A 904879-nucleotide genomic window follows, 5' to 3' on the forward strand; every position below is an offset into this window, starting at 1 on the left:
AGTTCTCGCGCGCCAGCCTGGCGAAATCGGCCTTGGGCGCCTTGGCCTGGTCGGCCAGGGACTGCGCCTTCTTGCGCGCTTCCTCGCGCGCGGACTCGCTGGCGCCGCTGTCGACCGTGATCAGGATGTGGCTGGCCCGGCGCTGTTCTTCCTGGCCATAGCGGCCCTTGTTCTGCTCGTAGTAGCTCTTGATGTCGTCCTCGGATACCGCGATGCCGGACGTCGACGCCCCCTGGTCCAGCACCACGTACTGCGCGTCGACCCGTTCCGGGACCTCGAAGCGGGCGCGGTTGGCCTCGTAGTAGGCCTTGACCTCGTCGTCGCTGACGCTGACCTTGGCGCGGTAGTCGGCGGCGGCCACGCGCAGGGTCTGGATGCTGCGACGCTCGGTGGCGGCGGCCACCAGGCGGTCCATGACCGCGTCCGGCATCATGGTCGACTGCGCCACCGGCCCCAGCACCTGCTGCAAGGCCAGGTCGCGCCGCAACTGGGCCTCGAACATGACCGGGGTCATGCCTTGCGCGGCCAGTGCGTCGCGGTAGCGGGCGTTGCTGAATTTGCCGTCTTCCTGCACGGCCGGAATCGCCTGGATGGTGGCGCGGAGCTGGTCGTCGGACGCCGAGAAATGGTTCTTGGTAGCCTCGGCCGAGATCAGGCGGGTGTTGATGATCTCGTCCAGCACCGCCTGGCGCATGGCCGGCGTATCGAAGGCCTGCGAATCGAACTGCGCGCCCATCATGCCGCGCAGCTGGTCGAGCCGGTTGCGCGACGCCGCGTCGAACTCCTGCTGCGTAACGGCTTCGCCCGCCACCTTGGCCAGCGACTTGTCGCCTTCCATGAAGCTGGAGTAGCCCTGTATGCCGACGAAGACGAACGACGGCAGGATCAGCAGCAGCAGGACGAACTGCATCCAGCGGCGGTGGTTACGGATGAGGTCAAACATGCGCGAATACTCCGGTCGGATGCCAGCGGCACGACGGCCATACAAGCAAAATGCCCACGGGCTCAAGGCCAATGGGCACCCATTAGTGTGGAGCCGATTCTAGCATGGCGCCTGGGGCTGGACGCCTTGCGCGACCGGCGCGGACTACGCCGGACCGACCGCGGAAAACAGTGCTGCGTCGCGCGCCAGGTCGCCGCTGGCCTGGACCCGGCGGTCGCGGCGGGCGGCGAAGTCCAGCATGCGGTCGATCGGCCGGCGCGCCTGCCGCCCCAGCGCCGGATCCAGCAGGATTTCGCCCGTGCCCCGCTCCAGGCATCCGGCCAGGTTCTCCAGTCCGTTCATGGCCATCCACGGACAATGCGCGCAGCTCTTGCAGGTCGCGCTTCCCCCCGCCGTCGGCGCCGCGATGAAAATCTTGCCGGGAGCGGCAAGCCGCATCTTGTGCAGCAGGCCCTGGTCGGTGGCCACGATGAAATGCGTGGCGTCGAGTTCGCGCGCGGCCTTGATCATCTGCGCGGTCGAGCCCACCACGTCGGCCTGGTCCACGACGGCGGGCGGCGATTCCGGATGCACCAGCACCTTGGCCTGCGGATGTTCCGCCCGCAGCAGTTCGAGCTCGATGCCCTTGAACTCGTCGTGCACCAGGCACGAGCCCTGCCACATCAGCATATCGGCGCCGGTCTGCGACCGGACGTAGGCGCCCAGGTGGCGGTCGGGCGCCCACAGGATCTTTTCCCCGCGGGCGTGCAGGTCCGCGACGATGTCCAGCGCGATGGCCGAGGTCACGGCCCAGTCCGCCCGGGCCTTCACGGCCGCGCTGGTATTGGCGTAGACCACCACGGTGCGGTCGGGATGGGCATCGCAGAAGGCCGAGAACTCGTCCAGGGGACAGCCCAGGTCCAACGAGCAGGTGGCGTCCAGGTCCGGCATCAGCACGCGCTTCTCGGGGCTGAGGATCTTGGCCGTTTCCCCCATGAACCGCACCCCCGCCACCACCAGCGTGCTGGCCGCGTGGTCGCGGCCGAAGCGCGCCATCTCCAGGGAATCCGCGACGCAGCCGCCCGTCTCGTCGGCCAGTTCCTGCAATTCGGCATCCACGTAGTAATGCGCGACCAGCACCGCGTTCTCGCGCTGGAGCAGTGCCCGGATGCGCGCCTTCAGTTCGTCCCGCCGCTGCCCCGGCAAGTCCTCGGGCACCTTGGCCCAGGCCTGCCCTACCGAGCACGAGCCGCCGGCGGCCGTGGGCGAATCGAAATCGAAAGTGCGAAGCAGCGTCTGGCTCATCCTGTCATCCGTCCATTTATGCTCATACTGAGCATTTTTTGGGTAAAAAAATATCGACCGGACTTATGCTAAATATGAGCATAACGAATGTCAATAGCGAAAACCCGAAAACGCATGGCGACATGCCGTAAAGCAAGCACCAAAAGAAAAAGGGCCTGGATGACTCCAAGCCCTTGATCCCGACACGTATGCGCTTCGACAGAGTGGTGGGTGCTACAGGGGTCGAACCTGTGACCTACGCCTTGTAAGGGCGCCGCTCTACCAACTGAGCTAAGCACCCTCTGCGATACGACTCGTGACTCGGCGCGTATTGTAGCGGATTGCCCGGGCACCTGCATCAGCCGCCCCGCGGCAGCCGGCTGGGCGGATAACCGTAGAACTTTTTGAATGCCTGCGCATACGCGCCCTCGGTGGCATAGCCCACCGCCAGCGCGATATCCAGTTGCCGCCAACCCTGCGCATGCAGTTCGGCCGCCCGGGTCATCCGTGCATAGTTGCGCCATTGCTGGAAGGACATGCCGGTATGGGCCACGAACGCGCGCTGGATGGTCTTCTCGCTGGCTCCCGCCACGCGCGCCCACGCCCCCAGCGAACGATTGTCGGCCGGATCCTGTTCCAGCGCGCGGCAGATGGGCGCGATGCGCGCATCGCCCGGGATCTGTATGCCCGGCTCGGTCCAGGGCGCCGACGCCAGTTCGTCGGCCAGCACGCGCGCCCTGCGCAGGCGCTGTTCGCCCCCGCCGCCATCCGGACTCCAGCTTGCCGCGTCCAGGATCAGTTCCCGCAGCAGCGGCCGCACGCAGACGACCACGCAGCGTCCCGCGTCGTAGAAATCCGGCTCGACGTAGACACTGTGATATCGAAAACTGCGGTCCATCAGCACGGCGTGCGGCACGCCGCGCGGTATCCACGCCGCCCTGTCGGGCGCGAGCCGTATCACCCGCTGCCGGGTCTCCAGCAGCGTCGAGCCCTGCTCGGGATAAAGCAGTTGCCCCACTTCATGGCTGTGCATGGCGGCGTGCGCCGCGCGCCCTTCCCTGACCACGATGCGCAACGGAAACCGTTGCGGGGCGACGATGCCGGACATGTCCGATCCTCAATGAAATCTGGCCGAGATGCGACGGCGCGAGAAACAGCGCCGGTCGATGATGCAGGCGTCATCAACCGGAGCCCCTCATGTACATCGACCTCACGCTTTCCATCGACATCCAGGACCCCATTATCGCCAAAGCCAGCGCCGATCCCGACAGCTACATGTCGCGCGGCCACATCGGCACCCATCTCGACGTCTACGGCGGCCAGGCCTTCCCGCCCGCCCACTACTGCATGCGGCGAGGCCTCTTGATCGACGCGCGGGACGCCGGCGACGAAATCGGCCTCACGGTCCTGGCCGGCCGCGAGTTCCAGGCCGGCGACTTCCTCATCTTCCATACCGGTCATCTCGCCCGCCACGTCTACGGCTCCCGCCCGTACTACCAGAACCAGCCGAAATTCTCGTGGGACCTGGTCCGGCACCTGGCCGAGCGCGATACCGGCTTCATCGGCCTGGACTTTCCCGGTATGCGGCCCGGCCCCGAGCACAACACCGCGGACCGCATCGTGGGCAGCCGCGGCGGCTACGTCATCGAGAATCTGGCCAATGTGGACAGATTGCATGCCCAGGCCGGCGACCGGACGTTCCTGGTCTGCACGGGATGGACCGGCTTCCAGGGCTCGACGGGACTGTCGTGCCGTGTCGTTGCCCACCTGGACTGAGACCGCAGGAGAAGCCCGCCATGACCTCGCATCCTGTTGCTCCCCCCCACCCCGACGGCAGCGCCTATCGCGCCGCCATGGCCCGCCTGGGCGCCTCGGTGCACATCGTCACCAGCGCGGGCCCCGCGGGCCGCGTGGGCCTGACGGCCTCGGCCGTCTGCAGCGTGACCGACGACCCGCCCATGCTGCTGGTGTGCCTGAACCGGCGCTCGTCGGCCCACGACGCGACGCTGGCCAACGGCGTACTGTGCGTCAACACGTTGGCCGCCGGCCACAAACCCCTGTCGCGCCGGTTCAGCGGCGGCGGGGACATGGACGGCCGGTTCGCGCAAGGCGCGTGGAGCCGCCTGGAAACGGGCTCGCCGGTCCTGGAGGACGCGATGGCCGCGTTCGACTGCCGCATCGTCGACACGACGCGGCAGGGCACGCACACCGTCATGTTATGCGAGGTCCAGGGCTTACGCACGGGAGAGGCGCCGGCCGGCCTGTTCTATTTTTCGCGGACGTATCACGCGTTGGGACCGGCAACCTAGGGACGAAAAAAAACCCTGGCGCCAAACCAGGGTTTCTCGTCACGAAGTGCGTGCGCCTTAGTTGACGGCGTCTTTCAGCGCCTTGCCCGGACGGAACTTCGGCACCTTGGCCTTCTTGATCTTGATGGCTTCGCCGGTGCGCGGGTTACGGCCGGTGCGGGCCGCGCGAGCGCTCACCGCGAAAGTGCCGAAACCGACCAGCGTCACCGTGCCGCCCTTCTTGAGCGTCGTTTTCACCGCTCCCACCAGCGCATCCAGCGAACGGCCGGCAGCCGCCTTGGAAATGTCGGCTTGCTTGGCGATGTGGTCGATAAGCTCGGTCTTGTTCATTAGGCCCCTCACAAGGTCTATCTGTGGAAAAAATTTTTGGTCCCGATGCGAGTCCGCAAGGGGCACCCCCGAAGAGCGACGTACCCCGCCGGGACTGCTCTTACGGGTACGAAACGCAGACGGCTATTTAATCCTCGGGCAGAAAGTCGTGTCAAGGGAAACCCGCTGGAAAACCGCGTAAAACCTCATGTTTCCGCATGTGACGAAAAAAAGAGGGCACTTGCGTGCCCTCTTCCATGCCCCGGACCTCGGGATCAGTGCTTCATGACGGGATCCGTGGCCGCTCCGCCTTCGGCGGCCACATGGGCCTCGACCTTGCCCTCGGCCTTCGCGGCCTCTTCCTCGGGCAATGGCTCGGGCAGCCGCTCCAGCGCGAGTTCGAGCACCCGGTCGATCCAGCGGACCGGCACGATCTCGAGGTGGTTCTTGACCGTATCCGGAATCTCCGCCAGGTCCTTGGCGTTCTCCTCCGGAATCAGCACGGTCTTGATACCGCCGCGGTGCGCCGCCAGCAGCTTCTCTTTCAGGCCGCCGATGGGCAGGACTTCGCCGCGCAACGTGATCTCGCCGGTCATCGCCACGTCGGCGCGCACCGGAATGCCCGTCAACGAGGAAACGATGGCCGTGGTGATCGCCGCGCCCGCGGACGGACCGTCCTTGGGCGTGGCGCCCTCGGGCACGTGCACGTGCATGTCCTTCTTCTCGAACACGGCGTGATCGATGCCCAGACGGCGGGCGCGCGAACGCACCACCGAGCGCGCGGCCTCGACCGACTCCTTCATGACGTCGCCCAGCGAACCGGTGCGCTGGATGGCGCCCTTGCCCGGCATGACCGCCACTTCGATCGTCAGCAGGTCGCCGCCCACCTCGGTCCATGCCAGACCGGTCACCTGGCCGATCTGGTTCTCCTTCTCGGCCACGCCGAAGGTGTAACGGCGCACGCCCAGATAGTCGTTCAGGTTGTCCGCCGTGACGACCACTTGCCGCTTGTCGCCCTTGAGCAGCAGGCCCTTGACCACCTTGCGGCAGATCTTGCTGACCTCTCGCTCCAGCGCGCGCACGCCCGCTTCCCGGGTGTAGTAGCGCACGATGTCGCGCAGGGCCGATTCCTCGACCTTGAGCTCTTCGGCCTTCAGCCCGTTGTTCTTCATCTGCTTGGGCAGCAGATGCTGCATGGCGATGTGCACCTTCTCGTCTTCGGTGTAACCCGACAGGCGGATGACCTCCATCCGGTCCAGCAACGCCGGCGGAATGTTCAGCGTGTTGCTGGTCGCCACGAACATCACGTCGGACAGGTCGAAATCGACCTCGACATAGTGGTCCTGGAAGGTGTGGTTCTGTTCCGGATCCAGCACCTCGAGCAGCGCCGACGCCGGATCGCCACGGAAATCCATGCCCATCTTGTCGACTTCGTCGAGCAGGAAAAGCGGATTGCGCGCGCCGACCTTGGAGAGGTTCTGCAGGATCTTGCCCGGCATCGAACCGATATAGGTACGGCGGTGGCCGCGGATCTCGGACTCGTCGCGCACGCCGCCCAGCGCCATCCGCACGAACTTGCGGTTGGTCGCCTTGGCGATCGACTGGCCGAGCGAGGTCTTGCCGACCCCCGGAGGGCCGACCAGGCACAGGATCGGCGCCTTGACCTTGTCCACGCGCTGTTGCACCGCAAGGTATTCAAGAATGCGTTCCTTGACCTTCTCGAGCCCGTAGTGGTCGTCGTTGAGCACCTCTTCCGCGTGCGGCAGGGAATTGTTGACCTTGCTCTTCTTCTTCCACGGCAGGCCGACCAGCGTGTCGATGTAGTTGCGCACCACGGTAGCCTCGGCCGACATGGGCGACATCAGCTTGAGCTTCTTGAGCTCGGCATCGGCCTTCTTCTTGGCCTCCTTGGGCATGTGGGCGGCGATGATCTTCTTCTCGAGTTCCTCGAAGTCGGCACCGTCCTCGCCTTCGCCCAGTTCCTTCTGGATGGCCTTGACCTGCTCGTTCAGGTAGTACTCGCGCTGGCTTTTCTCCATCTGCTTCTTGACGCGACCGCGAATGCGCTTCTCGACCTGGAGAATGTCGATCTCGGTCTCGAGCTGGGCCAGCAGCGCTTCCAGGCGCTCGGAGGTGGAGAACACCTCGAGCATCTTCTGCTTCTGTTCCAGCTTGAGCGGCAGGTGCGCCGCGATGGTGTCGGCCAGCCGGCCAGGCTCGTCGATGCCCGACAGCGAAGTCAGGATCTCCGGCGGGATCTTCTTGTTCAGTTTGACGTACTGGTCGAACTGCGACACGATCGCGCGCCGCAGGGCCTCGGTTTCCGAGCCCTGGCCCCGGTCGGGATCGATGGGCACCAGTTCGCAGGCGAAATGCGCGCCCAGGTCGTCGATGCGCGTGATACGGGCGCGCTGGGCTCCCTCGACCAGCACCTTGACGGTGCCGTCGGGCAGCTTGAGCATCTGCAGGATGCTGGCCAGGCAGCCGATCTCGTAGATGTCGTCGGCCGAGGGCTCATCCTTGGCGGCCGACTTCTGGGCCACCAGCATGATGCTCTTGCCGGCTTCCATCGCGGCTTCCAGCGCCTTGATGGACTTGGGCCGGCCCACGAACAGCGGGATGACCATGTGCGGAAATACGACCACGTCGCGCAGCGGAAGCAGCGGCAACTCGATCGGTTCGGGAGGGAGTATCTGGCTCGCAGACATGATTCGTCCTCGAATTTGAATGCAATCAGGATGAGGGCGTAAGCGTGGATTTCAAGCGTCGGCGGGCAACGTGGTCTGCTGGAACTGCCGGGCGCATGCCCTTTTCCCGCACAGCACGCCCGGGAAAAGCGTATGAACCCGAAGAGAGGCGCAGAGTCATCATTCGCCCACAGGCCATTGATTTACACGCCATGGCCCAATGTAGCATAGGTGGGGTCCCCCCCTACGCCCTTCGGGCGCCCCCCAGGGGGCGATGCGGGTGGACCGGCAAAGCCGGATCCACCGCATCCTGGGGTAACAACGGGCTGGCGGAGACTGGCGATACTGCCAAACGCCTGGCTGGATTGGAAAAGAACAACGGCCTTGCGCGCAAACAAGGCCGTTTTCTTTTCCTGATCGTTCCCCAGACCCAGGGCACAGCGGATCCGGCTTTGCCGGTCCGCCAGTGCCGCCCCCTGGGGGGCGCGCGTCAGCGCGTAGGGGGGGCCCTACTTATTGGCGACCTTGGGCTTGTCGCCGTAGATCAGGAGGGGGATGCCTTCGCCGGTGATGGCGTTTTCGTCCAGGACGACCTTGACGACGTTGCCCTGGGTGGGCAGTTCGTACATGGTGTCGAGCAGCGCGGCTTCGATGATGGAGCGCAGGCCGCGGGCGCCGGTCTTGCGCTTGAGCGCCTTCTGGGCGATGGCCAGGAGAGCCTGGGGCCGCACGTCCAGTTCGGCGCCTTCCATGGCCAGCAGCTTCTGGAACTGCTTGACCAGGGCGTTCTTGGGCTCGACCAGGATCTGGATCAGGGCCTCCTCGTTCAGCTCGTCCAGCGTCGCCACCACGGGCAGGCGGCCGACCAGTTCGGGGATGAGGCCGAACTTGATCAGGTCCTCGGGCTCGACTTCGCCGAACAGCGCGCTGACCGAGCGCTCCGACTCCGCCTTGACCGAGGCGCCGAAGCCGATGCCGGACTTTTCGGTGCGGCCGCGGATGACTTTCTCCAGCCCGTCGAACGCGCCGCCGCAGATGAACAGGATGTTGGTCGTGTCGATCTGCACGAAATCCTGGTTCGGGTGCTTGCGGCCGCCCTGCGGGGGAACGGAGGCGACGGTACCCTCGATCAGCTTGAGCAGGGCCTGCTGCACACCTTCGCCCGACACGTCGCGGGTGATGGACGGATTGTCGGCCTTGCGCGAGATCTTGTCGATCTCGTCGATGTAGACGATGCCGCGCTGGGCCTTTTCCACATCGTAGTTGCAGTTCTGCAGCAGCTTCTGGATGATGTTCTCGACGTCCTCGCCCACGTAGCCGGCCTCGGTCAACGTGGTGGCGTCGGCGATCACGAACGGCACGTTCAGCAGGCGGGCCAGCGTCTGGGCCAGCAGCGTCTTGCCCGAACCGGTGGGGCCGATCAGCAGGATGTTGCTCTTGGACAACTCGACGTCGTCCGTCTTGCCGCCGGCATGACGGATGCGCTTGTAGTGGTTGTACACCGCCACCGACAGGATCCGCTTGGCCCGGGTCTGGCCGATCACGTATTGGTCGAGGATCTCCTTGATCTCGGCCGGCGTGGGCAGTTCGGACTTGGCGCCGGTCTTGACGTCGGCGGCCACTTCGTCACGGATGATGTCGTTGCACAGGTCGATGCACTCATCGCAAATGAACACCGACGGTCCGGCGATCAGCTTGCGAACCTCATGCTGGCTCTTGCCGCAAAACGAGCAATAGAGCAGCTTCTCGTTCGACCCTTTCTTTTCCGACATGCTCAACCCTGTTCGGTACGACTGCTGAAGACTTTGTCGATCAAGCCATACGATAGCGCATCGGCCGCCGACATGAAATTGTCGCGCTCGGTGTCCACCGCGATGCGTTCGATCGGCTGGCCGGTGTTCTCGGCCAGGATCCGGTTCAGGCGCTCGCGCAGGTACAGGATCTCGCGCGCGTGGATTTCGATATCCGTCGCCTGGCCCTGGGCGCCGCCCGAGGGCTGGTGGATCATGATGCGGGAATTGGGCAGCGAGATCCGCTTGCCCTTGGCGCCGGCGGCCAGCAGGAAAGCGCCCATGCTGGCGGCCAGGCCGGTGCAGAGCGTGGCCACGTCGGGCTTGACGAACTGCATGGTGTCATAGATGGCCATGCCCGCGTACACCGACCCGCCGGGCGAGTTGATGTACAGCGAGATGTCCTTCTCGGGATTTTCCGACTCCAGGAACAGGAGCTGGGCCACGATCAGGTTGGCGGTGGCATCGGCCACCGGGCCCACCAGGAAGATGATCCGCTCTTTCAGCAGACGCGAGTAGATGTCGTACGCACGCTCGCCCCGGCCGGACTGTTCGATCACCATCGGCACGTAGCCGAGGGCCTTGGGGCCGAGAGACTCGGCCCCGTACATGGATGCGTAGAAATCTACGAAGCGTTGCATTAGGCAGTTCCCATCAATTCATCGAAGGAGACTTGCTCGTCCTTGACCTTGGCCTTGGACAGCACGTGCTGGACGACGTTGTCCTCGAGCACGATGGCCTCGATTTCGGCCAGGCGAGCCTTGTCCGTCAGATAGTAGCGCACGACTTCCTCGGGCTTCTCGTAGCTCTGGGCGAAGTCCTCGATGCGGGCGCGGATCTGGTCGGGCTTGGCCTTGAGGTTCTCGGCCTTGACCAGCTCCGAAACCAGCAGGCCCAGGCGCACGCGGCGCTCGGATTCCGAGGCGAAGGCCTCGGCCGGGATCGGCAGCTTGTCGGCGTTGGGCACGCCGCGCTGGCGCAGGTCCTCGCGGGCCGCTTCGATGCGGCGCTCGGTGTCGTCGTTGACCAGGGCCTTGGGAATGTCGAAGGTCGCGGCCTTGGCCAGCGCATCCATCACGCTCGACTTGGTGCGGGCCTGGGTGCGGCTGCGCACTTCGCGCTCGAGGTTGGCGCGGATGTCGGCACGCAGCTTCTCGACGTCGCCTTCGGCCTGGCCCAGTTGCTTGGCGAACTCGGCATCGACCTGGGGCAGCACGCCCTCTTCCACCTTCTTGACGGTGATGGTGAACTCGGCGGTCTTGCCGGCGACTTCGGCCGAACCGTAGTCGGCGGGGAACGTCAGCGGGAACACCTTGGTCTCGCCGGCCTTCATGCCGCGCGCGGCCGCTTCGAACTCGGGCAGCATGCGGCCCTGGCCGAGCACGAACGGGAAGTCCTCGGCGGTACCGCCCTGGAACGCGACGCCGTCGATGGTGCCGGCAAAGTCCAGCGTCACGCGGTCGTCGTCGCCCGCGGCCCGGCCTTCGCGCTCTTCGAACGTCACGCGCTGCTTGCGCAGGATGTCCACCGTGCGATCGACCTCGGCATCACCCACTTCGCTCTTGGCGCTGGTGACTTCCAGGGCGGTCAGGTCGGGAATGGCGACTTCCGGGTAGACCTCGAACGTGGCGCTGAAGGCCACCACGTCGTCGGCCACGCCTTCGGTCTTGGGCTCGACGGACGGCGAACCCGCCAGGCGCAGCTTGGACTCGGCCACGACCTTTTCCAGGGCGTCGCCGATCTTGGCGTTCAGCACTTCCATGCGCACTTCGGGACCGTAGGTACGGGCCAGCATGGGCAGCGGGACCTTGCCGGGACGGAAGCCCGGCATCTTGGCGGTGCGGGCCAGGCGCTTGAGGCGCGTCTCGACTTCTTTTTCGATGTCGGCCACCGGCACGGAAAGATCAACGCGGCGCTCAAGCCCCGACAGGGTTTCAACCACAGGCTGCATGCAAAAACCTATATTGAGTATGTGTAATCGACAGAACCGGACACCCGCGCCGCGAGAGGCACCGCAACCAGAGATCGATCCGGGCATTCGCGAATTGTGCCACAGCCCCCGTGCGGCGCCGCAGCGCCGCGCGGGGGCTCCGGAAGCCGCCTTGCCGGCTGCGGCCGGACACCACCAGGGTTGTTCAAACTTGTGGTGCGACCGAGAGGAATCGAACCTCCACAGGATTTCTCCCGACAGGACCTAAACCTGTTGCGTCTACCAATTTCGCCACGGTCGCACATCAGAAACCGGATTGTAACCCGAGTCTCCGAAAAGGCCCGGCGCCCCCCGCCTCCCGCCCGGGGGCGACGGCCCCGCCGGCCCGCCAACCATTGTTTTCGCTCGGCGCGCACGTAGCGGCCCCGGCGGGGCGCCCGTTTACCGTTATTGATCATCCTCACCAAAACGTTGGGATAGATTGCCATTGCAATCCCGCAACGCATTCTTACCCGCAATGATAGAAACCCATACGCCAGAAGTCGCCGTCCTGCTCGGGGAGACCGGCCGCGATTACGAAATCGCGGACGAGCTGATGCGTGCCGGCTTCAGCGTCTACGTCTGCACCAGCTCGCAGGAAGTGCATGCGCTGCTGCGAGCGGGCAAGAACCCGGTGGTGCTTGCCGACGCGGCGCGGGCGGCGGCGTTCGACAGCTATTCGCTGACCCGGCTCGTCTACATCCCGCCCGATCCCGGCCAGGCCGCCGACAAGCCCCATGTGGAAGTCCGCGTGCTGGGCGCCGATCCGAGCGCCGAGCTGCTGCCCATCCTGCGCGCCATGCGGCGCCATCTCGCCCTGGCCGCGCCGCGCCTGGCCGAACCGCCGCCCGAGACGCCCACGCCGGCGCTGTGGCTCCTGTCCACGCCCCCGCGCCGCCTGACGAGCCCCGAAGGCCGCAGCCTGCCGCTGACCCTGACCGAATGGCAGTTCATCAGCCATCTTTTCGGCGAGCGCAACCGTACCCTGACCTTCGCCCAATGGCAGGCCGTCTCGGCCAAGGACGGCGCCCGCCAGTTGCACAACGTCGCGGTCCTGGTCAGCCGGCTGCGCCGCAAGGCCCAGCGGCACGGCATCACCCTGCCCCTGGAGGCCGTCCGGGGCGTGGGCTACTCCTTCACGCAGCCCTGCGGGGACCTGGCGTCGGGAACCAGGCAGGCCGGCTAGCCGCTACGCGACCGCTGCCCCCCCCGGAGGGCGCTTGTTGCCTTGGGGCGGCCCCACGGCAAAATGCCCGCCCCGAGGTTACAATCGCGGCCATGAATCCACGCCTCGGGCTGCTGCAGCCCTATCCCTTCGAAAAACTGCGCGCGCTGTATGCCGATGTCGTGCCGCCCGCCAGCCTGCGTCCCGTCAGCCTGTCCATCGGCGAGCCCAAGCACGCCACGCCGGCTTTCATCGAGGACGCCATCCGGCAGAACCTGTCCGGGCTGTCGGGCTACCCCCCCACCAAGGGCTCGCCCGCGCTGCGCGCCGCCATCGCCGGCTGGCTGGAACGGCGCTACGGGCTGCCCGCGATCGATCCCGACACGCAGGTGCTGCCCGTGCTGGGCTCGCGCGAGGCCTTGTTCGCCTTCGCGCAGGTGGTGATCGACGGCGCGCGGCAGCCCCGCGTGCTGTGTCCCAACCCGTTCTACCAGATCTACGAAGGCGCCGCGCTGCTGGCCGGCGCCCGTCCCACCTTCGTCAACGCCGACCCGGCGCGCAACTTCGGCTGCGACTGGGCCTCGGTCTCGCCCGCCGAATGGGGAGAGACCCGGCTGGTCTACGTCTGCTCGCCCGGCAATCCGGCGGGCAACGTCATGGACCTGGACGAATGGAAGTACCTGTTCGAGCAGGCCGACAAGTACGGCTTCATCATCGCCTCGGACGAGTGCTATTCCGAGATCTACCTGGACGAGGCCGAGCCGCCGCTGGGCGCGCTCGAGGCGGCCCACCGCCTGGGCCGCGGCGACTTCCACAATATCGTGGTGTTCTCCAGCCTGTCCAAGCGCTCGAACGTGCCCGGCATGCGCTCCGGCTTCGTGGCGGGCGACGCCAGGCTGCTGGCCAGGTTCCTGCTGTACCGCACCTACCATGGCAGCGCGATGAGCGACGTGGTCTCGGCGGCCAGCATCGCGGCCTGGAACGACGAGGAACACGTGCGCGAGAACCGGCGCATGTACCGCGAGAAATTCGACGCTGTCCTGCCCATCCTGCAGGAGGCGATGGATATCCAGCGCCCGCAGGCCTCGTTCTACCTCTGGCCGCGCACGCCCATCGACGACGCCGAGTTCACCCGCGGCCTGCTGGCGCAAGAAAACGTCACGGCCCTGCCGGGCAGCTACCTCGCGCGCGAGACCCCCGCCGGCAACCCCGGGGCCAACCGCGTACGCCTGGCGCTGGTGGCGCCGCTGGACGAATGCGTCGAGGCGGCCCACCGCCTGGCCCGCTACGCCCGCTCGCTGCCGACCAGCCGCATCGCATGAACGACTAGAACACCCATACCGCATGTAAACACACCCCACCCAGGGCACAGCGGATCCGGTTCCGCCGGTCCGCCAGTGCCGCCCCCTCGGGGGACGCGCGCAAGCGCGTAGGGGGGTCCTTCTATTGGATATCCGACCATGAGCCAAGACCTCAAGACCGTCATCGAACAAGCCTGGGAAGACCGCGCCTCGCTGTCGCCCTCTTCTGCCCCCGCCGCCGTCCGCGAAGCCGTCGAGCACGTCCTTGCCGGGCTGGACAAGGGCGAACTGCGCGTGGCCGAGAAGCAGAACGGCGACTGGACCGTCCACCAGTGGATCAAGAAGGCCGTGCTGCTGTCCTTCCGCCTGGAAGACAACGTCGTGATGGGCACCGGCCCGGGCAGCGCCCTGCAGTTCTACGACAAGGTACCCAGCAAGTTCGCCGGCTACAGCGCCGAGGACTTCAAGCAAGGCGGCTTCCGCGTCGTGCCGCCCGCCGCCGCCCGCCGCGGCTCGTTCATCGCCCGCAACGCCGTGCTGATGCCCTCTTACGTGAACATCGGCGCCTACGTCGACGAAGGCACCATGGTCGATACCTGGGCCACCGTGGGCTCGTGCGCGCAGATCGGCAAGAACGTGCACCTGTCGGGCGGCGTGGGCATCGGCGGCGTGCTCGAACCGCTGCAGGCCAACCCCACCATCATCGAAGACAACTGCTTCATCGGCGCCCGTTCGGAAGTCGTCGAAGGCGTGATCATCGAGGAAAACTCGGTCCTGTCCATGGGTGTGTTCATCGGCCAGAGCACCAAGATCTACAACCGCGAAACCGGTGAGATCACCTACGGCCGCGTGCCCTCGGGCTCGGTGGTCGTGCCCGGCAGCCTGCCCTCGGCCGACGGCAAGTACAGCCTGAACTGCGCCGTGATCGTCAAGCGCGTCGATGCGCAAACCCGCGTCAAGACCAGCATCAACGACCTGCTGCGCGCCTGACCCCGGACTTTCCAACGCACTCGCCATGACCACTTCCGTCCTGTCCCTGGTTGAAGAACTGATCCGCCGTCCCTCGGTCACGCCCGAGGACGAAGGCTGCCAGGCCTTGCTGGCCCAACGCCTGGCGGCGCTCGGCTTCGCCTGCGAAACCATCGCGGGCGGCGGGGTGGTCAACCTGTGGGCGCGGCGCGGCGCCGAAGGGCCGCTGGTGGTCTTCGCCGGCCACACCGACGTGGTGCCGCCCGGCCCGCGCGAGCAATGGCATACCGACCCGTTCGTGCCCACGCAGGTCGACGGGAACCTGTACGGCCGCGGCGCGGCCGACATGAAAAGCTCGATCGCCGCCTTCGTGGTTGCGGCCGAGGAATTCATCGCGCACAACCCCGACCATCCCGGCTCGATCGGCCTCCTGATCACCTCCGACGAGGAAGGGCCGGCCACCGACGGTACCGTCAAGGTCTGCGAGCAGCTCGTGGCCCGGGGCGAGCGCCTGGACTACTGCATCGTGGGCGAACCCACGTCGTCCGTGCAACTGGGCGACACCATCAAGAACGGCCGCCGCGGATCGCTGTCCGGGCGGCTCGTGGTCAAGGGCATCCAGGGCCACGTCGCCTATCCGGAAAAAGCGCGCAACCCCATCCACCAGTGCGCGGGCGCGCTGGCCGAGCTGGCAGCCACCGAATGGGACCGGGGCAACGAATACTTCCCGCCCACCACCTTCCAGATTTCCAACTTCCACAGCGGCACGGGCGCCACCAACGTCGTGCCGGGCGAAGCGGTCATCGACTTCAATTTCCGCTTTTCCACCGCCAGCACCGCCGACGACCTGAAAACCCGCGTGCTCGCCGTCCTTGATCGCCACCAGCTCGAATACACGGTGGACTGGACCCTGAGCGGCCTGCCTTTCCTGACGCCGCGCGGAACGCTGTGCAGCGCGCTGGGCGACGCCATCGCCGCCGAGCTCGGCATCGAGGCCGAGCTGTCCACCACCGGCGGCACCTCCGACGGCCGCTTCATCGCCCGGATCTGCCCGCAGGTCGTGGAGTTCGGCCCGGTCAACGCCACCATCCACAAGGTCAACGAACACATCGCCGTGGATAGCCTGGAGCCGCTGAAGAACGTCTACCGCCGGACGCTGGAAGCGCTGCTGAGGTGATGCTTCCTCCTAGGTCGTGTTAACACTAATGGTGTTAATCATGAAAATTAAGAGATACTTCGGTGATGGAAATCAGCGAAGCCCAATTCAAGCAGATAGAGCATTGCCTTCCTCGCCAGCGGGGCAATGTGAGCATGAGCAATCTGAACGTGCTGAACGCGATCCTGTACGTGGCCGAGCACGGCTGCAAATGGAGAGGGTTGCCGGAGCGTTTTGGCAACTGGCACACGATCTATACGAGAATGAACCGGTGGTCCAAGAGCGGCGTTCTGGATCGGGTGTTCGAGCAACTGCAGCAGTCGCAGATTGTCCGGATACGCATCGAGGCGGTGTCGCTGGACAGCACGATAGTCAAAGTGCATCCGGACGGTACGGGGGCCCTCAAAAAAAAGGCCGCCAAAGCATTGGCAAGTCTCGAGGAGGCTGGACCACCAAGATTCATCTGGTTGCCGCGGATGCTCGAACGGCAGTGATCTTCGCGCTGTCGCCGGGCCAAGCCGGCGATGGCCCGCAGGGGCGGGCACTGTTGCGCCGCCTGGGCAGACCGAATCGGCCACTGCACTTGCTGATGGACAAAGCCTACGAAGGCAACGAGACTCGGCAACTGGCCTTGGATTTGGGATACATCCCAGTCGTGCCGCCATTGAAGACGCGTGTTCAGCCATGGCAGTACGACCGGGAGATGTATAAGCGGCGCAACGAGGTCGAGCGCCTGTTTCGGCGACTCAAAGGCTTCCGCAGAATCTTCTCCCGCTTCGACAAACTCGACGTCATGTTTACCGGGTTCATCAATTTCGCCCTGATTGCAGATGGGCTGCGTTGTGTTAACAGGCCCTAGGCGCTTACGCGCGCGCCCCCGCGGGCGGCGCCGGCGGACCGGCAAGGCCGGATCCCCCGCGCCCTGAATCAGGATACCGATATGCCCACTGCCGATTTCCATTCCCTGCGCACCGTCCGCGACCTGATCCGCTATGCCGTGAGCCGCTTCAATGCCGCCGGCATCGCGCTGGGCCACGGCACGCTCGACGTCTACGACGAAGCCGTCTACCTGGTCCTGCACACGCTGCATCTGCCCATCGACCGGCTCGAGCCCTTCGTCGATGCCGCCGTGCTCGATGGCGAGCGCGAGGCCGTGCTGGCCATCATCGACCGCCGCATCGACGAGCGCCTGCCCGCTCCCTACCTGACCAACGAAGCGTGGCTGCGCGGCCGCCGTTTCTACGTCGACGAGCGGGTCATCGTGCCGCGCTCCTACATCGCCGAGCTGCTGGACGACGGCCTCGCGCCCTGGATCGACGACCCCTACGCCGTGGAATGGGCGCTGGACATGTGCACCGGTTCCGGCTGCCTGGCGATCGCGGCGGCGGAGACGTTCCCGCACGCGCAGGTGGACGCGGTGGACATCTCGAAGGACGCGCTGGACGTGGCCCGCATCAACGTCGACGACTACGGCCTGCAGGATCGCATCGCGCTGCATCAGTCGAATCTGTTCGAGGCGCTGCCGCCCGCGCAGTACGACCTGATCCTGTGCAACCCGCCCTACGTCAACACCGATTCCATGAATGCGCTGCCGGCGGAGTACCGGCACGAGCCCAGTCTGGCGCTGGCCGGGGGCGCGGACGGGATGGATCTGATCCGTCCGCTGCTGGCCCAGGCGGCTGAATTCCTGCAGCCCGACGGGATCCTGGTGCTGGAGCTGGGCCACGAGAAAGCTTATTTCGAGCAGGCCTTTCCCCATCTCGACCCCGTATGGCTGAGCACCTCCGGCGGCGACGACAAAGTGTTGCTGCTCAGGCAGGACCAATTAGTATGAAGGCCCCTCCCTACGCGCTGACGCGCGCCCCCGATGGTAGACCCCCAGCCGCTACGCGGCAGCCCCCCAAGGGGGCTGGGACCCGCCTTGGGGCGGCCCGGCGCCGGGTCCCCGGGGCGAAACCGGCGGACTGGCGGAGCCAGATCCGCGGTTTCCTGGGGTACAACCCGACGGCTGAAGAACGGCGATTTTGCCGAGCTGCACTGGAGAGCGTGCAAACAAGGCGGTTCCCGCGGTGATACGAGCATCAGGCATTACGCTTCGGCGCGGCACCAAGGTGCTGCTGGACGGCGCCGACTTCGTGGTCCATCCCGGCGAGCGCGTCGGCATCGTTGGCCCCAACGGCGCGGGCAAGTCCACGCTGTTCGCGCTGTTGAACGGCCAACTGGAACCTGACGCGGGCAACCTCGACATCCCGGCCGGTTGGCGCATCGCGTCGATCGCGCAGGAAATCCACGACACCGGCCGCGAGGCGCTGGACTTCGTCATCGACGGCGACACGCGCCTGCGCCGCCTGCAGGCCGAGCGCGCCGCGGTCGACGTCGACCGCGAGGGCCTGCGCCTGGCCGAGTTGGAAGCGGAACTGGCCGACGCCGGCGCGTTCTCGGCGCAGTCGCGCGCCGAGCAACTGCTGGTCGGCCTGGGTTTCTCGCAAGAGGAATTCCGCCAGCCGGTGGCGAGCTTCTCGGGCGGCTGGCGCATGCGCCTGAACCTGGCGCGCGCGCTGATGGCGCCGTCCGATCTGCTGCTGCTGGACGAACCCACCAACCACCTGGACCTGGACGCCATGCTGTGGCTGGAGCGCTGGCTGGCGGCCTACCCCGGCACCGTACTGGTGATCTCGCACGACACCGAGTTCCTGGACGCGGTGGCCCGGACCATCCTGCATTTCGACCAGGGCAAGCTGGTGCGCTATAAGGGCGGCTACGAGGACTTCCTGACGCAGCGCGCCGAGCGCCTGCGGCAGAACCAGATCGCCTACGACAAGCAACAGCGCGAAGCTGCCCACCTGCAAAGCTTCATCGACCGCTTCAAGGCCAAGGCCAGCAAGGCCAAGCAGGCCCAGAGCCGGGTCAAGGCGCTGGCGCGGATGCAGGTATTGGCGCCCATGCGCGCGGCGGCGGGCATCGACATCAGCATCCCCTCGCCCGACCACATGCCCGATCCGCTGCTGTCGCTGGACGGCGTGCGCGCCGGCTATCCGGACGCGCCCATCCTGGACGGCGTCAAGCTGTCGGTGCGCGCCGGCGCGCGGGTGGGCATCCTGGGCGCCAACGGCGCGGGCAAGAGTACGCTGGTCAAGACCCTGGCGGGCGAAATCGAGCCGCTGGGCGGCGAGCGCAAGGAAGCCCGCGGGCTGGCCGTCGGCTACTTCGCCCAGCACCAGCTCGACATGCTGGATGCCGAGGCGACGCCGCTGCTGCACCTGGCCCGCCTCGCCCCCGAGGCGCGCGAACAGGACCTGCGCAACTACCTGGGCGGCTTCGGCTTCTCGGGCGACTTCGCGCTGGCCAAGGTGGGCCCCATGTCGGGCGGCGAGAAGGCCCGCCTGGCGCTGGCGCTGGTGGTCTGGAAAAAACCCAACCTGTTGCTGCTGGACGAACCCAGCAACCACCTGGACGTCGACACGCGCGAGGCACTGACCGAGGCGCTGGCCGAGTTCGAAGGCACCATGCTGCTGGTCTCGCACGACCGGCATCTGTTGCGGACCACCGTCGACAGCTTCTGGATCGTCGCCGACGGCGGCGTGCACGAATTCGACGGCGACCTGGAAGACTACCGCGACTGGCTGGCCAACCGCCAGGGCGGCAACGCGTCCGCCTCGTCCGCCACCGCTGCCTCCGCCGAAGGCGGCGTCGACCGCAAGACTCAGCGGCGGCTGGAAGCCGAGAGCCGGCAGCGCCTGTCCACCCTGCGCAAGCCGTTGGAGACCCGGCTCAGGAAGCTGGAAGAGGACATGCAGAAGCTGGAGGCGCGCAAGCGCGAACTGGACCAGCTCATCGCCGATCCCGGCTTGTACGAGGATGCCCGCCGGGACGAATGTCGCCGCGTGCTGGCCGAACACGGCGACCTGCAGAAGCGGCTGGGCGAGATCGAGGAGGCCTGGCTGGGCGTGCAGGAAGAACTCGACGCCATCCAGGCCTGAGGCGTCCGCGCGGACGCCTGAACGGAACGGCCCTAGACGTTCATCACGCTGACGGCGCGCGTGTTCAGGTACGCCTCGACCGCTTCCGGACCGCCTTCGGAGCCGAAGCCCGAATCCTTGATCCCGCCGAACGGCATCTCGGCCGTCGGAACGGCCGGCATGTTGACGAACAGCATGCCGACCTCGACCTTGCGGGCAATCAGGTCGGCGTTCTTCAGCGAGCTCGTGAAAGCGTAGCCGGCCAGGCCGTACGACAGCCGGTTGGCTTCGGCAATCGCCTCGTCCAGCGTGTTGAAGGAGCGGATGGCGGCAACAGGGCCGAAGGGTTCGTCGTTGAAGATGCGGGCATCGAGCGGCACGTCGGCCAGGACGGTCGGCTCCCAGAAATTGCCGACTTCGCCGATGCGCTTGCCGCCGGCCAGCACCTGGGCGCCCCTCTGGACCGCGTCGTCCAGGAAGCCGGACATGGCGACCAGGCGGCGGGGATTGGCCAAGGGACCCATCTGCGTGCCCTCGGCCAGGCCGTCGGCGACGCGCAGGCCCTTCGCCCACTTCGCCAGCTCGGCGGCAAATTCGGCGCGCACGCTTTCATGGACCAGGAAACGCGTCGGCGAGATGCAGACCTGGCCGGCATTGCGGAACTTGGCGCCGCCCGCGGACTTCACCGCCAGGGCGACGTCCGCGTCCTCGCAGACGATGACCGGCGCATGGCCGCCCAGCTCCATGGTCACGCGCTTCATGTGCTGGCCCGCCAGCCCGGCGAGCTGCTTGCCGACCGCGGTCGAACCCGTGAACGTGATCTTGCGGATGGCCGGATGCGGGATCAGGAAACCCGAGATCTCGGCCGGGTCGCCATACACCAGCCCCAGGACGCCAGGCGGCAGGCCGGCATCCTGGAAGGCGCGGATCAAGGCGGCCGGCGCGGCGGGGGTTTCCTCGGGCGCCTTGACCACCACCGAGCAGCCCGCGGCCAGTGCCGGCGCCAGCTTGCGCACCACCTGGTTGATCGGGAAGTTCCACGGCGTGAACGCCGCCACCGGCCCGACCGGGTCCTTGAGCACCATCTGGCGCTGCGCCAGGCTGCCGCGCGAGGGCACGATGCGGCCGTACACCCGGAAGCCCTCCTCGGCGAACCACTCGATGATGTCGGCGGCAGCTAGCGTCTCGCCCTTGGCTTCGGCCAGCGGCTTGCCGTTCTCCTGGGTCATCAGCGGCGCGATCTCGCCCGCGCGCTCGCGCATCAGCCCGGCGGCCTTGCGCATGATCTCGCTGCGCTTGGCGGCGGTCATGCCGTTCCAGGTGGCGAAGCCGCGCTGCGCCGCCTCGACGGCCTGCTCCAGGTCGGCCCGGCTGGCGTGGGCCACGCGGCCGATTTCCCTGCCGGTCGCGGGGTTGACCACGGCAAGGGTCTTGCCATCGGCGGCATCCCTCCACTTGCCGTCGATGAAGAGCTGGGTATCCGTATACGTCGTAGCCTGTGCCATCTCGATGGGTTCCTTTTGCGTGTCGCGGCAATACCGCCGTCCTGCGCCGATGGACGCAGGCGTACCTTCAAAGCATAAAGCGCAATGTCCGACGCGCCATAAATATCTTTACATTAAGATTCTTAATGATAAGATAACTGCACGTTCCACCCTTCCACAGGACATGCATCGTGCAAGCCAGGATCACCCGCCTAGAAGGCACCCCTTACCAGCAGCAACGCGCCTTTTCGCCCGCCGTCGTCTCGGAAGGCGGCCGCACCATCTGGCTGGCGGGGCAGACCACCACCGAGGACGCGCAGGGCCGCGACATCTCCGGCCAGTTCGAAGCCCAGGTGCGGGCCTGCTTCTCGCTGATCCAGGGAACCCTGGCCCGCTGCGACGCGGACCTGCGCAACCTGGTCTGGATGACCGTGTTCATCGACGATCCCCGGCACGGCGACCGCTTCGTCGACATCCGCGCCGAGCTGCTCGGCAGCACCGGCTTTCCCGCCAGTACCCTGATCACGGTGTCGCATTTCGCCCGTCCGGGCATCGTGGTCGAAATCCAGGCCATTGCCGTGGTCTGATCCCCCTCCCGCCCCTGCGCCACCCAGGAGACTTCCATGCCACGCCGCGCCTTGCTCGCTTTCTGCATCAGCTCGCTTTGCCTCGCCGCTCACGCGGACACCTATCCCAGCAGGAACGTCACGCTGGTCGTCACCAGCGGCCCCGGCTCCTCGGCCGACATCCTGTCCCGCATCATCGGCGTGGATCTGTCCCGCCGCCTGGGACACACCGTCGTCGTCGACAACCGGCCGGGCGCGGGCGGCAACATCGCCGGCGAACTGGTCGCCAAGGCGCCCGCCGACGGCCATACGCTGCTGCTGGCCTCGATCAGCACGCACGGCATCAACCCCTGGCTGTATGCCCGCATGCCCTTCGATCCCGTCAAGGACTTCAAGCCCATCGGCACGGTGGCCTCCAATCCCAACGTGCTGGTGGTGGCGGCCAGGTCGCCCATACGCTCCATTCCCGATCTTCTCACCGCGGCCCGCAAGACACCGGACCTGGCGTACTCGTCCGGCGGCAGCGGCACCTCGCAGCACCTGGCGGGCGAAATGTTCGCGTCGCGGGCCGGCATCAAGCTGATGCACGTGCCCTACAAGAGCGCGCCACAAAGCATGAACGCGGTGCTGGCGGGCGACGTGGCCATGACCTTTCTGAGCGTTCCCGTCGCCGCCGGCCAGATCCAGGCCGGCCAATTGCGCGCGTTGGGCCTGACCTCGGCCCGGCGGCTGGCCAGCCTGCCTGACGTTCCCTCCATCGCCGAACAAGGCCTGCCGGGCTTCGACGTCTCGGCCTGGTTCGGTCTCGTGGCGCCGGCGGGCACGCCGCAGCCCGTGGTCGACCAGCTCAACCGCGCGTTGCAGGAAACCCTGCGCGAGCCGTCGGTGCGCGAGAAACTCGAGGGCCAGGGCATGGAAATCCTGGGCGGCACGCCCGAGGAGTTCGCGCGCCTGATACGCAGCGAGATCGACCGCTGGGGGCCGGTGGTACGCGCCTCCGGCGCCGCCGTCAACTGAGGCCGCCATGGCGATCGATACCCTGCGCGTGGCCGTGTTCGACGGCGGATGGAACCTGCCCCTGTGGGCCGGCATCGACCAGGGCTTCTTCGCAAGCCATGGGGTGCCCATCGAACTGCGTTATGTCGGCGGTTCGGCCGAACTGGTCGAGCGCCTGCTGCGCGACGAAGTCCAGGTCGCCATCGCCGGCATCGACAATCTCGTGGCCTACCAGGAGGGCCATGCCCGCATCCCCGGCACCCGCCCCGACCTGGTGGCCTTCCTGGGCGGCGACCGGGGCTTTCTGAGCCTGGTCGCCGGGCCCGGCATCCGAAGCTACGACGAGCTGCGCGGCCATACCTTGTCGGTGGACGCCCTTTCCACCGGATTCGCCTTCGTGCTGCGCGAACTGCTGGCCACGCACGGCATCTTGCCCGGCGAGGTCGAGATCGTGCCCGCCGGCGGCACCAGCCAGCGCCACGCGGCATTGCTGGCGGGCCGGCATGCGGCCACGCTGCTGCGCACCCCGTACGAATTGCTGGCGCAGGAAGCCGGCTGCCGTATCCTGCCGGGCGCGCACTGGCTGGACGACTACATGGGATCGGCCGCCTTCTGCCAACGCGCCTGGGCGGCCACGTCGGGCGAAACGCTCCGGGCATTCACGCGCGCCTACCGCGCCTCGCTGGACTGGCTGACCAGGCCGGACGCGGGCCCGCGCGCCGCCGCCCTGCTGCGCAGGCACGCGCCCGGCCTCGATCCGACCCTGAGCGAGCGCGCCCTGGACGTGTTGCTGGCCCCCGCCACCGGCCTCATCCGCGATCTGCGGCCCAGCATGACCGGCATCGCCACCGTGCTGGCGCTGCGCAACCGCCACGCTGGCCAGGCCGCGGCGCTAAGCGACCCCGCCCGCTATGTGGACCTGAGCTACCTGCCGCCGGCGTGAACCGGCCGCGCGGCTCGTGATAGAGTTCGACGCAATCGAAACGGCGTCGAGAATCAGTCCCTTGCCCCCTGCGTCCCCCCCTCCTCCGCGGCGCGACTCCGTCCAGCAACTGCTGGACGACTGGAAGCGCGAACGCCCCGATCTCGATCCCTGGCCACTGGGCATCATCGGCCGCCTGTCGCGCCTGTCCACGCACATGGTGCGGCATGCCGAGGAATGGCTGGCGCCCATGGGGCTGAGCTGGGAGACCTTCAGCCTGATCGTCACCCTGCGCCGCTGCGGCCCGGAATACGCGCTCAAGCCTTCGGACCTGATCAAGGTGTCGCTGCTGACCTCGGGCGCCGTCACCAACCGCATCGACCGCGTACAGGAGCGCGGCCTGGTGGTGCGCGAACCGGACCCCAACGATCGCCGCGGCGTGATCGTGCGGCTCACGCCCGAAGGCAAGGCGCTGGCCGACGAGGCCATCGCCCGCCACTTCGAGGCGATGGCGGAACTGCTGCGGCCCCTCGGCCGCCAGGAGGCGGACAAGCTGGCCGCCATGCTGGGCACGCTGCTGTTCGCCATCGAGGCGGGCGACTAGGGCCTCAAGCCCGCACCTCCGCCGCCTGGGCGGCCAGCAGCAGTTGCGCCGCCACCGAGACCGCGATGATGCCCGGCAGCTTGCCCTCGACCGCCGGCAGCCCGACCGGACACACCAGCGATTCGATGCTTGCCTCGGCCATGCCCCGCGCGCGCAGGCGCCGCTCGAAGGTCACGCGCTTGGTGGCCGAGCCGATCAGCCCGCAATAAGCGGCATCGCCGCGCGCGAGCACCGCGCGCACGATGTCGAAGTCCAGCGCGTGGCTGTGGGTCATGACCAGGTGCATGGCGCCGGGCGCGGCATCGGCGACCTCGGCCGCGAGGTCGTCGGCATGCACGGTTTCGACCTGTCCTGGCAGCGGCAGGGGAAAGACGTTCTCGCGGGTATCCAGCCACCGGATCCGGAACGGCAGCGGCAGCATCACGTGCACCAGCGCCCGCGCCACGTGTCCGGCTCCATACAGCCAGAGCTGGTGCGGCCGTGCCTCCAGCCCTTGCAGCAGCGGCAGGACATCGCCAGCGTCCGCCAGCACCGAGAAGCGCAGGTCGACGCTGCCGCCGCAGCATTGGCCCAGCGAGGGACCGAGCGCGAAGCGGCGCGTGCGCGCGGCCACGGAGCCCTCCTCGGCCTCCCGCAGCAGCGACCGCGCATGCGCGATGGCCTCGTATTCCAGGTGGCCGCCGCCTATGGTGCCGGCGAAGTCTTCGGCGCCGACCAGCAGCGCCGCGTCGGTGCCGCGCGGAACGCTGCCGCGCGCCTCCAGCACGCGGACCAGGCACACCGACCGGCCGCGCGCCGCGCGGGCGAAGTCGGCCAGCCCCTGGGGCAGCAGCGCGGCGGGAGTCATTGCTCCACGGCCCGCAGCACGGCCTCGGGCGTGGCGGGCGCCGACAGGGGCACGAGCGGACCACGCCCCTGTTCCCGCCGGGCCGCCGCCACCGCGTCGCGTATGGCGAAGAAGGCGGCGAAGCCCAGCATGAAAGGCGGCTCGCCCACGGCCTTGGAGCCGTAGACATTGTCCTCGCGGTTGGGCTCGGGCCAGAGTTCGACATGGAAGTCGGCGGGCACGTCGCCCGAAGTCGGGATCTTGTAGGTGGAGGGCGCATGCGTGGCCAGCGCGCCGTCCGGCTTCCAGACCAGTTCCTCCGAAGTCAGCCAGCCCACGCCCTGCACGAACCCGCCTTCGATCTGGCCGAGGTCGATCGCCGGGTTGATGGAGCGGCCCACGTCGTGCAGGATATCCACGCGCAGCACGCGCGTCTCGCCGGTCAGGGTGTCGACCGCGACCTCGGTGGCCGCCGCGCCGTAGGCGAAGTAGTAGAACGGACGGCCGCGCATGGTCTTGTGATCGTAGTGGATCTTGGGCGTAGCGTAGTAGCCGTCCGACCACAGCGACACGCGGGCGGCGTAGGCCGCCTTGGCCACGGCCGCGAAATCCAGCTCGGCGCCCGGCACGAGCACCTTGCCGCCGCGTATCGATACCTGGCCCACGTCCAGGCCGCGCGTGCCGGCCACATGGGCGCGCAGGCGGTCGCGCACTTCGCGCGCGGCGAACTCGGCCGCCCTGCCGTTCAGGTCGGTGCCGCTGGAGGCGGCGGTGGCCGAGGCATTGGGCACCCGGCCAGTGTCGGTGGCGGTGATCCGCACCCACGCCAGCGGCACGCCCAGGGTATCGGCCACGACCTGGCACACCTTGGTATGCAGCCCCTGCCCCATCTCGGTCCCGCCGTGGTTCACCGTGACGGAGCCGTCGGTATAGACGTTCACCAGCGCGCCGGCCTGATTGAACATCGTGGCCGTGAACGAGATGCCGAATTTCACGGGCGTCAGGGCCAGGCCGCGCTTGATCACCGGGCTGGCGGCATTCCAGCGCGCGATGGCCTCGCGCCGCCTGGCGTAGCCGCAATCGGCCGCCAGCCGCTCGATCAGTTCGGGCAGGATGTTGTCGGTGACCCGCATGCCGTAGGGCGTGCGGTCACGCGGCGCATCGCCGTACAGGTTGATCCGGCGCACGGCCAGCGGGTCCAGGCCGAGATGGCGCGCGATGTCGTCCAGGGCGGCCTCGATCATGCCCACGCCCTGCGGGCCGCCGAAGCCGCGGAACGCCGTATGGGACTGGGTATGGGTCTTGCAGCGATAGCTGTGGATGGCGGCGGCCGGCAGGTAGTAGGCGTTGTCGGCATGGAAGATGGCCCGGTCGGCGATCGGCCCCGACAGGTCGGCCGAGAAGCCGCAGGCCGCCGCCTGCGTCAGGTCGATGGCCAGGACGCGCCCCTGGCCGTCGAAGCCCACCGTCCAGCGTCCGAGGAAGGGATGGCGCTTGCCGGTGATCAGGAAGTCATCGTCGCGGTCGAGCCGCATCTTGCACGGCGCGCCGGCGATGCGCGCCGCCACCGCCGCCCACACCGCGATGTGGCCGGCCTGGGTTTCCTTGCCGCCGAATCCGCCTCCCATGCGGCGGCATTCGACCTGCACCGAATGGGCCGGCACGCCCAGTGCGTCGGCCACCCAGTGCTGTACCTCGCCCGGATGCTGGGTCGACGACAGCACCTTCATCGTGCCGTCCTCGCCCGGCATGGCCAGCGCGATCTGCCCTTCCAGGTAGAACTGCTCCTGTCCGCCCACCGCGAACTCGCCGTGCAGCCGGTGCGGCGCGGCGGCCATCGCAGCCTCGACGTCGCCCTCGACCAGGTGCACGGGAGGCAGCACCCAGGACTCGGCTTCCAGCGCCTGGGCTATCGTCAGGATGGCCGGCAGCGGCTCGACCTCCATCCGTACCGCTCGCGCGGCCACGCGCGCCGCCTTGGCGCCCGTGGCGATGACCAGCGCCACCGGCTGGCCCAGGTATTCGATCAGGTCCGCGGGCAGGATGGGTTCGTCGTGTCCCGCGCCCACCACGTTGGCCGCGGGCAGGTCGGCGGCGGTCACGACGCGGCGCACGCCGGGCATCGCCAGGGCGGCCGAGGCGTCTACGTTCATCAGCCGCCCGTGCGCGACCTTGGACAGCACGGGGGCGACGAACAGGGTGCCGCGCGGCTCGGGCACGTCATCCACGTACAGCGCGCGGCCGCTGACGTGCAGGTGCGCCGCCTCGTGCGGCGCGGCGACGCCGCAGGCCTGCGGCTCGGCCTCGATGTTCAGGATGCCGGGATGGTCGGGTGCGTTCATGGTTGTATCGCCGCAAGTTCGCCCAGGCGCGTGGCCGGCGCCTGCCGCGCCAGTTGCAGGCAGGACCGCAGCAGCAGGTTGGCGGCGGCCTGGCGCCGGTAGGCCGCGCTGGCGCGCAGGTCGTCCAGGGGATCGAATTCATCGTGCATGGCCTGCCAGGCCGCCCGCATGCCGGCGCTGTCCCGCAGGGTCGCGGCGGGCACGTCCACCCGCAGGCCCAGCAGCGCCTGCTCGGTCCGCACGGCACGGCTGGATACCGCGGCCATGCCGCCCACGCCCACGCCGGCGGCGACGATGCGGCCCCGTTCCACGCGCAGCGCCGTGGCCACGGCCACGGCGCTGATGTCCTGCTCCACCCGCTTGGACAGCTTCCATGCATGGACCGAGACGTCGGCGCCGAGCAGGGGCACGCGCACGGCACGGATGAACTCCCCCGGACGCAGGTCGTTCTTCTGGTAGCCGTGATAGAAATCGGTCAGCGGCAGGATCCGCTCCTGGCCCTGCCGGTGCAGCACGACCGAGCCGCCCAGCGCGATCAGCAGCGGCGCGGTGTCGCCGATGGGCGAGCCGTTCGCGACGTTGCCGACCAGCGTGGCGCTGTTGCGTACCGGCACCGACGCGAAGCGGTCGAAGTAATCGATACAGGCGGCAAAGTGCGGCGCCAGCGCCCGCCAGGCGTCCTCGACGGTGACGGCCGCGCCGATCTCCAGGCACGGGAGCTCGCGCCCCCAGCGCGACGATGCCAGCGCATCCCGGCCGATGCGATCGATCGCGGCCAGCCCGGACACGCCGCCTATCCACAACACGTCGCCCAAGGCGCGATGATGCTTGGTGACCCACAGACCGACGTCGGTCGCGCCGGCCACGATGCGGCTGTCCGGATGTGTCGCGCGCAGCGCCGCCAGTTGCGCCAGCGTGCGCGGCGCCAGGAAGCGCCCGCGCGCATGGCCGTCGAACCCTCCGGCTGCTTCCCCCGGCGTCCAGGCCTGCGGTCCGGGCGCCACCCGGACCAGCCGCTCGCGCATCGCGTCGGCCGTCTCGCCCTGCCAGTCCGGCCCGCACATCGCCTGTGCCGCATCCAGGATGGGCCGGTACCCCGTGCACCGGCACAGGTTGCCCGACAGGGCCCGCACCGCGTCCTCGCGGCCGACTGCCGCATCGTCCGCCAAGCGCCGGCCCTCGTACATCGCATACAGCGACATCACGATGCCCGGGGTGCAGAAGCCGCATTGCGAACCATGGTGCGTCACCATGGCCGTCTGCACGGGATGCAGCGCATCCGGTTCGCCGATGTCGCCGGCGGTCGCCAGCAGCTTGCCGTCCAGCGCCGCCACCGGCTGGATGCAGGCGTTGATGGCGCGCACGCGAGGGTTGCCGGCGCCGTCCAGATCGGTCACCGCCACGGTGCAGGCGCCGCAGTCGCCCTCGGCGCAGCCTTCCTTGGCGGCATGGCAGCCCGCCTCCTCCCTCAGCCACTCCAGCACCGTGAAGGCGGGAGGCAGGCCTTCCAGTTCGACCAGCTTGCGGCCATGCCAGAAACGCACGGGGCGCACCCGCAGCTCGGGCGGCGTATCGGGGGAGGAAGGATCGGAAGCCATGTCACTCTGCCAGGAGTACGCCCGCCGCGCCCGTCATGGGACGCCGGGACCATATCCGAAACATACGCGCCCTGGCCGGGGTTGTCATCTTCGGTGGAAGATGAGCATTATTCATTATCGTGAATGAACTCCCGGAGCCGCCATGCCCGCCTCCCCGCCCGCCGCAGCCTCCGGCGGCACCGGCCTGTCCCGCCTCAGCCTGACCGACATCCAGGCCTTCGTCACGCTGCTGGATACGCTGCACGTCTCGCGCGCCGCGATACGGCTGGGCATGGGCCAGCCCCAGCTGTCGGGCCGCCTGGCCCGGCTGCGCCGCCTGACCGGCGACCTGCTGTTCGTGCGCGGACCGGGCGGCGTCGTGCCCACCGCCACCGCCCTGTCGCTGGAAGCGCCCGCGCGGGAAATGCTGGCGCAGGCCGAGCACTTCCTGGCGCCGCCCGACGAGTTCGACCCGCGCAAGGCGCACGGCACCCTGCACCTGGCCGCGCCGGACTATCTCGATCCCATGCTGTTGCCGCGGCTGGCGGGCCGGCTGCGCGCGGCCGCGCCCGCCCTGGCGCTGAGCGTGCATCCGCTGACGGACGACCTGGACTACGCGCAGAAACTGGGCGACGGCCGCCTGGACCTGGTGATCGCCAACTGGCCCGACCCGCCGGCGCAGTTGCACCGGTTGCCGCTGATGGAGGACGAACTGGTGGTGATGATGGGCAGCCACCATCCCCTGGCGCGCCGCAGCCTGACCGCGCAGGCCTACCTGCAGGCGCGCCACGCGGCGCCGACCGCGATGCGGCCAGGCCTGCGCAGCACGGTCGACGCCATGCTCGCGCGGCAGGGGCACGCGCGCCACATCGCGCTCGAGTGCCCCGTGTTCAGCCTGATTCCCTATGTGCTGACGCAGACCGACCTGCTGCTGACCACCGGCAGGCGCTTCACCGACTTCTTCGCCAGCTCGCTGCCGGTCACGGTGATGCCGCTGCCCATCCCGTTGCCGTCATTGCAGTACTACCTCCTGTGGCACCCGCGCGCCCGTCGCGACGGGCCCGTGCGCTGGCTGCGCGAGCAGATCGCCGCCAGCGTGCGCGCCCCGGCCGTCAGCTCCCCCGATACGTACTCCAGCTCCAGGGGCTGACCAGCAGCGGCACGTGGTAGTGCTGGCCGGGCTGGGCGATGCCGAAGTCGAGCGCGACGCGGTCGACGAAGCGGGGTTCGGGCAACGCCAGGCCTCGCGCGGCGAAATAATCGCCGGCCTCGAACACCAGGCGATAGGCGGCGGCGACGAGCTCGTCGCCTTCGAGCAGGGCGCCGTCGACGCGCCCGTCGGCATTGGTGGACAGTTGCCGGAGCAGGACCGCCTGGCCGTCATCCATGCGGAAGAGTTCTATCCTCATGCCCGCGGCCGGGCAGCCATGGGCGGTATCGAGAACGTGGGTGGTCAGCTTTCCCATGGGGATCCTTTGGTGGAACGCGATGGCGCGGCAAGCGCCATCCGGCGCGCCGACAAAAGTGTATATAGTTTCGCTAGCGGCCACATCCCCGCGCACGGCCCCGCCGCCCGGCATGGGAGAATGTCCATGCATGTCCGTTCCGTTTCCACTCCTGATTCGTTGCCCGCGCCATGACAGCATACCCCCGCGACATGATCGGCTACGGCCGCCATCTTCCCGACGCACGCTGGCCCAATCGCGCCCGCGTCGCCGTGCAGTTCGTCCTGAACTACGAGGAAGGCGCCGAGAACCACGTCCTGCACGGCGACCCCGCCTCCGAGCAGTTCCTGTCCGAGATCGTGGGCGCGGCCGCCTACCCGGCCCGGCACATGAGCATGGACTCCATCTACGAATACGGCTCGCGCGCGGGGGTCTGGCGCATCCTGAACGAGTTCGAGCGGCGGCGCCTGCCGCTCACGGTATTCGGCTGCGCCATGGCGCTCGAGCGCAACCTGGAGGCCACGGCGGCGTTCCTGGAACATGGCCACGAAATCGCCTGCCACGGCTGGCGCTGGATCCACTACCAGAACGTGGACGAAGCCACCGAGCGCGAGCACATGCACCGCGGCACGGAGATCCTGCGCAGGCTGACCGACGGCGCCTGGCCCCTGGGGTGGTACACGGGGCGCGACAGTCCCAACACGCGCCGCCTGCTGGTCGAGCAAGGCGACTACCTGTACGACAGCGACTACTACGGCGACGACCTGCCCTTCTGGACCGAAGTCGAAACCTCGTCCGGCGCGCGCAAGCCCCACCTGATCGTCCCCTACACGCTGGACGCCAACGACATGCGCTTCGCGACGCCGCAGGGGTTCAACACCGCCGGCCATTTCTTCGACTACCTGCGCGATACCTTCGACGTGCTGTACACGGAAGGCGCCGACAAGCCGCGCATGATGTCGGTGGGCATGCATTGCCGGCTGCTGGGCCGGCCCGGCCGCTTCACCGCCCTGCAGCGCTTCCTGGATCACGTCGAGAAGCACCAGGACGTCTGGGTGTGCCGCCGCGTCGACATCGCCCGCCACTGGAAGCAAGAACATCCGTACACGCCGGCTGCCGGCTCCGCCTCCTGATCCCGCCATGACCTCCTCGCTCACGCTCGACGTCCTGAATACTGCCGACCCCGTCCGCTTCGTCCAGTTCCTGGACGGGCTGTACGAGCACAGCCCCTGGGTGCTGGAGCGGACCGCCGCGCGGCGGCCGTTCGCCTCGGCCGCCGCACTCAAGTACGCGCTGGCGCAGACCGTGCGGCAGGCCAGCCGGGACGAACAGCTGGCGCTGATCCGTGCCCATCCCGAGCTGGCCGGCCGCGCCGCCGTGGCGGGCCAGCTGACCGAGGATTCGGCCGGCGAACAGGCGCGCGCCGGACTCACCCAGTGTTCGCCCGAGGAGTTCGAACTGCTGCAGCAATTGAACGCGGCCTACAACAGCCGCTTCGGATTCCCGTTCATCATCGCCGTGCGGGGGCCCACCGGCGCCGGCCTGAGCCGCTACGACATCATCGCCGCCCTGGAACGCCGGCTGCGCCACGCGCCCGACCAGGAGTTCGCCGAAGCCCTGCGGCAAATCGACCGGATCGCCGAGATCCGTCTGGCGGACCGGCTCTCGCTCGCCCGGCCCTATGGCGATGCCGTCATGGACTGGGCCGAGACGCTGGCCAGCTACTCCGATTCCCCCGACCATCTGACCTGCACCTACCTGTCCGCCGCCCACCGCGCGGTGGCGGCCCGCCTCCAGAGCTGGATGCTAGAAGCCGGGTTCGACTCCGTCTACCAGGACGCGGCCGGCAACGTCGTGGGCCGCTACCGTGCCGCTCCCACCGTGGCCGAGCCGCAGCTGGTGGCCACCGGCAGCCATTACGACACGGTCCGCAACGGCGGAAAATACGACGGCCGCCTGGGAGTCCTGCTGCCCATCGCCGTCGTGGCCGACCTGAAACGGCGCAACCGCCGCCTGCCCTTCGACCTGGACGTGGTGGCCTTCGCCGAGGAGGAAGGCGTGCGCTACGGCAGCACCTTCCTGGGTTCGTCGGCCTACATCGGCCGCTTCGACCCCAGCGTGCTGGATGCGCTGGACGCCTCCGACATCAGCATGCGCGAGGCCATGCAGCTCGCGGGCCTCGATCCGGAACAACTGGGCAAGGCGGCGGCCGAGGCGGCGCGCCTGCGGCACTACTTCGAGATCCACATCGAACAGGGGCCGGTGCTGCTGGAACGCAACCTGCCGGTGGGCGTGGTCACCTCCATCGCCGGCAGCGTGCGGCGGCTCATGACCCTGGGCGGCGTCGCCAGCCACGCCGGCACCACACCCATGGACATGCGCCGCGACGCCGCCTGCGCCGCGGCCGAGATCGTGCTGGCGGTGGAACGGCGCTGCGCGCAGGTGCCGTCGCTGGTCGGCACGGTGGGGATATTGAACGTGCCCCACGGCTCGATAAACGTCATTCCCGGCGCCTGCACCCTGTCGCTGGACCTGCGCGCCGCCGACAACGCCGTGCGCGACGCGGCGCTGGCCGACATCGAGCGGGAGATATCGGCCATCTGCTCGCGGCGCGGCATCACGGTCACGACCGAGGAACTGATGCGCGCCGCCGCCGCGCCCTGCGCCCGGGAGCAGATGGCCATGTGGTCGCGCGCCATCGCCGAACGCGGCCTGCCCGCCTTCGAACTGCCGTCGGGCGCCGGCCACGATGCGATGAAGCTGGCCGAGGCCACGTCCATCACCATGCTGTTCACCCGCTGCGGCAACGGCGGCATCAGCCACAACCCGCTGGAGACCATGACGGCCGACGATGCCCAGCTGGCCGGCGAACTGATGCTGGACTTTCTGGAACAGATGGCGGCGGCCCTCAGCCGCTGACCAGGCGCGCCAACACCGGCGCACCGTCGACGAACACCATCAGCTCGCCCGGTTCGAAGCGGCGCCAGACTTCGTTCGTGGTCAGGGGCTCGGTCACGATGACCGCGACCCGGTCGTCAGGCGTGGTCACCTGGGCGAAATCCACGCTGACCTCGTCGTCCGACAGGCTGGCGGTGGCGAAGGGGTGCTGGCGCACCAGGTAGTGCAGGCGCGTGGAGCAATGGACGTACAGCGCCTCGCCGTCCGACAGCATGAAATTGAAGGTGCCGTGCTGGGCGACCCCGGCGCTCAGCTCGCCCAGCGCATCGGCCAGGGCCTCGACGCCCGGGTGGCAGGCGAAGCGCGCCCGCAGGGATTGCAGCATCCAGCAGAAGGCCCGCTCGCTGTCCGTGTCGCCCACCGGCCGGTAGGGGCCGTCCAGCGTGGGAAGATAGTTCACCAGGTCGCCGTTGTGCGCGAACACCCAGTAGCGCCCCCACAGTTCGCGTACGAACGGATGGCAGTTCTCCAGCGCGACGCGCCCCACCGTCGCCTTGCGGATGTGCGCGATCACGTTCCGCGACTTGATCGGATAGTGCCGGATCAGGTCCGCCACCGGAGACAGCAGAGCCGGTTCGTGGTCCACGAAGTGGCGCACTCCCGCTCCCTCGAAGAAGGCGATGCCCCAGCCGTCGACGTGCTCGCCGGTGCGGCCGGCCCGTGTGGCGAAGCCGGTGAAGCTGAACACGATGTCGGTCGGCGTGTTGCCGTTCATGCCTAGCAATTGGCACATGGGGAACCTTCGCGGTGCAGGAAAGCAGGCATGGATCCTGCTTTTGATACGAGTGGAAACCGATGCGCCCCAATCTGGGGAAACGCCGCACCAATGCGGGTTTACCTCGCATTGTTGAGGCGCAAAACCGGGATGTATTCTCCCCACAAAACCCAGGACGGCACAACCGTCCCCACTCACCTGAGGAAACCCCCAGCATGAAGACGACACTTCGCACTCCGGGTCGCCGTGCCGTGCTCGCCGGCCTGGCGCTGTCCCTGGCCACGGCATGGGCCGCTCCCGCCGCCCACGCCCAGGATACCAAGATACGCTTCCAGCTCGACTGGCGGTTCGAGGGGCCGAGTGCGATTTTCCTGGTCGCGGCCAAGAAGGGGTATTTCAAGCAGGAGAAGCTGGACGTGACCATCGACGCCGGCAGCGGCTCGGGCGCGGCGGTGAACCGGGTGGCCTCGGGTTCGTACGAAATGGGTTTCGCCGACCTGGCGGCGCTGATGGAATTCCAGGGTAACAATCCCGGCGCTCCCAACCAGCCCACCGGCGTCATGATGATCTACAACAACACGCCGGCGGCGGTGTTCTCGCTCAAGAAAAGCGGCATCAAGACACCCAAGGACCTCGAAGGCAGGAAGCTCGGCTCCCCCTCGTTCGACGGCGGCCGCCGCTCCTTCCCCATCTTCGCCCAGGCCAACAAGATCGACGACGCCAAGGTCACCTGGGTCAGCATGGACCCCGCCCTGCGCGAGACCATGCTGGCGCGCGGCGACGTCGACGCCATCACCGGCTTCTACTTCACCTCGCTGCTGAACCTGAACGCGCGCGGCGTCAAGGACCAGGACATCGCCATCATGTCCTATCCCGAATACGGCGTGAAGCTGTACGGCAACGCCATCATCGCCGACCGCAACTTCGCCAGGAACCACCCCGAGGCCGTCAAGGGCTTCCTGCGCGCGGTGGCCAAGGCCACGCGCGACGTGCTGGCCGACCCCGCCGCCTCGATCGCCACCGTCAAGGAACGCGACGGCATCATCGATGCGCCGCTGGAGCTCAAGCGCCTGCGGCTGGCGATCCAGACCGCCATCGACACGCCCGACGCGCGCGCCGACGGATTCGGCGATATCGACCCCGCCCGCATGGCGCTGATGGCCGCCCAGGTCACCCGCACCTACGGCACCAAGACCTCGGTCAATCCCGAGGCGGCGTTCGACCGTTCGTTCCTGCCGGAGAAATCGTTGACGGCTTCCGTGCTTCGCGGCAAGTGACATGGCGGCCTTCGTCGATTTCCAGCGGGTCTCGCTGGCCTACACCGCCGCGCTGGAGCGGGCGGGCGAATACGCGGTCGAGGACATCAGCCTCTCGATGGACAAGGGCGAGTTCGTCGCCATCGTCGGCCCTTCGGGTTGCGGCAAGTCCACCTTCATGAAGCTGACGACCGGCCTGAAATCGCCCACCCGCGGCACCGTGACCGTGGGCGGCGCCAAGGTCACCGGGCCCCTCAAGATCGTGGGCATGGCGTTCCAGGCCCCCAACCTGCTGCCCTGGCGCACCACGCTCGACAACATCCTGCTGCCGCTGGAGATCGTCGAGCCCTATCGTTCCAGCTTCCGGGCCCGCCGCGCCGAATACACCGAACGCGCGCGGGCGCTGCTGGCGACCGTCGGGCTGGACGGCTACGAGCACAAGTTCCCCTGGGAGCTGTCGGGCGGCATGCAGCAGCGCGCGTCGCTGTGCCGGGCGCTCATCCACGAACCCGAGATGCTCATGCTGGACGAGCCCTTCGGCGCGCTGGACGCGTTCACGCGCGAGGAGTTGTGGTGCGTGCTGCGCGATCTCTGGAGCGCCCGCCGCTTCAACGTGGTGCTGGTCACCCACGACCTGCGCGAAGCCGTGTTCCTGGCCGACACGGTGTACGTGATGAGCAAGCGCCCTGGCCGCATCCTGTCCCGCCGGGACATCGAGCTGCCGCGCCCCCGGGAACTCGAGACCACCTATTCCGACGACTTCAACGCCCTGGTGCTCGAACTGCGCACCCAGATCGGACATTGAGCCTCCACCCGCCGACTCGCCCGATGAACAACAAATTCGCCGAACGTCTTGCCCCGATCGCCTTGCTGGTCGCCGTCATCATCCTCTGGGAAATCATCTGCCGGGTCTTCGAGGTCTCGGAATTCATCTTTCCCAGCCCCTCCCAGATCCTGCAGGCCACCATCGACTACGCGCCCGTGATCGCGATGCATGCCTGGCGCACCTTCTGGGTCACGATGGCGGGCTTCGGCATCTCCATCGCGGTGGGCGTGGTCCTGGGCTTCGTCATCGGCAGCTCGCGGCTCGCCTACACGGCCGTCTATCCCCTGATGACGGCCTTCAACGCGTTGCCCAAGGCGGCGTTCGTGCCCGTGCTGGTGGTGTGGTTCGGCATCGGTATCGGCCCCGCCGTGCTGACGGCCTTCCTGATCTCGTTCTTTCCCATCATGGTCAACATCGCCACCGGGCTCGCCACGCTCGAACCCGAACTCGAGGACGTGCTGCGGGTGCTGGGCGCCAAGCGCATGGACGTGCTGCTCAAGGTCGGACTTCCCCGGTCGCTGCCGTATTTCTATGCGTCGCTGAAGGTCGCGATCACGCTGGCCTTCGTCGGCTCGACGGTGTCCGAGATGGCCGCCTCGAACGAGGGGATCGGCTACCTGCTGGTATCGGCCGGCTCGGCCATGAAAATGCCGCTGGCCTTCTCCGGCCTGATGGTGATAGGCGTGATGGCCATGGCCATGTACGAGCTGTTCGCGCTGGTGGAAAAACGCACCACGGCCTGGGCCCACCGGGGCAACCAGGGCACTTGAGGCCATGCCGGCGGCCCCGTCTCCGAATTGAGACGTGCTGTAAGTATCGCTACATAATCCGGCCGATGCGGAGGGCGCGCGCACGGACGTGCATACTATGAGAGTTCGCTCCCTTCGACCTCGAACCAGGTGCACCTCCCGAGTCCCGCGTCCGGCAAGGACATTCCGGCCGCGCGCGCGAGCGGGTCCACCCGCCCGCCGCACGCCATCCAGCCCCACGGCTTCCTGCTCGTGCTCGACCGTGCCCGCGGCACGATCCTGCAGGCCAGCGCATCCGTACGGCAACACCTGAACGCACCGCCCGCCGAGCTACTGGGCCAGAGGCTGGCCTACCTGGTGCACCCCGCCGACGGCCGCTTCCACGAACGGCTGCGCGCGGCGACCCAGGCCGAACGCATTCCCCACCATCTGGGCACCGTGGCTTTCATCGCCGTGGGCGGCCGCTTCGACCTGGTGGTCCACCGGTACGGCGAGTCCATCGTGGCCGAGTTCGAACCCGCGGCGCCGCAGGCCCGGCCGTCCGACCTGGGGGGGTTCGTCGACCAGGCGCAGCGCTGCCAGACCGCCGACGAGCTGTGCGAACTGGCGGTCGAACGGATCCGCAGGATGACGGGCTTCGGGCGCGTGGTTTCCCTGGAACTCGACCCCGACGGCCACGGCCGCGTCAATGCCGAACGGCGCGGCCGCGGCTATGCCTCGCTGCTGGGCCGGCATTTTCCGGCCGTCGGGCAGCCGCCCCAGGCTCGCGCCGACGCCCGGGCCCAAGGCCTGAACTACATTCCCGACACCGGCAGCGAACCTTCGCCGCTGGAACCGGCCCGCCACCCCGCCACGGGCGCGTGCACGGACCTGAGCCTGGCGAGCCTGCGCGCGGCACCGCCCACGCTGCTGCATTGCCTGGAAGACGTGGGGGCCCGCGCGGCGATGTCGCTGCCGCTGATGTCGCAGGGCCGGCTTTGGGGCATGATCGCGTGCCATCATGCCCAGCCCCGGATCATGCCGCAGGCCGTACGCTCCCAATGCGACCTGCTCGCGCAGGTCGTCGCGCTGCAGATCGAGGCTCGCCAGGCTCAGGCGGAAGCGGACCGGCGGCACGAATTGCAGCGCCTGACGGGCATGCTGCTGGCCGCGATGTCGCGGCACGACAGCGTGCCGGCCGGGCTGGCCAGCGTACCGGGAGCGCTGCTCGAGTTCGCGGACGCCACCGGCGCGGCCATCGTGCATGGCGACGAATGCCAGACCTTCGGCCGGGCGCCCAGCCGCCGGGCCGTGCAGGCCCTGGCGGCCCGGCTTGCGCGCAAGGACGGCACGGGGGTCTTCCATACGGCCAGCCTGCCCGACGAAGCCCCCGCGTTCGCCTCGCTGCAAGGCGTGGCCTGCGGCGTGCTGGCCCTGCCGATCTCGGAACTGCATGCCAACTACGTGCTCTGGTTCAGGCCGGAATGGATGCGCGGCCGCGCCCGTCCCTGGCAGGCCTGCGAGCTGGAAAGCGCGGCGGAACTGCACACCGCCATCACCGGCGTCGTGCTGCGCAAGGCCGAGGAACTGGCGGACCTGGCCGATGAACTGGGCCGCATCAACCAGGAACTCGAAGCCTTCTCGTACAGCGTGTCGCACGACCTGCGCGCGCCGCTGCGCCATATCGCCGGCTACGCCGACCTGCTGCGCGAATACGAAGGGCCTCGCCTGTCTGACCGGGGCGCGCGTTATCTCGACAACATCGGCGATTCGGCCCGCTTCGCCGGCAGGCTGGTCGACGCGCTGCTGACCTTCTCGCAGATGGGCCGCTCGGCCCTGCGGCCCTCGCAAATCGATCTGTCGCAGGCGCTCGAGCAGATACGCCGGGAACTCGCCCCCGACCTGGACGGCCGACAGGTGGTCTGGATCATGGGCGAGCTGCCGTCCGTCCATGCCGACGCCGCCTATATGCACCTGGCGCTGCGCAATCTATTGTCCAACGCCATCAAGTACACGCGCGGCCGGGATCCCGCGGTGATCGAGATCGGCGCCTGGCCTCGGCACGGCGGCCACGTCATCTACGTGCGCGACAATGGCGTGGGTTTCGACATGAAATACGTCGGCAAACTATTCGGCGTATTCCAGCGGCTGCATCGTATGGAAGAATTCGAGGGCACGGGCATAGGCCTGGCCAATGTCCGCCGCATCGTCGAACGCCACGGCGGCCGCGTGTGGGCCGAAGGCACCCCCGGCCAGGGGGCGACCTTCTACGTGTTCCTGCCCGGCGCCCATCCCCCTGCCGCGACCGCGGCCGCCATGAAGGAGTGAGACCCCCGTCATGCTCAAGCCCATTCTGCTGGTCGAAGACAGTCCCCAGGACCTCGAATTGACCCTGATCGCGCTCGAGAGAAGCCAGCTCGCCAACGACGTGGTGGTGGCGCGCGACGGCGAGGAGGCGGCCGATTACCTGTGCCGCCGCGGGCACCATCAGGGCAGGCCGGCCGGCAACCCCGCGGTCATCCTGCTGGACCTGAAGCTGCCCAAGATGGATGGACTGGAGCTGCTCCAGCTCATACGCGAGGACCGTGGGCTGCAGAACGTGCCCGTGGTCATGCTGACCTCGTCCAGCGAGGAAAGCGACCTCGTGCGCGCCTATGACCTGGGCGTCAACGCCTACGTGGTCAAACCGGTGGATTTTCCGGAATTCGTGCGCGCAATCGGGGAACTGGGCGTATTCTGGGCAGTGTTGAACGAGCCCCCTCCAGGCTCTCTGCGAGGCACCGCCGCCCGCAGCAACCGCGATTCCCGGAGCCAGCCAACGTGAACCCGCCCACCATGCGCGTCCTGCTTGCCGAGGACGATCCCCACGACGCGGAACTGACACTGGAACGCCTGTCGATCTCGGGGCTCGATGTAGAAGGCGTCATCGTCAACAACGAAGCCGACTTCACCCGGGCCCTGGACGCCGGCAACTTCGATCTCGTGCTGTCCGACTTCCACATGCCGGGCTTCCCCGGCAGCGAGGCGCTGCGGATCGCGCGCAGCCACCCCACCGCCCTGCCCTTCATCTTCGTCTCGGGCGTCCTGGGAGAGGAACACGCGGTCGACATGCTCAAGGAAGGCGCGACCGACTACGTGCTCAAGCAGCGCCTGGAGCGCCTGCCCATCGTCGTGAGGCGGGCGCTGGACGAGGCCCGCGAGCGGCGGTCCCGGCACGATGCCGAGCGCCGGCTGCGCGAGAGCGAAACCTATTTCGGCCAGTTGATAGACGCGCTGCGGGACTACTCGGTGGCCACGCTGTCGCTGGAAGGCACGATAGAAAGCTGGAACCGCGCATCGGAGTGGCTGTTCGGCTATCCGGCCGAGGAAGTGATCGGGCGCCCGGGCGACATGTTCAATCTCCCGCCCGAACCCGGCCAGCCCGAGCCCGTGCCGCTGCGCCAACAGCTCGCCGACATCGGCACCGGCAACAGCCTGGCCGAGGAACGATGGCTGATGCGCAAGAACGGCGCCACCTTCTATGCCTCGGTCGTGACGACCGCCATTTTCGGCAACGGCGGCGCCGTGCGCGGCTTCTCGCGCATCGTGCGCGACATGACCGACAGCCGGGTCGCGGCCGATCTGCTGCAGGTGGCCAAGGAACAGGCCGAGGCCGCCAACCGTGCCAAGGACCGCTTCCTGGCCGTGCTGTCGCACGAGCTGCGCACGCCGCTGGGCCCGATCTACGCGGCGGCGCAGGCGCTGGACCTGCGCCAGGACCTTCCCCCCGAATGCCGCCGCAGCGTCGAGCTCATCAAGCGCAACGTCGAGGTCGAGGCACGCCTGATCGACGACCTGCTCGACATCTCCAAGATCGTCAACGACAAGCTCAGCCTGCGCCTCGAACCCACCGACCTGGTCGGCATCCTGAACGGGATCGCCGAGATCTTCCGCGAGGAAGCGGCCGCGCGGCACATCGAGCTGCACTACACGCCGCTGCCCTATCCGGTCATCGTGCAGGCCGACCCGGCCCGCCTGCAGCAGATCGTCTGGAACCTGCTGAAGAACGCCATCAAGTTCACGCCGCGCGGCGGCGAGATACGCGTGACCGTGTACCAGCCGATGCCCGGCAAGATCGCCGTCGACGTCTCGGACACCGGCATCGGGATTCCCCCGCAGGCGCTCAAGCGCATCTTCAACGCCTTCGACCAGGGCGAGGAAGACGCCGCCCAGTCGCGCGGCGGCCTGGGGCTGGGACTGGCCATCGCCAGCTCCCTGGCGCAGCGCCATGGCGGCACCCTGAGCGTGCGCAGCGACGGCCAGGGCAAGGGCACGACCTTCACGCTGGCGCTGGACGATCCGGCCAGCGGGGCCCCGGACGCCCCGGTCGAGCAGGCGCAGTCCGTCTCCGCGCCCCTGGTCCGCCCCGCCAGCATCCTGCTGGTGGAGGACAACGTCGATACCGCCGAAGCCATGCAGTTCCTGCTGAGCGAATACGGCTACGAGGTCGAGGTCGCGGAAAACGTGGCGGCAGCCTGCCGCTGCGTCGACGCCAAGCGCTACGACGTCCTGGTCAGCGACATGGGGCTGCCCGATGGCGATGGCATCGACGTGCTGCGGCACTATGCCCCTCAGGCCGACCAGATCGCGGTCGCGCTCACGGGCTACGGCATGGAGTCCGACGTGCGCCGCTGCCTGGATGCCGGGTTCGCCTTTCACCTGACCAAGCCGCTGGATATCGATCAGTTGATCCGCGTCCTGCAACGCGAACCTCAGGGTTGATGCGCCGGCCCCTCCGGTTTTTAAGAATAGGCTAAAATCGGGCGCAAATTATTTACTAATTTGCATAAATCGCCCGGCCTCCCATGGACCGCTTCAAGCAGATCGAATCCTTCGTCTCGGCCGTCGTGCGCGGAAGCCTGTCGGCCGCGGCACGCAGCGAAGGAGTCGCTCCCGCCGTCATCGGCCGGCGCATCGACGCGCTGGAAGCCAGGCTGGGGGTCAAGCTGCTGATCCGTACCACGCGCAAGATCTCGCTCAGCGCCGAGGGCACGGAATTCTTCGAGGAATGCCAGCAGATCCTGCAGTCGCTCGAGAACGCCGAAAACAGCGTGGCGGCGGGCGGCGAACATCCCAAGGGGCACTTCCGCGTCACGGCCCCGGGCGGATTCGGCCGGCGCCACGTGGCGCCCCTGCTGCCCCGGCTGCTGGACGCCTATCCCGGCATCACGGTGACGCTGGACCTGAGCGACCGGCTGGTGGACCTGGTCAACGAAGGCTATGACTGCGCCATCCGGATCGGCGATCTGGCCGACTCCAGCATGGTCAGCGTGCGCCTGGCCGACAACCGCCGGATGGTGGTCGCCTCGCCCGCCTACCTGCGCCGGCACGGCACGCCCGAACACCCCGCCGACCTGGCGCGCCACAACTGCCTGTCCTTCGGCACCGGCGTCAACCAGGCACGCGGCTGGCTCTTCACCATCGATGGCAAGACGACGCCGCAGCGCATATCGGGTACGCTGGAATGCACCGACGGCGCCGTGCTCCATGCCTGGACTCTGGACGGGCGGGGACTGGCATGGCGATCGCTGTGGGAAATCGAGGACGACCTGAAGGAAGGCCGCCTGGTGACGGTGCTGGACCAGTTCGCCGCGCCCCCCAACGCCATCTATGCCGTGTATCCTCAGCGCAAGCACCTGCCGCTGCGCGTCCGGGTATTCATCGACATGCTGCGGCAGAGCTACGCCAAGCGCCTGCCTTAGGGCAGACGCCGCCCAGGCCGCTGCGGCCGGCCCAGAACAAAGACCAGCCATGACCAAACGCATTCCGCTTACCCTCGACTCCATACGCTGCTCGACCTGCGGGCTGGGGCAGTTCTGCCTGCCCGTCGGCATGGCCGCCGAGGATGCCGGGCGAATGGACGAACTGGTGCAGCAGCGCGTGCGGCTCGCCCGGGGCGAATCCCTCTTTCGCTTCGAGGACGGCCTGGACGCCGTCTATGGCATCCGCTTCGGCACCCTGAAAACCTATCTGGAACTGGCGGACGGCCGCCAGCAGATCACCGGCTTTCACCTGCCCGGCGAAATCGTCGGGCTGGACGGACTGGGCCGCAACAGCCATGCTTCGACCGCCATCGCGCTGGAAGACAGCGAGGTCTGCGTGATCCCGGTGCGCGACCTGTCCTCGCTGGCCAACCACCTGCCCTCGCTGCAACGCCAGCTCATGCGGCTGATGAGTCGCGAGATCGAACAAGACCAGCAGATGCTGCTGTCCCTGGGTACCATGCGCGCCGAGGAACGGCTGGCCGTCTTCCTGGTCAGCCTGTCGGAGCGCCTGGCCGCGCGCGGCTATTCCTCGTCCGCGTTCGTGCTGCGTATGAGCCGCGAGGAAATCGGCAACTTCCTGGGACTGACCCTCGAGACCGTCAGCCGTCTGTTCTCGCGTTTCGCCAAGTCCGGCGTGCTGCGCATCCAGCAGAAGCAGGTCGAGATCGTGGACATGGCGGCGCTGCGGCGCCTGGCCGGCCCCCATTGCTAGCAGGATACCGATGACCACCTCTCCCCAGGCGGGCGCCAACGCCCCCATGTTCGCCCAGGCCCGCGCGCTGGACCCGCAACGGCATGCCCACCTGCGGCTCGACCGCCAGGCCGGCTACGCCTTCTCGCGCGGCCAGACCGCCGTGCCGCTGGTGGCGACGGAGTTCGCGATGGCGGCGCGGGACCTGCCCATCGTGTTCGCCGGCGAAGAACAGATGCCCATGGCGGTACTGGGCCTGCGCAGCGCGCAGAACCTCCTGGTGGATGCCGCCGGGCGGTGGCGGCCCAACCGCTACATTCCCGCCCATTTGCGGCGCTATCCGTTCATCCTGCAGGAAGACCCGGCCAGCCAGCGCTACGCGCTGTGCGTGGACGAGGATGCCGCCCACCTGCGCAGTGCCGCCGACGACGCCCAGCCCCTGTTCGAGGATGGCCAACCCTCTCCTGTCGTCGGGGAAATGCTGCAATTCCTGGGGGAACTCCAGGCCGGGCTCGCGATGACCCGCGACTACGTCGCGGCCCTGCGGGCCGAGAACCTGCTGATCCCGCGCCAGGTGGCCGTGGACCTGCAAGGCGGCGAGCGCGTCACGCTGGACGGCTTCCTGGTGGTGGACGAGACCCGCTTCGACCAGTTGCCCGACGCCACGGTCACCGCGTGGATGCGCAAGGGCTGGCTGGCCATGACCTACTTCCATCTGCAATCGCGGCTGAACTGGGGCCACCTGGTCGCGCTGGCGCAATAGCCGCGCGGCCGTTCATGCCGCCTCGGGACACGCCGGCGGCGTCGGGCCGGCCCCCACCTTGCGCAGGCTGGCGCCTATGTGCAGGTCGGCGATCTGCCGGCGCAGCCAGGTATTGGCGCTGTCGTGGTGGTAGCGCGCATGCCAGAACTGGCGGATGTGGGTATGCGGGGTCTGGAAGGGCAGCCGCGACCAGGTCGCTCCGGCGGCATCGTCGGTAATGGCCTGGGCGATGACCTCGGGCACCGTGACGATCAGGTCCGTCTGCGCCAGGATCTTGGGCAGCACCAGGTAGTTGGGCACGCGCAGCGCCACTTCGCGCCGGTGCCCCTGCTTGCCCAGCTCCTTCTCTATCTGCAGGTCGGTCTTGTTGGCCGTGACCACCAGGTGCCGCGCCGCGAGGTACTCGTCCAGCGTGATCGCCTCGCCCGCCTTGAGGAAACCGCTGCCCATCACGCAGACGTGCTGGTCGACGAACAGGCCCTGCTGGTAGAAACCGCTTTGCAGCTCCTGCAGGTTGCCGACGGCGAGATCGGCGTCGCCGCTTTCCAGGGCCGCCCGGTAGTGTTCCCTGCTCAGGCTGCTGACCTCCAGGCTGATGCCCGGCGCGGACGACTTGAAGCGCGCCACGAGCTGCGGCAACACCAGGAACTGGGAAAAATCGGACATCAGGAGCGTGAAGCTGCGCTGGCTGGAGCCCGGATCGAATCCGCTGGCCTGCTCGAAGCCATTGCGCACCAGTTCCAACGCCCGCAGCACGCTGCCCGCCAGCTCGGACGCGTACGAAGTGGGCTCCATGCCGCCCTGCGTGCGAACGAACAGCGGGTCGTTGCATTGGTTGCGCAAGCGCAGCAGGGCATTGCTCATGGACGGCTGGGACAGTCCGACGCGTTCCCCCGCGCGAGTCACGTTGCGCTCGAGATAGAGCGCCTCGAATACCAGCAGGAGATTCAGGTCGAGCTTGTTGATGTCCATGGCAGCATGACTATATCCGCCGGGTCCCGAATAGACAATGCACGGCCAGGCGGCCCTACTGGCCGAACTCCAGCGCCACCTTGGAGCGCTTGGCGATGGCGTCCCAGCGCGCCAGTTCGGACTGGTTCACCCGCGCGAATTCCACCGAATCCAGCGGCCGCGGCTCGAACGCGGCCGCTTCCAGCCTGGCCGTCATGTCGGGTTGGCGCAGCCCTTCGGCGATGTCCCGCCCCAATTGCTCGACGATGGCCGCCGGCATCTTCGCCGGGCCATAGATGCCCAGCCAGCTGGTGACGACGAAGTCCTGCACGCCCGCCTCGGCCATGGTGGGCACGTCGGGCAACTGCTTGATGCGATACGAACTGGTCACCGCCAGCGCGCGCAGCTTGCCGCTCTTGAGCAGGGGCATCACCGGCGGCAGGTTGGAGAAGCAGAAATCGAGATTGCCGTTCACCGTATCGACCAGCGCTTCGTTGCTGCCCTTGTAGGGGACGTGCATGAGGTCGATTCCCGCGGTCGAGGCGAACAGTTCGCTGGTCAGGTGCACCGAGGTGCCCAGTCCGTTCGAACCGTAGCTGAGCGGCTTGGACGAACGCTTGGCATACGCGATCAGCTCGCGCACCGAGGTGGCGGGATGTTGCTGCGGCACGACCAGGATGTTGACGAATTCCGCGACCTGGGCAATGGGCACGAAGGACCGCACCACGTCCAGGGGCAGGTTGCGCACCGTGACGGGCGGAATCACGTTGCCGCCCAGGCCGCCGGTGATGAGCGTGTAGCCGTCGGGTGGCAGGCCGGCGACGTACTGCTGGCCGATGATGCCGCTGGCCCCGGCGCGGTTCTCGATGACCACGGGCTGGCCGTACTTGCGGGTCAGCACCTCGCCCACCAGGCGGGCGGCGACGTCGGTCACGCCCCCCGGCGGATACTGCACCACGATGCGCACGGGACGGGAAGGATATTTGTCCTGGGCGTGCAGCGCCCGCGCCCACGGCAGGGCCACCACGCCGCCCGCCGCCTTCAATGCTGTTCGACGATCCATAGTGCCTCGATACGATACGAAGAGAACGACGCGGCGCGGGATGGATTTTCCGCCGCTATTTATACTACAAATAAATACTACTTATTGACGCCCCGGACAGGAATTCATGCAAACCCTAGGACGGCTAGCGGATGAACTGCCGCACGTAGTCCTCGCCCAGTCCGACTTCCCGATAGTGGCGCCTGCACATCTCGATCTTGCTGAACACATCCTCGTAGCCGATTTGCATGCCGCGCTCGTCCAGGTAGACCATGGCGCCGCTGACGTTGAAGAAGGTGATCATTTCGTCGTCCTTGCCATCCGCGTCCACCGTCAAGGTATGGATCTCGCCCGGCGGCTCGAACACGAAGCGGCCGGCCGAGGCCACCCAATCGTGTTCCAGGTAGCGCCAGGATCCCTTGATGACGTAGCCGAACACCGGCGCGGGATGGATGTGCCGGCTCAGGACGCCCGAGCGCCGCACCCGCAGCAGGTTGCACCAGCCGCCCCCCAGGGTGTTGAAGAACAGCGGACGGAACCAGACGTTGGGCGCCTGCGGCACCCATACGCGCTCGTCGTCGGGGATGGCGTCGATCGCGATCTCGGGCAGGATGCCGGGCAACTGGGCCAGGGGTTGGGCAAACACGGTTCCGGTCATGCGGGGTCTCCTTGCCGGCCGCCGCCGGCATCGTCGGGGCGCGCCGGCGCGCGCAGGAAGTCGAAGTCGCAGCCGTGCTCGGCCTGCATCACGTGCCGCTGGTACAGCCATCGGTAGCCGCGCTGCGCGGCCGGCCGCGCGGACGTCCATGCGGCGCGGCGGCGTTCCAGCTCGGCCTCGTCCACCAGCAGGTCGATCGCGCGGCGCGCAACCGACAGGCGGATCAGGTCGCCGTTCCTGACCAGGGCCAGCGGACCGCCTGCCGCGGCTTCCGGCGAAACGTGCAGCACCACCGTGCCGTACGCGGTACCGCTCATCCGCGCGTCCGAGATGCGCACCATGTCGCGCACGCCCTGTCGCGCCAGCTTGGCCGGGATGGGGATGTAGCCCGCTTCGGGCATGGCCGCCGCCAGCGGTCCGGCGTTGCGCAGCACCAGCACGTCGTCGGGCCGCACGTCCAGGTCCTCGGCATCGAGCCGCTCGGCCATGTCTTCCAGCGTATCGAACACCACCGCCCTGCCGGTGTGCTCGAACAGCGCCTCGTCCGCCGCGGCGCGCTTGATCAGCGCGCCATTGGGCGCGAGCGAGCCGGACAGGGCCAGCAGCCCGCCCTCGGGCTTGAGCGGTTCGGCGCGCGGCCGGATCACCGCGCGGTCCACCCAGGCGTCGCCCTGCTCGTCCAGCAGTTCGCCTACCGTGCGGCCGGTCACGGTCAGGCAGTCCAGGTGCAGCAGGTCGCGCAACTCGCGCAGGATGGCCTGCACGCCGCCGGCCGCGTACAGGTCTTCCATGTAGTGCGAGCCCGTGGGCTTGAGGTCGACCAGTACCGGCGTCTCTTCCGACAACCGGTTCAGCCGCGCGGCGTCCACCGGCAGCCCGAGCCTCCCGGCGATCGCCGTCAGGTGCAGGACCGCATTGGTCGAACCGCTGATCGCCAGCAGCACGCGCAGCGCGTTGTCCACCGACTTGCCGGTCACGATGGCATCGGGCCTCAGGCCTTCCCGCGCCAGGCGGACCGCCTGCGCGCCCGTGGCCTCGGCGGCCCGCAAGCGGTCGGCGTGGACCGCCGGGATCGCCGCCGTATGCGGCAGCATCATGCCCAGCGCCTCGGCCACGCAGGCCATGGTGCTGGCCGTACCCATGACCGCGCAAGTCCCTGCCGTGGTCGCCAGATTGCCTTCGATCGCGCCGATCTCGTGCGCGTCGATGGCACCCGCGCGATAGCGGCCCCAGTGGCGCCGGCAGTCGGTACAGGCGCCCAGGCGCTCGCCCCGGTGGCGCCCGGTCATCATGGGCCCCCCCACCAGTTGGATGGCGGGACATCCGGCCGACAGCGCCCCCATCAGCTGCGCGGGTACCGTCTTGTCGCAGCCCCCCACCAGCACCACCGCATCCATGGGCTGGGCGCGGATCATCTCCTCGACGTCCATCGACATCAGGTTGCGGAACATCATGCTGGTCGGATGCAGGAACGGCTCGCCCAGCGAGATGCTGGGGAATTCCATGGGCAGCCCGCCCGCCGCCAGCACGCCCCGCCTGACCGCCTGGACCAGCTCGGGAAAATGCCGGTGGCAGTTGTTGAAATCGCCGCCCGGATGCGCGATGCCGATGACGGGCCGTGCCAGCGCCTCGCGCGTGTGCCCCATGGACAGGGCGAACGAGCGACGCAGGAAGCGCGCGAATTCGGTGTCGCCGTAGTGGGTCAGGCCCCGGTCCAGGCCCCTGGGCGGATCGTCATGCATGGGCCGCTCCCATGCCATCGCGCACGGCCGGGTTCACCATGGCGCGCGGCTGTCGTCCCGCCAGGGCATCGAGCAGGTTGGCCACCGCCAGTTCCATCATCGCGCGCCGCGTCTCCACCGTGGCGCTGCCCGCATGCGCCTGCAGCACCACATTGGGCATCGCGCACAGCGGACTGGCCGGGTCCAGCGGTTCGCGCTCCATCACGTCCAGTCCCGCGCCCGCGATGCGGCCTTCCTGCAGCGCGCGGATCAGCGCGGCCTCGTCCACCACCGGTCCACGCGACGTATTGACCAGATAGGCCGAACGCTTCATCGCCGCGAATTCGCGCATGCCTACCGAGCCGCGCGTCTCGGCGGACAGGGGGACATGCACGCTCAGGAAATCGGCCTCGGCCAGCAGTTCATCGCGCGAACGGTAGGCCGCCAGCCCCAGTTCCTCGGATGGCGTGTCGCGGTTGCGATTGTGATAGACCACCCGCATGTCGAAGGCCTGCGCGCGCCGCGCCACCATGCGGCCGATGCGCCCCATGCCCAGCAGCCCCAACGTCTTGCCCGCCAGGTCAGCGGTCAGCGGCGCGGGTCCCTTCAGCCAATCGCCCCGGCGCACGTAGGCATCCCCCTGCACCATATCCCGCGCCAGGCAGATCACGAACCCCATGGTGAGATCGGCTACCGCGCGATCGAGCACGCCTGGCGTATTGCAGACCAGCACGCCGCCGCGCGTGGCGCGTGGCACGTCGATGTTGTCGTAGCCCACGGCGAAGTTGGACACCACCGATACGGCCGGCAACGCGTCCAGCGCATCGGCGTCCATCGGGGTGCGTACCGTGCACAGCACACCGCGCGCCGCCTCGCGGTCGGCGGCGGACACGGCCTGGTCCAGGCGCTGGCCGATGGGGACGTCGACGATCCGGCAGGCCGCCTCGATGGCCGAACGCAGGTCGGGCGGCACGGGTGCGCTGACGATGACAGTAGGTAGGGATTGCGGCATGGCACTTCTCCGGATCAGACGGACGAACGAATGCCGTGCTCGCGCGCGCACGCGCGGACACGAGTGAAAATGGAACGGCAGGGATGGAACGAGCGGGCGTAGCCGGCCCGGGTCAACGCGCGGGCTTTTCCTGGATGGCGCTGCGCAGGCGCGTTTCGGTGTTCTCGACGTGGACCCGCGCGCATTGCCGCGCCGCTTCCGGATCGCCCTTCTCGATGGCGGCCAGCAACCGGGCATGCTCTTTCTGCGCCAGGGCGCCGCGCCCCGATACCTTGGCCGACCGGCTGCGCGAGACCTCCAGGTTCTTGCGCAGCAGGACCGCCAGGAAATCGAAGAACATGATGTAGTTGCGATTGCGGGTCGCACGCGCCACCGCCCGGTGAAAACGCAGGTCCGCGTCCACCCCGCGCGCGATCTCGCCGCTGTCGATGGCCTTGCCCATCTCCGACAGCGCGGCACGCATCTCGGCCAGGTCCTCGGACGTGCGGCGCTCGGCGGCCAGCGCCGCCGCTTCGATCTCGAACCCCCGGCGCAACTCGACGATGCCCAGGGTCTGCTCGACGTCCTCCTCGCTGGCCGCATGCATGCGCAGCACCGACAGGGGCGTATTCGCGATCACCGCCAGGCCACGGCCTTGCTTGCTGCTGACGATGCCTTCGGCCTTCAGGCGCGAGACGGCCTCTCGCAGCACGGTGCGGGATACGCCCAGCCGGTCGGCGATCACCTGCTCGGGCGGCAGGACTTCGCCAAGCTGGTATTGCCCGCCGGTGATCTCGTCCATCAGCATCCGTGTGATGCGCTCGGTCAGGTTGGGTTCGGCGCGCGCGGGCTCTGGCGTGTCTTTGAGCAGGGCCATGGGAGTCTCCTTTGTACGATAATAGCATTAGACTCCCTCCTCCCATTCGAAGCAGAACCCCTGGCGGCGCAATGCCGGGCCAACGCCGCCATAGGCATCGGCGGCGTAGCGGCTGGATACCGCATCCGACCAGCTCTGCGCGCCTTCGCGCCCCAGGCCGCGCGAATAGGCGTCCATATCTGCGTCCAAGGCATCGATGGCCCCCGCCACCCGGTCGCGGTCATAGGCTTCCGCATGCCAGCTCGCTTCCAGCGCCATGCGGGGCTTGCGGACCTCGGACGCCGTGTTCAGGTATCCCAGGCACACCCCGGCCAGCGGCGCGACCAGGCGCGGCAGGCGCAGCAGTTCGATGACTTCGAGCATGCCGCGGCGCACGCCGCCGATCGGGCAGACCCCCAGCCCGGCGGCGCGCGCGGCCGCCATCATCGTGCCCATCAGGATGCCCGTGTCCAGCGCGCCGATCAGCACGCTGTTGACGTTGTCCAGGACGGCCTGGCGGCGGCCATGGCGGCCGGCCGCCAGCTCGGTCTTGTAGAAATCCATCAGCAGCACGACGAACACCGGCGCGCGCGCTATCCAGGCCTGGTTGCCGCTGCAGCGCGCCAGCGCTGCCTTGGTCCGCGGGTCCCGCACCGCGACCCAGGACACGTTCTGCGCATTGTTCCAGGTGGGTGCCCGGCGGGTGGCCTCGAACACGGCGGCCAACGTGTCGTCGCCCACCGGGCGGTCGGAAAAATCGCGCTCGCTCCGGTGCGCGCAAAGATGTTCCAGCACGGGATTCATGGTGTTCTCCATGGATATGATTATAGTATAATCATATTTAATCTCGCCACCGATGTTTTTCTTCAGGAGCCGTTCCGCCATGCCGCATGCCGATTTCATCCACATTCCCGTGCCCCAGGGCAAGTCCCCCATCAGCCGCGCGGTTGGCGTTCCGCCCGGCGCCATCACCTACTACCTCAGCGGGCAGATGCCCACCGTGGTGGATCCCGCCGCTCCCGCCGACAGCCGCCAGGCCTATGGCGATACGCGCACGCAGACGCGCACCACGCTCGAACGGCTCGACGGCATCCTGCGCGACCTGGGCATGTCCATGCGCAACGTGGTCCACGTCCGCGCCTGCCTGGTCGCCGATCCCGACAAGGGCAACCGGATGGACTTCGAGGGTTTCAACGCCGGCTATGCCGACTTCTTCGCCAGCCAGCCGGACGGGCATCCGGCGCGCATGGTGTACCAGGTGGCTGGACTGGTGAATCCCGGATGGCTGCTGGAAATCGAGGCCATGGTCGCCCGCTGAGCGCGTGGCCGGCCGGTAGGCCGGCCATCGCGGGCCGCTCAGGCCAGGGTGTAGGCCGTCTTCACGGTGGTGTAGAACTCGGCCGCATAGGTCCCCTGCTCGCGCGGTCCATAGCTCGATCCCTTGCGGCCGCCGAACGGCGCATGCGGATCCACCCCGGCCGTCGGGCAGTTCACCATCACCATGCCGGCCTGGGCATGCCGCTTGAAGTGCGTGGCATGCTTGAGCGAGGTCGTGCAGATCCCTGCCGACAGGCCGAACTCGGTATCGTTGGCCAGGGCCAGCGCCTCGTCATAGTCCGCCACGGGAATCACCGCCGCGACCGGTCCGAAGATTTCCTCGCGGCAGATGCGCATGTCGTTGGAACAATCGGTGAACAGCGCCGGCTCCAGGTAGTAGCCCTCCCTGGCGCGCGCCACCCGCCGGCCGCCCTGGGCCAGCGTGGCGCCTTCGTCGCGGCCGATGCGCAGGTATTCCTCGTCCTGCTGCAACTGGCGCGCATCCACCACCGGCCCGATGTCGGTGCCGGGCGCCAGCGCGTCGTCCACGCGCAGCGCGGCCATGCGCTCCTTCATCGCCCGCACGAAGCGCTCGTGAATGCCGCGCTGGACGATCAGCCGGCTCGACGCGGTGCAGCGCTGTCCGGTCGAGAAAAAAGACCCCTGGACGGCGCACTCGACGGCCTGGCCCAGATCGGCATCGTCCAGCACGACCAGCGGATTCTTGCCGCCCATTTCCATCTGCACCTTGGCCAGCCGCCGCGTGGCGGCCTGCGCCACCTGCCTGCCGGTCGCCACCGACCCGGTGAAGCTCAGCGCGTCGATGCGCGCGTCGTCCAGCATGGCCTGTCCGACCACGGCGCCGCGTCCCATGACGAGATTGAAGACCCCCTCGGGCAGGCCGGCGCGGCTGATGATCTCCGCCAGCGCCCACGCGCTGCCGGGCACCAGGTCAGCCGGCTTGAAGACCACCGTGTTGCCGTACGCCAGTGCCGGGGCGATCTTCCAGGCGGGGATGGCCAGCGGAAAATTCCATGGCGTGATCAGCCCCACGACGCCCACGGGTTCGCGCGTGACCTCCACGTCCACGCCGGTCCTGGCCTGGGGCAGCCGGTCGCCCCGCACCCGCAGCGCCTCGCCGGCGAAGAAGCGGAAGATGGCGGCCGCGCGCACCGTCTCGCCCACGGCCTCGGGCAGGGTCTTGCCCTCCTCGCGGGCCAGCAGCCGCCCCAGTTCGTCCTTGCGCCGCAGGAGCTCGATGCCGATCGCATCCAGGCATTCGGCGCGCTGCGTGGCGCTGGCCAGGCCCCATCGGTGGGCCGCGTCGCGCGCCGCGGCGATCGCCAGGTCCACCTGCGCCGGGGTGGCGTGCGCGTATTCGCCGACCAGGTCGGCCACGTCGGAAGGATTGATGTCGCGCGTGGCGCCCTCGCCTTCCAGCCATTGTCCCGCTATGTAGTTCGCATGCATGTCTTCGATTCTTCCGTGGCTGGCGCCGCTCAGGGCAGCATGACCTCGATCAGTCGCGGTCCGCGTTCGGCCATGGCGCGCCGGAACGAGCGCCGCAATTCGCTTACCGTCGTGGCGCGTTCGGCATGGACGCCGAAACCCGCGGCCATGCCCAGCCAGTCCAGGTCGGGGCGCGAGAGCTGCAGCAGGTCCCGCACCGGCGGCGAAGCGAGTTCATAGCCGTTGCGGCGCATCTCGTCGATCAGGATGTTGTAGCGGCGGTTGGACGCGATGAGGATGGTCACGTCGGCGTTCTCGCGCGCCATCGACCACAGGGCCTGTACCGTGTAAAGCGCGCTGCCGTCCGACTGCAGGCCCACGACCTTGCGGTCCGGCGCGGCGATGGCGGCGCCGAACGCGGCCGGTATGCCCTGGCCGATCGCGCCGCCGGTCAGCACGATGCTGGCATGGCGCGCGGTCCGCGCGGCAATGGCGTTGAAGGGGAAGGCCAGGGTCTTGCCCTCGGCCGAGATGATGGCCTGCTCCGGCAGCCAGGCGGCCACCACCCGCGCGGCGCTTTCGGGCGTCAGGTCCTCGCCCAGGTCCTGGTCGCTCACGCGCTCGGCCGGCGCCAGGCCGCGCCGGGCCAGCTTCAGGTCGTCGGCCAGGGCCGCCAGCGTGGCGGCGCCGCCCCGCCCTTCCTGGCACAGCTCGACCATGCGCGCCGGATCGCCCAGGTAGCTGGGATAGCCCTCCACGCCGAAGAAGGCCACCGGCCGCCTGGCGCCGACCAGCGCCACGAGCTCGAAGCCCAGCAGATAGGCGTGGGCCTGCTCGGCAGCGGGATTGAAGCGGCGGATGGCCGGCAGGCCGCCGCCGTGTTCGCTGCGCGCGGGAAAAGTCTCGCCCACGACCTCGACGTTGGCCAGGCCCTGGAACCGCAATGCTTCCATCAGCGCCGGCTCGTGCAGGGCGTCGCCGCCCAGCAGCAACAGGGTCTTCCTGCCCGCGGCGACATGTGCCGCCACCTGTTCGACCAGGCTGGCTTCCAGCACCGCCGGAGAGTCCGGCACGCGGGCGGCGAACACGGGCTCGTCCATCGCCGCCGCCTGCAGGTCCATGGGCAGGATCAGGGTATGGATGCCTCCTTGCGGCGCCATCGCATTGGCCAGGGACTGGCGTACCGACATCACCAGCGACGCCGGCGAATCGGCCCGGTAGACGCCGGCCGATACCGGCCGCGCCAGCGACTCGATATCGCTGGCCAGCGGCGGATCGGCCTCGACGTGCCAGGACATGTGCTCGCCGATCACGTTGTAGACCGACGAGCCGGCGCGCCGGGCGTTGTGCAGGTTGGCGATGGCGTTGGCGAACCCGGGTCCCAGGTGGGTCAGCGTCATCGCCGGCGTGCCGCGCATGCGGTAATAGCCGTCGGCGGCGCCGGAACATACGCCTTCGAAGGCGCACAGGATGGGCCGCACCTGCGGCACGGCATCCATCGCGCCGACGAAGGGCAGTTCGGTCGTGCCGGGATTGGCGAAACAGACCTCGATGCCGGAGGCGGCGGCGCTGCGCAGCAGCCATTCGGCACCGGTCTGCCGGGTGGGAACGTTCATGCCACCAGCTCCTGCCGGGTCGCCTCGACCAGCGCGGCGTCGATGATGTCCATGCCCCGTTCGAACAGGGGCATGGGCGTGTTGAGCGGGAACAGGAAACGGATCACGTTGCCGTAGCTGCCGCATACCAGCAGGATCAACCCGCGCGCCAGCGCGTGCTCGCGCACGGCCTGGGCCAGCGCGGCCGAGGGCCGCCCCTGTTCGTCCAGCAGTTCCATGGCCAGCATGGGACCGAGGCCGCGTACCTGGCCGATGCAGCCATGCCGGGCCCGCGCCGCCTCCAGGCGCCCACGCATCACGCGGGCCAGCTCGTTGCCGGACTCGAGCAGGTTTTCCTGCTCGAACACATCCAGGACGGCATGCGCGGCGGCGATCGCCAGCGGCGCGCCCGCGTAGGTGCTGCCCAGGCCGCCGGGCGCCACGGCATCCATGACCTCGGCACGCCCGACCACGGCCGACAGCGGCATGCCGCCGGCCAGGCTCTTGGCCACCGTCGTCAGGTCCGCCGCCACGCCGAAGTGTTCCATCGCGAACATCTTCCCGGTACGCCCCATGCCGCACTGGATCTCGTCGGCGATAAGCAGCATGCCGTGCCGGTCGCACAGCGCGCGCAGCCCGCGCATCAACGCCTGGGGCGCCGGATGGAAGCCACCCTCCCCCTGCACGGGCTCGATCACGATGGCGGCCACGCGGGCGGCTTCGACGTCGTAGCGCAGCAGGTCCTCGAGCGCGGCCAGGGACCGGGCCACCGCCTCGGACGTGTCGGCGGACGGAAACGGCACGCGATAGACGTCTCCCGGGAATGGACCGAAACCCGTCTTGTAGGGCGCGACCTTCCCGGTCAGCGCCAGCCCCATCATCGTGCGTCCATGGAAGGCGCCGGTGAAGCCGATGACGGCGGTCCTGCCCGTGGCCGCGCGCGCGATCTTGACCGCGTTCTCCACGGCTTCCGCCCCGGTGGTGAAGAACACCGTCTTCTTGTCGAAATCGCCCGGCACCAGCGCGTTCAGGCGCTCGGCCAGCCTCACGTAGGATGCGTAGGGCACGACCTGATAGCAGGTGTGCGTGAAACGCCGCGCCTGCTCGACGATGGCGGCCTCCACCCGGGGATGCCTGTGGCCGACGTTCAGCACGCCGATGCCGCCGGCGAAGTCGATGTAGCGGCGCCCCGTCTCGTCGGTCAGTTCGCTGCCCGCCGCCTGCGCGGCGTAGATTTCCGTCACCAGGCCCACGCCTCGCGGGCAGGCCGCATTCTTCCTGTCGGTCCAGCTCGCGGTCACGACCCTTCTCCCTGTTGGTTGGCGTCGGCCAGGCCGACGATGTCCTGCGCGAACACGGTCTGTTCGGCATCGCCGACCAGTTCCGGCTCGGACGGATGCTCCACGTAGCGGCAGATCAGCCAGACGCCGTCCTGCGGGTTCTCGACCAGCTCCACGACCGCCCCTTCGTTGGTACGCAGCCGGGCTCCCGGCTTGATGTGGATCAGATTCAGCGCATTGTGTCCGCTCATGCTTCACCCTTCGGCGCGGATGTTGGCCAGCCGCGCCACCTCTTTCCACCGCGCCAGCTCGGCGCGGTTGAAGGCGGCATAGGCGGCCGCATCCTTGGTCGAGACCTGGAATCCCACGGTCTCGAAACGCTGCACGTTCTCGGGCTGCTGCGCGCCGCGCACGATGACCTCGCCCAGCTTCCTGACGACGTCGGCCGGCGTGCCGGCGGCCGCGTAGGCGCCCAGCCAGCTGGTCACGACGAAGTCCGGCATGCCCGACTCCACCATGGTCGGCACGTCGGGCAGTTCCTTGGTGCGGTTGGCGCTGGTCACCGCGATGGCGCGCAGCGTGCCTGCCTTGACCAGCGCGTTGACCGCGGGCGCGTTGGCGAATGCCATGTGGACGTCGCCGTTGCGCAGGCCCGAGATGACCTCGCCGCTGGACCGGTAGGGAATGTGGATCACCTTCGTGCCGGCCTGGAGGTTGAACAGCTCCGAGGTGAAGTGGGCCGAGGTGCCTACGCCGTTCGTGGCGTAGTTCAGCTTGCCGGGATTGGCCTTGGCGTACGCGATCAGTTCGCTCACGTTGCGCGCTTTCACGTCGCGCCCCACCAGCAGCACATTGACGAACTCCGCCACCTGCGCCACCGGCGTGAAGCTCGCCTGCGGGTCCACCGGCAGGTTGGGATTCAGGATGACCGGCAGGATCAGGCCCCCCAGCCCGCCCGACAGCAGCACGTGGCCGTCGTGCGGCTGTTGCAGCACGTATTGCTGGGCGATGGTGCCCGTGCCGCCGCCCTTGTTCTCGACGATGGCGGGCTTGCCGAATTCCTTGCTCAGGATTTCCGCCATCAGCCGGCCGGCGATGTCGGTCACGCCCCCCGGCGGATAAGCGACCACGACCTTCATCATGCGCGACGGAAAGCCGTCCTGGGCCCACGCGGGACAGCCGCCCAGCGCCGCGGCGCCGGCCAGCATCTTCAGCACATCTCGACGATCCATGTTTCGTTACCCCCAGTCAGAAGAAGACGGTCAGCGCCTTGCCCAGCAGCACGGTCTGGTCCAGCAGGATCTCGCGCCGCAGGACCTTCCAGCCCGAGTCGGTGCGGCGCAGCGTGTCGTTGCGCTTGCCGACGAACCAGGCGACCTCGGTATCCAGGCGGTTCTGGTAGACGATGAAGCGCGACCGGGTCCGGACTTCCTCCTCCAGCCCGGCGCCGGAGGTCTCCAGGATGCGCACGTTGGTCAGGAGGTGCGAGGTGCGCGAGGCCGGCTCCTCGGCCCAGTGCATGCCAGTGTTGATCTGCTCCACGCGCTGGCGCAGCGTCTGGATGCCTTCGTCGAACCACGCCGCTTCCACGCCCTCGCGGGTGCGTTCGCGCTCGCGGTTGTCACGCCTGACGTTGCGCGCGATGGGCATCCAATAGCGGATGTCCTCGTGCAGCAACGTCAGCCATTCGTCGAAGCGGCGCTCGTCCAGCAGGTCGGCCTCGCGGTAGAAGAACTGCTCGATCTCGCGCAACAGGAAGGCATGGTCGGTATTCAGGTGAGTGTCGGTCATGGCGCGCTCCGCTTATTCGTCGTAGGTGGGCATGAGTTCGTCCCACGAGCGCCCTTCCATGAACTGCGCCCATCTCGCGTAATAGTTCCGGTTGTTCTCTTCGGTGAACTCGCCCGTCGTCACCGCGCCGCGCAGGCCGGGCACGGGCTTGGCGTGTCCGATGCCCATCTGGTAGTTGTAGTGCAGCGTGCGGGCGATGGTCCCGGTGCTCGACTCGGTGGCGTAGCACCAGTTCTCCATGTCGTCGGACTCGGTCATGCCGCCCGGCCCCGAATAGCGCAGGTAGTAGGCGCGCGCCGCGTCCTTCACCTCCTGCGGGGCGTCCTTGTCCACGAGATAGATGCGCCACATCTCGGTCTCGGTCGCGCTGACCGGGTGGAATACCGCGATGGTGCGCGGCTGGCGGCCGTGCACCGCCATGTTGGGAAATATGGTGCCCACGCTGTGCAGCACGCGCATGGTGCCGGCCAGGTTCTTCTCGCGCTCCTCGTATACCTTGCGGTAGTACTGCTCCACCTCGGGATAGTTCGCGAAGATCGGCGTGTACGGGTTCTCTTCGTAGTACGGCGCGCGGCCGACCAGCCCGTGCCCCAGGTCCTTGAAGGAGATCGACACGCGATGGGGCGTGGGATCGCGCCGGCCCTTGCCGCCCGGTCCGATGCCCACGACGTCCACCGAGCGGTGGCTGATGTCGTGGTAGAGATCGGCGTTGAAGTTCTCGGCCGCGGTCTTCCAGTTGCAGGGAATGCGCCACTTCTGCACGCCGCCTATCATCTCCGATCCGCCGGGACTGCCATCACGATGGTCCAGGGCGAAATCCAGGTACAGCTTCATGTCGCCCAGGTACTCTTCGAACGACGGCGCGTTCTCGTCCCAGGTGGCCCAGATCGTGCCCTTGTAGTTGACCAGCTTGGCCACCGACTTCAGGCCCCAGTTCTTCTTGTCCAGCTCGCCGTAGTAATGGGTCTTGAAGCCCGGCACGCCCACCAGCTCGCCAGCCCGCTCCACCAGCTTGCCGTCGGTGGAATAGCTCCAGCCGTGGTAGGGACAGGTGAAGGTGCGATTGTTGCCCTGGTCGTAGCGGCACAGCCGCATGCCGCGATGCAGGCAGCTGTTGAGCAGGACCTGGAGCTGCCCCTGCCGGTCCCGGGTCAGGATGACCGAATCATTGCCCATCCGGCTGACGAAGTAATCGTCGGGATTGGGCACCATGCTCTCGTGCCCGACGAACAGCCAGGCCCGGGAGAAGATGCGCTCCAGTTCTTCTTGGAAGATGTCTTGGTTGACGTAGACTTCGCGGCTGACCGTGCCCTGCTCGGCATCGACCAGTTGCTGCGGGGACCACTTCCGACTCATGTATCGTTCTCCGGAATGCGTGAACGGCGGCTGGAATGCGGGCGCGGCCGGATGGCGCGCCGGCGTCCTGCCGGACATGTGTCAAAGGTAGAGGCGAGGCCTTCGGGTGTCTACGCAGCCCCAGCCATACCGGGTATGGCTGACGTGAATATCGGCCCCGCGCCCGCGTGGCGGGGCGTCCTCAGCGCAGGACCATTTGCGCGCCGTAGCGGGACAGCAGGCCCCGCGCGGCCCGGACTTCCCACAGCCCGTCGCCGCCCTGCACGCGCGCCATCATGCGGGCCATCAGGGCCAAGTGCCCGGCGTCGGGGACGGGACAGGCGTAGCGCACCAGGTTGGTCAGCGCACGCAGCGCCAGCAGCGGAGAATCCAGCGCGCAGGCGGTTTCCAGCGCCCGCTCCAACCATGGCCGGAACACGCTGGCCGGCTGTCCCTGGCGGAACAACTGCTTGCCCTTGATGCGCTCGAACTCGGACTGGAGGTAGCGGGCCTGGGTCTGCGTGACTTCGCGCAGCCCATGCGTGGTGGCGTCCAGCCCGGCGCCGACGTCCTCCACCAGGTCGCATGCATCGGTCCACCGCGCGACCAGCAGGGGCGCGATCCCCTTCATGATGGCGGGAATCCGCTGCACGCACGAGGCCATCTCCGCCAGCGCCGTGGCGTCTCCGCGCACGGCCTTGACCCAGGCCTCGCTGGTCTCGGCGCAGACGGCCCACAGCGGCGTTCCCATCTCGCGCGCGATCTGCAAGGCTTCGGACGACAGGGTGGCGACCTCGTCGACCTCGCGGTTCAGCCGGTGCAGCTCGGTGGCCGACACCAGCGCGTACAGCAGCGAATAGCGGTGGCCGATGCGCCGCGCATGCGCCACCGATTCACGAGAGGCCTGCAAGGCGTCCTCGACCCTGCCGGTATGCCAGCAGGCGATGGACAGGACGGCCAGGTTGGTGACGCGGGCGTCCTCGCCCAGGGCCAGGTTGGCATGCTGGGGCTGGTAGGCCTTGGCGCCGTGTTCGAGATCCGCCACCGCCTCGGCAAAGCGCCCCAGGAAGAAATGGCTGTAGCCCCGCGCATAGTAGGCGTGGGACAGCAGGTTGGGATCCCCGGCGGTGCCCGCCATCCGCAGCAGCGTTTCCGCCAGCGTCAGCGTCATCGAGAAATTGGCCCATGAGCTGGCGCTGGTCCACAGCCCCCAATAGATCGGGAACAGCCGGGGGTCGTCGCCCAGCGGCTGCGCCAGGGTCAGCGCCGAGCGGAAGGTCTCCACCGCCTGCTCGGAACCGAAACCGTAGAGCGCGCACAATTGGATGCCGAACTCCATCCGGATGCGCAACTCCTCCATGATGGCGTCGATGCCCTCGCCCTGCCGCTCGAACCATTCCAGCGCGCTGCGATAGTAGCTGACCGCCTCGCGATATGCGCATTGCGCGGCCGCCTTGCGCGCGGCCTCCAGCAGGTACTTGACGGCGGGCGCGCGGCTGCCGGCGCCGGAGTAATGCCAGGCCAGCACCTCCGGGTTGCCCTCGGCCAGGCTGGATTCGAGCCGCCGGGCCAGGCGCGCGTGCGCCTGGCCCCGCGCCACGCGCGTCTGCGACTGGTAGGCCGCCTCGCGCAGCAGGGTATGGCGGAAGGCGTAGGCCTTTTCGTCGCAGCGCACGATGATGTTCTGGCGCAGCATGATGGCCAGCGCCTCGGCCAGCTCGGCGCGAGGCTCGCCCGTGGCGTCGGCCAGCAGGTCCAGCGTGAACTCGCCGCCCACTACCGAGGCGAATTGCGCGACGGGGCGCGCGCGGCCCACGCTGTCGATGCGAGCCATCAGCAAGTCCTGCAGCGAAGCGGGCAGCGACCACGGCGCGGACGGATCCCGCCGGTCCGCCAGCACGTCGCGGGTCAGTTCCTCGGCATACAGCGGAATCCCTTCCGAACGCTTGATGATGTCGCGCAACAGCTCCGCGTCGATGTCCTCGCCATCGGCCACCGCGTGCACCAGGTCCACCACGGCGAAATCGTCCATGGGCCCCAGGTCCAGATGATCGACCGCGACCGTGTGCTTCCACGGCGGCACGAACTCGGGCCGGGCGGTAATGAGCAGCATCCGGTCGGGCAAAGGATGCTCCACGAGCAGGGCCAGGACGTCGCGCGTGGAAGGATCGGCCCAATGCACGTCGTCGAAGCAGATGACACCGCCTTCGGGCACCATGACCCGCAGCAATTCGTGGCACAAGGCGCCGATCTCGTCCACCGCGCCGGGCATGCCCGGGCCGGGTGTACCCGCCTGTGCCCCGACCATCATGCGCTGGCCGATCGTCTCGAGTATGCGCTGCGCGCTTTCGGGCAGGGATGACGGTTCGGCGGCAAGGCGCTCGCAGGCGCGCATCCATCGCACGAAGGGGTGATAGGGCATCTGCCTGAGCTCGGACGAGCATTGCAGGACGACGCGCTCGACCTGCAGGGTGTCGCAGAAATGCTCCACGAGAAAGGACTTCCCGAGCCCCGCCTCGCCGCGCACCAGGCCGACGTAGCACCCTCCCCGGTGGTAGGCGTCGACGAGCCGCGCCATTTCCTCGTCCCGCCCGCAGAACGCGCGCGCAGCGTCCTGCCGTTCCGGGGAATGCTTGCCGCTGACCAGGAAAACCTGCACCTCGACACCGCGGGACCAGTCGGTCAGCTGTCCCGCCGGCTCGATGCCGTACTCGTCGCCCAGCAGGTGCAGGGTGACGTCGCTGACGGCCACGCCGGCCCCGCCGGCCATGGCGCCAAGCTGGAGCGCCAGGCGCGACACCATCCCGCCCGCGTCGGGAACGTCGTTCTCGGCGGAACTGATGGCGATGCCGGTATGCACGCCCAAGGCGACGCGCACCGGCAGGCTGCTTTCCTCGTCGCCCCAATGCCGCGACCAGATGCTGTTGTGGCACACCAGCGCCGCCGTCACGGCGCGCCGCGCGGAATCCTCTTGCGCGAAGGGATAACCGAAATAGGCCAGCAGCCCGCTGGGCATGCGCACGACGTGGGCACCCGCGGCCCGCAGCGTCGGTTCGCAGCAGGCCATCAGCTGATGCTGGACCTCGGCGATGTCCTCGGGTTCGCCGGTCACCTCGAATTCGCAGGAAAGCACGGTCAGCTGGCGGCGCTCGCCCATCGGCGCCTGCCGGCGCGCTCCGGCCTCGCGGCCCGCGCCAGGCGCCTCGAGCAGCGCCGCCACCGAGGCATCCGGCGTGGTTCCCAGCTCCATGTCGAGCAGATGGCGATAACGCTGGAACTCGCGCCTTGCCCGATCCAGCTGGCCGGCCTTCACCAGCAGACGCAGCATCTGATGCCAGGCCGTGTCGTCCAGCGGCGCGACGGTCACCCATTGCTCGGCGCATTCGATACCGGCCTGCAGGTTCCCTTCCCGCTCGTGGCTCTCGACCAGCATCCCCAGTGCCTGGAGATAGCGCTGATGATATTGCTCCCGGCGCATCTGCACCCAATTACCGAAGTCGGGCGCATCGTCCAGCTCCAGCCCCTGCAGGAATTCGCCGCGATACAGCGCCACCGCATGCGCGATGCGCTCGGAGTCGATCACCGCACCCATGGCCAGCGCGCGCTGCTCCCCATCCAGCACGGAAGTGAAGGCTCCGACATCGGTCCACAAGCCGGCCTCGGCGCGCAGCCTGAGCACGTCGCGGCTGCTTTCGATCGCATCGGGCTTGAGGGCGTCCTTCAGCAGGAACAGCATGCGCCGCAGGTTTTCCCGGCCGGCCTGCACGCTGGCGTCGGGCCACAGCATGAAGGCCAGCGCCTCGCGCGTATGGAAGCCGCCCTCGAGTGCCAGGTACGCCAGCAACGCTCTTGCCTTGTTGTAACGAATGGAAAGCGGTCCATCCGCGCTTTCCATGGCCAGGGGCCCCAACAGGTACAAAGAGAGCGAAGATCGCATAGCCTCGTGGATTCCGCGCAATAGATGTCTGAAGAGAACCGTGCCGGGAGCGAGCCCGCCAGGCTTACCGCCGCGGCCGAGTCCCAAGCTTACGGTTCATGCGTGACGGCTGTTTCAAGCCGCGCGCCGAAGCCTTTTCGTGGCCCCTTATTTTGCGTTTGGGTGACTTAAATACATCATTTATAGACCGCTTGCTAGAGGTTGTCGTTCCGCGAATCTTTTCCAATTGAAAAGAATGTCACAATCATGCGAACTTGGCATGTGCAACATGTTTCAGTCGGTTTTACGCTGACAAAAAGACAAGACATGAATCGCCGCAGCGAAGGCAGGCCCGCGCTCGGCGGGCCGGGCAGCTCAGTGCACGCGCCGCGCCTTGGCGGCGATCAGCGCGGCGAAGAAGGCCGCGAGTACGAACGCAAGAAATGCGCCCAGGTAGGGCCCCTGCCGCAGGCCCGCATCCAGCATCACGCCAAAGGCAAGCGGTGCCAACGCCGAACCCGTGTCCATGCCGGAGTACACCAATCCGTAGACCGAGCCCGTGGCGCCGCGCGGCGTGACCCGGCGTACCAGCATGTCGCGGGACGGCCCCGCGACGCCCGCGCACAACCCCGCCAGGGCGACGCAGGGTACCGCCGCCGCCACCGGCAGCCAGCCGGTGGCCAGCAGGGCCAACAGCGCGCCGGCCGCCACGAAGGACATGCCGACGATGCGCTCGCTGTAGGGACCGCTGGAGACCAGGAATCCGCCCAGCACCATTCCGCAGGCGCCGGCCACCATGTAGCCGGACAGCGCGGTACTGGCGGTCACGCTGGAGATGCCGTAGATGGAACCCAGGATGGGAATGGTGTAGTTCTGGACCGCCGAGATCGCGACGGACGAGAACATGAAGAACAGGAAGGCCCCCCAGACCACGGGGTTGATCAGCAGCGCGCCCAGCGAGGTACCCGCCGGGGCCGCGTCCAGGCGGCGCCCGCGGGCGGGGCGGCGCGCCGCCTCCACCGCCAGCAGGCGCCGGCCCACCACCGTCATGGTCAGGATGACCGCCACCAGCAGGCCCGCGCCGAAGGCGGCAACCCGCCAGTTGAACAGATGGGTGAGCGTCGTGATGAATATGGGCGTGGTGGCCCAGCCCAGATTCCCGGTGATGCCGTGCGCGCTGAAGGCGTGTCCCAGGCGGGGACTGCTGACGCGGCGGTTCAGGATGGAGAAGTCGACCGGATGGAACACCGAATTGCCGATGCCGGCCACCACGGCCGCGGCCATCAGCCAGCCATAGTTGCTGGCCAGCCCGAGCAGCAGGCCCGCCACGACGAAGCAGGCGAGCCCGAACCACAGGACCGGACGCGCGCCCGCCCGGTCCACCACGAAGCCGGAACTGGCCTGGCCCACGCCCGAGATCGCATAGAACACCGCGACCAGGACCCCCAGTTCGGCAAATCCCAGTCCGAACTCCGTCGCCAGCGGCGCGAACAACGAAGGAATCACCAGTTGGAAGAAATGGGAGCTCGCATGGGCGATCCCCACCAGTCCGATGACTTTCCAGTCGAGCCTGCGCCGGGCGAACCTCATCCCGGGGGCGGCCAATGCTTGCTGCACGTCGTCTCCTGCTTCATTGCTCTGCGGACTGCGCCGCGAATCCCGCCGTGCCGGCCCTAGGCAGATCGCCGGATGACCGGCCAGGCCCGCTGCAGGTAATACATCATCGACCACACGGTCAGCACGGCGGCGATCTCGATCAGCCTCGACCCCCACCAAAGCGTGTCGATGCCGGCCACGCGTCCGCCGTACAGCAGGCACGGGATCGCGGTCATCTGCGCCGCGGTCTTGAACTTGCCCAGCCAGTGCACGGCGACGCTGGTGCTGGCGCCGATCTTGGCCATCCATTCGCGCAGGGCCGAAATGGTGATCTCGCGGCCGATGATGACCAGCGCGATCATGGCGTCGACCCGCCCCAGGTTCAGCAGCACGAGCAGCGCCGCGCTGACCATGAGCTTGTCGGCCACGGGGTCCAGGAAGGCGCCGAACGAGGATGTCTGGTTCAGCCGCCGCGCCAGCCAGCCATCGAGCCAGTCCGTCAGCGCGGCGAAGATGAACATGCCCGTGGCCACCGCATCGCGCACGGCCGTGGGCAGCACATGCTCCGGTACGTAGTACACGCTGACGACCAGCGGGATCATGGCGATCCGCACCCAGGTCAGGATAATCGGCAGGTTCAGAGGCATGGTCGAATGCTAACAGGCTACGGGGAAAAGTTCTCGGCAGGGGTCAGTGCAGTTGGCGATGGATGCGCTCGGCCAGTTCCAGGGAGATGCCCTCGACGGACGCCAGGTCCTCCACGCTGGCCGAGACCACCCCGCGCAGGCCGCCGAAGCGCGCCAGCAGGCGCTGCCGGCGCTTGGCGCCGACACCCTCGATTTCCTCCAGCCGCGACACGTTGCGGGCCTTGGCCCGCCTCGCCCGCATGCCGGTGATGGCGAACCGGTGCGCCTCGTCGCGGATCTGCGCGACCAGCATCAGCGCGGCCGACTCGCCCCCCAACGCCAGCGGCTCGCGGCCGTCGGCGAAAACCAGCGTCTCCAAGCCCACCTTGCGCCCTTCCCCCTTGGCGACGCCGACCAGCAGCCCGATGTCCAGCCCCAGTTCGGCGAACACCTGGCGGGCGATCTCGACCTGCCCCTTGCCGCCGTCGATCAGCACGACGTCGGGCATGATCCCTCCCCCATCGGCGATTTTCTCGTAGCGGCGCGTCAGCACCTGCCGCATGGCCGCATAGTCGTCGCCGCCGGTGATGTCGTCGATATTGTAGCGACGATACTCCTTGGGCTGCATGGCATGGTGGTGGTAGACCACGCACGAGGCCTGCGTCGCCTCGCCGGCGGTGTGGCTGATGTCGAAGCACTCCATGCGCAGGGTTTCCAGCGCGGCCTCGTCGGCGTCTATGCCCAACACCTGGGCCAGGGCCGCGGTGCGCGCCTGCTGCGACCCGGCCTCGGCCAGCACTCGCGCCAGCGCCAGTTCGGCGTTCTTCCTGGCCTGCTCGAGCCAGCTCTTGCGCACGCCCTGCGGTTGCTTGACGAGATTGACCTTCGATCCGGCCTGCTCCGCCAGCATCGCGACCAAGTCGGCGTCGGGCAAGGGGTGCGACACGACGATGGTGCCGGGCAAGGCACGGTCAATGTAGTGCTGGGACATGAAGGCCTCCAGCACCTCGGCGGGCGAATCGCCATCGGTATGCGAAGGGAAGAAGGCCTTGTCGCCCAGGTGGCGCCCGCCCCGCACCATCGCCAGGTTCACGCAGGCCTTGCCCCCCTGCATGTCGACCGCGATCACGTCGGTATCGCCGCTGCCCCCCTCCATGGTCTGCTGGTGCAGCACGCGCGACAGGGCCGACAACTGGTCGCGCAGGGCGGCGGCTTCCTCGAAGCGCATCTCCTGCGAGGCGGCGAACATCCGCGTCTCGATGTCCGTGAGCACGGCCTGGGTCTGGCCGCGCAGGAACTGCGTGGCCCGGTCCACGTCCAGGGCGTAGTCCTCTTGCGAGACCAGGCCCACGCAGGGCCCGGAACAGCGGTGGATCTGGTACAGCAGGCACGGCCGCGACCGGTTGGCGAAGACCGTGTCCTCGCAGGTGCGCAGGCGAAAGACCTTCTGCAGGATCTGTATGCTTTCGCGTACCGCCCACACGTTGGGGAAAGGGCCGAAGTACTGGTTGGCGCGGTCGGTGGTCCCGCGATAGTACGCGATGCGGGGGAACGCATGGCCGCTGACCTTCAGGTAGGGATAGGACTTGTCGTCGCGGAACAGGATGTTGTAGCGCGGCGCCAGCGACTTGATCAGGTTGTTTTCCAGCAGCAGCGCCTCGGCCTCGGAGCGCGTCACGGTGACCTCGACCCGCGCCACGCGGGCCAGCATATGCGCGATGCGCGGGCTGCCCACCTGCTTCTGGAAATACGAGGAAACGCGCTTCTTCAGGTCCCGCGCCTTGCCGACGTACATCACCTCGCCTTCCGCGTTGATGTGCCGGTACACGCCCGGCAGGTGCGGAAGCTGCGCCAGGAAGGATTTGATGCCGAAGGCCTGCCCGGGCTCTTCCGCGGCGGCCGGAGCGGGCGACGCCGGGGGCGCCACGGGCGCGTCCGGCTGCGCCGTCGTCTCCGGGGCCTGGTTCTCGTCCTTCTTGCGGCCGGCCATGTCGCCCTCCTCAGGCGCCGGCCCGCGCCAGGGCCCGGACCGCCTTGCGGGCCTTGCGATAGGCCGGATCGGCCGTCAGCGCCTGCCAGTCCTGCGCGGCGAACCTCGGCTTGAGCGACCGGATGCGCGCCACCGAGGCCGGATCCTGGACCCAGTCGAGCCGGCCCAGCAGGTCGTCCGCCATGTCGGGCCGGTTGCAGACCAGCACCATGTCGCAGCCCGCGCGCAACGCGGCCATCGCCCGGCCATGGATGTCGCCCGCCACCGAGGCGCCTTCCATGGTGAGATCGTCGGAGAACACCACGCCGCCATACTGGAGGCGCTTGCGCAACACGGTCGTCACCCACTTGCGCGAGAACCCGGCGGGCGACTTGTCGACCCGCGGATAGATGACGTGGGCCGGCATCACGGCGCCCAGGATGGCATCGCCCAGCCAGCGATAGGGCTGCGCGTCCTCGCCCAGCACCTCGTCCAGCGACCGGTCGTCCACCGGGATCTCGTAGTGGGAATCGGCGGCGGCAAAGCCGTGGCCGGGGAAATGCTTGCCGCAGGCCGACATGCCGGCCAGCGCCAGCCCCTGGATCAAGGCCCGGGCCAGCATGGCCACCACGCGCGGATCGCGATGGAAGGACCGGTCGCGGATGACGCGGCTTTCGCCGAAATCCAGATCCAGCACCGGCGTGAAACTCAGGTCCACGCCGCAGGCACGCAGCTCGGCGGCCAGCACCCGGCCGGTATCGGTCGCCATGCGCATGGCTTCGAGCGGGTCGCTTTCCCACAGGCGGCCCAGGGCCCGCATGGGCGGCAGCGCCGTGAAGCCATCGCTGCGGAAACGCTGGACCCGTCCGCCCTCGTGGTCGACCGCGATCAACAGCGGCTCGCCGCGAGCGGCGTGGATGTCGGCGGTCAACCTGGTCAGTTGCGCCCGGTCGCGGAAATTGCGGGCGAACAGGATCACTCCGCCCACCAGCGGGTGGCGCAACCGCTCGGCCTCGGCCGCGGTCAGTTCGAAACCCGCCACGTCCACCATCACGGGGCCGGGTGCAGGCAAGGAAGAAAGAGATGCAGTCATGATCGGATCCGTCACGGGCGCCGCGTCTCCACGATGACGTAGGCGGCGACCATGTCGTGTTCGTCGGTCAGCGATACGTGGGCGGCGCCGAAGCGCGCCTCGTACCAGGTCTTGAGCGGCTCGGCCAGGACCACGACGGGCCGCCCGCCCGGCGCGTTGAGCGTTTGCATGCGGCGCCAGGTCATGGGCATGCGCATGCCCAGTCCCACGGCCTTGGAAAAGGCCTCCTTGGCGGCGAAGCGCGTGGCCAGGAAACGCACGCCGCGCTGCGGGTCGCGGCTGCGGCGCGCGGTGAATTTCGCGAATTCCTCGGCGCCCAGGATCTTCTGCGCGAAGCGGTCGCCCCGGCGCGCCAGGGCCTGCTCGATGCGTTCGACCCGCAGCAGGTCGATGCCGATGCCGGCCAGGGCGGGAAGCGCACCGTCGCGCAGCGGCTCGGGCATCAATGCGCCGGCCTCGGCAGGGCACCGCTGCGCGCGGTGATCATCAGGGCCTTCATCTCGCGCACCGCCGTCTCCAGGCCGCAGAACACGGACTGGGCGATGATGGCGTGGCCGATGTTGAGCTCGGCGATGCCGTCCAGGGCCGCGACCGGCTGCACGTTCTCGTAGTGCAATCCATGGCCGGCGTTGACGCGCAAGCCCTGCCGCAACCCGACCGCCACGGCGTCCCGGATGCGCGCCAGTTCCCGCTGCGCCGCATCCGCCACGGCCTCGGCATACGCGCCGGTATGCAGTTCGATCACGGTCGCGCCCGTGCGGGCGGCGGCCTCGATCTGGTCCGCCTGCGGATCGATGAACAGCGACACCCGCACGCCGGCATCGTGCAACCGCGACACGGCGGCCTTCACATCGTCGAAATGCCCCAGCACGTCCAGTCCGCCTTCGGTGGTGAGCTCCTGGCGTTTCTCGGGCACCAGGCAGACGTCCTGTGGCCGGATCCGGCAGGCGATCTCCAGCATTTCCTGCGTGATGGCGCATTCCAGGTTCATGCGCGTGCGCAGCTTGCCCCGCAGGCTCTCGACATCCGCGTCCTGGATATGCCGGCGATCCTCGCGCAGATGCAAGGTAATCAGGTCCGCGCCCGCCTCCTCTGCCACCAGCGCGGCCCGGACCGGATCCGGATAGGAAACGTGTCGCTGCTGCCGCAGCGTCGCCACGTGGTCGATATTGACGCCCAGATCAATCATAGATATCCAACAATTCCATCCATTCAGCCCCTCTCGCCGGTCAATCGGCGGTTTTTCCAGGATGCGGTGGATCCGGCTCCGCCGGTCCGCCCGCATCACCCCCGGGGGGGCGCGCGTCAGCGCGCAGGGGGGGAAAACTCCTCAGGTCTCGCAATACCTGCCGCGTCGCCATCGGCCGGCCATTCATATGATAGTCCAGCCGTTCCCGCAGCAAGCGGCGCAGCTCGGGCTCGGCGGCGACATCGTCGAAGCGGCCCGCGGCCAGCGCCAACAGCGACTCACCGGTAATGGGCGTGCCCAGTTGCGGCGCTTCGAGCTCCTCGGGCTCCGGCCCGGCTTCCAGCGGCACACGGTAGCGCATGCCGGCTTGCACGGGCTCGTCGTTGCCCGTTGCGGCCGGGTCGAAGCCATAGCCGATCTCGCACAGCAGCCGCCATTCGAACTCCCTCAAGGCAGCCGACAACCGGGGCTGCGCGGCCAGCCTGGACAAGGCGTCGACATAGGCGTCGTACAAAGATTCGTGCGGATCGTCGCGTCCCAGCAGGCGCAGCAGCAGCTCGTTCAGGTACCAGCCCGACATGGCTGCGGCCCCTTGCAGGCGCTGGGGTGCCCCGGACCACTCGGCCCGCACCAGGGTCTTGATCTCGCCCGCGCCGCTCCAGGACAGGCTCAGCCGCTGGAAGGCGATCAGTACCGGCCGCAGCGCCGAATGGGGCCGCTTCGCGCCCTTGGCCACCAGGGCCAGCCGTCCGTGGGAACGCGTGAACACGTCCAGGATCAGCGAGGTCTCGCGATAGGGATAACTATGGATCAGGAAGGCGGGGACATCGTCCACCCGGTGCCCACGGCCACGCGGACGCGCCTGCCTGGCGGGCGCCGGAGCGGCCGCCAGGGGCGTCCGCCGGAACAGCGATCCTGCGGCGTCGGGCAAGATCTCGTCCGGCGCCACGGGATCCCGGGAATTACTCATAACCCAGGTCGCGCAGCGCGCTTTCGCGCTCGGCCCAGCCCTTGCGCACCTTCACATAGATTTCCAGGTGCACCGGCTTGTCGATCAGCTTGGCGATGTCCTGCCTGGCCTCGGTGGCGATGCGCTTCATGCGTTCGCCCCCGGTTCCCAAGAGGATAGGCCGATGGCTGTCCCGGTCGACGATCACGCAGGCCGCGATGCGGGTCACGCGGGGCAGCTCTTCCCATTGCTCGATCACCACGGTGGACCCGTAGGGCAGCTCGTCGCCGACCAGGCGGAAGATCTTCTCGCGTATGAGCTCGCTGGCGATGAAGCGCACCGGCCGGTCGGTCAGGGTGTCTTCCTCGAACATGGGCTCGCCTTCCGGCAGCCCCTTGGCGATCTCGTCCAGCAGGTGATCGAGCTGGCGCGACTTGGCGGCGCTGACCGGCACGACGGCATCGTAGGGATGCAGCCCCATGATGCGCGACACGTAGGGAAACAACGCGTCGCGGTCCTTGAGCAGGTCGGTCTTGTTCACGGCCAGGATGCGCCGCGCCCGCGCCGGCAACAGCGGCAGCAGGTTGGCATCGCCCTCGGACCATTTGCCGGCCTCGACCACGTGGACCACCACGTCCACGTCGGCCAGCGCCTGGGTCACCACGCGGTTCATCATGCGGTTCATCGCGCCGCCGTGGCGGGTCTGGAAACCGGGCGTGTCGACGAACACGAACTGCTCGGCGCCACGCGTGAAGACGCCGTGGATACGGTGGCGCGTGGTCTGCGCCTTGCGCGAGACGATGCTGACCTTGGCGCCGATCAGCGCGTTCAGGAGGGTCGACTTGCCGACGTTGGGCCGGCCGACGATGGCGACGAAACCGCAGCGGCTGGCGGTGGAGGAATCAGAAGACATGGTCATTTCTTGCCGGCGGGCTGCCCCGAGGCGGACAGGGTTTCGCCGGGAGGCTGCGGCGCCGGAGGCGCTGCCTGGGGTTCTTTCCGGGGCGCGGCCGCCGGGACGGGCGCCTTGCCCTCGGCGGCCTGGGTCGAGGTGATCTTGGCGACGGGCGCCTCGATCACGGCGGCCCTGGCCGGAGCCGAAACGGCGGCCGCCTCTACCTTGGCGGCGTTGGCGGGTTCGTCCGGCACTTCCTGCGCCACCGCAACCGGCAGCGACAACTGGGCCGTCTTGCGCGCGCGGGGCGAACGCTTGGCCGGCGTCGGATTGGCGGCCAGCGCGGCTTCCAGCGCCTGCTTGGCGGCCGCCTGCTCGGCGGCGCGGCGGCTGCCGCCTATGCCGACCACCTGCACGTCCAGCTTGGGGATGGCGCACTCGACCTCGAATTCCTGGCTATGCGCCGCGCCGTGCGTGGCCACCACCGTATAGACCGGCAACGCGATCTTGCGGCCCTGCAGGTATTCCTGCAGCAGCGTCTTGGCGTCCTTGCCCAGCGTCTTGGGATCGACGGTCTCGAGCACGGGCTTGTAGAGCCGGGCGATCACGGCGCTGGCCGCGTCGAAGCCGCCATCCATGAAGATGGCGCCGAAGATGGCCTCGAGCGTGTCGGCCAGGATCGACGGCCGGCGAAAGCCACCGCTCTTGAGTTCGCCTTCGCCCAGCCGCAGGAAGCGGGACAGTTCCACCCGTTGGGCGATGTCGGCCAGCGACGCCTGCTTGACCAGGTTCGCGCGCAGGCGCGACAGGTCGCCCTCGTCGATGCGGGCGAAGCGGTCATACAACAGGGAGGCGATCGCGCAGTTCAGGACGCTGTCGCCCAGGAACTCCAGGCGTTCGTTGTGCTTGCTGCTATGGCTGCGATGCGTCAGCGCCTGCTCCAGGAGGCTCTTGTTCCTGAAGGTGTAGGCGAGGCTGGTCTCGAGATTCATGGCCCCCCCTACGCGCTGCGCGCGCCCGACATGGTGAGCCCCCAGCCGCTACGCGGCAGCCCCCCGAGGGGGCGGGGCCCCGCCTTGGGGCGGCCCGGCGCCGAGTCCCCCGGGGCGGCACTGGCGGACCGGCGGAGCCGGATCCGATGTGCCCATGGGTACGACCCGGCTGATGACGGATGGGGAAGCTGCGTGGCGGGGCAATGCGCATGCGCGGCCGCGCCGCCAGGCGCGGGGGGCGCTTGCGGCCGGGTGCGACAGGCGGAGGTAGGCGACGAATTCATGCGGTGCGGCGCATGGCGCAAGACATCAATGGAAGCGGCCAATCCGTTTCAGGTCCCCGAAGTTCATCCAGACGAAAAACGCCTTGCCCACGATATTCGAATCCGGCACGAAACCCCAATACCGGCTGTCCGCGCTGTTATCCCGATTATCGCCCATGACGAAATAATTGCCTGCGGGCACTTTGCAACGCACGCCCTCGCGGGAGTATTCGCAGGCGTCGCGGTTCGGATAGCCCCCAAAAGGATCGATTTCCGGCGAACGTCGCTCATCTATCAATATCTGATGATTTACGCCCTTGAGGTTTTCATCATATAGCGCGGCGTAGGAAACCCGGTCTGGGTCGAAATATTCCCCTACCTTTTTCATGGGTATTTCCTGCCCGTTGATGGTCAGCCGCTTGTTCAGGTAGGCCACCTCGTCGCCCGGCACGCCGACCACGCGCTTGATGTAGTCGACCTGCGGATCGACCGGATAGCGGAAGACGACGACGTCACCGCGCTGCGGGTCGCCCAGCGGGACGACCTTCTTGTCCACGATGGGCAAGCGCAAGCCGTACGAAAACTTGTTGACCAGGATCAGGTCGCCGATCTGCAGCGTGGGCATCATCGAGCCCGAGGGGATGCGAAACGGCTCGACCACGAACGAGCGCAGCACGAACACGAACAGGATGACCGGGAAGAAACTGACGGAGTACTCCACCCACCAGGGCATCTTGCCGGCGCGGTCCACCGCTTCCTGGCGCTGGCGTTCGACCTCGGCCTCGCCGCTGGCGGCGCGCACCGACTGGGCGCGCCCGGCGTCGAACTCGGCCGCGGCGCGGGCCATGCGGGCGGTACGCTGCGGACGCAGGGACACGCGGTCGAATGCCCAGACGATGCCGGTCACCACCAGCAGCACGAACAGGATCAGCGCGAAATTCAGGCTCATGCCCCCTTCCCCTCGATATGGTTCACAACACCGCGGTTCATTTGTCCTCCACCTGCAGAATGGCCAGGAAAGCTTCTTGCGGAATCTCGACGCTGCCGACCTGCTTCATGCGCTTCTTGCCGGCCTTCTGCTTTTCGAGCAGCTTCTTCTTGCGGGAAATGTCGCCGCCATAGCACTTGGCCAGCACGTTCTTGCGCAAGGCCTTGACGTTCTCGCGCGCGATGACCTCGGCGCCGATCGCGGCCTGGATGGCCACGTCGTACATCTGCCGGGGAATGAGCTCGCGCATGCGGGCGGTCACGTCCCGCCCGCGGGCACGGGCGTTGGCACGGTGCACGATGAGCGACAGCGCGTCGACCTTGTCGCCGTTGATCAGCAGGTCGACCCGCACCACGTCGGCGCTGCGGTATTCCTTGAACTCGTAGTCCATCGAGGCATAGCCCCGCGACACGGACTTGAGCTTGTCGAAGAAGTCCAGGACGATCTCGGCCAGCGGGATCTCGTAGGTCAGGTGGACCTGGCGGCCGTGGTAGGCCATGTTGATCTGGATGCCGCGCTTGGCCGTGCACAGGGTGATGACCGGCCCCACGTACTCCTGAGGCATGAACAGCGTGACCGTGACGATGGGCTCGCGCACGTCGGCGATCTTGCCCACCTCGGGCATCTTGGACGGGCTGTCGACCATGACCACCGAACCGTCGCGCAGTTCGACCTCGTAGACCACCGATGGCGCGGTGGTGATGAGGTCCATGTCGAACTCGCGCTCCAGCCGCTCCTGCACGATTTCCATGTGCAGCAGCCCCAGGAAGCCGCAGCGGAAGCCGAAACCCAGCGCCTGCGAGACTTCCGGGTCGTACATCAATGCGGCATCGTTGAGCTTGAGCTTTTCCAGCGAGTCGCGCAGCGAGTCGTACTCGCTGGATTCGACCGGATACAGGCCGGCGAATACCTGCGGCTTGATCTCCTTGAAGCCCGGCAGCGGCGCGGCGGCCGGCTTGGAGGCGTGGGTGATGGTGTCGCCCACCTTGGCGTGCTTGAGTTCCTTGATGCCGGCGATGACGAAGCCCACTTCCCCCGCCGACAGGTGCGTGCGGGCTTCGGACTTGGGCGTGAACACGCCGACCTGTTCGCACAGGTGCGCGGCGCCCGTGGCCATCAGCAGCAGCTTTTCCTTGGGCTTGAGCACGCCGTTGACCACGCGCACCAGCATCACCACGCCCACGTAGTTGTCGAACCAGGAGTCGATGATGAGCGCCTGCAGCGGCTCGGCGGCATCGCCCTCGGGCGGCGGGATGCGGGCGATGACCGCCTCCAGGATGTCGTCGATCCCCATGCCGGTCTTGGCGCTGGCCGGGATGGCGTCATCCGCCGGGATGCCGATGACTTCCTCGATTTCCTGCTTGGCCGTTTCCGGGTCGGCCTGCGGCAGGTCCATCTTGTTCAGCACCGGCACGACCTCGACGCCCAGCTCGATGGCCGTGTAGCAATTGGCCACGGTCTGGGCCTCCACGCCCTGCGAGGCGTCGACCACCAGCAGCGCCCCTTCGCAGGCCGACAGCGAGCGGCTGACTTCATACGAGAAGTCCACGTGCCCCGGGGTATCGATCAGGTTCAGGTTGTAGGTCTTGCCGTCCCGCGCCTGGTAGCGCAACGCGGCGGTCTGGGCCTTGATCGTGATGCCGCGCTCGCGCTCGATGTCCATCGAGTCGAGTACCTGGGCCTCCATTTCCCGGTCCGACAAGCCCCCGCAGCGGTGGATGATGCGGTCGGCAAGCGTCGATTTGCCGTGATCGATGTGGGCGATGATGGAGAAATTGCGAATGTGCTGCATGCGATCCAAATGATGAGCCCACCCCCTACGCGCTGCGCGCGCCCCCTCGAGGGGGCGGCACTGGCGGACCGGCGAAGCGGGTCCGCGGTGCCCTTGGGGATTTGCAAAAAAAGGGGGCGCAACGCGCCCCGCCTGTATCGGCCGTGCGGGACGTTCCCGCACGGCTTGCCTGATAGATATGTCGCGACCCGGCATTTTACCGCCGAGCGCGAATGTCTGCCCGACTACCGCGTGGGCCGTATCGGCACCCACTGGGTCAGGTCGTCGCGCCGGACCAGCACGCCGTGGACCTTGCTCCGGTCAATCTTGGCCACCAGCCCGTTGAACTGCGACGCGCCGGTGATTTCGGTATTGTCCAGGGCCAGGATGACGTCTCCCTGGCGGATGCCGGCCCGCGCGGCAGGGCCGTCGGCGGCGTCCACCTGCACCCCGCCCCGGACCCGCAGCTCGCGGCGCCGGGCGGCGGGCAGGTCGGAAACCACCAGCCCCAGCACGTTGGTCTTCTGGGCCTGGCTGCCCCCTTCGTCCTGGCGGGCCGCGGCGGCCTTGTCCGGCTCGAGCTCGCCCACGGTGATGGACAGGTCGCGGGTACCGCCGCGCCGCCAGACCTGGATCGTGGCCTTGGTGCCCGGCTTGGTCTCGCCCACCGTGCGCGGCAGGTCGGACGAACGTTCGATCGTCTTGCCGTTGAATTTCAGGATGACGTCGCCCGGCTCGATCCCGGCCTTCTCGGCGGGGCTGCCCGGCTCGACCATGCCCACCGAAGCGCCGGCGGTCCGGCCCAGCCCGATGGCGTCGGCGACTTCCTTGCTGACTTCGCCGATCTGCACGCCGATGCGGCCACGGATGACCCGGCCGCTGGAACGCAACTGGTCGGCCACGCGCATGGCTTCGTCGATGGGAATGGCCAGCGAGATGCCCATGAACCCGCCGCTGCGGGAAATGATCTGCGAATTGATGCCCACCACCTCGCCGCGCATGTTCAGCAGCGGACCGCCGGAGTTGCCGGGGTTGACCGCCACGTCGGTCTGGATGAACGGCAGGTAGTCGCCCGTGTCCCGGCCCGTGGCGCTGACGATGCCCGCGGTGACGGTGGAGTCGAGCCCGAATGGCGAGCCGATGGCCAGGACCCACTCGCCCTTGCGCAGCTGGGTGGGATCGCCCGGCTTGAGCGGCGTCATGCCGGTGGCCTCGATCTTGATCAAGGCCACGTCGGTGCGCTCATCCGAGCCGATGACCTTGGCCTTGAACTCGCGCCGGTCGGTCAGGGTGACGTAGATGTCGTCGGCGCCGTTGACCACGTGGTGGTTGGTCAGGATGTAGCCGTCGGCCGAGATGAAGAACCCCGATCCCACGCCGCGCGGAACCTCCTGGCCCTCGTCGTTGTTGCCCGGCGGGGTCGGCTGCCGGGGCCCCCGGCCGGGAGGCACGAAATCAGGACCGAAGAACCAGCGGAAAAGCTCGTAGGGGTCCTGGCCGCCCCCGCCGCCATAGGGGCCGCGTGCCACGGCCCGTGCGGTGGTTCGGATGTTGACCACGGCAGGATCGGCCTTGGCCACGAGATCGGTGAAATCCGGCAAGGCACGGGTCTGCGCCTGCGCGGCCGGCTGGCCGGCGGCCAGCAGCAGCGCGGCGAACAGGACGAGCAGGAACGCGGTGCCCAGGGTCGAGCACACCCGTTTCATCGGATGCGGATAGCACGCAGCACCATGGAAAACTGACATGTAAGCTCCGGGTAAAGAAAAGGCTCGAACCGGCGGCGCTCAAGGCTTGCGCGCGGCCACCGGCGTATAGCTTATCGAATCGGCGATCTGTTGAATCGTACCGAGCGGCGCTTCGCCCAGCACGGTGATCCAATGGTCGCCCAGGCGGCGCCCCACCACATTGATGGCGCCGCGGGCGCCCGGCCCGACCTGCCGCGGATGCGATTCGCTATAGGGCTCGATGAAGACGGAAATCGCCGCCAGGCCATCCGACAACATGACCTGCTTGACGTCGGGCTTGCCGCCCATCGAACGCTGGACTTCCATCATCCTGTGGAAACCCACCGGTTCGCCCACCTTCCAGCCGAGATCGGCCAGCTTGACCGGCTTCAATTGCGTGCGCACGACGCGCCAGCCCTCGGTCTTCCAGCGCGGCTTGAGTTGCTTGCGATCGACATCCGCCCCCACCTGCAGCGCAATGAAGGCGACCTGCTCGACCACGTCGTCCTCGGGCGACAGGGTCTGGGCCCGCAGCAGCAGCCCGGAGCTGCTGTCGGCGCACAGCCGGTAGCCGTAGCGATCGGCATCCCGGGGGCGCAGGGTGATGACCTGGCAGTCCCGGTCGGCCACCCGTTCCGGCTGGGGCTCGACGCTGACGTCGTAGTGCTCGCCCAGTTGATCCGGGCCGCCTATCATCAGGCCGGGGAAACGATCGCGCGCGGTTCGGGTCTCGACCAGCACGGCGCGCTTCTGCGGCAGCAGGCACTGGATCTCGTCGTCCTTGCGCAGAAACTCCAGCGGCTGGCCGTCCAGCAGCTCGAGGCGCTCGTGCTCGCTCTTGCCGTCGTAGATATGGGTGATGCGGGAGGACTGCATCGAGGCGCCCTGCTGATACGCGAAGACGCCGGAATAATTGAGTTCCCGGGCCGAGGCCTGGATGCGCTGCAACAACCCGGTGCCATCGGCCGGGGCCGCGGGGGCCGGGGGCTGGGCCTGGGACGCGATCGTCACCAGGCACAGCATGGCGAACGCCAGGGAACGTGTGGACCACACCACGGCCGAACGACTAACCTCCGACACGAGACCTTCCTTCAACGTTGCCCTGCGGCGGATTCGAAAGAGGTGGCCGACACCTGCCGGATGGCGCTCCGGCCGGCGATCTGCCGGTGGGCCTCGAGGTATTCGCCCAGCGAAACATCGACCGCCGGCTCGGCCCGGCGCGCCGCGGCCGGCGCGGCGACCTGGACGACGGCCGGCGTGGCGGCGGGCTGGGCGCTGGCGGAAAATTCGACCGGTGCGCCCTGCCCGCCGAAATAGGGCTGGGCGATCCAGGTGACCGAGGCGACGGCGGCCGCCGCAGCCAGACCGGGAAAACCATAGCGCGTCATGAACCGGCGGGAAATCGTCCGCCGGGGCGCCGCGACGATGGGCGCCTCGTGTTCCAGCGCCTCGAGGAAGCGCCGGTGGAAGCCGGACGACACGGGCAGCGCCAGTTCGGGCGTGCGCACCACGTCGCCGACCAGATGGTAGAGGTCCCAGTCGGCGCGGCCTGCGCCCGTCGCCAGGTAGGCGGACACTGCCGCTTCCGCTTCATCGGCCTCGTCGGCGAGTTCGCCGTCCATGTAGGCCGACAGCCATTCCTCGACGCGGGCCTGATTCAACCCGTCCAGATCGTCCTGCGCAGACGCGGCCGCTTCCCGGCCGAAACCGACGGACTCATTCCGATGCGATGTCACCTGCATTTCCATAACCTCCGGGGCTGCCGATTGCCCGGTTACCTGCCATTTTGCCCAAAATTCATGCCGCCCTGCTCCCCTGGCTACCAACGCTTGTCGTCCTGGGTATCCAGCAGGGGCCGCAATCGGGCCGCAATTGCCTCGCGCGCCCGGAAGATCCGGGATCGCACGGTGCCTATGGGACATCCCATCGACTGGGCGATGTCCTCATAGCTCATTCCTTCAATCTCGCGCAACACGATAGCCGTTCGCAGCTCCTCGGGAAGAGCTTCGATCGCCAAATTGACCGTTTCAGCAATTTCGCGGGTCGCCATCATGGATTCTGGCGTGTTGATATCGCTTAGGTTGTCGGTTTCGTCGAAAGTTTCACCATCCTCGTTCTCGTATTCGGACGGCGAGCTGGGACGCCTGCCCGAAGCCACCAGGTGGTTCTTGGCGGTATTGATGGCGATGCGGTAGAGCCAGGTATAGAAGGCGCTTTCCCCGCGGAACTGCGGGAGCGCGCGATAGGCCTTGATGAAGGCCTCCTGGGCGACGTCTTCGATTTCGCTGGGATCGCGGATGAAACGCGACAGCAGGCGCAGGATCTTGCGCTGGTACTTCAGCATCAGCAGTTCGAACGCCTTCTTGTCGCCCCGCTGCACGCGGGCGACCAGCTCGGCGTCGATCTCGCGCTCGCTCGTCATGCCGAGGCCCCCAGGCGGGGATCACGAGCCTGGGGCGCGACCAGCAGGCCTTCGCCCCGCTGCTCGGTCCAGGCGACGGCCATGCGCAGTTGCCGCCATTCCCTGGCCTCCAGGCTGTCGGCCCACACGGTGAGCGTCGCACGCGCGGGGGCCCGGGGCCGTCCGGGCGGCGGCGCGAGGTCGCCCTGCAGCGTCAGCCAGCCCAGCGGGGAATGCCAGATGTGGCGGGGACGGAAACGCCGCCAGCCCTGGTGGTCGGCCAGCGCCCAGTTGCCGCCGGCATCGACGGCAAGCGCCCGAAACGGCTGGCGCGCCCGGCGTTGGCAGACGATGGCGCCCAGCGCCAGCCCCAGGCCGGCAGCCGGGGCTGCCGCCCAGGCCAACGGCGAACCGGCCAGCGCGAACCAGGTCCCGGCGGCCGCGGCCCATCCCGCTGCCAGGGCGATGCAATGCCCCAGCAGGCCGGCGCGGCGCGAAGGCCGCAGATGCGCCAGCATGGACAGACCGGAGGGTGCCGTCCCGATATCGCTCAAATCAGACCTTGCGCACGATCATCGTGCCGTTGGTACCGCCGAACCCGAAGGAGTTCGACAGCGCGACGTCGATCTTCATCTGCCGCGCCTGGTTGGCGCAGTAGTCCAGATCGCACTCGGGGTCCTGATTGAAGATGTTGATGGTGGGCGGAGCAACCTGGTTATAGACGGCCAGCGTCGTGAACACGGCTTCGATGCCGCCGGCGGCGCCCAGCAGGTGGCCCGTCATGGACTTGGTCGAGCTGACCACGATCTGCTTGGCGTGGTCGCCGAAGGCCAGCTTCAGGGCCTCGGTCTCGTTCTTGTCTCCCAGCGGCGTCGAGGTGCCGTGGGCATTGACGTAGTGGACCTCTTCCTTGTTGATCCCGCCGTTGCGCAGCGCGTTGACCATGCCGCGGCAAGGTCCTTCGCGGTCGGGCGCCGTGATGTGGTGGGCGTCGGAGCTCATGCCGTAGCCGGCGAATTCGCCATAGATGCGCGCGCCGCGCTTCTTGGCATGTTCGTATTCCTCGAGCACGAGCACGCCCGCGCCCTCGCCCAGCACGAAGCCGTCGCGATCGCGGTCCCAGGGACGCGACGCCGTCTTGGGATCGTCGTTGCGGGTGGACAGCGCCCGCATGGCGGCAAAGCCGCCGATACCCAGCGGCGACACGGTGGACTCGGCGCCGCCGGCCAGCATGACGTCGGCATCGCCGTACTCGATCAGGCGCGCGGCGTCACCGATGCTGTGCAGGCCGGTGGTGCACGCCGACACCACGGCGTAGCTGGGTCCCTTCATGCCATAGCGTATCGACAGCTGGCCCGAGATCAGGTTGATCAGCGACGCCGGGACGAAATAAGGCGAAATGCGGCGCGCGCCGCGCTGCAGGTAATCGGCCTCGGTTTCCTCGATGCGGGGCAGGCCGCCGATACCCGAGCCGACGATGACGCCGACGCGTTCGGCGTTGGCATCGGTGATTTCAAGCCCGCTGTCCTTCAAGGCCTGCACGCCGGCCGCGATGCCATAATGGATGAAGGTATCCATCTGGCGCACTTCCTTGGCGGGCACGAACTGGCTTGCGTCGAATCCTTTGACTTCACCGGCGATATGGCAGTTGAAATCGGTGGGGTCGAAGCGGGTGATGCGGTCTATGCCTGAACGGCCGTTGACGATGTTGTCCCATGCGGAGGCGATGTCATTGCCCACAGGGGAAACGATACCGAGACCGGTGATGACGACGCGTCGCTTCACTGACTACTCCTCAAGTGCGCGGAGAAAAAGCGAATCCGGCAGCTGCCCTCCCGCCGTTGGCTCCGGCAAGGTCGCGCATGGCCGCGCCGAACTTAAAAAACGAAGGCGGCCGATGAGCCGCCCGCGTCATCGCACGAAAACGATTTACTTCTTGATGTGCGCGCCAACGTAGTCGATGGCTTGCTGCACGGTCGTGATCTTCTCGGCTTCCTCGTCGGGAATCTCGGTCTCGAACTCGTCTTCGAGCGCCATGACGAGTTCCACCATATCGAGCGAATCGGCACCGAGGTCGTCGACAAAAGAAGATTCGTTCTTGATCTCGGCTTCGTTGACGCCGAGTTGCTCAGCGACGATCTTCTTGACGCGCTGTTCGATGCTATCCATGGAGATCCTCCAAAAGGGTCTATATCTAACTGAATTATAGCCAAGCTCGCCTGTCTAAAGCGGCCCGGCCGGACGAATGCATATCGCGGTTGCAATACGCGGAAATCAATTCATGTACATGCCGCCGTTGACGTGCAAGGTGGCACCGGTTACATATCCGGCCCCCGGCGAAGCCAGGAAGGCGACGCTGTGGGCGATGTCCTCGGGACGGCCCAGCCGGCCCAGCGGGATCTGTCCCAGCAAGGCACCGGTCTGCTCGTCCCCCAGGGCGCGGGTCATGTCGGTGTCGATGAAACCCGGCGCCACGCAGTTGACGGTGATGTTGCGACTGCCCAGCTCCCGCGCCAGCGCACGGGTCATTCCGGCCACCCCGGCCTTGGCGGCGGCGTAGTTTGCCTGGCCGGCGTTGCCGCTGGCCCCCACCACCGAGGTCACGTTGATGATCCGGCCCCATTTGGCCTTCATCATCCCCCTCATGACGGCGCGGGACAGGCGGAACACCGCCGTCAGATTGGTGTCGATCACCGCCGACCAATCCTCGTCCTTCATGCGCATCGCGAGTGTATCTCGGGTGATGCCGGCGTTGTTGACCAAAATGTGCAGACCGCCGTCGGCCTTGCCGATCTCGTCCACCAGGGCGTCCACCGCCGCGGCGTCGTTCACCTGCAACACCACGCCGCGCCCCTTGGCGGGAAACCCGCTCAGCGCCTCGGTGATGGTGTCGGCGCCGGCCTGGGTCGTGGCGGTCCCGACCACCGTCGCCCCCCGCGCGGCCAATTCCGCCGCGATCGCCTTGCCTATCCCCCGCGACGCGCCCGTCACCAGGGCGACCTTGCCTTGCAATTCCATGATTTTTCCTTATCTCACCCCGGCGCGCCCCAGCGCCCCGGACTTATCCATCCAACCTCGCCCCTTCTCCCGCTCTTGCCAGGATGCGGTGGATCCGGCTCCGCCGGTCCACCTGCATCGCCCCCTGGGGGGCGCGCGTCAGCGCTTAGGGGGAGCCCTAATTGGAGGCCACCGCCTCCAGGGCGGCTTGCAGCGACGCCTGGTCCGTCACGGCCAGCGCCGTCAGTTCGGGGGCGATGCGCTTGGTCAGGCCGGTCAACACCTTGCCCGGGCCACACTCGACGACGTGGGTAATCCCCTGTGACTGCATCAGTTGTATGGTTTCCACCCATCGTACCGGATGCCAGGCCTGGCGGACCAGCGCGTCGGCGATCGCCGCCGGCTCGGTCGGCGCGGCCACGTCCACGTTGTTGAGCACCAGGATATGGGGGGACTGGATGTCGATGGCCTCCAGCGCCTTGGCCAGGGTCTGGGCGGCCGGCTGCATCAGACTGGAGTGGAAAGGCGCCGAGACCGGCAAGGGCAGCGCGCGCTTGGCGCCCGCCTGCTTGGCGGCCTCGCAGGCGCGCTCCACGGCGGCCCTGCTGCCGGCGATCACGACCTGCGCCGGCGCATTGAAGTTCACGGGCTCGACCACTTCGCCCTGGGCCGCGGCGGCGCAGGCGGCACGCACCTGGTCGTCGGTCAGGCCCAGGATGGCCGCCATGCCGCCCTGCCCCACGGGGACCGCGGACTGCATGGCGTCGGCACGGATGCGGACCAGCCGCACGGCATCTTCCAGCGTCAGCGAGCCGGCGGCGACCAACGCCGCGTACTCGCCCAGGCTGTGCCCGGCGACCACGGCGGGAGCCGGCCCGCCCGCCGCCTGCCAGGCAGCATAGGCAGCCACGCCGGCGGTCAGCATGACCGGCTGGGTGTAGGTGGTCAGGTTCAGTTGTTCGGCCGGGCCGTTGGCCATCAGGCCGCCCAGGTCCTCGCCCAGGGCGGCGCCGGCACGGGCCACGACGTCCGCCACCGAGGCGTTGCCCGCGAAGCCGTCGAGCATGCCGACCGACTGCGAACCCTGGCCGGGAAAGACGAATGCGATTTTAGTCATGGGTAAAGCCCCGCTTGTTCTGTTTTCCTACCGGACTCACATGCGCGCCAGCACGGCGCCCCATGTGAATCCGCCGCCCACGCCCTGCAGCATCACCAGGTCGCCCCGCTTGACGCGGCCGTCGCGGCGGGCGGCGTCCAGGGCCAGCGGCACGCTGGCCGCCGAGGTGTTGGCGTGCAGGTCCACCGTGGACACCACGCGTTCGAGCGGGATGCCGAGGCGCTTGGCGGTGGCGTTGATGATGCGTACGTTGGCCTGGTGGGGAATGAGCCAGTCCAGCTCGGACAGCGGCACGCCCGCTTCCTCCATCACTTCCTGCGCCACGCGGTCGAGCACCGTGACGGCCTGCTTGAAGACCGCCTGCCCCTCCATCCGCAGGAAGGGATCGCCGGTCACCTCGCCATAGGCCACGTTCCCGGCGGCGCACAGGATCTTGGTCTGGCTGCCGTCGGCATGCAGCCTGGCGGCCATCACGCCCGGCTCGGGCGAGGCCTCGAGCACCACGGCGCCGGCACCGTCGCCGAACAGCACGCAGGTCGACCGGTCGTTCCAGTCGAGGATGCGCGAAAAGACCTCGGTGCCGATGACCAGGGCCTTGCGGGCCCGGCCGGCGCGCACGAAGCTGTCGGCGGTGGTCAGCGCGTAGATGAAGCCTGTGCAGACGGCCTGGACGTCGAAGGCGGCGGCGCGCGAGGCGCCGAGCCTGGCCTGGATCAGGCAGGCCGTGCTGGGAAAGACGAAGTCGGGTGTCGAGGTGGCGACGACGATGAGGTCGAGCTCCGCGGCGTCGACCCCGGCATCCTGCAGCGCGCGCCGCGCGGCCTCGGTACCGAGGTCGCTGGACGTGACGCCGCGCTCGGCGATGTGGCGCTGGCGGATGCCGGTGCGCTCGACGATCCAGGCGTCGGACGTCTCGACGCCGCGCTGGGCCAGTTCGGCCGCCAGTTCGTCATTGCTGACCACGCGCTCGGGCAGGCAACTGCCCGAACCGACGATTCTCGACCATGCCGCGGGAGCCGGGCTGCTGGACGGATGCGCCGCTGTTGCACTCATGCAATATCTCCGTGCGAGGACGGCTCGAGGCCGGCCTCATGCTCGGCCCCGCCGGCCGGCACGCTCGTGATCTGCGCGATGGTTTGCGCAGTCCGGCCGAGCAAGCCGCTTTCGACCGCGTCGTAGGCGTCCTGCAGGGCCCATTCGAACGCGTAGGTGTCGGCGGAACCATGGCTCTTGATGACGACGCCGCGCAGCCCCAGCAGTGCCGCTCCGTTGTAGCGGCGCGGATCCACGCGCTGGCGGAAGCGGTTCAGCACCGGCGTGGCGATGGCGCCCATCAACAGCGTGAACAGGTTTCTCTTGAACTCTTCCTTGATGAAGACGCCCAGCATCTTGGCCAGGCCCTCGGAAGACTTGAGCACGATGTTACCAACAAAGCCATCGCAGACAACCACGTCCACGGTGCCCTTGAAGATATCGTTGCCCTCGACGTTGCCGTGGAAGTTCAGCGCGCTGCCGCGCAGCAGCTCGGCGGCCTGCTTGACCACGTCGTTGCCCTTGATCGCTTCCTCGCCGATGTTGAGCAGGCCCACGGTGGGCCGCTCGCGATGGCCGACGCTGGAAACCAGCGCCGAACCCATGATGGCGAACTGCAGCAGGTGCTCGGCCGTGCAATCGACGTTGGCGCCCAGGTCCAGGATGACGGTCATGCCGCCCGACTGGTTGGGTATGGCCTTGGCGATGGCGGGACGATCGATGCCATCGAGCGTCTTGAGCACATAGCGGGAAATGGCCATCCATGCGCCGGTATTGCCCGCCGAGACGCAGGCGTCGGCCTGGCCGTCGCGCACGAGTTCGGCGGCGATGCGCATGGAGGAATCTTTCTTGCGGCGCAGCGCGACCTCGACCTTGTCGTCCATGGTGACGACTTCGGTAGCAGGCACGATGCGCAGCCTCTCCCGCTGGGTGGAAGAGGCCTTGGCCTGCGCCAGGCGGGCTTCGACCTGGTCGGCCAGGCCGACCAGCAGCAGCTCGACACCGGGATGGCGGTCGGCGAACGCCAGGGCAGCAGGAATCGTCACGGGCAGGCCGAAATCGCCTCCCATGCAATCGATCGCGATACGGATCATAGCCATGGACGCAGAAACGCCTGCCCGCGCGCGCGGCGGCTGCCCGGACCGCTACAGACGCAAGCTGTATCGGTCATCGGCAAACCTGGTTCGGCGGGACAGACAAGACCGGAAAAACCATTCCGCAAGTGCCCAGGGGAGGAACGCCGACCTTGCGGCCTCGCGGCGTCCGCATTCCACCCCTGAGTAAACGACCCCAGTGCAAGGGACTGCCCAGGGCCGTTCGGTATCACTCGTCGTTCTTGGTCTTGAGGACTTTGCGACCGCGATAGATGCCGTTGGGGCTGATGTGGTGACGCAGGTGCGTCTCGCCCGTGGTCGGTTCGACCGCAACGGGGGGATTGGTCAGGAAATCGTGGGCGCGGTGCATGCCACGCTTGGAAGGCGACTTTTTGTTTTGCTGAACGGCCATGTGACTGGACTCCTAGGAACGGCGCGCATTGTAAGCCAGATGCCTACGCGTGACCGCCGCGAGTTCTAAAACCTGCTTTCTCGAATGATGACGGCGGTCTGCGCAGGCTTGCCCGAAACGCCGTCCAAAAACCCAAACTACTACGAAAACGCTTACAACGATCGCTTACTTGTCCGCATCGCGCCGGACGCGAAGCCCGAGGCCCCAATCCGGTTCGCTGCGACTATACACAAAATATGTCGCTTATTTGCCGACATCGCCCGTCGAGCCTTTCAGCCCGGCCAGCACCGCGAACGGCGACGGCTTTTTCTCGGGCGCATCGCCCGAGGATCCGCCCCCGCCGTCGGGACAGACGTCGTGCCGAGGGACGTACGGCACGCTCAGGATCAGCTCGTCCTCGACCTGCTCGAACAGATCGAAGCGACGCGACCCCAGCACTTTCTCGAAATCCTGCCCCGAACCGAGCTCTTCCAGGTCGGACTCGTCGAACGAGTCCGGGTCGTCGAGCTCGGCCTCGGTTTCGACCAGCTGCAGCGCGACCTCGGATTCGATGGGCATCGCCAGCGGCCCCAGGCAACGCTGGCACTGCACGGTCAGGACCGTTTCGACAGCGAGCCGGATCAGGGGTTCGCCCAGCGGACCGCGGTCGGCCTGGGCCGACCAGCGCACTACCGCGGAAGGATCCTGCTCGGGCAAGCCGTCCAGCAACCGGACGAAACGCGCGAGCGGCGCGCTGCCTTCGAGCGACCGCCCGAGCCGAACGAACTCGAACGCATCGATGTGGCGCACCGCGCCGGGTTCGCTGGACTCTTTCACGACCTGCCGCCTTGCATGTTTTTCCCTTGGTGGAAAAGAAGCTCGGGAAAACGTTGGATAATAGCGTGAAAACCCGAAAAGAGTCAAACAAGTCAAACACTTATCCCACCATGGCAAGCTCCGAAACCACGGCGCGGTCCCTGATCCTCGCCTCGACCTCCCCCTACCGCCGCGAGCTGCTCGAACGGCTGAGGCTTCCCTTCTCCGTAGCCGCGCCCGGCGTGGACGAAACACCGGTTCCGGGCGAAGCGCCCGAGGACCTGGCCCTGCGACTGGCCCTGGCCAAGGCCCGCGCCGTGAGCCAGGCCCGTCCGGGCGCCCTGGTGATCGGTTCGGACCAGGTCGCGACGGTGGACGGGGCCCCCATCGGCAAGCCCGGCGGCTTCGAGCAGGCGCTCGCGCAATTGCAGGCCATGCGCGGCCGCACGGTTTTCTTCCACACCGCCGTGGCCGTGGATGATGGCCGGCGGCCGGCGACCGCCGTCGTAAGCACGCGATGCATGTTGCGCGAACTGTCCGACCGGGCGCTGCGCGCCTACCTGCACGCCGAGCGCCCCTACGACACGGCCGGCAGCGCCAAGGCCGAGGCGCTGGGCATCGCGCTCATGGAACGCATAGAATGCGACGACCCCACCGCCCTGATCGGCCTGCCGCTGATCGCCCTGACCCGGCTGCTGGCCGGCTTCGGCATGGACCCGCTGGACGCGCTCGAGGAGCCCCGGGCATGAAATCCTCCGGCATCCTGCACCTGGTCCCCGTCTCGCTGGGCGACGCGCCGCCCGAGCGCTGGCTGCCCGCCGAGGCCCGTGCCCTGGCCGGCCGGCTGGACACCTACATCGCCGAGAATGCCAAGACCGCGCGCGCTTTCCTGAAGGCCATCGGCACCGTGCGGCCCATCCAGGAAATCACCATCCACACCCTGGATGCCCGTACCGACGACCGCGACATCGCCGCCTGGCTCAAGCCCATCGCGGCGGGCGGCGAAATCGGACTGGTCTCCGAGGCCGGCTGCCCGGCGGTGGCCGACCCCGGCGCGCGCGTGGCCCGCGCCGCGCATGCCATGGGCATACGCGTGCAGCCGTGGGTGGGCCCCTCCTCCATCCTGCTCGGCCTGATGGCCAGCGGCCTGGACGGCCAACGCTTCGCCTTCCACGGCTACGCGCCGGTCGACGCGGGCGAGCGTGCTCGCCAGTTGCGGGAGTGGGAGCAAACCTCGGCGCGGCACAACCAGACCCAGCTCCTGATCGAGACGCCCTATCGCAACGGCGCCATGTTCGCGACGATGCTGGCCACGCTGCGGCCGGCGACCCTGCTGTGCGTCGCCCGCTCGCTCACCACGGATCGCGAATGGGTGCGCACGAACAGCGTCGCGGACTGGAAGCGCCTGCCGCCGCCCGACCTGGACAAGCAGCCCACGCTGTTCCTGTTCCTGGCCAAGGGCTGACCAGGCACTGCATCACATGCGATAAACGGATAACCAAGCACGAAAGAAATCGTTGGGCGGCCAGCCTTCCATCTCTAGCATCCCTGGACATGAACGACCGGCATGCGGGAGAAGGCGCTCCTCTCCCGCTGCGGTCCCCCGCACTCCGGCCCACGGCCGGTTCCAGGAGAGACGAACATGGCGGTACGCGATTTGCACCCCCTGCCCGGCATCGAAGCCTCGGTCCGGCACGATGCCGATGTGCTGATCATAGGAGGCGGCCCGGCCGGCACGTGGGCCGCCGTGAGCGCGGCAGCACGCGGCGCGCGCGTGCTGCTGGCGGACAAGGGATACTGCGGCACCTCCGGCGCGACCGCGCCCTCCGGCACCGGGGTATGGCACGTCCCGCGCGACACCGCCGCGCGCGAGAAGGCCAAGGCCAGCCGACTGGAAATGGGCGGCTTCCTGGCCGAGCACGCCTGGATGGACCGCGTGCTGGAACAGACGTGGAACAACATCGAGACACTGACGGAATGGGGCTACCCCTTTCCGCAGGACGAACACGGCCAGTTGCACCGGACCTCGCTGCAGGGCCCGGACTACATGCGGCTGATGCGCAAGGCGGCCAAGCAGGCGGGCGCGCGCATCCTCGACCACAGCCCGGTGCTGGAGCTGCTGGTGGACGAGCACGGCACGGTCTGCGGCGCCTTCGGCATCAACCGCCAGACGGGTTCGACGTGGATGGCCCGCGCCGGCGCGGTGGTGCTGGCCACGGGCGGCTGCGCCTTCCTGAGCCGCGCGCTGGGCTGCAACGTCCTGACCGGCGACGGCTACCTGCTCGGAGCCGAAGCCGGGGCCGAGCTGTCGGGCATGGAGTTCTCCAACGCCTATGGACTGGGCCCGGCCTTCGCGTCGGTCACCAAGTCCCTGTTCTACAACTGGGCGACCTTCTACGACCGCGATGGACAACGCATCGAGGGGGCGGGCTCGTCGCGCGGACGCGGCGTCATCGCCAGGACGCTGGCGACCCAGCCCGTCTACGCCTGCCTGGACCGCGCCGACGCATCCATCCGCGCCTGGATGCGCACCGCCCAGCCCAACTTCTTCGTCCCCTTCGACCGGCAGGGCATCGATCCCTTCACCCAGCACTTCCCGGTCACGCTGCGCCTGGAAGGCACGGTGCGCGGCACCGGCGGCCTGCATGTGGTCGACGATGACTGCGCCACGACGGTGGCCGGGCTGTATGCCGCGGGCGACGCCGCCACGCGCGAGCTGATCTGCGGAGCCTTCACCGGCGGAGGCAGCCACAACGCCGCATGGGCCATGTCCTCGGGTTTCTGGGCCGGTGCCGGCGCCGCCCGGTTCGCCCGCGAGGCGCGCGCCTTCGGCCATCGCAACGTCCATCGCGCCGGCGTCGCCGGGCTGGGCGGCAACCCGTCCGCCCCGTGGGACGCGGACGCGGTCATCCGCGCGGTGCAGGCCGAGGTGTTTCCCACCGAACGCAACTGGACGCGCAGCGGACCGCTGCTGGAGGACTCGCTGCGACGGCTGGATGCACTATGGGCCCGCGTGCGCCACGGACGCCCCGCGGGCACGGGCACGCAGTGGGTGCGCGCCCGCGAGGCGGCGGCCATGCTGGCAACCTCGCGCTGGATGTATCGCAGCGCCCTGCGACGCACCGAAACGCGCGGCATGCACCGCCGCGCCGAGCACGCGGCCGTCGACCCCGCCCAGCACCATCGGCTGGTCAGCGGCGGATTGGACGAGGTCTGGGTGCGCACGCAGGCCGTCTCGACGCCCGCGACCCCGGGCGCCTACACGGGCAAGGTGGCGGCATGATCGAGATCGTCAGCGCCGAACGCTGCACCGCCTGCAACATCTGCGTGCACGCCTGCCCCACGAACGTCTTCGATCTCGTTCCCGGCGGCCCGCCGCGCATCGCGCGGCAATCCGATTGCCAGACCTGCTTCATGTGCGAGCTCTACTGCCCGGTGGACGCGCTGTACGTGGCGCCGTCGGCCGACGCCGCGCAGGCGGTCGAGGAAGCCGCGGCGCAACCCTTGATGGGCAGCTACCGTGCCGCGGTCGGCTGGGGCGCCGGGCGCACGGCGACGGCACGGCGCGACAGCAGCTTCGAGCTGTTGATTCGCGCGCATTGATAGAGCCCCCCTACGCGCTTGCGCGCGCCCTGCACGGGTGAGCCCCCAGTCGCTACGCGGCAGCCCCCCCCACAGGGGGCCGGGGCCCGCCCTGGGGCGGCCCGCGCCCCGTGGGGGCGGCACCGGCGGACCGGCGGAGCCGGATCCGCTGTGCCCTGGCAACGGCTGGGGGCATCGTCATTTTCAACAAGGATAGGAATATGCGGTTCATTCGTTATGCGGCGGCGGTGGTGGTGTCGGGATTGGTGGCGGCGGGCGCGCAGGCGCAGGGCTGGCCGGAGCAGGTGCGGTTCGGCGGGTTCGGACAGGGATTCGGCAAGCCCTATGGGCTGGCGGTGCTGGCGATCGCCCAGGGCAAGGGATTCATCGCCGATGAATTCAAGGGCACGCCGGTCAAGCTGAGCTTCGAGTACTTCACGGGCACGGGGCCGGCGATCAACGAGGCCATCGCCAACAAGCGGCTGGATTTCGCCCAGTACGGCTCGCTGCCCAACATCGTCGGCCGCGCCAACGGGCTACCCACACGCATCGTGGCCTCGTACGGCTACACCACCATCTTCGGCGTGGCCCGGCCCGACCTGCCGGTCAGGTCGTTCAAGGACCTCAAGGGCAAGCGGGTGGCCGTGGCCAAGGGCACGGTGCTCCACTGGGCCTTCCTGAAGGCCCTGGAGGGAAACGGCCTGACCCTCAAGGACGTGACCCTGCTCGACCTGGCCACCGCAGACCAGCTGGCGGCGCTCACGGCAGGCAGCGTGGACGCGGTGATCGGTTCGAGCGTGCTGCTGTCGCTGCGCGACAAGGGACTGGCCAAGGTGTTCTACAGCTCGCACGACATCGGCCCCAAGGCAGCCGGCTTCGGCGCGATCACGGTGACGGAATCGTTCGCGCAGCGCTACCCCGAGGCCACGCAGCGCGTGGTGCGCGGGCTGGTGCGCGCGGCGGAGTGGCTGGGCCATGAGGAGAACCGCGAGGAAGCCCTGCAGATCTGGACCCGCTCCGGCGTGCCCTACCCGGCACTGCGCGACGAATATGCGGGCGTGGCGCTCAAGGATGTATTCAATCCGCGCATCGACGAGTTCTTCATCTCCCAGTACCGCGACGCCATCGCCTTCAGCCGGGAACAGAAACTGATCCGCTCGGGCATCGACCTGCAGCAATGGTTCCTGCCCCGGTACGTCGACCAGGCGCTCGACCAACTCGGCCTGCAGCGAACCTGGCCACGGCGTGACGCCAGCGGCAAGCCGCTGGAAGGCTGAGCGGAGCGACGGCCATGGCTTCCCATACCGACGCCCGCCTGGACGCTATCGCCGTCCCCGCCTCCACGCCTCGCCCTCGCCCTTCGCGGGCCTGGCGCGCCGCGCTGCTTCCCCTGCTGCTGCCGGCCTTGGCGCTGTGCGCCTGGCAACTGGCCGCCTCGCAGGGCTGGATGGCACCACAGATCCTGCCGGCGCCGGAACAGGTATGGGCCAGCTTCGTGGAACTGCTGGAGAACGGCGACATCGCCGCGAACTTCGCCGTCAGCCTGCACCGCATCGGCATGGGTTTCCTGCTGGGCGCCGCGCTGGGCCTGGCCACCGGCATCGCGCTGGGGGTCTCGAACACCGCGCGCGACTATCTCGACCCGCTGCTGCGCGCGCTGTTCGCCATTCCGTCCATCGGCTGGATACCCATCCTGATCCTGGTCTTCGGCATCGCCGAGACGCTGAAGATCCTGATCATCGCCAAGGCGGTCTTCGTGCCCATCGTCATCCATACCGCCCAGGGCATACGCGACATCCCCAAGACCCACCTCGAAACCGCGCGGGTGCTGCGCCTGCGGCCCTGGACCCGCTTCATCCGGGTGATCGCGCCCGCCAGCCTGGGCCCGGTCTTCAGCGGCGTGCGGCTGGGTCTGGGCCACGCGTTCATCGCCCTGATCGTCGTCGAGATGCTGGCCGCCACCGAGGGCATCGGCTACATGATGGTGTGGGGCCGCAAGCAGTTCCAGACCGACATCGTGATCGTCGGCATGATCGTGGTGGGGCTGGCGGGCTTCGCGCTGGATCGCGCCCTGCTGGCCATCGAGCAGATCCTGAACCGCAAGGTGCCGCCCCATGGCTGATACCGCCTGGCAAGGGCCGCTGGCCGCCCTCTCGCGCATTCCACCCCGCGTGCGGCGCGGCGCCGTCCTGCCCGCCGCCCTGGTGCTGGCGTGGCTGGCCGTGGTCGATACCGGCTTCGCGAGGACTCCGCTGCTGGTTCCGCTGCACCAGGTGCTGTCGGCGCCGTTCGTGGATCCGGACGGCCGGCAGATCTGGACCGCGCTGGCCGCCAGCCTGGCGCGGGCCACGGCCGGCATCGCGCTGGGCGCGTCCGCCGGCGTCGCGCTGGGTGTCGCCCTGGGACTGTCGCGCCCGCTCCAGCGCGGAATCGCTCCCACGCTGCACGGGCTGCGCCAGATCGCCCTGTTCGCATGGATTCCGCTGCTGACCGCCTGGTTCGGCACGGGCGAGATCGCCAAGGTGGTCTTCATCTCGCTGTCGGCCTTCTTTCCCGCCTTCCTGAACACCGAGCAGGGCGTGCGGGCGATCGCGCCCGCCTACTGGGAAACCGCGGCGGTGCTGCGGCTGCGGCCGTGGCGCCGAGTGACGAAGATGGTCCTGCCCGCCGCGCTGCCCGCCATCCTGATCGGCCTGGAAATCGCGCTGCTGACTGCCTGGATAGGCACGGTGGGAGCCGAGTACGCGATCGGCGTCGGCCGCGGCCTGGGTTCGTTCCTGGTGGCGGCGCGGGAACTGTTCCGCATGGACCTGGTGCTGGCCGGGGTCGTCGCGCTGGCGCTGGTGGGCTATGCCTGCAACCGGGCCTCGCGCCATGTCTTTTCACGCATCATCACCTGGCGGGACCGCTAATGACGACGTCTTCCCCTTCCCTGGCCCGGCCCGGATCCTACGCGCTGTCCCTGCGCCGGGTGGGCAAGCAATACACCGTGGACGACCAGCCGCTGCCGGTCCTGGAGCGCATCAACCTGGACCTGCGGCACGGCGAATTCCTGAGCATCGTGGGTGCGTCCGGCTGCGGCAAGTCGACGCTGCTGCGCCTGGTGGCCGGCCTGGACGCGGCATTCGAGGGCGAGATCCTGATCGACGGCCGGCCCATCGCCGGACCGGGCATCGAACGCGGCATGGTGTTCCAGGACCACCGTCTCTTCCCCTGGCTGAGCATCGCGGACAACGTCGCGCTGGGACTCGACAGCCTGGATCTCGATCCGCGCGACCGCGACCGGCGCGTGGCGGCGATGCTGGAACTGGTGGGGCTGTCCGCCTTCGCCAAGGCCCATCCCCACCAGCTTTCGGGCGGCATGGCCCAGCGTGCGGCAATCGCCCGCGCATTGGTGTCGGAACCGGAGATACTGCTGATGGACGAGCCCTTCGGCGCCCTGGACTCGCTGACGCGTGTCCACCTGCAGGAGGAGTTGCTGCGCATCTGGTCGCAGCGGCGGGTGACGGTGATCGTGGTGACCCACGACGTGGAGGAAGCCGTCTACCTGAGCGACACGGTGGCGGTCATGGCGCCCCGCCCCGGCCGCGTCGTCGGCGCGACCCGGATCGACCTGCCGCGCCCTCGCGATCGCGCCGATCCGCGCTTCGGCGACATCCGGCGCGCCATCCTGGGACAGTTGCGGCGCTGAGGCCGCCGCGCATCGCGCCCCGGGGCCCCCCGGGGCGGTCCGTCACTTCCAGTGCCAGAAGCCGCCGGCACCGCCCAGGCCGGTCTTGGCCAGCCCGGCGCCGAAGGACACGCCCACGCGCTTGGCGACCCGCTCGGCGAAGTTCTCCCGGACCGTGTAATCCACCACCGTGTCGGCCTGGATGACGTCGCGCGCGACGCTGTCCACCGTGCCCAGTTCGTCGGCCAGGCCCAGTTCGACGCTCTTGGCGCCCGTCCAGATCAGGCCGGTGAACATGTCCGGCGTTTCATGCAGCCGCTCGCCGCGCCCTTCCCGCACCGCGCCGACGAACTGCTGGAAGATTTCCTGGACCAGCGCCTGGGCGTGGGCCTGCTGCCCGGGATTGGCGGGCGAGAACGGATCCAGCAGCGCCTTGTTCTCTCCGGACACGACCAGGCGCCGTTCGATTCCCACCTTGTCCATCAGGCCGGTGAAACCGAAGCCTTCCATGATGACGCCGATGGAGCCGACCACGCTGGCCTTGTTGACGTAGATCTTGTCGGCCGCGGCGGCAACGTAGTAGCCGCCGGAGGCGCAGATTTCCTCGACCACGGCATACACGGGCTTGTCGGGATTCTGGGCGCGCAGGCGGCGGATCTCGTCGAAGATCATGCCGGCCTGGACCGGGCTGCCGCCCGGGCTGTTGATGCGCAGGACCACTCCCTTGGCGTTGTCGTCGTCGAAGGCGGCCTGCAGCGCTGCGTTGATCTTGTCGGCGCTGGCCTCGCCCTGGGCATCGATGACGCCGTCCAGTTCGATCAGCGCGGTATGCGGGTCGGGCGTGCCCGAACCCGAACCCCTGAACAGCACGCCGGTGGCGGCGAGCACCAGCAGGACCACGATGGCGAGCATCAGCAGCCGGAAGAAGATGGTCCAGCGCCGCCTGGCGCGCTGCTCCTTGAGCGAAGCAAAGACCAGCTTCTCCAGCACGTCGCGCTCCCATTCCCCCGGGGCGCGGGACGAAGCATCGGGCGGGGAGGAATAGGCATCCTGGGACATGAAGACAACTCGCTATGAAAGGTCGAAGGTAAGCAATCGCTAGGATAGGGCAAGTCGCGGCGCGGCGACAGCGGCCCTCGCGGCCAGGGCCGGTTCACACCGCGCACCTTGCGCGGGTCCTAGGCCGCCCGGGCCGCGATGCGGCCGTGCAGCCAGTCGCCCAGTTCGGCGATGCTGCCGGCCAGTGTCTGCGGCGCGCATCCGGCCAGCTCGTCCACGGCGTGCGCCCCATAGGTCACGCCCACGCCATGGATCCCGGCGTTGCGGGCCATCTGCAGGTCGTGCGACGTATCGCCCACCATGACGGCGGATGCCGGATCGGCGCCCAGCTCGCGCATGATCTCGAACAACATGGCCGGGTTGGGCTTGGAGAAGGTCTCGTCGGCGCAGCGGGTGGTGTCGAAATACCGCCGGATGCCGGTGGCGTCCAGCGCCCGCTCCAGGCCGACGCGGCTCTTGCCCGTGGCCACCGCCAGCCGCGCGCCGCGCTCGGCCAGGCGCGCCAGCATCTGCTCGGCGCCGGCGAAAAGACGCAGCTGCGGATCGCGGGTCAGGTAATGGAAGCGGTAGCGCGCGACGAAGGCCTGGACCTGGTCCTGCGCCAGCGTGGGAACGGCCGCCATCAGCGCGTCCTGCAGGCTCAGGCCGATGACCCAGGCGGCGGCCTCGTCGGGCGGCACCGGCAGCCCGAGGTCGCGACAGGCGGACTGGATGGCGGCGATGATGGTCGGCGTCGAGTCCATCAGGGTGCCGTCCCAGTCGAACACGATCAGCGAATAGCCCGGGAGGGGTGAAGTCATGGATGTTCCAGTTGCTGTAGGAATTCGACGCAATCTTCGGGCAGACGGGCTTCCAGCGCCAGGGACTCGCCGGTCAGCGGATGCGGGACGGCCAGGGTGTGGGCGTGCAGGAACATCCGGCGGAACCCGCGCCCGGCCGCAGCCGCGTTGGCGTGGTCGTCGCCGTACTTGTCGTCGCCCACGATGGGAAATCCGCAACTGGTCACGTGCACCCGGATCTGGTGGGTCCGCCCGGTCTTGAGCTCGGCGTCCAGCAGGGAATACAGGCCGTAGCGCCGCTTGAGGGTGAAGATGGTGTGGGCCGCCTGACCATCGGGATCGACCTTCACGCGGCGTTCGCCCGACTGGGTGGACCACTTGGTGAGCGGCTTGCGTACATGCTGCCGGTCGTTGACCCAGTCCCCCACGACCAGGACCAGGTAATGCTTGTTCCAGAGGCCGTTGCGCAGCGATTCGTGCAGGCCGACCAGGGCGCTGCGCTTCTTGGCCACCAGCAGCAGCCCCGACGTGTCGCGGTCGAGCCGGTGCACCAGTTCCAGGAAGCGCGCCTCGGGCCGCGCCCGCCGCAACTGTTCGATGACGCCGAAATCCACCCCGCTGCCGCCGTGCACCGCCACGCCTGCCGGCTTGTCGATCGCCAGCAGCGCGTCGTCCTCGAACACGATGGGGAATTCGCCGGGAGGCACGAAGCGCACCGGCGCCTCGGGCAGCCGGAACGGCGGCACCCGGACGACGTCGCCGGCGGCGATCCGGTGGTCCACCGGCACCCGGCCACGGTTGACCCGCACCTGGCCGCCCCGGATGGCCTTGTACAGGTGGCTCTTGGGCACGCCCTTGCACAGGCGCAGCAGGAAATTGTCCAGCCGCTGGCCATCGTGCGCCTCGTCCACTTCGACCAGGCGCACGGCGGGGGCCGCGGCCGGTTCGGGGTTCCGGGGCGGGCGGCCCTGGCCGGGCGTGGATTTCGCTTTGCGCAACAATGGTAGCGACATATAATCCTGAAGCCTGATCGAATCAGGCGGGTTGGAGCACAGGGTTGACGTACACGTTGTGTCCCTGAACCGCGCTTCCGGCGTCGAGACGCGCTTTCATGCGGCGTTTCCGCCAGATGTGCGCGAGACACCTTTCCGAATCCAGGCCGCGTCCCAATCGGGCTGCCGCCTGCCGCTGAATGTTTCGCGGCAAGCCGTGCAGCCTTTGCAGCACGCCGCCGGGTCAGGACAGGTCGCAAAGTGTGCCGGAATTGTACCCGTCCCGCCCGCCGGATTCTTCCGGGCCGTCATGGTCGCCCGCCCGTCGCGCCGCAATGGCTTCGAACCCGAAGCCCAACCGCGCGACGACGGATATGCGCCCGCGGACGCAAGTACAAAGAAACCGTCGTATACGCAAAGGCTCGCCCAAGAGGCGAGTCTGTCTGGCTCGCAAATACCGTGAACACCACTGCTTTCGATACCGCAACCGTCCCTCGCCCCCACCGCAAGCCGCGGTCAGTGGGCGACGGCCGCGGCATCCACGGTGCCTGCGCTCTCTCCCGACCTTGCGCATTCCCACCCGGCCGGTCATCGTGACCTGAGTCCGCGGGGTGCGGCTTTTCGCGCACCGGTTTCCTCCACTCGCTCCGCGCACCGCGCATCTTCCCGACGGCCCGAGGCTGCGCGCCGGTTTTCGGCGCGACACGACCACGGAGAACTTCATACATGAAGCGCATGCTGTTCAACGCAACGCACCAGGAAGAACTGCGCGTTGCCATCGTCGACGGGCAGAAGCTCATCGACCTCGACATCGAAACCGCCGGCCGCGAACAACGCAAAGGCAACATCTACAAGGGCGTCGTCACCCGCATCGAACCCAGCCTGGAAGCCTGCTTCGTCAACTACGGCGAGGAACGCCACGGCTTCCTTCCCTTCAAGGAAATCGCCCGCACCTACTTCAAGGAAGGCGTGGACGTGCGCAGCGCCCGCATCCAGGACGTGCTGCGCGAAGGCCAGGAACTCATCGTCCAGGTCGAGAAGGAAGAGCGCGGCAACAAGGGCGCGGCCCTGACCACGTTCATCTCGCTGGCCGGCCGCTACCTGGTGCTGATGCCCAACAACCCCCGCGGCGGCGGCGTGTCGCGCCGCGTCGAGGGCGAAGACCGCCAGGAGCTGCGTGAAACCATGGAGCAGCTCCAGGTTCCGCAGGGCATGAGCATCATCGCCCGCACCGCCGGCATCGGCCGCAACGTCGAAGAGCTGCAATGGGACCTGTCCTACCTGATGCAGCTGTGGACCGCCATCGACGGCGCCGCCCGCGAGAATGCCGGCCCCATCCTGATCTACCTGGAATCGAGCCTGGTCATCCGGGCCATCCGCGACTATTTCTCGCCCGACATCGGCGAGATCCTGATCGACACCGACGACATCGCCGACCAGGCCTGCGCCTTCATGAGCGTGGTCATGCCGGACAACGTCCAGCGGGTGAAACGCTACCGCGACGACGTGCCCCTGTTCTCGCGCTTCCAGATCGAACACCAGATCGAGACCGCCTACGCCCGCACGGTGCCCCTGCCCTCGGGCGGCGCGGTGGTGATCGACCACACCGAGGCCCTGGTCGCGGTGGACGTCAACTCGGCGCGCGCCACCAAGGGCAGCGACATCGAGGAAACCGCGCTGCGCACCAACCTGGAAGCGGCCGACGAAGTGGCCCGCCAGTTGCGCCTGCGCGACCTGGGCGGCCTGATCGTCATCGACTTCATCGACATGGAAGACGGCAAGAACCAGCGCGCCGTCGAGCAGCGCCTGCGCGAAGCCCTCCATTTCGACCGCGCCCGCGTGCAGATGGGCAAGATCTCGCGCTTCGGCCTGATGGAGCTGTCGCGCCAGCGGCTGCGCCCGGCGCTGAACGAGGGCTCGCACATCACCTGCCCGCGCTGCAACGGCACCGGCGTCATCCGCGACACCGAGTCCAGCGCCCTGCAGGTGCTGCGCCTGATCCAGGAAGAGTCCATGAAGGAAAACACCGCCGCCGTGCACGCCCAGGTGCCGGTGGAAGTGGCCACCTTCCTGCTGAACGAGAAGCGCACCGACATCGCCAAGATGGAAGCGCGCCTGAAGGTCAACGTCATCCTCATCCCCAACAAGCACCTGGATACGCCGCACCATCGCATCGAGCGCCTGCGGCACGACGACCCCAGGCTGGAAAGCACCAAGGCCAGCTTCGAGCTGGCCGAGGCGCCCGAGACCAACCTTGCCTATTCCGCGCAGGAACACGAGGTCAAGGCCCGCCCCGAGGCGCTCGTCAAGGGCATCACCCCCGCCCAGCCGGCGCCCGTCTCCTCCACGCCCCCGTCCGGCGCGAATGGCTCGCGAGCCAAGGCCGAGCCCGCCGCGGCGCCATCCGCCGGCGGCTTCTCGGCCCTGGTGTCGCGCCTGTTCGGCTGGCTGAAGGGCAGCCCCGCCCAGCCGGCCGAGCCGGCCGCCCGCCCGCGCAAGGAAGAATCGCGCGAGGAACGAGACGCTCATCGCAACCGCCGCCGCCCGCCCCAGGGCGGCAACCGCGGCCGCCGCGACAACCGCGAGGCGCGCCCCGATGACCGCGAGCGCCAGGAAGGCGAGGAAGGCCGCAAGGAAGCCCGCGATTCGCGCGGACAGCGCCGCGATGGCCGCCGGGACGACCGTGCCCGCGCGTCCAGGCAGGAAGAGCAGCGCCCCGTGGCCGTCGCGCCCGTCGCCGATGACGCCGAGCAACAGTCGGGCGAGGCTCGCAACCGCAACCGCCGCGGCCGCCGCGGAGGACGCCGCGAGGACCTGCCGGCCGATGAAGCCGCCGGCTCGACCGTTGCCGCGGCCGCCGTCGTGGCTGGCGAGGCCGTCGCACCCGTCGCCGCCCCCGAGGCCCCGATCGTCCCCGACGCGCCCCTGACCGCCGAGCCGCAAGGTCTCCAGGAAGAGGAACCGCTCGCCGCCGCCGATGGCGCCGATGGCGAACCGGAACGCAAGCGCCGCCGCCGTCGTGGCCGCCGTGGCCGCCGCCAGGGCGAAGCCGGCGCCCAACTGGGCGAAGATGGCCTGCAGGACGACGAGGCAGCCGATGACGAAGACGCCGCCCCGGCCCAGCCGCTGGCCACGGTATCCGAGCCCATCCTGATCACGGCCGAGGCCCTGCCCATCGACACGCCCGCCCCCGTGGTGGCGGAAGTCGTGCACGCGCCGGCCCAGCCCGCCCAGGAAGCCCAGCCGTCGCAAGAGGCCGCTCCCCAGGCCGAGGAAACCGCCCCCGTGGCGGCTCCGCAGGCGGTCGAGGAACCCGCGCCCGCCATTGCCGCCGAGGCCCCTGTGCAGCAGGCCGCCGAAGCTCCGGTCCAGCCGGCCGAGCCCGCAGGCGAGCCCGCGCCCCAGGCCGAGGCTCCCGCCGCGCAGCCTGAACCGGTTGCCGCGGAGGCCCAGGCCGAGGTGCCCGCGCCCGTGGCCGAGACGCCTGCTCCGCAACCGTCCTCCATCCTGGATACGCCGGCCCAGATCGTCGTTCCCCAGGCCGCCGCGTCCCACGACGAACTCGTGCGCGTGGTCGAGCAGGCCGGCATGCAGTGGGTGGAAACGGACAGCGCCAAGCTGGCGGCTGCCCGCCAGGCCGCTCCCGCCGCCGCGCCGGTCCGCCTGGGCCGCGAGCCGCGTGTCCGGCCGCCGGCGGCCGCCGAGGCGCTGGTCCAGGTGGAAACCCGTCCCGAGCTGCGTCACTGATCACGCAGCCGGGCCGTCACGAATGCCGCACGTTCGCGTGCGGCATTTTTTTTGCCCGGAGTCCGGCCTGCCAGCCCACGGCATCATGTTGCACGGGCGGCCGCCGAAGCGGTGCCGCAAAATCACCACAAGGCTGCCCGAGCCCGGCCGCAACGCCTAGAATGGCGGCTTGGCCTGCCCTACGGGATATCCCCCCATGTCCAGCAAGAAGACCCTCGAGAACTCATGGCTGGGGAATATCCCGCTGACCGGCAAGGTATCGCTGCTGGTGGGCTCGCTGCTGACCCTGTTCATCGTCTCCAGCATCGGCACGTCGCTGGTCCTGGAACAGGAGAAGCAGAACCGGGCCGCCTTCCGCGCCACGGTCGACCTGCTGCGCGAGATCGAGCAGACCAATCGCGTGCTGTATCAGCGGCAGTCCGAACTGCGGCAGTTGCTGCTGAGCCCGGGCGAGCCCGACACCAAGACGCTGCAGACGGCCAACGCCGCGATCACGCAGCACCTGGACCACCTGGAACAGCAGGTCCGGAACGACGCCGCGCAAAGCACCCGGCTGGACACCATACGCGGCCTGGACGCCAGTTGGCGCAACAATGTCGAACAACAGGTGCTGCCCGAGCTGCGGCGCCTGGCCAAGGAATCGCCGGCCGAGGCCGCCAGCCAGCGCGAGCGGCTCTTCCCGAAGTTCACCGCCAGCACCCCGGTCGCCACACCGGCCATCGTCGCGGCCCTCGACGGGTTCGGCACCTATGCGCGGCGGCAGTTGGAAGAGCGCGAGAGTGCCCTGGAGCAGTCTGAATCCCAGCGCGAGTGGCTGCTGTGGGGCACGCTGCTGCTGGCCGCGCTGTGCGGCGTGGCGGCCTTGCGGCTGTCGGCCACGCTCGTGACCCGGCCCTTGCGCCTGATGAGCGAGCGCATGGAGCGCCTGGCCCGGCACGACCACGCCATCGAAACGCCCCGGCTCGACCGGCGCGACGAGATCGGCACCATCTCCAGGGCCTTGACCGAGTTCAAGCAGATGGCCATCGACATCTCGGACCAGAATTGGGTGGGCCACTGCGTGGGACGGATCGCCGACCGCCTGCAGCGCGCGTCGTCCCATGCCGAGTTCGCCCAGGCGCTGCTGTCGCAACTGGGCACGGAGCTGGGCGCGGGCGTGGCGCTGTTCCACCTGCGCGCGGAGGACGACGTCCTGCATCCGGTCGGACACTACGGATACCAGCCCGATCCCGCGGACCGGATCCAGCCGTTCAGGATGGGCGAAGGCCTGGTCGGCCAATGTGCCCGCGAAGCCCGGGTCATCGAGCTCGACGCGGTGCCGGACCATTACCTGCGCATGCGGTCCGGCCTGGGCGAGGCCGTGCCTCCCCGCCTGATGCTGATCCCCGTCCTGTCGATGGAGCACGTCCTTGCCGTCATCGAGCTGGGCCTGATGGGGCCCCTGGACGTCCGCCGCCGCCGCCTGCTGGAAACCCTGCTGCCCGTCGTCGCCCTGTCGCTGGAGAACATCACGCGCTCGGTGCGTACCCGGGAGCTCCTGGAACGCACGCAAAGCCAGGCCGCCGAGCTGCGCACCTCCGAGGAAGAACTGCGCACGCAGCAAGAGGAGCTGCAGGCCTCGAACGAAGAGCTGCGCCAGCAATCCGAGATCCTGAACCAGCAGAAGACGCTGCTGGAAGCCCTGCAGCGGGAGACGGCCGACAAGGCGGACGCGCTGGCCCGCGCCAGCCAGTACAAGTCCGACTTCCTGGCCAACATGTCGCACGAGCTGCGCACGCCGCTCAACAGCCTGCTGATCCTGTCCAACGACCTGGCCGAGAACCGCGAAGGCAACCTGAGCGAAGAGCAGGTCGAGTCGGCCCGCATCATCCACGAAGGCGGCACCAATCTGCTGCGCCTGATCAACGACATCCTGGACCTGTCCAAGATCGAGGCCGGGAAGATGGAACTGTCGCTCGAACAGGTGGACCTGCGCGTTTTCGCGGCCCGGCTCAAGCGTCAGTTCGATCACGTGGCGCGCGGCAAGGGACTGCGTTTCGCGGTCGAGATCGCCGATGCGCTGCCGTCCGCGGTGCAGGCCGACGGCGGCAAGCTCGAGCAGATCGTGACCAACCTGCTCGGCAATGCCTTCAAGTTCACCCAGTCGGGCGAGGTCCGGCTGGTGCTGCGGCGCCCGGCCGCCGATCTTCCCGGCTTTCCGGCGGACCGGTCCGTCTCGATCGAAGTGCACGATACCGGCATCGGCATCCCGCCCGAAAAATTCGCGCAGGTCTTCGGCGCGTTTGAACAGCTCGATGCCGGCACCAGCCGCCAGTTCGGCGGCACGGGCCTGGGGTTGGCGATCTCCCGCCGCCTCGCGCGGCTGCACCATGGCGACATCCAGTTGCGCAGCGAGCCCGGGCAAGGCAGCGTCTTCACGGTGCTGCTGCCGCAGGCCCAGCCCGGCGCGGCCGAACCGGCACCCCTTGCCGAGGCGCCCCCCGCGGCCGGCGACGCCACGGCGACGCTGCCGGATACACCGCCCGCCGCCCCCGCGTCCTCGCGCGACACCACCATCCTCGTGATCGAGGACGATCCGGCCTTCGCCCGCGTCCTGGCCGACATGATCCGGCGCAAGGGCTGTACGGCCCTGGTGGCCCACGGCGGCGAAGCCGGCCTGCAGCTCGCCCGCCAGCACCACCCCACCGGCATCATCCTGGACCTGATGCTGCCCGACATGGACGGCTGGACCGTCCTGGAACGGCTCAAGGCCGAGCCCGGCCTGCGCCACGTCCCGGTGCATATCGTCTCGGCGCTGGACGAACCCGCGCGCACGCGGGACTCCGGCATCGCCGGCTACCTGACCAAGCCGGTATCGGCCGACGCGCTCAACGGCGCCATCGACCGCCTGATGCTGCCGACCGAAGGACAGGTCCGGCGGCTGCTGATCATCGATGACGATCCGGCTTCCCGCACCTCGGTGCGGACCCTGCTGTCCTCCCAGCCCGTCGAGATCTCGGAAGCAGGCTCGGCCGAGGAGGCGCTGGCCATGCTGCGCGGCGAAACCTTCGATTGCGTCGTGCTGGACCTGGGCCTGCCGGGCATCTCAGGCTTCGACTTCCTCGAACAACTGTCCACCGTCGAACCGCGCCCGCCGATCGTGGTGTATTCCGCCCGCGAGCTGTCGCGCGAAGACCAGTTGCGGATACGCTCCCACACCGACAGCGTGGTGATCAAGGGCGCGCACTCGTCGGAACGGCTACTGGACGAAGTCAGCCTCTTCCTGCACAGCGTGCGGCTGCGCCCCGCCGCGCCGGCCTCGGGCAGCGACGACGACCTGAAGGGGCGCAAGGTCCTGATGGTGGACGACGACATGCGCAACCTGTTCGCCCTGTCCAAGGCGCTGCGCGGCCGCGGCATGGAGGTCCTGATGGCGCAGGACGGCAGCAAGGCCCTGCGTCAGCTGGAAGAAAACCCCGACATCGAGCTGGTGCTGATGGACGTCATGATGCCGGTCATGGACGGCTACGAGGCCACGCAGGAGATCCGCAAGAATCCGCGCCATGCGCATCTGCCCATCATTTCGCTCACGGCCAAGGCCATGCAGGGCGACCGCGAGAAGAGCCTCGCCTCGGGCGCCAACGACTACCTGCCGAAACCGGTGGACATTCCCAAGCTGCTGTCTATGATGCGAGTATGGCTGCACCGCTAGGGCGGCCTGGAACGCCATGGAACCCGACCTGGACGAAATCGAGCTGGACCTGTTCGTGGAAGCCCTGCGGCGGCGCCACGGCTACGACCTGAGCCAGTACGCGCGCCCCTCGCTCAAGCGGCGCGTGCAGGGGCTGGTCCGCCAGCACGGCCTGGCGCACATCGGCGAGCTCACTTCGCGCATGCTGCGCGACGCCTCCTTCCTGCCGCAGGTGATCGAAGGGCTGTCGGTGCCCGTCTCGGAAATGTTCCGCGACCCTTTCGTGTTCGAGGCGCTGCGCACCAAGGTGTTCCCTGTCCTGGCCTCGTATCCCAGCATCAACATCTGGCAGGCGGGCTGCGCCCACGGCGAGGAAGTCTATTCGCTCGCCATCCTGCTGCAGGAAGCCGGGCTCTACGATCGCAGCCAGATCTACGCCACCGACTTTTCCGATGCCGCGCTGGCGCGAGCCCGGGAAGGCATCTTCCCCGTACGCGAGGCGCGGGCGGCCTCGCTGCGCTACCAGCAGGCGGGCGGCACCCGTACCCTGGCCGATTACTACCACGCGCGCTACAACCTGGTGAAGCTGGACGAATCGCTGTGCCGGAACGTGGTCTTCGCCAACCACAATCTCGCCACCGACGGTGTGTTTTGCGAAGCGCACCTGATCCTGTGCCGCAACGTGCTGATCTACTTCAACAACGTCTTGCAGGACCGCACGCTGGCCCTGTTCGCCGACAGCCTCGTGCGCGGCGGCTTCCTGTGCCTGGGCACCAAGGAAAATCTCGCGCTGGCATCGGCCTCCTCCAGCTTCGCCACGGTGGACGGTCCGGCGCGGATCTTCCGGTCGATACGGGCGACCTGACGGAGAGATGCGATGGAACTGGTGGCCATCGGCTGTTCCACCGGCGGACTGAAGGCCCTGCAAATCCTGCTGCGCGGCCTGGCCCCCTGCCCCCGGACCGCGTTCGTCGTCGTCATCCACACGGCGTCCGCCGATGCCGACTCCCTGCGCAGGTTGCTCGCCCGCGACACGCCGATGCCCGTGCAGGAAGCGCAGGAGCGCGCGCCCGTGCTGCCCGGCGTGCTGTATGTCGCCCCGCCGGGCTATCATTTGCTGATTGGGGCCGATCACTATTTCTATCTGAATGTCGACCCCAAGGTCTGCTTCGTGCGACCCAGCATCGACGTGCTGTTCGAATCGGCCGCCGATGCGTACCGCCACCGCATGGCCGGCGTGATCCTGACCGGCGCCAACGACGACGGCGCCCGCGGATTGCGCTGCGTCCGGCAGGCCGGGGGTATCGCGCTGGTGCAGGACCCGGAGGAAGCGGAAGCCTCCGGCATGCCGGAAGCCGCGCTTTCCCTGGCGGGCGCCGACCATTGCCTCGGGCTCGCCGACATTGCGAGCGAACTCAACCGGATGTGCCTATCTTGAAGACCGACCTGCCCACACCCAAGATCCTGATCGTGGACGACACGCCGGCCAATCTGTTCGCCATGCGCAAGCTGCTGGCGCAGATCGATGCCGAACTGGTCACGGTCGCCTCGGGCAACGAAGCGCTGGCGCTTTGCCTGGACGAGCGCTTCGCGCTGATCCTGCTCGATGTCAACATGCCCGAGATGGACGGCTACGAAGTCGCCGCCCTGCTGGCCAACGAACCGCTCAATCGCGACACGCCCATCATCTTCGTCACCGCCGCCTTCGCCGACGACCTGAATCAGTTGAAAGGCTATCGCAGCGGCGCGGTGGACTACATCGCCAAGCCGGTCAACGACTCGATACTGCTGTCCAAGGTCAAGGTGTTCCTGGAGCTGGAAACCAGCCGCCAGCGGCTCGCGCAGGCGCTGTCCACGCTGGAACAGCGCAACCAGCAACTGCAGGTGGAGATCGCCGAACGCCGGCGCATCGAGGAACAGATGCGGCACCAGGCCACGCACGACCAGTTGACGGGCCTGCCGAACCGGGCCTTGTTCATCGAGACGCTGGACCGCTTCCTGAGCCGTGCCCAGCGACACGATGAACTGTTCGCCCTGCTGTACGTGGACATCGACGGCTTCAAGCAGGTCAACGACGGCCATGGCCACCAGGCCGGCGACATGCTGTTGCAGGCCTTCTCGCTGCGGCTGCGGTCCGCCCTGCGCGCCGAGGACGTCGTGGCCCGCCTGGGCGGCGACGAATTCGGCGTCCTGCTGTGCAAGGCCGCCGACGGCGGCGCGATCCGGCAAAAATGCGTCGACCTGTGCGAGATCCTGCGCGCGCCCTATCGCCTGACCACCAATGGCCAGGCGTTCACGGCCCACGTGGGCGCAAGCATCGGCGCCGCGATCGCCATGCAACACGGCACCAGCCGCGACAGCCTGGTGCAGGCGGCCGACAACGCGATGTACGAAGCCAAGCGCAGCGGCAAGAACCAGGCGAGACTGGCCACCACGCTGCTGTGACCGCTCGCGCTACAGGGTAACCGCGACGCCCTGGCGGGCGTCGGCATGGCGCAGGAAATCGGTGACGGCATCGGCGCCCATGGGGGGCGAACAGAGGAACCCCTGCCAGGCATCGCAGCCCAGGTGCCTGAGCTCCTCCAGTTGCTGCGGCGTCTCGACGCCTTCGGCGATGGTCTGGATATCGACGGACCGGCAGAACTGTATGACGGTGCGCAGCATTTCCTTGTCGTAGGTGTTGTCCAGCATCCCGGCCACGAACTGGCGGTCCAGCTTGACCGCCGCGAACTGCGCCGAGCGCAGCCGCAGGAAGTTGGAATATCCGCTGCCGAAGTCGTCCAGGCTGAAGCCCACCCCCATTTCCCCCAGCCGCCGGGTGATGGCGCCTGCCTCTTCCGGATCGGGAATCTCGGCCGACTCGGTCAGCTCGATTTCCAGCCGGCCCGGCTCGATGCCGTACTCCTCCAGTACCTGGCCCACGCTGGCGGCCAGGTCCCCCTGCAACTGGGCGGCGCTGAGGTTGACGGCCACCTGGGCACAGAACACGCCTTCCTCGCGCCATTCGGCCAGTTGCTGGCAAGCGCGCCTGAGCACCCACATGCCCAGCGCGGAACTGAGCCCCGCCGCCTCGACCTCGGGCACGAAGTCGTTGGGCATGACCATGGTTCCCTTGCGATGCCAGCGTACCAGGGCCTCGACGCCCCGTACCCGGCCGGTTCGCATTTCCAGCTGGGGCTGGTAGAACAGTTCGAACTCGCCGCGATCCAGGCCCTGCATGACCTCGGTGACCAGCGTGTCCTCGCGCGACATCAGCCTGCCGTCCAGGTCCTCGGGACCGTCGTTCCAGCATACCCACCGCGCCCGCGTGCGCAGCGCGTAGCGGGCCGCCTGCTGGGCGCGCAGCAGCACGTTCGAAGGCTGGGGCAGGTCGCTGGGCAGCATGACGATGCCGAAGGCGGCCAGCGACGACCCCTGGCTGGCACCCAGTATCTGCAGCAACGAGGAGCGCTGGAACAGCCGCTGGGCGGCGCCTATCGCGCCCGACTTGTCGTTGACGTCGCGCAGCACGATGATCAGGCTGGTGTCGTCCAGCATGCACAGCAGGTCGTCCGCGCGGATGAAACGGCGGATCTTGCCGAGGATTTCGTCGCGCTGGTGGGGAGCGGCATCGGAAGGCAGGGCCAGCGCCATGACGGCGGCTCGCCGGCGCTCGCCGATCAGCACGCCCAATTCGCGCAACAGCATGGCCCGTTCGCTGACATTGGCGAACTGTCGTACGGCCTCGGCGGACTTGGACCTTCTAGGCATCGGCGACATGGAAAAATCGAACAACCATCAAGCTTCTTTTAATCGATATACCGCTAGTCCGTCATCGGCGCCAGGCACACGGAGCCGTGATACATGATCATCGCACACAGGCGATCATCGCAAAAGCGAAACCGCGCCCCATGCTGCCGGCCCTGCCACCCGGCGCCGGACACGTGCCTTTCGCGGCAAGTTAGTAAACGCCAACATTGGACTTCACCCGATAATTGGCGTGGGGAACATTACGGGAGGCACACGCGGCAGGAACGGGTTCGCCCGTTACAATGTTAACAACTGTTGCCTCCGGTACGAACACCCCCCGGCAATACCCTATGCTCTCACTCAGGGAAACCATCGTGGATCCAACGACTCTCGAATATCTCGGCAGCCGGCTGGCATCACGGCAATGGACCGGGTTTCTCGGCGCCCTGGCCCGGGAATTCTCCGACCAGTTGCCCGAAGCCGATCTGCGCGCCTTGATGCATCGCGTCGGGGCGCGTTTTGCCAGCGAATCGGCCTTGGCCGATTGCCAGAGCCTGGACGATGTCCAGTTCGCGATGAGCAAGATCTGGATGGCGCAGGATTGGGGCTGGGTCACCGTCCATGAACACGACGACTCGTTGCATATCAGCCATCACTGCTCCCCCCTGTCCGCCACCTTCGGCCAGCAGGCATCCCCGTGGATGGCCGCCTTCCTCGAAGGCGCCTACCAGCGGTGGTTCGAGCAGCTGGGCGCCGGCAAGAGCCTGAGCGTCAAGCAGGCCGGCGAGCCGGATGCCGTCGGCTGCGTCGAATTCCGGCTGGGCAGGTAACCTCCTCCAAGCCCATGTGAAACGGATCAACGGGAAGCACATGAAAGAATCCGACGACATCGCCAACCTGTTCCGTCACTTCGGCGGCCAGCCTGGCCAGTACCAGGAAATCAGCCGCGCCAACGAAGCGCGCCAGTCGCGCGAGCGCTGGCCGCTGCTGGCCTCGATCGAAGCGGACCAGGCCGCGCAGTTTCCCCCCGTGGAAGCGCCCGTCCCCAGCGTTCCGCAGGCACCGCAGCCCGCCGCCGCGCCACCTGCGGCCGACTCCGCCCTCCAGCCTGCCGCCCCGCCGGCGGGCCGCATCGAGCCTCGCCTGTCCCCCGCCACGGCCTCGCCGCCTCCCCCCCAGGAAGCGCCCAACCCGCCGCGGGCAGCCGAATTCATTCCGCCCCGGGCCGGTGCGCTGAGCGACAGGATGCGGCCTGCCGCCGCCCTGGCGGCCCAGCAGCCAGCCCAGGTCGGTGAGCCGGCTCCCCGGCCTGCCCCCGCGCCGCGCACCGCCGCCGATACGTATGCGGGTCCGGAGCAGGAACCGGCACCGCAACTGCAAGCGCTCTTCACCCGCCTGGCCCGGCCCGCCTCGCGGCCTACGGCCGACAAGAGCAGCGCGTCCCTCCTCGAGCGATTGAATCGACTGTGAAGATCATTGCTGTTGTTTCCGCCAAGGGCGGCGTCGGCAAGACCACGGCCACCGCCAATCTCTGCACGGCCCTGCGGCAGGGCGGCCGCAACGTGCTCGCCGTCGACCTCGACCCCCAGAACGCCCTGCACCTGCATTTCGGCGACGATCCCCAGCGCATCGCGGGCACGTCCCGCGCGACGCTGGCCGGGCAGGATTGGCGCGACGTCGGCTTCGCCAGTCCGTCCGGCGTCGTCGTCCTGCCCTATGGCGCCGTCAACGAAGACGACCGGCAGGCATTCGAGCGCCATCTGGAAACACACGCCGACTGGCTGCCCCGCAACGTCCAGGCCCTGGGCCTGGGCACCGAGGACGTGGTCGTGCTGGACACGCCCCCCGGCCCCTCGATCTACATGCGCACCGCCCTGTCGGCGGCGCAATTGACCGTCATCGTGACGCTGCCCGACGCCGCTTCCTATGCCACGCTTCCCATGATGGAAGGCCTGGTCCAGACCTACTGCGTCACGCGGCCCGACTTCATCAACCACGTCTTCGTGGTCAACCAGGTGGACAACTCGCGGCTGCTTGCGCGCGACGTGCTGCAGGTCATGCGCGCCGACTTCGGCGAACGCGTGGTCGGCGTCATCCACCAGGACCAATCGGTCAGCGAAGCCCTTGCCTTCAACCAGAGCGTGCTCGACTACGATCCGCGGTGCCAGGCCACGCAGGACTACCTGGCGTGCGCCCGGAACATCGAGGCCATGCTGTCCACCTTCGGATCCTCGCCTTGACCTCGCGCCCGCGCCGCCCGATGTCCGCCCGCCTGGACGATTGGAGTGCTGTTCTGCTTCGATGGTCCGGCTGGCACCGTCCGGTGGTGCGGGTGATCACGGTGGTCCTGGCCGCCCTGCTGTTCGCGCTGGCCGTGACGGTGCCCCTGGAGCTCGGGCAGCAGGCCGTCTTCGCGGCCGCATGCTTCGGGCTGGCGCTGGTGCTCAGCACCACCGTGGGCCGGCTGGCCCCCCTGGCGATGATCGTGCTGTCGGTAACCGCGTCGCTTCGATACATGTACTGGCGGCTGACCTCGACGGTGGGATTCGAGAACCTCCTCGATGCCTTCTTCGGCTTCGGCCTGGTCGCGGCCGAACTGTACGCGCTGGTGGTCCTGCTGCTGGGCTATTTCCAGACCGCCTGGCCGCTTGAACGCAAGCCCGCGCCCATGCCGCCCGATCCGGCCATGTGGCCGACGGTGGACGTCTTCATCCCGACCTACAACGAACCGCTGGACGTCGTGCGCCAGACGGTCTACACCGCCATCGGCCTGGACTGGCCCGCCGACAAGCTCAAGGTGTTCGTGCTGGACGACGGCAAGCGGCCCGAGTTCAGGGCCTTCTGCGAGGAACTGGGGGTCGGCTACGTCACGCGCGACAACAATGCCCACGCCAAGGCCGGCAACATCAACCACGCGCTGGAACTGACCAGCGGCGAATACGTCGCCATCTTCGACTGCGACCACGTACCCACGCGCTCCTTCCTGCAGATCTGCATGGGCTGGTTCCTGCGCGACCCCAAGCTGGCCATGCTGCAGACGCCGCACTTCTTCTTCTCGCCCGACCCCTTCGAGAAGAACCTGGACACCTTCCGCGTCGTCCCCAACGAAGGCGAGCTTTTCTACGGACTGGTCCAGGATGGCAACGACCTCTGGAACGCCACGTTCTTCTGCGGCTCGTGCGCGATGATACGGCGCGGCCCTCTCATGGAGATCGGCGGCGTGGCGGTGGAGACCGTCACCGAGGACGCCCATACCGCGCTCAAGCTCAACCGGCGCGGCTACAACACCGCCTACCTGGCGATTCCCCAGGCCGCGGGCCTCGCGACCGAAAGCCTGGCGCGCCACGTCGGCCAGCGCATCCGGTGGGCGCGCGGCATGGCGCAGATATGCCGCGTCGACAACCCGCTGCTCGGGCCCGGCCTGACCCTGGGCCAGCGGCTGTGCTACCTGAACGCGATGCTGCATTTTTTCTACGGCCTGCCGCGCCTGATCTTCCTGACCGCGCCGCTGGCCTACCTGCTGCTGGGCGCCCACGTCTTCCAGGCAACGGCGCTGATGATCACGGCCTATGCCGTGCCGCACATCTTCCACGCCTCGCTGACGAACTCCCGCATGCAGGGCCGCTTCCGGCATTCGTTCTGGAACGAGGTCTACGAGTCGGTGCTGGCCTGGTACATCCTGCGCCCCGCGCTGGTGGCCTTCGTCAACCCCAAGGCCGGCAAGTTCAACGTCACCGACAAGGGCGGCGTGACCGAGGAAGGCTATTTCGACTGGGACATGGCGCGGCCCTACATCGTGCTGCTGGTCCTGAACCTGGCCGGCTTCCTCGTCGGCGCGGGCCGGCTGGTCTTCCAGGAGTCGCCCGACGTGGCGACGGTGCTGATCAATCTCGCGTGGACGGTCTATAACCTGATCATGACCAGCGCGGCGGTCGCGGTGGCGGGCGAGACGCGCCAGGTGCGGCGTTCCCCCCGCGTCGCCACCGCCCTGCCCGCCAGCCTCATGTTCGGCAACGGCAAGACCCTGGCCTGCCAGACCATCGATTTCTCGCAGACCGGCCTGGGGCTGCGCGTGCCGGCCGACGCCGACGTCCCGATGGACGAACTCCTGCACGTCTCGCTCTATCGCGGCACCGAGGAAGGCATCTTCCCGGCCACGGCGGCGTTCCGCCGCGGCGATCACCTGGGGCTCCAGTTCAAGGACCTGAACGTGCAGCAGGAAGTCGAGCTCGCCCAGATGACCTTCGCGCGCGCCGACACCTGGGCCCAGGCCTGGGGCAGCCACGAGCGGGACTCCCTGCCCACCGCCTTCGCCGAGATATTGCGCATCGCCGTGAAAGGCTTCTGGGACCTCGCCCGCAGCACGGGCCGGCTCGCCTTGTTCTGGCGCCGCGACCGGCGCGCCATTCCATCCATACCCGAGACGGGGGATCAATGACAACGAGATCGACGCTGGGCAGCCTCGCGGCCACGAGGCTGCGCGCCCTGCCCGCCCTGGCGGCCGGGCTGATCGCCTGCCTCCCGCACGCATCCGCCATGGCGGCCGCGGCGGCTCCCAACGCGGCCAGCGCCACGCCGGTCAAGGTGACATCCGCCGTGCCGGGCGCCACCCGTACCCATACCTATACGCTCAAGCAACTGGGGGCGCTGTTCCCGCTGCAACTGCGCGGCATCGACGGCGTGTACGGCGTCCCGTTCAGCGTGCGGGCGGACGAAGTCGTCACGGGCGCCACGCTGCGCCTGGCCTATGCCTATTCCCCCGCCCTGCTGCCCGACCTGTCGCACATCAACGTGCTGGTCAACGGCGAGGTGTCCTCGTCCATCCCCGTCCCGCGCGAACAGGGCGGCGTGAACCTGACGCGCGACATCGCCATCCCTCCGCGCCTGATCACCGAGTTCAACCGGCTGAACCTGCAACTGATCGGACACTACACGATGGAGTGCGAGGACCCGGCGCATTCCAGCCTGTGGGCCAACATCAGCAACAACAGCGTGCTGGAACTGACAGTCACCCGCATCGCGCTGGAGAACGACCTCGCGCTGCTGCCCCAGCCCTTCTTCGACCGGCGCGACATCCGGCCGTTGAACCTGCCGTTCGTCTTCGCCTCGGCGCCGGGCGGCGCCGCGCTGGAAGCGGCGGGCGTGCTGTCCTCGTGGTTCGGCGCGCTGGCCAGCTACCGCGGCGCCACCTTCCCGGTCACGCAGAACGCCATTCCCGACCACGGCAACGCCGTCATCCTGGCCACGGCCAACGAACGCGTCGCCGGGGTGACCTGGCCCCAGGTCCAGGGGCCGACCGTGGCCGTCGCGACCAACCCCAACGATCCCTACGGCAAGCTGCTGCTCGTGCTGGGACGCGACGCGGCCGAACTCAAGACGGCGGCCACCGCGCTTGCCGTGGGCGCGCCCACGCTGTCGGGCCAGGCCGCCACCATCACCGGGATCGTGCAGCAGAAGCCGCGCAAGCCCTACGATGCGCCCAACTGGCTGCGCGCCGACCGCGCGGTCAAGTTCGGCGAACTGGCCGACGCCGCCGCGCTGAATGTCTCGGGCTATTCCCCCGACCTGATCCGGGTCAATTTCCGCATGCCGCCCGACCTGTTCGCCTGGCGCGAAAAAGGCATCCCGGTCGACCTGCGCTACCGCTACACGCCGCGCGCCGAACCCGACAAGTCCACGCTGAACATCAACATCAACCAGCGCTTCCTGCGCTCCGAGCCGCTGCTGGCCATCCGCCACGACGCCACCAGCCGCGTCGACCGGCTGCTGGACAAGGTCATGCCCGACGGCACGGTGCCGGCCCGCGCGAAGTTCCAGATCCCGCTGTTCATGCTGCCCGCGCAGACGCAGATGCAGTTCCATTACTACTACGACTACATCAAGCAGGGCGAATGCAAGGACGTGGTGCTGGACAACGTGCGCGGCACGATAGAGCCCGATTCGACCATCGACATCTCGCACTTCTCGCACTTCATCGCCATGCCTGACCTGGCCGCGTTCAGCAACAGCGGCTTCCCCTTCACCCGCATGGCCGACCTGTCCGACACCGCCGTGGTGCTGCCCGACTCGCCGACCCCGGCCGACTACTCCACCTACCTGACGGTGCTGGGCCGGTTGGGCGATGCCACCGGCTACCCCGCCACCGGCGTCACCGTGGCGGCGGCGCGGCAGGCGGAAACGCTGGGCGGCAAGGACCTGCTGGTGATCTCGTCGGGCGGGCGCCAGCCGTTGCTGCAACAGTGGGCGCAATACATGCCCGTCAGCCTGGACGGCAACGCCAAGCGCTTCTCGCTGTCCGACAAGGTCTACCAGTTGTTCTCGTGGCGCGACAGCGACTCGCGCACCAACGCCAAGCCGACCCGCCAGACGCTGGCGTTCAACAGCGCCAGCTCCGACGCGATCATCGCCGGCTTCGAGTCGCCGCTGTCCGGCGGGCGCAGCGTGGTCGTCATCTCGGCCAACCAGCCCGCCGGCCTGCACGAGGCCATGCGGGCCATGCTCGACCCGGACCTGGTCAAATCCATCCAAGGCAGCGCGGTCGTGATCCGCGAGAAGCAGGTGGACAGCCTGGCGGCCGACCAGACCTACTTCGTCGGTTCGCTCAACCCGCTGCTCCACGTCCAGTGGTACCTTGCCAACCACCCGCTGCTGCTGGCCCTGCTTGGCATCGTGGCCGCACTGCTGCTGGCCGTCGTGCTGTACCTGTCGCTGCGAGCCCGGGCCAGGCGCCGGCTCGCGCTTTGAGGCCATGGCCGGGATCCTGCCGCCTCCGCGCCAGGCTCCGAGCCGCGGCCTGGCGGCGCGATGGCGGCGCCGGTTGGCGGCGCTGTCGGCGCTCGCCGCGATACTGCCGGCGGGCGCCTGGGCCCAGGCCTGCCAACCGGCAGACTGGCCGCTGTGGAGCGATTTCCAGCGCCGCTTCGTCCAAGCCGACGGCCGTGTCATCGACCATAGCGTCGCCCAGCGCCCCTCCACGTCCGAAGGCCAGTCCTACGCCATGTTCTTCGCGCTGGTCGCCAACGACCGCGCGGTCTTCGACCGCGTCTGGCGCTGGAGCATCGACAACCTGGCCGCGGGCGACATCGGCGGCCGCCTGCCCGCCTGGCAATGGGGCCAGCGCCAGGATGGAAGCTGGGGCGTGATCGACGCCAACGCGGCCTCGGACGCCGACCTGTGGTTCGTGTACGCGCTGGCCGAGGCCGGCCGCCTGTGGAACCGCGCCGACTACGCCCGCGATGCGCGCGCCCTGCTGGCGCGGGTGGCCGCCGACGAAGTGGCCGACCTGCCCGGCCTGGGCAGGATGCTGCTGCCCGGCCCCACCGGCTTCGCGCTGTCCGGCCCGCTGTGGCGGCTCAACCCCAGCTACCTGCCCGTGCCCCTGCTGCGGCGGTTCGCCCTGATCGACCGCGACGGTCCCTGGCAGGCCATCGCCGCCAACACCGTCCGCATGATCCAGGCCACCGCGCCGCGCGGCTTCGTGGCCGACTGGGTCGCCTACCAGGCCCCCGAGGGGAAGGCCGCGGGCTTCGTGGCCGACCCCGAGAAGGGTGCCGTCGGCAGCTACGACGCCATCCGCAACTACCTGTGGGCGGGCATGACCCCGGCCGGCGATCCCGCGCGCAAGACACTGCTGCAGGCCCTCTCCGGCATGCAGGAGGCCACGGCCGCCACCGGCCTGCCGCCCGAATCGGTCGACGCCGCCACCGGCGCCGCCAAGGGCGAGGCCCCTGTAGGTTTTTCGGCGGCGCTGCTACCCTATCTCGCGGCGCGCGGCGCGAGCGACGAGCTCAAGCGCCAGCGGACCCGCGTCCAGGCCAGCCTGCCCGCGGATCCCCGGGCCCCGCCCGAACAGGCGCCACGCTATTACGATCATGTGCTGGGACTGTTCGGGATCGGCTGGGACCAACAACGGTATCGATTCCTGTCCTCGGGGACACTCAAGCTGAGCTGGGAGAAGGCATGTCAGCACGCCACAACACGGTAATCCTGGGCCTGTTGGCCGCGGCCCTGCACGGCGGCGCGCTGGCCCAGAGCGACCCCGTGAAGGTCCTGGTCGAGCAGGGCCAGTACTGGCAGTCGCGCGGCAACGGCGAACGCGCCGCCGAAGCGTGGCAGAAGCTGCTGCGGCTCGCGCCCAACCATCCCGACGCGCTGTACGGCCTGGCCCAGATCGAACTCGATGGCGGCCGCCCGGAGCAGGCCCGCGCCTACCTGGCCCAACTCCGGCGCAGCCATCCCGGCAGCCCGCTGATCGGCCGCCTGGAGCAGGCCATCGACCTGGGCGGCAAGGCCCAGGTGCTGCAACAGGCCCGCCAGCAGGCGCGCAGCGGCCAGACCGACCAGGCGCTGGCCACCTACCAGACGGCGCTGGGCGGCAAGGCCCCGGAAGGCCCGCTGGCGCTGGAGTACTACCAGACCCTGGGCGGCACCCCGCAAGGCTGGGAGGAAGCCCGCCGCGGCCTGCAGAAGCTGGCCGGCGAATCCCCCAACGATCCGCAGATCGCACTGGCGCTGGCCCAGCACCTGACCTACCGCGAATCGACTCGGCGCGAAGGCATCCAGCAACTGGCCGCGCTGGCCCGGCGCCAGGATGTGGGCAAGGCCGCCGCCGACAGTTGGCGCAAGGCGCTGGCCTGGGCCGGCACGCGGCCGGCCGATGCCCCGCTGTACCGGGCCTATCTGGACGTCTATCCCGACGACACGGGCGTCAAGACCAAGCTCGACGAGATCGAGCGGCAACAGCAGCAGACCCGCCAGGCCGCCGCGGTGTCGGCGGATCCGCAGCGCCGCCGCGTGATGGAAGGCTTCCAGGCGCTGGACAACGGCGACCTGGTCAAGGCCGAAAGCGATTTCCAGGCCGTGCTGGCGGCACGGCCGGCTGACGGCGACGCGCTGGGCGGGATGGGCCTGATCCGCCTGCGGCAGGAAAACTTCACCCAGGCGCGCGACCTGCTGGAACGCGCCTCGCGGCAGGGTTCCGCGTCCCGCTGGCGCTCGGCCCTGAACAGCGCCGCCTACTGGAGTCAGATCGGCCAGGCCGGCGCCCAGCGCGCCAACGGCGACCTGGACGGCGCCCGGCGCACGCTGGAACAGGCGATCAAACTCGATCCGGCCGAACCGACCGGCCAGAACAGCCTGGGCGACGTGCTGGCCGAAAGCGGACAGCTCGATGCCGCCGAAGCGGCCTACCGCCGCGTACTGGCGCGCCAGCCCGACAATCCCGACGCGCTGCGCGGCCTGGTGGGAGTAATGGCGCAGAACAACAAGCCCGACCAGGCCTTGGCCCTGGTCGAGAAGCTGACCCCGCAGCAGCAGGAACGGATCGGCGAACTGGGGCGGCTGCGCGCCGCCCAGGCGGTGGGAGCGGCCAAGGCGGCCGCGCAGCGCGGCGACGATGCCGGCGCGCGGGTGGCCCTGGAGGACGCCCTGCTGAACGATCCCACCAGCCCCTGGATAAGGCTGGACCTGGCGCGCCTGTACATGAAGATGGGCGCCTACAACGATGCCCGCGGCGTCATGGACGGTCTGCTCGTCTCCAACCCCGACCTGCCCGAGGCACAGTACGCGAGCGCGCTGCTGGCCACCGAGATGCAGGACTGGCGCGGCGCGCTGAACACGCTCGACAACATTCCCGCGCAAAGCCGCACCCGCGACATGGCCGCGCTGCAAAAGCGCGCCTGGGTGCACGTCCAGGCCGCCGATGCCGCCGAGCTGGCCAGGCAGGGACGCGCGCAGGAAGCGATCGCGCTGCTGGCCCAGGCCGAGCCCCAGGCCGGCAAGGATCCGGAACTGCTGGGCGCCATCGCGCTGGGCTACACCGACGCCGGCGACACTGGACGCGCGCTCAACATGATGCGCCAGTTGCTGTCGCGCACCACGCGGCCCGACATCGGCCTGCGGCTGCAATACGCCGCGATCCTGCTGCGCACCCGGCAGGACGTCGAACTGGCGGGCATCCTGCGTCAGCTCCAGTCCGAGACCATGAACCCGACCCAGCGCAGGAGCTACGAGGACATCCGCGTGGCCTACATCGTGCGGCAGGCCGACGGCCTGCGCACGTCGGGCGATCTCGTCATGGCCTACGACACCCTCGCGCCGCTGCTGGCCGAACGGCCCGACGACCCGCAGGTGGTCGGCGCCCTGGCCCGCATGTACGCCGACGCGCGCGACTACCAGCAGGCGCTGGGCCTGTACAACCAGTTGCTGCAGAAGGACCCGCGCAATCTCGAGACCATGCTGGCCGCCGCGTCGATGGCGACCTCGGCCAAGGAATACGGCTATGCCGAGAACGTGCTCGACAACGCGCTGCGGCAGGCGCCCCAGAATCCGGAAGTGCTGACCGCCGCCGGCCGGCTCTACCGCGCGCAGGGCAAGTCCAGCAAGGCCGAACAGTATTTCGCCGCGGCCGTCCAGGCCGAGAACCGGCAGCGCGGCATCGCGCCGGCCTATGCGGCCAACGGCCAGCCCGGCGCCGCCCCCGGGCGCTCCGGCAATCCCTTCGTCGGGCTGCCGGGCCAGCGCTCCAGCTCGACCCTGGCGCCACGTCCCTTCGCGCCCGCCCCCTATGGGGGCGCGGCCCCGGTGCCGATGGCGGGCGGCTACGCCCCCGCTCCGGCCTACGCGGCGGCGCAAACGGCCATGCTGCCGGCCCAGGCCGCGCCGCAACCCGCCTATGCCGGCGCGCCGCAACCCTACATCCCGCCGCCGGCGGGCGCCTCGCGATTCGCAGCCCAGCCCGTGCAGCTTGCCGCGGCATCGGGCTACACGCCCTACGGCACGCCGGCGCCCAGCGCTCCGCCCACGCCGGCCGAGTACCTGGCACCGGCCGCCGCCCAGCCCGCCGCGCCGGCCGCGCGGACGACGGCCGGCAGCCGCAAACCCGGCACACAACCGGCCGCGCGCAATGCCGCCCCGGCGCCCGCCTATCCGCCCTATCCCGCGCAAGCGGCGGCGCCCGCCTACGTGCCCATGCCGTTGCAGACCGCGCCCCAGGCCGCCTTGCCCTACTATGCCCCGCCCGTGGCCGCCCAGACGCCGCCGCCCGGCTATGGCGGCTACGCCGTGCAGCCGGCCCAGGCCCGGCCCTGGGATCCGGCCGCGGCCCAGGCCGACCGGCCCCGCACGGCCATGGACGAACTCAACGACATCCAGCAAGCCCGCAGCCCCGCGCTGACGGTGGGCGGCACCGTGCGCACGCGCCAGGGCGAAGAAGGCCTGGGCAAGTTGACCGACATCCAGGCCCCGATCGAATACCGCTTCCCGGTGGGAGACGGCAGGATGGCCCTGCGCGCCACGCCCGTCTCGCTCGATGCGGGCACCCCGGGCAGTTCCTACGATGCGTCCAGCCGCTTCGGCGGCGGCCCCGTCGCCGCGCTTCAGCAGGCCGCGGGTTCGACCGGCGGCGCCGGTTCGCAAAGCCAGTCGGGCGTCGGCCTGGCCGTGGCCTACGAATCCGAGCGCCTGCAGGCCGACGTGGGCACCACGCCGCTCGGCTTTCGCCACACGGACATCAACGCCGGCCTCAAATTCAAGGGCCCGATCAACAGCGAAGTCTCGTACTCGGCCGACGTCTCCCGCCGCCCCGTCACCGACAGCCTGCTGTCCTTCGCCGGCGCGCGCGACGCGCGCACCGGCCAGACCTGGGGCGGCGTCTCAGCCACCGGCGGCCGCCTGGAACTGACCTGGGACAACGGCGACTACGGCGTCTACGGCTACGGCGCCTTCCATGCGCTGACCGGCGAGAACGTCGCCTCCAACACCCGCCTGGAAGGCGGCGGCGGCCTGTACTGGCGGCTGGTCCGCACGCCCGACTCGGAACTGACGGCGGGCGTCAACTTCACCGGCATCGGCTACGACAAGAACCTGCGCTACTTCACCTACGGCCACGGCGGCTACTTCAGCCCGCAGCAATTCTTCGCCGCCAGTGTGCCCGTCTCGTGGACGCAGCGCAGCGGCCGCCTTTCCTACCTGGTCAAGGGATCGCTGGGCGTGCAGCGCTTCAAGGAAGATTCGGCGCCCTACTTCCCGACCAACGGCTCGCTGCAATCGGCCGCCCAGCAGGCCGCCATCGATGCCGCGGCCTTCGGCCTGACCTCCAACGCCAATGGCGCCTTCTATCCGGGGCAGACCAAGACCGGCCTGGGCTACAGCCTGGCCGCGGCCATGGAATACCAGATCGCGCCGCAATTGACGCTGGGAGGGCAACTGGCGATGGACAACGCGCGCGACTACCGCCAGTTGATGGGCGGCGTGTACCTGCGCTATGCCTTCCATCCATACAGCGGACCGGTGGCGTATCCGCTTACGCCGTACCGGTCGCTGTATCCGGGCAACTAGCGCTAGGGGGCCGGGGTCGCCAACTGCGCCACCTTGGCAACGCGCTGCGTGCTGCTGGTCAGCGTGCCCAGGGTGAAGATCCGCAATCCCTTGGCAGTCTGGGCGCCCGGATCATATACGGCCACCGCGATGCCGTCCTCGCTCCCCGCGCACGCCGCGCCGGTGAATATCAGCTTCACCTGGAACAGGTTCTGCGTGGTGATCCCCGGATAAGGCCCGATGCGGCTGATCGGTCCGCCATCGGTCGAACTGTCGACGATCCGGCATGCCTCGCGCGAACCGCTCAGCACGCCGTCGGCGGCCACGTTCACGGTCATGGAAAGCGGCTCCAGCGACGGGGTCTGGTAGGACTTGCCCGCCACGGCCGCCAGCCTGGCGGGCGCGGCCTGATAGATGCCGTCCTTCGCCATCGCGAATTGCGTGGCGGCATTGCCCGCCGCCGGATCCGCGAAACTGCCCGTGAATGCATCGCCGATGACGGTCCCGTTCAGCGAGGTGGCCGCGGTCGTGCCCTGCGCGCTGTAGAACGTCGCCGCCTCGTCCGTCATCTTGCTGTTGCTGCCCGCGACCCGCGTCAGCCGTCCGCTTAGGACGTCATAGCCCGCTCCGTTGCGTCGATACAGGAAATAGTAGCTGTCGGGCGTGACGACACCCTCGAAAGCGCCGCTGGTGGGCGTCCAGTACCCTTCGGCGAACTGCGGCGTGGCGGGGTCCGGCGGCTCGACGCTGTTGTCGGCCAGGCCGTTCAGGATGAACGTGTTCAGCGCCTTGGAGTCGGCATCGGTGGTGAACACCCAGATGCCGCTCTTGGCGCCCTTGGCGTCGTAGGTCAGGACCGCCCATCCCGTTTGCGTGGAACCCGGACGCGAGCAGCCGGTACCGGCGAGATTCAGCACGATGCCGTAGACGCCCCGTGCCGGATTCGGCGTGGACACCGAGCCGGTCAGGGCGCATCCGCTGTTGCTGCCGGTCAGGCGGCCCGCGGTGTCCACCGTCATGTTCCAGGCTCCGCCGAACGGGCCTCCCCCCTGGTACGTACCCGCCATCGTCGCCAGCGACGACGCCCGCACGTACAGATCCTCGCGGTAATCCAGCGTAAACGGCACCAGGGGCGACGACGTGGCCGCGGCCGTGCCCGCGGGGTTGCTGTAGTTCCCGCTGATACGGGCTCCGGGGTTCTCGGCGGAGGCCGCGCCGGTCACGATGCCCGACACCGTCACCCCATTGGCGACGAATTTTCCATCGACCGTGGAATAGTAGGTGGCATTGGTTGCGCGCAACGTGGCCAGCGTGACGCTCAGGCCACCGTACAGGCCGTCGTACCCGCGGCTGGTTCCGGTATCCAGGGCAAAATAGAAATTGCCGCCGGTGCCATTGCGGCCGCCGTCGACGATGCCGATGAAATCGCGCTGTGTGGCGAGCGGCCCGGCCTTGCCGGTATAGATGCCCGCCGGATACTGCTGCACCGCGGCCGGGCCGCCGCCATCGCCCGAATCCCCGCCTCCGCAGGCGCCAAGCGCCACCATCATGCCCGCCCCGAGCAGGCCCCGTCCACGTCTCATCCCATTCCCTTGCAAGAACCGCGTTCCGGCGATGCCGGCCATTGTAGCGATGCAGGCTCCACCCGTGCCATGGGGTAGTATTACAGAACATGGCGGGCCAGTCCCGCCCCTGTTGCCGTCCTTCGCACCGTGACCGAAAAAACCATCCTGCTGACCGATTACCGCGCGCGCCGCCCTGTTCCCGTCGACGCCAGTGACCTCATCGCGCCCTCCGGCCAACTGGCGGACACGCGCGGCAGGATGCTGCACGACCTGCGCATCTCCGTCACCGACCGCTGCAACTTCCGCTGCGTGTACTGCATGCCCAAGGAAGTCTTCGGCAAGGACTACCCTTACCTGCCGCACGACGCCCTGCTCAGCTTCGAGGAAATCGTGCGGCTGGCGCGGCTGTTCGTGGCCCACGGCGTCGAGAAGGTCCGCCTGACCGGCGGCGAACCGCTGCTGCGCAAGAATATCGAGACCCTGGTTGCCCGGCTGGCCGAGCTGCGCACGCCATCGGGCAAGCCGCTCGACCTGACCCTGACCACCAACGCGTCGCTGCTGGCGCGCAAGGCTCGCGCCCTGGCCGACGCCGGCCTGAACCGGGTCACCGTCAGCCTGGACGCGCTGGACGACACGGTCTTTCGCCGCATGAACGACGTCGACTTCGCCGTTGCCGACGTGCTGCAGGGCATCGATGCCGCGGCCGAGGCGGGCCTGGGGCCCATCAAGGTCAACATGGTGGTCAAGAAGGGCCTCAACGACGACCAGATCGAACCCATGGCCGAGCACTTCCGCCACTCCGGCCACACCCTGCGCTTCATCGAGTACATGGACGTGGGCGCCTCCAACGGCTGGAAGATGGATGAAGTCGTGCCCTCTGCCGACATCCTGCGCCGCCTGGGCGCCCGCTGGCCGCTCGAAACCCTGGAGCCGCACTATGCTGGCGAAGTCGCCCAGCGCTGGCGCTATCGCGACGGCGGCGGCGAAGTGGGCGTCATCTCCAGCGTCACCCAGGCCTTCTGTTCATCTTGTACCCGCGCCCGCCTGTCCACCGAGGGCCAGCTCTACCTGTGCCTGTTCGCCGACCAGGGCTACGACCTGCGCACCCTGTTGCGCGGCGGCGCCAGCGACGAACAACTGGCCACCGCCATCGCCCGCATCTGGCGGGCCCGCACCGACAACTACTCCGAACGCCGCTCCGCCGACACGCCCCGCTCCGGCCGCATAGAAATGAGCTACATCGGCGGGTGATCGAGGCCCCCCCCCTACGCGCTGACGCGCGCCCCCCAGGGGGCGATGCGGGTGGACCGGCGGAGCCGGATCCACCGCATCCTGGGGTACCAACGGGCTGGCTGAGAACGGCGATACTACCTGGCAGCCGCTTGGGCTCAATAAAAACGGCCCTGCATATGATGCAAGGCCATTCTTGTATCCGCGACCGCCCCTGACCCAGGGCGCAGCGGATCCGGCTTTGCCGGTCCGCCAGCGCCGCCCCTTGAGGGGCGCGGCCATGGGCCGCGTGGGGTGGGCTTCCCTTCCGGTCCACGCGCATCGCCCCCTGGGGGGCGCGCGAAGCGCGTAGGAGGGGCTAAAAACCCATGGCGAAGTTCAGCTGGACCTGGTTCAGGCCCTGGTTGGGTTTCTTCATGCCGCCATTGGAGAAGTGCGACACGCGCAGGCCCAGGCGCATGTTGTCGGCCAGCTTGAAGCCGGCGCCGATGTGGTCGCCGAATTGGAAGGTGGAGCTGATGTCCTTGTCGTGGAACTTGGTCTCGCTGACGGCCGTGGCGCCGATGCCGCCTTCGATGTAGAAGCGTTCGGTGGGCCACCAGCGGAACATCGGGATGGCGTTGAGTTGCCACATGTGGCGGGCGTAGCCCGGCAGCGCGCTCGAGGTCCACCAGTACGAGCCGCCCAGTTCTCCCACGAGTTCCAGGCGGGTCGAGCCGAGCTTCATGTGCCAGAGCGGCGAGGTTTCGTAGTTGAGCGTGGCGCGATGGTTGCCGTCGATCACGCCGTACTGTGCGCTCCAGCCGCCGTTGGCGAAACCGCCGGTGGGATCGGCCCCGTGGGCCGAGAAGGAAGCAAGAGCGAGAAGCGCGGCTGCTAGGGCGGTTTTTTTCATCGGATCGGCTGCCTGTGAAGCTTCGCGCGGGCACCGCCAAGATCGCCTGCCCCGCGGGGGCAGGATGCGGTCCCCCGCGGAAAGAGGGAAAGGAAACTCCGACTATAACAAACCCGTTACATCTGCATACGACCGATGACCGGTCGCGTTGCAGACTAGCCGCAGTTTCTTTCCTGCCTCAGGCCACCGCGTCCGCAGGCTGCTGCGTCAGCAGCGCCAGGAGGCGCGCGATCTCCTCGCGCATCTTGCGGCGATCGACGATCATGTCGATGGCGCCCTTCTCCAGCAGGAACTCGGCGCGCTGGAAGCCCTCGGGCAATTTCTCGCGCACGGTCTGCTCGATCACGCGCGGACCGGCGAAGCCGACCAGCGCCTTGGGCTCGGCGATCACGACGTCGCCCATGAACGCGAAGCTGGCCGACACGCCGCCCATGGTGGGATCGGACAGCACGCTGATGAACGGCAGCTTGCGCGAGGACAGCAGCGTCAGCGCGGCGGTGGTCTTGGCCATCTGCATCAGCGACAGCAGGCCTTCCTGCATGCGCGCGCCGCCCGAAGCGGTCACGCAGATGAACGGCACCTTCTGCTCGATGGCGGCCTGCGCGCCACGCACGAAGCGCTCGCCCACGACCGAGCCCATCGAACCGCCCATGAACTCGAACTCGAAGCAGGCCACCACCACGGGCAGGGTGTGCATGGCGCCGCCCATGACCACCAGCGCGTCGGTCTCGCCGGTCTGCGCCATGGCGTCCTGCAGGCGGTCGGGATACTTCTTGGTGTCCTTGAACTTGAGGCTGTCCACCGGCAGCGTGCCGATGCCGATCTCGTAGCGGCCCTCGGCGTCCAGCAGCGCGTCGATGCGCTGGCGCGCGCCGATGCGCATGTGATGCTCGCACTTGGGGCAGACGTTCAGGTTCTTGACCAGGTCGTCGCGGTACAGCACCGACTCGCACGACGGGCACTTGACCCACAGGCCTTCCGGCACGCGGCGCGGAGAGCCGTCGGTGGTCTTGATGCGGGGAGGGAGCAGTTTTTCTATCCAGCTCATGCGGATTTCCTTGATTCTTGGGAGGCCCCGCCCGGAGGCGGGGCATCTAGCGCCCCCCGGATTGTACGCAACCATGCCCCCGCTGCGCGAGCGCAGATTTCGGGCTGTCGTTCCGGGGGAGTGCCCTGGGCGGCGGCGTCGATTTCCTGGATCAGCCGGGTGCCGATGACCACGGCGTCGGCCTCGGCGCCCAGCGCCCGGGCGCTGTCGCCGTCGCGGATGCCAAAGCCCACGCCCACCGGCAGCGAGACGAACTGCCGGATGTGCGCCAGCCTGCGCGAGACGTCCCGGACGTCCAGGTGGCCGGCGCCCGTCACGCCCTTGAGCGACACGTAGTACACGTAGCCTCGGGCGACCCGGGCCACGGCCTGGATGCGCTCGTCGGTGGTGGTCGGCGCCAGCAGGAAGATGGGGTCGACGCCATGTTCTTCCAGCAATGCGCCGAATTCGCCGGCTTCCTCGGGCGGATAGTCCACCACCAGGCAGCCGTCCACGCCGGCTTGCCGGGCGGCGGCGGCGAAGGCGGCCTGCCCCATGCGCTCGACGGGGTTGGCATAGCCCATCAGCACCACCGGCGTCTGGCTGTCGGTGCGGCGGAATTCCTTGACCATGGCCAGCACGTCGCGCAGGCCCACGCCCTGTTCCAGCGCGTGCTGGCTGGAGCGCTGGATGACCGGCCCGTCGGCCATGGGATCGGAGAACGGCACGCCCAGTTCCAGCACGTCGGCGCCGGCGGCCACCAGTTCGTGCATGATGGGTACCGTGCTGGCCGGCGTGGGGTAGCCGGCGGTGACGTAGGGAATCAGGGCGCAGGCGCCCGGAGCGGCGGCGCGGCGCGCGAACGCGGCCGCGATACGGGAGGATGACGACATGGAGACCGCCCTCAGAGCACGATGCCCGAACGTTCGGCGACGGTATGCATGTCCTTGTCGCCACGTCCGGAAAGGTTGACCAGCAGGATCTTGTCCTTGGGCAGCGTGGGCGCCAGCCGGACCGCATGCGCGATGGCATGGGACGACTCCAGCGCCGGGATGATGCCCTCGATCCGGCAGCAGTGATGGAAGGCCGCCAGGGCCTCCTCGTCCGTGACGCCCACGTAGGTCGCCCGGCCGCTGTCCATCAGCCATGCATGCTCGGGGCCCACGCCCGGATAGTCCAGGCCGGCCGAGATGGAATGGGTGTCGATCACCTGTCCGTTCGCGTCCTGCAGCACGTAGGTGCGGTTGCCGTGCAGCACGCCCGGCGCGCCGCCGGCCAGCGAGGCCGCGTGGCGCCCGGTCTCCATGCCTTCTCCGGCGGCTTCCACGCCCACCAGCGCAACGTCGTCGTACGGCAGGTAGGGATGGAAGATGCCCATGGCGTTCGAGCCGCCGCCCACCGCCGCGATCACGACGTCGGGCTGGCGCCCGGCGGCCTTGGGCATCTGCACCAGGCACTCGTTGCCGATGACGGTCTGGAAGTCGCGCACCATCATCGGATACGGGTGCGGACCGGCCACCGTGCCGATGATGTAGAAGGTGTCCTCGACGTTGGTCACCCAGTCGCGCATGGCTTCGTTCAGCGCATCCTTCAGCGTGCGCGAGCCCGATTCCACGGGCACGACGGTCGCGCCCAGCAGCTTCATCCGGTAGACGTTGGCGGCCTGCCGCCTGACGTCCTCGCTGCCCATGTAGACCACGCACTCCATGCCGTAGCGGGCCGCGACCGTGGCGGTCGCCACGCCGTGCTGGCCGGCGCCGGTCTCGGCGATCACCCGGCGCTTGCCCATGCGGCGGGCCAGCAGCGCCTGCCCGATGCAGTTGTTCACCTTGTGGGCGCCGGTGTGGTTCAGGTCTTCCCGCTTGAACCAGATCTGCGCGCCGCCCAGTTCCTCGGACCAGCGCCTGGCGTGGTAGACCGGGCTGGGGCGGCCCACGAAGTGCTCGAGCTCATAGTTGAATTCGGCGATGAAATCGGGATCGTGCTGGTAGTGCGCATAGTTCTGGCGCAGTTCGTCCAGGGCGTGCATGAGCGTCTCGGCCACGAACACGCCGCCATATGGGCCGAAATGGCCCCTCGCATCGGGGAAATCGTAGGTTTTCACTGGGATGGTCCCGGCTATGAAGCCCGGCCCGCGCGCCTGGCGCGCGCCGGAAGGATTGGGGAATGCGGCGTCAATAGCCGTCGGCTTGCCGCACCTGCGCCACGAACTGGGCAATCTTGGCGGCGGATTTGATGCCTGGCGATTCTTCCACGCCGCTGCTTACGTCGACAGCGAACGGGCGCACGGACTCAATGGCTGCCGCCACATTTGCGGCATGCAACCCACCAGACAAAACGACCGGACGCGCGCTTTCGCTGCTGACCAAAGACCAATCGAACACTCTCCCGCTACCGCCGTAGCCGTCGGAATGGCTGTCGAACAGCCAGCCTGCGGCGGAACCGTACTGTAGGCACGATTTTAGCAAAGCCTGCGACGTTTCCATGCCCGGCCCGCCCACCCGGAAGGCGCGCAGGTAGCGGTGGCCGTGGCGCTCGCATTGCTGCGGCGTCTCGTCGCCATGGAACTGGAGCAGGTCGGGCCGGACCACGTCCAGCACCTCCCGGACCTGCGCGTCGGAGGCATTGACGAACAGGGCCACCACGTCGACGAACGGCGGAACGAGGCGCCGCAGTTCGGCCGCGCGCGCCGGGGACAGCGCCCGCCGGCTGGGGGGATAGAAGACCAGGCCGATGGCATCGGCGCCCGCGCCGACGGCGGCGGCGACGTCTTCCTCGCGGGTCAGGCCGCAGATCTTGATACGGGTACGGGACATCCCGCCATCATACCGCCCCGCGGCTTTCGTCCGTCGCCGGCCTGTCGGGCAGGCTAGGTACAAGCCCTAGATTGAGCAATCATGCATCAATATGCATGATTCGATCACAAAAACAAGAACTATCCTGCATGAAAGCGTTCATCTGCCTGCGGTTCCACCCATAAGAAAGACGGCAGCCCGGCTGCCTACCGAGGAGATCATCATGGCACGCCCGAAGCAGCATCCCTCCCCCCTCCTTCGCCCCCTCCCGACCCTGCCACCGCGCGCCTGGGCCGCGGGCCTGCTGGCCGCCCTGGGCGCCTGTGGCGGCAGCGACGATCCGCCCGCCCCGCCCCCTCCCTCGCCCTCGGCCACGCTCAGCTGCGACGACAGCATGAAGACGGCGTTCAAACCCGATGCGAATACCCGGGTCATCCTGGCGAAGGCGTTCAGGCAGGGCGATGCCCTGGCGCTGGCGGACACTCCCGCCACGCCCGCGCCGGCGAAGGCCAGCCAGGACATGTGCCTGGTCAAGATGGTGGTCGGTCCGGGCAATGCGGGCACCGCGGGCGCACCGTCGACCTCGCCCGGCATCGGCCTCGAGGTCTGGCTGCCCACGCCCGCCAACTGGAACCAGCGTATCCGCAACCTGGGCGGCGGTGGCTGGGCCGGCGGCAGCCAGGCCTCGGCCACGCAGATCGGCAACGCCGGGGCCGCCGCCACCGCGGCGCTGGGCTATGCGGTCGGCACCACCGACACCGGCCACGCCATCGCGGGCAACGGCTCGTTCGCGATGAAGGAGGACGGCACGATCAATAGCGCGCTGTGGGGAGATTTCGCCGAACGCAGCCTGCACGAGCTCGCGGTCAAGACCAAGGCCCTGGTCGAGGCGTACTACGGCAAGCCGCAGCAGTACGCGTACTGGGAGGGTTGCTCGACCGGCGGCCGCCAGGGCTACAAGATCGCCCAGGAACACCCGGACGACTACGACGGCTACCTGAACGGCGCGCCCGCCTTCAACTGGACCCGGTTCATCACCAACGAGCTGTATCCGCAGGTGGCCATGCAGCGCGACCTGGGCGGCCCGATCGCCGCCGACAAGCTGCGCCGCGTCAGCGCGGCCGCGGTCAGCGCCTGCGACACGGTGGGCGGCCAGCACCTGGGCTTCATCGCCGATCCCGGCCAATGCCGATACGACCCGACGCGCGACGCCTCGGCGCTGTGCGCGGGCGTCGCCGGCAACGGCGTGGTCGGCACCAGCACCGACGCCGCCTGCGTCTCGCTGGCCGAAGCCCGTACCATCAACAAGATCTGGTACGGCCAGACCGCCGACGGCAGCGCCCCCGACCCGCAGGCGGACAACGCCAGCGGCACCACGCTGGCCAGCAGGCAGCTCTGGTGGGGCCTGACGCGCGGTACCGACCTCAGCGGCCTGGCCGGATCCTCGGGCACGCCCCCGGTCGCCCGCCCGTTCACCATCGCCACCGACATGGTCGCGCTGGAATTGCAGAACCCGGCCTATGCGACCTCGTCCTTCATCAACGCGACCGGCAACGGCGCCGACAAGTGGAAGGACATGAGCTACGCCGACCTGGCCAACGCCTATGACCGCGGCATCGCGCTGCAAGCGGCCTTCGGCCATATCAACACCGACAATCCCGACCTGACGCGGCTGCGCGACGGCGGCGGCAAGGTCATCAGCTATCACGGGTTGGCCGATCAGTTGATCACGCCCGCCGGCTCGCTGAACTACCTGAGCCGCGTGGCGGACAAGATGGGCGGCATCGAGGCGGTCCAGGCCTTCAACCGGCTGTACCTGGTCCCCGGCATGGGCCACTGCGCCGGCGTGGGCTCCGTCAGCGGCAGCGCGGGGCCGGCAGCCACGGCCGACACCGTGCCGCTGCCCGCCGCCAACCAGTTCTTCGACGCCCTGGTCGCCTGGGTCGAGAAAGGCACGCAGCCCGGACCGCTGATGTTGAAGTCGGCCGATGCCAGCGTCAGCATGCCGATCTGCGTCCACCCGCAAAAGGCCACCTACAAGGGCAGCGGTTCCGCCACCGACGGCGCGAACTACAGCTGCCGCTAGGAAGCCGGCCAGGCGGCCGGCGGATCAGCACCCCAGGCGGATCTCGTCGGTCGCGTCGGTGGACGGCAGGCCGTAGTCGCCGGGATAGCCCACGGCCGTCAGGTACAGGCCGTCGGGCGAGAACGTGGGCGCGGCCTTGGTCCGGTTGCGCTCGGCCAGCAGCGCGGGCATCCAGTCGGCGGGCTGCCTGCCCTGCCCCACGTACACCAGCGCCCCCACGATGTTGCGAACCATGTGGTGCAGGAAGGCATTGGCGCGCAGGGTGAAGACCACCAGCCGGCCGCGCCGTTCGATGCCGAGTTCGTGCATCGTACGCACCGGCGAGGCGGCCTGGCACTCGGACGAGCGGAAACTGCTGAAGTCGTGTTCGCCCAGCAGATGGGCAGCCCCCGACCGCATCGCCTCCAGGTCCAGTGGCCGGAAGCTCCAGCCCGCGCGGCCCGTCCACAGCGGCGAGCGCACGGGATCGTCCAGCAGCAGGTAGACATAGGAACGCGAACGCGCGGAGAAACGGGCGTGGAAGTCGGCCGGCACCTCGCGGGCCCAGCGCACCGCGATGCTGGGCGGCAGGTGCGCGTTCACGCCGCGCACCCAGGCCTGTTCGGGACGCAATACCCCGGTATCCAGATGCACGATCTGCTGGGCGGCATGCACGCCGGTATCGGTGCGGCCCGCGCAGGTGGTGGCCACCGGCTGGCCGACGAAGTCGGCCAGGGCCGACTCCAGCCGGTCCTGCACGGTTCGCCGGTGCGGCTGGGTCTGCCAGCCCAGCCAGGGGGCGCCGTCGTAGCTCAGCCCCAGCGCGATGCGCGGCATGCGGGCGGCCCTACCAGGAGGCGAGCAGCGCCCGCGCCCGTTCGCGCTGGTCCGCGTCGCCGTCGCGCAGGACCTCTTCCAGCAGCTCGCGCGCGCCGGCGCGGTCGCCCATGTCGGCGTAGGCCTTGGCCAGGTCCAGCTTGGCGGCCATGCCGGCCGGCGCATCCAGGTCCGTATTCAGGTCGATGCCCGGCGCGGGAGGCGGCCTGGACGCGTCCTGGGCAGGCAAGGCCGGCGCGGGGGCATCCAGGTTCAGGTCCAGGCCGAAGGCCGCCGCGGCGGCCGGCGGCACCGCCACGGGACGGCCGGCGTCCTCGGGCTCGTCGTCGTCCGGATAGTCGTCGGGCTCGCCTTCCACGCGTGGCGGCAGATCATCGGGAATGGGAAACGGCGGGATGTCATCCCAGTCGCGCAGGTGGTTGACGGGTGCGGTACTCCCGGCCGGCGGCAACGCGTCGGCCTCCTCATTGGCGTTCTCGGCCTCGATGCGCGCCGCCTCGCGCGCCTCTTCCGCCTCGGCGCGGGCCGAACGGCGGCGCAGCGCGAAGGCCCCCAGCAGGGCCGCCAGCACGGCGACGATGGCGCCCAGCACCGCCACGCTGTGGTCGCGGACCTTGTCGGCCACCGAGGCGGCCAGAGAAGGCCGTGCCTCGGGATCTGCGGTTGGCGCGGTTGGCGCGGTTGGCGCGGCTTCCGCGGGACCCGTGGCATCGGCCGCGCGGTCGCGGGCCTGCTGCTCCATCTTCGCCAGGGTTTCGTTCTGCGCCTCGAGCAGGCCGCGCATGGCCTCGACATTGCCCTGCAAGGCCTCGACCCGCTCTTGCGCCTCGCGCATGGCCTTGGCGGTGGCGTCGCGCTCTTCCTCCAGGCGGTCGCGCGTGGTCTGCTCGCCGCCGGCGGCCGTCTCCTGGCCGCCACTGGAAAGCTTGAGGGCATCGCCCTCCTTCGAGCCGGACTCCGCCTGCGATCCGGCCGAAGACGCGATATCGCCCCGCGACTCGGCGCCGCCCGTGGACGCGCCGGCTGGCACCTGCCTCGCGCCGCCCGCCACCCGCTGGCGATAAGCCTCGAAGGCCTCGGCCTGGCTGGAGAACAAGGCCGCCGCCTGCGCCGCGTCGATCGCCTCCACGTCGTCCGCGCCGGGCACGGACAGCGATGCGCCGGCGCGCAGCCGATTCATGTTGCCGTCGACGAAGGCCTGGGGGTTGGCGCGCAGCAGCGCCGCCAGGGTCTGGTAGATGGACGCGCCTTCGGGCTTGAGGCGGCCCGCGATGCCGAACAAGGTATCGCCGGGCTTGACCTCCAGGGCCGCGGGCGCGGACTGCGTCTCGGCCGCCTGCGCCTTGGGCGCCGGCGCATCCAGGATGAAGGTGTACTGGCGGATGAAGCGGCCCATGTTCCAGGTCAGCTCCACCAGCAGGTCCAGGACATGAACGTCCAGCGGCGCCGCCGACGCGATGCTGACCACCTTGCGTCCGTCCGGACGGTCTTCGATGCGCAGCGTCAGGTTGGCCAGCGCCTCGCTGTATTCCAACTGGGTCTGGCGGTAGACGTCCCGCGGCGCGATGGCCGCCTTCAGCGTGCCGGCTTCCTGGGGTGTCGCGGCATTGACCGCGATCTCGGCACGCAGCGGTTCGCCGGATGCGGACAGGACCTTCAACGCCCCCAGGTCGGCGGCCTGCGCCGCCGATAGGGCCCCGGCCGCCAATCCCAGCGCCAGCAGCCCCGCCGATGGACCGCCCGCGCGCGGACGCTTGTGTGTCAAGGCCGGACGGCCTGTCTCTCGGTCGGAAAGTCCGTTCATCCTAATCCCATGCGCAAAAGCCCCCGCGAACAGTCTGGCGGTTGGTCATCCCGGCAGGTCGGCGCCTGCCGGGCCTCCTTGTAGCATCAGAGACTTACCGTCGCAAGCTCAGGTACGTTCTGATGCAAGCCCGGGGATCAGAGTTCGCCCAGGGCGATGCGCAGCATGCGGCGCAGCGGCTCGGCCGCGCCCCACAGCAGCTGGTCGCCCACGGTGAAGGCGCTCAGGTACTCGGGGCCCATCGCCAGCTTGCGCATGCGGCCGACCGGGATGTCCAGCGTGCCCGTGACGGCCACGGGCGTGAGCGACTGCATCGACGCCTCGCGCGTGTTGGGAACGACCTTGGCCCACTGGTTGTTCTCGCGCAGCATGCCCTCGATCTCGTCCAGCGGCACGTCCTTCTTGAGCTTGATGGTCAGCGCCTGGCTGTGGCAGCGCATGGCGCCGATGCGCACGCACAGGCCGTCGATGGGAATGGGCGACGAGCCGAAGCCCTCGCCCCGGCCCAGGATCTTGTTGGTCTCGGCGCCGCCCTTCCATTCCTCGCGCGAGGTACCGTTGCCCAGGTCCTTGTCGATCCAGGGGATCAGGTTGCCCGCCAGCGGCACGCCGAAGTGTTCCTGCGGCAGCGACCCGTCCTGCTGCTTGGCCAGCACCGTGCGGTCGATTTCCAGGATGGCCGAGGCCGGATCCGCCAGGAGGCCGGACACCGTGGCGTTGAGCAGGCCGAACTGGGTCAGCAGCTCGCGCATGTGCTGCGCGCCGCCGCCGGAAGCGGCCTGGTAGGTCATGCTGGTCATCCAGTCGATCAGGTCGTGCTCGAACAGGCCGCCCAGGCCCATCAGCATGCAACTGACCGTGCAGTTGCCGCCGATGTAGTTCCTGACGCCCTTCTTCAACGCCTGGTCGATCACGTTGCGGTTGACGGGATCGAGCACGATGACGGCGTCGTCCTTCATCCGCAGCGTGCTGGCCGCGTCGATCCAGATGCCGTCCCAGCCGGCGGCGCGCAGCTTGGGATAGACCTCGGAGGTGTAGTCGCCGCCCTGCGCCGTGACGATGATGGGCAGCTTCTTCAGCGCCTCGATGTCGAACGCGTTCTGCAGCGGGCCGGCGCCCTGCGCCCACGAGGGCGCCGCGCCGCCGGCGTTGCTGGTGGAGAAGAACACCGGCTCGATCAGCGAGAAATCGTTTTCGTCGCGCATGCGCTGCATGAGCACGGAACCGACCATGCCACGCCAGCCGACCAGACCAACTGCTTTCATTTACACACCCCTAACAAGTAGTCCAGATTGAAACTGTTTGCCGGGCGCATCACACCCGGGGGGCGCGACACGCAGGCTGGTTACAGAGCTTTGATCACGGCACTGCCCATCTCGGCAGTGCCGACCTTAGTCGTGCCTTCTTCGTAGATGTCGGCCGTGCGCAGGCCCTGCTCCAGCACTTTCTTGACGGCTGCCTCGATCCGGTCGGCCTGGGCCGCCTTGTCGAGCGAATAGCGCAGCATCATCGCCGCCGAGAGGATGGTCGCCAGTGGATTGGCGATGTCCTTGCCCGCGATGTCGGGCGCCGAGCCGTGGCTGGGCTCGTACAGGCCCTTGCCCGTCTCGTTCAGCGAGGCGGACGGCAGCATGCCGATGGAACCCGTCAGCATGGAAGCCTGGTCGGAAAGGATGTCGCCGAACATGTTGCCGGTCACGATCACGTCGAATTGCTTGGGCGCGCGCACCAGTTGCATGGCGGCGTTGTCCACGTACATGTGGCTGAGCTCCACGTCAGGATACTCCTTGCCGACCTCGGTGACGATATCCTTCCAGAACTGGAAGGTCTCCAGCACGTTGGATTTGTCGACGCTGCACAACTTCCCGCGGCGCTTGCGGGCGGTCTGGAAGGCCACGTGCGCGATCCGGCGGATTTCCGGCTCGGCGTAGCGCATCGTGTCGAAGCCTTCGCGCTGGCCCGCGAACGCGCCGTCCGGGGCCGTGCGCACGCCGCGCGGCTGGCCGAAATAGATATCGCCGGTCAGTTCGCGGATGATCAGGATGTCCAGGCCCGACACCACCTCGGGCTTGAGCGACGAGGCATTGGCCAGCTCGGGATACAGGATGGCCGGGCGCAGGTTGGCGAACAGGCCCAGGTTCTTGCGCAGGCCCAGGATGGCCTGCTCGGGACGCAGCGCGCGCTCGAGCTTGTCGTATTTCCAGTCGCCCACCGAGCCGAACAGCACCGCATCGGCCTTCTTGGCCAGTTCGAGCGTGGCCGGCGGCAACGGATGGCCGGACGCTTCATAGGCGGCGCCGCCCACCGGCTGTTCTTCGAGTTTGAACGATTCGCCCAGCGAAGTCAGCACGCGCACGGCCTGTTCGATGATCTCGGGACCGATGCCGTCGCCCGGCAGCACTGCGATATGTTGTGTCATTGTGGCTCTTGATTCAGGGTCGGGGCCGGCCCGGCGGGGCCGGCGGAGTGCGGTGTCAGCGGCCGGCCTGGGTGCCGCGCAGGGCCGGAACGTCCAGCCAGGGCTGGGCGGCCAGGCGTTTCTGCTCGAAGGCCTTGATCTTGTCCGCATGGCGCAGCGTCAGGCCGATCTCGTCCAGGCCGTTGAGCATGCAGTACTTGCGGAACGTATCGATCGAGAACGACAGTTCGCGTCCCGACGGCGTCGCCACCACCTGGCGCTCCAGGTCGATGGTCAACCGGTAGCCTTCCTTGGCCTCCACTTCCTTGAACAGGCTGTCCACGTCCTCTTCCGACAGCACGATGGGCAGCACGCCGTTCTTGAAGCAGTTGTTGAAGAAGATGTCGGCGAACGACGGCGCGATCACCGCGCGGAAACCGTACTGGTCCAGCGCCCACGGCGCATGCTCGCGGCTCGAGCCGCAGCCGAAGTTCTTGCGCGACAGCAGGATGGAAGCGCCCTGGTAGCGCGGCTGGTTCAGCACGAAGTCCGGGTTCAGCGGCCGCTTGCTGTTGTCCATGCCGGGCTGGCCTTCGTCCAGGTAGCGCCAGGCGTCGAACAGGTTGGGACCGAAGCCGCTGCGATGGATGGACTTCAGGAACTGCTTGGGGATGATCTGGTCCGTGTCGACGTTCTCGCGGTCCAGCGGCGCCACCAGGCCTTCATGAGTGGTGAATGCTTGCATGATGTTCTACCTCAGTTGACCTTGCGGACGTCGACGAAATGACCGGCCACGGCGGCGGCCGCCGCCATCGCGGGGCTCACCAGGTGGGTGCGGCCGCCCGCGCCCTGCCGGCCCTCGAAATTGCGGTTCGAGGTCGAGGCGCAGCGCTCGCCCGGCTCGAGCCGGTCGTCGTTCATGGCCAGGCACATCGAGCAGCCGGGATCGCGCCATTCGAAGCCGGCCTCGATGAAGATCTTGTCCAGGCCTTCCTGCTCGGCCTGCGCCTTGACCAAGCCCGAACCGGGCACCGCCAGCGCCAGCTTGACGTTGGACGCGATGCGCTTGCCACGCAGCACCGCCGCGGCGGCACGGAAGTCCTCGATGCGCGAGTTGGTGCACGAGCCGATGAAGACCTTGTCGATCTTGATATCGGTGATCGGCATGTTGGCCGTCAGGCCCATGTACTCCAGCGCGCGGGCCACGCCGGAACGGCGGGTTTCGTCCTTCTCGCTGGCCGGATCCGGCACGTTCGCGCCCACCGGCAGCACCATCTCGGGCGACGTGCCCCAGGTCACCTGCGGCTGGATCTCGGCCGCGTCGATCTCGACCACGCGATCGAAATGCGCGCCTTCGTCCGAATGCAGCGTGTTCCAGTACGCCACGGCCTGGTCCCAGGCCTCGCCCTTGGGCGCGTAGGGACGGCCGCGGAAATACTCGATGGTCTTCTCGTCCACCGCCACCAGCCCGACGCGCGCGCCGGCCTCGATGGCCATGTTGCAGATGGTCATGCGCCCTTCCACGGACAGGTCGCGGATCGTGCTGCCGGCGAACTCGATGGCATGCCCCGTGCCGCCCGCCGTGCCGATCTTGCCGATCACGTGCAGGACCAGGTCCTTGGCGGTGCAGCCCGCGGGCAGCTTGCCTTCGACGCGCACCTGCATGTTCTTGTTCTTCTTGACCAGCAGCGTCTGCGTGGCCAGCGCGTGTTCGACCTCGGACGTGCCGATGCCGAAGGCCATCGCGGCCACGGCGCCGTGCGTGCTGGTGTGCGAATCGCCGCAGACGACGGTCATGCCCGGCAGCGTCGCGCCCTGCTCCGGCCCGATCACGTGCACGATGCCCTGGCGACGGTCGCCCATGTCGAACTCGACGATGCCGTAGTCCTGGCAGTTGGCATCCAGCGTGTCCACCTGCAGGCGCGAGACCGGATCGGCAATGCCCTTGTCACGATTGTGCGTGGGCACGTTGTGGTCGGCCACCGCCAGGTTGGCGCTGATGCGCCAGACCGGACGACCGGCCAGCTTCAGCCCTTCGAACGCCTGCGGGCTGGTCACTTCGTGGACCAGGTGGCGATCGATGTAGATCAGACAGGTACCGTCTTCTTCCTGATGGACGACGTGGGCGTCCCACAGCTTGTCGTAAAGGGTCTGAGGCATGAGATTCCGGCCAAAAAGTGAACGGGCTCATGAACAGCCGCGCGGCTCGGCGCCTCTCGGCGTCGCCCAGGCGCGAGGACCAGCCTCGACGGACCCGCTCAGGGATAGGGAACTCTTGATTGTATATTAAGCCCCCCCTGCGCGCTTGCGCGCCCCGCCACGGCCGCCTTGAGGACGCTAGCGTCGGGCCTGCTGGTACAGCGGCAACACCTTCTCGGAAGCCTGCCGCAGGTCCGCGATGCGGGATTCGGCCGACGGGTGGGTGGACAGGATCTCGGGCGGCGCGGAGCCGCCCACCTGCCCCATCTTCGTCCACAGTGTCACCGCCGCCCGCGGGTCATACCCCGCCCGGGCCGCCAGCTCCACCCCCATCCGGTCCGCCTCCGTCTCGTGCAACCGGCTGTTCGGCAGCCCGAACATCACATTGGCCAGCGCCCCGCCCAGGTCAGAACTCGCCTGCGATCCGGTGATCGCCGCCAGCACGCTCAAGCCCATGCTCGTCGCCATCTGCTCCGACGCCCGCTCGCGCGCGTGCTCACGCAGCGCGTGCGCGATCTCGTGGCCCAGCACCGCCGCCAGTTCATCGTCCGTCGGTTTCACCGTATTGATCAGCCCGGTATAGACGGCGATCTTCCCGCCCGGCATGCACCAGGCGTTCACTTCCTTGTCGTCGATGACGTTGACTTCCCACTTCCACTTGGTCGCATCGGGCCGGAACACGCCCACCTGTGCGATCAGCCGCTGGGAAATCGTCCGCACCCGGGCGAGTTGAGAGGCGTTCGTGTTGAGCTGCCCCTTGCTGCGCGCCCCCGACAGCGTCTGCTGGTAGAGCTGGACGGCCTGCTGGTCGAGCTGCTGCTCGGACACCAGGCTGGACATGCGCTGCGTGCGGTCGATGCCTATCGTACCGCCCTGGGTGGTGTTGACCGACTCGCAGCCGGCCGCCGCCACCAGCGCCAGGGCCGCCGCGGCCATCGCGGCGCGGCGCAAGACAGGAGAACGTTGGGTTTTTTTCATGCTGCCCCCGAGACAAGAACGCCAAGGCGGCAATTTTGCCCCAAAACCCCTGTTACTTTCTTTATCCGCGCGCCAGGCCCAGCCGGGGGGTTTCGACCGACACGTCGGCGCATTGCGCGCGGTGGCGCAGCGCATGGTCGGCCAGCACCAGGGCCAGCAGCGCCTCGGCGATGGGCGTGGCGCGGATGCCCACGCAGGGGTCGTGGCGCCCGTGGGTCTCGACCACGGTGGGCGCGCCCAGCTTGTCGATGGACCGGCGGGGGCTGCGGATGCTGGAGGTGGGCTTGATGCCCAGCGACACCGTGATCGGCTGGCCGGTGGAGATGCCGCCCAGGATGCCGCCGGCGTTGTTCGACAGGAAACCCTCCGGCGCCAGTTCGTCGCCATGCTCGGTGCCGCGCTGCTCGACGCTGTGGAAACCGGCTCCGATCTCGACCGCCTTCACCGCGTTCAGGCCCATCATGGCATAGGCGATGTCGGCATCCAGGCGGCCGTACACGGGCTCGCCCAGGCCCACCGGCACGTTCTCGGCCACCACCTCGATGCGCGCGCCCACCGAGTCGCCGTCGCGCCGCAACTGGTCCATGTAGGCCTCGAGCTCGGCCACGCGGCTGTTGCCGGCCGCATAGAAGGGATTGGTGTGGACCGCGTCCCAGTCCTCGAACGGGATCTGGATGTCGCCCAGTTGGCTCATGTAGCCGCGCACCCGCACGCCGTAGCGTTCGGCCAGCCACTTCTTGGCCACCGCCCCGGCGGCTACCGTGGGTGCCGTCAGGCGGGCCGATGAACGGCCGCCACCACGGGGATCGCGGATGCCGAACTTGTGCCAATAGGTGTAGTCGGCATGCCCGGGGCGGAAGGTTTCCGCGATGTTGCTGTAGTCCTTGCTGCGCGCGTCCTGGTTGCGGATCAGCAGCGCGATCGGGGTGCCGGTGGTCTTGCCCTCGTACACGCCGGACAGGATCTCGACCTGGTCGGGTTCCTGCCGCTGGGTGACGTGGCGCGACGTGCCGGGACGCCGGCGGTCCAGCTCGACCTGGATATCGGCCTCGGCCAGCGCCATCCCGGGCGGGCAGCCGTCGATCACACAGCCGACGGCAGGTCCGTGGGATTCACCGAAATTGGTGACGCAAAAAAGCTCTCCGAGGGTGCTGCCAGGCATGAAATCTGGACTCCGATAGGGACGCCGTATTGTACCCCTCGATTGTAGCCCTGAAGGGAAGCCCACCCTGAAGGGAAGCCCACCCTGAAGGGAAGCCCACCCTGAAGGGAAGCCCACCCCCTACCCGCTTGCGCGGGCCCCCTCGAGGGGGCGATGCGGGTGGACCGGCAAAGCCGGATCCACCACATCCTGGGTCTAGCGCTAGCTTCTTGGATTGCAGCAACCGTGCTTCGCTGGCTGCCAGCGGTAGCAACGGTGCTCCAGTCCAAGAAGCTAGCGCTAGACCCAGGAAACCGCGGATCTGGCTCCGCCAGTCCGCCGGTTTCGCCCCCTGGGGGGCGCGCGTAAGCGCGTAGGGGGGGGATTCTTCCCTACAGCGTTCCTTCGGTCTCGCGCTGCTCGCCGGGCCAGTCGCGGATGTAGGCCTTGAGCATGCGGTTCTCGAAGCCCTGGGCCTCGAGCACGGCCTTGGCGACGTCGTAGAACGAGATCACCCCCAGCAGCATGCGGCCGTCCATGACGGGGATGTAGCGGGCGTGCTTGTCGAGCATCAGGCGCCGCACCTCGTTGACTTCGGTGTTGGGCGATACCGTGACCGGCGCGTCGTCCATGATCGACCGGATGGTGGTAGTGCCCAGGGAGCCGCCGTTGGCCTGCAGGTGCCGGATGATTTCGCGGAAGGTGAGCATGCCCACCAGTTCGCCGAACTCCATGATGACCAGCGAGCCGATGTCCTGCAGGGCCATCGTATCGACGACCTGCGCGACGGGGGTATCGGGGCTGGCGGTATAAAGCGCGTCGCCCTTGACGCGCAGGATTTCACTGACTTTGATCATGACGGCCTCCTGAGCCACGCACGCCGGTTCTGTTTATGGGGCGGAACTGAAAATATATCGGCTCGTGCATGGCCATGCAGCTATCCTAGCGCGCCTCGAAAAGCGCTTCAACTCGCCGCCGCCACGCCGCCCGCATCCAGCGCCGCCAGGATGTTTCGAGCTGTTCGCTCGATGTGCTCGGCCAGGATCTCCGCGGCCAGGTCCTCCTTGCGGTCCAGCGTCGCGTCCACCAGCGAACGGTGCTCCTGGGCAACGTCGCGATCGAAGGGCTTGTACGCCAGGAACAGGCGCCGGTAGCGCGCGCTGAAATGCTGGAGCGAATCGCACACCATCAGGGCCAGCGGCATGCGGCAGGCCGCCAGCAGCGCCAGGTGGAATTCGCGGTGATGCGCCTCCCACTCGTCGACGCCCCCGCCGTCCTTCTGTTCGGGACGCTCGTAGCGCGACAGCCGGTGGTGGGTCAGGACGATGCCGTCCTCCCAGTCCCGGTTGCCGTGCCGGATCGATTCGCGCAAGGCCATGGGTTCGAGCGTGGACTGCAGCTTCGCGACCTCGAGCAGGTTCTCGCGCGACACCGGCGCGACCTTGAACCCTTTCTTGTCTTCGTTGACCACGAAGCCCTCGGTGGCCAGCCTGGCCAGGGCCTCGCGCAGCGGGGAAAGGCTGACGCCGAAGTCCCCCTTGAGTTCTTCGATGGAAAGCCTGGCACCTGGAGGACGCCTGCCGGAAACGATGTCGTTGCGTAACCGGGTCGCAATCGTGCTTGCGAAATTCTGTCCCGTGCTCGGAGCCGGCTGCCCAGCCGGCAAGACCGATGCCAGTTTCATCATGCCCCTCGTCTTTTGATTCATCGTAACACGCGGCCCAAATCATCTTTCTATTGACATATAATCGATTATTCCTAAAAATCACAAAAAAATCGAAAATAAAAAAATCATCGATTATGGAGAAGGAATTGAAAGCCGACGCCTATCGCGATTTATCGGATGCGCAGCCCCTCCTTTCCCTGGCGGCCCGGGTGGACGTTTCCCACACCGCGCTGCTCGTGATCGATATGCAGAACGACTTCTGCGCCCCCGGCGGCTACGTCGAGCGAGTCATCGGCAAGGACATCGCCGCCTGCGGGGCCATCGTGCCCCGGCTCCGGTCGCTGGTCGACACCGCCCGGGAACGCGGCGTCCCGGTCTTCTGGCTGCGCGCCTGCTACCGGCCTGACCTGCTGCCCGCATCCATGCGCACCAAGCTGGCCGAGCAAGGCATCACCGAAGTCTGCTGCGACCGCGACACCTGGGGCTACGACTGGTACGGCGTCCAACCCCTGTCCGGCGAACCGGTACTGGAAAAACACAGCTACGACGGCTTCGTCGGCACCACGCTCGAACACGAGCTGCGCGCCCGCGGCATCCGCACCCTGGTCTTCGCGGGCGTCCAGACCAACATCTGCGTCGAAGCCACGCTGCGGCACGCGAACGCCCTGGGGTTCCATTGCGTCGTGCCCGAGGACTGCGTGGCCTCGCACACGCAGCCCGCGCACGATGCCACGCTGAACAACGTCCGTTTCCTGCTGGGCGACGTGACCCGGCTGGACGACCTCACGCCGCATTGGAAGACGCCGTCCGCGCGCGTCTACCTGGACTACACGCAGGAAGAACTGGATCGCGCCTATGACCAGCGCGCCTGGGCCGACAACCGGGACGCCATGCTGGCCTGGTACGCGCAGGCCAGCGCCGGCGCCCGCGAGGAATATCCGCACCACCGGCACGTTCCCTATGGCCCGGGCCCCCACGAGACCCTGGACATCTTTCCGGCGCAGCGGCAAGGCGCGCCCATCCACGTCCATGTGCACGGCGGCGGCTGGCGCAATCTGAGCAAGGACGACGAGTCCTTCCTGGCCCGCACCGTGGTTCCCGCGGGCGGCGTGCTGGTGGTGCTGGACTTTTCGCTGATACCCGAGGTGCGCCTGCCCGAGATGATCGCCCAGACCCGCCGCGCGCTGGCCTGGGTCCGGGCCAAGGCCGCCCGCTTCGGCGGCGACCCGGACCGCATCCACCTGTCGGGCCACTCGTCCGGCGCGCACATGGCCGCGGTCCTGGCCACCACCGACTGGGAATCCCTGCACCTGCCCGCCGACCTGGTCAAGAGCGCGCTGCTGATCAGCGGCATGTACGACCTGCATCCCGTGATGCTCAGCGCCCGCAGCGGCTACGTCAAACTCCAGCCGGACGAGATCGAGCGCTACAGCCCGATCCGGCACCTGTCCCGCCTGAACTGCCCGGCGGTCGTCGCGATCGGCGACCGCGAAAGTCCCGAATTCCAGCGGCAGGCGCGCGACTTCGTCCGCGCCGCGCAGGAACAGGACAGGCAGGTGGAATTGATGCAGTTGCCCGCCACGAATCACTACGAAATCGTGACCCACCTGAACGCCCCCGACTCCGCCCTTTCCCAGGCCGCGCTGCGGCTGATGGGCCTGTCGGGTTGAATGCCGCCACCGCGAAGGAGGAACTTGCCCACCCACTGACCCAGTAGCCCTGCTGCTTTCCCCATCATTACGTGAAAGGACTGAACATGCTTGAAGGATTCAAGATTTATGATGCAGATGCCCACGTTCTAATGACCCCGGAAATGTGGGAAACCCTTCCCAAACAGTACTGGCTGCGGCGTCCGCGGCCAGTCAAGTTCGGCGACGGCCACGAGCTCGGCAACTGGGGCACGGCATGGCTGGTGGACGGCCGCATCGAGCCGCACCCGTTCGGACCCGGCACCCACGCCGCCAACACCCCCGGCATGGTGCTGGAGGAATACGGCGCCAACCGCGCCCGGGCCGGCGACTTCACCGCCTTCTCCCTGCCCGTCGGCTGTGTCACGCTGGGCGACGTCGCCGACCGGCTCACCGCGATGGACAAACTGGGCATCGACGTCCAGGTCCTGTTCCCCAGCACGATATACGCCACCATCGCCGCGGACGCGACGCTGGAAGGCGAACTCTTCCGGGCCTACAACCGCTACATCGGCACGCGCTGCCGCGACGCGGCCAAGCGTCTGCGCTGGGTCGGCCTGCTGCCCATGCGGGACGCCGAGCAGGCCCGGCTGGCCATGAAAGAAATGGTCGCCATGGGCGCGGCCGCCGCCGTGGTGTTCGGGACCGTGGGCGACCGCATGCTGTCGCACCCGAGCTTCGAGCCGATCTGGAACGAGTTCTCGCGCACCGGGCTGCCCCTGTGCGTGCACATGGCCATGAGCTTCCCGCCGCTGGCCCAGTTGTGCGAGTCGATCCAGGACGCCAACATGATCGGCAAGGCCATGCCCGCGCAACTGGCCTTCATGGCCATGGCCGGCCACGGCATGCTGGACAAGTATCCCAGCCTGAAGGTCGCGTTCCTGGAGTTCGGCGGCGAATGGATCTTCTATTCGGTGGGGCGCATGAAGCAGTACGCCGAGGTCAACAAGGGCCGGATGGCCGACCCCAGCATGCTGCCCAAGAGCGAAGTGGACGACCTGGTCAAGTCGGGCCGCATCTACCTCGGCCCCGAATCCAGCGACGCCATGCTGGCGCACGAGCTCAAGCTGCTGGGCGATGGCCAGCTTCTCTATTCCTCGGATTTCCCCCATGGCGAAGGGCGGGACAACGCCGCGATGGAGATCATCGAGCGCCAGGACCTCACCAAGGAGCAGAAGCGCAAGTTCCTGTACGACAACGCCGCCAACTTCTACGGGGAGCCCTGATACACGGAGCGAAAGGCGCGGCGCGCCGCCAGGCATCCGGCCTGCGGCGCGCCCACCGGTAAGGAGAAACGTCACTCCAGGAGAGATTCCATGAAGCCGTTCCACCATCGCCTTGCCCGATATTCCCTCGTGCTGCTGCCCCTGGCCGCCCATGGCGCGGCCTGGGCGCAAAACAATGCCTATCCGTCCCGGCCCATACGTATCGTGAATCCCTACGGGGCAGGTGGGCTGGGAGACGTCAGCTTCCGCCTGATCGCGCCGCTGATGGAAAAGCAGCTCGGGCAGCCGCTCGTCATCGAGAACAAGCCCGGCGCCTCCGGCAACCTGGGCGCCGCGGACGTGGCGCGCGCCGCCCCGGACGGCTATACGCTGCTGCTGGGTGCCGTGAACAATTTCGCGACGAACCAGTATCTCTACCGCGACATGACCTTCGATCCGCTGACGGCGTTCGACCCCATCGCCCTGATCAGCAACGCGCCCACGATCGTCGTCGTCAATCCCGCCGTGCCGGCCCGCAGCCTGCGCGAACTGGCCGCCTACGCGAAGGAGCGGCCGGGCAAGGTGAACTTCGGCTCGCCGGGCATCGGCACCCCGCCCCATCTCGCGGCCGAGTTCTTCGCGAACCTGGCCAACGTCTCGATGACCCATGTCCCGTTCAATGGCTCGCCCCCCGTCGTACTGGCCTTGCTGCGCAACGATGTCAACGTGGCGTTCTACACCGCCGGCCCCATCGCGGGCCCGCTCAAGGCCGGCACGATCCAGCCCATCGCGGTCGCGGCCAGCGAACGGCTCGACATCCTGCCCAACGTGCCGACCACCGCGGAAGCGGGCTTCGGCGCCCTGCAGACGGGCAGCTGGATAGGGCTGGCCGCGCCCAAGGGCACGGATCCCGCCGTGCTGGACAAGCTCAACGCGGCCGTCCGGCAGGCGCTGGCCGACCCGGAGGTGCGCAAGCGCTATGCGGAGATGGGCATGCTGACCGGCAATACCAGCCGCGCGCAGTTCTCGTCGCTGATCGACGCCGAGGCGACCCGGTGGAAGAAAGTGATCGCCGACGCGGGGATCGCGAAATGATCCTGGGCAGGCTCAGACCATGCTGACGCTGACGCTTGCCTGCGCCGCCTATGACCGGACGCGGCCGCTGATCGACGGGCGGGTCGCCATCGAAGGCGTCGACCTGCGGGCGACGACGCTGCACCCCGAGGCCGCCTTCGCGCGCGCGAAGGCGGCCGAGTTCGACCTGACCGAGCTGTCCTTGAGCGGCTACCTGCGCTCGCTGGATGCCGGGAACCCGGCCTATGTCGCGCTGCCGATCTTTCCCTCGCGCGCCTTTCGCCACAGCGGCATCTATGTCCATGCGGGCCGCGGCATCCGCTCGCCGGCCGAGCTGCGCGGCAGGACCATCGGAACGCCGGACTACAAGACGACGGCCAACGTCTGGATCCGGGCTTTTCTGGCCCACGACCACGGCGTCCAGCCCCACGAGATGCAGTGGATGGAGGCCGCCATGGAAGCGGGCGAACCGGGGCCGGCCACCACCACCGCCGTCCCGGGCGTCTCCATCCTGGCCCTGCCGGACCAGGACTTGTCCGGCATGCTGGCCCGTGGAGAGATCGACGCGGTCGTCGGCGCCAAAGTGCCGTCCTGCTTCGGCCCCGGGCAGGACGACGTGGCCCGGTTGTTCCCCGATCATCAACGGGTCGAGCAGGACTACTACCGGCGCACCGGCTTCTTTCCCATCATGCATGTGCTGGGACTGCGGCGCGACCTGCACGAGCGCCATCCCTGGCTGGCCCAGGCGATCTGCCAAGGCTTCGAGGCCGCCCGGCGCATGGCGCTCCAGGACCTCCGGGACGTCTGCCAGCTGGCCGCCACCCTGCCCTGGGTCGTGGCGGAATACCAGCGCACGGTGGACCTGATGGGCGAGGACTACTGGCCGTACGGCCTGGATGCCAACCGGGAGGTGCTGCAGGCCTTCGCGCGCTACCACTTCCAGCAGGGCTTGTCCGCCCGGCTGCACAGCCCCGGCGATTGGCTCGCCCCCGCGAATTTTTCTTCGAACCGCGTCACCACGAGATCCGCATGAACGAACGCCCCGCACTCTACGACATCGAGGCCACGGTCCCCGATTTCCGCACCCACCTGCAGCGCTACGCCGAAGCCAGCCGGCTCACGCGCGAGCGACGGCCGACCCGGCTCGACCTTGCCTACGGCGAAGGAGTCGCGCACACGCTGGACGTCTATCTGGCGGACGCTCCCCACGCGCCCGTGGTGATCTACCTGCACGGCGGCGCCTGGAAAGGATCGAGCAAATCGGACCGCGGCTTTCCCGCCGATACCTTCGGGCCGGCGGGCGCCATCTGGGTCTCCATGGAATATCCCCTGGCGCCCGCCGCGAGCGTGGACGACATGGTCGCGGCGGTACGCAAGGGCGTGGCCTGGGTCCATCGCCACGCGGCCTCCTTCGGCGGCGATCCCGGCCGCATCTTCCTTTGCGGCAACTCCGCGGGCGGCCATCTGGCCGGCATGGCGGCGGCCACCGACTGGGCGGCGCACGGCCTGCCGGCCGACCTCGTCAAGGGCATCACGACGGTAAGCGGTATCTTCGACATGCGGCCCATGGCCCGATCGCTGATGAACGAGTGGTTGCGCCTGGATGCGGAAAGCGCCGCGCGCAACAGCCCTCTCCTGCACCTGCCTCGCGTGGCCTGTCCCCTGGTCTGCGCCGTGGGGGAAAAGGAGTTGCCCGAATTCGTCGAGCAGTCCGCCGGCTATGCGCGGGCATGGGCCGCCGCGGGCTACCCCTCGCGCTTCATGCCCATGCCGGGCCATGACCATTTTTCCATCATCGACGAGCTCAACCGGCCCGACGGCCCGCTGCTGGCGGCGATGTTCGAACAGATCGGCCTTCGCAACCGCGGCGCCGCTTCCCGCGCCCACACCTGAATAAAGGAGTAGCCCGAATCATGAAACTGCGTCTTCGCTCTTGCCTCGCATCATGCGCCCTGGCCGCCGCGGCCGCGCACGGCCCTGCGCATGCCGCCGACAAGCCCTTGAAGATCGGCGTCGTCACCGAGTTCTCCGGCACCTATGCCTCCGCCGGGCAGTCCATCGAAAGCGCGATGCGCGCCTACATGAAGCTCAACGGCGACACCGTGGCTGGCCGCAAGGTCGAGCTCATCCTGCGCGACACCGGCGGCATCTCGCCCGAGAACGCGCGCCGCTACGCGCAGGAACTGGTCACCCGCGACAAGGTCGACGCGCTGGTGGGCTTCAACTTCACCCCCAACGCGCTGGCCGCCGCGCCCATCGCCACCGCGGCCAAGACGCCGATGATCGCGCTCGCGGCCACGGCCATCGTCACCGAGAAATCCCCCTATATCGTGCGCACCGCGTTCACGCTCGGACAGACGTCGGCGCCCATGGCCACCTGGGCGGCCAGGAACGGCATCAAGCGCGTATTCTCGCTGGTGTCCGACTACGGCCCCGGGCACGACGCCGCGCAGGCCTTCAAGGATGCGTTCACCGCCGCCGGCGGCCAGATGGCGGGCGAAATACGCATGCCCGTCAGCAGCATGGAATTCGCGCCCTTCCTGCAACGGGCCCGCGACGCGCGCGCCGACGCCATCTTCGTGTTCGTGCCGGGCAGCGAAGCCGCCATCGCCTTCATGAAGGCGTACAACGAACGCGGTTTCAAGCAAGCGGGCATTCGCCTGATCGGCACGGGCGACCTGGTCGACGACGACTCGCTGCCGGCCATCGGCGACGTCGCGCTGGATACCGTCACCGCCCACCACTACTCGGCCGCGCACGACTCCGACCTGAACCGCGGCTTCGTCAAGGCGGTCCAGGATCAGGGACGCAAGCGGCCCAACTTCATCGGAGTGGGCGCCTATGACGCCATGGCCGTCATCTACGCCGCGGTCAAGAAAACCGGCGGCGATACCGACGGCGACAAGCTCGTCGCGGCGATGAAAGGACTCAAGCTCGACAGCCCGCGCGGCCCGATCTCGATCGACCCCGCCACGCGCGACATCGTGCAAGACATCTACATCCGCAAAGTCCAGAAGGTCGGAGGCGAGCTCTACAACGTCGAGTTCGACAAGATCGAGGCCGTCAAGGCCCGCTAGCCAAAGGAGTCCGCATGCTGACCGACTTCGTCGGCGTGATCATCGATGGAACGTCGTACGGCGCCATGCTGTTCGTGATCGCGCTCGGATTGTCCATCACGCTGGGGTTGATGGGTTTCGTCAACCTCGCGCACACCGCCGTCGCCATGTTCGGCGGCTATTTCCTCGTCACGCTGGTCAACCAGTTGGCCTGGCCGTTCTTCGCGTCGGTGGCGGTGGTCGTGGCGGCGATCGCCCTGGCCAGCCTGGTGCTGGAACGCGTGGTCTATGCGCCCTTTTATCGCGCCACGGCGCTCGACCAGAGCCTCCTGACCTTCGGCCTGATGCTGATGGCCGGCGGCATCGTCCACTATTTCTGGGGGCCGTCGCAACAGGCGGTGCGGGTGCCCGAGTACCTGGACGGCCGCTGGTACCTGGGCGATCTCAGCGTCTCCAAGTACCGGCTGATGCTGCTCGGCACGGGCCTGGCCCTGCTCGCCCTGCTGAACTGGGGACTCGACTCGACCCGCCTGGGCGCGATGATCCGCGCCTCGGTCGACAACCAGCGCATCGCGGCCGCGATGGGCATACCGGTCAAGCGCGTATTCATGATCGCCTTCGCGATCGGCAGCGGGCTCGCGGCGCTGGGCGGCGCGCTCGGGGCCGAGGTGCTGGGCCTGGATCCGGCCTTCGCCACGCGCACGCTGGTGCTGTGCCTGCTCGTGGTGGTACTGGGCGGCGCCGGCTCGGTCAACGGCACCTTCTTCGCCGCCATGCTGCTGGGCATCTGCGACATCGGCAGCAAATACTACGTCCCCGAGTTCGGGGCCTTCATGATCTACGTGCTCATGGCGCTGGTCCTGCTGTACCGGCCGCAAGGCCTCTACAGCCTCTTCGCGCGCAGGAGGGCCGCATGAACGGCAGCCCGCTGCGCCCCCTGCTGGACCGCTCGCGCTGGCGCGTGCCCGAGCTCGTGTTCTGGACGCTCGTCGTCGCGGCCTTCTTCGTCTTTCCCGATCACCGCAGCCTGGGCGCGCAAGTACTGGTAACCGGCATCTTCGCGCTGTCGCTCGACATGCTGCTGGGCTACGCGGGCATCGTCACCCTGGGACATGCCGCGTTCTTCGGCGTGGGCGCGTTCACCGCCGGCTGGCTCGGCAAGTACGGCTGGCACGAACCGGTCTCGGCGCTGGCCATCGCCGCCGCCGTCACGGCATGCGCGGGCGCGCTCGGCAGCCGGCTGGTCGTGCGGGGCACCGACCTGAGCCGGCTCATGGTGACGCTGGCCATCGGCCTCGTGCTGTACGAGGCCGCCAACAAGGCCACCGCGATCACCGGCGGCATCGATGGCCTGCAAGGCATCGAGTTCGCGCCGCTGCTCGGCCTCTTCCCGTTCGACCTCATGGGATCGACCGCCTACGCATACGCGGCCATCGTAGCCTTCGTCACGCTCTACCTCGTGCGCAGGCTGGTCAATTCGCCCTATGGCCTGTCCCTGCATGCCACGCGCATGAACCGCCGGCGCGCGCTGGCCGTGGGCATCGACGACGGCCGCACCCTGGCGATCTCCTACGTCGCCTCGGCGGCGGTGGCGGGCGTCGCGGGCGCGCTGACGACGCAGATCACGCAGTTCATCACCATCGATGCGCTCGGTTTCGGGCGGTCGGCCGACATCCTGATCATCGCCGCGCTGGGCGGCGTGGGCTACCTGTACGGCGGCTTCATCGGCGCGCTGGTATTCGTCGTGGGCCGCGACCTGCTGTCCGGCATCAGCCCCGCCTACTGGCATTTCTGGCTGGGCCTGCTGCTGGTGCTCACCATCTTCTTTGCCCGCGGCGGCATCATGGGCACCGCCGCGCGGCTGGCCCGGCGCCTGGCGCACAAGGAGGCGCAACAATGATACAGACCGTCGACCTGTGCAAGCGCTTCGGCGCGCTGGTGGCGACCGACCATGTGAACCTGTCGCTCGCTCCCGGCGACCGGCATGCGCTGATCGGCCCGAACGGCGCGGGCAAGACGACCTTCATCAACCTGCTGACCGGCATGCTGCGCCCGACCTCGGGCCGCGTCCTGCTGGACGGCGCGGACGTGACCGCGGCGCCGCCCGACAAACGGGTGGACCTGGGGCTGGTGCGCACCTTCCAGATCAATACGCTGTTCCTGGACATGACCGTGCTGGAGGCGGTCACGCTGGTCGTGCTGGCGCGCACCGGAGCCGTCCGCTCGCTGTTCGGGTCGCTGCGCCGGCATGAGCCGGCGGCCGGCGAGGCCTGGGAACTGCTCGAGCGCATCGGCCTGGCGCAGGACGCGCATCGGCCCACCCGGCAGCTCGCCTACGGCAGGCAGCGGCTGGTGGAAATCGCGCTCGCGCTGGCGCGCAAGCCCAAGGTGCTGCTGCTGGACGAACCGGCTGCCGGCGTCTCGGCGGCCGACAGCCGCCATGTCTTCGCGGTCCTGGATCGACTGCCCCAGGACATCGCCATCCTTCTGATCGAACACGACATGAACCTCGTCTTCCGCTTCGCGCAGCGCATTTCGGTGCTCGTCGCCGGCCGCCTCATCGCCACCGGGCTACCCGGCGACATCGCCCGCGACCCCCGCGTGCGCGAGGCCTATCTCGGCCAGGCGGCCCCCCTGGAGGCGGCATCCGCATGAATGCGACGGACAGCCTGCTGCAACTGGAGCACGTGCGCGCCGGCTACGGCGACGCGATGGTGCTGGACGATCTCTCGTTCTGCCTGGGCGCCGGCGACAGCCTGGCGGTGCTCGGACGCAATGGCGTGGGCAAGACCACCCTGCTCGAAACCCTGATGGGCAACACGCGCCTGACGGGCGGGCGCATTCTCTGGCAGGGCCGCGACATCGCCAGGCTGGACGCCTGCCAGCGGTCTCGCGCCGGCCTGGGCTGGGTGCCGCAGGAGCGCGAGGTGTTCGCGTCGCTGACCGTCGAGGAGAACCTGACCGTGGTCGCATGCCGCGGCCCATGGACGCTGGACCGGGTCTACGGCCTGTTCCCGCGGCTGCGCGAGCGGCGCGCCAACCTGGGCAACGAGCTGTCCGGCGGAGAACAACAGATGCTGGCCGTGGGCCGCGCGCTCATGACCAACCCGCGCCTGCTCCTGCTGGACGAACCCATGGAGGGCCTGGCGCCCATCGTCGTCGAGGAGCTTGGCGCCGCCATCATCGCGCTGCACACGCAGGAAGGCATGACCACGATCGTGGTCGAGCAGCATCCGGTCATCGCCCTGGCCATGGCCTCGACCGCCATCATCCTGGACCGCGGCCGCATCGTGCATCAGTCCTCGAGCGCGGCGCTGCGGGCATCGCCCGAGACGCTCGACCGCTGGCTCAACGTTGCCGCGGCCGAATGAACGACTTATCGTTTCCAACGAACAAGGAGCCGACATGGGAATCCGAGACACCGACAAGACCCTGCCATCGAACCGCATGGTGTTCGAACTGCGGCGCGACGAGCAGAAATACCTCGCGTTCAAGCAGGACATCGAGGCATCCATGACCGCATACGCCCTTTCGGAAGAAGAAAAGCGCGCCTGGCGCGACATGGACATCGAGGCGCTGGGCGCCATGGGCGTGCATCCCTATTTCCTGCCGCAGATATCGCGGCTTTTCAAGGGCGGCTCGCGCAACCACAACGACAGCGACGCGGCGCGCCTGTACGCCGAGAAGATGGGCATCGCGTCGCAGGACTGATCCGGAGAAGAACATGGCAAAGATCGTCGCAACCCTGGGCGTGGCCCACGCCCCCGGCGTCACCGGCTGGATAGACAAGGCGCCCCAGCACGAGCAGGACGGCGTCCTGGCCGGCTACGCGCAGTTCCAGAAACTGATGGACGAAGTGCGGCCCGACGTGGTCATAGGCATCGCCAACGACCACCTGTTGAATTTCTCGCTCGACAACATTCCCGACTTCTGCGTGGGCATAGGCGAACAATGGGCCGGCCCCGCGCCCTGGTTCCGCGACTGGCTGAACGTACCGGACTACACGGTGCGCGGCCACCGCGACCTGGGCCGCGCACTGGTGCGCGAATCGGCCAAGGCGGGCATCAACCACGCGTTCGCCGACAAACTGTTGTTCGACGACAACTGGTCGGTGCCGCTCAAGTTCCTGTTCCCGCGCTACGACGTGCGTTTCGTCCCCATCCACATGAACCCCATCGTGCCGCCGGTGCCGACCGCGGCGCACTGCTATGCCGTGGGCGAAACCATCGCGCGCATCGTCCAGGCCTTCCCGTCCGACGAACGAGTGGTGATCATGGGCACGGGCGGTCTCTCGCACGATCCCGGCGGCAAGGACTACTTCACGGTGCACGAGGAATTCGACCGCTGGTTCCTGGCGCTGATGGAGGAAGGCAACGCCGACCGGGTCAAGCGCGAGCTGACCTTCGAGAAACTGCTGACGGGCGGGGATGGCGGCGCGGGGGAACTGCTGGCCTGGGTGGTCGCCATGGGCGCGGCCGCGGTATGCGGCAACGCCCGGGCGGAAACGGTGTTCTACGTGCCGTCGGTACCCATGCGCTGCGGCATGGGCGGCGTGTACTGGCGGCTGGAATGACGGCGCGGCGGGCGCAGGCCGCACCGGGTCAGGACGCGCGCAGGCGGCGCAGCCGCTCCTCCTGGACGCCCTCGGCCGCCTCTTCGCCGGCCTCGGCTTCCTGTTCCTCCCGGTCCGGCTCCAGTTCCAGCTCTCGATCCAGGGCCAGTTCCGCCTCGACATCCTCGGGGCGCTGTTTCAGGGCCTCGGCGATGGTGACCGAGCCGCTTTCCCAGGCGGCGTTCACCGCGTGCAGCAACATCGGGTCGTCGGCCAGCGGCGCCCGGTCCAGCAGCAGCCGGTCCACCACGGGCGCCAGGGTGGCCACGGTGGGATCGCAGACCATGGCCCAGCGTTCGCGGGCGGCGCCGGCATCGCCGATGCGGGCGATGTAGCCGATGCTGGACAAGGTGTCGAGCACCACCATCAATTCGTCGTGATGCAGGTTCAGCCTGCTGCGCAGCGCCAAGGTGCTCAGGCCCGGTGGATTGCGGTCGCGCACCGAGGACAACGCGCGCAGGATGGACAAGGCATCCACGAACGGCCGCCCCGGGCGCCGGACGGTCTCCCAGCGTCCCATCCGGATCAGCGGCAGGCTGGCCGCCAGCGTGGCGCCGAACAAGGTCACCAGCCACGACAGGTAGATCCACATCAGGAAGATAGGCAGCGTGGCGAAGGCGCCGTACAGCACGGTGTAGGTGGGAAAGCGCGTCAGGTAGAACGCGAAGCCGGACTTCATGATTTCCAGCACGATGGCCGCCGCGAAACCGCCCGTCATCGCGTCGCGTGCCTCGACGTGCCGGTTGGGCACCACCATGAACAGCGCGCCGAAGGCCAGGCCCGTCAATATCAGCGGAATGAAGGACAGCAGCACGCCGATGGGCGCCGGCACGTCGCCCACCAGGCCCATGGATTCGCGCGCCAGGAAGGACGTGGCCCACAGGCTGGCGCCGATCAGCACCGGCCCCAGCGTGAGCGTGGCCCAGTAGATCAGCACCCGCTGCGGCAGCGGCCTGCCCTTGCGCACGTGCCAGATCTCGTTCAGCGCCTTGTCGATGGTCAGCATCAGCGAGACGGCCGTGATCATCAGGAAGATGCCGCCCACGGCGGTCAGCCGGCTCGCCTTCTGCGCGAACTGGTTCAGGTATTCCATGATGTTGTCCGCCACCGCCGGCGGCATCAGGTTGCTGATCAGGAACGCCTCCAGCGCGCCCTGGAACTCGCGGAACAGCGGAAACGCGGTAAACAGGGCCAGCGCCACCGCCAGCAGCGGCACCATCGACAGCACCGAGGTGAAGGTCAGGCTGGAGGCGACCTGGGTGATGCGCTCGTCGGCCGCGCGCTGCAATGCGAACCGCAGGAGCCGCCCCACGCGCACGGGCCAGGATTCGTTGGCGAGCAGGCTGCGGCGCAGCGCGATCGCGCGCGCCTGGATGGAAGCGGCGCCCGAAGGCGGTGGCGGCGTGGAAGAAGTAGCGGGCGCGGGAGCTTTCTGGACCATGTCGAGAGATAATACGGACCTATGGATATTCTGATCTTGTACTACAGCCGGCACGGCGCGACACGCCAGTTGGCCGAGCACATCGCGCTGGGCGTGGAACGCGTACCCGGCGCGCGGGCACGGCTGCGCACGGTTCCGCCGGTCTCGGCCGTGTGCGAGGCCACGGCCCCCGCCATTCCCGACAGCGGTCCTCCCTACGTCGAACCGGCGGACCTGGAAGAATGCGCGGGCCTGGCGCTGGGATCGCCCACCCGCTTCGGCAACATGGCCGCGCCCATGAAGCACTTCATCGACCATACCACCCAGCAGTGGCTGGCGGGAAGCCTGGCGGGCAAGCCGGCAGCGGTCTTCACGTCCACCGGCTCCATGCACGGCGGCCAGGAAAGCACGCTGCTCAGCATGATGCTGCCGCTGCTTCATCACGGCATGCTGCTGGTGGGCCTGCCCTTCACCGAGCCCGCGCTGATGGCCACGCGCCATGGCGGCTCGCCCTATGGCGCCTCGCACGTGGCCGGGGTCGACAACAGCCTGCCCATGCAGCGCGACGAAACCCAACTGGCCGAAGCCCTGGGCACGCGCCTGGCCCGCACCGCCCTCGAACTCCACACCGGCCGGCAGGCCCGCACCCGATGAACGCTCCCTCCGTCGACCTCAACCCGCGGCTGCGCCTGGTCGCCTCGATCTCGCTGCTGGCCCTGATCGTGCTGTGCATCGCCTGGGAAACCGTGCTGGCGCCCCTGCGGCCCGGCTCGCTGCTGGCGCTCAAGGCATTGCCGCTGCTGCTGCCGCTGCGCGGCGTGCTGCGCGGCAACCTGTACACCTACCAATGGGCATCGATGCTGATCCTGCTGTATTTCATGGAAGGCGTGGTGCGCGCGACCACCGATCCAGCTCCGTCCGCGCACGTGGCCTGGGCCGAGGTCGCGCTGACCACGGTCTTCTTCTGGTGCGCCATCCTGTACGTGCGCCCGGCCAAGCGCGCCGCGCAGGCCGCCCGCAAGGCCGCCAAGGCGGCGGACAAACAGGCGGGCTGACCGCCGCCAAGGAGACACCGGCATGGACCTGCTGACCGAGCTCACGAACCTGCTGGGGGCCGGCCAGGTCTTGACCGGGCCGGACGCCGCGCCCTTCCTGACCGACTGGCGCGGCCGCTATACCGGCGCCGCGCTGGCGGTCGTCCGCCCCGGCACGACCGACGAGGTCGCGCGCGTCGTGCGCCTGTGCCGCCGCCACGCCGTTCCCATCGTCCCTCAAGGCGGCAACACCGGTCTGGCGGGTGGCGCCACGCCCGACGCCGGAGGCCGCGCGGTGGTCGTGTCGACGCGGCGCCTGGACCGGCTGCGCGCCCTCGACATCGACGACGACACCATCACCGTCGAAGCCGGCTGCGTGCTCCAGGCGGTACAGGACTGGGCGCGCGAGGCCGGCCGTCTCTACCCGCTCAGCCTGGCCTCGGAAGGCAGCTGCACGGTGGGAGGCAACCTGGCCACCAATGCCGGCGGCACCCAGGTCCTGCGCTACGGCAACGCACGCGAACTGGCCCTGGGGCTGGAAGTGGTCACCGCCCAGGGCGAGATCTGGGACGGCCTGCGCGGCCTGCGCAAGGACAACACCGGCTACGACCTGCGCGACCTGTACATAGGCAGCGAAGGCACGCTCGGCATCATCACCGCCGCCACCCTGCGGCTCTATCCCCTGCCCGTGGCGCAATGCACGGCCCTGGTCGCCCTGCCCTCGCTGGAAACCGCGGTCGCGCTGCTGGCCCTGGCCCGCTCGGGATTCGGCGCGGCGCTGACCGGCTTCGAAGTCATGTCGCATGCCAGCCTGGACGTGGTGACGCGCGCCTTCCCCGACCAGAAACTGCCGCTCGGCCCCACGCCCTGGTACGCGCTGCTAGAGGTATCCGACAGCGAAAGCGCCGAACACGCCCAGGAACGCTTTCACGCGGTCCTGCAGCGGGCGCTGGAGCAGGGCCTGGCCCAGGACGCCGCGGTTGCGGCCAGCCTCGCGCAAAGCCGTGCGCTGTGGCACCTGCGCGAAAGCATCTCGGCCGCCCAGTCCTGGGAGGGCAAGAACATCAAGCACGACATCTCGGTCCCGGCCTCTCGCATCCCCGCCTTCGTGGCCGCGACCGACGCGCTGCTGCAGGCGGCCATCCCCGGCGTGCGCCACATCACCTTCGGCCACCTGGGCGACGGCAACCTGCACTACAACGTCAGCCGGCCGCCCGCCATGGCCGAGCCCGACTTCCTGCTGCGCCAGGACGAGATCTATCGCCTGGTGCACGACAGCGTGCACGCGCACGGCGGGTCGATCAGCGCGGAACACGGCATCGGCCAGCTCAAGCGCGGCGAACTGGCCCGCTACAAGAGCGCGGTGGCCCTGGACCTGATGCGCCGGATCAAGCAGGCGCTGGATCCCGACGGCCTGATGAACCCGGGCAAGGTCCTGCCCTAAGCCTACGGCCCGGTGCGCCTGGCGCCGCCGCCGCGCTGGCGCTGCGAGGTCTGGTTGCCGCCGGTCCCGATCTGGTCGGTATGCCCGTCCTTCTTGGTGCGATTCTGCGTATCGCCATGGCTGCGCTGCTGCTCGCGCGGCTGGTCGTCCGCCTGGCGGGGACTGGGCGGGGAAGCGGGATGATTCGGCATGGCGAACTCCTTCACGAGAAGGCCGGCAAGCCGCAACTTTCGTGCCGCGCCCAGGGCGGCAGCGGCGTGAATTCATTCCTGAGCCAGGACAGCAGGGCCTGCACCCGGCCCAGGTGGGCCCGGCTGTGGGGCACCAGGGCCCGGATCCAGTATTCGGGAATGGCGAAGTCCTCCAGCACCCGGACCAGTTCGCCCCGGCCCAGCGCGCCGTCGACGATGTAGGCCGACAGGATCGTGATGCCATTGCCCCGCAGCACCGAATTGAGCAACACGTGTCCGTCGTTGGTGCTCAGGCGCGGCGTCACCTCGACCGCGATCGGCCCGTTCGGCCCCTGGAAAGTCCAGACCGGCCCCGTGGGCTGGAAATTCAATAGTGCGTGCCGCGCCAGATCCGTGGGATGGGCGGGACGGCCGCGCGCGGCCAGATAGGACGGCGCCGCCACCGCCATGCGCGGCAGCGGGCACAGTCCGGCCTCGAGCACGCCGTCGTACGAGGCCGGCAGCATGCCGACCACGATGTCGAAGCCTTCCTGGATAGGGTTCACGGGCCGGTCGATCACCACCACGTCCATGCTGAGCTTGGGATGGACCTCCAGGAAACGCCCCAGCGCATCGCCCAGGCACGTGGCGGTCAACGACGTCGGCACCTTGATGCGCAGGTGGCCCTCCAGTTCGTGCGCATGGCCCAGCGCGCTGCCGAACGCGTCTTCGACGTCGTGGACGATACGCCGGGCCACGGGTAGCAGGCGCTGGCCTTCGTCGGTCAGGGCCAGGCGGCGGGTGCTGCGCTCGAACAACCGGGTTCGGGCGCGCCATTCGAGCTGGTCGATGCGCTTGGTCACCACGGAGGCGGCGATGCCCAACTGGCGCGCCGCCTTGGAGAAGCTGCCGGCCTGCGCCACGGCGATGAAGGTCCGGAAATTGACGATGGTGTCCATGACCTCTCTGTTTTCGCGAACAATGATCGCGCTTTTTGGTGGATTCTATAGAAATAGAATGAGGATTAAGGTGGCGGCACGTCAAGAACTTTTCCGGAGACCCCGCCATGCCGCTTGCCTTGCGCCCCCTCCACCCCGACGTGGGAGTGGAAGTCCTGGGTTGCGACCTCAGCCAACCCCTGGACGACGAGCAGTTCCAGTCGCTGCTGGACGCTTATCACCGCCATTCCGTCGTCGTCGTGCGCGGGCAATCGCTGGCCGCGCCCGCGCAGGCCGGGCTGCTGCGCCGCTTCGGCACGCCCAAGATCTCGCAGCGCAAGGAGTTCCACGTGCCGGGCACGCCCGAGATCGGCCGCGTGGGCAACACCCGGCATCCCGACGGCACGCCGTCGGCCTTCCTGGACCGCTACGGCAACCTGTGGCACAGCGACACGGCCAGCGACCAGCACGTCGACGGGGTCACGATGCTGTACTGCGTGATGACGCCGCAAATCGGCGGCGACACTCTGTTCGCCAGCATGGGCAGGGCCTACGACACGCTGCCGGCGGACCTGAAGGCCCGCATCGACGGCAGGACCGTGGTCCACAACTTCAACCAGCACAACGACTATCTCTTGGCCCGCAACCCCGGCTCGGCCCGGCCCCTGTCGGCAGCCGACCGCGCCAAGTGGCCCGATCGGGAACACGACCTGGTGCAGCGCCATCCGGTAACCGGCCGCCCGCTGTATTTCATCAGCCCGACCCTGGTCCGGGGCATCAGCGGCTATTCCGACGAGGAAGCGCAGCGGCTGTCCGCCGAACTGGTCGCCCACGCGACCCGCCCCGAGGCGGTCTACCGCCACAAATGGCAGGTCGGCGACCTGGTCTTCTGGGACAACCGCGCCTCGCTGCACTCGGCCTCGCCCGCGGACTATCAGGGCGGCCAGCGGCTGATGCATCGCGGCTACGCCTACGTCCACTATGCGTGAGGCCGGCCTGCGCGTCGGGCATTTCCAGTCGGTGCCCTGGATCCCGTTCTACGTCGGCAGCGAGGACTGGCCCGTCCGGCGCGTTCCGTGCGTCTCCAGCACGGTCCTGGCCATGGCGGATGCCGGCCTGCTGGACGCCACGCCCATGGCCACCGTGGACTGGCTGGCGCGCGGCGACCAATGGCCGCGCCTGGGCGGGCTGGGCCTGGCCTACCGCGAGCGCGCGGGCAGCGTGCTGCTGTTCTCGCCGCGCCCCATCCATGAGCTGGACGGCGCGGACATCGCGATCTGCGACGAGACTGCCACGTCGCTGCGGGTGCTGCATGCCATCCTGGCCGACAAGTACGGGCTGCGCATCGGCCGCTGGCGGCGCGGTCTGCCCGCCGACCCATCCATGCCCCGATTGCTGATCCAGGACCAGGCTGTCGAGGAAGCGGCGCGTGGACGTTTCCCACACGTCCACGACCTCGGGCGGGAATGGTGGGAGTGGCAAGGCACCCCGGTGGTCTCGGCGGTGTGGGTACGCCGCCGGGACCTGGCGGACGACGCGCTGGAACCGCTGCGCGCCGGCCTGGCGGCCTCCTTGTCCCGATATGCCAGCCAACCGGACCTGGCCATCGAACGCCATTGCGCGCGCCACGGCGTGGCCTCGGCGCCCGCGGCGCTGCGCGCGCTGCTCGGCAATTTCGAGTTCGAACTGGGCGAGGCCGCCGAAGCGGGCATACGCCGCATGGCCCAGGTCCTGCCCCCCGCCGTGGCCCTGGAAACCTGAGATCCCCGCCCGTCCTTCATCCATCCAAGAACAGGAGACACCCCATGCCCTGCCTTTCGCACCGTTCCGCGCCGCGTCGGCGCACGCTGTTCGCCTTCGCCGTCCTGTCGGGGGGCCTGCCCGCCACGGGAATGGCGCGCGGCGCCGACGCCCCCTGGCCCACCCAGCCGGTCAAGCTCATCGTGGGCTTTCCCGCCGGGACCTCGCCCGACACCGTGGCCCGACTGATCGCCGAGCCGCTGTCGCAGAAGCTGGGCAAGCCGGTCATCGTCGAGAACAAACCCGGCGCCGCCGGCAACATCGGCGTCGACCTGGTGGCGCGCGCCACCGACGGCCATACCTTCGGCGTGACCGCCCACGGTCCGCTGACCACCTCGGCCCTGCTCTATCCCAACCTGCCCTACGACGTCGCCCGGGACCTGCAGCCGCTGTCCCTGGCCGCGGTCAGCCCGCAGATCCTGGTCATCGATCCCAAGCTGCCCTATGCCACGCTGCGCGAGCTGGTGGACGACGCGCGCGCCCACCACAAGGAGATCTCGTACGGGTCGGTGGGTGTGGGTTCGGGCTCGCACCTGACGGGCGAACTGTTCGCGCAGGAAACCGGCATCCGGATGATGCACGTCCCCTACCAGGGCTTCCCGCAGGTCACCATGGCCGTGATGAGCGGACAGATCCAGGCGGGGTTCATGGCGCCCTCGGGGGCCATCGAACAGGCCAAGGCGGGCAAGGTGCGCGTACTGGGCGTCACGTCGGCGCAGCCTTCGCCGCTGGCGCCGGGGGTGCCGACCGTCGCCCAGGCCGCGGGCCTGCCGGGCTTTGCCGCGGAGCTGTGGATAGGCGCCTACGCGCCGCGCGCCACGCCGGCGCCGGTGGCGGCCATGCTGGCGAAAGAGATCAACGCCATCCTGCGGTCGGCCCCGGTGCGGGCCAAGCTGGCGGCGCAGGGCTGGGACGCCACGGGCGGCTCGCCAGCCGAGATGGCGGCGCGCATCGAGACCGACACGCGCCGCTGGGGCGGGGTGATCAAGCGGCTGGGACTCAAGCTGGAATAGCGGCGCGCAGGCGCCGCGGCATTCGCTTTGCCGGCCTACATCCCGCTCGCGCGCCAGGCGCCGTTCTCCTGCTTGCAGAACCAGAACCCCCAGTTCTCCTTCGCCGTTCCCTGCGCGACGTCGGCCGCCAGGAAGCGGCAGGTCTGGCCCTTGCTGGTGCGAGTGGTGTTCTTCGGCGCCAGCGTGACGCTGACGGGCACCTGGCGCGACCGCTCGGCCTTGCTGGTCCAGGTCGCCTGCTGGCCATCGGCCACGTCGTTCAGGACGCGTCCCACCTCGGTCGAGAACGCGGGGGCCTGGGCCTTGGGAATACGCACCAGGATGGACTGGTTCAGGAAGCTGAGATTGGCGGCGTAGGCCGTGCCCGCCGAGGCGGCCAGCAACAGCGTGGCGGCAAGGAATTGCTTGCGCATGAAGGAGATCTCCGGGTCTGGACGTGACGGCAATGATATCGGTTAAGCCGCACGGCGGGTTATGATTGCGGCATTATGCTTTCAAATCAACGACTTGGCGGCTGGGCGCTGTGTGTCGCGCCCATGATCGATTGGAAGCATCGCGGGCCGAAAACCCTGATGAAATAAGGCCCGCGCGATGGCGGGCCTTCCCATGTAGCAAAAATGAAGCACGCCGGCTACTCATTGAGCTGCTGGCACTCCTTGCGTGCAGCCTCCGCCCGAGCGTCGATGTAGCGGGCCAGATCGTCTATATGCACGCCCCGGGCTGTCTTCTGCGATGTGCCCTCCATCCGCACCAGCGGCAACGCGATATCGCCCGCGTTGATTTTGCGCTGAAGCTTTTCCGGCGCGAGGTCGAAATAGTCGCGGGCCACCACGTCGAGCGGAATGATGGCCTTGGCCCCGTATTGCGCCATGAGCAGGAACGCGGTGTTCATTCTCCCCTCCTTTGCGGCGATCCGGCCAGCGGCGCCGCCGCCACCGCTGCAGCGGCAAGATGGGCCCCCGGACAAAACAGCGGCGGCACCGGGTCGGGGTTCGCCCACGAGTCGCCGCTAAGCCCATCGTCGGTCCAGTAGCCGAGCGCCCCGACAACAAGGTTCTGCACCAGGGCGTCTGGGTCAAAGTCTTCGTCCTGGCCGTTCATGGTGGCGCAGCGTACGGCGTAGCGACCGGCGGCACGCAGCATTTCTGCCAAGCGCTCACGCTCCGCGCCGGCCCCCATCCTCATGGGCATGGGTGGTGTGTTGAAGCCCGGTTGCGTCAGCCAGTGGTCCTTGGGCAGCGGCATGGATGCCACCGCGAAGCCCGAACCGTCCGGTAGCACACCGCCGTCGATGACCTTGCCGCCAGCGGCCTCAATGAACTCCTGCACGGGACCGGGCACATACGGCCGCGCCTCGGCCTCGCTGGTCTCGATGGGCGGATCGTTGAACTGATCGTCACAGGCTGTGGTGGACATTCTCGGCCTCCTGCTGCGCCTGCTTCACCGCGGCGCGCCATTGGGCAGCCGGCCACTTGCTGGCCAGCCGCGATATCTCGGGATCCTGCGCGGCCAGCACCTTGCGGGCGTCGGCTAAGCAGGCGGTGGGGATGTAGGTGTCGTCGGTCATGCAGCCTGCCTCACGGGGACGATGCAGCGGCGGGCGACCTCGACCAGCCATTCGGCCAATGGGGGGGGCGTGGCTTCGCGCTCGGCACGGGTTACCTCTGGCCGCCATCCCTCCATGCCTTTGCGCAACCGCACGCCGTCTTTGCGCCGCGCGCGCGATTGGGCAATGACATGCGTGGCGCGTCCCAGGTGCAACGGGATGAGCGGCATATCCGCTGGCGTGCAACCGACGATGTACAGCCACGTCAGCTTCTCCGCGCGATGCCCCCACCAGTGCTGCGAGATGGGCAGCGTCCAGCCGCCCCAGGCATCAACTTGGCCAGGCCGCGGCAGGCCAGCGGCCTCCCATAGCTTCGAATCCTTCGGGTGCTCCAAGACGCCGCCATAGGTGCGGACCTGTTGCGCCGCCCAGGGCCCCAGGTCCAGCTCGCCCGGCGCGGGCTTGGCGAAGTAGAAAAGCTTCCCCCAGCCGCGACATGGCGGATGCGCCACCACCGGACACCCACCCGGCCACGTGAGTGCATCCCGCTCGATGTCGTAGCAGTCCACGCCCGGCATGGTCTTGTAGATGCTGTCGGCGCGGACGAAGAGCGCGGCTACGGGGCGGCTATTCATCGCCCATCCGCCAGATGCTCAGCCCGCACTTGCGGCAGCACATCCACTCGTCGTCGATGTCGTGGCCGTCGCAGGGCATCGGGTCCAGCGTGACGAAGGCCACGCCTTGAGGCGTTTCGACCACCTCGCCATAGTTCGGGCCGTGTTCGTTCTGGGTGCGCTGTTCCTGCGCCTTGGCGACGATGGCGTTCAACCTGGCGAGTTCCTCGGGGGTTAGGCGCTTGGGTTCGATCATCCTTCGATCCTCCAGAACTCCACCACCCACACCCATGGATTGGCCGCCCAGCTGCCGGAGCCGTTGATCGACTCCCACAACACCTGATATGCAGCGCGCGGACCGCCTTCGTACATGATCCGACCAGGCCTAGGCTGCATGTCGCGGATGTCGTCGCATCCCTCGGCCACGGCATCGTCCTGGCTGATGTCCTGCAATTTCTCGACCCGCAGGCCTGTGATCTCGAGCACGATGCGGCAGGCCTCGCGCGGCATATGGATACTGGGCTTGGGCTTCGTCCAGTTGCCCCATTCGGGGTCGCCGTCGGCCCAGTACCAGAAGTCGGGCACGTCGTCGGGGCATGCTGGGTTGAAGAAGTCGAACGATTCGAGGCGCGAGAACGACTCGCGCACCCACAACCGGTCGCCAGGCGCACCGTGCCGGCTGTTGCGGTAGTTGCCCGCGTTCACCTCGCCGGCGATCTCGTGCGGAGCCAGCTCGCAGCCAAAATCACGGTCCTTGCACGGCTTCACGATCCGTCGCGTCTGGCGCTTCCTGCCGTCCAGGATGGCGCGGACCATGGCAGCCTGGAATAGGATGGGTCGTTCGGTCATGGCTTCGTCGCCTCTAAGGCGGCTTGATACGCCGCGTTCAGTTCCGCCATGCGCTCGTGGCTGCCGCCGGGCCTGTCTGGGTGATGCCGGCTGCTCAGTGTGCGGTACGCCGCCTTGATCGCCGTTTCGCTGGCGTCGCGCTTGACCTCGAGCACGTCCCACCATTCCCGATGCTCTGCCGGCGGCGGCAGCGCGCGGAATCCCTGGAACGTCGCGCGCACCAGCGTGAGCGTGCCGTGCCGCAGCTCCACGCGCCGCGCCTCGATGATGTGGAAAATGGCCTGCAGGTTCGCGGCCGGCGTCCGATAGCGGTCCACGGGGATGCAGACCTGATTGCCATCCCACGTGAACCACACAGCCACGCCCGGGTCCTCGGGCCTGTCGATGCCGAGCGTGACATTCGAGGACAGGATGACGTCCTTGACCGGAATACGGCTGTCGGCGCCGAACCGGCGTAGTGCGTCCTGCACGTTCTTGAGCGCGCCGGCCAGGGAGGTCTTGAAGGCGCCGACCTCTCGGTGCTTGGCGCGCGGGACGCCGTGTGGCCACGTGAGCGGGTAGGCTTGCATGGTCAGTCCTCGGCGTCCTCGGTTTCCGATTCGTCCTCGGGCTCGTCGTCATCCTCATCCACCGGCGGCTCGTCGCCCTCCTGGTATTCGCCTGGCTGCGGCGGGAACGGCCAGCCCTCGGGGCGCTGGGTCGGGTCGGCGGCGAGGTCGCTGCCCGCAAACGGGTCTTCCTTGGGCTGGTCCGCTTGCGGCGCCTGCTCGCCTGCCTCGCCGTTGAAATCCACCAGCTTGCCCTGGGCCGGGTTGTCAGCTGACGGCGGCGTGATGGTGAAGGTGACTTCCTGGTCCTGATGGTCGTAGAAGAACTCGAGCATCTTGCCGTTGGTGGACGGCACGCAATTCACGCGCACCTTGCAGCGCACGATGCCGTTCTCTTTCGGGGTGACCCGGTAGTTGTCCACCTTGCAGTCGTCCAGCTCGACATCCGAGCGCTTGCCCGTGGCCTGGTGGAAGGTCACCGCGGCGCCGATCAACTCGCCGCGCAGCTCGAGGTCGTTCGTGATGCCGGGGTGCCGCAGCTTGGGCAGATAGTCGGATTCCTGCAAGCGCGGGTCCGCCTGGTCGGCCGCATCGCCCTCGTTCGGCAGTGGCTTGCGATACAGCGATTCCTTGAGCCCGGGCTCGATGCGGTTCAGGATGTCATTGGGCGCGTCAAACTCCAGCGTGAATGAGCTGGCCGGCACCCTTTTCTTCTTGCCTTGCTTGATCGTATGCGGGGTCCAGTGGACAGTCCCGTTTTGCTGGAAGATCGCGAACATGGTTGCTCCATTGGATTGATGGGTCCCGGGCACTTACGCGGCCCGGGTTACGACCATTTGCCGATGGCTCGGTACTGCTCGCATGTAGGGCTGTCCGGTTGCACTTACCCGCCCTCTGGCCTCGGTGGCTTCCTGCAACTCCCGCCACGGGACACCTCGGACACGTGCTCCGCCTTTCGGCGCACGCTCAAGCCCTCTCTCGGGGGTATTGGTGGGCAGCCGCGGTACTTCCCTCCGTTCGGTTGTGCGGCTGCCCTGGGGGAAATCACGCGGCCTGCTGGGCCTGCCAATCCTTGATCGCGAAGTACACGTCGATGCAGCCCTGCACGTCGGCCATCGCGCTGTGCGCGTTCACCAGCGGGCGCTCGAGGAAAAACTGGTGCGCTTCGCCCAGGTTCGGCGTCTTGGGATGGTGGCGGCCGGCGGCCAGCATCTTGGGCGTGGGCGGCAGCTTCATGATGGGCGTGGCCAGGGTGGCGGTGCATTCGGCCGAGGCGTTCTTCCAGTCCTCCAGGTACGGGGGCAGATGCCGATGCAGGGCGATCCGCGTGATACGCCGGTCGAATTGCTCGTTGTGAGCTACCAGCTGACGCTGGCCGCCCCACATTTCCAGCAGCATGATGACCGCGTCCTCTTCGGGCACGCCCACGTCGCTGGCCATTTCGGTCGTGATGCCGTGGATGGCGGCCACCTCGTCGGGGATCGTCCAGCCATCAGGCCGTATGATCACGTCGATGCTTGCCACGGTGGCGCGGGTTTGCAGGTCCACCAGCGCGGCAGCCAGCTGCACGATGTGGGGCTGCCTGGGGTCCTCGGACGGCTCGCGGAACAGCGGCAGGCCGGTGGTTTCGGTGTCGTAGAACAGAGCGTGCATGATGTCTCCAGGGTTCAAGCGGCCCGCCGCTCAATGCGCTCGATCAGGGCCTTCAACTCGATTTCGAACTGCAACAGGGCCGCCAGCAGCGTCTGGCAATACGCCTCGTCTCGCGGGATCCGCTGCACGTAGAGCCGGTAGGGCTCGCGCTGGCGAGGGTCATAGCTGATGAAGTCCCACCAGGCGCGGCCGGTCACCAGCAGGTTTCCCTGCACCTGCGGCATGTGCTCGGCGGGCATGCCCTCCAGCAACGTCTGGATGTGGACGGTTTCGTCGTGCGGGCATTTGCACTCGAGGCCACCCTCGTCGCCGATCAGGCTGTCCGGCGATGCACCGATGAACGGATACGAGGGGTGCGTGAAGAATCCGCCCGGGCGTACTACGTTGCCGGTCTCGACCTCGTAGGCCGCGACGGCATGCGGCTCTGCCTCGATGCCCCACTCCAGCGCCTTGGCGCTGATGCCCTTCGTCGGCACGCCGGCCAGGCGCTCGAACGCCTTGCGGCGCAGCAGGCGGCCGCGCGCCTCCGTCGGTTTGCCGTCCCGCTTGACCGCCACCACGTCGATGAAATCGGACGCGGTGATGCGGCCAGAGCGGGCGGCGTACCACTCGTCGGTGCGCTGCTCGATCATTGCTGGGTGCCTTGTCCGCCGCCGGCGGCCTGGGCTTCGTGCTGCGCCTCCTCGGCCGCGATCGCGCGGTCATCGTCCGCGTTCTGCGCGATGTTCTTGAGGCGCTTGAGCTCTTCTTCGCCAATAGCCTTGCGGTCTTCCTTGGTCAGGGTGGCCCACACCTCGCCGAGCAGCTTGAGGCCCTTCATGCGCGCGACCTCTTCCAGGTCCACGATGAGCTGTTTCTGGTGCTCGTTCAGTTCCGGGGTCGCCGCTGCCTGGGCCTGGGCCAGCTGCGTGGGCGTAGCGTTGCGCTGGGGCGTGATATCGACTTCGCGGGGAATGTCCATGATCTCTTCGGCCACCGGGATGCCCTTGAGCACGTCGGGGAACACGTCACGCAGCGCAAAGGCGCGGGCGCGCATCTGGCGCATGCGGGCCGGGTACTGCGTCCAGGGGCCGCCCTTGCCCACCAGGCCGGCGATGCGCGCATCCTCAACCGAGAACGTGCGCACCTGCTCGGGCTCGCCGCGGCGCTTCACGCGGCAATAGGCCACAGTGCCGTCGTCTTCCTCGACCACGTATTCGCAGATGGGCGACGAGCGCACCAGCGCGATCAGGGCATCACCCCACAGCGCCGGCCGGCCGTTGATGACGGCGATGTTCTGCATGGCCTGCATGGGCTTGAGGCCGATTTCCAGGCCCCACTGGATGGCGATCAGGCAGTTACCCGGCTTGCCCTTGAAGTCCTTGGGTACCAGGTCGCTGTCGGACATGAACTTGGCCAGTTCCATCGCCTGGTCCAGGCTCTTGGGCGACAGGTCGAAGGTGGCCACCGCAGTCTGCGTGATGGTGGCGGTCAGTTCGTTGGACATGCGGATCTCCTGCCCGGCCGCGCCGGGCGACGTGGTTAAACGGTGGCGGGTTCGGGCTGGGTGGCGGCAGCGATGGCAGCGTCGCGCGCACTGCGGGCGTTCTCGAGCTCCTCCTCGTCGCCGGTGCGCTCGGCGCGCTGCCATTGCCACAGGGCATCAAGCATGGTTGGGGCCGCGCGGTGCAGACGGTCGAGCTCGGCCTCGCGCTCGCGGCGCTCCGCCTCTTCCCGTTCGCGTTTCTGGCGGGCCTCTTCCAGCGCGGCGCGGGCGCGGGCTTCTTCCTCGGCCTGGATGCGGCGCTGCTCGGCCTCGGCGGCCTCCCGCTTCTGACGCTCGAACGCCTCGCGTTCCTCGTCCAGCTTGCGCTGGGCGGCTTCCTGTTCGGCCTTGGCACGGGCCGCGGCTTCGGCCTGGCGCTGCTCAGCGGCGCGGCGTTCCGCGGCCAGGGCTTCGCGCTCGGCCTGGAGCTTCGCTTCCTCGGCGGCCCGGGCCTGCGCCGCGGCTTTCTCTTCGGCCTCGCGCTGCTCGCGGGCAATGCGGTCGCGTTCGGCCTGCTCGGCCCGCAGGCGTTCGAGCTCCGCGCGCTCGGCGGCCAGGCGTTCGGCCTCGATCTTGCGTTCAGCCTCGAGGCGCGCGGCCTCGGCTTCCCGCTCCTCGGCCTGGGCCTTCATGTCGGCCAGGCGCTTGCGGGTCTCATCCAAGGCCAGTTGGGCCTCGCCGGCGCGGTCGCCGAAAATTTCCAGCGAGACCTCTGTGCCCCACAGAGCGAGGTCGCTGATGATCTGCGCGATGTACGTGGACGGCTGGCCGGCGGCTTCCGCTACCGTCTGCCGGATGCCGGAGATCTTGCGCGTCAGCTCCTCCTGGCGGCGGATCTCGGCCTGCCGCTTGGCCTCTTTCTCGGCCTCGATGGCCGCCTCGCGGGCCTTGATCTGCGCGTCGATGGGATCGGCCAGCTTGCGCAGCGCCGTATCGATTTCCTTGGCGTCGCCGTCGATCCGGCGGCTGAACTCCAGGGCCGGGGCCTTGAGCTGCTTGCGCAGTTTCTCGGTGGCATAGACCGGCTCCAGGATCTCGCGCCGGGCGGCCTTGGCCGCCTCCAGGCCCTTGGACGTCTCGACGTCGAACTGCACGCCCTGGTACTTCTGTGTCAGTTCGGCGATCGCGGCCTTGTACGGCTTGTAGGCGACCAGAAAGCGCTCGGGATCCAGGACCTCGACGGCGGCGGCTTCGTTGGGGGTATTCATGCCCGGAACTCCGCATTAACCACACCTTCGTCGGTCCCGCATGCGCGATTCACCATGCGAGCGCGGCGCGCGTCGTGCTCTTCCGGGGTCAGCATGGGGAAACGGCCAGCTCCCAGCCGGGGATGCGTGATTTCCACCAGCTGGCCAAGCATTTCCTCCCACGTCAGTTCGGGGCAGAGTCGCCCGCCCTCTTCAACCTGGTACGTGTTGCGCTCCGAATCGAAGCGGATGGTTATCGAACGAATCACATGGCACCTATGGGGTTGTCGAAAACCGGGCGCGCGATGGCCTGGCCGTCGGGGTTAGCGAAAACGCAGAAGCGGGCGCCGTCGCGGCGCTTGGCGACCAGGGCATGCCGGCCGCATTGGATGGCCGCGATCTTGTCGGCGCGGGCCTCGTCGGCGTACAGGTTCTCGGCGTCGGTGCGGCCGAGGTGCATGCCGTACAGAAGGACGGCGGACGGTACCGCCGCGATCAGCAGCAGGATGGCGAGGGCTTTCATTCGCTGCGCTCCAGGCCGAGGGCGTCCTCGATGTCGCACACCAGTTCCTCGGCGTCGCCCGCCTTGCTGTCGCCGGTGATCATCGCGTTCAGTTCGTCGCACGCGCGGGTCAGCAGGCGAACGAGGGTTTGTTCGCGCGGGGTGTCAGCCATTGCCGTTCTCCCGGGCGCGCAGCGCGGCATCGGCGATCTCGTAGGCCAGTTCGCCCACGGCCTCATTGGGATGCTTGCCTGTCTCCTTCTGGATCTGAAGTAAGGTTGCGGCGCCTTGCTTGGTAACAGCCATGGCTGCTATCGAGATGAGCGCCTGCCCCGCGAAGTAGTCGCGCAGGGTCATGCCAGCCTCGGGGTTGATGAAACCGCCGTTCGGCAACTGGCTTAGACCGGGCACGGGGAACGCCTGGCCGCCGTCCTTGATCGGGTCAGCCATGGCGCACCCCCGGCACAAACGACACGCGAGGTGCTACCCCGTCCGCACGGTCCTGGATATTCATCACCACCATCATGGCCATGCCCGTGCGTACAAAATGGCGCGCGGCTTCGGCGATGGCGATGTCATTGCGCTGGCGCGCGACGGACCAGAACAGATCCACCAGGGCCCGAACCTCGGGTGTGCAGGAGGGACGAAAGGCCAGTTCCTCGATGATGGCCAGTGCCGCCGGCTGCTCGCGGCCCGAGGCCTGGACGCCCTGGCCCTTCGTCTTGAGCGCCAGCAGCAGGTAGTCGCGTTCGGCGGAGGTCGCGGCAGCGTTGAAGGCGTCGCGTTGGCGCGCAGCCGCGGCGGCTATCTCGGCCTGGTCGGCCTGCGCCATGGGGTTCGTGGTGTGCATGGTGGGCCTCAGGTGATTAAATGACCAAGGTTTTCCAAGCGCCGCGGCTCAGCCCGCGGTCATCGTTGTAGGCGTCCGTCATGCTCTGGCGCTTGTGCCCGAGCAGCGTTTTCGTATCGATGCCCTGGGCGCGATACAGGCGCTCGGACAGGGAGCGGATCTCGTGGAACGTGGGCGGCGTGCGATCGCCCCAGGTCTCGCGCGAGAACACGGCGTCGCGCGCTCGGGCGAACGATGCGGACAGTGCGGCCGTGCCGAACGGTTTGTTCGCGCGTTGGCGCAGCAACATCGACCCGGGCGCTCGGTAGTCCTGCGCCTCGGCGATGACCTGGCCCAGCGTGACTCCCAGCGCATCCAAGTGCAGTGCCAGCGGCAGCGCGATGCGCGCGCCGGTTTTCTGCTGCACGACATGCAGGTGTTCGTCCCACACGTCGTCGGTGCTCATCGCCACCAGGTCGGCCCGCCGCTGGCCGCAGACCAGCGCGAGGCGCAGCGCATAGGCAAACCAGGGCCGGCCGTGCTGCGCCACCCAGGCGTGAATCTGCTGCCAGTGTTCTAGCGAGAGCCGGGAGCGCTGTACCGGTGCCGACAGCGACCTGATCGCGGCGGCTGGATTCGCATCGAGCTCGCCCGCCAACACGGCCTCGTTGAACATGTCGCGGGCCTCGATCAGCACGCGGCGCGCCGTGAAATGCAGGCCCGCGTCCCACAGCTGGCGCACGACCCGCGAGACATCCAGGGGCCGCACGTCACGCAGCAGCCGGCCGCCGAGACTGGCCTGCAGGTGGGCAACGTTCTTGCGCCGGTTCTGAAGCGTTTTCGCGCCCAGCGGCCGCGCCGCAATGATCTGGTCGTAGTCAATCGCCCAAGCCGCCACCGTTCGGCGGCGCAGGACGAAATTGGCGAGAGCGTGGAGCATGGTCGCCTCAGACGGTTTCCAGGTCCCAGAAGTCGGCCCGGTCCCAGACCTCCTTCGCAACCTGTTCAACCTCGCCGGCATCCACGCCGTCGGCCATATCCAGGCTGCTGGAGCTCTGGCGATCGTTGCGGCGGATCTCCACGTCAGCGCCCGGGAACCGGTCGCGCAGCGCGGCATCGAGCGCCGCGGCGTAGCGGTCGGCATCCTGGCTGGTGGCGCCCCCCATGCTCGACGTGGTGACGGTGTAGCGGATCGTAGCCTTGTTCATTTCCCATCCTCCTTGCCCTGGCGGGCGGTTGATGGGAACAATTAAACACTGTGTTTATTATTTAGTCAACACCATGTTTATTTTTTCTTCGTGGCGTTGATAGGTGGGCGCAAAAAAGCCCTCCGAAGAGGGCTATGGGGATCGATGACGAGGCGCGTCCGCGTTCGTCATTTCTCGCACGGGTACGCTTCTCTCATTGCCAGAAAATACAAAAGAGGGGCATATTGATGCCTGTCTTTTGGATGCTTGGCCAAGTATTCCTTGAAGATGTCTACACGCTGTTGGTTATTCACAGTTGGAGGCTGGCAGTAGGGCTCCATGCCACGGGCGGCGAGCGTCCCCACGGTGACCCCACCCTCCAGTCCCACGACAAAAGAGAGGCAGCCAAGTCTGCCAAAGTCATCATTTGTCGAGCATATCCGATGCCAATAGTTGCCGGTTTGGCTGTCATCCAGTGCGGCGGCAGGCATAGCTGGAGACACAAACAACGCAGCCACAATCACGCTTTGTAGCCGAAGCCACATTCCGTTACTCCTTCAGCATTTTTTTGGGGAATGCGCCGTAGACGACATTCCCCACTTTTTTAAGCCCCTGCTGCCATGCCTCAGGCGGCGGTGGCCGTGCTTTTCCCGTCCTTCAGCACATCAAGGCCATTAAATCCTGCTGCGGCAAGGAATGCGCCCTCGAGGCGCTGTCGATCCGCCGCAGTAAGCCGGTGCACCTTCCTCTCATCAATCCGATCGAACGGCCACTTGGCGCCTGACGCCTCGCCGCTCTCTCCGATGATCATCGGCCCTTCGTTGTAGAGGACCCACGTCGCATTGATGTTGAGTTCCCGCTGGGCGACCAAAAGCGCCTCCTTGGATGGCCCGCGGCTCTCCCAGTTGTTGACATTCTGTGGTGCCACATTCAGCAAATGAGCGAGCGACGTCTGGACCGCGCCGGCGTCCAGCTTTCCCGTTGAGCGGGCAGCTTCGTATAGCCGCTCCATCTGTTCGTGCATCGATTTCATCGCTCGATTGTGGCTCGACTAAACGGAGCGTTGATACACATCACGTTGACCGATAAATAAACATGGTGTTTAATCGCTGCAAGGAGCGATACATGGACGCCGATCAACACCTCATCGACAAGCTGGGCGGCCCCACACGCGTAGCTGAACTGCTCGACATGGCGGGCGAGCCTGGCGTTGTCCAGCGGATCAGCAACTGGAAGCGGCGCGGCATCCCCGCCAAGGTCCTCTTGAAGCATGGCGAAGTCCTGCGCCAGGCCGAAGCCGCTGCGGACGCCACCGCCGAGTCCCCCCACAGCGGGGAGGCTGCGTGAGATGGACCGAGTCGCCGCTGCGGTAACCCATCTCGACCGCGCCATTTCAATGCTGGGCCGATACCACGCACTGGTGGATTTCCACTGCACCGTCGCCGGCGTGGCCGCCGTCGGCGCGTTTATCTCATCGGCGGAGGGCTCTTTGCTTCGGCCCGGGCTCTTAGATGTTCGGCCCAACCCTGCGCAATCTGATCGAAAAGTAGTCGGCCTGATTCGGGCAGAAGTGAGGGCAGCAGTTGAGCTGCTTGATGTTCTTTCATCTGCTCGAATGCATCGGCAATGTCCCGCAGCAACTGGCTCCCAGGGGGATGAGCCGCGATGATGGCGTTCAACACCAGATTGTTCACCATGGACTGCGCGAGCGCGCGCTCTGCTATGTCGTTCACGTTCATGAGGGTCCCCCAGGGGTATCGATCGGTGTGTGAGAGCTTCGATCGTAGCCGCGCCGCGGCGCCCTCGCCATTTCCCAGGGAGGCCCGCTAATGCAGCGCTTCGCCCCTGTCCCCCTCGTACCGCGCCATGTCCGCCTCCAGGCATCGGCGCTGGAACACCACGGCCACCAGCTCGTCGGGCGCCGTGCCGTGCACGCGCAGGCATATCTCTCTGGCCTCGGCCAGCAGTCGTTCGGTTTCGGTTTGCATCGTTGGAGTGTCGCTGCCAGGCAGGCCCGGCGCCAGTTGTGGGGTCTACGTACCCGAGGAAGTAGGTGAAGGTCATGCAGCAATCATCCGCCGACCAGGTCGAAATTACCCGCAAGACTGGTGCAAGGCTTCAGAGCGAGGTTTTGCAGCGGCTTGCCGAGGTGACGCAGGAGCGTGCAGCCGATTGCATGGGCGTGAGCGCCAGCACGATCAGCCGCGCGAAGGAAGACCTGGACAAGTTCTGCCAGATGCTGGCGGCCCTGGGCTTCCAGCTCGCACCTGTCGATGCCGTGGTGACCAACCAGGAAGACCTGCGCGCGCTCAAGCGCATGGCCATGCAGTGGCTCCAGGCCGACCTCGAACGCGACTTGCGGAGCCAGACACGATGACTCACCACCTCGCCCGCGTAGCCGGCCAGCTCTGCGCGAACCCACGTTTCCAGTCCTGGCTCGGCGCGTCCGATGCCGACGAGGCCGCCCAGGTCCTGCGCGAGCGCTGCCAGGTGGCCAGCCGGCGGGAGCTCGATGCGAATCCCGCGGCTGCCGAGCGGTTTCATGCCGTGCGCAAGGCGTTCGCTTATGGAGGGACGCCGTGACCGTCACCGTACTCGATCCCTGCTGCGGCGGCCGCATGATGTGGTTCGATCGCCAGGACCAGCGCGTCCTGTTTGGCGACATCCGCAGCGAAGACCATACCCTGTGCGACGGCCGGGTGTTCAACATCACCCCCGACATCAACATGGACTGGCGGTCCATGCCGTTTCCCGACGGCCATTTCCGCCTGGTGGTGTTCGATCCGCCCCACTTGGTTCGCGCCGGTCGCGATAGCTGGATGCGGGCCAAGTACGGCGTGCTCGGCGAGAACTGGCGCGAGGACTTGCGCCAGGGCTTTGCGGAATGCTTCCGTGTCCTGGCGCCGCATGGCGTGCTGATCTTCAAGTGGGCTGACATCCAGGTGCCAGTGCGCGAGGTGCTGGCGCTGACCGACCAGAAACCCCTGTTCGGGCACCGTTCAGGCAAGCGCGAGAAGACGCACTGGATGACCTTCATGAAGCCGGGGGCAGCGTGACTAGCACAGCAGGCCGCCCCTTGTCTATTTCCCGCGTCCACAAGACGCCCGCGCGGCGTCGCGGCAAGGTGGGCGCATGAACTACTACAGACGCCACCTGGGCGACTACGCCGCCGCCACGCGCCACCTCTCGATGATCGAGCACGGCGCCTACACGCTGCTGCTGGACGTCTACTACATCGGCGAGAAGCCCCTGCCGAATGACGAGCGCGCCATCTGGCGCCTGGTCGGTGCACGGAGCAAGGACGAGCGCGAGGCCGTCAGCGTGATCCTGCAGGAGTTCTTCACGCTCGAGGCCGACGGCTGGCACCAGACCCGGTGCGATGAGGAAATCGGGAAGAAGCAGGCCAAGGCGGAGGTCAACCGGGAGATTGGAAAGCGCGGCGGGCGTCCGAAAAAAGAAACCCAAGCGGATCCAGAAAAAAACCCAGACGGTTTCCAAGAAAAAACCCAAACGGTTTCTGAAAATAACCCAAGCCATAAGCCAATAGCCAATAGCCAAGAACCAAAAGAAAAACAAACAAGCGGCGGCGACACCTTGGGCCAGCATCGCGAGGATGACCGCCCCCCGCCGCCGCCTGTCCGGCAAAGCCAGGGCGACCCCACGGACATCGCCGTGCGCATCGCCAGCTCCCTGCGGGTCTGGGAGAAAGCCCGCGGCAAGTTCGCCAGCGTCACCAGCACGAACTGCGCGGACCTGGCCGCCATGCAGCCCACGGACGCCGAGCTGCGCGAGGCCTACGACCTGGCCGTGGCCGACCGCGACAAGGCCCAGGACCCCAGCCCCGTGAACGCTGGGTTCGTCGCCACGTTCCTCGCCAAGCTGCGCGCGCCGGCTCGCCCCAAGGCGCCGCCCCGCGACGACTGGCACCGCTCCGACGCCGGCACCGACCGCAAGGCCCGAGAACTCGGCATGTTCGCCCACGGGGGCGAGAGCTACGACGCGTTCCGCCAGCGCATCTGGGCGGAGATCAAACGCCGTGAAACCGCAACCTCCCAGGGGGCAGCATGAGCGACGAGAGCACGACCTACGACCGCACCGGCTGTTTCGTCGCCGGGTGCCCGCTGCCCGGCAGCATGGCCACCAGCACGAACGGCAGCTCGCAGTGGTTCTGCCACATGCACCACGGCGCGCCAGCGACGTCCTGGGCCGACATCACGGCGCGGGTCAGCAACCGCCTACCGCTGCTCGAGGCCGCCCGCCGGCTCTCGAACCTGCCGCCGCGCACCGCCGTGCCCTCGGCGATCGTTCAGGCATTCGAGGCCTCTGGCCGCGGCGCCATGCTGCTGGTCGATGGCAAGCGCGTGCCGGCGCGCACCGCCGGGCGCCACGCCATGGGCGTCCTGGAGAAGGAAATCCGCACGCCTGGCCAGCAGCAGGCGCTCGAAACCGTGAAGGCGGCCATGGCGTCCGGCTTTCGCAGCATGGGCGAGCTGATCGCCGAATCCGAGGAGATCGGGGCATGACGCTGGCCACGGACAAAAGCGGACAGGACACGCAACGTCTCGCGCCCGCGCGCGCGTTTTCCGCCCCGGACGAGCTCGTGCTGGCTGGTGCTGAAGTCGCCCGCACCCGCCCGGAAATCTGCGTGGATGCAGGTGGGCAAGGTGGTGCTGAAGCGGACGAATTGCCGAATTGCGCAATTTCGCAAACTGGCCCGGCGCCCATCACCCTGGTCCTGCCCTACCCGATCAGCGCGAACCGGTACTGGACGTCGTTCCACCTCGGCAACCGTATCGCGGTCGGTCGGTCGAACGAAGCCAACGCCTACAAGCGCCAGGTGGCCAAGCTGGCCCAGGCAGCCGGCATTAGCAAGCCGATCTCCGGCCGCGTGCAGATCGACATTCGCCTGTGGCCAGCGCGCCCCCAGGACTGGGCAAAACGGTATGCGCGGGACCCGTTCACGTGGGATGACACCGTGCGCTGCCTGGACCTCGATAACGCCAACAAGGTCCTGCTCGACGCCCTCAAGGGCATCGCGCTCGATGACGACAAGTGGGTGCGCCGCATGACCAGCGAGCGCATGCAGCCCGATGGCGGCGGCGCGCGCGTGGCTGTGCGGATCACGCCGCTGGTGGCCGTTAAACCGCAAGGATCCCTGCTATGACCGGCCGGGAGTGGTGGCGCACCTACTACCGCTTACTGCGGATCGCCCGCCGCGAGCACGCCAATGCCTACGCCGACTCCGCCATCTACGGCACCGGCGTGGTGGTCTACGACGATAAGGGCATCGCCCAGCACATTCCGATGGGAGAGATCTACCAATGACCAAGCGCCGCGGCTATTCCGCCATTGACCCCAACGCGAAGCCCGCGCCAGCGCGGCCGCCCCGCGAGTTCAAGCCGCTCTCGTACGACCGCGCCATGCAGCAGGCGCTCGACCGCGCACGCGCCGCGCAGCCGCCCATGTCGCCGCTGGCGGGCCGGGCCGGACAGCCGCGCGAGGACCGGTTTGACGAACGCTGGAGGGAGTGAACTTGCCGGCAGCGCCCACCCGCGTAGACTGGTTCCGCATCCTGGATGACCTCAAGCGCGAGGGCTACGGGCTGCGGGACATTACGCACTTCACCGGCATTCCTCGCAGCACGCTGTTGACCTATCGCGCCGGCAGCGAGCCCGGCTATTCCACGGGCCAGAAGCTCGTGATGTTCTGGGCCCAGGCCACCTCACGCGATGCGGCCTCGGTGCCCATGGTGAATCCCTACAGCTACCGCGCCTGATTTGTCCGAGATTCCGACCGGCATCCACGCCGACACTCGCCACGTTGATCCCCAACGGAGGCGCTATGTCCCGCAACACCACCAAGCCGGTGCAGATGCCCGGCGGCTCCAACGAAGCTACCGACCAGATCCCGGCCGGCGCACCCGCTGATCTCGAAGCGGCCCAGACCGCCCAGGGCGCGGCGGCGGCCAAGACCGACGACGGCACCCAGAGCAGCGACAACAGCGTCGAGCTCGAGCAGCTGCGCGCCCAGCTCGCGGCCGCCAACGAGGCTGCCGCCAAGGCCCAGGCCGAAGCCGAGCAGCTGCGCAAGGCCAAGGGCGGCAAGGGCGCGGCGGCGGCTGAACCCGCTGCAGGCCGCTCGTACCGCGACGTGCCCGCCAGGGAGATCGACCCGTCCACGCTCTCGGCGCCCGTGCTGAGCCGCGACGGCTGGGTCGTGCCCCCCCCGCCGCCCACCACCGACCTGCGCCGGCTGTAAGGGGTAGGCCATGTGTGGCGGTGCACCCTCCATAGCGCCGGCAGTCGATCCAGCCGAGCAGCAGGCCAAGGCCGACGCCGACGCCGCCCGCAAGGCGAACACGGAAGCGGCGGCCACGCGCCGCGCCCGGCGCCAGCAATCGGCCCTGGCCACCGGCGCGAGCAGCACGTCCGGTACAGCCGCGACCTCGACGGCCCTGGCCACCGGCAAACCGACCCTGGGTAGCTGATGACCACTCCCGATCTCGGCAAAAAGCTGACCACGCGCGCCGAAGCGCTCAAGGCGTCGCGCCAGGTGCACGAACCTGTCTGGCGCGACGCCTACGACTACACGTTCCCGATCCGTGCGGATGGGTTCGATGGTCAGGTCATCACGGCGTCCGACGCCGCGGCGCGGATCGCCCGGCTGTACGACGGCACGGCGCCCGATGCGCTCACGATCCTGGCCAGCTCGATCATGTCGGGCCTGACGCCGGCCAACTCCCGATGGTTTGGCCTGGACGTGGAAGGCGCCGACCACGCCGGCAAGCAATGGCTGGACAATGCCGCCGAGGTGGTCTGGTCCAACATTCACGCGTCCAATTTCGATGCCGCCGGGTTCGAGTGCTGCCTGGACCTGACCGTGGCCGGCTGGTTCGTGCTGTTCGTGGACGTGGACCGCGAGAACGGCGGCTACGTGTTCGAGCAGTTCCCGCTGACCACCTGCTATTGCGCCGCCAGCAAGCCCGGGGGCGCCATCGATACGCTGTTCCGCTGGTACAAGCTGACCGCCGAGCAGGCGGTGGCCGAGTTCGGCACGGACAAGGTGAGCCAGGGTATCCGCGAGGCCGCGGAGAAAGAGCCGGACCGCACGTTCGACTTCCTGCACGCCATCTACCCCCGGGCCGAGGGCCGGCCGGACGCCGTGCTGGCGCGCAACATGCTGTTTGCCTCGGTGCATATCGAGTGCCGCGACACGCGCGTGGTAGAGGAAAGCGGCTACCAGGAACAGCCGTTCGTCGCACCGCGCTGGCACGTCATCCCGCGCAGCGTCTACGGTACCGGTCCATTCATGAACGCGCTGCCCGATACGCGCGAGCTCAACGAGCTCAAGCGCAAGGAACAGCTCAACATCGACATGGCCATTGCCGGCACATTCATCGCCGAGGATGACGGTGTCCTGAACACCCGGAATATCAAGATCGGGCCGAAGAAGGTGATCGTGGCCAACTCGGTGGACAGCATCAAGCCGCTGACCGCCGCCGGGGACCTGCGAGTCTCGTTCACGAAGGCCGAGCAGTTGCAGGCCTCGATCCGCAAGGCGCTGATGGCGGACCAGCTCCAGCCCCAGGAAGGCCCGCAGATGACGGCCTACGAGGTGTCGGTGCGGGTGCAGATGATCCGCCAGCTGCTGGGCCCGGCGTTCGGCCGGTTCCAGTCCGAATACCTGCGCATCGTCGTGTTTCGGTGCCTGGGCCTGGCCATCCGCGCCGGCATCATCCCGCCGGCACCGCAGTCCGTGGGCGGCCGCATGGCGCGCGTCACGTACCGCTCGCCGCTGGCCCGCGCGCAGCAGTTCGAGGAAGTCTCGGCCATCGACCAGGGCATCCAGTTCGCCGGCCGCGTGGCGCAGGCCACCGGCAATACGTCGGTATTCGACATCATCGACCTCGACCAGGCGGTCACGACGGCGGCCGAGGGCCTGGGCGTGCCGATGAACCTTATCCGAGGTGCCGACCAGGTGGCGGCGTACCGCGAGCAGAAGGCCCAGGCCGACCAAGCGGCCGCGCAGCAGGCCCAGCAACAGCAACTATCCCTTGCGGCCGGTGAAGCCGCCATCCAGAGAACAGCGAACGCATGAACCAAGCTCCCCTACTGCCCGCCGAGGATTACCGCGCTCTCTTCGAGCACACACCGCTGGGCGCCGAAATCCTGGCCGAGCTCGAACGCAAGTTTTCCCTCAAGCCGGTAACCACCGGCGGCATTGACGCTGTGCTTGAAACGTACCTCCGCATGGGCCAGCGCAGCGTTATCGACTTCATCGCCCTGCGGATCAACCAAGCCAACCAGGTGCCATACCTGGAGCCTGACGAGGAGTAATCGCAATGTGGAAACGATGGATGCGTGCTGCGCTGATGAACGCGGCGGAAGGTGGAAGCGCTGCCGGCGGCGGTGGCGAGGGCGGCGCACCGGCCGGGGCGGCTGCCACTGGCCAAGGTGGCGCGGCCGCAGGATCGGCGCTGGCGGGCGGCGCACCGGCTGCGCCCAACTACGACTACATCCCCGAGAAGCTGCGGGCGATGAAGGAAGACGGCACGCTGGACGTGGACGCCAGTTCGCGCAAGCTGGCCGAAGCATATTCCACCCTGGAAACGCGCCTTGGCACTGGTGATGTGCGCCCGACGGCAGTTTCCGACTACACCGTCACCGTGCCCGACACACTGAAAGAGGCGTTCGACCCCGCCACGGACCAGGGCATGCAGGACTTTCTCAAGGGCGCCCACGAGGCCGGCCTGACCCAGAAGCAACTGGATTACGTCATGGGCAAGTACTTCGACATCGCCCCCGGCCTGGTCCAGGGTGCGCAGCAGCTCGATGCCGCCGGTACCACCGAAGCCCTGGGCAAGGTCTGGACCGACCCCAAGGCTTACAAGGAAAACATGGGGCACGCGTACGCCGCCGCGTCCGCCCTGGCCGAGAAAGCAGGCATTCCCGTCGCATCGATCATGGAAGGGCCGCTGGGGAATAGCCCCGAATTCATCCGCCTGATGGCCTCGATCGGCCCGGAAATGGCCGAAGACCGCGGCCAGCGCGGCGAGACTGTGGTATCTCCCACCGACCGCGAGAGCCTGATGAAATCCGAGGCCTACCGCAACCCCAAGCACGCCGACTACACGAAGGTGCAGGAGCAGGTGCGACGGTCCTACGAGAAGGAATACGGCACCCAGGCCGTCGCCTGACACATCAGAACCGCCACCCCAGGGCCGCCTCGCGCGGTCCTTTTCATTTGTCCGAGATTCCGACCGCTCCCCAGCAGCAACATTGCGCTCAACCCTGACCCGCGGTGGCACGCGGACAATCAGACGAGCCCGCAGTGAAGCGACCGGCGCCGCCGCTTCGCCCGTACCCAGGCCCGGGCCTCCGGACAACCTGAAAGGCGATTTCTACCTTTCGGAGTGTTTATGAACGACACCATCACCGCCGCCTTTGTGCGGCAGTTCCACGACAGCTGGATCCTCGATGCCCAGCAGAGGGAATCGCGCCTGCAGGCCACCGTGCATGACAGCGGAAGCATCACTGGTTCGAGCTTCACAGCCAACAAGCTGGGCGCGACCGAGGCCAATGACGTCACCAACCGCCTGGGTGATACCGTCTGGACCAACCAGGACCACAGCACCCGGATCGCGTTGATGCAGGACAAGGACTGGTCCACCCCGGTCGATTCCTTCGACGTGCCCAAGCTGCTGGCCCAGCCCAACGGCGCCTACATGCAAAACGGCATCGCCGCGCTGAACCGCAAGAAGGATTCGGTGATCTACGCCGGGTTGATCGGTGCTGCTCTCGCCCGGACCGAGGAAGAAGGCCCGTACACCACTGTCGTGCTGCCCAGCTCGCAGAAGATCCTTTCCGGTGGCCAGGGCATGACCAAGGCGAAGCTGCTGATCGCAAAGAAGCGCTTCCGCCAGAACGAGGCCGACGAGCACAACGGCAAGCAGCTCTACATGCTCTTCGACGGCGAAATGCTCGAAGACCTGTTGTCGGACACCACGCTGACCTCGGCCGACTTTATGGCCGTGAAGATGCTCCAGTCCGGCGACATTTCGGGCAAGTGGCTGGGCTTCACGTGGATCCCGTATGAAGCGCTGCTGACCGTGGGCAACACCCGCACGACGGCCGCCTATACCAAGGATGCGCTGCACTTCGGCATCGGCATGAACCGCACCATCGACGTCGGTCCGCGCCGGGACAAGAAGAACGCCACCCAGATCTACGCCCAGGAATCCTACGGCGGCGTTCGCGTGGCGGAAGACGAGGTGGTCACCATCGAGTTCGACGCCTGACCCGGCCCACCCAATCCCCCAAGACTTTAGGAGCCCTCAATGGCTGAAATCAAATCCGTGCAGATGGCCAAGCTCGCGGCGGTGCCGGCCCAGAAGCTGGCCACGACCGAATCGCATGGCCGAGTGCGCATCATGTTCGCGGCGCTTGCCGCGGACCACGTGCAAGGCGCCATTGCCGATACCGTCGCCTTCGGCCGCATTCCGGCCGGCGCCCGCATCCTGCCCACCGGCACGCTGTCGTGCGCGGCCGGTACCGCCAGCTCCACGCTGGATATCGGGCTGCGCCGCGTCAAGGACGGCACCGTGATCGACGCCGATGGCCTGGCCACGGCCGTCAACATCGCGGCTGCCGGTTCGAAGGCGATCAACACCGGCGCGCTGATCGCCAACGGCGCCAGCTACGTCACCGCCGAGGAGGTCGAGGTGTACGGGACCATTGCCGGCGCGGTGCTGGCCGCCAACCAGGCGATGAGCATCCAGCTCGCCTACGTCACCGACTGATCGCCGTACTGCCCACGTTCAGGGGTATTTGCCGGGGGCCTCGTGTCCCCGGTTTTTCTTTGAGGACGCCCGCATGGCCCTTTCCGCCGAAATCTGCTCGAGCGCGTTGGTAGCGCTGGGGGACAAGCCCATCCACAGCCTGGAGGAACAGCAGGACCGGGCCATCACCTGCGCCGCCGTCTACGACACCGTGCGCGATGCGCTGCTGCGGGCACACCCCTGGAACTGTTGTACTCGGCGCGTGATCCTCTCGCCGCTGGCGGAGGAGCCCGCCTTCGATTTCAAATACCAGTTTTCCCGGCCTGCCGACTGGTTGCGGACGATCCAGGTGGGCCACCAGCATTGCCCGATCCCGTACCGCTCCGAGGGGCGCCGGATCCTGGCCCACGTGGATGCGCTGCCGCTGGTCTATATCTGGCGCAACGAGGACGAGAGCAGTTGGGACAGCCTGCTGGTGGAACTCATGGAGCTGGCCATCAAGGCCCGCATCGCCTACGCCATCACGAAGTCCTCGACGGAGCGCGAGGTGGCGCTCAACGAATACCAGCAGCGGCTCAAGCAGGCCAAGGCCATCGATGGCCAGGACGATCCGCCCGAAGAGTTCGCGCAGGAAACCGACCTGCTGGAAGCCCGGCGCGGCTGGCGGGGGCTGCGCTGATGCCCAAGCTGCTGCAAACCAATTTCACGGCCGGCGAGATCTCGCCCAAGGCCTATGCCAGGGTGGACGTGCAGCGCTACATGAACGGCGCCGAGTCCCTGGAGAACTGCGTCGTCAACATCCACGGCGGCGCCGAGCGCCGGCCGGGCACGGTCATGGAAGCACCGGCCAAGCACGACGGCATGCCGGCCTATGCCATCCCGTTCGTCTACAGCACGACCGAATCCTACGCGCTGGAGTTCGGCGAGCACTACGTGCGCTTCTTCCGCAGTGGGGGTGGCCAGATCTACAAGGACGGCGTGCCGTACGAGATCGCCACGCCGTACACGGCCGCCATGCTGGCCGAGATGGACTACACCCAGGGCGCGGATACGATGTTTCTGTTCCACCAGGGCCAGTTCACGCAGGTGCTGCGCCGCCTGGCGGACGATTCCTGGACGCTCCAGGATGCGCCGTTTACCACCATTCCCTTCGATGAGATCGGCAGCCAGCCAGCCGCCGCGCTGACGCTCAGCTCGACGGCGCCCGGCACGGGGGTATCGGTCAGCGCCAGCGCCTCGGTGTTCCTGGCGCCGGACGTGGGCCGCCGCATCACCTACGGCTCGGGCGTGGCCCTCATCACGGCCTTCGTCAGCCCCTCGCAGGTCACAGTCACCATCGAAAGTGCCTTTCCCGGGTTGATCATCCCGGCCGGCTGGACCCTCGAGGACAGCCCCCAGGGGACCATCAAGCCGTCCGAGAAGGGTACGGTGGGCGCTACCATCGCGCTGACCTTCGACAGCAATACCGTGCCCGTGTACGGGCCGCTGGTGGGCATCACCAGCATGTCGTGGACCGGTGGCGCGGTGGATATCGCCACCGACGCCGATCACGATGCCTGGGTGGATGGGAATATCCTCATCCAGGACTGCGTGCCTGCCGGGTACAACGGCACGCACCGCGTCCTCTGGGTGCCGAACTCGACATCTCTGCGCTATGCCCTTGCAGTGGATCCGGGCTCCGTCTCGACACTGGGTACGGCGCGCTGGGTGGACAGCAGCACCACCGCGGTGGACGGCTGGCGGCCCGAGGATGTCGGAAAGTTCGTCCGGATCAACCGCGGCCTGGTCAAGATCACCGAGTTCATCAACGGCAACGAGGTGCGCGGCGTGATCCGCCAGGAACTGGAATCGGACGTCGCAGCGCCCGCCAGCGCCTGGACGCTGGAATCCCCGGTCTGGAACGCCCAGGACGGCTACCCGCGCACGGGGTGCTTCTACGAGCAGCGCCTGGCCGTGGCGGGCACGAAGAAATACCCTCAGACCGTCTGGGGCAGCCGCTCGGGCCTGTTCTTCGATTTCACGCTCGGCACGAACGACGACGATGCGTTCTCGTTCGCGCTGCCGTCCACGGGCCAGATCAACCCCATCAGCCAACTGGTTTCAAGCGCCGTGCTGGTGCCGCTGACCTACGGCGGGGAGTACACCATGGCTGGCGGCGTGGAAAAGCCCCTGGCGCCCACGAATGTGCAGGTCAAGCCCCGCACCGCGTTCGGCAGCAGCCAGATCAAGCCCGTGCGCGTGGGCACGGAAATCCTGTTCGTCCAGCGCGCGGGCCGCAAGATCCGGGCGCTGTCCTACGACCCAGACACCTACCGGTACTCCGCGCCCGACGTCACGGTCATGTCCGAGCACATCACGGCGCCCGCCATCGTCAGCATGGCCTACCAGCCCGAGCCGCGCTCGCTGGTCTGGGTCGCCCGCAGCAATGGTGCCGGCGCCGTCATGACCATCGACCGCGACGAGGGCGTGGTGGCCTGGACGCCCATCAGCACGCAAGGCAAGTTCCTGTCCTTTTGCAGCATTCCGACGCCGACGGGTGACGAGGTCTGGGCGGTGGTCGAGCGCGTCATCGACGGAGCCGCGCGCACCTATGTCGAGCGGTTCGTGGATGGCCAGTACCTGGACTGCGCCATCACCGGCAGTTCGCAGGATCCGGTGGCGACCTGGGCCGGCCTGGACCACCTGGAGGGCATGGAGGTGGGCGTGCGTGGCGATGGAGGCTACCTGGGTCGGTTCACGGTCCTGGCCGGCGCCGTGACGCTGCCGCTGGCCGTCAAATTCGTCGAAATCGGCCTGATGTTCTCCAGCCGGGTGCGCACGCTGCGCCCGGAGGTGCTGACCCAGGCCGGCACGATCCAGGGCGACCGCCTGGGCGCGCACAAGGTGGCGGTGCTGGTCATGGGCACGCAGGGACTCGTCATCAACGGCCAGCCGGTCGAGTTCCGCGATTTCGATGCGGCGCTGCTGGACATGCCGCCGGAGATCCGCAGTGGCTGGGTCAAAGCGTCCGTGAGCGGCTGGTACGACGGCAGCCTGCCGCTAGAGATCGTTCAGGACCAGCCGTACCCCTGCCACGTGCTGGGGCTGGTTCGGGATTTCACACACAACGGGTGATGCATGGGCATACGCGTAGCAACGATGGACGACATTCCCAGACTGCTCGAGCTGGGCCGCCAACTGCACCAGGAAAGCCCGCGCTGGTCGCGGCTTTCGTTCAACCGCGACCGCGCCCAGGCCATGCTCGCGCGCCTGATCGGTTCGACCTCGAGTGTGGTGTTCGTCGCCGAGCGCGCCGGCGTGGTGGTGGGCGGTATCGCCGGGGTGGTCGAGCAGCACTGGTCCAGCGATGACCTGGTCGCCCACGAGGTGAGCCTGTTCATCGAGCCGGGTGCGCGCGGCGGGTACCTGGCCACGAAGCTGATCGTGGCGCTGACCGAATGGGGGCGCCTCAAGGGTGCTGTATGGCTGCACGCCGGCACGTCCACGGGGCTCGATCCCGAGCGGACCGCCGGGCTGTACGAGGCGCTGGGGTTTACCCGGTGCACGATTGGATTGGAGGTGATGTATGGGCGTTGAAGTAGCGCTGATCGCGGCGACTGCGCTGGCGGCGGGCGGGGCCGTCTATTCCGGCATCCAGCAGCAGGAGGCCGCGGACACCAATGCCGAGCTGGCGCGCCGCGAGGCGGCCTCGGCGGAAGCCACGGCGGCCACGCAGGCCCAGCGAATCCGCCGCGCCGGCCGTGCCCAGGTCGGCGAGGCCACAGCCGCGCTGGCGGCCTCGGGCGTGGATCTCGGGTCCACCACCGCCATCCGCATAGGCGAAGAGATCACGCGCAACGCGGAATCCGACGCCTACGCCACCATCTTGTCCGGCAAGCGGCAAGCCACGACGGCCCGCGACCAGGCCGCGGTGTCCGAGTGGCAGGGCTCGAACGCCGCCACCGCCGGCGTGATATCGGGGATCAGCACCGCGCTGGGCGGCTACGGGCGCGCCAAAGGCGGCAGCAACTGGATCAAGGCGGCCAATACGCCCATCGTTGAACGCAGCAGCTGGGGAGGCTGATCCATGAGAATTCCGATGGGAAACGCCGGCAATGCCATTGCCGCGCCGCAGGAACAGGTCCGGGTGTCGCCGCAGGCGGCCGCCCAGGTGGGCGATGCGCTGGCCAGGACGGGCGCCGTCGGCATGCAGGTCGCCAGCCAAGCGCTGGACCAGCAACGCCGCGAGCAGGAAAAGGCCGACGAGGAACTGCGCCGCATCCAGTCGGTGCGCGCCGTAGCCACGACCAAGAACGGCCTCTACACCCTCGAGGACAGCATCTCCCGCGGCGTACTGGACGGGTCGATCTCCCGGGCCGATGCGGGCAAGATGTGGGACGAGCAGTCCGCCAAGATCGTGCAGGACAGCACGATGGACCTCGACCCGCGATACCAGGAAAGCGTGCGCGCCGGCCTGCTGGACACCCAGTTCACGCTCGGGTCCAGGGTGCGCGACAGCGTCACCAAGCGCACCCAGCAGGAGTTCGCCGGGGAACTGGTCGCCACGCGGGAAGCGCTGCAGCGAGATGCAGCCAATGACCGGGCGACGGCTAATGCAAACTGGGCGCAGATCCTGGACAGCCAGGGCCCGCTCGCGGGCTATACGCCCCAGCAGATCGCCGCCGACAAGCAGCGCTTCCGGGAGAGTACGGCCGAGACCGAGGCCTACGGCATCGTCAACGGCGCCAAGACCAGCATGCAGGCCCTGGCCGAGGCCGAGAAGCGCATCAACGGAGATGCCTTCGCCGACCTGGACCCGCAGCGCCGCGCCGTGCTGAACAACACCATCGCCGGCGCGCGCGCCAGCCTCGAGCAGAAGGCGGTCATGGCGGCCCAGCGGGCGGAGATCGCCGCGCAGCGCCGGGAGCGCCAGGCCGCCAGCGCCTTCGACGCCATCAGCAAGCTGTCCCTCGAAGGCAAGCTGATCAGCCCGGAGTATGCCGCCCAGGTGGCGAGGCAAACGGCGGGCACGCCCTATGCCGAGGCGCTACCCGCGCTGCTCCAGGAGGCCCAGCAGGGTACGGCCTTCGCCATGCAGCCGCTGGACGTGCAGCGTGCCATGCGCGACGCCGTGGCAGTCAAGGGCAACAAGGAAGGCTGGACGCCGGCCCTCGTCAAGCGCTTCGACCGCATGGACGCGGGCGTCAAAGCCGCCGAGCGGGAATACGCCGACGATCCGCTGCGCGCGGCGCTGGATCGGGGCGTCATCGCCGAGCTGGCGCCGCTCGACATGTCCAGCATCGACGGCATCACCAAGTCCGTGTCCGACCGCTTGACCCAGGCCCGCCAGGTCGAGACGCGCGTAAGCGGTGCGGTGTCGCCCTTCACCGCCGACGAGGCGCGCCAGGTTGGCACGGTCATCAACGCCATGCCGGTCAAGCAGCGGGCCGACGCCATCGCAGCGCTGTCGGGCGCCATCGGCACGCGCGCCGCCACGGCCCTGGCCGGCCAGATCAGCAAGAATGACCGCGCCCTGGGTATCGCCTTCGGATACGGCACTACTCGGACGACGGCTGACCGGTACACCGCCGAGCTGGTTCTGGACGGCCAGCAGGTCATTGCGGACGGCCGCGTGAAGATCGACACCGCCAAGGAAACCGGCATCAAGGCCCAGATCGCCCAGCGCATCGCCGGCACCTACTCGGACCAGAACACCGAGAACGCGGTGAAGGATGCCGCCTACCTGATGTACGCCAGCCTGGCCAACGGCCGCGCGCCGGGGTTTACCAGCGGCAGCGACATCGAGACGGCCATCAGCCTGGCCACCGGCGGCATCGTCGAGCGCAAGGGAGGCAAGATTCCGCTACCTCCTGGCTGGAAGGAGCAGCAGTTCGACCAGGCGCTGCGGGCCTACCCGGCGGCCAGCATCGCGGGACAGACGGTGGACGGCAAGGTCTATGTGAACGGCGCGGCCGTGCCGGTCGAAGAGTTCGTACAGCGCCTTCCGGATGCCACGTTGCGCGCCGCAGGCGGCCGGGGCAAGTATGCAGTCACGGCCGGCTCGGGCGTCGTGACGAACGGTCAGGGCCGACCGGTCATTATCGATTTGATGAACCCCACGGCGCCGGCTCCCAGCGCGCGCCCTCAAGCCAGGGGCCTGTTGGAGCCGGGAAACATTGACCTCAACGCCCGCCCGGTGGTCCGCAACAAGGATGGCTCCATCAGCACCGTGCGCTCCATGTCGTTCGAGGAAGACGGACGGGAGGTCTTGATCCCCACCGTATCCGACGATGGCCGGGTGCTGAGCGAGGAAGACGCGATTGCGCTGTACCGGCGCACTGGCCGACACCTTGGCGTGTTCGACACTCCCAGCAACGCCACGGCTTATGCCAAGCGCTTGCACGAAGACCAGGCCAAACAGTACGGAGGCCGCAATGCTCGATGAGGTATACGAAGCCAGCGCTATGGGCGCGCTGAACGAGCTGGCGCGCCGGCCGCCACTCTCGCCGCAGCCGACGGCCAATTTCAGTTGGTGGCGCACGGTCACGGCGCCCGTGCGTGGCCTGGTCGCTGGCGCAGTCACCGACCCCTTGGCGTTCGGCGCCGAAGTCACCGGCGCGCTGGGCGACATGACCAAGGCCTACGGCACCGCGGGCAGCGCGCTGATGCTCGAGGGCGTCGATAGCATAGGCCTGGACCTGGACGCCCGGCGCCAAGCCCGTGATCGCGTCGAATCGGGGGAGTCATTCTCGAACCCCGTGGGCCGCACCGTGCGCCAGGCCACCCGCGACTACCTTATGCCGGACCCGGCCAGCAGCTCCACCGCCGAGCAGATGCTGTATGGCTTCACACGCTATGGCGCCAAGGCCGTGGGGTATTCCTTGCTCACTGGCCCTTTGGGCGGAGCCGTCCTTACCGGACTGGACGAGGGTATGGCGACGTCCGACGACCTGCTGCGCCAGGGGGTGGACCGCAACACGCGGACGAATGTCGGGATCCTGGCGGGTACGTCGGCGGCAGCTGGGGTATTGCTGCCGGTGGCTGGCCGCACGGTTGCCGGCACGGTGGGCTTGACGGCTGCCGGCGGCCCCGGCGCTTTCATTGCCCAACAGGCCGCCACGCGCGAGATCCTGGCCAACGCCGGCTACGACAAGATCGCCGACCAGTACGACCCGTTCGACCCGGTGGGCCTGATCGTCTCCACCCTGGTGCCGGCCGGCTTCGGTGCCTGGGCGATGCGCGGCCGCATCCGCGCCGGCCGCACTGGCGAACCGCGCGCCGAGGGCGAACCCGCCCCCCGCCCCGACTTGGCCACGGCCGCCCACGATCCGGAACTTGTGGACGCCGCTCGTGTGCAGCAGGTCCGCGAGATCGTGGAATCCTGGAACCTGGGCAGCAAGACCGACGTGGAGGCCGCCACGCGCAGCCTGATGGCCTTCACGCGCGCCAGCGATCAGCTGGCCTACGGGGATCGGGTGACGGTCACGGACCTGGTGCCGCTCGAGCGGAGCGCCACCACGCGGGCCATGGACGAGATGATCGCCCGCTTCGAGACCGCCCGCACCGAGCTGGTGGCACAGGCCGCCGAGATCGCCGACCCGGGTGTGGTGCGCACCATGCGCGCCGAGCTCGAGACCCTGCGCCAGTCCAGGCCGGACTTGTCCGAAGCCGGCCTGCGCGATCTGGCCAAGGCAATCCAGGCGCAGGAGGGCATCAGCTACAAGCGAGCGCTGTCCGAGGCGCGCCGGCAGGCCGAGCGCGCCGCTACCGAGGCAGACGCGCGGATAGCGCGCCTAGAGGAAGCCCTGGAGCGCAATGCCCAGGCCAATCGAGCTCAGCAGGCCGTGGGCGTTATCGATGAGCAGCTGGCGCGTGCGCGCGAGACCCGCGCCATGATCAACGAACCGGCCACCGACCTGCGTCCAGTGGCCGCCGCGGTGCGCAGCACGCTGGACACCGCGCGCACGCGCTCTGCGCCTGAAACGAATGGGCCGGAAGCCGGCGCACGGCCCCGGGAAGGCAGCGCGCAGAATCCCGCCGCCGCAACGCCAGCACGGGAAACCGGGACGCCCGGAGGGGCGCGCCAGGCAGGCGGGCAGGCCCCGGGCGACCCGGGCGACGCCTACATCGCCGCGCGCGCGGCGTCCTTGGCGGCCGAATCGCCGGACCTGATGGTGCAGCTCGAGGGGATGGACCAGCCCATGCGGCTGGCGGATGCGCTGGAGACGATCCAGCGGGAGGCAGCCCAGGACCTGGCGGACGTGCCGCTGCTCCAGGTCGCGGCCAATTGCTTTCTCAGCGGATCGTGAGCAGGCCGATAACGGCGCCGAGGCCGGCTAACACCGCGCCCCCGCCGATGATGGCCAGGATGGCGTACCAGGATTGCAGCGCCTGGCGCCGGCTCTGGGTACAGGCGAGCACCGCCAGCGGCATGATCAGCGACATGCCCAGCAAGGCGGCCACGGTTTTCAGGATTAGGAGCATGCACGGATGACACCACAGTGCAGAATGGCGGTCAATGCCGCCGCCGGACGGACCCTCACGGATGCGGGGATCCGCGCCATCGATGACCGCATCAGCGCCTCCATGCGCTTCCTGGCCCGCCAGGACCCGCAGCGGTGGGCGGCCATGCCACAGGACCAGCGGGTCCTGGCGGGCGCCACCCAGGCCATGCAGGAACTCCAGGCGCAGGCCGCCCGCAAGGCACGCAACGGCCAGCTGCAGCTCGTTCGCACCGCCGAGGTGGAACAGCAGGTCAATGTTTTGCGTCAGGAGTACGGAGCCAGCCGCAGCAACGCCTTGGTCCGCCATATGGATCAGACCGAGGCCTATATCAAGGGCGTTAAGGATGACTACCTACGCCGGTTGACGGACCTCATCGATGCCGCGAGCAGCACGGAGGGCACCGGCGCCGGGCGGCGCGCCCTGATGTTCCTGTTCGACGCCCAGAATCCGACCATGTCGCGCGACCTGGCCCGCGAGATCTTCGACGGGGCGAACGGCGCCACCGGCAACCGCTTGGCGCAGCAAGGCGCCCGCGCTTGGCTCGACACCATCGAATCGATGCGCCAGCGCTTCAACGCCGCCGGCGGCGACGTCGGCCAGCTCGAGTACGGATACTTGCCCCAGCCGCACGATCAGGGCCGCGTCCTGGCCGCGGGCGCCGATGATTGGGCGGCCCAGGTGCTGCCGATGCTTAATCGGCGCCGCTACGTGCGGGACGATGGGAGCCTGCAAAGCGATGCCGAAGTGCTGGACTTGCTGCGCGCGTCCTGGCAGACGATTGCCACCGACGGCATGAACAAGCAGACGCCCGGGCAATTCCAAGGAACCGGCGCGCTGGCCAACCGCGGCAGCGCTTCGCGCGAGATCCACTTCCGGGATGCGGATGCGTACCTCGAGTACATGGCCCGGTTCGGCGCCGGCAGCATGTATGACGGTGTCATCGCGCACGTAAGCGGAATGGCCAGGAATATCGCCTTGGTCGAACGCTATGGCCCCAACCCCGCCCAGCAGATGCGCCTGCAGTTCGACCTGGCCGCGCGTGCCGACGGCCGCAAGGTGGATAACCTGCCCCTTACCGCTGGCCAATCCCCGCAGGCCTACTGGCGCGTGATCAGCGGCGAATCAGGTATCGCGGCCTCCCAGAGTCTGGCTGCCGTCGCCCAGGGTGTCCGCAACATCGAGACCGCCGGCAAGCTGGCCGGCGCCGTGCTCTCGTCCATCACCGACATGGCCACGTACTTCGTGACCACGGGCTACAACAAGCTTTCCTACTGGGACTCCCTGCGCAACATCGGGCGGCAGTTCGACAGCGGCACCCGCGACTTCCTGGACATGCACGGCGCCATCGCCGAATCCATGATTTCGGACCTCAACCGATGGGCCGGCGACAATGTGCGCCAGGGCTGGTCCGGGCGCCTGGCCAACAGCACGATGAAACTCTCGCTCATGAACGCCTGGACGGATACCCTACGGCGCTCGTTCCAGATGACGATGATGGGCGGCCTGGCCAAGCTCTCGCGCACGAAGTGGGCCGACCTGACCGAATGGGACCGCAGCCACCTCCAGCGCAAGGGCCTGACGGAGGCTGACTGGGACGTCGTCACCCAGGCGGCCCCCACGCGCTTCCGCAATTCGGACTTCCTGACGCCAGAGGCCATCTATGCCACCGGCGACCCCGCGGCGCCGCAGGTTGTGGCCAAGGTGTTGGGCCTGATCCGCGACGAGTCCGAATACGCCGTCATCAATCCCGACCTGGCCACCCGCGCTTGGCAAAGCTGGGGCGGGCAGCAGCGCGGCACCGGCGTCGGCGAGCTGGCCCGCTCGGTCATGCAGTTCAAGTCCTTTCCCATCGCCATGCTCTCGCGCCACTGGCGCCGGATGATGGAGGCGCCCCCGGGCCTGGACGGCGCACCAGCCCTGGGCAACCGACTCGCCTACGGCATGGCCCTGGGCGTGTCGCTGACCGCCCTGGGCGCCATCGCCTTCCAGACCAAGCAGCTTGTGCAGGGCAAGGATCCGGCCGACATGACGAGCGGGAAATTCTGGGCGCGTGCCATGGCCCAGGGCGGCGGCCTGGGCATCGTCGGGGATCTCTTCCTGACCGACCCCACCGAAAACTTCGGGGACTCGGCCGCCAATGCGATCAAGAACATCGCCGGCCCGGCCATCGGCAGCGGCTCGGATGTCGTGCTGAAACTTGGCCTCGAGAACATCTACCAGGCCGCCGCGGGCGACGAGACCCACCTCGGTGCCGAAAGCCTGCGTGTACTGCGCTCGCACCTGCCGTACGTCAACCTCTGGTACGCGAAGGCCGCCATCGACCACATGGGCATGCACGCGCTGCAAGAGAACTTGAGCCCGGGCTACCTGTCCAGAATGAAGGCGCGGGCGCGCGACGAATGGGGGCAAGGCTACTGGTGGGAGCCAGGCACCGGCGGCCCGGACCGCGCCCCTGATCTCTCCACCGCGGCGGGGCAATGACATGCGACAAGACCAGTACGAAAAGCTCCAGGCCCTGGCTGAGCAGTTGACCGACGTCTTCCTGCTCGAGGCGGACCCGACTGCCTGGCCAGGCGCCGGCATCAAGCCCAACGCCATGGACAAGGCTACGCGCGGCGACCGGGTATGGGTCAAGAAGGACGCCGCGGGCACGGCCGTGCTCATCATGAAGGTCACCAGCATGGTGGGCATGATCCAGCGCGGCACCGCGGCGGGCGGTGCGGGCGGGCTCCCGCCATCGGCGCCGCCCACCGACGGCAGTGCCGATCCGTCGGATGATGACGATACCGGCGGCCTGGACGCCGAGATCGCTGCCGCCGAGCGCGAAGCCGCGGCGGTGTTGGACCGCGTCCAGAAGAGGCTGGATCAGCGCGGATGAAGCCCCGCATTTCGTTCCTGGCCTTCTTCCTGATGTGGGCCAGGGTCCAGGGCTGGACGGTTCCCGACCTGCACGTGCGTATGTGCCACTGGCTCGAGCACTGCAAGGACCCCGTGCGCGTGCTCCAGGTCTTCCGGGGTGCGGCGAAATCCACCCTCTACGCCGTGTTCAAGGCGTGGCAGCTGTACAACGATGGCACGTGGGTCTCGCTCATCTGGGCGGCGGACGGCCCGCTGGCCAAGAAGCTCACGCGCGATACCATCAACGTGCTGCGTCGGCACCCCCTGTGCGGCGGCATGCTGCCCACCAAGCCCGGTGCCCAGATGTTCTGGGTGTCCGGCTCGAACGATGCCCGTAACGCCAGCATGACCGCCGTGGGCGTCAACCAGAACGTCACCAGCGCGCGCGCCCGCTCCATCGACTACGACGACGTCGAGGTCCCGAAGAACATCAAGACGGCCGAGGCACGCGAGGCGCTGCGCAACAAGATCCAGGAGGCCACCTTCATCCTGGTGCCGGGCGGGCAAGAAACCTACATCGGCACGCCCCACACGCACGACTCCATCTACCCCGAGCAGATCGAGGCTGGCGCGGCCTCCCTCAAGATTCCCCTGTTCGAGAACGCCATCCGCTACGAGCAGGAGGTGGACACGCGCACGCGATTCGCCGTGCCGTTCACGCCTGGGGACGATGGCCTGTACGTGTTCGTCGGCATCCACAAGCATTCCCGCCTACTGGTCGAGGGCACCGATTACACGGTGCAGCGCGGCGTGGTGGTGACGGCCAAGCCCCCGGGTGGCGTGGTCGATATCTACGCGCACTGCGCGTGGCCCGAGCGGTTCACCCGGGAGGAAATCGCGCTGCGCCGGAGCAAGACGCGCACGCTCAACTACTGGGACTCGCAATATATGCTCGAAGCCAAACCCATCACCGAATCCCGCCTGGATCCGGACCGCCTGCGCCCCTACGCCGTCCATCCACTGCTGGCCACGGCCAACGGCGCGCTGCGCATGACCCTGGGCAATGCCATCATCGTCAGCGCCCGCGCCTACTGGGACTGCGCCACCGGCAAGGCGGGCAGCGACGACTCCGTGCTGTCGCTGATCCTGGACGACTCGGCCGGCAACCACTACTGGCACGTGTGCGAGCGCCTGGTGGGCGAGTTCGCCGAATTCTCCGACGAGCGGAACACCGTCATCAAGGGCGGCCAGGTCATGCAGGTGGCCGAGCTGGTGCGCCGCTTCCACATCCCCATCACCTACGTGGAAACCAATGGCGTGGGCGCCTTCGTCCACCGGCTGCTCCAGCGCGCCCTCAAGCAGGAAGGCATCCAGTCGGGCGTGCGCGATGTGCCGGCCACGGGCAACAAGAACGCCCGCATCCTGGCCGGCCTCGAGCCCCCCATGGATTCGGGCGTGCTGTGGGCCCACGTGGACGTGCTGGACGGCCCGCTATGGGACGAAATGCGCGACTGGAACCCCAAGGTGAAGGAACAGCCGGACGGCCACCTGGACAGCGGCGCGGGCGCGCTGCTCCACGCGCCGGTGCGCATCGGGAAAATGTCCAGGATTCTGACCGAGGCTCCGGGGCACGATTGGCGTCCACAAGGGGGCGTCCATGAAGTGACCTTGGAAGGCTGACCCAGCCGGCGCCCTGAGACTGTAGAGGGCGCCGTGACCGTACCAGAGCAAACCCCGTATACCGAGCACGTCGCTAACGGCGTGTCGGGCACATTCACCTACGAGTTCAAGTGCCTCTTGAAAGAGGATTTGCTCGTGCTGGCCAACGGCGTGACGCTGGATCCGAACACCTACACGGTGACAGGGCTTGGCCAGGAAGGCGGCGGCGACGTGACCATCTCGCCGATCCCATCGATGGGAATGAAGATCATGGTCCGTCTGGCTGTTCTGACAAGGCGAACAACATCCTACCAGCGCGGAGTCCCTTGGCCTTCCAGTGTGGTGAACGATGATCTAGACCGCATATGGCTAGCTCTTCAAGGACGAACCCTTGACCAGGCTGGAGCAATTCGCTTGCCCGCGCCGGAATCCCCCCCACCGCTCCCAGGCCCTACGGAGCGGGCCCGCAAGCTGATCGCCTTCGACGAGTACGGTAATCCATGGGTCATGGTGCCGGCGGTCGATAGTTCGCTGGAGCTGGCCAACGAACTGGCACAGCCGTCCGGGTCTGGCATCATCGGGTTCAGTATGGGGGCGCCTGGCGCCGTTGCCACGAATCTGCTGGATAAGCTGCGGTCTATCCTGGTCGAGCCGGAAGACTTTGGGGCTATCGGCAACGGCATTGCCGACGACACCGCTGCTTTGCAAAAAGGCTTGGACTACATCGGCAGCATCGGCGGCGGCATTTTGCGTGGACGCCCCGGACGCACGTATCGATTTACCGCAGCGTTGACGGTCCCTGACCACTGCACCCTGGCCGGGTGCGGCTATACCAGCGATGATCCGACCTCATTCACCCAGGCCACCGTCTATCTGAAGGACGGTGACTTCCGAGGTATCACGCTGGGCAACTGCTCGGGCATGGTGGACTGCACCGTTAACGGCGCCGCCGGGAACGGTGATGATGGCATCTACATGATCGGCACCCGGTCGTGGATGCAGAACGTCTCTGTGTTCGCCCAGGGGCGAGACAACATCCGCATCGGTGGCGACAACTCTACTGACAACACCAACATGTGGCGGGCGATCAATATCATCAGCCGCGGGGCCGGTCGCCATGGCGTGTTCATCAACCACGAGTCGGCGGACCCGAACCATACCGATGTCAACAACGGGCTGCTGCTTGGCCTGGACACTCGCCGTTCAGCCTCCGGCTCCGGCCTGCACCTGGGAAAAGCCAGCGACAACACGCTGATTCAAGTGTCCGCCCAGTTCAACGACAAGGGCATCGTTTTCGATGACAGTTCGAAGGGCAACGTCCTGGTGACCTATTACGTCGAGGGCAACACGACGAACGAGGTGCTGTTGTCCACCGGCTCGCGCCGCAATTCGGTCCTGACCACCACCAACGCCGCCACCTCCAGCGACCTCGTGGTGAATCAGGGCACCGGCAACTACGTGATGGGTCGTGACACCAAAACCGGGGAGTCCATTGTCCGCACGCCCCTGGCCCTCATTCATGCCTACCTGACGGCAACCGGGGTGGCGGGCTATCTCGATGTCGGCGCGGATAGCGATGGGGGTTATTCGCTGACGCTGCGCGGCACGAGCGCCAGCCGGGAACTGCGGATGCTCAGCGCCGGCGCAGGCCGCATGGCGCTGAAGTTGAACGATGGTGCGACGGTCAGCGCGCTCTATCGGCGCACGATGACGCTGAATTTCGGCTCGCTGTCGGCCGCCCAATCCGTTGACCAGAACATCTCACTGACCGGTGCGACGACCGGCATGAATGTGATCGTCACTCCGCGCTTTGCCATCCCGGCCGGGATCGTCTGGAACGCATTCATCCTGACCGATGGGCTGGTCACGATCCGCTGCACGAATGTCAGCGGCGGCAGTATCACCATCGGCAGCGGCGTGTGGGGCGCCGAGGCCATCGCACCCTGATGGGAGAATCGACATGGCATTGAAAAAGACCGTCACGCACCGTGGCGTGGAAGTCCCCGATTGCTACATCAAGGTGGCCCGCTACGTCGGCACGAAATCGTCGTTGAGCGTCGTCGTGGACTACAAGGCGGGTGCCGACGCCGAACCGCTCTACGACGAGTCGTATTTCGTGGAGCCGTTCGAACTGTACGCTGACAACCCGGTGCGGCAGGCGTATCTGTACCTGAAGACGTTGCCGGAGTTCGCGGGCGCGGTGGATTGCTGAGCATGGAGGCCCTATGCCCAAAGGATTGTTCGCATGAACGAAGTCGCGGTTGAAGCGGCAAAGGCCACTCCGCCCACCAGCGTGGTGGCGATCTCCTGGCTGTCGGACTGGAACCTGAATCATGGCGTGGCCCTGGCCACTATTGGGTACATCCTGCTGCAGGCCGGGTATCTGATCTGGAAGTGGCGTCGGGAGGCCCGGAAATGAACGCACTCCAACGCCGTGCAGCAGCGGCCGCCCTGGCCGTCGCCATCGCCGCGCCCGCCGAGGGCCTGCGCAATTGGGCCTACCGCGATCCGGTGGGCATCCCTACCATCTGTTTCGGCTACACGCGCGGCGTGCAGATGGGCGACTACAAGGACACGGCCGAATGCCGCAGCCTGCTCACCAGCGAAATGCTGGCGGCCGTGGACCAGGTGGAGCGGTGTGTGCCCGGCCTGCCGGTCGAGGTCCTGGCCGCGTTCTCCGATGCGGTCTACAACCTCGGGCCGGCCATCGCCTGCAACCCAGGACAGTCCACCGCGGCGCGCATGCTCCGGGCCGGCGACCTGGTCGGCGCTTGCAACCAGCTCCCGCGCTGGAACAAAGCTCGCGTGGCGGGCGTCCTGGTGGAACTGCCTGGGCTGACGAAGCGGCGCGGCGTCGCGCGCGATACCTGCCTGCGGGGTGCGACATGATCCCCGCCTGGCTGCGATACGGGGCCGTGGCGGCCCTTGCCGGCATCGCCGTAGGTGTCGCCCAGGGATGGCGCTACGGCGAGCGTATCGCGGCGCTGGAGTGGGAACGGAGCGAGGAAAGACTCGCGCTGGCGAACCGCGCGCGCGAGGCGGAGGCCGCAACCAGGGCCGAAGAGAGCCGCCGGCAGGCGGCAATAGATGAGGTGACCCAAGATGCCCAGAAAGACCTGGATGCTGCCGTGCGCCGCGAGCGCGCTGCTGCTGATGTCCGCGTGCGCGACGCCGTTAACGCCTACGCCGCCCATCATCGACCCGCCGCGGGTCCCGGCGCTGCCCCAGCAGGCTCGCCAGCCGGAGATCCCCTCGGTATGCTCGCCGACCTGCTTGGAGAGCTTGACGGCCTGGCGGAATCGTACGCGGCAACGGCTGACCGCGCCCGAATAGCTGGCATGGCTTGCGAGCGGGCCTACGATTCGCTGTCGCCAGCGCCCTGAGCATCTGACGCGGCCGCCTCTTTCGCCATGTCGTTCAACTCACCCTTGCGCCGGCGCCGCGGCCGGCGGTAGGGAGGCACCGGCGTCGCCGCAGCAGTCTCCCGGTATCGATAGTGCTCGAATGGGTTCGGGCCTCCCTTGGGTTGGGCGGCGACCATAGCCGCTTCGGCCTGGCGCCGCCAGCGAACGGCTGGCTCTTGATCTAGCACTGCCCACAGGGGCGTCACCAGTTGGTCGATGGCCCAGGTCTGCTTACGGAGCTGGCCGAGCACGCGCTCAGCCTCGACCAGCAGCTGCTGCATGCGGTCAATCTCCCAGAGCAGCATGCGGACCTGGGGTGTCGGGCATTCTTCCCAGGCCGCTCGCAAGTCGCGCTTGTAGAGGGGGTCGTTCCAGGATTTGCGAGGCATAGACATCGCCTCCGATACTGTATGGTCATACAGTATATCCAGCGGTCGCCGGTCGTGCAGTGGGGTATGCGCTGCAGGTCAAGCGGAGGTAGCAGGCGGTGCCAGCCGATCCAGCCAGGCCCATCCCTCCCAACGGTCCCCAGAATGCCGCAGGTGCGTATACCGCTTCAGGCTGGCCCAACTTCGATGCCCCGTCACCGCCGCCGCGTGGGGAATGTTCAGCCCCATCTCGAACAGTCGGCTGGTGCCCTCGTGCCGCAGGTCATGAAAGTGCAGGTCCTCGATCCCCAGGAAAGCGCAGGCCCTCGTAAAACTCGCGCCGATTGACTTGTGGTTGTAGGGGAAGATTCGCCCCTTGGCCGGCTTCACTTTCTCGATGATTCGCCGGGCCGGCTCCGGCAGGTCGCACCAGGTGTCATTGCCCTTCTTCTGGCCTGGGTGCTTCATGTCGCGCACCAGCACCCGGTCCCCGTCATAGTCCTCAACCGTGATCAGGGTGATTTCTTCCTGGCGCCTGGTCGAGAACAGCGCGAACACGATCACCTCCCGCATGGGGATTTCGGCGCGCTCGCGCTCCTCCATTTCGGTGTAGTAGGCCATGATCCGGTCCATCTCTGCGATGGTCGGCCGGCGGTCCCGCTGCTGGGATCGGGAGACGAGCCCCAGGCGATTGGCGACGACCAGGGCGTCGTCAAACTCCTTTTCCACCAGCGGATACCCCCAGGCCGGGCGGGCGATGCGCACGACCGAGGCCAGATGCGACATGTAGTTACCCACCGTCTGGGGGGCCACGTTCAGGCTCTTGGCGAACTGCACGTAATCGGGGCTCTTGATCGCCGAGCACGGCATGGTGGCAAGGTCGGAGGCTGCAATTGTCGCCAGCACCTGGGCCTTGGTGCGCCCCACCCCCTTCTTGTCTTCCTTGACGTACTGGCGGATCACGTCGGCCAGCGGCGGATCCTCCACGCGCGCCGCCTCGAAGGTGCCGGGGTCGGCCAGCTCCTTTTCGCGCTTCGCGAGCCACGCCGCCGCGGCTTGGCGCCGGTCGAACGTTTTGGATTCGGTGTAGGTCTTACCCTCGCGCATCAGGCGTATCTGGGCGGTGTACCCTATACTGCCATCCTTCCTCTTGCGGTCGTTTATGGTGCCCATGGCGGCATTGCTACACGGAAAAATGAGGTGCTACATCGTAGCAAAACCGCGTAGAAATCGACCGAAACCGCCGAAAACGAGATTGAATCGGACGCTTTCCGGGTGCGTCCAAGCCCATGAATATCAAGGAAAAATCAATAGAATCAACGGCTTGGGCATTATGCGTTGCCCCCATGATCGACTGGACCGACCGCCATTGCCGCTACTTCCACCGGCTGCTGTCCCCGCATGCCCGCCTGTACACCGAGATGATCGCCACCGGCGCGATTCTCTACGGGGACGCGGCCCGGCACCTGGATTTCGACCACAGCGAACATCCGGTCGCGCTGCAATTGGGCGGCAACGAACCGGAGGCCCTGGCGCGCGCGGCCCGGGCCGGCCAGGACTGGGGCTACGACGAAATCAACCTGAACTGCGGCTGTCCGTCGGACCGGGTGCAGAAAGGCGCGTTCGGCGCCTGCCTGATGTCCACGCCGGCGCTGGTGGCCGATTGCGTCAAGGCCATGCGCGACGCGGTCGATATCCCGGTCACGGTCAAGCACCGCATCGGCCTGGACTACGACGAGTCCTACGGCTTCGTGCGCGACTTCGTCGGCACCGTGCACGAGGCGGGCTGCGAGGTCTTCATCGTCCACGCCCGCAACGCCGTGCTCAAGGGCCTGTCGCCCAAGGAAAACCGCGAAATTCCGCCGCTGCGCTACGACGTGGCGCGCCAGCTCAAGCGCGACTTCCCGCGGACCCTGATCGTGCTCAACGGCGGCCTGACGGACCCCGGCGACACGCTGGCGCACGTCGGCCAAGGCGGCGGCGAGCTGGACGGCGTCATGCTCGGGCGCGAGGCCTATCACCGGCCTCGCGTGCTGTCCGAGCTGTCCCGCCGGCTGTGGCCGGAAACCCCCATTCCCGGCGACGAAGCCGTGGTGCGGGCGATGATGGACTACGCCGGCCGGCAGGTGGCCGACGGAGTGCCGCTGCGCTCGGTGGTCCGCCACATGCTGGGCCTGTTCAATACGCAGGGCGGGGCCCGCCGCTGGCGCCAGATGCTTTCCGACAACCGCCTGCTGGCCGCCAATGATCCCGCCCTGATCGACGCCGCCTGGCAGGTCGTGGCCAACGCGGCCGAACGCCGCGCCGCCTGAGCATCCGGCGCCGAACAACCGCCGCTATCCCCCGTTATTCGCGCTTTCGGCGCGGCCGTGCCCCGTCCATACTGCTGGACAGGTACGGCCCGCGTCCGTGCCCGCCCAGGGGAGGTCATGGCCCAGATCGTATGCGTGCTGGGAAACAAGGGAGGTACCGGCAAGACCACGCTGTCGCACATGATCTCGCACGGCATGGCGCTGCTGGGCAAGCGCGTGGTGTGCGTGCTGACCGATCTCGAGCGTGAACGCCTGTCCAAGGAAAACCGGCTCTACCTGCCTTTCGACGCGCGCGACGCCGGCAACCTGGCCAAGGTCGTCGCCACGCTGAACGACGTGGGCGACTGGTTCGGCGTCATCGACGGTGGCGGCAACCGTTCGGACACCGACAGCCATCTCGCGAACCTGGCCGATCTGGTCCTGCTGCCCTTCCGCGACTCTCACGAAGACATGCGCACCGTGCTGCGCGACCTGGAGTGGATGCCGCGCGCCTGGGGGCTGCCCTCGCAATGGCCGGCGGACCCGGCGGCCCATCGCATGGCGCAGGCCGCTACCGACGAGCTGCTGGGCGTCTTCGGCCATCGGCTGCTGGACCCTATCCCCCACCTCGCGGCAACCAAGCTGTTGCTGCAGGACCGCATCCCGGCCACGCTTCCCTGGCAGCTCACCAATGCCTGCGTGGAGCTGGCCATGCAGGTGTTCGAACTGCTGGACATTCAGTACGAAAGTCCGGAGGCCTTCGCCGCGCCGCGGTAGAAGCCGCGGCACGCAAGTTGCTGGACTCGTCGGCCCGTTTCTTTTTCATGGGAGAACGACGATGCCAGGCAAATCCAATCCGCAGACCCTGCCCCCTCAGCAGCAACCCCGGCAACCCGGCATGCAGGAAGACATGCATCCGGAGCCCAGGACGACACGGCCGGACTACCGGGCCTCGGGCAAGCTGGAGGGCCGCTGCGCCATCGTCACCGGTGGCGACAGCGGCATCGGGCGCGCCGTGGCGGTGGCCTTCGCCAAGGAAGGCGCGGACATCCTCTTCACCTACCTGGACGAGACCGCCGACGCCGAGGAAACCCGCCGGCTGGTGACCCAGGCCGGACGCCGTTGCGTGGGAATGGCGGGGGACATCGGCAGCGAATCGCACTGCCGGGAAGTCGTGCGGCGCGCAATGGAAGAGCTCGGCCGCATCGACGTCCTCGTGAACAATGCCGGCGAACAACATCCGCGCAGGGCCTTGGAAGACATCGACAGCGCCCAGCTGGAACGGACCTTCCGCACGAATTTCTTCGGCATGTTCAACCTGACCCGGGAAGCCCTCGCGCACATGACGTCCGGCGGTGCCATCATCAACACCACGTCCGTCACCGCCTATCGCGGCAGTTCGCATCTGATCGACTACGCCGCCACCAAGGGAGCGATCGTCGCCTTCACCCGTTCACTGTCGTCGGCCGTGGTCGAGCGTGGCATCCGCGTCAACGCGGTGGCGCCCGGGCCGATCTGGACCCCGCTGATCCCCGCCTCGTTCAGTGCCGAGGAGGTCTCGACCTTCGGGTCCAAGGTTCCCATGAAGCGGCCCGGCCAGCCGGAGGAAGTGGCTCCCTGCTACGTATTCCTCGCGTCGGACGACGCCAGCTACATGACCGGCCAGGTGCTGCACCCCAACGGTGGGGAAATCATCAACGGCTAGACCGTATCAGCGCGCGCTGGCGAACATGTTCATCAGCGCGTCGAAGCTGCTGGCGCCGCGGGTGGAAAAGACGAAGCACTCCCCGTCGTGGTACTCCGAGGCGCGCATGCTCTCGGCCAGGCGCTCGGCGTCCTCGATGGCCTCGTTCCAGGTACCGCGTATCAACGGGCAGTATTTGAGCCGGCTGTCGAGCATGTCCTTGCCGGAGCGGGCCTTCACCTCGACATAGCCCCGGAACTGTCCCTCCGGCAGATCGTGCACCCGGGACTTCAGGAAATATTGAACGGCGGCGTGTTCGACGACTTGGTTCATGGCTGGCCTCCGAGAGTCCGTCTTTCGATCCTAGACCATTGGAGTGCAGGATTTACGAAGAGGTCCGCCGCGCTATCAAAAGTTTACATTCGTGCCATTCTTGTGGCGACTGGCACCACATCGGCAACAAATTCGAAGCCGCAGGCGCGCGGCTGCCGGTATGATGGATGTTTCGTCGCCGCGTTGTTCCCGCACGCCCCATGAGGTCCCGCCTTGCCGTTTTCGCCCTGCTGCTCGCGGCGGGCAGCGCCTGCGCGGCCGATCCGGCGGACAGCGCGCCGGCCGTGCCCGATACGCAGTGGGCGGCCAGCTTCGCCGCGTTCGATCAGGCCGACCGCCTGCATGCGCCGGCTCCCGGCGGCATCCTGTTCATAGGCAGTTCGTCCATACGCCTGTGGAACGATCTGGAAACCCGGTTCAAGGATCTCCCCGTCCTCAAGCGCGGCTTCGGCGGTTCGCGCATGATCGACTGCGCCCGCCACCTGACAAGGCTGGTCGTTCCCTACCAGCCCCGCATCGTCCTCGTCTACGCCGGCGACAACGACCTGGCCGAGGGCCGGTCGCCCGGCCAGATCCTGGACAGCTTCAATGTCTTCGTCGAAGGCGTGCGCCATGCCCTGCCCGATACCCGGATCGCCTACATCTCGATCAAGCCGAGCCCGGCGCGCTACTCGCTGATTCCGCAGGCACGCGCCACCAACGCGCTCATCAAGGCCTACACGCAAAGCGTGCCCAACGCCGACTACATCGATGTCTTCACCCCCATGCTGACGTCCGAGGGCATGCCCAGGGCCGAGCTGTTCCGCGACGACGCCTTGCATCTGAACGACGCCGGCTACGCGCTCTGGACGTCAGTCATCGCGAGCCACGTGCGCTAGGCGCGTCCCTAGCCCTGCCCCGCCTCCACGCTCAGCGTCGTCCCTGAGCCGCCCGTACGCGCCGCCGGCGCCGCCCGCCGGCCCTGCCCGGACCCCGGTCCGGAGCCGAACATGCGCACCAGCCGGGCCACGGCGTACATGGCGGCGATGCTGAGCGCGAACATCAGCGGATCGAACCACGGCGGCCTGCCCGGATGGCTTTCGCCCACCACGGCCAGCGCCACCAGGACGATGACCAGATGGGCGCAGAAGACCGGCAGCGACGCGGCGCCCAGCGTTTCCAGCAGCCGCAGGCGGGGCAGATGACGGGTCAGCCAGCCGCCGTAGTGCAGCAGCACCACGACCAGCGCCAGGAAGTCGAGCAGCCGCAGCGGCCCGACGTGCCACTTGTCGAACCACAGGTTGAGCGGATCGTTCTGGGGAAAAGGTTCCAGCCCGGTCATGTGGCGCCAGACGAAGAACAGTATCGCGATACCCACCGCTGCCTTGACCAGCCATGACGGGAAGACGATGCGGCGCTCGGACGGCACCCGCGCATGGTAGGCCCCCAGGCACAGGCCCAGCACCCACAGCAGTTGCCAGGCGAAGGTCTCGAAGGAGCCGGTCTCGCGGAACGGCACCGGCAGGCCGGTCGCCGCCACCAGCGCGTCGTACAGCACGCGCGACAGGCCGAACTGGGCGGCGCCCCACAGCGCGATGCTGGCCGCCATCACGGTTTTCCATCCCCCTTGCAGGACATGGCTCAGGATCCACGGGCTCGCCAGCATGAAGACGATGTAGACCGGCAGGATATCCAGCAGCGGCGGGTTGTAGATCATCAACAGTCCGGTCCATAGGCCGGTCAGCGGCGCATGCAGATAGAACGACATGAGGTTGTTCGCGGCCGGCTGGTGGAATTTCATGCCCAGCGCGGCAATGACCGTGAACAGGAAGAGCAGGCACGCCGCCTGGCACGCGTAGATGACCAATGCGCGCCGCAGGAACGCGCGGCGCATCGCGGGAATGCCGTCGCGCACGGCGCGCTGGGTGTACACCAGCCCGGCCATGTAGGCAGACAGGAAGACGAAGCCTTCCGCGGCCGAGACAAAGCCGAAAGGCTGGCCCGCGGGTATCGCGAACCAGGTAGGCAGATGCGTGGAAGTCATCAGGACCAGCATCAATCCGCGCAGCGCGTCCAGTTCCCAACGGCGGGACGAAACGGGCGGCGGAGCGGGAGCGAAGTTGGAAGTGGTGGACACGGGCGAGGCGGACGCAATCTGGGTCGAGTGTGCATGGACAACATGGAATGCGAACAATTCGTGCTTGTTGCAATCCGATACGGGTAAGCCCTAATTACTTAACAAAATTAATATTTATCATTGTTAAACAAATCAAACCCGGAAACAGGGAAGGAGACACATGAAACGCATCCTGCTGGCCAGCGCCCTCGGACTGGCCGCCACCGGCGCGCACGCGCAGAACGTCACGCTGTACGGCATTCTCGACACGGGCATCGAATACGTGAACCACGCCAACGCGCAAGGCGACGCGACCTGGCGCATGCCGAGCAACACCGGCGGGCTCATGCCCTCGCGCTGGGGCCTGCGCGGCACGGAAGACCTGGGCAACGGCCTGAAGGCGCTCTTCACCCTGGAGAGCGGCTTCGGCGTGGATACCGGGGTATCGGGCCAGGGCGGCCGCCTGTTCGGCCGCGCGGCGTGGGTCGGGCTGTCGGGCAACTGGGGCACGGTCACGCTGGGCCGCCAGTCCAACATGACCTTCTACGCCCTGCTCGACTCCGACGTCATGGGGCCCGCGGTGTACGGCCTGGGGTCGCTCGACAACTACATCCCCAACACGCGGTCGGACAACGCGATCGGCTATCGCGGCACGTTCTCGGGCCTGACCGTCGGCGCCACCTACAGCTTCGGCCGCGATGCCGCGGCCACCGGCGGTCCGGCCGCCACCAATTGCGCGGGCGAGGTTCCCGGCGACCGCAAGGCCTGCCGCCAGGTCACCGCGCTGCTCAAGTACGACATGGGTCCGGGCGGCATCGCCGCCGCCTACGACCAGATGCGCGGCGGCACCGGCGCCGCCGGCGGCCTCTCCAGCAGCGACACGTCCGACACCCGCACCCTGCTCAACGGCTACTACCGCTTCGGCGACCTGAAGATCGGCGGCGGCTGGATCGGCCGCATCACGCGCGCGGCCACCCGCTCGGAGGCCAACCTGTACTACCTGGGCGTCACGTATGCCCTGTCGTCGGCGTGGACCCTGGACGGCCAGGTGGCCCGCCTGAAGAACAAGACCACCGACGCCCGCTCCACGCTGGCCACGGTGCGCGCAACCTATTCGCTCTCCAAGCGCACGGCGGTCTACGGCCTGGTGGGCTACATGGACAACAACAAAAACGCCAACCTCTCGGTCAGCGGCGGTCAGGCCTTGGCTGGTCTTCCCAACGGCCTGAACCAGACCGGCGTCATGCTGGGCATGCGGCACAGCTTCTGAAGTCCGGGCGGCGCGCAGCCGCCCCGTGTGGTATGTTGTGGCACTGGACCGGGCCGCCCTCGCGGCGGCCTTTTTTTTGCCGCCGGGCCGCCCCCCAAGCAAAAAGCGCCCCCTCGGAGGGCAGCGCCGCCGCGTAGCGGCAAGCGTGGGGGCATTTCTTGCCGCCGGGCCGCCCCGAGGAAAGCCCCCGCGCCCCCGCATCGACTCGCACTCGCCACCACATGCCCAAGACCTCGCCGCGCACCACCACCACGCCGCGACCGGCCAAATCCGACCTGGACCAATCCCGACTCTCCCACCTGCTGGGCTTCCAGACCTCGCTCGCGCACGTCAAGCTGCAAAAGGCCTTCTTCTCGCACATGAAGGACCTGGACCTGCGACCCGTGGAGTTCGCCATCCTGGTGCTGCTGGCCCACAACGACAAGGCCAACCAGCAGAACCTGTGCCGCAGCCTGTCGCTGTCCGCGCCGCGCCTGGCGCTGGTCCTGGACCGGCTCCAAGAGCGCGGACTGCTGTCGCGCGAGCGTAGCGACACCGACCGGCGTGCCCATCACGTGGTGCTGACTCCGGAAGGCCGCCGGCTGGCGCTCGAGGCCGAGCGACTGTCGCACGGCATGGAAGAAACCGTCCTGGCGCCGCTGTCCCAAGGGGAACGGCAGATACTGGGCGAACTGCTGGCCAAGATCGTGCGCGGCGCGCGCGCCTAGCCCTGGCGGCAGCTACCGGCGCGCCCGGGCTTCCAGCACGGCGTATGCGGCCACCGCTGGCACCAGCGGGCACAGGTAGTAGATCGCGCGATACGCCAGCAGCGCGGCCAGGATCTCGTAGGGAGGCAGCGCGCCTGCCAGCAGCGTCAGGAACACGGCCTCCAGCACGCCCAGTCCCGCCGGCACATGCGTCAGCGCCCCGGCCACCGCGCTCAGCAACATCACGCCCAGGATGGTGGGATAGTCGACCCGCCCCCCGATGAAGAGATGGATGATCCATCCCATGATCAGCCAGTTGGCGATCGACATTCCGCCCTGCACGAGCGCCATCCGCCATCCCGGCCACTCGATGGGCACTCCCTTCAGCGTGAAACGGCGGCGTCCCACCCCGGCGCACATCGCCGCATACCCGGCCACCAGCGCCCAGCATGCCACGCCCAGCACGGGCAGCAGGCCCGCCGGTATCCCCCAGCGCGGCGGCACATGCACCGCGCCTGCAAGCAGCAGGGCTCCCAGCAGGATCAGGTAGCCCAGCCAGTTGCTCAATACGCTCAGCGCATAGATCTTGGTGATGTCGGGCGCCGCCAGCCCCAGGCGGGAATACAGCCGGTAGCGAAAGGCGATGCCGCCGATCAGCGCTCCCATGTTCAGGGTGAAGGCATAGCAGATTCCCGCCACCACCGCGACCTGGGCCGGACGCAACGGGCTGCCCACGTAGCGCCTGCCGAGCTGGTCGAAACCGCCGAACAGGAGATGGCTGACCATGGTCAGGCCAGCCGCCGCGGCCAGGGTCCACCCCGTGTAGGCCTTGAGCGCTTGCAGCACCTTGCTCCAGTCGATCTTGGTGACCTGTTCGGCCAGCAGCAGCACCACCACGGCGATGAAGAGCAGCGTGAGCGCGTGCCGGCCCCACCACCACCACGAGCGGCGGCGGCTTCGGGTGCGGGACGGTGTGCAGCTTCTATCCGGTTTGGCGAGAGTGGGCATCGGGTGGCTCGGCCTGGCCCCGCGGGGGCGCCTCGACCTTCTCCAGTTTGGGGGTGTGCGCGGGCAGCCAACCCGCCCAGGCGGGAAAGCGCCGCAGGAAATGGAAGGCCAGGAACGACGCCGCCGCCCGCCATATCGGCCGCCGGTGCGACGCAACGGCCTTCACTTCGCGGCAATGCCTGCTGACCAGCGTATCCAGCCGCTCGCGCAACACCTGGTTGAACCGCTGGTCGCGGATGACGAGATTGGCTTCGAGGTTCAACGACAGGCTCAGCGGATCGAGATTGCTCGACCCCACGGTGGACCAGTCGTCATCGGCCACGGCCACCTTGCCATGCAGCGGCCGCTCGCAATACTCATAGATCTTCACGCCGGCATCCAGCAGGTAGTCGTGCAGCATGCGCGCGCCCACCTTGACGATGGGCATGTCGGGCTCTCCTTGCAGGATCAACCGCACGCGCACGCCGCGGCGCGCGGCATGGCGCAGGTCGCGCAGCAGGCGGTAGCCGGGAAAGAAATACGCGTTGGCGATCGTCAGGTCGCGGCGGGCCGCACGGATGGCGATGCGGTAGTGCTGCTCGATGTCCGTCCGGTGCGCATCGTTGTCGCGCACCACGAACAGGCATTCCGCGTCGCCGGCGCGTTCGGCATCCGTGCCCGGCCGGGCGTCCGGGTGGCCGCGCCTGACCTCTCCCGTGCGCACGAAGCTGCGCAGGCGCGCGACGATGGGGCCACGCACCTCGATGGCATAGTCCTGTTTGGCGCTCGGGCCGAAATCCGCCAGATGATCGGCCGAGAAATTGATGCCGCCGACGAAGGCCGTCTCGCCGTCGACGATCAGCAGCTTGCGATGCATGCGCCGGAAGACATTGGTGCGCATGCCCAGCAGCTTGGGACGCGGGTCGAACACGCGGAAATGCACGCCGGCTGCGATCAGGTCCGCCAGGAACGCCTCCGACAGGTCCACCGAACCGTAGCCGTCCACCAGCACGGATACGAAGACGCCGCGCCTGGCGGCATCCAGCAGCACCTCGCGCAGCGCCAGTCCGACCTTGTCCTCGAACAGGATGAAGGTCTCGAGCAGCACCTCGCGGCGGGCCCCTCGGATGACCTCGAACACGCGGGGAAAGAAGGCTTCGCCGTTCTCCAGCAGCGACACCGCGTTGCCCGGCATCCATTGCGTGCTGGCGGGGGGCCGGCGCGGGCCGCGCTGGCGGCCGCCGCTGCCACGGGCCGGCCCGCTCATAGCACGATCTCCGCCGCCAGTGGCGCGTGGTCCGACAGCGACGTCCAGGGCCGGCGCCCCAGGGGCATGGGCCAGTGGTCGCGCGCGCCGCGCACGTAGATCCGATCGAGCGGCAGCACCGGATACCACGCGGGAAAGGTGGGCACCAGCCGCCCGCTCGCGTGGGCGTGCACCTCGCGCAAACCTGCGCAGCCGTTCAGCACCCTGCCTGCGCGGCGGCGCCAGTCATTGAAATCGCCGGCCACCACCAGCGGCGCGTCGGCGGGAATCTCCTTCTCCACCAGGTGGCACAGCAGTTGCAACTGGCGCACGCGATGGCGCTCCTGCAACCCGAGATGGACGCATATCGCGTGGATGTCTGCTGTCGTGCCGGGCGCCCGGACCACGCAATGCAAGAGGCCGCGCCGCTCCGGCCCGCTGATGGAAACGTCGCGGTTCTCGTAGTGGACGATGGGAAACTTGGACAGCACCGCGTTGCCATGGTGGCCGTCCGGATAAACGGCGTTGCGTCCATAGGCGAAGTCCGTCCAGATGGTGTCCGCCAGGAATTCGTACTGGGGGGTCGCGGGCCAATCGGCGAACCGCAGCGAATGGCGGGCATGCGTGCCCAGCACTTCCTGCAGGAACACCATGTCGGCCGACACGCTGCGCACCGCCTCCCGCAGGTCATGCAGGATGAAGCGGCGATTGAAAAAATTGAATCCCTTGTGGACATTCACGGTCAGGACGCGGAACGTCAGCCCGTCCGGGCCGCCTTGCCTCTTGCCATCGATCTCGGTGTTCATGCGGCCCGCTGCCGCAAGAAGCGTTCCCGCCCCGTGCGAGCCTCTTTTTAGCGGACCCTAGTCCAGCGACAGCCATTGCCGCCCGTCGCGGGCCAGCAGCACGTCGGCCTGCACGGGCCCCTGGCTGCCGGCGCGGTAGGGATGGATCTCGCCGCCGTCCTCCCAGGCCTGCAGGAACGGCATGACCGCCTCCCAGCCCAGTTCGATGTCGGCGGCGCGCTGGAACAGGGTCGCGTCGCCCACCATGCAGTCGTAGATCAGGGTCTCGTAGCCCGAGCTGTGCCCCGTCATGAAATGATCCGCGTAGCGGAAATCCATGCTGACGGGCGCGATGCGTATCTTCGATCCCGGCACCTTGGCCTTCATGTGGAAGAACAGCCCTTCGTCGGGCTGGATCTGCAGCACCAGGGAGTTGGAGGGCGGCTTTTCCTGCGCGTTCTGGCGGAACAGCGCATGGCCGGCATCCTTGAAGGCAATGACGATCTGCGTCTGGCGCCGCGCCAGCGCCTTGCCGGTGCGCAGGTAGAACGGCACGCCTCCCCAGCGCCAGTTGTCGATACCCAGTTTGAGGGCCACGTAGGTCTCGGTCCGGCTATCCGGAGCGACGCCCTCTTCCTCGCGATAGCCGCGCATGGGCTGGCCGCCCACCAGGCCCGCGCGGTACTGTCCGCGCACGCTGTTCTGCAGCGCCTCGGCCGGCGTCTGGATACGGATGGCGTCCAGCAGCTTTTCCTTTTCGGTGCGCACGGCGTCGGCATCGAAGGAGTTGGGCGGCTCCATCGCCACCATGGCCAGCAGCTGGAACAGGTGGTTGGGCACCATGTCGCGCAGTGCTCCGGTCTGCTCGTAGAACTGCGACCGCCGCTCCACGCCTATCGCCTCGGCCGCCGTGATCTGGACATGATCGATGTACAGCCGGTTCCAGTTGCTTTCGAACACGCTGTTGGCAAAGCGGGAAACCAGGATGTTCTGCACCGTCTCCTTGCCCAGGAAATGGTCGATGCGGAAGATCTGGTTCTCGTGCACGACCCGCGTCAGCTGCTTGTTCAGCTCGCGCGCCGAGGGCAGGTCGCGGCCGAACGGCTTCTCGATCACCACGCGGCGCCAGCGGCCGTGTCCCTGCTTCAACAGTCCGGCATCGTGCAGGTGGCGCGCGATGGACTGGAAGAACGTGGGCGCGGTGGCGAAATAGAAGATGACGCCGCCCGGCTCGGGCGCCAGCATCGTGGCGAGCTGGGCGTAGGTCTGCTCGCCCTCGAAATCGCCCATCAGGAAGGACGTGCGGCCCATCAGCCAGTCCCAGGCCTGGACGTCGAAGCTGGCCGAGGCCTGCCCGCCCCGCGAGGCGACGACCTGGTCCATGGAATGCTTCAATCCGCGCCGGAACTCGTCGTCGTCCAGCTTGCGGTGGCCGACGCCGATCACGCGGAAATCGGAATTCAGCAGGTTGAAGCGCGCCAGGTTGTACAGCGCCGGCACCAGCAGGCGGCCGGTCATGTCGCCGGTCGCGCCGAAGATGACCAGGGTACAACGCGGGGCAGGCTGCAACGCCATCGGCGCCTGCCTGTTCATCGGGGAATCCATCGCTTGCCGCCTCCAGGACATGGCCCGATTATGGCGGCGGCGATGCGGCGTCGCAACACGGCCGGGCCGCGCGCTCACATCTGGTCACGCCCTGCCCCGGGCCGCGTCGCGTTGCCCGTCGCCCGCCAGGATGCCGCCCTGGATGCGCTTGCGGATCAGGTCGATGGTGGCCTGGGCCAGGCGCGTCAGCGGCCGCTGCGACACCGTCGCGATCACCAGCTGGCTGGTCAGCGACGGCGAGACGATGCGGGACGCGTGCAGGTTCGGACGATGGGCGCGGCCGTAGATGGCGTTGCGCGACAGGACCGCGTAGCCCATGCCCCGGTCCACCAGGTCCAGCAGGGATTCGATCGCATCCACCTCCAGCGAGACCGACAAGGGCACGCCCAGGCGCGCGCACTGCACGTCCAGCAGATTGCGGATGGCGTTGGGCTGCCCCGGCGTGATCAACGGGTAATTCGCCAGCTCGCGCATCTTGACGCTGGCCGGCATGGGTTTGCCGTCCAGCCCCCGGCTGCCGATCAGATAGAGGTCCTCGGACCACACATGCTCGTAGGCCGCCTGCTGCGTGACGGGCGGGTTGTACAACAGCGCGAAATCCAGGCGGCCCAGCAGCAGCCACTCGTACATGGACACCGTCAGGGCCTCGACCACGCCCAGCGAGGCCCGCGGGAACTCGGCACGGAAATCGCTGACCAGGTCCACCGTCAGCGACTTGCCGACGCTGGGGGGCATGCCGACCACGACCTTGCCGGCCGGCGAGCCGCGCAGGTCCTCGATCTCCTGCCTGGCCAGGCGCACCTGGTGCAGGATGCCGCGGCCCCGCTCCAGCAGCCGCTTGCCGGCGTCGGTGGGTATGACGCCCCGGCCATTGCGTTCGAGCAGGTGCTCCTTGAGTTCGACCTCGAGCTGCCGGACGTGGCGGCTGACCACGGGTTGCGATAGATTGAGGGTGATCGCGGCCCGGGTGACGCTGCCGAACTCGACGACCCGGACGAAGCACTCGAGTTGTTTCAAGTCCATGGAAAGCCCCGATTCATGTTTTTTAAGCATAACAGCTAGTTCTGATTTGTGGTTTCCAATGGGGATTTCCGGGTCAAAATGGCGAGCTGACTGGATGGCGTCCGTGGCGCCATCCATGACCAGAAGGCGGGCAGGCGACCCGTCGCCACCCCCTCCAACGATTTGAGGACGACAATGATCCGTACCCTGCTCGCGCGCCTGTGTCTCGGCGCCACCGCCACCCTGGTCGCCGCCGGCGCCCAGGCCCAGGAATTCCCCACCAAGCCGCTGCGCCTGATCGTGCCCTTCGGGCCCGGCGGCGTGGCCGACGTCACCGCCCGCATCGTCGCCCAGGGCCTGGCCGAGAAGTTCGGCAAGCCGGTCGTGGTCGAGAACATGCCCAGCGCCGGCGGCATCACCGGCGCCGTCACCGTGACGCGCGCGACGCCCGACGGACACACGCTCTTCCTGGTCAGCAACCAGCAAGCCGTCAGCCCGTCGCTGTTCAAGTCGCTGCCCTACGATCCGGTCAAGCAGCTCGCCATGGTCTCCATGGTCGGCTCGTTCGACATCGTCATGGCCGTGGACCAGAGCAGCCCGCTGCACACCGTCGCCGACGCCATCGCCGCGGCCAAGAAGGACCCGCAGCACTTCAACCTGGGCACCATCGGCGTCGGCAGCACCCAGCACCTGTCGGCCGAGATGTTCCGCTCCATGGCCGGCCTGGATGTCCCCACCATTCCGTTCAAGTCCAGCGGCGAGGTCCTGAGCGCCGTCAAGGGCAAGAGCGTGCAGGTCATGTTCGAGACGGTGCCTGCCGTCATCGGCAACATCAAGGGCGGCAGCCTGCGCGTGCTGGGCGTGGGCTCGGTCAAGCGCGGCCAGTTGTTCCCCGACACCCCGACCATCGCCGAAACCGTGCCGGGCTACACGGCCGTATCGTGGAACGGCTTCGCCGCGCCCGCCGGCACGCCGCCCGCCATCGTCGACAAGCTGAACGCCGCCGTGCGCGAAGTGGTCAAGGATCCGGCCATCAACAAGAAGCTGGTCGAGGTCGGCATGATTCCGCAGACGAACACGCCCAAGGAATTCCAGGACTTCCTGGTGGCCGAGATCGCGAAGTGGAGCAAGGTGATCGATACGGCAAAAATAGAAAAGCAGTAGTCCCCCCCTACGCGCTTACGCGCGCCCCCCAGGGGGCGAAACTGGCGGACCGGCGGAGCCGGATCCGCGGTTTCCTGGGGTACCAATGGGCTGGCGATGACTGGCGTTTTGTTGGCAGGGCTGGCTGGTAGTGGTGGACACGATGCGACGTGTTGCTTAACGGTTGGAGAAAAGAATGCTGGGTGTAGTCGTACGAAAGAAGCCGGCGCTGCCCGAGGGCGCGGCGGAGAAGCTGGCTGCGCAGGGCGTGGCCACGGTGCATGAGGCCCAGGGGCGCAGCGTCGGCCTGATGCGGCCTTATATGCGTCCGATCTACGCGGGCGCGTCGATTGCCGGGCCGGCGGTGACGGTGCTGGCGCAACCGGGCGACAACTGGATGCTGCACGTCGCGGTCGAGCAGTGCTCGCCGGGCGACATCCTGGTCGTGGCCTGCACCACCGAGAACGCCGACGGCATGTTCGGCGACCTGCTCGCCACCTCGCTCAAGGCGCGCGGCGTGCGCGGCCTGGTGATCGACGCCGGCGTGCGCGACGTGGCCACCCTGACCGCGATGGGCTTCCCCGTCTGGTCCAAGGCCATCAATGCCCGCGGCACCGTCAAGGCCACCATCGGCTCGGTCAACGTGCCCATTGTCTGCGGCGGCGCGCTGGTCCATCCCGGCGATGCCATCGTGGCCGACGACGACGGCGTGGCCATCGTGCCCAACGCCCAGGTCGCCACCGTCATCCAGAAGGCCGACAAGCGCGTGCAGGAAGAAGAAGGCAAGCGCGCCCGCCTGGCCGCCGGCGAGCTCGGCCTGGACATCTACAACATGCGACCCAGGCTGGCCGAGGCCGGCCTGCGCTATGTCGACTCGCTGGACGAACTGAACGGCTGAGACCGCCCCCTGGGGGAGACCCGTCTCCAACGGACCTCGCCGCGGCCTGCCGCGGCAGTCCCCGAACCTGAAGCTGAACCATGAAAACCTGCGCCGCACCCGATCCGAATCCCGTCAAACCGCGCGAGGCCCTGCCGGCCGGCGCGTGCGATGCCCACTGCCACGTCTTCGGCCCCGCCGACAAGTTCCCGTACGCGCCCGACCGCAGCTACACGCCGCCCGACGCGCCCTTCGAGCGCCTGCGCCAGTTGCATGACTTCCTGGGCCTGGACCGCGCGGTGATCGTTCAGGCCAGCTGCCACGGCGACGACAACAGCGCCATGCTCGACGCCATCGCCCGCAGCGAAGGCCGCTACCTGGGCGTGGCCATCGTCAACGGCTCCGAGACCGACGAACAACTGGCCGACATGGACGCCGGCGGCGTGCGCGCGGTGCGCTTCAATTTCGTGCAGCACCTGGGCGGCGCGCCCGACCTGGAAATCTTCGACAAGACCATCGAGCGCCTGGACGGCCTGGGCTGGCACGTCGTGCTGCACCTGGACGCTCAGGACATCCTGACCTACAGCGATCGCATCAACCGCATCAACGTGCCCTTCGTGATCGACCACATGGGCCGCGTGCAGGCCGCCAAGGGCCTGGACCAGGAGCCCTTCCGCGCGCTGCTGGAACTGATGAAGAACCCGCTGGCCTGGGTCAAGGTCTGCGGCGGCGAGCGCGTGTCCGTGGGCAAGCGCCCCTTCGCCGATGCCGCGCCCTTCGCCGCCCGGCTGATCGAAGCCGCGCCGGACCGCGTGCTGTGGGGCACCGACTGGCCGCACCCGAACATCTCGAAGGACATGCCCAACGACGGCGAGCTGGTCGACCTGATGCTGGACTTCTGCCCGGATCCCGCCCTGCGCCGCAAGCTGCTGGTCGAGAATCCCGAGAAACTCTACCGCTTCAAGCCGCTGGCCTGACCGCCGCGCACTGGCTGACGACGCTTTACCCCCGGCCCCGGACGTGCGGACTTCGCGCCCCGGGGCCATTCATTTGGGCGGCCGCCTAGGCCGCCGCCCCGATCCGTTCCACCACCGCGGCCAGGTCCGCGCGGACCTTCTCGCTCAGGCCGGCGATGGGCGGACGCGCCGGACCGGCATCGCGGCCGGCCAGCGCCATGGCCTCCTTGATCACCACCGGAAACGATCCCCAGGCCCAGGCGGCGCGCAGCGGCGCGAACACGTTGGAGATGCGCACCGCCTCGTCGTGGTTGCCGGCCCGCAGCGCGTCGTACATGCGCACCATCAGCTCGGGAAAGACGTTGGCCGCCGGCGAGATCGTGCCCTGCCCGCCATGGAACATCATGGCCAGCGCCACGGTATCGCGCCCGGAGAACAGCAGCGCGGGGCGCGGCGCGGTCAACAGGTACTCCACCGACTGCGTCAGGTCGCCGCTGGAGTCCTTCATGCCCACGATGTTCTCCGCGGCGCGCATGCAGCGCGCCAGCGTCGCCGGCAGCACGTTCACGCTGGTGCGCGGCGGATTGTTGTACAGCATGACCGGCAGCCGGGTGGCGCGCGCGACCGCGGTGTAGTGCTCGACCAGCTCGTCCTGCGACGGCTGCGCGAAATACGGCGTGATGACCAGCGCCAGGTCCACGCCCAGGGCTTCGGCGGCCTTGGTCAGTTCGATGGACTTGCGCGTGGTCGCGCCGCCCGTGCCGGCATACAGCGGCACGCGGCCGTCGATGGCCTGCATCGACAGCTCCAGCAGCCGGATGTGCTCGTCGGTGTCCAGCGCGAAGAACTCGCCCTGGCTGCCGGCCACCGAGATGCCATGCACCCCGGCCCGGATATACCCGTCGATCAGTTCGCCCACCCTCGCCTCGTCCAGGCGGTGGTCGCGGGTGAAGGGCGTGGCCATGGCCGGCACGACGCCGTGGAATTTCGAAATCTGCATGTGTACTCCCGTATAGGACGATGTCAGTCGCCGACGCCCATGAGCCGGCCCAGGCGGCCGACGTATTGCCCGAAAGCGGCTTGTTCCTTGGTGGTGCGCGGGTCGCGCGGACGCGGCAGGTCTATCCGCATGTCCTCGACGATGCGCCCCGGACTCTCGCTCATGACCAGCACCCGGTCGGACAGGAAGACGGCCTCCGCGATGCTGTGCGTGATCAGCAGCACCGTCTGCCGCATCTCCTGCCAGAGCCGCAGCAGCTCGACGTTCAACTGGTCGCGCGTGAGCGCGTCCAGCGCGCCGAAGGGTTCATCCAGCAGCAGCACCTTGGGATGCGTGATCAGGATCTGCCCCAGCGCCGCGCGCTGGCGCATGCCGCCCGACAGTTCGTGCGGATGGTTGCGGCGGAACCGCTCCAGCTTGAGCACCGGCAGGATCTGCTCCACACGGCGGTCGATCTCGGCGGGCGCCACGCCCGCCACCTCGGCCGCCAGCCGGATGTTGGCCTCCACCGTTTCCCACGGCAGCATGTTGTGGGTCTGGAACACCACGCCCACGTCGCTGGACATGCGCGTCTGGGAATGCCCGAACACCCGGATCTCGCCTCCCGCGTCGGGCTGGATCAGGCCCGCGACGATGCGCAGCAGCGTGCTCTTGCCGCAGCCGCTCGGCCCCAGGATGGACACGAACTCCCCGCGCGCGATGGAGAAATCGACCTGGTCGAGCGCCCGCACGGCGTTGCGCGAACGAAAGGTCTTGGCGGTCCGCTCGACCTGGACGGCGGTCTCGATCCGCACCGCTCCCGCATCCCCGCCCGTCATGGCCGCGGCTCTCACTTGCGCGCCCCGACCCAACCCCCTTCCGAGATGTCGAACACGACGCCGTCCAGGTCGTCGACCCAGAAGCCGAAGTGATGGGTGCCCACCCAATCCTTGCCCCGGTCGCGGCCGGCGGCATCGTCGGTCTTGTAGTTGAGCAGCGCGAGGCAGATCGTGCCGTCCGACAGGTACACGCCATCGGCCAGCGGCGAATGCGTGGGTTCGACGATCTCCAGCCCGAATACCTCGCTGTAGAACTTGGCGGCCTTCTCGGGATCGGGAACGGCAAGGGCGATGTGACGTAGCTTGGCCATGCGAAATGCTCCTGAAAGATGTGAGATGGACGCGAGGCTCAGAAGCCTCGCCACCAGATGCGCTTGGCCGCCAGTTCGACCAAGAGATACAGCAGGCCGGCCACGGCCGAGACGACGATGAGCGCGGCGAACAGATAGTCGGTGCGGCCATTGGCGTTGGCCTCGAGTATCAGGTGGCCCAGGCCGCTGTCCGAGCCCACGAACTCGCCCACGATGGCGCCGATGACCGCCAGCGGCATGGCCGAGCGGCACCCGTCCATGATGGAGGGCAGCGCCGCCGGCACGTACAGGCGGCGGAACGTGGTCCAGGCCGGCGCGCGTATGGCCTTGAAGTGCTCGATCAGGTGGGCGGGCGTGCCGGCCAGTCCCCCCATGGTCGCGATCACGACCGGGAAGAAAGCGAACAGGAAGGCCATCAGGATCTTGGACGCCGACCCGTAGCCGAACCAGATCACCATCAGCGGCGCCAGCGCGATCTTGGGCAGCCCCTGGAACACCACGACCAGCGGATACAGCGCCCGCCGCAGCAGCGGCATCGCATGGATGGCCAGCCCCAGCGCGATGCCGCCGATGACCGCCATCGCGAAGCCGGCCAGCACTTCCTGGGTCGTGACCCAGGATTGCAGGACCAGCGCGGCGCGATTGGCCCACAGGCTTTCCAGCACCTTGGAAAGCGGCGGCAACAGGTAGGGCTTGATGCCGAACATGTCGACGGCCCGCTCCCACAGTAGCGCCAGCATCAGGCAGAGCACGGCGGGATCGATCACGCGGCGCCAGGCATCGCCGGATGGCAGCAGCCGCAGCGCGCGCCGTCCGGCCGCGGGCAGCGGGGTGGGTTGTACGTGCGCGTTCATGCCTGCCCCTCCTGCCCACCGCCGCGGGGCCCCCAGTCGGGAGCCGGCACGACGAAGCGGGAAAAATGCCATTGGTCGAAGGCCGCGAGATCGTTCCGCCAGACCCGCGCCGTATGCGGCTGCTCGGGTGTGACCTGCACCATTTCCGCATAGAACTCGCAGTAGTTGCCGTCGGGATCCTTGAACACCAGGAACAGGTTCTCGCCCGGCCCGTGCTTGCCTATGCCGCGCACGATCTCCACGCCGCGGTCCTGCAGGTAGCGCGCCGCATCCTCTATCTCGGCCAGGGAGCCGAGCTCGTACGAGAAATGTTCCATGCCCGGGCGCCCGGGCGCATAGGTGGCTTCGCGCAAGGGACCGCCGGCATCTGCGCCAGCGCCAGATCGTGGTGGTCGCGGCCGCAACGCAGGAACGCCATCTGGTCCTCGATGTAGTCCGACACCTCCAGCCCGACGATGTCGGTATAGAAGCGCACCGAGGCCGCCAGGTCGCGCACGTTCAATACGACGTGCCCCAGCCTGCGGGGGCAGGGTCGAGTCGCCATGCTTGCCTCCTACTTCAGCAGATCGTTGGTATAGGTGTCCTGCGGCTTGACCTTGCCGTTCAGGCCGAAGGCCTTGTCGACGAACTGCACCGTCGAGCGCATGCGGTCGTCGCGCAGATAGCCCAACCCTGGTCCTTGGCCTGCGGGTCGACCAGCAGGTCCGCCATGTCGCGGATCTGGGCCAGCGCCACGCTCCGGTCGGTGACGGGGAACATCTTGACCATGAGGTCGGCCGCCCGCTCGGGATTGGCGAATGCGTATGCATAGCCGCGATAGGAAGCCTTCAGGAACTTGCGCACCATGTCGGGCCGCTTGCGGAGGGTGTCCTCGCTGGCGGCGAAGCCGCTGCCGTAGGCATCCAGGCCGAAATCGCTGTATTCGACCCAGCCCAGCGGCACGCCCGCCGCATCGGCCTGCTTCTGCGTGACCGCGCGGTTGCTCGCGCGCCAGCATTCGGCCAGATCGATGCGTCCCTCGATCAGCGAGGCGTCCACGACGGCCGGGTCCATGCGCAGCAGCCGGATGCCGTCGCGCGGCTGGCCGTTGAGTTCCAGCCACGCCGGCACCACGTTGTGGACCGGCGAGGCCGAGCCGCCCCCCAGCGTCAGCCCCTTCATGTCGGCAGGCGACTTGGGCTTGTGCCGCCGGGTATCGAAGCAGATGCCGGCCGGCCAGCGCGTGTTGAGCGCGCCCACCATGCGGATCTTGCCGCCGTTGGACCGGTTCAGGACCAGGCTGATCGGGTCGACGTAGCCGAACTCGTACTGCCCCTGGTCCAGTTCGTTCGCGGTACGGTTGCCGCCGTAGCCGCGCTGGATGTTGACGTCCAGGCCCGCTTCCTTGAAATACCCGAGTTCCTGCGCGACGATCACGCCCACGGAGCTGCCCTGGGGCAGCCAGGCCATGTTGTATGCGACCTTCTCCTGGGCGTGCGCCGCGCCGGCCCAACCGATCAGCGCCGCCAGGCCCAGTGCCCGGCCCCACGCCGCAAAACCTTGCTTGCAGGGTTGCATGTCTTCTTCTCCATACGACGTACAGCGAATGACCACGACTACCCGGCGCGCTCAGACCTTCTCGGCTTGCACCTGGTTGGACAGACGGCCGATGCCGTCGACGGTGGCGACCATGGTGTCGCCGGCCTTCAGGTAGATGCCCCGTCCCATGCCCACGCCGGTGGGCGTGCCGGTGGCGACGACGTCGCCCGGTTCCAGCGTGACGATGGTGGACAGGTAGGCGATCTGCTCGCGCACCGTCCAGATCATGTTGGCGGTGCTGTCCTGCTGCATCGGCTCGCCATTGACGTCCAGCCTGAGCTGCACGGCCTGGGGATCGGGAATCTGCCAGGACGGCACCAGCCAGGGCCCCAGCGGCGCGAACGTATCGTGGCATTTGCCCTGGAACCAGTCGTGCTTGAAGGGGTAGTCGGACCGCACGTTCAGGTCGCGTGCCGACACGTCGTTCAGGATGGTGTAGCAGGCGACGTGGTCCAGCGCCCGCTCGGCCGACACGCGCCGGCACCGCGTGCCGATGACGGCCGCCAGTTCCACTTCCCAGTCCAGCATGGCCGTTTCCGGCGGAAGCTGGACCACGTCGCCATCGCCCACCACGGTGTTCGACAGCTTCAGGAACATGTAGGGCTTGCTTTGGGATTTGGCAGCCAGGACGGTGCCCATCTCGTTGGCATGGGCCGCGTAGTTGGAGGCGGCGCAGAAGATGCGCTGCGGCACGTAGGGAGCGGCGACCGTGCGTTCACCGGCGGGCACCGGCCGGATGGCGCCCGAGGCAGCCAGGCGTTCGGCCGCCGGACCTGCCTCGCGCAGCCATGGGGCGGTCTGCGGCCAGGCTTCCAGCATGCGGGCGATGCCGCCGCGGCAGGCCTCGGGCAAGGCCGGCAATCCTGCCGCCAGGGCCGCGTCCAGGTCGTACAGGCGCTGGTCCAGGACCAGGGCGGGGGCCAGCCGGTCAGACCGGCGGTAAGTGGCAAGGGCAATCCAGGACATTCGACAACTCCTCTGTTGATGACATCCGGTACGGCTTTGCATTCACTTTCCATAAATTGTGTGCAATATTATTTTCCAGCACGCAAATTGGTCAAGAAAATATGCATAGGGGGAAACGCGAAGAAACGATGCCAGGCAAGAGGAAGGAAATGGGAGGCGGCGGCAGGACGAGGCCAACTCCGGTACGGAGCCGGCCCGCCAGGCGCGGGAATGAAGGAGTGGCGTTCAGGACGAACGGCCGGAGGGAAGGTTCAGGCGGCGGAGGCCGATGGATGGCGCTCGCGGCCGAAATGCTGCAGGACGTTCATGGCGGAATTCGCCGCATGGCTGTGCATGGCCTGGGCGGCCGCCTCGCCGTCGTGCTCCAGCAAGGCCTTGACCAGGGCCTCGTGCTCGACGTGGGAATGCTGCAGCCGGTTCTCGGCCACGAAAAAACCTTGCGCGCGGAAAGGCGCCAGCCGCTGGCGCAGCCCCAGCGCGATTTCCTGCAAGGTCTTGTTGCGCGCGCCCGCATAGATGAGCGCATGGAACTCCTCGTTCAGGGCGGCATAGGCCTGGGAATCCCCGCGCGCCACCGCGTCGGTCGCCTGCTGGTGGATGAATTCGATCCGCTTGCGGTCGCTGGGGGCGGCCCGCAACGCACACAGCTTGGCGCACAGCGCCTCGACCTCGCCCGAGGCCTCGAACAGCCCATCCAGGTCGGACTCGGCCATGACCGCGACGGAAAATCCGCGCCGCGGCAGATACTCGACCAGGCGGGTCGATGCCAGCTGGCGCAGCGCATCCCGGACCGGGCTGCGCGAGACATTGAAGCGGGTGGCGATGGATTGTTCGTCCAGGCGTTCGCCGGGCTGGAAGCGGCCGCGCACGATTTCCTCGGCCAGTTGATCCGCCACGGTCTGCGAGAGCGTCTTGCCGGGTCCTTTGTCCGTCATCTGGGAACCTTGTGCGAGGGCGGTTGCGATTCGAAAATTGTCTACAAAAACAATCTACCGCATACAATTTTAGCACCGACGCCAAAATAGAAAAGGGGCTGCGCCGCAGCCCCCTTCTTCCCCTTCCCGACTCCCCCGGCCACGTCAGTGTACCGGCGCCCCATCCTGGAACCAGCGCGCCAGCAGGGCCCGCTCGTCGTCGGTCATGCCGGTGGCGTTGTTCAGCGGCATGGTCTTCTGCACCACGGCCTGCTGGTAGACCACCTGCGCATGCGATTTCAACAGCTCGGGGGTTTGCAGCTGTATGCCCTTGTTCGCGAGCTGGGCGTTGTGGCACACCACGCACCGCTGCGCCACCACCTGCCGGACCTGCCCGATGTCCTGGGCGCCCAGCGGCGCCGACGGTGCGGCGGCCTTGTCCAGGCCGGGCGGCGCGATCGCCACGGCCACCCCCAGCAGCAGCGCGATGCCCGCCGCCGGATACCAGGGGTTGGTGACGCCCTTGTGGCGCAGCACGAAGAACTGGCGGATCAGGGCGCCCGCCAGCATCAGGGCGATCAGCACCAGCCAGTTGTGGGGGGCGGAATAGACCATGCTGTAGTGGTTCGACAGCATGGCGAACAGCACCGGCAGCGTGAAGTAGGTGTTGTGGACGCTGCGCTGCTTGCCCAGCTTGCCGTGGATGGGATCGACCGGCTCGCCCGCGCGCATGGCGGCCACGACCTTGCGCTGCCCCGGGATGATCACCATGAGCACGTTGGCGCTCATGATGGTGGCGATCATGGCCCCCACGATCAGGAAGGCGGCGCGCCCCGCGAACAGGTGGCAGGCCAGCCAGGCCGCCGCCGCCACGAACAGCGCCACCGCGATGCCGACCTTGCGGTCCGCGCGCTCGTCGGTGCCCGCGACACGGCAGATGATGTCGTACACCAGCCAGCCCACCACCAGGAAGCACAGCACCGCCACCACCGCCGCCACCGGCCCCCAGTCGAACACGTTGCGGTCGATCAGGTAGGTCTGGGCGTTGAACAGGTACAGCACCACCAGCAGCGCGAAGCCCGACATCCAGGTGGAATAGCTTTCCCAGTAGAACCAGTGCAGGTGTTCGGGTAGGCGCTTGGGGGCGACGAGATACTTCTGCGGGTTGTAGAACCCGCCGCCGTGCACGGCCCAGAGTTCGCCGGAGACGCCCTTGTCGATCAGTTCCGGGTCTTGCGGCTTCATCAGGCTGTTGTCGAGCCAGACGAAGTAGAACGAGGATCCGATCCAGGCGATGCCCGTGATGATGTGCAGCCAACGCAGCAGCAGATTGGCCCAATCAAGGATGTAGGCTTCCATGCCCTTCCTGCCAGAGCAATGCTCACCACTGCGGGCGCTGTGAGCAGGACGGGTCGCGCCAGATGCGAAGCGCCGCGGCGACCGTACAATCAACGGGGGCCTGGCGGCCCCCGCTTGTGACGGTTTGCATCTTCACCCGACGCCCCGCGGCTTGTCAATATCGTCCGCCGGCACCCCGCCGCTCCTGGGAACGGAACTTGCGAGCTACGCGCGCCGGGCTTGTACAGGAGGTACGCGATGATGTTCGTTCCCCGCCTTCGGCTGTTCGCCGTATGCGCGGCCACGGCCGGCGCCATGGCCGCGGGCTGTTCCCACCCGAGCGATCCGCTGGCCTATACCCGCAACGAATTCGCCCGCACCGACACCTACTCGCGCGCCTATCCGAAGGCGCCCGAAATGGTGTGCGAGGCCGGCAAGCGTTCGCTGCTCAGCCAGGGCTACACGCTGGCCGACGCCGGCGCGCGCTCGATCGAGGGGCACAAACAGTTCCAGAGCGGCGACAACTACAAGGAGATCACCTTCCGCCTGGTCTGCGAACCCGACCATGCCGGAACCACCCGGTCGATCGCCTTCGTCAACGCGGTCGAATCGACCTTCGCGCTGAAGAAGACCAACAACTCGGCCAGCGTCGGCGTCGGGCTGCTGGGCTCGGTGTCCATGCCCTTCACCTCGTCGGACGACTCCATGGTCAAGACCGGCAGCGAGACCATCGCCTCGGATGATTTCTACAGCCGTTTCTTCGCGTTGCTGGAACAGTACATGCCGTCCGCCTCGCCGACGCCGCAGGGCGACGCCGCTGCGCCGGCCCCCAAGTCGCCCTAGCGGCGGGCAGCCATCCGCTAGAATGGACGGGATGCTCCAGAACGGAGCCCCACGCCCGGAGACGAGTCCATGGATCGCCCTGTCGCCCCGCCCCAACTGGCGGATTCCCGTCTTTTCAGAAACCAGGCCTACATAGGCGGCGCATGGGTGGATGCCCGGGATGGCGCCACCTTCGCGGTCGACAATCCGGCCGACGGCGGGACGCTGGCCCGCGTCGCCGACCTGGACGCCTCGCAGACCGAGGAAGCCATCGCCGCGGCCCAGGCGGCGTTCGGCCCCTGGCGGGCGCGCACGGCGAAGGACCGGGCCGCCATCCTGCGGCGCTGGTTCGAGCTGATCCTGGCGCATGCCGACGACCTGGCCGCGCTGATGACGCTGGAACAGGGCAAGCCCCTGGCCGAGGCCAAGGGCGAGGTCGCCTATGCCGCCTCGTTCGTCGAGTGGTTCGCCGAACAAGGCAAGCGCATCGCCGGCGATACGCTGACGCCCGTGGCCGCCGGCACGCGCATGCTGGTGCTGCGCGAGCCCATAGGCGTGTGCGCGGCCATCACGCCGTGGAATTTCCCGCTGGCCATGATCACCCGCAAGGCGGGCCCCGCGCTGGCCGCGGGCTGCACCATGGTGCTCAAGCCCGCCGAGCAGACCCCGCTGTCCGCGCTGGCGCTGGCTGAACTGGCGCACCGCGCCGGCCTGCCCGCCGGCGTGCTGAACATCGTGACGGCAGACAGCGAACGCTCCATCGCCGCCGGCAAGGCGCTGTGCGCGAGCCCGGTGGTGCGCAAGCTCACCTTCACCGGCTCCACGCCGGTGGGCCGCATCCTGATGCAGCAAAGCGCACCCACCATCAAGAAGCTGTCGCTGGAGCTGGGCGGCCTGGCTCCCTTCATCGTCTTTGAAGACGCCGACCTGGACGCCGCCGTGGACGGCGCCATCGCTTCCAAGTACCGCAACGCCGGGCAGACCTGCGTCTGCACCAACCGCTTCTACGTACACGACAGCATCTACGATGCCTTCGTCCAGAAGCTGGCCGAGCGCACCGGCGGCCTGAAGGTGGGCAGCGGCTTCGACGCCGGCGTCGCCCAGGGCCCGCTGATCGACGAGGCCGCCATCGCCAAGGTCGACCAGCACGTGCAGGACGCCGTGGGCAAGGGCGCGCGGATCCTGGCGGGCGGCAAGCGGCATGCGCTGGGCGGCCGCTTCTACGAACCCACGGTACTGGCCGACGTGTCCGAGGACATGCTGTGCATGCGCGAGGAAACCTTCGGGCCGGTCGCCCCCGTGGTCCGTTTCCGCGACGAGGCCGACGTCATCCGCCTGGCCAACGACACGGAGTTCGGGCTCGCCTCGTACTTCTACAGCCGCGACATCGGCCGCATCTTCCGCGTGGCCGAGGCGCTGGAATACGGCATGGTCGGCGTCAACACCGGCCTGATCTCGAACGAGGTCGCACCTTTCGGCGGCGTCAAGCAGTCGGGCCTGGGCCGCGAGGGCTCGGTCTACGGCATCGACGACTACCTCGAGATGAAGTACGTGTGCCTGGGCGGGATATGAGCGTGCCCGCCCGGCCGCCCGAAGGGCGCGCGACCTCCCTCGGGGAGGATGTCGCGCAGCGACAGGAGGGTAGCCCAGTGAGCGGGCACGCTTCGGTCAGGCCGGCGCGGCCGCAGGACGTCGCGCCCATCCTCGCCCTGATGCGCGGACTGGCGGAATACGAGAACCTGACCCACCTGTTCCTGGCCCGCGACGAGGACCTGCGGGACGCCTTGTTCGGGCCGCATCCGGCGGCCGAATGCCTGGTGGCGGACGTGACAGGCGAAGTGGTGGGCTATGCCCTCTTCTTCCACAACTACTCCACCTTCCTCGGCCGCCGTGGCCTGTACCTGGAGGATCTCTACGTACACCCCGACCAGCGGGGCCGCGGGCTGGGCAAGCGCCTGCTGCGCGCCCTGGCCGCCCTGGCGGTGGAGCGCCGCTGCGGCCGCTTCGAGTGGAGCGTGCTGGACTGGAACCAGCCCGCCATCGACTTCTACGAAGCCATGGGCGCCGAGGTGCTGCCCGATTGGCGCATCGTGCGCGTCACGGGCGAGGCCCTGGCGCGGCTGGGGTCGGCGGCCGGTTGAGCCGGGCCGCCGGGGGAGCCCCCTCCCCCGGGCCTAGACCCGGAACATTCCCACCATCCGGTCCAGCCGCTCGGCCATCTCGCGCATTTCCTCGGCCGAGCGGGCCGTCTCGCCCATGGCCGCGGTGGTTTCTTCGACCATCTGGGCGATGCTCTCCACCTGCTGGGCGATCGAGGTACTGGCCGCCGACTGCTCCTTGGTCGCATGCGCCACTTCGCGCACGCGCTCGAGCGAGGTGTCCGCGCTGGAACTGATCTCGCGCAGCGACACGGCCACTTCGTCGGCCAGGCTGGTGCCCTCGGCCACCATGGGCAGGATGTGCTCCATCGTCACGGTGGACTCGGCCGTCTCGCGCTGAACCGCGCTGACCATTTCCTCGATCTCGACCGTGGCCGACGACGTACGCTCGGCCAGTTTGCGGACCTCGTCCGCCACCACGCTGAAGCCTCGGCCCTGCTCGCCGGCCCGGGCGGCCTCGATGGCCGCGTTCAGGGCCAGCAGGTTGGTCTGGCCGGCGATCTCCTTGATGGAAGCGGCGATGGAGTTGATCTGCACCGCCCTTTCCTCCAGGCCCCGGATCTTGTGCGAGGCCTCGCCCACCGCACTGGCGATGCGCTTCATGCTTTCGGCGGCGCTCATGACGCGGGTCTCGCCGTCGCGGCATTTCTCGGCCACGCCCTCGGAGTTGTGCTGGGTCTGGCTGGCCGCATCCGAAATATGGGCCACCGACACGGTCAATTCCTCGACCGCCGCGGCCATCGAGGACGTCGCGTCGCTCTGCTGCACCGCGGCCGTGGAGACCTGGTTCACCGACTCGGCGATGCGATGGGCGTCGCGCTTCATGGTGGCCGCTTCCTCGCGAACCCGCGAGATCAGGTTGCGCACGGACTCCGACATCCTGGCGAAGCCGTCCAGCAGGCTGCCCGGTTCGGCATCCGGCAGCTTCTGGCTGAGATCGCCGCCGGCGGCGCGGCGCATGATCTCGAGCACGGCGCGGGGCTCGCCGCCGATCTGGCGGATGACGCCGCGGGCGATGAGGCCGCTGGCCAGCAGCAGGACCACCGCCAGTACGAGCGCCGTGCCGATGCCCGTGACGAGCTGGCGCGAGATGGCCTCGTCCAGGTCGTCGATGTAGACGCCGGTGCCGATCACCCAGTCCCAGGGCTGGAAATGCTTGTAGATGTTCAGCTTGGGCACGGGCTCCGTCTCGCCGGGCCGGGCGAACAGGATGCGCATGGTGCTCTGCCCGCCCCCCTCGCGCATCGCCGCCAGGCGCTCCTGCATGGCCACGCCCGGATCGCGCTTGTCGCCCGAGCGGGTGATGGCATTGGAGCCCGCCAGCGCCGGATTGCCCCCGTTCATCACGATGAGGCCCTGCTCGTCGGTGACGAAGATGTATTCGGTCTTGCCGTTGCTGCCGCCATAACGGAAGCCCTGCAACGCCGCCTTGGCGGCCTCCTGGGCCTGCTGCTGGGTCATCTGGCCCTTCTGCTGCAGTTCCTGGTAGTGGTTGACGACGCCCCAGGCGCCCTGGGCGACGGCCAGGATCTCCGATTTCTTGGCTTCGAGCAGCAATTGCCGCTCGCTGTAGATGGACCATCCCTGCACCGCCAGCAGCAGGACCACCGCCAGGGCCACCAGCGCCGCCAGCCGGCCCTTCAGCGACGACCTGGCCGTCAAGGACGCCGGGGCGGGACGTGTCTCGCCGCCGGAAAAACCACTCGTATCATGCATTACCGCGCTCATTCGATCCCCTTGCACGCGACCCGCCGGGGCATGGCGCACCGGCGCGGCGACGAAAACTCACTCAAGCCATTAACGGCATGCCCGGCGGGATCTGTATGGCGGAACACGGGACCGGGCCAGCCGGCAAACATGAAAAGAAAAAGGGGAGCTTTCGCTCCCCTTTTTCCTGGCTTTGCCAACCGCCCGTCAGGCGGCTTCGCGGCTGGCGCGCTTGCGGTCGTGCTCCTTCAGGTGCAGCTTGCGCAGGCGGATGTTCTTGGGCGTGATCTCGACCAGTTCGTCGTCGGCGATGAATTCCACCGCGTACTCCAGCGTCAGCTGGATGGGCGGGACCAGGCGCACGGCCTCGTCCGTGCCCGAGGCGCGTACGTTGGTGAGCTGCTTGCCCTTGATCGGGTTGACCACCAGATCGTTGTCGCGGCTGTGGATGCCGATGATCATGCCTTCGTACAGCGCCTCGCCGGGCGAGACGAACATGCGGCCGCGATCCTGCAGCTTCCACAGCGCGTAGGCCACGGCATCGCCGTCCTCCTGGCTGATCAGCACGCCGTTGTGGCGTTCGCCCAGGGTGCCGTCGCGAACCGGGGCATATTCGTCGAACACGTGGCTGATCAGGCCGGTGCCGCGCGTCAGCGTCATGAACTCGCCCTGGAAGCCGATCAGGCCGCGCGCGGGAATGCGGTATTCCAGGCGGGTACGGCCCTTGCCGTCCGACGCCATGTCCAGCAGTTCGCCCTTGCGGCGGCCCAGTTCTTCCATCACCGAGCCCTGGTGGCCGTCCTCGACGTCCACCGTCAGCAGCTCGAACGGCTCGCACTTGACGCCGTCGATCTCCTTGAAGACCACGCGCGGACGCGAGACGGCCAGTTCGTAGCCCTCGCGGCGCATGTTCTCCAGCAGGATGGTCAGGTGCAGTTCGCCACGGCCCGACACCTCGAACACGGTATCGTCGCCGGTTTCGCGCACGCGCAGCGCCACGTTGGACTTGAGCTCGCGGTCCAGGCGGTCGCGCAGCTGGCGGCTGGTCACGAACTTGCCTTCGCGGCCGGCCAGCGGTGACGTGTTCACGCAGAAATTCATGGTCAGCGTCGGCTCGTCGACCTTGATCATGGGCAGGGCCTCGGGCGCCTCCGGTGCGCACACCGTGCAGCCGATGCCCAGTTCATCGATACCGTTGATCAGGACGATGTCGCCGGCCTGCGCCTCGGGAACGATCTCGCGCTCCAGGCCACGGAACTTCAGCACCTGGTTGACCCGGCCCTTGATGGGGTTGCCCTCGGGGCCGAACTTGATCACCACGTCCTGCAACGGACGCACGCGCCCGCGCGTGATGCGGCCCACGCCGATCTTGCCGACGTAGCTGGAATAGTCCAGCGACACGATCTGCAGTTGCAGCGGACCGTCGGCATCGTCGTTGCGCACGGGCACCTTGTCCAGGATCACGTCGAACAGCGGCTTCATGTCGCCGCTGCGCACGTCCTCGGTCAGGCCCGCGTAGCCGTTCAGGCCCGACGCGTAGACGACCGGGAAGTCGAGTTGTTCCTCGCTTGCGCCCAGCTTGTCGAACAGGTCGAAGGTCTGGTTGATCACCCAGTCCGGACGCGCGCCCGGGCGGTCGATCTTGTTGATCACGACGATGGGCTTGAGGCCCAGGGCCAGCGCCTTGCGGGTGACGAAGCGGGTCTGGGGCATCGGCCCCTCGACCGCGTCGACCAGCAGCAGCACGCCGTCCACCATGGACAGCACCCGCTCGACCTCGCCGCCGAAGTCGGCGTGCCCCGGGGTGTCCACGATGTTGATGTGCGTGCCTTCGTATTCGACCGCACAGTTCTTGGCCAGGATCGTGATGCCACGTTCCTTTTCGATGTCGTTCGAGTCCATGACCCGTTCGGCCACCTGTTCGTTCTCGCGGAAGGTGCCCGCCTGCCGCAGCAGCTGGTCCACCAGGGTCGTCTTGCCATGGTCCACGTGGGCGATGATCGCCACGTTGCGCAATGCGCGTGTCATGTCGTTTCCTTGAATGAAATCAATCTGTCGGGCTGCAGCCAGCCGTCCTCGCAGCGAGCCGTTCCCAGGAATCCACCGTCCGGCCCGGCAACCCGGACCTTGCCTGCTTCTGTCTCGGCGACCGCCGTGCCGGTTGCCTCGCCGGCGGCCATTCTTTCCTTGCGCCCCTGCATGAAGCGCTGGGCCGCCGCCGCCTCCAGCCGTACGACCGGCAGGTCGGCCAGCAGCGACTCCATCGGCAGCAGCGCGCCGGCCGGATCGGCCAGCGCCTCCAGCCGTTCCAGGGTCCAGGCCTGTGCCAGGTCGAACCCCGCCGTACGCGTGCGCCGCAGCGCCGTCAGGTGCGCGCCGCATCCCAGTGCCCGGCCGACGTCCTGCGCCAGCGTACGGACGTAGGTGCCCTTGCTGCACGAGACGTCGACCGTCGCCGATCGTCCGGACAGCGACAGCAGCCGCAACCCATGGACCGTGACCTGCCTCGGCTCCCGCTCCAGCTCGACGCCCTCGCGCGCGTATTCGTACAAGGGCTTGCCGTCGCGCTTGAGCGCCGAATACATGGGCGGCACCTGCGAAATCCTGCCGACGAAGCGTGACAACACGTCGCGCATCCTCGCCTCGTCCACGGCCAGGGCGGGATCCTGTCCGGGAAAACCGACCGGCATGCCCGTACGGTCGCCGCTGTCCGTTTCCTCGCCCAGCGCCAGCGTCGCGGTATAGCTCTTGTCGGCATCGAACATCCCGCCGGAGAACTTGGTCGCTTCGCCGAAGCACAGCACCATCAGGCCGGTCGCGAACGGATCCAGCGTCCCCGTGTGTCCCGCCTTGCGCGCATCCAGGATGCGGCGCGCGCGCTGCAAGGCATGATTGCTGGACAAGCCCTCGGGTTTGTCCAGCAGCAACACACCATCCAGCGCACGCCCGCGTCGGGAAGCCATCGCAATCGTCGGAAAAAAAGGACGCGGCGCGGCTTACGCGCGGTCGTCGTCAGGAGCGGACGGTTCTGCCGGCGCGATGCCCTCGCGCTCGTCCTGGCCGGTCTGGCCGGATTCGGTCAGTTCGTCGGCCTTGACGCCCGGCGTGTTGGCCTGGGCGATCAGCCGGTTCATTTCCATGCCGCGCGACATCTGGCGGTCGTGGAAGAAATGCAGCGTGGGGACGGTGTGGATATGCAGCCGCTTGAACAACAGCGAATGCAGCCAGCCCGCCTTTTCGTTCAGCGCGGTTTCGGCCGCGGCCGGCTCGGCGCCCATGACGGTGAAATACACCTTGGCATGGGCGTAGTCCGGCGTCAGGTCCACGCCCGTGAGCGTGACCAGTCCGGCGCGGGCCGTATCGACCTCGCGCTGGATCATCTCTGCCAGGTCCTTCTGGATCTGGTCGGCCAGCCGCTGGTTGCGGCCGCCGGGGAGCTTCTTCTGCCTGTGACGACTCATCTGCCTGCACGTGCCCCTTTACAGGGTACGCGCCACTTCCTTCACCTCGAACACCTCGAGCTGGTCGCCGATCGCGATGTCGTTGTTGTTGCGCAGCGTGATACCGCAATCGAAGCCGGACTTGACCTCGCGCACGTCGTCCTTGAAGCGGCGCAGCGAATCGACCTCGCCGGTCCACTGGACCACGTTGTTGCGCAGCAGGCGGACCTGCGAATTGCGGCGGACCACGCCATCGAGCACCATGCAGCCGGCGATGTTGCCGATGCGGGACACGTTGTAGACCTCGCGGATTTCGACCAGGCCGATGACCTCCTCGCGCTTCTCGGGGGCCAGCATGCCCGACATGGCCGACTTCACGTCATCCACGGCGTCGTAGATGATGTTGTAGTAGCGCACGTCGATGCCGTTGTTCTCGGCCAGCTTCTTGGCGCTGGCATCCGCCCGCACGTTGAAGCCGATGACGACCGCCTTCGAGGCGATGGCCAGGTTGATGTCGCTTTCCGACACGCCGCCGACCGCCGCGTGCACGACCTGCACGCGCACCTCGTCGGTGGACAGCTTGGTCAGCGCCTGCACCAGCGCTTCCTGCGAACCCTGGACGTCGGTCTTGACGATGAGCGCCAGCGTCTGCACGCCCTCGCCCATGTTGTCGAACAGCGATTCCAGCTTCGCGGCCTGCTGGCGGGCCAGCTTCACATCGCGGAACTTGCCCTGGCGGAACAGCGCGATCTCGCGCGCCTTGCGCTCGTCGCTCAGCACCATCAATTCGTCGCCGGCGGCCGGGACCTCGGTCAGGCCCTGGATCTCGACGGGAATGGACGGGCCGGCCTCGGCGATCGGCTTGCCCACTTCGTCCAGCATCGCGCGCACCCGGCCGAAGCTCGCGCCGGCCAGCACGGCGTCGCCGCGCTTGAGCGTGCCGCTCTGGACCAGGATGGTGGCGACCGGGCCGCGGCCCTTGTCCAGCTTGGCTTCGATGACCAGGCCCTTGGCCGGCGCATCGACGGGCGCCTTCAGTTCCAGGACTTCGGCCTGCAGCAGCACCTGTTCGAGCAGTTCGTCGATGCCGGCGCCGGTCTTGGCCGACACGGGCACGAAGGGCGAATCGCCGCCGTACTCTTCCGGCACGACTTCCTCGGCCACCAGTTCCTGCTTGACGCGATCGGGGTTGCTCTCGGGCTTGTCGATCTTGTTGATCGCCACCACGATGGGCACGCCCGCCGCCTTGGCATGGTGGATCGCTTCCTTGGTCTGGGGCATGACGCCGTCATCGGCCGCCACCACCAGGATCACGATGTCCGTGGCCTGGGCGCCGCGCGCCCGCATGGCGGTGAACGCCTCGTGGCCCGGGGTATCCAGGAAGGTCACCACGCCACGCTCGGTTTCCACGTGGTAGGCGCCGATGTGCTGCGTGATCCCGCCCGCTTCGCCCGAGGCGACCTTGGCGCGGCGGATGTAGTCCAGCAGCGAGGTCTTGCCGTGGTCGACGTGGCCCATGACGGTCACCACCGGCGCACGCGGCATCTCCACGGCATCGGTGGCCGGCGCCTGGTCCAGGAAGGCCTCGGGATCGTCCAGCTTGGCCGCGATCGCGGTGTGGCCGAGTTCCTCGACCACGATCATCGCCGTTTCCTGGTCCAGCACCTGGTTGATGGTGACCATCTGGCCCATCTTCATCAGGACCTTGATGACCTCGGCCGCCTTGACCGCCATCTTGTGGGCCAGGTCGGCCACCGAAATGGTCTCGGGCACGTGCACTTCGCGCACGATGTTCTCGACCACCTGCTGCGCCTTCTGGTCCTGGTGACGGTTGCGGCCACCGCGGCCACCGCCGCGCCAGCCGTCGCGGCTCGCGCCGGCGGTCGCGTCGCCGCGGGTCTTCAGGCCCTTCTTGCGCGAGGCATCGTCGGACCAGGTCGAGGCGACGGCCCCGGCCTTCAGGACCTTCTTGCCCGGCGCGGCCTTGTTGTCGTCCTTCTTGGCGGTCGGCGCGGCGGCTGCCTTGTTGTCCTGGCCGGCAGCGGCCTTCGCGGCCGGCTTGTGCAGCGTACCGGCGATCGGCGCCGTCGGGGCGGCAGCCGGCGCGGGCGCCGGTTGCGGAGCGTGCAGGACCTTGTTGCGCGGACGGCTCAGCATCTCGCGCAACGCGGCGGCCTCGGCTTCGGCGGCGCGGCGCGCCTTGTCGCGCGCCTCGGCGGCCTTGGCGTCGGCCTTGCGCATTTCTTCCGCCTTCTTGCGGGCCTCTTCGGCCTTGACGCGCGCCGCCTCGGCGCTCGACGCAGCCTGGTTTGCTACGACATCGCTCACTGCAGCCCCTCCCTCGGGCACGGCAGGGTGGGTAGATTGGGCAGCGGCTGCCTCGGCGGCGGCACGCTTGGCTTTCTCGGCTTCGGCCGCGGCTTCCTCGGCTTCCTTGGCCGCGCGCTCGGCGGCCAGGCGGGCCTGTTCCTCGACTTCGCGCAGGCGCGCCTCGGCCTCGCGGCGCTCGCGTTCCTCGGCTTCGGCACGCTCGCGCGCCTGCGCCTCCTGCTGCTCGCGCTCGAGACGCGCGGCTTCCTGGGCCTCGGCTTCCGCCTGGCTGGCGCGCGCCTCGTCCTCGGGGCGCGCCTGGCTGGTTTCCAGTTCGGCGCCGTCGCCCGCGTCGCGCTTGATGAAGACGCGCTTCTTGCGCACCTCGACCTGGATCGTGCGGGCCTTGCCGGTCGCATCGGCCTGCTTGATCTCGGACGTCTGCTTGCGGGTGACCGTGATCTTCTTGCGGTCTTCGGACGCACCATGGGCACGGCGCAACGATTCGAGCAGTTGTGCCTTGTCGCTTTCGGTGACGGTATCGTCGACCGACTTGATGCTTACTCCCGCGGCGCGCAGCTGCTCCAGCAGTACGTTGGCGGGCAATTTCAGCTCGGTTGCGAACTGGGCGACAGTGTTACTCGACATTCGTTTCTCTTCCCCGGTGTGGCTGATCGACGGTATGGGCAAACTCAAGCCTGCTCGAACCAGTGCGCGCGCGCACGGACGATGAGCTGCTTGGCCTGCTCTTCATCGATGCCGGTCAACTCGATCAGTTCGTCGACGGACAGGTCCGCCAGGTCGTCGCGCGTGAGCACCTGCCCCTCCGCCAGCTTGGCGGCCAGTTCGGGCGTCACGCCTTCCAGACTCAGCAGATCCTGCGCGGTCTCGACCCGCTCTTCCTGCGCGATGGCCTCGGTCAGCAAGGCGTTGCGGGCACGATTGCGCAGTTCGTTGATCGTGTCCTCGTCGAAGGCTTCGATTTCCAGCAGTTCCTGGATCGGCACGTAGGCGATTTCCTCCAGGCCCGTGAAGCCTTCCTCGATCAGGATGTCGGCCACTTCCTGGTCGACGTCCAGCTTGGACATGAAGGTTTGGCGCAGGGAGCTGTGCTCCTGCTCCTGCTTGGCCTGGCTTTCGTCAGGCGTCATGATGTTGATCTGCCAGCCGGTCAGCTCGGACGCCAGGCGTACGTTCTGGCCGCTGCGGCCGATGGCGATCGCCAGGTTGTCCTCGTCGACCACCACGTCCATGGCATGGCGGTCTTCGTCGACCACGATGGACTGGACGTTGGCCGGCGCCAGCGCGCCGATCACGAACTGCGCAGGATCCTCGGACCATAGCACGATATCGACCTGCTCACCGCCCAGCTCGTTGCGCACCGCCTGCACGCGCGAACCGCGCATGCCGACGCAGGTGCCGATCGGGTCGATGCGGCGGTCGTGGGCGACCACGGCGATCTTGGCGCGCACGCCGGGATCCCGGGCCGCGCCCTTGAGCTCGAGCAGGCCCTGCTCGATCTCGGGCACTTCGTTCTCGAACAGCTGGGCGATGAACAGCGGCGTGGCGCGCGACAGGATGATCTGCTGGCCGCGGGCCTGGCGGTCGATGCCCTTCAGGTAGGCACGCACGCGGTCGCCCACGCGCAGGTTTTCCTTGGGGATCATTTCCGAACGCGGCAGGCGCGCCTCGACCTTGCCGATCTCGACGATGGCGTCGCCCTTGTCCATGCGCTTGATGGTGCCGGACACGATCGACTCGCCGCGCTCCAGGAAATCGTTCAGCAGTTGCTCGCGCTCGGCGTCGCGGATTCGCTGCAGGATGACCTGCTTGGCGGCCTGCGCGCCGATGCGGCCGAACTCGATGGGCTCGAGCGGCTCTTCGATGTATTCGTCCAGCTCGATGTTGGGCACGACCTCGCGCGCTTCCGACAGCAGCGTCTGCTGGTCGGGCATCTGCAGGCCGGCCTCGTCGGGCACGACCAGCCAGCGGCGGAACGCCTCATGGTCGCCCGTCTCGCGGTCGATCGCGACACGAATGTCGACATCCTCTTTGTAGAGCTTCTTCATGGCGGAGGCCAGCGCGCTCTCGAGAGCACCGAACACCACGTCGCGCGTGACGTTCTTCTCGCGCGCCAGCGCGTCCACCAACAACAGAATCTCGCGGCTCATCGCTTTTTGCCCCTGAAATTCAGAACCGGATCCAGCTTGGCCCGCTCGATCTCGTCGAGCGTGAACCGCAATACCTGGATATCCCCTTCCTTTGCTTCGAATTCGATGCCGAACGTCTCGGGTTCGGCGCCCTTGTCTGCCCCATCCGCCTGCGCGGCCGGATCGGCTTCCGGAACGACCAGCGTGCCGGCGAAAACCTTGCGTCCCTCGAACGGCAGGCGCAGCTTGACCTGCGCGCGCTCGCCGGCGAACCGGATGAAGTCCCTGGCGGTGCGCAGCGGCCGGTCGGTGCCGGGGGAACCGACTTCCAGCCGCGCGTAGTCGATGTTCTCGACCTCGTAGACGCGCGACAACTGCCGGGAGACCGCCTCGCAGTCCTCGATGCGCACCCCGCCTTCGCGATCTATCGTGACACGCAGCAGCCCCTGCCCGGCGCGTTCCACGTCGACCAGTTCAACCCCCAGGCCCGCCAGGGATTGTTCGGTAAGCTGAAAAAGATCTGCCATGCCTCGTTATGCGCCCTCGTTCGTGAACGGCATGCCTGGCATGCCGCCGTGTATCGGCCGTGGCCCGTCGCCCGGCGCTGGCCAGGGATCCGACGGACACGAACCGGAAAACCAAAAAAAAATGGGCTGCACGGCCCAGCCCATTTTGCGACATCGCCCGGATCGCGCGCTTACGCGCCGCGAGGTCCGAACGACCGCCTGTTCTGTTGTCGGAGGACTCAACCGGGGACCAGCCTTCGGGCACGAATGCCGCAAGCCGCCTTTCAACCGGAGAACCCTCCTGCCCTACAACACACCAGCCGCCCACGCAAAACGTCGGACAGCCATCGCGCAAGGTGGAGACCGGCTCGAAAAGTGCCCTGTTCGCGCACTGAACCCTAAACGCGGTGTCTAGCCTGTAGATGTTAAGCCAAATCGGCCTTTTTTTCAAGCCAATGACCACCGCGCCACAGGAGAGGCCTAGCCGCGGCCCCGGCGTGCCCGTCCGTTCGCTCCGCCCAGGAATCCCAGGTGGGACTCGTGCGCCGAAGCGCTGCGAGGCTGGCGATCTTCGCCGGCGCCACGACCGGCGCCCTTCCCCGCCTTGGGACCGTTGCCGCCCTTGCCCCGGCCGCGCTGGGCGCGGCCGCCGGCCGCCGCCCCGGCCTCGGGCTTGCGGCCGTCGGGCCGCGCCCCCGGACGGGCCGGGCCTTTCTTGCCGTGCTTGCGGCCGCCGGGTCCGCCGGCGCGCTCGGCACCACCGTGGGGGTGCCCATTGGGCAGGCCGCCCGCGAAACTCTGGCCCGTGCCATAGGGGTCGGAGGGGAAACTCTGCCCCACTCCCGGCATGGCGGCCTTGCCGCCCTGGATGCGCCCCTTGCGGCCGACCCGGGCGCCATGCATGCCGTTCTGCTCCAGCGTACCGAACCCCGGGGGCAGCGCAGCCTCGTGCGATACGGGCTGCGTGCTGCGCCGTCCCCGGCGCCCGCCTTCCTCGTCGTCCGCGCGGACCAGGCCCAGCTGGACCTGCAACGCCGTCACCAGCGAAGGATCGAGCTCCTCCCACCGTCCGCGGCGCAGGTTGCGCGGCAGGGACACGTCACCGAAGCGGGTACGCAGCAGGCGGCTTACCACCACGCCCTGCGACTCGAACATGCGCCGCACTTCGCGATTGCGGCCTTCCTGCAGCGTGACGCGGTACCAGCGGTTGCTGCCGTCGCCGCCCAGGTAGTCCAGGGAACCGAACGCGGCCATGCCGTCATCCAGCTGCACGCCCTCGACCAGCGCCCGGCGCTGCTCGTCGGTCATCTCGCCCAGCACGCGCACCGCATATTCGCGCTCCTGCCCATAGCGGGGATGGCTGAGGCGGTTGGCCAGGTCGCCGGAGGTCGTGAAGATCAGCAGGCCCTCGGTGTTCAGGTCCAGCCGGCCGACCGACAGCCATTTGCCGTTCTTGATCTTGGGCAGCCGCGAGAACACCGTGGCACGGCCCTCGGGGTCGTCCTGGGTGACGATCTCGCCCGCGGGCTTGTGGTAGAGCACGACCCGCGGCGGACGCGAGGTATGGCGCCGCTGCACCAGCTTGCCGTTCACGCGCACCTGGTCATTGGGCGCCACGCGCTGCCCGATGTGGGCGGGCTCGCCATTGACCGACACCCGGCCGGCCACGATCAGCTCTTCCATTTCGCGCCGCGACCCGATGCCGGCATCGGCCAGCACCTTGTGCAGCTTGGGCATGACGGCCTCGCTGGACAGGTACTTGCCCAGGCGGCGCTTGAGGTCGGGGGCCTTGTCGAGGAAGGACAGCGCCTGTTCGGCCTCTTTCTCGGCCGCGCGCAGTTCCTCGGGACTCAGTTCGGGCAGCGCCATCTGGGCGCCGTCATCGGCCTGGACACCCGCCTCGCGGCGCTTCTGCCCCGCGCGCCGCTGCTGCGGTGGCTTCGGACCCTTGGCGCCCCTGGGGCCCTTGGCATCCTGGGCACCCTTCGCCTCGCGCGGCTTGCGGCGCGGCGGCTTGGCTTCGGCGGGAAACAGCGTAGCCTGGCCGTCTTCGGCGGCAGGCGCCTCGGCCGGGGCCCCCGCTTCCGGAGCAGCCTCATCGGCCGGACGGCGCCGACGGAAAGGCGTACGCAAATTCCGCCGGCCCCGGGCCTTTTCCTGCGTGGGCGCACCTGCCTCCAATGGAGCGGACGCCTCCACGCTTTCGGCGGGGGGCATATCGTGCGTGGTTTCGTTCATGTATGGTCTTGGTTGCTTGTCTTCGTAACCGAGGACTCCTCGTCCTCGACACTCGGCGCCGGCTCGGCGTCGGGCGCTTGCATTTCGGTTTCCTGCTGGCTGGCGGACTCGTCCGCCGCATCGCCGGCGGCGATTTCCTCGCCCACCGGCTCCCGGGCCTGCGCCGCCTGGGCAGAAGCCTCGTCCGCCCCGGCGCCGCCGGAGTCGGCGCCTTCGACGACGGCTACTTCATCGGCGACAGTCACCTCATCGGCGACGGCCACATCCTCCGCGGCGACCACCTCGTCAACGGCAGTCCATTCATCCGCTGCGGCCGCTTCCTCGACGGTGGCCGCGCCCTCGGCGACGGCCACTTCTTCAACGGCGGCCTCGCGCGTTTCGCCGGCTCCGGCGGCCTCCGCGGCCGCGTCATCATTGGCAGCCGCCGAGGCCTCGCCCGGGATGTCCTGCTCGGCCCCGTCCACCGCCAGGGACAGGTCTCCGGATCCGTCCAGCCCGCTCAACGCGGCCACGGATTCGGCGGACTCCAGGGGCGGCAGCTCGTCCAGCGCCTTCAGCCCCAGGTCGTCCAGGAAATGTCGCGTCGTGCCGAACAGCGCCGGACGGCCGGGCGCGTCGCGATGGCCGATCACCTCGATCCAGCCGCGGTCCTCGAGGGTCTTGATGACCTGCGAGGACACGGTCACGCCGCGGATTTCCTCGATGTCGCCGCGCGTGACCGGTTGCCTGTAGGCCACGATCGCCAGCGTCTCCATGACGGCCCGCGAATACTTCGGCGGCCGCTCGGGATTGAGCCGTTCGAGATAGGGCCGCATGGAGGGCCGGCTCTGGAACCGCCAGCCGCTGGCCAGCGCCACGAGCTCGATGCCTCGCTCGGCCCATGACTGGTGAATGTCCTGCAACAGGCCGCGTATCGTGTCGTTGCCGACCTCGTCGGCGAACAGCTTGCGCAGTTCCGACAATTGCAACGGTTCCTGCGCGCACAAGAGCGCAGTCTCCAGCACGAGCCTTGCCTCGCTGGTGTTCATGAGCGTGTGATCAAACGGGCGTAATCCGTATGGTTCCCAATACGGGTTCTGATTCTTAGAGCATGTGGCCTGGACGACCGGCTCGACCGACCTTCAGGCGAGCTGGCGGAGTTCTACGTTATGCTGAACCGGCCTGTGATGATGCGGGAGCGTTTTGGGAGCCGGGTTCGTGACCACCGGCAAGACCGGCCGCGCCTTGTCGGCGCGGGCGCAAGCCCCTGCAGCGGTTCTTAGTGTAGCGTCTGCACGCGCTTGTCACAAGCCTCCGGGCAAACCGGTCCCGCGCGGTTGACGGGCCCCAACCCATTCCTGCCTCTCCATGCCTGCCTCCCGACTCTGGAACTCCGCCTATTTCCTGCTCATCACCACCGTGCTGTTCTGGTCGGGCAACTTCATCGTGGGACGCGCGGCCGGCGGCACCGTGCCGCCCATTGCGCTGGCCTTCTGGCGCTGGGCCGGCGGCACGCTGATCCTGCTGGTGCTGGCCCGCCGGCATTGGCTGAACGACCTGCCGGCCATTAGGCGGCACGTGCCGATCCTGCTCCTGCTGTCGCTGCTGGGCATCGCCGGCTTCAACACGCTGGTCTACATCGGATTGCGGCAGACGTCCGCGGTCAACGCGCTGTTGATGCAGTCGGCGATCCCCATGGTGACGCTGCTGTTCTCGTTCCTGCTATTGGGCCAGCGCGCGTCGCTGCCGCAGATCGCCGGCGTGGCGATCTCCCTGGCGGGCATCGCCGCCATCGCGACCCGCGGCCGCCCGCAGGACCTGCTCGCCCTCGCGCTCAATCCGGGCGACGCCTGGATCGTCGCGGCGGTCGCCGTCTGGGGCCTGTACACCACCCTGCTCGCCCGCCGGCCCGCCATCCATCCCCTCAGCCTGCTGACCGTCACCTTCCTGATGGGCACGCTGATGCTCCTGCCCCTGTACCTGTACGAGCACGCGCAAGGCGCGCGCATCGAAGCCGGCCTGCCGGGGGCACTGGCCATCGCCTACGTGATCCTGCTGCCCGGCATCGTCGCCAACTTCTTCTACAACCGCGGCGTGGAACTGATAGGCGCGGGACCCGCCAGCCTGTTCATCCACCTGATGCCGGTGTTCGGCACCCTGCTGGCGGTCGTGTTCCTGGGCGAGCGGGTCCACCTTTTCCATCTGGCCGGCATCGGCCTCATCGCGACGGGTATCGCGCTGGCGACGGCCGCACGCAGGCGGGCCGCCGGGCGGCGGCCGTCATCGTGACGAGGAAAGACCGGCGCCTGGCCGGCGCGGCTAGGGGCGGAAGTCGCCCGTTCCCAGCTGGACGATTCCGCTGGTGGGCGTGCCGAGGGTTTCCGCCGCCGCGCTGAGGATTTCGTGCCGGCCCCGGTGGAACGCGGCCAGCAACGCGTCGGCGGACGCATCCGAGGCGCCGAAGTGCTCGCGCAGCACATCGGCGGAAATCTCGAACTCCTGGGATTTGCGGCCCTCGAATCGGGCGGTGAAGCGAACGGCGCCGTCAAGCACGGCGGGCCGGACTTCTCTGGCAAGCTCCGTGGTCATAAGCCTGTCTCCGATAGTCTGAACCAGCGGCCGTCCCTAGGGCCTAGCGACGACCGATTCGCGCATCGCGATCCTTGACTCTAGGCCCAATGGCCGCGCGCGTCCACTGCACCCGGGGTAATGCGATGCATAAGCCCCAACCCATCCGGCTTGCGGCGGTGCAACGTTTCGTTGCATGCGCCGCGCGCGCCCGGCACAATCGCGGCTTTGCCGGATCGGCATGTCGCGCTTGTCAAGGAAATCCGCATGGCCATGCTGGGTCTGAGGGGAAAATCGCTGCTGGCACTGTTGTTCGCCTGCGCCGTGGCGCTGGTGCCGGCGGCGCTGCTGGCCTGGCAGGGCATCAACGCCGTCCGGGAATACTTCGGCGTCGCCTACGCCCGCAACCATACGCTGCTGAGCGAGCAGAAGCTGCTGGCGCCGGTCATGCGCGAACTGGCGCTGGCCCAGCGCATGGCCAACTCGACGCTGACGCTGGACTGGATGCGCGATCCGGCCGACCCCGAAAAACGCCGCCGCTTCTTCCGCGAGGCCCGGGGCTACCAGCGCGACTTCCGCGACCACTCCTATTTCGTCATCGACGGCACGCCTTCCTACTACTACAACGACGACAAGGGGCCCACGATCGAAACGCCCCGCTACACACTGAAACGTTCCGAACCCAAGGACGCCTGGTTCTTCTCGACCATGCAGGACAGCTCGCCCTACGACCTGCAGATCGACGTGAACCACGTCCTGGGCGTGACCAAGTTCTGGTTCAACGTGCAGGTGCGCGACGGCGAGCAGCGGCTGGGCATGATAGGCACCGGCCTGGACCTGACCACCTTCCTGAAGGGCTTCATGGAGGGAGTGGAGCCGGGCGTGACCACCATCATCTTCGACCGCCAGGGCAACATCCAGGTCCATCCCGACGCCGACCGCATCGCCTACAAGTCCATGACGGCCGAGGAAACCGCCCAGCGCACGGTCCAGGGACTGGTGGGCCGCGATACCGAGCGCAACCAGTTGCAGAAGGCCATGGCCGACGCCCTGGCGAACCCCGGCCACGCCGTTCCGCTGTTCGCCACGCTGAACGGCGCGAAATCGGCCGTCGCGCTGGTCTACCTGCCCGAACTGCGGTGGTACGTCCTGACGTCGGTGGACCTGGGCATCGCGCGCATCGTCAACTACCAGTGGCTGGTACCGGCGCTGCTGGCTCTGGCCGCCGTGCTGTTCCTGCTGCTCCTGGGTTTCGGCTACGCCGTGGACCGGCTGATGCTGGCGCCCCTGCGCCGGCTGCAGCACACGGCGCAGGCGATCTCGGCCGGCCGCTACGACGTCACCCTGCCCGAAGGCGGCAGCGACGAGATCGGCGAACTCAGCCGGGCCTTCGGCGTCATGGCCGAGAAGGTCCGCTCGCATACCGCCGAGCTGGAACAGCGCGTGCGCGAGCGCACCCAGGCGCTGGAAGAAGCCAACGAGCGCATGGCCGCCACCCACAAGACCATCGACGACTCCATCGACTACGCCAGCCTGATACAGCGCGCGATCCTGCCCGACCGCCAGCTGGTGCAGTCCCTGGGACGACACCATTTCGTGCTGTGGAAGCCCCGCGACGTGGTGGGCGGCGATTTCTACGTATTCCGCGCCGATGGCGACAACTGCCTGCTGGGCGTGGTCGATTGCGCCGGCCACGGCGTCGCCGGCGCGCTGATGACCATGCTGGCCCGCGCCGCCATCGACCACGCCATCGCCGAGGCCGGACCGGGCGACCCCGCAGCCATCCTGACCCGCACGGACGCGGCCATGCGCGCCATGCTGAGCGATGCGGAACTGCCGCGCGCGCTGGCCACCAACATGGACGCGGCCCTGGTCTACGTCGACCGGCATGCTGGACAGTTGCGCTTCGCCGGCGCGAAAATGGCGCTCTACGCCAGCAGCGGCGACGCTGTCGAGGAATACAAGGGCGCCCGCCGCGCCCTGGGGGAAAAGCGCGTCGGCGAATATGCCAATGTCACCCTGCCCCTGGCCGACCGCACGTTCTACCTCGTCACCGATGGCCTGCTGGACCAATCCGGAGGCGAGCATGGTTTCAGTTTCGGAAACAGGCGCCTGGTCGGCCTGCTGCAATCGGTGGCCGGGCTGCCGCTCGACCAGCAGGCCCGCGCCGTTACCCAGGCATTGGTAGACTACCAGGGCCGCCAACCGCAGCGCGACGATATTACCGTCTTGTCATTCAAGTTCGAGCAGGCCAACCTTAGCGCGGAGTCATGATGGATTCGATCGACCTCTTCGCCATGCGCGAAAGCTTCACCCGCGACCGCATCATGCTGTGTTTCAACGGCCCCATATCGCGCAGCCTGATCGAGGAAATCGGGAACGCGCTGCGCAACTATCTCCAGGCGGAGCAGGTGCAGCCCTCGGCGGCCATGGATGTTTTCGGCGCATACATCGAAATGACGCAGAACATCCGGCACTATGCCAGCGCCCAGGGCTACGCCGAGCACGAGGCGACGGCCACGGTCATCGTCGCCAACAAGGAAGACGGCCGCCACGTGGTGTCGGCCGGGAACGTGGTGGAGATCGCCGATGGCCACTCGCTGCTGGAACGGATCAACGCCCTGGCCCGGCAGGACAAGGCCCAGCTCAAGGCCAGCTACAAGGAACAATTGCGCAAGCCGCGCGAAGCCGGCGCCAGCAGCGGCTCCGGACTGGGCCTGATCGATATCGCCCGCAAGGCCAGCGAGCCGCTCAGCGCCTCGCTGCGGGAAATCGACGCCGGCCGGGCTTTCTTCAGCCTGAGCGCCGTCATCTAGCAAACGAGTACCAGCACCATGAGCAACCTCACGATTACAGGCAGCCAGTCCACTCCCGCCATCTCGGGCGATTGGGAAGCCGGCGTCCTGACCATGGCCGGCGATTCCTATCCCGAAAATTCCTTCGACCTGTTCAACCAGGTCATCGACTGGGTCGAACGCTTCCTGGCCGAAACCAGGCGCCCCCTGTCCCTGGAGCTGCACCTGCTCTACCTGAACACCAGCAGCGTCCGCGCCATCATGGACGTATTCGACCTGCTGGAGGACGCGCATGGCCGCGGCCACCCTGTCGCGGTCAACTGGCATTACGATAGGCGCAACGAACGGGTGGCCGAGCTGGCCGAGGAATTCAAGGAAGACTGCAGCTTTCCTTTCGCCATCCTCGCTCACGACTGACCTGACGACCATGAAACGCGACATCGAGGACCTAGGCCGGCGCATCGAGCAGTTGCTGGCCCAGCCGGAGTACCAGGACCACCCGCTGCGCGTGGCCCTGGACGAACTCTGGCGCGCCTTCCTCGACCAGACCACCCGGCTGGAGCGCGTCACCCACATCTCCGACGGCTATCAGACCCTGGCCAAGGAGCGCGAGAACGACCTGGACGAGCGGTTCCAGAAACAGTTGCGCAAGCTGGAGAAGCTGGCCCGCATCTCGGACCACTACCAGCGCATGATGCAGGACCTGAACGTCGCCCTGAGCGATGCCTCCAACCGCGACGTCCTGACCGGCCTGGCCAACCGCCGGCACCTGATGCAGCGATTGAAGGAAGAAAGCGAGCGCGCCTCGCGCTCGGGCCAGCCCTACACGATCGCCATGCTGGACATCGACCACTTCAAGCGCATCAACGACACGCTCGGCCATGCGGCCGGCGACCGCGCCCTGATCGAGGTGGGCCGCATCCTGCAAAGCTCGCTGCGCGAATACGACCTGTGCGGGCGCTGGGGCGGCGAGGAATTCATGATGATCATGCCCGGGACGACCCTGGTGTCGGCCCAGACGCTGGCGCAGCGGGTCTGCAAACGCATCCGCGAACACGCCGGCGCGCCGGACGTCGGCCAATCCATCAGCGCCAGCGTGGGCATCAGCGCCTATCGCCATGGCGAGCACTATTCCGACACCGTCGAGCGGGCCGACGCGGCCCTGCTCGAGGCCAAGCGCCGGGGCCGCGACTGCATCGTACTGTCCGAGGTCTGACGGCCTTGCCCGACGGCGCCGAACGCCGAAATACGACGATGGGGCCCGAGCCTCTATAATCTTCCCGCGGTCCGCCTGGACGGCACCGCAAAGCCGGACGCCATGATCCGGCGGAGCTGGAGGAGGCTCAGTTTCAACGGGCCATCGATGCACATCCAGCCTTTCCTCCTGTTCCCGGCTCTACGCCATCCCGCCTCGCGCAGCTACGCGCTGAGGTTGGCCGCCGCCTCGATACTGGCCATGGCGGCCGCCACCGCTTTCTCCATCGCCAACCCGTGGTGGGCCGCCATGGCCGTCTGGATGATCGGCCAGCCCACGCGCGGACTGCTGCTCGAGCGCAGCCTGATGCAATTGCTCGGCACCCTGGCCGGCGGCCTTGCCGCGGTAGGACTGGCCGCGCTGACGGACGGCGCCCCGGCGTTGCTGCTGACCGCGCTTTGCGTGTGGCTGGGCCTGTGCTGTGGCGCCAGCAACCTGCTGCGGCACCAGCGCGCCTACGGCGCGGCCTTGTGCGGGCTGACCACGGCCGTCATCGTCGTGCTGACCGTCGGCACGCCGCTCGACACGGCCACCTTCGCCACGGCGCGCATGCTCGACAACATGATAGGCATCGCCGCCTCGCTGCTCGTCATCGCGCTATGGAATCCGCCCTCTCCCGCGGCCGCCTTGCTGGAGAAGACCCGCGACCTGCTTTGCGCCACCCTTGCCCATGCCGCCCTGCAATTGGGGCCGGAGCTGCCGACGGACCTCGTGCCGCGTGCACGCCGGCTCGTGGCCGCCCTGGCGGAACTGGAAACCACGGCCGAGGACGCGACCGCCGGGTCCCTGTCCCAACGGCGCCGCCTCAAACCCCTGCGCGGACTGCTGGCGGGATTGCTCGACCTGGTCGCCGTCATGCCGGCGCTGCGCCAGCACGCGACGGCGCTGGCCCCGGCCCACGCGGAAGACCTGGACCAGTTGCGTGCCAGCCTGGACGACCTGGCCGAGACCATCCAGGCGGGACGCGGAACCTCGCTGGCCATCGTCCGCACCGCGACCCGCCGCCTGCGCGGCGCCGATCCCCTGTTCGACACCTGCCTGGACGAATTCGAACAGGCGCTGGCAGCCATCGCGGCCAGCTACCGGAACATGGCGGCGACCCTGCCGGAACCCGCAGCCTCGGCCAGCGTCCACCATCCTGATATCGCCGGCGTGCGCATCGCCGCCTGGCGCGGCGTGGCCATCCCGGCCCTGGCGGCAGGAGCGTGGCTGGCGTCAGGGTGGGAACCTCTGCGCTACCTCATGCTGGGCGCCTGCATCTTCACCGCCCTGTTCGCCTCGGTCGACGAACCCGTGCCGCTGATGCGGCGCGTGCTGGCCGGCGCGACCGCCGCGGCGGTCGCGGCCTTTGCGTGGCGCGTCGGCATCGCGCCCGTCGTGTCCCACCCCTGGCTGTCGCTGGCCCTGGCCTCGCCGCTCATCCTGGCTGCTGCCACGGCGCAGGCACACCGCGGCACGGCATTCATCGGCCTGGCCTTCAACATGCTGTTCGCGGTGCTGGCGCAGCCGGTCAATATCGGACCCGCCGAACCGATGGCGTTGCTCACGGTCGAGCTCATGCTGCTGACAGGCATCGCATGCAGCTACGCCGCCTACCGCTGGCTGATCCCGATGACCACCCAGCGCCGCCGCCGGCACCTCCACCGCGCCATACGCGCCGAGATCGCCGCCATCGCCCAGCAGGCCGGCACGCCCGCGCGCGCGGTGCGCCACCTGGCTCGCCTGCGCTTCCTGATCCTGGCGCTGATCGCGCGCTCGGGCACGGAGGCGGCCACCGCCGACGGCGCGCTGGCGGCGCTGTCCCTGGGGCACGCGCTTGCCCGCATGGGCCACATGCTCGACCGGCGCCCCGACGCGCCGGAAGCGCCGTGGATAGGCCAGGCCCTGCACACGATGAGCAAGCCGCTGGCCATGCCGCACGACGCCGGTGCAACGCTGCAGAACTACGCCACCCGGGCCCGCGCGGCGGGCGCCTCCGCCACCATGCCCGCCGTCCGCTGGCTGGAGGAAGCCGCGGAGCACCTGACCGAACACACGGCATTCTTCCGCACGCAGCCGGCAAGGAAAGCATGGGCGCCGCAGGTTGCCGATCTTTCTTCTTCCCGCGCAAGGCAAGGCAGGGAACGCGCATGAAGGCAGCTTCCCATGCTCCAGTTTGCATTGGGAACATGACAGGGATATAATCTTTTTCTCAGACGCGGGGTGGAGCAGTCTGGCAGCTCGTCGGGCTCATAACCCGAAGGTCACAGGTTCAAATCCTGTCCCCGCAACCAAACAAGAAACGGCCTCGATCGCTTTACGCATCGAGGCCGTTTGCATTTGCGCGGCCCATTCCTCGGTATGGGTGCTTCGAAGGCGCATGCGTGTCCAATGCCGTTCAGGTTGCCACGACCTCGATAGGGGCTTGGAAGTGAAGGGAAGAGCGCAGACCAATACGCGATGATTCAAGAGCCATTGATAGTGGGGCGGCTAGGATCATTTCCTCGGTTTATTTCGTGAGTGATCTCGAACGAGAGCACCAAGGCAGACACAAAGCAAAACGGCCTCGTCGCATTGCGATCGAGGCCGTTTCTTGTTTGGTTGCGGGGACAGGATTTGAACCTGTGACCTTCGGGTTATGAGCCCGACGAGCTGCCAGACTGCTCCACCCCGCGTCTGAAGAAAAAGATTATACACGTACTCGCGCGGCCATGCCTCACGCCGCCAGCGCCACCTTCTCCCTGCCCTTCAATCCCAGCATCTCGCGCGCCTCGTCGGGCGTCGCGATGCCGAAGCCGAAGGACTCCAGGATGCCGCGTATCTTGCCCACCTGCTGGGCATTGGAAGTGGCCATTTCGCCGGGTCCGATGGACAGCGAATCCTCCAGCCCGACCCGCACGTTGCCGCCCATCAGCGCGGCCTGGGTGACCAGCGGCATCTGGTGGCGGCCGGCGGCCAGGACGGACCATTGGTAACTATCGCCGAACAGCTTGTCGGCGATGCGTTTCATGTGCACGAGGTTCTCGGGATCGGCGCCTATGCCGCCCAGCACCCCCAGCACGAATTGCAGGAAGATCGGCCCCTGCACCAGGCCCCGGTCGACGAAGTGCTTGAGGTTGTACAGGTGGCCGACGTCGTAGCATTCGAACTCGAAGCGCGTACCGTGCGCGCGGCCCAGGCGCTCGAAGATGGTTTCGATGTCGCCGAAGGTGTTGCGGAAGATGGCGTTGCGGGTCTTCTCCAGGTGCTCGCGCTCCCAGGGAAAGTCGAAGTCCTTCATCTTGTCCAGCACGGGGAACAAGGCGAAGTTCATCGATCCCATGTTGCACGAGGCCATTTCCGCCGAGGCATCGATGGCGCCGGCCAGGCGCTGATCGAGCGTCATGGTGTGCGAGCCGCCGGTGGTGATGTTGATGACGGCGTCGGTCTGGGCATGGATGCGCGGCAGGAATTGGCGGTAGACCTCGGGCTCGAAGGCCGGCCTGCCGTCGGCCGCGTGGCGGGCATGCAGATGCAGGATGGCGGCGCCGGCCCGTGCCGCGTCCACCGCCTGTTCGGCGATCTGGTCGGGCGTGATGGGCAGGTGCGGCGACATGCTGGGGGTGTGCACCGATCCGGTGACGGCGCAGGTGATGATGACTTTTCTGGGCACGAAGAGGCTCCTGGTCTGGCGTTATGCCGGCTCGGGGACGACGCGGTTTTCGATGTGGCCGATGCCGTCGATCTCGACGCGCATCACGTCGCCGATCTTGAGGAAGGAAGGCGGATCCATGGCGGCGCCCACGCCCGAGGGCGTGCCGGTGGCCAGGATGTCGCCGGGCTCGAGCGTCATGACGGTGGACAGGTAGGCGATCTGGTCATAGATGTTGTAGATCATCTCGCCGGTCCGGGCTTCCTGGCGCACTTCGCCGTTGACCCGCATGCGCAGCGTCAGCGCCAGCGGATCGGGCACTTCGTCGTCGGTGACGATCCATGGGCCGATGGGGCCGGTGGTGTTGAACGACTTGCCCAGGGTCATAGTGGCCGAGCGCCGCTGCCAGTCGCGCACCGAGACGTCGTTGCACACGAGGTAGCCGGCGATGACCTCCCGGGCCCGCTCGGCCGGGACGTGGCGGCAGCGGGTGCCGATGACCACGCCCAGTTCGGCTTCGTAGTCGAGCTTGTCCGAGACGCGCGGCATGTGCACCGGATCGTAGGGACCGTTGATGCAGCTGACCTGTTTGTTGAACCAGACCTGGCTGTCGGGCACGTCCACGCCGGCGCGCTTGGCCTCGATCACGTGCTTGCCGTAGTTCATGCCGATGGCGAGGTACTTGCCGGGATCGGGCACGGGCGCCTCCAGCCTGACGTCGGCCAGCGGATAGGCCGGCGCCTGTTCGGGATCGACGTCGCGCGCGCGTTGCAGCAGCGCGCGCCCGCCGGCGAGCAGGCCACGCATGGTGGCGGGCAGCGCCGGGTCGGCGGCCGCGAGGTCGATCACGCGCGCGCCCTCGACCTTGCCGACGGAGGTCCTGCCGCGATGGGAGAAAGTGACGAGTTTCATGGGTTCCTTGTTCAAGCGGAAGAAGAAGGTGGTCCGGCCAGGGCCTGCGCCAGTGCGTCGGGCGGCAGGTGGCCCCAGTCGCTGATGCGGTCGTATTCGCGCACGTCGTTCCAGTCCTCGCCCACGGTGCGGCCGGTGGCGCCGATCTCGACGCGCCAGCCGTCGGGGCCCAGGCTGTAGAAACTGACCATGCCGTCGTTGGCGTGCTGGCCCAGCGTGTTGGCGAGCGGCGTGCCGGCGCACAGCGCGCGGTCGTAGGCCAGGCCCACGCTGCGCACGTGCGCGACTTCGAAGTTGATGTGGTGCAGGCGCTGCGGGACTTCGGGCCGCGGCAGGTAGGCGATGGCCAGCGAATGGTGGCGCGGATTGCAATGGAAGAAGGAGACGTGCATCTCGATCTCCCCCATCGGCAGCCGCAGCCAGTCCGACAGGACGAGGCCCAGGCCGTCGATGGCGAAGCGGCGCGCCGCGTCGTATTCGCCGGCGTCGCCCACGGCGAAGACGAAGTGGCCGAAGCCCTGCCCCTGCGTGACGAAGCCTTCGGGAAAGTGCGGGCTCGCGAAAGGCGTTGCCGCGTCCTCCAGCCCCGTCACCAGCTCCAGCGGAACGTCCCAGGGAGTCTGGATCACCGTCAGGTCCCGCACGCGCCGGGCTGCGCGCTCGTCCGCCGTGCCGGCGCGCATGCGCCACCCCTGGGCCGACAAGCGCCCCAGCACGCGGTCATATACCTGCGCATCGACCGCCTCGAAGGCGATGCAGGCAGCATCGTTGCGCGCGCCCTCGCGCACCCATACCCGCTGGGCCTTGCCATCGACGCGCCAGGTCGCCGCCCCATCGGCGGCGGGTTCGCCGGGCATCAGGCCCACGACGTCGGTCAGGTAGCGCCCCAGGTCCGCCGGCGCGGTGCTGTCCAGGCCGATGTAGGCCGCTTCCAGTCCTGTCCTCACACCAGCCTCCTATTGCTGCACCGGCTGGGCGTTCACGTCGCGCAGCACCTTTTCCCAGCGCGTGCGCTCGGCCCGCCAGTAGTTGCCGAACTCATCCACCGACATGGGCTTGGGGTAGACGCCCAGGGTGTCGAGCTTGTCGATCACGTCACGCTCGGCCAGCACCGTGGCCAGGTCCCGGTTGACGCGCTCGATGGCCGGCTTGCCCGTGCCTTGCGGCGCGACGACCGCGAACCAGCCGTTGATGACCAGCGAGGGATAGGACTCGGACGCCGCGGGCAGGTCGGGACGATTGGGTACCCGTCCCTCGGAGAACATCACGATGGGCTTGAGCCGACCGCCCTTGATCATGGGCTCGATGGGCGGCACGCCGTCGATCAGCATCTGGGCATCGCCCCCGACCACGGCCGATATGCTCTGGGAACTGCTGGAGAACGGCACGGCGCGCAGCGGCACGCCGGCGGCGCGCGACAGCATGTCCACCGCCAGGTTGGGCACCGAGTACAGGAAGGTGGTCGATACCACGAAGGTGTCGGGCTGGCGACGGGCCATGGCCAGCACGTCGGCCAGCGTGTTGGCGGGCGACGAGGCGCTGACCGCCGCCATCATCGGGCTGATGCCCACCATGGCCACCGGCTGGAAGTCGCGGACGATGTCGACCTGCGAGCTCTTGTACATGTAGGGCGTGAGCGTCAGTACCGAAGCGGGGGTGAACACGAACATGTGCTCGTCGCGCTCGGCCGATTTCACCGCCGCCAGCCCGACCAGGCCGCCGGCCCCGGGCTTGTTCTCGACGATGACCGGCTGGCCCCAGATCCTGGACAGCTTGTCGCCCAGGAGCCGGGCCATGATGTCGGGCGCCGTCCCGGCCGCAGCCGGCAGGACCAGCCGCACCGGCCGGGATGGCCAGGTGGCCGCTTGGGCCGTGCCGGCCAGGCAGGCCGCCAGCGCGAGGCCGGCGGCGATCCATTTGCGTCGTGATGCGTTCATGTGTCTGTCTCCTGGATGGTCTTGTCTTGTGTGGTGGTGCGATGCCGGTTCAGGCGTGGACCGCGGCACGCCCGGCCGCGAGTTCCAGTGCCATGGCGCCTTCTTGCGGATCGTGGCCGCGCCATGCCACGTACTGGTCCGGCCGGATCAGGACCAGGTCGGCGCCATAGAGCTCGCGCAGGCCGTCGATGGGAGGCGCGACCACCGTCAGCGGAACGTCCGTGCCCGCCTGCGCGGCCAGCGCCTGGGCCGCGTCCCGCGCGGCCGGGCGGGTGGCGAGCAGCGTCATCCCGCGGAAGGCGAAATGGTCGAACAACGACGCCCCGCGCTCCCGGCCCGGCGCCAGCCAGGCATGCGGCGCGCGGCAGCCCGGGCGAGCGCTCTGCACGTAGCGTGTGGAGTCCCAGGCCTCGCCGCCCGCCTCCGGTCCGTGCGCCAGCACTGGCGACTGCTCGTAACGGCTGCCCAGCACCACGCCCAGCGAATCGAATTCCTGGCGCTTGGAGGCAAGGATGGCTCGCTCCGCTTCCCGGCGGGCGGCGTCCCCCGCCGGCCCGTCGTCCTCCAGGCCATCGCGCCACAGGCTGCCCGAGCTGTGCGACAGGTTGTGCACGGCCTCGTCCACCACCCGGCGATGCACCTGGCGGCGTTCCACTTCGTAGCTGTCCAGCAGCGCGGGACCGCCCCAGCCGTCCAGCGCCGCCGCCAGCTTCCATCCCAGGTCCACGGCATCGCCGATGCCCATGTTCATGCCATGGCCGCCGAAGGGCGGGTGCAGGTGGCAGGCATCGCCGGCCAGGAACACCCTGCCGTCGCGATAGCGCGTGGCGATCAGGCGATGCGCGGTCCATTCGTCGCGATGGCGGATGTCGATCGGGATGTCCAGGCCCAGCGCGGCACGCATCAGGCCTTCGATGGCCGGCTCCTCGCCGTCGCGGCGGGCATAGCCGAAGGTCCACATGTCGTTGGCGTCCAGCGGCGCGACGACCGCCGGCGCCTCCGGATTGACGAGCCAGTACATGACCGCCGGCCCCAGCCCGTGCATGCCGGCCAGGCCCGGGGCGTGGAAGATGATGTTGCGGTGATGCGAGAGCGGCGAGACCCCCTCCATCCGGATGTCCAGCCGGGCGCGCACGGTGCTGCGGGCGCCATCCGCGCCGGCCATGTACGCGGCCCGCACGCGCAGCGGTCCATCCGGTCCTGCCAGCACGGCCTCGACCCCCTGCCCCGACTGCGAAAAATCCTCCAGCCGGGTCGAAAAGCGCACCTGCACGCCCGGCAGGCTCTGCGCGTGGTCGCGCAGCACCTCTTCCACCTTGTATTGGGGCACCCACTGCGCGTGCTCGGGAAAGCGCTCGTCGCGCCTGGGCGAGCAATAGAACGCGTTGGTGAACCGCGCCAGTTCCCGGCCGGCCAGCCTGGTCGCGAACACCACGTTGGACGGATAGTCGACACCGAAGGGGGCCGCCTGCGCCAGCTTGCCCGCCACGCCCCAGCGCCGCATCAGCTCGCGCGAACGCACGTTGGTCGTCTTGGCGCGGGGCGCGAGTCCCACCCGGTCGTGCTGCTCCACCACCAGGCAGCGCCGCCCCTGCATGCCCAGCTCGATGGCCAGCGCAAGCCCAACGGGGCCCGCCCCGATCACCAGCACGTCGGTCTCCAGCAGCGTCTCGCCCGCCATGCCGTCTCCTTCCTGTGTTCTTGAATTGACAGCAGCTTAGGCATTCGGCGATGCTCTGGAAAGATCATTACCTTGATATAGGTTATGAACAATTCAGATAACCAGGACCCGCAGATCGCCGATTTGCGGGCGGTGCTGGCACTGATCGAGGACGGCACCGTCACCCGCGCCGCCCGGCGCCTGGGGCTGACCCAGTCGGCGCTCAGCTACCACCTCGACCGCATGCGCAAGCGTTTCGCCGATCCGCTGTTCGTCCGCGTGGGCAACCGCATGGCGCCCACGCCGTTCGCCCAGCGTCTGGCCGAGCCGGCCTCGCGGGTGCTGCGCATCGTGGAAACCGAGATCGCCGGGCTGGCGCGTTTCGATCCCGCCCAGACCAACCGGGAGTTCCGCATCGGCGTCAACGAGATCGGCGCCATCGTGCTGGTGCCCAAGCTGATGAAGCGCCTGGCCGAGGTCGCCCCGCACGCCCGCCTCGCCCCCACGCAGGTCTCGGCCGACACCATGGCCGCCGCGCTGGAATCGGGCGAACTGGACGTCGTCGCCGGACACGTCCCGCGACCGCACGACGCCCTGCTGCGCCAGCATCTCTATCGCCGCGCCTACGTCTGCGTGGCGCGCCGCGACCATCCGCGCATCGGCGATACGATGACCCTGCGCGAATTCGGCCGCACGCCGCAGGTCCAGTCGCCGTCCGTGCCCATCACCTTCGCCTGGATCAACGACCAGTTGCGCAAGCACGGCGCGCAGAGCCAGGTGCGGCTCACCACCGAACACGTGGCCGCGATTCCTTTCATCGTGGCCGCCAGCGACCTGATCGCCATCATTCCGGACGAGGTCTACCACCTGTTCCAGCCCATCGCGCCGATCAAGAAAGTGCGGCTGCCGCTGCGCATTCCGTCCATCGACGTGCACCAGTACTGGCACTCGCGCGTGGCCGGCGATCCGGCGAACCAGTTCTTCCGCTCGGTGGTCTACGAGGTGGGCTGCGAACGCCAGCCCGCTTCGCCCGGCGACCTCTCGTATACTTGACGCACCTCCCGGATCTCCGCAACCGCCGGGGCGCAGCGCCGCTTCCGCCCCCTGGACACGCCATGACCGCTTCCGAACGCGCCCTCACGTATTTCCCGGCTCCGCGCTCCCAGCGCTACTGCTCGCAATGCGGCAACCTGCTGACCCGCCGCATTCCCGACGACGACAACCGCGAACGCGATCTCTGCGACCACTGCGGCGCGATCCACTACCAGAATCCCCGCATGGTGCTCGGGACGATTCCCGTCTGGGAAAAGCAGGTGCTGCTGTGCCGCCGGGCAATCGAGCCGCGCCATGGCTACTGGACCCTGCCCGCCGGCTTCATGGAGCTGGGCGAGACCACGGCCCAGGGCGCGGCCCGCGAGACCCAGGAAGAGGCCGGCGCCCGCATCGAGATGGGGCCGCTGTTCGCCATGCTGGACATTCCGCACGTGGACCAGGTCCACATCTTCTATCTTGCGCGCCTGACCGACGTCGAGTTCGAGCCGGGCCCCGAAAGCCTGGAAGCCCGATTGTTCGACGAGGACGAGATTCCCTGGGACGACCTGGCCTTCCGTTCGGTCTCCACCGCGCTCAGGCTGTTCTTCGCCGACCGGGCGCGCGGCACGTTCCAGATCCACAGCGACACCCTGCTGCGCGGTCCCGAGCCGGTTCCCGCGTTCTCCACGCCCGCCCCTTGAGTCCCTCGCGCCCGCGCATGCCGGCCCTGCTGGAGCCGGACACGCCCTTCCCGCCGCTCGAGCAGGCGCTCGAGGATCCCCCGGGCCTGCTGGCCGTGGGGGCCGACCTGTCCATCGAACGGCTGCGCGCCGCGTACGCGCACGGCATCTTCCCCTGGTACCTGCCGGGCGAGCCCATCCTGTGGTGGAGCCCGGACCCCCGCATGGTGCTGTTCACCGACCGCTTCTCGCCCTCGCATTCGCTGCGCAAGAAGCTGCGGCAGGTCGAACGCGATCCCGCCATCGAGGTCAGGGTCGACACGGCTTTCGACGACGTCATGCGTGCCTGCGCGGCGCCACGCAGCGACGAGCGTCCGGCCACCTGGATCACGCTGCCCATGCAGCGGGCCTACCGGCTGTGGCACCGGCAAGGCCAGGTGCATTCGGTGGAAACCTGGATCGACGGCGAACTTGCCGGCGGGCTGTACGGCGTCTGCCTGGGCCGGATGTTCTATGGGGAATCCATGTTCACCCGGGTGGCCGACGGATCCAAGATCGCGCTGGCCTACCTGGTGCGTTTCTTGCGTCGCCATGGCGTGGAGATGATCGACTGCCAGCAGGACACGCGCCATCTGGCCTCGCTGGGTGGCGCCACGATTGCCCGCGCGGAATTCGAGCGCCTGATTGTAAAATTCACCCGGATGCCCGAGCTTCCGTGGCGCTCGGGCAGGCTGCGCCACGACGGCGAGATCGTCGACCTGGACGCGCCCCACGCTGCGGCCGACCCCGGCTGAACCGCGCATGACCCACCTTCGAGAACTCCCCTTCGCCGCGCTGCAGTTCTATGCGACCGCTCCCTACCCGTGCAGCTACCTGGGAGACCGGATGGCGCGCTCGCAAGTGGCCACGCCCAGCCACCTGATCAACGCCGACGTCTATTCCGAACTGGTGCGCATGGGATTTCGCCGCAGCGGCGTATTCACCTACCGGCCCCACTGCGACGGCTGCCGCGCCTGTGTGCCGGTGCGGGTGCCGGTGAACCGCTTCCGGCCCAACCGCACCCAGTCCCGCACCTGGAAGCGTCATGCCGATCTGCAGGTGTTCGTGGCCGAACTGGCCTATTCGTCCGAGCACTACTCGCTCTATCAGCGCTACCAGTCGACCCGGCACCGCGGCGGCGGCATGGACCAGGACAGCCGCGAGCAATACGCGCAATTCCTGCTCCAGAGCCGCGTCAACACGCGCCTGGTCGAGTTCCGCGACCGGCAGGGACAACTGCGCATGGTGTCCATCATGGACGTGCTGTCCGACGGCCTGTCGTCGGTCTACACCTTTTTCGACCCCGACATGAAGGGCAGCCTCGGTACCTGGAACATACTCTGGCAGCTCGAGCAATGCCGGCTGCTGGAACTGCCCCATCTCTATCTGGGATACTGGATAGAACAAAGCCCGAAGATGGCCTACAAGGTGAACTTCCGGCCCCTGGAAATGCTGGTCAACGGCGAATGGCGCGAATACGCCGGCCCGCCGGCCGCCAGGCCAGCCGGGCCGGCCGTCATCGATACCAGCCGCCTGCACGCCTCCTCTCGCCACGGCCATCCCGACGATGCGCCGTCCTCCACCTCCTGATCCCCATCCGCCTGATGTCCGCGTTTTTTCAAGCCTATCCGCTGTTGCGTCCAGCCCTGTTCGCCCTGGAACCCGAAACCGCCCATGCCCTGACCCTGTCCACGCTGCAGCGCGTGTACGACATGGGATGGACACGCCCCTCCCGCGCCCCGGACCGTCCGGTCGCCCTCATGGGCCTGACGCTGCCCAACGCGGTCGGCCTGGCCGCCGGCCTGGACAAGAACGGCGGGCACATCGACGCGCTGGGCAGCCTGGGCTTCGGCTTCATGGAAATCGGCACGGTCACGCCCCGGCCGCAGCCCGGCAACCCGCTGCCCCGCCTGTTCCGCCTGCCCCGCGCCGAGGCGCTGATCAACCGCATGGGCTTCAACAACGACGGGCTGGCCGTGTTCCTGGCCAACGTCCAGCGCAGCGGCTACCGGGCGCGCGGCGGCATCCTGGGGCTGAACATAGGCAAGAACGCCGACACGCCCATCGACAAGGCGGCCGACGACTACCTGGCCGGGCTCGAGGCGGTCTATCCCCACGCCGACTACGTCACCATCAACATCTCATCGCCCAACACCCAGAACCTGCGCAGCCTGCAAGGCGCCGACGAACTGTCCGTCCTGCTGCGCCAGCTCGACCAGGCGCGGGACACCCTGGCGGCCCGGCACGGCCGCCGCGTGCCGCTGGCGGTCAAGATCGCGCCGGACCTGGACGAGAGCCAGATCGATGCCATCGCCGACCTGCTGCCGCGCCATGGCATCGACGGCGTCATCGCCACCAACACCACGCTGTCGCGCGATGCCGTCCGCGGCTTGCCTCATGCGGGCGAGGCCGGCGGTCTGTCCGGCACGCCGGTACGGGAAATGTCGCTGCGGGTGGTCGAACGCCTGCGGCGCCAGGCCGGCAACGCGCTTGCCATCGTCGGCGTGGGGGGCATCCTGGAAGGCCGCCACGCGGCCGAGAAGATCGCGGCGGGCGCGGACGCGGTCCAGCTCTACACCGGTCTCATCTATCGCGGCCCCGCGCTGGTCGGGGAATGCCTGTCGGCCGTCTCGCGGCTTCGGAGCTAGGCACTGGGGATATCCCCGTGTGCCTTGTATGACAACGGGGATGCTGCGTCGCGGAAATTCTGTGCACAGGCGTTATACTGATCCAATAAGAAATGGCCTGCTGCAACGCAGAAAGGCCACCCATCTGCGGTGTAATAAAGCTATGAAATTTCACCATATGGGATAAACTAGCTTCATCGCGTAGAGACTCACCCACGACAATGCCAAGAGTCACGACCCCCGACGCGGCCATGATCGCCCCGTCCGCGGCCCCCGCGCCGCAGATCGCCATCCAGGTGCTCGAACGCACCATGCACCTGCTCGACGCCCTGGCCCGGCACCCCGATCCGGTCAGCCTGAAAGAGCTGGCCCAGGCCACCGGCCTGCACCCTTCCACCGCCCACCGCATCTTGAACGACCTGGTCGCCGGCCGCTACGTCGACCGCGTCGACAGCGGCATGTACAGCCTGGGCATGCGGCTGCTGGAGCTGGGCCACCTGGTCAAGGGCCGGCTGAACGTGCGCGACGCCGCCATCACGCCCATGCGCATGCTGCATCGCCTGACGGGCCAGACCGTCAATCTTTCCGTGCGCCAGGGCGACGAGATCGTCTACATCGATCGCGCCTACAGCGAACGTTCGGGCATGCAGGTGGTGCGCGCCATCGGCGGCCGCGCCCCGCTGCACCTGACCTCCACGGGCAAGCTGTTCCTGTCGGCCGACGATGCCCGCCTGATCCGCGCCTATGCGCTGCGCACGGGCCTGCAAGGCCACACCTCCAACAGCCTGACCGACCTGGCCAAGCTCGAGCGCGAGCTGGACCAGGTGCGCGCGAAGGGCTATGCCCGCGACAATGAAGAACTGGAAATGGGCGTGCGCTGCATCGCTGCCGGGATCCACGACGACACGGGCAAGCTGATTGCCGGCCTGTCGATCTCGGCGCCGGCCGACCGCATGCAGGACGGCTGGATCGACGCGCTGGTGGATACCGCCAGCCAGATCTCCGAAGCCCTGGGCTACGAACCGTCGCACGCGGTATCGGCGGCCTGACCCCGCGCGGGCGTCGGCCCGGTCCGCCTCAGGCGAAGCCGCCGTTGACCCGCAATACCTGTCCGTTGACCCAACCGCCGTCCGGGCCCGCCAGAAATGACACCGCGGCGGCGATCTCCTCCGGCGTGCCCAGGCGCTCCAACGGCGCCAGCCGCGCGATCTGGTCGATCTGCTCGGCCGTCTTGCCATTGAAGAACAGCTCGGTGCCGACCGGCCCGGGCGCGACGGCGTTGACGGTCACGCCTCGTCCGCGCAGTTCGTTCGCCAGCACCCGCACCAGTCCCTCGACCCCCGCCTTGGAAGCGATGTAGGGGCCGTAGGACGGGAAGGCGCGCGCGATGACGCTGGTGGAAAGCGCGATGATCCGCCCGCCCTCGCCCATGCTCGCGGCGGCTTGTGCCAGGACGAGGAAGGCGCCGCGCAGGTTCGTGGCGATCACCTGATCGAAGTCGGCCAGGCTGTCCGGGGCGACAGGCACCATCGGCATGACGCCCGCGCTATTGACCACCACGTCGATCCGGCCATAGGCCTGCCGCGCCCTGGCGAACAGCGCGGCCACGTCGTCCTCGCGGCCCACGTCGCCCTGGACCGCCAGCGCCCGGCCCCCGGCGGCCTCGATCGCGGCCACGGTTTCCCCGGCCTTGGCGGCATTGCCCGCGTAGTTGACGACCACCGCATAGCCGTCGGCCGCCAGCCGGCGAGAAATGGCCTGCCCGATGCCCCGCGATCCCCCGGTGACGATGGCGGCCTTCGTGATGTCCGTGCTCATGCTGAATCCTGGAAAGAAGAAAGGATGGCGAGCATTCTTCTTGTTTATGTTGTTGAGATAAACCCTGCTAAATTGGCATCTCAATTCAATGACAGACAACAATCCCCGTGGACCGCTTCGAATCGCTCCAATTGTTCACCCGCATCGTGGAACTGGGCAGCTTCAGCCGGGCCGCGATGGCGCTGGACATCCCCCGGGCTACCGCCACCCACGCCATCAAGGAGCTCGAGGCCAGGCTGGCGACACGCCTGCTCGAGCGCACTACGCGCCATGTCCGCCCGACGCTGGACGGACAGGCCTTCTACGAACGCTGCGTACACGTGCTGAGCGAGCTGGACGAGGCCGAATCCTCGCTGCAGCATGTGGCGTCGAATCCGCGCGGCGTCCTGCGCGTGGACATGCACGGCACGCACGCGACCCGGATCGTCCTGCCCAGCATAGACCGGTTCCACGACCGCTATCCGGGCATCGACCTCGTCGTCAGCAGCGGCGACAGGCTGGTCGACCTCGTACGCGAAGGCGTCGATTGCGTGATACGGGCTGGCCATCCGCGCGACTCGTCCCTGGTGGCACGTCCGCTGGCGGTCATGCCCCAGGTCCTCTGCGCGAGCCCCGGATACCTGGCCCGCTTCGGCACGCCTGGCCATCCCGACGATCTGGCGGGGCACCAGGTCGTACGCTTTTTCGCCAGCCAGGGCACGTCCGACTATCCGCTGGAGCTGGTGGTCGACGGCCAGGTCCGCAGCTATGCGCTGGGTGGCTGGATGTCGGTGAACGATGCCGAGAATTACGTGACTTGCGCACTGCGGGGCTGCGGGCTGATCCAGTTGCCGCGCTTCCACGTCCAGGACGAACTGCGCGACGGGCGGCTGGTGGAAGTGCTGCCCGGATGGCGCAGCCCGGGCCTGCCGCTGTCGGTGCTCTACCCCTCGCACCGCCAATTGTCCCCGCGGGTGCGGGTGTTCATCGATTGGCTGCGGGCCCTGTACGAGGAAAGATTCCCGCCCGACGCGCCCTGAAGCCGCCGGAAAGACAAAACGCCGCGCAAGCGCGGCGTCGTCATGGCCGGAAGGCGGGGTGGCCTACAGCGAGCCGATCTCGCGCTGGACCCACTGGCGGATGCGCTGGGCGTCGGCGGTGCGCGTGAGCGAGCCGACCGAATCCAGCAGCACGATGGCCATGTCGCGGCCGCCGATATTGGCCAGCATGACCAGGCAGCGTCCGGCTTCGTTGATGAAACCGGTCTTGGACACGATGATGTTCCAGTCGGAACGGGCCACCAGGCGATTCGTGTTGCGGAAGGTCTGGTGCCGGCCGCCGATATCGACGGAATATTCGGTATCGGTCGTGTACTGGCGGATCAGCGGGCGTTGTGAACCTTCGCGCATCAGGCGCACGAGATCGCGGGCGCTGGAGACGTTCTCGCTCGACAGGCCGGTAGGCTCGACGTAGTGCGTATCGTGCATGCCCAGTGCCGCGGCCTTGGCGTTCATGGCCTGCACGAACGCCGGCAGGCCGCCGGGGTAGTTGCGCCCCAGCGCGTTGGCGGCGCGGTTCTCGGAAGACATCAGCGCCAGGTGCAGCATGTCGGCACGCGACAGGCGCGTACCGACCGACAGGCGGGAATGCGTGAACTTGTGCGTATCGATGTCGTCGGTGGTGACCTCGATCATCTCGTCCAGCGGCAGGCCGGCGTCGACCACGACCAGCGCGGTCATCAGCTTGGTGATGGAGGCGATGGGCGCCACCGCGCCCTCGTTCTTGGCGAACAGCACATCCGAGGAATTCAGGTCCTGCACGAAGGCCACGCTGGAACGCAGCGACAGATTGCCATCGGCATCCTCGAGCGGGGCGGAAGGCGCATAGGAAGCGTGCCGGATGCCGGCCGAGGCGACCGCCTTCCTGGGGGCGGCCTTGGCGACGCGCTTTTTCTTGGCGGGAACGGAAGCCGTTCTGGACGCCTTGGCGGACTTGGTCTTGGTCGCGGTGGCTTTTTTCGCCGGCTTCGCCTTGGCGCTCTTGGACGTCGTGGGGGTGGCCGCGTAGGCAACGGGAGCAGCCGCGGGCAGGACCAGCCCGGCGGTTAGCGCGCACATCAATGAAACCGACAGAATGCTCTTTCTGATGCGCGCCATGTTTCCTCCGGTAACGACTCAGCCCAGGCGCCGCAGCATATCAGATTTTTGGATAAAAATCTCCATTAAATGAACGACTTAGCGCGCACTTTTTAAGTCGTTATTTAAATGCCACGGCAAAAATTACAAAAAATGCAACGAGGGGGGCGGCATCCCCAGGACAGCCGCCCCCCCCGCACGCCGGCAAACGGCGAGGTCAGTCGGCGTAGACGCCGGCCTTTTTGATGACCGCGCCCCACTTGGCGGTCTCGGACTTCACCAGCGTGTCGAGCGCCGCCGGCGTGGCCTTGTCGTTCAGCACGATGGCCCCCAGTTCGGTCATGCGCTGCTTGAACGCGGGATCGTCCAGGCCGGCCTGCAGCGAGGCCTGGAGCTTGGCGACGATCTCGGGCGAGGTGCCCTTGGGCGCCCACAGGCCGTGCCAGATGCCCACCGAGAAGTCCTTCAGGCCCGACTCGTCCAGCGTGGGCAGGTCAGGCAGGCTGGGCACGCGGGTCTTGCTGGTGACGGCGTAGGCCTTGACCTTGCCGGCCTTGATCTGCCCGGTGGTGTTGGTGGTCTGGTCGCACATGAAGTCCACCTGCTTGCCCAGCAGGTCGTTCATGGCCGGCGCGGTACCCTTGTAGGGAATGGTCTGGAATTCCGAGCCTATCGTGCTCATGAACATCAGGCCGCACAGGTGCGAGGCCGAGCCGATGCCGGCATTGGCCATCGACAGCTTGCCGGCGTTGGCCTTCACATAGGTCAGGAATTCCTTGATGTTGGCGGCCGGGAAGTTTTCGCGCGCGATCAGCGTCATCGGCACGTCGACGGTCAGCCCGATGGGCTGGAAGTCATGGGCCTGGTCGTAGCTCAGCTTGCGGTACAGCGCGGGCGCGGTCGAGAAGCCGATGTGCATGAGCAGCACGGTATAGCCGTCGTTCGGCGCCTTGGCCACGCGGGCGGTACCGATGGTGCCGCCGGCACCGCCGACGTTCTCGACCACCACGGTCTGGCCCAGCGACTTGCGCATGGCCTCGGCCAGCGAGCGCGCCACCACGTCGGTGGGACCGCCGGCGGCAAACGGGACGATCATCGTGACCGGTCGAGTGGGATAGCCCTGCGCCATCGCCTGCGTAGGTGCGAGGACGGCCGCGCTGGCCAGGGCCGCGGCCCCGATCGTCGCGGACACAGCTTTCTTGTGGATAGCCATTCTTTTATCTCCTGCCTCGTTAAATAGTTGCGCCGCGAGCCGACAACTCCCGCGGCGGTGAGACGAGTTTAAGGGATGGAAACCACGAAGCCGTGACGGTTTCGCCTATCGTTTCCCCTGAGCCCAGGCCACCGCGAACGCCGACAGCGCCATGCCCGCGACCATGGTCGCGGTCAGCGGCTCGTCGAAGGCGGCCCAGGCCATCAGCGCCGTCACCGCCGGAGTCAGATACATCAGGCTGGCCACGCGCGTGGCCGCCCCGCGCCGGATCAACAGGAACAGCAGGCAGATGGCGCCTATCGACAAGGCGAAGACCGACCATGCCCAGGCGCCCGCCAGCGGCCAGGTCCACTGCACCGCCATGGTCTCGAACATCCACGCCGCCGGCAGCACGACGATCAGCGAAGCACCGAACTGCAGCAGCAACCCGGCCCGCAGGTCCACCCCGGGACAGAAGCGTCTCTGATAAACGGTGCCCGCCGTGATGGACAGCAGCGCCGCCACGGCAAAGGCCAGGGCCTGCGAGGTCAGGCCCATCGTGCCGATACGGTTCCCCACGACCAGGGCCACGCCCACGAACCCCAGGACCAGCCCGGCCCACTGCCGCGCGGAAGGAGGCTCGCCCATCCAGCGTCCGGCCACCGCGGTCAGCAGCGGCTGCAGCCCCACCACCAGCGCCGCCAGGCCCGCCCCCATGCCCAGGTGGATGGCGATCCAGACGCCTCCCAGGTAACCGGCCTGCAGCAGCACGCCGGCCACCGCCATGTGGACACCCTGCCGCCGGCCCGGCCAGGCGATGCCGGCGCTGAACGGCGCCAGCACCACCAGCACGCCGGCGAAGCGCATCGACAGGAAAGTCAGGGGTTCGGCGTAGGGCAGGCCGTAGCGGGCGACGACGAAACCGGTGCTCCAGATCAGGACGAAAAACGGGGAAATCAGGCGGGATGGCAGCGATGAACCCACGACGGCGGCCTTTCGGAGGGTGTCAGGCCGAGAAGTGTAGCCGCCGGGCGGTGCCCCGCACCATGCCTGGGCACAGTAGAACGCCCGGGTATGGCGCATCGCACCAAAACAACGTGGCGCAATGCAACACATCCGCCGGGTCCGCAAAGGCGCGGATCGGGCGTTCCGCTTTTTCCGCCGTTTCCTCCTCCTGTCTTAAAAAAATGTCTTTAATCAGTCACTTATGGGTTTTGCCAACAAAGTGCGATTTTTTCCGCGGGCATCTTGACTTTCGGCGGCACGTCCTTAAAATACGTTTTGTGCATCGCAGCAAAGTCGCTTACCGCGATACGGTGCGTGCACCAGGATCGGGCTTTTTGGGGCGTACTCCCCTGGTTTCCCGGTCGCCCCGTGTAGACAGCCCTCAAGGAGCCCCCTATGTTTGCCACCCCCGAACGCGCCCTGGCCACCCAAAAAGCCGCCTTCGACGCCCTGCTCGCCGCGCAGAACACCGCCTTCGCCGGCTTCGAGAAGCTGGTCGACCTGCACCTCAAGGTCACCAAGGCCACGTTCGAAGAGGCTTCGCTGAAGGCCCAGGAAGCCTTCACGCTGAAGGACGGCCAGGAAGCGCTGGCGTTCGTCTCCGCGCTGGCCCAGCCCAACGCCGAGAAGGCCCTGGCCTACAGCAAGCACGTGTATGACATCGTCTCCGGCGTGCAGAGCGAATTCACCCGCCTGGGCGAAGCCCAGATCGCCGAACAACAGCGCCAGCTGTCGGACGTGGTCGAGCAACTGGCCAAGAACGCCCCGGCCGGCTCGGAAAGCGCCCTGGCCCTGCTGAAGTCGTCGCTGGCCACCGCCACCTCGGCCTACGAATCGGTGAACAAGGCTGCCAAGCAGGCTGCCGAACTGGCCGAATCCAACCTGACCGCCGCCGCCAACGCGACGTTCAAGGCCGCCGCCGAAAACGGCAAGACGACCCGCGCTCGTAAGACCGCATAGGCCCACCCCCTACGCGCTTCGCGCGCCCCCTCAAGGGGGCGATGCGGGTGGACCGGCAGAGCCGGATCCACCGCATCCTGGGTAAAAAAGCGGAGAACGATGTTCGTTCTCCGCTTTTTTGTTTTTAGGTGGATGCGGCGGCGAAGACGCCGCCCAGGCGGCGGGCTTCGTCGCGTAGCATCGCCAGGGCTTCGGCGGCGCTGTCGGGATCGCCCTTGACGCCTAGTTCGATGTGGCGCCGCTTGCCCTCGCCCATGCTGGGCAGGCTGAACACTTTCACGCCCGGCCAGCGGCGCTCGATGGCCTCCATCACGGGGGCGATGCTGGACTCGGCCAGTTCGAACACCATGAACGAGTGCTCCACGTGCGGCACGGCGTGGTGCAGCCCCGCGTAGCGGTGGTCCAGCGTCCATTCGATCATCGGCCACGCCATGACCGGAAAACCCGGCACGAAAGTGTGATCGCGGATGAAGAACCCCGGGATCTTGTTGTATGGATTGGGCACGATCTCGCTGCCCACCGGGAACTCGCCCATCTGCAGGCGCCGCAGGTTGTCCGGCGCCGTCATGTCGGCCGTGCCCGAGCCCTGCGCGGCCGTTTCCGCACAGCGCTGCGTGATCAGCTCACGGGCCTCGTCGTGCAGCGCCAGCGGCAGGCCCAGCGCGGCCGCGGCCGCCTGGCGGGTGTGGTCGTCGGGCGTGGCGCCTATGCCGCCACACGAGAACACCACGTCGCCGCTCGCGAAACTGCGCCGCAGCGCGGCGACCAGGGCCTCGCGATCGTCGCCCAGGAATTCCGCCCACGACAGCCGCAGGCCGCGCGCGCCCAGCAGCTCCACGATCTTGGAAAAATGCTTGTCCTGGCGACGGCCCGAAAGGATCTCGTCGCCGATGATGATCAGGCCGATGCGGCGATGGGAAACGGCTGTGTCGTTCATGGCGTGGTTTCGCTGCGCAAGCGGCGCAGCGCCTCGAGTGCGAAGTGCGAGAACAGGAGCGCGGAAAACACCGGCAGCAGGAACCAGGCCGGCGGCAGCAGGTTCAGCAGCGAGCAGATCAGCCCCAGCGTCCAGAAGCCGCGATTATGCCGCGCCATCAGGATGCGCCGTTCTTCCGGCGAGGCATGCTCGATCATGGCGTCGAGCCGCAGCATGCGGGTAAAGGCAAAGGCCCACCACGCGATGGGCAGCAGCACCGCCAGCGGCGGCAGCAGCCACAGCGGCATGGTGAACAGCCACCCCAGCACGAACAGCGTGGTCACCCACACCGCGTTCCAGACGCTGGCCACCGTGGCATGGCGGCCACGCCGCTGCAGGCCTGGATAGTCGTTCTGCTCCAGGTTGCGCAGCACCAGCGGCATGATCAGCACCGCCGCAACGACCAGCCCCAAGATGCCCGACAACGGCAACAGGATCAGCGTCGCCACGACCGGAATCAGCCACAGCTTCAGCGACGCGATGCCGATCGCGACCAGCATGCCGTCGATCTGCCCCATCAGCGGCAACGAGAACAGCGTGCCCTGCAGCCACTCGGTCAGCGGCGTCCAGAACAGCCAGATCAACACGACGGCGCCCACCAGCGCGACCAGGAAGGGCAACAACAGCGCCAGCAGCATGGGCCCACGGAACTGCGACACCACCGCGCGCCCGAAGGCCAGCCCCACGCCTTGCAGGCCGGCGCTGGGATCACCGCGTTCGACAGGAGAGGAAGTCATCGGATCTCCGGGAATTCAGCCATGGTTGCAAGTATGACGCATGGCGCAGGCATAATGGCTACCGGATCCCTACTTCCCTCGCATCATGGCCGTCTATCTTCCCGACACCGGCGCCAGCGATCTCTCGCGGCGCCTCGACGATCCGCAGACCATACTGGTGGCATGCCTGTGCGCGGCGTGGTGCGGCACGTGCCGCGAATACCTGCCCAAGTTCGAGGAACTGTCGGGCCGCTTCAAGGACCACGTCTTCCTGTGGGTGGACGTCGAGGAACATCCCGACCTTCTCGACGACGAAGACATCGAGGACTTCCCCACCCTGCTGATCCAGAACGGTACCCAGACCCTGTTCTACGGCCCCATGCTGCCGCACATCGGCCACCTGGAACGCCTGCTGGAAAGCCTCCAGACGGACAGCCCCCCACCCAACCTGCCGGGAGCGCCGGAGTTGCGCCGGGCGCTGACCTGAAATGACGTCGCCCGCGATGGGCGGGCGACGGCGACATTCCCGGCTCCGGTCACGCCGGCCGGCCCTGCCCCCAGGGGTCGACGCAGCAGTGGATGGCGGCCGTGCCGGCTTCCCCGCCCACGGTGCGCAGCGCGACATCGACGCGGTCCAGGCCGAACACGTGCGTACACAGCTTGTGCAGCGGATAGCGGCCCGACGCGATGGTTGCCAGCGCGAGTTCCACGGCCTGGTAGCTGTGGCCGCGCACCCCCTTGACCGTCAGGCACTTGCGGAACAGCATGTCGCTGTCGAACCGGGGCACGGGTTGCCCCTTGCGCCCTCCCAGCAGCACCCTGCCGTTCTTGCGCGCCAGCTGGATTGCCGCCACGATGGTGTCCGGTCCGCCCGAAGCGCAATCGATGACCAGGTCCGCCATCAATCCACCGGTCATCTCGGCCACCGATTCCAGCAGGTCGTGCGCTTCGATATCGATGGTGTGATGCGCACCCAGTTCGCGCGCCAGCGCCAGCCTGTGGCGATCGGCGCCCAGGCCCGTCACGATGATGCAGCCGACCCCGGCCTCGCGCGCCGCCACCACGCAGGCCAGCCCCTGCTGCCCCGGCCCCTGGATGAGCACCACCTGCCCCAGCCTCGCTTCCCCCTGGAAATGCACCCATTCGAAGCCATTGCCCAACGGCAGCGCCAGCGTTGCCAGCGTTGCCGACATGGCGTCCGGCACTCGGTGAAACACCGAATTGGGGTGCAGGAACTGGTACTGCCCATAGCCGCCCCAGAGGGACGGCGCGACGGAAATGGGCGTCGAGCCGTACCGGATGCCGCTGCCCAGCAACGAATCCGTGGCATCGCACAGCCGGAAATTCCCGGTCCGGCAGTAGTCGCAATGGCCGCAAGGCAGGTATTCCTCCAGGGCCACCCGGTCACCTTCCTTCAGGCCCCACCGGGCGGCGGCCGATGCCCCCAGCGCCGAAACGCGGCCCACAGTCTCGTGGCCCAGGATCAGCGGCCCCTTGCTCTTGGGATAGTTCAGGAAATAGGGCCAGTCGCTTCCGCAGACACCGGTCATCTCCACTTCCAGCAGGCCGCCGTCCACCGGGATGTCGGGACGGGGAAACATCCGGACCTCGGTCTGCTTGCCGTCCAGGGCGACAGCGGCGCAAATGGTTTCAGACATCGCGTGCATCCTAGATGGAGGTGTGTTCGGTATCGGTCTTGGCCGTCGCATCCTTCAGCACTTGTTCCAGCGGCACGTCCTCCGGCAGCACGAACGAGGCCGAGCGCACCCTGTGCGTGGCCGGGTCCAGCCCGGGCAACGGCGCGTCCGTACCCAGGTTGCCGGCCGCCGCCAGCAGACGCCGGCGTGCCCTGACGATGGCGATGTCGGTAGCCGCCAGCCGCTCCAGGCTCCGGTCGACGATGGGACCCATGCTTTCCTGCAGCGACGCATCCTGCATGGCGATGCCCCTGACCCCGCTGTACAGCGTTCCCTTCTTCTGGGCTTCGCGGTCGATCAGATAATCGTTTCGCTTGTTCGCCACCGTGCGATAGGTGCCCGGAATCAGCTCGGCATAGATCCCCTGCCCGTTCTGCATGGCCTCCAGTTCCTCCGGCTTCAGCGCCCGGGAAGGATGGTGGGTCATGCTCCAGGCATAGCAATTCTCGTCGTCCATCGGCACCCAGGCATGGCCATGCAAGGCATGGTCGCCATACGGCGGAATCATCGTGTACCACGGCATGATCCACTGGGTCACCCGCCAGTAGCTATGGCCCTCGTCGGCACGGCGGCGCGCACCGATGACCAGCCCGCCATCGGACTCCATGACCTCGAGCTTGGGGGCCGTGTCCTGCTGGTACTGCGCTCCTTTCGTCCCCTTGTGCAGCGGATCGGTATGCAGTTCGCCGCTATGCAGGAACGAAACGTGGCTGGAATCGATGCCCCCCTCCATTGCCTGCAGGTAATTGTTTTCCTGTATCCGCTTGCAGACGTAGCGATGCGAGTCGGGCACCATCGCCCATTCGAACTCCGGGAATGCCGGCTGCAGCTCCGGCGGCCCCATATAGGTCCACACCACTCCCCCTCGCTCCACGCAGGGATAGGAAGTCAGCTTCACGCTCTTGCTGAAATGGCTGCCGGCGGGCTCCGACGGTACTTCCGTGCACTGGCCCCGGAAGTCGTATTTCCAGCCGTGATAGGGGCAGCGAATGCCGTCCATTTCGATGCGGCCGAACCATAGCGAGACCCGTCGGTGCGCGCAGAACTCGTCGATCAGCGCCACCCGCCCCTGCGTGTCGCGGAATGCCAGCAGATTCTCGGACAAGAGCTTGACGCGCACCGGCGGCCCGTCGGGCTCGCGCAGTTCCTCGGACAGCAAGGCCGGGATCCAATAACGGCGGAACAGGCTGCCCATGGGCGTGCCGGGGCCGGTCTGCACCAGTTGCGTGTTTTGTGCTTTCGTAACCATGTCGTCTTCGTCAGAAATTGAAAGTCCGGGCGATGCTCAGTCGAGCGCCAGGCCGGCTCGTGCCGCCACATCGCGCCAGGTCGCGATCTCGCGCCGTACCCAGTCGTTCAGGATCGCGGGCGAACCTCCCACGCTCGCCACGCCCATCTGATCGAACGCCGCCTGCACGTCGGGTAGCCGGAGCAGGTCGTTGACGTCGGCATTGACCTTGTCGATGATCGCCGGCGGCGTGCCCGCCGGGGCATGCACGCCCACCCACGTCTCGAGCACCATCTTCTTCATACCCAGCTCGCTCAACGTCGGCACATTCGGAAACTGGGGGACGCGATCATCGGCGACCACCGCCAGCATGCGCATTTTTCCCGACCGTACCAGCGAGGCCGCCGTCTGCAGCACGACGAAACTGGCCTGCACCTGGCCGGCTGCCAGGTCGTTCAGCACGCTGCTGGTGGCCCTGTACGGGACGTGCGTCATCTTGACGCCGTTCTCCTGCTGGAACAGTTCCATGGTCAGGTGGTGCACGCTGCCCACACCCGGCGAGGCGTAGTTGAATTTGCCGGGGGGCAGTTTCCTCAGGTAGCCCAGGAATTCGCCCACGCTCGCGGCCGGCACGTCATTGCTCACGATCAGCGCCAGCGGGCTCTTGCCTACCAAGGCCACGGGCGCGAAGGCGGTGGCGGGATCGTAGGGCAGGTTCGAGCGCACGGCCGCCAGCGTGCTGAAGGCGGTGATCGACATCAGCAAGGTATGGCCGTCGGGCAACTCCTTCGCGACGAAGTCCATGCCTATGGAACCGCCTGCGCCGACCTTGTTGTCGACCACCACCGGCACCCCCCAGCGCTGCGCCAACTTGGGCGCCATCAGGCGCGCGATCAGATCGCCCGTTGTGCCGGCCGAGGCAGGAATGATGATCTTGACCATGTGTTGCGGATAGCCCGCCGCCAGCGCGACCGACGGCAGCAACATGCAACAGGACAGCCAGGCCACCAGTGAGCGGCGCCTCGAACGCCTCTTCAAGTCAGCGGATATCGCCAGTGCCATCGTTGTCTCCGTCCACTCTCGTTGTAGTGGCGACGATTACACTCCAGGCCTATTGATTATCCCAACAATTTATTTTGATCGATTAAGTAGGTGGCCTAATGAGCAATGTTCATCCGTCGCTGGGCAATCTCTCTCTCAAGCAACTGCGCGCCTTCGTCTGCGTGGCCGAAGCCAGGAGCTTCACCGAGGCGGCCGCGCGGCTCAGCCTCTCGCAATCGGCCGTCAGCCAGCTGGTGCGGGAATTGGAATCGGAACTGGAACTCAAGCTGTTCGACCGCACGACCCGCACGGTAAGGCTGACTGACGCGGGCGAGGAACTGCAGCCGACCGCGGCGCGCGTACTGCAGGACCTGGGCGCGGCGATAAGCGGTTCGCGCGACCTGGTGGCGCGTCGCCGGGGACGAGTGAGATTCGCCTGCTCGCCGGTACTATCGTCGCTGCTGTTGCCGCGCGTGATCGGCGCGTTCACGGCGCGCCACCCCCACATCACCGTGATCCTGCGGGATAGCGTAGGCAGCGGGATCGTGGACCTGGTCGCCGACGGCGAAGCGGACCTGGCGCTCAGCGTCCCGCCTTCGGAGTCGCCGTTCGTCGAAGAGGAGCCCTTCCTGACCGACCACCTGGCCCTGATCCATCCCCGCACCTACGGCTGGACCAAGCGGCGACGCGTATCCTGGGCGGACGTCACCACCCATCCCTATATCGCGCTACAGGCGCAGAACCCCACCCGTCATTTCGTCGACTACCACGCGGCATTGGCGAACGTGCGCCTCAAGCCCGCCTACGAGGTCTCGTTCGTCTGGACCGCCATCGGCCTGGTCGATGCCGGGCTGGGCGTGGCGCTTATCCCCGGCCACACCCGCCCCATCGTCGAGAAATACGAAAACGTCGACATGCGGCTGTTCGAACCGCAGACCATCGTGCGTCCGATCTCGCTGCTGCGTCACCGCCAGCGGTCGCTCTCCCCTGCCGCCCAGACCTTCGCCGACTTCATCCGCGCCTACATACGCCTCTGACGCCTATCGCGTCACGGACTCCCACAGCTTTTGCAAGCGCTTGACCGAAACCGGCATGGGCGTCCTCAACTCCTGCGCGAACAACGCCACCCGCAATTCCTCCAGCATCCACCGGAACTCGTCCAACTTCGCGTCCGGCACGCCCTTGCGCGCCGCCCGCGCCCGCTGATAGGGCGCCAGCAACTGGTTCAGGTCCGCCAGCAGGCGCGCATCGCGCGCCGGATCCGCGCGCAGCTTGTCGATGCGCGCCTGGACCGCCTTGAAATACCGCGGGAAATGCGACAACTGCGAGAACGGCGTATCGCGCACGAACCACTTCCCCATCAGCCCGCGCATCTGCTGCTCCATGTCCGCATGGGCCGCGGCATGCGGCTTGGCCTGCGGCAGCTTGCGCTGCGCGGCGGCCCATTCGGTCAGCACCGCCGCCACCAGGCGCGCGATTTCCTGCGCCAACAGTCCTACCCTGCCCTTGCCCTCGGCGCGCCGCTGCGCGAATGACTCCGCGTCCGCCGGCCAGGGATCCGCCAGGCAGGCCTGCGCCAGCGCCGCATCCACGATCTGGTCGCGCAGTTCCTCCTGCGTGCCCAGCGGCATGTAGAGCATGCTCATCTGCGTCATGCCGGTCAGGTTCTTCTCCAGGAACTTGACCTGCTCCTTCAACTGCAGCCGGAACAGGCGCAACAGCCCCGCGCGATGATGGCGCGCGGCCTCGTCGGGATCGTCGAACACGTCCAGGTCGCAGTGCGTGACGCGATCCACCAGCGCCGGATAGCCGATCACCGACAGGCCGCCGCGCCTGATCTCCATCAGCTCGGGCAGGGGCCCGAAGGTCCAGTCCGTCAGGTTCTCGTGCGCCAACGCCTGCGCCACCTCCTTGTCGCGCGCGGCCACCTGCTGGAACGTGGCCTGCGCCTCGCGCCCCAGTTGCGCCTTCAGGTGCGACAGGTTGCGGCTCATGTCCAGCATGCGGCCGTGCTCGTCCACCACGCGGAAATTCATCGACAAATGCGCCGGCAGCGTCTCCTGCTTGAAATCCGACGGCGCCAGCTGCACCGTGGTCTGCTCGCGCACGTCGGCGATCAGCGCCTCGACCAGCCCGCGGTCCGGCTTCTGCGCCCGCTCGAACCAGCGGTCGTAGAAACCCGCCGCGTATTCGGGCAGCGGCACGCAGTGCCGGCGCAGCTTCTGCGGCAGCGACTTCAGCAGCAGATGGACCTTCTCCTTCAGCAGGCCCGGCACCAGCCACTCGCAGCGTGCCGGATCGAGCTGGTTCAGCGCGAACAGCGGTACCGACAGCGTCACCCCGTCGCGCGGCGAGCCCGGCTCGAAGTGATAATCGAGCGCCATGTCGATGCCGTGCAGCGACAGCTTCTTGGGAAACACCTCGGTCGTGACGCCCGCGGCCTCGTGCCGCATCAGTTCGTCGCGCGACAGGAACAGCAGCTTGTCGCCCCCGGGCTTGCGCGCCTCGTCCTGGTACCATTTCTCCAGCGTCACCACCCGGTTCACGTCGGCCGGCACCTGCCGGTCGTAGAACGCGTAGATCAGGTCTTCGTCGACCAGGATGTCGGGCCGGCGCGACTTGTGCTCGAGCTTCTCGATTTCGGCGACCAGCTTGCGGTTGTGCGCGATGAAAGGCAGCCGGCTGTCGAGTTCGCCGGTGACCAGGGCCTCGCGGATGAACAGCTCGCGCGCCTGGCGGGCATCGATGCGGCCATAATCGACGCGGCGGCCGGCGTAGACGGTCAGCCCGTAGAGGGTCGCGCGCTCGTTGGCGACCACCCTCCCCTCCTTCTTTTCCCAACGCGGATCGGACCAGTTCTTGCGCAGCAGGTGGCCGCCCACGCGCTCCACCCACGTGGGGTCAATGCGCGCGATACAGCGCGCGAACAGCCGCGAGGTCTCGACCAGTTCGGCCGCCACGACCCACCGCCCCGCCTTCTTCGCCAGGCGGGAGCCCGGATGGATGAAGAAGCGTATGCCGCGCGCGCCCAGGTACTGGGCCTCTTCGTCGGACTTGTAGCCGATGTTGCCCAGCAGCCCGGACAGCAGCGCCAGGTGGATCTGCTCCAGCGTGGCCTCGGTCTGGTTCAGGCGCCAGCCGTGCTCGCCCACCACCGCCGCCAGTTGCGAATGCACGTCGCGCCATTCACGCATGCGCACCGGCGACAGGAAGTTCTGGCGCAGGTTCTCCACCAGCTTGCGCTGCGACTGCTTGTGCTCGACCGCTTCGTTGAACCACTTCCACAGCTTCAGGAAGGCCATGAACTCGGACCGTTCGTCGGCGAACTTGGCATGGGCCTGGTCGGCCGCCTCCTGCGCGTCCATGGGGCGGTCGCGCGGGTCCTGCACCGACAGCGCCGCCGCGATGATCAGCACCTCGCTCAGGCAGGACTGGTCGCGCGCGGCCAGGATCATGCGGCCGATGCGCGGGTCGACCGGCAGCCGCGCCAGTTCGCGCCCCACCGGCGTCAAGGCGTTGTCCTCGTCGATGGCGCCCAGTTCCTGCAGGAGGTGGTAGCCGTCGGCGACGGCCCGCCCCGGCGGCGCCTCGACGAACGGGAACTGCTCGATGTCGTCCAGCTTCAGGGACTTCATGCGCAGGATGACGCTGGCCAGCGACGAGCGCAGGATCTCCGGGTCGGTGAAAGGCTGGCGCGCCGCGTAGTCGGTCTCCTCGTACAGGCGGATGCACACGCCGGGTCCGATACGGCCGCAACGGCCCGCCCGCTGGTTGGCCGAAGCCTGGCTGACCGGCTCGATGCGCAGTTGTTCGACCTTGTTGCGCCACGAATAGCGCTTCATCCGGACCAGGCCGGTATCGACCACGAAGCGTATGCCGGGCACCGTCAGCGACGTCTCGGCCACGTTGGTGGCCAGGACGACGCGGCGGCCGCTGCCCTTGGGATGGAAGACCCGCTCCTGTTCGGCCTGCGACAGCCGGGCAAACAGCGGCAGCACCTCGGTACCGGGCGGATGGTGCTTGCGCAGGGCCTCGGCCGCCTCGCGGATCTCGCGCTCGCCGGGCAGGAAAACCAGCACGTCGCCGGGGCCGTGGCGGGCGCACTCGTCCACGGCATCGACGATGGCGTCGATCAGGTCGCGTTCCTCGTCGCGCGACAGGTTCTCCTTCTCGCGCGGCCGTTCGGCTTTCCTGGCCGGCTGCTCGTCGGTGTCGCTGGCCTGCATGCCGCGGGTATCCACCGGCCGGTAGCGGACCTCCACCGGGTACAGGCGTCCCGAGACGTTGATGACGGGCACCTCGGGCTGGCCGGGCAGGCTGAAATGCCGGGCGAAGCGCTCCGCGTCTATGGTTGCCGACGTAATGATCAGTTTCAAATCGGGCCGCCGCGCCAGCAACTGGCGCAGGTAGCCCAGCAGGAAATCGATATTCAGGCTGCGTTCGTGCGCCTCGTCGATGATGAGCGTGTCGTAGGCGCGCAACCAGGGATCGCGCTGCGACTCGGCCAGCAGGATGCCGTCGGTCATGAGCTTGACCGAGGCTCCCGGGGCCGTGCGGTCGTTGAAACGGACCTGGTAGCCCACCACCTCGCCCAGCGGCGTGCCCAGCTCCTCGGCGATCCGGCGCGCCACCGAGGTCGCCGCCAGGCGCCGCGGCTGGGTATGGCCGATCATGCCGGCCACGCCGCGGCCGGCATCCAGGCATATCTTGGGCAGCTGGGTGGTCTTGCCCGACCCGGTCTCGCCGCTGACGATGATGACCTGGTGCGCCGCCAGGGCGCGCGCGATCTCGTCTCGCCGGCCGCTGACGGGCAGGTCTTCGGGGTAGGTAATGGGCGGAACCGGGTTGCGCCGTCGTGCCAAAGGCACATTCTTGCGGGATTGTGCGACCATGAGAAGAACTTGGATTAACCCGTCATTATAATTTTGGGATGAACGCAGCCGCACAACCTCCCGACCCCGATCCTGCCCCCTCCGACCTGCACGCCCGGTTCGTGCAGTGGTTCCGCGAAGTGGCGCCCTACGTACATGCCTTCCGCGGCAAGATCTTCGTGGTGGCTTTCGGCGGCGAACTCGTCCAGGCGGGCGCCCTGAACGTCCTGATCCAGGACCTCTCGCTGCTCAGCGCCCTGGGCATACGCCTGGTGCTGGTCCACGGCTCGCGCCCCCAGGTCAACGAGCAGCTCCGGCTCAAGGGCATCCCCTTCCAGTTCGGCCGCGGCCTGCAGATGACCGACACGGCCGCGCTCGAATGCGCCAAAGAAGCGGCCGGCGAGATCCGCCTGGACATCGAGGCGGCGTTCAGCCAGGGCCTGCCCAATACGCCCATGTCCCACTCCCATATCCGGGTCATCTCGGGCAACTTCATCACCGCCCGGCCGGTCGGCGTCATCGACGGCGTCGACTACCGCCACACCGGCCAGGTGCGCAAGGTGGACGCCGAGGCATTGAACATGGCGCTGGGCCAGGGGTCCATCGCGCTGCTGTCGCCGCTGGGCTTCTCGCCCACGGGCGAGGCCTTCAATCTTTCCATGGAAGACGTCGGCACCGCCGTGGCGGTGGCGCTGCGCGCCGAAAAGCTGATCTTCCTGACCGACGCGCCTGTCCTCCACGACAAGGAAGGCAACGTCGACACCGAGCTGGCACGCGAGGACGCCGACGCGCTGATCGCCCAGGGCGACCTGGACGCAGGCACGGCCGTGGTGCTCAAGCACGCTTCGCGGGCGGTCAAGCTGGGCGTGGCGCGCGCGCACCTGGTGCCCTACGACCTGGACGGCGGCGTGCTGCTGGAAGTATTCACCCACGACGGCGTGGGCACCATGGTCGTGGAAGACACGCTGGACGACCTGCGCCCCGCCACCATCGACGACGTGGGCGCGATCCTCCACCTGATCGAGCCGCTCGAGGTCGACGGCACGCTGGTACGCCGCGGCCGCGGCAGCATCGAGCGCGACGTCGAGAAATTCTCGGTCAGCGAACACGACGGCGTCATCTACGGCTGTGCGGCGCTGTATACCTATCCCGAGGAAAAAATGGCCGAGATGGCCGCGCTGACGGTCAATCCGCAGTGGCAAGGCGCCGGCGAAGGCGACAAGCTGCTGCGCCACATCGAAAGCCGTGCCCGGGCGGCGGGCATCACGCGGCTGTTCGTACTGACCACGCGCACCGCGCACTGGTTCATCAAGCGCGGCTTCTCACAGGGCAGCGTGGCCGACCTGCCCAAGGACAAACAGGCGCACTACGACCGCAGCCGCAACAGCCAGGTGTTCATCAAGCGGCTGTAGCCCGTAAAAATGCATTTACATGTATTTTTACAACGCCGATATCAGAACAAACTCTGATATTTAATGTATTTACATATTTCATGCTCGGCATTACCTTAGGCTGAAACCACCCCGCGCCGCGTACCGGCGTCCGCAAGCCAAGGAGCAAGCATGGACATGCATCGCAGGCAATTCGGCGCGGCGGCGCTGGCCATGGCCGCGGCCTGGACCGCCGGCGCGCAGGAAACCTATCCCTCGCGAGCCATTACCCTGGTGGTGGCCTACGCCCCCACCGGCGACACGGACGCCATGGCGCGTCTTTACGCGGCCAAGCTGTCGGCCCGGCTCAAGCAACCCGTGGTGGTCCTGAACCGCCCCGGCGCGGCCGGCACCATAGGCAGCCGCTACGTCAGCCAGGCCGCGCCGGACGGCCACACCTTGCTGTTCGCGCCCAACACCGTGGCCACCGCACCCCTGGTCATGAAACCCGAGGCCCTGACCTACGACGTGCTGAACGACTTCGCCCCCATCGTCCAGACGTCGATCTGCCCGCTGATCCTGGTGGCCAATCCCGCCACCGGCTTCAAGACCCTGGCCGACGTGGTGGACGCCGCGCGCGGCGGGCGGCAACTGTCCTTCGGCACGCCCGGCCCGGGCTCCCCCATGCACATCGCCGGCGAATGGCTGAACCGCGCCGCCGGCATCGGCATCCAGCACGTGCCCTACCGCGCCAACGTCGCGGCCCAGATCATAGGCGGGCACGTGCCGCTGGGCTACGTCACCCTGGGCACCGTCGCGCAATACCTGCAGGCAGGCAAGGTCACCGCGCTCGCCGTCACCGATCCGGCGCGCTCGTCCTTCCTGCCCACCGTGCCCACCATCGCCGAGTCCGGCTACCCCGAGGTCGTGGTGGGCGCCTGGCACGGCTTCTTCGCGCCCAAGGGCACGCCCGACCACGTGGTGGCGCTGCTCAACCGGCACCTGAACGAGATCCTGCGCATGCCGGACGTGGTCGAGACGCTGAAGCACTTCGCGGCCGAACCGGTGGGAGGCCCTCCCGCCCGGCTCAAGGAACTGGTGGCGGCCGACCATCGCCGGCTGGGCGGCATCATCGGCCAGCTCGGCATCCGCGCCGACTGACCGGACGTCCGCAAACGGCCGAGGAGCCCATTTCGGCCAATTTGCGGCGGCCGGCGGCCATCCTGGGGGCGGGGCGCCCGCTGTCCGCGCACGCGCGGCTATATTGCCGCCGCATACGCCGCCAAAGGAGCAGCCCATGAAGACCAAAGCCGCGATCGCCTGGAAGGCAGGCGCGCCCCTGACCATCGAAGAAGTGGACCTGGAAGGTCCGCGCGCCGGCGAGGTGCTGATCGAAGTCAAGGCCACCGGCATCTGCCACACCGATTACTACACCCTGTCGGGCGCCGACCCCGAGGGCCTGTTCCCGGCCATCCTCGGCCACGAGGGCGCGGGCATCGTGGTCGATGCCGGGCCCGGCGTCTCGACCCTGAAGAAGGGCGACCACGTCATCCCGCTCTACACGCCCGAGTGCCGCCAGTGCAAGTTCTGCCTGTCGCGCAAGACCAACCTGTGCCAGGCCATCCGCACCACCCAGGGCAAGGGCCTGATGCCCGACGGCACCAGCCGCTTCTCGCTGGACGGCAAGCCCATCCACCACTACATGGGCACCTCGACCTTCTCGAACTACATCGTGGTGCCCGAGATCGCCGTGGCCAAGATCCGCGAGGACGCTCCCTTCGACAAGGCCTGCTACATCGGCTGCGGCGTGACCACCGGCGTGGGCGCCGTGGTCTTCAGCGCCAAGGTCGAGGCCGGCGCCAACGTCGTGGTCTTCGGGCTGGGCGGCATCGGCCTGAACGTCATCCAGGGCGCCAGGATGGTGGGCGCCGACAAGATCATCGGCATCGACCTGAATCCCCAGCGCGAGGCCCTGGGCCGCCAGTTCGGCATGACCCACTTCGTCAACCCCAAGGACGTCGCCAACGTCGTCGACCACATCGTCCAGCTCACCGACGGCGGGGCCGACTACAGCTTCGAGTGCATCGGCAACACCACCACCATGCGCCAGGCGCTCGAGTGCTGCCACAAGGGCTGGGGCCAGTCCTTCATCATCGGCGTGGCCGCCGCCGGCGCCGAGATCGCCACCCGGCCCTTCCAGCTGGTCACCGGCCGGGAATGGAAAGGCTCGGCCTTCGGCGGCGCCCGCGGACGCACCGACGTGCCTACCATCGTCGACTGGTACATGGACGGCAAGATCAGGATCGACGAGCTCATCACCCACACCCTGCCCCTCGAACGCATCAACGAGGGATTCGACCTCATGAAGAGCGGACAGTCGATACGCTCGGTCGTGCTGTACTGACCCAGGCCCTCGGCCCGGCGCGGCGACGGGCGGGAAAACCCCCGCCCGTCGTTGTATAGAACAATTCACTTCCCCGCCGATAGAGTCTCCCGCATCGAAGCCGCCACGCCGTGGCGGTCCGGTTCAAGGAGATTCGTCCGTGGAGCACGTCGTTCGCAATGCCTGGTACGTACTGGGCTGGACCGCAGAAATCGGCACCGGGCCCTTCGCCCGGCGGGTACTGGACGAACCCGTCGTGGCCTTCCGCCGGCGCGACGGCCGGCTCGCCGCCCTGCTGGACCGCTGCGCGCACCGCCTCGTCCCCCTGTCGCTGGGCAGCGTGGTGGACGACACGCTGCAATGCGGCTATCACGGCCTGCGCTATGACGGCACCGGAGCTTGCGTGCACGTCCCGGGCCAGGAGAACGTGCCGCCCGCCGCGCGGGTCCGCAGTTTTCCCATCACGGAAAGATACGGCGCCGCCTGGATCTGGATGGGAGACGCGCAACGCGCCGACCCCCGGCTCATCCCCGTCATCGAGCGCTATGGCACGCCGGGCTGGACGGTCATCCGGGGCGAGCCCCAATACCATCGCTCGCACTACCTGAACATCGTCGAGAACCTCCAGGACCCCGCGCACACGACCTACGTCCATCCAGGCACCATCGGCAATCCGGCATCGAGCGACATACTTCCCGTCATCGAGGAAAGCGAGGGCCACATCGTGACCTACCGCTGGACACTCGATGCCGAGCCGCCCCCTCTCGACCGCAGGAACGCCAGCTTCAGCGGACCGGCCGATCGCTGCCAGTACTACCACTTCTTCCCGCCCTGCACCTCGCGCGTGGACGTGGTGACGATGCAGGCCGGCCAGGAACACACGGAAGCCAACATGGACCGCGGCCTGCGCGCGTTCAGCTACAAGTTCCTGACGCCCGAAACGGATGCGGCCACGCATTTCTTCTGGCTGCACGTGCGCAACTTCGGCGTGGACGACAAGGAACTCGACCAGCGCTTGATACGCGACATGGGCCGCACCTTCGAAGAAGACAACGTCATCGTGTCCGCCATGCAGCGCGAACAGGATGCCACCGGCGTGCGGCAGCTGGCGTGGCTGCGCATCGACGCGGGCCCCAGCCGTGCCCGCCGCATGATCGAGAAGATGGCAGCCGCCGACTCGGCGGCCGCCGCCCCGGCCACTTCGACGGCGTCCTGACGCCAGCCCATCCCCTGCCCGTCCACCCGCTTGCGTGCCGCCAAGGAGGCCACCATGTCCCACCGTCCGCACCCTCGTTTCCTTCGTGCCTCGTCACTGCTGGCGGGCCTGGCGCTCGCCCTGGCGGCGACGCAGGCCTGTGCCGGCGCCGCCGACGGCTATCCCAGCCGGCCCATCCGCTTCATCGTCCCCTTCACGCCCGGCGGACTGACCGACAAGCTGGCGCGCAGCGTGGCGCACGACCTGCAGGAGGCCTGGCAGCAGCCGGTCATCGTCGAGAACAAGCCCGGCGCGGGAGGCACCATAGGCGCCGACCTGGTGGCCAAGGCGCCGGCCGACGGCTACACGATCCTGCTGGGCACCCATGCGACCCACGCCATCAACGTCACCCTGCTCGCCAACCTGCCCTACGACGCGGTGCGCGACTTCGAGCCCGTCAGCCTGCTGGCGACGGTGCCCAATGTCCTCATGGTGCATCCCTCGGTGCCGGCGCACAGCGTGCAGGAACTGATACAGCTGGCCAGGCGCAAGCCCGGTTCGCTCAACTTCGTCTCCCAGGGCATCGGCACCTCCGGGCACATGTCGGGCGACCTGTTCAAGTCGCTGGCGGGCATAGACATGGTCCACATCCCCGCGCGCGGTCCGGCGCAGGCGGTCAGCGACGTCATGGGCGGCCATGCCGACATCCTGTTCGACTCGGTCGCCATCGGCATGCCCATCGTGCGCTCGGGCAAGCTGCGGGCGCTGGCCGTGACCAGCCGCGAACGCTCGCCCGCCGCGCCCGAACTGCCGACCATGATCGAGGCCGGCGTGCCCGACTACGAGATCGTGCTGTGGTTCTCGGTGTTCGCGCCCAAGGGCACGCCGGCCGACATCGTGCTCAAGCTGAACCAGGAAATCGCGCGCGCCATGGGCAAGCCCGCCACGCGGGCCGCATTCGTGCAGGACGGCCTCACGGTCTCGGCTTCGTCGCCGGAGCAGTTGGGCCGCTTCCAGCAGGCCGAGATCGCGAAGTGGGCACGCCTGATCAAGGCGTCGGGCGCGACGTCGAACAATTGACGCCGGCGCGCGGGAACATCCGCCTACCAGATGTCCGCCAGGTCCGGCCTGGACGAAGCCAACTGGCGGCTCCCGCCGTTGCGGCGGTCGGCCTTTTCCTTCAGCGGATAGTCCTGGTTGAGCCGCGTGGCCGTGTCGGTCAGGACGTCCAGCATGCCATCGAGCGCCTGGATTGCCTCCGGTGGCAGCGCCTTGAGGATACGGCCGTTGATGTCGGCGGTGATGGGAAAAAGTTCGGCATGCAGGGCCCTGCCCTTGTCGGTCAGTTCGATGGCGACGCGATGCCTGTCGCTGCTGCGGCCGATCCGCGACACCAGCCCCTTGGCGACCAGGTCGCTGATGGCGCGGGACACCAGGGGCCGGTCGGTATGCGCGCGCTCGGCCAGCTCGGAAGGCGCCATCGTGCCGTAGTCGGCCAGCATCGCGATCAGGCGCCATTCCCGCCGGCTGATGCCGTAGCGGCCCTCGCACAACCGGATCACCAGCGCCCCGCTGACCGACAGCAGCCTGGCGATCCGGTAATTCAGGAGTTCCTCGCAATTGGCGGGCTGCTCGAAGGACATGGCCGCTCCTGCGCCGACGGCGGTTGATTAGAACAATCAAGGACATGAAAGCTAGAGTCATTCTCCACAAAAAGCACAGCAGCCGCAACGCCGCGCGCCGGCGCGGCCCTGGCCGTTTTCCCTCTACCCAAGGAGCATCGCCCATGGCACTTCCCCAACGCGACCGGACACGGCCGATCGCCGACTCGCACGTCTTCGACCTGCGGCTTTCATGGAAGGGATACCGCATCAACAAGCTTTGCAACTCGCTCAGCGAAGCCGCCAACCGCGACGCCTACCGGGCGGATGAAGAGGCGTACATGACGCGCTTCGGCCTGTCCGACGAGCAGAAGGCGCTGATACGTGCGCGCGATTTCACCGGCCTGCTCGACGCCGGCGCCAACATCTATTTCCTGCTCAAGCTGGGCGTGGTCACCGGCAACGGCCTGTATGTCATGGGCGCGCGGATGCGCGGGGAAAGCTACGAGGACTTCCTGACCACCCGCAACGACAAGGGAGCGGTCTGACATGGGACGCATCATCGCAGGCATAGGCACCTCTCACGTGCCCTCCATCGGCGCGGCCTACGACCGCGGCAAGCAGGCCACGCCGGCCTGGCGTCCCCTGTTCGACGCCTATGTCCCGGTGCGCGAGTGGCTGGAGGAACTCAAGCCCGACGTGGCCATCATGGTCTACAACGACCACGGCGCCGATTTCTTCTTCGACAAGTATCCCACCTTCGCCGTGGGCGCGGCCGACCGCTACGACATCGCCGACGAAGGCTTCGGCGTGCGCCCGCTCCCGCCCATAGACGGCCACCTGGAATTCTCGCAGCACCTGTGCGAATCGCTGGTCTACGACGAATTCGACCTGACGGTCTGCCAGGAAATGCGGGTCGAGCACGGCTTCCTGGTGCCCATGCACCTGTGCTTCGAGCACACCCCCGGGTGGAACGTGGCGGCCGTGCCGCTGGCCGTCAATGTCCTGCAGCATCCGCTACCCACCGCGCGCCGATGCTACCGGCTCGGACAGGCCATACGGCGGGCCGTGGAGTCCTATCCCGGCGACCTGCGCGTCGTCATCCTGGGCACCGGCGGCATGTCCCATCAATTGACGGGCCCGCACTTCGGCAGGATGGACAAGGACTGGGACCAGGACTTCCTGGACCGGATCGAACACGACCCCGGCAGCCTGTGCGAGCTGACCCACCAGACGCTGATGGAACGCCATGGCGCCGAAGGCATCGAGCTGATCATGTGGCTGGTCATGCGCGGCGCGCTGTCGAACCAGGCGCGGCGCGTGCATCGCAACTACTACGCTCCCATGACCACCGGCATGGGACTGATCACCCTCGAGGAGCCGGCATGATCGAACGCACCCAGGTCGGCATCGTCGGCGCCGGCCCCGCAGGACTCCTGCTCTCCCACCTGTTGCATCGGGAAGGCATCGAGTCCATCGTGTTCGACAACCGCAGCCGCGAGCACGTGCAGGGGCGCCTGCGGGCCGGCGTGCTGGAACAAGGAACCGTCGACCTCTTGGCGCAGGTCGGACTGGGCGAGCGCATGCGGCGCCTGGGCATGCCGCAGACCAGCCTGGACTTCCGCTACGCCCAGGCCTCCCACCGCATCGACTTCGCCCGGGAAATCGGCCGCACGGTCATGGTCTATCCGCAGCACGAGGTGGTCCACGACCTGATCGAGGCGCGGCTGGCCGCCGGCGGCGACCTGCGCTTCGACACCCCGGTCACCGCCGTCCGGGGCCTGGAAGGCCCCGCCCCCACGATCCTGGCCGGCCCCGAAGGCAGGCCGGTGCGCTGCGACTTCATCGCCGGCTGCGACGGCTTTCACGGCATCTGCCGCGACGCCATTCCCGCCTCGGTGATGAAGACCTACGACCGCGTCTACCCCTTCGGCTGGCTGGGCATCCTGGCCGAGGTTCCGCCGGCCGCGCCGGACGTGACCTGGGGCTGCCACGAGACCGGCTTCGCCATGCTGAGCTTCCGCTCTCCCACGCGCAGCCGCCTCTACCTGCAATGCGAACCGGACGACGACCCGGACAACTGGTCCGACGACCGCATCTGGAGCGCGCTGCACGAACGCCTGGACGTTCCCGGCATGCCGCCGCTGATCGAAGGCCCCATCGTGCAAAAGGGCGTGACCGCCATGCGCAGTTTCCAGGTCGAGCCGCTGCGCCACGGCGCCCTGTTCCTGGCCGGCGACGCGGCGCACATCGTTCCGCCCACCGGCGCCAAGGGGCTGAACTCCGCCGTGGCCGACATCCGGGTACTGGGCCGCGCCTTGGTCGAGTATTACCGGCAAGGTTCGGCCCGGCTCCTGGACAGCTATTCGGAAACCTGCCTGCGGCGCATGTGGCTGGTGCATCGCTTCTCGGCGGGCCTGTGCACCATGGTGCACAGCTTTCCGGGGCAGAGCGACTTCGCCCGGCGCCTGCAGCGGGCCGACCTGGACTACATGACGGGATCCGAACCGGGCCGGCGGGCCTTCTCGGAGAACTTCACCGGGTTGCCGATCGAGGCCTAGTCGCCCCTGCTGCCGCCCGCGCTGGCGAAACGCTCGCGATAGGCGCGGGGCGTCACGCCCAGGTGGCGCTGGAACACCTTGCGCAACTGGGCATCCGAGCCGAAGCCGGCCCGCGCGGCCACGGTCTTGAGCGGCAGGGCCGCGTCCTCGAGCAGCCGGCGTACCAGGTCCACCCTGGCCGTCTCGACGAAGGCCTGCGGCGTGGTGCCGGTCTCGCGCACGAACACGCGCGTGAAATTGCGCACGCTCATGGCCGCATGAGCGGCCAGTTCCGGCACGGCCAGCGGCTGGTGCAGGTTGGACAGGATCCAGTCCTGGGTCTTGCGTATGCCCGGATGGCTGGTGGTCTGGCTATCCAGGTGCATGCTGAACTGCGATTGCCCGCCCGGGCGCTTCAGGTAGACCACCATGTCGCGCGCGACCTCCAGGGCGAGATCGCGGCCGCAATCCTCTTCCACCAGGGCCAGCGCCAGGTCTATGCCGGCCGTGACGCCGGCAGAGGTCCAGATGTTGCCCTGCCGGATATAGATCGCATCGGCCTGTACGTCGATACGCGGATAGCGCTGCTGGAGCAGGCGCGACACGCTCCAGTGCGTGGTGGCGCGCCGGCCGTCCAGCAGGCCTGCTTCAGCAAGAAAGAAACTGCCCGAGCACAGGGCGGCCAACCGCGCGATGCGGGGCGCGACCGCCGCCGCCCAGTCGACGATGGCCGACGAATGCCGCATGGCTTCCTGGATGTTGCGCGCCCCCACCAGGATGGCGGTATCGGGCAGATCGCGGCTGTCCAGTCCCTTGCCGGCGTGCAGCGACATCAGCGTGTCCGACTGCACCGCCCCCGGTTGCGGCGCGGCGATCTCGACCTGATAGGCCGGCGGCAGGTCGCGCTTGCGCAGGTGCACGTTGGCGTAGTCGAACACGCACAGCGGACCGATGGCCTCCAGCGACTTGAACCCGGGATAGACGACGATATCGATGCGGCGGACGCGGAAATGGCTGCTCATGCGTGGATTTTAGTGCGCGACGCGCGCGGCACGGCGCTTGCTGCGTGCCCAGGCCCGCGCAACCGGCGCGTATGACGAAGGAGAACGTCATGAAAGCACTGTGCTGGCATGGCAAGAAGGACATCCGGTACGAGACCGTGCCCGATCCCCGCATCGAGCAACCGGGCGATGCCATCGTCAAGGTCTCCGCCTGCGCCATCTGCGGCTCCGACCTGCACTTGTTCGACGGCTTCATCCCCGGCATGAAATCCGGCGACATCATGGGACACGAGTTCATGGGCGAAGTGGTCGAGGCGGGACCGGACACACACGACCTGAAGGTGGGCGATCGCGTGGTCGTGCCCTTCACCATTGCCTGCGGCGCCTGCGAGCAATGCCGGCGCGGCAACTATTCGGTGTGTGAACGAACCAATCGCAACAAGGAGCTGGCCGACAAGGCCTTCGGCCATTCCACGGCGGGCCTGTTCGGCTACACCCACCTGACGGGCGGCTACGCCGGCGGGCAGGCCGAATACGTGCGCGTGCCGCACGCCGATTCCACCCACATCAAGGTGCCCGCCGGCCTGCCGGACGAACAGGTGCTGTTCCTGGGCGACATTCTTCCCACCGGCTGGCAGGCGGCGGCCCAGTGCGACATCCAGCCCACCGACACGGTCGCCATCTGGGGAGCCGGCCCGGTGGGACTGATGGCCATGCGCAGCGCCCAGCTGCAAGGCGCCCGCCAGGTGGTGGTCATCGATCACGTGCCCGAGCGCCTGGCCATGGTGGCCCAGGCCGGCGCCATCCCCATCGACTTCGACCAGGAAAGCGTGGTCGAACGCCTGCGCGACCTGACCGGCGGCAAGGGGCCGGAGAAGTGCATAGACGCGGTGGGCCTGGAATCGCACGCCGCCCGGTCGCTGGACGCCATGTACGACCGGGCCAAGCAGGCGGTGATGCTGGAAAGCGACCGCCCCCACGTGCTGCGGGAAATGATCTACGTCTGCCGCCCGGCCGGCGTGCTGTCCATTCCCGGCGTCTACGGCGGGCTGATCGACAAGATTCCGTTCGGCGCCTCGATGAACAAGGGACTGACCTGGCGCATGGGCCAGACCCACGTCCAGCGCTGGAGCCAGGCCCTGCTCGAACTCATCGCCGAGGGCCGGATCGACCCCTCTTTCGTCATCACCCACAGCGAGGCGCTGGAGGACGGGCCGGACATGTACGAGATCTTCCGCGACAAGGAGGACGGCTGCGTGAAGGTGGTCCTGAAACCGTGATCACCCCGCTTCAGAACGACTCGGCCCGGTACACCTGCCTGCCGCCCACGTAGGTCGCCAGCGCCTTCAACCGCTGCACCTCGGCCGCCGGGATGCTGAGATAGTCGGCCGACAGCACGACGAAGTCGGCCAGCTTGCCGGGTTCGATCGACCCCTTGATGTCCTGTTCGTCGGTCAGGCGCGCGTTGTTGATCGTCATCAGCCTGAGCACGGCGTCGCGCGAAGGCACGGCCTGGTCGGCGCCGTAGACGCCGTCGGAGATCGTGTCCCGCGTCAGGAAGTGGTACATGGCCCAGAACGGATTGACCGGAATCACCGGCGAATCGGTGCCACCCGCCAGCATGAAGCCCTGCTCCATGTAGGTCTTGAGCGGCGTGACCTGCGAGGCGCGGTCCATGCCCCAATACCGCCTGAGCACGGGCGCGGCCAGATAGAGATGGTCCTGCACCGACATCCTGAGATTCATCGCCCGGATGCGCGGATACTGGTCGGGGCGGGTGATGAAGGCGTGCTCGATGGTCCAGCCCTGCGCGCGGATGTCGCGCTGGACATGGGCCCGTTCGTAGCCTTGCAGCACCTCGTCCACGGCGGCATCGCCCACCGCGTGCACCGCCACGCGCCAGCCGGCCTGGTTGATGCCGGCCACGTATTCGTTGAACGTCGCCTGCGGAATGGTCTGCAAGCCGTAGTAGGTGCCACCCTTGCCCATCTCCCCTTCGTAGGGCCGGGTCATGTAGCCGCCCTCGAATCCGCCGTCCACGCTGATCTTGATGCCCCAGACCTTGACCCACTCGTCGCCTTCCCCCTGCCGGATGCCGGCCCCGACGATACTGGACCGGAAATCGGCCAGGTCCTTCGGGCGGAACAGAATGCTGTAGCGGACCGTGGCCTTGCCGCTGTCGCGCAGTTGCTGGAACTGGCGATACGCCGCCACGTTCGTGCCCGGTATCCGTATGCTGGTCAGGCCGTATTCGTTCAGCTTCTTCTGCTGTGCCTCGAGCACGGCCAGCGTCATCGGCGGCGGAGGCGGCAGCGGCGCGAGACGCTTGGCCGTATCGGTCAGCTCGCCGGTCAGCCGCCCGGCGGCGTTGCGCGGAATCGCGCCGCCCGGCGGCACCGGGGTCGCGGGCGTGATGCCGTACCTGGCCAGCGCCGTGTTGTTGAGGAAATAGCTGTGGCCGCCGCGCACCAGGATCACCGGCACGCCGGGCGCCGCTGCCTCCAGCTCGTCCGCGGTAGGCAGGCGCTGCTCCTTGAGTTGCGCTTCGTGCCAGTCGCTGTTGGACACCAGCACCTCGCCCGGCTTGGCGCCCTTGGCCGCCTCGGCCACCTTGGCGCACAGCTCGGCGATCGAACGCGTGGCGGACAGATCGATGCCGGGACCGCCGCCCACGGCGTGCAGATGGGAATCCGCCAGGCCCGGAACGACCGTGCGGCCGCGCAGGTCGATCACCTGCGTGGCGGGCCCCGCGTAGGCCATGATGCGCTCGTTCGCCCCCACCGCGACGAATCGCCCTTGGCGCACGGCGAAAGCCTGGACAATGGAAGAGCCGGCATCCACCGTGGCGACCTTGCCGTTGACGAAGACCGCATCCGCGGCCTCCGCCGGCGCTGCGCCGCCCGGTCCGCGTGCCGCGCATGCGGCCAGCAGCCCCACCGCCGCCGCCACGACCACGCCCCGTCCCCAAGTCCCGCCAACCATCGCTTCCATGGCCCGCCCTCCCTCGTCGTCGGAAGGCGCCAGTGTGATCCCGATAATCTTTAAATGTCAAATACTTATCCGCCATGGCGGCGCATGTCACAGAGCCCGCGCTTCGTGCACAATGCGGGCGTGGTCCACCAGGACACCCCCCCTCTCATTCATGAACCCCGAAGATCTGCAACGCCTGGTAACGGTCGCCATGCCCTACGGCAAGTACAAGGACAGGCTGATCGCCGACCTGCCCGGTCCCTACCTGGCCTGGTTCGCCCGCAAGGGATTCCCGCCCGGCGAACTGGGGCGCCTGCTGGCGCTGATGCACGAAATCGATCACAACGGGCTGTCGCCGCTGCTGGCGCCGCTGCGCCAGCGGTCACGATGATGCGCGGCGACGCTTCTGGAACAGCTCGAGCGCATGCAATCCAACCGCGCGGGCACGCTGGTTCTGAAGCACGATGGCCGCCTGCGCGGCTTCGGGGTCGCGTTCGCGTATCGCGTCCAGAAGACGGTGGAACTCATCCACGCTTTCCGCCGGCCGGTTCGGATGATTCATCGATGACGCCCACAGGAAACCCAGGCGTGCATTGATCTTGCGAATGAAGGCCGCGAGCGGTTCGTTCCTGGCTCCCGCGACGAAGGCTTCGAACAATTGATGCTTGGTCGCGCGTATGCGCGGCACGTCGCGCGAAACCAATGCCTGCTCGAACTCGTCGATGCGCACGGCGAAGGCGTCCATCTGCTCGGGCGTGCCGCGCGTCGCGAAACATGCCGCCGCCAGTTTCTGCAGGGCCACCCGCACTTCGTGCAGCTCGTGGAATTGCGCTTCGTCGATCGCCCGCACGGCAGGCCCGCGATGCGGCGCCACTTCCAGCAAGCCTTCGCCGTCGAGTTGCCGGATGGCTTCGCGCATCGATGGGCGGCTGGCGGCAAAACGTTCACACAGCTCCCGTTCGGTCAGCTTGTCGCCCGGGAGATAGACCCCTTCGGTGATGGCATCGCGCAGGCGGTCGGCCAGTTGCTGCCGGGCCGGATCGCCGGCCGGCACGGCGGTCTCGTTCAAGGCAACGATTTTTTGGTCCATGGATCGGTCGCGGCAGGAATCTGCATTGTAGCGACGCAAAGGCAAGCCTATCGCACCGGGCTTTTTTCTCGCCATCCACCTAAATTGTCTTACATTATTGAAAATAACGCCCGTTTCATGGCATATTTTCGCCAACAATAACAAAATTTGTCATACAAAAAGGCAAACCAGCCTTGCAACCCTCGAGGAGACACACCATGCCGCTGCACTCCCGGCTCCTGGCCACGGCGCTGGCCCTGGCCGCCGCCATCGCTTGCGCCCCCCAGGGCGCCAGCGCCCAGTCCTATCCGACCCGCCCCGTGCGCATCATCGTTCCGCATGGCGCCGGCTCGTCGCCCGACACCATCACGCGCCTCGTCGCGCAACACCTGGGCGAGCGCCTCGGGCAGCCATTCGTGGTCGAGAACCGCGCCGGCGCCGGCGGGACCATAGGCCTGGGCGCCGCCGCCCGGGCCCCCGCGGACGGCTACACGCTGACGGTGGGCCACATCGGCACGCTCACCATCAATCCGAACGTCTACAGCAAGCTGCCTTACGACCCGGTCAAGGACTTCGCGCCCATCATGCTGTCGGCCCGCACGCCCCTGCTGGTCGTCGTTTCCGCCGAGTCGCCCTACAAGTCGATCGCCGACGTCATCGCCGCCGCCAAGGCCGCCCCCGGCAAGCTGACGTTCTCATCGGCCGGCAACGGCACCGCCTCGCACATGTCGGGGGAATATTTCAAGGCACTCGCGGGCATCTCCATCACCCACGTGCCGTTCAAGACGGCGCCCGAAGCCCTGACCGGCGTCGCCAGCGGCGCCGTCACCCTAACGTTCGGCGGACAGCCTCCGGCCTGGCCCATGGTCAAGGCCGGCAAGCTGCGGGCGCTGGCGCTCACCAGCGACCAACGGGTGGCGGAATTCCCCGACACGCCCGTGGTGGCCGAGACGCTGCCGGGCTACGAGATGTTCGACTGGAACGGCTTCATGGCGCCCGCGGGCACGCCTGTCGCCATCATCGACACGCTGCACACGGCCATCGCGGCCATTCTTGCCGAGCCGGGCGTGGTGCGCCAATTGCGCGGACAGGGGCTCCTGCCCATGGCCAACACGCCCGAGCAGTTCGCCCGCTTCATCGATGCGGAGCGAGGCAAGTGGGCGCGCGTCGCCAAGGAAGTGAAGATCCAACTCGACTGAGGAAGGCCATGGGAATGAGCGTGGAACAACTCGCGAGCCTGCTGGCCGGCGCCTCCGCGGCCGCGGCCTATGAAGCCCTGGGCCGCCGCGGCGACCTGGACCCGGTCATCGGCACGCAAGTGCCGGGCACGGTCTGCATCGGCCCGGCATACACCGTGAGCGCACCACCGCACCGCAGCGGATCGGCGAACCAGGCGCTCGACCTGGCTCCGCCCGGTTCCGTACTGGTCATCGACACCGGCGGCGATCCGGATACTTGCGCGCTCGGCGGCACCGGTTCGCTGGCCGCGCAGATGCGGGGCATCGCCGGCTGCGTCACCAACGGCCGCGTGCGCGACCTGGCCGAGATCCGGGCATTGCGATTCCCGGTGTTCGCACGCGGCGGCACCGTGCGCAGCAGCCGCAAGGACGGAACGGCCGAACTCCAGGTCCCCGTGGCGATCGGCGGCCAGATCGTGCGCCCGGGCGATCTCGTCTGCGCCGATGATGACGGTGTCGTCGTCATCGGGCAGCAATATTTCGATATCTTCGCCGAACGCCTGGCCGCCCGCCTGGCCTTCGAACGCGATGCCGATGCGCGGGTTCGGGCCGGTATCCCGTACGCGCAGGCCGTCAGCGGCCGTCCGTGACCGGCCCCAAGCATGGAAGCTCCCACATGGGCATGACTCTCGTTGAAAAGATGCTGGCCCGCGCCAGCGGCAAGACTTCGGTCCGGCCGGGCGACATCGTGCTGCCCGAGCCGGAACTGGTCATCCTGCACGATGGCTATGTCGAAACCGCCTACAAGCAGTTGCACGACATCGGCTATCGCCGCGTCACGCATCCGGAGCGGGTGGTCTTCGTCACCGACCACCAGGTCGTCTACACCACTCCGGCCTCGATCCTGCGCGGTCGCTCCAATCGGCGCATTGCCGGGGAATGGCGCATCGGCCACTTCCACGATGCCGGCCAGGGCGGGCACGGCCACCTCTTTCCCATGGAAAACGGCCTGGTCAGGCCCGGCATGTTCCTCTTCGCCTACGACATGCACTGCACGAACTTCGGCGCCATCGGCGCATTCGCGATGCGCGCCGGGCCCAACGTGGTATCGGTGCTGGCCACGGGCACGACCTGGACCGTCGTGCCGCACACGCTGCGCGTCACGCTGGAAGGCCAGCCGCCGCCCGGCGTGCATCCCCGCGACGTCGGTTTCTGGCTGGCCCATCGGCTGGCCTCGGGAGAACTGGGTGTCGAATTCGACTATCGCGTGGTGGAGTTCGGCGGTTCGTACTGCGATCGCTTGCCGCTGTCGGGACGGGTCGCGCTGTGCAATACCTTGACCGAGATCGGCGTGCTCAACATCGTGTTTCCGCCCATGTCGCCGCTGGGCGCGCCCCGCGACGGCAGCTGGCTGGAAAGCGATGCCGACGCCCGCTTCGAACATACGCTCGCGCTGGACGTCTCGCGCCTGGCGCCGCAGGTGGCGCTGCCGGGCTCGCCCGATCGAGCGGTCCCGGTCGGGGATACCGTGGGTGTCGCGATCGATCAGGCCTACCTGGGATCCTGCGGATCGGGCATGTACGAGGACTTCCAGGCCGCCGCCGAGGTGCTTGCCGGCCACCGGGTGGCGAACGGGGTGCGCTTCATCGTCGTGCCGGGCACCGTCGAAACGGCCAAGCGCATGGCGCGCGACGGCCTGACCCAACGCTTCCTGGACGCCGGGGCCATCCTGCTCCCCCCCGGCTGCGGCCCCTGTGCCGGCGGCGCCGGCGGTCCCCTGGCTTCCGGGGAAGTATCGATCTCGACCGCAGCCACCAATGGCCAGGGCCGCATGGGCGCGAAGGACGCCTATTGCTACCTGGGCAGCCCGCTTACCGTGGCGGCGTCCGCCATCGCCGGCCGGATCGCCGATCCGCGCCCGGCGCATTGAGGAGTTCCCATCGATGAACTGGATACAACGCGGCACCGCCCATGTGCTGGGCCATGACGTTCCCCACGACGGCGCGGTCATGGCGTTCGACATCGTGCTCTCGCGCAACGCCAATCCCGGCGAACTGATCCCGCATCTCTTCGCCGAACTCGATCCGGGCCTGGCCGGCCGCATCCGTCCCGGCGACCTGATCGTCGCCGGCCGCAACTTCCTGGCCGGCAAGGCGCACAACACCGGCATCATCGCCATGAAGGCGCTGGGCCTGGGCATCCTGTGCGAGTCCATGTCGGTGCGCGCCTTCCAGGGCGTGGTGGCGCTGGCCGTGCCCGCGCTCGCGTCCTGCAGCGGCATCGTGGACGTGCTGTCCGACGGGGAAGAGATCGAAGTGGACTACGCCAACGGCACCGTCACGCGATGCGCCACCGGCCAGGTCCACCGCTACCCGCCGCTGGCACCCGAGATACGCGCCATGATCGGCAACGGCGGCATGCGCGGCGCCCTGCAGGCCCATCTGCGCGCGCATCCCGAACTCGGCCGGCCCTACGCGGAGTAGACTACGGGCCTTTCCTTCGAGGCCCGCCACCATGCCCTTGCAAGCCCACTACGCCAAGACGCTGCCCAAGCCACGCTTCCGCTACACCCCCTGCATCCAGGCCGGCCCCTATTACCAGCTGGCCGGCATGATCGCGCTCGATGCCCAGAGCGGCCAGCTGGAAAGCGGCGGCGTCGCCGCGGAAACGGACAAGATCATGCGCAACATGCTGGGCGCCCTGCCCGAATACGGACTGGCCCTGGACCAGCTCGTCATCGCGCGCATCTTCACCACCCGCTTCGACCAGTTCGCCGAGATCAACCGCGTCTGGGAAGGCTATTTCCCCGAAGGCACGACCCCGCCCGCGCGCACCGCCATGGGCGTCGTGGCCCTGCCGCTGAACGCCACGGTGGAAATCGAGTTCTGCTTCTACCGCGAGGCCTGATCCGCGGTTCGCGAACCAGGCGCTGGCGGCCCGCGAGGCGGACGGCCAGCCGCCCTCAGCCTTGCAGCGCGAGCGCGTTGGGGCCGCCCTTCAGGTAGGCCAGGATGCTGCAGGCAGTGCTGGCCGAGGTCTTCGGATTGGCGGCGGACGGTTCGGCCTGCGTATCGAAGCGGAACTCGCCCAGCACGCCGCGCGCCTCGATCCGGTGGCTGTTGCGCGTGGCGGCGGGATCCGCGACCAGCGTGACCCGGGTGGCGTCCAGCCCGGCTCCCGCGAGGGCGACCGTGGCCGCCACGTTGGCATTCCGCGGATAGCGCCGCGCCACCTCGCGGGCGCTGCCTTCGAACACGACGGCCGGTCCGGCCAAGGCATGTAGATCGCAGGCCTGTTCCGCCGGGGTGCCCAGCCAGGCGCGCGGCGGCTTGATACCGGTATAGCGGACCTCGACCGGGCCGGCGGCGCGGGCCGTGGCCAGCGCGTCCAGGCCGCCGATGGCGCCGCTGATCAGGTGCAGCCGGCGGCCGGTCCTGGCCGCTTCCTCCTTCAACGTCCGCAGCAGGCCGTCGTCGGCCAGCGCACCGGCCGAGACCAGCGCGAAATGGCGGCCGCTGCGCAGCACGTCGGCGCCGTATTGCGCCACGGCGCCCTGGCCCGCCGCCTCGATCACCAGGTCGACTTCCCTTGCCAGCGACGCGATGTCGCCAACCGGTTCGATCGAAGGCGGCAACGATGCCGCCGCCTCGCCTTCCTTGCCCGCGCGCACGACGACATTGCGCACGTCGGCGCAGGCATCGCCGGCCAGGGCATCCAGCAGGCCGCGGGCAATCCCGCCCAGTCCGATCACGGCTATGGTGGGTCGGGTCATTTGAGGTCCGCGTTCATCTGTTTGGAAAAAATCGCCGCGAGCTTGCTGGCGGCATCGAGCAGGGCGCGCTTCATTTTCTCGTCGTCGTAGCCCTGCATGCGCTGCGAAGGCCCGACGATGGACACCGAGAACATCACGCCGACCTGGGAAAGCGGTATGGGCGCGGCCACCGCCACCAGCCCGCGGTCTATCTCCTCCCGGCAATAGGCGATGCCGGTCTTGCGAACCCGCCGCAATTCGTCCCGCAACTGCTGCGGCGAAGTGATCGTGCGATCCGTCAGAGCGGGCAGCGGCTCGTCCAGCAGCGCCTCCCATTCCCGTTCGTCGCGAAACGCCAGGATGGCCTTGGCCGAGGCCGCCGCATGGGGCGGCATGACGTGGCCCGGGTTGACGTAGCCGTGCCAGTCCTTGGGCGGCGTGGCCATGACGATGCTCTCGATGCGATTGCCGCGCAGCATGCTCAGGAAAGCCGTCTCCTGGAACTGCTCGACCAGGCCGTAGAGCACGGTATGGGCGACCGCCGCCATCTGGTCGGGCGAAATCGCCGTTCCCAGCAGCCGGCGCATGCGCCCGCCCAGGAGATAGGTGCGGCGCGCGTTGCCCGCCTCCGCCTCGAACGGCGGTTCGGCGTCCAGGCAGCCGGCGCGGCACAAACCGGCCAGCATCCGGTGCAGCGTGCCCTTGGGCATGTCCAGCGCCGCCTGTATCTCGCCGAACGCCAGCCCGGCGGGATGGCGCGCGACCAGTTCGATCACCTGCATCTGCCGTTCCAGCAGGAACCGGTTCTTCGACGACTCTTCTTCCACATCTCCTCCCAACGTGAGCCAGGCGAAATTTTGCCCGCAATGAAAACGCCTTGACGAAATTACGTGCCAACCTGCATTATGTTCCATACAACGATAGATTAGTTCCGAAAAACGGAACTTTTTTTGCCGGACCCGGGCCGGCTTCCTTTCATCGACCCAGTGCAAGGGGGAACTCCATGCGTAAGAACCATGCTTTGAAGCCGCTCGTGGCCGCCGCCATGGCAGCCGCCGTCCTGGCCGGTCCGGCCCACGCCGCCGACAAGAAAGTCAGCCTGCGGCTGTCGCACAACCTGCCCACCACCAACCCCCTGCACTACGGCGTGCTGGTTCCCTGGGCGCAGTCGATCGAAAAGGACTCGGGCGGCAGCATCGCGATCCAGGTATTCCCCGCGCAGCAACTGGGCCCCGCCAAGGACCACTACAACCTGGCCCGCGACGGCATCGCCGACCTGGCCTTCTACCTGGTGGGTATCGAGCCGGGCCGCTTCCCCATCGTCACCGCCGCCGAGATGCCCTTCCTGGTGTCCGACACCGCCAAGGGCTCGCGGGCGCTGTACGAGTGGTACCAGCCCTACGCCAAGAAAGAGATGGCCGACGTCAAGGTCTGCACCATGTTCTATGACGGCGGCGGCACCATCCATTCCAAGAAGCGCATCGAAAGCCCCACCGACCTGGCCGGCCTGAAGATCCGTTCCCCGAACGTCATGGCGGCCAACTTCTACCGCCTGTCCGGCGCCTCGCCCGTCCAGCTGTCGGCGTCCGACGCGGCCGAAGCCGTCGAACGCGGCGTGGTGGACGCGATCTCGTTCCCCTGGAACCTGCTGCAGGCCCTGGGCGCGGACCGCGCGTTGACCTATCACCTCGACATGAACTTCTATTCGCTGGGCACGGCGATCCTGATGAACAAGTCGTCGTACGGCAAGCTGTCGGCCGACCAGAAGAAGGTCATCGACAACCACTGCAACGCCGACTGGGCCGAGCGCCTGCCCATGCCCTGGTACAACTGGGAACAGGAAGGCCGGGCCGCGCTGCTGAAGAAGCCGGGCCACACGGTCTATACGATCTCGGACGCCAAGGTCGGCGAATGGAAGGCCATGGCCGCCAAGGTCCGCGGCGAATGGGAAAACAGCGTCAAGAAGAACCGCGTCGACGGCGCCAAGGTGTTCGGCGAACTGCAGGACACGCTGAAGAAATACAACGCCGCCTACTGACCGTCCGACGGGCATCGCCATGAAACAACGTCTGCTTGCCTTCCTCGAGTTCGTGCCGTCGGTCCTGCTGCTGTGCATGGCGATACTCACGTCCGCATCGGTGGCCACGCGCTACCTCTTCGCCTACCCGCTTCCGGACGAGTACGAGATCTCGCGCCTGCTCCTGAGCGTGGTGGTGTGCTGGGGCATCGCGGCGGCCTTCCGCCATGACGACCACATCCAGCTCGACATCTTCTGGAGCGCGCTGGGGCCGCGCGCCAAGCGCGTACTGACCCGCATCGGCGCCGCGCTGTGCCTGTGCATCGTCGGCGGCTTCTCCTACGCCCTGGGCACCAAGGTCGTCGACGTCTTCGAAGCGGGGCTGCTGACCGTGGACCTGGAACTGCCGGTCTGGGGCTTCTACACCGCCGCCTGGCTCGGCACCCTGGCCTGCTTCTTCATCCTGCTCCAGCAGGTCATCGCTCCCTCCGAGCCGGAGGCCCACGACGGCCATCCGGACGCCACGGTCTGAACGGACGCACACCATGATCGGCCCCAATCTCGCCATCCTCATCGGCTTCGGCTCCCTGCTGCTGCTCTGCCTGCTGCGCGTCCCCATCGGCCTGGCCATGGGCACCTCCGGCATCCTGGGCTTCGGCCTGATGACCGGCTTCGAGCCCGCCTTCAAACTGCTGTCGCACTCCGTCATTTCCACCTTCTCCGACTACACCATGGGGCTGGTGCCGCTGTTCATCCTGATGGGCACGGTGGCCGTGGCCTCGGGCATGAGCGGAGAACTGTTCCGCGCCGCCCAGCTCTGGCTGGGCAATTTCCGCGGCGGGCTGGCCGTGGCCACGGTGGCCTCGTGCGGCGGTTTCGCCGCCATCTGCGGCTCGTCGGCCGCCACCGCCGCCACCATGACCCGGGTCGCCCTGCCCGAGATGAAAAGGCACGGCTATTCCGAACGGCTGGCCACCGGCGTGATCGCCGCCGGCGGCACGCTGGGCGTGCTGATCCCGCCCTCGATCGCGCTGGCCGTCTACGGCTTGCTGACCCAGCAAAGCGTGGGCCTGCTATTCATGGCCGGCGTCGTGCCGGGCATCATCGCCATCGCCATGTACATGCTGGTGGTCAAGGTCTGGCTGGCCGTGCGCCCGCAGGATGCGCCCGTGGGCCAGCAGGCCGCGATGCGCGAACGCCTGTCCAGCCTGACGCGGCTCGGCCCCATCATGCTGCTCATCCTGTTCGTCATCGGCGGCATCTACGGCGGCCTGTTCACGCCCACCGAGGCCGGCGCCGTGGGCGCGGCCGGCGCCATCGCCATCGTTGCGCTGGGCAAGCGCCTGTCCTGGAAGACTTTGTTCTCGTCGCTGGCGGAAAGCGTCCGCATGGGCGCGGCCATCCTGCTGATCATGGCGGGCGCCGTGCTGTTCGGCTATTTCCTGGCCGTGACCGAAACCCCGCAGAAGGCGGCGCAACTGCTCATCGACGCCGACCTGGGCCGCTACGGCACGCTGCTCGTGATCATCGGCATCATGCTGGTGCTGGGCTGCCTGATCGATGCGCTGGCGGTGGTGATCCTGATCGTGCCGCTGGTCTATCCCATCGTGATGCAACTGGGCTTCGACCCGATCTGGTTCGGCGTGATCGTGACCATGTGCGTGGAGCTGGGCCTGATCACGCCCCCCTTCGGGCTGAACGTGTTCGTGATCAAGGGCCTGTCCAAGCGCACCGACATCTGGACCATCTACAAGGGTGTCACGCCCTTCATCATCGTGGACCTGCTGCGGATCGGCCTGTTGATCGCCTTCCCCAGCCTGGTGCTGTTCCTTCCCGACATGGCGCGCTGAGCGCGTACTAGACGTATCCATGACCATGAAGATTGAGCCGCGCAGCGGCCGACTGGTGCGCGTGCGCACCACCCAGCACGTCGAACTGACCGGATTCCTCGCGCCCGCCCCCTCGGTGGACGCGCCCCTGCTGATCAGCCTGCACGGCCTGAGCGGCAACTTCGACACCAGCTTCACCTTCGACTTCCTGCAAAGCCCCGACCTGGCCGGTGTCCACCTGCTGTCCATCGGCTGCAGCGGCCACGGCAACATCGCCATGTCGCGGGTCGGCGCCGAACCGGCCTACAGGTTGACCGGCTCGGCGTTCGAGTACTTCGACGACTGCATTGCCGACCTGGCCGCGTGGATGGATTTCGCCGCGCAGTTGCACGGCGGCCCCATCGTGCTGATGGGCCATTCCCTGGGCGCCTCGAAAATCCTGCGCTATACCGCCGCCACCGGAGATACGCGCGTGCGCGGTCTGGTGCTGGCCTCGGCCGCCGACCTGCGCGGCGCCTTCTTCGCCCTGCATGGCGAGGAGAAGGCCGCGGCCTTCCTGGCCCAGGCCCGGCAACTGGTGGATGCCGGCCAGGGCCGCGTGCTGATGGGGGAAGACTGTGTCCTGGGCCTGCTGCGACAGCGCATTTCGGCGCAGACCCTGCTGGACCGCTTCGAGGAAGGCCGGCCCGCCGACACCTTCGACTTCCACGGCCGCCGCTCGCCCCAGGCCTTCCGGGATCTCTCGGCGATAACGGCGCCGATCCTGTCGCTGTACGGATCCGAAGGGGAGATCGTCGGCACCGCCGGCGTGCGCGGCGCGATCGAACTGCTGCGCGGCCACGCGACATCCGCGCTATCGTTCTCGTCCGCGGTGCTGGGCGGCAATCATTGGTACGCCGGCCACGAGATCGAGGCCGCCGCCGTCATCGCCAACTGGCTGGCCGGACACGTCCGGGATACAAGGGAACACCATGACTGAGGCACGGGGAATCGCCGCGCTGGCCCAGGGCTACGCCCAGGGCAGCCTGGATCCGGTGGATGTCGCGCGCCGGGCGCTGGACCAGGCCCGGGCGCCCGGCATGGACGCGGTCTTCATCACGCTGCTGGAAGCGCGCGCCCTGGACGAGGCCCGCGCCAGCCAGGCGCGCTGGCGCGAAAACCGGCCGCTCGGGCCGCTGGACGGCGTGCCGCTGGCCTGGAAGGATCTGTTCGACATGGCGGGCACCGTCACCACCTGCGCGTCGGACACGCGGCGGCAGGCCGTGCCCGCCGCCGCCGATGCGCCCGCCGTGCGCGCGCTGGCCGCCGCCGGCATGGTCAGCGTGGGCAAGACCAACCTGAGCGAATTCGCCTTCTCCGGGCTGGGCATCAATCTGCATTTCGGCACGCCGCCCAACCCGCACGATGCCGCGGTCCCGCGCATCCCCGGCGGCTCGTCGTCGGGATCGGCGGTGGCCGTCGCCCGGCAGGTCGTGCCGTGCGCCATGGGCACCGACACCTCGGGCTCGATCCGGGTGCCGGCCGCCCTGAACGGTCTGGTCGGGTGGAAGCCCAGTTCGGCCCGCTACGATCAGCGCGGCGTCTTTCCGCTGGCGCCCTCGCTCGACAGCATCGGCCCACTGGTCCAGACCGTGGCCGATGCCTGCCTGATCGACGACGCCCTGCTGGGCCGCGCGCCCGTACTGCGGGCGAGCGCCGACCGCCCCGCCGCGCGGCTGGTGATTCCCTCGGGCATCGTCATGAGCGAGCTCGAACCGGGCGTGGCCGCCGCGTTCGAGGCCGCGGCCGAGCGCCTGTCCCGGCGCGGCTTCACCGTCGAACGCCGGTCGGTCCCCGCGCTGGACCTGACCCATTACCTGTTCGCCACGTTCGGCACGCTGGTGGGCATCGAGGCGGCCGCCGTACACCGCGAACTGCTGGACGATCCGGCGGCGCTCGCGCGGGTCGACGCCCGCATCGTGCAGCGGCTGCGGCTGGGCCAGGCCATCCCGGCGCCAAGCCGGCAGGCCCTGCGCGACAACCGGCCGCTGCTGGTGTCGGCCTTGGCCACGGCCCTCGCTCCCGGCGAGGCGCTGCTGTTTCCCACCGTGCCCATGGCGGCCCCGCCCATCGCGGCGCTGGCGGCCGATCCGGCCTGGTTCGCGCAATGCAATGCGCGCGTGCTGCGCAACACCATGATAGGCAGCTATCTGGACATGCCCACGCTCGCCCTGCCCTGCGGCACCGACGGCGCCGGCCTGCCCGCCGGCATGAGCCTGGCGATGGCGACCGGCCGCGACGAAGCCCTGCTGGCGCTCGGCCTTGCCGTCGAGCGCGAATTGGCGGCCTAGGACCTGTTCACGCCCAAAGGGGCTCGCCTCACCACTTCCGGCGGCCGGCCAACGTCTCGGCCAGCAGCCGGAAATCGCCCCGCAGCGACCACCAGGGATGGGTGAACGTGGCGGGGCGGTTCTTCTCGAAGAAGAAATGCCCGGTCCAGGCCAGGCCGTACCCGCAGGCCAGCGCGGCCACGAGCAGCCAGGGCTGGCGCAGCCCGGCCGCCAGCAATACCAGCAGCAGGGCCAGGCCCGTACCCGCGACGTGCAGGCGCCGGGATACGGGATGCGCGTGTTCCCCCAGGTAAAACCCGTAGAACTCATCGAAATTGCGATAACGCCGCGCGGCTTCGCGCATGTCCCGTCCTCCCGCAAATACCCATGACTGGGTAGCGCCTTTCTTGCGATCCCCCGTGTATCATCGTGTAACCAAACATCCATCCCGTGGGGGAATCACACCGATGAGAATACTCGCCGAAAAGGGGCAAGCGACCATGCCCTCGGTCCGGTCCGGCAATCATGGCATGCGCCGGGGCCGGGCGGCAGTGGCCGTGATGCTGTTGTCGGCCATGCTGGCCGCCTGCGGTGGCGGCAGCGGCGCCAAGCCGGCTCCCGAGGCCGGCAAGGTATCCGGCATGGTCACCTACGACTTCGTGCCGGCGGTCAAGTCCCAGGGACTGGACTACGCCAAGACCCGTGCGCTGCCGGTGCGCGGCGCCGTGGTGGAAGCCTTCAGCGGAGCCGAGATCCTGGGCAGCACCGTGACCGACGCCCAGGGCAGGTATTCCCTCGTGCTGCCTCCGGGCCGCGAGGTCAAGATCCGGGTGCAGGCGCGCCTGTTGCGCGAAAGCAAGGAAGGCGCCTGGAGCGTGGCGATACGCGACAACACCAAGCCGGGCTACACGGCGGTTCCCACCAACGCGCCCATCTATGCCATGGAAAGCAAGGCGCTGTCCGTGCCCCAGGAAAGCATGGTCCTCGACCTGCACGCGGCGTCGGGCTGGAGCGGCAGCAACACCGCGGGCAGCTACGCCGGCGCCCGCGCGGCCGCGCCCTTCTCCGTGCTGGACCAGGCCTACGGCGCCATGCAGCGCTTCCTGGCCATCGCGCCGGATATCAACTTCCCCCACCTGAACATCTACTGGAGCGAGAACAACGGGCCTGCCGAGGGCGAGCCGAAGAACGGCGACATCGGCACCAGCCACTTCAATTCCGAAGGCCCCGCTCCCGGCCTCTACATCCTGGGCAAGGAAGACGTCGACACCGACGAGTACGACACCGGCGTGCTGGTCCATGAATGGGGCCACTACTTCGAAGGCCGGATCTCGCGCTCGGACTCCGTGGGCGGCTCGCACGGCGCCGGCGACAAGCTCGACATGCGCGTGGCCTGGGGCGAAGGCTGGGGCAACGGGCTGGCCGGCATCGTGCGCAACGATCCCTTCTACGTCGACACCTCGGGCAAGAAGCAGCAGGACAGCTTCTACCTCGACGTCAGCGCACCGCCGGCTCCGCCCGACGATGCCGCCTGGTACAACGAATCGGCAATGCAGTACTTCATCTACCAGCTCGCGCAGCAGCCCGGCGGCTTCGAGACCACGATCTCCATCCTCCGCAACGAGCAGAAGCGCACGCCGGCCTTCACCAGCATCTTCCCGTTCGGCACCGCCCTGGCCAAACACCTCACCGACAGCACCGTGATCGGCAAGGTGAACGCGCTGCTGACCTCGGTCGGCACGCCCACGCTGCACGAGTTGGACGATTGGGGCGGCCCCGCGTCCTACACGATTCCGACCGTGCCGCCGGAAGTCGCCAAACCCTATGTCCGCTTCGATGCGCCCGCCGCCGGCGCCCCCGCGGCCACGCAGCAGGTATGCGTATCCAACCTGCTGGGCGGGGAATACAACAAGCTGGACCAGGGTCGCTTCCTGCGGCTCGAAGTGCCCAGCGCGGGCACCTACCGGCTGAGCGCGACCCTCGTCTCGCCCCCGGCTTTGGTAACCAAGGCCCACTTGTGGCTGTCCCGCCAGGGTGTGAAGATCCAGGAGGACGACGACGCGGTCGAAAGCACGCTCGAAGCCGGCACCTACACCGCCTTCCTGGTGGATACCGCGCTGACCAACGGTGGCGACGACGACGAGGACAGCGCCGCCCCCGACCCCGGCCCCGCCCCGGTCCCCGCCAACACCCGTGTCTGCTACCAGGTGAGTCTCGAACGTACTTCCGCAGGAGCCCTGTAATGCGCCCGCCTCTGAACATCGCCGCCGCCCGCCTGGCCATCCTGCTGGCGGCCGCTCTTCCCATTCTTCCCGCCTGCGCCCATGAAGCCCGGCAAGCGCCCGCGGCGACGGCTCCGGCCACCGGCGCCAACGCCTTCGTGGCGCGTCCAGGCAAGCCCGGCGACCTCGTCGCCGTCTCGGTCCGGGCGCCGTCGGCGCCGCTGGCCACGGGCCCCGCTTCCGTTGGTCTGTCGCTGCGCGGATCGCCGGGGGTGACCCAGGTGGAACTGAAGTACGGCGTCGAAGGCGCGCTGCGCGTGGATGCGGCGTCGCCCACGGTCGTCCCGCTGGATGCCCAGCGGCGCGCCGTCGTCGAGGTGCCCGTCACGGTGTTGGGCACCGGGGTGCACTACCTGAACGTCTACGTCACGGCCAACGGACGGCACAGTGCCTTCTCGGTGCGCCTGGACGCCGGCCAGGCGGCCACCCGGAACCGCAAGCAGTCCGCGCCCGACCAGGGCGACTTCGTCGTGCTGCCGGCGCAGGAAACCCGCTCCGGCGGTACCGCGCAATAGCCCGGTCCCGGGCGGCGCGTCCGCGCCGCCATCCCGCGCACCGGCCGGGCGCCATGCCCGGCCGGCCGCGCAACGCTCAATCCACCTGCACGCCTATCATCTTCGCGATCTCGCCCTGGCGCCGATACTCCTTGTGGACGAAATCGGCGAACTCGCGGCGGCTCATCGGCGAATTGATCGAACCACGCTCTTCCATGGAACGCTCGAACGCCGGATCGCTCAGCACGGCGTTCACCGCCTGGTGCAGGCGATCCAGCCGCTCGGGCGGCGTTCCCTTGGGCACGAACAGACCGTCCCAGGCAAACAGCTCATACCCCGGCACCCCGCTTTCGGACAGCGTGGGCGCGTCCGGCAGCGTGGGAATGCGCTGCGGCGTGGAAACGGCCAGCACCTTGATCTGCTTGCTCTTGGCCAGCGGCACGAGATAGGGCGCGACGTCGATCATGAAGGACACGCGGCCCGACCGTACGTCGGTCGAGGCCGGCGCGCCGCCCTTGTAGGGCACGTGCGTAAGGTCGATCTTCGCCATCTGCTGGAGCAGGCCACAGGCCATGTGCGACGCCGTGCCGTTGCCGGCCGAGGCGCAGGTCAGTTCGCCCGGGTGCTTCTTCGCATAGCCGATCAGTTCCTGCGCGGAATTGAACGGCGAGTCGGGACTGACGAACATCACCATCGAGATGACCGAAAAACGCGCGACCGGCTCGAAATCGTCCGGCGCGTAGCCCACCGCCTTGTACAACCAGTGGTTGGTCGCCATCGTGCCGTTCGTGCCGAACACCACCGTCTGTCCGTCCGGGGCGGCGCGGGCGCCGGCGGCGGTGCCGATGTTGCCCCCAGCCCCAGCCCGGTTGTCGATGATGATGGGCTGGCGCAATTGCTTTTCCATTTCACGCGCATACAGCCTGGCCAGCGTGTCGCCGCCGCCGCCCGCGACGAAAGGGACGATCATGGTCAGCGGACGCTGGGGCCACTCGGCGGCGCCGGCCGCGGCGGCACCCGACGCCATCGCGGCCAGCAGGGCCAGGGTGCCGAGGATGCGGGCCGGCTTCCAGCAGCTCGACCGGGTCGCCGTAGCGGGCGGCAATCGCGACCACCTCGGGATCGCGCAGCGCGCACAGGAAACCCTGGTCGATCAGGGTGTTGCGCCCTGCCGTGACGGTGGCGTCCAGGCACACCAGGTCCATGTGCACGGGCGGCTCTTCCCAGTCGGGCAGCACGCGGCGGATGTAGTCGTTCGGCTTGGCCAGGTCGATGCCGAAATGCAGCGCCCCCGGGGCGTTCGAACCGGCGGGATAGATGGTGTGGCGCGGCGCCTTGGGATTGAAGCCGCAGCCGCCGCCTTCGATCATGCGGCCGCCCACCAGCATGTCGCGCAGGATCTTCGCCTCCTCTGAATTGCCCTCGACCGCGCTGACGTATTCGCCTTCGAAACGCACGGCGATCCGTTCTTCGAAAGGCCGGGCGAAGCCCACTGCCCACTGCGGGTAGATCACGCCCGACATCGGTGTCTTGACGGCGTGGTCGTTGCGCACCGCCGTCCGGTCCCAGAGGTTGGGACCGTGGGTCGGCAGGTAGTGCACGTAGCAGCCGGGCTCCTCGGCCGTCGTCACGCCGCGCCAACGATTGGACGACAGCATCGTGTCGCGCGTTTCCGGCGTGAAGCCGATGCGGAAATCGGTCCCGCGCGCGTCGGTGAAATGCAGGTCGAAATCCTCTCCCTTGGGATAGCGGCCGGCCGTGGCCCGGCACAGCGCCCCCACGATCTCGCTCGGAAAGCGCGCCTGCGGCGTGTGCAGCAGGTCGAGATTGCGGAAGTAGGTGATCTTCACCCAGCGCTGCCCCTGCTTGCGCATCGCGATGCAGAACGGGTCCTCGATCGAACAGAACCAGGTGGACACCACGAAGTCCGCCTGCTCGAGCAGGCCTTTCACGGGCTCCGGCACCTCGGTCACGCGCGAATTGGGTTCGGTATAGACGCGCACCTGCGCGCCGCGCGCCTTGGCCAGCCCCACCACCGCATCGACCACCCGGGTATCGAGCAATTGATCGGTCAGCATCAACACGCGCTCGCCCGGCCGGATGGCGAACACCTTGGCGAAGTTATCCAGCGCCTGGAAGAAGTGCTTGGTCTGCACGACGGAGTCGGCCAGCGCAGGCGGCAGGCCCACGAAGGCGGAAGATGGGATCATGGCTTCCTCTTTCTTAGATCTATAATTAAATTGCATGCAAATTATTGGGTAATTTTCTTTTTTATTCAATATCAATCTAATTTTGCATGCAAATCAGTATGATCCCGACATAGCGGTTACTATCCCCCGCACCAAGGACTACGACGCTCGTCCCCGGCAGATGGCCACTCAAATACACACCGTCGCAGGCGAACTGCGCCGACGCATCATGTCCGGCACCTATCCGCCCGGCGAACGGCTGGTCGAACTGCAGCTCGCGGCGGACCTGGGCGTCTCGCGCACGCCCATCCGCCTCGCGTTCGAGGAACTGGTCAAGGAAGGCCTGCTGGAGCGGCTACCGACCCGTGGCTTCCGGGTCAAGGCGGTGGACCTGGACGACCTTGCCAACGCCCTGGACGTACGCGGCACGCTGGAAGGCATGGCGGCGCGGCTGGTGGCCGAGCAAGGCGCGCGGCCGGAGGTGACGCAGGCCCTGCGCGATTGCGTGGAGGAAGGCTGGAGCCTGCTCGAGGATGCGGCCGGCAACGGCTATCGCGTGGAAACGCCTCGCTGGTCCGCCATGAACGAGAAATTCCATGCCGTGCTGATCCAGGCCGCGGGCAACCCGCCGCTGGCCAGCGCGCTGGCGCACGTCTCGCAGATCCCGCTGGTGGGCGCGGCCGTGCTGGGCCTGGGCCTGGACGACACCATGCCGCAACCCGAATACGCCTACATCCATCGCGCCCAGCAGGACCACGACGACATCGTCGCGGCCATCGAACTGGGCGAAGGCGCACGCGCCGAAAACCTGATGCGCGAACACGTGCGCCGCAGCCGCGACAACAAGCGCCGCATCTACCAGCTCCGCATCGATGCCCTGCGCCGTCCGGCCAGGTAAGGACATGGCGCGGCCGCTACAATAGGGCCATTGCAAACTATCGCGGAACAGGTGGTCACATGGCTCGCATGATTTATTGCGTCAAGCTCAAGAAAGAAGCCGAAGGTCTGGACTTCCCTCCCTACCCGGGCGAACTCGGCACCAAGATCTGGCAGAACATTTCCAAGCAGGCCTGGCAGGAGTGGGTCCAGACCCAGACCCGCCTCGTCAACGAAAACCGCCTGAACCTCGCCGACGCCCGCGCCCGCAAGTACCTGCAACAGCAGATGCAGCGCTATCTATTCGAAGACGGCAACGTCGAAGCACAAGGCTACGTCCCGCCGAATTAAGCCCCCCCGTACTAAGCCCCCCCCTACGCCCTTCGGGCGCCCCCCAGGGGGCGGCGCTGGCGGACCGGCAAAGCCGGATCCGCTGCGCCCTGGGTCTGGGGACGCTCACGGAAGAAAGACGGCCTTGCTTGTACGCAAGGCCGTTTTCATTTTCAACCGAACCAGCTGCCAGGCAGTATCGCCAGTCCCCGCCAGCCCGTTGTTACCCCAGGATGCGGTGGATCCGGCTCCGCCGGTCCACCCGAATCGCCCCCTGGGGGGCGCCCGAAGGGCGTAGGGGGGGTCCACTACCCCGCCGCGGCTTCCCGCTCGACGTTGTCCACGCCCGTGTGGCGCACGTCGCGGCCCTTGACCATGTAGACCACGAGCTCGCACATGTTCTTGGCGTGGTCGCCGATGCGCTCGAGCGCCTTGGCGATGAACAGCAGTTCGATGGAACGCGAGATCTTGCGCGGGTCTTCGATCATGTAGGTGATCAACTGGCGGATCACCCCCTGCCACTCCGAGTCCACCGACTTGTCCTGGCGGACGACCTGGGCCGCGGCCTGGGCGTCCAGGCGGGCGAAGGCGTCCAGGGCCTTGCGCAGCATCGTGACGACGGTGTTGGCCATGTGCCAGAGCTCGACGGCGGGCATGTTGACGCGGCCGGCCTCGTGGATGAGCTTGGCCATGCGGGCGATCTTCTCGGCCTCGTCGCCGGCGCGCTCCATGTCGGTGATCATCTTGATGACCGTGATGATCATGCGCAGGTCGCCCGCGGTGGGCTGGCGGCGGGCCAGGATGTGGCTGCACGCCTCGTCCAGGTCCACCTCGAAGCGGTTGACCTCGGTATCGCGCACGATCACGCGCTCCAGCGCGGCGAGATCGCCGTTGGCCAGGCCATCGATGGCGCCGGTGATCTGGGATTCGACCAGGCCTCCCATCTGCAGGAAGCGCGACCGGACCTCCTCGAGTTCGGCGTCGTATTGTTTGTGGGTATGTTCAGTCATGCCGGCTCCCAGCGGAAGAACAATGGGCCTGGCCGTTTGTGCCCCGGCCGCATGGGCAATGCACCGCGCAGTTTATGAACGTCATGTGACAGGAATATGTCTCCGACGTCGGCCGCGCGGTCAATGTAGGCTAGGCGTGGCGCGGCTTGTCCAGCCGGCGCACGCCGGACTGCGTGGCCAGCAGGGCCACGTCCGCGCCGCGCAGCGCGAACAGGCCGCAGGTCACCACGCCAGGCAGGTCGTTGATCACCTTTTCCATGCCCTGGGCCTCGGCGATCTGCATGCCGTGCACGTCCAGGATGACGTTGCCGTTGTCGGTGACGAACCCTTCGCGCAGCCGGGGCTGCCCGCCCAGCAGGCGCAGCGCCCGGGCTACCGCCTCGCGGGCCATGGGTATCACCTCGACCGGAAGCGGAAAGGCCCCCAGTTGCCCGACCAGCTTGGATTCGTCGGCGATGCAGATGAAGCGCTCGGCCACCGAGGCGACGATCTTCTCGCGGGTCAGCGCGCCGCCGCCGCCCTTGATCATGTGCAGGTGGTCGTCGATCTCGTCCGCGCCGTCGACGTAGATGGGCATGAACGCCACGTCGTTCAGGTCGAACACCGGCAGCCCGTGGCCGGCCAGGCGCGCCGCGCTGCGCTCGGAACTGGCGACCGTGCCGCGGATGCGCCCCTTGTAGGCGGCCAGTCCGTCGATGAACAGGTCGGCCGTCGACCCCGTGCCGACTCCGATGACCACGTCGGGCGCCGCCATTTCGGCGACGAAGGCAAGCGCCGCGTCGGCCGCCTGCTGTTTCAGTTCCTGTTGAGAAAGCATAATAGGTGGTGCAAAGTCGGTGCTAAGGGTTGCCAGCAGACACTTTAGCACTTGGACGCGCGAACGCCACCGGCGTTCCGGTCGAGGCGCGGGCACGCGCGCAGTGAAGGGGCATTATGCTGATAGAAATAGACGTCACCACCACACTCCTGGTCGCCATCGTGGTGCTGTTGATCGGGCGCTGGCTGATCGGCCGCATCCCCCCGCTGCAACGCTACAACATCCCCGAGCCGGTGGTGGGCGGGATGCTGGCGGCCATCGCCATCACGATCGCCAAGGTCGCCGCCGGCACCGAGCTGTCGTTCGACATGGCGCTGCAGACTCCCTTCATGCTGGCCTTCTTCGCCACGGTGGGCCTGGGCGCCGACGTCAGGACGCTGGTGCGCGGCGGCCGTGGGGTGGTCCTGTTCCTGGTCGCCATCGCCATCATGCTCGTGCTGCAGAACGCCATCGGCCTGGCCGGCGCCTTCAGCATGGACCTTCATCCCCTGAACGGGCTGCTGGCCGGCTCGATCACGATGCTGGGCGGCCACGGGACCGGCGCGGCCTATGCCACCCAGTTCTCCGACGTCGACAACCTGCAGGGCGCCATGGAGCTGGCCATGGCCTGCGCGACGTTCGGCCTGGTGCTGGGCGGCATCATAGGCGGACCCGTGGCCCAGCGCCTCATCACGCGCCACGGCCTGACGCCGGGCGACGGCAGCTCGGCGCCATCCGGCCAGGCCGGCGCCGACGCGCCTTCCCAGGCGCCCCGGCCGCTGACCCTGCCGCTCTTTCTCGAGACCCTGCTGCTGATCGTGGCGTGCGTGGTGGTCGGCAGCACGCTGGGGGAGCTCATGAAAGGCAGGCTGCTGACCCTGCCTCCCTTCGTCTGGACCCTGTTCACCGGCGTCGTGCTGCGTAACGTACTGGGGCTGGCCCGCATCCGCGAAGTCGACGACGACGCGGTGCAACTGTTCGGCGGCGTGGCGCTATCGCTGTTCCTGACCATGGCGCTGATCTCGCTGCGGCTGTGGGAGCTCGTGTCGCTGGCGCTGCCCATCCTGGCGATCCTGGCGGTGCAGACGGCCTTCGTCGCGGCCTATACCAGTCTGGTCACCTTCCGCATCATGGGCGCCAACTACGACGCGGCGGTGCTGGCCGCCGGCGCCTGCGGCATCGGCCTGGGCGCCACGCCCACCGCCATCGCCAACATGCAGGCGGTCACGAACAAGTACGGCCCCTCGCCCCAGGCCTTCCTGATCCTGCCCATCGTCGGCGCATTCCTGATCGACATCACCAACGCGCTGGTCATCCAGGGTTATCTCGGCCTGCCTCTTTTCGGCTTCTGACAGCGAGCGCAACCATGATCCGACGATTGCTTCTTCTCGTCCTGGCCGCCCTGCTGCTGTCGGGCTGCAGCCGCGGGCCCGACCAGTCTCAGGTCCGGGCCGCCGTGGAGAACCGCCTGCAGGCGGTCTTCGCCAAACCGGTGCTGGACGTGGAATCCCTGCGGCGCCTGGGCAGCGGCCCGCTGGCCGATGCGCCCGATGGCGCGGCCCGCCGCATCATCTATTTCAACGGGCGCTTCCGCCTGGCCCGCGACTATGCCTTCGGCGACTGGCAATCGCTCAATCCGGCCGCGCTGGCCACGCTGCTGGGCGCGACCGAACGCGGCGTCGAAGGTATCGCGCGCGACGGCAACCGCGCCGGCGACATCCTGCTGGTACGCGGTTCGGTCACGTTCCGCGAAGGGCCCGACGGATGGCAGCCGGTGGATTTCGTGCCGCCACCGCAGGCCACGGCCAGCCAGGCCGCCGCCGGTTCGCCGGCCCGTGCCACCATCGAACGCATCCAGAACCTGTTCAACACGCTGCCCCCCAACAGCCCGCGCGCCCGCGCCATCATCACCGAGGAACTGGCGGCGGCCGACCGGCAGATCACGCGTCGCCTGGACCGGCTGCGCCGCGCCTTCGTGGTCGCGGGCGGACCGCAAGCCGGCGAGTACGACCTGGTCGCCCGCACCATCGCGGCGCGCCTGACGGCGCAAGGTTTCAGCGCCAGCGGCTCGTCCACCCAGGGCAGCATCGAGAACCTCCAGTTGCTCCAGCGAGGCGCGGCCAACATCGCGCTCGCGCAGGGCGACATCGCCAGGCAGGCCTACCTGGGACAGGACGCCTTCGGCGGCACGGCCCACAACCCCAGCCTGCGCGCCATCGCCAGCCTGTACCCGGAAGCCTTCCACATCGCCGTGCTGGCCGACGGCCCGGTCCAGTCCATCGCCGATCTGCGTGGACGACGGCTCGATGCCGGCCTGGCCGCGTCCGGCAGCCGCGCCTCGACGCTGCAGGTACTGGCCGCGCACGGAGTGCCGGAAAACAGCGTGGAACTCGTCGCCAGCGCCGACTTCGACCAGGCGGTGCAAGCCCTGCTCGACAGGCGCGTCGACGCGATCGCCAGCGTGATCCATGCGCCCGCGCGGCAACTGCAGCGCCTGGCCGCCGACCACCGGGTGCGCATCCTGCCATTGTCCCCGCCCGCGATCGCGCAGCTCGCGCGGGACGATCCCGCCTTCGTGCGCCTCGTGCTCGCGCCCGGCACCTATCCGGGCCAGGGCGCGCCCATCGCCACGGTGGGCGTCACCGCGTTGCTGGTCACCGGCGCCGACACGCCCGCGGACGAAGTGCGCAGCGTATTGCAGGCGGTGTTCGAACAGGCCGACTTCGTGGCGGCTGGCAGCCCGGCCGGCGGACAGATCACGCGCGCGACCGCCCGCGAAGGCGTGACCATCCCCATGCACGAGGCCGCCGACCGCTATTTCCAGGCGGCCCCGGCGCCGCGCTAGATCGCGTCAATCCCCCGGCGGCCACGCGCGGGCCAGCAGTTCCGCGCACACGGCGTCGCCGTGGCCGGTGTCGCTGTCGCCGTACAGCCAGCTGGCCTGCGCCAGCCGGGCCGCCACGAAGGCTTCTCCCACCAGGCCGCCCGGCGCCTCCAGCAACTGCGCTGCCTGCATCAGTCCGGCCAACAGGCCGGCGATGCGGCGCGCCTTGAACTCGGCCTGGCCGTCGCCCGCGCACAGGTCCATCCAGGTCTGCCAGGCCGAGCGGAACTCCGGGCTGCCGCCGCCGCGCTCGCGCAGGTGCTCGCCCAGTGCCTCGAACGCCTGGGGATCCCGGCGGATCGCGCGCAGCACGTCCAGGCACATGACGTTGCCCGATCCTTCCCAGATCGCGTTGACGGGCGCCTCGCGGTAGAGCCTGGGCATCGGACCGTCCTCGACGTAGCCGTTGCCGCCGCAGGCCTCCATGCATTCGGCAATGGCCGACACGGCGCGTTTGCAGACCCAGTACTTGGCCGCCGGCGTGACGATGCGCCGTATGGCCCGCTCCAGCGGCGCATCGGACTCGAAGGCGCGCGCCAGCCGCAGCCCCAGCGCGGTCGCGGCCTCGCTTTCCAGGGCGAGATCAGCCAGGACGTGGCGCATCAGGGGCTGCTCGCGTAGCGGCCGGCCGAACGCCTGGCGCCGCGAGCAGAAGTGCAGCGCCTGGACCGTGGCCTGCCGCAGCAGCGCGGCGCTGCCCAGCACGCAGTCCAGCCGCGTGTAGGTGGCCATCTCCACGATGGTGGCCACGCCACGCCCCGGCTCGCCCAGCATGGCGCCCCATGCGCCGTGGAATTCGACCTCGGCGCTGGCGTTGCTGCGATTGCCCAGCTTGTCCTTCAGGCGCTGGATGCGCACGCCGTTGCGGCGGCCGTCGGGCGCGTAGCGCGGCACGAAGAAGCACGACAGCCCTTCATCGGCCTGGGCCAGCACCAGGTGGGCGTCGGACTGGGGCACCGAATAGAACCACTTGTGGCCCTCGAGCAGATAGCCCCGCCCCCGGCCGGAAGCTCCGCATGGCACGGCCCGTGTCGTATTGGTCCGCACGTCCGAACCGCCCTGCTTCTCGGTCATCCCCATGCCGATCAGCACGCCGCGCTTGCCGGCCACCGGGGCATCCGACGCGTCGTAGTGGCGGGCATGAAGGCGCGGCAGCCAGTCACGGGCGAAGTCGACCTCTCCGGCCGGTTCGCCCGCCAGCACGGGAATCGCGCCGAAGGTCATGGTGGTCGGGCAGAGCGTGCCTGCCTCGACCTGGCCCTGCATGAGGTAGCCTGCCGCGCGCTCGACCATGGCGCCCGGCGCGGGCGCCGCCCATGGCGCGGAATGCAGGCCGCGCGCGACGATGTCTGTCATCAGGACATGCCAGGCGGGATGGAAGCGCACCTCGTCGATGCGGCGCCCGACCGGATCCAGGGGCACGAAGCGCGGCGGGTGCTCGTTGGCGTCGCGCCCGGCGTCCATGGCCTCGCGGCTGCCCAGCCAGCGGCCCTGCTCGCGCAGGGATGCCTCGGCATGGCCGGCCCCTTCGCGCCGGACCGCTTCCCGCAGCGCGGGGTCGGTGTCGTACAGGTTGTAGCCGCTGCGCGGCTCCACCACGTTGAACGCGTCGTCCCGGTCGCTGTCCGTCATGATCGCTCCCCGCCGTCGCGGCGGCTTGGCCGCCATGCCCGCAGTGTAGCGCCGACCGCCGCGGACTCAGGCCGCCACGGTCTCGGCCGGATCGCCGTCGCGCAGCCTGGCCACGTCGCGCAGGGGCGGCGAGCCGAACAGGCGGCTGTATTCGCGGCTGAACTGGGAAGCACTTTCATAGCCGACCCGGCGCGCCGCGCTGCCGGCGTCCAGCAACTCGGACAGCATCAGCATGCGGGCCTCGCGCAGGCGCAGCTGCTTCTGGAACTGCAGCGGGCTCATGGCCGTGACGGCCTTGAAATGATGATGCAGCGAGGACGGGCTCATGTTCACCGCCTGGGCGAGCGCCTCGATGCGCAGCGGCTCGGTGTAGTTTTCCTTGATCCAGGCAATGGCGCGGGCGATCTGGCTGGAAGCCCCGGCCGACAGGGCCGCCTGGCGCAGCCGCCGCCCCAGTTCGCCGGTCAGCACCCGGTACAGGATCTCGCGCTCGGCCAGCGGCCCGAGCACCGGCAGGTGCTCGGGCGTATCCAGCAGGCGCACCAGGCGCAGCATGGGCTCGATCAGGGCCAGCGGCGTCGTCCCGACCGCCAGCCCACGCATGCCGGGAGCCTCGGGAGCAGATGGCAGGCCGTGCTCGCCCACCAGTTCGCCCAGGCGCTGCGGGTCGATGTCCAGCGCCACGCACAGATACGGTTCGGCCCGCGACGCGCAGGTGATGCGGGCCTGCACCGGCAGGTCGAACGAGGACAGCAGGAAGTGGCGCTCGTCGTACTCGTAGACGGCTTCGCCCAGTTCGACGCGCTTGGCGCCCTGCGCGGCGATCGTGAGCGAAGGACGATAGAAGCCGCAGTTCGATCCCGAGGGACCGGAGAAGCGCACGAACGACAGCCCCGGATACGCGCTGGGATGCGTCCCGTCGACCGGCGCGTGCCGCGCGATGCAGCTGGCCAGCTCGCGCCGCGCGGCGGCCAGCCGCCCTGGGGCTTCGTCCGATGCAACGGTATCGAGGGGAAGAGCCGGCTGGGACATGGTCATCGCGGGAAGCAGGCGCGGAGCGACGATATTGCCATGCTCAGACCGCCTTGCGCAAAGGCGTGCGGATCGGCAGGGTACGCACGCGTTCCCCGGTCGCCTCGAAGATCGCATTGGCCAGGGCCGGCGCCAGCGGCGGTACGCCGGGCTCGCCCACGCCGGTGGGGTCGTCCTGGGACGGCACGATGTGCACCTCGACACGCGGCATCTCGTTGATGCGCAGCACGGGATAATCGTGGAAGTTGCTCTGCACCACGGCTCCCTTGTCGAGCGTGATGGCGCCGTGCAGGGCCGTCGACAGCGCGAAGCCTATGCCGCCCTCCATCTGCGCCTTGACCACGTCCGGATTGATCGCCAGCCCGCACGCCACGGCACACACGACGCGATCCACCTTCAGTTCGCCCCCGGCATCCACGCTCACCTCGACCACCTGCGCGACCACGCTGTTGAAGGACTCGTGCACCGCCACGCCCCGGCCCCGGCGCACGCCGCTTTTCCCCGCCGCCAGCGGACGGTCCCATTGCGCGGCGCGCACCGCCGTCTCCAGCGCCGCCAGGTGGCGCGGATGGCCCTTGAGCAGCTCGCGCCGCAAAGCCACCGGATCGCGGCGCGCGGCATGCGCCGCCTCGTCGACCAGCGTCTCGGCGGTGAACGCGGTGTGCGTATGCCCGACCGACCGGTACCACTGCACGGGTACCCGCACGTCGTCGGGAGTATGCAGCTCCACGCTCAGGTTGGGGATGCCGTAAGGCAGGTCGGACAGGCCCTCGACCGAGGTCGCGTCGATGCCGTTCTTGACCATGAATTCCTCGAACACGGAACCCTTGATCAGCGATTGCCCGACCACCCGCACCTGCCATCCCTGCAGCCTGCCCCGCTCGTCCAGCGCGAGCCTGGCGCGGTGCAGGTAGGCGGGCCGGTAGTAGCCGCCTCGCATGTCATCCTCGCGCGTCCACACCATCTTGACCGGAACGTCGAATCCCGCCTTGCGCGCACCCTGCGCGATGGCGACGGCCTCGACCACGTAGTCGGCGTGCGGGCTGGCACGCCGGCCGAAGCTGCCGCCGGCATACAGCTGATTGATCGTGACGTGCCCGGGCGCGATGCCGAGATAGTCGGCCACGGCCTTCTGGTCCATGGTCTGGAACTGCTCGCCGTTCCAGATCTCGCACCGGCCGTCGCCCAGTTGCACGACACAGTTCAGCGGCTCCATGCTGGCATGGGCCAGAAACGGGAACTCGTAGTCCGCCTCGATCACCTTGGCGGCCTTGGCGAACGCGGTCTCGACGTTGCCGCGCGTGGCGGCGGGCAAACCCGGGCGCGACGCGGCCTGGCGATACCGGGCCAGGAGTTCGTCGCTGCCCTCGGTGTAGGCGCGGCTTTCATCCCACCGCACCTTCAGGGCATCGCGCCCGGTGCGTGCGGCCCAGGTATTGCGCGCCAGCACCGCGACGCCGGCCGAGCGATGCGCCGAACCCTCGAAAGGAATCGCCGCCACCACGCCGGGGACGGCCAGGGCGGCGCTGGCGTCGTAGCCGGCCACGGTCGCACCGAAACGCGGCGCGTGGGCCGCGATGGCGACCAGCATGCCAGGCAGCTTGACGTCCTGCGTGAAACGGGCACGGCCGTGCACCTTGTCGGCCGAATCCGTTCGCCGCAGCGACGCCTTGCCGATCAGGCGGAAATCCTTGGGCGACTTCAGCCTGGGCCTGGCGGGCACAGGCTGCGCCGCGGCGGCCGCGGCCAGTTCGCCGAACCCGGCCTGCCGGCCCGACGCGGCGTGGCGGACGACGCCTTCGCGCACCGTGATCGTGGCCGGGTCGACCTTCCACGCCTGCGCCGCCGCCCCGACCAGCATCGCGCGCGCGGCGGCGCCCGCCTCGCGCATCTGCTTGAAGGAGTTGGCCATGGCCGTGCTGCCGCCGGTACCTTGTATGCCCATGGCCAGGTTCTTGTAGCGCGCCGTGTCGGCGGGCGCGCCTTCGACCCGTACCTGCGCCCAGTCCGCGTCCAGCTCATCGGCCACCAGGGTCGCCAGGCCCGTATAGGCCCCCTGCCCCATCTCCACGTGCTTGGCGTACACCGTCACGCGGCCCTGGGTATCGATGGACAGAAAGGCATTGGGAACGAAGGGGTCCGCCTTGTCCGCCGGTTGCGCCGCCAGGACGCCGGGCAGCTGCCAGCCCAGCACGAGCACGCCCGCGCCTTGCACGAACCGGCGGCGGCTGACGTTGACCAGGGAGGCTTGATGGCGGTCCGCATGGTTGTCGAGGGTGAATGCCATGATGCCTTCCCCCTCAAGCCAGCGCCTGGGCGGCGCGATGGATTGCGGCCCGGATACGGACATAGGTCGCGCAGCGGCAGGCATTGCCGCTCATCGCTCCGTCGATGTCCTCGTCCGTGGGACGCGGGTTCGTGCGCAGCAGCGCGGCGGCCGACATGATCTGGCCCGACTGGCAGTACCCGCATTGCGCGACGTCCAGTTCCTGCCACGCGGCCTGCACCGCACGGCCCACGGCGTCGCTCCCCACGCCTTCGATGGTCGTGACGGGCTTGCCTTCGATGGACGACACCGGCGTCACGCAGGCACGCACCGGCTCGCCGCCCACATGCACCGTACAGGCGCCGCACAGCGCCATCCCGCACCCGTATTTCGTGCCGGTCAGGTTTGCCAGATCGCGCAGGGCCCATAGCAGCGGCATCTCGCCGGGCGCGTCCAGCGCAGTCTGTTTGCCATTGATCTCGAGCTGAATCGCCATTGCCACGTCCCCTGCGGAAAAGATGCCGGATCCCTATCCGGCCCGGAACAGAGGTTACGTAAGGCGATAGCCCGGGGACAATACCGATTCCTGCGTGTGTTTTGCCTGATCCTGCAAACGCCGGGCCAGGCCAGCGGCGTCACGGCGACTCGACGAGTTTCCTCAAGCGGCCGATGGCGCGGTCCCACCCGGCCGAGATCGCGTCCAGGAACGCCCTGGCCTCGTCCACGCGGCGCGGATCCAGGGCGTACAGCACCTCGCGGCCATGGCGCTCGCGTACGACGAGATCCGCCGCCTCCAGCACCTGGAGATGCTTGACGATGGCCTGCCGCGAAATGTCCCTGCCCTCGGCCAGCGCGGTGGCCGACAGGGCTCCGCCGGCCAGCAGATGGGCGACCAGGGCCAGCCGGGTCGCATCGCCCAGCGCGGCGAACACCCGCGCCAGTTCATGCTCACGCACCTTCGACATGGCGCCGGATGTTGTCGGCCTGGGCACTCCAGCCACCATCGTTCATCATGAAGGCCCGTTCGCGCCGGTGTGCCGGCACGCGCTCGAAGCCCGACTCGGTAATGGTCAACCGCGTGCCCTCGGGGATGGGTTCCAACTGGAACTCGACCAGGGTCGTCGGCTCCTGCCCGGGATCGCAGTCCGCGTCGATGCCGAACGGCACCCAGCGGAAGCTGAAGAGACGCGGCGCTTCCATGCGCTCGACGGTGCAGAACACCTCATGCGGCAGCGGCTGCCGTATCGCCGCCGGCTGCAGGCCCAGCGAGGCCTGGTAGCGCTCGATCTCGTCCTGGTCGAAGCCGCCCTCGAAGCTGCCGGTGATGGCGCGGCCGGGGGCGAAGGGCTGGTCCAGCTTGACACCGAACCACTGCGCGAACTCCTGGATATTGGTCAGGGCGTGCCACACGCGCTCGACCGGCGCGCGCAACACGACCTGCTTTTCGATGCGGTCGTACGTCTTCATGGGAGACCCCTTCTGCAACGTTTCGGTTGCAGTATATCGAGGCCCGGGATACGTGCAACCATTCTGTTGCACATTTTTACGGCCTCATGCCGCCGCCACGGCCGCGGACACGAACAGCCCCAGCACGCACATCATGCTGGCGACGTGCGCGGCCGAGCGCAGGCCCGGCTTGTCGCCCAGGTACCAACCGATGAACAGCAGCCGCGCCGCGACCCAGGCCAGCGCCCAGCCATCCGCCAGGTGCTGCGGGGTACCGGCCAGGTGCGCGATGATCACCGCTGCGGCGAAACCCGGCAGGGTCTCGAATGCGTTCAGGTGCGCGCTCCAGGCGCGCTTGGCGATGCCTTGTATGCGGTTCGGGAAATCGCGCGGATCGCGGTTGTCGCGCAACGGCCGCGCCCTGTTCCGGGCGATACCGAAGCAGACGTAGGGCATCAGTACCGCGACGAACACACACCAGAATGCGATGGTCATGCCAGCCTCCCCGGGGGCCTGGCCCCGCGTGTCCTAGTTGTCCGCTTCCCCGTCGGCCTCGTCGGCCGCGAGGTTGTCGTCCTCGGTCCCCAGCAACTGGCGTGTCTCGCCTTCCGGCAGGGCTTCGACGGTTTTCAGGTTGCGCAGCATGGCGCGGGTGCGCACCTCGGTCTGTCCGATCTTGTTGCTGGCGGTTTCCAGCGTCTTCTTCACGCTGGCCAACGCGTCGCCGAACTTGCCGAATTCCGACTTGACCGCGCCCAGTACCTTCCAGACCTCGGACGAACGCTGCTCGATGGCCAGCGTCCGGAACCCCATCTGCAGGCTGTTCAGCAGCGCGGCCAGGGTGCTGGGGCCGGCCACGTTGATGCGCAGCGCATGCAGCTTGTCCATCAGGCCGGCCCGCCGCAGGACCTCGGCGTACAGCCCCTCGGTGGGCAGGAACATGATGGCGAAATCGGTGGTGTGCGGCGGCGCGATGTACTTGGAGCCGATGCGGCGGCCCTCCAGCTCCACGCCGCGCTCGAAGGCCTGCCCGGCGGCGCGCACGGCATCGAGGTCGGCGCGCTCCTGCGCGTCCACCAGCCGCTCGTATTCCTCCTTGGGGAACTTGGCGTCGATCGGCAGCCACACCGGTACGGCATCGTCACCGCGTCCCGGCAGGCGGATGGCGAACTCCACCAGTTCGTCGCTGCCGGGCACCGGCTTGATGTTGCGGGCATACTGCGCCGGCGTCATGGTCTGCTCGATCAGCATGCCGAGCTGCACTTCGCCCCAGGTCCCGCGCGTCTTCACGTTGGTCAGCACGCGCTTGAGGTCGCCCACGCCGGCCGCCAGCGATTGCATTTCGCCCAGCCCCTTGTGCACGGCCTCCAGCCGGTCGGAGACCAGCTTGAAGGACTCGCCCAGCCGCTGTTCCAGCGTGGCGTGCAGTTTCTCGTCCACGGTGCGGCGCATCTCCTCGAGCTTCACGGAGTTGTCGGCCTGCATGTCCTTGAGGCGCTGCTCCACGGTCGTGCGGACCTCGACCATGCGGCGCTCGTTGGCCTCGGTCAGCACGCGCAATTGTTCGGAGAAACGATCGGCGAAGCGCTGCAGGGCCTGCGCGCTCTCGTCGCGGTTGGCCGCGGCGTCGCGGGTCAGCGAAATGCGCAGCGCCTCGAAGCGTTCCTGCAATTGCGCCGTCAGCGTGGTCAGGTTCTGGGCGAAAGCGTCGAGCTGCTGGTTCAGCACCTGGGCCTGCTGCGCCTGCTGGCCGCCCAGCGCCTGCATGCCCTGGGCCAGCGTCTGGCCCAGTTCGGTGCGCAGCCCGCGCGTGGACTCGGCCAGTTCCGACCGCAGGCCACGCTGGCTCTCGGTGATGTCGGCCCGCAGCGTGCGCTCCAGGCGCTCCTGCTCGGTCAGGATCTGGTCCAGGCGCGGATCCGCCCCCGGCTTGCGCAGCAGCGCCAACAGTGCGAACAATGCCGCGAGCACGGCAGCGACGGCGCTGCCCCACAACAGGTATTCGGTCAAGACTCGGCCCCCAAAACCAGGGATTTTAGGCTCAGGCGCCGCGGGCCCCAAGCCGGGGGGCCGTGCGCGCTCAATCCAGCTCGATCCCGTTCTTGCGGATGATGGGAAACCAGCGATCCGCCTCTTCCTTCAGGTAGGCGGAAAACGCCTCGGGCGTACCCGCCACGACTTCCATCATCTGGCTGTCGAACGCCTTGCGCGCCTCGGGTTCCTCCAGCGCCCGGACGACCTCGTCGTGGATGCGGGACTTCAAGGCCGGATCCAGGCCGGCCGGCGCGACGATCCCCATCCAGGCACCGGTGTCCACGCCCTTCATGCCCTGTTCGGCCAGGGTCGGGACCTCGGGCATGAAGCGGGTGCGGGCGCCGGTGGTGACGGCGATGGCGCGCAGCTTGCCGGCCTTCACGAAGGACTGCACCGCGGCGGCGGGCAGGCACGCCATGTCGACATCGCCGGCGAGCAAGGCGGTCACAGCCTGGCTCGAACCGCCGTACGGCACATGGACGATGCTGGTGCCGCTGCGCGAGGCGACCAGTTCCATCGTCAGGTGCGACAGCGAGCCATTGCCGATGGAGGCGTAGTTGAACTTGCCGGGCGACTGCCTGAGCAGCGCGACCAGTTGCTCCAGGTTGGCAGCAGGCAGTCCGGCACGTGCGACGATCACGCTGGGCTGCATCACGGCGATGGTGATGGGCGTCAGGTCGCGGTCCGGGTCATACGGCATCTTCTTGTAGAGCAGCTTGTTGTTCACCAGCGGACCGGTGATGCTTACGCCCAGCGTCAGGCCGTCGGGCGCCGCCTTGGCGACGTGGTCGGTGCCTATCATGCCACCGGCGCCGGCCTTGTTCTCGACGACGAAAGTCTGCTTGAGCCGCTTGGACAGGCGTTCGGACAGCACTCTGGCCAGGGTATCCGGCGTGGAAGCCGGAGCGAAGGGAGCGATGATGCGCACCGGCCTCTCGGGCCATTGCGCATGGGCGGGAACGGCCAGCAAAGGGGCGAAAAACATGGCCGCAGCCAGGCGTCTGATCACGATATTGTCTCCTTGTGATGAAGAAAATTACCTACTGCCGCCAGGCCTACATGTCCCGGCCCAGGTAGGCGCCGTCCCGCTCCAGCACTTGCTGCAGGGCGGCCACGTCGAGTCGGCGCGGCGCCACGCCGGCGCGCAGCGACAGGGCCGCCGCCGTGCCGGCCGCCTGGCCCATGGCGAAGCACGGGCCGGTCACGCGCGCGGCCGACTGGCCCATGTGGGTCATCGAGGCGCAGCGCCCCGCGACCAGGAGGTTGTCCACGCCCAGCGGCAGCAGCATGCGGTACGGCAGGTGGTTGAAGCCCCTGACGTTGGGCACGTCGACGAACTTGAATACGATGTCGCCGGCGACGTGGGCCTCGACCGGCCAGCCGTTCACGCCTATGGTGTCCTCGAAGCTCGCGCAGCCCAGCACGTCGCCCTCGGTCAACTGGTATTCGCCGACGATGCGGCGCGTCTCGCGTATGCCGACCTGCGGCGCGATCTCCAGGATGTACGAGGCATCGAAACCCGGCGCGTACTCGCGCAGGAACTCGAAGAAGTCGCGGGCCTGGCGCCGTCCCTGCAACTCGCCCTCGCTCAGTTGCCAGGCATCGGTGCCGTCGATCGCGGTCCCGTCCGGGTTGCTGAGCTGGGTCACGTTGGCGCGCCATTCGACCGGATTCTTCTGCGGCCGCACGATGGGCGTCTTGCGGGCGAACCGGCGGCCGTCGCGGGCGGCCTCCTCCATCAGGCGGCCGAAGTGTTCCCAGGCCCTGCCGGCACGGGCCGGATCGACGTTGTTGACGCGGAACATGGTCGACGGATACAGCATGCCGCCGTGGCCATCGCCCTTTTCATAGGGCACGCCCGCCGCGGCCGCCATGTCGCCGTCGCCCGAGCAATCGATGTAGATCCTGCCGACCACCGCGGCACGGCCGGACTTGGTCTCGACCAGCAGCGCGGCAATCTCGGCCGGCGAGCGCATCAGCACCCCGGCCGCCTGCGCGTGGAACAGAAGCTGGCTGCCGCTGGCGACGACCAGATCGTCGGCGGCCAGTTTGTAGGCCGCGTTGTCGTAGGCCTGCGCCATGATCTTGTCCTGGAACATGCGATGCGGCTCGCACAAACCGCCCAGCTTCTCCAGCGTGGCCAGCAGTTCGTCCGCCAGGCCGTGCACCACGCGCCGGTTGTCGCCGAATACATTGGCGTGCAGGCCGCAGAAATTGGTCACGCCGGCCGCCGTGCCCATGCCGCCCAGGAATCCGTAGCGCTCGATCAGCAAGGTACGGCAGCCGTGGCGCGCCGCCGCGGCGGCGGCCGTCATGCCGGCGGGGCCGCCGCCCAGCACCACCACGTCGAATTCGCCCAGGATGGGGGTCTGCCGCGCGGGTTCGGTCACGCTGGCCGGATGTGCCGTTGTCATTGCTCCACCTTGTCATTCAGGGAAGCGGACATGTTATCTATTTCAAAACGGATTATCTGGTCTAATTCGAAGCACCAGTTTTCGCGTTTTGGAATAGAAAATGGATACCCTGGCCAACCTGCGCGCCTTTCTTGCCACGGTGCGCGGCGGCAATTTCTCGGAGGCCGCGCGCCAGCTCGATACCGTGCCCTCGGTCGTGGCCAAGCGCGTCGGCCATCTCGAATGGACCTTGGGCGCGCGCCTGTTCGAACGCTCCAGCCGCCGCGTGACGCTGACCGAGGCCGGCCACAAGTTCCACGCGCGGGCGCGCGCGCTGGTCAGCGATTTCGATGACATCGCCTCGGAACTCAAGCGCGACCAGGATGCGCTGGACGGCCACATCCGGCTGCGGGCCCCGACCTCGCTCACGGTGCTGTACCTGGCCGACATCCTCGCGGCCTTCCAGCGGCGCCATGAACGGCTGACCCTGGAGGTCGCGCTGCTGGACCGGTCGGCCAATCCCGCCGAGGAAGGCTTCGACATCTCGGTCAGCGGCCGCGCCGACAGCTATGAGGGCGTGGTGGACGAGCCGCTGTGCCCGCTGCGCCAGGTCGTCTGCGCCGCGCCCGGCTACCTGGCGCGCCGGCCCGCCCCGCGCCATCCGCGCGACCTGGCCGACCACGACTGCCTGGTGTTCAATCCCACCGGCCACAGCTGGCACTTCAACAGCGCGAGCGGGCCCATCAGCGTCGACGTGCCCGCGCGCCTGGGCGCCAACGACAACTATGTGCTCTATGCCTCGGCCCGCGCCGGCAACGGCATCGCCGTCCTGCCCACCTATGTTGCGCGGCGCGCGCTCGCGGACGGCAGCCTGGTGGCGCTGCTGGAGGACCACCCCTTACAGGACGTATGGCTCAAGGCCCTGATCCCGGCCCGCAAGCGCGCCTTGCCGCGCATGGAACTGCTGCTGGCCTGGCTGCGCGACCACCTGGGCGGCACGCCCCCCTGGGAGAGATCCGGCGACGGCGCATGAGTCCGGCCTACTCCGGCCGGTTCCGCATCCAGTCCGCCGTGTTGTAGAACGAGGCCAGCAGCTTGTCGGCCAGCGCCGGCTCGACGCCGACCTGCTGCATCGCCCGGCCCATGCAGACCACCCACTGGTCGCGCTCCGTGGTGCCGATCGAGAACGGCAGATGGCGTGCCCGCAGGCGGGGATGGCCGAAGCGGCGAATGTAGTAATCGGGGCCGCCCATCCAGCCGCACAGGAACCAGAACAACTTCTCCCTGGCCTGGTCCAGCGACGGGCCGTGCGCGGCACGCAGCTCGGCCAGGTCGGCGTCCAGGTCCATCAGGTCGTAGAACCGGTCGACCAGTTCACGCACGCGCGCTTCGCCGCCTATCGCGTCGAACAGGGTCTGGCCGGCCGGAGCCGGTTCCTCGGGCTCGCGTATCAATATCGTCTTGTCGTTCATCTCGGTATCATCGAAAAGCGCTAGGTTTCCCTGAGGGTCGCCAGCGGCGGCTGGCGCAGCACGCCGCGCAGCCCCATCCATCCCCCCGCCCAGGCGCACGCCACGCCCACCAGCAGCCCGGCCACCCAAACCCACGGGTTCGGCGTCAGCGCGAAGTTGAACACATGGCGGGCCAGCAACCACGCGATCACCGACGCGCCGGCCGCGGCCAGCACGCCCGCCGCGCCGCCTATGGCGGCCAGCTCCAGCCACTGCGCCAGCGACAGCTGCCGGCGCGTGGCCCCCAGCGCGCGCAGCAGCCCGGCCTCGCGCACCCGCTCGTCGCGGGTGGAGGCCAGCGCCGCATACAGGACCAGGCAGCCGGCGGCCAGCGTGAACAGGAACAGGAACTGCACCGCCGCCACCACCTGCTCCAGCACGTCCTGCACCTGTCGCAGGATGGCGCTGGTATCGAAGATGGTCAGGTTGGGAAACTCGCGGATCAGCGCGTTGGACAGGTCGGCCTGCTCGGGCGGCAGGTGCAGCGCGGTGATCCAGCTCTGCGGCATGTCGCGCAGCGCCGCCGGCGACAGGATGGCGAAGAAGTTCACCTGCATGGAATCCCAGTCCACCGCCCGCAGGCCGGTCACCTTCACGTCGACCGCGTTGCCGGCGATGTCGAACCGGAGCGTGTCGCCCAGGTTCACGCCCAGGGTCTTCGCGATGCCCTGCTCCATCGACACCTCGGCGGCATCCGGGTCCAGCCAGCGGCCGGCCACGTCGCGGTTGTGGCCCGGCAACTGGTCCATGTAGGACAGGTTGAACTCCCGGTCCACCAGCCGCTGCGCGCGATCGTCCTGGTAGTCGGCCGGCCCCACCGCGCGGCCGTTGATCTCGACCAGGCGCCCACGGATCATGGGGTACAGCTGCACGTGGCCCAGTCCCGCCTGCGCCAGGCGCTGCGTGACCGCCTCGCGCTGGTCCGGCTGGATGTTGATCAGGAAACGGTTGGGCGCGTCGGGCGGCGCGGCGCTGCGCCAGCCCTCGACCAGGTCGCCGCGGGTGATGGACAGCAGCAGGATCGCCATCAGCCCCACCGCCAGGGCGCATATCTGCGCCACCGTGGCGCCACGGCGGCGGACCACGCCCGCCAGCGCGAAACGCAGGGCCACCGGCCCGCGCTGCCATTGCCGCAGCGGCTCCAGCCAACGCAGCCCCAGCCACGAGATGCCGGAAAACAGCAGGAAGCCGCCCAGGAATCCCCCGGCTACCATCAGGCCCAGCTTCAGGTCGCGCGCGAACCATAGCAGCAGCAGCGCGAAGCCCACCGCGCCCATGCCGTAGCCGAGCGCGGTGCGCGCCGGCGCGACGCCGGTGTCGCGGCGCAATACCCGGGCGGGCGCGACATGGCGCAACTGGGCCAGCGGCGGCAACGCGAAGCCCATCAGCAGCCAGACGCCGGCAAGAAAACCCTGTATCGCGGGCAGCGGCCCGGCACGCGGCAGATCGGCCGTGATCAGGCCGCCCAGCGCGGCGATCAGGCCTTCGTGCGCGGCATAGCCGAGCGCGCTGCCGACGGCGGCCGCCCCCAGGGCGATGATCAGGAACTCGGCGGCGAACAGCCAGGTCAGCGTGGTCTGCGTCGCGCCCAGGCAGCGCATCACCGCCACGCTGTCGAAATGGCGCAGCGTGAAGCGCCGTGCGGCCAGCGCCACGGCCACCGCCGCGATCAGGGCCGCCAGCAGGGCCACCAGAGACAGGAACTGCTGCGCCCGGTCGATGGTCCGCCGCATCTCGGGCCGGCCCGAATCCAGCGTCTCCACGCGCTGCCCGCGCTGCGGATGGGCCTGCAGCCAGGCCGCGTACTCGCGTGCCGCCGCCGGTTGTCCGGCGGCGAGCAGGCGGTAGGTGATACGGCTGCCGAAGGTCACCAAGCCGGTGGACGCCAGGTCGTCCTCGCGGATCATGACCCGCGGCGCGACGTTGATGAAATTCATGCCGCGATCGGGTTCCACCGTGATCACGCGTGCGATGCGGAAATGCCGGTCGCCCAGTTGCAGGTCGTCTCCCACGCGCACCTCCAGCAGCGACAGCAGTTGCGGGTCCACCCAGGCGGTCCCGGGCGCGGGGATCTCGCGCGTCGGTTGGTCGGGCGCGGTGGGGCCTTCGGCCACGCGCAGGCTGCCGCGCAGCGGATAGCCCGGCCGCACCGCCTTCAAGGCCGCCAGTTGCGAACGCGCGGCATCGCCCGTCCCGACGCTGGCCATGGAGGGAAACTGCAGGTTCTGGGTCACCGTCAGCCCCAGCCGGCGCGCCTCTTCGCGCGGCCCCTGGTCGATCGGGTTATCGGAAATCAGCACCACGTCGCCGCCCAGCAATTGGGCGGCATCCCGTTCCAGCGCCTGGCGGATGCGGTCGGCCAGGAAGCCCACGCTGGAAACCGAGGCCACGGCAATGACCAGCGCCATCGCCAGCAGCCTGAGTTCCCCGGCGCGCCAGTCGCGCACGGTCATGCGCCAGGCCTGGGCCAGGAGGGACAGCGGTGAGAACGAACGGATGTCGGTGGTCATGGCCGGCGGGAAAGGAAGTGGATCGAAGGCGAACGCCCGGGCGATGCATGCCGCGCTACGCGTGGCGTGCCGGGCAGCCCCGATAGGACCACGCCGGCCGCCCGCGGTTCACGCGGCCCCGCTACTTTACCGGAGCGCCGTCAGGCCACTGCCTTGCCCACCACGCCCTCGACGAACCAGTCCATGTGGTCGACGTCCTTCTGGCTCGGCACGCCGGATTGCTGGCGCACCTTGCCCTGGTTGTCCACCAGCCGGCCGCCGAAGGGATGGAGCGCGCCCGCCGCGATCTTGCCGCGCGCCTCGTCCACCGACGCGCGCACCGCCTGGGGCACCTTGGGCGACAGCGCCTCGAGCGCGATCATCCCGTCCTTGAGGCCGCCCATGATGGCCCGCGAGGTCCAGGTGCCGTCCAGCACTTCGCGCGCGGCCTGGATGTAATGGTCGCCCCAGCGATGCACGACGGCGCCGAGCTGGCGCGTCGGCGCATAGCGGCTCATGTCGGACGTATAGCCCAGCATCCACGCCCCCGCCGCCTCGGCTGCCTGCGCCACCGCGGACGACCCCGAGTGGTTGGTCAGCACGTCGGCGCCCTGGCGCAGCACAGCCTGGGCCGCGTCGCGCTCGCGCGGGGGATCGAACCAGTTCTGCGTCCAGACCACCCGCACCTGGACCTTGGGGTTGACGCTGCGTGCTGCCAGCGTGAAGGCGTTGATGCCCTGGATCACCTCCGGGATAGGCAGGGCCGCGACATAGCCCAGGACGTGGCTGCGCGTCATCGCCCCCGCCACCAGTCCGGCCAGATAGCGGCCCTCGTAGAAGCGGATGTTGTAGGCGCCCAGGTTGCGCGCGAGGCGGTAGCCCGAGGCCTGGTCGAACACCACGCCCGGGAACTCGCGGGCAACCCGCATCACCGCGTCCATGTAGCCGAAGGACGTGGTGAAGACGAGCTTGCAGCCCTGGCGCGCGAGATCGCGTATCACCCGCTCGGCGTCGGCGTTCTCGGGCACGTTCTCGACGACCCGGGTGGCCACCCGCGACCCCAGCGCGGCGACCATGGCCAGGCGGCCATCCTCGTGCTGGCGCGTCCAGCCCGCATCGGTGATGGGCGACATGTACACGAACCCCACGGACAGCGGATCGGCCGCCCGGGCCAGGCGCGGCATGCCCAGGGCCGCGCCGGCGATGGGCGCGCCCGCCGCCAGCCAGCCCAGGACGCGGCGGCGCCCCGCGCTGGCAAGGCCGGCCATGGTTTCCATTTCGTGGGGACAAGGTTGTTCACGGTGCGCAAGCGGCACCGAAACGAGGTTTTTCACGCTGGTTCTCCTCGAACACGGCTTCCCGGAAAAAGATCCGGCCGGCGGGAAGCTGCGCCGGGGCGGACACGAACGAACGCGCCATTTTATCATTCATTGAATCGGCCTATTGCGATGATTTATTCAATTCAATTTACCAATAACCCAGGGCGGCCTATCGTGGGGCCTCGACAATTCGGAGCTAGGCATGACGACTCTCACCACCGCAACGGGCGCGCCTGTCGCCGACAACCAGAACTCGAAGACCGCCGGCCCGCGCGGCCCCGTCCTGATCGAGGATTTCCACCTGGTCGAGAAGCTGCAGCACTTCAACCGCGAACGCATCCCCGAGCGCGTGGTGCATGCCAAGGGCTCGGGCGCCTACGGCGTCTTCGAGGTGACCAACGACATCACCCGCTACACCTGCGCCGACCTGTTCGCGCAAGTAGGCCGCAAGACCGACGTCTTCATCCGCTTCTCCACCGTGGGCGGCGAGAAGGGCTCGGCCGACACCGAGCGCGACCCGCGCGGCTTCGCCATCAAGTTCTACACCAACGAAGGCAACTGGGACCTGGTGGGCAACAACACGCCGGTCTTCTTCATCCGCGACGGCATCAAGTTCCCCGACTTCATCCACACCCAGAAGCGAGACCCGCGCACCAACATGAAGAACCCCACCGCGATGTGGGACTTCTGGTCACTGTCGCCCGAATCGCTGCACCAGGTCACCACGCTGTTCTCCGACCGCGGCACGCCCGACGGCTATCGCGCCATGCACGGATTCGGCAGCCACACGTTCAGCATGCTCGATGCCCAGGGCCGGCGCGTCTGGGTCAAGTACCACGTACTCAGCCTGCAGGGCATACGCAACCTGCATCCGCGCGACGCCGCCCGGCTTGCCGGCGAGGATCCCGACTACGCCCAGCGCGACCTGTTCGAGGCGATCGAGCGGGGCGACTACCCCAAGTGGCGCTTCTGCATCCAGGTCATGACCGAGGATCAGGCGCGCGCCACGCCCTACGACCCCTTCGACTTGACCAAGGTCTGGCCCCACGCGGACTTCCCGCTCATCGAAGTGGGCGTCATCACGCTGAACCGCAATCCGGAGAACTATTTCGCCGAGGTCGAGCAGGCCGCGTTCTCGCCGTCGGCGATCGTGCGTGGACTGGGCTTCAGCCCCGACAGGATGCTGCAGGCCCGCCTGTTCGCCTACCATGACGCGCACCTGTACCGCGTCGGCACGAACTACCAGGCGCTGCCGGTCAACCGGCCCCATGCGCCGGTGCGGACCTACCAGCGCGACGGCGCCATGCGCTTCGATGGCAACTTCGGCGGCGCCGCCAACTACGAGCCCAACAGCGTGGCCGACGCGCCCCGCCACGATGCGGCGCACCGCGAACCGCCGCTGCCGCTCTCGGGCGATGCCGACCGCTACGACCATCGCGCCGGCAATGACGACTACACGCAGGCCGGCGACCTGTTCCGCCTCATGAGCGCCGGCCAGCTGGCCCTGTTGATCGAGAACATCGTCAACGCGATGAAGACGGTGCCGCGCGAGATCCAGGAACGCCAGATCGCGCACTTCGCCAAGGCGGATCCGCGGTATGGGGAAGGCGTGGCGAAGGGATTGGGACTGGCCGCCTAGAGGCCCTTCACCGGCACCACGGTGCGAAGGGGGATCGACGGCAAGATGCGACTTCTTGAATGGCGAGGCGGGAAAAAGAATTCAACCGCAAAGAGCGGAGTTTCAAGAAGGGAATGGACGCCTAGACTGATCCCACCTTGTCACCACCGAGGAACATTGCCATGAAGCCCCGTTCCGTTTCTATGTTCAAGTACGACTTTCGCGCCCCTGGCAGCCAGGTGGAAGGCCCTATTCGCTTCGCCGTCGGTCAAGCAGCGCTGGGCGAAGTGCTTGTCGCCCGGAGCCGGCGCGGCATCTGCGCCATCTTCCTTGGCGAGGAGGCGCGGGCATTGAGCGACCAGCTCACGGCTGCCTTTCCGAATATCGAGTTGCAGCCTGATCAGCCTTCTCTGCGACACGAGCTGGGACAAATCATTGGCTTCATCGACCAAGACGCGTCCCAGGGCGTTATCAATCTCGACATCGGCGGCACCGCGTTCCAGCAGAAGGTCTGGCAGGTATTGTGCGGCATCCCGGCAGGCAAGATCCGCAGCTACAGCGACGTCGCGCGTGATCTCGGCGTACCGGAAGCCGTCCGTGCCGTAGCGGGTGCCTGCGCGGCCAACGTCCTGGCCATCGCCATTCCCTGTCATCGCGTGGTGCGCAGGGATGGCTCGATCTCCGGCTATCGCTGGGGCGTCGAGCGCAAGCGCACGCTGCTGGCCAAGGAAGCCGGCAAGGTGGCTGCAGGGTTCGCGGCATGAACGCCGTGGCAAGCCAGGGACTTGCCATGGCGCCCGAGACGTACGACTGGCCGGGCATCGAACAGTCGCTCGATGCACAGGGACATGCCGTGCTGCCCAACCTGCTGACGGCGGGGCAATGCGATGACCTCGCAGCACTCTATGCGCGAGAAGAAGGCTATCGCGCGCGGATCGTCATGGCTCGCCACGGCTTCGGGCGAGGCGAGTACAAATACTTCGCCTACCCCTTGCCACCGCTGCTCGACCAGTTGCGCCACGCGCTGTATCCCCGCCTGGCGCCGATCGCCAATCGTTGGAATCGACAGCTGCAGATCGGCGCGCAGTACCCTCATGACCTGGACGCCTATCTGCGCCGGTGCCATGAGGCCGGCCAGACCCGGCCGACGCCGCTGATCCTCCAGTACGGCGAGGGCGACTACAACTGCCTGCACCGGGATCTCTACGGCGATCACGTCTTTCCTTTGCAGGTTGCCATCCTGCTGTCGGAACCCGGCAGGGACTTCACCGGCGGCGAGTTCATCATGACGGAGCTGTCGAACAAGGGCCACCGCGCGGATGTCGTCGCGCTGCGCAAAGGCGACGCGGTGGTGTTCACCGTCAACCAGCGACCGGCAATGGGTCGGCGCGGCACCCGCAAGGTGGCCATGCGGCATGGCGTCAGTCGCATCCGAAGCGGTCACCGCCATACCGTGGGCCTGATCTTCCACGACGCGAAGTGACCATGGAAACGCTCGAACCTTAAAGGATGGGAGGAGTTCTCATGACCTCGCTTGACGCGCCCCTCGATCGCCTGAACTGGACGGACATCGGCCTGCAGCTCGATGCCGAGGGCTATGTCGTGCTGCCCGGTCTGTTGGGTGTGGACGTGGCGCGCGATCTGGCCCAACAGGCCACGGCGGCAGGCGCCCGCCGAGTGGCTTTGGAAGCCGGTGATCTTGGGCGCGGTGAGTTGTTCTACTTCGACGCCGGTATGCCGGCACCTCTGGAACTGTGGCGCACGGCGCTTTATCGCCGCCTTGTCGCCATCGCCAATCGCTGGAACGAAACCCTGGGCGTCGCTCTTCGCTATCCGGCGGAACTGGGGGACTTCTTGCGGCGCAACCGGGAGGCAGGCCAGACGCGGGCGCAGTCCCATCTGAGCCGGCTCGGCGGCGAAGGCCATGTATCGCTGCACCAGCGCAATGACGGCGAGCAGGTCTTCCCCATGCAGATCGTCGCCGTGCTGTCCGAGCCGGGCGTCGATTTCCAGGGAGGCGAATTCGTGATGACCGAGCAACGCCCGCGCATGCAGTCGCGGCCGGCGGTGTTGCCGCTCAAGCTTGGAGACGTGGCCGTCATAGCCACGGCGGAACGCCCCGTCAAGGGAAGCCAGGGCTATTACCGGGTCAACCTCAAACACGCCATCAGCCGTGTCCGCAAGGGCGAACGCATCGGCTTGGAACTGCTGTTCCACGATGCAGCCTGACGCTGCGGATGAACGGCACAGGCCCACCTCGGCCTGGAAGAAGACCCGTTCATGAACGCGCCACTGTCCATGTCCGCGGACAACCAAGAATTTTTCATCGACAGCCCGGAATGTCGTGCGTTTGAAACAGAACGGGCACAATGTGCCCGGCAAACACATTGGACGGCAATCCGCGCACCATGAAATTCCGTAGCCCCCAACGCCCCGCCCGTCTTGCCCTGCTCACGGTGGCGGCGGTGCTCGTCCTGGGCATCGCCACCATCGCGGCCGCCTGGCTCACCCTGCGCGCCAGCCTGCCCCGGGTCGACGGAGAACTCGGCGCATCCGGCACGGCCCAGCCCGCCACGATCGCGCGCGATGCCCAGGGCAGCGTCACCATCCGTGCGGCCAACCGCGCCGACGCCGCCTACGCCACCGGCTTCGCCCATGCGCAGGACCGCTATTTCCAGATGGACCTGGTACGGCGCTCGGCCGCCGGCGAACTGGCCGCGCTGGTGGGCGAGGCCGCCGTGCCGCTGGACCGGCGCGTGCGCGTGCACCGTTTCCGCGCCCGCGCGGAGCGGGCCTACGCCGCGCTCCCGCCCGCCCACCGCGCCTTGCTGGAACGCTACGCGGATGGCGTCAATGCCGGCCTGGCCGCGCTGGGCGCACGGCCGTTCGAATACTTTTTGCTGGGCGCGCCGCCACAACCCTGGCGGCCCGTGGACACGCTGCTGGCCATCTATGCGATGTACCTGGACCTGCAAGGCGGCGAACTGCTGCGGGTGCGCTCGCGCGAGGCGCTGCGCGACCTCCTGCCCGCTCCGCTGCTCGCGGCGCTGCTGCCCACGCGCAGCCACTGGGACGCGCCGCTGGACCGCCCCCCTTTCCCCGCGCAGCCGGCCGCGCCGGACACCGCGCTGGTGGATGCGCATCCCGACTGGATCGACGCGCCCCGCGCGCCACGCACGCGCGGTGCGATTCCCGCCGAACTGATGGTGGATGCCGGTACCACTTCGTCGGCGCTGGGCAGCAACGGCTGGGCCGTGGACGCGCGCCATGGCGCCGGCGGCCGCGCGCTGGTGGCCAACGACATGCACCTGGGCCTGCGCCTGCCCAACGTCTGGTATCGGCTGACGCTGGAGTTTCCCTCGGCCTCGGGCCCACGGCGTATCAGCGGCGTCAGCCTGCCCGGCGCCCCCATCGTGGTGGCGGGCAGCAACGGCGACGTCGCCTGGGGTTTCACCAACAGCTACGGCCATTTCATCGACCTGGTGCGGCTGGAGCCCGATGCGGCCGATCCGTCGCGCTACCGGGGCCCGGCCGGCACGTGGGAAACCGCGCCGGAAACGATGGAGCGCATCGACGTGAAAGGGGCCGGGCCCGTCATGCTGCCCGTGCGCGAGACCCCATGGGGTCCGCTGCGGCAGGCCAACGGCAAGGTCTACGCGATACGCTGGATCGCCTACCTGCCGGATGCCGCCAACGTGGGGCTGGCCGACATGGAAGAGGCGCGCGACGTCGAACAGGCGATGCACGTCGCGCAGACGGCCGGGATTCCCACGCAGAATCTGGTGGTGGCGGATCGCCGCGGCGACATAGGCTGGACGCTGGCCGGTCCCTTGCCCACCGCCACGCTCGATCCGCTGGGCTTTCCGGTCGAGGCGGACCATGCCGCGGCAGCACTCGCCCGCCTCGCTCCGGCGGACTATCCCGCGATCGTCGCCCCGGCCTACGGGCGGCTCTGGACGGCCAACAGCACGCAACTCGCGAACGAAGCCACGCAACGCAGGATCGGGGACGGCGGCGCCGATGTCGGTGCCCGCGGAACTCAGATACGCGATGCGCTGTTCGCCGGCGAACGCTTCAGCGAGCGCGACCTGCTCGCCATCCAGCTGGACGACCGGGCCTCGTGGATCGCATTCCTGCGCGAGCAGGCCCTGGCCGAGCTGGACGACGCCGCCGTCGCCAGCCATCCGCGGCGGGCCGCCTTCCGGCGCATCGTGCAATCCTGGAGCGGACGCGCCGACACCGGCAGTGCCGGCTACGCGCTGCTGCGCGCCTACCACGACGCGTTGTACGACGCGTGGTTCGGCGCGTTGGACGAGCGACTGGCCGCCATCGACGGTGGACTGTCGATGCGCCGCGCCTCGTCGCGCGTGCTGGCCACCATGGAAAGCCTGATGCGTGTCCGTGCCTGGAAACCGGCCTATGCCGCGGATTGGCACGCCTTCATGCTCGAACGCATCGACACGGCCATCGCCTCGGTCAGCGCCGACGGCCGCCCCCTGGACGAGATCCGCTGGGGCGACCGCAACCGCCTCGCCATGGAGCATCCCCTGGCCCGGGTGCTGCCGGCGGCCGTCAGGCCCTGGCTGTCGGCGCCTGCCCGCCCCATGCCGGGCGACATCCACATGCCGCGCATCCAGGGCCCGTCGTTCGGCGCGTCCGAGCGTTTCGTGGTGTCGCCGGGACATGAGGAACACGGACTGATGGAAATGCCGGGCGGCGCCTCGGGCCATCCGCTGTCGCCCTTTTTCCTGGCCGGCCACTCGGCATGGACGGATGGCAAGGCCACGCCCTTCCTGCCCGGCCCCGACGTCCATCGACTGACGCTGCTCCCGGCGGGATCCGGCCACTGACGCAAGGCGTAGCGCGGCCTAGCGTTCGGGCAGGAAGGGCCTGCCCAGCGCGCGCGGCATGTTCCGGCGCATCCAGCCGGGGTTGCCGCCGCGCAAGGCCAGCACCGCGACGGTGCAGACGTAGGGCAGCATCGCCAGGAACTGCGAGGGCACCTGAACGCCCATGCCTTGCAGCTGGAACTGCAACATGGTCAGCCCGCCGAACAGATACGCGCCCAGCAGGATGCGCACGGGATGCCACATGCCGAAGGCGATCAACGCCAGGGCCATCCAGCCCCGGCCGGCCACCATGCCCTCGCTCCACAATTGCGTATAGACCACCGACAGATACGCACCCGCGAGCCCGCAGCACAGCCCCCCCGCGAGGATCGCGAGCACGCGTATGCGGCCCACCGGATAGCCGAGCGCGTGCGCCGACTCCGGCGACTCCCCCACCGCCCGCAGCAGCATGCCGGCCCTCGTGCGGTACAGGAATACCGCCAGCAGGCCGGCCAGCGCCATCGTCGCGTACACCAGCGGATGCAGCGCGAACACGGTGCTTCCCAGGCCGGGAATGCCGCGCAGCCACGGTAGGCCTGCCTGGCCCTGCCCGAGCGAACGGCCGGCGTAGGACACGCCGGCGAAGGCCGATAGCCCCGACCCCAGCAGCATCACCGCCAGGCCGCTGCCGTACTGGCTGGCGTTGAAGACGACCACCAGCAGCGCGAACACGGCGGCCAGCGCAGCCCCTGCTCCCGCCCCCGCCGCCAGCCCCCATACCGGGCTCCCGGTGTGGAAGGCCACGGCGAAACCGGCGGCGGCGGCCAGCAGCATCATGCCCTCGGCTCCGAGATTGATCACGCCGGCGCGCTCGTGGATGGCCAGCCCCAGCGCCGCCAGCGCCAGCGGCGTGCCGGCGTTCAGCGTCGCGGCCAGGAGTTGCAGCAGGCTTTCCATGCCGCTCACCTTGCCACGGCCGCCGGGCGGCGCCGGCGGATGCGATAGCGCACCAGCGTATCGCCCAGCAGCAGCAACGCCAGCGCCAGCCCCTGGAACACGCCGACGATGGAAGCCGGCAGGCCGAGGCGCGACTGCGCCAGCTCCCCGCCTATGTAGAACGCCGCCATGACCAGGCCGGCCAGCAGCGCGCCGGCCGGATGCAGGCGCCCCAGGAAGGCCGCGATCACCGCCGCGAAACCATAGCCCGGCGACACCGAAGTCGTGAGCCGCTGCATCGGCCCCGCGACTTCGCCTATGCCGGCCAGCCCGGCCAGCGCGCCGCATGCCAGCATGGAAGTCCACAAGGCCTGGCGCGGCGAATACCCCGCATAGCGCGCGGCGGCGGGCGCGGCGCCCGTCACGCGCAGGCGGAAGCCCGGATGGGAACGCGCCAGGAACAGCCAGGCCGCGCCGGTGGCCGCGAGCGCCAGCCACAGCCCGGCGTGGGCGCGTGTGCCCTCCCAGAGCACGGGCAGGACGGCCGCCTCGTCGAACGATCGGGACTGCGGGAAGTTGTAGCCGTAGGGATCGCGCCAGGGTCCGAACACCAGATAGCCGAGCAGGAGCTGCGCCACATAGGTCAGCATCAGGCTGACCAGCATTTCATTGGCGCCGAACCGGTCCTTGAGCCAGGCCGTCAGCGCGGCCCACAGCATGCCCCCCAGCATGCCCGCGGCCATGACCAGCACCACGTAGCCCTGCCACGTGTCCGGCCCGGCCAGCAGCGCCACGCCGCCGCCGGCGATGGCGCCGGCGATCAGTTGCCCTTCGGCGCCGATGTTCCAGACGTTGGCGCGAAAGCACAGCGACAGGCCCACCGCGCACAGGACCAGCGGCACCGCCTTGACCGCGAGTTCGCCCCACGCGTAGACGCCGTTGAAAGGCTCGACCAGGAACAGCCGCAACCCTTGCCAGGCATCGATGCCCAGCGTCGCGAACAGCGCGGCGCCGCCCAGCATGGTCAGCGCCAGCGCGGCCAGCGGCGACAGCCAGGCCGCCAGCCGCGAGGCGGAGGCACGCGGCTCAAGCTGGATCATGGGTCCACCGCCCTTCCATCCAGCGGCCCAGCATGTCGGCCGTGACCTGGGCGCGCGCCACCGCCGGCGACAGCCGCCCGCCTGCCATGACCGCCAGCCTGTCGCACAGCGCGAGCAGCTCGTCCAGGTCCTCGGAAATGACCAGGACCGCGCCGCCGGCGTCGCGCAGATCGATCAGCGCCTGGTGGATGCGCGCGGCGGCGCCGACGTCCACCCCCCAGGTCGGCTGCGCCGCCAGCAGCACGCGCGGCGCACCGTCGAGCTCGCGGCCCACCATGAATTTCTGCAGATTGCCGCCGGACAGGCTGCGTGCCGGTGCGCGCGGCGATGCCGCCCGCACGCCGTGGCGCGCGATGACGCGGGAGGCGGCCTCGGCCAGCCCGCGCCGCCGTATCCAGCCTCCGGATGACGCTTGACCGGATGCCATGGTCAGCAGCATGTTCTCGTCCAGCCCCATCTCGGGCACGCATCCGCGTCCCAGGCGTTCCTCGGGAATCGCGCGCAATCCCAGCCCGCGCCGCGCGGCCGGCCGAAGCCGGCCGATGGGATGTCCCAGCAGATGCACGGCATCGTGCGGCACGTGGATCTCCTCGCCCGACAACACCGACAGCAGCAGCGACTGGCCGTTGCCGGACACACCCGCCACGCCCAGTATCTCGCCGGCCCGCAGCTCGAACGAGACCTCGTGCAAGCCCACGCGCTGGCCGGGCGGCGCGGGCATCGACAGATGCTTCACGCGCAAGACCGGATCGCCCGCCGGCCGCGGCGAAGCGCTCCGGACCTCGTCCACCGCGCTTCCCAGCATCAGGGTGGCCAGTTCGTCCTGCGCCATTGCGCGCGGATCGACCACGGCCACCGCACGACCCGCCCGCAGCACCGTGCAGCGATCGCACAACTCGCGGATCTCCGCCAGCTTGTGGCTGATGTAGGCCACGCTGCACCCCTCGGCCGCCAGTTGCCGCAAGGTGGCGAACAAGGCGGTCCTGGCCTCGGGCGACAGCACCGAGGTCGGCTCGTCCAGGATCAGCAGGCGCGGCCGCGCGGCCAGGGCGCGCAGCAGCTCGACGCGCTGGTGTTCGCCCACCGACAGGTCGCCCACATGGGCATCGGGATCCAGGTCCAGGCGATAGCGTTCGATCAGCGGCGCCAGCCAGGCGCTCGCCGAGGCACCCCGGGACAGCTCGCGCGCCAGTGCGGCCGGCAACCCCAGCAGCACGTTCTGCGCCACCGTCAACGTGTCGAACAGCACGAAGTGCTGGAACACCATGCCCACGCCCAACGCGCGCGCATCGTCCGGCGCGCGTGGCGCCACCGGACGGCCGTCCCACAGGATCTGTCCCGCATCCGGCGCCAGCGCGCCGTACGCGATCTTCATCAGGGTCGACTTGCCCGCCCCGTTCTCGCCCAGCACGGCGTGGATCTCGCCCGGCGCGATGGCCAGCGAGACCTCGTCGTTCGCGAGAACGCCGGGATACCGTTTGGTGATCCCGCGCAGTTCGAGTCGAGGAACGGCCATGAGAACGAAGCGGGTGGACAGGAGGCGCTCATTGTAGACCGCCCCTTTTCGCGCCGCCCGCCTCGGGGCTTCATCGATACACGGGCGGAGGCCGGCAGTCTTTCCGTATGCGGGGCACGTCGCGCAAACCGTTCAGCACCATCCATTGATGCCGCCCCGTCGCGCTGCCCCGCTCCAGGGCCAGGTGGGCCCAGTGCATCGCCTCGCACGGATCGGCCTTCACCTTCGGTCCGTACAGGGCCGGACCGGCCAGCAGGACCGAGGCCAGCATCTCCTGGGCCTCCAGGTCGCCCCGCGTCGCGGCCTGCCGCAACCGCGCCAGCATCGTGCCGTAGTCCCCTTCCGAGCGAGCCTCCAGCGCCATCTGATAGAACTGCTCGGAGGTCGCGATTTCCGAAAGCGGCGGTGCCGCCGACGCAGCGGGAGCCACGACCGCCGCGGCAAACAGCCACGGCGCCGAGATACGAACCCAACGGGAAATAATGTGCGAGCGCTTCACGGCCGTCTCCTTTGACATGCCTATTGGGCCTGTCGGCGCGCTTTGGCACAATGCGGTTCTATGCCTCGTGCCTTCGGCTGTCCCGAAGGCACTCCACCACGGAGCATTTCCATGCGCCTCGATCTCGCGGACCTGCGCCTGTTCCTCGCCATCGTCGACGCCGGCAGCATCACGCAGGGCGCCACGCGCGCGAACCTGGCGCTGGCCTCGGCCAGCGAACGCCTGCGCAACATCGAGGCCGATGCCGGCGTGCGGCTGCTGGAGCGCCGCCATCGCGGCGTGGTCGCCACCGAGGCCGGCGAGGCGCTGGCCCATCATGCCCGGCTGATCCTGCGCCAGCGGGAACTGATGCAGGGCGAGCTGCTGGACTTCGCCTCCGGCGCCCGCGGGACCATCCGCATCCACGCCAACACCGCGGCCCTGACGGCCTTCCTGCCGCGCAAGCTGGCCCCGTGGATGGCCGCCCGCCCGCACCTGAACGTCGACATCCGCGAGCGCACCAGCAAGGAAATCGTCAAGGCGGTCTCCGCCGGACTGGTCGAAGCCGGCATCACTTCGGACCAGGTCGATGCCGCCGGGCTGCAACTGCACCCCGTCGCCACCGACCACCTCGTCCTGATCACCGCCCGCGGCCACCCCCTGGCGCAGCGGCGCGTGGTCCCGTTCGCCGAGATCGTGCGCGAGCCCTTCGTGGGACTGGCCCCCGGCAGCGCGCTGCAGGACCACATCGACGAACATGCGCGGCGCGCCGGCCACGCACTGGCCCTGCGGATCAGGATGAACACCTTCGGCGGGCTGTGCGAAATGGTCTCGCACGGCGTAGGCGTGGCCGTCATTCCCGACAGCATCGCCCAGAGCCATCGCCGCCGCCATCCCTACCAGCGCATCGCGCTGGCGGACGCCTGGGCCCACCGCCGCCTGTGCCTGTGCCTGCGCGACTGGGCCGGCCTGTCGGCCCCGGTCCGGGACCTGCTGAGCCACCTGGCCGGCGATGCCGGCGTGCCGCTGCTGCCTTAGGGTACCGCTGCGATATTCGTGTCCGAGTGCACTCGGCCATATCGCGAGGATGTTGATACATTCCTCGGTGCAACGGCCCGCCTCCACGAGAGATAGCTAAAGCTCCCGGCGGTGCTTCGAACAACCACTTGCGAAAGTCCCAATTTGGGACTAATCTTAACTCATGCGGGTCATTGCCGTCAGCACATTGCGCCAGTTCTGGAAAACCCATCCGGACGCAGAGCAACCCCTCAAGGCTTGGGTGGATGAAGCAAGCCAAGCCACATGGACGCAACCTTCGGATATCAAGGCTCATTACCGCAGCGCCAGCATCCTCAAGAATCGTCGCGTGGTTTTCAACATCAAAGGCAATGACTATCGATTGATCGTCGCGGTCGCCTACCGCTTGCGCATCGTCTATGTGAAGTTCGTGGGGACACACTGGGAATATGACGCGATCGATGCCGAGACCATAGAAATGGAGTAAGACATGGAGATTCGCCCCATCCGTAGCGAAGCGGACTACAAGATGGCCCTGAAAGACATCTCACGCCTCATGGAAAGCGATCCTGAACCCGGAACGCCGGATGGCGATCGCCTGGACATCCTGGCTACGCTGGTACAAGCCTACGAAGCCAGACACTTTCCCATCGACCTGCCCGACCCCGTCGAAGCGATCAAATTCCGCATGGAGCAAGCCGGCCTGACCGCCAAAGACCTCGAGCCCATGATCGGCCGCCGCAACCGCGTCTACGAAATCCTGAACCGCAAGCGCAGCCTGACACTGCAAATGATCTGGAATCTGCACAAAGGGCTAGGCATCCCCGCCGAAAGCCTGGTCAAACCCCCGTCGAACTCCTGATCTCCCGGTAGGACCACGGTGGCCTGCGAAGAAAATCGCAACACGATCCCACCGCTCGCTCCGGATCCTCACACTTAGAGAAGCGCCTCGATTCCCTTGCGCCGGATAACGTTCAACAGTGCCAGCGCAGGGCCTTTCGCATGCGTCGCGCCGCGCTCGAGCTGCGAGACATAGCCCGGCGTCATATTGAGATACCGGGCAAGCGCGGCTTGACTGAGGTGAGCCTTCTCGCGCACTTCCCGCACTTGAGCCGCGGTAATAGGCTCCGAGGTAGGCAGCGCATCCGCTCCCAGGTGGCGGCAGTGATTTTCTGATGCGTCGCCTTGTCCATGATCCCCAAGCGGTGCTGGGAGTCGGCCATTTCCAGAAGTTCACTGGCCAAGCGGCCAGGCTTGCTCGTCGTCATGTGTCGTCTCCTCATAGGATGGAAACATCCCACAAAATAAAAAACGGCGCCCCACAGGACGCCGTCAGCACTACACCCCTCCCCCCGACCCAGGGCACAGCGGATCCGGCTCCGCCGGTCCGCCAGTGCCGCCCGGGGGACCCGCCGCTGGGCCGCCCCAAGGCGGGTCCCCGCCCCCTCGGGGGGCTGCCGCGTAGCGGCTGGGGGCTCGCCATGCTGGGCGCCCGAAGGGCGTAGGGGGGGACCGCCTATTCAGCCGCAATCGCCTTCATCGACAGACGCAGGCGGCCCTTGTCATCGGCCTCGATGACCTTGACGCGGACCTGCTGGCCGACCTTCAGCACATCGTTGATGTTGGCGATGCGATGGTTGGCGATTTCCGAGATGTGCAGCAGGCCGTCGCGGCCCGGCAGCACCTGGACGATGGCACCGAAATCCAGCAGGCGCAGCACGGCGCCCTCGTAGATCTGGCCCACTTCCACGTCGGCGGTCAGGTCGGCGATGCGACGCTGTGCTTCCTTGGCGCGGTCCAGGTCGGCGCTGGAGATGACGATGGTGCCGTCGTCCGAGATGTCGATCTGCGTGCCGGTTTCCTCGGTCAGCGCACGGATGGTGGCGCCGCCCTTGCCGATCACGTCGCGGATCTTCTCGGGGTTGATCTTCATGGACAGCATGCGCGGCGCGAACGCCGACAGCTCGCCGCGCGAACCTTCCAGGGCCTCGCGCATCTTTTCCAGGATGTGCAGGCGGCCTTCGCGGGCCTGGGCCAGCGCCACCTGCATGATTTCCTTGGTGATGCCCTGGATCTTGATGTCCATCTGCAGCGCGGTCACGCCATTGACGGTACCGGCCACCTTGAAGTCCATGTCGCCCAGGTGGTCTTCGTCGCCCAGGATGTCGGTCAGCACGGCGAACTTGCCGCCGTCCTTGATCAGGCCCATGGCCACGCCGGCCACGTGATCCTTGATCGGCACGCCGGCGTCCATCATGGCCAGCGAGCCGCCACACACGGACGCCATCGACGACGAACCGTTCGACTCGGTGATTTCCGACACCACGCGGATGGTGTACTGGAAGTCCTGCGGCGCGGGCAGCAGCGACACCAGGGCGCGCTTGGCCAGGCGGCCGTGGCCGACTTCGCGGCGCTTGGGCGTGCCGATGCGGCCGGTTTCGCCGGTGGCGAACGGAGGCATGTTGTAGTGGAGCATGAAGCGATCGCGATACTCGCCCATCAGCGCGTCGATGATCTGCTCGTCCTGCTTGGTGCCCAGCGTGGCAATCACCAGGGCCTGGGTTTCGCCGCGGGTGAACAGCGCGCTGCCGTGCGCGCGGGGCAGCACGCCCAGGCGGATGCTGATCGGACGCACCGTGCGGGTATCGCGGCCGTCGATGCGGGGCTCGCCGTTCAGGATCTGGCCGCGCACGATCTGCGCTTCGAAGTCGAACAGGATGTTGTCCACTTCGACGCCGTCGACCGCGGTACCCGAGGCCTCGGCCTGGGCGGCCAGCTTGGCGTGCACGTCGGCATAGACTTCGCGCAGCTTGGTGGTGCGCTCCTGCTTGGAGCGGATCTGGTAGGCGGCCTTCAGGCCTTCCTCGGCCACGGCGCGCACCGAGGCGATCAGTTCCTCGTTCTTGGCGGCGGGCTTCCAGTCCCATTCGGGCTTGCCGGCTTCGCGCACCAGGTCGTTGATCGCATTGATGACGGTCTGCATCTGCTCGTGGCCGTAGACCACGCCACCCAGCATGACCTCTTCGGACAGTTGCTGGGCTTCGGATTCGACCATGAGCACGGCGGCATCGGTACCGGCCACCACCAGGTCCAGCTTGGAGGTCTTGAGCTGCGAGGCGGTGGGGTTGAGCACGTACTGGTCATCGATCCAGCCCACGCGCGCGGCGCCGATCGGGCCGTTGAACGGGATGCCGGAGATGGCCAGGGCGGCCGACGAACCGATCATCGCGGCGATGTCGGGATCGATCTCGGGATTGACCGACAGCGTGTGGATGACCACGTGCACGTCGTTGTAGAAGCCCTCGGGGAACAGCGGACGCAGCGGCCGATCGATCAGACGCGAGGTCAGCGTTTCCTTCTCGGAGGGCTTGCCCTCGCGCTTGAAGAACCCGCCCGGGATGCGCCCGGCGGCGTAGGTCTTCTCGATGTAGTCGACGGTGAGCGGGAAGAAATCCTGGCCGGGCTTGGCTTTCTTGGCCCCGACCACGGTTGCCAGCACGACGGTGTCCTCGATGGACACCATTACCGCGCCCGAAGCCTGGCGAGCAACCTCGCCGGTTTCGAGCGTGACGGTATGCTGGCCATATTGGAAGGTTTTTGTGACTTTATTGAACATGACAGGCATCCTTTGCGATTGCCCTTCTGAAACGAAAATGCCTGTGACAGGCGGTCCCTGACACAGGCACTCTCATATTTCAGGAGGGGGTTGCTAGAGTGCCGGCTGCGTCGCGCCCGAACAGGAAGCGACGAAACCGGCAACCACCGGAAACGCGGAGCGGCGCTGCGAGGGCAGCGCCCGCCGGGTTCCCGATCCCCTGGAAATTCACTTACGCAGACCGAGCTTCTCGATCAGGGCGCGGTACGCGTCGGCGTTGCGGCCCTTCAGGTAGTCGAGCAGCTTGCGGCGACGGCTGACCATGCGCAGCAGCCCGCGACGGGAATGGTGGTCTTTGGTGTGCTCTTTGAAATGGCTGGTCAATTCGTTGATCCGGGCGGTCAGGAGAGCGACCTGCACTTCGGGGGATCCGGTATCACCCTGGGCGCGTTGGAATTCGGAGACGATATTGGCCTTGTTGATGTCGGCGACGGACATTTTTTTCCTCTCGGACTGGCGGCAAGGCCGAGGCGCCCTGCCGTGAAAGTTGACGACCCGGCCACGACATATCTGGTCGCGGCCGGAAGGTTAACGATCAGCGCCGCCTGAAAATAGGCAAAAACTGAAAGTTAGCCAGGAAGTATAGCCTTATTCGGGGAGCTTTGCCATTTTGCAACGCGTAGGCAGCGTCAGGTCGGCCGCGGAAACCTTCAGCGTGGTCTCGAAGCCATAGCCGCTGCCTTCCACGTCGCGCCTGACCGGGCCGATGCCCGCCTTCTGCATGGTGAACACATACAGGGGCTTGATGGCCTGGTGGTCGTCGGGCCGCATCCACAGGTCCGCCCCCTCGGAAGTCCATCGCATGCCCGACAGCTGGCGCGCGATGGCCGCGGCGTCCACCTTCCCGGCCCGCTCCAGCGCCGCCGCGAGCATGTCGGTCATGTGCAGCATCCGGGCGTTCAGGTAGTCGTCGGCCGGCCGCGGGAACATGCGCCGGTAGTCGTCGTAGGCGCGGTCCATGCCGGGCTCGCCGGCGTTGTAATGCCATTCGGCCACCGCGCGCACCTTGCCCACGCCGGCGTCCCCCAGCGCGGCCGGCGCGCCCAGCGCATTGCCGTAGAAGGTGTAGAAGCTGCCTTTGAATCCCGCTTCGCGGGCGGCCTTCACCAGCAGCGTCAGGTCGTTGCCCCAATTGCCGGTGATGACGGTATCGGCGCCGCTGGACAGGATCTTGGCCGCATAGGGCGAGAAATCCTTGACCTTGCCGATGGCATGGAACTCGTCGGCCACGACCTCGACGTCGGGCCGCTTCTCGGCCAGCATCGCCCGGGCGCTGCGCGACACTTCCTGGCCGAAGCTGTAGTCCTGGTTGATCAGGTAGACCTTGCGCACCTCGCGGTCGCGCCGCATGACCTCGGTCAGGGCCGCCATCCGCATGTCGGAACTGGCATCGAAGCGGAAGTGCCACGGGCTGCACTTCTCGTTGGTCAGCGCGGGATCGACGGCCGAGTAGTTCAGGAACACCATGCGCTGGCCGGGATTGCGCTGGTTGTGGCGATTGACGCCCTCGATCAGGCCCGCCGCCACGGCCGAGCTGTTGCCTTGCATGACGATGCGTATGGACTGGTCGGCCGCGCCGCGCAGCAGCAGCAAGGCTTCGTCCATCTGGTTCTTGCTGTCGAAGGGAACGAGCTCGAGCCGGTGCGCGCCGTCGGCCAGCTTCACGCCGCCCCGGGCGTTGATGCGCTCGACCGCGAAGCGCAGGTTGCGCATGATGGCCTCGCCGGTATTGGCGAAGGGCCCGGACATGGCCTCGATCACGGCGATGCGAACCGGCGCGGCCGCCTCTCCCTGGGCCCGGGCCGGCATGGAACCTGCGCAAGCCAGCGCAAGTCCTACAATCAGCGAACCATAGCCACGCCTGCGTGACAGAAACACGGTCATCTCCGGTCGTCAATCCAAGAACAAGGTGAATTGTATGAGCATCGCCCTCCTCCTGCGCCGTGGCGCCTGCCTGCTGGGCATGGCGGCGCTGCTTGCGGCCTGTGCCAGCCCGGCCGGCATCCAGCCGGGCGAATCCGGCTCGGCCGTCACGGCCCGCCTGGGCCGGCCCACGCTCGAACGCCCCCTGCCGGGCGGCGGCCAGCGCCTGATCTATTCCAGCCAGCCCATGGGGCAGTACGCCTGGATCACCGACGTCGGTCCCGACGGCAAGGTCATCGGCACCACCCAGGCCTTGACCAGCGAACGCTTCCGCATGCTGGACTCCGGACACTGGGATACCGAGCGGCTGCTGTTCGAGTTCGGCCCCCCGGCCGAGATCACCCGCGTCGGCCTGAAGGGCGAGCAGATCGTCTGGGGCTACCGCTTCCGCGAGGACGGCGTGTGGAATTCGCTGATGTACGTCTACGTCAATGACCAGGGCGTGGTCACGCGCTACCACCCGGGACCCGACCCGCTGATGGAGCCCCGCTTCCAGCTGGGTATGTAGCCTCAGTCTTCGCCCTTGAATGCGGCGATGATGGCATCGGCCACGGCCCGCACGCGGGCCGTGCGGTTCAGGTCGGCGTGCAGCACCAGCCAGACATCCAGGCGCTCGGTCCGCTCGGGCCAGATGCGCACGAGCTCCGGATCGCCCTGCGCCGTCGACACGGCCAGCTCGCCCAGTCCCAGACCCGCCCTGACCGCCTCCAGCATCATCATCCCTGAATTCACTTCCAGCGCCACCCGGGCATTGCCGATCGACACCCCGCCCAGCCTGCCGCCATCCAGCGGCCCGAGCGGACGATCGTACCGGATCACGTCGTGGCCCTTGAGCGCCGCGTCCACCGCGGGCTCTCCGCGACGGCGCAGGTAGTCGCGCGAGGCATAGACGCCTATCTGCCTGCGCGCCAGCCGCCGCGCGATCAGGTCCGGACTCGTGGGCTTGACCGTGCGCACGGCGATGTCGGCCTCGCGGCGGGTCAGGTTGGTGAGCTGGGTGGACGTGCCCAGCACCACCCTGATGTCCGGGTGGGCCTCGCGCAGCGCCCGCAGCGCCGGGATCACATAGAAGCTCGCCATGGTGTCGGAGGTGGCCACGCGCACCACGCCGCACAGCTTGTCGTCCAGGCCCTGCATCTGCCGCTGCAATTGATCGGCCGCCTGCTCCATCCGTTCGGCGGCGGTGCCGGCCAGTTCTCCGGCCGGCGTGGGCACGTAGCCGTTGGGCGTGCGCAGGAACAGGCGCGCGCCCAGCGCGGCCTCCAGGGCGGCCAGCCGGCGGCCGGCCGTGGCCTGGTCCACCTCCAGCAGCGCCGCGGCCCCCCGCAGCGTGCCGGCGCGCCGGATGGCCAGGAAGACCCGGGCATCGTCCCAGTTCATGGCCGTCCCACGCTGGCCGAAGGCCCTTCGGCGGAATGCATTTTTGCATCATCGAACTGCATTTTCACCACTTTTTCTGCATCACTCCGGCGCCTAGGATAACGCCTTCTACCGTTTTCCGGACGACGACCGTGCGCTACCCCTGCCCCGATATTCCCCTCTCCCCGGCCCCCGCGCGGCAGGCATCGGCCGATCCCATGCCGCTGGCCGCGCTGGCGGTGGGCTTCATCATGGCCATGCTCGACGTCACCGTCGTCAACGTGGCGCTGAGCGACATCGCCCGCAGCCTGGAGGTCTCCCTGTCGGGCCTGGTATGGGTGGTCGACGGCTATACGCTGGCCTTCGCCGCCATGCTGCTGGTCGGCGGCGCGCTGGCCGACCGCCTGGGCGCGCGCGCCGTGTATCTGGCGGGACTGGCCATCTTCACGCTGGCCTCCGTGGCGTGCGGCCTGGCCCAGGACGGCATGGCGCTGGCCGGCGCCCGCCTGGCACAGGGCGTGGGTGCTTCCCTGTTCGTTCCCAGCTCGCTCAGCCTGCTGGTCCACACCTATGCCGACGAACGCGTCCGGGCTCGGATGGTGGCGCTGTGGTCGGCCATCGTCACCTTGTCGGTGGCGGCGGGACCGCTGGTGGGCGGCCTGCTGATCGCGCATTTCGGCTGGCGCAGCGTCTTCCTGATCAACGTCCCCATCGGCATCGCCGGCGCGCTGCTTACCCTGAAGCTGGTCCGCCCCGCCCCCCGCCGGCCACGCGCCCTGAACCCCGCCAGCCATGCGTTGGGCATCACGGGGCTGGCGGCCCTGTGCTATGCGCTCATCCAGGGTCCGGAGCGGGGCTGGACCGCGCCCTCCATCCTGCTGGCGGCAGTCCTGGCCCTCGCGGCCGGCGCCGTGCTGGCCTGGCTGGAACGACGGGCCGCATCGCCGCTGGTACCCCGGCAGCTCCTGGCCGAGCCGCGCTTCCTGCCGGCCAACGCCCTGGGCGCCCTGGCCAGCTTCGCGGTGTACGGCCAGTTGTTCCTGCTCAGCCTCTACCTGCAGCGCGCACGGGGCGCCGGGCCGCTCGACACCGGTTTCCAGTTGATGCCGCTGATGCTCATCCTGGTCGTGGGCAACCTGCTGTCTGGCCGGCTTTCCAGCCAGCGCGGCACGCGCTTCCCGATGCTGGCCGGCACCGGCCTCGCCGCGCTGGTCACCGCGGCGGCCGCGTTCGACGGCCTGGCGCTGCCCTACTGGCTGATGATGGCGCTGCTGGTATGCGGCAACCTGGGCGCCGCCATCGCCATTCCGGCCATGACCGCCACGGTGATGCAGTCCGGCGGGAAGGAGCATGCCAACAGCGCCGCGGCCATCCTGAACGCGAACCGGCAGATCGGCACGCTGCTGGGGGTCGCCGTCATGGGTAGCCTGCTGCACGGGCTGCCCGACTGGTCGGACAGCCTGCCTGCAGGCCTGGCCGTGGTGGCCACAGCCTATGGCGCGGCCTGGTTGTGCATTCTGCGCGCAGGAAACGCGGCGCGGCGCCAACTCGCGCGCTGAAGCCGCCGGTCAGGGCGTCCGGTCGCCGCGCAGCGCGCCCGCCGCGACCAGCCGGCGATTCGCCTCGTAGTCGTCCCGCACCGCCGCGCGAAAATCATCGATGCCACCCGCGGCCGGCAGGTTGTAGGCCCGCTCCAGCCGCCCGGCCAGCGGTCCGCCCACCAGCACGCGGTTGACCGCGGCGTTGATGCGTTCCTGCACGGGCCTGGGCGTGGCCGCGGGCACGAACAGCCCGAACAGCGACATCAGGTTGGCCTGGGGATAGCTCAGCTCCGACAGCGTCGGCACCTCCGGCAGCGCGCCCAGCCTGGCGGGCGCGCCCACCGCCAGCGCCTTCAGCCGCCCCGTCCGCACATAGTCCAATTGCAGCGCCGCGACGTTGGTCGACAGCACCTCGAAACGCCCGCTCAAGGCATCGTTCAATTGCGGACCGCCGCCGTGATAGGGAATGTGGGTGATGCGCGCGCCGCTCGCCGCGGCCACCTGCGCCATCACCATGTGCCCCGTCGTGGCGATGCCCGAACTGGCCCAGCGGATCGCCCCCGGCCTGCGGCGCGCCTCGTCCACCAGATCGGCGAAACCGCGGCCGGTGAAGGCCGGCGTGCCGGCCACCAGTACCGGCGTGCGCATGACGGCGGCCACGGGGGCGATGTCCCGCAGGGGATCATGGTCGGCCGACGGGCGGCTCAGCAGCGGATTGAGCGTGAGCGGCGTCAAGGCGGAGAAGGCCAGCGTATGGCCGTCGGGCGCCGCGCGCGCCACGGCCTCCATTCCCACGCCTCCGCCCGCCCCGCCCTTGTTCTCGACCCAGGCCGGCACGCCCAGGTCGCGCGACAACGCCTCGGCCAGGATGCGGGCGATGGTGTCGCTCACGCCCCCGGGCGGATAGACGACCACCATCCGTATGGCGCGCGTCGGCCAGGCCCGTCCGTCCCCGTCCGCCGAAGCGGCACGCTGCCCCACGCCAGCCAGGGGCAGCGCGGCCACGGCCTGCAGGACGCGGCGGCGCGACGCCCGGAAGCGCGCGGCCGTCATCGCCCCGCCGCCAGCCGCCGCGCCAGCGCGGCGAAATGCCGGGCCGGCAGGTTGTCCTCGCCGTCGCGGGACACCAGCGTCAGCGGCGCATCCAGCCGTTCGGCCCGCGCCAGCGGCAGATAGGTCACGGCGTGCGCATGCGCGCCGCTGATGGACTTGGGCACGACCGACACGCCCGCGCCCGCCGCCACCAGGTTCAGATTGGTCATCATGCGGTCGACCTCGGCGGCGATGCGTGGCCGCAACCCCTGGCTTTCGCACAGCGCGAGCAGGTTGGCGTACAGGCCAGGCGCGCCCGGCTGGCGCACCAGGATGATCTTCTCCTGGCACAGCTCGGCCAGCGAGATCGCGCGAGGCCGGCTGGCCTGCCTGCCCCGCGCGAGGGGATGGTCGCATGGCACGGCGGCCACCGCGGGCTCGGTCAGCAGGGTTTCGAACACCAGCCCGTCAGGCCGCGACACCGGCACGCGCAGCAAGCCGCAATGCAGCCGTCCGGCGGCGATGGCCGCGGTCAGCCCCGCGGCGTTGTCCTCGTGGATGTCCAGCTCCACGCCCGGATAGTCCCGCCGGTACAGGCGCAGGGCCTCGGGCGTGAAGGCGTGCGCCGCGGCCGAGCTGGTGAAGCCCACCGCCAGCAGCCCTTCCTGGCCGTTGGCCACCCGCGCCATCCGCTGGCGCATCTGCGCGTAGCCTTCCAGCAGGCTCTCGGCCTCGCGCAGGAAGTGCCGGCCGGCGTCGGTCAAGGCCACGCCCCGCGGATGACGGCGCAGCAGTTCGACGCCCAGTTCCCGCTCCAGCGCCTTGATCTGCTGGCTGAGCGGGGGTTGCTGGATGCCGAGCCGCTCGGCGGCGCGCGTCATGTGCCCGGTTTCGGCGACGGTGACGAAGTAACGCAGATGGCGCAGGTCCATATTTTTTATATATCGAGTCTCCGCTTTTATTGTATTTGACGTACCGATCGGCGCGCTCGCATCATCCGCCGTGCACGCGCCCCCGCCTCGAGAGGGCCGGCCCTGGAGACGATACGATGACCGCACCCCGCTCCCACCCCGCCCTGCCCCTGCTGCTTGCCGCCGTCGCGGCGCTGGCCGGCTGCGGCGGCGGCGATGGCGACTCGCCCGCCGGCCACCCGCCCGAAGACCCTCCGGCCGCCTCGGGCCCGCCCTATACCCCCGCCCTGGCCTGCGCCTCGCTGGCCGCGCGCGGCTTTTCTCCCGCCCAGCTGACGCTGCCCTCGGGCGGCGCAACGGTGTCCGAGGCGGTGGACGTCGCCGCCGATGCCGAGGGCAACGCCCTGGGCGCCTATTGCCGGGTCCGCGGCGTCATCAAGCCCGTGAACGCCGGTTCGCCCGACATCAACTTCGCGCTGAACCTGCCGCTGCGCTGGAACGGCAAGACCATCCACTTCGGCGGCGGCGGCTTCAACGGCCGGCTCATCGACGGCACCGAGACCATACGCTTCGGCCCCGCCGACAAGCCCGCCCCGCTGGCCCTGGGCTACGCCACCTACGGCGACGACTCCGGCCACCAGAGCGGCAGCATCACCGACGGCAAGTTCGCCGCCGACGACGAGGCCCTGTCCAACTACGGCGGCCAGTCGCTGAAGAAGACCCGCGACGTCGCCGCGCAACTGGTGCGGGCCTACTACGACATGGCGCCCAGGCACGCCTATTTCCTGGGCACTTCCACGGGCGGCCGCGACGCGCTGGCGCACATCCAGCGCTGGCCGACGGACTACGACGGCGTCATCGCCAACGAGCCCGCGCTCAACTACTCCGGCACGCGCCTGTCCAACGTCGCGCTCGGCCGCGCCCTGTACGCCAATGGCGGAGCCGGCTGGCTCAACGTGGCCAAGACGCTGATGGTGCAGAACACGGTCAAGCAGGCCTGCGACAAGCTGGACGGCGCGGTCGACGGCATCGTCAGCAACGTGGAGAGCTGCCGGCTGCTGAACGCGTCCAACCTGGCGGCCATGCGCTGCCCCTCGGGCGCAGACGAAGGCGATCACTGCCTGTCCGCCGCGCAACTGGCCACGATCCGCACGCTCGAGGCGCCGCTGGAGTTCTCCTCCTACCGGCTCGCCAACGGCGTCGAACGCGCGGGCGGCTACAACATCCTGGAAGGCGCGCTGGTGGCCGGCCCCTACACCTCGCGGGACCTGGGCACGCGGCGCGTGCCGGGCAACCCGGCAACCTCGGCCGATGCCAACATGTACGTGACGGGCGACCAGTGGGTCAAGTATTTCGTCACCCGCTCTGCCACCTTCGACACGCTGGGCTTCGACCCGCAGAACCCCGGCGCCTACACCGCGCGGGTGCAGGCCGTGTCCGCGATCACCGACGCCACCGATCCGGACCTGCGCCCCTTCCTGTCCCGCGGCGGCAAGCTCATCATGCTGCACGGCCTGGCCGACGAGGTCATCAGTCCCAACTCCACCATCGACTACTACCAGCGCGTGGTCGCCACCGTGGGGCAGGAGGCCGTGGACAAGGGCATACGCTTCTACACCGTGCCCGGCATGGGCCACGGCACCGGCGTGTTCATTCCCAACTGGGATTCGCTGGCCTCGCTGGAAGGCTGGGTGGAGCAAGGCCTGCCTCCGGGCACGCCGGTGGCGGCCGACGCGGTGGCCGCCACTTATGGCCGCACGCGGCCCCTGTGCCAATACCCCGCCTGGCCCAAGTACCGCGGCAGCGGCAGCCTGGACGCCGCCGTCAACTACAGCTGCGTGCAGGAAACGGGCGACCCGCTGGCCTGCCCCAACCTGCCCGCCGCGGTGACCCGCTACAAGGGCGGCAACACGCTGGGCGAGGAACTGACGGTGACCGTGGACCCCGCTTCGCTGCGCTACACCGTCACGATAGACGCCAGCCTGCAACGCGCGGCCGGCACCGTGCGCGAGGGCAGCCTGCGCGCCCAGACGACTTGCGCCTATGCGAGCGACGAAGGCGGCGCGGTCTACATGTTCGGCGCGGGCGGTGTCCTGCAGGGCGGCGTGCTGCCGGCATCCGGCGGCGGCTTCGAACCGCTGCTGGCCTTTGCCACCACGTTCGAGAACACCGGTTCGCCCACCGTCTTCAATCCGGTCGCCGCCATCTACGACCTGATCGGCGTCCACCATGGCGCGGGCGGCACGGCAGCGGCCTACAAGGCGGCGGGCCGGCTGCGCAACGCCGGCACCTTCCAGTTGTGCCGGGATCCCGTCACCGGCGGCTTCATGACCTACGACGCCGCATGCACGTCCACCGCCAAGGGATACATCACCTACAACGCCGCACGCGGGGCCTTCGACCTGCTGGCCACTGCGCCCGCCGATCCGGCCAGCACCACCGGCGGCACGCCCGCAGGCTCCATGGTGATCGGGCTGGTCAACGGCAATGCCGTCCCGCTGCAACTGGTACGGGAGTCGGCCACCAGCTACGGCATGCGCCTGTATGCGCCGCAGCAGTCGCTGGCCTCCGGCGCGGCCGACGGGGTCTACGCCGTTGCCGGCACCGGCGCGCGCAATCTGGAAGCCACCCTGTCCGGCGCCACGCTGGACCTGGACGGCGGCACGATGGCCGTGGCCTACGACACCCCGGTGCCGGGCGTCGCCCAAGCGGGCACCTCGGGCAACGACCATTTCCTCTTCACCCACGGGATCCTGGGTTACGCCTCGGGCACGGGATCCACCGCCATCTTCGCCACCGGAGTCCGCCATTGAAAACCCTGCCCCGACTCTCCCTGCTGGCCGCGCTGGCCTTCGGCGCGGCCACGGCCCACGCCGCCACCGACCGCGCCCGGCCCGCGCCCTGCCCCAAGGACGTTCCCGCCGACGCGCGTTGCTATAACGGACAGGACAGCGAAGGCGCCTATTACTGGATCGCGATCCCCCGCGACTGGAACCGGGTGCTGGTCATGCACGCCCACGGCGGTCCCGACCTGGGCCCCTCCACCCTGAAACGCAGCCAGGAAGACCTGACCCGCTGGGCCGTGACCGTGAAGGCGGGCTATGCCTGGGCCGGCTCGTCCTACCGCCGGGGCGGCTATGGGGTCACCATGGCCGCCGAGGACACCGAGCGCCTGCGCCGCCTGTTCGTCCGGCAGTTCGGCCAGCCCCGGCGCACCTTGCTGCACGGCCAGAGCTACGGCGGCGGCGTGGCCTCCAAGGCGGCGGAGCTGTATGGCACCGTCGAAGGCCGGCCCGGCCCCTACGACGCCGTACTGCTGACCAGCGGCGTGCTGGGCGGCGGCAACACCGCCTACGATTTCCGCCTGGACCTGCGCGTCGTGTACCAGTACGTCTGCCGCAACCATCCGCGCCCCGACGAACCCCAGTACCCGCTGTGGATGGGGCTGCCCAAGGATTCCACGCTGACCCGGGCGGACCTGGCCGCGCGCATCCGGGAATGCACGGGCGTCGGCCAGCCGGCCGCGCAGCGCAGCGCCGAGCAGGCGGCCAGGCTCAAGACCATCCTGTCGGTGGTGAAGATTCCCGAACGCACCTTCGTGTCCAACATGAACTGGGCCACCTGGCTGTTCCGGGATCTTACGCAGGAACGGCTGGACGGCCGCAATCCCTTCGGCAACGAGAAGGTGGTGTACGGCGGCTCGCCGGACGATGCCGCGCTGAACGCCGGGGTGGCCCGCTATCGCGCGGATCCGCTGGCGGTGGGACGGCTGATGGTGGACAGCACGCCGGGCGGCAGGCTTGCCATGCCCGTGCTGACCCTGCATGCCATCCATGACCCGACGGCCTTCGTCGAACTGGAATCGGCCTACCGCGAACGGGTCGACCGGGCGGGCAGCGGCGACAAGCTGGTGCAGACGTTCTCGGACGAGGCCGAACACAGCTACCTGAGCGAACCCCAGTACCCCGCCTTGTTCACCGCGCTGATGGACTGGGTGGACAAGGGGGAAAAACCGACGCCCGAGAAAGTGGCGCGGCTGTGCAAGGGCTATGAACGGGACTACGGCCACGGCGGCAAACAGACCTGCCGCATCCAGGTCGGCTACCAGCCGCCGCCGCTGTCCTCGCGGGTCCCGCCGCGCTAAGGCTCGATGCCCAGGCTGCGGATGAACGGCACCCAGGTCGCGCGCTCGTTCTTCTCGAACGCCAGGGCCTGGGCCGGCGTGGATGGCGCCATGATCTCGGCCGTCTGGCGCTGGGCGAACTGGACCACCTGCGGGTCGGCCAGGACACGGTTCAGCGCGGCGTTGAGCCGGGCGACGATCGCGGCCGGCGTGCCCGCGGGGGCGAACACGTTGTTCCAGGTGTAGCCCTTGAAAGCCGGCAGGCCGGCCTGCGCGAACGTCGGGACGTCGGGCGTCGAGGCACCGCGGCGATCGACGCCGTTGGCCAGCACCTTGACCTTCCCCTGCTCCACCAGGCCGGCCATGCTGGGCAGCGTCACCAGCATCATGTCGACCCGGCCCGCGGCCAGGTCGGCGGCCGCCACGGCCGCGCCCTTGTAGGGCACGTGCATCAGGTCGATGCCCGCGGCGCGCGCGAACGCGGCGCCGGCGATGTGGTTGATCGAGCCCACGCCGCTGGACGAATACGTCATCGACTGCGAGCGCCCCTTGGCCGCCTTGACCAGGTCGGCCAGCGAGCCCGGCCCGCCCGCCGGCACCGCCAGCGCCAACGGGGTGCGCGAAACCAGGCCGATGGGCGCCAGGTCGCGCTCCACGTCGAACGGCAGCGACTTCTGCAGGCCGACGTTCATCACCAGTTGCGAGCTGGTCCCGAAGCCCAGGGTGTAGCCGTCGGGCGCCGCCTTGGCGACATAGTCGGTACCGACCACGCCGCCTGCGCCGGGCTTGTTCTCGACGATCACCGGCTGGCCCAGTTCGCCGTACAGGGTCTTGGCCAGTTCCCTGGCCATCGCGTCGTTCACGCTGCCCGGCCCGAACGCCACGATGAGCCGGATCGGCCGCGACGGATACGCCGGTTCCTGCGCCTGCAGCGCGGGCGAGGTGGACAACATGGCCGTCCCCAGGACGGCAAGCAGGAAGGTCCGCATATCGATCTCCTATTCGGGCAGGATGCCCAGTTCCCGGATGGCGCGTCCCCAGCGTTCCTTATCCTCGGCCAGGGAGGCCTTGAAAGCGGCCGACGACATGCCCGGATACTCCAGGCCCATCGCATCGAGCTGGCGTTCGACCTCGGGCAGGCGCATGACGCGGTCGAGTTCCTTCCATAGCGCCTCCCGGATCCCGAGCGCGAGGCCAGCGGGCCCGAGCACGCCGTACCAGTTGACCACGCGGAATCCACGCACCGTCTCGCCCACCGTGGGAATGTCCGGCAGCACGCGGGCGCGCTTGTCCTCGGTCACCGCCAGTATCCGCAGCTTGCCGGCCCGCACATGGGGCAGCAGCAGCGAGCTGCCGCCCGCGAACAACTGGGTCTCGCCCTGCAGGAGCGAGGTCACCGCCGGGCCGCCGCCCTTGTACGGCACGTGCAGCAGGTCGATGCCGACCGTGCTCGCCAGCGAGGCCAGGGCCAGGTGGTTGATGCTGCCTATGCCGCCCGAGCCGTAGGTGATCTTGCCGGGGTTCGCGCGCGCATGCGCGATCAGGTCAGCCAGGCTGCGGAACGGCGACGAGGCGGGCACGGCGATCGCGGTGGTCGCGTAGACCAGCATGCATACCGGCTCGAAGGACGCCACCGGGTCGAACGGCAGTTGCTTGTACAGCGCGCCGGCCATCGCATGCGTGGACACGCCGCCCATCTCCAGCGTGTAGCCGTCGGCGGGCGCGCGGGCGACGGCCGCCGCCCCTATCGTTCCGCCCGCCCCGGGAAGGTTCTCGACCACGACGACCTGCCCCGCGGACGGAAAGAGCTGCTTGCCCACCAGGCGCGCGAGGATGTCGGTGGTGCCGCCCGCCGCGAACGACGAGATCAGCCGGACAGGACGGCTCGGATAGGCGGAGGACGCGCCGGAGGCGGCTGCAACCGGACGCAGCATCGAGCCGGCCGCGAGCGCCAGCATGGCACGACGGGATAAGTTGCCAGTCCCCATCGGGGTCTCCTTCATTCATTCTTCATGGTCGCGCCCCTCTGCGGGGGTCGCCGGGGCGCAGTATAGGAGCGCCCTCCGCCGCCGCTGCCACTCCGCACGCGAGCATTCCGTGTCACGGAACGCGGCGATTCCGGAAAGAGCCGGCCCGGCGCTATCATCGGGGCGCCAGCACATGGAGGAAACGGCAGGCATGTCCGAAACGAACGCCATCGGGCCGGTGGTCCGGGCGCTGAACATCCTGCGGGCGCTGAACCACCAGCCGCAGAGTTCGCTCCAGTCCCTGCACCAGGCCACCGGACTGCCCAAGTCCACCATCCACCGCCTGCTGGCCACGCTCAAGAGCGAGGGCTACGTGCGCGCCGACGTGGTCAAGGGCACGTACACGCTGACCGAGAAGGTCCTGTGCCTGAGCGAAGGCTTCTCCGAGCCCGAACTGGTGGTGGAAGTCGGCGCGCCCATCGTGCTCAGGAACACGCGCGCCACCGGCCTGCCGCTGGCCCTGGGCACCCTGGACCGCGGCCACATCGTCGTGCGCTACAGCTCCATGCCCTACAGCCCCATCGGGTCCGAGCACACCACGGTCGGCCACGTCCACGACCTCGTGCATTCCGGCATGGGGCAGGCCTACCTGGCCTATTGCGGCCAGGCCGAACGCGACCGCCTGCTGCAGTGGATGCAGGCCTCGCTACCCGAACCGGCCCTGTGGCCGCCGGTCGAACAAGACATCCAGCATCAACTGGCCACCACGCGCCGGCGCGGGTACGGCCTGCGCAAGGGCCAGGGCCGCGGTTCCAGCACCACGCTGGCCGTGCCGCTCGCCCACGGCGACCGCGTGCTGGGCGTCCTGTCGCTGACCACCTTCAGCGCATTGCTGACCCCGGAGCGCCTGCGTGAATGCGTGGACCAGCTCGATCGGACGCGCCAGGAAATCTGCGCCGCCGTCGACGAGCGGCTCGCGCTCGGCTGACGCGTTCCGCGACACGGAAAGAAGCGGCGGCGAGATTCTGCGCCGCCGCCGCGCGGAATTAAGCTGTCGTGCCGCGAGGCGGCCCGTGCGCCGCCCCGTTCCCACTCTCGTCAGGACTGGAGCCTCGCTTGAAACTCGCCAGCTACGCCACCTTCGACCGGCCCGACACCGCGCGCGTCGGATTCGTGATCTCCGATTCCGAACTGATCGACGCCGAAACCGCATGCCGCCAATTCGCACCCGACTTCCAGGGCCCCCTGGACATGCATCGGCTGATCGAAGCCGGCCCCGATTTCTGGGACCAGCTCCGGCAGGTACATGCCGCGCTGGGCCAGGCCGGGCTGCCGCGCCTGCCCATGGACACGGTCCGCTTCCTTCCCGCCGTGCCGCGCCCCTCGAAACTGTGCTGCCTGGCCCTGAACAACAGCGCCAACACCGACCGCATCGTCAAGGGCCCCAAGCACCCGGCGGTCTTCACCAAGCCCTGGTCGGCACTGGCCGGCCACGGCGAACCGATACGCCTGAAGCCCCACTACGGCCGCGTGCACCCCGAACCCGAACTGGCGGTCGTGATCGGCAAGCTGGCGCGCGACATCGACGCGGCCGACGCCTATGACCATGTGTTCGGCTACACCATCCACAACGACCTGACCTCCCCCACCATGCGCGACGAGGACAGCTTCCACTACCGCGCCATCCATCCGGCGCTGGAAGGCGAAGGCATCCGCTACGTCGAAAGCCACGTCTCGTACAGCGGCCGCTACAAGGGTTCGGACACGTTCTCGCCGCTGGGCCCGTGGATCGTCACCCGCGACGAGATTCCCAACCCGCACGCGCTGGACATCTCGTGCCACGTCCGCGACGAACAATACGCCAGCGACAACACGGCGAACCTCTTCCACAAGCTGCCCGAGGTCCTGGCCTTCGTCTCCAGCTACATGACGCTGGTGCCGGGCGACGTGGTGTCGATGGGCACGGCGCTGGCCTCGGGCGGCAAGCCCGGCCGGGCGGTCCAGAACGCCGACCTGAACAAGATCGGCGGCCCCGTCAGCGTTACCGTGGCGGGGATAGGCAAGCTCAGCAACCCGGTGCAGGCGGGCTGACGCCCCTATTGCTGCGACAGCGGCAAGCCGCGGCTGCCGGCATAGAACACGATCAGCACCACGCCCTGGTCGCCGGTCACGCCGCGGTGGTATTCGCCCACCATTTCCGGCAGGACGTCGCCCTGCTTGAGCAGGCGCGTCTCGCCCGTTTCCTTTTTCTCGACCGTCAGTTCGCCCGACAGGACATAGGCCGCGTTCGGAATGGGATGGGTATGCCAGGGCAGCGCGCTGTGGGCGGGAATCGTGATCCGAAGCACCGTCAACATCGGCGCGCCGGACGGATAGGCCACGTAGGGACGGCCGTCCCACGACGCGCCGCTCTCCATCAGCTTCTCGACCTGCACGCCGGGCGATTCCGCCGCCATGCCCGTGCCCCCGGCCAGCGCCAATGCCAGCGCGGCCAGTCCCCCCACGATCCGTTTCATGGCGATGTCCCCTTGCCTTGATTATTATGCGGCGGCCCATGTGCCGTCCGGATCGCACGATACCACCGGTGGCGGCGCCGGCGTAGCGCCGCGCGCGGATCAGGCGTCGATGTCCACTTCCTCGCACCACAGGTCCCAGCACCGCTTGAGCTGGCCGCGGTTGGTCTCGGTGGCCAGGTCGGACTCGGTCTCGGACAGGTAGCGCACATTGTCCGAGATCCGCATCGCCCCCAGTTGCATGCCCGCGTTGACCTCGGCGTACACCGCCCGGTAGATGGCTTCTTCCAGGCTGGTCCCCACCATGGTCGATCCATGGCCGACCATCAGCACCGCGCTGGCGGGTCCCAGGGTGTCGGCCAGGTGGCGGCCCAGGTCGTGGTCGCGTATCAGCATGTCGGTCTCGCGGCCGGTCGCCTCGCGGATGTCGAACTTCGCGGTGCGCGTCAGGAACCCGGCCATGTGGAACATGGGCTTGACGGATACGTCGGTGGCGGCGATGGTGATCATGGCCGCCGAGTGGCTGTGGACCACGGCGCGGACGTCGGGACGGGTACGGTAGATCTCGCCGTGGATGAAGCGTTCCAGGTACAGGCGCCGGGTATCGCCGCCCACCGGGTTCGAATCCTCGTCCAGCTCGACGATATCCGCTTCCTTGACCAGGTTGGGCGCCCGGTTGCACGAGATCAGGTAGTGGCCGGCGATCTCGGGGTGCCGGCAACTGACGTGTCCGAACCCGTCGACGATGCCTTTCAGGTAGAGGATGCGGTTGGCCCGCGCCAGGTTGCGGCGCGCCTCCAGCACGATTTCGTTCATGAGCATGCTCCCCGTTTCCGCTCGTAGTATCGATCGCATATTGTGCACCCGAAGCGTGCATCAATTTTCTTGATCTTCGACATCAATCCGGCTGACCGACTTGGCGGCCAGCCTGTGAAATACTCGGCCCCAACAAGAGAACATCCGGAGGACACGCATGACCCCAACTCCCCTCGCGCGCGGGCTGGCCCTGATCGGCGGCGGCCTGGCGCTTTCGTTCGCCCTGGCCGCCACCGCGGCCGACAACTGGCCCACCCGTCCCATCACCTTCGTCGTGCCCTCGTCGCCCGGCGGCGGCACCGACATCTACGCCCGGCTGCTGGCCGAAGGCGTGGGCAAGGCGCTCAGGCAGACCGTCGTGGTCGAGAACAAACCCGGTGCCAGCGGCAACATCGGCGCGGCGGCGGCGGCGCGCGCCACGCCCGACGGCTACACCTTCCTGGTCTCGGCCACGCCGGCGATCGCGGTCAATCCCTATCTGTACAAGAACCTGCCCTACGACGCCGAGAAGGATCTCGTGCCGGTGGCCCGCGGCGTGGACGCGCCCCTGGTCTACGTCGTGCCGCCCGGCTCGCGCTTCAAGACGCTGGACGACCTGCTGGCCGCCGGCAAGAGCGAACCCGGCAAGCTGGCCTTCGGATCGGCCGGCCACGGTTCGCCCACCTTCCTGGGCGTGAAGGTCATGGAAGAAAAAACCGGCGCCGCGTTCACGCACGTGCCGTACAAGGGCATGGCGCCGACCATGCAGGACTTCCTGGGCGGACGGCTCGACTTCCTGCAATCGGACGTGGCATCCGTGCTGCCCCACATCAAGTCCGGCAAGGCCGTCCCGCTCGCCATCAGCAGCAAGTCGCCGCTGTTCCCCAAGGTGCCGGTCTGGACCGACAAGGGCCTGCCCGACGTGCCGCAGTCCTTCAGCGTGATGGCGCCCGCCGGCACGCCCGACGCCGTCATCCAGAAGATGAGCCAGACCGTGGTCAAGGCCATGCAGGAGCCGTCGGTCAAGCAGCGCCTGATCGAGCAAGGCTATCTCCCGGTCTCGGACACGCCGGCCAGGTTCAGCCAGCAGTTGAAGGAAGAACGCGCGATGTGGAAATCGCTGATCGAGCGCAACCACATCACGGTCGAATAAACGGCCCGCCGGCGCTCAGCCCTGCGCGATGCGGGCCAGCGCCTTCCTGAGCCAGGTCGCCCCGGCATCCTTCCTGTGCCGGGAATGCCAATGCTGGTGGACCACGTAGCTGGGCGACTCGAACGGCAGGTCCACCGCCATCAGCGGCGCGAAGCGCATCAATGCACGGCTCAGGCGGGCCGGCACCACGGCCACCAGGTCGCTGTCGGCCAGCAGGTGCTCGATGCCGGCGAAACTCGATTGCTCCAACCGGATGTTGGGCCGCGCGCCCAGCTTCTCGGCCGCATGATCCTCCCAGCGCCGCCGGTTGCGGCCCCGGCTGGCCACCGACAGGTGCGGCAGCCGCAGGAAGTCCTCCACCGGCATGCCGGCCCGGAGCGCCGGATGGCTGGCGCGCCCCAGGCAGACATAGTGCTCGCGATACAGCCGCTGGCGGATGACCGATTTGCCCATGGTCGGCACATGGCCCAGCACCAGGTCCAGTGTGCCTGACTCCAGGTGCCAGGGGGTATCGGCGGTGATCTCGATCTGTTCCAGGCTGACGCCCGGCGCCTCGCCCGCCAGCAACGAGCGTAGCCCGGGCATCAGCACATAGACGCCGATTTCGCTCATCGCCACCCGGAAGTGGCGGGTCGCCACCGCGGGATCGAAGGCATCGCCCTCCAGTGCGCTGGCCTGCAACAGCTGCTGGGCCTGCTTCAGGCCCGGATAGATGGATTCCGCCTTGATGGTCGGTATCATGCCGACGGCGCTGCGCACGAACAGGTCGTCCTGGTAGATCTCGCGCAGCCGGGCCAGCGCCATGCTGACGGTGGAAGGATTCATCCCCAGGCGCGCGGCCACGCGCGCGATGCTCGCGACCTCGTACAAGGCGGTGAATATGCTGATCTGGCGGTAGTCGGGGAAACTCCTGGCGTCCGCGCCCTTGCGATCGTCGTCCATGTCGGGGGGCCTCAGTCTTCGTCCAGTTCCGCGAACCGGTCGGCCAGGTGCTCGACCAGGGCCCGCACGGCAGGCAACAGGCCGCGCCGCGATGCGAATACCGCATGGATGATCTCGCGCGGCGGCGCCCAGCCGGGAATGACGTGCACCAGTTCGCCGCTGACCAGCTCGTCGCGTACCATCATCGCCGGCAATTGCACCACGCCGACGCCCGCCACGGCGGCCGCGCGCAGCGCCGGCATGCCGCGCGTGATCAGCCGCGGGTGGTGACGCACGGCGGCATGCGCGCCGTCGGGTCCGATCAGGTTCCAGACATACTCCTGCTGCGGCACGCCCAGCGCCATGCTGGGCAGGTCCGCGAGATCCGCCGGCACGCGAGGGATGCCGTTCCTGAGCAGCTCCGGGCAGGCCACCAGGTACTGCCCGCGGTTCGCCAGCACCCGCATGACCAGCCCGCTGTCCTCGAGCGGCGGCGGCCGCACCCGCAAGGCGATGTCCAGGCCCTCTCCCACCACGTCCACCCGCCGGTTGGTCTCCTCCAGATGAACTTCCACGCGGGGATGGGCAACCATGAATTCGGCCACCATGTCGGCCACCCGCGCATCCAGCAGCGCTACCGGGCATGACATGCGCACGGTGCCTCGCGGCTCGGCATGCATCACGGCGATGGCCTCGTCGGCGGCCTCGGCCTCCACCAGCATGGCCTTGCAATGGCCGTAGTAGGTCTGGCCGATCTCCGTCACCGCGAAGCGGCGGGTCGAGCGCTGGATGAGCCGGACCCCCAGGCGTTCCTCCAGCAGCGCGATGCGGCGGCTGAGCTTGGACTTGGGTATGCCCAGGGCGCGCCCGGCCGGTGCGAAACCGCCGTGGTCCACCACCTGCACGTAGTAATAGAGATCGTTGAGATCCTGCATGTCCATCGTTCCTTAAATAGAACGCTCCATGCGAATTCTGCCACCTACCGGGCGTTTCGTCCCGTCCATATCATGTCTACATCGACCGTTACCACGGTTCCTACCAGGAGATCGGCATGAAGAAAATCCTCGGCGTCTACAGCGCTCCCCGGCCCCATTGGGTGGGCGACGGGTTTCCCGTGCGCTCGCTGTTCGGCTACGACGGCCTCGGCCGCCACCTCAGCCCGTTCCTGCTGCTGGACCATGCCGCCCCCACATCCTTTCCGCCCGCCGCCCGTCCGCGCGGGGTGGGCCGCCATCCGCACCGGGGGTTCGAGACCGTCACGGTCGTCTACCAGGGCGAGGTCGAGCATCGCGACTCCACCGGCGCCGGCGGCCTGATCGGCCCGGGCGACGTGCAGTGGATGACCGCGGCCGGCGGTATCCTGCACGAGGAATTCCACTCGCGCGCTTTCACCGAGCGCGGCGGCACCATGGAAATGGTGCAGCTGTGGGTCAACCTGCCCGCGCGGGACAAGATGAGCGAACCGGGCTACCAGACCCTGCTCGACGCGCAGATTCCCTCGATCGACCTGCCCGACGGCGCCGGCCGCGTGCGGGTGATTGCCGGGGAATACGGCGGCGGCAAGGGCCCGGCCCGGACCCATACGCCCATCGACATGTGGGACATCCGCCTGGCGCAGGGCGGCCACGCCCGCTTCGACGGCACGCCTGGCCACACCTTGGCGCTGGTCGTGCTGCGCGGGACGGTGCTGGTGAACGGCGAGACCGTGGCGCGCGAAGGACAGCTCGTCCACTTCGAGCGCGATGGCACCGGTGTCACGCTGGAGGCCAACAATGATGCCGTCGTGCTGTGGCTGGCGGGCGAACCCATCGACGAACCGGTCGTGGGCTATGGTCCCTTCGTCATGAACACGCAGGCCGAGATCCAGCAGGCCATCGACGACTACAACGCCGGGCGCTTCGAGCGCGCCGCGGCCTGACTTCCCGGGAGCGCCGCTCCCGGCCCCTGCCCGCGGGGCAGCCTTCGCTTGCCCCCGGCAAAAAGCAGCTCATCATCGCCGGCGCAACCTGATCACCAGCTACAACACGCTGAATCCGTCGAAGTAAGCGGGCGGGCAGGGTCGCCCACAAGGCGCCCCGGCCCGCGCCCTCTCCTACTCCGTCACGCAGGCGAAGCTTGCCGCGTCGCCGACCGGCCCTTCGCCCTTGTACTTAGGCCATCCCGGGAACCGGCACATCGGCCGCGTCCGGGCCGCGCCCGGGTTGGCATCGATGGCGGTCAACACGCCCGGCGCGGCTCCCCGCTCGACCCAGCCGGTCAATGCCCCCAGCGCGTCGTAGGTCGCATTGAACGGCCCGAAGCCATGTCCCAGGCCGGGCACCACGTAGAAGCGCGCGAACCCGTCGACCGTGGACTGGCCCTTGCCCGCCACCAGCTTGTTCCAATAGACGATGGAATTGTGCGGCGTGATGAAGTCGTCGGCGGTGCCGTGGATCATGATCAGCTTGCCGCCCTTCTGGATGAACGGCCCCAGGTCGACGTCGGACACGTCCATGATGCCGCCCACCTCCTTGATGCGCGTCTCGTAGGTCTTGGGATCGAGCGTCATGGGATCGAAGTTGACGTCGCGGGTGATGATGTACTTGGTCGTGGCCGCGCCGACCGAGTACAGCAGCGCCTCCTTGCCCGACAGCGGGTTGGAGGGCTGGGGAACGGTGCCATAGGACGACACGTTGAACAGCGCGCCTTCCAGTATCGGCCAGCGTTCGAACTGGGTCATGCCGGCGATTTCCACGCCTGGCTTGTAGGGCGAAGCGATCGTCTCCACGCCCGCTATCTGCGCGTCGGACAGGCAGGTGTCGCCCGTGTCGCCGCCCCCCGCGCAGCGCAGCGTGGCGCGCACGCCGGCGATGCCGAACGCCGCGTCGCAACCGGCCACGTTGCTGATGACGCCGTCCTTCAGGCCGTCCAGCGGATCGCAGGCGGCATAGACGGCATCGGTCAGGAGCTTGACCTTGGCCGCGTTCATCCAGTTGGCGCCGCCGTTGCCGTACATGGCGCGGCCCGCGTTCAGGGACCCCAGGTGCAGCATGGTCACGTTGTAGGCCGGGTAGTTCGACACCACGCCGTCATAGTCGTCGGGATAGCGCGCCGCGGCGTCCAGCGCCTCGTGGCCACCCTGCGAAGCGCCGATGAAATAGAAGCGCTCGGGCGCGGCGCCGTAGCGGGCCTTGATCAGCGCCATCGCCACGTCGTGCGTCTTCTTGATGGACAACTGGCCGAAGTTCATCAGCGACTCGGCGTTCAGCGCGAACGAGGCATCGAAGCCCGCGCTGGACTTGTGACCGCCGTCGCTGCCCAGGGTCACGTAGCCCTGCGCCAGCGGCGCCTTGGAATCGGCCGGCTGCAGCGGATACTTGCCCAGTCCCGTCACCAGCGAACCGTTGAACGCCCCGCCGCCCAGTTGCAGCGCGCGCTTGTTCCAGGCCGTGGGAAGGTTCACCTGGAACTCCAGGTTGGGCGCGGCCGGATCGACCGGCATGACGATGCCGCGCACGGCGCAGTATTCGCCGTTGGCGTTGCCCTCGGCATCGGCCTTGACCAGCGTGGCCGACTGCACCACGGCGCCCGAGGTCGGCTTGCCGATCTCGGCCTTGGCGATCATCCTGCCGTTCAGGTCGCTGCACGACTGGGCGGCGGACGGCCCCGGACCGGGGTCGGATGGCGTGGGTGCGGGGTCATCGCTGCCGCCGCAGGCCGCCAGGGCGGCGAACAGGAATGCGGAGAGCGGGACGTGACGGATCTTCATGGATCTCCTCCGGATGCGAGTTTCTTGTCGTTCTCGCGCACCCACCAGCCCGGACACGAGCCATGGCGCGCGTCCGGCAAAGATGCCTCAATTGATTAACAAAGTAAATAATCAAGTCACCTTACTTTGTATCAAGGCCGGATCCGTGAAAGCGGGCCCGACCGGCCCGCTCCTGCTACTTCTTGTCCGTCGCCTGCTTGTAGGCGCGGCGCGCGGCCTGGAGCTCCGCGCCCGAGATACCGAGCTCCGCCATGGACTCCGCCAGCATGCGCAGCAGCCGCTCGCGCTGCCGGATGCGAGCGGTCTCCACACGCCGCGTCCGCTCCAGCTGACGCGCCGTCGCATTCAATCGCCGCTGGATGGCTTCCTGCGCCGCGCCTTCGGCGTCATGGCGGACAGCGATCGTCTCCTGCATGTGCTTCTCCCGTGTCACCCAGCGATCCGGCGGCTGCGCTGCGTCAAGCCGTCGCGATGGCGGGCGCGTTCTCGGCCTCGCCGGTTCCGGCCTGCTGTCCCTCTTCGGCGCGGAAATTGCGCAGGTAGAGGAAGAACTGGCCCATCATCTGCGTCCAGATCTGCGCCGCGACGGCCAGGTGGTTGGGCGACACGCCGCCGGCCGCCACCACGTCCATCTCCAGCACGACGAAATCGCCATGCTGGGAAACGCGTGCGAAGCGCTTGGTGCGGTGCCATTCGGTCAGCAGGCCGGCCGGCAGTTCGCCGCCCTGTACCCGCAGCGGGCAGCTGAAGGTGAAATCGGCGTACTGGCCCTTGGCCTGGGCGTTGCCCCAGAGCACCTGGAAGCCGACACCGTGACTGGCGCTGTGCAGGCGGACCACGCCATCCTGTTCGATCGGGGTCACGGCGCAGCCGGCGGCCTTGATGGCTTCGGCCACCTGGTCCGCGCCGACGACAGTCAGCACCGGGGCTGCGGTGGTTTCCACGGCGGCTTGGTTATCGTTCTTGCTCATGTTCTGTCCTGATGATGAATGATGTTCAGTTGGCCTTGCTCATCGCGGCATCCAGCGCCGCGCTGTCGATCTTGACCGAGCCGGCCGGTGCCAGCCTGGCCATGTAGGCCTCGATCAGTTCCTGCTTGCGCTGCTGCCGCAGCACCTGTTGCAAGCGCGGCCTGACCTCGTCCAGGGTCGCGGTGCGCGACGCCTGCGAGTCGAGCAGCTTGAGTACATGTATTCCTGCCTGGGACTGGACCGGCTCGCTCACCTGGCCGGGCTGCAGCCGGGAAACGGGTTCTCGCACCTCGGGCAGCAACTGCGCCAGGGGCAGGGTTCCGACGTCGCCGCCGCGCGCCGCCGAGCGCTCGTCCTGCGAATGCTTGCGCGCCAGTTCGGCGAAATCGCCGCGGCGGGCCTGGGCCGCCAGATCCTGCGCCTGTGCGCGGGCCTTGGCCACCGCAGCGCCGTCGTCGGCCGGCGCCGCCAGGAAGATCTGGGCTACGTGATAGGCGGCGGGAAGCTGGAAGCCCTCCTTGGCGCGTTCGTAGGCGGCGCGCACGTCGGCCTCCGAGGGATAGCCTTCGGGAAGCTGCGCGACCGAATCCAGGTACGAGGTGGCGACGATGCGATCCGTGACCTCGCGTACTGCCGCGTCCACGCGCGTCTTGATTTCCGTGCGCTTGTCCCAGCCCTTGGCCTGGGCCTCCTTGAGCAGCGCCTCGCTGGCCAGGCGCTGGCGCAGCCAGTTCTCGAGACCGGCGCGATTGCCCTTGACGGCATCGCGCTCGGCATCGGGCATGCCGCGCAGGAGCTGCTCGACCTCCTGTTGCCTGATCGAGACGCTGCCCACGCTGGCGACCGCAGCGCCGCTGTCCGCTGCGTGAGCCGTGGCGGCGACGCCCAGCCAGGCGGCGAACAAGGCCGCCAGGACGGCCGGCATGGAGTGCGTGGAGGGGTTCTGCTTGAGTTTCATGACTTCGACTTCCTTCTCTGATCGTGACTGCTACGCGGTGATGACGGTGCCGTGGCGGCCGGTGTGCCCTATTGCAGCGAAACAATGTGACAAGACCACCTCGGCCGACACCAGCACCCGCACCGCGCCCGGGCTACTGCGCCGCGGCGGATGCCGCGCCACGGGCGTCGAACCGGCCCTCGTACAGCTTGTCGCCGAACTGCTGGGCCGTCTCGTCCAGCCTGACCCGCGCGGCGCCCGCGAACGGCTGGCGCGCGGCCAGCACGGTGCCGACATCCATGGTTTCGTAGGCATGGAGGATCTCCTTGCCCACGGCATACAGCTGGGCGTTCTTCGCCTCGCACTGGCCGATCGCGGTGCGCTGCGCCGACGTCTCCGACGCCAGGCGCTGGCGTTCGGCCTCCGATGCCCGGGCCATCTTCAGCAGTTCGTCGTAGGCGTTGCGGTACTGGGCGACCTGGGCCCCCGCCTTCTCCAGGGCGGCCTCGGCCTGTTCCTTGAGCTGCACGCTGTCATCGCGAGTCTTCTGCCGCGACTCGCGCTCGGCCGCCAGTTGGGCCTTGGCGCGCGACAGTTCCTCCTTCATCGCCGCCAGTTCGTCGGACTTGGCCGGCGCCGCGGCGGGCCCCTGGCCGGCCTTGAGCGCAGCCAGTTCGTTCTGCGCCTGCTGGAGCTGGGAGGTCGTGATGCGCAGCTGGGCCCGCAAACGTTCCTCCATGCTTGGTGCCTGCTGGGCCTGGACGCCGCCGGCGGCGGCGAGCAGCAGCGCCGCCGCGCAGGCGGCGCGGCGCCCTGCGGCCGCCGACGGCACTATGGATGCGAAATGCACGTCGTTCTCCTTAGAAGCGGGCGTTGAACTCGACCTGCAGCATGTCGACGGAGAACGGCGCGCCGTAGACTTCCTTGGTCGACATCCAGCGGCCGGTGAACCAGGTGTTCTTGTCGATGGCGTACGAACCGCCCACGTAGTAGCCCTTGGCGTTCGTTCCCCCCAGGTGGAAGGACGAATCGTTGTAGGCGTCCGGCAGGGCATCGGGCTCGATGCGCTTGTAGCCGGCCAGCAGGTTCCAGTCGCCGCGCGCGACCGGCGCGGGCTTGCCGAACGTGACCTGCAGCATGTAGGCGTTGGCGCCGCTCCTGAAGTCCGAACGCCCGGTGCCGCCCGTGCCGCCGAAGTTGTTGACGATGCCGCCGCCCGAGCGGGTCCACATTTCGTCGGCGTCATAGGCCAGGTTGCGGATGTAGTTCGCATCCAGCCTGAGTCCGTAGCCGCCGGCGACCTTGGTGTCCCAGCGCAAGTTCAGGTCCAGCAACTGGAACTTGGACGCCAGTCCGACGTATTGCGGCATCTTCGTGTTGGCGGGATCCAGCGGATCGAGCGAGATATTGCGCAACAGCATCAGCGTGTTGCCCTTCTGCATGAAGGCGGGACGCGACCAGTCGGTGCTGCAATGGTCGGCGCCGGCATACAGGGCGCAGGGCTGCGACACTTTGCCGCTGATGTTGCGGAAGTCGTAGTACGCCACCGCGCCGCGCAGGCGGTTGTCCTCGTTCACCTTCCAGTTCGAACCGATCTGCGCGCCGATCAGCCACTTGTTGTGGCTGCGCGCCTTGTCCTGGCTGGTGCCCGGGAAGCTGTCCGATGAATACTCCAGCGGAATCAGGCCCAGGCTGCCGAACAGCGACACGTCCGGATTCGCCGCGAACGGCCGCTCGGCCTTCACGGCCAGGCCATCGAAATTCAGGTCCGACGAGAACAGGGTATCGGACGAAAAGAAGGGATTGCCGAAACGGCCGCCCACCACCGTCAGCCAGTCGAGCGGCTTGTGCGCCAGGTAGGCCTGGTCCAGCCAGACGTTCTTCTTGCCCAGGCCGCCCCCCAGTGTCTGGGTGGTCGACACCGGGCTTTCGTCGCTACCGGTGGCCAGCCTCACGCCCACTTCGGTCCGGTCCGAGAGGTCGGCGTAGACGCCCAGCCGGGCTCGGGCGCGGAACACGTTCTTGCGGTTCTCGCGGGTGTTGATGGTGTTGGGCAGCGACAGATTGGTGTTGCCGTTGACGTCATAGCCGCTGCCCCTGTTGATCGCGGCCCAGTCCACCTCGATGTTGCTGTTGCCGTCCGAATAGAAGCGCGATTCGTTGCGCACGCGCATGTCGCCCTCAATGCGGATGCGCTTGGTCCACTCGGGCGTCTCGTTCGGGGCCGCCCAGCCCTCGGACTTGGCCTGGGCCATGACCTGGCCCTTGATCTCGTCGCGGATCTGGTCGCGCACGGTCTCGGGAATGTACGGGACGCGTACGTCGCCCGGCTCGGGACGCAGCGCGCCGCCGGCGGCGCCGGCCGTGGCGGCGGTCGCCGCCTGGCGCTGCGCCTGCTGCGCGGCAAGCGCCTCGGTCTGGGCCTGCGCCAGCAGCGCCTCGCCCACGTCCTTGGCCAGGGCGCCGCTCTGGATCAGGCCGCGGATCAGGCGGACCATCGCGCTTTCATTGGGCGCTGCGGCCTGGGCCTGGGCCGGGACGGTTCCCAGCAGCCCGACGACCGAGGCGACGGCGGCGGCGATGGCTCGGAGGCCGGGGCGGCCGTGCGTCGCTTGCGCGGCCGGCCGCTGCGCCCGGCTGTGGCTGCCGCGGGTCGCGCGGCGATCGGATGCTGTCGATTGATTCATGAGCGAATTCACGGAATGGGGTGGAAACGGATGGGGTTGTGGCGACGCACTCATGACGGACGCTGTCCCTTCATGGTGAGCCGCATCGGATAACGCATCGAGGCGGGGGGCCGCTCGTCGGAGATGTCTCCTTCGCGCACGACGTCCAGAACAGCCTTGTCGACCTCGGGATCGCCGCTGCTCTTCACCAGTTGGACCTTCGCCACCTGGCCATCCGCGGTCAACCAGAAGTCAATGCGTATATCCTGGAACGCCAGGTTGCGCGTACGCGGGTCACGCCCCAGCAACCGCTGCAAGGCATTCGAGTAGTAGGAGGAATAGGCGGCATTGCCGAGCCCTCCGCGCCCCGCTCCCGAGGATCCGCCACCGCGGCCGGCCGCCACGCCGAAAGCATCCGAGCCGGCCTGGGCGGCGCCGTCGATGGTGACGGGATCGCCCAGGTCCTGCGACGGGCTCGGCGGCGCGTCTTCCGGCGGCGCATCCAGCGGTTCGATGGGCGTGGGCTCGGGCTCGACGACTTCCGGCTTGATCTCCGGTTCAGGCTCGGGCAATTTTTCCGGCTCGGGTGGCGGCGGAGGCGGCGGGGGCAGCATCAGCATCGGGGTTGCCGCCACTTCGCGCTTGGTACTGGCGGTATCGGCAAGCAGATACCACAGCAACCCGGCAAGAATGGCCGCCACGCCCAACCCGATGACGAGCCCGCCCCAGCGCCGCCACAGGCGGCTGCCTGGCGAGGCCGGGCGAGAGACGGGATCACGACTGGTCACATTGCTCTCCTCAGGCCGGCTTGCCCGTCACCAGGCCGACCTGGTTGAGCTCGATCCGGCGCAGCAGGTCGAGCACTTCGACCACCTTCGCGTACTGGACCGAGGCATCGCCGCGGACGATCACCGGGAAGTCGGGCGACAGCGCCTTCTCCGTGCGCAACCGCTCTTCCAGTTCGGGCAGCGTGACCGGATAGGCATCCAGGAACACCTGGCCGGCGTTGTCGATGGTGATGGCCTTGGTCTTGGGCTTTTCCAGCGGGACCGAGGCGCTCGCCTTGGGCAGGTCCACGCGGATGCCCGGGATGCTGGCGTTGCTGGTCAGGATGAAGATGACCAGCACCACCAGCAGCACGTCGACGAAGGGCGTGATGTTGATGCCGTTGGCACGCTTCTTGGTGCCGAGCTTGACTGCGGTTGCCATGGTCGCCCGCTCCGTCAAGCGCGCTGCAAGGCGGGGCGGACCTGGCGGCCCGCGCCCTGCTCTTCGGCCAGGCGCGTGGAGAACTCATCCACGAACACGGCCATGTCGGCGCCGATGGCTTCCGAACGCGAGGCCAGCCAGTTGTAGCCGAACAGCGCGGGGATCGCGACGCCCAGGCCGGCCGCGGTACACAAGAGCGCGGCCGCCATGCCCGGCGCGACGGAGTTGATGTCGACCGCGCCCGCCATGGCCGCGACCACGAACACCAGCATGATCCCGATCACCGTGCCGAACAGGCCCACGTAAGGCGCGCCTTCGATGGTGGTCGAGAGCCAGTTCATGCGCTTGGACATGCGTTCGTTCTCGCGCACCATCACGCCGTCCATCGCGGCGCGGATGGCGCCGATGGTGGCATCCGACACGGCGTTGATGTCGTAGCCGCGTTCCTGGCGGCGACGCATTTCCTCGATCGCCACTTCATACAGGCGCCACAGCGACGAATCCTGCTTGACGTCTTCCGGCACGCGATTGCTGTTGGCCAGGCTGTCGAGCGGCGCGCCGGCCGCCTCGCGGAAGAAAGCCATGAACGAGCCGTTGGCGCGCGACATGGCGCCATAGCTGCGACCCTTGCCGATCATGATGGCCCAAGAGACCAGCATCATCAGGCCCAGGATGGCCACGACCACCCAGGCATCCAGCGGCATGGCGGCCAGGATGAAACCGAAGTGGCTCTTGCCTGCCTGCTGCTCGTCGGCGCCGAACGCCGTCAGGCGCGAATCGGCGCCCTGCGAGATCGCGTCGGCCAGGATCAGCGCGTCGGGACGGGCAGCCTTGGACAGGCGCAGTTCATCGATGGCACCGGTGAACGGCGCCAGCGCCGGGCCGGAAGCCGCCTGGCCGGGCGCCGCGGAGCGGGCGATATCGCCGCCGACCGCGGCCGAGGCGTTGAACGCGGGCAGGCTGGCGGCGATAGCCGCCGCCTGTCGGCCCGCGACGAACAGCACGACATTGCCGGCATCGGCCTTGACCGCGATGTGCGACCACTGGCCTGCCTGGATCGGCTGGCCGGGGGCGCTACGCCGGCCATTGACCTGTACGAACGGCACGCCCTGATCCACGCCCACGATGAATTCGCTGGCGCCTTCGCGGCGGACGTAAAGAGCCTGCTCGGCGCCGAGCTGGTCGGGACGCACCCAGGCGGAGAACGTGAAAGGCGCGCCGGCCTGCAGCGACAGCGACGGCGAAGCCGGCAACATGAGCGGCGCGACGCCTAGCTGGGCACCCTTGCCGATGACGGTGCCGTCGACACTGACCACGGCGGTCTGCGCATGGTTGCCGTAGGCGGTGGTATCGCGCGCCGGCACGTTGGCCTCGGCGAAGTGGTAGACCAGCGTGTAGTCCGGATCGAAAGTCAGTTGGCCATTGGCCGAGGCCGGCGCCTTCGGATTGCCGTAGTACATCCACAGCTGCTGCGCGGCGCCGGCCGAGACGTTGGGTACGTCGACCCAGATCAGCGCGATACCCAGCAAGGGATCGAATTGCTCGACCTGGTGGTTGAGCACGGTCTTGTCGTCGCCCGCGACGAAGCGCAGGTCGGCGCCGTTCTCGCCCACGCCCTCGAAACTGAAGTTGCCGGTATGCAGGCGGACCAGCACGGGGGTGCGGCCGGCCTCGCCGCCCAGGGCGGCGCCCTGCGGCGTGGCGTCGATGGTGATGGGCTTGCGGTAGGCCCAGTCGGGCTGCCACCAGGCCTGCGCCAGGCCGGGCAGGACCGCGCTCAGCATCGTGAGCGCGAGAAGCAGAATGCGTCGCATGGAAAACTCTCCGGGATCTTTTCTGAAAGACATGAATGGAAGCGAGTGGCGATGATCAATAACTGGCGTTGATGCTGAAGGTCACGCGCGGATCGTGCTTTTCCGTGCGGGGGCCGTCCCTGAGCGGATAGCCGAAATCCAGCCGGCCGGACACGCGCTGGCCGATGCGGAAACTGGTTCCGATCCCCACCGAGGCCAGCGTGAAGCGCGACTGCTGCTCCGGCAGCGGGTCCTGCAGGCGAAGCTGGGCGGCATCCAGGAACGCGTACGCGCGCCAGTTCTCGACCCAGGTTCCGGCCCACTGCAGGGGTTTGGTGCGCCACTCGACCGAACCGACCAGGCCGTAGTCGCCGGTGGATTCGGCCGACATGTAGCCGCGCACGGAGTTCATGCCGCCGGCGGCGATCTGCTCGCCCGACACCAGCGGCGAATCGGTCATCTGTCCGGCCAGCCTGAATCCCAGCTGGGATTCGCCTGCGAAGTTGTAGGTCGCGTTGACGTCGGCCTTCAGCACCATGAAGCCAGGCTTGGCCTTGTAGCGCTTGTAGTTGAATTCCTGCCAATTGCTGCCGTAGCCGAACAGGCTGCGGGTGCCGGTCACGAACGACATGCCCAGCGCGTACTGGCCACGCTCGGTCTGGCGGAACCCCGAATACGACAGCGTGACCGGCGCGTACTTGAGCGGGACCTCGTCGCCGGTGGCACCCAGGCGCAATTGTTCCTTGTTGCTCTTGAAGTCGATGCCCGCGCTGAAGGCGTGCCACCACTCGCCCGCGTTGGGAACGGTGTAGGTGGCCTTCAGGCCGATGGCATGGCCCTTGCCCAGCACCGAGGTACCGCCCACGGTCGAGACGTTGCTGTCCGAGACGTAGCCCGACGCCTCGAGGCTCCAGTTCGTATCGCGCAGCGGCGCGACGTACGAACCGGACCACACCTTGGTCTGGTCCAGGTCCTGCGGCGCGCCGAAGAAGCTGAGCGACGCGCTGTGCCCCATCTGCCACAAATTGTCGTGCCCGATGGAGGCCGTGGCCCGCAGCGACTTGGTGTCCGGGCTGCGGTCGTTGTTCAGGCCCGCGCTGGCGCGCCACGGGCTGTTGTCCTCCACCTTCAGGTCCACGTCCATCGTCCCGGGCAGCTTGCCCTGCCGGACCAGGGGCATCACCTGCCGGCGGCCGGCCCGGTTCAATTCGGTCAACTGGGCTTGCGCCTTGTTGAAATCGGGGACCTGGCCTTCGGCCAGCGCCGGCACCTGGTCCCGCACCTCGAGCGGCGACGAATACTCGGCGCCCACGACGCGGACGCGCCCCACCTTGGTCTCGGAAACCTGCAGATAGACGATGCCGGCCACGACCTGCTGCTCCGGCAGGTCGACATAGACGGATTGGTAGCCCTTGGACTGGTAGGCGGACAACAGCGCGTCGCGCGCGCCTTCCATGTCCTTGAGCGTACGGCCCGGCCCGAGGAAAGGCGTCACCGCCTTCTCGATGGATCGTACGTCCAGCACCGTGTTGCCACGCACGATGTACTCGTTGATGTCCACGCGGCGCTCAGCCCCGCTGGGCGTGTCGGCCGACGGCGCCGCGCCCTGCTCCTGGGCCGGCGCCAGGGCAGGCGTGCCCAGCGAGAGAGCCACCACGCAAAGGGCCCGCCATGCCGCCGACGGTCCGTTCTTTCTCAGCTCATGCATGTGTCGAATTCGTTTCTCAAGTAGTAGCCTTCGCGGCATCCCCTCCCGGCGTCATGCCGGAAGCGGCACGGGGTCCGGGTCGTTCTTTTGCTTAGACGGACGGGGCGGCCCCGGACTGTCGTTTGTCATGAAAAGTTCATGAAGAAAATCGGCGGCCGGCGATCTCCCGCGAATGGCGCCGCGGCGAGGTAGAGGGAATCGATGCTGGGTGCTACGCTGGCTACCAGGAGAACGCCATGAACCTGAACCGCCCCCTGATCCTGTCCCTCGCCACCCTCGCCTGCGCCCTCGTGTCGGGCGCCGCCGCCTCGGCCGCTCCCGACACCGCCGAACCGTCGTGCTTCGATGTCGAAGTCAACGGCCAGCGCGCGCCTTCCTATGGATGCCTGACGCAGAAGCTGCAGCCCAAGCCCGCGCCGGGAAAGATGGAGGGCGGCCCCGAACTCGCGTCCGAAGCCATCGTCCAACGCTCTTCCAACCAACTGGGCCTGTTCAACCGCGCGGCCATGGCCAACCGGATGGGCAACACCTTCGGCACCTCGGTCTATCCGCAACGGCCACCCACCCCGCAATACGGCAGCCCGATCTTCGGCGCGCCCTGATAAAAAAGCGGCGCGCGGTCCGGAAAACCCGACCCGCGCGCCGCCCGGACACGGCGGTCTCGCTTACAACCCCAGCCGCGCCCGCTCCCGCGCCGTCAGCGCCGACGCATCCACCACCTTCACCAACCCCTCCGGCCGATAAGCCGAAGGTTCCACGGCACGCGGCGCCACCGGTTCCTGCGAAGCAGGCGCGGTCTCGTTGCCGAAACCCAGCACCCGCACGGTAAAGACCGACGGCAAGGCCTGGCGCGACGCCGCCCGCTCGCGCTGCATTACGTCCTGCGCCGCCGTCGCCGCCTGCGAGGCCGCCGCGCTCGCATTGCTCAGCGCCGCCACGTTCACCGCCGCCACGACCGGAATCCCCACCGCCTTGCCCTGCACCTGGATGTTCTCCGCGTTCACCACGCGCAGCGCCGCCAGGTTCACGTTGCCCGACACCCGGATCCCCGCTTCGCCCGCGTCGATCGTTCCCAAGGGCGCGATCAGGTCGATGTCGCCGGGAGGCACCTCCGGGATCGGGTTCAGCGTGGCGATGCCGGCGCCCGTGCTCGGCGCCTGCGGCGACAAGGTGACGTTGCCGACGCTGTCGTACGTGCGCCGCGAGGGCGTATAGACCACTGTCGTCTTGGAGCCCCTGCCGGCATTGATGTCGCCAGCGGCCGACCAACCCAGAATATTGCCGCCGAAGGTGGTGAAGACGCGGCTCTGCCCCATCAGGATGCTGCCGAGAGCGTAAATATTGATGTCGCCCTCTCCCTGCGTCATCACGCCCGAGCCCGGGCCCGGGTTGAAGCCGCCGTCGATGCCGACCAGCGTGCGCCCCCCCGGCGCCAAGATGCTGATGTCGCCGCCGAAGTTGGTATGGATGCCGGCATCGAGCACGTCGTAGAACGACACGTTGTAGCCGGGGCTGCCCAGCGCCTCCCACTGCGCCTTGGTGATGTAGGTCGTGCCCGGCGTCGGACGCGCCTGGCCGACGGTGTTGTTTACATAGTCGGCGTTGTAGTAGAGCGCGCTGCTGAACATGGTCAGGTCGCCTTCGTACGTCAGTGCCCTGCCCTGCGCGTCCTGCTCGGGAAACAAGGTCGCGATGGCTTCACGGCCGCGCAGGTAGCTGCTGAAGCGCTTGCCGTCGGCATCGTTGTACTCGCGGCCGGACTCGCGCAACTCGGCATAATAGACATTGCGCAAGTAGGCGTGCCGCTGCTCCGGCGGCAGTGCATCGAAGAAGGCGCGCGCGTCTGTAGTCGCGGCATCGAAATGCAGGCCCAGGCCATTGGCGCCGCCGAAGCGGTCGCTCAGCCAGTTCACCAGATGCAGCTGGCTTTGCTGCTGGAACTCGCGCGCCAGCGAACGGTTGCTGGCGGTGCGGCCCTGGGCCAGCGCGGCGGCGCGCGCCTCATCCAGCTGCGCCTGCTGCTGCGCCAGGAAGTCTTGCGCGCCGGCCTCGTCGCCGGTGTAGCCGAACTCGCTTTGCAGCCATTGCGCCAGCGTGAGCTTGCCGCTGTAGACGATCAAGGCCTTGCCTGGCTGGTCAGCGAAGGGCCGGCCCGGATCGGCCTGGTTGGACGGGTCCAGATAACGCCTGGCAAAGGCATCCCAGTAAGCGCCCTCGCCCATTCCCGCCGACACCGAGATACTGGCGCCGCCGCTGCGGCCGCCCGACGCCTCGACACCGCCGAGCGGCCCCAGGCTCTTGATCTCGCCCTTGTTGCCCAGATAGACGTGGCGGCCAGCCGATACATCGAGCAGGCCCGGGCCGAGGATATAGAAGCTGCTGCTGCGCAGATCGCGGCCGGCCTGCACCACCGATATCTCGTCGGCATAGGCATGAGCGATCAGGTTGCCGCGGGTCGAGGCGGTCGAGTCCAGGCGCCCTGCCGTCGGATCCTTCTGACCCAGCGGCGTACCGGAATCCGCAATGTCGCGGCCGGCGCGTATCGCCACCGGACCCGACGCCTCGTAGCGCGACCCTGCCGAGCCCGCCGGATAGCCCAGCAACACTTCCTGGCCGACGCGCAGGCCGACGATGTCGCCTTGCACCGCGTAATAGCGCGCCGGCTCCCGTCCCACCGCCGCCCCCGCGACGGTCGCCGTGCCACCGAAGGTAAACAACGCGGCAGTATTCATGCGTCCCAAGGTTTGGCCCCCCAGCCAATCGTTGTACAGCGCCGCTTCGGCCGACGCGTTGTGGACCAGAAGCGGATCGGTGCCGTACTGGCCGCCACCTGTTTGGGCCAGCATGCCGACAAAACCGGGACGGAACGGGCTGGCCATCCCCGACGGGTCGGCCCTAGAGGTCGAGAACACATAACCTGCGCCATGAATCGACTCCTGCGCCAGCAGTTGAAGTTCGCCCTTGCCGATGGCATTGACGAACTGTGCGCCGACCGGCGAAGGCGCCAGCACAGTGCCGTGGGCATAGCGCATGATTCCGGTGGAAAAATGGCGCGCGCTGCTGGCGCTGGCGCCGTAGTACAGGCTGCCATTGGCGGCGGCCGCTCGCAGGACGGACGGGTAGAAAGAGCCGTCACCGTTGGCCGACTGGTTGCGGCCCTTGCCGCCTCCGCGCACGTTTTCGTTGATATCCCTTTCGTCCCAGGTCGTGACGGGAGTCAGGTTGCCGCCGGCGCTGAACAGATCGATGGCGGTAGCCGGCGTCCACAGCGAGAACCAGGTCCAGCCGTTACCGGCGTAATCCGCGCCCTGGTAGGTGAAAGGGGTTGCATTGAGCAGCAGGGTCCGGCCGGGGTCGGCCGTACCGCCCAACACCAGATCGCCGCGGGTCTCGATGCGGACAGCGGAATCGCCCAGCACCAGGATAGGCCCGCCGGTGGCTTGGCCGCCCCCGGCCGCGTACACGTCGCCCCGGCGGGAATCCATCTGATCCCGCCCGCCATAGCCGAGCTTCACTCCGCCCATGGCGCCGGCATCGATCATCGTGGCGCCGCGCAGATTGACGAAGGTACTGTTCAGGTCGTGCTCGTTGACTCGCAGTTCCGGATTCGGATTCAAGGTACCGCCCAGGCGCAGCGAGAGGTCGCCGCCGCCCGTCTGCACCAGTTCGCCGCTCGGCGTGATGCGACCGGTACTGGCCACGGCCAGATGCAGACCCTGGCTGCGCGGAGTATGGCGCGTCTCGTTCCAGGTCGCCTGAAGGCCGCGCGCATCGATCATGCCGGCATCGCCGCCGGCCTCCACGACCAGATTGCCGCCACCGAGCGTGCCGATGCCGGTGAAGCCCACCAGGAAAGGGGCATTGCCGAATAGCCTCGTACCGTAAGGATCGGTCTGGCCGGTGGCGCCACCCGCGACATAAGTGCCGAAGTTGATCCACCACGCCGTCGGCACCGCGTCGGTGCCCGCCTCGACGCTACCGGTACCCTGCCGCCACAGCCAGTTGCCAACCGCCGCGGTCGCGATCTGCTGGCGCGTGTTGTAGAAGGTATAGGCGTCAACGTCGCTGCGGTTCTCGTTGTTGCCGACCAGGTCGCCCTTGAGATCGCCGCCGGCACGCAACAACACATTACCGCCCTGCTCCGGGTACCAGGCCGCGTACAGGCTTTCGGCGCCGCCATCGACCAGCGCTTCGAAAATCGCCCCTTCGGGACGCAGCACCGTACCGTCGGTCAAACGGCCGCGCGCCTGGTTATAGCCGCTGCCCGGCGGCGCCGAGGAGGTGCCCGCCGTGTAGACGCCGTAGAGCGAGGTCATTTCGACATCCCCGCCCGAAACCAGGTCCAGGTCGCCGGTGCCGGTGCGCAACGCGCTGAACAATTGCTGCCGCGCTAGCTTGGGCACGAACTCCAGGTCCGGCGGCGTCCCGGCATCTACGACATGGACCACTTCACCATAGCCCCAGTCGTTGAGTTCGGTAACGCTCTCGGAAATGATCCAGTTGTCCTTGAGGTTCTGCACGTCGCTTGGGGTGATCGCCTGGCCTGGTGTCAGCACGATGCCGTACCACGCCGCGAGATCCGCGAAGAAGGCCTCGGCTTCTGGCGACGTGGCGGCCCCGTACGTGGCCGGCGTACCGGTGCCGGGAATCGGCGTGAGCACGTGTCCCATGCCGAAATGCGTGTCGGACAGGCGCAAGCGCGCCATGCTGTCCGGCAATGTCAGGCGTGCGTCGGCCGCCGTCGTGTCGGCGCCGGCCACCAGCCGGATGTCCCACGATTGCGAACCGGCCTCCAGCATCGGCGCCAGCGCCAAGGTGCGACCCTGGTTGCCGTCGGCCCCCTTGGGACGCAGGTCCACCATCTCCACGCCGCCCGGCAGCACCACGTCGGTTTCCGACGGCACGATGGCACCCTTGGCCAGCGCCAGCGGCCGGGCCAGCTTCATTGCCACCGGCAGCACAACGCCCTTGGGCCATGTCGTGGCCCCGATCTGCGCCTGCGCCGGCAATCGGAAGCCCGCGGCCAGCTGCATGCCGGCGTCCAGCGTCGCCGGCGCTTGCAGTACGGTACCGGCCGCGTGCACCACGTTGCCCTGGCCATCGAGCACCGCCGCCCCCAGCACCGTGCCGGCCGGCAGCGTCAGGCTCTGCGCCAGCGGCATGGCGGCGGGCAGGAGCGTGCCGGCCGGCAAGGTCAGGCTCGATACCGGCAGCTCATAGTTCAGCGTGCGGCCGCCGGCGAACTGGGTGCCGGCGTCCAGCGTCGCCATACCGCCGTGCGGGATGACGAGATCCCCGCCGAAAGGCATGCGTCCCGCGGGTAGCACCCAGCCATTGTCGTCTGCCGTCACCCCCAGCTTGCTCGTGTCGAAACCGTCGGTGATGCTGCCGAAGATCGCCAGATCGCCCTGGGCGCGCAGCACCAGCGCGCCGGCTTCGCCAGAACCATGGGCGGACGTCTTCTGCGTGCGCGGATTGACGCTGGCGTAGCGGTGGCCGGACAGGTCGATATCGCCGTCCACGTGCAGGTTGCCGTCGGGATTGACCGCCGCGTTGCTGACGATCTCCACGCCGGGACGCAGGCGGAACGCGCCGGCATGGGCGCGCAAGCCTGCAAGCTTGCCGTTCATCAGCGCGCTATTGGCCAGCGCGTTGTCGATGAAGGCGAGGCTGTCGGCGTTCTTGCCGTCCAGGTAGGCCTGGTCGATGGTCTGGTAGCTTCGGCCGTCCACCGTGGTCTCGGTGCCGGCGGCCGCGTCGTCATAGGTGTGGAAGGCATTGACGGCGACGGACTTGGCGCCGGCGATCACGATGGCGCCGCTGGCCTCGATGTCGACGTCGTTGCCCCTGGCACCGCCCAGGCGTGGGGCGTTCAACGCCACCGTACCGTAGTTCGCGCTCGCGCCGGCCACGCCCAGGTCCAAGCGCACGCCGTCGGCCAGCACCAATCGGCCGCTGCCCGAGTCGATCTCGATGACGGCGCGGTTGGGCGCGTCGATCGCCTGCCCGTAGCTGTCCTTGCGCAGCACGCTGGCGCTGGCATCGAGCATGGCGCTGCCGGCCAGGGTGACGCCCCCGTTGGCGGCCAGGCGGATGCTGCCGGCCTGCTCGCCGCTGGCATCGACCCGGCCCGTTACCGTCAGGCTGCCGTTATCGACCGAGACGTTGATCTCGCGGGCCTTGAGTTCGTCGCCGATGACCAGGTCGCCTTGTTTCAGCTGGAAGCTGCGGCCGCCGAAGACTTCGCCCTGGGTCAATCGTTCGTTCAGGCCGGCAAAATCCGCGATGTGCTGCGCGCGCACGTCGATGTGGCCCGCCGCGAACGGGACCCGGGTGCCACCCGCATCGTAGTGCCCGGCGCTGCCGCCCAGGACAGCGCCAGCGAGATCGGCCGTCCCTTCCAGCGCCAGCACCGTGAGCTTGCCGGCACGATTGTTTTCGGCGGCCAGGTCTATCGTCGATCCGGCATGCTGGACGACGCTGCCTTGTCGGCTCGACAGCATCACGTCGCCGCCCCAGCTGTATTTGCTGACGTCGAAGAAGTCGATCTTGCGGCCGGCCAGGTCCAGCTGCGCGCCTTCCGCCAGCGTCACGTCGCCCTGCGCCGACAGCTTGAGCTTGCCGCTGGGCAGCAGCACCGCGGTGTCCAGCACGAGATGCGAGCCAGCGTCCAGCGCAAGCTCGGCGCCCAGGGCATCGGCCAAGGTGGCGTTGTCTGCCAGCGGCGCGGCGGCGCCTGCCGGGGCCGCGACCGTGATGGCGCCACCTGCCTTGATCCGGTTCACCGAACCGGCTTGGCCGGTCAGCAGCGGCGTGTTGAGGTTCAGGTCGCCGCCGCTGTAGGTCCATGCCTTGGCCGTGTCGTCCCAGGCGCCCCGGGACTGGTATACCGCCAGCGCGCCCTTGTGGTTGGCCGTGATGCGTTCGGCCGCGTTGAGATCCACGCTGGCAAAGCCCAGCGCCAGGCGTTCGTGCGTGCCTACGGTATCGGGCTGGCTTCGGGGGCCGTAGCCGAACTCGATGATGTCCGCATCGATGACCAGTTTTCCGCTGCCGGAGCCGGCGCCGCCGGCGATGACATTGCCCGCCGGCGTGGTCGCGCCGTTCCAGGCCAGGGTACCGGTTTCGATGCGGGCGACGTCGCCCGCGCCGCCATGGCCGTAGATGGCCGGCGTGCCCAGCACCAGACGCTCCAGGGCGGACTTGCCGGTGACCGGATCGATGGTGCTCAAATTCACGTTGCCGTAGAAATTGACCGAATCGCCGGCGGTCAGAACGAGGTTTTCCAGGGCCGGCGCGCCGGTGCGCGTATCGCCGCGCAACAGGCGGTCGAGCACGCCCTGGTTCAGTGTCAGGCCCGAGGGCAGGATGCCCGCGGCCCCGGCCTGCGCCAGCGCCTCGGCGCTGCCCACGTTGATGCCGCCCATGGCCAGCACCAGGTTGCGGGTTCCATAGCGCACCGACTCGCCCAGCTCGAACGACTTGTTGGTGGCAGCGGTGATCGTGCCTTCCGAGTACAGCACCGTTTCGCCGACGCAGCTCGCCCCCGCGGCGCACGCGCCGACGTGCAGATAGCCCGCGCCGAGTACACCGGAAGCGTCATCGGCAGTAGGCGAGGTCACGTCCAGCCAGCCGTTGGTCACCGCCAAGACCCCGGTCTGGCCCGGCATCAGCACATAACCGTCGTTCGCATCCCAGGGCGCCTTGCCCCGCCCCAAGGTATTGATGCCCGCGCCCTGCTCGATGGTCAGGCCTTGGTTCTTGTCGTTGACCGCCAGGAAGACCGATGCCGCTTCCAGCACGGCGCCCTGGCGCAGGACGAGTTCGCCGGTCCTGCCGTTGCCCAGGCCGACCTGCCAGGCATTCTGGGTCGACGAACCGCTGTCGTTCTGCACGGCGAACGTGGACACCGGCGATCCGCCGATGCTGATGCCGGCGGCGCCCAGGCCATTGAGCGTGCTGGCGTAGACCGATGTGCCGTCGAAGCCTTCGGTGGGCGCCGCGCCATCGGCAAGGATCTCGATGCGGCTGCCGTTCAACACCACGGTACCGCCGCGCCCGCCCGCTGCCGGGGTGAAATCCGTCGTGCCGGCGGCGATATCCAGACGGCTGCCCGGCGAAAGACCCAGTTGCCGCGCATCGCGCTCCAGCTGCGGCCGCGGCGCGCCGTCCCGCGCCGCCCAATCCAGGCCGAACTGCGCGTAGCTGGTCTCGTTGTACTGCGCATAGCTACGCAAGGTGTCCGCCGGCGTCAGCACCGCCTGCGTGGTTTGCGCGTCGGCAATGCCGGTGTTGGCGATACCCAGGCGCGCGGCCGTGGCGTAGGATCCGTTGCGCATGGCGGTGCCGCTGCCGAAAGCGGCCTGGCTCGAAGCCAGTCCGTTCAATTCCACGCGGAAGGCACCCGGCAGCAGCGCATAGGTGGACGGCAACAGGGTATAGGTGCCCGCCGCCAGGCCCGGCACACCGTCGCCCACCGTGATCTGGCGGCCGATCATCGGATCGCCCGCGCCCTTCTCGGCCGCGATCGGCGCCACGGCGGGTTGCGCGCCAGGAACGATGGCGTAGACCGGATTGGTCGACAGCCCTGGCAGCACGAAACCGTCGCTGGCCATCTGCACCAGCGGATGCAGGCGCGCATCGGTGGATCCGCCGCGCCCGGTCAAGAAGCCCGCCCCCTTCAGTTCGCCACCGCCGGACAGGTCGATCCGCGCGCCGTCCTGCACTTCGATGCTGTCCGCCGTCAGCTGCACATTGCCCAGGCCGCCGCCCAGCCCGGAGAACCAGGCTTCCGCTCCAGCATAGTTGTAGCTCAGGCCGTCGACCGTGCCGCCGTAGGGCATGACCAGTCCCGCGGCGCTGACGGACGTGACACTGCCCGGGCGCAGCACGATTCTGCCCGGTTCCTGGTAGTTCCCCACGGCGACGCCAAGGTCCAGCATGCCCAGCGGCGCGCGGACCACGCCGCCCTGGTCGATGTTGGCCGACCGCAGGCGCAAGGTACCGAAGGCCGAGTACGGCACCGGCGGCGCCGCGCCATCGCCGCTGCGCTCGATGCGCAGGCTGCGCTCGGGATCGTAGGTGATCTGATAGGTCCCCCACTGGTCGAAAATCCCTTTGCGCCCCGCGATCACGTCGACCACCGAGCCGGTGGCCGGATAGATCTGGCTACCGGCCAGAAGCAGGTCGCCTTCGGTCGTCAGGGAAGTACGGTCGCCGACCGTATGCTTGAGGAATCTCAGATCGTCCTGGCTGCGCAGCTCCACCTGCTCGAAGCCGTGGCGCGCAACCAGGGCCTTGCCGCTCTGCACCGAGTAGCCATGGGCACCGAACCGCACTCCGTTGATCACGTCCAGCACGCCGGCCTCCACGCGCATCCGCGTGTCGTCCTGCAACGCAACCATGCCGCCTTGGTAGGAACTGGGATCGTTCAGGAACGGTATGGTGTACTTGTCCTTGCCCGGGCGGGAAGTGCCCGCCAGGCGCACGTAAGGCGCAGCCAGGTCCACGTTGGCACCGACCGGCGCCCCCTCCGCCAGAACGATCGCGCGCGATGCCAGGTGCAGGCTCTGACCCAGCGCAAGATCCACGCCATCGTCCAGGGAAAGCACGCCGTTGACCAGCATGGACAGGTTGCCGAAGCCACCCGCCTCGACGCGATCCGCGCCGAGACGGCCATGGCCGTAGACCAGTCCCGGATCGGCCTGACCCGGACGCAGCCCGGCCGCCAGGCTCTCGGGCGCCTGCTCCTTCACCAATTGCAGTTCGCGATGCACCAGTACGCGATCGGCCGGATTGCCCGCATCCCGGTAGGCGGGCGCTTCCAGCGCCAGGGACAGCGTACCGCCGGCGGCGCCCGCGCCCCCCGCCGCCGCTTGCATATCGCCGTCGAGATACAGGCCGTTGAAGCTGGCCAGATGGATCACGCCGCCGCCGGAAGCCAGCAGGGTCTCGCCCAGCCCCGGCAGGTCCAGCTTCGCCGCGGCGCCCGAGGCGTCCAGGCGCGCGCCGGGCCGGATGACGATAAAATTGTCGATGGCATCGGCCTGAGTGGCGTAGGCTTGGTACTTGCCGCCGATTTCTATCCGGCCCCCGTCCAGCACCACGCCGTAACGGCGCCCCTGCGCATCCACCGCGGTCCGGGCAAGGCCCGCCACGTCGAGCACGGCCTTGCTTCCTATCCACACCGAACCGTCGTGGCCCTTCAGGTTACCGACATCCTCGGTGCCAAACCCCAGGCCATACACGCCGATGCGGCCGCCGGCGGCGCGCAGTCCGCCGTCGATATTGATCTGGCCGTTGCCCTTCAGGACGATGCTGCGCCCCGGATCCACTTCGATGCGAGCGCCCTCGCCAATAGCGAGGGTGGGCCTCTCTCCCCCTTCGACCATGCTGCGCGCGTTCCCGGCGGTCAGCACGAGATCCGCGCCACCGCGCTGCGTCATCCGCCCCTTGCCGGCATCCTCGGCGAACAGCGGTGCGAGTCGCCGCTCCAGCGCCTCTTGCGGATCAGCGCCGGTGGCCACCCCGCGCGCCGCGGAAAGATCCGCGTGCAGGACCGGCATCGTCGCGCGCAGGTCGGCGCCTTCGGCCACGGCCAGGCCATCGCCGCCCGTCACCTCGTAACGCGAAAAACCCTGCCGGAAGCGCGCGGCTTCCAGATGCAACAAGGCCCCGACCGCCACCGCCTGCGGCAGGGAAGAGCCCGCGCGGATCACGGTGCCCGCGGCATAGGTCACCTCGCTGGCGGCGACGGTGCCGGCCTTGATCACACCGGGCGTTGGCGCGATCGGGATACCGTTCGGCAGGATGGCGGCATCCACGACATAGTTGATGGGAAAATTCATCGGACTCACCACCGACGTGATGACCGTGCCCGCCGGCAGCGTCGGCGGCGTGCTCCAGCTATAGCCGTCGACCGTCAGGTACTGGCCGTTGGAAAGCGTCACGCCGTAGCTGACGTTCTGGTTGGCCGCCTTCGGCAGCGTCCAGGCCGCGCCCAGCGTGACCCAGCTTGCCGGATTGCCGGCAACGATCTGCGGTGCACCGCCGATCGCCTCGCCCGGCTTGGCGTGCGTGCGGACATAGTGATAATCCACCGGCAGCACCGCGCCCTCGGCGACGGTGAACGCCTCGCTGGTGATCAGGTCGACTAGCGAAGTCTCGCCCGCCTTCAGGACTCCGTCGCTGCCTGCGACCTGTCCGCCGACGACCACGGCATTGCCGGTTTGCAAGGTCAGCGTGCCACCTCCCTTGACGCCGTGGCCGCGCAGTTCGCCTTCCAGCACGAGCCTGCCCTTGGCTCCTGCGGCCGCCGAGTAGGCGTCGGCAACCAGCGCGATGTCGCCGCCCTTGCCTCCGCGCAGGCTGTCGTCGGCCATGAGCGCCGCGCCCGACGACACGTCGAGCAGCGCGCCCGCGCCCACCCGTACGTCGCCGCTGCTGCGCACGTCGATGCGGCCGCCGTTGACGAACGGCAGACTGTCGATGCCGACACCGTCCTGCAGCAGGTTGCTCCACAGGCCGCGCGCGTCCAGCGTCACGCCATCGCCAATGGAAACGCCCGCCACGTAGCCCGCCGGCACGGCCGTCACCAGCGGAAGCCGCTGCCAGCCCGTGCTGGCACTGACGTGCCGGTCGACCATGTTGCCCAGGACAATGGCGCCGCCGCGCGCCGTCAGATCGGCATCGACATCGACCTGCGTCGCATGCAGGGCGATTTCTCCGCCCGGCGCGACCGCCACCGATGCGTCCACCTCGATGCCGCCCTTGGCGTAGACCCGCAGTCCGCCCAGTTCCAGCGCGTTGAGCCAGGCCGCCTCGAGCGCGATGTCGCCGCCCGTGCCGCCTATCTTGACGGAGTCGACCACTGCGCCCGGACTGTGGCGCAGGTCGCCGCTGTCGGCGTCGTAGGCCGGCGTCCAGGTGCCGATGACCAGCTCGCCGTTGCGCGCGGCGGCCGTCTGCGCCTGCCGGTAGCCGTCCAGGCCCGCCTCGCGCGGGCGTTGCTGCCGCTCGCCTTGATAAGTGCTGGTTTCGACGTCGCCCTGCAGCGTCGCCGCAGCCGTCGCCACCACCAGTCGGCCGCCGTCGCGGCCCACCGTATAACCATTCTCCAGGCGCCTCAGCGGCGCGATGATCGGGTTGTAGAAACTCTCTTTCGCCGTATCGCCCCAGCGCGAAGCGTCGGTCTCGAAACCTCGGTACAAACCGGCATATAGCAGATCGCCCGGCGCCGTCGAGGCGTTATACAGGTTGCCGTCCGAACCCTTGAGCCAGGTCTGGGCCACATAGCCGGTCTGCACGTCCAGCGCGCCGCCCGAGAGATTGATCAGCGAACCCTGGCGCGTCAAAAGGTTGCCGCCACTGAATTGCACGGTGCCGCCCTGCGCCGACCATTCACCGATGCCATGGCCCGTGATGCCAAGATAGCCGCCGACCTCCAGCAGGCCGCCCGCCGTGTACCAGCGATCCGTTTCATAGCCATTGGTGCCGGCCGGCACCAGGACCAGGTCGCGGCGATCGAGCCAGATATCGCTGTTGCGCAGCTTGTCGCCGTCGCGGTTGACCGAGGCGTCGCGCTGTTCGAAGCCCTGCACGTTGACCAGGACATTGTTCGCTTCCATCGCGATGCGCACGCCGACGTAGCCGGAGACGTCGATCGCGGCGCCGTCCTTGACCTCGCTGGTGCCCGACGCGTCGACGTAGACCTGGCCGCTGGTGGCCAGGGTCAGGCTATCGCCTTCGAAGCGCACGTCGCCGCTGCTGGCGATCTGCACCAGCGACTGGTCGCGCCGGTGGGCGATGCCGTCGCCCGCCTTGTCGCTATCCTGGACCAGGGTCTCGCGCTGCACGTCCAGCGCTGTCGAGGCGCTTGCATCGAGCACGATGGCGGTGACGCCGCCCTCTTCCAGACCGACCTGCGCGGTGTCGCCTCCGCTCGCCGTCAGGTGGATGGTGCCGCGCGTGTGCACCGAGGTCGTCGCCACCGCGACGCCCCCCTGGCGCACGTCGTGGCCGGCCAGCGTGATGTCGCCGGTCGATGCCTGGATCAGGCCGGTGTTGCTCGCCAGGCCGCTGGCGCCACCGTCCAGGTGCTGCGTGCCGACCACGTTACCGCGCGTGGTCGAACTCTGGTTCGCATCGGTGCCCATGCCCTTCTTGATCACGAAGGCATCGCCCGCGGCCATCACCGTCTGCCCGCCATCGGTGGTGATCTGGCCCGCGTTGTGCACCTCGCCGCCCAGCAGCAGCACATAGCCGCCGCCCTCGGTCACCGTCTGCGGTACATGCGTGGCGATCCGCGCCCCCCGCTCCACCACCACTTGCCCTGTCGCCGCGCCGTAGCTATTGCCGCTGGCCGTCGTCTGCAAGTCATTGGCGAAGGTCGGGATGTGCCCGCTGCCCTGCGCCTCGCTGTACAGCCCCTTCTTGAACTGGCTGTCGGTCATCCCCGCCGCGGCAGCCGCCAGGTTGCGCACGTTCACCTGGCTCGACCCGCTGAACACGATCCCGTTGCGGTTCACGATCATCACCGTCCCGGGCGCTTCGATCCGTCCCTGGATCTGGCTCGGACGCGCCTGCGGATCGTTCACCCGGTTCAGCACCGACCAGTTGGCCTGCTGGTCGAACGCCACCGTCGTGTTATGGCCAACGTTGAACGTCTCCCAGTTCAGGATCGCCTTGTCCGCCGTCTGCTCGATCGTCACCCTGGTCTGGCCGCCCGCGGCCGTCTGCACCGGATCCCTGGCGTTGAGCCAACCCGCCGTCAGGCTGTTGGTGTCGACCTTCAGGCCCCCCTCGCCCAGGCCATCAGGTACCGATCCGCTCGCCTGCGCCGCTTCCCGCGCCGCCTTCTGCAGTGCCTGCTGCGCCGCGATCGCCTGCGCCGCCAGGTTCAGGTTGTTGATCGAGGTCTGCAGCTTCTGCCGCGCCGCCGCCGACTGCTGCTCGGGCGCCGTCAGCGACGAAGCCGGCAGGCCGTTGGGCAAGCGCCCCGTCGCCGTCGCCGTGCCCTGCGCCGCCCCCTTGGCCGCGAACCACGCCGGACTGAACGCCTGCTGCGCGTGTGCCGGTTCGGTGAACGCCCCGGCCAGCGCCAGCGCCGCGATCGCCGCCGCCGTCGGGGTACGCCGCCATGCGGTGCGGCGCGCGGATCGGATTGGGAACGCCACACGGGGCAAAGCGACAGGCTGGACGGGCACGGACATATCGGGTCGGATCCTAGACAGATGAATCAACTCGGGCGCGCGAGCCGCACGCCCCTATGTCCGTATAGACGCCCCCTGGGAAAAAGATGGAACAGAAACCCGCATGAATTTTTGGTGACAGGTCACCCCAGCATCACGACGTTCGCCACACGGCGAACGTGGGCGGCATAGAGTTGCTGGATAAGCGCGATGGCCTGGTCGGTGTCCTGGATGGTGAAGCGGCCACTGATGCGCTGGCGGGCCAGTTCGTCGTTCATCAGGATCACGCGGCCGCTGCGGTAGCGGTTGATCTCGGCCACGGCGTCGGTCAGCGGCGTATCGTGGAAGACGATGTATCCCTGGCGCCACCCCGAGGGCGCGGCGGGCTGGTCGCGCATGGCGGCAAGCGTACGGCCGGCGCCGTACGAAGCCGACTCGCGAGCGTTCAGGGTCAGGACGCCGTGGGCGTGGCGCACCTCGGCCCGGCCCTCGGTGCACAACACCCGGGTTTCCTCGTTGGCCAGATGCCTGACCTCCACGCATCCCGCCGCGAGCTGGATGCGTCCCGAGCCGGCCTGGATTTCGAGCGCGGCCTGGCCATCGCTGCGGATCTCGGCTTCGCCGGCGATCAGCTCGACCCGCAGGGGATCGGCCTGCCGCACCGAGACGCTGGTCTGGGTATTCAACAGCAGCTGTATGTGCGCGCTCAGGGCCACGCTGCGCTGCTCGCCCACGGCCGTGCGATAGTCCGCCCCCATCTCGGACCACGACGGCCACAGGCCCAGAGGGGGATTCACCATGCCCACCACGCCCGCGGCCGTGGCGACCGCGGCGCCGACGAACCATCGGCGGCCCGGCGAGGCTGGCCGCGCGATCCGCGCCGCCGGGATCCGGCACCGGACCGTCTGCAGGACGTCGCCCATTTCGCGCCATTCCGCGCTCGCCCGCCGCCACATCTGCGCATGCATGGCGCTTTGCGCGCACCAGCGGCGCAGGGCCTCGGCATCGGCGGTGGTCGGACGGCCGACGGCCAGCCGCCGCGCCCATGCACGCGCCTGCTGCAACACGACGTCGACGCCGTCCGCGCCGGGATCGTTCATAGGGTCTCCTGCCATCATGCCGTGGAGCCTGGTGTCCATGTTCGTTTTTCCTTCTTCTTATAGACGTTTGGAGACACGGATATGCGCACGCCTTTCTGCGGGATCTGACAATTTGTTGCCATCTCTGCCGGAACGGTCCGGGACGGCCGTCGGCGTTTCCTCCGCCATTTCCATATGACGCGCGCAGAATTCGTGCGCCGCCTGCAATTCCCGGCTGATCAGCCGCGTGGATACGCCCCAGCGCTGGGCCAGTTCCTTCAGCGTCAGACCGTCGACCCGCGCAGCGTAGAGCACGTCGCGCTGCCTGGCAGGCAGGGCGGCCAGGGCATCAGCCGCACGCCCCAGGTCGAAGCGGGCCTGCGCCACGCGCGACGGACCGGGCGCGGGGTCTGCCAGTTCGTACAGATCGGCCACTTCGTCGGCGCTCAGATAACGCTGGGTGCCGCGCAGCCTGTCGATCGCGGCATTGAAGGCGGTATGCAGCAGATAGGCCTGGGGGTGCCTGACCTCGTTCAAGCCCTCGCGGTCCGCCAACTGCACATAGGCATCGTGCAGCGCATCGCTCGCCAGCTCCGCCGACCCCAGGCGCCTGGCCAACTGCGCCTTGAGCGTTTCGTAGCGTTCGATAAACAGCCGCTTCAATTCGGCCAGGCCGCCGCCGGTCATGATGCGCAAGCCTTCAAGCGGCCGGCCTGCTGCGTCACCAGCAGCACGATGGGCTGGACCAGCGCCGGCGGCGGCTCGATGTCCAGCCGCGCCCCCTCCAGGCTGGCTTCGATGCGGGGCTCGAGTTCGGCATGTCCCTGGGCCGCGGCCTTGACCCGTTGCAGTTCGCCGGATCGGCTGACGTAGGCGCTGATCGCCAGCCGGTACCGGCCGATCGCCAGGCCGGCGTCGGCGCAAAGAATACTGGTGGCCACGCGCTGCACCCTGCCGTAGAAAGCGGCGTGAAGCGCGGCTGCTGCTTCGCCCTGCGTCGCGGTTGGCGCCGTCGGCTCGACCGGCACGATCACGAACGCCCCGGTCGAGGCGAACCTGGCCTGCATCCCGGTTCCCTGCAACAGGGCGGCCAAGGCGGCGTCGGGATCCAGGCTTCCATCGATGGCCGTCGACCGCAGGTGGGCCACCTGGCCGGCGTCGTAAAGCACCGACCGCCCGGTCGCCCGGCTATAGGCCTGCAACGCATCGTGCAAAGGCTGGCTGTCGATGACGAACGCGCCGGCGTCTCGTCCGGCTGCCGGCGCCGCAGCGGCGAGATTGACGAAGCCGCAGCAGAACGGCCCCAGGATCCAGGCAAGCAACATCATGCACACACGGACGTGCAGGCGACGGGCTGAGAGGCAGGCAACGGCAGGCAGGACATTCCACCCCAAACGCGGCAGTTCTTCAGGGGCCGCACGGCCGGACCGGACATGCGGCAAGGCCGCCGCATCGTAGCGGGCAGGCGTGACAACCGGATTACATTCGCGTTACCGCGCGGGCAACGGCCGGGCAACGCGAAGGCCGCCTAGCCCTTGGCCACAAAGCCGAGTTCCAGTTGCAGCACCATGGGCTGGCGCATGTCCGGCGGAGGCGGCTCGGACAAAGGCTGAGCAGTCAGCAGCGCGCGCAGGTCCTCGTCCGCCTGGGGCTGTCCCAGCGACGCGAACTCCAGCCGTTCGACCTTGCCCGCCTGCCCCACCCAGACGCGCACGATCAAGGGCGCCGGCGGCCCGGCCGGCCCCTCCTGCAACATGCGCTCCTGCATCCAGGCATGCAGCCGCTGGACCGCCTGGCTGTCGGGGTCGCTCAGCCAGGCCTGGAACTGGTTGCCGGTCATCTGCGCGTAGCTGATCCAGTGCTGCGGCACGGGTTGCGCCGGCGCCTGGGCCGTGGCGGGACCGCCCGCCGCCGTGGTCAGCCCCAGCCCCAGCGCGCCGGCAAGGCGGGCGAGGCGCTCCCGGACGCGGGCAAACGGGCTGCCGCGTCCGGGAGAGCGGGATCGATTCGAAGAAAAAGACCGTGCCATGTCGACTACGCACAAGAATGGGAAAACAGCGTCAACCGCACAAGCTACCTCTGGACGATTGCCGGAATATGTCGGCCGTGCCGCGCCTTCTATCCAGACGGAAACCTGCCGGCGCCCCCCGCTGTCACGAAAATTTCACACGACGAAGAGGAAAGCGAGGCGTCAGCGTTCCGCGCTCAGCAGGCGGCGCATGTAGCAGGCATCGGCGCCATAGCCGTCGAGCAGGCCGGGATCCGTCGCCACCGGCTCGAAGCCCAGCGCGGCCCAGTACGACCTGGCGGGCCCCAGCGATACCAGCGTCGCGCAGGCCAGGCCCGACGCACTCGCATGGCGCAGTCCTGCACTGACCAGGGCGCGGCCCACGCCCCGGCCGGAGGCGGCGGGCGCCACGGCGCAATCGTGCAGGAACCAGCTATGCGCGCCCGCGGGCAAGGCGCGCAGCGGGACATTGAGCTGCGGCGGCTCGCCCAGCGTCCAGGGATAGGACACCAGGTAGCCCAGCAACTCGCCGTCGCCACGCGCGATCCAGCAGGTGCGCGGCGACAGTTCGATGCGGTTCAGGAAGAAGCCCGCATCCTCGAGCAGGTCGAAGCCGGCATAGGCCTGGGCCTGCACCACCAGCACGGCCTCGACGTCGGCCGGCTGCATCGCCTGGACGGCGAATCCGGCCGGAAAACGGGGGGAGCCGGACATCAGATCCCCTGCGCGTGCACCTTCTCCACCGGCGATTGCAGCTTGTTCAGCGCCGACAGATAGGCCTTGGCCGCCGCCACGACGATGTCGGGATCGGCCCCCACGCCGTTGACGATGCGGCCGGAGCGGGACAGCCGCATGGTGACCTCGCCCTGCGACTCGGTGCCGGTGGTGATGGCGTTGACCGAGAACAGCAGCAGCTCGGCGTCGCTGCGGACATGGCTTTCGATGGCGTTCACCGTGGCATCGACGGGACCGTTGCCCTGCGCCTCGGCCACCACTTCCTTGCCATTTTCAGAGAACACCACGCGGGCGTGGGGCCGCTCGCCCGTTTCCGACCGCTGCGCGAGCGCGACGAAGCGGTAGGCGCCCTCCCCGGCTTCGCCCTGCTCGCCCGACACCAGCGCATGGATGTCTTCGTCGAAGATCTCGGACTTGCGGTCCGCCAGGTCCTTGAAACGCGCGAAGGCCTCGTTCACCGCCTGCTCGGAATCGAGCTCGATGCCGAGTTCCTGCAAGCGCTGCTTGAACGCGTTGCGCCCGGACAGCTTGCCCAGCACGATCTTGTTGGCCGCCCAGCCGACGTCCTCGGCACGCATGATCTCGTAGGTCTGGCGCGCCTTGAGCACGCCGTCCTGGTGGATGCCCGAGGCGTGCGCGAAGGCATTGGCGCCGACGATGGCCTTGTTCGGCTGCACGACGAAGCCCGTGATGCCCGACACCAGGCGCGAGGCCGGCATGATCTGCGTGGTGTCGATGCCCACGTCCAGGCCGAAGTAATCCTTGCGGGTCTTCACCGCCATCACCACTTCTTCCAGCGAACAGTTGCCGGCGCGCTCGCCCAGGGCGTTGATCGTGCACTCCACCTGGCGGGCGCCGCCGATCTTGATGCCGGCCAGCGAGTTGGCCACGGCCAGGCCCAGGTCGTCGTGGCAGTGGACCGACCAGACCGCCTTGTCGGAATTGGGAATGCGCTCGCGCAGCTTGCGGATGAACTCGCCGTATTGCTCGGGCACCGCGTAGCCGACGGTGTCGGCCACGTTGATGGTGGTGGCGCCTTCGGCGATCACCGCTTCCAGGACCCGGCACAGGAAATCCGGATCCGAGCGGCTGCCGTCCTCGGGCGAGAACTCGATGTTGTCCGTGTACTGGCGCGCGAAGCGCACCGCCAGCCGGGCCTGCTCGAAGACCTGGTCGGGCGTCATGCGCAGCTTCTTCTCCATGTGGAGCGCGCTGGTCGCGATGAAGGTGTGGATGCGCGCGCTGTTCGCGCCCCGCAGCGCATCGCCCGCGCGGGCGATGTCGCGGTCGTTGGCGCGCGCCAGCGAACAGACGGTGGAATCCTTGATGGCCAGCGCGATGGCCCGGACCGAGTCGAAATCGCCGTTGCTGGCCGCGGCGAACCCCGCCTCGATGATGTCCACGCGCAGCTTCTCGAGCTGCTTGGCGATGCGGACCTTTTCCTCGTGCGTCATCGACGCGCCGGGGCTCTGCTCGCCGTCGCGCAGCGTGGTATCGAAAACGATCAGTTTGTCGCTCATGGGTATCTCTCCTTCTGACAGAAGATTCTACCCCCCTCCCATCTTCCCCATGCCGCTTCGCCCGGTTCGATGCGGTGCCGCACGGCACGATGTGGCTAATTTGCGCAACCCACAAATGCGTGATGATGGGCGGCGGACGCCTGACGCAACATCACGAGGCAATCCAAGCCGCCCCTCGACGATGGAGACACGCATGACATCCCGCCCTTCCTCTGGCCTGCTACGCCGGATAGCCGGATTCCTCGGCCCCGTCTTTCTCCTTCTGCCCCCCGGGAAAGACGCTGACGTTCAAGCGCTCGATGGAAGTATCGTCGGTGAAGTGATCCGACCGGAAACAGAAACGGCCTTGCTTGCAGGCAAGGCCGTTCCTGTTTTCCGAAGGACGCCGCTCAAGGCCTGGGAAGGGGCCGCCGGCTCTTCCTCCACTTCATGCCCCACAGCACATAGCCGGACAGGCCGTAGATCACGAACAGCGCGAACAGCACGATGGGCGGATCGCTGGAGATGAAGACGAAGGCCAGCACCACCAGCAGGATGGTCCAGAACGGCACGCTGCGCCCCAGCGCGAACGACTTGCCGCTGAAGAAGGGCGCGTTCGACACCATGCTGACGCCCGCATAGACGGTCAGGCCGAAGGCCACCCAGGGCATCCACAGTTCGCGGATGGGCAGCTTGTTGTCGACCGCGAGCCAGACGAATCCCGCCACCAGCGCCGCCGCCGCCGGGCTGGGAAGCCCCTGGAAGAAGCGCTTGTCGACCACGCCGACATTGATGTTGAAACGGGCCAGCCGCAATGCCGCGCCGGCCACGTAGATGAAGGCCGCCAGCCAGCCCCACCGCCCCAGGCCGGTCAGGATCCATTCATACATGACCAGGGCCGGCGCGACGCCGAACGAGGTCATGTCGGACAGCGAATCGTACTGTTCGCCGAATGCCGATTGGGTATTGGTCAGGCGCGCGACGCGGCCGTCCATGCCGTCGAGCACCATCGCGACGAAGATGGCGATGGCCGCCGCCTCGAAGCGGTCGTTCATGGCCTGCACGATGGCATAGAAGCCGGCGAACAGCGCCGCCGTCGTGAATGCGTTGGGCAGCAGGTAGATGCCGCGATGGCGATGCTCCAGATCTTTCACGACTGGACTCCGCCGGAAGAGGGATGGTCGAGGTGCACCCACGTTGCAATGCCCCCCATGGAATAAGGAGAAAGAGTGGTTTTGAGCATGGGATGAAGGTTAACCGATGCCGTGCCGGCAGGCCAATTGCGCGGGACTGGCTGGGGAGCCGCCCACCAAGACCAATTTTCATGAAATGAACCAAATTGGTCCACTCCCTGCCGCAATGCCGGGACATGTTGAAACGTCATTAAATCCTGGATATCCCTGACTCTTCGGGTTACGTTCCGCCCCCGCTTCTATTGACTTGCAAAATGCCACGCTGCAAGATTGGTACAAATATAAAAACCATAAATGTACCAATTGGAGACAACATGGCCCACGTCGAATGGCAAGGCGGTACCGAACACTGGACGACCAAGGACGACATCCGCCTCTTCCTCTGGCAGAAGCCGGCCGCCGCGAACGTGCCGTTCGCCGGCACCATCCTTTTCGTACACGGTTCGTCCATGGCGTCGCAGCCCACCTTCGACCTGTCCGTCCCCGGCCGGCCGGACTCCTCCGTCATGGACTGGTTCGCGCGCCGGGGCTTCGATACCTGGTGCATGGACAACGAAGGCTACGGCCGTTCCGACAAGCATCGTCCCATCAACTTCGACATCGCCAACGGCGCCGACGACCTCGACGCGGGATCGCAATACATCCTGGCTCGCAACGGCGGCAAGCCGTTGTTCGTCTATGGCATATCGTCGGGCGCGCTGAAAGCGGCGCTTTTCGCCCAGCGACATCCCGAGCGCGTCGCCCGCCTCGCGCTCGATGCCTTCGTCTGGACCGGCGAAGGCAGCCCGACCCTGAAGGAACGGGCCAAGAAGCTGCCCGAGTTCCTGGCCAAGACGCGCCGCCCCATCGACCGTGCCTTCGTCCACAGCATCTTCAACCGCGACCACCCCGGCACCGCCGACGACGCCACCGTCGAGGCCTTCGCCGATGCCATCCTGACCCTGGACGACTCCATGCCCACGGGCACCTATGTGGACATGTGCTCGAAGCTGCCGCTGATCGACCCGCGTCGCCTGCATGTACCGACCCTGGTCATGCGCGGCGAGTACGACGGCATCGCCAGCTTCGACGACCTGATGCGTTTCTTCGAGCAGCTCCCCAACATGGACAAGCAGTTCACCGTCATGTCGGGCATCTCGCACGCCAGCTTCCAGCAGAAGAACTACCTGCGCGTCTATCACATCCTGCACGCTTTCCTCACGCTCCCCGAAGCCCGATACGGAGGTTGACTCCATGAAGCGCATCCACGGCATGGCATGGGCAGCGCCGCTGCTCGCACTTTCGCTGCATGCAGGGGCCGCCGAGACCTATCCGGAACGCCCGGTCAAGGTCATCGTTCCCTTCGAGCCCGGCGGTTTCACCGACGTCGTGGCGCGCGTCGTCGCCCAGCAGCTCGGCAGCGCGCTGGGCCAATCCTTCATCGTCGAGAACAAGCCCGGCGCGGGATCGACCATAGGCACGGACTTCGTGGCCAAGGCGGCTCCCGACGGCTACACCCTCGAGATCGTCTCGACCAACCACGTCACCAGCCATCGGCTGTACAAGAACCTGGACTACGACCCGATCAAGAGCTTCACGCCTATCTCCAAGCTGGCGGACAGCCCGTACGTGCTTTTCGTCAACACCAAGCTGCCCGTCCAGTCGGTACAGGAACTCATTGCACTGTCCAAGTCCAACGGTGCGCACCTGCGCTACGCCTCGTCCGGCAACGGCAGCACGCAGCACCTGATGGGAGCGCTGTTCCTGGCCAAGTCCGGCGCCAAGCTGGAACACGTTCCCTACCGTGGCAGCGGCGGCGCCATGAAGGACCTGGCCGCGGGTTTCGTGGAAACCAGCTTTGCCGCCGTGTCCAACGGCCTGCCCCACGTCAAGAGCGGCAAGATCAGGGCATTGGGCGTCACCAGCACGCGCCGCAACGCCCAGTTGCCGGACGTACCCAGCCTGGCTGAAGCGGGCGTCCCGGACTACGACGCAGTGGTATGGCTGGCGCTGCTGGGACCGGCGGGAATGCCCAAGGACATCGTCTCGCGCCTGAACGAGGCGGTGCGAACCGGGCTGTCCAGGCCCGAGGCGCGGGAAGCCCTGGCCGGGGCGGGCGTGGACGTGGCGGTGTCCACGCCGGAAGAACTGGCGCAATACATGGCGCAGGAGAACGCCATGTGGGGCGACGTCATCCGCGGACTGGAAATCCGGATCGATTGACCGCGCGGCTTCCAGTTGGGAGAACGCCACCGCGTGGCCGCGCGTCCACCGCTCGAACAAGCGAGCATGTCACAGGACGGCCTACTCTATCGCCAGCGGGCTGGCCCCATCGCCTGGGTGGGCAGTGGACGCTGCTCCGCGGCGGATGGATGCACGCCCCCGCCGCTGGCAGCCGGCTCAGGCGGCGTCGATGCGCACCTTGCCCGAGCGGACCAGCTCGGACACCGCCTTGACCTCCGCCAACAGGCTTTTCTCGAGCTCCGCGGGGGCGCCGCCGACGGGAATGAAGCCTTGCTCCACCAGCTTGCCGCGCACGTCGCCGTCGGCCAGCGCCTGGTTGATCGCGCGGTTGAGCCCGCCTATCGCCGCCGCCGGCGTGCCTGCAGCGACATAGGTGCCGAAGGCGATCTCGGCCACGAAGTCCGCGATGCCCGCCTCCGCCACGGTGGGCACGTCGGACAGGCGATCCAGCCGCTCGGCGCTGGTCACCGCCAGCGCGCGCAGGCGCCCGGACTTCACGTGCTGCTCGGCCGCCGCCACCGTCGCGAACACCAGCTGGATCTGGCCGCCCAGCAGGTCGGTCATCATCGGGCCCGTGCCGCGATACGGCACGTGCAGGATGTCGATGCCGACCTGGGAACGAAAACGCTCGGTCGCCAGGTGCTGCGGCGTGGCATTGCCCGGCGACCCGAAGGTCAGCGTGCCGGGCTTGCTCCTGGCCAGTTGCACGAACTCGCCCAGCGTCTTCGCCGGCACGCCGGGATTGACCGCGACCAGATAGGGCGACCGGGCGATCATGCACACCGGCGCCAGTTCGGCGCCGATCTGCGAGATCGGGCGGCTGTAGTAGCGCACGGAAGGCACCAGTCCCGAGAACAGCAGGGTGTTGCCGTCGCGGTCGGACTTCGCCACGTATTCGGCGCCGACGATGCCGCTGGCCCCGGGCTTGTTCTCGACCACGACCGGGCGGCCCAGCAGCTTTTCCAGCCGGTAGCCGATGGCCCGCCCCAGCACGTCCGTGCCGCCTCCGGGCGGGAATGGCACGACCACGTGCAGCGGTACGCTGCTTCCCGCACCTTGCGCGTATCCCTTCCCCAGGTATGCCGAGGACGCGAGCGCGGCCATCGCGCCCAGCATGTGTCTGCGTTGCATGTCTTGTCTCCTTGCTTGGTATGGTGCCGCCGTTCAGGCGGCCCGCCGCGTGCCACCCGACCCCAGGAATTCCCTGAGGGCCGCCGCGGCAGCCGTCACGCCCTCTACGGGCAACATGTGCTTCTGTCCCGGCACGATCCGCAGCGCGGCGTGAGGGATGGACCGCGCCAGCTCCTCCGCCATGCGGGGCGTGGACCCGGTGTCCTGGTCGCCCGTCATCACCAGCGTCGGACAGAGGATCTGCGGCGCCGCCTCGGGCAGGACGCCGTCGGCGCCCGCGAAGATGCGATAGGCCGCCAGGAAATCCTCGCGCCGGTTTGCCAGCAGCCGCTGCCGGATCGTTTCGACGCGGCCCGGCGCGGCCTCGACGAACGCCGGCGAGAACCAGCGCGCCACGGATGCCTGCGCGCTCGCCGCCCCGTCCCCGCCCTCGGCCTGCTCCAGCCGCGCCCGTACCGCCAGGCGCTCGGCCTCGGTACGGCGAAAGACGGTACTCATCAGCACCAGTTTCCCCACTTCGCCGGGATGGCGCGCGGCGAACCGCCCGGCAACCAGCCCGCCCATCGAATACCCCACCACGGCGGGCTGGCGCAACCCTTGCTCGCGCAGCACGTCGCCCAGCTGCGCCACGTACCGGTCCAGCCCGGCTTCGCCCGCCGGCAGCGGTGTGCCGCCATGCCCCAGCATGTCATAGCGGATCAGCTCGAACTCGTTCCCCAGCTCGCGCGCCAGTTCATCCCACATGCCCAGATCCAGGCCGACGCCGTGGACCAGGACGACGGGCGCCCCCGAGCCGCTGCGGACTACTCGGGTCGGCCAGGTCACGAGGCCTCCTTCCCGGCCGGGGCCAACCCCATCTCGCGCATGTCCTGGTAGCGGTCGCCGATGCGATGGTGCGGCCGCCCTCCCACGCTGGCGCCCAGCGCGACGACGACCTCGTCCGCCGCGGGCGCATCGGCAATGGTGGCCTGCACCGTCAGGTAGTGGGACCGCATCCCCTCGTCGTTCTTGTGCATCATCGGCACGACGATGGGACACCCCATCGGTCCGCGCGAGTTGGTGAAACTCAGATAGCTCGTGCCTCCCACCGCGTTCCGGTACTTGTTCCCGAACCGCAGCGTATGGATGAGCGCCGAGGCATGCTCGACCTCGCCGTCGGCACCGACCACGGCGGCCTTGCCGTAGCCCTCGACCCGCTCGCCGGAGCCCGTGTACTTCAGGATCTCCCCCACCAGCAGATCGCCCAGCGGCGGCGCGATGCGCAGGATCTCGGGTTGCAGGTCCTCGGTGTATGGCCGCCCCGCCCACGGATTCTTCAGGACCGCGGCGCTCAGCACCATCAGCAGGGGCCGTTCGGCCTTCCTGCCGCCCTCCACCCGCGTTTCCTCGACATACGAAACGACTTTGCGCACTTCCAGCGTCATGCGACCTCCTTCTTGTCCTGCGGATATGGTCGCCATGGCCCTGATTTTTGCCAAGCCAAATTTGTGGAAATAAAATTCGGAAAACCTGAATTTACGGACTGCCATGGACCCCTTCAAGATCCAGCACCTGAGGCAATTCGTGGCCGCCGTCGACAGCGGCAGCTTTCTCGCGGCGGCGCAGGCTACCTTCCGCTCCCAGGCCGCCGTCTCCGCCGCCATGGACGATCTGGAACGGCAGGTAGGCGCCCCGCTGTTCGAACCCGGCAAGCGGGCCCGGCCCACGCCGCTCGGCTGGAGCCTCCTGCCCCTGTTCCGCGAACTGCTGGCGATACACGACCGTGTCCGGCTGGAAGCCAACGAACTGGCGCAAGCACGCCACGGCTCGGTCTCGCTGGCGGTCATGCCCTCGCTGGCGGACGAATGGCTGCCCGACATCCTGGCCCGCTACACCCGCCAGTTCCCCCAGGTCCGCCTGCGCGCCATCGACATGCCTTCACAGGCCGTGCGCCAACTCGTGCTGAGCGGCGAAGTCGACATCGGCATCGCCGGCCTCCTGGCCGACGAACCCCGGCTGGACTTCCTGCCCATCGCGCGCGACGAATTCGGCATCATCTGCCCGCCCTCGCATCGCCTGGCCGGACGGCGCAAGCCGGTGGACTGGAACGAACTGCAGGGCGAACGCCTGATCGCCAATGCCACCTTCGAAGCCTTGCGCCACCCCGACATCCCGCCATGGGTGGCCACGCCCGGCATGACCGTCACCAACCGGACCTCGCTCATCGCCAGCGTGCGCTCGGGCCTGGGCATCACCATCCTTCCCACCCTGGCCCGCCCGGCACGCCGCCACAAACTGGCCTTCGTCCGCCTGCACCGCCCCGTCATCGCCCGCACCGTCGGCCTCGTCACCCGCCCCGGCCAAAGCCTCTCCCCCGCCGCCCGCCACATGCACGACCTGCTGGTCGACCTGATGCGCGAACTCGCCGCCGACAAAGGCGGCGAACTCCTCTCCTGACCGGCAAAAGAAAAACCCCCACGCAAGCGTGAGGGTTCCAGACCCAGGATGCGGTGGATCCAGCTCCGCCGGTCCACCCGCATCGCCCCCTGGGGGGCGCGCGTAAGCGCGTAGGGGGGGTCTAGTTCTTGCTCTGGTCGACCAGCTTGTTCTTGCGGATCCAGGGCATCATTTCGCGCAGCTTGCCACCGACCTGCTCGATGTCGTGCTCGGCCGTCAGGCGGCGGCGCGACTTCAGCGTCGGGGCGCCGGCCATGTTCTCCAGCAGGAAGCTCTTGGCGTATTCGCCGGTCTGGATGTCCTTCAGGACGGCGCGCATGGCGTTCTTGGTGTCCTCGGTCACGATGCGCGGGCCGGTGACGTACTCGCCGTATTCCGCGTTGTTCGAGATCGAGTAGTTCATGTTCGCGATGCCGCCTTCGTAGATCAGGTCGACGATCAGCTTGAGCTCGTGCAGGCACTCGAAGTAGGCCATCTCGGGCGCGTAGCCGGCTTCCACCAGCGTCTCGAAGCCGGCCTTGATCAGTTCGACGGTACCGCCGCACAGCACGGCCTGCTCGCCGAACAGGTCGGTTTCGGTTTCTTCGCGGAAGTTGGTCTCGATGATGCCGGCACGGCCGCCGCCGTTGGCCATGGCGTACGACAGGGCGATGTCGCGGGCGGCGCCGGACTTGTCCTGGTACACGGCCACCAGGTGGGGCACGCCGCCGCCCTGGCTGTAGGTGGAGCGCACGGTGTGGCCGGGGGCCTTGGGAGCGACCATGATGACGTCCACGTCCTCACGGGGCACGACGGCGCCGTAGTGGACGTTGAAGCCGTGGGCGAAGGCCAGCACGGCGCCCTTCTTCATGTTGGGGCCGACGTTCTCGGCGTAGACCTTGGCGATGTTCTCGTCGGGCAGCAGGATCATGACGACGTCGGCTTCCTTCACCGCCTCGTTCACTTCCTTGACCGTCAGGCCGGCGTTGGCGGCCTTGTCCCACGAAGCCCCGCCCTTGCGCAGGCCGACCACGACCTTGACGCCGGAGTCGTTCAGGTTCTGGGCATGGGCATGGCCTTGCGAGCCGTAGCCGATGATGGCGACGGTCTTGCCCTTGATCAGCGACAGATCACAATCTTTATCGTAGAAAACTTTCATGGATGCTCTCCAAAATTCAATCCAGAATCAATTCAAATTCAATCAAACACGTACCACCCCCACCTCGGCCCCGCGGGTGAACCCGAGAGACCAAGGGCACCGCGGATCCGGCTTTGCCGGTCCGCCAGTGCCGCCCCCTGGGGGGCGCGCGTCAGCGCGTAGGGGGGGACTACCAATCAGGGGGGTTAGATCTTCAATACCCGTTCGCCACGGCCGACGCCGCAACTGCCGGTGCGCACCGTTTCAAGGATGCTGGCGCGATCGAGCGCTTCGATGAACGCGTCGAGCTTGCCCTTGTCGCCGGTCAGCTCGACGGTGTAGCTCTTGTCGGTCACGTCGACGATATGGCCGCGGAAGATATCGACCATCCGCTTCATTTCCTCGCGCTCCTTGCCTACCGCGCGAACCTTGATCAGCATCAGTTCGCGTTCGATGTGGGGCGCCTCGGTCAGGTCCACCACCTTGACCACCTCGACCAGGCGGTTCAGGTGCTTGGTGATCTGCTCGATGACGTCGTCGGAGCCCGAGGTGACGATGGTCATGCGCGAAAGCGTGGCATCCTCGGTCGGGGCGACGGTCAGGGTCTCGATGTTGTAGCCGCGGGCCGAGAAAAGCCCGACCACCCGGGAAAGTGCACCGGCTTCGTTCTCCAGGAGCACGGATATGGCGTGTCTCATGTGCGCTCCTTACAGGTCTTCGGAACCGAGCAGCATCTCGGTCAGGCCCTTGCCGGCCTTCACCATGGGCCACACGTTTTCCGTGCGGTCCGTGATGATGTCCAGGAACACCAGGCGTTTCTTGTGCGTGGTGAAGGCTTCGCGCAGCGCGCCCTCGACGTCGCGGGGGCTTTCGATGCGCATGCCGACGTGGCCGTAGGCCTCGACCAGCTTGACGAAGTCAGGCAGCGAATCCATGTACGACTCGGCATAGCGCGAGCCGTAGTCGATCTGCTGCCACTGGCGCACCATGCCCAGGTACCGGTTGTTCAGGCACAGGATCTTGGGGCTGAGGTGGTACTGCTGGCAGGTCGACAGCTCCTGGATGTTCATCTGGATCGAGCCTTCGCCGGTGATGACGGCGATGTCGGCATCCGGATGCATCATCTGCACGCCCATGGCGTACGGCAGGCCCACGCCCATGGTGCCCAGGCCGCCGGAATTGACCCAGCGGCGCGGCTTGTTGAAGCGGTAGTACTGCGCGGCCCACATCTGGTGCTGGCCCACGTCCGAGGTCACGAAGGCCTCGCCGCGGGTGATCTCGCACAGCTTCTCGATCACGAACTGCGGCTTGATGACGTCATTGGAGGACTTGTACTTCAGGCACTCGCGTTCGCGCCAGGCGCCGATCTGCTTCCACCATCCCGCGATCTGCTCGGGATTGCGCCGGGTTTCCTTGAGCGAGGCCTCGACCTGCGCCAGGAAGTCCACCAGCACGTCCTTGACGTCGCCCACGATGGGCACGTCGACCTTGACGCGCTTGGAAATCGACGAGGGGTCGATGTCGATGTGGACGATCTTGCGGGCATTCTGCGCGAAATGCTTGGGATTGCCGATGACGCGGTCGTCGAAGCGGGCGCCGATGGCCACCAGCACGTCGCAGTGCTGCATCGCCATGTTGGCTTCGTAGGTGCCGTGCATGCCGGGCATCCCCACGAAGCGCCGGTCGTCCGCCGGGAACGCGCCCAGGCCCATCAGCGTGTTGGTGCAGGGCATGTCCAGCATCTGCACGAGCTTGGTCAGCTCGGGCGCGGCGTCGGACAGGATCACGCCGCCGCCGGTGTAGATCATGGGGCGCTCGGCCTGCAGCAGCAGCTGGACCGCCTTCTTGATCTGGCCCTGGTGCCCCTTCACGACGGGCGAGTAGGAACGCATCTTGATCTCGCCCGCCGGCGGGGTGTACTTCCCGCGGGCGATCGTGATGTCCTTGGGGATGTCGACCAGCACGGGGCCGGGACGGCCGGTGCGGGCGATGTAGAAGGCCTTGCGGATGACGTCCGCGAGGTCCTTGACGTCCTTGACCAGGAAGTTGTGCTTGACGCACGGCCGGGTGATGCCGACCGTGTCGGCTTCCTGGAAGGCATCCTGGCCGATGGCCGAGGTGGGCACCTGGCCGGTCAGCACCACCATGGGGATGGAGTCCATGTAGGCGGTGGCGATGCCGGTGACCGCGTTGGTCACGCCGGGACCGCTGGTGACCAGCGCCACGCCGACGCGGTTCGATACGCGCGAATACGCGTCCGCGGCGTGCACGGCTGCCTGCTCGTGACGCACCAGGATGTGCTTGAATCTGTCTTGCTTGAAGATCTCGTCGTAGATGTACAAGACCGAGCCGCCCGGATAGCCGAACACATGTTCGACCCCTTCGTCGGCCAGGGCGCGCACGACGATCTCTGCGCCTGTGAGTTCCATTGGATTTTCGTCCATTCAAGTTCGCGCTGACGCCCCGGGCGGTACTGCCTCAGGCAGGGAAACCAAACCTGCGCGGGCACCGGCAACATGCGGCGACGCTTCACGGTTCACGGAACCGTTCCACTCGCCCACCTTGCCGACCTCGCGCACGTTCACCGGAACGAGCACTGAAGGTTGAAACGGAAGGCCGGGACCGGACTGCCTTCGCCCTGGGGCTAAGGCCGCCACAACGCTTTTGGCGCGGGCCAGGCTTGGTTGACTGCACTGCATGACGCCGAAGGGTGCCTGGCGTCAGATGAAGCTCTCTGCCGTCGACTTTTGTAACGCTTTCGGCGAGCCCGCTAGGCTATCAGGAATGTTGCGATGCGGTCAAGGCTCACCGCAGCGACTGGGATTTTCCCCCGGGTCGCGGCCACGGGCGGACGGAGCCGGCCATGCTCGGTTATCGTAGCGCCCCATGAACGACACCCCTTCCGCCTCTCCCGCCCTCCAGGCCGCGCCGGGCCGCTGGCGCCGGTTCGCCTGCATGATGTATGAAGCCATCCTGCTGTTCGGGGTGGTGTTCGTGGCCGACTATCTGTTCGATACCCTGACCCAGAGCCGGCATGCGCTCATGCTGCGGCACGAGCGGCAGGCGTGGCTGTTCTGCGTCATCGGCGTCTATTTCGTGCTGTGCTGGCGGCTGGGTGGACAGACCCTGCCCATGAAGACCTGGCACATCCGGCTGATCGACGCCGGCGGCGGCCGCCCGCCGGTCTGGAAAGCCGTGCTGCGCTACGTCCTGGCCTGGCCCTTCACGCTGACCGGACTGGGTTTCGTCTGGACCTTCTTCGACCGCGACCGCCAGTTCCCCCACGATCGCATCGTCGGCACCCGGCTCGTCTCCACGCGGTGATCCGTCCCCGGCCAGGCGCCGGAAATCCGGCGCCTGGTGTTGCATTTTTCACGAAATCCCCGGCTTGCCGGCCACTGTTCAGCTATCTGTAAGCTTACGGCGCCTATCTTCCCTGGTCAACGAAGAATGCGAATCATTCTTCGTTAGAGTTTCATCTCATCTCACGAGGGCGGGGGCCAGACACCCCGCCCCGCATCCATGACGGGCCTCGCGCCCACCTTCGGGGGATTTCACGGTGATATCTACGAACCAGTTCCGGTTCAATACCCTGGCGGCCGCCATCAGCGCGCTCACGTTCGTGCCCGCCGCCCAGGCCCAGGCGCAGAGCACCAACTCGGCCGACGCGCCCCGCACCAGCGGCCAGCTCGCGCCCATCACGGTGCGCGGCGAGGCCGAATCGGCGTACAAGGCCGACCAGTCCGCCTCGCAGAAATTCACCGCGCCGCTGCTGGACACGCCCAAGAGCGTCACCGTCATCCCTCAGGAAATCATCGAGAACACCGCGTCCACCACGCTGACCGAAGCGCTGCGCCTGACACCGGGCATCTCGTTCGGGGCCGGTGAAGGCGGCAACCCGCTGGGCGACCGGCCTTTCATCCGCGGCTACGACGCGCAATCGAGCACGTACATCGACGGCATGCGCGATATCGGCGCCGTGACGCGTGAAGTCTTCAACCTCGAACAGATCGAGGTCATCAAGGGACCGGACGGCGCCTACGGCGGCCGCGGCGGCGCGGGCGGCAGCATCAACCTGATCACCAAGACCCCCAAGGCCGAGAAGTTCACCAATGCCACGCTGGGCCTGGGCACGGACAACTACAAGCGCGCCACGGTCGACGGCAACTGGTTGCTGGGCGACAGCATGGCCTTCCGCCTGAATGCCATGGCGCACGACGCCGACGTCGCAGGCCGCAACGGCGTGGACGTATCCCGCTGGGGTATCGCGCCGTCGTTTACCTGGGGCTTGAACACCCCCACCCGCGTCACCCTCAGCTATTCGCACATCCAGACCGACGATACGCCGGACTCCGGCATCCCGTTCATGTACGGCAACCGGGTCCCGGCCGGCGTGACGGCGATCCGCCCCGTCACCGTCAACATGGACAACTTCTACGGCCTGAAAAGCGACTTCTACAAGACCCGCTCGGACGTTGCCACCGCCCGCGTCGAACACGACATCAGCAGCAACCTCACGGTACGCAACACGCTGCGCTACACGTCCGTGGACCAGCGCTACGTGTGGACCAACCCCGATGACAGCCAGGGCAACGTGAACGACGGCCGCGTCTGGCGCAACGCGAAGTCCCGCACCGGCGGCGTGCACACCATCGCCAACCAGACCGAACTGTTCGGCAAGGCCAACCTGGGCGGCTACGAGCACAGCTTCAACACCGGCATCGAGATCTCGCGCGAGAAATCGGACACCGGCTCGTACACCGTCGCGCGCACGCTGCCGAGCCCCAACAATACCGGAGCCGCGACTTGCGCTGCGGGCGTGGGCGCGCCGTCCGGCTACAACTGCACGGACCTCTACAACCCCAACCCCAACGATCCGTGGAACGGCTCGACGGTCGAAGGCCAGCGCAACAATCACTTCAAGGCCACCACCTTCTCGGTCTACGGCTTCGACACCATCAAGTTGAGCGAGAAGTGGCTGACCAACCTCGGCGCGCGCGTGGACAACTACAAGACCGGCCTGGTCAGCCCGACCGCCGACGTGGGCCGCAGCGACACGCTGTTCAACTACCAGCTGGGCCTGATCTACAAGCCGGCCAAGAACGGCAGCGTCTACGTCTCGTACGGCACGTCGTCGACGCCGGCGAACTCCACCCTGGGCCAGGGCTCGGAATCCCAGGGCATCGTCCCGGGACGCAACGGCGTGGGCGTCAACGCCAAGGACATGGCTCCGGAGAAGAACCGTTCGCTGGAAGTCGGCACCAAGTGGAACGTGCTGGACAACCGCCTGGCGCTGTCCGGGGCGATCTTCCGCATCGACACCACCAACGCCCGCGTGACCCAGCCCGACGGCACCTACGCCATGGCCGGCAACCGCCGCATCAACGGCTTCGAAATCGGTGCCTCGGGCAACATCACCAAGGCCTGGCAAGTGTTCGGCGGCTACACGTTCCTGGACAGCGAAGTCCGCGACCTGGGCCGGGACACCGCCGCCGCCAGCGGCCAGGCGTTCCCCAACACGCCCAAGCACACGGCCACGCTGTGGACCACGTATGCCATCAACAGCGACTTCTCGATCGGCGGCGGCGTGTTCATCTCCAGCAAGCAATACGGTTCTAACGCGGCGGTGCGTCGCTACATCCCCGGCTACACCCGCTTCGACGCGATGGCGGCCTACCGGATCAACCGCAACGTCAGCCTGCAGCTGAACCTGATGAACCTGACCGACAAGCGCTACTTCACCACGACCTACTCGACCCACTACGCGTCGGTCGGCGCCGGCCGCGCCGCGATCCTGAACCTCAACTTGAAGTATTGACCCCCCCCTACGCGCTTACGCGCGCCCCCCAGGGGGCGGCACTGGCGGACCGGCAGAGCCGGATCCGCTGTGCCCTGGGGGACTAATAGGCTGGCGGGGGGCGGCTATTCTGCGTGTCCTGGTTGGCCTGTGGGAGGTGCCTTGCGTGAGTAAGGCGCCTCTTTTCTTTTCCGCCCTACCCCGCTCCATGTGAGCCACGCTTCGCGACGTTGCAGGCCGTGTCCGGGGGCGCGGGGCCGGATGGGGCGCATTGGAGCCGCCGGCGTTCAGGTGCTTGGCGGGGAAGCAAGGGCGCAGCTGTCTGAGCGCGGCAGTAGGCACAGTCCGGGGGACTGTGCCCGCCCGAGTTCTGCGCCCGCCCCGCCAAGCACCTGAACGCCGGGAAGTCCTGGCCAAAGGCCAGGACCGGCTCCGTTGCGCCCCATGCGGCCCCGCGCCTCCGGACACGGCCGTGTTTGGAACCCAAGTTCTTGATGCACAATCCCATGAGTCCCATCAACACCCTAAAAAACATGGAGCCCATCTCTCCACAGCAACTGAACGCCGCCACCGCCGACGACCTGGCCGAGATCCTGCGCGGCCCGCGCGAGCGCGCCGCGGCCTGGGTGCGGGCGGCGGCTGAAGGCGGTGTCGTCGAGGCGCAGGCGGTGTTCGGACAGATGCTGCTGGACGGCCAGGGCCTACCCGTCGATCGGAAACAGGCCGTGTACTGGTTCAAGCGTGCCGCCGACGCCGACCACCCCATGGCCATGAACATGCTCGGCCAATGCCACCACCACGGCTGGGGCGTGCCCGTCAACCTCGTGCTGGCGGCCTACTGGTACCGGCTGGCCGCGCAACAGGGGTTGGACTGGGGCATGTACAACTATGCGACCGCCCTGGCGCTGGGCGAGGGTGTTGCCGCGGACCGGGCGCAGGCGCTGGCGTGGTTCGAAAAGGCGGCGGCCTTGGGCCATGCCAAGTCGATCAATATCATCGGCGGCTTCCACGAGGACGGCTGGGAAGTGCCCGTCGACAGGCAACAGGCGTTCGAACACTACCGACGCGCGGCCGAGGGCGGCGACTTCCGCGGACAGTTCAACTATGCGCGCCTGCTGATCGAGCGTGGCCAGATCGACGCCGCGCTGCCCTGGCTGGATCGTGTGCCCGAGACCGCCACGGCGGCCTTTCTCGCCAAGGCCTGCGCTTTCCTGGAACAGGCGGCCGATGCGCGGGTACGCGCCAAGGCCGCCGAACTGGCCGCGCGCGCGGCCACGCGAGGTCCGGCCGCATGATGGCATGGGCCATGCGCGGGTTCACGCTCGGCGTGGCGATCCTGGTGGCCCTGACCTCCTGGGCGCTGTCGGCATGGCTGCCCTGGCCCGCGGCCCTGCTGACCGCGCTCCTGCTGGCCGTCGTCATCCACGCGGCGATCGTCGCCCTGGGCTTCGCGCTGGCCCGGCTGCTGACCGATCGCACCGGCCCCGCCGGCCCGCCCGGCTGGCTGGCCGCCATGCCCGAGGAAATCTACCTGTCCCTGCGCAACATGTACCTCGACATCCCGTGGCGGCACCGCTGGCCCATCCGCGTGCCGGCCCGCCCCCGGGGCGCCGTGCTGCTGGTGCACGGCTACGGCTGCAATCGGGGCATCTGGCGCGACTTCGATACCTGGCTGGCCGCGCGCGGCTGGATCGTCGCCGCGCTGGACCTGGAACCTCCGCGGGCCGGCATAGACGGATTCGGCGCGCAGGTGGCCGCCGAGGCCGCCGCGCTGGCGCTGCGCGCGGGCCACGAGCGCGTGACCGTGATCGCCCACAGCATGGGCGGCCTCGCGGCGCGGGCCGCGCTGCGCATCGCGCCCGACGCGCCCATCGGCCACGTCATCACGCTGGGCACGCCGCACCGGGGTACCTGGCACGCGCGCTTCGGACGCGGCTTGTGCGCGGCCCAGATGCTGCCCGACAGCCCGTGGCTGTGCGACCTGCAGACCGCCGAGACACCGGCCGTGGCCAGCCGCTGCACCTGCATCGCCTCGCACCACGACAACATCGTCTGCCCGGTCGACCGCGCCCTGCTGCCGGGTGCAGCGGCCTGTCTCGTGGTCGCCCGCGTCGGGCACATGGCCCTTGCCCATGACGCCGGTGTGCGGGCCTTCGTCGAAGAGCGCCTGGACGCCCTGCACGCTTCGGACACGGCGAAAAGCGACGCGGCCTGACAACGGTCCCGCACCGTCACAAACACGTCATCGCGGCATGTTTCCATTCATTCCATGGAAACATCCTCCCGGCCAGCGTGACGACATCGCCCCCCACCCAATGGCGCACCATCTGGATCTCGGATCTGCATCTGGGAACCGCCGGCTGCAACGCCAGCCACTTGCTGGACTTCCTCAAGCACAACGAGGCCGAGACCCTCTACCTGGTCGGCGACATCATCGACGGCTGGCAGCTTCGCAAAAGCTGGACCTGGCCGCAGGCCCACAACGACGTGGTGCAGAAAGTATTGCGCAAGGCGCGCAAGGGCACGCGGGTCATCTTCATTCCCGGCAACCACGATGAATTCGCCCGCCAGTTCATCGGCTACGCCTTCGGCGACATCCAGGTCCAGGAAGACGCGGTCCACGTCACGGCCGACGGCAAGCGCCTGTGGGTCACCCACGGCGACCAGTTCGACGGCGTGATCCAGCACAGCAAGTGGCTGGCCCACCTGGGCGATACGCTCTACACCTTCGCGCTATGGCTCAACCTGCACTTCAACCGCGTGCGCCGCCGGCTGGGGCTGCACTACTGGTCGCTGTCGCAATACCTGAAGCACAAGGTGAAGAACGCCGTGTCCTTCATCACCAACTTCGAGGACGTGCTGGTCAACGAGGCCAGGCGCCAGGGCTACGATGGCGTCGTGTGCGGCCACATCCACAAGCCGGAGATCCGGCATGTGGACGGGGTGCTGTACTGCAATGACGGGGATTGGGTGGAAAGCCTGTCGGCCCTGGTCGAGGACGAGCACGGCCAGTTGCGGCTCGTGTACTGGACCCACCTGACCGACGCGGGCGAGCCGGCGGCGGTGAAGTCCAAGCGGCGCCGGCCGCTGGAGCTGCCTGCGCTTCCTTCGGCGCTGGCGCCCCGGCCCGCTTCCCAGCCGGCGCGCGAAAGCTCGCAGACCGAGACGGCCGACGTCTGAGCCGCCCGGGCGCGGCGGCTAGCGCCGGCGTCCCAGCACGATCACCGCGGCGCCGACCACGATGGCGGCCACGCCGGCCCAGGTGGGAATGGGAACCGTCTTACGGGTATCGGCCGTGGCCTCGACCGGACCGACCTTGAGCAGCGTTTCTTCCGACGTGTACGAAAAACTCTTGTAGCCCAGCGCGACCACGCCCAGCACGATCAGCAGCAGGCCGATGATGACGGATGCCTTCATATCTCCCCCTTCGGTGATGTGACGGCATCAAGATAACCGATGCCCGGCCGCCACGGTGGAGCGGCTAGCAATTCCTTACCTCTGGCCGCCCGCTTCCCCTGCCCTTGTCGATATGGCGGCTATTCGCCCCGGATCGGTGCAAAACTTTTATAATTAGTAATCGTTTTCATTTTCTTCTACCAACCGAGCACATGGCTATCCGCCTCTCCGAGCTACCTTATGGCCATGACGCCGCCGTCAACGCCGTCGAAGACGCCGCCCCGGCGGACCCCATCGCCGTGCGCCTGCGCGACCTGGGCTTCGTGGCGGGCGAGCGCGTGCGCATCGTGGCGCGCGGCCCGATCGGAGCCGACCCCCTGCTGATCCAGATCGGTTTCACCCGTTTCGCCCTGCGCCGCTCCGAAGCCGCGCGGGTCCTGGTCGAACCGCTCGCCTCCTGAATCCCGATGTCCACCACTACCTTGTCCAATCTGCGCGTTGCCCTGGTCGGCAACCCGAACTGCGGAAAGACCGCCCTGTTCAACCTGCTGACGGGCAGCCGCCAGAAGGTGGCCAACTACGCCGGCGTCACCGTCGAGCGCAAGGAGGGCCGGCTGGTCACGCCCTCGGGCCTGCAGGTCAGCGTGCTGGACCTGCCCGGCGCCTACAGCCTGCATGCCACGAGCCCGGACGAAGCCATCACCCGCGACGTCTGCATGGGCAACTTCGCCGGCGAGCGCCGTCCGGACCTGCTGGTGGCCGTGGTGGACGCGACCAACCTGCGCCTGCACCTGCACTTCGTGCTGGAACTGCAGCGGCTCGGGCTGCCCATGGTCCTGGCGCTCAACATGGTGGACGCCGCCGCCAAGCGCGGCATCCGGATCGACCGCGACAAGCTCCAGCAGGCGCTGGGCATCCCCATCGTCGAAACCATCGCGATCAAGCGCGACGGCGCGGCGCAGCTGCTGGCGCGCATCGACGGCGACATGCCCGCCGCGCCGCCCGCGCTGCCCGCCGGCACCGACCTGCACCAGGCGGTCAACGGGCTGCTGAGCGAGGCCGTGTCGATGCCGCGGCGCACCGCCGCCATCGACGACGCCATCGACCGCTGGGTCCTGCACCCCGTGCTGGGGCTGGTCACGCTGGCCATCGTCATGTTCCTGATGTTCCAGGCCGTGTTCTCGTGGGCCGAGCCGCTCATGGACCTGATCGAGACGTCGGTCTCGTCCCTGGGCGCCTGGGTGGGCCAGACGCTGCCCGAAGGCATGCTCAACAGCCTGCTGGTGGACGGCATCATCGCCGGCGCCGGCAGCGTGCTGGTGTTCCTGCCGCAGATCCTGTTCCTGTTCTTCTTCATCCTGCTGCTGGAAGAGTCGGGCTATCTGCCGCGCGCCGCCTTCCTGCTGGACCGCATGATGGTGGGCGCCGGCCTGACCGGCCGCTCCTTCATCCCGCTGCTGTCGAGCTTCGCCTGCGCGATTCCGGGCATCATGGCCACGCGCACCATCCAGGACCCGCGCGACCGGCTGGCCACCATCCTGGTCGCGCCGCTGATGACCTGCTCGGCGCGCCTGCCGGTCTACACGCTGCTGATCGGCGCCTTCATTCCCAGCCGGACGGTGCTCGGCATCTTCAACCTCCAGGGCGTCACGCTGTTCGCGCTGTACGTGGCCGGCATCGTCAGCGCCCTGGTGGTGTCCTGGGTCATGAAGCTGCTGCGCCGCGACGCCACGGAACATTCGCTGCTGCTGGAACTGCCCTCCTACCGCATCCCCAACCTGCGCGACGTGGCCACCGGGCTGGTCGAGCGGGCACGCATCTTCCTGGCGCGCGTGGGCGGCATCATCATGGCGCTGACCGTGCTGATCTGGTTCCTGTCCAGCTTCCCCGGCCCGCCCGAGGGCGCCACCGGCCCGGCCATCGAGTACAGCTTCGCCGGCCGCATCGGGGAAGCCCTGCAGACCGTGTTCGCGCCCATCGGCTTCAACTGGCAGATATCGATCGCGCTGATCCCCGGCCTGGCCGCGCGGGAAGTCGCGGTGGGCGCGCTGGCCACGGTGTACGCGCTGTCGGCCGCCGACGACGACGCGGCCTCGACCATGCTGACGCCGCTGATCGCCGCCCAATGGCCGCTGGCGACCGCGTTCTCGCTGCTGGCCTGGTTCATCTTCGCGCCGCAATGCCTGTCGACGCTGGCCGTGATCCGGCGCGAAACGAATTCCTGGAAGGTGGTCGCGCTGACCGCGGGCTACCTGTTCGGGCTGGCTTACATCGCATCCTTCATCACCTACCAGGTGACGAGGCTGCTGACCTGATTTCCGGGAGGCTTCCGTGAGCGCCTATTCCCTGTTCGAAATGACGCTGGTGGCGCTGATCGTCGCCGCCTGCGTGATCAAGGCCTTCGGCCGGTTCGCGCCCAAGACGCGCATGCGCATGCAGTCCTGGCTCGCGCGCCGCATGGACCGTCCGGGCCAGGCCGCCTGGGTGCGGAAGCTGGGCAGGAGCCTGGGCGCCGCGACGCCCGATGCGGGATGCGGCAGCGGCTGCGGAACATGCGGAACCTGCGGCCCCGGCGAAACCAAGACCATCCAGGTCCACGCCAGGAAATAAGGCCGCGACGAAGCCGGGCGTCAGCCTCGCGGCGCCTCGGGCTTCAGGTCGAACAGGCTCGTGGCCGTCAACTCCAGGACCTCCTTGCCGTCCTGGTTCAACAGATGCCAGCGCCACCGCAGCACGCCCAGTTCGGGCCGGCTGCGCGAAGTCCGCACTTCCAGCACCTCGGCGCGCAGTCGCAATTCGTCTCCCGACATGACCGGATGGGGCCAGCGGACCTCCTCCACGCCCGGCGACGCGAACGACTCGGAGTCGTGCAGCACGGCCCTGACCGCCAGCTCCATCGCGATGCCGCAGGTCTGCCATCCGCTGGCGATCAGCGCCCCGAACCGGCCCTTGCCCGCCGCCTTGCCGTCCACATGGAACCACTGCGGATCGTAGCTGCGCGCGAACGCCAGCATCTCCGTTTCCTCGATCCGCCGGGGGCCGGCTTCGATGATCATGCCGGGCTGGAAATCGGCAAACTTCATTGGGTCGTTCTCCTGGTCGTGGACGCGCCGAAACGCGGCGGCCGCTTTTCGCTCAATGCCGCGAGCCCCTCGCGCGCGTCGGCCCCCGCGAATCCCATGATCTCCATCGCCAGGGAATGCTCGAAGGCCGGCCAGGCGGCGCGCAGCCAGTGATTCAGGCTGCGCTTGGTCCAGGCCAGCGCGGTAGGGCTGCCAGCGGCGAGTTGCGCGGCGATGCCCCGCGCCGTGGACAGCAGCTCGGCATCGTCCACGCACAGGCTGACCAGCCCGATGCGTTCGGCCGCTTCGCCGTCCAGGGGCGCGCAGGTCAGCAGATGGTACTTGGCCTTGGCCATGCCGCAAAGCAGCGGCCAGATGATGGCCGCGTGATCGCCCGCCGCCACGCCCAGCTTGGTGTGGCCGTCGATCAGCTTGGCTCTTCTGGCTGCGACGGACACGTCGGCCAGCAGGGCCAGCACCGCGCCGGCCCCCACCGCCGCGCCGTTGATGGCGGACACCACGGGCAGGTCGCAGTCGATCATGCCCTGGACGATGTCGCGCGCCTCGCGCATGACGCGCAGCCGGTCGCTCTCGTGTTCCAGCATGCCCTGCACCAGTTCCATGTGTCCGCCGGCGCAGAACCCCTTGCCCTCGCTGCGTACCAGGACACAGCGCACGCCCGGTTCGCGCGCCAGGCGCGGCCAGACGGCGGCGAGTTCGGCGTGGCCGTCGGCGCCCAGCGCCGGCATGCCGCCCGCCGGCCCCAGCACGAGTTCGGCCACGCCGTCGTCGGCGAGGTCGATGCGGAAATCCTGGGTTTCTACGGCTAGGGAACGAGGCATCGCGGCTCTCCTTGGAGACGGTGGGATCGTGGACATGCAAGAACGGCGGTCCGGCGGACCGCCGTGCGCGGAAGCTGGCGGCCCTGCCGGACTATTGCCGGATCCAGGCCGCGGGCCGTTTGGCCAGGAAGGCGGCGAAGCCCTCGCGCGCCTCGTCCGTGCCCCGCACCCGGCTGATCGTGCGAGCCGTCAGCTCGCGCACCTCGGGGGTGACGGGACCGACCTCCAGCCGTCCGAACAAGGCCTTGATCTCGGCCAGCGCATGCGGACCATTGGCCAGCAGTTCGGCCACGATTGCCTGCACCGCGGCATCCAGGCCGGCGGCGTCGACCACCTGCTGCACCATGCCCATGTGCAGCGCCGTCTGCGCGTCGATGCGCGCGGCGGTCAGCGCCAGGCGCAGGGCATGGCGCTTGCCCACCGCATTGACGAGGTAGGGACTGATAACCGCGGGCAGGATGCCGAAGCGCGCCTCGCTGGCGGCGAAACGGGCATCGCTGCTGGCCACCGCCATGTCGCACGCGCAGGCCAGCCCCACGCCGCCGCCCAGCGCCACGCCATGGACGCGGGCGATCGTCGGCTTGGGACAGGAGGCGATGGCATCGAGCATGGCGGCGAAGCGCCGCGCGTCCTCCAGGTTCCATTCCTCGCTGGCCTGGCTGGCGCGCTGCATCCACTGCAGGTCCGCGCCCGCGCTGAACGCCTTGCCTTCCCCGGAAAGCACGATCGCGCGCGTGGACGGGTCGCCACCCAGCTCGGCGAAGGCCTGCGCCAGTTCTTCGATCATCCGTTCGTCGAAGGCGTTGAAGACTTCGGGCCGCGCCATGCGCACGTCGACCACGCCCGATTCGTTCCTGGCTATCTGCAATGTTTCCATGTCGGATTCCATGGTGTCTTACCCCTTGATCGTCTCTTGATCCAGGGTACCGCGTCGCGGCTGGGGGCTCGCCATACCGGGCGCGCGAAGCGCGCGGGGGGTGGGCTTCCCTTTAGTAGGTTTCGAGATGCAGGCGGCCTTCGCGCTTGAGCGAACCCGAGATGGCCTCCCAGTTCAGCCCGGCCTGCAAGGCCACGTCGCGCAATGCGAGGACGACGCCCTCTTCCATGCTCTTGAGTCCACAGACATAGAAATGCGTATTGGCATCCTGCAGCAGCCCCGCCAGGTCGGCGGCGCGCTCGCGCATCAGATCCTGGACATAGCGCTTGGGCGCGCCCGGCGCGCGAGAGAACGCCAGGTTGATGTCGATGAAATCCTTGGGCAGGCTCATCAGGGGACCGAAATAAGGCAGTTCTTCCTTGGTGCGGGCGCCGAAGAACAGCATCAGCTTGCCGCTCTCGAACCGCCCCTTTCCGCGCAGGCGGCGGCGCCACTCGGTCATGGCCCGCATGGGCGCGCTGCCGGTCCCGGTACAGATCATCACGATGTGCGAACGCGGATGGTTGGGCATCAGGAACGACGCGCCGAAGGGGCCGATGACCTGGACCTTGTCCCCCACCTTCAGGTCGCACACGTAATTCGAACAGAGGCCCTGCACCGGATTGCCTTGATGATCGGCCGTCACGCGCTTGACCGTCAGGGAAATGTTGTTGTAGCCGGGCCGCTCGCCGTTGCGGGGACTGGCGATGGAGTACTGGCGCGCGTGGTGCGCCTTGCCCTGGCCGTCGGTCCCCGGCGGCACGATGCCGATGGACTGCCCTTCCAGCACCGGAAACGGCAGCGAGCCGAAATCCAGCACGATGTGATGGGTCTCGTTCTGCGTGCCGGGCTCGTTGACGCGCACGTTGCCGACCACGGTGGCCGTGATCGGATTGCGCGGGCCATAAAGGTTCGTATAGGCATGGGCGGCCGACCACGGAGGCGTGGTGGCGCCATAGGCGCCCGAATTGAACGCCTCGTCGGCGCCAGGCGCAACGGGAAGCGGCGCCGCTTCCTGGACGGCCTCTTCCTCGATCGCTTCCGCGCCCGCCGCCGCCAGTTGATCGGGGGTAAGTTCGCCGGGCAGCTCGTCCCACGTGAACTGGTCCTCGATGCTGTAGGCGGCGGATTTCGGAACGGAACGCCAGTTGTCGATCGCCCCCGTGGGGCACGGCGGCACACAGGCCATGCAACTGTTGCACACGTCGGCCCGCACGACGTAGTTGTTGTCGTCGTGCGTGATGGCCCCGACGGGACACGTCGCTTCGCACGTGTTGCAGCGTATGCAGATTTCCGGGTCGATCAGGTGCTGCTTGATGACGACCGTCTGGACTGGCGTATCCATGATGGAGGCTTGCTCAGTTGAACCGGATGTACTCGAAATCCACCGGCTGGCGATTGATGCCCATGACCGGAGGCGCGATCCAGTTGGCGAACTTGCCCGGCTCGACCACGCGCCCCATCAACGAGGCGACGAAGGCGCGGTCTTCCGGCGTGGCCAGCCACTGGTCCTTCTTGGCGTCCCACTCGGCCTGCGACACGACCTGGCCCTCGGGCGAGACGCGCACGCCGGACAACGAACCGATCTGGCGGTTGAACGCCTTGTGCGGCACGGTCAGCCGCACGGGGATGCCGGCCTTCTCGATCACCTTGTTCCAGCGCGCCACGCCCGCCATCGAATCCTTGATGTAGTCGTCGCGCAGGACTTCGTTCAGGCCGTTCAGCATGGGGACGTCCTTCTCGACCAGCTTGCCGTCGCGCACTTCCAGCACCTTGTAGCTCTCGTTGCGCAGCTTGTGGTCGTCGGTGCGCTTGCCCTCCTCGTAGCGCCCCTTCAGGCCGGAGCTGTAGAAGGCCGCGGCGTTGGAAGACTCGTCGGCGCCGAACAGGTCGATCGTGACACTGTAGTGGAAATTCAGGTAGCGCTGGATGGTGCCGAAATCGATCACGCCGGCCGCGCGGATGCGGGCGGGGTCGTCGGTCTTGAGCTGGTTCATCACCTCGCAGGTGCGCTGGATCACGCGCGAGACGCCCGACTCGCCCACGAACATGTGGTGCGCTTCCTCGGTCAGCATGAACTTGGTCGTGCGGGCCAGCGGATCGAAGCCCGATTCGGCCAGCGCGCTCAACTGGAACTTGCCGTCGCGGTCGGTGAAATACGTGAACATGAAGAAGGACAGCCAGTCCGGGGTGCGCTCGTTGAAGGCCCCCAGTATGCGGGGGTTGTCCTGGTCGCCCGAGCGGCGATCCAGCAGCGCCTCGGCTTCCTCGCGGCCGTCGCGGCCGAAATAGCGGTGCAGCAGGTAGACCATGGCCCACAGGTGGCGGCCTTCCTCGACGTTGACCTGGAACAGGTTGCGCAGGTCGTACATGGACGGGGCGGTCAGCCCCAGGTGGCGCTGCTGCTCCACCGACGCCGGCTCGGTATCCCCCTGCGTGACGATGATGCGGCGCAGGTTGGCGCGGTGCTCGCCCGGAACGTCCTGCCACGCGGCCTCGCCCATGTGATCGCCGAAATGGATCTTGCGGTCCTTCTCGGCCGGGTTCAGGAAGATGCCCCAGCGGTAGTCGGGCATCTTCACGTGGCCGAACTGGGCCCAGCCCTGCGGATCGACGCTGATGGCGGTGCGCAGGTAGACGTCGTAGTTCGTGCTTCCTTCCGGACCCACGTCGCCCCACCAGCTCAGGAAGTTCGGCTGCCATTGTTCCAGCGCGCGTTGCAGCGTGCGGTCCTCCGACAGATTGACGTTGTTGGGAATCTTCTCGCTGTAGTTGATGCTGGACATGTCTCGACTCCGTTGGTCCGGACTGCGGGATGGTTACACTCGATTCAGATCGAAGGCCGCTTTCTCGCCCTTGCCGTACACCTTCAGGGCGCCCTTTTCCCCCACCGCGTTCGGACGGTTGAAGATCCAGTTCTGCCACGCGCTCAAACGGCCGAAAATCCGGGTTTCCATGGTTTCCTGGCTGGCGAAGCGCAGGTTGGCCTCCAGCCCGGTCAGGGCATCCGGCGACATGGCGGCGCGCTCCTCGATGGCGATGCGGATCTCGTCGGCCCAGTCGATGTCGTCCGGCGCCGCCGTCACCAGGCCCAGCGCGTAGGCCGCGTCCGCGTCCAGCGCCTGGCCGGCCCGGGCGCGCGCGGCGGCGAGCGGCTCGGCCTCTTCGTAGAACCGGCGGGCCAGGCGCGACTGGCCGTTGACCATCGGGTAGGTGCCGAAATTCAGTTCCGACAGCGTCAGCCGCGGCGCGCGGCCGGGTTCGTCGGGCAGCGCCAGCATGTAGGCGCGGTCGGCGGCGAAGGCCAGTTCGGCCAGCGTGCCGGCAAAGCATGAACCGGGTTCGATCAGCGCGAACAGCGAGCGGGACGAAACGTCCAGCCGAGCCAGCGTACGCCGCAGCAGGCCCGTGACCTCGCGCACGAACCAGTTCCCGGCATGCCGCTGGAGCGTGGCGTCGCAGGCCAGCACCCGGTCGGCATCGCCCTGGGTCTTGAGCAGCCAGGTGCCGATGTCCAGTTCGTTGGTGCGCATGTGCAGGATGGCGTCATCCAGTTCGCGCGCCATCGCCATCGGCCACCAATCCGCGCCGGCCGCCACGATGCCGTCCACGTCCACGTCCTCGGGCTGCGCGGCATCCGGCGCCTTCACGGTGAACACGGCGCTGCGGTTGGCGCGGTCGATGCGCACGTCCACGTAGCGATAGCCCAGCGCATCGGCCTCCTCGGTGCGCTCGATGCGGGCCAGGGGCACGCCGCGGGCGCCCGCAGGGCGATCGCTGGACTCGGCCAGCCGTTGCGCGCGCTCCTGTACCACCTGGGCGAACTGCGAAGGCTTGGGCGCGCAATCGACCAGCCGCCATTCCACCGCGCGCTGGCCCCGCACGCCTTCGCTGGTCGTGCAGAAAATGTCCGCCAGGTCATGGCGCACGTGGCGCTTGTCGGTGACGCGGGTCAGGCCGCCCGTACCGGGCAGCACGCCCAGCAGCGGCACCTCGGGCAGCGACACCGACGAGGACTTGTCGTCGATCAGCACCAGGTCGTCGCAGGCCAGCGCCAGTTCATAACCGCCGCCGGCGCAGGCGCCGTTGATGGCGGCCAGGAACTTCAACCCGGAATGGCGGCTGGAGTCCTCGATGCCGTTGCGGGTCTCGTTGGTGAACTTGCAGAAATTCACCTTCCAGGCGTGGCTCGACAGGCCCAGCATGAAGATGTTGGCGCCCGAACAGAAAATCCGGTCCTTCATGCTGGTAACCACCACCGTGCGCACTTCGGGATGCTCGAAACGGATACGGTTCAGGGCGTCATGCAGCTCGATGTCCACGCCCAGGTCGTAGGAATTGAGCTTGAGCCGATACCCCGGCCGCAACCCGCCATCCTCGGCGATATCCAGGCCCAGCGTCGCCACCGGCCCCTCGAAACTCAGCTTCCAATGCCGGTACTGGGACGGATCCGTGCGGTAGTCCACCTTCCCGGCAGCCTGATCGGCCTGAACGACGTTGCTCATGACATCTCCTCGACGTTTATGCATCTTAGTGCATCAACCAGCTGATGAATGAAAGATAGTTCATGAACCCAAGCGCGTCAAGCCTCCGCCAACTAGGATCAACCCTGACGATTCAGAAAACCGAACCTCCCAAACCCAGACAACCGCCCCAGACCCAGGAAACCGCGGATCCGGCTCCGCCGGTCCGCCGGTTTCGCCCCTACGGGGCCCGGCGCCGGGCCGCCCCAAGGCGGGCCCCGGCCCCCTCGGGGGGCTTGCCGCATAGCGGCTGGGGGCTCACCATGCCGGGCGCGCGTCAGCGCGTAGGGGGGCCCTACTACATACTCCAGTCCACCATGCCCGCCGCATTGCGCACCAGCGAACGCAGGCCGGCAAAAGCCTCTTCAAGCGAATGGCCGCTGGTGTTGTAGCGGGCGTCGGCCTTGGCATAGAACGCCGCCCGCCCCGCCAGGATGCGCTTGAGGTCGTCCATGGCCTCGCGGCTGCCCGACATCGGGCGGAAATCGCCCTGGGCGACGACCCGGCGCATGTGGTCCTCGGGGTCGGCCTGCAGCCAGACCGTATAGCAGTGCGACAGCAGCAGATTGAAGGTCGAGACGTCCGACACCAGGCCGCCCGGCGTGGCGATCACGACCTCGGGATGGATCTGCACGGTCTCCTCCAGCGCCCGCCGCTCGTAGCGGCGATAGGCGTTGGCGCCGTACAGCGAATGGATCTCGACGATGCTGCAGCCGGCCACTTTCTCGATTTCCCGGCTCAGCTCGATGAAGGTGTAGCCCAGGTCCTCGGCCAGCATCCGCCCCAGCGTGGACTTGCCCGCCCCCCGCAGGCCGACCAGGGCGATGCGGGACAGGCGGGAATGATTGTCCCCGCGCGAGCCGAACATTTCCGTCAAGGTATTGCGGGCGCGATGCAGGTCCGCCTCGGAGCGGCCTTCCAGCAACTCGCGGATCAACAGCCATTCCGGACTGGTGGTGGTGACATCGCCCAGGATTTCGGCCAGCGAGCACTGCAAGGCCTGGGAAACCTGCAGCAGGATCAGGATGGAGGCGTTGCCCGTGCCCAGTTCCAGGTTGGCGAGATGCCTCTCGGAAATCCCGGCGGCCGAGGCCGTGGCCTTGCGGGTCAGGCCTCGCCTGGCCCGCAGCGTCCGTATTCGTTCTCCCAGCGTCACCAGAAAAGGCTCCTTGGCCGGCGCGTCGTTGGCCGCGGCCTGCCCCGCTTCGGAAACTGCCTCTTCTTTCATCGGACCTCACCCGCAAGATGATGCGCACCCCTGGGATTTACCCGCAGGATGCAGATTCTTTTTGACACGACCCAAGCATGCCGCGTATTGTCTCGACACATGGACATGCACGATACTTCATGATCAAGAATGTGGCGACATGAAGTTCAGTATGCCTGAGGAGACGAGTTCATGCGTGATTCATTTGAATCCCTGGTAAAGACGATAACCCAGTCCATTGCCGGCCGCCCCGTGGACGCCGCGCTCGAGGCCTACCTCAATCGCCAGCACGGCCCCGGTTCGGACTGGTTCCGCGACATGACCCGCGCCTGTGAAGCCGGCGTGGACGAGGGCTGGCTGTGCAACCGGGAGGCCGGCGGCGTGCGCTACGGCCGCGTGGTCAAGCCCGGGCCCGGCTCCGCCGGCTTCTCGGTGGACGTGGTCGACATGACCGACCTGGCCGGCCCCCACCACGTCCATCCCAACGGCGAAATAGACATGGTCATGCCCCAGACGGCCGGCGCCCGCTTCGACGGCACGCCGGCGGGCTGGAAGGTCTATCCGCCCGGCAGCGCCCACCGCCCCACCGTCGCGGGCGGCCGCGCGCTGGTCCTGTATCTGCTGCCCGACGGCGCCATCGAATTCACCCGATCATGAGCGAACTTCTTCCCAACCACCTGGCGGGCCGCTGGCAGACCGGCGGCGGCCCCGGCACGCCGCTCTTCGATCCGGTGCTGGGCACCGAGCTGGTCCGCGTCTCGAACGCCGGACTGGACCTGGAAGCAGCCTACGCCTACGCCCGCGACGAAGGCGGCGCCGCGCTGCGCGCCCTGACCTATGCGCAGCGCGCGGGCCTGCTGTCCGGCATCGTGGACGTGCTCAAGGCCAACCGGGATCGCTACTTCGACATCGCGCTGGCCAACTCCGGCACCACGAGGCAGGACTCCGCCGTCGACATCGACGGCGCCATCTTCACGCTGGGCCAATACGCCCGCTGGGGCGCGTCGCTGGGGGGCACGCACTGGTTGCCGGATGGCGAGACCGTTCCCCTGGCCAAGGACGGCGCGTTCCGCAGCCGCCACGTGCAGGTGCCGACGCGCGGCCTCGCCCTGTTCATCAATGCCTTCAATTTCCCCGCGTGGGGCCTGTGGGAGAAAGCCGCGCCGGCGCTGCTCTCGGGAGTACCCGTCGTTGCCAAGCCGGCCACCGCCACCGCGTGGCTGACGCAGGCGATGGTCGCCGACGTGATCGCCGCGGGCATTCTGCCAGCCGGCGCCTTGTCCGTCGTCTGCGGCAGCGCGCAAGGGCTGCTGTCGCCCCTGCAGCCGTTCGACGTGGTGTCGTTCACCGGCTCGGCCGAGACCGCCTCGGCGATACGCTCGCACGACGCCATCGTGCGCCGCTCGGTGCGAGTCAACATCGAGGCCGACAGCCTGAACAGCGCCCTGCTGCTGCCCGACGCGCAGCCCGGTTCCGAGGCCTTCGACCTGCTGGTACGCGAAGTGGTTCGTGAAATGACGGTCAAGTCGGGGCAGAAATGCACGGCCATCCGGCGCGTCTTCGTGCCCGCGTCCTGTTACGCGGCCGCGGGCGAGGCCATCGCCGCGAAACTGTCGCGCATCACCGTGGGCAATCCGCGCAACGAAGCGGTCCGCATGGGCGCGCTGGCCAGCCGCCAGCAATGGGAGAACGTGCGGGCGGGCACCGCGGCCCTGCGCCGGCACACGGACGTCCTGCACGACGGGTCGGCGGCCCCGCTGGTGGATGCCGACCCGGCCGTGGCCGCCTGTGTCGGCCCGACGCTGCTGGGAGCCGGCCGCCGCGAGGCCGCCTGCATCGTGCACGACACCGAGGTGTTCGGTCCGGTCGCCACGCTGCTGCCTTATGACGGATGGTCCGACGCGCTGGCCCAGATACGCCTGGGGCAGGGATCGCTGGTGGCCTCTATATACACGGCCGATGCCGCGCAGGCCGCCGATGCGGCGCTGGCGCTGGCCGACAGCCATGGACGCGTGCACGTCGTGACTCCCGAGGTGGCAGCCGTCCACACCGGCCACGGCAACGTCATGCCCATGTCGCTGCACGGGGGCCCTGGCCGGGCCGGCGGCGGCGAAGAACTGGGCGGCTTGCGGGCCCTCGGCTTCTACCACCGCCGCGCCGCCGTCCAGGCCGCCGCCGCCGTGACGGACCTTCTGGACGGCACCGCGCCGGAGGGCGTCCCAGGACATTGACACGAGAGCCCGCCGGCGCAGGCCCGACCAGAGGCCGCCGGCGATTTCGCGCCTTATTGCATGAACGAGGAGACCATCATGCCTGCCGATTGCTCCGCCCCACCGCCGGAATTCAATTTCGCCGGCCACCTGCTGGCGATCAATGCCGAGCGCGCCGCCAAGACCGCCTACATCGACGATCGCGGCCGGCTGACATACGGCGAACTGGACGAAAAAGTGCGCCGCGCGGCCGGCGCCTTGCTTGGCCTGGGCATCCGGCCCGAGGACCGCGTCCTGCTGCTGATGAACGACTGCACGGACTGGCCCGTCACCTTCCTGGGCGCGCTCTATGCCGGCATCGTGCCGGTGGCGGTCAACACGCTGCTCACTCCGGCCGACTACGCCTACATGCTGGAACACAGCCGCGCCCGCGCCGCGCTGGTCTCCCGCGCCCTGCTGCCCAAGCTTTCCGCGGCGCTGGGCGCGTGCCGGCACGGCGTGCGCCATGTCGTCGTCTCGCGCGATGGCTCAGACGGCGAAGCGGGCGGCACGCTGGACTTCGACGACCTGCTGGCCGGGCACGAGCCGCTCGCGGCGCCCGCCCCCACGCTTGCCGACGAACCCGCGTTCTGGCTGTATTCGTCCGGATCCACCGGCAAGCCCAAGGGCACGGTGCACACTCACGGCAACCCCTACTGGACGGCAGAGCTCTACGCCAAGCCCGTGCTGGGCATGCGCGAAGACGATACCGTGTTCTCGGCCGCCAAGCTGTTCTTCGCGTACGGCCTGGGCAATGCCTTGACCTTTCCTCTCAGCGTGGGCGCCTCGGTGGTCCTGATGGCCGAGCGCCCCACCCCCGAAGCCTGTTTCGAGCGCCTCACCCGCCTGCGGCCCACCATCTTCTGCGGCGCGCCCACCGGCTATGCCGGCATGCTCGCCAGTCCCGCGCTGCCGCCGCGCGACCAGGTCGCCCTGCGCCTGTGCTCGTCTGCCGGCGAAGCCCTGCCCCAGGACATCGGCGAACGCTTCACCTCGCATTTCGGCTGCGAGATCATCGACGGCATCGGCTCGACCGAAATGCTGCACATCTTCATTTCCAACCGCGTGGGCGACGTGCGCTACGGCACCACGGGCAAGCCGGTCGACGGCTACGAGGTCGAGCTGCGGGGCGAGGACGGCAAGCCGGTGGCGGTCGGCGAGATCGGCGACCTCTACATACGCGGTCCGAGCTCGGCGCTGATGTACTGGAACAATCGCGACAAGAGCCGCGAGACCTTCCTGGGCGCCTGGACCAGGAGCGGCGACAAGTACAGCTGCGATGCCGACGGCTACTACACCTACGCGGGCCGCAGCGACGACATGCTCAAGGTCAGCGGCCAGTACGTCTCGCCCTTCGAGGTCGAGGCCACGCTGGTGCAGCATCCGGCCGTGCTGGAGGCCGCCGTCATCGGCGTGGCCGACGCCGAAGGCCTGACCAAGACCAAGGCCTACGTGGTGCTCAAGCCCGGTCAGCAGGCGAGCGATGCGCTGGCCGCCGACCTGAAGGCGTTCGTGAAGTCGCGGCTGGCGCCGCACAAGTATCCCCGCCAGATCGAATTCGTCGGCGACCTGCCCAAGACCGCCACCGGCAAGATCCAGCGCTTCCGCCTGCGCGAGCAGGAGGCCGCGTCGCAGGGAGTCCACGCATGAACTCGCGCGCCCCGTTGAACGCCGCCGTCTCGGGCATCGCCGAGGATCTGCCCGTACGGTTCGCCGACGTCTCCTGGGACGGCATGCGGCACGACATCGAGTACGTGCTCATCGCCCCCCAGCGGACCCGGCAGCCCCTGCTCGTGTTCCTGCACGAAGGACTCGGATCGGTCACGATGTGGAAGGACTTTCCCTATGCGCTGTGCGAGGCCGCCGGCTGCCGGGGATTGGTCCTATCGCGCTGGGGCTACGGCCGCTCCAGCCCGCGTCCCGCGCACGAAAAATGGCCGGTCGATTTCATGCACCGCCAGGCGCGCGGCTTCCTGCCGGCCTTCTTCGAAGCCGTCGGCCACGACACCCGGGCCGATCCGCCCTGGCTGTACGGGCACAGCGACGGCGGATCGATCGCGCTGCTGCACGCGGCGGCCTGGCCGGACCGCGTGGGCGGATTGATCGTGGCCGCGCCCCACCTGTTCGTCGAACCCGTCACGCTGGCCAGCATCCAGCAGGCACGCGACGGCTACGTCACGACGGACCTGCGCAGCAAGCTCGCGCGCTACCACGCCGACCCGGACTCGGCCTTCTGGGGCTGGAACGACGTCTGGCTGAACCCGGAATTCAAGCACTGGAACATCCAGGCGCTGCTGTCCGCCATACGCTGTCCCGTACTGGCGGTGCAGGGCCATGACGACGAATACGGCTCCATGGCCCAGATAGACGGCATCGCCCAGGAGGTTCCCCATGCCGAACTGCTCAAGCTGGACGACTGCGGCCACTCGCCGCACCGCGACCAGCCCGCCCGATTGATCGAAGCAAGCGTGGCGTTCATGCGGCGCCACCGCACGTAGCACCCTGTCCGGCTTGCCGGACGCCGCAACGATGCGCATCCGCATGGCGCATCGGCCTTTTCCACCAAGAACAGGGCAGCCGACCACGCAGTATGGCCGCCCACCAGGAGACTCGCGATGAACGCTTCCAAACGCAAATTCACCGTCCTCGCCGCCGCCATGATGGCTGCCTCGTGCCTGGCGGTGCCTGCCGGCGCCCAGGCGCCCGGCAAGGTCAAGGTCGGCCTCATGCTGCCCTACACCGGCACCTATTCCGCCCTGGGTACCGCCATCGAGAACGGCTTCCGGCTGTACGTGCAGGAACAGGGCGGCAAGCTGGCCGGGCGCGAGATCGAGTACTTCAAGGTGGACGACGAATCCGATCCGGCCAAGGGCTCTGACAACGCCAACAAGCTGGTCAAGCGCGACCAGGTCGACGTGCTGGTGGGCACCGTCCACTCCGGCGTCGCGATGGCCATGGCCAAGGTCGCCAAGGACAACAAGACGCTGCTCATCATCCCGAACGCCGGCGCCGACGACGTCACCGGCCCGCTGTGCGCGCCCAACATCTTCCGCTCGTCGTTCAGCAACTGGCAGCCGGCCTACGCCATGGGCCTGGTCGCCGCCACCCAGCTCAAGCACAAGACCGCCGTCACGCTCAGCTGGAAATACGCGGCCGGCGACGAATCCACCAACGGTTTCAAGGAGGGGTTCGAGTCCAAGGGGGGCAAGGTCATCAAGCAATTGAACCTGCCCTTCCCCAACGTGGAATTCCAGGCGCTGCTGACCGAGATCGCCGCGCTCAAGCCCGACGCGGTCTATGTGTTCTTCGCGGGCGGCGGCGCGGTCAAGTTCGTCAAGGACTACGCCGCGGCGGGTCTGAAGGACAAGATCCCCCTGTACGGTGCCGGCTTCCTGACCGACGGCACGCTGGAGGCCCAGGGCGCGGCGGCCGACGGCCTGCTGACCACGCTGCACTACGCCGACGGCCTGACCCTGCCCAAGGACAAGGCCTTCCGCACCGACTACGCCAAGACCTACAAGCTGCAGCCGGACGTCTACGCCGTGCAGGGCTATGACGCCGCCCAGTTGCTGGATGCCGGGCTGAAGGCCGCGGGCGGCGACATCAGCAAGCGCGACGCCGTCGTCAAGGGCATGGAACAGGCCAAGATCGACAGCCCGCGCGGCCCGTTCACGATGTCCAAGGCCCACAACCCCATCCAGGACATCTACCTGCGCAAGGTCGAGAACAAGACCAACCAGCTGGTGGGCGTGGCGGTGAAAGCGCTGGCCGATCCGGCGCGGGGCTGCAGGATGTAACCCAAGGGGATGCCCCCCCTACGCGCTTACGCGCGCCCCCCAGGGGGCGGCACTGGCGGACCGGCGGAGCCGGATCCGCTGTGCCCTGGGGAAAAACCAGGCTAGCGGGGGGTGGCGTGTTTTGGTTCCATGTGGGAAAGCCGAGCATGCCGTTCGACGCTGGCCTGGTTGTCGTATCTAGATGGCGGAGTGTGGGATGGATTTGACGACGTTTCTTATTCAGTGCCTGAACAGCGTGCAGTATGGATTGCTGCTGTTCCTGATCGCCAGCGGGCTGACGCTGATCTTCGGGATCATGGGCGTGATCAACCTGGCGCATGGCAGTTTCTACATGATCGGCGCCTACATGGCGTTCTCGCTGTCGTCGCTGACGGGCAATTTCGTGGCGGCGCTGGTGCTGGGCGTGGTGCTGGCGGTGGCGTTCGGGTATGTGCTGGAGTGGTGTTTCTTCAGTTTCCTGTATGAACGCGAGCACCTGCAGCAGGTATTGATGACCTACGGGCTGATCCTGGTGTTCGAGGAAATGCGCAGCATCCTGGTGGGCGACGACGTCCACGGGGTGCCGGTGCCCGACTGGCTGGCCGGCGGCATCGCCATCGGCAACGATATGACGTACCCGATCTACCGGCTGTTCATTTCCGGCATGTGCGTGCTGCTGGCCGTGGCCATGTACGCCGCGCTCAAGAAGACGCGGCTCGGCATGATGGTACGCGCCGGGGCGACCAACCGCGAAATGGTGCAGTCGCTCGGCATCAACATCTCGCTGCTGTATCGCATCGTCTTCGCCGTGGGCGTGGCCATCGCGGTGCTGGCCGGCATGATCGCGGCGCCGGTGTCCTCGGTGTATCCGGGCATGGGCGGATCGGTGCTGATCATCTGTTTCGTCGTCGTGGTCATCGGCGGCATCGGCTCGATCAAGGGCGCGCTGGTGGCCTCGCTGCTGATCGGCTTCGTCGACACCTTCGGCAAGGTGTTCTGGCAGCAGGCCGCCGGGGCGCTGATCTATGTGCTGATGGCCGCCATCCTGCTGTGGAAACCGGAAGGCCTCTTCAAACAAGGGACTTAGAGGCCCCCCCCTACGCGCTTCGCGCGCCCCCCAGGGGGCGATGCGAGAGGACCGGCAGAGCCGGATCCTCCGCATCCTGGGTCTAGTGCTTTTATTTTGGGTTGTGGCAGCGGCGCTTCGCTGGCTGCCAACGGGAGCAACGGTGGATATGGAATGAAAGCTTCTTCTCTTCTTGCCTGGATCGTGGCGCTGGCGGTGCTGGCCTTGCTGCCGGTGCTGCCCGAGCCGGTCGGCACGCCGTTCCACGTCGAGCTCGGCGCCAAGGTGCTGATCATGGCGATCTTCGCGCTGAGCCTGCAGCTGCTGGTGGGCTACACGGGACTGGTCAGCCTGGGGCACGCCGCCTACTTCGGCGCCGCGGCGTATGCGGTCGCGATGTTGACGCCGCGTTACGAGGCGGGCAACGGCTGGCTGCTGCTCCTGGCCGCCGTCGGATGCGCCGCCTTGCTGGCGCTCCTGATCGGCCTGCTGGTGATGCGCACGCGCGGCATCTATTTCATCATGGTCACGCTGGCCTTCGGGCAACTGGTGTACTTCGTGTTCCACGACGTCGAGGCCTTCGGCGGCAGCGACGGCACCTACATCTACAACAAGCCGGCCTTCACGCTGGCCGGGCGCAGCCTGGTGGACCTGGACCAGGCACCGCAGTTCTACTGGTTCACGCTGGCCGGGCTGGCCCTGACACTGGCCGTGCTGGGACTGGTGCTGCGGTCGCGCCTGGGCCACGCGCTGGTGGGCATCAAGCACAACGAGCCTCGCATGCGGGCGGCCGGCTACAACACCCTGGCCTACAAACTCGCCAGCTTCACCCTGGGCGGCGCGCTGGCGGGGCTGGCGGGCTTCCTGTATGCCACCCAGCACGGCTACGTCAATCCCGAACTGGTGTCCTGGCACCAGTCCGGCAACGCGCTGCTGATGATCATCCTGGGTGGGCTGGGCAGTCTGGCGGGCGCGGTGATCGGAGCCTTCGCCTTCGTCCTGCTGGCGGAGTGGTTCCAGGATCTGACCAAGCACTGGCAATTGCTCATGGGCGGCTTCATCATCCTCGCCGTCGCCTGGATGCCGCAGGGCCTGGCGGGAGGTTTCTCGCGCCTGCGCATGCCGCGCCGGGGACGGCCCCGCGCCCTGCCCCCCGCCGCCACGGCAGCCGGCGACAAGGCTTCCCCCACCCCGACCCCCGCTACGGAGCAGAGGACATGACGGCAGTGCTCCAAGCCCAGGGCCTGAGCCGCCACTTCGGCGCGCTCAGGGCCATCGACAACGTCTCGCTGTCGCTCGCCCCCGACCGCATCCATGCCGTAATCGGCACCAACGGCGCGGGCAAGTCGACCCTCATCCACCTGCTGTCCGGCGAGTTGCCGCCCACGGCCGGCCACGTCCGCCTGCATGGACGGGAAATCACCAACTGGTCGCAACCCCGCCGCGCGCAGGCGGGCATCGGGCGCAGCTATCAGCGCAACACGATCTTCCTGCCGCTGACGGTGCGCGAGAACTGCCGGCTGGCCGCGCAGGCTCGGACGCAGCGTCCCTGGCATTTCTGGCAATCGGCCCAAGCCTGCCGCGCCAGTCTGGACCGCGCCGATGAAGTCATGGAGCGTGCCGGGCTGGCCGCGGTGGCGGGCAAGATGGCCGCCAGCCTGTCGCACGGCCAGAAGCGCCAGTTGGAAGTGGCGATGTGCCTGGCTACCTCGCCCACGGTGCTATTGCTGGACGAGCCGCTGGCCGGCATGGGCGCGGAAGAGTCCGAACGCATGCTGGAGCTGCTGCGGCGGCTGCGGCAGGGCCATGCCATCCTGCTGGTCGAGCACGACATGGACGCGGTATTCGCGGTGGCGGACGACATCACCGTGATGGTCAACGGCAGCCCCATCGCCAGCGGGCTGCCGGCCGACGTGCGCAACAACCCGGACGTCCAGGAAGCCTACCTGGGCGCGGCCCACTGACCCCGGCGGCCGGAGAAAAGGAAGACAGATGGAAGCGCTCATCGACGCCAGCCAGGTGCACGCCTGGTACGGCAGCAGCCATATCCTGCACGGGGTGGATTTCCGCCTGGGACGCGGGGAAACCGTCGGCCTGCTGGGCCGCAACGGCATGGGGAAATCCACCCTTATCCGCACCCTGCTGGGCCACGTCAAGCAGCGCGACGGACGCATTTCGATAGGCGGCCGCGACCTGTCGCGCGGCAAGCCCTACGAAGCCGCCAAGGCCGGCATCGCCTACGTGCCCGAGGGGCGGGGCATCTTCCCCAACCTGACCGTGAAGGAAAACCTCGTCATGGCCGCGCGCCGCGGCGTCGACGGCCAGGCCGACTGGACGCTGGAACGCGTGCTGACTACCTTTCCCCGGCTGACCGAACGCATGGGCAACCTGGGCTGGCAGCTCTCGGGCGGCGAACAGCAGATGCTGTCCATCGGCCGCGCGCTGATGACCAATCCCAGCGCCGTCATCCTGGACGAAGCCACCGAAGGACTGGCGCCGCTGATCGTGGCCGAGATCTGGCGGGTGATCGGCGACATCCGGCGCAGCGGCCTGGCCACCCTGGTGGTGGACCGCAACTACCGGATGGTCATGGCCAATTCCGACCGGCTGGTCGTGATGGAGAAGGGCCGCATGGTGCTGGAAGGCCAGGCCGGGGATCTCGCCCACCGGCCCGAGGCGCTCAGCCGCTACCTGGGGGTGTAGCCCCGGGCGAGCCGCCCCGCTCAATCGTCGGCGGTCTCGCCCACCTGCTCCGGCGGGATCTCGAACACCTGGCGCAGGTAGGCCAGGTAGGCCTTGTCCTCGCACATGGTCTTCTCGGGCGTGTCGGACACCTTGGCCACCGGCTGGCCGTTGCACTTGACCATCTTCATCACCACCTGCAGGGGCTGGTAGCTCAGGTCGTTGGTCAGGTTGGTGCCGATGCCGAAGGCGGTGATGCAACGCCCCGCGAAGTGCTTGGCCAGGCTGATCGCCAGCGGGAAAGTCAGGCCGTCCGAGAACACCAGCGTCTTGGTGCGGGGATCCACCCGGTTCTGCTTGTAGTGCTCCAGCAGCCGCTCGCCCCAGTTGAAGGGATCGCCCGAGTCGTGCCGCGCGCCGTCGAACAGCTTGCAGAAATACATGTCGAAATCGCGCAGGAAGGCGCTCATGCCGTAGACGTCGGACAGCGCGATGCCCAGGTCGCCGCGGTATTCGCGCGCCCACACCTCGAAGCCGTAGATCTGCGAGTCGCGCAGGCGCGGCCCCAGGCCCTGGCAAGCCTGCAGGTATTCGTGCGCCATGGTGCCCAGCGGCGTCAACCCGTGCTTCATCGCGAAATACACGTTGCTGGTGCCCGCGAAATGCTCGCGCATCTGGTCCTTGAGCGTGATGATGACTTCCTCGTGCCAGGCCTTGGAGAAGCGGCGGCGCGTGCCGTAGTCGGCGATATGGAAGTCGCGCAGGTCGGGGTCGCCGCGCACCAGTTCCACCTTGCTCATCAGGCGCTGGCGGCCCTCGGCATAGGCCGGCACCAGGTGGTTGTTGCGGAAATAGACCTCGTTGACGATGGCCAGCACCGGGATCTCGAACAGGATGGTGTGAAGCCAGGGCCCCTGCACGATGATGTCGAGCTCGCCCGGCGACTGCGACCTGGACACCGAGATGCACCGCCGGGGCAGGTGGAACAGCCTCAGGAAGTCGACGAAATCGCTCTTGATGAAGCGCATGCCGCCAAGGTAGTCCAGCTCCTCCTGGGTGAAGCGCAGTTCGCACAGCGCCTCGATTTCTTCGCGGATCTCGTCCACATAGGGATGCAAGTCTATCCCCGGGGTACGGCACTTGTACTTGTACTCGACCTGCGCCGCGGGGAACTGATGCAGGACGACCTGCATCATCGTGAACTTGTAGAGGTCGGTATCCAGCAAAGACGTGATGATCATGGCTAAGAACCGCTCTGGTTGCCGTAGGGGGTGCCGATGTTGCCGGCGGTCATGCCGTAGACGTGCTCCACGCCGGGAAACGCGCCGGTCTCCACTTCCTGGGCATAGCGCCGGAAAGCCTGCAGGACCGCATCGCCGCCGGCGGGCGCCCCCACCATGTAGTTCTTGACGAACTTGGCGGGCGTGGCCGTGAGGCCCAGCATGTCGTGCAGGACGAGCACCTGGCCGGAACACGCCACCGAGGCGCCGATGCCGATGGTGATCAGTTGCACCGCCTCGCATACCTGGCGGGCGACGGGGTCGGGAACCGCCTCGATCACCATCATGGCCGCGCCAGCCGCCTCGACCGCGCGGGCATCGGCGACGATGCGGCGCGCCTCGGCGTCTTCCTTGCCCTGCACGCGGTAGCCGCCCAGGGCATGCACGTGGGATGGCAGGAGGCCGATGTGGCCGCAGACGGGAATGCCGCTGCGGGTCAGCAGTTCGATGGTGGGCGCCAGTTCGGCCCCGCCCTCGATCTTGACCATCTGCGCGCCGGCCTGCATCAGCGTCACGGCGTTGCGCAGGGCCTGCTGCGGGCTTTCCTGGTAGGTGCCGAAGGGCATGTCCGCCAGCAGGAACGGACGCCGGGTGCCACGCGCGACGCAGGAGACGTGATAGGCGATGTCCTGCAACAGGACCGGCAGCGTCGAATCCCTGCCCTGCACGAGCATGCCCAGCGTGTCGCCCACCAGGATGCAATCGACCTCCGCGTCCTCCATGACCTTGGCGAAACCGGCGTCGTAGCACGTCAGCATGGAAATCTTCCGCCCCGCGGCAAGCTTCTTGCGCAGGACGTTCAGGGTGGATCGCATCGTACGGTCTCCGGGGATGCCTGTTGTGTAACCGAAGAAAATAGCACAAGAGAGGACTTACCCCCGCCCAAGACCGCCCCTCCACCGCCCACTCCCATGGCCCTTCAAGGGGAATGGCCGGCCGAACCGCCCGAGTCCGGTAAAATCATGGGCTGACCTGAACTTTTATCCAGCATCGTCCTGGAGCCGCCTATGACTCACGTCGTGACCGAGAACTGCATCAAGTGCAAATACACCGATTGCGTGGATGTCTGCCCGGTCGACTGCTTTCGCGAAGGCCCGAACTTCCTGGTGATCGATCCCGACGAGTGCATCGACTGCGCCGTCTGTATCCCCGAATGCCCGGCCAATGCCATCCTGGCCGAGGAAGACGTCCCCGCCAACCAGATGCATTTCATCCAGATCAACGCCGACCTGTCGCAAAGCTGGCCCAGCATCACGCGCACCAAGCCGCCCCTGCCCGACGCCGACGAGTGGAAGGACAAGGAAGGCAAGCTGGATCTCCTAGAGAGGTAGGCCCCCCCCTACGCGCTGACGCGCGCCCCCCAGGGGGCGGCACTGGCGGACCGGCGGAGCCGGATCCGCTGTGCCCTGGGGTAACCCGCCGCCCGGAATTAATGGATTGATGTCGGACAAGTACACCGTCGAGACGGTTACCTGGGTCAAGACCTGGGTGCCGCACAAGCTCTTCTCGTTCCGCACCACGCGCTCGCCCGGCTTCCGGTTCGTGCCGGGGCAGTTCGCGCGGCTGGGCATCGAGCGCCCGGATCCGGACGCCGAGGACGGGTCGGGCCGCCGCATCGTCTGGCGGGCCTATTCGATCGTGTCGGCGCCCTACGACGATTTCCTGGAGTTCTTCTCCATCGTCGTGCCCGACGGCGAGTTCACCAGCGCGCTCGAGCACCTGCGCGAAGGCGACAAGCTTTACGTCGACAAGACCAATTTCGGCTTCCTGACCACCGCCGCGTTCCCCAGCGGCAAGGATCTGTGGATGCTGGCCTCCGGCACGGGGCTCGCCCCGTTCGTTTCCGTCCTGCAGGACCTGGAGGTGTGGGAGACCTACGATCATCTGATCGTGGTCCACAGCGTGCGCACGGCCGAGGAACTGGTCTACCGGGACACCATAGAAGGGCTGCGCGACCACGAGGTCTTCGGCGAATTCTGCCGGGAACAGCCGGGCAAGCTGATCTACCTGCCCTCGGTCACGCGCGAGCGGGTCGAGGGCGCCATGGATGCCCGCATCACGGCGCTGATCGCCAGCGGCGAGCTGGAACGCCGGGCCGGCGTCACGCTGGATCCGTCGCGTTCGCGCATCATGTTGTGCGGCAACCCCGAAATGGTGTCTGATTTGCGCAAATTGCTGGCGGAACGCGGTTTCGGGGCCTCCCGGCGGGGTAAACCAGGCAATCTGGCCGTGGAAAACTATTGGTGACACCGAGTTGCGCGGCCGGCGTGACACACCGATTGTGCAATGCAATATAATCGGTTTACTGGTGAATCGATTGCCCACCCCGTGGTCTGGAGCAAGGATGCTGTACCAATTACATGAATGGCAGCGCGCCCTGTTGACGCCCTTTGCCCACTTCGCCGATGCGTCGGCCCAGTTGTTCTCGAATCCCTATAGCCCGCTTGCCTACACCCCGCTGTCGCGGCGGCTGGCGGCCGGCTACGAGCTGCTGTACCGGCTGGGCAAGGACTACGAGAAACCGGCCTGGGATCTGCCCACCACCACGCTCGACGGCGCCGAGGCCACCGTCACGGAACAGATCGCGGCGGCCCGGCCCTTCTGTAACCTGGTGCATTTCGTGCGCACCCCGGTGTCGCCCCGCAAGGCCGCGGCCCGGCGCAAGCCCGACCCCACGGTGCTGCTGGTGGCGCCGCTGTCCGGCCACCACGCCACGCTGCTGCGCGATACCGTGCGCGCCCTGCTGCCCGAACACGACGTCTACGTCACCGACTGGATCGACGCCCGCATGGTGCCGCAGTCGGCCGGCCCCTTCCACCTGGCCGACTACGTCGACTACATCCGCGACTTCATCGGCCAGCTGGGCCCGGACGTCCATGTCATCTCGGTGTGCCAGCCCACGGTGCCGGTGCTGGCGGCGGTATCGCTGATGGCTTCGGACAACGACCCCAAGCTGCCGCGCAGCATGATCATGATGGGCGGCCCCATCGACCCGCGCAAGTCCCCCACGCAGGTCAACAACCTCGCCAAGACCAAGCCTTACTCCTGGTTCGAGAACACCCTCATCCACCGGGTGCCGCCGCGCTTCCCCGGCTCGGGGCGCAAGGTCTATCCCGGCTTCCTGCAGCACGCGGGCTTCGTCAGCATGAATCCCGACCGCCACCTCAAATCGCACTACGACTTCTATCTGGACCTGGTGCGCGGCGACGATGATGATGCCGAGGCCCACCGCCGCTTCTACGACGAGTACAACGCGGTCCTGGACATGCCCGCCGAATACTACCTGGACACGATACGCACCGTGTTCCAGGACTTCGAGCTGCCGCGCGGCGTCTGGAAGGTGAACGGCCACCTGGTCAAGCCTTCCGACATCCGCTCGGTGGCGCTGTTCACGATCGAAGGCGAGCTGGACGACATCTCGGGGTCGGGCCAGACCCAGGCCGCGCAGGACCTGTGCAGCGGCATCCCGGCGGATCGCAAGCGCCATTTCACCGCCCCGCGCTGCGGGCACTACGGCATTTTCTCGGGCCGGCGCTGGCGCGAAGTCATCTGTCCCCAGATCGCCGAGTTCATCCGCCAGCACCGGGACGCGGCTTGACCGGAAGCCAGCCGTGAATCGGGTCGATCTCGTCGATGCGCAACTGCCGCAGACCCAGTGTACCAAGTGCGGCTATGACGGCTGCCGGCCCTATGCGCAGGCGCTGGTCGATGACGAGGTACCCATCAACCGCTGTCCGCCCGGAGGCGATGTCGGCATCGCCAGGCTGGCGGCGGTGCTCGGCAAGCCCATCCTGCCCCTGGACGAGACGCGGGGCCGGCATCTTCCCCTGCAGGTAGCCCGTATCGACGAGCAGCATTGCATAGGCTGCACGCTGTGCATCCAGGCCTGCCCGGTGGATGCCATCGTGGGCGCCAACAAGGCCATGCATACCGTGCTGGCGGCCCTGTGCACGGGCTGCGACTTGTGCGTGGCCCCCTGTCCCGTCGATTGCATCAGCATGGAGCCCGTCGAACCGGCGCGCGCCTGGACCGACGGCGACGCCGCCGCGGCCCGCGCCCGCCACCAGCGTCGCCAGGCGCGGCTGGACCGCGAGAGCCGCGAGGACCAGGAGCGGCTGCGCGCCCGTTCGGCCGTGGCAGAGCCTGCGTCCCCCGCCCTGCCGGCCGAAGCGCAGGCCGGCGATCAGGCGGCCGAGCGCAAGCGTGCCATACTGGAGGCCGCTCTCGCCCGGGCCCGTTCCCGGCGCGCGCACTGACCTCGTCCTTCATCACAACAACGGCCCAAGCCGTGTCCGCATGAACACCGCCAAACGACTAGCGATCTTCGAGCGCCTGCGCGCCGCCAATCCCTCCCCCCAGACCGAACTCGAATACGGGTCGACCTTCCAGTTGCTGATCGCCGTCATGCTGTCGGCGCAGGCCACGGACAAGTCGGTCAACCTGGCCACGCGGCGCTTCTTCCCCGAACACGGCACGCCCGAGCGGCTGCTGGCCCTGGGCGAAGAGGGGCTGAGCCAGTACATACGCACCATAGGCCTGTACAAGACCAAGGCCAAGAACGTGATCGCCACCTGTCGCATCCTGCTGGAACAGCACGGCGGGGAAGTACCCGCCGACCGCGACGCGCTGGAGGCCCTGCCGGGCGTGGGCCGCAAGACCGCCAACGTGGTGCTCAACACCGCCTTCCGGCAGGTGGCCATGGCGGTCGATACGCACATCTTCCGGGTCTCCAACCGCACCGGCATCGCGCCGGGCAAGACCGTGCGCCAGGTCGAGGACAAGCTGCTCAAGGTCGTGCCCAAGGAGTTCCTGCTGGACGCCCACCACTGGCTGATTCTGCATGGACGCTACATCTGCGTCGCGCGCAAGCCCAAATGTCCGCAATGCGGCATCGCCGACCTGTGCGAATACAAGGACAAGACGCCGGCCACCGCCTAGGGCGGCTCGCGGCCGGGTACGCGGTTTGCGTCGGCAGGCTTGAGCGGGGATGTCGCGCGGCGCGACAATTCCCCTGCCAAGCTTGTGAAAAGGAGCACACCATGTCCAACAGTACCTTGCTAGGCACGGGCGAAAGCCTGCCGGAAGACAGCAGCAAGAACGGCAAACTCGGTCCCAGCGATACCTCCGACTCCGGCAGCGATCTGGCCGGGCTGCCCGAGGACGAGGCCGGCACGGATTCGAGCAGGACGGGAGAACGGCTCTCCGTCGACCCCGACGAGGAAGAACGTACCGGCGCCGACGTGCTGCCCGACGAGGTGGTGGACGAGGAACGCCTGGCCCGCTCGCACCCCGGCGACGACGAAGACGACGCGACCCGCGCCCGTTGACATCCCGGGTAGCGCTCGGGGTCAGTGCTGCATGGCGCGGGATTCCCGGGAATCCATGGCATCGGACGGCCTGGCCTGCACCTTGTCGCTCAGGACGGGAGCGGCCACGGGGTCGAAGTCCACCCAGTCGCCGTCGCGCCACCGGCCCTCGGCCTGCTCCACGTCCTTGCCGCCGCAGTCCCTGAGCACCTGCGCGGCGGCGGCTTCGGTGGCAACGGTGACGTGGACGGCCGTCAGGACGCCGGCGCGCCGCATTCCCGTGCTGTGGCCGGCCCGGTAGGCGCGCGAAGCGCTGCGGGTGGCCACCAGTGCGCCGCCCAGCGAGCCGATGTAGGCGCCGACACCCACCGCGATGATCAGCGCGAGCACGGAGCCGGCGGCATACAGCCAGACGATGGAGCCGATGACGGCTCCGAGCAGGCCCAGCAGGGCAGCGCCCGCCACGGCGCCGCGCCGGGTCTTGCGCGCGCCCGGGTCGGCGGCCTGGTCTCCGCCCAGGGGATAGCGGTCATGCTGGCCGGCGGGATTGACGAAGAAGATGGAGACGTCCTCATGGGCAAAGCCGGCGGCGAACAGTTTGCGGCCGGCCTCCTCGGCCTCGGGAAAGGAGTCGAAACGGGCAGCGACGATGAGCGACACGGCAATCTCCTCGAATCACGGATGAGGAGTTGCCAGCACGTAGCGTGCCGCGCCTTATTCGCCCGGCGGCGCGGGAGGCGGAGGAGGCAGCTCGGGATCGATGGGATCGGGCTGCTGGGCCGGCGGCACCGGCGGATCCCCCACCGGCTGGTTGGGGGGATCGCCGACCGGTGGCGGATCCTTGACGGGAGGATCCGGGGGAACGGAATGCGCGTACGACGGGGACATATCAGGGCTCCATGGCGCTTGGCGCCTTTCGCGACGGCAGCAGGCGCGCTCAAGAAACCGGCACGTCCTGCATGTCCGCCTCGCGGGCGTCGTCTGCGGCGTAATCCTCCAGCCGGTTGTAGAGCGTCTTCAGGCTGATGCCCAACACTTCGGCCGCGTGCTTCTTGACTCCCCCGCAGTGCTGCAGGGTGGCGAAGATCAGCCGCCGGTCCGCCTCAGCAAGCGATGTACCCACGGGTATGGTGACGATGGGCTCGCTTTCCGTCTTGCCGGCAGGCGCCAGTTGAATGGGCGCCGCCACCGTGTCGATCAGGCCGCCATCGGTCATGATGAAGGCACGATGCACGTAGTTCTTCAGTTCGCGCACGTTGCCGGGCCAGGCATGCGAGGCCATGTCGGCCAGCATGGCGGGCGAGAAGGCCTTGGCCGACTTGTGCGTCTCGTTGAGCATGTCGAGGAAACTCTGGGCCAGGAGTTCGACGTCCTTGGCCCGCTCGCGCAAGGGCGGAAGATGGATGGGAAAGACGTTCAGGCGGTGATAGAGATCTTCCCGCAGCTTGCCGTCGGCCACCGCTTCCTGCGGGTTGCGGTTGGTGGCGGCAATGATGCGCACGTCGCATTCGGTTTCCTGGTTGGTACCGACGCGCATGAACAATCCGGTCTCGAGCACGCGCAGCAGCTTGACCTGGAGCTCGATGGGCATCTCCGTGATCTCGTCCAGGAACAGCGTGCCGCCGTGCGAACGTTCGAAATAGCCCTTGTGCTGGCGCTCGGCGCCGGTGAAGCTGCCGCGCTCGTGGCCGAACATCTCGCTCTCGATCAGGTTGGGCGAAATCGCGCCGCAGTTCACCGCCAGGAACGGGCGCTTGCGCCTCAGGCTCAGGTCGTGCAGCGTCTGGGCCGCCAGCTCCTTGCCCGTGCCGCTTTCGCCGATCAGCAGCACGGTCGCCTCGGTGGGCGCGACCTTGCCGATCTGGTCGTACAGGTCCTGCATGGCGGGAGAACCGCCCAGCATGCGGCCGAAGCGGCCGAAGCGGCGCAGCTCGCCGCGCAGCGAACCGATCTCGGCCTTCAGGTCGCCCGCCCGCGGAATGCGGTCCAGGATGGCCTTGAGGCGCTGCATGTTGATCGGCTTGATGAGATAGTCGGCCGCGCCCAGGCGAAGGGCGTCGACCGCGCTCTCCACGCTGGCGTGGCCGGTGATCAGGATGACCTCCACGGGGATGGACGGGTCCAGCTCCTTGAACAGGTCCATCCCGCTGCCGTCCGGCAGCTTCAGGTCGGTCAGCACGACGTCGGGACTCTGGCGCACGATCTGAATGCGGGCCTCCCGGAGGTCGCCCGCAACGGCGTTGGTGAACCCCTCGGCGCTGACGATTTCCGCCAGGGCTGCCCGGGTATTCGGTTCGTCGTCCACGATCAGGACATGCGGCATGCAGTCAGGCTCCTCGATACGATGAGGTTGGAAACGGGGGGACGGAAACGGCGGCTAGCGCCTGGGCGCGAGCAGGCCTATGACGACGCCCACCGCGATGGCGATGCCCACCGCCCGCCAGGGATTGTCATGGACATAGGCATCGGTCTGGGCGGACGCCTGCCGGTAGGACTCGGCGGCGCTGCGGCGCGCGTCCTGGAACAGGTCCTGGGCCCGGTCCAACTGGTCGCGCAGCCGCGCCCGCGCCGCCTCGAGTTCGCCGCCCGCGTGGCCGGCGGTGTTCCGCAGGAGCGCCTCGGCATCCTCGACCAGGCTCCGAACCTGGCCGATGGCGCCCTCCACGTCGCGCAGTCCCGCAACCCGATACTTGCCCATATTCGCTCCTTTTGACGTTCCAGACGCCATCCCTATCGTCGGAACGCTCCAAGCAGGAGCGTGACCACGAAGACGATGACGAAAATATAAAACAGGATCTTCGCGATCTCCGCCGCTCCGGAGGCGATCCCGCCAAACCCGAATAATGCGGCAATCAAGGCAATTACGAAGAAAATGGCTGCCCATCGCAACATTGCTTACTCCTTGTATAGACTGCCCCAGGGGCCGCGGGGACGGATCCGGCGCGGTGTTCGGCCCCATGCCGCCGCAGTTTCCGTTCCGCCCCGCGCTCCCCTGGCCCAAGTGCAAGCAATAGGTAAGAATTACATGAAAACTTGTAAATTCCCCCGACCCGCGCGGGGCTTGCGACAGCCCGTTACCATACCCCCCGCGACCGGCTTCCTGGACGGGGGACGCCTTGCTTAGAATGGGACTCCCGCCCTGCCGTGGGCACTCCCGCCCCGGCCCCACCCTGGAGACTCATGCGGAAGGAACAGGCGATGCGCCCTGACGAAGCCTTGGCACCGATCCTGGACACCGATACGCCCTACGAGGCGTCCGGCCCCGCCGCCCCGATCGCGGCCGAACCCGTGCGCCCGGCTCCGCCGCCCCAGCACTACGGGCTGCTGTACGGCGCCTCGATACCCATGCGGGAGCTGTACCAGCAGATCGACAAAGTGGCGCCCACCGCGCTGACGGTGCTTATCGTGGGCGAAAGCGGCACGGGCAAGGAATTGGTCGCGCGCACCCTGCACGAGAAGAGCCCGCGCGATACCGGCCCCTTCATCCCGGTCAACTGCGGTGCCATCCCCTCGACGCTGATCGAGGGAGAACTGTTCGGACACGAGAAAGGCAGCTTCACCGGCGCCATCCAGCAGCACGTGGGATATTTCGAACGTGCGGCCGGCGGCACCATCTTCCTGGACGAGATCACGGAAATGGCCCCGGAGATGCAGATCAAGCTGCTGCGCGTGCTGGAGACCTCGGCCTTCCACCGTGTCGGCGGAACGGAACAGATTTCCGCGGACGTCCGGGTCATCGCCGCGACCAACCGCGATCCCCAGGTGGCGGTGCGGGAAGGACGCTTCCGCGAAGACCTGCTCTATCGGCTGGCGGTGTTCCCGCTGCGGGTCCCGCCGCTGCGCGAGCGTCCCGCCGACATCGAACTGCTGGCCCAGCGCTTCCTCGACCAGCTCAACGCAACCGAGAAGACCCGCAAGCGTTTCGCCCGCGGCACCCTGGACGGCCTGCGCCAGTACCACTGGCCGGGCAACGTCCGGGAACTGAAGAACGCCGTGCACCGGGCGTTCATTCTGGCCGACGACGAGGTCGAGGTGCAGAATCCCGAACCCGCTCCGCGCAATCGCCGGGTGGTCCGGCGCGAGGGCAGCCTGGAACTGGCGGTGGGGATACCGCTGCCCGACGCGCAGCGGGAGCTGATCCTCGCGACGCTGGCCCACTTCGGCGGCGACAAGCGCCAGGCTGCCAGCACGCTGGGCATCAGCCTCAAGACGCTCTACAACCGGCTGGACACCTACAAGCACGGCGGCGACGCCTAGAACCGCCGCTACAGCCACCGCTCCAGCAGGCGCGACATGAATTCCTTGAGCCTGTCCGTCAGCGGCCGCCGCTTCCACTGCTCCAGTGACACCGGTTCGGACGCCTGCCTGTCGCGCTCGAACAGGGCTTCCATCTGGGCGCCGAAATCGGCGCCCAGGATCACCGCGTTGATCTCGTGGTTCAAGGTGAAGCTGCGCCAATCGAGATTGCTGGATCCGGCCGTGGACCAGACGCCGTCCACCACGGCGGTCTTGGCGTGCAGCAGCGCATCCTTGCGCTCGTAGATCTTCACGCCGGCCTCGAGCAGTTCTTCGTAGTGGGATCTGCCGGCATGCAGCACGATCGAGAAATCGCTGAATCCCGGCAGCAGCAGCGTCACGTCGACACCACGGCGCGCGGCATCGGCCAGGGCCTCGATGAAGCCCGGATCGGGCACGAAATAGGCCATGGTGATGTGCACGGACCGTTGCGAGCTGTTGATGGCGGACAGCAGCGTCAGGTAGATGGCGTGGTTGTCCGCCGAACCCGGGCGGTTGACCAGGATACGGACCACGTGCGGCCCGCGCCGGGGCTGCTGCGGCAGAAAATCGAGATCGCCCAGCGGCGGCCCGCCCTGGCTGCGCCACCCCTCCAGGAACACCCGCTCCACGTCGGGCACGGCGGGACCGCGGATGCTGATGTGCGTGTCCCGCCAGGGCGCGTCCTGCTGGCTGCCGGCGTCGTGGGCCCGGGCCGAACCGGCCACCGGCCGGGACGCGTACACGTCGCTCAGGTTGATGCCGCCCACGAAGGCGATCTCGCCATCAACCACCAGGATCTTGCGATGGCTGCGCTCGTTGATGGACCATCCGCCCCGGCTCTTGAGCGGGTTGACGGGATTGAAGAAGACCACCTGGACGCCGGCCTGCCGCATGCGGTCGAAAAGATCGGGCGGCACGGACAAGGTGCCGATGTCATCGACCATGACGGCCACGGCGACCCCCTGCGCACGCTTGGCGATGAGCATCTCGGCGATGCGGTTGCCGATCTGGTCGTCCTCGAAGATGTAGCTTTCCAGGTGTATGAAGCGGCGAGCGGCGCCTATGGCCTCTTCCATGGCGCGGTAGGTGCTGGGCCCGTCGCCGAAGAGCCGCACTTCGTTGCCGACGACCAGCGGCGCATCGGCCACGGCTTCCTCGACCTGCAGGTGCCGCGCCAGGAAATCACCCGCCTGGGCCCGCGCGTCCAGTTGCTGGATGATGCGGCGGCTCTCGCGGTAGGTCAGCAGCCCCGCGTCGCTGGAGATGCGTACCTTGCGGCGCGGCTCCACGCCGCTGGCCGGATCGGGAAGCGGACTGGCGCAGTGGCACAACAGCGCCGCGCACAGGCCGTACAGGAGGACGCGCAGGAAGCTTCGCATGTTCTTCTCATTCTGTTACGAGACAGACCCGTTTCGTCGAGCATGGACCCTGGCCGCCGGCGACCGCACCGGTAAAACTTACCGGACCGGCAAGAGCTGCACGCTATTTTCCACCGTCCGGCGCGCCGTGCCTACGTCTTCGCATTGGCACGAAGCTTGCAAGTAGGGGGATTGCGACATCAACGGCCGACCCTCCGGCCAAGCATGGGAGACAGCATTGGTTCAAGCTACTTACGACATGCGTGTGCGGCAGCAACTGTCCTTGACGCCCAGGCTCCAGCAGTCCGTCAAGTTGTTGCAGATGTCCGCGCTCGAGTTCACACAGGAGCTGCAGCAAGCCATCGCGAACAATCCCTTCCTGGAGGAAGACGACCAGGAAGCCTCTTCGGGGGCGCAAGCCGGCGATTCGATCCTTTCCGTGGACCGCAACACCACCGGCTCCGCCGAGGCCGACGATGCCCAGGAACCCCCACCGCCCACGTTCGACCCGGAACCCTATGGCGGCAGCTACGCCGGCACCCGGACGCGCGACGACGATGGCGAGAATCGTCCCGACATCGGGCAGTGGACGCACAGTTCCATGGGGCTGCACGACCACCTGCACCAGCAGTTGTGCGGCTACCGGCTCGGGGACCGCGACCGGCTGCTGGCCGAGATCATCATCGAGGCGCTGGACGAGGACGGCTATCTGCGCCAGGACTTCGACGATCTGGCGGCCACGCTCGCCGTACAACCCGCCCCCACGCACGACGAATGGATGGTCGCCCTGACCCTGGTCCAGCACCTGGACGCTCCGGGGCTTGCCGCGCGCAACCTGGGAGAATGCCTGCGCCTGCAGCTGGCAGCGCTGGCCGAGACGACGCCGGGGCGCGCGCTGGCGATGGCGATCGCCGACCGCTACCTGGACCTGATGGCGCGCCGCGAGACGGCCGAACTGCGCCGCCGGCTGGGATGCAACGACGAAGACCTGGCGGTGGCCTGCCGCCTTATTCGCAGCCTGACGCCCCGGCCGGGCCTGGCGTTCTCGGAAGAAGGCACCGACCATATCGTGCCGGACGTGATCGTGCGCAAGGTCCGGAACAAATGGGTGATCTCCACCAATCCCGCGGTCATGCCCAAGGCTCGCCTGCACCACGCCTATGCCAACCTGTTCCGCAAGGCGCGCTGCGACGACCGCGCCCCGCTCGCGCAGGAACTGCAGGAAGCACGCTGGCTGATACGCAACGTCGAACAGCGCTTCACCACCATCCAGCGCGTGGCCGAGGCCATCGTCGCGCACCAGCGCACCTTCTTCGATTATGGCGAGATCGCGCTCAAGCCGCTGGTGCTGCGCAAGGTGGCCGAAGAACTGGACCTGCATGAATCCACGGTGTCGCGGGCGACGAACAACAAGTACATGGCCACGCCGCGCGGCGTGTTCGAGTTCAAGCATTTCTTCTCGCGCGAACTGGCCACCGAAACCGGCGGCCGATGTTCGGCCGCCGCCGTGCGGGCGCTGATCCGCGACATGATCGCCGCCGAGGATCGCCGCGACCCCCTGTCCGACGTCTCGTTGACCAGGATGCTGGCCGAACAGGGCGTGGTGGTGGCACGGCGCACCGTCACCAAGTACCGCGACCTGATGAAGCTGCCGCCCGCGGAATTGCGCAAACAGCCGTGAGCCGTTAAAACGCGGGGACAGGGGTATCCCCCACTCGCGGAACCTGCCGATGCGAACAAAAGGAATCCTTGCCGCCGTTGCTGGAGTCGTCGTCCTTCTGGTTGTCGCCGCCTTGCTGACCGACTGGCGCTTCCTGCGGGGGCCGGTGGAAAGACTGGCCACCGAAAGGCTGGGGCGGCAAGTGGTGCTCGAGGACTTCCGCATGCGGCTGCGGCCCGTCACCCGCATCCGCCTGCACGGGCTGGCCGTGAACAACATTCCCGGCGCCAAGCCCGAGCGCATGCTGCAGGCCGAATCCATCGAGGTCCAGGTCCGGCTGCTGCCCCTGCTGCGGCACGCCGTCGTGCTGGACCTGCTGTCGGTGGACGGCGCCCAGGCCCATCTGGCCCGCGATGCGTCGGGCGCCAACAACTGGACCCTGGCCCGGCAGGACGATGGCGGACCGCCCCCCGACGTGGTGGTGCGCGCGCTGTCCTTGAACCGCGTGAAGGTGAACTACGACGACCGCGTGCTGAAGGCCGATGCCTACTTGCAGGCCGACAGCATGGAGACGCCCGCCTCCGGGCCGGCCTACGGGATGAAGCTGGAATTCGGCGGCCACTACCATGACGCCGCCTTCGGCGGCGTGGCGCGCACCGGCGGCATCCTGACGCTGCGCGATTCGGGTACGCCCTTTCCGTTCTTCATCGATGCCAAGGGCGGCCCCACCCGCATCCGGGCCGAGGGCCAGGTGGGCGATCCGTTCGGCGATGCCTCCGTGGACGTGGCGCTGGACATCGCCGGGCCGACCCTGTCCACGCTGTATCCGTACATCAACCTGCCCCTGCCCACCACCCCGCCCTACCGCATCAAGGGCCGATTGAAGCGCGACGGCATGAACTTCGGCCTGACGGGCATGGACGGCAGGATAGGCTCGACCGACATCTCCGGCGACGCCAGCTACGAGATGCGCCGCGACAAGCCCATGCTGCGCGCCAAGCTCAAGAGCCGCGTGCTGGACATGAAGGATCTCGGCCCCCTGATCGGCGTGCGCGACGATGCCACGGCGCAGAAGGAGCAGGCCGCGCCCCGGCCGGCGGCCGACCGCCGCATCCTGCCCGACGCCGAGTTCAGGCTGGAGCGGCTCAACGCCATCGACGCCGACGTCACGCTGGACGCGGGCGACGTGCGCGTGCGAGGCCCCTGGGCCTTCGACGATTTCTCGGCCCACCTCGTGCTGCAGGACGGCGTGCTCAAGCTGGTGCCGCTGAATTTCGGCTATGCGGGCGGCGAGCTGCGCTCGGACATCACGCTGGACGCACGCCAGCCGGTGATACGCACCGACGCCCATATCGGCGTGCGGCGGGCCCGGCTGAACCGGCTGTTCCCCGACGTGAAACTGATGCAGAAAAGCGAGGGTACGCTGGGCGCCGACGTGAAGCTCAAGACCGCCGGCAACTCGATACGGGCCATGCTGGGGCGTGCCGACGGCACCGTGGGCGTGGCCGTGACCGGCGGCGAGATCTCCAACCTGCTGGTCGAGGCCATCGGCCTGGACGCCTCCCAGGCGCTGGGATTCCTGATCGGCGGAGACAAGGACACGCGGCTGCGCTGCGCGGTCGCCACCTTCGGGGTCAAGGACGGCATCGCCACTTCGCAGGCCCTGGTCGTCGACACCGACGACACGCGCATCGACGGCCATGGGACCATAGACCTGCGCAACGAACGCCTGGGGCTGCGCTTCGAACCCCGGCCCAAGGACAAGAGCATACTGGTGGCCCGCTCGCCCATCGACATCGTCGGCACTTTCGGCGCCCCCGACTTCAAGATCGACAAAGCCTCGCTGTTCGCGCGCGCGGGCGCTTCCGTCGCGCTGGCATTCATCAATCCGCTGGCCGCGCTGATCCCGCTGATCGAGACCGGCCCCGGCACCGACGCCGACTGCCAGGGCCTGCTGGCCAACCTGCGCGAGGCCCGCCGCAACGCCGATACCGCCGCCCCCAAGGGCAAGGCGCGCTAAACGGCCCCGCCCGCTTCAGCGTTCGTTGCGCGGCACGCTCGGCTCGCGCCGGCCTCCGCTGGAGCGCAGGTCGGTGTCTTCCTGGCCCGATTGCACATCCTCGTAGGCCTGCTCGATCACCTTGCGCGGCGCGCTTTCCTGGCTGTCGTGCGATTCGTCGTGCTCGTGGGGCAGCCGCGGCTCGCCCCGGCCCATGTCGTCCTGGGCCCGGGTCCGTTCCGGCCGCCGCTTCTCGGGTTCCTTCATGCTCGGCTCCTTATCGCGCCAGCCGCAGGCCGGCGTACTGCCAGCGCGAGCCAGGCGCAAAGAAATTGCGGTACGTGACACGGATGTGACTGCGAGGCGTGGCGCAGGACCCGCCCCGCAGCACCATCTGGTTGATCATGAACTTGCCGTTGTATTCCCCCACCGCGCCGGCGGCGGGACGAAAACCCGGATACGGCAGGTAGGCGCTTTGCGTCCACTCCCAGACACCGCCCAGGAAACCGGGCGCATCGGCGCGCAGCCGCGCTGGATGCAGCAGCCCCGACTCGGCGAAGTCCCCATCGGCCGGCAGGCCGGCGCCTTCGGCCATGGCCCGCGCGGCCGCGATTTCCCATTCCTGTTCCGTCGGCAGCCGGGCGCCCGCCCACCGGGCATAGGCATCGGCCTCGTAATAGCTCAAGTGGCAGACGGGCTCGGCCGGGTCCATGGGGAGCGGCCCGGCCACCGTATGGCACATCCATCGGCCGTCGCGCCGCATCCAGTACAGCGGCATGTCCCATCCACCGCGCACGCGCGCATCCCAGCCGTCGGACAACCACAAGTCCGGCCGGCGATAGCCGTCGTCCTCGATGAAGGCCAGGTATTCCGCATTCGAGACCGGGCGCTGCGCCAGTTCGAACGCATCGACCCACACGCGGTGCCGCGGCGCCTCGTTGTCGAAGGCAAAGCCTTCGCCCGCATGCCCCACGTCCGCCAGTCCCTCGTCATAGCGCAGGAATGCCGCCGGCCCGGGTTCCGACGGCGGTTCCTTGGCCCGGGCCGGCCGCCACGCGGGCAGCAGAGGGTTGTGCCAGAAGTGGTGCTTCAGGTCGGTCGCGATCAGTTCCTGGTGCTGCTGTTCGTGATGCAGGCCGAGCTCGACCAGCGCCAGCGCCCGCGGCGGCGCGTCATCGTCCATCCAGGCCAGCAGGCGTTCCAGCACCGACTGCTGGTAGGCCATGACCCGGTCCAGCGACGGACGCGAGAGCAGCCCCCGCTGGCCGCGCGGATGCCGCTCGCCGACGCCCACGTAGTAGGAGTTGAACAGCTCGCGGAAGGCGGGATCGAAGGGCCTGAAGCCCGGCTGCCACGGTTCGAGCACGAAGGTCTCGAAGAACCACGCGACGTGGCCGACGTGCCACTTGACCGGACTGGCCTCGGGCATGGACTGCAGCATGCAGTCCTCGGGCGTCAACCCGTCCAGGAGGGCCAGCGTCGCCTCGCGCACGGCCGCCACGCGGCGGGCCAGCAACTCGGGAACGAACACATCGTCGCGCGCGTTCATCGCTGGGCCAGGAAAACGCCGAACCACGAACGGGGATCGGTCCACATGTTGCGCACCGAAAAACCCGCCTGCGCCAGCATGGCATCGAACTGCGCCGGCGTGTACTTGTAGGAATGCTCGGTCACGATGTCCTCGCCTGCCTCGAATATCCGCTCCGACGTCCCCCAGCATACGCGCTGCCGCTGCCGGGCCCGCAGCCGCATCTCGATACGGCCGTGGCCATCGTCGAAGCGCGACTCATGGTCGAACTCGGCCGGCTGGAAGTCGCTGCCCAGCACCCGGTTGCATACGCGCAGCACGTTGCGGTTGAATGCCGCCGTCACGCCCAGGTCGTCGGCATAGGCGCGCTCCATCACGCGCCTGTCCTTGCGCAGGTCGGCGCTGATCAACAGACTGCCGCGCGGACCGGCCTGGCGGCAGATCGCGGCCATCAGCGCGACGGCTCGCTCCGGATCGAAGTTGCCGATGGACGATCCGGGGTAGAAAAACACCGGCGGATGCTCCTCGATATCGACCAGGTGGCGGCGCAGGTCCAGGTCGCCCGAGAAGTCCGCCTCCACGGCCACGCAGGCGATCTGGGGGAATTTGCGCCCCAGCGCCGCCACCTCGTGCCGCAGGCAGTCGGCGGCGATGTCCACGCCCAGATATCGGCAGGCGTCCACGTGGGCCAGCCAGGAACGGGACTTCGCGCAATCTCCGCAGCCCAGGTCCACCCACTGGATGCGGCGCGGCAGGGACCGGGCGATGGCCGGACGATGGGCCTCGAAGATGGCCCGCTCGGTGCGGGTCGGGTAGTACTCCTCGAGTTCGCAGATGGCGTTGAACAGGACGCACCCTTGCGCGTCGTAAAGAAACTTCGGATCGATATGGGCCTGCGCATCCCGCAGGCCGGCGGCCAGTTCCGCCGCGCGATTGTCGAGCGGCGCCGTATCGGCGCGCCGCCCGGGGGACGGCGCGCCTTCCATCGAAAAGGCGGTGTCGTTCCCGGCCATTCTGTGCGCGGGACCTCGAAGCATGGTGGTCAATATGGGCTCCTTGGGGGACAGCGGCAGAGTGTCCGCCCCGGGCCGTAGCAAGCGCAATGCCCGGCCGCGGCCGTCGGACATGGGCCCTATCTATACGCTTGTCGCTTCCCGGGGAACAGGAATGGGATGTAACCCTTGCCTACGACGCTGCGAAAGGAGCCCGCATTTGACCGTAAACCGAAACAAACTATGGCGGCCACCCCTGTTTTTCCCTCATGGAACAGCCCCTAAGCTGATGGCTGTCGCGACGGTTTCCCTCCGTCCCCCCACCATCAAGGAGTTTCCATGAACATCGCCATCCTCGGCGCCACCGGCAACGTCGGCAGCCGCCTCGTCAACGAAGCCCTGGCCCGCGGCCACCACGTCACTGCCCTCGCCCGCCACGCCTCGAAGCTCGCCGCACGCCCCGGCCTGGAGACCCTGGACGTCGACCTGGCCGACGGCGCGAAGCTGGCCGACGCCCTGCGCGGCAAGGACGCGGTCATCAGCAGTGTGCGCTTCGCCACCTCGCCTCTGGCCGCCGTCCTCGGCCCCGTCAGGCAGGCCGGCGTGCGGCGACTGCTGGTAGTGGGCGGCGCCGGCAGCCTGGAGGTGGCTCCCGGAATCGCGCTGGTGGACACGCCGACGTTCCCGGCCGAGTACAAGCCCGAGGCGCTGGCCGGGCGTGACTGGCTGAACGCCCTGCGGACCGAGAAGGACCTGGATTGGACGTTCCTGTCGCCCTCGGCGCTGTTCACGCCGGGCGAGCGCACGGGCACGTTCCGCCTGGGCGGCGATACGCTGCTGACCGCGGCGGACGGCCGCAGCTGGATCTCCATGGAAGACTTCGCCATCGCGATGCTGGACGAAGTGGAAAAGCCCGCGCATACGGGGCGGCGCTTCACCGTCGGATACTGATGGCGTCGCGGCGGGGCAACGCGAACCGCGACGCCCGCCCCGGGGCCGTTACATGTAGCGACGATTGCAACAGCCCGCACAAACCGCCGGCCGGAAATCGCCCCTACAGTCGGACTATCGCAGTTTCGGAGAATCTGTATGAAACGGCTGGCAATGGCAGGGCTGATGGCCGCGGCCCTCTTGGCCGTCAGCGCGACGGCCCAGGCCCGCGTGAGCGTATCCATAGGCATCGGCATACCAGGTATCGTCTATGGCCCGCCACCGGTCTACGTGGCCCCCGCGCCGGTCTACGTGCCCCCGCCTCCCCCCGTCATGGTGATCCCCGGGCCGGTCGGCTACGTGCCCTACGACCCGTACTGGCGGGAAAGGCGCTGGGAACAGGAGCGGCGCTGGGAGCGCGAGCGCTACCGCGAAGAGCGCCACTACCGGCGCCACGGCTACCGCGATTGAACGACGGCCCCTAGACGGGGCCGTTTCTTTTTGCCGCCGGCCGCCCCCGAAGGCGCGACCGAATGTCGCGACTTGACGTAGATCATTGTCACGTACGGCCGAGCACTGATACCTTAGGCGTAGCCCAACGTACAACGGGAGTACGCCCCTGTCCCGCCCTGCCTGCGCGCGCTCCGGCGACGCGCTTCGCCCCTCCCCCGGCGACTGGCTGCAACTGGCCGGATCGCTGACGTGGCTGGCCCAGGCCGGCATCCTGGCCGCGGCGGTGCAGCGCATGGCGGCGGATCCCGGCGACGTGGCCGCAGGCCTGGTGTCCGCCGCGGCCTTCCTGCTTGCCGGCGCCCTGCGCGCGGCGTGCGATGCGTGGGGAACGCGCCTGAGCTTCCAGGTCGCAAGGAGCCGCCTGTCGGCGCTGCGTGCCGCCGCGGTCGACGCGCTGGCAAGCGGTTCCCCGCTGGACAAGCGCCGCCCCGCCGCCGGCCACGCGGCCAGCGTGCTGGCCGAACAGGCCGATGCCGCGCTGCCCTACCTGGCCCGCTATCCCGCCATCCAGTTGAAGATACTGGTCGTGCCGCTGGCCATCCTGGCGGCCGTCGCGCCGCTGTCGTGGGTCGCGGCGCTGGTCCTGCTGGCCTCGGCCCCGCTGATCCCGGTCTTCATGGCGCTGGTGGGCTGGCGCGCCCAGCGCGCCAGCCAGGCCCACCTGGCGGAGATGGGCACGCTGAACGCCTTCCTGCTGGATCGCCTGCGCGGGCTGGCCACGCTGCGGGCGCTTGACGCCGTCGACGCCACCACCGGACGGCTGGCATACGTTGCACAAACACTGCATACGCGTACCATGGCGGTACTGCGCATCGCCTTCCTGTCCTCGGCGGTGCTGGAATTGTTTTCCGCCATCGGGGTCGCCATGGTCGCGGTCTACGTAGGATTCCACCTGCTGGGCACCTTGCCCTTCGGCACCTGGGGCAGTCCGCTCTCCCTCGGCCAGGGGCTCTTCGTCCTGCTGCTGGCCCCCAGTTTCTTCGAACCGCTGCGCGACCTTTCCACGGCCTGGCATGACCGGGCCGCGGGCCGGGCGGCGCTGGAGGCGCTGCGGGCGCTCGCCGCCGCGCCCACGAAGCTGGTGGGCGGCATCCTCCCCTTGCCCTCGCCGGACGACGCGCCCGCCCGTCGCCCTCCCCCCGCCGTCGAACTCGTCCAATTGCGCTTCGCGCACGCCGATTCGGCGCCACCGGTCATCGACGGCCTGGACCTGCGCGTGGCCCCGGGCGAGCGGGTAGCCATCGTCGGACCGAGCGGCGCGGGCAAGTCGACGCTGCTGGCGTTGATCGCCGGCCTCGTGCCGGCCCAGTCCGGCGCCGTCCTCATCGACGGCGTGGCGCTGGATGACCAGAACGCGCCGCGTCTGCGGGCACGCATGGCCTGGATAGGGCAGAAGCCGCATGTCTTTGCCGGTACGCTGGCCGCCAACGTCGCCCTGGGCCGCCCGGACGTGGACCCGCGGGCGGTGGACCGCGCCCTGCGGGCCGCGACCCTGGAGCTGCTCGCGGGACGCGAAGCCGGACGCCCGCTGGGCGAAGCCGGCACCGGCCTGTCCGGAGGAGAATGCCTGCGCCTGGCAATGGCCAGGGCAGTCGCCGCGCCCGGCAGCGACCTGTGGCTGGCCGACGAACCCACCGCCCACCTGGACGCCGCCACGGCCCGGGAGCTGACCCGCCGGCTGCTGGCGCAGTCCGCGGGCAAGACCCTGATCGTCGCCACGCACGACCCCGAACTGGCCTCGCGCATGGACCGGGTGATCGACCTGGCCCCCCCGCGCGCGGCGCCGGCCGGCACGGACCTGGCCGCGCAGGACGTCATGGAGGCCGCGTCATGAAGGCCTCCATTGGCGCCGTCTTGCGGCTGTTCTTCGCCGGTCGGCGGCGCCTGTTGTGGAGCGGCATCGCGCTGGCCGCGCTGACGGTCTTCGCCGGCATGGGGCTGCTGGGCCTGTCCGGATGGTTCATCACCGCCACCGCGCTGGCAGGACTGGCCGCCGGCACCGCCCTGGCGTTCGACGTGTTCACTCCCGGCGCCGGCATACGGCTGCTGGCCCTGGTCCGCACGGCGGCCCGCTATGGCGAGCGGGTCGTCACCCACGATGCGGCGCTGGCGGTCATCGCCGCGCTGCGTCCCCGGCTGTTCGCGGGCTGGGCCCGGCCCGAGGCCGCGCGCAAGCTGCTCGCCCGGCCGGCCCGGCTGCTGTTCCGCCTGACCGCCGACGCCGACGCGCTGGACGCGCTGTACCTGCGCGTGCTGGTTCCCGCCGGGGCCGCCTGTGCCGCCATCGCGCTGGCCGGCGTCGCGCTGGGCGTGATCAGCCTGCCGCTGGGCCTGGCAATGGCCGGCTGGCTGCTGGCCGCCGGCGCCGGCATACTGGCCTGGACCATGCGCCGCAGCCGCCGCGCCGCCTGCCGCCGCGCCCATGCGCTCGAAGCCCTGCGTGCGCAGGCCATCGACCTCGTCTCCGGCCAGACCGAACTGGCCATGGCCGGCCAATTGGCGCAGCGATGCCGGCTGCTGGCACGGACCGAACACCGGCTGGCCGCCGCCGACGACACCATCAACCGCGCCGACACGCAAGGCGGATTCCTGCAGGCCATGGCGGGCACGCTTGCCATGGGCGCCACGCTGGCGGCCTGTGTCCTGCTGGTGGCCGGCTCGGCCATCGGCGCCCCCGTGGCGGCGCTGGCGCTGCTGCTCGTGCTGGCAAGCGCCGAACCGCTCACGCCGCTGCGGCGGGGAATCCTGGAGCTGGGCCGCACCCTCTTGGCCATCCGCCGCCTGGCGCCAAGACTGGACGCACCCGCCGCGCCCCCGCCCCGCGCCGCCTCCGGCGACATCCGGCTCGAACACGCCAGCCTGGGCCACGAAAGCCGGCCCGGCCTGCCCGCCGGCCTGGCACTGGCGGACGTCACGCTCGTGGTCCGGCCCGGCGAGCGAGTCGCGGTGGTCGGCCCCAGCGGCGCGGGCAAGTCGACGCTGCTAGCCCTGGTGGCGGGCGAACGGCTGCCCTCCGGCGGGCGGGTCCAGGCCCCCGCCTCCTGTCTGCTGACCCAGCGCACCGAGCTGTTCCAGGACAGCGTGCGCGACAACCTGCGCCTGGCCCGCCCCGATGCCAGCGACGACGAGCTGTGGGCCGCGCTGCGGGCCGCGGGCCTGGACCAGGCCATCGCCGCCCTGCCCGCCGGCCTGGATACGCGGCTGGGCGAAGGCGGCCTGGGGCTGTCCGCCGGACAGGCACGCCGGCTCGCGCTGGCGCGGCTGTTCCTGCGCCCCACGCGGCTGTGGCTGCTGGACGAACCCACGGAAGGGCTGGACGCGCCGACCGCGCGCGACGTGGTCGACCGATTGGCCGGACAGGCCCATGGCCGGACCCTTCTCATCGCCACCCATATCAGGCGGGAGGCCGCCCTGGCGGACCGCATCGTCGTGCTGGCCGCCGGCATCGTGGCCGCCGACCTGCGCCGCGGCACTCCCGCCTTCGATCATCAACTTCACACCCTGCGCCCGGACTGAGGAGGAAGCTGGCACCATGGACCTCGACATCGTTTCACTCTCGCGCCTGCAGTTCGCATTGACGGCGCTCTACCACTTCCTTTTCGTCCCGCTCACGCTGGGCCTGTCGGTCGTCATCGCCATCATGGAGACGGTCTACGTCATGACCGGGCGCAAGATCTGGCGGCAGATGACCAAATTCTGGGGCACGCTGTTCGGCATCAACTTCGTGCTGGGCGTGGCCACCGGCCTGGTGATGGAGTTCCAGTTCGGCATGAACTGGAGCTACTACAGCCACTACGTTGGCGACATCTTCGGCGCGCCGCTGGCGCTGGAAGGCCTGATGGCCTTCTTCCTGGAAGCGACCTTCGTCGGCCTGTTCTTCTTCGGCTGGAACAAGCTGTCGCGCGTCGGCCACCTGGTGGCGACCTGGTGCGTGGCGCTGGGATCGAACTTCTCGGCGCTGTGGATCCTGATCGCCAACGGGTGGATGCAGAACCCCGTCGGCTCGGCCTTCAATCCCGAGACCATGCGCATGGAAGTCAGCGACTTCTTCGCCGTCCTGACGAACCCGGTGGCACAGGCCAAGTTCGTCCACACGGTATCGGCCGGCTACGTGACCGCCTCGGTGTTCGTGCTGGGCGTATCGGCCTGGTACCTGCTGAAGGGCCGGCACATCGACGTGGCCAAGCGCTCGATGACGGTGGCCGCCTCGTTCGGGCTGGCCTCGGCGCTGTCGGTGGTGGTCCTGGGCGACGAAAGCGGCTACCTGTCGACCGAGCACCAGAAGATGAAGCTGGCCGCCATCGAAGGCATGTGGGAAACCGAGCCCGCGCCCGCTCCCTTCACCATCGTCGGCATCCCGGACCAGCAGGCGCGCGAGACCCACTACGCCATCCGCATCCCGGCCGTCATGGGCCTGATCGGCACGCGCTCGCTCACCACCGAGATCCCCGGCATCACCACGCTGGTCGACCACGCACGGGACCGCATACGCAGCGGCATCGTGGCCTTCGACGCCTTGCAGCGCATACGCGCGGCGGGAAGCTCCGCCGCCATCGCGCCTGCCGACCGCGACGCGTTCGAGGAGCACGGCCGCGACCTCGGCTACGCCCTGCTGCTCAAGCGCTACCTGGACGACCCGCGCCAGGCCACGGCCGCGCAGATCGACCAGGCCGCCTGGGACACCGTGCCCATGGTCCTGCCGCTGTTCTGGTCCTTCCGCATCATGGTCGGCCTGGGTTTCTTCTTCATCCTGCTGACGGCCACGTTCTTCATCCTGTCGGCCCGCCGCCGGCTCGACGCGCACCGCTGGCTGCTCAAGGTCGCGGTGTTCTCGATCCCGCTGCCCTGGATCGCCGCCGAGATGGGCTGGATCGTGGCCGAGTTCGGCCGTCAGCCGTGGGTCATCGAAGGCGTGCTGCCCACCGCCGCCGCCGTCTCCGACCTGGGCGTGGAGACGGTACTGCTGACCATCCTGGGTTTCACCGCGCTCTATACCGTGCTGTTCATCGTCGAGATGAGCCTGATGCTGCGCGCCATTCGCAAGGGCGTGGAACCCGACCCCGATCCGGAAGTCCGGCTCGTGGCCCCGCACCTGTCCCAACGCCTTACCGCCCAGGAGTAAGCCATGATTCTGCACACACTCATCGACTACGACGTGCTGCGCCTGATCTGGTGGGCGCTGCTGGGCATCCTGCTGATCGCATTCGCGCTGACCGACGGCTTCGACCTGGGCACGGGCATGCTGCTGCCCTTCGTTGGCCGCACCGACATCGAGCGCCGCGTGGTCATCAATACCATCGGCCCCGTGTGGGAAGGCAACCAGGTGTGGCTGATCCTGGGAGGCGGCGCCATCTTCGCCGCCTGGCCGCCGCTGTATGCGGTGTCCTTCTCGAGCTTCTATCTCGCGATGTTCGCCATCCTGTTCGCGCTGATCCTGCGGCCGGTGGGCTTCAAGTACCGCAGCAAGCGCGAAGGCACGCGCTGGCGCGCGGTCTGGGACTGGGCGCTGTTCGCCGGCGGCCTGGTGCCCTCGCTGATCCTGGGCGTGGCGGTGGGCAACGTGCTGCTGGGCGTGCCCTTCAGGCTCGACGGCGATCTGCGCATCTTCTACGACGGCAGCTTTTTCGGACTGCTGTCGCCCTTCGCCCTGCTGTGCGGCCTGGTATCGGTGGCCATGCTGGCCACGCAAGGCGCGTGCTGGCTGGTCCTGAAGACCAGCGGCGAGGTGGCCGAGCGCGCGCGCCGCTACGGCAGCGCGGCGGCGTTCCTGACGCTGCTGCTGTTCGCGCTGGGCGGCATCGCGCTGTGGGCATGGGTGGACGGGTACCGGATCACGAGCGCCATCGATCCCCTGGGCGCCTCCAATCCGCTGCGCAAGACGGCGGAAACCGCGACGGGCGCCTGGTTCGACAACTATGCGGCCCATCCGTGGCTGATGCTCGCACCGGCCGCCGGCCTGGCCGGCTCCGCGCTGGCCCTGCTGCTGCTCCGGGTGCGCAGCGAGGTCGGTGCGCTGCTGGCCAGCTCGCTGGCCATACTGGGCATCATCCTGACCGTGGGCGTCTCGATCTTCCCGTTCCTGCTGCCGTCGTCCGCCGACCCGCGGGCCAGCCTGACCGTCTGGGATGCCTCCTCCAGCCACCTGACGCTGTTCATCATGCTGGTGGCATCGGCCATCTTCGTCCCGATCATCGTCGCCTACACGTCCTGGGTCTACCGGGTCCTGTGGGGCAAGGTCGACGAAGCGTCCCTGAAAGAACCCGGCAACCACGCCTACTGACACACCTGGGAGGAACGAGCATGTGGTACTTTTCCTGGATACTGGGGTTGGGCCTGGCGGCGACCTTCGCCGTCCTGAACGCCATGTGGTACGAACTCAGGGAACAAGACGAGTAAGTCCCCCTATCGGAGATATCGAGCGGTATGAAGACTTGGGATCAACGCTTTTCCGAACCTGGCTACAAGTACGGAACCGCGCCCAACCGCTTCCTGGCCGAGCAGGAACCCCGCCTGCCGGCCGGTAGCCGGGTGCTGCTGCCCGGCGATGGCGAGGGCCGCAACAGCGTGTGGCTGGCCGAGCGCGGACACCAAGTGCTGGCGGTCGACAATTCGCAGGTCGGACTGGACAAGGCGCTGGCCCTGGCGTCGAACCGCGGCGTCACCATCACCACGCTGAACGCGGACCTGGCCGCCTGGACACCGCCGCCGGCCACCTGTGCAGCGGTCGTGCTGATCTATGTCCACCTGCCCAGCGGCTTCCGGGCCGACGCCCACCGTCGCCTGGCGGGCGCGCTGGCTCCCGGCGGCTGGCTGGTCCTGGAATCCTTCCACCCGCGCCAGCTGGCCTACCGGAGCGGCGGTCCCCGTGACGTCGACATGCTGAGCGACCTGGCCACGATACGCGCGGACTTCGCCGGCCTGCTCGAGGAAGTGCACGGCTGGGAAGGCGAGGTGGAACTGGACGAAGGAGACGGGCACCGCGGGCCGGCCTTCGTTACCCGCTACGTGGGCCGGCGCGCGGCCTAGCCTGCGGCACGCCGGCCCATGCCAGCCGCCCCATGCCTGGCGGCATATCCGCTATAGTTGTTGCACCAAGCCTGGCTGCCGCGCGCATGTCCCCTACTTCGAAATCTTCGTCCGTACCGACGCTCTCGTCCGATACGTATTCGCTGTCCTCCGATCTGACCACGCGGGCCCCGTCCGTCCAGCAAGCCTACGCTTACGTGCGGGACGGCATCATCTCGGGCCGGTTTCCCGAGGGCGCGCGCATCACGGAAAAGGAAGTTTCGGAAGCACTGGGGTTATCGCGCACGCCGGTACGCGAAGGGCTCAGGCTGCTCGTGGCCGATGGCCTGCTGATCTTGCGCGCCAACGCGGGGGCCACCGTGCGAACCTGGACCACCCAGGAAATCCGGGATCTCTACGCGGTGCGCATCCTGATCGAATCGGAACTGGCCGCCCTGGCCGCGACCCGCATGAGCCCGGCCACGCTGGCCGAGCTGCACGAGATCCAGGACGAGATGGAATCACGCGGCCCGGACATCAGTCCCGCCAACCTCGACCGCATCGCCCCGCTGAACCGGAACTTCCACGCGCGCATCTCCGAATCCGCCGGCAACCCGCGGCTGCTGGCCATGCGCACCAAGGGCGTGGACATCAAGATCATCCTGCTGACGCGGCGCAGCTACGACCGCTCGCGCCTGGCGCGTACCTTCCAGCATCATCGTGAACTGATCGATGCATTCACCGCGCGCGACCCCGAATGGGCACGCGCGGTCATGCATGGCCACCTGCGGTCGGCCCAGTTCGCGCTGCTCGAACGCGCCTCGTCCCCCGTGGATCAGAACGCCGCTCGATAGATCGCCAACGCGTCCTCTTCCGACACCGGCCGCGGATTGTTGACCAACAATCGCTGCTGCATCATGGCATCGCGCGCGAGCATGGGAAGATCGGCCTGCGCCACGCCCACTTCGCGCAACGAACGGGGAATGCCGGTTGCGCGCACCAGCTCTTCCATGTAGCGGATGAAGCCATCCGCCGCCGCCAGATCATCGGCGCCGGCATACTCTGCCTGCACCACGCGTGCCAAGTCGGCGTACAGCGGCCGCGCGGCAGGGAGATTGAAACGCAGCACGTGGTTCAGGACCAGGGCATTGGACAGTCCATGCGGCACGTGAAAATGCCCACCCAGGGGATAGGCCAATGCATGAACCGCCGCGACGGGCGCATTGGAAAACGCCTGCCCGGCCAGCATGGCCCCGAGCAGCATGGCCTCGCGCGCATCCAGATTCGAGGGTTCGCGGCAGGCCTGCAGCAGATTCCTCGACAGCCATTGCATGGCGCGCCGGGCCAGCATGTCGGACAAGGGGTTCTTCAATCGCGCCGACGTATAGGCCTCGATCGCATGGACCATGGCGTCTATGCCCGTCGCTGCCGTGGCGGCGGCCGGAAGTGCCACGGTCAGTTCGGCATCCAGGATGGCCAGGTCTGCCATCAGCAACGGCGAGACGACCCCGCTCTTGCTGGTCTCGCCCGTCGTCACGATCGAGATCGCCGTCACCTCGGAACCCGTGCCCGCCGTGGTGGGCATCAGGATCAACGGCAGGCGCGGACCGGCGACCTTGCCTATGCCATACATCTCGGCCAGAGGCTGGGCCGAGCCGCAAAGCACGGCGATGAGCTTGGCCACGTCCATCGAAGACCCGCCGCCCATGCCCAGCACGACTTGCGCCCTGGCATCGCGCGCGCGATCGGCCGCTTTCGCCACCACATGATCGGGTGGATCCGCCACCACGTCGTCGATGACGGTGACCTCCCAGCCGTGGTCCCGCAAATCGGCCAGCGCGGGCGCCAGCAGTCCGCTGGCATGCAGGAACCGGTCCGTGACCAGGCACAGGCGCATGGCGGAATGACGGTCCCGCAGCAGCCGGCCCAAGCGACGCGCGGCGCCCCGCTCCACGATCAGCTGCGGTACGGTGGAAAATTCGAACCTGTCCACGTTCGGGCTCCCGAATACGTCAACGCGCCCAGCGCTTCTCGAAATCCCACACATCCCCGAAGCCGATCAGTTCGCAGAACTCCCTGAAATCGGCCATGGGAATGTCGGGCGACAGACTGGTGCCCGTCTCCTTGAGGTGGCGCAGCGCCTTTTCCATCGCCGCGGCCGCGACCAGGCTGGTCATGGCCGGAAAGATCGCGAGCGAGAAACCAATTTCCTTGAGCACATGAGCCGGCAGGATCGGGGTCTTGCCGCCGTCGGCCATGTTGGCGATCATGGGCAGGTCGAAGGCCTCGCAAACGCGGCGCATTTCCTCTTCGCTCTGGGGGGCCTCGAAGAACAGGATATCGGCGCCGGCTTTCGCATAGGCTTCCATGCGGCGCATGGCGTCATCCACGCCCAGGCTGGCGCGCGCATCGGTGCGGGCGATGATGAGGAAGTTTTCCTTGTCTTGCCGGGCATCGCAGGCAACCTTGATCTTGTCGACCATGTCCTCGATCGGTACGCAACGCTTGTTGGGCGTATGGCCGCACTTCTTGGGAAACTCCTGGTCTTCCAGCTGGATGGCGGTGACGCCGGCTTCCTCGTAGCCGCGTACGGTGTGGTGCACATTGAGCAAGCCGCCATAGCCCGTATCCGCGTCGGCGATCAGTGCCGCCGAGGTCGTGCGCGTGATGGTGCGCATGCGATCCACCATCTGGGTATAGGTGGCGATGCCGGCGTCCGGCAACCCCAGGTTGGAGGCCGTGAGCCAATAGCCCGAACCGTAGACGATGTCGAAACCGACCTTGGTGGTCATGATGGTGGCGATCATGTCCTGCACGCCCGGGATGACGATGAATTCGCCGCTGGAGAGTTTTTGTCTGAGAATCGGGTTGGCCATGCGGCCTCCACTAAGCGAAGAAAAGGGAACCATTCAGTCCATGGACGCCAGCCAGGGCCGGTCGCGCTGGATACGCCCTTCATAGGCGCGCAGCGCCGCGTCGTGACGCAATGTGCGGTCTATCTCGTCCTCGGCCGAAAGCAGTTGTTCCGCATGGCCGTCGGCCAGTGTGATCGGGATGGCGCCGCCATCCGGGAGCGTGAGAGTCCGCTGCGCCACCCGCAGGCGCAGCATGGGCTGGGCCGGCCCCGCCCATGCCCGTACCAGGCGTTCGTGGTCGGCCGGCGTCACCGTGGCAGGCACCAGGCCGTTCTTCACGCAGTTGTTGCGGAAGATATCGCCGAAGGAAAGGGCCACGACCGCCCGTACGCCATAGTCCGCCAACGCCCACACCGCATGTTCGCGCGACGATCCGCAGCCGAAGTTGGAAAGCGCCACCAGCACGCTGGGCGGCTCGGCCTGTTCCATGAAGGCCACCTCGGGCCGGCCTTCGGCCCGCCAGTCGGCGAAAAGGTGCGCCCCCAGGCCCGTGCGGTGCACCGCGCGCAGGAAGCGGCCGGGAAACAGGGCGTCGGTATCGATATCGTCGCGCGGCAGCAGGACGGCGCGGCCGTGGACTTCCGCAATGACTGCTTTCATGCCAGGTACTCCCGGGGATCGGCCAGGCGGCCCCGAAGGGCGGATGCCGCCACCGCGGCGGGACTCATCAGGTGGGTGCGCCCCCCCTGCCCCTGCCGGTTCTCGAAATTGCGGTTGGAGGTGGATGCGCAGCGCTGGCCCGGCATCAGGCTGTCGCCGTTCATGCCTATGCACATGGAACAGCCGGACTCTCGCCACTCGAAGCCGGCGTCGACGAAAACCTGCGCCAGGCCTTCGGTCTCGGCCGCGCGCTTGACGCTGGTCGAGCCCGGCACCACCAGCGCGCGCACGCCCGCGGCGACACGACGGCCGCGCACCACTTGCGCGGCGGCGCGCAGGTCTTCCAGGCGGCCGTTGGTGCACGAGCCGATGAAAGCCACGTCGATGGGCACCGAAGCGAGCGGCTGGCCGTGTTCGAGACCCATATAGGCCAGGCTCTCCCGCAGGCGGTCGCGGTCGGCGTCGTCCCTGGGCACGATCCCGTCGCCCACGCGGCCCGAGAACGGGGCGCTGTCGGCCGGCGTCGTGCCCCAGGTCACGAGCGGCATGATCCCGTCGGCGTCGAACTCGACGTAACGGTCATAGTCGGCCGTCTCGTCGGTGCGCAGCGCGGCCCAGGCCTGTGCCGCCTGTTCGAAATGTTCGCGCGCCGCCCCCTGGACCCGTTCGCGCAGGTAGGCCAGCGTGATGGCGTCGGGCGCAATCAGGCCGAAGCGCGAGCCGGCCTCGATGGTCATGTTGCACAGCGTGAGCCGCGCCTCCATCGAGAGCGCCTGCACCAGCGGGCCCAGGTATTCGATGCCATGGCCGGTCCCGCCGCTGGTGCCGATGTGGTGGATCAGGGCCAGCGCGAGATCCTTGGCATAGACTCCCGCGGACAACTGCCCCGAGATCCGGACACCCATCGTCTTCGGCTTGCGCATCCAGAGGCTCTGGGTGCTCATCACATGGCCCACTTCCGAGGTGCCTATGCCCCAGGCCAGCGCCCCCAGCGCGCCCAGCGTGGCACTGTGCGAATCGCCGCAGACCACGGTGCTGCCCGGCAGCACGTAGCCCAGCTCCGGCGCGATGACGTGCACGATGCCTTGCAGCGGATGGTCGAGGTCGAACAGGCGCATGCCCGTGCGCCGGGTATTGCGCCGCAGCGTGGCGATCTGCTCCCGGCTTTCCGCATTGGGAATGTTCGACAGCCGGTCGGCCGTGGTGGGTACATTGTGGTCCTGCACCGCGATGTGCCGCCGCGGCGAACGCAGCGAGCGGCCGGCCTCGGCCATGCTGGCGAAGGCTTGCGGGCTGGATACCTCCTGCACCAGATGCCGGTCGATATAGATCAGGTCTTCGCCGGAATCATTGCGGGCGACCGAGTGTTCCGCCCAGATCTTGTCGAATAGCGTGGTCATGGCTGCGAGGCCGCCACTGGCTCGTACCACGGCAGTTCCGGCCGGTTGCCGTAGCGACGCACGCGGATGTTGGCCTGCTCGCCATGCCCCGCGAAATTCTCCATATGGCACAGGCGCGAGCAGTATTCGCCGATCTCGGCACTGGCCGCGTCGGTCGTCACGTGCTGGAAGGTGCAGGTCTTCAGGAACTTGCCGACCCACAAGCCGCCGGTGTAGCGCGCCGCCTTGTTGGTGGGCAACGTGTGGTTGGTGCCGATCACCTTGTCGCCGAAGGCGACGTTCGTGCGCGGCCCCAGGAACAGCGCGCCGTAGTTGGTCATGTTTTGCAGGAACCAGTCCGGATCGCGGGTCATCACCTGCACGTGCTCCGAGGCCAGCTCATCCGCCTTCTGCAGCATTTCTTCCCGCGTATCGCAGACGATGACCTCGCCGAACTCCGCCCACGAACGAGCCGCGATCTCGGCGGTGGGCAGGATCTTGAGCTGCCGTTCCACTTCGGCCATGGTGGCGTGCGCCAGCGCTTCGCTGTCGGTCAGCAGCACGGCCGGCGAAGTCGGCCCATGTTCCGCCTGTCCAAGCAGGTCGACCGCGCAGATTTCGCCATCCACCGACTCGTCCGCGATGACCAGCGTTTCGGTAGGGCCGGCAAACAGGTCGATTCCCACGCGGCCGAACAGCTGGCGCTTGGCTTCCGCCACGAACATGTTGCCCGGACCGACCAGCATGTCCACCGGTGCGATCGAAGACGTGCCGACCGCCATCGCCACCACGGCCTGCACGCCGCCCAGGACCAGGATCTCGTCCGCGCCCGCCATGTGCATCGCGGCGACGATGGCCGGGTGGGGTTCCCCGTGGAAAGGAGGCGCGGTAGCCACCACCCGCTTCACGCCCGCCACCTTCGCGGTCAGCACGCTCATGTGCGCCGACGCCAGCAGCGGATACTTGCCCCCGGGGATGTAGCAGCCGACCGCGTTGAGGGGAATATGGCGGTGCCCCAGGAAAACGCCGGGACGAGTCTCGACCTCCACGTCCAGCATGGATTCGCGCTGGATCCGGGCGAAGTTGCGCACCTGCGCCTGGGCGAAGCGAATGTCGTCCAGTTCGCCGGACGAGAGGCTCTTCATCGCCCGCTCGATGGCCGGCCGCGACAGGCGGAAGTCCTGCGGATCCCAGTTGTCGAATTTCCTGCTGTACTCGCGGACGGCCTCGTCGCCGCGAGCCTCGATGTCGCGGATGATGCCCTCGACGGTGTTGCGGACGGCGACGTCGTCGTTGGCACGGGCCTGGACATCACGGCCGCGCTTGAGATAGCGAATCATGGCGTCTCCTGATCGTGTTCAGTAGTGCGACAACAGGCGCCCCAGCCCCTGGACCTTGTCCTGGATGCCGCACTGGCGCAGCGCGTGCCAGTACGTGGCCGTGTTGATCGCGATGACGGGCTTGTCCAGGAAGAGTTCGGCGGCGGCGGCCAGCCGGACCATGGAGAGATTGGTACCGAGTTGCACGATGGCGTCGACGTCATCGCCATTGAGCTCGTTTATCGCGTCGCGGCACATCTGGTCGGTGGTATGCGCGATCTGGACCGGGCTCGGGCGGCGCAGGCAGATGTCGCGCACGACCGTGAAGCCGCAGTCCTCGAAAAACTGCCGCGCTTCCGCATTCGCCACGGGGTAGTAGGGAGAAAGAAAGGCAATCCTGCGCGCGCCGTAGGCATTCAACGCTGCCTCCAGCGCGAACGAACCGCAGCTCACATCCACGCCCACGTGCTCGCGCATCTTTTCCAGATACGCCTGAGCCCCTTTCTTGCCCCCCCAGAACATTACCGCCGACATGCCCATGATCAGGTATTGCATCTCGCAGGTCTTGAGCACACTGGCCGCCTGCATGGTGTTGCCCGAAATCGACTCCATCATGTGCACGAAGCTCTCGTCACTATCGACCTTGAAGTCGGGAATCTCGATGCGGCTGTAGTGGTTGGTGACGCCTACCGGGCGCATGTCGTCGAAATCCGGTTGCACGATGGTATTGGTCGACGGTCCAATCACGCCGAACTTCATCCGATAACCCAGGTGATCCATGGCTTGCTCCTCAAGAAAAAAGTGAAATCAGTTCGTCGCGATCCATCACGTCCGCATACTTCTGCCCCATGTCGAACAGGCTGGCCTGGTGCGGACCCATCGCGCGGTCGCCCACGCAATCGGCCACCACCACGGTCAGGAAGTTGTGCTGCATGGCGTCAAGCGCAGTTGCGCGTACGCAGCCGCTGGTGGTGCAACCCACCACCACCGCGGTGTCCACGCCCTTGCCGCGCAGCCAGTCGGCCAGGCCTGTCGCGAAGAAAGCCGAGGCGCCCTGCTTGCGCACGATGTACTCGCCGGCGGTTGGCGCGAGCCCCGGGACGATCTGCGAACACTCGGCTGTTTCGGTGAATCGGGTCAGGCTCGGTGTCTTGCGGCAGAAAACGTTGTGATCGCTGCCATCCTCGGCATACACCATGCGCGCATGCGCGATTGGCCAGTTGCGCTGACGGAAGGCATGCAGCAGGCCTTGCGTGCGTTGCGCCGCCTCGCTCACATGCGCGCCTCCCAACAGCGCCGGATCGACGAAACCATTGATGAAATCGACCAGCACCAGCCCGCACTGGCGTCCCACGCCGCTTGCATGTCCCAGGCCCTGGCGCTGGTAGACATCCAGTTCATCCATGTCCTTCCCCTTCAGGTCACGCAATTTCCGCCGCGCGATCCAGCGCGTCGAACATCGAGGTCTTGCGGATATAGTCCAGCGACGCGACCGGGTCGGTCGCGGTGGCGCGCAGCTCATCGTGGATGCGGGAGCGCACGGCCTCGTCGCGTTCTTCGATCATCTTCTTGTTGCGCGCGGTGTTGGCGTTGATGTATTCGATGGCGACGGTGCGGCGCTGGCGTTCATACAGGTCGAGCAGTTCGATGGGCGCGCGTCCGGCCAGGACCTCGATCAGCTTGCCGGTCAGGTTGAAGGCGTCATGCACGCCGCCATTCATGCCCATGCCGCCCAGCGGGTTGTTGATGTGCGCGGAGTCTCCCGCCAGCAGTACCCGGCCCTTGCGAAACTGCGCGGCCACGCGCTGGTGCACCTTGTACAGCGTGCGATGAACGATCTGGTAGGGCCGCGGCTGGGGCAGCAGGCCTTGCAGGCGTCGCTCGATGACGGCATCCGAGAGGACCCGCTCGTCGGACTCGTGCTCGGGCGTGGGAAACAGCACGCGCCACAGCGACGGCACCTTGAGCAGCACGCACCATTCCTCCGGATCCGAGATGTAGTTCACCAGCGACAGGTTCTCGAAGTGCTGCTCGAACGGGAACTGCGTCGACACCACCAGGAAACGCTCGGGATAGGTGTAGCCCTCGAATTCGATGCCGACGCTGTTGCGCACCGCGCTCCAGGCGCCATCCGCGCCGATGAGAAAGTCGCCGCGGGCGGTCTCGATGCCGTCGGCCGTGCGCAATTGCACCGTGACGCCGCCTTCGTCCTGCTGCACCGACTCGACCGCGCAGCCGAACCGCACTCTGGCATTCGGATAACTGGCCAGTTTCTTGACCAGCTCGTCGTTGAGCTTCCACTGCTCGCATTGCAACCGGAAGGGATACTTGGTGCTGCCGGCCAGCCGAGCCAGATCGAACTCGGCGATCAGTCCCTTGCGACGGTCCCGCTGCTGGGTATAGCGCGCCTTCAGGCCGGCCTCGACCAGGGGGTCGGCAATACCGTAGCGATCGAGCATATCGAGCGTGGGCGGATGAAAGGTCGAGGCACGCAGGTCCTCCATCACGCTGGCATTGCGCTCGAACAACTCGACTTCGATCCCGGCATCGGCCAGCACCATGGCACTGACCAGGCCCACCGGGCCGGCCCCGGCCACCAGAACTCTTGCTTTGGGCATCTCTTTCTCGCTTTGTACACAATCTGAGAAAAATTATGAGCCAAAGAAAACCGCCAGTCCAGCGCTTAGTTCCTTTTCAAACTTTCCCGCCCATGCACCAATCAAGCGCAAACTGGCTAAAACAAACGCCAAAATGGTGAATTCGAAGATTTTCTCGGGGTTTTCACCAAAACATCGAACCAATCGAGCAAATAAGGATTAGGATTGGATTGTGTACAAAACAAGACATCCTCAGGATGCCATCGTGGCAGTCGCCGCCCCTCCCGAACACAACCGAGGAACCACCATGCTTCGACCGCTTCTAGCCTCCCTGCACATCGCGGCCGCCGTCGCGATCCTTCCCGCAACGGCCAACGCACAGTCCTACCCCAGCAAGCCGGTACGGATCATCGTCCCCGCAGCCGCGGGCGGCACTTCGGACATCGTTGCCCGGCTGCTTGCGATGAAGCTGCAAGAGTCCATGGGCAAGCCTTTCATCGTGGAATACAAGGCCGGTGCCGGCACCAACCTCGGCAGCGACTACGTGGCCAAGGCGGCACCGGACGGCTACACGCTGCTGCTCAATGGCATCTCGATGGCGACGAGCCAGGTGCTATATCCCGACCTGCCGTATAACCCGCTGAAAGACCTGACACCGATCATCGAAGCCGCCGCCATGTCCAACGTGATCACGGTCAATCCCCAGTTGCCGGTCCACAACCTGAAGGAACTCATCGCGCTGGCGAAGAAGAACCCCGGCAAGTACAACTACGGCTCGCCCGGTTTCGGCAGCTCCGCCAGCCTGTCCGGCCAACTGCTCGAGATGAAGACGGGCGCCAAGCTGACGCACGTGGCCTACCAGGGCAACGCCCAGGCGACGAACGATCACCTCGCGGGGCTGCTGGAGGTCGGCTTCGTCAACCTGCCCGTGGCATTGCCGTTCGTGAAATCCGGCAAGCTGAGACCGCTGGCGGTCACATCCTCGACCCGTTCGTCGCTGTTGCCCGACGTGCCCACGGTGGCCGAGGCCCTGAACATCGACTATGAACTCACGGGCTGGTTCGGCCTGCTGGCCCCGGCCGGCACGCCCGGCGACATCATCGCCAAGCTGCACAAGGCCTCGGCCCAGGCCCTGGCCGACCCCTCCTCGCGCGAGACGATCATGAACGCGGGCGCCGAAGTGGTTGGCGGATCGAGCGCCGACTTCGCGCGCACACTGCGCGTGGACACCGAGCGCCTGACGGAGCTGGTCAAGCAATCGGGCGCCTCCGTCAACAAATAGCCCGTCCCGGGAAAGCCAGGATGCTCGAGCAGGGGTCCGTGGCACGCCTCGTGCCCGGACCTCGACGATGGACCGACCGACAACGCAGGGAGCACGTACCATGCGTAACACGCGACTCAAGGCCAGCTGCTTCGCACTCATGGTTGCCATCTCGGGTGGCGCCCACGCGGCTCAACCGGAGGACGCCTACCCCACCCGGCCGATCAGGATGATCATCGGCGGCGCGGCGGGAGGATCCTCGGATGTCTTTGCGCGCGCCATCGGCGACCACATGGCATCGACGCTCGGACAACCCGTCATCGTCGAATACAAGCCCGGAGCAGGTACGAACATCGGCACCGAATACGTCGTACGCGCCAAGCCGGACGGCTACACCATCCTCATCAACGGCTTGCCCATCGTGGCCAACCCCCATCTTTTCTCCAACCTGGGCTTCAACCCCGCGACCGACCTGGTGCCGATCTCGGGAGTCGCCAAGATGACCAACGTCATCACCGTCAACGCGTCGGTCCCGGTCAAGTCGCTGCCCGAACTGGTAGCCGAGGCCAGGAAATCGCCGGACCGGTTCGTGTACGGCTCGCCCGGCGAAGGCACCTCCAGCCACATCGCGGGCGAAATGCTGTCCGCCCGGACCGGCGCCCGATTCACCCACACGCCCTATCGCGGCAACGCCCAAGCCATGACCGACCTGCTGGGTGGCACGCTGCAGATGGGATTCGTCAACACGCCCGTGGCCGCCCCCTTCCTTAAGGAAGGCCGCCTGCGCGCGCTGGCCGTTACGTCAAAGACCCGATCGCCGCTACTGCCTGACGTGCCGACCGTGGCCGAAGCCCTGAACCTGCCGGACTTCGACTTCAACGGCTGGTTCGGCCTGTTCGCGCCCAGGGGAACGCCACCCGCGATCATCGCCCGCCTCGAACAAGCCGCCGGCAAGGCGCTGGCCGACCCCAAAGTGGACAAGATCTTCGTCGATGCCGGCGCCAGCGCCATGGAGCCCGGTGCGGCCAGCTTCGCCAAGTTCCTCACGGAGGAACGGAACAAGATCGACCCGCTGCTGGACAAGCGCAGCAAGTAGCGGCCCCGCCGACCGGAGAGCGGTCGCGCGCCGCCCTCCGCCCCTGCCTCCCCCTCCCCCGGACCGCCATTGCGCCCCACGCGCACGGTTTATTTTTTAAATAAAAATCATTATTATTCTTCTTTTTCTCGGTTCCCATGGAGGACCGATGTCGACCCTGACGCTTCGCATCTGGGCCTGGCCGCTCGCGCTTGGCATCCTCACCATCACCGGACTGCTCAGCGCCCTCGTGTCCGATACCTGGGGCGACGCCTGGTCCTGGGTCGGCCTGGGCACCCCGGTCGCAGTCATGCTCTGGTTCGGCTTGCGCCGCCGTCCCGTCCGGGCCCGCGCCCATGGATCGCCCCACCGCTCATGAACGTCTCGACCCACTCCGCCGGCACCCGCGGCCCCACCACCTTCACGAAGGACTGACGCATGTCCGCCCGCTCGCTCAAGACCTGGGCCTGGCTGCACAAATGGAGCAGCCTGGTCTGCACGGTGTTCATGCTGCTGCTGTGCCTGACGGGCCTGCCGCTGATCTTCCACCATGAAATCGGCCACCTGCTGGGAACCGAGGTCGAAGCGCCCGCGATGCAGGACGACAGTGCCCGGGTCAGCCTGGACCGCATCCTGGAAGTCGCGCATGCGCGCTACCCCGAACGGGTCATCCAGTTCGCCTCGCAAGACGAGGATGACGAGCGCATCTGGTTCGTCACGCTTACCCCCACGCCCGCCCCCACCGACGATTTCCGTTCCGTGGCGGTGGATGCGCGCACCGGCGAGATCCTGGCCGAGCCGCGCTTCGACGAAGGCTTCATGTACGTGATGCTCAAGCTGCACGTCGACCTGTTCGCGGGCCTGGCCGGCAAGCTGTTCCTGGGTTTCATGGGGCTGCTGCTGCTCATCGCCATCGTCAGCGGCACCGTCCTGTACGGTCCCTTCACGAAGAAGCTGGACTTCGGCGAGGTCCGGCGCCATCGCACCAAGCGCGTGAAATGGCTGGACCTGCACAATCTGCTGGGCATCGTGACCCTGGTCTGGGCCTTCGTCGTCGGTGGCACGGGCATGATCAATACCTGGGCCGACCTGATGATCAAGTATTGGCAGTACGATCAGCTCAGCACCCTGCTCGCGCCCTATCAGGGCCAGCCCCTCACGCCGGCGCCCGAGCGGGCCTCGCTGCAGCGGTCCATGGAAGCAGCCAAGGCGGCCGCCCCCGGCACCCGCCTGTCGTTCATCGCCTTCCCCGGCACGGCGTTCTCCAGCCCCCACCACAACACCTTCTTCCTGGCCGGCAACGAACCGCTCACCTCCAAGCTGCTGCAGCCGGTGCTGGTCGACGCCAAGACCGCCGAGGTCACCGCAGCGCCCAGGCTGCCCTGGTACCTGACGGCGCTCCTGGTCTCTCAGCCCTTGCACTTCGGCGACTACGGCGGCCTGCCCATGCAGATCATCTGGGCGCTGCTGGACATCGCGACCATCATTGTGCTTGGCAGCGGCCTGTACCTCTGGCTCAGGAAGCGGCAACCCGCCACGGCGGCGCGGCGCAAGCAGGCCACGGCGTCCGCGTGACCGCGCCGCCCCCCTTGGGGGCGCGGCGCGGGGGGCGCGGACTCGCAGCCTACATGTTGGCGATGACCGATTCCCCGAATCCCGAGCACGACACCTGGGTCGCGCCCTCCATCTGGCGCGCGAAATCGTAGGTCACGCGCTTGGACTGGATGGTTCGCTCCATGGCCGGCAGGATCAGGTCGGCCGCCTCGTGCCAGCCCATGTGCTGCAGCATCATGCGGCCCGACAGGATCTCGGAACTGGGATTGACGTAATCCTTGCCGGCGTACTTGGCGGACGTCCCGTGGGTGGCTTCGAATACGGCCACCGAATCGCTCATGTTCGCGCCCGGGGCGATGCCGGCGCCCCCGACCTGCGCGGCCAGCGCCGATGAAAGATAGTCGCCGTTCAGGTTGGGTGTGGCGATCACGTCGAACTCGACCGGGCGCAGCAGCATGGTCTGCGAGAACGTGTCGATCAGGCAGTCCTTGATCAGGACGTCCCGGCCGGTGCGCGGGTTGCGGATGCGGCAGAACGGCCCCGCGTCTATGGTCTCGGCGGCGAATTCGCGGCGGGCGATCTCGTAGCCCCAGTCCCGGAACGCGCCCTCGGTGTACTTCATGATGTTGCCCTTGTGCACCAGCGTGACCGAGCGGCGGTCGTGGTCCAGGGCATACTGGATGGCCTTGCGCACCAGGCGCTCGGTGCCCTCGCGCGAGACCGGCTTGATGCCGATGCCGGAGGTGGCCGGGAAGCGCAGGTGCTTGGCCCCGAGTTTCTCCTCCAGCACGGTGATCAGCTCCACGGCCTCGGGCGAACCCGCGGCGTACTCGATCCCGGCGTAGATGTCCTCGGAGTTCTCGCGGAAGATGACCATGTTGGTCTTCTCCGGCTGCTTCAGCGGCGACGGCACCCCGCGCAGGTACTGGATGGGCCGCAAGCAGACGTACAGGTCCAGCGCCTGCCGCATCATCACGTTCAGCGAACGGAAACCGCCGCCCGGCGGCGTGCCCAGCGGGCCCTTGATCGCGACGACGAACTCGCGCAATGCGGCCACGGTCTCGTCGGGCAGCCAGCCCCCCTCGCCATACAGCGTGGTCGCCTTGCGACCGGCGTAGATTTCCATCCAGTGGATGCGGCGGGCCTCGCCATAGGCCCTGGCCACGGCCGCATCGATCACCTTCAGCGCCACCGGCGTGATGTCGCGCCCGGTGCCGTCGCCCTCGATGTAGGCGACGATGGGCTGGTCGGGCACGTTGAGGGAGAAATCCGCGTTGACGGTGATGCGGCTGCCCTGGGCGGGCACCTGGATATGCTTGTAGGAAGACATGCGGCGTTTCCGAACGATCGTTGAAGCAAGCCGCGGCGCGGCCCTGTCACATCCCGTGGATTATCCCGTATTCGGCCGGGCGGCGCACGCGGCCGGCGGCGGGGCGGGCCCGGCGCGGCGGGTACAATGCCCGGATGATGTTCAATCCTACCCGAGACCAGGTCCGCCAGTTCTTCACCGAGACCTGGCGCAAGCATCGCGCCGGCGAAGTCCTGACGCCGCTGGAAGCCACCGCGCTGGACTGGATCCTGGAACACCCCGAATACCACGGCGACCTCGAGAACCCCGAGGCCGCCCAGGCCGACTACAGCGTCGAGGCCGGCCGCACCAACCCCTTCCTGCACCTGTCCATGCACCTGGCGATCGCCGAACAGCTCTCGATCGACCACCCGCCCGGCATCCGCGACGCCTACCAGCGGCTGGCCCAGCGCAAGGGCGCCCACGAAGCGGCGCACGAAATCATGGAATGCCTGGGCCGCGTCGTATGGGAAGCCCAGCGCCTGGGCACCCCGCTCGATACCGATGCCTATATCGAGCTGATCCGCCAGCGCGCCGGCTCGTAGGCCGCCGCATTCCCGCCACGCGGTCCTTCAGCAGGCCGGCCACGACATGGACGTCAAGCAGCTCCGATACTTCGTCGCCATTGCCCAGCAGGGCAGCCTTTCCGCGGCGGCGCGGCGCCTGCACGTGGTCCAACCGGCCTTGAGCCAGGCCCTGGCCGCCCTGGAAACCGAACTCGGCACGCCTTTATTCACCCGCGGCCCCACGGGCGTGGTCCCGACCACGTCGGGGACGGAACTGCTGCACCATGCGCTGGCCATCCTCAGGCAGATCGACCGGGCCAGGGCCGCCATCCAGTCCACCCTGGACACCGCCAGCGGCCCGGTGCGCATAGGCATCCTGCACAGCGCCGCGCCGGTCGCCTGCGCCCCGCTGTTCACCCGCCTGCGCCAGGAGGCCCCCGGCATCCAGCCCCAGTTGGTGGTGGGCTATTCCGACGCCCTGGCGCAGCGGCTGCGCCGCGGCGAACTGGACCTGGCCATGTTGGTGCTGGCCAGTGACGAGCGGGGGGAATCCGACGCGCATCTATACGAGGAAAACATCTGCCTGGTGACGCCGGCCAGCCATGCCGGCGGAACGCCGCCGGTGGAACTGCCGAGCCTCCAGGACTTTCCCCTGCTGCTGTCCATGGCACAGCCCCTGCACCAGTCGCTGCTTGCCCTGGCCCAGGCGCAGAAGCTCCGGCTGAACATCATGGGCGGCGTGGAGGACATTTCCTCGCTCCTCCTCTTGTGCGAGACTGGCCAATTCTCCACCCTGCTGCCCGAAGGACTGGCGGGCACGCTGACGCGAGGCACGTCGCTGGTCGTCCGACGCATCGCCCACCCCGCCTTTTCCCGCCGCGTGGTCGTACGCGCCTGCCCCGACCTGCCCAAGTCCCATGCCGTCATCGCGGCCGAGCGCATCATGAAGGCCACGCTGGCAAGCCAGGTTTGACTGCCCGCCATCACGCGGGGTGATGGCGCTCTCAAAACTTCCTATTACCGGTCAGCCGGCCCCAGCCGCTAGGATCTCGGCTCCGAGACCCTTCCTTCCACGAAGCAAAGCATGCGGCCCAATTTCCTGATGTTCATCGTCGACCAGCTGTGCGCCGATCACCTCGGCTGCTACGGCAACACCACGGTGCGGACCCCGAATATCGACCGGCTCGCCGAGCGGGGCTGGACCAGCTCGAACACCTACGTCGCCACGCCGATCTGCATGCCCAACCGCTCCAGCCTGATGACCGGCCGCATGCCGTCGGCCCACGGCGTCCGCCACAACGGCCTGCCGCTGGGGCTGGAAGCCGTGACCTTCCCGGAGCTGCTGCGCGAGGCGGGCTACGCCACGGCACTGATAGGCAAGTCGCATCTCCAGACCATGACGGACCATGCGCCGCTTCCCGATCCCAGGACACCCCGCCGGGCCCGCGACGGCGCCCGGCATTACCCCGGGGACTACCTGCAGGAAAGCGTCGCCAGCTGGCGCGGCCACGAATACCCCATGAGCCTGCCCTACTACGGCTTCGGCCATGCGGAGATCGGCATCGAACATGGCGACGACATCAACGGCCACTACCGGCAATGGCTGCGCGGCAAGTGCGCCGACGCGGAAACATGGATCGGCCGGTCCAATGCCCTGCCCAGCGACTACGAGCTGGCGGCGGTCGGCCAGGCCTGGCGCACGCGCGTACCCGAAGCCTTGCACCCCAGCGCGTGGGTAGCCGAGCGGACCTGCGACCGTCTGCGCGCCTATGCGCGGAACGATGCGCCGTTCTTCCTGTATGCCTCGTTTCCGGACCCGCACCATCCCTATACGCCGCCGGGCCGATACTGGGACATGTACCGTCCGGAGGACATGGCGCTGCCCGCGTCCTACCGCTCGGACACCCCGCCGCCCCACCTGGCGTGGCTGCGCCGCCAGCGCGACGCGGGGCGCGCCCACAAGACCTCCATGGCCTGCTTTGCCGCCACGGAACGAGAAGTACGAGAGGCAATCGCGCTCAACTACGGGGCCATCAGCTTCATCGACGCAAACATCGGCCGTGTACTGCAAACCCTGGAAGAATGCGGGCTGGCCGACAACACGATCGTGATCTTCACGGCCGATCATGGAGAATACGGCGGCGATCATCAGTTGCTGTTCAAGGGCTCCCTGCATTACCGCAGCCTGATACGTACACCGCTCATATGGGCCGCGCCGGACGCCCGGCGCGTGCGGGAAAACGGCCTGCTTTCGACCATCGACATCGCGCCCACGATTCTGGAAGCTGCCGGCGTCGAAGCCTGCAACGGCATGCAAGGCATGTCCTTCCTGCCCTCGATCCAGGCGCGGCCGTTCCAGGCCCGCGACGCGGTACTGATCGAAGAGGAAGGCCAACGGACCTATTTCGGCTTCGACGCCCCCGTCCGGATGCGAACCCTGGTCCATCCCCGCTACCGGCTCAGCGTGTATGACGGCGTGGAATGGGGCGAACTGTACGACCGCCTGGACGATCCGCTCGAGTGCGCCAACCTCTGGGACAGCGCCGCCCACCGCGGCATCCGCGACGCCCTGATCCAGCAGTTGCTGCGCCAGGCCATGGCGCACCCGGACACCGCCCTGTCGCCGCTGGCCGTTGCGTGACGGAAAAGATACTCACAAGGAGACAACATGCCCCGCTTCGCAACATCCTGGCTGCTTTGCGCAGGCCTTGCCCCGCTCGCCTGGCAATCACCCGCCCTGGGCGACGACTGGCCGACGCGGCCGGTCAAGCTGGTCGTCTCGCACGCGCCCGGCTCGAGCACCGACATCGTGGCGCGATACATCGCAACCCAGCTTGCCCGCGGCTGGGCCCAGCCGATCGTGATAGAAAACAAGCCCGGCGGGCAAAACATCATCGGCGCCCAGGCCGTCACCCGCGCCTCGCCTGATGGCTACACGCTGTTCTACGGCACCACCAGCGCCCTGGTCAGTAATCTTTATACGATCAAGGGACTGCCCTACGATCCCGTCAAGGACTTCGTCCCCATCCGGTTCATCGGCTACAGCCCGTTCATGATCGCAGCCACCGCGGGGCTGAAGGCATCCACGCTGAAGGAGGCCTTGTCGGCCCCCGGCAAGGACGGCACGGGCCCTCGCGTCGCGACCGAAGGCGCCAAGACCTTCTCGGGCATACTGGCCAACACATTGGAATCGATGTCAGGAGCCCGCTGGACCACGGTGCCTTATTCGAAGTCCTCGGAAGCGCTGCAGGACACCATAGCCGGCCGGACCGACCTCGTCGTCCTGCCTGCCATCGTGGTGATGAATCATGTCGGGCAAGGCCGGCTGAAGGCCCTGGCGGTCAGCACCGCATCGCGGCTGCCGTCGATGCCGGACGTTCCGGCCCTGGGAGAAACTTTTCCCGGCTTCGGACTGGCCGGTTGGCACATGCTCGCGGCCCCCGCCGGCACGCCCGCTTCCGTCGTGGCGCGCCTGAACCGGGAACTCGACACGCTGCTGGCCAAGCCGGAAATCGCCCGACACCTGGCCTCCCTGGGCCTGGACACCGATCCGGCCCTGTCCACCGCCGACCAGAACCGCCGGTTCCTGCAACAGGAACACGCCACCTGGCAACGCATCACCCGGCAGACCGGCCTGCTCCCCGAATAAGCAAGGCTCCACACAGGAGCGAAATGGAAGACTGAGGATGCGGTGGATCCGGCTTTGCCGGTCCATCCGCATCGCCCCTCGGGACCCGGCGCCGGGCCGCCCCAAGGCGGGTCCCGGCCCCTTGGGGCTGCCGCATAGCGGCTGGGGCCCACCATTCTGGGCGCGCGTCAGCGCGTAGGAGGACCCTACTACTTACGTACGGCCAGGTTGCCAGGCAGGCTGGACAGGTACGCCGCCACATCCTCGATGTCCTTGTCGGACAGTTGGACGGCGAACGCACCCATGATGGCGTTCTTGCGGATGTTGGCCGACGGCGCGGCATTGGACTGGCCCCGGCGATACGCCTTCAGCGCATGCGCGAGGTAGTCGGGATGCTGGCCCGCCAGTTGGGGATAGCTGGGATCGATGGAGGTCTTGGCATCGGCACCGTGGCAGGAGGCACAGTTGATGCGATCGAACACCGCCTTGCCGGCGGCGATGTCGCCGGCGGCCTGGGCGGCCGACAGCGAGAGCAAGGCGCTGCCGACGAGGAAGGAAAGGCGCTGGATGGTCTTCATGGTCGGACGGCTCACTTCAGGCTGGAGTAATAGGCGGCCAGATCGGCGATGTCCTGCTCGGACAGGCTCTTGGCGATGCCAACCATGGAAGGATGCGTCCGCGCGCCGCTGGCGTACTCCTTCAGCGCCGCCTCGATGTACTTGGCGTTCTGCCCAGCAATCATCGGAACGTGATAGACCTCGGGAAAGCTGGCTTTGTAGCCCGGGATGCCATGGCAGCCTATGCACATGGAATTCTTGTCACGGGCGGCATCGGCGTTGCCGGTGATGGTAGCCGGCGGGGCCGATTGGGCCACGGCCGAGCCGACGACCGCACAGGCGGCCAGGGCGGCCAACGCGGGCAGCGCCCGCTTCGTTATGCTCAACTTCATTAGAACGCTCTATCAGAATCAAGGAAATCCCGATACCGGGCGGCGAAACGACTGAGCGGCAACGCCCGGCCCCCACAGGCCAACGAAGCGTCTCCGTTTTATTCCATCGAGAAACCGTATTGTTGTACTCAGGTCCGGTTTCCGTCTTTATTTAACCCCTAATGATACATCAGGAACAACCTCCGTCCGCCGCCCCTTTTGCGGGACGGGCGCCGGTTCACCCTGCCCGTCCGGAGTTTTCTTATACTGGGTGCTTCGCCCCCGCGGGGCCCTACCGCCAGCCCGACCATGCCCCAGTCCGTCTCGCCGTCCGCCGCCCGCTTCCAGGGCACCGACACCTACGTCGCCACCGACGACCTGACGCTGGCCGTCAATGCCGCGCTCACGCTCGAGCGCCCGCTCCTGATCAAGGGCGAACCCGGCACCGGCAAGACCATGCTGGCCGAGGAAGTGGCCCGGGCGCTGGGGCGGCCGCTGCTGCAATGGCACATCAAGTCCACCACCAAGGCGCACCAGGGGCTGTACGAATACGACGCGGTCTCGCGCCTGCGCGATTCGCAGTTGGGCGACGAGAAGGTGCGCGACATCACGAACTACATCGTGCGCGGGGTGCTGTGGCAGGCCTTCGCCTCGCCCGAGCCGGTGGTGCTGCTGATCGACGAGATCGACAAGGCCGACATCGAATTCCCCAACGACCTGCTGCGCGAGCTGGACCGCATGGAATTCCACGTGTACGAAACGCGTGAAACCGTGCGTGCCGTGCACCGGCCGCTGGTCATCATCACCTCCAACAACGAGAAGGACCTGCCGGACGCCTTCCTGCGGCGCTGCTTCTTCCACTACATCCGGTTTCCCGAGAAGGAGACCATGGAACGCATCGTCGAAGTCCACTACCCCGGCCTGAAGAAGGAACTGTTGTCGGCGGCGCTGGACAGCTTCTTCCAGCTGCGCGAGACCCCGGGCCTGAAGAAGAAACCGTCCACGTCCGAACTGCTGGACTGGCTCAAGGTCCTGCTGGCCGAGGACATCCCGCCTGAAGCCTTGAAAAGCACCGACCGCGAAGCCGCCGTGCCTCCGCTGCATGGCGCGCTGCTGAAAAACGAACAAGACGTCCACCTGTTCGAACGCCTGATCCTCATGGCTAGAAGCGGCAGACGGGCATGAAATCGCATCGATCCACCCCGCGCGTCATTCAGGGTGCCGCGGATCCGGCTTCGCCGGTCCGCCAGCGCCGCCCCCTGGGCCCGGCGCCGGGCCGCCCCAAGGCGGGCCCAGGCTCCCTCGGGGGGCTGCCGCGCAGCGGCGGGGGGCTCACCGTTCGGGGCGCGCGAAGCGCGTAGGGGGGGCCTCATGCTCATTGATTTTTTTTACCATCTGCGCAAGCACCAGTTGCCGGTCTCCATCAACGAGTACCTGACGCTGCTGGAAGCGCTGTCGCGCCGGGTGATCGCGCCGTCGGTGGACGAGTTCTATCTGCTGGCCCGGATGACGCTGGTCAAGGACGAAAGCCAGTTCGACCGCTATGACCGGGCCTTCGCCAGCTACTACAAGGGCATCGAGGCGGCCGTCCCGCCGGGCAAGGAGATCCCGGCCGAATGGCTGGTGCAGCGCTTCATGCGCGAGCTGTCGCCCGAGGACAAGGCCGCGATCGAGAAGCTGGGCTGGGACAAGCTGATGGAACTGTTCCGCCAGCGGCTGGAGGAGCAGAAGGAACGCCACGAGGGCGGCAGCAAGTGGATAGGTACCGGCGGCACTTCGCCCTTCGGCAGCGGCGGCTACCACCCCGAGGGCATCCGCATCGGCCAGGACAGCGCCGGCAACCACAGCGCGGTCAAGGCCTGGGACATGCGCAGCTTCCGCGACTACGACGATCAGGTGGAACTGGGCACGCGCAACATCAAGGTGGCCCTGCGGCGGCTGCGCCGCTTCGCCCGCGAAGGCGCCGACCTGGAACTGGACCTGGACGACACCATACGCAGCACGGCGCGCAATGCCGGGCACCTGGACATCCGCATGGTGCCCGAGCGGCACAATACGGTGAAGGTGCTGATGATGCTGGACGTGGGCGGCACGATGGACAGCCACATCCAGCGGATCGAGGAACTGTTCTCGGCCGCGCGCAGCGAGTTCAAGCACCTGGAAGTCTATTATTTCCACAACTGCCTGTACGACTGGGTCTGGCAAAGCAACCGCCGGCGCCACGCCGAGCGCGCCCACACCTGGGACGTGCTGCGCAAGTACAACCCGGACTGGCGCCTGATCTTCGTCGGCGACGCCACCATGAGCCCGTACGAGATCCTGCAGCCGGGCGGTTCGGTGGAATACCACAACACCGAGGCCGGCGCGGTCTGGCTGCAGCGCATGGCCGCGGCCTATCCCCGTTTCGTCTGGCTCAATCCCGAGCCGGAGGGCCTGTGGCCCTACCGCCAATCCACCGACATCATCCGGAAACTGATGCAGGGCCGCATGTATCCCGTCACGCTGAGCGGCCTGGAACAGGCCATGCGGCTGCTGTCCAAGTAGCATCCCGGGCCGCGCGGCGGGAACGTTGTCGCGGCCCGGCACTCCAATCCACTTCCTGAACGGTTCGAGTCCGCCTATGCCATCATCGCTCACCGCCAACCGCTCCGGTCTCCTGGGCCGGGCCTTCGCCTGCGTGGCCCTGTCCGCGGCCGCCCTGCTGCCGCCGTCCACCCACGCCGCCCAGGCCCGGACGCAGGCAGCCGTCCCTGCCGGCGTACAGAAGGTCACCTCGGTCGAAGGCATCAACGAATACCGGCTGAACAACGGGTTGCGCATCCTGCTGGCACCCGACCAGTCCAAGCCGACCACTACGGTCAACATGACCTATCTCGTGGGTTCCCGCCAGGAGAACTACGGCGAAACCGGCATGGCGCACCTGCTGGAACACATGCTGTTCAAGGGCACGCCCACGATGCGCAACGCGCTGGCCGAGTTTTCGCGCCGCGGCCTGCAGGCCAACGGCAGCACCTGGACCGACCGCACGAACTATTTCGCCAGCTTCGCCGCCAACGAGGCCAACCTGGACTGGTACCTGGGCTGGCAGGCCGACGCCATGGTCAACTCGCTGATCGCGCGCAAGGACCTGGACTCGGAAATGACCGTCGTGCGCAACGAGATGGAAAGCGGCGAGAACAATCCGTTCCGTGTGCTGATGAGCAAGATGATGGCCGCGGCCTACCAGTGGCACAACTACGGCAAGACCACGATAGGCGCGCGCTCGGACGTCGAGAACGTCGACATCGGCCGCCTGCAGGCCTTCTACCGTACCTACTACCAGCCGGACAACGCCGTGCTGATCGTCTCGGGCCAGTTCGACGAGGCCAAGACGCTGGCCGTCATCGCCCGCACCTTCGGCAAGATACCCAAGCCCAAGCGCACCCTGCCGCGCCTGTACACCGAGGAACCGGTCCAGGACGGCGAGCGTAGCGTCACGCTGCGCCGCGCCGGCGGCTCGCCCATGGTCGCGGCCATGTACCACACGCCGCAGGGCGGCGCGGCCGATTCCGCGGCCATGGAAATGCTGGCCGGCATCCTGGGCGACGCGCCCTCGGGCCGGTTGTACAAGTCGCTGGTGGAAACCAAGCTGGCCGCCTCCACCTTCGGCTTCACCTTCGGCATGTACGATCCGGGCATGATCATGATGGGCGCCCAGCTGCAGCCCGGCGCCAGCCTGGATGCCGCGCGCGACAAGATGCTGGAGACCATCGAGTCCATCAAGGCGCAGCCGATCACCAGCGAAGAGCTGGAGCGCGCGCGCACCCGCTGGCTCAAGGACTGGGACATGGCCTACAGCGATCCGCAGAAGGTGGGCGTGTCGCTGTCCGAGAGCATCGCCCAGGGCGACTGGCGACTGTTCTTCGTGACCCGGGACCGTATCCGCGACCTGAAGCTGGCCGACGTGCAGCGCGTGGCGGAAAGCTACCTGCTGCAATCGAACCGCACGCTGGGCACCTACATCCCGACCGACGGTCCCCAGCGCGCTCCCGCGCCGCAGCCCCTGGACCTGCAGGCCGAGCTGAAAGGCTACAAGGGCGACACCGACTTCGTGCAGGCCGAGGCCTTCGACGCCACGCCGGCCAACATCGACGCCCGCACCCAGCGCAAGACGCTGGACCTGCCCAACGGGCCGGTCAAGCTGGCGCTGCTGCCCAAGTCGACCCGCGGCCACCTGGTCAACGCCCGCCTGGTGGTGCAGTTCGGCGATGCCGAGACGCTGCGCGGCCAGCGCGAGATCTCGCGCGCCGTGGGCGCCCTGCTCGACAACGGCACGGCCACGATGACGCGGCAGCAGATCGAGGACCGTTTCGACGCGCTGCGGGCGGACGTCGGCTTCGCCGGGGGCGGCACCAGCGCGGCGGTCGACATCTCGACCACCCGCGACAACCTGCCCGCCACGCTGGAACTGGTGCTGGACGTGCTGCGCAACGCCAACTTCCCCGAGGACCAGTTGGACGAGTACCGCCGCCGCGGCCTGGCCTCGGTGGAAAGCGCCCGCCAGGAGCCCACGGCCGTCGCGCAACAGGCCTTGGCGCGGCACGACAACCCATGGCCTGCCGACGACCTGCGCTACACCCCCAGCTTCGACGAGCAGGAGGCCGCCTACAAGGCGCTGACCCGCGATGCACTGGTGCAGTTCCATGACCGCTTCTACGGCGCGGGCCGCGTGCGGCTGGCCGCCGTGGGCGACTTCGACCCGGCGGCGGTCGAGCAGTCGCTGACCAAGGGCCTGCAAGGATGGAAGAAGGCTCCGGCCTACACGCGCGTGGACGATCCCTACCATGCGGTGCCGGCCAAGCGCTTCGACATCTCGCTGCCCGACAAGGCCAACGCCTTCTACCTGTCCACCATGCCGATCAGGCTGCAGGACACCGATCCGGACTATCCCGCGGCCATGCTGGCGAACTACCTGCTGGGCAGTTCCGAGACCTCGCGGCTGTGGATGCGGGTGCGCGAACGCGAAGGCCTGTCGTACAACGTGCGCAGCCAGCTGTCGGCCTCGTCCTACGAACCCTCGGGCCAGTGGACGCTGTACGCCATCTACGCGCCCAGCAACCGGGCGCGGCTGGAGACGGCCATCAAGGAGGAATCCGAGCGCGTCCTGCGCGAAGGCTTCAGCGCGCAAGAGGTCAAGGACGGCATCGACTCGCTGATGAACCTGCGCCACCTGGCCCGCGCGCAGGATCGGCGGCTGGCGGGTGCCTGGTCGGACTACCTGGACCTGGACCGCACCTTCGCCTTCGCGGCGGAATCCGACCGCAAGCTCAAGGCCCTGACCGCGGAGCAGGTCAACGCGGCGCTGCGCAAGTACTTCAAGCCCGAAGACTTCAGCACCGCGGTGGCGGGGACCTTCAAGCCGTAGTCCGCCCCCCGTCGGGAGGCCCGTCGCCGTCGGGCCTCCCGGCCGCATGCTGCGGCCACAGCATCTTCACCACTTCCCGGTCGCGGCCGAAGGCAAAACAGGAATCGATCTTCTCCCGTGCCCGCTCCTCGCCCATCAGCAGGGGCATGTCGCGCTGCAGCCCGCGTATGCCTTGCAAGGCCGTGGTCGCCATCGGCACCAGCATTTCCATCAAGTGGGTACAGCTGGCCGCGCCTCGCAACCGGTCCTTGACCATGGCCGTCCAGCCCCGGGCGATGCGCTCGCCGACCAGCACGCGCAGCGTGTCCGTGGCTTCCTTGCATAGCGGCCAGGGCGTCGAATCCGACGCCGCCACGATGTCCCGGATCACATACGCGTCGTCCACCGTCAGGCGTATCCACAGGTCGTGGAGCGCTTCTCCCGCGGGCAGCGGGTCGTCCGAACTCATGAGTTGGAAGGGAAAGGGCTTGCGGTCGACCAGCCGGGCTTCCACGTCGTACAGACCGTCTTCGCGGGCGTAGGTCTGCATGTCGATGACGCGGTGATGGACGGAGCGGCGGGCGGAGGGTTCCGGTAGAGGCATGATGGCAGGCTTCCTGGCTGGCGCCCAGCCATTGTAGAGGCACCGGCCCGCGCGATCGAATCGGCGGGCCCGGCCTCCATGCCAGCAACGCTAGGCTTGCGCCTCGGCCAGCACCACGGCCCGCTTGCGCCGGATGGCCGGCGCAAGCGCCAGCACGATCAACAGCGCCGTGGCGATCAGCAGCCCCAGCGAGATGGGCCGCGTGACGAACACCGAGAAATCGCCGCGCGCCACCATGAGCGTGCGCCGGAAGCTCGTCTCCATCATGGGCCCCAGCACGAAGCCCAGCAGCAACGGCACCGGCGATATCGACAGCTTGCCGAACAGGTAGCCGGCCGCGCCGAAGCAGGCGACCAGGAACACGTCCGCCACCGAATTCTGGATCGAATAGACCCCGACGCAGCAGAACACCAGGATGGCTGGATACAGCAGCCGGTACGGCACCTTGAGCAGCCGCACCCACAGTCCGATCAGCGGCAGGTTCAGGACCACCAGGATCAGGTTGCCTATCCACATCGACGCGATCAGGCCCCAGAACAGCGCGGGATGGCTGGTCATGACCTGCGGTCCCGGCTGGATGTTGTGGATGGTCATCGCGCCCAGCATCAGGGCCATGACGGCGCTGCCGGGAACGCCCAGCGTCAGCAGCGGGATGAAGTTGGTCTGCGCGGCGGCGTTGTTGGCGGCTTCGGGCGCGGCGACGCCTTCGATGGCGCCATGCCCCATTTCCGCCGACCTGGACGACAGTTTTTTCTCCAGCGTGTAGGCCGAGAAGGCGGAAATGGTCACGCCCGCTCCGGGCAGGATGCCGAGGGCCGACCCGAGCGCGGTACCCCGGACGATCGAGGGCGCCATCCTCCGGATGTCGTCCCGGGTGGGCATCAGGCTGGCGATGGGCGCCACGGCTGTCGTTCCGGAGGCCTTCTGCATTTCCAGGTTCGCCACGATCTCGGCCACGCCGAACAGGCCCATGGCGAGGCAGGTGAACTCGATGCCCTCCATCAACTGTGGAATCTCGAAGGCCAGCCGCACCGTGCCGCTGTTCACGTCGGTCCCGACCAGGCCGAGGATGATGCCGATGGCGATCATGCCCAGCGACACGTCCAGCGACTCGGAAGACAGCGCCACGGCGCCGACCAGCCCCAGCAGCATCAGCGAGAAATACTCCGCCGGCCCGAACTTGAACGCCATCTCGGCCAGCGGCGCGGCGAACGCCGCCAGCAGCAGCACGCCGACGCAGCCGGCGAAGAAGGAGGCGATGGCCGCCGTGGCGAGCGCCGGGCCCGCCCTGCCCTGCGTGGCCATGGCATGTCCATCGATCAGCGTGACTGCCGACGAGGACTCGCCCGGCAGCTTCACCAGGATGGCGGTGGTCGACCCGCCGTACTGGGCGCCGTAGTAGATGCTGGCGAGCATGATGAGCGCCGACGTGGGCGGCAGCGCATAGGTGATGGGCAGCAGCATCGCGATGGTCGGCACCGGCCCCAGCCCGGGCAGGACGCCGATCAGGGTGCCCAGCAGGCAGCCGGCGAAGGCATAGGCAAGGTTCTGCCACGACAGCGCGGTGGCGAAGCCCAGCGCCAGATGGTCCAGCAATTCCATGCGAGGCTCCTCAGTCCAGGAAGGCCGGCCACAGGTTGAACGGCAGCCCCAACCCGTGGACGAATGCGCCGACGATCAGCGCCACCATGACGGCCGCGTTGGCCAGCGCGCCGCGCCACGTGAATTCGTGGCTGGCGCGGCTGGCCACGACGACCAGCGTGGCGATCGCGAGCACCAGCCCGAGGGGTTTGAGCATGACGCCGAACAGCACCACCGATCCGGTCATCCAGGACAGCGACCGGAAGTCCCAGCGCGCCAGTTTTTCCCGCGGCGCTCCCGCCACATACGCCCGCACGGTGATGGACAGGCCCAGCGCCGCGAGCAGCAGGCCCAGCCAGAACGGGAAATAGCCGGGCCCGATGCGCGCGGGCGTGCCCATGGGATAGCCCAAGGCGAGCAGCGACGTGCCGGCCCCGAGCAATAGATACAGCAGGCCCGTGGCCAGCCTTTTTTCACTACGCGGATACATGGTCCCCTCTTCTTGGTCTTGTCGGCCGGAGCCGCGGGCGCGATGGCCCGCACCCGGTTACTGCAAGGTAATGCGCGCGGCCTTGATGACCTTGGAATAGCGCTCCAGGTCCTGCCTGAGCGACTGGTCGAACTCGGCCGGCGTGCCGCCCGCGACGCCATACCCCATGCTCTCGACCTGCGCCTTGATGTCTGGCTGGCGCAGGATCTCCATCACGTCGCGATTGATCTTCTCGATCACGGCCGCGGGCGTCTTGGCCGGCGCCAGGATGCCCTGCCAGGACTCGACGTCGAATCCCGGCACCCCGGACTCCGCCACGGTCGGCACGTCGGGCAGCGCCGGCGAGCGGTAGGAAGTCGTGACGGCCAGCGGCACGAGGCGCCCGGCCTTGATGAATTCGGTGACCGCGGCCATGGTGATCATGGTGGCGTCGATGTGCCCGCCCATGACATCGACCGCGGCCGGCCCGCCCCCGGGGTACGGGATGTAGTTGACGTCGATGCCGGTCTGCGCCTGGATCATTTCGTGAGCGATGTGAGCGATTCCACCGCTGGTGGGCAGGCCGACCGTCACCTGGCCCGGCGACTTCTTCGCCAGCGCCAGGTATTGCTGGAAGGTCTTGACTCCCAGCGTGGGCCGGACCACCAGGATCTGCGGATTGGCGATGGCCCGCACCACCCCCGAGAAATCCTTGAGCGCATAGGGCGGCTTCTTGAGCAGCGCGGTGTTCAGCACCACGGCGTCGCTGTGCAGCAGCAGGGTGTAGCCATCGGGCGCCGCCTTGGCCACCTGCGCCGCCCCGATCGAGCCGCCCGCCCCGGTGACGTTCTCCACCACCACCGCCTGGCCCCACCTGGCATTCAGTTTTTCCGCCAGCAGGCGGGCGATCTTGTCGGTGCTGCCGCCGGCCGATACCGGCACCACCATCCGGACCGTCTTGGCCGGGAAGGCGCCCGGATCGGCCGCCCGCCCCGGTCCCGCCCACGCCACGGCCAGCGCCGCGACCAGGAGCAGGCCGGACGCCGGCGCCCTGCCGCCTCGCTTCGTGTTCTTGGTCTTCATGCTTTCCTCCTCAGGTGTCATGGCGAGATGCGATATGCGCCCCGCTCTTGTGCGTCGAGCTGTCCGATCAGGCCCGTTTCCCAGGCGAGATAGCGCCGGGCGGCCTCCTTGTTGCCGTCGTGCCTGTCGTGGACGAAGAAAAGAAAATCGATGCAGTCTGCATCGCGCGGCGTATCGGGCGTGGCCTCGACCGCCAGCCCCGCCTCCCGCCACTGCGCAACCGGCGCGACCAGCGCGCGCGCCCCGGCGCGGAGCGCTTCGGGCAGCTCGCCCGCGGCCAGCGCGGCCAGCTCGGCGCTGGCCGCCACCAGCACCAGCGCGCCCGCCCCCGTGCCTGCCAGGCCCGCCATGCGCGGACGGATGGCCCAGCGCGCCCCCGCGATATGCGCCTGGCGGTAGGCCATGCTGGCGCGGACGTCCAGGATCTGCACCTGGCCCGCGGCCACCAGGGCGGCCAGTTCCGCCGGGCCCACCAGCGGCAGGCCCTGCACGGCGACCGCCGGCGCCGGCGGCGGCAGCGCCGCGCCCGCGCGGGTCCATTCTTCGGGGGGCAGCACATGGATTTCACGCCCCATCTGGGCCAGCCAGCTCGCCACCACCCGCGCGCGGATGCCGTCGTCGTCCGTCACCACCAGCCGGGCGCCCTTGACTCCCACGTACAGATCGGTGCCCTGCAGGAGCTGGCCGCCCGGCGCGTGCTGGGCGCCAGGCAGCGAACCGGCGGCGAACTCCTCGCCGGTGCGCACGTCCAGCAGGAACGTGGTGCGATCCTCCTGGCGCATCCAGCCGGCCAGCGTCGCCGCGTCGACCTCGGCGACGCCGTGCCGGCCGGCCAACTCCCGGGCCCTGTCCCGCCGCGCCTTCAAGTCCGGCGCCGCCGCGTCCACCTGCGGATAGCGCCTGTCGTTGCCGTGCTCCAGCGCCAGGTCGTTCAGATACCAGCCCTGCGTACCGTTCTCCAGGGCATAGACGGGATTGGGAATGCCGATGTTGATCAGGGTCTGCGCGCCGATGATGCTGCGCGTACGGCCGGCGCAATTGATCACCACGGGCGTGCGGTCATCCGGCACCAGCGCGTGGATGCGCAGCGCCAGTTCGCCGTTGGGGCAGCAGACCGCGCCCGGGATGTTCATCTTGCGGAATTCGTCCACGGGACGGCCGTCCAGGACCACCACCGCTTCCCCCCGCGCCTGCATGGCGGCCAGTTCCGGGGCCTGGAGCCGGGGCGTGTGATAGGCGTGCTCCACCAGTTCGCCGAAGGTCTTGGACGGCAGGTGCACGCCCTGGAACATCCCGTAGCCGGCGGCCTTCCAGGCGGCCGCGCCGCCGCGCAGCACGTGCATGTGGCCATAGCCCACCGCCTCCAGCCGCGCGGCGGCGCGTTCGGCCACGCCATCGCCGTCGTCCAGCAGCACGACGGGAACGGTCTTGCGCGGCACCAGGCGCTCGACGTCCAGCTCCAGCCTGCTGTAGGGAACCGACACGACGAAGAAAGGATGCTCTTCGCCGTACTGCCCGTGCTCGCGCACGTCCAGGAAGGCGATCTCTCCGCCTTCGTCCAGCCATTGTTTCGCTTGCCCTGCGGTGATGGTTTTGCTCATGGGAGATATCTGTGGATGAAGCCGGTCGATCCCGCATCCGGCCTGGGTGACCTCGATAAAACTATCTTGGAAACTTATAATTCTTTTGACCTACCCACAGTCTATGCAGCGAGCACACCCAGCACAATTTAGAAATCGACCCTAAAATATAAGCATTTCTTATATGAAGAATTTCGACCTGACGCAGTTGCGCACCCTGGTGGCGATCGCGGAACACGAGACCTACCTCGCGGCCGCCGAGAAGACGCACCGCACGCAGGCGGCGCTGACCCAGCAGATGCAGCGCCTGGAAGCGCAGGCGGGCGTGCCGCTGTTCGAGAAGGCCGGACGCTACAAGCGCCTGACGGCGCACGGGCGCAGGCTGCTGGACTACGCCAAGCACATGATCGCCATCAACGACGAAGCGTGGCGAGCCCTGAAAGACCGTGAGCTGACCGGCTCGCTGCGCGTGGGCTCGCCGCAGGATGTGGCCGACAGCATCCTGCCGCCGCTGCTGGCGAACATCGCGCGGCTCTCCCCCAGGCTGCAGATGGAGATCCACGTGGGCCGCAGCCCTTTCCTGATGGAGTCGCTGCGCATGGGCGAACTGGACCTGACGGTCTCGACGCGCGAGGATCCGGCGCTGGAAGGCATGGTGCTGCGCACCTCGCCCACGGTCTGGCTATGCTCGGCGGACTACGTCTTCGAACCCGGCAAGCCGGTGCCGCTGATCATCGCGGACGAACACAGCCTGTACCGCCGCATCGCGCTGACTGCGCTCGATGCGGCCAGGATGTCATGGCGCACGGCCTACCTCGCGCCGCACATGATAGGCATCAAGGCTGCGATACGGGCCGGCCTGGGCGTGACCGCCCGCTCGGTGGAACTGCTGGGGCCCGATATGCGGGTGCTGGGCGAGAAGGACGGCCTGCCCCGGCTGCCCGACGTGAGCTACTACCTCTGGATGCGCCCGGACTCGCTGAACCCGGTGCTGCGCCAGGTCTACGACGGGCTGAAGTCCACCTTGCGGCCGCTGGACCTGCGCGGCGGAAGCGCTGCCTAGAACCTGTTCACGCCAAAAGGAGGCTCGCACAGGCCCTAGAGGGTATCCATGCCCGCGAGTTCGTCGCGCGCGATTTCCACGAAGGCTTCGGCGGCCGGCGACAGGCTCCGGCCCCGTTTATGCACCAGCGAAAAATCCATCGGTACCCGCGGGCCCACCAGCCGGCAGCGCGTCAGATTCTCGTAGCGCATGCCTCCCGCCAGCGCCGATGCCCAGATCGACACCCCCAGCCCGCTGGCCGCCATCCAGAATGCCGAGGACAGGAAATTGACCTCGTGCACGACGTTGAGCGCGATGCCGGCACTGGCCGCGGCCGCCTCCATCCGGCCGCGCATGCCATAGGCCAACCCCTGCCGCACGGCTATGACCGGCTCCCGGGCGAGGTCACGCCAGCGCACCTGGCGGCGGCCCGCCAACGGATGGTCCGTCGCGCATACCAGGCACAGGTGATCGCGCAGCAGCACCCGGGATATCAGCAGGGCGTCCTCGCGCTCCGGCGTGCCGATGCCGAAATCCACGGGCTCGGACAGCACCCTGGCCAGGAACTGGTCCGGCGCGCAATCGTCCAGTACCAGTTGCACGCCGGGATAGGCGTCGCGAAAACGCCGCACCACGCCCGGCATCAGGACGCTGCCCACGGTGGCGGTGACCGCCACGTGGACGCGGCCGATACGGCGGTCGCCCAGGTCTTCCATCCGCGTGCCCAGCCAGGCCACGTCGCCCAGTATGCGTTCGGCGGTGGCGATGATCTCCTGCGCGGCCTGGGTCGGCACCAGCGACCGCGAGGTGCGGTCGAACAACCGCAGGTTCAACGTGGACTCCATCTGTCTGAGCATGGTGCTGACCGCCGATTCGGTCACGGAAAGGCGGCTCGCGGCGGTCGCGAGCTTGCCGAACCTGTAGACGGCGACGAAAGCCCGCAGTTGCCGCAGGCTCAACTGGGTCTCGATGCTCATTCAGATTTTTCTCAAGATTCGAACAAAATGTTTTGATTGGCTTTGGCGCGACCAGGCGATTCAATACTCTATCCCAAGCGCGGCCGGAGCGCCTCGCCATATTGAACACGCTCAGGAATTCATGCGGACCGATACCCCCTCCTCCTCCCGCCCCGTGCCCCACGCCGAAGAATGGCAGATGCGCGTGGACCTGGCCGCCTGCTACCGGCTCCATGCCCACTACGGGTGGACCGATCTCATCTATACGCACATCTCGGCGCGCGTGCCGGGTGCCGAGGAACACTTCCTGCTCAACCCCTTCGGACTGATGTTCGACGAGGTCTGCGCCTCGAACCTCGTCAAGATCGACATCGACGGCAACGTCGTCGAACCCACGCAGCATCCCGTCCATCGTGCCGGATTCGTCATCCACAGTGCCGTCCATGCCGCGCGTCCGGATGCGCGCTGCGTCATCCACGCCCATACCCGGGCCGGCATGGCCGTGTCGGCGATGAAGTGCGGACTGCTGCCGTTGACCCAGCACGCCATGCTGTTCCACGGCAAGGTTGCCTACCATGACAGCGAAGGACTGGCCAACCAGATCTCCGAACGCGAACGCCTGATCGCCGACCTGGGCGACAAGCCGGTCATGATCCTGCGCAACCACGGCACGCTGGTGGCCGGAGCAAGCATCGGCCAGGCCTTCGCGATGATGTGGCACCTGGAAATGGCGATGCAGGCCCAGGTCGATGCACTGGCCAGCGGCCAGGAATTGACTCTTCCCGACTCCGCCCTGGCCGACAAGATCTCCGCGGCCGGCTTCCGTCCGCCCGGCACGGTCCGCTCGGACGGAACCGTCAGTCCCCTGGGCAACCTCGAATGGCCCGCGCTCTTGCGCATGCTGGACCGCAAGGATCCGTCCTATCGCACTTGATTCACCCCATCGCATCCGGCCCGCCACCGGCGCGCGCCGGCCTCACGACAAAAACGCAGCGCGGCAAGAGCCGCGCGCAAGGAGACAGGCATGTTTCATCGTTGCCGCTATCTGTTCGCCGGCCTGGCCGCCGCGCTGGCCCTGGCGGCCACGCCCGCCCACGCCTATCCCGACAGGCCGATACGCATCATCATTCCGTACGCGCCGGGAGGCGGTGCGGACGGCTTGTCCCGCCTGCTTGCCCAGCGCCTGGAAAAAACCCTGGGCCAGCCCGTGCTGGTCGAATCGCGCTCCGGTGGCAATACCGTGATCGCCGCGCAAGCGGTCGCGCGGGCCACCCCCGACGGCTACACGCTGTTGATGACGGGCGGTTCGACCATGTCCCTGATCCCGCTCACCAGCAAGCAGGTACCCTACGATGTCCGGGCCGACTTCGCCCCCATCAGCATGCTGTCCAAGGGTCCGTACCTTCTTTGCGTGTCGGCCGAACTCGGCGCCAATACGCTGGACGAAGTGCTCGCCATGGCGCGGGCCAAGCCCGGCGCGCTGTCGTATGCGTCCAATGCCATTGGCGGCTCCGCCCACCTTGGCATGGAACTGCTTGCCCAGCGGGCCGACGTGCGGCTCAACCACGTGCCCTACAAGGGCTTTGCCCCCGCGATCGCCGACGTGGTGTCGGGACGCACGCCGCTGGCCATGCTGGACCAGGCCGCGTTGGGAGGATTCGGCAAGTCGGGCCGCATCAAGGTACTGGCTGCCACGTCGCTGCAACGCTCCAGCATGTATCCGGACGTGCCGACCCTGGCCGAACTGGGCTTCCCCGGCTATGAGCTGGAAACGTGGTTCGCGCTCTACGCCCCGGCGCGCACGCCGAGCGCGATCATCGACAAGCTTGGCGATGAAATCCGGGCGTGGCTGGCGACACCGGAAGCCCGGCAGGCACTGAACGCGCTCGGCCAGGAAGCCGCGCCGTCCACCGCCAGCGCGGTACGGACCCGCATCGAAAGCGAACAGCAGTCCTACGGGCCGCTGATCTCGGCGGCGAAGATCAGCACGGACTGATGCCATGCGGACGTCCCCTGCATCCACGGATGATTTCCGGCTGCTCATCGTCAACGCCGATGGCCAATACTATGCGCGGGAACTGACCCGGCGCCTGCCTGATCTCGCGTTCGACTGGATTGGCCCGAACCAGCCGATACCCGATTCGGCTCGGCAGGCCACGGCACTGGCGTGTTTCGCCAGCGCGTTGAACCATGGCTTGCTGCGTGCCTTGCCCCGGTTGCAGTGGCTGCAGGCCTTGTCCTCCGGCGTGGATGGCATCGCGGACCATCCGGACCTGCCGCCGGACGTGGCGTTGACGTCGGCACACGGCATCCACGGCCCGGCCGTCTCGGAAATGGCCTTGACGCTGATGCTCGCCCTGGCGCGCGATCTCCCGTCCATCCTGGCGGACCAACGCGCACGCCGCTGGCAGCGCCGACGCCAGCCGCTGCTGCACGGCAAGACGCTCGCGGTAGTGGGAACGGGCTTGATAGCCAGCGAACTGGCAATCAAGTGCCAGGCGCTGGGCATGCATACGCTGGCGGTATCGGCGAGCCCTCGCCAGGTGGCGGGCTTCGACCGGGTGCACGCCCATGGCACGCTGCGCGACGTGGCTGCGCAAGCGGACTTCCTGGTGCTCCTGGCCCCCCTGACCCAGGCAACGCGGGGATTGGTGGACGCCGCCGTGCTGGCGGCGATGAAACCCGGCGCCTTCCTCATCAACCTGGCGCGCGCGGCGCTATGCGATACCGCCGCGCTCGTGGACGCACTTCGCGGCGACAGGCTGGCAGGCGCCGCGCTGGACGTATTCGAACGCGAGCCCCTGCCTGAAGACGATCCCTTGTGGTCGGTACCCAGGCTGTTGATCACGCCGCACATCGGCGGCGAGTCGGACCGTTATGCCGACCAGGTGCTGCCGCTCATCGCGCACAACGCGCGTGCCTGGGCCAGCGGCGACCGGGCCGGCCTGCGCAACCGGGTGCGCTGAACGTCCGGTCGTCCGGTCCGATATCAGCTGAAGAACTCCTTCACCCTGTCCGTCCACGACTTGCTCTGCGGAGAATGCTTGTCGCCGCCTTCGCTTAGCGAAGCCTCGAAGTCGCGCAGCATCTGCTTCTGCCTGTCGTTCAGGCGCACCGGGGTCTCGAGCACGACGTGGCAATAGAGGTCGCCCGGATAGCTGGAGCGCACGCCGCGTATGCCCTTGCCGCGCAGGCGGAAGACCTTGCCCGACTGCGTGCCTTCCGGGATGCTGATCTCGCCGCGGCCGCCCAGCGTGGGCACTTCCAGGTCCCCGCCCAGCGCCGCGGTGGTGAACGGAATGGTCAGCTCGCAGTGCAGGTCGTCGCCGTCGCGCTGGAAGATGCCGTGCGGCTTGATGTGGATCTCGACGTAGAGGTCGCCCGAAGGACCGCCGTTGACGCCGGGCTCGCCGTTGCCGGAGGAGCGGATGCGCATGCCGTCGTCGATGCCGGCCGGGATCTTGACCTGCAGGGTCTTGTTGCGGCGGACCTTGCCGACGCCGTCGCAGGCCGTGCACGGATCGGGGATGACCTTGCCCGTGCCGTGGCAGGTCGGGCAGGTCTGCTGGACGCTGAAGAAGCCCTGCTGCATGCGCACCGCGCCGGTACCGCCGCAGGTGTGGCAGGTCTTGGGCTGGGTGCCGGGCTTGGCGCCGGAGCCGTGGCAGGTGTCGCAGTTGTCCCAGCTGGGGACGCGGATCTCGGTGTCGAAGCCGGTGGCGGCCTGCTCCAGCGTGATTTCCATGCTGTATTTCAGGTCGGCGCCGCGGTACATCTGGGCGCCGCCGCGCTGGCGGCCGCCGCCGAATATCTCGCCGAAGATGTCGCCGAACGCGTCGGCGAAGCCCCCCGCCCCGCCGCCCATGCCGCCCGCGGCCGCCGCATCGACGCCGGCATGGCCGTAGCGGTCGTAGGCATCGCGCTTCTCGGCTTCGCAGAGGATCTCGTAGGCGTACTTGACCTCTTTGAACTTCTCTTCCGCTTCCTTGGAGCCGGGGTTGCGGTCGGGGTGGTACTTCATAGCCAGCTTGCGGTAGGCCTTCTTGATTTCTTCCTCGGTGGCGGTGCGGGCAACGCCGAGGACTTCATACAGATCGCGTTTGGTGGACATGGTTCTTTCTTCGGTGGCCCGTTTTCAGAAGGCCGGCAATATCTCTGGTGAATAGCGGTTGCGTGCTATTGACGGATTTGGGTAGGCCCCCTGACGTCGCGGGGCAGCCAGGGGGCCTACCCAAATCCTGCACCGGTGCCTGCACCAGCGCAGTCAAAACGAAAAGCGGAACGGCCCACATTGTAGGCCGCTCCGCGGGTACCGCTTACTTGTCGTCTCTTTTGACTTCCTTGAAGTCGGCGTCGACCACGTTGTCGTCGGCCTTCGCTCCGCCGGCGTCACCGCCAGGAGCCGCACCCGCGCCGGCGGCCTGGGCCTGGGCTTGCATGTCGGCGTACATCTTTTCGCCGAGCTTCTGCGAAGCCTTGGACAGCGCCTCGACCTTGGCGTCGATGGTGGCCTTGTCGCCTTCCTTCAGGACGTCCTCGAGATCCTTGATGGCGGCCTCGATGGATTCCTTCTCGGACGCCTCGAGCTTGTCGCCGTATTCCTCCAGCGACTTGCGGGTGGCGTGGACCAGGGCGTCGGCCTGGTTGCGCGACTGCGCCAGCTCGGCCACGCGCTTGTCCTCGTCGGCGTTCGCCTCGGCGTCGCGCACCATGCGTTCGACTTCATCCTCGGTCAGGCCGGAGTTGGCCTTGATCGTGATCTTGTTTTCCTTGCCGGTGCCCTTGTCCTTGGCCGACACGTGCAGGATGCCGTTGGCGTCGATGTCGAAGGTGACCTCGATCTGCGGCGTGCCGCGCGGCGAGGGCGGGATGCCTTCGAGGTTGAATTCGCCCAGCGCCTTGTTGCCGGCGGCGATTTCGCGCTCGCCCTGGAACACCTTGATGGTCACGGCCGGCTGGTTGTCGTCGGCGGTAGAGAACACCTGCGAGAACTTGGTCGGAATCGTGGTGTTCTTCTTGATCATCTTGGTCATGACGCCACCCAGGGTCTCGATACCCAGGGACAGGGGCGTCACGTCCAGCAGCAGCACGTCCTTGCGGTCGCCCGACAGCACGGAGCCCTGGATCGCGGCGCCGGCGGCGACGGCCTCGTCGGGGTTCACGTCCTTGCGCGGATCCTTGCCGAAGAACTCCTTGACCTTCTCCTGCACCTTGGGCATGCGCGTCATGCCGCCGACCAGGATCACGTCGTCGATGTCCGAGACCTTGACGCCGGCATCCTTGATGGCGATGCGGCAGGGCTCGATCGTGCGGTTGATCAGGTCCTCGACCAGCGCTTCCAGCTTGGCGCGGGTGACCTTCAGGTTCAGGTGCTTGGGACCGGAGGCGTCGGCCGTGATGTACGGCAGGTTGATCTCGGTCTGCGTGGCCGACGACAGTTCGATCTTGGCCTTTTCAGCGGCTTCCTTCAGGCGCTGCAGGGCCAGGACGTCCTTGGACAGGTCCACGCCCTGTTCCTTCTTGAACTCGGCGATGATGTAGTTGATCAGCACCTGGTCGAAGTCTTCGCCGCCCAGGAAGGTGTCGCCGTTGGTGGACAGCACCTCGAACTGCTTCTCGCCGTCGACGTCGGCGATCTCGATGATGGACACGTCGAACGTGCCGCCGCCCAGGTCATAGACGGCGATCTTGCGGTCGCCCTTTTCCGACTTGTCCAGGCCGAACGCCAGCGCGGCCGCGGTGGGCTCGTTGATGATGCGCTTGACGTCCAGGCCGGCGATGCGGCCGGCGTCCTTGGTCGCCTGGCGCTGGCTGTCGTTGAAGTAGGCCGGCACCGTGATCACGGCCTCGGTCACTTCCTCGCCCAGGTAGTCCTCGGCGGTCTTCTTCATCTTGCGCAGCACTTCGGCCGACACCTGCGGCGGGGCCAGCTTCTTGTCGCGCACCTGCACCCAGGCGTCGCCGTTGTCGGCCTTGACGATGGCGTAGGGCATCAGGTCGATGTCCTTCTGCACCGCCTGTTCGTCGAACTTGCGGCCGATCAGGCGCTTGACGGCGTACAGGGTGTTCTTGGGGTTGGTAACCGCCTGGCGCTTGGCCGGCGCGCCGACCAGGATCTCGCCGTCTTCCATGTAGGCGACGATCGAGGGGGTGGTGCGGGCGCCTTCGGCGTTTTCGATGATCTTGACCTGCTGGCCTTCCATCACTGCGACGCAGCTATTGGTGGTGCCCAGGTCGATGCCTATGATTTTGCCCATAATCCTTGTTCCTGAAAGAAATCAGAAAATTTCGCTTGAATCAATAAATAGGTGGGAATTTCGTTATTTCAATGCCTGCGATAGCTTCTTTCGATCGCGGCGGGCCTTATTTGGCGGCCGCGACCGTCACCAGTGCCGGACGCAGTACTCGATCGACGATCATGTAGCCCTTCTGCAGGGTCTGCAGGACCGTGTTGGCCGGCTCGTCCGACGGAACCGACGCGATGGCCTGATGGTGGTGCGGATTGAACTTGTCCCCGGGCACCGGGGCGATCTCGACCAGTTTGTTGCGCTCGAAGGCGCCGATCAGCTGCTTGAGGGTCACATCCACGCCCTCGCGCAGGGTGTCGATGGACTGGTTTTCCTGGGCCAGGGCAGCCTCCAGGCTGTCCTTGACCGGCAACAGGTTTTCCGCGAATGCCTCGATGCCGAACTTCTGGGCCTTGGAGACTTCCTCCTGGGCGCGACGACGGATATTGTCCGCCTCGGCACGGGCGCGCAGCATGGCATCGTAGTTGTCCTTGGCCTCGGCCTGGGCCGCGGCCAGCTGGGCCTGCAGCGCGACGATGGGATCCTCGCCGCCCTCGGTTTCGGGCGTTTCCGCCGCCGGAGCGGGGTTCACGTTTTCGGGATCCAAATTGGGTTGGTCGCCAGGCTTGTGCTCAGCCGACATTGGTGCCTCCATGAAAAACCAGAAAAATCAGTGACTTGCTTGAACTCTATGCGCGAGATGGGGGTGAAATCTGCGCTTTCAAGTATATCCCCCCCCTACGCGCTGACGCGCGCCCCCCAGGGGGCGATGCGGGTGGACCGGCGGAGCCGGATCCACCGCATCCTCGGTCTAGTGCCCGTTTCTTGGGTTGTGGCACCCGTGCTTCGCTGGCTGCCAGCGGTAGCAACGGTGCTTGAATCCAAGAAACGGGTACTAGACCCAGGAAACCGCGGATCCGGCTTTGCCGGTCCGCCGGTTTCGCCCCCTGGGGGGCGCGCGTTAGCGCGTAGGGGGGGTCCTCAATTGGGGGTTCTAAACCTCTCGATCTTGCGGCGGTCTTGCTTGGTGGGGCGGCCTTTCAGGGTCGCGGCGGGGTCGGCGTTCTGGCGGCGCAGTTCGATGGCTTCCAGGCGGCGTTTCATGCCTTGCTGGGTCTCGTCGTACAGGGTGCGCGCGAAGACCGCCGGGCCGCGCTGGGTGGACAGGGCTCGGACCAGGACCTCCCAATCCTGGTCTCCGGCGCGGATTTGCAGGATGTCGCCGGGACGCACGGCGCGCGAGGGCTTGACCCGTTCGCCGGACACCTTCACCTGCCCTGCCTCGACCGCTTCCTGGGCCAGCGTACGGGTCTTGTAGAACCGTGCCGCCCACAGCCATTTGTCGATACGTAGTTCTTCCATCACATTACCGGTCGGTCGCCGGCGTCTTGTCGTTCTTGCGCTGCAGCAAGACGGCTGCATGCGCCGCGTCGGCGGGCTGGCGGGCCTCGGAGCGGGTGGTCCAGCCTTGCATGTGGCGCTCGGCCAGGTCTGCCAAGGCCCCTATCCACGCCGGCGAGTCGTTCAACGCGTCGATGTAGCGTAGTTGCCGGCCCCCCGCCAGCAGGAAGGCTTCCTTGCCCTGCATCGCGATCTCTTCCAGGGTTTCGATGCAATCGGCGACGAAGCCCGGGCAGAACACGTCCACGTCGGACACGCCGCTTTTCGCCAGTTCCTTCAGCCGGGGTTCAGTATATGGCTGGAGCCACTCGGCGGCGCCGAAACGGCTCTGGAACGTAATCTCGACCTGTTCGGCATACAGGCCCAGCCGCTCGGCCAGCAGGCGGCCGGTTTCCAGGCATTGCTGGTGATACGGATCCCCCAGCGCGATGGAACGCTTGGGCAGGCCATGGAAGCTCAGCACCAGTTTCCGGCCCCGGCCCTTGTCGCGCCAGAAATCCAGGATGCGGACGGCCATCGCCTCGATATAGCCCGGGTCGGCGTGGAAATCGCGCACGTACCGGATCTCGGGCACGTTGCGCAGCCGCGCCAGGCAGGCGCCCACGGCGTCGGATACCGCGGCGGTCGTGCTGGCCGCGTACTGCGGATAGAGCGGCAGGACCAGGATGCGCTCGCAGCCGTTCTCGCGCAACGCGGCGATGCCCGCCTCGAGCGACGGATTGCCATAGCGCATGGCCAGCGCCACTTCCACGCCCAGCCCGCGGTCGGACAGTTCGCGCGACAGCCCCTCGGCCTGGCGGCGGCTCCAGGCCAGGAGCGGGGAGCCCTCGGACGTCCACACCGAGGCGTAGCGCGCCGCCGCGTCGCGCGGCCGCAGGGTCAGGACCAGGCCGTACAGGATGGGCAGCCAGACCAGGCGCGGAATCTCGACTACCCGGGGATCGGACAGGAACTCGGCCAGGTAGCGGCGGACCGCGGAGGCAGTAGGCGCGTCGGGCGTGCCCAGGTTGACCAGCAGCAGGCCGGTGCGGGTGGGATGGAGGGAAGACGGCGGCGGCTCGGGAAGGAAACGCATGCGTGGCGTGTGCGGGTCTCAGGAATGGCGGGAGGAACGGCGCGGGGCGGAGATGCCCCCGGCCGTTGCCGGCGGACGCCGGCTCAATGATGGCTCAACGCGTTGGACAACAGCCGCGCGGTGATGTCGACGATGGGAATCACCCGCTCGTACGACATCCGGGTGGGGCCGATCACGCCCAGGGTCCCCACGACCTTGCCGTCCACCCCGTAGGGCGCCGTGATGACGCTGACCTCTTCCATCGGCACAAGCTGCGAGTCGCCGCCGATGTAGATCTGGACGCCCTGCGCCCGGCTCGAGACGTCCAGCAACTGCATCAGGTCGGTCTTTTTCTCGAACAGCTCGAACATCCTCCGCAGCTTGTCCATGTCGGCGGTGATGTCGGACACGCCCAACAGGTTCAATTCACCCGAGATGACGACGCTGTCGTCCTCGGTGGCCGCCTCGGCGCTGGCATCCACCGCCAGCTCCATCAGCCGGGAGATGTCCTCGCGCAACTGGCTCAGTTCCCGCTGGAGGATCTGGCGCACGTCCTCGAACGACTTGCCGCTGAAATGCTGGTTGAAGAAATTGGCCGCCTCGGTCAGCTCGGCCGAGGAATAATCCCGCTGGACCATCAGCATGCGGTTCTGCACGTCGCCCTCGGGCGTCACGATGATCAGGAGCACCCTGGTGTCGGACAGCCGGATGAACTCGATCTGGCGGAACATCTGGCTGCGCTTGGGCGACATCACCACGCCGGCGAACTGGGTCAGCTTGGACAGCAGCGAAGCCGCGGCCGCGATGACGCGCTGGGGTTCGGCCGAAGGCAGCAGGGTCTGGATGTGGGTGGCCTCGGAGACTTCGTAGGGCTGCACCGTCAACAGCGAGTCGACGAACATCCGGTAGCCCCGGGGAGTGGGGACGCGCCCGGCGGAAGTATGGGGGCTGTGGATCAGGCCATGGTCCTCGAGGTCGGCCATGACGTTGCGGATCGTGGCCGGCGACAGGTCGAAGACCTTGGAGAGCGTGCGCGAACCGACAGGCTGTCCGTCGGTGATGTAACGCTCGATGAGAGCTTTCAACAATGTACGTGCGCGATCGTCCATAAAGGGATTGTACCCCCCCTACGCGCTTACGCGCGCCCCCCCGGGGGGGCGGCACTGGCGGACCGGCGGAGCCGGATCCGCGGTGCCCTGGCAACTGCCAGGCTGATGGGGGCCGGGGTTCTTTAGAGGAACGGCGTTCAAGGTGGGTGAACGGATTGAGTATTGGGAATGGCAAAAAGGACCACATGGGGCCCCGTTGGGGGGTCTCCCCTCATATAATGCCTGCATGCATTTTCCCATCGTCGCCCTCGTCGGCAAATACCACGATACCGGCATCGCCGCGCCGTTGCGCGCGGTCGCGCAGATGCTGCGCGATGCCGGACGCGAGGTCGTGTTCGAGAAGGACACCGCCACCAATATCGGCGTCCTGGACTACCCCTCCGCCACCGTCGAGGAGATCGGGCAGCGCGCGTCGCTGGCCATCGTCATGGGGGGCGACGGCACGATGCTGGGGGTGGCGCGGCAGCTGGCGCCCTGGGACGTGCCGGTGGTGGGAATCAACCACGGCCGGCTGGGATTCATCACCGACGTCCCCATCGAGGATGCCGGCACCGCCATCGCCGGCATCCTCGACGGCCAGTTCGAGTCGGAAACCCGCACCCTGCTGGCCTGCAGCGTCATCCGGGGCGAAACCACGCTGGTCTCGGCGCTGGCCTTGAACGACGTGGTGCTGAGCCGGGCCGGCCTGGGCGGCATGCTGGAAGTCACGGTGCAGGTGGATGGCCTGTACATGTCCAAGCAACGCGCCGACGGCCTGATCATCGCCACGCCCACGGGATCGACGGCCTACGCGCTGTCGGCCAACGGCCCCATCCTGCATCCGTCGCTGCGCGGGCTGGTGCTGGTGCCGGTGGCGCCGCAGGCGCTGTCGAACCGGCCGATCGCGATCCCGGACGACTGCACGATAGACATCACCCTCACCCGCTCTCCGGGGGGCCGCGACGAAAGCGCCAGCGTGCACTTCGACATGCAAAGCTGGTCGTCGCTGCAGGAAGGCGACCGCGTCCTGGTGAAACGCGCCGAACATACCATCCGCTTCCTGCACCCGGCCGGATACAGTTATTTTTCCACCCTGCGGCGCAAGCTGCACTGGAACCAGATTTCCGGCACCGCGATCGACTAGTCTTTCCCGCCCCTTCCACCGGCCCCATTCGTATGCTGCGCGCCCTGCACATCAACGATTTCGTGATCGTCGACCAGACCGAGGTCGAATTCGGCCCCGGCTTCACCGTTTTCTCCGGCGAAACGGGCGCCGGCAAGTCGATCCTGATCGATGCGCTGGCGCTGGCCCTGGGCGAACGCGCCGATGCGTCGGTGCTGCGGGAAGGCGCCAGCCGGGCCGAGGTCAGCGCGGTGTTCGACGTTCCGCCGGCCCTGCTGGACTGGCTGGCCGAACGCGAGCTGGACACCGACAGCCTGGTGCTGCGGCGAGTCATCGATGCCCAGGGCCGCAGCCGCGGCTACATCAACGGCGTACCCGCCACCCTGACCCAGCTGCGCGAACTGGGCGAGCACCTGGTCGACATCCATGGCCAGCACGCGCACCAGAGCCTGCTCAAGACCGATTCCCAGCGCGACATGCTGGACGACCACGGGGACCACGGCGCCTTGCGGCGCGAGGTGGCCCAGGCCTGGAAGGCCTGGCGCGAGCTGGCGCGCAGGCTCGAAGCCGTGGAACGCGACGCGGCCTCGCTGCAGCAGGAGCGCGAGCACCTGCAATGGCAGGCCGACGAGCTCGACCGGCTGGCGCTGAAGGACGGCGAATGGGAGCACCTGCAGGCCGAGCACGGCAGGCTGGCCCATGCCCAGTCGCTGATCGACGGCGCCAGCCAGACCATCGCCGCCCTGGAAGAAGACGATGACGCCGCCCATGCCCGCCTGGCCGCCGCGGCCCAGCGCATCGGCCAGCTGGCGGTGCACGACGCCGCGCTGGCACCGGTGTCCGAGGCGCTGGAATCGGCCCGTATCGCGTTGCAGGAAGCCGTCTCCGACCTGAACAGCTATCTGGGGCGCCTGGAGCTCGACCCCCAGCGCCTGGGCGAAGTCGAGGCGCGCCTGCAGGCGGTGTTCGACACCGCCAGGAAGTTCCGCCTGCAACCGGAGGAATTGCCCGAACGGCATGCCACGCTGCTGGCCCAGCTCGAGACCCTGAAAGAAGCCGAGGACGTCCAGGCGCTGCGCGCCAGGGCCGAAGCCGCCAAGGCCGCCTACGACGCCGCCGCCGCCAAGCTCGGCCGGGCCCGCAAGAAGGCGGCCGGCTCGTTGTCCAAGGCGGTGACCCAGGCCATGCAGACGCTGGCCATGACCGGCGGCCGCTTCGAGGTCGCGGTCGAGCCGGCCGACCCCGGTATCCACGGGTCGGAGGCCATCGAATTCCGCGTCGCCGGACATGCGGGCACCACGCCCCGTCCGCTGGCCAAGGTGGCGTCCGGGGGCGAACTGGCGCGGATCTCGCTGGCCCTGTCCGTCATCGCCAGCCGCGCAGCGCGGGTTCCGACCCTGATCTTCGACGAAGTCGACACGGGCATAGGCGGCGCGGTGGCCGAGGTGGTGGGCAGGCTGCTGCGCGAACTAGGCAGTTTGCATCAAGTATTGTGCGTCACCCACCTGCCCCAGGTCGCCGCTTGCGGCAATACGCACCTGCGGGTCGACAAGCGCCAGGAGAAAGGCGCGGCGATCTCCACGGTCAATCGGCTGGACAGGGGGGGACGGGTGGACGAGATCGCCCGGATGCTGGGCGGCATAGAGATCACCGCCACGACGCGCAAGCATGCGCGGGAAATGATAGGCAACAACTGAGGCGGGCCAGCGCCCGCCCCTTGCCTGCCTTCAGCGGCTCTTGGCGCAGTTCTGGCAGATGCCGTAGAGCGACAGCGCGTGCCCGGTCAGCACGAAGTTGTGATCCTTGGCGATCTTCTGCTGGCGTTTTTCGATTTCCGCGTCGAAGAACTCCTCGACCTTGCCGCAATTGGTGCAGACCAGATGGTCATGGTGGTCGCCCTCGTTCAGCTCGAACACGGCCTTGCCGCTGTCGAACTGGCTGCGGACCAGCAGCCCGGCCTGCTCGAACTGCGTCAGCACGCGATAGACCGTGGCCAGCCCGATCTCGACGCTTTCGCCGATCAGGGCCCGATAGACGTCTTCGGCGCTCATGTGGCGCACTTCGGCCTTGCGGAAGACATCCAGGATCTTGAGCCGGGGAAAGGTCGCTTTCAGGCCTATACTTTTGAGTTCGCTTTGATCTGTCATGATGATCCCTTCTGAAAGCGGTTTCGTGTGTCGGTCCCCGCTGGACGGCGGGAACCGGCGTGGGTGCTGGGTCTTCGAGCCCAGTCAGCCATCGGGCGCGCGACACGCGCATGGCGCGGCGCTCCGGCATGGAAGGCGGCGGGACGGCCCGGCTCGGCGCACGAAGCGCCCTGTTACCCGTCCCGCGGCAGCCGTCCTGAAGTGCCGGGAAAGCCCCGGAAAAGCCCAGGCAATCCCCGAGGGCTTTATGATAACGGTTTCCCCAATCAAGACGAGTGCGGATCTGTGCCAAACGCTCTGATTTCCTTCATCCACGGCCAAGCCGGCACCTTGCGGCGGCTGGCCCCGGCCGCGCTGCTGGGCCTGGCGGCATGCAGCTCGGTCAACAACTACGTCCCGAACTTCGTCAAACCCTACCGGGCCGACGTCCAGCAGGGCAACTGGCTGACCCAGCAACAAGTGGAGCTGCTGCGCCCCGGCATGACCCGCGAACAGGTGCGTTTCGCCCTGGGCAGCCCTACCCTGACCAGCATTTTCCATTCCGACCGTTGGGACTATCCGTACCTGTTCACGCCGGGCCACGGGCAGACCGAGGAACGGCGCTTCACCGTCTATTTCGTCAACGACCGGCTCGAGCGCTGGACCGGCGATGAACAGCCCGCCCGCCAGCCGTTCCAGCAGAAGGACACGCGCAAGGCCCTGGGCGCCATCACGCAGCCGGCCCAGCAGGCCCCGAACGCGGCGCCCCTGACGGTCGAGGGCAACGCCGCCTCTCCCAGCCTGGACCCCGGTTCCGCGCCCGCCGTCGCCACGCCGGTCGCTCCGCTCGCGCCTCCCGCCGCACCGCCCTCCGGCGACGCGGCCCCCGCTCAACCCGCCACGAATACCAAGGAATGACCTCGATGCGTATCGCCATTGCCGGGGCTACCGGCCGCATGGGCCACATGCTGATCGAAGCCGTGCTCGCCGCCCCCGACCTGGAACTGGCCGTCGCGCTGGACCGCGCAGGCAGCCCCGCCATCGGCCACGATGCCGCCGAGTTCCTGGGCAAACAAAGCAAGGTCATCATCACCGACGACCTGGACGCTCTTGCCCAGGCCGACTGCCTGATCGACTTCACCCGACCCGAGGCCACGCTGGCCCACCTGGAAGCCTGCCGCCGCCACGGCGTCAAGCTGGTCATCGGCACCACGGGCTTCGACGAAGCCGGCAAGGCCGCGATCGCGGCGGCCGCCGACAAGGTCGGCGTGGTCTTCGCGCCCAACATGAGCGTGGGCGTGAACGTCACCCTCAAGCTGCTGGACATCGCCGCCCGCATCCTGAAGGACGATTACGACGTGGAAGTGTTCGAGGTCCACCACAAGCACAAGGTGGATGCTCCATCCGGCACGGCGCTGAAAATGGGTGAAACCGTGGCGCAGGCCTGGGGCAAGCCGCTGTCCGAGGTGGCCGAGTGGGCCCGCCATGGCGACACCGGAGCCCGCAAGCACGGCACCATCGGCTTTTCCTCCGCCCGCGGCGGCGACGTGGTGGGAGACCACACGGTCTTCTTCTGCGGCCCGGGCGAACGCATCGAGATCACCCACCGCTCGAGCAGCCGCGTCAACTACGCCGAAGGCAGCCTGCGCGCCGCCCGCTATCTGGCGGACAAGTCGGCCGGCCTGTATGACATGCAGGACGTCCTGGGTCTGAGGTCCCCCCCTACGCGCTAACGCGCGCCCCGCAGGGGGCGATGCGGGTGGACCGGCAAAGCCGGATCCACCGCATCCTGGGTCTGGGTGCGGACGTCTCGGGGCGGAGCGCCGCATCCCCTCAACGGTGCTGGCGGACCGGCAAAGCCGGATCCGCTGTGCCCTGGCAACGGCTAGAACGGCCTCCTATGGGGCCGTTTTGCTTTTCAGGGTCCATTGATGGCCTTGTTCTTGGCTTCTACGGCGATGACCAGGCGCTGGGCCATCTGGGGCAGCGGGACGATCTCGTGGACGGCGCCCAGGGCGATGGCTTCGCGAGGCATGCCGAAGACCACGCTCGACGCTTCGTCCTGGGCAAGGTTGTAGGCGCCGGCCTCGCGCAGCGTCAGCATGGCCCGCGCGCCGTCCTTGCCCATGCCGGTCAGCATGACGGCCACGGTGCACGCCCCCGCCGCGCGGGCGGCCGACAGGAACAGGACTTCGACCGAGGGACGGTGGCGATTGACCGGCTCGCCCTCGGACAACTGCGCGTGATAGCCCAGCAGCGGCAGCGGCCGCACCGCCAGGTGCGCGTGGCCGGGAGCCACATAGACGTGCCCTGGATGCAGCCGTTCGTTGTGCTCGGCTTCCTTGACGCGCAGCGGCGTGTGCTTGTCCAGGCGCTCGGCGAAGCTGCGCGTGAACCCGGGCGGCATGTGCTGGGTGATGACGATGGGCGGCAGATCGGCGGGCAGCGCTTCCAGCAGGTCGCGCAGCGCTTCGGTGCCGCCCGTCGAGGCGCCGATGGCGACCAGCAGCCTGTGGTCGTATCGGGATGGCGGAGGCGCGCGGCCGTCCGCGGGCCGGTGGTGCTCGTCGGTCATGGATGCGCTCAGCCCGGCTGCCTGGCGTAGACGGTACGCCCCTGGAGCACGAAGCGCTGCTGCCCCTGGGAAAAGCTTTCGGAATGCCCGACGAACAGCAGGGCTCCGGCCGGCATCAACCCGGCCATGCGCTCGACCACCCGCAATTGCGTGGGGCGGTCGAAATAGATGAGGACGTTGCGGCAGAACACCGCATCGAGCGGCCCGCGCACCGGCCAGGCGGGATCCAGCAGGTTCAGCTGGCGGAAATTCACCAGCGCGCGCAGTTCGGGCCGCACTGCGTACAAGCCCTCGGCTTCCTCGATGAAGTAGCGCCGCGCCTGCTGGTCGGGCACCTTGGCCAGTTGATCCCGCCGGTACACGGCCTGGCGCGCGGTGGCCAGCACATGGGTGTCCAGGTCGGTCGCCAGGATGCGCACCGGCGGCGCCAGGGTCCCGAACACCTCGGCGGCCGTGATGGCCAGGGTCCAGGCCTCTTCGCCCGTGGAAGCGGCCGCGCACCAGAGTTGCAGGGTCTGGCCCGGGCGCTCGGCGGCCAGCCGCTTCAGGTAGGCGGCCAGGATCTGGAAATGGTGGTTCTCGCGGTAGAAATACGTGAGATTCGTGGTCAGCGCGTTGACGAAGTATTCCCATTCGGGCGCGCCGGCGCGCAGGCCCTCCAGGTAGGCGCTGAAGGACGGACGGCCGGTCGCGCGCAGCCGCCGGGCCAGCCGGCTGTAGACCATGCTGCGCTTGGCGTCCGACAGCGAAATGCCGGTGTGCTGCCGCAACAGGGTCCGTATCCGGTCGAAATCCTGGCCGCTGAAGGCGAATTCGGTGCCGACGAGAGAGTCGGCCGTGCCCGGCATGGCGTCGGTCATGGCCAGGAGGCTGGTTCTGGAAGTCACGCTTGGCCCTAAAGGAAAAGCCCCCACGCTATCATTGACGGGATTATCGGCAACACTTACTGATTCATTAAGCAATGTTCAATCGCGGCCCCGTCTCCGTGCAGAACGCCAGCCCCCCGCAGGCCGGCCTGCCTCGCTTCATGACGGCCGCGCCCGGCCAGGCCCCGGCCGCGCTGGGCCCCGACGCCCGCGAAGCCTCGCAACTCGCCATCCTCTTCATCGAGGACTCGCTCGCCGACTTCACGCTGATGCGCGCCGTGCTGGTCGACGCGGGGCTGAACGTCACGGCCCAGTGCGTGGACACCGAAACGACCATGCGGCAGGCCTTGGCCGAACGAGCCTGGGACGCCATCATCAGCGATCATTCCCTGCCGACCTTCAGCGGCCTGCGCGCGCTGAAGGTGGCCAAGGAAGCCGGCTTCCGCGGCCCCTTCCTCATCGTGTCCGGCGCCATCGGCGAGGAAACCGCGGTCGAGGCTATGCGGGCCGGCGCCGACGACTATGTCATGAAGAACAACCTGCGCAGGCTCCCTCCCGCGCTGGAACGCGGCCTGCGCGAAGTGCAGACCCGCGACCAGCGGCAACGGGCGGAAACCGCGCTGGCCTCGGCCCACGATCAGCTGAACGCGGTCTTCTCGGCCACGCCGGTCGCCCTGTTCGCCATCTCGCGCGAGCGTACCGTCACCATGTGGAGCCCGGCCTGCGAAGACCTGACCGGACTGGGCTCGGCCGACACGCTGTCCCGCTCGTTCGCCCTGCCCTCGCAGCCCGACACCTGGAAGCTGCTGACCCTGATCGCCCCGGCGCTGGACGGTTCCGAGGTACGCGGGCTGCCGTTCAGCATAGAAACCCGGGGCGAAAAGCGCGAGTTGCTGGTATCGGCCAGTCCGCTCAGCGGTTCTCCGCCTTCGGGATGCGTGGTCGCGCTGTCCGACGTCACTCACCTGGCCCATGCGCAGGCGGAACTCAGCCGCTCCGAAAGCCAGCTGCGCGAACTCTCCCGCCACACCGAACGCGTGCGGGAGAACGAACGGGCCGAACTCGCGCGCGAGATCCACGACGATCTGGGCGCCCTGGTCACCCGGATACGCGCCGACCTCGCGCTGGCCCGCCGCCGCTCCCGCGAAAAGGAAACGGCGCAGTTGCTGGACGAAGCCGAACAGATGGTCGCTTCGCTGGGCGAGGCCATCTCCCGTATCGCCCGGGCCATGCGGCCGCCCGTGCTCGACTTCGGCATCGTTGCCGCGATCGAGTGGCAAGCGCGCGATTTCGCGCAGCATACGGGCATCACCGTCAACGTCCACACCAACCAGGACGACCTGGCGCTCGAACTGGAGCAATCCATCGCCGTCTTCCGCATCTTCCAGGAAGCCCTGACCAACGTGTTCAAGCATGCGCAGGCCACGCGCGTGGACGTCGACCTCTTCGCCGACGACAGCACCCTCAGCCTGGAAGTCCGCGACAACGGCATCGGCCTGTCGTCCGACGCGCTGCGCAAGGGAACGTCGTTCGGCCTGCGCGGCATGATGGAACGCGTCCACGGCCTGGGCGGCTGGATGGACATAGGCGGCGCGCCCCAGACGGGCACGCCGCCTTTCCGAGGAACCACACTCATGATTTCGATCCCGTTGAATCCCCCTACGCTCTCCCTGCCTGGCGGAAAATCCCCCCACCACGAGCCGGAGGACCAGGAATGATCCGTCTGGTGCTCGCCGACGACCACGCCATCGTGCGCTCCGGCCTGCGGCAGATCGCGCAGGCCGAGGAAGGCATATCGGTGGTCGGAGAAGCGGCCGATTGCGGCGACCTGCTCGACGTGCTGCGCAAGACCGAGGCCGACGTCGTGCTGATGGACATATCCATGCCCGGCAAGAACGGGCTCGAAGGGCTCAAGCAGGTGCGCGAACGCTGGCCGCGCATCGCCGTGCTCATGCTCAGCATGTATCCCGAGGACCAGTACGCGGTACGCAGCGTCAAGGCCGGCGCGGCCGGCTACCTGCACAAGAACTCCCCGCCCGAAACCGTGATCGAGGCCATCCGGACCGTCGCGCGCGGCAAGAAATACATCACGCCCGAACTGGCCGAACAACTGGCCACCCACCTCAGCCAGGGCGACGAGCGCCCGCCGCACGAATTGTTGTCCGACCGCGAATACCAGACCATGGTGATGATCGCCTCGGGCCGCACACTGACCCAGATCGCCGAGGAAATCTCCCTCTCGCCCAAGACCGTCTCGGTCTACCGCGCACGCCTGCTCGAGAAGATGAAGCTCAAGAACAACGCCGAGCTGACCCACTACGCGCTGAAACACAAACTGGTGGAGTAGAGGCCCCCCCCTACGCCCTTCGGGCGCCCCCCAGGGGGCGAAACCGGCGGACTGGCAAAGCCAGATCCGCGGTTTCCTGGGTCTAGGGAAACCATCTTGGACTGAAGCACAGTTGCTATCGCTGGCAGCCAGCGATAGCACCGGTGCAACAACCCAAGACAACCCCACTAGACCCAGGATGCGGTGGATCCGGCTCCGCCGGTCCACCCGCATCGCCCCCTTGAGGGGGCCCGCGTAGCGGGTAGGGGGTGGGCTTCCCTAGGGGGTTTCTATACTTCCGATGGCCTCCCGGCCGTCGTCGGTGTAGGCCAGGTCCTTGAAAGTCAGGGCGCGGGCCATGGCGATGCCTCGGCCGTGCATGTCGAAGGCGCGGTCGGGAGAGATTTCCAGGTAGGTTCGCCAGTCGAAGCCGGGGCCCTGGTCCCTGACGCGGAAGCGGATGCGGTCGGGTTCGCGTTCGAAGCTGACGCTGGCGATGCGGTCCCGGTACGGGACCAGGGACAGCCGCCGCTGGATCTCCGCCGCCCAGCGGCCTTCCATGCTCAGGCGCCCCTTGTCGGCGAAGCCGATTTCCAGGTTGCCGTGTTCGACCGCATTGACCATCAGTTCGGCCAGGCCTATTACCGCCACTTCGGGCGCGGGACACAGCTTGGCCAGGAAGAAGGCCAGTTGCCGGGCCTCGGCCAGGGACACGAAGCCGAAGCTGGCCTGCCGCATGTGGGCGAACACATCGTGCACGTCGGACAGGCGCCGGCGCAGGCCCTTCTGCCGCGCGCGGAACTCGATGGCCGCGCTGACGACCGCGATCAGCATGTCGTGCTCGTACGGCTTGGTCAGGTAGTAGTAGGCGCCCCGGTGTATGCCCTCGAGCACGTCGGCGGGGCGCGCGGCCGCAGTCTGCATGATGACCGGGACATCGGCCAGGCGGCGGTCCGCGCGTATGCGGGTCAGGAGCTCGATGCCGTCCAGTCCCGGCATCATCCGGTCGAGCACGATCAGGTCATGGTCGATGCCCGGGTCCTGCAGCACGTCCCAGGCCTGGATGCCGTCCTGCACGCACCGGAGCCGATAGCGAGGATCGGACAGGTGCTCGGAAATGATTTCCAGGTTGAGCGGCTCGTCGTCGACGACGAGGATGTTGAACGGTTCCTGCGACATGAAGCATCCGGTGTGGCCAGGTGAACGCGCCGGCAGCGCCATCGCGTCCATCCGCCGCCGGATCCTGCCTGCTTACAGGAAATTGAAAATGGACATCCGGGCGATCTGCGTATAGGTCTGCTGCGCGGCCTGCACAGTGTACGTGCGTTTGGCCAGTTCGCCGGTCAGTTCCGTCATGGTCTCCAGGTCGGACCCCACCACGCGGGAGATCTCGCCGGTGATCTGGTCGCCGCGGGTTTCGCCCGCGGTGGTGGCCGCCTCGATCTCGGTCAGGCGGCTGCCGATGGACGAGCGAGCCTCGAGCAGCCGGTTCATGGCCGAGTTCAGGTTCAGGTTGACCTCGTACAGCGCGTTGGCCCGCGAGACGGATTCGGTCGCGGAAGCCGGCTGGCTCAGGGCGGCGATGGCCTGGTCCAGCGTATCGAATACGCTTTGCGAACGCGACGGGCCGAAGCTCAGCGTGTCGCCTTCGGCCGGCCGGCCGCTGATGCCGATCTGCACACCGGCGATATCTATCGCCTGGCCGTCCTCGCCCAGGGTGCCGGTGCCCACCTCGGCCCCGTCCTTGTCCGAAACGGTATAGGCGCCGTCGGCGCCGAACTCGATGGTGTACGGACCGTAGGCCGCCGCGGCCGACCAGGCCTGGCGGTCGGTGACCGTGCTGGCGGTCAGCGTCGCGCTGCCGGTATTGCCGCTGCCGGCGCCGACATCCAATCCGTTGCGGCCGGTGGGGATGTCGCCGAACAGGTAATTGCCGCTGAAGCTGACGTCGATCACGCGGTTGGGGCCGATCTGGCTCTGGCGCACGCCGGCATCGCCTTGGTAGACCACGCCCGAGGCGTTGCGCACGAAAGGCTGGCTGTCGCGCTTGTAGCCGGCGAAGATGTAGTTGCCGTTCTCGTCCTGGGTATTGGCCACGCTCATCAGCTGGTCGCGCAATTCTTTGAGATCGGCCAGGATGGATTGCCGGTTTTCCTCGTTCAGCCCGCCGCCGCCCGCCTGCACGACGCGGGTCAGCGCCAGTTGCAGGGTGCCGCCCGCCTCCACCAGATAGTTCTCGGTGCCCTCGAGCAGGCCCTTGGCGTCCGCCTGGTTCTTCAGCATCTGTTCGTTGGCCTTGAGCGTGGCGTCCAGCGCCACTTCGCGGCCGGCCGCGACCGGATCGTCGGACGGACTGAGCAGCTTGCGCTGGGCGGAGAGCTGCTGCGAGACCTGCAGCAGTGCGCTCTGCTGGCTGGTGATGGCCCGGATGCTGTTGTCGTAGAACTGGTTGGTGCTGACTCTCATGGCGGTCCGTAGGCGTATCGTTAATGGATGGCGGCGAGCAACTGGTCGAAGAGCTCGGAAGACATGCCGAGCACCTTGCCGGCGGCGGCATAGGCCTGCTGGTAGCGCAGCAGGTTGGCTCCTTCTTCGTCCAGGTTCACGCCCGACAGCGACTGTTCGCTGGCCACCGCCTGGTCGAAGGCGGTCTGCTGCGCGGCCTTGCTGATGTTCAGCGAAGCCGCGCGCGTGCCGACGCTGGAGATGAGCCCGGCATAGGAATCGGTCAGCGTACTGCCGCCGGCGATCTTGGTGGTCCCCAGCCCGGCCATGGCCAGCGCGTTGCGGTTGTCGCCCGCGGGGGCCCCCGGGTCGGCCTTGACGGTGATCCGGTCCCCGGCGGCCGGGATGCCGGACACGTCGAAGGCCCAGCCGTTGTACGAAATGGTCTGCTGCGGCGGCTGCAAGGAACCCGTCGACAGGACGCTGCCGTCCTCGCCCAGCAGCTCGTAGCCCGTGGCGGACGTGAAGCGGACGGTGACCGAAGTGCCGTAGTCGGGGCTGCCCGACTCGACCGAGCGCAGGCGCGACGCCTGCGCCGTGCCGGTATTGGTGTCCGCCGTCACCAGGCCCATGGGGGCGGCGGCGGCCAGCTTGCCGGGATCGGCCAAGGTCACTTCGACGCCCGCCGCGGCCTGGCTGGCGACCTTGATGGTGAAGGTGTCCCCGTCGGCCAGGTCGCCGTCGGCCAGGCCGATGCTCAGGCCGTCCACGTTCTGCGGCAGCGACGAGAACGGGCCCAGTTCGGTACCGTCGTCGAGCCGGGTCACGACGTACTCGCTACCCACCCGGGTCAGCTGATAGTCGCTGCCGGTCAGCGAGCGCGTGTCGGCGATGCCCACCGCCAGCCGCGCATCGCCGGTGTTGCCGCGCTGTCCCACGGCAACGGGGTTGCCGATGCGGAACAGGGCCTGGCCCGGCTGGCCGTTGCTGTCCATGCCGAATTGCTGTTGCTGGTTGTAGGCCGCCGCCATGGCAATGGCCAGGCGCCCCAGTTCGGACTGGGCCTGGGCCAGCTCGTTGTCGCGGAATTGCAGCAGTGCGCCCAATTGGCCGCCGTCGATGTCGTCCTGCTTGAGCTGCATGGTGTGGCTGCCGACGGTCAGCGACAGGCTGGTACCCGTGGGCGACGCCGGGTCGCGGGTGTCGATCCGCAACTGCGCGGCCACCTGCTCCATGACCAGCGGCTGGCCGTTGGTCAGATAGACGTTGATGCTCGTGCCCTGGGTGCTGGTGGTGATGCCCGTCAGCCTGCCCAGCTCGCGCACCAGCACGTCGCGCTGGTCCAGGAGGCCGTTGGGCGCCTGGCCCTGGCCGGTGCCATAGGCGTCGCCGATCTTGGCGTTGTAGGCGGCGATGCTCTGCACCAGCTGGTTGATCTGTCCCACCGTGGCGCTGGCCTGGTTGTCGATGCCCCGGCTCAGGGTGGAGAGATCCTCGCTGATGGCGCGAAAACGCGCCGCCGTCGACTGCGCCGCCGCCAGCGCGGCCTGCCGCGACGCGGTCTCGGCGGGATTCTGGCTGAAGCGGCCCAAGGCCGAATACAGCGCGTTCAGGCTCTGGTTGATCCCGGTGTCCACCGACCCGAGCCGGTTGATCAGGCCGCTCATCTGGTCCGAATAGGTGGAGAGATAGCTGAGCGTCGATGCCGACTGGCTGGCCTGGCTGGACAGGAAATCGCTGTAGGCGCGCTGGACCGTGACGACGTCCACTCCCTGCCCGAAATAGCCGGCGCCGCTGAAGTTCGACATGGCCGACTGCAGCATCACCTGCTGGCGCGAGTACCCGGGCGTCCCCTGGTTGGAGATGTTGTTGGCGGTCACGGCCAGCCCGGCCTGGGCGGCGCGCAATCCGGTCAATGCGATGTTGGCGATGTTCGTGGTCATGGTTTCATGCGGGCTGCCTGGCGTGCGCGGCGGCGCCATGCACGGCTGATGTCTCTCTTAACGGACGCCGGCGTCCAAGCTTGAGCATGCCGGCGGCCTTCTGCCCGGTCGGGAACGGATCCGCCGCTAGACGACGATCTGCATGGCCCGCCGGATGGTGCTGCCCAGCTTTTCGGCATACCTGGGGTCGGTCGCGTAGCCGGCCCGCTGCAGGCCCTGCGCGAACTGCTCCGCGCTGCCGGCCGATTGCAGCACCTTGGCGTAGCGGGGATTCGACGCCAGCAGGCGCGCGTAGTCCTCGAACGCCTGCTCGTAGGAGTCGTAGGCGCGGAACTCCGCCGTCACGCGCTCCGGCGTGCCGTTGCGGTATTCGGTCGTGCGCGTGCGCACGGTGCGGCCGTCCCAGCCCGTCGCCTTGATGCCGAACAGGTTATGGCTGGCCTCTCCCTGGGCGCCACGGATCTCCCGTCGTCCCCAGCCGGATTCCAGGGCGGCCTGGCCCAGGATGTAGGCGGCGGGGATCCCCGTCGCCGCTTCCGCGCGCCTGGCCGCGGGCAGGAACTTCCCCAGGAACTCGGCGCGCACCTCTTCCGCCGACCCGGGCGCGGCACGCGTTTCGGCCGCGGGCCTGGCGGCCGCCGCCGGGGGCGGCGCATAGACGGCCTGGGTGCCGAACCGGCCGTTCTGGATGCGCCGCGGGGAGGCCGATCCCCCCGCCAGCGCCGCGGCTTCCATCCCGCCTATCATGCCGCTGGTCGCCGTGGCAGGGGTGCCCGTGGCGCGGCCCCGCGCCAGCTCCAGGGTGGACATCGACAGCGGCAGTCCGGTGCGGCGCAGGGACTCCGGCGACACGACAGGACGCGTCAGTTGTTTCTCCAGCATGTCGGCCAGCCCCAGGCCGCTGCGCGCCGGCGCGGGACCGCTGCCCGCCTCGGCCACGCCGGCCAGCTTCTGCGCCAGCTGCTGGTCCAGCATTTCCCGCCAGGTCTGCGAGGCGGGACTGTTCAGCGCCTGGGCCAGCGGACCATCGCCCGCCATCGACGACTGGCGCATCTGCGACAGCAGCATCTGGGCGAACTGGGCCTCGAACTGGCGGGCGGCCTGCCTGACGGTACCCGCCTGGTCGCGCCGCGCCTGCAGCTTCAGGTTTTCCAGCGAGCGGGCGTCGATCGCCATGCCGCCCCGCTGCATCGCGCTGTCCATCTTGGTCATCAGATGATCTCCAGTTCAGCGGTCAGCGCACCCGCGGTCTTGAGCGCCTGGAGGATGGAGATCAGGTCCTGCGGCGTGGCGCCCAGCAGGTTCAACGCCTTGACCACCTCCGCCAGCTGGGCGCCGCCATCCAGGTGCACGATGGCGCCGCCGCTCTGCTTGATCTCGATGTCGGCACGCTCGGTCACCACCGTCTGTCCGCCCGAGAAAGGCGCTGGCTGGCTGACCACCGGCGCCGCGCTGACCGTGACGCTCAGGTTGCCGTGCGCGACGGCCACCGGCGCCAGGCGCACGCTCTGGTTCATCACCACCGAACCGGTACGCGCATTGATGACGACGCGCGCCGGCGCGCGGCTGCCCGCCACTTCCAGGTCCTCGACCTGCGCCATGAAGGCGACCCGGGCGTCGGGAGACGAAGGCGCGCGCAACTCGATGACCCGGCCGTCGAGCGCGGTCGCGGTGCCCGGACCGATGCGGCGGTTGATGGTCTCCACCATCGCGCGTGCCGTCGAGAAATCGGCCGTGGTCAATTCCAGCCGCAGGGCGCCGTCGTCGGAGAACGGCGTCGGCACGTCGCGCTCCACCGTGGCGCCGGCCGGAATGCGGCCCGCGCTCAAATGATTGATCTGGGCGCGGCTGCCCGCCGCCGACGCGCCCGCTCCGCCCACCGACACGCTGCCCTGGGCCATGGCATAGACCTGTCCGTCCAGTCCCTTGAGCGGCGTCAGCAGCAGCGTGCCGCCGCGCAGGGACTTGGCGTTGCCCATGGAGCTGACCGTCACGTCGACCTGCTGGCCGGGCTGGGAAAACGGCGGCAGCATGGCGGTCACCATCACCGCCGCCACGTTCTTGAGCTGGAGCCGCGTGCCGGGAGGAACGTTGATGCCCAGGTTGGACAACATGGACATCAGGGACTGGGTGGTGAACGGCGTCTGCGTGGTCTGGTCGCCCGTGCCATCCAGGCCCACGACCAGGCCGTATCCCACCAGCTGGTTGTTGCGTACTCCCTGGACATTGGCCAGGTCCTTGACCCGCGCCGCCTGGGCCGCCGGCACGAGGAACGCGCACAGCAGCGCCACGGCCAGACGCAGGCAGGCGGCGGTGAACGGATGACGATTCATGATGCGCGCGCTCAGAACGGCAGGAACGAGTAGAAGAAACGCGACAGCCAGCCCACCGTCTGGGCCTCGTCGATCGCGCCCTGCCCTCGGTATTCGATGCGTGCGTCGGCGACCTGGGTCGAACTGACCGAATTGCCGCCCACGATGTGGGCCGGATTCACCACGCCGGAGAAGCGCACGCGTTCGGTCTCGCGATTGGTGCCGATCTGCTTTTCGCCCGAGACGCGCATGTTGCCGTTGGACAGCACCTCGACCACGGTCACGGTGATCGTGCCCGACAGGATGTTGGACGCGCCGGTCTCGCCCCGGGCGTTGAAGCGGTTCTCGCTCTCGCCTTCCACGCCCAGGCCGCGCAGGATGCCGGACCCTGGCAGTTTGTTGATGGAAGGGATTCCGGCCGATGCCGAAGCCGAGCGCTGCGCCGAGGTATTGTTGCGCTGGGACGAATTGATGTGCTCTTCCAGCCGCACGACCAGCGTATCGCCGATGTTGCGCGCCCGCACATCCTCGAACAGCGGGCGATAGCCGGGTGCGGAACCGAATATGCCGCCGGTGGGCCGGCGATTCGCGTTGTAGGCCACCGGGTCCAGCGGCCGGGCGGTGGTCGGCCCGTCGATGTCTACCTTGGGCGTGGCGCACGCGGCCAGCCCCGCCAGGATCGTCATCCCGGCAAGGGCCCTGGCGCCACGGACACGACGGGGCCTGAACGCTTGCTTCATCCCGCCTTCCTCAGAGCTGCGAGATGCGCTGGAGCATCTGGTCGGCGGTGGTGATGGCCCGCGAGTTGATCTCGTACGCGCGCTGGGTCTGGATCATGCCGACCAGTTCCTCGACCACGTTGACGTTGGACGCCTCGACATATCCCTGGTTGATCAGGCCCGCCCCGTTCAACCCCGGCACGTTGACCACCGGCACGCCCGAGGCCGCGGTCTCGCCGAAAAGATTCTGGCCCAGCGGCTGCAGGCCCGGCGGATTGATGAAGGTGGCCAGTTGCAGCTGGCCCAGCTGGACCGGCTGGGTCTGGCCCGCCACCGTCGCGGTCACCACCCCGTCCTGGCCGATGGCGACTTCCTTGACGCCCTCCGGCACCACGATGCCCGGATCGATGACCAGGCCGTTGTTGGTCACGAGCTGGCCCTGGCTGTCGATCTGGAAGCTGCCGTCGCGCGTGTAGGCCAGCGTGCCGTCGGGCAGTTGCACCTGGAAGAAGCCGGCGCCGTTGACCGACAGGTCGAAGCTGCTGCTGGTCTGCTGCAGGGCACCCTGCGCATAGTTGCGCACCGTGGCCACGGGCCGCGATCCGGTTCCCAGCGTCAGCCCCGCGGGCACCTGGTTCTGCTGCGTGGTCTGCGTGCCGGCCGGCCGCATGGTCTGGTAGAGCAGGTCCTCGAACACGGCGCGCGAACGCTTGTAGCCATTGGTGCTGACGTTGGCGAGGTTGTTCGAGATGACGTCCAGCTGGGTCTGCTGCGCATCCAGGCCGGTCTTGGCGATCCAGAGGGAACGCATCATGATGTTCGATCCTTATCGCGGCGTGCGCCGCACTACGCAAAATTCCTTCACCGCGCGGGGAGGCCCCGCGGTCAGGTCATGCTCAATATCTGTGTGGCCGAGCGCTGGTTCTGGTCGGTGTTCTGCATGAGCTGTATCTGCACGTCGTAGTGACGCGCCGCCGCGATCATGCCCACCATGGTCTCCACCGCGTTGACGTTGCTGCCCTCGAGCATGCCGCCCGCCACGCGCACCCCGTCGGCCGCCGGCGCGATGCCGCCCTGGCGCAGGCGGAAAAGGCCGTCCGCGCCGCGCGCCAGCATATTCCCCGGCGGGTTCACCAGCTTGAGGTTGGCGATCTGGGCGGCCTGCACCCGGTCGACCTCGGGGACGGAGGAGATCGAGCCGTCGGTATTGACCTGCACCTTGGTATCGGGCGGAATCAGAATGGGCTCGCCGTTCGGATCCAGCACCGGGCGCCCGGCCGCGTCGACCAGCATGCCGTCCGCCGTGGTCTGGAAGCCGCCCGCGCGGGTATAGGCCTCGCCGCCATCCGCCGTGCGCACGGCGAACCAGCCGTCGCCCTGGATCGCGACGTCTAGTTCGCGCCCGGTCGCCATCATCGCGCCGGCCGACAGGTCTGCGCCGGGTGTCGATTCCACCGCATAGGCCCGCGTCCGCAGGCCCGGGCCGCCGACCACCGGCGCCGTCCGCTGGGCCGCGATCTCGGCGCGGAACCCCGGCGTCAGCGCGTTCGACAGGTTGTTGGTCTGCACGTCCTGGCGCCGCATCAGTTCGCGGGCGCCGGTCGCGGCAATGTAGAGGGCCCTGTCCATCAGCGCATGTTGACCAGGGTCTGCATCAGCGAATCCTGGGTCTTGATCGTTTGCGCGTTGGCCTGGTAGACCCGCTGGGCGGTGATCATGTTCACCAGCTCGCCGGTCAGGTCGACGTTGGCATCCTCCAGCGCGCCGGAAGTCACGGTGCCGAAGTTGCTCGAACCCGGGACGCCGATGCGCGGGCCGCCGGACAGGATCGTTTCCAGGAAATTATTGCTGCCGGCCGAGACCAGGCCCTGGGGATTGACGAAGGACACCAGCGTGATCTGGCCCTGCGCCCGCGATTGCTGGTTGGAGTAGTTGGCCTTCAGGATGCCGTTCTCGTCGATCGTGAAGCTGGTCAGGCGGCCCGAGGTGTAGCCGTCCTGGCGCTGCAGCTCGTTGCTGAAGGCCTGGCCGGTCTGCGAAGTGGACGCCATGTTGTAGTTGATGCTCAGCCCGGTCGCGCCGGTGCCCAGCGTGGCGGCGTCGACGTTGACCTGGAACACGCCGTTGTTCGAGGCAGCCAGGTCGATCTTGCCCGATGCGTCGAACACCAGCGGCGCGCCGTTCGGCAATCCGTCGCCGTCCGTGTCGGTGTTGGTCACCTTGCCGTTCAACGCGGTATAGACCTCCCACTGGCCCGGTTCACGCTTCACGTAGAACGTGGACAGCGTGTGCGTATTGCCCAGCGAGTCATAGACCGCGATGGACGTGGCATGGGTGTAGGTGGTCGAGTCCTCGGGATTGAACGGCTTGACGGTGCGGTCGATCGCGTCGGCGCGGGAATCGAGCACCGAGCCTTGCGTGACCCCGGAGGTGCCGCGGGCCTCGATGGAGCTGACCGTCAGCCGCAACGGCTGGGGCTGGGCAGCATTGATGTTGCCGTTGGCATCGGCGACATAGCCCGTCAGGCGCAGGCCGTTGGCGTTGACGACATAGCCGTTGGCATCCAGGTGGAACTGGCCGTTGCGCGAATACACGATGGACCCGGCGTTGTCCATGCGGAAGAAGCCTTCGCCCGAGATGGCGACGTCGAACGGATTGGACGTGACCGAGATCGCCCCCTGGGTGAACATCTGGGTGACGGAGTTGAGCTTCGTACCGATACCGATGTTGTTCGAGTAGGTGCCGAGCACCGTCGACGCGTAGACGTCGGCGAACTCGGCGCGCGCGGCTTTGAAGCCCACGGTGTTGGCGTTGGCGACGTTGTTGCCGATCACGTCGAGGTTCTTGCCGGCGGCGTTCAGGCCGCTCAATGCCTGTTGGAAGCTCATCGCTGGATTCCTTGCACTATCTGATTTGTATCCGGAAGCGGGGCAGGACGCGCCGTACTACCAGACCTGGTAGACGTCAGACAGGTTGACGAGATTGCCCTTGGCATCGACCACCGTGGTCGAGCCCGAGGACGGACGCACCGAGGTGATCTGGGTCACGCTCAGCGGCGGCGCCGCCCCCACCTTGGTGCCTTCTCCGACCTGCACTTCGAACTTGTAGTCGCCGTCGGGCAGCGTGTCGCCCTTCGCATTCTTGCCGTCCCAGGTGAAGGCATGCACGCCGGCATCGACGTCGGCCAGCTTCTTGCGCGCGACCTCGATGCCGTCGGCGTTCTTCACGACCAGCTCGGCGCTCTCGACCGGGATGCTGAGCACATAGCCGCCTTCGGCCTTGCCGTCGGCCAGGGTCAGGCCGTCGCCGGCCAGCATGACCTTGCGGCCGATCAACGATGCCGCCTGGGTGGCCTGCAGGCTTCCCATGCTGTAGCCCAGCCACTGCATGGTCGTGTTGAGCTGGCTGATGCCGGTGACCGTGCTGATCTGGGCCAGCTGCGACGTCAGCTCGGCGTTGTCGAGCGGGTTGAGCGGGTCCTGGTTGCGCATCTGCGCGGTCAGCATGGTCAGGAAGCGGTTGGACAGCTCCTCCGCGGACGACGCGGCCAGGGAGTTGCCCGAGGCTCCGGCCCCGGTGTTGCTGTTGACGTTGGAAACGGCCATGCGGATTCCTTGCTAAAGGGCGCCCGTTCCGCGGGCGGCCCGGCGTCTGGGGCTAGGTGCCCAGCGTCAGTGTTTTCTGCATCAAGGTCTTGGCGGTGTTCATGACCTCGACGTTGGTCTGGTAGGCGCGCGAGGCGGCGATCATGTCGACCATTTCATCGACGACCTCGACGTTGGGCATGCTGATGTAGCCCTCGGCGTCGGCCATGGGATGCTTCGGATCGTAGATGCGCTTGGGCGGCGAGGGATCGGTCAGCACTTCCCTTACGCGCACGCCGTTGCCGCCGGCCACGGCGCCCGGGACGAGATAGGACTCGAACACCACCTTGCGGCCACGGTAGACCTGGCCGTCCGGCCCGCTCACGCTTTCGGCGTTGGCGAGATTGCTGGCCACCGCGTTCAGGCGCTGGCTGTTGGCGGTCAGTGCCGAACCGGCGATCTCGAATGCCTTGCTCATGGACATGGGGATAGTGCCTCGTTCAGTTGTTCTGGATCGCACGCTGGAGCGTCTGGACCTGCCCGTTCAACATGCGCAGCGCGGCGTCGTAGCGCAGCGCGTTGTCGGCGAAGCGCGTGCGCTCCAGGTCCGGATCGACGGTATTGCCGTCGATCGAGGCCTGCGTGGGCGTGCGGTACTTCAATGCCACCGGCAGGCCGTCCCCGGCGTCGCCCCGCAGGTGCCGGGCATCGGTGGCGGCCATCCGCAGCGGCGCCTGCGCGGCATCCGGCTCCGGCGTGCCCGTGGCGGCCCGCAGCGCAGCGCCGAAATCGAAGTCCCGCGACTTGTAGTTGGGCGTCTCGGCATTGGCCAGGTTGGCCGCCAGGACCTCCTGGCGGCGGGCACGCAGCTCCAGGGCTTGCGCGTTGAACATCAGTTCGTCGCCTATGCGGCTGATCACATGACCTCCTGTCCTTGCGTGCGGTACCGGGCCCTTTCGCAGGTATCGCCATTATTCGGATTCCCTGCCATGAACAAAGGCGGAGTAAGGCATCTTTTTCATCCTTGTTTTCACCTTCCGGCCGCCCGGGGCGCGATAGAGTGTCGCGTCCCTCGAAAATCCCGGAGAGCCGCTCCATGAAACGGTCCGGCCGCGCGACCGCCGCGGCGCTCCTGCTGGCCTGCCTGGCGCAGCTTCCCGCCTGGGCGGATACGCCCGGCACCTCGCCGTCCGCCGCCGACCTGCTCGAGCGCGGCCGCCAGTTGCTCGAAGCGCGCGCCGCCGCCGCGGCCGCCACGCTGGGCGGCCGCCTGGACATCCACATCCAGGAGCAGGCCGCTGAACGCATCGCCCAGGCCCCCTGCGCGCCCCAGGTGTTCCTGCCCGCCGGCGGCAGGCCCACCGGCAAGACCTCGATCGGCCTGCGCTGCGCGCACCAGCCCTGGCAGATCCGCATCCCGGCCGAGGTCGCGCTGCTCGTGCCCGTGCCCGTTCCCAGCCGCCCCCTGCCCGCCGGGACCGTGCTGCGCGAAAGCGACTGGTCGCTGGCCGAGGTGAACGTGGCGGCCTGGCCCCGCGGCGTCGCCACCGATCCACGCCAGCTCGAGGGCTCGACCGTCACGCGTCCGCTGAAGGCGGGCGAACCCATTCCGCCATCCGCCGTGCAGTCGCGTGCCCATCTCGGACCGGGAGACCCCGTGCAGGTGGTGCTGACTGGAGCGGGCTTCGTCATCAAGGCCACCGGCCGGATGCTGCACCCGGCCAGCCCGGGCCAGACGGCGCGCGTCCAGCTCGATTCGGGCCGCACCGTGGCGGGCATCCTGCGCGAGGACCGGGAAATCGAAGTCAATCTCTAGGGCATGTTCCCGGGCGGCGCCGGCTCTTGAAGCCGCCCACGCAGTGCTTACATCCTGTAGCGCAATACGCCCGCGCCCGGCGCGCCGATGCTAAAGTTCGGGACGCAGGCGCCGATAATTGCCTCATCTGCCGGGGTTGGCGCGACCACTCCACAGCGGCAGCAAGATGGAGTCAACGTGAAGATCACCCCAAAGGGTCCCGATTCAATCAAGGTTTCCCGGTCCGCCCCAGGCACGGAAGCCCGTCCCGCGACGCCCGCCCCGGCGCCCGCCGGCGGATCGGAGCTCGACCAGGTCCAGCTGTCGGCGCTGGCCACCAGCCAGGTGCCGGCGGGCGAAGCTCCCTTCAACGCCGAGAACGTCGAGCGCATCAAGCAGGCCATTCGCAACGGCGAATTCACCGTGAACGCCGAGGTCGTCGCCGACCGCCTGCTGGAAATCGAAAGCGGCCTGGCGCGCCAATCATGACCCCCGAGGAATTCTCCCAGATCGTCGAACGCTGCTGCGCCGCCGGCAAGTCGCTGGCCCAGGCCGTCGCCGGCGCGGACACCCAGCGCATCGACGCCGCCACCCAGGACCTCAGCCTACGCGTGCTGGAAGTGCAGCGCGCCATCCCGCGTGCCCTGCCCGGCCTGCAGGCGGCCGAGCCGCAAGTACGGCAGGCCTGGCGCGAACGCCTGGCCGAAGCAGCGCTCCCGTTGAAAATAGGCGCCGAACTGTCCACGCTCAATACCGTGTCGGCCTCGGCCCGCTACGCGGCACTGGCGCGCATCAGCGGGGCCGAGCTGTCCTACTCCGCCTCCGGCCAGTTGTCGCGCTGAACACGGGCCTCAGCGCCCCCATTCCTTCAGGCGCGTGCGCAAACGCGAAACCGCCTGCGAATGCAACTGGCAGATCCGCGACTCGGTCACGCCCAGCACCGCGGCGATCTCCTTGAAGTTCATTTCCTGCTCGTAGTACATACCCATCACCAGCTTTTCGCGCTCGGGCAGGCGCTCAATGCCGTTCACCACCGCCTCGCGGAAACGGCGGTCCGACAGCCTCGATTGAGGATCGCCCGAACCGTCGGCGGACATATGCCGATCCAGGTAGTCGTCGGCATCCTCGCCGCTCTCCAGATCCTCGTAGTGGAACAACTGCACGCCGCGGGCATCGACCAGCATCTGCTGGTACTCGGCCAGCCCCACCTCCAGCTCGGCCGCCATCTCGGTGTCGGTGGGCGAGCGGCCGAGCTTCTGCTCGCTGCGATGCATGGCCGCCTCGATCTTGCGCTGGACCTGTCGGACGCTGCGCGGCAGCCAGTCGCCCCGGCGCAGCTCATCGAGCATGGCGCCGCGTATGCGCTGGGTCGCGTAGGTTTCGAACTGCGCGCCCAGCCCTTCCTCGAAGCGGCCCAGCGCATCCAGCAGGCCCAGCATGCCGGCCTGTATCAGGTCCTCGATCTGCACGCTGGCGGGCAACCGTGCCACCATGTGATGGGCCATCCGGCGCACCATGGGCACGTACTGTTCGACGTTGGTCTCGCGCGCCAGGGTTCCTTCACGCGTATACATTCATCTCTCGCGGGGAAAATTCGGGACGGGGGTGTCCCATGGTCAGGCCTGCGCCGGCTGCGACGATGCGGACTCCACCGGCGGCACCGCGGCCGCGCACGCCCAGTCGAGCTCCTCGGCCTCCAGCGCGAACACCGGCGCGTTGCGCACGCGCAGCGCCCGGTGCACCAGCAGCCGCGCGTTGGCGACATGGATGTCCTCGGGCACGCGCTGGCCGTTGGTCATGTAGTGCAACGGCACGCGATGGCGGATGGCCGCGTCCAGCACGCCGCCCAGGCGCACGGCTTCGTCCAGCTTGGACACCACCATGCCCGCCAGCCCGCCGGCCGAATAGCCGTTCACGATGTCCTCCGCCTGCTCGGCATGCGAGCCACCGGGCATCACCAGCAGCCGCTTGACTCCTTCGCCGGAGATGGCCTGCAGGTGGCGCGCGATCTGCGTATCGCGCTGGCTCATGCCTGCCGTGTCGATCAGGACCAGCTTGCGGTCCGCCATGCTGGCCAGGAGGACGTCGAGATCGCTGGCGCCCTTGGCCGCATAGACCTCGACGCCGAGAATGCGGCCGAAGGTGTGGAGCTGGTCCACCGCGCCGATCCGGTTCTGGTCGGTCGAGATCAATCCCAGCGCGCCAGCGCCGTACCTGACCACGCAGTGGGCCGCGATCTTGGCGGTGGTGGTGGTCTTGCCCACCCCCGTGGGGCCGACGATGGCGTAGCGCCCGCCCTGGGCGACGATGCTGGCTTCGGCGTCGACGCAGGCAAGATTGCGGACCAGCACTTCGGCCAGCCAGCGCTCGACGTCGTCCACGCCCTGGGAGGCCGGCAGGCGCGACGCGACGCTGCGTGCCAGCTCCGGCGTGAAACCGCAGTCGACCATGCGCCGCCACAGCTCGCGGCGCAGCGGGTGGCGCTGGGTGCTGTCGCGCCAGGCCATCGCGTCCATCTGGTGCGCCAGCCAGCCGCGCATCGAGCGCATCTCGCTGACGATGGGATCGGCTACCCGGCTCGCCAGTTCGGCGCGATCCTGTTCATCCAGCCTGGCGGTCACCGTCGCGGGAGCCGCCGGCTTGGCGGGCGCAGCCTGCCCCGTGGGCCGCGCCGGACGATCGGCAGTCCCGTTGGCGCGGGGCGCCGCGCGCCGGTCCGCGGCCGGACGGCTCACGCCCAGGCGCAGCACGGGCTTGTCCGCGCCGCCGTCGGCGGCGGCCACCGCCATGGCGTGCGCCGGATCGGCATAGTCGCCGCCCGCGCGTACCAGGTGCGGAATCTGGCCTTCCTGCAGGCGCGGCCATTCGACGCGCGGCGGCTCGGCCGCGGCGGCGTCCGGCTGCGCCTGGGTGGCCGGTGCCGCGCGCCCGGGCGTCTCGTCATGCTGCGCCAGCACCCGGGCCGCCGGCGAAAGGCGCACCGATTCGTCCTCCATGTCGTCCCACAGGGCCGGCCGGGCAGCCTGTTCCTCCCGGGAAGGATCGACTGCCGGCGCCGAGGCGACGGCCACGTGGGCCACCTCGCCCGCGACCTCGTCTGCCGTGGGCATGTCCTGCGCGCGGATGCCGACCACCTCGACCCCTGCCGTGGTACGCCGGGTCGACACGATCATGGCATCGGCGCCCAGGGCTTCGCGCATCATGCGCAGGCAATCCCGCGTGGAGGCAGCAATGAATTTGCGGAACTTCATGGAGCGGATACCTGGAAGCTAGAGAGGATGGACATGCTCAGCGCCCTCCCAGCGTCAATGCGACGCGGATCAGGCGGGATTCGGGAATCTCGGAATGCGCCAGCACCTTCAGGCGCGGCACGGAACGGCGGAAGAAACGAGCCAGGGCCAGGCGCAGGCGGTCGGGCACGAGCAGCGCGGCGGGTTTGCCCACGGCATCCATCTTCTCGACCGCGGCGGCGGCTTCGCTCAACAGGCGTTCGGCCAGGCCGGGCTCGATGGCGCCGATCTCGCCGGCCTTGGAACTGATGGTCTGGAGTATGCGCTCCAGCTCGGGGTCCAGCGCCAGCACGTCGACTTCGCCGTTGGCGCCGAAAATCCCCTGGGTGATGGCCCGCCCCAGCGCGACCCGCACCGCCCCGACCAGTTCGACCGGATCCTGGGTATGGACCGCGTGCTCGGACAGCGTCTCGACGATGGTGCCGAAGTCGCGGATGTGGACCCCCTCGTCCAGCAGCGATTGCAGGACCCGTTGCAGCGTAGCCATCGAGATCAGCTTGGGCACCAGGTCTTCCAGCAGCTTGGGCGTGCCGCGCGTGAAGTGGTCGCACAACGCCTGCAGCTCGGCGCGGCCCAGCAGGTCGGCGGCGTGGTTGTGCAGCAGATGGGACAGGTGGGTCGCGATGACGGTGCCGATGTCGACCACGGTATAGCCGGCGGCCTGCGCCGCCTCCCGCGCGGTGGCCTCGATCCACAGCGCCGGCAGCCCGAACGCCGGGTCCCGCGTGGGAGAACCCGGGATCTCGCGGGTCACGCGGCCCGGGTTGATGGCCAGGAAACCGCCGGTCTGCACCTCGCCCTCGCCGATCGCCACGCCCTTGAGCGTGATGCGATAGCCGCCAGGGCGCAATTCGAGATTGTCGCGGATGTGCACGGCCGCTGGCAGGAAGCCGACGTCCTGGGCGAATTTCTTGCGCAGGGCCTTGATGCGTTTCAACAGGTCGCCGTCGCCGGTCTTGTCCACCAGCGGGATCAACCGGTAGCCGACCTCCAGCCCCACCGTATCGACCTGGGTGACGTCGTCCCAGCTGGCCTCCTGCGCCTCCGCCGGCTCGTCGACCACGGGCGGCGCGGCCGCCGTCTCGGCCTGGCGCCTGCGCAGCCGCGCCATGCGCCAGGACAGCCCGCCCAGGCCCGCCGCCAGCGTCAGGAATGCCAGGTTGGGCATGCCCGGCACCAGGCCCAGCATGCCGATGATCGCGGCCGACAGGGCGATCGCCTGCGGCGTGCCCAGCAACTGCTTGCCCACCTCGGTGCCGATGTCCTCGCCCTCGCCCACGCGGGACACGATCAGGCCGGCGGCAATGGACACCAGCAGCGCCGGCACCTGCGCGACCAGGCCGTCGCCGATGGACAGCAGCACGTAGGCACGTCCGGCCTCCGCGAAGCTCAGGCCGTGCTGGCCCACGCCGATCAGGAGGCCGCCGATGATGTTCACGAACAGGATCAGGATGCCGGCGATGGCGTCCCCGCGCACGAACTTGGACGCGCCGTCCATCGCGCCGTAGAAGTCGGCTTCCTGGGCCACGTCGCTACGGCGCTTGCGGGCGGTGGCTTCGTCGATCAGCCCGGCATTCAGGTCGGCGTCGATCGCCATCTGCTTGCCCGGCATGGCGTCCAGCGTGAACCGCGCCGACACCTCGGCGATCCGGCCCGCGCCCTTGGTGATCACGACGAAGTTGATGATGACCAGCACCAGGAACACGACCACGCCCACGGCGAAGTTGCCGCCTACCAGGAACTGTCCGAAGGCCTCGATCACCTTGCCCGCGGCATCGGGGCCGCTGTGGCCGTGCAGCAGCACCACGCGCGTGGACGCCACGTTCAGCGACAGGCGCAGCAGCGTGGTGACCAGGATCACGCTGGGGAATACCGCGAAATCCAGCGGCCGCTTCGTATAGGTGGCCACCATCAGCACCAGCAGCGAGATCGCGATGTTGAAGGTGAACAGCAGGTCCAGCATCAGCGGCGGCAGGGGCAGCAGCATCATCCCCAGCACCAGCAGGATGAAGGCCGGCATGCCCAGTTCGCGCAGCTGCGCCGAATTGAACTCCAACCCGCCCAGCTTGAGGCTGCGGCCGCTCATGCCCGCCCTCCGCGACGCAGCGGCGCGTCATCCAGCGGATCCCAACCCGCGGGGATCTCGACCGGCTGCAGCTCGGGCGGCGGTCCGGACACGTAGTCCCGCAATTGGTAGACGTGCGCCAGCACCTGCGCGACCGCTCGGTACAGCGCCACCGGGACTTCCTGGTCGATGTCGGCGTGGCGATACAGGGCGCGGGCCAGCCTGGGGCTCTCCAGCACCGCCACCTTGTGCTGCCCGGCCAGCTCGCGGATGCGCGCGGCGACGCCGTCCGTCCCCTTGGCCACCACGCGCGGCGCCCCCATTCGCTTGTCGTCGTACTTGAGCGCGACCGCATAGTGGGTCGGATTGGTCACCACCACGTCGGCCGTGGGCACCGCTTGCATCATGCGCGAGCGCGCCCGATCGCGCTGCAACTGGCGGATGCGCCCCTTCACGTGAGGGTCGCCCTCGGTTTCCTTGTTCTCCTGCCTGGCTTCCTCGAAGGTCATGCGCAGGTTCTTGTGGTGGTTCCACCATTGCAGCGGCACGTCGGCCGCCGCGATGACGAACAGCGCGCCAGCCAGCACCAGCGCATGATTCGACAGCATCCCGCCCAGCTCGGCCAGGGCCCGTGGAGGCGACGGCAGGACCAGTGCCAGCCAGCCCTGGGAGCCATGCCAGACCAGCAGCCCGGCCACGCCGCCCAGCACCAGGACCTTCAGGATGGACTTGCCCAGTTCGCCCAGCCCGGCCAGGGAAAAGATACGGCCGAAGCCCTTGAGCGGCGACAGCCGGCTGAAATCGGGGCCCAGCGCCTTGCCGGACAGCACCAGCCCGCCCAACCCGATCGAACCCAGGATACCCGCCGCCATGCCGGCCGCCAGGATGGGGGCGATCGCCAGCAGCGCATCGGCCAGCACTTCGTTCAACGACTTCAGCAGCATCGCATCGTCGCGCGTGACGGCGGCCGTTCCCGCCGCCGTGGCGAAAGCAGTCTTCATCCAGGTCATGGCGCGATCGGCGATGCCCGCCCCCGCCAAGGCCAGCGCCGCCACGCAGGCGAAGGTCGCGACGGCGCCCGACAGGTCGCGCGAACGCGCGACGCGCCCTTCCTCGCGGGCCTGGTCCAGCCGCCGCTGGGACGGTGCCAGGGTTTTTTCCTGGCCGCTTTCCTGGTTATCTGCCACGGTATTCCGGATATCGACGAACGCCGGCGCGCTATCCGCGCCCCCGGCGGCCTCACACCGGCCAGGCGAACGCGCGCCGCCCCAGCCATGTAGGCGTATGGATTATTCGCGATGGCCTGCGCGGACAAAGCCCGAAACAGACCCCGGAAAGCGCCGCTACTCGCGCCCGCGGCAGGCCTGCCGGCGCCCGGGGGTCAAAACACCCCTTCCAGCAGTTGCTTCATCTCCAGGACCAGCACCAGCGTGCCGTCGCCCGACAGGGTCGCGCCGGCCACGCCCTTGGGGTGGATGCCTTCCAGCGGCTTGATCATGACCTCGTCCTGGCCGATGAAGCCGTCCACGCCCAGGACCAGCTGGCGTTCGCCGTAGGCCAGCACGACCGCCAGCGACGGCGGCTCTTCGCGCTGGCGCCCGAGCAGGACGGCCAGGTCGATGACCGGCAGGATCTCGCCGCGTATGGTCAAGGCCTGGTTGCTGCCCACCGTGTGCATTTCCTCCTGGCGCAGCGGAATGATCTCGCGCACGACGGACAGCGGAATGGCGTAGGGCTGGTCCACCAGCTTGAGCATCAGCACGGGCAGGATGGCCAGCGTCAGCGGCAGCGAGATCACGATGTGCGACCCCATGCCCGGCGCGGACTGGATGTCGATCTGCCCCTTGAGCTTCTCGATGTTGGTCTTGACCACGTCCATGCCGACGCCGCGCCCCGACAGGTCGCTGACCTCGCTGCGGGTGGAGAACCCCGGCAGGAAGATCAGCTGCAGGCAATGGGCGTTGTCCAGCACGGCGGCGTCTTCCGCGCTGATGACGCCTTTCTCGATGGCCTTGCGGCGGATGACGTCGGGATCCATGCCGCGGCCGTCGTCCGATACCTCGATCACGATGGAATCGCCCGTCTGGCGGGCCGACAGGTGGACCGTGCCGCGCGCGGGCTTGCCGACCGAACGGCGCTCGACCATGGTCTCGATGCCATGATCGACGGCGTTGCGGATCAGGTGCACCAGCGGGTCGTTCAGCTCGTCCAGGATGGTCTTGTCGACCTCGGTCTCGCCGCCGGTGATGTTCAGCTCCACGTCCTTGCCCAGTTGGCGGGCCAGGTCGCGCGCCAGGCGCGAATACTTCTGGAACACCCGGCCGACCGGCTGCATGCGCGCCATCATGACGGCCGACTGCAGGTCGGAAACCAGCGTATCCAGCTGGCTGAAGACCGCATCCAGCGTCTCGGCCGCCGCGTCGTCCCGGCGACTGGTGCCCAGGAGCGCGTCGCGCAGGCACGACAGCCGGTTCTTGGTCAGGCCGATCTCGCCCGACAGGTTCAGGATCTGGTCGAAGCGCGCCGTATCCACGCGTATCGTCGCGTCCTTGGCCACGGCCTGCGCGCCGCCCGCGGGGGCCAGCATTTCGGGGCGATAGGGCCGCGACGATGCCGGCGCGCCTGCCTCGGCGGCCGCCTGGGCCTCGACCTGCATCCCCGGGGGGTCGCCGAATGCGGCGCGGTAGTAGCCCAGCCAGTCCGGCTCGCTGTCCGCCCGCGGGGCCGGCGCGGCGGCGTGGGCCGGCACGCGCGAGGCCTCGGCCGCGGCCGCGGCCGGCAGGGAATCCGTCCGCAGCGTGCTGGTGTCGACCGTCTCGCCCATGGCGGCAGCCTCGAGCGCGAGCAGCAACCCGGCGGGCGCCGGCTCGGGCATCGCCCCGCGCTCCATTTCCGAGAACATGCGCCGCACTTCCCCCGTCGCGGCCAGGATCACGTCCATGATTTCCGGCGTGATGCGCAGCGAACCGCCGCGCAGCAGGTCCAGCAGGTTCTCGCCCCGGTGGCACAACTCCACCAGCGGCGTCGCCTCGAGGAACCCGGCCCCGCCCTTGACCGTGTGGAAACCCCGGAACACCTGGTTGAGCAGGCCGGCGTCGTCGGGACGCTGCTCCAGCTCGACCAGGCCGATGTCGACGTCGTCGAGCAGGTCCGAAGCCTCGGTCAGAAAATCGGCAAGCAGGTCCTGCATGTCGGAGAAGGCTGACACTCGTTTACTCGCTCAAAATCCCAGGCTTTCCAGCAGGTCGTCGACCTGCGCCTGGTTGGTCACCACGTCGTCGCGGCTGGAGGCGTCGATGACGGGGCCGTTCATCCATTCGCTGTGCGCGGCATTGCGCTTCTCCGGAGGCGTGCTCTCGATCAGCAGCTTGACCAGCTCGTCCTCGAAGTCCTGGGCGAGCTTGAGCACCTTCTGGATGACCTGGCCCGTCAGGTCATGGAAATCCTGCGCCATCATGATGTCGGTCAGCAGCGCCTGGGTGGCTCGGGCATCCTCCTGGGTACGGTCCAGGAAGGCACTGGTGTCGGCCGCCACCTGCTTGAAGTCGTCGACGCCCAGCCGGCGCTCGTACAGCTCGCGCCACCGCCCGCTCAGGCGAGCGCCTTCCCGCTCCACGCCCTCCTGGATCTCCTGGCCTTTCTCGACGTTGGACAGGGCGCGTTCGGCGGCCTGTCCGGTCAGCCGCGCGATGTAGTCCAGGCGCTGGCGCGTGTCGGGCAGCGAGTGGACGGCCTGCTCCACCTTCTGGTGGTAGCCCAGCTCGCGCAACGCGTCGTGCAACTGCCGGGTCAGCATGCCGACCCGCTGGTAGAACTCCGGCGACTGCTCGGCCGCCGCCTCGCCCGCGCTCGCGGCGGGATCCGCGGCCGGGGCCGCGCCGGCCGCCGGTTCGGCGTCGAGCCGAGCCAGGGTCTCGGACGAAATCTGGTCGAACAACGCTTCGAGGTCTTCGGTATCGCCGGTATGGGCCATTACGTGCTCCCGCTCATTTTCTGCACGATCTTGGTCAGCTTCTCTTCCAGCGTCGCCTTGGTGAAGGGCTTGACGATGTAGCCGTTCGCCCCGATCTGGGCGGCCAGCACGATGTCTTCCTTCTTGGCCTCGGCGGTCACCAGCAGCACGGGCAGCTTCTTGAGCTGGTCGTCGGCGCGGATCTCGCGCAGCAGCTCGAAGCCGTTCATGTTCGGCATGTTGATGTCGCTGACCACGAAATTGAACAGGCCGCTGCGCAGCTTGCTCAATGCGATCTGGCCGTCCTCGGCCTCGTCGGCGTTGTTGTAGCCGAGTTCCTTCAAGAGATTGCGGACGATGCGCCGCATCGTCGAAAAATCGTCGACGATAAGGAACTTCAAATCGTCAGGCTTCATTTGCTCCCTTTCTGGCCTTGATGTGTGTGAGTTGAGCGGCGATCATACTAGCCAGTTCCGAGGGGTGGAATTTCGCGACATAGGCATCGACGCCCACCTGCTGCCCGAGCTTCTTGTTGGCGACCGACGACAGCGACGAATGCATCACGACGGGAATCTTCGCGAAGCGGGGATCGGACTTGATGTGGCGGGTCAGCACGTAGCCGTCCATCTCGGGCATCTCGGCATCGACCAGGATCAGCCCCAGCATCAGGTCGAGCGGCAGCTTCTCGGCCTCGGCCCGGGCCGCGATGCCCTTGAGCTTGTCCCAGGCGTCCGCGCCGTTGGTGGCATGCTGGTGCGGCAGCCCCATCCGGTCCAGCACTTCCGTGATCTTCTTGCGCGCCAGCGAGGAATCGTCGGCGAAGAACACGTTCGCCTTGATGTCGGCATCGACCTGCTGGATCTCGGACGGGATCTTGTCCTCGCCGATGACCGAGGCCAGGATCTGCTCGACGTCCAGGATGGACACCAGCTTGCCATCGGCCAGCTCGGTCAGCGCCGTCATGAACGACGTGTTGTTCGATGGCATGGACTGCGGCGACTTGACCTTGTCCCAGTCGATGCGCACGATGCGGTCCACGTCCGCCACGAGAAAGGCCTGCGTATGGCTGGAGAACTCGGTGATCAGCAGCTTGGTGCGCGGCGCGTCGACCTTCATGTTGATCGTGGTGGCCAGGTCGATGACCGGCAGGATCGCGCCGCGCAGCGAAATGATGCCCTCCACCCCGCGCGGCACGTTCGGCGTGCGGGTGATCGGAATCGTCTCGCACACCTCGCGCACCTTGAACACGTTGATGCCGAAGACCTCGCTGCCCCCCAGCGAGAACAGCAGCAGCTCCATCTTGTTGGAACCGGCGAGCCGGGCCTTCTCGTCCACCATTTCCATCAACCGATTGTCACCGGCACCCATAGCATCCTCCATACCGGCCGGCCCAAGCCGGCCCAGTGATCATTGCGATTCCAGAGCGGACACCCGCAACGGCGTCCCGTCGTTCAACCTGCCGGGAATGGCGGGTACATCGACATAAACGCCGCCTTTCTTGAGAAATTCCTCGCTGCGCTTGTTCAGCACCACGATGCTGATGCGCCGGTTCTCGGCCGCCTTCATGTCGGCGCGGTTGAAGGGCACGGAGTCGGACAGCCCGACCACGCGCAACGCCTTGTCCTCCTGCATCCCGGCGGTCAGCATTTCGCGTCGTGCCGCATTGGCGCGGTCGGCCGAGAGTTCCCAATTGCTGTAGCCGCCATTGCCGCCGGCATAGGGCGTCGAATCGGTATGGCCCGAAATCGAGATCTTGTTCTCGACGCCGTTCAGCACGCGGGCCAGCTCGTCCAGGATGACGCGGCTGTAGTCCTTCAGCACGGTCTTGCCGGTATCGAACATGGGCCGGTTCTTCTCGTCCACGATCTGGATCCGCAGTCCCTCGTCGGTGAAGTCCAGCAGGATCTGGTCCTTGAACTGGGTCAGCGTGGGCTGCGTGAAGATCAGGCTCTCGAGTTCGGATTTCAGGCCCTCCAGCTTGCGGCGCTCGCGGGCCTCCTGCTCTTCGTCGCTGGCCCGGCGCTGGGGCGTGATGCGGGGACTCACATGCTGGCCGCCCGTCAGCACGCTGACCGGATCGCCCGCCACGCTCCCGGACGTGACCGCCACGCGCAGGGGCGTACGGAAATATTCGGAGATGCCCTCCAGGTCGGCCTGGGCCGACGTCGTCAGCAGCCACATCAGCAGGAAGAAGGCCATCATGGCGGTGACGAAGTCCGCATAGGCGATCTTCCACATGCCCGCGCCATGGGCCTTGCCGGCCCGCTTGCGGGACCGCCTGATGATGATCGGCGCTGCGCCGTCCTTGCCTGCCATGATCGCGACTCCCTACCGTGCCGTCATGCCGCGGACTTGCCCCGCACCGTGTCCTCCAGCTCGCCGAACGTGGGACGCTCGGTCGAGAACAGCACCTTGCGGCCGAACTCCACGGCCAGCGCCGGCGCATAGCCGTTCAGGCTCGCCAGCAGGGCGACCTTGATGCATTCGAGCTGCTTGCTGCTTTCGCTTACCTTCTGCTCCAGCACCGAGGCCAGCGGACCGACGATGCCGTAGGCCAGCAGGATGCCGACGAAGGTGCCGACCAGCGCCGCCCCGATCTTGGCGCCCAGCACGGCCGGCGGCTCGCCCACCGATCCCATCACGTTGACCACGCCCATGACCGCGGCGACGATGCCGAAGGCCGGCAGCCCGTCGGCGATACGCTGGATGGCATGCGCCGGCACGCTGGCCTCCTGGTGATGGGTGTCGATTTCCTGGTCCATCAGGGCTTCCAGCTCCAGCGGATTCAGGTTGCCGCTTACCATCAGCCGCAGGTAGTCGGTCACGAACTCGACCAGGTGCTCGTCGGCCACCAGCGCGGGGTATTTCTGGAACAACGGACTGTTGTGGGGCTCCTCGACGTCGGCCTCGATGGACATCAGGCCTTCGCGCCGCACCCGGTTCAGGATCTCGTACAGCAGCGCCAGCAGGTCGAGGTAGCGCTGCTTGGTGAAGCGCGAGCCGTGCAGCGTGGTCGGCAGCGCCTTCAGCGTCGCCCGCACCACCTTGCTGGAGTTGCCGCACACGAACGCGCCCAGGGCCGCGCCGGCGATGATGACGAGTTCGAACGGCTGGAACAGCGCGCCCAGCGAGCCGCCATGCATGGCATATCCGCCCAGCACAGACGCCCCAACGATGATGTAGCCGATGATGACGAGCATGTGGATGAGGTCCCCCCCTACGCGCTTCGCGCGCCCCCCAGGGGGCGATGCGAGAGGACCGGCGGAGCCGGATCCTCCGCATCGTCGGTCTGGACAAGGAGACTCGATGCGGGGCATCGGGTCTTTGCCAGCCAGGATCCTGGGGAACTGCCGTGCGTGGGGCAATCAGGCTTCGGTGGCACATTGCGCGAAGCCATGAACGGGTTTTCGGCCGGCAAAAACAAAACTTGAGAGCGGAAGCTCCCGTGGCCGGCATCAGCGGGGGGCCGCCTTGGCGGCCTGCGCGGCGGTGGCCGTGCGCCGGGTCTTGCCGGCGCGGGACGGCATGTGGCAAAGCCCGCAGACGTACTGGTGGGCCAGCTCGAAGGTATGGGTGACGAATTCGCCGCCGCAGCAGGTGCAGGCCGTCATGCCCAGCATGCCGGCGTCGAAGAACCGGGTCAGGCGCCAGGCCCGCGTGATCGACAGGACCTCGGGCAGGCCCAGTTGCCCGATCTGCTCCCGGTACAGGCGATAGGCACGGATCAGCGCCTCGACCGCCGTCGCGTCGTCCAGGCCCACCTGGTGGCGGTGGATGTTCATGAACAGCGAAGCGTGGATGTTGGGCTGCCAGGTCATGAACCAGTCCGTGGAGAACGGCAGCATGCCCTTGGGGGGAGATTTTCCGCGGATCTCGCGGTACAGGCGCAGCAGGCGCTCGCGCGACAGCTGCACCTCCGCCTCGAGCACCTGCAACCGGGCATCGAGGCGGATGAGTTCGGACGCGATCTCGATCTGGCGCGCCTCGGACAGCACGCTCTTAGCGCGAGCCATGCTGCCTCCGGATACTGCTGCAAGACATGGCGTGGCTCAGGATGCGGCCATCGCGGCGGTACGTCCGGCCATCAGAATGGCGGCATGGATACGGGGGGAAACATCGTCGCGCTTGGGCGAGGACAGCAGGTTCCAGACCAGCGAGTCGTCGAAGCGGAATCGGGCGAGCAGCATGCTGGAGCCGGCGATCTTGAGCAACTGGGCCGTGGTCAGCGAAGAAAGGATATCGGCCACCTCGCTCGTGATGCCCAGGCGATAGAGCGCCTCGCTGCGATCGACCCGCAGCATCTGCTGCGCCAGCATGAGATAGGTCAGATTGGCATCGCGGATCTCTTCGCTCAGCCGGGACATGGGGGAAGTCGCGGCCTGGGGAGCCGATACGTCCACATCGACCACGTCGCAAACTTGAGTCATCGCGATTCCTTTCAGGGTAATCCCGCAAACGGGAAAGAAAAAACAAGTATCCTGGCCGGCTATTTCCGCCGGCGCAGGGACCAATTCAATATGTAAATTATTGGACACTTGTTACCAAATTGGCATTGGAACCCCGCTGGAATTCGCGTCTGCTTAGGTAAACTCCGCATGTAAGAATTTTTCTTACAGATTCTGTATCACTTGTTTCATTTGAACACGTAAATGCGAAATGCGGTTCCACCCATCCAGCAGGTAGCGAGCTTGGCCGGGAACGACCATGCCCTGCTGGAAGCCGCGCTGGAATCGCTCCCGGTCGCCACCTGGGTCGTGGACCGGGAAGGCCGCTACCGGTACGTCTCCCAGGCCTACGCCGACATGCTCGGCATCGCCCGGGCGGCAGACTGCCTGGGCAAGGCCATGGAAGAGCTCATGCCTGCCTCGATCGCCCGCGTCCACGCGCTACGCCATCGGCAACTGCTGGAATCCCGCACGCGCAAGCGCTTCGAGCAGATCTGGACGGTAAAGGGCGAGCCGCGCTGGTTCGAGATCCAGATGAGTTGCCTGTGCAACGACGAGGGCGAGTCGATCGCCGTGTCCGGCTACGCGCAGGACATCACGCAGCACATGGAACAGCAGGAAGCCGCCCGCCGCATCCAGAACGAACTCGAAAAGCGGGTGGCCCAGCGCACCCACCTGCTGAGCGTGATCAACGAGGAACTGGAAGCCTTCTCGTACTCCGTCTCCCATGACCTGCGCGCGCCGCTGCGCCAGATCGCCGGCTTCGCCGGGCTGCTCGAGCGCGGGCTGGCCGGCCAGGCCAACGAAACCGACGCCAAGCACCTGCGGCACATCGTGGACAACGCACAGCGCATGGAGGACCTGATCGGCGACCTGCTTCAGCTCGCCCGCATCAACCAGAGCAGCCTGCTCAAGGCCCGGGTCGACCTGGCGGCCATCGCTCGCGAGGTCCTGGCCAGCTTGCGCCGCAGCCAGCCCGACCGCCAGGTCGAGTACGAACTGCCCGCCTCGGCGCTGGCCGAGTGCGATGCCGGGCTCATGCGCATCGTGCTGGACAACCTGCTGGGCAATGCCTGGAAATTCACCGGCAAGCGGGCCGAGGCCCACATCCAGTTCGGCAGCCTCCTGCGTGGCAACAGCACCATCTATTTCGTACGCGACAACGGCGCCGGCTTCGATGCGCAGAACGCCGAACGCATGTTCGGCGCCTTCCAGCGCTTCCACCGCACCTGCGACTTTCCCGGCACCGGCATCGGCCTGGCCACCGTCCGCCGCATCATCAACCGCCACGGCGGGCAGATCTGGGCCGAAAGCGCGCCCGGACAAGGCGCGACCTTCTACTTCACGCTGGAAACGCCGGCCTGAAGCCCGCTCCGGCGCCGCCCGCAATCGGACCGCGGCGGCGAAACTTTAGCGGTATTTTTTTCCATCCCGCCCCCTTCCCCTCCTAAAGTTTTCAAATCGCCGCCCCGTTAATTGCCTCAACGCGGCCACGCCGGCATTGCATGCAGCCAGCGATGGCCCTGGCGCAATTGCGGAAGGACCTCCAGCCGCGGATGCATCGTCGGGCCCCCAGGGCCCCTCCCTGAAACACCATATGACTCACCCTCACGGAGATAGGTCATGGCACAAGTCATCAACACCAACATCGCTTCGCTGAACGCGCAGCGCAACCTGAACAGCTCGCAGAGCGCCGTCAACACCGCCCTGCAGCGCCTGTCGACCGGCCTGCGCATCAACAGTGCCAAGGACGACGCCGCCGGCCTGGCCATTTCCGAGCGCATGAGCACGCAGATCAACGGCCTGAACCAGGCCGTGCGCAACGCCAACGACGGCATCTCGCTGGCACAGACCGCCGAAGGCGCGCTGAGCCAGATCGGCAACAACCTGCAACGCATCCGCACGCTGGCCGTGCAATCGGCCAACTCGACCAACTCGGCCGATGACCGCGCCTCGCTGCAGAAGGAAGTTGCCCAGTTGACCGCAGAAATAGATCGCGTTGCGAAGGATACGGATTTCAACGGCACCAAGCTGATCGACGGCTCGTTCTCAGCCCAAACCTTCCAGGTTGGCGCGAACGCCGGTCAGACGATCACCATCGACTCAATCGCCAATGCTCGGGCCTCCAACCTGGGGGTATACAACGGTTTCAACTCCACCATTGATCTTGCAACGACCGCCAACAATACTGCTGCCGCACAATCCTTTACCCTCGGCAGCTACGGCAACGTCGACCTCGGTTCTGTCGCTACCGATGCTAAAGCTCTGGCCGCAGCCCTCAACAGCAAGAACATCGCTGGCTTGACGGTTACCGCCACCGCGACCAAGGTCAACGCTGGCACATCGGCGATCACCACGGGCGCCACCGCCGGCACCACGAGCTTCACCCTGAATGGACAGACGATTGATCTCAACGCCACGACCGACGCGGCGACCAATCGCGCAGAGGCTCTCAATAAGATCAACCTCCAATCGGCCACCACGGGCGTCCGAGCCATCGACACAGGCACCGGCATTGCTCTCGAAGCCGCCGACGGCCGCAATATTTCTGTTACCGCAATAACGGGCGGCACCGCCACCAACGTCGCACTTGCCGACTTCGGCTTGGCGGACGCCGCGGTTACCGGTGCAAAACTAGACATCTCGTACAAAGCTCCGACCAACGTGACTGGCTCGGTTTCTACGGGTGTTGGAGCTTTTTCTGCTGCAACATTCGACGGAAAGAATATAGCCCAGACCGGCACGGCACTGAACGCCATTGATATCTCCACCGTCGATGGCGCAACCAAGGCCCTGGCCTCTCTCGATGCTGCTCTTTCTACTGTCAGCGACGCTCGCGCATCCCTGGGCGCGATTCAGAACCGCTTTACCTCTGTAGTTTCCAGCCTAGAAACCACCTCGGAGAACCTGGCCGCCTCGCGCAGCCGCATCCAGGACGCCGACTTCGCCTCGGAAACCGCCTCGCTCACCCGCGGCCAGATCCTGCAGCAGGCCGGCACCGCGATGCTGGCGCAAGCCAACTCGCTGCCCAACAACGTGCTGACGCTGCTCCGCGGCTAAGCATTGCGGCATTTCCGCCGGACCCCTTCCGGCGGATCGTCCCCACCCCGCCTCGCGTAGGGTGGGGATTTTTTTCGCTCGGCCGGCTTCTCAAGTTTCCCCTCCCGGGCCCGTTAATCCACGTATCGCCCCACCCCTACCGCCACGGAACCTTCATGAGCATCAACGCCATCGATACCGCCGCCGACCTGCGCAGCCTGGCAACGGCCGCCGCGTCGGCCGCCAGGCCCATCGCGCCCGCGGGCTCGACCAACCTGCTCGACCCGTCGCTGCCGGCCACGGCTCAAGTGCCGGACGTGGGGGAACTGCGGGCCGCGGTCGACGCCTTCAACCGCTTCGTTCCGCTGGCGGCGCACAACCTGACTTTCAGCATCGACGACGACAGCGGCAAGGTCGTGGTCAAGGTGATCGACAGCGACACCCAGGACGTGATCCGGCAGATCCCGTCCGAGGAAGCGCTGGCGCTCAGCCGTTCGCTGGACCAGATCAAGGGCGCCCTGTTCAGCCGCAAGGCCTGAACCGCCCGCCAACCCGATACCAGGAATACTCCATGGCTAGCGTAGGATCCGCCCTTGGCGTGGGCTCCGGCCTCGAACTGTCCACCCTCCTGACCAACCTGATGGCGGCCGAAAAGGTGCCGCTGACCAAGCTGCAGGCCCAGGCCACCTCGGCCCAGACCAAGATCTCTGCGCTGGGCCAGCTCAAGAGCTCGCTGTCTTCGTTGCTGACGGCGGCCTCCGGCCTGACGCCGGAAAAATTCACGGGCCTGGTCGGCAGCTCGTCGGACTCGTCGGTCGCCTTCATCACGGCCGACAACAAGGCCGGCAAGATCAGCCACAAGCTCGACGTCACGTCGCTGGCCCAGGCCGAGAAAGCCGTCAGCGGCGCGCTGGCCAACGATGCGCAATTGAACGCGGGCACCCTTACCTTCAAGCTCGGCAAGGTCGAGAACGGCAGCTTCGTCGCCGGCGAGGCCGAGGCCAAGTCCATCGTCATCGATGCCACCAACAACACCCTGTCCGGCCTGCGCGATGCCATCAACAAGGCGGAAATGGGCGTCACGGCCTCGCTGGTCACCGACGGCTCCGGATCGCGGCTGGTATTGACGTCCACCACCACCGGCGCGGCCAATGCCTTCCAGGTGACCAGTTCGGACTCGGGTGCGGGCGGTACCCGTTCGCTGGACTTCTTCGATTACGACCCGGCCACCGCCCCGTCCTATTCCAGCGGCGGCTCGCCAGCCGGCATGAGCCGGCTTCAAGCCGGCGCCGACGCCCAATTCAAGCTGGACGGCATGGAAGTGACAAGCGCCACCAACACCGTCACATCGGTGCTCGACGGCGTCACCATCACCCTGCAGAAGTCCGGCACCACCACGATCGCCACCAATCCGTCACCCAGCGGCGGCGCGGCGGCGCTGCAATCGCTGGTCACCGCCTACAACTCCTTCCTGAACGTGGCGGCGGCGCTATCGGCCAACGCGCCCAGCGAGACCCGGGGCCAGGCCGGCACCACCGGGCCGCTGGCCGGCGACGGACTGGTGCGCGACCTGACCGCCCGCATGCGCAATGAAGTCTTCTCGCCGATGCAGGGCGCCACCGGCCCCTACACGACGCTGGCCTCGCTGGGCGTGGGTTTCGACCAGGACGGGGCGCTGACGCTGGACACCGACAAGTTCAACAAGGCCATGGCGGCGGATCCCAGCGCCGTGTCCAGGCTGTTCACCCCCAAGCCTTTTGGCGAAGGCTCGCAAAGCCTGGTCGAGCGCTTCACCGCCCAGCTGTCGCCTTACACCGACAGCAAGGGCGTGATCGACAGCCGCACCGACGGCCTGAAAAGCACGATCAAGACCCTGGAGACCCAGCAGAACCAGATGAGCAATCGCCTGGAACAGATCGAGGCGCGCTACCGCCAGCAGTTCACGGCACTCGATTCGCTGCTGACCCAGCTCAACAACACCGGCAGCTTCCTGACCCAGCAGATCGAGGCGTTGAAGAACCTCAACAAGTAACGTGGCGGGCGCGCCAATGGGAACTCGGCGGTTTTGCCACGCCAATTCCCGCTTTAAGCCCGGCGCGCCAGGCCGTTAAATCCGTCAGGGCTGCCGCGCACGCGGCATGCCCCTATGCGTTCAGCAGGAGTCGCACGTGTCGGGATTCGGAAATTTCGGGGCAAGAGCCTATGCCAGCGTCGGGGTGGAGACCGGGGTATCCAGTTCCAGTCCCCATGCGCTGATCCTGATGCTCTACGATGGCGCGCTGGAATCGCTGCGCAAGGCCATCGGCTGCATCGAGGCCAACGACCCGCTCGGTAAGACCCGGGCGCTCAGCCGCGCCACGCGCATCCTGGACGAAGGCCTGCGCGCGAGCCTGGACCACAAGGCTGGCGGCGACCTGGCCGGGCAGTTGAACGCCCTCTACGACTACATGCTTCGGCGCACGATGCAGGCCGGCATCGACAACGACCCCGCCCCCATCCTGGAAAGCGTGCGCCTGCTGGACGGCCTGCGCGAGGCCTGGGCCTCGATCCAGCCCGACAGCCAGGCGGCCGCCTGATGACGATGCACAAGGACAACGGCATGGTGCCCGATCCCGCCCAGCTGGCGGTGCTCTACGGTCAGCTGGCCGAGATCAGCCGCGCGATGCTGGCCGCGGCGCAACGGGGCGACTGGGATGCCGTCACGGCCAGCGAATCGGCCTGTGCCGGGCTCGTGGGACAATTGCGCCGATGCCCCATCGAGACCTGCCCGCCCGCCGAACGCGAAACCTGCATGCACTTGATACGCGAGATCCTTGCCAACGACGCCGCCACCCGGAACATCGCCGAGCCGTGGATGCGGGAACTGGAGCAGATACTCCGGCCCCGGCGTCATGCCTTCGGCGTGCAGATGTACCGCTGAACGGGCCGACGCCGCGCCTGGCGGGCCGCAGCCCGCCAGGCCGGGCGTCCATGGGACGGAACGACATGCATAGCCCCGACATATCTGGAGACGGCGCTTGGTAGCGGACACTCGCCAGACGCAGCCGATCAGCGGCGTCTCCCCCGCGCAGAGCTGGGAACGTTATCGCGAAGACGCCCGCGAGGCGGTGCTCGCGCGGCTGCTGAACGTGTCCGGCGGCAGCGCGGCAGGCGGCACGCGCCCTCCCGGCTCGCCGGGACTGCCGCACGGGCTGGTCCGGGCCACGGTGCTGCAGGCCAACAGCGATACCGAAGCGCTGGTCAACATCGCGGGCAAGCCCTACCTGATCAATACACGCCAGGCACTGAGTCCGGGCATGACCGTGGTGCTGCGGCTGCTGGACGACCGCACCTTCCTGCACGGCGAGGACGGCGGCCGTATCGGCGGCCCGCGATCGCCGGGCGATGGCGGCGGCCGGGGACAAAGCCCCCTGCCTGCCGCCACGGCCGACACCGAGGCGGCTTCACCGGAGATGGCCGCGCGCGCGGTGCGCGGGGTCTCGCCGGTGCCCATGCCGTCGCTGGCAGAACTCAAGCTCGAGACCGGCGACACCAAGGTGATGCTGAGCGGCTCGGCCCGCCTGCTGCTCGCGCTGGTCGACGAGACCGGCGGGACGCAGCGCAGCGTGCCCCTGGACGCCCTGCGCATCCCGGCGGGCACGCTGCCGGACGAAGCCGCGCGCCAGATCCGGCAGGCCGTGCAGCAGTCCGGACTGTTCTACGAAGCCCACCTGCAGGAGTGGCGCGAAGGGCGCCTGCCCATCGAAGCGCTGCGCGCCGAACCGCAGGCGGCGCTCTCGCCCGCGCCGCAGGCCCGCGACCCGGCTCCCCAGCCCGGCACTCCCACGCCCGCGGCCGAGCCCGCCACGCCCGAGCAAAGCGCGGCCAAGGGCCTGCAAGCGGCCCTGGCCGCCATCCCGCCCGACGTGCGCCAGGTCGTGCACGACCAGATTGCGGCGCTGGCCAGCGGCCGCCTGTTCCTGCAAGGCGCCTGGGCGGAACAACCCTTCACGCTGGAAATCGAGCCCGACGAAGGCAGGGGCGCCGACCCCGACCTGCCGCTGGCCTGGCGCGTCCGCATCTCGGTCCAGACACGCAACCTGGGCACGATGCAGGTAGACATCGCGCTCGACGGCACCGATACCCGCATCGCCATCCAGCCCGACACCCGTACACTGCGCGGCCAGCGCCTGCGCGACCTGCAGGCCCGCCTTGCCGCCAGCGGCCTGGACCTGCAGCAGGCGCTGGATGGCCGGGGCCTGCGCATGTCCGACCTCAAGATCGCCACGGCGTCCCGCTCGCCGGCCCGCACATGACCCACCCCGCCGCCGAATCGCCCGCCGACGACCCGCTCGACCCCAAGCGCATCCAGGCGGTGGCGCTGCGCTATGAAAAGGAGCGCAAGACGCCCATTGTGGTGGCCAAGGGCAGCGGCGCGATCGCCGAGGAAATCCTGCGCCGCGCCAAGGAAGCGGGCGTGTTCGTGCACAGCTCGCGCGAGCTGATCGATCTGCTGATGAAGGTGGACCTGGATGCCCGCATCCCGCCCTCGCTGTACGTGGCGGTGGCGGAGGTGCTGGCCTGGGTGTACAGGCAGGACGAGGAAGCCGGCGCCGCCGCGGGCGCCGGTCCGGACGGACGCTAGGTCCCGTAGAGGCCGGGCGCCCGGGCCGGGCTCAGACCTGCATGTTCATGACTTCGTTGTAGGCCGCGATCACGCGGTTGCGCGCCTGTGCCAGCATCTGGAACGACAGGCTGGCCTTGTTCATCGCGATCATCGTGGTTTCCAGGCCGACCTCGGGATCGCCTTGCTGGTAGGCCTTCTGGACGGCGCTGGCCTCGGACTGGGCGCGCTGCACGCCCTGGATCGCGTCGACCAGGACGTTGGCGAAGGATGCCGGCGCCGCGCCGGCGGCCGCGCCACCGCCCATCAGGGCATCGGGCCGCGCCAGCATCTGCGCCGCGCGCGCCATGCCGGTGGAGCCGGCTTGCCCGGTGGAGGATGCGAGCACGTCCTGGATGCGGTCCATATGCGGTTTCCCATGGGGCAATTCTTTGGAGACTGCGATGGTAGCCGCGGCGGGAAGGATCCAGACCGGGAAGTACCGGGGCAAAACCCGTCTATTCCTTCCTTGGCTGTGACATTCTGCATCAAATAATACAAGTCCTGGGAAATGGGACGCTCCGGCGCCCCTTCTTTCTTATCTGGCATTCAACGCCCCGCTTCATTACATGGCCGACGACACGCAGAACCAACCCGCCGCCGGGGCATCACGGGGCAACAAGCTCCTGGAGTCGTTCGGCAGGCTGCCCACGCGCCACCGGCTCGCCTTGCTGATCGGCATCCCCCTGCTCGTGGCCATCGTGGTGGCCGCGTTGCTGTGGAGCCGCGACCCGGAGTACCGCGTCCTGTTCAGCGGCCTGTCCGACCAGGACGGCGGGACCATCGTCGCCGCGCTGCAACAGCAGAAAGTGCCCTACCGGGTCGCCGACGGTGGCAGCGTCATCCTGGTGGCGCCCGACCAGGTCCACGAAGTCCGGCTGCGCCTGGCCTCGCAGGGCCTGCCGCGCGCCGGCAACGTCGGCTTCGAGCTGATGGACAACAGCCGCCTGGGCCTCACCCAGTTCCAGGAGCAGGTCAACTACCAGCGCGCGCTGGAGGGCGAACTGGCCCGTTCGATCCAGAGCCTGGGCACCGTCAAGAGCGCCCGGGTCCACCTGGCCATTCCCAAGCCCAGCATCTTCATGCGAGAGCAAAACCGGCCCACGGCGTCGGTGCTGGTGCAGATGCTACCCGGCCGCGTGCTGGAACGCGGCCAGGTCGCCGGGATCGTCCACCTGGTCTCGTCCTCCGTTCCCGAACTCGCGCCCGGCGCGGTCAGCGTGGTGGACCAGACCGGCACCCTGCTGTCGGCCAACGATACCGATCCGAACGGCCTGGACGCCACGCAGCTGGAATACCTGCGCACGCTGGAGCGCCAATACACCCGCCGCATCTCCGAACTGATCTCGCCCATCGTCGGCGCCCAGAACCTGCGCGCGCAGGTCGCGATCGACCTGGACTTCAGCCGGCACGAGCAGACCGACGAGATCTACCGTCCCAACGGCGCCTCGCCCGACCAGGCCGCGATCCGCAGCCGGCAGAGCTCGGAGTCGCGCGAACCGGCGCAGGGCATGGACGGAGGCGTACCGGGCACGTTGAGCAACACGCCGCCGGGCGTCGCCGTCGCCCCGACGACCGGAGGCGCGGCCACCAATCCGCCCGCTCCCGGCGCGCAGGCCCAGCTACCCGCGCAGAACGTGAAGCGGGCCGACACCACCAACTACGAGCTGGACAAGACCGTGCGCTACGTGCGCGAGCCTGTGGGCCGCATCAAGCGCCTGTCAGCCGCCGTGGTGGTCAACCACCGCACCAGCGTGGTCAAGGGCGAGACGGTCAGCACGCCGCTGAGCGATGCCGAACTGGCCCAGATCAAGGCCCTGGTCAACGAGGCCGTCGGCTTCGACGCGCAGCGCCGCGATTCGGTATCGGTCATCAGCATCCCGTTCAACGAAGCCACCGCCGAAGCCGCTTCCGAGCCGGCGTTCTGGCAGCAGCCGGAGTTCGTCAACCTGGCACGCGACATAGGCGTGGCGCTGGTCCTTGCGCTGGCGGTGCTGTACCTGATCATCGGGGTGATCCGTCCGGCCATCAAGCAGATGACCGCTCCTCCGCCGCCGCCCGAGCCCGTCTTCGCGGCCGACGGCCCCACGATGATGGCCGAGGCCCAGGCCGCCGATGCCGCCGGGGAACAACCGGAAGATCCGCTGGAGAAGGTCCGCCGCTTCGCACGCGAGAACCCGCAGGTCGTGGCCACGGTGATCCGGCAGTGGGTGAACGATGTTTAGACTCCCCCTACGCGCTTCGCGCGCCCCCCAGGGGGCGATGCGGGTGGACCGGCGGAGCCGGATCCACCGCATCCTGGGTCTAGTACCCGTTTCTTGGATTGTTGCGTCGGTGCTGTCGCTGGCTGCCGGCGGGTACGACGAAGTGGTAAGCCGATGATGAACGTAGTCAATGCCGAACCCGACCAGGGGGTGGCCGATGGGGCGATCCTGTTGTTGTCGCTGGGGGAGGAAGAAGCGGCCGAGGTGCTGAAGTATCTGTCGCCGCGCGAGGTGCAGAAGCTGGGCACGGCAATGGCCGGGATGCAAGGCATCCCGCGCGAGGCGATGGACCAGGTGATCCAGCGCTTCGAGACGGACATCGGCGCACACACCGGCCTGGGCGCCGATGCCGACGCCTATCTGCGCAGCGTGCTGACCAAGGCGCTGGGCGCGGACAAGGCGGGGTTCCTGCTGGACCGCATCCTGCACACTGGCGACACCTCGGGCATCGAGAGCCTAAAGTGGATGGATCCGGCCAGCGTGGCCGAACTGATCCGCCACGAGCATCCGCAGATCATCGCCTCCATCCTGGTACACCTGGAGGCCGACCAGTCGGCCGGGGTGATCAATCACCTGGCGGAACGCGTTCGCGGCGACGTCCTGCTGCGCATCGCGACGCTGGACGGCATCCAGCCGGCCGCGCTGCGCGAGCTGAACGACGTGCTGCTGAAGATGCTGTCGGGCAACGAGCAGATCAAGCGCCGCAAGCTGGGCGGCGTCAAGACCGCCGCCGACATCCTCAATTACGTGGGTTCGTCGTCCGAGCACCAGATCCTGTCCATCGTCAAGCAGGTCGACACGGAGCTGGCGCAACGCATCATCGACGAGATGTTCACCTTCGAGAATCTCATCGACGCCGACGACCGCGGCATGCAGCTCCTGCTGCGCGAGGTCACGCCCGACTCGCTCATCCTCGCGCTCAAGGGCGCCAGCGCCGAGATGCGCGCCAAGGTGTTCCGCTGCATGCCGGCCCGCGCCGCGCAGCAACTGCGCGAGGACCTGGACGTGCGCGGCCCGGTCAAGATATCCGAGGTCGAGGCGCAGCAGAAGGAAATCCTGAAGATCGCGCGCCGTTTGACCGAGTCCGGCGACCTGGCCATCAACGGCATGGGCGAGGAACAGTATGTCTGAGCCGCTGCTGGGCGCCCGCCGCATCCTGCGCGCCGACGAGGGCCGCAACCTGCCCGTCTGGCGCCTGGATACCTTCGGCGATGCGTCCATGCAGGGCGAGACCCGGCGCCGGCCACAGACCCCCGACGAAAAACGCGCCATCGAGGCGGCGCTGGCCGCCGCCCGGCAAGAAGCCGACCGCCGCGCGCGCGAACAGGCCGCGCGGCAGGAAACCACGGCGCCGGAACCTGCCGTGGCCGAAGCGACCCAGCCGCCCGTTGCCCCGGCACCGGCCGTCGATCCGGCCGAGGTCGAACGCATCAAGACGGCGGCCTTCGACGAAGGCTATGCCGCGGGCTACGACCATGGCAGCGCCGCGGCCCGGCGCGAGGCCGAGCAACTGCAGGCGATGGCGCGCGCCGCCTCGGGCGTGTTCGACCGCTTCGAGACCGACCTGGCTCCCCGGCTGCTGGAACTTGCCGCCGAGATCGCGCGCCAGGTCATCCAGCGCGAACTGGCGCTGGACAACAATGTGATCCTGGCGGTCGTGCGCGACGCCTTCAACCAGCTCATGGGCGGCGAAACCGGCAAGCAGTTGCTGCTGCACCCGTCCGACGTGCAACTGGTGCGCGCCCACCTGGGCGAGGAACTGGAGCTGGGCCAATGGAAGATCGTCGAGGACGCCGGCGTCGAGGCCGGCGGCTGCCGGATCTCCACCCAGCAGTCCGACATCGATGCCACCCTGGGCACGCGCTGGAAACGGACCCTGGCCACGCTGGGACAGGACAGCGCCTGGAGCGACGAACGTGCATGACGCCCCCGCCAGCCTGGCCCGTTTCCTCGAAGGCTGCACCGCCCGCGTGCGGACCGCGTCGCCCGTGGCCGCATCGGGCCGCCTGACGCGCGTGGCCGGACTGGTCATGGAAGCCGTGGGGCTGAAGCTGCCGGTGGGCAGCACCTGCCGGATCGTGCAGGCCCACGATCGCGCCGCCGAGGCCGAAGTAGTGGGCTTCAACGGCGAGCGCCTGTTCCTGATGCCATCCAGCGAAGTCCATGGACTGACGGCGGGGTCGCTGGTGATGCCGCTGGAGCCGCAGCGGTCGCCCCCTTCCTACCCGCCGGCCGACCAGGCAGCCGACGCGGAACTCCCGGCCGAGGAAATCACCAAGCACCTGCCCGTGGGCGATGCATTGCTGGGGCGCGTGGTGGATGGCGCCGGGCGCCCCCTGGACCGGCTGGGCCCCATCACTTCCGCCCAGCGCGCGCCGCTGGCCGCGCGGCCCATCAATCCCATCGAACGCCAGCCCATCGAGCGCCCGCTGGACGTCGGCGTGCGCGCCATCAACGCCATGCTGACGGTGGGACGCGGACAGCGCATGGGCCTGTTCGCCGGCTCCGGCGTCGGCAAGAGCGTGCTGCTGGGCATGATGGCGCGCTACACCGAGGCCGACGTGACCGTGGTGGGCCTGATCGGCGAACGCGGCCGCGAAGTCAAGGAATTCATCGACCACATCCTGGGCCCGGAAGGACTGGCGCGGTCAGTCGTGGTCGCGGCGCCCGCCGATGCCGCGCCGCTGATGCGCCTGCAAGGCGCGGCCTACGCCACCGTGCTGGCCGAGCACTTCCGCGACCAGGGCAAGAACGTGCTGCTGATCATGGATTCGCTTACCCGCTACGCGATGGCCCAGCGGGAGATCGCGCTGGCCATCGGCGAACCGCCCGCCACCAAGGGCTATCCGCCATCGGTATTCGCCAAGCTTCCCGCGCTGGTGGAACGCGCCGGCAACGGCACGCACGGCGCCGGCTCGATCACCGCCTTCTATACGGTGCTGACCGAAGGCGACGACCAGCAGGACCCCATCGCCGACTCGGCCCGGGCCATCCTGGACGGCCATATCGTGCTCAACCGGGCACTGGCCGACACCGGCCACTATCCCGCGATCGACATCGAACAATCGATCTCGCGGGCCATGCACAACATCGTGGGCGCCGAGCAGCAGCGCCATGCGCGCACCCTGAAAAAGCTGTTCTCGCGCTACCAGCGCTCGCGCGACCTGATCCAGGTGGGCGCCTACGTGCCGGGAACCGATCCCGAACTCGACCAGGCCATCGCCGCGCACGCCACCATCGGCAATTTCCTGCAGCAGGACATGCAGGCGCGCGCGCCCTATGCCGACAGCCTGACCCTGATGACCGCCATCGCCGAACACTTCGGCGCCGGCACTTGACCCGCCTCCAGAGGCCCGCCATGACGTCCACCACCACGCTCGCCACGCTGATCGAACTTGCGGAAGCACGCAAGAACAAGGCCGCCCAGGAATTCGCCCAGGCCGCCGCGGCACATTCGCGCGCCCGGGAACGCCTGGTGCTGATCGAGAACTACCGCTCGGACTACGAATCGCGCATGCGCAACCAGACAGGCATAGGCCTGGACGGCACGCTGGTCGGCAATTACGCCCGCTTCATCCAGCAACTGACCGACGCCGTCGAACAACAGGCGCAGGAAGTCGAGCGCTGCGCCGGCCATATGAACGCCACCCGGGCGGCGTTCTTCGACGAAGAGCGCAAGCTCAAGTCCCTGGAGATCCTGGCCCAGCGGGAAACCCAGCGCCAGGAGTCGACCGAGGCCCGGCGCGTGCAGAAGCAGATCGACGAATTCGCCCATCGCCGGCATTTCGGCGCCGCGACGGGATACGCGCTGTGAGCGCGCTGCCCGTCTCCTTCGTCCAGCCCGCCGCGGCGCCCGCCCCCGCCTCGGCGGGGTCCGGCGACGGCACGCCCGCCGGCCTTCCCTTCGAGGACGTGCTGGCGACGGCGTCCGAGGCCCCGGCCCCCGCCCGGACGGAACCCCCGGCCCAGCCCGAGGCGGCGGACGCCGATGCCGCCAGCGGCCAGGACGATGCCGATCCGGCGATCGCGCCGGACCTGCCCTGGCTGTCGCAGTGGGCGAGCTACCTCGCTCCCGCGGCCGCGCCGCCCGTGGACCCGGCCATGACGCCGGCCGCCGCCACCGACGCCGGCGATGCCCTGGCTGCCGTGCCGCCCTCCGCGGCGCAGGCGGATCCCGCCGCTCCGCGTCCCGCCGCGGCCGAACAGGAAACCGTCTCCCTGGCGGCGGCCCCGGCTTCCGGCGTGACCGCGCGCCCCGCGGCCGCGACGGCCGCCTCCGGCGCCGCTCCGGACCCCGCCGGCCGGCGCGTGGACAGGACGGCGTCCGCACCCCGCACCCCGCCGCCGGCGGCCTCGCGGCCAGCCGTGGCGGACACCGCGCCCCCCGAGACCTCCACCGGCCCGGCCGGAGTGCTGCAGGCATCCGCCACGGTCCCGGCCAACACCCCGGCCCCCCACCACGCGCCCGCGTCCGCGGCCCGCAACGAGGTCCCGTCCGTGCCCGGCGCCCCGGTACCGTTGCACGCCGGCGCCTTGCAGGATCGCATCGACACGGCCTTGCGCTGGATGGCCGGCGGCCACCTGCAAACCGCGCAGTTGCGCGTCGACCCCGAGGCCCTGGGTCCCATCACCATCCATCTGCGCCTGGACGGCGATGCCGCCAGCGTGGTGTTCGGCAGCAATCACGAATCGACGCGCCAGGCGCTGGAAAGCTCGCTGGCCGGCCTCAAGGACGTGCTGGCGGCCAACGGCCTGAGCCTGGGCCAGGCCTCGGTCGGCAGCGAACAGCAGAGCGGCTTCCTTGCCGCGCGACAGTTCGCGGAACGCGAGGCGCAGCCTGGCCGCGCGCCGGCCGCCGGCGCCGCTGCCTCGGGCCCCGCCGACGGTCCGGCCGCCCCCGTCGCGCGCGGCCGGGCGGCGGGCAACGGCATGGTCGATCTGTACGCGTGAGGCGCGGCCGGGCGGCCCGCCGGCCAACTGCAGGATTTCCCCTGCTGTTCCACGGATCGTCCCCCATCCGCTTCTGGATAATGCAACCTGGGGGCAGTTCGCTGCCCTTTCCCATCGACTCCGGAGATGTTGTTCATGGCCGAGGCTATTGTTCCCGTGAAACGCGCCCGCACCTGGATCTTCGTGCTGGGCGGACTCGTGCTGCTGGTCGTGATCGCGGCCATGGCCGCCCTGCTGCTCATCCACAACAAGCAACTGGCCAGCTTCGAGACTTACAGCTACGCCGGATCGCAGCAGTCGGACGACGCTGCCCAGCCGGGATCCTCGGGCACGCCGGCCGCGCCGGCGAATTCCGGCAAGCACGTCTTCACGGCCCTGGACCTGTTCACCGCCAACCTGGCCGAGCGCGACAATGACCGCTTCGCGCAGGTGGGTGTCGTGATCGAAGTGGCCGACGCCAAGGCGGGGGCCGCCCTGACCGCGGTCGTGCCGCCCATCCGCAGCGAGATCCTGCTGCTGCTGAGCTCCAAGACCGCCGACGAACTGCTCAGCCTGAAGGGCAAGCAGACGCTAGCCGCGCAGGTCGTCGACATCGCCCGGAAGTACATCGCGCCGGAGTTCCGCACCAGCGTCTATGCCGCGCACTTCTCCAGTTTCGTGATCCAGTAGGTCCCGTTGCGCCGTGACGCCGATGACGCATCCCCACGACGCCGCCCGGAGCGCCCACGATGGCCGGTGAATTCCTGTCGCAAGACGAAGTCGATGCCCTGCTGCGGGGCGTCACGGGCGAGCACGACGACCAGCCCAAGGACGAAGTGCCCGTCGGCGGCATACGCCCCTACAACCTGGCCAAGCAGGAACGCATCGTGCGCGGCCGCATGCCGTCGCTCGAGATCATCCACGACCGCTTCGGCCGCCTGCTGCGCGTGGGACTGTTCAACTTCCTGCGGCGCAACCCCGAGGTCTCGGTCGGCCCGGTGCGGCTGGTCAAGTACAGCGAGTTCCTGCGCAACATCGTCGTCCCGACCAACCTGAACATCGTCTCGCTCAAACCCTTGCGCGGCAATGCCCTGTTCATCTTCGAACCGCGGCTGGTGTTCTCGGTCATCGACAACCTGTTCGGCGGCGACGGCCGCTACCACACCCGCGTCGAGGGGCGCGACTTCACCGCCACCGAGCAGCGCATCATCCAGCGCATGCTGGCGGTCGTACTGGACGAGTACGCCAAGGCGTGGGCCGCGGTCCACCCCATGCACTTCGAATACCAGCGTGCCGAAATGCATACGCAGTTCGCCAACATCGCCACGCCGTCCGAGATCGTCGTCTGCTCGACGTTCTCCATAGAATTCGGCTCGTCCGGCGGCGACTTGCACATCTGCTTTCCGTACGCATCGGTCGAGCCCATCCGCGATGCGCTGTACAGCCCCGTCCAGGGCGACCAGATGGAACCCGACAAGCGCTGGCTGCGCATGCTGTCCAAGCAGATCCAGCTGGCCGACGTCGAGATGGTGGTCAACCTGGCCCAGAGCGAACTGGTGTTGCGCGACTTGCTGAACATGCAGAAGGGCGACGTCATCCCGATCGACATCGCCCCCACGCTGCCCGCCTACGTGGACGGCGTGCCCATATTCGACTGCAAGATCGGCGTCAGCAACGGGCAGTACGCGATCCGTATCGGCAAGGTGCTGGCCACCCTGCAATCGGAAAACCAGTTAGGAGATGAGAATGGAAGCGGATCCTGAACACCTGCCCGAGCCGCCCGGCGCCACGGCCGACGACGACTGGGCCGCGGCGCTGGCCGAGCAGTCTCAGGCCAGCGCCGCGGCGCGACCCGCCGACGAGCTGTTCGAGCAGTTCACCCCCGGCGGCGAGACGTCCAGGACGGTCAACGACATCGAGATCATCATGGACATCCCGGTCACGCTGACCGTGGAGCTGGGCCGCACCCGCATCCCCATCAAGCAGATCCTGCAACTGGCGCAGGGGTCGGTGGTGGAGCTCGACGGCCTGGCCGGCGAGCCCATGGACGTGATGGTCAACGGCTGCCTGATCGCCCAGGGCGAGGTGGTCGTGGTCAACGACAAATTCGGCATCCGGCTGACGGACATCGTCACGCCGTCCGAGCGGCTGCGCCGCCTCAACCGCTAGGTTCCCATGATTTCCCCCGGCTCGACCCTGCAGACCGTGCTGGCGCTGATCGCCGTCCTGGCGTTGATCATGGCTTGCGCATGGCTGCTGCGGCGCGTCCAGCGCCCCCAGGGCGGCGGCGACCATCCGCTGCGGCTGCGCGGCCAGCTGACGGTCGGTCCGCGCGAACGCGTGATCCTGGTCGAGGTCGCGGACCAGTGGATCGTTGCCGGCGTCTCGGCAGGCAACGTCCGGCCGCTGGCCGTGCTGCCGCGCCCCGGCGACGCGCCCCCTGCCGACTCCGTCCCGGCCGCCCCGCTGCCCGACTTCCGTGCGCTCCTGGCCCGCTTCGGCAAGCAATGATGCGTACGCTCCTGTTTCCCCTCGCCCTGCTCCTGCTGCTGGCCGCCGGCGGCGTCCACGCGCAGGAAGCCGGCATCCCGGCCCTGACCAGCAGCCCGGCCCCGGGTGGCGGCACCACCTGGTCGCTGTCCCTGCAGACGCTGCTGGTGCTGTCGGCGCTGAGCTTCCTGCCCGCCGTGCTGCTGATGATGACCAGCTTCACGCGCATCATCATCGTGCTCTCGCTGCTGCGCAGCGCGCTGGGCCTGCAGGGGTCGCCGCCCAACATGGTGCTGGTCGGGCTGGCGCTGTTCATGACGCTGTTCATCATGACGCCCACGTTCGACAAGGTCTATACCGAGGCCTACCAGCCCTTCGACAGCAAGCAGATCGACTTCCGGGAGGCCGTGGACAAGGCCCAGGTGCCGATGAAGGACTTCATGCTCAGGCAGACCCGCGAATCCGACCTGGCGCTGTTCATGCGCCTGGCCGGCACGCCGCCGGTGTCCGAGGCGGCCCAGTTGCCGCTGCGCGTGGTGGTTCCGGCCTTCGTGACCAGCGAACTGAAGACGGCGTTCCAGATCGGTTTCATGGTCTTCCTGCCCTTCCTGGTCATCGACCTGGTCGTCTCCAGCGTGCTGATGTCCATGGGCATGATGATGCTGTCGCCGGTGCTGATATCCCTGCCTTTCAAGCTCATGCTGTTCGTCCTGGCCGACGGCTGGAACCTGCTGATCGGCAGCCTGGTCGCCAGCTTCCGATGAACCTCCCCTCGCCGCATCCCGCGCGCCTTTTCAAGGGACTCCCATGAACAGTACCGCCGGCATCCTGACCCTGGCGCAAGAGGCGGTGCAGATCGCCATCTATCTTGCCGCTCCGCTGCTGTTGTCGGCGCTGGTCGTGGGCCTGATCATCAGCGTGCTGCAAGCCGCGACCCAGATCAACGAAATGACCCTGTCATTCGTGCCCAAGCTGGTCGCCATCTTCGCCGCCGCGCTGATCGCGGGTCCCTGGATGCTGTCGATGATGACCGATTACATCCGGCGGCTGTTCGAGAACATTCCGTTCATGCTGGGCTAGGCGCGTGCTGAGCTTCACCGACGCGGACATCCATGCCGCGATCGCGGCGCTGCTGTGGCCCTTCGTGCGCACCCTGGCGCTGGTGCAGACCGCACCGGTGTTCGGCCACCGGGCCGTGCCCCAGCGGGTCAAGATCGGCCTGGCGCTCCTGATCTCCTTCCTGGTCGCCCCCGCCATACCGGCCGCGCCCGTGGACGCCTTCTCCGGCACCGGCCTGCTGCTGCTCCTGCAGCAGATCATCGTCGGCGCGGCCATGGGTTTCGGCCTGCGCGCGGTCTTCGCCGCCTTCGAACTGGCGGGCGACCTGGTCGGATTGCAGATGGGCCTGGGCTTCGCGTCCTTCCTGGACCCGCAGCGCGGCGCGCCTTCGCCGCTGCTGGCCAACTTCCTGATGCTGTCGGCCCTGCTGGCCTTCCTGGCGACCGACGGCCACCTGACGCTGCTGCTGACCCTGGGCGACAGCTTCCGCATCATTCCCGTTTCGCCGCATCCGCTGGACAACCTGGACTGGCTGCGGCTGGCCAACCTGGGTTCCCTCGTCTTCGCAGGCGGCCTGCAGATCGCGCTGCCGGTGCTGGCGGCGGTCCTGTCCATCAACATCGCGCTGGGTTTCGTCTCGCGCAGCGCGCCGCAACTCAACATCTTCAACCTCGGCTTCGCGGTCACGCTGCTGGCGGGCCTGCTGCTGCTGTGGCTGACCTTCGGCGTGCTGGCCGGCCCCATGGAACGCATCGTGGGCATCGCCGTGCCCTATTTCAAGACCGCCGTCATACGCTGAGGCGCTCGACCCGCCGCGGCCTACCAGTCCGGCTGCCGCGGCTCGATCCGTACCCGGCTCAGATGGGCGCCGATGCGCGGCCCGGGAAACACCAGGCTGATGCGGGTACCGGCGAACTCGGGACGGCTGCGCAGGTCCCAGTGCGCACCATGCGCCTCGGCGATTTCCTTGACGATGGCCAGTCCCAGCCCGGATCCTCCGGCCTGCGAGTTCTTCGCCCGGTAGAAGGCATCGAAGACCCGCGCCCTGTCCTCGGGCGCGATGCCCGGCCCGTCGTCCTCCACCACCAGGCTGGGCGGCGAGTCGTTCACGCGCAGCACGATCTGCCCCGGCCCCCCGTGGTAGCGGATGGCATTGTCCACCAGGTTGCCCAGCAACTGGTCCAGCAGCACCTCGTCGCCGTCGACCCAGACCGGTTCGTCCGGCGCGACCAGCACGATCTCGACATGGGCCTGGCGCGCCGCCGGCACCCAGCGTGCCCCGCATTCGCGCGTCAGCTCCGTCAGGTCGATGCGCCTGAACGTGTCGCGCGGACGCACGTTGGCATCGATGCGTGCCAGCACCAGCAATTGCTCGCCGACCCGGATCATGCGGTCGGCGGCGGCCTTGATCCGCTCGGCCCGCTGGCGCACGTCGTCCGGCACCGGACGCGCCAGCATCAGCTCGGATTCCAGCTTGAGCCCGCTGAGCGGCGTGCGCAATTGATGCGCCGCGTGGCCGATGAAGCGGCGCTGCGCGGCCACCGCCTCGTCCAGCCGGCCCAGCAGGGAATTGGTCTTGGCGATCAACGGCGTCAGTTCGCTCGGCACGTCGTCGCCGCCTATGGGCTGCAGATCGTCGATGCTGCGGCTCTCGATCTCGTCCGACAGCTTGCTGACCGACTCCAGCCCCGAGCGCACGGCGGTGACGATGACGAAGCCCAGCAGCGCGATCAACAGCAACTGGCCCGCCACAAGTACCGACAGGATCTCTTCGATGAAGCGGCTGCGGGTGTTGAGGGTCTCGGCCATCGCCACTTCGACCAGATAGTCGTCGAAGCTGAAATCCAGCGCCACCGCGCGCACCGGCAAGCCTTCCACCAGCGAGTCGTAGATCGTCGGCACGGCCTTGTTGATGCGGTCGAGCAGCGTGGGCGGCTCGGCGCCGTCCTCGTCGGCACCGTCCGGGTCGTCCACCACCGGCGGCGAAGGCAGGACGGCCGTGCCGGCGATGATCTCGCCGTCGACGCTGATGCGGAAATAGGTCCGCTCGTCGGGGTCCGTGGTCAGGAAACGCGTGGTGTTCCAGGCCGGATCGAGCTGCGGCCCCTGGGGAGTCATGACGACCTGGCGCGCCAGCGCGCGGGTGGTGTCGACCAGCGCTCGGTCGTGGGACTGGGTATTGAGCTTGCGCGTCAGGACATAGGTGATGACGCTGTCCATCGTGGCCAGCAGCAGCACGGCGGGCAGCAGCCGCACCAGCAGATGCCAGGCCAGCGAGCGCCGGTGCAGGACCCGGTTCTCGGGAGCGGGCCGGACGTCACTGCGCGACGGCATCGGACTCCAGCAGATAGCCGAACCCGCGTACCGTCTGGATGCTGACCCCCGCTTTCTCGAGCCGCTTGCGCAGGCGATAGACGTAGACCTCGACGGCGTTTTCGCTGAAATCGGCATCCCAGGCCGACAGCGAATTGACGATCTGACGCTTAGTGACGACGCGGCCGGCGCGCGCCATCAGCATCTCGAGCACCGACAATTCGCGCACCGACAGCGCGACGCGCTCGCCGCCGACCCGCAGTTCGCGCCCGATCGTATCGAAGCTCAGGGCGCCGACCTCCATGATCGGATTGACCTGGCCGGCGCGGCGCCGTATCTGGGCCCGCACGCGCGCCGCCAGCTCGGGCAGCTCGAAAGGCTTGGTGACGTAGTCATCGGCGCCGGCATCCAGGCCGGCGACCCGGTCTTCCAGCGCATCCCGCGCGGTCAGGATCACGACCGGCACCGGATTTTCGTTGGCCCGCAGTCGCCGCAGCACGGTCAGGCCGTCTTCACCCGGCAGGTTCAGGTCCAGCAGCACCAGGTCGTAGCCCTGGCTGGCAAGCGCGGCCGAGGCGCGCTCGCCGCTGGAGACGAGATCGACGGCGTAGCCCTGGTCGCCCAGGAACTCCGCCAGGGCGCCCCCCAGGGTGGCGTCGTCTTCGATGACCAATACACGCATATGACAAAGCGCCGGCGAACCGGCGCAGCGAGAAAGGGGAAAGCCGCTAGGGTAAACCCAGGCGCCGCCGAAAGCTAGGGCCTGTTCGCGGCGCCCCCTATTTGGCCGCCGGCGGCGGCTCGGGCGTACTGACGAAGCCGATGCGCTTCATCCCCGAGCGGGAGGCATCGGCCATGACCTGCGCCAGGACCTCGTAGCGGGTGTTCTTGTCGGCGCGCAGGTGCAGCTCGGGCTGCGGCGTGTCCTTGGACACGCTGGCGAAACGGGCGGGAAGGTCCTCCAGCGACACTTCGGCGTCGTTCCAGAACACCTTGCCGCTGGCGTCGATCGCCAGGTCTATCTTGGCCGGGTCGGAATCGACCGGCGCCGAAGTCGCCTGCGGCACGTCGATGCGCACCGCGTGGGACAGCAGCGGCGCCGTGATGATGAAGATGACCAGCAGCACCAGCATCACGTCGATGAGCGGCACCATGTTGATCTCGGATTGCGGCGCGCCCGATCCCGCACCGCCATTGAAACTGCCGAAAGCCATCGAAGACTCCTAGTCTTATTCGCCCGCCTTGGCCTTCAGGGCGCGCACGTTGTTGTCCGTGACGATCTGCTGGCCGGTGGTCAGGAACGCGAACAGGTCGTGGGCGAAGGCGTCCAGGCGCGCCAGCAGCACGCGATTGCTGCGCGTGAAGAAGTTGTAGGCCAGCACCGCCGGAATGGCGACCGCCAGGCCCAGGCCCGTCATGATCAGCGCCTCGCCCACCGGGCCGGCGATGCGGTCGATGGTGGCCGCGCCGCCCTGGCCGATGGACACCAGCGCATGGTAGACGCCCCACACCGTGCCGAACAGCCCGACGAAGGGAGCCGTCGACCCCACCGAGGCCAGCAGCGTCAGGCCGTTCTCGAGCTTGGCGGTTTCCTCGTCGATGACCTTGCGCATGGTGCGCGTGACGAAATCGGACTGCGAGCCCGCCTCTTCCAGCTTGGCCGCGCCGAACTTCGCGTGGTGCAGGCGGGCGTACAAGGCGTGGCTGGTCAGGTGCGAGAACGGATCGTTGGCGCCGTGCGTGGTGATTTCGCGGTCCACGGCCTCGAGCGAGGTCGCATTCCAGAAATGCTGCAGGAAGGTCTCGCCCTGCCGCCGCGAACGCATGTTCGCGATGGCCTTGACGACGATCAGGTACCAGGTCGCGAGCGACATCAGTACCAGGATGAAGAACAGCGCCTTGCCCAGACCGTCGGTCTGAGAGACGAAGTGCGCAAAGCCCAGGCTCGGGGTCTCGGTCATGTCAGTTCCTGAGAGTGAAATCGAACGGCACGATGGCGATCGCGGCGATCGCCATGCCGTTTTCGGTATACGGTTTGAAGCGGCCGCGCCGGGCGGCGTCCAGCGCCGCCTCGTCCAGCCGGTTGAATCCCGAGGATTTCTCCAGCGTGGCCTTGTCCACCAGTCCGCGGGTATTGATCAGCAGGCGCACCAGTACCTTGCCTTCTTCGCCCAGTCGTTTGGACGTGCGCGGATACTCGGGCATGGGCGGCGCCCCGAGGTATTCGATGCGGCCGACCAGCTTGGGCTCGGTGGACACAGGCGCCTGCGGCGCGGCCGTCCGGTCGGCAGGCTCGGGCTTGCCGCTGGGAGGCTGCGACACGGCGGGCGCCGGCGCGGGTGCGGGCGCCGGTTCCGGGGCGGGCTGCGACAAGGCGGTTTCGGAAGGAGGAGCCGGTTCGGGCGGCGGTGGCGCCGGCTTGGGGGGCGGCGGTTTGGGAACGGGCTTGGGAGTGGGCTTGGGAGGAACGGGCTTGGGCTCGGGCTTCGGAGCGGGAGGCGTGGGGGCCGGCGGCGCGGCCGCCACCTGGACCTGGGGCGCGATCTCGACGAACCGCACCTCGACCGTCTCGACCGGCTTGGCCACCTGCGGCTCGGCCTTGGCCACCAGCATCGCGCCGACCACTGCCACATGCAGAAGCACCACCGCGATGCCAGCGCCGACGCGCAGCCCGACGGGGGCTGGCGTATTCCAATGCAAGGTGGCACTCATTCGAATGAATCGCGTAGCAGACCGTGAAGGTCGCTACGATATCACAAATGCGACTTATTCGCAGTTAGGTAACAACAACGAGTAACAACAGCGGTGCGCCGGCTCGCCAGCCGCACGCACCGCCCCGGCTTCAATGCTCCATCGTCCGCACGATCAGGGCGTCGCAAGGCGTCAGATAGATCAGCCTTTCCGCCACGCTGCCTATCGCGGTCCGCAGCAGTCCCGTCAGGCCATGCGTCCCCACCACCAGCAGGTCGGCCGGATGATGGCGCACATAATCCGGCACCGCGCCCTCGGGCATCCCGTGCTGCAGCACCAGCCGCGTGCCGGGCTGCCCCGCCTGCGGCAGATTGTTCGCGATGAAGCCGTCGGCCAGGCGCTCGGCCGCCCGCTTCGCCGCCTCGATCTCGTCCTGGTCCGGGTCGGCCTTCAGCGTGGGATAGGCGTGGAACAAGGTCATCTGGGCGTCGGGAAAGAATGCCCGCGCCGCGTTCATCGCCTGCCGGGCGCCCTCGGAGAAATCCGTGGCCGCGACGACCTGCCGGTAGGGGCGATGGGGACGCTTCTTCACGATCAGGATGGGCAAGGTCGACTCGCGCGCCAGCTTCTCGACCGTGGAGCCCAGCAGCAGCCGGCCCAGCGTCTCGTCGCGCGCCACCCCGGTCACGATCAGGTCGCATTGCCGGCTGCGGGCGGTACGCTGGATCACCTCGACCGGATTGCCGGTCTCCAGCACCAATTCCATCGGCACGTCCACTTCGCCCACGATGTCGCGCAGGGCGCGCTCGGCCGCTTCCATGTCCGCTTCGCGGTTGCGCGCCATCAGCCGCTCGATCAGCGGCGACTCTTCGATGACGTGGAGCACGACCAGCTTGCAGCGCCGCTGGCGGGCGATGTCGATCGCGCGGTCCAGTGCGCGGTCGCCGCGCGCGCTCAAGTCGGTGGCAAGCAAGATGCTGCAAGTATCGATACCCATGCTGGCATTCCAATGTTGGGGAAACCCATCGTGCCATGAAGCCGGCCCGCACGAACCATCCGAGTTTGGCCGGGCTTGACCTGGATCAACCTCGCGTCACGGGCACGGCTCGAAACAAGGGTATTCCCCTATCAAGAAGTTGATCCGACCCCAAAATGAAACCCATCGTAACAAAATGTGGATATCATCCACGCTCACGGGAAATTCGGAATTTGAGGGGCAAATGGATATGCTTTTTGTGGCTTTGATTGTCCTGATATGTGCTATTTGCGTCACTTTCGTCATCAGGAATCGCCGCCGGGCGCGGCGCCTGGCGGAAATCGCGCGGCGCGGCGGCTCGCTTTGCCCGCGTTGCGGGCGCTACGTATCTCCCGGCGCCCAGGCCTGCCGGCACTGCCTGACCCCGGTACAAATGGCCACGGCGCGACAATGAAAAAAAGACCCCACCCGGCGCGGACGGTGCCCGCCTCCGGCGATCCGACCGAGGACGACAGGCTCCAGGATGTCTGGCCAGGTTGGACGGACGAGACGATTCCCGCCCTGTTCGCGCACCTCTATCTGTTTCGACTGGCTGCCCACATGGTCCTGTCGCCGGCGGAGCTGCGCGCCATCGCGGACAAGGTGGGGCAACTGGCCCGCGACCTGCGGACCATGAACGATCACGACGACGAGGAACCCGCCCCATGAACGCCACCCGGACGGCAAAGAAAAAGGGGCAGCCCGATGGGCTGCCCCTTTTTTTGATGGTGCCGGCAATAGGAGTCGAACCTACGACCTTCGCATTACGAATGCGCTGCTCTACCAACTGAGCTATGCCGGCGAAATCTTCCCGAAGCCTGTCTTTCCGACGCCCGCCTTCCCGACGCCACTTACGCCGCGTCTAAAAGGCATGTGCTTCAAGCTAGCCCGCTATTCTAGCAAAACTTTGCTGGCGTATTCAAATCCTATTCCGCATCCGGCTGCGCGTCGGGGTGGGCTGCCTGGAAGGCAGGCAGCGCGGCGCAATGATCGGCAATCCGCACTACCGTCGGCATGGCCGTCAGGTCCGACTTCAGGCGGCGGGCGTTGTAGACCTGCGGCACCAGGCACAGGTCGGCCAGCGTCGGCTGGTCGCCGTGGCAGCACAGCCCCGTCGCGGGCGAGTCGGCCAGCATGCGCTCGAGCGCGGCCAGGCCGCCCTCCACCCAATGTCGGTACCACTCGTCGCGCCCCTGCTGGTCGATGCCCAGGGGGCTCTTCAGATACTTCAGCACGCGCAGGTTGTTCAGCGGATGGATGTCGCAGGCGATGTCCAGCGCCAGCGCGCGGACGCGGGCACGCTCCGCCGGGGTGGCCGGCAGCAGCGCCGGCTGGGGATGCGTCTCTTCCAGGTATTCGATGATGGCCAGCGACTGGGTCAGGACATGGCCGCCATCCTCCAGCACCGGCACCAGGGCGGCCGGGCTCAGCCGGCGAAAATCCGGCTTCAGCTGCTGGCCGCCGTCCTTGAGCAGATGCACCGCGAGATAGTCGTACGGCAGCCCTTTCAGGGCCAGCGCGATGCGCACGCGATAGGCGGCGGAACTGCGGAAATAACTGTAGAGGCGCATGGAGGCTCCGTAGGACTACAGGCGGACGTTCTTGGACAAGCCCTTGGGCAGCGGGAAGGCGATACCTTCCTCGGCGCCGGCCAGCGTGCGCACCGAGGCCGCGCCCAGCTCCTTCAGGCGGGCGATGACCTGCTGCACCAGCACGTCGGGCGCCGAGGCGCCGGCCGTGACGCCCACCCGGCTGCGCCCTTCCAGCCAGGCCGGATCGATGTCGCCGGCGCCGTCGATCAGGTAGGCGGCCACGCCCTTGCGCTCGGCCACCTCGCGCAAGCGGTTGGAATTGGAGCTGTTGACGCTGCCCACCACCAGCACCAGGTCGCATTCGGGCGCCATGACCTTGACGGCGTCCTGGCGGTTCTGCGTGGCGTAGCAGATGTCGCTTTTCTTGGGCTCGGCGATGTTCGGGAAGCGGGCCTTGAGCGCCGCCGCGACCTGCGCCGCGTCGTCCACCGACAGCGTGGTCTGGGTCACATAGGCCAGCCGGTCCGGATCGGCCACGGCCAGCGCCGCCACGTCCTCGACCGTCTCGACCAGGTACATGCCCGCTTCGGACTGCCCCAGCGTGCCTTCCACCTCGGGGTGCCCCTTGTGGCCGATCATGACGATCTCGTTGCCGGCGGCGCGCATCTTGGCCACCTCGACGTGGACCTTGGTCACCAGGGGACAGGTGGCGTCGTACACCTGCAGGCCGCGCTGCTCGGCCTCGCGGCGCACCGCCCTGGACACGCCGTGGGCCGAGAAGACCACCGTCGAACCGGCCGGCGCCTCGTCCAGTTCCTGGATGAAGATGGCGCCCTTGGCGCGCAGGTCCTCGACCACGTAGCGGTTGTGGACGATCTCGTGCCGCACGTAGATGGGCGCGCCGTAGATCTGCAAGGCGCGCTCGACGATCTCGATGGCCCGGTCGACGCCGGCGCAGAAGCCGCGCGGCTGGGCCAGGACCACTTCCATGGGCGCCTGCGCCATCACATCACCCCGAGTATGGACACATCCACCTTCAGCGCCGAGCCGGCCAGCGGATGGTTGAAATCGAACAGCGCATAGTCCTCGCCCTGTTCCTTGAATACGCCCGAATACCGGCCGCCATTGGGCGCGGCGAATTCGACCAGGTCGCCGGGCTGGAAGGTCTCGTCGCCCGCGTGCTCGCGCAGCATCGCCAGGGTCACGCGCTGGATCAGCTCCGGATTGCGATCGCCGTACGCCTGCGCCGGAGCGAGGGTGAAACTGAAGCGCTCGCCTTCGCCGCGGCCGACCAGCGCCGCCTCCATGCCCGGCGCCCACTGGCCGATGCCCAGTTGCAGCGTGGCGGGACGGCCGGTGAAGGTATCGACGAAAACGCCTCCCGCGCCTTCGCCCGAGGCCAGCGAAATGCGGTAGTGGAGGGTTACGTAGGAGTCCTCACGGACAACGAGGGGCGTGGAGGAAGAAGATGCAGCCAAAGTGTGTCACCGTGTCGATGCTGTGCGCCAAAGAACCGATTTTACCCGTCCCGCCGCCATGCCGACCGCCCTTCCGACCCTACAGGCCTCCCTGCCCCCCGAAGAACGCCCCCGCGAGCGCCTGCTGCGCCACGGCCCCACGGTGCTGACCGACGCCGAACTGCTGGCCGTGCTGCTGCGCACCGGCACGCGCGGCTGCAACGCGCTCGAACTGGGCCGGCGCCTGCTGGCGCAATTCGGCGGCCTGCGCGGACTGTTCGGCGCCTCGCGCGACGAACTCCGGGGCATGCCTGGCATGGGGGAAGTCAAGGCGGCCCAACTGCAGGCCATCCTGGAGCTGGCCCGGCGCGAACTGGCCGAGGAAATCCACCGCGGCGACGCCCTGTCCCGCCCCGATCACGTACGCCGCTATTGCGCCGCCACCCTGGCCCACCGCCGCATCGAGTGCTGCATGGCGCTGTACCTGGACGCGCGCAACTGCCTCATCACCAGCGAAATCCTGTCCCAGGGCACCCTGTCCCAGGCCACCATCTACCCGCGCGAGATCGTCCGCGCCGCGCTGCGCCACCATGCCGCCTCGGTCATCCTCGCCCACAACCACCCCTCGGGCAACGCCGAACCCAGCCAGGCCGACGAACACCTCACCCGCCACGTCCGCGCCGCGCTCGCGCTGGTGGACGTGCGCCTGCTCGACCACATCATCGTGGCAGGCGGGCGGACCACCTCGCTGGCGGAACGCGGGGTGATGTAGGGCCTACCAGTGCGCCATGGGCAGCCCCGCCACGGGCGCACGGAAATACGGAATCCGCTCCCCCCTCAGACTGCCGATGTAAACCGTCCGCAGATCCGGCCCCCCGAACGTCAGGCTGGCGAACCACGGCGCGATCTTCCCGCCGCAGGCCAGCATCATCTCCGGCGTCGCCTCGCTCCGCTCGAACGCCGCCATCAACGCCTTCCCCGCGGCACTGCCGCCATCGTCGTCCAGCACGATCCGCAGCTCCCCTTCCGGCGTGATCGCGAAGACCCGGTCTGTCATCACGTGCGTGCCCCACAGGTTGCCATGGGCATCGAACGCGATGCCGTCGATGAACGCGCCATGATCGGCGGGACCGAACACCTCCCGGCCCGACAGGCTGCCGTCCGGCCCCACCCTCAGGCGCGAGACGCGCCGCGCGCAGGTCTCGGCCACGTACAGCCACTCCTCGCGGGCATCGAGCCGGATCTCGTTGGTGAAATGGAAGCCGTCGGCCACGATGCGCAACCGGCCGTGCTCGTACAGCGCGATATAGCCATCGGCCACCGTGGGATCCATGGCCTGCATCCAGTTCCTGATGCGGGTGGAGATGGTCAGCCACAGCCGATCGCGGCTGTCGCGCAGCACGAAATTGACCTTGCCGATGGGCTGGCCGTCCACGGTGTCGGCCAGCACGCGGGTCTGCCCCTCGCGCGTCATCAGTTCCAGCCGGTCGGTGCCGAAGTTGGAGATGACGATGTCGCCGTTGCGCGCGAAGGCCAGGCCGTTAGGCAAGGTGCCCGCGACAAAGCGGGTGGCGTCGTCGGTGGCCTGGCTGAAATGCGTGTCGGCCTGCTGCGTGACCAGCCGCTGGCTGCCGTCGGGCCGGATGTGGACCACGCCGCCGCGCGCATCGGCGGCCCACAGGGAACCATCGCGTTCGGCCAGGATGCATTCGGGGCGTTGCAGCCCCTGCCCCACATAGGCCATGGCGGCCGGATCGACGACGAAGCCGTCCAGCGGATTGGGAGCGCCCGCCATGGCCGCGCTCAGAAGCCGACCCGGTCCGCGCCCTTGAGCGCCAGCATGGCGCGGGCCTCGTCCGGCGTCGCGATCTCGTGCCCCATTTCCTCCAGGATGCGGCGCACCTTGGCGACCTGCTCGGCATTGGAAGCCGCCAATTGGCCCTTGCCGATGTACAGGCTGTCCTCCAGCCCGACCCGCACGCTGCCTCCCAGCAAGGCCGCCTGCGTGGCGAAGTTCATCTGGTGGCGGCCGGCGGCCAGCACCGACCAGCGGTAGTCGTTGCCGAACAACCGGTCGGCCGTGCGCTTCATGAACAGCAGGTTGTCCAGCTCGGCGCCGATGCCGCCCAGGATGCCGAAGATCATCTGGATGAAAAATGGCGGCTTGAGCAGGCCGCGGTCCACGAAATGGGCAACGTTGTACAGGTGGCCGACGTCGTAGCACTCGTGCTCGAAGCGGGTGCCGTGCTCCTCGCCCAGCATCTTCAGGATGCGTTCGATGTCGCGGAAAGTGTTGCGGAAGATGAAATCGTCGGTATTGCGCAGGTAGCTCTCTTCCCAATCGAACTTCCACTGCTTGTAGCGATCGGCCATGGGGTAGATGCCGAAGTTCATCGACCCCATGTTGAGCGAGCACATCTCGGGCCTGGCCAGCAGCGGCGCGGCCAGGCGCTGTTCCACCGTCATGTTCAGACCGCCGCCGGTGGTGACGTTGATGACGGCGTCGGTGGCTTCCTTGATCTTCGGCAGGAACTGCATGAACACCGCCGGATCGGGCGTGGGCCGGCCGTCCTTGGGATCGCGCGCATGCAGGTGAAGGATGGCCGCGCCGGCCCTGGCGGCGGCGATGGACTGCTCGGCGATGTCCTCGGGGCGGTAGGGCAGCGCCTCGGACATGGTGGGCGTATGGATGCCGCCGGTGACGGCGCAGGTGATGATGATCTTGGGCGCGGCTTTCTTGGCGGGCTTGGCTTGGGTGTCGTTCATCGCGGGCTCCGGTTCAGTCTTCGAAGATGGCCACGGCGCGGGTGAAACCGGCCGAGGCGCCACGGATCTTGTAGGGAAAGCACGAGACGGTGAATCCGTGCGGCGGCAGGCTTTCCAGGTTGCCGAGCTTCTCCAGGTGGCAATAGGCGCGCGCCATGCCGGCGCGGTGCCCTTCCCAGATGATGGAAGGATCCGGGCTCTCGGCGAAGCGCTTGGCGGTGTGCACGAAAGGCGCGTCCCAGCTCCAGCCGTCGGTGCCGGTCACGCGCACGCCGCGCTCGGTCAGGTAGAGCGTCGCCTCCATGCCCATGCCGCAGCCCGCGGACACGTAGTCGGGCTGCCCGTAGCGCGCTCCGGCCGACGTGTTCACCAGCACGATGTCGTAGGGCTCGAGCACGTGGCCGATGCGGGCCAGTTCGGCCTCCACCTCCTCGGGCGTCACCACGTGGCCGTCGGGCAAGTGGCGGAAGTCCAGCTTCACGCCCCGGCTGAAGCACCACTCCAGCGGCACCTCGTCGATGGTGATGGCGCGCTCGCCGCCATCCATGGTCGAGTGGAAATGGTAGGGCGCATCCAGGTGGGTGCCGTTGTGGGTCGAGACATTCAGCCGCTCGATGGCCCACCCCTCGCCCCCCGGCAGGTCCGCCACGTCCAGCCCGGGGAAGAAGGACGCCATGTCGGCGGCGGTCGAGCGGTGGTCGAGATAGGCGATCTGCGGCAGGTGGCCGGGGGGATCGGAGGCGATGCGGTCGTCCAGTGCGACGGAAAGATCGACGAAACGTCGAGGCATGAAGGGCTCCTTCGTTCAGCGTCCGAGCAGGCCGGTGGCCAGCCACGGAAATACCAGGATCAGGGCGAGCACCGCCAGCATGATGGCGGCGAACGGCAAGGCGCCGCGGAAGATCTCGCCCAGTTTCAGTGTGCGATCGGGCGAGGTTCCCTTGATCACGTAGACGGACAGGCCGAACGGCGGCGTCAGCAGGCCGACCTCGACGGCGATCACGGTGACGATGCCGAACCAGATGGGATCGATGCCGAAGGCCTTCATGATCGGATAGAACAACGGCACCACGATCAGCAGGATGGACGAGCTGTCCAGGATGGTTCCCATCGCGACGATCAGCAGCACGTAGGCGATGATGATGCCCCAGTAGCCGATGTCGCTGGCCGCGAGCGCCGCGGTCAGGAACTCCGGCAGGCCGCTCAGCGACAGCATGCGCGAGTACATGCTGGCCGCGATGATCAGGAAGCAGATGGCGGCGGTGACCTGGCCGGTGTCGGTCAATACCCGCCAGATGCGCCCGGGCGGCAGCGCGCGGCGGAACAGGCCGATCACGATCGCGCCCAGCGCGCCGACTGCGCCGGCCTCGGTGGGCGTGAAGAAGCCGCCATAGATGCCGCCCAGCACCAGGCCGATCAGCAGCACGATGGGCAGCGCCTTGCGTCCCATCGCGGCGGCCGACAGGGGCGCGACGTCCTCGGAAATGCTGGCGCCGGCGAAATCCGGACGGTTGCGGGCCAGCCAGTAGACGCCCAGGCCGAAGGCGATGGCCAGCACGATGCCCGGCACCACGCCGGCCAGGAACAGGTCGCCCACCGACTGCTCGGTCAGGATGCCGTACAGGATGAGCAGCAGGCTGGGCGGGATCAGCATGCCCAGCACCGAACTGCCCGCCACGATGCCGTAGGCGAAGCGCTTGGTGTAGCCGTGCCGCAGCATCTCGGGCACGGCCACCCGCGTGAACACGGCGGCCGAGGCGATCGAAATGCCGGTGATGGCGGCGAAGATCGCGTTGGCGCCCACGGTGGCGATGCCCAGTCCGCCCTTGATGCGGCCCAGCATGCGGTTGGCGACATCGAACGCGTCGCGGCCGATGTCGGCCTGCGATACGACGAACCCCATCAGCACGAACAGCGGCACCACGCCGAAGATATAGGAGTCGATGGACTCGGTGGCGGCCAGCGCCAGCATGCGGCCGGTGATCAGGAAGCTGCCCTTGATCGCCAGCACGCCCAGGAAGGAACAGACGGCCAGCGCGATGGCGACGTGCATGCCGGCATAGATCAGCCCCACCATTCCGAACAGCGCCAGCGCGCCGATGACCAGATCGCTCATCATGCCCCCGCCTGCACGGCCCGGCCGTGCGTCGTCGCGGCCGCGCACAGCGCGCGCACCGCCCTGGCCAGGAACTGCAGGCCCAGCGCCACCGTCCCCACCAGCATGATCAGCCGCACCGGCCAGATCGGCGCGGTGAAGTCGCCGATCGCGCCTACGAACAGATCCCGGGTCCAGGCGCGCTCGAACAGCGGCACGAGGCCGTTGAACAGCACCGCGCAGAACGCGGCGCCGATCAGGCAGTACAAGGCCTCCAGCCCGGCCCGCCCGCGCGGCGCAAGCTTGTCCAGCAGCACCTCCGCCCGCGTCAGCCCGCCTAGCCGCAGCGAATGGGCCACCTGCAGGAAGACGATAGCGACGATGGACATGCTGACCATCTCGGGCACGCCCGAGATGGGATGGCCGAAGAACGCGCGGCCGACGATGTCGGAGTTGATGGCGACCATCACGCCCACGATCAGCAGCGTGCCGACCGCGTTCAGGGCCGCGGTGCAGGCATCCAGGATGCGCAGCAAGGGATGGTCGGACGGAGGGAGGAAATCTCCCTCGCCGGTGATGGGGACTTCAGACATGGATGACCTCGCCGCCCGGTTCAGTTCCGATCCCAGTCGCGCACCGGCTTGGCGCCGGCCGCCCGCACTTCCTTCATGTAGGCGTCCAGCACCTGCTTGGCCGGCAGCTTCTGCTTTTGCAGCTCGGCGACCCAGCCCTTGGTCGGGTCCTCGAGCGCCTTGGCATAGGCGCCCCGCAGGCTGGCCGAATCCGGATTGAGCTTGCCGCCCTTGGCGACCAGTTCGTCCAGCGCGGCGCGGGTGGCCTTGCGCAGGTCGTCGGTATACGCCTTCTCGAAGGCGTCGGCGCCGGCCTTCAATGCCTTCTTCAAGGCTTCCGGCTGGGCGTCGTACCAGTCCTTGTTGGCCGCGATGCCGCCCGAGTACTGAGCGCCGTAGCCGATCTGCGTGATGTAGGGCGCGACCTCCTGGATCTTGGCCGGCAGGGCCGCGGTGGCGAAGGTGACCACGCCGTCGTACAGGCCGGTCTGCAGCGAGTTGTAGTACTCGGTCAGGTTGCCCGCGACGCCCACCGCGCCCGTGCCCTTCATCCAGTTGATCGACGTGCCCGGCGTGCCGATCTTGCGGCCCTTGAGGTCGGCCATGCCCTTGACCGGAAACTTCGTGAACAACAGGTAGTCGTCCAGCCCGAAACCACCGCCGATGTAGACGACGTCGTTCGCCTCCCAGGCCTTCATCATCGCCGGGATCTTGCGCTGCACGTCCTGTACCGCCTGCGTCACCAGGCCGGGATCGTCCGATACGAAGGGCGTGTAATAGGTGACGTTCTGCAGCGGCAACTTGGCCGGCTCGAAGATCGTGGGAACCAGCGCGATGTCGGCCACGCCGTCCTGGGCCGCTTCCAGCTCCTCGCCCACCTTGGCCAGCGAGCCGCCGTACTGCTGCTTCCATTCGAGCTTGATGTCCGTCCCCTCCAGCGCCTTGTTCACTGCCGGCACGAAGGACTCCTGCAGATGCTTGACCCAGCGGAACACCGGCGGATGGCCGTTGACCAGCGTCACGGTGATGGTCTTGGCCTGTGCCGCCATCGTGGCGGTGGCCAGCAAGGCCGCCAATGCGGCCGGCAGAATACGCATGCATGTCTCCTTGTCAGGGGGCCGGGCTCGTGGCGGCCCGGTTCTTGCGGCCGGGGCATGGCCCCGGGGAATCAACCGGCTCCGGAACCGGAGCGCGGGGAAAGAACGTGGGGACGGCCCGTGCGGCCGGCGGCACGGTCGGCCGCCAGCGCCTCGATGCCGGCGCTGATGAAAGGCACCAGGCGGGCCATGACGGCATCGACGTCACTGTCGTCGCAGGCGCCGTCCGACAGGCGTCCTGCCCGCCCGGTGGCGGCCATCATGGTCATGCCCACGCCGATGGCGAACATGTAGGACCACACGGCATCGTCCTGCTCCAACTGCGGCAGGACACGGCGGAAGGCGGCGATGAAACGGCGGGCGATCGCGTCGTAGTGGGCGCCGATCAGCGTGCGCGAACGCTCGTCCTCGGCGTTGGCGGTGGCGGCCAGCACCCGCGAGAACAGATTGCCCGCCGGCCCCTCGTGGCCGAACTCCACCGTTGGCCGGAACAAGGCTTCCAGCAGGTCGCCCAGGGTGGGCCGCCCCTGCCCGTCCGGTCCGAACAGCCGGTCCAGCGCGGCCGCGCGGACGGCGTTGATGGCGTCGGAGCGGCGGGCGAACATGGCCTCGTACAGTTTTTCCTTGGTGCCGAAGTGGTAGTGCAGCAATGCCTGGGCCACGCCGGCTTCGTTGGCGATCTGCCGCATGCTGGTGCCATCGAAGCCGTGGGCGGCGAAAACCCCTTCGGCGGCGTCGAGGATGGCGGTCCGGGCGTTCTGGTCGGTCAAGGCGCGCTTCCTGGATAAGGATGCGCTAGCCTAGGCCCTGACTGATCGATCAGTCAACATAGGGTTAGCGAGCAGCCGGCTCCGGTGCCTGGCAGCCCGATGCCGTAGAATCCCGTACCCGTCCCGTGGGGAAACAAGCTGCGTCGCAAACAACGAGTTGAAAAAACGGCGGGTTTCGTGCTATTCTTGCGAGCTTTACGGCGTTGTCTTTGGCCCGCGAGAGCTCTCGCCCCGGGGAAAGCCCTTCGCAAGCGCGCTTTCCGGGCGCGGATGAAGCTGGCTTTCGGCGCACGTTTTCAACGCATTCTGGATTTTGCGCCGGGATGCCTTGAGAACCCGTGCGAACCGGGTCGGCATCCATCCTGCCAAACCGCGCCAGAAATTCGGGGCACAGTCCGGTATCGCCGGCCCCCGGATCCGTCTCCCGAATTCACGAAATAGCAGAAGAGGTGTCGCCATGGCACGAGTATGTCAAGTAACCGGTAAGGGTCCGATCACGGGCAACAACGTTTCTCACGCCAACAACAAGACCAAGCGCCGTTTCCTGCCGAACCTGCAATACCGCAAGTTCTGGGTGGAAAGCGAAAACCGCTGGGTTCGCCTGCGCGTCAGCACCAACGCCCTGCGCACCATCGACAAGAACGGCATCGAAGCCGTCCTGGCCGATCTGCGCGCTCGCGGCGAAGCCGTTTAATCACCGGATCCACAGGAGCACACCATGGCCGCCAAGGGTATTCGCGAAAAGATCAAGCTCGAGTCCACCGCCGGAACCGGGCATTTCTACACCACGACCAAGAACAAGCGCACCACCCCGGAAAAGATGCTGATCAAGAAGTTCGATCCGGTCGCGCGCAAGCACGTGGACTACAAGGAAACCAAGCTGAAGTAATCGGCTCGGTTTGCGAACAAACCCCGCCCAGGCGGGGTTTTTCTTTGCCCGCGGCAAACATCCGCCGCTATGCCCTGCCCGCGGCTTCCATCATCCGCCGGGCGCGCGCCAGCACCGGCGCATCCACCATCCGCCCTTCCAGCCGGAACGCGCCCCGCTGCCCCGCCGCCGCCTCGACGACGCGGCGGGCCCAAGCCAGTTCCGCGTCCGAAGGACTGAAGGCCTCGTTGATGGCGGCGACCTGCACGGGGTGCACGCACAGCATGCCGCCCATGCCCGACCCGCGCGCCCGCGCGGCTTCGGCGCGCAGGCCGTCGATGTCGTCCAGTTGCGGGTGTACGCCGTCGAGCGGCGCGGGCAGGTCCGCGCCGCGCGCGTGAAGCAGCATGCGGTGCCGGGCATCGTCCAGGACCGCCCGGCCCGCCCCCGACACCGGGTCCAGGTCGAGGTCCAGCGCGAAATCCAGGCTCCCGAACACCAGCCGCTCCACCCCCGGCGCATCGGCGATGGCCGCCAGCGCCAGCACGCCGCGCGCGCTTTCGATCAGCGGCCACACGGGCCGGCCAGCCGACGCCGCGCGCGCCATATCCGCCGCCGACTCCGACTTGGGCAGCATCACCGCGGCCACCGCGGGACTGGCGGCGCACAGCGCAATGTCCTCGTCGAAATAGATCGTCTGGATCGCATTGACGCGCACCACCACCGATCGGTCCGCGCAAGCTTTCAGGGATGCCGCCACGGCCACGCGCGCGGCCGCCTTGGCGCCGGGTTCGACCGCGTCCTCCAGGTCCACGATGACGGCATCGGCGCCGCTGGCCAGCGCCTTGGGCAGCCGCTCGGGCCGGTCCCCCGGCACGAACAGGGCGGAGCGCACGCGCTTCATGCGCCCGCCACCCGATTGCGCAGCCTGCCGATGCCATCGACTTCGCATTCGATCAGATCGCCAGGCCTCAAATAGCCCGAGGCGGGAACGATGCCGTTGCCTCCCGACCATTTGCCGCCGAGCTCCTTGTCGGTGGACCAGGCCGTACCGCTGGGCGTGCCCGTGATGATCACCATGCCCGGCCGCAGCGTCAGGTTGATCGAAAACACATGGACAAGTTCGGCCACGCTCCAGATCATCTGTGCGGTATTGCTATTCTGCCGCAGCTCGCCATTGACCCAGGAACGGATGCCCAGGCCTTGCGGATCGGGGATCTCTTCGGCGCCGACAATGTACGGGCCCAGCGGAGCGCTGGTATCGAATACCTTACCGCGGCCCAGCTCGTACCAGCTACTGCCGTCCGGCCGAAAGCGCACCTGGCGATCGCGAGCCGTGACGTCGTTGACGATGGTATAGCCGAACACATGCTCCAGCGCCCGTTCGCGTGGAATGTGCCGCCCCGGCTTGCCGATGACCACGCCCAGCTCGACCTCGCCGTCCAGTTTGCGCGTCAGCACCGGATCGTGGACGATCTCGTCGTGCGGGCCGACGACGCAGTCGGCGGTCTTGAGGAAGAACTCCGGCTCTTTGCCGCTTGTGTCGGAGCCGGCCTTTTCGGCGTTGTGGCTCAGGTAGTTGCTGCCCGCGCACAGGATGGTGGAAGGCAGCATGGGGGCGCAGAGCTGCACGTCATCTAGCGCCACGCGTCCCACACCCCGCTCGGCGGCGAGCGCCACCGCCCGCGCACCGAGTTCCCGGGACTGCGGGGCATGGCGGATCACCTCGGTCATGTCGGCAAACCAGCTCACTTGCGGCCCCAGCCCGCCAACGGCTTGTTCGAGCGCTTGCGGATCAACCAGGTACGCGCCGTCGAGGATGGCCACGCGCTTGACGCCGTCACGGCGATACATTGCATATTTCATGGATTCCCTTTTTATTCGAGTTTGCCGATGCTGTTGATGATCTGCGTCTGATGCCGCTCGTCGGCTCGCCAGAAGGCCTCGAATTCCGGCGCATCCAGATACTGGACGGGCGTCCCCATTCCTGTCATGGCCTTGACGAAAGCCGGATCGGCCGCTGCTTCCTTGACGACGGTGCGCAGCTTCGCCATGACGGGCTCGGGCAGGCCCGTCGGCGCGAATAGTCCGGCCCAAAGATAGTATTCAGCGTCGTAGCCGAGCTCTTTCAGCGTCGGCACATCGGGCAGGCTGGCCAGGCGCTCGGCGCTCTGAACCGCCAGCGGCTTGAACTTGCCGCTCTTGATATGGCCGGAAATGTTGCCATAGGTCTGCGTCGAGGCCTGGACATGTCCACCTAACAGCGCCGTCACTTGTTCGCCGCCGCCGCCATACGGCACGTGCAGCAGCTTGATTCCCGCGGCGTGGGCAAAACGCTCCATCGCTACATGCGTAGTGCCGTAGATTCCGGATGAACTGAAGCTGATCGTGCCGGGCTTGACCTTGGCCGCCTCCACCAGCTCACGCACGGACTTCCAGGGCGCATCGTCGCGCACCACCAGCACGGTGGGATCGGCCGATATGCGAGCGATGGCGGCAAATTGCGAGGTGGAATATGAAGGTGTCTTGCCCGTCAGCTTGTCGGCGGGGGGAATTGCCGAAATACTGGCCAACGCCATCATGAGCGTATAGCCATCTGGAGCCGCCTTGGCCACATGAGCCATTCCCACTCCACCCCCTGCTCCTGGCCGGTTCTCGACGATGACCGGTTGCCCCAGACGCTTGGCCATGACAGGCGCCAGCGGACGCGCCGTGGTGTCCGACACGCCACCCGGCGAGAACGGCACGACCAACGTAATGGGACGGGAAGGGTAGTTGTCCGCCGCGAGCGCGGCGAGTGGACACAATAAAGCGACGGCGAAGCACGCAAGGCCTCGATTCATTGGTAGTCTCCTGAGTCGTTTTTTGCTTTCGTTTTGGCGCGTGCCGCTGGCGGCCACGCAGTGCCTACACTATCACGCGTGGCACGATTTTTTCTGCCGAAGACGCCCCTCTGCCAGCCGACGGCCCGGCATTTCCTGCCGCGCACCGGAGATCCTCTGATCGAAAATATCAGGGCACCAGGCACGATTCTCGCAGCCGACTCGCCCGCATCATGACGCTACTACATGCCGCGCACGCAGCGCGGCGATCTCGGCTTCGCCATAGCCGAGTTCGGCCAGGATGGACAAGGTATCTTCACCCAGGGCCGGTATCCGGTCCATGCGGGCCGCATAGGCGCCGCCCGCTCCTGGCGGCAGCAACACGGGCAACATGCCGGCCGGGCTTGCCACCTCGGTCCAGCGCTGGCGGGCCGCCAGCTGCGGGTGGGACCAGACGCCTGCCATGTCGTTGACGCGGGCGTTGGCGATCTGGGCGTCGTCCAGCGCCGCCATGACCTGTTCGGTGCTCATGCCGGCGAAGACCTCCACGATGATGTCGCGCAGCGCCGCCCGGTTTTCGGTGCGCCGCGAATTGGCATCGAAACGGGGGTCGCCGGCCAGTTCCGGCCGCGCCAGCACCCGTTCGCAGAACACGCGCCATTCGCGCTCGTTCTGCAGGCCGAGCATCACGGTGCCGCCATCGCCGGCGGGAAACGGGCCGTAGGGGTAGATGGTCGCGTGCGAGGCGCCCGAGCGCGGCGGCGGGGGCGCACCGTCGAACGCGTAGTACATGGGGTAGCCCATCCACTCGACCATGCTCTCGAGCATGGAAACGTCGATGCGGCTGCCCTTCCCCGTCGTGGCCCGCAGCAGCAGCGCGGCCAGGATGTTGGAATAGGCGTACATGCCGGCGGCGATGTCGGCCACCGAGGCCCCGGCCTTGGACGGTTCTTCGGGCGTGCCCGTGACCGACAGGAAACCTCCTTCGCTTTGGATCAGCAGGTCGTAGGCCTTCTTGTCGCGATACGGGCCGCTGTCGCCGTAGCCGGAGATGTCGCAGACGATCAGCCTGGGATGGCGCGCGTGCAGCGCCTCGAACGACAGCCCCAGCCGATCGGCGGCGCCGGGCGCCAGGTTTTGCACCAGGACGTCGACGCGCGGCAGCAGCCGCTCCAGCACCTCGCGCGCGCCGTCCTGCTTCAGGTCCAGCGCCAGGCTTTCCTTCGACCGGTTGGTCCAGACGAAGTGGGACGACAGCCCGCGGACGCGCTCGTCGTAGCCGCGCGCGAAGTCCCCCGTCCCCGGGCGTTCGATCTTGATCACGCGGGCGCCCAGGTCGGCCAGTTGCCGGGTGCAGAACGGCGCCGCGATGGCGTGCTCGAGGCTCAGCACGGTGACGCCGTCCAGCGGACGCGGCGGGGTCGGTAGAAGGGAGGCGGTCACCGGCGTGCTCACTGGACTACCCTCCTGTCGCTGCGCGACATCCTCCCCGAGGGAGGTCGCGCGCCCTTCGGGCGGCCGGGCGGGCGCGCTCATGCAAGCTCCGGCATGAAATCGGACAGCTCGCGCGCGTGCCGCAGGCTCCACAGGCGGGGAATCCAGGCATCGATCTCCGCCGGCGTCGCCGCGCCGGAGAAAGCCGCCAGGCGCCTCAGCTTGGATTCCAGCTCGGGGCGCGACAAGGTGTTGTCCGGGTCGCCCTTGGGGCTGTCGATGGCGGCGGACAAGCGCCGGCCATCGCGCGTCTCCACCTCGACCCGTCCCAGCCAGCGGGCGGGATAGGCGCGGTCGACCTCGTCGTCCATCACCATGGTCGTGCGCCGGCGGACGTCCGCCACCGCGGGATCGGTCAGCGCATGGTCGCGGAATTCCTCCAGGCCGGCGCGGCCGTGGACCGCGATCAGGCCCAGCACCGTCCCCATCGAGAACTTCGCCTGGTGCACGGTGCTGGGTTCGTCCACGTTGCCCAGCACATCGATCGCGGCGCGGTGCACCCGGGCGCGGATCGAAGCGATGTCGCCGTGGGCGATGCCTTCGGTACGCATCAGCTGCAACAGCGCATCGGCGGCCGGATGGGTATGGCGGCACGAGGCATGGAACTTGAACGATGTCTCCAGCGTGGCCCAGCGCCGGCCCAGGCGATCGTTCAGCCGGGCCGGATCCGCGTCCGAGGACATGCCCGCCGCCATGCCCTGCCGGCCTTCGAGCACGCCGTGCGCGCCGGTCAGGCCATCCTGTGCCAGGTAGGCGGCCAGGAGCCCGTTCGCGGCCGCCTGGCCGGTATGGAGCTGCTTGGAATCGGCGGCCTCGCGCAGGAATTCCCACAGGCCCGAGGCTTGCGTGCCGGCCGACCCCAGCGTGTGCGCCAGCGTCCGCGCATCCTGCCCCATCAGCCTGGCCACGCCGGCCGCGGCCGCCAGCGTGCCCACGGTGCCGGTCGTATGGAAGATGCGGTAGTGCGACCGACCCAGGAATTCGCCGATGCGCACGCCGGCCTCGTAGCCGGCCACCGCCGCCACGAGCATCTCGCTACCCGACTTGCCCAGGTCCTGCGCCGCGGCGAACACGGCCGGAAACACCACCGTGGCCGGATGCAGCACCGAGCTGTTGTGCAGGTCGTCCTGCTCGACCAGGTGCGAGGCGGCGCCGTTGACCAGCGCGGCGAAATGCGCCGACGTGGTCCGCCGGTTGGTCAGGATCGCGCAGCGCCCCGCTTCGGGCCCCATCGCCGCGGCATAGCGCTCGAACAGCGGCACCGGATGCCCGCCCTTCCCGGCCAGGGCCGATGCCACCCAGTCCAGGAACAGGTCTTCGATCCGGTCCGCCACCGGCGCGGGCAGGTCCTTGAAACGCAGTGCCGCCAGGAATTCGCACAGGGAGGCGGTGGCGCCGTCCCGCGCCAGGCTGGTCTTGTCCATGGACGCGCCTCAGAAGGAACGCGGCAGCCCCAGCAGGTGCTCGGCCACGTAGGAAAGGATGAGGTTGGTCGAGATCGGCGCCACCTGGTAGAGGCGCGTTTCGCGGAACTTGCGCTCGACGTCGTATTCGCAGGCGAAGCCGAAGCCGCCGTGCGTCTGCAAGCAGACGTTGGCCGCTTCCCACGAGGCCTTGGCGGCCAGGTACTTGGCCATGTTGGCGCTGGCGCCCGCCGCGACGCCGGCGTCGTATTCGCGGCAGGCGCGCCAGCGCATCAGGTCCGCGGCCTCGACCTCGATGTGGGCCTCGGCGATGGGAAACTGCACGCCCTGGTTCTGCCCGATCGGACGACCGAACACCTGCCGCTCGCCGGCGTAGCTGCGCGCGCGCTCGACGAACCAGCGGCCATCGCCGATGCACTCGGCGGCGATCAGCGTGCGTTCGGCGTTCAGCCCGTCCAGGATGTAGCGAAAGCCCTTGCCTTCCTCGCCGATCAGGCTGTCGGCCGGCAGCTCCAGGTTGTCGAAGAAAAGTTCGTTGGTCTCATGGTTGACCATGTTGGCGATGGGGCGCACCTCCATGCCATGGCCGATCGCCTCGCGCAGGTCGACCAGGAAGATGGACATGCCCTCGGTCTTCCTGGCGACCTCGGCCAGGGGCGTGGTGCGGGCCAGCAGGATCATCAGGTCGGAGTGCTGCACGCGCGAGATCCAGACCTTCTGTCCGTTGACCACATAGCGGTCGCCGCGCCGCACGGCGGTGGTCTTGATCCGGGTCGTGTCGGTGCCCGTGGTCGGCTCCGTCACGCCCATGGACTGCAGGCGCAGCTCGCCGCTGGCCAGGCGCGGCAGGAAATGATCCTTCTGCGCCTGCGACCCGTGGCGCACCAGCGTGAACAGGTTGTACATCTGCCCGTGCACGGCGCCCGAATTGCCGCCGCAGCGGTTGACCTCCTCCAGGATCACCGATGCCTCGGACAGCCCCAGGCCCGATCCGCCGTACTCGGCGGGAATCATCGCCCCCAGCCATCCGGCCTCGGTCAGCGCGCGCACGAACGCCTCGGGGAATCCCCGGGCCTCGTCCACCCCGCGCCAATAGGCGGCGTCATAGTGGGTGCACAGGGCGCGCACGCCCTGGCGGATGTCGTCGTACTCTTCCATGCCATCTCCGGTGACAAACAGCCGTTCGCGCCCGCGCGGGCCGCCGTTGCTATCTCTGCTCGTAGCGCAGCTCGCCGCGCTGGATCGCGCCCTGCGCATTGCCGGCCCAGACCCGGGCCACGCCGTCGTCCGCCATCCGCCCCGCCGCCTCGAAGGGCGTGGGCGCGATCAGCGGCCGTACACCCCGATACGAGAAATGCGTCGGCCGCAGCGACGGATGAGCACGCACGAAGGCCCCCACCAGCAATGTCGCGATCAGCGGGCCGTGCACCACCAGGCCGGCATAGCCTTCCTCGTCCGTGGCATAGGGCCAGTCGTAGTGGATGCGGTGGCCGTTGAAGGTGACCGCCGAATAGCGGAACAGCATGGTGGAGGTCGGCACGATGGTCTCCGACCATCCGGCTTGCGGCACGGGCTCCGGATCGGCGGTACGCGGCGGGGACGGCTCGCGGTAGACGATGTCCTGTTCCTCGCGCACGGCCAGGCCGCCGCGCTGTTCGTAGTCGTGGCGCACGGTCACGAACAGCAGGGAACCGGTGCGCCCCGCCTTCTCCTGCACCGACAGGATGGTCGAATGGCGCGTGGCGTCCTCGCCCACCACCAGCGGCCGATGGAACGCCAGCCGGCCACCGGCCCACATGCGATTGCGCCGGTCGGCCGGCGGCAGGAAGCCGCCGCGGGCGGGATGACCGTCGGCGCCCAGTCCGGCCGCGTCCACCGGCTCCTGGAAATACGCCCAATGCCACAGCTCGGGCAACGCGCTGCCCGGCTCGGGCGCCGCCTGCCCCAGGGTGGCGGCGATGCGCCGCGCCAGGTTGCCGGTGATCTGGTCGGACGAGGTTTCTGTGCGCCCGATCCAGTCGCGCGGGGATGGAGCCTGGTCCTGGCTCATGCTTGCTCCTTGCGGGCCGCCCATGGGCGCCGCCTTGCGTGAAATGCCGCCAGCATGCACCCGCGCCAGCCTTCTGTAAATTTTGATTTTCCTCATCCAGTCTTCGCCAAAACGGAAGGGATCAGGTAAGGTGAATGCTTTCCCCACACGTGCCGCCATGCATCTCGACCTGGCCGACCTCAGGCTTTTCATCCACGTGGCCGAAGCGCCCAGCCTGACGCAGGGCGCGCGGCGCGCCCACCTTTCGCTGACCGCCGCCAGCACCCGCATCAAGTCGCTGGAAACCCGGCTCGACGCCCGCCTGCTGTACCGGAACAGCCGCGGGGTAGAGCTGACGCCCGCCGGCCGGCGGCTGCTGGAGCACGCCCGGCAGGTCATGCGGCAGGTCGATTCGCTCAAGAACGATTTCGCCGATGGCAGCACCGGCACCACGGGCCATATCCGCATCTTCGCCAACACCACCGCCGTCACCGAGTTCATGCCCGAGATCCTGGCGCGTTTCCTGGCCGGGCGGCCCGGCGTGACGGTGGACCTGCAGGAACGGCTGACCCGCGACATCATCCGCGGGGTGATGGATGGCTCGACCGACCTGGGCATCACCGCCGGCCCCATCAACGCCCCCGGCCTGGAGCGCCTGCACTTCAGCACCGACCGGCTGGTACTGGCCGTCCCGACCGTCCATCCGCTGGCCGCGCGGGGCCGGGTTACCCTGGACGACACCTTGCGCTATCCCCACATCAGCCTGCACGAGGGCAGCACCATGCTGACCTTCCTGCGTGAACAGGTCGAAAACCGGGGCGCGGGGCTCATCCTGCGCATCCAGGTCTCGAGCTTCGAGGCCATCTGCCGGATGGTGGAGGCGGGCGTCGGCATAGGCGTGATCCCCGAGTCGGCGGCGCGCCGCCACCGGCGCACGATGGAGCTGTCCATCGTGGAGCTGGACGAGCCGTGGGCCGTGCGCGAACGCGACCTGCTGGTGCGCGAGCTCGAGGCCCTGCCCGCCTGCGTGCGGGCGCTGGTCGACGCGGTCCGGGCCTACGGGGAACAGACCGCCGCGCACGCGGCAGGCGGCGCGGCCTCGCCCGCGAAGGACTAAAATCGCGGGCTTGCACGGCCACGGCCGCGTCCTTCCCCGCCGGCCCGCCGCGCGGGCGTTCCACCCATCGCACAAGAGACCACGGCTTCATGGGTCATGCCACGTCCCGCCAGGGCAGCTACCGGATCATCGCGCTGATCGTCGCCAGCGCGTTCTTCATGGAGCAACTGGACTCCACCATCATCTCGACCGCGCTGCCGGCCATGGCGCAGTCCCTGGGCACCGACCCGGTCCGCATGAACTTCGCCATGACGGCGTACCTGCTCAGCCTGGCGGCCTTCATCCCGATCAGCGGCAAGATCGCCGACCGCTTCGGCACGCGCAACACCTTCCGCGGCGCGATCACGCTGTTCGTCGTCAGTTCCGTGCTGTGCGGCCTGGCGCAGAACCTGCCGTGGCTGATCGGCGCGCGGCTGCTCCAGGGGGCGAGCGGCGCCATGATGGTGCCGGTGGGCCGGCTGGTGCTGCTGCGCACGGTGGAAAAGTCCCAACTGGTCTCGGCCATGTCCTGGGTGCTGTTTCCCGCGATGATAGGCCCGGCCGTCGGGCCCCTGATCGGCGGCTTCCTGACCACCTACCTGTCCTGGCACTGGATCTTCTTCATCAACGTGCCGATCGGGCTGGCCGGCATCGCGCTCGCCACCACCTACATCCCCGATATCCGCAGCGACGCGCCGCCCTCGTCGTTCGACTACGTGGGCTTCGCCCTGGCGGCCGCCACGCTGGCCAGCCTGATCGTCGGGCTGGAAGGACTGGGCCACGGCGGCCTGTCCCCGACCGCGCTGCTCCTGCTGGGCACCGCGGCCGCCTGCGCGCTGGCCTACGCCTGGCACAGCCGCCGGCATGCCGACCCCGTGCTGGACTTCAGCCTGATGCGCATCCCCACCTTTCGCGTGGCGATGCGCGGCGGCTTCCTGTATCGGGTGGCCTACGGCTCCTTCCCCTTCCTGATGCCGCTGATGCTGCAACTGGGCTTCGGCCTGTCGGCCGCCGAAAGCGGCGCCATCACCTTCGCCGGGGCCGTGGGCGGCCTGGTCATGAAGGCGATCTCGGTGCGCTTTTTGCGGGCCTTCGGCTATCGCCGGGTCATGATCTGGAACGGCCTGCTGTCTGCGGTGTTGCTGGGCCTGTGCGGTGCGTTCCGGCCGGAATGGCCGCTGGCGGCGATCTACCTGCTGCTGCTCCTGGGCGGCCTGGCGCGCTCGTTGCAATTCAACGCCTACGGCACCATCGTCTACGCCGACGTGCCGCAGCCCCGCATGAGCGCGGCGACGAGCCTGGCCAGCACCAACCAGCAGATGACGGCGGCGCTGGGCATCGGCCTGGCCGCGCTGGTGCTCGACACCTCGAGGCATGCGCTGGGCCATGCGGCCGTGCAACTGACGGACTTCACCCTGGCCTTCGCCGCCATGGGTCTCCTGGGCGTGCTGGCCGTCACCCAGTGCCGCGAACTGCCGGCCAACGCCGGCGCCGAACTGAGCGGCCACCGCCGGCGGGACGGTGAACCGGCGCGCGGCTGACCCCTATCGCCGCGCGGCCCCAAAAGAAAAAAGGAGCCGAGGCTCCTTTTTTCTTGTTTCCGACCAGCAGGCTCAGGTCGCGTAGCTGCGCAGCCTGGCCGAGAACTCCTCGAGCCGCGCGATGCCGCTTTGCTGGGCGCGGTTGCACCAATCCTGCAGATCGCGCAGCAGCTGTTCGCTGGAGGCGCTGGACCGCTCCCAGATGGCGGCCAGTTCGCGCCGCATCTCGACCAGGATGGCCAGCGAGCGGTGGTCCGCCAGCACGGTATTGATCGCGGAACGGTGCGAATCGGGAAGCGACTCGTCGTCGGCGCGGTGCAGCAGGGCCTTCGCCCGCCGCAGCAGCTTCCACTGCAGATGGGATTCCTTGGCGGCCTTCAGCCGGGCGATCTCGTCGCGGCAGGCATGCTTGAGCAGGTCGGCATAGCGCGCCATGATTTCGTAGCGATGCGTGATCACGGCCTGCAGGGTCTCCAGGTCGACCGGCTTGCCGTGCGCCAGCCGCACCTTGGGCGCGACCTTCTTGACCTTGGCCAGGCGCAGGATCTCCAGGGCACGGATATAGCCCCAGCCGATGTCGAACTCGTACCACTTGGTGGAGAACCGCGCCGACGAGGCATAGGCGTGGTGGTTGTTGTGCAGTTCCTCGCCGCCGATGACGATGCCCCACGGGAAGACGTTGCGGCTGGCATCCGGGCTGGCGTAGTTGCGGTAGCCCCAGAAATGGCCGATGCCGTTGACCACGCCGGCCGCCCAGAACGGGATCCAGATCATCTGTACCGCCCAGACGGTCAGGCCGATCGCGCCGAACAGCGCGACGTCGATCACCATCATCAGCCCCACGCCCTGCCAGCCGAAGCGCGAATAGACATTGCGCTCGACCCAGTCATCGGGCGTGCCGTGGCCGAACTTGTCCAGCGTCTCGCGGTTGGTCGCCTCGTCGCGATACAGTTCGGCGCCCTGGAAGAACACCTTGCCGATGCCGTACACCATGGGCGAATGGGGATCCCCTTCACGCTCGCAGCGGGCGTGGTGCTTGCGGTGGATCGCCACCCACTCCTTGGTGACCATGCCGGTGGTCAGCCACAGCCAGAACCGGAAGAAATGCGCGATGGCCGGATGCAGGTCCAGCCCGCGGTGCGCCTGGCTGCGATGCAGGTAGATCGTGACGCCGAGAATGGTGATATGGGTGACTACCAGGGTGAAGGCGACGATCTGCCACCATGACGCGCCAAGCAGACCATCGGACAAGAACGAAAGCACAAAATCCATATCACCTCACAGACAGGCCGGCGGCAGTGCCGGCGCGGGAGGCGCCTCGCGCCTCGAAGAACTCAACTCGTCGACCCTGGTCACCGATGGCGGGACCAAGGTCTTGGAAAGCGGACGGCGGCGGCGGTTCCCCAGGGGAAACCCGCGGCCGGACGGCGGAAAGGCCGGAATCCCGCGCGCCGCCATGCGCCCGACACGATAACGCGAATCTTGGGGCGGGACGACCCCTTTCAAAGAGGGGGATAACCCTAATTCAAACAGGGTTATAGATCCTCTTGGCCAGGGCTCGGCGCCGATCCGGTCGCCGCGTCCTGGGTAGGCTGGCCGTCCGGGCCCTCGATTTCATCGCCCAGGCCCGCCACTTCCGCATCCGGCTCGGGCAGTTCGGCCTGCGCCGCTGCAACCTGGACGGCTGCCGGACCGTGGCGCCGTTGAAACACCGCGGCAAAGAAGCCATCGGTGCCGTGCACGTCGGGACGCAGTTTCAGATAGGGCCCGGGCAGCGACAGCGCCCCTGCCCGATCGGCCAGCAGCTCGGGGGCCGACAGCAGCTCGAATTCGGGGTGGGCGGCCAGGAACGCCTCGACCTGCCCTTCGTTCTCGACGCGCAGGATGCTGCAGGTCGCATAGACCAGCCGGCCGCCGGGGGCCACGCAGCGCGCGGCCGACGCCAGGATGCTGCGCTGGAGCGCGCACAGGTCGGACACGCTCTCGGGGCTCTGGCGCCATTTCAGGTCGGGATTGCGCCGCAGCGTCCCGGTGCCGCTGCACGGTGCATCCACCAGCACCCGGTGCGCCTTGCGCGCCAGGCGCTTGACGCGGGCGTCGTTCTCGTTGGCGATCACCACCGGCACGACGTTGGACAACCCGCTGCGCGCCAGGCGAGGCTTGAAGCGCGCCAGCCGGGTGTGCGAGACGTCCAGGGCATACAGCCGCCCGGTCGAACGCATCAGCGCCCCCAGCAACAGCGTCTTGCCGCCGGCGCCGGCGCAGAAGTCGATCACCATTTCCCCGCGCCGGGGAGCGACCAGCAGCGCGAGCAACTGGCTGCCCTCGTCCTGGACCTCGATGCTGCCATCCTCGAAGCGCGCCCATCGGGTCAGTGCCGGCCGGCCCTGCAGCCGGATGCCGAACGGCGAATACGGCGTCGGTTCGGCCATGTCGGCAGCCACGCCCGCCCGCAGTTCGGCCAGGATGGTTTCGCGATCGGCCTTCATCGGATTGACGCGGATGTCCAGCGGCGCGGCGCGATTGAGCGCGGCCAGCAGGCTGTCGCTGTCCGGTTCGATGGCCAGCGCCTCGGACAGCCAGTCGGGAATGCTCAGGCGGATCTCGCGCGGCAGTGCCGCCTGGTCGATGGCGGACACGCGGCGCAGCCAATCGGCCTCATCGGCATCGAGGGCCGGCAGGATTCCGTCGCGGCCCAGCGTGGACGCCAGCCCCAGGATGGCCAGGCGGCGCGTGGCCGCGCCCCGCCCGCCCTCGGCCACGTGGCGGTAGCGCCGCAGGTGGCGCAGCACGTCGTAGACCGCCTCGGCCACCGTGCCGCGATCGCGCCCGCCCAGCTTGGGGTGGTCGCGGAACCAGCGGGACAGCACCTGGTCGGCCGGGCCGGACCATTGCAGGATCTCGCCCAGCGCGGAGCGCACCTGCTCGATGCGCTGCGCGACGGGATTGGCGCCCGCCGTGGCGGCGCGCCGCGCGCCGGGCCGTGCCTGCTGGCCACCGGGGCGCCGCCCGCCCTGGGCCTGCCGTGCTGAAGAACTCGAACGCTCGGATGTCATGCCTCGTCTCCCCGCGAAACTGCCGCCGCCCGCGGCGCCAGGCCGAACGCGCGGTCGGCCACGCCGTCCACCGTGACCTTGCCGTCTTGCAGCTCCACCCGCCCATGCGCCAGCCAGGACGCCACGGCCGGATAGACCACGTGCTCGATGGACAGCACGCGCTCGGCCAGGGCGTCTTCGGTATCGCCCTCGCACACCGGTACCACGCCCTGCGCGATCATGGGGCCATGGTCCAGCACCGGCGTGACGAAATGCACGGTGCAGCCGTGGACCCGCACCCCCGCTTCCAGGGCCTGACGGTGGGTGGCCAGGCCCGGAAACAGCGGCAGCAGCGACGGGTGGATGTTGACCAGCCTGCCGGCATAATGCCGCACGAAATCATCGGTGAGTATGCGCATGAAACCGGCCAGCAGCACGTAGTCGGGCTCGAAGGCGTCGATCTCGCGGGCCAACGCGGCATCGAACGAGGCACGATCGGGATGGTCGCGATGGGGCACCACCCGCGTGGGGATGCCCATTGCGGCGGCCCATTCAAGACCGGAGGCCTGTTCGCGGTTGGCGATCACGGCGGCCACCTCGGCGGGCCAGCCCTGGTCGCGGCAGGCCTGCGTGATGGATTGCATGTTGCTGCCGCGGCCGGAAATCAGGATGACGAAACGGCACCGGCGGGCCGGGGAAAAATGAGAGGCTTTCACCGGAGGATTGTAGCATCGGGGCCGACTCGACCCGGCGTCTCCAGCGGCCCGATGGCGACGCGCCTATAATCAAGGACCTGCCCCCCGGCAGCTAGAATTCGACTCCCAGCTACCGCTTTGTCACCGGCTTGAATCCGTCCGCCCCATCCGCTTCGCCGTCCGCCCTGCGTATATTCCGGGGCCTGCCGCCGCCTTCGCTGCGCCGTCCGTGCGCGCTGGCGATCGGCAACTTCGACGGCGTGCACCGTGGCCACCAGGCCATCCTGGCCCGGGTGCGCGAGGCGGCCCAGGCCCGGGACCTCGTGCCGACGGTCATGACCTTCGAGCCCCACCCCCGGGAATTCTTCGCCGAACTGCACAAGCGCCCCGAACTGGCACCCACCCGCATCGCCGGATTGCGCGACGAACTGTGTGCCCTGGCCCGCTACGGCATGCGGCACGTGGTGGTGGAACGCTTCAATGAACGCCTGGCCTCCATGCCCGCCCAGGCCTTCATCGACCGGCTGCTGATCGAGGGCCTGCACGTGAAATGGCTGCTGGTGGGGGACGACTTCCGCTTCGGCGCCCACCGCACCGGCGACATCGCGCTGCTGCGCGCCAACGCCACGCGCCATGGCTTCGAGGTCGAGTCCATGGAGTCGGTCACCGACCAGGGCCAGCGCATTTCCAGTTCCGCCATCCGCACGGCGCTGGCGGTCGGCGACCTGGACCGCGCCGCCGAGCTGCTGGGCCACCCCTACAGCGTCAGCGGCCACGTCATCCACGGCCAGAAACTGGGCCGCACACTGGGCTTTCCCACGCTGAACCTGCGCGTCTCGCGCCGCTGCCCGGCCTTGTCCGGCATCTTCGTCGTGCAGGTGCACGGGCTGGCCTCCCGGCCGTTGCCCGGCGTGGCCAGCCTGGGGGTGCGCCCCACGGTCGACGACAGCGGGCGTGTCCTGCTGGAAGTCCACGTGTTCGATTTCAGCGGCAACGCTTACGGTAAACTCGTGCAGGTGGAATTCCTGAAAAAGCTGCGCGACGAAGAAAAATTCGTCGATCTGCCGACGCTGAAAGCGGCGATCGAGGACGACGCGCGCCAGGCCCGGGCCTATTTCGCGTCCAGCCACCTGGGCCAGGCCGATCTGGCCACTTCCGCGACCGATCGAATTAGTAGTTAGGCCCCCCCCTACGCGCTGACGCGCGCCCCCCAGGGGGCGATGCGGGTGGACCGGCGGAGCCGGATCCACCGCATCCTGGGCGCTGCCAAGCTGGCGGCGCGGCCCACGATATTTGTGAAGCTTGCCTGCCCCGCGGACGGGGCCGATGTGCAAAATCCTGTTTTTCCATGGACTATAAGAAAACTCTCAACCTTCCCGACACTCCGTTCCCCATGCGCGGCGATCTCGCCAAGCGCGAGCCCGGCTGGGTCGCGGCCTGGGAAGAGAAGCATCTGTACCAGGCCATCCGCGCGGCCAGCGCCGGACGGCCGCGTTTCGTTCTGCATGACGGCCCGCCCTACGCCAACGGCGACATCCACCTGGGACACGCGGTCAACAAGATCCTGAAGGACATCATCGTCAAGAGCCGCACGCTGGCCGGCTTCGATGCGCCCTACGTGCCGGGCTGGGATTGCCACGGCATGCCCATCGAGATCCAGATCGAGAAGAAATACGGCAAGGGGCTGCCGGTGGCCGAGGTGCAGTCCAAGGCGCGCGCCTACGCGACCGAGCAGATCGACCGCCAGCGCAAGGACTTCAAGCGCCTGGGCGTGCTGGGCGACTGGGATCACCCCTACCTGACCATGAACCCGCGCAACGAAGCCGACGAGCTGCGCGCGCTGGGCACCATCCTTGAAAAAGGCTTCGTCTTCCGCGGCCTGAAGCCGGTGAACTGGTGTTTCGACTGCGGCTCGGCGCTGGCCGAGGCCGAGGTCGAGTACGCCGACCGCACCGACCCCGCCATCGACGTGGCCTTTCCCTTCGCCGATCGCCCCGCGCTGGCCAAGGCCTTCGGGCTGCCCGCGATCGACGAGGAAGGCGCCATCGTCATCTGGACCACGACGCCGTGGACCATCCCCTCCAACCAGGCGCTGAACGTCCACCCCGAGATCGACTACGCGCTGGTGCGCGTGAAGACGCCGCAGGCGTGGGGCACGCTGCTGGTCCTCGCCCGCGAGCGCGTCGAGACCTGCCTGCAGGCCTGGAACCTGGAAGGCGAGATCGTCGCCACCTGCAAGGGCCTGGCCCTGGACCACATCGCCTTCCACCATCCGCTGGCCCGCAAGGACCCGGGCTACGACCGGCTCTCGCCCATCTACCTGGGCGACTACGTGACCCTGGACACCGGTACCGGCATCGTGCATTCGGCGCCGGCCTACGGCATCGAGGACTTCATCTCCTGCAAGAACAACGGCATGCCCGATGCCGACATCATCAGCCCCGTCATGGGCGATGGCCGCTATGCCTCGACGTTGCCGCTGTTCGGCGGCCTGACCATCTGGGATGCCAACCCGAAGATCGTCGCCGCGCTGGAGGAAGCCGGCACGCTGCTCAAGGTCGAGAAGCTGCGCCACAGCTACATGCACTGCTGGCGCCACAAGACGCCCATCATCTACCGCGCCACCAGCCAATGGTTCGCGGGCATGGACATCCTGCCCGCCGAAGGCGGCGGCACGCTGCGCGAACGCGCGCTGGAGGGCATCGAGGCCACCCGCTTCTATCCGTCCTGGGGCAAGGCCCGGCTGCATGCCATGATCGCCAACCGGCCCGACTGGACGCTGTCGCGCCAGCGCCAATGGGGCGTTCCCATGGCCTTCTTCGTGCACCGCGAAACGGGCGAGCTGCACCCCCGCACGCCCGAGCTCATCGAACAGGTCGCACAACGCATCGAGCAGGGCGGCATCGAGGCCTGGCAATCGCTGGATCCGCGCGAACTGCTGGGCGACGAGGCCAACCTGTACGAGAAGAATCGCGACACGCTGGACGTGTGGTTCGATTCCGGCACCACCCACCAGACCGTGCTGCGCGGCTCGCATGCCGCCGACGGCGCCTGGCCGGCCGACCTGTACCTGGAAGGTTCGGACCAGCACCGCGGCTGGTTCCACTCGTCGCTGCTGACCAGCTGCATGCTGAACGGCACGCCGCCCTACAAAGCCCTGCTCACCCACGGCTTCACCGTGGACGGACAAGGCCGCAAGATGAGCAAGTCGCTGGGCAACACGCTGGCGCCGCAGAAGATCTCCGACACGCTGGGCGCCGAGATCCTGCGCCTGTGGATCGCCAGCACCGACTACTCGGGCGAGCTGTCGATCTCGGACGAGATCCTCAAGCGTGTGGTGGAATCGTATCGCCGCATCCGCAACACGCTGCGCTTCCTGCTGGCCAACCTGAGCGACTTCGATATCGCCACCCAGGCCGTGCCCGACGCGCAGATGTTCGAGATCGACCGCTACGCGCTGGCCATGACGGCCCGCCTGCAGGAAGAAATCACGGCGCTGTACGACCGCTATGAATTCCACCCGGCCACGGCGCGGCTGCAGACCTTCTGCTCGGAAGACCTGGGCGCGTTCTACCTCGACATCCTGAAGGACCGCCTCTACACCACCGCCCCTGCCAGCGTGGCGCGGCGGTCGGCGCAGACGGCGCTCTGGCACGTCACGCAGGCGCTGCTCAAGCTGATGGCGCCCATCCTCTCGTTCACCGCCGAGGAAGCCTGGGCGCTGGTCAAGCAGGGATCGCTCACCATCTTCACGGAAACCTTCCATGCGGTGCCGGCCCAGCCGGACGCCGGGGCCCTGCTCGAGAAATGGGGCCGCCTGCGCCACTTGCGCGGGGAAGTCACCAAGAAGCTGGAGGAAGTTCGTGCGGCGGGCGGCATCGGCTCCTCGTTGCAGGCCGAGATCGACATCCACGCGCCGGCATCCGACTACGCGCTGCTTTCCAGCCTGGGCGAGGACCTGCGCTTCGTGCTGATCGTCTCGCGCGTGGGCGTGCATGCCGCCGAGGGTGAACTGCGGATCGACGTCGCGCCGTCCGGCCACAAGAAGTGCGAGCGTTGCTGGCACTGGCGCGAGGACGTGGGCGTCGATCCCGAACAGCCCGAGATCTGCGGCCGCTGCGTCGCCAATCTCGAGGGCACGGGCGAACCGCGCGAGTTCGCCTGATGGGCGCGCCCGTCCCGCGTTCCCGGCTGGCCGCCTGGCTGGCCATCGCCGCGCTCATCATCGTCGCCGACCAGGTCACCAAGGTCGCGGTGGACAAGCTGTTCGCCTACGGCGAGCGGCTGCCGCTGCTGCCGGTGCTGGACCTCACACTGCTGTACAACCGCGGCGCGGCCTTCAGCTTCCTGGCCGGCGCCGACGGCTGGCAACGCTGGTTCTTCACCATCCTGGCGCTGGCGGTGTCCGGCTTCATCGTCTGGATGCTGTCCCGCCACGGCCACCAGCGGCTGTTCTCGTGGGCACTGACCCTGATCCTGGGCGGTGCCCTGGGCAACGTGATCGACCGCTTCATCCACGGCCACGTCATCGACTTCGTGCTGGTGCACTACGGCGACTGGTTCTTCCCCGCGTTCAACCTGGCGGATTCGGCCATCACGGTGGGCGCGGTGCTGTTGATCATCGATGAAGTAAGGAAGAAACCTTCCTCTGCATAATAGAGCAGCTACTTGTCCACGTTGCGGCCGGACTCCAGCATTTCGGCCGCGGCTTCGTAGATCCCACCATCTCGGCGCCCCACAACCAGAACGACAATGTCTGGTGGGGTCGCCTCGTCCCGCACCAAATAGACCAATCTGTAGCCGACGCCGCGTAGCTTGATCTTGTAGCAATCGACCAAGGGCGGGCGAAGTTGTGAGCCTGGTAGCCGTGGAGTCTCCAGCCGTTTTTTCAACGCGGCTTTGAACAGGGTCCTGAGAGAACCATCCAACCCATCCCACTCTTGCCGAGCCTCAGGCAGGAAGAATAGTTTGTACGACATTTACAGGTCGTCGAGGCTGACTTCGACGGCCTGGTCGAGGGACTTCAGGCGCGAGCGCACCAATGGTTCGAGTTGGCGTTCGTCGTACAACTCGGCCATTTGCGCCATGAGCTCCGGGGAGACGGTGTAGAAGGCAGGGCGATTATGGTTGAGCACGGCTACCGGCTGCCCATGGGCCTCCTCGACCACCTTGCCAGGGTTCTGCTTGAACTCGGAGATGCTGACGGTCAGCAAGCTATGGATCTCTTCCATGCAGCCTCCTAAATAGGGCTAAATTTAGCCCTATTTTGCCAGGGGAGGCGTGTAGTGTCCAGGTTCAAGTAAAGAGCCCGTTCACGCTAAAAGGAACCTCGCAGGCTCCTGCGCGCAGGGGAAGGCGCGGCGAAGTGGCGCCGTATAATGAACCATTCCAATTTCCCCGGCCCGGCCTCATGTCCGACCTCGCCAACAAGCGCTTCGTCCTCGGTATGACCGGCGGCATCGCCTGCTACAAGATCTGCGAGCTGGTGCGGCGCCTGACCGAGCGCGGCGCGACGGTGGACGTGGTCATGACCGAGGCCGCGACGCACTTCGTCACGCCGGTCACGATGCAGGCGCTGTCGGGCCGGCCGGTCTACGTGGACCAGTGGGATGCGCGCATGCCCAACAACATGGCGCACATCAACCTGACGCGCGGGGCGGACGCGGTATTGATCGCGCCTGCCAGCACCGATTTCCTGGCCAAGCTGGCGCACGGCATGGCGGACGACCTGTTGTCCACGCTGTGCGTGGCCCGCGCCTGCCCGCTGCTGGTGGTGCCGGCGATGAACCGCGAGATGTGGGCCAATCCGGCCACCCAGCGCAACGCCGCGCAGCTGCGCGCGGACGGCGTCACGCTGCTGGGCCCGGCCGAAGGCGATCAGGCCTGCGGCGAAGTCGGTTCCGGCCGCATGCTGGAACCGCACGAGATCCTCGAGGACCTGATCGCCCACTTCCAGCCCAAGGTGCTGGCCGGCAAGCGGGTGCTGGTCACGGCCGGCCCCACGTCCGAACCCATCGACCCGGTACGAGTGCTGACCAATGTTTCCTCGGGCAAGATGGGCTATGCCATCGCGCGCGCGGCACGCGAGGCGGGCGCCGAGGTCACGCTGGTGTCCGGCCCCACCGCACTGGCCGCGCCACGCGGGGTGCGCCGGGTGGACGTGACGACCGCGCGCGACATGCTCGATGCCGTGATGGCTGGCGTGCCGGATGCCGACATCTTCGTGGCCGTCGCGGCGGTGGCCGACTGGCGGGTCAAGGAGGTCAGCGCCAGCAAGCTGAAGAAAACCGACGGCCGGCCGCCGGCCCTGGAGTTCGTGCAGAACCCCGACATCCTGGGCACCGTGGCGGCCCTGCCACGCCCGCCCTATTGCGTGGGCTTCGCCGCCGAGACCGAGGACCTGGCCCGCCATGCCGCCGAGAAGCGCGCGCGCAAGCGCGTGCCGCTGCTGGTGGGCAACCTGGCCCAGGACGTGCTGGGCCGCGACGACACCACCCTGGTACTGTACGACGACGCCGGCGAACATCCGCTGGCCCGCCTGTCCAAGCTCGCGGCCGCGCGGCAGCTGGTGGCAGAAATCGGCCGGCGCGCCGGCTCGTGAACGATCCGAGGAGGACCGTCATGCCCTTCGACGCGGAACCCCCCAACGGCGACTACGCCGCCTATATCGACAAGATGGTCAATCGCGGTGCCGGCACGCCGGGCGCGCAGGGCCTGCTCAAGACCGGCACGGGCGGCTTCCGGCCGGCGCTGCGGCTGCCGGGCGCGCAGAAGGACACGCGCAGCCCCGGCCAGCAATACACCGCGGGCACCGGCATCCCGTCCGCGCCCACGGCGCCCTCTGCACCCTCGGCCAACATGCCGGCCGGCGTCAGCGAGCCGGCCTCGCGCGCCACGCTGGCGGCCCAGGGCAACAGCGCGGTCAAGGGCACCGTCCAGATCCTGCTGGGCGTGCTGTTCGGCTTCCTGACCATGGGCAGCATCGCCGCGGCGCTCATGGACCACGACCCGCTCGAACCCTTCAACATCGTCCGCACCCTCATCCTGTTCTTCGTCGCGCGCTCGCTGTTCCGCCGGGGCCGCCAGACGCTGCGCGGCGCTCAGGGCATACCCGGCACGACGCTGCCGCCCTTCGTGCCTCCCAACCGCAATCAACGCTCCTCCCATCGCAACGCATGAAATCCGTAGACCTGAAGATCCTCGACGCGCGCATGCGCGACTACCTGCCCGCCTACGCCACCCCCGGTTCCGCCGGCCTGGACCTGCGCGCCTGCCTGGATGCGCCGCAGACGATCCAGCCCGGCCAGACCGTGCTGGTGCCGACGGGCCTGGCCGTCCACATCGCCGATCCCGGCTACGCCGCGATGATCCTGCCGCGCTCGGGCCTGGGCCACAAGCACGGCATCGTGCTGGGCAACCTGGTCGGTCTGATCGATTCCGACTACCAGGGGCAGTTGATGGTGTCCACCTGGAACCGTGGCCAGGAAGCGTTCGTGCTCCAGCCCATGGAGCGCCTGGCGCAGATGATCATTGTGCCGGTGGCCCAGGTGAGCTTCAACGTGGTGGACGATTTCACGGAATCCGACCGCGGCGCGGGCGGGTTCGGAAGCACCGGCAAGCATTGACCGCGCGTCCATGGCGAAGACCGACGGCGCGGGCGCCGAGACCGACCTCGAGGCAGTGCGCATCTACGAAGCGCTGCGCAAATGCATTTTCCAGGGCGAGTTCCAACCCGGCCACGAGCTGAACCAGGTCCATATTTCCCAGAAATATGGCGTCAGCCGCACGCCGGTGCGCGAGGCGCTGCGCATGCTCCAGGCCGACGGGCTGGCCGAGGCGCGGTTCAAGTACCGGATGACGGTCACCCAGCTCACGGCCGAGGAAGTCGACCAGATCTACGGCCTGTGGATCGCCTGCCAGGCCATCGCCACCCAGGTTTCCATGGGGCGGCTGAGCCGCGCCGAACTGGCCGCCTGCAAGAAGGTGGTGGACAGGATGTCGCGCCAGGGCGACGAGCAGTCCAGCCACTGGCGCGACCTGCACCTGGATTTCCACCGTCGCCTGAACCGGCCGGCGGGCAGGATGTACATCGACAAGATGGACGAGTACTGGCACCGGACCGAGCGCGCGCGCTACTCGCTCGAACAGACCTCGCCCTCGCTTTTCGCCGACGACCACGGCGACCATGCCGGCCTGCTGCACGCCTACGAAACCGAAGACCTCCAGGCGGCGCAGCGCATCCAGACCCTGCAGCTCGTGCGCTCGGCCACCGCTTCGATCAAGCTGATCGACCCCGACTACACGCCGGTATTCATGCAGAACGCGGTGGCGGTCCTGCGCGTGCGCCTGTAGTCCGGGGCGAGGTTCAATCCATGAAGCGCCCGCCGGACATGTTCAGCGTTTCCCCCGTGATGTAGCCGGACAGGCGCGAGGCAAGGAACAGGGCGGCCGCGGCGGCCTCCTGCGAGCGTCCCACGCGTCCGACCGGAATGCCCTTGAGCACGTGCTCCAGGTCCTCCCCCGTCTTGGTCACCTGGACGTCGAACAGCGCCGTGGCGATGGCGTTGACCGTGACGCCCTGCGGCGCCAGTTCCGCCGCCAGCGAGCGGGTGAACGCGATCAGGCCGCCCTTGGCCGCGGCATAGGGGCTGACCCCCGGGTGGGCGCCGGTCTTGCCCGACATCGAGCAGAACGACAGCAGGCGCCCGAAGCCGCGCTGCGCCATCCGGGCCGCGGCATCGCGCAGCAACAGCACGGGCAGCACCAGTTCGTCACGCGCGACCTGGGCATACAGCGCCGGATCGATGTCCAGCGCCTTGCCCACCGAGACCGGCGGCGAGACGAAGACCAGGGCATCGAGCGGCCCATTGGCGGCTTCCACCCGATCCAGGAAATCGCCGATCGCGGCCGGCTCCGCATGCACCGGCACGCGGTCGCCGGGCATGTCCGCGACGCCGCCGGGCGACAGGTATCCTGCATGGACCCTGGCCCCATGCGCATCGAAGCCGTCCACCACGGCGGGCCCTACGCCGCCTTCCGCCCCCACCACGAGCACCGACATGCCGGTGACGTCGATCACCGCGGGAAATTGCTGCGCCCCTGTCCGCATCGCCCTACTCCTCGGCCTTGATGTTGTATTGCGCGATGACTTCGCCGTAGCGCCGGAATTCCTTGCCGACGAACTCTCGCATCTCGGCGGTCGTGGATGGCCGCATGGTCAGCCCGAACTTGTCGAGCTGGCCGCGGACGGGTTCGTTGCTCACGATCGCATGGATGTCGCGGTACAGCTTCTCGGCAACCGGCGCGGGCACGCCGGTCGGCAGCATGAAGCCGTACCACGCTTCGGTCGAGAAATCCTTCACGCCCAGTTCGGCGAAGGAAGGAATGTCGGGCGCATGGGAGTTGCGCTGCTCGGCCCCCACGCCCAGCGCCTTCAACTGGCCCGAGGCGAGATAGGGCTTGACGGTATGAGTGGCGATGAAGAACGCCTCGACCTGGCCGCCGATCAGATCGGTCACGGCCGGGGCCGTGCCCTTGTACGGCACGTGCAGGAATTCGGTGCCCGTCTTCTGCTGCAACTGGGCGATGAAGATGTGCGAAGGCGAGCCTATGCCGGCGCTGGCGAACGCCACCTTGCCGCGATTGGCCTTGGCGTAGTCCAGGAACTCCGTCAGCGTGTTGAAGCGCGACTTGCCCGAGACCACTAGCGTCATGTCGCCATAGCCCGCGATGATCAGCGGCTGCAGGTCGCGCATGGGCACGAAGGTATCGGACTTCATCAGGTGCGCGGTGACCGAGATGTTGCTGCCCATGACGCCGACGGTATAGCCGTCGGGCTGCGACTGGGCCAGGACCTGGGCGCCGACGTGGCCCGACGCCCCGAGCCGGTTCTCCACCACCACCGGGACCTTCCAGACCTTCGCCAGCTCTTCCCCGACCAGGCGGGCCAGGCGGTCAGGTCCGGTACCTTGCGAGAAGGGCACGATGAAGCGCACGGCCTTGTTGGGGAAGTCGTCGGCCAGCGCCAGGGACGAACTCGCGGCACAGCACAGGACAAGCAGGAATTTCCAGACTGAACGGGTAAGCATGGCAAGGCCCTCTCATAGAAGCTCTACACGGCACATCCACCGCCAAGCACGCTGCCTGCGCGGCATCCAGAGGCGATGGCTTTCAGGCCACCGTCTCGTCCACCAGTTTCCGTACGTCGACGCAAGCATCGAGATTCGCCACGGCCGAGATCAATGCCTCGGCCTGCGCGGCCCGGCCTGCGCCCAGGTTTTCCTTGAACTTCTCGACCAGGGTGTCGAACGAGATCGGCACGCCGGCCGACCCGGGCGCGGCCTCCCGGCCGCCGCTCCAGCGATTGCCGGCCTCGTCCTCGATCACCACTTCCGACAACAGGTTGGACGGCGAAGCCTGCTCGGCCTGCACCAACCGGACGCGGCCATCCAGCAGCCGGCGCAGCTCGGGCGATTCGCGCAGCGGCGCCTCGAAGCTGGCGGGGCCGATGCCGCCCTGCACCAGCGCGGCCGCGACGATGTAGGGCAGGGAATGGTCGGCGGCCTCGCGCGTGCGGGGCGCGAACGGATCGACGCGGATCTCGTACAGGTGGCGATATACCCCGGGGTCGGCATGCACGGTCACCTTGGCGATCGTGCCGGACGACCGGCCGGCTTCCTGCCATGCGGCACGCGCGCGCAGGGCCGACTGGATGGCGCTCTGCGCGCGCGATCCGACCGGCCAGCGCTTGAAGCTTCCGCGGTCGATGCCTTCGAAGCGCTCGATGCCTTCGAAGCGCCGCATGGCCTGTTCCGCCTCGTCGGGGGTAACCTGCAGCTTGGCGAGATAGCCGAACTTCCCTTCGAAGGGGCGAACCACGCCCTCCACGCCGCACTTGGCCAGGTGGCAGGCGTAGATCGAGTGCCGGACCCCGTCGCCGCCGTTGAAGCGTTTCCACATGGTCAGCTCGCCATGCGCGTCGAACTCGGAAGACTCCGCTTCCAGCGACGGATAGTTCGCATTCACGGTGATCGAGAACGCCTGCCGGAACTGCGCATGATCGAGCTCCAGCATGTCGCCGACCGCGGCCGTGGCGCCCAGCGCGGTCAGGCACGGATAGTCCCAGCCGGCACGGTCGGGATCGATGTAGTCGCTCATGGCGACGATCATCTCGTAGCCCAGGCACAAGGCCCGCGTCACCTCCCGGCCCCCCGCGCCGGCCGACTCGGCCACCGCGATCACGCCCGTCAGGATGTCGCTGGGATGGGCGCCGCCCAGGCGGCCGAGATAGAAATCGTTGAAGTCGTAGGCGCGCAGCGGCGGACTGTTGAGCAGGGCCGCATGCTCGATGCCGACGCGCTCGCCGGTTCCCCACAGCCGGGCCCCGCCCGCGGGCACCGGAAAGCAGGCGGCAAACTTGCGCGCGCACCGGGCGGCGCGATGGTCCAGCGCACCCAGCACCACGCCGAACGAGTCCAGCACGATCTTCCTGACGGCCTCGCGACAGGCGGCATCGATCTCGAAGCGGCGGGAACGGATGCAGAACGCGGCCAGGCGATCAAGAAATGCATCGTTGGGAGAGACGGCGTGCATGCGGGATTCCTGTGGAAAACGGTTGACCGGGGATCAGCGGGTGATGCGGTACTTCTGCGTGCCCAGGCCGGCGATGCCCAGTTCGATCAGCTCGCCGCCCCGCAGGTAGCGCGGAGGCTTCATGCCCAGGCCGACGCCCGCCGGCGTGCCGGTGATGACCAGGTCGCCGGGCTCCAGCGTCATGCACTGGCTCAGGTAGCTGACGATGGCCGGGCAGTTGAAAATCATCTGGCGGGTGTTGCTTTGCTGCACGCGCTCGCCGTTCACCGAGAGCCAGATGTCGAGCGCGTGCACGTCGGCGATCTCGTCCCGGGTCACGAGATAGGGACCGACGGGACAGAAACGGTCGAAGCTCTTGCCCTTGTCCCACTGGCCGCCGCGATCGAGCTGGAAGGCCCGGTCGGACAGGTCGTTCGCCAGCACGTAGCCGAAGATGTTGCCGGCCGCATCACGCTCGGACACGTCGCGGCAGGACTTGCCGATGACGATGCCCAGCTCGACCTCCCAGTCCATCTTCTCGGCCTTCGCCGGCTTCGGTACGTCGTCATACGGTCCCGACAAGGTCGACGGCGCTTTCATGAACACCACGGGTTCGGCCGGAATCGCCATGCCGGATTCCTTGGCATGGTCGACGTAGTTCAGGCCGATGGCGATGATCTTTCCCGGCCGCGCCAGCGGCGGTCCCAGGCGAGGCGTTCCATCGATCCGCGGCAGCCTCTCGGCATCGACCGCGCCCAGGCTGTCCTGGAGGCCGCGCGCCATGGCCTGCGGATCGATGTCCCGCAGCAGCCCGGACAAGTCCCTCAGCCCGCCCTGCCCGTCCAGCATGCCCGGCCGCTCGCATCCTTCGGCGCCGTACCTGACCAGCTTCATGTGCTGTGCTCCCTGAGTATCAATAAATGAAGGCGAGATTGCCTTGCCATCCGGCGCGGTCGAGCAGGTGGACGCGTTTCTCGTGGATCCGGAATCCGCCGTCGGCCCGGCGCAGCAGATAGTCGACGCGGGCCGCGATGGCGTTCTTCTCGCCCAGGCCGACCTGGGTCCAGTCGCCGCCGCGGATCTCGTGGATCAACTGGCTGCTCGATACGGACCAGAGACCGCCGCGTTCGTCGGCCACGACGTTCGAGACGAAGTGCAGCGTGCGCGACGGCGGCTGCTGCGCCGGAAACCAGTGATTGACCAGGTGATACACGCGCTCTTCGCGGGCCATCCTGTCGTCATTGACGATGGCGGCCTGCCGGCCGGGCTGCGCCTGGTCCACCAGCGGCACGATGTAGAGCCCGTCGTCGTCGAACAAGCCGAGCCAGTCGTCGAACTGCCTGTCGTCCAGCAATCGGGCTTCGCGATAAATGAACTGGGTGATGTCTTGCAACATTGCGCTTTCCATGCTCGGTTCCCGCCTCAAGCGTGCTTCGATGCCTGCTGCATCATTTTTTTCCAGGCCCGCCAGAGAGCGCGCTGCGGCGCTTCGCTGGACGGCAGGCCCCGGTAGTCGCCGCTCTCGGTCCGCTCATCGCTGTCCATGCCGCGGTCGAACACCAGCCATTCCACGCTGCTGGCGCGCAGGCCCTGCGTCACGCGCGCGAATATCTCGGTGTCGTCGGTCATGCCGAACCCCGACGGCCCATAGAACCGCTCCTGGCTGCGCAGCATGCCGGCGTTGAATGCCTCGGGCGCGCCTTCGATCTCGTACGGGTAGATCAGCACCTCGGTCTCGTCGACCGAGATCGGGCGCCAGACCCGGATCTGCTGGTGGATCATGCCCATGCTGGGGAATACGGTGGAGGTCGCCTTGGAGGTGATGCCCGCGAAGGCCGCTTCGCCATGCCTATCCAGCAGCTCGCGATACATGCGTCCGAACTCGCCGTCCAGCAGATAGCCGGGATCGGCCGCCGGCACGCGCGCGAAGCCATGCCCTTGCCGGCAGGACCAGGTCTCGCCGCGAAAGCGCTGCTCCCGCATCTCGCGCGAACTGCGTCCCTTGTGCACGCCGAAGTCGCCGGTACTGTCGCCGTATTTCGCCTGCAGCTTCACGAAGGCGCCGTGGGTGTGCATGAAGTGATAGGCATCGACGATGTTCTCGGTCTGCAGCTTCCAGTTGCCCCGGTATCGGCAGACATAGGGCTTGGAGGCGATCGCGATGCGGCCCACGGGCGAGAGGTCGAGCTTGGCGTCGATGACGGTCTTGAGTTCGCCCAGGTAGGAAGCCAGCGGCTGGATGTCCGCATCGAGCGACACGAACAAGAGGCCGCGATAGCTTTCCAGCCGCGGCACGCGCAGCAGGCCTTCCGGTTCGATGAAGTTGGCGCCATAGCCGCCCGGGTCCCCCCGTTCGGACACCAGCCGCGTCCTGCCCGCGAGGTCGAAGATCCAGCCGTGGTACGGGCACCGCATTTCCTGCACGGTCCCCTGGTGCTCGCGCAGCAGCGTCGCGCCGCGATGCACGCAGCGGTTGAAGAAGGCGCCGATCTTTCCTTCCTTGTCGCGGATCACGACGATGGGCTGGCGGCCGACGTATGCCGTCTTGAAACTGCCGGCCGATGGAAACTCGGTCTCGTGTCCGACGTAGATCCAGGTCCGCTCGAAGATGTGCTTCATCTCCAGCTCGAAGACTTCCTCGTCCGTGTACGCCTCGGTGCGAACGAGGAATTGCTGCCCGGGTATCTCGCGGACGTAGTCCCCAACATCGATCTCTGGTGTCCTGCTCATGCTTGCCTTTGACACTATCTCTGTCGTGAAAAAGTGGATACACTTTTAGTCTGTTGGCAGCCAGAATCTTTGTCAATCACTTTTCGTACGAATCCACGCCCATGCGTGAAAACCCCCAACGGGAGGCAGTCATGTCGAAAGTCCTGCGCCTAGCGATCGCCGAGAAGCGAACCGTGTTCGGCGGATGGTGTGCCCTACCTTGCGCGTTCGGCGCGGAACTCCTGGCCGCGGAAGGACTGGACTACGTCTGCGTGGACCAGCAGCACGGCCTGATCGACTATGCCGAGGTCACGCCCATGTTCACCGCCATCGAACGCGCCGGCGGCATTCCCGTGACGCGCGTGCCGGCCGCGACGGACTGGATGATCGCCAAGGCGCTGGACGCCGGCGCGCAAGCCGTGATCGTGCCGATGTGCGAGACGCCTGCGCAGTCGGCCGCGGCCGTCGCGGCCTGCCGCTATCCGCCCGCCGGCATCCGTTCCTACGGCCCCATCCGCTCGGCCCTGGTGCGGCAGGCGCGCGATACGGCCACGCTGGGCGACGAGCCCATGTGCTTCGTAATGATCGAAAGCCGCCGGGGGCTCGACAACCTGGAGGCAATCGTCGCCACGCCGGGCCTGGACGGCATCTATGTCGGTCCCGCCGACCTGGCGCTGGGCCTGGGACTGGAGCCTGACCTGGACAAGCCGGAAAAGGAACACGCCGACGCGGTGGCGGCCATTCTCGAGGCCTGCCGCCGCCATGGCCGCGTGGCCGGCATCCAGTGCTCGGGAGGCGCCTCGGGACGCCGGTATGCCGACCAGGGATTCGGCTTCGTCACCATCGCCAAGGACAGCGCGCTGCTCCAGGCCGGCACGCGGCAGGAACTGGCGCGGGCGCGCGGCGACGCGGCCAATCCCGCGGCATCGGGCTATACCTGAAGCGATCGTTGCGGATCGTCGACATGCCAATAAATTTACCCGGGTGATATTGCAATTTCATTTTTACCCGGGTAAATTATCGCCACATTCTTTCTTGTGGTGAATGCCATGCCTGCCCTTACCTGCACCGCCTTCGGCGGCCACCGCCTGCTCGCGAGCGGCCCCTTGCGCGACGTCGCGCTGGCCGTGCGGCGTGCCGCGCGCGCGCCGGACCACGCGCCGATTCTCATCTTCGACGACGCGACCGGCAAAGCCTTCGACATCGACACGCGCGGCTCGGAACGCGAGGTGCTGGCGCGCCTGGGCCCGCCGCCGTCGGCCGCCCCCGACGAAGCCAGCGCCGCCGGCGAGCCCGCGGCCCCGCGCGGCAAGGGCCGCCCCAAACTTGGCGTGGTCGCGCGCGAGATCACCTTGCTGCCCCGCCACTGGGAATGGTTGAATGCCCAGCCCGGCGGCGCCTCGGTGGCGCTGCGCAAGCTGGTGGAGGAAGCACGCCGCGCCCACGCGGGCCAGGACGAGCAGAGGCGCGCGCGTGAAGCGGCCTACCATTTCATGTCCGCCATGGCGGGCGACCTGCCCGGCTTCGAGGAAGCCGCCCGCGCCCTCTTCGCGGGCGACGGCGAGCGCTTCGCGGCGCTGCTGCGCGACTGGCCGGCGGACGTGCGCGACTACGCGCTGCGCCTGGCGGCGGACGCTACCCCTCGATGACGGCCACGACCTGGCCTTCCTCGACCGGGTCGCCCTCGCCCACGCGCAGCTCCAGCACCGTCCCGGCGACAGGCGCCGGGACGGGGATCTCCATCTTCATGGATTCGACGATCAGCAGCGCCGCTTCCGCATCCACGTTCGCCCCCACGGAAGTCTCCACCTTCCATACGGTGCCGGTGATCTCGGATTGCACTTCGATACGCGCCATGGCGCCCTCCCCTGTCGATGTTCCGCGGGCTCACGCGGCGTTCGCCGCGGCAGCCGCCTTCATGTCCCGCACGACCTCGGCCGCCAGGCCGGTGTCGATATCCGCGTTGACGAACCGTTCGTTGCGCAGCAGCGCGAGCACGAACGGAATATTGGTCTTGACCCCTTCGACCACCGTGGCGCGCAGGGCCTCTTCCAACGCGGCGAGCGCGCGCGGGCGATCCTCCGCATGCACGATGAGCTTGGCGATCATGGGGTCGTAGTACGGCGTGACGCGGCAGCCCTGGGTGTAGCCGGTCTCCACCCGTATGCCGGCACCGGACGGCCATTCCAGCCTGGCCAGCGGTCCTGGCGAAGGCAGGAAGCGCAGCGGGTCCTCGGCATAGATGCGCGCCTCGATCGCGTGGCCGTTCAGGCCGATCGAGGGCGGCAGCACCGCATCCAGCCGCTCGCCGAAGGCCAGCCGCACCTGGGCCTGCACGAGATCGATGCCGGTGACCTCCTCGGTGACCGCGTGCTCCACCTGCAGCCGCGTGTTCATCTCCAGGAAATTGAAGCCGCCCTCGCCGTCGTACAGGGTCTCGACCGTGCCGATCACGTCATAGCGCATGTCGGCCAGGATGCGGGTGAGGCGATCGGCCGCGGCGGCCAGCGCGGCGCGCGGCAGGCCGGGCGCCGACGCTTCTTCCACGACCTTCTGGTGGCGCCGCTGGACCGAGCATTCCCGTTCGTACAGATGCCGCACGTTGCCGTGCCGGTCGGCCAGCACCTGGAACTCGATGTGCCTAGGCCGCTCGACCAGCCGCTCCAGGTAGAGGTCTGCGCAGCCGAAGCTGCGCTGGGACAGCGAACGCGCCTGCGCGACGGCGGCCAGCAGTTGCGCGTCGTCGTGCGCGGCCAGCATCCCTATGCCGCCCCCGCCGCCGGCGGGCTTGACCAATACCGGATAGCCGATGCGCCGCGCGGCCGCGAGGGTCGCTTCGGCATCCTCGTCCAGCAGCCCGGAACTGGGCCCCAGCGGCATGCCGCGCGCGGCCATCAGGTCGCGGGCCCGGGTCTTGTGGCCCATGGCCTCGATCCAGTCCGCGCCGGGCCCGATGAAGGTCGCCCCCTGGGCCGCCACGCGGCGCGCGAAGCCGGCATTCTCGGACAGGAATCCATAGCCGGGATGCAGGCCGTCGGCCCCCGTCTCGGCCAGCACCGCGAGCAGCGCATCCTGGTTCAGGTAGCTGGCGCGCGCATCGGCCGGACCGATCGCTCGGGTCTCGTCGGCCCACGCCAGGTAAGGCAGATCGCGGTCCGCCTCGGAATACACGGCAACGGTACGGATGCCGAGCTGCTTAAGCGCGCGCAGCACGCGGGCCGCGACCGCGCCGCGATTGGCCACCAGCACCTTATGGAACATGGCGCTCGCTCCTCATGCCGCCTCCTTGGGTTCGCCGCAGGCCACGATGCCGCGCTCGACCAGCGCGTCGATCTCGTCGGGCGACAGTTGCAGTTCATCGGCCAACACCTGCCGCGTATCCTGGCCCAGGTCCGGCCCGGTGTGCATGATCCGCCCGGGGGTGTCGCTCAGCCTGGGCACGATGCCGGGATGATGCAGCGAGCCCAGTTCGGGGTGCGGGATTTCCGGCAGCATGCCGCGCGCGGCGAACTGCGGATCCTCGAAGATGTCGGCCATCGTGTAGACCCGCGACACGGGCACTTCCGCCTCGAGCAGCATGCGCTCGATCTCGCTGCCGTCGTGCTGCAGCGTCCATTCGCTGACGACGCTGTTGCAATAGGGGATGTTCGATCCGCGCGCGCGGATCGAGCTCATGCGCGGGTCCTCGATCAGTTCCGGCCGGCCCATGACCGCGATCAGCCGCTCGAAGGTGGGATTGCTGTTGGCCGCGATCAGTACATAGCCGCCGTCGCGGGTGGGATACAGGCTGTTGGGTGCCATGTTGGGCAGGTTGGGCCCCACCCGCTTGGGGATCAGGTTCAGGGTCTTGAAGGCGGGCACGTAGACTTCCATCTGCGTGAAGGCCGTCTCGTACAGGGCCACGTCCACCACCTGCCCCTTGCCGGTGCGGGTCCGGTTCAACAGCGCCGACACCGTGCCGAACGCGGCATAGACCGCCGACAGATAGTCGGTCGTGGCCACCGCCACGCGCGCCGGCGGCCGGTCGGGATCGCCGGTCAGGTGGCGCACGCCGGCCATGGCCTCGCAGATCGCGCCGTAGCCGGGCCGCATCCGGTAGGGACCGGTCTGGCCATAGCCGCTGATGCGCACCATGACCAGGCCCGGGTTGTCGCGCGACAGGTCCTCGTAGCCCAGGCCCAGCCGCTCCATCACACCGGGCCGGTAGTTCTCGACCAGCACGTCGGTCTTGGCCGCCAGCCGGCGCACCAGGTCCCGGCCTTCCGCGGTCTTCAGGTCGATGACCATCGCGCGCTTGTTGCGCAGTGCCGTGGCGGCGTACAGCGACACGTCGCCCACGTGCTTGCCCATGTTGCGCAGCGGATCGCCGCTGGGCGGTTCGATCTTGATGACGTCCGCGCCGAAATCCGCCAGGATGCGCCCGCACGCGGGGCCGGCCACCGTGGAGCAGATCTCGATCGCCTTGTAGCCGCTCAGCGGGCCGGGATGCCCGGTCAGCCTGGCATTGCTCATTTGCCCGCCCCCAGCAATCCCAGCTTGGCGACGATCTCGCGCATGCTCTGGTACTCCTCTTCGTAGAACCGCGCCGCGTCGCGGTGTCCCATGAAATTGGGCCGGCTCTGGTTGGTCTCGGCCAGTTGCTCCCACATCGGCGACTGGCTCATGCGCCGGCACATGTCTTCCCAAAACTGGATCTGGTCCTCAGAGATGCCCTTGGCGGCGACGATGCCCATGGCCGAGCTGAAGGTCGAATCGATGCCCTGCTCCTTCCAGGTCGGCACGTCGGCGAACTGGCCGCCCAGCCGCTGGCCGGCACTGACCGCGAGCACGCGGATCTTGCCGGCCTTCTTCAGCGCGATCACGTTGGGCGTGGTCGCGGCCACCACGTCCAGGTGGCCGCCGACCAGCGCGACCATGGACTCGGCCGAGGACTTGAACGGCGCCACCACGAGCTTGCGCACGTCCACGCCTGCCGCGCCCAGGGCCTTGGCGGTGCCGATGTGGATGTGGTTGCCGATGCTGGTGGCCACGCCTATGCGCTGGCTGGCGGGATCCCTGCGCAGCCGCTCGGCCAGGTCGGCGGCGGACTGTATGGGCGACTCCGTGCGCACCGCCGCCACCACGAACTCGTCCTGGATCACGGCGATGGGGGTCAGGTCCCGATGCGGCAGGATGTCGAGGTTGCCCGTCAGGTAGCTCGAGATGTAGCCGTGGGAATTGATCGACAGATAGTGCGGATCGGCCCGTTTCTGCAACAGCACCTCGAAGGCGATCTTGCCGTTCGCTCCCGGCTTGTTGGTGACCAGGAAGGTCTTGCCGCCCGGCACGTGGCTCTCGTCGTAGAACTGCTTCATCGCGCGGCCGGTCTGGTCCAGCGCGCCGCCCGGCCCGGCCGGCACGACGAACTCCACGTTCTGGTCGGGCCGCCACGCACCCCACGCGGGCCGTGCGGCCGCGCCCAGCAGCAATCCTCCCATGCCCGTCCCCAGCGCGGCGATCGCGCGGCGGCGGCCTTGATAGATAGTCTCCATGCTTCCCTCCTGACGGGAATGTGTTCTACGCTGGCACTTCGGTCTCCAACAAACGGCGGATCTCCCGCCAGTTCTCTTCCAGGCGACTGGCGAAAAACTGTTCGGCGGCGTCGGCATCGCCGCGCCGGATGGCATCGATGGCGCCGCGCCACAGGACGAGGGAACGGCGGCGCCGCTCACACGACCGCAGCCCCAGGCTGGTGTAGCGCAGCATCTGCATGGACAGCGAGGCGATCAGCGGGAACAGGCGGTCGTTGCCGCACAGCGCCGCGCACAGCAGGGTCATCTGCGCCGCGGTCTCGCCGTAGCGGCGCGCGGTGGCCGGGTCGTCGGCCGTCTCGCCCAGGGTGCAGAAACCGATCTCCAGCAGTTCGAGCAGCCGCTCGGGGCGGTGCTCGGCGGCACGGCGCCCGACCAGGCGCACCAGGCTGGCGCGCACCTCGAACAGGTCCTGGATTTCCTTCTGCGCCAGGAAGGTCGCGCGGGCGCCCCGCCTGGCGTGTATGCGCACCACGCCCTCGCGCTCCAGCAGGCGCATGGCCTCGCGTACCGGACTGCGGCTGACGCCGAACTGCTGGCCGATCTCCTGTTCGCGTATCCATTCGCCCGGTGCGATGGCATGCGAGATGATGCGGTCGCCGACGCTGGCCGCGATCTGCTCGGGCAGCGTCAGCGTATTGGACGGCCCGGCGAACACCCACCAGAACGCGATGGGCGTGCCGCGGTCCTCTTCGAAGGCCTGCAGGAACGCCGCGGCGCGGCTGGTGTCGGGCGGCGCGGGCCGTGCCGGTGTCACGGGCGCACTCCCGCGCGCAGCTTGGGGCCCAGCGTGGTCCGCAGCCGGCCCTGCGCCGCATCGATGAACTGGCACAGGTAGGGCCGCGTCTCGCGGGGGTCGATCAGGTCCTCCACCGCGAAGGCCTCGGCGGTGCGGAATGGCGAGGACAGCGCCCGCAGCTCGGCCTCGATCTCGGCTTCGCGCGCGGCCGGGTCCGCGGCGCCCTGGATGTCGGCGCGGTAGGCCGCCTTGACGCCCCCTTCGATGGGCAGCGAACCCCAGCTGGCGGACGGCCAGGCGATCTTGAAGTTCAACCCCGAGCGGTCGATCACGCTGCCGCCCGCGACCCCGAAGCACTTGCGCACCAGCACCGTGTAGATCGGCACCGTGGCCTGCGCCAGCACGTAGCGCTGCTGGATGCCGAAGCGCATGATGGCCTCGGATTCGGACTCGACCCCGATCAGGAGACCGGGCACGTCGACGAAGAAGATCAGCGGGATGTTGAAGGCATCGCACAGATCGATGAAATGCGTCTGCTTGCGCGCCGCCTTCACGTCGACGATGCCGCCGAACATGGGGTTGTTCGCCACCACCCCCACGACCTTGCCGTTCATGCGCGCCAGCATCGTGATGACGGCCCGGCCGAAGCCCGGCTGGATCTCGAACTCCGACCCGCGGTCAACGACCATGCCCACCAGCTTCTTCATGTTGTAGGCCTGCCGCTCGGACCGGGGCACGATGTCCACCAGCGCGTCCTCGCAGCGGTCCACGGGGTCGCCCGACATGAGCACGGGCGGCAGCTCCCAGGCGTTCTGCGGCATGTACGACAGGAAGCGCCGGATCTGCGCCAGGCAGGTTTCCTCGTCCGGCGCCACGTTGTCGATCGTGCCGGCGGTGTCGGCGGCGATCTTGGCGCCGCCCAGGTCGTTCTTGTGCAGCTTGACGCCGAAGGCGCGCTCGACCACCGGCGGGCCGGCGGCGAAGATCTGGCTGCTGTCGCGCACCATGACGGTCCAGTGGGCCAGCATGGCGCGCCCCGCCGGGCCGCCCGCCACCGTTCCCATGACCGCGCTCACCACGGGCACCATGCCCATCAGCGACACCGAACGCTCGAAGCCGTCCTGGCCGTAGCCTGGCGTGACCGAGTAGCCCTTGCGCTTGACCGTGTTGACGGTGCCGCCGGTGCCGTCGATCAGGTTGACCAGCGGAATGCGGTAGTGGAAGGCCAGGTCCTCGACGAAGCCGCCCTGCCCGCCCTTGCGGCGGTCGCTGCCGAAGCCGGTGCCGGCGCGGATGGTGTAGTCCTCGCCCCCCACCGCCACGGGCCGGTCGGAGATGCGGCCCAGTCCCATCACATAGGGCGCGGGCTCGAAACCGGTCAGCTTGCCCTCCGTATAGACGGCCCGGCCGGCCAGTTGCCCGACCTCCTGGAACGACCCGGCGTCCAGCAGCTTGTCGATGCGTTCGCGCACCGTCAGCTTGCCGGCCGCGTGCTGGCGCGCCACCGATGTTTCGCCGCCGCATGCCCGCGCCAGTTCCCGCCTGCGCCGGATCTCGTCCGCTTCCGCCCGCCAGCTCATGCCGTCTCCTCGGACCGGTGAATGTCGGCCCACTATAATTGCCTTCTTTATTATTGTCGACAATTTTATTGCACAACAAAAAGGGCGCCCCCCTGGGGCGCCCCGTACCGTGCTTACCTGCTCTTGCCTTCGCCCTCGTAGGCGAACTTGCCGTCGCGCACGACGCCCATGACGCGCGAGCGTTCGTCGAACCCCTGGTGGTCGCTGGCCGAGATGTTCAATACTCCGTTGGGTACGGTCAGGTTGGTGGTCGATTCGATCGCGTCGCGCAGCGCGGCGCGGAACTCCGGCGTGCCGGGCTTGGCGCCCTTCTTCAGCGCGCGTCCCACCGCATCGTCCAGCAGCATCCAGGCTCCCCAGGCGTCGCCCGCGAACTGGGTGACCGAACCGGCGCCGAACTTGGCCTCATAGCGGTCGACGAACTCGGTGGCCACCTTCTTGACCGGGTGCGAGGCCGGCAGGCCGTGCGCCACCACGCCGGGGCCGGTCGGGAACAGCGTGCCTTCCACCGCCTTGCCGCCCAGGCGCAGGAACTCGGGCGTGGCGATGCCGTGGGTCTGGTAGAGCTTGCCCCGGTAGCCGCGGTCCACCAGCGTCTTCTGCGGCAGCAGCGCCGGGGTGGACGAGGCGGCCACCAGGATGGCGTCGGGCTTGGCCACCATCAGCTTGAGCACCTGTCCGGTCACCGAGGTATCGGTACGGTTGTAGCGCTCGTTGGCGACGACCTTGATGCCGGCCTTCTGCGCCAGCGGCGAAAACTCGTTCCACCAGCTCTCGCCATAGGAATCGTTGAAGCCGATGAAGCCGACCGTCTTCACCCCGGCGCGGGCCATGTGTCCGACGATGGCGCTGGCCATGAGCGAATCGTTCTGGGGCATCTTGAAGGCCCATCTGCGCTTGGCGTCGGCATGGGGCTCGATGATGGAGGCATTGGCCGCCAGGGCCACCATGGGCGTCCTGCTTTCGGCGATCACGTCCAGCACCGCCAGCGCGGCCGGCGTGGTGTTGGGGCCGACCAGGACGTCGATGCGCTGCTCGGAAGTGAGCTTGCGCACGTTGGTGACGGTGTTGGTCGGGTCGGACCCGTCGTCCAGGATGATGTAGTTGGCCTTCTCGCCGCCCAGCGTGGGCGGCCACATCATGACCACGTTCTTGGAGGGAATGCCGATCGCCGCCGCCGGGCCGGTGGTGGCGAGATCGATGCCGACGGTGATGTCCGCTTTCGCGGCCGTTGCCAGCGCCAGCCCGGCCAGCAGGAAGCCGCGCAATGCCCATGATTTCATTTGAACCCCCGGAATGAGAACCGGCCGGAAAAAACCCCCGCGATGGGGCCGGCCATGTCCGCTAGTTTACGCCGCCGGGGGGCCGGCGGGCGGCCGCTTCCGGGTCATTCGAGCAGGTCGGCCCCCAGTTCCCCCGAGGCGATGCGCACATCCACCTCGGCCTGCATCACCGCCTCGAGCAAGTCCAGGTAGGTGTTCTTTTTCTCGGCCACGGCCTGGATCGCATCGACCAGGTCGAGGATGCTGCCCCGGCCCAGCGTGTAGGAATCCTGCGCCATCTGCCGCAGGCGCGGGATCATGGACAGGCCTTCCTTCTCGAAGCGGTCGGCCAGCTGCTGGCGACGGTTGAGCTGCTCGGTGGCGCGGCGCAGTTCGCTTTCCGCGGCCACGACAATGGCCCGGCTGCGCAGGCGCATGCCGTCGGCCTCGGCGGCCGCACGCGCGATGGGCCCCTGGTTGCGGTCGAACAGCGGAATGGCCACCGACACGCCGTACTCGGTGCTGCGGCCCTCGTTGTTGTTCAGCCGGCCGACCATGAAAGTGGGCGTGGGATAGGCCTGGCGCCGCTCGGCCTCCAGCTGCTTCTCGGCGAAGGCTTGCTGGGCCAGCGCCGCGCGCACCGCGGGCAGGCGGTTCTGCGCCTGCGGCCAGATGGCGTCGAAACTCAGGGCATTCCAGTGCGAGACGATGGAACCGGCCGCGCGCGGCCGCCACGCCGGCGCGCCGACACTGGCCGCCACCCGGGCGGACGCCTGCAGCGTCTCGGCCTGGGCCTGGGCCAGTTGCGCATCCAGCGAGGCGCGTTCCACCTCGAGCCGGGTCAGATCGTAGCGGCTGCGCGCCCCCGCCTGGACCTGGCCTTGCACGATGCGGAAGGCGCCTTCCAGGTCGTCCTTGGCGTCCAGCCAGCGCTTCTCGCGCTCCTGCGATACCAGCAGCGACATGAAGTCCCGGGCCGCATCCTGCAGGGCCTGGGCATAGACCAGCCGCAGTTGTGCCCGGGCCGCCTCGACGCCGCTCTTGGCGCTCTCGATGCGGGCGCCGCGCTGGCCGAAGATCGGAATGTCCTGCGAGATGGTGGTTTCCTTCTCGCCCCGCTTGTGGGTATAGGCCACGCTGGGGTTGGAGAAGGTCTGGGCCGTCATCAGGTCGGCCTCGGCCATCGCCACCTGCGTGCGCTCGGCCTGCAGCGCGGGGCTGGAGGTCTTGACCAGTTCCAGCAGCTGGGGCAGCGACACTTCGGTGCCCAGCGCCGGGGGCAGATCGGCCGCGCGCGCCGCCGGCAGGCACAGCGCGACCAGCAGGATACCTAGATACTTACGCATTTTCGTTGTCCATAGATGCCGCGTCGCGCTCCTCGGCGGTCAGCATGCGCCTGGGTCCCAGCCAGGCATACAGCACGGGCAGCACGAACAGCGCCACCAGCGGCAGCACCGCCATGCCTCCCACCACCACGGAAGCGAACGGACGCTGCGTCTCGCTGCCCACGCCGGTGGACAAGGCCATGGGCAACAGGCCGATCAGGCCCAGCAGCGCCACCATCAGGATGGAGCGCATGCGCTCGGCGGCCCCCTCGATCAGCGCGGGAACCAGCGCCACGCCCTCGCGCCGCAGGTTCTCGACCGCGCTCAGGACCAGCAGGCCGGCCAGCGCCACCTGCCCCAAGAGGGCGATGAAGCCGATCGCCGCGCTGATGGACAGGTCGATGCCGGTCAGGTGCAGCGCGACGATGCCGCCTATCATGGCGAACGGCGCGGTCAGCAGGATGATGGACGCGCTGCGCGCGCTGCCCAGCGCGCTGAAGAGCAGGACGAACACCACCAGCAGCGACAGCGGCACGACGATCTTCAGGCGGGCCGAGGCGCGCTGCTGGTTCTCCCACTGGCCGCCCCACTGGGCGATGTAGCCCTCGGGCATCTTCACGTCCTTCTTGAAGGCGGCGATGGCCTCTTTCACGACCGAGCCCATGTCGCGCCCCTGGACGTTGAACTTCAGCGCCATGTAGCGGGCGTTGCCCTCGCGGAAGATCGAGGAGTTGCCCACCTTGAAGCTGATGCTGGCCAGGGCGTGCAGCGGCACGTAGGTGCCGTCGGGCGCCGAGACCTGGATCTCGCGTATGCGTGCCTCGTCCATCCGGTCCACGTAGGGCAGGCGCACCCGCACGGGCACGCTGCGCTCGCCTTCCCAGGCGGTGGTGACCACCTTGCCCGCCAGCGCGGTCTCGACGGCGGTGTCGGCCACTTCCATGGAAATGCCGTAGCGCGCCAGCGCGTCGCGGTTGAACTCGATGTGCAGTTGCGGGGCCGGCGCGTCGCGGTACAGGTCCAGGTCGACCACGCCATCGATGTGGCTGACGGCCTCCTTGGTCTGCTGCAGGATGCCGCGCATGGTCTCGATCTCGCTGCCGAACACCTTCAGCACCACGTGGCCGCGCGCGCCCGAGGTCGATTCCTCGACGCTGTCGCGGATGGGCTGGGCGAAGTTGAACTGCACGCCAGGGATGTCCGCCAGGGACTGGCGCATCTGGGCCACCAGTTCGTCCTTGGTCAGGCCCTTGCGCCACTGGGCGCGTTCCTTCAGGCGCACCAGCACCTTGGCGACGTTGATGGTCTCGTTGTCGGTGCCGTCTTCCGGCCGCCCCTGCTCGCTGGTGACGGAGATCGCCTCGGGCACCTCCTTGAGCCGCATGCGTATGGTGCGCAGCAGCTCCTGCCCCTTCTCCAGCGAGATCGACGGCGGCATCTGCACCAGCACGTAGGCGTCGCCCTCGTCCAGTTCGGGCAGGAACTCGGTCCCCAGTTGCGAACCCGCGTACAGCGCCAGCAACAGCGCCACGACGGCCACGGCGAACACGTTGCGCCGGTTGCGGCGGCTTTCCAGCACGCGCGCGATCCATCCCGAATAGGCATGGTGCATGCGCAGGAACACCGCCGGCTCGGGCGCCACCACGTCCTTGGGACGCAGCAGCAGCGCGCACAGCGCGGGCACCAGCGTCAGCGCGAACACCAGCGCGCCGACCAGCGCGAAAGTGTAGGTCATGGCCAGCGGGCGGAAGATGCGGCCTTCGATGCTTTCCAGCGAAAACACGGGGATCAGGGCCGCGATCACGATGGCCATCGCGAACAGCGTCGGCTTGGCCACCGACATGGCGGCCTCGATGATCAACTCGAACATGTCGCGGCGCGAGGCGGGTTTTCGCAGCCTGGCCTTGTGGATGATGGCCTCGGTCAGCACCACCGCGCCGTCGACGATGATGCCGAAGTCGATGGCGCCCATGGAGATGAGGTTGGCCGGCATGCCCAGGAAATGCAGGCCGACGAACGCCACCAGCAGCGACAGCGGGATGACCACCGCGACGATCAGCGAACCGCGCAGGCTGCGCAGGAACAGCCACAGCACGCCCACGATCAGCGTCGCGCCGAACAGCAGGTTGTGATAGACGGTATGCAGCGTATGGCCGACCAGGTGCGAGCGGTCATAGCTGGGCTCGATGCGCATGCCCGTGGGCAGCATGTGCGCGTTGATGTCGTCCACCTTGGCGTGGACCTGGTCCAGCACCTTGCTGGGATTCTCGTCGCGCTTGAGCAGCACGATGCCTTCGACGATGTCGTCCTCGTCGTTCATCCCCACCGAGCCCTGGCGCGGCGTGTAGGACTGCACCACGCGGGCCACGTCCTTGACGCGCACGGGGGTGTTGTTGTGCACGTCCAGCACGATGGTCTCGATGTCGCGCGGCGTGCGCAAGAGGCCGATGCCGCGGATGATCAGCGATTGCTCGCCGCGGCGCAGCAGCCCGCCGCCCACGTTCTGGTTGGACTTCGAGACGGCCTCGACCACCTGGTCCAGCGTCAGGTTGTGCGCCATCAGCTTGGCCGGATCCACCTCGATGTGGAACTCCTTGACGAAGCCGCCCATGCTGACCACATCGGCCACGCCCTGGATCTGCTTGAGGACCCGGGCCACGGTCCATTCCTGCTCGGAGCGCAGCTGGGCCAGCGTATGGCGGTCGCTGTTGAGCCGGTAATAGAAGATCTTGCCCAGCGGCGTGTTGTCGGGCGCCATCTCCGGCGTCACGCCGTCGGGCAGGTCGGCCGACGGCAGCCGCTGGGTGACCTGCACCCGCGCGTCGAAGCTCTTGGTCTTGTCGTCGAAGACCATGGTGATCATCGACAGGCCGAAATAGCTCTCGGACCGCAGCGACACCAGCCCGGGCGTGCCGTTCAGCGCCCGCTCGAGGGGAAACGTCACCTGCCGCTCGACCTCTTCCGGCGCCAGGCCGGGGGCGAGCGAGATGACGCCCACCTGGACGTTGGTGACGTCGGGATAGGCCTCGATGGCGGTGTTCAGGAAGGCGTAGACGCCGTAGATGGCGACGATCAGCGTCGCGGTCAGCGCCACCAGGCGGCGATGGACCACCAGCGCAATGAGTGAACGCATGGCGGATCCTTACAGCAGTTGGTTGGCGGCGCCGTCGAGCAGCAAGCCGCCCTTGGTGACCACCTTGTCGCCCGGCTCGATGCCCGACAATACGGGGATGTAGCCGTTGGACGGTTGGCCCAGCGACACGGTACGCGCCTCGAACACGTTGTCCGAGACCTGGACGAATACGATGGAGCGCTGGCCGTCCTTGATCAGCACCGAGGTGACGGGCACCGACAACCCCTCGGCGGCGCGGCTCTGGATGCCGGCCCGGGCCAGCATGCCCGCGCGCAGGTTGGGATTGGAGTCGTCCAGCGTGATGAACACCTGCCCGCGGCGGGTCTGGGCGTTCAGGGCCGAGCCCACGCGCAGCACCTTGCCCGTCAGGGGCCGGTCCAGCGAGGCCACCACGATCTGCACCGGCGCCCCCTGGGCGATCGTGCTGAGGTCGCTTTCGAAGACGTCGGCGTTGATCCACAGCGCGGTCGGATCGCCCACGGTGAACAGCGATCCGGAATCGGGTCCCACCGACGCGCCGGGCGTGGTGTTGCGGTTGATAACCACGCCGGCGCGCGGCGCGCGCAGCAGCAGCGTGTCGCTGCCGCCGCCGCCCAGGAAGCTGGCGGCCCGCGACGCCACGTCGGCGTTGTGCTGGGCCTCCTGCAGCTTGGCCTCGGCCACGACCAGTTCGGCCTCGATGCCGATGCCCTTCTCCATCATCAGGCGCTGGCGCTTGGCCTCGGCCTGGGCCACCCGCAGTTCGACCTGGGCATTGGCGTAGTCGGCCCGCACGCGCGAGGCGTCGGGGCTGGACAGCGTCGCCAGCGGCGTTCCGGCCTTGACCACGTCGCCCACCTGGGCCTGGACCTGGAGGATGCGGCCGGATGCCGGCGCCACCACCTCGGCCACCTGTTCCTCGCGGAAAGCCACCCGGGCCGGCGCCCACACCACGTGCACCGCGCCCTGGGTCCCCATTTCCTGGATTTCCATGTACTTGAGCGAGGCCGGCTTGACGCGGACCTGCCCGGGCGCGAGCGGCGCGGCGTTTTCGGTGGGAGCCGGAGGAGCCTCTTGCTTGTCCGAGCAGGCCGCCAGGGCAAGCAGACAGGTGACGACGACAAAATGGGCAAAACGCGGCATGAGCGACCTTTGACGATTTTACGGCTCGGATCGGTCGTCGACGCGTCCCACGGCGCGAGGCACTCCTGATCCGGATCGCGTGATGTTAGCGACCGGCTGAAAGGGAAAGCATGGCCGAAACATTACCGTTTTGTCATTTTTCCCAGCCTGGGCAGCGTGATACGGGCCACCAGGCCGGGGCCGGCGTCGTCCAGGTCCAACGAAGCGTTGTGGAGGCTGGCGATGGCCGTCACGCTGGCCAGGCCCAGGCCGTAGCCCGGTACGCGGCGGTTGAGCCGGAAGAACCGGGTCCCGACCTTGGAGCGCTCGATGGCCTGGATGCCGGGCCCGTTGTCCTGCACCACCAGCGACACCGTGTCGCTTTCTCGCTGCGTGCTGACCGTGACGCGGGCGGGGCTGCCGGCGTATTTGATCGCGTTGTCCAGCAGGTTGGCCACGGCGCTGGCCAGCAGGTCCTTGTCGCCCGCCGCCATGACGTCTTCGTCCATGCGCACGCGCAGCTCCACGCCCTTTTCCTCGGCCACCGGCTCGTACAGTTCCACCACGTCGGCCACGATGTCGTTCAGCGATACCGGTTGGAAAGCCTGGCGCCGAGCGCCCGACTCCGCCTCGGCGATCTGCAGCAGCTTGTCGAAGACGATGGTGAGTTCCTCGATCTCGCGGATGGCGAAGGTCGTGGCCTGCGCCACCTGCGCCGGGTCCGTGCCCGGACGGCTGGCCACTTCCAGCTTGGCGCGGATCCGCGACAGCGGCGTGCGCAGATTGTGGGCGATGGTGTTGGAGACGTGCCGCACGCCGTCCATCAGGATCTCGATCCGGTCCAGCATCAGGTTGATGTCGTGGCTCAGGCGCGCGAACTCGTCGTCCTTGCCGGAAACCGGGATGCGCTGCGTCAGGTCGCCGGCCTCGATCTGGGCGGCGGTGCGGCGGATCGCGCCGACCCGGCTCTCGAGCTGGTCGCGGAACACGATGGCGCCGATGATGGCCAGCAGCACCGAGACCACCGCCGCCGCCATCAGCGCGTTGCCGACCAGTTGCTCGAGGTCCTTCTGGTCGCGCATGTCGCGGCCGACCAGCAGGACGGACCCGTCGGCCAGCAGTTCCGTGCGGAACCGGCTGTAGGAGATGCGCCCGTCCCGCAGCACCTGCTTTTCGACGATCCCGAAGGTGGGCTTGAGCAGGTCGCGGGAAACGGCGATGTTGCCCGCCATTTTCTTGCCCGCCGCTGTGGCCAGCAGGTAGACCTCGGTATCGGAGTTGACGCCGTCGGTCAGGGTCTCGGTGATGTCGTCGGCCAGCCGCTCGGGCCCGTAGGCCTCGAAATGGCTGACCATCCGGTGGCTGGCCGACACCAGTTGCCGGTCGATGCGATTCTGCAGCACGCCGATGGTCTGCACGTACAGCACCGACAGCAGCACCATCATGAACAGCACCACCGACACGCCATAGCCCAGCGCGAGCCGGAACGCGACCGACTGCCACAGGCGCCGGACGAAGGCCAGCGGCCCGGTCTGGCGGCCGGGATAATCGTCGTAGGCCGTGCTCAACGCGGCGCCGCCGAGATCATGTACCCCACCCCGCGCACCGTATGGATCAGGGGAGGCGCGAAGCCGTTGTCGATCTTGTTGCGCAGGCGGCTGATCTGCACATCGATCACGTTGGTCTGCGGATCGAAGCGATAGTCCCAGACCGCCTCGAGCAGCATGGTGCGGGTCACGACCTGTTCCTGGTTCAACAGCAGGTAGACCAGCAGGCGGAACTCGCGCGGCTGCAGCGTGATGGTCTTGCCGTCGCGCTCGACGGTGCGCTTGGTCAGGTCGGCCCGGAGATTGGCGATGCGCAGTTCGCGCACATCGTCGCGGGCACGGGCCCTGCGGTACAGGGCCTCGACCCGCGCCGCCAGCTCGGAGAACGCGAACGGCTTGGTGAGGTAGTCGTCGCAGCCGCCGCGCAGCCCCCTGACCCGCTCGTCCAGCCCCGCCAGCGCGCTCAGGATCAGCACGGGCGTCGTCTTGCCTATGCCTCGCAGCGTGGTCAGGATGGACAGGCCGTCCACGTCGTTGGGCAGCATGCGGTCCAGGATGATGACGTCCCAGGCCTCGGTCATGGCGCGATTGAGCCCGTCGGCGCTGTCGCGGCAGGCCGCCACCTCGTGGCCGGCCTCCTTCAGACCGTTGCAGATATAGCGCGAAGTATCGACTTCGTCTTCGATGACCAGGCAGCGCATGGCGGCTAACGATTCCCGACTGATGAAGATCCGGCGCGCGTGGATGGCGCCGGGCTCCTAATAGTCTACCCTCGTTGCCGCGACCAGGACGGCCGCCTCAGGCCTCGATGACGGCTTCCAGGAACTGGCGCGTGCGCGCGCGGGCCGGATGACCGAAGACCTGGGCGGACGGTCCGTCCTCGACGATGCGGCCGCCGTCGAAGAACAGGGTGCGGTCCGAGCTGCGCTCGGCGAACTTCATCTGGTGCGTCACGACGATCATCGTCATGGTGCGCCGCGCCGACAGCTCCCGCATGATCTCCAGCACGCCGCCCACCAGTTCCGGGTCCAGCGCCGAGGTCACCTCGTCGAACAGCATGACTTCCGGCCGCATGGCCAGCGCGCGGGCAATGCCGACCCGTTGCTTCTGGCCGCCGGAAAGATTGGCGGGATACCGATCCAGCTTGTCTCCCAGCCCCACCATATCCAGGTATTCGCGCGCCCGCTGCTCGGCCTCGTCCCGGCCCAGCCCCAGCACGTGCCTGGGCGCCTCGGCCACATTGCGCAATGCCGTCATATGGGGGAACAGGTTGAAGTGCTGGAACACCATGCCTATCCGTCCCCGCACCCTGCGCAGATGCGCCGGCCGGGCCGGGACTTCCCGGCTGCCCCGCCGTTCGGTCCACATGGATTCGCCATCGATCAGGATGCGGCCGGCATCGGGCCGCTCCAGCGTCATCAGCAGGCGCAGCAGCGTCGACTTGCCGGACCCCGACGGACCGATCAGCGCGACCGTCTGGCCGGCCGGAATGTGCAGGTCCAGGCCCCGCAGCACCTCGACCTCGCCGTAGCGCTTGCAGACATTCTCCAGCGTGACACTGGCGCTCATGCGTCCTCCTTCATGTCGTCGTCCGGCTCAGCGCAGCCTGGCTCCCACGCGCCTCACTCCCCAGGCCGCGGCCAGGCTCAGCGCCAGGAAGATCAGCCCCACCAGCGTGAGCGGCTCGGTATAGCGGAACGTGGCCGAACCGGCGATCTTGCTGGCCTGGAGCAGTTCCACCACGGTGATGGCCGACAGCAGCGGCGTATCCTTGAACATGGCGACGAAGTAGTTTCCCAGCGCCGGCACGATGGGCGGGATCGCCTGCGGCAGGATGACGTCCCGCAGCGTCCGCCAGCGACCGAGATTGAGCGCCAGCGCCGCGTCCGACTGCCCGCGCGGCACGCTTTCCAGGCCGGCCCGGTACACCTCGGCGCAGTAGGCGGCGTAGTGCACGCCTAGTCCCAGTACGCCGGTGGCCAGCGGCGAGAACTGCACGCCCGTGACCGGCAGCACGTAGAACAGGAAGAACAGTTGCATCAGCAGCGGCGTGCTGCGCACGAACTCGATGACCAGCGCCGCGCCCCAGGCCAGCGGCCGCAGCGGCGCCCTTCGCATCAGCGCCAGCACCAGCCCCAGCGTCACGGCCAGCACCATGCCCAGCAGCGTGGCCTGCACGGTGATCGCCAGGCCGTCCAGCAAGGTGGGCAGCACGGCGCGGGCATAGCCCCAGTCGAACAGCGGCTGGCTGGCGGCCGCGCTCATGTCCGCCCCCGGTGGCGGGCCGCACGCCGCTCCAGCAGCCGCATGCCGCCGTTCAGGACCTGGGCGGCGGCGAAATACATGAGCAGCGCGATGCTGAACACCTCCACGGTGCGGAAAGTCTCGCTGCGCAGCAGTTGCGCGCTGAAGGTCAGGTCGGTGATGGTGATCAGCGACACCAGGGCGGTGTTCTTGAGCAGTTCGATCAGGAGGTTGCCGGCCGGCGGCAGCATCAGCGGCACGGCCTGCGGCACCAGGATGCGCCACAGCGTGGCCGTCGGCGTCATGTTCAGCGCCACCGCGGCCTCGGCCTGCCCCTTGGGCACGTTGGCGATCGCGCCGCGCACGATCTCGGCTCCGTAGGCCCCGGTATGCAGGCCCAGCACCAGGATGCCCGCCCAGACCGCCGGCAGCCGCAGGCCCAGCAGAGGCAGCACGTAGTAGACCCAGAAAAGCTGCACCAGCGCGGACGTTCCGCGGAACACCTCCACGTAGCAGGCCGCGGGCCACGACAGGTAGGGCCGCCGCGACATGCGCCCCAGGCCGGACAGCAGCGCCGCCGGGATGGCCAGCGCCGCCGCGCCCGCGGTGAGCTGCAAGGTGACCCACAGGCCGCGCAGCAAGGGCGGCAACAGCTCGGGAAGGTCAGTCATGACGGATCGGAGGCCGGGGCGGGCGCGGCGGCGGGAGACTGCCCGCACAGCTGCGCCGACGTCGCGTCGCCCGGCAGTTCGTTCGCGGTGAAGCCGAAAGGCTCGACCAGGCGCTGGTGCTCGGGCGTCCCGATGAAATGCGCCAGCTCGCGGTCGAAGGCTTCGCGCAGCGCCACGTCCCCCTGGCGGAAGCCGAACGCGCCGTACCCGCGCACCGCTTCGCCGTTCTCGATAGGCTGGACGAACCGGGCCACCTTGTCGATCTGCCAGTCCGGCACCTTGGTCAGCACGTAGTTCAAAGTCAGCGCCGTCGCGGCATAGACGTCCGCCCGCCCCGCCACCACGCCCTCGACCGCGCTGACCACGTCGGGAAACACCACGACCTGCGACGGCGGCACGCCCGCGCGCGCGGCGTAGTCGTTCTGCACCGCCCCGACCACCACGCCCACGCGGGCGCCGGGGTCGGCGGCCACGTCGGCATAGCCATGCAATCGGCGCGGATTGTCCGTACGCTGGAGGAACCCGTCGCCCACGCCGTAGGTGGGATTGGAGAAGGCGATCTGGCGGCACCGGTCGGGCAGCACGTACATGCCGGCGGCGATCATGTCAAAACGGCCGGCCAGGAGGCCCGGGATCAGCGCGCCGAACTCGGTCAGCACGCCTTCGACCTCGCCTATGCCCAGCCGCCCCAGGATCACACGGGCGATTTCCGGGGCTTCGCCCGTCAATCGGCCCGCCCGGCTGTCCATGTAGGCGAACGGCGCCTCGTTCGCATAGCCGATGCGCAACCGGCCGGCCTGGACGGCGCGCTGCAGGCTGTCGGGCTGGGCCGCGGCCCCGGGAGTGGCGCCAGCGTCGGCCGCTCCCGCCGAAGGCGCGATGCCTGCCAGCCATACCGCCGTCCACGTCGCAAGAAGAAAACGAGTCATGAGTCGCCCGGGCAATACCAAGGCAAATCATATCTCCTAATAATATTTCAGTTCAAATCAATTGAAGGCGAATGATCTGGACGATGCGCGATGGCCGGACGTGAAAACGCCCCCGCGCGCGGCCTGGGGCCGCGGGTCGGGGGCGTCGGGCGCGGCGGCTGGCCGCCGCGCCGGGTTGGCCTTGCAGGATGCCGTCAGGCGGCGCGACGACGGGAATCGAAGCGGCGCACGGGCGCATCGCGGCGATCGCCTTCCGGACGGGCCGCGCGGGGACGATCGCCCCAGGTGCGCTCGCCCTGCGGACGGTCGCCACGCGGCCGGGCGGCGTAGCCCTGGCCTTCGGGCGAACGCTCGCGGCGATCGTCCTGGAAGCGCGGCTCGTACCGGCGCTCACCGTAGCCCTGGCGTTCGCCCTGGGACGGTTCGCCATGGCGGCGCTCGCCGCGCGGACGGTCGCCGAAAGCCGGACGCTCGTCGCGGTTGCGGTCGAAATGGCCACGGCCTTCGTACTGCCGCTGCCCGCCTTCACGATTCTGGTAGCCGCCACGGCCGCCCTGGCGCCAGCCCGGCTTGCCGCCGGGGCCGCCGCGGCGCGGACGGTCGGAGCCGGGCCGCGGCGCGCGCTGCGGCTCGAGTCCGGGGATCACCTGGACGGGGATGCTCTGGTCCGTATAACGCTCGATGGTGCGGATCTTGTGACGCTCGCCATGCGCGGCCAGCGTGAACGCCAGGCCGTCGCGGCCCGCGCGGCCGGTACGGCCGATGCGGTGCACGTAGTCCTCGGCCTGCATGGGCAGGTCGAAGTTGACGACGTGGCTGATGCCTTGCACGTCGATACCCCGCGCCGCCACGTCGGTGGCGACAAGGATCTGCACCCGGCCGCGCTGCATGTTGCCCAGGGTACGGGTACGCTGGCGCTGGTTCATGTCGCCATGCAACGCCTCGGCGGCGAAGCCCTGGTCGGCCAGCGTGTCGGCCAGATCGTCGGCCGCGCGCTTGGTCGAGGTGAAGACGATGGCCTGCTGGATGTTGACGTCGCGCAGCAGGTGGTCCAGCAGGCGCATCTTGTGCTCCATGTCATCCGCGTACAGCAGCGACTGGGTGATGTTGGCGTGCTTTTCCTTCTGGCTGGCGATCTCGATGCGCTGGGGGTCGCGCATCATCTTGGCAGCCATCCGGGCCACCGAGCCGTCCAGCGTGGCCGAGAACAGCAGCGTCTGCCGGGTGGCGGGCGTGCGCGCCACGATGGCCTCGATGTCGTCGATGAAACCCATGTCCAGCATGCGGTCGGCCTCGTCCAGCACCAGGACCTCGACTTCGGACAGGTTCACCTTGCCGGACTGGACGTGGTCCAGCAGACGGCCCGGGGTCGCGACCAGCACGTCGACCCGGCGCGACAGCGCCTTCAACTGGGCACCATAGGGCATGCCGCCGACGACCGTGGCCGTGCGCAGCCAGTTCAGCGCCTTGCCATAGGTGCGGGTGGCTTCCGACACCTGCTGGGCCAGCTCGCGCGTGGGGGTCAGCACCAGCACGCGCACGCCGGGCGTGCGCAGCGGCGAAGCCTGGACCTGCCGGTTCAGGGCCGGCAGCATGAAGGCCGCGGTCTTGCCGCTACCGGTCTGGGACGACACCATGAGGTCGTGCCCCTCCAGCGCCAGCGGGATGGCCCGGGCCTGGACCGGCGTCGGCTCGGTAAAGCCGGCTTCGGTCAGCGCGCCGACGATGGCGGGAGCAAGGCCGAGTTCAGTGAAAGACATATTCATTCCTTACGTTACGTATGGCGCAACGCAAGCCTTTCCCCACCGGACATACCCGGACGCGCGAAAAACGCGGCCATGGCCCCGCCAAGGACGGGGCCGGATTCATCGAGCCTGGAAAGCTGGCGCTACGCTGCGGAGACGGACACGGCCGCTCCGGACGGATCATCGGCGCCGACCGATATCACCGTGCGCGCAACGCAAAGGGAAAAACGAGGTCAGAGACGATGCAGTTTTCGGTCAACCCACTTGGTTACCGATCGTCTGCATGAAGGCCACACCGGTGCCCGACAGGGCGATGGCGTGATTTGTGCAGTACAGCAATATTACCCCAGATTTACCCTAATAGATACCCCACAAAACCACACACCTCAAAAAAATACCCCCACGCTTGCCGCTACGCGGCGGCGCTGCCCCCCGAGGGGGCGCTTTTTGCCTTGGGGGCGGCCCGGCGGCAAAAAAACAGGCCGCCAACAACCGTCGACGGCCCCACACAGACCCAGGGCACAGCGGATCCGGCTCCGCCGGTCCGCCAGTGCCGCCCCCTGGGGGGCGCGCGTAAGCGCGTACGGGGGGGCCTAATCAGCCAGTTCCACCTCCGGCTGCGGCGCGGCCTTGGGTGGCGTATCGTCGAAGTTGAGCTTGATCTCGTCGTCGACCATGTCCACGGTCACCCGGCCGCCGCTGACCAGCTTGCCGAACAGCAGTTCGTCGGCCAGCGCGCGGCGGATGGTGTCCTGGATCAGGCGCTGCATGGGACGCGCGCCCATCAGCGGATCGAAGCCCTTCTTGCCCAGGTAGGCGCGCAGGGCATCGGTGAAGATGACCTCGACGCGCTTCTCGTGCAGTTGCTCTTCCAGCTGCATCAGGAACTTGTCGACCACGCGCAGGATGATCTCTTCGTTCAGGGCCTTGAACGAAATGATCGAGTCCAGGCGGTTGCGGAACTCCGGCGTGAACATGCGCTTGATTTCCGCCATCTCGTCGCCCTGCTCGCGCGCGCCGGAGAAGCCGATCACGTTCTTCTGCAGGGTTTCGGCACCGGCGTTGGTCGTCATGATGATGATGACGTTGCGGAAATCCGCCTTCCGGCCGTTGTTGTCCGTCAGCGTTCCGTGGTCCATGACCTGCAGAAGGATGTTGAAGACCTCGGGGTGGGCCTTCTCGATCTCGTCCAGCAGCAGCACGCAGTGCGGCTTCTTGGTGATGGCCTCGGTCAGGAGGCCGCCCTGGTCGAAGCCGACGTATCCCGGCGGCGCGCCGATCAGGCGCGAGACGGCATGGCGCTCCATGTACTCGGACATGTCGAAGCGCAGCAGCTCGATGCCCAGGATGAAGGCGAGCTGCTTGGCCACCTCGGTCTTGCCGACGCCGGTGGGACCGGAGAACAGGAACGCGCCGATGGGCTTGTCGGGCTTGCCCAGCCCCGAGCGCGCCATCTTGATGGACGCGGACAGCGCGTCGATGGCGGCGTCCTGGCCGAACACCACGGCCTTCAGGTCGCGCTCGAGCGTGGCCAGCTTGCTGCGGTCGTCGCTGGAGACCGATTGCGGCGGAATCCGGGCGATCTTGGACACGATGTCCTCGATCTCGGCCTTGCCGATGACCTTCTTCTGCCGCGACTTGGGCAGGATGCGCTGGGCCGCGCCGGCCTCGTCGATGACGTCGATGGCCTTGTCCGGCAGGTGGCGGTCGTTGATGAATTTGGCCGACAGTTCGGCGGCCGCCGACAGCGCCGCCGACGAGTACTTGACGCTGTGGTGGTCCTCGAACCGCTGCTTGAGGCCGCGCAGGATCTGCACGGTCTGCTCGACGCTGGGCTCGTTGACGTCGATCTTCTGGAAGCGCCGCGACAGGGCATGATCCTTCTCGAAGATGCCGCGGTATTCGGTGTACGTGGTCGCGCCTATGCACTTGAGCTGGCCCGAGGACAGGGCCGGCTTGAGCAGGTTGGAGGCATCCAGCGTACCGCCCGACGCGGCGCCGGCGCCGATGAGGGTGTGGATCTCGTCGATGAACAGCACCGCCTTGGGGCTTTCCTTGAGCTGCTTGAGCACCGCCTTCAGGCGCTGCTCGAAGTCGCCGCGGTACTTGGTGCCCGCCAGCAGCGCGCCCATGTCCAGGGAATAGACGCAGGCATCCGCCAGCACGTCGGGCACGGCGCCTTCGGTGATGCGCCAGGCCAGGCCCTCGGCGATGGCGGTCTTGCCCACGCCGGCCTCGCCCACCAGCAGCGGATTGTTCTTGCGGCGGCGGCACAGCACCTGGATGACCCGCTCGACCTCGCTGTCGCGGCCGATCAGCGGATCGATCTTGCCGGCCTTGGCGGCCACGTTCAGGTTCTGGGTGTACTGGTCCAGCGGCGACTGCTTGGCCTCGGCCTCGGCTTCCGCCTCGGGTTCCTTGGGCGTGCTGGAGGACTCCAGCTGGGGCTGCTTGGTGATGCCGTGGGACATGAAGTTGACCACGTCCAGGCGGGTGATGCCCTGCTGGTGCAGGTAATAGACCGCGTGGGAATCCTTTTCGCCGAAGATGGCGACCAGCACGTTGGAGCCGGCCACTTCCTTCTTGCCGTTGCCCGTGGACTGCACGTGCATGATCGCGCGCTGGATGACGCGCTGGAAACCCAGCGTGGGCTGGGTATCGGCCTCTTCCGTGCCCGGGATCACGGGCGTGTTGTCGTTGACGAAATTGCGCAGGTTGCGGCGCAGGTCGTCCAGGTTGGCGGCGCAAGCGCGCAGCACCTCGGCCGCCGACGGATTGTCGAGCAGCGAGAGCAGCAGATGCTCTACCGTGATGAATTCGTGCCGAGCCTGACGGGCCTCGACGAACGCCATGTGAAGGCTAACTTCCAATTCTTGAGAAATCACGCTTCCTCCATGATGCACTGAAGCGGATGCTGGTTCTGCCGTGAGAAACGGCTTACCTGGTCGATCTTGGTCCTGGCGATGTCCCGCGGATAGATTCCGCAGACGCCGCGACCCTCGTGATGCACCTTGAGCATGATCTGGGTGGCCTGCTCGCGCCCCTTGCTGAAAAATTTCTCCAATACCAGCACAACGAACTCCATCGGCGTGAAATCATCGTTCAACAACACCACCGTGAACATTGGAGGTGGTTTGGTCTTCGACGGTTCCCGCTCAAGCAGCGTTGTCTGATCCGGTTGAGAATCGAACCCGGTGCCCATGCGCCTATTCTATCCACTTGAAAGTGCCCCGCAAGCCATCAGCATACTCCTATATGCCCGGGCCATCCCGAGCTTGACGCAGCCGGACATCTTTCCCATTATTTGATGCCTGGGGCCAGGTTTATCAAGCCCCGGAGTAGCAAACCCACCAAAACTCGCACCGGCGAAGCGCACGATCGACTGCCTACGGCACCGGGGGAGCGCGCCTCGCATATGTTGTAACCGACTACAAGAAGGCATTACGTCATGTCCAGCGATATCAGCCAAGGCAAGAGGGGTAGCGGCACCGTCAAATGGTTCAATGATGCCAAGGGCTTCGGATTCATCACGCCCGACGACGGCGGCGACGACCTGTTCGCCCATTTCTCCTCCATCCAGATGAACGGCTTCAAGACCCTGAAAGAAGGCCAGAAGGTCACCTTCGAGGCGGCCCAGGGTCCGAAGGGCAAGCAGGCGCTGAACATCAGCGAAGCGGCCTGACCGGCTCCGGTCCGGCGGCCTGAACTGCCCGGGCCCGCCAGAGCCACCTGCTCCGGCGGGCCCCTACATTTTCCCCCCAGCGCCGGCCCATCGCGCCTTTAACCTTGTCGTGGGCCTGGTCATGCTACCCTCGCCGGGAGCCTTCCGCGGCGGCGCCGCCCCGTGGACGCTCGCCCCTACCCTTTTCCGCTCCCCTGCCGACGTCATGACCCGCATACGTTCCTTCCTGCCGCGCCTGGCTGCCGGCGCAGGCGCCTGCATCGCCACCGCCCTCCTGGCCTCGACCGCCTCGGCCCAGGCCACGCTGCCCGTGCAAACGTTGCGGGCCGGCATGCACCTGATCCACGCCGAGGTCGCCAGTACCCCGCCCACGCGCGAGCGCGGCCTGATGTTCCGCGAACGCCTGGGGCCCAACCAGGGCATGCTGTTCATTTTCGAGATGCCCGGCACCCAATGCATGTGGATGCGCAACACGCTGATTCCGCTGTCGGTGGCCTTCATCGCCGATGACGGCACCATCGCCAACATCGAGGACATGGCGCCCAGGACGGAAGACAGCCACTGCGCCGCCCAGCCCGTGCGCTACGCACTGGAAATGGAACGCGGCTGGTTCGCCAAGCGCGGGCTGAAGGCCGGCTCGCGCCTGGAAGGCATCCCCGGCGTCCGCTAGGACCTGCTGCCGGCCGGCGCCCGTCCCGGCCCATGCCGGGACGGGCCCGCCTCCGACTCTCCTTCCCGCCGCCATCCTTGCACCTTCAGCGTGCCGCCCCGGGCCACCCTTGCGCCTGGCGTAAAACTCTTTTCCGGTTTTTCCATTCAAATCGTCCCCGGCCACGTCTACAGTAGCCGACCTGAGCACGCCCGTGGCAGGCGGAAGAAACAAGCATCCAGGAGACCACGCCTTGCGCAACCTGAACGAAGACACCATCACCCAGGCCGTGCTGGCCCGGCACGCCCAGGCGCCCGACGCCCGCCTGAAGCAGATCATGACCAGCCTCGTGCAGCACCTGCACGAATTCGCCCGCGAGGTGAAACTGACGGAAGCGGAATGGGCCGCGGGCATCGAGTTCCTGACCGCCACGGGACACATCACCGACGACAAGCGGCAGGAGTTCATCCTGCTGTCCGACACGCTCGGACTGTCGACGCTGGTGACCGCGATGAACCACCGCAAGCCACCCGCCTGTACGGAAGCCACGGTCTTCGGTCCGTTCTTCGTCGAAGGCGCGCCCGAGTACGCGCTGGGAGACGACATCGCCAACGGCGCCAAGGGCGACCCGTGCTTCGTGCACGGCACGGTCAGGAGCGTGGACGGCACGCCCATCGGCGGCGCGGAAATGGAGGTCTGGCAGGCGGACGCGGAAGGCTTCTACGACGTGCAGAATCCCGACGATCCCACCCACCGGGGCCGCGGCCGCATCCATTCCGCGCCGGACGGCAGCTTCCATTTCCGCTCCATCCTGGCCGAAGCCTATCCCATTCCCCACGACGGCCCCGTCGGCCGCATGCTGGCCGCGCTGGGCCGCCATCCCTGGCGGCCCGCCCACCTGCATTTCATGATCCGCGCCGAGGGCTACGAGACCCTGGTCACCCACGTCTTCCGCGACGGCGACCAATACCTGGACTCCGACGCGGTATTCGGCGTGCGCTCGTCGCTGATCGCGCAATGGGTCCGGCACGAGCCCGGCCCCACGCCCGACGGCGGCACCAGCGCGCAGCCCTTCCATACGCTGGACTTCGACTTCGTGCTGAACCCGGTCTCCGGGTCCACCCCCTGATTTTCCCGACTGGAGGACTCATGTACGACCAAGAAAAACTCGCCATACGCGAATTGGTGGAGAACTGGGCGCTGTGGCGCGACGCCGGCGACTGGGAACGCTTCGCCACCGTCTGGCACGAGGACGGCCGCATGAACGCGACCTGGTGCCAGGCCCCGGCCACCGAATTCATCCGGCAAAGCCGGGAAGGCATGGAGCGCGGGGTCAACATCCTGCACTTCCTGGGTGGCATGACCATCGACCGCGAAGGCGACCGGGCCGTCGCCCAGACCAAGATGACCATTTCCCAGCGCGCCACCGTGGACGGCGTGCTGTGCGACGTGGTGTGCACCGGCCGCTTCTACGATTTCCTGGAAAAGCGCGGCGGCCGCTGGGGCATGGTCGAACGCCAGCCCATCTACGAAAAAGACAGGATGGACCCGGTGGACCCGGCCGCCCGCCCGGAACTGGACGCGGCGCTGCTGGCGCGCTTCCCCGAGGGCTATCGCCACCTGGCCTATCTGCAGGTCAAGATAGGCATGGACGTCAAGACCACCATGCCCGGCCTGCACGGCCAGGAAGTCCAGGCGCTGTACGCTCGCGGCAAGGCCTGGCTGGCGGGATCCGCGCGGCCCTGACGCCTCGCGGGAAAGCCTGCCGCCGGCTCCGGGCCGGCGGCAAACCACAATAAGAAGCACACAGGAGACTACCGATGTTCCATACCGACCCGAAACGGCCGGGCGCGTTGCTGTGCGCGCTCGCCTTGACCCTGGCCCTGCCTGCGGCCGCCCAGGACTGGCCCAGCCGGCCCGTGCGCATGGTGGTGGGCTTTGCTCCCGGCGGGGGCACCGACATCATCGCCCGGATGGTGGCCCAGCCCCTGGCGGAAATCCTGGGCCAGCCCATCGTGGTGGAGAACAAGCCCGGCGCCGGCGGCACGCTGGCCGCGGGCACGGTGGCGCGCGCCGCCGCGGACGGCCACACGGTGTTCGTCATGAACAATGGACACGCGGTCTCGGCGGCCATCTACCGCAAGCTGCCCTTCGATTCGGTCAAGGACTTCACGCCGGTCTCCATGCTGTGCGCCCAGCCATTGGTGGTGGCAGCCGGCAAGAACTTCCCGGCCACCGATATCGCCGGCCTGGTGAAGATGGCCAGGGCGCAGCCCGGCAAGCTGAACTACGCGAGCGTCGGCATCGGCAGCACCCAGCATTTCGCCGGCGAACTGCTGCGCCAGGTCACCGGCATCGACATCGTCCACGTCCCCTACAAGGGCACGCCGAACACGGTGGCCGCCGTGCTGAGCGGCGAGGTGGAACTGCTGGTGGACGTGGCCTCGCCCCTGCTGGGCCACATTCGCGCCGGGGAGCTCAAGCCCCTGGCGGTGACGTCGCCGCGGCGCTATGAAGGCCTGCCCCAGACGCCCACGGCGCTGGAGTCGGGCGTGGCCGGCTACGACGTGACGACCTGGTACGGGCTGGCCTTCCCGGCCGGCACCCCCGCCGCCGTCGTCGACAAGATGAACCAGGCGGTGCGCCGGGTGCTTGCCGACGAAAACGTCCGCAAACAGGCGCTGGCGGCGGCCTGCCTGCCGGAGGCCTCCACGCCTCAGGCGATGGCCAGCCATGTCGGCGCCGAGATCGAGCGGTGGCGCACGGTCATGCAGAAGGCCGGCATCGAGCAGCAATGAGCCGGTCCCGATGCGGTCCGGCCCCGGCCGCCGCCGGGGCCGGACCGCGGGTCGCGGGGATCAGAGCAGCGTGGCGGCCTGCTCGAAGGACAGGCGCGGCTGGCGATCGAACAGCTTGGACGTGTCGCCGTAGCCCAGCGAGCAGATGAAGTTGGCGGTCAGGCGGCCGTCGGGGAAGAACTCGGCGTTGACCTTGGCGATGTCGAAGCCGCTCATCGGACCGCAATCCAGGCCGATGGCGCGGGCGGCGATGATGAAATAGGCGCCCTGCAGGGTGCCGTTGCGGGCGGCCGTGGCGGCGGCCAACGCGGCGTTGCCCTCGAACATTTCCTTGGCGCCCTCGCGGAACCAGAGCTGCGGCATGAACTCGTAGAAGCGGGTGTCGGTGGCGATGATGGCGGTGACCGGCGCGGCCTTGACCTTGTCCACGTTGCCCGGGCTGAGCGCGGGCAGGAGCCGTTCCCTGGCTTCCTGGGTGCGCAGGAACACCACGCGCATCGGCTGGCAGTTCATCGAGGTCGGCCCCATTTTCGCAATGTCGTAGACTTGCTTGAGCTGCTCGTCGGACACGGGCTTGTCCAGCCAGCCGTTCTGCGTGCGGGCGGACATGAACAACTGGTCTAGGGCTTCCTGCGAAATGATGGCCATGAAGAGCTCCGATTGGGCGGAATAGTCGTGAGGTTCCGGATTATAAGTGCGCAGCCCGGACGAAAACGCCGGCATAGCTCCGGCAAACGGAAATCACTTTTGCAATTCTGCTAATAATCGAGGGACAAGCATGGACCGCTGGCGCGAACTGGAGCTGTTCGTCCACATCGCGGAACTGGGCAGCCTGACGCGCGCCGCCGAGGCCGCCGGCCTGTCGACCGCCGCTGCCAGCCGCCATCTGGCCACGCTGGAACAACGCCTGTCGGCCCGGCTGGTCGAGCGCAACACCAGGCGCCTGTACCTGACCGAGGTCGGGCAGGAGTTCTACCGGCGCAGCAAGAACATCCTGGGCGAGATGCAGGAGGCCGAGTCGGCCGTCAACGCCACGGTGCTCAACCCGGTGGGCGATCTGCGCGTGACCTCGTCGCTGTCGTTCGCGATGCGCCACATCGCGCCGCTGCTGCCCGAATACAACCGGCGTTTTCCCAACGTCAACGTCCATGTGATCACCGCCAACCGCTACTACGACCTGATCGACAACGGCATCGACCTGGCGGTGCGCACGCGCGAATACGAATCCGACTCCAACCTGACCATCCGCCGGCTGGCCGAGACACGGCGCATCCTGGCTGCTTCGCCCGGCTACCTGCACCGCCATGGCACGCCGCGCACCATCGACGAACTGGCGAACCACAGGCTGCTGCTCTACACGTATTCCAACCGCTACGACGAATTGCGCTTCTCGCGCGCGGGCGAAGTCCGCGTGCTGCCGGTGAAGGGCGTGCTGGAAGCCAACGACGGCCAGGTCCTGTGCGCCGCTGCGCGCGAAGGCCTGGGCATCCTGGTCCAGCCCAAGTACATCGTCTACGACGATATCGTGGCGGGGCGGCTGGTGCCGGTGCTGGACGACTGGGACCTGCCGCGCCTGACCATCAACCTGGCCTACCCGCACCGGCAGTACCTGCCGGCCAAGACGCGCACCTTCATCGACTTCATGGTGGAACACTTCCGCAAGATGGACTTCGACCGCAAATGGGCCAGTTGAGCCCGGCGGCATATCCCGGTTTCGTATGCTTGCGAAACGATCATGCCGCGGTCCGGCGCGCCGAAGTACCATAGCGGCGGCGCCGCGTGCGGCCCCTGCCCCTCCCTTCGCCCGGCACGGCGACCCGCGATGGAAGACACATGACAGAACCGCAACCGGCGCTTGCCCCGACCGAACTGGAACGCGACCTGCGCCGGATGGCCCGGCGCCTCGCGCTGACCCGCATGCTGGGCGCGAGCGCCGCGGCGCTGGGCCTGCCCGGCCTCGCCCGAGCCGGCGATGCCGCGGCCGTGGGCACCTGCATCGCGCTGCCCGAGGAAACCGCCGGCCCCTACCCCGCCAACGGCGGCGGCCCCACCAGCAACGCGGCCAACGTCCTGGCCTCGTCCGGCGTCGTGCGCAGCGACCTGCGCAGCAGCTTCGGCGGTGCCGGCGGCACGGCTCAGGGCGTGCCGCTGCAGCTGACCATCAAGCTGGTCGACGTCAGCGCCGGCTGCGCGCCGCTGCCCGGCCGGGCGGTCTATCTGTGGCATTGCACGCGCGACGGCGGCTATTCGCTGTACACCCGGGAGCTGCGCGACGAGAACTTCCTGCGCGGGGTCCAGGTGGCCGATGCCCACGGCCAGGTCAGCTTCCAGACCATCTTCCCGGGCTGCTACCCCGGGCGCTATCCGCACCTGCACCTGGAGGTCTACCCCACCGCTGACGGCGCCCCGCGCTACGACCGCAAGTACCTGACCTCGCAGCTGGCGCTGCCGCAGGATGCCTGCGGCGCCGTCTATGGCGAGACGCGCGGCTACGAATCCAGCCTCCAGGCGTATGCGCGCATCAGCCTGGAGAAGGACGGGATCTTAAGCGACAACTCGCCGGCCGAGATCGCCGCGCAGACCGTGGTGATGAAAGGCAGTCCGGGCCACGGCTACGTCGGACGCGCGATCGTGGGCATGCTGGGCTGAGCGCCTCGCCAGCCCGGAAACGACGATGCCCCGGGGCGCCTGCCGCGGGGCATCGGTGCCGGACGCCGCGTCGGCGGCGCCCGTGGCCGGGATCAGACCCGCTCGAGGATGACGGCGATCCCCTGGCCCACGCCGATGCACATCGTGCACAGCGCATAGCGGCCGCCGGTGCGGTGCAGCTGGTTGATGGCCGTCGTGGCCAGCCGCGCGCCGCTGGCGCCCAGCGGGTGGCCCAGCGCGATCGCGCCGCCGTTGGGATTCACGCGTGCGTCGTCGTCGGCCAGGCCCAGGTCGCGCAACACCGCCAGGCCCTGCGCGGCAAACGCCTCGTTCAGCTCGATCACGTCGATCTGGTCCAGGGTCAGGCCGGTCAGCGCCAGCACCTTGCGGGTGGCGGGCGCGGGCCCCATGCCCATGATGCGGGGCGGCACGCCGGCGGTCGCCATGCCCACCACGCGGGCGCGCGGCGTCAGGCCGTGGCGGGCCGCCTCGGCCTCGCTGGCCAGCAGCAGCGCGCAAGCGCCGTCGTTCACGCCCGAGGCATTGCCGGCGGTGACCGTGCCGTCGGGGCGGACCACGCCCTTCAGGCGGCCCAGCGCTTCCATGCTGGTCTCGCGCGGATGCTCGTCCCTGGTCACGACGATGGGGTCGCCCTTCCTCTGGGGAATCGTCACGGGAGTGATCTCGGCGTCGAAGAAACCGGACTTCTGGGCCGCGGCGGCCTTGGCCTGGCTGGCCAGTGCCATGCGGTCCTGGGCCTCGCGCTCGATCTTGTAGTCGGTGGCGACGTTCTCGGCCGTCTCGGGCATGGAGTCCACGCCGTACATCTGCTTCATCAGCTTGTTGACGAAGCGCCAGCCGATGGTCGTGTCATAGATCTGCGCGTTGCGCGAGAACGCGGTCTCGGCCTTGCCCATCACGAACGGGGCGCGGCTCATGCTCTCGACGCCGCCGGCCAGCATCAGACCGGCCTCGCCCGACTTGATCGCGCGCGCGGCGGTGCCGACCGCGTCCAGGCCCGAACCGCACAGGCGGTTGACGGTCGACCCCGGCAGCTCCAGCGGCAGGCCGGCCAGCAGCGAGGCCATGTGGGCGACGTTGCGGTTGTCCTCGCCTGCCTGGTTGGCGCAGCCGAAGATGATGTCGGTGACGGCGGCCCAGTCCAGCCGGGGGTTGCGTTCCATCAGGGCCTTGAGCGGGATCGCCGCGAGGTCGTCGGTGCGCACCGACGCCAGGGCGCCGCCGTAGCGGCCGATGGGGGTGCGGATCGCGTCGCAGATGAAGGCGTGTGTAGTCATGTTCTGTCTCGGATTGGGTAAAACTGTTCTAGGGGTTGCGACTGACGTTGGTGACCGGGCGTACACCCGCCCAGGCGTTCTGCAGCAGCGCGCGGATGGCCGTGCGCTCGATGGGACGCGGGTTCCAATAGGGATTGGACACCGCGATGTCGGCGGCGCGATCGAGATCGGCCTCCGGCATGCCGAGATCCCGCAGGGCAACGGGGGCGCCGTTGTCGCGGGCAAGATCGTAGAGCCCCGCCGCCGCGTCCTGGGTGCCGATGGCACGCGCGATGCGGGCCATGGCCTCCGGCGCGGCCGGGGCGTTGTAGGCCATCGCATGCGGCAGCACGATGGTATGGCATTCGGCGTGCGGCAGGTTGAAGCTGCCGCCCAGCGTGTGGCAAAGCTTGTGGTGCAGGGCCATGCCGACGTTGCCCAGCACGGTGCCGCACAGCCAGGCGCCATACAGCGCCTGCGAGCGGGCCTCGATGTCGCCGGACCGGCGCACGATGCCCGGCAAGGCGCGGGACATGGCCGTCAGGCCTTCTTCGGCCATCAGCGACATGATGGGATTGCTGTCCTGCGCGTAGAGGCCTTCGGCGGCATGCGCCATGGCATTCATGGCGCTGGTGACCGACAGCCCCACCGGCAGCCCCGTCGACAGGTCGGGATCGTAGATCACGGTACGCGGCAGCACGCGCGCGTCCTTGCCCGTCTTTTTCAGCCCGCCTTCGGTGATGCCGTAGATGGGCGTCATCTCGGAACCGGCGTAGGTCGTGGGAATGGCCAGGATCGGCAGCCCCGACTCGAGCGCGATGGCCTTGCCCAGGCCCACCGTGGAGCCGCCGCCGATGGCGACGGCGCAGTCGGCCTCCAGCCGGCGCGCCTCGTCGCGCGCCTGGCGGGCCGCCTCGATCGGCACATGCATGACCGCGCCGTCGAAGATACCCGCCGCCTTCGCCCCCAGCAGGGCCGCCACGCGCTCGGCCAGCTTGCGCTGGCCGGGCGTGGACAACACCAGCGCCCGCTGCGCGCCCAGCAGCCCGATCTCCCGTTCCAGGTGCTGCAGCGAACCCGCGCCGAACACCACGCGGGCGGCATGGGCGTTGTAGACGAAGGCGTCCATGGCGTCAGGCCTTGCGCAGCGGCACGCCGCACAGGCGCTGCAACTCGTCGAACGACAGTCCGTCGACCACATCGCTGACGTAGACCCCGTCCTTCTTGATGTCGAACACGGCCAGGTCGGAATAGACCCGGCTCACGCAGCCGACGCCGGTCAGCGGATAGGAGCAGGTTTCCACCAGCTTGCTGGACCCCGTCTTGGTCAGCAGGTCCATCATCACGAATACCTGCTTGGCGCCGATGGCCAGGTCCATCGCGCCGCCCACGGCGGGGATGGCGTCCGGCGCGCCGGTGTGCCAGTTGGCCAGGTCGCCCTTGACCGACACCTGGAAGGCACCCAGCACGCAGATGTCCAGGTGGCCGCCGCGCATCATCGCGAAGGAATCGGCGTGGTGGAAATAGGCGGCACCGGGCAGCGCGGTGACTGGCTGCTTGCCGGCGTTGATCAGGTCCCAGTCCTCCTGGCCCTTCTCGGGCGCGGGGCCCATGCCCAGGAGGCCGTTCTCGGTGTGCAGCAGGACCTCGCGATCGGCCGGCAGGTGGTTGGCCACCAGCGTGGGCAGGCCGATGCCCAGGTTCACGTAGGCGCCCTCGGGAATGTCGCGCGCCACGCGCTGGGCCATCTGGTCTCGATTCATCTTGTTCATGTGCATGTTCCTCAGGCGGCCTGTTGGGCGTTGGCTTGGGCCCCGACGGCCACCACGCGCTTGACGAAAATGCCGGGCGTCACGACCGCTTCCGGATCGAGCTCGCCCAGTTCGACGGTTTCGTGCACCTGGGCGATGGCCATCCTGGCGGCGGTCGCCATGATGGGCCCGAAGTTGCGCGCGGTCTTGCGATAGGTCAGGTTGCCCCAGCGATCGCCCTTGTAGGCCGAGATCAGCGCCACGTCGCCGTGGATGGGGTATTCCAGCACGTAGTCGCGGCCGTTGATGTGCCGCGTTTCCTTGCCCTCGGCCAGCAGCGTGCCGAAGCCGGTGGGCGTGTAGAAGGCGCCCACGCCCGCGCCGGCGGCGCGGATGCGCTCGGCCAGGTTGCCCTGGGGCACGAGCTCGAGCTCGATCTTCTTGGCGCGATAGAGCTCGTCGAACACGTAGGAGTCGGTCTGCCGCGGGAAGGAGCAGATCACCTTGCGCACGCGCCCGGTCTGCAGCAGCGCGGCCAGGCCCGTATAGCCGTTGCCGGCGTTGTTGTTCACCACCACGAGATCCTTGGCGCCCTGCTCGATCAGCCCGTCGATCAGCGCGTTGGGCAGGCCGGCCGTGCCGAACCCGCCTACCAATATGGTGGAGCCGTCCTTGACGCCGGCCAGCGCTTCGGCCACCGAAGCCACGATTTTGTTGATCATCTATGTCTCCGCACGATGCCTGCCGTCCGGGGGGACGCAGGTGGCGTACCTGATTGCAAAACGGAAAAGTTCTATACGCGAACTATTGTTCGAATATTAAACATCGATTACGCACGAGGGGCAAGAGGCCAGAATCATCATAAGCCTCCCGAGCCGTCATTCCGAACGTGTTCCGGCAGTCCGCGCACGGCGAAGCGCACGCTGTCGTAGCGACCGCCCTCGTCCATCACGGTGACGGTATGCGCGCCGTTCGAGGTGAAACGCAGCGAGACCGGACTCGCGCCATCGGTGCGGCGGACCGGCTTGCCATCCAGCATCCACCACAGCGTCCCGTCGCCGCCCAGCGCCCGCAGTTGCACGTCGATCCGGTCGCGTCCCGGCACCGGGCGCAGGATCGCCCCCGTGTCCAGGCCTTCGAGCCGCACGCCCGCGCCCGCGTGCGAGACTGCCCCGCACGCCGGATGCCAGCGCGCCGCGCCGGTTCCGGGCAGCATTCCCGCCTCCGCCCACGGCTGCAGGGCCAACGGCCAGCGCGCGACCTGCCTGGGCGTGCCCGGCACGCGGCATCCCGGATCGGTGCGCATTCCCGAGCGGGGATCGACCCAGATCGTCTCCACCAGTCCGCCCTGCGTTCCGCGCTCGGGCAGCGTGGGCGGCACGGCATCGTCCAGCGCCCAGGCCTGGCGGCGTTGCAGGCACATGCCTTCGGGCGTGCTGTCGGTCCGCAGGCCCAGCGGCCAGCAGATCGACTGCGCGCGTACCGAGGCGGGCGGCACGCGGGGAACGGGCGCGGCCGCCGGCAGCGCTGCCACCAGGTCCTGCAGCAGCGGCGCGGCGACGTTGGCGCCGAAAAAACCGGGATTGGGCGTGCCGTCGGGCCGGCCCACCCAGACGCCCAGCGTCCAGGCATCGGTCACGCCCACGGCCCAGGCATCGCGAAAGCCGAAGCTCGTGCCGGTCTTCCAGGCCAGCCCCCGGCCGCCGGCATAGAACGGCCGGTCGGGCCGGCCGCCGCTCTCCAGGATGTCGCGCACGATGAAGGCCGCGCCCTCGCTCATGATGCGGGACTCGACGCGCGGCTCGTCGGCGGTCAGCCGCACGCGGCCGGCGATGCCGCCGCGCGCCAAGGCGCGGTAGGCGCCCACCAGCTCTTCCAGCGTGGTACCCGCCCCGCCCAGGATCAGGCTCAGGTTGGGGGCCGCGCCCGCCGGGATGCGCAGGCGCAGCCCGCCCGCGCGCAGCGCCGATGCGAAGCGCGCTGGGCCGATGCGATCGAGCAGGTCGACCGCGGGCACGTTGAGCGAACGCTGCAAGGCCTCGGACACGCTGACCGCCCCCGAGAAGGACGCCTGGAAATTGCCCGGCCGGTAGCCGCCGAAGGTCTGCGGCGCGTCGACCAGCAGGCTCTCGGAATGGATCATGCCCTCGTCCAGCGCCATCGCGTACAGGAAGGGCTTGAGCGTCGAGCCCGGCGAACGCACGCCCCGGACCATGTCCACGTGGGCCGCCCGGCGGGCGTCGGAAAAATCGGCCGATCCCGCGTAGACACGCGCCTCCATGCTGTCGTTGTCCATCACCAGCACGGCCATCGACACCTTGGGCGGCAGCGTATCCACGCGATCCAGCAGCATGTCCTCGACGATGGACTGCCATTCGGCGTCCAGGGTGGACCGGACCACGCGGCGGGCCGCGGCGGTCCCCCGCGGCCGCTGGCGCAGGCGTTCGGCGGCCAGCGGCGCCAGCCAGTGGCCGCGCAGCGGCTGCACGATCACGCGCTCGATGCGCGCATCCCCGGCCACCTCGGCGGTCCAGCGGCCGCGCTCGACCATCCGGGCGAGCACCTTGTCGCGCGCCGCCCGGGCCGCCTCGGGCGCGCGGTCGGGCCGCAGCCGGGACGGCGCCTGCGGCAACGCCGTCAGCAGCGCGGCCTCGGCATGGCTCAGCTGGCGCGACGGCTTGCCCAGGTAGGCGCGGCTGGCCATCTCGACGCCTTCGACGATGCCGCCCATGGGCGCATGATTCAGGTACAGGGCCAGGATGTCGCGCTTGGACAGGTGCCATTCCAGTTGCACCGCCCGCGCCATCTGGCGCAGCTTGGCACCCATGCTGCGCGGTGCGCCGCGCAGCGTCGGGTCGATCATGCGCGCGACCTGCATGGTCAGGGTCGAACCGCCCGAGACGATGCGGCCCGAAGCCGCCCACTGCCAGGCCGCGCGCGCCATGGCGTAGGGATTGATGCCACCATGCCAGTAGAACCAGCGGTCCTCGTAGGTCAGCAGCGCCTGGAGATACAGCGGGGACACGTCCTCGGGCGAAACGGGGTAGCGCCAGATGCCGTCCTCGCCCGGATAGGCACGCAGGGGGCTGCCGTCGGCCGACGTGACCACCAGGCCACCATCGGCCGGCCGGAAGGCCTGGGCCGGTAGCGGATGCATCCGGTCCGCCGCCCACAGCGCCCCCAGCGCGACCGCTCCCGCCGCCGCGGCGGCGAACCAGCGCCGCCTCAGCGCGCGCCTCCGCGCGGGTCGCTGATCACCAGCGGGCCGGAAGACGCACCCACGGCGCGGATCTCGGGACGGTACATGTCCTCGACCACCGGCGCGGGCACGACGAAGCGGCCCGGCGTGACCACCCGCACGCGATAGAAAACGGTGACCGGCCCCTGTATGGCCACGGCCGCGACATAACGATCGTCACGGTACTCGCGGTGCTTGATGCGCGTGTCGTTCAACGCCTCGGACACCTGCACGCCGCCCACCTTCCAGTCCGCCATGTCCGGTCCCTGGCTCAGGTTCATGTTCTCGACCTCGAGCCCCGCGGGCACGCGGTCCACCACCAGCGCGTCCTCGATGCGGCGGTCGGAGGCGACGTCCAGCTTGACGATCAGCATCTCGCCGGTCTGCAGCGGACGGCCGTTCCAGGGACGTCCGTCCGACTCGTACCAGCTGCGCGCGATCGTGACGCCGGAGGCGCGCGGCGCCTCGGCCTGGCGCGGGTAGCCCTGCACGTCCACCTCGACGAACAGCGGATCGGCCTGCGTATTGACGATGTCCACGCCGCCGGCCAGCTGCGCGGCCGTGAAGCTGCGTGCCTCGGTGTCGCGCGAACTGAGCTGTTGCTCGCCCTGGGCCGTGCGCAGCCTCGCCGTCCATTGCGCCCCGGCAACGCCGCCCGCCGCCCGCGCGGCCAGGAACAGCGCCAGTTGCTCCTGGGTGGACAGATAGCTGCGGCTGCCCAGGCGGCCGGCCACGTCGCCCAGCAGGGCCTCGCGCCGCGGATGATCGATCTGGTGCTGCATCATCAACGCATAGGACATCGCGTAGTCGCGCAGCGCCGAACCGTAGTCGCCCAGCCATTCGCCATAGCCGCCGTAGCGATTGACGTCGATGCCGTAGCCGCGCGTCATCGCCTCGTCGAAGGCCGAACGCGCGCGCGTCTCGTCGCCCATCAGCTTCAGGGCGATGCCCAGGTGCACCAGCGGCAACGGCGAGCGCGAGCGGTCGCGGTAGTTGTCGTACAGCACCCGCAGGGTGGACAACGGCGCCTTCTGCTCGCGGGCCAGCACGTAGGCCGCGTTGGCCAGCTCGGCGAAGCGGCGATGGCTGTCGCGCAGCAGGTTGTAGTCGTTGTCACGCAGCCGCTGGCCGGGGCCGGCGGCAAGCTGGGCCAGCAGGTTCTGCGGCAGGCTGGGGAAGTTGGCCGAGGATTGCTGCAACTGGCTCAGCAACCAGTCGGAGGCGCGGCGCGACACCAGGTCGGGCACGTTGAAACCCGCCGTGCGGGCATCCTGCAGGAAGCCTGTCACATAGGCCGACAGCCAGATCTCCTGGGCACCGTCGCCCCACAGCGCGAAGCCGCCGCCTGCCTTCTGCATGCCGGCGATACGGCCGACCGCGCCTTCGATCATGCGTTCGCGCTCGGCCCGCGTGCGCGGCGTCAGCCCCCAGGCACGGGCTTCGTCCTCGCCGATGAATACATGGGGATAGGCCGCGCTGGCGGTCTGCTCCAGGCATCCATAGGGATAGTCCAGCAGCCCCTGAACCAGGCGCTTGACGTTGAACGGCGGCTTGTTGGAGATCGCCACGCTGGCGCTGGCCGAATCCGGATACAGCTTCGCGATCCAGCTGGACTCCAGCTTCAGGCTCTCGCCCTGTCCCAGCCGGACGCGGCGCACGTCGCGCGTCGCCGCGACCGGCGGCTGGACCTGCAACAGCGACTCGCGCACGATGCGGATGGGGTTCGCGCCTCCCTGGCCGTCGACCGTCAATCGCAGCCGCCCCAGCCCGTAGGCGCCCGTGGCCTCGGCCACGAAGCGCAGCGTGGTGCGCTGCTGGTTGGCCAGGCTCACGCTTTGCGACCCGCCCCGTATCCGTACCGGGTCCAGGCCCTCGAGGTTCACCGTCAGCGTCTGCGGCGCGCCGCTCAGGTTGGTCACGTCCAGCGCGATCGCTGCCTCGTCGCCCGGGCTGATGAAGCGCGGCGTCGACAACTCGGCCACCACCGGCGCCGCCACCACCATCTCGGCCTGCGCGTTGCCGAAGCGGTCGGGCGTGAAGGCCGAGGCCATCAGGCGCAGCGTGCCGTTGAAGTCGGGCAGGTCGAGCGGAATCTGCGCCTCGCCCTGCTCGTCCAGCCGCACCGGCCCGCTGAACAGGTCCACCAGCCGCACCTTCACCGGCATGCTGCGGGTGTCGCGCATCGCGGCGTCCCCGCCCCATTTCAGCTTGCCCTGCGTGCCTTCCATCTTCTCGATCAGCTTGCCGTACAGGTCCAGCAGCTCGGGCGCATAGCGGTGCTTGCCGAAGAAGAAGTCGAAGGGGTCGGGCGTCGCATAGCGCGTGATGTTCAGGATGCCCACGTCGACCGCGGACAGCGTCACGTACGCCTGCTGGCCCTGCCCCGCGTTGCCGACCTTGACCTTCACGGTGGTCCGCTTCTCGGGCAGCACCTTGGCCGGCGCGGCCAGTTCCACGGCCAGCCTGCGATCGTCGCGGGACAGCGGCAGATAGGCCAGGCCCAGCGCGCGCGCCGGCGTGACGCGGTCTCCCTGGCTGCCCGGACGGAACACGGTGACCGACACGTACAGGTCGTGGCGGCTCCAGTCCTTGCCAACCGGGATCTCGACCGTGGACCCCGACGCCTTCACGCTGGTGCGCTGGCTCCACAGCATGGTGCCGCCCTCGACCGCGATCAGCGCCTCGCCGTCGTGGGGCGGCGTGATAGACAGCTTGACCGTCTCGCCCTCGCGCACGGGCGCGTGGTCCAGCTTGAGCTGCACCCGGTCCGGGCGGTTGCCCATTTCTTCCGCATCCTGGGCTCCCCAGCCGGCATAGAAGCGGTAGCGCAGCGTATCGCCGTGCTCCGGATCGCTCAGCTCCAGCCGGTAGCGGCCCCACTTGACCGGCACGCCGAACTTCACGCGGTCGGGCAGCGCCAGCACGCGCGACTCGACCAGTTCCTCGGTTTCGGTGAATCCGCTGTTCCATCCGCGCTGATCGTCGAAGCGCCAGTAGTACACCCGTTCTTCGCGATATACGCGCAACTGGGCCTGCTTGAGCGGCACGACCTTGCCCTGCGGATCCACGCGCACCGCCTCGAACTCGGCCATCGTGCCCTCGCGCGCGACGTCGCGATCGAACAGCGGGCGCACGCCGATCAGGGACGGCGCCGGCCAGACGCTGCGCTCGATGGAACGCACCACGGGGCGGCCGCCCGATTCCAGCAGGCTGAAGCTGGCCTTCACCTTCATGGGCGAGGCGGTGCCGGACACGTCCACCGGCACGGCGACGGCCGCCGCGCCCTTGTCGTCCAGCGTGGTCTCCTCCAGGTCGCGCCGCTGCTTGCGATCGTCGTCGGCGAAGTCGCCGAACAGGAAGCCCGGCCATTGCCGTGGCAGCGCATAGCGGTCGCGCTCGATGGATACCGTCCCCAACAGCCGGTTGCCGGCCGCGGGCGCGCCGTACAGGTAGTCGCCCTGCACCTTCACGTTCAGGGGCCGGCCGGCCTCCAGCACGCCTTCGCGCGACTTCAGGTCCAGCTTCATGCGCTCGGGCAGGAACTCTTCCACCTGGAACTTCCACGAGGCATCCGCCGCGCGGGCCGCCGGATCCAGCCGCGTCTCCAGCAGCCAGGTACCCGTCTGCGCGTCGGCTGGCAGTTCGATGGCCTCCCGCACGTAGCCCGGCACCTGCGCGTCGGGCCGCCACAGGGCGGTGCGCACGGTACGGCCGTCCGGCCGCTTCAGCGTGGCGGTGATGGGCGCGGCCTGCACGGCCCGTCCGTCGGCGTCGCGCACCAGCACGGATACGTCGAAGCGCTCGCCCGGCCGGTAGAGATCGCGGCCGGCATAGACGAACAGCTTGTTGTCGCGGGACGGATAGCCGCCCACGTCGAACTCGGACAGGTCCAGCGCGGGCTCGGCCAACGCCACCACGGACAGCTCCGCGCCCCGGCGCGCCAGCAGGATGCGCGCGGCCTCGAAGCTGCCGGTGAACACGGCCCGCCCTTGCCCGTCGGCCTTGGCGCGGCCGAGCGACTTCGCGTTCGCGTCCAACAGTTCGAACTCGACGTCGTCCATCGCCTTGCCGCTCTTGAGCGAGGTCGCGAACGCGTCGAGCTGGCCGGCATAACGCCGCGTATGCAGGCCGATATCGCTGACGTAGAAGTAGGTGACCTGGTATTCGTCGCGGAAACGTCCGGGCTGGCTCATCACGGCCACGTAGATCCCGGGGTCCTTCAGTTCCTTGATGCCCTCGACCGGCAGGAAGGTGACGTGGCGGCGGTTGGCCTTGTCGTCGGTCAGGAAGCGGCCGGCATAGACGCTGCGCGTCACGTCCTTCAGGCGGTCCAGGTCCCAGCTTCCCACCGTGCCCTTCAGGCTGCGGTTGCCGCTGTAGCGCCACTCGTCGTCTTCGTCGCTCTCGTCCTCGGCGTCCGGGTCGGTCTTGGCGACGGGCCGGCGCACGCCCAGCACCTGCTCGAAGAACCGGGGGAACTGCGCCGGGTCGATGCGCAGGAACTGGACGTCGACCTCGGGCGTATTGACCGTGACCACCGGCAGCCCGCCGTTCTGGCCCGCGGGCAGCACCACCCCGCGGCTGGCGAAATAGAAGGACGGCGGCATGGCTTCGCTGGCCACCTCGCAGCCGAAGGCCTCGGGCAGCGCCTGGCCGCCCGCGCCCTTGACGGACTCGGGTACGGCGATCGCATAGCGGCGGTTCGGCTGGATGTAGGGAAAATAGGCGACGCGCGGGTTGTCGCCCAGCGACCATTCGCCCGCCACCGGCTTGCCTTCCGGCAGCGCCTGGCCGGGCTGCGGCTTGCCCTGGGTCTTGGCGGCCTCGTCGTCGCCCGAGGCCGCTCCCAGGTCGACCACCTGCAGCAGCTTGCCCAGCGACTGGCGGCGGTCGAGCGGCTGCGAGAACGTCACGGCCAGCGCCAGCGACTCGTCGAACAACCGCGTCCTGCACTCGAGCAATGTGAAGGGATCGGCACTGCCGACCAGCTCGGAGGCGGGCGGCTCGCCGCCCCCTCCCCCGGACTGCTTGCCCGCCCACCATGCGCCGACCGCCACCGCGGCCAGCAATACCACGCCCGCGGCCCAGGCGGCCGCCTTCTTCTTGTCTGCCATGAAATCCCCCGGACACGCCTTCGTGCGTGCTTTCCGTAGCCGCTATTAGAGGGTGAGAGCCCCCTATTGTGAAGCATGGACTTCACAAAATTACATTTGGGCACCACTTGGCGGCGCGGCGTTTGCAGGCCCGGCGGATGGCCGGTGGTGGGGATGCATGACTTCCTTGTGAAAACGCAGCGCCATCGCGTGATAGAACGGCCGCGGGCAGAATTGCCGGGACACCAGCGACGCGACGAGCGTGGCCATCAGCAGGTGGAACATCAGGTCCTGGCTGCGCGTCATCTCCATGACGATCACGCTGGCCGTGATGGGGGCCTGGGTCGCCGCCGCCAGGAAGGCCGCCATCGACACCAGCGCCAGCGTGCGCGGATCGGCGGCGGGACCGGCCAGTTGCACGATGTGTTCGCCCATGCCCGCGCCTATGGCCAGCGACGGCGTGAAGATGCCGCCGGGAATGCCGCAGACGTACGAGGCGATGGTCGCCGCCCACTTGGCGATTCCGAACCAGGCGCTCTCGACGGGGTGCCCGTTCAGCAGCGCTGCGGTCTGCTCATAGCCGGTGCCGTAGGTGGCACCGCCCGTCAGGCAGCCCAGCACCGCCACGACCAGGCCGCACAGGAAGGCCACCCGCACCGGATGCTGCTGCAGCCAGGGGCGCCACCGCGCCGGAACCAGCCCCGTCACGCCGCGCACCATCGTGGCGGCGAACAGCCCGCCCACGGCGCCGTTCAACACGCCGCTGGCCAGGGTCCAGCCCCACGCCCCCTGGGCGAACCCGGCCGCCGCCGCGGCATGGAAATAAGGATTGTTGCCGGCGATGGCCAGCGCGATGAAACCCGACGCCAGCACGCCCGACAACGCCAGGCGGTTCCAGCGCACGGCCGCGCCCCGTCCCAGCTCCTCGATGGCGAACACCACGCCTGCCAACGGCGTATTGAATGCCGCCGCCAGGCCGCCGGCCGCGCCCGCGGCGATCAGTTCGTTCGCCCGGAATTCCAGCTTGACGCCTATCCGCTCCTGCCAGAACCTGCCCCAGGCCAGCATGGCCGCCGCGCCTACCTGTACCGAAGGCCCCTCGCGCCCCACCGAGGCGCCGGCCAGCAGCGCCATGGCGGTCAGCGGAATCTTCCAGAGCGCCTGCCGCAGCGACACCAGCCCCGAGGAGGCGATGGATGCCGGGATCGAGGTGGCCGCGATGACCTGCGGAATGCCGCTGCCCCGCGCCATAGGCGCGAGCCGCAAGGTCAGCCAGCGCAGGCCCGCCATCGCCAGGGGAACGACCACCAGCGCGGCCCACGGCGCGGCCGAGGTCCAGTGGCGGTTCCACTCCAGCGCGATCTCGGCCAGCCAGGCGAAGGCCAGCGACAGCAAGGCCACGACCGCCGCCCCGCACAGGACCAGCGCGTAGCGGAAGGTCTTGCGCGATACACGCAGGACCTGCCGTCCCTTGCGCCGCACGGTGATGGAGGCCTGGTCGCGCCAGGGCACTGAGCGTCGAGCTTTCATGTTGAAACAATGAAAAACGCGCGCTGTGCATTCAAGCCTAAGCTTGCGACAGCGCGCGTCATGCGGCGGCCCCGCGGGGCCGCGACGGGAATCAGCCGAGGTTCTTGGCCACGAATTCCCAGTTGACGATGCCCCAGAAGTTCTCGAGGTACTTCACGCGGGCATTGCGGTAGTCGATGTAGTAGGCGTGTTCCCACACGTCACAGGTCAGCAGCGGCGTGTCGCCGGTGGTCAGCGGATTGCCCGCGGCGCCGGTGTTGACGATGTCGACCGAGCCGTCGGCCTTCTTGACCAGCCAGGTCCAGCCCGAACCGAAGTTGGCGGCGGCCTGCTTGTTGAAGGCGTCCTTGAACGCATCGAAGCTGCCCCACTTGGCGTTGATGGCATCGGCCAGCTTGCCGGCGGGCGGGGTGCTTTTGGGCGTCAGGCAGTTCCAGTAGAAGGAGTGGTTCCAGTGCTGCGCGGCGTTGTTGTAGATGCCGCCGGACGACTTCTTGACGATGTCCTCGAGCGAGGCGTTCTCGAACTCCGTGCCCTTGATGAGGTTGTTCAGATTGGTGACGTAGGTCTGGTGGTGCTTGCCGTGGTGGTACTCCAGCGTTTCCTTGGAGATGGTCGGAGCCAAGGCGTCCTGGGGATACGGCAATTGCGGAAGAGTGTGTTCCATCTGAGCTCCTGCTTCTGGTTGGGAGGTTTGCGGGGGCATTTTATCGGCAAGTATGCCGCTTGGCTCGGAAGTCCCCGCGTCACGCAAGGTTAACGCGCCAGGGCGACGCAGTCATGTCACGCCCTGGCGGCCGCGCGGATCGAGGCCTTCACACCAGCCCGCGGTCGGGCTCGACCGCCGTCACCGAGGCCTGGGCGGCGCCTTCGGCGAAGCTCAGGTCGAGCCGCGCGCCGGCTTGCAAGCTGCGTGCCTGGCGCACGATGCCCCCCTGCTCGTCGCGCACGATGGCGTAGCCGCGCGCCAGCGTCTGCTCGGGCCCCAGCGCGCGCAGGTGCGCGGCATGCGAGGCCAGCCGCTGCTGCAGGCGGGCGAGCTGGTACGCCTGGCACTGCCGCACGCGGCGCGCCAGGTCGTCCACCCGCGCCGACAGCCGCGCGGGGTCCGGCAACTGGGCGATCAGCCGCTGCCGCAGCAGGCCGGCCTCGGCCTCGCGGTCGCGCTGGGCGCCGGCCCAGGCCGCGCCCAGGCCGCGCACCAGCGCAGCCAGCCGTTCCTGCTGCCGCGCCAGGCGCTCGCGCGGGGATATCAGTTGCGCCGCCGCGCGGTCGAGCCGCTGCCCGGCCTGCTCGAGACGGCGCCGCTGCGCCCGTCTCAGGTCCTGGGCCGCCTGGCGCAGGCGTGCCAGCCACTGCTCGCGCGGCAGGCCCGCCATCTCGGCGGCCGCCGTGGGCGTGGGCGCCCGCAGGTCGGCGGCGAAATCGGCGATGGTGAAGTCGGTCTCGTGGCCGACGCCGCTGATGACCGGGATCGCGCTGGCGACGATGGCCCGCGCCAGCCCTTCATGGTTGAACGCCCACAAGTCCTCGATGCTGCCACCGCCCCGCACCAGCAGCAGCGTATCGACCTCCGCGCGCCGGTTCGCGAGCGCGATGGCCTGCGCCAGCCTCGGCCCGGCCTCGTCCCCCTGGACCGGAGCCGGATAGATCACCACCCGGACATGCGGCACCCGCCGCGCCAGCGCTGTCAGCACGTCGCGCAGCGCCGCCGCCTGCAGGGACGTGACGATGCCCAGCGCGCGCGGCACGGCCGCGGTCGGGCGCTTGCGGGCCGGGTCGAACAGCCCTTCGGCCGACAGCTTCTCCTTGAGCCGCAGGAAGGCTTCGAACAGATCGCCCTGGCCGGCCCGGCGCATGGCCTCGACCTGCAATTGATAATCGCCGCGCGGCTCGTACAGCGACACGCGCGCCCTGACCTCGATGCGGTCGCCTTCCCGGGGCGTGAAGCCCACCAGCATGGCCCGTCCGCGAAACATGACGCCGCGCGCGGCGGCGCCTCCGTCCTTGAGCGTGAAATACCAATGGCCGGAAGCCGCCGCGGTGAAATTCGACACTTCGCCCCGCACCCACACCAGAGGGATGTTGCGCTCCAACAAGCCCGCCACCGCGCGGTTTAGCTGGGAGATAGTCAGGATCCCCCGCGAAAAATCGTCATGTGCGGACGCAAAACCAGAATTCATGAGGGTTTCCAGGCAAGAAGCTTTCCACAGGCTTGAAAACTATGGTTGTCAAGTAATTTCTCTGTCACAGACAGCATTATTTTCTTATAAGCCATTGATTTGATTGGTTTTTTAACTTCACCGATCACTGAATCAAAAGCGGGCATCCTAGCAAGAACCGCATATTTCGTGGCCCGGGGCCAAGTTACACACATAATTATCCACAGATTCTGTGGATACTTTCGAGCCGGCGACTTGCCCTCGCCCGCCCACGCCCGTACATTCTCGCCTTCATCGAAAAGGAGAGGTTTCTTGCTCGCCATCGTCCGCGAGGCCGGCTGGCCCATCTGGCCGCTGATCGCCACTTCGTTCATCGCGCTGACGCTCATCGTCGAACGCCTGCTCGCCCTGCGTCGAAGCAGGATCGCCCCGCCCAGGCTACTGGAGGACGTCCTGGCCCTGGTACAAAAGCGGCGCATCACTCCCGAAATCGTGACCCGGCTCGAAGCCGACTCGCCGCTGGGCCGCGTCCTGGCCGCGGGACTGCGCAACGCCCATCGCTCGCGCCCCGCGCTCAAGGACGCGCTCGAGCAATCGGGCGAGACGGTCGCCCATAACCTGAACCGCTACGTCGGCGCGATCGGCACCATCGCCGCGGTGGCGCCGCTGATGGGCCTGTTCGGCACCGTGGTCGGCATGATCGAGATCTTCGGCTCGTACGCGCCGGCCGGCAGCGATCCCGCGCAACTGGCGCACGGCATCTCGGTGGCACTGTACAACACGGGACTGGGCATCTTCATCGCCATCCCCGCCATGATCTTCTACCGCTATTTCCGCGCCCGCATCAACGACAGCCTGCACGACCTGGAACGGGCCGCCGCCCGCCTGGCCGACAGCCTGCAAGCCGAGTGATGCGGCCCGGCGCCCGCCCATGAACTTCCGCCGCCACCTCGATACCGACGAGCCCGACATCAACCTGATCCCGCTGATCGACGTCCTGCTGGTCATCCTGATCTTCCTGGCCGCCAGCACGTCCTTCTCGCGCTTCAGCCAGTTGTCCGTGCGCCTGCCCGACGCGACCGCGCAGTCCGCCGAAGCCTCCGCCGGCCTGACCGTCACGGTCGCGGCCGACGGCCGCTACGCGCTCAACGGCAAGGCGCTGCCCATTGCCGATGCCGACCAGTTGTCCGAGGCGCTGCGCAAGGCGGCGGCCGGACGGGACGATCCCTCGCTGGTGATCGACGCGGACGCCGCGGCCACCCACCAGGCCGTGGTGCGGGCCATGGAAGCGGCGGGGCGGGCCGGCATCTCGCGCATAGGATTCACCACACAGGCCGCGCCGGCGGCATCGGGCAGATGATGCCGGACCCCGCCCTGCGCTCGGTGCTGCAACGCCAGTGGCAGACGGGCGGATGGCTGTCGTGGCTGCTTTCCCCCCTGTCCCTGCTGGCCTCGGCCGTGGTCGCCGCCAAGCGCCTCGGCTACCGGGCAGGCTGGCGGCGGGCCGAGCGGGTGGGCGTGCCGGTCGTCGTGGTCGGCAACGTCTATGTCGGCGGCACCGGCAAGACTCCCTTCATCGTGGCCGCGGCTCGCGCCCTGCGGGCGCGCGGCCGCCAACCGGGCGTGATCAGCCGGGGCTACGGGGTGCGGGTCGGCCCCGCTCCCCGCGTGGGCTGCGGCCAGCTGGACCCCGCGGACTTCGGCGACGAGCCGGCCCTGATCGCACGCCAGGCCGACGTCCCGGTGGCGGTCCACCCCCGCCGCGCCGACGCCGCGCGCGCACTGCTGGCAGCACACCCCCATGTCGACGTGATCCTGTCCGACGATGGACTGCAGCATCTTGCGCTGGCCCGCGACCTCGAGATCGTGGTGCAGGACGAACGAGGCATCGGCAACGGCCGGCTGCTGCCCGCCGGTCCGCTGCGCGAGCCCGCGTCTCGCCTGCGCGATGTCGACGCGATCGTCACGAATCGCAGCGGCGGCGCCGGCGCCCCCTTGCCCGCCGCGCCGGCCGGCGTCCGCGCCGTGGACATGGACCTCGTCGTCGACGGCGCCTGGCGCCTGGCCGACGGCGAACGGCGGCCGCTGGCGGAGCTGGCCTCGATGCGCCGCATCGCCGCGGTGGCGGGCATCGGCAACCCCGGCCGCTTCTTCGCCACGCTGCGCCGCGCCGGCGTCCGGCTGGACGTCACGCTGGGCCTGCCCGACCACTACGATTACGCGCGCCCGCCGTTTGCCGCGATCGAAGCCGATCTCATACTCGTCACCGACAAGGACGCCGTAAAATGTCCGGCGGTGGACGACCCGCGCGTGTGGGCCGTCACCGTTTCGGCGCATTTGTCCGACCCCGCGTTCTTCGACTGGCTGGAAACCCGACTCCATGGACATACGCCTGCTTGACATCCTGGTCTGCCCGCTCTGCAAGGGGCCCCTGCGCCACGACCGCGCCGCTCGCCTCCTGGGCTGCCGCGCCGACCGCCTGAGCTTCCCGATCCGCGACGGCATTCCGGTCATGCTCGAATCCGAGGCCCAGCCCTGGCAGGACGAGACCGATGCCCCGGCCGCCGAGGCACCCCATGCCTGATCAGGCCGACTTCACCGCCATCATCCCGGCCCGCGCCGCTTCCACGCGCCTGCCCGGCAAGATGCTGGCGGACATCGGCGGCGTCCCCATGATCGTCCGCGTCGCGCGGCAGGCCGAGGCCAGCGGCGCATCCCGCATCCTGGTGGCCACCGACGACGCCGCCATCCGCGACGCGGTTCGCGCGCACGGCTTCGACAGCCTGATGACCCGCGCCGACCATCCGACCGGCACCGACCGGCTGGCCGAGGCCTGCGACGCGCTCGAGCTGGACGACACGCACATCGTGGTCAACATCCAGGGCGACGAACCCCTGATCGATCCCGCGCTGGTGGCCCACGTGGCCCAGACGCTGGACCGCCACAGCGCGGCGGCCATCGCCACGGCGGCGCATCCCATCGACACCCCCGAAGAGTTGTTCAACCCCAACTTCGTCAAGGTCGTCTGCGGCGCCGACGGCCATGCCCTGTATTTCTCGCGCGCCCCCATCCCCTGGGCCCGCGATGCCCTGGCCGGCGGCGAGCGCGTCTTCGCGCCCGGCCTGCCCGCGTTGCGCCACATCGGCCTCTACGCCTATCGCGTGGGCTTCCTGCGCCGTTTCCCCACCCTGCCCCAGGGCCGGCTCGAACGATGGGAGTCGCTGGAACAGTTGCGCGCGCTCGAGCACGGCTATGCCATCCAGGTCCACGTCACGCCGCAGGCCCCCGCGCCGGGCGTCGACACGGCCGCCGATCTCGAATTCGTGCGGCGGCTGGTGGCGGCCCAAAGCTGATTTGACCGGCGCCGCGCGCTTGAGGTAAGTTTGGGGACACTCGTGCCTGAAACACGCGGCCATAGGGGGGTCGGCATACCGACATCGACCGCATGCCGCAGCGCATCGGCCTTCATCACCATCCCGGCGACAAGTTCGCGGCCTGGACCCTGATGGGCCGGGCCAGCGGTGTGTGCGCCGGTAACGCCGCAGGCCAAGAACACCAACTCAATCAGGAAGCATCAATGCGTCTAATCTTGCTCGGAGCGCCCGGCGCCGGCAAAGGCACTCAGGCCGCGTTCCTCAAGGACCGTTACGGCATTCCCCAGATTTCCACCGGCGACATGCTGCGGGCCGCGGTCAAGGCCGGCACGCCCCTGGGCATCGAAGCCAAGAAAGTCATGGATGCCGGCGGACTCGTGTCCGACGACATCATCATCGGCCTCGTCCAGGACAGGCTGAAAGAGCCGGACTGCGCCAATGGCTATCTGTTCGACGGATTCCCCCGCACCATCCCCCAGGCCGAGGCGCTGCGGTCGGCCGGCGTGCCGCTGGATTTCGTGATCGAGGTGGACGTCCCCGAGGAAGAGATCATCGAACGCATGAGCGGCCGCCGGGTGCACCTGGCCAGCGGCCGCACCTACCACCTGCGCTTCAACCCGCCCAAGAACGCCGGTGTCGACGACGTCACGGGCGAACCGCTCGTCCAGCGCGACGACGACAAGGAAGAGACGGTGCGCAAGCGTCTCGAGGTCTATCGGCAGCAGACCCGGCCGCTGGTCGACTATTACTCTCAGTGGGCCGCCGAAGGCGACGCGAAGGCGCCCCGCTACCGCAAGATCTCCGGCGTCGGCTCGGTCGACGAGATCAAGACCCGCCTGTTCGATGCGCTGAAATAAAGCCCCCCCTACGCGCTTACGCGCGCCCCCAGGGGCGGCACTAGCGGACCGGCAAAGCCGGATCCGCTGTGCCCTGGATCGGGGATGTCTTGCACTGTTTTTTGTTTGCTCGGTAGTTTTTGAAACTTTCGTAGTTGAACAAAAGGAGGAGTTGCATGGCAACCGGTCTGTCATTCGCGCTCGTATGCGGCCTTCTGGCCGTGGCGTTCGGCGCGATTTCCACCTTCTGGATCCTCAAGCAGGAAAGCGGGAATACCCGCATGGTGGAAATCGCGACGGCCGTGCAGCAGGGCGCTCAAGCCTATCTCGCCCGTCAGTACACGACCATCGCCATCGTCGGCGTGGTGCTGTTCATCGTCATCGGCCTCGTGCCCGGCCTGGGCTGGCCGTGCGCGCTGGGCTTCGCAGTGGGCGCCGTGCTTTCCGGCGCCGCGGGCTTCATAGGCATGAACGTCTCGGTGCGCGCCAACGTGCGTACCGCCCAGGCTGCCACCCGGGGCTTGAACGAAGCCCTGACCGTCGCCTTCCGCGGCGGCGCCATCACAGGCATGCTGGTGGTGGGCCTGGGGCTGACCGGCATCACCGTGCTGCTGTGGGTATTGCTGGGCACCAACCTGTCGGGCGCCGAAGGCGCCGGGCTGCACGAGCAGTTGCAGCCCCTGATCGGCCTGGCGTTCGGCTCCTCGCTGATTTCCATCTTCGCCCGGCTGGGTGGCGGCATCTTCACCAAGGGCGCCGACGTGGGCGCCGACCTGGTGGGCAAGGTCGAGGCCGGCATCCCCGAGGACGACCCGCGCAATCCCGCCGTCATCGCCGACAACGTCGGCGACAACGTGGGCGACTGCGCCGGCATGGCGGCGGACCTGTTCGAGACCTATGCCGTCACCATCGTGGCCACCATGCTGCTGGGCTCGCTGGTGATCGAGGTGGCGCCGCTGCAGGCGGTGATCTACCCGCTGGTCCTGGGCGGTTTCTCCATCATCGCCTCGATCCTGGGCTGCATGGCGGTCAAGGCCAGCCCCGGCAAGCGCATCATGAGCGCACTGTACCGGGGCCTGGCGGTGGCGGGCATCCTGGCGCTGGTGGTGTTCTACCCGCTGACGGCCTGGGTGTTCGCCGGCACCCCGCTGGACGACGGCAACAGCCTGGGCCGGCTCTACGGCTGCACGGTGGTGGGCCTGGTGCTGACCGGCCTGATCGTCTGGATCACCGAGTACTACACCGGCACCGAATACAAGCCGGTGCGCTACGTGGCGCAGGCCTCGACCACCGGACACGGCACCAACATCATCGCCGGCCTGGCGGTCTCGATGAAGTCCACCGCCGCGCCCGTGATCCTGGTCTGCCTGGCCATCTACGCCGCCTATACGCTGGCGGGCCTGTACGGCATCGCCGTCGCGGCCACCGCCATGCTGTCCATGGCCGGCATCATCGTCGCGCTGGATGCCTACGGCCCCATCACCGACAACGCCGGCGGCATCGCCGAGATGGCGCAGATGCCCGAATCGGTGCGCAACATCACCGATCCGCTGGACGCGGTGGGCAACACCACCAAGGCGGTCACCAAGGGCTACGCCATCGGCTCGGCCGGCCTGGCCGCGCTGGTGCTGTTCGCCGACTTCACCCACGCGCTCGACCATCTCGGCAAGAACGTCGATTTCTCGCTGGCCGAGCCGGCCGTCATCATCGGCCTGTTCGTGGGCGGCCTCATTCCCTTCCTGTTCGCGGCGATGGCGATGGAAGCCGTGGGCCGCGCCGCGGGATCGGTGGTGGTCGAGGTCCGGCGCCAGTTCACCGAGATCCCCGGCATCATGGAAGGCACCGGCAAGCCAGAATATGGCAAGGCGGTGGACATGCTGACCAAGGCTGCCATCAAGGAAATGATGGTGCCCTCGGCGCTGCCCGTGGTGGTGCCCATCGTTCTGGCCCTGGTCATCGGCGTGCTGATGGGCGGCGAGTCGGCGCGCATGGCGGTGGGCGGCATGCTGATGGGCGCCATCGTGACCGGGCTGTTCGTCGCCATTTCCATGTGCACCGGCGGCGGCGCCTGGGACAACGCCAAGAAATACATCGAGGAAGGCCACCACGGCGGCAAGGGCTCCGAGGCCCACAAGGCCGCCGTCACCGGCGACACCGTGGGCGACCCCTACAAGGACACGGCCGGACCGGCGGTGAACCCGCTGATCAAGATCGTCAACATCGTCGCGCTGCTGCTGGTGCCGCTGCTCTAGCGGCCGGGCGCGGCGGCGGGGTCCGGGCCGCTCAGGCCCGGACCGCCGCCATCACCGTGTTGCGCAGGCTTCCCACCCTCTCGATCTCGCATTCGACGACATCGCCCGGCCGCAGGTAGCGGCCGTCGGCCACGCCACAGCCCGCGGGCGTGCCGGTGGCGATGACGTCGCCCGGCCGCAGGGTCATCGCACGCGAAATGTGCGCGACCAGCGCCGGGATCTTGAAGATCATCTGCTCGGTGGACGCATCCTGGCGGGTCTCGCCGTTGACCCGGCACATGATGCGCAGCGGATACGGCCGGGGAATGTCCCGCGCCAGCGCGATGGCCGGCCCCAGCGGGCAGGAGCGGTCCAGGCTCTTGCCCTGCAGCCAGTTCTGTCCGTAGCGGCCGGTCAGCGTCGGCGCCGCCTCGTTGGCCTGCAGCTCGCGGTAGCTCACGTCATTGCAGACGGTGTAGCCCGCCACGTGGTCGTAGGCGTCCTCTTCGGCGATGTCGCGCCCTTCCCTGCCGATCACGACCGCCAGTTCCGCCTCGTAGTCCATCTTGCTCGAGAAGTCGTGGCCGCCGATGGGGTCGCCGGGAGCCACCACCGTGCCGGGCAGCTTGGTGAAGAAGAAAGGCTGCTCGGGCGGCGTCAGCTTGCCCTCGGCGCCATGGTCGAAGTAGTTGACGACGTGCGCGAGGATCTTCGATCCCGCCTCGATGGGCGCCAGGAGGCGCACCGACTCCAGCGGGACGGCCGGCCCGGACGCGGCCAGGCCGGCGGCCGCCTCGCGGGCCATGTCGCCCGCTGCCAGGAACAGCCGCAGGTCGCGAAACAACGGCGCCATCCATTCTCGGTCCGCCGCGCAGGCGGCCAGCGCCAGGTCGACGACGCGATCTCCCTCGATCGCGCACACGTGCGCTCCGGCCACGGTGGCCATGCGTCCGATCTTCATCCTTGCTCCTTTCTTGTGTCAACGTCCCGCCATGTCCTTCATCACGGCGTACAGGCCGGGCTGGCGCTCGAAGCCGATGCCCGGCGACTGCGGCAGGATGGCCTGCCCGTCTGCGATGGCGACTTCCTCGCCGAAGCCGCTGAAGATCCCGAACGTGTCCGGGTAGGACTCGCATCCTCCCAGCCCCAGGCCGCCGACCAGGTGCAGGCACATCAGGTTGCCGCCGTGCGGATACATCGCGGAACGGGCGAAGCCGTGCCTGCCGGCCACCTCCAGCACGTTCAGGTATTCGGTGATGCCGAAGGACAGCGGAGGATCGAGCTGGATGATGTCGCGATCCGGACGAAAGCCCGCGTAGGACAGGAAATGGTCCAGCTCCTTGCCGCAGGCCATGTTCTCGCCGGTGGCTAGGGGCCCCTCGTAGGCGCGGGCCAGTTCGGCATAGATGTCGTACTCCAGGAAATCGCAGGGCTCTTCAAACCAGCGCAGGCCGTAGGGCGCGATGGCCCGGGCATAGTCCAGCGCGGTGTCGCGGCCGAACGCGCAGCTCGCGTCCACGGCCAGGGCCCGGCCGTCGCCCATCTCGCTCAGCACCGCCTCGATGCGCCGGCAGTCCTCGTCCACGGACAAACCGCCTATCTTCATCTTCACCATCCGGTAGCCGGCGTCGCGGTAACGGATCATCTCGTCCTTCAGGTCGCGCGCGGCCTGGCCCGGGAAATACCAGCCGCCACCGACATACACCGGGGCATGCGTCCGTGCCCGCCCGCCGCCGTGGCGCTCGGCCAGCACGGCGTGCAGCGGCTTGTCCTCGACCTTGGCCACCAGGTCCCATACGGCCACGTCCACCGTGCCCATGGGAATGGCGCGTTCCGCGTAGCCGCCGCGCCGCTCCCGCCGCTGCCCGCAGGCCAGGATCGCCGCCGGATCGAAGTTGCGTCCCGTCGCATCCAGCAGGCTGTCGGGATCGGCCCCCAGGATGCGCGGCGCGATCCGGTCGCGGATCTGCTCGCCGCAGGCATAGCGGCCGAAGGAGTTGAACGCGAATCCCACCAGCGGCCGCCCGTCGCGGATCACGTCCGAGACCACCGCCACCACGGTGGCGGTCATCTGGCTGAAATCGGAGCGGGCGTTGGACAGGCGCGACTCCAGCGCGACCGTCTTCTCGATGACGTCGACGATGCGCATCAGTTCACCGTCGCGCCGGAAGCCTTCACCGCGGCGGCGAACTTGGCCATCTGCTCGCGCACGAAATCCACGCTGCGCGGATACGGCACGACGGTGCGCTCGAACGAACTCTCGGCCAGCTTGGCCTGCATGTCCGGCCCCGCCATGGCCTGTTCGATGGCGGCCACCAGCTTGTCGTGGACGGCGGCGGGCAGGCCCTTGGGCGCGGCCACCACCCACAGCGACACGGCATCGACGCCCGGATAGCCCGCCTCGGCGAAGGACGCGGTGTCGGGGAACAGCGGCGAACGCTTGTCGCCGGTCACCGCGATCGGAGCCAGCACGCCGCTCTTGACCTGCTGCACGACCAGCGCCGGCAGGTTGAACATCATGTCCACCTGCCCTCCCAGGAGGTCCGCGATCGCCGGCCCCGCACCCTTGTAGGGGACGTGCAGCAGCTTGATCCCGGCGGCGGTCTTGAAGGTCTCGCCATGGAGGTGGACGACGGTGCCCGCGCCGGCGGACGCGAAGCTGAGCTGGTCGGGCCTGGCCTTGGCCTCGGCCACCAGTTCCCGCACCGTCCGCGCCTTGATGCGCTTGCTGTTGACCACCAGCACGCCGGTCGCGGTGGCGACCACCGACAGGAAATCGAAATCCTTCAGGCTGTCGTAGGGCAGGTTGGCGTACAGGCTGGGATTGATGGCGAAGGCCGTATCCAGCAGTCCTATGGTGTAGCCGTCGGGCTGCGCCCGCGCCACCGTGGCCGTGCCTATCGTGCTGCCGGCGCCGCCCTGGTTCTCGACGAAGACCTGCTGGCCCAGCGCGGCGCCCAGCCGCTGCGCCAGTTGGCGGCCCAGCAGGTCGGTGCTGCCGCCCACGACATAGGGCACCACCATGCGGACCGCACGGGACGGGTAGTCCGCCTCGGCCGCGGCGGCCGCTCCCATCGCGCTTGCCCACAGGCATGCGGCAAGTCCCAGCCGGCGTAACGGTCGATACATGGCGCCCTCCCTTTTCCGGTGGCGCGGACGGCATGCCCCGCACGCCCCGCGCATGCGAAAAAGTATAGGAAGCGCGGCCGCCGCCGGCCATGGACGGGATTGGCGACTATTTGGACAAAATCAGGACGGCGCCTGCCAGGCCTCGCCCCGTTCGGCCGGGCTATCGCGGCCCGCGGCCTGGCCGCGATAGGCGCTGGGCGTCACGCCGCGCAGCTGCCGGAAACGCCGGGCGAAGTAGGCCTCGTCGGGAAAGCCCACGCTGGCCGCGATCTCGGCGATCGGCCGCGACGATCCCGTCAACATCCGGCACGCGAGGTCCATGCGCTGGTCGGCCAGGATCTCGGTGAAGGTGCGGCCGGTCTCCCGCTTGAGCAGATGCGCAAGATAGTGGGTCGACAGGTAGGCGGCGGCCGCCGCGTCCGCCAGCGTGATGGGCTCGGACAGGTGCTCGCGCATGAAGCGGCTCACGCGGGCCAGCGATGCGCGGCGGCTGCCCTGGAGCATCGAGGTTCGGGCCAGTGCCTGGAGGTCGTCCTGGTACCGGCGGCACACCAGGCCGATCAGGCGGAACAGGTCGGCGCGGATGAATTCGATGGCATAGAAGCCACCCCGGTCGTGCTCGGCCTGCATGCGCAGGCACAAGCGGCGCACCTCGGCCAGTTCGTCGGCGCCGAGTTCGAAATCCAGGTGTTCCTGATACAGGAAGGGCGCGAGTTCGGGCATCTCGTCGACGGAGACATCCTCCAGCTCCAGCAGGTCGATGCGCGACTCCGGCCGCAGGAAATCGCGGCGGAAGTTGATGACGAAGAATTCGGCCGGCTCGACATGCCGGATGCAATGCACGCGCAGCGGCATGATGAAGCTGAGCGTGCCCGGCAGGATGGGCCGCACTGTCGCGCCCAGCACGTGCTCGGTGCGGCCCGCCAGGTTCACGTAGACCTGGAAGTACTCGTGCTTGTGCAGCGGCGGCTGCCCGACCGCGGTGGCCTGATCGCGGATCCAGAACGCGGTATGCGGAAGGAATTCGCTCGTGCGGTTGATCGGCGCGTCAGGCATCGCTTCGGTGCTCCCGGTTGCCGGCGCTTCCTATTCCCTGGGCGGAGCCGCGCGGCGCCGGAAATCGCGCAGCCGGAAACCCAGCGCGAACAGCGCGCCGAAATAGATCACGGCGGCGCCGGCCACCGCGCCCAGCAGCAGGGCCACACGCAGCCAGGCGTGAGCCTGCAGGCCCAGCCAGTCCACACGCTGTTCGGCCAGCCACAATGCGGCGCCCATGGCCGCCAGCGCCACCGCCACCCGCGCCAGGAAACCGCCCCACCCGGCCGCCGGCCGATAGACGCCGCGCCGGCGCAGGCCCGCAAGAAGAGCGAGCGCATTGATGCAGGCGCCCAGCCCGATGGACAGCGCGAGCCCGGCGTGATGCAGCCACGGCACGAACACCAGGTTCAGGCACTGCGTGGCCACCAGCACCACCAGCGCGATCTTGACCGGCGTACGGATATCTTGCCTGGCGTAGAAACCGGGCGCCAGGATTTTCACGGACAGGAGTCCGATCAGGCCCACCGCGTAGGCGACCACCGCCATGCGGGTCTGGGCGACGTCGGCGGCGGTGAAGGCGCCGTAGTGGAACAGCGTGCTGACCAGGGCCTTGGACATCAGCGCCATGCCCAGGCAGGCGGGCAGGCCCAGCAGCAGCGTCAGGCGCAACCCCCAGTCCAGCAACGCGCTGTATTCCTCGGCATGGCCGGCGGCATGCGCCTGCGACAGGTTGGGCAGCAGCACGGTGCTGAGCGCGATGCCCAGCAGCGCGGTGGGGAACTCCATCAGCCGGTCGGCGAAGGACAGCCAGGTGACGCTGCCCGGGGCCAGCCAGGTGGCGATGTTGGTGTTGATCAGCAGCGACACCTGGGCCACCGAGACACCCACGATGGCCGGCAGCATCTGTCTCAGGATGCGCCGCACATAAGGGTCCGCCCAGGCCGCGCGCAGCCCCGTGCCGATGCGGGGACACAGGCCCAGCCGCGCCAGGGCGGCGAACTGCATCGCCAGCTGCGCCACGCCGCCGGCCATCACCCCCAGCGCCAGGGCATAGAGGGGGACGTCCAGATGCGGCGCGAGCCAGAGGCTGGCGGCGATCATCGACAGGTTCAGCAGCACCGGGGTGAACGCCGGCACGCCGAAATGCCGCCAGGTATTGAGCACGCCCGAGGCAAAGGCCACCAGCGACATGCACAATATGTAGGGGAACATGACGCGGGTCATCCAGACCGCCGCCTGGAAGTCGGCCGCGCGCTCCGCGCCCCGCAGCCCGCTGCCCATTGCGCTGACCACCCAGGGCGCGGCGATCACGCCCACTGCCGTCACCGCCATCAGCGCGAAGGTCAGCAGCGATGCCACGTGATCCAGGAGGCGGCGGGTGTCCTCGGGCGCATGGCGGTTCCGGACCTCGCCCAGGATCGGCACGAAAGCCTGCGAGAACGCTCCCTCGGCGAACAGCCGCCGCAGCAGGTTGGGAATGCGGAAGGCGACCCAGAACGCGTCGGTCAGGCTGCCCGCGCCGAACGCCCGGGCGATCAGCACGTCGCGCACGAGGCCGGTGATGCGGGACAACAGGGTATAACTACTGATCGTGGCCGCGGCGCGCAGCAAATTCATGGATGACCTTGTCTTGTACGCGGCGCGCCGCGCGAGTATGGTTGCCTTGCTCGTGGTTTTGCGGGGACTTCGCCACGAAGCATTTGATTTTACGGCCATTTGGGGCTATAGTCTTTGGCTTTGCGAAGCTCCTGCCGCCGCGTATAGCACATATAGCAAGTCGTGACTTCGCCCTACCAGATACGGAATTTTCATGGCTAATACCGCCCAAGCACGCAAGCGCGCCCGCCAAGCAGTGGTCCGCAACAAGCACAACTCCAGCCTGCGTTCGATGCTGCGCACGTCCATCAAGCGCGTGCGCCAGGCCGTGGAAGCCGGCGACAAGGCCGCCGCCACGGAAGTGCTGCAGAAAGCCACCAGCGTCATCGACCGCGTCGCGGACAAGAAGATCATTCACAAGAACAAGGCCGCTCGCCACAAGAGCCGCCTGGCCGCCGCCGTCAAGGCCCTGGCCTGATCTGACTCCGCTGCGCGGCCCGGCGCCGCGCGCGCAAGACGCCAGCCTGGCAGGATATCCTCCTGCCAAGCTGGCGTTCGTTCGTCCATACATATCGCAAGCAGATACCCCGCTCGCGCAGGGAGACGCCCCGCCGCCCCTCAGGGCTGCCGGGGCTTGCCCTGGGCGTCGGGAATCAGGCAGGCCTCGACCGTGCGCAAATCGTTGTCGCGCGCGAAATCGTTCACGAACTGCCAGGCCAGGGGCTCGAGCGCCCGCAGCCGTTCGTCGACCACCACGCACTTGACGCCGTCGATGAAGGTGGGCACGACATAGGGCGAATAGGTGAAAGGACTCGCCACGCTCCCCTTGGGCCGAAAAGGCGACATCACGCCGGCCAGGCGTTCGGCCCAATCGCTGGGGCGGAACTTGCTGCCGTTGGAAGTGATACCCTGGATAATGAACTGCCTGACGCTTTCAGCCATCGTCGTTGTCTGCGGAAGGAGTCCGCGGTGAGGGGTCTCGTGAACCCGATGGATCCTGAGCCCGGTCTGTTGCACACCGGCGTTGCATGCGCCGACCGGGCCGCCCCGCGCGACGGCGGGGCTCGACGCGGACCCGGCAAGGCCCGATAGGGTCCCGCCAGGCTCGCAGCGGGCGGGTGCACGCCCCGCCAGGGAAGCTCGCCATTGTAGCGTATCGTCCCCCTCGCCCTCCACCCGCATGCTCAACGGCGGGCAGCGCGGCACGACCGCTTCCGGCGCCACGCGGACCAGGTCGCCGGCGCGACGCGCACAATCTTGGCGCGGCCGATACCGCCCCCGCCGCCTGTAACAATGCCTCGGGTATCATTGACCCTTTCCGCGAAACGAGCCGATGAGTCGATGGCCCGCGGCGCCACGGCACCGCCCGCCGATTCGGCAACTCCCTGTCAGAGGCGTCGTATGAACGCAAATCTCCAGCAAAACCCGAAGACCTCTCCTCCGCTGCGCCATTTCCTCCAGTTCAACGACTTCACGCGCGAGGAAATCGAATATCTGTTCAGCCGCGCCGCGCTGATCAAGCGCAAGTTCAAGAACTACGAACCGCACTTCACCCTGAGCGACCGCACCCTCGCCATGGTGTTCGAGAAAGCCAGCACCCGCACCCGCGTGTCGTTCGAAGCCGGCATGTACCAAATGGGCGGCTCGGTCATCCACCTGACCACGGGCGACTCCCAGCTCGGCCGCTCCGAGCCGGTCGAGGACTCCGCCCAGGTCATCTCCCGCATGGTCGACCTGGTCATGATCCGCACCTTCGAGCAGACCAAGATCGAGCGTTTCGCCGCCTACTCGCGCGTGCCGGTCATCAACGGCCTGACCAACGAGTTCCACCCCTGCCAGATCCTGGCCGACATCTTCACCTACATCGAGCATTGCGGCTCGATCCAGGGCAAGACCGTGGCCTGGGTGGGCGACTCCAACAACATGTGCAACACCTGGCTGCAGGCCGCCGAGCTGCTGGATTTCAACCTCCACGTCTCGACCCCGCCCGGATACGAGCTCGAGCCCGAACGCGCGGGCGTCGTCGACGCCGAGCGGCTCAAGCAGTTCGCCGACCCCATGGAAGCCTGCAAGGGCGCGCACCTGGTCACCACCGACGTCTGGACCAGCATGGGCTTCGAAGCCGAGAACGAGGAGCGCCGCGCCGCCTTCGCCGACTGGTGCGTCGACAGCGACATGATGGCCGTGGCCGACCCCGGCGCGGTCTTCATGCACTGCCTGCCCGCCCACCGCGGCGAGGAAGTCACCGCCGAAGTCATCGACGGCCCCCAGAGCGTGGTGTGGGACGAAGCCGAAAACCGCATGCACGTCCAGAAAGCCCTGATGGAATTTCTGCTTCTGGGCAAACTATGACCCCCCCTACGCGCTTACGCGCGCCCCCAGGGGCGATGCGGGCGGACCGGCAAAGCCGCCCCCTGGAGGGGGCCCGCGAAGCGGGTAGGGGGTGGTACAATCCCGGATCGCCCTTGTGAGGCCGGGGGGCGATTGCACGATCCCGCGCATATGGCACGGAGCGCCCCTTGGGTGCGCCCCCATATCCCGGTGACCTGACCGGCCAGAAAGCTGCACCGCCCAAGCGCGGGCCGTCCATGCCCTGGGAACATCAATGAGCGAAGTAAAGAAGGTCGTACTTGCCTACTCGGGCGGTCTTGACACATCCGTGATCCTGAAATGGCTCCAGGACACGTATCAGTGCGAAATCGTCACCTTCACCGCCGACATCGGCCAAGGTGAAGAGCTCGAGCCGGCACGCGCCAAGGCCCTGAAGTTCGGCATCAAGCCGGAACACATCTACATCGACGACCTGCGCGAGGAATTCGTCCGCGACTTCGTCTTCCCGATGTTCCGCGCCAACACCATCTACGAAGGCGAGTACCTGCTGGGCACCTCCATCGCCCGCCCGCTGATCGCCAAGCGCCAGATCGAGATCGCGCGCGCGGTCAAGGCCGACGCCGTCTCCCACGGCGCCACCGGCAAGGGCAACGACCAGGTCCGCTTCGAACTGGGCTACTACGCGCTGGAGCCGGGCATCAAGGTCGTCGCCCCGTGGCGCGAGTGGGACCTGCTCTCGCGCGAGAAGCTGCTGGCCTACGCCGAAAAAGCCGGCATCCCCATCGAAATGAAGCACAAGCAGGGCGGCGCGCCGTACTCGATGGACGCGAACCTGCTGCACATCAGCTACGAAGGCCGTCACCTGGAAGACCCGAAGGCCGAGGCCGAGGAATCGATGTGGCGCTGGACCGTGGCGCCTGAAGCCGCGCCCGACGCCCCCGAATACCTCGACGTCGAGTTCGAGCACGGCGACATCGTCGCCCTGAACGGCAAGCGCATGACGCCCGCCGAAGTGCTGACCGAGCTGAACAAGCTGGGCGGCAAGCACGGCATCGGACGCCTGGACCTGGTGGAAAACCGCTACGTCGGCATGAAGTCGCGCGGCTGCTACGAGACCCCGGGGGGCACGATCATGCTGCGCGCCCACCGCGCGATGGAATCCATCACGCTGGACCGCGAAGTCGCCCACCTCAAGGACGACCTGATGCCGCGCTACGCCAGCCTGATCTACAACGGCTACTGGTGGAGCCCCGAGCGCAAGGCGCTGCAGGTGCTGATCGACCACACCCAGCAGGCCGTGAACGGATGGGTGCGCCTGAAGCTGTACAAGGGCAACGTCTACACCGTCGCCCGCGATTCGAAGAACACGCTGTTCGACCAGACCATCGCGACCTTCGACGACGACGGCGGCGCCTATGACCAGGCCGATGCCGGCGGCTTCATCAAACTGAACGCCCTGCGCATGCGCATCGCGGAAAACGCCCGTCGCAAGCGCGGATGAGCCAACCGTCCGAACCTGTGCCTACCACCAGCCCGGAGACGGGCTGGCGTTGACCCGCCGTCGGCGGCCCTCGGGCCGCCGATTTGTTTTTCGAGCGCCATGAACGAGAACGCCCATCCGCCTCTAGTCATCATCCAGACCGGGCTCCCGCCCGAACCGGTGTCCAACCGGCACGGCACCTTCAGTTGCATGATCCGCGAAGCGGCCGGGCTGCGCGCCGACGACGTGGAAGTCGTGGCCGTGCACCAGGGGGCCGAGCTGCGGCCGCCCTCCAGCTACCGCGCCGCCATCATCACCGGCTCGCCCGCCATGGTCACCGACCTGGCCGACTGGAGCGAACGCACGGCCGCCTGGATACGGCGCGCGGTGGACCAGGGACTGCCCATCCTGGGCATCTGCTACGGACACCAGTTGCTGGCCCATGCGCTGGGCGGCAGGGTCGACTTTCATCCCCGCGGCCGCGAGGTGGGCACGCAGACGGTCGAACTGCTGCCTGCCGCCAGCGACGTTCCCCTGCTCGCGGGACTGCCCTCGCGCTTTCCCGCGCACCTGATCCACCAGCAAAGCGTGATGGAGCTGCCGGCCGGCGCCACCGTGCTGGCACGCTCGGAACACGACGCGCACCAGATCGTGCAATACGGCGATCGCGTGATTTCCAGCCAGTACCATCCCGAGTTCTGCCCCCGCATCATGGGGACCTACCTCGCGCACTTCGGCCCCAGGCTGGGCGAGGAAGGCTTCGACGTCCAGGCGCTGAACGCCCGGCTGCGCCCCGCCCCCGAGGCCCGCGAGCTGCTGCTGCGCTTCGTGCGGCAGCACGCGGCACTGCAGGAAGCGGCCTAGGGATCGATACCCGGCACCACGACCGGCTCGATCTCCAGTTCCAGGCCGTAGCGTTCGCGCACGTCGTGCTGCACGGCCCGCGCCAGCGCAAGCACGTCGCCCGATTGCGCACCCCCATGATTGACCAGCACCAGCGCCTGGCGCTCGTGCACCCCCACCGGCCCCATGCGGCGCCCCTTCCAGCCGCATTGGTCGATCAGCCACCCCGCGGCCAGCTTGTAGCTGCCGTCCTCTTGCGGATACGCCACCAGGCCGGGAAAGCGGGTATGCAGCCGCTCGTATTGCGCGGCCGGCACCACTGGATTCTTGAAAAAACTGCCGGCATTGCCCAGCACGGCCGGGTCCGGCAGCTTCGCGCGCCGGATCGCACAGACCGCCTCGAATACGTCGCGTGCCGTAGGCGAGCCCGCCAGGCTCTCGTGCCGCCGCAGATCGGGATAGTCCAGCACGGGCGTCCATTGCCGGGGCAGTCGCAACCGCACGGCGGTGATGACCCAACGTCCGGGTTCGCGCTTGAAGACGCTGTCCCGATAGGCGAAGGCGCATTGCGCCGCGTCCATCTCCGTCCAGGCGTCGCGCAGCAGGTCGTAGGCCGTCAGGCCCGCGAAGCGGTCGCGCAGTTCGACACCATAGGCACCTATGTTCTGCACCGGCGCCGCGCCGACCGTGCCGGGAATGAGCGCGAGGTTTTCCAGCCCGCCCCAGCCCTGTTCGACACAATGGGTAACGAAGTCGTGCCAGATTTCGCCCGCCGCGGCTTCGACCACGCGGGACTCGTCGTCCTGGGCCAACAGCCGGATGCCGCGCAGCGCCATCCGCGCCACCAGGCCGCGCACCCGGGGCGGCAGAACCAGGTTGCTGCCGCCGCCCAGCACCAGGAGCCCCGCACCGTCGGAACGCGCCAGGCAGGCCAGCGCCGGCAGCTCGTCGCGGCTGCGCAGCGTGACGCAGGCCGGCGCCGAACTGGCCAGCCCCAGGGTGTTGAGAGACGAAAGATCGCAGGCACCGGGCACGAGGCCCGCGCGAGCGCTGGAATCGGGAGCGACAGCCAATCTGGACACCAGGCAGGACGAACGAATGCGGCGGGAGGGATTTCCCGCGGCCCCGCCATCTTACTTGACTACAATTCCCCTATTCCAAGACAGGCCGCAAGCCGCACGCAAGGAGCTCACTCATGCCTACATTCGATGTCGTCTGCAAGCCCAACCTGGTCGAACTGCGCAATGCCGTCGAACAGGCCAACAAGGAAATCTCCACCCGCTTCGACTTCAAGGGCTCGGATGCCCGCGTCGAACAGACCGACAAGGAACTCACGGCCTATGCCGACAGCGATTTCCAGCTGAACCAGGTGCGGGACGTGCTGTTGAACAAGATGACCAAGCGCAGCGTGGACGTGCGTTTCCTCGACCAGGGCAAGGTCGAGAAGATAGGCGGCGACAAGGTCAAGCAGGTCCTGACCGTGCGCAACGGCGTGCCCCAGGACGCGGCCAAGAAGATCGTGGCCCTGATCAAGAACAGCAAGATGAAGGTCCAGTCCAGCATCCAGGGAGACACCGTGCGCGTGCAGGGCGCCAAGCGCGACGACCTGCAAAGCGCCATCGCGCTGCTGAAGAAGGACGTGACCGACCTGCCTCTGGGCTTCGAGAACTTCAGGGACTGAACGGTCCGGCTCGCGGAACGATCATGAATGCCCCGCCGGGACTCAGAGCACGGGGCGTTTGAACAGCATGGCGGGGTCGAGTTCGAGCGCCTTGGCCAGTTTCTCGATGTTGTCGACCGAGATGTTGACGCGCGCCCGCTCGACCTGACTGACAAAGGTCCGGTCGAGATGGGCGGCAAACCCGAGCTGCTCCTGCGACATCTTCTGCGCGACCCGGAACGCTCGTACGTTGTAGCCGAGGATCTCGCGCAGCGTCGTCAAGGACGCCGACGGATTGGGGGATCTCAGAGGTGCGGGCATTGACGCATACTCCCCACGACAGCGCGTTATATCTACCGCTTTTACATCACTTTTACTGGACGCGATTGCAACGCTTCGCAAAGCGCTTCAGCAAAAGTAATTCTGCGCCTGTCGGAGGGCGACACACATACGGGGCTAACCCTCGGTCATGCGGGCCGCGCCCGACGCGGGAAGCGCGCGCTTCCCGCGTTCGGGGGATCAACTCACCTGATCGGGAAAACGCTCGCGCACCGAACGCTCGATGCCCGCCGCGTCGAGCCCCAGCCCCGCCAGCAGCGCGCCCTGCTCGCCATGGTCGATGAAACGATCGGGCAGGCCGAGCTGCATCACGGGCACGGTCGTGCCGGCCTCGTTCAGCACCTCGCAAACGGCGCTGCCCGCGCCTCCCATGATGCTGCCCTCTTCCACCGTGACCAGCGCGGCATGCCGCGACGCCAGGTCGAGTATGAGTTCGCGGTCGATGGGCTTGACGAAGCGCATGTCCACCACCGTCGCATCCAGCGCCTGCCCCGCCCGCAACGCGGGGATGGCCAGCGTGCCGAACGCGAGTATCGCAATGCCGGCCTTGTCGCCGGGCTGCGCGCGGCCGCTCTGGCGCCGCACGACGCCCTTGCCCAGGGGCACGGTGTCCAGGCTGGCCGCCGGCGTCGCGCCGGCCCCCGCGCCGCGCGGATATCGGACCGTGGCGGGCCCCGGATGCCGATAACAGGTCGATAGCAACAGCCTGCATTCGGCCTCGTCCGAAGGGGTTGCCACCACCATGTTGGGAATGCAGCGCACGAAGGCGATGTCGTAGTTGCCGGCGTGCGTCGCGCCATCCGCGCCCACGAGGCCGGCTCGATCGAGCGCGAAGGTCACGTCCAGGTCCTGGAGCGCGACGTCGTGGATCAACTGGTCATAGCCTCGCTGCAGGAAGGTGGAGTAGATGGCCACCACCGGCTTGAGCCCCTCGCAGGCCAGGCCGCCGGCGAAGGTCACGGCATGCTGTTCGGCGATGCCGACGTCGAAATAGCGCTCCGGAAAGCGCCGCTCGAACTCGACGAGACCGCTGCCCTCGCGCATGGCCGGCGTGATGCCGATCAGGCGCGTGTCCTCGGCCGCCATGTCGCACAGCCAGTCGCCGAACACCTGGGTGAACGTCTTCCTGGGCGGCGTGGACGGCTTGCTGATGCCCACGGCGGGGTCGAACTTGCCCGGTCCGTGGTACAGGACGGGATCGGCCTCGGCCAGCTTGTACCCCTGCCCCTTGCGAGTGACGACGTGCAGGAAGCGCGGCCCGGAGAGCTTGCGCATGTTCTGCAGCGTGGGAATCAGCGAATCCAGATCGTGTCCGTCGATGGGGCCGACATAGTTGAAGCCCAGTTCCTCGAACATCGTGGCGGGCGTGACCATGCCCTTGGCGTGCTCCTCGATGCGCCGGGCCAGTTCGAACACGGGCGGCACGTGCGACAGCACGGCCTTGCCCACGTTGCGCGCGGCGGCGTAGAACCTGCCCGACATCAGGCGCGCGAGATAGCGGTTCAGCGCGCCGACCGGCGGCGAGATCGACATGTCGTTGTCGTTCAGGATCACCAGCAGGTCGACGTCGGGCAGGACGCCGCCGTTGTTCAAGGCCTCGAAGGCCATGCCGGCCGACATCGCGCCGTCGCCGATCACGGCGATGTGCTTGCGCTCGATGCCGGCGTTGCGCGCCGCCACGGCCATGCCCAGCGCGGCCGAGATGGAGGTGGAAGAATGGGCGGTGCCGAAGGCGTCGTACTCGGACTCGCTGCGCCGGGGAAAGCCGGAGATGCCGCCCTGCTGCCGCAGGGTCGCCATGCCGGCGCGCCGACCCGTCAGGATCTTGTGCGGATAGGTCTGGTGCCCCACGTCCCAGACGATGCGATCGTCGGGCGTATCGAAGACGTAGTGCAGCGCCAGGGTCAGTTCGACCGTGCCCAGGTTGGAAGACAGGTGGCCGCCGGTGCGGGATACCGACTCCAGCACGAAGGCACGCAACTCGTCGGCCAGCGCCGAGAGTTGGCAGCGGTCCAGTTTTTTCAGGTCGGCCGGAGATTCGATGCGGTCGAGCATATCGGTGGGCATGTTTCGGAGTCTCCGTTCAGCGATCGCGCAGCACGATGAAATCGGCCAGCGCGGCCAGGCGCGCACCGCCCGCGCCCAGCGGAGCGATGGCCTCGTGCGCGGCTTGGCGCAGTTGCTCCGCCAGGGTCCGGGCCTCGTCCAGGCCCAGTATGGATACATAGGTGGGCTTGTCGGCGGCCGCGTCCTTGCCGGCGGTCTTGCCCAGGCTGGCCGAGTCGGCGGTGACGTCGAGGATGTCGTCGACCACCTGGAACGCCAGTCCCACGGCTTGCGCGTAGCCGTCGAGCGCCGCGCGCTGGACCGAACTCGCCCCCGCCACGATGCCGCCCAGCGCGGCGCTGGCACGCAGCAGCGCACCGGTCTTGAGCCGATGCATGGCCTCCAGTTCGTTCCGGTCGAGAGGCTTGCCGACGCTGGCCAGGTCGATGGCCTGGCCGCCAGCCATTCCCAGGCTGCCGGCCGCCGCCGCGAGCACCTGCACCGCCTGCACGGTCAGGCCGGGGGCAATCGGCATGCCCGCCAGGGCCTCGAAGGCCAGGGCCTGCAGGGCGTCCCCCACCAGCAGCGCCGTGGCCTGGCCGAATTCCACGTGCACGGTCGGGCGGCCGCGGCGCAGGACATCGTCGTCCATGCACGGCATGTCGTCATGCACCAGCGAATAGGCATGGATCAGCTCGACCGCGGCAGCGGCGGCGTCCAGCGCCGCGTCGCTCCCGGCGCCGGATGCCGCGCAGGCCTCGCCCGCGGCATAGGTCAACATGGGGCGTACGCGCTTGCCGCCGCCCAGCACCGCATAGCGCATGGCGTCGTGCAACGCGCGCGGATCGGTATCCTGGGCAGGCAACAAACGCGCAAGCGCCTGTTCGGCGCGCACCCCGCACGCCGCCATCCAGACGGAAAAATCTTCGCGACTGCCAGCCATCAAGTCAGTCCCCGGCCTCTTCGAACGGGCGCAGCAATTCTCCCTCGAGGACCTTGACCTGCTGCTCGGCGCGCGCCAGCCTGTCCTGGCAGACCCGCACGAGGTCGACGCCGCGGCGATAGGCGGCCAGCGAGGACTCCAGCGGCATGGAACCATCCTCCATCATCGCCACCAGCGCCTCGAGCTCGCCCAGCGCGGCCTCGAAGTCCTGAGGCAGGGCCTGCTCGGGGGCGTCGCCCTGCGCAGGGTGGACATTCACGAATTTGTCGGCCAATCAAGCCTCCTGGATCTCGTCACGGCATCGAACCCGGAATTGTACGGGATGACGGGATACCGCCCCCGCCACCGGCCGGGTCGGGCCGGCGCGGCGGCGGGGACTTCTACGGCCGTCCGGGGTACAATAGCGGGCTTGATCGGGCAGATCATTTTCTTCGCGCCAGCACCATCTGCGAAGTCCAAACACCGCTCCAGGTCGCGTAAGGGGTGGTTTCGCAGCGAGGGGGACTGGCTTCACAACTCTCGCGGAGGGAAGTCATGACCGATATCGGTCGCGTGGCACACGTGGCGGCGAGCCGAGCGCAGCTCCCAGTCAGTGCCTATTTCGATGAAGCGCGCTTCGCGCGCGAAATGCAGAACATCTTTGGCCAGGCCCCGATTTATGTGGGGCACCAGAAAGGCGTCCCCGAAGTCGGGGACTACCGTACCCTGATACAGGAAAACGACGGCCGGGTGCTGGTGCGCAACCAGACCGGCGTCGAACTGCTGTCCAACGTATGCCGTCACCGGCAGGCGCTGATGCTGGGCAAGCACCCGGCCGGCGGCGAACGGCAGGCCGCGCATTGCAGCGGCAACCTGGGGCGCCCGGGCAACATCGTCTGCCCGCTGCACCGCTGGACCTACGATGCCCGCGGCAAGCTGATCGGCGCCCCGCTGTTCAGCGAAACGCCGGGCCTGGACCTGCAGCGTTTCCCGCTGCAGGAATGGAACGGCTCGCTGTTCGAGTCGCCCCGCGCCGGCGGCCGCCAGATCGCCGCCGAGCTTGCCGCGCTGGACGGCAGGCCCGAATTCGACTTCAGCGACTACGTCCTGGACCGGGTGCAGGTGCACCAGTGCAACTACAACTGGAAGACGTTCATCGAGGTCTATCTCGAGGACTACCACGTCGGCCCGTTCCACCCCGGCCTGGGCCGCTTCGTCACATGCGACGACCTGAGCTGGGAATTCGGCGACTACTACAGCCTGCAGCGGGTGGGCGTGCACAATGCGCTGGCGCATCCCGGCTCGGGCGTCTACCAGCGCTGGCACGACGCCCTCTTGGCCTACCGCAACGGCAGCGCGCCCGAATTCGGGGCGATCTGGGTCACGCATTTCCCGACCCACATGATCGAGCTGTATCCGCACACGCTGGTATTGTCGACGCTCTATCCCAAGAGCCCGCAGGAAACGGTCAATATCGTCGAGTTTTATTATCCCGAGGAAATCGTCCATTTCGAACGCGATTTTGTCGAGGCCCAGCAGGCGGCCTATATGGAAACCGCGGTCGAGGACGACGAGATTGCCGAACGCATGGATGCCGGCCGCAAGGCATTAATGGAACGCGGTGCCAACGAAGCCGGCCCCTACCAATCCCCCATGGAAGACGGCATGCAGCACTTCCATGAATGGTATCGGAAGGCCATGGACGAGCCGGAAGATATGTAAAGACGTAACTTTTGTCTGACTGCCCATCAAAGCGCCCTTCACGGGCGCTTTTCTTTTTTTCAATCGCGGCGGGCCCAGGCCGGTCATGACGATTTTGAAGGCAATGCCCACTGATCTGTAATAAATACACGGTACCCCGGCGGCATGCGCACCATTACAAATACACACACTGCCGCCTTGTCAACCATAGAGGCGGCGCGTAACTTTCAAATCGAAATTCAGGCTTGGATGCATATACGGCCGGATTTTCGCCATAGGCAAAAAAAGACGGGAGAAAAGCATGCTGCATTATGCAGTCGTATTTTTCGTCATCGCCATCATCGCGGCGGTTCTGGGTTTCGGCGGCATTGCCGCCGGTGCCGCGTCGATCGCGAAGATATTGTTCTTCATTTTCATCGTGCTTGCGGTCCTGTCGCTGCTGAGCGGCCTGTTCCGAAAATGATTCACGTCCAAGGAGAAAAATCATGAACGTTCGTACCCTGCTCGTCGCCGGCATCATCGGTACCGCCACGGTCATGGGCGGTTGCACGTCGACCCGCACCCATCAATCCGCGGGCGAATATGCCAGCGACGCCGCCATTACCGCCAAGGTCAAGGCGGCCCTGGTCTCGGCCAAGGACGTCAGCGCCGCCGACGTCAACGTCGAAACCTTCCGCCGCACCGTCCAGCTCTCCGGCTTCGTCAACTCCCAGGCCGAAGCCTCCCGCGCCGTGGAAGTGGCCCGCGGCGTCGAGGGCGTCCAAAGCGTCCGCAACGACCTGCGGGTGAAGAACAACCCTCGGTAAAGTCCCCATGCGCTGACGCGCACGCGACAAAAAACGGCTTCGCCCAAAAAAGCGAAGCCGTTTTCTCATTCCAACCAGCAACCAGCCAAAACCCCAGACCCCGCCAGCCGCTTGGTACCCCAGGATGCGGTGGATCCGGCTCCGCCGGTCCACCCGCATCGCCCCCTGGGGGGCGCGCGTCAGCGCGTAGGGGGGGCTAACCTCTACCCTTTTGCGTTCATCAGGGCGCGGATGCGCTGCTCGATGGGCGGGTGGGAGGCGAACAGGGCGCCGAAGCCCTTCGCGGCGCCGGCGATGCCGGACGCCTCGAAGCTCTTGGGCAAGTCGCCCGGCTCCATGCCGCCCAGGCGGGCCAGCGCGCGGATCATGGGTTCGCGCGAGCCCAGCAGGTAGGCCGAGCCGGCGTCGGCACGGTATTCGCGCAGGCGCGAGAACCAGGCGACGATGATGGAGGCCAGGATGCCGAACACGAGTTCACAGACGATGACGGTGGCGAAGTAGCCGATGCCGCCGCTGCGTTCGTTCTTGAGCACCATCTGGTCGACCACGTAGCCCACGACCCGCGCCAGGAACACCACGAAGGTGTTGACCACGCCCTGGATCAGGGTCAGAGTCACCATGTCGCCGTTGGCGATGTGGGCCACTTCGTGCCCCAGCACCGCGCTGACTTCTTCCTCGGTCATCCCCCGCAAGAGGCCGGTGGATACCGCGACCAGCGCGTCGTTCTTGAAGGCGCCGGTGGCAAAGGCATTGGGCTCGCCCTCGTAGATGGCGACCTCGGGGCGGCCGATGCCGGCGCGGTCGGCCAGTTGATGCACGGTGTCCACCAGCCACTGTTCCTCGGCGCCGTTGGGCGCGTTGGGATCGATGACCCGTGCGCCGGTGCTCCACTTGGCCATCGGCTTGCTCATGAGGAGCGAGATGATGGAGCCGGTGAAACCGACGACGAGCGAGAAGATGGCCAGCGCCTGGATGTCCAGGCCGTTCGCGGTCAGGAAACGGTTGACGCCGAGGATGCTCAGCGTCGCCGTCAGGACCAGCATGACCGCGATGTTGGTCGCCAGAAATAACACGATGCGTTTCATGAGGGCAGGAAGCTCCGAAAACCTTTTGATGTCTTGTCCGGGGGTGGTTTTTCCCCTCGGCCACCGGGAACCGCCCCGCGCGGCGCCGAATGTGACGGCAACAGGCATCGGAAGTTCCCTCCGGCCGCCGCAGAACGGCAAGAGGGGCGATACCCGTTTCCCGGTTGGGGCTATATGGTAGCCGGGACGATGATTTCAAGGCGAATACTGGGGTTTACCCCAGAAGCTACAATCGAGGCCACCTCATCGCCGCCCGCCCTCCATGCAAGCCCTCTGGATGCTCTTCGCTTCGCTGATGTTCGCGATCATGGCCATGTTCGTGAAATTCGCCTCCGAACAGGCCAGCCTGGGGCAGATCATCCTGTTCCGGGGACTGCCCACGGCGGCGGGCATCCTGGCCTGGGCCTGGGCCACCCGGCGCATCGTGATCCCGCCGACCTGGCGGCTGCACATCATGCGCAACGTCGCCGGGGTCGGGTCGATCTGGCTGTCGTTCTTCGCCATGGGCCGGCTGCCGCTGGCCACCGCGATCACCTTGAACTACACCTCGCCGCTGTTCATCGCCGGCTGGATGATCTGGCGCCAGCACGACCTGACCGACCGGCTGCGCACCCTGGCGGTCGTCATCGGCTTCATCGGCGTGATCGCGATCCTGCGCCCCACTCTGGACCATTCGCAATGGCTGGCGGCGCTGCTGGGCCTGGCCGCCGGCAGCCTGACGGCGATCGCCGTGATGCAGGTGCGCTCGCTGGGCCAGTCCGGCGAACCCGAATGGCGCATCGTGCTGTTCTTCGCATTGTCGTCCTGCCTGACCGGCGGCATCGCCACCTCCGTCACCGGCTGGCAGCCGCCCTCGCTCTATGGCTGGTTCACGCTGCTGGGCGTCGGCATCAGCGGGCTGCTGGGCCAGTTCGCGATGACGCGCGCCTTCAGCCGCGGGTCGGCCGCCCTGTCGTCGGTGCTCCAGTACAGCACCATCCCGTTCTCGGTCCTGCTCGGCTACGTGTTCTGGGACGACCATCCCGACATGCTGGGCTGGGCCGGCATGATGCTGATCGCGGCGGCGGGCCTGGTCTCGACCTGGCGCACGCTGGTGCTGGCGCGGCGGGCCTGAGTCCGTCGCCGGCCGCGCCGCCCTCGCCCCGCCGGCCATGCTGGGTTGCAGCAAAACGCCGTCGGGTTCACACTTGATGCGTTAACGGCCGTCCTCCCTTCCCATGTCCCTGAAGCTGTCCGTCCTCGACCTGAGCCCCATTCCCGCCGGCTACACGCCCACCGACGCCCTGTCCAACAGCGTGGACCTCGCGCGCCAGGCCGAGGCCGCGGGCTACCACCGCTACTGGCTGGCGGAACACCACAACACGGGCATGCTGGCGTGCTCCGCGCCGGAACTGCTGATCTGCCGGATCGCCGGCGCCACCACCCGGCTGCGCGTGGGATCGGGCGGCATCATGCTGCCCAATCACAGTCCGCTGAAGGTGGCCGAGACGTTCCGCGTGCTGGAGGCGATGTTCCCGGGCCGGATCGACCTGGGCCTGGGGCGCGCGCCGGGCACCGATCCGGTAACCGCCAGCGCGCTGCGCCGGGGCCACGCCGATGCCGATGAATTCCCGCAGCAACTGGCCGACCTGGTCGGCTACCTGAAGGACGTCATGCCGTCCGACCATCCCCATGCGCGGGTGCGCGCCACGCCGGTGGGGGTGCCGTGCCCGCCCATCTGGATACTGGGCTCGAGCCTGTTCGGCGCGCGCGTGGCCGCCGCCAACGGCTTCGGCTTCGCCTACGCGCACCATATCGTCCCCGAGAACGCCCATGCGGCGATGCGGCTTTATCGCGAGGAATTCCGCGCCTCGCCGTTCGGCCACGAGCCGCGCGCCATCCTGGCGGTGTCGGCCGTCTGCGCGCCCACCGCCGACGAAGCCGAGCGCCTGGCCTCCACCGCCGACCTCAGCATGATGCGCACGCGCAGCGGCCGCACCCGCACCCCGCTGCCCAGCGTCGAGGAAGCGCTGGCCTACGTCTATCAGCCCGACGAAGAGGCGCTGCGCCAGTACAACCGCACCCGCATCCACATCGGCACGCCCGAGGCGCTGGCCGGCTCGATCGGCGCGCTGGCCCGTGCCACGCAGGCCGACGAGGTCATGATCAACTCCCAGATCCACAGCCACGAATACCGGGTCCGCAGCTACCAGTTGCTGGCCTCGGCGCTGATGGCCTGACCGCTTCCCACCCACGCGCATACCAAGGGATCAACATGCAGCTCCAAGGAAAAGTCGCTCTCGTCACCGGCGCCGCCAGCGGCATCGGCAAGGAAATCGCCGACACGCTGGCCGCCGCGGGCGCCGCCGTCGCCATCGCGGACATCAACCTGACGGCCGCCCAGGCGGTGGCCGACGAACTCAGGCTCAAGGGCTGCCAGGCGATGGCGGTGGACTTCGACGTGACCGACGAGGCGGCTGTCGAACGCGGCACCCAACAGGTGGTCGACACCTTCGGCAGCGTGGACATCCTCGTGTCCAACGCCGGCATCCAGGTCGTCAACCCCATCGACCAGTTCGCGTACGCCGACTGGAAGAAGGTCATGGCCATCCACGTCGACGGCGCCTTCCTGACCACCAAGGCGGCCCTCAAGCACATGTACCGCGACGATCGCGGCGGCATCGTCATCTACACGGGATCGGTGCATTCGCACGAAGCCTCGCCGCTGAAGTCGGCCTACGTCACCGCCAAGCACGGCCTGCTCGGCCTCGCCCGCGTGCTGGCCAAGGAAGGCGCCAAGCACAACGTGCGCTCGCACGTGGTCTGCCCCGGCTTCGTGCGCACGCCGCTGGTGGAAAAGCAGATTCCCGAGCAAGCCCGCGAGCTCGGCATCCCGGAAGAGGAAGTGGTCAAGAAGGTCATGCTGGGCAACACCGTGGACGGCGAGTTCACCACCCTGCAGGACGTCGCGCAAACCGTCCTGTTCCTGGCGACCTTCCCCACGGCCGCCTTCACCGGACAATCGTTCGTCGTCAGCCACGGCTGGTATATGCACTAGAGATGGGAGCCCCCCCTACGCGCTTACGCGCGCCCAGCATGGTGAGCCCCCAGCCGCTGCGTGGCAGCCCCCCGAGGGAGCCGGGGCCCGCCTTGGGACGGCCCGGCGCCGGCCCCCGTCGGGCGGCACTGGCGGACCGGCGGAGCCGGATCCGCGGTGCCCTGGGTCCGGAGACATCCGCTACGTGCGCCATGGGTGACTGAAATGACTCGTTCCATCCAATCGCGGCGCGGCGAACTCGGCTACGACACCGTCGCGCTCGTCCTGCAGGGCGGCGGCGCGCTGGGCTCCTACCAGGGCGGCGTCTATGAAGGCCTGGCCGAGGCCGGCCTGCATCCGGACTGGATAGCCGGCATTTCGATCGGCGCGATCAACGCCGCCATCATTGCCGGCAACGCGCCCGAGCGGCGGGTCGAACAATTGCAGCGGTTCTGGGACCACATCTGCCGTCCGCCGCTGCTGCCGCCCACGCCGGTGGACGCGTTGCGCGATGCGCTCGCCCATCTTCCCGGTCCGGCCGGCGCGGCGCTCAGCGCCTGGGAAGCCTGGCGCGCCGTCCTGGAAGGACAGAACGGCTTCTTCGTGCCGCGGCCGGTGCCGTCATGGCCCGCGCAGCACGACCCGGGCACCGCCAGCGTCTACGACAGCACGCCGCTCAAGCGCACGCTGGAAGAATTCGTCGATTTCGACCGGCTCAATCATGGCGGCACCCGCATATCGGTGGGCGCCGTCAACGTGCGGACCGGCAACTTCGCCTATTTCGACAACACCACCCGGGTGCTGACGGCCGACCACATCATGGCTTCGGCCGCCCTGCCCCCCGGATTCGCGCCGGTCGAGATCGACGGCGAATACTACTGGGACGGCGGCGTCGTCTCGAACACGCCGCTCTACCAGATCCTGCAATCGAGTCCGCGCCGCTATTCGCTGGTCTTCCAGGTCGACCTCTGGAGCGCGCACGGCCAGGTACCCGGCAACCTGAGCGAAGTGCCCATCCGCCAGAAGGACATCCAGTATTCCAGCCGCACGCGCCTGGTGACCGACTACATGCGCGAAGTGCAGGAATACCGCGGCCTGCTGCGCGAACTGCTCAAGCACGTGCCGGCCGGGCACGGCCGCGAGCCCTGGATGAAGCGGGCGCGCGAACTGGCCAGCGACCGACGCATCAACGTGCTGCACCTGATCTACCGCGGCGAGAAATGCGAAGCGCCGTACAAGGACTACCAGTTCGGCCGGCTGGGCATGGAAGAACGATGGACCGGAGGCCTGGCCGACATACGCCGTACACTTGAACATCCGTCCTGGCTCGAGGTACCCAGCGCCGAACATCCGTTCGTCACGCACGACGTGCACCGGCCCGCGGACGGCCGTTGAACGTCATGAACGCCTATCTCACGCTCTTCGACATCGCCGGTTTCGTCGCCCTGCTGCTGTGGGGCGTGCACATGGTGCAGACCGGCATCCAGCGGGCCTTCGGTCCGCGCCTGCGCACCACGCTGGGCGTGGCGCTGGGCAATCGCATATACGCCTTCTTCGCCGGACTTGGCGTGACGGCCATCCTGCAAAGCAGCACGGCCACCGGCCTGATCGTGGCGGGTTTCGCCGCCAACGGCCTGGTGGGCCTGGTGCCCGCGCTGGCCGCCATGCTGGGCGCCAACGTCGGCACCACCCTCATCGTGCAGGTGCTGTCGTTCGACATCTCCCGCATCGCTCCCATCCTGGTGCTGATAGGCGTGGCCATGTTCCGCCGCGGCAACGCCACGCACGTGCGCGACCTGGGACGGGTCTTCATCGGCCTGGGCCTGCTGCTGCTGTCCCTGCACCTGCTGCTTGCGCAGCTCGAACCCTATCGCGACCTGCCCGCCTTGCGCTCGGCCTTGAAGGCGCTGTCGGGCCAGCCCGGGATGGCGATCCTGCTGGCCGCCGTGCTGGCCTGGGCCGCGCACTCCAGCGTGGCCATCGTGGTGCTGGTCATGTCCTTCTCGGCCCAGCGGCTCCTGCCGGTGGACGTCGCCTTCGCGCTGGTGCTGGGCGCCAACCTGGGCACGGCCATCAACCCGCTGCTGGAAGGCTCCGCCAAGGACGACCCCCAGGCCCGCCGGCTGCCGCTGGGCAACCTGCTGAACCGCGTGGTGGGGGTGCTGATCGGCCTGGCCATGCTGCACCACATCCATCCCTGGATGACCCAGCTGGCGGGCGACAACGCGCGCGCCGTGGCCAACTTCCACACGGTCTTCAACCTGGCGCTGGCAGTCCTATTCCTGCCGCTGCTCACCCCTTACGCCGCGCTGCTGCGCCGGTGGCTGCCGTCCAACCCCGCCGCCGACCCGGGGCAGCCCCGGTACCTGGACGCCGCCGCGCGCGACCTGCCCGTGGTCGCGCTGGGCAACGCGGCGCGGGAAGCGCTGCGCATGGCGGACACCCTGCAGACCATGCTGCACCACTCGCGCCAGGCGCTTGCCACGGGCGATCGCAAGCGCATCGCCGAGGCGCGGCGCCTGGACGACGTGCTCGATCGCCTGAACGGCGCGATCAAGACCTACGTCGCGGGCCTGGACCCCGACGAACTGACGCGCGAAGACCGGCGCCGGGCCGACGAGATCCTGACCTTCATCATCAACCTGGAACATGCCGGCGACGTCGTGGACAAGAACCTGCTCAACGACATCAGCAAGCTGACCAAGCGGGGACTTGCCTTCTCGCCCGAGGGGCGGCGCGAGCTCGACGACATGCATGGACGATTGGAGGCGAACCTGCGCCTGGCCGCCTCGCTGTTCGTGACGGCCGACGCCCGCGCCGCGCGGCTGCTGGCCGCCGAGAAGGAGACCTTCCGCGGCATGGAAGGCCAGGCAACGCAAACCCATTTCGAACGCCTGCGCAGCGGCCGGATCGACACCACGGAAACCAGCGCCCTGCACCTGGACGTGCTGCGCGACCTGCGCCGCATCAACAGCCATCTCGTGGCATCGGCCGCCTATGCCGCGCCCGAGGTCCTGAGCGCGTCAGGCACCGGCCCCATTGCAACCGGCACCCCCGAGACCGCCGGCACGCCGGAATGAACCTCAGTGGGCGGACGGCGGGGGCGGAGAAACGGGATCGGCCGCGGTGACCGCCGGAGCGGCCTGCCCGTGCTCCGGCCCGTGGGCATGGCGGTGGAACACCGAGTTGACGGCATAGATCGCCAGTACGCCGGCCGCGATCAGCACGAATTGCGGCAGGCTCTCGCGCACTGTGGTGCGGCGCTGCATCTGCGGCATCAGGTCCGCCACCGCGATATATAGGAAACTGCTGGCCGCAAGCGTCAGCACGTAGGGGACCCATTGCCGGGAATCGGCCAGCAGGTAGTAGCCGACCAATCCGCCGGCGATGGCGGTCATGCTCGACAGCACGTTGAACAGCAAGGCTTTCTTGCGCGTGAAACCGGCGTTGACCAGCACGATGAAATCGCCCAGCTCCTGCGGAATCTCGTGCGCGGCGATGGTCAGCGTGGTCAGCACCCCCAGCATGGGATCGGCCAGGAAGGCGGCGGCGATGACGATGCCGTCGCAGAAATTGTGCAGCCCGTCGCCCACCAGCACGGCCATCCCGCCGCGTCCGGCCTCGTGGGCATCGTGCCCGGGAGGATGCCCGTGCCCGTCGTGCTCGTGGTGGTGGTTGTGGCGCAGCACCGCCAGCTTCTCGAGCATGAAGAAACCCAGCAACCCCGCCAGCAGCAGCGCGAACAGCACGCGCGTGTCGGCCTCGGAATCGAAAGCCTCGGGCAGCGTGTGGAGCAGCGCCACCGACAGCATGACGCCGACCGAAAAGCTGATCATCTGGTGAAGAAAGCGGGCGAAATACCGGAAGGCCAGCCAGCCGGCGACGACCACCGACAGGACTCCGCTCGCCAGGGTGGCGAGCAGGATGAAGGTTAGGGTCACGGGATGCTCGTGAAACTCAGTTGCAGAAACAGAAGTATACGTAACTTCCGGAGTTTTACGAATCGATGTCGTCAGCCAGCAGCCGCGCGGTGCGGAACAGGCGTTCGCGCCTCAGGATGGCGGCCGGAGACTCGTCCCGGCCCAAGGTCCGGGCATACTCCGGCAGGCGCCGCAGCGCGGCCGCCAAGGAAACCCTGTCCTGGTCCACCCAGGCCGCCAATTGCCGGTCCGGATCCCTGACGGACACATCCAGGCGGCGCAGTTCCGAGCGATTGAAATCCTTCAGGTTCCAGGTCAGCACGCACACCTCGGGGCGCACGAGCCGGGCGCTCCGGGCACGGCTCGCCAGCCCCGCCGCGACCACGTGCCGGTCTTTCGGATCGCTGTAGTGCAGGCCCACCTCGTAGGCCGAGACATCGCCGGCGTTCGCCTCGGGAAAGCGGCGCCCCATGGACGCCCATTCTTCTTCCAGCACCGCCGGCTCGACCTCCCAGATCCGGGCCGCGTTGCGCCGCCACTCCTGCCCGATGCGCTCGCTCCAGACCGGCCGGAACCAGCCGATCTGGGCCAGGTCCAGCAACAACGGCCGCAGGATGCTGGACATCAGCACGCAGGCATCCAGGACCAGCCACAGCGGCGGGTGGTCCGCGGCCGGCCCGGGTATCGGGGGAAACGCGTTCACAGATGCCGCGCGAACCAGTCCTGGGCCAGCCGCCATCCTTCCTTGGCATCGGCCTCGCGGTAACTTGGCCGGTAATCGGCGTGGAATCCGTGGGGCGCGTCGCGGAACAGCACGAAACTCGACTCGCGAGCGGCCGGACCGCCCTTGGCCAGGGCATCCTTCATGGCATTGATGGAAGTCGGCGGAATGCCCGCATCCTGGCCTCCATACAGGCCCAGCACCGGTGCCTTCACCTGCGCGGCGATGTCGACGGGATTGAGCGGCTGCAAGGCCGTGGGATCGCCGACGAGCTTTCCGTACCAGGCCACGCCGGCCTTCACCGCCGGATTGTGGGCGGCATACAGCCAGACGATGCGGCCGCCCCAGCAGAAACCGGTCACGCCCAGCCGCGTACGGCTGCCGCCATGCGTGGCGGCCCAGCGCGCGGTGGCGTCGAGATCGGCCAGGACCTGGTCGTCGGGCACCTTGCTGACCACTTCGGCGGACAACCTGGCGATCTCGGTGTACTTGGACGGATCGCCCTGGCGCGCGTACAGCTCGGGCGCGACCGCCAGGTAGCCGGCCTTGGCCCAGCGGCGGCAGACGTCGCGGATGTATTCATGCACACCGAAGATTTCCTGCACCACGAGCACCACCGGCGCATTCTTCTTGCCAGCCGGCGCCGCCCGGTAGGCGGGGATCTCGCCGCCGCGCACGGGAATCCTGACCTCGCCCGCGACCAGTCCGTCCGTGCCGGTGCGGATTGCCGTCTGCGCCATGACCGGCCCCGCGGCCAACGTGAAACCGCCGGCCAGCGTGGTGGTGAGGAAGCCGCGCCGGTTCAGGCTGAGCGGCGGCAGGAGACTGTCGAATTCGGTACCCGGGCTGTCCATGGAACCCTCCTTGGGGACACGGCGGTTGACGAAGAAACGATTCAGCCCGGCGGAGGTTCGACCGTGTTTCGGCCCCGTTCCTTGGCGCGCTCCAGTGCCGCCTGCGCCCTGGAAAACGTCGCCTCGAAATCCCCCTGTGCCCGGACCACGCCGGCCGACAGGGTGATCTGCGTGCCCAGGCTGCCCCGCAGCGCGAACTGGCGTCCGCCGACGTGCAGGCGCAGGCGTTCGCACATGGCGAGCGTTTCCGCCAGCGAAGCCGGAACCAGCACGGCGAAGCGGTCGCCGGCCACCCGCGCCAGCATGTCGAGCGAGGGCAGCAGATTCCTTGTCAGATCGGCCAACTGGCGCAGGATAGCATCGCCCGCGGCGCGGCCCAACGCCTGGTTCAGGCGGTCGAAACGGTCGATGTCGATCAGCGCCAGGCACAGGGGTTCGCCATCGCGCTCGGCGCGTGCCATCTCGGCGGGGTAGGCCGTGGCCATCCATCGACGGTTGTAGAGCCCGGTGACGGCATCGTGACTGGCCATGAAGTCGATGCCGGCAGAAGCCTCGCGCGGATCGTGGCGCAGATTGGCCGCCCGCAGCCGCGCGCTCAGCATGTCCAGCGCGTTCAGCGCGATGCGCGGCACCGTTTCCATCACCGCGCGCAGCCGCGTTGCCTCCAGCGCCACCAGCCGGGCGGGCCACTGCGCGGCCACGTACACGGTACCGCCTTCGGGACCGACCAGCGCATGCTCGCCCAGGCCGTCGCCGGGAACGAAGCGCGCCACCCGCTTCTGCAGGTCGGCGTCCAGGAAGGCGGCCAGTTGCCCTTCCACCAGCACATAGACATGGTGATTGGGCTCGCCCGGCTGCAACAGGATCGCGCCGTGGGCGAGGTGGGTGGCGAAGGCGAACTCCCGGACCCGGTCGCGCTGGTCCGGCGTGCAGCCGGCGAACAGCGGCGAGCGGGCCAGGGCATCCAGGTCCTCGGCGGTCAGGTCGCCGGGCGAGCCGTCTGGAGGAAGATGGGAGGGAATATGGCCGGTCATCCCCCGTTTATCGGCATCGAGGCGGGCAAATTGAGTTCGCCCTACAGTTCCGCCGGCCTGCGTCCGATAAGAGATTCCATGAGCCCGCGAACCTTCCTTTCCCGTCCTTTCGCCCCCCCGCCGACCCGCCGCGCGCTGCGCGCAGGATGCCGGCTGCTGGCCGCGTGGGTCCTGCTGGCGGCGGCCGGCTGCGACTACCTGGGCCTGCAGCCCGTCTCGCAGATCGAGGCCAGGAAGGACTCCGAGGGGCGCGCCATCGGCGGGGCCTGCCGCCAGGCCGGCCGCGCGCTGGAAGACTGCTACACGTTCAATCCGCACATGTCCAAGGCCGCGATCTTCACCGGCTGGAAGGAAATGAACGACTACATGCTGCAGAACAGTCTGACGGAAGTCCGCCCCGAGGTCGCGCCGGTGCTGCCCGCCGGCCGCGCCAGGGCCGACGCGGCACCGGCGGGCACTCCCATGGCCAGCCCGCCCGGCAAGCCGGCGGCACGCGCGACCGTTTACACTACGCCCTAAGGCCGTCCCGACGCGGACGAGCGCCTTCCGGGAAACGCCTCATTTCCCGTCCACAGGACATTTCATGTATCGCCGCTTGTCGCTTCTCGTCCTTGCGCTGGTCACCCTGCACGCCTGCTCCAAGTCCCCTCCGGACCCCCTGCCCTCCGCCGTGCCGTCGGCCACGGCCGACGGACCGCCTCGCTACGACGCCGAACTGGTCTACGTCGACTTCGCCGCCCGGGATCCGCGCGCCCTGGAAAAATACAGCAAGGGCCCCTTCATCGTGACGGGACGGCTGCAGAAGGTCCACATCGTCGGCACCGGCGAACTGCAACTCGATCTGAAGGCGGCCGACCCGGCCCATCCGGTGCGGGTCCTGCTGAAGTCCGACCCCGCCTGCGACGGCGGGCGCGACTGTCCGGAGCAGGTGGCGCTGGACACGCTGCCGCGCGGTTTCAAGGTCTACCTGGAATGCGAGCGGGCCACGCTGGAAAACGGCACGCCCACCGTGGCCGGATGCGTGTTGACGGGAGCGCCGGGCCGCATGGGCTAGGGCCTGTTCCCGCTAAAAGGAGGCTCGCACAGGCCGGGCATGGCCCCCAGGCGGGCTCCGTAGGCACGGGGGTTGCTGCCCGAAGGCTTTCCGCAAGGAGAGCCATCATGCCTGAACGCAAGACGATCGAGAAAGCGAAGCAGGACAAGCGCCAGGGCAAATCCGCATCGACCCAGGCCGGCGAATTCGTCAAGGAACAGATCCATCACGTGCGCGAAGGTCGGCACGGCGTGCGGTCGACCAAGCAGGCCATCGCCATCGGCCTGTCGGAAGCCCGCCGCTCCGGCGTGGACCTGCCCGCGCCCAAGCCCGGCCGCGCCAGCGCAAAGACCCGCGCCAAGGCCGAACAGGACGTGCGCAAGGGCGACGAAACGCCGCACAAGAAGTCGGCCACGCGCTCACGGGCGACCAAGACCGCGCTGAAACGGGAAGGCAAGTCGGGGGCGTCGAAGAGCGCCCTGGCCGCTCACGCCAAGACGGCAGCCAAGCGCCGCAGCGCGGCGGACAGGTCGGCCGCTGCCAAGAAAGCGGCACGCACCAAGGGCGCGGCCGGACGCTCGGCGGCCGCCAAGAAGGCCGCCCGCACCCGGGCGGCCAACCGGCATGCCTGAGCGGGTCAGTGCAGTCGCACCACCTTGCGGGAGATGACCTCGGCGCACTCGTCGCTGTCCGACGATTGGAACAGTCGATGGACGACAAACTCGGCACCGGGGTCGACCCCTAGGGCTTCGGCGGCGGCACGCCGCACTTCGGGGCTGGGGTTGCAGCAATAGACGCCGGCCTTTTCGGCCGCGGCCGCGGGTTCGGCGCCCAGGTTGGTCAGCCACTCGCGGTCTTCGTTGAGCGCACACCAACGCGGTTCGCCGGCCGGGTCAGTGGCCGCTACGACAAAACACACCAGCTTCTTACGATCAATCACCATTGTTGCCATGAATACGGCCCTCCAGCGTGCGCCCATCGTAGACCAACCGGGCCTCGATGTCAGCGCCACCATACTGGGATATCTACCTATCCCGAGGTTGGCGAAAACCCTTGTTGAAACACCCGGATCGGGGAACCGTTAACATGCCGGTTGGACTCGACCCGAGCCTTGCAAATTCCCCAGAACATGCCGCAAAAGGAGCCATCGTGACCGACCCTGAATTCATGAAGGGACAACTCACCGCCTTGCAGAACGTCGTAAGCATGCTGATTTCGGCCCATCCGAATGCCGAGCAGTTGCGCCAAGTGATGCAGGCCATCGCGCAACAGGTGGAACCCACACTGAACGAAGCGCACCCCTCGTTCAAGAAAGGCTGGCAGAACGTCATCGCCACGCTTTGCCAGACCGAGGAAACCGGATCCGATACGACCGGACAGCACTGACCGGCGCCACGGCGGCCGCGCCACCTCAGGTGCGCGCCGCGAGGTCCGCATAGTAGGGCAGGCGCTCCAGCGCGTGGCGGGCCGCCCGTTCCCGGACGGCGTTGCGCCCCCCCGGAAAACGGCGCGTTTCGCTGTACACCGCGATCTTCCCTTCCCCTCCCCGGAACACCCACGCGTAGCACTGGGTACCGGCGGCCACCCCATCGCCCCCGCCATCGGCCACGCCCGTGTTGGCGATCGCCACGTTGGCCCGGCTGCGCGCCAGCGCGCCCCTGCCCATGGCCCGCGCCACGTGCTCGCTGGTCAGGTTGTACGTCCGCAGGATACGTTCGGGCACCCCCAGGGCATGCCGCTTGGCATCGGGCGAATACACCACGAAGGCGCAATCGAGCAGCGCACCGGCCCCCTCCACGTCGGCCAGCATCGCGGCGATCAGCCCCGCCGTGCAGGATTCGGCCGTGGCAAGCAGCAGCTTGCGCTCACGCATCTCGCGCGCGATGTCTTCGATGGTCCGCATGCGGCTCTCCGGCATTCCGATGCCACGCTCCAGCACGTGGCGTACCCGGGCGCGCCCGTCACGCCGGCCCCGATGGCCGCATGCATAAAACTCCAGCGCCACATGTAAATCCTGCGAACCTGCGCCGTGCCTCCCCCGCCCCGGCCCGCCACGGGCCTCCTGCGCTGCCCCGCCAAGCTGGCACGAGGCTTGCGACCTCGCGGTCTCGTCAGCCGAACCATTCCCTAATCTTGGAGAACCTCATGCCTACGCTTACGAGCCCCAAGCGCCCTCGAGGCTTTGCCGCCATGGACCCACAGAAACAGCGGGCCATTTCCGCCGAAGGGGGACGCGCCGCCCACCAGTCTGGCAATGCGCACGAATTCAATTCGGAAGAAGCCCGAGCCGCGGGAGCCTTGAGCCACGCTCACAGGCGGCGCCGCGCGGCGGAAGCGCAGGCCCAGGCTCAAAGCCCTTCAAAGGAGGATGCGGTACAGACGAGCCCCGGAAGCTCGTGACTCCCCGCCCCGGCCGTCCGGCCGGGGCTTCCCCTGCTCGTTCCTAGCGAAACAACTCCCCCGTCGCACGCGCGGGCTCGGAGATTCCCGCCAGCGTATCGTCCGTCCCTCCCGCCCGCGTGGCCAGGTCCCCCAGCGAGACCACGCCCACCAGTTCGTTGTTCGATCCCAGGATAGGCAGGCGGCGTATCTGTTCATCCCGCATCTTGGCCTTGACCGTCTCGGCGTCCTCGTCCGCATAGCACCAGCTCACGTGCGGCGTCATGGCCTCCCTGACCCGTGTCGATACCGGCGCGCCGGCCGCGATGCAACGCACCGCGATGTCCCGGTCGGTCACGACGCCCACCAGGCGGCGGCCGTCGCATACGGGCACCGAGCCGATGTCCAGGTCGGCCATCAATTGCGCTGCGCGCTGGATGGGTTCATCGGCGGACAAAAAGGCGACGTCGCGGGTCATGATTTCTGCGATCTGCATGGTTGCTCTCCTGAAAAAAATGCCGCGGGTGCGGCGTACCCTGGGCGAGCAACCCCCGTTCCCATGACGGCCACGACGGCCCCTGCGCGGACCTCTTGATTTCGCCACGATTTTCAGCGGATACTGTACATACATACAGTAACGTGTGCGAGAACCATGTATACCGTCACCTTGCAAGACTACCCCCAACTGCCCGAGGAACTCCGGCTCCAGGCCGAACGCCGCTACGCCCGCACGCTGGAAAAGGCACTGGGCGGCATCGAAGGCCTCGCCGCCGCCTACAAGGCCTGGAGTTGGGCCGAGGAATCTGCGGACGACATCTCGGAAGAGGAACGCTCGCTGGCGCTGCGCTGGCAGCGCGCGGCCGTCAAGGCGGCCCAGGAAGGCTTCTCGGCCTTGGGCGAAACCGACTCCGCCTACTTCGAAGTCCGGCTGGAACGCTAGCGGCCTGGGCGATTCGCGTAATCGCCAGAAATTCGCTAGAATAGCGGTCTCGCTTGATCGGCCTCGATCAGCGCAGCGTTTCAAGTGGTGGCTGTAGCTCAGTTGGTAGAGTCCCGGATTGTGATTCCGGTTGTCGTGGGTTCGAGTCCCATCAGCCACCCCACCCGCATTCAGTACCAGCAGGTACCCCGCGCGCCAAGGCGCGGCATCGATCCCCAGGCCAGCGCCTTCGGGGATTTTTTATTGCCCGCGCGCCATGGTCCGTCAACCGCCGCGGCTTCGGCAGCATAAACAAAACGCCCCTGCATGGCAGGGGCGTTTCGTCTGGCTGGCCAGGGAAGACGGCTTACAGGACCCGGATCTTGGAAGCCTGGGGGCCCTTCGGACCCTGCACGGCCTCGAAGCTCACCTTCTGGTTTTCGTACAGCGTCTTGCGGCCTTCGGCCTGGATTTCCGAAAAGTGGGCGAACAAGTCCTTCCCCCCATCATCCGGCATGATGAACCCGTACCCCTTGTCGTCGTTGAACCATTTAACGATGCCTGTCGCCATGATGCATTTCCTTCTTTGAATATGTGCGTACCGCGATAATCACTTAACCGGAATCAAGAACGGGGGCGTGCCCAAATGGAAAGCCGACTTGCCGACCCAACCGAGTAGAACCCTAGCCTGACACCTCGAAAATGACTATGCGGGGCATCGTCGGCTTAGTCAACTCGTTTTCGTTTCCTTCGGATACAAGCATATTGCCGGGCATGTGGCGTTTATATGAATTTTTTCTTTGCCCATATATCCCTGCTTAAATGCGGGGATATACCCCTCTCGTGGCGGATTCCTAGGAATAGCGCGGCACATCGGCAACAAAGTGGACAAAATCAACTAAATTTGCCAGGGTTAACGCTTAGATTTCACGAAATCAATCCCCCAAACCTATCGTTTTCCCGAATGAGGTAAATACCTACAACAAAAATGGCGGCGTGCATTTGCGCACGAGAAAAAATTACAAGCGCAGCACCCAATAATTACATGCAAGCGCCTCTCCCATAATCCTTGCCGCGGACCTTCCAACGCGGAACAGGAATTGCGGTTAAACCGGGGCGGTGTATCGAACCCACCGCCGGCGGGCATTCCGCCACCCCGCATCCATAATCAAGGAGTAGGCCCATGAATCAGCAGAAGCAACCGTCCTCCGGCCAACAGACACAGGCCGGCCAGCGTAGCCAGAATCCGCAGCAAAGCCAGCAGCAGACGGGCAACCAGCAAGGACAGAAGGGGACGTCCTCGCCACACCCCGACATGCAGCAGGGCCAGCAGCGCGGACAGGGCCAGCAGCAGCAACAGCAACAACAGCAGCGGTCGCAGACCGGCCAGCAGCAAAAGCCCGGTCAGCAACAGAAATCCGGCCAATGAGAGGCAATACGATCAGACGAGGCGTCGTGGCCGGCCAGGGCCCAGCCCTGGCCGGCGCGTCCATGGAACGAGCCGGAAGAAGCCGCAGGCAGCGGCCGTGGCGCTACTTTCCTTTTTCGAGCTTGTCGATGTAGCGCCTGGCGGCCTTTTCGGCATATCGATGGGCTTCGAATTCGGTGCCGAACACCTGGTCGTCGCCCAGGTGCTGGTCGGGAGGAACGGGGTGGTATTGCGATCCCGGGTCCAGCGATATCGTGGCGACACCCTCGAACAGCGACGTCATGCCTTCCCGGGGATGATTGACCGCGCGCGCAACGGTACGGATGTAATAACCCTTGTAGTGCTCTCCTGCGCCTTCTGACATAGAAGTCTCCTGCAGACGGTACACCCATGAGGCAATGCCACGGCGGAGAAAGTTCAACCGCCGCCCGCCTAGGGTACCCACCTGCCTTCCGGATTTCCCTTGGGAATATCACTTGCTGGACCACTCGCCCCGACAAGGACAAGGCCGGCAAACCGCATGAATGGCACGCGCTCCGATGAAGCCTGGTGGAAAAATGCAGTCGTGTACCAGATATATCCCCGTTCGTTCGCCGATGCCAACGGCGACGGCGTGGGAGACATTCCCGGCATGCTTGCCCACCTGGACCACGTCCGCGACCTGGGCGCCGACGCGGTATGGGTGTCGCCGATATTCCGCTCGCCCATGGCGGATGCCGGCTACGACATCAGCGACTACTGCGACATCGATCCCTTGTTCGGCACGCTGGGCGATGCGCAGCGGCTGATCGACGAAGCCCACGCGCGGGGCCTGCGCCTGCTGCTCGATTTCGTGCCCAACCATACCTCCGACCAGCATCCCTGGTTTCTGGACTCCCGCTCGTCACGGGCCAGCCCGCGGCGCGACTGGTACATCTGGCGCGACGAACCGAACGACTGGCGGGCGGCGCTGGGCGCGGGCAGCGCCTGGACCTGGGACGAGAAAAGCGGCCAGTACTACCTGCATTTCTTCCTGCCCCAGCAGCCCGACCTGAATTGGCGCAATCCCGAAGTGGTGGAAGCCATGCACGGGGTGCTGCGCTTCTGGCTGGACCGCGGCGTCGATGGCTTTCGCATAGACGTGGCCCATTGCACCGGCAAGGATCCGACCTTCGCCGACCATCCACGCTGCCTGGCCGGCGAGCCGCTGGCGGATTTCAACGACCAGCCCTACAGCCACGAGGTGCTGCGCGGCATACGGCGGCTGGTGGACAGCTATCCCGGCGAGCGCATCCTGGTCGGCGAGGTGAACATCCGCTCGACCGCCAGCGTCGTCCAGTACTACGGTGCCGGGGACGAACTGCACATGTCGTTCAACTTCCCGCCGCTGGATGCGCCCTGGGATCCGGTCGTCTTCCGTACCTGCATCCGCGAGGTCGATGCCCTGCTGCGGCCGGCCGATGCCTGGCCGACCTGGGTGCTGTCCAACCATGACAACGTCCGCCATCGCAGCCGCTACGGCGGCTCGCTGCGCCGGGCGCGCGCGGCGGCGATTCTGCTGCTGTCGCTGCGCGGCACTCCATTCCTGTTCCAGGGCGAGGAACTTGGCCTGGAAGACGCCCTCGTCGATCCGCAGCGGCAGGTCGACCCGGGCGGCAGGGACGGCTGCCGCGCGCCCATCCCCTGGACGGCGGCGCCGCCCCATGGCTGGGAAGGCGCTCCTCCGTGGCTGCCCTTCCCGCCCGACCCCGCGTCGCACTCGGCGCAACGGCAATGGGCCGACCCCGGCTCCATTCTCCATCTTTACCGGCAGGCGCTGGCGGTGCGCAAGGCCAGCCCCGCACTGCGGCTGGGCGACTGGGAAGAAATCGACTCCCCGCCGGAGGTCCTGGCATTCCGGCGCCGCCGGGGCGACGACGTCCGCCTGGTCTGCGTGAACTTCGCCGCACAGCCGAGGCGCTTCCATCCCCCGGGGGACTGGCGCATCGCGCTGTGCAGCGACGGCCAGGCGCCGGGCTCGCGCTTTCGCGGGGAGTTGGCGGGCGAACACGCCGTGGTGCTGGAACCGGGAGCTGAGACATGATGCCGCTCTGGTATCGAAACGCCATCATCTACCAGGTCGATCCCAGCCTGTTCCGCGACGCCAACGGCGATGGCCGTGGCGACCTCGAAGGCATCTCGGAGCGGCTGGAGTACCTGCGCGGCCTGGGCGTGACCTGCCTGTGGCTGACCCCCTTCTATGCCTCGCCGTTCCGCGACGGCGGCTACGACGTCATCGACCATCTGGCGGTCGACCCGCGCTTCGGCGCGCTACCCGACTTCGTCGCCCTGATGGCCAAGGCCGAGGAGCTGGGACTGCGCGTGATCATCGACCTGGTGGTGCACCACACGTCCGACCGCCACCCCTGGTTCCAGGCTGCCCGCCGGGACCGGACGTCGCGCTATCGCGGCTACTACGTCTGGGCCGATACCCCCGAGCCCACCGAAGAGAAACCCATCTTCCCCACCGTCGAGGACAGCGTCTGGACCTGGGACGAACAGGCGGGCCAGTACTACAAGCACATCTTCTATTCGCACGAACCGGACCTCGACCTCGGCAATCCCGACGTGCGGCACGAAGTCGAGCGGATCATGGATTTCTGGCTGCGGCTTGGCGTCTCGGGCTTCCGCGTGGACGCCGCCTCGCACATGATAGACAGCGCCCGCTCGCCCGACCCCGCCGACGACGGCTTCTGGCTGCTGGACGACATGCGCCGCTTCGTCTCCCGGCGGCGGGCCGATGCCGTGCTGCTGGGAGAAGTGGACGTGCCTCCCCGGCAGTACGTCGACTACTTCGGCCGGGGCGACCGGCTGACGCTGGTGCTCAATTTCTGGCTCAACAATTACCTCTACCTGGCACTGGCGCGCGGGAAGGCCGAGCCGCTGGTGCGAGCCCTGGCCGGACAGCCCGTCCCGCCCGAAGGCGCGCAATACGCGCTCTGGCTGCGCAATCACGATGAACTGGACCTGGAACGCCTGAGCGAGGACGAACGGCGGGAAGTCATGGACTGCTTCGCCCCCGATCCCGACATGCGCATCTATCATCGCGGCATCCGGCGGCGGCTTCCCCCCATGCTGGGCGGCGACAAGCGGCGGCTGGCGCTGGTGCACGCGCTGCTGTTCTCGCTGCCGGGCACGCCCATCCTGCGCTATGGCGAGGAGATCGGCATGGGCGACGACCTGTCGCTGCCCGAGCGGCTGGCGGTGCGCACCGCCATGCAATGGTCGGACGAACCCGGTGCCGGCTTTTCCGCCGCGCGCCCCGAGCGGCTGGCGGTGCCGCTGATCGACTCGGGCCCCTACGGCTACCGGCACGTCAATGTCTACGCGCAATCGCTGGACGAGGACTCGCTGCTGACCCGTACCGGCAAGATGATCCGCGCCCGCCTGGGCATGCGGGAAATAGGCGCCGGCCACTGCCGCCCTGCCTCCATCGAATGTCCCCAGGTGCTGGCGCTGCGGCACGAACTCGACGGCGTGGCGGTCCTGACGCTGGCCAACCTCGGGCCGGAGGAGGTGCAGTTCACCCTGCACGACGCCGACTGCCAGCACATGACGGACGTCATGGCCGACGGCCCCTACGACGCCCCATCGGGCCACCCGGTACGGTTGCGACTGCGAGGCTACGGATATCGCTGGCTGCGGCCGCGCGTTTCGCTGTAATCCCCGTTTCGGAGACCTGCACATGCAAGCCCTGGGCAAACGCCGCTGGATCATCGCCGAAGGCTACCTGCCGCCCTCCGGGGACGACCGCACTCGCCAGACCGCCAGCCATGAAACCGCCTGCATCCTGAACACGGGCGACGCTCCCGCCCAGGTGCGCCTGACGGTGTATTTTTCGGACCGCGAGCCTGCCGGCCCCTACCGCGTCCTCGTGCCTGCGCGGCGCACGCTGCATCTTCGGTTCAACGACCTGCGCGACCCCGAACCGATACCGCTGGACACCGACTACGCCAGCGTCATCGAATCGGACGTGCCCATCGTGGTGCAGCACACCCGCCTGGATTCCCGCCAGGCCGCCCTCGCCCTGATGACGACGATGGCCTACGGCGCGGACTGACGCCCGTCATTTCCGCTTGATGACACTGACGTTGCCGTCGGCCTCCAGATACAGGGCCTTCACGTCGTCGATCGATTCGATGCCCTGCTGCCGGTACTTCGCCTCGAGCTCCTCGTCGGTGATCGACTGCCGCCGCATGTTGTCGCGCAGCTTCCTGCCGTTGCGTATCAGCATGACCTTCTCCGGATCGACGAACCGGCGCACCGGCGGAAAATGGAACGCCAGGCGGTCCAGGGCCATGTTCCAGGCGACCAGCGTGATCACGAGCAGCGCCGCGTCGGTCACGCTCTTGCCGTCGCCGGCCATGCCGTTCTGCGCCGCGTCGGCCACGATCACGATCAGCAGGATGTCCGCGATGCCCATCGAACCGACGTCGCGGCGGACGACGAACCGGAACAACAGGAACAACAGCCAATACATGACCGTGCCGCGGACCAGGGTCTCGAGCGGTGGAATGGAAAAGGCGAAGATTCCAGGCCAGTCCAAGGCGCGTCTCCCGTAGTCGTGACGGGAAGCGGTTCGCAAGAAGCGGGCCTGACGGAGGGAACGGAAAGATGCGTGGATTGGCGCGGCGGACAGGAATCGAACCCGTAACCCCAGGCTTAGAAGGCCTGTGCTCTATCCAATTGAGCTACCGCCGCCCCGGAGCGCGCAAGTTTACCACCAGGCCGCCCCTCCGCCGTCCGGCGGTTCCGGGCAAACACCTAGGCCCCCAAGAGAAGGATTTGCGACACAATGCAGCAGGCGCATGCGGCATAGCCTGACACAGGAAACCATGAGCGACCTCATCCTCGAAACCCGGGACCTCAGCAAGGCCTTCAAGGGATTCGTCGCGGTCAAGGATGTGAACCTGCGGGTGGCGCGGGGCAGCATCCATGCCCTCATCGGCCCCAACGGCGCCGGCAAGACCACCTGCTTCAACCTGCTCACGAAGTTCCTGACGCCCACCTCCGGGCGTATTTTTTTCAACGGCACCGACATCACCGGCGAGGCGCCGGCCCAGGTCGCACGGCGCGGCATCATCCGGTCGTTCCAGATCTCCGCCATCTTCCCGCACCTGACCGCCCTGGAGAACGTCCGCATCGGGCTGCAGCGGCGCGAAGGCGGCACCTTCCGGTTCTGGCGCAGCGTCTCGCTGCTGGACCGCCTGAATCCCCGCGCCATGGAACTGCTGGACGAGGTGGGGCTGGCCGAATTCGCCGGCACGCCGGCGGTGGAACTGCCCTACGGGCGCAAGCGCGCCCTGGAAATCGCCACCACCCTGGCCATGGAGCCCGAACTGATGCTGCTGGACGAACCCACGCAGGGCATGGGCCACGAGGACGTGGACCGCGTCACCCAGCTGATCAGGAAGGTCGGGGCGGGCCGCACCATCCTGATGGTGGAACACAACATGAAGGTCGTGTCTTCCATCGCCAGCACCATCACGGTCCTGGCGCGCGGCATGGTGCTGGCCGAGGGCCCCTACGACGCCGTGTCCCGCAACCCCGAAGTGATGCAGGCCTACATGGGCACGGTGGACGGCGAACTGCAGGGAGCCCACGCATGAACGGTCCGGCGCTGGAAATCCGGAACCTGCATGCCTGGTACGGAGAATCGCACATCCTGCATGGCGTGGACCTGGACGTGGCGCGCGGCGAAGTCGTCACGCTGCTGGGCCGCAACGGCGCGGGCCGCACCACCACGCTGCGCGCCATCCTGGGCCTGACCGGCGCGCGCCGCGGATCGGTGCGCATAGGCGGCGTGGAGGCCATAGGCATGCCCACCCACCGCATCGCCCACCTGGGCGTGGGCTACTGCCCCGAGGAGCGCGGCATCTTCGCCTCGCTGTCCTGCGAGGAAAACCTGATGCTGCCCCCTCCCCTGCGCGGCACCGGCGAACGGGCCATGTCGGTCGAGGAAATCTACGAGATGTTCCCCAACCTGCGCGAGCGCCGGCATTCCCCCGGCACACGGCTGTCCGGCGGCGAGCAGCAGATGCTGGCGGTGGCCCGGATACTGCGCACGGGCGCCGACCTCCTGCTGCTGGACGAGATCTCGGAGGGGCTGGCGCCCGTCATCGTGCAGGCCCTGGCACGCATGATCCGGGCCCTGAAAGCGCGCAACTACACCATCGTCATGGTGGAACAGAATTTCCGCTTCGCTGCGCCGCTGGCCGACCGTTTCTACGTGATGGAACACGGCCGCGTGATCGAAGCCTTCGCATCGTCGGACCTGGCCGCCAAGCAGGACACCCTGCACGAACTGCTTGGCGTATGAGGAGTACCTCTTAGGAGACGCGCATGAAGAAGCAAGCCCTTGCAGCGGCCATCACGGCCGGTTTGGTCCTGGGATCCACCGCGCCGACGCTGGCGCAGGCGCCGAAGATTTCCGGCGACGTCATCAAGATAGGCTTCATCACCGACGGCTCGAGCGTCTATGCCGATATCGACGGCCCGGCCGGGGCCGATGCCATCCGCATGGCCGTGGCCGACGCCGGCGGCCAGGTCAACGGCAAGAAGATCGAAGTCCTGTACGCCGACCACCAGAACAAGCCCGACATCGCCTCGGCCCGCGCCCGCGAATGGATAGACCAGCAGGGGCTGGACCTCCTGATAGGCGGCACCAACTCCTCCACCGCCCTGGCCATGGCCAAGGTGGCCACCGAGAAAAAGATTCCCTACATCGTCATCGGCGCCGGCTCGTCGCGCCTGACCAACGAGGACTGCTCGCCCTACATCGTCCACTACGCCTACGACACGGTCGCGCTGGCGCGCGGCACCGGATCGGCCGTGGTGGCCCAGGGCGGCAAGAGCTGGTTCTTCCTGACCGCCGACTACGCCTTCGGCCACTCGCTCGAAGCCGACACCAGCGCGGTGGTCAAGGCCGCGGGCGGCACGGTGGTGGGGTCCATCCGCCATCCCCTGGCGGCTTCCGACTTCTCGTCCTTCCTGCTGCAGGCCCAGGCCTCCAAGGCGCAGATCCTGGGCATGGCGAACGCCGGCGGCGACTTCATCAACGCCACCAAGGCGGCGGCGGAGTTCGGCGTCACCAAGACCATGAAGATCGCCGGCCTGCTGGTGTTCATCAACGACATCCACACGCTGGGGCTGAACGCCACGCAGGGCCTGTATCTGACCGATGGCTGGTACTGGGACCAGAGCAACGAGTCGCGCGCCTGGGCCGCCAAGTTCGAACAGAAGCTCAAGCGCAAGCCCTCGTCGCTGCAGGCGGCCGACTACTCGGCCGCGTCCTTCTACCTGAAGGCGGTCAAGGCCACGGGCACCGACGATCCCGACACCATCATGAAATGGTTCAAGTCGAACAAGATCAACGACATGTTCGCCCATGACGGCTACGTGCGCGCGGACGGCCGCATGATCTACGACATGTACCTGTTCCAGGTGAAGACGCCCAAGGAATCCAAGGGTCCCTGGGACTACTACAAGGTGGCGCAGAAGCTGCCCGGCGACAAGGTCTACACCACGCCCGCCGAATCCAAGTGCCCGCTGCTGAAGAAGTCATGACGATCTTCGGCGTCCCGCTGCAGGCGATGCTCGGGCAATTGCTGCTCGGGCTCGTCAACGGCTCCTTCTATGCGGTGCTGTCGCTGGGGCTGGCCGTCATCTTCGGCCTGCTCAACGTCATCAACTTCGCGCACGGCGCCTTGTACATGGTCGGCGCCTTCCTGGCCTGGCTGGGCCTGCAGTACCTGGGGCTGGGCTATTGGTGGATGCTGGTGCTGGCGCCGCTGGCGGTCGCCCTGCTGGGTGTCGTGATCGAACGCACGATGCTGCGCTGGCTGTACAAGCTCGACCATGTCTACGGCCTGCTGCTGACCTTCGGCCTGACGCTGCTGATCGAGGGAGTGTTCCGCAGCTTCTACGGGGTCTCGGGCCAGTCCTACCCCGTGCCGGAACTGCTCCAGGGCGCCACCGACCTGGGTTTCATGGTCCTGCCCAACTACCGGGCCTGGGTCGTGCTGGCCTCCCTGGCCGTGTGCCTGGCGACCTGGTACGTGATCGAGCGCACGCGCCTGGGCGCCTACCTGCGCGCCGGTACCGAGAATCCCCGGCTGGTGGAGGCCTTCGGCGTCAACGTCCCGCTCATGGTGACGCTGACCTACGCCTTCGGCGTGGCGCTGGCGGCCTTCGCGGGGGTGCTGGCGGCCCCCGTGCAGCAGGTCTCGCCGCTGATGGGGTCGAACCTGATCATCGTCGTCTTCGCCGTGGTGGTCATCGGCGGCATGGGGTCCATCATGGGCTCCATCCTGACCGGCCTGGGCCTGGGCGTGATCGAGGGCTTCACCAAGGTGTTCTATCCCGAGGCATCGAACACCGTCGTCTTCGTGCTGATGGCCCTGGTGCTGCTCGCGCGGCCCGCCGGCCTGTTTGGAAAAGCCACATGAACCGACACCTTGCCGGCTGCCTGGCGCTGGTGCTGGGGCTGGGCGTACTGCCCTACCTCGGCGTCTATCCCATCTTCGCGATGAAGCTGATGTGCTATGCGCTGTTCGCCTGCGCGTTCAACCTGCTGCTGGGCTACACCGGGCTGCTGTCGTTCGGGCACGCCGCCTTCCTGGGCAGCGCGGCCTACGCCACCGGCTATGCGCTCAAGACCTGGGGGCTGCCCACCGAACTGGGCATCCTGTTCGGCGTGGCCGTCGCGGCGGCGATCGGGCTGGTCATGGGCGGGCTCGCCATCCGGCGCAGCGGCATCTATTTCGCGATGATCACGCTGGCCGTCGCGCAGATGCTCTACTTCTTCTACCTGCAGGCACCCTTTACCGGCGGTGAGGACGGCCTGCAGGCCATTCCGCGCGGCACGCTGCTGGGCCACATCGACCTGGGCAACGACATGGCGCTGTACTACGTCGTGCTGGCGATATTCCTGTTCGGCGTGTTCCTGATCTACCGCACGGTGCAGTCGCCGTTCGGGCAGGTCCTGAAAGCCATACGCGAGAACGAGGCGCGCGCCACTTCGCTGGGCTACGACGTCAACCGCTACAAGCTGCTGGCCTTCGTGCTGTCCGCCGCGCTGACCGGGCTGGCGGGGGCGACGAAATCGGTGGTGTTCATCTCGGCCACGCTCAGCGACGTGGTCTGGCAGATGTCCGGCCTGGTCATCCTCATGACCCTGGTGGGCGGCATGGGCACCCTGACCGGCCCCATGGTGGGCGCGCTCATCATCGTCCTGGTCGAGAACAAGATCGGCGAATGGGGCAACGCGCTGGCGAATGCGACCGGCATCGCGTGGTTCGGCAGCCTGGGCGACGCCGTCACCATCGTCACGGGCCTGATCTTCGTCGTCTGCGTGCTGGCCTTCCGGCGCGGCATCGTGGGCGAACTGGGTGCCTGGCTGGAGCGGCGGCGGGCGCGGCCGGCGCGCTCGTAGGGCGATCAGCCCAGGCCGTCCAGGAACGCCAGCAACCGCCGCTCGGCCGCGCTCAGCCCGCGCGGACCGGAAGCGGGCCAGGTCGCCGGCAGTTCCCCCCGCAGATAGGCATCGATGATGGCCGGATGGATGTAGCAGGCCCGGCACACCGCCGGCGTATTGGCCAGCCGCTGCGCCACCGCCTTCACCGCCTCGACCACGGCCTGGCGCGCGGCCGCGCCTTCCTCGCGCGGCATGCGCCGCAGCCACTCCAGCGCCAGCACCGAGCCGGCCCAGGTCCGGTAGTGCTTGGCCGTGAAATCCCCCTGCCCCGCCTCGCGCAGATAGGCGTTCACGGCCGACGAATCGATGCCGCGCGGCTGCCCCGCCTCGTCCAGGTAGTGGAACAGCGTCTGCCCGGGAATCTCCATGCAGCGGCGCACCACCCGCGCCACCCGGCGATCGGCAATGGTGACGTCGTGTTCGATCCCGCTCTTGCCGCGGAAGCGCAGCCGCAGGCGCGTGCCCGACAGCGACGCATGGCGCGGCCGCAGCGTGGTCAGGCCGAACGAACGGTTCTGCCTGGCGTAGGCGCGGTTGCCCACCCGCACCAGCGTCGCCTCCAGCAGGCGCACCACCGCGGCCAGCACTTTTTCCTCCCCCAGCCCCGGCGCATCGAGCGCCCGCTGCACCCGGCGCCGGATGCGCGGCAGGGCCCGGCCGAATTCCGACAATTGCGCATACTTGTCGGCGTCGCGCACCGCCTGCCATTGCGGGTGGTAGCGATACTGCTTGCGTCCGCGCGCATCGCGGCCGGTGGCCTGGATGTGCCCTGCCGGGTCGGGGCATATCCACACCTCGCCATAGGCCGGCGGGATGGCCAGGGCATTGATGCGGGCGATCTCCTTGGGGTCGCGGATACGCTCGCCCCGCTGGTCCACGTACACGAACCGGCCCCGGAACAGCTTGCGGCCATACCCGGGCCGGGTGTCGTCCACATAGACCAGTTCCGGGGCGGCCCCGTCGCCGGCCAGCGCGGTCAAGGCGGAGGAAGATGCATGGGTGAAGTCCATGGCACGGGTCGAGCAGGCTTCGTGCCAGGCGGCCGGCACGGGCTTTCCCCTGCCGCGATTCCTGGTGGAAGTGAAAAATCTACTCGCCCACGACGCAGAAGCTGCCATCGCGCGGACTGGCGGCAGGCGCGCCGATCGCCGACAATCGAAGCTCCGGGCGCACCCACCAGCGCCCCGCTCCAGGAGGCACCATGTGGCAGGCATCGCAGCGCTATCCCGACCCCGCCATCCGCGCGTTCGACGCCCGGTTCGAGCAATACCGGCTGCCGTCGGCCGCGGTCGAGCGCCTGGCCACCGGCTGCCGCTGGAACGAAGGGCCGGTCTGGTTCGGCGACGGCCGCTACCTGCTCTGGAGCGACATCCCCAATGACCGCGTCATGCGCTGGGACGAGATCAGCGGCGCGGTCAGCGTCTTCCGTTCGCCGTCCGGCCACGCCAACGGCATGACGCGCGACCGGCAGGGGCGCCTCGTCACCTGCGAACACAGCGGCCGCCGGGTGACCCGCACCGAGCACGATGGCGCCGTCACCGTGCTGATGGACCGCCATGACGGCAAGCCGCTGAACTCGCCCAACGACGTCGTCGTCAAGTCCGACGGCACGGTCTGGTTCTCCGATCCGCCCTTCGGCATAGCCGGCTACTACCAGGGCCTTCCGGCCAGGCAGGAGCTGCCGTCCAACCTCTACCGGCTCGATCCCGCCACCGGCATGGCCGAGGTCGTCGCCGGCGACATCGCCAGCCCCAACGGCCTAGCCTTCTCGCCGGACGAATCCGTGCTGTACGTGGTGGAGTCGCGCGCCAAGCCGCGCCGCATCCTGGCCTTCGACGTCGCGGCGGGCAAGAAACTGTCCAACCGACGCGTCGTCATCGATGCCGGACCGGGCACCCCGGACGGCCTGCGCGTGGACGTGGACGGCAACCTGTGGTGCGGCTGGGGCATGGGCAGCGACGAACTGGACGGCGTGCGCGTGTTCGCGCCGGACGGCGAGGCCATCGGCCACATCGCGCTGCCGGAGCGCTGTGCCAACCTGTGCTTCGGCGGCCGGCACCGCAACCGCCTGTTCATGGCCGCCAGCACGTCCATCTACGCGCTGTACGTCAACACACAGGGCGCCGCCGGCGGCTAGCGCCTGTTCACCAGCACCAGCCCCGACACCACCAGCGCCACGGCCAGCAGGAACATCGGCCCGACCGGTTCATGCAGGATCAGCGCCGCGGCGGCCACGCCGAACAGCGGCGACATCGACGTGCCCGCCTGCAGCGTGCTGGCCGGGTACAGCGTCAACAGCCGCAGCCAGAGCAGGAAGGTCGTGGCGGCGATCCACACCGTCTGGTAGGTCAGCGCCAGCACGGGCGCCAGGCTGACCCCGCGCACCGATTCGCCGGTGGCCATGCCGGCGCCCAGTCCGATCACGGCCGACATCGCCAGCTGGTACAGCAGCACCTTCTCGGGAGGTGCCGTGGCCAGGCGCGTGGCCTTGATGCCCAGCGTCGTCGCCGCCCAGAACACCGCCGCCCCGATGATCATCAGATCGCCCAGCCACGCATGCGGCGACGTGGCCCCGCGCGGGACACCCATCACGATGGCGGTCCCGCAGAAAGACAGGCCCAGCCCCACCCACTGCGGCCAGCGCAGGCGCTCCGCCGGCAGCAGCCAGGTCGCCCCCAGCGCCACGAAAAACGGCGCCGTATAAAGAAAGAGCGAAGTGCGGCTGGCGTCGGTCCACTGCAGGCCCAGGTAGATCAGCACGAACTCGCCGGAGAATAGCAGCCCCGAGAACAGGCCCAGCCACAGCGAGCCGTCCCGCACGAACAGCCTGCCCCGCCCGGTGGCCAGGCAATAGAACAGCACCAGCAGCCCGGCCCCGGCCGAGCGTATGCCCATCTGCAGAAAAGGCGGGAAATCGGGCAGAGCGATCTTGACCGCGACCTGCTGCCCGCCCCAGCTCGCGCAAAGCAGCACGAGCATCGCGATGGCGGCGATATCCAGGGAACGTTTGGACACGGCGATCTAGCGATGCTGTTCCTGCGCCGTGGTGGCCACCAGCCGCACAGCGGCCAGATCGGCGCCCGTCAGCACGCCTCCGCGGCCCAGCAAGCGGCCATGCTCCCAGTTGGACAACCCCAATTCCGGCTTGCCCAGCGCATACTGGCCATCCACCCATCGCGTGAAACCGTCGCCCACGAACGGCGCATCGATACGCAACCGGAAACGCTGGTGCGCCTGCGGATCGCTGGCGATCAGGCTGGCCACGAAACGGGGGCTGTAGCGATTGAACAGCGCCACCGCCTCGTCCACCGACTCCACCACCACCAGCGACAGTTCCGGCGTCTCTTCCCATTCCCACTCCTGCCCCAGCCGCGCCTCGGGCAACGGGCTGGCATAGGGCTCGTCCACGTCCCCCTCGGCACGCCGCACCAAGGTGCGGCGCCCGAACAGCTCCGCCGGCACGAAAGGCTGCGCCGAAGGCGTGACATGCAGGCGCGGTGCCCCGCTCAAGGCAGCCCCGGCCTCGTCGATGGCGCGCAGGAAGCGCGGCATCAGGTCCGCCACCCCCTCGCGCACGATGCAGCACACGTTCAGCGTATTGCAGACCTTGCGGTCCAGCGAATGCCGCACCGCCCGCTCGAAACGCTCGCCGTCCGCGCTGGGATCCGCCACCAGCCAGGCGCCGCCCGTGCCATGCGCGCTGACCGGCACACCCGCCTGCCGCGCCACGCTGCTCAGCTGCATCACCGCCGTACCCGACCCCCGCGCCACCGCCAGCGCCAGCCGGTTGTCGCTGAACATCGCCCAGCCCGCCGCGCGGTCCTCGACCTCGACCAAGCTGACCGCCCCCTGCGGCAGCCCCGCCGCCTCCAGCGACGGCCGCAGCGCATGGCGCAAGAGCGCGCTGGCCGTGCCCAGCGCATCGCTGCCTATCCGCAGCACCGCCGTATTGCCGCTGGCCAACACCCCGCAGGCGTCCACCAGCACGTTCGGCCGGCCCTCGAACACGAAAGCCACCACGCCCAGCGGCACCCGCAGCACGTCGACCTGCCAGTCGCCATGGTCCACCCGGCCCAGCACCCGGTCATCCTGCGCCGCCAGGCCCGGCCAGACCCGCAGCCCCTCGATCATCGCGGCGCGCATCTTGTCCGACACCTTCAACCGCGTCGTCGAACGGCCCCGCTGCTGCGCGCGCCGCACGTCCTCCTCGTTGGCCGCCACCACCTGCGCCCAGACCTCGTCGCGCTCCAGCGCGTCGGCGAAGGTCTCGTAGAACCGGTCCACCGCGCCCGGCCGTGCCTGCGCCAGCGCCTCGAAGGCCGCGCGCGCCTCGCCCACCCGTGCCCGGACCACCTCATCCACCTGCCCGGGAATCCGCAGCAGCGCCCCGCTTTCCTGCACCACCAGCAGCCGGTCACCCGCCTGGAAGGCGCGCGCCAGCTCCGCATCCACACGGGTATACCGGTTACCGCCGTAAGGAATCACCATCCCCGGTTCCAGGCGATCCAGGGTCCCTTGTTCGTTCATGAAGCTCTCCTTGGCCATTCCGCCGCCGCGCCCCATCCGGCGGATGGACGCGGCTCGGCCCGCATGGAAAGATATTACCCCGGCGCACCGGCCATTCCGGGGTGGAGGGCCTTGCTGCCGATCCCTTTGGCCCACCTATTCATTGGGTGCCCGCGTTCAAGAAATGGCCGGCCGGGCCGTAAGGGGGCCTGGCATCGGGTACAATGCGGGTCCGTCGGGGCGTAGCGCAGCCTGGTAGCGCATCTGCTTTGGGAGCAGAGGGTCGCGAGTTCGAATCCCGCCGCCCCGACCAATGAAATCAAGGCCTTAGACGCTTTCACGCGTCTAAGGCCTTTGTCTTGTCCGGCTGGTGGGTACACCAATGGGTACATCGCCGCGAAAACATGGGCTGGCTGGCGGACCGCCGCAAAGGAAGTCCAGAGGCGCACGCCCGGTTCGCAGACTGAGTCGTCAACGGTCTCCCCACACCTCCCGTGCCGTCTCCAGCACCAGCTTCAGCTTGTCGCGCTGGGCCGCCACGGCGATGTCATTGCCGTGCACCGTACTGGCAAAGCCGCACTGCGGCGACAGCGCGAGCTGTTCCAGTGGTGCATGGCGCGCGGCCTCGTCGATGCGGCGTTTCAAGTCGTCCTTGGACTCCAGTGCGCCGAACTTCGTGCTGACCAGGCCAAGCACGGCGATCTTGCCCTTGGGCAGGAAGCGCAACGGCCGGAAGTCGCCGCTGCGGTCGTCGTCGTATTCCAGGAAGTAGGCGTCGACGTTCATCTCGGCCAGCAGGGCCTCGGCCACCGGCTCGTAGCCGCCGCTGGCGGCGAAGGTGCTCTTGAAATTGCCCCGGCACAGGTGGATGGCCAGGACCATGCCTTCGGGCTTGTAGGCCGCGACCTTGTTGATGAACCGGGCGTAGCGGTGCGGCAGTTCGTCGGGATCGTCGCCCCGGCCGGAGGCGGCGGCGCGCATGCGGGCGTCGCACAGATAGGCCAGGTTGGTGTCGTCGAGCTGCACGTAGCGGCATCCGGCGGCCGCGAGCGATTTCAGTTCGTCGCCGTAGGCGCGGGCGACGTCGTCGTAGAAGTCGGGATCGAGTTCGGGATAGTGCTTCGCGCTGATGCCGGCGCGGCCGCCGCGGAAGTGCAGCATGGTCGGCGATGGGATCGCCACCTTGCCGACGCTACCGGGCGACAACTGGCCTTGCAGGTATTCGAAGTCGGCGCGCTGGATGTCGGCCACGTGGCGCACCTTGTCGACCACGCTGATGACGGGCGGCGCGAGTTCGGTCTTGCCGTCGGCGCGCTGCACCGCGACCGGCTCGCCGCTGGACACGCCGCCCAGCCGGCGCAGGAAGTCGACGTGGAAATAGGTCCGGCGGAACTCGCCGTCGGTGATGCTTTTCAGGCCGACGTCTTCCTGGAACCTGACGATTTCGGCGATGGCGCGGTCTTCGACGCGCCGCAGTTCCTCGGCCGTGATCTCGCCCTTGGCATGGCGGTCGCGCGCCTGGATCAGGTAAACGGGGCGCAGAAAGCTGCCGACGTGGTCGGCGCGGAACGGGGGGTTCAGGGGCAGGCTCATGTTCTTACCTCGCTTGCTGGCGCAGGGTCCGGGCGGCGGCCACCATGTTGGTCAGCGCGGGGATGACCTCGGCCCACTGGCGGGTCTTCAGGCCGCAGTCCGGGTTGACCCACAGGCGTTCGGCCGGCACGCGCTCGGCCGCCTTGCGCATCAGTTGCACGATATGCGCCTCGGTCGGGATGTTGGGCGAATGGATGTCGTAGACGCCGGGCCCGATCTCGTTCGGGTACTTGAAGTCGTCGAAGGCATCCAGCAGCTCCATGTCCGAGCGCGAAGTCTCGATGGTGATCACGTCGGCGTCCATGTCGGCGATGGCGTGGATGATGTCGTTGAACTCCGAATAGCACATGTGGGTATGGATCTGGGTCTCGTCGCCCACGCCGTTGGCGGCGATGCGGAACGATTCAACCGCCCAGTCCAGGTATTCCCGCCATTGCGCGCGGCGCAGCGGCAGCCCCTCGCGCAGCGCGGCCTCGTCGATCTGGATCACGCGGATGCCGGCACGCTCCAGGTCCTGCACTTCGGCGCGGATGGCCAGCGCAAGCTGGCGGCACGACACCGAGCGCGGCTGGTCGTCGCGCACGAAGGACCAGTTCAGGATGGTGACCGGGCCGGTCAGCATGCCCTTCATCGGCTTGTCGGTCAGCGACTGCGCGTACCTGATCCATTCGACGGTCATCGCCCGGGGACGGCTGATGTCGCCGAACAGGATGGGGGGCTTCACGCAGCGGGACCCGTAGGACTGCACCCAGCCGAACTGGCTGAACACATATCCTTCGAGCTGTTCGCCGAAGTACTCGACCATGTCGTTGCGTTCGGCTTCGCCATGCACCAGCACGTCCAGGCCCAGGGCTTCCTGCTCGCGCACGCTGCGGCCGATCTCGGCCCGCATGGCGGCCAGGTAGCCGGCCTCGTCCAGCGCGCCGGCCTTGTACTGGCTGCGCGCCTGGCGGATCTCGGCGGTCTGCGGGAATGAACCGATGGTGGTGGTCGGGAAGGCCGGCAGCTTCAGCAGGGCGGACTGCTTCGCGGCCCGTTCGGCGTAGGCATGCTGTCGCCGTCCCATGTCGGCCGTCAGGCTCGCGACGGCTTTCTTGACGGCCGGATTATTCACGCGCGGCGATGCCCGCCGCGCCTCGATCGCGGCATGATTGGCGGATAACGCCGCCTGCGCCGCGGCACGCCCCTCGCGCAGCGCTATCGCCAGCACGTTGAGTTCGTCGAGTTTCTGCAGCGCGAAAGCCAGCCACTGCTTGACCTCGGCATCCAGCTTCTGTTCGCTGTCCAGGTCCACCGGCACGTGCAGCAGCGAGCAGGACGGCGCGATCCACAGGCGCTCGCCCAGCTGCGCGGCCACCGGCACCAGCCAGTCCAGCACGCCATCCAGGTCGGTCTTCCAGATGTTGCGGCCGTTGATCACGCCCAGCGACACCACGCGATCGGCCGGCAGGCCGGCGATCAGCGGCTCGACTTCCCCGCGCGCGTTGACCGTGTCCAGGTGCACGCCCTGCACGGGCAGTTCGCACACCAACGGCAGGTTCTCCTGGAGCTGGCCGAAATACGTGGCCAGCAGCAGCTTCACCGGGCCGCCGGCGAACGCGGCATAGGCGGTGCGGAAGGCCTCGCGCCAGGCGGGAGCCAGTTCGGTGACCAGCACCGGCTCGTCGATCTGCACCCATTCGGCTCCCTGAGCGGCCAGCGTGGCCAGCAGTTCGACGTACGCGGGCAACAGGCGCGGCAACAGCGCGAGCTTGTCGGAGTCGTCCTTGGCCTTGCCCAGCCACAGGTAGGTGACCGGGCCGATGACGACCGGCTTACCCTTGACGCCTTGCGCGCGGGCCTCGGCCAGTTGTTCGACGTAGCGCGAGGCGTCCAGCTTGAACGTCGTGTCGGCCGTGAACTCGGGGACGATGTAGTGGTAGTTCGTATCGAACCACTTCGTCATTTCGCCGGCGGCAACCCCGCCGCAGCACGCGGCATGTTCTTCCGCGGCCCCGGCCGAGCGGCCGCGCGCGACGCGAAAGTAATTGTCCAGCGCATCGCCATGAAAGCCTTGCACGCGCGCCGGCAGGTTGCCCAGCGTGAAGCTCATGTCCAGCACCTGGTCGTAGAACGCGAAATCGCCTACCGGCGCCAGGTCCAGGCCCTTCTGGCTGGCCCAGTTCAACTGGCGCAGCCTCGCGCCGAGCGCCTTCAGCTCGTCGCGCGAGGACTCGCCCCTCCAGTAGCGCTCGAGCCCGAACTTGAGTTCGCGCTTGGCGCCGATGCGCGGAAAACCTAGGTTGTGAGTGGTGACCATGTGAACTGCCATCCAATGAATGAGTGCGCGAAACGACGCGGGAAGGCAGTCATGATAGGGACATCGATCGATGAAATAAAATGGCATTATTTCATCTATCCATTATATTTATTCATTCATTGCCGGGTACCCCCATGCTCGAACGCATACACCTCGTCATCATCCGGGAAGTCGACCGCCAGGGATCGTTGACCGCCGCCGCCGGCACGCTGCATCTGACGCAATCCGCGCTCAGCCACACCGTCAAGAAGATCGAGCAACAACTGGGCACGCCGATCTGGGACCGCGAAGGCCGCAGCCTGCGGCTGACCCAGGCCGGCCAGTACCTGCTCGCGCTGGCCGAGCGGCTGCTGCCGCAGTTCGAGCACGCCGAGTCGCGCATGAAGCAGTACGCGGCGGGCGAGCGCGGCACCCTGCGCATCGGCATGGAATGCCATCCGTGCTACCAGTGGCTGCTCAAGGTGGTGTCGCCCTATCTGGCGCGCTGGCCCGACGTGGACGTGGACGTCAAGCAACGCTTCCAGTTCGGCGGCATCGGCGCCCTGTTCGGCTACGACATCGACATCCTCGTCACGCCCGACCCGCTCAGGCGCCCTGGCCTGCGCTTCGATCCGGTGTTCGATTACGAGCAGGTGCTGGTCGTGGCGGAGAACCATCCCTTCGCCACGCTGCGCTACATCAAGCCCGACCAGCTCGCGGACGAGACGCTGATCACCTACCCGGTCGAGACCGACCGCCTCGACATCTACAACCAGTTCCTGCGCCCCGCCGGCGTCGCGCCGCGCCGGCACAAGACCATCGAGACGACGGACATCATGCTGCAGATGGTGGCCAGCAACCGCGGAGTGGCGGCCTTGCCGCGCTGGCTGGCCGAGGAATACGCCGACCGCATGCCCGTGGCGAGCGTGAAGCTGGGCAAGGACGGCATCGCCAAGCAGATCTTCCTGGGCACGCGCGAGGCCGACGCCGCCATCGACTACCTGGCTTCGTTCGTGGCCTACGCGCGGGGGTCGATGGCGCAGGCGCCGCGTCCGCGACGCTGATCGCGACGGCGGGGCGGTATCGCCGACTGGACCGGAAAGTGTTACAAGATGCTTCCGAAATAATCAACAAGAGGACAGTCGCATGCCCGCCCCCAATCTCCCGGCTTTCCGCATCTTCGCGGCTCGCCTGCGATCGGCATTAACCGTCGCGGCACTGGCCTTGCTCGTCGTCAGTTGCGGGGGGTCCGGCAGCCAGCCGGCCGCCAAGGCGGACATCACCCTGCTCGTCTACATGATGGGCACCAACCTCGAAAGCGAAAACGGCGCGGCCACCGGCAACATCGCCGAGATGCAGAGCGTCGCGCCCAGTGACCGGGTGAACGTCGTGCTGACCACCGGCGCCGCCGACAAGGATGGCTGGCGCACCGTACAGCGCAAGCGCGTACGCGGCCAGCAGGTTGAATTGCTGGACGACCTGGGCGCCGTGGACATGGGCAGCGCCCAGACCTTGCGGGACTTCCTCGCCTGGGGCATGAAGACCTACCCGGCCGAACGAACCATGCTCGTGCTATGGGACCACGGCGGCGGCCCCAACCGGGGCATAGGTTCCGACCCGTTCACCAACAACGCGCTGTCGCTGGACGACATACGCGGCGCGCTGGCCCCCGCCACCCAGGCTTCCGGGCGCAAGCTCGCCCTGGTAGGCTTCGATGCCTGCCTGATGGGCTCGGTGGAAGTCGGGCAGGCCCTGGCTCCCTATGCGGACTACATGATCGCGTCGCAGGAGCTCGAGCCCGGCACCGGCCAGGACTGGGCCGCGCTGGTGTCGCACCTGACCCGGTCCCCCACGGACAGCACCGAAGCCTTCGGCCGCACCATCGTCGACGCTTTCATCGCCAAGCAGCTGAAGGAAGATCCCGCGGCCGAAGCCACGCTGTCGCTGGTGGACCTGAGCCGGATAGGCGAAGTTGGCGCCGCGCTGGCCGACATCGGCGCCACGCTGAACGGGCAACTGGCCGCCGACCCGGTGCAGACCTGGCTGGACATCGCCGAGGCCCGCGCCAAGGCATTCATCTTCGGCTCGGTCCTGCTGTCCCCCGGCCCCGCGGAACTGGTCGACCTGCGCATGTTCGACTGGAACGGCATCAGGCTGGCCGACGGACAGCGGGAAAGACTGACGCAAGCCCTGGAGCGCGCGGTGGTCCACCAGAAGCACACCGCGGCCTTCTCCAACCTGGCCGGCCTGACGTTCTACCTGCCGCAGCGCGTCGCCGAGACATCGGCCGACACGAAGACCTACGCCTCGCTGGCCTTCCTGCCCGAGGCGCAGCGCGGCTTCATCCGGCAGCATTCCGACGTCGGCACCGACAATACCAAGCTGCCGCTGCCCACCATCGGCGCCATCGACTGGCACGATGGCTCGCCGACCGCCCCGACCTCGGTCGACGCGCCCTTGAATGCCGTGGACCGGGCGCTCGTGGCCCGCGATTTCGCCGCGGTCCAGGACGCTTCCGGCTGGATCACCGCCATCAAGCCGCTGACGGACAGCACCGTCGACAAGCTTGTCGATCCGTCTTTCATGCAAGGCTGGTTCAACCTGGACGACGCCGGCACGCCCATCTATTTTTCCGCGCTTCCCGACGGCATGCGCTTTGCGGTCGACGCTCCCGAGAACTTCCTGATTCCCGTCACGCTGCACATTCCCCCGCCCAGCGACGCCGATGATGACGACAACCTGCAGCGGGGCCTCCTGATCGTATCGGACGCCGCCGAACCAGGCGTCCTGCGCATCACCGGGTTCCTGAGCGCACTGGCGAACAACAACTCCGCCGGGGTGGCACGCCCCCAAGGCCTGCCGGAGAATGCCCGCGCGCAACCCCTCTGGCTGGTGCAGGACGAGAACGACCTCGGCCACTGGATCGCGCCGCCAGCCGCCGCCGACGTGCCGTTCGTGCCCATCACCCCGGGCCAGCGGATCTCCCGTGGAACGCGCGAGCCGCTGCCCGCGGGTGCCAAGGCTCGCCTGGGCATCGTGGACGTGCGGGGCTGGATCAGCCTGAATCCGCTTATCTATTGAACGTGGCGACGCTCGGGGGGCAGCCCGGGTGGGAAGGCGGCTGCCACCGGCCGCCCGCGCGGCGCGACCGGTTCCTTGGGCGGATACCGGCGCGCGGAGCCGGAAGGCTCAGCCGAAACGGCCGGTGATGTAGTCTTCCGTCGCCTTCTTGGTCGGCTTGATGAAGATCTGGTCCGTCACGCCGAATTCGACCAGTTCGCCCAGGTACATGTAGGCGGTGTAGTCGGAACAGCGCGCCGCCTGCTGCATGTTGTGGGTAACGATGACCACCGTGTAGTCGTTCTTCAGTTCGGCGATCAGTTCCTCGATCTTGGCCGTGGAGATCGGGTCCAGGGCCGAGCACGGTTCGTCCAGCAGCAGGACCTCGGGCTTGATGGCGATGCCGCGCGCGATGCACAGGCGCTGCTGCTGCCCGCCCGACAGGCTGTGGCCGCTCTGGTGCAGCTTGTTCTTGGCTTCTTCCCACAGCGCGGCCTTGGTCAGGGCCCATTCCACCCGCTCGTCCATCTCGCCCTTGCTCAGGTTCTCGAACAGGCGCACGCCGAAGGCGATGTTGTCGTAGATGCTCATCGGGAACGGCGTGGGCTTCTGGAACACCATGCCGACCTTGGCGCGGATCAGCGAGATGTCCATCTTCGAGGTCAGCAGGTTCTCGCCGTCCATGTTGATCTGGCCTTCCGCGCGTTGCTCGGGATAGAGCTCGAACATGCGGTTGAAGGTGCGCAGCAGCGTCGACTTGCCGCAGCCCGACGGACCGATGAAGGCCGTGACCTGCTTCTCGGGAATCTGCATGCTGACGTTTCGCAGGGCGTGGAATTTCCCGTAGTAGAAGTTCAGGTTCTTGACTTCCAGCTTGGGATTCGAAATGTTGACGATGTTTTCCATGGCGTGTCCGGTTTGTCGCGGGCGTCAGGCGGCCTGTTTGCGGAACATGATGCGAGCAATGATGTTGATGGCCAGGACCAGCAGCGTGATCAGCGTCGCGCCGGCCCAGGCCAGGCGCTGCCAGTCGGCGAAGGGGCTCATCGCGAACTGGAAGATCGTGACGGGCAGGTTGGCCATGGGAGCGTTCATGTTGAACGACAGGAACTGGTTGTTCAGCGCGGTGAACAGCAGCGGCGCGGTCTCGCCGGCGATGCGGGCCACGGCCAGCAGGATGCCGGTGACGATACCCGAACGCGCGGCGCGATAGCACACCATGGTGATCATCTTCCAGTGCGGGCAGCCCAGCGCGATGCAAGCCTCGCGCAGGCTGTTGGGCACCAGCTTGAGCATGTCGTCGGTGGTGCGGACCACGACCGGGATCACGATCACGGCCAGGGCCAGCGTGCCCGCCCAGCCCGAGAAGTGCTGGATGCGCGCGACGAACACGGTATAGATGAACAGGCCGATCACGATCGACGGCGCGGACAGCAGCACGTCGTTGATGAAGCGCGTGGCCGGGGCCAGCCAGCCGCGCTGGCCGTACTCGGCCAGGTAGGTGCCGGCCAGGATGCCGATGGGCGTGCCGATCAGCGTGCCCATGCCGGCCATCATGACGCTGCCCAGCAGCGCGTTGAGCAGGCCGCCGTTCTGCCCCGGAGGAGGCGTGATCTCGGTGAACAGCGCGGGCGATATCGCCGCGGCGCCCTTGGACAGCAAGGTCAGGATGATCCAGAACAGCCAGAAGAGACCGAACACCAGGGCGACCGCCGACAGGGTCAGCATGACCTTGTTGGTCAGCCGGCGGCGGCGGTAGACGGAGTTCTGCATGGTGATGACGGACATCGCGGCTCCTTAGGACCGGGCGCCTTCGCTCTTCGCCAGGCGCAGCAGCAGGAGCTTCGAGCAGGCGAGCACGATGGTGGTGATGAGGAAGAGGATCAGGCCCAGCTCGATCAGCGCCGACAGGTGCACGTCGTCGGAGGCTTCGGCGAATTCGTTGGCCAGGGACGAGGCGATCGAGTTGCCCGGCGCGAACAGCGAGCCGGACAGCCGGTAGGCGTTGCCGATGACGAAGGTCACGGCCATGGTCTCGCCCAGCGCGCGGCCCAGCCCCAGCATGATGCCGCCGACCACGCCGACCTTGGTGAACGGCAGCACCACGCGGGAAACGACTTCCCAGGTGGTCGCGCCCAGCCCGTAGGCCGACTCCTTCAGCATGGCCGGCACGAGTTCGAACACGTCGCGCATCACGGCGGTGATGAAGGGAATGATCATCACCGCCAGGATGATGCCGGCGGTGAAGACGCCTATGCCGAAGGCCGGCCCCTGGAACAGGATGCCGGCCCCCGGAATGTTGCCCAGCGTGGCGATCAGGAAGGGCTGCACGTACTGCTTGAACAGCGGGGCGAAGATGAACAGGCCCCACATGCCGTAGATGATGGAGGGAATCGCCGCCAGCATTTCGACGGCGGTGCCCAGCGGCCGGCGCAGCCAGGTGGGCGACAGCTCCGTCAGGAAGAGCGCGATGCCGAACGACACCGGCACCGCGATCAGCAGCGCGATGGCCGAGGTGACGAGCGTGCCGACGATGGGCACCAGCGCGCCGTATTCATTGTTGACCGGGTCCCATTCGGAGGACCACAGGAACGAGACGCCGTATTTCTCGAGCGTGATCTGGCTGCCCAAGACCAGCGACACCAGGATGGCGGCCAGCAGGCTCAGCACGGCAAAGGCGAAGAACCGGGTCAGGTTCTTGAACAACGCGTCCATGGCCGCGTTACGGTTTTTCTTCATCGGGGGCGTATTCCCGGTAGTAGTCGGCTCGGAGGAAGAATTTCCTCGAATCTCGCCCGAAATGTTATCAAGGACCGCGCTCATGGGAGTTTCCGGAAAGGGAGACAGGTCGACCCCGGGGGCCAGGAGACGCGAAAAACGGGGCGGACGACTCCGCCCGGCCCCGTTTCACGCCACTATGGCACCTCGGCGGATCAGTACAGCGACTTGCCGCTGGCGTCCTTGATGTCGGACTTCCACAGCGAACGGATCTGCGTCGTCACCGCGTCGGGCAGCGCCACGTAGTCCAGTTCCGAAGCGGACTTCTTGCCGTTCTTGAAGGCCCAGTCGAAGAACTTCAGGACTTCGGCGCCTTGCGTCGGCTTGTCCTGAGCCTTGTGCATCAGGATGAAGGTGGCGCTGGTGATGGGCCAGCTCTTCTCGCCCGGCTCGTTGTTCAGGATCACGCCCATGCCCGGCGCGCTCTTCCAGTCGGCATTCGCGGCGGCGGCGGCGAAGGCGGCCTCTTCCGGCTGGACGAACTTGCCGTCCTTGTTCTGGACCTGGCCGTGCGCCAGCTTGTTCTGCTTGGCGTAGGCGTATTCGACGTAGCCGATGGCGCCGGGGAACTGCTTGACGTAGTTGGCGACGCCTTCGTTGCCCTTGCCGCCCTGGCCGGCGGGCCACTTGACGGCCTTGCCTTCACCCACGGACGACTTCCAGTCGGCGGAAACCTTGGACAGGTAGTTGGTCCAGCCGAAGGTCGTGCCCGAACCGTCCGAGCGGTGGACGACGATGATGTCGGCAGCAGGCAGGTTCACGCCGGGGTTCAGCTTGGCGATGGCCTCGTCGTTCCACTTCTTGACCTTGCCCAGGTAGATGTCGGCCAGCAGCGCGCCGGTGAACTTCAGTTGGCCGGGCTGGATGCCTTGCAGGTTGACCACAGGGACGATGCCGCCGATCACGGCCGGGAACTGGACCAGGCCGTTCTTGGCCAGGTCTTCACCGCTCATCGGATCATCCGACGCGCCGAAATCCACGGTCTTGGCGATGATCTGCTTCTGGCCGCCGCCCGAACCGATGGACTGGTAGTTCACCGTGTTGCCCGTGGCAGCCTTGTAGTCCGAGGCCCACTTGGCATAGATGGGATAGGGGAACGACGCGCCGGCACCGGTGATGTCGGCAGCGTGCGCAGACAACGCGGCAACGCCCAGCACGACGCCCACCGACACTTGCTTGAATACGAGTTTGAACATTTGCAGGTCCTCTGCTTTGTGGGAGGTAAAACTCACGACGGCGTCAGATTACGTAGCAAATATGACATGACCATGACAGCACACATGACGGCCATGGAACTGGACATGTAGAATCATTAACGATTCTCATTCATAAAAAAAATGATGCCTGCTCCCGTGCCCGAACAATGGCATGTCCCCGCGATGACCGCCTCGCTGTCCATCAGCGGTGGCATATTGCGCATGGATCAAGACCAGGCCATTACCGAGCAGAACGACGCCGGCTTGAAGCTGGTCCTGCTGCTGGGCGGGGAGCTGCGTTATTCGATGCAAAAACACCGCCAGATAGGCCTCAAGGGCCCCGCGGTCCACCTCAGCCTGAGCCGCAGCCCGTTCATGGTCAGCCATGCCTTCCATGCCGCCTCGCCGCTGCACTACGTGGCCGTGCGCATGCCCGAGGAAGCGCTGCAGGAAGGCCTGGACCTCGACATCGGACGGCATGCCCGCCAGCGCAACGGCACCGACACCCCGTTTTTCCTCGACCGGCAGGCCAACCGGATCCTGCAGGCCCTGGGCCGGCAATTGCTGGCCTGCCCCCTGCGCGGGAACCTGCGTGATCTCTACCTGGCCGGCAAGGCGCTGGAATTGACCGCCACCGTGCTGGCCGGCCTGGAACTGATTCCCGCCGCCAGCCCGGCCCAGGCCGATGCGCTCATGCTGTCGCCGCGCCAGCTCGACGCGCTGCACGAGGCCCGCGCGCGGCTGCTCGAACAGCTTTCCGATCCGCCCGGCCTGGCGGCCCTGGGTCGCCAGGTCGGCCTGAACGTCACGACGCTGACGCGGGGGTTCCGGGCCGTGTTCGGCTGCAGCGTCTATCAATTCGTGCGCGACCAGCGTCTCGAACTCGCCTATCGCATGCTGGCCGCCGGCCGATGCACCGTGGCCCAGGCCGCGTTTGCCGCCGGCTACAGCGATTCGCATTTCTCCAAGGCTTTCCAGAAACGTTTCGGCATCGCGCCGCGCGGACTGCGCCGCTAGCCCGCGGATACGCCCGATCGCCAGATTGATACCGGCAACCGCCAATTCGTCCCCGGCGCCCTCCCTAGAATTGTTGAGATTGATTCTCAATTCAAGAAAGGGAGAGGGTCTCCGTGGATATCCGCAAGCCATTTCATTCCCGGCCTGGCGCCTTCCGACCCGGCCCGGCCCGCACCGCGCTGGCCTCGGCCATCATGCTGCTGGGCGCCGGTGTCCATGCCCAGGCCGTCCCCGAGCCGCCGGCCAGCATGCTGCCCGCGGTGACCGTCACCGGCGGCGCGGACACGCCGTCGTCCTTGCTCAAGACGTCGCAGTCCGCCAAGGAAACGCCGCAGTCGATCACCGTCATCGACCGCGAGCGCATGCAGCAGCAGAACCTGCAGACGCTGGAGGAAGTGCTGCAGCAGGCGCCCGGGATCACCGTCCAGCCCTATCAGCAGCTCACCACGGGCTACTACGCCCGTGGCTTCAAGATCGACTCCTTCCAGCAGGACGGCGTGCCCGTGCTCATGGGCCAGACGGCCAGTGCGCCGGAAGACATGGGCATGTACGAACGGGTGGAAATCGTGCGCGGCGCCAACGGCCTGCTCCAGGGCACGGGCAACCCGGCCGCCACCGTCAACCTCGTGCCCAGGCGGGCGCCGCGGCGGTTCGAGGCGCGCGGCGCGCTGACCGCCGGCAGTTGGAACCGCTACCGCGCCGAAGCGGACGTGGGCGGCCCGGTGAACGAAAGCGGCAGCCTGCGCGCAAGGCTGGTGGCCAGCCATGAGGACCGCGATTTCTTCTACGACGTGGCAGGCCAGAAGTCCACCAATCTGTACGGCACGGCTGAACTCGACCTGGGCCCCGCCACCGTGCTGTCGGTGGGTGTCCATCACCAGCGCATCCGTTCCATCACCAACATGGCCGGGGTTCCCTTCTATCGCGACGGCCGCGATATCGGCCTGCCGCGCTCGACCTACCTGGATGTCGCCTGGGACCGCTTCGACTGGGACAACACGCGGCTGTTCGCCGGCCTGGAGCATGCGTTCGACAACGGCTGGACCGCCAGGCTCAACGTCAACCACCTGACGGGCGACGCCGACCTGAAATATGCCGGCGCCAATGGCGCGGTCGATCCCGCAACGGGCACCGGTCCGCGCCTGACCGGCGGCGCCTATGAATTCGAGAACCGCCAGACCAGCGCCGACGGTTACCTGAACGGCCCCTTCACCTTGTTCGGCCGGCGGCACGAGGCGCTGGTCGGGATCAACCACCTGCGCACCAGCACCGAGCAGTTCTCCGCCAGTTTCCTGGCGCCGATCGGCGTGCCGGTGGACGTATGGAAATGGGATCCGCGCAGCGTGCCCGAACCGGCGGTCGGTCCCTACGCGTCGCGCGGGCCGACGCGCATGGTCCAGTCGGGCATCTATGCGATGGGCCGGTTTTCGCTGGCCGATCCTCTCAAGCTGATCCTGGGGGGACGGGTGAGCCGATGGAAGCAGGACACCGCCTCCGCCAGTTCCCGGCTCAGCAGCGAGTTCACGCCCTATGGCGGCCTGGTCCTGGACATCACGCCGCAGTGGGCGCTCTACGCCAGCTACGCACAGGTCTTCCAGCCCCAGACACAGACCACGTGGGAGGGCGGCATGCTGGATCCGGTCCAGGGAAGCAACCGGGAAGTCGGCATCAAGGGCGGCCTGCTGGAAGGGCGGCTGGATGCCAGCCTGGCCCTCTTCAACATCCGGCAGCGCAACCGCGCGCAGACCGACCCCGCGCATCCTTGCGCGGGCGCGGTCTGCTACTACATCGCTGGCGGCGAAGTCGAGAGCCGCGGGATCGAGGCGGAAGTCAACGGCCGGGTCATGCCGGGGCTGGACCTGTCGCTGGGCTATACCTACAACGCCACGGAGTACCTGAAGGATGCTCAGTCGCAGGGACAGCCCTTCGCCCGCTTCACGCCCAAGCACATCTTCAGGCTCTGGACGAATACCGTACTGCCCGGAAACGATGGCCGGCTCAGCGCGGGCGTGGGCATCCAGGCGCAAAGCGCCTACACCGTGCAGTCCGGCGGCGTGACCCTGCGCCAGGGCGGCTATGCCCTGGCCAGCCTGCGGATCGGCTACCGCATCAACAAACACATGAGCGCGGCGCTGCACGTCAACAACCTATTCGACCGGCGCTACTACCAGAGCCTGTCCGGCACCAGTTGGAACAACCGCTACGGCGAACCCCGCAGCGTGGCGCTGACGCTGCGCATGGAGTACTAGGGTGCCGGCTCCGCACTGGCCCCTGCGCACCGGCCTGGCCGTCCTGGGCGCCCCCGCGGCCGCCATCGGGCTGGCGATCGCCATCGCGCGCCGGGCGCCGCTGGACGATGCGCTGGACCGGCTGTATGCCGGCATGTTCATCGGCGTGCTGGCGCAGTTGCTGTTGCTGGGCGGCAGCCTGCTCCTGGGCACACGCGCAGCCGTGCCCATGCGCCGCGCCGTGGCCGTCACCCACGCGTGGGCCGGCATGATCGTGGGCCTCGTGCTGTTCGTGGTCTGCCTGACCGGCGTGTTCGCCGTGCTCAAGCAGGAAGTCCGCTATTGGGAGATGCCATCCGAGCGGCAGGCCCCCGCCCCGCGACCCGACCTGGACGCCCTGCTGCATGCGGGCCAGGCGCGATTCGGCGATGCCGCGTCGCTGATGATCCAGTTGCCGGACGGCCTGCGGCGCCATGCCATCGTGGCCTCCGCCGGCGGCCGGCCGGCCGCCGGCCAGGCCGCGCTGGTCCTGCGCGCCGACGATGCCCGTCCCATGCCCGCCACCCGTGGCGGCGCGGCGGAGCTGCTGGTCACGCTGCACAACACCCTGCACGCGGGCTTTCCGGGGCGGGTGGTCGTCAGCCTGTTCGGCTTCGCGCTGGCCTTCCTCGTCGTGGGCGGCGTAGCCAACCATCCCCGCCGGTCCCCCGGACTGCTGCGCCTGCGCATCGGCGCGGATGCCCGGACGCTGGCGCTGGACGTCCACAAGCTGCTGGGGCTCTGGCTGTCGCCGCTCCTGCTGCTGATCGCGGTGACGGGCATCTTCTCGGGCCTGGGCGCGCTGGCGACCGTCAACCTGGCGCCCCACGCCTTCCCCGACGACCCGCGCCGGGCCATGCAGGCGCTGATGGACAATGCTTCCTTCCCCGCGCTGGGGCAGCCCGCCGCCATGTCCAGCCTGAACGCCCTGGTCGACAGGCACCGGCAGGCCCATCCCGGATTCCAGGTGGAAAGCGTCGCCATCCTGCATTGGGGCGATGCACAGGCCTACGCCACTCTGCGCGGCCACGGCGCCGGCCAGTTGAGCACCGGCGTGTTCGAGCGCTTCCACTACCGTCTGCGCGACGGCGCGCTGCTGCGCCACGATAGCGCGGCGCAGCGTGGGCCCTGGACCCAGGCGTTCATCGCCATCCAGCCCCTGCACTTCGCGCAGTACGGCGGCACGGCCAGCCGCTGGCTGCATGCGGCGGGCGGCATGGCCGCCGCGCTGCTGGCCGCCTCCGGCACCTGGCTCTGGCTGCGGCGGCGGGCAACGCCGGACCGTCCGCTGGCCTGGCCGAGGCGGATCGCACAAGGCGTCTGCCTGGGGTTGACGCTCTCGTGCAGCGTGCTCCTGGCCATGACCTGCCTGACGCCGGACGCCATGCCGGACCGGCCGGCGCTGCAAGCGTGGGCCTTCTGGGGCTCCTGGCTGGCGTCGGCCGCCGGCTTCGCCTGGCCCGGACACGGCGGCCGGCGCACCACGGCCGCGCTGCGGCTTGCCGGCCTGCTGCTCTGGCTGGCGGCCATCGCCGATCTGGCGCGCCAGGCCGGCCACCCGCTGGCCGCCCAACTGCCGGCGCTGGCCTTCGACCTCCTGCTGATCCTGGCGGGCACCCTGACGTGGCGGCTCGCCCGTTTTTCCTTTCGCCATCCATCATGACCCGACACAAACTCCCCGCCCCCGCCGGCGACGCCTCGCGCCAGCCCCGGCTTTTCGCGCTGTCCTCTTCGCTGGCCGTCCTCCAGGCCGACGCGACCGTCCATCTGATGCCCTTCCAGCGGAATGGCCTGCCGCGGGCCGGCTGGATCATGGGCATCAAACCCATTTCCGATACCGCCTCGGTCCACGGCAACCACTGGGAGCGGCATCCGCGCGGCGACGAAATCCTGACGCTGCTGGAAGGATCGCTGCGTGTCGTCCTGGCCGCGGACGCGGGCGCCGAATGCGAACTGAAAGTCGTCGCGGGCGAATCCCTCGTCGTTCCCCAGGGATGGTGGCACCGGCTGGAGGTAGGCCAGCCGGGCCGCCTGATGTTCGTCACTCCCGCCACCGACAGCGAGCACCGCCTGCACCGCCCCCACGACCAGGAAGACTGACATGCACACCCATTCCCCCGCCTCCACGGCACGGCGCGGCGCCACGCTGCTGCAATGGCCCATGATCGCCTGCCTGTACGCTTCCCAGGGCATCCCCTTCGGGCTCGCGATGGAAGCGCTGCCGGCCATCCTGCGCGGCCAGGGCGCCAGCCTCGGGGCCCTGGCCTACCTACCCCTGGTAAGCCTGCCCTGGGTACTGAAATGCGGCTGGGCACCCATCGTGGACAACCACTGGTCGCCACGCCTGGGGCGCCGGCGCAGCTGGATCCTGCCCATGCAGGCGCTGGTCCTGGCGCTGCTGCTGGGCGTCATGGCGATCGGTGTCACGCAGGCCACCCTGCCCTATCTGCTGGCGCTGTCGGTGGCCGCGTCGCTGGCCAGCGCCACGCAGGACATCGCCACCGACGGCCTGGTCGCCGAACGGTTCGAACCTCATGTGCTCGGCACCGCCAACGCGGTCCAGGTCGCCGGCACCATGATCGGCTTCTTCTACGGCGGCCCGGTGTTCCTGATGGCCTATGCGCGCGTCGGCCTGACGGGCGCGCTGCTGCTCCTGGCCCTGCCCATCGCGCTCAGCCTGGCGCTGGTCGCCGCCTGGCGCGAGCCCGCGTCCCTCTCCGATCGATGGCCGCGCCCGCGGCAGGCCAGCCTGTGGCGCTTCCTGCGGTCAGGTCGGCATGCCTGGGCCCTGGTCGCCGCCGCCTTCCTGTCCGCCGTGACCGTGGTGGCCTGCCACGGCCTGTCCAAGCTGCTGCTGGTCGATGCCGGCTGGGCGCTCGAGAAGATCGGTCAGGTGGGCATGGTCGGCGGCGCAGTCACCATCGTCCTGGGATGCGGAGGCGGCGCCTGGCTGGTGTCGCGGCTGGGCACCTGGGCGGTGTTTTTCACCGGCATCGCCTCGGCGGGCGTGGCGGCCGCGGTCTGGACCGCGCTGGCGTGGACCTCGCCCGCGCTGCCCGCCTACGCGGTCTGGGTGGCGACGCTGCTGACCAGCTTCGGCGCCGGCAGCGCATCCGTCGCGATGATGACCGCCGCCATGCGCTTCGCCCACGCGCGCGACCAGGCCGGCACCGACATGACCGCCGTGCAGAGCATGCGTGACCTGGGCGAGATGGCCGCGTCCTCGTCGCTGATGGCCCTGGCCGCGCTGGCGGGCTACGGCGGCAGCTTCATGGTTGGCGTCGGGCTGGCGCTGGCCACGCTGGTACTGACGCCGGCGCTGCTGCGGTCGCGCCGGGCCTAACCGGCTGTTTCGTCGAAACCGCCCAGCGCCTTCATCAGGTGCGCATGGAGGTTGAACGGCCGGCGGCGCGATCGCACCCGGACGTAATCCCCCGAGGGCTGCTGCTGCCAGGCCAGCTGGTTGTCGCGCAGGGCGAAGGTGAAGGATTCATCGATCACCCGCTTCTTCAGGGCCGGGTCGAATATGGGGAAAGCGACCTCGACCCGGCGGAAGAAATTGCGGTCCATCCAGTCGGCGGACGCCAGGTAGACCATCTCCTGGCCGCCGTTCAGGAAGTAGAACACCCGCGAATGCTCCAGGAAGCGGCCGACGATGGACCGCACGGTGATGTTCTCCGACAGCCCGGGGACGCCCGCGCGCAGGGTGCATACGCCCCGCACCACCAGATCGATGCGCACGCCGGCGCGGCTGGCCTTGTACAACTCCTCGATTACCGAGGGCTCGAGCAGCGAGTTCATCTTGGCCATGATCCGCGCCGGCTTGCCCGCCCGCGCATGGCGTGCCTCGCGGCGGACCAGCGCCACCATGGTCTCGTGCAGCGAGAACGGCGCCTGCAGCAGGCATTTCAGGTGGCGGCGCGCGCCCAGTCCGGTCAGTTGCGAGAAGATTTGCTCCATGTCCTCGCACATGCGCGCATCGGCGGTGAACAGGCCGAAGTCGGTGTAGAGGCGCGCGGTGCTGGGATGGTAGTTGCCGGTGCCCAGGTGGCCGTAGCGGCGGATGCGGCCGCGCTCATGACGCAGCACCAGGGCCATCTTGGCGTGGGTCTTGTGCCCCACCACGCCGTAGACCACGTGCGCGCCCACCTCTTCCAGGCGGGCGGCCCAGTTGATGTTGGTCTGCTCGTCGAAGCGTGCCATCAGTTCCACCACCACGGTCACTTCCTTGCCCGAACGGGCGGCCGCCAGCAGCAGGCGCATCAGCTCGGAGTCCTCGCCGGTGCGGTAGATGGTCTGCTTGATGGCGACCACGCCGGGATCGGCCGCCGCCGCGGTCAGGAAATCGATGACGGGCTGGAACGACTGGTAGGGATGGTGCAGCAGCCGGTCCTGCGTGGCGATGGCCTTGAACAGCTCGTCCGGCGTCAGGTTGTTGCGGTCGAAGGGGGACGGAATGGCCGCGCGGAACGGCGGGAATTTCAGCTCCGGCCGGTTGATGCCGTTCACCAGCTGCATCAGCCGCGCCAGGTTGACCGGCCCGTCCACCCGGTAGGCGTCGGCGGGCGTCAGGGAGAATTCCTTGAGCAGGAAGTTCTCGAGCTCCACCGGGCTGGAGTCGGCCAGCTCCAGCCGGACGCCGTCGCCGAAATGCCGCTGCGTCAGCTCGCCTTGCAGGGCCTGGCGCAGGTTGGTGATTTCCTCGTCATCGACGAACAGGTCGCTGTTGCGCGTCAAGCGCCACTGGTAGCAGCCGTCCACCGTCATGCCGGGGAACAGGTCGCCCACGAAGGCCTGCATGAACGAGGTCAGCATGACGTAGCCGTGAGGGTGGCCGGACAGCTCGGGCGGCATCTGCGTCAGGCGCGGCAAGGCGCGGGGCGCCTGCACGATGGCGATGGCGGCATTGCGGCCGAAGGCGTCGCGTCCCGACAGCTGGACGGCGAAGTTCAGGCTCTTGTTGAATACCCGCGGGAAAGGATGGGCCGGGTCGAGGCCGATGGGCGTCAACAGCGGCATGACGTCCAGCCGGAAGACCTCGTGCGCCCACGCCCGCTGCGCCGGGGTCCAGCTCTGCGCCATGTGCAGCACGATGCCCTCGGCCTGCAGCCGCGGCAGCACCTCGCGGTTCAGCAAGGCATATTGGCGCTCGACCAGCGCATGGGCGGCCTCGGATACACGCTGCACGACCTCGGCCGGCGTGCGGCCATCCAACCCGCGCGCACCGGGATTCTGCCGCACCTGTTCATGCAGGCTGGCCACGCGGATCTCGAAGAACTCGTCCAGGTTCGATGCGACGATGCACAGGAACCGCAATCTCTCGAGCAGGGGCGCCCGGTCGTCCTCGGCCAGGGCCAGCACTCGTTCGTTGAACTTGAGCAAGGCAAGCTCGCGATTCAGGAACAGGTCTTTGGCAGGCAATCTGGCAACCATGGAATATCCGCAAAAATGGGCGACGAAGCTGAGACGGTTATTTTTGCGTCAAAATGATGACTACCTTATGACAGTGCAACCATTCTGTCATCGAAGCGCCTTATTCTTGCAGTTCGCATTCCTTCTTTCCATTCCATGAACCAATTGCTCGCCGCCGTCGATCTCGGCTCCAACAGTTTCCGCCTGGTGATCGGCCGCGTGGTCGACGAAGGCGGGACCATCCAGATCTACCCGGTCGACCGGCTCAAGGAAACCGTGCGGCTGGCGGCGGGCCTGCGGGCGGACAAGACGCTGGATACCTCGACCACCGATTTCGCGCTGCAGGTGCTGCGCCGTTTCGGCGAACGCCTGCGCAGCTTCCATCCGGAACGCGTGCGGGCAGTGGCCACCAACACGTTCCGCGTGGCGCGCAACGTCGCCGAGTTCCTGCCGCTGGCGGAAGAGGCCCTGGGCTTTCCCATCGAGGTCATCGCCGGGCGCGAGGAAGCGCGCCTCATTTTCTCGGGCGTCTCGCACTCCCTGCCCCCTTCCCCCGCCAAGCGGCTCGTGGTCGACATCGGCGGCGGCTCGACCGAGTTCATCGTCGGACGGCGCTTCGAGCCCGAGCTGATGGAATCGCTGTACATGGGATGCGTGAGCTTCAGCCGCGCCTACTTCCCCGACGGCATCATCGACGCCCACGCCATGAAGCAGGCCGAAATGGCCGCCCGCCGCGAGATCGAGGTCATCGCCAAGCAGTATCGCAAGGCGGGATGGCAGGAAGCCTACGGCTCGTCGGGAACGAGCAAGGCGCTGGGCGCGATCCTGACCGAGTCCGGCTTTTCGGAATCCGGCATCACGCGCCGCGGCATGGACAAGCTCAAGGACAAGCTGATCAAGGCCGGTACGGTCGAACGCGCGCAGCTGGCGGGCATCAAGCCGGACCGCATCTCGGTGCTGCCCGGGGGCCTGGCCATCATGAGCGCGATCTTCGACGAGCTGGGCCTGGACGTGATGCGCACGGCCGACGGCGCGCTGCGCGTGGGGGTGCTGTACGACCTGGCCGGCCGCGACGCCTCGCTGGACAAGCGCGACGACACGGTGCGCCAGTTCATGAGCCGCTACAAGGTGGACCGCGCCCAGGCCACGCGCGTGCGCCAGACGGCGCTGGAACTGTTCAAGCAACTGGTGCCCATGCCCGCCGACGAGCACCAGGAATTGACCCGGGTGCTGGGCTGGGCCGCCGACCTGCACGAGATCGGCCTGTCCATCGCCCACAACACCTATCACCGGCACTCGGCCTACATCCTCGAACACGCCGACATGCCGGGCTTCTCGCGCCAGGACCAGGCGCTGCTCGCGCTCCTGGCGCTGGGCCACCAGGGCAAGCTGGCCAAGCTCCAGCACCTGGTCAACCACCACGAGCAATGGATCGCCATCCTGTGCCTGCGCCTGGCGGCCATTCTCTACCGCCGGCGCGAGGACATCGCCGCGCCGCCCATCAAGGTCTCGGTCAAGGGATCGTCCATCATCGTCAAGACCGACGCGGCCTGGATGAGTGCGCACCCGCTGACCGACTTCACGCTGCGCGCCGAGGAATCAGAATGGCGCAAGGTGGGATTCACGTTCGAGCTGCTTGAGCTCTGAACGCAGGCGCCGGGTCAGCCGGCGCAATACCTTCACCCCGGTGCGGCGCAGCCGCCGCGTCAACCGCAAGCGCCTGCGCCGCGTTGCCGACGGACGCGGGAACGCGGCCGCCAGGCGGCGGCCAGGCGACGCCACGGACCTCACGAACGCCTCGAGACCTGGGATTCCAGCCCGAAGTGCCGGCGATAGCGATCGTCCAGCGCGTCGATGGACAGCAGCATGGGGAAATCGGCCGTGTTGAAATCGGCGTCCCAGGCCGGTTCGCCGCAGACGCGGGCCCCCACCTTCAGGTAGCCCTTGATCAGCGGCGGCACGCGGGTCGGCAGGTTGCAGTCCAGGCGCTCGACGGGAAGGCGGTGCAGCGGCTGCACGCGCAGGTCGCGGGCCTGTTCGATGTCGGCCGCCACCGAGCGGTACACCCCGGCCGCGGTCGCGCCGTCGTCGCGCAGGCTGACGCTGGCGCAACCGAACACGTAGCGCTTTCCGGTGCGGCGCAGGAACTCGGCCAGCCCCGACCACAGCAGCATGATGACGGCGCCGCTGCGGTAGTCGCGATGGGTGCAGGAACGTCCGAACTCGACCAGCTCGCTGCGGATGGCGCCCAGGCCGGACAGGTCGAACTCGGATTCGGAATAGTAGCCGCCGGCCTGGCGGGCCTGATCGGGCCCCAGGATGCGGTAGGTGCCCACGACCCGGCCGGTATCCAGTTCGCGCACGATGAGGTGTTCGCACCATGCATCGAACCGGTCCTCGTCGATGCCGTCGATGGCGGTCGGGAACACGGCCCCCATGTCTTCGGTGAACACCTCGTAGCGCAGGCGCTGGGCTTGCCGGACCTCTTCCCAGGAACGCGCCAGCCCCACAGCCAGGCCGGGGGTCTGGACACCGCCTTGAAGTTCGTCGGCCAGGCCGCGACGCGCTTCGATGCGGGTGAATTCGAGCATATGCACACTCCTTGACAGGTAAGTCGAGTGTCGGTGCTTAGCGTTTCACGTCATTGACAGAATAATGACGGTACCATGAATCGGTCACAATTCGTGCCCTTGTTGAAACGCCTGCTTACGAATGGAGCCCCCCCCTACGCGCTTACGCGCGCCCCCCAGGGGGCGAAACCGGCGGACCGGCAAAGCCGGATCCGCGGTTTCCTGGGTCTAGGGAAACTGTCTTGGACTGAAGCACCGGTGCTTCGCTGGCAGCCAGCGAAGCACCGGCGCCACAACCCGAGAAACGGGTACTAGACCCAGGATGCGGTGGATCCGGCTCCGCCGGTCCACCCGCATCGCCCCCTTGAGGGGGCCCGCGGAAGCGGGTAGAGGGTGGGCTTCCCTAGACAAACTCGGGATTGATGACCGCGCGGACGACGACCTGGAAGTCTTCGTCGCGCTGGCGGCGGGCCAGCCACCACAGGCCGCCCTTCTTCAGGCTCCAGGGCAGGTCTTCGCCGGCCAGCAGGGTGCTGGCCACACGCCCCAGCGTGGGCTGGTGGCCCACCACCAGCACCGATCGCGGCGACAGGGGCCAGCCGGAGGCGGCCAGGACGTGGGCGGGCGCGGCCTCGGGCGCCAGTTCCGGCACGACGGTGTAGTCGCAGCCCAGGGCGTCGGCGGTCTGGCGCGTGCGCACCGCGGGGCTGGCCATGACCATCAGGTCGGAAGGGCCATGGGCCCGGAGCCACGCGGCGACGGCCTCGGCCTGCTTGTGCCCGCGCCGCGTCAGGGCGCGCTGCAGGTCGTTCGGGCCGTCTTCAGCCTCGGCGTGGCGCCAGAGAATCAGGTTCATGGATGCTGCTTGCATGGTCATGATCGAAGCTCCCGATTTTGCCTGCCGGGCATGACTGAGGCTTGACAGACCCTAGGCCAGGCTGGCGGACAGGAGTCCCAGGCACTCGTCGACCAGGGCCTCCTCGGCCGCCTCGACCATCAGGCGCAGCTTGGGCTCCGTACCCGAGGCACGGATCAGTACCCGTCCCTGGCCGTCCAGGCGCCGCTCGACCTCTTCCCTGGCATGGGCCAGCCCGGCGTGCTCGTGCCAGTCCAGGCCCGGCGCGAGCGGAACGTTCACCAGCTTCTGAGGATACAGCCGCAGCGGCTCCAACAGCTCGGCCAGCGACTTGCCCTGGCGGCGCATCGCCGCCAGGACCTGGAGCCCGGCCATGGTGCCGTCCCCGGTCGTATGCCGGTCCAGGCACAGCACGTGGCCGGAACTCTCGCCACCATACAGCCAGCCTTTCTTGCGCAGCATCGCCAGCACGTAGCGGTCGCCCACGGCGGCGCGCGCGAACGGCACGTTCAGGTCGCGCATCCGGTGCTCGAAGGCAAGATTGGTCATCTGCGTGCCGACCACGCCCGCGACCGGTCCGGCCAGCAGGCGGTCGGTCACGATGGCATACAGCAGCTCGTCGCCGTTGTAGCGCCTGCCGTCGCCATCGACCATCAACACGCGGTCGGCATCGCCGTCGAGCGCGATGCCCAGGTCGGCCTTCTGCGCTCCCACCGCCTCGGCCAGCGCATCCAGGTGCGTGGCGCCGACGCCGTCGTTGATGTTCATGCCGTTGGGCGCGCAGCCTATACAGCTGACGGTGGCCCCCAGCTCCTCGAACACGGCAGGCGCCACGTGATAGGCCGCGCCATGGGCCGCGTCGATCACCAGCCGCATGTCGGTCAGGTCGAGATCGTTGGGGAATCCGCTCTTGCAGAATTCGATGTAGCGGCCCGCGGCATCCGTCAGGCGCTTGGCGCGGCCCAGCTTGCCGGACGGCACGCATCCGACCGGTTCGCCCAGCGCCGCCTCGATGCGCAGCTCGACCTCGTCGGCCAGCTTCATGCCCGTGGCCGAGAAGAATTTGATGCCGTTGTCGAAATAGGGATTGTGCGAAGCGCTGATCACGATGCCGGCCGACAGGCGCAGCGCCCTGGTCAGGTATGCGATGGCCGGCGTGGGCATGGGACCGGCCAGCAGCACGTCGATGCCCGCCGCGGACAGCCCGGCCTCGAGCGCCGATTCCAGCATGTAGCCGGAGATGCGCGTGTCCTTGCCGATCAGGACGACCGGCTTCCCTCCCTCGCGATGTTCGGCCGTCAGGACCCGACCGGCCGCATACCCCAGGCGCAGCGCGAATTCCGCGTTGATGACCTTTGATCCGACCTTGCCCCGAATGCCGTCGGTTCCGAAATACTTGCGTCGTCCAACCATCTTGGATGGCCCCCTGCTTGTTGTTCTTGTCCGCGCGAGAGCGCGCGGCCATCATTCGTCCCAGGCCTGCACCGCTTGCCAGACCTTCAGGGCGTCCACGGTGGCCGCGACGTCGTGGACGCGGACGATGGCCGCCCCGCGATCCACCGCGGCCAGGGCCGCCGCGACGCTGCCCGCCACCCGTTCCCCCACGGGCTTGCCGGTCACCGCCCCGATCATGGTCTTGCGGGACACTCCGATTAGTAGCGGATATCCCAGCGCACCGATAGTGGGCAAACTACGCATGAGCTGGTAGTTGTGGGCGGTAGTCTTGCCGAACCCGAATCCCGGGTCCAGGCAGATCCGCTCGCGTGCCACGCCTGCCGCCAGCAGGCGCTGCGCCTGCTGGCGCAGGAAGGCGGCCACCTCGCCGGCCACGTTACCGTAGACCGGCGCCTGCTGCATGGTGCGCGGTTCGCCCTGCATGTGCATCACGCACAAACCGCTCGCCCCCCGCGCCACCGCCTCGATGGCCCCCGGCTGCCGGAATCCGTAGATATCGTTGATCATGTCGGCGCCCGCATCCAGCGCCGCCCGCATCACCGCCGGCTTGAAGGTGTCCACCGACAACGGCACCCCGCAATCCCGCAGCGCCTCGATCAACGGCAACAGCCTTGCCAGCTCGTCCTCCAACGACACCGGCGCGGCCCCCGGCCGCGTCGACTCGCCGCCGATATCCAGCATGTCGGCCCCTTCGGCGACCAGTTGCCGCGCATGCGCGATCCCCGCATCCAGCGCCAGACTCTTCCCCCCATCGGAAAACGAATCCGGCGTGACGTTGATGACCCCCATGACCAGCGGCCGGGAAAACTCAAGAGAAAAGCGACCGCACTGAAGCCGAAGCGGAGTATCAGAATGAATTGGCACGGAACCCTGCATGCATGCTTACGCCACGAAACAACAAAGGGCGGCAAAAACGCCGCCCTCCACCAGCCAGTTGCCCTCCCAGGGCACGGCGGATCCGGCTCCGCCGGTCCGCCAGTGCCGCCCCTGGGGGCCGCGCCAAGCGCGTAGGGGGACCGCTAAGCCACCGCTGTTGCGTTCTGCGCGACGCCGCCGGTGCTGGGCGGCGTGTTGGGCGGCGCGCCGGCCGAATCCGAGGCCTTGGGCGGCCGCGGCGGACGTCCGTCGATGATGTCGTTGATCTGGTCCGCGTCGATGGTTTCCCACTCGAGCAGCGCGCGGGTCATGGATTCGACCTTGTCGCGGTTGTCCTCCAGGATCTTGCGCGCCACCGCGTACTGCTCATCGATGATGCGGCGGATCTCGCCATCGACCTTCTGCATGGTCGCCTCGGACACCTGGGTCGTCTTGGTGATGCTGCGGCCCAGGAACACCTCGCCTTCGTTCTCGGCATAGACCATGGGGCCCAGCGAGTCGGTCATGCCGTAGCGGGTGACCATGTCGCGCGCGATCTGGGTCGCCCGCTCGAAGTCGTTCGAGGCGCCGGTGGTCATCTGGTTCATGAAGACCTCTTCGGCGATACGGCCGCCGAACAGCACCGCGATGGTGTTCAGCATGCGGTCCTTGTCCATGCTGTAGCGATCGCCCTCGGGCAACTGCATGGTCACGCCCAGCGCGCGGCCGCGCGGGATGATGGTGACCTTGTGCACCGGGTCGGTCTTGGGCAGCATCTTGGCGACGATGGCGTGGCCGGACTCGTGGTACGCGGTGTTGCGGCGCTCTTCCTCGGGCATGACGATGGAGCGGCGCTCGGCGCCCATGATGATCTTGTCCTTGGCCTTCTCGAAGTCCAGCATGTCCACCGTGCGGCCGTTGCGGCGGGCGGCGAACAGCGCGGCCTCGTTCACGAGGTTGGCGAGGTCCGCGCCCGAGAAACCGGGCGTGCCGCGGGCCAGGATGGTGGCGTCGACGTCGGACGACACCGGCACCTTGCGCATGTGGACCTTCAGGATCTGCTCGCGGCCGCGGATGTCGGGCAGCGGCACCACGACCTGGCGGTCGAAGCGGCCCGGGCGCAGCAGCGCCGGGTCGAGCACGTCGGGCCGGTTGGTGGCGGCGATCACGATGATGCCCTGGCCGGTCTCGAAGCCGTCCATTTCCACCAGCATCTGGTTCAGGGTCTGCTCGCGCTCGTCGTTGCCGCCGCCCAGGCCGGCGCCGCGCTGGCGGCCGACGGCGTCGATTTCATCGATGAAGATGATGCAGGGGGCATGCTTCTTGGCGTTCTCGAACATGTCGCGCACGCGGGCCGCGCCCACGCCGACGAACATCTCGACGAAGTCCGAGCCGGAGATGCTGAAGAACGGCACCTTGGCCTCGCCGGCGATGGCGCGCGCCAGCAGGGTCTTGCCGGTACCCGGCGAGCCCACCATCAGCACGCCGCGCGGAATGCGGCCGCCCAGCTTCTGGAATTTCGAGGGGTCGCGCAGGAAGTCGACCAGTTCCTGGACGTCTTCCTTGGCCTCGTCGCAGCCCGCGACGTCGGCGAAGGTGACCGTGTTCGAATTCTCGTCCAGCATGCGCGCACGCGACTTGCCGAAGTTGAACGCGCCGCCGCGTCCGCCGCCCTGCATCTGGCGCATGAAGAATATCCAGACGCCGATCAGCAGCAGCATCGGGAACCACGAGACGAAGATGCTCATGAAGAGCGAGGGCTCTTCCTTGGCCTTGCCCGATACCTGGACGCCGTACTTCATCAGGTCGCTGACCAGCCAGAGATCGCCGGGGGACGTGATGCTGTAGGGACGGCCGTCGGTGGGCGTGACGCTCAGCACATCGCCCTGGATGTCGACTTTCTGGATGCGCCCGGCCTTGGCCTCTTCCATGAACTGGGAGTAGGACACGGTGTCCTGCGGACGGGTACGGCCCTCGAACTGCTTGAAGACCGTAAACAGGACGAATGCGATCACCATCCAGACCGCGACTTTGGAGAACATGTTGTTCAAGGTCGATCTCCTACTTGATTGCCGATCGGTCGACCTGCCGGAAAATATCCGGCCCGATCGGACACTAAGTCCGATTCTACTATTGTCGGCCGCCGGGATTCTTCAGCCCCACCCCCACGAGAAAGGTCTCGGAGGATTTGTCCCGCGACGCCTTGGGCTTGCGTTCCACCACTCGGCGGAAAGTCTGCTTGAAACTCTGCACGATCTGGGAAAAGCCGCTGCCGTGAAAAGCCTTCACGATCAGCGCCCCGTCGGGCTTGAGGTGCTCCTGCGCGAACTCCCGTGCCAGATCGCACACGTGCTGGATACGCGCCGAGTCCGCAGCCCCGACTCCCGATAGATTGGGGGCCATGTCGGAAATCACAAGGTCCACCGGCTGGCTTCCCAGCAGGGCCTCGAGCTGATGCAACACGGCTTCCTCGCGAAAATCGCCCTGGATGAATTCCACGCCGGCCACCGGCTCCATGGGAAGCAGGTCCAGGGCGATGATCCGTCCCCGTATGGTACCCTGCGGGCCGGCCAGGCGCTCGCGGGCGACCTGGGACCAGCTGCCGGGCGCCGAACCGAGGTCGATCACCACGTCGCCGGGCCTCATGAGCTTCTCGGTATCCAGGATCTCGGTCAGTTTGAAGGCGGCCCGGGCACGGTATCCCTTCTGCTGCGCGAGCTTCACATAGGGGTCGTTGATGTGCTGGTGCAACCAGTTCTTCGAAAACTTGTTCTTGGCCATATCTGCCCGGTCGCCCGGGTCGGTATCGATTCAAATCAATGCGGCATCGCCGCGCTATCGGGAGCATACTGCGGACTGGCCATCGCGCCGTTGGCCCGGCTCCCGTACAATCTCGTCATGCCAGTCCTAGACATCAATTCGACATTGCGCAGCGCCCTCCGGGCCGCTGCCCACCCGCTCAAGCCGGTCGTCCTCATCGGCGACAAGGGCCTGAGCGACGCCGTCCTGCAGGAAATCGACCGCAACCTCTCGGCGCACGGCCTGATCAAGGTCCGCGCCGGCGGCGAGGACCGCGCCACGCGAGACGAACTGCTCTACAAGATCTGCGGCGAGCTGTCCTGCGCGCCCGTCCATCACCTGGGCAAGATCTTCATCCTGTACCGTCCCACCGAACGCGATCCCGACGCGGCCGACCTGCTGGGCGCCCGCAAGCCCAAGCCGGACGTGTCCACGCTGGGTACCGGCGCGCGCAAGGCCAACGAAGCCCACCTGCCCAAGAAGCTGGCGGTGGCCGGCAAGCCCGCCGCACCGGCCCGCACCAGGGCGGAACGCCCGGACCGGGCCGAGCGCGACGGCGGCGCCATGACCGCGCGGGAACGCTACCTGGGCACGGACAAGCGCCAACGGCCGTCCATCCACGAGGAAACCGGTTCGCGCCGGGGCGCCGCGCGCACCACGCCGGCCCGCCGGCCCTCGGGCCTTGGTTCGACGCTGGGCGCCGCCCGCAAGACCGCAGCCGGCAAGCCCGCGGCCAAGCGGGCGGGCAGCGCGCTGTCGTTGCGCGCCGGCGCCCGTGGCCGGCCGGCCGAAGGCGGTCAACGCACGACCGCCACCAGCCGCAAGCCCAGGACCGCCACCAAGAAGTAAAGCACGCTCGACACCCCGTGCCAGGTCCCGAAATCCGCCCAGGCGGGAACGGCCTGGCCGGCGGCGATCAGGGCTCGTCCGTAGTCCAGCACGGGCCGGGTGCCGAAATACCCCAACCCCACTCCCACCGCCATGAGCAGCACGGCGCGGCGCCCCGCCGCCCCCAGCGGCAGCCCGCGCCCCAGCCGGTCCAGCAGCAGCATCGACAACGCCACCACCAGCCCGCCATACGCCAGCAACCGGAACAGCGATCCCGCCGTCGCCGCCGCGCGCATGGGCTCGAGCTGGGAAAACAACAACGGCGCCACCACCAGCCCGATCGTCCAGAGCGCCCCACACCACAGCGCCGCCAACAGCCGCACCACCGTAGCCATCAATCAGCCTCCAGGGCAGACCAACACATTGAATCAGGACAAAAATAGGGCAAAAGAACCCCACCCCTCAAGTCCAGGATGCGGTGGATCCGGCTCCGCCGGTCCACCCGCATCGCCCCACGGGACCCGGCGCCGGGCCGCCCCAAGGCGGGTCCCGGCCCCCTTGGGGGGCTGCCGCGTAGCGGCTGGGGGCTCACCATTCTGGGCGCGCGTCAGCGCGTAGGGGGGTACCAGATCAGGGGGGACTATATATACCGGACGTCCAGAACCTCGTACTCCCGGATGCCGGACGGCGCCTGCACCTCGGCCACGTCGCCGACCGATTTGCCGATCAGCGCGCGCGCGATGGGGCTGGATACCGAGATCAGGTTGGACCGGATGTCCGCCTCGTCGTCGCCCACCACCTGGTAGGTGACACGCTCGCTGGACTCCAGGTCCTCCAGGTCGACCGTGGCGCCGAACACGATGCGGCCGCCCGCGTCCAGTTCGACCGGATCGATGATCTGCGCATTCGACAGCTTGGCCTCGAGCTCCTGGATGCGCCCTTCGATGAAGCCCTGTTTTTCCTTGGCGGCATCGTATTCGGCGTTCTCGGACAGGTCTCCTTGGGCGCGGGCATCGGCGATCGCGGTGATCACGGCGGGTCGCTCCACCGTCTTGAGTCGATGCAGTTCCTGCTTCAGGCGCTCGGCCCCGCGCAAGGTCAGCGGAATGGCAGCCATGTGTACTTCCTTTACGTCTGTGGATTTCGCATCCCCGCGAAGGCGCAAGCTGGCGCCTGCCGCGCTACGGGCGCGGCCGGGAATGGCGATGGTGAAAAATAAAACCCCGGCTCGATCAGGAACCGGGGCGATCAATGTAGATTGTCCGAAAACTGGCGAGAACGCGCAAGCGCCCTCGGGCAAACTTTACCGTTTGAAAACCAAGGGTTAACCCTTGGAACGACCGGCCGGCCGCGCCGCCATGGCTATTCCCAGCACCAGCACCCCCAGCAGGACGATGTGGAACACGAGGTCCGGCCAGGTCTGCGGCCCCACTCCGATCACGATGGTGAAAACGCCCACCAGCGTCCCCAGCAGGGCGAATGCCTGGACCCCCAGCGCAATGCGGCGGGCCGCGCCGGCCCACCGCCGCCCCGCAAGCAAACCCAGAATCAGCACCCCGGCGATGATCCCTTCGGCCGTGGCCGCCCTCGCATGCCCGTAGGCATGGCCCAGGACGCCGGCATGGACCAGGCTGGCGGCGGCGAACAGCGCGGCCTCGGCCGCCAGGAAACGGGCGACTTTCGGGCGGATGCTCGTCTCGTTGCGTAAGGCATTCATGGCTTCCAGCGCCGCCGACGCCTGGAAACTGATGTTCGATTTCCTGATGAAGTCGGCCCCCCAGCGCCTGGAGAGCCAGCAGAAGCATGGCCTCACGCCCAACGATTCGCGCGCGCTCTTCTCGCTGGACAAGGCGGGGAAGCCGGTGGGCACGCTGGCGCGTGAGTGGGGGTGCGATCCATCCACGGCGACCTGGCTGGTGGACCGCCTCGAACGCGCAGGGCTGGCCGAGCGGGTACCCTCGCCCGACGACCGGCGGGTCAAGCTGGTGCGTGTGACGCGCAGGGGTACGGAGACCCTGCAGGACCTGATGGCCGCCTATCAGCGCCCGCCCGCGGAGATGTCACGCCTGTCACGGGACGAATTGGCGGCGCTGGTCGGCATCCTGAGCAAGCTGCGCAAGGACGCCTGACGGCGCCCTTCCCTTGCCTTCGCATCTGGCGGCGCGCCAAGACAAAGGGCGCTCCCCCTTGCGGGGAAGCGCCCTCGCCGGGAACGTTCCGGCGGGAAGCCGTCAGGCCACCGAGCGGTGCAGTTCCTGCAGCGAATACACCTGCAGGCCGGCGCCCTGGCGCATGTACTGCATGCCCTCGACCGCCGCCCAGGCGCCCGCCACCGTCGTGTAGTAGGTGACGCGCGAGGCCAGCGCCGAGGTCCGGATGGCCCGCGAATCGGCGATCGCGTTGCGGCGCTCTTCCACGGTGTTGATCACCAGCGCGATCTCGCCGTTCTTGACCATGTCGACGATGTTGGGCCGGCCCTCGGTGACCTTGTTGACGACCTTCACCGGGATGCCCGCGGCCTCGATGGCGGCCGCCGTGCCGCGCGTGGCGACCAGCGAGAAGCCCAGGCCGTGCAAGCCGCGCGCAACCGCGATGACCTTGCCCTTGTCCTCGTTCTTGACGCTGATGAAGGCGGTGCCGCTTTCAGGCAGGCGCACGCTGGCCGCGAGCTGCGACTTCACGAAGGCCTCGCCGAAGCTCTCGCCCACGCCCATCACTTCGCCGGTGGACTTCATCTCGGGTCCGAGGATGGTGTCCACGCCCGGGAACTTCACGAACGGGAACACTGCTTCCTTGACCGAGAAATACCTGGGCACGATTTCCTCGCCCAGGCCCTGGTCGTCGAGCGAACGGCCGGCCATGGCGCGGGCGCCGATCTTGGCCAGCGGCAGCGAGGTCGCCTTGGACACGTACGGCGCGGTGCGCGAGGCGCGCGGATTCACTTCCAGCACGTAGACGGTGCCCTGCTGGATCGCGAACTGCACGTTCATCAGGCCGACCACGTTCAGCGCGCGCGCCATCAGGCCGGTCTGGCGCTTGATTTCCTCGATCAGCTCGGCCGACAGCGAGTACGGCGGCAGGCAGCAGGCCGAATCGCCCGAGTGCACGCCGGCCTGCTCGATGTGTTCCATCACGCCGCCGATGAAGACGCGCTTGCCGTCGGACAGGCAGTCCACGTCGACTTCGATGGCGTCGTTCAGGAAGCGGTCCAGCAGCACGGGCGAGTCATTGCTGACCTTGACCGCCTCGCGCATGTAGCGCTCGAGGTCCTTCTGCTCGTGCACGATTTCCATCGCGCGGCCGCCCAGCACGTAGCTGGGGCGCACCACCAGCGGATAGCCGATGTCCTGGGCATGCGCCAGGGCCTCGGCTTCGGTGCGCGCCGTGCGGTTGGGCGGCTGGCGCAGGCCGAGCTTGTGCAGCAGCTTCTGGAAGCGCTCGCGGTCCTCGGCGATGTCGATGGATTCCGGGCTGGTGCCGATGATGGGCACGCCGTTGGCTTCCAGCGCCTTGGCCAGCTTCAGCGGAGTCTGGCCGCCGTACTGGACGATCATGCCGACCGGCTTTTCCTTGTCGACGATCTCGAGCACGTCCTCCAGCGTGAGCGGCTCGAAATACAGCCGGTCGGAAGTGTCGTAGTCGGTCGAGACGGTTTCCGGGTTGCAATTGACCATGATGGTCTCGAACCCGTCCTCGCGCAGCGCCATGGCGGCATGCACGCAGCAATAGTCGAACTCGATGCCCTGGCCGATGCGGTTCGGTCCGCCGCCCAGCACGATGATCTTCTTCTTGTCGGTGGGGTTGGCCTCGCACTCTTCCTCGTAGGTCGAGTACATGTAGGCGGTATGCGTGGCGAACTCGGCCGCGCAGGTGTCGACGCGCTTGTAGACCGGACGCACGTCGTACTGGTGGCGCAGCTTGCGCACCTCGGTCTCGGTGGTGTCCAGCAGATAGGCCAGGCGGCGATCGGAGAAACCCTTGCGCTTGAGCTGCCAGAAAGTGTTGCGGTCGAGATCGGCCAGCGTCTTCTTCTCGAGCGCCAGCTCGATATCGACGATTTCCTTGATCTGCGCCAGGAACCACGGATCGATGTGGGTCAGCTGGTGCACTTCCTCGAGCGAAAAGCCCTGCGCGAAGGCGTCGCCCACGAACCAGATGCGCTCGGGACCGGGCTCGCCCAGCTCGACCTCGATGCGCTCGCGATCGGTGGTCTTCTGGTTCAAGCCGTCCACGCCCACTTCCAGGCCGCGCAGCGCCTTCTGGAACGACTCCTGGAAGGTACGGCCGATGGCCATCACCTCGCCCACGGACTTCATCTGCGTGGTCAGGTGGGCGTCGGTCTGCGGGAACTTCTCGAACGCGAAACGCGGCACCTTGGTGACCACGTAATCGATGGTGGGCTCGAACGAGGCGGGCGTCGCGCCGCCGGTGATGTCGTTGCGCAGTTCATCCAGCGTGTAGCCGACCGCCAGCCGGGCCGCCACCTTGGCGATGGGGAAGCCCGTGGCCTTCGAGGCCAGCGCCGACGACCGCGACACGCGCGGGTTCATCTCGATCACGATCATGCGGCCGTTGGCCGGGTTGACCGCGAACTGCACGTTCGAACCGCCGGTGTCCACGCCGATCTCGCGCAGCACCGCGATCGAGGCGTTGCGCATCAGCTGGTATTCCTTGTCGGTCAGCGTCTGCGCCGGGGCGACCGTGATCGAGTCGCCGGTGTGGATGCCCATGGGATCCAGGTTCTCGATGGAGCAGACGATGATGCAGTTGTCGGCCTTGTCGCGCACGACTTCCATCTCGAATTCCTTCCATCCGACCAGCGATTCCTCGATCAGCAGTTCGCTGGTGGGCGAGGCCTCCAGGCCGCGGCGGCAGATGGTCTCGAATTCCTCGGCGTTGTAGGCGATGCCGCCGCCCGTGCCGCCCAGCGTGAAGCTGGGCCGGATCACGACCGGGAAACCGCTGGTGCCGGTCTGCTCGGCGATGCGGCGCTGCATGTCCCAGGCTTCGTCCATGGAGTGGGCGACGCCCGACTTGGCCGACTCCAGGCCGATGCTGGTCATCGCGTCCTTGAACTTCTGGCGGTCCTCGGCCTTCTCGATCGCATGGGCGTTGGCGCCGATCAGCTCCACGCCGTACTTGGCCAGCACGCCCTGCTTGTCGAGGTCCAGCGCGCAATTCAGCGCGGTCTGCCCGCCCATGGTGGGCAGCAGCGCGTCGGGGCGCTCTTTCTCGATGATCTTCTCGACCACCTGCCAGGTGATGGGCTCGATGTAGGTGACGTCGGCCGTTTCCGGGTCCGTCATGATCGTGGCGGGGTTGCTGTTGACCAGGATCACCTTGTAACCCTCGGCCTTCAGCGCCTTGCAGGCCTGCGCGCCCGAGTAGTCGAACTCGCACGCCTGGCCGATGACGATCGGGCCGGCGCCGATGATGAGGATGCTTTGGATATCTGTACGCTTGGGCATGACGCGGCTTAACCTTGTTGCTTGCTCTGTTGCATCAGTTGGGTGAACCGATCGAACAGGACGACGATGTCGTGGGGTCCCGGGCTGGCCTCGGGATGGCCTTGGAAGCAGAACGCCGGCCGGTCGGTCAGCTCGAAGCCCTGCAGCGAGCCGTCGAACAGCGACACGTGCGTGACGCGCGTATTGGCCGGCAGGGTCTCGGGGTCGACGGCGAAGCCGTGGTTCTGGCTGGTGATGAAGACCCGGCCGGTGGCGACGTCCTTGACCGGATGGTTGGCGCCGTGGTGGCCCAGCTTCATCTTCAGCGTCTTGGCGTTCAGCGCCAGGCCCATGATCTGGTGTCCCAGGCAGATGCCGAACACCGGGATCCGGCGCTCGAAGAAGGCGCGGGTGGCCTCGATGGCGTAGTCGCAGGGCTCGGGATCGCCAGGGCCGTTCGACAGGAACACGCCGTCGGGATTCAGGGCCAGCACCTCGGCCGCCGGGGTCTGCGCCGGCACCAGGGTGACGCGGCAGCCGCGGTCCACCAGCAGGCGCAGGATGTTCCACTTCACGCCGAAATCATAGGCGACGACGTGGAAGCGGCCATCGCCCTTGGGCGCGTGGCCGGCGCCCAGGCGCCAGATGCCTTCGGTCCACTCGGCGGCCTTGTCCACGGACACGACCTTGGCCAGGTCCAGGCCCGACATGCCGGGGAATTCGCGCGCCAGGCGCAGGGCTTCCTGTTCGTCGCTGCCGGCGTACACGCAGCCGTTCTGGGCGCCCTTGTCGCGCAGGATCCGGGTAAGCTTGCGGGTGTCGATGCCGGCGATGCCCACGACGTTCTGCTGGACGAGATAGTCGGACAGCGAACGCTGCGAGCGGAAATTCGACACGACCAGCGAGTAGTCGCGCACGACCAGGCCCGCCACGTGGACCTTGGCGGCCTCGCGGTCCTCGTCGTTGATGCCGGTATTGCCGATGTGGGGATAGGTGAGCGTTACGATCTGGCGGCTGTAGCTGGGATCGGTAACGATCTCCTGGTACCCTGTGATGGCGGTATTGAACACGACCTCGCCCACTGCATGGCCAGGCGCCCCGATGGACGTGCCACGAAAGATCGTGCCGTCGGCAAGCGCCAGTATTGCGGGGGTAGTCTCGGGAAAGAGAGACGGCAACAAGAGAGAATCTCCGAATGGAGTCCTCCTCCCGAGGGTACGCCAACAGGCGCCGCAAGGTGTCGGGCGGCACAACCCGGCTCAGCCATTCTTGCGCAGCTTCCTGCGCGGGCCTGGCGCGGTGCCAACTCGCCACTCGCCGCCGTCCTGCGGCACCGGAAACGGGCACGGGACGGCGAATCGCATGGCGGCACCAGGCCTTCGACGGCTACGGCTGCAACAGATGATCTGCAGCACGCGGTTGTACGAATCAGCAGCGGGGATCGGGGTACGCGCTAAGGGGAGGACGTGGAATTTGAACGTCAAACCTTACAATTATAGCTTATAGAACCTGTTATACGGAGGAACCGTGTCCAACCAGCTCGAAGCCCTGCGCCAGCATTCCGCCGTCGTCGCCGACACGGGCGACTTCGAAGCCATGCGGGCGTTCCGTCCCACCGACGCCACGACCAACCCTTCCCTGATCCTGAAGGCGGTGCAGAAGAGCGAATACCGGCCCCTGCTGGACCGGGTGGTGCGGGACCACGCGGGCGCTTCCACGGCCGAGCGGATGGACCGCCTGCTGGTGGCCTTCGGCCAGGCCATCCTGGACATCGTGCCGGGCCGGGTCTCCACCGAGGTGGATGCCCGCCTGTCCTTCGACACCCGCGCCACGGTCGAGCGCGCCCGCGCCATCATGGCGCTGTACGCCGCCGCGGGCATCCCCAGGGAACGGGTGCTGATCAAGATCGCCTCGACCTGGGAAGGCATCCAGGCCGCGCGCGTGCTGCAAAGCGAGGGGGTGCGCTGCAACATGACCCTGCTGTTCTCGCTGGAGCAGGCCATCGCCTGCGCCGAGGCCCGGGTGCAGTTGATCTCGCCCTTCGTCGGCCGCATCTACGACTGGCACAAGAAGAACCAGGGCGCGGCCTGGGACGAGGCGGCCAACGCCGGCAGCGCCGATCCGGGCGTGCAGTCGGTGGCACGTGTTTACCATTATTTTAAGTCCCACGACATTCCAACTGAGATCATGGGCGCCAGTTTCCGTAACATCGGACAAATCCTCGCGCTGGCAGGCTGCGATCTTCTGACTATCAGTCCAGAACTGCTCGCCACCTTGCAGGCGACAGAGGGAGACGCGCCACGGGAGCTCGCCCCAGGAAAGGAGTCCCCGCCGGACCGGATCGACATGGGCGAAGCCGCGTTCCGCTTCCGACTTAACGAAAATGCGATGGCGACCGAAAAACTGGCCGAAGGAATCCGGGTGTTCGTTGCCGATGCCAAGAAACTGGATCAATTGATCCTCGGGCAAAATACCCGCTAGCATTTCGCCCTTCAATCCAGGCAAGAACACCCAGGCACTGTGAATCCGAATCCTGATACATCTACGCTCTTTACCCTCCAGCAGCTCGCCGCCATGCTTCGCGCGCGGCAAAGGCAAATTCTTGCCATCACGCTGGGGTTCTTGCTGCTGGGTACAGCCGTCACTCTGCTGCTGCCAACGGTGTGGACAGCCTCATCCGACTTATATATCGACTATAAGGAAAATGATCCGATCAGCGGCCGCGGCCTGTCCGCGATGCTCGATGACAGTTATATGCAAACACAGATCGACATGATTCGCAGCCATGTCGTGGCGGAGGAAGTCATTCGAGCCCAGAGCCTGGGGGAAACTGCCCAATACCGGGAATTGGCGCAAAAACACGGAGAAGCCCGGGCCAAAGACCAGCTCGTCGAGCAGCTCGTGCGCAACACGCAGGTCGAGAAGGCACGAAACAGCCGTGTTCTTTCCGTGTCCTACGATGCCCCGAACGCCGAAGATGCGCAACGAATGACGAATGCCGTCGTACGCGCCTATATTGATGTCACCCTGCGTGTCGTCTCCTCATCGGCACGTTCCCTGCGTGAGCAATACAGTGCCCAGCTCGATGCCTTGCGCGCAGAAGCCGATGCGATTCAGGAGAAATTGACGCAGTATCGACAGCAGACAGGGTTGATCGGCGACACGGAAAACACCGATCGCGATGCTCAGTTGCTGGATCAGTTGACCAATACTTTGAGCATGATCCAGACTCGCCGCCTCGAAGCCCAGACGCGGTTCGCCTCGTTGCAAAGCTCCGTTCGTACTGGCACTCCCGTCGAGCAGCTTCCGATCACATCCCAGATCACCCCGCTGAACGATATGCGTAGCCGCCTGAACGAAATCGACCGACGCCTCAACGAACTCCGCCCGACGCTTGGAAATCGACATCCCACCCTGCTGGGACTGGAGGCCGAACGCGACGAACTTCAGCGACGGATCCAGACCGCCGCACGCCTGGCGTACCAAAGCACCGGCGCAGAGGCAGACCAATTGGCGGCGCAGGAGCGTGATCTGCAACGCCAGATCGAGCAACAGCGGGATAAGGTTCTTGAACAATTGCAGCACCGCGACCGCATTGCGTCGTATCAACGACAACAGGCCAGCGTCGAGCAGGTCTACCGTTCTGCCCTGCAGAAATACGACAGTCTATTGATGGCCAGCAACATTACCGCGCCGAACCTGGCGGTCCTCCGAGAAGCTACACTCCCCACTTCTCCGTCGCGTCCGCGGCTTGCCTCCAATCTCGTCGCCAGTATTCTCGCGGGCCTGTTCATCGCCCTGAGCTTCGCGTTCCTGCAGGAACTACGACACCGCAAGGTTCGTTGCCTGGACGACCTGCGCCGCTCCATTCCGGATCCGCTTTTGGGTCAGATCGGCAACCACCTGGGCAAGGAAAGCGCATGACCTCGGACATTTCGATGCCTCCGCTGTCCCTGGAGACCATGGGAGAACTCCTGGTCCGAACGGGCCGTTTGAGCGAAGACCAGGTCGAGCGCATCATCAGCCTGCAATCCACCGAGAACATTCGCTTTGGCGAAGCTGCCATCCAGTTGGGGTTTTTATCCGAACGCGAAGTACAGGAGATCCTGGCAAACCAGTTCAACTACGCTCACTCGCAAGCTGATGGATCCGCGCTCTTCGCAAACCTCGCGATCGCGCGTTCGCCTTATGGCAACGAAGCGGAGGCCATCAGGCAAATCCGGGCGAGGATCGCCTCGCAAATCCCTGCTGGCGTTTCCTCCTATGCGATCACCGTCGTGAGCCCTGGACCGGGCGAGGGTAAGAGCTACCTGGCTGCCAGCCTGGCAGTCGCCTTTTCCCAGGCAGGCAAGCGCACGCTGCTGGTCAACGGGAACCTGCGGGAATCGGGCCAGGCCGGATTGCTGGCCTCCCGGCACCGGACTCAGGCCGGTCTATCGACCATCCTGGCGGGCCGCTCACCCGCGGCTCTCAATGCGCCCTTGCCCGACTTCCCGGCCCTAACGGTACTCGATGCCGGCCCCCTCCCCCCCAATCCGGCCGAACTCCTGCTCGAGCCAGCGCTCAAACGCCTGCTGCAGTCTTTCTCTGACCAATTCGAACTTTTCATCATCGATTCGCCTGCCGCCGGCCAGTATTCCGACGCTCAGATCATCACGCGGCAGACTGACGGCTACGTATCTGTCGCTCGGCGCGACCTGACCTCGCTCGACGCCCTGCTCTCCATGAACAGCGAACTCGCACACACCGGCGCTCGCTCCTTGGGTTCGGTATACAACGCCTATCCCCACGCCCCGACTGATCAGCGCCGACGCTTGCCCCCGCGCCGCACGGCATCCTGAGGTTAACCGCTGTGCCCCGCAAGCGCCTTCTCCTCAGCTTGGCGACCTCCGTGATCGACCAGGCCTGGCTCAGTGCATTGAACCTCGCCCTCGGCCTCGTCCTGATCCGTTTGGCCACCAAGGAGGCCTATGGCATCTATGCTCAGCTCTACGTAGGCGCATTGTTTGTCGTATCAGTGAGCGACTCGCTCATCATCAACCCGCTAACGACCAGGCTCAACAACGGAGATTCCGCCAACCGCCTCCCCATGATCAGTGCATCGTCCGCATTGCAAGGCCGCTTGGCACTGGCACTGTCGACGCTGGCCGGGTTGGGAGCGCTGGCGATAGGGATCTCTCACCAGCAAACCGATGCGCTGGCGACTGGCGTGGCATTCGGCGCGTATGTCTACGTCAACGCCGTGCGGGAGTTCCGGCGCGGACTGCGATTCCTGGACCATCGGCCGGATCTGGTTCTGAAAACCGATCTGGTCTACGGCTTCGTCCTGGCCGCCCTCGTCGCGGCGCTCGTCCTTGCCGACTACGTCACCCTGCCCTCCGTCATGACAGCGCTCACGTTGGCGTGCATCGCGGCACAAGCAGGACGAAGCCGCCTGCCCTCGCCTCCCCAAGGCGAGGCCCTTCGCCTTCTCTTCCAGGACATCTGGAGACGCGGTCGCCTGGGATTGGCAGGAGCCCTGGCCTCCTGGGTCGTCAACTACAGCTATCTCTACGCGGCCGCCCTATGGCTGGGAGTCGTCGCCACGGCCGAACTGAACGCGTCGCGCCTCCTCCTGATGCCCATCATGCTGGGAGTCGTGGCCTGGCAACGCATTGCCTTGCCCTTATTTAGCCGGCAGCACGCAAACCACGACCACTCCGCCACGCGCAAGCTGGCCATGGGATCGATGCTGTCCATGCTGATCTCCATCGGCGGCTATGTCAGCCTACTGTCACTGGGGCTGCCCTGGCTGACAGCACATGTACTCGGCCCCCACTACGCTGGCCTCGAACACCTCGTCCTGGGCTGGGCTTGTTATTTTGCGGCATTCGCACTTCGCTCCATCTGCACGACACTGCTGATCAGTGCAGACAACTATCTACCCTTGCTGCAAACTTCGCTAGGAGGTTTGATCATCATGCTGGCTGCGCTTGCTGCGAGCTTGCCCAGCCTGGGTATGGTAGGAGCGATTTTTTCGGTAACGTTAGTGGAAATACTTGGCGCCGCCTATCTTGGAGCCGTTTATCTCGGACGGCATCGGCAGCACACAGGAGCATGACATCCATGGACATCAGCCTCTGTCTTTGCACATTCAGGCGCCCAGCTCTACTTGATACGCTGCTTGCCGACCTAGCCCAGCAGGACCGGCTCGGGCTGACCTGCGAACTCATCGTCGTCGACAACGATCCCCAACGATCCGCCGCCCCAGTTCTGGATGCCTGGCGCACCGCGTTTCCGTTTGAACTACGCCCGCTGCACGTTCCCGAACCCAACATCGCGCTGGCCCGCAATGCGGCCGTGCAAGCGGCGCTGGGGGAATTCATTGTCTTCATCGATGACGACGAGCAGCCTTCGGACACCTGGCTAGCGGAATTGATCCGCGCTCAACGCAGCTCCCAGGCAGATGTCGTAATCGGTCCGGTCGAGGGCCGGCTCCCTCCGGACGCCCCCGACTGGATGATACGGGGGGGTTTCTTCGCCGCGCCGTCGATGCCCACCGGTACGCGCCTGCGATACACCCAGGCCTATTCGGGCAATTGCTTGCTGCGCGCGGCGATGCTGGCGAAGCTCCAAGGCCCGTTCGATCCAGCCTTTGGCGTCACCGGCGGCTCGGACACCATGCTGTTCCGGGACGCGGAATTGGCGGGTGCGATGATCGTCTGGAGCGAAGAGGCTCGCGTTAGCGAAGAAGTTCCTCCCAATCGCGCCAACCTGCAATGGATCCTGCGCCGAGGTTATCGTGGCGGACAGAGCTTCATCCGTTCCGATCTTGCACGACGCCGGGGGCTGGACCGCGCTGGCAGGACCGTCTGGCTCGGCTTGCGCGCATCGACGCAGTTGCTAATCTCGGGCGTGCTGGCGGTGGCGTGCCTGCCGCTCTCCAGGGCGCGCGGCATCCGTTGGCTACGCACGGCATGCGCGCAACTGGGCAAATTGGGGGCGCTGGCCGGCCACAGATATCTCGAGTACGCGGTGTAAGGCCCGCCTGCCATGCTCGCCTCTCCTCCCCTCCGCGCCGCAGTCCCCCTGCCCTGGGACAAGGGGTTGATCGCCGCCTTCATCGTCGTCAGCCTGGCTTTTCCATTCATACGGACCATCGACTTCCTCGCCAATAACACCCTGGCCGATGCAAGTTTCTCCGAGGGTTCGATCTGGCTGCAGGCCGTATTCGGTCCGCTGTTCCTGCTGGCCGCGGTCCAGGTCTGGCTGCACAGCCGCTGGACATTCCGCGTACTGCGCACGGCCAATCCCTTCCTGCTTGCCGTGATCGCCTGGGCGGCATTGACAGTCTTGTGGTCTCCCTATCCGGAAGTCACGGTCAAGCGTTCGGTCCAGCAGATGGGACTGGTGCTGATCGGCCTCTCTCTGACCCTGCCGTTCGTAGCGCACGATTTTTTCGCGCGTATCCTTCACCGGGCTCTCCTCGCCTTATTGATCGTATCGTTCATCGTCGTGATGCTGTTTCCTTCGGTTGGAATCGATCAGCTGCGCGAAGGTGGCTGGCACGGCATCCTCTGGCACAAGAATACGCTGGGCGTCGTCGCCTGCTTCGCCACTGTGCTCGGCGTCTACCGCATTGCGCGAAAGGACGGAAGCCCACGACGCCTGTTCGTCCTTCTAATGTTTGCCCTGTTCATGCTCGTCATGTCTCGCAGTTCGACCGCGCTCCTGTCCGGCCTGCTTGGCAGCGGTTTCTTCTTGTTCCTGCGCAGGCCCTATCTCGGTGGCCGGTACGCATTACCCCAGATCCTGCTGGTTTTGGGAATGATGGCAGCACTGGTCCTGCTACTGGCATTCCTTGCCCTGGGCCGCCTGCCCGGCTGGGACGACTTTGCCGCCCCTCTGCTTGCTCTTCTCAACAAGAGCCCCGACCTGACAGGCCGGACCGAACTCTGGGTCCTCGTACAACAGGAGATCGCCCGCCATCCCATCCAGGGCATCGGATACGGCGCCTTCTGGTTGAATATCGGCAGCCCCTCGCAGTATGTCATCGATGCGTTGAACTGGATTCCGCTGCAATCCCACAACGGCTATATCGATCTCCTCAATGAACTGGGCTGGATCGGCGTCAGCCTGTTCGGCGCCATGCTGCTCTGGCATCTTGCCAGCCTGATCCAGCTCGGACGCCACGACCGCGATCTCGCCGCCTTACATGGTGCTTTTTTCCTGCTGATCCTAGTCTCGAACCTGTCAGAGTCGCAGTTCCTAAGCGGTGTCCTGTTCCAGAACTGCCTGCTCATTTACTCGTCGCTCTTGTTGTCCGCGCGCAATCGAATGCGCCGCGCGATGCCCGGTGCCCGGCAGGGACTACGCTGATGCATCTCCCTCGCTTCGCCCGATCGCTGCTCTATCTGGGGTTGTTCCTGGCGTGGGAGGTACGCGGCGCCGACGCGCCCCCGCCCGCCCTCTACCCCTTCACCATCGACGAGAACGCACTGAGCGGCCCTCCAGACCAGTCCGCACTCAATGCTCCACTGGATGCGCGCGCGCGCCTGTCCGCGCGCAACGGCCACTTTTATCGCGCCGGCGCGGACGGCCGCTGGGACACGGACGATGACGAGCGCGTCCGCCTGTTCGGCATCAACCTGAGTTTCGGCGCCAATTTCCCACGGGCAGAAGAAGCGCCCAAGCTGGCCCGGAGGCTGCGAAAACTCGGCTTCAATGCCGTGCGGCTCCACCACCTGGACACATCACCTGGCACGTCCACAGATGCGCCGGCGAGCCTGCTTACACCCGGTCCCTACCCTACGTTCAACGAAGCAGCGGTTGAGCGTCTGCGCAACTTCATTCGAGCTCTCGCCCAGGAAGGCATCTACGTCAACCTGAATCTGCGCGTGGGGTATCGCTTTCGCCACGACACGGACGCCGTGCCAGCCTATGCGGCGGACCGCATGCAACGCCCCATCGCCAGCCCGATCGTGGTCTATCATCCCCGAATGGTCGCGCTTCAGGAGCGATTCGCCGAAGAGGTCATCAGTAGACTAGGCCTACGCAACAGTCCATCGCTGGGTATGGTCGAGATCAACAACGAGTCGTCGCTGCTGGCGGCATGGCAACGCCACGAATGGCGAGACGCAGTGCCCGAAGCGTATCGCGATCTTCTGCTCGAGGCCTGGCGCAGTTGGGTCGTCCGACGCTACGGTTCAACGCAGGCTGCATGCTCGGCCTGGCGGGATTGCAGCAATATCGCCGAACCGGTCGAACTGCCTTCGCAAGCCAACGTACAACACGCATCTAGTGCTCTCGATGTCTTGCTCGAGAAAGCCGGCCGCCGTGCTCGTGCATTAATCAGCAATCCGGCACCCGCGTCCGCCGTCATGCCTCCCCCGCTACGCATACTCGATTTCGTTCAGTTCCTTGCCGAACAAGACCGCCAGTATCTGGACCGGATACGTCGGACCATACGCCGCAGCGCCGGCTTCGACGTACCGGTGACGGGCACCCAGATGGGCTATGGTGGTCAATTGAATCTGACTTCGCACGAAGGAATGGACTATCTGGACGACCACTTCTACGTGGATCATCCCCACTTCCTCCAGGGCAGCAGCAACATCCGCAACTGGCGAATCTGGAACGTATCGCTGACCGGCAAACACATGGACATGCTGCGCCTGTCGTCGTTCAGGCGTCAGGCCGGCAAGCCCTTCGTGGTAAGCGAGTTCAACCAACCTTTCCCCAGCGGCCCCGCGGGAGAAGTCGTTCCCCTGGTTGCCGCCTATGCCTCGCTCCAAGATTGGGACGGACTCTTCTTCTTCGATTATGGGGAGAACCCCAGCGGCAGTCTGGCCCCTTCCAATTTCGGACTAAGCGGCGATTGGGGCAAATATGTCAATGTCGGCCAAAGCGCGCGCCTGTTCCGGGAGAACCAGCTCCCCCCGCTCGCCGCATCCACGACCCTGCCCATGCCGGTAGCGATGCAGGCCCTTCTTACCGCACGCGGCGTGGCAACGGACGGCACCGACCCCACTGACGGTTACCTGGCCGGCCTGTACCACCTTTCCACCGTCGACATCTGGCAACGTCGAATCGCTGTCTCGCCGGGGCTGGCCTCTCCCCTGACAACCGCGCCGAAGCAGGCCTCTCCGCCCACCGCGGACTACGACCCCAGGCGCAAGGTGCTGACGCTTCGCGCACCTAGCCTAATGGGTTTCTATGGACCGACGGATGCTCCAGGCAACCAGGCCGACGGCCTGCGAGTCGTCCACGCGCCCCCAGCGCCTTCCTTTGCCGCTGCCGTCACACTCAGTACCCTTGATAACGAGCCGGTCGCCACCTCCCGTCGATGGTTGTTGACCCTGGGCACCGCCACCGTTGGAACCCAGCCGGGCTCCATACCGGCCCGCCCCAAAGAACAGATTCGCCACCCCAGCGGCTCGGACTCCTGGACGCTGGAACCCGACCCACAACAACCTGGCTCCGTATCGGGATCACGCAATGCTCAGCCGCCAGCGTGGCTCGCAGCCCATCGGATGCAAGTCAGTTGGCCATCGAATGCCAGCTGGATCGAGGTCTTCCCGCTGGACGGCGAAGGCCGGCGCTATTCGACGCTGCCACCTGCGCGTATACGCGTCGAAGGCGGGCGAGCCATCGTCGATCTGCAACACACTGCCGTTGAAACGGCGCCCTGGTACGAAATCGTCGCTACCCCATAGCTGCGCCAACCTTTTCCCGGCAGTGCTTCCATGACCGCTCCCCTTTCTCTCTTGCTGTTCCTGCTGACGATCCTCCTTGTTCTTCCTGTCGCCTACCTGGCGCTGCTGACGCTCTGCTCGGCACGATTGCGGAGACCTCAACCAATGCACAGGAATCTGCGCTTCGATGTGTTCGTCCCAGCCCACAACGAAGCCAAGGTCATCGCACGAACAATCGCCAGTCTGCGCCAACTAGACTGGCCCAATTATCGCATCATTGTGATTGCTGATAATTGCAGCGACGATACCGCCGCAGTCGCGCGTCGGGCCGGCTCTGAAGTCATCGAACGCCAGGACATCACCCGCCGCGGAAAGGGCTACGCGCTCGCATTCGGCTTCGCCCAGATGCCACTCGGCGGGGCAGACGCGGCGGTCGTCGTCGATGCCGACACAGTCGTCTCTCCCAATCTGCTCGCGGCCTTCGCCGCCCGTATCGAAACGGGCGCACAAGCCCTGCAAGCCAACTATGGCGTTCTGAACCCTGATGACTCTTGGCGCACCCGCATCGTGACCATCGCCTATGGTGCGTTCCACGCCGTGCGTTCCCGCAGCCGGGAGCGGCTTGGTCTGTCTTGCGGACTACGTGGAAACGGCATCTGCCTGACACGCGCATTGCTGGATGACCATCCCTTCAACGTGTATTCGATGGCAGAAGATCTCGAATATGGAGTACGGCTGGGCTTGGCCGGCATCCGCGTGCACTATGTGGACGAAGCCAGCGCCGATGCGGAACTTGTCAGTGCCGAGCGCAGCGCACGCTCGCAGCGCCAGCGATGGGAAAGTGGACGCTTTGCGGTGGCGAAGCGGTACGCCGGTCCATTGCTGAAACGCGCCATCGACCGCCGGGATCCCGGCGCGCTCGAACTGGCCCTGGATCTCCTCACGCCCCCCATCGGATATCTCGGGGCAGGAACCGTGATCTTGGCCGTTCTGGGCTGTGCAGGCCTCGCCCTGGGCCTTTCCCCGAATTGGCTGCTCGTGGCCGCCCTGTTTGGCGCGGTCCTTGCCACGCATGTCCTGAGAGGATGGCAACTGTGCCCACTGGGCTGGCGCGCACTGCTGTCCCTAGCCTATGCGCCCCTTTTCATCACCTGGAAAATTGTCACCTTGATTCGGCAGCGCGGCAACCGGGACTGGATCCGAACCGACCGAGACCAGCAATGAAGTCGGTCCAAATCCGCGTTAGCCGAGCAGCATGCCGCGCAACCGTGTCCCCGCTCTCTCCACGTACCGCCACGACAAATGAGCCGCTATCCAAGACCCCGTAGCCATGACGGCCATCCGGACCCAAAGCGGGCTGCCTGCCATCCAGGCATCGACCATCACAAAAACCAGCCAATGATACAAATACAACGAATAGCTGATACGGCCGATATACGTCATCGTCCCGGACGATAGAAAACGGGTCAGCATTCCGCGGCCAAACACGAGATACGCGAACATGCAGGCCAGCGCTATTCCCTGAACCGAATATCGAATAACCTCGCGAAAGAAAACATCTCGATAGATCAGGGTGAACAACAGCAGGCCGAAGCCCACGAGGAAAGGCACGGGCTTGGCCAATCGATCGATCAGACCGGGACGGGCGTGGGCCAGTAAGGCAAAGGCAGCTCCGTAGAGAATGGAATCCACCCGGGTATCGGTTCCCATGTACAACCGCCGCGATACCAGGATATCGGACCCGTTGAGGGCGACAAGCGCAAAACGCCATAGCAGCACCGCCCCGATCAGCGCGAGGATGCAGCGCACCAGCCACGCGCCGCGAGGGGCCAGCATCACGAACAGCCAGGGAAAGACAAGGTAGTAGTGCTCCTCCACCGCCAGCGACCAGGTGATCGAGAATGGCGAAATCAGGATTCCGTCCATGAAATAGCCGCCGATGGTCCAGTAATTGCTGAAATAAAACAAGGCGGCGGCAAGATCGAGCAACGGGACTCGGCCATCGACGCACGCAAGGACCACGCTGCCTGCCAGCACGAAGACACTCAACGCGGGCATCAGCCTCAGGAATCGACGAGTGTAGAACGCGCGAATGTCCAACCTCCCCGTTTCGCCATACTCTCGCAGCATGAGGCGAGTGATGATGTAGCCGCTGATGAAAAAGAAGACTGTGACCCCGAGCCCCCCTGGAACCAGATGCCCCAACCAGGCGTGAGACAGCCAGACTAACAATATCGAACCTGCCCTCAGGCCATCCAGGGCGGGAATGTAATGCGACGAGGGAGACATGGGATCCTGGTAAGAAACACCAAAAGGAAAAGGCGTCCAGCAACGCCAGCGCAAGTTTACCGCCCTGAGGATGCAACGCAGACAGAATGCCGAATATCGAAGAAAATCGCGTACCATCCAGCAGATCAATACAGACCGGAAAATTACGATGTGCGGCATATTGGGAGGCTGGTGGCAACGTCCGCCCGCGAAGCTGGACGATATCCTGGGTCAAGCGGTCCGTTCCCTGCACCACCGAGGCCCCAATGACTGCGGTCTGAATCTGGATACCATCGCAGACGGCCGACTCGCGCTGGGCCATACCCGGTTGTCCATCCTCGACCTCTCGCCGGCGGGGCATCAGCCTCGCATCTCCGGCAATGGCCGATACGTACTGTCTTTCAACGGCGAAATCTACAACTACCGGGAACTGCGCGAGGAATTGGCGCAGCGCGGCCACACCTTCTCCACCGATACCGATACCGAGGTTCTGCTGACGGCCTGGGAAGCCTGGGGGGTAGCGGCGCTGCCGCGGCTCACAGGCATGTTCGCTTTCGCGGTGTTCGATCGCGAAGCCTCGCTGCTGACCCTTGCAGTCGACCCGTTCGCCATCAAACCGCTTTTCTGGCGCCATGATCCCGAACGCCTGCTCTTCGCCTCGGAACAACGCACCTTGCGCGTTCTGGCCGACGAGTCTGCCCGCCTCGACTGGCAAAGCGCCAGCGACTATCTGGTCCACGGCGTGTACGATGACGCTGATACGACCTTCATCGCCGGCGCGAAGAGGCTGCCCCCGGGCCACCTGCTGCAATGGCGGCCGGGCACCGGCCAGGCCCCTTCCGTCTCTGCCTGGTGGTCCCCCCCCCTCGCGCCTTCCTCCACGCTGTCATTCGACGATGCGGTCGACTGTGTCCGCGAGGCATTCCTCGACAATATCCGCCTGCATCTTCGCAGTGATGTCCCGGTCGGCGCGGCGCTGTCGGGTGGTATCGACTCGTCTGCGATCGTATGTGGGATGCGTTTCATCGAACCCGATCTGCCCATACACACCGTAGGCTTCGTCGCCAGCAATTCGCCGAAATCCGAAGCGCGCTGGATGGAGTACGTCAATAAACACGTCGGCGCCAACGTACATACGGTTTCCCCCAACCCCCAGGATCTGTCAAGGGATCTGGATGACCTGATTCGAACCCAAGGCGAACCGTTCGGCAGCACCAGCATCTATGCCCAGTACCGCGTCTTTCGCACCGCCCGGGAGCACGGCCTGACCGTCATGCTCGAAGGACAGGGGGCCGACGAGCTTCTGGCGGGATACCAGGGATATCCCGCTTACCGGATGATGAGCCTGCTGGAGACGGGCAGATTCGGGGGCGCGTTGGATTTCTTCCGGCGCTGGAAAAACTGGCCGGGCCGCGATGGCATGCACCTGCTCCGGCACACCGCGTCGCTTTGGATGGGCGACCGCACCTACCATGCGCTGCGTGCACGCATCGGCAAGACGATTTCACCATCCTGGCTGCGCAACCCCTTGCTCGATGAGGCGGGCATTCGATCCGACTACCCTCGAATCGTCCCCGGCTCCGCCCCACCGGGCCGCAGGGTGATTCAGCAATTGGGCACCGAAATCTCCCGCCGCGGCCTGCCCGCGCTGCTACGGCAGGGAGACCGTAATGCCATGCGGTTCTCGATCGAGAACCGCGTGCCCTTCCTAACACGCGACTTCGCGGAATTGCTACTGTCCTTGCCCGAAAACTACCTTGTTTCGCCGCAAGGCGAGACTAAGCACGTACTGCGGATCGCCTTGCGGGGCATCGTGCCCGAGGCAGTCCTGGCCCGCCGGGACAAGATTGGCTTCGAAACGCCCGAACAGAACTGGCTGCGCGACATCTTGCCACAGGTCAGGACATGGATAGGCGAGGCAGACCGGATTCCCTTCTTCAACACACCGGCGCTGCAGGCCGATCTCGAATCGATCATGAGCGGCAAGACCCCGTTCAGTTGGCAGGTGTGGCGCTGGATCAACTTCATCCGCTGGTTCCTAATCGAAGACATCCGCGCCTGACCGGCTCGCCGCCACGGCATCAAGCAGTGGCCTGCCGCAATCCCTCATCCAGCGGCGTCCACTGAACGCCCAGCCCGTGCGTGGCTTTTGAAACGTCGAGGCGGATGTCCTGGCCCCACAGTCGCAACAGCGAGGGGGGGATCGGCGGGGGCACGCCTTCTCGCCTACCCAGACGGGCGGACACGATCTCCAGCACCTTCAAGGGAGGCGCCAGCAGGCGAGTCTCGATGCGCATGCGCCACTCCGGAATGCGTGGCACTGGCACCGCTCCGAGCCGCTCGCCGAATGCGATGAAATAGTCATTCCACCTGGGCGCACCAGGCATCGCCAGATTGAATACGCTTGAAGACACGTTGCTCGGTCGCCGCAGCGCGGCCTCGATAGCGGCCGTCACATCATCAATGAAGACCAGATTGCTATAACCGTCTCCCATCGCCCCCAGATCCCCCAGGCGGCGTGCCATCAGAAGGCGCCCAACCCGCTCAGTCCATTGCGGGCTTCCCGGCCCGAAGATGCAGCCGGGACGCAGCACAACGGCGTCACTCACACGAGCCAGCGTTTTCTCGGCGGTCACTTTCGCCTGCCCATATTCTCCCGTGCCGGACAGGGGCCATGCCTCGTCGACCAAGCCGACCGCATCGCCATACACCGCCATGGAGCTGAGAAATACTAACCGGGGAGCAGCCGGAGCCGCCATTAACGCGCGGGCCAGAGCCTCGGCATGTGCCGTCATCACGCCCGCAGAACCCGCCACGCAGCTCACCACGGCGCTTGCATCACGCAGGGCAGCAGTAAGCGCAGTGACATCGGTCGCCTCGCACTGAACCGTGGGGACATCGCCAAAGTCAACGGCCCGGCGTACCCCCGCCACTGGCTGCGCCCAGCCAGAGCGCGCTAGCCTTGTCACCAGCGACCGGCCTACATAGCCCGTGGCACCAAGGATCAGGATGCGAGATTTCATTTCATGCCTCCTTCTTAGCTGGAACTTCCGCCGTCTTCCCCGCACAATCGACCGTGACGGTCCGCAGATGCCGTGCCAGGCGAAGGGCCAAGGCGACGATCGTCAAGGTGGGATTGGCCTGGCTGGAGGTGGGAAAAACCGCGGAACCGGCCACATAAAGATTATCCACTTCATGAACGCGGCAATCGGAATCGACCACGCTGGTGCGTGGGTCCCGCCCCATTCGGACGGTTCCGATGTGGTGCCCCCCATAAGCGCCATAACGCAGCATCTCCCGCTCGACCTCGCTCGGCTCGAAATGGAAGGAGCCGACCCCCGAAGTCCGGATATCGTCGGCGAGGGCAGTCAGGGACGCCTGCACCGTATGGACATCCTGCGACGAATATCGCCAGTCCACATGCAGACGCCGCAATCCCAAAGAATCCCGCTCCGAGCCCAGCACCACCCGGCTTTCCGGATTAGGCTCCTGCTCCGCGTGAAAGTCCAGGCTGTAGCGCGGCCGCCGGGGGTGGATGATGACCGAGGGGAATTTGCGAGCAGCCAACGTCCGTTCCCTGAGCCAATGCCAAAGAAAAACCACGATGCCTCCTGCGTCAGCGACGACATTGCGCAGATGCGCGATGGCGCTTCGCAACTGGATCGGTTCGCCGCCATGCAGGCGCTTGCCGTACTCGTAGGGAATCATGAACCGAAACAGGTATAGCAACGACAGAATGCCCGTGCGATGCGCAGGGTCCGTCATCCTGGGATGGTGCAGCCGCGCTACGAAATTGCCGGACCGCAGGGCCTTCTGCACCGGCTCCCGCAAGGCGAACCGACGCCGGCAATAGACGCCATCAGGCGAAAGCTCGTAGCCGTGGTTGACGGTCACGTCCTCGCGGAAACTCAGGGTGCCGATCGTGCCAGCCAGGTGACACATGTAGTAGCGCCCAACCACATCATGCCTGTTGCCGAGTCCCCGGCCACTGGCCCCGGGGCTGTTCAGGAGCAGTCGTACCGCCTCCAGCCCCCCCACAGCCATGACAAAGCGCCGAGCGTGCACCTGAAAGCTTTTGCCGAGCAGCGTCCTGACCTCCAGGCTCTCGAGACTCCGGCCGACCGCGTCCAGTGTCATGGTGGTGACATTCGCATGGCACATCACGCGCACGTTCCGGCCGGACGCAAGCCGCGCTCGGTAACGTTGGCCGAAGTCCGTTGGACAACTGAAACGCTCCAGCGTATTCGTGGTGAACGCTCTCCCCTCGAAACCGGAAATCATCGGACGCCCTCCATCGGGGAACGCTTCGCCGGCTGTATAGGCAAACCGGCCGGCCTCGCACAGCGCGTTCGCCTCTGGATAGAACGGAGCCAGTTCGGCAAGGCCGATCGGCCAGCCACTGAAGGCTTCGTAGTCCCGCACATCGAAATCGATGGGGTCGAAAGGCATGCAGCGTCCCCCCCAAATGGTGGTCGAACCACCCAGCCTGCGCTGTCGATACCGATCTAGCGGGCTATGCATCGCCGGATCCTCGACCGTCCCCGCATAGAGCGACTGCGTTTCTCGCTCGTCCTCCAGTCCCCCAGACTCAAGCACCAATACATCCACTCCGCTATCCAGCAGGGACAACGCGATCGCGATCCCGGCTGCTCCGGCTCCGACCACACATATATCGGCCGTGACGCGTGCGCCATTCGCTACATCGTTGGCGTCGAGAATCATGAGTGACGTCCGTAAGGTTGAAATCGACAGGCTAGCGGCAGAGCAGCGTATCCAGGAAACGGGGAGGGTCGCACTCTTCACGAATATGAAGACGGGCAGCCTGCTTCGAACCGTTGCCAAGATCGAAGGTGACGCCCGCTCGGATCACCGTGCTGCCGTAGCCGGGATATCCTGCGCCGGTGACATGTTCGCGCCAGCCATCCAACGTCAGAAGAATATTGCGATGTACCCTCCACTCCAGGCGAGGCCCAAACCTCCAGCTCATGGTCTCGCTGACACCACCAGCCGCGGTTCGGTAATTCCGCTGCCGCTCGCGCACGACGTTCAGCGACAACCAGGTTTTTTCGCTCGCGCTCCAGCGCAAGGTAAGCCGGCCCCCGGTCAAGGTCGAATATAGGATGGCCGGATCTTCCTCATTGCCGAACGGCTGATGCCAAAGGTGGGCGAGGAATGCCGTCTTGACCGAGTAGTCCCAATGGGCACGAAGATCGGCAGTGATAAAATCAATGCTTCGATCTGCCAATGTGGCATAGCGACGCTGGCGCCACCCTGCATAGGCTTCCAGCGCGGTCTTTGGACTGTATTGCCACATGCCGTTCACAAAATACTCCGTGTCGGTGTAAGCGCGGTCCAATTGCTGTATCTGCAAAGGAGTCCTATCCGGATAGCTGCTGCGGACCCGCGATATTCCTACCGTCACGTAGGAATCATCTCTCCCCATGTACACTCCGCTGATCTGTACCTTGCTGTCGTCGCGGTTGTACAACTGCTGGTTGAACGTAAACTCGTTGCGGGTAGACGCCTGGGAAAGGCTGACGACGGGCAAGATCAACGACTCCGTTATCCGCAGCCCCGCGTCGGCGCTAAATGCCCGTTGCTTGAGGAGATCGCGCTCTGGCCAACTGGTAGCCATATAACGGTTGAGCCGAACGCGATCAGAGGCCGACACGCTGCCCTGAAACAGGTCGCCGGCACGCCATTGCAGCGTCGCCTTGAACGAGTGCGGACGGTAGTCGAGTCGACTCTGATCACGGTAATCGACATTGCCGAACGCCGCCGAGGCCAGCAATCTCGTACGTTCGGATGCCAGCGGAATGATCGCGGCGGCCCGCACTTCGTCGGCTACGGCAAGATCGCTGCGCCGCTGATCACCAGCCGTATCCGGCAAACGATAGGGATTGCTGATCTGCTGGATCATGCGGGAAATCTGTACCGAATATTCGATGCCCTCGGGGAAAACCGGCGAACCCGCGCCGATACCGTACCGGGCCGACGGTGCCTGGACAGTCTCGGCCCGTGCCCCTTCACCCTCACCAGCCGACCCGGAGCGCACCGCCTGCCGCGGTGCCGCCGCGCCCACAGTCTTGGCGATGACCCCGTCGATCATCGAATCGACACCGGTTTGAGCCCTCACGGCCGGCGGCACGGCAAGCAGCAGGGCAACCGCCGTCAAATGTGTCGCCGGTTGCCAGAAAAGGGGACGCTGGTGCGCACGCACTCCCGCTCCGGCTAGAAGAAGCGCTCGTCGACGTAAATGACGTCGCCGGGAGAGACCGGATCGTCAAGGTTGACGCGGTGCTTGCGTTGCTCGCCCGTCTGCGGATCCGGGCGGCTGACGCTAATACGGCGCTCGGAAGCCCGCTGGGTCAGGCCACCGGCCAGCGATAACGCACGCATCACATTGAGCTCGGGCTCCATCGGATAGGCTCCGGCACGCGTGACCTCCCCGTATATATAGAAAACCTTGGCCTGCGACACATACACGACGTCGCCGGCCCGAAGCTCTAGGTCTTCGATAGGGCGGCTAGGGAGATACCTGTTACCTATTGTTCGCTCCAGGCGGCGCTGACCTCCCGGCGCCTGGAGGTCCTTGCGCAGAACGACAGCCACGTCATCCGCCCCATCCTTCAGACCGCCAGCCTGGGCAACCAACTCCAACAGCGTCAGGCTCCCCTCGATGGGGTAGCGCCCCGGTTTCGAGACGTACCCAAGAATCGAAGCCATACGGCTGCGCACACGAATGACCTCGATAGCCACTTGCGGGTCATTCAGGTAACCACGCTGCCGCAAGCTGTCGGCGATTCGCTTCGCGATAGCCGACGGAGCTTCCCCGCCCACGGCCATCTCGCCCAGAAACGGCACCACGATACGGCCCTGAACGTCGATCGTAACCTGGGCCGCCAACTCTGGCTGCCCATAGACGGTGAGATAAAGCGTGTCGCCCGGCCCCACCGAAGCAATGGCCCCACCTTCGACCGCTGAGGGAATAATGGATGCTGGCGCTAAACGGCCGGGATGCGGCAACTCATCGGCAGCCGATGCTGCCTGGAGAGCCATGAAAGCCAAAATCACCCCGCATATCCATGCCAGGCGCTTAAGTATTTGCCTCAAAACGACTCCATTGAAGTAGCGAATGTGCCGCTAAAATCATCAAAATGATTATACGAGGAGGGGCTCGAGATGGAGCGTAGATGCCACATTCTCGCAGAATCAGGCGACAAACCAACAGCAAACAATACCAAGCGATGAACTTACGGGAAATTTTTTGTAGCATCCTACCCGACTGACCGGCGACGGCCCCGTAGCCATCGATATCGGTAAATCTGCGGCACCTTCAAGTCAATTTCCTCTCGACATGCCTACACACCCTGCCCAGCCCGATATCGTCCGGAAGCGGCTTTTCGACCTGGACATCATCGCGGCGTCGTTTTCCGAGGCCGTGGCGATCCTGACCGACGCCGTCGCCAGCCGGCGCGGACCGGCGGGCATCGTGTCGACTCCCAACGTCGATCACGTGGTGCGCCTGGACAAGCAACCCGATCTCCAGCCCATCTACCGCCAGGCCGACTACCTGTTCGCCGACGGCATGCCCATCGTCTGGGCCAGCCGACTGCTGGGCCGGCCGCTGCCCGAGCGCGTGACGGGCTCGGACCTGTTCGTGGCGCTCTGCCGGCAGGCGGTCGCCCATGGCTGGAAGATCGCGATACTGGGCGGCATGCCGGGGGACGGTCCCATGCTGGAAAGCCGGTTCGCGGCCACCTACCCCGGCATCGACGTCACGGTGATGACGCCGTCGATGCGGTTCGACCCGCTGGGCGACGAAGGCCGCGAAGCCGCGGACCGTATCCGCGCCCTGGCGCCCGACCTCGTCTTCGTCTGCCTGGGCATGCCCAAGCAGGAAATCTGGGCCGGCCGCTATGCCGCCACCCTGCCTCACGGACTGGTGCTGTGCGTGGGCGCCGCCATGGAGTTCGCCATCGGCCTGCAGCGGCGCGCGCCCCGGTTGGTCCAGCGGATGGGCATGGAATGGCTTTGGCGGCTGCTCAGCAATCCCGGACGGCTGTGGCGACGCTATCTGAAGGAAGACCCCCGGTTCTTCGCCATCTGCTGGCGGGAATATCGCTCCGGCGTTCGCGGACGCTGACAGGAAACCCCCATGGCCACCAGCCGCCTTCCCTCCCACCAGCGCATGTTCTACAGCATGGCCGCCATCGGAGCAGCCGCGATCGCGCTGCTCTGCCATGCCGCCACCAGCCTCTATTTCGGGCGCCAGCCCTCGAACGAGGACGGGGCGCTGCTGCTCGTCATCGCGATAGCCACCGGCATCGCCTACTACCGCTTCGAGCAACTGCTCAGTACCCGCACCATGGCCTTCATGCTGTGGCGCGCCATCCTGACCTGGTCGCAGGTGGTCATGGTGACGCTGCTCGCCTTCATCCTGCTGCCCATCGAGCACCGCAACCTGGGCCGGGAAATCCTGCAGGCCTGGGCCTTCCTGACCCCGGTGGCGCTGCTGCCGGGCCTGGCGCTGATGCGGCTCAGCGCGCAGCACCTCTACGGCGCGAGCCAGTACGTGCGCCGCGCCATCTTCATCATGCCCGGCTTCCAGGCCCAGACCCTGGCGATCCGGCTGCGCCGCTCGCCGGCCATGGGCATCCTGGTGGATGGATACTTCGACGACACAGAGCGGCCCGAGCCGCTGGAGTCGCTTCCCTACCTGGGCGACCTGCCCCAGGCCGTCGAACACCTGAAGGAACAGAAATCCAACGTCGCCTTCATCAGCATGACGCTGATGAAGACCCCGTACGCGCAGCCCATCCTGAACCAGTTGGGCGACTCGACGTCGGCCATCTATCTGGTCCCGGAATCTCCCGCGCTGGGCGACTTCGAGGTCAGCGTCAGCAACATGGCCGGCGTGCCGCTGCTGCGCCTGCACGACACGCAGATCCTGGGCATCGCGCGCGGCATCAAGCGCAGCATGGACCTGCTGTTCGCCAGCCTGATGCTGCTCGCGGCGGGCATCCCCATGCTGGCGATCGCGGCCCTCGTGCGGCTGAGTTCACCCGGCCCCGTGCTGTTCCGCCAGACGCGCTACGGCCTGGCCGGCGAGCCGATCCAGGTCATGAAGTTCCGATCCATGTACACCCACCAGCCCGACCCGGGCAAGATCCGCCAGGCCACGCGCGGCGATCCCCGCATCACTCCCGTGGGGAGGATCCTGCGCCGCACGTCGCTGGACGAGCTGCCCCAGTTGTTCAACGTCTTCAACGGCAGCATGAGCCTGGTCGGTCCGCGGCCGCACGCCGCGGAACACAACGAGTTCTACCGGCAGCAGATACGCGGCTACATGCTGCGCCACACCGTCAAGCCGGGCATTACCGGCTGGGCGCAGGTCAACGGCCTGCGCGGCGAGACCGACACGCTGGACAAGATGATGAAGCGGGTGGAGTACGATCGCTACTACATCCAGCACTGGTCGCCCTGGCTGGACATCCGTATTCTTTTCATGACCTTGCGCCTGGTCGTCCATGACAGCAAGGCCTACTGACGACAGCCTCCATGCCCGATACCCCCGCCACCCAGCGACTGATGGAAGTCGAGATCAAGCTCGCCTTCATGGAAGACCTGGTGGAGCAGTTGAACGAACTCGTCTTCCGGCAGCAGCAGCAGATCGATGCGCTGGCGCGCGAGCTGGCCAGGGTCCGGGAACAGAGCGCGCAGGGGCCGGCCGCGCCGGCCTCGCTGCGCGACGAAATCCCTCCGCACTACTGAAAGGAACGGAAAAGCGCGCCTATGGCGCGCGGCGGTCCATCAGGGCCCAGGCAATGGTGCCGGCATCGACGTATTCCAGCTCGCTGCCGGCGGGCACCCCGCGCGCCAGCCGGGTCACGCCCAGCCCTTGCGCGCGCAGCAGCTCGGCAAGATAGTGGGCGGTGGTCTCGCCTTCGGTCGTGAAATTGGTGGCCAGGATGACCTCCTTGACCTGGCCGTCGGCGGCGCGCTCGAGCAGGCGGTCGAAGCCGATCTCGTGCGGCCCCACGCCCTCGAGCGGGGACAGCCTGCCCATCAGGACGAAATACAGCCCGTTGTAGCTGTGGCTGGCCTCGATCATGTTCTGGTCGGCCGGCGTCTCGACCACGCACAACAGGCTGGCATCGCGGCGGGGACTGGCGCAGGTCTCGCAGATCTCGGATTCGGTGAAGGTATTGCAGCGCGCGCAATGGCGCAGCCGGTCGACGGCGTCGCCCAGGGCCTGGCCCAGCATGCGGGCGCCGTGCGGGTCGTGCTGCAGCAGGTGGTAGGCCATGCGCTGCGCCGACTTGGCGCCCACTCCCGGCAGGCGCTTGAGGGCATCGACCAGCACCGACAGCGGCGCCGGCCCGACGAATCGATCGCCTGCCATTCCCGTCCCGCTTAAAAGGGCAGCTTCATGCCCGGAGGCAGGGGCAGGCCGGCGGTCAGCGCGGACATCTTTTCCTGGCTCGTGGCCTCGGCCTTGCGCAGCGCGTCGTTGAACGCGGCGGCCACGAGGTCCTCCAGCATGTCCTTGTCGTCGGCCAGCAGGCTGGGATCGATGGCGACGCGCTTGACGTCGTTGCGGCAGGACATGGTCACCTTGACCAGGCCGCCGCCCGAGGCGCCCTCGACGAGCATGTCGGCCAGCGCTTCCTGGGCCTTCTTCATGTTTTCCTGCATCTGCTGCGCCTGGCGCATCAGACCGGCAAGCTGTCCTTTCATCATGGCTGGGTTCCTTGTTTGGATTCGGAAGATACCGGGCGGATCGAGTCGGGTACGATCTGGCCGCCGAAACTGTCGAGCAATTCGCGTACGAAGGGATCGGCCATGATCGCGCGCTCGGCCTCGGCCTGGCGCGCCTGGCGCTCGGACTCGGCCACCGCGAACGCGGTGGCGTCGCCGGTCTGGCCGATCTCGAAGCGCAGCCGCACGGGCACGCCGAAATGCTGCTCGAGCACTGTGCGTAGGCGTTCGACCCCCGCGCCTTCGGCCAACCCGCGGGTCGCGACCTTCAACACGACGGTGCCGCCTTCGACGCCCACCCACTCGCTTTGCTGCGCGAGCTGGGCGGCGATGCCCTTGATGGGCAGCCGAGCCGCCAGCACGGGCCACGGCTCGTTCAATGCAATCGGGCCGCCGGCCGCGCCCGCGGCGTCTTCGCCGCGCGGGGGCTCGGCCCGGGCCACGGTGGGAACCGGCGCGGCGGGAGCTTCCCGCTCCACCGGCGGCGCCTCTTCCTGCAGCCCGGCCTCGATCTCCGAGTGCCAGGCAGGCGGCCCGTCTTCGTCGGCCCCCGCCCCTTCCGGGGGCGAGGCCGGAGCAGCCGCCGGCGCGGTCCGCGCCGTATTGCCGGCCGGCCGGGCAGGCGCCGAGGCCGGCGCACGCTTGTTGCCGGCCATCGACATGTTGCGGGCCGCGGCCAGCGCCTCGGCCGCCGCCGACGCGCGGGCCGGCGCGGGCGCCGCGGGCGCGGGAGCTGGCGCACGCGCGGCCGGCGGCACCGGGGCTGGAGCCGGCGCCGGCATCGACGCGGCCACCGCGGGCGCCGCCTTCAAGGCGGCGGATCGCGGTGCCGGCGCGGACGCTTCCTGGGAAGCGCCCTGCGGTTCGGCCGTGAATGCCAGCATGCGCAGGCACGCCATCACGAACCCGGCGTATTCGTCGGGCGCCAACGCAAGCTCTGCGCGGCTGTGCACGGCGATGGAATAGAACAGCTGGATCTCGTCGGCGGAAAATTCCCCGGCCAGCCGCTGGATGTCCGGCGCCAGCGGATCCTCTTCCGACACCGCGCCCGGCACGCGCTGGGCCATGCCCATGCGCGACAGCATCACGGCCAGGTCGGCCAGCGCCCCGGCATACGACAGGCTGCGCGCCGCCAGCTCGTCGGCCACGCCCACCACCCCGGCGCCGTCCGCCGCGCGGATCGCGTCGAGCAGGCGCACCAGGTGGCGCTGGTCGATCGTGCCCAGCATGCCGCGCACGGCCTCTTCCGACAGGTTGCCGGCGCTGTAGGCGATGGCCTGGTCGGTCAGCGACAAGGCATCCCGCATGGAACCGCGCGCCGCCTGGCCGATCAGGCGCAGGGCCGGGATCTCGAACGGCAATTGTTCATGCGCCAGCACGTGCTCGAGGTGGCCGACGATGGCCTCCGGCGGCATCTGCTTGAGGTTGAACTGCAGGCAGCGGCTCAGCACCGTGACGGGGATCTTCTGCGGATCGGTGGTGGCCAGGATGAACTTGACGTGGGGCGGCGGCTCTTCCAGCGTCTTGAGCATGGCGTTGAACGCATGCCCGGTCAGCATGTGCACTTCGTCGATCATGTAGACCTTGAAGCGGCCGGAGGTGGGCGAATAGACCGCCTGCTCGAGCAGCTGCGTCATCTCGTCCACGCCCCGATTCGACGCGGCGTCGAGCTCGAGGTAGTCGACGAAGCGGCCGGCATCGATCTCGGTGCACGCCCGGCACTGGCCGCACGGCGTGGCCGTGATCCCGGTCTCGCAATTGAGCGATTTGGCCAGGATGCGCGACAGCGTGGTCTTGCCCACCCCGCGCGTGCCCGTGAACAGCCAGGCGTGATGCAGGCGCTGCGTGGAAAGCGCGTGCGTCAGCGCACGCACCACGTGTTCTTGTCCGACCAGCGTATCGAATGAACGCGGCCGCCATTTACGAGCCAGCACCAGATATGTCATGAAGGATATTGTACCCCCCTACGCCCTTCGGGCGATGGGGAAACCCACCCCCTACGCGCTGACGCGCGCCCCCTCAAGGGGGCGATGCGGGTGGACCGGCAAAGCCGGATCCACCGCATCCTGGGCCTAACCCCTTTGCCCTGATTTTGGGGCACCCATTTACCGCTGCTGCCAGCGAAGCACCGGTGCCCCAACCCAAGAAACCGGCCCTAGACCCAGGGCACAGCGGATCCGGCTTTGCCGGTCCGCCAGTGCCGCCCCCTGGGGGGCGCCCGAAGGGCGTAGGGGGGGTGCTATAATTCTTATTGGCGGGCCCCTTCGCATGGCGGAGCGGTGAACCTGGTCAGGTCGGGAACGAAGCAGCCATAGCTGTAAACCGTCAGTGCCGAAGTCAGGCTCGCCACCCAATTCCCTTGTCCTGGGCCCTAAAAACCACACTCCCCGGGGCAGGCACTTGGAAAAACCGCTTTTTTGCGGTTACCATTGATCCATCTCGGGCTCTACGCCGACCGATTCCGGCGCCTACCTGCCCCGCTCCCCTCGCGTTTCGCGCTTCCCACGCATCGCCCAGGGGTACTCCCGTCAGGATTCGCGCATATAAAAAAATTCCCCTCAGGGGTCTGGAATCCAAGCACACGCGCCCACATATATCTATCGAATCACATACCCGTTTACCGCGCACTGCACCACTCTTCCCGCGCTTTGCGCACACCTCCAGAAGGAAAACCATGAGCGACGCGATCAAGCACGTGAGCGACTCCAGCTTCGATGCCGACGTACTTCAAGCCAATGAGCCTGTCCTGGTCGATTACTGGGCAGAATGGTGCGGTCCCTGCAAGATGATCGCCCCCATCCTGGAAGAGGCCGCCTCCCAGTACAAGGGCAAGCTGACGGTCGCCAAGCTGAACGTCGACGACAACAACGCCACGGCCGCCAAGTACGGCATCCGCGGCATTCCGACCCTGATGCTGTTCAAGAACGGCCAGGTCGTGGCCACCAAGGTGGGCGCGCTGTCCAAGTCGCAGCTCACCGCCTTCCTGGACAGCTCGCTGTAAGCAGGTAGCACGACACGGACCGGCCCCGAGCCGGTCCTTTCCGATCAACCTTTACCACGCCCTCTCCTTGCGCACCGGCGGCGCGCCCCGGCCTCGGGATCCAGCCCTCCGCCCCAAGAGCACCAGACTCCCTGCGCAAAGTCCTCCCACGAGGACGTGTCACCACCAAGAACTCCCCCCGGAGCTTTACCCGAGATGCATCTCAATGAACTGAAGGCGCTGCACGTTTCGCAACTGCTGGAAATGGCCGCCACGCTCGAGATCGAGAATGCCAGCCGCCTGCGCAAGCAGGAGCTGATGTTTGCCATCATGAAGCGGCGCGCCAAGCAGGGCGAGCCGATCTTCGGCGATGGCGTGCTGGAAGTGCTGCCCGACGGTTTCGGCTTCCTGCGTTCGCCCGAAACGTCCTACCTCGCCAGCACCGACGATATCTACATATCGCCTTCCCAGATCCGGCGCTTCAACCTGCATACCGGCGACTCCATCGAGGGCGAGGTCCGCACTCCCAAGGACGGCGAACGCTACTTCGCCCTGGTGAAGGTGGACAAGGTCAACGGCCAGGCGCCCGAGACCATGAAGCACCGCATCATGTTCGAGAACCTGACGCCGCTGCACCCGAACAAGCCGCTGCGCCTCGAACGCGACATCAAGAGCGAAGAAAACCTGACCGGCCGGATCATGGACATCTTCGCCCCCATCGGCAAGGGCCAGCGCGGCCTGCTGGTGGCAAGCCCGAAATCGGGCAAGACGGTGATGATGCAGCACATCGCGCATGCCATCACCGCCAACCATCCCGACGTCACGATGATCGTCCTGATGATCGACGAACGTCCGGAAGAAGTGACCGAAATGCAGCGCTCGGTGCGCGGCGAAGTGGTCGCCTCCACCTTCGACGAACCCGCCACCCGCCACGTGCAGGTGGCCGAGATGGTCATCGAGAAGGCCAAGCGCCTGGTCGAGCTCAAGCACGACGTCGTCATCCTGCTCGACTCCATCACCCGCCTGGCCCGCGCCTACAACACCGTGGTGCCCGCCTCCGGCAAGGTCCTGACCGGCGGCGTCGACGCCAACGCCCTGCAGCGGCCCAAGCGCTTCTTCGGCGCGGCCCGCAACATCGAGGAAGGCGGCTCGCTCACCATCATCGGCACCGCGCTGATCGAGACCGGCAGCCGCATGGACGACGTGATCTACGAAGAATTCAAGGGCACCGGCAACAGCGAAGTCCACCTGGAACGCCGCCTGGCCGAGAAACGCGTCTACCCTGCCATCAACCTGAACAAGTCCGGCACGCGCCGCGAAGAGCTGCTGATCAAGCCGGACGTGCTGCAGAAGGTGTGGGTGCTGCGCAAGTTCATCTTCGACATGGACGAGATCCAGTCCATGGAATTCATCCTGGACAAGATGCGCTCGACGAAGAACAACGCCGAGTTCTTCGACATGATGAAAAAATAGGTCCCCCCTACGCGCTTCGCGCGCCCAGTATGGTGAGCCCCCAGCCGCTACGCGGCAGCCCCCCAAGGGGGCCGGGCCCCGCCTTGGGGCGGCCCGGCGCCGGGTCCCTGGGGGGCGATGCGGGTGGACCGGCGGAGCCGGAACCACCGCATCCTGGCAACTACCGGGCTGGCGGGGGGTGGTGTTCTTCGTGTCGTTATCTTGTCTCGGTTGCTCTGCCAAGCGATGCTTTTGAAGTGCAAAATGCGCCGAAACATCACACTGATTGCACAAATCCTGGAATCCCGCGATAATTTACGGCTTAGCTCTAGAAATTGGGCACGTTGTCGGGCCGGCGCTCCGTCCAGCAGTAAACACACGGAAGCCGCCATAAAGGACCCCCCCTGGGGAAAACCGCCCCCAAGGCGCAAACCTTTGTCCGGCTGGCGACCCGCATACTCCCAAGGAAGACCATGAAAGAAGGCATCCACCCCGAATACCGCGACGTCGTGTTCCAGGATCTGCAGACCGGCAACAAGTTCATTACCCGCTCGACCCTGAACACGCGCGAAACCATCGAACTCGATGGCAAGACCTACCCGCTGTTCAAGTGCGACGTGACCTCGGAATCGCACCCCTTCTACACCGGCGCGCAAACCCGCATCGTGGAAACCGGCCGCGTCGAGAAGTTCCGCGCCCGTTTCGCCCGCACCACCGGCGCCGGCAAGACGTCCGCCTGACGGCACCGTCCGCGCACCCAGAAGGCAGCCTGCGGGCTGCCTTTTTTCTGCGCCCTGCTTGCGCTCGCCCGGCCGGGGTTCATGGCGCGGGAATCCGCCCGCCGCTGCAATTGCTTGCAATCCGGCTTCGCATTCCGCCATTTTTTGCGTGTCGCGGCCTGCCGGGACACTAGAATCCGTCTTGTCGCCTGTTAGGTAATCCCAGCGGTTCGATGCCTCACCGATTCCCGTCGCCCTTCCATACGTCCATCCTGCCGCCCACCCCCGCTCGGCTGACCGCGCTCGCGGCAACCAAGCTGCCGCGCTGGGGCCTGCTGGCCCTGTGCCTGTTGTACATCGTGACCGGCCTGGTCATGCGCGAACCCTGGAAGAGCGAAGACGTCATCGGCCTGGCGCAGATGTGGTCCGCCTACGATGGCGGCTGGGCGCAATGGCTGGCGCCCGAGGCGGCCGGCGTGGCGGTGTCGCAGGAAGGCCCCCTGGCGACGTGGGTGGGCGCGCTGTGCATGGCCGTCTTCTCGCCGCTGCTGGGGCACATCCTGGCGGCGCGCGTCCCCAACCTCATCTGGTTCGGCATCGCCAGCACCAGCCTCTGGTACGGCGCCTACCTGCTGGGCCGGCGAGCCGAGGCCCAGCCGCTGGCGCTGCCCTTTGGCGGCCAGCCCGAACCGCGCGACTACGGCCGCATGCTGGCCGACGCCGCGCTGCTCCTGCTGCTGGCCACCCTGGGCATATTGTGGCGGTCCCACGAGACCTCCGCCGAGCCGGCCGCGCTCGCCTTCCACGCGCTCGCCTTCTATTCCCTCGCGCGGATGCTCGACCATCCCCGCTCCGGCGCGCTGACGCTGGGGCTTGCGCTGGGCGGCGCATTCCTGGCGCGAGGCTTCCCCGCCGTCATGCCGCAATTGCTGGCCGTCGCGGTCCTGGCCGGCACCAGCCCGGCGCTGCGGCCCGCCGTGCGCTGGATCGCGCTGCTGAGCCTGCCGCTGGGCCTGGCGCTGTCGCTGGCCTGGTGGATCGCCACCGCGCAGCTCCACCCCTATTGGATGAGCGGCTGGTGGCACTGGAACGCCAGCGTGTTCGGGATGCTGACCCCGCGCGGACTGTCGGACGCGCTGCGCAACATGCCGTGGTTCCTGTGGCCCACCGGACCGCTCGCGCTGCTCGCGCTCTGGCGGTGGCGTGGATACCTGCTCTCGCCCCACGTGCAGATCCCGGCAGCGCTGATGCTGGCGGGCCTGGCCATGCTGCTCGCCACCCGCGAGCCGGTCGATGCGGAATACCTGGCGCTGGTCATCCCCTGCGCGATGCTGGGCGCACTCGCGCTGCCCACGCTGCGGCGGGGCCTGATCAACGCCCTGGACTGGTTTGCCGTCATGGTGTTCTCGGCAACCGCCTGCGTGGTCTGGATGGGATGGATCGCCATCATGACCGGCGTACCTCCCAAGATCGCCCGCAACATCGCCCGCCAGACCCCGGGCTTCGACGCCGATTTCTCGCTGTTCGCCTTCACCGCCGCGGTCGCGGCCAGCCTGGCCTGGATCGCGCTGATCATCTGGCGCTTCCGCTCGCGCCCCACCGGGCTGTGGCGCGGAACGGTGCTGTCGGCGGGCGGCGTGGTCGCGTGCTGGCTGCTGATCATGACGTTGTGGCTGCCCTCGATCAACTACAACAAGAGCTACCGCGAGGTCTCGAACGGCATGGCGCATGCCCTGGCCGCCGAGCGGGTCCGCACGGGCCGGCAGGAATGCGTGCGCAGCTCGGGCCTGGGGCTGTCGCAGCGCGCCTCGTTCGCGGTCTTCGACAACCTGCGCTTCGAGCTGTCCGGCGACTGCCCCCTCGTCCTGCTGCAAGGCAACGCCAGCGTACTGCGCAACGTGCTCCAGCGCGGCGAGTACGCCGGCAGCCGCGTGCTGTGGGAAGGCACCCGGGCGGCGGAATTCCGCCGCGCGCCCCAGTTCCGCGAGTATTTCATCCTGCTGCGCCCGGCCCCGGCCGGGCGTCCCGCCTCGTGAGCGAAGCCGGGCTCGCGCTCCCATCCGGCTGGAACGCGACCCTGCGCCGCATCCTGCAACAGGGCTGGCCGGTCCTGGTCGGCCAGTGGGCCAGCATGGCCTTCGGCGTGCTCGATACCGCGATGACGGGCCATGCCTCGCCCGTGGCACTGGCCGCCATGGCGCTGGCGGTGTCCATCTACGTCACTGTGTTCATCGGCCTGACCGGCGTGCTGCACGCGCTGATTCCCATCGCCGCCCAGCACTTCGGTGGCCGCAGGCTGGCCGAGATCGGCCGCGCCTGGGGGCAGGCGGTCTGGCTGTCGCTGGGCCTGTCGGTGGTGGGCGGACTGGCGATGCTGTTTCCCGACACCTGGCTGGCGATGTCCGGAGACGTGGACCCTGCCGTGCGCGCCCAGGTGCGCGGCTACCTGGCCATGCTGATCGTCGCCCTGCCCGCCGCGCTGGTCTTCCGCACCGTCTACGCCCTGAACACCGCGGTATCGCGGCCCAAGGTCGTGATGATGATCAACATTGCCGGCATCGGGTTCAAGGCGCTGTTCAACTGGCTCTTCATCTACGGCAAGTTCGGCCTGCCCGCGCTGGGCGCGGTGGGGGCGGGACTGTCCACCGCCCTCGTCTTCTGGATAAGCGTGGGCCTGAGCGCCCTCGTCCTGCGCCGCGACCCGTTCTACCGGCAATTCGGCCTGCGCATCGGCCGTCCGGACAGAAAGACGCTGGGAGAGCTCCTGCGGCTGGGCCTGCCTATGGGCGGCTCGTACCTGATCGAGGTCACGTCCTTCACGTTCATGGCGCTGCTGGTGGCGCGCGAGGGCGTCTACGCCACCGGCGGACACCAGATCATGGCCAACCTGGTCGCCCTGTGCTTCATGATGCCGCTGGCGCTGGGGGTGTCGACCGGCGCGCTCACGGCGCAGGCCATCGGCTCGGGAGATCCGCTGCGCGCACGGCGCACGGGCGCGGCCGGACTGATGATCAGCACCACGGGCGCGCTGCTGACGATCGCGGCCGTGATGCTGGCGCGCGGCCCCATCGTCCAGGCCTACACCAGCGATGCGCAGGTCGCCGTGGTGGCGCTGGGGTTGCTGGGCATGCTGGCCTTCTTCCACCTGTTCGATTCGCTGCAGTGCATGACCAGCTACCTGCTGCGCGCCTACAAGATGGCGGTCGGCCCCATGCTGATCCAGGCCGGCGCGCTGTGGGGCATCGGCCTGCTGGGAGGATGGTGGCTGGCATTCGGTCCGGGCGCCGGCGCGCTGCGCGGCGTGGTCGGGATGCTGATGCCCGGCGCGCCCACGGGCGCCGGGACCATGTGGTTGATGGCGACCTTCAGCATGGCGGTTTCGTCGCTCATGCTGCAGTACGTCTACTGGCGGGTGGCCGCCCGGCGTCCGGCCGCTCCCGCGGTGCCGCAGCCCAGGGCCTAGGCGCGCAGGAAGTGCTCGCGGTAGTACTTGAGTTCGTCGATGGACTCATAGATGTCGGCCAGCGCCTCATGCCGGCTTTTCTTCTCGAACCCCTTGTAGATCTCGGGCTTCCAGCGGCGGCAGAGCTCTTTCAGCGTGCTGACGTCCAGGTTGCGATAGTGGAAGAAGGCCTCGAGCCGCGGCATGTAGCGGACCATGAAGCGGCGGTCCTGGCTGATGGTGTTGCCGCACAGGGGCGACTTGCCGGCCGGCACGTACTGGCCCAGGAACGCCAGTAGCTCGTCCTCGGCCTGGGCTTCGGTCAACGAGGAAGCCCTTACTTTGTCGATCAGCCCGCTACGCCCATGGGTGGCCTTGTTCCAGTTGTCCATGCCGTCGAGCAGTTCGTCGGACTGGTGCAGGACCAGGACCGGCCCTTCGGCCACCACTTCGAGCTGGGCGTCGGTCACGACCACCGCGACTTCGATGATCCGTTCCTTTTCCGGATCCAGGCCCGTCATTTCCATGTCGAGCCAAACCAGGTGATTTTCGTTCAACGCCATATAATCGGTGCTCCGGAACCATGCATGATCGCGCGCGCGGCGCCAGGACGGCGGCGCGGGCACAAATGGCAATTTTCTCACAGGCTGGCGCCTCCTCTTTCCGAACCCGCACCGGGGTCCGTCGGGGCTTGTGCGTACGCCCCCCCTGACTACGAGCCGTCATTGTGTTTACCCTGCTGTTCGTCCTGATGCTGCTGGCCGGCGTCGCTACCCGGCTGTGGCTCTCCACCCGCCAGACCCGCCACGTCGCGCTGCACCGCGACCGCGTACCGCCCGAGTTCGCCGACCGCATCGGGGAAACCAGCCACAGGCGGGCGGCCGACTACACCATCGCCCGCATCCGCTTCGACATCGTGGCGCTGCTGTTCGATACGGCGGTGCTGATCGGCCTGACCCTGCTGGGTGGACTGCAGGCCCTGAACGAGCTGGCCGCCTCGCTGGCCTCGTCCGATTTCATCCGCCAGCTGCTGCTGGTGGCGATGGCCGCAGCCCTGCTGTCGCTGCTGGACCTTCCCTTCACCCTGTGGCGGCAGTTCGTGCTCGAGGCCCGGTTCGGGTTCAACCGGATGACCTTGCGGCTGTTCGCTGCCGATACCATGAAGGGCCTCGCGCTGGCGGTGGTGTTCGGGTTGCCGCTGCTCTCGGCCCTGCTCTGGCTCATGGCGGGTGCCGGAACCTACTGGTGGCTGTGGGGCTGGGGCCTGTGGATCGTCTTCAACCTTTCGGTCATGCTGCTTTTCCCCACCGTCATCGCGCCCTTGTTCAACAAGTTCACGCCGCTGGCCGACCAGGCGCTGGCCGAGCGCATCCAGGCGCTGGCCCGCCGCACCGGCTTCGCGCTGAACGGGCTTTTCGTCATGGACGGCTCGAAGCGGTCGGCGCACGGCAACGCCTATTTCACCGGCTTCGGCAAGAGCAAGCGCATCGTCTTCTTCGATACGCTGCTGGCCCGCCTGGCCCCCGAGGAAATCGAGGCCGTGCTGGCGCACGAGCTCGGCCACTTCAAGCACCGGCACATTCTCAAGCGCCTGGCGTTCAGCTTCGGCGTGTCGCTGGTGTTCTTCGCCCTGCTGGGCTGGCTGTCCAGGCAGGTGTGGTTCTACACCGGGCTCGGTACCATGCCCCTGCTGGGCGGACACAACGACGGCCTGGCCCTGATCCTGTTCTTCCTCGTGGCGCCGGTCTTCACCTTCGCCTTCATCCCGCTCGCGAGCTGGTACTCGCGCAAGCACGAGTTCGAGGCCGATCGCTTCGCCAGCGAGCAGACCGATCCCGCGAACCTGGTCTCGGCGCTGGTCAAGCTCTACGACGACAACGCCGCCACCCTTACCCCCGACCCCGTGCATTCGGCCTTCTACGACTCGCACCCGCCCGCCGGCATACGCATCGGCAGGCTGCGAGCCGCCGCGCCGCATGCCGCCCCGCTCGACCGTCTCCAGGAACCGGCATGAACCGCGTATTGAGTATCGAACAGCTGCGCTCGGGCCGCTGCGTGCCCATGAAGAACCGGGCGCCGATGAGCCCGGCCCACATCGACGAGCAGATCCACGTCCTGCCCATCTGGGCGCGGCGCGGCGACGTCCTGGAGCGCGACTACGAATTCGCGGACTATGCCCGCACCATCGCCTTCGTGAACGCCGTGGCCGAGATCGCCGGGCAGGAGAACCACCACCCCGAGATGCTGGTGGGTCACGGGCGGGTACGCGTGCACTACACCACGCACGAAATAGGCGGCATTTCCATCAACGACTTCATCTGTGCGGCCAAGATCGACGCGCGCTACGAACCATGAAGCCCCAGCGGCGCACTCCGGGGACCGGCCTGCAGGGCCGTGTCGTGGCCGCTTTCGGACGCCATTTCACGGTCGAGTGCGACGACGGCTCGACCCGCCAGTGCTACCCGCGCGGCAAGAAAGGCACCGCCGCCGTGGGCGACCGGGTCGAGGTGGCGCCCGAGGGCCCGGCAGAAGGCGCCATCCAGTCGGTGCTGCCACGCCGCAACCTGCTCTACCGCTCGGATGAAATGCGGACCAAGCAGTTCGCCGCCAACGTCGACCAGTTGCTCATCGTCGTGGCCACCGAGCCCGATTTCTCCGACGAACTGGTGGGACGAGCCCTGGTCGGGGCCTTCAATGCCGACATCGCTCCCATCGTCATCCTGAACAAGGTCGACCGCACGGCCGGCCTGGCGGCCGCGCGCCGCAAGCTGGCGCCCATCCAGGCACTCGGCGTACCGGTGCTGGAACTCAGCGCCCACGACGCCACCGCCACGCGGGCCGCCCTGGCGCCCAGGCTGGCCGGGCGCACGAGCCTGTTGCTGGGCCAGAGCGGCATGGGCAAGTCCACGCTGCTCAACGCCCTGGTCCCGGATGCCCTGGCCGCCACCCAGGAGCACTCTCAGGCGCTGGGCGCCGGCAAGCATACGACCACCAGCACGCGCCTGTATCACCTGCCCGCCACGCTGGCCGCCGGGGCCGACCTGATCGACTCGCCGGGATTCCAGGCCTTCGGCCTGCAGCACCTGGACGGCGCGCAGATCGTCAAGGGCTTTCCGGAATTCTCGCCCTACCTGGGACACTGCCGCTTCTACAACTGCACCCATATCCACGAACCGGGATGCGCCGTGCTGGAAGCCCTGGAGGCGGGCCGGATCGCGCCCCAGCGCCATGCGCTCTACGGCCGGCTGCTGGACGAACTGCAGCTCGGCCAACGCTATTGAGCCTTCAGAACCTGAAGAAATATCCGATCGGCGAAACAATCGTTTGGCGTTATGGTGTTCGGCGGTACGCTCGGGGGAATCCTCCAAGCGTCCCTTCAGGAGCATTCCGTGGCATACGCGGCGATCCGGACACTGATAGAAAAGCTCTCCAGCCAGCCCGACCTGCACGCTGCGCTGCGCCTGGCCCCCGACGGCACCGTCCTGGGCAGGTTCTACGAATTCGAACTGGCCAGCGGCTTCCAGCCGGTGGTCAGGATAGATACGCGGGCGGTGGCCGGCTATGACGCCTATGCCCGTTCGCACGCGACCGACGGCGACGTCATCAGCCCCTGGGGCCTGTTCTCGCGGGCCGCGGACGACGCGACGCTGGTACGGCTGGACCGGCTGTGCCGCCTGGTCCATACGCTGAATTATTTCTCGAAGGCCGACGCCCTCCACCCCTTGTATCTGCGCGTCCACGGCCGGCTGCTGGCCGCCATCACGCATGACCACGGGCAGGCGTTCCGCCGCATGGTCGAGGCGCTGGGCATCCCGCCCGCGCGCATCGTGTTGCAGTTGCCGGCCGAGGCCGCGCAGGACGTCCTGCTGGCCGGCATGATACTGGGCAACTACAAGAAGGCCGGCTTCCAGTCAGGCGTGCATGCCAACAACGTGGGCGAGGCGCAGTCGCTGCTGCACCTGCATGCGCCGGAGGTCATCAAGCTGGACCTGCGCACGGTGGCCGATCCCGAACGCGAACTGCCCCCGCTGCTGGAAACAGCCGCGGGACTTTCGTGCCAGGTGGTGTTCAAGCGTGTCGAGGACGAGGCCAGCCTGGCCCGCCTCGCGACGCTGGGCGCGCAATACGCCCAGGGCTATCTGTTCGGCGCGCCATCGGCTTCGCTGGCGTCGCCGTCCCCGCAGGCGGCAGCGGCTCCCGAGCCGCCCGCCGCCTAGAGGCCGGCCTCGGGGCTAGCCGCGCGCGAGCAGGTCGGACATGTCGTCCGCGTGCTCTTCCTCGACCGCCAGGATTTCCTCCAGCATGCGGCGCGTGGTCGGGTCCTTGTCCCCCAGGTAGCGGACCATGGCCCGGTAGCTGTCGATGGCGATGCGCTCGGCCACCAGGTTCTCCTTGATCATGCTTTCCAGCGTGTCGGCCTCCACGTACTGGGAATGGCTGCGCCGGGACAGGCTGTCGGGCGAAAAGTCCGGCTCGCCGCCGAGCTGCACGATGCGCTGGGCGATCTGGTCGGCGTGCTGCTGTTCCTGCGCGGCATGCTCGGCGAACTCGGCCGCGACCGGATCGGCATGGATGCCGCGCGCCATGAAATAGTGGCGCTTGTAGCGCAGCACACAGACCAGCTCGGTGGCAAGGGCCTCGTTCAGCATCTTGAGCACGACGTCGCGGTCGGCGCCGTAGTCCTGGGTCACCGCGCCCTCGTCCAGATGCTTGCGCGCCCGGGCGCGCATGGCCTCCACATCGATGGAAAACTTCTCGGCACTGGGGGCCTGCGGCTTGACTGCCTGCTCCATATTGCTCTCCTGTCTCGAGTGAAAACTCCATCCAGGATAGGCCGCGCCCCCGGTCACCGCTGTAACAATCAGAACGTCAGCCGCACGCCCATGACGATGTTCCGCCCCATCAGCGGCGCGGCATTCTTGATGAACGACGTATGCCGGTAGGCGAGCTTGTTCGTGAGATTGTTGGCGCGGACGTAGATCTGGTAACGGGTCCCGCTCATGCGGCCCTCGTAGGCCGCGCCAAGGTTGAGCATCGTGTAGCCGGCCGTCTCGGTCTCGAACTCGGCCACCTTGTCCTGGCGACCCACGTACGACAGCTCGACGTCGCCGCTCCAGGCCTGCCAGCGCGCATCGAGCCGCGTGCCGATCCGGTAGGCCGGGATGCGCGGAAGATTGCCGCCGCCGTCCAGCTTGGCGCGCACGTAGTCGCCCATCAGCGAGACGGCGAAGATGCGGTCGATCTGGTGGCGCACCTTGGCCTCCAGCCCGGTGAAGGTGGCATCGTGCTGCGTGTATTCCAGCAATTGCAGGTTCTGGTAGACGTCCAGCGTGCGTCCATAGATGAAGTTGTCCATCTTGTTGTGGAACACCGAGACCGAGAACGTGGTGGGCCCGGCGAACTTGCGCAGCGTGAGGTCGATGTTGTTGGACGTTTCCTTCTTCAGGCTGGCGTTGCCGATCTCGTAGGTGGACGTAGCCAGATGCAGGCCGTTGGCATAGAGTTCCTCGGCGGTCGGCAGGCGGTGCGAGCGCGACGCCGACACGCCCAGCGAATACTGCGGCGCGAACTTCCAGACGGCTCCGGCCGACACCGAAGTGCCGCGGTGGCGCGTGTCGGGCGCGCCACCCTGCACGTCGATGCGCTGCCATTCGTGCCGCAGCCCGCCCTCGAAGCGCCAATCGCCCACCGTGTATTCCTCGAGCATGAACAAACCGTTGTTGCGCGTGACGGTGGGCTGCACGTAGGCTTCCTCGCCCAGGGCGCTGAAGGCGCGGCGCGTCGTCTGCGCGCCGATCACGCCCCGCAGTCCGCCTATGGGCGCGTGCTCCAGTTCGACGCGGCCGTCGTGCGCCTTGTTCTTGAACGTGGTGGCGACCGTGTCGCCCTCGATCTCGTCATGCTGGTAGTCGGTGAAGCCGGCGCGCACGCGCAGCCGGGTGAAGCCGGCGAAAGGATCGCGCAGTTCGCCGCGCACGTCCCACCGCTGGCTGCGCAGCTTCACGAAAGGTATGCCGTGGCTGTCGCCGTCCTCGTCGTGGCCATGGTCGTGGCCGTCCTCGTCGCCGTGATCGTGGCCATGTCCGTCGTCGGGGCAGTGCAGGTGCGTGCCATGCACATGGCAGCCCTCGTAGGCGTGGTCATGGCCCGGCAGGCCGTAGCGGTTGCGCTGGCTGGTGTAGGCCAGCCCGATGTAGCCGCGATCGCCCACCCACGACAGTCCCACGCTGCCGGTCTCGGTGTGGTTGTACGAACCGTCCACGCGGTTGCCGCCGGCCCAGCCCCGGCCTACCTTGTAGTCGTTGGCGTTGCGCTTGAGCCCCTCGGCATGCAGGACCAGCCCCTTGCCGCCGATGGTCAGCTCGAACGCGCCCGACGTCTCGCGCGGCCCGGTCGCGCCGCGCAGCTCCACGCTGCCTTCCACGGCGTTCTCCGGCATTTCGGTGGGAATCTTGTTGTCGAGCACGTTGACCACCCCGCCCATCGCCCCGCCGCCATACAGCAGCGCCGCCGGCCCGCGCAGCACTTCCACGCGCTGGGACAGCATGGGCTCCAGGCCCACCGCATGATCGGGGCTGATGGTGGAGGCGTCCTGGACCTCGGCGCCGTCGGACACGATCTTGACCCGCGCGCCGTCCATGCCCCGGATGATGGGGCGGCTGGCGCCCGCGCCGAAATGCGATGAAGTGATACCCGGCTCCTGCTCCAGCGTCTCGCCCAGCGTGGCGGCGCGCTTGGTCAGCAAGTCGTTCTCGTCCAGCACCGTAACCGGCGCCGCCAGGTCCTGTTCGCTGCGCGACAGGGGCGTGGCGGATACGGTGACTTCCTTCAGGGTCTGCGGCGCGGGCGCGGTAGGCGTTTCCGCCTGTGCCCAGGCGGCCGCGGGCAGGCCCCAGGAAACACTCATCAATGCCAATACGAGGGGGTTCAGCCTTCCCAACATCACGGTTCCTTCTTCATGGATGGCGCAAAAATGCCGCAGGCCGCCGGCAAGGCAGATCCTTGCCGGCCGCGAGCGGCATTCTTGCTCAAAACCGAAGTTAATGCAACTCTATTGCATATGCATGATGGTTGCACCTGAGGAACCCTGGCGGGTGCGGATCAGAACGCCGAGCAATGCCCCCCGCTGGGAGCCTGCCCCGAGCCTATGGCCAGGATGGCGGGTTCCTTCCGATGGTTGACGGGACTGGAGTGGGTCCAGTCCCAGGCGAAGAAGGCGATCAGCACGGCCCAGAGCAGCACGACGGCGGAAGTACGGGAAGTCATGTCCATGTCCCCCGTTCACACGCCCAGCCGGCGGCGCAGGCGCACGCCGATCAGCGAGCCGGCGAAGGCCAGCACGACCCAGATCCAGCCGTGCAGGCTACCCGTGGAAATGCCGCTGACCATGGCGCCAACGTTGCAGCCGAACGCCAGCCGCGAGCTGTAGCCCAGGAGGAAACCCGCGACCAGCACGGCCGCCCACTGGCGGCCGGTCAGCGGCTTGCCGCTGGACGGCTTGCGGGCGGCGATCCACAGCGCGCCGGCCATGATGCCGATGTTGGTGATCGAGGTGACGTCCAGGAACACGCTCTGGTCCAGCGTGCGCAGGTTGCCCGCCTGGCTCCAGAAGGCGTTGGCGGCGGGATCGAACACGCCGGCCGCCGTCGCCACCTTGGCCGCCCACAGGCCGAAACCGTAGACCACGCCCCAGGGCTGGCCGGCCACCACCAGGTTCGCCACCGCCAGCAGGGCCAGGCCGACGCCGGCCAGCAGCAGCTTGCGGTTCCAGGGAGAAGATGCGGCCGCCCCGCCCTTGCGGCTCCAGACCCAGGCCGCCAGGCCGAAAACGGCCAGGCCGGCGAAGGTCAGCGCCAACGCGCCGCCCGCTCCCCAGTCGCGGACCAGGCTGACCGGCGCGATGGCGCCCAGCGACAGCCAGCCGTGCAGGTGCACCGATCCCAAGAAACTGCCCAGCGCGAACAAGGGCAGCACGCCCATGTTCAGCGGAATGCCCAGTCCGGCCTTGTACAGCGTGCCCGACCCGCAGCCATCGGCGATCTGCATCGTGATGCCGAACACGAAGGCGCCGATCAGCAGGCTGATGCTGGGAGGGCCCAGGGCCGCGGCCAGGTCGCCGGGAAACTTCGCCAGGAGCGGAATGGAAATGGCTGCCGCCACCGCCAGCAGCGCAATCTGGGCGAACACGCCGCTGGCGTCCCGGGCCTCGATCAACCGGCGCCAGCCGGTGGTGAAGCCGAAGCGCGCGCCGGCCAGCAGGCCGCCCATGCCGATGCCGATGACGAACAGCACCGACTGGCGCACGGTCACGAACCAGGCCAGCGCCAGCACGGCAAGCAGGATCGCGGCCGTCAGCGGCCAGCGTGCATGGCCAAGCGCGGAGGACGCGGGAGAAGCGATGGCGGGCGAGCCCGCCTGGGAAAGCGTCGTTTGCATCAGGGGGATTCCTTTCGTGCTGGCGCCTCAGGAGTTGCCGAACAACTTCTTGAATTTTTCCGAGATCTGGCTGGCCCGGCCCGGCACGTTGTCCATGGGCAAGGCCTGGTCCGCGTTGGTCCAGTCGGCCAGGGATTCCGGATACATGCGCACGTGCGGCAGCCCCGCCAGTTCGGACAGCGCGAACCAGTCGGTCGCCGCCCAGTGTCCGGTGTTGCAGAACGCGATGTTGTCGCCGCCCGCGTCCGGGAATTCCCGGGCGGCGATGGCGCGGGCCTCGGCGGCCGAGACGATCTGCGTGCTGCCGGGGGCGAACCAGACGCTGTGCGGAACGTTGGTGGCGCCGTGGATGGTGCCGGGCACCGAGGCCGTCGGGGCCTTGACCAGGCCTTCGAAGAAATTCTTGGGCCTCGCGTCGATCAAGCGGGTGCCGCCGCCGGTCGTGCCTGCCAGCACGTCGGCCTGGGTAGCCTTGATGGCGGTGTTCAGCCTGGGCTCGTAGCGGCTGGGGGCCGGCTGGGCCGGCGCGTCCTGGCTCAGGGGCTGCTGCGCCTGCTGCCAGGCCTGCATGCCGCCGTTCAGGATGGACAACTGGGTCAGGCCCAGGTATTTGAGCGTCCAGTAGACGCGGGCGGCGGCGCCGAAGTCGGTCACGTCCGCGCCCGAGGACACCACCACGGCATGGCGCTCGGGCGCCAGCCCGAGCTTGCGCACTTGCGCGGTCAGCTTGTCCAGCGGCGGCAGCGTGCCGGGGCTGTTGGCCGGTCCGCGCCAGGAGCCGTAGGGAGCGGACAAGGCGCCGGGGATGTGGCCTTGCAGGTAATCGGCGGGCGGCCGGATGTCGATGACCGTGACCGAGGGCGAGGACAGCACCGCCTTCAGTTCGTCGGGCGACAGGATGGGGGACGGGGCGGCCTGGGCGCCGGCCTGCGCGGCGAAGGCGATCAGCCAGGCGGAAAGAATGGCAAGGATTCTCATGATGATTGCGCGCGGCGCGCAGGGAATGGGCATCCTGAGAATTTTAAGACCTGGCCAGGGGATGGCTCAGACCAAGTCCCCATATTCATATAACATTAAATTATATGAAAGCGCTGTGAATATAGCTCCTGGCCATACGCCCGGAGGGCGCGGGCCAGGGCATCGGGCAACCCCGGCCGGGGCTGCCCGTAACGGCCGTGAACCGCCTCAGGCCGTGACGTGGAAGCCCACGCGGCCGAGATTCTGCATCTCGAGCTCGACCCAGGTACCGGCCACGAGCGCCTCGGCGGCGCTGGCGCCGCCGGCCATCACGATCGACCCCTCGGGCAGGATCTCGCCCGCCTGCGCCACCAGGCGCGCGGCCGCGACCAGCGAGCGCACGGGATGGCCCAGGATGGCGGCGGTGGTGCCGACCTGCTGGGCCTTGCCATTGCACGACATGATCAGGCCCAGGTTGGAGAAGTCGATGCTGGGCTTGTGCCAGGCTCCCAGCACCACACCCGACGACGAGGCGTTGTCCGCCACCACGTCTTCCAGCGAGAACTTGAAGGCCTTGTAGCGCGAGTCGATGATCTCCAGCGCCGGGGCGATCGCCTCGACGGCGTCCAGGGCCTCGATGGGCGACACCATGCCCGACAGCGGCTTGCGCAGCAGGAAGGCGATCTCGGGCTCGACGCGCGGATGCACGCGGGTCGACAGCTTCAGTTCGCCGCCCTCGTCCACGCGCATGTCATGCGTCAGGCGGCCCCAGATCATGTCGTGCACGCCCATCTGGACCATCTTGGCGCGGCTGGTGAAGCCCATCTTCATGCCGATGCGTCGATGGCCGCGGTCGATGCGGCGCTGGATCAGCATGCGCTGCACTTCGTAGGCCTCGGCCAGCGTCAGCGGACGGCGTTCGACGAACTGCTCGGCGGCGCGCGGCGTGCTGGCGGCTTCGTCCAGCTCGCGGGCCACTTCGGGTAGGGACAACAGCGGACCGCTCATGCTTGCTCCTTCGCGCCAAACACCGCGCGCACCGAACCCAGTCCGGCGATGCGCGCTTCCAGAATCTCCTCTCCCTGCACCGCGACCATGGGGCCCAGCGCACCACTCAGCACCACGTCGCCGGCACGCAGCGGATTGCCACGCTCGGCCATCTTGCGCGCCAGCCACAGGGCCGCGTTCAGCGGGTGGCCCAGGCACGCGGCGCCGGCGCCGATCGATACCTGGTCGCCATTGCGCTCCATGACCATGCCGCACAGGCGGGCGTCGAAGTCGCCCAGCTTGACCGGCCGGTTGCCCAGCACGAACAGGCCGGACGAGGCGTTGTCGGCGATGGTGTCGACGATGCTGATCTTCCAGTTGGCGATGCGGCTGTCGACGATCTCGATGGCCGGCACGGCATAGGCCACTGCCGAGATCAGTTCGGCCATGGTGGCCATGGGCTGGGCCAGGTCGCGCTCCATGACGAAGGCGATCTCGGCTTCGACCTTGGGCTGGATCAGGGTCGACAGCGGCACTTCCTCGCCGTCGCACACCGACATGTCGGCGAACAGCATGCCGTAGTCGGGCTGGTCCACGCCCAGCTGCGCCTGCACCGCCTTGGAGGTCAGGCCGATCTTGCGGCCGACCAGGCGGCGGCCCTGCTTGATCCAGTGGTCGGTATTGGCCTGCTGCACCGCGTACGCGGCGTCCAGGTCGCCGGCCGGCAATTGATCCCGGATCGGATCGATCGCGACGCGGCTTTCATGAGCACTGCGCAGGCGTTGCGCAAGCCCGGCGATCGCCTCGGCGGCGACGCCCCCCTGTCCTATCTGCCCCATGGGTAGTCCTGTTTGGAAGTTGGAGAAAAGAGAAAAACACCTTTATGCCGTATACGTACGAATATACGGGAGAAACCTGCGCGCGGACAATGCCGGCGGTTCATGGCCCCACTCCGGCCATCAATTTGAGGCATTTGACGAACAACGCCCGATATTCGGGCGGGAGGGCCGCGATGATGGCTTCCTCGACCTCCCGGTCGCGGGGCAGCACGCGCTCGAGCACGTCCACGCCCGCCTGGGTGATGGTGACGGCATACGCACGCTTGTCGTCCGCCGAGCGCCGGCGCCGCAGGTACCCCTTGCGCACCAGGCGGTTGATCATGTCGGCCAGCGAATTGCGGTCCAGCGCGATGTCCTCGGCCAGCTGATTCTGCGTGGCGCCCGGATGCTTGCAGACGGTGATCAGCAGCGCCTTCTGGCGCGGCGTCAGGTCCTCGTCGTGGAAGGTCTGCATGAACAGGGCCTCGGCGCGAAAATGCGCGCGCCGCAGCAGGTGCGACACGACGTCCGTGAGCTCGAACGCCCGCACGGCATCCGTGCAAGGCACGGTTTCCGGTTCGGGAGACGGCGCGGCGGGCGGGCGTCGCAAGGCGGAGGATCGGGTCATGGTGGCGAGCCGGAGCGGACTTGAGATCTTAACTGATGTCGCGCGCCCGGCCAGCGGCGCCCTGGCGTTTCTTCGAACCGGCTATGGCTGGCACCGAAGTTGTTATGCCCCCGGGGATGGACCGGTCGCGCGAAATTCCACTATATTATGACGTATACGTACTATACCTCAACGGAACCCAGCACCATGTCGGTCAAATCCCTGCGCAACTTCATCGGCGGCCGCTTCGAAGACGGCATCCGCACCTTCGACAAACTCAACCCCGCCAACGGCGAACTGGTGGCGCGCGTGCACGAAGCCAGCCGCGACCAGGTGAACGCCGCGGTGGCGGCGGCCCGCCAGGCCTTGCCGGCCTGGGCGGCGCTGCCGGTCAACCAGCGCACGGACTACCTGTACGCGCTGGCCGACGGCATCGAACGCCGCTTCGACGATTTCCTGGCGGCGGAGATCGGCGACACCGGCAAGCCCGTGGGCTGGGCCAGCCAGATCGACATCCCGCGCGGCGCGGCCAACTTCCGCGCCTTCGCCGAGATCGCCCGCACGCTGGACATGGAAAGCTTCATGACCGATACGCCGGACGGCCGGCAGGCGCTGAACTACGCCTACCGCAAGCCGCTGGGCGTGGTGGGCGTCATCTCGCCGTGGAACCTGCCGCTGCTGCTGTTCACCTGGAAGGTCGCGCCCGCGCTGGCCTTCGGCAACACCGTGGTGGCCAAGCCTTCCGAGGTCACGCCTTCCACCGCCACCCTGCTGGCCGAAGTGGCGGCCGAGGTCGGCCTGCCCGCCGGCGTGTTCAACGTGGTCCACGGCTTCGGCCCGAATTCGGCCGGCGAATTCATCACTACCCACCCTGACATCGACGGCATCACCTTCACCGGCGAATCGGCCACCGGCAGCACCATCATGAAGGCGGTCGCGCCGGGCGTGAAGCCGGTATCGTTCGAACTGGGCGGCAAGAACGCCGCGCTGGTGTTCGAGGACGCCGACTTCGACGCGGCCGTCGCCGGCGTGGCCCGCTCGGTCTTCGCCAACTGCGGCCAGGTCTGCCTGTGCACCGAGCGCGTCTACGTCCAGCGGCCGATCTACGACCGCTTCGTCGCCGCCCTGAAGCTCGAAGCCGAGAAACTGGTGCTGGGCCGCCCCATGGACAGCGCCACCACCATGGGCCCGCTGGTGTCGCACGAGCACCGCGAGAAGGTGCTGTCCTACCTGCGCCTGGCGGTCGAGGAAGGCGCCACCGTGGTCACCGGCGGCGGCGTGCCGACCTTCGGCGACGAGCGCGACCAGGGCGCCTACATCCAGCCGACCATCTGGACCGGCCTGCCCGAGACCGCCCGCTGCATCAAGGAAGAGGTGTTCGGCCCGGTCTGCCACATCGCCCCCTTCGATACCGAGGAAGAAGCCATCCGGCTGGCCAACGACACCCACTACGGGCTGGCGGCGGCCGTCTGGACCACCAACCTGACCCGCGGCCATCGCGTGGCCCAGGCCATGCAGGTGGGCCTGGCGTGGGTGAACTGCTGGTTCCTGCGCGACCTGCGCACGCCCTTCGGCGGCAGCGGCCTGTCGGGCATAGGGCGTGAAGGCGGCCGCCACTCGCTGCATTTCTATACCGAGCCGACCAACGTCTGCGTGAAGCTGTAGGCGCGCGAATGGGCGATAATCGCAGGGGAATGTCCCCTGCGGCCGCCATGTCCAACTTCCGTCTGACTCCCAACGCGCTGGGGCACAAGCTCAAGCTGCACCAACTCCAGATCTTCGAGCGGGTGCTCGAGCGCCGGTCGCTGTCGCGCGCGGCCAATGAACTGAACCTGACGCAGCCCAGCGTCACCAAGGCCATCTACGAGCTGGAGAAGTTCGTGGGCGCGCCGCTGTTCGAGCGGTCCAACCGCGGCGTGGTCCCGACCGAGCTGGCGCATCTCCTGGGCCGGCGGGTCAAGACGCTGATGGCCGAGCTGCGCTACATGACGGACGAACTCAATGCCGCGCTGACGGGGGAAAGCGGGCACGTCATCGTCGGCACCCTGATCGCCGCGTCGGCCAAGCTGCTGCCCGAGGCGATCTCGATGCTGATGCAGGAGCACCCGGGGATCCGCGTCACGGTCTCCGAAGGCCCCTCGTCGCAGCTCTTCCCCGCGCTGGCCACGGGCGACCTCGACATCGTGGTGGGACGCCTGCCCGAGCGCGACATCGCGCTGGGCTATGCCTATCCGCTCACCCACCACACGCTGTACGAAGAAAAACTGCATGCCGTCGTCGGCGCCCATCACCCGCTGGCGCACGCGGAAAACCTGGAACTGGGCCAGTTGATGGATCTGCCCTGGATCCTGCCCTCCGCCGAATCGCCGCTGCGCTCCGCGGTGGAGCAGACCTTCCACCGCACCGGGCTGGGCATCCCGCCCCGCCACATTGAATCCCTGTCGCTGCTGACCAACCTGGGCATCCTGCTGCGCGGCGAGGCCATCGCCCTGATGCCGCAGGACGCCGCCGCGCAGTTTCTGGACCACGGACTGCTCAAGCTCCTGCCGCTGGCCGAATTCGGCCTGTTCGGACGCGTGGGCTACTCGGTGCGGGCGAATCGGCAGCTCACGCCCGCCAGCCAGCACCTGATCGAATACCTGCATCGCATCTGCGACCTGCGCCGGACCGGGGCCCAGGCGGACTGAAGCGGCGGATCCCGCGCCACGATATCGAACGGATATCAATCGCTTCCAATTTTGTATTGGCCAGGCGCGCGAGCCCTGCGCAGAATCTCCCTCACCCAGATCCTCACGAAGGAGTCCTCATGCGAGCGCCGATCACGTTTGCCCTGGCTGCATCCATCCTCTTCGTCTGCCCGGCCCAGGCAGTCTCCACCGCGCCGCCCTTTCCCGCCAAGCCGATCACCATCGTCGTTCCCCTGACCGCGGGCGGCCCGGTCGACATCCTGGCCCGGCTGGTGGCCGAAAAGATGGCGGCGGAATTCAAGCAACCGGTCATCGTCGAGAACAGACCGGGGGGCGGCGGCAACATCGGCGCAGAACAGGTTGCACGCGCCCGTCCCGATGGCTACACCATCCTGTGCGCAACGGACACGCCCATGACCGTCAACCCGTTCATCTACAAACGCTTGACGTTTTCCGCCGCACGCGACCTGACACCGGTATCGCTGGCGGCCACCTTCGCCCAGATGCTGGTGGTGAATCCCGCCATGCCGGCAACCACGCTGGAGCAGTTCATGGCGCTGGCCAGGCAGCGGCCCGTGACGTTCGCATCCGGCGGCAACGGCAGCCCCGGCCACCTGACCGGCATGTATTTCGCGGACAAGTCGGGCATCCCGCTCACCCATGTTCCGTACAAGGGCAACTCGCAGGCCGTGGGCGATCTGCTGGGCGGCCAGGTCGACGCCGGCTTCCTGGCGACACCGGGCGTCCTGCCTCACATCAAGGCGGGCAAGCTGAAAGCCATTGCCGTCTCCAGCGCCAACCGCTCGCCGCTGTCGCCCGCTACGCCCACGTTCTCCGAGGCCGGCCTGCCGGGCTTCGAAGCCATGTTCGCGATGCTGTACATGGCGCCGGCCGGCACACCGCCCGAGGTGATCGATACCCTGAACCGCGCCATCGACCGGGCACTGCGGGCCGACGACGTGCGGGCCAGGCTCTCGGCCCTGGACATCGCGCCCGGCGGAGGCTCGCCCGCGCAGGCCGGCGCCTATCTGGCACGCTACCGTGCGCTCTGGGGCGGCATGGCGGCGAAACTGGATCTGCAGGTCGACTGACCGGCCACGCGGCCCTCAGGCGGGCAACATCCCGAGAAACGCTTCCAGCACACGGGAATTGTTGTCCACCCGCCAGGCCGCGGAAATCTCCATGACCCCGGGCTCGGCGCACGGGATGAACAGCAGTTGGTCCTGCCATCCCGCCACGCAACAGGCAGGCGCCAACGCCACGCCCGTGCCCGCGGCCACGAGCGAAAGCATCACCGGAATCTGCGCGGCTTCGCGGATGTGTTCCGGCACGTAGCCGGCGCCGTGGCACAGCTCCAGCACCTGGTCGTAATAACCGCGCGCCGGATACCGCGACAGCGTGATGAGCGTCTCGCCGTCCAGGTCGCGCAGCGCCAGGCGACGGCGACGCGCCAGCCGGTGGCCGTTCGGCAGCGCGATCTCCATGGGATCCTCCCGCAAGGTGCGCAACTGCAGTTCGCTGCCATCGACCCTGAGCGGCCCCCAGCGCCCCGGCACGTCGACCAGCGCCACGTCCAGCGCGCCATTGGCCACCGCATGCGTCTGCTCGGCCGAGGACATCTGGCGCAGATCCAGCTCCACTCCCGGATAGCCCTCGCGAAACCGGCCCAGGAAGGGCGTGATGAGCGGCAGCATGGCCGCGCTCATGAAACCGATGGCCAGCCTGCCCTGGGCGCCCCGCGCGAGGCGCTGGGCTTCATCCACCGCCTGCTCGACGGCCTTCAGGATGACACGCGCCCGTATCAGGAAAGCCTCCCCCGCCTCGGTCAGCGTCACCTTGCGGAACCGCCGGTCGAACAGATCGAAGCCCAGCCTGGCTTCCAGCACCTGGATCTGCTGGCTCAGGGGCGGCTGGGAAATGTGCAGGCGTTCCGCGGCCTTGCTGAAATGCCTTTCCTCTGCCACGGCGACGAAGTAGCGCAGGTGCCGGAACTCCATACCATATCCATTCGATATCAAAACCGATGAAATATATATTAGATATCTGGAACGACCGGGGCAACAATGGCTTTCACCAATACCCTCGGCGTTGCCACCATGAAAACCGCGTTCACGATTCGCCAGTTGGAAGACCCCGGGATCGCCGAGGCGGACCGCATCCTCCAGGACTGCGTGCACTACGGTTTCTGTGTCTCCGTCTGTCCGACTTACGTCCTGACGCGGGACGAGAACGAATCCCCCCGAGGCCGCATCGACCTGATCAAGGAGATGCTCGAATCGGACCAGCCGCCCCGGCCCGCCACCGTCAGGCACATCGACGGATGCCTGTCCTGCCTGTCGTGCATGTCCACCTGCGCAGCCAGCGTGGACTACGCGCACCTGGTGGACACCGCGCGCAGCCACATCGAGGAACACTACCGCCGCCCCCTGGCCGACCGGCTCATGCGCGGCCTGGTGGCGGCGGTCATTCCGCGCCCCGCCCTCATGCGGCTCGCGCTCCGGGCCGCCCGCCTTGCCGGACCCATCGCACCGCTGCTGCCCGGACGGCTGCGGGGCATGGTCGAGCTTGCCCCAGCCCGCCGCGCCGCGGCGCCAGCCATCCCCACGGGTCGGTTGCTGCCCGCCGAAGGCCAGGCGCGGCGGCGGGTGGCGCTCATTCCCGGTTGCGCGCAACAGGCCCTGGCGCCTCACCTGAACGAAGCGAGCATCCGCCTGCTGCGCCGGCATGGCTGCGACGTCGTGGTTCCCGCCATGTCATGCTGCGGCGCCCTGACCTTGCACATGGGCAAGACCGGGCCCGCCCGCCGCGCGGCCGCCCAGACCCTGTCCACACTGGGCCGCCTCCAGCGCGAATTCGACCTGGACGCAATCATCGTCAACGCCTCGGGCTGCGGCACGACCATGAAGGATTACGCGCACCTGATGGCCGGCGAGCCGCAGGCCGATGAGGCCGCCGCCATCGGAGGGCGAGTCCGGGACATCACCGAGGTCCTGCTGGACCTGGGCCTGAATCCTCCGGTGCGCCGCACCGGCTTGCGGGTCGCTTATCACGACGCATGCTCGCTGCAGCATGGGCAGAAGGTGGTCCAGCCGCCGCGCCAATTGCTCCGACAGGCCGGATTCGAGGTGCTCGACATTCCGGAGCGCCATTTCTGCTGCGGCTCGGCCGGCACCTACAACATGCTGCAACCGGACACCGCCGCCGAACTGGGCCGCCGCAAGGCCGGCCATATCGCCAGCACGGGCGCGCACGTGGCCTGCGCCGGCAACCTGGGCTGCCTCGAGCAGTTGCAGCGGCATGCCTCTTTGCCGCTGCTCCACACCGTGGAACTGCTGGACTGGGCCACCGGGGGTCCCGTCCCAGCCTCCCTGGAAACCCTTGGTGCCATCCCGCCCGCGGCCGCCCCCGAGGCGACCGAGGCCAACATGGCGACGGCCGACGAAGACACGCTGTGGTGACCGTCGCCACGACGCCCCCTACCCGTTTCGACCCAGACGGAATCCGACGATGACCGACTCCCTGACCGATTTCCTTTCCGCGATGCACGACCTGCTGGGCCCCGACTGGGTGAACACGGCACCCGACACGCTGTATCGCTACGGAGAGAACACCCTGCCCGGCGGCAACCGTCCGCCCGCCGCGGTGCTCTATCCTTCCTCGACGGCCGAGGTCCAGGCCATCGTCAAGGCCGCCAACCGCCACGGCGTCGCCCTCCACCCCATCAGCTCGGGCAACAACATCGGCCTGGGTACCCGCTCGGCCATGCAGGCGGGCCAGGTCGTCGTCGATCTCGGACGCCGCATGAATCGCATCCTGGAGGTCAACGACACGCTCTGCTATGCCGAGATCGAGCCGGGCGTGTCCTACCAGGCGCTCCATGACGAACTCGTGCGGCGGGGCAATCACCTGATGAGCGATTGCACCTCGGGCCCGCCCCAGGGCTCCGTACTCGGCAACGCCATGGACCGCGGCGCGGGCTACACCCCGTCCTTCGATCATTTCGGCGCCATTTGCGGCATGGAGATCGTGCTGGGCAACGGCGAGGTCATCCGCACCGGCGACGGCGGCATGGACAGCAGCCGGATGTGGCATGTCTCCAAATATTCGTTCGGCCCCGCGCTGGACGGCCTGTTCGTGCAATCGAACTTCGGCATCGTGACGCGGGCGGGCATCTGGCTGCAGATGCGCCCTCCCGCCATGAAGACTTTCCACTTCAGCTTTCCCGACGACGCCGACCTGGGCGACATCCTGGACCTGGTGCGGCCGCTGAAACTGACCAATCTCGTCCCCAGCCTGTTCCGGGTCGCCAATGACCTGTGGCTGATCGCCGAACACGAAACCCATCCGGAATATGCCCGGACCCAGGGCAGGACCGCGCTGTCGGACAGCGCGCGCCGCGAGCTCCAGGCACGGCACGGGCTGGGCGCCTGGGTTGCCTCCGGCGCGGTCTACGGCGCCTCGGCCCAGGCGCTCGACCCCGTCGTCGACAGGATACGCAGGCATTTCTGCAAATCCGGCCGGGCACGCTACATCAGCGACGAGGAGGCGGACGCGCTACCCGGCCTGTCGACGGCGAAATCGGTGTTCTACGGCATCCCGTCTTCGCAGGAACTCAGGCAGTGCAAATGGCGTCCGGGAGGCGGGCTGACCACCTTCACGCCCGGCACGCCGCTCGTCGGCGAACAAGCCCTGCGCCTGCAGGACCTGGCCCGCGCCATCCTGGCCCGCCACGGCCTGGAGTACATCTCGATGTGGGTATGCGCGGCGCGCTTCGCCCGCGGCCTGCACCAGATCGTCTTCAACCGCGAGAACCCCGAGGAACGTCAACGAGCGGACGACGCCTACCTGGAGCTGGCCCGCTCGTTCGCCGAGGCCGGCTACTCCGTGGGACGCTCGCCCATCGACTACCAGGCCCTGCATTTCGGCCAGTTGTCGCCCGAGGTACGCGCTCTCCAGGCCGGCATCAAGGATCTGTTCGATCCGCGCCACGTCCTTTCCCCCGCCCGCTACGGCCTGTCCTGAAGGGAAATCCATGCAACCCAATTTCGTCTTCCTGATCGCCGACCAGTTGCGCGCCGACCACCTGGGCGCCTACGGCAACACGGTCGTCCGCACCCCGCACATCGACACGCTGGCGCGCGGCGGAACGCGGTGGGACGCCTGCTACGTCGCTTCTCCCATCTGCATGCCCAACCGGGCCAGCCTGATGACCGGGCGCATGCCCCTGACCCATGGCGTCCGCCACAACGGGATCCCGCTCGACATGCGCGCCGCGACCTTCGTCGACGCGCTGCGACGCGCCGGCTACGCCACCGCGATGATAGGCAAGTCGCACCTGCAGAACATGACCGGCCGCCCGGCGTTCTATCCGCCCCCCGAAGCGCGATTCGAACGCGAGGCATTCGAGCCCGGCGACGGACGCTATGACCAGGAATGGATGCCGTCCTGGCGCGACGACCCGGCCCAGGACACGGCCCTGCCCTTCTACGGTTTCGACCACGTCGACCTGACCATCGAGCACGGCGACGACATATGGGGCCACTATCGCCGCTGGGCCCGCGAACAACGCTCCGACATCGACGCGCTGATCGGCCCGGAACATGCCGAGCCGGCGCCCGGCTACGCCCTGGCGGACTGCGGCCAGGCCTGGCGCACACGGGTCCCGGAAGACCTGTACTCGACCGCCTATATCGCCCGGCGGGCCGAGGAGCGCCTGGGCGAGTTCGCCCGCGCAGGCCGCCCGTTCTTCCTGAAATGCTCCTTTCCCGACCCGCACCACCCGTTCACGCCGCCGGGGCGCTACTGGTCCATGTACGACCCGGACGACATGCCCCTGCCTGCCTCCTTCGCGCCGCACGACGCGCCTCCGCCCCACCTGGCCTGGCTGCTCGCCCGGCGCGACGAAGGCGCCGCGGTCAAGCACACCCAGGTGATGTTCGGCTGCACCGAGCGCGAGGCGCGAGAGGCGATCGCGCTCAACTACGGCTCGATCTCCTTCATCGACGACGCCATCGGCCGCATTCTCGGCGCGCTCCGGGCCCATGGGCTGGAGCGCGATACCGTGGTCGTCCTGACCGCCGACCATGGCGACTACATGGGCGACCACCAGCTCCTGCTCAAGGGCCCCCTGCACTATGAAGGCCTGATCCGGGTGCCGCTCCTCTGGTGCGACCCGGCCGGATCCGGCACGGCCACGCGGACCGAACTCGCCAGCACCGTGGACCTGGCACCGACGATACTCGCCCGCGCCGGCGTCCCCGCCTACCACGGCATGCAGGGCCGGTCCCTGCTGCCGCTGCTTCAAGGCGAGCGGCCGGACTGGCGCGACGCGCTGCTGATCGAGGAAGAAGGCCAGCGCACCTATTGCGGCTTTCCCGACCGGATACGCATGCGCACGCTGATCTCGCCGCCCTACCGGCTGAGCGTGTACGAAGGCGTGGGCTGGGCCGAACTCTACGACCGCGGCCGCGACCCGCACGAAATGCGCAATTGCTGGAACGACCCGGCCTACGCCGACATCCGGACCGGATTGCTGCACCGGCTCGCCCAGGAAATGATCGCGTGTTCGGAGACCAGCCCTTACCCCTCGGCCGTGGCCTGAACCGCCTGGCGCCTCGTCCATCGCCATGGCGGGCCGGCTCGCCATAGCCATTCCGCATACCCCCGTCGGTACTTTCTATTTCGCCCCGCCTCGCATCTCACATAGACTGCCGGTCAGGATCGGAATTCTCTGGCTCGCGCAAGCCGCGCAGCACCCACAAGCCAGCCGCCATCGACGGCCCCGGCCGATGTCGCCGGGCTCGGCCATGGCGCGCTCACCGAAGACAGGACGAGAGCACCATGTACAAATACGGTCTTCCGCTCAATTTCCAGAAATGGATAGACGACAACGCCCACCTGCTCAAGCCCCCGGTCGGCAACCAGCAGATCTGGCAGGACTCCGATTTCATCGTCACCGTGGTCGGCGGCCCCAACCACCGCACCGACTACCATGACGACCCGCTGGAAGAATTCTTCTACCAGATCCGCGGCAATGCCTACCTGAAACTCTGGGTGGAAGGCAAGGAAGAGCGCGTGGACCTGAAGGAAGGCGACATCTTCCTCTTGCCTCCGCACCTGCGCCACTCTCCCCAGCGCCCCGAGACCGGCAGTGCCTGTCTCGTCATCGAACGCCAGCGCCCCGAAGGCCTGGTGGACGGCTTCGAGTGGTACTGCCTGCATTGCGGACACCTGGTGCACCGCGTCGAAGTCCAGCTCAAGAGCATCGTGACCGACCTGCCGCCGCTGTTCGAGGCCTTCTACGCCAGCGAGGACAAGCGCCGCTGCCCCTCGTGCGGCACGGTGCATCCCGGCAAGCACGTTCCGGGCACCGCATGACGGCACGGTTCGACTTCGGCGGGGTCGAACTCACCCGCATCGTCGAGGCCGAGGGCCCGCTGCTGCGCCCCGCGGAAATCTTCCCCGATTCGACCCCCGAGGCCATCCAGGCCAACCTGGACTGGCTGGCCCCGCGGTTCTACGACCCGGCCTCCGACCGGCTGGTCATCTCCATCCAGTCCTTCCTGCTGAAAAGCCGCGGCCGCCTGATCCTGGTGGACACCTGCGTGGGCGACTGCAAGGCGCGGGTACGCCCCGACTTCGACCGGCAGCACTGGGGCTGGCTGGATCGCCTGCAAGCGACCGGCGTGCGCCCCGAGGACATCGACATCGTCGTCTCCACCCACCTGCACGTCGACCACGTCGGCTGGCACACGCGGCTGGTCGGCGGCGCATGGGTGCCCACCTTCCCCAACGCGCGCTATCTCTTCACCCACGAGGAATGGGCCTATTGGAAGGAGCACGAGGGCCACTCGGGGCTCGTGCGCACCGGCGACTACGTGGGCGACTCGGTCCTGCCCGTGTTCGAAGCCGGCCTGGCCGACCTGGTCGACATGGACCACCGCATCGACGAAGCCATCCGCCTCGTTCCCGCGCCCGGGCACACGCCCGGCCACGTGGCCGTCGAGATCCAGGGCGAGCACCAGCGCGTCCTGCTGACCGGCGATGCCTTCCACCACCCGCTGCAGTGCTGCTACCCCCAGTGGAGCACGCGCTTCTGCGCCGACCCCGACCACGCCCGCCGCACCCGGCAATCGCTGCTGGAAGCCTGCGCCCGCGACGGCACGCTGGTCCTGCCAGCCCACTTCCCCGCCCCCACCGCCGGCCACATCCGCCGCGCGGCACCGGAAGACGAACACGAATTTCGTTTCGAATTCCAAAAATTACTTTAAACTTAAAACGTAAGTCCAAGGAACCGCCCATGACTTTGCAGCGCCCGGTCCCGGCCCTGGTGGCCAGCCTTTGCCTCGCGTTCGGCGTCACCGCCGCCGCGCACGCCGACATCAAGATCGGCTTCCTGGCCACGATGTCCGGACCCGGCGGCACGCTGGGCCAAGACCAGTACGACGGTTTCATGCTGGGCGTGGAAGCCGCCGGCGGCAAACTGGGCGGGCAGGCAGTCAAGATCATCCAGGAAGACGACCAGCTCAAGCCCGAGGTGGGCCGCCAGGCCGCCAAGAAGCTGATCGAGCGCGACCGCGTGCAGCTCATCACCGGCCTGAGCTTCTCGAACGTGCTGATGGCGGTCTATCGCGACGTCATCAACAGCGGCACCTTCCTGCTGGTGAACAACGCCGGCCCCAGCCAGATCGCCGGTTCGATGTGCTCGCCGCTGTATTTCTCCACGTCCTGGCAGAACGACCAGCAGCACGAGGCCATGGGCAAGTACGCCCAGCAGAAAGGCTACAAGCGCGTCGCCCTGATGGCGCCGAACTACCAGGCCGGCCGCGAGGCGCTGACGGGCTTCAAGCGCTACTTCAAGGGCGAAGTCCTGAGCGAGACCTACACCCAGGTCAACCAGCCCGACTACTCGGTGGAAATCACCCAGCTGCGCACCGCCAGCCCCGACGCCGTGTTCATCTTCTATCCCGGCGGCATGGGCGTAAATTTCGTCAAGCAATACCACCAGGCCGGCCTGCTGGGCAAGGTCCCGCTGCTGTCGGGTTCCACGGTGGACGGCACGACCTTGCCGGCGCTGCAGGACCTGGCGCTGGGCGTGATGTCGGGCGGGCCATGGTCACCCGACCTGCCCAATGCGGCCAACCGCAGCTTCGTCGAGCAGTTCCGCAAGAAATACGGGCGCATCCCCTCGCACTACGCGGCCTATGGCTACGACTCCGCGCAGGCCCTGAATGCCGCGCTCAAGGCCACCGGCGGCCGCCTGGACGACAAGAAAGCCTTCGAACAGGCAATGGTCAAGGCGAATTTCCCCTCAGTGCGGGGCAACTTCAAATTTAACAATAATCACTTCCCCGTATCGAACTACTACGCATTCGAAGTGGTGCGCGACCCCGCGGGCGGCGTGACGCTGGCCACGCGGGAAACCGTGTTCCCGGACCACCAGGACCCCTACCATGGGGAATGCAAGCTGAAATAACCGTCCGGCACCGGCGTCGCGCCGCCGACCGCAGTATCCCGGGGGCCGGGCATCCGGCCTCATCCACCCCGCAGGCAAGCCAGGAGTCCGCATGAAAACCGCCAAACTGATAGCCATCGCATCGATACTGCAAGCGGCCTTCGCCGCCCCCTCCTTCGCCGCCGTCAAGATCGGCTTCGTCTCCACGCTGTCCGGTCCGGGTTCGGTGCTGGGGCAGGACCAGTACGACGGCTTCATGCTGGCCGTGGAACAGGGCCAGGGCAAGCTGGGCGGGGTCGACGTCCAGGTCCTGAAGGAAGACGACCAGATGAAGCCCGAGGTCGGCCTGCAGGTCGTGCGCCAGTTGCTCGAGCGCGAGAAGGTCCCCCTCATCACCGGCCTGATCTACTCGAACGTCATGATGGCGGTCCACCGTCCCATCACCAGCGCGGAGGTCTTCCTGGTCGGCTCGAACGCCGGCCCCACCCCGATCACGGGCAAGGGCTGCTCGCCCTACTTCTTCTCCACCTCGTGGAACAACGACCAGTTGCACGAGGCCGGCGGCGAGCTCGCCAACAAGATGGGCATCAAGAAGATCCAGTTGCTGGCCGCCAACTACCAGGCCGGCAAGGACGCCATGGAAGGGTTCAAGCGAACCTTCAAGGGCCAGGTGGTGGGCGAGACCTTCACCCAGGTCAACCAGCCCGACTACTCGGTCGAGATCTCCGCCCTGGCCTCCAGCAAGCCCGAGGCCATCTACACCTTCTATCCGGGCAGCATGGGCGTGAACTTCGTCAAGCAGTACCGGCAGGCCGGCATGTTCGACAAGGTCCGCATGCTGTCGACCTCGACCATCGACGGCTCCACCCTGCCCGCCCTGCAGGACGCCGCGCTGGGCGCGGTCACGGCCGCTCCGTATTCGCCCGACCTCGACAATCCGGCCAACAAGAAATTCGCCGAGGCCTTCCGCAAGAAGTACAACCGCGAACCCTCGATGTATGCGGCGCAATCCTACGACGCCGCCAGCCTGATCGCCTCGGCCCTGGCCAAGACCAAGGGCAACGTGTCCGACAAGGCCGCGTTCCGCGCGGCGCTGCGGGAAGCCAAGTTCGATTCCGTGCGCGGCTCCTTCGCGTTCAACACCAACCAGTTCCCGATCGCGCCGTTCTACCGGGTCGACGTGGCCAAGGACGCCAACGGCAAGCCGGCGTTCGTGACCAAGGGGGTGATCTACGAGCACAGCAAGGACTCGTATGCGGGCGAATGCCAGATGAAGTGACGTGTGAATGGGGGCCTCAGGGGCCCCATTCATGAGCATGTCCGCGTGCCGGCAATGCGAATGGCCGATTGAGCTATCATGCGCGGGCAAGCTTCGACTTCCGGCACCGTGCAGACTTCCTCCATTCCTCGGGAAAACACCGCGTTATTGACATCTCTGGCCATCGGCGATTCGCTGCTGCTGATGATCGTCGCCCAGAACCTGAGACGGCACGGGATTGCGGTCACGGTCTTCGGGCCACATATCCACCGGCTACGCGCCTGGTTTCCCGGTTTCGATATTCGCGAAGAGTTGCCTGGTGATGCAGCGGAATGCCCGGCGGAATTCCGGACCGTCATCCAATTGCACGAACCGGGCACGGATGCGCCGCAGCGGCGCATCGTGGCGCTGGAAAATCTACGCAGGCTGAAGGTACCGGCCTCGCTGGCCCAAAGGCTGGCCAACTTCAGCCGTGATTCGTTGGGCCTGGCCCAGGCTGACAAATACAACGGCCTTGTCCCGCCTCCCGGACTCGTCTACCGCAAGCATGCCTCCCGTGTCGCCATCCATCCCATGGCCAGCACGCCCGACAAGCGCTGGCTGGCGTCCCGCTTCGTCGCTCTGGCCGTTCGGCTCAAGCGCCGGGGCCTGGACCCGCAATTCATCGTAGGTCCCTCCGAGCGGCCGCAGTGGGAGCACGTCCAGGAACTGGGTATAGGCCTGCCCCGGCTTGGCGCGCTGGAGAATGTCACCGCCTGGCTGTTCGAGTCGGGATGGTTCATCGGCAACGATTCCGGCATCGGCCACCTGGCCTCGAATCTGCATGTCCCTGCCTTGTCGCTGTTCATGCGCCGGGGAAGCGCCCGGACATGGCGCCCCGACTGGGGCCCCGGTCGCATTCTGATCGGCAGCGACGGCATTCCCATGGGCAAGCTCAAAGAAAAGCTCTGGAAATACGCGCTGACGTCAGGACGAGTGGAGCGTGCCTTCAACCAGTTGCAGTCGCAGGTTTCCGCGAAACAGACCGATCTCCCCTGGGACAAGGCCCAAGAAAACACGGCCCGGCCCAGCGGAAACGCGACTCGCGCCATCATGCCCCCAGCCAGGTTCCTGCCGGCTGCGGCCGACGATACGGAATCCTGATTCAGGCCGTCTCACTGAACTGCATCTTGTAGAGCGCGGCGTACAGCCCGCCGGCCGCCAGCAGATCCGAGTGCCCGCCTTGTTCCACGATACGGCCCTTGTCCAGCACGACAATGCGATCGGCATTCTGCACAGTCGACAACCGGTGGGCGATGACCAGGGTGGTGCGGCCTTTCATGAGCCGTTCCAGCGAAGCCTGCACCTGCCGCTCGGATTCGTTGTCCAGGGCCGAGGTGGCCTCGTCCAGGATCAGGATGGGCGCATCCTTGATCAGCGCGCGGGCAATGGCCAGGCGCTGCCGCTGTCCGCCCGATAGCCTGGCGGCGTTCTCCCCTACCCTGCTATGCATGCCTTGCGGCAGGGAATCGACGAACTCCAACAGATTCGCATCGGCCAGGGCCTGCCGAATGACCTGCTCGGAGGGTTCGCTGCGGGCGCCGTAGCTGACATTCGCAGCGATGGTCTCGTCGAACAGCACCACGTCCTGGCTGACCAGCGAAATCGCGTCGCGCAAGCTGGTCAATGTCAGCTCCTCGATCGGCACCCCGTCCACCCGTATCAAGCCCGAAGATGGCAGCGCAAAGCGCGGCAGCATCGATACCAAGGTCGTCTTGCCGCTCCCTGACCGGCCGATGAATGCCACTGTCTGCCCCGGCTCCACCTTGAACGAAATATCGGCCAAGGTATCCCGGGCAGCCTCGGGAAACCTATGCGACACGTTCTCGAACTCAATGCGGCCGCGCACCGGCTGGGCCAAGGTGCGCGTACCGGCATCCGGCTCGGGCATCTCGTCCACCAGGGCGAATACACTCTCGGCCGCCACCAGCATGCGTTGCATGGGGCTGGCGACATTGGCCAGCCGCTTGAGCGGATCCAGTATCTGCAGCATGGCCGTCACGAAAGCGGCGAAACCTCCTACCGTGATCTGGTTGGCACCCGACTGCCCCAGCGCGGTCGCTACCACGATGGCCAAGGCAACCGCGGAAATGGCTTGAGTGATGGGCGCCGACGCCGCCGTGGCCACGGCATTGCGCATGGCAAAACGGCGCAACCGGCCATTGACCTGGAGGAACCGGGCCTCTTCGTGCTCGTAGCCGCTGAACAACTTGATCACCCTCTGCCCGTCAATGGCTTCGCTGACAATGCGGGTCAACTCGCCATTCATGGCGATGGTCTCGCGGTTGATCCTGCGGATGCGGCGGGAGATGGCCCGCATGATGAAGGTGGACAAGGGAAAAGCCACCAGCGCGATCAGCGTGAGCTGCCAGGACAGATACAACAGCACGCACACCAGCGACACCACGATCAGCGTCTCGCGCACCAGCACGGTGATGACTTCGGTGGCCAACTGCATCACGCCCGCTGCATCCACCACGAAGCGGTTGAGCAACAACGACGACCCCATGCGCTTGAAATAGGTATCGGGCAGGCGCAACAGGCGATCGAACATTTCCCCGCGCAGGTCCGCCAGCACATGGTTGGCCGACCACGCCAGGAGATAGTCACTCAGGAAGTTCAATACACCGCGGACCAGGAAAATACCGACGATGGCCAGCGGGATCTTCCAGACATAGTCCGGATTCTGACCATTGAAACCGCCGTCCAGCAGCGGTTTCATCAGCATCGCCAGGACAGGCTGCGATGCCGCCACCCCTGTCAGGAACAACATGCCGAGCGCGAGCGCTTTCCAATACTTCAGGACCCGCGTATAGACGCGGCGCCACAAATCGGCTTTGACGGGATGGGAGTTCACGAGGGAGTTTTCCGGAGCCAGACCGAATGCCGCTTCGACCTTCCCGCGGCGGCAGGCCCGCTTACAATACGAAGCTTCACATTGTACGCGCAGGCGGCCATCCGCCGGACTGCCCGCCCCTGCCTCTTGATGCCACGCGCCGACTCCATCTACGTACGCCTGCCTAACTGGGTTGGCGATGCCTGCATGTGCCTGCCCGCCCTCGAGTTGCTGCGGCGGGAAGGCCACCCGCTGGTGCTTTGCGGACGCGCCTGGGCCCAGGACCTGTTCTCCGGCCTGACGGGCCATGATGGATTCATCGCGCTGGGCCGCTCGTTCGGCGAAAACAGGCAGACGCTGCGCCGCTCGCTGGCCGGTCACGGCTCGGTGCGTGGCCTGATATTCCCCAATTCACTGTCCAGCGCCGCACTGTTTCGCCTGGCCGGCATCCGATCCGCAGGCTATCGCGGCGATGGCCGGTCGCTGCTGCTGAGCTGGGCATTGCCCAAGCCGCATGGCCTGCACGAGGTGGAGGTGTTTTACCGGCTGGCCTACGAGACGCTACGGCGCTGGCACCCCGGTCCGGCCAGCCGGCCTCCGGAGCCCGGCAAGCGCCTCGCGCTGCCCCTGACGGCGGCCCACCACGAACACGCCACGCAAACATTGGCGCAGGCAGGCATCACGGGCCCCTTCGTCCTGCTGGCGCCCATCGCCGCCGGGCTGCACCACGGCCGGCCCAAGGCATGGCCGGGGTTCGGCGCCCTGGCCGAGGCGCTCGGGCAACGCGGATGGACTTGCGCGATCTGTCCGCCCCCGCACGAGGTGGCCGTCTCGCGCGCGGCCGTCCCGTCCGCCACGGTACTGCCGCCGCTGTCCCTGGGTGCCTTTGCCGCCCTGACCACGCACGCTGCCGCGGTGGTATGCAACGACTCGGGTACGTCGCATGTTGCCGCCGCCGCGGGCGCCCGCCAAGTCACCCTATTCGGCGTCACTCGCCGGGAGCGCACCGGCCCATGGTCGCCCGATGCAGTCTGCCTGGGCGCCGAGGGGCAATGGCCGGCCGTGCCCGAAGTCGTCGCCGCCGTCGAACGGCTGGCCCAAGGGGACACCGCATGAGCCGCAGGACTGCCGCGAAGACACCGCGGATCCTGGTCGTCGCCCTGCGCTACCTGGGCGACGTGCTGCTGACCACCCCCCTGCCCCATGCGCTGCGCCAGCACTATCCTGGCTGCGAGGTCGACATGCTGGTGTTCAAGGGCACCGAAAGCATGTTGCAGAACAACCCGGACATCCGCCGGGTCTACACCATCCCCGAACGCCCGGCACGCGAGGAAATCCTTGCACTCGCCCGCCAGCTCTGGCGCCGTTACGACCTCGCCGTGGTGCCGCAACCCGGCGACAAACCCCACCTGTTCGGTTTCGTGGCGGCACCTCGGCGGATTGGACTGGTCTCGACCGAACGCAGCCATTCCTGGTGGAAAAGGCTGTTGCTGCGACACGCTCTGTCGGTCGACGGGATCACCCACCGCGTTCGCGAAAACGAACAGGTAGTGCAGATGCTGGGCGTGCCGTCCGCCCGCACCGTCATCCCCCCGACGGGCCAGATAGCTCCTGAGGCGTGGGCGGGAAAACTCTCGCCGTACCTGCACGGCACCGCTCCTTTCGATCCACGCCAGCCCTTCGCGGTGATCCATCCCTCGCCACGCTGGCGCTACAAGCGGTGGCATACGGCAGGTTGGGCCAGCCTCATGGGCGAACTGCGGCAGCAAGGCTTACGCCTACTGTTGAGCGGCGGTCCGGGCGAAGCGGAAAGCCGGTACCTGGACGAGATCCTGGCCGCGCTGGACGCCCCGACCCGCGCGGCCGTCATCCGCATCCAGGGCTGCCTGGGCCTGGGCGAACTGGCCGATCTCCTGCATCTGGCCCGGCTGTACGTGGGACCGGACACCGCCACGACCCATCTGGCCGCCGCCTGTGGCACTCCTACCCTGGCACTGTTCGGCCCAACCGAGCCCCGCCAATGGGGCCCCAGCCCGCCCGACGGGCTGGAGCCGCCCTGGGACCAGCGCGCATCCAGCCAAGTACGCGGCAACGTCGTCCTGCTGCAGGAACCCTTCCGCGCATGCGTGCCGTGCCAGCAGGAAGGCTGTGAGCGGCACCGCGAAAGCCACTCCGAATGCCTGGACCGCATGGCTCCGGAACGCGTATGCCAGGAAGCGGTCGCCATACTGCGCCGGCAACCCGGCGGCGGGGATGCTGTCCCTGCCCCACCAGCGGAAACCCAGCCATGAAACTCGCTATCGCCTGCCACCGTTTCGGCTACGGCGGCGGCATGGAACGCTACACCATGGACCTGGTGCGTGGGCTGCATCGGCTGGGAGTGCGTCCCCTGGTCTTCGCCCGCGAATTCGACACGGCCATTCCCGAACATGCCTACGTGGAACCGGTACGGATCAACGTCCGGGCCCTGCCCTCGAAACTGCGCGATCACTATTTTTCGGCGCGGGTCCGCGCGCTCAAGGACAGCCACGGGGTGGACGTCCTGATCGGATGCAGCCGCACCGCCGTGTCCGACATCGCCATTTGCGGCGGCACGCACCAGGGATTCCTCGCCCATGCCCAACGCTCGCCCAAATGGTCGGATCGCTGGCAGATCCGGCTCGAAACGCGCCACTATGCCCATGCCCGCAAGGTGGTCGCGCACTCCGGCTTCATGGCGCAAGAGTTGGAACGGTATTACGACCTCCCCGCCGGCAAACTCCATGTCGCCTATCCGCCGGTCGACGCTACCCGATTCGTACCCGTGACACCCGAGCGCCGCCTCGAATTGCGGCGGGCGCTGGGCATCTCCGACGGGCAAGTCGCGTTCCTGTTCCCCTCCACCGGCCATGGCCGCAAGGGATACGAGCAACTCGCCTCGTTCTTCCAGGACACGGCGCTGCCGGTGTGCCTGCTCGTCGCCGGCCGGCCGGTCGACGCGCAGTCGCCCCGGATCCGCTACATCGGCTACCGGCAGGACATCGAGGACTGCTATCGCGCCGCCGATTTTACGATTCTGGCCTCGCGCTACGAACCCTTCGGCCTGGTCGGTCCGGAGTCCGTGCTATGCGGCACTCCGGCCGTGCTACCGCGCGACACCGGCTGCGCCGAGGTGCTGTCGCGCGAAGCATGCGTCACGTTCGACCTGGATAGCCCGGCGTCGCTGGCTGACGCCATCGCCGGCTGCGTGGCACGGGTCCACGAGGGTCGCGCACGGCTATCGTCGCCGTCCGCCCACCTGTCCTATGCCACTGACGTCCTGGCCCATGCGCGCATCGTTCTCGACCTGGCCACCGCTCAGGCCGGCGGCTGAGATGGCGGACGCTGCCGTGCGACCCGCAGGAAGGGCCGCACCAGGATCTGATGCAGGAAACGCTGATACAAATAGCGTTTGAGGTAATAGCCGATGCTGCGCCGGGATTTCTCGGCAGTGTCCAGGTCGACCCGCCCGCCCTCCAGGTACGAGGTCTGCGCGAGTTCGGTCAACCCTATGCAGCTGGGCACGACGGCCCGGACCCGAACGATGCCCCGGCGCTCGAATCCCGCCCAGAAATCGGCTGCGCTCCAGACCGGCTGCAAGGCCGCCAGCATGCGCTCGGCGGCTCCACGCGTCACGATGTAACCATGGGCAAGCCACCAATGTCCGTATCGCCTTACCAGATGCCTCTGGCCGTCCAGCGACTGGCGGCCCCAGCGCGTGTACTTGTCGACATGGGACAACAGCACCACCGTCGGACTCGCCGGGTCCAGTACGCGCTCTAACTCCCGCAGGACTCGCGGCACGTCGACGCCCGGCGCGGCATCGTCCTCCAGCACCAGAGCCCGGTCGGCGCCTTCGTCCAGCATCCGCCGATAGACGGCCAGATGGCTCAGGGCGCAACCGAGCTCGCCACGCGACAGCGGCCGGTAATCGCGTGTAGCGGTAGCCTCATCGTACAGGGCGGAGACGGCCTGCGCGTCAAGTTGCGCTCCGTCCACGGCCTGGCAAAGCACGTAGGACAGCCCCAAACGATCCAACTGCGTCCCGATTTTCCGTCGACGCTCGGCGGCACGCTCGAGATTGATGACGTATATCGGCATCATGAGTGAACGGCCTCCTGGTTCATCGCGCCTCTCGGGGCCGGCTCCCGGCAAACGATGAATGCCACCAGCCACGCCATGATCAGAACGTAGAAGGCATTGGTGATCGAAATACTGAACATGGCCTCGGTCAGCCCGAAAATGAAGAAACTCACAGCCGTGGTCAGTCCCATTGCCGCCGCACACGCAACACGAGGGTCCGCACGGCGCAACCTCCTGCCGAAGAAAACCGCGGGAGCCAGATAAAGCGTCAGTACCGCGATGAGACCGGGAACGCCGTAGGCGGCCATCGCATACAGAATATCGTTATGGGAATGGGCAAGTTCTGCGGCTTCTCGTGTGATCAGCCCCGCCTTGGCCTGTTCCCTGAGCGCATCTCTGAAATGCTCCCTTCCCACCCCGGTCCAGGGATGTTCTGCAAAAAGCCTCAGCGATGCGTGCCACACCTGGATGCGACCACCGCTCGAACTATCCAGCGTGTTCTTGCCGCCCGCCAGTGCCGCCACGCTTTCGGCCACCCGCTCCCGCACCATGTCGCTGGTACCCGCAATCGATACGCCGACGACCACCAGCGCGCTCAGCGCCATTACCCGCAGCTTGCGGGAACCATGACGATATGAGGCACATACGACACAGACCAGCACCGGGACGGCCAGCCAGCTACCGCGGGTCTGCCCCGAATACGCGACATACATGCCGGCCAACATCGCCAGCAGCTTCACCCCATGGATCGCATACTGCCGAGGCTCGTCCCATCCGATGGAGATGGCCGCCAGCGCCCCCATCAACAAAGCCAGGTTGGAAAAAGGGATGATGTTGTAGATTCCCACGTGGTCCGGTCGCATCTCGAGGGTGGCGAAATGAATCCACACCGCGGCATAGCAAGCCGCCGCGGCACACCCCCAGGCCATCCACTCCAGTCGTTTCGCCCCCAGCCTGGTCAGGCCCCAGGCCAGCACGAACAGCAGGACAAAGCGTGTGAACAGGTAAGGAATGTTGATCGGCTGCCCGGCCACTGCCTGCTGGATGGCCACCGCCAGCGGCCACAGCAGAAATGCCAGGCTCAGGCCACCGGCGCTGCGCCAGTAAGTGCCCCAGCGCTCCCGGTCGCGTCCGGGCATGAGCAGGCATCCAAGCCCCCAACAAGCCAGCACGGTGAACAGCGCGTTGGAAACCGACATCTTCGGCAGCAGGAACACCGGGAACAGCGCCAGCAATACCGCGAGCAGCCCCTGCAGACCCGCGAACCCCATCGCCGAACGAACAGCCCTCGACAGACCAACCACGCCGCTAGTACTCCAGCCCGACGTCGGCCGGCTGCCCCGTCAGCTTGCCCAGTTGCTGGATCAGCACGTCGGGCACCCGTACCCGCCAGTCCTCGCTCAGGCGCACCACGCACTTGGCATCGCCGCGGTTGTAGACGATCTCGACCGGCGTACCCGGGAAGCCGTTCTCGGGGTCGGCGCGATGCGGGTTGAGGACTTCACGCAGGGAGTCCGCGTGCGCGTTGCCGTTCAGGCGGATGGACAGCGCGCGGGCCTTGGCCTCGCGCGCCATCTGCAGGTCGAACAGTTCGTCGGCCACGATACGCATGCCGCCGGAGTACTCGTCGTTGCTGACCTTGCCGGAGACGATCAGCAACTGGTCTTCGCGCAGCCGGCTGCGGTGCCGCTCGTACAGCTCGTTGAACACCGAGATCTCGACCTGCGCCGTGCCATCGTCAAGCACGGCGAACACCATCTTCCCGCGCCGTGTCATCTGCGTGCGCACGGCCGACAGGATGCCCGCCATCCATTGCAGGTCGCGGCTGGGCTGCAGGTTGGACAGGGGGGTTCGCACGAACCGGCGGACTTCGGTGCGATAGGCGTCGAACAGGTGGCCGCTGAAGTAGAAACCCAGCGCGGTCTTTTCCTGGCCGAGGCGCTCGCGCTCGTCCCAGGGCTCGACATCGGCCAGCTCGCCCGCCAGGTCGGCGTGGTCGTCGCCGCCGAACAGCGACACCTGGCTGGCCGCGCGGGCGGCCTGTTCCGCGGCGTCCATCGCCGTGCCCAGGGTCGCCAGGACCGCGGCGCGGTTGGGCGACAGCGTGTCGAATGCGCCGGCCTTGATCAGGGCTTCGATGGCGCGGCGGTTCACCACGTGGCGATCGATGCGCCGGCAGAAATCGAACAGGTCGGTGAACGGCCCCTTCTCGGCCCGCGCGCGCAGGATTTCCTCGACCGCGCTCTGCCCGGTGCCCTTGACCGCCCCCAGCCCGTAGCGGATGGTGCGCGGCGGCTGCCCGCGCGCCGAATATTCGTCCAGCACCGGCTCGAAGCGGTAATTGGACAGGTTGATGTCGGGGGGCAGCACCTTGACCTTGTTGGCTACCGTGTCGGCCCAGAATATCTGGACCTTGTCGGTGTCGTCCATGTCGGACAACATGGTGGCGGCCATGAACTCGGCCGGATGGTGAGCCTTGAGCCAGGCCGTCTGGTAGGCGATCAGCGCGTAGGCCGCGGTATGCGACTTGTTGAAGCCGTATTCCGCGAACTTCTCCATCAGGTTGAACAGCGTGACCGCGATCTCGGGGTCATAGCCCTTCTTTTCCGCGCCCGACTGGAAGATCTCGCGGTGCTTGGCCATTTCCTCGGGCTTCTTCTTGCCCATGGCCCGGCGCAGCATGTCGGCGCCGCCCAGCGTGTAGCCGCCGATGATCTGCGAGATCAGCATCACCTGTTCCTGGTAGACGATGACCCCGTACGTGCTCTTGAGGACCGGTTCCAGGTCCGGGTGGAAGTATTCGGCCTTGGCGCGGCCGTGCTTGCGGTTGACGAAGTCGTCCACCATGCCCGAGCCCAGCGGGCCCGGCCGGTACAGGGCCAGCACGGCGATGATGTCTTCGAAGTTGCTGGGGCGCAGCTTCTTGAGCAGTTCCTTCATGCCGCGCGATTCCAACTGGAACACGGCGGTGGTGTTGCCGTCGCTCAGCAGCTTGTAGGAATCGAGGTCGTCCAGCGGCAGCGCCATGACGTCGAAGTCGCGCATGCCCTCGTTGAACTCGCGCACGTAGCGCACGGCCCAGTCGAGAATGGTCAGGTTGCGCAGGCCCAGGAAGTCGAACTTCACCAGGCCCACGGCTTCCACGTCGTCCTTGTCGAACTGCGACACCGCGATGTGGCTTTGGCCAGGCTGGCAGTACAGCGGGCAGAAATCGGTCAGCTTGCCCGGGGCGATCAGCACGCCGCCGGCGTGCATGCCGATGTTCCGCGTCAGTCCCTCGAGCGGCTGGGCCAGGTCGATCAGCGCGTGCGCTTCCTCGTCGTTGTCGTAGCGCTCCCTGAAGGCGGGCTCTTCGTTCAGCGCCCGCTCCAGGCTCCAGGGGTCGGCAGGCGAGTGCGGGATGATCTTGGACAGGCCGTCGCAGAACAGGTAAGGCAGGTCCAGCACCCGCCCCGCGTCGCGGATGACCGCCTTGGCGCCCAGCGTACCGAAGGTGGCGATCTGGCTGACCGCGTCGCGCCCGTATTTCTGCTTGACGTACTCGATGACCTTGTCGCGGTTGTCCTGGCAGAAATCGATATCGAAGTCGGGCATGGAGACCCGCTCCGGGTTCAGGAAGCGCTCGAACAGCAAGTCGTAGCGGATCGGATCGATATCGGTGATGCCCAGGCTGAACGCGACCAGCGAGCCTGCGCCCGATCCCCGGCCCGGCCCCACCGGCACGCCATTGTTCTTGCCCCAGTTGATGAAGTCCTGAACGATCAGGAAGTAGCCAGGAAAGCCCATGTCGATGATGGTCTGGCATTCCTTGTCCAGCCGCTGGTCGTATTCCTCCTGGTGCGCGGCGCGTTCCTTCTCGTCCGGGAAGAGCTGCGCCATGCGGCGCGCCAGGCCCTCCTTGGACAGCTGCACCAGGTATTCGGCCAGCGTCACGCCCTCGGGCGTGGGGAAATTGGGCAGCTTGGGATTGCCCAGTTCCAGCGTCAGGTTGCAGCGCGTGGCGATCGCCACCGTATTGGCCAGCGCCGAGGGCACGTCAGCGAAGCGTTCGGCCATTTCCTGCGAGGACAGCAGGTACTGCTCTTCCGTGTAGAGCCGTTGGCGGCGCGGATTGGCCAGGATCTCGCCTTCGGCGATGCAGACGCGGGCCTCGTGGGCGCGGAAGTCGTCGCGTTCGAGGAACTGTACCGGGTGCGTGGCGACCACCGGCGCGCCGCATTCGGCCGCCAGCCGCATCGCGGCCTGCACGTAGGTCTCGTCGCCTTCGCGGCCGGCGCGCTGCAGCTCGATGTAGTAGCCGCCCGGAAACACCTTCAGCCAGTGCCGCGCGAACGCCAGCGCCGCGTCGTGGTTGCCGGCCTCCAGCGCCTGGCCCACGTCGCCCTGGCGTCCGCCGGACAGGGCGATGAGCCCCGCGCCGTAGGTCTCGAGCCATTCGGGCCGGATCTCGCCGCGGCCGCGATGCTGGTTGGTCAGGAAGGCCTGCGTCAGCAGTTCGCACAGGTTCAGGTAGCCGGCGCGATCGCGCACCAGCAGCAGCATCCGGTAGGGCTTGTCGCGGTCGGCGTCGTTGGACACCCAGACGTCGCAGCCGGCGATGGCCTTGATGCCCTTGCCCCGCGCCGCCTTGTAGAACTTGATCAACCCGAACAGGTTGGAAAGATCGGTCAGCGCGATGGCCGGCTGTTCCAGCGCGGCGACTTTCTTGACCAGGTCGGGGATGCGGACGATGCCGTCCGACACCGAGAACTCGGAGTGGACGCGCAGGTGGACGAATGGGGGGGTAGGCGACTGGGACATGCCGGCATTTTAGCCTCTCGGCGCAGGGTCCGGGACACCCCCTGCGCCCCCTTTCCCCGCGGGCAGGCCCTACTCCTTCTCGATGCCCGCGGCCTGGATGACCCGGCTCCATTTGTCCAGTTCGGAGCGGCCGAAAGCCGCCAGTTCCGCGGGCGTGCTGTAGGACATCTCCAGCCCCAGGCCGACCAGGCGTTCGCGCACGGCCGGATCGCGCGTGGTCTTCTCCAGCGCACGGCTGAGCCGCTCGATCACCGGCGCGGGGGTACCCGCCGGCGCATACAGCGCATACCAGGCCAGCAGCTCGAATCCGGGATACTGCTCGGCGATGGGCGGCACCTCGGGCAGCAGCGGCCACGGCCTGGCGGAACTGATGCCCAGCGCGCGGACCTTGCCGGCCTTGACCTGCTGGGTGCCCGTCACGATGTCGGTGAACATGACCGAGACGTGGCCGGCCATGACGTCGTTCAAACCCAGCGGAATGCTCTTGTAGGGCACGTGCAGCATCTGGATGCCAGCGGCGGTCGTGAGCATCGCGCCCGGCACCAGGGTGCCGGCACTGCCCGAGGCATAGGACAGCTTGCCGGGCTGTGCCTTGGCCAGCTTGACCAGATCGGCCAGGGTCCTGACCGGCAGCGCGGGATTGGCGACCAGCAAGGCCGGCGTGTAGGCCACGCGCCCCACCGGCGCGAAGTCCTTGACGGGGTCGTAGCCCGGCGTCTTCATCAGGGCGGGATTGGCCGCCTGGGTGGTCTGCGTGGTGAAGAACAGGGTGTACCCGTCGGCAGCGGCCCGCGCCGCCGCCTGGGCCGCGATGGCGCCCTGCGCGCCGGCGCGGTTCTCGATCACCAGCGGCTGGCCCAGTTCGCGCGACAGCGCCTCGCCGACGATGCGGGCGGTCGTGTCCACGCCGCTGCCGGGTCCGAACGGCACCAGCACGGTCACGGGACGATGGGGATAGGAATCGGCCGCCATGGCGCCCGCCGCGCCGAGCGCGGCCAGGGAAGCCAGGGCGTACGCGCCCATGCGGATGCTCTTGGTCATGTTGTCTCCGGTTTATGGTTCAAGGGTGCCGCGGGTCGAGCGCGTCCAGCCAGCGCAGCACCCGGTCGGCGATGAGACCGCTGTTGCGGTCCATCATCAGGAAATGGGAATTGCCGCGCACGCCTTCTGCGGGCAGGTCCAGGGACTCGACCGCCGCGCCACTGCGCGCCAGCACGGCGGCGTACGCGTCCACCGTGGCGCGATATCGGCGCCAGACAGGGTGGTCGCCGATATGGTCGCCCCACACGATCAGGTGCGGCGGGATCGCCGCCGGCGGGGCGGCAGGCGCACCGGAAGGTTCGAGCGCAACCACGGCGCGCACGGACTCGGGCCGCTCCTGGGCCGCCAGCAGTGCAAACCCGCCGCCCTGGCTGTGCCCGACGACGATGCAAGGCCCCACCCGATCCAGCAGCGCGCGGTAGGCGGCGCTGGTGACGGCCTCGTGGCCGGCCCAGCGCGGCACCCATTGACGCGCGAACTGGTCGAAGGCGCCGACCGGGAACTGCTGCGCGGCGTGGGCCAGGCGGGCGGCCGGATCCGTGCGGTAGCCATGGGCCGGCCCCATCCGGAACATGTCCCAGGCCTCGTCCATGGTGCGGAACAGCGGCGCACCGGCATACAACTCGGGAAAGCGCGCCCAGGAAGCGCGGCCGCGCTCCACGGCGTCGGACACATAGACGTCGTATCCCGCGCCCAGGAAGCGCCACAGCCAGCCCGGACGGCCGTCGGGAGTCGTCTCCCAGTTGACGCCCGTCATGCCACCGCCGTGCCAGAACAGCACGGGCAGCGCGTGCCGTGGCCGCGCCAGCCGGTAGGCCTGCACGTACATCTGGCCGACGACATGGTCGCCGTTGGGATCGACCGGCCTGGGCTCGGCCCCCTGCGCCAGGCGCCTGGCCTCGGTGGGCAGGCCGCGCAGCGTGCGCACCTCGCCCCCCACGTGGAAGCTTTCGATCGCGCGCAGGCAGATCTCGTCCGGGGCCGGTTCAGTTGCGGGCATGGAGAAAATCCTGGTCCTCGGAAAAGCAGCGTATGCGGGGCACGGCGCCGAAGCAGGCGCCCAGGGCGTCCTCCATGGCCGCCATGAAACGCGCGACGACCTGGGCGTCGCGGCGTTCGTTGCGGCGGAACTGGACCTCCAGGTAGACGGGGCAGCCGCGCGGGACGGCGTGCGCCGCCACCACCACCAGTTGCACCTGGGCGGCCTGCGCGCCCAACAAGTCCACGCAGGCGCGCTCGGTGGCGCTGCCCAGCGGATCGAGCGGCGCGCCGGCCAGCAAGGGACTGGAAACGAAAACTTTGATGACGGGCATGGCGATCACGAACGAAAGGTGACGACCATGATGCCGACGGCCAATAATGAAATCCAGTGCAAATTATTGCGATATTATTGCGTTATGCGCACCAATTGCGACCTTCCCGACCTCCAGGCCTTCTGCGCCCTCGTGCGCTGCGGCGGCTTCAACAAGACCGCCGATCTGCTGGCGCTCTCGCCCTCGGCGTTGAGCCGGCGCATCAGCAAACTGGAGGAAGCCCTGGGGGGACGCCTGGTCGAACGCACCACGCGCACCATGGTGCTGACGCCGCTGGGCCTGGCCCTGCACGAGCGCCTGGCGCCGCTGCTGGACAGCCTGGACGACTGCCTGGCCGGAACCGCACGCATGGCGCGCGGCGAAGGCGGCCAGATGACCGTGGCCTGCATCACCACCGTGGCGTATTCCTTGTTCCCCGCAGCCCTGTCGCGCCTGCGGCAGCGGCATCCCGACGTGCGCGTGGATCTGCGCGACGACACGGGGGCGCGCGTGCGCGATGCCGTGCTGCGGCGGGAAGCCGAGTTCGGCATCACGGTTCTGTGGGAAGACGAACCCGAGCTGGCCTGCCAGTCGCTGCGCGACGACCCCTACGTGCTGGCATGCGCTCCCGGCCACCCGATGGCCGCGCGCGCCCAGGCGGCCTGGGCCGACCTGGCGGGGCAGCGGGTGCTGGCCCTGCGCCGCAGCAGCGCCAACCGCCAGCAGATCGACGCCGCCCTGGCCGTGGCGGGCGTGCCCGCGCCCTGGTTCGACGAGGTGGAGCACCTGTCGTCCATGATCGGATTCCTGGAACACGGCGGGTGGATGGCGGTGCTGCCCCGCCTGGCGCTGGCGGCGACGACCCGGGTCGCCACCATCCCCTTGACGGCCCCGACCATCGCGCGCCGCATCTGCCTCGTGCGGCGGCGCGACACGACGCTGAGCCGGCCCGCGCGTGCGCTGTGGGACGAACTGGCGCGCAGCATCACGGCCCCGCCGTCCGCGCCTGCTCCCGCCTGACCGGTCAGGCCGCTTCTCCCGTCCCGCCGTCGCGCGCAGCCCGCAGCGACCGCATGAGCTTGTCCAGCAGCGCGTCGAGCTGGTGCAATTCCTGTTCGCTGAAATCGCCGAACATCACCTCGCGCTCATGGCCGCCGCCGATGCGGTCGGCCTGCTCGCGCACGCGGCGTCCACGGGCGGTCAGGGTCAGCTCGAACGCCCGCGCATCGCGCGCGCTGATGCTGCGCTCGGCCAGGCCGAGTTCGATCAGCCGCGACACGACCTTGGACAACACGGTCTTTTCTATGAAGGTCGCGGCCTGCAGGGCCGACACGCTGATGCCGGGCGCATCGCCGATCTGGCGCAACACCCGCAGGTCGCGCACCACCAGCCCGAGTTCCTTCCGATAGAGCTCGTTGACCTGCCGCACCGCCTCGCTCTTGATGAGATCGAGCTTGTAGGTGAAGTAGGTCTCGAGTTTCTTGGTCACGGCGGTCTCGTGCGGGCGGCGGGGCATCGCGGCATTGTATGCCGCGCCTCGCCAGCGGGGTAAATACTGAGTGCAATTTTCAATAGTTGAAATAGCATCCTATTTTTCGCTTCAGACGATAGGATTGCAATGAAAATCGAGGTCTCGGACACGCACGCCCAGGACATGACCACATGGCGGCGCACGCTCCACCGCAACCCCGAACTCGGCTTCGAGGAACACGAGACGGCGGCCTTCGTCGCCGAACGCCTGCGTGAATGGGGCATCGAAACCCATGCCGGCATCGGCGGAACGGGCGTGGTCGGCGTCATCCACGGCGCGCAGGGTCCCGGCCGCAACCTCGGCCTGCGCGCCGACATGGACGCGCTGCCCATGCAGGAACAGACCGGGCTGCCCTACCAGTCGGTGCGTCCCAACCGCTTCCATGGCTGCGGCCACGACGGCCATACCGCCATCCTGCTGGGCGTGGCTCGCCATTTCGCGTCGAACCGCGACTTCCGCGGCACGCTGAACCTGATCTTCCAGCCTGCCGAGGAAACGCTGCGCGGCGGCTCGACCATGATCCAGGACGGCCTGTTCGAACGCTTTCCGTGCGACGAACTCTACGGCCTGCACAACCACCCCCCGCTGGAGCCCGGCCGCGTCGGCGTGCGCAACGGCGCCACGCTGTCGGCCTGCGACCTGTTCCGCATCCGCATCCACGGCGTCGGCGGCCATGCCGCCAGCCCGCACCGCACGGTGGATCCCGTGGTGGTCGGCAGCGCGCTGGTGCAGTCGCTGCAGACCATCGTCAGCCGCTCGGTGGATCCGCTGCAGACCGCGGTGGTCAGCGTCTGCCAGTTCCACGCCGGTACCGCCATCAACGTCATCGCCGACCAGGCCGTGCTGGAGGGCACGGTGCGCACGCTGGACCACGGCGTGCAGGCGGAGGTCCTCAAGCGACTGAAGGAAATCTGCGCCGGCGCCGAACAGGCCCACCGCTGCCGCATCGAGTTCGAGCATCTGCAGACCTCCCCCGCCACCATCAACAACGCCGAACAGGCGCAGGTCGTACGCGAGGCCGCGCTGGCCGTCGTCGGCCCGGACGGCCTGGAGCCCGACATTCCGCCGCTGATGGCCTCCGAGGACTTCGCCTACATGCTGCAGGAAAAACCCGGCTGCTACTTCTTCCTGGGCAATGGCGGCCACATGTGCCACCACCCCAAGTTCGATTTCAACGACGACGTGCTGCCCGTCGGCATGTCGATGATGATCGAGATCGCGCGCCGCCGTCTGGTGGCCTGACCCCAAACCGAGGACTCCGCCATGCACGCATCCCGCTACCTTGCCGCCCCCGTCCTGGGGCTCCTCATGCTTGCCGCCGCGCCGGCGCAGGCCCAGACCGCCTACCCCACGCGCCCCATCCACCTGATCGTCAACGGTGCGCCGGGCAGCCTGCCCGACCTGTTCGCCCGCCCCATCGCCGAGAAGATGCGGACATCCCTGGGACAGGCCGTGGTGATCGACAACCGCCCCGGCGCGGGCGGCCTGCTCGCCATGACGAACCTGAAGAACAGCGCCGCCGACGGCTACACGCTGGCGGTGGTCACCAACGCGCATGCCGTCTGGAACCAGTATCTGTTCAGCAAGCTGCCCTACCACCCGCAGGCCGACCTCCAGGCCGTCAGCCCCATCGCCGTCATTCCCATGGTGCTGACCGCCAGCCCCGCCCTGCCCGCCGGCTCGCTCAAGGAACTGGTCGCGCTGGCCAAGGCCAGGCCCGGGGTGCTGAACTACGCCTCCTCCAGCACCGGCTCGCCGCCTCACGTCCTGTTCGAGATGTTCAAGCTGCAGACCGGGGCCGACATCCTCCACGTCCCGTTCAAGTCCGGCCCCGACGCGCTCAACTCCACCATCAGCGACCGGACCCAGCTCTACCTGGCCGGCTCCGCCCTGATCGAGCCGCAGGTCAAGGACGGCCGGCTCAAGGCCCTGGCCGTGAACACCCGGGAACGCCTGCCCGGCCTGCCCGGCGTCCCCACCTTCGCCGAGCAGGGCTACCAGGGCCTGGAAGACACCGTCTGGCTGGGAGTCGTGGCCCAGGCCGGCGTGCCCGCCGACATCGTCCAGCGGCTGAATCGCGAGATCGCCAAGGCGGTCCGGGCCGAGGACATGAAGAAGCTCTACGACGCGCACGGCTCGGTGGTCTACACCTCCAGCCCGGAGGAGTTCGCCGCGCGCATCAAGGCCGATCATGCGCTGTGGGGGCCGGTGATCAGGAAGGCGAACATTTCACTCGACTGACCGGCCAAGCGGAAATCCCGCGCTGAAATGCAAAGGCCCCGGCGGCGCATGCCCCGAGGCCCTTGTCGATCACCGCGCGATGCCTACTCCCGGGCCGCGCCCGGGACTTCCACCGTATAGTTCAGCGCCAGGCGGCCGCCGTCGACGAATACCGTCTGCCCGGTCACGTAGCTGGCGTCCTCGCTGGCCAGGAACACCGCAGCGCCGGCCACTTCTTCCGGCCGCCCCAGCCGCGTCATCGGGATGCGCGACAACACCGTGTGCAGCGCCTTGGGATTGTCGGTGATGGTCGACATGATGTCGGTATCGATGCTGCCCGGCCCCAGCGCATTGACGCGTACGCCGTGCGGCGCCATCGCCAGCGCCATGGCCTTGGTCATCTGCCGCACCGCGCCCTTGCTGGCGCCGTAGGCCAGCTGGTTGGACATCGCCAGCTCGGCCGTCATCGACGACAGCGTGATGATGCTGCCGCCGCGTCCACCCCGCACCATGGCCTTGGCGGCGGCCTGGGCCACGAGGAAGGTCCCGCGGACGTTGACGTTCATCACGAAGTCCAGGTCCTCCAGCGTCACGTCCAGGAACTCGGCGGCGCGGATCACGCCGGCATTGCAGACGCAGATGTCCAGCCCGCCGAACTCGCGCTCGCACAGCGCCACCATCTCGGCCACCTGGGCCGGATCGGTGACGTCACCGCGCATCGCGCGCGCCGGGCCGGGCATGGCCGCCAAGGCCTCGCCCTCGACCTTCTCGGCGCGATCCACCAGCACCACGTTGGCGCCTTCCTGGCTATACCGCTTGGCGATCGCCAGCCCGATACCGCCCGCGGCGCCGGTCACCAGCGCCGTCTTGTCCTTCAACCTCATTGCTACTCCAATCGATCCCATGACTACAAGCGGGAAAAACGCCGGCCATCGTCAGCCGGATGGTGCCCCGGGGGCACGGCGGATCCGGCTTTGCCGGTCCGTCAGTGCCGCCCCCTTGAGGGGGCGTAGGGGGTGGGTCCTAGACGCCGACGTACTGGGCGATCAGCTCGGGACGTGCCGAGAGTTCCGGCGACGTGCCGCGCCAGACCGTCACGCCCTTGTCCAGGATGAAGTTGCGGTCGGACAAGCGCAGCAGGGCCTTGGTGTTCTTGTCCACCACGATCATGGTCAGGCCTTCCTGCTTGAGCTGGGCCAGCACGCTCCAGATCTCGGCGCGCACGATGGGGGCCAGGCCCTCGGTGGCCTCGTCCAGCACCAGCAGGCGGGGGTTGGTCATCAGCGCGCGGCCGATGGCCAGCATCTGCTGCTCGCCACCCGACAACTGCGTGCCGAGGTTGGAGCGCCGCTCCTTCAGGCGCGGGAACAGGCCGTAGATCTTGTCCAGCGTCCAGGCCGAGGCGTCGGTGCGCTTGGACGTGGCGATCAGGTTTTCCTCCACGGTCAGCGTGGGGAATATCTGGCGCCCTTCCGGCACCAGCGACAGTCCCAGCCGGCCCACGCGGTACGGCGCCATGCCGTTCAGCGTCTGCCCGTCGAAAGTGATGCTGCCGGCCGCCGGCTTGAGCAGGCCGAACAGGCAGTTGATCACCGTCGTGCGCCCCATGCCGTTACGGCCGATCAGGCCCACGACCTCGCCGCGCTTGACCTCCATGTCGATGTCGAACAGTGCCTGGCAGGAACCGTACTTGGCCGCCAGTCCTTGTATGGAAAGCATGCGTGAACTCCTGCCTCAGGCATCGGCGTCGTCGCCCAGATAGGCGCGGCGCACTTCGGGATGGTTGCGGATTTCCTCGATCGAGCCGGTCGCGACGATCTTGCCGTAGACCAGCACGCTGATGCGGTCGGCCAGCGAGAAGACCGCGTTCATGTCGTGCTCGATCAGGAGGATGGTGTAGCGGCCCTTCAGGGAACGCAGCAGCTCGATGGCCGCGGCGCCTTCGGCCGCGCTCATGCCGGCCATGGGCTCATCCAGCAGCAGGATGCGCGGATCCGCCGCCAGCGCCATGGCGACCTCGAGCTGGCGCCGCTGGCCGTAGGCCAGGTTGGACACCACGGTGTCGGCCACGTCGGACAGGTGGCACTGCTCGATGATCGCGCGGGCCTTTTCCATGACATCCCCGTAGGACGACATGGGCTTCCAGACGGCCCAGCGCACGCCTTTCTTGCGCAGCGCCGCCAGGCACACGTTCTCGACCACGGTGAAGGCGTCGAAGATGGACGTGATCTGGTAGGACCGCAGCAGGCCCATGCCCACGCGGTGCTGCACGGGCGTGCCGCTGACTTCTTCGCCGCCCAGCACGATGCTGCCTTCGTCCGAGCGCAGCTCGCCGGTCAGCAGGTTGATGAGCGTGGTCTTGCCGGCACCGTTGGGGCCGATGATGGCGTGCAGTTCGCCCGGCTCGATCTCCAGCGTCACGCCGTCGGTGGCGCGCAAGCCGCCGAAGCGCTTGACCAGGTCCTGGGTACGCAGTCCGATGGCGTTCATTGCGATTCTCCCGCGGAAACGGCGGCGACCTTGGGCGCCGCGGCAGGCGCCGCGGACGGCGCCGGGGCGGACGCTTCGCGCGGGCGGATCAGCCACGCGAAGCCGTTCCTGGTCAGCAGAGCGATCACGACGATGACCGGCCCCATGATCAGCATCCAGTGCTGGGTCAGGCCCTTGAAGAACTCTTCCATGACCAGGAAGGCGATCGCGCCCACGATGGGACCGGTGATCGTGCCCAGCCCGCCGATGACCAGCATGACGATCAGTTCGCCCGACACCGGCCACGACATGTAGCTGGGCGAGGCGAAGGCCGTCAGGTTCGCCAGCAGGAGGCCCGCCAGCCCGGTCAGCACGCCGGACAGGACGTAGGCGGCCAGCTGCACGCGGAAGACCGAGTAGCCGAAGGCGTTGACGCGGCGGGGGTTGATGTGGGTGGCCTGCAGCACCATGCCGAACGGCGACTTCTTGAGCCGCGCCAGGAACACCGTGACCGCCAGCAGCACGGCCCAGGCCGCCCAGTAGACCTCGGAACTGCCCGACAGCTCGAACAGCCCGAAGTTGCTCGGCTCATTGATGTTCAGGCCATCGTCGCCGCCGAAGGTGGTCATGCTGACCATCAGGAAGTAGAACATCTGGGCAAAGGCCAGCGTGATCATGATGAAGCCGATGCCCGAGGTGCGCAGGCATACGGTGCCCACGACCAGGCCGACCAGCGCGCACACGACCACGGCGGTCAGCAGTTGCAGCCAGCCATCGCTGATGCCGTAGTAGCTGAGTATGCCCACGGCATAGCAGCCCAGGCCGATGAACATGGCATGGCCGAAGCTGACCAGGCCGGCGAATCCCAGCACGAGGTTCAGCGCGCAGGCGGCCAGCGCATAGATCAGCACGCGGGCGAAGAACGTCACGTAGAACGGCTCGCCTATCGCCTGCGCGACGAACGGCACGGCCGCCAGGATTATGAACAGGACCGGGATCATCCAGGCCCCGAATTTGACGCGATTCATATCGTCTACCTTGCAGGAATATCAGTTACCGCCGCAACCAGACCCAGGGCACCGCGGATCCGGCTCCGCCGGTCCGCCAGTGCCGCCCCCTGGGGGGCGCGCGAAGCGCGTAGGGGGGGGCCTACTTCTTGTTCAGGATGCCATTGGGGCGGAAAGCCAGCACCAGCGCCATCAGCACATAAATCAGCATGGAGGCCATGGCCGGGCCGACGGCGTTGGCCGAGGCGGGCTGCATGAACGAGCCGAGCAGGTGCGGAATGTAGGCGCGCCCCAGCGTATCGATCACGGCGATGATCATCGCCGCCACCAATGCGCCGCGGATGGACCCGATACCGCCCACCACGATGACCACCAGCGCAAGGATCAGGACCGGTTCGCCCATGCCGGACTGCACCGACAGGATGGGCCCGGCCAGCGCGCCAGCCAGTCCCGCCAGCCCCGCCCCGAGCATGAACAGCAGTTTCTTGAGCAGGTCGATGTTCACGCCCAGCACGCTGACCATGGGCGAATTGCTGGCGCCGGCGCGGATCAGCATGCCGAAGCGCGTCTTCTGGATCAGGTACCAGGCACCCAGCGCCACCAGCACGCCGACCGCGATGATCAGGATCCGGTAGACGGGATACTGCGACCCGAACAGCGTCACGGCGCCGTCCAGCGCCGACGGAATGGCCGCGTAGTAGGGACGGTTGCCGAAGATGACGATGGCCAGCTCGTTGAAGAACATCATCAGGCCGAAGGTCGCGAGCACCTGGTACAGGTGGTCGTGCCGGTACAGCGGCTTGGCGACCAGGTGCTCCAGCAGCAGCCCCACCAGCCCGGCCGAGATGATGGCCGCGGCGATGGCGAAGATGAAGGACCCGCTCGCGTTGTAGGTGGCGGCGCCGATGAACGCGCCGACCATGTACAGCGAACCGTGCGCGAGATTGATGAAATTCATGATGCCGAAGATCAGGGTCAACCCTGATGACAGCAGGAACAACAAGACGCCGAGCTGCACACCATTGAGCAACTGCGACAAAAACAGCGAACTATTCATTGACAGACTTCCGTGTCAAAACCCGGGTCTTCCCCGCATACCCGGTTCTTTCGTTCTTAGTGCCCATGCACTCCCCGATCCCGTGGCGGCGATCGCCACCCAGCATACCGGCGCCCGCCCCCATCATCCATCGGTGCCACCCCTGAAAGGGAAGCCCCAACCCAGGATAAGGGACCTAGACCCAGGATGCGGTGGATCCGGCTCCGCCGGTCCACCCGCATCGCCCCCTTGAGGGGGCGCCCGAAGGGCGTAGGGGGTGGGCTTTCCTTGCGCGCGTAAGCGCGTAGGGGGGGGGGTCTACATCTTGCATTCAGCCGCGTACGCGTCCTTGTGGTCCGTCAGGACCTGCGACAGTTGCTTGTAGCCCACGCCGTCGCCGTTCTTGACGATCTCGTAGGCGTAGTAGTGCTGGATGGGCATGTTGTTGGTGTTGAAGGCGAACTTGCCACGGGCCGTGGGGAACTTGGAGCCGGCTTCCTTGACGGCGGCCGCGAAGGCCTTCTTGTTCGACACCTTGCCGCCCAGCTTGGTGATGGCGGCATCCAGCAGGTAGGCGGCGTCATAGGCGGCCACCGCGTACTCGGTGGGGGGACGCTTGTACTTGGCTTCGTAGCCCGACACGAATTTCTTGTTCTGCGGATTGTCGAGCACCGGCGCCCACGGCGTGCCGTAGATCGAACCGACCGCCTGCTGCTTGAGCGCGGCCAGCGAGTTGGAATCGATCAGGCTCTCGGACAGGAACGGCAGCTTGCCCATCAGGCCGGCCTGGTTCAACTGGCGCACGAAGTTCACGCCCACGCCGCCGGGATAGAACACGAACAGGGCATCCGGCTTGGCGCTCTGGACGGCGGCGATCTCGGCCGCGTAGTCGAGCTGGCCCAGCGGGGTGTAGACCTCGTTCTGGATCGCGCCGCCGTAGAAGCGCTTGAAGCCGGCCAGCTTGTCCTTGCCGGCCTGGTAGTTCGACGTCATCAGGTAGACGTTCTTGTAGCCCTGTTCCTTGGCGTACTTGCCCATGGCTTCGGACATGCCGTCGTTCTGCCACCCCATCACGAACAGGTTGGCCATGCAGCCCTTGCCGGCGATCGGGGCCGGACCGGCGTTGGTCGACAGCGCGACGACGCCCGAATCCTTGATGCGGCGGGTCTCGGCCATCAGCACGTTCGAGAAGCCCAGCCCGACGATGGCGTCGACCTTGTCGCGCTCGATGAACTTCTGGACGATCTGTGCGCCGACGTCCGGCTTGAGCTGGTCATCCTCGCGCAGCACGGTCACGGGCTGGCCGCCCAGCTTGCCGCCCAGTTGCTCGACGGCCAGCATGAAGCCGTCGTACTGGTCCTGGCCCAGCGCCGCCATGGGGCCCGACAGCACCCCGGAAAAACCGATCTTGACCTCGGCGTGCGCGGCGCCGGCAACCATCAGGGCCGCCGCGACCAGTACGGCGGTTTGCTTCTTCATCATCGACTATGTCTCCTTCGTCGGGAAATAGCGGGAAATCAGCGCCCCAGCGCCTTGGCGGTCTTGCCGCCTATCCCGAAATTCGTCTTGGGCACTTCGACCAGCACCACGCGCACGGACTCGCGGGGAGCGCCGATGGCGCGGTGGGTCGCTTCGGTCAACTCCTCGATCAGGGCCGCGCGCTGTTCGTCGGTGCGGCCCTCCATCATTTGCACCTGGATGAGGGGCATGGCGAGCTCCTTACAGTTTCACGCAGACGTTGCGCAGTTCGGTGTAGAACTCCAGCGAGTGCACCCCGCCCTCGCGGCCGATGCCCGACTGCTTGGCGCCGCCGAACGACGTGCGCAGGTCGCGCAGGAACCACGAGTTGACCCAGCAGATACCGACGTTCAAGGCCTTGCCCAGGCGATGGGCGGTCCCCACGTTCTGCGTCCACACCGTGGCGGCCAGGCCGTACGGCGTGTCGTTGGCCATCTTGATGACTTCTTCCTCGGTGTCGAAGGGCGTGATGTGGCAGCAGGGTCCGAAGATCTCCTCGCGGATCACGGCGGCCGTCTCGGGCAGGCCGGTCCAGATCGTGGGCTGCACCCAGGCGCCCTCGGACATCTTGCCGGGCATGTCGGGCACGCCGCCGCCGGTGACGATGGTGGCGCCTTCCTCGCGGGCCTTGGCGTAATAGCTCAGGACCTTCTCGCGATGCACCTGCGAGACCAGCGGACCGAAATTGGTGGCGTGGTCGTGCGGATCGCCCAGCTTGAACGACTCGGCCTTGGCCTTGAGCGCGGCAACGAACTTCTCGAAGATGGGGCGCTGCACGTAGACGCGCTCGGTACCCAGGCACACCTGGCCGCTGTTCTCGAACGCGGAACGGGCGATGCCGGCGACAGCCTTGTCGAAATCGGCGTCGGCGAACACGATGCCGGGGTTCTTGCCGCCCAGTTCGAACGACACCGGGCGCACGCCCTTGGCGGCGGCCTTCATGATGGCTTCGCCGGTACGGGTCTCGCCGGTGAAGGTAATGCCGTCCACGTCGGGATGCTGGGTCAGGAATTCGCCGGCGGAGTCCGGGCCGAAACCGTGGACGACGTTGTAGACGCCGGGCGGCACGCCGACCTCGTTCATCACCTCGCCCAGCAGCGTGGCGGTGGCCGGGGTTTCCTCGGACGGCTTGACCACGACGGTGTTGCCGCAGGCCAGGGCCGGGCCGACCTTCCAGGTCATCAGGAGCAGCGGCAGGTTCCACGGGCAGACCACGCCGATGACGCCGCGCGGCACGCGTACCGCGTAGTTCAGCGCGAAGCCGTTGTCAGGGGTCTCCATGTCGAAGCTTTCGCCCGGCACATTGCGGATCAGGTCGGCGAAGACCTTGAAGTTGGCGGCGCCGCGGGGGATGTCGACATGGCTGGCGAGCACGTGGGGCTTGCCGGTATCGGCCATCTCGGCCGCCAGGAAATCATCGAACCGGCGGTTGATGCCGTCGGCGATGGCGTGCAGCATTTCCACCCGCTGCTGCACCTTCATGGTCGCCCACGGGCCCGACAGGGCGGCGCGCGCGGCCTTGACGGCGGCATCGACTTCGGCACGGCCGGCCTCGTGCACGGGACCGATCAGGCTGTTGTCGACGGGGTTGCGGTTCTCGAAGGTCTTGCCGGTGGCGACCCACTGGCCGTTGATGAAATTCTTGAATTCGTTCATGGCTGTATTCTCAGATGACGTTTGCAAATTCGGGATCGCCGTCGCACAGGTATTCCCACATGCGTTCGAAGATGCGGCCTGCGCCGGTGGCACGGCGGGCCGCCTCTTCCGGCGACAGCGTCGGGCCGTCGGCCAGTCCGGCCGCGCGCAGTTGCAGCTCGATGCGCGCGGCGTCTTCCAGGTACCAGTTCAGCACCACCGCCTGCTCGATATTGGGCGCGGCTACCACCGCGCCGTTGCCGCGCATGACCACGGCCGCGGCGGTGCCCAGCTTCGCGGCCACGCCGGCGGCCTGCTCGTCGGTGCGGATCAGTTGCGGATCGTCCCAGAGCGGGACGGCCGGCGAGAAATACGAGCCCATGCCATGGCGCGGCGCCGGCGTCACGCGCGCGGACGACAGGGTCATCACGTCGCGCGGCATGCTGCGGATCACCGCTCCGACCTCGGGCCGCAAGCGATAGATGTGCTGGTGGATGCGGACTTCCCCCAGCACGCCTTCGGGCAGTTCGCCGCGAACCGGGACCACGGTGCCGTCCTCGTGCGGACCGATCATGCCCATGGGCTTGGCGGCGCACACCAGGAAACGGTCGGCATCCAGCCGCAGGCTGCAATGGCCGTAGGCATGGACCAGGTTGGCGCGCGCCAGGGCGCGGGCGGCCGCCCGCACCAGGCTCTGCTGCCGGGCGGTCGGTGCGTTGTCGTGCTGGCTCAAGTCTTGAACTCCGGAATATCGGGTTTGGATCCCCACATGCAGAACGACGACGGGATGGCAGGGAAAGTGCGGGGACGGTAGGTCTTCTCGTCCTCTTCCGTGATCAGGCGCACGCCCGTCGAGTATTCGTAGATCATGCCGTCCGGTCCCTCGAAATACAGGAACATCGCGCCCGAGGTCGGATGGCGGCCCGGGCCGAAGCGGATGGGGATGCGCTTCTCCAGCAGGATGTAATAGGCCCGCATCACGTCGTCGATGCTCTCGACCTGATGATTGATGTGCTGCACGCCGGGGTAGCTGGACGGGAACAGCGCGATCTTGTGATGCACTTCGTCGATGCGCAGCAGGGGCGCTTCGCCGATGCGGTCGCTGACCTTGGCGCTGAGCAGCTGGGTCCAGAAGGCTTCGTCGCGGCGGGGATTCAGGGTGCGCAGGCCGATGTGGCTGAATCCCGTGATGCCCGCGTCGCGCGACGGGAAATAGCGGCGGCCGCTATGGTGCGGCGCATGGACCAGGTCGACGCTGTTGCCCGACGGGTCCTTGAAGTTGATGAAGTCGCGCACGTGGCGCTTCTCGGCTTCCTCGACGCTGCCGCGGGTGGCCGCGTAGCCCGACTGCTCCAGCAGCACCATGGCCTGGTCGAGTTCTTCGGGCGTGTCGACCTCGAAGGCCGAGGTGTGGTCACGCGGATCACCTTCGAAATAGCAGAGCGTGTGATCGCGGCTGTCGGACTTCAGGTAGACCGCCTTGCCGACGCGGCGGGCCACTTCCAGACCCAGGACTTCGGTTGCATAGCGCACCGAACCTTCCAGGTCGGGCGTGCCCAGCCGCACGTAGCGGATGTCGTGTAGATGAATCACCGGTGTCTCCAGCTGGGGGCCGTGAAAGCCCCCTGCACTTTTCGTAGGCGGACACGATACGCCACAAAATATCGGTTGGAAATATTTTTATCGAGATTTTATGGATTTCCCTAATGCCCGGGGATTTCATCGAGAATCGACTAGAATCTAGCCATCGCTCATGAGAGGGGGCACCCAGCCGCCCGAGACGCATGCCTGGAATCCCATTGGAACTACCGCCCCTGGCCCACGCAGCCGCCCCCACCACGCTCGTGGGCACGGCCTATGCCGCCCTGCGGCGCGACATCATCGAAGGCAAGCTTGCGCCGGGCTCGCGCCTGCGCGTGGAACACCTGAAGGATTCCTATGGAGTCGGCGCCGGCACGCTGCGCGAGGCGCTGTCGCTGCTGGTGTCCGATGCGCTGGTGGTCTCCCACGGCCAGCGCGGCTTCCATGTCACGCCCATCTCCATGGAAGATTTCCTGGACATCACCCGCAATCGCATCCTGCTGGAGTGCGAAGCGCTGCGGCAGGCCATCCAGGCCGGCGACGACGTCTGGGAAAGCCGCATCATCGCCGCCTTCCACCGCCTGAGCCGGGCCGAGGAACGCCTTGCCACGAATCCGGTCAACCGCTTCGACGAGTGGGAAGACCGCAACCGCGAGTTCCACCAGGCGCTGATCAGCGCCTGTACGTCACGCTGGATGCACCACTTCCTGGGCATCCTGTACCAGCAGGCGGAGCGCTACCGGCGGCTGGTCGTCACGCGCAAGCCCATTCCGCGCGACGTGCACGACGAGCACCGCAACATCCTGGAGGCCTCGCTGGCGCGGGACGGCGAACGCGCCGGCCAATTGCTGTCCGAGCACATCAGCACGACCTACGAGGCGGTCAAGCACCTGCCGGCGGACCTGTTCACGAACGTCACGCCCATCGCCGACGGCGCGGCGGCGCCGTAGGGCTCCGCCCGGGGACTTTGCCCTCCCCCGTATTACGCCTGCCTATCAAACGGACATAAAAAAGGCGGTGCCCAAAGACACCGCCCGACTCCCGCCCCCCTCGGCCCCAGGATGCGGTGGATCCGGCTCCGCCGGTCGGGGAAACCCACCCCCAAGCGGCCTTCGGCCGCGCCCCTCAAGGGGCGGCACTAGCGGACCGGCAGGAGAGCCCACCCCACGCGGCCTATGGCCGCGCCCCTCAAGGGGCGGCACTAGCGGACCGGCAAAGCCGGATCCGCGGCGCCCTGGATCTAGTACCGGTTTTTTGGTACGCCACACCGTTACTACCGCTGGCAGCCAGCGAAGCACGGCTGCCACAACCCAAGAAACGGGTACTAGACCCAGGATGCGGTGGATCCGGCTCCGCCGGTCCACCCGCATCGCCCCCTGGGGGGCGCGCGTCAGCGCGTAGGGGGGGTCAAATATCCAACACCAGCTTGGCGCCCTTGCAGCCCGACACGCAGACCATCATGGTCTTGTTCGACTCGCGCTCGCGCTCGGTCAGCACCGAGTCGCGATGCTCGGGCGTGCCTTCCAGCACGGCGGTCTCGCACGCGCCGCACACGCCTTCGCGGCAGCTGTAGTCGGCGTCGACGCCGGCTTCCAGCAGCGCATCGAGCAGCGACATCCCGGCCGGCACGTCGATGGTCTTGCCCGACTTGGCCAGCTCGACCTGGTAGCTGCCCTCCTGCGAGGCCGTGACTTCGCCGGCGGCGGCGAAGCGTTCGATGTGCACGTTCTGGTAGCCCAGTTCCTTGCAGGTGGCCTCGAAGGCGTCCAGCATGGGCGTGGGGCCACAGCAGTAGAAATGGGTGTCCGCCGGCTGCGAGCCCAGCAGCTCGCGCAGGTTGGGCGGGCCGCCGGCCTGGTCGTCGAAGCGCGTCGTCACCTTGCCGCCCGAGGCCACCAGCTCGTCGACGAACGCCGCCTCGCTCTTGGTGCGCGCGCAATAGACCAGTTCCACCGGCTTGCCAATGGCGCGCAGGCGGTTGTACATGCAGAAGATGGGCGTCACGCCGATGCCGCCGGCCAGCAGCACCGACTTGGCCGCCGACTCGTCCAGCTCGAAGTTGTTGCGCGGCGGCGCGATCTTGATGGTCGAGCCCACGCGCAGCTGCTCGTGCACGAAGCGCGAACCGCCGCGGCTGTTACGGTCGTTCAGCACGCCCACCACGTAGCGATGCCGCTCTTCGGGCGAGTTGAACAGCGAATAGCTGCGCACCAGGCCGTTGGGCAGATGCAGGTCGATGTGGGAGCCCGCGGCGAAGGCAGGCAGTTCTTCGCCCGTGGGCGAGCGGAACTCGACACTGATGATGCCCTGCGCTTCAAGGCGGATGGCGTGAACCAGTACCGTAAGGAGTGAGCTGCTGTTCATGAAAAGGTCGGAAAAAACGGTTATGCGTCGGCACGCAGGGCGATGTCGAGCCGCGCAAACGCATCGATCTCCACGGTCAGACCGGGAAAAACGAGGCCACGCACCTCGACCAACGTGGAACACGGATAAGGCGCCCGGAAGAACTCCTTGCGGGCCCTTCCGACTTCATCCTTGTCCTGGATGTTCGTCACGTAAATCACCAGTTTATAAATATTTTGCACCCCTCCGCCAGCGGCCTCGACCAAAGCGCGGATTTTGCCTAGCACAATCAGGGTTTGTTCGTAGGTGCCCAGCGGTGCGGCGGCCGTGGATTCAGGGTTGGCCGTCATGCCCGACATCGAGATTTCATTGCCCAGGACCAGGCAATTGGACCAGGTGGCCGTCTCGCGCTCGGGCACCGACGGCGCGATGACGCGGCGCGCCGCCGCGCCGCCGCTCATCGCCGCCTCCAGGCGCCGCGGATTCCCCGGACGGGGAATCCATGCCCGGCACGGCGGCTCACGCCGTCTTTCCTTTCAGTTGCTCGAACTGCTCGGTCGCCAGGTTGCGCAGGTGGCGGCGCAGGCGGACCAGCCCGATGTCGTGCTGGTACAGGTTCTCGCGCTGGTTGGCGTCCGGCTCCATGACTTCCAGCACTTCGCGGTCCTGCTCCAGCACCGCCCAGTGGCGCGCTTCCAGTCGGTTGCGGTACAGGAACTGCCACGCATGGCGCTGCCAGCCCGAGACCTTGCGGCAGCGCCAGTGGAACACGGCGGCCAGGTTCTCGGAAATGGGCGTGTAGGTGCCGACGATGGCGAAGCTGCCGCCGGGGCCGCCGGTGGCGGGATACGGGATCTCGAGCCGCAGCCAGTGCAGGCCGGTATTGGCCCACTCGGTCCAGTCGAAGTTCACGCCGCGCTGGCCCTTCTTCTCGAACACGAAGCCGTGCTCGGTGTCGCGCACGCCGAACTCCGCCACCGAGGAACCTTCGGCCATCGAGTGCGACTGCTTGTGCAGGTAGGTCCCGTGCATCGGGTCCATGACGTTGTCGATGACGTAGCGATAGTCGCCGCGCCACTCGGTGTAGCACAGGAAAGAGGCGAACTCGTCCGAGACCAGTTCTTCCGGCAGCGTGAAATCGGGAGCCTCGTCCACGTTGTTGGCCGAGTTGTACAGGAACACCGCGCCGTTGCGCTCGACCACGTGGAAGGAACGCGCGGCGCGCTTGCCTTCCAGGCTGCAGCCGGGGCTGCCCGGCACGTTGGTCACCACGCCGTCGGCGCGCACCTGCACGCCGTGGTAGCCGCAGGCGATGCGGTCGCCCAGCAGGATGCCGCGCGACAGCGGCGCGCCACGGTGCGGGCAGTGGTCTTCCAGCGCGTACAGCTTGCCGGCTTCGTCGCGCCAGAACACCAGCTTCATGCCCAGGCGGCGCAGCGACACGGGCTTGTCGGTAATGAAATTGGACGGACAGATCGCGTACCAGGTGTCTTTCAGGCCGTTCGCGAGCAGGGTGTCGGGGCTATCGATCTTGATCATGGCGGACTCCTCAGGCGGTCTCGGCCAGGCGGGCCAGTTCGGATTGCAGCAGTTCCTCGGTCCAGGGCACGCCGTTGGGGGCCGGGGGGCCGGCATGGTTCAGGTAGTCGACGATGGGAGCCAGTTCATGCTTGCCCGCCGCGAACGCGCGCTCGAGCGAATCGCCCAGCAGGCTTTCCCATTCCGTGGGAGTACGGCGCCGCGCCTGATGCGGTTCCAGATAACGGTCTTCTTGCATCATTTACCTCCGTTGCGTACGCGTTCGCGGATGCGTTCGCGAACGGGAACAAAGTCATAAGTGGGATAGCACTCGGTGCGGAACACGCCCCAGGCCGAGCGCTCGAGCTCGACATTGACCGTGGCCAGCAGATGCGGCGGCACCTCGAGCGTCACGATCTGCCCCAGCCCCATCGCCACGGTCCAGGACACGATCTTCACGCCCTCGGGCGGGAACCGTTCCCACCAGTCGGCTTCTTTCAGCTTGGTCTGGACCGCGTCCAGATTGTTCGACTGATCGTGCTTGAGCAGCACGGTCAACATCACATTCGCCGGCTCGGCCATACGTCGCCCCTATTTCTTCTCGGTAAGAAACTTGCCGTCGGGCGCCTTGGCGTTCTTCTGGCGGCGGGTGTTGCCGTCCAGGCCGCCGTCGATCGCCCATTCGGCGAACACCGTGGGACCGGGCTCGAAAACGCGGGCTTCCCACTCGGCGTCCAGGTAGTCGTCGTCGGCGTAGTACTCGATCAGGCCGCCGCCCGGGAAATTGAAATACCAGAAGTAGGCCGACGATATCGGATGGCGGCCCGGGCCGAGCTGCGTGCTCCAGCCATGGCGGGCCATCGCCATGCCGCCGCCGAACACCTCGTGGATGTCGCGCACGGCGAACGCCACGTGGTTCAGGCCGGCGCGCGGCTGCGGCGGCTGCAACAGGAACAGGTCATGGTGGCCGCCCTCGGGCGCGCAGCGCAGGAAGGCGCCCTTGCCCGGATAGCGGTCGGAAGCCACGAAACCGAAGTTCTCGGTGTAGAACTGCTCGCAGGCCTTCACATCCTTCACGAAGAACACCACGTGGCCGACCTCGATGGGCGTGGCGCGCTCGTAGATCGGGCTGCGCTGGTTGCGACGGGCCTTGGTGCCCCAGGTGTTCATGCCCGGGCTGTCGAGGTCGATGTCGATCTTGCGAGTGGTCTGGAAACGTACCGCCAGGCCGTTGGGGTCGGTACAACCGACCCGCCCGCCTTCGTTCACGTAGCCCGGCTTGTCCTTCAGGCGAGCGGCGAAGCGCTCCAGCACTTCGTCGCTGGACACGCCCCACACCACTTCACGCAGCGTCGGGCCATCCTCGATCGCCGGCGGCAGGCCCGGGAAATCGGTGGTCTTCACGATCACCCGGCACTTGTTCATCGACTCGAACACCAGCGACTTGTCGGTTTCCTCGGCCAGCGTCAGGCCCCAGTCGGACAAGAACTGTTTGCACGCGGCCAGATCGTCGGCGCCGTAGGTGATTTCGTCTATACCCAATACGTCCATCATATCTCTCCAAAACTTGGTGCTCCGCACCAAGACGCCCCACCTAGACCAGGGCACGAAGGATCCGGCTCCGCCGGTCCTTCGCCGCCCGCCCCCTGGGGGGCGCGCGTAAGCGCGTAGGGGGGAGCCCTACACTGCCCAAGGCAAAGGATTCTGGTTCATGCCCCAGTACATGCCTTTCTGTTCCATGTACTGCAGGATGCCGAGTCGGCCCTTCTCGCGACCCAGGCCGCTGTCGCGCCAGCCGCCGAACGGCGTGGAGATCGAGAAGAACTTGTAGGTGTTGATCCACACCGTGCCGGCCTGCACGGCGCGGCCCACGCGCCAGGCGCGCTTGTAGTCGCGCGTCCAGATGCCGGCGGCCAGCGCGTACACGCTGTCGTTGGCCTGCTCGATCAGGTTCTCTTCGTTGTCGAACGGCATCGCCACCAGCACCGGCCCGAAGATCTCCTCCTGGCTGATGCGCGCCCGGTTGTCCAGGCCCTCGATGATGGTGGGGCGATAGAAATAGCCCTTGTCGTAGATGCCGCCTTCCGGACGATGTCCGCCGGTGCGGATGCGGCCGCCCTCGGACACGCCCAGCTCGACGTAGCGCTCGATCGATTCGCGATGGCGGCCGGTGATGAGCGGGCCCATCTGGGTACGCTCGTCGGCAGGGTCGCCCACGCGCAGCGCCGCGGCGCCCTTGGTCAGGCGGTCCAGGAACTGCTCGTAGATGGACGAGGCGACGAACAGGCGCGACCCGGCGATGCAGGATTCGCCCGACGAACTGAAGATGCCGTACAGCACGCCGTTGACGGCATGGTCCAGGTCGGCGTCCTCGAACACCATGGTGGGCGACTTGCCGCCCAGTTCCAGAGACACCGGCATCATCTTGTCGGCCGCGATGTGGGCGATGTGCCGGCCGGTGGTCGTGCCGCCGGTGAAGGACACGCGCTTGACCAGCGGGTGCTTGGTGATGGCGTCGCCGATGACCGAGCCCTTGCCCGGCAGCACGCTGATGATGCCCTTGGGCACGCCGGCCTCTTCACAGATGGCGGCCAGGTCCAGGGCCATCAGCGGCGTAACTTCGGCGGGCTTGACCACCAGGGCGTTGCCGGCGGCCAGCGCCGGGGCCATTTTCTGGGCCTCGCTGGCGATGGGCGAGTTCCAGGGGGTGATGGCGGCCACCACGCCCATGGGGTCGTACACGCTCATGGAAACGTAGTCGCCGCGCGACGGCGTGATCACTTCCTCCAGCGTCTCGCAGGCGGCCGCGAAGAACTGGAAGGTACCCGCGGCGCTGGCCACCAGCGCGCGCGTCTCGCTGATGGGCTTGCCGTTGTCCAGGCGCTGGCGCTGGGCCAGGTCCTCGGCGCGCTCGCGGATCAATTGCGCGATCCGGTACAGCACGGCGGCGCGCTCGTGCGGCTTGCGCTGGGCCCAGCCGCTGGTGCGGAAAGCCTTGTGCGCGCCCTGGATCGCCTCTTCGACGTCGTCCAGGCTGGCCGCGTTCAGGTAGGCCACGGGCTCGCCGGTGGCCGGATACACGGTCGCGTAGCGGTCGCCGCCGCCCTCGCGCCAGACGCCGGCGACGCAGATGGGAAGATTCTTGTCGGAAATCAGCATGGTTCAGGCTCCCGCCTTGTCGGTCGCGGCCTTGACCGGGGGACCCGCGAACTTGGTGTTGAAGCCGCCGACCGACAACATGTCGATCTCGACGATGAACGGGCCCTTGGCGGCCAGGCCCTGCCTGAGCGCGCCTTCCAGCTCGTCCAGGTTCTTGACGCGGGCATGGCCCAGGCCCATGGACTGCGTCAGCAGCGCATAGTCGGGGGTATGCAGTTGCACGTAATGCTTGCGCCCGCCATAGACCGCGTCCTGGATGTTCTTGATGACGCCGTACGACTGGTCGTTCATCAGGACGATGAGCATGTCGGCCTGTTCCTGCACGGCCGTCGCCAACTCGCCCAGGTTCAGGATGAAGCCGCCGTCGCCGGCCAGCGTGAAGGTCTTCTTGCCCGAGCCGGTCACGGCCGCGCCGACGGCGGCGCCCACGCCCATGGCCAGGCCCAGCCCGATGCCGCCGCCCAGGGCATGCACGCCGGCCTTGGGCTCGTGCAGGCAGGGCAGGCGGTTGCCCCAGATGCTGTTGGACAACGTGACGTCGCGGACCCAGTTGAAGGACTCGCCCACCACCGACTGCAAGGTGTCGATCAGCCGGGTGTACGGGCCGACGTCATCGCGCAGCTTGGCCATCGCGGCCTGCTTGGCGGACCGGATGTCGTCCAGGAACTTGGGATCGACCGACATCTTGCCTTCCAGGCGGTCGGCCAGGCCCTTGAGCGCCAGCGTCGCGTCGCCGTTGACGAAGAAATCGGTGGTATAGGCGCGGCCGTCCGCCTGCGAATCGGCGTCGATGCGGTACCGGGTCGCGGGCAGCTTGATCGCGTACTTCAGCGTCTCGTTGCTGCGCAGGCGCGAGCCGACCACCAGCAGGGCGTCCACCGTCTGGTAGAGGTTCTCGACCGGCTTGGCGACCGTGAACGAACCCAGGCAGGCCGGGTCGTTTTCCGGGATCACGCCGCGGCCCTGCGTGCTGGTGATCACGCCGAAGCCCATCTTGACCAGACGGCGCACCTGTTCGCCGGCCTGGCGGGCGCCACCGCCCAGCCACAGCAGCGGGCGCTTGGCCTGGGCCAGGCGGTTGGCCAGTTCGTCCAGCGCGGCCTCGGACGGCGCCAGGGGCACCACGGGCAGCGGATTCAGGTCGGCGGGTTCGTCGATCAGCGCGGCCTGCACGTCGATGGGAATCTCGATGCTGACCGGGCCGGTGGGCGCGGTCATGGCGATCTGCACGGCGCGCTTGACGATGCCGATGGCGGTCTCGGGCGTACGGATGCGGAACGCGGCCTTGGAGACGGCCTGCAGCATGTCGAGCTGATGGTTGGCTTCGTGGATGAAGCCCAGGTTCTGGTCCAGGTAGGGGCTGTCGATCTGGCCGGTCAGGTGCAGCAGCGGCGTGCCGGCGGTGATGGCTTCGACCATCGAGCCCGCGGCATTGCCGGCGGCGGTGCCGGTGCTGGTCACGGTCACGCCCAGGCCGCCGGTGGTGCGGGCATAGGCGTCGGCCATGTTGGTCGCGCCCGCCTCGCCCCGGGCCATGACGAAGCGGATGTTGCCGCGTTCGCCGAAGGCGTCCAGGATGGGCATGTTGTGGATCGAGATGACCCCGAATGCCGCCTTGACGCCGCAGTTCTCCAGGAACTGCGCAATGGCTGCGCCGACGGTGATACGGTTGACATTAGGCATGACGGCAAACCCCTCCGGAAATATCGATATGGCTGCCCGTCGTGTAGGAAGACAAGGGCGTGGCAAGGAAGAAAATGGCCCGCGCGGGCTCTTCGGGGCGGCCCAGGCGGCCCAGCGGGATCTGTTTCTCGGCGGCGATGCGGCCCGTCCATTGTTCCCAGGTCAAGGAGCGATCCTTGCGCTCTTCGTAGCGGCGGCGCCATTGGCCCGATTCCACCAGTCCCAGCAGGATGCCGTTCACGCGGATCTTCTTGGGGGCCAGTTCGAAGGCCAGCGAGCGCACCAGGTTATGGATGCCGGCGCGCGCGGCCGACGTGGCCACCATGTGCGGTTCGGGCTGGATCGCCAGGAGCGAGTTCACGCACACGATCGCGGCGTCCTCGCTCAGTGAAAGCTGCGGGATGAAGCTGCGGGTCGGGTTGATGACCGAGAAGAACTTCAGTTGGACTTCGTCCAGCCACGCCGAGTTCTCGGTGCTGGCGAACGTGGACACGCGGCCCTGGCCGGCGTTGTTGACCAGGATGGACGCCGTTCCCAGTTCTTTCTGCACCTGGGCGGCGAAAGCCTCGACCTGCTCGGGCACCAGCACGTCGCACCGGGCCGCGAGGATGCGGGCGCCGGGAAAGCGCGCCAGCAGGCCTTCCCTGGCCTGGTCGAGCTTGTCCTCGTTGCGGCCGCAGAAGGCGACTGCAGCGCCGGCTTCCAGCAGCAAGCCGACCGTCGCGAGTCCGATGCCCGAGGTTCCCCCCGTGACGACGGCGACCTTCCCGTCAAGCTTATACATAGTCATCAGGCAACCATTCCGTTCAGTTTTTCATCGAGACCGTAGGCGGCATCCTGCCCACGGTAGTTGAGCAAAGAAGAAAGTTCGGCGGCGCTTTCGCAGACGCTGCGCGCCAGGCGCTCCAGGCGTCCGGCCTCGAGCGGCACGGCGGGCATCGCCACGCCCAGCGCGGCGGCGATGGCGCCGCCCTGCTCGCGCACCGGCGCGGCCAGGGTGGAGATGCCCGACTCGAAGAAGCCTTCGTGCAACAGATAGGGCCGCCGGCGGTCCTGCACCAGCAGCGCGTGCAATTGTTCCACCGAGCGGGGCGTGAACGCGTTGACGACGGGCAGCGTCCCCTGCGGGTACAGCTCGCGCAGCGCTTCCAGGGACATGTCGGCCATCAGCACCCGGCCCAGCACCGTGGCATGGGCCGGCAGGCGCGTGCCGACGTTCACCGAGCTGGCGAGGGGCGTGTTGGCGGCGGCCTTGGCGACGTAGACGATGTCCGCGCCGTCGCGCACCACCAGATGGCAGGAGAGATTGAATTCGTTGCGCACCCGCTCCAGCAGGGGCGCCCCCAACTGGGTCAGCTCGAGCGAGGCGAGGTACTCGAAGCCCAGGCGCAGCACGGCCATGCCCAGCGAATAGTCGCGGCCGTTGTCCGCGCGATGGATGAAGCCCATGCGCTCGAGCGTGGCCAGCAACCGGAATACCGTGGTGCGGGGCACGCCCAGCCGACGCGCCAGTTCGGGCGCGTTCATGGCGCCCTGGGCCTGGCCGACCTCGCACAGCACCCGCAGGCCGCGCTCGAGGCCGGGAACGACGTACTTGTCCTGCGGGGTTTCCTGGGGGGAAAGCGGGTTCACGGCGCGCGCTGGGGTTCGGACGAGTGGCTAAGGGATGCGCATGGATATCGTTTCAAATATGAACTGACAATCCATACACGGAACAGAACGAAATATAGCCGCTCCGCCCCTTCGTCGGCACTAGGGTAAACCCGAAATCGTGGTATTCAGCGGGCTTCGGCGTCCAGGCCCAGCACACGCAGCCGCGCGCGCAGCCGCCGTATCTCGTTGCTCATGTCGAGGATCAGCGCCGCCGCGTCCAGGCTGGCATCGAAATCGCGCTGCAGGTCGCGGGCAGCCAGCGCCCGCCGCAGCGCGGCGCTGTCGAAGCACCAGTCGGCCGGACGGCCGCTGGCCTCGATGATGCCGACCTTGACCAATTGCAGCACCCAGGCTTCCTCGGCGCCGCAGGCCCGGGCCAGGTCCCCGGTGCTGAGCGGCTGGTCCTTGCCCACCAATGTGGCGGTGACGGCCACCGTCTTCATCGTCAGTCTCCCAGGTTCCGGCGCGGGTCGAAGGGTATTTCCTGCGCCAGGTGTCTATAGGCGGCCTTCGCCTTTTCGGTATCGGCGGGCGGCCAGGCGATCTCCAGCACCAGATAGAGGTCGCCGGCCGGGTCGCCCGGGATGCCCCTGCCCTTCAGGCGCAGCTTGCGGCCGTTGCGCGAGTTCGCCGGCACGCCGACCTCGACCGGGCCGTGCGGCGTGGGCGCCCGCACCGTGGCGCCCAGCGCGGCTTCCCACGGGGCCACCGGCAGGTCCATGTACAGGTCGCGGCCCTCGGCCCGATAGCGCGGGTGGGGCTTGATCCGGACCTCGAGATAGAGGTCGCCATTCTCGCCGCCACCCAGGCCGGGCATGCCCTGCCCCGCCAGCCGGATGAACTGTCCCTCGCGAATCCCGGCCGGGATGCGGACGCTCAGCGTGCGCGTCTGCAGCCGGGGCTGGCCGTTCTCGTCGTGGCCGATGGAGCGCAGCGAGATGTCGCGGGTCGCGCCGTGCAGGGCGTCGTCGAGGTCGATCTCGATGGCGGCGTGATGATCCTCGCCCCGGGCGCGCATCTGCGCGCCGCCCGGACGATGGCGCGCGCCGAACAGCGACGAGAAGAACTCGCTGAACGCGGCGTCGTCGCGAGGACTGGCCCCGCGGAACTCGAATCCGCTGTCCCAGTCGGGCGGAGGCCGGAAATCGCCGCCGGGCGAGACGCCGGCCGCCAGGTTGTCGTAGGCGGCCCGTTTCTCGGGATCCTTCAACACCTGGTAGGCCTCGTTGACGTCGCGCATGCGCTGCTCGGCGTCGGCCTCCTTGCTGACGTCCGGATGGTACTTGCGGGCCAGCTTGCGGTAGGCCTGCCGGATATCGTCGTCCGACGCCCCCTGCTCGACGCCCAAAGTAGCGTAGTAGTCCTTGAACTCCATAGCCGCGGTCTCGCAAAGTAAAGTGCGCCCCCTGCCGTGGGATGGACCCGGCGGCCGAAGACGCCGGCCCGGCACACCGCCGGGCCGGCCAGTTACTGTCTTATATGTGGGACACGCCGACCGATTTCAATCGTCGGGGGCGAAGACCGGCCTTCGTCCGTTTCCAGTCTATCAGGGCGGGCCGGACAGCAGAACCTCGTTGATTTGTGCCGTATCCTTCGAGGACTTCATTCGAACTCAAGGAACGGCGTCCCTCATGCACGCGCCATCGGACTACGTCGGCCGCTTCGCCCCCAGCCCCACCGGCCCCCTGCACCAGGGCTCGCTGGTGGCCGCGCTGGCCAGCTACCTGGACGCCCGCGCCCACGGCGGGCGCTGGCTGGTGCGCATCGAGGACCTGGACGCTCCCCGGGTCGTGGAAGGCGCCGACCGCGTCATCCTCGAGCAACTGCGCGCGCTGGGCCTGCACTGGGACGGCGAGGTCCTCCACCAGTCCTCGCGCCACCAGGCCTACCGCGACGCCTTCGATGCGCTGCGGCGGCAGGGCATGGTCTACGCCTGCGGCTGCACGCGCAAGGAAATCGCCGACTCCATCCTGAACTCGCGCGGCTACCTCCCGCCCGGCGAGCTGCCCTATCCGGGCACCTGCCGCGACGGGCTGCACGGCAAGCCGGCGCGCGCCTGGCGGCTGCGCGTGCCGCCGGGCGACGTGCGCATCGAAGATCGCTGGATGGGGGTGATCGAGCAGGACGTGGCGGCCGACGTGGGCGACTTCGTGCTTTTTCGCGCGGACGGGATGTGGGCCTACCAATTGGCCGTGGTGGTGGACGATGCCTGGCAAGGCGTCACCGACGTCGTCCGCGGCGAGGACCTGCTCGGATCGACGCCCAGGCAGAAAGTCCTGCAGACGCTGCTGTCCCTGCCGGTTCCCCGCTGGATGCACGTACCGGTGGTGGTCAATGCCGACGGGCAGAAACTGTCGAAGCAGACCGGCGCCGCGGCGATCGATACGCGCCGGCCGCTGGCCGCGCTGCAGGAGGCATGGCGCCACCTGCAATTCGAGCCGCTGCCGGCGGCGGACGCTCCGGCCTTCCTGGCCAAGGCGACGGACCGCTGGGCGCGGCGATGGGAAATACGCGGGGGGTGAGGCCGGGGCGCGGCCGGCGCCCCGATCATGCGCGGCGAGAAACTCAGTCCTTCTTGCCGCCGCCCAGCAGCACGGCCAGCGGCCGCTTGGCGGAGGTGCGCGCCGGCACGGGAGGCGCCTCGGTGCGGGCAGGCTCGGCGCCGGCCGCGGGCACGTAGGGACGGAAGAAGAAATCGTCGACGGGCTTGGACGGCGGCTCGTAGCGATGGCGTTCGCCGCGCTCGCCGCGTCCGCCATGGCTACGGACCGGACGCTCGCCGCGCGACGAGGCCAGCAGCGAGGCGGGCAGGTCCAGCTGGCCGCGCGGGATCTGGCGCTTGATCAGCTTCTCGACGTCGAGCAGGAACTTCTCTTCCTCGGGCGTGAACAGCGCGATGGCCTCGCCCGTGGCGCCGGCGCGGCCGGTGCGCCCGATGCGGTGCACGTAGTCCTCGGCGTTATAGGGCAGGTCGTAGTTGATCACGCAGGGCACGCCGGCCACGTCCAGGCCCCGGGCCGCGACGTCGGTCGCCACCAGCACTTCCAGCTCGCCGGCCTTGAAGGCCTCGAGCGCCTTCATGCGATCGGCCTGGGTCTTGTCGCCGTGGATGGATTCGGCGCGCACGCCGTCGCGCTCGAGCTGCCGCGCCAGGCGGGCGGTGCCGATCTTCGTGTTGGAGAACACGATGACCTGCTTCAGGCCGCGCGACTTGACCAGGTGCACGACCGCTGCACGCTTGGCGTCGCCGCTGAGCTTGTAGGCGATCTGGCTGACGGTGTCGGCGGTGGCGTTGCGCGCCGCGACCTCGATCTCGACCGGCTGCGTCAGGTACGAGCGCGCCAGCTTGCGGATCTCGTTGCTGAAGGTGGCCGAGAACAGCAGCGTCTGGCGCTGCTGGGGCAGCAGGCGGATGATGCGCTCGAGATCCGGCAGGAAGCCCATGTCGAGCATCCGGTCGGCCTCGTCCAGCACCAGCATGCCGACCTGGCCCAGGTTGATGGTCTTTTGCTCGACGTGGTCGAGCAGGCGCCCCGGCGTCGCGATCAACACCTCGCAGCCGCGCCGCACTTCTTCCTTCTGCGGGCCGATGTCGACCCCGCCGAAGACCACGGCCGCGCGCAGGGGCGTGAACTGGCTGTAGCGCTTGACGTTGTCGGCCACCTGGTCGGCCAGCTCGCGCGTGGGCGTAAGGATCAGCGCGCGGACGGGATGCCGTGCCGGCGAGGCGCTGTGGTTGGCCAAGGGCATGAGCCGATGGAGGATGGGAAGGGTGAAAGCCGCGGTCTTTCCGGTTCCGGTTTGCGCTGCGCCCATTACGTCGCGGCCGCTGGTGACGACCGGAATCGCTTGCGCCTGGATAGGCGTCGGAATGGTGTACCCGGTGGCGACGACCGCCTTGAGTATGTCGGGGTGCAGGCCGAAATCGGCAAAAGAACTGGGCCCTGATGCCGCTGTATCTGTCATGGTGGGCGGACCACCAATGCCGCAACACGATGATGCGTATCAATAGTCCAGAAAAATCAAAGACTTAGATTTTACCCCAAAAGCCGCCCTGTCAGCCAGGAAGAAAAACGGCGGCGACCTGGCCCGCCGCCTCGCCCCACCATGCTGTAATGGCGGCATCGCCACCCTGCTCCGCATGCGCCATGCGCCTGTCCGTCATCATCATCGCCCGCAACGAGGCCCGCAATCTGGCCGACTGCCTGGAATCGGTCCGCTTCGCCGACGAAATCGTCGTGGTCGACTCGGGCAGCACCGACGAGACGGTGGACATCGCGCGCAGCCTTGGCGCCCGGGTCGAGGTCACCTCGGACTGGCCGGGCTTCGGCCCGCAGAAGAACCGCGCGCTGGCCCTGGCCACCGGCGACTGGGTATTGTCGCTGGACGCCGACGAGCGGGTGACGCCCGAACTGGCCGCCGCCATCGCCGACACCCTGCGCGCTCCGCGCCACGATGCGTACGACATGCCGCGGCTGTCCAGCTTCTGCGGCCGCTTCATCCGGCACAGCGGCTGGTGGCCCGATCGCGTGCTGCGCCTGTTCCGGCGCGGCACGGCGCGCTTCAGCGACGACCTGGTGCACGAGAAGGTGGTCGCCGACGGCGAGGTGGGGCACCTGGCGCCGCATCTGCTGCACTACACCTATCCCGACCTGGACAGCGCCATCGCGAAGATGAACCGCTATTCCACCGACAGCGCGCAGGCTTTACACGCGCGCGGCCGGCGCGCCGGCATGGGCGCGGCGATCGGCCATGGCGCCTGGACCTTCGTGCGGCTGTACCTCTTCAAGCGCGGCTTCCTGGACGGCCGCCATGGGTTCCTGCTCGCGGCCACCGCGGCCGCCGGCAGTTTCTATCGCTACGCGAAGCTCAGCCTGAAGTAGGCGCGGAGGCAAAACCGGCGAGCGGCCATGCGCAAGATCATCCACTGCGATTGCGATTGCTTCTACGCGTCGATAGAAATGCGCGACGACCCCAGCCTGCGCGGCCGGCCGCTGGCCGTGGGCGGGCGCCCCGAGACCCGCGGCGTGGTGGCCACCTGCAACTACGAGGCGCGCAAGTACGGTATCCATTCCGCGATGTCGTCGGCACGCGCGGTACGGCTGTGCCCGGACCTGCTCATCATTCCGCCCAGGATGGAGATGTATCGCGTGGCCTCGGCGCAGATCATGGACATCTACCGCGACTACACCGAACTGGTCGAGCCGCTGTCGCTGGACGAGGCCTACCTGGACGTGACCGGCAGCAACCGGCTGCGGGGCAGCGCCACGCTGATCGCCAGCGAGATCCGGCAACGCGTGGCGCAGACCGTCGGCATCACGGTCTCGGCGGGCGTCGCGCCCAGCAAGTTCGTGGCCAAGATCGCCAGCGACTGGAACAAGCCGGACGGCCTGTTCGTGGTACGCCCCCAGGACGTGGACGCCTTCGTGGCGGCCCTGCCCGTGTCCAAGCTGCACGGCGTGGGCAAGGTGACCGGCGCGCGGCTCAAGACGCTGGGCGTGGAAACCTGCGCCGACCTGAGAGCGTGGGAACACGACCGGCTGCGCGAGGAATTCGGCGCGTTCGGCGAACGCCTGTACGACCTGTGCCGCGGCATCGACCACCGCGAGGTCTCGCCCACCCGCGAGCGCAAGTCGGTAAGCGTGGAACAGACCTTCGTCACGGACCTGCACACCCTGGAGGCGTGCCAGGAACTCCTGCGCGAGATGCTGGACCAGCTCGACGCGCGCGTGCGCCGCGCCGACGCCCAGAACCACATCCAGAAGCTGTTCGTGAAGCTGCGCTTCTCGGACTTCAACCGCACCACCGCCGAGGGCGTGGGCGCGGCGCTGGACGAGGAACAGTTTCGCATCCTGCTGGCCACGGCCTTTCGCCGCAACCCCCGCGCCGTGCGGCTGATGGGACTGGGCGTGCGCCTGGGCACGCCCGGCGGACAGCTCGCGCTGTTCGGCGATCAGCCTACGGTTTCGGAACCCGACACCGTATAGCCGGCCTCTTCGATCAGCTTGGCGATGCGCGCGGCATCGCCGGCCTGGTCGACGCGCACCTTCCCGGCACCCAGGTCGACCTCGACATGGGCCTGGGGATAGGCGGACTGCACCGCCTGGGTAACGGACTTGACGCAGTGTCCGCAGCTCATTCCCTGCACCTGGAATTCAAACATGGCATGACTCCTTTCGTGATGGTGTAGCCAGTATTTCCCTTCCCACGATGGCAAGGTCAAGCGCCGTTGCGCCGCGCCAACCAACGGGCCGCGCCCAGCCCCGACCAACGGCCGCTGGCCAGGCAGGCCGTGAGCAGATAGCCCCCGGTGGGCGCCTCCCAGTCCAGCATTTCGCCGGCGCAGAAGACACCGGGCAGCGCACGCAGCATGCCGTGCTCGTCCATGCCTTCGAACGCCACGCCGCCCGCGCTGCTGATGGCCTCGTCGATCGGGCGCGGCGCGCGCAGCGTCAACGGCAGCGATTTCACCCAGGCGGCCAGCCGGACGGGATCCTGGAAATCGGCGGCCGGCACGATTTCGCGCAGCAGGCCCGCCTTCACGCCATCCACCTTGATGCGCGCGCGCAGATGGTTGGCCATGGACTTGCTGCCGCGCGGCCACGCCAGTTCCCGCGCGACGCGCTCGAGGCCAAGCCCGGGCGCCAGGTCCAGCCTCAGCTCGGCGCGGCCGTGCCGGGCAATGGCCTCTCGCAGGCGGGCGGACGCGGCGTAGATGAGGCTGCCTTCGACGCCATAGTCGGACACGACGAACTCGCCGCTTCGGCACCAGTCGCCCTGGTCATCGGACATGGAGAGCGTGACGGCGCGCACGGGCTGCCCAGCGTAGCGCTCGCGCAAGTGCGGGCTCCAATCGATCTCGAAACCGCAGTTGGCCGGCACCAGCGGCTCGACGCGCACGCCGCGCCCGGCCAGCCACGGCACCCAGGCCGCATCCGAGCCCAGCCTCGGCCAACTGGCCCCGCCCAGGGCCAGCACCACCGCGTCATGGCGATGGGCCGTGCGGCCACCGGGCGTATCGAAGGCCAGCGCGCCGTCCGCCTCCCATCCCAGCCACCGATGCCGCATGTGCAGGCGCACGCCCCGTTCCCGCAGGCGATGCAGCCACGCGCGCAACAGCGGCGCGGCCTTCATCTCTTTCGGAAAGACCCTGCCCGAGGATCCGACGAACGTATCTATGCCCAGGCCTTCGGTCCAATCGCGTACGGCCTGGGCGCCGAACGCCTCGAGCATGGGAGCTAGCACGCGGGCCCGGTCGCCGTAGCGGGACAGGAACGCCGCGTGGGGTTCGGAATGGGTGATGTTCAGGCCGCCTATGCCGGCCAGCAGGAACTTGCGGCCCGCCGACGGCATGGCGTCGTAGACGTCCACGGCGATGCCGGCCCCGGCCAGCACCTCGGCCGCCATCAGGCCGGCGGGCCCGGCCCCCACCACCGCGGCGCGGGCAGACACGGTCAACGGCGCCGCCATGCCCGGCATTCCGCCCCGGTCACAGGTTGGCGACCCGGCCCATGGCCTGCATTTTCTCGGGCGAATAATTCAGGAGGCGCGACAACTCCATGGCGGTGCTGCGCACCCGCGCCACCAGGTCGTCGATGCGCTCGGGCTCGAAGCGCGACGAGGGAATCGTTGCCCCGAGCGCGGCGACGATGCGGCCGGTGGCGTCGCGCACCGGCGCGGCGATCGTCGAGACCCGGGCCTCGAAGAAGGCCTCCTGCAGGACATAGCCGCGCTGGCGATCCTTCTGCACCAGCTCGTAGAGTTCCATCACGGTCGTGGGCGTGCTGGAGGAATAGCTTTCCAGGTGCTTCTCGGGAAACAGCTCGCGCAGTTCGTCCAGCGTGAGGTCTTCCAGCAGGACGCGGCCCAGCACCGTGGCATGCGCCGGCAGCCGCGTGCCGACGTGGACCGAACTGGTGAAGGGCGTGGGCGCCGACGACTTGGCGACATAGACGATGGAGCGGCCGTCGCGCACGACCAGGTTGCACGAGAATCCGATCTCGCCGCGCAGGCGCTCCAGCAGCGGCGCCCCCAGCTCGGTCAATTCGAGCGAGGCCAGGTATTCGAAGCCCAGGCGCAGCACCGCCAGCCCGAGCCGGTAATCGTGCCCGCCCTCGGCGCGCTGGACGAAGCCCATGGATTCCAGGGTCATCAGCAACCGAAAGACCGTGGACCGCGGCAGGCTGAGGCGGCGCGCCAGCTCGGGCGCCGACAGCTTGCGGTCGACATGGCTGAATTGTCCCAGCAGCAACAGGCCGCGCTCCAGCGCCGGAACCAGATACTTGTCCTGCGCGACCTCCGAAATGTTCCCTTTGCTCATGGTGTGACCGACTGTCTGTATGGCTCGCGGACGGAATGATACCGGTCCCGACAAGCGGCGCCGGCCACACCGCTGGCCTTTTTTCAATTCATCACGAATCCACCGTTGACCGGAAGCAGTTGTCCAGTCACGAAGCGCGCGAGGTCGGACAGGGCGAAAAGGACCGAACCGCTCACGTCCTCGGGCACCTGCTCGCGGCTGATCGCGCGCTGGTCATGGTAGAGCCGGTGCCGGGCCTCGGGCACGTACTCCGTCGCCTCGACCAGGGTCAGTCCGGGCGCGATGGCGTTGACGGTGATGTCGTCGGCGCCGAACTCGCGCGCCAGCGACCGCGTCATCGCCGTGACCGCGCCCTTGCTGGCGACGTAGGCCAGCAGGTTGGGCGCGCCCCACAGCGCGGTGTCGGACGCCAGGTTGACGATGGCGCCGCGCCCCGACGCCTTCAGCGCCGCATGGCAGGCGACGGACATCAGCCAGGTGCCGCGCACGTTGACCTGCATGACCTTGTCCCACACCTCGACATCGAGCTGGTGCGCGGTGCGCCCGCCCGAGTTGGTGATGGCAGCGTTGTTCACCAGCCCGTCCAGCCCGCCCAGCAGTTCGACGGCGCGCGCCGCGCACCGCTCGACGGACGCCTTGTCGCCCAGGTCGACCTCGATGCCGTGCACCGGGAAACCGCGCGCCTGCAGCGACTCCACCGCCTGCTTCAGCGTGTCGGCCAGGATGTCCGCCATGGCCACCTGCGCGCCGGCCTGGCACAACGCCACCGCGAACTCGTAGCCCAGCCCGCGCGCCGCGCCCGTCACCAGGACGCGGCGGCCCCGCAGAAGATTACCGATAGTGCTTGAATCCAACTTTGCTCCCATTACCCGCGCTCAGACCGTGGTGGTGGCCGCGCGCGGCAGATAGTGAAGTACCCGCTTCTCGGCCCAGACGACGCCCGCGTAGGCGACGATGCCGATCAGCGTGAGCACCGCGATCGTGACGAACACGGCCGAAGTGTTGCCCTGCCCCTCGCCGTCGACCAGCAGGAAGCCCAGGCCCAGATTGCCCCCGACCAGTTCGCCCACGGTCACGCCGATGACGGCCAGCGTCGAGGCGATGCGCAGTCCCGAGAACAGCGCCGGCAGCGCCGACGGGAACTCGACCAGGCGGAAGATCTGCCAACGGCTGGCATTGAGCGTGCGGACCAGGTTGACCATGTCGGGATCCACGGTGCGCACGGCCGACAGCACGTTGATCATGACCGGGAAGAACACGATCAGGATCGCCACCAGGATCTTCGGATAGATGGTATAGCCCAGCCACATCACGAACAGCGGCGCGAACGCCACCTTGGGCGCGATCTGCAGCGCCAGGATGTACGGCGACAGGATCGATTCCGTGGTGGGCGACAGGCCCAGCACCACGCCCACCACCAGGCCCAGCAGGGCGCCCAGGATGAAGCCGACGATCACCTCGAAGGCGGTGATGCCGCTGTGCATGAGCAGCTCGCTGTTCTGCCACATGTGGCCGAACTCCTGGACGACCCGGCTGAAGCGGGGCAGGATGAATTCCGGCATGTTGAGCAGGCCGGGGCCCCATTCCCAGGCGGCCAGGAACACCAGCAGGACCAGCACGCTGCCGCTGGCCGTGGCGACCTTGCCCGAGAAGAACGGCCGGGCCGCCGGCTTGGCGGCGCCCGCCACGGCGGGCGCGTTTTCATTGGATACGGATACAGACATTACCGCTCAACCCCGACGAACTGGTTCGTATAAAGATCGGTCAAGGGCGCGGCCTTGGACACGATGCCTTCCGACACGTAGAACTTCTGCACCTCCGCCAGGCGGGCGGTATCCATCTGGCCCAGCACCTTCTGGTCGGCGTACACGTACTTGTTGTACAGGCGCAGGATGCGCTCGAGCTTCTCTTCCTTGCCCTTGAAGGCCGGCGCGGCCTGCGCGTAGGTGGCGGCGGCGCTCTTGGGATCCTTCATCACGTCCTGCATGCCGCGCAGGGTCGCGCGCACCAGGCGCTTGATCAGGTCCGGATTCTTCTTGATCGTCTCGTCCGAGGCGATGATGGCCTGCGCCATGCTGTTGAAAGGCTTGTCGATCTTCAGGTATTCGACGTTGCCGTTGGTGGCCTCGTCGGCATCGACCAGCCAGTCGGGCGTGGCGGCCATGCCCTCGGACTTGCCGGCGGCGAACAACTGCCAGACGCCGGCCGGGCCGGCTGCCTGGATGGACACATCGTTCTTGCTCAGGTTGTACTTCTTGAGCGTGCCCAGCAGCGCATAGTAGGTCGTGTCGCTGTAAGAAATCACGGTCAGGGTCTTGCCCTTGAGGTCGGCCACCGACTTGATCGGGCCGTCCTTCTTGACCGCCAGCGCCGACAGCGAACCGGCGCCAAGCACGGCGACGGCCTTCACCGGCACGCCGTTGGCGCGGACGATGATGGGCGTGTCGCCGATGGCGCCGCCGATCACGGCGTTGCCGGCGCCGATCTGCTTGGCGACGTCGACGCCGCCCTTGCCGAGCACGAAATTGACCTTGATGTTCTCATCGGCGTAGTAGCCGCGCTGCTGCGCGATCATCCACGGGGCGAAGGCCGGCAGCGTGGGCGGGGCGGGCAACAGATAGTTCACTTCCTCGGGCGCGGCGTGGACGGCGAAGGGCGACGCGGCAACCACGGCGACGGCGGCCAGTTTGAAGCTGAACGAGACCAGAGCGTTTTTCATAGGGCTTCCTGTAAGAATGGGCGCCCACGGGCGCGACGTGCGAGATCGGGGGGACGGGCGGTTCAATGCAGTTCGGCGGTTTCCTTGCCCACTTTCAGCAGTTCCATCAACCGCCCCTGCAGCGGGCCGATTTCCGGCAGCTTGCGCCGCTCCAGCGGGTTGTCCCGCATGGGCAGGTCGACGATGATTTCCTCGATGATGGTGCCGGGGCGCTCGCTCATCACCAGCAGGCGATCGGACAGCGCGATGGCCTCCACCAGGTCGTGGGTAATGAACAGCGCCGTCTTGCGTTTCTCGTACACCATCTTGGCCAGGTCCTGCTGCAGCACCATCTTGGTCTGCGCATCCAGCGCCGAGAAAGGTTCGTCCAGCAGCAGCACCTGCGGGTCGACGGCCAGCGTCCGGGCCAGGGCGGCGCGTTGGCGCATGCCGCCCGACAACTGGTAGGGGAAGTGTTCCTCGAATCCCTTCAGATGGCACTTGGCCAGCAGTTCGTCCGCGATCACCCTGCGCTCGCGGGCGGGGGCGCCGTCGATCTCCAGCCCCAGCTCGACGTTGGCCCGTATGGTGCGCCACGGCATCAGCAGGTCTTTCTGCAGCATGAACGCCACCTTGCGCACGGGCTTGGTGACGCGCTCGCCGCCCACGTAGACCTCGCCCTCGCTGGGCAGGTAAAGGCCCGCGCCCATGTTCAGCAACGTGCTCTTGCCGCAGCCGGACGGACCGATGATGGACACCACCTCGCCGCTGCGTATGCTGAGATTGACGTCCGTGACCGCGGTACGGGGCTGTCCCGTCTGGCGGTCCATGAAGCGCTTGCCAACCTTGCGGAACTCGATTTCATTCATGTTGCGGGCCTGTAGGAACCGGGTCTCGATTCAGCGGCGAACGGGAACGGAACCGCCCCGCCCCCGCGGTTGCGGGGGGCCGGACACTGCGATAGTGTTATTCCATCGCTGGGCCGGCATCGTTCGTCGTCTTAAATACGAAACCTCATCTCATATACGGAACAGTGGCAAAAATATAGCGCCTCGATTTTGGAGGCGCGACTGGGGTAAACCACTACCTAAGGCCTAGCAAACACCGGGCCAGGTCCAAGACCGGCCCCTGTACCGAGCAGGACGCGCCATGGCGGTGCGGCCTTGCACCATCCATGGTCAGAGAAACAGTGGGGGCGCACCCGTCCGGTGCGCGGCCATGGCGGACCGGCCGACCCGGTCAGCGGATCAGTTCGAGGAATTCGGCGCGCGTCGAGGGGTTTTCGCGGAATGCGCCCAGCATGACCGAACTGACCATGGAAGAGTTCTGCTTCTCGACGCCACGCATCATCATGCACATGTGCTGGGCCTCGATGACCACGGCCACGCCCAGGGCATCGGTCACCTGCTGGACGGCCTCGGCGATCTGCAGACAGAGATTTTCCTGGATCTGGAGGCGGCGGGCGTACATGTCGACGATGCGCGCGACCTTGGACAGCCCCAGCACCTTGCCGTTGGGCAGGTAGGCCACGTGGGCCTTGCCGATGAAGGGCAGCAAGTGGTGCTCGCACAGGGAATACAGTTCGATGTTCTTGACCAGCACCATTTCATTGGTGTCGGACGAGAACAGGGCGCCGTTGACGATCTCGTCGAGGTTCTGCGTATAGCCCTGGCACAGGTATTTCATGGCCTTGGCGGCGCGCTTGGGCGTATCGCGCAGGCCCTCCCGGCGCGGATCCTCGCCGAGCTGTTCGAGTATGGACGTGTAGTGCTGTTCGAGCGACATGAAGGCTCCCGAGGTATCCGTGAAGACGGCGGCGCTGGGACCGGCCGGGCGCGGCGCGAAGGCCCGCGGAAGGCGTGAGGATACCCCATCGCCTGCGGCGGAGCCGGAAAGGCCCTACCCCGCTCCCGAGTCGGGGCCGCCGTGCGGTCTCAGCAATATTGCAGGGGAAGGCGCTCGACCGTGGTCTCCCGCCCGGTCAGGCGGGCGATGCGCCGCGCGACCTCCGCCGGATCCCCGCTGGTCATGAAGGCCACGCCGCCCTCGCCCGCCTCGCGCGCCAACCCATGGGCCAGCAATTGCCGCTGCAACTGGCGGGCGAACGGCACGCCCGTCTCCAGCACCGCCACGTCCGGCCCCACGTGGCGCCGGATCGGCTCGATCAGGAAGGGAAAGTGCGTGCAGCCCAGCACCAGGACGTCGGCGCCGCGCTCGACCAGTTCGGCCAGCGGCTCGGCCACCAGATGGTCGCGGTCCGGCGTCCAGCCTTCTTCGGCCAGCGACACCCAGCCGGGACAAGGCTTGAGCAGCACATCCACGCCGGGCGCCTCGCGCCGGACCAGCGCGTGGAAGCGGTCGCTCAGGAGGGTGCCCGTGGTGGCCAGCACCCCTATCACCCCGGAACGGGTCAACCGCGCGGCCGGCTTGACAGCGGGCTCGATGCCGACGATGGGCAGTTCCGGGTAGCGGTCGCGCAGGGCATCCACCGCGACCGCCGTGGCGGTGTTGCAGGGGATGGCCACCGCCCTGGCCCCATTCGAAAGGAAGAACTCCGCCAGGCGCAAGGCGCGCGCCACGATGTAGGCCGGCGTCTTCTCTCCATAGGGCAGGTGGCCGCTATCGGCCACGTACAGCAGGTCTTCATGGGGCAACGCCTGCCGGATGGCGCTCAGCACGCTGATGCCGCCCACGCCGGAGTCGAAGATGCCCAGGGGTCCGTCGTGAACGGCGAGGGTCATGGGATGAAATGCACGCTAGGAAGCCAGTTTCAGCCCTATGATACCTGCGACGATCAGCCCCAGGCTGACCAGGCGCGCCGGGCTGGCAGCCTCGCCGAACAGCAGGATGCCCAGGGCGGCAGTCCCCACGGCGCCAACCCCCACCCAGATGGCATAGGCGGTTCCCACGGGCAGCGTGCGCATCGCCACGCCCAGCAATCCCATGCTGACGACGATGGCGGTGACAGTGCCCACCGACGGCCACAGCCGCGTGAATCCATGCGTGTACTTCAAGCCGATCGCCCAGCCGACCTCCATCAGTCCGGCGATGATCAAAAGGGTCCAAGCCATCATTTTCTTCCTGGTTGCGGGGCCGTCCCCATTCGTCATGACCAGCGGGGTCGTCCCCGCGTCGCTCCGTCCCTATTTAAACGCCGGGAAACGCTTCCGCACCATGCTCCGTCCCTTTTTAAAAATCGCACTAAATACGTGCATAAAGTCGTCGTTTACCGACATGATGACGGAAAAACGCGATTACAATGCCGCGTTTTTTCGGTGCAACGCACCACATCAGAGCAATTGCCGCACGCAAAAGGTGCAGCCCTCGATGCCGCTCGCAGCTCGCTGCGGCAGGACGACCCCAAGCGCCCGGACATTCAACGGAGCCGATATTGAAACACGCCAGCCTAGACAGCTTTCTCTCGCAGGTCGCCCTGCGCGATCCTCACCAGCCGGAGTTCCTGCAAGCCGTCAAGGAGGTCATGACCAGCCTCTGGCCTTTCCTGCAGAAACACCCGCGCTACGCCGAACATGGCCTGCTGGAGCGGTTGGTGGAATCCGAGCGCATCATCCAGTTCCGCGTCTGCTGGGTCGATGACCGGGGCCAGACCCAGGTCAACCGCGGCTTCCGCATCCAGCACAACTCGGCCATCGGCCCGTTCAAGGGCGGCATGCGGCTGCACCCGTCGGTCAACCTGTCGATCCTGCGCTTCCTGGCATTCGAACAGACCTTCAAGAACTCGCTGACCACCCTGCCCATGGGCGGCGGCAAGGGCGGCTCCGACTTCGACCCTAAGGGCAAGAGCGACGGCGAAGTCATGCGCTTCTGCCAGGCCCTGATGGCGGAACTGTACCGCCACCTCGGCCCCGACACCGACGTGCCCGCCGGCGACATCGGCGTGGGTGCGCGCGAAGTGGGCTTCATGGCCGGCATGATGAAGAAGCTGTCCAACAGCGCGTCGGCGGTGTTCACCGGCAAGGGCCTGGCCTTCGGCGGCAGCCTGATGCGTCCCGAGGCCACCGGCTACGGCACCATCTATTTCGCCGAGCAGATGCTGTATCGCAAGAACCAGAGCTTCGACGGCAAGTCCGTGTCGATCTCCGGCTCGGGCAACGTCGCGCAGTACGCCGCCGAAAAAGCGCTGGACCTGGGCGCGAAGGTCGTGAGCCTGTCCGACTCCGACGGCACGCTGTACGTGAAGGACGGCATCGGCGTCGACATGCTCAAGGAGATCATGGACCTCAAGAACGTCCAACGCGGCCGCCTGGCCGACTTCGCCTCGCGCAACAAGCTGTCGTTCGAAGCCGGCAAGCGCCCCTGGCACATCCCGGTCGACATCGCCCTGCCCTGCGCCACCCAGAACGAACTCGACCACAACGACGCCGAGACCCTGGTCCGCAACGGCGTCCTGTGCGTGGCCGAAGGCGCGAACATGCCCTCGACGCTGGAAGCCGTGGACGTCTTCACCCGGGCCGGCACCCTGTACGCCCCCGGCAAGGCCAGCAACGCCGGCGGCGTGGCCGTGTCGGGCCTGGAAATGGCGCAGAACTCGCAACGCCTGTCGTGGCACCACGCCGAAGTCGACGAGCGCCTGCGCGCCATCATGAAGGACATCCACGAGAACTGCGTGCGCCACGGCAGCCGCGCCGACGGCTCCATCAACTACGTAGACGGCGCGAACATCGCCGGCTTCGTGAAGGTGGCCGACGCGATGCTGGCGCAAGGGGTGTATTAATTCAGTCCCCCCCTACGCCCTTACGGGCGCCCCCCAGGGGGCGATGCGCGAGGACCGGCGGAGCCGGATCCTCCGCATCCTGGGTCTAGTACGGTTATCCTGGTTTGGAGCAGTGATGCTTCGCTGGCTGCCAGCAGTTGGAAATGAAGAAAAAATGGCCTCGCTTTGTGAAAGCGAGGCCATTTTGTTTTGCCCCCTACCCAGGGCGCCGCGGATCCGGCTTCGCCGGTCCGCCAGTGCCGCCCCCTTGAGGGGGAGCGGCCGGAGGCCGCATGGGGGTGGGCTTTCCTTCCGGTCCGCCTGTGCCGCCCCCTGGGGGGCGCGCGTAAGCGCGTAGGGGGGGGCTTCCTCTAGGGGGGACCTCCTCTCGTAGCCATTCGCGCCAGATCGCGACCAGCAGGGCCATCAGGACCGGGCCGACGAAAAGGCCGACCAGACCCATGGTTTGTACGCCGCCCACCAGGCCGATGAAGGTGGGCAGGAAGGGAAGCTTGACGGGGCCGCCCACCAGGCGGGGGCGCAGGGTCTTGTCGACGATGAAGAGTTCCAGCGTGCCCCAGGCGAACAACCCGATGCCGGCGATGAGCTTGCCCGAGCCGACCAGGTACAGCGAGACCATGGTGAAGGCCAGCGGAGCGCCGCCGGGCACCAGGGCCATGAAGCCGGTGATCAGCCCCAGCAGGGCCGGCGACGGCACGCCGGCTATCCAGTAGGCCGTGCCCAGCACGACGGCTTCGCCGATGGCGATCAGGCCCATGCCGGTCACGGTCGCGCTGATGGTGGCCGGCACCACGCGCGAAAGCCGGGTCCAGCGCACCGGCAGTACCCGTTCGCCCACGGTATCGAGCTGGCCGACCATGCGCTCGCCGTCCTTGTAGACGAAGAACAGGATGATCAGCATGAACACCACCGTCAGCGCCAGGTGGAAGACATTGCCCGTGGTGGACAGCACCACGCGGTAGATGTTGCCCAGGTGCTCGCCGCTGATCAGTTGTACCCAGGCGCCCAGCGCATGCGGCCGCGACAGGTGTTCTTCCCAGTATCCCGCCAGGCGCTCGCCGATCAGCGGCAGCCCCGTCACCCAGTGCGGAACGGCCAGGCCTTCGCGATTGGCCTCGAGCAGCCAGCGGATGAGGTTGCTGGCCTCCTGGATGGCATAGGACAGCCCGTAGGCGAAGGGCACGATCAGCCCGACCACGATGACCAGCAGCGCGCCGGAGGCCGCCAGCGTCGTGCGCCCGCCGCAGACGCGGACCCAGCGCCGGTACAGGGGCCAGCTGGCCAGGCCGATGATCAGCGCCGCCAGGCCGGGAACGAGGAACCCGCTGAAGAAGTAGGCGCCGGCCAGCAGCATCAGGATCAGCAGCCAGCGGGCCACGAGGCGGGCGGAAAAGACAGGAAGCGTCATGAATGGTCGCGAGCGGTGAGCCGAGGAACGTCGCCGACAACTGTACCAGTTGGCAGGCGCATTGCGGGGGACTGCCGCCGGATGGCCGGCGGTGGTATGTTCCGGCCCATGCGCACATTTCTACTGTCGGCCCTGGCCGTCCTGGTCTTTCTTCCCACCACGCTCTGGGCGGCCTTCGCCCTGCGCTATCAGGTGCCCGGTCCGCTGCCCGTCAAGATCGCGGCGGCCGTGGCCGGCGCGGCCTTCGGCCTGGGCATGCTGTGGCTGGCGCTGGCGGGTCGCCCCGCCTGGGGCGTGGGCCTGTACGTCGTGGCCTTCGGCCTGCTGCTGGCCTGGTGGCACAGCATCGCGCCGTCGAACGACAGGGTCTGGGCGGACGACGTCGCGCAGATGACCACGGGCCAGGTCGACGGCCACGTGGTCACGCTGCGCAACGTGCGCAACTTCGACTGGCGCGGCCCGAACGACTACACCCCGCGCTGGGAGACACGCAGCTACGACCTGACCAGGCTGGCCAGCGTGGACCTGATCCTGTCCTACTGGACCATCGAGGCCATCGCCCACACCCTGGTTTCGTTCGGCTTCGAGGATGGCCGGCAACTGGTGTTCTCGGTCGAGATCCGCAAGGAACGGCACGAGAAATTCTCGTCCATCGGCGGTTTCTTCAAGGAGTTCGAGACCAGCGTCGTGGCGGCGGACGAGCGCGACATCGTCCGGGTACGCACCAACATCCGGGGCGAAGACGACTACCTGTACCGGGTGTCCATGCCTCGCGAGGCCATGATGTCCCTGTTCCTGGCCTACGTGGACGAGGCCAACAAGCTCGTGTCGAAGCCGCGTTTCTACCACACCATCACGGCCAACTGCACGACCATCGTCTACCACATGATGACCCGGATCATTCCGGGCCTGCCCATGGACTACCGACTGGTCCTGGCCGGCTACCTGCCCGGCTACATCTACGATGTGCGCGGGCTGGACACCTCGCACACGCTGGCGGACCTGAAACGGCTGGGCCGTATCACCCAGCGGGCGCGGGATGCCGACGCGGACCCGGACTTCTCCCAGGCCATACGGCGCGGCGTGCCAGGCATCGCGGCGCGGTAGCCGGCACTTATTTCCGGACTTTTCGCCCAGCGAAACAGCGCTGTGATGTAATCCTCGCACCCGGTGCCACGCTTCAAGAGCACGAAAAAAACGAGGAGACTCATGGCGTTGACCTATCGCATCCGCGCGCTCTGCCTGGCGTTTGCCGGCCTGTGCTGCGCGCCCGGCGTCCATGCCGAAGATACCCGGTACCCTGCCAAGCCGATCAAGCTGGTCGTTCCCTACGCGCCTGGCGGCCCCACCGATCTGGTAGGGCGCTCCCTGGCGGCAGCGCTTGCGCGGCAGCTCGGCCAGCCTGTCGTGGTCGAGAACAAGGCCGGCGCCGGCGGCGTCATCGGCGCCAGTTCGGTCGTGAACGCAGCGCCGGACGGATATACCCTGCTGTTGGGCCTGCAGGGCCCGATCACCATCAATCCGGCACTGACCAAAGTGCCCTACGATCCGTTCCGCGACCTGATCGCGGTACGGATGATCGCCACCTCTCCGATGATATTGATGGCCAGCAAGAAATCGGGCATCGGGACGCTGGGCGACATCTCCACGCGCGCGAAAGCCGGCTCCGCCGGCCTGAACATCGGGTCGTCGGGCACGGGTACGCTCCCTCACGTTGCGGCCGAACTCATCAAACACGAGACCGGCGCGAATCTGGTCCATGTACCGTACAAGGGTGCGGGCCCCGCGCTGATCGATCTTCACGCCGGGCATATCGATCTGCTGTTCTCCGACCTCCAGGTGGGACTTCCCTACGTCCAGTCCGGCCAGGCGACGGCGCTCGCCGTCACCTCGCCCCAACGCTCGTCCATGCTGCCCAACGTACCGACGCTCGCCGAGAGCGGACTCGGCAAGGTCAAGCTGGCCGGGTGGTACGGCATCTTCGCGCCGCGGGGCACGCCGGCGGCGATCCTGTCCGCGCTGGACCGGGCCGTGGACGGCGTATTCCGGGACACGGCCTTCAAGCAGACCCTGGAAAACCAGGGCTCGACGCCCAGTGCGCTGGGCGGGGCGAAGTTCGTCGAATTCCTGCGCGCCGAGTACGGCCAATGGTCGCGGCTGGGCCAATCCATCACCATCAAAATGGACTAGAGCCATGCATGGAATGAGCGAACGGCTCGCGGACTGGGCCACGAACCTGTCATGGGCCGACATTCCCCGCGACGTCAAGGATCTCGCCCGGCTGCAGATCCTCGATGCGGTCGGCGTCATGCTCGCGGCCAGGCCGCTGGAGCCCGTCCATGCCGCGGTCCGCGCCATGGCGCGGACCGACGCCGGCTCGCAGGCCAAGAGCCTCGGTTTCGATCAATCACTGTCGCTCTCGGGCGCCGCGTTCGTCAATGGCGTCATGTCTTCGCTGCTGGAATTCGACGATACGCACATCGAGTCTTTCGTCCACCCGACCGTGGCTCCCTTCTCGATCGCGCTTCCCTACTGCCAGTCATCGCATCTGTCCGGCGCGCGGCTGATGCAGGCGGTGATCATCGGCAGCGAACTCAGTTGCCGGCTCGGCCTGGTCCCTCCCATGCGCCTTCATAGCGTAGGCATACACCCGACCGCGATCATGGGTGCGTTCGGCGCCGTATACGCGCTCGCCTGGCTGGAACATCTCGATGGCAGGCAAGTCGTCGATGCCATCGGCCATTGCGCCAGCATGTGCGGCGGCCTGATGGCGTCATGGGAAGACGGCGCGTCGACCAAGACGCTCCACGTCGGGATCGCGGCGAGCCAGGCCGCGCGCGCGGTCGCGCTGGGCCGGGAGGGGATCAGCGGTCCGCGCCTGGTATTCGAAGGGCGCTTCGGCTGGTTCCAGACGCACGTCCAGAAAGCCGACCCGTCGGCCTTCCGCTACGCCCTGGCGACAGACGGCCTCGGCAGCCGGTGGGAACTGCTCAACGTCGCCTCCAAGCCCTACCCCAGTGCATTCACCATTCATCCCTATGTCGACGCGGTGCTCGCCCTCAAGGCGGCGCATGCGATAGCGCCCGCCGACATTGCCGAGATCCGGTGCCGGATCGCCCCCAGCTCCGTGGCGACGCTTTGCGAACCGGCTGCCGAGAAGCTGCGGCCGTTGACCTCCTGGCATGGCCGCATCAGCTTGCAGCACTCGCTGGCCGAGGCCCTGGTGCGCGGCGGCATGGACAAGCACGCCTACAGTCCGGAGGCGCTTGCGGACCCGGTCATCAACGCCCTGGCCGACAAGGTGGTGTACGAAGCCCATGCCTCCCAAAGCGCCGACCCGAAGAAGGCGGGCGCCCACGTCCGCATCCGGCTGAACGACGGCTCATGCCTCGAGCAGGTCATCGAGAGTGTGCGCGGCACGCGCGCCAACCCCATCTCGGAAGAAGACTACATCCGGAAATTCCGCTCGAATGCCGACGGGGTCATCGCTCCCGGCAGAATCGACGAGGCCATCCACCGCTTGATGCGGCTCGATGCGATCGATGACGTCGCTGCGGTATTCGACGCCCTTGCAACGCCAACCGTACATTCCGAGTAAGCCATGCACGTCGCCCACGTATCCGTCATACCCTGCCCCCAGCGCATGCGTGACGCCTCCTGGAAGTTCGCCCGCGCCTCGGTACCGTCGATAGAGGGTTATCTACTGGCGCTGACCGACGACATCGGCACGACCGGACTGGGCTACGCCCATGCCATTCCGGCCATCACCACCCATGGCGAAGGCGTACGTACCGCGCTCGAACTGCTGGCACCCGTAGTAACGGGGAGGGGGCTGGGCGAGATCGCCGCGATCATGAGCGACGTCGATCGCAAACTGGCCTTCCAGTACAGCGCCAAGGCCGCCATCGACATGGCGCTGCACGACCTGCTGGCCAGGCGCCTGGGGGTGCCGATCAGCGCCCTGCTCGGCGGGCAGGTCCGTGCCGAGCTGCGGCTGTCCCGCATTCTTTCCATCAAGCCGCCTTCGGAGATGGCGGCCAACGCCGCCGCATTGGTGGCGGGCGGATACCGGCAACTCAAGCTCAAGCTGTCCGGCGATACCGAACTCGACATCGCGCGCGTCGCCGCCGTCCGCGGGGCGGTCGGGCCCGAGGTCGTGCTGACGCTGGACCCCAACCAGTCATACCACGCCAAGCAGATGATGGCCGCGTTCGCGCGCATGGAGCGGTACGACATCGCGCTGATCGAACAGCCTGTTCCGGCGCATGACTGGGCAGGCCTCTCGCTGCTCGCGCGCAGCCTGCCCACGGTCATCGAAGCCGACGAAAGCGCCGTCACCGTCCAGGACATCCACAGGCTCGTCGCCGACCGGGTCGTCGACGCGGTCAACCTCAAGGTCACCAAACTGGGCGGCTTTCGCCACTTCATGGAAGCGGTCCACATCTGCGAAGCCGGCGGCGTGACATGCCGCGTGGGCGCCGCGTTCGGCCCGGCGCTCATGCAGGCCATGAACGCCCAGGCCGCCAGCACGATCGGCGCCCTGCCCTACGCCTGCGAACTGTCCGAACACGAGCAATTGCTGGACGATCCCTGCACGGGACTGAGCATCGCAAACGGCATCCTGACGCTTCCCGGCACGCCGGGCTGCGGCGTCGAACTGGCTGCCTAGCCCTAGCCTCCTTGCTTGCGGGCGCCGATCACGGCCTCGGCTACCTGGCGCGGCACCTCGGCGTAGTGCTTGAACTCCATGGTGTACGTGGCACGCCCCTGCGTGAGCGAACGCAGCGTGGTGGAATAGCCGAACATCTCGGCCAGCGGCACCTCGGCGCGCACCAGCTTGCCGCCTCCGCCGGCGATGTCCTCCATGCCCTGCACCATGCCCCGCCGCGACGACAGGTCGCCCATCACGTTGCCCATGAAGTCCTCGGGGGTCTCGACCTCGACGCTCATCATGGGCTCCAGCAGCACCGGATTCGCGCGCCGCATGGCCTCCTTGAAGGCCATCGAGCCGGCCATGCGGAACGCGTTCTCGTTCGAGTCCACGTCGTGATAGGAGCCGAAGGTCAGCGTGACCTTCACGTCCACCACCGGATAGCCCGCCAGCACGCCCGAACCCAGCGTGTCCTGGATGCCCTTGTCGACCGCGGGAATGAACTCGCGCGGCACCACGCCGCCCTTGATGGCGTCGACGAACTCGTAGCCCGAGCCGGCCGGCTGCGGCTCCAGCGAGATCACCACGTGGCCGTACTGCCCCCGGCCGCCGGACTGCTTGATGAACTTGCCCTCGACGTCGCGCACCGAGGAACGCACCGTTTCCCGGTAGGCGACCTGCGGCTTGCCCACCGTGGCCTCGACGCCGAACTCGCGCTTCATGCGGTCGACCAGGATCTCCAGGTGCAGTTCGCCCATGCCGGAGATGATGGTCTGGCCCGATTCCTCGTCGGTGCGCACGCGGAAGGACGGATCTTCCTGGGCCAGCCGGTTCAGCGCCAGGCCCATCTTTTCCTGGTCGGCCTGGGTCTTGGGCTCCACCGCCTGCGAAATGACCGGCTCGGGAAACACCATGCGCTCGAGGATGATGGGGTGGTCGGGCTCGCACAGCGTATCGCCCGTGGTGGCCTCCTTCAGCCCCACGGCGGCGGCGATGTCGCCCGCGTAGACTTCCTTGATCTCGCGGCGCTCGTTGGCGTGCATCTGCACGATGCGGCCCAGCCGCTCGCGCTTGCCCTTGAGCGGGTTGAAGACCGTGTCGCCCGAGCGCACGATGCCCGAATACACCCGGAAGAAGATGAGCTGGCCCACGAAGGGATCCGTCATGATCTTGAAGGCCAGCGCCGAGAAAGGCTCGTCGTCCGAGGGGTGGCGCTCGATCTCGCGGTCGTGCTGATCCACGCCCTTGATGGCCGGGACGTCCACCGGCGACGGCAGGTAGTCGATGACGGCATCGAGCATGGCCTGCACGCCCTTGTTCTTGAACGCGCTGCCGCACAGCATGGGTACGATCTCGCCCGCCACGGTGCGCTTGCGCAGTCCGCGCTTGATCTCGTCCTCGGTCAGCGTGTCGCCGTTCAGGTACTTGTCCATCAGCTCGTCGTCGGCCTCGGCCGCCTCGGCCACCATCTTGTCGTGCCACTCGGCGGCCGTGGCCTGCAGCGCGGCCGGGATGTCGCGGTATTCGAAGCGCACGCCCTGGCTGGCCTCGTCCCAGATGATCGCCTTCATCTTGACCAGGTCCACCACGCCCTCGAAATGGTCCTCGGCGCCCACCGGGATCTGAATGGGGACGGCCCGCCCTTTCAGGCGATCCACGATCTGCCGCTGCACGCGGAAGAAATCCGCGCCGACGCGGTCCATCTTATTGACGAACGCGATGCGCGGCACGCCGTACTTGTTGGCCTGGCGCCAGACCGTCTCGGATTGCGGCTGCACGCCGCCGACCGAGTCGTACACCATGCAGGCGCCGTCGAGCACGCGCATGGAGCGCTCGACCTCGATCGTGAAGTCCACGTGCCCCGGCGTGTCGATGATGTTGATGCGATGCTCGGGATAATTGCCCGCCATCCCCTTCCAGAACGCCGTCGTGGCGGCGGAGGTGATGGTGATGCCGCGCTCCTGCTCCTGCTCCATCCAGTCCATGGTGGCATTGCCGTCATGGACTTCCCCTATCTTGTGATTGACCCCGGTGTAGAACAGGATGCGCTCGGTAGTCGTGGTCTTGCCGGCGTCGATATGCGCGCTGATGCCGATGTTCCGGTAGCGCTCGATGGGGGTCTTGCGGGTCATGGCTATCTCGTCGAAAGGTTGAGGGAACGAAACGCGAGCCGCGCCGGTTCCCGGGGGAAACGGCAAAGGAAGCTAGTTTGCACCGATTCGGGCCGGGCCGGGAGGGCCAACGCGCCACACCCCTGCCGGCAGCCCGGGCATTCCCGCGCGCCTCGTAGTAACCTCGTAAATATGGGCGCGTTTCCTGAAAACAATCTGAAATTGGCAATCCGATCCGCCATGACCACCCTCGACAGACAACGTGCCATTCCCGCCCTCTACATGCGCGGGGGCACCAGCAAGGGCGTGTTCTTCCTGCCCTCGGACCTTCCCGCCGATCCCGCCGCCCGCGACCGCGTCCTGATGCGGGTGGTCGGCAGCCCCGACCCCTACGAGAAGCAGATAGACGGCATGGGCGGCGCCACCTCCAGCACCAGCAAGGTGGTCATCGTCGGCCCCAGCACCCGCCCCGACTGCGACGTCGACTACTGGTTCGGCCAGGTCGCCATCGGCCAGCCCGTCATCGACTGGAGCGGCAACTGCGGCAACCTCAGCGCCGCCGTCGGCCCCTTCGCCATCCACCGCGCACTGGTACGGCCGGCCGGCGACGGCATCGCCGTGGTCCGCATCTGGCAGGCCAACCTGGGCAAGCGCATCATCGCCCACGTGCCGGTGCGGGGCGGGCAGGTCCAGGAACTGGGCGACTTCGAACTGGACGGCGTGACCTTCCCGGCGGCCGAAGTCCGGCTGGAATTCCTGGATCCGGGCGGTGGCGACGGGCCTGAAGGCGCGATGTTCCCCACCGGCCGCACGGCCGACGTGTTGACCATTCCAGGAGTGGGGGAAATCCGCGCGACGCTGGTCAACGCCGGCAACCCCACCGTCTTCGTCGCCGCCTCGTCCCTGGGACTGGCCGGCACGGAATTGCAACCCGATGTGAACAGCCGCGCCGACCTGCTGGCACGGGCCGAGGCCATCCGCGCCCATGCCGCCGTGGCCATGGGGCTGGCGCCCGACGCCGCCCATGCCACCGCGCACCGCCAGCACACGCCCAAGCTCGCCTTCGCCGCCCCGCCCGCGGCCTATACCGCTTCAAGCGGCCGCGCCGTCGCCGCCGGCGACATCGACCTGAACGTGCGCATCTTTTCCATGGGCAAGCTGCACCACGCCATGACGGGCACCGGTGCCGTCGCGATCGCCGCCACCGCCGCCGTGCCCGGCACGGTGCTGGCCGACGTGCTGGGCGGCCCACGCGGCGAACTGCGCTTCGGCCACCCGTCGGGCACGCTGAAAGTGGGCGCCCAGGCACGCAGCCAGGACGGGCGCTGGAGCGTCGCGCTGGTGGCCATGAGCCGCACGGCGCGCCGGCTGATGGACGGCGTGGTGCTGTTGCCGCCATGGGAATGACTTTCCGCCCGCGCGCGTTTGGACGGATACTGTCTTCGTAGCGGAACGGCCCCTTGCCGTTCCCTCTTATCAGGCGGCCTGCCCGCCGCCCCTCGCAGCAAGGAGACATGCATGAAGTTCGTCAAGAAAACGGTTGCAGCCCTCGCCATCGCCGTCGCGCCGCTGGCCGGCATCGCGGCCCCCGCCAAGGTCATGGCCCCCGGCGGCCCCGGCGGCGGCTATGACGGCGCCGCGCGCGTGCCGTTGCAGGTCATGCAGCAGACCGGCATCTTCACCGACGGTTTCCAGGTCACCAACAAGGGCGGCGCGGGCGGCACCATCGGCCTGGCCGAGTTCGTACGCACCGGCAAGGGCGACGACAACGCCATCATGTCCATGGGCGCCATCCTGGTCGGCGCCATCATCACCAACAAGTCTCCCGTAACGCTGGACCAGACCGTGCCGCTGGTGCGGCTGACCGACGACGCCGGCGCGATCGTGGTCGCGCCCAACTCGCCCATCAAGACCATCGCCGACGCGGTCCAGGCGATGAAGGCCAACCCTGGCGGCACCGCCGTGGCCGGCGGTTCGATAGGCGGCACCGACCACGTCACCGCGGCGCTGCTCGCCAAGGCGGCCAAGTTCGACCCGACCAAGGTCAACTACCTGCCCTACACCAGCGGCGCGGAAGTCGTCACCTCGCTGGCCAGCGGGCAAGCCAAGATCGGCATCTCGGGCCTGTCCGAGCTGAAGACCTTCGTCGACCAGGGCCGCATCCGCATCATCGCGGTCTCCTCCGAGAAGCGCCTGCCCGGCATCGACGCCCCCACGCTCAAGGAAAGCGGCTACGACGTCGTCATCGGCAACTGGCGCGGCATCATCGGCGCGCCCGGCATGAGCAAGGCCGGCCGCGACATGTGGCTGCAGCGCTATGCCAAGCTGCACGCCTCGCCCGAATGGAAGAAGGCGCTGGCCGATCGCGGCTGGGACGACGCCTACCTGGCCGGTGACGACTTCGCCGCCTTCCTGACCAAGGAGAAGGCGCGCCAGGCCGAAGTGCTCAAGGACGTCGGACTGGTCAAGTAAGGCCCAGGCCGACATCAGCGAGAAGGCACCGGCGCCGCCGCCGGCGCCCATCGGAGACGACACGATGACAACACCCTCAAGGCGCCCCTGGTGGCTGGGCCTGGCCGTCATGGCCATAGGCGCGGTCTGGCTCTATGAAGGCGGCACCCTGCCCCAGATCGGCGGCTATGCCGCGCTGGGCCCGGGCTTCTTCGTCAGCGCCATCGGCGCGGCGCTGATCGTCCTGGGCATCCTGCTGCTGGTGCAGATCGCCCGCGGCGAGACCTTCTCGCCCCAGGAAGTGGAAAACGCCGAGGCCGATGCCGGCGCCTCCTGGCCGGCCCTGCTGTGGGCCGCCGCCGGCGCCGCCCTGCCCCTGCTGACCATGCAGCCGCTCGGCTTTCCCCTGACCGCCATGGGGTCCTTCGCCCTGGTCACCCGGGCCTTCGGCTCGCGGCGCCTGGTGTTCGACTGTGCCATCGGCCTCGCGCTGGGCGTGATCTGCTGGCTCGGCTTCTCCCGGCTGGGCGTCGGCCTCGGCCCGGCCTTTCCTCCGGCGGGGTGGTGATCCATGGATACCTTCAACGCCCTGCTGTCCGGCTTCGGCGTCGCGCTGCAGCCGATGAACCTGTTCTGGGCCTTCCTGGGCTCCGTGCTGGGAACCGCCATCGGCGTGCTGCCCGGCATCGGCCCGGCCCTGACCATCGCGCTGCTGCTGCCGGTTACCGTGCAGATCGCCCCCACCGCCGCCTTCATCATGTTCGCCGGCGTCCTGTACGGCGCCATGTACGGCGGCTCGACCACCTCCATCCTGCTCAACGCGCCCGGAGAGAGCGGCTCCATGATGACCGCGCTCGAAGGCAACAAGATGGCCCGCTCCGGACGCGGCGCCGCCGCGCTCGCCACCGCGGCCATCGGCTCCTTCGTGGCCGGCACCATCGCCACGCTGGCCCTGAGCTTCGTGGCGCCGGCCATCGCCGAACTGGCCTTCGTGTTCGGCCCGGCCGACTACTTCGCCTTGATGGTGCTGTCCTTCACCTCCGTCTCGGTGGTGCTGGGCACCTCGCGCGTGCGCGGCTTCATCGCGCTGTTCCTGGGCCTGGCCATGGGCGTGGTGGGCATCGACGGCCAGACCGGGCAGGCCCGGCTGGCCTTCGGTTCGGCCGACCTGCTCGACGGCATCGAACTGACGGTGGTGCTGGTGTCGCTGTTCGCGGTGGGCGAGATCCTGTATGTCGCCAGCCGCTACAGCAAGGCCCCGCCGCGCATCAACCCGCTCGCGGGCGGCACCTGGATGACGCGCCAGGACTGGAAGCGGTCATGGAAACCCTGGGTGCGCGGCACCGCGCTGGGCTTTCCCATCGGCGCGCTGCCCACCGGCGGCACCGAGATCCCGACCTTCCTGTCCTATACGATCGAGCGCAAGCTCTGCAAGCATCCCGAGGAATTCGGCAAGGGCGCCATCGAAGGCGTGGCCGGCCCCGAAGCCGCCAACAACGCCGCGGCCGCCGGCGTGCTGGTGCCGCTGCTGACCCTGGGGCTGCCCACCTCGGCCACGGCGGCGGTGCTGCTGGCCGCGTTCCAGAGCTATGGCCTGCAGCCCGGCCCCTTCCTCTTCACCAACAGCGGCGAACTGGTCTGGGGCCTGATCGCCTCGCTGTACATCGGCAACCTGATGCTGCTGGTGCTGAACCTGCCGCTGGTCGGCCTGTGGGTGCGGCTGCTGCTGATTCCCCGGCCCTATCTGTACGCGGGCATCCTGATCTTCGCCATGGTGGGGATCTGGGGCGTGGCGACCTCGTGGACCGACATGGCGCTGATGTTCGGCATCGGCCTGGTGGGCTACGTCATGCGGGTCTATGACTTCCCCATCGCGCCGGTCCTGATCGGGCTGATCCTCGGGCCCATGGCGGAAACCCAGCTGCGGCGCGCCCTGGCCGTGGGCGAGGGCAATCCGATGATCCTGGTGTCGACCCCGACCTCGGCCACGCTGCTCGCCCTGGCCGCGGCCGCGCTGGTGCTGCCCCTGCTGCTGCGCCGCCTCAAGCGCGAAGCCTGAGTCCGGCCGCCGCGGGCCCAGACCCGCGGCGGCGCCGCTAGTCCTGCCCCTGCCGGATCATGCGGGCGATTTCCTCCTCGCCATAGGGACGCGGGTCCTTGACCCGCAGGCTGTCCGACCATTCCCGCGAGAAATCCCGCTGCAGCCAGCGGTTCACGGCGGCCGTGGCGATCATCGCCACCACGGCGCCGCAGGCGGCCAGGGCCATGTCCTTGTGCGCATCCCAGACGTCGCCCTGCGTGCCCAGGTAAGCCACGCCCAGGTCGCCGCCGAAGACCTCGGCCGCGATCCACTCGAACAGCTCGAACATGGCGGAGGTCGCCAGCGTGAACTCCAGCGGCAGGAAGTAGCCCCAGAACCCCCGGGCGTCGGCCACCCGCAGGAACACTTCGCGTATCGGGTAGGCCAGCAGCAGCCCGTATGAAAAATGCACCACGCGGTCGAAATTGTTGCGCTCCCAGCCCCACAGGCTGTTGAAGCTGCGGCCGGCCAGCGCCTGCCACCATGCGTCGTAGGGCACTTTCGCATAGGTGTAGTGCGCACCGATCGCATGCAGGCACAGGAAAACGAAAATCAGCGTGTACGACAGGCGCGAGAACCGGAAATGCCGCCAGCTCGCGGCCAACCCGGCGCAGAATCCGATCACCAGCACGTTTTCCAGCGCCCAGTCGGAACGGTCGAGCGGATCGATGGCCAGCGCCACCCAGATCACCGCGAACGCCAGCGCCAGCGACGTCACGTAGCGCCGATACCCCGTACCCATGCCTGTCTCCATCTTGCCTCCTGCGGCCACGCGGAGCAGCCAGTCTACGCCATCGGCACGCCCGGACCGGAGCGCCCCCTTTTTACCGATGTGGAGCGGCAACTTTTACACGTTGCGCGGCCGCTTCTCGCGGACGCGGGCCGGACCGCCGAGGCACGCCGCTTGCTGGGTCGGCAGCACGCTGCCATGGAGGACCGCATGGACGACCAGACGAGCCTGCCCCCCGCCTCTTCTTCCCTTGCCGCGCAACGCGATCCGGACCGCAACCTCGGATCCGCCGAGCGGCTGGGCTCGGCGGCCGGCGGATCATTGCTTCTACTCTGGGGCCTGCGCCGCGGCGGGCTGGCCGGCGACCTGGCCAGCGCCGTCGCCGCCGGACTGCTGTGGCGCGCCGCCACGGGCGACTGTCCCGTCAAGCGCGCGGTCGCCCCCTCGCCCCTGGAACGGCGCATCGCGCGCGAACAGGGATGGCTGTCCGCCGCGGCGGCCACCCACGCCATCGTCATCGACCGCCCGCGCCAGGAAATCTACCGCTTCTGGCGGGACTTCTCGAACCTGCCCCGCTTCATGCGCCACATCGTCTCCATCGACGTCATCAACGACCGCCGGTCGCGCTGGACCGTCAAGGCGCCGCTGGGCCGGCTGGTCGAATGGATCGCCCACGTGGTCGACGACGTTCCGGGCGAACGCATCGCCTGGGAAGCCGAAGCCACCGCCGACGTGCCCAATCACGGCCAGGTCGAATTCCACGACGCGCCCGATAGCACCGGCACGGTGGTGACCGCGACGATCGCCTACCAGCCGCCGCTGGGCCAGGCGGGGCGGCTCCTGGCGCGCCTGTCGCGCGAGGAGCCCGCGCGCCAGATGGCCGAGGACCTGCGCGAGCTCAAGCGCTACCTGGAAGCGGGTGCGGCGGAGATTCCCCCGTCCCCGGTCTGATCCACGGGGTCGCTGCCGGACGGACACAGGCCCGCGCCTCCCCCCCAGGACGAGCCTTCCGGCAGCTTGGCGGTCCTCGCCTTCATGGCTGGACCGCCTTCTTTTTGCCCTTGCGCCGGGTCCGCGCGTTTCAGCGCCGTTTCACCCCTGGCATGTTGCTCCCGCCCAACCTATCGCTTTCCCTGGAAGATACAAAGCCGGGAGCCGCGCCGCGGACGGCTGCGGTATAACCTCGCCACGCATGCACGCGCATGCGCCGCCGGCCGGCCCCCCGGCTGGGCCACGAGCCCCGTCCCCGCCCGTCGGCCACTCTCCTTTCTACACAGATGGTCATCATGATGTTTACGCAACTCCAATCCAGCCGGCGCGCCACGCTCGCGCTGGCTGCCGCGCTGGCGACCGCCGGCGCGCTCTCCACCTCCTTTCCGGCCATGGCGGCCAATTACCCGGCCAAGCCCATCACCATCGTCGTCGCCTACGGCGCCGGCGGCGACACCGACGCCATGGCCCGCCTGTTCGGCGAAAAACTGACGCAGCGCCTGGGCCAGCCCGTGATCGTCGAGAACCGCGCCGGCGCGAGCGGCATCATCGGCAGCAACTACGTCGCGCGCGCCAAGCCGGACGGCTACACGCTGCTGCTGGCTCCCAGCACCTTCTCCATGGCCACCCACGTGGTCAAGACGAATTCGGCCGACACGTACAATCCCGCCCGCGACTTCGCTCCCATCACCCAGACCGCATCCCAGCCCCTGCTGCTGGTGGCCGGCCAGGCCTCGGGCTATACCTCGGTCGCCCAGGTCCTGAAGGATGCCAAGGCGGGCAAGGCGCTGACCTACGCCAGCCCCGGCTCGGGCTCGCCCATGCACATCCTGGGCGAGCTCTTCAACCAGGCCGCCGGCGTCAAGATCACCCACGTTCCCTACAAGGGCGTCGCCCCCGCCGTGAACGACCTGCTGGGCGGGCACGTGGCGCTGAGCTGGATGACCTACGGCCCGGTCGAACCGTATCTTGCCTCCGGCAAGATCCACATCCTGGCCAACGGCGCGGCGGAGCGCACCCCGCTCGCCCCGGACGCGCCCTCGATGGCGGAACTGGGATACAAGAACATCAACATCGCCGCCTGGCAGGGCCTGTACGCGCCCAAGGGCACGCCCGCCGACGTCGTGCGCACGCTGAACGGGCACATGGCCGAGATCCTGAAGATGCCCGACGTGGTCGCCAAGATGCGCGTCTTCGGCGCCTTCGCCAAGCCCAGCACGCCCGAAGCCCTGGGCAAGCTGACGTCCGACGAATACGAGTTCTTCGGCAAGGTGGTCAAGGAATTCGGCATCCAGGCCGATTGACCGGTTTCCCCGCCCCATGCGGGAACCTCCGGCGGATCCGGCGCTCGGAATGAGCATGTGGATCCGCCGCCTGGCCGCCCTTGCCTGTGTGCTCGCCCTTGCCGGCGCGGGCTATGCCGCGCTCGACCGCTGGCAGCGCGGAATGATCTTCTCGGTCGAGCTGGGCGAGCGCTCGTGGTGGCGCGACCCGCCGGCCGGCACCGAGGTCTACGACCTGCCCATGCCCGGCGGCGATACGCTCCGCGCCTGGTACTGGCGGCATCCGGATCCCGGCGCCCCGACGGTGCTGTACCTGCACGGCTCGCGCTGGAACCTGAACGGCAGCGCGTTCCGCATGGACCACTGGGCCGGCCTGGGGTATTCGATGCTGGCCATCGACTACCGCGGCTTCGGCGCCTCGTCCCCCAGGCTGCCATCCCAGGCCAGCGTCAGGCAGGATGCCCAGGCCGCCCTGCGCGAACTGGCCCGGCTCCAACCGGACCCCGCCCGCCGCTTCGTCTACGGCCACAGCCTGGGCGGCGCGATAGCAATCGACCTGGTGTCCCGCGACGCCCTGGCGATACCGGTGGCCGGACTGATCGCCGAAGCCACCTTCACCAGCATCCGCGACATGATCGCCACCACGCGCTGGGCCGGCATCCCCGGCTTCGGCCTGCTGGTGACCCAGCCCTTCGATTCGCGCAGCGCCATCGGCTCGCTGCGCACTCCGCTTCTGCTGCTGCACGGAACCGAGGACCGTGTGGTCCCGCCCGCCATGAGCGACGCGCTGCTGGCGGCGGCGCGGCAGTCGCCCCGCAAGCGGCTGGTCCGGCTGGAGGGAGCCTCGCATTCGGGCGCCAGCCGCAGCGGCGCCGCTTACGACGACGCCGTGCGCGATTTCATCCGATCGGCCCGGCAGGCCTATCCCGGCTGATTCATTCCGGCTCGACCGAAGCCTGGAACGGCCGCTCCAGGAGCGCCGCCGCGCCCGCCGCCCTCATCGCACCTCACCCCAGCGCCACCAGGAACACCGCGGCGCCTATCCCCAGCATCAGGAACGGACTGAGCCGCGTGTACATCAGCGCCAGCGTCGAGGCGGCCGCCACGCCCCAGGCCCATGCGCCGCCCTCGGCGGCGCGCAGCACGGTGCACGAAGCAGCCAGAACCATGCCCGCCGCCACCGGCACCAGGCCCGCCTCGATCGCGCGTATGCACCGCGTGCCCTTGAACCGGGTCCACAGATGCGCCAGGGCGTACACCAGCAGCGAACTCGGAATGAAGATCGCGGCCGACGCCACCAGCGCGCCCGCCAGCCCCGCCGCCTGCCAGCCCACCAGCGTCACCAGCAGCGCGCCGGGACCGGGAATGATGCGCGACAGGGCATACAGGTCCATGAACTGCGGATTCGTCACCCAGCCATAGACGTCCACCGACTGGCGGTGGATGTCGGCCACGATGCTCTGCCCGCCGCCCACCGTCAGGAAGGACAGCGGAGCGAAGACCAGGACCACTTCCACCAGTTGCGCGAACCTCATGCCTGCCCGCCCGCGCGCAGGCGCAGATAGGCCAGCCCGATGGACAGCGGCGCCATCGCGCCGACCACCCACAGCAGGGGCAGCTTCAAAAGTAAGATCGCCACGAAGGTGACGACCATCACGGCCAGGGCGGGCAGACCCCGCGCGGCCCGGCGCGCCGCCCGCAGTCCCGTCTGCAGCGACAGCCCCACGGCCGCGGCCGCCACGCCCGCCAGCGCGAGGTGCACCGAGTCGGACTTCGCCATCGTCGCGAACGCGGCCACCACGACCAGCGCCAGCACCATGGCGGGCACCACCAGCCCCAGCGCGCCGGCCAGCGCGCCCACGCCGCCCCGCAGCCGGAAACCGACCCAGATCGCCAGGTTGACCACGTTGACGCCCGGAAACGCCTGGGCCAGCGCGAGGCCGCTCAGGAACTCGGCCTCCGACAGCCAGTTCCGGCGCTGCACGAACTCCCGCAGCATCCAGCCGCTCAGCCCGCCGCCGAAGCTGGTCAGGCCGATCTTGGCGAAGGCAAGGAAGATCTGGAGCACGGAAGGAGGCGGGGAACCACTGTCGACGGAAACGGGCGGCAAGGTCTGGGGCATGGCGGGCCTATCGCGGAAAGTACCGTCATATTACGGATTCGGGATGTCGAATAGCTTAACGCCCGGAAGGCCCCGGCACCGGGGCTAGAATACGGGCCCGCCGCCACGCGTGCAGCCATTACCGTGCCTTGGAGGAAACCGCCTTGACCACACGCCGATCGTTCCATGCCCTCGTTCTTTCCAGCCTCGCGTTCGGCGCGCGCGGCGCCTGGGCCGGCCAGCCGGCGGGCAGCCTGCCCATCTCGGCGCGCAACGCCGCCCTGGACGAACTGGCGCGCCTGGAGCGGCTTGCCCAGGGACGGCTGGGCGTGTCCGTGGTCGACACCGCCACCGGCGAGGAATTCGGCCGCCGCGCCGATGAACGCTTCCAGATGCTGAGCACCTTCAAGCTGCTGGCCGCGAGCTTCGTGCTGGCCCGGCACGACCGCGGCGAAGACTCCCTGGACCGGCGGATCCGCTACGAGCGGGACGACCTCGTCAGGTGGTCGCCCGTTACCGAAAAACATGTCGGCGGCCACGGCATGAGCCTGGCCGAACTCTGCCATGCCACACTGACCACCAGCGACAATACCGCCGCCAATCTCATCCTGCGCAGTTTCGGCGGTCCGGAGGCGCTGACGCGTTTCATACGCAGCCTGGGCGACAACGTCACCCGCTGCGATCGCTACGAACCCGAGTTGAACGTACCCCATGCCACCGGCCTGCTCGACACGACCACGCCCCACGCCATCACCCGCACGATGGGCAAGCTGACGGTGGGCGAGGCCCTGTCGCCCGCCTCGCGCGAACGCCTGCAGTCCTGGCTGGTCGGCAACACGACGGGCGACAAGCGGCTGCGCGCCGGGGTACCGGCCGGCTGGCGCATCGGCGAGAAGACCGGCACCTATTCCAAGGTGGGCGCCAACGACATCGGGCTCGCCTGGCCGCCCGGGCGGCCCGCCATCCTGATGTCGGTCTACGTCGCCAGCACCCGCGCAGCGGACGAGGTCAAGGACCAGGTCATCGCGAAGGTGGCGGAACTGGTGGGGCGGCTCTACCGCCGGGCGGAAAACAGATAGGCCGAGGCGAGTTCAGCGGCTTCTTCCCGCCCCTGGGGGTTGCGTACCTATAGCGGCACCCTTTCTTCGCCTACGGCGGAAGACCTCGCGCGTGCCCGGTGCGCCAGCAACGGCAGCATCACGTCCAGCATGGGCGTTTCCACGCCGGCCGACCGCGCCAGATCCTGCACCGCGAAAAGCTGGGCATCCAACTCCAGCGGCCGTCCGGCCAAGAGATCCTGCAGCATGGACGGAGGATGCGGGTTCGATCCGGTCGCCGCGATCTGGCCATCCAGATCGAACTCCAGTGTGGCGCCGTAGCGCGCCGCCACCGCGCAGGTTTCGCGGGCCAGGCGCGCATACAGTTCACGCGTGGAAGCATCCGCGAACAAGGCCGATGAAGGCGACTGGGTCAGGCTCGACAGCAGCGAACTAGGCACGTTGAGCAGCAATTTGCCCCAGATCTCACGGCCGATATCCCGGGTAGCCACCGCGCCCGGCAGCCCGCGCCGCAGCAGCGCCACCACCTGCTCCAGCCGCGGCGACAACGCGCCGTCGGGCTCGCCCACCATGAAACTGCTGGTGCGCGAATTGTTGCGTACCACGCCGGGCGCGACGACCTCGTTGGGCGAGCGGATCACGCAGCCCAGCGTCCGGGCCAGTCCCACCTCTCGCGCCAGCGTGTCCTCCGGGTCGAGCCGCGATCCGACCGATGTGCCGCCATTCAATCTGGCCAGGTACCACCACGGAATGCCGTTCACCGCGAAGACCACCGGCGTGCCCGGCGCCAGCAAGGTCCGTATCGAGGATGCCGCCGGAGGCAGCCCGTGGGCCTTGAGCGTGGAGATGACCACGTCCTGCGGCCCCAGGTCCGCAGGATGGTCGCTGGCCGGAACGCGTACCGTGAACTCGCCGTCGGGGCCGATGAACCGGAGACCGTCGCGGCGGATGGCCGCCAGATGCGCACCGCGGGCGACGACCGACACGTCGACACCGGCTCGCGCAAGATGAGCGGCCATGTATCCGCCCACCGCCCCGGCGCCGAAGATGCAAACCTTGTTCATGATGAAAGGGTATCCAAAAAGTCCATGCGTGGGTCTGAACGGAGACCTGCGCGGATATTTTTCCATGCCCGGCTCACGGTATGAAAGCATCCCGCGCGCCGGCGGCGGCTGCCCGCCACTCCCTTGACATCATGATGTCATGCCGTCATGATCTCTGGACATCATGACGGCATGACTCACGCATGAACCTTCCCAATCCGCTGCTTGCCGAAGGCGGCGCACCGCTGTACCGGCAGGTGGCCGAGCACCTCATCCAGCGCATCGCCAGCGGCCAGCTCGCCCCCGGGGATGCCCTGCCCCCGGAAGACAGCCTGTGCCGCGAGTTCGGCGTCAGCCGCATCACCGTCCGCAAGGCCGTCGAGGAACTGCTGGCCCGCCACCTGATCGTCCGCCGCCGCGGCGTCGGCACCTTCGTCAACGATCCGCGCCGGGCCACCAAGGACGTGACCTTGGTAGGCGTGATCGACGAGGTCCTGCCGCGCAACCAGGTCACCGTCGTGGACGAGGCCTGGACGCCCCTGCCGGCCAGGCTGCGCGAACTCTTCGGCCTGGGCACGCAGCAATGGAAATGCGTGCGCGCGGTCAACCACGTGGCGCCCGCCGAACCGCTGGACTACGCCCACTTCTACTTCGCCGAACACGTGGCCGACGGCATAGGCGCCGCCGAGGTGGCCGGTCCGCTGCCGCCGGTCAAATACCTGCAGACCCGCCTGAACGTCCGCATCGACCACGCCGACCAGCTCGTCGAGCCCCTGGCCGCCACCCGAGAGATCGCCGCCCGTCTGGGCATCCCCCGGAACACGCCGGTGCTGCGCGCCACCCGCATCTACTACGACATACAGAACCGGCCGGTGGAGATCGTCGATGCGGTCTATCACCCCGAACGCTACCGATACACGGCCACCCTCTATCCCAAGACGGGAGCCGGCAACTGATTCCTCGTCGTCTTTCCAAGGACACGCCATGCGCTCGAGCAGATGGAACGGCAAGTTGTCGAAGTGGTCACGCTACCTGTTGCTGGGGGTAGCCATAGGAAGCAGCCAGGCGGCCGCGCAGGACTATCCGGCGCGACCGGTCAAGCTGGTCAGTCCGTGGGCGCCCGGCGGCGCCAACGACATCTTCTGCCGGGCGCTGGCGCAGAAGCTGACCGAATCGCTGGGCCAGCCCGTGGTCGTGGAAAACCGCCCCGGCGCGGCCGGCAGCATAGGCTCGGACTACGTGGCCAAGGCGCCGGCCGACGGCTACACCCTGGTCATGGGCAGCTCGCCCACCCACTCCATCGCGCCCGGCCTGTATCCCCGGCTGCCCTACGATCCCATGCGCGACTTCGCGCCCGTTACGCTGGCCGCCGTGGTGCCCAACATCCTCGTGGTCCATCCCTCGCTGCCGATCCGGTCGGTGCCCGAGCTGATCGACTATGCCAAGGCCCACCCCCGCCAGCTCAACTTCTCGTCCACCGGCAACGGCTCCTCGCAGCACCTGTTCGGCGAACTCTTCAAGTACCTGGCCCGCGTCGACATCGTCCACGTCCCCTACAAGGGCACGGGCCCGGCGCTGAACGACCTCCTGTCCGGCCAGGTGCAGATGGCCTTCGAGAACCCGCCCGCCCTGCTGCCCCACATCCAGGCCGGCCGCCTGCGCGCGCTGGCGGTGGCGGGCACCAAGCGGTCGGCGTCGCTGCCCGACCTGCCCACGGTGGCCGAGGCGGGCCTGCCCGGCTACGACGTGGCCGTCTGGTTCGGCATCTTCGCGCCGGCCGGCACGCCCAGGCCCATCGTCGAACGGCTGCACAAGGACATCGCCGCGGCGCTTGCCTCGCCCGACATCAAGACGCGCATGGACGGCTTCGGCGCCGAGATCATCGGCGCCGGCCCCGGACAGTTCGATGCCTACCTGCGCGCCGAGATCCCCAAGTGGGCCGCCATCATCAAGGCGGCCAACGTCAAGGTCGACTAGCCACCACCCCGCCCCAAGGAGGTATCCATGACGTTTTCCGTGATCGCCCGCTGCCCGCGCACGGGCATGTTTGGCATCGCCATCGCCACGCGTCCCATGGCCATCGGCGCCAAGTGCCCGTTCCTGCGGCCCGGCACAGGGGGGCTAGTCGTACAGGCCAACGGCGACCCCCGCCTGGGGCCGCTGGGCCTGTCGCTGCTGGAACAGGGTTATTCCGCCCGCAAGGTGCTGAACGACATCATCGAAAGCGACGGGGAAGACAACATCGCCTGGCGGCAGATCGCCGTCATCGACAAGGACGGCCGGACCGCCGCCGTGACCGGCAAGGACAACGAGGACTGGAAAGGGCACATCGCCAAACAGGACTATGTCGTGCTGGGCAACCGCCTGACCAGCGAACGCACGCTTACCGCCATGTCCGAGGCCTTCGAGCGGCACACCGATCTGGAACTGGCCGACCGCCTGGTGCGCGTGCTGGAAGCGGCGCGCGACGCCGGCGGCCAGGTGGCCGGCCAGCACTCCGCCGCGCTGCTGGTGCACAACAGGAAATCCTATGCCTGGGTGGACCTGCGGGTGGACGAACACGACGAACCCATCGGCGAGCTGCGCCGCCTTTACGGCCTGTATGTGCCCCTGATTCCGTACTACGACCGGCGGCCGGCCAACCCCAGCATGCCGCGGGACGATGTGTGGCGGAAGGAAACCGGCGTCCAGGGGGGGCCAAGATAAGGGTTCCTGACAATACCGTTCCACCACGTCCAGGATCGATGATGCGATTACACTTTTGAAGCCAGACCGTAATCCGCCGCGCCGCAGGTGAGGAGTCGCACCTTCCGCGCGGGAACGTATGAACACCCTGTTCCCCCTCCTTTTGTCCGCCTTGACTCCGATCGCGCTGACTTCGGTCTATGTCGCGCTCAGGGCATGGCTGCCCGGCGGCAGGCAGGGGAACCTCCACATGTCGGTGCTGTTCGGCGCCGCGATGTGGCTGGCCATGATGTCCTCGGTCCACCACGGCCCATACACGATCGCCGACATGCGAGGCGCCATCCTGGTGCTGGCCTACCTGTTCGGCGGCCCCATACCCGCGCTCGTGTCCCTGGTCATCGGCGCCATCACGCGCAGCTGGATAGGCGGCCCCGTGGCCCCCATAGGCGTGGCGGTCCTGGCCACCATCTTTCTCGGCATCCTCCTCCTGGCGCGCTGGCCCGACCGGCTCGTGCCCGAGCCCGGCGCGGTCTCGGCGCGCGCCCTCGCCACGATGGGCGCCTGGGCCTCGCTGAACCAGGCCGCCGCGCTATGGCTGGCCCATGCGGCCGGAGCGCTGCTCATCGTCATGCCGCTCACCCAGTTCTGCGTGACCATGATCGCAGGAGGCATGCTGATACTCATCCAGCAGAAGACCAACCTGGGCCGCAAACTCAACGAACAGCAGGACCTGGTCAGGACGCTGCTGGTCCGGGATCGCGCCTCCGGCCTCCTGAACCGGGCCGGCTTCTGGCTCGAACTGGATGCCGCGCTTCGAAAACTCGCCGGCTCCGACGACAAGATCGTCGTGCTGCTGATATCCATCCGCAGGCTGCGCAACGTCAGCGTGACGCTGGGACCGCGCCTGTCCGAGTCCCTGCTGACCGAGGCGGCCCGCCGGCTCGAGGCCGTGGTGAAGAACCCCACCCTGGCGCGCTTCGACGACGGCACCTTCGGCCTGTTCGTCATGGCCGATCCCCTGGACGAGACCGTCGCGCTGGTCGACGACGTCTTCGCCGCCTTTCGCCGCCCCTTCCACTCCCATGGCCGCGACCTGCACCTGAGCCTGAACATCGGCATCAGCTCGTCCTCGGGCGACCACGATGCCCTCGAAACCCTCATCGCGCACGGCAACCAGGCCCTGGCGCGCTCCATCACGCTGGGAGAAAACCGGCTGCAGGTCTACGACGAAAACACCGTCGTACAAGCCGTCCGCCCCATGAAACTGGAGGTGGAACTGCGGCGCGCGGTCGAGACCGGCAACGAATTCCTCCTGCAATACCAGCCCAAGGTCCACCTGGACACCGGCAAGCTCCACGGCGTCGAGGCACTATGCCGCTGGCATTCACCCGCCCTCGGCAAGGTGGCTCCCGACGAATTCATTCCCGTGGCAGAAACCTCGGGCCTGATCGTCCCGCTGGGGGAATGGGTGCTCCAGGAAACCTGTCGCCAACTCGTCGCGTGGCGCCGGCATGGCTTCACTCCGCCGGTAACGTCCGTCAACCTGTCCGCCAAACAGCTGCTCGACAGCGAATTTCCCGAGCGGGCATTGCGCTGCGTGCTGGGCCACGGCCTGAGCCCGTCGCAGATCGAATTCGAGCTGACGGAATCTTCCGTGATGACGGATCCGAGCCTGTCCATCAACGTACTCAATCGCATCAAGGCCCTGGGCTTCCCGCTGTCCCTGGACGATTTCGGCAGCGGCGCCTCGAACATCGGCCACCTGAAATCCCTGCCCTTCGACTGCATCAAGATCGACAAGAGCGTCATCGACGACCTGGGCACCAGCAATGACGCGGAAATCGTCTGCCGGGCGATCTACGGACTGGGGTGCGCGATGCATCTGGAGATGGTGGCCGAAGGCATCGAAACCGAGGCCCAGCGCAACCAGTTGCGGGAGATCGGGTTTACCTTGGGACAGGGGTTTTATTTTTCGCCTGCGCTGAGCGCGGATGAGCTGGCCGCGGGGTGGTTGGCGCGAGACTACAGGAGCCAGGACGCGGAATCGGCCCTATAAGCTCAAGAAGGCCGGTCCGCTCAAGTACATGGAGCTGGTGGCGCATTTGAAGTCGGAACATCAACTGGGTCACGGGCATGCCAATGCGCTGGTGGCACGGTATCTGGCATAGCCCGCCCCTGAGCGGGCTTTCGCACATTCAACGTATGAAAATGTGCGAGGAAAACCATGTCAGGAAAAGCGGAACGGCGCGCCGCTCGCGCCAGGCTGCTGCGAAAGCGGGCCTATTGGTGGGGTCACAAACTGACCGGAGAAGCTGAGCGGAGCAAGGTCATCGATACCCCAACGCCATGTAGCTGCTGGATGTGCGGGAATCCTCGCCGCCACTCGGGAACGCGCACGGTACAGGAACGTCGATGGCTCCAAGACCTATGAAAGATGGACGGATTTTTGACGGCTCCTGATGGCACCGAAGTAGCGTTGGGGGCCTGTCAGTAATGGCGGGTCTTTTTTACCTGAAAAGAAAAAGCCCGCCGTCGTGAGACAGGCGGGCTTTGTCTGGCCGCAACGCTTGCGAGCTTGGCGAAAAATGCCACGTTTTTTTACGTCTTTTGCACAAGGTGCCGTGCCCGGTGATCCCGGAGCCAGTCCCGCAGCGCGTCATTCATCCTAGACTGCCAACCTGGCCCGCTGGATTTGAACGCGTCCACGACCTCCTGGTCGTAGCGGACAGTGAGCTGGACTTTCGCTTGGGCCGCGCGCGGGCGCCCAACTTTCCGCAGTTGCTTGAACTCCTGTGCGCCCAGCTCGTAGGTGTCAGGGTCCGCGGCGATGCCGGCGTTGATCGCCGCATCCTCTTCTGGGGTGGGCATGATGAGCCCTTTCTTAAGCTTCGGCATAAGCCTTCACCTCCCTGGAGTTCGCCATAATCGTGCCGGATATCAGGTTTCGACATCACTTCGGGCCAATCGATCCGAGCAGCCCGGCCGCATCCAGCACCTCGGTAATCGCTTGCATGGCCCGGGGCTCCATCCCCGGCCAGCCCGACCAGGTTCGAGGACTTCCACATTCACGACCTGCGGCACACCTGGGCGAGTTGGCACGTTCAGCGCGGCACGCCGCTCATGGTGCTCAAAGAGCTGGGCGGCGGGGAATGGATCGAGATGGTGCAGAAGTACACGCACCTGCCACTTCGCACCTCGCCGCGCACGCGGAAAATGTCGAATTTTGGTCAAGCGGCATCGCGCAAAAAGAAACGCCACCTATCACGGTGGCGCTAAATGCTTGATACCTGAGTAATTCTTTGGTGGGCCCCCTGGGAGTCGAACCCAGCACCAACGGATTATGAGTCCGCTGCTCTAACCAGGCATGAGCTAGAGGCCCGAGGGCGCAATTCTACACCGACTCGCGCCCCCGGGCCCGGCCCCGGTCAGATCACGTACAGATCCACGTACTCATGCACCGGCATGGCCTCCAGCGCCTGCTGGTCCAGCGACACGCCCAGGATGGTGTCCTGCTGCTTCGTCGGGAAGCGGCGGGCCAGGTTGGTCCGGAACTTGGCTTCCAGCAGCGGGATGCCGTCCTTGCGGCGACGCTTGTGGCCGATGGGGTATTCGCAGACGATTTCCTTGAGCTTCTTGCCGTCCTTGAATTCCACGGTCAGCGCGTTGGCGATGGAGCGCTTCTCGGGGTCGTGGTAGTCCTTGGTGAAGGCGGGATCTTCGACGCAGACGATCTTGTCGCGCAACTGGTCGATGCGCGGGTCCTTCGCCACCTCGTCCTCGTAGTCGCCGGCGGTCAGGCGGCCGAACAGGATGGGCACGGCCACCATGTACTGGATGCAGTGGTCGCGGTCGGCCGGGTTGTCCAGCGGGCCCTTCTTGTCGATGATGCGGATGCAGGCCTCGTGGGTGCGGATGGTGATCTTCTTGATGTCGTCCGCGCTGCGGCCCTGCTTCTGCAACTGCTTGTGGATGTCCATCGCGCATTCGACGGCGGTCTGCGAGTGGAACTCGGCCGGGAAGGAGATCTTGAACAGCACGTTCTCCATCACGTAGCTGCCGTAGGGGCGCTGGAACTTGAAGGGCTGGCCCTTGAACAGGACGTCGTAGAAGCCCCAGGTCTTGGCGCTCAGCACCGAGGGATAGCCCATTTCGCCGGTACGCGCGATCAGCGCCAGGCGCACGGCGCGGCTGGTGGCGTCGCCGGCGGCCCAGCTCTTCCTCGAGCCGGTGTTGGGTGCGTGGCGATAGGTGCGCAGGCTCTGGCCGTCGACCCAGGCCAGCGACACGGCGTTGATCAGTTCATCGCGGGTCAGGCCCATCATCTGGCCGACCACGGCGGTGGAGGCGACCTTGACCAGCACCACGTGGTCCAGGCCGACGCGGTTGAAGGAGTTCTCCAGCGCGATGCAGCCCTGGATTTCGTGGGCCTTGATCATGGCGGTCAGGACGTCGCGCATGGTCAGCGGTTTCTTGCCCGCGGCAACGGCCTGGCGCGACAGCCAGTCGGCCGTGGCCAGGATGCCGCCCAGGTTGTCCGAGGGATGGCCCCATTCGGCGGCCAGCCAGGTGTCGTTGAAGTCCAGCCAGCGGATCATGGCGCCGATGTTGAAGGCCGCCTGCACGGGATCGAGCTGGAACTGGGTGCCGGGCACCTTGGCGCCGTTGGGCACGACGGTGCCGGGAACGATGGGTCCGAGCAGCTTGGTGCAGGCCGGGTATTCCAGCGCCTCCAGGCCGCAGCCCAGGGTGTCGATCAGGCAGTTGCGGGCGGTCTCGTAGGCCAGCTTGCTGGTGATGCGTTTTTTCAGGACGTAGTCGACGATGTCGACCAGGACCTGGTCGGGCTTCGGACGAACGGTAGAGATAGCGGAAGACATGGGGCTCCCCCCTACGCGCTTCGCGCGCCCCCCAGGGGGCGGCACTGGCGGACCGGCGGAGCCGGATCCACTGTGCCCTGGGTCGGGCGGCTTGGCACGAACTGGGTTTGGTTGATGAAAGGTGGTTGTTCGATACTGCTTACTTGCGCTTGGCCAGCGGCACGAACTTGCGGTCTTCGGGGCCGGTGTAGTTGGCGCTGGGGCGGATGATCTTGTTGTCGATGCGTTGTTCGATGATGTGGGCCGACCAGCCGGCGGTGCGGGCGATCACGAACAACGGGGTGAACATGGCGGTGGGAACACCCATCTCGTGGTAGCTGACGGCGCTGAACCAGTCGAGGTTGGGGAACATCTTCTTGACGCTCCACATCACCGATTCCAGGCGCTCGGCGATCTCGTACAGCCGCATGTTGCCGGACTCCTTGGACAGGCGGTGCGCCACGCCCTTGATGACCTGGTTGCGCGGGTCGGACACGGTGTAGACGGGGTGGCCGAAGCCGATCACCACTTCCTTGTTCTCGACGCGGCGACGGATGTCGGCCTCGGCCTCGTCGGCCGTCTCGTAGCGGCTCTGGACCTCGAAGGCGACTTCGTTGGCGCCGCCGTGCTTGGGTCCGCGCAGCGCGCCGATGGCGCCGGTCAGGGCCGAGTACATGTCCGAGCCCGTGCCGGCGATGACGCGGGCGGTGAAGGTGGAGGCGTTGAATTCGTGTTCGGCGTACAGGTTCAGCGAGGTGTGCATGGCCCGCACCCACGAGGCGGGCGCCGGCTTGCCGTGCAGCAGGTGCAGGAAGTGCCCGCCGATGCTGTCGTCGTCGGTATCGACGTCGATGCGCTCGCCGCGATGGCTGTAGTGGTACCAGTACAGCAGCATCGACCCCAGCGAGGCCATGAGCCGATCCGCGATGTCGCGCGCGCCGGGCAGGTTGTGGTCGTCCTTCTCGGGCAGCACGCAGCCCAGGGCCGACACGCCGGTGCGCATCACGTCCATGGGATGGCTGGCCGCGGGCAGCCATTCCAGCGCCGCCTTCACGTTCGCGGGCAGGCCGCGCAACGCCTTCAGCTTGGTCTTGTAGGCCGCCAGTTCGTTGCGGTTGGGCAGCTTGCCGTGCACCAGCAGATAGGCGATCTCCTCGAACTCGCACTCATCGGCGATGTCCAGGATGTCATAGCCGCGATAGTGCAGGTCGTTGCCGCTGCGGCCCACCGTGCACAAGGCGGTATTGCCCGCCATCACGCCCGACAGGGCCACCGACTTCTTCGGCTTCGGCCCCGCGGCCGGCTGGTCTTTCTGATTCGATACCGTTGCGCTCATCGTCTCACTCGCTCCATTTGGCAGTTGTTACTACTGTTGAGGTCCACCCCCTGGCGGCCTTCGGCCGCTCCCCCTCAAGGGGGCGGCGCTGGCGGACCGGCAAAGCCGGATCCGCGGCGCCCTGGGGGGACGCGTCAGCGCGTAGGAGGTACTACTTCTTAGGGCCCCCTTTTTTGAATAACGCATCCAAATGCTGTTCGAACGCGTGATAGCCAATGCGATCGTACAACTCCTCGCGCGTCTGCATCATGTCGATCACGTTCTTCTGGTGCCCGTCGCGGCGGATGGCCGTGTAGACGGTTTCCGCGGCCTTGTTCATGGCGCGGAAGGCGGACAGCGGGTAGAGCACCATGGACACGTCGGCGCTGCGCAGTTCCTCCACCGTGAACAGCGGCGTCTGCCCGAACTCGGTGATGTTGGCCAGCACCGGCACCTTCACGGCGTCGACGAACTTGCGGTAGGTGGGCAGGTCGTAGGCGGCCTCGGCGAAGATGCCGTCGGCGCCCGCTTCCACGCAGGCCTGGCCGCGCTCGATGGCGGCGTCCAGCCCCTCCACCGCGATCGCGTCGGTGCGCGCCACCAGGAAGAAGTCGGGATCGGTCTTGGCATCGGCCGCCGCCTTGACGCGGTCCACCATTTCCGCGGCCGAGACGATTTCCTTGCCCGGACGGTGGCCACAGCGCTTGGCGCCGACCTGGTCCTCGATGTGGCAGGCAGCGGCGCCGGCCTTGATCAGGCTCTTGACCGAACGCGCGATGTTGAAGGCCGAGGGGCCGAAGCCGGTATCGATGTCCACCATCAGGGGCAGGTCGCACACGTCGGTGATGCGGCGCACATCGATCAGCACGTCGTCCAGCGTGTTGATGCCCAGGTCGGGCATGCCCAGCGAGCCGGCGGCCACGCCGCCGCCCGATACGTAGACGGCGCGAAAGCCCGCGCGCTTGGCCAGCAAGGCGTGGTTGGCGTTGATGGCGCCGATGATCTGCAGGGGATGTTCTTCGCGCAGCGCCTGGCGGAAGCGGGCGCCGGGCGAGGCGGGTCGTGAGGAGGTCATGGCGATGACTCGGACTAGGGAAAACTCAGCTTACTGCAAAGACCGTGCCATGCGTGGGCCAGGGCCGCCCCTTCCCCGCGCCAGGCCGCATGGCCACAGGCTTTGCCCGCGGCGTCCCAGGCGTCGACGGACTCGCCCGCCCGCCTTTGACGGCAGATTCATTTCACATTTGAAATCTATATAATCAAATCTGCAATACGGATCTTGCCATGGACCTCCCTGCCGCGCTTCCCCCCCGCTCGCAATCCCGGCCCGTCATCTGGACCATGGGCATCAGCCGCGTCTCCCGCGCCTTCGCCGAACTGGCTCCGGCATATGCCGGACAAGCCGATTTCCGCATCGTCGACGAAGGCTTCGAGACGGCGGCCCGCTCGATCAACGAGGCGGCGCGCCAGGGCCTGGTCGATGCGGTGGTCGCGGGCGGCTCGAACGGCGCCTACCTGCGCCAGCACGTGGACGTGCCGGTCATCCTGATCAAGGTCACGGGCTTCGACGTCATGCACGCCCTGACTACCGCCAGGCAGTTGTCCAGCCGCCTGGCCCTGGTCACGCACGCCTCCACCTTTCCCGAGACCGAAGCCTTCAAGCAGGCCTTCGGGCTGGACTTCCCCAGCCACAGCTACGTCACGACCGAGGACGCCGCCGCGCAGGTCAAGGCGCTCAAGCGCGCCGGACTGGAGGTCATCGTCGGCCCCGGGCTGGTTTCGGACCTGGCCGAGCAACAGGGCCTGGCCGGCGTCTTCCTTTACTCCAGCAATTCGATCCGCGTCGCAATGGAAGACGCCATCGAGGCGGCCCGGCTCGCGCGCATCGAACAGCGCCGCCGCGAATACCTGAACACGGTGCTGTCCCACCTGAACGAAGGCGTGGCCGCGGTGGACGCCGAAGGCCGCATCCAGTCGCTCAATCCGCCCATGGAGCGGCTGCTGGGCCTGCGGCGCGAACAGGCCATCGGCCAGCCGCTGGAGGAAGCCGCGCCGGCCATCTCGCTCGACGGCCCCCTGCGCCACGGGCAGAAAGAACTGGAGACCATCCAGAAGGTGCGCGACAAGGTGCTGATCCTCAACCGCATCCCCATCCTGAGCGGCGGCGAACTGCTGGGCGCGGTGGTCACGGCCCAGGATGCCCAGGCCATCCAGCGGGTGGACCGCAACCTGCGTACCGGCGCGCCGGCGCGGCCGTCGGGCACGCGCTACGACCTGGACGACCTGCTCGGCAGCTCGGGACCCATGCAGCGGGTGCGCGAGCTGGCCCGGCTGTACGCCGGCGTCAGCTCCACGGTACTGATCGAGGGCGAGAGCGGTACCGGCAAGGAGGTGCTGGCGCAGGGCATGCACCGCGCCAGCCCCCGCCGCGACTTTCCCTTCGTCGCCATCAACTGCGCGGCCTTCCCCGAACCCCTGCTGGAAAGCGAACTGTTCGGCTACGAAGAAGGAGCCTTCACCGGCGCGCGCAAGGGCGGCAAGACCGGCCTGTTCGAGGCCGCCCACAACGGCACGCTGTTCCTGGACGAGATCGGCGACATGCCCCTGGCGCTGCAGGTGCGCCTGCTGCGCGTGCTGCAGGAGCGGCAGGTGCTGCCGGTAGGGGCGCTGGAGCCGGTGGCGGTCAACGTACGGGTGATCGCGGCCACCCACCGCGACCTGCAAGCCATGGTGCGCGCCGGCGACTTCCGGCAGGACCTGTTCTACCGCTTGAACATCCTGCGCATCGCCATGCCGCCGCTGCGCGAGCGCGAAGGCGACATCGACGAACTGGCCGAGGAACTCTACGCCCGCGCGCAGCGGCGGCTGGGCATGGCCCGGCCCGTGCGCCTGCCGGCCTTCGTCCGATCACGGTGCGCGCAATACGCCTGGCCCGGCAACCTGCGGGAGATGGAAAACGTGCTGGAACGGGTGGCGGTATCGCATGCGGGCCGCAAGATCGGCCGCAAGGAACTGGAGCTGGAACTGGAGATCACCGTGCCCGAGCTGTACGGCGGCGGGGACGAGGCGCCCGCCGCCGGAGGCGAGGCCGCCTTCGCGCCGCTGGACGAGATCGCCCGGACCAGCCAGGCCGCCCACGCACGCCGGGTGCTGGACGCCTGCCATGGCGACCGCGCGGCGGCGTGCCGGATACTGGGCATCAGCCCCGCCACGCTGTGGCGCAAGCTGAAAGAGGCGCCGCCCGGCGCCTCGTAAGGCCTAGCAGAAGGCCTGGATGCCCGTCTGGGCGCGGCCCAGGATCAGCGCATGGATGTCGTGCGTGCCTTCGTAGGTGTTGACCACCTCGAGGTTGACGACGTGGCGGATCACGCCGAACTCGTCGGAAATCCCGTTGCCACCCAGCATGTCGCGCGCGACGCGGGCGATGTCCAGCGACTTGCCGCAGGAGTTGCGCTTCATGATGGAGGTGATCTCCACCGCAGCCGTCCCTTCGTCTTTCATCCGTCCCAGGCGCAGGCAGCCTTGCAGGCCCAGCGTGATCTCGGTCTGCATGTCGGCCAGTTTCTTCTGCACCAGTTGGTTGGCGGCCAGCGGACGGCCGAACTGCTTGCGGTCCAGCACATACTGGCGGGCGGTGTGCCAGCAGTACTCGGCGGCCCCCAGCGCGCCCCAGGCGATGCCGTAGCGTGCGGAGTTCAGGCAGGTGAACGGCCCCTTCAGGCCGGCCACGTTGGGCATGTAGTTCTCTTCCGGCACGAAGACCTCGTCCATGACGATCTCGCCGGTAATGGACGTGCGCAGGCCGACCTTGCCGTGGATGGCGGGGGCCGACAGACCCTTCCAGCCCTTCTCCAGGATGAAGCCGCGGATGTTGTCCTTACCGTCCTCGTCCTTGAGTTTGGCCCAGACCACGAACACGTCGGCAATCGGCGAGTTGGTGATCCACATCTTGGCGCCGCTCAGGCGGTAGCCGCCGTCCACCTTGGTGGCGCGGGTGACCATGGAGCCGGGATCCGAACCGTGGTTGGGCTCGGTCAGGCCGAAGCAGCCGATCAGCTCGCCGGTGGCCAGCTTGGGCAGGTATTTCTGCTTTTGCGCCTCGGTACCGAACTCATGGATGGGGACCATGACCAGCGAGGACTGCACGCTCATCATCGACCGGTAGCCGGAATCGACGCGCTCGACCTCGCGCGCGATCAGGCCGTAGCTGACGTAGTTCAGGCCGGGGCCGCCGTATTGTTCGGGAATGGTGGGCCCCAACAGGCCCAGCTCGCCCATCTCGCGGAAGATGGCGGCATCGGTGCGCTCGTTGCGGAACGACTCCAGCACGCGCGGCATCAGCTTGTCCTGGCAGTATGCCGCCGCCGCTTCCCGCACCATGCGCTCGTCGTCGGTCAGCTGCTGATCGAGCAGCAAGGGGTCGGCCCAGTTGAATTGTGCAGGCTTGTGCATAAGATTCATGTCTCGCAAGTAGTTGGGGAAACAGGAGACACCGTGTCCTCCCGGCGAATTTCCTGCAAGATATACGGATTCGAGCACCACGCCAAACGAGTTCTTTTCACTTATCTGTGCGTTTTCCGCACTTGGTAAAGTAGAGACTGACGATTCCGGGCCCCCCCTCATGCGCCGCAAGTTGCCCAGCACCGCCGCCCTGGCCGCCTTCGAGGCAGCCGCGCGCCACCAGAGCTTCACCAAGGCCGCGGCCGAACTGGCCCTGACCCAGAGCGCCGTCTGCCGCCAGATCGCCGGCCTGGAATCCTTCCTGGGCCTGAAGCTGTTCCGCCGCACCCGGCGCGGCGTCACCCTGACCCAGGCCGGCCAGACCTACGGCGAGACCGTGGCGCGCCGCCTGGACGAGGTCGAGCGCGACACCCTGGACCTGATGGCCCGGCGCGGCGAAGGCGGCGTGCTGGAACTGGCGTCCGTGCCCACCTTCGCCACCCGCTGGCTGCTGCCGCGCCTGGCCGACTTCGAACGCCACGCCCCCAACATCGTCCTGAACATCACTCCGCAAAGCCGGCCCTTCCTGTTCGAGGGCACCCCCTTCGACGCCGCCATCTACGCCGGCGACGGCCCCTGGCCGGGCACCGAGGCGGTCTTCCTGATGCCGGAGAAGCTGGTCCCCGTGTGCTCGCCCAAGCTGCTGGGCGTGCGCAAGCGCATCATGCCCGGGCAGTTCTCGGCCTACCGGCTGCTGCAGCAAAGCACCCGCCCCTACGCCTGGCGGCAATGGTTCGCCGCGCAAAACGTCAGCCATCCGCACGACCTGGGCGGGCCGCGCTACGAACTGTTCTCGATGCTGGTGGAAGCTGCCGTGCACGGCCAGGGCATCGCCCTCGTGCCACGGCTGATCGTGGAAGAAGAACTCGCATCGGGCCGGCTGATCGTCGCCTGCGAACGCGAATCGGTGCGGGACAAGAACTACTACCTGGTCCTGCCCGAGTGGAAGGCCGACCACGAACCCCTGCACCTGTTCACGCAGTGGCTGGCCGCCCAGGCGGCCCAGTACCGGGCGCAGCATGGGCTATAAAAAACCCCACCCCCTACGCCCTTCGGGCGCCCCCTCAAGGGGGCGGCGCTGGCGGACCGGCAAAGCCGGATCCGCGGCGCCCTGGATCAAAGCAGCCATGCGGTGCTCCGCACCGTTGATATCACTGGGCAGCCAGCGAAGCACCGGCGCCACAACCCGAGATAAAGGAACTAGGCACAGGATGCGGTGGATCCGGCTCCGCCGGTCCACCCGCATCGCCCCCTGGGGGGCGCCCGTAAGGGCGTAGGGGGGGGACCCCTCTACTGCCCTTCCAGGAAGCTCTTGAGCTTGTCGGCCCGGCTCGGATGGCGCAGCTTGCGCAGCGCCTTGGCTTCTATCTGGCGGATGCGCTCGCGCGTCACGTCGAACTGCTTGCCCACCTCTTCCAGGGTCTGGTCGGTGCTCATCTCGATACCGAAACGCATGCGCAGCACCTTGGCCTCGCGCGGCGTCAGCGAATCCAGCACTTCCTTGACGACGTTGCGCATCGAACCGTGCAAGGCCGCGTCCGAGGGCGCCAGCGTGGCGGTGTCCTCGATGAAGTCGCCCAGGTGCGAATCGTCGTCGTCGCCGATGGGGGTCTCCATCGAGATCGGCTCCTTGGCGATCTTCAGGATCTTGCGGATCTTGTCCTCCGGCATGTCCATCTTCTGCGCCAGGGTGGCGGGATCGGGCTCGGCGCCCGTTTCCTGCAGGATCTGGCGGCTGATCCGGTTCATCTTGTTGATCGTCTCGATCATGTGCACCGGAATGCGGATGGTGCGCGCCTGATCGGCGATCGAACGGGTGATGGCCTGCCGGATCCACCACGTGGCGTAGGTCGAGAACTTGTAGCCGCGACGGTATTCGAACTTGTCCACCGCCTTCATCAGGCCGATGTTGCCTTCCTGGATCAGGTCCAGGAACTGCAGGCCGCGGTTCGTGTACTTCTTGGCGATCGAGATCACCAGGCGCAGGTTGGCCTCGGTCATCTCGCGCTTGGCCTTGCGGGCCTTGGCCTCGCCGGTGGCCATCTGCTTGTTGACGTCCTTGAGGTCCTTCAGCGGCAGCACCACGCGGGCCTGCAGGTCGATCAGCTTCTGCTGCAGTTCCTGGATGGCCGGGATCTGGCGCGACAGCGTCTCGGAATAATCGTGGCCGGCGTTGACTTCGCCAAGCACCCATTCCAGGTCGGTCTCGTGCCCGGGGAAGGCCTTGATGAAGTGCGTGCGCGGCATGCCGGCGCGGTCCACACAGATCTGCATGATCGCCCGCTCGAGCTTGCGGACTTCCTCGACCTGCGCGCGCAGCGTGTCGGCCAGCCGCTCGACCATCTTCGCGGTGAAGCGGATGCCCATCATTTCCTCCAGGATGGTTTCCTGGGCGGTGATGTAGGCTTCCGACTTGTAGCCCTCGCGCTCGTAGGCCTGGCGCATCTTGTCGAACCAGCGCTTGACGCTTTCGAACTTCTCCAGCGACTTCACGCGCAGCTCTTCGACCTGCTTGCTGCTCATGCCGCCGGCGGGAGCGTCGTCGCCCTCTTCGTCGTCATCGTCGGACGACGAGGTGACGCCCGAACCGGCATATTCCTCGCCATCGTTCGGATCGATCAGGCCGTCGACGATCTCGTCGATCTGGATCTCGGAGGCGCGGACGCGGTCTGCGTGCTCCAGGATCTCGTTGATCGTGGTCGGGCAGGCGGAGATCGCCATCACCATGTGCTTGAGGCCGTCCTCGATGCGCTTGGCGATTTCGATTTCCCCTTCGCGGGTCAGCAGCTCGACCGAGCCCATCTCGCGCATGTACATGCGCACGGGGTCGGTGGTGCGGCCGAAATCGGAATCGACCGTGGACAGGGCGGCTTCCGCCTCTTCCTCGGCATCGTCGTCGGACGAGGCGACCGGAGCGTTCTCGTTCAGCAGCAGGGTTTCGGCATCGGGCGCCTGGTCGTAGACCGAGATGCCCATGTCGTTGAACGTGCTGATGATGCCGTCGATGGCTTCGGCATCGACCAAGTCATCGGGCAGATGGTCGTTGATCTCGCCATAGGTCAGGTAGCCGCGGTCCTTGCCGAGCTTGATCAGCAGCTTCAGGCGATTGCGGCGCGCCTCGTATTCCTCGGGCGTCACGGGTCCGCGGGCGATCAGGTCCTTGGGATCCGCCTTGCCGCGCTTGCCCCGTCCCTTGGGGATCTTGATTTCGGGAATCGGTTCGGCGTCGACGTCGCCATCGCCCACATCGTCGAAATCGCTGCCGGAGGACTCGGCCTGCTTGGCGTCCTTGGGCGGACGGCCCGGCCGCCGGCCCGCCGGCTTGGCCAGCAGTTCAGCCAGCTTCTTCTCGGCGTTCTTCTTGTCGGCGGCGGTCGCGGTCTTGGCCGCCGTCTTGGTGGCCTTCTTGGCCGCCTTGGCGGCGGGCTTGGCCTTCTCGGCGGGCTCGGCCACGGCGTCGAAGTCGGCGTCGACCGTCGGGGCGGCGGCTTGCGGGTCCAGCAGCTTGGTGCGGGCCCTGCCAGCCGACTTGACCGTCACCTTGACGCCGCTGGCGGCCGCCGTCTTGGACGCAGCCTTCTCCTTGGCCTTGTCTTGCCCTTCGGCTTTGGATTTGTTCACAGTCAGCGTCTTGCCTGTCGTTTTCGCCATGGTCGGTCAACCACTCCTAATATTTCATCCGGTGGCTGGATCGCTCCAGCCCCCAACCCGCGGGTCGGCACTCGTGCACCGATCTCGGCCGCCGCCGGGTACACGCGGCATACAACACTCGGCCTGCTACTGCTTGGATACATCCCGGCCGGATATCGGACAAGGCGCCTGGCAACCGCTGCGCCCCACGCATCCGGCAAGGGTCTCTGGCAAAGATTGCGCATAGCAAAATCCATACCAGAAAACGGGAAAAAATTCTCCCGATCTAACCTACGGTAAACCCTCTATTCTAACACCCTCGGCTTCTTCAACTCTAGGATTCTTTCGGTCAGGGCAAGATAGCGGGCCTTGTCCTGCTCATCCTTCAGGCCCGAGGCGGCCAATTGCTGCTGTTCCGCGACGGCGGCGTGCAAGGCCACCATGCGTAGCGCGTCGTGCAGTTCCGCGTCGGGATTGGGCAACTCTTCTTCATAGATGGTGGCCGTCGACGCCATCACAAGAGTCTGCGACAGCTTGCTGCCCTCGGCCGCCTGCAACAGCGCGCCCGCATGCTGGGCGCCGGTCTCGCGCACCAGCGCCAGCAGCGCCTTGACCGATTCGTATCCTTGGTTGGCCTCCAGCAAACGTTCGGCATCTTCGTCCATGTGCCGGACCAGGCCTGGATGCGTCAGCAGCAGCTGAAGCAAACGCCCCGCTATCGGAATCACCTTGGCCCGCGGGCCCGTATAGCCCTGCGGCCGCTCGTCGCCATAGCGACCGTCGCGGTCCCGGAAGCGCCCGCTCTTGAAGCGCCCCGGCCGGAACCCGCCACCCGCGGCCGGCCCGGCGGGCCGATCATGGAAATCCGGGGCAGGTTCGTAGAAATGGTCGTCAGGCGGTTCGTGGTCGGGCCCCCAATCCGGGGCGTCGGCACTGTCCTGCACGCCATTATTAGACTCTGAGCGGGCCGGCACCGGGGAAGTTCCCCGCATCTGGGCGGGGGTCTGTACCAGTGGCCCGCTGGGCACGTCCTGCAACGGAACCAACTGGGCCAGCTCTTCGGTGGTCAGGCGGGTCAGTTGCGCCAATTCCCGCTGCACCTGCATGCGCAGCGCGCCGGCCGGCATGGCCTGCAGCAGGGGCTTCGCGTCATGCACGCAGCGCGCCCTGCCTTCGGCCTCGTCCATCTGGTGCCGCTCGACCAGCTCGCCCAGCATGAACTGGGACAAGGGCATCGCCTCGCGCAAGGCCTTGCGGAAGCGTTCGGCGCCGAATTCGCGCACGTACGAATCAGGATCGTGCTCGTCCGGCAGGAAAAGAAAGCGGATCGATATATCGTCGCGCAGCAGCGGCAGGCAGGCCTCCAGCGCGCGCCAGGCGGCCTTGCGTCCGGCCTTGTCGCCGTCGAAGCTGAAAATCACGCTGTCGCTGGCGCGCAGCAGCTTCTGCACGTGCACCGGCGTGGTTGCCGTGCCCAGGGTGGCCACCGCGCATTCGATGCCGAGCTGCGCCAGCGCCACCACGTCCATATAGCCCTCGACCACCACCACCATTCCTTCCTTGCGGATGGCCTGCCGTGCTTCCCAGAGTCCGTACAGCTCGGATCCCTTCGAGAAGATGGGTGTTTCGGGGGAATTGAGGTATTTGGGCTCGCCCTTGCCGATGATGCGGCCGCCGAAGCCGATCAGGTGGCCCCGGGCATTCCGGATGGGAAAGGTGACGCGCTCGCGGAACCGGTCGTAACGTCGGCCGTCTTCGCTCAGGATGACCAGTCCGGCCTCGACCAGCAGCGGATCGTCGTAATTGGGCAGGACCGCCGACAAGCCCTGGCGCTCGCCGCCGGCCCAGCCCAGCCCGAACCGGGCCGCGATCTCGCCGGACACGCCGCGCCCCTTCAGGTAGGCCACGGCCGCGCTGGCACCACGCAATTGCTGGCGGTACCAGGTATTGGCGGTTTCCAGCACCTGGCTGTGGCGCGACACCATGGCTTCGCGCTGCTGGCGCGCGGCCCGCTGCCGCGGGCTGCGCTCTTCTTCGGGCACCGACATGCCCACCATGCCCGCCAGCGAGCGCACCGCCTCGGGAAAGCCGGCGCCGGTGTGCTCCATCAGGAAGCGGATGGCCGTGCCATGGGCACCGCACCCGAAGCAGTGATAGAACTGCTTGGTGGGGCTGACCGTGAAAGATGGCGATTTTTCGCCGTGGAAGGGGCACAAACCCAGCAGGTTGGCACCCGCCTTGCGCAACTGCACGTGCTGGCCCACGACATCGACGATGTCGACACGGGCCAGCAGATCCTGGATGAATGACTCGGGGATCATGCGCGCGGCACGAAGGAAGAACGCACGGCCTGCCGGCTCAACCCAGGCGGGCCTTGATCAGCTTGGACACTTCGGCCATGTCCGCACGGCCGGCCAGTTTAGGCTTGACCAGTCCCATCACCTTGCCCATGGCCGCGCCGCCGGTGACGCCCTGAGCCGAGACCTCGGCCACCGCGGCCGCGACCACCGCCTCGATCTCTTCCTGGGGAGCGGCCTGCGGCAGGAACTCCTGCAGGACCGCCATTTCCGCACGCTCCTGCTCGGCCGACTCGGTCCGGCCGGCCTGCTCGAACGAGGCGATCGACTCGCGGCGCTGCTTGACCTGCTTCTCGACGATGGCAACGATGTCGGCATCCGCCAGTTCGCGGCGCTCGTCCACTTCCTTCTGCTTGACCGCGGCCGACAGCAGCCGCAGGGTCCCGAGACGCTCGGTCGCCTTGGCGCGCATCGCGCTCTTGATTTCATCGGACAGGCGGGCTTTGAGGGTATCTGCGCTCATGAGGGATTCCGCGATAAGAAGAAAAGCCGGGCGCCACGACGGACGCGAGCCAGGACAGAGGATAACGGCAAAAACGCCAAAAGCCGCCCGGCTCGTGCCGTAGCGGCTCTGACAACTACTTTGCGAAACTACCGGAAAGCTTACTTCGCGCCAAGGGCGCGGCAGCAATCAGTACAGGCGCTTGGGCAGCTGCTGGCTGCGGATGCGCTTGTAGTGGCGCTTGACGGCGGCGGCATGCTTGCGTTTGCGCTCAGCCGTGGGCTTTTCGTAAAACTCGCGCGAGCGCAGTTCGGTCAGCAAGCCAGTCTTTTCAATGGTGCGCTTGAAACGACGCAGGGCGACCTCAAACGGCTCATTTTCTTTAACGCGAATTGTCGGCATGTAACGATTGCCTCGGGGTTGCTAGGGGTTGATCAAGCCTGCCAATATAGCAGATCCTTTTCCACATTGCCAACCCTTCCGCAGCCTCGGTGCTACACTGCCGCTAGGGTTAACTCTGATCATAATCGCGTCCACGCGTATTTTTCAATGATTGTCCTCGGCTTCGAAAGCTCCTGCGACGAAACCGGCGTCGCCGTCGTCAGCGCCGAACGCGGCTTGCTGGCCCACGCGCTGTACTCGCAGGTCGACATGCATCAGGCCTATGGCGGCGTGGTGCCGGAGCTGGCCTCGCGCGACCACGTGCGGCGGGTGCTGCCCCTGACCCGGCAGGCCCTGGACGACGCCGGCCTGACCCTGGACGACGTGGACGCCATCGCCTACACCGCCGGGCCGGGCCTGGCCGGCGCCCTGCTGGTGGGCGCCAGCGTGGCGCAGGCCATCGCCTGGGCCCGCGACCTGCCCTCCATCGCCATCCACCATCTGGAAGGGCACCTGCTGTCGCCGCTGCTGGCAACGCCCCGGCCCGAATTCCCCTTCGTCGCGCTGCTGGTCTCCGGCGGGCACACCCAGCTCATGCGGGTGGACGGCGTGGCCCGCTACGAATTGCTGGGCGAGACCCTGGACGATGCCGCCGGCGAAGCCTTCGACAAGACCGCGAAGCTGCTGGGCCTGGGATATCCCGGGGGACCGGCGCTGTCCCGGCTGGCCGAATCCGGCGACGCCGGCCGCTTCGACCTGCCGCGCCCGAAGCTGCACAGCCCGGACCTGGATTTCAGCTTCAGCGGCCTGAAGACCGCCGTGCTGACCCGCATGAAGTCCCTGGACCCCGACGACGCCCAGGCCCGCGCCGACCTGGCCGCGGCCACCCAGGATGCCATCGTCTCGGTACTGGTCGCCAAGGCCGCCAAGGCCCTCGAGGCCACGGGCCTGAAACGCCTGGTGGTGGCCGGGGGCGTGGGCGCCAACCGGCTGCTGCGCGAACGCCTGGCCGCCCACCTCGCGCGCCTGCGCGCGCAGGCCTTCTTCCCGCCGCTGGAATTGTGCACCGACAACGGCGCCATGATCGCCTTCGCCGCCGCCCTGCGCCTGCAGGCCGGCCTGGCCGACCCCACCGAGCGCCACATGAGCTTCACGGTCCAACCGCGTTGGCCACTGGAGCCCCCCCCTACGCGCTGATGCGCGCCCCCCAGGGGGCGATGCGGGCGGACTGGCAAAGCCAGATCCGCCGCATCCTGGGTCTAGTGGGATCATCTTGGGTCGTGGCACGGTTGCCACCGCTGGCTGCCAGCGATGGCAAGTGCGTGGCGTGCCAAGAAACGGGCGCTAGATCGAGGGCGCAGCGGATCCGGCTTTGCCGGTCCGCCAGCGCCGCCCCCTTGAGGCGGCGCCCGAAGGGCGTAGGGGGTGAGCTTTCCCTCAGCGCGTAGGGGGGGGACTCCTCTTGCCGAGCTTGCTTTCCTTGCCGGCCATCAGCTTGGAGATATTCTGCCGGTGGCGGTAGAGCAGCATCAGCGCCATCAGGCCGATGGCGGTGCCGATACGGGAGTCGGCGGTCCAGGCGACGCCGTGGCCGAACACGTAATAGATGGGTGCGAAGATGGCCGCGACGATGGCGGCCAGCGACGAATAGCGGAAGAACACCGCCACGATCAGCCAGGTCGCCAGCGTCGCGACGCCCAGCCAGGGTTGCAGGCCCAGCAGCACGCCCAGCGCGGTCGCCACGCCCTTGCCCCCCTTGAACCGGAAGAACACCGGGTAGAGGTGGCCCAGGAATACCGCCAGCGCCACCACCGCGATCGTGGTGTCGCCAAAGCCAAGGCGATACGCATAGACCTGGGCCAGCCAAACCGCCACCCAGCCCTTGAAGGCATCGCCGATCAGCGTCAGGATCGCGGCGGCCTTGCTGCCGGAGCGCAGCACGTTGGTGGCGCCCGGATTTCCGGAGCCGTAGGTGCGCGGGTCGTCGAGCCCCATTACCCGGCTCACGACCACAGCGAACGAGATGGAACCGATCAGATAAGCGATGACGGCGGCGGCGACGGAGATCATGGATGGAAAACCCTTGGGCCTATGTGGCCACGTCACGGTGACGGTGGCATGACAGGCGGCGATTCTACCGGTTGGGCAGGGCACTGTCCCGCTGCAAGCGCACGAAAGCCGCCGCGCGTCCGCGTCACAGCGCGGCGGCGACCGGGACGGCCTTCAGCAGGCGGACGAGTTCGGCCGGATCGATGCCGACGAGATATCCCCGGCGCCCACCGTTGATCAGGATGCGCGGCAGTTCGAGCACGCTGCCTTCCACGTACACCGGCATGGCCTTGCGGGTCCCGAAGGGCGAGGTGCCGCCCACCTGGTAGCCCGAATGCCGCTGGGCCACCTCGGGCTTGCAGGGGGCCACTTTCTTGACGCCGATCTGCCGCGCCAGGTTCTTGGTCGATACTTCCTTGTCCCCGTGCATCAGGATGACCAGCGGCCGGGTGGCCTCGTCCTCCATGACCAGGGTCTTGACCACGATGTGCTCGTCCTCGCCCAATTGGCGCGCCGATTCGGAGGTGCCGCCGTGCTCGACGTAGTCGTAGGCATGTTCGGTGAAGGCGACGCCGTGCTTGCGCAGGAACTGCGTGGCGGGTGTTTCTGAAACGTGTCTGGCTTTGCTCATGGTGAAGGGCGGCCTCAGCCGCGCGGGTGATGCCGCGCGTGCAGCAGTTTAAGCCGCTCGCGCGCGATGTGCGTGTAGATCTGCGTGGTGGAGATGTCGGCATGCCCGAGCAGCATCTGCACCACTCTCAGGTCCGCGCCGTGATTGAGCAGGTGCGTGGCGAAGGCGTGCCGCAGCACGTGCGGCGACAAGGCGGCGCGCACGCCTGCCCGGACCGCGTACTTCTTGACGATGAGCCAGAAGCTCTGCCGGGTCATGGGAGCGGCGCGGGCGGTCACGAACAGCGCGTCGCTGACCTTGCCGCCCAGCAGCGCGGGACGCGCTTCTTCCAGATAACGCGTGATCCAGTGCGCCGCCTCGGCGCCCAGCGGCACGAGGCGGTCCTTGCCGCCCTTGCCCATAACCACGCGCACCACCCCCTCGTTCAAGCCGACGTCCAGGGACTTCAGGTCGACGAGTTCGGACACGCGCAGGCCCGTGGCGTACAGCGTCTCCAGCATGGCGCGGTCACGCAGCCCCAGGTCGGTGTCGAGGTCCGGCGCGCTCAGCAGGGCTTCGACCTGGGCCTCGGACAGCGTCTTGGGCAAGCGCGGCGGCTGCTTGGCGGCACGCAGGGTCAGGCAAGGATCGGCCTGCACGCGGTGCAGGCGCAGGGCCCATTGGAAATAGCGGCGCAGCGTCGCCAGCCGCCGGTTGGCCGTGGTGGCCTTGCTCTGGTGGTGGACCGCCGCGAACCACGCCTCGATGTCGTGCGCCTGGGCACGGTCCAGGGCCGAGGCGCGCTTGTCTTTCAGCCAGGCGTCGAAGGCCGACAAGTCCTGGCGGTAGGCGCGCAGGGTGTTGCCGGACAGTCCGTCCTCCAGCCACATGGCTTCGAGGAACGCCGCGATGCCGGGATCGTCTCCCGGACGGACCACCCCCTGCCTGGACCTGGCCCGGCCATCCCGCGCCGCATTCATGCCGCGCGTCCCCGGCTCCGCCGCCGCGTGCCGGCGCCCGGTGGCGCAAGCAGCGCCACCTCCAGGACAGCCAGCACGTCGTCGCCGGTACGGGATGCGAAGGCGGGAACCGACTGCCGGCCGCGCCAGCCGTCGAGCCGGCCTTCGAGCAGCAGGGTCGCGAAACCATGGACCGCGGACCATGCCAGCAACAGCCGGCGCTCGAAATCCTCGCCCTGCCCGTCCAGCCCCCGTTCGGCCAGCGCGCCGGCCAGCGTGCTGGACAAATGGCCGGCGGCCTCGCTGCCCGCCTGCTCCAATCCCGGATCGCCGGGAGACAAGCGGTCGTAGCGGAACATCAGCTGGAACTGGGCGCGATGGCCGATCGCGAAATCGATGTAGGCCAGCCCCACCGCCCGCAGCTGGGCCTGCGGCGAGGCGGCGGCCTTGTCGCGATAGGCCCGCATCATGGCCGACAACTGCCGGAAGCCGGCAGCGGCGAACGCCGTCAGCAGCCCGGCGGCATCGCCGAAGTGATGCGCGGGCGCCGCATGGGAAACCCCCGCGCGCCGCGCGCATTCGCGCAGCGTAAAGCCTTCCAGGCCGCGCTCGTCGAGCAGGGATCGGGCCGCGTCGAGCAATGCCTGGCGCAGGTCGCCGTGGTGATAAGAACCCGCCTGGCGGGCAACGGTGCGACGGGGGCTCTTGCCACCCGGGGGAAGATCAGCTCGCATGCCCCATCTTCGCAAAGAAATCTTTACGCCGTCAAATTGACGGACAGCCTTCCCGGATTATTCTTGACAGTGTAAACATCGGAAGCTATCGTGGCGCTTTCTCATCTAGACAGCGTCAAGACCATGATTGCCGATTTCATTCTCGCGTGGATGCACCATCTCTGTTTCCTGGGCATGGCCGCGGCACTGGCCATGCAATGGACGCTCCTCAACCCTGCCCGTCCGAGCATCCCCCTGGCCCTGCTCGGCAGGACCGACGCCTGGTACGGCAGCCTGGCCATGCTGATCCTGGCCATCGGCGCGGCACGCGTCGCCTGGGCCCCCAAGGGCGCGGCCTTCTACCTGGACAACCCCGTCTTCTGGGCCAAGATCGCGGTCTTCCTGGCCGTCGGCGCCATCTCGGCCCTGCCCACCATCAACTACCTGCGCTGGCGCCAGCAAGCCCGCCACGACGCGGACTTCCAGCCAGCAGCCGCCGACGTAAGCAAAGTCCGCAAGGCCATCCGCCTCCAGTTCCTGGGCTGGCTAGCCCTCCCCATCCTGGCCGCCGCCATGGCTCGGGGGGTTTAACCCCCCCTACGCGCTTCGCGCGCCCGGCATGGTGAGCCCCCAGCCGCTACGCGGCAGCCCCCCGAGGGGGCGGGGACCCGCCTTGGGGCGGCCCGGCGCCGGGTCCCGGGGCGATGCGAGTGAACCGGCAAAGCCGGATCCACCGCATCCTGGGGTACCAACAGGCTGGCGGAGGACAGGCGTTCTTGCCTCTTGTCAGCACAAATGCGAACGGCCTTGCATCATGATGCAAGGCCGTTCCCGTATTCGCGGTGGTCCCAGACCCAGGGCACAGCGGATCCGGCTCTGCCGGTCCGCCAGTGCCGCCCCCTGGGGGGCGCGCGAAGCGCGTAGGGGGGGCCTTACTCCAATTTGATGTTTTGCTTCTTCACGACTTCCTTCGCCTTGTTCAGTTCCTTCTCGATCTCGGTGCGGAACTCGGCGGGCGTGTTGCCGACGGCGGCGGCGCCCTGCTTGGCCAGGGTGTCCTTCACCTGCGGATCGGACAGCACCTTCACCGCAGCGTCGCGCAGCTTGTTGATGATGTCGGCGGGCGTACCGGCGGGAGCCAGCAGGCCGTACCAGGCCGGGTCGTTCATCAGCGGCAGGCCGAGTTCCTTGAACGTGGGCACGTCGGGCAGGCCATCCACCCGCTTGTCCCACGCGACCGCCAGTGCCTTGAGCTTGCCGGCCTGGATGTTGGGCATGGACGAAGGCAGGTTGTCGAACAGCATCTGCACCTGGCCGCCCACCACGTCGGCGATGGCCGGTCCCGAACCGCGATAGGGAATGTGGACGATCTTGGCGCCCGTGCCCAGCTGGAAGAGTTCACCCAGGAAGTGATTGATGCTGCAAGTGCCCGAGGTGGCGAACGAGAACTTGCCGGGCTCTTTCTTGGCCAGTTCCAGGAACGACTTGAAGTCGTTGGCCGGGACCTTGGGATTGACGGCCAGCACGTTGGCCGTGTGGGCGAAGTTGGTGACCGGCTGGAAGTCCTTGAGCGGGTCGTAGCCCAGCTTGGGGTTGCAGGCAGGGTTGATGGCCATCGTCGAGACGGTGGCGATGCTCAGGGTATAGCCGTCCGGCGCGGCGCGCGCGGCTTCGCTGGCGCCGATGGCCCCGCCGCCGCCGCCGCGGTTCTCGATCACGAAGGGCTGGCCGAGTTCGCGGCCCATGCGCTCGCCCACGAGCCGGGCGATGATGTCCGTCGAGCCGCCCGGCGCGAACGGCACGATGACGCGTACGGGCTTGTTGGGATAGGACTGGGCGGCGGCCGTGCCAGGCACGGCGAGCATGGCGGCGGAAACGGTCAGCCCCGCCAGCGAAGCGGCGATTCTTGCTGCTTTCATGCGTACTCCTCTTGTGGATGGTCCTTCACGGAATCGGCCCGTGCCGCAACGATGCGGAGGCGTCTGCGCGCCGGTCTCGATGCTGCGCGTTTCTAATGCTGTCTTGACCTCATGGGCTCAAGTGGGCCTGGCCAAAAGAATAGCAAACAGGTTTGACACGCTGTACATGTCACACCTCTCGTTTTCCCCGACTCTGGCGCTCCAGCGCCCAGCGCACGTGTTCCCGGACCAGTCCGCTGGGGTGGTCGGCGCGCTCGCGCAGCGCCGCGCGCGCCTGGTCCGAGGCCGGCGCGTTGCCCAGCGCCACCGCCAGGTTCCGCAGCCAGCGCTCGTAGCCGATGCGGCGGATCGCGCTGCCCTGGGTACGTTCGTCGAAATCCCGCTCGCTCCAGGCGAACAGGTCCAGCAGCGAAGCCGTGTCCAGTCCATGGCGCGGCGCGAAATCCCCCTCGGCGCAGGCGCGCGCGTATTTGTTCCAGGGACAGGCGGTCTGGCAGTCGTCGCAGCCGTAGACGCGCGTGCCGATGGCCGGCCGCAGCGCCTCGGGGATGCTGCCCTTGAGCTCGATGGTCAGGTAGGAAATGCAGCGCCGGGCGTCCACCACGTAGGGCGCCACGATGGCGCCGGTCGGACAGGCGTCGATGCAGCGGCGGCATTGCCCGCAATGCGGCGTCTCCAGGCTGTCTGCCGGCAGGGGCAGGTCGGTCAGGATCTCGCCCAGGAAGAACCAGCTTCCGTCGCGTGACAGCAACAACGTATGCTTGCCGCGCCACCCCAGGCCGGCCTTGCGCGCCAGCTCCACTTCCATGACCGGCGCCGAATCGGTGAAGACCCGGTAGCCGAAGGGGCCGACGTGCTCGGCGATGCGGTCGGCCAGCCGTTGCAGGCGCTGGCGCAGGACCTTGTGGTAGTCGCGGCCCAGGGCATAGGTGGCGACGACCGCCCGGCCGCCGTCCTCGAGGGCCTGGCGCTGGCGCGCCGCCAGCGCGGGCCCGTCCAGCGGGGCATAGTCCATGCGTACCATGATGGCCGAGCGCGCCCCCGAGACCAATCGGGTCGGATCCTGCCGCAGCGGCAGGTGGCGCTCCATATAATCCATCTCGCCATGCATGCCCTCGGCCACCCAGGCGGCCAGCCGCCGGCCCGCCTCTTCCAGGTCGAGGTCGGCGAATCCCACCGCGGAAAAACCCAGCTCTCGGCCCCAGCCGCGTATGGTCTCGGCCAGCGCGGCCAGGTCGGGGCCGTCGTGGGTGGAAACGGGGGCAAACGGGGGCGACGCTGACATACTGTCATGGTAGCCCATGCCCATGAACCCTGCCCTTCATCCCGCCATGCCCGACTCCCGCCACGCCCATCTGCCCGACGAATCCGCCACCGAAGCCCTGGCCGCCCGGATGGCTCCGCTGGTGGCCCACGGAGGCCGCATCCACCTCCACGGCGACCTCGGAGCGGGCAAGACCAGCTTCGCCCGGGCACTGTTGCGCGGAGTCGGCGTTACAGGTCGAATCAAAAGTCCGACGTTCACGCTAGTTGAACCTTACAAAGTTTCGAACTTATACTGCTATCACTTTGATTTTTATCGTTTTACCGATCCACGCGAGTGGATCGACGCCGGATTCCGGGACGCCCTGCGCGATGACGCCCTCGTGCTCATCGAATGGGCGGAACGCGCAGGCGGTGCGCTTCCGGTCCCGGACCTGGACATCGCGCTGTCTTATGAAGGCGCAGGACGCGGGGTGACGCTCGACGCCCACACCGCAAAAGGGCAGGCATGGCTGAACACACTTTTTCCCGACACGACGGGCTAGAACCCGACCCCGACCTTCCGGCCGGCACACCGGCCCTGTCCTACGCCCAGGCCCAAGGGGTGCTCGCGCCCCGCGGCGTCTCGCGCCGCCGGCTGGTGGCCGGCCTGGCCGCCACCCTGGTGGTGCCCCTGGTCCCAACGGCCACCCGGGCCGCCGAACTGGTCGCGGTGCGCCTGTGGCCCGCCCCCGACTACACCCGGCTCACGCTGGAGCTGGACGCCGAGCTCAAGACCGAGCACTTCGTGCTGGACAATCCGGACCGCGTGGTCCTGGATATCGAAGGCGTGGAAATGAACGCCGCGCTGCGCGACCTGGTGTCCAAGGTCCGGCCGGACGACCCCTACATCGCCAGCGTACGCGTCGGGCAGAACCGCCCCAACGTGGTACGGCTGGTGCTGGACCTGAAGCAGGAAACCATTCCCCAGGTCTTCAGCCTCAAGCCCGTGGGCGAATACAAGCACCGCCTCGTGCTCGACCTGTATCCGAAGGCGGCCCAGGATCCCCTGGTCGCGCTGGCGAACAAGGGTAGCAGCGACCCGATGGCGCAGATGCTGGACAACCTGCAGTCCGAGCGCGACGCCATTCCCGCGCCCGGTACGGGCTCGGCCGCCAACGGCGCACCCATCCCGGAAGCGGTGCCCGAGGCGCCGCCGTCCATCCGCCGGCGCTCCGATCCCGCGGTCGCGCGCATGATCACCGTCGCGCTGGACCCCGGCCACGGCGGCGAGGACCCCGGCGCCATCGGCCGCGGCGGCACGCGGGAAAAGGACGTCGTGCTGCGGATCGCCCGCGGGCTCAAGGCCATGATCGACCAGCAGCCCAACATGCGCGCCATGCTGACCCGCGACGGCGACTACTTCGTGCCGCTGCACGTGCGCGTGGCGAAGGCGCGCCGGGTGCAGGCCGACCTGTTCGTGTCGGTGCACGCCGACGCCTGGATCAAGCCGGATGCGCGCGGCTCGTCGGTGTTCGCGCTGTCGGAAAGCGGGGCCAGCAGCAGCGCGGCGCGCTGGCTGGCGGCCAAGGAAAATGCTTCCGACCTGATCGGCGGCGTCAACATCGGCTCGCACGACAAGCAGATCGCCCGGGTGTTGCTGGACCTATCCACCACGGCCCAGATCAACGATTCGCTCAAGCTCGGCCGCGCGGTGCTGGACGAACTGTCCAACATCAACCGCCTGCACAAGCCGCGGGTCGAGCAGGCCGGCTTCGCCGTGCTGAAGGCGCCCGACATCCCGTCCATCCTGGTCGAGACCGCCTTCATCAGCAATCCGGAAGAGGAAAAGCGCCTGTCGGACGTGTCCTACCAGAGCAGCATGGCGACCGCCATCATGCAGGGCATCCAGCGCTATTTCGCGAAGAACCCGCCGCTGTCGAAGAACAAACTGACGTAGGGGTCCCCCCCTACGCGCTTCGCGCGCCCCCCAGGGGGCGGCGCTGGCGGACCGGCGGAGCCGGATCCGCGGCGCCCTGGCAACCTACCGGTTGGTGGAGGGGTGGGGGCTTTACAAAAAAACGGCCTCACACGAGGCCGTTTCGTTTTTCAGGCGCGTTTCGATCGCAGCCCGCCTATCAACTTCCATAGGCCGCCCAGTACGACCGGGACGATGGCGGCGGCCAGGCCTATCAGGACGATGGTGTTCAGGTGTTCGCGCACCAGGGGCAGGTTGCCGAAGAAGTAGCCGGCCAGGACGAGCAGGAGCACCCACAGCAGCGCGCCGATGACGTTGAAGAACTGGAAGCGGGCGACGGTCATGTAGCCGACGCCGGCGACGAAGGGAGCGAAGGTCCGGACCACGGGCAGGAAGCGGGCGATGATCAGGGTCTTGCCGCCGTGCTTCTCGTAGAAGGCGTGGGTCTTGATCAGCGCCGCGCGGTCCAGGAAGCGGATGTTCTGCGAGAAGACGCGGGGGCCGATGTAGCGGCCGACGTAGTAGTTGACGGTGTTGCCCGAGACCGCCGCGATCAGTAGCAGCACGATCAGCAGCCCGGGGTGCATGCTGCCGGTGGCGGCGAAGGCGCCGGCGATGAACAGCAGCGAGTCGCCAGGCAGGAAGGGCAGGACGACCAGACCGGTCTCGGCGAAGACGATCAGGAACAGGATAAGGTAGATCCAGGCGCCATATTGCGCGACCCATACGCCCAGGGTCTGGTCGATATGGATCAACATCTGAAGGAATTCGAGCATGGGAAACCGGCGGTGAGGGACGAGAGAAAAGGCGAGCGGGCACTATAGCCGACGCACGCGTTTCCGCGCATGTCAAAGCATGACAGGATCCCTGCGCCCGGGAGGGGCCACTATAATCCGCCCATGTCCGAACGTCGCCCCATCGCCCAGCTTCCCGACCTCCTGATCAGCCAGATCGCGGCGGGTGAAGTCATCGAGCGCCCTGCCTCGGTCCTGAAGGAATTGATGGAGAACGCCATCGACGCCGGCGCGCGCGCGATCGACGTGCGACTCGAGGGTGGCGGCATCCGGCGGATCGCCGTCAGCGACGACGGCGGCGGCATTCCTCCCGACGAACTGCCGCTGGCCGTGGCCCGCCATGCCACCAGCAAGATCCGGTCGCTGAACGAGCTCGAATCGGTGGCCTCGATGGGATTCCGCGGCGAGGCGCTGGCCTCGATCGCCTCCGTTGCCCGGCTCACCCTGATTTCACGCACGGCCAGCGCGGACCATGCCTGGCAATGGGAAGACGGGCAGGTTTCCCCGGCCTCCGGCCCTCCGGGCACGACGGTGGACGTGCGCCAGTTGTTCGACCTGGTGCCGGCCAGGCGCAAGTTCCTGAAATCGGAAGCGACGGAATTCGGCCATTGCGTGGAGGCGTTCCAGCGCATCGCGCTCGCGCACTGCCATATCGCCTTCCGCCTGTTCCACCACGACCGTGCCTACCAGCAGCACCTGCCCGCCGACCCGGTGCGCCGCATCCATGACGTGCTGGGCGCGGAGTTCGGCCAGGGCGGCCTGCCGGTGCAGGCCGACGCCGGCGCGATCCGCCTGCGCGGCGTCGTCTCGCGCCCCACCGCCTCGCGCGCCCGCGCCGACCGCCAGTACCTGTACGTCAACGGCCGCTTCGTGCGCGACCGCACGGTCAGCCACGCCATGCGCGCCTCCTATGCGGACGTGCTGCACGGCGACCGCCAGCCGGCCTACGTGCTGTTCCTGGACCTGGACCCCGCTGCGGTGGACGTCAACGTCCATCCGGCCAAGCACGAGGTGCGCTTCCGCGAAAGCGGCGCGGTGCACCGCTTCGTGACGCAGATCATTGGCCAGACCCTGGCTCACGCCGCCGGCGCCGCGCCCGGCATGGACACGGCCGCCGAGGCGCCGCCGTCCGAGGCGGTCCTGGCCGGCGGCATGCCCGCCCCGGCCGTTCCCCATGCCATCGGCCCGGGCGCCGCGCCGGTACCCTCCTCGTCCGAGCCGGCCTTCGCGCGCCCCGTGGCGCCCGCGCTGGCCTCGTCCTCGCAATTGCCGTTCCGGCTGCAAGATGCCGCGCCCGCCTATCGCCCCGAGCTGGGCGCGCGCATCCTGGCCCTGCACGAGCCCCTGGCCCCCTCGCCCGCCGCCCCGCCCGGCGCCGCCGGCGTGGCCCAGGCCCTGGCCGGCGGCCGCCCCCGCCCTCTGCCGGACGGCACCGAGCTGCCGCTGGGCATGGCGATCGCCCAGTTGCACGGGATCTACGTGCTGGCGCAGAACGCGCACGGACTGGTCGTGATCGACATGCACGCGGCCCATGAACGCATCGTGTACGAACAGCTCAAGAATGCGCTGGATGCGCGCGAGATGCCGCGGCAGAACCTGCTGGTGCCGGTGGTGTTCCGGGCCTCGGAAAGCGACGTCGCGCTGGTCGAGGAGCAGCAGGAAGCCCTGTCCGACCTCGGCTTCGAGCTGCGGCCGGCCGGACCGGCGTCGATCGCCGTGCGCGCCGTTCCCGCGCCGCTCGCCCAGGCCGACATCGAGACCCTGGCGCGGGAGGTACTGCGCGACTTCGCCGAGGTGGGCGCGTCGCGCCTGCTGACCGAGCAACGCAACGAACTGCTGGCGACCATGGCCTGCCATGGCGCGGTCCGCGCCAATCGCCGGCTCAACCACGACGAGATGAATGGCCTGCTGCGGCAGATGGAAGCGACCGAACGCGCCGACCAGTGCAACCACGGCAGGCCGACCTGGGTACAGCTGAGCGTGGGCGACCTCGACCGCCTGTTCCTGCGCGGGCGCTGAGTCCGCACCGAAGATGGCCGACCGCAGCTCCCCTCCCGTCCTGTGCCTGATGGGCCCCACCGCCGCCGGCAAGAGCGCGGCCACGCTGGCGCTGGCCGACCGTTGGCCGCTCGAGATCGTCAACGTCGATTCCGCCACCATCTATCGTGGCATGGACATCGGCACGGCCAAGCCCAGCCAGGAGGAACGCCTGCGCGTGCCGCAACACCTGCTGGACATCCGCGATCCCGCCGAAAGCTTTTCGGCCGGCCAGTTCCGCGCCGAGACGCTGCGCCTGATCGCCGACATCCGCGGCCGCGGCCGCATCCCGCTGCTGGCCGGCGGCACCATGATGTATTTCAAGGCGCTGCGCGAAGGTCTGGACAACCTGCCGCAGGCGGACGCCGTCCTGCGCGCGCAATTGAACGCCCGCGCGGCCGACATCGGCTGGCCCGCCATGCATGCCGAACTGGCGCGCGTCGATCCGGCCACCGCCGCGCGGCTCTCGCCCAACGACAGCCAGCGCATCCAGCGGGCACTGGAAGTCCACGCGCTGACCGGACAGCCGCTGTCGGCCCTGCTGACGGGCCAGGTCGCGCCGGACGCCACCGAGCAGCGCTACGTCAATCTCAGCCTGGAACCATCGGAACGGGCCGGCCTGCATGCCAGGATCGAACAGCGCTTCGACGCCATGCTCGAAGCCGGCCTGGTGGACGAGGTACGCCGCCTGCGGGCGCGCGGCGACCTGGGCCCCGAGCTGCCGTCCATACGATGCGTGGGCTATCGCCAGGTATGGAGCTACCTGGCCGGGGACATCCACGGCGCCGAGATGCGGGGCCAGGCCATCGCCGCCACCCGGCAACTGGCCAAGCGCCAGATCACCTGGCTGCGCGCGCTGCCGGACCGGCTGGCGGTGGACTGCCTGGCGCCGGACAGCACCGCGCGCGTGATCGACGCGGCGGCCGCGACGCTGGACGCCGCCGTCGCGGCGACCGCCAACCCACGCTGACGGCGCACCCGCGCCACGCCGCGCCAGCCGCGGCGTGCGCCGGGACGCCGGCCCTGCTATGCTGGATGCGTGCGCGGCCCGTTGCCGCGCTTTGCGCTTTCGACGACACGATTCATGAACAGGTACTGGAGCCGCGTCACTCAGCAACTGACGCCCTATGTCCCCGGCGAACAACCGCAGATAGACGGACTCGTCAAACTCAACACGAACGAGAACCCGTACCCGCCCTCGCCGCGCGCCCTGGAAGCCATACGCCAGGCCACCAACGAGGCGCTGCGGCGCTATCCCGACCCCGACGCCAACGTGTTCAAGGCGGCGGTGGCGCGTTTCCACGGCGTGCCGGTCGATCATGTCTTCGTCGGCAACAGTTCGGACGAGGTACTGGCCCATGTGTTCGTCGGCCTGCTCAAGCACGACCTGCCGCTGCTGTTCCCGGACGTGACCTACAGCTTCTATCCGGTTTACTGCGGCCTGTACGGCATCGATTACCGCACCGTGCCGCTGGCCGACGACCTGTCGCTGCGCGTGCAGGACTACGGCCAGCCGAACGGCGGGATCATCTTCCCCAATCCGAATGCCCCCACCGGCCGCCTGCTGCCCCTGGAGGACATCGAGGCGCTGCTGAAGGCGCATCCTGATTCGGTGGTCGTGGTGGACGAAGCCTACGTCGATTTCGGCGGCACCTCGGCGGTGCCGCTGGTGGCGGCCCACCCCAACCTGCTGGTGGTGCAGACGCTGTCCAAGGCCCGCTCGCTGGCGGGCCTGCGGGTCGGCTACGCCATCGGCCAGCCGCATCTGGTCGAGGGGCTGGAACGGGTCAAGAGCAGCTTCAACTCCTATCCGCTCGACCGCCTGGCCATAGCCGGCGCGACCGCGGCCATGGAAGACACCGCCTACTTCGACCGTACCCGCCAGGCCGTCATCGCCTCGCGCGTGCGCCTGACCGCCAAGCTGGAAGAACTGGGCTTCGAAGTGCTGCCGTCGGCCGCCAACTTCGTCTTCGCGCGCCACCCCGGCCACGATGGCGCGGCCCTGCAGCAGGCGCTGCGCGAACGCAAGGTGCTGGTGCGGCACTTCAAGCAGCCGCGCATCGACCAGTACCTGCGCATCACGGTCGGCACCGACGCCGAATGCGATGCGCTGCTCAATGCACTGAAGGATCTCCCCCCTACGCGCTGAAGGGAAGCTCACCCCCTACGCCCTTCGGGCGCCCCCTCAAGGGGGCGATGCGGGTGGACCGGCAAAGCCGGATCCACCGCATCCTGGGTCTATCAGATCACTTCGGTTTGGGCGGCGCCGGGTTGTTGGTCGATGATTTCGCCCAGGCGGTAGACGGTTTCGCCCTGTTCGCGCAGCGTCGCTGCCACGGCGTCGGCCTGGTCGGCGGAGACCACCACCACCATGCCGATGCCGCAGTTGAAGACGCGGTGCATTTCGGTGTCGGCCACCTGGCCTTCGCGTTGCAGCCAGGTGAACAGCTCGGGCATCGTCCAGGCGTCGCGGTGCAGGCGCGCGGCCAGGCCGGGACGCAGGATGCGCGGCACGTTGTCCAGCAGGCCGCCGCCGGTGATGTGGGCCAGGCCCTTGATCTCGTGCTTGGCGATGGCTGCCAGTACCTGCTTGACGTAGATGCGCGTGGGCGCCATGACGACGTCGCGCAGCGGCTGGCCGTGGAAGTCCTGGTCCGGCGTGGCGCCGGCGCGTTCGATGATCTTGCGCACCAGCGAGTAGCCGTTTGAGTGCGCGCCGCTGGAGGCCAGGCCCAGCACGGCGTCGCCGGGCTGGATGCGGCTGCCGTCGATGGCCTGCGACTTCTCGACCGCGCCGACGGCGAAGCCCGCCAGGTCGTATTCGCCGTCGGGATACATGCCGGGCATCTCGGCGGTTTCGCCGCCGATCAGTGCGCAGCCGGCCAGTTCGCAACCCTTGGCGATGCCGCCGACGACCGTGGCGGCGGTGTCCACCGACAGGCGGCCGCAGGCGAAGTAGTCCAGGAAGAACAGCGGCTCGGCACCCTGCACCAGGATGTCGTTCACGCTCATGGCCACCAGGTCGATGCCCACTGTGTCGTGCTTGTTCCACGAGAACGCCAGGCGCAGCTTGGTGCCCACGCCGTCGGTGCCCGACACCAGCACGGGCTCCCGGTACTTCTTGGGCACCTCGAACAGGGCGCCGAATCCGCCAATGCCGGCCAGCACCCCTTCGCGCATGGTGCGCTTGGCGAGGGGCTTGATGCGCTCGACCAGGGCATCGCCCGCGTCGATGTCGACGCCCGCGTCGCGGTAGGTTAAAGAGGAAGCGCTGGGTTGTTGTGCGGACATGGGATGGACCGAAAAGTGGATGGACGCGGGCTTTCGCGGCAAAAAAACCAGCCGGGACCGCCTGAAAGCTATAATTTTACGATGATTGGTATTCCCATGCAGCGGACAGGGATTTACATCGGGACAACTCCCGGTGGCACCCGCCGCGCCCCGCATTCATTTTCTGCCTGCGCAGCCTTGCCCGGCCCGACCTGTCGCCACCCAACGCCATGATCGTCCGACGCTGCGGGTCTCTTAGCCGCCCCTCATGAAGCAGTTGCTACTCGACGTTCTTGCCGCGCCGGCTCCGTCCCTGGAAAACTATGTCGCGGGCCCCAATGTCGAGGCCCTGGCGACCCTGCGCGCCCTGGAGCCGGGCCGCGCCGTCTACCTCTGGGGACCGGCGGGATGCGGCCGCACGCACCTGCTGCGCGCCCTGTCCGACCGGCCGGGCGCGGTCTACCTGGACAGCCACAGTCCCGTGTCGGCCTACCGGCGCGCCGCCCAGCCCGAGGAATCCGACGTCCGCCCCGCGCTGATCGCCATCGACGACCTGCATCTCCTGGACGAACCGCGGCTGGCCTGCGTGTTCTCGCTGTACAACCGCTGGCGCGAAACCTCGGCCACCGACATCGCCCTGTCCCTGATCGTCGCCGGCGAGCGGGCCCCGGGCCAGTTGGAGATCCGCGAGGACCTGCGCACCCGGCTGGGCTGGGACCTGGTATTCCGGCTGGAGGTGCTGTCCGATGCCGAAAAGACCGACGCCCTGATCCGCCAGGCCGCCAGCCGCGGGCTGCAGCTCGCCCCCGAGGTGGTGAACTGGATTCTTACCCATTACGAGCGGGACATGCGCCAGCTGGCCGCCCTGCTCGACGCCCTGGACCGCTATTCGCTGGCGGCCAAGCGCCCGATCACGCTGCCGCTGTTGCGCGCCATGCTGGCCGAACAGCCCCAACCGTCCACCATTCAGTCGTATTCTTCGTTGTCATGACCCCCACCCAAGCGCCGCCTTCCCGCCTCGCCCTGTTCGACCTGGACCACACCCTGCTGCCGCTCGACAGCGACTACCGGTGGGCCGACTTCCTCGCCCGCGCCGGGCACGTCGGCGACCCCGCCGCCGCCTGCGCCCGGAACGAGGAACTGATGCGCCGCTACGACGAAGGCAAGCTGACCGCGATGGAGTCGGCCGAATTCATGCTGGGCCTCCTGGCCCGCAACACGCCCTACGACCTGGCCCGCTGGCACGAGGATTTCATGGCCGAGGTGATCCGTCCGGCCATCTCCGCCCAGGCCATCGCCCTGGTGCGCGAACACCTGGAAGCGGGCGACCTGTGCGCCATCGCGACCTCGACCAACACCTTCGTCACCGCGCCCATCGCGCGCGCCTTCGGCATCCCCGTGCTGCTGGCGACCGAACCGGAATACGTCGCCGGCCGCTACACCGGCCGCATCCAGGGCATTCCCTGCTTCCGCGAGGGCAAGGTCGTGCGCGTCAACCAGTGGCTGGCCAGCCACGGCTGGCAGTTGTCGGATTTCCGCCAGTCTTTCTTCTATAGCGACTCGATGAACGACGTCCCGCTGCTCGAAGCGGTGACCGACCCGGTCGCCGCCAACCCATCCGCCGCGCTGCGCGAACTGGCGCGCGAACGGGGCTGGCGCATCACGGACCTGTTCGCATGATCAAGAAGCTCATCAGTAAGCTATTCACCCCCCGCGCCGCGCGCCCCATCCTGAGCGTCAAGCGGCATGCGCCCCTGCGCGTGCCCCAGGCCAAGCACGGCATCGACCGCCGGCTGGTCTCGCGCCATGCGATCAAGGTCTGCGATGTGCTGCACGAGCACGGCTTCGAGGCCTACATCGTCGGCGGCGCGGTGCGCGACCTGATCGTGGGCGCCCAGCCCAAGGACTTCGACGTGGCCACCAACGCCACGCCGGAACAGATACAGCCGCTGTTCCGCCGCGCCCGCATCATCGGCCGCCGCTTCCGCCTGGTGCACGTGGTGTTCGGCCAGGAGATCATCGAGACCTCCACCTTCCGCGCCTCGGGCTCGGACGAACAGACCACCGACGAACACGGCCGCATCCTGCGCGACAACGTCTTCGGCACGCTGGAGGAAGACGCCGCGCGGCGGGACTTCACGCTGAACGCGCTGTACTACGACCCGGCCACCGAGATCGTCATCGATTACCACGACGGCGTGGCCGACCTGAAGAAAAAGACCGTCAGCATCATCGGCGACGCCTCCAAGCGCTACCGCGAGGACCCGGTCCGCATGCTGCGCGGCATGCGCTTCGCCGCCAAGCTGGGCTTCACCATCGCGCCGGCCACGCTCGCGCCCATCCGCGAGATGGCCCACCTGATCGAGAACGTGCCCGCCTCGCGGCTGTTCGACGAGATGCTGAAGATGCTGACCTGCGGCCACGCGCTGGACTGCCTGCGCCGGCTGCGCGCCGAAGGCCTGCACAAGGGCCTGCTGCCGCTGCTGGACGTGGTGCTGGAACAGCCCGGGGGCGAACGCTTCGTGAAGCTGGCCCTGGAACGCACCGACGTGCGCGTGCGCAGCGGCAAGTCGGTCAGCCCCAGCTTCCTGTTCGCCGCGCTGCTGTGGCAGCAGGTCAACCAGCGCTGGCAGCAGTACCGCGCGGATGGCGAGCTGCCCATGCCCGCCCTGGGCATGGCCGTGGATTCCGTGCTGGACGACCAGACCGAGAAGCTGGCCATCCAGCGCCGCTTCGTCTCAGACATGCGCGAGATCTGGTTCATGCAGCCGCGCTTCGAACGGCGCCAGAGCAAGGGCGCCTGGCGCATGCTCGAACAGCCGCGCTTTCGCGCCGCCTGCGATTTCCTGCAACTGCGCGCCGCCGCCGGCGAGGTGGACAGCGCCCTGGCGCAGTGGTGGATGGACCTGGCCGACGCCAGCGATTCGGCGCGCGCCGAGATGCTGGAAGAACTGGCCCGCCAGCCGCGCGCGGCCGGGGAAGCCGCGGCCCCCCGCAAGCGCCGCCGGCGCAGCGGCCGCTCGCGCCAGGGAGGCCCCGCCGAGGGCGGTCCGGAAGGCGGCACCCCGGTAGCGGGATGAACGCGCCCGCCTGGCAGACGGCCTGGGTGGGATTGGGCGCCAACCTGGGCGACCCGGCCGCCACCCTGCGCGCGGCGCTGGCCGCGCTGGCTGCCCATCCCGAGGTACGGCAGGACGCGCTTTCGCGCTTCTACCGCACCGGGCCGATCGACTCCAGCGGCCCCGACTACGTCAACGCCGTCGTGCGCCTGCGCACCACGCTGCCCCCTTTGGCGCTGCTGGACCTGCTGCAGGACATCGAACGGCGCCACGGCCGCGAACGTCCCTATCACAACGCCCCCCGCACCCTGGACCTGGACCTGCTGGCATACGACGGCCAGCGCCTGGATACTCCCCGGCTGACCCTGC

At 67.8% G+C, this 904879-nt stretch carries 854 protein-coding genes, 9 tRNA genes, 1 other RNA gene and 7 pseudogenes (2 of these 871 only partly in view); 398 read left to right on the forward strand and 473 right to left on the reverse strand.

The annotated features are described in order from the left end of the window. The 4 genes from R4823_RS15980 to R4823_RS15995 form a co-directional block, all read right to left on the reverse strand. On the reverse strand, positions 1–943 hold the beginning of the coding sequence (locus R4823_RS15980; RefSeq protein WP_087840621.1) for a SurA N-terminal domain-containing protein. 974 nt of this gene lie to the left of the window's left edge; only the first 943 of its 1917 coding nucleotides appear in the window; it begins with the start codon at positions 941–943; its stop codon lies off the left edge, out of view. Positions 944–1087: 144 nt separating this feature from the next. Next, on the reverse strand, positions 1088–2227 hold the full coding sequence (nadA, locus tag R4823_RS15985; RefSeq protein WP_132978726.1) for a quinolinate synthase NadA: 1140 nt from the start codon (positions 2225–2227) through the stop codon (positions 1088–1090). Positions 2228–2431: 204 nt separating this feature from the next. Continuing rightward, positions 2432–2507 (reverse strand) — tRNA-Val (locus tag R4823_RS15990). A gap of 57 nt (positions 2508–2564) precedes the next feature. Next, positions 2565–3314 carry a helix-turn-helix transcriptional regulator gene (locus R4823_RS15995; protein ID WP_087840619.1) on the reverse strand — a complete coding sequence of 250 codons (750 nt, stop codon included), beginning with the start codon at positions 3312–3314 and terminating at the stop codon, positions 2565–2567. Between the two features lie 89 nt (positions 3315–3403). On the opposite strand from R4823_RS15995, the gene R4823_RS16000 reads away from it, so the two are divergent. Both R4823_RS16000 and R4823_RS16005 read left to right on the forward strand, forming a co-directional pair. Further along, a complete protein-coding gene (locus R4823_RS16000; protein WP_087840618.1) occupies positions 3404–3982 on the forward strand; it encodes a cyclase family protein in 579 nt (192 codons plus the stop codon). Positions 3983–4002: 20 nt separating this feature from the next. Then, positions 4003–4515 (forward strand): flavin reductase, encoded by a 513-nt coding sequence (locus R4823_RS16005; protein ID WP_087840617.1) that lies wholly within the window; start codon positions 4003–4005, stop codon positions 4513–4515. Between the two features lie 57 nt (positions 4516–4572). On the opposite strand, the gene R4823_RS16010 is transcribed toward R4823_RS16005, so the two are convergent. The 6 genes from R4823_RS16010 to R4823_RS16035 all read right to left on the reverse strand — a co-directional run bounded on the left by R4823_RS16010 (position 4573) and on the right by R4823_RS16035 (position 11532). Beyond that, positions 4573–4911 carry an HU family DNA-binding protein gene (locus tag R4823_RS16010; RefSeq protein WP_165404624.1) on the reverse strand — a complete coding sequence of 113 codons (339 nt, stop codon included), beginning with the start codon at positions 4909–4911 and terminating at the stop codon, positions 4573–4575. Positions 4912–5099: 188 nt separating this feature from the next. Then, positions 5100–7532 (reverse strand): endopeptidase La, encoded by a 2433-nt coding sequence (gene lon / locus R4823_RS16015; RefSeq protein WP_087840615.1) that lies wholly within the window; start codon positions 7530–7532, stop codon positions 5100–5102. Between the two features lie 488 nt (positions 7533–8020). Continuing rightward, positions 8021–9283, reverse strand: a complete 1263-nt coding sequence (gene clpX / locus R4823_RS16020; protein ID WP_087840614.1) for an ATP-dependent Clp protease ATP-binding subunit ClpX — start codon at positions 9281–9283, stop codon at positions 8021–8023. A gap of 2 nt (positions 9284–9285) precedes the next feature. Continuing rightward, positions 9286–9942: an ATP-dependent Clp endopeptidase proteolytic subunit ClpP gene (gene clpP, locus R4823_RS16025; protein WP_087840613.1), complete on the reverse strand. Its 657-nt coding sequence runs from the start codon at positions 9940–9942 to the stop codon at positions 9286–9288. Further along, the gene (gene tig, locus R4823_RS16030; RefSeq protein WP_087840612.1) at positions 9942–11252 is read right to left on the reverse strand and encodes a trigger factor; all 1311 of its coding nucleotides are present in this window, start codon (positions 11250–11252) and stop codon (positions 9942–9944) included. Before tig ends, clpP begins: the two co-directional genes overlap by 1 nt. A 193-nt stretch (positions 11253–11445) precedes the next feature. Next, a tRNA-Leu gene (locus R4823_RS16035) sits at positions 11446–11532 on the reverse strand. Between the two features lie 216 nt (positions 11533–11748). On the opposite strand from R4823_RS16035, the gene R4823_RS16040 reads away from it, so the two are divergent. The 7 genes from R4823_RS16040 (at position 11749) to R4823_RS16070 (ending at position 19841) form a co-directional block, all read left to right on the forward strand. Next, a complete protein-coding gene (locus R4823_RS16040; protein WP_087840611.1) occupies positions 11749–12456 on the forward strand; it encodes a hypothetical protein in 708 nt (235 codons plus the stop codon). 92 nt (positions 12457–12548) lie between these two features. Further along, positions 12549–13757: a succinyldiaminopimelate transaminase gene (gene dapC, locus R4823_RS16045; RefSeq protein WP_087840610.1), complete on the forward strand. Its 1209-nt coding sequence runs from the start codon at positions 12549–12551 to the stop codon at positions 13755–13757. A gap of 138 nt (positions 13758–13895) precedes the next feature. Further along, a complete protein-coding gene (dapD, locus tag R4823_RS16050) occupies positions 13896–14726 on the forward strand; it encodes a 2,3,4,5-tetrahydropyridine-2,6-dicarboxylate N-succinyltransferase (RefSeq protein WP_087840609.1) in 831 nt (276 codons plus the stop codon). A gap of 25 nt (positions 14727–14751) precedes the next feature. Beyond that, entirely contained in the window at positions 14752–15882 is a 1131-nt protein-coding gene (gene dapE / locus R4823_RS16055; RefSeq protein ID WP_087840608.1) for a succinyl-diaminopimelate desuccinylase, read from the forward strand. 65 nt (positions 15883–15947) lie between these two features. Next, positions 15948–16720 (forward strand): IS5 family transposase gene (locus R4823_RS16060; RefSeq protein WP_132980470.1). Its coding sequence is split into 2 segments (ribosomal slippage): positions 15948–16272 and positions 16272–16720, totalling 774 coding nucleotides; the frame shifts between segments, so codons are not numbered across the junction. Between the two features lie 81 nt (positions 16721–16801). After that, positions 16802–17695, forward strand: coding sequence for a 50S ribosomal protein L3 N(5)-glutamine methyltransferase (gene prmB, locus R4823_RS16065; protein ID WP_132980469.1), 894 nt, complete (start codon positions 16802–16804; stop codon positions 17693–17695). A 235-nt stretch (positions 17696–17930) separates the two neighbouring features. Further along, the gene (locus R4823_RS16070; protein ID WP_132980468.1) at positions 17931–19841 is read left to right on the forward strand and encodes an ATP-binding cassette domain-containing protein; all 1911 of its coding nucleotides are present in this window, start codon (positions 17931–17933) and stop codon (positions 19839–19841) included. A 32-nt stretch (positions 19842–19873) separates the two neighbouring features. Here R4823_RS16070 and R4823_RS16075 read toward each other — a convergent pair whose 3' ends face one another. Then, a complete protein-coding gene (locus R4823_RS16075) occupies positions 19874–21325 on the reverse strand; it encodes an NAD-dependent succinate-semialdehyde dehydrogenase (RefSeq protein ID WP_087840605.1) in 1452 nt (483 codons plus the stop codon). A 170-nt stretch (positions 21326–21495) separates the two neighbouring features. Here R4823_RS16075 and R4823_RS16080 point away from each other — a divergent pair, with 170 nt between their 5' ends. The 4 genes from R4823_RS16080 to R4823_RS16095 all read left to right on the forward strand — a co-directional run bounded on the left by R4823_RS16080 (position 21496) and on the right by R4823_RS16095 (position 24392). Then, positions 21496–21891 carry a Rid family hydrolase gene (locus R4823_RS16080; RefSeq protein ID WP_238160008.1) on the forward strand — a complete coding sequence of 132 codons (396 nt, stop codon included), beginning with the start codon at positions 21496–21498 and terminating at the stop codon, positions 21889–21891. A 36-nt stretch (positions 21892–21927) separates the two neighbouring features. After that, complete coding sequence (locus tag R4823_RS16085) at positions 21928–22887, forward strand: tripartite tricarboxylate transporter substrate binding protein (RefSeq protein ID WP_132980467.1); 960 nt, start codon at positions 21928–21930, stop codon at positions 22885–22887. Positions 22888–22894: 7 nt separating this feature from the next. After that, a complete protein-coding gene (locus R4823_RS16090) occupies positions 22895–23809 on the forward strand; it encodes an ABC transporter substrate-binding protein (RefSeq protein WP_087840603.1) in 915 nt (304 codons plus the stop codon). Positions 23810–23870: 61 nt separating this feature from the next. Continuing rightward, positions 23871–24392 (forward strand): MarR family transcriptional regulator, encoded by a 522-nt coding sequence (locus R4823_RS16095; protein WP_087840602.1) that lies wholly within the window; start codon positions 23871–23873, stop codon positions 24390–24392. 4 nt (positions 24393–24396) lie between these two features. Here R4823_RS16095 and xdhC read toward each other — a convergent pair whose 3' ends face one another. From xdhC to xdhA, 3 genes are read right to left on the reverse strand one after another with little or no spacing between them, the layout of a single operon-like run. Then, a complete protein-coding gene (xdhC, locus tag R4823_RS16100; RefSeq protein ID WP_087840601.1) occupies positions 24397–25239 on the reverse strand; it encodes a xanthine dehydrogenase accessory protein XdhC in 843 nt (280 codons plus the stop codon). Next, positions 25236–27560 carry a xanthine dehydrogenase molybdopterin binding subunit gene (gene xdhB / locus R4823_RS16105; protein ID WP_087840600.1) on the reverse strand — a complete coding sequence of 775 codons (2325 nt, stop codon included), beginning with the start codon at positions 27558–27560 and terminating at the stop codon, positions 25236–25238. Before xdhB ends, xdhC begins: the two co-directional genes overlap by 4 nt. Further along, the gene (gene xdhA / locus R4823_RS16110; RefSeq protein WP_132980466.1) at positions 27557–29158 is read right to left on the reverse strand and encodes a xanthine dehydrogenase small subunit; all 1602 of its coding nucleotides are present in this window, start codon (positions 29156–29158) and stop codon (positions 27557–27559) included. Before xdhA ends, xdhB begins: the two co-directional genes overlap by 4 nt. Positions 29159–29300: 142 nt before the next feature. Here xdhA and R4823_RS16115 point away from each other — a divergent pair, with 142 nt between their 5' ends. Next, on the forward strand, positions 29301–30287 hold the full coding sequence (locus R4823_RS16115) for a LysR family transcriptional regulator (protein WP_087840598.1): 987 nt from the start codon (positions 29301–29303) through the stop codon (positions 30285–30287). Here the strand turns inward: R4823_RS16115 and uraH are convergent. Then, positions 30250–30603 (reverse strand): hydroxyisourate hydrolase, encoded by a 354-nt coding sequence (uraH, locus tag R4823_RS16120; RefSeq protein WP_087840597.1) that lies wholly within the window; start codon positions 30601–30603, stop codon positions 30250–30252. The two genes, R4823_RS16115 and uraH, sit on opposite strands and share 38 nt — an antisense overlap. A 170-nt stretch (positions 30604–30773) precedes the next feature. Between uraH and puuE the strand changes: the two genes are divergently transcribed. Together puuE and uraD are read left to right on the forward strand one after the other, a co-directional pair. Then, positions 30774–31715 carry an allantoinase PuuE gene (puuE, locus tag R4823_RS16125; RefSeq protein WP_087840596.1) on the forward strand — a complete coding sequence of 314 codons (942 nt, stop codon included), beginning with the start codon at positions 30774–30776 and terminating at the stop codon, positions 31713–31715. A 7-nt stretch (positions 31716–31722) separates the two neighbouring features. After that, on the forward strand, positions 31723–33501 hold the full coding sequence (gene uraD, locus R4823_RS16130) for a 2-oxo-4-hydroxy-4-carboxy-5-ureidoimidazoline decarboxylase (protein WP_087840595.1): 1779 nt from the start codon (positions 31723–31725) through the stop codon (positions 33499–33501). Here the strand turns inward: uraD and R4823_RS16135 are convergent. Next, entirely contained in the window at positions 33491–34273 is a 783-nt protein-coding gene (locus tag R4823_RS16135; protein WP_087840594.1) for a class II glutamine amidotransferase, read from the reverse strand. The two genes, uraD and R4823_RS16135, sit on opposite strands and share 11 nt — an antisense overlap. A gap of 197 nt (positions 34274–34470) precedes the next feature. Here R4823_RS16135 and R4823_RS16140 point away from each other — a divergent pair, with 197 nt between their 5' ends. The 9 genes from R4823_RS16140 to R4823_RS16180 all read left to right on the forward strand — a co-directional run bounded on the left by R4823_RS16140 (position 34471) and on the right by R4823_RS16180 (position 44323). Further along, positions 34471–35532: an ABC transporter substrate-binding protein gene (locus R4823_RS16140; RefSeq protein ID WP_087840593.1), complete on the forward strand. Its 1062-nt coding sequence runs from the start codon at positions 34471–34473 to the stop codon at positions 35530–35532. A 1-nt stretch (position 35533) separates the two neighbouring features. Continuing rightward, a complete protein-coding gene (locus tag R4823_RS16145) occupies positions 35534–36316 on the forward strand; it encodes an ABC transporter ATP-binding protein (protein ID WP_087840592.1) in 783 nt (260 codons plus the stop codon). A 23-nt stretch (positions 36317–36339) separates the two neighbouring features. After that, positions 36340–37107, forward strand: coding sequence for an ABC transporter permease (locus tag R4823_RS16150; RefSeq protein WP_087840590.1), 768 nt, complete (start codon positions 36340–36342; stop codon positions 37105–37107). 129 nt (positions 37108–37236) lie between these two features. Next, complete coding sequence (locus R4823_RS16155) at positions 37237–39393, forward strand: ATP-binding protein (protein ID WP_132980465.1); 2157 nt, start codon at positions 37237–37239, stop codon at positions 39391–39393. Positions 39394–39403: 10 nt separating this feature from the next. After that, positions 39404–39889, forward strand: a complete 486-nt coding sequence (locus R4823_RS16160) for a response regulator (RefSeq protein WP_132980464.1) — start codon at positions 39404–39406, stop codon at positions 39887–39889. Continuing rightward, positions 39886–41826, forward strand: coding sequence for a response regulator (locus tag R4823_RS16165; RefSeq protein WP_243724646.1), 1941 nt, complete (start codon positions 39886–39888; stop codon positions 41824–41826). The genes R4823_RS16160 and R4823_RS16165 overlap by 4 nt, the downstream gene beginning before the upstream one ends. Positions 41827–41909: 83 nt before the next feature. Continuing rightward, positions 41910–42806: a LysR family transcriptional regulator gene (locus tag R4823_RS16170; RefSeq protein ID WP_087840585.1), complete on the forward strand. Its 897-nt coding sequence runs from the start codon at positions 41910–41912 to the stop codon at positions 42804–42806. Between the two features lie 49 nt (positions 42807–42855). Further along, positions 42856–43581 carry a fumarate/nitrate reduction transcriptional regulator Fnr gene (gene fnr, locus R4823_RS16175; RefSeq protein WP_087840583.1) on the forward strand — a complete coding sequence of 242 codons (726 nt, stop codon included), beginning with the start codon at positions 42856–42858 and terminating at the stop codon, positions 43579–43581. A 10-nt stretch (positions 43582–43591) separates the two neighbouring features. Beyond that, positions 43592–44323 carry a SapC family protein gene (locus R4823_RS16180; RefSeq protein WP_087840582.1) on the forward strand — a complete coding sequence of 244 codons (732 nt, stop codon included), beginning with the start codon at positions 43592–43594 and terminating at the stop codon, positions 44321–44323. Between the two features lie 12 nt (positions 44324–44335). On the opposite strand, the gene R4823_RS16185 is transcribed toward R4823_RS16180, so the two are convergent. The 7 genes from R4823_RS16185 to R4823_RS16215 form a co-directional block, all read right to left on the reverse strand. Further along, the gene (locus R4823_RS16185) at positions 44336–45295 is read right to left on the reverse strand and encodes a LysR family transcriptional regulator (RefSeq protein ID WP_087840581.1); all 960 of its coding nucleotides are present in this window, start codon (positions 45293–45295) and stop codon (positions 44336–44338) included. Between the two features lie 55 nt (positions 45296–45350). Beyond that, positions 45351–46337 (reverse strand): tripartite tricarboxylate transporter substrate binding protein, encoded by a 987-nt coding sequence (locus R4823_RS16190; protein ID WP_087840580.1) that lies wholly within the window; start codon positions 46335–46337, stop codon positions 45351–45353. A gap of 124 nt (positions 46338–46461) precedes the next feature. Further along, positions 46462–46974 carry a 2,4'-dihydroxyacetophenone dioxygenase family protein gene (locus tag R4823_RS16195; RefSeq protein WP_087840578.1) on the reverse strand — a complete coding sequence of 171 codons (513 nt, stop codon included), beginning with the start codon at positions 46972–46974 and terminating at the stop codon, positions 46462–46464. Beyond that, on the reverse strand, positions 46971–48716 hold the full coding sequence (locus R4823_RS16200; RefSeq protein ID WP_132980463.1) for an IlvD/Edd family dehydratase: 1746 nt from the start codon (positions 48714–48716) through the stop codon (positions 46971–46973). The genes R4823_RS16195 and R4823_RS16200 overlap by 4 nt, the downstream gene beginning before the upstream one ends. After that, the gene (locus R4823_RS16205; protein ID WP_132980462.1) at positions 48709–49707 is read right to left on the reverse strand and encodes a D-glycerate dehydrogenase; all 999 of its coding nucleotides are present in this window, start codon (positions 49705–49707) and stop codon (positions 48709–48711) included. The genes R4823_RS16200 and R4823_RS16205 overlap by 8 nt, the downstream gene beginning before the upstream one ends. A gap of 112 nt (positions 49708–49819) precedes the next feature. Continuing rightward, positions 49820–50563, reverse strand: a complete 744-nt coding sequence (locus R4823_RS16210; protein ID WP_087840575.1) for a FadR/GntR family transcriptional regulator — start codon at positions 50561–50563, stop codon at positions 49820–49822. 27 nt (positions 50564–50590) lie between these two features. Next, a complete protein-coding gene (locus tag R4823_RS16215; RefSeq protein ID WP_165963298.1) occupies positions 50591–51346 on the reverse strand; it encodes a nitroreductase family protein in 756 nt (251 codons plus the stop codon). 79 nt (positions 51347–51425) lie between these two features. On the opposite strand from R4823_RS16215, the gene R4823_RS16220 reads away from it, so the two are divergent. Continuing rightward, complete coding sequence (locus R4823_RS16220; protein WP_165963297.1) at positions 51426–51860, forward strand: RidA family protein; 435 nt, start codon at positions 51426–51428, stop codon at positions 51858–51860. 38 nt (positions 51861–51898) lie between these two features. Here the strand turns inward: R4823_RS16220 and R4823_RS16225 are convergent, their stop codons facing one another. The 32 genes from R4823_RS16225 to R4823_RS16380 all read right to left on the reverse strand — a co-directional run bounded on the left by R4823_RS16225 (position 51899) and on the right by R4823_RS16380 (position 87149). Then, positions 51899–53329 carry an aldehyde dehydrogenase family protein gene (locus R4823_RS16225; RefSeq protein ID WP_132980460.1) on the reverse strand — a complete coding sequence of 477 codons (1431 nt, stop codon included), beginning with the start codon at positions 53327–53329 and terminating at the stop codon, positions 51899–51901. 29 nt (positions 53330–53358) lie between these two features. Next, positions 53359–54924, reverse strand: a complete 1566-nt coding sequence (locus R4823_RS16230; RefSeq protein ID WP_165963296.1) for an acetolactate synthase large subunit — start codon at positions 54922–54924, stop codon at positions 53359–53361. Further along, complete coding sequence (gene gabT / locus R4823_RS16235; protein WP_087840567.1) at positions 54921–56204, reverse strand: 4-aminobutyrate--2-oxoglutarate transaminase; 1284 nt, start codon at positions 56202–56204, stop codon at positions 54921–54923. Before gabT ends, R4823_RS16230 begins: the two co-directional genes overlap by 4 nt. Further along, on the reverse strand, positions 56201–56434 hold the full coding sequence (locus R4823_RS16240; RefSeq protein ID WP_087840565.1) for a hypothetical protein: 234 nt from the start codon (positions 56432–56434) through the stop codon (positions 56201–56203). Before R4823_RS16240 ends, gabT begins: the two co-directional genes overlap by 4 nt. A 3-nt stretch (positions 56435–56437) precedes the next feature. Beyond that, on the reverse strand, positions 56438–57415 hold the full coding sequence (locus tag R4823_RS16245) for a tripartite tricarboxylate transporter substrate binding protein (protein WP_087840563.1): 978 nt from the start codon (positions 57413–57415) through the stop codon (positions 56438–56440). Between the two features lie 16 nt (positions 57416–57431). Continuing rightward, positions 57432–57974 (reverse strand): 3-phenylpropionate/cinnamic acid dioxygenase subunit beta, encoded by a 543-nt coding sequence (locus R4823_RS16250; RefSeq protein WP_087840561.1) that lies wholly within the window; start codon positions 57972–57974, stop codon positions 57432–57434. Positions 57975–57986: 12 nt separating this feature from the next. Beyond that, positions 57987–59330, reverse strand: coding sequence for an aromatic ring-hydroxylating dioxygenase subunit alpha (locus R4823_RS16255; RefSeq protein ID WP_087840656.1), 1344 nt, complete (start codon positions 59328–59330; stop codon positions 57987–57989). A 181-nt stretch (positions 59331–59511) separates the two neighbouring features. Further along, on the reverse strand, positions 59512–63153 hold the full coding sequence (locus R4823_RS16260; protein WP_165963295.1) for an AAA family ATPase: 3642 nt from the start codon (positions 63151–63153) through the stop codon (positions 59512–59514). Positions 63154–63600: 447 nt separating this feature from the next. Further along, positions 63601–64815, reverse strand: coding sequence for an MFS transporter (locus R4823_RS16265; RefSeq protein ID WP_132980473.1), 1215 nt, complete (start codon positions 64813–64815; stop codon positions 63601–63603). 83 nt (positions 64816–64898) lie between these two features. Beyond that, positions 64899–65468, reverse strand: a complete 570-nt coding sequence (gene pgsA, locus R4823_RS16270; RefSeq protein ID WP_087840557.1) for a CDP-diacylglycerol--glycerol-3-phosphate 3-phosphatidyltransferase — start codon at positions 65466–65468, stop codon at positions 64899–64901. Positions 65469–65511: 43 nt separating this feature from the next. Then, a complete protein-coding gene (uvrC, locus tag R4823_RS16275) occupies positions 65512–67437 on the reverse strand; it encodes an excinuclease ABC subunit UvrC (protein WP_132980457.1) in 1926 nt (641 codons plus the stop codon). A 10-nt stretch (positions 67438–67447) separates the two neighbouring features. Beyond that, positions 67448–68509: a beta-N-acetylhexosaminidase gene (gene nagZ, locus R4823_RS16280; RefSeq protein ID WP_132980456.1), complete on the reverse strand. Its 1062-nt coding sequence runs from the start codon at positions 68507–68509 to the stop codon at positions 67448–67450. 11 nt (positions 68510–68520) lie between these two features. Further along, positions 68521–68952: a holo-ACP synthase gene (acpS, locus tag R4823_RS16285; RefSeq protein ID WP_087840555.1), complete on the reverse strand. Its 432-nt coding sequence runs from the start codon at positions 68950–68952 to the stop codon at positions 68521–68523. Further along, complete coding sequence (gene pdxJ / locus R4823_RS16290; RefSeq protein WP_132980455.1) at positions 68952–69698, reverse strand: pyridoxine 5'-phosphate synthase; 747 nt, start codon at positions 69696–69698, stop codon at positions 68952–68954. The genes acpS and pdxJ overlap by 1 nt, the downstream gene beginning before the upstream one ends. Positions 69699–69738: 40 nt before the next feature. Further along, positions 69739–70668 carry a DNA repair protein RecO gene (gene recO, locus R4823_RS16295; protein ID WP_338615423.1) on the reverse strand — a complete coding sequence of 310 codons (930 nt, stop codon included), beginning with the start codon at positions 70666–70668 and terminating at the stop codon, positions 69739–69741. After that, the gene (era, locus tag R4823_RS16300) at positions 70661–71560 is read right to left on the reverse strand and encodes a GTPase Era (protein WP_338615424.1); all 900 of its coding nucleotides are present in this window, start codon (positions 71558–71560) and stop codon (positions 70661–70663) included. The genes recO and era overlap by 8 nt, the downstream gene beginning before the upstream one ends. A 2-nt stretch (positions 71561–71562) precedes the next feature. Next, positions 71563–72534, reverse strand: a complete 972-nt coding sequence (gene rnc / locus R4823_RS16305; protein WP_279815235.1) for a ribonuclease III — start codon at positions 72532–72534, stop codon at positions 71563–71565. A gap of 309 nt (positions 72535–72843) precedes the next feature. Further along, positions 72844–73746 carry a signal peptidase I gene (gene lepB, locus R4823_RS16310; protein ID WP_087840548.1) on the reverse strand — a complete coding sequence of 301 codons (903 nt, stop codon included), beginning with the start codon at positions 73744–73746 and terminating at the stop codon, positions 72844–72846. A gap of 37 nt (positions 73747–73783) precedes the next feature. Continuing rightward, positions 73784–75577: a translation elongation factor 4 gene (gene lepA / locus R4823_RS16315; protein ID WP_087840546.1), complete on the reverse strand. Its 1794-nt coding sequence runs from the start codon at positions 75575–75577 to the stop codon at positions 73784–73786. Positions 75578–75801: 224 nt separating this feature from the next. Next, complete coding sequence (locus tag R4823_RS16320) at positions 75802–77262, reverse strand: DegQ family serine endoprotease (RefSeq protein WP_087840544.1); 1461 nt, start codon at positions 77260–77262, stop codon at positions 75802–75804. Positions 77263–77340: 78 nt separating this feature from the next. Further along, positions 77341–78360, reverse strand: coding sequence for a MucB/RseB C-terminal domain-containing protein (locus R4823_RS16325; RefSeq protein WP_243724645.1), 1020 nt, complete (start codon positions 78358–78360; stop codon positions 77341–77343). A gap of 11 nt (positions 78361–78371) precedes the next feature. After that, entirely contained in the window at positions 78372–79016 is a 645-nt protein-coding gene (locus R4823_RS16330; RefSeq protein WP_243724644.1) for an RseA family anti-sigma factor, read from the reverse strand. Positions 79017–79099: 83 nt separating this feature from the next. After that, positions 79100–79702 (reverse strand): RNA polymerase sigma factor RpoE, encoded by a 603-nt coding sequence (gene rpoE, locus R4823_RS16335; RefSeq protein ID WP_087840542.1) that lies wholly within the window; start codon positions 79700–79702, stop codon positions 79100–79102. Further along, the gene (locus R4823_RS16340) at positions 79699–80199 is read right to left on the reverse strand and encodes a protein YgfX (RefSeq protein ID WP_087840540.1); all 501 of its coding nucleotides are present in this window, start codon (positions 80197–80199) and stop codon (positions 79699–79701) included. Before R4823_RS16340 ends, rpoE begins: the two co-directional genes overlap by 4 nt. Positions 80200–80236: 37 nt before the next feature. Continuing rightward, positions 80237–81466: a beta-ketoacyl-ACP synthase II gene (gene fabF / locus R4823_RS16345; protein ID WP_087840538.1), complete on the reverse strand. Its 1230-nt coding sequence runs from the start codon at positions 81464–81466 to the stop codon at positions 80237–80239. Positions 81467–81610: 144 nt separating this feature from the next. Next, a complete protein-coding gene (acpP, locus tag R4823_RS16350; RefSeq protein ID WP_087779058.1) occupies positions 81611–81850 on the reverse strand; it encodes an acyl carrier protein in 240 nt (79 codons plus the stop codon). 105 nt (positions 81851–81955) lie between these two features. After that, positions 81956–82699: a 3-oxoacyl-ACP reductase FabG gene (fabG, locus tag R4823_RS16355; RefSeq protein WP_087840536.1), complete on the reverse strand. Its 744-nt coding sequence runs from the start codon at positions 82697–82699 to the stop codon at positions 81956–81958. A gap of 157 nt (positions 82700–82856) precedes the next feature. Continuing rightward, entirely contained in the window at positions 82857–83795 is a 939-nt protein-coding gene (gene fabD / locus R4823_RS16360) for an ACP S-malonyltransferase (protein ID WP_338615431.1), read from the reverse strand. A gap of 36 nt (positions 83796–83831) precedes the next feature. Beyond that, on the reverse strand, positions 83832–84848 hold the full coding sequence (locus tag R4823_RS16365; RefSeq protein WP_087840532.1) for a beta-ketoacyl-ACP synthase III: 1017 nt from the start codon (positions 84846–84848) through the stop codon (positions 83832–83834). Continuing rightward, the gene (gene plsX / locus R4823_RS16370; RefSeq protein WP_338619188.1) at positions 84845–85921 is read right to left on the reverse strand and encodes a phosphate acyltransferase PlsX; all 1077 of its coding nucleotides are present in this window, start codon (positions 85919–85921) and stop codon (positions 84845–84847) included. Before plsX ends, R4823_RS16365 begins: the two co-directional genes overlap by 4 nt. Before the next feature lie 229 nt (positions 85922–86150). After that, entirely contained in the window at positions 86151–86333 is a 183-nt protein-coding gene (gene rpmF, locus R4823_RS16375) for a 50S ribosomal protein L32 (protein ID WP_087840528.1), read from the reverse strand. Between the two features lie 243 nt (positions 86334–86576). Further along, a complete protein-coding gene (locus tag R4823_RS16380) occupies positions 86577–87149 on the reverse strand; it encodes a DUF177 domain-containing protein (protein WP_087840526.1) in 573 nt (190 codons plus the stop codon). 110 nt (positions 87150–87259) lie between these two features. On the opposite strand from R4823_RS16380, the gene R4823_RS16385 reads away from it, so the two are divergent. The 8 genes from R4823_RS16385 to R4823_RS16420 all read left to right on the forward strand — a co-directional run bounded on the left by R4823_RS16385 (position 87260) and on the right by R4823_RS16420 (position 94401). After that, the gene (locus R4823_RS16385; protein ID WP_338615435.1) at positions 87260–87877 is read left to right on the forward strand and encodes a Maf family nucleotide pyrophosphatase; all 618 of its coding nucleotides are present in this window, start codon (positions 87260–87262) and stop codon (positions 87875–87877) included. Beyond that, positions 87874–88593, forward strand: coding sequence for an SAM-dependent methyltransferase (locus tag R4823_RS16390; protein WP_279815221.1), 720 nt, complete (start codon positions 87874–87876; stop codon positions 88591–88593). Before R4823_RS16385 ends, R4823_RS16390 begins: the two co-directional genes overlap by 4 nt. Before the next feature lie 177 nt (positions 88594–88770). Next, positions 88771–90411, forward strand: a complete 1641-nt coding sequence (locus tag R4823_RS16395; RefSeq protein WP_338615438.1) for an FAD-binding protein — start codon at positions 88771–88773, stop codon at positions 90409–90411. Further along, on the forward strand, positions 90408–90731 hold the full coding sequence (locus tag R4823_RS16400; protein WP_338615440.1) for a ferredoxin family protein: 324 nt from the start codon (positions 90408–90410) through the stop codon (positions 90729–90731). The genes R4823_RS16395 and R4823_RS16400 overlap by 4 nt, the downstream gene beginning before the upstream one ends. 200 nt (positions 90732–90931) lie before the next feature. Then, positions 90932–91987 (forward strand): ABC transporter substrate-binding protein, encoded by a 1056-nt coding sequence (locus tag R4823_RS16405; protein WP_338615442.1) that lies wholly within the window; start codon positions 90932–90934, stop codon positions 91985–91987. A gap of 14 nt (positions 91988–92001) precedes the next feature. Further along, positions 92002–92832, forward strand: coding sequence for an ABC transporter permease (locus tag R4823_RS16410; protein ID WP_338615444.1), 831 nt, complete (start codon positions 92002–92004; stop codon positions 92830–92832). Next, a complete protein-coding gene (locus tag R4823_RS16415; protein ID WP_087840512.1) occupies positions 92825–93622 on the forward strand; it encodes an ABC transporter permease in 798 nt (265 codons plus the stop codon). The genes R4823_RS16410 and R4823_RS16415 overlap by 8 nt, the downstream gene beginning before the upstream one ends. Beyond that, positions 93622–94401 (forward strand): ABC transporter ATP-binding protein, encoded by a 780-nt coding sequence (locus tag R4823_RS16420; RefSeq protein WP_087840510.1) that lies wholly within the window; start codon positions 93622–93624, stop codon positions 94399–94401. The genes R4823_RS16415 and R4823_RS16420 overlap by 1 nt, the downstream gene beginning before the upstream one ends. Positions 94402–94443: 42 nt before the next feature. Here R4823_RS16420 and sppA read toward each other — a convergent pair whose 3' ends face one another. The 3 genes from sppA to R4823_RS16435 all read right to left on the reverse strand — a co-directional run bounded on the left by sppA (position 94444) and on the right by R4823_RS16435 (position 97231). Continuing rightward, positions 94444–95439 carry a signal peptide peptidase SppA gene (sppA, locus tag R4823_RS16425; RefSeq protein WP_087840509.1) on the reverse strand — a complete coding sequence of 332 codons (996 nt, stop codon included), beginning with the start codon at positions 95437–95439 and terminating at the stop codon, positions 94444–94446. A gap of 119 nt (positions 95440–95558) precedes the next feature. Continuing rightward, positions 95559–96239, reverse strand: coding sequence for an HAD-IA family hydrolase (locus R4823_RS16430; RefSeq protein WP_087840508.1), 681 nt, complete (start codon positions 96237–96239; stop codon positions 95559–95561). Next, positions 96236–97231: an RluA family pseudouridine synthase gene (locus R4823_RS16435; RefSeq protein ID WP_087840507.1), complete on the reverse strand. Its 996-nt coding sequence runs from the start codon at positions 97229–97231 to the stop codon at positions 96236–96238. The genes R4823_RS16430 and R4823_RS16435 overlap by 4 nt, the downstream gene beginning before the upstream one ends. A 705-nt stretch (positions 97232–97936) precedes the next feature. On the opposite strand from R4823_RS16435, the gene R4823_RS16440 reads away from it, so the two are divergent. The 5 genes from R4823_RS16440 to R4823_RS16460 all read left to right on the forward strand — a co-directional run bounded on the left by R4823_RS16440 (position 97937) and on the right by R4823_RS16460 (position 107072). Then, on the forward strand, positions 97937–100957 hold the full coding sequence (locus R4823_RS16440; RefSeq protein ID WP_338615449.1) for an Rne/Rng family ribonuclease: 3021 nt from the start codon (positions 97937–97939) through the stop codon (positions 100955–100957). 196 nt (positions 100958–101153) lie between these two features. Continuing rightward, positions 101154–104648, forward strand: coding sequence for a response regulator (locus R4823_RS16445; RefSeq protein ID WP_338615450.1), 3495 nt, complete (start codon positions 101154–101156; stop codon positions 104646–104648). Positions 104649–104664: 16 nt separating this feature from the next. Continuing rightward, positions 104665–105492: a CheR family methyltransferase gene (locus R4823_RS16450; RefSeq protein ID WP_132980452.1), complete on the forward strand. Its 828-nt coding sequence runs from the start codon at positions 104665–104667 to the stop codon at positions 105490–105492. A gap of 12 nt (positions 105493–105504) precedes the next feature. Further along, the gene (locus R4823_RS16455) at positions 105505–106065 is read left to right on the forward strand and encodes a chemotaxis protein CheB (protein WP_087840501.1); all 561 of its coding nucleotides are present in this window, start codon (positions 105505–105507) and stop codon (positions 106063–106065) included. Beyond that, a complete protein-coding gene (locus R4823_RS16460) occupies positions 106062–107072 on the forward strand; it encodes a diguanylate cyclase (protein WP_207958680.1) in 1011 nt (336 codons plus the stop codon). Before R4823_RS16455 ends, R4823_RS16460 begins: the two co-directional genes overlap by 4 nt. A 9-nt stretch (positions 107073–107081) precedes the next feature. On the opposite strand, the gene R4823_RS16465 is transcribed toward R4823_RS16460, so the two are convergent. After that, positions 107082–108386, reverse strand: coding sequence for a GGDEF domain-containing phosphodiesterase (locus tag R4823_RS16465; protein WP_132980451.1), 1305 nt, complete (start codon positions 108384–108386; stop codon positions 107082–107084). 344 nt (positions 108387–108730) lie between these two features. Between R4823_RS16465 and bcsD the strand changes: the two genes are divergently transcribed. Genes bcsD through R4823_RS16500 form a run of 7 tightly spaced genes read left to right on the forward strand, consistent with a single transcriptional unit; the run spans position 108731 to position 120692 of the window. After that, positions 108731–109186 (forward strand): cellulose biosynthesis protein BcsD, encoded by a 456-nt coding sequence (gene bcsD / locus R4823_RS16470; protein WP_243724643.1) that lies wholly within the window; start codon positions 108731–108733, stop codon positions 109184–109186. 40 nt (positions 109187–109226) lie between these two features. Further along, positions 109227–109826, forward strand: coding sequence for a cellulose biosynthesis protein BcsP (bcsP, locus tag R4823_RS16475; RefSeq protein WP_165963294.1), 600 nt, complete (start codon positions 109227–109229; stop codon positions 109824–109826). After that, positions 109823–110596 carry a cellulose biosynthesis protein BcsQ gene (bcsQ, locus tag R4823_RS16480; protein WP_338615455.1) on the forward strand — a complete coding sequence of 258 codons (774 nt, stop codon included), beginning with the start codon at positions 109823–109825 and terminating at the stop codon, positions 110594–110596. Before bcsP ends, bcsQ begins: the two co-directional genes overlap by 4 nt. 20 nt (positions 110597–110616) lie before the next feature. Then, entirely contained in the window at positions 110617–112794 is a 2178-nt protein-coding gene (gene bcsA, locus R4823_RS16485; protein WP_087840495.1) for a UDP-forming cellulose synthase catalytic subunit, read from the forward strand. Further along, positions 112791–115100, forward strand: coding sequence for a cellulose biosynthesis cyclic di-GMP-binding regulatory protein BcsB (bcsB, locus tag R4823_RS16490; RefSeq protein ID WP_338615456.1), 2310 nt, complete (start codon positions 112791–112793; stop codon positions 115098–115100). The genes bcsA and bcsB overlap by 4 nt, the downstream gene beginning before the upstream one ends. A 4-nt stretch (positions 115101–115104) precedes the next feature. Beyond that, positions 115105–116340 (forward strand): cellulose synthase complex periplasmic endoglucanase BcsZ, encoded by a 1236-nt coding sequence (gene bcsZ / locus R4823_RS16495; RefSeq protein WP_087840492.1) that lies wholly within the window; start codon positions 115105–115107, stop codon positions 116338–116340. Next, on the forward strand, positions 116316–120692 hold the full coding sequence (locus R4823_RS16500) for a cellulose synthase subunit BcsC-related outer membrane protein (protein WP_338615459.1): 4377 nt from the start codon (positions 116316–116318) through the stop codon (positions 120690–120692). The genes bcsZ and R4823_RS16500 overlap by 25 nt, the downstream gene beginning before the upstream one ends. A gap of 2 nt (positions 120693–120694) precedes the next feature. Here R4823_RS16500 and R4823_RS16505 read toward each other — a convergent pair whose 3' ends face one another. Further along, positions 120695–122254 (reverse strand): hypothetical protein, encoded by a 1560-nt coding sequence (locus R4823_RS16505; protein ID WP_132980448.1) that lies wholly within the window; start codon positions 122252–122254, stop codon positions 120695–120697. 129 nt (positions 122255–122383) lie between these two features. Here R4823_RS16505 and moaA point away from each other — a divergent pair, with 129 nt between their 5' ends. After that, on the forward strand, positions 122384–123487 hold the full coding sequence (gene moaA / locus R4823_RS16510) for a GTP 3',8-cyclase MoaA (RefSeq protein ID WP_087839222.1): 1104 nt from the start codon (positions 122384–122386) through the stop codon (positions 123485–123487). Between the two features lie 337 nt (positions 123488–123824). On the opposite strand, the gene R4823_RS16515 is transcribed toward moaA, so the two are convergent. The 5 genes from R4823_RS16515 to R4823_RS16535 form a co-directional block, all read right to left on the reverse strand. Then, positions 123825–124361: an acyloxyacyl hydrolase gene (locus tag R4823_RS16515; protein WP_087839221.1), complete on the reverse strand. Its 537-nt coding sequence runs from the start codon at positions 124359–124361 to the stop codon at positions 123825–123827. A 178-nt stretch (positions 124362–124539) separates the two neighbouring features. Then, positions 124540–125409, reverse strand: coding sequence for an acetyl-CoA carboxylase, carboxyltransferase subunit beta (accD, locus tag R4823_RS16520; protein WP_087839220.1), 870 nt, complete (start codon positions 125407–125409; stop codon positions 124540–124542). Continuing rightward, a complete protein-coding gene (trpA, locus tag R4823_RS16525; protein WP_087839219.1) occupies positions 125406–126281 on the reverse strand; it encodes a tryptophan synthase subunit alpha in 876 nt (291 codons plus the stop codon). The genes accD and trpA overlap by 4 nt, the downstream gene beginning before the upstream one ends. 11 nt (positions 126282–126292) lie before the next feature. After that, complete coding sequence (trpB, locus tag R4823_RS16530; RefSeq protein WP_338615463.1) at positions 126293–127492, reverse strand: tryptophan synthase subunit beta; 1200 nt, start codon at positions 127490–127492, stop codon at positions 126293–126295. A gap of 70 nt (positions 127493–127562) precedes the next feature. Beyond that, complete coding sequence (locus R4823_RS16535) at positions 127563–128204, reverse strand: phosphoribosylanthranilate isomerase (protein ID WP_087839217.1); 642 nt, start codon at positions 128202–128204, stop codon at positions 127563–127565. A 202-nt stretch (positions 128205–128406) separates the two neighbouring features. Here R4823_RS16535 and R4823_RS16540 point away from each other — a divergent pair, with 202 nt between their 5' ends. Further along, entirely contained in the window at positions 128407–130269 is a 1863-nt protein-coding gene (locus tag R4823_RS16540) for a tannase/feruloyl esterase family alpha/beta hydrolase (protein WP_338615465.1), read from the forward strand. Positions 130270–130293: 24 nt separating this feature from the next. On the opposite strand, the gene truA is transcribed toward R4823_RS16540, so the two are convergent. The 10 genes from truA to R4823_RS16590 form a co-directional block, all read right to left on the reverse strand. Beyond that, on the reverse strand, positions 130294–131085 hold the full coding sequence (gene truA, locus R4823_RS16545) for a tRNA pseudouridine(38-40) synthase TruA (protein WP_338615467.1): 792 nt from the start codon (positions 131083–131085) through the stop codon (positions 130294–130296). Positions 131086–131095: 10 nt separating this feature from the next. Beyond that, entirely contained in the window at positions 131096–132850 is a 1755-nt protein-coding gene (locus tag R4823_RS16550; RefSeq protein WP_338615469.1) for a FimV/HubP family polar landmark protein, read from the reverse strand. A 176-nt stretch (positions 132851–133026) separates the two neighbouring features. Beyond that, positions 133027–134154, reverse strand: a complete 1128-nt coding sequence (gene asd, locus R4823_RS16555; protein WP_087839213.1) for an aspartate-semialdehyde dehydrogenase — start codon at positions 134152–134154, stop codon at positions 133027–133029. 80 nt (positions 134155–134234) lie between these two features. Further along, complete coding sequence (gene leuB / locus R4823_RS16560) at positions 134235–135308, reverse strand: 3-isopropylmalate dehydrogenase (protein WP_087839212.1); 1074 nt, start codon at positions 135306–135308, stop codon at positions 134235–134237. Positions 135309–135363: 55 nt separating this feature from the next. After that, positions 135364–136032, reverse strand: a complete 669-nt coding sequence (leuD, locus tag R4823_RS16565; RefSeq protein ID WP_338615470.1) for a 3-isopropylmalate dehydratase small subunit — start codon at positions 136030–136032, stop codon at positions 135364–135366. An 11-nt stretch (positions 136033–136043) separates the two neighbouring features. After that, positions 136044–137447, reverse strand: a complete 1404-nt coding sequence (leuC, locus tag R4823_RS16570; protein ID WP_087839210.1) for a 3-isopropylmalate dehydratase large subunit — start codon at positions 137445–137447, stop codon at positions 136044–136046. Between the two features lie 177 nt (positions 137448–137624). Next, positions 137625–138422: a M48 family metallopeptidase gene (locus tag R4823_RS16575; protein ID WP_087839230.1), complete on the reverse strand. Its 798-nt coding sequence runs from the start codon at positions 138420–138422 to the stop codon at positions 137625–137627. 103 nt (positions 138423–138525) lie between these two features. Beyond that, a complete protein-coding gene (gene aroC, locus R4823_RS16580; RefSeq protein ID WP_087839209.1) occupies positions 138526–139626 on the reverse strand; it encodes a chorismate synthase in 1101 nt (366 codons plus the stop codon). A gap of 371 nt (positions 139627–139997) precedes the next feature. Then, positions 139998–140462 (reverse strand): CBS domain-containing protein, encoded by a 465-nt coding sequence (locus R4823_RS16585; protein WP_176400758.1) that lies wholly within the window; start codon positions 140460–140462, stop codon positions 139998–140000. A 107-nt stretch (positions 140463–140569) separates the two neighbouring features. Then, entirely contained in the window at positions 140570–141292 is a 723-nt protein-coding gene (locus tag R4823_RS16590; RefSeq protein ID WP_279815191.1) for a GntR family transcriptional regulator, read from the reverse strand. A 125-nt stretch (positions 141293–141417) separates the two neighbouring features. On the opposite strand from R4823_RS16590, the gene R4823_RS16595 reads away from it, so the two are divergent. The 12 genes from R4823_RS16595 (at position 141418) to R4823_RS16650 (ending at position 152867) form a co-directional block, all read left to right on the forward strand. Further along, complete coding sequence (locus tag R4823_RS16595; protein ID WP_279815189.1) at positions 141418–142941, forward strand: isochorismatase family protein; 1524 nt, start codon at positions 141418–141420, stop codon at positions 142939–142941. Between the two features lie 143 nt (positions 142942–143084). Continuing rightward, positions 143085–144185, forward strand: coding sequence for an amidohydrolase family protein (locus R4823_RS16600; protein ID WP_279815187.1), 1101 nt, complete (start codon positions 143085–143087; stop codon positions 144183–144185). Between the two features lie 90 nt (positions 144186–144275). Beyond that, positions 144276–145259: a tripartite tricarboxylate transporter substrate binding protein gene (locus R4823_RS16605; RefSeq protein ID WP_087839206.1), complete on the forward strand. Its 984-nt coding sequence runs from the start codon at positions 144276–144278 to the stop codon at positions 145257–145259. A 19-nt stretch (positions 145260–145278) separates the two neighbouring features. Next, positions 145279–146271 (forward strand): ABC transporter substrate-binding protein, encoded by a 993-nt coding sequence (locus R4823_RS16610; protein WP_338615477.1) that lies wholly within the window; start codon positions 145279–145281, stop codon positions 146269–146271. After that, positions 146268–147131: an alpha/beta hydrolase gene (locus tag R4823_RS16615; protein ID WP_338615479.1), complete on the forward strand. Its 864-nt coding sequence runs from the start codon at positions 146268–146270 to the stop codon at positions 147129–147131. The genes R4823_RS16610 and R4823_RS16615 overlap by 4 nt, the downstream gene beginning before the upstream one ends. A 20-nt stretch (positions 147132–147151) precedes the next feature. Further along, entirely contained in the window at positions 147152–148315 is a 1164-nt protein-coding gene (locus R4823_RS16620) for an ABC transporter substrate-binding protein (RefSeq protein ID WP_338615480.1), read from the forward strand. 17 nt (positions 148316–148332) lie between these two features. Beyond that, entirely contained in the window at positions 148333–149211 is an 879-nt protein-coding gene (locus R4823_RS16625; RefSeq protein ID WP_165963299.1) for a branched-chain amino acid ABC transporter permease, read from the forward strand. Continuing rightward, the gene (locus tag R4823_RS16630) at positions 149208–150194 is read left to right on the forward strand and encodes a branched-chain amino acid ABC transporter permease (protein ID WP_087839202.1); all 987 of its coding nucleotides are present in this window, start codon (positions 149208–149210) and stop codon (positions 150192–150194) included. Before R4823_RS16625 ends, R4823_RS16630 begins: the two co-directional genes overlap by 4 nt. Beyond that, the gene (locus R4823_RS16635; RefSeq protein ID WP_087839201.1) at positions 150191–150949 is read left to right on the forward strand and encodes an ABC transporter ATP-binding protein; all 759 of its coding nucleotides are present in this window, start codon (positions 150191–150193) and stop codon (positions 150947–150949) included. The genes R4823_RS16630 and R4823_RS16635 overlap by 4 nt, the downstream gene beginning before the upstream one ends. Then, a complete protein-coding gene (locus R4823_RS16640) occupies positions 150946–151665 on the forward strand; it encodes an ABC transporter ATP-binding protein (RefSeq protein WP_087839200.1) in 720 nt (239 codons plus the stop codon). The genes R4823_RS16635 and R4823_RS16640 overlap by 4 nt, the downstream gene beginning before the upstream one ends. A 34-nt stretch (positions 151666–151699) precedes the next feature. Continuing rightward, positions 151700–152005, forward strand: a complete 306-nt coding sequence (locus tag R4823_RS16645) for a hypothetical protein (protein WP_087839199.1) — start codon at positions 151700–151702, stop codon at positions 152003–152005. A gap of 13 nt (positions 152006–152018) precedes the next feature. Next, positions 152019–152867 (forward strand): hypothetical protein, encoded by an 849-nt coding sequence (locus R4823_RS16650; protein WP_087839198.1) that lies wholly within the window; start codon positions 152019–152021, stop codon positions 152865–152867. Positions 152868–152895: 28 nt separating this feature from the next. Here the strand turns inward: R4823_RS16650 and R4823_RS16655 are convergent, their stop codons facing one another. Next, positions 152896–154347: a YihY family inner membrane protein gene (locus R4823_RS16655; protein ID WP_087839197.1), complete on the reverse strand. Its 1452-nt coding sequence runs from the start codon at positions 154345–154347 to the stop codon at positions 152896–152898. Between the two features lie 21 nt (positions 154348–154368). Here R4823_RS16655 and wrbA point away from each other — a divergent pair, with 21 nt between their 5' ends. The 3 genes from wrbA to R4823_RS16670 are packed head-to-tail and all read left to right on the forward strand — an operon-like array spanning position 154369 to position 156804. Further along, positions 154369–154980, forward strand: coding sequence for an NAD(P)H:quinone oxidoreductase (wrbA, locus tag R4823_RS16660; RefSeq protein WP_087839196.1), 612 nt, complete (start codon positions 154369–154371; stop codon positions 154978–154980). Next, positions 154977–155381, forward strand: coding sequence for a DUF2069 domain-containing protein (locus R4823_RS16665; protein WP_087839195.1), 405 nt, complete (start codon positions 154977–154979; stop codon positions 155379–155381). Before wrbA ends, R4823_RS16665 begins: the two co-directional genes overlap by 4 nt. A 22-nt stretch (positions 155382–155403) precedes the next feature. Then, positions 155404–156804: an FAD-binding oxidoreductase gene (locus tag R4823_RS16670; RefSeq protein WP_087839194.1), complete on the forward strand. Its 1401-nt coding sequence runs from the start codon at positions 155404–155406 to the stop codon at positions 156802–156804. A gap of 2 nt (positions 156805–156806) precedes the next feature. Here R4823_RS16670 and R4823_RS16675 read toward each other — a convergent pair whose 3' ends face one another. Then, positions 156807–156995 carry a hypothetical protein gene (locus R4823_RS16675; protein ID WP_087839227.1) on the reverse strand — a complete coding sequence of 63 codons (189 nt, stop codon included), beginning with the start codon at positions 156993–156995 and terminating at the stop codon, positions 156807–156809. An 11-nt stretch (positions 156996–157006) separates the two neighbouring features. Continuing rightward, complete coding sequence (locus R4823_RS16680; protein ID WP_087839193.1) at positions 157007–157933, reverse strand: LysR family transcriptional regulator; 927 nt, start codon at positions 157931–157933, stop codon at positions 157007–157009. 107 nt (positions 157934–158040) lie between these two features. Between R4823_RS16680 and R4823_RS16685 the strand changes: the two genes are divergently transcribed. The 3 genes from R4823_RS16685 to R4823_RS16695 are packed head-to-tail and all read left to right on the forward strand — an operon-like array spanning position 158041 to position 160725. After that, the gene (locus R4823_RS16685) at positions 158041–158901 is read left to right on the forward strand and encodes a TauD/TfdA family dioxygenase (RefSeq protein WP_087839192.1); all 861 of its coding nucleotides are present in this window, start codon (positions 158041–158043) and stop codon (positions 158899–158901) included. Continuing rightward, a complete protein-coding gene (locus R4823_RS16690) occupies positions 158894–159673 on the forward strand; it encodes an MqnA/MqnD/SBP family protein (RefSeq protein WP_338615485.1) in 780 nt (259 codons plus the stop codon). The genes R4823_RS16685 and R4823_RS16690 overlap by 8 nt, the downstream gene beginning before the upstream one ends. 44 nt (positions 159674–159717) lie before the next feature. After that, positions 159718–160725: a tripartite tricarboxylate transporter substrate binding protein gene (locus R4823_RS16695; protein WP_338615486.1), complete on the forward strand. Its 1008-nt coding sequence runs from the start codon at positions 159718–159720 to the stop codon at positions 160723–160725. A gap of 35 nt (positions 160726–160760) precedes the next feature. On the opposite strand, the gene R4823_RS16700 is transcribed toward R4823_RS16695, so the two are convergent. From R4823_RS16700 to R4823_RS16805, 22 genes are all read right to left on the reverse strand, one after another. Further along, positions 160761–161138, reverse strand: coding sequence for a hypothetical protein (locus R4823_RS16700; RefSeq protein WP_338615487.1), 378 nt, complete (start codon positions 161136–161138; stop codon positions 160761–160763). Between the two features lie 218 nt (positions 161139–161356). Beyond that, positions 161357–161617 (reverse strand): pyocin activator PrtN family protein, encoded by a 261-nt coding sequence (locus tag R4823_RS16705; protein WP_338615488.1) that lies wholly within the window; start codon positions 161615–161617, stop codon positions 161357–161359. After that, positions 161614–162141: a hypothetical protein gene (locus R4823_RS16710; RefSeq protein ID WP_338615489.1), complete on the reverse strand. Its 528-nt coding sequence runs from the start codon at positions 162139–162141 to the stop codon at positions 161614–161616. Before R4823_RS16710 ends, R4823_RS16705 begins: the two co-directional genes overlap by 4 nt. After that, the gene (locus R4823_RS16715) at positions 162122–162292 is read right to left on the reverse strand and encodes a hypothetical protein (RefSeq protein ID WP_338615490.1); all 171 of its coding nucleotides are present in this window, start codon (positions 162290–162292) and stop codon (positions 162122–162124) included. The genes R4823_RS16710 and R4823_RS16715 overlap by 20 nt, the downstream gene beginning before the upstream one ends. After that, complete coding sequence (locus tag R4823_RS16720) at positions 162289–162906, reverse strand: hypothetical protein (protein WP_338615492.1); 618 nt, start codon at positions 162904–162906, stop codon at positions 162289–162291. The genes R4823_RS16715 and R4823_RS16720 overlap by 4 nt, the downstream gene beginning before the upstream one ends. Continuing rightward, on the reverse strand, positions 162899–163141 hold the full coding sequence (locus R4823_RS16725; RefSeq protein ID WP_338615494.1) for a hypothetical protein: 243 nt from the start codon (positions 163139–163141) through the stop codon (positions 162899–162901). The genes R4823_RS16720 and R4823_RS16725 overlap by 8 nt, the downstream gene beginning before the upstream one ends. Beyond that, positions 163138–163734, reverse strand: coding sequence for a hypothetical protein (locus R4823_RS16730; RefSeq protein WP_338615495.1), 597 nt, complete (start codon positions 163732–163734; stop codon positions 163138–163140). The genes R4823_RS16725 and R4823_RS16730 overlap by 4 nt, the downstream gene beginning before the upstream one ends. Then, complete coding sequence (locus R4823_RS16735; RefSeq protein WP_338615497.1) at positions 163731–164303, reverse strand: J domain-containing protein; 573 nt, start codon at positions 164301–164303, stop codon at positions 163731–163733. Before R4823_RS16735 ends, R4823_RS16730 begins: the two co-directional genes overlap by 4 nt. Before the next feature lie 2 nt (positions 164304–164305). Beyond that, positions 164306–165061 (reverse strand): hypothetical protein, encoded by a 756-nt coding sequence (locus tag R4823_RS16740; RefSeq protein ID WP_338615498.1) that lies wholly within the window; start codon positions 165059–165061, stop codon positions 164306–164308. 265 nt (positions 165062–165326) lie between these two features. Beyond that, positions 165327–165935, reverse strand: a complete 609-nt coding sequence (locus tag R4823_RS16745) for a 3'-5' exonuclease (RefSeq protein WP_338615500.1) — start codon at positions 165933–165935, stop codon at positions 165327–165329. Between the two features lie 14 nt (positions 165936–165949). Further along, positions 165950–166567, reverse strand: coding sequence for a lambda exonuclease family protein (locus R4823_RS16750; protein ID WP_338615502.1), 618 nt, complete (start codon positions 166565–166567; stop codon positions 165950–165952). After that, positions 166564–167421 (reverse strand): hypothetical protein, encoded by an 858-nt coding sequence (locus R4823_RS16755; protein ID WP_338615504.1) that lies wholly within the window; start codon positions 167419–167421, stop codon positions 166564–166566. The genes R4823_RS16750 and R4823_RS16755 overlap by 4 nt, the downstream gene beginning before the upstream one ends. 35 nt (positions 167422–167456) lie before the next feature. Then, positions 167457–168668 carry a hypothetical protein gene (locus R4823_RS16760; protein WP_338615505.1) on the reverse strand — a complete coding sequence of 404 codons (1212 nt, stop codon included), beginning with the start codon at positions 168666–168668 and terminating at the stop codon, positions 167457–167459. Further along, positions 168665–168916 carry a hypothetical protein gene (locus R4823_RS16765; RefSeq protein ID WP_338615506.1) on the reverse strand — a complete coding sequence of 84 codons (252 nt, stop codon included), beginning with the start codon at positions 168914–168916 and terminating at the stop codon, positions 168665–168667. Before R4823_RS16765 ends, R4823_RS16760 begins: the two co-directional genes overlap by 4 nt. Continuing rightward, complete coding sequence (locus tag R4823_RS16770) at positions 168913–169170, reverse strand: hypothetical protein (protein ID WP_338615507.1); 258 nt, start codon at positions 169168–169170, stop codon at positions 168913–168915. The genes R4823_RS16765 and R4823_RS16770 overlap by 4 nt, the downstream gene beginning before the upstream one ends. Next, positions 169167–169322 carry a hypothetical protein gene (locus R4823_RS16775; protein ID WP_338615509.1) on the reverse strand — a complete coding sequence of 52 codons (156 nt, stop codon included), beginning with the start codon at positions 169320–169322 and terminating at the stop codon, positions 169167–169169. Before R4823_RS16775 ends, R4823_RS16770 begins: the two co-directional genes overlap by 4 nt. Further along, the gene (locus R4823_RS16780) at positions 169315–169599 is read right to left on the reverse strand and encodes a hypothetical protein (RefSeq protein ID WP_338615511.1); all 285 of its coding nucleotides are present in this window, start codon (positions 169597–169599) and stop codon (positions 169315–169317) included. The genes R4823_RS16775 and R4823_RS16780 overlap by 8 nt, the downstream gene beginning before the upstream one ends. Then, positions 169592–169999 carry a hypothetical protein gene (locus R4823_RS16785; protein ID WP_338615513.1) on the reverse strand — a complete coding sequence of 136 codons (408 nt, stop codon included), beginning with the start codon at positions 169997–169999 and terminating at the stop codon, positions 169592–169594. Before R4823_RS16785 ends, R4823_RS16780 begins: the two co-directional genes overlap by 8 nt. A 16-nt stretch (positions 170000–170015) precedes the next feature. After that, positions 170016–170918, reverse strand: a complete 903-nt coding sequence (locus R4823_RS16790) for a tyrosine-type recombinase/integrase (protein ID WP_338615515.1) — start codon at positions 170916–170918, stop codon at positions 170016–170018. Between the two features lie 7 nt (positions 170919–170925). Beyond that, a complete protein-coding gene (locus R4823_RS16795) occupies positions 170926–171186 on the reverse strand; it encodes a hypothetical protein (RefSeq protein ID WP_338615517.1) in 261 nt (86 codons plus the stop codon). A gap of 167 nt (positions 171187–171353) precedes the next feature. Beyond that, entirely contained in the window at positions 171354–171710 is a 357-nt protein-coding gene (locus R4823_RS16800) for a Rap1a/Tai family immunity protein (RefSeq protein WP_338615518.1), read from the reverse strand. An 80-nt stretch (positions 171711–171790) separates the two neighbouring features. Then, positions 171791–172198, reverse strand: a complete 408-nt coding sequence (locus R4823_RS16805; RefSeq protein WP_338615520.1) for a hypothetical protein — start codon at positions 172196–172198, stop codon at positions 171791–171793. A gap of 92 nt (positions 172199–172290) precedes the next feature. Between R4823_RS16805 and R4823_RS16810 the strand changes: the two genes are divergently transcribed. Next, on the forward strand, positions 172291–172512 hold the full coding sequence (locus R4823_RS16810; RefSeq protein WP_338615522.1) for a hypothetical protein: 222 nt from the start codon (positions 172291–172293) through the stop codon (positions 172510–172512). Between the two features lie 119 nt (positions 172513–172631). Here the strand turns inward: R4823_RS16810 and R4823_RS16815 are convergent, their stop codons facing one another. After that, positions 172632–172904, reverse strand: a complete 273-nt coding sequence (locus R4823_RS16815) for a hypothetical protein (protein ID WP_338615523.1) — start codon at positions 172902–172904, stop codon at positions 172632–172634. Positions 172905–172991: 87 nt separating this feature from the next. Beyond that, a complete protein-coding gene (locus R4823_RS16820; RefSeq protein ID WP_338615525.1) occupies positions 172992–173153 on the reverse strand; it encodes a hypothetical protein in 162 nt (53 codons plus the stop codon). A 74-nt stretch (positions 173154–173227) separates the two neighbouring features. Between R4823_RS16820 and R4823_RS16825 the strand changes: the two genes are divergently transcribed. The 22 genes from R4823_RS16825 to R4823_RS16930 all read left to right on the forward strand — a co-directional run bounded on the left by R4823_RS16825 (position 173228) and on the right by R4823_RS16930 (position 190230). After that, the gene (locus tag R4823_RS16825) at positions 173228–173542 is read left to right on the forward strand and encodes a CII family transcriptional regulator (RefSeq protein WP_338615526.1); all 315 of its coding nucleotides are present in this window, start codon (positions 173228–173230) and stop codon (positions 173540–173542) included. Continuing rightward, entirely contained in the window at positions 173539–173748 is a 210-nt protein-coding gene (locus R4823_RS16830; protein ID WP_338615527.1) for a hypothetical protein, read from the forward strand. The genes R4823_RS16825 and R4823_RS16830 overlap by 4 nt, the downstream gene beginning before the upstream one ends. Before the next feature lie 38 nt (positions 173749–173786). After that, on the forward strand, positions 173787–174221 hold the full coding sequence (locus tag R4823_RS16835; RefSeq protein WP_338619189.1) for a class I SAM-dependent methyltransferase: 435 nt from the start codon (positions 173787–173789) through the stop codon (positions 174219–174221). A gap of 76 nt (positions 174222–174297) precedes the next feature. Continuing rightward, on the forward strand, positions 174298–175233 hold the full coding sequence (locus R4823_RS16840; RefSeq protein WP_338615528.1) for a YdaU family protein: 936 nt from the start codon (positions 174298–174300) through the stop codon (positions 175231–175233). Further along, positions 175230–175688, forward strand: coding sequence for a hypothetical protein (locus tag R4823_RS16845; protein WP_338615529.1), 459 nt, complete (start codon positions 175230–175232; stop codon positions 175686–175688). Before R4823_RS16840 ends, R4823_RS16845 begins: the two co-directional genes overlap by 4 nt. After that, on the forward strand, positions 175685–176329 hold the full coding sequence (locus R4823_RS16850) for a RusA family crossover junction endodeoxyribonuclease (RefSeq protein WP_338615530.1): 645 nt from the start codon (positions 175685–175687) through the stop codon (positions 176327–176329). Before R4823_RS16845 ends, R4823_RS16850 begins: the two co-directional genes overlap by 4 nt. Then, positions 176326–176490, forward strand: coding sequence for a hypothetical protein (locus R4823_RS16855; protein WP_338615531.1), 165 nt, complete (start codon positions 176326–176328; stop codon positions 176488–176490). The genes R4823_RS16850 and R4823_RS16855 overlap by 4 nt, the downstream gene beginning before the upstream one ends. Next, on the forward strand, positions 176487–176696 hold the full coding sequence (locus R4823_RS16860; protein WP_338615532.1) for a hypothetical protein: 210 nt from the start codon (positions 176487–176489) through the stop codon (positions 176694–176696). Before R4823_RS16855 ends, R4823_RS16860 begins: the two co-directional genes overlap by 4 nt. Continuing rightward, positions 176693–176941: a hypothetical protein gene (locus R4823_RS16865; protein WP_338615533.1), complete on the forward strand. Its 249-nt coding sequence runs from the start codon at positions 176693–176695 to the stop codon at positions 176939–176941. Before R4823_RS16860 ends, R4823_RS16865 begins: the two co-directional genes overlap by 4 nt. Before the next feature lie 65 nt (positions 176942–177006). Beyond that, positions 177007–177423, forward strand: a complete 417-nt coding sequence (locus R4823_RS16870) for a hypothetical protein (RefSeq protein ID WP_338615534.1) — start codon at positions 177007–177009, stop codon at positions 177421–177423. Positions 177424–177433: 10 nt separating this feature from the next. Further along, on the forward strand, positions 177434–177652 hold the full coding sequence (locus tag R4823_RS16875; protein ID WP_338615535.1) for a hypothetical protein: 219 nt from the start codon (positions 177434–177436) through the stop codon (positions 177650–177652). Then, positions 177652–179262 carry a portal protein gene (locus tag R4823_RS16880; protein WP_338615536.1) on the forward strand — a complete coding sequence of 537 codons (1611 nt, stop codon included), beginning with the start codon at positions 177652–177654 and terminating at the stop codon, positions 179260–179262. Before R4823_RS16875 ends, R4823_RS16880 begins: the two co-directional genes overlap by 1 nt. Further along, entirely contained in the window at positions 179259–179501 is a 243-nt protein-coding gene (locus tag R4823_RS16885; protein ID WP_338615537.1) for a hypothetical protein, read from the forward strand. The genes R4823_RS16880 and R4823_RS16885 overlap by 4 nt, the downstream gene beginning before the upstream one ends. 20 nt (positions 179502–179521) lie before the next feature. Beyond that, the gene (locus tag R4823_RS16890; protein ID WP_338615539.1) at positions 179522–180361 is read left to right on the forward strand and encodes a hypothetical protein; all 840 of its coding nucleotides are present in this window, start codon (positions 179522–179524) and stop codon (positions 180359–180361) included. A gap of 222 nt (positions 180362–180583) precedes the next feature. Next, on the forward strand, positions 180584–181462 hold the full coding sequence (locus R4823_RS16895) for a phage capsid protein (RefSeq protein WP_338615540.1): 879 nt from the start codon (positions 180584–180586) through the stop codon (positions 181460–181462). A 39-nt stretch (positions 181463–181501) separates the two neighbouring features. Then, positions 181502–181963 carry a hypothetical protein gene (locus R4823_RS16900; protein WP_338615541.1) on the forward strand — a complete coding sequence of 154 codons (462 nt, stop codon included), beginning with the start codon at positions 181502–181504 and terminating at the stop codon, positions 181961–181963. A gap of 73 nt (positions 181964–182036) precedes the next feature. Continuing rightward, positions 182037–182621 carry a hypothetical protein gene (locus tag R4823_RS16905; RefSeq protein ID WP_338615542.1) on the forward strand — a complete coding sequence of 195 codons (585 nt, stop codon included), beginning with the start codon at positions 182037–182039 and terminating at the stop codon, positions 182619–182621. Then, positions 182621–185056, forward strand: a complete 2436-nt coding sequence (locus R4823_RS16910) for a hypothetical protein (RefSeq protein ID WP_338615543.1) — start codon at positions 182621–182623, stop codon at positions 185054–185056. The genes R4823_RS16905 and R4823_RS16910 overlap by 1 nt, the downstream gene beginning before the upstream one ends. A 3-nt stretch (positions 185057–185059) precedes the next feature. After that, entirely contained in the window at positions 185060–185518 is a 459-nt protein-coding gene (locus R4823_RS16915) for a GNAT family N-acetyltransferase (RefSeq protein ID WP_338615545.1), read from the forward strand. Next, positions 185508–186005, forward strand: coding sequence for a hypothetical protein (locus R4823_RS16920; protein ID WP_338615546.1), 498 nt, complete (start codon positions 185508–185510; stop codon positions 186003–186005). Before R4823_RS16915 ends, R4823_RS16920 begins: the two co-directional genes overlap by 11 nt. Before the next feature lie 3 nt (positions 186006–186008). Beyond that, positions 186009–188366, forward strand: coding sequence for a hypothetical protein (locus tag R4823_RS16925; RefSeq protein ID WP_338615547.1), 2358 nt, complete (start codon positions 186009–186011; stop codon positions 188364–188366). Beyond that, positions 188356–190230, forward strand: a complete 1875-nt coding sequence (locus tag R4823_RS16930) for a hypothetical protein (RefSeq protein ID WP_338615549.1) — start codon at positions 188356–188358, stop codon at positions 190228–190230. Before R4823_RS16925 ends, R4823_RS16930 begins: the two co-directional genes overlap by 11 nt. Here the strand turns inward: R4823_RS16930 and R4823_RS16935 are convergent. Beyond that, positions 190217–190405 carry a hypothetical protein gene (locus R4823_RS16935; RefSeq protein ID WP_338615551.1) on the reverse strand — a complete coding sequence of 63 codons (189 nt, stop codon included), beginning with the start codon at positions 190403–190405 and terminating at the stop codon, positions 190217–190219. The two genes, R4823_RS16930 and R4823_RS16935, sit on opposite strands and share 14 nt — an antisense overlap. Positions 190406–190411: 6 nt before the next feature. On the opposite strand from R4823_RS16935, the gene R4823_RS16940 reads away from it, so the two are divergent. Genes R4823_RS16940 through R4823_RS16975 form a run of 8 tightly spaced genes read left to right on the forward strand, consistent with a single transcriptional unit; the run spans position 190412 to position 198306 of the window. Continuing rightward, complete coding sequence (locus R4823_RS16940; RefSeq protein ID WP_338615553.1) at positions 190412–192907, forward strand: hypothetical protein; 2496 nt, start codon at positions 190412–190414, stop codon at positions 192905–192907. A gap of 1 nt (position 192908) precedes the next feature. Beyond that, positions 192909–193304, forward strand: a complete 396-nt coding sequence (locus R4823_RS16945) for a hypothetical protein (RefSeq protein WP_338615554.1) — start codon at positions 192909–192911, stop codon at positions 193302–193304. Continuing rightward, positions 193301–194944, forward strand: a complete 1644-nt coding sequence (gene terL / locus R4823_RS16950; RefSeq protein ID WP_338615555.1) for a phage terminase large subunit — start codon at positions 193301–193303, stop codon at positions 194942–194944. Before R4823_RS16945 ends, terL begins: the two co-directional genes overlap by 4 nt. Before the next feature lie 33 nt (positions 194945–194977). Beyond that, positions 194978–196870 carry a hypothetical protein gene (locus tag R4823_RS16955; RefSeq protein WP_338615557.1) on the forward strand — a complete coding sequence of 631 codons (1893 nt, stop codon included), beginning with the start codon at positions 194978–194980 and terminating at the stop codon, positions 196868–196870. Between the two features lie 13 nt (positions 196871–196883). Further along, positions 196884–197135 carry a hypothetical protein gene (locus R4823_RS16960; protein WP_338615559.1) on the forward strand — a complete coding sequence of 84 codons (252 nt, stop codon included), beginning with the start codon at positions 196884–196886 and terminating at the stop codon, positions 197133–197135. 33 nt (positions 197136–197168) lie between these two features. Then, positions 197169–197342, forward strand: a complete 174-nt coding sequence (locus R4823_RS16965; protein WP_338615561.1) for a hypothetical protein — start codon at positions 197169–197171, stop codon at positions 197340–197342. Continuing rightward, positions 197339–197812, forward strand: coding sequence for a lysozyme (locus R4823_RS16970; protein WP_338615562.1), 474 nt, complete (start codon positions 197339–197341; stop codon positions 197810–197812). Before R4823_RS16965 ends, R4823_RS16970 begins: the two co-directional genes overlap by 4 nt. Then, entirely contained in the window at positions 197809–198306 is a 498-nt protein-coding gene (locus R4823_RS16975) for a DUF2514 family protein (protein ID WP_338615563.1), read from the forward strand. Before R4823_RS16970 ends, R4823_RS16975 begins: the two co-directional genes overlap by 4 nt. Here R4823_RS16975 and R4823_RS16980 read toward each other — a convergent pair. Both R4823_RS16980 and R4823_RS16985 read right to left on the reverse strand, forming a co-directional pair. Continuing rightward, positions 198279–198716, reverse strand: a complete 438-nt coding sequence (locus tag R4823_RS16980) for a hypothetical protein (protein WP_338615564.1) — start codon at positions 198714–198716, stop codon at positions 198279–198281. The genes R4823_RS16975 and R4823_RS16980 overlap by 28 nt on opposite strands. A gap of 78 nt (positions 198717–198794) precedes the next feature. Next, positions 198795–199868 carry a site-specific integrase gene (locus tag R4823_RS16985; protein WP_338615566.1) on the reverse strand — a complete coding sequence of 358 codons (1074 nt, stop codon included), beginning with the start codon at positions 199866–199868 and terminating at the stop codon, positions 198795–198797. Positions 199869–199984: 116 nt separating this feature from the next. Between R4823_RS16985 and dusA the strand changes: the two genes are divergently transcribed. The 3 genes from dusA (at position 199985) to R4823_RS17000 (ending at position 202691) form a co-directional block, all read left to right on the forward strand. Further along, complete coding sequence (gene dusA / locus R4823_RS16990; protein WP_338615567.1) at positions 199985–201007, forward strand: tRNA dihydrouridine(20/20a) synthase DusA; 1023 nt, start codon at positions 199985–199987, stop codon at positions 201005–201007. Positions 201008–201124: 117 nt separating this feature from the next. After that, positions 201125–201763, forward strand: coding sequence for an AAA family ATPase (locus R4823_RS16995; protein WP_338615569.1), 639 nt, complete (start codon positions 201125–201127; stop codon positions 201761–201763). Between the two features lie 61 nt (positions 201764–201824). Next, positions 201825–202691, forward strand: coding sequence for an SDR family oxidoreductase (locus tag R4823_RS17000; RefSeq protein ID WP_132980444.1), 867 nt, complete (start codon positions 201825–201827; stop codon positions 202689–202691). Between the two features lie 6 nt (positions 202692–202697). On the opposite strand, the gene R4823_RS17005 is transcribed toward R4823_RS17000, so the two are convergent. Beyond that, positions 202698–203003, reverse strand: a complete 306-nt coding sequence (locus tag R4823_RS17005; RefSeq protein ID WP_087839185.1) for a hypothetical protein — start codon at positions 203001–203003, stop codon at positions 202698–202700. Between the two features lie 200 nt (positions 203004–203203). Between R4823_RS17005 and R4823_RS17010 the strand changes: the two genes are divergently transcribed. Further along, the gene (locus R4823_RS17010; protein WP_338615570.1) at positions 203204–203881 is read left to right on the forward strand and encodes an SGNH/GDSL hydrolase family protein; all 678 of its coding nucleotides are present in this window, start codon (positions 203204–203206) and stop codon (positions 203879–203881) included. 8 nt (positions 203882–203889) lie between these two features. Here R4823_RS17010 and opgC read toward each other — a convergent pair whose 3' ends face one another. Continuing rightward, positions 203890–205119 carry an OpgC domain-containing protein gene (gene opgC, locus R4823_RS17015; RefSeq protein WP_338615571.1) on the reverse strand — a complete coding sequence of 410 codons (1230 nt, stop codon included), beginning with the start codon at positions 205117–205119 and terminating at the stop codon, positions 203890–203892. A 160-nt stretch (positions 205120–205279) separates the two neighbouring features. Here opgC and R4823_RS17020 point away from each other — a divergent pair, with 160 nt between their 5' ends. Further along, a complete protein-coding gene (locus R4823_RS17020) occupies positions 205280–206368 on the forward strand; it encodes a porin (protein WP_087839182.1) in 1089 nt (362 codons plus the stop codon). A 221-nt stretch (positions 206369–206589) separates the two neighbouring features. Continuing rightward, positions 206590–207075: a MarR family transcriptional regulator gene (locus R4823_RS17025; RefSeq protein WP_087839181.1), complete on the forward strand. Its 486-nt coding sequence runs from the start codon at positions 206590–206592 to the stop codon at positions 207073–207075. 12 nt (positions 207076–207087) lie between these two features. Here R4823_RS17025 and R4823_RS17030 read toward each other — a convergent pair whose 3' ends face one another. The 5 genes from R4823_RS17030 to R4823_RS17050 form a co-directional block, all read right to left on the reverse strand. Beyond that, entirely contained in the window at positions 207088–208062 is a 975-nt protein-coding gene (locus R4823_RS17030) for a lysylphosphatidylglycerol synthase domain-containing protein (RefSeq protein ID WP_087839180.1), read from the reverse strand. Further along, positions 208037–209308: a cardiolipin synthase ClsB gene (gene clsB / locus R4823_RS17035; RefSeq protein WP_087839179.1), complete on the reverse strand. Its 1272-nt coding sequence runs from the start codon at positions 209306–209308 to the stop codon at positions 208037–208039. The genes R4823_RS17030 and clsB overlap by 26 nt, the downstream gene beginning before the upstream one ends. After that, positions 209305–210093, reverse strand: coding sequence for an endonuclease/exonuclease/phosphatase family protein (locus tag R4823_RS17040; protein ID WP_087839178.1), 789 nt, complete (start codon positions 210091–210093; stop codon positions 209305–209307). Before R4823_RS17040 ends, clsB begins: the two co-directional genes overlap by 4 nt. 57 nt (positions 210094–210150) lie before the next feature. Further along, complete coding sequence (zwf, locus tag R4823_RS17045) at positions 210151–211665, reverse strand: glucose-6-phosphate dehydrogenase (RefSeq protein ID WP_243724640.1); 1515 nt, start codon at positions 211663–211665, stop codon at positions 210151–210153. A gap of 96 nt (positions 211666–211761) precedes the next feature. Beyond that, the gene (locus R4823_RS17050; protein WP_087839176.1) at positions 211762–212700 is read right to left on the reverse strand and encodes a LysR substrate-binding domain-containing protein; all 939 of its coding nucleotides are present in this window, start codon (positions 212698–212700) and stop codon (positions 211762–211764) included. A gap of 174 nt (positions 212701–212874) precedes the next feature. Here R4823_RS17050 and R4823_RS17055 point away from each other — a divergent pair, with 174 nt between their 5' ends. From R4823_RS17055 to R4823_RS17065, 3 genes are all read left to right on the forward strand, one after another. Beyond that, on the forward strand, positions 212875–213843 hold the full coding sequence (locus R4823_RS17055) for a tripartite tricarboxylate transporter substrate binding protein (RefSeq protein WP_087839175.1): 969 nt from the start codon (positions 212875–212877) through the stop codon (positions 213841–213843). A gap of 175 nt (positions 213844–214018) precedes the next feature. Beyond that, complete coding sequence (locus R4823_RS17060) at positions 214019–214720, forward strand: 4-carboxy-4-hydroxy-2-oxoadipate aldolase/oxaloacetate decarboxylase (protein ID WP_087839174.1); 702 nt, start codon at positions 214019–214021, stop codon at positions 214718–214720. Between the two features lie 80 nt (positions 214721–214800). Next, positions 214801–215676 carry an amidohydrolase family protein gene (locus R4823_RS17065; RefSeq protein ID WP_087839173.1) on the forward strand — a complete coding sequence of 292 codons (876 nt, stop codon included), beginning with the start codon at positions 214801–214803 and terminating at the stop codon, positions 215674–215676. A gap of 85 nt (positions 215677–215761) precedes the next feature. Here R4823_RS17065 and dapA read toward each other — a convergent pair whose 3' ends face one another. The 9 genes and pseudogenes from dapA to R4823_RS17110 all read right to left on the reverse strand — a co-directional run bounded on the left by dapA (position 215762) and on the right by R4823_RS17110 (position 223455). Beyond that, positions 215762–216655: a 4-hydroxy-tetrahydrodipicolinate synthase gene (gene dapA, locus R4823_RS17070; RefSeq protein WP_338615573.1), complete on the reverse strand. Its 894-nt coding sequence runs from the start codon at positions 216653–216655 to the stop codon at positions 215762–215764. Between the two features lie 23 nt (positions 216656–216678). Then, positions 216679–217473: an ABC transporter ATP-binding protein gene (locus tag R4823_RS17075; RefSeq protein ID WP_087839171.1), complete on the reverse strand. Its 795-nt coding sequence runs from the start codon at positions 217471–217473 to the stop codon at positions 216679–216681. An 11-nt stretch (positions 217474–217484) separates the two neighbouring features. Then, positions 217485–217784, reverse strand: coding sequence for a VOC family protein (locus R4823_RS17080; RefSeq protein ID WP_279815159.1), 300 nt, complete (start codon positions 217782–217784; stop codon positions 217485–217487). Between the two features lie 38 nt (positions 217785–217822). Continuing rightward, the gene (locus R4823_RS17085) at positions 217823–218638 is read right to left on the reverse strand and encodes an ABC transporter permease (protein WP_243724639.1); all 816 of its coding nucleotides are present in this window, start codon (positions 218636–218638) and stop codon (positions 217823–217825) included. Continuing rightward, positions 218635–219182, reverse strand: a pseudogene (locus tag R4823_RS17090) (VOC family protein). The gene R4823_RS17085 and the pseudogene R4823_RS17090 overlap by 4 nt, the downstream one beginning before the upstream one ends. Before the next feature lie 59 nt (positions 219183–219241). Continuing rightward, entirely contained in the window at positions 219242–220195 is a 954-nt protein-coding gene (locus R4823_RS17095; protein WP_338615574.1) for an ABC transporter substrate-binding protein, read from the reverse strand. A gap of 51 nt (positions 220196–220246) precedes the next feature. After that, positions 220247–221182: a fumarylacetoacetate hydrolase family protein gene (locus R4823_RS17100; protein WP_087839167.1), complete on the reverse strand. Its 936-nt coding sequence runs from the start codon at positions 221180–221182 to the stop codon at positions 220247–220249. Between the two features lie 251 nt (positions 221183–221433). Beyond that, on the reverse strand, positions 221434–222117 hold the full coding sequence (locus R4823_RS17105) for a GntR family transcriptional regulator (protein WP_087839166.1): 684 nt from the start codon (positions 222115–222117) through the stop codon (positions 221434–221436). Between the two features lie 144 nt (positions 222118–222261). After that, positions 222262–223455: a urate hydroxylase PuuD gene (locus R4823_RS17110; protein WP_338615577.1), complete on the reverse strand. Its 1194-nt coding sequence runs from the start codon at positions 223453–223455 to the stop codon at positions 222262–222264. Between the two features lie 237 nt (positions 223456–223692). On the opposite strand from R4823_RS17110, the gene R4823_RS17115 reads away from it, so the two are divergent. The 3 genes from R4823_RS17115 to R4823_RS17125 all read left to right on the forward strand — a co-directional run bounded on the left by R4823_RS17115 (position 223693) and on the right by R4823_RS17125 (position 226397). Continuing rightward, entirely contained in the window at positions 223693–224277 is a 585-nt protein-coding gene (locus tag R4823_RS17115) for a DUF2242 domain-containing protein (RefSeq protein WP_087839164.1), read from the forward strand. 69 nt (positions 224278–224346) lie between these two features. Then, positions 224347–225828, forward strand: a complete 1482-nt coding sequence (locus R4823_RS17120; protein WP_338615579.1) for an NAD-dependent succinate-semialdehyde dehydrogenase — start codon at positions 224347–224349, stop codon at positions 225826–225828. Between the two features lie 77 nt (positions 225829–225905). Next, on the forward strand, positions 225906–226397 hold the full coding sequence (locus R4823_RS17125; protein ID WP_338615580.1) for a GNAT family N-acetyltransferase: 492 nt from the start codon (positions 225906–225908) through the stop codon (positions 226395–226397). Positions 226398–226430: 33 nt separating this feature from the next. On the opposite strand, the gene R4823_RS17130 is transcribed toward R4823_RS17125, so the two are convergent. From R4823_RS17130 to scpB, 9 genes are all read right to left on the reverse strand, one after another. Further along, positions 226431–228131, reverse strand: a complete 1701-nt coding sequence (locus tag R4823_RS17130; RefSeq protein ID WP_338615581.1) for a methyl-accepting chemotaxis protein — start codon at positions 228129–228131, stop codon at positions 226431–226433. 198 nt (positions 228132–228329) lie between these two features. Next, positions 228330–230150, reverse strand: coding sequence for a translational GTPase TypA (gene typA, locus R4823_RS17135; RefSeq protein ID WP_087839160.1), 1821 nt, complete (start codon positions 230148–230150; stop codon positions 228330–228332). After that, positions 230147–231085: a tRNA pseudouridine(55) synthase TruB gene (truB, locus tag R4823_RS17140; RefSeq protein WP_338615583.1), complete on the reverse strand. Its 939-nt coding sequence runs from the start codon at positions 231083–231085 to the stop codon at positions 230147–230149. Before truB ends, typA begins: the two co-directional genes overlap by 4 nt. Positions 231086–231118: 33 nt before the next feature. Beyond that, entirely contained in the window at positions 231119–231583 is a 465-nt protein-coding gene (gene rbfA, locus R4823_RS17145) for a 30S ribosome-binding factor RbfA (RefSeq protein ID WP_087839158.1), read from the reverse strand. An 18-nt stretch (positions 231584–231601) separates the two neighbouring features. Continuing rightward, entirely contained in the window at positions 231602–234520 is a 2919-nt protein-coding gene (infB, locus tag R4823_RS17150) for a translation initiation factor IF-2 (protein WP_338615584.1), read from the reverse strand. A gap of 44 nt (positions 234521–234564) precedes the next feature. Beyond that, positions 234565–236043, reverse strand: a complete 1479-nt coding sequence (gene nusA / locus R4823_RS17155) for a transcription termination factor NusA (protein ID WP_087839156.1) — start codon at positions 236041–236043, stop codon at positions 234565–234567. Further along, positions 236040–236549 carry a ribosome maturation factor RimP gene (gene rimP, locus R4823_RS17160; RefSeq protein ID WP_087839155.1) on the reverse strand — a complete coding sequence of 170 codons (510 nt, stop codon included), beginning with the start codon at positions 236547–236549 and terminating at the stop codon, positions 236040–236042. The genes nusA and rimP overlap by 4 nt, the downstream gene beginning before the upstream one ends. Positions 236550–237008: 459 nt before the next feature. Next, complete coding sequence (gene rluB, locus R4823_RS17165; RefSeq protein WP_243724638.1) at positions 237009–238766, reverse strand: 23S rRNA pseudouridine(2605) synthase RluB; 1758 nt, start codon at positions 238764–238766, stop codon at positions 237009–237011. Continuing rightward, the gene (gene scpB, locus R4823_RS17170; protein WP_279815138.1) at positions 238763–239794 is read right to left on the reverse strand and encodes an SMC-Scp complex subunit ScpB; all 1032 of its coding nucleotides are present in this window, start codon (positions 239792–239794) and stop codon (positions 238763–238765) included. The genes rluB and scpB overlap by 4 nt, the downstream gene beginning before the upstream one ends. A gap of 319 nt (positions 239795–240113) precedes the next feature. On the opposite strand from scpB, the gene R4823_RS17175 reads away from it, so the two are divergent. Then, a complete protein-coding gene (locus R4823_RS17175; protein WP_087839153.1) occupies positions 240114–241034 on the forward strand; it encodes a DMT family transporter in 921 nt (306 codons plus the stop codon). Between the two features lie 30 nt (positions 241035–241064). On the opposite strand, the gene R4823_RS17180 is transcribed toward R4823_RS17175, so the two are convergent. Next, complete coding sequence (locus tag R4823_RS17180) at positions 241065–241334, reverse strand: DUF1488 family protein (protein ID WP_087839152.1); 270 nt, start codon at positions 241332–241334, stop codon at positions 241065–241067. 246 nt (positions 241335–241580) lie between these two features. Between R4823_RS17180 and siaA the strand changes: the two genes are divergently transcribed. From siaA to R4823_RS17210, 6 genes are all read left to right on the forward strand, one after another. Beyond that, complete coding sequence (gene siaA, locus R4823_RS17185; RefSeq protein WP_087839151.1) at positions 241581–243587, forward strand: biofilm regulation protein phosphatase SiaA; 2007 nt, start codon at positions 241581–241583, stop codon at positions 243585–243587. Then, entirely contained in the window at positions 243584–244129 is a 546-nt protein-coding gene (siaB, locus tag R4823_RS17190) for a biofilm regulation protein kinase SiaB (RefSeq protein WP_303395833.1), read from the forward strand. The genes siaA and siaB overlap by 4 nt, the downstream gene beginning before the upstream one ends. 18 nt (positions 244130–244147) lie before the next feature. Next, entirely contained in the window at positions 244148–244525 is a 378-nt protein-coding gene (gene siaC / locus R4823_RS17195; protein ID WP_087839149.1) for a biofilm regulation phosphoprotein SiaC, read from the forward strand. Between the two features lie 10 nt (positions 244526–244535). Further along, positions 244536–245324: a biofilm regulation diguanylate cyclase SiaD gene (siaD, locus tag R4823_RS17200; RefSeq protein ID WP_279815134.1), complete on the forward strand. Its 789-nt coding sequence runs from the start codon at positions 244536–244538 to the stop codon at positions 245322–245324. Positions 245325–245471: 147 nt separating this feature from the next. After that, the gene (locus R4823_RS17205; protein WP_176400756.1) at positions 245472–247496 is read left to right on the forward strand and encodes an FUSC family protein; all 2025 of its coding nucleotides are present in this window, start codon (positions 245472–245474) and stop codon (positions 247494–247496) included. A gap of 63 nt (positions 247497–247559) precedes the next feature. Then, positions 247560–247636: transfer RNA gene (locus R4823_RS17210), tRNA-Met, on the forward strand. Positions 247637–247940: 304 nt separating this feature from the next. On the opposite strand, the gene R4823_RS17215 is transcribed toward R4823_RS17210, so the two are convergent. The 6 genes from R4823_RS17215 to R4823_RS17240 all read right to left on the reverse strand — a co-directional run bounded on the left by R4823_RS17215 (position 247941) and on the right by R4823_RS17240 (position 253503). Further along, positions 247941–248017: transfer RNA gene (locus R4823_RS17215), tRNA-Met, on the reverse strand. Between the two features lie 41 nt (positions 248018–248058). Next, positions 248059–248994, reverse strand: coding sequence for a 3-keto-5-aminohexanoate cleavage protein (locus R4823_RS17220; RefSeq protein ID WP_087839146.1), 936 nt, complete (start codon positions 248992–248994; stop codon positions 248059–248061). Between the two features lie 21 nt (positions 248995–249015). After that, the gene (locus R4823_RS17225; RefSeq protein WP_279815128.1) at positions 249016–249885 is read right to left on the reverse strand and encodes a fumarylacetoacetate hydrolase family protein; all 870 of its coding nucleotides are present in this window, start codon (positions 249883–249885) and stop codon (positions 249016–249018) included. 11 nt (positions 249886–249896) lie between these two features. Further along, positions 249897–250832, reverse strand: coding sequence for a VOC family protein (locus R4823_RS17230; protein ID WP_279815126.1), 936 nt, complete (start codon positions 250830–250832; stop codon positions 249897–249899). A gap of 9 nt (positions 250833–250841) precedes the next feature. After that, positions 250842–251822, reverse strand: coding sequence for a tripartite tricarboxylate transporter substrate binding protein (locus R4823_RS17235; RefSeq protein ID WP_087839143.1), 981 nt, complete (start codon positions 251820–251822; stop codon positions 250842–250844). Between the two features lie 49 nt (positions 251823–251871). Next, positions 251872–253503, reverse strand: coding sequence for an FAD-dependent monooxygenase (locus R4823_RS17240; RefSeq protein ID WP_338615590.1), 1632 nt, complete (start codon positions 253501–253503; stop codon positions 251872–251874). 84 nt (positions 253504–253587) lie between these two features. On the opposite strand from R4823_RS17240, the gene R4823_RS17245 reads away from it, so the two are divergent. From R4823_RS17245 to R4823_RS17270, 6 genes are all read left to right on the forward strand, one after another. Beyond that, positions 253588–254535, forward strand: a complete 948-nt coding sequence (locus tag R4823_RS17245; protein ID WP_087839141.1) for a LysR family transcriptional regulator — start codon at positions 253588–253590, stop codon at positions 254533–254535. A gap of 62 nt (positions 254536–254597) precedes the next feature. Then, positions 254598–255215, forward strand: a complete 618-nt coding sequence (locus tag R4823_RS17250) for an NUDIX hydrolase (RefSeq protein ID WP_338615591.1) — start codon at positions 254598–254600, stop codon at positions 255213–255215. Positions 255216–255232: 17 nt separating this feature from the next. Beyond that, positions 255233–255988 (forward strand): leucyl/phenylalanyl-tRNA--protein transferase, encoded by a 756-nt coding sequence (aat, locus tag R4823_RS17255; RefSeq protein WP_132980471.1) that lies wholly within the window; start codon positions 255233–255235, stop codon positions 255986–255988. A gap of 7 nt (positions 255989–255995) precedes the next feature. Further along, positions 255996–256823 carry an arginyltransferase gene (locus R4823_RS17260; protein WP_087839138.1) on the forward strand — a complete coding sequence of 276 codons (828 nt, stop codon included), beginning with the start codon at positions 255996–255998 and terminating at the stop codon, positions 256821–256823. A gap of 14 nt (positions 256824–256837) precedes the next feature. Further along, positions 256838–257881: a quinone-dependent dihydroorotate dehydrogenase gene (locus R4823_RS17265; RefSeq protein WP_087839137.1), complete on the forward strand. Its 1044-nt coding sequence runs from the start codon at positions 256838–256840 to the stop codon at positions 257879–257881. A gap of 230 nt (positions 257882–258111) precedes the next feature. Continuing rightward, positions 258112–258909: an IclR family transcriptional regulator gene (locus R4823_RS17270; protein ID WP_254914606.1), complete on the forward strand. Its 798-nt coding sequence runs from the start codon at positions 258112–258114 to the stop codon at positions 258907–258909. A gap of 28 nt (positions 258910–258937) precedes the next feature. On the opposite strand, the gene R4823_RS17275 is transcribed toward R4823_RS17270, so the two are convergent. Continuing rightward, entirely contained in the window at positions 258938–259678 is a 741-nt protein-coding gene (locus R4823_RS17275; protein ID WP_087839135.1) for an SDR family oxidoreductase, read from the reverse strand. Between the two features lie 107 nt (positions 259679–259785). On the opposite strand from R4823_RS17275, the gene R4823_RS17280 reads away from it, so the two are divergent. Continuing rightward, on the forward strand, positions 259786–260697 hold the full coding sequence (locus R4823_RS17280) for a LysR family transcriptional regulator (RefSeq protein ID WP_338615592.1): 912 nt from the start codon (positions 259786–259788) through the stop codon (positions 260695–260697). 63 nt (positions 260698–260760) lie between these two features. Here the strand turns inward: R4823_RS17280 and pbpG are convergent, their stop codons facing one another. The 3 genes from pbpG to R4823_RS17295 all read right to left on the reverse strand — a co-directional run bounded on the left by pbpG (position 260761) and on the right by R4823_RS17295 (position 263968). After that, positions 260761–261813 carry a D-alanyl-D-alanine endopeptidase gene (gene pbpG / locus R4823_RS17285; protein WP_176400755.1) on the reverse strand — a complete coding sequence of 351 codons (1053 nt, stop codon included), beginning with the start codon at positions 261811–261813 and terminating at the stop codon, positions 260761–260763. 196 nt (positions 261814–262009) lie between these two features. Next, positions 262010–263005: a tripartite tricarboxylate transporter substrate binding protein BugD gene (locus R4823_RS17290; protein ID WP_087839133.1), complete on the reverse strand. Its 996-nt coding sequence runs from the start codon at positions 263003–263005 to the stop codon at positions 262010–262012. A 105-nt stretch (positions 263006–263110) separates the two neighbouring features. Further along, entirely contained in the window at positions 263111–263968 is an 858-nt protein-coding gene (locus R4823_RS17295) for a DMT family transporter (protein ID WP_279815116.1), read from the reverse strand. Positions 263969–264385: 417 nt separating this feature from the next. On the opposite strand from R4823_RS17295, the gene R4823_RS17300 reads away from it, so the two are divergent. Then, entirely contained in the window at positions 264386–264949 is a 564-nt protein-coding gene (locus R4823_RS17300) for a phasin family protein (RefSeq protein ID WP_087839131.1), read from the forward strand. Positions 264950–265073: 124 nt separating this feature from the next. On the opposite strand, the gene R4823_RS17305 is transcribed toward R4823_RS17300, so the two are convergent. Both R4823_RS17305 and R4823_RS17310 read right to left on the reverse strand, forming a co-directional pair. After that, a complete protein-coding gene (locus R4823_RS17305; protein WP_279815113.1) occupies positions 265074–265886 on the reverse strand; it encodes a molybdopterin-binding protein in 813 nt (270 codons plus the stop codon). Continuing rightward, on the reverse strand, positions 265883–266662 hold the full coding sequence (locus R4823_RS17310; RefSeq protein ID WP_087839129.1) for an EI24 domain-containing protein: 780 nt from the start codon (positions 266660–266662) through the stop codon (positions 265883–265885). The genes R4823_RS17305 and R4823_RS17310 overlap by 4 nt, the downstream gene beginning before the upstream one ends. An 85-nt stretch (positions 266663–266747) precedes the next feature. Between R4823_RS17310 and R4823_RS17315 the strand changes: the two genes are divergently transcribed. After that, positions 266748–267128 carry a thioredoxin family protein gene (locus tag R4823_RS17315; protein ID WP_087839128.1) on the forward strand — a complete coding sequence of 127 codons (381 nt, stop codon included), beginning with the start codon at positions 266748–266750 and terminating at the stop codon, positions 267126–267128. 49 nt (positions 267129–267177) lie between these two features. On the opposite strand, the gene R4823_RS17320 is transcribed toward R4823_RS17315, so the two are convergent. The 3 genes from R4823_RS17320 to R4823_RS17330 are packed head-to-tail and all read right to left on the reverse strand — an operon-like array spanning position 267178 to position 270553. Continuing rightward, positions 267178–268299, reverse strand: a complete 1122-nt coding sequence (locus R4823_RS17320) for an alcohol dehydrogenase catalytic domain-containing protein (protein ID WP_087839127.1) — start codon at positions 268297–268299, stop codon at positions 267178–267180. 10 nt (positions 268300–268309) lie between these two features. Beyond that, the gene (locus R4823_RS17325) at positions 268310–269587 is read right to left on the reverse strand and encodes a Rieske 2Fe-2S domain-containing protein (RefSeq protein WP_132980427.1); all 1278 of its coding nucleotides are present in this window, start codon (positions 269585–269587) and stop codon (positions 268310–268312) included. 36 nt (positions 269588–269623) lie between these two features. Further along, a complete protein-coding gene (locus tag R4823_RS17330; protein ID WP_279815110.1) occupies positions 269624–270553 on the reverse strand; it encodes a tripartite tricarboxylate transporter substrate binding protein in 930 nt (309 codons plus the stop codon). Between the two features lie 173 nt (positions 270554–270726). On the opposite strand from R4823_RS17330, the gene R4823_RS17335 reads away from it, so the two are divergent. Continuing rightward, positions 270727–271644 carry a LysR family transcriptional regulator gene (locus tag R4823_RS17335; RefSeq protein ID WP_279815109.1) on the forward strand — a complete coding sequence of 306 codons (918 nt, stop codon included), beginning with the start codon at positions 270727–270729 and terminating at the stop codon, positions 271642–271644. A gap of 3 nt (positions 271645–271647) precedes the next feature. Here the strand turns inward: R4823_RS17335 and hrpA are convergent, their stop codons facing one another. Further along, the gene (hrpA, locus tag R4823_RS17340; protein ID WP_279815339.1) at positions 271648–275547 is read right to left on the reverse strand and encodes an ATP-dependent RNA helicase HrpA; all 3900 of its coding nucleotides are present in this window, start codon (positions 275545–275547) and stop codon (positions 271648–271650) included. On the opposite strand from hrpA, the gene argA reads away from it, so the two are divergent. The 5 genes from argA (at position 275538) to R4823_RS17365 (ending at position 281506) form a co-directional block, all read left to right on the forward strand. Next, complete coding sequence (gene argA / locus R4823_RS17345) at positions 275538–276890, forward strand: amino-acid N-acetyltransferase (RefSeq protein WP_087839122.1); 1353 nt, start codon at positions 275538–275540, stop codon at positions 276888–276890. The genes hrpA and argA overlap by 10 nt on opposite strands. 150 nt (positions 276891–277040) lie before the next feature. Further along, positions 277041–278009, forward strand: coding sequence for a tripartite tricarboxylate transporter substrate-binding protein (locus R4823_RS17350; protein ID WP_279815106.1), 969 nt, complete (start codon positions 277041–277043; stop codon positions 278007–278009). A gap of 136 nt (positions 278010–278145) precedes the next feature. Further along, positions 278146–279252, forward strand: a complete 1107-nt coding sequence (locus tag R4823_RS17355) for an S-(hydroxymethyl)glutathione dehydrogenase/class III alcohol dehydrogenase (RefSeq protein WP_338615596.1) — start codon at positions 278146–278148, stop codon at positions 279250–279252. A gap of 139 nt (positions 279253–279391) precedes the next feature. Next, the gene (locus tag R4823_RS17360; RefSeq protein ID WP_176400843.1) at positions 279392–280447 is read left to right on the forward strand and encodes an aromatic ring-hydroxylating dioxygenase subunit alpha; all 1056 of its coding nucleotides are present in this window, start codon (positions 279392–279394) and stop codon (positions 280445–280447) included. Between the two features lie 54 nt (positions 280448–280501). Then, entirely contained in the window at positions 280502–281506 is a 1005-nt protein-coding gene (locus R4823_RS17365) for a tripartite tricarboxylate transporter substrate binding protein (protein WP_087841290.1), read from the forward strand. A gap of 23 nt (positions 281507–281529) precedes the next feature. Here the strand turns inward: R4823_RS17365 and R4823_RS17370 are convergent, their stop codons facing one another. Continuing rightward, positions 281530–282069 (reverse strand): MarR family transcriptional regulator, encoded by a 540-nt coding sequence (locus R4823_RS17370; RefSeq protein ID WP_087841291.1) that lies wholly within the window; start codon positions 282067–282069, stop codon positions 281530–281532. Positions 282070–282212: 143 nt separating this feature from the next. On the opposite strand from R4823_RS17370, the gene R4823_RS17375 reads away from it, so the two are divergent. From R4823_RS17375 to R4823_RS17385, 3 genes are read left to right on the forward strand one after another with little or no spacing between them, the layout of a single operon-like run. Continuing rightward, a complete protein-coding gene (locus tag R4823_RS17375) occupies positions 282213–282575 on the forward strand; it encodes a protocatechuate 3,4-dioxygenase (protein WP_338615598.1) in 363 nt (120 codons plus the stop codon). Between the two features lies 1 nt (position 282576). After that, a complete protein-coding gene (locus R4823_RS17380; RefSeq protein WP_087841293.1) occupies positions 282577–283416 on the forward strand; it encodes a class III extradiol dioxygenase family protein in 840 nt (279 codons plus the stop codon). Then, on the forward strand, positions 283413–284588 hold the full coding sequence (locus R4823_RS17385; RefSeq protein ID WP_087841294.1) for a 4-hydroxybenzoate 3-monooxygenase: 1176 nt from the start codon (positions 283413–283415) through the stop codon (positions 284586–284588). The genes R4823_RS17380 and R4823_RS17385 overlap by 4 nt, the downstream gene beginning before the upstream one ends. Here R4823_RS17385 and R4823_RS17390 read toward each other — a convergent pair. After that, positions 284585–285589: a GlxA family transcriptional regulator gene (locus R4823_RS17390; protein WP_087841295.1), complete on the reverse strand. Its 1005-nt coding sequence runs from the start codon at positions 285587–285589 to the stop codon at positions 284585–284587. The genes R4823_RS17385 and R4823_RS17390 overlap by 4 nt on opposite strands. Positions 285590–285678: 89 nt before the next feature. Here R4823_RS17390 and R4823_RS17395 point away from each other — a divergent pair, with 89 nt between their 5' ends. Beyond that, complete coding sequence (locus tag R4823_RS17395) at positions 285679–286848, forward strand: zinc-dependent alcohol dehydrogenase (protein WP_087841296.1); 1170 nt, start codon at positions 285679–285681, stop codon at positions 286846–286848. Positions 286849–286858: 10 nt separating this feature from the next. Here R4823_RS17395 and R4823_RS17400 read toward each other — a convergent pair whose 3' ends face one another. Beyond that, complete coding sequence (locus R4823_RS17400) at positions 286859–288559, reverse strand: amidohydrolase (protein WP_279817263.1); 1701 nt, start codon at positions 288557–288559, stop codon at positions 286859–286861. A 151-nt stretch (positions 288560–288710) separates the two neighbouring features. Here R4823_RS17400 and R4823_RS17405 point away from each other — a divergent pair, with 151 nt between their 5' ends. Then, the gene (locus tag R4823_RS17405) at positions 288711–288929 is read left to right on the forward strand and encodes a DUF3820 family protein (RefSeq protein WP_087841297.1); all 219 of its coding nucleotides are present in this window, start codon (positions 288711–288713) and stop codon (positions 288927–288929) included. Here the strand turns inward: R4823_RS17405 and R4823_RS17410 are convergent. After that, positions 288921–289628 carry a GntR family transcriptional regulator gene (locus R4823_RS17410; protein WP_176400844.1) on the reverse strand — a complete coding sequence of 236 codons (708 nt, stop codon included), beginning with the start codon at positions 289626–289628 and terminating at the stop codon, positions 288921–288923. The two genes, R4823_RS17405 and R4823_RS17410, sit on opposite strands and share 9 nt — an antisense overlap. Positions 289629–289825: 197 nt before the next feature. Here R4823_RS17410 and R4823_RS17415 point away from each other — a divergent pair, with 197 nt between their 5' ends. From R4823_RS17415 to R4823_RS17435, 5 genes are read left to right on the forward strand one after another with little or no spacing between them, the layout of a single operon-like run. Further along, positions 289826–290806: a tripartite tricarboxylate transporter substrate binding protein gene (locus tag R4823_RS17415; protein WP_338615601.1), complete on the forward strand. Its 981-nt coding sequence runs from the start codon at positions 289826–289828 to the stop codon at positions 290804–290806. 14 nt (positions 290807–290820) lie between these two features. Next, entirely contained in the window at positions 290821–291435 is a 615-nt protein-coding gene (locus R4823_RS17420) for an RraA family protein (protein WP_165963232.1), read from the forward strand. A gap of 32 nt (positions 291436–291467) precedes the next feature. Then, a complete protein-coding gene (locus R4823_RS17425; protein WP_165963231.1) occupies positions 291468–292715 on the forward strand; it encodes an aconitase family protein in 1248 nt (415 codons plus the stop codon). A gap of 13 nt (positions 292716–292728) precedes the next feature. Continuing rightward, the gene (locus R4823_RS17430) at positions 292729–293268 is read left to right on the forward strand and encodes a hypothetical protein (RefSeq protein WP_279817269.1); all 540 of its coding nucleotides are present in this window, start codon (positions 292729–292731) and stop codon (positions 293266–293268) included. A gap of 31 nt (positions 293269–293299) precedes the next feature. Then, positions 293300–293692: a RidA family protein gene (locus R4823_RS17435; protein WP_087841303.1), complete on the forward strand. Its 393-nt coding sequence runs from the start codon at positions 293300–293302 to the stop codon at positions 293690–293692. A gap of 55 nt (positions 293693–293747) precedes the next feature. On the opposite strand, the gene R4823_RS17440 is transcribed toward R4823_RS17435, so the two are convergent. Together R4823_RS17440 and R4823_RS17445 are read right to left on the reverse strand one after the other, a co-directional pair. Next, positions 293748–294557: an aspartate dehydrogenase gene (locus tag R4823_RS17440; RefSeq protein ID WP_087841304.1), complete on the reverse strand. Its 810-nt coding sequence runs from the start codon at positions 294555–294557 to the stop codon at positions 293748–293750. Then, positions 294554–295363, reverse strand: a complete 810-nt coding sequence (locus tag R4823_RS17445) for an IclR family transcriptional regulator (RefSeq protein WP_207958667.1) — start codon at positions 295361–295363, stop codon at positions 294554–294556. The genes R4823_RS17440 and R4823_RS17445 overlap by 4 nt, the downstream gene beginning before the upstream one ends. A 176-nt stretch (positions 295364–295539) precedes the next feature. Between R4823_RS17445 and R4823_RS17450 the strand changes: the two genes are divergently transcribed. The 5 genes from R4823_RS17450 to R4823_RS17470 are packed head-to-tail and all read left to right on the forward strand — an operon-like array spanning position 295540 to position 300712. Next, entirely contained in the window at positions 295540–296574 is a 1035-nt protein-coding gene (locus R4823_RS17450; protein ID WP_207958666.1) for a TRAP transporter substrate-binding protein, read from the forward strand. 19 nt (positions 296575–296593) lie between these two features. Beyond that, positions 296594–297085 carry a TRAP transporter small permease gene (locus R4823_RS17455; protein ID WP_338615604.1) on the forward strand — a complete coding sequence of 164 codons (492 nt, stop codon included), beginning with the start codon at positions 296594–296596 and terminating at the stop codon, positions 297083–297085. Positions 297086–297098: 13 nt separating this feature from the next. Continuing rightward, positions 297099–298403, forward strand: a complete 1305-nt coding sequence (locus tag R4823_RS17460) for a TRAP transporter large permease (RefSeq protein ID WP_338615605.1) — start codon at positions 297099–297101, stop codon at positions 298401–298403. 19 nt (positions 298404–298422) lie between these two features. Next, entirely contained in the window at positions 298423–299361 is a 939-nt protein-coding gene (locus tag R4823_RS17465) for an alpha/beta fold hydrolase (RefSeq protein ID WP_338615606.1), read from the forward strand. Then, on the forward strand, positions 299354–300712 hold the full coding sequence (locus R4823_RS17470; RefSeq protein WP_338615608.1) for an amidase family protein: 1359 nt from the start codon (positions 299354–299356) through the stop codon (positions 300710–300712). The genes R4823_RS17465 and R4823_RS17470 overlap by 8 nt, the downstream gene beginning before the upstream one ends. Positions 300713–300740: 28 nt before the next feature. Here the strand turns inward: R4823_RS17470 and R4823_RS17475 are convergent, their stop codons facing one another. Continuing rightward, complete coding sequence (locus R4823_RS17475) at positions 300741–301055, reverse strand: DUF962 domain-containing protein (protein WP_087841309.1); 315 nt, start codon at positions 301053–301055, stop codon at positions 300741–300743. Positions 301056–301158: 103 nt separating this feature from the next. Between R4823_RS17475 and R4823_RS17480 the strand changes: the two genes are divergently transcribed. Together R4823_RS17480 and R4823_RS17485 are read left to right on the forward strand one after the other, a co-directional pair. After that, a complete protein-coding gene (locus tag R4823_RS17480) occupies positions 301159–302934 on the forward strand; it encodes a hypothetical protein (protein ID WP_338615609.1) in 1776 nt (591 codons plus the stop codon). Continuing rightward, positions 302934–303488 (forward strand): hypothetical protein, encoded by a 555-nt coding sequence (locus R4823_RS17485; protein WP_087841311.1) that lies wholly within the window; start codon positions 302934–302936, stop codon positions 303486–303488. The genes R4823_RS17480 and R4823_RS17485 overlap by 1 nt, the downstream gene beginning before the upstream one ends. Positions 303489–303564: 76 nt before the next feature. Here the strand turns inward: R4823_RS17485 and R4823_RS17490 are convergent, their stop codons facing one another. Together R4823_RS17490 and R4823_RS17495 are read right to left on the reverse strand one after the other, a co-directional pair. Further along, a complete protein-coding gene (locus R4823_RS17490; RefSeq protein ID WP_338615610.1) occupies positions 303565–304437 on the reverse strand; it encodes a tripartite tricarboxylate transporter substrate binding protein in 873 nt (290 codons plus the stop codon). Continuing rightward, entirely contained in the window at positions 304376–305677 is a 1302-nt protein-coding gene (locus tag R4823_RS17495; RefSeq protein ID WP_338615611.1) for a hypothetical protein, read from the reverse strand. The genes R4823_RS17490 and R4823_RS17495 overlap by 62 nt, the downstream gene beginning before the upstream one ends. 160 nt (positions 305678–305837) lie before the next feature. Between R4823_RS17495 and R4823_RS17500 the strand changes: the two genes are divergently transcribed. Next, entirely contained in the window at positions 305838–306554 is a 717-nt protein-coding gene (locus tag R4823_RS17500; RefSeq protein ID WP_132980100.1) for a GntR family transcriptional regulator, read from the forward strand. 59 nt (positions 306555–306613) lie between these two features. Further along, the gene (locus R4823_RS17505; protein WP_087841315.1) at positions 306614–306883 is read left to right on the forward strand and encodes an oxidative damage protection protein; all 270 of its coding nucleotides are present in this window, start codon (positions 306614–306616) and stop codon (positions 306881–306883) included. A 287-nt stretch (positions 306884–307170) separates the two neighbouring features. On the opposite strand, the gene phoU is transcribed toward R4823_RS17505, so the two are convergent. Together phoU and rpiA are read right to left on the reverse strand one after the other, a co-directional pair. Further along, complete coding sequence (gene phoU / locus R4823_RS17510) at positions 307171–307872, reverse strand: phosphate signaling complex protein PhoU (protein WP_124690040.1); 702 nt, start codon at positions 307870–307872, stop codon at positions 307171–307173. Between the two features lie 130 nt (positions 307873–308002). Continuing rightward, on the reverse strand, positions 308003–308689 hold the full coding sequence (gene rpiA / locus R4823_RS17515; RefSeq protein ID WP_338615613.1) for a ribose-5-phosphate isomerase RpiA: 687 nt from the start codon (positions 308687–308689) through the stop codon (positions 308003–308005). A 116-nt stretch (positions 308690–308805) separates the two neighbouring features. On the opposite strand from rpiA, the gene gltS reads away from it, so the two are divergent. Beyond that, the gene (gltS, locus tag R4823_RS17520) at positions 308806–310020 is read left to right on the forward strand and encodes a sodium/glutamate symporter (protein ID WP_243724590.1); all 1215 of its coding nucleotides are present in this window, start codon (positions 308806–308808) and stop codon (positions 310018–310020) included. A 14-nt stretch (positions 310021–310034) separates the two neighbouring features. After that, positions 310035–311513 (forward strand): TAXI family TRAP transporter solute-binding subunit, encoded by a 1479-nt coding sequence (locus R4823_RS17525; protein WP_087841318.1) that lies wholly within the window; start codon positions 310035–310037, stop codon positions 311511–311513. Positions 311514–311519: 6 nt separating this feature from the next. Here R4823_RS17525 and R4823_RS17530 read toward each other — a convergent pair whose 3' ends face one another. From R4823_RS17530 to R4823_RS17575, 10 genes are all read right to left on the reverse strand, one after another. After that, a complete protein-coding gene (locus R4823_RS17530; protein WP_338615614.1) occupies positions 311520–313184 on the reverse strand; it encodes an isovaleryl-CoA dehydrogenase in 1665 nt (554 codons plus the stop codon). A 66-nt stretch (positions 313185–313250) separates the two neighbouring features. After that, a complete protein-coding gene (locus R4823_RS17535; RefSeq protein ID WP_087841511.1) occupies positions 313251–314216 on the reverse strand; it encodes an AraC family transcriptional regulator in 966 nt (321 codons plus the stop codon). A gap of 43 nt (positions 314217–314259) precedes the next feature. Further along, the gene (locus R4823_RS17540; RefSeq protein WP_087841319.1) at positions 314260–316503 is read right to left on the reverse strand and encodes a xanthine dehydrogenase family protein molybdopterin-binding subunit; all 2244 of its coding nucleotides are present in this window, start codon (positions 316501–316503) and stop codon (positions 314260–314262) included. Positions 316504–316516: 13 nt separating this feature from the next. After that, positions 316517–316978 carry a (2Fe-2S)-binding protein gene (locus R4823_RS17545; protein ID WP_087841320.1) on the reverse strand — a complete coding sequence of 154 codons (462 nt, stop codon included), beginning with the start codon at positions 316976–316978 and terminating at the stop codon, positions 316517–316519. Between the two features lie 139 nt (positions 316979–317117). Beyond that, on the reverse strand, positions 317118–317447 hold the full coding sequence (locus R4823_RS17550; RefSeq protein WP_087841321.1) for a metalloregulator ArsR/SmtB family transcription factor: 330 nt from the start codon (positions 317445–317447) through the stop codon (positions 317118–317120). Further along, positions 317431–317949, reverse strand: coding sequence for an SRPBCC family protein (locus tag R4823_RS17555; RefSeq protein ID WP_087841322.1), 519 nt, complete (start codon positions 317947–317949; stop codon positions 317431–317433). Before R4823_RS17555 ends, R4823_RS17550 begins: the two co-directional genes overlap by 17 nt. A gap of 84 nt (positions 317950–318033) precedes the next feature. Next, on the reverse strand, positions 318034–318423 hold the full coding sequence (locus R4823_RS17560) for an MAPEG family protein (protein WP_087841323.1): 390 nt from the start codon (positions 318421–318423) through the stop codon (positions 318034–318036). A gap of 33 nt (positions 318424–318456) precedes the next feature. Next, complete coding sequence (gene rmuC / locus R4823_RS17565; protein ID WP_087841324.1) at positions 318457–319938, reverse strand: DNA recombination protein RmuC; 1482 nt, start codon at positions 319936–319938, stop codon at positions 318457–318459. A 70-nt stretch (positions 319939–320008) separates the two neighbouring features. Then, complete coding sequence (locus R4823_RS17570) at positions 320009–320971, reverse strand: tripartite tricarboxylate transporter substrate binding protein (RefSeq protein WP_254914683.1); 963 nt, start codon at positions 320969–320971, stop codon at positions 320009–320011. A 46-nt stretch (positions 320972–321017) separates the two neighbouring features. Further along, a complete protein-coding gene (locus R4823_RS17575) occupies positions 321018–322376 on the reverse strand; it encodes an FAD-dependent oxidoreductase (protein ID WP_087841325.1) in 1359 nt (452 codons plus the stop codon). A gap of 100 nt (positions 322377–322476) precedes the next feature. Between R4823_RS17575 and R4823_RS17580 the strand changes: the two genes are divergently transcribed. Then, positions 322477–323388: a LysR family transcriptional regulator gene (locus R4823_RS17580; RefSeq protein WP_087841326.1), complete on the forward strand. Its 912-nt coding sequence runs from the start codon at positions 322477–322479 to the stop codon at positions 323386–323388. A 7-nt stretch (positions 323389–323395) separates the two neighbouring features. On the opposite strand, the gene R4823_RS17585 is transcribed toward R4823_RS17580, so the two are convergent. From R4823_RS17585 to R4823_RS17595, 3 genes are all read right to left on the reverse strand, one after another. After that, entirely contained in the window at positions 323396–323827 is a 432-nt protein-coding gene (locus R4823_RS17585) for a group II truncated hemoglobin (RefSeq protein ID WP_087841327.1), read from the reverse strand. A gap of 20 nt (positions 323828–323847) precedes the next feature. Then, positions 323848–326376: an FtsX-like permease family protein gene (locus tag R4823_RS17590; protein WP_338615616.1), complete on the reverse strand. Its 2529-nt coding sequence runs from the start codon at positions 326374–326376 to the stop codon at positions 323848–323850. Positions 326377–326516: 140 nt separating this feature from the next. Further along, positions 326517–327689 (reverse strand): BMP family ABC transporter substrate-binding protein, encoded by a 1173-nt coding sequence (locus R4823_RS17595; RefSeq protein WP_279817295.1) that lies wholly within the window; start codon positions 327687–327689, stop codon positions 326517–326519. 187 nt (positions 327690–327876) lie between these two features. Between R4823_RS17595 and R4823_RS17600 the strand changes: the two genes are divergently transcribed. The 5 genes from R4823_RS17600 to R4823_RS17620 all read left to right on the forward strand — a co-directional run bounded on the left by R4823_RS17600 (position 327877) and on the right by R4823_RS17620 (position 334142). After that, the gene (locus tag R4823_RS17600; protein WP_338615618.1) at positions 327877–329313 is read left to right on the forward strand and encodes a catalase; all 1437 of its coding nucleotides are present in this window, start codon (positions 327877–327879) and stop codon (positions 329311–329313) included. 161 nt (positions 329314–329474) lie between these two features. After that, positions 329475–330056, forward strand: a complete 582-nt coding sequence (locus R4823_RS17605; protein ID WP_087841330.1) for a methylated-DNA--[protein]-cysteine S-methyltransferase — start codon at positions 329475–329477, stop codon at positions 330054–330056. Next, positions 330053–330775, forward strand: a complete 723-nt coding sequence (locus R4823_RS17610) for a 2OG-Fe(II) oxygenase (RefSeq protein ID WP_087841331.1) — start codon at positions 330053–330055, stop codon at positions 330773–330775. Before R4823_RS17605 ends, R4823_RS17610 begins: the two co-directional genes overlap by 4 nt. Positions 330776–330816: 41 nt before the next feature. Next, entirely contained in the window at positions 330817–331521 is a 705-nt protein-coding gene (locus R4823_RS17615) for a 2OG-Fe(II) oxygenase (RefSeq protein WP_087841332.1), read from the forward strand. 179 nt (positions 331522–331700) lie between these two features. Continuing rightward, positions 331701–334142 carry a penicillin acylase family protein gene (locus tag R4823_RS17620; RefSeq protein ID WP_338615619.1) on the forward strand — a complete coding sequence of 814 codons (2442 nt, stop codon included), beginning with the start codon at positions 331701–331703 and terminating at the stop codon, positions 334140–334142. An 18-nt stretch (positions 334143–334160) separates the two neighbouring features. On the opposite strand, the gene R4823_RS17625 is transcribed toward R4823_RS17620, so the two are convergent. The 4 genes from R4823_RS17625 to R4823_RS17640 all read right to left on the reverse strand — a co-directional run bounded on the left by R4823_RS17625 (position 334161) and on the right by R4823_RS17640 (position 338172). After that, positions 334161–335078 carry an ABC transporter permease gene (locus R4823_RS17625; protein ID WP_087841333.1) on the reverse strand — a complete coding sequence of 306 codons (918 nt, stop codon included), beginning with the start codon at positions 335076–335078 and terminating at the stop codon, positions 334161–334163. Between the two features lie 5 nt (positions 335079–335083). After that, positions 335084–336157: an ABC transporter permease gene (locus R4823_RS17630; RefSeq protein ID WP_087841334.1), complete on the reverse strand. Its 1074-nt coding sequence runs from the start codon at positions 336155–336157 to the stop codon at positions 335084–335086. Next, positions 336144–337673, reverse strand: coding sequence for an ABC transporter ATP-binding protein (locus R4823_RS17635; RefSeq protein ID WP_338615621.1), 1530 nt, complete (start codon positions 337671–337673; stop codon positions 336144–336146). The genes R4823_RS17630 and R4823_RS17635 overlap by 14 nt, the downstream gene beginning before the upstream one ends. Positions 337674–337743: 70 nt before the next feature. After that, positions 337744–338172 (reverse strand): hypothetical protein, encoded by a 429-nt coding sequence (locus R4823_RS17640; protein ID WP_087841336.1) that lies wholly within the window; start codon positions 338170–338172, stop codon positions 337744–337746. Between the two features lie 111 nt (positions 338173–338283). Between R4823_RS17640 and R4823_RS17645 the strand changes: the two genes are divergently transcribed. From R4823_RS17645 to R4823_RS17655, 3 genes are all read left to right on the forward strand, one after another. After that, entirely contained in the window at positions 338284–339189 is a 906-nt protein-coding gene (locus R4823_RS17645; RefSeq protein WP_087841337.1) for a LysR family transcriptional regulator, read from the forward strand. 163 nt (positions 339190–339352) lie between these two features. Then, positions 339353–339655 carry a type II toxin-antitoxin system HigB family toxin gene (locus tag R4823_RS17650; protein WP_087841338.1) on the forward strand — a complete coding sequence of 101 codons (303 nt, stop codon included), beginning with the start codon at positions 339353–339355 and terminating at the stop codon, positions 339653–339655. Positions 339656–339658: 3 nt separating this feature from the next. Then, complete coding sequence (locus R4823_RS17655; protein ID WP_087841339.1) at positions 339659–340030, forward strand: helix-turn-helix domain-containing protein; 372 nt, start codon at positions 339659–339661, stop codon at positions 340028–340030. Positions 340031–340684: 654 nt separating this feature from the next. On the opposite strand, the gene pnp is transcribed toward R4823_RS17655, so the two are convergent. The 3 genes from pnp to R4823_RS17670 all read right to left on the reverse strand — a co-directional run bounded on the left by pnp (position 340685) and on the right by R4823_RS17670 (position 344707). Continuing rightward, on the reverse strand, positions 340685–342784 hold the full coding sequence (gene pnp, locus R4823_RS17660; RefSeq protein WP_087841340.1) for a polyribonucleotide nucleotidyltransferase: 2100 nt from the start codon (positions 342782–342784) through the stop codon (positions 340685–340687). Between the two features lie 207 nt (positions 342785–342991). Then, positions 342992–343261: a 30S ribosomal protein S15 gene (rpsO, locus tag R4823_RS17665; RefSeq protein ID WP_087841341.1), complete on the reverse strand. Its 270-nt coding sequence runs from the start codon at positions 343259–343261 to the stop codon at positions 342992–342994. A 150-nt stretch (positions 343262–343411) separates the two neighbouring features. Further along, a complete protein-coding gene (locus R4823_RS17670) occupies positions 343412–344707 on the reverse strand; it encodes a branched-chain amino acid ABC transporter substrate-binding protein (protein ID WP_087841342.1) in 1296 nt (431 codons plus the stop codon). Positions 344708–344741: 34 nt separating this feature from the next. Here R4823_RS17670 and R4823_RS17675 point away from each other — a divergent pair, with 34 nt between their 5' ends. After that, the gene (locus R4823_RS17675; RefSeq protein WP_087841343.1) at positions 344742–345254 is read left to right on the forward strand and encodes a hypothetical protein; all 513 of its coding nucleotides are present in this window, start codon (positions 344742–344744) and stop codon (positions 345252–345254) included. A 2-nt stretch (positions 345255–345256) separates the two neighbouring features. On the opposite strand, the gene R4823_RS17680 is transcribed toward R4823_RS17675, so the two are convergent. Beyond that, positions 345257–346126 (reverse strand): LysR substrate-binding domain-containing protein, encoded by an 870-nt coding sequence (locus tag R4823_RS17680; RefSeq protein WP_132980091.1) that lies wholly within the window; start codon positions 346124–346126, stop codon positions 345257–345259. 131 nt (positions 346127–346257) lie between these two features. Between R4823_RS17680 and R4823_RS17685 the strand changes: the two genes are divergently transcribed. Next, positions 346258–347664 carry an MFS transporter gene (locus R4823_RS17685; RefSeq protein WP_338615623.1) on the forward strand — a complete coding sequence of 469 codons (1407 nt, stop codon included), beginning with the start codon at positions 346258–346260 and terminating at the stop codon, positions 347662–347664. Between the two features lie 9 nt (positions 347665–347673). On the opposite strand, the gene R4823_RS17690 is transcribed toward R4823_RS17685, so the two are convergent. Both R4823_RS17690 and R4823_RS17695 read right to left on the reverse strand, forming a co-directional pair. Then, on the reverse strand, positions 347674–348699 hold the full coding sequence (locus R4823_RS17690; RefSeq protein ID WP_338615624.1) for a tripartite tricarboxylate transporter substrate binding protein: 1026 nt from the start codon (positions 348697–348699) through the stop codon (positions 347674–347676). Then, the gene (locus tag R4823_RS17695; RefSeq protein WP_279817313.1) at positions 348696–349610 is read right to left on the reverse strand and encodes a LysR family transcriptional regulator; all 915 of its coding nucleotides are present in this window, start codon (positions 349608–349610) and stop codon (positions 348696–348698) included. The genes R4823_RS17690 and R4823_RS17695 overlap by 4 nt, the downstream gene beginning before the upstream one ends. Before the next feature lie 116 nt (positions 349611–349726). On the opposite strand from R4823_RS17695, the gene R4823_RS17700 reads away from it, so the two are divergent. Then, positions 349727–352402, forward strand: a complete 2676-nt coding sequence (locus R4823_RS17700; RefSeq protein ID WP_338615625.1) for a tannase/feruloyl esterase family alpha/beta hydrolase — start codon at positions 349727–349729, stop codon at positions 352400–352402. Next, positions 352399–353733: a hypothetical protein gene (locus tag R4823_RS17705; protein ID WP_338615627.1), complete on the forward strand. Its 1335-nt coding sequence runs from the start codon at positions 352399–352401 to the stop codon at positions 353731–353733. The genes R4823_RS17700 and R4823_RS17705 overlap by 4 nt, the downstream gene beginning before the upstream one ends. Here R4823_RS17705 and R4823_RS17710 read toward each other — a convergent pair. Together R4823_RS17710 and R4823_RS17715 are read right to left on the reverse strand one after the other, a co-directional pair. Beyond that, positions 353730–354701, reverse strand: coding sequence for a tripartite tricarboxylate transporter substrate-binding protein (locus R4823_RS17710; protein WP_338615628.1), 972 nt, complete (start codon positions 354699–354701; stop codon positions 353730–353732). The genes R4823_RS17705 and R4823_RS17710 overlap by 4 nt on opposite strands. Positions 354702–354710: 9 nt before the next feature. Continuing rightward, positions 354711–355700 carry a tripartite tricarboxylate transporter substrate-binding protein gene (locus R4823_RS17715; RefSeq protein ID WP_338615629.1) on the reverse strand — a complete coding sequence of 330 codons (990 nt, stop codon included), beginning with the start codon at positions 355698–355700 and terminating at the stop codon, positions 354711–354713. Between the two features lie 190 nt (positions 355701–355890). On the opposite strand from R4823_RS17715, the gene R4823_RS17720 reads away from it, so the two are divergent. Both R4823_RS17720 and R4823_RS17725 read left to right on the forward strand, forming a co-directional pair. Continuing rightward, positions 355891–356667 (forward strand): helix-turn-helix domain-containing protein, encoded by a 777-nt coding sequence (locus tag R4823_RS17720; protein WP_176400846.1) that lies wholly within the window; start codon positions 355891–355893, stop codon positions 356665–356667. Between the two features lie 128 nt (positions 356668–356795). Beyond that, positions 356796–357770 carry a fumarylacetoacetate hydrolase family protein gene (locus R4823_RS17725; protein ID WP_338615630.1) on the forward strand — a complete coding sequence of 325 codons (975 nt, stop codon included), beginning with the start codon at positions 356796–356798 and terminating at the stop codon, positions 357768–357770. 5 nt (positions 357771–357775) lie between these two features. Here R4823_RS17725 and R4823_RS17730 read toward each other — a convergent pair whose 3' ends face one another. Continuing rightward, positions 357776–358195, reverse strand: a complete 420-nt coding sequence (locus R4823_RS17730) for a cupin domain-containing protein (RefSeq protein ID WP_087841350.1) — start codon at positions 358193–358195, stop codon at positions 357776–357778. 99 nt (positions 358196–358294) lie between these two features. Beyond that, positions 358295–359014: a class II aldolase/adducin family protein gene (locus tag R4823_RS17735; RefSeq protein ID WP_087841351.1), complete on the reverse strand. Its 720-nt coding sequence runs from the start codon at positions 359012–359014 to the stop codon at positions 358295–358297. 151 nt (positions 359015–359165) lie between these two features. Here R4823_RS17735 and R4823_RS17740 point away from each other — a divergent pair, with 151 nt between their 5' ends. Then, on the forward strand, positions 359166–360140 hold the full coding sequence (locus tag R4823_RS17740) for a tripartite tricarboxylate transporter substrate binding protein (protein WP_087841352.1): 975 nt from the start codon (positions 359166–359168) through the stop codon (positions 360138–360140). A 15-nt stretch (positions 360141–360155) separates the two neighbouring features. On the opposite strand, the gene R4823_RS17745 is transcribed toward R4823_RS17740, so the two are convergent. Both R4823_RS17745 and R4823_RS17750 read right to left on the reverse strand, forming a co-directional pair. Then, entirely contained in the window at positions 360156–361082 is a 927-nt protein-coding gene (locus tag R4823_RS17745) for a LysR family transcriptional regulator (protein WP_087841353.1), read from the reverse strand. A gap of 11 nt (positions 361083–361093) precedes the next feature. Then, positions 361094–361996 (reverse strand): LysR family transcriptional regulator, encoded by a 903-nt coding sequence (locus tag R4823_RS17750; protein WP_279817318.1) that lies wholly within the window; start codon positions 361994–361996, stop codon positions 361094–361096. A 116-nt stretch (positions 361997–362112) separates the two neighbouring features. Between R4823_RS17750 and R4823_RS17755 the strand changes: the two genes are divergently transcribed. Continuing rightward, complete coding sequence (locus tag R4823_RS17755; protein ID WP_087841354.1) at positions 362113–362979, forward strand: pirin family protein; 867 nt, start codon at positions 362113–362115, stop codon at positions 362977–362979. A 174-nt stretch (positions 362980–363153) separates the two neighbouring features. Here R4823_RS17755 and R4823_RS17760 read toward each other — a convergent pair whose 3' ends face one another. From R4823_RS17760 to R4823_RS17805, 10 genes are all read right to left on the reverse strand, one after another. After that, positions 363154–364809, reverse strand: coding sequence for a tannase/feruloyl esterase family alpha/beta hydrolase (locus R4823_RS17760; protein WP_338615632.1), 1656 nt, complete (start codon positions 364807–364809; stop codon positions 363154–363156). A gap of 175 nt (positions 364810–364984) precedes the next feature. Further along, the gene (locus tag R4823_RS17765) at positions 364985–365224 is read right to left on the reverse strand and encodes a hypothetical protein (protein WP_087841356.1); all 240 of its coding nucleotides are present in this window, start codon (positions 365222–365224) and stop codon (positions 364985–364987) included. 43 nt (positions 365225–365267) lie between these two features. Beyond that, positions 365268–365780 (reverse strand): YbjN domain-containing protein, encoded by a 513-nt coding sequence (locus R4823_RS17770; RefSeq protein WP_338615634.1) that lies wholly within the window; start codon positions 365778–365780, stop codon positions 365268–365270. 25 nt (positions 365781–365805) lie between these two features. After that, complete coding sequence (locus R4823_RS17775; RefSeq protein ID WP_338615636.1) at positions 365806–366738, reverse strand: peptidylprolyl isomerase; 933 nt, start codon at positions 366736–366738, stop codon at positions 365806–365808. 133 nt (positions 366739–366871) lie between these two features. After that, positions 366872–367567 (reverse strand): hypothetical protein, encoded by a 696-nt coding sequence (locus R4823_RS17780; RefSeq protein ID WP_338615638.1) that lies wholly within the window; start codon positions 367565–367567, stop codon positions 366872–366874. A gap of 10 nt (positions 367568–367577) precedes the next feature. Continuing rightward, positions 367578–369404 (reverse strand): putative porin, encoded by a 1827-nt coding sequence (locus R4823_RS17785; RefSeq protein ID WP_338615640.1) that lies wholly within the window; start codon positions 369402–369404, stop codon positions 367578–367580. A 50-nt stretch (positions 369405–369454) separates the two neighbouring features. After that, positions 369455–370171, reverse strand: a complete 717-nt coding sequence (locus tag R4823_RS17790) for an energy transducer TonB (protein WP_254914687.1) — start codon at positions 370169–370171, stop codon at positions 369455–369457. A gap of 10 nt (positions 370172–370181) precedes the next feature. Next, positions 370182–370592, reverse strand: a complete 411-nt coding sequence (locus tag R4823_RS17795) for a biopolymer transporter ExbD (RefSeq protein WP_338615641.1) — start codon at positions 370590–370592, stop codon at positions 370182–370184. A 14-nt stretch (positions 370593–370606) separates the two neighbouring features. After that, positions 370607–372406 (reverse strand): DUF2341 domain-containing protein, encoded by a 1800-nt coding sequence (locus tag R4823_RS17800; protein WP_338615642.1) that lies wholly within the window; start codon positions 372404–372406, stop codon positions 370607–370609. A 55-nt stretch (positions 372407–372461) separates the two neighbouring features. Next, positions 372462–374093, reverse strand: coding sequence for a ShlB/FhaC/HecB family hemolysin secretion/activation protein (locus tag R4823_RS17805; protein ID WP_087841362.1), 1632 nt, complete (start codon positions 374091–374093; stop codon positions 372462–372464). 236 nt (positions 374094–374329) lie between these two features. Between R4823_RS17805 and R4823_RS17810 the strand changes: the two genes are divergently transcribed. Then, complete coding sequence (locus R4823_RS17810; protein WP_279817328.1) at positions 374330–374695, forward strand: hypothetical protein; 366 nt, start codon at positions 374330–374332, stop codon at positions 374693–374695. A 63-nt stretch (positions 374696–374758) separates the two neighbouring features. Here R4823_RS17810 and R4823_RS17815 read toward each other — a convergent pair whose 3' ends face one another. From R4823_RS17815 to pssA, 8 genes are all read right to left on the reverse strand, one after another. Next, on the reverse strand, positions 374759–388267 hold the full coding sequence (locus R4823_RS17815; RefSeq protein WP_338615643.1) for a filamentous haemagglutinin family protein: 13509 nt from the start codon (positions 388265–388267) through the stop codon (positions 374759–374761). A 158-nt stretch (positions 388268–388425) separates the two neighbouring features. Beyond that, positions 388426–389421, reverse strand: a complete 996-nt coding sequence (locus R4823_RS17820; RefSeq protein WP_338615644.1) for a FecR domain-containing protein — start codon at positions 389419–389421, stop codon at positions 388426–388428. 18 nt (positions 389422–389439) lie between these two features. Then, on the reverse strand, positions 389440–390048 hold the full coding sequence (locus R4823_RS17825; RefSeq protein ID WP_338619191.1) for a sigma-70 family RNA polymerase sigma factor: 609 nt from the start codon (positions 390046–390048) through the stop codon (positions 389440–389442). Further along, entirely contained in the window at positions 390045–390689 is a 645-nt protein-coding gene (locus R4823_RS17830) for an STN domain-containing protein (RefSeq protein WP_087841366.1), read from the reverse strand. The genes R4823_RS17825 and R4823_RS17830 overlap by 4 nt, the downstream gene beginning before the upstream one ends. A gap of 200 nt (positions 390690–390889) precedes the next feature. Continuing rightward, on the reverse strand, positions 390890–391390 hold the full coding sequence (locus R4823_RS17835) for a YbaB/EbfC family DNA-binding protein (RefSeq protein ID WP_279817337.1): 501 nt from the start codon (positions 391388–391390) through the stop codon (positions 390890–390892). 162 nt (positions 391391–391552) lie between these two features. Then, positions 391553–392083 (reverse strand): GNAT family N-acetyltransferase, encoded by a 531-nt coding sequence (locus R4823_RS17840; protein ID WP_338615646.1) that lies wholly within the window; start codon positions 392081–392083, stop codon positions 391553–391555. After that, positions 392083–393624, reverse strand: a complete 1542-nt coding sequence (locus R4823_RS17845; RefSeq protein ID WP_279817340.1) for a 2-isopropylmalate synthase — start codon at positions 393622–393624, stop codon at positions 392083–392085. Before R4823_RS17845 ends, R4823_RS17840 begins: the two co-directional genes overlap by 1 nt. A gap of 389 nt (positions 393625–394013) precedes the next feature. Further along, a complete protein-coding gene (pssA, locus tag R4823_RS17850) occupies positions 394014–394757 on the reverse strand; it encodes a CDP-diacylglycerol--serine O-phosphatidyltransferase (RefSeq protein WP_087841369.1) in 744 nt (247 codons plus the stop codon). 353 nt (positions 394758–395110) lie between these two features. Between pssA and R4823_RS17855 the strand changes: the two genes are divergently transcribed. Beyond that, positions 395111–396025, forward strand: a complete 915-nt coding sequence (locus R4823_RS17855) for an alpha/beta fold hydrolase (RefSeq protein ID WP_087841370.1) — start codon at positions 395111–395113, stop codon at positions 396023–396025. A gap of 4 nt (positions 396026–396029) precedes the next feature. Next, positions 396030–396998, forward strand: coding sequence for a tripartite tricarboxylate transporter substrate binding protein (locus R4823_RS17860; protein ID WP_087841371.1), 969 nt, complete (start codon positions 396030–396032; stop codon positions 396996–396998). A 177-nt stretch (positions 396999–397175) separates the two neighbouring features. Here R4823_RS17860 and R4823_RS17865 read toward each other — a convergent pair whose 3' ends face one another. From R4823_RS17865 to R4823_RS17875, 3 genes are read right to left on the reverse strand one after another with little or no spacing between them, the layout of a single operon-like run. Beyond that, complete coding sequence (locus R4823_RS17865; RefSeq protein WP_338615648.1) at positions 397176–398150, reverse strand: tripartite tricarboxylate transporter substrate binding protein; 975 nt, start codon at positions 398148–398150, stop codon at positions 397176–397178. Between the two features lie 33 nt (positions 398151–398183). Then, a complete protein-coding gene (locus R4823_RS17870) occupies positions 398184–398975 on the reverse strand; it encodes an alpha/beta fold hydrolase (RefSeq protein ID WP_132980069.1) in 792 nt (263 codons plus the stop codon). Beyond that, on the reverse strand, positions 398972–399574 hold the full coding sequence (locus R4823_RS17875) for an amino acid synthesis family protein (protein ID WP_087841374.1): 603 nt from the start codon (positions 399572–399574) through the stop codon (positions 398972–398974). The genes R4823_RS17870 and R4823_RS17875 overlap by 4 nt, the downstream gene beginning before the upstream one ends. Before the next feature lie 103 nt (positions 399575–399677). Here R4823_RS17875 and R4823_RS17880 point away from each other — a divergent pair, with 103 nt between their 5' ends. Continuing rightward, positions 399678–400586, forward strand: a complete 909-nt coding sequence (locus R4823_RS17880) for a LysR family transcriptional regulator (protein ID WP_338615649.1) — start codon at positions 399678–399680, stop codon at positions 400584–400586. Between the two features lie 121 nt (positions 400587–400707). Here R4823_RS17880 and ilvC read toward each other — a convergent pair whose 3' ends face one another. The 3 genes from ilvC to R4823_RS17895 all read right to left on the reverse strand — a co-directional run bounded on the left by ilvC (position 400708) and on the right by R4823_RS17895 (position 404132). Next, entirely contained in the window at positions 400708–401724 is a 1017-nt protein-coding gene (gene ilvC / locus R4823_RS17885; protein ID WP_338615651.1) for a ketol-acid reductoisomerase, read from the reverse strand. 185 nt (positions 401725–401909) lie between these two features. Beyond that, positions 401910–402401, reverse strand: a complete 492-nt coding sequence (gene ilvN, locus R4823_RS17890; RefSeq protein WP_087841377.1) for an acetolactate synthase small subunit — start codon at positions 402399–402401, stop codon at positions 401910–401912. A gap of 9 nt (positions 402402–402410) precedes the next feature. Then, a complete protein-coding gene (locus R4823_RS17895) occupies positions 402411–404132 on the reverse strand; it encodes an acetolactate synthase 3 catalytic subunit (protein ID WP_132980068.1) in 1722 nt (573 codons plus the stop codon). Between the two features lie 457 nt (positions 404133–404589). Between R4823_RS17895 and R4823_RS17900 the strand changes: the two genes are divergently transcribed. The 5 genes from R4823_RS17900 to R4823_RS17920 all read left to right on the forward strand — a co-directional run bounded on the left by R4823_RS17900 (position 404590) and on the right by R4823_RS17920 (position 410680). Further along, positions 404590–405027, forward strand: a complete 438-nt coding sequence (locus R4823_RS17900; RefSeq protein WP_087841379.1) for an RDD family protein — start codon at positions 404590–404592, stop codon at positions 405025–405027. Between the two features lie 235 nt (positions 405028–405262). Next, on the forward strand, positions 405263–407521 hold the full coding sequence (locus tag R4823_RS17905) for a TonB-dependent siderophore receptor (protein WP_338615657.1): 2259 nt from the start codon (positions 405263–405265) through the stop codon (positions 407519–407521). A 512-nt stretch (positions 407522–408033) separates the two neighbouring features. Further along, positions 408034–408795, forward strand: a complete 762-nt coding sequence (locus R4823_RS17910) for a tetratricopeptide repeat protein (protein ID WP_087841380.1) — start codon at positions 408034–408036, stop codon at positions 408793–408795. Then, on the forward strand, positions 408792–409715 hold the full coding sequence (locus R4823_RS17915; protein ID WP_338615659.1) for an alpha/beta fold hydrolase: 924 nt from the start codon (positions 408792–408794) through the stop codon (positions 409713–409715). The genes R4823_RS17910 and R4823_RS17915 overlap by 4 nt, the downstream gene beginning before the upstream one ends. A 77-nt stretch (positions 409716–409792) precedes the next feature. Further along, positions 409793–410680, forward strand: a complete 888-nt coding sequence (locus R4823_RS17920) for a UDP-2,3-diacylglucosamine diphosphatase (protein WP_338615661.1) — start codon at positions 409793–409795, stop codon at positions 410678–410680. A gap of 18 nt (positions 410681–410698) precedes the next feature. Here the strand turns inward: R4823_RS17920 and R4823_RS17925 are convergent, their stop codons facing one another. Continuing rightward, positions 410699–410917, reverse strand: a complete 219-nt coding sequence (locus R4823_RS17925) for a hypothetical protein (RefSeq protein WP_087841383.1) — start codon at positions 410915–410917, stop codon at positions 410699–410701. Between the two features lie 197 nt (positions 410918–411114). On the opposite strand from R4823_RS17925, the gene R4823_RS17930 reads away from it, so the two are divergent. From R4823_RS17930 to R4823_RS17940, 3 genes are read left to right on the forward strand one after another with little or no spacing between them, the layout of a single operon-like run. Then, positions 411115–411357, forward strand: coding sequence for a FeoA family protein (locus tag R4823_RS17930; protein ID WP_087841524.1), 243 nt, complete (start codon positions 411115–411117; stop codon positions 411355–411357). 6 nt (positions 411358–411363) lie between these two features. Continuing rightward, the gene (gene feoB / locus R4823_RS17935; protein WP_338615662.1) at positions 411364–413211 is read left to right on the forward strand and encodes a ferrous iron transport protein B; all 1848 of its coding nucleotides are present in this window, start codon (positions 411364–411366) and stop codon (positions 413209–413211) included. Positions 413212–413227: 16 nt separating this feature from the next. Then, complete coding sequence (locus tag R4823_RS17940) at positions 413228–413506, forward strand: DUF6587 family protein (RefSeq protein ID WP_087841385.1); 279 nt, start codon at positions 413228–413230, stop codon at positions 413504–413506. A gap of 20 nt (positions 413507–413526) precedes the next feature. Here the strand turns inward: R4823_RS17940 and R4823_RS17945 are convergent, their stop codons facing one another. From R4823_RS17945 to R4823_RS17975, 7 genes are all read right to left on the reverse strand, one after another. After that, positions 413527–413979, reverse strand: a complete 453-nt coding sequence (locus R4823_RS17945) for a MaoC family dehydratase (protein WP_132980063.1) — start codon at positions 413977–413979, stop codon at positions 413527–413529. Further along, entirely contained in the window at positions 413976–414800 is an 825-nt protein-coding gene (locus tag R4823_RS17950) for an enoyl-CoA hydratase/isomerase family protein (RefSeq protein ID WP_087841387.1), read from the reverse strand. Before R4823_RS17950 ends, R4823_RS17945 begins: the two co-directional genes overlap by 4 nt. Positions 414801–414891: 91 nt before the next feature. Continuing rightward, positions 414892–415677 carry an enoyl-CoA hydratase-related protein gene (locus R4823_RS17955; protein WP_132980062.1) on the reverse strand — a complete coding sequence of 262 codons (786 nt, stop codon included), beginning with the start codon at positions 415675–415677 and terminating at the stop codon, positions 414892–414894. Between the two features lie 112 nt (positions 415678–415789). Then, complete coding sequence (boxA, locus tag R4823_RS17960) at positions 415790–417061, reverse strand: benzoyl-CoA 2,3-epoxidase subunit BoxA (protein WP_132980061.1); 1272 nt, start codon at positions 417059–417061, stop codon at positions 415790–415792. A 13-nt stretch (positions 417062–417074) separates the two neighbouring features. Next, the gene (gene boxB / locus R4823_RS17965; protein WP_087841390.1) at positions 417075–418502 is read right to left on the reverse strand and encodes a benzoyl-CoA 2,3-epoxidase subunit BoxB; all 1428 of its coding nucleotides are present in this window, start codon (positions 418500–418502) and stop codon (positions 417075–417077) included. Between the two features lie 33 nt (positions 418503–418535). Next, positions 418536–420221, reverse strand: a complete 1686-nt coding sequence (boxC, locus tag R4823_RS17970) for a 2,3-epoxybenzoyl-CoA dihydrolase (protein ID WP_338615664.1) — start codon at positions 420219–420221, stop codon at positions 418536–418538. Between the two features lie 316 nt (positions 420222–420537). Continuing rightward, on the reverse strand, positions 420538–421467 hold the full coding sequence (locus R4823_RS17975) for a helix-turn-helix transcriptional regulator (RefSeq protein ID WP_087841392.1): 930 nt from the start codon (positions 421465–421467) through the stop codon (positions 420538–420540). Positions 421468–421638: 171 nt separating this feature from the next. Between R4823_RS17975 and R4823_RS17980 the strand changes: the two genes are divergently transcribed. The 9 genes from R4823_RS17980 (at position 421639) to R4823_RS18020 (ending at position 431240) form a co-directional block, all read left to right on the forward strand. Further along, the gene (locus R4823_RS17980) at positions 421639–422103 is read left to right on the forward strand and encodes a DUF4863 family protein (protein ID WP_087841393.1); all 465 of its coding nucleotides are present in this window, start codon (positions 421639–421641) and stop codon (positions 422101–422103) included. Beyond that, complete coding sequence (locus tag R4823_RS17985; RefSeq protein ID WP_132980059.1) at positions 422100–423677, forward strand: 3,4-dehydroadipyl-CoA semialdehyde dehydrogenase; 1578 nt, start codon at positions 422100–422102, stop codon at positions 423675–423677. The genes R4823_RS17980 and R4823_RS17985 overlap by 4 nt, the downstream gene beginning before the upstream one ends. A 78-nt stretch (positions 423678–423755) precedes the next feature. After that, complete coding sequence (locus R4823_RS17990) at positions 423756–425345, forward strand: benzoate-CoA ligase family protein (RefSeq protein WP_243724579.1); 1590 nt, start codon at positions 423756–423758, stop codon at positions 425343–425345. 83 nt (positions 425346–425428) lie between these two features. Then, positions 425429–426193 carry an alpha/beta hydrolase gene (locus R4823_RS17995; RefSeq protein ID WP_338619194.1) on the forward strand — a complete coding sequence of 255 codons (765 nt, stop codon included), beginning with the start codon at positions 425429–425431 and terminating at the stop codon, positions 426191–426193. A gap of 159 nt (positions 426194–426352) precedes the next feature. Further along, positions 426353–427492, forward strand: coding sequence for an ABC transporter substrate-binding protein (locus R4823_RS18000; protein WP_243724593.1), 1140 nt, complete (start codon positions 426353–426355; stop codon positions 427490–427492). A 196-nt stretch (positions 427493–427688) separates the two neighbouring features. Further along, positions 427689–428558, forward strand: a complete 870-nt coding sequence (locus tag R4823_RS18005; protein WP_338615666.1) for a branched-chain amino acid ABC transporter permease — start codon at positions 427689–427691, stop codon at positions 428556–428558. Between the two features lie 153 nt (positions 428559–428711). Beyond that, positions 428712–429758 carry a branched-chain amino acid ABC transporter permease gene (locus tag R4823_RS18010; RefSeq protein WP_338615668.1) on the forward strand — a complete coding sequence of 349 codons (1047 nt, stop codon included), beginning with the start codon at positions 428712–428714 and terminating at the stop codon, positions 429756–429758. Further along, entirely contained in the window at positions 429755–430501 is a 747-nt protein-coding gene (locus R4823_RS18015) for an ABC transporter ATP-binding protein (RefSeq protein WP_087841399.1), read from the forward strand. The genes R4823_RS18010 and R4823_RS18015 overlap by 4 nt, the downstream gene beginning before the upstream one ends. A 28-nt stretch (positions 430502–430529) precedes the next feature. After that, on the forward strand, positions 430530–431240 hold the full coding sequence (locus tag R4823_RS18020) for an ABC transporter ATP-binding protein (RefSeq protein WP_087841400.1): 711 nt from the start codon (positions 430530–430532) through the stop codon (positions 431238–431240). Between the two features lie 20 nt (positions 431241–431260). Here the strand turns inward: R4823_RS18020 and pncB are convergent, their stop codons facing one another. Next, positions 431261–432460, reverse strand: coding sequence for a nicotinate phosphoribosyltransferase (gene pncB / locus R4823_RS18025; protein WP_087841401.1), 1200 nt, complete (start codon positions 432458–432460; stop codon positions 431261–431263). Between the two features lie 2 nt (positions 432461–432462). Then, entirely contained in the window at positions 432463–433314 is an 852-nt protein-coding gene (gene panB, locus R4823_RS18030) for a 3-methyl-2-oxobutanoate hydroxymethyltransferase (RefSeq protein WP_087841402.1), read from the reverse strand. A 192-nt stretch (positions 433315–433506) separates the two neighbouring features. Here panB and fdxA point away from each other — a divergent pair, with 192 nt between their 5' ends. The 6 genes from fdxA (at position 433507) to R4823_RS18060 (ending at position 437826) form a co-directional block, all read left to right on the forward strand. Continuing rightward, positions 433507–433830: a ferredoxin FdxA gene (gene fdxA / locus R4823_RS18035; protein ID WP_087841403.1), complete on the forward strand. Its 324-nt coding sequence runs from the start codon at positions 433507–433509 to the stop codon at positions 433828–433830. Positions 433831–433939: 109 nt separating this feature from the next. Next, positions 433940–434746, forward strand: coding sequence for a ferredoxin--NADP reductase (locus tag R4823_RS18040; RefSeq protein ID WP_087841526.1), 807 nt, complete (start codon positions 433940–433942; stop codon positions 434744–434746). Positions 434747–434843: 97 nt separating this feature from the next. Further along, on the forward strand, positions 434844–436097 hold the full coding sequence (gene phaZ / locus R4823_RS18045) for a polyhydroxyalkanoate depolymerase (protein WP_087841404.1): 1254 nt from the start codon (positions 434844–434846) through the stop codon (positions 436095–436097). Between the two features lie 13 nt (positions 436098–436110). Next, positions 436111–436755, forward strand: a complete 645-nt coding sequence (gene rsxB, locus R4823_RS18050; protein ID WP_087841405.1) for an electron transport complex subunit RsxB — start codon at positions 436111–436113, stop codon at positions 436753–436755. Between the two features lie 40 nt (positions 436756–436795). Further along, positions 436796–437437 (forward strand): endonuclease III, encoded by a 642-nt coding sequence (gene nth, locus R4823_RS18055; RefSeq protein WP_087841406.1) that lies wholly within the window; start codon positions 436796–436798, stop codon positions 437435–437437. 101 nt (positions 437438–437538) lie between these two features. Continuing rightward, the gene (locus R4823_RS18060) at positions 437539–437826 is read left to right on the forward strand and encodes a hypothetical protein (RefSeq protein ID WP_243724578.1); all 288 of its coding nucleotides are present in this window, start codon (positions 437539–437541) and stop codon (positions 437824–437826) included. Between the two features lie 21 nt (positions 437827–437847). On the opposite strand, the gene R4823_RS18065 is transcribed toward R4823_RS18060, so the two are convergent. From R4823_RS18065 to R4823_RS18085, 5 genes are read right to left on the reverse strand one after another with little or no spacing between them, the layout of a single operon-like run. Continuing rightward, on the reverse strand, positions 437848–438465 hold the full coding sequence (locus R4823_RS18065; RefSeq protein ID WP_243724577.1) for a hypothetical protein: 618 nt from the start codon (positions 438463–438465) through the stop codon (positions 437848–437850). A 54-nt stretch (positions 438466–438519) separates the two neighbouring features. Continuing rightward, positions 438520–438693: a hypothetical protein gene (locus R4823_RS18070; protein ID WP_165963223.1), complete on the reverse strand. Its 174-nt coding sequence runs from the start codon at positions 438691–438693 to the stop codon at positions 438520–438522. Positions 438694–438742: 49 nt separating this feature from the next. Next, positions 438743–440128, reverse strand: a complete 1386-nt coding sequence (locus R4823_RS18075; RefSeq protein ID WP_087841407.1) for a sigma-54 dependent transcriptional regulator — start codon at positions 440126–440128, stop codon at positions 438743–438745. 54 nt (positions 440129–440182) lie between these two features. Beyond that, complete coding sequence (locus R4823_RS18080; protein ID WP_087841408.1) at positions 440183–440503, reverse strand: DUF883 family protein; 321 nt, start codon at positions 440501–440503, stop codon at positions 440183–440185. Positions 440504–440535: 32 nt separating this feature from the next. After that, entirely contained in the window at positions 440536–440697 is a 162-nt protein-coding gene (locus R4823_RS18085) for a DUF1328 domain-containing protein (RefSeq protein ID WP_087781354.1), read from the reverse strand. A gap of 288 nt (positions 440698–440985) precedes the next feature. Here R4823_RS18085 and R4823_RS18090 point away from each other — a divergent pair, with 288 nt between their 5' ends. Continuing rightward, the gene (locus R4823_RS18090; RefSeq protein WP_243724576.1) at positions 440986–442062 is read left to right on the forward strand and encodes a sigma-54 dependent transcriptional regulator; all 1077 of its coding nucleotides are present in this window, start codon (positions 440986–440988) and stop codon (positions 442060–442062) included. Positions 442063–442070: 8 nt separating this feature from the next. Here R4823_RS18090 and cls read toward each other — a convergent pair whose 3' ends face one another. Further along, positions 442071–443462: a cardiolipin synthase gene (gene cls / locus R4823_RS18095; RefSeq protein WP_087841409.1), complete on the reverse strand. Its 1392-nt coding sequence runs from the start codon at positions 443460–443462 to the stop codon at positions 442071–442073. A gap of 217 nt (positions 443463–443679) precedes the next feature. On the opposite strand from cls, the gene R4823_RS18100 reads away from it, so the two are divergent. Together R4823_RS18100 and R4823_RS18105 are read left to right on the forward strand one after the other, a co-directional pair. Continuing rightward, positions 443680–445122 carry an RNA polymerase factor sigma-54 gene (locus tag R4823_RS18100; RefSeq protein ID WP_254914689.1) on the forward strand — a complete coding sequence of 481 codons (1443 nt, stop codon included), beginning with the start codon at positions 443680–443682 and terminating at the stop codon, positions 445120–445122. A gap of 49 nt (positions 445123–445171) precedes the next feature. Continuing rightward, positions 445172–447121: an AsmA family protein gene (locus R4823_RS18105; RefSeq protein ID WP_087841411.1), complete on the forward strand. Its 1950-nt coding sequence runs from the start codon at positions 445172–445174 to the stop codon at positions 447119–447121. Positions 447122–447136: 15 nt separating this feature from the next. On the opposite strand, the gene R4823_RS18110 is transcribed toward R4823_RS18105, so the two are convergent. The 3 genes from R4823_RS18110 to egtD are packed head-to-tail and all read right to left on the reverse strand — an operon-like array spanning position 447137 to position 449641. After that, positions 447137–447367, reverse strand: coding sequence for a hypothetical protein (locus R4823_RS18110; protein WP_087841412.1), 231 nt, complete (start codon positions 447365–447367; stop codon positions 447137–447139). A gap of 10 nt (positions 447368–447377) precedes the next feature. Continuing rightward, complete coding sequence (gene egtB / locus R4823_RS18115; protein ID WP_087841413.1) at positions 447378–448649, reverse strand: ergothioneine biosynthesis protein EgtB; 1272 nt, start codon at positions 448647–448649, stop codon at positions 447378–447380. After that, on the reverse strand, positions 448646–449641 hold the full coding sequence (gene egtD / locus R4823_RS18120; protein WP_165963222.1) for an L-histidine N(alpha)-methyltransferase: 996 nt from the start codon (positions 449639–449641) through the stop codon (positions 448646–448648). The genes egtB and egtD overlap by 4 nt, the downstream gene beginning before the upstream one ends. 318 nt (positions 449642–449959) lie before the next feature. Here egtD and R4823_RS18125 point away from each other — a divergent pair, with 318 nt between their 5' ends. From R4823_RS18125 to R4823_RS18165, 9 genes are all read left to right on the forward strand, one after another. After that, positions 449960–450571, forward strand: coding sequence for an NAD(P)-dependent oxidoreductase (locus tag R4823_RS18125; RefSeq protein WP_087841415.1), 612 nt, complete (start codon positions 449960–449962; stop codon positions 450569–450571). A gap of 138 nt (positions 450572–450709) precedes the next feature. Further along, entirely contained in the window at positions 450710–451021 is a 312-nt protein-coding gene (locus tag R4823_RS18130) for a hypothetical protein (RefSeq protein WP_087841416.1), read from the forward strand. A gap of 214 nt (positions 451022–451235) precedes the next feature. Beyond that, positions 451236–452897, forward strand: a complete 1662-nt coding sequence (cydD, locus tag R4823_RS18135; protein WP_254914692.1) for a thiol reductant ABC exporter subunit CydD — start codon at positions 451236–451238, stop codon at positions 452895–452897. Further along, the gene (locus tag R4823_RS18140) at positions 452894–454579 is read left to right on the forward strand and encodes an ATP-binding cassette domain-containing protein (RefSeq protein WP_087841418.1); all 1686 of its coding nucleotides are present in this window, start codon (positions 452894–452896) and stop codon (positions 454577–454579) included. Before cydD ends, R4823_RS18140 begins: the two co-directional genes overlap by 4 nt. Before the next feature lie 16 nt (positions 454580–454595). Further along, positions 454596–456185, forward strand: coding sequence for a cytochrome ubiquinol oxidase subunit I (locus R4823_RS18145; protein WP_087841419.1), 1590 nt, complete (start codon positions 454596–454598; stop codon positions 456183–456185). Between the two features lie 3 nt (positions 456186–456188). Beyond that, on the forward strand, positions 456189–457343 hold the full coding sequence (gene cydB, locus R4823_RS18150) for a cytochrome d ubiquinol oxidase subunit II (RefSeq protein WP_087841420.1): 1155 nt from the start codon (positions 456189–456191) through the stop codon (positions 457341–457343). A gap of 20 nt (positions 457344–457363) precedes the next feature. Then, the gene (gene cydX, locus R4823_RS18155) at positions 457364–457459 is read left to right on the forward strand and encodes a cytochrome bd-I oxidase subunit CydX (RefSeq protein ID WP_087841421.1); all 96 of its coding nucleotides are present in this window, start codon (positions 457364–457366) and stop codon (positions 457457–457459) included. A gap of 27 nt (positions 457460–457486) precedes the next feature. Further along, a complete protein-coding gene (locus R4823_RS18160) occupies positions 457487–458089 on the forward strand; it encodes a class I SAM-dependent methyltransferase (RefSeq protein WP_132980053.1) in 603 nt (200 codons plus the stop codon). Between the two features lie 86 nt (positions 458090–458175). Then, positions 458176–458922 carry a GntR family transcriptional regulator gene (locus tag R4823_RS18165; protein WP_165963221.1) on the forward strand — a complete coding sequence of 249 codons (747 nt, stop codon included), beginning with the start codon at positions 458176–458178 and terminating at the stop codon, positions 458920–458922. On the opposite strand, the gene R4823_RS18170 is transcribed toward R4823_RS18165, so the two are convergent. The 8 genes from R4823_RS18170 to R4823_RS18205 are packed head-to-tail and all read right to left on the reverse strand — an operon-like array spanning position 458904 to position 466899. Then, entirely contained in the window at positions 458904–460061 is a 1158-nt protein-coding gene (locus R4823_RS18170) for an iron-containing alcohol dehydrogenase (RefSeq protein ID WP_087841424.1), read from the reverse strand. The genes R4823_RS18165 and R4823_RS18170 overlap by 19 nt on opposite strands. Positions 460062–460080: 19 nt before the next feature. Continuing rightward, the gene (locus R4823_RS18175) at positions 460081–460944 is read right to left on the reverse strand and encodes an isocitrate lyase/PEP mutase family protein (RefSeq protein WP_087841425.1); all 864 of its coding nucleotides are present in this window, start codon (positions 460942–460944) and stop codon (positions 460081–460083) included. 33 nt (positions 460945–460977) lie between these two features. Beyond that, a complete protein-coding gene (leuD, locus tag R4823_RS18180) occupies positions 460978–461583 on the reverse strand; it encodes a 3-isopropylmalate dehydratase small subunit (protein ID WP_087841426.1) in 606 nt (201 codons plus the stop codon). Then, a complete protein-coding gene (gene leuC, locus R4823_RS18185; RefSeq protein ID WP_279818634.1) occupies positions 461580–462983 on the reverse strand; it encodes a 3-isopropylmalate dehydratase large subunit in 1404 nt (467 codons plus the stop codon). The genes leuD (R4823_RS18180) and leuC (R4823_RS18185) overlap by 4 nt, the downstream gene beginning before the upstream one ends. Further along, positions 462980–464302: a histidinol dehydrogenase gene (gene hisD, locus R4823_RS18190; protein WP_279818637.1), complete on the reverse strand. Its 1323-nt coding sequence runs from the start codon at positions 464300–464302 to the stop codon at positions 462980–462982. The genes leuC (R4823_RS18185) and hisD overlap by 4 nt, the downstream gene beginning before the upstream one ends. A gap of 18 nt (positions 464303–464320) precedes the next feature. After that, positions 464321–465061, reverse strand: coding sequence for an arylmalonate decarboxylase (locus tag R4823_RS18195; RefSeq protein WP_087841429.1), 741 nt, complete (start codon positions 465059–465061; stop codon positions 464321–464323). Between the two features lie 10 nt (positions 465062–465071). Continuing rightward, the gene (locus tag R4823_RS18200; protein ID WP_087841430.1) at positions 465072–465686 is read right to left on the reverse strand and encodes an isochorismatase family protein; all 615 of its coding nucleotides are present in this window, start codon (positions 465684–465686) and stop codon (positions 465072–465074) included. Positions 465687–465702: 16 nt separating this feature from the next. Next, entirely contained in the window at positions 465703–466899 is a 1197-nt protein-coding gene (locus R4823_RS18205; RefSeq protein ID WP_338615677.1) for an FAD-dependent monooxygenase, read from the reverse strand. Positions 466900–467185: 286 nt separating this feature from the next. On the opposite strand from R4823_RS18205, the gene R4823_RS18210 reads away from it, so the two are divergent. The 4 genes from R4823_RS18210 to R4823_RS18225 all read left to right on the forward strand — a co-directional run bounded on the left by R4823_RS18210 (position 467186) and on the right by R4823_RS18225 (position 470789). Further along, positions 467186–468160, forward strand: a complete 975-nt coding sequence (locus tag R4823_RS18210) for a tripartite tricarboxylate transporter substrate binding protein (RefSeq protein ID WP_279818643.1) — start codon at positions 467186–467188, stop codon at positions 468158–468160. Positions 468161–468260: 100 nt separating this feature from the next. Beyond that, complete coding sequence (locus R4823_RS18215) at positions 468261–469235, forward strand: tripartite tricarboxylate transporter substrate binding protein (protein ID WP_279818646.1); 975 nt, start codon at positions 468261–468263, stop codon at positions 469233–469235. 148 nt (positions 469236–469383) lie between these two features. Then, positions 469384–469593, forward strand: a complete 210-nt coding sequence (locus R4823_RS18220; RefSeq protein ID WP_279818651.1) for a hypothetical protein — start codon at positions 469384–469386, stop codon at positions 469591–469593. Positions 469594–469652: 59 nt separating this feature from the next. Continuing rightward, positions 469653–470789 (forward strand): PepSY domain-containing protein, encoded by a 1137-nt coding sequence (locus R4823_RS18225; protein ID WP_087841435.1) that lies wholly within the window; start codon positions 469653–469655, stop codon positions 470787–470789. Positions 470790–470838: 49 nt separating this feature from the next. Here the strand turns inward: R4823_RS18225 and icd are convergent, their stop codons facing one another. Beyond that, the gene (gene icd / locus R4823_RS18230; RefSeq protein ID WP_087841436.1) at positions 470839–472098 is read right to left on the reverse strand and encodes an NADP-dependent isocitrate dehydrogenase; all 1260 of its coding nucleotides are present in this window, start codon (positions 472096–472098) and stop codon (positions 470839–470841) included. A 137-nt stretch (positions 472099–472235) separates the two neighbouring features. Here icd and R4823_RS18235 point away from each other — a divergent pair, with 137 nt between their 5' ends. The 4 genes from R4823_RS18235 to R4823_RS18250 all read left to right on the forward strand — a co-directional run bounded on the left by R4823_RS18235 (position 472236) and on the right by R4823_RS18250 (position 476271). Continuing rightward, positions 472236–472661: a DUF1841 family protein gene (locus R4823_RS18235; protein ID WP_087841529.1), complete on the forward strand. Its 426-nt coding sequence runs from the start codon at positions 472236–472238 to the stop codon at positions 472659–472661. Positions 472662–472707: 46 nt separating this feature from the next. Beyond that, positions 472708–473595 carry a LysR family transcriptional regulator gene (locus R4823_RS18240; RefSeq protein WP_087841437.1) on the forward strand — a complete coding sequence of 296 codons (888 nt, stop codon included), beginning with the start codon at positions 472708–472710 and terminating at the stop codon, positions 473593–473595. Positions 473596–473706: 111 nt separating this feature from the next. Beyond that, positions 473707–475263 carry a sulfatase-like hydrolase/transferase gene (locus R4823_RS18245; protein ID WP_087841438.1) on the forward strand — a complete coding sequence of 519 codons (1557 nt, stop codon included), beginning with the start codon at positions 473707–473709 and terminating at the stop codon, positions 475261–475263. Between the two features lie 27 nt (positions 475264–475290). Then, positions 475291–476271, forward strand: a complete 981-nt coding sequence (locus R4823_RS18250) for a tripartite tricarboxylate transporter substrate-binding protein (protein WP_087841439.1) — start codon at positions 475291–475293, stop codon at positions 476269–476271. A 188-nt stretch (positions 476272–476459) separates the two neighbouring features. Here the strand turns inward: R4823_RS18250 and R4823_RS18255 are convergent, their stop codons facing one another. After that, the gene (locus R4823_RS18255) at positions 476460–476828 is read right to left on the reverse strand and encodes a c-type cytochrome (protein ID WP_087841440.1); all 369 of its coding nucleotides are present in this window, start codon (positions 476826–476828) and stop codon (positions 476460–476462) included. Positions 476829–476839: 11 nt separating this feature from the next. Next, positions 476840–477199: a cytochrome c gene (locus tag R4823_RS18260; protein WP_087841441.1), complete on the reverse strand. Its 360-nt coding sequence runs from the start codon at positions 477197–477199 to the stop codon at positions 476840–476842. Between the two features lie 288 nt (positions 477200–477487). On the opposite strand from R4823_RS18260, the gene R4823_RS18265 reads away from it, so the two are divergent. From R4823_RS18265 to R4823_RS18275, 3 genes are all read left to right on the forward strand, one after another. Beyond that, on the forward strand, positions 477488–478363 hold the full coding sequence (locus R4823_RS18265) for a MoxR family ATPase (protein ID WP_087841442.1): 876 nt from the start codon (positions 477488–477490) through the stop codon (positions 478361–478363). 186 nt (positions 478364–478549) lie between these two features. Beyond that, positions 478550–479722, forward strand: a complete 1173-nt coding sequence (locus R4823_RS18270) for a hypothetical protein (protein WP_338615680.1) — start codon at positions 478550–478552, stop codon at positions 479720–479722. Positions 479723–479798: 76 nt separating this feature from the next. After that, a complete protein-coding gene (locus R4823_RS18275; protein WP_338615682.1) occupies positions 479799–482582 on the forward strand; it encodes a pitrilysin family protein in 2784 nt (927 codons plus the stop codon). Here the strand turns inward: R4823_RS18275 and R4823_RS18280 are convergent. From R4823_RS18280 to R4823_RS18300, 5 genes are all read right to left on the reverse strand, one after another. Continuing rightward, complete coding sequence (locus tag R4823_RS18280) at positions 482572–483165, reverse strand: DUF2889 domain-containing protein (RefSeq protein ID WP_087841445.1); 594 nt, start codon at positions 483163–483165, stop codon at positions 482572–482574. The two genes, R4823_RS18275 and R4823_RS18280, sit on opposite strands and share 11 nt — an antisense overlap. Positions 483166–483255: 90 nt before the next feature. Then, the gene (locus R4823_RS18285; protein ID WP_338615684.1) at positions 483256–484767 is read right to left on the reverse strand and encodes a tripartite tricarboxylate transporter permease; all 1512 of its coding nucleotides are present in this window, start codon (positions 484765–484767) and stop codon (positions 483256–483258) included. A gap of 10 nt (positions 484768–484777) precedes the next feature. Beyond that, positions 484778–485236, reverse strand: coding sequence for a tripartite tricarboxylate transporter TctB family protein (locus tag R4823_RS18290; RefSeq protein WP_279818661.1), 459 nt, complete (start codon positions 485234–485236; stop codon positions 484778–484780). A gap of 57 nt (positions 485237–485293) precedes the next feature. Then, the gene (locus tag R4823_RS18295) at positions 485294–486298 is read right to left on the reverse strand and encodes a tripartite tricarboxylate transporter substrate binding protein (protein WP_087841448.1); all 1005 of its coding nucleotides are present in this window, start codon (positions 486296–486298) and stop codon (positions 485294–485296) included. 17 nt (positions 486299–486315) lie between these two features. Next, positions 486316–487899, reverse strand: coding sequence for a rhodanese-like domain-containing protein (locus tag R4823_RS18300; protein ID WP_132980052.1), 1584 nt, complete (start codon positions 487897–487899; stop codon positions 486316–486318). A 163-nt stretch (positions 487900–488062) separates the two neighbouring features. Here R4823_RS18300 and R4823_RS18305 point away from each other — a divergent pair, with 163 nt between their 5' ends. Continuing rightward, on the forward strand, positions 488063–488941 hold the full coding sequence (locus R4823_RS18305) for a LysR substrate-binding domain-containing protein (protein WP_087841450.1): 879 nt from the start codon (positions 488063–488065) through the stop codon (positions 488939–488941). Between the two features lie 35 nt (positions 488942–488976). Here R4823_RS18305 and R4823_RS18310 read toward each other — a convergent pair whose 3' ends face one another. Next, positions 488977–489897 (reverse strand): LysR family transcriptional regulator, encoded by a 921-nt coding sequence (locus tag R4823_RS18310; protein WP_087841451.1) that lies wholly within the window; start codon positions 489895–489897, stop codon positions 488977–488979. Between the two features lie 121 nt (positions 489898–490018). On the opposite strand from R4823_RS18310, the gene R4823_RS18315 reads away from it, so the two are divergent. The 3 genes from R4823_RS18315 (at position 490019) to R4823_RS18325 (ending at position 492842) form a co-directional block, all read left to right on the forward strand. Further along, positions 490019–490810 (forward strand): class II aldolase/adducin family protein, encoded by a 792-nt coding sequence (locus tag R4823_RS18315; RefSeq protein ID WP_087841452.1) that lies wholly within the window; start codon positions 490019–490021, stop codon positions 490808–490810. A gap of 90 nt (positions 490811–490900) precedes the next feature. Then, entirely contained in the window at positions 490901–491872 is a 972-nt protein-coding gene (locus tag R4823_RS18320; RefSeq protein WP_338615688.1) for a tripartite tricarboxylate transporter substrate binding protein, read from the forward strand. Positions 491873–491876: 4 nt separating this feature from the next. Next, positions 491877–492842 (forward strand): D-2-hydroxyacid dehydrogenase, encoded by a 966-nt coding sequence (locus tag R4823_RS18325; RefSeq protein WP_338615690.1) that lies wholly within the window; start codon positions 491877–491879, stop codon positions 492840–492842. 23 nt (positions 492843–492865) lie between these two features. Here the strand turns inward: R4823_RS18325 and dnaJ are convergent, their stop codons facing one another. The 6 genes from dnaJ to hrcA all read right to left on the reverse strand — a co-directional run bounded on the left by dnaJ (position 492866) and on the right by hrcA (position 499727). Further along, complete coding sequence (dnaJ, locus tag R4823_RS18330; RefSeq protein WP_279818674.1) at positions 492866–493987, reverse strand: molecular chaperone DnaJ; 1122 nt, start codon at positions 493985–493987, stop codon at positions 492866–492868. A gap of 205 nt (positions 493988–494192) precedes the next feature. Next, positions 494193–496133, reverse strand: coding sequence for a molecular chaperone DnaK (gene dnaK / locus R4823_RS18335; protein ID WP_087841456.1), 1941 nt, complete (start codon positions 496131–496133; stop codon positions 494193–494195). A 106-nt stretch (positions 496134–496239) separates the two neighbouring features. After that, positions 496240–496806 (reverse strand): nucleotide exchange factor GrpE, encoded by a 567-nt coding sequence (grpE, locus tag R4823_RS18340; RefSeq protein ID WP_087841457.1) that lies wholly within the window; start codon positions 496804–496806, stop codon positions 496240–496242. Between the two features lie 338 nt (positions 496807–497144). Next, a complete protein-coding gene (locus tag R4823_RS18345) occupies positions 497145–497525 on the reverse strand; it encodes a S4 domain-containing protein (RefSeq protein WP_087841458.1) in 381 nt (126 codons plus the stop codon). Positions 497526–497529: 4 nt separating this feature from the next. Further along, positions 497530–498639 (reverse strand): ferrochelatase, encoded by a 1110-nt coding sequence (hemH, locus tag R4823_RS18350; RefSeq protein ID WP_338615692.1) that lies wholly within the window; start codon positions 498637–498639, stop codon positions 497530–497532. Positions 498640–498722: 83 nt separating this feature from the next. Next, complete coding sequence (hrcA, locus tag R4823_RS18355; protein ID WP_338615693.1) at positions 498723–499727, reverse strand: heat-inducible transcriptional repressor HrcA; 1005 nt, start codon at positions 499725–499727, stop codon at positions 498723–498725. 226 nt (positions 499728–499953) lie between these two features. On the opposite strand from hrcA, the gene R4823_RS18360 reads away from it, so the two are divergent. Together R4823_RS18360 and recN are read left to right on the forward strand one after the other, a co-directional pair. Then, a complete protein-coding gene (locus R4823_RS18360) occupies positions 499954–500850 on the forward strand; it encodes an NAD kinase (RefSeq protein ID WP_087841461.1) in 897 nt (298 codons plus the stop codon). Between the two features lie 32 nt (positions 500851–500882). Next, positions 500883–502526 (forward strand): DNA repair protein RecN, encoded by a 1644-nt coding sequence (gene recN, locus R4823_RS18365; RefSeq protein ID WP_338615694.1) that lies wholly within the window; start codon positions 500883–500885, stop codon positions 502524–502526. 30 nt (positions 502527–502556) lie between these two features. On the opposite strand, the gene fur is transcribed toward recN, so the two are convergent. Next, positions 502557–502976 (reverse strand): ferric iron uptake transcriptional regulator, encoded by a 420-nt coding sequence (gene fur / locus R4823_RS18370; RefSeq protein ID WP_087841463.1) that lies wholly within the window; start codon positions 502974–502976, stop codon positions 502557–502559. A 354-nt stretch (positions 502977–503330) separates the two neighbouring features. On the opposite strand from fur, the gene R4823_RS18375 reads away from it, so the two are divergent. Beyond that, positions 503331–503873, forward strand: coding sequence for an outer membrane protein assembly factor BamE (locus R4823_RS18375; RefSeq protein WP_243724592.1), 543 nt, complete (start codon positions 503331–503333; stop codon positions 503871–503873). Positions 503874–503878: 5 nt separating this feature from the next. Continuing rightward, on the forward strand, positions 503879–504688 hold the full coding sequence (gene dapB, locus R4823_RS18380) for a 4-hydroxy-tetrahydrodipicolinate reductase (protein ID WP_087841464.1): 810 nt from the start codon (positions 503879–503881) through the stop codon (positions 504686–504688). A 185-nt stretch (positions 504689–504873) separates the two neighbouring features. Here the strand turns inward: dapB and R4823_RS18385 are convergent. Together R4823_RS18385 and R4823_RS18390 are read right to left on the reverse strand one after the other, a co-directional pair. Then, positions 504874–505461: pseudogene (locus R4823_RS18385) on the reverse strand (CheB methylesterase domain-containing protein); the annotation flags it as partial. 77 nt (positions 505462–505538) lie between these two features. Continuing rightward, a complete protein-coding gene (locus tag R4823_RS18390; protein WP_243724575.1) occupies positions 505539–506417 on the reverse strand; it encodes a protein-glutamate O-methyltransferase CheR in 879 nt (292 codons plus the stop codon). A 74-nt stretch (positions 506418–506491) separates the two neighbouring features. Here R4823_RS18390 and R4823_RS18395 point away from each other — a divergent pair, with 74 nt between their 5' ends. Further along, positions 506492–508114, forward strand: coding sequence for a response regulator (locus R4823_RS18395; protein WP_338615696.1), 1623 nt, complete (start codon positions 506492–506494; stop codon positions 508112–508114). Next, on the forward strand, positions 508111–508743 hold the full coding sequence (locus tag R4823_RS18400; RefSeq protein ID WP_087841467.1) for a response regulator transcription factor: 633 nt from the start codon (positions 508111–508113) through the stop codon (positions 508741–508743). Before R4823_RS18395 ends, R4823_RS18400 begins: the two co-directional genes overlap by 4 nt. Positions 508744–509001: 258 nt before the next feature. On the opposite strand, the gene R4823_RS18405 is transcribed toward R4823_RS18400, so the two are convergent. The 12 genes from R4823_RS18405 to flgB form a co-directional block, all read right to left on the reverse strand. Next, positions 509002–509901 (reverse strand): response regulator, encoded by a 900-nt coding sequence (locus tag R4823_RS18405; RefSeq protein WP_087841532.1) that lies wholly within the window; start codon positions 509899–509901, stop codon positions 509002–509004. A gap of 72 nt (positions 509902–509973) precedes the next feature. After that, the gene (gene flgL, locus R4823_RS18410) at positions 509974–511188 is read right to left on the reverse strand and encodes a flagellar hook-associated protein FlgL (RefSeq protein ID WP_338615699.1); all 1215 of its coding nucleotides are present in this window, start codon (positions 511186–511188) and stop codon (positions 509974–509976) included. A 20-nt stretch (positions 511189–511208) separates the two neighbouring features. After that, positions 511209–513110, reverse strand: a complete 1902-nt coding sequence (gene flgK / locus R4823_RS18415; RefSeq protein ID WP_338615700.1) for a flagellar hook-associated protein FlgK — start codon at positions 513108–513110, stop codon at positions 511209–511211. 126 nt (positions 513111–513236) lie between these two features. Continuing rightward, entirely contained in the window at positions 513237–514322 is a 1086-nt protein-coding gene (gene flgJ / locus R4823_RS18420; protein ID WP_338615701.1) for a flagellar assembly peptidoglycan hydrolase FlgJ, read from the reverse strand. Next, a complete protein-coding gene (locus tag R4823_RS18425) occupies positions 514322–515443 on the reverse strand; it encodes a flagellar basal body P-ring protein FlgI (RefSeq protein WP_087841471.1) in 1122 nt (373 codons plus the stop codon). The genes flgJ and R4823_RS18425 overlap by 1 nt, the downstream gene beginning before the upstream one ends. Positions 515444–515454: 11 nt before the next feature. Continuing rightward, entirely contained in the window at positions 515455–516162 is a 708-nt protein-coding gene (locus tag R4823_RS18430; protein ID WP_087841472.1) for a flagellar basal body L-ring protein FlgH, read from the reverse strand. 10 nt (positions 516163–516172) lie between these two features. Beyond that, the gene (flgG, locus tag R4823_RS18435) at positions 516173–516955 is read right to left on the reverse strand and encodes a flagellar basal-body rod protein FlgG (protein ID WP_087841473.1); all 783 of its coding nucleotides are present in this window, start codon (positions 516953–516955) and stop codon (positions 516173–516175) included. Positions 516956–517026: 71 nt separating this feature from the next. Beyond that, positions 517027–517770, reverse strand: a complete 744-nt coding sequence (flgF, locus tag R4823_RS18440; RefSeq protein WP_338615705.1) for a flagellar basal-body rod protein FlgF — start codon at positions 517768–517770, stop codon at positions 517027–517029. Next, entirely contained in the window at positions 517770–519029 is a 1260-nt protein-coding gene (gene flgE / locus R4823_RS18445) for a flagellar hook protein FlgE (protein WP_338615707.1), read from the reverse strand. Before flgE ends, flgF begins: the two co-directional genes overlap by 1 nt. Before the next feature lie 57 nt (positions 519030–519086). After that, entirely contained in the window at positions 519087–519746 is a 660-nt protein-coding gene (locus tag R4823_RS18450; RefSeq protein ID WP_087841476.1) for a flagellar hook assembly protein FlgD, read from the reverse strand. A 52-nt stretch (positions 519747–519798) separates the two neighbouring features. After that, a complete protein-coding gene (gene flgC / locus R4823_RS18455; protein ID WP_087841477.1) occupies positions 519799–520209 on the reverse strand; it encodes a flagellar basal body rod protein FlgC in 411 nt (136 codons plus the stop codon). Between the two features lie 16 nt (positions 520210–520225). Further along, positions 520226–520645, reverse strand: coding sequence for a flagellar basal body rod protein FlgB (gene flgB, locus R4823_RS18460; protein ID WP_087841478.1), 420 nt, complete (start codon positions 520643–520645; stop codon positions 520226–520228). A 176-nt stretch (positions 520646–520821) separates the two neighbouring features. Here flgB and flgA point away from each other — a divergent pair, with 176 nt between their 5' ends. From flgA to R4823_RS18475, 3 genes are all read left to right on the forward strand, one after another. Further along, positions 520822–521541 (forward strand): flagellar basal body P-ring formation chaperone FlgA, encoded by a 720-nt coding sequence (flgA, locus tag R4823_RS18465; RefSeq protein WP_338615709.1) that lies wholly within the window; start codon positions 520822–520824, stop codon positions 521539–521541. 177 nt (positions 521542–521718) lie between these two features. Next, the gene (flgM, locus tag R4823_RS18470) at positions 521719–522009 is read left to right on the forward strand and encodes a flagellar biosynthesis anti-sigma factor FlgM (RefSeq protein ID WP_338615710.1); all 291 of its coding nucleotides are present in this window, start codon (positions 521719–521721) and stop codon (positions 522007–522009) included. After that, positions 522006–522362 (forward strand): hypothetical protein, encoded by a 357-nt coding sequence (locus R4823_RS18475; RefSeq protein ID WP_338615711.1) that lies wholly within the window; start codon positions 522006–522008, stop codon positions 522360–522362. The genes flgM and R4823_RS18475 overlap by 4 nt, the downstream gene beginning before the upstream one ends. Positions 522363–522371: 9 nt before the next feature. Here the strand turns inward: R4823_RS18475 and R4823_RS18480 are convergent, their stop codons facing one another. The 12 genes from R4823_RS18480 to flhD form a co-directional block, all read right to left on the reverse strand. Next, complete coding sequence (locus tag R4823_RS18480) at positions 522372–523094, reverse strand: RNA polymerase sigma factor FliA (RefSeq protein WP_087841482.1); 723 nt, start codon at positions 523092–523094, stop codon at positions 522372–522374. A gap of 42 nt (positions 523095–523136) precedes the next feature. After that, positions 523137–524771 carry a flagellar biosynthesis protein FlhF gene (flhF, locus tag R4823_RS18485; protein WP_338615714.1) on the reverse strand — a complete coding sequence of 545 codons (1635 nt, stop codon included), beginning with the start codon at positions 524769–524771 and terminating at the stop codon, positions 523137–523139. Positions 524772–524808: 37 nt separating this feature from the next. Beyond that, on the reverse strand, positions 524809–526896 hold the full coding sequence (gene flhA, locus R4823_RS18490; protein WP_279817378.1) for a flagellar biosynthesis protein FlhA: 2088 nt from the start codon (positions 526894–526896) through the stop codon (positions 524809–524811). Continuing rightward, positions 526893–528062, reverse strand: coding sequence for a flagellar biosynthesis protein FlhB (gene flhB, locus R4823_RS18495; protein WP_087841485.1), 1170 nt, complete (start codon positions 528060–528062; stop codon positions 526893–526895). Before flhB ends, flhA begins: the two co-directional genes overlap by 4 nt. A 194-nt stretch (positions 528063–528256) precedes the next feature. After that, a complete protein-coding gene (locus R4823_RS18500) occupies positions 528257–530083 on the reverse strand; it encodes a chemotaxis protein CheA (RefSeq protein WP_338615717.1) in 1827 nt (608 codons plus the stop codon). A 12-nt stretch (positions 530084–530095) separates the two neighbouring features. Next, positions 530096–530848, reverse strand: a complete 753-nt coding sequence (locus tag R4823_RS18505; RefSeq protein WP_338615718.1) for a protein phosphatase CheZ — start codon at positions 530846–530848, stop codon at positions 530096–530098. After that, positions 530848–531243, reverse strand: a complete 396-nt coding sequence (gene cheY, locus R4823_RS18510; RefSeq protein ID WP_087841488.1) for a chemotaxis response regulator CheY — start codon at positions 531241–531243, stop codon at positions 530848–530850. Before cheY ends, R4823_RS18505 begins: the two co-directional genes overlap by 1 nt. Beyond that, positions 531233–532195: a chemotaxis protein gene (locus R4823_RS18515; protein ID WP_087841489.1), complete on the reverse strand. Its 963-nt coding sequence runs from the start codon at positions 532193–532195 to the stop codon at positions 531233–531235. Before R4823_RS18515 ends, cheY begins: the two co-directional genes overlap by 11 nt. A gap of 39 nt (positions 532196–532234) precedes the next feature. After that, positions 532235–533143, reverse strand: a complete 909-nt coding sequence (gene motB / locus R4823_RS18520) for a flagellar motor protein MotB (RefSeq protein WP_087841490.1) — start codon at positions 533141–533143, stop codon at positions 532235–532237. Between the two features lie 23 nt (positions 533144–533166). Then, positions 533167–534027, reverse strand: a complete 861-nt coding sequence (motA, locus tag R4823_RS18525) for a flagellar motor stator protein MotA (RefSeq protein ID WP_087841491.1) — start codon at positions 534025–534027, stop codon at positions 533167–533169. Positions 534028–534282: 255 nt separating this feature from the next. Next, a complete protein-coding gene (flhC, locus tag R4823_RS18530) occupies positions 534283–534840 on the reverse strand; it encodes a flagellar transcriptional regulator FlhC (protein WP_338615721.1) in 558 nt (185 codons plus the stop codon). 36 nt (positions 534841–534876) lie between these two features. Next, entirely contained in the window at positions 534877–535191 is a 315-nt protein-coding gene (gene flhD / locus R4823_RS18535) for a flagellar transcriptional regulator FlhD (protein WP_087841533.1), read from the reverse strand. Between the two features lie 324 nt (positions 535192–535515). Here flhD and R4823_RS18540 point away from each other — a divergent pair, with 324 nt between their 5' ends. The 8 genes from R4823_RS18540 (at position 535516) to R4823_RS18575 (ending at position 542935) form a co-directional block, all read left to right on the forward strand. After that, the gene (locus R4823_RS18540; RefSeq protein ID WP_165963216.1) at positions 535516–536637 is read left to right on the forward strand and encodes an ATP-binding protein; all 1122 of its coding nucleotides are present in this window, start codon (positions 535516–535518) and stop codon (positions 536635–536637) included. A gap of 258 nt (positions 536638–536895) precedes the next feature. Next, the gene (locus R4823_RS18545) at positions 536896–538332 is read left to right on the forward strand and encodes a flagellin (protein WP_338615723.1); all 1437 of its coding nucleotides are present in this window, start codon (positions 536896–536898) and stop codon (positions 538330–538332) included. 155 nt (positions 538333–538487) lie between these two features. Further along, positions 538488–538850: a flagellar protein FlaG gene (locus R4823_RS18550; RefSeq protein WP_087841495.1), complete on the forward strand. Its 363-nt coding sequence runs from the start codon at positions 538488–538490 to the stop codon at positions 538848–538850. A 32-nt stretch (positions 538851–538882) separates the two neighbouring features. Then, the gene (gene fliD, locus R4823_RS18555; RefSeq protein WP_279817390.1) at positions 538883–540343 is read left to right on the forward strand and encodes a flagellar filament capping protein FliD; all 1461 of its coding nucleotides are present in this window, start codon (positions 538883–538885) and stop codon (positions 540341–540343) included. A gap of 136 nt (positions 540344–540479) precedes the next feature. Continuing rightward, a complete protein-coding gene (gene fliS, locus R4823_RS18560; protein WP_243724574.1) occupies positions 540480–540887 on the forward strand; it encodes a flagellar export chaperone FliS in 408 nt (135 codons plus the stop codon). Further along, positions 540887–541231 (forward strand): flagellar protein FliT, encoded by a 345-nt coding sequence (locus R4823_RS18565; RefSeq protein WP_338615726.1) that lies wholly within the window; start codon positions 540887–540889, stop codon positions 541229–541231. The genes fliS and R4823_RS18565 overlap by 1 nt, the downstream gene beginning before the upstream one ends. A 97-nt stretch (positions 541232–541328) precedes the next feature. Continuing rightward, complete coding sequence (locus R4823_RS18570; RefSeq protein WP_338615728.1) at positions 541329–542606, forward strand: hypothetical protein; 1278 nt, start codon at positions 541329–541331, stop codon at positions 542604–542606. Next, the gene (locus tag R4823_RS18575; protein WP_338615731.1) at positions 542603–542935 is read left to right on the forward strand and encodes an EscU/YscU/HrcU family type III secretion system export apparatus switch protein; all 333 of its coding nucleotides are present in this window, start codon (positions 542603–542605) and stop codon (positions 542933–542935) included. Before R4823_RS18570 ends, R4823_RS18575 begins: the two co-directional genes overlap by 4 nt. A 31-nt stretch (positions 542936–542966) precedes the next feature. On the opposite strand, the gene fliE is transcribed toward R4823_RS18575, so the two are convergent. Continuing rightward, positions 542967–543320 (reverse strand): flagellar hook-basal body complex protein FliE, encoded by a 354-nt coding sequence (gene fliE / locus R4823_RS18580; protein WP_087841501.1) that lies wholly within the window; start codon positions 543318–543320, stop codon positions 542967–542969. A 202-nt stretch (positions 543321–543522) separates the two neighbouring features. Here fliE and fliF point away from each other — a divergent pair, with 202 nt between their 5' ends. The 13 genes from fliF (at position 543523) to fliR (ending at position 554494) form a co-directional block, all read left to right on the forward strand. Beyond that, on the forward strand, positions 543523–545178 hold the full coding sequence (gene fliF, locus R4823_RS18585) for a flagellar basal-body MS-ring/collar protein FliF (protein ID WP_338615733.1): 1656 nt from the start codon (positions 543523–543525) through the stop codon (positions 545176–545178). A 156-nt stretch (positions 545179–545334) separates the two neighbouring features. After that, positions 545335–546348 carry a flagellar motor switch protein FliG gene (gene fliG / locus R4823_RS18590; RefSeq protein ID WP_279817466.1) on the forward strand — a complete coding sequence of 338 codons (1014 nt, stop codon included), beginning with the start codon at positions 545335–545337 and terminating at the stop codon, positions 546346–546348. After that, positions 546341–547141: a flagellar assembly protein FliH gene (locus R4823_RS18595; RefSeq protein ID WP_338615735.1), complete on the forward strand. Its 801-nt coding sequence runs from the start codon at positions 546341–546343 to the stop codon at positions 547139–547141. The genes fliG and R4823_RS18595 overlap by 8 nt, the downstream gene beginning before the upstream one ends. Positions 547142–547187: 46 nt before the next feature. Next, positions 547188–548555, forward strand: a complete 1368-nt coding sequence (fliI, locus tag R4823_RS18600; RefSeq protein WP_303395860.1) for a flagellar protein export ATPase FliI — start codon at positions 547188–547190, stop codon at positions 548553–548555. Between the two features lie 20 nt (positions 548556–548575). Further along, complete coding sequence (fliJ, locus tag R4823_RS18605) at positions 548576–549031, forward strand: flagellar export protein FliJ (RefSeq protein ID WP_087841505.1); 456 nt, start codon at positions 548576–548578, stop codon at positions 549029–549031. Continuing rightward, the gene (locus R4823_RS18610) at positions 549028–550167 is read left to right on the forward strand and encodes a flagellar hook-length control protein FliK (protein WP_338615738.1); all 1140 of its coding nucleotides are present in this window, start codon (positions 549028–549030) and stop codon (positions 550165–550167) included. The genes fliJ and R4823_RS18610 overlap by 4 nt, the downstream gene beginning before the upstream one ends. Before the next feature lie 135 nt (positions 550168–550302). After that, a complete protein-coding gene (locus R4823_RS18615; protein WP_176400771.1) occupies positions 550303–550836 on the forward strand; it encodes a flagellar basal body-associated FliL family protein in 534 nt (177 codons plus the stop codon). A gap of 59 nt (positions 550837–550895) precedes the next feature. After that, entirely contained in the window at positions 550896–551909 is a 1014-nt protein-coding gene (gene fliM, locus R4823_RS18620; protein ID WP_087839557.1) for a flagellar motor switch protein FliM, read from the forward strand. Next, entirely contained in the window at positions 551893–552315 is a 423-nt protein-coding gene (gene fliN / locus R4823_RS18625) for a flagellar motor switch protein FliN (protein ID WP_207958601.1), read from the forward strand. The genes fliM and fliN overlap by 17 nt, the downstream gene beginning before the upstream one ends. 6 nt (positions 552316–552321) lie before the next feature. After that, complete coding sequence (gene fliO / locus R4823_RS18630) at positions 552322–552657, forward strand: flagellar biosynthetic protein FliO (RefSeq protein WP_132979308.1); 336 nt, start codon at positions 552322–552324, stop codon at positions 552655–552657. Further along, positions 552657–553400, forward strand: coding sequence for a flagellar type III secretion system pore protein FliP (gene fliP / locus R4823_RS18635; RefSeq protein WP_338619203.1), 744 nt, complete (start codon positions 552657–552659; stop codon positions 553398–553400). Before fliO ends, fliP begins: the two co-directional genes overlap by 1 nt. Before the next feature lie 43 nt (positions 553401–553443). Then, positions 553444–553716: a flagellar biosynthesis protein FliQ gene (gene fliQ, locus R4823_RS18640; protein ID WP_087839561.1), complete on the forward strand. Its 273-nt coding sequence runs from the start codon at positions 553444–553446 to the stop codon at positions 553714–553716. A gap of 4 nt (positions 553717–553720) precedes the next feature. Continuing rightward, positions 553721–554494, forward strand: coding sequence for a flagellar biosynthetic protein FliR (fliR, locus tag R4823_RS18645; protein WP_338615746.1), 774 nt, complete (start codon positions 553721–553723; stop codon positions 554492–554494). A gap of 20 nt (positions 554495–554514) precedes the next feature. On the opposite strand, the pseudogene R4823_RS18650 reads toward fliR, so the two are convergent. The 7 genes and pseudogenes from R4823_RS18650 to R4823_RS18680 form a co-directional block, all read right to left on the reverse strand. Next, a pseudogene (locus tag R4823_RS18650) lies at positions 554515–555471 on the reverse strand (HAMP domain-containing sensor histidine kinase); the annotation flags it as partial. Continuing rightward, positions 555472–556029: pseudogene (locus R4823_RS18655) on the reverse strand (sensor histidine kinase N-terminal domain-containing protein); the annotation flags it as partial. Next, positions 556013–556690 carry a response regulator transcription factor gene (locus R4823_RS18660; protein WP_087839563.1) on the reverse strand — a complete coding sequence of 226 codons (678 nt, stop codon included), beginning with the start codon at positions 556688–556690 and terminating at the stop codon, positions 556013–556015. The pseudogene R4823_RS18655 and the gene R4823_RS18660, both read right to left, overlap by 17 nt. 97 nt (positions 556691–556787) lie before the next feature. Continuing rightward, the gene (locus tag R4823_RS18665) at positions 556788–557222 is read right to left on the reverse strand and encodes a biopolymer transporter ExbD (protein ID WP_087839564.1); all 435 of its coding nucleotides are present in this window, start codon (positions 557220–557222) and stop codon (positions 556788–556790) included. A 15-nt stretch (positions 557223–557237) separates the two neighbouring features. After that, positions 557238–557960: pseudogene (locus tag R4823_RS18670) on the reverse strand (MotA/TolQ/ExbB proton channel family protein); the annotation flags it as partial. 10 nt (positions 557961–557970) lie between these two features. Then, positions 557971–558720 (reverse strand): energy transducer TonB, encoded by a 750-nt coding sequence (locus R4823_RS18675; RefSeq protein ID WP_087839566.1) that lies wholly within the window; start codon positions 558718–558720, stop codon positions 557971–557973. Between the two features lie 130 nt (positions 558721–558850). Further along, positions 558851–559696 carry a universal stress protein gene (locus tag R4823_RS18680; protein ID WP_338615752.1) on the reverse strand — a complete coding sequence of 282 codons (846 nt, stop codon included), beginning with the start codon at positions 559694–559696 and terminating at the stop codon, positions 558851–558853. Between the two features lie 429 nt (positions 559697–560125). Here R4823_RS18680 and R4823_RS18685 point away from each other — a divergent pair, with 429 nt between their 5' ends. Beyond that, entirely contained in the window at positions 560126–560383 is a 258-nt protein-coding gene (locus tag R4823_RS18685; RefSeq protein WP_140416871.1) for a hypothetical protein, read from the forward strand. 57 nt (positions 560384–560440) lie between these two features. On the opposite strand, the gene R4823_RS18690 is transcribed toward R4823_RS18685, so the two are convergent. The 4 genes from R4823_RS18690 to R4823_RS18705 all read right to left on the reverse strand — a co-directional run bounded on the left by R4823_RS18690 (position 560441) and on the right by R4823_RS18705 (position 562724). Then, positions 560441–560516: transfer RNA gene (locus R4823_RS18690), tRNA-Thr, on the reverse strand. A 124-nt stretch (positions 560517–560640) separates the two neighbouring features. Further along, entirely contained in the window at positions 560641–561285 is a 645-nt protein-coding gene (maiA, locus tag R4823_RS18695; protein WP_087839569.1) for a maleylacetoacetate isomerase, read from the reverse strand. A 15-nt stretch (positions 561286–561300) separates the two neighbouring features. Continuing rightward, the gene (gene ispH, locus R4823_RS18700) at positions 561301–562251 is read right to left on the reverse strand and encodes a 4-hydroxy-3-methylbut-2-enyl diphosphate reductase (RefSeq protein WP_087839570.1); all 951 of its coding nucleotides are present in this window, start codon (positions 562249–562251) and stop codon (positions 561301–561303) included. Further along, positions 562251–562724, reverse strand: a complete 474-nt coding sequence (locus tag R4823_RS18705) for an FKBP-type peptidyl-prolyl cis-trans isomerase (RefSeq protein ID WP_279817408.1) — start codon at positions 562722–562724, stop codon at positions 562251–562253. Before R4823_RS18705 ends, ispH begins: the two co-directional genes overlap by 1 nt. Before the next feature lie 58 nt (positions 562725–562782). Between R4823_RS18705 and radC the strand changes: the two genes are divergently transcribed. Beyond that, entirely contained in the window at positions 562783–563475 is a 693-nt protein-coding gene (gene radC, locus R4823_RS18710; RefSeq protein WP_087839572.1) for a DNA repair protein RadC, read from the forward strand. A 3-nt stretch (positions 563476–563478) separates the two neighbouring features. On the opposite strand, the gene R4823_RS18715 is transcribed toward radC, so the two are convergent. The 7 genes from R4823_RS18715 to R4823_RS18745 all read right to left on the reverse strand — a co-directional run bounded on the left by R4823_RS18715 (position 563479) and on the right by R4823_RS18745 (position 570003). Further along, positions 563479–564498, reverse strand: a complete 1020-nt coding sequence (locus R4823_RS18715; protein WP_338615760.1) for an SMP-30/gluconolactonase/LRE family protein — start codon at positions 564496–564498, stop codon at positions 563479–563481. A gap of 8 nt (positions 564499–564506) precedes the next feature. After that, the gene (locus tag R4823_RS18720) at positions 564507–565469 is read right to left on the reverse strand and encodes a 3-keto-5-aminohexanoate cleavage protein (protein WP_087839574.1); all 963 of its coding nucleotides are present in this window, start codon (positions 565467–565469) and stop codon (positions 564507–564509) included. A gap of 13 nt (positions 565470–565482) precedes the next feature. Further along, positions 565483–566259, reverse strand: coding sequence for a cyclase family protein (locus R4823_RS18725; RefSeq protein WP_087839575.1), 777 nt, complete (start codon positions 566257–566259; stop codon positions 565483–565485). 15 nt (positions 566260–566274) lie between these two features. Further along, the gene (locus R4823_RS18730) at positions 566275–567588 is read right to left on the reverse strand and encodes a TRAP transporter large permease (RefSeq protein ID WP_243724428.1); all 1314 of its coding nucleotides are present in this window, start codon (positions 567586–567588) and stop codon (positions 566275–566277) included. After that, the gene (locus tag R4823_RS18735) at positions 567585–568157 is read right to left on the reverse strand and encodes a TRAP transporter small permease (protein ID WP_279817414.1); all 573 of its coding nucleotides are present in this window, start codon (positions 568155–568157) and stop codon (positions 567585–567587) included. The genes R4823_RS18730 and R4823_RS18735 overlap by 4 nt, the downstream gene beginning before the upstream one ends. Before the next feature lie 20 nt (positions 568158–568177). Further along, positions 568178–569233 carry a C4-dicarboxylate TRAP transporter substrate-binding protein gene (locus R4823_RS18740; protein ID WP_087839578.1) on the reverse strand — a complete coding sequence of 352 codons (1056 nt, stop codon included), beginning with the start codon at positions 569231–569233 and terminating at the stop codon, positions 568178–568180. 71 nt (positions 569234–569304) lie between these two features. After that, entirely contained in the window at positions 569305–570003 is a 699-nt protein-coding gene (locus R4823_RS18745) for a TetR/AcrR family transcriptional regulator (RefSeq protein ID WP_087839579.1), read from the reverse strand. A gap of 457 nt (positions 570004–570460) precedes the next feature. Between R4823_RS18745 and rpmB the strand changes: the two genes are divergently transcribed. Together rpmB and rpmG are read left to right on the forward strand one after the other, a co-directional pair. Next, positions 570461–570697, forward strand: a complete 237-nt coding sequence (gene rpmB / locus R4823_RS18750) for a 50S ribosomal protein L28 (RefSeq protein WP_087839580.1) — start codon at positions 570461–570463, stop codon at positions 570695–570697. Between the two features lie 24 nt (positions 570698–570721). After that, positions 570722–570892, forward strand: coding sequence for a 50S ribosomal protein L33 (gene rpmG / locus R4823_RS18755; protein WP_087839581.1), 171 nt, complete (start codon positions 570722–570724; stop codon positions 570890–570892). Positions 570893–570959: 67 nt separating this feature from the next. On the opposite strand, the gene R4823_RS18760 is transcribed toward rpmG, so the two are convergent. The 7 genes from R4823_RS18760 to R4823_RS18790 form a co-directional block, all read right to left on the reverse strand. Continuing rightward, complete coding sequence (locus R4823_RS18760) at positions 570960–571775, reverse strand: CoA ester lyase (RefSeq protein ID WP_338615773.1); 816 nt, start codon at positions 571773–571775, stop codon at positions 570960–570962. Beyond that, a complete protein-coding gene (locus R4823_RS18765; protein WP_165963074.1) occupies positions 571772–572725 on the reverse strand; it encodes a fumarylacetoacetate hydrolase family protein in 954 nt (317 codons plus the stop codon). The genes R4823_RS18760 and R4823_RS18765 overlap by 4 nt, the downstream gene beginning before the upstream one ends. Before the next feature lie 23 nt (positions 572726–572748). Next, the gene (locus tag R4823_RS18770) at positions 572749–573714 is read right to left on the reverse strand and encodes a tripartite tricarboxylate transporter substrate binding protein (RefSeq protein ID WP_279817416.1); all 966 of its coding nucleotides are present in this window, start codon (positions 573712–573714) and stop codon (positions 572749–572751) included. Between the two features lie 210 nt (positions 573715–573924). Next, the gene (locus R4823_RS18775) at positions 573925–575148 is read right to left on the reverse strand and encodes a CaiB/BaiF CoA-transferase family protein (protein WP_338615778.1); all 1224 of its coding nucleotides are present in this window, start codon (positions 575146–575148) and stop codon (positions 573925–573927) included. Positions 575149–575225: 77 nt separating this feature from the next. Beyond that, complete coding sequence (locus tag R4823_RS18780) at positions 575226–576611, reverse strand: MmgE/PrpD family protein (protein WP_087839586.1); 1386 nt, start codon at positions 576609–576611, stop codon at positions 575226–575228. A gap of 9 nt (positions 576612–576620) precedes the next feature. Next, the gene (locus R4823_RS18785; RefSeq protein ID WP_338615781.1) at positions 576621–577769 is read right to left on the reverse strand and encodes an acyl-CoA dehydrogenase family protein; all 1149 of its coding nucleotides are present in this window, start codon (positions 577767–577769) and stop codon (positions 576621–576623) included. Positions 577770–577818: 49 nt separating this feature from the next. After that, entirely contained in the window at positions 577819–578661 is an 843-nt protein-coding gene (locus tag R4823_RS18790) for a MaoC family dehydratase N-terminal domain-containing protein (RefSeq protein ID WP_338615784.1), read from the reverse strand. Between the two features lie 157 nt (positions 578662–578818). Here R4823_RS18790 and R4823_RS18795 point away from each other — a divergent pair, with 157 nt between their 5' ends. Continuing rightward, positions 578819–579757, forward strand: coding sequence for a LysR family transcriptional regulator (locus tag R4823_RS18795; RefSeq protein WP_087839589.1), 939 nt, complete (start codon positions 578819–578821; stop codon positions 579755–579757). Positions 579758–579846: 89 nt separating this feature from the next. Further along, a complete protein-coding gene (locus tag R4823_RS18800; protein WP_338615787.1) occupies positions 579847–581277 on the forward strand; it encodes a DHA2 family efflux MFS transporter permease subunit in 1431 nt (476 codons plus the stop codon). Between the two features lie 72 nt (positions 581278–581349). Here R4823_RS18800 and R4823_RS18805 read toward each other — a convergent pair whose 3' ends face one another. The 3 genes from R4823_RS18805 to purN form a co-directional block, all read right to left on the reverse strand. Next, the gene (locus tag R4823_RS18805) at positions 581350–582549 is read right to left on the reverse strand and encodes a fatty acid desaturase (RefSeq protein ID WP_087839591.1); all 1200 of its coding nucleotides are present in this window, start codon (positions 582547–582549) and stop codon (positions 581350–581352) included. A gap of 263 nt (positions 582550–582812) precedes the next feature. Next, positions 582813–584333, reverse strand: coding sequence for an RsmB/NOP family class I SAM-dependent RNA methyltransferase (locus R4823_RS18810; RefSeq protein ID WP_338615791.1), 1521 nt, complete (start codon positions 584331–584333; stop codon positions 582813–582815). Further along, a complete protein-coding gene (gene purN / locus R4823_RS18815; RefSeq protein ID WP_087839593.1) occupies positions 584330–585028 on the reverse strand; it encodes a phosphoribosylglycinamide formyltransferase in 699 nt (232 codons plus the stop codon). Before purN ends, R4823_RS18810 begins: the two co-directional genes overlap by 4 nt. Before the next feature lie 164 nt (positions 585029–585192). On the opposite strand from purN, the gene R4823_RS18820 reads away from it, so the two are divergent. The 3 genes from R4823_RS18820 (at position 585193) to lspA (ending at position 589663) form a co-directional block, all read left to right on the forward strand. Further along, on the forward strand, positions 585193–586188 hold the full coding sequence (locus R4823_RS18820; RefSeq protein ID WP_338619205.1) for a bifunctional riboflavin kinase/FAD synthetase: 996 nt from the start codon (positions 585193–585195) through the stop codon (positions 586186–586188). A gap of 167 nt (positions 586189–586355) precedes the next feature. Then, positions 586356–589172, forward strand: a complete 2817-nt coding sequence (gene ileS, locus R4823_RS18825; protein WP_338615793.1) for an isoleucine--tRNA ligase — start codon at positions 586356–586358, stop codon at positions 589170–589172. Beyond that, entirely contained in the window at positions 589172–589663 is a 492-nt protein-coding gene (gene lspA, locus R4823_RS18830) for a signal peptidase II (protein ID WP_087839595.1), read from the forward strand. The genes ileS and lspA overlap by 1 nt, the downstream gene beginning before the upstream one ends. 8 nt (positions 589664–589671) lie before the next feature. Here the strand turns inward: lspA and R4823_RS18835 are convergent, their stop codons facing one another. Continuing rightward, entirely contained in the window at positions 589672–589986 is a 315-nt protein-coding gene (locus tag R4823_RS18835; RefSeq protein WP_087839596.1) for a type II toxin-antitoxin system RelE/ParE family toxin, read from the reverse strand. Beyond that, positions 589987–590238, reverse strand: a complete 252-nt coding sequence (locus tag R4823_RS18840) for a type II toxin-antitoxin system prevent-host-death family antitoxin (RefSeq protein WP_087839597.1) — start codon at positions 590236–590238, stop codon at positions 589987–589989. It lies immediately after the preceding gene. A gap of 179 nt (positions 590239–590417) precedes the next feature. Between R4823_RS18840 and coaBC the strand changes: the two genes are divergently transcribed. From coaBC to R4823_RS18860, 4 genes are read left to right on the forward strand one after another with little or no spacing between them, the layout of a single operon-like run. Continuing rightward, the gene (gene coaBC / locus R4823_RS18845) at positions 590418–591608 is read left to right on the forward strand and encodes a bifunctional phosphopantothenoylcysteine decarboxylase/phosphopantothenate--cysteine ligase CoaBC (protein WP_087839598.1); all 1191 of its coding nucleotides are present in this window, start codon (positions 590418–590420) and stop codon (positions 591606–591608) included. A 20-nt stretch (positions 591609–591628) separates the two neighbouring features. Then, the gene (locus R4823_RS18850) at positions 591629–592186 is read left to right on the forward strand and encodes a hypothetical protein (RefSeq protein WP_132979317.1); all 558 of its coding nucleotides are present in this window, start codon (positions 591629–591631) and stop codon (positions 592184–592186) included. Continuing rightward, positions 592183–592632: a dUTP diphosphatase gene (gene dut, locus R4823_RS18855; RefSeq protein ID WP_087839600.1), complete on the forward strand. Its 450-nt coding sequence runs from the start codon at positions 592183–592185 to the stop codon at positions 592630–592632. The genes R4823_RS18850 and dut overlap by 4 nt, the downstream gene beginning before the upstream one ends. 10 nt (positions 592633–592642) lie before the next feature. Continuing rightward, on the forward strand, positions 592643–593359 hold the full coding sequence (locus tag R4823_RS18860) for a GntR family transcriptional regulator (protein ID WP_087839601.1): 717 nt from the start codon (positions 592643–592645) through the stop codon (positions 593357–593359). Positions 593360–593372: 13 nt separating this feature from the next. On the opposite strand, the gene R4823_RS18865 is transcribed toward R4823_RS18860, so the two are convergent. From R4823_RS18865 to R4823_RS18890, 6 genes are all read right to left on the reverse strand, one after another. Then, positions 593373–594116 carry an SDR family oxidoreductase gene (locus R4823_RS18865; RefSeq protein ID WP_132979318.1) on the reverse strand — a complete coding sequence of 248 codons (744 nt, stop codon included), beginning with the start codon at positions 594114–594116 and terminating at the stop codon, positions 593373–593375. Between the two features lie 4 nt (positions 594117–594120). Further along, entirely contained in the window at positions 594121–595095 is a 975-nt protein-coding gene (locus R4823_RS18870) for a tripartite tricarboxylate transporter substrate binding protein (RefSeq protein ID WP_087839603.1), read from the reverse strand. A gap of 82 nt (positions 595096–595177) precedes the next feature. After that, complete coding sequence (locus R4823_RS18875) at positions 595178–596599, reverse strand: MmgE/PrpD family protein (RefSeq protein ID WP_279817432.1); 1422 nt, start codon at positions 596597–596599, stop codon at positions 595178–595180. Between the two features lie 33 nt (positions 596600–596632). Beyond that, entirely contained in the window at positions 596633–597472 is an 840-nt protein-coding gene (locus R4823_RS18880) for a fumarylacetoacetate hydrolase family protein (RefSeq protein WP_338615804.1), read from the reverse strand. 19 nt (positions 597473–597491) lie between these two features. Beyond that, positions 597492–597974, reverse strand: a complete 483-nt coding sequence (locus tag R4823_RS18885; protein WP_338615806.1) for an aromatic-ring-hydroxylating dioxygenase subunit beta — start codon at positions 597972–597974, stop codon at positions 597492–597494. Between the two features lie 26 nt (positions 597975–598000). After that, positions 598001–599308, reverse strand: a complete 1308-nt coding sequence (locus R4823_RS18890; RefSeq protein ID WP_087839607.1) for a Rieske 2Fe-2S domain-containing protein — start codon at positions 599306–599308, stop codon at positions 598001–598003. Between the two features lie 131 nt (positions 599309–599439). Between R4823_RS18890 and R4823_RS18895 the strand changes: the two genes are divergently transcribed. Together R4823_RS18895 and R4823_RS18900 are read left to right on the forward strand one after the other, a co-directional pair. Beyond that, positions 599440–600228, forward strand: coding sequence for an aldolase/citrate lyase family protein (locus R4823_RS18895; protein WP_338615809.1), 789 nt, complete (start codon positions 599440–599442; stop codon positions 600226–600228). A gap of 108 nt (positions 600229–600336) precedes the next feature. Continuing rightward, positions 600337–600936 carry a DUF2239 family protein gene (locus tag R4823_RS18900; RefSeq protein ID WP_087839609.1) on the forward strand — a complete coding sequence of 200 codons (600 nt, stop codon included), beginning with the start codon at positions 600337–600339 and terminating at the stop codon, positions 600934–600936. Here the strand turns inward: R4823_RS18900 and R4823_RS18905 are convergent. From R4823_RS18905 to clpS, 19 genes are all read right to left on the reverse strand, one after another. Next, complete coding sequence (locus tag R4823_RS18905; protein WP_087783379.1) at positions 600923–601144, reverse strand: acetyl-CoA carboxylase biotin carboxyl carrier protein subunit; 222 nt, start codon at positions 601142–601144, stop codon at positions 600923–600925. The two genes, R4823_RS18900 and R4823_RS18905, sit on opposite strands and share 14 nt — an antisense overlap. 30 nt (positions 601145–601174) lie before the next feature. Further along, positions 601175–602548 carry a biotin carboxylase N-terminal domain-containing protein gene (locus R4823_RS18910; RefSeq protein WP_087839610.1) on the reverse strand — a complete coding sequence of 458 codons (1374 nt, stop codon included), beginning with the start codon at positions 602546–602548 and terminating at the stop codon, positions 601175–601177. A gap of 12 nt (positions 602549–602560) precedes the next feature. After that, complete coding sequence (locus R4823_RS18915) at positions 602561–603799, reverse strand: CaiB/BaiF CoA-transferase family protein (RefSeq protein ID WP_279817439.1); 1239 nt, start codon at positions 603797–603799, stop codon at positions 602561–602563. Next, on the reverse strand, positions 603796–604818 hold the full coding sequence (locus R4823_RS18920) for a tripartite tricarboxylate transporter substrate binding protein (protein WP_165963077.1): 1023 nt from the start codon (positions 604816–604818) through the stop codon (positions 603796–603798). Before R4823_RS18920 ends, R4823_RS18915 begins: the two co-directional genes overlap by 4 nt. Positions 604819–604843: 25 nt before the next feature. Beyond that, positions 604844–605614: a GntR family transcriptional regulator gene (locus R4823_RS18925; protein ID WP_165963078.1), complete on the reverse strand. Its 771-nt coding sequence runs from the start codon at positions 605612–605614 to the stop codon at positions 604844–604846. Next, complete coding sequence (locus tag R4823_RS18930; protein WP_087839614.1) at positions 605611–607176, reverse strand: carboxyl transferase domain-containing protein; 1566 nt, start codon at positions 607174–607176, stop codon at positions 605611–605613. The genes R4823_RS18925 and R4823_RS18930 overlap by 4 nt, the downstream gene beginning before the upstream one ends. Positions 607177–607289: 113 nt before the next feature. After that, a complete protein-coding gene (locus R4823_RS18935) occupies positions 607290–608459 on the reverse strand; it encodes an ABC transporter substrate-binding protein (RefSeq protein ID WP_087839615.1) in 1170 nt (389 codons plus the stop codon). 104 nt (positions 608460–608563) lie between these two features. Further along, on the reverse strand, positions 608564–609784 hold the full coding sequence (locus R4823_RS18940) for a TolC family protein (protein ID WP_087839616.1): 1221 nt from the start codon (positions 609782–609784) through the stop codon (positions 608564–608566). Beyond that, positions 609777–612896, reverse strand: coding sequence for a CusA/CzcA family heavy metal efflux RND transporter (locus R4823_RS18945; RefSeq protein WP_087839617.1), 3120 nt, complete (start codon positions 612894–612896; stop codon positions 609777–609779). Before R4823_RS18945 ends, R4823_RS18940 begins: the two co-directional genes overlap by 8 nt. A 9-nt stretch (positions 612897–612905) precedes the next feature. Next, positions 612906–614018: an efflux RND transporter periplasmic adaptor subunit gene (locus R4823_RS18950; RefSeq protein WP_087839618.1), complete on the reverse strand. Its 1113-nt coding sequence runs from the start codon at positions 614016–614018 to the stop codon at positions 612906–612908. 122 nt (positions 614019–614140) lie between these two features. Then, positions 614141–615565: a HAMP domain-containing sensor histidine kinase gene (locus R4823_RS18955; RefSeq protein WP_243724431.1), complete on the reverse strand. Its 1425-nt coding sequence runs from the start codon at positions 615563–615565 to the stop codon at positions 614141–614143. Further along, positions 615562–616245: a response regulator transcription factor gene (locus tag R4823_RS18960; protein WP_087839619.1), complete on the reverse strand. Its 684-nt coding sequence runs from the start codon at positions 616243–616245 to the stop codon at positions 615562–615564. Before R4823_RS18960 ends, R4823_RS18955 begins: the two co-directional genes overlap by 4 nt. Before the next feature lie 97 nt (positions 616246–616342). Beyond that, positions 616343–617113: an ectoine/hydroxyectoine ABC transporter ATP-binding protein EhuA gene (gene ehuA / locus R4823_RS18965; RefSeq protein ID WP_132979325.1), complete on the reverse strand. Its 771-nt coding sequence runs from the start codon at positions 617111–617113 to the stop codon at positions 616343–616345. Positions 617114–617140: 27 nt separating this feature from the next. Then, on the reverse strand, positions 617141–617809 hold the full coding sequence (ehuD, locus tag R4823_RS18970; protein ID WP_338615816.1) for an ectoine/hydroxyectoine ABC transporter permease subunit EhuD: 669 nt from the start codon (positions 617807–617809) through the stop codon (positions 617141–617143). Then, positions 617806–618459: an ectoine/hydroxyectoine ABC transporter permease subunit EhuC gene (gene ehuC, locus R4823_RS18975; protein WP_132979327.1), complete on the reverse strand. Its 654-nt coding sequence runs from the start codon at positions 618457–618459 to the stop codon at positions 617806–617808. Before ehuC ends, ehuD begins: the two co-directional genes overlap by 4 nt. Next, the gene (gene ehuB, locus R4823_RS18980; RefSeq protein ID WP_132979328.1) at positions 618456–619388 is read right to left on the reverse strand and encodes an ectoine/hydroxyectoine ABC transporter substrate-binding protein EhuB; all 933 of its coding nucleotides are present in this window, start codon (positions 619386–619388) and stop codon (positions 618456–618458) included. The genes ehuC and ehuB overlap by 4 nt, the downstream gene beginning before the upstream one ends. Positions 619389–619582: 194 nt before the next feature. Beyond that, entirely contained in the window at positions 619583–621148 is a 1566-nt protein-coding gene (locus R4823_RS18985; RefSeq protein ID WP_279817447.1) for a DEAD/DEAH box helicase, read from the reverse strand. Positions 621149–621726: 578 nt separating this feature from the next. Continuing rightward, positions 621727–624018 carry an ATP-dependent Clp protease ATP-binding subunit ClpA gene (gene clpA, locus R4823_RS18990; RefSeq protein WP_087839625.1) on the reverse strand — a complete coding sequence of 764 codons (2292 nt, stop codon included), beginning with the start codon at positions 624016–624018 and terminating at the stop codon, positions 621727–621729. Then, on the reverse strand, positions 624015–624335 hold the full coding sequence (gene clpS, locus R4823_RS18995) for an ATP-dependent Clp protease adapter ClpS (RefSeq protein WP_087839626.1): 321 nt from the start codon (positions 624333–624335) through the stop codon (positions 624015–624017). Before clpS ends, clpA begins: the two co-directional genes overlap by 4 nt. Positions 624336–624581: 246 nt before the next feature. Between clpS and R4823_RS19000 the strand changes: the two genes are divergently transcribed. The 5 genes from R4823_RS19000 (at position 624582) to R4823_RS19020 (ending at position 628262) form a co-directional block, all read left to right on the forward strand. Next, positions 624582–624815: a cold-shock protein gene (locus R4823_RS19000; protein WP_087839627.1), complete on the forward strand. Its 234-nt coding sequence runs from the start codon at positions 624582–624584 to the stop codon at positions 624813–624815. 205 nt (positions 624816–625020) lie between these two features. Then, positions 625021–625485, forward strand: coding sequence for a DUF192 domain-containing protein (locus R4823_RS19005; protein ID WP_132979330.1), 465 nt, complete (start codon positions 625021–625023; stop codon positions 625483–625485). 232 nt (positions 625486–625717) lie between these two features. Next, on the forward strand, positions 625718–626593 hold the full coding sequence (locus tag R4823_RS19010; protein ID WP_338615820.1) for an intradiol ring-cleavage dioxygenase: 876 nt from the start codon (positions 625718–625720) through the stop codon (positions 626591–626593). A 20-nt stretch (positions 626594–626613) separates the two neighbouring features. Next, complete coding sequence (locus R4823_RS19015) at positions 626614–627210, forward strand: nuclear transport factor 2 family protein (protein ID WP_087839630.1); 597 nt, start codon at positions 626614–626616, stop codon at positions 627208–627210. Positions 627211–627284: 74 nt separating this feature from the next. Then, complete coding sequence (locus R4823_RS19020; protein ID WP_338615821.1) at positions 627285–628262, forward strand: tripartite tricarboxylate transporter substrate binding protein; 978 nt, start codon at positions 627285–627287, stop codon at positions 628260–628262. Positions 628263–628322: 60 nt separating this feature from the next. On the opposite strand, the gene R4823_RS19025 is transcribed toward R4823_RS19020, so the two are convergent. Continuing rightward, positions 628323–628910 carry a malonic semialdehyde reductase gene (locus tag R4823_RS19025; RefSeq protein ID WP_087839632.1) on the reverse strand — a complete coding sequence of 196 codons (588 nt, stop codon included), beginning with the start codon at positions 628908–628910 and terminating at the stop codon, positions 628323–628325. Positions 628911–629040: 130 nt separating this feature from the next. Between R4823_RS19025 and R4823_RS19030 the strand changes: the two genes are divergently transcribed. Together R4823_RS19030 and R4823_RS19035 are read left to right on the forward strand one after the other, a co-directional pair. Beyond that, positions 629041–629955 carry a LysR family transcriptional regulator gene (locus R4823_RS19030; RefSeq protein ID WP_087839633.1) on the forward strand — a complete coding sequence of 305 codons (915 nt, stop codon included), beginning with the start codon at positions 629041–629043 and terminating at the stop codon, positions 629953–629955. 140 nt (positions 629956–630095) lie between these two features. Next, positions 630096–630911 (forward strand): intradiol ring-cleavage dioxygenase, encoded by an 816-nt coding sequence (locus tag R4823_RS19035; protein WP_217896322.1) that lies wholly within the window; start codon positions 630096–630098, stop codon positions 630909–630911. A 92-nt stretch (positions 630912–631003) separates the two neighbouring features. On the opposite strand, the gene pcaF is transcribed toward R4823_RS19035, so the two are convergent. The 9 genes from pcaF to xseA all read right to left on the reverse strand — a co-directional run bounded on the left by pcaF (position 631004) and on the right by xseA (position 645983). Then, a complete protein-coding gene (gene pcaF / locus R4823_RS19040; protein WP_087839634.1) occupies positions 631004–632209 on the reverse strand; it encodes a 3-oxoadipyl-CoA thiolase in 1206 nt (401 codons plus the stop codon). Positions 632210–632237: 28 nt separating this feature from the next. Beyond that, a complete protein-coding gene (locus R4823_RS19045; RefSeq protein WP_087839635.1) occupies positions 632238–633317 on the reverse strand; it encodes a maleylacetate reductase in 1080 nt (359 codons plus the stop codon). A 4-nt stretch (positions 633318–633321) separates the two neighbouring features. Further along, positions 633322–633960 carry a 3-oxoacid CoA-transferase subunit B gene (locus tag R4823_RS19050; protein ID WP_087839636.1) on the reverse strand — a complete coding sequence of 213 codons (639 nt, stop codon included), beginning with the start codon at positions 633958–633960 and terminating at the stop codon, positions 633322–633324. Positions 633961–633971: 11 nt separating this feature from the next. Then, positions 633972–634661 carry a 3-oxoacid CoA-transferase subunit A gene (locus tag R4823_RS19055; protein ID WP_087839637.1) on the reverse strand — a complete coding sequence of 230 codons (690 nt, stop codon included), beginning with the start codon at positions 634659–634661 and terminating at the stop codon, positions 633972–633974. Between the two features lie 137 nt (positions 634662–634798). After that, complete coding sequence (gene pbpC, locus R4823_RS19060; RefSeq protein ID WP_087839638.1) at positions 634799–637096, reverse strand: penicillin-binding protein 1C; 2298 nt, start codon at positions 637094–637096, stop codon at positions 634799–634801. Positions 637097–637164: 68 nt separating this feature from the next. Further along, the gene (locus R4823_RS19065; protein ID WP_087839639.1) at positions 637165–642291 is read right to left on the reverse strand and encodes an alpha-2-macroglobulin; all 5127 of its coding nucleotides are present in this window, start codon (positions 642289–642291) and stop codon (positions 637165–637167) included. A 90-nt stretch (positions 642292–642381) separates the two neighbouring features. Then, positions 642382–643800: a chloride channel protein gene (locus R4823_RS19070; protein WP_087839640.1), complete on the reverse strand. Its 1419-nt coding sequence runs from the start codon at positions 643798–643800 to the stop codon at positions 642382–642384. A gap of 91 nt (positions 643801–643891) precedes the next feature. After that, on the reverse strand, positions 643892–644467 hold the full coding sequence (locus R4823_RS19075; protein WP_087839641.1) for a Fe-Mn family superoxide dismutase: 576 nt from the start codon (positions 644465–644467) through the stop codon (positions 643892–643894). A 148-nt stretch (positions 644468–644615) separates the two neighbouring features. Continuing rightward, positions 644616–645983: an exodeoxyribonuclease VII large subunit gene (gene xseA / locus R4823_RS19080; RefSeq protein ID WP_087839642.1), complete on the reverse strand. Its 1368-nt coding sequence runs from the start codon at positions 645981–645983 to the stop codon at positions 644616–644618. Between the two features lie 291 nt (positions 645984–646274). Here xseA and R4823_RS19085 point away from each other — a divergent pair, with 291 nt between their 5' ends. From R4823_RS19085 to R4823_RS19115, 7 genes are all read left to right on the forward strand, one after another. Further along, a complete protein-coding gene (locus R4823_RS19085; protein WP_087839643.1) occupies positions 646275–646874 on the forward strand; it encodes a MotA/TolQ/ExbB proton channel family protein in 600 nt (199 codons plus the stop codon). Between the two features lie 19 nt (positions 646875–646893). Next, positions 646894–647322 (forward strand): biopolymer transporter ExbD, encoded by a 429-nt coding sequence (locus R4823_RS19090; RefSeq protein WP_087839644.1) that lies wholly within the window; start codon positions 646894–646896, stop codon positions 647320–647322. Continuing rightward, positions 647319–648362 (forward strand): tetraacyldisaccharide 4'-kinase, encoded by a 1044-nt coding sequence (gene lpxK / locus R4823_RS19095; RefSeq protein WP_087839645.1) that lies wholly within the window; start codon positions 647319–647321, stop codon positions 648360–648362. The genes R4823_RS19090 and lpxK overlap by 4 nt, the downstream gene beginning before the upstream one ends. After that, positions 648343–648546, forward strand: coding sequence for a Trm112 family protein (locus R4823_RS19100; RefSeq protein ID WP_087839646.1), 204 nt, complete (start codon positions 648343–648345; stop codon positions 648544–648546). The genes lpxK and R4823_RS19100 overlap by 20 nt, the downstream gene beginning before the upstream one ends. Continuing rightward, a complete protein-coding gene (gene kdsB / locus R4823_RS19105; RefSeq protein ID WP_087839647.1) occupies positions 648539–649315 on the forward strand; it encodes a 3-deoxy-manno-octulosonate cytidylyltransferase in 777 nt (258 codons plus the stop codon). The genes R4823_RS19100 and kdsB overlap by 8 nt, the downstream gene beginning before the upstream one ends. 224 nt (positions 649316–649539) lie before the next feature. Next, entirely contained in the window at positions 649540–650193 is a 654-nt protein-coding gene (adk, locus tag R4823_RS19110) for an adenylate kinase (protein ID WP_087839648.1), read from the forward strand. Positions 650194–650348: 155 nt separating this feature from the next. Next, positions 650349–652424 (forward strand): sodium-translocating pyrophosphatase, encoded by a 2076-nt coding sequence (locus R4823_RS19115; RefSeq protein ID WP_087839649.1) that lies wholly within the window; start codon positions 650349–650351, stop codon positions 652422–652424. Positions 652425–652455: 31 nt separating this feature from the next. On the opposite strand, the gene R4823_RS19120 is transcribed toward R4823_RS19115, so the two are convergent. The 5 genes from R4823_RS19120 to murJ form a co-directional block, all read right to left on the reverse strand. Continuing rightward, on the reverse strand, positions 652456–653364 hold the full coding sequence (locus R4823_RS19120; RefSeq protein ID WP_087839650.1) for a fumarylacetoacetate hydrolase family protein: 909 nt from the start codon (positions 653362–653364) through the stop codon (positions 652456–652458). Between the two features lie 18 nt (positions 653365–653382). Continuing rightward, positions 653383–654552 (reverse strand): enolase C-terminal domain-like protein, encoded by a 1170-nt coding sequence (locus tag R4823_RS19125; RefSeq protein WP_087839651.1) that lies wholly within the window; start codon positions 654550–654552, stop codon positions 653383–653385. Further along, entirely contained in the window at positions 654552–655532 is a 981-nt protein-coding gene (locus R4823_RS19130; protein WP_165963079.1) for a tripartite tricarboxylate transporter substrate binding protein, read from the reverse strand. The genes R4823_RS19125 and R4823_RS19130 overlap by 1 nt, the downstream gene beginning before the upstream one ends. 120 nt (positions 655533–655652) lie before the next feature. Further along, the gene (locus tag R4823_RS19135; protein ID WP_279820600.1) at positions 655653–656588 is read right to left on the reverse strand and encodes an AraC family transcriptional regulator; all 936 of its coding nucleotides are present in this window, start codon (positions 656586–656588) and stop codon (positions 655653–655655) included. Positions 656589–656618: 30 nt separating this feature from the next. Further along, a complete protein-coding gene (murJ, locus tag R4823_RS19140) occupies positions 656619–658187 on the reverse strand; it encodes a murein biosynthesis integral membrane protein MurJ (protein ID WP_087839654.1) in 1569 nt (522 codons plus the stop codon). 193 nt (positions 658188–658380) lie between these two features. Here murJ and rpsT point away from each other — a divergent pair, with 193 nt between their 5' ends. Continuing rightward, complete coding sequence (rpsT, locus tag R4823_RS19145) at positions 658381–658644, forward strand: 30S ribosomal protein S20 (protein WP_087780818.1); 264 nt, start codon at positions 658381–658383, stop codon at positions 658642–658644. Positions 658645–658784: 140 nt separating this feature from the next. Here the strand turns inward: rpsT and R4823_RS19150 are convergent, their stop codons facing one another. Continuing rightward, positions 658785–659108: a DUF3579 domain-containing protein gene (locus tag R4823_RS19150; protein WP_087839655.1), complete on the reverse strand. Its 324-nt coding sequence runs from the start codon at positions 659106–659108 to the stop codon at positions 658785–658787. Positions 659109–659567: 459 nt separating this feature from the next. Here R4823_RS19150 and argF point away from each other — a divergent pair, with 459 nt between their 5' ends. The 3 genes from argF to R4823_RS19165 all read left to right on the forward strand — a co-directional run bounded on the left by argF (position 659568) and on the right by R4823_RS19165 (position 662841). Then, a complete protein-coding gene (gene argF, locus R4823_RS19155) occupies positions 659568–660518 on the forward strand; it encodes an ornithine carbamoyltransferase (RefSeq protein ID WP_087839656.1) in 951 nt (316 codons plus the stop codon). A gap of 253 nt (positions 660519–660771) precedes the next feature. Then, complete coding sequence (locus R4823_RS19160) at positions 660772–661998, forward strand: argininosuccinate synthase (protein WP_087839657.1); 1227 nt, start codon at positions 660772–660774, stop codon at positions 661996–661998. Between the two features lie 99 nt (positions 661999–662097). Beyond that, entirely contained in the window at positions 662098–662841 is a 744-nt protein-coding gene (locus R4823_RS19165) for a glutamine amidotransferase (RefSeq protein WP_132979335.1), read from the forward strand. Here R4823_RS19165 and murB read toward each other — a convergent pair. Further along, positions 662838–663854 carry a UDP-N-acetylmuramate dehydrogenase gene (murB, locus tag R4823_RS19170; RefSeq protein WP_243724460.1) on the reverse strand — a complete coding sequence of 339 codons (1017 nt, stop codon included), beginning with the start codon at positions 663852–663854 and terminating at the stop codon, positions 662838–662840. The genes R4823_RS19165 and murB overlap by 4 nt on opposite strands. A 161-nt stretch (positions 663855–664015) precedes the next feature. On the opposite strand from murB, the gene R4823_RS19175 reads away from it, so the two are divergent. Next, a complete protein-coding gene (locus tag R4823_RS19175) occupies positions 664016–664501 on the forward strand; it encodes a YajQ family cyclic di-GMP-binding protein (protein WP_087839659.1) in 486 nt (161 codons plus the stop codon). Between the two features lie 42 nt (positions 664502–664543). Here the strand turns inward: R4823_RS19175 and R4823_RS19180 are convergent, their stop codons facing one another. From R4823_RS19180 to R4823_RS19195, 4 genes are all read right to left on the reverse strand, one after another. After that, positions 664544–664762, reverse strand: coding sequence for a helix-turn-helix transcriptional regulator (locus R4823_RS19180; RefSeq protein ID WP_233146180.1), 219 nt, complete (start codon positions 664760–664762; stop codon positions 664544–664546). Positions 664763–664999: 237 nt separating this feature from the next. Then, entirely contained in the window at positions 665000–666886 is a 1887-nt protein-coding gene (gene dxs, locus R4823_RS19185) for a 1-deoxy-D-xylulose-5-phosphate synthase (RefSeq protein WP_087839660.1), read from the reverse strand. A gap of 16 nt (positions 666887–666902) precedes the next feature. Further along, positions 666903–667808, reverse strand: a complete 906-nt coding sequence (locus R4823_RS19190) for a polyprenyl synthetase family protein (protein WP_087839743.1) — start codon at positions 667806–667808, stop codon at positions 666903–666905. A gap of 4 nt (positions 667809–667812) precedes the next feature. Beyond that, positions 667813–668067 carry an exodeoxyribonuclease VII small subunit gene (locus R4823_RS19195; RefSeq protein WP_087839744.1) on the reverse strand — a complete coding sequence of 85 codons (255 nt, stop codon included), beginning with the start codon at positions 668065–668067 and terminating at the stop codon, positions 667813–667815. Positions 668068–668342: 275 nt separating this feature from the next. On the opposite strand from R4823_RS19195, the gene R4823_RS19200 reads away from it, so the two are divergent. The 3 genes from R4823_RS19200 to R4823_RS19210 all read left to right on the forward strand — a co-directional run bounded on the left by R4823_RS19200 (position 668343) and on the right by R4823_RS19210 (position 670294). Further along, complete coding sequence (locus R4823_RS19200) at positions 668343–669509, forward strand: aromatic ring-hydroxylating dioxygenase subunit alpha (RefSeq protein ID WP_087839661.1); 1167 nt, start codon at positions 668343–668345, stop codon at positions 669507–669509. 280 nt (positions 669510–669789) lie between these two features. Further along, positions 669790–669951, forward strand: coding sequence for a DUF1328 domain-containing protein (locus R4823_RS19205; RefSeq protein WP_087780828.1), 162 nt, complete (start codon positions 669790–669792; stop codon positions 669949–669951). Positions 669952–670024: 73 nt separating this feature from the next. After that, positions 670025–670294: a BON domain-containing protein gene (locus R4823_RS19210; protein ID WP_243724461.1), complete on the forward strand. Its 270-nt coding sequence runs from the start codon at positions 670025–670027 to the stop codon at positions 670292–670294. Between the two features lie 203 nt (positions 670295–670497). Here the strand turns inward: R4823_RS19210 and htpX are convergent, their stop codons facing one another. Beyond that, on the reverse strand, positions 670498–671379 hold the full coding sequence (gene htpX / locus R4823_RS19215) for a protease HtpX (protein ID WP_087839663.1): 882 nt from the start codon (positions 671377–671379) through the stop codon (positions 670498–670500). Positions 671380–671641: 262 nt separating this feature from the next. Here htpX and R4823_RS19220 point away from each other — a divergent pair, with 262 nt between their 5' ends. From R4823_RS19220 to R4823_RS19240, 5 genes are all read left to right on the forward strand, one after another. Next, the gene (locus R4823_RS19220; RefSeq protein ID WP_087839664.1) at positions 671642–672493 is read left to right on the forward strand and encodes a DMT family transporter; all 852 of its coding nucleotides are present in this window, start codon (positions 671642–671644) and stop codon (positions 672491–672493) included. A 103-nt stretch (positions 672494–672596) separates the two neighbouring features. Next, positions 672597–673598: an LLM class flavin-dependent oxidoreductase gene (locus R4823_RS19225; protein WP_087839665.1), complete on the forward strand. Its 1002-nt coding sequence runs from the start codon at positions 672597–672599 to the stop codon at positions 673596–673598. Between the two features lie 35 nt (positions 673599–673633). Next, positions 673634–674416, forward strand: a complete 783-nt coding sequence (locus tag R4823_RS19230; RefSeq protein ID WP_087839666.1) for a 3-hydroxybutyrate dehydrogenase — start codon at positions 673634–673636, stop codon at positions 674414–674416. A 204-nt stretch (positions 674417–674620) separates the two neighbouring features. Then, positions 674621–675790 carry a DUF3734 domain-containing protein gene (locus tag R4823_RS19235; RefSeq protein WP_087839667.1) on the forward strand — a complete coding sequence of 390 codons (1170 nt, stop codon included), beginning with the start codon at positions 674621–674623 and terminating at the stop codon, positions 675788–675790. 5 nt (positions 675791–675795) lie between these two features. Next, positions 675796–677475, forward strand: coding sequence for a Na/Pi cotransporter family protein (locus R4823_RS19240; RefSeq protein ID WP_087839668.1), 1680 nt, complete (start codon positions 675796–675798; stop codon positions 677473–677475). A gap of 3 nt (positions 677476–677478) precedes the next feature. Here the strand turns inward: R4823_RS19240 and R4823_RS19245 are convergent, their stop codons facing one another. Genes R4823_RS19245 through R4823_RS19260 form a run of 4 tightly spaced genes read right to left on the reverse strand, consistent with a single transcriptional unit; the run spans position 677479 to position 680924 of the window. Further along, entirely contained in the window at positions 677479–678336 is an 858-nt protein-coding gene (locus tag R4823_RS19245; protein WP_087839669.1) for a ZIP family metal transporter, read from the reverse strand. 55 nt (positions 678337–678391) lie between these two features. Further along, positions 678392–679018, reverse strand: coding sequence for a PIN domain-containing protein (locus R4823_RS19250; protein WP_254914622.1), 627 nt, complete (start codon positions 679016–679018; stop codon positions 678392–678394). Continuing rightward, entirely contained in the window at positions 679015–679890 is an 876-nt protein-coding gene (locus R4823_RS19255; RefSeq protein ID WP_087839671.1) for a dienelactone hydrolase family protein, read from the reverse strand. Before R4823_RS19255 ends, R4823_RS19250 begins: the two co-directional genes overlap by 4 nt. Before the next feature lie 41 nt (positions 679891–679931). Further along, entirely contained in the window at positions 679932–680924 is a 993-nt protein-coding gene (locus tag R4823_RS19260; RefSeq protein ID WP_087839672.1) for a GGDEF domain-containing protein, read from the reverse strand. A gap of 78 nt (positions 680925–681002) precedes the next feature. On the opposite strand from R4823_RS19260, the gene R4823_RS19265 reads away from it, so the two are divergent. The 3 genes from R4823_RS19265 to R4823_RS19275 all read left to right on the forward strand — a co-directional run bounded on the left by R4823_RS19265 (position 681003) and on the right by R4823_RS19275 (position 682589). Continuing rightward, positions 681003–681443 (forward strand): hypothetical protein, encoded by a 441-nt coding sequence (locus tag R4823_RS19265; protein ID WP_087839673.1) that lies wholly within the window; start codon positions 681003–681005, stop codon positions 681441–681443. Between the two features lie 64 nt (positions 681444–681507). After that, entirely contained in the window at positions 681508–681978 is a 471-nt protein-coding gene (locus R4823_RS19270) for a hypothetical protein (protein ID WP_087839674.1), read from the forward strand. 107 nt (positions 681979–682085) lie between these two features. Then, positions 682086–682589, forward strand: a complete 504-nt coding sequence (locus R4823_RS19275) for a DUF6496 domain-containing protein (protein WP_087839675.1) — start codon at positions 682086–682088, stop codon at positions 682587–682589. 5 nt (positions 682590–682594) lie between these two features. On the opposite strand, the gene R4823_RS19280 is transcribed toward R4823_RS19275, so the two are convergent. Beyond that, positions 682595–682909: a hypothetical protein gene (locus R4823_RS19280; protein ID WP_132979339.1), complete on the reverse strand. Its 315-nt coding sequence runs from the start codon at positions 682907–682909 to the stop codon at positions 682595–682597. A gap of 197 nt (positions 682910–683106) precedes the next feature. On the opposite strand from R4823_RS19280, the gene R4823_RS19285 reads away from it, so the two are divergent. Next, a complete protein-coding gene (locus R4823_RS19285; protein WP_087839677.1) occupies positions 683107–683343 on the forward strand; it encodes a hypothetical protein in 237 nt (78 codons plus the stop codon). A 25-nt stretch (positions 683344–683368) separates the two neighbouring features. On the opposite strand, the gene R4823_RS19290 is transcribed toward R4823_RS19285, so the two are convergent. Beyond that, a complete protein-coding gene (locus R4823_RS19290; protein ID WP_087839678.1) occupies positions 683369–683860 on the reverse strand; it encodes a nicotinamide-nucleotide amidohydrolase family protein in 492 nt (163 codons plus the stop codon). Positions 683861–684102: 242 nt separating this feature from the next. Between R4823_RS19290 and R4823_RS19295 the strand changes: the two genes are divergently transcribed. Continuing rightward, on the forward strand, positions 684103–684357 hold the full coding sequence (locus R4823_RS19295) for a KGG domain-containing protein (protein ID WP_087839679.1): 255 nt from the start codon (positions 684103–684105) through the stop codon (positions 684355–684357). Positions 684358–684400: 43 nt separating this feature from the next. Here R4823_RS19295 and R4823_RS19300 read toward each other — a convergent pair whose 3' ends face one another. Beyond that, positions 684401–684832, reverse strand: a complete 432-nt coding sequence (locus tag R4823_RS19300; protein WP_165963080.1) for a CBS domain-containing protein — start codon at positions 684830–684832, stop codon at positions 684401–684403. Positions 684833–684988: 156 nt separating this feature from the next. Between R4823_RS19300 and R4823_RS19305 the strand changes: the two genes are divergently transcribed. Beyond that, entirely contained in the window at positions 684989–685276 is a 288-nt protein-coding gene (locus R4823_RS19305) for a hypothetical protein (RefSeq protein WP_087839681.1), read from the forward strand. 87 nt (positions 685277–685363) lie between these two features. After that, positions 685364–685439, forward strand: a tRNA-His gene (locus R4823_RS19310). 183 nt (positions 685440–685622) lie between these two features. Here the strand turns inward: R4823_RS19310 and R4823_RS19315 are convergent. Beyond that, on the reverse strand, positions 685623–685826 hold the full coding sequence (locus tag R4823_RS19315) for a cold-shock protein (protein WP_087780849.1): 204 nt from the start codon (positions 685824–685826) through the stop codon (positions 685623–685625). Between the two features lie 612 nt (positions 685827–686438). Between R4823_RS19315 and R4823_RS19320 the strand changes: the two genes are divergently transcribed. Then, complete coding sequence (locus tag R4823_RS19320) at positions 686439–686684, forward strand: hypothetical protein (RefSeq protein ID WP_087839682.1); 246 nt, start codon at positions 686439–686441, stop codon at positions 686682–686684. Between the two features lie 103 nt (positions 686685–686787). Here the strand turns inward: R4823_RS19320 and R4823_RS19325 are convergent, their stop codons facing one another. Next, positions 686788–687048: a hypothetical protein gene (locus R4823_RS19325; protein WP_087839683.1), complete on the reverse strand. Its 261-nt coding sequence runs from the start codon at positions 687046–687048 to the stop codon at positions 686788–686790. Between the two features lie 201 nt (positions 687049–687249). On the opposite strand from R4823_RS19325, the gene R4823_RS19330 reads away from it, so the two are divergent. From R4823_RS19330 to R4823_RS19340, 3 genes are read left to right on the forward strand one after another with little or no spacing between them, the layout of a single operon-like run. Continuing rightward, on the forward strand, positions 687250–688746 hold the full coding sequence (locus R4823_RS19330; protein ID WP_243724432.1) for an alpha-amylase family glycosyl hydrolase: 1497 nt from the start codon (positions 687250–687252) through the stop codon (positions 688744–688746). Next, positions 688743–690365: an alpha-amylase family protein gene (locus tag R4823_RS19335; RefSeq protein WP_132979340.1), complete on the forward strand. Its 1623-nt coding sequence runs from the start codon at positions 688743–688745 to the stop codon at positions 690363–690365. The genes R4823_RS19330 and R4823_RS19335 overlap by 4 nt, the downstream gene beginning before the upstream one ends. Before the next feature lie 22 nt (positions 690366–690387). Beyond that, a complete protein-coding gene (locus R4823_RS19340; protein WP_087839686.1) occupies positions 690388–690762 on the forward strand; it encodes a sensory rhodopsin transducer in 375 nt (124 codons plus the stop codon). 6 nt (positions 690763–690768) lie between these two features. Here the strand turns inward: R4823_RS19340 and R4823_RS19345 are convergent, their stop codons facing one another. Both R4823_RS19345 and R4823_RS19350 read right to left on the reverse strand, forming a co-directional pair. Further along, entirely contained in the window at positions 690769–691248 is a 480-nt protein-coding gene (locus tag R4823_RS19345) for a YetF domain-containing protein (protein ID WP_243724433.1), read from the reverse strand. Positions 691249–691326: 78 nt separating this feature from the next. Then, a tRNA-Arg gene (locus R4823_RS19350) sits at positions 691327–691403 on the reverse strand. Between the two features lie 134 nt (positions 691404–691537). Between R4823_RS19350 and R4823_RS19355 the strand changes: the two genes are divergently transcribed. From R4823_RS19355 to R4823_RS19375, 5 genes are read left to right on the forward strand one after another with little or no spacing between them, the layout of a single operon-like run. Then, a complete protein-coding gene (locus tag R4823_RS19355; protein WP_165963081.1) occupies positions 691538–692311 on the forward strand; it encodes an ABC transporter ATP-binding protein in 774 nt (257 codons plus the stop codon). Then, positions 692308–693021 carry an ABC transporter ATP-binding protein gene (locus R4823_RS19360; RefSeq protein WP_132979341.1) on the forward strand — a complete coding sequence of 238 codons (714 nt, stop codon included), beginning with the start codon at positions 692308–692310 and terminating at the stop codon, positions 693019–693021. Before R4823_RS19355 ends, R4823_RS19360 begins: the two co-directional genes overlap by 4 nt. Positions 693022–693044: 23 nt before the next feature. Further along, complete coding sequence (locus R4823_RS19365) at positions 693045–694268, forward strand: ABC transporter substrate-binding protein (RefSeq protein ID WP_087839689.1); 1224 nt, start codon at positions 693045–693047, stop codon at positions 694266–694268. Further along, complete coding sequence (locus R4823_RS19370) at positions 694265–695149, forward strand: branched-chain amino acid ABC transporter permease (protein WP_087839690.1); 885 nt, start codon at positions 694265–694267, stop codon at positions 695147–695149. Before R4823_RS19365 ends, R4823_RS19370 begins: the two co-directional genes overlap by 4 nt. Beyond that, positions 695146–696135, forward strand: a complete 990-nt coding sequence (locus tag R4823_RS19375) for a branched-chain amino acid ABC transporter permease (protein WP_279820866.1) — start codon at positions 695146–695148, stop codon at positions 696133–696135. The genes R4823_RS19370 and R4823_RS19375 overlap by 4 nt, the downstream gene beginning before the upstream one ends. 5 nt (positions 696136–696140) lie before the next feature. Here R4823_RS19375 and R4823_RS19380 read toward each other — a convergent pair whose 3' ends face one another. After that, positions 696141–697187, reverse strand: a complete 1047-nt coding sequence (locus tag R4823_RS19380) for a DNA topoisomerase IB (protein ID WP_132979436.1) — start codon at positions 697185–697187, stop codon at positions 696141–696143. Between the two features lie 191 nt (positions 697188–697378). Between R4823_RS19380 and R4823_RS19385 the strand changes: the two genes are divergently transcribed. Beyond that, positions 697379–698314: an SMP-30/gluconolactonase/LRE family protein gene (locus R4823_RS19385; RefSeq protein ID WP_087839692.1), complete on the forward strand. Its 936-nt coding sequence runs from the start codon at positions 697379–697381 to the stop codon at positions 698312–698314. Here R4823_RS19385 and R4823_RS19390 read toward each other — a convergent pair. Both R4823_RS19390 and R4823_RS19395 read right to left on the reverse strand, forming a co-directional pair. After that, positions 698311–699192, reverse strand: a complete 882-nt coding sequence (locus R4823_RS19390; protein WP_207958606.1) for a DMT family transporter — start codon at positions 699190–699192, stop codon at positions 698311–698313. The two genes, R4823_RS19385 and R4823_RS19390, sit on opposite strands and share 4 nt — an antisense overlap. Before the next feature lie 6 nt (positions 699193–699198). Next, positions 699199–700704, reverse strand: a complete 1506-nt coding sequence (locus R4823_RS19395) for an aldehyde dehydrogenase family protein (protein ID WP_338615843.1) — start codon at positions 700702–700704, stop codon at positions 699199–699201. 215 nt (positions 700705–700919) lie between these two features. On the opposite strand from R4823_RS19395, the gene R4823_RS19400 reads away from it, so the two are divergent. Then, positions 700920–700996: transfer RNA gene (locus tag R4823_RS19400), tRNA-Pro, on the forward strand. 158 nt (positions 700997–701154) lie between these two features. On the opposite strand, the gene R4823_RS19405 is transcribed toward R4823_RS19400, so the two are convergent. Continuing rightward, positions 701155–702276 (reverse strand): 5-methyltetrahydropteroyltriglutamate--homocysteine S-methyltransferase, encoded by a 1122-nt coding sequence (locus tag R4823_RS19405; protein ID WP_087839694.1) that lies wholly within the window; start codon positions 702274–702276, stop codon positions 701155–701157. Positions 702277–702280: 4 nt separating this feature from the next. Beyond that, positions 702281–704575, reverse strand: coding sequence for a 5-methyltetrahydropteroyltriglutamate--homocysteine S-methyltransferase (gene metE, locus R4823_RS19410; protein WP_338615844.1), 2295 nt, complete (start codon positions 704573–704575; stop codon positions 702281–702283). Between the two features lie 134 nt (positions 704576–704709). Between metE and R4823_RS19415 the strand changes: the two genes are divergently transcribed. Next, a complete protein-coding gene (locus R4823_RS19415; protein ID WP_338615845.1) occupies positions 704710–705618 on the forward strand; it encodes a LysR family transcriptional regulator in 909 nt (302 codons plus the stop codon). An 82-nt stretch (positions 705619–705700) separates the two neighbouring features. After that, positions 705701–707635, forward strand: a complete 1935-nt coding sequence (locus tag R4823_RS19420) for a clostripain-related cysteine peptidase (RefSeq protein ID WP_338615846.1) — start codon at positions 705701–705703, stop codon at positions 707633–707635. A gap of 108 nt (positions 707636–707743) precedes the next feature. Here R4823_RS19420 and pstB read toward each other — a convergent pair whose 3' ends face one another. From pstB to pstS, 4 genes are all read right to left on the reverse strand, one after another. Beyond that, positions 707744–708520: a phosphate ABC transporter ATP-binding protein PstB gene (pstB, locus tag R4823_RS19425; RefSeq protein ID WP_087839698.1), complete on the reverse strand. Its 777-nt coding sequence runs from the start codon at positions 708518–708520 to the stop codon at positions 707744–707746. A gap of 24 nt (positions 708521–708544) precedes the next feature. Beyond that, a complete protein-coding gene (gene pstA / locus R4823_RS19430) occupies positions 708545–709402 on the reverse strand; it encodes a phosphate ABC transporter permease PstA (protein WP_243724434.1) in 858 nt (285 codons plus the stop codon). Between the two features lie 9 nt (positions 709403–709411). Beyond that, entirely contained in the window at positions 709412–710437 is a 1026-nt protein-coding gene (gene pstC, locus R4823_RS19435; RefSeq protein ID WP_279819190.1) for a phosphate ABC transporter permease subunit PstC, read from the reverse strand. 110 nt (positions 710438–710547) lie between these two features. Beyond that, positions 710548–711588 carry a phosphate ABC transporter substrate-binding protein PstS gene (pstS, locus tag R4823_RS19440; protein WP_087839700.1) on the reverse strand — a complete coding sequence of 347 codons (1041 nt, stop codon included), beginning with the start codon at positions 711586–711588 and terminating at the stop codon, positions 710548–710550. Between the two features lie 141 nt (positions 711589–711729). On the opposite strand from pstS, the gene R4823_RS19445 reads away from it, so the two are divergent. From R4823_RS19445 to R4823_RS19465, 5 genes are all read left to right on the forward strand, one after another. Further along, complete coding sequence (locus tag R4823_RS19445) at positions 711730–712605, forward strand: AraC family transcriptional regulator (RefSeq protein ID WP_132979347.1); 876 nt, start codon at positions 711730–711732, stop codon at positions 712603–712605. A gap of 113 nt (positions 712606–712718) precedes the next feature. Continuing rightward, positions 712719–714854, forward strand: coding sequence for a TonB-dependent siderophore receptor (locus R4823_RS19450; protein WP_338615848.1), 2136 nt, complete (start codon positions 712719–712721; stop codon positions 714852–714854). Between the two features lies 1 nt (position 714855). Then, positions 714856–716535: a PepSY-associated TM helix domain-containing protein gene (locus R4823_RS19455; protein WP_338615849.1), complete on the forward strand. Its 1680-nt coding sequence runs from the start codon at positions 714856–714858 to the stop codon at positions 716533–716535. After that, positions 716532–716972: a cupin domain-containing protein gene (locus R4823_RS19460; protein ID WP_132979349.1), complete on the forward strand. Its 441-nt coding sequence runs from the start codon at positions 716532–716534 to the stop codon at positions 716970–716972. The genes R4823_RS19455 and R4823_RS19460 overlap by 4 nt, the downstream gene beginning before the upstream one ends. A 1-nt stretch (position 716973) precedes the next feature. After that, a complete protein-coding gene (locus R4823_RS19465) occupies positions 716974–718215 on the forward strand; it encodes a RhtX/FptX family siderophore transporter (RefSeq protein WP_132979350.1) in 1242 nt (413 codons plus the stop codon). On the opposite strand, the gene ppk1 is transcribed toward R4823_RS19465, so the two are convergent. After that, positions 718212–720305, reverse strand: a complete 2094-nt coding sequence (gene ppk1 / locus R4823_RS19470; protein WP_132979351.1) for a polyphosphate kinase 1 — start codon at positions 720303–720305, stop codon at positions 718212–718214. The genes R4823_RS19465 and ppk1 overlap by 4 nt on opposite strands. 135 nt (positions 720306–720440) lie before the next feature. On the opposite strand from ppk1, the gene ppx reads away from it, so the two are divergent. After that, positions 720441–721931, forward strand: a complete 1491-nt coding sequence (ppx, locus tag R4823_RS19475; RefSeq protein ID WP_087839706.1) for an exopolyphosphatase — start codon at positions 720441–720443, stop codon at positions 721929–721931. A gap of 140 nt (positions 721932–722071) precedes the next feature. Here ppx and R4823_RS19480 read toward each other — a convergent pair whose 3' ends face one another. From R4823_RS19480 to R4823_RS19505, 6 genes are all read right to left on the reverse strand, one after another. Further along, the gene (locus R4823_RS19480; protein ID WP_087839707.1) at positions 722072–722875 is read right to left on the reverse strand and encodes a GNAT family N-acyltransferase; all 804 of its coding nucleotides are present in this window, start codon (positions 722873–722875) and stop codon (positions 722072–722074) included. A gap of 382 nt (positions 722876–723257) precedes the next feature. Beyond that, positions 723258–723710: a histidine phosphatase family protein gene (locus R4823_RS19485; RefSeq protein ID WP_087839708.1), complete on the reverse strand. Its 453-nt coding sequence runs from the start codon at positions 723708–723710 to the stop codon at positions 723258–723260. 72 nt (positions 723711–723782) lie between these two features. Beyond that, positions 723783–725123, reverse strand: coding sequence for a phosphoglucosamine mutase (gene glmM, locus R4823_RS19490; RefSeq protein WP_087839709.1), 1341 nt, complete (start codon positions 725121–725123; stop codon positions 723783–723785). A 51-nt stretch (positions 725124–725174) separates the two neighbouring features. Continuing rightward, positions 725175–726041, reverse strand: coding sequence for a dihydropteroate synthase (gene folP / locus R4823_RS19495; protein ID WP_132979352.1), 867 nt, complete (start codon positions 726039–726041; stop codon positions 725175–725177). A 143-nt stretch (positions 726042–726184) separates the two neighbouring features. Then, entirely contained in the window at positions 726185–728071 is a 1887-nt protein-coding gene (ftsH, locus tag R4823_RS19500) for an ATP-dependent zinc metalloprotease FtsH (protein WP_087839711.1), read from the reverse strand. A 79-nt stretch (positions 728072–728150) separates the two neighbouring features. Next, a complete protein-coding gene (locus R4823_RS19505; RefSeq protein ID WP_087839712.1) occupies positions 728151–728801 on the reverse strand; it encodes an RlmE family RNA methyltransferase in 651 nt (216 codons plus the stop codon). A gap of 117 nt (positions 728802–728918) precedes the next feature. Here R4823_RS19505 and R4823_RS19510 point away from each other — a divergent pair, with 117 nt between their 5' ends. Continuing rightward, entirely contained in the window at positions 728919–729668 is a 750-nt protein-coding gene (locus R4823_RS19510) for a YhbY family RNA-binding protein (RefSeq protein WP_087839713.1), read from the forward strand. On the opposite strand, the gene R4823_RS19515 is transcribed toward R4823_RS19510, so the two are convergent. From R4823_RS19515 to R4823_RS19525, 3 genes are all read right to left on the reverse strand, one after another. Continuing rightward, positions 729617–730042: a DUF4149 domain-containing protein gene (locus R4823_RS19515; protein ID WP_087839714.1), complete on the reverse strand. Its 426-nt coding sequence runs from the start codon at positions 730040–730042 to the stop codon at positions 729617–729619. The two genes, R4823_RS19510 and R4823_RS19515, sit on opposite strands and share 52 nt — an antisense overlap. 245 nt (positions 730043–730287) lie before the next feature. Continuing rightward, positions 730288–730764 carry a transcription elongation factor GreA gene (gene greA / locus R4823_RS19520; RefSeq protein ID WP_087839715.1) on the reverse strand — a complete coding sequence of 159 codons (477 nt, stop codon included), beginning with the start codon at positions 730762–730764 and terminating at the stop codon, positions 730288–730290. A 207-nt stretch (positions 730765–730971) separates the two neighbouring features. Then, a complete protein-coding gene (locus tag R4823_RS19525; protein ID WP_279819169.1) occupies positions 730972–731364 on the reverse strand; it encodes a hypothetical protein in 393 nt (130 codons plus the stop codon). On the opposite strand from R4823_RS19525, the gene R4823_RS19530 reads away from it, so the two are divergent. Next, on the forward strand, positions 731363–731776 hold the full coding sequence (locus R4823_RS19530) for a MarR family transcriptional regulator (protein ID WP_279819167.1): 414 nt from the start codon (positions 731363–731365) through the stop codon (positions 731774–731776). The genes R4823_RS19525 and R4823_RS19530 overlap by 2 nt on opposite strands. A 102-nt stretch (positions 731777–731878) precedes the next feature. Here the strand turns inward: R4823_RS19530 and carB are convergent, their stop codons facing one another. Together carB and carA are read right to left on the reverse strand one after the other, a co-directional pair. Further along, on the reverse strand, positions 731879–735115 hold the full coding sequence (gene carB, locus R4823_RS19535) for a carbamoyl-phosphate synthase large subunit (RefSeq protein ID WP_087839718.1): 3237 nt from the start codon (positions 735113–735115) through the stop codon (positions 731879–731881). Between the two features lie 8 nt (positions 735116–735123). Continuing rightward, positions 735124–736275 carry a glutamine-hydrolyzing carbamoyl-phosphate synthase small subunit gene (gene carA, locus R4823_RS19540; protein WP_087839719.1) on the reverse strand — a complete coding sequence of 384 codons (1152 nt, stop codon included), beginning with the start codon at positions 736273–736275 and terminating at the stop codon, positions 735124–735126. A gap of 346 nt (positions 736276–736621) precedes the next feature. On the opposite strand from carA, the gene tal reads away from it, so the two are divergent. From tal to R4823_RS19580, 8 genes are read left to right on the forward strand one after another with little or no spacing between them, the layout of a single operon-like run. Further along, complete coding sequence (gene tal, locus R4823_RS19545; protein ID WP_338615850.1) at positions 736622–737575, forward strand: transaldolase; 954 nt, start codon at positions 736622–736624, stop codon at positions 737573–737575. A gap of 39 nt (positions 737576–737614) precedes the next feature. Further along, positions 737615–739018 carry a GumC family protein gene (locus tag R4823_RS19550; RefSeq protein ID WP_338615851.1) on the forward strand — a complete coding sequence of 468 codons (1404 nt, stop codon included), beginning with the start codon at positions 737615–737617 and terminating at the stop codon, positions 739016–739018. Continuing rightward, positions 739015–739935, forward strand: a complete 921-nt coding sequence (locus R4823_RS19555) for a polysaccharide biosynthesis tyrosine autokinase (RefSeq protein ID WP_338615852.1) — start codon at positions 739015–739017, stop codon at positions 739933–739935. Before R4823_RS19550 ends, R4823_RS19555 begins: the two co-directional genes overlap by 4 nt. Positions 739936–739985: 50 nt before the next feature. After that, on the forward strand, positions 739986–741194 hold the full coding sequence (locus R4823_RS19560; RefSeq protein WP_338615853.1) for a hypothetical protein: 1209 nt from the start codon (positions 739986–739988) through the stop codon (positions 741192–741194). 5 nt (positions 741195–741199) lie between these two features. After that, entirely contained in the window at positions 741200–742114 is a 915-nt protein-coding gene (locus R4823_RS19565; RefSeq protein ID WP_338615855.1) for a glycosyltransferase family 2 protein, read from the forward strand. Positions 742115–742126: 12 nt separating this feature from the next. After that, a complete protein-coding gene (locus R4823_RS19570) occupies positions 742127–743452 on the forward strand; it encodes an O-antigen ligase family protein (protein WP_338615857.1) in 1326 nt (441 codons plus the stop codon). Then, positions 743452–745788, forward strand: coding sequence for a capsular biosynthesis protein (locus tag R4823_RS19575; protein ID WP_338615858.1), 2337 nt, complete (start codon positions 743452–743454; stop codon positions 745786–745788). The genes R4823_RS19570 and R4823_RS19575 overlap by 1 nt, the downstream gene beginning before the upstream one ends. A 30-nt stretch (positions 745789–745818) precedes the next feature. Continuing rightward, on the forward strand, positions 745819–746991 hold the full coding sequence (locus R4823_RS19580) for a glycosyltransferase (protein ID WP_338615860.1): 1173 nt from the start codon (positions 745819–745821) through the stop codon (positions 746989–746991). A gap of 18 nt (positions 746992–747009) precedes the next feature. Here R4823_RS19580 and R4823_RS19585 read toward each other — a convergent pair whose 3' ends face one another. Continuing rightward, the gene (locus tag R4823_RS19585; RefSeq protein WP_338615862.1) at positions 747010–748056 is read right to left on the reverse strand and encodes an acyltransferase; all 1047 of its coding nucleotides are present in this window, start codon (positions 748054–748056) and stop codon (positions 747010–747012) included. 70 nt (positions 748057–748126) lie between these two features. On the opposite strand from R4823_RS19585, the gene asnB reads away from it, so the two are divergent. Continuing rightward, positions 748127–750097, forward strand: a complete 1971-nt coding sequence (gene asnB / locus R4823_RS19590; RefSeq protein WP_338615864.1) for an asparagine synthase (glutamine-hydrolyzing) — start codon at positions 748127–748129, stop codon at positions 750095–750097. A gap of 19 nt (positions 750098–750116) precedes the next feature. On the opposite strand, the gene R4823_RS19595 is transcribed toward asnB, so the two are convergent. From R4823_RS19595 to R4823_RS19610, 4 genes are read right to left on the reverse strand one after another with little or no spacing between them, the layout of a single operon-like run. Further along, entirely contained in the window at positions 750117–751058 is a 942-nt protein-coding gene (locus R4823_RS19595; protein ID WP_338615865.1) for an NAD-dependent epimerase/dehydratase family protein, read from the reverse strand. A gap of 1 nt (position 751059) precedes the next feature. Then, positions 751060–752757 carry a GMC family oxidoreductase gene (locus R4823_RS19600; protein WP_338615866.1) on the reverse strand — a complete coding sequence of 566 codons (1698 nt, stop codon included), beginning with the start codon at positions 752755–752757 and terminating at the stop codon, positions 751060–751062. A 31-nt stretch (positions 752758–752788) separates the two neighbouring features. Continuing rightward, positions 752789–754255: a hypothetical protein gene (locus tag R4823_RS19605; RefSeq protein WP_338615867.1), complete on the reverse strand. Its 1467-nt coding sequence runs from the start codon at positions 754253–754255 to the stop codon at positions 752789–752791. A gap of 11 nt (positions 754256–754266) precedes the next feature. Continuing rightward, positions 754267–755109: an SLBB domain-containing protein gene (locus tag R4823_RS19610; protein WP_338615869.1), complete on the reverse strand. Its 843-nt coding sequence runs from the start codon at positions 755107–755109 to the stop codon at positions 754267–754269. 283 nt (positions 755110–755392) lie between these two features. On the opposite strand from R4823_RS19610, the gene R4823_RS19615 reads away from it, so the two are divergent. From R4823_RS19615 to R4823_RS19625, 3 genes are read left to right on the forward strand one after another with little or no spacing between them, the layout of a single operon-like run. Continuing rightward, on the forward strand, positions 755393–756181 hold the full coding sequence (locus R4823_RS19615) for a WecB/TagA/CpsF family glycosyltransferase (protein ID WP_338615871.1): 789 nt from the start codon (positions 755393–755395) through the stop codon (positions 756179–756181). Positions 756182–756193: 12 nt separating this feature from the next. Then, positions 756194–757585: an undecaprenyl-phosphate glucose phosphotransferase gene (locus tag R4823_RS19620; protein ID WP_338615872.1), complete on the forward strand. Its 1392-nt coding sequence runs from the start codon at positions 756194–756196 to the stop codon at positions 757583–757585. Positions 757586–757596: 11 nt separating this feature from the next. Next, a complete protein-coding gene (locus R4823_RS19625; RefSeq protein WP_087839735.1) occupies positions 757597–757809 on the forward strand; it encodes a SlyX family protein in 213 nt (70 codons plus the stop codon). A gap of 19 nt (positions 757810–757828) precedes the next feature. Here the strand turns inward: R4823_RS19625 and recR are convergent, their stop codons facing one another. Genes recR through dnaX form a run of 3 tightly spaced genes read right to left on the reverse strand, consistent with a single transcriptional unit; the run spans position 757829 to position 760742 of the window. Further along, positions 757829–758440 (reverse strand): recombination mediator RecR, encoded by a 612-nt coding sequence (recR, locus tag R4823_RS19630; protein ID WP_087839736.1) that lies wholly within the window; start codon positions 758438–758440, stop codon positions 757829–757831. Positions 758441–758451: 11 nt separating this feature from the next. Beyond that, complete coding sequence (locus tag R4823_RS19635; protein ID WP_087839737.1) at positions 758452–758778, reverse strand: YbaB/EbfC family nucleoid-associated protein; 327 nt, start codon at positions 758776–758778, stop codon at positions 758452–758454. After that, positions 758775–760742, reverse strand: a complete 1968-nt coding sequence (dnaX, locus tag R4823_RS19640; protein ID WP_338615874.1) for a DNA polymerase III subunit gamma/tau — start codon at positions 760740–760742, stop codon at positions 758775–758777. The genes R4823_RS19635 and dnaX overlap by 4 nt, the downstream gene beginning before the upstream one ends. Positions 760743–761049: 307 nt before the next feature. Between dnaX and ffs the strand changes: the two genes are divergently transcribed. The 6 genes from ffs to R4823_RS19670 all read left to right on the forward strand — a co-directional run bounded on the left by ffs (position 761050) and on the right by R4823_RS19670 (position 767410). Beyond that, positions 761050–761147, forward strand: an RNA gene (gene ffs / locus R4823_RS19645) — signal recognition particle sRNA small type. A 323-nt stretch (positions 761148–761470) separates the two neighbouring features. After that, positions 761471–761797, forward strand: a complete 327-nt coding sequence (gene trxA / locus R4823_RS19650) for a thioredoxin TrxA (protein WP_087840746.1) — start codon at positions 761471–761473, stop codon at positions 761795–761797. A 195-nt stretch (positions 761798–761992) separates the two neighbouring features. Then, the gene (gene rho, locus R4823_RS19655; protein ID WP_087840747.1) at positions 761993–763249 is read left to right on the forward strand and encodes a transcription termination factor Rho; all 1257 of its coding nucleotides are present in this window, start codon (positions 761993–761995) and stop codon (positions 763247–763249) included. A gap of 452 nt (positions 763250–763701) precedes the next feature. Beyond that, entirely contained in the window at positions 763702–763968 is a 267-nt protein-coding gene (locus tag R4823_RS19660; protein WP_087840748.1) for a type B 50S ribosomal protein L31, read from the forward strand. Positions 763969–764180: 212 nt separating this feature from the next. Further along, the gene (locus tag R4823_RS19665; RefSeq protein ID WP_243724439.1) at positions 764181–765983 is read left to right on the forward strand and encodes a glycosyltransferase; all 1803 of its coding nucleotides are present in this window, start codon (positions 764181–764183) and stop codon (positions 765981–765983) included. Next, positions 765980–767410 (forward strand): MATE family efflux transporter, encoded by a 1431-nt coding sequence (locus R4823_RS19670; protein WP_338615877.1) that lies wholly within the window; start codon positions 765980–765982, stop codon positions 767408–767410. The genes R4823_RS19665 and R4823_RS19670 overlap by 4 nt, the downstream gene beginning before the upstream one ends. Here the strand turns inward: R4823_RS19670 and orn are convergent. Further along, positions 767407–767952 carry an oligoribonuclease gene (gene orn / locus R4823_RS19675; protein ID WP_338615878.1) on the reverse strand — a complete coding sequence of 182 codons (546 nt, stop codon included), beginning with the start codon at positions 767950–767952 and terminating at the stop codon, positions 767407–767409. The two genes, R4823_RS19670 and orn, sit on opposite strands and share 4 nt — an antisense overlap. A 188-nt stretch (positions 767953–768140) precedes the next feature. Here orn and R4823_RS19680 point away from each other — a divergent pair, with 188 nt between their 5' ends. The 4 genes from R4823_RS19680 (at position 768141) to R4823_RS19695 (ending at position 771606) form a co-directional block, all read left to right on the forward strand. Next, positions 768141–769403, forward strand: a complete 1263-nt coding sequence (locus R4823_RS19680) for a M48 family metallopeptidase (protein ID WP_132979439.1) — start codon at positions 768141–768143, stop codon at positions 769401–769403. Continuing rightward, positions 769400–769744 (forward strand): 4a-hydroxytetrahydrobiopterin dehydratase, encoded by a 345-nt coding sequence (locus tag R4823_RS19685; protein ID WP_087840750.1) that lies wholly within the window; start codon positions 769400–769402, stop codon positions 769742–769744. The genes R4823_RS19680 and R4823_RS19685 overlap by 4 nt, the downstream gene beginning before the upstream one ends. Next, positions 769741–770670, forward strand: coding sequence for a ribosome small subunit-dependent GTPase A (gene rsgA, locus R4823_RS19690; protein ID WP_087840751.1), 930 nt, complete (start codon positions 769741–769743; stop codon positions 770668–770670). Before R4823_RS19685 ends, rsgA begins: the two co-directional genes overlap by 4 nt. Positions 770671–770778: 108 nt before the next feature. Further along, complete coding sequence (locus tag R4823_RS19695; RefSeq protein WP_176400820.1) at positions 770779–771606, forward strand: EAL domain-containing protein; 828 nt, start codon at positions 770779–770781, stop codon at positions 771604–771606. Positions 771607–771621: 15 nt separating this feature from the next. Here R4823_RS19695 and R4823_RS19700 read toward each other — a convergent pair whose 3' ends face one another. The 8 genes from R4823_RS19700 to R4823_RS19735 all read right to left on the reverse strand — a co-directional run bounded on the left by R4823_RS19700 (position 771622) and on the right by R4823_RS19735 (position 779215). Next, on the reverse strand, positions 771622–772182 hold the full coding sequence (locus R4823_RS19700; RefSeq protein ID WP_087840753.1) for a ferritin-like domain-containing protein: 561 nt from the start codon (positions 772180–772182) through the stop codon (positions 771622–771624). A gap of 68 nt (positions 772183–772250) precedes the next feature. Beyond that, a complete protein-coding gene (locus R4823_RS19705) occupies positions 772251–774332 on the reverse strand; it encodes a TonB-dependent receptor (protein ID WP_338615881.1) in 2082 nt (693 codons plus the stop codon). 158 nt (positions 774333–774490) lie between these two features. Then, positions 774491–774655: a hypothetical protein gene (locus R4823_RS19710; protein ID WP_165963085.1), complete on the reverse strand. Its 165-nt coding sequence runs from the start codon at positions 774653–774655 to the stop codon at positions 774491–774493. 15 nt (positions 774656–774670) lie between these two features. Further along, positions 774671–775729 carry a YeeE/YedE thiosulfate transporter family protein gene (locus tag R4823_RS19715; RefSeq protein ID WP_243724465.1) on the reverse strand — a complete coding sequence of 353 codons (1059 nt, stop codon included), beginning with the start codon at positions 775727–775729 and terminating at the stop codon, positions 774671–774673. Between the two features lie 123 nt (positions 775730–775852). Beyond that, positions 775853–776803, reverse strand: coding sequence for a rhodanese-like domain-containing protein (locus R4823_RS19720; RefSeq protein WP_087840860.1), 951 nt, complete (start codon positions 776801–776803; stop codon positions 775853–775855). A gap of 207 nt (positions 776804–777010) precedes the next feature. Next, positions 777011–777790, reverse strand: coding sequence for a fumarylacetoacetate hydrolase family protein (locus R4823_RS19725; protein ID WP_087840756.1), 780 nt, complete (start codon positions 777788–777790; stop codon positions 777011–777013). Continuing rightward, a complete protein-coding gene (locus tag R4823_RS19730) occupies positions 777787–778608 on the reverse strand; it encodes a fumarylacetoacetate hydrolase family protein (RefSeq protein ID WP_087840757.1) in 822 nt (273 codons plus the stop codon). The genes R4823_RS19725 and R4823_RS19730 overlap by 4 nt, the downstream gene beginning before the upstream one ends. A gap of 100 nt (positions 778609–778708) precedes the next feature. After that, positions 778709–779215, reverse strand: a complete 507-nt coding sequence (locus tag R4823_RS19735) for a MarR family transcriptional regulator (protein WP_087840758.1) — start codon at positions 779213–779215, stop codon at positions 778709–778711. A gap of 186 nt (positions 779216–779401) precedes the next feature. Between R4823_RS19735 and R4823_RS19740 the strand changes: the two genes are divergently transcribed. The 3 genes from R4823_RS19740 (at position 779402) to R4823_RS19750 (ending at position 782972) form a co-directional block, all read left to right on the forward strand. Beyond that, the gene (locus R4823_RS19740; RefSeq protein WP_087782228.1) at positions 779402–780859 is read left to right on the forward strand and encodes a 2-hydroxymuconic semialdehyde dehydrogenase; all 1458 of its coding nucleotides are present in this window, start codon (positions 779402–779404) and stop codon (positions 780857–780859) included. A 47-nt stretch (positions 780860–780906) separates the two neighbouring features. After that, the gene (locus tag R4823_RS19745) at positions 780907–781881 is read left to right on the forward strand and encodes a LysR substrate-binding domain-containing protein (RefSeq protein WP_338615884.1); all 975 of its coding nucleotides are present in this window, start codon (positions 780907–780909) and stop codon (positions 781879–781881) included. A gap of 119 nt (positions 781882–782000) precedes the next feature. Next, positions 782001–782972 (forward strand): tripartite tricarboxylate transporter substrate binding protein, encoded by a 972-nt coding sequence (locus tag R4823_RS19750; RefSeq protein WP_279818304.1) that lies wholly within the window; start codon positions 782001–782003, stop codon positions 782970–782972. Between the two features lie 15 nt (positions 782973–782987). Here the strand turns inward: R4823_RS19750 and R4823_RS19755 are convergent, their stop codons facing one another. Continuing rightward, positions 782988–783878: a LysR substrate-binding domain-containing protein gene (locus R4823_RS19755; RefSeq protein ID WP_087840761.1), complete on the reverse strand. Its 891-nt coding sequence runs from the start codon at positions 783876–783878 to the stop codon at positions 782988–782990. 99 nt (positions 783879–783977) lie between these two features. On the opposite strand from R4823_RS19755, the gene glcF reads away from it, so the two are divergent. From glcF to R4823_RS19795, 8 genes are all read left to right on the forward strand, one after another. Next, on the forward strand, positions 783978–785339 hold the full coding sequence (gene glcF, locus R4823_RS19760; RefSeq protein ID WP_087840861.1) for a glycolate oxidase subunit GlcF: 1362 nt from the start codon (positions 783978–783980) through the stop codon (positions 785337–785339). A gap of 49 nt (positions 785340–785388) precedes the next feature. Continuing rightward, positions 785389–786903, forward strand: a complete 1515-nt coding sequence (locus tag R4823_RS19765; RefSeq protein ID WP_087840762.1) for an FAD-binding oxidoreductase — start codon at positions 785389–785391, stop codon at positions 786901–786903. A gap of 10 nt (positions 786904–786913) precedes the next feature. Next, the gene (locus tag R4823_RS19770; RefSeq protein WP_087840763.1) at positions 786914–788482 is read left to right on the forward strand and encodes a sulfatase-like hydrolase/transferase; all 1569 of its coding nucleotides are present in this window, start codon (positions 786914–786916) and stop codon (positions 788480–788482) included. 239 nt (positions 788483–788721) lie between these two features. Then, positions 788722–789258 (forward strand): 3-hydroxyanthranilate 3,4-dioxygenase, encoded by a 537-nt coding sequence (locus R4823_RS19775; RefSeq protein WP_087840764.1) that lies wholly within the window; start codon positions 788722–788724, stop codon positions 789256–789258. After that, positions 789255–790151, forward strand: coding sequence for an MBL fold metallo-hydrolase (locus tag R4823_RS19780; protein ID WP_087840765.1), 897 nt, complete (start codon positions 789255–789257; stop codon positions 790149–790151). Before R4823_RS19775 ends, R4823_RS19780 begins: the two co-directional genes overlap by 4 nt. A gap of 29 nt (positions 790152–790180) precedes the next feature. Beyond that, positions 790181–791356: an ABC transporter substrate-binding protein gene (locus R4823_RS19785; RefSeq protein ID WP_087782232.1), complete on the forward strand. Its 1176-nt coding sequence runs from the start codon at positions 790181–790183 to the stop codon at positions 791354–791356. A gap of 91 nt (positions 791357–791447) precedes the next feature. Further along, entirely contained in the window at positions 791448–792614 is a 1167-nt protein-coding gene (locus R4823_RS19790) for an ABC transporter substrate-binding protein (protein ID WP_087782233.1), read from the forward strand. 78 nt (positions 792615–792692) lie between these two features. Then, on the forward strand, positions 792693–793736 hold the full coding sequence (locus R4823_RS19795; RefSeq protein WP_132979364.1) for a glycosyltransferase family 9 protein: 1044 nt from the start codon (positions 792693–792695) through the stop codon (positions 793734–793736). 1 nt (position 793737) lies between these two features. On the opposite strand, the gene msbA is transcribed toward R4823_RS19795, so the two are convergent. Then, on the reverse strand, positions 793738–795489 hold the full coding sequence (msbA, locus tag R4823_RS19800) for a lipid A export permease/ATP-binding protein MsbA (protein ID WP_255407810.1): 1752 nt from the start codon (positions 795487–795489) through the stop codon (positions 793738–793740). A gap of 129 nt (positions 795490–795618) precedes the next feature. Between msbA and R4823_RS19805 the strand changes: the two genes are divergently transcribed. Genes R4823_RS19805 through R4823_RS19815 form a run of 3 tightly spaced genes read left to right on the forward strand, consistent with a single transcriptional unit; the run spans position 795619 to position 798820 of the window. Next, entirely contained in the window at positions 795619–796584 is a 966-nt protein-coding gene (locus R4823_RS19805; protein WP_338615887.1) for a glycosyltransferase family 9 protein, read from the forward strand. Next, positions 796581–797759 carry a glycosyltransferase family 9 protein gene (locus R4823_RS19810; RefSeq protein WP_338615888.1) on the forward strand — a complete coding sequence of 393 codons (1179 nt, stop codon included), beginning with the start codon at positions 796581–796583 and terminating at the stop codon, positions 797757–797759. The genes R4823_RS19805 and R4823_RS19810 overlap by 4 nt, the downstream gene beginning before the upstream one ends. After that, on the forward strand, positions 797756–798820 hold the full coding sequence (locus R4823_RS19815) for a glycosyltransferase family 4 protein (RefSeq protein WP_132979367.1): 1065 nt from the start codon (positions 797756–797758) through the stop codon (positions 798818–798820). Before R4823_RS19810 ends, R4823_RS19815 begins: the two co-directional genes overlap by 4 nt. Here R4823_RS19815 and R4823_RS19820 read toward each other — a convergent pair. From R4823_RS19820 to R4823_RS19845, 6 genes are all read right to left on the reverse strand, one after another. Next, on the reverse strand, positions 798805–799590 hold the full coding sequence (locus tag R4823_RS19820) for a glycosyltransferase family 25 protein (RefSeq protein ID WP_132979368.1): 786 nt from the start codon (positions 799588–799590) through the stop codon (positions 798805–798807). The genes R4823_RS19815 and R4823_RS19820 overlap by 16 nt on opposite strands. Further along, on the reverse strand, positions 799587–800873 hold the full coding sequence (locus tag R4823_RS19825; RefSeq protein ID WP_338615889.1) for an O-antigen ligase family protein: 1287 nt from the start codon (positions 800871–800873) through the stop codon (positions 799587–799589). The genes R4823_RS19820 and R4823_RS19825 overlap by 4 nt, the downstream gene beginning before the upstream one ends. Before the next feature lie 4 nt (positions 800874–800877). Next, positions 800878–804369 carry a DNA polymerase III subunit alpha gene (gene dnaE, locus R4823_RS19830; RefSeq protein WP_132979370.1) on the reverse strand — a complete coding sequence of 1164 codons (3492 nt, stop codon included), beginning with the start codon at positions 804367–804369 and terminating at the stop codon, positions 800878–800880. A 69-nt stretch (positions 804370–804438) separates the two neighbouring features. Further along, a complete protein-coding gene (locus tag R4823_RS19835; RefSeq protein WP_087840772.1) occupies positions 804439–805410 on the reverse strand; it encodes a tripartite tricarboxylate transporter substrate binding protein in 972 nt (323 codons plus the stop codon). A 19-nt stretch (positions 805411–805429) separates the two neighbouring features. Further along, positions 805430–806410, reverse strand: coding sequence for an alpha/beta fold hydrolase (locus R4823_RS19840; protein WP_132979371.1), 981 nt, complete (start codon positions 806408–806410; stop codon positions 805430–805432). Further along, positions 806397–806723, reverse strand: coding sequence for a hypothetical protein (locus tag R4823_RS19845; RefSeq protein WP_132979372.1), 327 nt, complete (start codon positions 806721–806723; stop codon positions 806397–806399). The genes R4823_RS19840 and R4823_RS19845 overlap by 14 nt, the downstream gene beginning before the upstream one ends. Positions 806724–806807: 84 nt before the next feature. On the opposite strand from R4823_RS19845, the gene R4823_RS19850 reads away from it, so the two are divergent. Beyond that, positions 806808–807722: a LysR family transcriptional regulator gene (locus R4823_RS19850; RefSeq protein ID WP_165963087.1), complete on the forward strand. Its 915-nt coding sequence runs from the start codon at positions 806808–806810 to the stop codon at positions 807720–807722. Positions 807723–807726: 4 nt separating this feature from the next. On the opposite strand, the gene R4823_RS19855 is transcribed toward R4823_RS19850, so the two are convergent. Beyond that, complete coding sequence (locus tag R4823_RS19855) at positions 807727–808191, reverse strand: MarR family transcriptional regulator (RefSeq protein WP_165963088.1); 465 nt, start codon at positions 808189–808191, stop codon at positions 807727–807729. Positions 808192–808320: 129 nt separating this feature from the next. On the opposite strand from R4823_RS19855, the gene R4823_RS19860 reads away from it, so the two are divergent. Beyond that, entirely contained in the window at positions 808321–809475 is a 1155-nt protein-coding gene (locus tag R4823_RS19860) for a M20 aminoacylase family protein (RefSeq protein WP_243724442.1), read from the forward strand. A 21-nt stretch (positions 809476–809496) separates the two neighbouring features. Next, positions 809497–810474 carry a tripartite tricarboxylate transporter substrate binding protein gene (locus tag R4823_RS19865; protein ID WP_243724443.1) on the forward strand — a complete coding sequence of 326 codons (978 nt, stop codon included), beginning with the start codon at positions 809497–809499 and terminating at the stop codon, positions 810472–810474. 83 nt (positions 810475–810557) lie between these two features. On the opposite strand, the gene R4823_RS19870 is transcribed toward R4823_RS19865, so the two are convergent. The 10 genes from R4823_RS19870 to R4823_RS19915 form a co-directional block, all read right to left on the reverse strand. After that, a complete protein-coding gene (locus R4823_RS19870) occupies positions 810558–811337 on the reverse strand; it encodes an SDR family oxidoreductase (protein WP_087840776.1) in 780 nt (259 codons plus the stop codon). Positions 811338–811476: 139 nt separating this feature from the next. Continuing rightward, positions 811477–812172 (reverse strand): ABC transporter ATP-binding protein, encoded by a 696-nt coding sequence (locus R4823_RS19875; RefSeq protein WP_087840777.1) that lies wholly within the window; start codon positions 812170–812172, stop codon positions 811477–811479. 15 nt (positions 812173–812187) lie between these two features. Further along, positions 812188–812943: an ABC transporter ATP-binding protein gene (locus R4823_RS19880; RefSeq protein ID WP_087840778.1), complete on the reverse strand. Its 756-nt coding sequence runs from the start codon at positions 812941–812943 to the stop codon at positions 812188–812190. Continuing rightward, positions 812940–813950 (reverse strand): branched-chain amino acid ABC transporter permease, encoded by a 1011-nt coding sequence (locus tag R4823_RS19885; protein ID WP_087840779.1) that lies wholly within the window; start codon positions 813948–813950, stop codon positions 812940–812942. The genes R4823_RS19880 and R4823_RS19885 overlap by 4 nt, the downstream gene beginning before the upstream one ends. A 121-nt stretch (positions 813951–814071) precedes the next feature. Further along, on the reverse strand, positions 814072–814986 hold the full coding sequence (locus tag R4823_RS19890; protein ID WP_087840780.1) for a branched-chain amino acid ABC transporter permease: 915 nt from the start codon (positions 814984–814986) through the stop codon (positions 814072–814074). A gap of 297 nt (positions 814987–815283) precedes the next feature. Continuing rightward, on the reverse strand, positions 815284–816444 hold the full coding sequence (locus R4823_RS19895; RefSeq protein ID WP_087840865.1) for an ABC transporter substrate-binding protein: 1161 nt from the start codon (positions 816442–816444) through the stop codon (positions 815284–815286). 38 nt (positions 816445–816482) lie between these two features. Beyond that, complete coding sequence (locus R4823_RS19900; protein ID WP_087840781.1) at positions 816483–816674, reverse strand: 2-hydroxymuconate tautomerase; 192 nt, start codon at positions 816672–816674, stop codon at positions 816483–816485. A gap of 10 nt (positions 816675–816684) precedes the next feature. Further along, positions 816685–818139: a 2-hydroxymuconic semialdehyde dehydrogenase gene (locus R4823_RS19905; protein ID WP_087840782.1), complete on the reverse strand. Its 1455-nt coding sequence runs from the start codon at positions 818137–818139 to the stop codon at positions 816685–816687. 10 nt (positions 818140–818149) lie between these two features. Next, positions 818150–818851, reverse strand: coding sequence for a class II aldolase/adducin family protein (locus tag R4823_RS19910; RefSeq protein ID WP_207958608.1), 702 nt, complete (start codon positions 818849–818851; stop codon positions 818150–818152). Further along, a complete protein-coding gene (locus R4823_RS19915; protein ID WP_087840783.1) occupies positions 818848–819711 on the reverse strand; it encodes a VOC family protein in 864 nt (287 codons plus the stop codon). Before R4823_RS19915 ends, R4823_RS19910 begins: the two co-directional genes overlap by 4 nt. A gap of 206 nt (positions 819712–819917) precedes the next feature. Here R4823_RS19915 and R4823_RS19920 point away from each other — a divergent pair, with 206 nt between their 5' ends. Next, positions 819918–820649 (forward strand): FCD domain-containing protein, encoded by a 732-nt coding sequence (locus R4823_RS19920; RefSeq protein ID WP_242621595.1) that lies wholly within the window; start codon positions 819918–819920, stop codon positions 820647–820649. A gap of 457 nt (positions 820650–821106) precedes the next feature. On the opposite strand, the gene R4823_RS19925 is transcribed toward R4823_RS19920, so the two are convergent. The 12 genes from R4823_RS19925 to R4823_RS19980 form a co-directional block, all read right to left on the reverse strand. Continuing rightward, positions 821107–822063, reverse strand: a complete 957-nt coding sequence (locus tag R4823_RS19925) for a PDR/VanB family oxidoreductase (RefSeq protein ID WP_087840785.1) — start codon at positions 822061–822063, stop codon at positions 821107–821109. A 20-nt stretch (positions 822064–822083) separates the two neighbouring features. After that, a complete protein-coding gene (locus R4823_RS19930; protein WP_087840786.1) occupies positions 822084–822503 on the reverse strand; it encodes a RidA family protein in 420 nt (139 codons plus the stop codon). Between the two features lie 58 nt (positions 822504–822561). Then, entirely contained in the window at positions 822562–823581 is a 1020-nt protein-coding gene (locus tag R4823_RS19935) for an aromatic ring-hydroxylating dioxygenase subunit alpha (RefSeq protein WP_087840787.1), read from the reverse strand. A gap of 10 nt (positions 823582–823591) precedes the next feature. Next, complete coding sequence (locus R4823_RS19940) at positions 823592–823822, reverse strand: recombinase-like helix-turn-helix domain-containing protein (protein ID WP_207958609.1); 231 nt, start codon at positions 823820–823822, stop codon at positions 823592–823594. Then, a complete protein-coding gene (locus tag R4823_RS19945) occupies positions 823819–824142 on the reverse strand; it encodes a hypothetical protein (protein WP_087840789.1) in 324 nt (107 codons plus the stop codon). The genes R4823_RS19940 and R4823_RS19945 overlap by 4 nt, the downstream gene beginning before the upstream one ends. 9 nt (positions 824143–824151) lie before the next feature. Next, on the reverse strand, positions 824152–825111 hold the full coding sequence (locus R4823_RS19950) for a VOC family protein (protein ID WP_338619212.1): 960 nt from the start codon (positions 825109–825111) through the stop codon (positions 824152–824154). Positions 825112–825240: 129 nt separating this feature from the next. Beyond that, complete coding sequence (locus R4823_RS19955; protein WP_132979440.1) at positions 825241–826716, reverse strand: aldehyde dehydrogenase; 1476 nt, start codon at positions 826714–826716, stop codon at positions 825241–825243. Positions 826717–826722: 6 nt separating this feature from the next. Continuing rightward, positions 826723–828402 carry a thiamine pyrophosphate-binding protein gene (locus R4823_RS19960; protein WP_087840791.1) on the reverse strand — a complete coding sequence of 560 codons (1680 nt, stop codon included), beginning with the start codon at positions 828400–828402 and terminating at the stop codon, positions 826723–826725. After that, positions 828395–829192, reverse strand: coding sequence for an SDR family oxidoreductase (locus tag R4823_RS19965; RefSeq protein ID WP_087840792.1), 798 nt, complete (start codon positions 829190–829192; stop codon positions 828395–828397). Before R4823_RS19965 ends, R4823_RS19960 begins: the two co-directional genes overlap by 8 nt. After that, entirely contained in the window at positions 829192–830034 is an 843-nt protein-coding gene (locus R4823_RS19970; protein ID WP_087840793.1) for an IclR family transcriptional regulator, read from the reverse strand. Before R4823_RS19970 ends, R4823_RS19965 begins: the two co-directional genes overlap by 1 nt. Positions 830035–830180: 146 nt before the next feature. Next, the gene (locus R4823_RS19975) at positions 830181–830498 is read right to left on the reverse strand and encodes a chaperone modulator CbpM (protein ID WP_087840794.1); all 318 of its coding nucleotides are present in this window, start codon (positions 830496–830498) and stop codon (positions 830181–830183) included. 2 nt (positions 830499–830500) lie between these two features. Next, positions 830501–831430, reverse strand: a complete 930-nt coding sequence (locus R4823_RS19980; protein WP_132979374.1) for a DnaJ C-terminal domain-containing protein — start codon at positions 831428–831430, stop codon at positions 830501–830503. A 256-nt stretch (positions 831431–831686) separates the two neighbouring features. On the opposite strand from R4823_RS19980, the gene gluQRS reads away from it, so the two are divergent. Then, positions 831687–832577 carry a tRNA glutamyl-Q(34) synthetase GluQRS gene (gluQRS, locus tag R4823_RS19985; RefSeq protein WP_279818329.1) on the forward strand — a complete coding sequence of 297 codons (891 nt, stop codon included), beginning with the start codon at positions 831687–831689 and terminating at the stop codon, positions 832575–832577. A gap of 43 nt (positions 832578–832620) precedes the next feature. Here the strand turns inward: gluQRS and R4823_RS19990 are convergent, their stop codons facing one another. Continuing rightward, complete coding sequence (locus tag R4823_RS19990) at positions 832621–834021, reverse strand: DEAD/DEAH box helicase (protein ID WP_279818331.1); 1401 nt, start codon at positions 834019–834021, stop codon at positions 832621–832623. A gap of 182 nt (positions 834022–834203) precedes the next feature. Here R4823_RS19990 and R4823_RS19995 point away from each other — a divergent pair, with 182 nt between their 5' ends. Both R4823_RS19995 and dinB read left to right on the forward strand, forming a co-directional pair. Beyond that, positions 834204–834938, forward strand: coding sequence for a glycosyltransferase family 2 protein (locus R4823_RS19995; RefSeq protein ID WP_087840798.1), 735 nt, complete (start codon positions 834204–834206; stop codon positions 834936–834938). 27 nt (positions 834939–834965) lie between these two features. Further along, a complete protein-coding gene (gene dinB / locus R4823_RS20000; protein WP_087840799.1) occupies positions 834966–836042 on the forward strand; it encodes a DNA polymerase IV in 1077 nt (358 codons plus the stop codon). On the opposite strand, the gene R4823_RS20005 is transcribed toward dinB, so the two are convergent. From R4823_RS20005 to sugE, 10 genes are all read right to left on the reverse strand, one after another. Next, positions 836009–836218, reverse strand: a complete 210-nt coding sequence (locus tag R4823_RS20005) for a cation transporter (RefSeq protein ID WP_087840800.1) — start codon at positions 836216–836218, stop codon at positions 836009–836011. The genes dinB and R4823_RS20005 overlap by 34 nt on opposite strands. Before the next feature lie 56 nt (positions 836219–836274). Beyond that, positions 836275–837525: a TIGR03862 family flavoprotein gene (locus R4823_RS20010; RefSeq protein ID WP_087840801.1), complete on the reverse strand. Its 1251-nt coding sequence runs from the start codon at positions 837523–837525 to the stop codon at positions 836275–836277. 19 nt (positions 837526–837544) lie between these two features. Next, entirely contained in the window at positions 837545–838375 is an 831-nt protein-coding gene (locus R4823_RS20015) for an IclR family transcriptional regulator (protein ID WP_087840802.1), read from the reverse strand. Between the two features lie 83 nt (positions 838376–838458). Beyond that, positions 838459–839229: an SDR family oxidoreductase gene (locus tag R4823_RS20020; RefSeq protein WP_243724445.1), complete on the reverse strand. Its 771-nt coding sequence runs from the start codon at positions 839227–839229 to the stop codon at positions 838459–838461. 21 nt (positions 839230–839250) lie between these two features. Continuing rightward, complete coding sequence (locus R4823_RS20025) at positions 839251–840099, reverse strand: ABC transporter permease (protein ID WP_087840804.1); 849 nt, start codon at positions 840097–840099, stop codon at positions 839251–839253. Then, a complete protein-coding gene (locus R4823_RS20030) occupies positions 840099–841094 on the reverse strand; it encodes an ABC transporter substrate-binding protein (protein WP_087840805.1) in 996 nt (331 codons plus the stop codon). Before R4823_RS20030 ends, R4823_RS20025 begins: the two co-directional genes overlap by 1 nt. Positions 841095–841156: 62 nt before the next feature. After that, positions 841157–841942, reverse strand: a complete 786-nt coding sequence (locus tag R4823_RS20035; protein ID WP_087840806.1) for an ABC transporter ATP-binding protein — start codon at positions 841940–841942, stop codon at positions 841157–841159. 370 nt (positions 841943–842312) lie between these two features. After that, positions 842313–842858, reverse strand: a complete 546-nt coding sequence (folE, locus tag R4823_RS20040) for a GTP cyclohydrolase I FolE (protein WP_087840807.1) — start codon at positions 842856–842858, stop codon at positions 842313–842315. A gap of 149 nt (positions 842859–843007) precedes the next feature. Beyond that, positions 843008–843814 (reverse strand): glutamate racemase, encoded by an 807-nt coding sequence (gene murI / locus R4823_RS20045; RefSeq protein ID WP_338615907.1) that lies wholly within the window; start codon positions 843812–843814, stop codon positions 843008–843010. Positions 843815–843829: 15 nt separating this feature from the next. Next, positions 843830–844144, reverse strand: a complete 315-nt coding sequence (gene sugE / locus R4823_RS20050) for a quaternary ammonium compound efflux SMR transporter SugE (RefSeq protein WP_087840868.1) — start codon at positions 844142–844144, stop codon at positions 843830–843832. A gap of 320 nt (positions 844145–844464) precedes the next feature. Between sugE and gdhA the strand changes: the two genes are divergently transcribed. Further along, a complete protein-coding gene (gene gdhA, locus R4823_RS20055) occupies positions 844465–845808 on the forward strand; it encodes an NADP-specific glutamate dehydrogenase (protein ID WP_207958610.1) in 1344 nt (447 codons plus the stop codon). Positions 845809–846004: 196 nt separating this feature from the next. On the opposite strand, the gene R4823_RS20060 is transcribed toward gdhA, so the two are convergent. Then, positions 846005–847216 (reverse strand): AI-2E family transporter, encoded by a 1212-nt coding sequence (locus tag R4823_RS20060; RefSeq protein ID WP_338615911.1) that lies wholly within the window; start codon positions 847214–847216, stop codon positions 846005–846007. Positions 847217–847324: 108 nt separating this feature from the next. Between R4823_RS20060 and R4823_RS20065 the strand changes: the two genes are divergently transcribed. The 4 genes from R4823_RS20065 to R4823_RS20080 all read left to right on the forward strand — a co-directional run bounded on the left by R4823_RS20065 (position 847325) and on the right by R4823_RS20080 (position 851885). After that, positions 847325–848323: a DUF4105 domain-containing protein gene (locus R4823_RS20065; RefSeq protein ID WP_207958611.1), complete on the forward strand. Its 999-nt coding sequence runs from the start codon at positions 847325–847327 to the stop codon at positions 848321–848323. Between the two features lie 102 nt (positions 848324–848425). Further along, on the forward strand, positions 848426–849406 hold the full coding sequence (locus R4823_RS20070; protein WP_338615913.1) for a tripartite tricarboxylate transporter substrate binding protein: 981 nt from the start codon (positions 848426–848428) through the stop codon (positions 849404–849406). Between the two features lie 13 nt (positions 849407–849419). Further along, a complete protein-coding gene (locus R4823_RS20075) occupies positions 849420–850814 on the forward strand; it encodes an MmgE/PrpD family protein (protein WP_338615916.1) in 1395 nt (464 codons plus the stop codon). Between the two features lie 3 nt (positions 850815–850817). Continuing rightward, a complete protein-coding gene (locus tag R4823_RS20080) occupies positions 850818–851885 on the forward strand; it encodes an enolase C-terminal domain-like protein (RefSeq protein ID WP_132979382.1) in 1068 nt (355 codons plus the stop codon). A 2-nt stretch (positions 851886–851887) separates the two neighbouring features. Here the strand turns inward: R4823_RS20080 and fusA are convergent, their stop codons facing one another. Continuing rightward, positions 851888–853999, reverse strand: coding sequence for an elongation factor G (gene fusA / locus R4823_RS20085; protein WP_087840815.1), 2112 nt, complete (start codon positions 853997–853999; stop codon positions 851888–851890). 219 nt (positions 854000–854218) lie between these two features. Between fusA and prpF the strand changes: the two genes are divergently transcribed. The 4 genes from prpF to R4823_RS20105 all read left to right on the forward strand — a co-directional run bounded on the left by prpF (position 854219) and on the right by R4823_RS20105 (position 858488). Further along, the gene (gene prpF / locus R4823_RS20090; RefSeq protein WP_087840816.1) at positions 854219–855385 is read left to right on the forward strand and encodes a 2-methylaconitate cis-trans isomerase PrpF; all 1167 of its coding nucleotides are present in this window, start codon (positions 854219–854221) and stop codon (positions 855383–855385) included. A gap of 111 nt (positions 855386–855496) precedes the next feature. Then, on the forward strand, positions 855497–856450 hold the full coding sequence (locus R4823_RS20095) for a tripartite tricarboxylate transporter substrate-binding protein (RefSeq protein ID WP_132979383.1): 954 nt from the start codon (positions 855497–855499) through the stop codon (positions 856448–856450). Positions 856451–856514: 64 nt separating this feature from the next. Then, the gene (locus tag R4823_RS20100; protein ID WP_087840818.1) at positions 856515–856997 is read left to right on the forward strand and encodes a tripartite tricarboxylate transporter TctB family protein; all 483 of its coding nucleotides are present in this window, start codon (positions 856515–856517) and stop codon (positions 856995–856997) included. Positions 856998–857000: 3 nt separating this feature from the next. After that, positions 857001–858488, forward strand: coding sequence for a tripartite tricarboxylate transporter permease (locus tag R4823_RS20105; RefSeq protein ID WP_132979384.1), 1488 nt, complete (start codon positions 857001–857003; stop codon positions 858486–858488). A gap of 37 nt (positions 858489–858525) precedes the next feature. Here the strand turns inward: R4823_RS20105 and R4823_RS20110 are convergent, their stop codons facing one another. Continuing rightward, the gene (locus R4823_RS20110) at positions 858526–859251 is read right to left on the reverse strand and encodes a DUF2238 domain-containing protein (RefSeq protein ID WP_087840820.1); all 726 of its coding nucleotides are present in this window, start codon (positions 859249–859251) and stop codon (positions 858526–858528) included. A gap of 198 nt (positions 859252–859449) precedes the next feature. On the opposite strand from R4823_RS20110, the gene R4823_RS20115 reads away from it, so the two are divergent. The 3 genes from R4823_RS20115 to R4823_RS20125 all read left to right on the forward strand — a co-directional run bounded on the left by R4823_RS20115 (position 859450) and on the right by R4823_RS20125 (position 862446). After that, the gene (locus R4823_RS20115; RefSeq protein WP_165963091.1) at positions 859450–860190 is read left to right on the forward strand and encodes an SRPBCC family protein; all 741 of its coding nucleotides are present in this window, start codon (positions 859450–859452) and stop codon (positions 860188–860190) included. Positions 860191–860525: 335 nt separating this feature from the next. Then, entirely contained in the window at positions 860526–861533 is a 1008-nt protein-coding gene (locus R4823_RS20120; RefSeq protein WP_243724446.1) for a tripartite tricarboxylate transporter substrate binding protein, read from the forward strand. Positions 861534–861582: 49 nt separating this feature from the next. Beyond that, positions 861583–862446, forward strand: coding sequence for an alpha/beta fold hydrolase (locus R4823_RS20125; protein ID WP_132979386.1), 864 nt, complete (start codon positions 861583–861585; stop codon positions 862444–862446). A gap of 73 nt (positions 862447–862519) precedes the next feature. On the opposite strand, the gene R4823_RS20130 is transcribed toward R4823_RS20125, so the two are convergent. Next, on the reverse strand, positions 862520–863047 hold the full coding sequence (locus R4823_RS20130; protein ID WP_132979387.1) for a chromate transporter: 528 nt from the start codon (positions 863045–863047) through the stop codon (positions 862520–862522). Beyond that, positions 863044–863634 carry a chromate transporter gene (locus R4823_RS20135; protein WP_132979388.1) on the reverse strand — a complete coding sequence of 197 codons (591 nt, stop codon included), beginning with the start codon at positions 863632–863634 and terminating at the stop codon, positions 863044–863046. Before R4823_RS20135 ends, R4823_RS20130 begins: the two co-directional genes overlap by 4 nt. A gap of 143 nt (positions 863635–863777) precedes the next feature. Between R4823_RS20135 and bla the strand changes: the two genes are divergently transcribed. Continuing rightward, positions 863778–864692 carry a class A beta-lactamase gene (bla, locus tag R4823_RS20140; RefSeq protein ID WP_132979389.1) on the forward strand — a complete coding sequence of 305 codons (915 nt, stop codon included), beginning with the start codon at positions 863778–863780 and terminating at the stop codon, positions 864690–864692. A 47-nt stretch (positions 864693–864739) separates the two neighbouring features. Here bla and R4823_RS20145 read toward each other — a convergent pair whose 3' ends face one another. After that, a complete protein-coding gene (locus R4823_RS20145) occupies positions 864740–865735 on the reverse strand; it encodes a 2-dehydropantoate 2-reductase (protein ID WP_165963092.1) in 996 nt (331 codons plus the stop codon). A gap of 182 nt (positions 865736–865917) precedes the next feature. Between R4823_RS20145 and R4823_RS20150 the strand changes: the two genes are divergently transcribed. From R4823_RS20150 to R4823_RS20170, 5 genes and pseudogenes are all read left to right on the forward strand, one after another. Further along, on the forward strand, positions 865918–866670 hold the full coding sequence (locus R4823_RS20150) for a GntR family transcriptional regulator (RefSeq protein ID WP_087840835.1): 753 nt from the start codon (positions 865918–865920) through the stop codon (positions 866668–866670). A 28-nt stretch (positions 866671–866698) separates the two neighbouring features. Continuing rightward, positions 866699–867691 (forward strand): tripartite tricarboxylate transporter substrate binding protein, encoded by a 993-nt coding sequence (locus R4823_RS20155; protein ID WP_338615921.1) that lies wholly within the window; start codon positions 866699–866701, stop codon positions 867689–867691. Positions 867692–867718: 27 nt separating this feature from the next. Further along, positions 867719–868420, forward strand: a complete 702-nt coding sequence (locus R4823_RS20160) for a DUF1028 domain-containing protein (protein WP_338615923.1) — start codon at positions 867719–867721, stop codon at positions 868418–868420. 118 nt (positions 868421–868538) lie between these two features. Continuing rightward, positions 868539–870455 (forward strand): EAL domain-containing protein, encoded by a 1917-nt coding sequence (locus tag R4823_RS20165; protein WP_338615924.1) that lies wholly within the window; start codon positions 868539–868541, stop codon positions 870453–870455. Between the two features lies 1 nt (position 870456). After that, a pseudogene (locus R4823_RS20170) lies at positions 870457–870567 on the forward strand (DUF4287 domain-containing protein); the annotation flags it as partial. Positions 870568–870997: 430 nt separating this feature from the next. Here the strand turns inward: R4823_RS20170 and R4823_RS20175 are convergent. Then, positions 870998–871294 carry a BrnA antitoxin family protein gene (locus R4823_RS20175; protein WP_243724447.1) on the reverse strand — a complete coding sequence of 99 codons (297 nt, stop codon included), beginning with the start codon at positions 871292–871294 and terminating at the stop codon, positions 870998–871000. 159 nt (positions 871295–871453) lie between these two features. Between R4823_RS20175 and R4823_RS20180 the strand changes: the two are divergent. Further along, positions 871454–871683 (forward strand): annotated as a pseudogene (locus R4823_RS20180) (tyrosine-type recombinase/integrase); the annotation flags it as partial. Between the two features lie 16 nt (positions 871684–871699). On the opposite strand, the gene R4823_RS20185 reads toward R4823_RS20180, so the two are convergent. The 4 genes from R4823_RS20185 to prpB all read right to left on the reverse strand — a co-directional run bounded on the left by R4823_RS20185 (position 871700) and on the right by prpB (position 875645). Next, positions 871700–871778 (reverse strand) — tRNA-Ile (locus R4823_RS20185). A gap of 46 nt (positions 871779–871824) precedes the next feature. After that, entirely contained in the window at positions 871825–873276 is a 1452-nt protein-coding gene (locus R4823_RS20190; protein ID WP_338615925.1) for a bifunctional 2-methylcitrate dehydratase/aconitate hydratase, read from the reverse strand. Between the two features lie 139 nt (positions 873277–873415). Further along, the gene (gene prpC, locus R4823_RS20195) at positions 873416–874591 is read right to left on the reverse strand and encodes a 2-methylcitrate synthase (RefSeq protein WP_087840841.1); all 1176 of its coding nucleotides are present in this window, start codon (positions 874589–874591) and stop codon (positions 873416–873418) included. Positions 874592–874742: 151 nt separating this feature from the next. Next, entirely contained in the window at positions 874743–875645 is a 903-nt protein-coding gene (gene prpB, locus R4823_RS20200) for a methylisocitrate lyase (RefSeq protein WP_132979395.1), read from the reverse strand. Between the two features lie 209 nt (positions 875646–875854). Here prpB and prpR point away from each other — a divergent pair, with 209 nt between their 5' ends. Then, positions 875855–877825 (forward strand): propionate catabolism operon regulatory protein PrpR, encoded by a 1971-nt coding sequence (gene prpR, locus R4823_RS20205; protein WP_087840843.1) that lies wholly within the window; start codon positions 875855–875857, stop codon positions 877823–877825. A 3-nt stretch (positions 877826–877828) separates the two neighbouring features. Here the strand turns inward: prpR and R4823_RS20210 are convergent, their stop codons facing one another. Then, the gene (locus tag R4823_RS20210; RefSeq protein ID WP_279818023.1) at positions 877829–879022 is read right to left on the reverse strand and encodes an acyl-CoA dehydrogenase; all 1194 of its coding nucleotides are present in this window, start codon (positions 879020–879022) and stop codon (positions 877829–877831) included. Between the two features lie 169 nt (positions 879023–879191). On the opposite strand from R4823_RS20210, the gene R4823_RS20215 reads away from it, so the two are divergent. Continuing rightward, entirely contained in the window at positions 879192–880100 is a 909-nt protein-coding gene (locus tag R4823_RS20215; protein WP_087840845.1) for a LysR family transcriptional regulator, read from the forward strand. 260 nt (positions 880101–880360) lie between these two features. Here R4823_RS20215 and rpoD read toward each other — a convergent pair whose 3' ends face one another. From rpoD to rpsU, 4 genes are all read right to left on the reverse strand, one after another. Beyond that, the gene (gene rpoD / locus R4823_RS20220) at positions 880361–882721 is read right to left on the reverse strand and encodes an RNA polymerase sigma factor RpoD (protein WP_243724448.1); all 2361 of its coding nucleotides are present in this window, start codon (positions 882719–882721) and stop codon (positions 880361–880363) included. A 284-nt stretch (positions 882722–883005) separates the two neighbouring features. After that, entirely contained in the window at positions 883006–885021 is a 2016-nt protein-coding gene (dnaG, locus tag R4823_RS20225; protein WP_338615926.1) for a DNA primase, read from the reverse strand. A 37-nt stretch (positions 885022–885058) separates the two neighbouring features. Beyond that, positions 885059–885520, reverse strand: a complete 462-nt coding sequence (locus tag R4823_RS20230) for a GatB/YqeY domain-containing protein (protein ID WP_087840847.1) — start codon at positions 885518–885520, stop codon at positions 885059–885061. A 168-nt stretch (positions 885521–885688) separates the two neighbouring features. Continuing rightward, positions 885689–885901, reverse strand: a complete 213-nt coding sequence (rpsU, locus tag R4823_RS20235) for a 30S ribosomal protein S21 (RefSeq protein ID WP_087782307.1) — start codon at positions 885899–885901, stop codon at positions 885689–885691. A 147-nt stretch (positions 885902–886048) separates the two neighbouring features. Between rpsU and tsaD the strand changes: the two genes are divergently transcribed. Next, the gene (gene tsaD, locus R4823_RS20240; RefSeq protein WP_087840848.1) at positions 886049–887077 is read left to right on the forward strand and encodes a tRNA (adenosine(37)-N6)-threonylcarbamoyltransferase complex transferase subunit TsaD; all 1029 of its coding nucleotides are present in this window, start codon (positions 886049–886051) and stop codon (positions 887075–887077) included. A 240-nt stretch (positions 887078–887317) separates the two neighbouring features. On the opposite strand, the gene plsY is transcribed toward tsaD, so the two are convergent. From plsY to R4823_RS20260, 4 genes are all read right to left on the reverse strand, one after another. Beyond that, positions 887318–887950: a glycerol-3-phosphate 1-O-acyltransferase PlsY gene (plsY, locus tag R4823_RS20245; RefSeq protein WP_087840849.1), complete on the reverse strand. Its 633-nt coding sequence runs from the start codon at positions 887948–887950 to the stop codon at positions 887318–887320. Between the two features lie 124 nt (positions 887951–888074). Next, positions 888075–888560 carry a Cys-tRNA(Pro) deacylase gene (ybaK, locus tag R4823_RS20250; protein WP_087840850.1) on the reverse strand — a complete coding sequence of 162 codons (486 nt, stop codon included), beginning with the start codon at positions 888558–888560 and terminating at the stop codon, positions 888075–888077. Between the two features lie 14 nt (positions 888561–888574). After that, positions 888575–889519, reverse strand: coding sequence for a site-specific tyrosine recombinase XerD (xerD, locus tag R4823_RS20255; protein WP_087840851.1), 945 nt, complete (start codon positions 889517–889519; stop codon positions 888575–888577). After that, entirely contained in the window at positions 889516–890232 is a 717-nt protein-coding gene (locus R4823_RS20260) for a TetR/AcrR family transcriptional regulator (RefSeq protein WP_087840852.1), read from the reverse strand. The genes xerD and R4823_RS20260 overlap by 4 nt, the downstream gene beginning before the upstream one ends. Positions 890233–890322: 90 nt before the next feature. On the opposite strand from R4823_RS20260, the gene R4823_RS20265 reads away from it, so the two are divergent. Beyond that, positions 890323–890802, forward strand: a complete 480-nt coding sequence (locus R4823_RS20265; RefSeq protein ID WP_132979400.1) for a DUF2214 family protein — start codon at positions 890323–890325, stop codon at positions 890800–890802. 341 nt (positions 890803–891143) lie between these two features. On the opposite strand, the gene R4823_RS20270 is transcribed toward R4823_RS20265, so the two are convergent. Both R4823_RS20270 and queG read right to left on the reverse strand, forming a co-directional pair. Next, positions 891144–892130 (reverse strand): tripartite tricarboxylate transporter substrate binding protein BugE, encoded by a 987-nt coding sequence (locus tag R4823_RS20270; protein WP_087840854.1) that lies wholly within the window; start codon positions 892128–892130, stop codon positions 891144–891146. Between the two features lie 169 nt (positions 892131–892299). Further along, positions 892300–893415, reverse strand: coding sequence for a tRNA epoxyqueuosine(34) reductase QueG (gene queG / locus R4823_RS20275; RefSeq protein WP_132979401.1), 1116 nt, complete (start codon positions 893413–893415; stop codon positions 892300–892302). 22 nt (positions 893416–893437) lie between these two features. Between queG and tsaE the strand changes: the two genes are divergently transcribed. Together tsaE and R4823_RS20285 are read left to right on the forward strand one after the other, a co-directional pair. Beyond that, complete coding sequence (gene tsaE / locus R4823_RS20280; RefSeq protein ID WP_243724449.1) at positions 893438–893938, forward strand: tRNA (adenosine(37)-N6)-threonylcarbamoyltransferase complex ATPase subunit type 1 TsaE; 501 nt, start codon at positions 893438–893440, stop codon at positions 893936–893938. Beyond that, positions 893902–895332 carry an N-acetylmuramoyl-L-alanine amidase gene (locus R4823_RS20285; protein WP_087840856.1) on the forward strand — a complete coding sequence of 477 codons (1431 nt, stop codon included), beginning with the start codon at positions 893902–893904 and terminating at the stop codon, positions 895330–895332. Before tsaE ends, R4823_RS20285 begins: the two co-directional genes overlap by 37 nt. 149 nt (positions 895333–895481) lie before the next feature. Here R4823_RS20285 and R4823_RS20290 read toward each other — a convergent pair whose 3' ends face one another. Further along, the gene (locus R4823_RS20290) at positions 895482–896126 is read right to left on the reverse strand and encodes a VTT domain-containing protein (RefSeq protein ID WP_087840857.1); all 645 of its coding nucleotides are present in this window, start codon (positions 896124–896126) and stop codon (positions 895482–895484) included. 123 nt (positions 896127–896249) lie between these two features. Between R4823_RS20290 and mutL the strand changes: the two genes are divergently transcribed. The 3 genes from mutL to hisC all read left to right on the forward strand — a co-directional run bounded on the left by mutL (position 896250) and on the right by hisC (position 900330). Then, positions 896250–898163: a DNA mismatch repair endonuclease MutL gene (gene mutL / locus R4823_RS20295; protein ID WP_132979402.1), complete on the forward strand. Its 1914-nt coding sequence runs from the start codon at positions 896250–896252 to the stop codon at positions 898161–898163. 13 nt (positions 898164–898176) lie between these two features. After that, the gene (gene miaA, locus R4823_RS20300) at positions 898177–899151 is read left to right on the forward strand and encodes a tRNA (adenosine(37)-N6)-dimethylallyltransferase MiaA (protein ID WP_338615929.1); all 975 of its coding nucleotides are present in this window, start codon (positions 898177–898179) and stop codon (positions 899149–899151) included. Between the two features lie 114 nt (positions 899152–899265). Further along, on the forward strand, positions 899266–900330 hold the full coding sequence (hisC, locus tag R4823_RS20305; RefSeq protein ID WP_338615930.1) for a histidinol-phosphate transaminase: 1065 nt from the start codon (positions 899266–899268) through the stop codon (positions 900328–900330). Between the two features lie 92 nt (positions 900331–900422). Here hisC and purM read toward each other — a convergent pair whose 3' ends face one another. Beyond that, entirely contained in the window at positions 900423–901472 is a 1050-nt protein-coding gene (gene purM / locus R4823_RS20310; RefSeq protein WP_087836877.1) for a phosphoribosylformylglycinamidine cyclo-ligase, read from the reverse strand. A gap of 247 nt (positions 901473–901719) precedes the next feature. Here purM and hda point away from each other — a divergent pair, with 247 nt between their 5' ends. The 4 genes in view from hda to folK are tightly spaced (each overlapping or abutting the next) and all read left to right on the forward strand, a layout consistent with a single transcriptional unit that may run on beyond the window. Next, positions 901720–902442 carry a DnaA regulatory inactivator Hda gene (gene hda, locus R4823_RS20315; protein WP_087836878.1) on the forward strand — a complete coding sequence of 241 codons (723 nt, stop codon included), beginning with the start codon at positions 901720–901722 and terminating at the stop codon, positions 902440–902442. Beyond that, positions 902439–903131 (forward strand): HAD family hydrolase, encoded by a 693-nt coding sequence (locus R4823_RS20320; protein WP_338615932.1) that lies wholly within the window; start codon positions 902439–902441, stop codon positions 903129–903131. Before hda ends, R4823_RS20320 begins: the two co-directional genes overlap by 4 nt. Next, on the forward strand, positions 903128–904531 hold the full coding sequence (pcnB, locus tag R4823_RS20325) for a polynucleotide adenylyltransferase PcnB (RefSeq protein ID WP_087836880.1): 1404 nt from the start codon (positions 903128–903130) through the stop codon (positions 904529–904531). Before R4823_RS20320 ends, pcnB begins: the two co-directional genes overlap by 4 nt. After that, positions 904528–904879, forward strand: partial view of a 2-amino-4-hydroxy-6-hydroxymethyldihydropteridine diphosphokinase gene (folK, locus tag R4823_RS20330; RefSeq protein ID WP_338615934.1) — the 5' portion only. It continues 137 nt past the right edge of the window; the window shows 352 of its 489 coding nt (coding positions 1–352); it begins with the start codon at positions 904528–904530; its stop codon lies beyond the right edge, outside the window. The genes pcnB and folK overlap by 4 nt, the downstream gene beginning before the upstream one ends.

Origin of the sequence: Pigmentiphaga sp. CHJ604, assembly GCF_036972535.1 — a bacterium.
Classification (GTDB): Bacteria; Pseudomonadota; Gammaproteobacteria; order Burkholderiales; family Burkholderiaceae_B; genus Pigmentiphaga; species Pigmentiphaga daeguensis.

Bases quoted from the DNA above. Each gene is read 5' to 3' on its own strand.
- R4823_RS19135 (WP_279820600.1), bottom strand. From the start codon at position 656,588: ATGCCTGACGCGCCGATCAACCGCACGAGCGAATTCCTTCCGCATACC.
- uvrC (WP_132980457.1), bottom strand. From the start codon at position 67,437: ATGGCCGGCCGCAAGAAGGACGAGAACCAGGCCCCGGAGACGACGGCG.
- R4823_RS17485 (WP_087841311.1), top strand. From the start codon at position 302,934: ATGCGCCCGCCTCTGAACATCGCCGCCGCCCGCCTGGCCATCCTGCTG.
- R4823_RS17560 (WP_087841323.1), bottom strand. From the start codon at position 318,423: ATGACCATCGCATTCTGGTGTGTGTTCGTCGCGGTACTGATGCCCTAC.
- R4823_RS18740 (WP_087839578.1), bottom strand. From the start codon at position 569,233: ATGCGTATTCTGCCGGCCGCATTGGCGGCCTTGCTGGCCACCGCCACG.
- fliG (WP_279817466.1), top strand. From the start codon at position 545,335: ATGAACGTAGTCAATGCCGAACCCGACCAGGGGGTGGCCGATGGGGCG.
- R4823_RS20130 (WP_132979387.1), bottom strand. From the start codon at position 863,047: ATGAGGTTCGCGCAACTGGTGGAAGTGGTCCTGGTCTTCGCTCCGCTG.
- R4823_RS17350 (WP_279815106.1), top strand. From the start codon at position 277,041: ATGGACATGCATCGCAGGCAATTCGGCGCGGCGGCGCTGGCCATGGCC.
- fabD (WP_338615431.1), bottom strand. From the start codon at position 83,795: ATGACTAAAATCGCATTCGTCTTTCCCGGCCAGGGTTCGCAGTCGGTC.
- acpP (WP_087779058.1), bottom strand. From the start codon at position 81,850: ATGGATAGCATCGAACAGCGCGTCAAGAAGATCGTCGCTGAGCAACTC.
- dinB (WP_087840799.1), top strand. From the start codon at position 834,966: ATGCGCAAGATCATCCACTGCGATTGCGATTGCTTCTACGCGTCGATA.
- R4823_RS18310 (WP_087841451.1), bottom strand. From the start codon at position 489,897: ATGAGCATCGAGACCCAGTTGAGCCTGCGGCAACTGCGGGCTTTCGTC.
- R4823_RS18720 (WP_087839574.1), bottom strand. From the start codon at position 565,469: ATGAACGACACCCAAGCCAAGCCCGCCAAGAAAGCCGCGCCCAAGATC.
- R4823_RS19220 (WP_087839664.1), top strand. From the start codon at position 671,642: ATGCAAGCCCTCTGGATGCTCTTCGCTTCGCTGATGTTCGCGATCATG.
- ilvC (WP_338615651.1), bottom strand. From the start codon at position 401,724: ATGAAAGTTTTCTACGATAAAGATTGTGATCTGTCGCTGATCAAGGGC.
- R4823_RS17975 (WP_087841392.1), bottom strand. From the start codon at position 421,467: ATGAAAGAAGAGGCAGTTTCCGAAGCGGGGCAGGCCGCGGCCAACGAC.
- R4823_RS17260 (WP_087839138.1), top strand. From the start codon at position 255,996: ATGACCCACCTTCGAGAACTCCCCTTCGCCGCGCTGCAGTTCTATGCG.
- R4823_RS18885 (WP_338615806.1), bottom strand. From the start codon at position 597,974: ATGTTGCAAGACATCACCCAGTTCATTTATCGCGAAGCCCGATTGCTG.
- R4823_RS18235 (WP_087841529.1), top strand. From the start codon at position 472,236: ATGTTCAATCCTACCCGAGACCAGGTCCGCCAGTTCTTCACCGAGACC.
- R4823_RS17455 (WP_338615604.1), top strand. From the start codon at position 296,594: ATGAAACAACGTCTGCTTGCCTTCCTCGAGTTCGTGCCGTCGGTCCTG.
- R4823_RS20285 (WP_087840856.1), top strand. From the start codon at position 893,902: ATGGCTGAACACACTTTTTCCCGACACGACGGGCTAGAACCCGACCCC.
- flgC (WP_087841477.1), bottom strand. From the start codon at position 520,209: ATGTCCATGAGCAAGGCATTCGAGATCGCCGGTTCGGCACTGACCGCC.
- R4823_RS16250 (WP_087840561.1), bottom strand. From the start codon at position 57,974: ATGACCGACACTCACCTGAATACCGACCATGCCTTCCTGTTGCGCGAG.
- R4823_RS19125 (WP_087839651.1), bottom strand. From the start codon at position 654,552: ATGCGCATCGTCGACGTCATCGAGAAGACGGTCGCGCTGGAGTCGCGC.
- R4823_RS19165 (WP_132979335.1), top strand. From the start codon at position 662,098: ATGAACGAGAACGCCCATCCGCCTCTAGTCATCATCCAGACCGGGCTC.
- R4823_RS18290 (WP_279818661.1), bottom strand. From the start codon at position 485,236: ATGTATCCGCGTAGTGAAAAAAGGCTGGCCACGGGCCTGCTGTATCTA.
- R4823_RS17025 (WP_087839181.1), top strand. From the start codon at position 206,590: ATGCCCAAGACCTCGCCGCGCACCACCACCACGCCGCGACCGGCCAAA.
- R4823_RS16985 (WP_338615566.1), bottom strand. From the start codon at position 199,868: ATGGGCACCATAAACGACCGCAAGAGGAAGGATGGCAGTATAGGGTAC.
- R4823_RS16675 (WP_087839227.1), bottom strand. From the start codon at position 156,995: ATGCCGAATCATCCCGCTTCCCCGCCCAGTCCCCGCCAGGCGGACGAC.
- R4823_RS19030 (WP_087839633.1), top strand. From the start codon at position 629,041: ATGGACCGCTGGCGCGAACTGGAGCTGTTCGTCCACATCGCGGAACTG.
- R4823_RS18425 (WP_087841471.1), bottom strand. From the start codon at position 515,443: ATGAATCGTCATCCGTTCACCGCCGCCTGCCTGCGTCTGGCCGTGGCG.
- R4823_RS18020 (WP_087841400.1), top strand. From the start codon at position 430,530: ATGGAAGCGCTCATCGACGCCAGCCAGGTGCACGCCTGGTACGGCAGC.
- R4823_RS18195 (WP_087841429.1), bottom strand. From the start codon at position 465,061: ATGGATCACCTGGGTTATCGGATGAAGTTCGGCGTGATTGGACCGTCG.
- infB (WP_338615584.1), bottom strand. From the start codon at position 234,520: ATGTCGAGTAACACTGTCGCCCAGTTCGCAACCGAGCTGAAATTGCCC.
- flhC (WP_338615721.1), bottom strand. From the start codon at position 534,840: ATGGCTCGCGCTAAGAGCGTGCTGTCCGAGGCGCGCCAGATCGAGATC.
- R4823_RS19890 (WP_087840780.1), bottom strand. From the start codon at position 814,986: ATGAATAGTTCGCTGTTTTTGTCGCAGTTGCTCAATGGTGTGCAGCTC.
- mutL (WP_132979402.1), top strand. From the start codon at position 896,250: ATGTCCGAACGTCGCCCCATCGCCCAGCTTCCCGACCTCCTGATCAGC.
- R4823_RS17010 (WP_338615570.1), top strand. From the start codon at position 203,204: ATGAGGTCCCGCCTTGCCGTTTTCGCCCTGCTGCTCGCGGCGGGCAGC.
- xerD (WP_087840851.1), bottom strand. From the start codon at position 889,519: ATGAATGCGGCGCGGGATGGCCGGGCCAGGTCCAGGCAGGGGGTGGTC.
- R4823_RS18005 (WP_338615666.1), top strand. From the start codon at position 427,689: ATGGATTTGACGACGTTTCTTATTCAGTGCCTGAACAGCGTGCAGTAT.
- R4823_RS16465 (WP_132980451.1), bottom strand. From the start codon at position 108,386: ATGTCGCCGATGCCTAGAAGGTCCAAGTCCGCCGAGGCCGTACGACAG.
- R4823_RS20065 (WP_207958611.1), top strand. From the start codon at position 847,325: ATGCGCACATTTCTACTGTCGGCCCTGGCCGTCCTGGTCTTTCTTCCC.
- R4823_RS17310 (WP_087839129.1), bottom strand. From the start codon at position 266,662: ATGACTTCCTCTCCTGTCGAACGCGGTGATCCCAGCGCCGGCCTGCAA.
- R4823_RS17440 (WP_087841304.1), bottom strand. From the start codon at position 294,557: ATGACCCGACCCACCATAGCCGTGATCGGACTGGGCGGGATTGCCCGC.
- lspA (WP_087839595.1), top strand. From the start codon at position 589,172: ATGGGCGCGCCCGTCCCGCGTTCCCGGCTGGCCGCCTGGCTGGCCATC.
- R4823_RS16650 (WP_087839198.1), top strand. From the start codon at position 152,019: ATGGCAAAGATCGTCGCAACCCTGGGCGTGGCCCACGCCCCCGGCGTC.
- nadA (WP_132978726.1), bottom strand. From the start codon at position 2,227: ATGAGCCAGACGCTGCTTCGCACTTTCGATTTCGATTCGCCCACGGCC.
- R4823_RS19070 (WP_087839640.1), bottom strand. From the start codon at position 643,800: ATGAAAGCTCGACGCTCAGTGCCCTGGCGCGACCAGGCCTCCATCACC.
- xseA (WP_087839642.1), bottom strand. From the start codon at position 645,983: ATGAATTCTGGTTTTGCGTCCGCACATGACGATTTTTCGCGGGGGATC.
- R4823_RS16885 (WP_338615537.1), top strand. From the start codon at position 179,259: ATGAACCAAGCTCCCCTACTGCCCGCCGAGGATTACCGCGCTCTCTTC.
- rpmG (WP_087839581.1), top strand. From the start codon at position 570,722: ATGGCCGCCAAGGGTATTCGCGAAAAGATCAAGCTCGAGTCCACCGCC.
- R4823_RS19505 (WP_087839712.1), bottom strand. From the start codon at position 728,801: ATGGCCAAGAACAAGTTTTCGAAGAACTGGTTGCACCAGCACATCAAC.
- R4823_RS16770 (WP_338615507.1), bottom strand. From the start codon at position 169,170: ATGAAAGCCCTCGCCATCCTGCTGCTGATCGCGGCGGTACCGTCCGCC.
- R4823_RS17860 (WP_087841371.1), top strand. From the start codon at position 396,030: ATGAAGCGCATCCACGGCATGGCATGGGCAGCGCCGCTGCTCGCACTT.
- R4823_RS17055 (WP_087839175.1), top strand. From the start codon at position 212,875: ATGATCCGTACCCTGCTCGCGCGCCTGTGTCTCGGCGCCACCGCCACC.
- R4823_RS17720 (WP_176400846.1), top strand. From the start codon at position 355,891: ATGTCCGAAACGAACGCCATCGGGCCGGTGGTCCGGGCGCTGAACATC.
- R4823_RS18985 (WP_279817447.1), bottom strand. From the start codon at position 621,148: ATGTCTTTCACTGAACTCGGCCTTGCTCCCGCCATCGTCGGCGCGCTG.
- R4823_RS19465 (WP_132979350.1), top strand. From the start codon at position 716,974: ATGCACACCCATTCCCCCGCCTCCACGGCACGGCGCGGCGCCACGCTG.
- lepA (WP_087840546.1), bottom strand. From the start codon at position 75,577: ATGCAGCACATTCGCAATTTCTCCATCATCGCCCACATCGATCACGGC.
- R4823_RS20165 (WP_338615924.1), top strand. From the start codon at position 868,539: ATGAACACCCTGTTCCCCCTCCTTTTGTCCGCCTTGACTCCGATCGCG.
- R4823_RS16210 (WP_087840575.1), bottom strand. From the start codon at position 50,563: ATGGCCCTGCTCAAAGACACGCCAGAGCCCGCGCGCGCCGAACCCAAC.
- R4823_RS16145 (WP_087840592.1), top strand. From the start codon at position 35,534: ATGGCGGCCTTCGTCGATTTCCAGCGGGTCTCGCTGGCCTACACCGCC.
- R4823_RS19710 (WP_165963085.1), bottom strand. From the start codon at position 774,655: ATGACTTCCCGTACTTCCGCCGTCGTGCTGCTCTGGGCCGTGCTGATC.
- R4823_RS17225 (WP_279815128.1), bottom strand. From the start codon at position 249,885: ATGAAACTCGTCACTTTCTCCCATCGCGGCAGGACCTCCGTCGGCAAG.
- R4823_RS18785 (WP_338615781.1), bottom strand. From the start codon at position 577,769: ATGGAAGAGTACGACGACATCCGCCAGGGCGTGCGCGCCCTGTGCACC.
- hrcA (WP_338615693.1), bottom strand. From the start codon at position 499,727: ATGGACGATCGCGCACGTACATTGTTGAAAGCTCTCATCGAGCGTTAC.
- R4823_RS19065 (WP_087839639.1), bottom strand. From the start codon at position 642,291: ATGGCAGACAAGAAGAAGGCGGCCGCCTGGGCCGCGGGCGTGGTATTG.
- R4823_RS19700 (WP_087840753.1), bottom strand. From the start codon at position 772,182: ATGGAGCAGGCAGTCAAGCCGCAGGCCCCCAGTGCCGAGAAGTTTTCC.
- R4823_RS16640 (WP_087839200.1), top strand. From the start codon at position 150,946: ATGAATGCGACGGACAGCCTGCTGCAACTGGAGCACGTGCGCGCCGGC.
- R4823_RS19320 (WP_087839682.1), top strand. From the start codon at position 686,439: ATGAATCAGCAGAAGCAACCGTCCTCCGGCCAACAGACACAGGCCGGC.
- rpoE (WP_087840542.1), bottom strand. From the start codon at position 79,702: ATGACGAGCGAGCGCGAGATCGACGCCGAGCTGGTCGCCCGCGTGCAG.
- R4823_RS17645 (WP_087841337.1), top strand. From the start codon at position 338,284: ATGCGCCTCGATCTCGCGGACCTGCGCCTGTTCCTCGCCATCGTCGAC.
- R4823_RS19360 (WP_132979341.1), top strand. From the start codon at position 692,308: ATGAACGGTCCGGCGCTGGAAATCCGGAACCTGCATGCCTGGTACGGA.
- phoU (WP_124690040.1), bottom strand. From the start codon at position 307,872: ATGACTGAACATACCCACAAACAATACGACGCCGAACTCGAGGAGGTC.
- R4823_RS16185 (WP_087840581.1), bottom strand. From the start codon at position 45,295: ATGGACATCAACAAGCTCGACCTGAATCTCCTGCTGGTATTCGAGGCG.
- R4823_RS17270 (WP_254914606.1), top strand. From the start codon at position 258,112: ATGATCGCCCCGTCCGCGGCCCCCGCGCCGCAGATCGCCATCCAGGTG.
- R4823_RS18250 (WP_087841439.1), top strand. From the start codon at position 475,291: ATGCCCCGCTTCGCAACATCCTGGCTGCTTTGCGCAGGCCTTGCCCCG.
- R4823_RS16410 (WP_338615444.1), top strand. From the start codon at position 92,002: ATGGCTTCCCATACCGACGCCCGCCTGGACGCTATCGCCGTCCCCGCC.
- R4823_RS17540 (WP_087841319.1), bottom strand. From the start codon at position 316,503: ATGGCATTCACCCTCGACAACCATGCGGACCGCCATCAAGCCTCCCTG.
- R4823_RS19200 (WP_087839661.1), top strand. From the start codon at position 668,343: ATGACCGATATCGGTCGCGTGGCACACGTGGCGGCGAGCCGAGCGCAG.
- R4823_RS18680 (WP_338615752.1), bottom strand. From the start codon at position 559,696: ATGGGTATCGATACTTGCAGCATCTTGCTTGCCACCGACTTGAGCGCG.
- R4823_RS17550 (WP_087841321.1), bottom strand. From the start codon at position 317,447: ATGTCGAAGGTGCGTGAGCATGAACTGGCGCGGGTGTTCGCCGCGCTG.
- R4823_RS17480 (WP_338615609.1), top strand. From the start codon at position 301,159: ATGAGAATACTCGCCGAAAAGGGGCAAGCGACCATGCCCTCGGTCCGG.
- R4823_RS19660 (WP_087840748.1), top strand. From the start codon at position 763,702: ATGAAAGAAGGCATCCACCCCGAATACCGCGACGTCGTGTTCCAGGAT.
- leuC (WP_087839210.1), bottom strand. From the start codon at position 137,447: ATGCCTCAGACCCTTTACGACAAGCTGTGGGACGCCCACGTCGTCCAT.
- R4823_RS18780 (WP_087839586.1), bottom strand. From the start codon at position 576,611: ATGGACAAGACCAGCCTGGCGCGGGACGGCGCCACCGCCTCCCTGTGC.
- R4823_RS16825 (WP_338615526.1), top strand. From the start codon at position 173,228: ATGCAGCAATCATCCGCCGACCAGGTCGAAATTACCCGCAAGACTGGT.
- R4823_RS16910 (WP_338615543.1), top strand. From the start codon at position 182,621: ATGCCCAAGCTGCTGCAAACCAATTTCACGGCCGGCGAGATCTCGCCC.
- R4823_RS19735 (WP_087840758.1), bottom strand. From the start codon at position 779,215: ATGACCCGATCCTCCGCCTTGCGACGCCCGCCCGCCGCGCCGTCTCCC.
- R4823_RS17655 (WP_087841339.1), top strand. From the start codon at position 339,659: ATGGAGATTCGCCCCATCCGTAGCGAAGCGGACTACAAGATGGCCCTG.
- nagZ (WP_132980456.1), bottom strand. From the start codon at position 68,509: ATGACTGCATCTCTTTCTTCCTTGCCTGCACCCGGCCCCGTGATGGTG.
- R4823_RS19995 (WP_087840798.1), top strand. From the start codon at position 834,204: ATGCGCCTGTCCGTCATCATCATCGCCCGCAACGAGGCCCGCAATCTG.
- bcsA (WP_087840495.1), top strand. From the start codon at position 110,617: ATGTCCGCCCGCCTGGACGATTGGAGTGCTGTTCTGCTTCGATGGTCC.
- R4823_RS16720 (WP_338615492.1), bottom strand. From the start codon at position 162,906: ATGAATAGCCGCCCCGTAGCCGCGCTCTTCGTCCGCGCCGACAGCATC.
- cheY (WP_087841488.1), bottom strand. From the start codon at position 531,243: ATGAAGCCTGACGATTTGAAGTTCCTTATCGTCGACGATTTTTCGACG.
- R4823_RS19815 (WP_132979367.1), top strand. From the start codon at position 797,756: ATGAAACTCGCTATCGCCTGCCACCGTTTCGGCTACGGCGGCGGCATG.
- R4823_RS19130 (WP_165963079.1), bottom strand. From the start codon at position 655,532: ATGTATCGACCGTTACGCCGGCTGGGACTTGCCGCATGCCTGTGGGCA.
- R4823_RS19600 (WP_338615866.1), bottom strand. From the start codon at position 752,757: ATGATTCTCGACGCCAACGATGTAGCGAATGGCGCACGCGTCACGGCC.
- R4823_RS16515 (WP_087839221.1), bottom strand. From the start codon at position 124,361: ATGAAAAAAACCGCCCTAGCAGCCGCGCTTCTCGCTCTTGCTTCCTTC.
- R4823_RS20135 (WP_132979388.1), bottom strand. From the start codon at position 863,634: ATGCCCCAGACCTTGCCGCCCGTTTCCGTCGACAGTGGTTCCCCGCCT.
- R4823_RS17945 (WP_132980063.1), bottom strand. From the start codon at position 413,979: ATGAAGTTTGCCGATTTCCAGCCCGGCATGATCATCGAAGCCGGCCCC.
- maiA (WP_087839569.1), bottom strand. From the start codon at position 561,285: ATGCGCCTCTACAGTTATTTCCGCAGTTCCGCCGCCTATCGCGTGCGC.
- R4823_RS16635 (WP_087839201.1), top strand. From the start codon at position 150,191: ATGATACAGACCGTCGACCTGTGCAAGCGCTTCGGCGCGCTGGTGGCG.
- R4823_RS18405 (WP_087841532.1), bottom strand. From the start codon at position 509,901: ATGTCGCAGGAACCGTTCAACATCCTCGTCGTCGACGACGAGCCGCTC.
- R4823_RS16840 (WP_338615528.1), top strand. From the start codon at position 174,298: ATGAACTACTACAGACGCCACCTGGGCGACTACGCCGCCGCCACGCGC.
- R4823_RS16395 (WP_338615438.1), top strand. From the start codon at position 88,771: ATGGCGGTACGCGATTTGCACCCCCTGCCCGGCATCGAAGCCTCGGTC.
- R4823_RS17405 (WP_087841297.1), top strand. From the start codon at position 288,711: ATGAACCCCGAAGATCTGCAACGCCTGGTAACGGTCGCCATGCCCTAC.
- R4823_RS18725 (WP_087839575.1), bottom strand. From the start codon at position 566,259: ATGCCTCGACGTTTCGTCGATCTTTCCGTCGCACTGGACGACCGCATC.
- R4823_RS18140 (WP_087841418.1), top strand. From the start codon at position 452,894: ATGAAGGCCTCCATTGGCGCCGTCTTGCGGCTGTTCTTCGCCGGTCGG.
- R4823_RS16890 (WP_338615539.1), top strand. From the start codon at position 179,522: ATGCGTGCTGCGCTGATGAACGCGGCGGAAGGTGGAAGCGCTGCCGGC.
- xdhC (WP_087840601.1), bottom strand. From the start codon at position 25,239: ATGACTCCCGCCGCGCTGCTGCCCCAGGGGCTGGCCGACTTCGCCCGC.
- R4823_RS17100 (WP_087839167.1), bottom strand. From the start codon at position 221,182: ATGTCCTGGATTGCCCTTGCCACTTACCGCCGGTCTGACCGGCTGGCC.
- R4823_RS16850 (WP_338615530.1), top strand. From the start codon at position 175,685: ATGACGCTGGCCACGGACAAAAGCGGACAGGACACGCAACGTCTCGCG.
- R4823_RS16600 (WP_279815187.1), top strand. From the start codon at position 143,085: ATGTGGGAAACCCTTCCCAAACAGTACTGGCTGCGGCGTCCGCGGCCA.
- R4823_RS16435 (WP_087840507.1), bottom strand. From the start codon at position 97,231: ATGTCGCTACCATTGTTGCGCAAAGCGAAATCCACGCCCGGCCAGGGC.
- bcsB (WP_338615456.1), top strand. From the start codon at position 112,791: ATGACAACGAGATCGACGCTGGGCAGCCTCGCGGCCACGAGGCTGCGC.
- R4823_RS16445 (WP_338615450.1), top strand. From the start codon at position 101,154: ATGTCCAGCAAGAAGACCCTCGAGAACTCATGGCTGGGGAATATCCCG.
- R4823_RS16935 (WP_338615551.1), bottom strand. From the start codon at position 190,405: ATGCTCCTAATCCTGAAAACCGTGGCCGCCTTGCTGGGCATGTCGCTG.
- R4823_RS18935 (WP_087839615.1), bottom strand. From the start codon at position 608,459: ATGAAATCATGGGCATTGCGCGGCTTCCTGCTGGCCGGGCTGGCGCTG.
- R4823_RS19895 (WP_087840865.1), bottom strand. From the start codon at position 816,444: ATGAAGAAGCAAACCGCCGTACTGGTCGCGGCGGCCCTGATGGTTGCC.
- R4823_RS18260 (WP_087841441.1), bottom strand. From the start codon at position 477,199: ATGAAGTTGAGCATAACGAAGCGGGCGCTGCCCGCGTTGGCCGCCCTG.
- R4823_RS18255 (WP_087841440.1), bottom strand. From the start codon at position 476,828: ATGAAGACCATCCAGCGCCTTTCCTTCCTCGTCGGCAGCGCCTTGCTC.
- R4823_RS17610 (WP_087841331.1), top strand. From the start codon at position 330,053: ATGAACGCCGTGGCAAGCCAGGGACTTGCCATGGCGCCCGAGACGTAC.
- R4823_RS18900 (WP_087839609.1), top strand. From the start codon at position 600,337: ATGCCTGCCCTTACCTGCACCGCCTTCGGCGGCCACCGCCTGCTCGCG.
- R4823_RS19305 (WP_087839681.1), top strand. From the start codon at position 684,989: ATGTATACCGTCACCTTGCAAGACTACCCCCAACTGCCCGAGGAACTC.
- R4823_RS19225 (WP_087839665.1), top strand. From the start codon at position 672,597: ATGTCCCTGAAGCTGTCCGTCCTCGACCTGAGCCCCATTCCCGCCGGC.
- R4823_RS18840 (WP_087839597.1), bottom strand. From the start codon at position 590,238: ATGGAAGAGATCCATAGCTTGCTGACCGTCAGCATCTCCGAGTTCAAG.
- clpX (WP_087840614.1), bottom strand. From the start codon at position 9,283: ATGTCGGAAAAGAAAGGGTCGAACGAGAAGCTGCTCTATTGCTCGTTT.
- dapD (WP_087840609.1), top strand. From the start codon at position 13,896: ATGAGCCAAGACCTCAAGACCGTCATCGAACAAGCCTGGGAAGACCGC.
- R4823_RS16140 (WP_087840593.1), top strand. From the start codon at position 34,471: ATGAAGACGACACTTCGCACTCCGGGTCGCCGTGCCGTGCTCGCCGGC.
- R4823_RS19775 (WP_087840764.1), top strand. From the start codon at position 788,722: ATGTACAAATACGGTCTTCCGCTCAATTTCCAGAAATGGATAGACGAC.
- trpA (WP_087839219.1), bottom strand. From the start codon at position 126,281: ATGTCGTCATCCTCCCGTATCGCGGCCGCGTTCGCGCGCCGCGCCGCC.
- R4823_RS17615 (WP_087841332.1), top strand. From the start codon at position 330,817: ATGACCTCGCTTGACGCGCCCCTCGATCGCCTGAACTGGACGGACATC.
- R4823_RS19370 (WP_087839690.1), top strand. From the start codon at position 694,265: ATGACGATCTTCGGCGTCCCGCTGCAGGCGATGCTCGGGCAATTGCTG.
- fnr (WP_087840583.1), top strand. From the start codon at position 42,856: ATGACCAAACGCATTCCGCTTACCCTCGACTCCATACGCTGCTCGACC.
- R4823_RS17735 (WP_087841351.1), bottom strand. From the start codon at position 359,014: ATGCTCATGAACGAAATCGTGCTGGAGGCGCGCCGCAACCTGGCGCGG.
- R4823_RS17810 (WP_279817328.1), top strand. From the start codon at position 374,330: ATGAACCTGAACCGCCCCCTGATCCTGTCCCTCGCCACCCTCGCCTGC.
- fliJ (WP_087841505.1), top strand. From the start codon at position 548,576: ATGACGTCCACCACCACGCTCGCCACGCTGATCGAACTTGCGGAAGCA.
- egtB (WP_087841413.1), bottom strand. From the start codon at position 448,649: ATGAACGCGCGCGACGATGTGTTCGTTCCCGAGTTGCTGGCCCGCCGC.
- R4823_RS16740 (WP_338615498.1), bottom strand. From the start codon at position 165,061: ATGTTCGCGATCTTCCAGCAAAACGGGACTGTCCACTGGACCCCGCAT.
- R4823_RS17765 (WP_087841356.1), bottom strand. From the start codon at position 365,224: ATGCAGGAGACGATCGCTGTCCGCCATGACGCCGAAGGCGCGGCGCAG.
- R4823_RS19860 (WP_243724442.1), top strand. From the start codon at position 808,321: ATGAAAATCGAGGTCTCGGACACGCACGCCCAGGACATGACCACATGG.
- boxA (WP_132980061.1), bottom strand. From the start codon at position 417,061: ATGGATACGCCAGTCCAGACGGTCGTCATCAAGCAGCACCTGATCGAC.
- R4823_RS17680 (WP_132980091.1), bottom strand. From the start codon at position 346,126: ATGAACTGGGACGATGCCCGGGTCTTCCTGGCCATCCGGCGCGCCGGC.
- R4823_RS18360 (WP_087841461.1), top strand. From the start codon at position 499,954: ATGCATTTTCCCATCGTCGCCCTCGTCGGCAAATACCACGATACCGGC.
- R4823_RS17450 (WP_207958666.1), top strand. From the start codon at position 295,540: ATGCGTAAGAACCATGCTTTGAAGCCGCTCGTGGCCGCCGCCATGGCA.
- R4823_RS17620 (WP_338615619.1), top strand. From the start codon at position 331,701: ATGAAATTCCGTAGCCCCCAACGCCCCGCCCGTCTTGCCCTGCTCACG.
- sugE (WP_087840868.1), bottom strand. From the start codon at position 844,144: ATGGCTTGGACCCTTTTGATCATCGCCGGACTGATGGAGGTCGGCTGG.
- grpE (WP_087841457.1), bottom strand. From the start codon at position 496,806: ATGTCGGCTGAGCACAAGCCTGGCGACCAACCCAATTTGGATCCCGAA.
- R4823_RS16845 (WP_338615529.1), top strand. From the start codon at position 175,230: ATGAGCGACGAGAGCACGACCTACGACCGCACCGGCTGTTTCGTCGCC.
- tig (WP_087840612.1), bottom strand. From the start codon at position 11,252: ATGCAGCCTGTGGTTGAAACCCTGTCGGGGCTTGAGCGCCGCGTTGAT.
- R4823_RS17475 (WP_087841309.1), bottom strand. From the start codon at position 301,055: ATGCGCGAAGCCGCGCGGCGTTATCGCAATTTCGATGAGTTCTACGGG.
- flhF (WP_338615714.1), bottom strand. From the start codon at position 524,771: ATGAAGTTCCGCAAATTCATTGCTGCCTCCACGCGGGATTGCCTGCGC.
- R4823_RS19210 (WP_243724461.1), top strand. From the start codon at position 670,025: ATGGGCGGTTGCACGTCGACCCGCACCCATCAATCCGCGGGCGAATAT.
- R4823_RS17955 (WP_132980062.1), bottom strand. From the start codon at position 415,677: ATGGAAACATTGCAGATAGCCAGGAACGAATCGGGCGTGGTCGACGTG.
- orn (WP_338615878.1), bottom strand. From the start codon at position 767,952: ATGGCGTTGAACGAAAATCACCTGGTTTGGCTCGACATGGAAATGACG.
- R4823_RS19055 (WP_087839637.1), bottom strand. From the start codon at position 634,661: ATGATCAACAAAATCGTGGCTTCGGTGGCCGAAGCGCTGGCCGGCGTC.
- R4823_RS19035 (WP_217896322.1), top strand. From the start codon at position 630,096: ATGACAGAACCGCAACCGGCGCTTGCCCCGACCGAACTGGAACGCGAC.
- R4823_RS17235 (WP_087839143.1), bottom strand. From the start codon at position 251,822: ATGAACGCATCACGACGCAAATGGATCGCCGCCGGCCTCGCGCTGGCG.
- pcnB (WP_087836880.1), top strand. From the start codon at position 903,128: ATGATCAAGAAGCTCATCAGTAAGCTATTCACCCCCCGCGCCGCGCGC.
- metE (WP_338615844.1), bottom strand. From the start codon at position 704,575: ATGGTCACCACTCACAACCTAGGTTTTCCGCGCATCGGCGCCAAGCGC.
- R4823_RS16385 (WP_338615435.1), top strand. From the start codon at position 87,260: ATGGCAAGCTCCGAAACCACGGCGCGGTCCCTGATCCTCGCCTCGACC.
- R4823_RS17370 (WP_087841291.1), bottom strand. From the start codon at position 282,069: ATGTCCTTCGAGCAGCCCGCCAATTGCGAGGAACTCCTGAATTACCGG.
- folP (WP_132979352.1), bottom strand. From the start codon at position 726,041: ATGCAGGGTTCCGTGCCAATTCATTCTGATACTCCGCTTCGGCTTCAG.
- R4823_RS17700 (WP_338615625.1), top strand. From the start codon at position 349,727: ATGACCGCACCCCGCTCCCACCCCGCCCTGCCCCTGCTGCTTGCCGCC.
- R4823_RS18000 (WP_243724593.1), top strand. From the start codon at position 426,353: ATGATGGCTGCCTCGTGCCTGGCGGTGCCTGCCGGCGCCCAGGCGCCC.
- R4823_RS18450 (WP_087841476.1), bottom strand. From the start codon at position 519,746: ATGGCCGTTTCCAACGTCAACAGCAACACCGGGGCCGGAGCCTCGGGC.
- R4823_RS18300 (WP_132980052.1), bottom strand. From the start codon at position 487,899: ATGAGCAAAACCATCACCGCAGGGCAAGCGAAACAATGGCTGGACGAA.
- R4823_RS16000 (WP_087840618.1), top strand. From the start codon at position 3,404: ATGTACATCGACCTCACGCTTTCCATCGACATCCAGGACCCCATTATC.
- R4823_RS16540 (WP_338615465.1), top strand. From the start codon at position 128,407: ATGGCACGCCCGAAGCAGCATCCCTCCCCCCTCCTTCGCCCCCTCCCG.
- R4823_RS19000 (WP_087839627.1), top strand. From the start codon at position 624,582: ATGTCCAGCGATATCAGCCAAGGCAAGAGGGGTAGCGGCACCGTCAAA.
- R4823_RS16590 (WP_279815191.1), bottom strand. From the start codon at position 141,292: ATGATGAAACTGGCATCGGTCTTGCCGGCTGGGCAGCCGGCTCCGAGC.
- R4823_RS19460 (WP_132979349.1), top strand. From the start codon at position 716,532: ATGACCCGACACAAACTCCCCGCCCCCGCCGGCGACGCCTCGCGCCAG.
- R4823_RS16455 (WP_087840501.1), top strand. From the start codon at position 105,505: ATGGAACTGGTGGCCATCGGCTGTTCCACCGGCGGACTGAAGGCCCTG.
- R4823_RS18220 (WP_279818651.1), top strand. From the start codon at position 469,384: ATGTCGACCCTGACGCTTCGCATCTGGGCCTGGCCGCTCGCGCTTGGC.
- R4823_RS18895 (WP_338615809.1), top strand. From the start codon at position 599,440: ATGTCGAAAGTCCTGCGCCTAGCGATCGCCGAGAAGCGAACCGTGTTC.
- R4823_RS19850 (WP_165963087.1), top strand. From the start codon at position 806,808: ATGCGCACCAATTGCGACCTTCCCGACCTCCAGGCCTTCTGCGCCCTC.
- R4823_RS16180 (WP_087840582.1), top strand. From the start codon at position 43,592: ATGACCACCTCTCCCCAGGCGGGCGCCAACGCCCCCATGTTCGCCCAG.
- bcsP (WP_165963294.1), top strand. From the start codon at position 109,227: ATGAAAGAATCCGACGACATCGCCAACCTGTTCCGTCACTTCGGCGGC.
- R4823_RS18205 (WP_338615677.1), bottom strand. From the start codon at position 466,899: ATGCCCAAAGCAAGAGTTCTGGTGGCCGGGGCCGGCCCGGTGGGCCTG.
- R4823_RS19845 (WP_132979372.1), bottom strand. From the start codon at position 806,723: ATGCCCGTCATCAAAGTTTTCGTTTCCAGTCCCTTGCTGGCCGGCGCG.
- R4823_RS20035 (WP_087840806.1), bottom strand. From the start codon at position 841,942: ATGAATGAAATCGAGTTCCGCAAGGTTGGCAAGCGCTTCATGGACCGC.
- R4823_RS18475 (WP_338615711.1), top strand. From the start codon at position 522,006: ATGACCCCCGAGGAATTCTCCCAGATCGTCGAACGCTGCTGCGCCGCC.
- R4823_RS17880 (WP_338615649.1), top strand. From the start codon at position 399,678: ATGGACCCCTTCAAGATCCAGCACCTGAGGCAATTCGTGGCCGCCGTC.
- R4823_RS17670 (WP_087841342.1), bottom strand. From the start codon at position 344,707: ATGACCGTGTTTCTGTCACGCAGGCGTGGCTATGGTTCGCTGATTGTA.
- R4823_RS18280 (WP_087841445.1), bottom strand. From the start codon at position 483,165: ATGCCTCTACCGGAACCCTCCGCCCGCCGCTCCGTCCATCACCGCGTC.
- R4823_RS16860 (WP_338615532.1), top strand. From the start codon at position 176,487: ATGACCAAGCGCCGCGGCTATTCCGCCATTGACCCCAACGCGAAGCCC.
- R4823_RS16785 (WP_338615513.1), bottom strand. From the start codon at position 169,999: ATGCACACCACGAACCCCATGGCGCAGGCCGACCAGGCCGAGATAGCC.
- R4823_RS18505 (WP_338615718.1), bottom strand. From the start codon at position 530,848: ATGGCCCATACCGGCGATACCGAAGACCTCGAAGCGTTGTTCGACCAG.
- R4823_RS19580 (WP_338615860.1), top strand. From the start codon at position 745,819: ATGACCGCTCCCCTTTCTCTCTTGCTGTTCCTGCTGACGATCCTCCTT.
- R4823_RS18905 (WP_087783379.1), bottom strand. From the start codon at position 601,144: ATGGCGCGTATCGAAGTGCAATCCGAGATCACCGGCACCGTATGGAAG.
- R4823_RS19750 (WP_279818304.1), top strand. From the start codon at position 782,001: ATGCGAGCGCCGATCACGTTTGCCCTGGCTGCATCCATCCTCTTCGTC.
- R4823_RS18800 (WP_338615787.1), top strand. From the start codon at position 579,847: ATGGGTCATGCCACGTCCCGCCAGGGCAGCTACCGGATCATCGCGCTG.
- R4823_RS18735 (WP_279817414.1), bottom strand. From the start codon at position 568,157: ATGTCTGAAGTCCCCATCACCGGCGAGGGAGATTTCCTCCCTCCGTCC.
- fliQ (WP_087839561.1), top strand. From the start codon at position 553,444: ATGAACAGTACCGCCGGCATCCTGACCCTGGCGCAAGAGGCGGTGCAG.
- R4823_RS16735 (WP_338615497.1), bottom strand. From the start codon at position 164,303: ATGCAAGCCTACCCGCTCACGTGGCCACACGGCGTCCCGCGCGCCAAG.
- R4823_RS16535 (WP_087839217.1), bottom strand. From the start codon at position 128,204: ATGTCCCGTACCCGTATCAAGATCTGCGGCCTGACCCGCGAGGAAGAC.
- R4823_RS17460 (WP_338615605.1), top strand. From the start codon at position 297,099: ATGATCGGCCCCAATCTCGCCATCCTCATCGGCTTCGGCTCCCTGCTG.
- rsgA (WP_087840751.1), top strand. From the start codon at position 769,741: ATGAAGCCCCAGCGGCGCACTCCGGGGACCGGCCTGCAGGGCCGTGTC.
- R4823_RS18795 (WP_087839589.1), top strand. From the start codon at position 578,819: ATGCATCTCGACCTGGCCGACCTCAGGCTTTTCATCCACGTGGCCGAA.
- R4823_RS17600 (WP_338615618.1), top strand. From the start codon at position 327,877: ATGACGACTCTCACCACCGCAACGGGCGCGCCTGTCGCCGACAACCAG.
- R4823_RS18105 (WP_087841411.1), top strand. From the start codon at position 445,172: ATGCGAACAAAAGGAATCCTTGCCGCCGTTGCTGGAGTCGTCGTCCTT.
- R4823_RS19325 (WP_087839683.1), bottom strand. From the start codon at position 687,048: ATGTCAGAAGGCGCAGGAGAGCACTACAAGGGTTATTACATCCGTACC.
- wrbA (WP_087839196.1), top strand. From the start codon at position 154,369: ATGGATATTCTGATCTTGTACTACAGCCGGCACGGCGCGACACGCCAG.
- egtD (WP_165963222.1), bottom strand. From the start codon at position 449,641: ATGGCCGGGAACGACACCGCCTTTTCGATGGAAGGCGCGCCGTCCCCC.
- R4823_RS16895 (WP_338615540.1), top strand. From the start codon at position 180,584: ATGAACGACACCATCACCGCCGCCTTTGTGCGGCAGTTCCACGACAGC.
- pstA (WP_243724434.1), bottom strand. From the start codon at position 709,402: ATGTCCGTCATCACCATGCAGAACTCCGTCTACCGCCGCCGCCGGCTG.
- lpxK (WP_087839645.1), top strand. From the start codon at position 647,319: ATGATGCCGGACCCCGCCCTGCGCTCGGTGCTGCAACGCCAGTGGCAG.
- R4823_RS19290 (WP_087839678.1), bottom strand. From the start codon at position 683,860: ATGCGGACCATCGAAGACATCGCGCGCGAGATGCGTGAGCGCAAGCTG.
- R4823_RS17635 (WP_338615621.1), bottom strand. From the start codon at position 337,673: ATGGCCGTTCCTCGACTCGAACTGCGCGGGATCACCAAACGGTATCCC.
- R4823_RS18210 (WP_279818643.1), top strand. From the start codon at position 467,186: ATGCTTCGACCGCTTCTAGCCTCCCTGCACATCGCGGCCGCCGTCGCG.
- R4823_RS19725 (WP_087840756.1), bottom strand. From the start codon at position 777,790: ATGAGCGGTCCGCTGTTGTCCCTACCCGAAGTGGCCCGCGAGCTGGAC.
- R4823_RS19025 (WP_087839632.1), bottom strand. From the start codon at position 628,910: ATGGCCATCATTTCGCAGGAAGCCCTAGACCAGTTGTTCATGTCCGCC.
- R4823_RS16620 (WP_338615480.1), top strand. From the start codon at position 147,152: ATGAAACTGCGTCTTCGCTCTTGCCTCGCATCATGCGCCCTGGCCGCC.
- R4823_RS16115 (WP_087840598.1), top strand. From the start codon at position 29,301: ATGCCCGCCTCCCCGCCCGCCGCAGCCTCCGGCGGCACCGGCCTGTCC.
- R4823_RS16415 (WP_087840512.1), top strand. From the start codon at position 92,825: ATGGCTGATACCGCCTGGCAAGGGCCGCTGGCCGCCCTCTCGCGCATT.
- R4823_RS20095 (WP_132979383.1), top strand. From the start codon at position 855,497: ATGAAGTTCGTCAAGAAAACGGTTGCAGCCCTCGCCATCGCCGTCGCG.
- R4823_RS20210 (WP_279818023.1), bottom strand. From the start codon at position 879,022: ATGCACAAGCCTGCACAATTCAACTGGGCCGACCCCTTGCTGCTCGAT.
- ehuB (WP_132979328.1), bottom strand. From the start codon at position 619,388: ATGACTCGTTTTCTTCTTGCGACGTGGACGGCGGTATGGCTGGCAGGC.
- R4823_RS16795 (WP_338615517.1), bottom strand. From the start codon at position 171,186: ATGAACAAGGCTACGATCCGCTACACCGTCACCACGTCGAGCATGGGG.
- R4823_RS16615 (WP_338615479.1), top strand. From the start codon at position 146,268: ATGAACGAACGCCCCGCACTCTACGACATCGAGGCCACGGTCCCCGAT.
- R4823_RS17335 (WP_279815109.1), top strand. From the start codon at position 270,727: ATGAGCAATGTTCATCCGTCGCTGGGCAATCTCTCTCTCAAGCAACTG.
- R4823_RS19480 (WP_087839707.1), bottom strand. From the start codon at position 722,875: ATGCTCGAATTCACCCGCATCGAAGCGCGTCGCGGCCTGGCCGACGAA.
- R4823_RS17065 (WP_087839173.1), top strand. From the start codon at position 214,801: ATGAAAACCTGCGCCGCACCCGATCCGAATCCCGTCAAACCGCGCGAG.
- R4823_RS19835 (WP_087840772.1), bottom strand. From the start codon at position 805,410: ATGACCAAGAGCATCCGCATGGGCGCGTACGCCCTGGCTTCCCTGGCC.
- R4823_RS19015 (WP_087839630.1), top strand. From the start codon at position 626,614: ATGTACGACCAAGAAAAACTCGCCATACGCGAATTGGTGGAGAACTGG.
- R4823_RS16810 (WP_338615522.1), top strand. From the start codon at position 172,291: ATGGACGCCGATCAACACCTCATCGACAAGCTGGGCGGCCCCACACGC.
- R4823_RS20015 (WP_087840802.1), bottom strand. From the start codon at position 838,375: ATGAGCAAAGGGAACATTTCGGAGGTCGCGCAGGACAAGTATCTGGTT.
- R4823_RS20120 (WP_243724446.1), top strand. From the start codon at position 860,526: ATGATGTTTACGCAACTCCAATCCAGCCGGCGCGCCACGCTCGCGCTG.
- R4823_RS16780 (WP_338615511.1), bottom strand. From the start codon at position 169,599: ATGGCTGACCCGATCAAGGACGGCGGCCAGGCGTTCCCCGTGCCCGGT.
- prpC (WP_087840841.1), bottom strand. From the start codon at position 874,591: ATGAGCGCAACGGTATCGAATCAGAAAGACCAGCCGGCCGCGGGGCCG.
- R4823_RS18060 (WP_243724578.1), top strand. From the start codon at position 437,539: ATGTCCAACAGTACCTTGCTAGGCACGGGCGAAAGCCTGCCGGAAGAC.
- R4823_RS17650 (WP_087841338.1), top strand. From the start codon at position 339,353: ATGCGGGTCATTGCCGTCAGCACATTGCGCCAGTTCTGGAAAACCCAT.
- R4823_RS19045 (WP_087839635.1), bottom strand. From the start codon at position 633,317: ATGGACGCCTTCGTCTACAACGCCCATGCCGCCCGCGTGGTGTTCGGC.
- R4823_RS19935 (WP_087840787.1), bottom strand. From the start codon at position 823,581: ATGATCAAGATCGATAGCCCCGACACCCTGCTCGCGAACGGCCTGAAA.
- R4823_RS16855 (WP_338615531.1), top strand. From the start codon at position 176,326: ATGACCGGCCGGGAGTGGTGGCGCACCTACTACCGCTTACTGCGGATC.
- R4823_RS16405 (WP_338615442.1), top strand. From the start codon at position 90,932: ATGCGGTTCATTCGTTATGCGGCGGCGGTGGTGGTGTCGGGATTGGTG.
- fur (WP_087841463.1), bottom strand. From the start codon at position 502,976: ATGACAGATCAAAGCGAACTCAAAAGTATAGGCCTGAAAGCGACCTTT.
- R4823_RS19930 (WP_087840786.1), bottom strand. From the start codon at position 822,503: ATGAGCGGCGGCGCGGCGGCGCGCCGCGTCATCGCGCCGTCGGTGCCC.
- R4823_RS17840 (WP_338615646.1), bottom strand. From the start codon at position 392,083: ATGTCCGGCTCCCCCCGTTTTCCGGCCGGATTCGCCGTCCAGGCGATG.
- R4823_RS16430 (WP_087840508.1), bottom strand. From the start codon at position 96,239: ATGACTTCACCCCTCCCGGGCTATTCGCTGATCGTGTTCGACTGGGAC.
- flgL (WP_338615699.1), bottom strand. From the start codon at position 511,188: ATGAGAGTCAGCACCAACCAGTTCTACGACAACAGCATCCGGGCCATC.
- R4823_RS17605 (WP_087841330.1), top strand. From the start codon at position 329,475: ATGAAGCCCCGTTCCGTTTCTATGTTCAAGTACGACTTTCGCGCCCCT.
- R4823_RS16150 (WP_087840590.1), top strand. From the start codon at position 36,340: ATGAACAACAAATTCGCCGAACGTCTTGCCCCGATCGCCTTGCTGGTC.
- rpoD (WP_243724448.1), bottom strand. From the start codon at position 882,721: ATGGCGAAAACGACAGGCAAGACGCTGACTGTGAACAAATCCAAAGCC.
- R4823_RS17875 (WP_087841374.1), bottom strand. From the start codon at position 399,574: ATGACGCTGGAAGTGCGCAAAGTCGTTTCGTATGTCGAGGAAACGCGG.
- R4823_RS18850 (WP_132979317.1), top strand. From the start codon at position 591,629: ATGCCCTTCGACGCGGAACCCCCCAACGGCGACTACGCCGCCTATATC.
- R4823_RS17745 (WP_087841353.1), bottom strand. From the start codon at position 361,082: ATGGACGACGATCGCAAGGGCGCGGACGCCAGGAGTTTCCCCGACTAC.
- typA (WP_087839160.1), bottom strand. From the start codon at position 230,150: ATGACACGCGCATTGCGCAACGTGGCGATCATCGCCCACGTGGACCAT.
- R4823_RS17495 (WP_338615611.1), bottom strand. From the start codon at position 305,677: ATGATCCCATCTTCCGCCTTCGTGGGCCTGCCGCCTGCGCTGGCCGAC.
- R4823_RS16835 (WP_338619189.1), top strand. From the start codon at position 173,787: ATGTGGTTCGATCGCCAGGACCAGCGCGTCCTGTTTGGCGACATCCGC.
- R4823_RS20230 (WP_087840847.1), bottom strand. From the start codon at position 885,520: ATGAGCGCAGATACCCTCAAAGCCCGCCTGTCCGATGAAATCAAGAGC.
- R4823_RS19820 (WP_132979368.1), bottom strand. From the start codon at position 799,590: ATGATGCCGATATACGTCATCAATCTCGAGCGTGCCGCCGAGCGTCGA.
- R4823_RS19355 (WP_165963081.1), top strand. From the start codon at position 691,538: ATGAGCGACCTCATCCTCGAAACCCGGGACCTCAGCAAGGCCTTCAAG.
- R4823_RS19565 (WP_338615855.1), top strand. From the start codon at position 741,200: ATGGACATCAGCCTCTGTCTTTGCACATTCAGGCGCCCAGCTCTACTT.
- R4823_RS19175 (WP_087839659.1), top strand. From the start codon at position 664,016: ATGCCTACATTCGATGTCGTCTGCAAGCCCAACCTGGTCGAACTGCGC.
- R4823_RS19585 (WP_338615862.1), bottom strand. From the start codon at position 748,056: ATGTCTCCCTCGTCGCATTACATTCCCGCCCTGGATGGCCTGAGGGCA.
- R4823_RS16575 (WP_087839230.1), bottom strand. From the start codon at position 138,422: ATGGCCGCGGCGGCCCTGGCGCTGGTGGCGGCGGCCGGCTGCGAGTCG.
- R4823_RS17390 (WP_087841295.1), bottom strand. From the start codon at position 285,589: ATGAGCAGCCATTTCCGCGTCCGCCGCATCGATATCGTCGTCTATCCC.
- R4823_RS18040 (WP_087841526.1), top strand. From the start codon at position 433,940: ATGTCGGACAAGTACACCGTCGAGACGGTTACCTGGGTCAAGACCTGG.
- hisC (WP_338615930.1), top strand. From the start codon at position 899,266: ATGAACAGGTACTGGAGCCGCGTCACTCAGCAACTGACGCCCTATGTC.
- R4823_RS19120 (WP_087839650.1), bottom strand. From the start codon at position 653,364: ATGAAGATCGGACGCATGGCCACCGTGGCCGGAGCGCACGTGTGCGCG.
- R4823_RS18875 (WP_279817432.1), bottom strand. From the start codon at position 596,599: ATGCACGCCGTCTCTCCCAACGATGCATTTCTTGATCGCCTGGCCGCG.
- recO (WP_338615423.1), bottom strand. From the start codon at position 70,668: ATGAGTAATTCCCGGGATCCCGTGGCGCCGGACGAGATCTTGCCCGAC.
- R4823_RS17995 (WP_338619194.1), top strand. From the start codon at position 425,429: ATGCGGCACGACATCGAGTACGTGCTCATCGCCCCCCAGCGGACCCGG.
- R4823_RS17355 (WP_338615596.1), top strand. From the start codon at position 278,146: ATGAAGACCAAAGCCGCGATCGCCTGGAAGGCAGGCGCGCCCCTGACC.
- R4823_RS20030 (WP_087840805.1), bottom strand. From the start codon at position 841,094: ATGAAAAACGCTCTGGTCTCGTTCAGCTTCAAACTGGCCGCCGTCGCC.
- gltS (WP_243724590.1), top strand. From the start codon at position 308,806: ATGCTGATAGAAATAGACGTCACCACCACACTCCTGGTCGCCATCGTG.
- R4823_RS16975 (WP_338615563.1), top strand. From the start codon at position 197,809: ATGATCCCCGCCTGGCTGCGATACGGGGCCGTGGCGGCCCTTGCCGGC.
- radC (WP_087839572.1), top strand. From the start codon at position 562,783: ATGCCGACCGCCCTTCCGACCCTACAGGCCTCCCTGCCCCCCGAAGAA.
- R4823_RS20070 (WP_338615913.1), top strand. From the start codon at position 848,426: ATGGCGTTGACCTATCGCATCCGCGCGCTCTGCCTGGCGTTTGCCGGC.
- R4823_RS18835 (WP_087839596.1), bottom strand. From the start codon at position 589,986: ATGTCGTACAAACTATTCTTCCTGCCTGAGGCTCGGCAAGAGTGGGAT.
- coaBC (WP_087839598.1), top strand. From the start codon at position 590,418: ATGTCCGACCTCGCCAACAAGCGCTTCGTCCTCGGTATGACCGGCGGC.
- R4823_RS17175 (WP_087839153.1), top strand. From the start codon at position 240,114: ATGCCTGCCTCCCGACTCTGGAACTCCGCCTATTTCCTGCTCATCACC.
- bcsZ (WP_087840492.1), top strand. From the start codon at position 115,105: ATGGCCGGGATCCTGCCGCCTCCGCGCCAGGCTCCGAGCCGCGGCCTG.
- siaA (WP_087839151.1), top strand. From the start codon at position 241,581: ATGGCCATGCTGGGTCTGAGGGGAAAATCGCTGCTGGCACTGTTGTTC.
- R4823_RS17490 (WP_338615610.1), bottom strand. From the start codon at position 304,437: ATGATCGTCCCTTTCGTCGCGGGCGGCGGCGGCGACACGCTGGCCAGG.
- zwf (WP_243724640.1), bottom strand. From the start codon at position 211,665: ATGAACAGGCAGGCGCCGATGGCGTTGCAGCCTGCCCCGCGTTGTACC.
- hisD (WP_279818637.1), bottom strand. From the start codon at position 464,302: ATGATTCGCTATCTCAAGCGCGGCCGTGATGTCCAGGCCCGTGCCAAC.
- R4823_RS20215 (WP_087840845.1), top strand. From the start codon at position 879,192: ATGCGCCGCAAGTTGCCCAGCACCGCCGCCCTGGCCGCCTTCGAGGCA.
- asd (WP_087839213.1), bottom strand. From the start codon at position 134,154: ATGAAAGCAGTTGGTCTGGTCGGCTGGCGTGGCATGGTCGGTTCCGTG.
- R4823_RS19990 (WP_279818331.1), bottom strand. From the start codon at position 834,021: ATGACAGATACAGCGGCATCAGGGCCCAGTTCTTTTGCCGATTTCGGC.
- R4823_RS16215 (WP_165963298.1), bottom strand. From the start codon at position 51,346: ATGAATCCCGTGCTGGAACATCTTTGCGCGCACCGGAGCGAGCGCGAT.
- R4823_RS17590 (WP_338615616.1), bottom strand. From the start codon at position 326,376: ATGACCACCGACATCCGTTCGTTCTCACCGCTGTCCCTCCTGGCCCAG.
- R4823_RS18400 (WP_087841467.1), top strand. From the start codon at position 508,111: ATGATCCGTCTGGTGCTCGCCGACGACCACGCCATCGTGCGCTCCGGC.
- R4823_RS20270 (WP_087840854.1), bottom strand. From the start codon at position 892,130: ATGAAAGCAGCAAGAATCGCCGCTTCGCTGGCGGGGCTGACCGTTTCC.
- R4823_RS19840 (WP_132979371.1), bottom strand. From the start codon at position 806,410: ATGCCCGCAACTGAACCGGCCCCGGACGAGATCTGCCTGCGCGCGATC.
- R4823_RS19190 (WP_087839743.1), bottom strand. From the start codon at position 667,808: ATGGCTGGCAGTCGCGAAGATTTTTCCGTCTGGATGGCGGCGTGCGGG.
- R4823_RS20010 (WP_087840801.1), bottom strand. From the start codon at position 837,525: ATGGCGGCGCCGTTGACCGTGTCTGCCCGCGCCGCGGTGGTGGGGGCC.
- R4823_RS17825 (WP_338619191.1), bottom strand. From the start codon at position 390,048: ATGACCGGCGGCGGCCTGGCCGAATTGAAGCGGCTGTTTATCGAACGC.
- hemH (WP_338615692.1), bottom strand. From the start codon at position 498,639: ATGCGTTTCCTTCCCGAGCCGCCGCCGTCTTCCCTCCATCCCACCCGC.
- R4823_RS17925 (WP_087841383.1), bottom strand. From the start codon at position 410,917: ATGAAGGCATCCGTCATCATCGGCCTGCTGCTGATCGTGCTGGGCGTG.
- fliN (WP_207958601.1), top strand. From the start codon at position 551,893: ATGGAAGCGGATCCTGAACACCTGCCCGAGCCGCCCGGCGCCACGGCC.
- pcaF (WP_087839634.1), bottom strand. From the start codon at position 632,209: ATGACTACACACGCCTTCATCTGCGACGCGATCCGCACCCCCATCGGC.
- R4823_RS19365 (WP_087839689.1), top strand. From the start codon at position 693,045: ATGAAGAAGCAAGCCCTTGCAGCGGCCATCACGGCCGGTTTGGTCCTG.
- R4823_RS17060 (WP_087839174.1), top strand. From the start codon at position 214,019: ATGCTGGGTGTAGTCGTACGAAAGAAGCCGGCGCTGCCCGAGGGCGCG.
- uraD (WP_087840595.1), top strand. From the start codon at position 31,723: ATGACCTCCTCGCTCACGCTCGACGTCCTGAATACTGCCGACCCCGTC.
- R4823_RS16400 (WP_338615440.1), top strand. From the start codon at position 90,408: ATGATCGAGATCGTCAGCGCCGAACGCTGCACCGCCTGCAACATCTGC.
- recN (WP_338615694.1), top strand. From the start codon at position 500,883: ATGCTGCGCGCCCTGCACATCAACGATTTCGTGATCGTCGACCAGACC.
- flhA (WP_279817378.1), bottom strand. From the start codon at position 526,896: ATGAGCGGCCGCAGCCTCAAGCTGGGCGGGTTGGAGTTCAATTCGGCG.
- kdsB (WP_087839647.1), top strand. From the start codon at position 648,539: ATGCCTGATCAGGCCGACTTCACCGCCATCATCCCGGCCCGCGCCGCT.
- R4823_RS20100 (WP_087840818.1), top strand. From the start codon at position 856,515: ATGACAACACCCTCAAGGCGCCCCTGGTGGCTGGGCCTGGCCGTCATG.
- R4823_RS17395 (WP_087841296.1), top strand. From the start codon at position 285,679: ATGAAAGCACTGTGCTGGCATGGCAAGAAGGACATCCGGTACGAGACC.
- R4823_RS19300 (WP_165963080.1), bottom strand. From the start codon at position 684,832: ATGCAGATCGCAGAAATCATGACCCGCGACGTCGCCTTTTTGTCCGCC.
- R4823_RS16760 (WP_338615505.1), bottom strand. From the start codon at position 168,668: ATGAATACCCCCAACGAAGCCGCCGCCGTCGAGGTCCTGGATCCCGAG.
- pbpG (WP_176400755.1), bottom strand. From the start codon at position 261,813: ATGGCGCGCATCAGAAAGAGCATTCTGTCGGTTTCATTGATGTGCGCG.
- carB (WP_087839718.1), bottom strand. From the start codon at position 735,115: ATGCCCAAGCGTACAGATATCCAAAGCATCCTCATCATCGGCGCCGGC.
- R4823_RS20025 (WP_087840804.1), bottom strand. From the start codon at position 840,099: ATGTCTGTATCCGTATCCAATGAAAACGCGCCCGCCGTGGCGGGCGCC.
- siaC (WP_087839149.1), top strand. From the start codon at position 244,148: ATGAGCAACCTCACGATTACAGGCAGCCAGTCCACTCCCGCCATCTCG.
- R4823_RS19945 (WP_087840789.1), bottom strand. From the start codon at position 824,142: ATGGCCGAGCCGGCGAATGTGATGTTGACCGTGCTGCTCAAGCACGAT.
- clpP (WP_087840613.1), bottom strand. From the start codon at position 9,942: ATGCAACGCTTCGTAGATTTCTACGCATCCATGTACGGGGCCGAGTCT.
- R4823_RS20125 (WP_132979386.1), top strand. From the start codon at position 861,583: ATGAGCATGTGGATCCGCCGCCTGGCCGCCCTTGCCTGTGTGCTCGCC.
- R4823_RS19805 (WP_338615887.1), top strand. From the start codon at position 795,619: ATGCCACGCGCCGACTCCATCTACGTACGCCTGCCTAACTGGGTTGGC.
- R4823_RS18075 (WP_087841407.1), bottom strand. From the start codon at position 440,128: ATGCCGCATGTCCTGATCGTGGACGACGAACCGAATACCCGGGCAGCC.
- R4823_RS16005 (WP_087840617.1), top strand. From the start codon at position 4,003: ATGACCTCGCATCCTGTTGCTCCCCCCCACCCCGACGGCAGCGCCTAT.
- R4823_RS19525 (WP_279819169.1), bottom strand. From the start codon at position 731,364: ATGAATGCCTTACGCAACGAGACGAGCATCCGCCCGAAAGTCGCCCGT.
- R4823_RS17250 (WP_338615591.1), top strand. From the start codon at position 254,598: ATGACCGCTTCCGAACGCGCCCTCACGTATTTCCCGGCTCCGCGCTCC.
- R4823_RS19885 (WP_087840779.1), bottom strand. From the start codon at position 813,950: ATGAATCGCGTCAAATTCGGGGCCTGGATGATCCCGGTCCTGTTCATA.
- R4823_RS17695 (WP_279817313.1), bottom strand. From the start codon at position 349,610: ATGGACCTGCGCCATCTGCGTTACTTCGTCACCGTCGCCGAAACCGGG.
- ehuC (WP_132979327.1), bottom strand. From the start codon at position 618,459: ATGACTGACCTTCCCGAGCTGTTGCCGCCCTTGCTGCGCGGCCTGTGG.
- R4823_RS16505 (WP_132980448.1), bottom strand. From the start codon at position 122,254: ATGAGACGTGGACGGGGCCTGCTCGGGGCGGGCATGATGGTGGCGCTT.
- R4823_RS16880 (WP_338615536.1), top strand. From the start codon at position 177,652: ATGACCACTCCCGATCTCGGCAAAAAGCTGACCACGCGCGCCGAAGCG.
- R4823_RS18805 (WP_087839591.1), bottom strand. From the start codon at position 582,549: ATGGATTTTGTGCTTTCGTTCTTGTCCGATGGTCTGCTTGGCGCGTCA.
- R4823_RS17040 (WP_087839178.1), bottom strand. From the start codon at position 210,093: ATGAACACCGAGATCGATGGCAAGAGGCAAGGCGGCCCGGACGGGCTG.
- R4823_RS17005 (WP_087839185.1), bottom strand. From the start codon at position 203,003: ATGAACCAAGTCGTCGAACACGCCGCCGTTCAATATTTCCTGAAGTCC.
- R4823_RS17465 (WP_338615606.1), top strand. From the start codon at position 298,423: ATGACCATGAAGATTGAGCCGCGCAGCGGCCGACTGGTGCGCGTGCGC.
- R4823_RS16965 (WP_338615561.1), top strand. From the start codon at position 197,169: ATGAACGAAGTCGCGGTTGAAGCGGCAAAGGCCACTCCGCCCACCAGC.
- R4823_RS16265 (WP_132980473.1), bottom strand. From the start codon at position 64,815: ATGAGGTTCGCCCGGCGCAGGCTCGACTGGAAAGTCATCGGACTGGTG.
- R4823_RS18730 (WP_243724428.1), bottom strand. From the start codon at position 567,588: ATGATGAGCGATCTGGTCATCGGCGCGCTGGCGCTGTTCGGAATGGTG.
- ilvN (WP_087841377.1), bottom strand. From the start codon at position 402,401: ATGAGACACGCCATATCCGTGCTCCTGGAGAACGAAGCCGGTGCACTT.
- xdhB (WP_087840600.1), bottom strand. From the start codon at position 27,560: ATGAACGCACCCGACCATCCCGGCATCCTGAACATCGAGGCCGAGCCG.
- fliE (WP_087841501.1), bottom strand. From the start codon at position 543,320: ATGGACCGCATCCAGGACGTGCTCGCATCCTCCACCGGGCAAGCCGGC.
- R4823_RS17715 (WP_338615629.1), bottom strand. From the start codon at position 355,700: ATGGGGACTGGCAACTTATCCCGTCGTGCCATGCTGGCGCTCGCGGCC.
- R4823_RS16705 (WP_338615488.1), bottom strand. From the start codon at position 161,617: ATGAACACCGCGTTCCTGCTCATGGCGCAATACGGGGCCAAGGCCATC.
- R4823_RS17690 (WP_338615624.1), bottom strand. From the start codon at position 348,699: ATGACGGCCGCGCGCTTCCGGGCGTCGCGCCGCCGCGTCCTGCAGGCC.
- R4823_RS20075 (WP_338615916.1), top strand. From the start codon at position 849,420: ATGAGCGAACGGCTCGCGGACTGGGCCACGAACCTGTCATGGGCCGAC.
- R4823_RS17365 (WP_087841290.1), top strand. From the start codon at position 280,502: ATGTCCCACCGTCCGCACCCTCGTTTCCTTCGTGCCTCGTCACTGCTG.
- R4823_RS19875 (WP_087840777.1), bottom strand. From the start codon at position 812,172: ATGCTTTCCATACAAGGACTGGCGGCCAAGTACGGTTCCTGCCAGGCA.
- dapC (WP_087840610.1), top strand. From the start codon at position 12,549: ATGAATCCACGCCTCGGGCTGCTGCAGCCCTATCCCTTCGAAAAACTG.
- R4823_RS17545 (WP_087841320.1), bottom strand. From the start codon at position 316,978: ATGGCGATTCAGCTCGAGATCAATGGCAAACAGACTGCGCTGGACGCG.
- R4823_RS18090 (WP_243724576.1), top strand. From the start codon at position 440,986: ATGCGGAAGGAACAGGCGATGCGCCCTGACGAAGCCTTGGCACCGATC.
- R4823_RS16945 (WP_338615554.1), top strand. From the start codon at position 192,909: ATGCGACAAGACCAGTACGAAAAGCTCCAGGCCCTGGCTGAGCAGTTG.
- R4823_RS16655 (WP_087839197.1), bottom strand. From the start codon at position 154,347: ATGGTCCAGAAAGCTCCCGCGCCCGCTACTTCTTCCACGCCGCCACCG.
- R4823_RS19205 (WP_087780828.1), top strand. From the start codon at position 669,790: ATGCTGCATTATGCAGTCGTATTTTTCGTCATCGCCATCATCGCGGCG.
- R4823_RS17430 (WP_279817269.1), top strand. From the start codon at position 292,729: ATGAACTGGATACAACGCGGCACCGCCCATGTGCTGGGCCATGACGTT.
- R4823_RS20150 (WP_087840835.1), top strand. From the start codon at position 865,918: ATGAACCTTCCCAATCCGCTGCTTGCCGAAGGCGGCGCACCGCTGTAC.
- R4823_RS18240 (WP_087841437.1), top strand. From the start codon at position 472,708: ATGGACGTCAAGCAGCTCCGATACTTCGTCGCCATTGCCCAGCAGGGC.
- R4823_RS16970 (WP_338615562.1), top strand. From the start codon at position 197,339: ATGAACGCACTCCAACGCCGTGCAGCAGCGGCCGCCCTGGCCGTCGCC.
- prpF (WP_087840816.1), top strand. From the start codon at position 854,219: ATGACCACCCTCGACAGACAACGTGCCATTCCCGCCCTCTACATGCGC.
- rpiA (WP_338615613.1), bottom strand. From the start codon at position 308,689: ATGCTTTCTCAACAGGAACTGAAACAGCAGGCGGCCGACGCGGCGCTT.
- R4823_RS17835 (WP_279817337.1), bottom strand. From the start codon at position 391,390: ATGGCACGGTCTTTTTCTTCGAATCGATCCCGCTCTCCCGGACGCGGC.
- fusA (WP_087840815.1), bottom strand. From the start codon at position 853,999: ATGACCCGCAAGACCCCCATCGAGCGCTACCGGAACATCGGCATCAGC.
- R4823_RS17075 (WP_087839171.1), bottom strand. From the start codon at position 217,473: ATGACGGGCGGGGATGCGGGAGCGGTGCGGATCGAGACCGCCGTCCAG.
- htpX (WP_087839663.1), bottom strand. From the start codon at position 671,379: ATGAAACGCATCGTGTTATTTCTGGCGACCAACATCGCGGTCATGCTG.
- R4823_RS19785 (WP_087782232.1), top strand. From the start codon at position 790,181: ATGACTTTGCAGCGCCCGGTCCCGGCCCTGGTGGCCAGCCTTTGCCTC.
- R4823_RS18660 (WP_087839563.1), bottom strand. From the start codon at position 556,690: ATGCGTGTATTGGTCATCGAAGACGACGCCACCCTGGGGGGCGCCCTG.
- R4823_RS16870 (WP_338615534.1), top strand. From the start codon at position 177,007: ATGTCCCGCAACACCACCAAGCCGGTGCAGATGCCCGGCGGCTCCAAC.
- xdhA (WP_132980466.1), bottom strand. From the start codon at position 29,158: ATGGCTTCCGATCCTTCCTCCCCCGATACGCCGCCCGAGCTGCGGGTG.
- R4823_RS17320 (WP_087839127.1), bottom strand. From the start codon at position 268,299: ATGTCTGAAACCATTTGCGCCGCTGTCGCCCTGGACGGCAAGCAGACC.
- R4823_RS17385 (WP_087841294.1), top strand. From the start codon at position 283,413: ATGATCGAACGCACCCAGGTCGGCATCGTCGGCGCCGGCCCCGCAGGA.
- R4823_RS18130 (WP_087841416.1), top strand. From the start codon at position 450,710: ATGAAACGGCTGGCAATGGCAGGGCTGATGGCCGCGGCCCTCTTGGCC.
- R4823_RS19665 (WP_243724439.1), top strand. From the start codon at position 764,181: ATGCCTCACCGATTCCCGTCGCCCTTCCATACGTCCATCCTGCCGCCC.
- R4823_RS17470 (WP_338615608.1), top strand. From the start codon at position 299,354: ATGACTGAGGCACGGGGAATCGCCGCGCTGGCCCAGGGCTACGCCCAG.
- R4823_RS19260 (WP_087839672.1), bottom strand. From the start codon at position 680,924: ATGACCGGCCATATTCCCTCCCATCTTCCTCCAGACGGCTCGCCCGGC.
- R4823_RS20110 (WP_087840820.1), bottom strand. From the start codon at position 859,251: ATGGGTACGGGGTATCGGCGCTACGTGACGTCGCTGGCGCTGGCGTTC.
- R4823_RS16915 (WP_338615545.1), top strand. From the start codon at position 185,060: ATGGGCATACGCGTAGCAACGATGGACGACATTCCCAGACTGCTCGAG.
- R4823_RS20105 (WP_132979384.1), top strand. From the start codon at position 857,001: ATGGATACCTTCAACGCCCTGCTGTCCGGCTTCGGCGTCGCGCTGCAG.
- R4823_RS19395 (WP_338615843.1), bottom strand. From the start codon at position 700,704: ATGAACGAACAAGGGACCCTGGATCGCCTGGAACCGGGGATGGTGATT.
- R4823_RS19335 (WP_132979340.1), top strand. From the start codon at position 688,743: ATGATGCCGCTCTGGTATCGAAACGCCATCATCTACCAGGTCGATCCC.
- icd (WP_087841436.1), bottom strand. From the start codon at position 472,098: ATGTCTTCCTACAAGCATATCCAGGTGCCCGCCCAGGGCAGCCGCATC.
- R4823_RS19905 (WP_087840782.1), bottom strand. From the start codon at position 818,139: ATGAACGAATTCAAGAATTTCATCAACGGCCAGTGGGTCGCCACCGGC.
- R4823_RS16630 (WP_087839202.1), top strand. From the start codon at position 149,208: ATGAACGGCAGCCCGCTGCGCCCCCTGCTGGACCGCTCGCGCTGGCGC.
- R4823_RS16320 (WP_087840544.1), bottom strand. From the start codon at position 77,262: ATGAAACGGGTGTGCTCGACCCTGGGCACCGCGTTCCTGCTCGTCCTG.
- R4823_RS16585 (WP_176400758.1), bottom strand. From the start codon at position 140,462: ATGATCAAAGTCAGTGAAATCCTGCGCGTCAAGGGCGACGCGCTTTAT.
- glmM (WP_087839709.1), bottom strand. From the start codon at position 725,123: ATGGTTGGACGACGCAAGTATTTCGGAACCGACGGCATTCGGGGCAAG.
- R4823_RS17425 (WP_165963231.1), top strand. From the start codon at position 291,468: ATGACTCTCGTTGAAAAGATGCTGGCCCGCGCCAGCGGCAAGACTTCG.
- cydX (WP_087841421.1), top strand. From the start codon at position 457,364: ATGTGGTACTTTTCCTGGATACTGGGGTTGGGCCTGGCGGCGACCTTC.
- R4823_RS17265 (WP_087839137.1), top strand. From the start codon at position 256,838: ATGTCCGCGTTTTTTCAAGCCTATCCGCTGTTGCGTCCAGCCCTGTTC.
- dapB (WP_087841464.1), top strand. From the start codon at position 503,879: ATGCGTATCGCCATTGCCGGGGCTACCGGCCGCATGGGCCACATGCTG.
- siaB (WP_303395833.1), top strand. From the start codon at position 243,584: ATGATGGATTCGATCGACCTCTTCGCCATGCGCGAAAGCTTCACCCGC.
- R4823_RS19575 (WP_338615858.1), top strand. From the start codon at position 743,452: ATGCATCTCCCTCGCTTCGCCCGATCGCTGCTCTATCTGGGGTTGTTC.
- R4823_RS17865 (WP_338615648.1), bottom strand. From the start codon at position 398,150: ATGCAACGCAGACACATGCTGGGCGCGATGGCCGCGCTCGCGTCCTCG.
- R4823_RS16665 (WP_087839195.1), top strand. From the start codon at position 154,977: ATGAACGCTCCCTCCGTCGACCTCAACCCGCGGCTGCGCCTGGTCGCC.
- tsaD (WP_087840848.1), top strand. From the start codon at position 886,049: ATGATTGTCCTCGGCTTCGAAAGCTCCTGCGACGAAACCGGCGTCGCC.
- rpsU (WP_087782307.1), bottom strand. From the start codon at position 885,901: ATGCCGACAATTCGCGTTAAAGAAAATGAGCCGTTTGAGGTCGCCCTG.
- R4823_RS17050 (WP_087839176.1), bottom strand. From the start codon at position 212,700: ATGGACTTGAAACAACTCGAGTGCTTCGTCCGGGTCGTCGAGTTCGGC.
- R4823_RS19530 (WP_279819167.1), top strand. From the start codon at position 731,363: ATGGCTTCCAGCGCCGCCGACGCCTGGAAACTGATGTTCGATTTCCTG.
- R4823_RS16925 (WP_338615547.1), top strand. From the start codon at position 186,009: ATGAGAATTCCGATGGGAAACGCCGGCAATGCCATTGCCGCGCCGCAG.
- R4823_RS19960 (WP_087840791.1), bottom strand. From the start codon at position 828,402: ATGCCTAATGTCAACCGTATCACCGTCGGCGCAGCCATTGCGCAGTTC.
- R4823_RS17950 (WP_087841387.1), bottom strand. From the start codon at position 414,800: ATGCCTCGTTCCCTAGCCGTAGAAACCCAGGATTTCCGCATCGACCTC.
- R4823_RS19615 (WP_338615871.1), top strand. From the start codon at position 755,393: ATGCCTACACACCCTGCCCAGCCCGATATCGTCCGGAAGCGGCTTTTC.
- R4823_RS19090 (WP_087839644.1), top strand. From the start codon at position 646,894: ATGAACTTCCGCCGCCACCTCGATACCGACGAGCCCGACATCAACCTG.
- dnaK (WP_087841456.1), bottom strand. From the start codon at position 496,133: ATGGGCAAAATCATAGGCATCGACCTGGGCACCACCAATAGCTGCGTC.
- tsaE (WP_243724449.1), top strand. From the start codon at position 893,438: ATGAACCCTGCCCTTCATCCCGCCATGCCCGACTCCCGCCACGCCCAT.
- ybaK (WP_087840850.1), bottom strand. From the start codon at position 888,560: ATGAGCAAAGCCAGACACGTTTCAGAAACACCCGCCACGCAGTTCCTG.
- lepB (WP_087840548.1), bottom strand. From the start codon at position 73,746: ATGAGCCTGAATTTCGCGCTGATCCTGTTCGTGCTGCTGGTGGTGACC.
- dapE (WP_087840608.1), top strand. From the start codon at position 14,752: ATGACCACTTCCGTCCTGTCCCTGGTTGAAGAACTGATCCGCCGTCCC.
- R4823_RS17980 (WP_087841393.1), top strand. From the start codon at position 421,639: ATGCGTGATTCATTTGAATCCCTGGTAAAGACGATAACCCAGTCCATT.
- R4823_RS19555 (WP_338615852.1), top strand. From the start codon at position 739,015: ATGACCTCGGACATTTCGATGCCTCCGCTGTCCCTGGAGACCATGGGA.
- R4823_RS17410 (WP_176400844.1), bottom strand. From the start codon at position 289,628: ATGGACCAAAAAATCGTTGCCTTGAACGAGACCGCCGTGCCGGCCGGC.
- R4823_RS20080 (WP_132979382.1), top strand. From the start codon at position 850,818: ATGCACGTCGCCCACGTATCCGTCATACCCTGCCCCCAGCGCATGCGT.
- R4823_RS18950 (WP_087839618.1), bottom strand. From the start codon at position 614,018: ATGCCGCGTTTTGCCCATTTTGTCGTCGTCACCTGTCTGCTTGCCCTG.
- R4823_RS19685 (WP_087840750.1), top strand. From the start codon at position 769,400: ATGAACCGCGTATTGAGTATCGAACAGCTGCGCTCGGGCCGCTGCGTG.
- R4823_RS17180 (WP_087839152.1), bottom strand. From the start codon at position 241,334: ATGACCACGGAGCTTGCCAGAGAAGTCCGGCCCGCCGTGCTTGACGGC.
- ispH (WP_087839570.1), bottom strand. From the start codon at position 562,251: ATGGCGCAGGCGCCCATGGAAGTGGTCCTGGCCCAGCCGCGCGGCTTC.
- R4823_RS16040 (WP_087840611.1), top strand. From the start codon at position 11,749: ATGATAGAAACCCATACGCCAGAAGTCGCCGTCCTGCTCGGGGAGACC.
- R4823_RS16450 (WP_132980452.1), top strand. From the start codon at position 104,665: ATGGAACCCGACCTGGACGAAATCGAGCTGGACCTGTTCGTGGAAGCC.
- R4823_RS17115 (WP_087839164.1), top strand. From the start codon at position 223,693: ATGATGTTCGTTCCCCGCCTTCGGCTGTTCGCCGTATGCGCGGCCACG.
- aat (WP_132980471.1), top strand. From the start codon at position 255,233: ATGCCGGCCCTGCTGGAGCCGGACACGCCCTTCCCGCCGCTCGAGCAG.
- R4823_RS19270 (WP_087839674.1), top strand. From the start codon at position 681,508: ATGTATCGCCGCTTGTCGCTTCTCGTCCTTGCGCTGGTCACCCTGCAC.
- R4823_RS19265 (WP_087839673.1), top strand. From the start codon at position 681,003: ATGAGCCCGCGAACCTTCCTTTCCCGTCCTTTCGCCCCCCCGCCGACC.
- rimP (WP_087839155.1), bottom strand. From the start codon at position 236,549: ATGGCAGATCTTTTTCAGCTTACCGAACAATCCCTGGCGGGCCTGGGG.
- R4823_RS18225 (WP_087841435.1), top strand. From the start codon at position 469,653: ATGTCCGCCCGCTCGCTCAAGACCTGGGCCTGGCTGCACAAATGGAGC.
- rluB (WP_243724638.1), bottom strand. From the start codon at position 238,766: ATGAACGAAACCACGCACGATATGCCCCCCGCCGAAAGCGTGGAGGCG.
- R4823_RS19385 (WP_087839692.1), top strand. From the start codon at position 697,379: ATGTGGCAGGCATCGCAGCGCTATCCCGACCCCGCCATCCGCGCGTTC.
- R4823_RS18920 (WP_165963077.1), bottom strand. From the start codon at position 604,818: ATGGAGACTATCTATCAAGGCCGCCGCCGCGCGATCGCCGCGCTGGGG.
- R4823_RS16920 (WP_338615546.1), top strand. From the start codon at position 185,508: ATGGGCGTTGAAGTAGCGCTGATCGCGGCGACTGCGCTGGCGGCGGGC.
- R4823_RS20320 (WP_338615932.1), top strand. From the start codon at position 902,439: ATGACCCCCACCCAAGCGCCGCCTTCCCGCCTCGCCCTGTTCGACCTG.
- R4823_RS16775 (WP_338615509.1), bottom strand. From the start codon at position 169,322: ATGGCTGACACCCCGCGCGAACAAACCCTCGTTCGCCTGCTGACCCGC.
- R4823_RS16700 (WP_338615487.1), bottom strand. From the start codon at position 161,138: ATGCGCAAGCAATTCCTTGCCGCCACGCTGTTGCTGGCCGCCTCGGCG.
- leuC (WP_279818634.1), bottom strand. From the start codon at position 462,983: ATGACCACGCTATTCGACAAGATCTGGGCGGAACACTCGGTCGCCCGC.
- R4823_RS17275 (WP_087839135.1), bottom strand. From the start codon at position 259,678: ATGAGCACGGACATCACGAAGGCCGCCATCGTCACCGGGGGATCGCGG.
- R4823_RS19315 (WP_087780849.1), bottom strand. From the start codon at position 685,826: ATGGCGACAGGCATCGTTAAATGGTTCAACGACGACAAGGGGTACGGG.
- hda (WP_087836878.1), top strand. From the start codon at position 901,720: ATGAAGCAGTTGCTACTCGACGTTCTTGCCGCGCCGGCTCCGTCCCTG.
- rpmF (WP_087840528.1), bottom strand. From the start codon at position 86,333: ATGGCCGTTCAGCAAAACAAAAAGTCGCCTTCCAAGCGTGGCATGCAC.
- R4823_RS18685 (WP_140416871.1), top strand. From the start codon at position 560,126: ATGAAAAAAAGACCCCACCCGGCGCGGACGGTGCCCGCCTCCGGCGAT.
- R4823_RS19595 (WP_338615865.1), bottom strand. From the start codon at position 751,058: ATGAAATCTCGCATCCTGATCCTTGGTGCCACGGGCTATGTAGGCCGG.
- R4823_RS17000 (WP_132980444.1), top strand. From the start codon at position 201,825: ATGCCAGGCAAATCCAATCCGCAGACCCTGCCCCCTCAGCAGCAACCC.
- R4823_RS19680 (WP_132979439.1), top strand. From the start codon at position 768,141: ATGCTGCTGGCCGGCGTCGCTACCCGGCTGTGGCTCTCCACCCGCCAG.
- R4823_RS16605 (WP_087839206.1), top strand. From the start codon at position 144,276: ATGAAGCCGTTCCACCATCGCCTTGCCCGATATTCCCTCGTGCTGCTG.
- R4823_RS17110 (WP_338615577.1), bottom strand. From the start codon at position 223,455: ATGGAAGCCTACATCCTTGATTGGGCCAATCTGCTGCTGCGTTGGCTG.
- R4823_RS18285 (WP_338615684.1), bottom strand. From the start codon at position 484,767: ATGGAATTGCTGGACCATCTGGCGCTGGGCTTCGCCACCGCGCTGTCG.
- R4823_RS17315 (WP_087839128.1), top strand. From the start codon at position 266,748: ATGGCCGTCTATCTTCCCGACACCGGCGCCAGCGATCTCTCGCGGCGC.
- cls (WP_087841409.1), bottom strand. From the start codon at position 443,462: ATGCGAAGCTTCCTGCGCGTCCTCCTGTACGGCCTGTGCGCGGCGCTG.
- R4823_RS19510 (WP_087839713.1), top strand. From the start codon at position 728,919: ATGCCAGTCCTAGACATCAATTCGACATTGCGCAGCGCCCTCCGGGCC.
- R4823_RS19115 (WP_087839649.1), top strand. From the start codon at position 650,349: ATGGCAACCGGTCTGTCATTCGCGCTCGTATGCGGCCTTCTGGCCGTG.
- R4823_RS16730 (WP_338615495.1), bottom strand. From the start codon at position 163,734: ATGACCGAACGACCCATCCTATTCCAGGCTGCCATGGTCCGCGCCATC.
- R4823_RS17900 (WP_087841379.1), top strand. From the start codon at position 404,590: ATGAACGACACCCCTTCCGCCTCTCCCGCCCTCCAGGCCGCGCCGGGC.
- R4823_RS18960 (WP_087839619.1), bottom strand. From the start codon at position 616,245: ATGCGCTGCCTGGTCATCGAAGACGAAGTCGATACTTCGCGCTATATC.
- R4823_RS16750 (WP_338615502.1), bottom strand. From the start codon at position 166,567: ATGATCGAGCAGCGCACCGACGAGTGGTACGCCGCCCGCTCTGGCCGC.
- R4823_RS18345 (WP_087841458.1), bottom strand. From the start codon at position 497,525: ATGGAAGAACTACGTATCGACAAATGGCTGTGGGCGGCACGGTTCTAC.
- R4823_RS18320 (WP_338615688.1), top strand. From the start codon at position 490,901: ATGTTTCATCGTTGCCGCTATCTGTTCGCCGGCCTGGCCGCCGCGCTG.
- R4823_RS16220 (WP_165963297.1), top strand. From the start codon at position 51,426: ATGCCGCATGCCGATTTCATCCACATTCCCGTGCCCCAGGGCAAGTCC.
- R4823_RS18215 (WP_279818646.1), top strand. From the start codon at position 468,261: ATGCGTAACACGCGACTCAAGGCCAGCTGCTTCGCACTCATGGTTGCC.
- plsX (WP_338619188.1), bottom strand. From the start codon at position 85,921: ATGATCCGTATCGCGATCGATTGCATGGGAGGCGATTTCGGCCTGCCC.
- R4823_RS19865 (WP_243724443.1), top strand. From the start codon at position 809,497: ATGCACGCATCCCGCTACCTTGCCGCCCCCGTCCTGGGGCTCCTCATG.
- asnB (WP_338615864.1), top strand. From the start codon at position 748,127: ATGCAACGCAGACAGAATGCCGAATATCGAAGAAAATCGCGTACCATC.
- R4823_RS17585 (WP_087841327.1), bottom strand. From the start codon at position 323,827: ATGAACGACAAGACGATATTGATACGCGAGCCCGAGGAACCGGCTCCG.
- R4823_RS18160 (WP_132980053.1), top strand. From the start codon at position 457,487: ATGAAGACTTGGGATCAACGCTTTTCCGAACCTGGCTACAAGTACGGA.
- R4823_RS19765 (WP_087840762.1), top strand. From the start codon at position 785,389: ATGACCGACTCCCTGACCGATTTCCTTTCCGCGATGCACGACCTGCTG.
- R4823_RS18940 (WP_087839616.1), bottom strand. From the start codon at position 609,784: ATGCGTAAGTATCTAGGTATCCTGCTGGTCGCGCTGTGCCTGCCGGCG.
- R4823_RS16420 (WP_087840510.1), top strand. From the start codon at position 93,622: ATGACGACGTCTTCCCCTTCCCTGGCCCGGCCCGGATCCTACGCGCTG.
- R4823_RS17120 (WP_338615579.1), top strand. From the start codon at position 224,347: ATGGATCGCCCTGTCGCCCCGCCCCAACTGGCGGATTCCCGTCTTTTC.
- R4823_RS17990 (WP_243724579.1), top strand. From the start codon at position 423,756: ATGCCTGCCGATTGCTCCGCCCCACCGCCGGAATTCAATTTCGCCGGC.
- R4823_RS18865 (WP_132979318.1), bottom strand. From the start codon at position 594,116: ATGCGGACAGGGGCGCAGCAATTTCCCGCGGTGATCGACGTCACCGGC.
- purM (WP_087836877.1), bottom strand. From the start codon at position 901,472: ATGTCCGCACAACAACCCAGCGCTTCCTCTTTAACCTACCGCGACGCG.
- flgK (WP_338615700.1), bottom strand. From the start codon at position 513,110: ATGACCACGAACATCGCCAACATCGCATTGACCGGATTGCGCGCCGCC.
- R4823_RS19705 (WP_338615881.1), bottom strand. From the start codon at position 774,332: ATGTTGGGAAGGCTGAACCCCCTCGTATTGGCATTGATGAGTGTTTCC.
- R4823_RS20190 (WP_338615925.1), bottom strand. From the start codon at position 873,276: ATGTCTTCCGCTATCTCTACCGTTCGTCCGAAGCCCGACCAGGTCCTG.
- R4823_RS19745 (WP_338615884.1), top strand. From the start codon at position 780,907: ATGTCCAACTTCCGTCTGACTCCCAACGCGCTGGGGCACAAGCTCAAG.
- ehuD (WP_338615816.1), bottom strand. From the start codon at position 617,809: ATGAGCGCGGCCGCCAGCCAGCCGCTGTTCGACTGGGGCTATGCCCGC.
- siaD (WP_279815134.1), top strand. From the start codon at position 244,536: ATGAAACGCGACATCGAGGACCTAGGCCGGCGCATCGAGCAGTTGCTG.
- murJ (WP_087839654.1), bottom strand. From the start codon at position 658,187: ATGAATTTGCTGCGCGCCGCGGCCACGATCAGTAGTTATACCCTGTTG.
- R4823_RS19020 (WP_338615821.1), top strand. From the start codon at position 627,285: ATGTTCCATACCGACCCGAAACGGCCGGGCGCGTTGCTGTGCGCGCTC.
- R4823_RS17535 (WP_087841511.1), bottom strand. From the start codon at position 314,216: ATGTCCCAGCCGGCTCTTCCCCTCGATACCGTTGCATCGGACGAAGCC.
- nth (WP_087841406.1), top strand. From the start codon at position 436,796: ATGAACACCGCCAAACGACTAGCGATCTTCGAGCGCCTGCGCGCCGCC.
- terL (WP_338615555.1), top strand. From the start codon at position 193,301: ATGAAGCCCCGCATTTCGTTCCTGGCCTTCTTCCTGATGTGGGCCAGG.
- R4823_RS18145 (WP_087841419.1), top strand. From the start codon at position 454,596: ATGGACCTCGACATCGTTTCACTCTCGCGCCTGCAGTTCGCATTGACG.
- rho (WP_087840747.1), top strand. From the start codon at position 761,993: ATGCATCTCAATGAACTGAAGGCGCTGCACGTTTCGCAACTGCTGGAA.
- R4823_RS16685 (WP_087839192.1), top strand. From the start codon at position 158,041: ATGCCGCTTGCCTTGCGCCCCCTCCACCCCGACGTGGGAGTGGAAGTC.
- greA (WP_087839715.1), bottom strand. From the start codon at position 730,764: ATGGCTGCCATTCCGCTGACCTTGCGCGGGGCCGAGCGCCTGAAGCAG.
- R4823_RS17795 (WP_338615641.1), bottom strand. From the start codon at position 370,592: ATGGCAACCGCAGTCAAGCTCGGCACCAAGAAGCGTGCCAACGGCATC.
- R4823_RS19075 (WP_087839641.1), bottom strand. From the start codon at position 644,467: ATGGAACACACTCTTCCGCAATTGCCGTATCCCCAGGACGCCTTGGCT.
- uraH (WP_087840597.1), bottom strand. From the start codon at position 30,603: ATGGGAAAGCTGACCACCCACGTTCTCGATACCGCCCATGGCTGCCCG.
- R4823_RS20175 (WP_243724447.1), bottom strand. From the start codon at position 871,294: ATGCCGAAGCTTAAGAAAGGGCTCATCATGCCCACCCCAGAAGAGGAT.
- R4823_RS18325 (WP_338615690.1), top strand. From the start codon at position 491,877: ATGCGGACGTCCCCTGCATCCACGGATGATTTCCGGCTGCTCATCGTC.
- R4823_RS17855 (WP_087841370.1), top strand. From the start codon at position 395,111: ATGGCCCACGTCGAATGGCAAGGCGGTACCGAACACTGGACGACCAAG.
- R4823_RS17300 (WP_087839131.1), top strand. From the start codon at position 264,386: ATGTTTGCCACCCCCGAACGCGCCCTGGCCACCCAAAAAGCCGCCTTC.
- rbfA (WP_087839158.1), bottom strand. From the start codon at position 231,583: ATGAGTCGTCACAGGCAGAAGAAGCTCCCCGGCGGCCGCAACCAGCGG.
- R4823_RS19005 (WP_132979330.1), top strand. From the start codon at position 625,021: ATGACCCGCATACGTTCCTTCCTGCCGCGCCTGGCTGCCGGCGCAGGC.
- pnp (WP_087841340.1), bottom strand. From the start codon at position 342,784: ATGTTCAATAAAGTCACAAAAACCTTCCAATATGGCCAGCATACCGTC.
- R4823_RS18015 (WP_087841399.1), top strand. From the start codon at position 429,755: ATGACGGCAGTGCTCCAAGCCCAGGGCCTGAGCCGCCACTTCGGCGCG.
- R4823_RS18480 (WP_087841482.1), bottom strand. From the start codon at position 523,094: ATGTATACGCGTGAAGGAACCCTGGCGCGCGAGACCAACGTCGAACAG.
- R4823_RS16195 (WP_087840578.1), bottom strand. From the start codon at position 46,974: ATGACCGGAACCGTGTTTGCCCAACCCCTGGCCCAGTTGCCCGGCATC.
- R4823_RS17710 (WP_338615628.1), bottom strand. From the start codon at position 354,701: ATGCGGACCTTCCTGCTTGCCGTCCTGGGGACGGCCATGTTGTCCACC.
- R4823_RS16875 (WP_338615535.1), top strand. From the start codon at position 177,434: ATGTGTGGCGGTGCACCCTCCATAGCGCCGGCAGTCGATCCAGCCGAG.
- R4823_RS18265 (WP_087841442.1), top strand. From the start codon at position 477,488: ATGCCCCAGTCCGTCTCGCCGTCCGCCGCCCGCTTCCAGGGCACCGAC.
- R4823_RS17775 (WP_338615636.1), bottom strand. From the start codon at position 366,738: ATGAAACTCAAGCAGAACCCCTCCACGCACTCCATGCCGGCCGTCCTG.
- R4823_RS16745 (WP_338615500.1), bottom strand. From the start codon at position 165,935: ATGCACGCTCTGTTCTACGACACCGAAACCACCGGCCTGCCGCTGTTC.
- R4823_RS18200 (WP_087841430.1), bottom strand. From the start codon at position 465,686: ATGGATGAACTGGATGTCTACCAGCGCCAGGGCCTGGGACATGCAAGC.
- R4823_RS18565 (WP_338615726.1), top strand. From the start codon at position 540,887: ATGACGATGCACAAGGACAACGGCATGGTGCCCGATCCCGCCCAGCTG.
- R4823_RS18010 (WP_338615668.1), top strand. From the start codon at position 428,712: ATGAAAGCTTCTTCTCTTCTTGCCTGGATCGTGGCGCTGGCGGTGCTG.
- R4823_RS20145 (WP_165963092.1), bottom strand. From the start codon at position 865,735: ATGAACAAGGTTTGCATCTTCGGCGCCGGGGCGGTGGGCGGATACATG.
- R4823_RS18945 (WP_087839617.1), bottom strand. From the start codon at position 612,896: ATGCGTTCACTCATTGCGCTGGTGGTCCATCGCCGCCTGGTGGCGCTG.
- R4823_RS18760 (WP_338615773.1), bottom strand. From the start codon at position 571,775: ATGAAGCGCGTGCGCTCCGCCCTGTTCGTGCCGGGGGACCGGCCCGAG.
- R4823_RS19280 (WP_132979339.1), bottom strand. From the start codon at position 682,909: ATGGCAACAATGGTGATTGATCGTAAGAAGCTGGTGTGTTTTGTCGTA.
- R4823_RS19755 (WP_087840761.1), bottom strand. From the start codon at position 783,878: ATGGAGTTCCGGCACCTGCGCTACTTCGTCGCCGTGGCAGAGGAAAGG.
- R4823_RS18675 (WP_087839566.1), bottom strand. From the start codon at position 558,720: ATGAGTGCCACCTTGCATTGGAATACGCCAGCCCCCGTCGGGCTGCGC.
- R4823_RS16755 (WP_338615504.1), bottom strand. From the start codon at position 167,421: ATGTCCAACGAACTGACCGCCACCATCACGCAGACTGCGGTGGCCACC.
- era (WP_338615424.1), bottom strand. From the start codon at position 71,560: ATGTCTTCTGATTCCTCCACCGCCAGCCGCTGCGGTTTCGTCGCCATC.
- R4823_RS19415 (WP_338615845.1), top strand. From the start codon at position 704,710: ATGCTCGAACGCATACACCTCGTCATCATCCGGGAAGTCGACCGCCAG.
- R4823_RS17910 (WP_087841380.1), top strand. From the start codon at position 408,034: ATGGAGCCCATCTCTCCACAGCAACTGAACGCCGCCACCGCCGACGAC.
- R4823_RS17785 (WP_338615640.1), bottom strand. From the start codon at position 369,404: ATGAATCAATCGACAGCATCCGATCGCCGCGCGACCCGCGGCAGCCAC.
- panB (WP_087841402.1), bottom strand. From the start codon at position 433,314: ATGCGATCCACCCTGAACGTCCTGCGCAAGAAGCTTGCCGCGGGGCGG.
- dnaJ (WP_279818674.1), bottom strand. From the start codon at position 493,987: ATGTCCACCAAACGCGATCTGTATGAAGTCCTCGGCGTTGCCCGCACC.
- R4823_RS19925 (WP_087840785.1), bottom strand. From the start codon at position 822,063: ATGAACAGCAGCTCACTCCTTACGGTACTGGTTCACGCCATCCGCCTT.
- R4823_RS16225 (WP_132980460.1), bottom strand. From the start codon at position 53,329: ATGCATGCGAACTACATAGCGGGACAATGGCTGGAAGGCGAGGGCGCC.
- R4823_RS18870 (WP_087839603.1), bottom strand. From the start codon at position 595,095: ATGCTTACCCGTTCAGTCTGGAAATTCCTGCTTGTCCTGTGCTGTGCC.
- murI (WP_338615907.1), bottom strand. From the start codon at position 843,814: ATGACCCTCGCCGTTCACGACGGACCCCTGGGCATCTTCGACTCCGGC.
- R4823_RS20060 (WP_338615911.1), bottom strand. From the start codon at position 847,216: ATGACGCTTCCTGTCTTTTCCGCCCGCCTCGTGGCCCGCTGGCTGCTG.
- argF (WP_087839656.1), top strand. From the start codon at position 659,568: ATGAACGCAAATCTCCAGCAAAACCCGAAGACCTCTCCTCCGCTGCGC.
- fliO (WP_132979308.1), top strand. From the start codon at position 552,322: ATGATTTCCCCCGGCTCGACCCTGCAGACCGTGCTGGCGCTGATCGCC.
- R4823_RS18430 (WP_087841472.1), bottom strand. From the start codon at position 516,162: ATGAAGCAAGCGTTCAGGCCCCGTCGTGTCCGTGGCGCCAGGGCCCTT.
- gluQRS (WP_279818329.1), top strand. From the start codon at position 831,687: ATGCACGCGCCATCGGACTACGTCGGCCGCTTCGCCCCCAGCCCCACC.
- R4823_RS16930 (WP_338615549.1), top strand. From the start codon at position 188,356: ATGCTCGATGAGGTATACGAAGCCAGCGCTATGGGCGCGCTGAACGAG.
- R4823_RS18595 (WP_338615735.1), top strand. From the start codon at position 546,341: ATGTCTGAGCCGCTGCTGGGCGCCCGCCGCATCCTGCGCGCCGACGAG.
- recR (WP_087839736.1), bottom strand. From the start codon at position 758,440: ATGGCAGGCGATCGATTCGTCGGGCCGGCGCCGCTGTCGGTGCTGGTC.
- R4823_RS16160 (WP_132980464.1), top strand. From the start codon at position 39,404: ATGCTCAAGCCCATTCTGCTGGTCGAAGACAGTCCCCAGGACCTCGAA.
- R4823_RS16900 (WP_338615541.1), top strand. From the start codon at position 181,502: ATGGCTGAAATCAAATCCGTGCAGATGGCCAAGCTCGCGGCGGTGCCG.
- R4823_RS18305 (WP_087841450.1), top strand. From the start codon at position 488,063: ATGAAGAATTTCGACCTGACGCAGTTGCGCACCCTGGTGGCGATCGCG.
- fdxA (WP_087841403.1), top strand. From the start codon at position 433,507: ATGACTCACGTCGTGACCGAGAACTGCATCAAGTGCAAATACACCGAT.
- trxA (WP_087840746.1), top strand. From the start codon at position 761,471: ATGAGCGACGCGATCAAGCACGTGAGCGACTCCAGCTTCGATGCCGAC.
- R4823_RS19100 (WP_087839646.1), top strand. From the start codon at position 648,343: ATGGACATACGCCTGCTTGACATCCTGGTCTGCCCGCTCTGCAAGGGG.
- R4823_RS16440 (WP_338615449.1), top strand. From the start codon at position 97,937: ATGAAGCGCATGCTGTTCAACGCAACGCACCAGGAAGAACTGCGCGTT.
- R4823_RS17630 (WP_087841334.1), bottom strand. From the start codon at position 336,157: ATGATCCAGCTTGAGCCGCGTGCCTCCGCCTCGCGGCTGGCGGCCTGG.
- R4823_RS19965 (WP_087840792.1), bottom strand. From the start codon at position 829,192: ATGACTATGTATAAGCTTGACGGGAAGGTCGCCGTCGTCACGGGGGGA.
- dxs (WP_087839660.1), bottom strand. From the start codon at position 666,886: ATGCCCACCGATATGCTCGACCGCATCGAATCTCCGGCCGACCTGAAA.
- R4823_RS19740 (WP_087782228.1), top strand. From the start codon at position 779,402: ATGTCGGTCAAATCCCTGCGCAACTTCATCGGCGGCCGCTTCGAAGAC.
- R4823_RS19405 (WP_087839694.1), bottom strand. From the start codon at position 702,276: ATGAGCCTGCCCCTGAACCCCCCGTTCCGCGCCGACCACGTCGGCAGC.
- R4823_RS16365 (WP_087840532.1), bottom strand. From the start codon at position 84,848: ATGAGTGCAACAGCGGCGCATCCGTCCAGCAGCCCGGCTCCCGCGGCA.
- R4823_RS19160 (WP_087839657.1), top strand. From the start codon at position 660,772: ATGAGCGAAGTAAAGAAGGTCGTACTTGCCTACTCGGGCGGTCTTGAC.
- R4823_RS19720 (WP_087840860.1), bottom strand. From the start codon at position 776,803: ATGAGAATCCTTGCCATTCTTTCCGCCTGGCTGATCGCCTTCGCCGCG.
- pbpC (WP_087839638.1), bottom strand. From the start codon at position 637,096: ATGCATCCGCTACCGGCCCAGGCCTTCCGGCCGGCCGATGGTGGCCTG.
- R4823_RS18890 (WP_087839607.1), bottom strand. From the start codon at position 599,308: ATGAGCAGGACACCAGAGATCGATGTTGGGGACTACGTCCGCGAGATA.
- R4823_RS17845 (WP_279817340.1), bottom strand. From the start codon at position 393,624: ATGAGCGACAAACTGATCGTTTTCGATACCACGCTGCGCGACGGCGAG.
- rpmB (WP_087839580.1), top strand. From the start codon at position 570,461: ATGGCACGAGTATGTCAAGTAACCGGTAAGGGTCCGATCACGGGCAAC.
- R4823_RS18665 (WP_087839564.1), bottom strand. From the start codon at position 557,222: ATGGCTTTCGGCAGTTTCAATGGCGGTGCGGGATCGGGCGCGCCGCAA.
- R4823_RS18790 (WP_338615784.1), bottom strand. From the start codon at position 578,661: ATGAGCCAGGACCAGGCTCCATCCCCGCGCGACTGGATCGGGCGCACA.
- R4823_RS16940 (WP_338615553.1), top strand. From the start codon at position 190,412: ATGACACCACAGTGCAGAATGGCGGTCAATGCCGCCGCCGGACGGACC.
- R4823_RS16255 (WP_087840656.1), bottom strand. From the start codon at position 59,330: ATGAGTCGGAAGTGGTCCCCGCAGCAACTGGTCGATGCCGAGCAGGGC.
- R4823_RS17400 (WP_279817263.1), bottom strand. From the start codon at position 288,559: ATGGAAGCGATGGTTGGCGGGACTTGGGGACGGGGCGTGGTCGTGGCG.
- fliM (WP_087839557.1), top strand. From the start codon at position 550,896: ATGGCCGGTGAATTCCTGTCGCAAGACGAAGTCGATGCCCTGCTGCGG.
- flhD (WP_087841533.1), bottom strand. From the start codon at position 535,191: ATGTCCCGGCTGAGCGAAGAGATCCGCGATGCCAATCTGACCTATCTC.
- flgA (WP_338615709.1), top strand. From the start codon at position 520,822: ATGAAACGGTCCGGCCGCGCGACCGCCGCGGCGCTCCTGCTGGCCTGC.
- R4823_RS16820 (WP_338615525.1), bottom strand. From the start codon at position 173,153: ATGCAAACCGAAACCGAACGACTGCTGGCCGAGGCCAGAGAGATATGC.
- R4823_RS17750 (WP_279817318.1), bottom strand. From the start codon at position 361,996: ATGCAGGATCTCAACGATCTCTATTACTACGTGCAGGTGGTGGACCAC.
- R4823_RS16610 (WP_338615477.1), top strand. From the start codon at position 145,279: ATGCTGACGCTGACGCTTGCCTGCGCCGCCTATGACCGGACGCGGCCG.
- R4823_RS18810 (WP_338615791.1), bottom strand. From the start codon at position 584,333: ATGACATCCGAGCGTTCGAGTTCTTCAGCACGGCAGGCCCAGGGCGGG.
- R4823_RS17085 (WP_243724639.1), bottom strand. From the start codon at position 218,638: ATGAACGCGCACGTACAACCCACCCCGCTGCCCGCGGCCGGACGGCGC.
- R4823_RS19275 (WP_087839675.1), top strand. From the start codon at position 682,086: ATGCCTGAACGCAAGACGATCGAGAAAGCGAAGCAGGACAAGCGCCAG.
- R4823_RS18165 (WP_165963221.1), top strand. From the start codon at position 458,176: ATGTCCCCTACTTCGAAATCTTCGTCCGTACCGACGCTCTCGTCCGAT.
- pstB (WP_087839698.1), bottom strand. From the start codon at position 708,520: ATGGAAAACATCGTCAACATTTCGAATCCCAAGCTGGAAGTCAAGAAC.
- R4823_RS16170 (WP_087840585.1), top strand. From the start codon at position 41,910: ATGGACCGCTTCAAGCAGATCGAATCCTTCGTCTCGGCCGTCGTGCGC.
- R4823_RS19880 (WP_087840778.1), bottom strand. From the start codon at position 812,943: ATGAACGCCATCGGACTGCGTACCCAGGACCTGGTCAAGCGCTTCGGC.
- R4823_RS19980 (WP_132979374.1), bottom strand. From the start codon at position 831,430: ATGGAGTTCAAGGACTACTACGCTACTTTGGGCGTCGAGCAGGGGGCG.
- R4823_RS17245 (WP_087839141.1), top strand. From the start codon at position 253,588: ATGAACAATTCAGATAACCAGGACCCGCAGATCGCCGATTTGCGGGCG.
- R4823_RS19050 (WP_087839636.1), bottom strand. From the start codon at position 633,960: ATGAACAAGATGAATCGAGACCAGATGGCCCAGCGCGTGGCGCGCGAC.
- R4823_RS16245 (WP_087840563.1), bottom strand. From the start codon at position 57,415: ATGGATCGTCGAGATGTGCTGAAGATGCTGGCCGGCGCCGCGGCGCTG.
- R4823_RS19255 (WP_087839671.1), bottom strand. From the start codon at position 679,890: ATGGACAGCCCGGGTACCGAATTCGACAGTCTCCTGCCGCCGCTCAGC.
- R4823_RS17740 (WP_087841352.1), top strand. From the start codon at position 359,166: ATGACCCCAACTCCCCTCGCGCGCGGGCTGGCCCTGATCGGCGGCGGC.
- fabG (WP_087840536.1), bottom strand. From the start codon at position 82,699: ATGGAATTGCAAGGCAAGGTCGCCCTGGTGACGGGCGCGTCGCGGGGG.
- ehuA (WP_132979325.1), bottom strand. From the start codon at position 617,113: ATGAGCGCCAGTGTCACGCTGGAGAATGTCTGCAAGCGCTACGGCGAG.
- queG (WP_132979401.1), bottom strand. From the start codon at position 893,415: ATGTCAGCGTCGCCCCCGTTTGCCCCCGTTTCCACCCACGACGGCCCC.
- R4823_RS18245 (WP_087841438.1), top strand. From the start codon at position 473,707: ATGCGGCCCAATTTCCTGATGTTCATCGTCGACCAGCTGTGCGCCGAT.
- R4823_RS16815 (WP_338615523.1), bottom strand. From the start codon at position 172,904: ATGAACGTGAACGACATAGCAGAGCGCGCGCTCGCGCAGTCCATGGTG.
- R4823_RS17415 (WP_338615601.1), top strand. From the start codon at position 289,826: ATGCCGCTGCACTCCCGGCTCCTGGCCACGGCGCTGGCCCTGGCCGCC.
- R4823_RS17820 (WP_338615644.1), bottom strand. From the start codon at position 389,421: ATGGACACCAGGCTCCACGGCATGATGGCAGGAGACCCTATGAACGAT.
- R4823_RS18085 (WP_087781354.1), bottom strand. From the start codon at position 440,697: ATGTTGCGATGGGCAGCCATTTTCTTCGTAATTGCCTTGATTGCCGCA.
- prmB (WP_132980469.1), top strand. From the start codon at position 16,802: ATGCCCACTGCCGATTTCCATTCCCTGCGCACCGTCCGCGACCTGATC.
- R4823_RS17800 (WP_338615642.1), bottom strand. From the start codon at position 372,406: ATGCGACGCATTCTGCTTCTCGCGCTCACGATGCTGAGCGCGGTCCTG.
- R4823_RS16075 (WP_087840605.1), bottom strand. From the start codon at position 21,325: ATGGCACAGGCTACGACGTATACGGATACCCAGCTCTTCATCGACGGC.
- R4823_RS17095 (WP_338615574.1), bottom strand. From the start codon at position 220,195: ATGCAACCCTGCAAGCAAGGTTTTGCGGCGTGGGGCCGGGCACTGGGC.
- R4823_RS18615 (WP_176400771.1), top strand. From the start codon at position 550,303: ATGGCCGAGGCTATTGTTCCCGTGAAACGCGCCCGCACCTGGATCTTC.
- R4823_RS16725 (WP_338615494.1), bottom strand. From the start codon at position 163,141: ATGATCGAACCCAAGCGCCTAACCCCCGAGGAACTCGCCAGGTTGAAC.
- R4823_RS17380 (WP_087841293.1), top strand. From the start codon at position 282,577: ATGGGACGCATCATCGCAGGCATAGGCACCTCTCACGTGCCCTCCATC.
- R4823_RS17205 (WP_176400756.1), top strand. From the start codon at position 245,472: ATGCACATCCAGCCTTTCCTCCTGTTCCCGGCTCTACGCCATCCCGCC.
- R4823_RS16995 (WP_338615569.1), top strand. From the start codon at position 201,125: ATGGCCCAGATCGTATGCGTGCTGGGAAACAAGGGAGGTACCGGCAAG.
- R4823_RS17555 (WP_087841322.1), bottom strand. From the start codon at position 317,949: ATGAAGACGTACGACCGCATCGAAAAGCAGGTCGTGTTGCGCGCGCCG.
- R4823_RS18110 (WP_087841412.1), bottom strand. From the start codon at position 447,367: ATGAAGGAACCCGAGAAGCGGCGGCCGGAACGGACCCGGGCCCAGGAC.
- R4823_RS19620 (WP_338615872.1), top strand. From the start codon at position 756,194: ATGGCCACCAGCCGCCTTCCCTCCCACCAGCGCATGTTCTACAGCATG.
- R4823_RS17505 (WP_087841315.1), top strand. From the start codon at position 306,614: ATGGCTCGCATGATTTATTGCGTCAAGCTCAAGAAAGAAGCCGAAGGT.
- R4823_RS18295 (WP_087841448.1), bottom strand. From the start codon at position 486,298: ATGAAGACCAAGAACACGAAGCGAGGCGGCAGGGCGCCGGCGTCCGGC.
- R4823_RS17895 (WP_132980068.1), bottom strand. From the start codon at position 404,132: ATGGAACTCACAGGCGCAGAGATCGTCGTGCGCGCCCTGGCCGACGAA.
- R4823_RS17130 (WP_338615581.1), bottom strand. From the start codon at position 228,131: ATGCATGATACGAGTGGTTTTTCCGGCGGCGAGACACGTCCCGCCCCG.
- R4823_RS19870 (WP_087840776.1), bottom strand. From the start codon at position 811,337: ATGAGGTTGAAGGACAAGACGGCGCTGGTGACCGGCGCCGCGGGCGGT.
- R4823_RS16230 (WP_165963296.1), bottom strand. From the start codon at position 54,924: ATGAACGTTCCCACCCGGCAGACCGGTGCCGAATGGCTGCTGCGCAGC.
- dut (WP_087839600.1), top strand. From the start codon at position 592,183: ATGAAATCCGTAGACCTGAAGATCCTCGACGCGCGCATGCGCGACTAC.
- dusA (WP_338615567.1), top strand. From the start codon at position 199,985: ATGAATATCAAGGAAAAATCAATAGAATCAACGGCTTGGGCATTATGC.
- R4823_RS18275 (WP_338615682.1), top strand. From the start codon at position 479,799: ATGCCATCATCGCTCACCGCCAACCGCTCCGGTCTCCTGGGCCGGGCC.
- argA (WP_087839122.1), top strand. From the start codon at position 275,538: ATGAACGCAGCCGCACAACCTCCCGACCCCGATCCTGCCCCCTCCGAC.
- R4823_RS17985 (WP_132980059.1), top strand. From the start codon at position 422,100: ATGAGCGAACTTCTTCCCAACCACCTGGCGGGCCGCTGGCAGACCGGC.
- motA (WP_087841491.1), bottom strand. From the start codon at position 534,027: ATGCTCGTCATCATCGGCTACATCATCGTTGGGGCGTCTGTGCTGGGC.
- R4823_RS17240 (WP_338615590.1), bottom strand. From the start codon at position 253,503: ATGGCGGGCGAGACGCTGCTGGAGACCGACGTGCTGGTGATCGGGGCG.
- R4823_RS19780 (WP_087840765.1), top strand. From the start codon at position 789,255: ATGACGGCACGGTTCGACTTCGGCGGGGTCGAACTCACCCGCATCGTC.
- folE (WP_087840807.1), bottom strand. From the start codon at position 842,858: ATGTCGCTCGAACAGCACTACACGTCCATACTCGAACAGCTCGGCGAG.
- R4823_RS16390 (WP_279815221.1), top strand. From the start codon at position 87,874: ATGAAATCCTCCGGCATCCTGCACCTGGTCCCCGTCTCGCTGGGCGAC.
- R4823_RS19375 (WP_279820866.1), top strand. From the start codon at position 695,146: ATGAACCGACACCTTGCCGGCTGCCTGGCGCTGGTGCTGGGGCTGGGC.
- nusA (WP_087839156.1), bottom strand. From the start codon at position 236,043: ATGAGCCGCGAGATTCTGTTGTTGGTGGACGCGCTGGCGCGCGAGAAG.
- R4823_RS20160 (WP_338615923.1), top strand. From the start codon at position 867,719: ATGACGTTTTCCGTGATCGCCCGCTGCCCGCGCACGGGCATGTTTGGC.
- R4823_RS20115 (WP_165963091.1), top strand. From the start codon at position 859,450: ATGGACGACCAGACGAGCCTGCCCCCCGCCTCTTCTTCCCTTGCCGCG.
- R4823_RS19340 (WP_087839686.1), top strand. From the start codon at position 690,388: ATGCAAGCCCTGGGCAAACGCCGCTGGATCATCGCCGAAGGCTACCTG.
- rpsT (WP_087780818.1), top strand. From the start codon at position 658,381: ATGGCTAATACCGCCCAAGCACGCAAGCGCGCCCGCCAAGCAGTGGTC.
- R4823_RS18765 (WP_165963074.1), bottom strand. From the start codon at position 572,725: ATGTATCGCCGTGACGGCGTCAAGCGCGTGGCCATCCTCGACGGCGCG.
- R4823_RS19240 (WP_087839668.1), top strand. From the start codon at position 675,796: ATGAACGCCTATCTCACGCTCTTCGACATCGCCGGTTTCGTCGCCCTG.
- phaZ (WP_087841404.1), top strand. From the start codon at position 434,844: ATGCTGTACCAATTACATGAATGGCAGCGCGCCCTGTTGACGCCCTTT.
- R4823_RS17105 (WP_087839166.1), bottom strand. From the start codon at position 222,117: ATGACGGACAAAGGACCCGGCAAGACGCTCTCGCAGACCGTGGCGGAT.
- miaA (WP_338615929.1), top strand. From the start codon at position 898,177: ATGGCCGACCGCAGCTCCCCTCCCGTCCTGTGCCTGATGGGCCCCACC.
- leuD (WP_338615470.1), bottom strand. From the start codon at position 136,032: ATGCAAGCATTCACCACTCATGAAGGCCTGGTGGCGCCGCTGGACCGC.
- truB (WP_338615583.1), bottom strand. From the start codon at position 231,085: ATGGCTTCCCGACGCGGGCGTGCGCTGGATGGTGTGTTGCTGCTGGAC.
- R4823_RS17435 (WP_087841303.1), top strand. From the start codon at position 293,300: ATGCCCTTGCAAGCCCACTACGCCAAGACGCTGCCCAAGCCACGCTTC.
- leuD (WP_087841426.1), bottom strand. From the start codon at position 461,583: ATGAAAGCAGTCATTGCGGAAGTCCACGGCCGCGCCGTCCTGCTGCCG.
- R4823_RS17525 (WP_087841318.1), top strand. From the start codon at position 310,035: ATGATCCGACGATTGCTTCTTCTCGTCCTGGCCGCCCTGCTGCTGTCG.
- R4823_RS17830 (WP_087841366.1), bottom strand. From the start codon at position 390,689: ATGATGTTGCTTGCCTGGATCCTGGGGCCGTTCTGCTGCGGCTTCGTC.
- R4823_RS16085 (WP_132980467.1), top strand. From the start codon at position 21,928: ATGCCACGCCGCGCCTTGCTCGCTTTCTGCATCAGCTCGCTTTGCCTC.
- R4823_RS17530 (WP_338615614.1), bottom strand. From the start codon at position 313,184: ATGACGGACAGCGACCGGGACGACGCGTTCAACGTGGTGGAGCCGCGC.
- R4823_RS16500 (WP_338615459.1), top strand. From the start codon at position 116,316: ATGTCAGCACGCCACAACACGGTAATCCTGGGCCTGTTGGCCGCGGCC.
- R4823_RS18715 (WP_338615760.1), bottom strand. From the start codon at position 564,498: ATGGCGGGCGCTCCCAATCCGCTGGACGGCTTCGTCGTCGATCCGGCC.
- R4823_RS18070 (WP_165963223.1), bottom strand. From the start codon at position 438,693: ATGTCCCCGTCGTACGCGCATTCCGTTCCCCCGGATCCTCCCGTCAAG.
- R4823_RS18915 (WP_279817439.1), bottom strand. From the start codon at position 603,799: ATGAGCAATGCCAGGCTGACCGGGCATCCCGGCCCGCTGAGCGGCTAC.
- R4823_RS18550 (WP_087841495.1), top strand. From the start codon at position 538,488: ATGAGCATCAACGCCATCGATACCGCCGCCGACCTGCGCAGCCTGGCA.
- R4823_RS17770 (WP_338615634.1), bottom strand. From the start codon at position 365,780: ATGAGCAAGAACGATAACCAAGCCGCCGTGGAAACCACCGCAGCCCCG.
- feoB (WP_338615662.1), top strand. From the start codon at position 411,364: ATGTCCACCACTACCTTGTCCAATCTGCGCGTTGCCCTGGTCGGCAAC.
- R4823_RS19625 (WP_087839735.1), top strand. From the start codon at position 757,597: ATGCCCGATACCCCCGCCACCCAGCGACTGATGGAAGTCGAGATCAAG.
- R4823_RS17330 (WP_279815110.1), bottom strand. From the start codon at position 270,553: ATGTTGCTGCCGTCGGTCGCGCTGGCGGCGGGCTATCCGCAACACATG.
- R4823_RS19900 (WP_087840781.1), bottom strand. From the start codon at position 816,674: ATGCCCCTCATCCAGGTGCAAATGATGGAGGGCCGCACCGACGAACAG.
- R4823_RS16960 (WP_338615559.1), top strand. From the start codon at position 196,884: ATGGCATTGAAAAAGACCGTCACGCACCGTGGCGTGGAAGTCCCCGAT.
- fliD (WP_279817390.1), top strand. From the start codon at position 538,883: ATGGCTAGCGTAGGATCCGCCCTTGGCGTGGGCTCCGGCCTCGAACTG.
- pdxJ (WP_132980455.1), bottom strand. From the start codon at position 69,698: ATGATTGATCTGGGCGTCAATATCGACCACGTGGCGACGCTGCGGCAG.
- accD (WP_087839220.1), bottom strand. From the start codon at position 125,409: ATGAGCTGGATAGAAAAACTGCTCCCTCCCCGCATCAAGACCACCGAC.
- R4823_RS17290 (WP_087839133.1), bottom strand. From the start codon at position 263,005: ATGGCTATCCACAAGAAAGCTGTGTCCGCGACGATCGGGGCCGCGGCC.
- dnaX (WP_338615874.1), bottom strand. From the start codon at position 760,742: ATGACATATCTGGTGCTGGCTCGTAAATGGCGGCCGCGTTCATTCGAT.
- fliP (WP_338619203.1), top strand. From the start codon at position 552,657: ATGCGTACGCTCCTGTTTCCCCTCGCCCTGCTCCTGCTGCTGGCCGCC.
- R4823_RS17760 (WP_338615632.1), bottom strand. From the start codon at position 364,809: ATGAAGATCCGTCACGTCCCGCTCTCCGCATTCCTGTTCGCCGCCCTG.
- R4823_RS17675 (WP_087841343.1), top strand. From the start codon at position 344,742: ATGAGCATCGCCCTCCTCCTGCGCCGTGGCGCCTGCCTGCTGGGCATG.
- R4823_RS19940 (WP_207958609.1), bottom strand. From the start codon at position 823,822: ATGATGCAAGAAGACCGTTATCTGGAACCGCATCAGGCGCGGCGCCGT.
- R4823_RS19950 (WP_338619212.1), bottom strand. From the start codon at position 825,111: ATGGACGTATTGGGTATAGACGAAATCACCTACGGCGCCGACGATCTG.
- R4823_RS19485 (WP_087839708.1), bottom strand. From the start codon at position 723,710: ATGAACCTGATTCTCTGGCGCCACGCCGAGGCTGAAGACGGCCCGAAC.
- motB (WP_087841490.1), bottom strand. From the start codon at position 533,143: ATGGCAGGCAAGGACGGCGCAGCGCCGATCATCATCAGGCGGTCCCGC.
- sppA (WP_087840509.1), bottom strand. From the start codon at position 95,439: ATGTCCCAGGATGCCTATTCCTCCCCGCCCGATGCTTCGTCCCGCGCC.
- R4823_RS16680 (WP_087839193.1), bottom strand. From the start codon at position 157,933: ATGGACACCATCGTCAATTTCCGGACCTTCATCGCCGTGGCGCAGGCC.
- pstC (WP_279819190.1), bottom strand. From the start codon at position 710,437: ATGAGCGCGGTCCTTGATAACATTTCGGGCGAGATTCGAGGAAATTCT.
- glcF (WP_087840861.1), top strand. From the start codon at position 783,978: ATGAAAACCGCGTTCACGATTCGCCAGTTGGAAGACCCCGGGATCGCC.
- R4823_RS19235 (WP_087839667.1), top strand. From the start codon at position 674,621: ATGACTCGTTCCATCCAATCGCGGCGCGGCGAACTCGGCTACGACACC.
- R4823_RS17730 (WP_087841350.1), bottom strand. From the start codon at position 358,195: ATGAAACGGATCGTGGGGGGACTGGCCGCGCTGGCATTGGCGCTGGCC.
- flgF (WP_338615705.1), bottom strand. From the start codon at position 517,770: ATGGACAGGGCCCTCTACATTGCCGCGACCGGCGCCCGCGAACTGATG.
- R4823_RS17580 (WP_087841326.1), top strand. From the start codon at position 322,477: ATGGATACCCTGGCCAACCTGCGCGCCTTTCTTGCCACGGTGCGCGGC.
- fliF (WP_338615733.1), top strand. From the start codon at position 543,523: ATGGCCGACGACACGCAGAACCAACCCGCCGCCGGGGCATCACGGGGC.
- adk (WP_087839648.1), top strand. From the start codon at position 649,540: ATGCGTCTAATCTTGCTCGGAGCGCCCGGCGCCGGCAAAGGCACTCAG.
- R4823_RS16200 (WP_132980463.1), bottom strand. From the start codon at position 48,716: ATGCATGACGATCCGCCCAGGGGCCTGGACCGGGGCCTGACCCACTAC.
- pstS (WP_087839700.1), bottom strand. From the start codon at position 711,588: ATGTTCAAACTCGTATTCAAGCAAGTGTCGGTGGGCGTCGTGCTGGGC.
- R4823_RS20290 (WP_087840857.1), bottom strand. From the start codon at position 896,126: ATGCTCGAATTCCTTCAGATGTTGATCCATATCGACCAGACCCTGGGC.
- R4823_RS19795 (WP_132979364.1), top strand. From the start codon at position 792,693: ATGCGCGGGCAAGCTTCGACTTCCGGCACCGTGCAGACTTCCTCCATT.
- R4823_RS15995 (WP_087840619.1), bottom strand. From the start codon at position 3,314: ATGTCCGGCATCGTCGCCCCGCAACGGTTTCCGTTGCGCATCGTGGTC.
- R4823_RS16905 (WP_338615542.1), top strand. From the start codon at position 182,037: ATGGCCCTTTCCGCCGAAATCTGCTCGAGCGCGTTGGTAGCGCTGGGG.
- R4823_RS19295 (WP_087839679.1), top strand. From the start codon at position 684,103: ATGCCTACGCTTACGAGCCCCAAGCGCCCTCGAGGCTTTGCCGCCATG.
- R4823_RS16790 (WP_338615515.1), bottom strand. From the start codon at position 170,918: ATGCTCCACGCTCTCGCCAATTTCGTCCTGCGCCGCCGAACGGTGGCG.
- R4823_RS19230 (WP_087839666.1), top strand. From the start codon at position 673,634: ATGCAGCTCCAAGGAAAAGTCGCTCTCGTCACCGGCGCCGCCAGCGGC.
- R4823_RS16805 (WP_338615520.1), bottom strand. From the start codon at position 172,198: ATGAAATCGATGCACGAACAGATGGAGCGGCTATACGAAGCTGCCCGC.
- R4823_RS16090 (WP_087840603.1), top strand. From the start codon at position 22,895: ATGGCGATCGATACCCTGCGCGTGGCCGTGTTCGACGGCGGATGGAAC.
- R4823_RS17575 (WP_087841325.1), bottom strand. From the start codon at position 322,376: ATGACAACGGCACATCCGGCCAGCGTGACCGAACCCGCGCGGCAGACC.
- R4823_RS19420 (WP_338615846.1), top strand. From the start codon at position 705,701: ATGCCCGCCCCCAATCTCCCGGCTTTCCGCATCTTCGCGGCTCGCCTG.
- R4823_RS19380 (WP_132979436.1), bottom strand. From the start codon at position 697,187: ATGGACTTCACCCATGCATCTTCCTCCGCCTTGACCGCGCTGGCCGGC.
- aroC (WP_087839209.1), bottom strand. From the start codon at position 139,626: ATGCCTGGCAGCACCCTCGGAGAGCTTTTTTGCGTCACCAATTTCGGT.
- clpS (WP_087839626.1), bottom strand. From the start codon at position 624,335: ATGGGCACCGGGTTCGATTCTCAACCGGATCAGACAACGCTGCTTGAG.
- R4823_RS19515 (WP_087839714.1), bottom strand. From the start codon at position 730,042: ATGGCTACGGTGGTGCGGCTGTTGGCGGCGCTGTGGTGTGGGGCGCTC.
- R4823_RS17915 (WP_338615659.1), top strand. From the start codon at position 408,792: ATGATGGCATGGGCCATGCGCGGGTTCACGCTCGGCGTGGCGATCCTG.
- R4823_RS16190 (WP_087840580.1), bottom strand. From the start codon at position 46,337: ATGGATCGTCGAACAGCATTGAAGGCGGCGGGCGGCGTGGTGGCCCTG.
- scpB (WP_279815138.1), bottom strand. From the start codon at position 239,794: ATGAACACCAGCGAGGCAAGGCTCGTGCTGGAGACTGCGCTCTTGTGC.
- R4823_RS17030 (WP_087839180.1), bottom strand. From the start codon at position 208,062: ATGCCCACTCTCGCCAAACCGGATAGAAGCTGCACACCGTCCCGCACC.
- R4823_RS17080 (WP_279815159.1), bottom strand. From the start codon at position 217,784: ATGGCCAAGCTACGTCACATCGCCCTTGCCGTTCCCGATCCCGAGAAG.
- R4823_RS18270 (WP_338615680.1), top strand. From the start codon at position 478,550: ATGCTCATTGATTTTTTTTACCATCTGCGCAAGCACCAGTTGCCGGTC.
- R4823_RS19445 (WP_132979347.1), top strand. From the start codon at position 711,730: ATGATGCCTGCTCCCGTGCCCGAACAATGGCATGTCCCCGCGATGACC.
- R4823_RS18315 (WP_087841452.1), top strand. From the start codon at position 490,019: ATGCGGACCGATACCCCCTCCTCCTCCCGCCCCGTGCCCCACGCCGAA.
- R4823_RS18395 (WP_338615696.1), top strand. From the start codon at position 506,492: ATGTTCAATCGCGGCCCCGTCTCCGTGCAGAACGCCAGCCCCCCGCAG.
- R4823_RS16695 (WP_338615486.1), top strand. From the start codon at position 159,718: ATGCCCTGCCTTTCGCACCGTTCCGCGCCGCGTCGGCGCACGCTGTTC.
- R4823_RS18880 (WP_338615804.1), bottom strand. From the start codon at position 597,472: ATGAAGCTGGTCAGGTACGGCGCCGAAGGATGCGAGCGGCCGGGCATG.
- cydB (WP_087841420.1), top strand. From the start codon at position 456,189: ATGATTCTGCACACACTCATCGACTACGACGTGCTGCGCCTGATCTGG.
- lon (WP_087840615.1), bottom strand. From the start codon at position 7,532: ATGTCTGCGAGCCAGATACTCCCTCCCGAACCGATCGAGTTGCCGCTG.
- ppk1 (WP_132979351.1), bottom strand. From the start codon at position 720,305: ATGGTTGCCAGATTGCCTGCCAAAGACCTGTTCCTGAATCGCGAGCTT.
- R4823_RS17420 (WP_165963232.1), top strand. From the start codon at position 290,821: ATGAGCGTGGAACAACTCGCGAGCCTGCTGGCCGGCGCCTCCGCGGCC.
- R4823_RS17375 (WP_338615598.1), top strand. From the start codon at position 282,213: ATGGCACTTCCCCAACGCGACCGGACACGGCCGATCGCCGACTCGCAC.
- R4823_RS17500 (WP_132980100.1), top strand. From the start codon at position 305,838: ATGGCCACTCAAATACACACCGTCGCAGGCGAACTGCGCCGACGCATC.
- rnc (WP_279815235.1), bottom strand. From the start codon at position 72,534: ATGAATCTCGAGACCAGCCTCGCCTACACCTTCAGGAACAAGAGCCTC.
- R4823_RS16690 (WP_338615485.1), top strand. From the start codon at position 158,894: ATGCGTGAGGCCGGCCTGCGCGTCGGGCATTTCCAGTCGGTGCCCTGG.
- boxC (WP_338615664.1), bottom strand. From the start codon at position 420,221: ATGAGCAACGTCGTTCAGGCCGATCAGGCTGCCGGGAAGGTGGACTAC.
- R4823_RS17805 (WP_087841362.1), bottom strand. From the start codon at position 374,093: ATGCATGAGCTGAGAAAGAACGGACCGTCGGCGGCATGGCGGGCCCTT.
- R4823_RS18910 (WP_087839610.1), bottom strand. From the start codon at position 602,548: ATGTTCCATAAGGTGCTGGTGGCCAATCGCGGCGCGGTCGCGGCCCGC.
- dnaE (WP_132979370.1), bottom strand. From the start codon at position 804,369: ATGTCCCAGTCGCCTACCCCCCCATTCGTCCACCTGCGCGTCCACTCC.
- R4823_RS16645 (WP_087839199.1), top strand. From the start codon at position 151,700: ATGGGAATCCGAGACACCGACAAGACCCTGCCATCGAACCGCATGGTG.
- R4823_RS19810 (WP_338615888.1), top strand. From the start codon at position 796,581: ATGAGCCGCAGGACTGCCGCGAAGACACCGCGGATCCTGGTCGTCGCC.
- R4823_RS18125 (WP_087841415.1), top strand. From the start codon at position 449,960: ATGAACATCGCCATCCTCGGCGCCACCGGCAACGTCGGCAGCCGCCTC.
- R4823_RS20155 (WP_338615921.1), top strand. From the start codon at position 866,699: ATGCGCTCGAGCAGATGGAACGGCAAGTTGTCGAAGTGGTCACGCTAC.
- acpS (WP_087840555.1), bottom strand. From the start codon at position 68,952: ATGCCCGAGCCGCTGCGCGACGGTGCGCTTCCCGCCCTGGCCGGCATC.
- flgE (WP_338615707.1), bottom strand. From the start codon at position 519,029: ATGAGCTTCCAACAGGCATTGAGCGGCCTGAACGCCGCCGGCAAGAAC.
- R4823_RS16800 (WP_338615518.1), bottom strand. From the start codon at position 171,710: ATGTGGCTTCGGCTACAAAGCGTGATTGTGGCTGCGTTGTTTGTGTCT.
- R4823_RS18080 (WP_087841408.1), bottom strand. From the start codon at position 440,503: ATGGGCAAGTATCGGGTTGCGGGACTGCGCGACGTGGAGGGCGCCATC.
- prpB (WP_132979395.1), bottom strand. From the start codon at position 875,645: ATGACCTCCTCACGACCCGCCTCGCCCGGCGCCCGCTTCCGCCAGGCG.
- R4823_RS19570 (WP_338615857.1), top strand. From the start codon at position 742,127: ATGCTCGCCTCTCCTCCCCTCCGCGCCGCAGTCCCCCTGCCCTGGGAC.
- R4823_RS18860 (WP_087839601.1), top strand. From the start codon at position 592,643: ATGGCGAAGACCGACGGCGCGGGCGCCGAGACCGACCTCGAGGCAGTG.
- R4823_RS17625 (WP_087841333.1), bottom strand. From the start codon at position 335,078: ATGGAAAGCCTGCTGCAACTCCTGGCCGCGACGCTGAACGCCGGCACG.
- R4823_RS18175 (WP_087841425.1), bottom strand. From the start codon at position 460,944: ATGGCCAACCCGATTCTCAGACAAAAACTCTCCAGCGGCGAATTCATC.
- R4823_RS16830 (WP_338615527.1), top strand. From the start codon at position 173,539: ATGACTCACCACCTCGCCCGCGTAGCCGGCCAGCTCTGCGCGAACCCA.
- R4823_RS19975 (WP_087840794.1), bottom strand. From the start codon at position 830,498: ATGAAGACGGTGGCCGTCACCGCCACATTGGTGGGCAAGGACCAGCCG.
- ileS (WP_338615793.1), top strand. From the start codon at position 586,356: ATGGACTATAAGAAAACTCTCAACCTTCCCGACACTCCGTTCCCCATG.
- R4823_RS19730 (WP_087840757.1), bottom strand. From the start codon at position 778,608: ATGGGGCAGATAGGACAGGGGGGCGTCGCCGCCGAGGCGATCGCCGGG.
- ppx (WP_087839706.1), top strand. From the start codon at position 720,441: ATGAACCAATTGCTCGCCGCCGTCGATCTCGGCTCCAACAGTTTCCGC.
- R4823_RS19790 (WP_087782233.1), top strand. From the start codon at position 791,448: ATGAAAACCGCCAAACTGATAGCCATCGCATCGATACTGCAAGCGGCC.
- R4823_RS18575 (WP_338615731.1), top strand. From the start codon at position 542,603: ATGACCCACCCCGCCGCCGAATCGCCCGCCGACGACCCGCTCGACCCC.
- leuB (WP_087839212.1), bottom strand. From the start codon at position 135,308: ATGACACAACATATCGCAGTGCTGCCGGGCGACGGCATCGGTCCCGAG.
- R4823_RS18930 (WP_087839614.1), bottom strand. From the start codon at position 607,176: ATGAGCTGGCGGGCGGAAGCGGACGAGATCCGGCGCAGGCGGGAACTG.
- R4823_RS17305 (WP_279815113.1), bottom strand. From the start codon at position 265,886: ATGAACGACACAGCCGTTTCCCATCGCCGCATCGGCCTGATCATCATC.
- R4823_RS16135 (WP_087840594.1), bottom strand. From the start codon at position 34,273: ATGTGCCAATTGCTAGGCATGAACGGCAACACGCCGACCGACATCGTG.
- R4823_RS19150 (WP_087839655.1), bottom strand. From the start codon at position 659,108: ATGGCTGAAAGCGTCAGGCAGTTCATTATCCAGGGTATCACTTCCAAC.
- R4823_RS20260 (WP_087840852.1), bottom strand. From the start codon at position 890,232: ATGCGAGCTGATCTTCCCCCGGGTGGCAAGAGCCCCCGTCGCACCGTT.
- R4823_RS16715 (WP_338615490.1), bottom strand. From the start codon at position 162,292: ATGACCGACGACACCTACATCCCCACCGCCTGCTTAGCCGACGCCCGC.
- R4823_RS18545 (WP_338615723.1), top strand. From the start codon at position 536,896: ATGGCACAAGTCATCAACACCAACATCGCTTCGCTGAACGCGCAGCGC.
- R4823_RS16240 (WP_087840565.1), bottom strand. From the start codon at position 56,434: ATGAGCGGACACAATGCGCTGAATCTGATCCACATCAAGCCGGGAGCC.
- truA (WP_338615467.1), bottom strand. From the start codon at position 131,085: ATGCCGCGCATCGCGCTGGGGCTGAGCTACGACGGCGCCCCCTGGCTG.
- R4823_RS16980 (WP_338615564.1), bottom strand. From the start codon at position 198,716: ATGCCTCGCAAATCCTGGAACGACCCCCTCTACAAGCGCGACTTGCGA.
- R4823_RS18515 (WP_087841489.1), bottom strand. From the start codon at position 532,195: ATGGGTGCCGGTGACAATCGGTTGATGGAAATGGTGGACGAGAAGGCC.
- boxB (WP_087841390.1), bottom strand. From the start codon at position 418,502: ATGTCCAGCATCAACTACAGCGAGAAGATTCCCAACAACGTCAATCTG.
- dnaG (WP_338615926.1), bottom strand. From the start codon at position 885,021: ATGATCCCCGAGTCATTCATCCAGGATCTGCTGGCCCGTGTCGACATC.
- R4823_RS19635 (WP_087839737.1), bottom strand. From the start codon at position 758,778: ATGATGAAAGGACAGCTTGCCGGTCTGATGCGCCAGGCGCAGCAGATG.
- R4823_RS16710 (WP_338615489.1), bottom strand. From the start codon at position 162,141: ATGTCCACCACAGCCTGTGACGATCAGTTCAACGATCCGCCCATCGAG.
- pgsA (WP_087840557.1), bottom strand. From the start codon at position 65,468: ATGCCTCTGAACCTGCCGATTATCCTGACCTGGGTGCGGATCGCCATG.
- rpsO (WP_087841341.1), bottom strand. From the start codon at position 343,261: ATGTCCGTCGCCGACATCAACAAGGCCAATATCGTCTCCGAATTCCAA.
- flgG (WP_087841473.1), bottom strand. From the start codon at position 516,955: ATGATGCGTTCCCTCTGGATCGCCAAGACCGGCCTGGATGCGCAGCAG.
- dapA (WP_338615573.1), bottom strand. From the start codon at position 216,655: ATGCAGATTTCGAAATTCCACGGCGTCGTGCCGGCCATGGCCACGCCC.
- R4823_RS18770 (WP_279817416.1), bottom strand. From the start codon at position 573,714: ATGAATCGAGGCCTTGCGTGCTTCGCCGTCGCTTTATTGTGTCCACTC.
- R4823_RS16340 (WP_087840540.1), bottom strand. From the start codon at position 80,199: ATGCTGGCGCATCTGCGGCCTTCGCGCCGCGCCGGCCTGCTGGGGCAT.
- R4823_RS19770 (WP_087840763.1), top strand. From the start codon at position 786,914: ATGCAACCCAATTTCGTCTTCCTGATCGCCGACCAGTTGCGCGCCGAC.
- plsY (WP_087840849.1), bottom strand. From the start codon at position 887,950: ATGATCTCCGTCGCCGCCGCCGTCATCGCTTATCTGATCGGTTCCATC.
- pncB (WP_087841401.1), bottom strand. From the start codon at position 432,460: ATGATCATCACGTCTTTGCTGGATACCGACCTCTACAAGTTCACGATG.
- R4823_RS16205 (WP_132980462.1), bottom strand. From the start codon at position 49,707: ATGCCGCAATCCCTACCTACTGTCATCGTCAGCGCACCCGTGCCGCCC.
- puuE (WP_087840596.1), top strand. From the start codon at position 30,774: ATGACAGCATACCCCCGCGACATGATCGGCTACGGCCGCCATCTTCCC.
- clsB (WP_087839179.1), bottom strand. From the start codon at position 209,308: ATGAGCGGGCCGGCCCGTGGCAGCGGCGGCCGCCAGCGCGGCCCGCGC.
- R4823_RS17325 (WP_132980427.1), bottom strand. From the start codon at position 269,587: ATGGTTACGAAAGCACAAAACACGCAACTGGTGCAGACCGGCCCCGGC.
- R4823_RS17020 (WP_087839182.1), top strand. From the start codon at position 205,280: ATGAAACGCATCCTGCTGGCCAGCGCCCTCGGACTGGCCGCCACCGGC.
- R4823_RS20005 (WP_087840800.1), bottom strand. From the start codon at position 836,218: ATGTTTGAATTCCAGGTGCAGGGAATGAGCTGCGGACACTGCGTCAAG.
- prpR (WP_087840843.1), top strand. From the start codon at position 875,855: ATGGACCTCCCTGCCGCGCTTCCCCCCCGCTCGCAATCCCGGCCCGTC.
- R4823_RS16670 (WP_087839194.1), top strand. From the start codon at position 155,404: ATGGACCTGCTGACCGAGCTCACGAACCTGCTGGGGGCCGGCCAGGTC.
- R4823_RS17755 (WP_087841354.1), top strand. From the start codon at position 362,113: ATGAAGAAAATCCTCGGCGTCTACAGCGCTCCCCGGCCCCATTGGGTG.
- flgJ (WP_338615701.1), bottom strand. From the start codon at position 514,322: ATGACCAAGATGGACAGCGCGATGCAGCGGGGCGGCATGGCGATCGAC.